Source organism: Streptomyces sp. NBC_00096 (assembly GCF_045041305.1).
In the GTDB taxonomy this organism is placed as follows: domain Bacteria; phylum Actinomycetota; class Actinomycetes; order Streptomycetales; family Streptomycetaceae; genus Streptomyces.
In genome coordinates this window covers 6,217,248-7,134,446 of record NZ_CP108221.1, presented here as the reverse complement: position 1 = coordinate 7,134,446, position 917,199 = coordinate 6,217,248, and the positions used below count along the sequence as shown (strand labels likewise).

At 72.3% G+C, this 917,199-nt stretch carries 815 protein-coding genes, 1 tRNA gene, 24 pseudogenes and 4 riboswitches (2 of these 844 running past the window's edge); of the genes and pseudogenes, 455 read left to right on the top strand and 385 right to left on the bottom strand.

What is annotated here, in order from left to right:
• Positions 1–3,071: the 5' portion of a CARDB domain-containing protein gene (locus OG904_RS31820; RefSeq protein ID WP_405496948.1), read on the bottom strand. Its footprint begins 325 nt before the window's first position; 3,071 of the gene's 3,396 nt are visible here — the first part of the coding sequence; its start codon is at positions 3,069–3,071; the stop codon falls past the left edge of the window.
• A 171-nt stretch (positions 3,072–3,242) separates the two neighbouring features.
• Positions 3,243–3,848: a TetR/AcrR family transcriptional regulator gene (locus OG904_RS31815; RefSeq protein ID WP_405496946.1), complete on the bottom strand. Its 606-nt coding sequence runs from the start codon at positions 3,846–3,848 to the stop codon at positions 3,243–3,245.
• Positions 3,849–3,994: 146 nt separating this feature from the next.
• On the opposite strand from OG904_RS31815, the gene OG904_RS31810 reads away from it, so the two are divergent.
• Both OG904_RS31810 and OG904_RS31805 read left to right on the top strand, forming a co-directional pair.
• Entirely contained in the window at positions 3,995–5,539 is a 1,545-nt protein-coding gene (locus OG904_RS31810) for an MFS transporter (RefSeq protein WP_405496944.1), read from the top strand.
• The gene (locus tag OG904_RS31805; protein WP_405496943.1) at positions 5,536–6,678 is read left to right on the top strand and encodes an FAD-dependent oxidoreductase; all 1,143 of its coding nucleotides are present in this window, start codon (positions 5,536–5,538) and stop codon (positions 6,676–6,678) included. The genes OG904_RS31810 and OG904_RS31805 overlap by 4 nt, the downstream gene beginning before the upstream one ends.
• Here OG904_RS31805 and OG904_RS31800 read toward each other — a convergent pair.
• From OG904_RS31800 to OG904_RS31790, 3 genes are all read right to left on the bottom strand, one after another.
• Positions 6,666–7,331, bottom strand: coding sequence for a HutD family protein (locus OG904_RS31800; protein WP_405496939.1), 666 nt, complete (start codon positions 7,329–7,331; stop codon positions 6,666–6,668). The two genes, OG904_RS31805 and OG904_RS31800, sit on opposite strands and share 13 nt — an antisense overlap.
• Before the next feature lie 99 nt (positions 7,332–7,430).
• Entirely contained in the window at positions 7,431–9,179 is a 1,749-nt protein-coding gene (locus OG904_RS31795) for a glycosyl hydrolase family 18 protein (protein WP_405496937.1), read from the bottom strand.
• A gap of 196 nt (positions 9,180–9,375) precedes the next feature.
• Positions 9,376–10,941, bottom strand: coding sequence for an MFS transporter (locus OG904_RS31790; protein ID WP_405496935.1), 1,566 nt, complete (start codon positions 10,939–10,941; stop codon positions 9,376–9,378).
• A 143-nt stretch (positions 10,942–11,084) separates the two neighbouring features.
• Between OG904_RS31790 and OG904_RS31785 the strand changes: the two genes are divergently transcribed.
• From OG904_RS31785 to OG904_RS31770, 4 genes are all read left to right on the top strand, one after another.
• Positions 11,085–11,528, top strand: a complete 444-nt coding sequence (locus OG904_RS31785) for a MarR family winged helix-turn-helix transcriptional regulator (RefSeq protein WP_405496933.1) — start codon at positions 11,085–11,087, stop codon at positions 11,526–11,528.
• Positions 11,529–11,643: 115 nt separating this feature from the next.
• Positions 11,644–11,838: a DUF5302 domain-containing protein gene (locus OG904_RS31780; protein ID WP_328296721.1), complete on the top strand. Its 195-nt coding sequence runs from the start codon at positions 11,644–11,646 to the stop codon at positions 11,836–11,838.
• Between the two features lie 337 nt (positions 11,839–12,175).
• Positions 12,176–12,586: a rodlin gene (locus OG904_RS31775; protein WP_405496931.1), complete on the top strand. Its 411-nt coding sequence runs from the start codon at positions 12,176–12,178 to the stop codon at positions 12,584–12,586.
• Between the two features lie 156 nt (positions 12,587–12,742).
• On the top strand, positions 12,743–13,654 hold the full coding sequence (locus OG904_RS31770; RefSeq protein WP_405498373.1) for a glycoside hydrolase family 19 protein: 912 nt from the start codon (positions 12,743–12,745) through the stop codon (positions 13,652–13,654).
• A 6-nt stretch (positions 13,655–13,660) separates the two neighbouring features.
• Here OG904_RS31770 and OG904_RS31765 read toward each other — a convergent pair whose 3' ends face one another.
• Positions 13,661–16,435: an AAA family ATPase gene (locus OG904_RS31765; RefSeq protein WP_405496929.1), complete on the bottom strand. Its 2,775-nt coding sequence runs from the start codon at positions 16,433–16,435 to the stop codon at positions 13,661–13,663.
• Between the two features lie 238 nt (positions 16,436–16,673).
• Positions 16,674–18,446, bottom strand: coding sequence for a S8 family peptidase (locus OG904_RS31760; RefSeq protein WP_405498371.1), 1,773 nt, complete (start codon positions 18,444–18,446; stop codon positions 16,674–16,676).
• Between the two features lie 473 nt (positions 18,447–18,919).
• On the opposite strand from OG904_RS31760, the gene pip reads away from it, so the two are divergent.
• The gene (pip, locus tag OG904_RS31755) at positions 18,920–19,933 is read left to right on the top strand and encodes a prolyl aminopeptidase (protein WP_405496927.1); all 1,014 of its coding nucleotides are present in this window, start codon (positions 18,920–18,922) and stop codon (positions 19,931–19,933) included.
• Here the strand turns inward: pip and OG904_RS31750 are convergent.
• Positions 19,917–20,654, bottom strand: coding sequence for a DUF1838 family protein (locus OG904_RS31750; protein ID WP_405496925.1), 738 nt, complete (start codon positions 20,652–20,654; stop codon positions 19,917–19,919). The genes pip and OG904_RS31750 overlap by 17 nt on opposite strands.
• A 127-nt stretch (positions 20,655–20,781) precedes the next feature.
• Between OG904_RS31750 and OG904_RS31745 the strand changes: the two genes are divergently transcribed.
• Complete coding sequence (locus OG904_RS31745; protein WP_405496923.1) at positions 20,782–21,084, top strand: putative quinol monooxygenase; 303 nt, start codon at positions 20,782–20,784, stop codon at positions 21,082–21,084.
• A gap of 13 nt (positions 21,085–21,097) precedes the next feature.
• Here the strand turns inward: OG904_RS31745 and OG904_RS31740 are convergent, their stop codons facing one another.
• Entirely contained in the window at positions 21,098–22,399 is a 1,302-nt protein-coding gene (locus OG904_RS31740; RefSeq protein ID WP_405496921.1) for a tetratricopeptide repeat protein, read from the bottom strand.
• A gap of 206 nt (positions 22,400–22,605) precedes the next feature.
• On the opposite strand from OG904_RS31740, the gene OG904_RS31735 reads away from it, so the two are divergent.
• The 3 genes from OG904_RS31735 (at position 22,606) to OG904_RS31725 (ending at position 25,056) form a co-directional block, all read left to right on the top strand.
• Positions 22,606–23,604: a DUF1996 domain-containing protein gene (locus OG904_RS31735; RefSeq protein ID WP_405496919.1), complete on the top strand. Its 999-nt coding sequence runs from the start codon at positions 22,606–22,608 to the stop codon at positions 23,602–23,604.
• 145 nt (positions 23,605–23,749) lie between these two features.
• The gene (locus OG904_RS31730; RefSeq protein WP_405496917.1) at positions 23,750–24,331 is read left to right on the top strand and encodes a sigma-70 family RNA polymerase sigma factor; all 582 of its coding nucleotides are present in this window, start codon (positions 23,750–23,752) and stop codon (positions 24,329–24,331) included.
• Positions 24,328–25,056, top strand: a complete 729-nt coding sequence (locus tag OG904_RS31725) for an anti-sigma factor family protein (protein WP_405496915.1) — start codon at positions 24,328–24,330, stop codon at positions 25,054–25,056. The genes OG904_RS31730 and OG904_RS31725 overlap by 4 nt, the downstream gene beginning before the upstream one ends.
• Before the next feature lie 427 nt (positions 25,057–25,483).
• On the opposite strand, the gene OG904_RS31720 is transcribed toward OG904_RS31725, so the two are convergent.
• The 6 genes from OG904_RS31720 to OG904_RS31695 are packed head-to-tail and all read right to left on the bottom strand — an operon-like array spanning position 25,484 to position 31,111.
• Entirely contained in the window at positions 25,484–26,719 is a 1,236-nt protein-coding gene (locus tag OG904_RS31720; RefSeq protein ID WP_405496913.1) for a cytochrome P450, read from the bottom strand.
• On the bottom strand, positions 26,716–27,954 hold the full coding sequence (locus tag OG904_RS31715; protein ID WP_405496911.1) for a cytochrome P450: 1,239 nt from the start codon (positions 27,952–27,954) through the stop codon (positions 26,716–26,718). The genes OG904_RS31720 and OG904_RS31715 overlap by 4 nt, the downstream gene beginning before the upstream one ends.
• Positions 27,951–28,628, bottom strand: coding sequence for a GTP-binding protein (locus OG904_RS31710; protein WP_405496909.1), 678 nt, complete (start codon positions 28,626–28,628; stop codon positions 27,951–27,953). Before OG904_RS31710 ends, OG904_RS31715 begins: the two co-directional genes overlap by 4 nt.
• The gene (locus tag OG904_RS31705; protein WP_405496907.1) at positions 28,609–28,971 is read right to left on the bottom strand and encodes a DUF742 domain-containing protein; all 363 of its coding nucleotides are present in this window, start codon (positions 28,969–28,971) and stop codon (positions 28,609–28,611) included. The genes OG904_RS31710 and OG904_RS31705 overlap by 20 nt, the downstream gene beginning before the upstream one ends.
• Positions 28,968–29,369, bottom strand: a complete 402-nt coding sequence (locus OG904_RS31700) for a roadblock/LC7 domain-containing protein (RefSeq protein ID WP_328296735.1) — start codon at positions 29,367–29,369, stop codon at positions 28,968–28,970. The genes OG904_RS31705 and OG904_RS31700 overlap by 4 nt, the downstream gene beginning before the upstream one ends.
• Positions 29,366–31,111: a sensor histidine kinase gene (locus OG904_RS31695; RefSeq protein WP_405496905.1), complete on the bottom strand. Its 1,746-nt coding sequence runs from the start codon at positions 31,109–31,111 to the stop codon at positions 29,366–29,368. Before OG904_RS31695 ends, OG904_RS31700 begins: the two co-directional genes overlap by 4 nt.
• Before the next feature lie 233 nt (positions 31,112–31,344).
• Between OG904_RS31695 and OG904_RS31690 the strand changes: the two genes are divergently transcribed.
• The 3 genes from OG904_RS31690 (at position 31,345) to OG904_RS31680 (ending at position 36,669) form a co-directional block, all read left to right on the top strand.
• Complete coding sequence (locus tag OG904_RS31690) at positions 31,345–34,743, top strand: hypothetical protein (protein WP_405496903.1); 3,399 nt, start codon at positions 31,345–31,347, stop codon at positions 34,741–34,743.
• A gap of 196 nt (positions 34,744–34,939) precedes the next feature.
• On the top strand, positions 34,940–35,884 hold the full coding sequence (locus OG904_RS31685) for a RimK family alpha-L-glutamate ligase (RefSeq protein WP_405496901.1): 945 nt from the start codon (positions 34,940–34,942) through the stop codon (positions 35,882–35,884).
• Complete coding sequence (locus OG904_RS31680; protein WP_405496899.1) at positions 35,881–36,669, top strand: RimK family alpha-L-glutamate ligase; 789 nt, start codon at positions 35,881–35,883, stop codon at positions 36,667–36,669. The genes OG904_RS31685 and OG904_RS31680 overlap by 4 nt, the downstream gene beginning before the upstream one ends.
• Before the next feature lie 34 nt (positions 36,670–36,703).
• Here OG904_RS31680 and OG904_RS31675 read toward each other — a convergent pair whose 3' ends face one another.
• Both OG904_RS31675 and OG904_RS31670 read right to left on the bottom strand, forming a co-directional pair.
• Positions 36,704–37,378 carry an SMI1/KNR4 family protein gene (locus OG904_RS31675; protein WP_405496897.1) on the bottom strand — a complete coding sequence of 225 codons (675 nt, stop codon included), beginning with the start codon at positions 37,376–37,378 and terminating at the stop codon, positions 36,704–36,706.
• Positions 37,379–37,461: 83 nt separating this feature from the next.
• The gene (locus tag OG904_RS31670; RefSeq protein ID WP_405496895.1) at positions 37,462–37,587 is read right to left on the bottom strand and encodes a hypothetical protein; all 126 of its coding nucleotides are present in this window, start codon (positions 37,585–37,587) and stop codon (positions 37,462–37,464) included.
• Positions 37,588–37,678: 91 nt separating this feature from the next.
• Here OG904_RS31670 and OG904_RS31665 point away from each other — a divergent pair.
• A pseudogene (locus OG904_RS31665) lies at positions 37,679–38,731 on the top strand (zinc-dependent alcohol dehydrogenase family protein).
• Positions 38,732–38,939: 208 nt separating this feature from the next.
• Complete coding sequence (locus OG904_RS31660) at positions 38,940–39,680, top strand: phosphatase PAP2 family protein (protein WP_405496893.1); 741 nt, start codon at positions 38,940–38,942, stop codon at positions 39,678–39,680.
• 71 nt (positions 39,681–39,751) lie between these two features.
• Here OG904_RS31660 and OG904_RS31655 read toward each other — a convergent pair whose 3' ends face one another.
• Positions 39,752–41,029, bottom strand: coding sequence for a DUF2330 domain-containing protein (locus OG904_RS31655; protein WP_405496891.1), 1,278 nt, complete (start codon positions 41,027–41,029; stop codon positions 39,752–39,754).
• A gap of 204 nt (positions 41,030–41,233) precedes the next feature.
• Between OG904_RS31655 and OG904_RS31650 the strand changes: the two genes are divergently transcribed.
• Both OG904_RS31650 and OG904_RS31645 read left to right on the top strand, forming a co-directional pair.
• Positions 41,234–42,343 carry a TauD/TfdA family dioxygenase gene (locus tag OG904_RS31650; RefSeq protein ID WP_405496889.1) on the top strand — a complete coding sequence of 370 codons (1,110 nt, stop codon included), beginning with the start codon at positions 41,234–41,236 and terminating at the stop codon, positions 42,341–42,343.
• Complete coding sequence (locus tag OG904_RS31645; protein ID WP_405496887.1) at positions 42,340–42,921, top strand: phosphonate degradation HD-domain oxygenase; 582 nt, start codon at positions 42,340–42,342, stop codon at positions 42,919–42,921. The genes OG904_RS31650 and OG904_RS31645 overlap by 4 nt, the downstream gene beginning before the upstream one ends.
• On the opposite strand, the gene OG904_RS31640 is transcribed toward OG904_RS31645, so the two are convergent.
• A complete protein-coding gene (locus OG904_RS31640; protein ID WP_405496885.1) occupies positions 42,911–43,681 on the bottom strand; it encodes a GntR family transcriptional regulator in 771 nt (256 codons plus the stop codon). The genes OG904_RS31645 and OG904_RS31640 overlap by 11 nt on opposite strands.
• A gap of 198 nt (positions 43,682–43,879) precedes the next feature.
• On the opposite strand from OG904_RS31640, the gene OG904_RS31635 reads away from it, so the two are divergent.
• Positions 43,880–44,389 (top strand): cupin domain-containing protein, encoded by a 510-nt coding sequence (locus OG904_RS31635; RefSeq protein WP_405496883.1) that lies wholly within the window; start codon positions 43,880–43,882, stop codon positions 44,387–44,389.
• Positions 44,390–44,555: 166 nt separating this feature from the next.
• Positions 44,556–45,062 carry a hypothetical protein gene (locus OG904_RS31630; protein WP_405496881.1) on the top strand — a complete coding sequence of 169 codons (507 nt, stop codon included), beginning with the start codon at positions 44,556–44,558 and terminating at the stop codon, positions 45,060–45,062.
• 872 nt (positions 45,063–45,934) lie between these two features.
• On the opposite strand, the gene OG904_RS31625 is transcribed toward OG904_RS31630, so the two are convergent.
• The 5 genes from OG904_RS31625 to OG904_RS31605 are packed head-to-tail and all read right to left on the bottom strand — an operon-like array spanning position 45,935 to position 50,766.
• Complete coding sequence (locus OG904_RS31625; RefSeq protein ID WP_405496879.1) at positions 45,935–46,600, bottom strand: HAD family hydrolase; 666 nt, start codon at positions 46,598–46,600, stop codon at positions 45,935–45,937.
• Entirely contained in the window at positions 46,597–47,730 is a 1,134-nt protein-coding gene (locus OG904_RS31620) for an ABC transporter ATP-binding protein (RefSeq protein ID WP_405496877.1), read from the bottom strand. Before OG904_RS31620 ends, OG904_RS31625 begins: the two co-directional genes overlap by 4 nt.
• Positions 47,731–47,735: 5 nt before the next feature.
• Positions 47,736–48,707: an ABC transporter permease gene (locus tag OG904_RS31615; RefSeq protein ID WP_405496875.1), complete on the bottom strand. Its 972-nt coding sequence runs from the start codon at positions 48,705–48,707 to the stop codon at positions 47,736–47,738.
• A complete protein-coding gene (locus OG904_RS31610; protein WP_405496873.1) occupies positions 48,695–49,600 on the bottom strand; it encodes an ABC transporter permease in 906 nt (301 codons plus the stop codon). Before OG904_RS31610 ends, OG904_RS31615 begins: the two co-directional genes overlap by 13 nt.
• Positions 49,600–50,766, bottom strand: a complete 1,167-nt coding sequence (locus OG904_RS31605; RefSeq protein WP_405496871.1) for an ABC transporter substrate-binding protein — start codon at positions 50,764–50,766, stop codon at positions 49,600–49,602. Before OG904_RS31605 ends, OG904_RS31610 begins: the two co-directional genes overlap by 1 nt.
• Before the next feature lie 257 nt (positions 50,767–51,023).
• Here OG904_RS31605 and OG904_RS31600 point away from each other — a divergent pair, with 257 nt between their 5' ends.
• Positions 51,024–51,770 (top strand): GntR family transcriptional regulator, encoded by a 747-nt coding sequence (locus OG904_RS31600; RefSeq protein WP_405496869.1) that lies wholly within the window; start codon positions 51,024–51,026, stop codon positions 51,768–51,770.
• A 123-nt stretch (positions 51,771–51,893) separates the two neighbouring features.
• Here the strand turns inward: OG904_RS31600 and OG904_RS31595 are convergent, their stop codons facing one another.
• Entirely contained in the window at positions 51,894–52,733 is an 840-nt protein-coding gene (locus tag OG904_RS31595; protein WP_405496867.1) for an NAD-dependent epimerase/dehydratase family protein, read from the bottom strand.
• Positions 52,734–52,804: 71 nt separating this feature from the next.
• Here OG904_RS31595 and OG904_RS31590 point away from each other — a divergent pair, with 71 nt between their 5' ends.
• Positions 52,805–53,740: a LysR family transcriptional regulator gene (locus OG904_RS31590; RefSeq protein WP_405496865.1), complete on the top strand. Its 936-nt coding sequence runs from the start codon at positions 52,805–52,807 to the stop codon at positions 53,738–53,740.
• A complete protein-coding gene (locus OG904_RS31585; RefSeq protein WP_405496863.1) occupies positions 53,740–55,269 on the top strand; it encodes a hypothetical protein in 1,530 nt (509 codons plus the stop codon). The genes OG904_RS31590 and OG904_RS31585 overlap by 1 nt, the downstream gene beginning before the upstream one ends.
• Before the next feature lie 64 nt (positions 55,270–55,333).
• Here the strand turns inward: OG904_RS31585 and OG904_RS31580 are convergent, their stop codons facing one another.
• Positions 55,334–55,996, bottom strand: a complete 663-nt coding sequence (locus OG904_RS31580; protein WP_405496861.1) for a hypothetical protein — start codon at positions 55,994–55,996, stop codon at positions 55,334–55,336.
• 265 nt (positions 55,997–56,261) lie between these two features.
• Here OG904_RS31580 and OG904_RS31575 point away from each other — a divergent pair, with 265 nt between their 5' ends.
• The 4 genes from OG904_RS31575 to OG904_RS31560 all read left to right on the top strand — a co-directional run bounded on the left by OG904_RS31575 (position 56,262) and on the right by OG904_RS31560 (position 60,086).
• Positions 56,262–57,029, top strand: a complete 768-nt coding sequence (locus tag OG904_RS31575; protein WP_405496859.1) for a 3-hydroxybutyrate dehydrogenase — start codon at positions 56,262–56,264, stop codon at positions 57,027–57,029.
• Between the two features lie 78 nt (positions 57,030–57,107).
• On the top strand, positions 57,108–57,830 hold the full coding sequence (locus tag OG904_RS31570) for an NADPH-dependent FMN reductase (protein WP_405496857.1): 723 nt from the start codon (positions 57,108–57,110) through the stop codon (positions 57,828–57,830).
• 81 nt (positions 57,831–57,911) lie between these two features.
• Positions 57,912–59,357 carry a glyceraldehyde-3-phosphate dehydrogenase gene (locus OG904_RS31565; RefSeq protein WP_405496855.1) on the top strand — a complete coding sequence of 482 codons (1,446 nt, stop codon included), beginning with the start codon at positions 57,912–57,914 and terminating at the stop codon, positions 59,355–59,357.
• 234 nt (positions 59,358–59,591) lie between these two features.
• A complete protein-coding gene (locus OG904_RS31560; protein WP_405496853.1) occupies positions 59,592–60,086 on the top strand; it encodes a DoxX family protein in 495 nt (164 codons plus the stop codon).
• Between the two features lie 83 nt (positions 60,087–60,169).
• On the opposite strand, the gene OG904_RS31555 is transcribed toward OG904_RS31560, so the two are convergent.
• Positions 60,170–62,929, bottom strand: a complete 2,760-nt coding sequence (locus tag OG904_RS31555) for a LuxR C-terminal-related transcriptional regulator (protein WP_405496851.1) — start codon at positions 62,927–62,929, stop codon at positions 60,170–60,172.
• Between the two features lie 1,335 nt (positions 62,930–64,264).
• Between OG904_RS31555 and OG904_RS31550 the strand changes: the two genes are divergently transcribed.
• Entirely contained in the window at positions 64,265–66,289 is a 2,025-nt protein-coding gene (locus OG904_RS31550; protein ID WP_405496849.1) for a putative Ig domain-containing protein, read from the top strand.
• 155 nt (positions 66,290–66,444) lie between these two features.
• On the opposite strand, the gene OG904_RS31545 is transcribed toward OG904_RS31550, so the two are convergent.
• Complete coding sequence (locus tag OG904_RS31545) at positions 66,445–67,761, bottom strand: CoA transferase (RefSeq protein WP_405496847.1); 1,317 nt, start codon at positions 67,759–67,761, stop codon at positions 66,445–66,447.
• 208 nt (positions 67,762–67,969) lie between these two features.
• Between OG904_RS31545 and OG904_RS31540 the strand changes: the two genes are divergently transcribed.
• Positions 67,970–68,914 carry an ion transporter gene (locus OG904_RS31540; RefSeq protein WP_405496845.1) on the top strand — a complete coding sequence of 315 codons (945 nt, stop codon included), beginning with the start codon at positions 67,970–67,972 and terminating at the stop codon, positions 68,912–68,914.
• 103 nt (positions 68,915–69,017) lie between these two features.
• Here OG904_RS31540 and OG904_RS31535 read toward each other — a convergent pair whose 3' ends face one another.
• Positions 69,018–69,296 (bottom strand): acyl carrier protein, encoded by a 279-nt coding sequence (locus OG904_RS31535; protein WP_405496843.1) that lies wholly within the window; start codon positions 69,294–69,296, stop codon positions 69,018–69,020.
• A gap of 75 nt (positions 69,297–69,371) precedes the next feature.
• Here OG904_RS31535 and OG904_RS31530 point away from each other — a divergent pair, with 75 nt between their 5' ends.
• Entirely contained in the window at positions 69,372–70,154 is a 783-nt protein-coding gene (locus OG904_RS31530; protein WP_405496841.1) for a lysophospholipid acyltransferase family protein, read from the top strand.
• A 99-nt stretch (positions 70,155–70,253) separates the two neighbouring features.
• On the opposite strand, the gene OG904_RS31525 is transcribed toward OG904_RS31530, so the two are convergent.
• From OG904_RS31525 to OG904_RS31505, 5 genes are all read right to left on the bottom strand, one after another.
• Positions 70,254–71,714 (bottom strand): hypothetical protein, encoded by a 1,461-nt coding sequence (locus OG904_RS31525; protein ID WP_405496839.1) that lies wholly within the window; start codon positions 71,712–71,714, stop codon positions 70,254–70,256.
• 17 nt (positions 71,715–71,731) lie between these two features.
• The gene (locus OG904_RS31520; RefSeq protein WP_405496837.1) at positions 71,732–73,381 is read right to left on the bottom strand and encodes a lipase family protein; all 1,650 of its coding nucleotides are present in this window, start codon (positions 73,379–73,381) and stop codon (positions 71,732–71,734) included.
• 230 nt (positions 73,382–73,611) lie between these two features.
• Positions 73,612–75,231: a carboxylesterase/lipase family protein gene (locus OG904_RS31515; protein ID WP_405496835.1), complete on the bottom strand. Its 1,620-nt coding sequence runs from the start codon at positions 75,229–75,231 to the stop codon at positions 73,612–73,614.
• A 297-nt stretch (positions 75,232–75,528) separates the two neighbouring features.
• Positions 75,529–76,458 (bottom strand): 5'/3'-nucleotidase SurE, encoded by a 930-nt coding sequence (gene surE, locus OG904_RS31510; protein WP_405496833.1) that lies wholly within the window; start codon positions 76,456–76,458, stop codon positions 75,529–75,531.
• A 158-nt stretch (positions 76,459–76,616) separates the two neighbouring features.
• Complete coding sequence (locus tag OG904_RS31505) at positions 76,617–77,879, bottom strand: MFS transporter (protein WP_405496831.1); 1,263 nt, start codon at positions 77,877–77,879, stop codon at positions 76,617–76,619.
• Between the two features lie 1,255 nt (positions 77,880–79,134).
• Here OG904_RS31505 and OG904_RS31500 point away from each other — a divergent pair.
• The 3 genes from OG904_RS31500 (at position 79,135) to OG904_RS31490 (ending at position 82,714) form a co-directional block, all read left to right on the top strand.
• Positions 79,135–79,851, top strand: a complete 717-nt coding sequence (locus OG904_RS31500) for a phosphatase PAP2 family protein (protein WP_405496829.1) — start codon at positions 79,135–79,137, stop codon at positions 79,849–79,851.
• Between the two features lie 153 nt (positions 79,852–80,004).
• Positions 80,005–81,567: a carboxylesterase/lipase family protein gene (locus OG904_RS31495; RefSeq protein ID WP_405496827.1), complete on the top strand. Its 1,563-nt coding sequence runs from the start codon at positions 80,005–80,007 to the stop codon at positions 81,565–81,567.
• Between the two features lie 139 nt (positions 81,568–81,706).
• Positions 81,707–82,714 carry a LacI family DNA-binding transcriptional regulator gene (locus tag OG904_RS31490; protein WP_405496825.1) on the top strand — a complete coding sequence of 336 codons (1,008 nt, stop codon included), beginning with the start codon at positions 81,707–81,709 and terminating at the stop codon, positions 82,712–82,714.
• 66 nt (positions 82,715–82,780) lie between these two features.
• Here OG904_RS31490 and OG904_RS31485 read toward each other — a convergent pair whose 3' ends face one another.
• Entirely contained in the window at positions 82,781–83,515 is a 735-nt protein-coding gene (locus OG904_RS31485) for a methyltransferase domain-containing protein (RefSeq protein WP_405496823.1), read from the bottom strand.
• A 320-nt stretch (positions 83,516–83,835) separates the two neighbouring features.
• Here OG904_RS31485 and OG904_RS31480 point away from each other — a divergent pair, with 320 nt between their 5' ends.
• Complete coding sequence (locus OG904_RS31480; protein ID WP_405496821.1) at positions 83,836–87,171, top strand: S8 family peptidase; 3,336 nt, start codon at positions 83,836–83,838, stop codon at positions 87,169–87,171.
• Between the two features lie 145 nt (positions 87,172–87,316).
• Here the strand turns inward: OG904_RS31480 and OG904_RS31475 are convergent, their stop codons facing one another.
• Positions 87,317–88,270, bottom strand: a complete 954-nt coding sequence (locus OG904_RS31475) for an alpha/beta hydrolase fold domain-containing protein (protein ID WP_405496819.1) — start codon at positions 88,268–88,270, stop codon at positions 87,317–87,319.
• A gap of 237 nt (positions 88,271–88,507) precedes the next feature.
• Between OG904_RS31475 and OG904_RS31470 the strand changes: the two genes are divergently transcribed.
• The 12 genes and pseudogenes from OG904_RS31470 (at position 88,508) to OG904_RS31415 (ending at position 102,725) form a co-directional block, all read left to right on the top strand.
• The gene (locus OG904_RS31470) at positions 88,508–89,008 is read left to right on the top strand and encodes an ATP-binding protein (protein ID WP_405496817.1); all 501 of its coding nucleotides are present in this window, start codon (positions 88,508–88,510) and stop codon (positions 89,006–89,008) included.
• A gap of 112 nt (positions 89,009–89,120) precedes the next feature.
• Positions 89,121–90,743, top strand: a pseudogene (locus tag OG904_RS31465) (AMP-binding protein); the annotation flags it as partial.
• A 159-nt stretch (positions 90,744–90,902) separates the two neighbouring features.
• The gene (locus tag OG904_RS31460) at positions 90,903–91,352 is read left to right on the top strand and encodes an acyl-CoA thioesterase (protein ID WP_405498369.1); all 450 of its coding nucleotides are present in this window, start codon (positions 90,903–90,905) and stop codon (positions 91,350–91,352) included.
• The gene (locus OG904_RS31455; RefSeq protein ID WP_405496815.1) at positions 91,343–93,634 is read left to right on the top strand and encodes an FAD-dependent monooxygenase; all 2,292 of its coding nucleotides are present in this window, start codon (positions 91,343–91,345) and stop codon (positions 93,632–93,634) included. The genes OG904_RS31460 and OG904_RS31455 overlap by 10 nt, the downstream gene beginning before the upstream one ends.
• 15 nt (positions 93,635–93,649) lie before the next feature.
• Complete coding sequence (locus OG904_RS31450; protein WP_405496813.1) at positions 93,650–94,909, top strand: carbon-nitrogen hydrolase family protein; 1,260 nt, start codon at positions 93,650–93,652, stop codon at positions 94,907–94,909.
• Positions 94,906–96,018, top strand: coding sequence for a cupin domain-containing protein (locus OG904_RS31445; protein ID WP_405496811.1), 1,113 nt, complete (start codon positions 94,906–94,908; stop codon positions 96,016–96,018). The genes OG904_RS31450 and OG904_RS31445 overlap by 4 nt, the downstream gene beginning before the upstream one ends.
• 59 nt (positions 96,019–96,077) lie before the next feature.
• The gene (locus tag OG904_RS31440; RefSeq protein WP_405496809.1) at positions 96,078–96,986 is read left to right on the top strand and encodes a fumarylacetoacetate hydrolase family protein; all 909 of its coding nucleotides are present in this window, start codon (positions 96,078–96,080) and stop codon (positions 96,984–96,986) included.
• 109 nt (positions 96,987–97,095) lie between these two features.
• Positions 97,096–97,836 carry an Asp/Glu racemase gene (locus tag OG904_RS31435; RefSeq protein WP_405498367.1) on the top strand — a complete coding sequence of 247 codons (741 nt, stop codon included), beginning with the start codon at positions 97,096–97,098 and terminating at the stop codon, positions 97,834–97,836.
• A 44-nt stretch (positions 97,837–97,880) separates the two neighbouring features.
• On the top strand, positions 97,881–98,708 hold the full coding sequence (locus OG904_RS31430) for a PaaX family transcriptional regulator C-terminal domain-containing protein (protein ID WP_405496807.1): 828 nt from the start codon (positions 97,881–97,883) through the stop codon (positions 98,706–98,708).
• Positions 98,709–98,927: 219 nt separating this feature from the next.
• Positions 98,928–100,295, top strand: a complete 1,368-nt coding sequence (locus OG904_RS31425; RefSeq protein WP_405496805.1) for a GH1 family beta-glucosidase — start codon at positions 98,928–98,930, stop codon at positions 100,293–100,295.
• Positions 100,292–101,638, top strand: a complete 1,347-nt coding sequence (locus tag OG904_RS31420) for an MFS transporter (RefSeq protein WP_405496803.1) — start codon at positions 100,292–100,294, stop codon at positions 101,636–101,638. Before OG904_RS31425 ends, OG904_RS31420 begins: the two co-directional genes overlap by 4 nt.
• Before the next feature lie 100 nt (positions 101,639–101,738).
• The gene (locus tag OG904_RS31415; protein ID WP_405496801.1) at positions 101,739–102,725 is read left to right on the top strand and encodes a VanW family protein; all 987 of its coding nucleotides are present in this window, start codon (positions 101,739–101,741) and stop codon (positions 102,723–102,725) included.
• Positions 102,726–102,762: 37 nt separating this feature from the next.
• On the opposite strand, the gene OG904_RS31410 is transcribed toward OG904_RS31415, so the two are convergent.
• The 3 genes from OG904_RS31410 to OG904_RS31400 are packed head-to-tail and all read right to left on the bottom strand — an operon-like array spanning position 102,763 to position 104,425.
• Positions 102,763–103,734: an NAD(P)-dependent alcohol dehydrogenase gene (locus OG904_RS31410; RefSeq protein WP_405496799.1), complete on the bottom strand. Its 972-nt coding sequence runs from the start codon at positions 103,732–103,734 to the stop codon at positions 102,763–102,765.
• A complete protein-coding gene (locus tag OG904_RS31405) occupies positions 103,731–103,904 on the bottom strand; it encodes a helix-turn-helix transcriptional regulator (protein WP_405498365.1) in 174 nt (57 codons plus the stop codon). Before OG904_RS31405 ends, OG904_RS31410 begins: the two co-directional genes overlap by 4 nt.
• A gap of 53 nt (positions 103,905–103,957) precedes the next feature.
• Positions 103,958–104,425 carry a hypothetical protein gene (locus tag OG904_RS31400; RefSeq protein ID WP_405496797.1) on the bottom strand — a complete coding sequence of 156 codons (468 nt, stop codon included), beginning with the start codon at positions 104,423–104,425 and terminating at the stop codon, positions 103,958–103,960.
• Positions 104,426–104,502: 77 nt separating this feature from the next.
• Here OG904_RS31400 and OG904_RS31395 point away from each other — a divergent pair, with 77 nt between their 5' ends.
• The 5 genes from OG904_RS31395 (at position 104,503) to OG904_RS31375 (ending at position 109,363) form a co-directional block, all read left to right on the top strand.
• Positions 104,503–105,603 carry a polyprenyl synthetase family protein gene (locus OG904_RS31395; protein WP_405496795.1) on the top strand — a complete coding sequence of 367 codons (1,101 nt, stop codon included), beginning with the start codon at positions 104,503–104,505 and terminating at the stop codon, positions 105,601–105,603.
• A gap of 112 nt (positions 105,604–105,715) precedes the next feature.
• Positions 105,716–106,360 (top strand): hypothetical protein, encoded by a 645-nt coding sequence (locus OG904_RS31390; RefSeq protein WP_405496793.1) that lies wholly within the window; start codon positions 105,716–105,718, stop codon positions 106,358–106,360.
• 112 nt (positions 106,361–106,472) lie between these two features.
• Positions 106,473–106,712, top strand: a complete 240-nt coding sequence (locus OG904_RS31385) for a ferredoxin (RefSeq protein ID WP_405498363.1) — start codon at positions 106,473–106,475, stop codon at positions 106,710–106,712.
• Positions 106,705–108,099: an NAD(P)/FAD-dependent oxidoreductase gene (locus OG904_RS31380; RefSeq protein WP_405496791.1), complete on the top strand. Its 1,395-nt coding sequence runs from the start codon at positions 106,705–106,707 to the stop codon at positions 108,097–108,099. The genes OG904_RS31385 and OG904_RS31380 overlap by 8 nt, the downstream gene beginning before the upstream one ends.
• Before the next feature lie 25 nt (positions 108,100–108,124).
• Positions 108,125–109,363, top strand: coding sequence for a cytochrome P450 (locus tag OG904_RS31375; protein WP_405496789.1), 1,239 nt, complete (start codon positions 108,125–108,127; stop codon positions 109,361–109,363).
• A 44-nt stretch (positions 109,364–109,407) separates the two neighbouring features.
• Here the strand turns inward: OG904_RS31375 and OG904_RS31370 are convergent, their stop codons facing one another.
• Positions 109,408–109,659, bottom strand: coding sequence for an EF-hand domain-containing protein (locus OG904_RS31370; protein ID WP_405496787.1), 252 nt, complete (start codon positions 109,657–109,659; stop codon positions 109,408–109,410).
• Positions 109,660–109,870: 211 nt separating this feature from the next.
• Here OG904_RS31370 and OG904_RS31365 point away from each other — a divergent pair, with 211 nt between their 5' ends.
• Positions 109,871–111,061, top strand: a complete 1,191-nt coding sequence (locus tag OG904_RS31365; RefSeq protein WP_405496785.1) for a low temperature requirement protein A — start codon at positions 109,871–109,873, stop codon at positions 111,059–111,061.
• Positions 111,062–111,105: 44 nt separating this feature from the next.
• Here the strand turns inward: OG904_RS31365 and OG904_RS31360 are convergent, their stop codons facing one another.
• The 10 genes from OG904_RS31360 to OG904_RS31315 form a co-directional block, all read right to left on the bottom strand.
• Positions 111,106–112,233 carry a mechanosensitive ion channel family protein gene (locus OG904_RS31360; RefSeq protein ID WP_405496783.1) on the bottom strand — a complete coding sequence of 376 codons (1,128 nt, stop codon included), beginning with the start codon at positions 112,231–112,233 and terminating at the stop codon, positions 111,106–111,108.
• A gap of 193 nt (positions 112,234–112,426) precedes the next feature.
• Positions 112,427–113,260 carry an amino acid ABC transporter ATP-binding protein gene (locus OG904_RS31355; protein ID WP_405496781.1) on the bottom strand — a complete coding sequence of 278 codons (834 nt, stop codon included), beginning with the start codon at positions 113,258–113,260 and terminating at the stop codon, positions 112,427–112,429.
• A 7-nt stretch (positions 113,261–113,267) separates the two neighbouring features.
• On the bottom strand, positions 113,268–114,068 hold the full coding sequence (locus OG904_RS31350; protein ID WP_405496779.1) for an amino acid ABC transporter permease: 801 nt from the start codon (positions 114,066–114,068) through the stop codon (positions 113,268–113,270).
• Complete coding sequence (locus OG904_RS31345) at positions 114,065–114,913, bottom strand: ABC transporter substrate-binding protein (protein ID WP_405496777.1); 849 nt, start codon at positions 114,911–114,913, stop codon at positions 114,065–114,067. The genes OG904_RS31350 and OG904_RS31345 overlap by 4 nt, the downstream gene beginning before the upstream one ends.
• A gap of 187 nt (positions 114,914–115,100) precedes the next feature.
• Positions 115,101–115,937, bottom strand: a complete 837-nt coding sequence (locus tag OG904_RS31340; protein WP_405496775.1) for an ABC transporter ATP-binding protein — start codon at positions 115,935–115,937, stop codon at positions 115,101–115,103.
• Positions 115,934–116,908, bottom strand: coding sequence for an ABC transporter ATP-binding protein (locus OG904_RS31335; protein ID WP_405496773.1), 975 nt, complete (start codon positions 116,906–116,908; stop codon positions 115,934–115,936). Before OG904_RS31335 ends, OG904_RS31340 begins: the two co-directional genes overlap by 4 nt.
• Positions 116,908–117,840: an ABC transporter permease gene (locus OG904_RS31330; RefSeq protein ID WP_405496771.1), complete on the bottom strand. Its 933-nt coding sequence runs from the start codon at positions 117,838–117,840 to the stop codon at positions 116,908–116,910. The genes OG904_RS31335 and OG904_RS31330 overlap by 1 nt, the downstream gene beginning before the upstream one ends.
• Positions 117,837–118,805, bottom strand: coding sequence for an ABC transporter permease (locus tag OG904_RS31325; RefSeq protein ID WP_405496769.1), 969 nt, complete (start codon positions 118,803–118,805; stop codon positions 117,837–117,839). The genes OG904_RS31330 and OG904_RS31325 overlap by 4 nt, the downstream gene beginning before the upstream one ends.
• Positions 118,802–120,478 (bottom strand): ABC transporter substrate-binding protein, encoded by a 1,677-nt coding sequence (locus OG904_RS31320; protein ID WP_405496767.1) that lies wholly within the window; start codon positions 120,476–120,478, stop codon positions 118,802–118,804. The genes OG904_RS31325 and OG904_RS31320 overlap by 4 nt, the downstream gene beginning before the upstream one ends.
• Before the next feature lie 147 nt (positions 120,479–120,625).
• Complete coding sequence (locus OG904_RS31315) at positions 120,626–122,320, bottom strand: amidohydrolase (RefSeq protein WP_405496765.1); 1,695 nt, start codon at positions 122,318–122,320, stop codon at positions 120,626–120,628.
• A 129-nt stretch (positions 122,321–122,449) separates the two neighbouring features.
• Here OG904_RS31315 and OG904_RS31310 point away from each other — a divergent pair, with 129 nt between their 5' ends.
• Complete coding sequence (locus OG904_RS31310) at positions 122,450–123,145, top strand: TetR/AcrR family transcriptional regulator (protein ID WP_328296805.1); 696 nt, start codon at positions 122,450–122,452, stop codon at positions 123,143–123,145.
• Between the two features lie 156 nt (positions 123,146–123,301).
• Positions 123,302–124,993: a flavin monoamine oxidase family protein gene (locus OG904_RS31305; RefSeq protein WP_405496763.1), complete on the top strand. Its 1,692-nt coding sequence runs from the start codon at positions 123,302–123,304 to the stop codon at positions 124,991–124,993.
• Between the two features lie 24 nt (positions 124,994–125,017).
• On the opposite strand, the gene OG904_RS31300 is transcribed toward OG904_RS31305, so the two are convergent.
• Positions 125,018–127,051 (bottom strand): prolyl oligopeptidase family protein, encoded by a 2,034-nt coding sequence (locus OG904_RS31300; protein WP_405496760.1) that lies wholly within the window; start codon positions 127,049–127,051, stop codon positions 125,018–125,020.
• 97 nt (positions 127,052–127,148) lie between these two features.
• Between OG904_RS31300 and OG904_RS31295 the strand changes: the two genes are divergently transcribed.
• Positions 127,149–128,441 carry an MFS transporter gene (locus OG904_RS31295; RefSeq protein ID WP_405496758.1) on the top strand — a complete coding sequence of 431 codons (1,293 nt, stop codon included), beginning with the start codon at positions 127,149–127,151 and terminating at the stop codon, positions 128,439–128,441.
• A 41-nt stretch (positions 128,442–128,482) separates the two neighbouring features.
• On the opposite strand, the gene OG904_RS31290 is transcribed toward OG904_RS31295, so the two are convergent.
• From OG904_RS31290 to OG904_RS31250, 9 genes are all read right to left on the bottom strand, one after another.
• On the bottom strand, positions 128,483–129,829 hold the full coding sequence (locus tag OG904_RS31290) for an MFS transporter (RefSeq protein WP_405496756.1): 1,347 nt from the start codon (positions 129,827–129,829) through the stop codon (positions 128,483–128,485).
• Between the two features lie 11 nt (positions 129,830–129,840).
• Positions 129,841–131,154: an alkaline phosphatase family protein gene (locus OG904_RS31285; protein WP_405496754.1), complete on the bottom strand. Its 1,314-nt coding sequence runs from the start codon at positions 131,152–131,154 to the stop codon at positions 129,841–129,843.
• A 28-nt stretch (positions 131,155–131,182) separates the two neighbouring features.
• Entirely contained in the window at positions 131,183–132,187 is a 1,005-nt protein-coding gene (locus OG904_RS31280) for a galactokinase (RefSeq protein WP_405496752.1), read from the bottom strand.
• 146 nt (positions 132,188–132,333) lie between these two features.
• Complete coding sequence (locus OG904_RS31275) at positions 132,334–134,328, bottom strand: class I SAM-dependent methyltransferase (RefSeq protein ID WP_405496750.1); 1,995 nt, start codon at positions 134,326–134,328, stop codon at positions 132,334–132,336.
• Complete coding sequence (locus OG904_RS31270) at positions 134,325–135,500, bottom strand: glycosyltransferase (RefSeq protein WP_405496748.1); 1,176 nt, start codon at positions 135,498–135,500, stop codon at positions 134,325–134,327. The genes OG904_RS31275 and OG904_RS31270 overlap by 4 nt, the downstream gene beginning before the upstream one ends.
• Entirely contained in the window at positions 135,497–136,471 is a 975-nt protein-coding gene (locus OG904_RS31265; protein WP_405496746.1) for an alpha/beta fold hydrolase, read from the bottom strand. Before OG904_RS31265 ends, OG904_RS31270 begins: the two co-directional genes overlap by 4 nt.
• A gap of 6 nt (positions 136,472–136,477) precedes the next feature.
• Positions 136,478–136,804, bottom strand: a complete 327-nt coding sequence (locus tag OG904_RS31260) for an acyl carrier protein (protein WP_405496744.1) — start codon at positions 136,802–136,804, stop codon at positions 136,478–136,480.
• Positions 136,794–141,533, bottom strand: a complete 4,740-nt coding sequence (locus OG904_RS31255) for a beta-ketoacyl synthase N-terminal-like domain-containing protein (protein WP_405496742.1) — start codon at positions 141,531–141,533, stop codon at positions 136,794–136,796. The genes OG904_RS31260 and OG904_RS31255 overlap by 11 nt, the downstream gene beginning before the upstream one ends.
• Positions 141,526–149,940 (bottom strand): SDR family NAD(P)-dependent oxidoreductase, encoded by an 8,415-nt coding sequence (locus tag OG904_RS31250; RefSeq protein WP_405496740.1) that lies wholly within the window; start codon positions 149,938–149,940, stop codon positions 141,526–141,528. Before OG904_RS31250 ends, OG904_RS31255 begins: the two co-directional genes overlap by 8 nt.
• Positions 149,941–150,413: 473 nt before the next feature.
• Here OG904_RS31250 and OG904_RS31245 point away from each other — a divergent pair, with 473 nt between their 5' ends.
• Positions 150,414–151,307 (top strand): LysR family transcriptional regulator, encoded by an 894-nt coding sequence (locus tag OG904_RS31245; RefSeq protein ID WP_405496738.1) that lies wholly within the window; start codon positions 150,414–150,416, stop codon positions 151,305–151,307.
• A 153-nt stretch (positions 151,308–151,460) separates the two neighbouring features.
• Entirely contained in the window at positions 151,461–152,861 is a 1,401-nt protein-coding gene (locus tag OG904_RS31240; protein ID WP_405496736.1) for a putative Ig domain-containing protein, read from the top strand.
• Positions 152,862–152,924: 63 nt separating this feature from the next.
• Here OG904_RS31240 and OG904_RS31235 read toward each other — a convergent pair whose 3' ends face one another.
• Entirely contained in the window at positions 152,925–153,374 is a 450-nt protein-coding gene (locus tag OG904_RS31235) for a hypothetical protein (protein WP_405496734.1), read from the bottom strand.
• A 206-nt stretch (positions 153,375–153,580) separates the two neighbouring features.
• Between OG904_RS31235 and OG904_RS31230 the strand changes: the two genes are divergently transcribed.
• Complete coding sequence (locus OG904_RS31230) at positions 153,581–154,783, top strand: IS110 family transposase (protein WP_405496001.1); 1,203 nt, start codon at positions 153,581–153,583, stop codon at positions 154,781–154,783.
• A 73-nt stretch (positions 154,784–154,856) separates the two neighbouring features.
• Here OG904_RS31230 and OG904_RS31225 read toward each other — a convergent pair whose 3' ends face one another.
• Complete coding sequence (locus tag OG904_RS31225; protein WP_405496732.1) at positions 154,857–156,287, bottom strand: NlpC/P60 family protein; 1,431 nt, start codon at positions 156,285–156,287, stop codon at positions 154,857–154,859.
• Positions 156,288–156,673: 386 nt separating this feature from the next.
• Here OG904_RS31225 and OG904_RS31220 point away from each other — a divergent pair, with 386 nt between their 5' ends.
• The 4 genes from OG904_RS31220 to OG904_RS31205 all read left to right on the top strand — a co-directional run bounded on the left by OG904_RS31220 (position 156,674) and on the right by OG904_RS31205 (position 160,777).
• Positions 156,674–158,344: a BTAD domain-containing putative transcriptional regulator gene (locus tag OG904_RS31220; RefSeq protein ID WP_405496730.1), complete on the top strand. Its 1,671-nt coding sequence runs from the start codon at positions 156,674–156,676 to the stop codon at positions 158,342–158,344.
• A gap of 124 nt (positions 158,345–158,468) precedes the next feature.
• Complete coding sequence (locus OG904_RS31215; protein ID WP_405496728.1) at positions 158,469–159,305, top strand: undecaprenyl-diphosphate phosphatase; 837 nt, start codon at positions 158,469–158,471, stop codon at positions 159,303–159,305.
• Between the two features lie 210 nt (positions 159,306–159,515).
• Positions 159,516–160,121: a phosphatase PAP2 family protein gene (locus OG904_RS31210; RefSeq protein WP_405496726.1), complete on the top strand. Its 606-nt coding sequence runs from the start codon at positions 159,516–159,518 to the stop codon at positions 160,119–160,121.
• On the top strand, positions 160,118–160,777 hold the full coding sequence (locus tag OG904_RS31205) for a phosphatase PAP2 family protein (protein ID WP_405496724.1): 660 nt from the start codon (positions 160,118–160,120) through the stop codon (positions 160,775–160,777). The genes OG904_RS31210 and OG904_RS31205 overlap by 4 nt, the downstream gene beginning before the upstream one ends.
• Before the next feature lie 27 nt (positions 160,778–160,804).
• Here the strand turns inward: OG904_RS31205 and OG904_RS31200 are convergent, their stop codons facing one another.
• Positions 160,805–161,746 (bottom strand): M56 family metallopeptidase, encoded by a 942-nt coding sequence (locus OG904_RS31200; protein WP_405496722.1) that lies wholly within the window; start codon positions 161,744–161,746, stop codon positions 160,805–160,807.
• A complete protein-coding gene (locus OG904_RS31195; RefSeq protein ID WP_405496720.1) occupies positions 161,743–162,114 on the bottom strand; it encodes a BlaI/MecI/CopY family transcriptional regulator in 372 nt (123 codons plus the stop codon). Before OG904_RS31195 ends, OG904_RS31200 begins: the two co-directional genes overlap by 4 nt.
• 179 nt (positions 162,115–162,293) lie before the next feature.
• Positions 162,294–162,443, top strand: a riboswitch (cobalamin riboswitch).
• Between the two features lie 143 nt (positions 162,444–162,586).
• Between OG904_RS31195 and OG904_RS31190 the strand changes: the two genes are divergently transcribed.
• Positions 162,587–163,075, top strand: coding sequence for a DUF4430 domain-containing protein (locus OG904_RS31190; RefSeq protein WP_405496718.1), 489 nt, complete (start codon positions 162,587–162,589; stop codon positions 163,073–163,075).
• 91 nt (positions 163,076–163,166) lie between these two features.
• Here the strand turns inward: OG904_RS31190 and OG904_RS31185 are convergent, their stop codons facing one another.
• Complete coding sequence (locus tag OG904_RS31185; RefSeq protein ID WP_405496716.1) at positions 163,167–164,093, bottom strand: cobalamin-binding protein; 927 nt, start codon at positions 164,091–164,093, stop codon at positions 163,167–163,169.
• A 322-nt stretch (positions 164,094–164,415) separates the two neighbouring features.
• On the opposite strand from OG904_RS31185, the gene OG904_RS31180 reads away from it, so the two are divergent.
• The gene (locus OG904_RS31180; protein WP_405496714.1) at positions 164,416–165,363 is read left to right on the top strand and encodes a nitrilase-related carbon-nitrogen hydrolase; all 948 of its coding nucleotides are present in this window, start codon (positions 164,416–164,418) and stop codon (positions 165,361–165,363) included.
• 9 nt (positions 165,364–165,372) lie between these two features.
• On the opposite strand, the gene OG904_RS31175 is transcribed toward OG904_RS31180, so the two are convergent.
• Together OG904_RS31175 and OG904_RS31170 are read right to left on the bottom strand one after the other, a co-directional pair.
• Positions 165,373–165,831 (bottom strand): SRPBCC domain-containing protein, encoded by a 459-nt coding sequence (locus OG904_RS31175; protein WP_405496712.1) that lies wholly within the window; start codon positions 165,829–165,831, stop codon positions 165,373–165,375.
• 166 nt (positions 165,832–165,997) lie between these two features.
• A complete protein-coding gene (locus OG904_RS31170) occupies positions 165,998–167,107 on the bottom strand; it encodes an aryl-sulfate sulfotransferase (RefSeq protein ID WP_405496710.1) in 1,110 nt (369 codons plus the stop codon).
• Between the two features lie 207 nt (positions 167,108–167,314).
• On the opposite strand from OG904_RS31170, the gene OG904_RS31165 reads away from it, so the two are divergent.
• Positions 167,315–168,517, top strand: a complete 1,203-nt coding sequence (locus tag OG904_RS31165; RefSeq protein WP_405496001.1) for an IS110 family transposase — start codon at positions 167,315–167,317, stop codon at positions 168,515–168,517.
• Between the two features lie 80 nt (positions 168,518–168,597).
• Here OG904_RS31165 and OG904_RS31160 read toward each other — a convergent pair whose 3' ends face one another.
• The 3 genes from OG904_RS31160 to OG904_RS31150 form a co-directional block, all read right to left on the bottom strand.
• The gene (locus tag OG904_RS31160) at positions 168,598–169,605 is read right to left on the bottom strand and encodes an ABC transporter substrate-binding protein (RefSeq protein ID WP_405496708.1); all 1,008 of its coding nucleotides are present in this window, start codon (positions 169,603–169,605) and stop codon (positions 168,598–168,600) included.
• Between the two features lie 93 nt (positions 169,606–169,698).
• The gene (locus OG904_RS31155; RefSeq protein WP_405496706.1) at positions 169,699–170,415 is read right to left on the bottom strand and encodes an ABC transporter ATP-binding protein; all 717 of its coding nucleotides are present in this window, start codon (positions 170,413–170,415) and stop codon (positions 169,699–169,701) included.
• Positions 170,412–171,191 carry an ABC transporter permease gene (locus OG904_RS31150; RefSeq protein WP_405496704.1) on the bottom strand — a complete coding sequence of 260 codons (780 nt, stop codon included), beginning with the start codon at positions 171,189–171,191 and terminating at the stop codon, positions 170,412–170,414. Before OG904_RS31150 ends, OG904_RS31155 begins: the two co-directional genes overlap by 4 nt.
• A 139-nt stretch (positions 171,192–171,330) precedes the next feature.
• Here OG904_RS31150 and OG904_RS31145 point away from each other — a divergent pair, with 139 nt between their 5' ends.
• Complete coding sequence (locus OG904_RS31145) at positions 171,331–171,900, top strand: helix-turn-helix domain-containing protein (protein WP_405496702.1); 570 nt, start codon at positions 171,331–171,333, stop codon at positions 171,898–171,900.
• Positions 171,901–171,926: 26 nt separating this feature from the next.
• Here the strand turns inward: OG904_RS31145 and OG904_RS31140 are convergent, their stop codons facing one another.
• Positions 171,927–172,484 carry a winged helix-turn-helix domain-containing protein gene (locus OG904_RS31140; RefSeq protein WP_405496700.1) on the bottom strand — a complete coding sequence of 186 codons (558 nt, stop codon included), beginning with the start codon at positions 172,482–172,484 and terminating at the stop codon, positions 171,927–171,929.
• Between the two features lie 617 nt (positions 172,485–173,101).
• Here OG904_RS31140 and OG904_RS31135 point away from each other — a divergent pair.
• From OG904_RS31135 to OG904_RS31120, 4 genes are all read left to right on the top strand, one after another.
• Complete coding sequence (locus OG904_RS31135) at positions 173,102–174,310, top strand: acyl-CoA dehydrogenase (protein WP_405496698.1); 1,209 nt, start codon at positions 173,102–173,104, stop codon at positions 174,308–174,310.
• Between the two features lie 130 nt (positions 174,311–174,440).
• The gene (locus OG904_RS31130) at positions 174,441–174,899 is read left to right on the top strand and encodes an RrF2 family transcriptional regulator (RefSeq protein WP_405496696.1); all 459 of its coding nucleotides are present in this window, start codon (positions 174,441–174,443) and stop codon (positions 174,897–174,899) included.
• A gap of 197 nt (positions 174,900–175,096) precedes the next feature.
• Complete coding sequence (locus OG904_RS31125; protein WP_405496694.1) at positions 175,097–175,201, top strand: putative leader peptide; 105 nt, start codon at positions 175,097–175,099, stop codon at positions 175,199–175,201.
• A gap of 252 nt (positions 175,202–175,453) precedes the next feature.
• On the top strand, positions 175,454–176,569 hold the full coding sequence (locus tag OG904_RS31120) for an ABC transporter substrate-binding protein (protein WP_405496692.1): 1,116 nt from the start codon (positions 175,454–175,456) through the stop codon (positions 176,567–176,569).
• A gap of 127 nt (positions 176,570–176,696) precedes the next feature.
• Here the strand turns inward: OG904_RS31120 and OG904_RS31115 are convergent.
• The 3 genes and pseudogenes from OG904_RS31115 to OG904_RS31105 all read right to left on the bottom strand — a co-directional run.
• Positions 176,697–177,017 (bottom strand): annotated as a pseudogene (locus OG904_RS31115) (class II aldolase/adducin family protein); the annotation flags it as partial.
• The gene (mtnC, locus tag OG904_RS31110) at positions 177,014–177,802 is read right to left on the bottom strand and encodes an acireductone synthase (protein ID WP_405496690.1); all 789 of its coding nucleotides are present in this window, start codon (positions 177,800–177,802) and stop codon (positions 177,014–177,016) included. The pseudogene OG904_RS31115 and the gene mtnC, both read right to left, overlap by 4 nt.
• Positions 177,799–178,386 (bottom strand): 1,2-dihydroxy-3-keto-5-methylthiopentene dioxygenase, encoded by a 588-nt coding sequence (locus OG904_RS31105; protein WP_405496688.1) that lies wholly within the window; start codon positions 178,384–178,386, stop codon positions 177,799–177,801. The genes mtnC and OG904_RS31105 overlap by 4 nt, the downstream gene beginning before the upstream one ends.
• Before the next feature lie 229 nt (positions 178,387–178,615).
• Here OG904_RS31105 and OG904_RS31100 point away from each other — a divergent pair, with 229 nt between their 5' ends.
• Positions 178,616–179,374: a hypothetical protein gene (locus OG904_RS31100; RefSeq protein ID WP_405496686.1), complete on the top strand. Its 759-nt coding sequence runs from the start codon at positions 178,616–178,618 to the stop codon at positions 179,372–179,374.
• A gap of 57 nt (positions 179,375–179,431) precedes the next feature.
• On the opposite strand, the gene OG904_RS31095 is transcribed toward OG904_RS31100, so the two are convergent.
• The gene (locus OG904_RS31095) at positions 179,432–180,118 is read right to left on the bottom strand and encodes an SDR family oxidoreductase (RefSeq protein ID WP_405496684.1); all 687 of its coding nucleotides are present in this window, start codon (positions 180,116–180,118) and stop codon (positions 179,432–179,434) included.
• A 114-nt stretch (positions 180,119–180,232) separates the two neighbouring features.
• Between OG904_RS31095 and OG904_RS31090 the strand changes: the two genes are divergently transcribed.
• The 9 genes from OG904_RS31090 to OG904_RS31050 all read left to right on the top strand — a co-directional run bounded on the left by OG904_RS31090 (position 180,233) and on the right by OG904_RS31050 (position 191,848).
• On the top strand, positions 180,233–180,793 hold the full coding sequence (locus tag OG904_RS31090; protein WP_405496682.1) for a TetR/AcrR family transcriptional regulator: 561 nt from the start codon (positions 180,233–180,235) through the stop codon (positions 180,791–180,793).
• Between the two features lie 225 nt (positions 180,794–181,018).
• Positions 181,019–182,263 carry a cytochrome P450, cyclodipeptide synthase-associated gene (locus OG904_RS31085; protein ID WP_405496680.1) on the top strand — a complete coding sequence of 415 codons (1,245 nt, stop codon included), beginning with the start codon at positions 181,019–181,021 and terminating at the stop codon, positions 182,261–182,263.
• 37 nt (positions 182,264–182,300) lie between these two features.
• On the top strand, positions 182,301–182,693 hold the full coding sequence (locus OG904_RS31080; protein ID WP_405496678.1) for a nuclear transport factor 2 family protein: 393 nt from the start codon (positions 182,301–182,303) through the stop codon (positions 182,691–182,693).
• Positions 182,694–182,825: 132 nt separating this feature from the next.
• Positions 182,826–184,835 carry an ATP-binding protein gene (locus tag OG904_RS31075; RefSeq protein ID WP_405496676.1) on the top strand — a complete coding sequence of 670 codons (2,010 nt, stop codon included), beginning with the start codon at positions 182,826–182,828 and terminating at the stop codon, positions 184,833–184,835.
• A 192-nt stretch (positions 184,836–185,027) separates the two neighbouring features.
• On the top strand, positions 185,028–186,527 hold the full coding sequence (locus tag OG904_RS31070) for an MFS transporter (protein ID WP_405496674.1): 1,500 nt from the start codon (positions 185,028–185,030) through the stop codon (positions 186,525–186,527).
• Between the two features lie 82 nt (positions 186,528–186,609).
• Positions 186,610–187,050 (top strand): SRPBCC family protein, encoded by a 441-nt coding sequence (locus OG904_RS31065; RefSeq protein WP_405496672.1) that lies wholly within the window; start codon positions 186,610–186,612, stop codon positions 187,048–187,050.
• An 82-nt stretch (positions 187,051–187,132) separates the two neighbouring features.
• A complete protein-coding gene (locus OG904_RS31060) occupies positions 187,133–188,497 on the top strand; it encodes a carotenoid oxygenase family protein (protein WP_405496670.1) in 1,365 nt (454 codons plus the stop codon).
• Between the two features lie 274 nt (positions 188,498–188,771).
• Positions 188,772–189,497, top strand: a complete 726-nt coding sequence (locus OG904_RS31055) for a hypothetical protein (RefSeq protein ID WP_405496668.1) — start codon at positions 188,772–188,774, stop codon at positions 189,495–189,497.
• Positions 189,498–189,505: 8 nt separating this feature from the next.
• A complete protein-coding gene (locus OG904_RS31050) occupies positions 189,506–191,848 on the top strand; it encodes a M48 family metalloprotease (RefSeq protein ID WP_405496666.1) in 2,343 nt (780 codons plus the stop codon).
• Positions 191,849–191,851: 3 nt separating this feature from the next.
• Here the strand turns inward: OG904_RS31050 and fusA are convergent, their stop codons facing one another.
• Positions 191,852–193,927, bottom strand: coding sequence for an elongation factor G (gene fusA / locus OG904_RS31045; RefSeq protein ID WP_405496664.1), 2,076 nt, complete (start codon positions 193,925–193,927; stop codon positions 191,852–191,854).
• Between the two features lie 691 nt (positions 193,928–194,618).
• On the opposite strand from fusA, the gene OG904_RS31040 reads away from it, so the two are divergent.
• Entirely contained in the window at positions 194,619–196,136 is a 1,518-nt protein-coding gene (locus OG904_RS31040; RefSeq protein WP_405496662.1) for a hypothetical protein, read from the top strand.
• Here the strand turns inward: OG904_RS31040 and OG904_RS31035 are convergent.
• Both OG904_RS31035 and OG904_RS31030 read right to left on the bottom strand, forming a co-directional pair.
• Positions 196,117–197,676 (bottom strand): sensor histidine kinase, encoded by a 1,560-nt coding sequence (locus tag OG904_RS31035; RefSeq protein WP_405496660.1) that lies wholly within the window; start codon positions 197,674–197,676, stop codon positions 196,117–196,119. The genes OG904_RS31040 and OG904_RS31035 overlap by 20 nt on opposite strands.
• A complete protein-coding gene (locus tag OG904_RS31030) occupies positions 197,669–198,361 on the bottom strand; it encodes a response regulator transcription factor (protein ID WP_405496658.1) in 693 nt (230 codons plus the stop codon). Before OG904_RS31030 ends, OG904_RS31035 begins: the two co-directional genes overlap by 8 nt.
• A gap of 118 nt (positions 198,362–198,479) precedes the next feature.
• Here OG904_RS31030 and OG904_RS31025 point away from each other — a divergent pair, with 118 nt between their 5' ends.
• Together OG904_RS31025 and OG904_RS31020 are read left to right on the top strand one after the other, a co-directional pair.
• Positions 198,480–199,754: a glycosyltransferase family 4 protein gene (locus OG904_RS31025; RefSeq protein ID WP_405496656.1), complete on the top strand. Its 1,275-nt coding sequence runs from the start codon at positions 198,480–198,482 to the stop codon at positions 199,752–199,754.
• 135 nt (positions 199,755–199,889) lie between these two features.
• Entirely contained in the window at positions 199,890–201,086 is a 1,197-nt protein-coding gene (locus OG904_RS31020) for an enoyl-[acyl-carrier-protein] reductase FabV (protein WP_405496654.1), read from the top strand.
• Positions 201,087–201,090: 4 nt separating this feature from the next.
• On the opposite strand, the gene OG904_RS31015 is transcribed toward OG904_RS31020, so the two are convergent.
• From OG904_RS31015 to OG904_RS30990, 6 genes are all read right to left on the bottom strand, one after another.
• Positions 201,091–201,702: a hypothetical protein gene (locus OG904_RS31015; RefSeq protein ID WP_405496652.1), complete on the bottom strand. Its 612-nt coding sequence runs from the start codon at positions 201,700–201,702 to the stop codon at positions 201,091–201,093.
• Between the two features lie 90 nt (positions 201,703–201,792).
• Positions 201,793–203,841 carry an RICIN domain-containing protein gene (locus tag OG904_RS31010; protein ID WP_405496650.1) on the bottom strand — a complete coding sequence of 683 codons (2,049 nt, stop codon included), beginning with the start codon at positions 203,839–203,841 and terminating at the stop codon, positions 201,793–201,795.
• 333 nt (positions 203,842–204,174) lie between these two features.
• Entirely contained in the window at positions 204,175–205,368 is a 1,194-nt protein-coding gene (locus OG904_RS31005) for an MFS transporter (protein WP_405496648.1), read from the bottom strand.
• Between the two features lie 72 nt (positions 205,369–205,440).
• A complete protein-coding gene (locus OG904_RS31000) occupies positions 205,441–205,935 on the bottom strand; it encodes a hypothetical protein (protein WP_405496646.1) in 495 nt (164 codons plus the stop codon).
• 176 nt (positions 205,936–206,111) lie between these two features.
• Entirely contained in the window at positions 206,112–207,305 is a 1,194-nt protein-coding gene (locus OG904_RS30995; RefSeq protein WP_405496644.1) for a serine hydrolase domain-containing protein, read from the bottom strand.
• A 226-nt stretch (positions 207,306–207,531) separates the two neighbouring features.
• Positions 207,532–208,866, bottom strand: a complete 1,335-nt coding sequence (locus tag OG904_RS30990) for a serine hydrolase domain-containing protein (RefSeq protein WP_405496642.1) — start codon at positions 208,864–208,866, stop codon at positions 207,532–207,534.
• A 223-nt stretch (positions 208,867–209,089) separates the two neighbouring features.
• Positions 209,090–209,276, top strand: a riboswitch (cobalamin riboswitch).
• 189 nt (positions 209,277–209,465) lie between these two features.
• On the opposite strand from OG904_RS30990, the pseudogene OG904_RS30985 reads away from it, so the two are divergent.
• The 7 genes and pseudogenes from OG904_RS30985 to OG904_RS30955 form a co-directional block, all read left to right on the top strand.
• Positions 209,466–209,882: pseudogene (locus OG904_RS30985) on the top strand (aldehyde dehydrogenase family protein); the annotation flags it as partial.
• 74 nt (positions 209,883–209,956) lie between these two features.
• Positions 209,957–211,193 (top strand): annotated as a pseudogene (locus OG904_RS30980) (IS3 family transposase).
• Positions 211,194–211,232: 39 nt separating this feature from the next.
• Positions 211,233–212,315, top strand: a pseudogene (mmsA, locus tag OG904_RS30975) (CoA-acylating methylmalonate-semialdehyde dehydrogenase); the annotation flags it as partial.
• Positions 212,312–213,463, top strand: coding sequence for an acyl-CoA dehydrogenase family protein (locus OG904_RS30970; RefSeq protein WP_405496640.1), 1,152 nt, complete (start codon positions 212,312–212,314; stop codon positions 213,461–213,463). The pseudogene mmsA and the gene OG904_RS30970, both read left to right, overlap by 4 nt.
• Positions 213,460–214,539: an enoyl-CoA hydratase/isomerase family protein gene (locus tag OG904_RS30965; protein WP_405496638.1), complete on the top strand. Its 1,080-nt coding sequence runs from the start codon at positions 213,460–213,462 to the stop codon at positions 214,537–214,539. The genes OG904_RS30970 and OG904_RS30965 overlap by 4 nt, the downstream gene beginning before the upstream one ends.
• The gene (mmsB, locus tag OG904_RS30960; RefSeq protein ID WP_405496636.1) at positions 214,536–215,438 is read left to right on the top strand and encodes a 3-hydroxyisobutyrate dehydrogenase; all 903 of its coding nucleotides are present in this window, start codon (positions 214,536–214,538) and stop codon (positions 215,436–215,438) included. The genes OG904_RS30965 and mmsB overlap by 4 nt, the downstream gene beginning before the upstream one ends.
• On the top strand, positions 215,435–216,220 hold the full coding sequence (locus OG904_RS30955; protein WP_405496633.1) for an enoyl-CoA hydratase: 786 nt from the start codon (positions 215,435–215,437) through the stop codon (positions 216,218–216,220). Before mmsB ends, OG904_RS30955 begins: the two co-directional genes overlap by 4 nt.
• Positions 216,221–216,309: 89 nt before the next feature.
• Here the strand turns inward: OG904_RS30955 and OG904_RS30950 are convergent, their stop codons facing one another.
• Entirely contained in the window at positions 216,310–217,722 is a 1,413-nt protein-coding gene (locus tag OG904_RS30950; protein WP_405496631.1) for a hypothetical protein, read from the bottom strand.
• Positions 217,723–217,852: 130 nt separating this feature from the next.
• Positions 217,853–217,928, bottom strand: a riboswitch (cobalamin riboswitch).
• 116 nt (positions 217,929–218,044) lie between these two features.
• Positions 218,045–218,183: riboswitch (cobalamin riboswitch) on the top strand.
• A 110-nt stretch (positions 218,184–218,293) separates the two neighbouring features.
• On the opposite strand from OG904_RS30950, the gene OG904_RS30945 reads away from it, so the two are divergent.
• Genes OG904_RS30945 through OG904_RS30925 form a run of 5 tightly spaced genes read left to right on the top strand, consistent with a single transcriptional unit; the run spans position 218,294 to position 225,704 of the window.
• Positions 218,294–221,107, top strand: a complete 2,814-nt coding sequence (locus OG904_RS30945; protein ID WP_405496629.1) for a prenyltransferase/squalene oxidase repeat-containing protein — start codon at positions 218,294–218,296, stop codon at positions 221,105–221,107.
• A complete protein-coding gene (locus OG904_RS30940; RefSeq protein ID WP_405496627.1) occupies positions 221,104–222,039 on the top strand; it encodes a hypothetical protein in 936 nt (311 codons plus the stop codon). The genes OG904_RS30945 and OG904_RS30940 overlap by 4 nt, the downstream gene beginning before the upstream one ends.
• Positions 222,040–222,043: 4 nt before the next feature.
• Positions 222,044–223,228 carry an energy-coupling factor transporter transmembrane component T gene (locus tag OG904_RS30935; protein ID WP_405496625.1) on the top strand — a complete coding sequence of 395 codons (1,185 nt, stop codon included), beginning with the start codon at positions 222,044–222,046 and terminating at the stop codon, positions 223,226–223,228.
• On the top strand, positions 223,225–224,907 hold the full coding sequence (locus OG904_RS30930) for an ABC transporter ATP-binding protein (protein ID WP_405496623.1): 1,683 nt from the start codon (positions 223,225–223,227) through the stop codon (positions 224,905–224,907). The genes OG904_RS30935 and OG904_RS30930 overlap by 4 nt, the downstream gene beginning before the upstream one ends.
• Positions 224,904–225,704, top strand: coding sequence for an ECF transporter S component (locus tag OG904_RS30925; protein ID WP_405496621.1), 801 nt, complete (start codon positions 224,904–224,906; stop codon positions 225,702–225,704). The genes OG904_RS30930 and OG904_RS30925 overlap by 4 nt, the downstream gene beginning before the upstream one ends.
• Before the next feature lie 22 nt (positions 225,705–225,726).
• Here OG904_RS30925 and OG904_RS30920 read toward each other — a convergent pair whose 3' ends face one another.
• From OG904_RS30920 to OG904_RS30910, 3 genes are read right to left on the bottom strand one after another with little or no spacing between them, the layout of a single operon-like run.
• Complete coding sequence (locus OG904_RS30920) at positions 225,727–226,782, bottom strand: tartrate dehydrogenase (protein WP_405496619.1); 1,056 nt, start codon at positions 226,780–226,782, stop codon at positions 225,727–225,729.
• A 57-nt stretch (positions 226,783–226,839) separates the two neighbouring features.
• Complete coding sequence (locus tag OG904_RS30915) at positions 226,840–227,733, bottom strand: LysR family transcriptional regulator (RefSeq protein WP_405496617.1); 894 nt, start codon at positions 227,731–227,733, stop codon at positions 226,840–226,842.
• Positions 227,734–227,736: 3 nt separating this feature from the next.
• Complete coding sequence (locus OG904_RS30910; protein WP_405496615.1) at positions 227,737–227,970, bottom strand: hypothetical protein; 234 nt, start codon at positions 227,968–227,970, stop codon at positions 227,737–227,739.
• Between the two features lie 108 nt (positions 227,971–228,078).
• On the opposite strand from OG904_RS30910, the gene OG904_RS30905 reads away from it, so the two are divergent.
• Positions 228,079–229,545: a carboxylesterase/lipase family protein gene (locus OG904_RS30905; protein WP_405496613.1), complete on the top strand. Its 1,467-nt coding sequence runs from the start codon at positions 228,079–228,081 to the stop codon at positions 229,543–229,545.
• Here OG904_RS30905 and OG904_RS30900 read toward each other — a convergent pair.
• From OG904_RS30900 to OG904_RS30870, 7 genes are all read right to left on the bottom strand, one after another.
• Positions 229,542–231,647, bottom strand: coding sequence for a SpoIIE family protein phosphatase (locus OG904_RS30900; protein ID WP_405496611.1), 2,106 nt, complete (start codon positions 231,645–231,647; stop codon positions 229,542–229,544). The two genes, OG904_RS30905 and OG904_RS30900, sit on opposite strands and share 4 nt — an antisense overlap.
• 71 nt (positions 231,648–231,718) lie before the next feature.
• The gene (locus OG904_RS30895; protein ID WP_405496609.1) at positions 231,719–232,351 is read right to left on the bottom strand and encodes a pyridoxamine 5'-phosphate oxidase family protein; all 633 of its coding nucleotides are present in this window, start codon (positions 232,349–232,351) and stop codon (positions 231,719–231,721) included.
• 140 nt (positions 232,352–232,491) lie between these two features.
• On the bottom strand, positions 232,492–233,571 hold the full coding sequence (locus tag OG904_RS30890; RefSeq protein ID WP_405496607.1) for a sensor histidine kinase: 1,080 nt from the start codon (positions 233,569–233,571) through the stop codon (positions 232,492–232,494).
• A complete protein-coding gene (locus OG904_RS30885) occupies positions 233,564–234,259 on the bottom strand; it encodes a response regulator transcription factor (RefSeq protein ID WP_405496605.1) in 696 nt (231 codons plus the stop codon). The genes OG904_RS30890 and OG904_RS30885 overlap by 8 nt, the downstream gene beginning before the upstream one ends.
• Before the next feature lie 68 nt (positions 234,260–234,327).
• Positions 234,328–235,077 carry a VanZ family protein gene (locus OG904_RS30880; RefSeq protein ID WP_405496603.1) on the bottom strand — a complete coding sequence of 250 codons (750 nt, stop codon included), beginning with the start codon at positions 235,075–235,077 and terminating at the stop codon, positions 234,328–234,330.
• Between the two features lie 43 nt (positions 235,078–235,120).
• Positions 235,121–235,810 (bottom strand): DUF4232 domain-containing protein, encoded by a 690-nt coding sequence (locus OG904_RS30875; protein ID WP_405496601.1) that lies wholly within the window; start codon positions 235,808–235,810, stop codon positions 235,121–235,123.
• 474 nt (positions 235,811–236,284) lie between these two features.
• On the bottom strand, positions 236,285–237,406 hold the full coding sequence (locus OG904_RS30870) for a glutamate--cysteine ligase (protein WP_405496599.1): 1,122 nt from the start codon (positions 237,404–237,406) through the stop codon (positions 236,285–236,287).
• Between the two features lie 308 nt (positions 237,407–237,714).
• On the opposite strand from OG904_RS30870, the gene OG904_RS30865 reads away from it, so the two are divergent.
• From OG904_RS30865 to OG904_RS30840, 6 genes are all read left to right on the top strand, one after another.
• Complete coding sequence (locus OG904_RS30865) at positions 237,715–238,380, top strand: hypothetical protein (protein ID WP_405496597.1); 666 nt, start codon at positions 237,715–237,717, stop codon at positions 238,378–238,380.
• Between the two features lie 129 nt (positions 238,381–238,509).
• Positions 238,510–239,388 (top strand): MetQ/NlpA family ABC transporter substrate-binding protein, encoded by an 879-nt coding sequence (locus tag OG904_RS30860; RefSeq protein WP_405496595.1) that lies wholly within the window; start codon positions 238,510–238,512, stop codon positions 239,386–239,388.
• A complete protein-coding gene (locus tag OG904_RS30855) occupies positions 239,385–240,401 on the top strand; it encodes a methionine ABC transporter ATP-binding protein (protein ID WP_405496593.1) in 1,017 nt (338 codons plus the stop codon). The genes OG904_RS30860 and OG904_RS30855 overlap by 4 nt, the downstream gene beginning before the upstream one ends.
• A complete protein-coding gene (locus OG904_RS30850; protein ID WP_405496591.1) occupies positions 240,398–241,060 on the top strand; it encodes a methionine ABC transporter permease in 663 nt (220 codons plus the stop codon). The genes OG904_RS30855 and OG904_RS30850 overlap by 4 nt, the downstream gene beginning before the upstream one ends.
• Positions 241,061–241,197: 137 nt before the next feature.
• Positions 241,198–243,198, top strand: a complete 2,001-nt coding sequence (locus OG904_RS30845) for a hypothetical protein (RefSeq protein WP_405496589.1) — start codon at positions 241,198–241,200, stop codon at positions 243,196–243,198.
• Positions 243,199–243,202: 4 nt separating this feature from the next.
• Complete coding sequence (locus tag OG904_RS30840) at positions 243,203–244,681, top strand: branched-chain amino acid ABC transporter substrate-binding protein (protein ID WP_405496587.1); 1,479 nt, start codon at positions 243,203–243,205, stop codon at positions 244,679–244,681.
• A gap of 6 nt (positions 244,682–244,687) precedes the next feature.
• On the opposite strand, the gene OG904_RS30835 is transcribed toward OG904_RS30840, so the two are convergent.
• The 4 genes from OG904_RS30835 to OG904_RS30820 all read right to left on the bottom strand — a co-directional run bounded on the left by OG904_RS30835 (position 244,688) and on the right by OG904_RS30820 (position 248,859).
• Complete coding sequence (locus OG904_RS30835; protein ID WP_405496585.1) at positions 244,688–245,503, bottom strand: maleylpyruvate isomerase family mycothiol-dependent enzyme; 816 nt, start codon at positions 245,501–245,503, stop codon at positions 244,688–244,690.
• 121 nt (positions 245,504–245,624) lie between these two features.
• Positions 245,625–247,547: an ABC transporter permease gene (locus tag OG904_RS30830; RefSeq protein WP_405496583.1), complete on the bottom strand. Its 1,923-nt coding sequence runs from the start codon at positions 247,545–247,547 to the stop codon at positions 245,625–245,627.
• A gap of 40 nt (positions 247,548–247,587) precedes the next feature.
• On the bottom strand, positions 247,588–248,400 hold the full coding sequence (gene modA / locus OG904_RS30825; RefSeq protein ID WP_405496581.1) for a molybdate ABC transporter substrate-binding protein: 813 nt from the start codon (positions 248,398–248,400) through the stop codon (positions 247,588–247,590).
• 54 nt (positions 248,401–248,454) lie between these two features.
• Entirely contained in the window at positions 248,455–248,859 is a 405-nt protein-coding gene (locus tag OG904_RS30820) for a TOBE domain-containing protein (protein ID WP_405496579.1), read from the bottom strand.
• 283 nt (positions 248,860–249,142) lie between these two features.
• Here OG904_RS30820 and OG904_RS30815 point away from each other — a divergent pair, with 283 nt between their 5' ends.
• The 3 genes from OG904_RS30815 to OG904_RS30805 all read left to right on the top strand — a co-directional run bounded on the left by OG904_RS30815 (position 249,143) and on the right by OG904_RS30805 (position 251,239).
• Positions 249,143–249,559 carry a molybdopterin-binding protein gene (locus OG904_RS30815; RefSeq protein WP_405496577.1) on the top strand — a complete coding sequence of 139 codons (417 nt, stop codon included), beginning with the start codon at positions 249,143–249,145 and terminating at the stop codon, positions 249,557–249,559.
• A gap of 173 nt (positions 249,560–249,732) precedes the next feature.
• A complete protein-coding gene (locus OG904_RS30810) occupies positions 249,733–250,320 on the top strand; it encodes a sulfite oxidase-like oxidoreductase (RefSeq protein WP_405496575.1) in 588 nt (195 codons plus the stop codon).
• 44 nt (positions 250,321–250,364) lie between these two features.
• Positions 250,365–251,239, top strand: a protein-coding gene (locus OG904_RS30805) for an IS5 family transposase (RefSeq protein ID WP_405496573.1) whose coding sequence is annotated in 2 segments (ribosomal slippage) — positions 250,365–250,709 and positions 250,712–251,239 — 873 coding nt in all. Because the reading frame shifts where the segments join, the coding sequence is not laid out codon by codon here.
• A 41-nt stretch (positions 251,240–251,280) separates the two neighbouring features.
• Here the strand turns inward: OG904_RS30805 and OG904_RS30800 are convergent.
• Positions 251,281–251,562, bottom strand: coding sequence for a hypothetical protein (locus OG904_RS30800; RefSeq protein WP_405496571.1), 282 nt, complete (start codon positions 251,560–251,562; stop codon positions 251,281–251,283).
• Positions 251,563–251,828: 266 nt separating this feature from the next.
• Here OG904_RS30800 and OG904_RS30795 point away from each other — a divergent pair.
• Positions 251,829–252,143 (top strand): annotated as a pseudogene (locus OG904_RS30795) (hypothetical protein); the annotation flags it as partial.
• Positions 252,144–252,347: 204 nt separating this feature from the next.
• On the opposite strand, the gene OG904_RS30790 reads toward OG904_RS30795, so the two are convergent.
• Together OG904_RS30790 and OG904_RS30785 are read right to left on the bottom strand one after the other, a co-directional pair.
• Positions 252,348–253,124 carry a class I SAM-dependent methyltransferase gene (locus OG904_RS30790; protein WP_405496569.1) on the bottom strand — a complete coding sequence of 259 codons (777 nt, stop codon included), beginning with the start codon at positions 253,122–253,124 and terminating at the stop codon, positions 252,348–252,350.
• Between the two features lie 444 nt (positions 253,125–253,568).
• Positions 253,569–253,772, bottom strand: a complete 204-nt coding sequence (locus OG904_RS30785) for a cold-shock protein (protein WP_405496567.1) — start codon at positions 253,770–253,772, stop codon at positions 253,569–253,571.
• 673 nt (positions 253,773–254,445) lie between these two features.
• Here OG904_RS30785 and OG904_RS30780 point away from each other — a divergent pair.
• The 6 genes from OG904_RS30780 (at position 254,446) to OG904_RS30755 (ending at position 261,373) form a co-directional block, all read left to right on the top strand.
• The gene (locus OG904_RS30780) at positions 254,446–255,954 is read left to right on the top strand and encodes a xanthine dehydrogenase small subunit (RefSeq protein WP_405496565.1); all 1,509 of its coding nucleotides are present in this window, start codon (positions 254,446–254,448) and stop codon (positions 255,952–255,954) included.
• Positions 255,951–258,350, top strand: a complete 2,400-nt coding sequence (xdhB, locus tag OG904_RS30775) for a xanthine dehydrogenase molybdopterin binding subunit (protein ID WP_405496563.1) — start codon at positions 255,951–255,953, stop codon at positions 258,348–258,350. Before OG904_RS30780 ends, xdhB begins: the two co-directional genes overlap by 4 nt.
• A 1-nt stretch (position 258,351) precedes the next feature.
• Positions 258,352–259,224 (top strand): xanthine dehydrogenase accessory protein XdhC, encoded by an 873-nt coding sequence (gene xdhC / locus OG904_RS30770; protein ID WP_405496561.1) that lies wholly within the window; start codon positions 258,352–258,354, stop codon positions 259,222–259,224.
• Positions 259,225–259,357: 133 nt separating this feature from the next.
• A complete protein-coding gene (locus OG904_RS30765; RefSeq protein ID WP_405496559.1) occupies positions 259,358–259,525 on the top strand; it encodes a hypothetical protein in 168 nt (55 codons plus the stop codon).
• A gap of 97 nt (positions 259,526–259,622) precedes the next feature.
• On the top strand, positions 259,623–260,498 hold the full coding sequence (locus OG904_RS30760) for an oxygenase MpaB family protein (protein WP_405496557.1): 876 nt from the start codon (positions 259,623–259,625) through the stop codon (positions 260,496–260,498).
• A 182-nt stretch (positions 260,499–260,680) separates the two neighbouring features.
• Complete coding sequence (locus OG904_RS30755) at positions 260,681–261,373, top strand: alpha/beta hydrolase (RefSeq protein WP_405496555.1); 693 nt, start codon at positions 260,681–260,683, stop codon at positions 261,371–261,373.
• Here the strand turns inward: OG904_RS30755 and OG904_RS30750 are convergent.
• The gene (locus OG904_RS30750; protein ID WP_405496553.1) at positions 261,324–262,247 is read right to left on the bottom strand and encodes a flagellin; all 924 of its coding nucleotides are present in this window, start codon (positions 262,245–262,247) and stop codon (positions 261,324–261,326) included. The genes OG904_RS30755 and OG904_RS30750 overlap by 50 nt on opposite strands.
• Positions 262,248–262,297: 50 nt before the next feature.
• Positions 262,298–262,921, bottom strand: coding sequence for a YidB family protein (locus tag OG904_RS30745; protein WP_405496551.1), 624 nt, complete (start codon positions 262,919–262,921; stop codon positions 262,298–262,300).
• Between the two features lie 372 nt (positions 262,922–263,293).
• Between OG904_RS30745 and OG904_RS30740 the strand changes: the two genes are divergently transcribed.
• Positions 263,294–264,490 carry a globin domain-containing protein gene (locus OG904_RS30740; RefSeq protein WP_405488953.1) on the top strand — a complete coding sequence of 399 codons (1,197 nt, stop codon included), beginning with the start codon at positions 263,294–263,296 and terminating at the stop codon, positions 264,488–264,490.
• A 68-nt stretch (positions 264,491–264,558) separates the two neighbouring features.
• On the opposite strand, the gene OG904_RS30735 is transcribed toward OG904_RS30740, so the two are convergent.
• Positions 264,559–265,104 carry an EF-hand domain-containing protein gene (locus OG904_RS30735; RefSeq protein WP_405496549.1) on the bottom strand — a complete coding sequence of 182 codons (546 nt, stop codon included), beginning with the start codon at positions 265,102–265,104 and terminating at the stop codon, positions 264,559–264,561.
• Positions 265,105–265,318: 214 nt separating this feature from the next.
• Here OG904_RS30735 and OG904_RS30730 point away from each other — a divergent pair, with 214 nt between their 5' ends.
• Positions 265,319–265,987 (top strand): hypothetical protein, encoded by a 669-nt coding sequence (locus OG904_RS30730; RefSeq protein ID WP_405496547.1) that lies wholly within the window; start codon positions 265,319–265,321, stop codon positions 265,985–265,987.
• Between the two features lie 65 nt (positions 265,988–266,052).
• On the opposite strand, the gene OG904_RS30725 is transcribed toward OG904_RS30730, so the two are convergent.
• The 3 genes from OG904_RS30725 to OG904_RS30715 all read right to left on the bottom strand — a co-directional run bounded on the left by OG904_RS30725 (position 266,053) and on the right by OG904_RS30715 (position 268,338).
• Positions 266,053–266,727, bottom strand: coding sequence for a class F sortase (locus tag OG904_RS30725; RefSeq protein ID WP_405496545.1), 675 nt, complete (start codon positions 266,725–266,727; stop codon positions 266,053–266,055).
• A 144-nt stretch (positions 266,728–266,871) separates the two neighbouring features.
• Positions 266,872–267,384, bottom strand: a complete 513-nt coding sequence (locus OG904_RS30720; protein ID WP_405496543.1) for a hypothetical protein — start codon at positions 267,382–267,384, stop codon at positions 266,872–266,874.
• Positions 267,385–267,816: 432 nt separating this feature from the next.
• On the bottom strand, positions 267,817–268,338 hold the full coding sequence (locus OG904_RS30715) for a hypothetical protein (protein WP_405496541.1): 522 nt from the start codon (positions 268,336–268,338) through the stop codon (positions 267,817–267,819).
• Between the two features lie 410 nt (positions 268,339–268,748).
• Here OG904_RS30715 and OG904_RS30710 point away from each other — a divergent pair, with 410 nt between their 5' ends.
• The 4 genes from OG904_RS30710 to OG904_RS30695 all read left to right on the top strand — a co-directional run bounded on the left by OG904_RS30710 (position 268,749) and on the right by OG904_RS30695 (position 271,833).
• Positions 268,749–269,870 (top strand): lytic polysaccharide monooxygenase, encoded by a 1,122-nt coding sequence (locus tag OG904_RS30710; RefSeq protein ID WP_405496539.1) that lies wholly within the window; start codon positions 268,749–268,751, stop codon positions 269,868–269,870.
• Between the two features lie 100 nt (positions 269,871–269,970).
• Positions 269,971–270,144 carry a hypothetical protein gene (locus tag OG904_RS30705; protein ID WP_405496537.1) on the top strand — a complete coding sequence of 58 codons (174 nt, stop codon included), beginning with the start codon at positions 269,971–269,973 and terminating at the stop codon, positions 270,142–270,144.
• Between the two features lie 463 nt (positions 270,145–270,607).
• Positions 270,608–271,093 carry a cyclic nucleotide-binding domain-containing protein gene (locus OG904_RS30700; RefSeq protein ID WP_405496535.1) on the top strand — a complete coding sequence of 162 codons (486 nt, stop codon included), beginning with the start codon at positions 270,608–270,610 and terminating at the stop codon, positions 271,091–271,093.
• A gap of 44 nt (positions 271,094–271,137) precedes the next feature.
• Positions 271,138–271,833, top strand: a complete 696-nt coding sequence (locus OG904_RS30695; protein WP_405496532.1) for a response regulator — start codon at positions 271,138–271,140, stop codon at positions 271,831–271,833.
• Positions 271,834–271,842: 9 nt separating this feature from the next.
• On the opposite strand, the gene OG904_RS30690 is transcribed toward OG904_RS30695, so the two are convergent.
• Positions 271,843–273,558: a GAF domain-containing protein gene (locus OG904_RS30690; RefSeq protein ID WP_405496530.1), complete on the bottom strand. Its 1,716-nt coding sequence runs from the start codon at positions 273,556–273,558 to the stop codon at positions 271,843–271,845.
• A gap of 230 nt (positions 273,559–273,788) precedes the next feature.
• Between OG904_RS30690 and OG904_RS30685 the strand changes: the two genes are divergently transcribed.
• On the top strand, positions 273,789–274,418 hold the full coding sequence (locus tag OG904_RS30685; RefSeq protein ID WP_405496528.1) for a CBS domain-containing protein: 630 nt from the start codon (positions 273,789–273,791) through the stop codon (positions 274,416–274,418).
• 160 nt (positions 274,419–274,578) lie between these two features.
• The gene (locus OG904_RS30680; protein WP_405496526.1) at positions 274,579–275,436 is read left to right on the top strand and encodes a slipin family protein; all 858 of its coding nucleotides are present in this window, start codon (positions 274,579–274,581) and stop codon (positions 275,434–275,436) included.
• A gap of 85 nt (positions 275,437–275,521) precedes the next feature.
• Here OG904_RS30680 and OG904_RS30675 read toward each other — a convergent pair whose 3' ends face one another.
• Complete coding sequence (locus tag OG904_RS30675; RefSeq protein WP_405496524.1) at positions 275,522–276,025, bottom strand: flavodoxin domain-containing protein; 504 nt, start codon at positions 276,023–276,025, stop codon at positions 275,522–275,524.
• Positions 276,026–276,244: 219 nt separating this feature from the next.
• Positions 276,245–277,333 (bottom strand): alcohol dehydrogenase catalytic domain-containing protein, encoded by a 1,089-nt coding sequence (locus OG904_RS30670; protein ID WP_405496522.1) that lies wholly within the window; start codon positions 277,331–277,333, stop codon positions 276,245–276,247.
• A 282-nt stretch (positions 277,334–277,615) separates the two neighbouring features.
• On the opposite strand from OG904_RS30670, the gene OG904_RS30665 reads away from it, so the two are divergent.
• Complete coding sequence (locus OG904_RS30665; protein WP_405496520.1) at positions 277,616–278,197, top strand: DUF5994 family protein; 582 nt, start codon at positions 277,616–277,618, stop codon at positions 278,195–278,197.
• A gap of 45 nt (positions 278,198–278,242) precedes the next feature.
• On the opposite strand, the gene OG904_RS30660 is transcribed toward OG904_RS30665, so the two are convergent.
• The 5 genes from OG904_RS30660 to OG904_RS30640 all read right to left on the bottom strand — a co-directional run bounded on the left by OG904_RS30660 (position 278,243) and on the right by OG904_RS30640 (position 281,507).
• Complete coding sequence (locus OG904_RS30660; RefSeq protein ID WP_405496518.1) at positions 278,243–278,548, bottom strand: hypothetical protein; 306 nt, start codon at positions 278,546–278,548, stop codon at positions 278,243–278,245.
• Positions 278,549–278,656: 108 nt separating this feature from the next.
• Positions 278,657–279,022: a protease inhibitor I9 family protein gene (locus OG904_RS30655; RefSeq protein ID WP_405496516.1), complete on the bottom strand. Its 366-nt coding sequence runs from the start codon at positions 279,020–279,022 to the stop codon at positions 278,657–278,659.
• Positions 279,023–279,294: 272 nt separating this feature from the next.
• Positions 279,295–280,833: an FG-GAP-like repeat-containing protein gene (locus OG904_RS30650; RefSeq protein WP_405496514.1), complete on the bottom strand. Its 1,539-nt coding sequence runs from the start codon at positions 280,831–280,833 to the stop codon at positions 279,295–279,297.
• A gap of 105 nt (positions 280,834–280,938) precedes the next feature.
• The gene (locus OG904_RS30645) at positions 280,939–281,223 is read right to left on the bottom strand and encodes a hypothetical protein (protein WP_405496512.1); all 285 of its coding nucleotides are present in this window, start codon (positions 281,221–281,223) and stop codon (positions 280,939–280,941) included.
• A gap of 11 nt (positions 281,224–281,234) precedes the next feature.
• The gene (locus OG904_RS30640; protein ID WP_405496510.1) at positions 281,235–281,507 is read right to left on the bottom strand and encodes a hypothetical protein; all 273 of its coding nucleotides are present in this window, start codon (positions 281,505–281,507) and stop codon (positions 281,235–281,237) included.
• Positions 281,508–281,865: 358 nt separating this feature from the next.
• Between OG904_RS30640 and OG904_RS30635 the strand changes: the two genes are divergently transcribed.
• The gene (locus OG904_RS30635; RefSeq protein WP_405496508.1) at positions 281,866–282,846 is read left to right on the top strand and encodes a LuxR C-terminal-related transcriptional regulator; all 981 of its coding nucleotides are present in this window, start codon (positions 281,866–281,868) and stop codon (positions 282,844–282,846) included.
• Positions 282,847–282,850: 4 nt separating this feature from the next.
• Here OG904_RS30635 and OG904_RS30630 read toward each other — a convergent pair whose 3' ends face one another.
• From OG904_RS30630 to OG904_RS30615, 4 genes are all read right to left on the bottom strand, one after another.
• Positions 282,851–283,231, bottom strand: a complete 381-nt coding sequence (locus OG904_RS30630) for a hypothetical protein (protein ID WP_405496506.1) — start codon at positions 283,229–283,231, stop codon at positions 282,851–282,853.
• A gap of 2 nt (positions 283,232–283,233) precedes the next feature.
• The gene (locus OG904_RS30625; protein ID WP_405496504.1) at positions 283,234–284,043 is read right to left on the bottom strand and encodes a hypothetical protein; all 810 of its coding nucleotides are present in this window, start codon (positions 284,041–284,043) and stop codon (positions 283,234–283,236) included.
• Between the two features lie 33 nt (positions 284,044–284,076).
• Positions 284,077–287,433: an NB-ARC domain-containing protein gene (locus OG904_RS30620; RefSeq protein WP_405496502.1), complete on the bottom strand. Its 3,357-nt coding sequence runs from the start codon at positions 287,431–287,433 to the stop codon at positions 284,077–284,079.
• A 241-nt stretch (positions 287,434–287,674) separates the two neighbouring features.
• On the bottom strand, positions 287,675–288,733 hold the full coding sequence (locus tag OG904_RS30615; RefSeq protein ID WP_405496500.1) for a fatty acid desaturase family protein: 1,059 nt from the start codon (positions 288,731–288,733) through the stop codon (positions 287,675–287,677).
• A gap of 352 nt (positions 288,734–289,085) precedes the next feature.
• Here OG904_RS30615 and OG904_RS30610 point away from each other — a divergent pair.
• Both OG904_RS30610 and OG904_RS30605 read left to right on the top strand, forming a co-directional pair.
• Positions 289,086–289,181 (top strand): annotated as a pseudogene (locus OG904_RS30610) (hypothetical protein); the annotation flags it as partial.
• Positions 289,182–289,359: 178 nt separating this feature from the next.
• A complete protein-coding gene (locus OG904_RS30605; RefSeq protein ID WP_405496498.1) occupies positions 289,360–291,072 on the top strand; it encodes an MFS transporter in 1,713 nt (570 codons plus the stop codon).
• On the opposite strand, the gene OG904_RS30600 is transcribed toward OG904_RS30605, so the two are convergent.
• The 6 genes and pseudogenes from OG904_RS30600 to OG904_RS30575 all read right to left on the bottom strand — a co-directional run bounded on the left by OG904_RS30600 (position 291,008) and on the right by OG904_RS30575 (position 294,483).
• Positions 291,008–291,670 (bottom strand): DUF998 domain-containing protein, encoded by a 663-nt coding sequence (locus tag OG904_RS30600; protein ID WP_405496496.1) that lies wholly within the window; start codon positions 291,668–291,670, stop codon positions 291,008–291,010. The two genes, OG904_RS30605 and OG904_RS30600, sit on opposite strands and share 65 nt — an antisense overlap.
• A 216-nt stretch (positions 291,671–291,886) precedes the next feature.
• A complete protein-coding gene (locus OG904_RS30595) occupies positions 291,887–292,168 on the bottom strand; it encodes a hypothetical protein (protein WP_405496494.1) in 282 nt (93 codons plus the stop codon).
• Positions 292,169–292,242: 74 nt separating this feature from the next.
• Entirely contained in the window at positions 292,243–292,590 is a 348-nt protein-coding gene (locus tag OG904_RS30590) for a hypothetical protein (RefSeq protein WP_405496492.1), read from the bottom strand.
• A pseudogene (locus tag OG904_RS30585) lies at positions 292,587–292,820 on the bottom strand (sigma factor-like helix-turn-helix DNA-binding protein); the annotation flags it as partial. The gene OG904_RS30590 and the pseudogene OG904_RS30585, both read right to left, overlap by 4 nt.
• Positions 292,821–293,001: 181 nt before the next feature.
• Positions 293,002–293,556: a hypothetical protein gene (locus OG904_RS30580; RefSeq protein ID WP_405496490.1), complete on the bottom strand. Its 555-nt coding sequence runs from the start codon at positions 293,554–293,556 to the stop codon at positions 293,002–293,004.
• Between the two features lie 138 nt (positions 293,557–293,694).
• Positions 293,695–294,483, bottom strand: coding sequence for a helix-turn-helix transcriptional regulator (locus OG904_RS30575; protein WP_405498361.1), 789 nt, complete (start codon positions 294,481–294,483; stop codon positions 293,695–293,697).
• A gap of 220 nt (positions 294,484–294,703) precedes the next feature.
• Here OG904_RS30575 and OG904_RS30570 point away from each other — a divergent pair, with 220 nt between their 5' ends.
• The 5 genes from OG904_RS30570 to OG904_RS30550 all read left to right on the top strand — a co-directional run bounded on the left by OG904_RS30570 (position 294,704) and on the right by OG904_RS30550 (position 296,993).
• The gene (locus OG904_RS30570; protein WP_405496488.1) at positions 294,704–295,438 is read left to right on the top strand and encodes an SDR family oxidoreductase; all 735 of its coding nucleotides are present in this window, start codon (positions 294,704–294,706) and stop codon (positions 295,436–295,438) included.
• Entirely contained in the window at positions 295,435–295,944 is a 510-nt protein-coding gene (locus OG904_RS30565) for a nuclear transport factor 2 family protein (protein WP_405496486.1), read from the top strand. Before OG904_RS30570 ends, OG904_RS30565 begins: the two co-directional genes overlap by 4 nt.
• A 344-nt stretch (positions 295,945–296,288) precedes the next feature.
• On the top strand, positions 296,289–296,519 hold the full coding sequence (locus tag OG904_RS30560) for a DUF6296 family protein (protein ID WP_405496484.1): 231 nt from the start codon (positions 296,289–296,291) through the stop codon (positions 296,517–296,519).
• A 78-nt stretch (positions 296,520–296,597) separates the two neighbouring features.
• Complete coding sequence (locus OG904_RS30555) at positions 296,598–296,732, top strand: hypothetical protein (RefSeq protein WP_405496482.1); 135 nt, start codon at positions 296,598–296,600, stop codon at positions 296,730–296,732.
• A gap of 87 nt (positions 296,733–296,819) precedes the next feature.
• Positions 296,820–296,993: a hypothetical protein gene (locus OG904_RS30550; protein WP_405496480.1), complete on the top strand. Its 174-nt coding sequence runs from the start codon at positions 296,820–296,822 to the stop codon at positions 296,991–296,993.
• Positions 296,994–297,126: 133 nt separating this feature from the next.
• On the opposite strand, the gene OG904_RS30545 is transcribed toward OG904_RS30550, so the two are convergent.
• Both OG904_RS30545 and OG904_RS30540 read right to left on the bottom strand, forming a co-directional pair.
• Positions 297,127–297,534 (bottom strand): PPOX class F420-dependent oxidoreductase, encoded by a 408-nt coding sequence (locus tag OG904_RS30545; protein ID WP_405496478.1) that lies wholly within the window; start codon positions 297,532–297,534, stop codon positions 297,127–297,129.
• Between the two features lie 262 nt (positions 297,535–297,796).
• Positions 297,797–298,069: a hypothetical protein gene (locus tag OG904_RS30540; protein ID WP_405496476.1), complete on the bottom strand. Its 273-nt coding sequence runs from the start codon at positions 298,067–298,069 to the stop codon at positions 297,797–297,799.
• A gap of 356 nt (positions 298,070–298,425) precedes the next feature.
• On the opposite strand from OG904_RS30540, the gene OG904_RS30535 reads away from it, so the two are divergent.
• The 3 genes from OG904_RS30535 to OG904_RS30525 all read left to right on the top strand — a co-directional run bounded on the left by OG904_RS30535 (position 298,426) and on the right by OG904_RS30525 (position 300,088).
• Positions 298,426–298,572, top strand: a complete 147-nt coding sequence (locus tag OG904_RS30535; RefSeq protein WP_405496474.1) for a hypothetical protein — start codon at positions 298,426–298,428, stop codon at positions 298,570–298,572.
• 104 nt (positions 298,573–298,676) lie between these two features.
• Positions 298,677–299,240 carry a TetR/AcrR family transcriptional regulator gene (locus OG904_RS30530; RefSeq protein WP_405496472.1) on the top strand — a complete coding sequence of 188 codons (564 nt, stop codon included), beginning with the start codon at positions 298,677–298,679 and terminating at the stop codon, positions 299,238–299,240.
• A gap of 77 nt (positions 299,241–299,317) precedes the next feature.
• Positions 299,318–300,088, top strand: a complete 771-nt coding sequence (locus OG904_RS30525; RefSeq protein ID WP_405496470.1) for an SDR family NAD(P)-dependent oxidoreductase — start codon at positions 299,318–299,320, stop codon at positions 300,086–300,088.
• Positions 300,089–300,191: 103 nt separating this feature from the next.
• Here OG904_RS30525 and OG904_RS30520 read toward each other — a convergent pair whose 3' ends face one another.
• Together OG904_RS30520 and OG904_RS30515 are read right to left on the bottom strand one after the other, a co-directional pair.
• The gene (locus OG904_RS30520; protein WP_405496468.1) at positions 300,192–300,725 is read right to left on the bottom strand and encodes an SMI1/KNR4 family protein; all 534 of its coding nucleotides are present in this window, start codon (positions 300,723–300,725) and stop codon (positions 300,192–300,194) included.
• A gap of 113 nt (positions 300,726–300,838) precedes the next feature.
• Complete coding sequence (locus tag OG904_RS30515; protein WP_405496466.1) at positions 300,839–301,135, bottom strand: hypothetical protein; 297 nt, start codon at positions 301,133–301,135, stop codon at positions 300,839–300,841.
• Positions 301,136–301,629: 494 nt separating this feature from the next.
• Between OG904_RS30515 and OG904_RS30510 the strand changes: the two genes are divergently transcribed.
• The 5 genes from OG904_RS30510 (at position 301,630) to OG904_RS30490 (ending at position 308,551) form a co-directional block, all read left to right on the top strand.
• The gene (locus OG904_RS30510; RefSeq protein WP_405496464.1) at positions 301,630–302,817 is read left to right on the top strand and encodes a serine hydrolase domain-containing protein; all 1,188 of its coding nucleotides are present in this window, start codon (positions 301,630–301,632) and stop codon (positions 302,815–302,817) included.
• Positions 302,818–302,928: 111 nt separating this feature from the next.
• Positions 302,929–303,333 (top strand): FKBP-type peptidyl-prolyl cis-trans isomerase, encoded by a 405-nt coding sequence (locus tag OG904_RS30505; RefSeq protein ID WP_405496462.1) that lies wholly within the window; start codon positions 302,929–302,931, stop codon positions 303,331–303,333.
• 533 nt (positions 303,334–303,866) lie between these two features.
• Positions 303,867–305,660 (top strand): hypothetical protein, encoded by a 1,794-nt coding sequence (locus OG904_RS30500; protein WP_405496460.1) that lies wholly within the window; start codon positions 303,867–303,869, stop codon positions 305,658–305,660.
• A gap of 336 nt (positions 305,661–305,996) precedes the next feature.
• Entirely contained in the window at positions 305,997–306,518 is a 522-nt protein-coding gene (locus OG904_RS30495; protein ID WP_405496458.1) for a hypothetical protein, read from the top strand.
• 164 nt (positions 306,519–306,682) lie between these two features.
• Positions 306,683–308,551: an endoglycosylceramidase gene (locus OG904_RS30490; protein WP_405496456.1), complete on the top strand. Its 1,869-nt coding sequence runs from the start codon at positions 306,683–306,685 to the stop codon at positions 308,549–308,551.
• 7 nt (positions 308,552–308,558) lie between these two features.
• On the opposite strand, the gene OG904_RS30485 is transcribed toward OG904_RS30490, so the two are convergent.
• The 3 genes from OG904_RS30485 to OG904_RS30475 form a co-directional block, all read right to left on the bottom strand.
• The gene (locus OG904_RS30485; protein WP_405496454.1) at positions 308,559–309,749 is read right to left on the bottom strand and encodes an FAD-dependent oxidoreductase; all 1,191 of its coding nucleotides are present in this window, start codon (positions 309,747–309,749) and stop codon (positions 308,559–308,561) included.
• Between the two features lie 172 nt (positions 309,750–309,921).
• Positions 309,922–311,028 carry a low temperature requirement protein A gene (locus tag OG904_RS30480; protein WP_405496452.1) on the bottom strand — a complete coding sequence of 369 codons (1,107 nt, stop codon included), beginning with the start codon at positions 311,026–311,028 and terminating at the stop codon, positions 309,922–309,924.
• A gap of 101 nt (positions 311,029–311,129) precedes the next feature.
• Positions 311,130–312,641: an MFS transporter gene (locus OG904_RS30475; RefSeq protein ID WP_405496450.1), complete on the bottom strand. Its 1,512-nt coding sequence runs from the start codon at positions 312,639–312,641 to the stop codon at positions 311,130–311,132.
• A gap of 567 nt (positions 312,642–313,208) precedes the next feature.
• Here OG904_RS30475 and OG904_RS30470 point away from each other — a divergent pair.
• Positions 313,209–313,340, top strand: a pseudogene (locus tag OG904_RS30470) (ATP-binding protein); the annotation flags it as partial.
• Positions 313,341–313,366: 26 nt separating this feature from the next.
• Here OG904_RS30470 and OG904_RS30465 read toward each other — a convergent pair.
• A complete protein-coding gene (locus OG904_RS30465) occupies positions 313,367–314,392 on the bottom strand; it encodes a chitinase (protein ID WP_405496448.1) in 1,026 nt (341 codons plus the stop codon).
• 357 nt (positions 314,393–314,749) lie between these two features.
• Between OG904_RS30465 and OG904_RS30460 the strand changes: the two genes are divergently transcribed.
• Both OG904_RS30460 and OG904_RS30455 read left to right on the top strand, forming a co-directional pair.
• Positions 314,750–315,049 (top strand): hypothetical protein, encoded by a 300-nt coding sequence (locus OG904_RS30460; protein WP_405496446.1) that lies wholly within the window; start codon positions 314,750–314,752, stop codon positions 315,047–315,049.
• A gap of 15 nt (positions 315,050–315,064) precedes the next feature.
• Positions 315,065–317,371 carry a bifunctional polysaccharide deacetylase/glycosyltransferase family 2 protein gene (locus OG904_RS30455; protein WP_405496444.1) on the top strand — a complete coding sequence of 769 codons (2,307 nt, stop codon included), beginning with the start codon at positions 315,065–315,067 and terminating at the stop codon, positions 317,369–317,371.
• A 456-nt stretch (positions 317,372–317,827) separates the two neighbouring features.
• Here the strand turns inward: OG904_RS30455 and OG904_RS30450 are convergent, their stop codons facing one another.
• The 6 genes from OG904_RS30450 to OG904_RS30425 form a co-directional block, all read right to left on the bottom strand.
• Entirely contained in the window at positions 317,828–318,727 is a 900-nt protein-coding gene (locus OG904_RS30450) for a serine hydrolase (protein ID WP_405496442.1), read from the bottom strand.
• A 77-nt stretch (positions 318,728–318,804) separates the two neighbouring features.
• On the bottom strand, positions 318,805–319,419 hold the full coding sequence (locus OG904_RS30445) for a hypothetical protein (protein ID WP_405496440.1): 615 nt from the start codon (positions 319,417–319,419) through the stop codon (positions 318,805–318,807).
• 160 nt (positions 319,420–319,579) lie between these two features.
• Positions 319,580–321,136: a Na+/H+ antiporter gene (locus OG904_RS30440; protein WP_405496438.1), complete on the bottom strand. Its 1,557-nt coding sequence runs from the start codon at positions 321,134–321,136 to the stop codon at positions 319,580–319,582.
• 143 nt (positions 321,137–321,279) lie between these two features.
• Complete coding sequence (locus OG904_RS30435; protein WP_405496436.1) at positions 321,280–321,705, bottom strand: nuclear transport factor 2 family protein; 426 nt, start codon at positions 321,703–321,705, stop codon at positions 321,280–321,282.
• Between the two features lie 5 nt (positions 321,706–321,710).
• Complete coding sequence (locus tag OG904_RS30430; RefSeq protein ID WP_405496434.1) at positions 321,711–322,517, bottom strand: MBL fold metallo-hydrolase; 807 nt, start codon at positions 322,515–322,517, stop codon at positions 321,711–321,713.
• A 286-nt stretch (positions 322,518–322,803) separates the two neighbouring features.
• Positions 322,804–323,655 carry an aldo/keto reductase gene (locus OG904_RS30425; RefSeq protein WP_405496432.1) on the bottom strand — a complete coding sequence of 284 codons (852 nt, stop codon included), beginning with the start codon at positions 323,653–323,655 and terminating at the stop codon, positions 322,804–322,806.
• Positions 323,656–323,854: 199 nt separating this feature from the next.
• Here OG904_RS30425 and OG904_RS30420 point away from each other — a divergent pair.
• Positions 323,855–324,236, top strand: a pseudogene (locus OG904_RS30420) (transcriptional regulator); the annotation flags it as partial.
• Between the two features lie 99 nt (positions 324,237–324,335).
• Here OG904_RS30420 and OG904_RS30415 read toward each other — a convergent pair.
• Together OG904_RS30415 and OG904_RS30410 are read right to left on the bottom strand one after the other, a co-directional pair.
• Positions 324,336–325,454: a fatty acid desaturase family protein gene (locus OG904_RS30415; RefSeq protein ID WP_405496430.1), complete on the bottom strand. Its 1,119-nt coding sequence runs from the start codon at positions 325,452–325,454 to the stop codon at positions 324,336–324,338.
• Positions 325,455–325,461: 7 nt separating this feature from the next.
• Positions 325,462–326,517, bottom strand: a complete 1,056-nt coding sequence (locus tag OG904_RS30410; RefSeq protein ID WP_405496428.1) for a ferredoxin reductase — start codon at positions 326,515–326,517, stop codon at positions 325,462–325,464.
• A gap of 86 nt (positions 326,518–326,603) precedes the next feature.
• Between OG904_RS30410 and OG904_RS30405 the strand changes: the two genes are divergently transcribed.
• The 5 genes from OG904_RS30405 (at position 326,604) to OG904_RS30385 (ending at position 332,071) form a co-directional block, all read left to right on the top strand.
• Positions 326,604–327,752 (top strand): PucR family transcriptional regulator, encoded by a 1,149-nt coding sequence (locus tag OG904_RS30405; RefSeq protein ID WP_405496426.1) that lies wholly within the window; start codon positions 326,604–326,606, stop codon positions 327,750–327,752.
• Positions 327,753–328,548: 796 nt separating this feature from the next.
• Positions 328,549–329,283, top strand: coding sequence for a Pr6Pr family membrane protein (locus tag OG904_RS30400; RefSeq protein WP_405496425.1), 735 nt, complete (start codon positions 328,549–328,551; stop codon positions 329,281–329,283).
• A gap of 167 nt (positions 329,284–329,450) precedes the next feature.
• Positions 329,451–329,915 (top strand): hypothetical protein, encoded by a 465-nt coding sequence (locus tag OG904_RS30395; protein WP_405496423.1) that lies wholly within the window; start codon positions 329,451–329,453, stop codon positions 329,913–329,915.
• A gap of 304 nt (positions 329,916–330,219) precedes the next feature.
• Complete coding sequence (locus OG904_RS30390; protein WP_405496421.1) at positions 330,220–331,422, top strand: hypothetical protein; 1,203 nt, start codon at positions 330,220–330,222, stop codon at positions 331,420–331,422.
• A gap of 193 nt (positions 331,423–331,615) precedes the next feature.
• Positions 331,616–332,071, top strand: coding sequence for a hypothetical protein (locus tag OG904_RS30385; RefSeq protein WP_405496419.1), 456 nt, complete (start codon positions 331,616–331,618; stop codon positions 332,069–332,071).
• A 124-nt stretch (positions 332,072–332,195) separates the two neighbouring features.
• Here the strand turns inward: OG904_RS30385 and OG904_RS30380 are convergent, their stop codons facing one another.
• From OG904_RS30380 to OG904_RS30370, 3 genes are all read right to left on the bottom strand, one after another.
• The gene (locus OG904_RS30380; RefSeq protein WP_405496417.1) at positions 332,196–333,293 is read right to left on the bottom strand and encodes an RICIN domain-containing protein; all 1,098 of its coding nucleotides are present in this window, start codon (positions 333,291–333,293) and stop codon (positions 332,196–332,198) included.
• A gap of 68 nt (positions 333,294–333,361) precedes the next feature.
• A complete protein-coding gene (locus OG904_RS30375) occupies positions 333,362–339,055 on the bottom strand; it encodes a PA14 domain-containing protein (protein WP_405496415.1) in 5,694 nt (1,897 codons plus the stop codon).
• A 466-nt stretch (positions 339,056–339,521) separates the two neighbouring features.
• On the bottom strand, positions 339,522–339,680 hold the full coding sequence (locus OG904_RS30370) for a hypothetical protein (RefSeq protein WP_405496413.1): 159 nt from the start codon (positions 339,678–339,680) through the stop codon (positions 339,522–339,524).
• 164 nt (positions 339,681–339,844) lie between these two features.
• On the opposite strand from OG904_RS30370, the gene OG904_RS30365 reads away from it, so the two are divergent.
• Positions 339,845–340,381: a SixA phosphatase family protein gene (locus OG904_RS30365; protein WP_405496411.1), complete on the top strand. Its 537-nt coding sequence runs from the start codon at positions 339,845–339,847 to the stop codon at positions 340,379–340,381.
• Between the two features lie 430 nt (positions 340,382–340,811).
• Here the strand turns inward: OG904_RS30365 and OG904_RS30360 are convergent, their stop codons facing one another.
• The 5 genes from OG904_RS30360 to rpmB form a co-directional block, all read right to left on the bottom strand.
• The gene (locus tag OG904_RS30360) at positions 340,812–341,231 is read right to left on the bottom strand and encodes a hypothetical protein (protein WP_405496409.1); all 420 of its coding nucleotides are present in this window, start codon (positions 341,229–341,231) and stop codon (positions 340,812–340,814) included.
• Positions 341,232–341,375: 144 nt separating this feature from the next.
• Positions 341,376–341,606, bottom strand: coding sequence for a hypothetical protein (locus tag OG904_RS30355; protein WP_405496407.1), 231 nt, complete (start codon positions 341,604–341,606; stop codon positions 341,376–341,378).
• A complete protein-coding gene (locus OG904_RS30350) occupies positions 341,606–341,731 on the bottom strand; it encodes a hypothetical protein (RefSeq protein ID WP_405496405.1) in 126 nt (41 codons plus the stop codon). The genes OG904_RS30355 and OG904_RS30350 overlap by 1 nt, the downstream gene beginning before the upstream one ends.
• A gap of 363 nt (positions 341,732–342,094) precedes the next feature.
• Positions 342,095–342,400 (bottom strand): 30S ribosomal protein S14, encoded by a 306-nt coding sequence (rpsN, locus tag OG904_RS30345; RefSeq protein ID WP_405496403.1) that lies wholly within the window; start codon positions 342,398–342,400, stop codon positions 342,095–342,097.
• Positions 342,400–342,636 (bottom strand): 50S ribosomal protein L28, encoded by a 237-nt coding sequence (gene rpmB, locus OG904_RS30340; RefSeq protein ID WP_405496401.1) that lies wholly within the window; start codon positions 342,634–342,636, stop codon positions 342,400–342,402. Before rpmB ends, rpsN begins: the two co-directional genes overlap by 1 nt.
• 66 nt (positions 342,637–342,702) lie before the next feature.
• Between rpmB and rpmG the strand changes: the two genes are divergently transcribed.
• The 4 genes from rpmG to rpsR are packed head-to-tail and all read left to right on the top strand — an operon-like array spanning position 342,703 to position 344,573.
• Positions 342,703–342,867 (top strand): 50S ribosomal protein L33, encoded by a 165-nt coding sequence (gene rpmG, locus OG904_RS30335; protein ID WP_405496399.1) that lies wholly within the window; start codon positions 342,703–342,705, stop codon positions 342,865–342,867.
• 30 nt (positions 342,868–342,897) lie between these two features.
• Positions 342,898–343,146, top strand: coding sequence for a type B 50S ribosomal protein L31 (locus OG904_RS30330; RefSeq protein WP_405496397.1), 249 nt, complete (start codon positions 342,898–342,900; stop codon positions 343,144–343,146).
• Complete coding sequence (locus OG904_RS30325; RefSeq protein WP_405496395.1) at positions 343,143–344,285, top strand: CobW family GTP-binding protein; 1,143 nt, start codon at positions 343,143–343,145, stop codon at positions 344,283–344,285. The genes OG904_RS30330 and OG904_RS30325 overlap by 4 nt, the downstream gene beginning before the upstream one ends.
• 48 nt (positions 344,286–344,333) lie before the next feature.
• Positions 344,334–344,573 carry a 30S ribosomal protein S18 gene (gene rpsR / locus OG904_RS30320; protein ID WP_405496393.1) on the top strand — a complete coding sequence of 80 codons (240 nt, stop codon included), beginning with the start codon at positions 344,334–344,336 and terminating at the stop codon, positions 344,571–344,573.
• A gap of 221 nt (positions 344,574–344,794) precedes the next feature.
• Here rpsR and OG904_RS30315 read toward each other — a convergent pair whose 3' ends face one another.
• Both OG904_RS30315 and OG904_RS30310 read right to left on the bottom strand, forming a co-directional pair.
• Positions 344,795–345,613, bottom strand: coding sequence for a TrmB family transcriptional regulator (locus tag OG904_RS30315; protein ID WP_405496391.1), 819 nt, complete (start codon positions 345,611–345,613; stop codon positions 344,795–344,797).
• 196 nt (positions 345,614–345,809) lie between these two features.
• Positions 345,810–346,046, bottom strand: a complete 237-nt coding sequence (locus OG904_RS30310) for a hypothetical protein (protein WP_405496389.1) — start codon at positions 346,044–346,046, stop codon at positions 345,810–345,812.
• On the opposite strand from OG904_RS30310, the gene OG904_RS30305 reads away from it, so the two are divergent.
• Entirely contained in the window at positions 346,045–347,853 is a 1,809-nt protein-coding gene (locus OG904_RS30305; RefSeq protein WP_405496387.1) for a putative Ig domain-containing protein, read from the top strand. The genes OG904_RS30310 and OG904_RS30305 overlap by 2 nt on opposite strands.
• Before the next feature lie 66 nt (positions 347,854–347,919).
• Here OG904_RS30305 and OG904_RS30300 read toward each other — a convergent pair whose 3' ends face one another.
• A complete protein-coding gene (locus tag OG904_RS30300) occupies positions 347,920–348,186 on the bottom strand; it encodes a hypothetical protein (RefSeq protein ID WP_405496385.1) in 267 nt (88 codons plus the stop codon).
• Between the two features lie 322 nt (positions 348,187–348,508).
• On the opposite strand from OG904_RS30300, the gene OG904_RS30295 reads away from it, so the two are divergent.
• Positions 348,509–348,733, top strand: a complete 225-nt coding sequence (locus tag OG904_RS30295) for a tyrosine-type recombinase/integrase (RefSeq protein WP_405498359.1) — start codon at positions 348,509–348,511, stop codon at positions 348,731–348,733.
• Positions 348,730–348,936: pseudogene (locus tag OG904_RS30290) on the top strand (helix-turn-helix domain-containing protein); the annotation flags it as partial. The gene OG904_RS30295 and the pseudogene OG904_RS30290, both read left to right, overlap by 4 nt.
• A gap of 378 nt (positions 348,937–349,314) precedes the next feature.
• Here the strand turns inward: OG904_RS30290 and OG904_RS30285 are convergent.
• The 4 genes from OG904_RS30285 to OG904_RS30270 all read right to left on the bottom strand — a co-directional run bounded on the left by OG904_RS30285 (position 349,315) and on the right by OG904_RS30270 (position 353,008).
• A complete protein-coding gene (locus tag OG904_RS30285) occupies positions 349,315–349,860 on the bottom strand; it encodes a hypothetical protein (protein ID WP_405496383.1) in 546 nt (181 codons plus the stop codon).
• Between the two features lie 402 nt (positions 349,861–350,262).
• Entirely contained in the window at positions 350,263–350,553 is a 291-nt protein-coding gene (locus OG904_RS30280; RefSeq protein ID WP_405498357.1) for a transposase, read from the bottom strand.
• A gap of 604 nt (positions 350,554–351,157) precedes the next feature.
• Positions 351,158–351,646, bottom strand: a complete 489-nt coding sequence (locus OG904_RS30275) for a histidine kinase (protein ID WP_405496381.1) — start codon at positions 351,644–351,646, stop codon at positions 351,158–351,160.
• A 124-nt stretch (positions 351,647–351,770) separates the two neighbouring features.
• A protein-coding gene (locus tag OG904_RS30270) for an IS3 family transposase (RefSeq protein WP_405496379.1) occupies positions 351,771–353,008 on the bottom strand; the annotation gives its coding sequence in 2 pieces (ribosomal slippage) (positions 351,771–352,678 and positions 352,678–353,008; 1,239 coding nt in all).
• 223 nt (positions 353,009–353,231) lie between these two features.
• Here OG904_RS30270 and OG904_RS30265 point away from each other — a divergent pair.
• Positions 353,232–353,768 carry a hypothetical protein gene (locus OG904_RS30265; protein ID WP_405496377.1) on the top strand — a complete coding sequence of 179 codons (537 nt, stop codon included), beginning with the start codon at positions 353,232–353,234 and terminating at the stop codon, positions 353,766–353,768.
• A gap of 88 nt (positions 353,769–353,856) precedes the next feature.
• Here the strand turns inward: OG904_RS30265 and OG904_RS30260 are convergent, their stop codons facing one another.
• From OG904_RS30260 to OG904_RS30245, 4 genes are all read right to left on the bottom strand, one after another.
• Complete coding sequence (locus OG904_RS30260) at positions 353,857–355,140, bottom strand: tyrosine-type recombinase/integrase (RefSeq protein ID WP_405496375.1); 1,284 nt, start codon at positions 355,138–355,140, stop codon at positions 353,857–353,859.
• Positions 355,141–355,189: 49 nt separating this feature from the next.
• Positions 355,190–355,375: a helix-turn-helix domain-containing protein gene (locus tag OG904_RS30255; RefSeq protein ID WP_405496373.1), complete on the bottom strand. Its 186-nt coding sequence runs from the start codon at positions 355,373–355,375 to the stop codon at positions 355,190–355,192.
• A 1,036-nt stretch (positions 355,376–356,411) separates the two neighbouring features.
• Positions 356,412–356,903 carry an SAM-dependent methyltransferase gene (locus OG904_RS30250; RefSeq protein ID WP_405496371.1) on the bottom strand — a complete coding sequence of 164 codons (492 nt, stop codon included), beginning with the start codon at positions 356,901–356,903 and terminating at the stop codon, positions 356,412–356,414.
• A 74-nt stretch (positions 356,904–356,977) separates the two neighbouring features.
• The gene (locus OG904_RS30245; protein WP_405496369.1) at positions 356,978–358,375 is read right to left on the bottom strand and encodes a Tat pathway signal protein; all 1,398 of its coding nucleotides are present in this window, start codon (positions 358,373–358,375) and stop codon (positions 356,978–356,980) included.
• 185 nt (positions 358,376–358,560) lie between these two features.
• Between OG904_RS30245 and OG904_RS30240 the strand changes: the two genes are divergently transcribed.
• The 10 genes from OG904_RS30240 to OG904_RS30195 all read left to right on the top strand — a co-directional run bounded on the left by OG904_RS30240 (position 358,561) and on the right by OG904_RS30195 (position 365,653).
• A complete protein-coding gene (locus tag OG904_RS30240; protein ID WP_405496367.1) occupies positions 358,561–359,070 on the top strand; it encodes a hypothetical protein in 510 nt (169 codons plus the stop codon).
• Positions 359,071–359,319: 249 nt separating this feature from the next.
• Complete coding sequence (locus OG904_RS30235; RefSeq protein WP_405496365.1) at positions 359,320–359,802, top strand: hypothetical protein; 483 nt, start codon at positions 359,320–359,322, stop codon at positions 359,800–359,802.
• 71 nt (positions 359,803–359,873) lie between these two features.
• Positions 359,874–360,158: a hypothetical protein gene (locus OG904_RS30230; RefSeq protein ID WP_405496363.1), complete on the top strand. Its 285-nt coding sequence runs from the start codon at positions 359,874–359,876 to the stop codon at positions 360,156–360,158.
• Between the two features lie 69 nt (positions 360,159–360,227).
• The gene (locus OG904_RS30225; RefSeq protein WP_405496361.1) at positions 360,228–361,427 is read left to right on the top strand and encodes a hypothetical protein; all 1,200 of its coding nucleotides are present in this window, start codon (positions 360,228–360,230) and stop codon (positions 361,425–361,427) included.
• Positions 361,424–362,311, top strand: a complete 888-nt coding sequence (locus tag OG904_RS30220) for a lactate/malate family dehydrogenase (RefSeq protein WP_405496359.1) — start codon at positions 361,424–361,426, stop codon at positions 362,309–362,311. The genes OG904_RS30225 and OG904_RS30220 overlap by 4 nt, the downstream gene beginning before the upstream one ends.
• 12 nt (positions 362,312–362,323) lie before the next feature.
• A complete protein-coding gene (locus OG904_RS30215; protein ID WP_405496357.1) occupies positions 362,324–363,448 on the top strand; it encodes a hypothetical protein in 1,125 nt (374 codons plus the stop codon).
• A gap of 99 nt (positions 363,449–363,547) precedes the next feature.
• Positions 363,548–363,742: a DUF5999 family protein gene (locus tag OG904_RS30210; RefSeq protein ID WP_405496355.1), complete on the top strand. Its 195-nt coding sequence runs from the start codon at positions 363,548–363,550 to the stop codon at positions 363,740–363,742.
• Positions 363,739–364,281 (top strand): hypothetical protein, encoded by a 543-nt coding sequence (locus tag OG904_RS30205; protein ID WP_405496353.1) that lies wholly within the window; start codon positions 363,739–363,741, stop codon positions 364,279–364,281. Before OG904_RS30210 ends, OG904_RS30205 begins: the two co-directional genes overlap by 4 nt.
• A 50-nt stretch (positions 364,282–364,331) precedes the next feature.
• Positions 364,332–365,219, top strand: coding sequence for an SAM-dependent methyltransferase (locus OG904_RS30200; protein WP_405496351.1), 888 nt, complete (start codon positions 364,332–364,334; stop codon positions 365,217–365,219).
• Between the two features lie 104 nt (positions 365,220–365,323).
• Positions 365,324–365,653, top strand: coding sequence for a nucleoside triphosphate pyrophosphohydrolase (locus OG904_RS30195; protein ID WP_405496349.1), 330 nt, complete (start codon positions 365,324–365,326; stop codon positions 365,651–365,653).
• Positions 365,654–365,677: 24 nt separating this feature from the next.
• Here OG904_RS30195 and OG904_RS30190 read toward each other — a convergent pair whose 3' ends face one another.
• Together OG904_RS30190 and OG904_RS30185 are read right to left on the bottom strand one after the other, a co-directional pair.
• On the bottom strand, positions 365,678–367,033 hold the full coding sequence (locus OG904_RS30190; RefSeq protein ID WP_405496347.1) for a methyltransferase domain-containing protein: 1,356 nt from the start codon (positions 367,031–367,033) through the stop codon (positions 365,678–365,680).
• A 28-nt stretch (positions 367,034–367,061) separates the two neighbouring features.
• Positions 367,062–368,048: a LysR family transcriptional regulator gene (locus OG904_RS30185; RefSeq protein WP_405496345.1), complete on the bottom strand. Its 987-nt coding sequence runs from the start codon at positions 368,046–368,048 to the stop codon at positions 367,062–367,064.
• Between the two features lie 289 nt (positions 368,049–368,337).
• On the opposite strand from OG904_RS30185, the gene OG904_RS30180 reads away from it, so the two are divergent.
• The 4 genes from OG904_RS30180 to OG904_RS30165 are packed head-to-tail and all read left to right on the top strand — an operon-like array spanning position 368,338 to position 371,634.
• Positions 368,338–368,883 carry a dCTP deaminase domain-containing protein gene (locus OG904_RS30180; RefSeq protein ID WP_405496343.1) on the top strand — a complete coding sequence of 182 codons (546 nt, stop codon included), beginning with the start codon at positions 368,338–368,340 and terminating at the stop codon, positions 368,881–368,883.
• A 5-nt stretch (positions 368,884–368,888) separates the two neighbouring features.
• Positions 368,889–369,515 carry a hypothetical protein gene (locus tag OG904_RS30175; RefSeq protein WP_405496341.1) on the top strand — a complete coding sequence of 209 codons (627 nt, stop codon included), beginning with the start codon at positions 368,889–368,891 and terminating at the stop codon, positions 369,513–369,515.
• Between the two features lie 14 nt (positions 369,516–369,529).
• Complete coding sequence (locus OG904_RS30170; protein WP_405496339.1) at positions 369,530–370,474, top strand: hypothetical protein; 945 nt, start codon at positions 369,530–369,532, stop codon at positions 370,472–370,474.
• Entirely contained in the window at positions 370,471–371,634 is a 1,164-nt protein-coding gene (locus OG904_RS30165) for a cysteine desulfurase family protein (protein ID WP_405496337.1), read from the top strand. The genes OG904_RS30170 and OG904_RS30165 overlap by 4 nt, the downstream gene beginning before the upstream one ends.
• Before the next feature lie 444 nt (positions 371,635–372,078).
• Here OG904_RS30165 and OG904_RS30160 read toward each other — a convergent pair.
• A pseudogene (locus tag OG904_RS30160) lies at positions 372,079–373,076 on the bottom strand (IS5 family transposase).
• 333 nt (positions 373,077–373,409) lie between these two features.
• On the opposite strand from OG904_RS30160, the gene OG904_RS30155 reads away from it, so the two are divergent.
• Entirely contained in the window at positions 373,410–374,696 is a 1,287-nt protein-coding gene (locus tag OG904_RS30155) for a beta-ketoacyl-[acyl-carrier-protein] synthase family protein (protein ID WP_405496335.1), read from the top strand.
• A gap of 516 nt (positions 374,697–375,212) precedes the next feature.
• Here OG904_RS30155 and OG904_RS30150 read toward each other — a convergent pair.
• Entirely contained in the window at positions 375,213–375,632 is a 420-nt protein-coding gene (locus tag OG904_RS30150) for a TIGR03618 family F420-dependent PPOX class oxidoreductase (protein ID WP_405496333.1), read from the bottom strand.
• Positions 375,633–376,394: 762 nt separating this feature from the next.
• On the opposite strand from OG904_RS30150, the gene OG904_RS30145 reads away from it, so the two are divergent.
• Genes OG904_RS30145 through OG904_RS30135 form a run of 3 tightly spaced genes read left to right on the top strand, consistent with a single transcriptional unit; the run spans position 376,395 to position 379,194 of the window.
• On the top strand, positions 376,395–376,883 hold the full coding sequence (locus OG904_RS30145) for a hypothetical protein (RefSeq protein WP_405496331.1): 489 nt from the start codon (positions 376,395–376,397) through the stop codon (positions 376,881–376,883).
• Complete coding sequence (locus OG904_RS30140) at positions 376,883–377,992, top strand: MAB_1171c family putative transporter (protein WP_405496329.1); 1,110 nt, start codon at positions 376,883–376,885, stop codon at positions 377,990–377,992. Before OG904_RS30145 ends, OG904_RS30140 begins: the two co-directional genes overlap by 1 nt.
• 26 nt (positions 377,993–378,018) lie before the next feature.
• Positions 378,019–379,194 (top strand): amidohydrolase family protein, encoded by a 1,176-nt coding sequence (locus OG904_RS30135; protein ID WP_405496327.1) that lies wholly within the window; start codon positions 378,019–378,021, stop codon positions 379,192–379,194.
• Between the two features lie 37 nt (positions 379,195–379,231).
• Here the strand turns inward: OG904_RS30135 and OG904_RS30130 are convergent, their stop codons facing one another.
• Positions 379,232–380,086 (bottom strand): helix-turn-helix domain-containing protein, encoded by an 855-nt coding sequence (locus OG904_RS30130; RefSeq protein ID WP_405496325.1) that lies wholly within the window; start codon positions 380,084–380,086, stop codon positions 379,232–379,234.
• A 525-nt stretch (positions 380,087–380,611) separates the two neighbouring features.
• Between OG904_RS30130 and OG904_RS30125 the strand changes: the two genes are divergently transcribed.
• The 10 genes from OG904_RS30125 (at position 380,612) to OG904_RS30080 (ending at position 388,651) form a co-directional block, all read left to right on the top strand.
• Entirely contained in the window at positions 380,612–380,932 is a 321-nt protein-coding gene (locus OG904_RS30125) for a transcriptional regulator (RefSeq protein ID WP_405496323.1), read from the top strand.
• Positions 380,932–381,993 (top strand): hypothetical protein, encoded by a 1,062-nt coding sequence (locus tag OG904_RS30120; protein ID WP_405496321.1) that lies wholly within the window; start codon positions 380,932–380,934, stop codon positions 381,991–381,993. Before OG904_RS30125 ends, OG904_RS30120 begins: the two co-directional genes overlap by 1 nt.
• Positions 381,990–382,727, top strand: coding sequence for an ATP-binding protein (locus OG904_RS30115; RefSeq protein WP_405496319.1), 738 nt, complete (start codon positions 381,990–381,992; stop codon positions 382,725–382,727). The genes OG904_RS30120 and OG904_RS30115 overlap by 4 nt, the downstream gene beginning before the upstream one ends.
• A 111-nt stretch (positions 382,728–382,838) precedes the next feature.
• On the top strand, positions 382,839–383,459 hold the full coding sequence (locus tag OG904_RS30110; protein WP_405496317.1) for a WhiB family transcriptional regulator: 621 nt from the start codon (positions 382,839–382,841) through the stop codon (positions 383,457–383,459).
• Positions 383,456–384,622: a DUF2637 domain-containing protein gene (locus OG904_RS30105; RefSeq protein WP_405496315.1), complete on the top strand. Its 1,167-nt coding sequence runs from the start codon at positions 383,456–383,458 to the stop codon at positions 384,620–384,622. The genes OG904_RS30110 and OG904_RS30105 overlap by 4 nt, the downstream gene beginning before the upstream one ends.
• A gap of 99 nt (positions 384,623–384,721) precedes the next feature.
• Positions 384,722–384,967: a hypothetical protein gene (locus OG904_RS30100; protein WP_405496313.1), complete on the top strand. Its 246-nt coding sequence runs from the start codon at positions 384,722–384,724 to the stop codon at positions 384,965–384,967.
• Entirely contained in the window at positions 384,964–385,599 is a 636-nt protein-coding gene (locus tag OG904_RS30095; protein WP_405496311.1) for a MobC family plasmid mobilization relaxosome protein, read from the top strand. Before OG904_RS30100 ends, OG904_RS30095 begins: the two co-directional genes overlap by 4 nt.
• A gap of 15 nt (positions 385,600–385,614) precedes the next feature.
• Positions 385,615–387,333: a relaxase/mobilization nuclease domain-containing protein gene (locus OG904_RS30090; protein ID WP_405496309.1), complete on the top strand. Its 1,719-nt coding sequence runs from the start codon at positions 385,615–385,617 to the stop codon at positions 387,331–387,333.
• 80 nt (positions 387,334–387,413) lie between these two features.
• Positions 387,414–387,875: a hypothetical protein gene (locus OG904_RS30085; protein WP_405496307.1), complete on the top strand. Its 462-nt coding sequence runs from the start codon at positions 387,414–387,416 to the stop codon at positions 387,873–387,875.
• A 236-nt stretch (positions 387,876–388,111) separates the two neighbouring features.
• Positions 388,112–388,651, top strand: coding sequence for a hypothetical protein (locus tag OG904_RS30080; RefSeq protein ID WP_405496305.1), 540 nt, complete (start codon positions 388,112–388,114; stop codon positions 388,649–388,651).
• 104 nt (positions 388,652–388,755) lie between these two features.
• On the opposite strand, the gene OG904_RS30075 is transcribed toward OG904_RS30080, so the two are convergent.
• The 3 genes from OG904_RS30075 to OG904_RS30065 form a co-directional block, all read right to left on the bottom strand.
• Positions 388,756–389,505 carry a DUF317 domain-containing protein gene (locus OG904_RS30075; protein WP_405496303.1) on the bottom strand — a complete coding sequence of 250 codons (750 nt, stop codon included), beginning with the start codon at positions 389,503–389,505 and terminating at the stop codon, positions 388,756–388,758.
• Between the two features lie 7 nt (positions 389,506–389,512).
• On the bottom strand, positions 389,513–389,800 hold the full coding sequence (locus OG904_RS30070; RefSeq protein WP_405496301.1) for a hypothetical protein: 288 nt from the start codon (positions 389,798–389,800) through the stop codon (positions 389,513–389,515).
• 61 nt (positions 389,801–389,861) lie between these two features.
• Entirely contained in the window at positions 389,862–390,215 is a 354-nt protein-coding gene (locus tag OG904_RS30065; RefSeq protein ID WP_327250973.1) for a DUF317 domain-containing protein, read from the bottom strand.
• A gap of 308 nt (positions 390,216–390,523) precedes the next feature.
• Between OG904_RS30065 and OG904_RS30060 the strand changes: the two genes are divergently transcribed.
• Entirely contained in the window at positions 390,524–390,808 is a 285-nt protein-coding gene (locus OG904_RS30060; protein ID WP_405496299.1) for a DUF6087 family protein, read from the top strand.
• Positions 390,809–390,884: 76 nt separating this feature from the next.
• Here OG904_RS30060 and OG904_RS30055 read toward each other — a convergent pair whose 3' ends face one another.
• From OG904_RS30055 to OG904_RS30040, 4 genes are all read right to left on the bottom strand, one after another.
• Complete coding sequence (locus OG904_RS30055) at positions 390,885–391,151, bottom strand: LexA family protein (RefSeq protein WP_405496298.1); 267 nt, start codon at positions 391,149–391,151, stop codon at positions 390,885–390,887.
• Positions 391,148–391,387, bottom strand: coding sequence for a hypothetical protein (locus tag OG904_RS30050; RefSeq protein ID WP_405496297.1), 240 nt, complete (start codon positions 391,385–391,387; stop codon positions 391,148–391,150). The genes OG904_RS30055 and OG904_RS30050 overlap by 4 nt, the downstream gene beginning before the upstream one ends.
• A 254-nt stretch (positions 391,388–391,641) precedes the next feature.
• Positions 391,642–391,974 carry a YidB family protein gene (locus OG904_RS30045; protein ID WP_405496295.1) on the bottom strand — a complete coding sequence of 111 codons (333 nt, stop codon included), beginning with the start codon at positions 391,972–391,974 and terminating at the stop codon, positions 391,642–391,644.
• Positions 391,971–392,339, bottom strand: coding sequence for an RNA recognition motif domain-containing protein (locus OG904_RS30040; protein WP_405496293.1), 369 nt, complete (start codon positions 392,337–392,339; stop codon positions 391,971–391,973). The genes OG904_RS30045 and OG904_RS30040 overlap by 4 nt, the downstream gene beginning before the upstream one ends.
• Before the next feature lie 507 nt (positions 392,340–392,846).
• Between OG904_RS30040 and OG904_RS30035 the strand changes: the two genes are divergently transcribed.
• Positions 392,847–393,263 carry a hypothetical protein gene (locus tag OG904_RS30035; RefSeq protein WP_405496291.1) on the top strand — a complete coding sequence of 139 codons (417 nt, stop codon included), beginning with the start codon at positions 392,847–392,849 and terminating at the stop codon, positions 393,261–393,263.
• Positions 393,264–393,498: 235 nt separating this feature from the next.
• Here the strand turns inward: OG904_RS30035 and OG904_RS30030 are convergent, their stop codons facing one another.
• The 17 genes from OG904_RS30030 to OG904_RS29950 form a co-directional block, all read right to left on the bottom strand.
• Positions 393,499–393,948 carry a hypothetical protein gene (locus OG904_RS30030; RefSeq protein WP_405496289.1) on the bottom strand — a complete coding sequence of 150 codons (450 nt, stop codon included), beginning with the start codon at positions 393,946–393,948 and terminating at the stop codon, positions 393,499–393,501.
• A 75-nt stretch (positions 393,949–394,023) separates the two neighbouring features.
• Complete coding sequence (locus OG904_RS30025) at positions 394,024–394,713, bottom strand: prealbumin-like fold domain-containing protein (protein WP_405496287.1); 690 nt, start codon at positions 394,711–394,713, stop codon at positions 394,024–394,026.
• Positions 394,714–395,093: 380 nt separating this feature from the next.
• Positions 395,094–395,579 (bottom strand): hypothetical protein, encoded by a 486-nt coding sequence (locus OG904_RS30020; RefSeq protein WP_405496285.1) that lies wholly within the window; start codon positions 395,577–395,579, stop codon positions 395,094–395,096.
• Positions 395,580–395,603: 24 nt separating this feature from the next.
• Entirely contained in the window at positions 395,604–396,479 is an 876-nt protein-coding gene (locus OG904_RS30015) for a DUF317 domain-containing protein (protein WP_405496283.1), read from the bottom strand.
• Positions 396,479–397,759 carry an acetyl-CoA carboxylase biotin carboxylase subunit family protein gene (locus tag OG904_RS30010; protein ID WP_405496281.1) on the bottom strand — a complete coding sequence of 427 codons (1,281 nt, stop codon included), beginning with the start codon at positions 397,757–397,759 and terminating at the stop codon, positions 396,479–396,481. The genes OG904_RS30015 and OG904_RS30010 overlap by 1 nt, the downstream gene beginning before the upstream one ends.
• Before the next feature lie 483 nt (positions 397,760–398,242).
• Positions 398,243–399,514: an MFS transporter gene (locus tag OG904_RS30005; RefSeq protein ID WP_405496279.1), complete on the bottom strand. Its 1,272-nt coding sequence runs from the start codon at positions 399,512–399,514 to the stop codon at positions 398,243–398,245.
• 106 nt (positions 399,515–399,620) lie between these two features.
• Positions 399,621–400,298 (bottom strand): winged helix-turn-helix transcriptional regulator, encoded by a 678-nt coding sequence (locus OG904_RS30000; protein ID WP_405496277.1) that lies wholly within the window; start codon positions 400,296–400,298, stop codon positions 399,621–399,623.
• On the bottom strand, positions 400,295–401,158 hold the full coding sequence (locus tag OG904_RS29995) for a winged helix-turn-helix transcriptional regulator (RefSeq protein WP_405496275.1): 864 nt from the start codon (positions 401,156–401,158) through the stop codon (positions 400,295–400,297). Before OG904_RS29995 ends, OG904_RS30000 begins: the two co-directional genes overlap by 4 nt.
• A gap of 25 nt (positions 401,159–401,183) precedes the next feature.
• Positions 401,184–401,318, bottom strand: a complete 135-nt coding sequence (locus OG904_RS29990; protein ID WP_328297252.1) for a hypothetical protein — start codon at positions 401,316–401,318, stop codon at positions 401,184–401,186.
• 277 nt (positions 401,319–401,595) lie between these two features.
• Entirely contained in the window at positions 401,596–402,009 is a 414-nt protein-coding gene (locus tag OG904_RS29985; protein WP_405496272.1) for a hypothetical protein, read from the bottom strand.
• An 8-nt stretch (positions 402,010–402,017) separates the two neighbouring features.
• Positions 402,018–402,443, bottom strand: coding sequence for a hypothetical protein (locus OG904_RS29980; RefSeq protein ID WP_405496270.1), 426 nt, complete (start codon positions 402,441–402,443; stop codon positions 402,018–402,020).
• A gap of 139 nt (positions 402,444–402,582) precedes the next feature.
• Positions 402,583–403,293, bottom strand: a complete 711-nt coding sequence (locus OG904_RS29975) for a hypothetical protein (RefSeq protein ID WP_405496268.1) — start codon at positions 403,291–403,293, stop codon at positions 402,583–402,585.
• A gap of 262 nt (positions 403,294–403,555) precedes the next feature.
• Positions 403,556–403,990 (bottom strand): hypothetical protein, encoded by a 435-nt coding sequence (locus OG904_RS29970; RefSeq protein ID WP_405496266.1) that lies wholly within the window; start codon positions 403,988–403,990, stop codon positions 403,556–403,558.
• Positions 403,956–404,522: a GNAT family N-acetyltransferase gene (locus OG904_RS29965; protein WP_405496264.1), complete on the bottom strand. Its 567-nt coding sequence runs from the start codon at positions 404,520–404,522 to the stop codon at positions 403,956–403,958. Before OG904_RS29965 ends, OG904_RS29970 begins: the two co-directional genes overlap by 35 nt.
• 181 nt (positions 404,523–404,703) lie before the next feature.
• Positions 404,704–405,180 carry a hypothetical protein gene (locus OG904_RS29960; RefSeq protein ID WP_405496262.1) on the bottom strand — a complete coding sequence of 159 codons (477 nt, stop codon included), beginning with the start codon at positions 405,178–405,180 and terminating at the stop codon, positions 404,704–404,706.
• On the bottom strand, positions 405,177–405,773 hold the full coding sequence (locus OG904_RS29955) for a DUF4913 domain-containing protein (protein WP_405496260.1): 597 nt from the start codon (positions 405,771–405,773) through the stop codon (positions 405,177–405,179). Before OG904_RS29955 ends, OG904_RS29960 begins: the two co-directional genes overlap by 4 nt.
• A 135-nt stretch (positions 405,774–405,908) precedes the next feature.
• Positions 405,909–406,664, bottom strand: coding sequence for a DNA-methyltransferase (locus OG904_RS29950; protein WP_405496258.1), 756 nt, complete (start codon positions 406,662–406,664; stop codon positions 405,909–405,911).
• Between the two features lie 474 nt (positions 406,665–407,138).
• Here OG904_RS29950 and OG904_RS29945 point away from each other — a divergent pair, with 474 nt between their 5' ends.
• The 40 genes from OG904_RS29945 (at position 407,139) to OG904_RS29750 (ending at position 441,356) form a co-directional block, all read left to right on the top strand.
• Positions 407,139–408,263, top strand: a complete 1,125-nt coding sequence (locus OG904_RS29945) for a C40 family peptidase (RefSeq protein WP_405496256.1) — start codon at positions 407,139–407,141, stop codon at positions 408,261–408,263.
• Positions 408,264–408,414: 151 nt separating this feature from the next.
• Positions 408,415–408,723, top strand: a complete 309-nt coding sequence (locus tag OG904_RS29940; protein ID WP_267039851.1) for a DUF6112 family protein — start codon at positions 408,415–408,417, stop codon at positions 408,721–408,723.
• A 35-nt stretch (positions 408,724–408,758) separates the two neighbouring features.
• On the top strand, positions 408,759–409,415 hold the full coding sequence (locus OG904_RS29935; protein WP_328297261.1) for a hypothetical protein: 657 nt from the start codon (positions 408,759–408,761) through the stop codon (positions 409,413–409,415).
• Positions 409,416–409,448: 33 nt separating this feature from the next.
• Positions 409,449–410,816: an ATP-binding protein gene (locus OG904_RS29930; RefSeq protein ID WP_405496253.1), complete on the top strand. Its 1,368-nt coding sequence runs from the start codon at positions 409,449–409,451 to the stop codon at positions 410,814–410,816.
• A 130-nt stretch (positions 410,817–410,946) separates the two neighbouring features.
• On the top strand, positions 410,947–412,389 hold the full coding sequence (locus OG904_RS29925; RefSeq protein WP_405496251.1) for an SCO6880 family protein: 1,443 nt from the start codon (positions 410,947–410,949) through the stop codon (positions 412,387–412,389).
• A 37-nt stretch (positions 412,390–412,426) separates the two neighbouring features.
• On the top strand, positions 412,427–412,882 hold the full coding sequence (locus tag OG904_RS29920) for a DUF6238 family protein (RefSeq protein ID WP_405496249.1): 456 nt from the start codon (positions 412,427–412,429) through the stop codon (positions 412,880–412,882).
• Between the two features lie 34 nt (positions 412,883–412,916).
• On the top strand, positions 412,917–414,431 hold the full coding sequence (locus OG904_RS29915; protein ID WP_405496247.1) for an ATP-binding protein: 1,515 nt from the start codon (positions 412,917–412,919) through the stop codon (positions 414,429–414,431).
• Between the two features lie 134 nt (positions 414,432–414,565).
• Positions 414,566–415,033, top strand: a complete 468-nt coding sequence (locus tag OG904_RS29910) for a hypothetical protein (RefSeq protein WP_405496245.1) — start codon at positions 414,566–414,568, stop codon at positions 415,031–415,033.
• Entirely contained in the window at positions 415,030–415,977 is a 948-nt protein-coding gene (locus tag OG904_RS29905; protein WP_405496243.1) for a ParB N-terminal domain-containing protein, read from the top strand. The genes OG904_RS29910 and OG904_RS29905 overlap by 4 nt, the downstream gene beginning before the upstream one ends.
• Positions 415,974–416,513 (top strand): hypothetical protein, encoded by a 540-nt coding sequence (locus OG904_RS29900; RefSeq protein WP_405496241.1) that lies wholly within the window; start codon positions 415,974–415,976, stop codon positions 416,511–416,513. The genes OG904_RS29905 and OG904_RS29900 overlap by 4 nt, the downstream gene beginning before the upstream one ends.
• Positions 416,514–416,536: 23 nt before the next feature.
• Positions 416,537–416,974 (top strand): hypothetical protein, encoded by a 438-nt coding sequence (locus OG904_RS29895; RefSeq protein WP_405496239.1) that lies wholly within the window; start codon positions 416,537–416,539, stop codon positions 416,972–416,974.
• 14 nt (positions 416,975–416,988) lie between these two features.
• Positions 416,989–417,669: a hypothetical protein gene (locus tag OG904_RS29890; protein WP_405496237.1), complete on the top strand. Its 681-nt coding sequence runs from the start codon at positions 416,989–416,991 to the stop codon at positions 417,667–417,669.
• A gap of 33 nt (positions 417,670–417,702) precedes the next feature.
• Positions 417,703–417,951, top strand: a complete 249-nt coding sequence (locus OG904_RS29885; protein ID WP_405496235.1) for a hypothetical protein — start codon at positions 417,703–417,705, stop codon at positions 417,949–417,951.
• A 266-nt stretch (positions 417,952–418,217) separates the two neighbouring features.
• Positions 418,218–418,745 carry a hypothetical protein gene (locus tag OG904_RS29880; RefSeq protein WP_405496233.1) on the top strand — a complete coding sequence of 176 codons (528 nt, stop codon included), beginning with the start codon at positions 418,218–418,220 and terminating at the stop codon, positions 418,743–418,745.
• A 38-nt stretch (positions 418,746–418,783) separates the two neighbouring features.
• On the top strand, positions 418,784–419,380 hold the full coding sequence (locus tag OG904_RS29875; RefSeq protein ID WP_405496231.1) for a hypothetical protein: 597 nt from the start codon (positions 418,784–418,786) through the stop codon (positions 419,378–419,380).
• Between the two features lie 218 nt (positions 419,381–419,598).
• Positions 419,599–419,808 (top strand): hypothetical protein, encoded by a 210-nt coding sequence (locus OG904_RS29870; RefSeq protein ID WP_405496229.1) that lies wholly within the window; start codon positions 419,599–419,601, stop codon positions 419,806–419,808.
• 69 nt (positions 419,809–419,877) lie between these two features.
• Positions 419,878–420,318 carry a hypothetical protein gene (locus OG904_RS29865; protein WP_405496227.1) on the top strand — a complete coding sequence of 147 codons (441 nt, stop codon included), beginning with the start codon at positions 419,878–419,880 and terminating at the stop codon, positions 420,316–420,318.
• 104 nt (positions 420,319–420,422) lie between these two features.
• Positions 420,423–420,644 (top strand): hypothetical protein, encoded by a 222-nt coding sequence (locus OG904_RS29860; RefSeq protein WP_328303529.1) that lies wholly within the window; start codon positions 420,423–420,425, stop codon positions 420,642–420,644.
• A gap of 194 nt (positions 420,645–420,838) precedes the next feature.
• Complete coding sequence (locus tag OG904_RS29855; RefSeq protein ID WP_405498355.1) at positions 420,839–421,981, top strand: AAA family ATPase; 1,143 nt, start codon at positions 420,839–420,841, stop codon at positions 421,979–421,981.
• Entirely contained in the window at positions 421,978–423,777 is a 1,800-nt protein-coding gene (locus OG904_RS29850) for a hypothetical protein (RefSeq protein WP_405496225.1), read from the top strand. The genes OG904_RS29855 and OG904_RS29850 overlap by 4 nt, the downstream gene beginning before the upstream one ends.
• 226 nt (positions 423,778–424,003) lie before the next feature.
• Positions 424,004–424,477, top strand: a complete 474-nt coding sequence (locus OG904_RS29845; protein WP_328303533.1) for a hypothetical protein — start codon at positions 424,004–424,006, stop codon at positions 424,475–424,477.
• Between the two features lie 104 nt (positions 424,478–424,581).
• Positions 424,582–425,013, top strand: a complete 432-nt coding sequence (locus OG904_RS29840; protein ID WP_267039834.1) for a hypothetical protein — start codon at positions 424,582–424,584, stop codon at positions 425,011–425,013.
• Positions 425,010–425,876, top strand: coding sequence for a hypothetical protein (locus OG904_RS29835; RefSeq protein WP_405496223.1), 867 nt, complete (start codon positions 425,010–425,012; stop codon positions 425,874–425,876). Before OG904_RS29840 ends, OG904_RS29835 begins: the two co-directional genes overlap by 4 nt.
• A 134-nt stretch (positions 425,877–426,010) precedes the next feature.
• Positions 426,011–426,565: a hypothetical protein gene (locus tag OG904_RS29830; RefSeq protein ID WP_405496221.1), complete on the top strand. Its 555-nt coding sequence runs from the start codon at positions 426,011–426,013 to the stop codon at positions 426,563–426,565.
• Positions 426,566–426,592: 27 nt separating this feature from the next.
• A complete protein-coding gene (locus OG904_RS29825; RefSeq protein WP_405496219.1) occupies positions 426,593–427,345 on the top strand; it encodes a hypothetical protein in 753 nt (250 codons plus the stop codon).
• Positions 427,346–428,015: 670 nt separating this feature from the next.
• Positions 428,016–428,405 carry a hypothetical protein gene (locus tag OG904_RS29820; RefSeq protein ID WP_328297278.1) on the top strand — a complete coding sequence of 130 codons (390 nt, stop codon included), beginning with the start codon at positions 428,016–428,018 and terminating at the stop codon, positions 428,403–428,405.
• Positions 428,402–429,211, top strand: a complete 810-nt coding sequence (locus OG904_RS29815; protein ID WP_328297279.1) for a DUF317 domain-containing protein — start codon at positions 428,402–428,404, stop codon at positions 429,209–429,211. The genes OG904_RS29820 and OG904_RS29815 overlap by 4 nt, the downstream gene beginning before the upstream one ends.
• 21 nt (positions 429,212–429,232) lie before the next feature.
• The gene (locus tag OG904_RS29810) at positions 429,233–429,580 is read left to right on the top strand and encodes a hypothetical protein (protein ID WP_327251020.1); all 348 of its coding nucleotides are present in this window, start codon (positions 429,233–429,235) and stop codon (positions 429,578–429,580) included.
• The gene (locus OG904_RS29805; protein ID WP_405496216.1) at positions 429,577–430,413 is read left to right on the top strand and encodes a DUF317 domain-containing protein; all 837 of its coding nucleotides are present in this window, start codon (positions 429,577–429,579) and stop codon (positions 430,411–430,413) included. The genes OG904_RS29810 and OG904_RS29805 overlap by 4 nt, the downstream gene beginning before the upstream one ends.
• A gap of 82 nt (positions 430,414–430,495) precedes the next feature.
• Positions 430,496–431,050, top strand: a complete 555-nt coding sequence (locus OG904_RS29800) for a hypothetical protein (RefSeq protein WP_405496214.1) — start codon at positions 430,496–430,498, stop codon at positions 431,048–431,050.
• A gap of 23 nt (positions 431,051–431,073) precedes the next feature.
• Positions 431,074–432,864 carry a type IV secretory system conjugative DNA transfer family protein gene (locus tag OG904_RS29795; protein ID WP_405496212.1) on the top strand — a complete coding sequence of 597 codons (1,791 nt, stop codon included), beginning with the start codon at positions 431,074–431,076 and terminating at the stop codon, positions 432,862–432,864.
• A 116-nt stretch (positions 432,865–432,980) separates the two neighbouring features.
• Positions 432,981–433,583, top strand: coding sequence for a hypothetical protein (locus OG904_RS29790; protein ID WP_405496210.1), 603 nt, complete (start codon positions 432,981–432,983; stop codon positions 433,581–433,583).
• A gap of 109 nt (positions 433,584–433,692) precedes the next feature.
• Positions 433,693–434,271 (top strand): hypothetical protein, encoded by a 579-nt coding sequence (locus OG904_RS29785; protein ID WP_328297284.1) that lies wholly within the window; start codon positions 433,693–433,695, stop codon positions 434,269–434,271.
• Positions 434,272–434,353: 82 nt separating this feature from the next.
• Entirely contained in the window at positions 434,354–435,403 is a 1,050-nt protein-coding gene (locus tag OG904_RS29780; protein ID WP_405496208.1) for a hypothetical protein, read from the top strand.
• Positions 435,404–435,509: 106 nt separating this feature from the next.
• A complete protein-coding gene (locus OG904_RS29775) occupies positions 435,510–436,277 on the top strand; it encodes a hypothetical protein (protein ID WP_405496206.1) in 768 nt (255 codons plus the stop codon).
• A gap of 721 nt (positions 436,278–436,998) precedes the next feature.
• Positions 436,999–437,298: a hypothetical protein gene (locus OG904_RS29770; protein ID WP_405496204.1), complete on the top strand. Its 300-nt coding sequence runs from the start codon at positions 436,999–437,001 to the stop codon at positions 437,296–437,298.
• A 95-nt stretch (positions 437,299–437,393) separates the two neighbouring features.
• Positions 437,394–437,552, top strand: coding sequence for a hypothetical protein (locus OG904_RS29765; RefSeq protein ID WP_405496202.1), 159 nt, complete (start codon positions 437,394–437,396; stop codon positions 437,550–437,552).
• A complete protein-coding gene (locus tag OG904_RS29760) occupies positions 437,549–438,784 on the top strand; it encodes a DNA cytosine methyltransferase (protein ID WP_405496200.1) in 1,236 nt (411 codons plus the stop codon). Before OG904_RS29765 ends, OG904_RS29760 begins: the two co-directional genes overlap by 4 nt.
• Positions 438,784–439,911, top strand: a complete 1,128-nt coding sequence (locus tag OG904_RS29755; protein ID WP_405496198.1) for a DnaB-like helicase N-terminal domain-containing protein — start codon at positions 438,784–438,786, stop codon at positions 439,909–439,911. The genes OG904_RS29760 and OG904_RS29755 overlap by 1 nt, the downstream gene beginning before the upstream one ends.
• A gap of 56 nt (positions 439,912–439,967) precedes the next feature.
• Positions 439,968–441,356, top strand: coding sequence for a DUF317 domain-containing protein (locus OG904_RS29750; protein ID WP_405496196.1), 1,389 nt, complete (start codon positions 439,968–439,970; stop codon positions 441,354–441,356).
• A gap of 133 nt (positions 441,357–441,489) precedes the next feature.
• Here the strand turns inward: OG904_RS29750 and OG904_RS29745 are convergent, their stop codons facing one another.
• The 5 genes and pseudogenes from OG904_RS29745 to OG904_RS29725 all read right to left on the bottom strand — a co-directional run bounded on the left by OG904_RS29745 (position 441,490) and on the right by OG904_RS29725 (position 445,151).
• Positions 441,490–441,702 carry a cold-shock protein gene (locus OG904_RS29745; RefSeq protein WP_328297292.1) on the bottom strand — a complete coding sequence of 71 codons (213 nt, stop codon included), beginning with the start codon at positions 441,700–441,702 and terminating at the stop codon, positions 441,490–441,492.
• A gap of 460 nt (positions 441,703–442,162) precedes the next feature.
• Positions 442,163–443,059, bottom strand: coding sequence for a DUF5655 domain-containing protein (locus OG904_RS29740; protein ID WP_405496193.1), 897 nt, complete (start codon positions 443,057–443,059; stop codon positions 442,163–442,165).
• A 286-nt stretch (positions 443,060–443,345) separates the two neighbouring features.
• Positions 443,346–443,546, bottom strand: a pseudogene (locus OG904_RS29735) (alanine--tRNA ligase-related protein); the annotation flags it as partial.
• A gap of 191 nt (positions 443,547–443,737) precedes the next feature.
• Entirely contained in the window at positions 443,738–444,091 is a 354-nt protein-coding gene (locus tag OG904_RS29730) for a GNAT family N-acetyltransferase (RefSeq protein ID WP_405496191.1), read from the bottom strand.
• A 52-nt stretch (positions 444,092–444,143) separates the two neighbouring features.
• A complete protein-coding gene (locus tag OG904_RS29725; protein WP_405496189.1) occupies positions 444,144–445,151 on the bottom strand; it encodes a hypothetical protein in 1,008 nt (335 codons plus the stop codon).
• A gap of 243 nt (positions 445,152–445,394) precedes the next feature.
• Between OG904_RS29725 and OG904_RS29720 the strand changes: the two genes are divergently transcribed.
• The 12 genes and pseudogenes from OG904_RS29720 (at position 445,395) to OG904_RS29665 (ending at position 454,555) form a co-directional block, all read left to right on the top strand.
• Entirely contained in the window at positions 445,395–446,108 is a 714-nt protein-coding gene (locus OG904_RS29720; RefSeq protein WP_328297295.1) for a ferritin-like domain-containing protein, read from the top strand.
• Positions 446,105–446,899 (top strand): ferritin-like domain-containing protein, encoded by a 795-nt coding sequence (locus tag OG904_RS29715; protein WP_405496187.1) that lies wholly within the window; start codon positions 446,105–446,107, stop codon positions 446,897–446,899. Before OG904_RS29720 ends, OG904_RS29715 begins: the two co-directional genes overlap by 4 nt.
• A 131-nt stretch (positions 446,900–447,030) precedes the next feature.
• Positions 447,031–447,426, top strand: a complete 396-nt coding sequence (locus tag OG904_RS29710) for a cupredoxin domain-containing protein (protein ID WP_328297297.1) — start codon at positions 447,031–447,033, stop codon at positions 447,424–447,426.
• A gap of 16 nt (positions 447,427–447,442) precedes the next feature.
• Positions 447,443–447,883 (top strand): DoxX family protein, encoded by a 441-nt coding sequence (locus tag OG904_RS29705; protein ID WP_405496184.1) that lies wholly within the window; start codon positions 447,443–447,445, stop codon positions 447,881–447,883.
• 133 nt (positions 447,884–448,016) lie between these two features.
• Positions 448,017–448,889 carry a DUF4394 domain-containing protein gene (locus OG904_RS29700; protein WP_328297299.1) on the top strand — a complete coding sequence of 291 codons (873 nt, stop codon included), beginning with the start codon at positions 448,017–448,019 and terminating at the stop codon, positions 448,887–448,889.
• Between the two features lie 542 nt (positions 448,890–449,431).
• Positions 449,432–449,728 (top strand): annotated as a pseudogene (locus OG904_RS29695) (NAD-dependent epimerase/dehydratase family protein); the annotation flags it as partial.
• A 292-nt stretch (positions 449,729–450,020) separates the two neighbouring features.
• Entirely contained in the window at positions 450,021–450,737 is a 717-nt protein-coding gene (locus tag OG904_RS29690) for a glycosyltransferase family 2 protein (protein ID WP_328297300.1), read from the top strand.
• Positions 450,734–451,357, top strand: a complete 624-nt coding sequence (locus OG904_RS29685; protein ID WP_328297301.1) for a DUF2064 domain-containing protein — start codon at positions 450,734–450,736, stop codon at positions 451,355–451,357. Before OG904_RS29690 ends, OG904_RS29685 begins: the two co-directional genes overlap by 4 nt.
• Positions 451,354–452,013 (top strand): methyltransferase domain-containing protein, encoded by a 660-nt coding sequence (locus OG904_RS29680; protein WP_328297302.1) that lies wholly within the window; start codon positions 451,354–451,356, stop codon positions 452,011–452,013. The genes OG904_RS29685 and OG904_RS29680 overlap by 4 nt, the downstream gene beginning before the upstream one ends.
• A gap of 137 nt (positions 452,014–452,150) precedes the next feature.
• Positions 452,151–453,587, top strand: coding sequence for a glycosyltransferase family 87 protein (locus tag OG904_RS29675; RefSeq protein WP_405496181.1), 1,437 nt, complete (start codon positions 452,151–452,153; stop codon positions 453,585–453,587).
• A 45-nt stretch (positions 453,588–453,632) separates the two neighbouring features.
• Complete coding sequence (locus tag OG904_RS29670) at positions 453,633–453,989, top strand: DUF6479 family protein (protein WP_328297304.1); 357 nt, start codon at positions 453,633–453,635, stop codon at positions 453,987–453,989.
• Between the two features lie 59 nt (positions 453,990–454,048).
• Positions 454,049–454,555 carry a DUF4383 domain-containing protein gene (locus OG904_RS29665; protein WP_328297305.1) on the top strand — a complete coding sequence of 169 codons (507 nt, stop codon included), beginning with the start codon at positions 454,049–454,051 and terminating at the stop codon, positions 454,553–454,555.
• Positions 454,556–454,584: 29 nt separating this feature from the next.
• On the opposite strand, the gene OG904_RS29660 is transcribed toward OG904_RS29665, so the two are convergent.
• The gene (locus OG904_RS29660; RefSeq protein ID WP_405496179.1) at positions 454,585–456,426 is read right to left on the bottom strand and encodes a glycoside hydrolase family 15 protein; all 1,842 of its coding nucleotides are present in this window, start codon (positions 456,424–456,426) and stop codon (positions 454,585–454,587) included.
• A gap of 428 nt (positions 456,427–456,854) precedes the next feature.
• Between OG904_RS29660 and OG904_RS29655 the strand changes: the two genes are divergently transcribed.
• Entirely contained in the window at positions 456,855–457,538 is a 684-nt protein-coding gene (locus OG904_RS29655; protein ID WP_328297308.1) for a methyltransferase domain-containing protein, read from the top strand.
• Here OG904_RS29655 and OG904_RS29650 read toward each other — a convergent pair.
• The gene (locus OG904_RS29650) at positions 457,508–458,041 is read right to left on the bottom strand and encodes a hypothetical protein (protein WP_328297309.1); all 534 of its coding nucleotides are present in this window, start codon (positions 458,039–458,041) and stop codon (positions 457,508–457,510) included. The genes OG904_RS29655 and OG904_RS29650 overlap by 31 nt on opposite strands.
• Positions 458,038–459,411 (bottom strand): molybdopterin-dependent oxidoreductase, encoded by a 1,374-nt coding sequence (locus OG904_RS29645; RefSeq protein WP_328297310.1) that lies wholly within the window; start codon positions 459,409–459,411, stop codon positions 458,038–458,040. Before OG904_RS29645 ends, OG904_RS29650 begins: the two co-directional genes overlap by 4 nt.
• Before the next feature lie 414 nt (positions 459,412–459,825).
• On the opposite strand from OG904_RS29645, the gene OG904_RS29640 reads away from it, so the two are divergent.
• Together OG904_RS29640 and OG904_RS29635 are read left to right on the top strand one after the other, a co-directional pair.
• Entirely contained in the window at positions 459,826–460,065 is a 240-nt protein-coding gene (locus OG904_RS29640; RefSeq protein ID WP_267803936.1) for a chaplin, read from the top strand.
• 441 nt (positions 460,066–460,506) lie between these two features.
• Positions 460,507–460,986: a peroxiredoxin gene (locus OG904_RS29635; protein WP_328297311.1), complete on the top strand. Its 480-nt coding sequence runs from the start codon at positions 460,507–460,509 to the stop codon at positions 460,984–460,986.
• A 64-nt stretch (positions 460,987–461,050) separates the two neighbouring features.
• Here the strand turns inward: OG904_RS29635 and OG904_RS29630 are convergent, their stop codons facing one another.
• On the bottom strand, positions 461,051–461,887 hold the full coding sequence (locus tag OG904_RS29630; protein WP_405496175.1) for an alpha/beta fold hydrolase: 837 nt from the start codon (positions 461,885–461,887) through the stop codon (positions 461,051–461,053).
• 523 nt (positions 461,888–462,410) lie between these two features.
• On the opposite strand from OG904_RS29630, the gene OG904_RS29625 reads away from it, so the two are divergent.
• The 4 genes from OG904_RS29625 (at position 462,411) to OG904_RS29610 (ending at position 467,707) form a co-directional block, all read left to right on the top strand.
• Positions 462,411–463,970: a DUF4331 domain-containing protein gene (locus OG904_RS29625; RefSeq protein WP_405496173.1), complete on the top strand. Its 1,560-nt coding sequence runs from the start codon at positions 462,411–462,413 to the stop codon at positions 463,968–463,970.
• A gap of 85 nt (positions 463,971–464,055) precedes the next feature.
• Positions 464,056–465,399 (top strand): tetratricopeptide repeat protein, encoded by a 1,344-nt coding sequence (locus tag OG904_RS29620; RefSeq protein ID WP_405496171.1) that lies wholly within the window; start codon positions 464,056–464,058, stop codon positions 465,397–465,399.
• Entirely contained in the window at positions 465,396–467,087 is a 1,692-nt protein-coding gene (locus tag OG904_RS29615; RefSeq protein ID WP_405496169.1) for a sulfite exporter TauE/SafE family protein, read from the top strand. The genes OG904_RS29620 and OG904_RS29615 overlap by 4 nt, the downstream gene beginning before the upstream one ends.
• Positions 467,088–467,389: 302 nt before the next feature.
• A complete protein-coding gene (locus OG904_RS29610) occupies positions 467,390–467,707 on the top strand; it encodes an SH3 domain-containing protein (protein WP_267803855.1) in 318 nt (105 codons plus the stop codon).
• 102 nt (positions 467,708–467,809) lie between these two features.
• Here OG904_RS29610 and OG904_RS29605 read toward each other — a convergent pair whose 3' ends face one another.
• The 3 genes from OG904_RS29605 to sigK all read right to left on the bottom strand — a co-directional run bounded on the left by OG904_RS29605 (position 467,810) and on the right by sigK (position 470,481).
• Entirely contained in the window at positions 467,810–468,679 is an 870-nt protein-coding gene (locus tag OG904_RS29605) for a DUF4394 domain-containing protein (protein ID WP_405496167.1), read from the bottom strand.
• A 474-nt stretch (positions 468,680–469,153) separates the two neighbouring features.
• The gene (locus OG904_RS29600) at positions 469,154–469,900 is read right to left on the bottom strand and encodes an anti-sigma factor domain-containing protein (RefSeq protein WP_405496165.1); all 747 of its coding nucleotides are present in this window, start codon (positions 469,898–469,900) and stop codon (positions 469,154–469,156) included.
• A complete protein-coding gene (gene sigK / locus OG904_RS29595) occupies positions 469,897–470,481 on the bottom strand; it encodes an ECF RNA polymerase sigma factor SigK (protein ID WP_405496163.1) in 585 nt (194 codons plus the stop codon). The genes OG904_RS29600 and sigK overlap by 4 nt, the downstream gene beginning before the upstream one ends.
• 381 nt (positions 470,482–470,862) lie before the next feature.
• Between sigK and OG904_RS29590 the strand changes: the two genes are divergently transcribed.
• The 4 genes from OG904_RS29590 to OG904_RS29575 all read left to right on the top strand — a co-directional run bounded on the left by OG904_RS29590 (position 470,863) and on the right by OG904_RS29575 (position 475,379).
• Positions 470,863–472,446 (top strand): molybdopterin-dependent oxidoreductase, encoded by a 1,584-nt coding sequence (locus tag OG904_RS29590; protein WP_405496161.1) that lies wholly within the window; start codon positions 470,863–470,865, stop codon positions 472,444–472,446.
• Positions 472,447–472,542: 96 nt separating this feature from the next.
• Complete coding sequence (locus OG904_RS29585; protein ID WP_405496159.1) at positions 472,543–473,190, top strand: fasciclin domain-containing protein; 648 nt, start codon at positions 472,543–472,545, stop codon at positions 473,188–473,190.
• 611 nt (positions 473,191–473,801) lie between these two features.
• Positions 473,802–474,296: a hypothetical protein gene (locus OG904_RS29580; protein WP_405496157.1), complete on the top strand. Its 495-nt coding sequence runs from the start codon at positions 473,802–473,804 to the stop codon at positions 474,294–474,296.
• 57 nt (positions 474,297–474,353) lie between these two features.
• A complete protein-coding gene (locus OG904_RS29575; RefSeq protein WP_405496155.1) occupies positions 474,354–475,379 on the top strand; it encodes a helix-turn-helix domain-containing protein in 1,026 nt (341 codons plus the stop codon).
• A 405-nt stretch (positions 475,380–475,784) separates the two neighbouring features.
• Here the strand turns inward: OG904_RS29575 and OG904_RS29570 are convergent, their stop codons facing one another.
• The 3 genes and pseudogenes from OG904_RS29570 to OG904_RS29560 form a co-directional block, all read right to left on the bottom strand.
• Positions 475,785–476,012, bottom strand: a complete 228-nt coding sequence (locus OG904_RS29570; protein WP_405496153.1) for a hypothetical protein — start codon at positions 476,010–476,012, stop codon at positions 475,785–475,787.
• Positions 476,013–476,303: 291 nt separating this feature from the next.
• A pseudogene (locus OG904_RS29565) lies at positions 476,304–477,301 on the bottom strand (IS5 family transposase).
• A 73-nt stretch (positions 477,302–477,374) separates the two neighbouring features.
• Entirely contained in the window at positions 477,375–477,878 is a 504-nt protein-coding gene (locus OG904_RS29560; RefSeq protein WP_405496151.1) for a ricin-type beta-trefoil lectin domain protein, read from the bottom strand.
• A gap of 304 nt (positions 477,879–478,182) precedes the next feature.
• Here OG904_RS29560 and OG904_RS29555 point away from each other — a divergent pair, with 304 nt between their 5' ends.
• The 6 genes from OG904_RS29555 to OG904_RS29530 all read left to right on the top strand — a co-directional run bounded on the left by OG904_RS29555 (position 478,183) and on the right by OG904_RS29530 (position 484,867).
• Positions 478,183–478,452: a hypothetical protein gene (locus OG904_RS29555; RefSeq protein ID WP_405496149.1), complete on the top strand. Its 270-nt coding sequence runs from the start codon at positions 478,183–478,185 to the stop codon at positions 478,450–478,452.
• 768 nt (positions 478,453–479,220) lie between these two features.
• On the top strand, positions 479,221–479,385 hold the full coding sequence (gene trpM, locus OG904_RS29550; protein ID WP_405496147.1) for a tryptophan biosynthesis modulator TrpM: 165 nt from the start codon (positions 479,221–479,223) through the stop codon (positions 479,383–479,385).
• Between the two features lie 407 nt (positions 479,386–479,792).
• Positions 479,793–480,929, top strand: coding sequence for an MFS transporter (locus OG904_RS29545; RefSeq protein WP_405496145.1), 1,137 nt, complete (start codon positions 479,793–479,795; stop codon positions 480,927–480,929).
• A gap of 276 nt (positions 480,930–481,205) precedes the next feature.
• Positions 481,206–482,288, top strand: coding sequence for a tryptophan--tRNA ligase (trpS, locus tag OG904_RS29540; protein ID WP_405496143.1), 1,083 nt, complete (start codon positions 481,206–481,208; stop codon positions 482,286–482,288).
• On the top strand, positions 482,288–484,087 hold the full coding sequence (locus OG904_RS29535) for an FUSC family protein (RefSeq protein ID WP_405496141.1): 1,800 nt from the start codon (positions 482,288–482,290) through the stop codon (positions 484,085–484,087). The genes trpS and OG904_RS29535 overlap by 1 nt, the downstream gene beginning before the upstream one ends.
• A 117-nt stretch (positions 484,088–484,204) precedes the next feature.
• Positions 484,205–484,867: a pyridoxamine 5'-phosphate oxidase family protein gene (locus OG904_RS29530; RefSeq protein WP_405496139.1), complete on the top strand. Its 663-nt coding sequence runs from the start codon at positions 484,205–484,207 to the stop codon at positions 484,865–484,867.
• A 95-nt stretch (positions 484,868–484,962) separates the two neighbouring features.
• Here the strand turns inward: OG904_RS29530 and OG904_RS29525 are convergent, their stop codons facing one another.
• Both OG904_RS29525 and OG904_RS29520 read right to left on the bottom strand, forming a co-directional pair.
• Positions 484,963–485,697, bottom strand: a complete 735-nt coding sequence (locus OG904_RS29525) for a hypothetical protein (protein WP_405496137.1) — start codon at positions 485,695–485,697, stop codon at positions 484,963–484,965.
• A gap of 297 nt (positions 485,698–485,994) precedes the next feature.
• Positions 485,995–486,669 carry a hypothetical protein gene (locus OG904_RS29520; protein WP_405496135.1) on the bottom strand — a complete coding sequence of 225 codons (675 nt, stop codon included), beginning with the start codon at positions 486,667–486,669 and terminating at the stop codon, positions 485,995–485,997.
• 339 nt (positions 486,670–487,008) lie between these two features.
• Between OG904_RS29520 and OG904_RS29515 the strand changes: the two genes are divergently transcribed.
• A complete protein-coding gene (locus tag OG904_RS29515; protein ID WP_405496133.1) occupies positions 487,009–488,475 on the top strand; it encodes an NAD(P)/FAD-dependent oxidoreductase in 1,467 nt (488 codons plus the stop codon).
• A gap of 150 nt (positions 488,476–488,625) precedes the next feature.
• Here the strand turns inward: OG904_RS29515 and OG904_RS29510 are convergent, their stop codons facing one another.
• Together OG904_RS29510 and uppS are read right to left on the bottom strand one after the other, a co-directional pair.
• Complete coding sequence (locus OG904_RS29510; RefSeq protein WP_405498353.1) at positions 488,626–489,237, bottom strand: hypothetical protein; 612 nt, start codon at positions 489,235–489,237, stop codon at positions 488,626–488,628.
• Positions 489,238–489,332: 95 nt separating this feature from the next.
• Positions 489,333–490,067: a polyprenyl diphosphate synthase gene (gene uppS / locus OG904_RS29505; protein ID WP_405496131.1), complete on the bottom strand. Its 735-nt coding sequence runs from the start codon at positions 490,065–490,067 to the stop codon at positions 489,333–489,335.
• Between the two features lie 255 nt (positions 490,068–490,322).
• Here uppS and OG904_RS29500 point away from each other — a divergent pair, with 255 nt between their 5' ends.
• The gene (locus OG904_RS29500) at positions 490,323–490,643 is read left to right on the top strand and encodes a hypothetical protein (protein WP_405496129.1); all 321 of its coding nucleotides are present in this window, start codon (positions 490,323–490,325) and stop codon (positions 490,641–490,643) included.
• Positions 490,644–490,770: 127 nt separating this feature from the next.
• Here OG904_RS29500 and OG904_RS29495 read toward each other — a convergent pair whose 3' ends face one another.
• Positions 490,771–491,916, bottom strand: a complete 1,146-nt coding sequence (locus tag OG904_RS29495) for a DegT/DnrJ/EryC1/StrS family aminotransferase (RefSeq protein WP_405496127.1) — start codon at positions 491,914–491,916, stop codon at positions 490,771–490,773.
• 584 nt (positions 491,917–492,500) lie between these two features.
• Between OG904_RS29495 and acpP the strand changes: the two genes are divergently transcribed.
• Positions 492,501–492,743: an acyl carrier protein gene (acpP, locus tag OG904_RS29490; protein WP_405496125.1), complete on the top strand. Its 243-nt coding sequence runs from the start codon at positions 492,501–492,503 to the stop codon at positions 492,741–492,743.
• A 66-nt stretch (positions 492,744–492,809) separates the two neighbouring features.
• On the opposite strand, the pseudogene OG904_RS29485 reads toward acpP, so the two are convergent.
• Positions 492,810–493,480, bottom strand: a pseudogene (locus OG904_RS29485) (NAD(P)-binding domain-containing protein); the annotation flags it as partial.
• Positions 493,481–493,730: 250 nt separating this feature from the next.
• On the opposite strand from OG904_RS29485, the gene OG904_RS29480 reads away from it, so the two are divergent.
• Together OG904_RS29480 and OG904_RS29475 are read left to right on the top strand one after the other, a co-directional pair.
• Positions 493,731–494,807, top strand: coding sequence for an ImmA/IrrE family metallo-endopeptidase (locus OG904_RS29480; RefSeq protein WP_405496123.1), 1,077 nt, complete (start codon positions 493,731–493,733; stop codon positions 494,805–494,807).
• A 3-nt stretch (positions 494,808–494,810) separates the two neighbouring features.
• Positions 494,811–495,968: a hypothetical protein gene (locus tag OG904_RS29475; protein WP_405496121.1), complete on the top strand. Its 1,158-nt coding sequence runs from the start codon at positions 494,811–494,813 to the stop codon at positions 495,966–495,968.
• A gap of 19 nt (positions 495,969–495,987) precedes the next feature.
• Here OG904_RS29475 and OG904_RS29470 read toward each other — a convergent pair whose 3' ends face one another.
• Positions 495,988–496,605: a hypothetical protein gene (locus tag OG904_RS29470; RefSeq protein WP_405496119.1), complete on the bottom strand. Its 618-nt coding sequence runs from the start codon at positions 496,603–496,605 to the stop codon at positions 495,988–495,990.
• 473 nt (positions 496,606–497,078) lie between these two features.
• On the opposite strand from OG904_RS29470, the gene OG904_RS29465 reads away from it, so the two are divergent.
• The 6 genes from OG904_RS29465 to OG904_RS29440 all read left to right on the top strand — a co-directional run bounded on the left by OG904_RS29465 (position 497,079) and on the right by OG904_RS29440 (position 504,179).
• Positions 497,079–498,014 carry a hypothetical protein gene (locus OG904_RS29465; RefSeq protein ID WP_405496117.1) on the top strand — a complete coding sequence of 312 codons (936 nt, stop codon included), beginning with the start codon at positions 497,079–497,081 and terminating at the stop codon, positions 498,012–498,014.
• A gap of 193 nt (positions 498,015–498,207) precedes the next feature.
• Positions 498,208–498,513, top strand: coding sequence for a hypothetical protein (locus OG904_RS29460; RefSeq protein ID WP_405496115.1), 306 nt, complete (start codon positions 498,208–498,210; stop codon positions 498,511–498,513).
• Between the two features lie 576 nt (positions 498,514–499,089).
• Positions 499,090–500,994, top strand: coding sequence for a potassium channel family protein (locus tag OG904_RS29455; RefSeq protein ID WP_405498351.1), 1,905 nt, complete (start codon positions 499,090–499,092; stop codon positions 500,992–500,994).
• 293 nt (positions 500,995–501,287) lie between these two features.
• Positions 501,288–502,748 carry a vanadium-dependent haloperoxidase gene (locus OG904_RS29450; protein WP_405496113.1) on the top strand — a complete coding sequence of 487 codons (1,461 nt, stop codon included), beginning with the start codon at positions 501,288–501,290 and terminating at the stop codon, positions 502,746–502,748.
• Positions 502,749–502,835: 87 nt separating this feature from the next.
• Positions 502,836–503,012, top strand: coding sequence for a hypothetical protein (locus OG904_RS29445; protein ID WP_405496111.1), 177 nt, complete (start codon positions 502,836–502,838; stop codon positions 503,010–503,012).
• A 132-nt stretch (positions 503,013–503,144) separates the two neighbouring features.
• The gene (locus tag OG904_RS29440) at positions 503,145–504,179 is read left to right on the top strand and encodes a helix-turn-helix domain-containing protein (RefSeq protein ID WP_328297321.1); all 1,035 of its coding nucleotides are present in this window, start codon (positions 503,145–503,147) and stop codon (positions 504,177–504,179) included.
• Between the two features lie 3 nt (positions 504,180–504,182).
• On the opposite strand, the gene OG904_RS29435 is transcribed toward OG904_RS29440, so the two are convergent.
• The 3 genes from OG904_RS29435 to OG904_RS29425 are packed head-to-tail and all read right to left on the bottom strand — an operon-like array spanning position 504,183 to position 507,203.
• Complete coding sequence (locus OG904_RS29435) at positions 504,183–505,481, bottom strand: ArsB/NhaD family transporter (protein WP_328297322.1); 1,299 nt, start codon at positions 505,479–505,481, stop codon at positions 504,183–504,185.
• Positions 505,478–505,951 (bottom strand): CBS domain-containing protein, encoded by a 474-nt coding sequence (locus OG904_RS29430; RefSeq protein WP_405496109.1) that lies wholly within the window; start codon positions 505,949–505,951, stop codon positions 505,478–505,480. The genes OG904_RS29435 and OG904_RS29430 overlap by 4 nt, the downstream gene beginning before the upstream one ends.
• On the bottom strand, positions 505,938–507,203 hold the full coding sequence (locus OG904_RS29425; RefSeq protein WP_328297324.1) for a cation:proton antiporter: 1,266 nt from the start codon (positions 507,201–507,203) through the stop codon (positions 505,938–505,940). Before OG904_RS29425 ends, OG904_RS29430 begins: the two co-directional genes overlap by 14 nt.
• Positions 507,204–507,406: 203 nt before the next feature.
• Between OG904_RS29425 and OG904_RS29420 the strand changes: the two genes are divergently transcribed.
• The gene (locus OG904_RS29420; RefSeq protein WP_328297325.1) at positions 507,407–507,727 is read left to right on the top strand and encodes a hypothetical protein; all 321 of its coding nucleotides are present in this window, start codon (positions 507,407–507,409) and stop codon (positions 507,725–507,727) included.
• Between the two features lie 6 nt (positions 507,728–507,733).
• Complete coding sequence (locus tag OG904_RS29415) at positions 507,734–507,943, top strand: hypothetical protein (RefSeq protein ID WP_405496106.1); 210 nt, start codon at positions 507,734–507,736, stop codon at positions 507,941–507,943.
• A 42-nt stretch (positions 507,944–507,985) separates the two neighbouring features.
• Here OG904_RS29415 and OG904_RS29410 read toward each other — a convergent pair whose 3' ends face one another.
• Positions 507,986–508,576: a TetR/AcrR family transcriptional regulator gene (locus OG904_RS29410; RefSeq protein ID WP_328297327.1), complete on the bottom strand. Its 591-nt coding sequence runs from the start codon at positions 508,574–508,576 to the stop codon at positions 507,986–507,988.
• Positions 508,577–508,607: 31 nt separating this feature from the next.
• Complete coding sequence (locus OG904_RS29405; protein WP_328297328.1) at positions 508,608–510,101, bottom strand: FAD-dependent oxidoreductase; 1,494 nt, start codon at positions 510,099–510,101, stop codon at positions 508,608–508,610.
• A 283-nt stretch (positions 510,102–510,384) separates the two neighbouring features.
• On the opposite strand from OG904_RS29405, the gene OG904_RS29400 reads away from it, so the two are divergent.
• The 13 genes from OG904_RS29400 (at position 510,385) to OG904_RS29340 (ending at position 531,015) form a co-directional block, all read left to right on the top strand.
• Entirely contained in the window at positions 510,385–510,987 is a 603-nt protein-coding gene (locus tag OG904_RS29400; protein ID WP_328297329.1) for a hypothetical protein, read from the top strand.
• Positions 510,988–511,039: 52 nt separating this feature from the next.
• Entirely contained in the window at positions 511,040–513,097 is a 2,058-nt protein-coding gene (locus OG904_RS29395; protein WP_405496103.1) for an SPFH domain-containing protein, read from the top strand.
• 117 nt (positions 513,098–513,214) lie between these two features.
• Complete coding sequence (locus OG904_RS29390) at positions 513,215–518,095, top strand: DNA repair ATPase (protein ID WP_405496101.1); 4,881 nt, start codon at positions 513,215–513,217, stop codon at positions 518,093–518,095.
• Positions 518,096–518,140: 45 nt separating this feature from the next.
• Positions 518,141–518,470: a TfoX/Sxy family protein gene (locus tag OG904_RS29385; protein WP_405496099.1), complete on the top strand. Its 330-nt coding sequence runs from the start codon at positions 518,141–518,143 to the stop codon at positions 518,468–518,470.
• A 257-nt stretch (positions 518,471–518,727) separates the two neighbouring features.
• Positions 518,728–520,071, top strand: coding sequence for a hemolysin family protein (locus OG904_RS29380; protein ID WP_405496097.1), 1,344 nt, complete (start codon positions 518,728–518,730; stop codon positions 520,069–520,071).
• Positions 520,068–521,081 (top strand): hemolysin family protein, encoded by a 1,014-nt coding sequence (locus OG904_RS29375; RefSeq protein ID WP_405496095.1) that lies wholly within the window; start codon positions 520,068–520,070, stop codon positions 521,079–521,081. The genes OG904_RS29380 and OG904_RS29375 overlap by 4 nt, the downstream gene beginning before the upstream one ends.
• Positions 521,082–521,704: 623 nt before the next feature.
• Positions 521,705–523,252: an alanine/glycine:cation symporter family protein gene (locus tag OG904_RS29370; protein ID WP_405496093.1), complete on the top strand. Its 1,548-nt coding sequence runs from the start codon at positions 521,705–521,707 to the stop codon at positions 523,250–523,252.
• Positions 523,253–523,498: 246 nt separating this feature from the next.
• A complete protein-coding gene (locus OG904_RS29365; protein WP_405496091.1) occupies positions 523,499–524,743 on the top strand; it encodes a Na+/H+ antiporter NhaA in 1,245 nt (414 codons plus the stop codon).
• A gap of 16 nt (positions 524,744–524,759) precedes the next feature.
• Positions 524,760–525,020, top strand: a complete 261-nt coding sequence (locus tag OG904_RS29360; protein ID WP_405496089.1) for a hypothetical protein — start codon at positions 524,760–524,762, stop codon at positions 525,018–525,020.
• Between the two features lie 619 nt (positions 525,021–525,639).
• A complete protein-coding gene (locus OG904_RS29355) occupies positions 525,640–526,014 on the top strand; it encodes a hypothetical protein (protein ID WP_405496087.1) in 375 nt (124 codons plus the stop codon).
• Positions 526,015–526,771: 757 nt separating this feature from the next.
• Complete coding sequence (locus OG904_RS29350) at positions 526,772–528,166, top strand: MFS transporter (protein WP_405498349.1); 1,395 nt, start codon at positions 526,772–526,774, stop codon at positions 528,164–528,166.
• 101 nt (positions 528,167–528,267) lie between these two features.
• Positions 528,268–530,352 (top strand): helix-turn-helix domain-containing protein, encoded by a 2,085-nt coding sequence (locus OG904_RS29345; protein ID WP_405496085.1) that lies wholly within the window; start codon positions 528,268–528,270, stop codon positions 530,350–530,352.
• Positions 530,353–530,457: 105 nt separating this feature from the next.
• Entirely contained in the window at positions 530,458–531,015 is a 558-nt protein-coding gene (locus OG904_RS29340; protein WP_405496083.1) for a hypothetical protein, read from the top strand.
• Between the two features lie 90 nt (positions 531,016–531,105).
• Here the strand turns inward: OG904_RS29340 and OG904_RS29335 are convergent, their stop codons facing one another.
• Positions 531,106–531,921, bottom strand: a complete 816-nt coding sequence (locus tag OG904_RS29335; protein ID WP_405496081.1) for an ABC transporter ATP-binding protein — start codon at positions 531,919–531,921, stop codon at positions 531,106–531,108.
• A 185-nt stretch (positions 531,922–532,106) separates the two neighbouring features.
• Between OG904_RS29335 and OG904_RS29330 the strand changes: the two genes are divergently transcribed.
• The 6 genes from OG904_RS29330 (at position 532,107) to OG904_RS29305 (ending at position 541,978) form a co-directional block, all read left to right on the top strand.
• The gene (locus OG904_RS29330) at positions 532,107–535,457 is read left to right on the top strand and encodes an ABC transporter permease (RefSeq protein ID WP_405496079.1); all 3,351 of its coding nucleotides are present in this window, start codon (positions 532,107–532,109) and stop codon (positions 535,455–535,457) included.
• Positions 535,454–538,267, top strand: coding sequence for a hypothetical protein (locus OG904_RS29325; protein WP_405496077.1), 2,814 nt, complete (start codon positions 535,454–535,456; stop codon positions 538,265–538,267). The genes OG904_RS29330 and OG904_RS29325 overlap by 4 nt, the downstream gene beginning before the upstream one ends.
• Positions 538,264–539,292, top strand: coding sequence for an ATP-binding cassette domain-containing protein (locus tag OG904_RS29320; RefSeq protein WP_405496075.1), 1,029 nt, complete (start codon positions 538,264–538,266; stop codon positions 539,290–539,292). The genes OG904_RS29325 and OG904_RS29320 overlap by 4 nt, the downstream gene beginning before the upstream one ends.
• Before the next feature lie 18 nt (positions 539,293–539,310).
• Complete coding sequence (locus tag OG904_RS29315) at positions 539,311–539,724, top strand: hypothetical protein (RefSeq protein ID WP_405496073.1); 414 nt, start codon at positions 539,311–539,313, stop codon at positions 539,722–539,724.
• Complete coding sequence (locus tag OG904_RS29310) at positions 539,721–540,413, top strand: hypothetical protein (RefSeq protein ID WP_405496071.1); 693 nt, start codon at positions 539,721–539,723, stop codon at positions 540,411–540,413. Before OG904_RS29315 ends, OG904_RS29310 begins: the two co-directional genes overlap by 4 nt.
• A gap of 80 nt (positions 540,414–540,493) precedes the next feature.
• Positions 540,494–541,978 (top strand): condensation domain-containing protein, encoded by a 1,485-nt coding sequence (locus OG904_RS29305; protein WP_405496069.1) that lies wholly within the window; start codon positions 540,494–540,496, stop codon positions 541,976–541,978.
• Between the two features lie 59 nt (positions 541,979–542,037).
• Here the strand turns inward: OG904_RS29305 and OG904_RS29300 are convergent, their stop codons facing one another.
• Both OG904_RS29300 and OG904_RS29295 read right to left on the bottom strand, forming a co-directional pair.
• Positions 542,038–543,273, bottom strand: coding sequence for an RNA polymerase sigma factor (locus OG904_RS29300; protein ID WP_405496067.1), 1,236 nt, complete (start codon positions 543,271–543,273; stop codon positions 542,038–542,040).
• A 67-nt stretch (positions 543,274–543,340) separates the two neighbouring features.
• Positions 543,341–543,700, bottom strand: coding sequence for a YciI family protein (locus tag OG904_RS29295; protein ID WP_405496065.1), 360 nt, complete (start codon positions 543,698–543,700; stop codon positions 543,341–543,343).
• 225 nt (positions 543,701–543,925) lie between these two features.
• Between OG904_RS29295 and OG904_RS29290 the strand changes: the two genes are divergently transcribed.
• Positions 543,926–544,300, top strand: coding sequence for a hypothetical protein (locus OG904_RS29290; RefSeq protein WP_405496063.1), 375 nt, complete (start codon positions 543,926–543,928; stop codon positions 544,298–544,300).
• A 59-nt stretch (positions 544,301–544,359) separates the two neighbouring features.
• Here the strand turns inward: OG904_RS29290 and OG904_RS29285 are convergent, their stop codons facing one another.
• Positions 544,360–544,629 (bottom strand): hypothetical protein, encoded by a 270-nt coding sequence (locus OG904_RS29285; RefSeq protein ID WP_405496061.1) that lies wholly within the window; start codon positions 544,627–544,629, stop codon positions 544,360–544,362.
• Positions 544,630–544,806: 177 nt separating this feature from the next.
• Between OG904_RS29285 and OG904_RS29280 the strand changes: the two genes are divergently transcribed.
• The 3 genes from OG904_RS29280 (at position 544,807) to OG904_RS29270 (ending at position 546,733) form a co-directional block, all read left to right on the top strand.
• Positions 544,807–545,145 (top strand): thioredoxin family protein, encoded by a 339-nt coding sequence (locus OG904_RS29280; RefSeq protein ID WP_405496059.1) that lies wholly within the window; start codon positions 544,807–544,809, stop codon positions 545,143–545,145.
• 155 nt (positions 545,146–545,300) lie between these two features.
• The gene (locus OG904_RS29275; RefSeq protein ID WP_405496057.1) at positions 545,301–546,491 is read left to right on the top strand and encodes a cytochrome P450; all 1,191 of its coding nucleotides are present in this window, start codon (positions 545,301–545,303) and stop codon (positions 546,489–546,491) included.
• A 5-nt stretch (positions 546,492–546,496) separates the two neighbouring features.
• The gene (locus OG904_RS29270; protein WP_405496055.1) at positions 546,497–546,733 is read left to right on the top strand and encodes a ferredoxin; all 237 of its coding nucleotides are present in this window, start codon (positions 546,497–546,499) and stop codon (positions 546,731–546,733) included.
• A gap of 43 nt (positions 546,734–546,776) precedes the next feature.
• On the opposite strand, the gene OG904_RS29265 is transcribed toward OG904_RS29270, so the two are convergent.
• Together OG904_RS29265 and OG904_RS29260 are read right to left on the bottom strand one after the other, a co-directional pair.
• Positions 546,777–548,519 carry a cation:proton antiporter gene (locus OG904_RS29265; protein ID WP_405496053.1) on the bottom strand — a complete coding sequence of 581 codons (1,743 nt, stop codon included), beginning with the start codon at positions 548,517–548,519 and terminating at the stop codon, positions 546,777–546,779.
• Positions 548,520–548,630: 111 nt separating this feature from the next.
• Positions 548,631–549,662, bottom strand: coding sequence for a BtrH N-terminal domain-containing protein (locus OG904_RS29260; protein WP_405496051.1), 1,032 nt, complete (start codon positions 549,660–549,662; stop codon positions 548,631–548,633).
• Positions 549,663–549,773: 111 nt separating this feature from the next.
• On the opposite strand from OG904_RS29260, the gene OG904_RS29255 reads away from it, so the two are divergent.
• The 3 genes from OG904_RS29255 to OG904_RS29245 all read left to right on the top strand — a co-directional run bounded on the left by OG904_RS29255 (position 549,774) and on the right by OG904_RS29245 (position 551,116).
• Entirely contained in the window at positions 549,774–550,127 is a 354-nt protein-coding gene (locus OG904_RS29255) for a DUF1304 domain-containing protein (protein WP_112449245.1), read from the top strand.
• Positions 550,124–550,756, top strand: coding sequence for a TetR/AcrR family transcriptional regulator (locus tag OG904_RS29250; RefSeq protein ID WP_405496049.1), 633 nt, complete (start codon positions 550,124–550,126; stop codon positions 550,754–550,756). Before OG904_RS29255 ends, OG904_RS29250 begins: the two co-directional genes overlap by 4 nt.
• A gap of 126 nt (positions 550,757–550,882) precedes the next feature.
• A complete protein-coding gene (locus tag OG904_RS29245) occupies positions 550,883–551,116 on the top strand; it encodes a hypothetical protein (RefSeq protein WP_405496047.1) in 234 nt (77 codons plus the stop codon).
• An 87-nt stretch (positions 551,117–551,203) separates the two neighbouring features.
• Here OG904_RS29245 and OG904_RS29240 read toward each other — a convergent pair whose 3' ends face one another.
• Together OG904_RS29240 and OG904_RS29235 are read right to left on the bottom strand one after the other, a co-directional pair.
• Positions 551,204–551,728: a kinase gene (locus OG904_RS29240; protein WP_405498347.1), complete on the bottom strand. Its 525-nt coding sequence runs from the start codon at positions 551,726–551,728 to the stop codon at positions 551,204–551,206.
• A gap of 95 nt (positions 551,729–551,823) precedes the next feature.
• The gene (locus OG904_RS29235) at positions 551,824–552,027 is read right to left on the bottom strand and encodes a cold-shock protein (protein WP_405496045.1); all 204 of its coding nucleotides are present in this window, start codon (positions 552,025–552,027) and stop codon (positions 551,824–551,826) included.
• A gap of 219 nt (positions 552,028–552,246) precedes the next feature.
• Here OG904_RS29235 and OG904_RS29230 point away from each other — a divergent pair, with 219 nt between their 5' ends.
• Positions 552,247–553,317, top strand: coding sequence for a 2-oxoglutarate and iron-dependent oxygenase domain-containing protein (locus OG904_RS29230; protein WP_405496043.1), 1,071 nt, complete (start codon positions 552,247–552,249; stop codon positions 553,315–553,317).
• Here OG904_RS29230 and OG904_RS29225 read toward each other — a convergent pair.
• Positions 553,235–553,603 (bottom strand): HGxxPAAW family protein, encoded by a 369-nt coding sequence (locus tag OG904_RS29225; RefSeq protein WP_405496041.1) that lies wholly within the window; start codon positions 553,601–553,603, stop codon positions 553,235–553,237. The two genes, OG904_RS29230 and OG904_RS29225, sit on opposite strands and share 83 nt — an antisense overlap.
• A gap of 104 nt (positions 553,604–553,707) precedes the next feature.
• Here OG904_RS29225 and OG904_RS29220 point away from each other — a divergent pair, with 104 nt between their 5' ends.
• Both OG904_RS29220 and OG904_RS29215 read left to right on the top strand, forming a co-directional pair.
• Positions 553,708–554,202, top strand: a complete 495-nt coding sequence (locus OG904_RS29220; RefSeq protein WP_405496039.1) for a MarR family transcriptional regulator — start codon at positions 553,708–553,710, stop codon at positions 554,200–554,202.
• Positions 554,203–554,317: 115 nt separating this feature from the next.
• Complete coding sequence (locus OG904_RS29215; RefSeq protein ID WP_405496037.1) at positions 554,318–555,820, top strand: DEAD/DEAH box helicase; 1,503 nt, start codon at positions 554,318–554,320, stop codon at positions 555,818–555,820.
• A 54-nt stretch (positions 555,821–555,874) separates the two neighbouring features.
• On the opposite strand, the gene OG904_RS29210 is transcribed toward OG904_RS29215, so the two are convergent.
• The 3 genes from OG904_RS29210 to OG904_RS29200 form a co-directional block, all read right to left on the bottom strand.
• The gene (locus OG904_RS29210) at positions 555,875–556,402 is read right to left on the bottom strand and encodes a hypothetical protein (RefSeq protein ID WP_405496035.1); all 528 of its coding nucleotides are present in this window, start codon (positions 556,400–556,402) and stop codon (positions 555,875–555,877) included.
• A 123-nt stretch (positions 556,403–556,525) separates the two neighbouring features.
• A complete protein-coding gene (locus OG904_RS29205; protein ID WP_405496033.1) occupies positions 556,526–557,062 on the bottom strand; it encodes an SRPBCC family protein in 537 nt (178 codons plus the stop codon).
• A gap of 156 nt (positions 557,063–557,218) precedes the next feature.
• Entirely contained in the window at positions 557,219–558,259 is a 1,041-nt protein-coding gene (locus tag OG904_RS29200) for an NUDIX domain-containing protein (RefSeq protein ID WP_405496031.1), read from the bottom strand.
• A 235-nt stretch (positions 558,260–558,494) separates the two neighbouring features.
• On the opposite strand from OG904_RS29200, the gene OG904_RS29195 reads away from it, so the two are divergent.
• The 10 genes and pseudogenes from OG904_RS29195 to OG904_RS29150 all read left to right on the top strand — a co-directional run bounded on the left by OG904_RS29195 (position 558,495) and on the right by OG904_RS29150 (position 573,462).
• Positions 558,495–560,237: a VanW family protein gene (locus tag OG904_RS29195; protein ID WP_405496029.1), complete on the top strand. Its 1,743-nt coding sequence runs from the start codon at positions 558,495–558,497 to the stop codon at positions 560,235–560,237.
• Positions 560,238–560,504: 267 nt separating this feature from the next.
• Complete coding sequence (locus OG904_RS29190; RefSeq protein ID WP_405496027.1) at positions 560,505–560,885, top strand: hypothetical protein; 381 nt, start codon at positions 560,505–560,507, stop codon at positions 560,883–560,885.
• A 116-nt stretch (positions 560,886–561,001) separates the two neighbouring features.
• Positions 561,002–561,667, top strand: a complete 666-nt coding sequence (locus tag OG904_RS29185) for an NAD(P)-dependent oxidoreductase (protein WP_405496025.1) — start codon at positions 561,002–561,004, stop codon at positions 561,665–561,667.
• Positions 561,668–561,774: 107 nt separating this feature from the next.
• A pseudogene (locus OG904_RS29180) lies at positions 561,775–562,215 on the top strand (RNA ligase family protein); the annotation flags it as partial.
• 72 nt (positions 562,216–562,287) lie between these two features.
• Positions 562,288–563,525 (top strand): IS3 family transposase gene (locus OG904_RS29175; protein ID WP_405496023.1). Its coding sequence is split into 2 segments (ribosomal slippage): positions 562,288–562,618 and positions 562,618–563,525, totalling 1,239 coding nucleotides; the frame shifts between segments, so codons are not numbered across the junction.
• A gap of 11 nt (positions 563,526–563,536) precedes the next feature.
• The gene (locus OG904_RS29170) at positions 563,537–565,015 is read left to right on the top strand and encodes an AAA family ATPase (protein WP_405496021.1); all 1,479 of its coding nucleotides are present in this window, start codon (positions 563,537–563,539) and stop codon (positions 565,013–565,015) included.
• Positions 565,015–567,990 carry a poly(A) polymerase gene (locus OG904_RS29165; protein WP_405496019.1) on the top strand — a complete coding sequence of 992 codons (2,976 nt, stop codon included), beginning with the start codon at positions 565,015–565,017 and terminating at the stop codon, positions 567,988–567,990. The genes OG904_RS29170 and OG904_RS29165 overlap by 1 nt, the downstream gene beginning before the upstream one ends.
• Before the next feature lie 324 nt (positions 567,991–568,314).
• The gene (locus OG904_RS29160) at positions 568,315–570,501 is read left to right on the top strand and encodes a discoidin domain-containing protein (RefSeq protein WP_405496017.1); all 2,187 of its coding nucleotides are present in this window, start codon (positions 568,315–568,317) and stop codon (positions 570,499–570,501) included.
• Positions 570,502–570,601: 100 nt separating this feature from the next.
• A complete protein-coding gene (locus tag OG904_RS29155) occupies positions 570,602–571,675 on the top strand; it encodes a DUF1996 domain-containing protein (protein ID WP_405496015.1) in 1,074 nt (357 codons plus the stop codon).
• 53 nt (positions 571,676–571,728) lie between these two features.
• Positions 571,729–573,462: a discoidin domain-containing protein gene (locus tag OG904_RS29150; protein WP_405496013.1), complete on the top strand. Its 1,734-nt coding sequence runs from the start codon at positions 571,729–571,731 to the stop codon at positions 573,460–573,462.
• A gap of 62 nt (positions 573,463–573,524) precedes the next feature.
• Here OG904_RS29150 and OG904_RS29145 read toward each other — a convergent pair whose 3' ends face one another.
• The 7 genes from OG904_RS29145 to OG904_RS29115 all read right to left on the bottom strand — a co-directional run bounded on the left by OG904_RS29145 (position 573,525) and on the right by OG904_RS29115 (position 581,221).
• The gene (locus OG904_RS29145; protein WP_405496011.1) at positions 573,525–574,118 is read right to left on the bottom strand and encodes a hypothetical protein; all 594 of its coding nucleotides are present in this window, start codon (positions 574,116–574,118) and stop codon (positions 573,525–573,527) included.
• A gap of 50 nt (positions 574,119–574,168) precedes the next feature.
• Complete coding sequence (locus OG904_RS29140; RefSeq protein WP_405498345.1) at positions 574,169–575,086, bottom strand: NADP-dependent oxidoreductase; 918 nt, start codon at positions 575,084–575,086, stop codon at positions 574,169–574,171.
• Positions 575,087–575,266: 180 nt separating this feature from the next.
• Positions 575,267–576,646 carry a GH1 family beta-glucosidase gene (locus tag OG904_RS29135; RefSeq protein ID WP_405496009.1) on the bottom strand — a complete coding sequence of 460 codons (1,380 nt, stop codon included), beginning with the start codon at positions 576,644–576,646 and terminating at the stop codon, positions 575,267–575,269.
• Positions 576,643–577,521, bottom strand: a complete 879-nt coding sequence (locus OG904_RS29130) for a carbohydrate ABC transporter permease (RefSeq protein WP_405496007.1) — start codon at positions 577,519–577,521, stop codon at positions 576,643–576,645. Before OG904_RS29130 ends, OG904_RS29135 begins: the two co-directional genes overlap by 4 nt.
• On the bottom strand, positions 577,514–578,485 hold the full coding sequence (locus tag OG904_RS29125; protein WP_405496005.1) for a carbohydrate ABC transporter permease: 972 nt from the start codon (positions 578,483–578,485) through the stop codon (positions 577,514–577,516). The genes OG904_RS29130 and OG904_RS29125 overlap by 8 nt, the downstream gene beginning before the upstream one ends.
• 10 nt (positions 578,486–578,495) lie before the next feature.
• Positions 578,496–579,812: an ABC transporter substrate-binding protein gene (locus OG904_RS29120; RefSeq protein WP_405496003.1), complete on the bottom strand. Its 1,317-nt coding sequence runs from the start codon at positions 579,810–579,812 to the stop codon at positions 578,496–578,498.
• Between the two features lie 206 nt (positions 579,813–580,018).
• Positions 580,019–581,221, bottom strand: a complete 1,203-nt coding sequence (locus OG904_RS29115; protein WP_405496001.1) for an IS110 family transposase — start codon at positions 581,219–581,221, stop codon at positions 580,019–580,021.
• Between the two features lie 205 nt (positions 581,222–581,426).
• On the opposite strand from OG904_RS29115, the gene OG904_RS29110 reads away from it, so the two are divergent.
• Complete coding sequence (locus tag OG904_RS29110) at positions 581,427–582,767, top strand: ROK family protein (RefSeq protein ID WP_405495999.1); 1,341 nt, start codon at positions 581,427–581,429, stop codon at positions 582,765–582,767.
• Between the two features lie 112 nt (positions 582,768–582,879).
• On the opposite strand, the gene OG904_RS29105 is transcribed toward OG904_RS29110, so the two are convergent.
• Positions 582,880–583,908 carry a LacI family DNA-binding transcriptional regulator gene (locus tag OG904_RS29105; RefSeq protein WP_405495997.1) on the bottom strand — a complete coding sequence of 343 codons (1,029 nt, stop codon included), beginning with the start codon at positions 583,906–583,908 and terminating at the stop codon, positions 582,880–582,882.
• A 22-nt stretch (positions 583,909–583,930) separates the two neighbouring features.
• Positions 583,931–586,846, bottom strand: a complete 2,916-nt coding sequence (locus tag OG904_RS29100; protein ID WP_405495995.1) for a glycoside hydrolase family 3 C-terminal domain-containing protein — start codon at positions 586,844–586,846, stop codon at positions 583,931–583,933.
• A 184-nt stretch (positions 586,847–587,030) separates the two neighbouring features.
• On the opposite strand from OG904_RS29100, the gene OG904_RS29095 reads away from it, so the two are divergent.
• Positions 587,031–587,780: a DsbA family protein gene (locus OG904_RS29095; protein WP_405495993.1), complete on the top strand. Its 750-nt coding sequence runs from the start codon at positions 587,031–587,033 to the stop codon at positions 587,778–587,780.
• Positions 587,781–587,837: 57 nt separating this feature from the next.
• Here OG904_RS29095 and OG904_RS29090 read toward each other — a convergent pair whose 3' ends face one another.
• The 3 genes from OG904_RS29090 to OG904_RS29080 form a co-directional block, all read right to left on the bottom strand.
• The gene (locus OG904_RS29090) at positions 587,838–588,230 is read right to left on the bottom strand and encodes an HD domain-containing protein (protein ID WP_405495991.1); all 393 of its coding nucleotides are present in this window, start codon (positions 588,228–588,230) and stop codon (positions 587,838–587,840) included.
• An 11-nt stretch (positions 588,231–588,241) separates the two neighbouring features.
• Positions 588,242–589,195: an IS481 family transposase gene (locus tag OG904_RS29085; RefSeq protein ID WP_405491034.1), complete on the bottom strand. Its 954-nt coding sequence runs from the start codon at positions 589,193–589,195 to the stop codon at positions 588,242–588,244.
• Between the two features lie 562 nt (positions 589,196–589,757).
• Complete coding sequence (locus tag OG904_RS29080; protein ID WP_405495989.1) at positions 589,758–590,834, bottom strand: RNA ligase (ATP); 1,077 nt, start codon at positions 590,832–590,834, stop codon at positions 589,758–589,760.
• Between the two features lie 160 nt (positions 590,835–590,994).
• On the opposite strand from OG904_RS29080, the gene OG904_RS29075 reads away from it, so the two are divergent.
• A complete protein-coding gene (locus OG904_RS29075; RefSeq protein ID WP_405495987.1) occupies positions 590,995–591,738 on the top strand; it encodes an SDR family oxidoreductase in 744 nt (247 codons plus the stop codon).
• An 8-nt stretch (positions 591,739–591,746) separates the two neighbouring features.
• Here OG904_RS29075 and OG904_RS29070 read toward each other — a convergent pair whose 3' ends face one another.
• The 3 genes from OG904_RS29070 to OG904_RS29060 form a co-directional block, all read right to left on the bottom strand.
• Positions 591,747–592,637: a peptidoglycan-binding protein gene (locus OG904_RS29070; RefSeq protein WP_405495985.1), complete on the bottom strand. Its 891-nt coding sequence runs from the start codon at positions 592,635–592,637 to the stop codon at positions 591,747–591,749.
• A gap of 65 nt (positions 592,638–592,702) precedes the next feature.
• Positions 592,703–593,068 carry a hypothetical protein gene (locus tag OG904_RS29065; protein ID WP_405495983.1) on the bottom strand — a complete coding sequence of 122 codons (366 nt, stop codon included), beginning with the start codon at positions 593,066–593,068 and terminating at the stop codon, positions 592,703–592,705.
• A 184-nt stretch (positions 593,069–593,252) separates the two neighbouring features.
• Positions 593,253–594,521, bottom strand: coding sequence for an MFS transporter (locus OG904_RS29060; protein ID WP_405495981.1), 1,269 nt, complete (start codon positions 594,519–594,521; stop codon positions 593,253–593,255).
• A 695-nt stretch (positions 594,522–595,216) separates the two neighbouring features.
• Between OG904_RS29060 and OG904_RS29055 the strand changes: the two genes are divergently transcribed.
• The 3 genes from OG904_RS29055 (at position 595,217) to OG904_RS29045 (ending at position 597,242) form a co-directional block, all read left to right on the top strand.
• On the top strand, positions 595,217–595,711 hold the full coding sequence (locus OG904_RS29055; protein WP_405495979.1) for a hypothetical protein: 495 nt from the start codon (positions 595,217–595,219) through the stop codon (positions 595,709–595,711).
• A 73-nt stretch (positions 595,712–595,784) separates the two neighbouring features.
• Positions 595,785–596,612 carry a MerR family transcriptional regulator gene (locus OG904_RS29050; protein ID WP_405495977.1) on the top strand — a complete coding sequence of 276 codons (828 nt, stop codon included), beginning with the start codon at positions 595,785–595,787 and terminating at the stop codon, positions 596,610–596,612.
• Positions 596,613–596,696: 84 nt separating this feature from the next.
• Positions 596,697–597,242 carry an adenylate kinase gene (locus OG904_RS29045; RefSeq protein WP_405495975.1) on the top strand — a complete coding sequence of 182 codons (546 nt, stop codon included), beginning with the start codon at positions 596,697–596,699 and terminating at the stop codon, positions 597,240–597,242.
• Here OG904_RS29045 and OG904_RS29040 read toward each other — a convergent pair.
• Entirely contained in the window at positions 597,209–597,553 is a 345-nt protein-coding gene (locus OG904_RS29040) for a hypothetical protein (RefSeq protein ID WP_405495973.1), read from the bottom strand. The genes OG904_RS29045 and OG904_RS29040 overlap by 34 nt on opposite strands.
• A 141-nt stretch (positions 597,554–597,694) precedes the next feature.
• Here OG904_RS29040 and OG904_RS29035 point away from each other — a divergent pair, with 141 nt between their 5' ends.
• Together OG904_RS29035 and OG904_RS29030 are read left to right on the top strand one after the other, a co-directional pair.
• Positions 597,695–598,165: a hypothetical protein gene (locus OG904_RS29035; RefSeq protein WP_405495971.1), complete on the top strand. Its 471-nt coding sequence runs from the start codon at positions 597,695–597,697 to the stop codon at positions 598,163–598,165.
• A 55-nt stretch (positions 598,166–598,220) separates the two neighbouring features.
• Entirely contained in the window at positions 598,221–598,673 is a 453-nt protein-coding gene (locus OG904_RS29030) for a S26 family signal peptidase (protein WP_405495969.1), read from the top strand.
• Here the strand turns inward: OG904_RS29030 and OG904_RS29025 are convergent.
• Together OG904_RS29025 and OG904_RS29020 are read right to left on the bottom strand one after the other, a co-directional pair.
• On the bottom strand, positions 598,670–600,547 hold the full coding sequence (locus OG904_RS29025) for a hypothetical protein (RefSeq protein ID WP_405495967.1): 1,878 nt from the start codon (positions 600,545–600,547) through the stop codon (positions 598,670–598,672). The genes OG904_RS29030 and OG904_RS29025 overlap by 4 nt on opposite strands.
• Positions 600,548–600,628: 81 nt before the next feature.
• Complete coding sequence (locus tag OG904_RS29020) at positions 600,629–601,657, bottom strand: helix-turn-helix transcriptional regulator (protein WP_405495965.1); 1,029 nt, start codon at positions 601,655–601,657, stop codon at positions 600,629–600,631.
• A 158-nt stretch (positions 601,658–601,815) separates the two neighbouring features.
• Here OG904_RS29020 and OG904_RS29015 point away from each other — a divergent pair, with 158 nt between their 5' ends.
• Positions 601,816–602,253, top strand: coding sequence for a DUF3224 domain-containing protein (locus OG904_RS29015; protein WP_405495963.1), 438 nt, complete (start codon positions 601,816–601,818; stop codon positions 602,251–602,253).
• A 38-nt stretch (positions 602,254–602,291) separates the two neighbouring features.
• On the opposite strand, the gene OG904_RS29010 is transcribed toward OG904_RS29015, so the two are convergent.
• Positions 602,292–605,024, bottom strand: coding sequence for a DNRLRE domain-containing protein (locus OG904_RS29010; protein ID WP_405495961.1), 2,733 nt, complete (start codon positions 605,022–605,024; stop codon positions 602,292–602,294).
• 425 nt (positions 605,025–605,449) lie between these two features.
• Here OG904_RS29010 and OG904_RS29005 point away from each other — a divergent pair, with 425 nt between their 5' ends.
• The 3 genes from OG904_RS29005 (at position 605,450) to OG904_RS28995 (ending at position 607,083) form a co-directional block, all read left to right on the top strand.
• Positions 605,450–605,752, top strand: a complete 303-nt coding sequence (locus OG904_RS29005) for a hypothetical protein (RefSeq protein ID WP_405495959.1) — start codon at positions 605,450–605,452, stop codon at positions 605,750–605,752.
• 213 nt (positions 605,753–605,965) lie between these two features.
• On the top strand, positions 605,966–606,424 hold the full coding sequence (locus OG904_RS29000) for a Crp/Fnr family transcriptional regulator (RefSeq protein ID WP_405495957.1): 459 nt from the start codon (positions 605,966–605,968) through the stop codon (positions 606,422–606,424).
• Positions 606,425–606,639: 215 nt separating this feature from the next.
• Entirely contained in the window at positions 606,640–607,083 is a 444-nt protein-coding gene (locus tag OG904_RS28995) for an SSI family serine proteinase inhibitor (protein ID WP_405495955.1), read from the top strand.
• Between the two features lie 25 nt (positions 607,084–607,108).
• On the opposite strand, the gene OG904_RS28990 is transcribed toward OG904_RS28995, so the two are convergent.
• Entirely contained in the window at positions 607,109–607,975 is an 867-nt protein-coding gene (locus OG904_RS28990) for a GNAT family N-acetyltransferase (RefSeq protein ID WP_405495953.1), read from the bottom strand.
• A 195-nt stretch (positions 607,976–608,170) separates the two neighbouring features.
• Here OG904_RS28990 and OG904_RS28985 point away from each other — a divergent pair, with 195 nt between their 5' ends.
• Positions 608,171–608,902 (top strand): SIR2 family NAD-dependent protein deacylase, encoded by a 732-nt coding sequence (locus tag OG904_RS28985; protein ID WP_405495951.1) that lies wholly within the window; start codon positions 608,171–608,173, stop codon positions 608,900–608,902.
• Between the two features lie 51 nt (positions 608,903–608,953).
• Here the strand turns inward: OG904_RS28985 and OG904_RS28980 are convergent, their stop codons facing one another.
• The 9 genes and pseudogenes from OG904_RS28980 to OG904_RS28940 all read right to left on the bottom strand — a co-directional run bounded on the left by OG904_RS28980 (position 608,954) and on the right by OG904_RS28940 (position 617,336).
• Entirely contained in the window at positions 608,954–609,442 is a 489-nt protein-coding gene (locus OG904_RS28980; protein ID WP_405495949.1) for a VOC family protein, read from the bottom strand.
• A gap of 135 nt (positions 609,443–609,577) precedes the next feature.
• Entirely contained in the window at positions 609,578–613,132 is a 3,555-nt protein-coding gene (locus OG904_RS28975; RefSeq protein ID WP_405495947.1) for a CDP-glycerol glycerophosphotransferase family protein, read from the bottom strand.
• A gap of 162 nt (positions 613,133–613,294) precedes the next feature.
• Entirely contained in the window at positions 613,295–613,669 is a 375-nt protein-coding gene (locus OG904_RS28970; protein WP_405495945.1) for a hypothetical protein, read from the bottom strand.
• Positions 613,670–613,757: 88 nt separating this feature from the next.
• Positions 613,758–614,174: a roadblock/LC7 domain-containing protein gene (locus tag OG904_RS28965; RefSeq protein ID WP_405495943.1), complete on the bottom strand. Its 417-nt coding sequence runs from the start codon at positions 614,172–614,174 to the stop codon at positions 613,758–613,760.
• Positions 614,175–614,245: 71 nt separating this feature from the next.
• A complete protein-coding gene (locus OG904_RS28960; RefSeq protein WP_405495941.1) occupies positions 614,246–615,016 on the bottom strand; it encodes a transcriptional regulator in 771 nt (256 codons plus the stop codon).
• Entirely contained in the window at positions 615,013–615,411 is a 399-nt protein-coding gene (locus tag OG904_RS28955) for a hypothetical protein (protein ID WP_405495939.1), read from the bottom strand. Before OG904_RS28955 ends, OG904_RS28960 begins: the two co-directional genes overlap by 4 nt.
• 236 nt (positions 615,412–615,647) lie before the next feature.
• Positions 615,648–615,890, bottom strand: a pseudogene (locus tag OG904_RS28950) (helix-turn-helix domain-containing protein); the annotation flags it as partial.
• A gap of 188 nt (positions 615,891–616,078) precedes the next feature.
• Entirely contained in the window at positions 616,079–616,708 is a 630-nt protein-coding gene (locus tag OG904_RS28945) for a DUF6461 domain-containing protein (protein ID WP_405495937.1), read from the bottom strand.
• 52 nt (positions 616,709–616,760) lie between these two features.
• Positions 616,761–617,336, bottom strand: coding sequence for a TetR/AcrR family transcriptional regulator (locus tag OG904_RS28940; RefSeq protein WP_405495935.1), 576 nt, complete (start codon positions 617,334–617,336; stop codon positions 616,761–616,763).
• Positions 617,337–617,537: 201 nt separating this feature from the next.
• On the opposite strand from OG904_RS28940, the pseudogene OG904_RS28935 reads away from it, so the two are divergent.
• Positions 617,538–618,680: pseudogene (locus tag OG904_RS28935) on the top strand (PucR family transcriptional regulator); the annotation flags it as partial.
• 22 nt (positions 618,681–618,702) lie between these two features.
• Here OG904_RS28935 and OG904_RS28930 read toward each other — a convergent pair.
• From OG904_RS28930 to OG904_RS28920, 3 genes are all read right to left on the bottom strand, one after another.
• A complete protein-coding gene (locus tag OG904_RS28930) occupies positions 618,703–620,700 on the bottom strand; it encodes an APC family permease (protein ID WP_405495933.1) in 1,998 nt (665 codons plus the stop codon).
• A gap of 76 nt (positions 620,701–620,776) precedes the next feature.
• Positions 620,777–621,232, bottom strand: a complete 456-nt coding sequence (locus tag OG904_RS28925; protein ID WP_405495931.1) for a (2Fe-2S)-binding protein — start codon at positions 621,230–621,232, stop codon at positions 620,777–620,779.
• A gap of 15 nt (positions 621,233–621,247) precedes the next feature.
• On the bottom strand, positions 621,248–623,596 hold the full coding sequence (locus OG904_RS28920) for a molybdopterin cofactor-binding domain-containing protein (RefSeq protein ID WP_405495929.1): 2,349 nt from the start codon (positions 623,594–623,596) through the stop codon (positions 621,248–621,250).
• A 328-nt stretch (positions 623,597–623,924) separates the two neighbouring features.
• On the opposite strand from OG904_RS28920, the gene OG904_RS28915 reads away from it, so the two are divergent.
• Entirely contained in the window at positions 623,925–624,173 is a 249-nt protein-coding gene (locus tag OG904_RS28915; RefSeq protein WP_405495927.1) for an SCO4226 family nickel-binding protein, read from the top strand.
• Positions 624,174–624,428: 255 nt separating this feature from the next.
• The gene (locus OG904_RS28910) at positions 624,429–625,856 is read left to right on the top strand and encodes a PP2C family protein-serine/threonine phosphatase (protein WP_405495925.1); all 1,428 of its coding nucleotides are present in this window, start codon (positions 624,429–624,431) and stop codon (positions 625,854–625,856) included.
• Positions 625,857–626,004: 148 nt separating this feature from the next.
• Here the strand turns inward: OG904_RS28910 and OG904_RS28905 are convergent, their stop codons facing one another.
• Positions 626,005–627,486, bottom strand: a complete 1,482-nt coding sequence (locus tag OG904_RS28905) for a hypothetical protein (protein WP_405495923.1) — start codon at positions 627,484–627,486, stop codon at positions 626,005–626,007.
• Between the two features lie 230 nt (positions 627,487–627,716).
• Between OG904_RS28905 and OG904_RS28900 the strand changes: the two genes are divergently transcribed.
• Together OG904_RS28900 and kstD are read left to right on the top strand one after the other, a co-directional pair.
• Positions 627,717–628,841, top strand: coding sequence for an aminoglycoside phosphotransferase family protein (locus tag OG904_RS28900; protein WP_405495921.1), 1,125 nt, complete (start codon positions 627,717–627,719; stop codon positions 628,839–628,841).
• A 258-nt stretch (positions 628,842–629,099) separates the two neighbouring features.
• Positions 629,100–630,896 carry a 3-oxosteroid 1-dehydrogenase gene (gene kstD, locus OG904_RS28895; protein ID WP_405498343.1) on the top strand — a complete coding sequence of 599 codons (1,797 nt, stop codon included), beginning with the start codon at positions 629,100–629,102 and terminating at the stop codon, positions 630,894–630,896.
• A gap of 43 nt (positions 630,897–630,939) precedes the next feature.
• Here kstD and OG904_RS28890 read toward each other — a convergent pair whose 3' ends face one another.
• The 3 genes from OG904_RS28890 to OG904_RS28880 form a co-directional block, all read right to left on the bottom strand.
• Entirely contained in the window at positions 630,940–631,440 is a 501-nt protein-coding gene (locus OG904_RS28890; protein ID WP_405495919.1) for a hypothetical protein, read from the bottom strand.
• 291 nt (positions 631,441–631,731) lie between these two features.
• Positions 631,732–634,602 (bottom strand): ATP-binding protein, encoded by a 2,871-nt coding sequence (locus OG904_RS28885; protein WP_405495917.1) that lies wholly within the window; start codon positions 634,600–634,602, stop codon positions 631,732–631,734.
• A 213-nt stretch (positions 634,603–634,815) separates the two neighbouring features.
• A complete protein-coding gene (locus OG904_RS28880; RefSeq protein WP_405495915.1) occupies positions 634,816–635,232 on the bottom strand; it encodes an ACT domain-containing protein in 417 nt (138 codons plus the stop codon).
• A gap of 26 nt (positions 635,233–635,258) precedes the next feature.
• Here OG904_RS28880 and OG904_RS28875 point away from each other — a divergent pair, with 26 nt between their 5' ends.
• Together OG904_RS28875 and OG904_RS28870 are read left to right on the top strand one after the other, a co-directional pair.
• A complete protein-coding gene (locus tag OG904_RS28875) occupies positions 635,259–635,489 on the top strand; it encodes a hypothetical protein (protein ID WP_405495913.1) in 231 nt (76 codons plus the stop codon).
• A 51-nt stretch (positions 635,490–635,540) separates the two neighbouring features.
• Complete coding sequence (locus OG904_RS28870; RefSeq protein WP_405495911.1) at positions 635,541–635,945, top strand: hypothetical protein; 405 nt, start codon at positions 635,541–635,543, stop codon at positions 635,943–635,945.
• On the opposite strand, the gene OG904_RS28865 is transcribed toward OG904_RS28870, so the two are convergent.
• Positions 635,930–636,187, bottom strand: a complete 258-nt coding sequence (locus OG904_RS28865; RefSeq protein ID WP_405495909.1) for a hypothetical protein — start codon at positions 636,185–636,187, stop codon at positions 635,930–635,932. The two genes, OG904_RS28870 and OG904_RS28865, sit on opposite strands and share 16 nt — an antisense overlap.
• A 10-nt stretch (positions 636,188–636,197) precedes the next feature.
• On the opposite strand from OG904_RS28865, the gene OG904_RS28860 reads away from it, so the two are divergent.
• Positions 636,198–636,602 (top strand): TetR/AcrR family transcriptional regulator C-terminal domain-containing protein, encoded by a 405-nt coding sequence (locus tag OG904_RS28860; RefSeq protein WP_405495907.1) that lies wholly within the window; start codon positions 636,198–636,200, stop codon positions 636,600–636,602.
• A 71-nt stretch (positions 636,603–636,673) separates the two neighbouring features.
• Here the strand turns inward: OG904_RS28860 and OG904_RS28855 are convergent, their stop codons facing one another.
• The 5 genes from OG904_RS28855 to OG904_RS28835 form a co-directional block, all read right to left on the bottom strand.
• Positions 636,674–636,901 carry a DUF397 domain-containing protein gene (locus tag OG904_RS28855; RefSeq protein ID WP_405498341.1) on the bottom strand — a complete coding sequence of 76 codons (228 nt, stop codon included), beginning with the start codon at positions 636,899–636,901 and terminating at the stop codon, positions 636,674–636,676.
• A gap of 150 nt (positions 636,902–637,051) precedes the next feature.
• Positions 637,052–638,227, bottom strand: coding sequence for a thiolase domain-containing protein (locus OG904_RS28850; RefSeq protein ID WP_405495905.1), 1,176 nt, complete (start codon positions 638,225–638,227; stop codon positions 637,052–637,054).
• A complete protein-coding gene (locus OG904_RS28845; RefSeq protein ID WP_405495903.1) occupies positions 638,224–639,282 on the bottom strand; it encodes a thiolase domain-containing protein in 1,059 nt (352 codons plus the stop codon). Before OG904_RS28845 ends, OG904_RS28850 begins: the two co-directional genes overlap by 4 nt.
• Entirely contained in the window at positions 639,282–640,250 is a 969-nt protein-coding gene (locus OG904_RS28840) for an OB-fold domain-containing protein (RefSeq protein ID WP_405495901.1), read from the bottom strand. Before OG904_RS28840 ends, OG904_RS28845 begins: the two co-directional genes overlap by 1 nt.
• Positions 640,251–640,645: 395 nt before the next feature.
• A complete protein-coding gene (locus tag OG904_RS28835; RefSeq protein ID WP_405495899.1) occupies positions 640,646–641,446 on the bottom strand; it encodes a crotonase/enoyl-CoA hydratase family protein in 801 nt (266 codons plus the stop codon).
• 174 nt (positions 641,447–641,620) lie between these two features.
• Here OG904_RS28835 and OG904_RS28830 point away from each other — a divergent pair, with 174 nt between their 5' ends.
• The gene (locus tag OG904_RS28830; RefSeq protein ID WP_405495897.1) at positions 641,621–643,267 is read left to right on the top strand and encodes an acyl-CoA synthetase; all 1,647 of its coding nucleotides are present in this window, start codon (positions 641,621–641,623) and stop codon (positions 643,265–643,267) included.
• A gap of 256 nt (positions 643,268–643,523) precedes the next feature.
• On the opposite strand, the gene OG904_RS28825 is transcribed toward OG904_RS28830, so the two are convergent.
• Positions 643,524–644,414, bottom strand: coding sequence for an alpha/beta fold hydrolase (locus OG904_RS28825; RefSeq protein ID WP_405495895.1), 891 nt, complete (start codon positions 644,412–644,414; stop codon positions 643,524–643,526).
• A gap of 107 nt (positions 644,415–644,521) precedes the next feature.
• Here OG904_RS28825 and paaK point away from each other — a divergent pair, with 107 nt between their 5' ends.
• Positions 644,522–645,868: a phenylacetate--CoA ligase PaaK gene (gene paaK, locus OG904_RS28820; RefSeq protein ID WP_405495893.1), complete on the top strand. Its 1,347-nt coding sequence runs from the start codon at positions 644,522–644,524 to the stop codon at positions 645,866–645,868.
• Positions 645,869–646,040: 172 nt separating this feature from the next.
• The gene (locus tag OG904_RS28815; protein WP_405495891.1) at positions 646,041–646,862 is read left to right on the top strand and encodes a YhjD/YihY/BrkB family envelope integrity protein; all 822 of its coding nucleotides are present in this window, start codon (positions 646,041–646,043) and stop codon (positions 646,860–646,862) included.
• Between the two features lie 22 nt (positions 646,863–646,884).
• Here the strand turns inward: OG904_RS28815 and OG904_RS28810 are convergent, their stop codons facing one another.
• Together OG904_RS28810 and OG904_RS28805 are read right to left on the bottom strand one after the other, a co-directional pair.
• On the bottom strand, positions 646,885–647,529 hold the full coding sequence (locus OG904_RS28810) for a CatB-related O-acetyltransferase (RefSeq protein ID WP_405495889.1): 645 nt from the start codon (positions 647,527–647,529) through the stop codon (positions 646,885–646,887).
• A 121-nt stretch (positions 647,530–647,650) separates the two neighbouring features.
• Positions 647,651–649,186 (bottom strand): fatty acyl-CoA synthetase, encoded by a 1,536-nt coding sequence (locus OG904_RS28805; protein WP_405495887.1) that lies wholly within the window; start codon positions 649,184–649,186, stop codon positions 647,651–647,653.
• 234 nt (positions 649,187–649,420) lie between these two features.
• Here OG904_RS28805 and OG904_RS28800 point away from each other — a divergent pair, with 234 nt between their 5' ends.
• Positions 649,421–651,865: a penicillin acylase family protein gene (locus OG904_RS28800; RefSeq protein ID WP_405498339.1), complete on the top strand. Its 2,445-nt coding sequence runs from the start codon at positions 649,421–649,423 to the stop codon at positions 651,863–651,865.
• 64 nt (positions 651,866–651,929) lie between these two features.
• On the opposite strand, the gene OG904_RS28795 is transcribed toward OG904_RS28800, so the two are convergent.
• The 3 genes from OG904_RS28795 to OG904_RS28785 form a co-directional block, all read right to left on the bottom strand.
• Positions 651,930–653,069: a calcium:proton antiporter gene (locus OG904_RS28795; protein WP_405495885.1), complete on the bottom strand. Its 1,140-nt coding sequence runs from the start codon at positions 653,067–653,069 to the stop codon at positions 651,930–651,932.
• 123 nt (positions 653,070–653,192) lie between these two features.
• Positions 653,193–654,746: an acyl-CoA synthetase gene (locus tag OG904_RS28790; protein ID WP_405495884.1), complete on the bottom strand. Its 1,554-nt coding sequence runs from the start codon at positions 654,744–654,746 to the stop codon at positions 653,193–653,195.
• A gap of 12 nt (positions 654,747–654,758) precedes the next feature.
• Entirely contained in the window at positions 654,759–655,865 is a 1,107-nt protein-coding gene (locus tag OG904_RS28785; RefSeq protein ID WP_405495882.1) for a nitronate monooxygenase, read from the bottom strand.
• Between the two features lie 146 nt (positions 655,866–656,011).
• On the opposite strand from OG904_RS28785, the gene OG904_RS28780 reads away from it, so the two are divergent.
• Together OG904_RS28780 and OG904_RS28775 are read left to right on the top strand one after the other, a co-directional pair.
• A complete protein-coding gene (locus tag OG904_RS28780; RefSeq protein ID WP_405495880.1) occupies positions 656,012–657,826 on the top strand; it encodes a serine hydrolase in 1,815 nt (604 codons plus the stop codon).
• 146 nt (positions 657,827–657,972) lie between these two features.
• Positions 657,973–658,425, top strand: a complete 453-nt coding sequence (locus tag OG904_RS28775; protein WP_405495878.1) for a nitroreductase family deazaflavin-dependent oxidoreductase — start codon at positions 657,973–657,975, stop codon at positions 658,423–658,425.
• Between the two features lie 52 nt (positions 658,426–658,477).
• On the opposite strand, the gene OG904_RS28770 is transcribed toward OG904_RS28775, so the two are convergent.
• The 3 genes from OG904_RS28770 to OG904_RS28760 are packed head-to-tail and all read right to left on the bottom strand — an operon-like array spanning position 658,478 to position 663,311.
• Positions 658,478–660,049 (bottom strand): phytoene desaturase family protein, encoded by a 1,572-nt coding sequence (locus tag OG904_RS28770; protein ID WP_405495876.1) that lies wholly within the window; start codon positions 660,047–660,049, stop codon positions 658,478–658,480.
• Positions 660,046–662,355, bottom strand: a complete 2,310-nt coding sequence (locus OG904_RS28765; RefSeq protein WP_405495874.1) for a protein kinase domain-containing protein — start codon at positions 662,353–662,355, stop codon at positions 660,046–660,048. The genes OG904_RS28770 and OG904_RS28765 overlap by 4 nt, the downstream gene beginning before the upstream one ends.
• A 38-nt stretch (positions 662,356–662,393) precedes the next feature.
• The gene (locus tag OG904_RS28760; protein ID WP_405495872.1) at positions 662,394–663,311 is read right to left on the bottom strand and encodes an oxygenase MpaB family protein; all 918 of its coding nucleotides are present in this window, start codon (positions 663,309–663,311) and stop codon (positions 662,394–662,396) included.
• Positions 663,312–663,558: 247 nt separating this feature from the next.
• Here OG904_RS28760 and OG904_RS28755 point away from each other — a divergent pair, with 247 nt between their 5' ends.
• Positions 663,559–664,275, top strand: coding sequence for an SDR family oxidoreductase (locus OG904_RS28755; RefSeq protein ID WP_405498337.1), 717 nt, complete (start codon positions 663,559–663,561; stop codon positions 664,273–664,275).
• Positions 664,276–664,360: 85 nt separating this feature from the next.
• Here OG904_RS28755 and OG904_RS28750 read toward each other — a convergent pair whose 3' ends face one another.
• From OG904_RS28750 to OG904_RS28730, 5 genes are all read right to left on the bottom strand, one after another.
• The gene (locus tag OG904_RS28750) at positions 664,361–665,587 is read right to left on the bottom strand and encodes a cytochrome P450 (protein ID WP_405495870.1); all 1,227 of its coding nucleotides are present in this window, start codon (positions 665,585–665,587) and stop codon (positions 664,361–664,363) included.
• A 220-nt stretch (positions 665,588–665,807) separates the two neighbouring features.
• Positions 665,808–666,998 carry an acyl-CoA dehydrogenase family protein gene (locus OG904_RS28745; protein WP_405498335.1) on the bottom strand — a complete coding sequence of 397 codons (1,191 nt, stop codon included), beginning with the start codon at positions 666,996–666,998 and terminating at the stop codon, positions 665,808–665,810.
• 123 nt (positions 666,999–667,121) lie between these two features.
• Positions 667,122–667,646 carry a hypothetical protein gene (locus tag OG904_RS28740; RefSeq protein WP_405495868.1) on the bottom strand — a complete coding sequence of 175 codons (525 nt, stop codon included), beginning with the start codon at positions 667,644–667,646 and terminating at the stop codon, positions 667,122–667,124.
• 23 nt (positions 667,647–667,669) lie between these two features.
• A complete protein-coding gene (locus OG904_RS28735; protein WP_405495866.1) occupies positions 667,670–668,506 on the bottom strand; it encodes a ketose-bisphosphate aldolase in 837 nt (278 codons plus the stop codon).
• Complete coding sequence (locus OG904_RS28730; RefSeq protein WP_405495864.1) at positions 668,503–669,405, bottom strand: SIS domain-containing protein; 903 nt, start codon at positions 669,403–669,405, stop codon at positions 668,503–668,505. The genes OG904_RS28735 and OG904_RS28730 overlap by 4 nt, the downstream gene beginning before the upstream one ends.
• 189 nt (positions 669,406–669,594) lie before the next feature.
• Here OG904_RS28730 and OG904_RS28725 point away from each other — a divergent pair, with 189 nt between their 5' ends.
• A complete protein-coding gene (locus OG904_RS28725; RefSeq protein ID WP_405495862.1) occupies positions 669,595–670,374 on the top strand; it encodes a DeoR/GlpR family DNA-binding transcription regulator in 780 nt (259 codons plus the stop codon).
• Positions 670,375–670,816: 442 nt separating this feature from the next.
• On the opposite strand, the gene OG904_RS28720 is transcribed toward OG904_RS28725, so the two are convergent.
• From OG904_RS28720 to tdh, 3 genes are all read right to left on the bottom strand, one after another.
• Positions 670,817–671,731: a LysR substrate-binding domain-containing protein gene (locus tag OG904_RS28720; RefSeq protein ID WP_405495860.1), complete on the bottom strand. Its 915-nt coding sequence runs from the start codon at positions 671,729–671,731 to the stop codon at positions 670,817–670,819.
• A 352-nt stretch (positions 671,732–672,083) separates the two neighbouring features.
• Positions 672,084–673,292, bottom strand: coding sequence for a glycine C-acetyltransferase (locus tag OG904_RS28715; RefSeq protein WP_405495858.1), 1,209 nt, complete (start codon positions 673,290–673,292; stop codon positions 672,084–672,086).
• A 117-nt stretch (positions 673,293–673,409) separates the two neighbouring features.
• Positions 673,410–674,441 (bottom strand): L-threonine 3-dehydrogenase, encoded by a 1,032-nt coding sequence (gene tdh / locus OG904_RS28710; protein ID WP_405495856.1) that lies wholly within the window; start codon positions 674,439–674,441, stop codon positions 673,410–673,412.
• 207 nt (positions 674,442–674,648) lie between these two features.
• On the opposite strand from tdh, the gene OG904_RS28705 reads away from it, so the two are divergent.
• Entirely contained in the window at positions 674,649–675,566 is a 918-nt protein-coding gene (locus tag OG904_RS28705; protein ID WP_405495854.1) for an alpha/beta hydrolase fold domain-containing protein, read from the top strand.
• An 84-nt stretch (positions 675,567–675,650) separates the two neighbouring features.
• Here the strand turns inward: OG904_RS28705 and OG904_RS28700 are convergent, their stop codons facing one another.
• The 5 genes from OG904_RS28700 to OG904_RS28680 form a co-directional block, all read right to left on the bottom strand.
• Entirely contained in the window at positions 675,651–676,364 is a 714-nt protein-coding gene (locus tag OG904_RS28700; protein ID WP_405495852.1) for a class I SAM-dependent methyltransferase, read from the bottom strand.
• Positions 676,365–676,500: 136 nt separating this feature from the next.
• Positions 676,501–676,824, bottom strand: a complete 324-nt coding sequence (locus OG904_RS28695; RefSeq protein WP_405495850.1) for a hypothetical protein — start codon at positions 676,822–676,824, stop codon at positions 676,501–676,503.
• A complete protein-coding gene (gene feoB, locus OG904_RS28690) occupies positions 676,821–678,944 on the bottom strand; it encodes a ferrous iron transport protein B (RefSeq protein ID WP_405495848.1) in 2,124 nt (707 codons plus the stop codon). Before feoB ends, OG904_RS28695 begins: the two co-directional genes overlap by 4 nt.
• Positions 678,941–679,168: a ferrous iron transport protein A gene (locus tag OG904_RS28685; protein ID WP_405495846.1), complete on the bottom strand. Its 228-nt coding sequence runs from the start codon at positions 679,166–679,168 to the stop codon at positions 678,941–678,943. Before OG904_RS28685 ends, feoB begins: the two co-directional genes overlap by 4 nt.
• A 235-nt stretch (positions 679,169–679,403) precedes the next feature.
• Entirely contained in the window at positions 679,404–680,327 is a 924-nt protein-coding gene (locus tag OG904_RS28680; RefSeq protein ID WP_405495844.1) for a LysR family transcriptional regulator, read from the bottom strand.
• Positions 680,328–680,545: 218 nt separating this feature from the next.
• Here OG904_RS28680 and OG904_RS28675 point away from each other — a divergent pair, with 218 nt between their 5' ends.
• Together OG904_RS28675 and OG904_RS28670 are read left to right on the top strand one after the other, a co-directional pair.
• Positions 680,546–681,961, top strand: a complete 1,416-nt coding sequence (locus OG904_RS28675) for an MFS transporter (protein WP_405498333.1) — start codon at positions 680,546–680,548, stop codon at positions 681,959–681,961.
• 4 nt (positions 681,962–681,965) lie between these two features.
• Positions 681,966–684,245: a SpoIIE family protein phosphatase gene (locus OG904_RS28670; RefSeq protein WP_405495842.1), complete on the top strand. Its 2,280-nt coding sequence runs from the start codon at positions 681,966–681,968 to the stop codon at positions 684,243–684,245.
• A 52-nt stretch (positions 684,246–684,297) separates the two neighbouring features.
• Here OG904_RS28670 and OG904_RS28665 read toward each other — a convergent pair whose 3' ends face one another.
• Positions 684,298–685,416 carry a glycerol dehydrogenase gene (locus OG904_RS28665; RefSeq protein ID WP_405495840.1) on the bottom strand — a complete coding sequence of 373 codons (1,119 nt, stop codon included), beginning with the start codon at positions 685,414–685,416 and terminating at the stop codon, positions 684,298–684,300.
• A 302-nt stretch (positions 685,417–685,718) separates the two neighbouring features.
• On the opposite strand from OG904_RS28665, the gene dhaK reads away from it, so the two are divergent.
• The 9 genes from dhaK to OG904_RS28620 all read left to right on the top strand — a co-directional run bounded on the left by dhaK (position 685,719) and on the right by OG904_RS28620 (position 695,601).
• Positions 685,719–686,726: a dihydroxyacetone kinase subunit DhaK gene (gene dhaK / locus OG904_RS28660; protein ID WP_405495838.1), complete on the top strand. Its 1,008-nt coding sequence runs from the start codon at positions 685,719–685,721 to the stop codon at positions 686,724–686,726.
• A 77-nt stretch (positions 686,727–686,803) separates the two neighbouring features.
• Positions 686,804–687,958, top strand: coding sequence for a dihydroxyacetone kinase subunit DhaL (gene dhaL, locus OG904_RS28655; protein ID WP_405495836.1), 1,155 nt, complete (start codon positions 686,804–686,806; stop codon positions 687,956–687,958).
• Positions 687,959–688,054: 96 nt separating this feature from the next.
• Entirely contained in the window at positions 688,055–688,522 is a 468-nt protein-coding gene (locus OG904_RS28650) for a hypothetical protein (RefSeq protein WP_405495834.1), read from the top strand.
• A 93-nt stretch (positions 688,523–688,615) separates the two neighbouring features.
• Positions 688,616–689,566: an STM4015 family protein gene (locus tag OG904_RS28645; protein WP_405495832.1), complete on the top strand. Its 951-nt coding sequence runs from the start codon at positions 688,616–688,618 to the stop codon at positions 689,564–689,566.
• Positions 689,563–690,708: an STM4014 family protein gene (locus tag OG904_RS28640; protein WP_405495830.1), complete on the top strand. Its 1,146-nt coding sequence runs from the start codon at positions 689,563–689,565 to the stop codon at positions 690,706–690,708. Before OG904_RS28645 ends, OG904_RS28640 begins: the two co-directional genes overlap by 4 nt.
• 1 nt (position 690,709) lies before the next feature.
• Entirely contained in the window at positions 690,710–691,528 is an 819-nt protein-coding gene (locus tag OG904_RS28635; protein ID WP_405498331.1) for an STM4013/SEN3800 family hydrolase, read from the top strand.
• Positions 691,525–692,853 carry an STM4012 family radical SAM protein gene (locus OG904_RS28630; protein ID WP_405495828.1) on the top strand — a complete coding sequence of 443 codons (1,329 nt, stop codon included), beginning with the start codon at positions 691,525–691,527 and terminating at the stop codon, positions 692,851–692,853. Before OG904_RS28635 ends, OG904_RS28630 begins: the two co-directional genes overlap by 4 nt.
• Positions 692,854–692,936: 83 nt before the next feature.
• Positions 692,937–693,878 carry an STM4011 family radical SAM protein gene (locus tag OG904_RS28625; RefSeq protein ID WP_405498329.1) on the top strand — a complete coding sequence of 314 codons (942 nt, stop codon included), beginning with the start codon at positions 692,937–692,939 and terminating at the stop codon, positions 693,876–693,878.
• A gap of 298 nt (positions 693,879–694,176) precedes the next feature.
• The gene (locus OG904_RS28620) at positions 694,177–695,601 is read left to right on the top strand and encodes an APC family permease (protein ID WP_405495826.1); all 1,425 of its coding nucleotides are present in this window, start codon (positions 694,177–694,179) and stop codon (positions 695,599–695,601) included.
• Between the two features lie 73 nt (positions 695,602–695,674).
• On the opposite strand, the gene OG904_RS28615 is transcribed toward OG904_RS28620, so the two are convergent.
• Positions 695,675–696,706, bottom strand: coding sequence for an NAD(P)-dependent alcohol dehydrogenase (locus OG904_RS28615; RefSeq protein WP_405495824.1), 1,032 nt, complete (start codon positions 696,704–696,706; stop codon positions 695,675–695,677).
• 451 nt (positions 696,707–697,157) lie between these two features.
• Between OG904_RS28615 and OG904_RS28610 the strand changes: the two genes are divergently transcribed.
• The 6 genes from OG904_RS28610 (at position 697,158) to OG904_RS28585 (ending at position 702,885) form a co-directional block, all read left to right on the top strand.
• Complete coding sequence (locus OG904_RS28610) at positions 697,158–697,691, top strand: hypothetical protein (protein WP_405495822.1); 534 nt, start codon at positions 697,158–697,160, stop codon at positions 697,689–697,691.
• Positions 697,692–697,996: 305 nt separating this feature from the next.
• Positions 697,997–698,533, top strand: a complete 537-nt coding sequence (locus OG904_RS28605) for a rhodanese-like domain-containing protein (protein ID WP_405495820.1) — start codon at positions 697,997–697,999, stop codon at positions 698,531–698,533.
• A gap of 410 nt (positions 698,534–698,943) precedes the next feature.
• Positions 698,944–700,059 carry an LLM class flavin-dependent oxidoreductase gene (locus OG904_RS28600; protein ID WP_405495818.1) on the top strand — a complete coding sequence of 372 codons (1,116 nt, stop codon included), beginning with the start codon at positions 698,944–698,946 and terminating at the stop codon, positions 700,057–700,059.
• Positions 700,056–700,937: an ABC transporter permease gene (locus OG904_RS28595; RefSeq protein ID WP_405495816.1), complete on the top strand. Its 882-nt coding sequence runs from the start codon at positions 700,056–700,058 to the stop codon at positions 700,935–700,937. The genes OG904_RS28600 and OG904_RS28595 overlap by 4 nt, the downstream gene beginning before the upstream one ends.
• Positions 700,938–701,027: 90 nt before the next feature.
• Positions 701,028–702,071: a glycine betaine ABC transporter substrate-binding protein gene (locus OG904_RS28590; RefSeq protein WP_405495814.1), complete on the top strand. Its 1,044-nt coding sequence runs from the start codon at positions 701,028–701,030 to the stop codon at positions 702,069–702,071.
• The gene (locus OG904_RS28585) at positions 702,058–702,885 is read left to right on the top strand and encodes an ABC transporter ATP-binding protein (RefSeq protein ID WP_405495812.1); all 828 of its coding nucleotides are present in this window, start codon (positions 702,058–702,060) and stop codon (positions 702,883–702,885) included. Before OG904_RS28590 ends, OG904_RS28585 begins: the two co-directional genes overlap by 14 nt.
• Before the next feature lie 93 nt (positions 702,886–702,978).
• On the opposite strand, the gene OG904_RS28580 is transcribed toward OG904_RS28585, so the two are convergent.
• The 3 genes from OG904_RS28580 to OG904_RS28570 all read right to left on the bottom strand — a co-directional run bounded on the left by OG904_RS28580 (position 702,979) and on the right by OG904_RS28570 (position 706,304).
• Positions 702,979–704,790, bottom strand: a complete 1,812-nt coding sequence (locus OG904_RS28580; RefSeq protein WP_405495810.1) for a glycoside hydrolase family 15 protein — start codon at positions 704,788–704,790, stop codon at positions 702,979–702,981.
• A gap of 55 nt (positions 704,791–704,845) precedes the next feature.
• Positions 704,846–705,670: a phytanoyl-CoA dioxygenase family protein gene (locus tag OG904_RS28575; protein WP_405495808.1), complete on the bottom strand. Its 825-nt coding sequence runs from the start codon at positions 705,668–705,670 to the stop codon at positions 704,846–704,848.
• Between the two features lie 76 nt (positions 705,671–705,746).
• Positions 705,747–706,304: a DoxX family protein gene (locus tag OG904_RS28570; protein ID WP_405495806.1), complete on the bottom strand. Its 558-nt coding sequence runs from the start codon at positions 706,302–706,304 to the stop codon at positions 705,747–705,749.
• Positions 706,305–706,424: 120 nt separating this feature from the next.
• Here OG904_RS28570 and OG904_RS28565 point away from each other — a divergent pair, with 120 nt between their 5' ends.
• Complete coding sequence (locus tag OG904_RS28565) at positions 706,425–706,889, top strand: MarR family winged helix-turn-helix transcriptional regulator (RefSeq protein WP_405495804.1); 465 nt, start codon at positions 706,425–706,427, stop codon at positions 706,887–706,889.
• Positions 706,889–707,185, top strand: a complete 297-nt coding sequence (locus tag OG904_RS28560) for a YkvA family protein (RefSeq protein ID WP_405495802.1) — start codon at positions 706,889–706,891, stop codon at positions 707,183–707,185. The genes OG904_RS28565 and OG904_RS28560 overlap by 1 nt, the downstream gene beginning before the upstream one ends.
• A gap of 7 nt (positions 707,186–707,192) precedes the next feature.
• On the opposite strand, the gene OG904_RS28555 is transcribed toward OG904_RS28560, so the two are convergent.
• The 3 genes from OG904_RS28555 to OG904_RS28545 all read right to left on the bottom strand — a co-directional run bounded on the left by OG904_RS28555 (position 707,193) and on the right by OG904_RS28545 (position 711,720).
• Positions 707,193–707,819: an alpha-ketoglutarate-dependent dioxygenase AlkB gene (locus OG904_RS28555; RefSeq protein ID WP_405495800.1), complete on the bottom strand. Its 627-nt coding sequence runs from the start codon at positions 707,817–707,819 to the stop codon at positions 707,193–707,195.
• Positions 707,820–707,893: 74 nt separating this feature from the next.
• Entirely contained in the window at positions 707,894–710,968 is a 3,075-nt protein-coding gene (locus OG904_RS28550) for a carbohydrate binding domain-containing protein (RefSeq protein WP_405495798.1), read from the bottom strand.
• 365 nt (positions 710,969–711,333) lie between these two features.
• On the bottom strand, positions 711,334–711,720 hold the full coding sequence (locus OG904_RS28545; RefSeq protein WP_405495796.1) for an RNA-binding S4 domain-containing protein: 387 nt from the start codon (positions 711,718–711,720) through the stop codon (positions 711,334–711,336).
• A 134-nt stretch (positions 711,721–711,854) separates the two neighbouring features.
• Here OG904_RS28545 and OG904_RS28540 point away from each other — a divergent pair, with 134 nt between their 5' ends.
• The 3 genes from OG904_RS28540 (at position 711,855) to OG904_RS28530 (ending at position 715,363) form a co-directional block, all read left to right on the top strand.
• Positions 711,855–712,250 carry a molybdopterin-binding protein gene (locus OG904_RS28540; RefSeq protein ID WP_405495794.1) on the top strand — a complete coding sequence of 132 codons (396 nt, stop codon included), beginning with the start codon at positions 711,855–711,857 and terminating at the stop codon, positions 712,248–712,250.
• Positions 712,251–712,362: 112 nt separating this feature from the next.
• Entirely contained in the window at positions 712,363–713,187 is an 825-nt protein-coding gene (modA, locus tag OG904_RS28535; RefSeq protein WP_405495792.1) for a molybdate ABC transporter substrate-binding protein, read from the top strand.
• 163 nt (positions 713,188–713,350) lie between these two features.
• On the top strand, positions 713,351–715,363 hold the full coding sequence (locus OG904_RS28530; protein ID WP_405495790.1) for an ABC transporter permease: 2,013 nt from the start codon (positions 713,351–713,353) through the stop codon (positions 715,361–715,363).
• Positions 715,364–715,380: 17 nt separating this feature from the next.
• Here the strand turns inward: OG904_RS28530 and OG904_RS28525 are convergent, their stop codons facing one another.
• From OG904_RS28525 to OG904_RS28515, 3 genes are all read right to left on the bottom strand, one after another.
• Entirely contained in the window at positions 715,381–717,786 is a 2,406-nt protein-coding gene (locus tag OG904_RS28525) for an ATP-binding cassette domain-containing protein (protein ID WP_405495788.1), read from the bottom strand.
• A gap of 127 nt (positions 717,787–717,913) precedes the next feature.
• On the bottom strand, positions 717,914–718,330 hold the full coding sequence (locus OG904_RS28520) for a VOC family protein (protein ID WP_405495786.1): 417 nt from the start codon (positions 718,328–718,330) through the stop codon (positions 717,914–717,916).
• A 151-nt stretch (positions 718,331–718,481) separates the two neighbouring features.
• A complete protein-coding gene (locus tag OG904_RS28515; RefSeq protein WP_405495784.1) occupies positions 718,482–721,982 on the bottom strand; it encodes a phosphodiester glycosidase family protein in 3,501 nt (1,166 codons plus the stop codon).
• A 215-nt stretch (positions 721,983–722,197) separates the two neighbouring features.
• Between OG904_RS28515 and OG904_RS28510 the strand changes: the two genes are divergently transcribed.
• On the top strand, positions 722,198–723,004 hold the full coding sequence (locus OG904_RS28510) for a DUF4328 domain-containing protein (protein ID WP_405495782.1): 807 nt from the start codon (positions 722,198–722,200) through the stop codon (positions 723,002–723,004).
• Between the two features lie 64 nt (positions 723,005–723,068).
• Here OG904_RS28510 and OG904_RS28505 read toward each other — a convergent pair whose 3' ends face one another.
• The 3 genes from OG904_RS28505 to OG904_RS28495 form a co-directional block, all read right to left on the bottom strand.
• Positions 723,069–725,336 carry a SpoIIE family protein phosphatase gene (locus tag OG904_RS28505; protein WP_405498327.1) on the bottom strand — a complete coding sequence of 756 codons (2,268 nt, stop codon included), beginning with the start codon at positions 725,334–725,336 and terminating at the stop codon, positions 723,069–723,071.
• A gap of 187 nt (positions 725,337–725,523) precedes the next feature.
• A tRNA-Gln gene (locus OG904_RS28500) sits at positions 725,524–725,599 on the bottom strand.
• A gap of 68 nt (positions 725,600–725,667) precedes the next feature.
• The gene (locus OG904_RS28495) at positions 725,668–727,050 is read right to left on the bottom strand and encodes a hypothetical protein (protein WP_405495780.1); all 1,383 of its coding nucleotides are present in this window, start codon (positions 727,048–727,050) and stop codon (positions 725,668–725,670) included.
• Between the two features lie 323 nt (positions 727,051–727,373).
• Here OG904_RS28495 and OG904_RS28490 point away from each other — a divergent pair, with 323 nt between their 5' ends.
• Entirely contained in the window at positions 727,374–728,669 is a 1,296-nt protein-coding gene (locus OG904_RS28490; RefSeq protein WP_405495778.1) for an SPFH domain-containing protein, read from the top strand.
• A 29-nt stretch (positions 728,670–728,698) separates the two neighbouring features.
• Positions 728,699–729,607, top strand: coding sequence for a C40 family peptidase (locus OG904_RS28485; protein ID WP_405495776.1), 909 nt, complete (start codon positions 728,699–728,701; stop codon positions 729,605–729,607).
• Positions 729,608–730,085: 478 nt separating this feature from the next.
• On the opposite strand, the pseudogene OG904_RS28480 reads toward OG904_RS28485, so the two are convergent.
• Positions 730,086–731,387, bottom strand: a pseudogene (locus OG904_RS28480) (DUF6777 domain-containing protein); the annotation flags it as partial.
• A 261-nt stretch (positions 731,388–731,648) separates the two neighbouring features.
• Here OG904_RS28480 and OG904_RS28475 point away from each other — a divergent pair.
• Positions 731,649–732,998: a streptophobe family protein gene (locus OG904_RS28475; RefSeq protein WP_405495774.1), complete on the top strand. Its 1,350-nt coding sequence runs from the start codon at positions 731,649–731,651 to the stop codon at positions 732,996–732,998.
• A gap of 75 nt (positions 732,999–733,073) precedes the next feature.
• Positions 733,074–733,460, top strand: coding sequence for a hypothetical protein (locus OG904_RS28470; protein WP_405495772.1), 387 nt, complete (start codon positions 733,074–733,076; stop codon positions 733,458–733,460).
• 49 nt (positions 733,461–733,509) lie between these two features.
• Here OG904_RS28470 and OG904_RS28465 read toward each other — a convergent pair whose 3' ends face one another.
• From OG904_RS28465 to OG904_RS28455, 3 genes are read right to left on the bottom strand one after another with little or no spacing between them, the layout of a single operon-like run.
• Positions 733,510–734,490 (bottom strand): serine/threonine-protein kinase, encoded by a 981-nt coding sequence (locus OG904_RS28465; protein WP_405495770.1) that lies wholly within the window; start codon positions 734,488–734,490, stop codon positions 733,510–733,512.
• Positions 734,490–735,176: a hypothetical protein gene (locus tag OG904_RS28460; RefSeq protein ID WP_405495768.1), complete on the bottom strand. Its 687-nt coding sequence runs from the start codon at positions 735,174–735,176 to the stop codon at positions 734,490–734,492. The genes OG904_RS28465 and OG904_RS28460 overlap by 1 nt, the downstream gene beginning before the upstream one ends.
• Before the next feature lie 6 nt (positions 735,177–735,182).
• Entirely contained in the window at positions 735,183–737,531 is a 2,349-nt protein-coding gene (locus tag OG904_RS28455; protein ID WP_405495766.1) for an FHA domain-containing protein, read from the bottom strand.
• Between the two features lie 172 nt (positions 737,532–737,703).
• Between OG904_RS28455 and OG904_RS28450 the strand changes: the two genes are divergently transcribed.
• The 5 genes from OG904_RS28450 to OG904_RS28430 all read left to right on the top strand — a co-directional run bounded on the left by OG904_RS28450 (position 737,704) and on the right by OG904_RS28430 (position 742,938).
• Positions 737,704–738,753 (top strand): cation diffusion facilitator family transporter, encoded by a 1,050-nt coding sequence (locus OG904_RS28450; protein WP_405495763.1) that lies wholly within the window; start codon positions 737,704–737,706, stop codon positions 738,751–738,753.
• 30 nt (positions 738,754–738,783) lie between these two features.
• Positions 738,784–739,278, top strand: a complete 495-nt coding sequence (locus OG904_RS28445; RefSeq protein WP_405495761.1) for an NUDIX domain-containing protein — start codon at positions 738,784–738,786, stop codon at positions 739,276–739,278.
• A 48-nt stretch (positions 739,279–739,326) separates the two neighbouring features.
• Entirely contained in the window at positions 739,327–740,583 is a 1,257-nt protein-coding gene (locus OG904_RS28440) for a Tm-1-like ATP-binding domain-containing protein (protein WP_405495759.1), read from the top strand.
• A gap of 127 nt (positions 740,584–740,710) precedes the next feature.
• On the top strand, positions 740,711–742,303 hold the full coding sequence (locus OG904_RS28435; RefSeq protein WP_405495757.1) for a serine/threonine-protein kinase: 1,593 nt from the start codon (positions 740,711–740,713) through the stop codon (positions 742,301–742,303).
• The gene (locus OG904_RS28430; RefSeq protein WP_405495755.1) at positions 742,300–742,938 is read left to right on the top strand and encodes a hypothetical protein; all 639 of its coding nucleotides are present in this window, start codon (positions 742,300–742,302) and stop codon (positions 742,936–742,938) included. Before OG904_RS28435 ends, OG904_RS28430 begins: the two co-directional genes overlap by 4 nt.
• Here the strand turns inward: OG904_RS28430 and OG904_RS28425 are convergent.
• Both OG904_RS28425 and OG904_RS28420 read right to left on the bottom strand, forming a co-directional pair.
• Complete coding sequence (locus OG904_RS28425) at positions 742,916–743,242, bottom strand: DUF6191 domain-containing protein (RefSeq protein WP_405495753.1); 327 nt, start codon at positions 743,240–743,242, stop codon at positions 742,916–742,918. The genes OG904_RS28430 and OG904_RS28425 overlap by 23 nt on opposite strands.
• Before the next feature lie 340 nt (positions 743,243–743,582).
• Entirely contained in the window at positions 743,583–744,872 is a 1,290-nt protein-coding gene (locus tag OG904_RS28420) for an ATP-binding protein (protein WP_405495751.1), read from the bottom strand.
• A gap of 171 nt (positions 744,873–745,043) precedes the next feature.
• On the opposite strand from OG904_RS28420, the gene OG904_RS28415 reads away from it, so the two are divergent.
• Positions 745,044–746,576, top strand: coding sequence for a hypothetical protein (locus OG904_RS28415; RefSeq protein WP_405495749.1), 1,533 nt, complete (start codon positions 745,044–745,046; stop codon positions 746,574–746,576).
• 10 nt (positions 746,577–746,586) lie between these two features.
• Here OG904_RS28415 and OG904_RS28410 read toward each other — a convergent pair whose 3' ends face one another.
• Positions 746,587–747,210, bottom strand: coding sequence for a hypothetical protein (locus OG904_RS28410; protein WP_405495747.1), 624 nt, complete (start codon positions 747,208–747,210; stop codon positions 746,587–746,589).
• Positions 747,211–747,331: 121 nt separating this feature from the next.
• On the opposite strand from OG904_RS28410, the gene OG904_RS28405 reads away from it, so the two are divergent.
• Entirely contained in the window at positions 747,332–748,129 is a 798-nt protein-coding gene (locus OG904_RS28405) for a trypsin-like serine peptidase (RefSeq protein ID WP_405495745.1), read from the top strand.
• 55 nt (positions 748,130–748,184) lie between these two features.
• Here the strand turns inward: OG904_RS28405 and OG904_RS28400 are convergent, their stop codons facing one another.
• The 6 genes and pseudogenes from OG904_RS28400 to OG904_RS28375 all read right to left on the bottom strand — a co-directional run bounded on the left by OG904_RS28400 (position 748,185) and on the right by OG904_RS28375 (position 752,289).
• Positions 748,185–748,679 (bottom strand): NUDIX hydrolase, encoded by a 495-nt coding sequence (locus OG904_RS28400; protein ID WP_405495743.1) that lies wholly within the window; start codon positions 748,677–748,679, stop codon positions 748,185–748,187.
• A 72-nt stretch (positions 748,680–748,751) separates the two neighbouring features.
• Positions 748,752–750,392 (bottom strand): apolipoprotein N-acyltransferase, encoded by a 1,641-nt coding sequence (lnt, locus tag OG904_RS28395; protein WP_405495741.1) that lies wholly within the window; start codon positions 750,390–750,392, stop codon positions 748,752–748,754.
• 51 nt (positions 750,393–750,443) lie between these two features.
• Positions 750,444–750,959 (bottom strand): hypothetical protein, encoded by a 516-nt coding sequence (locus tag OG904_RS28390; RefSeq protein ID WP_405498325.1) that lies wholly within the window; start codon positions 750,957–750,959, stop codon positions 750,444–750,446.
• A 237-nt stretch (positions 750,960–751,196) separates the two neighbouring features.
• Positions 751,197–751,283, bottom strand: a pseudogene (locus OG904_RS28385) (hypothetical protein); the annotation flags it as partial.
• Positions 751,280–751,735 (bottom strand): hypothetical protein, encoded by a 456-nt coding sequence (locus tag OG904_RS28380; RefSeq protein WP_405495739.1) that lies wholly within the window; start codon positions 751,733–751,735, stop codon positions 751,280–751,282. The gene OG904_RS28380 and the pseudogene OG904_RS28385, both read right to left, overlap by 4 nt.
• Before the next feature lie 287 nt (positions 751,736–752,022).
• The gene (locus OG904_RS28375; protein ID WP_405495737.1) at positions 752,023–752,289 is read right to left on the bottom strand and encodes a hypothetical protein; all 267 of its coding nucleotides are present in this window, start codon (positions 752,287–752,289) and stop codon (positions 752,023–752,025) included.
• A gap of 43 nt (positions 752,290–752,332) precedes the next feature.
• On the opposite strand from OG904_RS28375, the gene OG904_RS28370 reads away from it, so the two are divergent.
• The 3 genes from OG904_RS28370 to helR all read left to right on the top strand — a co-directional run bounded on the left by OG904_RS28370 (position 752,333) and on the right by helR (position 756,137).
• Positions 752,333–752,737: a hypothetical protein gene (locus tag OG904_RS28370; protein WP_405495735.1), complete on the top strand. Its 405-nt coding sequence runs from the start codon at positions 752,333–752,335 to the stop codon at positions 752,735–752,737.
• Positions 752,734–753,657, top strand: coding sequence for an ADP-ribosylglycohydrolase family protein (locus tag OG904_RS28365; RefSeq protein ID WP_405495733.1), 924 nt, complete (start codon positions 752,734–752,736; stop codon positions 753,655–753,657). The genes OG904_RS28370 and OG904_RS28365 overlap by 4 nt, the downstream gene beginning before the upstream one ends.
• Before the next feature lie 209 nt (positions 753,658–753,866).
• Positions 753,867–756,137 carry an RNA polymerase recycling motor ATPase HelR gene (gene helR, locus OG904_RS28360; protein ID WP_405498323.1) on the top strand — a complete coding sequence of 757 codons (2,271 nt, stop codon included), beginning with the start codon at positions 753,867–753,869 and terminating at the stop codon, positions 756,135–756,137.
• Positions 756,138–756,162: 25 nt separating this feature from the next.
• Here the strand turns inward: helR and OG904_RS28355 are convergent, their stop codons facing one another.
• Complete coding sequence (locus OG904_RS28355; RefSeq protein WP_405495731.1) at positions 756,163–756,957, bottom strand: glutamate racemase; 795 nt, start codon at positions 756,955–756,957, stop codon at positions 756,163–756,165.
• A 123-nt stretch (positions 756,958–757,080) separates the two neighbouring features.
• Here OG904_RS28355 and OG904_RS28350 point away from each other — a divergent pair, with 123 nt between their 5' ends.
• The 5 genes from OG904_RS28350 (at position 757,081) to OG904_RS28330 (ending at position 763,385) form a co-directional block, all read left to right on the top strand.
• Entirely contained in the window at positions 757,081–758,253 is a 1,173-nt protein-coding gene (locus OG904_RS28350) for a glycosyltransferase (RefSeq protein WP_405495729.1), read from the top strand.
• Positions 758,254–758,510: 257 nt separating this feature from the next.
• Positions 758,511–759,068: a DUF6643 family protein gene (locus OG904_RS28345; protein ID WP_405495727.1), complete on the top strand. Its 558-nt coding sequence runs from the start codon at positions 758,511–758,513 to the stop codon at positions 759,066–759,068.
• 63 nt (positions 759,069–759,131) lie between these two features.
• A complete protein-coding gene (locus OG904_RS28340; protein WP_405495725.1) occupies positions 759,132–759,956 on the top strand; it encodes an MOSC domain-containing protein in 825 nt (274 codons plus the stop codon).
• 222 nt (positions 759,957–760,178) lie between these two features.
• The gene (locus OG904_RS28335; RefSeq protein ID WP_405495723.1) at positions 760,179–760,790 is read left to right on the top strand and encodes a hypothetical protein; all 612 of its coding nucleotides are present in this window, start codon (positions 760,179–760,181) and stop codon (positions 760,788–760,790) included.
• Between the two features lie 144 nt (positions 760,791–760,934).
• Positions 760,935–763,385: a right-handed parallel beta-helix repeat-containing protein gene (locus tag OG904_RS28330; protein ID WP_405495721.1), complete on the top strand. Its 2,451-nt coding sequence runs from the start codon at positions 760,935–760,937 to the stop codon at positions 763,383–763,385.
• A gap of 123 nt (positions 763,386–763,508) precedes the next feature.
• Here the strand turns inward: OG904_RS28330 and OG904_RS28325 are convergent, their stop codons facing one another.
• Positions 763,509–764,111, bottom strand: coding sequence for a GNAT family N-acetyltransferase (locus OG904_RS28325; protein ID WP_405495719.1), 603 nt, complete (start codon positions 764,109–764,111; stop codon positions 763,509–763,511).
• Between the two features lie 137 nt (positions 764,112–764,248).
• On the opposite strand from OG904_RS28325, the gene OG904_RS28320 reads away from it, so the two are divergent.
• Positions 764,249–764,737, top strand: a complete 489-nt coding sequence (locus tag OG904_RS28320) for an SRPBCC family protein (protein WP_405495717.1) — start codon at positions 764,249–764,251, stop codon at positions 764,735–764,737.
• Positions 764,738–764,749: 12 nt separating this feature from the next.
• Here the strand turns inward: OG904_RS28320 and OG904_RS28315 are convergent, their stop codons facing one another.
• The 3 genes from OG904_RS28315 to OG904_RS28305 all read right to left on the bottom strand — a co-directional run bounded on the left by OG904_RS28315 (position 764,750) and on the right by OG904_RS28305 (position 767,421).
• Positions 764,750–765,466: a hypothetical protein gene (locus OG904_RS28315; RefSeq protein WP_405495715.1), complete on the bottom strand. Its 717-nt coding sequence runs from the start codon at positions 765,464–765,466 to the stop codon at positions 764,750–764,752.
• Between the two features lie 96 nt (positions 765,467–765,562).
• On the bottom strand, positions 765,563–766,219 hold the full coding sequence (locus OG904_RS28310; protein WP_405495713.1) for a hypothetical protein: 657 nt from the start codon (positions 766,217–766,219) through the stop codon (positions 765,563–765,565).
• Positions 766,220–766,293: 74 nt separating this feature from the next.
• The gene (locus tag OG904_RS28305) at positions 766,294–767,421 is read right to left on the bottom strand and encodes a PLP-dependent cysteine synthase family protein (protein ID WP_405495711.1); all 1,128 of its coding nucleotides are present in this window, start codon (positions 767,419–767,421) and stop codon (positions 766,294–766,296) included.
• A gap of 228 nt (positions 767,422–767,649) precedes the next feature.
• On the opposite strand from OG904_RS28305, the gene OG904_RS28300 reads away from it, so the two are divergent.
• Positions 767,650–768,252, top strand: a complete 603-nt coding sequence (locus tag OG904_RS28300) for an ATP-binding protein (protein WP_405495709.1) — start codon at positions 767,650–767,652, stop codon at positions 768,250–768,252.
• Positions 768,253–768,350: 98 nt separating this feature from the next.
• Here OG904_RS28300 and OG904_RS28295 read toward each other — a convergent pair whose 3' ends face one another.
• A complete protein-coding gene (locus OG904_RS28295; RefSeq protein WP_405495707.1) occupies positions 768,351–769,784 on the bottom strand; it encodes an ROK family protein in 1,434 nt (477 codons plus the stop codon).
• Positions 769,785–769,827: 43 nt separating this feature from the next.
• Entirely contained in the window at positions 769,828–770,514 is a 687-nt protein-coding gene (locus OG904_RS28290; protein WP_405495705.1) for an alpha-ketoglutarate-dependent dioxygenase AlkB family protein, read from the bottom strand.
• 44 nt (positions 770,515–770,558) lie between these two features.
• On the opposite strand from OG904_RS28290, the gene OG904_RS28285 reads away from it, so the two are divergent.
• The 3 genes from OG904_RS28285 (at position 770,559) to OG904_RS28275 (ending at position 772,389) form a co-directional block, all read left to right on the top strand.
• Entirely contained in the window at positions 770,559–771,311 is a 753-nt protein-coding gene (locus OG904_RS28285) for a maleylpyruvate isomerase family mycothiol-dependent enzyme (RefSeq protein WP_405495703.1), read from the top strand.
• A 110-nt stretch (positions 771,312–771,421) separates the two neighbouring features.
• Positions 771,422–771,673 (top strand): DUF6332 family protein, encoded by a 252-nt coding sequence (locus tag OG904_RS28280; RefSeq protein ID WP_405495701.1) that lies wholly within the window; start codon positions 771,422–771,424, stop codon positions 771,671–771,673.
• A 92-nt stretch (positions 771,674–771,765) separates the two neighbouring features.
• Positions 771,766–772,389: a histidine phosphatase family protein gene (locus OG904_RS28275; RefSeq protein WP_405495699.1), complete on the top strand. Its 624-nt coding sequence runs from the start codon at positions 771,766–771,768 to the stop codon at positions 772,387–772,389.
• Between the two features lie 118 nt (positions 772,390–772,507).
• Here the strand turns inward: OG904_RS28275 and OG904_RS28270 are convergent, their stop codons facing one another.
• Together OG904_RS28270 and OG904_RS28265 are read right to left on the bottom strand one after the other, a co-directional pair.
• Positions 772,508–773,482: a spherulation-specific family 4 protein gene (locus OG904_RS28270; RefSeq protein ID WP_405495697.1), complete on the bottom strand. Its 975-nt coding sequence runs from the start codon at positions 773,480–773,482 to the stop codon at positions 772,508–772,510.
• 307 nt (positions 773,483–773,789) lie between these two features.
• Positions 773,790–774,488, bottom strand: coding sequence for a TetR/AcrR family transcriptional regulator (locus OG904_RS28265; protein WP_405495695.1), 699 nt, complete (start codon positions 774,486–774,488; stop codon positions 773,790–773,792).
• 148 nt (positions 774,489–774,636) lie between these two features.
• Between OG904_RS28265 and OG904_RS28260 the strand changes: the two genes are divergently transcribed.
• Positions 774,637–775,095, top strand: coding sequence for a nitroreductase family deazaflavin-dependent oxidoreductase (locus OG904_RS28260; protein WP_405495693.1), 459 nt, complete (start codon positions 774,637–774,639; stop codon positions 775,093–775,095).
• 193 nt (positions 775,096–775,288) lie between these two features.
• On the opposite strand, the gene OG904_RS28255 is transcribed toward OG904_RS28260, so the two are convergent.
• Positions 775,289–776,533 (bottom strand): geranylgeranyl reductase family protein, encoded by a 1,245-nt coding sequence (locus OG904_RS28255; RefSeq protein WP_405498321.1) that lies wholly within the window; start codon positions 776,531–776,533, stop codon positions 775,289–775,291.
• 273 nt (positions 776,534–776,806) lie between these two features.
• On the opposite strand from OG904_RS28255, the gene OG904_RS28250 reads away from it, so the two are divergent.
• Complete coding sequence (locus tag OG904_RS28250) at positions 776,807–778,171, top strand: dipeptidase (RefSeq protein WP_405495691.1); 1,365 nt, start codon at positions 776,807–776,809, stop codon at positions 778,169–778,171.
• Positions 778,172–778,452: 281 nt separating this feature from the next.
• On the opposite strand, the gene OG904_RS28245 is transcribed toward OG904_RS28250, so the two are convergent.
• Positions 778,453–779,493, bottom strand: a complete 1,041-nt coding sequence (locus OG904_RS28245) for an NUDIX domain-containing protein (RefSeq protein ID WP_405495689.1) — start codon at positions 779,491–779,493, stop codon at positions 778,453–778,455.
• Positions 779,494–779,699: 206 nt separating this feature from the next.
• Between OG904_RS28245 and OG904_RS28240 the strand changes: the two genes are divergently transcribed.
• Positions 779,700–780,692, top strand: a complete 993-nt coding sequence (locus tag OG904_RS28240) for a LacI family DNA-binding transcriptional regulator (RefSeq protein WP_405498319.1) — start codon at positions 779,700–779,702, stop codon at positions 780,690–780,692.
• Here the strand turns inward: OG904_RS28240 and OG904_RS28235 are convergent.
• Positions 780,682–780,981, bottom strand: coding sequence for a hypothetical protein (locus tag OG904_RS28235; RefSeq protein WP_405495687.1), 300 nt, complete (start codon positions 780,979–780,981; stop codon positions 780,682–780,684). The genes OG904_RS28240 and OG904_RS28235 overlap by 11 nt on opposite strands.
• Positions 780,982–781,172: 191 nt before the next feature.
• Between OG904_RS28235 and OG904_RS28230 the strand changes: the two genes are divergently transcribed.
• Positions 781,173–783,269, top strand: coding sequence for a WD40 repeat domain-containing protein (locus OG904_RS28230; RefSeq protein WP_405495685.1), 2,097 nt, complete (start codon positions 781,173–781,175; stop codon positions 783,267–783,269).
• Complete coding sequence (locus OG904_RS28225; RefSeq protein WP_405495683.1) at positions 783,206–783,511, top strand: WD40 repeat domain-containing protein; 306 nt, start codon at positions 783,206–783,208, stop codon at positions 783,509–783,511. Before OG904_RS28230 ends, OG904_RS28225 begins: the two co-directional genes overlap by 64 nt.
• A gap of 70 nt (positions 783,512–783,581) precedes the next feature.
• Here OG904_RS28225 and OG904_RS28220 read toward each other — a convergent pair whose 3' ends face one another.
• The 5 genes from OG904_RS28220 to OG904_RS28200 form a co-directional block, all read right to left on the bottom strand.
• Positions 783,582–784,880, bottom strand: coding sequence for a DUF6986 family protein (locus OG904_RS28220; protein ID WP_405495681.1), 1,299 nt, complete (start codon positions 784,878–784,880; stop codon positions 783,582–783,584).
• Positions 784,881–785,063: 183 nt separating this feature from the next.
• Complete coding sequence (locus tag OG904_RS28215; RefSeq protein WP_405495679.1) at positions 785,064–786,026, bottom strand: electron transfer flavoprotein subunit alpha/FixB family protein; 963 nt, start codon at positions 786,024–786,026, stop codon at positions 785,064–785,066.
• 59 nt (positions 786,027–786,085) lie between these two features.
• Complete coding sequence (locus OG904_RS28210) at positions 786,086–786,871, bottom strand: electron transfer flavoprotein subunit beta/FixA family protein (RefSeq protein ID WP_405495677.1); 786 nt, start codon at positions 786,869–786,871, stop codon at positions 786,086–786,088.
• A 200-nt stretch (positions 786,872–787,071) separates the two neighbouring features.
• A complete protein-coding gene (locus OG904_RS28205; protein ID WP_405495675.1) occupies positions 787,072–787,617 on the bottom strand; it encodes a flavin reductase family protein in 546 nt (181 codons plus the stop codon).
• 166 nt (positions 787,618–787,783) lie between these two features.
• Positions 787,784–788,170: a TlpA family protein disulfide reductase gene (locus tag OG904_RS28200; RefSeq protein ID WP_405495673.1), complete on the bottom strand. Its 387-nt coding sequence runs from the start codon at positions 788,168–788,170 to the stop codon at positions 787,784–787,786.
• A gap of 196 nt (positions 788,171–788,366) precedes the next feature.
• Here OG904_RS28200 and OG904_RS28195 point away from each other — a divergent pair, with 196 nt between their 5' ends.
• Entirely contained in the window at positions 788,367–789,089 is a 723-nt protein-coding gene (locus OG904_RS28195) for a lysophospholipid acyltransferase family protein (RefSeq protein WP_405495671.1), read from the top strand.
• Positions 789,090–789,237: 148 nt separating this feature from the next.
• Here OG904_RS28195 and OG904_RS28190 read toward each other — a convergent pair whose 3' ends face one another.
• Together OG904_RS28190 and OG904_RS28185 are read right to left on the bottom strand one after the other, a co-directional pair.
• Entirely contained in the window at positions 789,238–790,476 is a 1,239-nt protein-coding gene (locus tag OG904_RS28190; protein WP_405495669.1) for an alginate lyase family protein, read from the bottom strand.
• A gap of 187 nt (positions 790,477–790,663) precedes the next feature.
• Complete coding sequence (locus tag OG904_RS28185; protein WP_405495667.1) at positions 790,664–791,224, bottom strand: CGNR zinc finger domain-containing protein; 561 nt, start codon at positions 791,222–791,224, stop codon at positions 790,664–790,666.
• A gap of 112 nt (positions 791,225–791,336) precedes the next feature.
• Here OG904_RS28185 and OG904_RS28180 point away from each other — a divergent pair, with 112 nt between their 5' ends.
• The gene (locus tag OG904_RS28180) at positions 791,337–792,587 is read left to right on the top strand and encodes an MFS transporter (RefSeq protein WP_405495665.1); all 1,251 of its coding nucleotides are present in this window, start codon (positions 791,337–791,339) and stop codon (positions 792,585–792,587) included.
• Here OG904_RS28180 and OG904_RS28175 read toward each other — a convergent pair.
• The 6 genes from OG904_RS28175 to OG904_RS28150 all read right to left on the bottom strand — a co-directional run bounded on the left by OG904_RS28175 (position 792,523) and on the right by OG904_RS28150 (position 798,757).
• Entirely contained in the window at positions 792,523–793,122 is a 600-nt protein-coding gene (locus tag OG904_RS28175) for a transglutaminase family protein (protein WP_405495663.1), read from the bottom strand. The two genes, OG904_RS28180 and OG904_RS28175, sit on opposite strands and share 65 nt — an antisense overlap.
• A gap of 61 nt (positions 793,123–793,183) precedes the next feature.
• Entirely contained in the window at positions 793,184–794,272 is a 1,089-nt protein-coding gene (locus OG904_RS28170; RefSeq protein WP_405495661.1) for a threonine aldolase family protein, read from the bottom strand.
• An 11-nt stretch (positions 794,273–794,283) separates the two neighbouring features.
• On the bottom strand, positions 794,284–795,045 hold the full coding sequence (locus OG904_RS28165; protein ID WP_405495659.1) for an SDR family NAD(P)-dependent oxidoreductase: 762 nt from the start codon (positions 795,043–795,045) through the stop codon (positions 794,284–794,286).
• 26 nt (positions 795,046–795,071) lie between these two features.
• Positions 795,072–796,475 (bottom strand): DUF6421 family protein, encoded by a 1,404-nt coding sequence (locus tag OG904_RS28160; RefSeq protein WP_405495657.1) that lies wholly within the window; start codon positions 796,473–796,475, stop codon positions 795,072–795,074.
• Between the two features lie 81 nt (positions 796,476–796,556).
• Complete coding sequence (locus OG904_RS28155) at positions 796,557–797,564, bottom strand: alpha/beta hydrolase (protein ID WP_405495655.1); 1,008 nt, start codon at positions 797,562–797,564, stop codon at positions 796,557–796,559.
• Between the two features lie 11 nt (positions 797,565–797,575).
• A complete protein-coding gene (locus OG904_RS28150; protein ID WP_405495653.1) occupies positions 797,576–798,757 on the bottom strand; it encodes an LLM class flavin-dependent oxidoreductase in 1,182 nt (393 codons plus the stop codon).
• Between the two features lie 49 nt (positions 798,758–798,806).
• Here OG904_RS28150 and OG904_RS28145 point away from each other — a divergent pair, with 49 nt between their 5' ends.
• Both OG904_RS28145 and OG904_RS28140 read left to right on the top strand, forming a co-directional pair.
• Entirely contained in the window at positions 798,807–799,427 is a 621-nt protein-coding gene (locus tag OG904_RS28145) for a helix-turn-helix transcriptional regulator (protein ID WP_405495651.1), read from the top strand.
• Between the two features lie 194 nt (positions 799,428–799,621).
• On the top strand, positions 799,622–800,314 hold the full coding sequence (locus tag OG904_RS28140) for a glycerophosphodiester phosphodiesterase (protein ID WP_405495649.1): 693 nt from the start codon (positions 799,622–799,624) through the stop codon (positions 800,312–800,314).
• Positions 800,315–800,383: 69 nt separating this feature from the next.
• On the opposite strand, the gene OG904_RS28135 is transcribed toward OG904_RS28140, so the two are convergent.
• Positions 800,384–800,923 (bottom strand): GNAT family N-acetyltransferase, encoded by a 540-nt coding sequence (locus OG904_RS28135; RefSeq protein WP_405495647.1) that lies wholly within the window; start codon positions 800,921–800,923, stop codon positions 800,384–800,386.
• 147 nt (positions 800,924–801,070) lie between these two features.
• On the opposite strand from OG904_RS28135, the gene OG904_RS28130 reads away from it, so the two are divergent.
• From OG904_RS28130 to OG904_RS28120, 3 genes are all read left to right on the top strand, one after another.
• Positions 801,071–801,589, top strand: coding sequence for a DUF5134 domain-containing protein (locus tag OG904_RS28130; RefSeq protein ID WP_405495645.1), 519 nt, complete (start codon positions 801,071–801,073; stop codon positions 801,587–801,589).
• 89 nt (positions 801,590–801,678) lie between these two features.
• Positions 801,679–802,617 carry a M56 family metallopeptidase gene (locus OG904_RS28125; protein ID WP_405495643.1) on the top strand — a complete coding sequence of 313 codons (939 nt, stop codon included), beginning with the start codon at positions 801,679–801,681 and terminating at the stop codon, positions 802,615–802,617.
• 359 nt (positions 802,618–802,976) lie between these two features.
• Positions 802,977–803,615, top strand: a complete 639-nt coding sequence (locus OG904_RS28120; RefSeq protein ID WP_405495641.1) for a TetR/AcrR family transcriptional regulator — start codon at positions 802,977–802,979, stop codon at positions 803,613–803,615.
• Here the strand turns inward: OG904_RS28120 and OG904_RS28115 are convergent.
• Positions 803,612–805,093 (bottom strand): LVIVD repeat-containing protein, encoded by a 1,482-nt coding sequence (locus OG904_RS28115; protein WP_405495639.1) that lies wholly within the window; start codon positions 805,091–805,093, stop codon positions 803,612–803,614. The genes OG904_RS28120 and OG904_RS28115 overlap by 4 nt on opposite strands.
• 85 nt (positions 805,094–805,178) lie before the next feature.
• Between OG904_RS28115 and OG904_RS28110 the strand changes: the two genes are divergently transcribed.
• Together OG904_RS28110 and OG904_RS28105 are read left to right on the top strand one after the other, a co-directional pair.
• A complete protein-coding gene (locus tag OG904_RS28110; RefSeq protein WP_405495637.1) occupies positions 805,179–805,829 on the top strand; it encodes a DUF305 domain-containing protein in 651 nt (216 codons plus the stop codon).
• A 49-nt stretch (positions 805,830–805,878) separates the two neighbouring features.
• The gene (locus tag OG904_RS28105) at positions 805,879–807,234 is read left to right on the top strand and encodes an FAD-dependent oxidoreductase (protein WP_405495635.1); all 1,356 of its coding nucleotides are present in this window, start codon (positions 805,879–805,881) and stop codon (positions 807,232–807,234) included.
• A 55-nt stretch (positions 807,235–807,289) separates the two neighbouring features.
• On the opposite strand, the gene OG904_RS28100 is transcribed toward OG904_RS28105, so the two are convergent.
• Positions 807,290–807,637 carry an ArsR/SmtB family transcription factor gene (locus OG904_RS28100; protein ID WP_405495633.1) on the bottom strand — a complete coding sequence of 116 codons (348 nt, stop codon included), beginning with the start codon at positions 807,635–807,637 and terminating at the stop codon, positions 807,290–807,292.
• 153 nt (positions 807,638–807,790) lie between these two features.
• Positions 807,791–808,891, bottom strand: coding sequence for an NADH:flavin oxidoreductase/NADH oxidase (locus OG904_RS28095; RefSeq protein ID WP_405495631.1), 1,101 nt, complete (start codon positions 808,889–808,891; stop codon positions 807,791–807,793).
• A gap of 209 nt (positions 808,892–809,100) precedes the next feature.
• On the opposite strand from OG904_RS28095, the gene OG904_RS28090 reads away from it, so the two are divergent.
• Positions 809,101–810,189: a WD40/YVTN/BNR-like repeat-containing protein gene (locus OG904_RS28090; RefSeq protein ID WP_405495629.1), complete on the top strand. Its 1,089-nt coding sequence runs from the start codon at positions 809,101–809,103 to the stop codon at positions 810,187–810,189.
• 54 nt (positions 810,190–810,243) lie between these two features.
• Here OG904_RS28090 and OG904_RS28085 read toward each other — a convergent pair whose 3' ends face one another.
• Entirely contained in the window at positions 810,244–811,854 is a 1,611-nt protein-coding gene (locus OG904_RS28085) for a von Willebrand factor type A domain-containing protein (protein WP_405495627.1), read from the bottom strand.
• 203 nt (positions 811,855–812,057) lie between these two features.
• Between OG904_RS28085 and OG904_RS28080 the strand changes: the two genes are divergently transcribed.
• Both OG904_RS28080 and OG904_RS28075 read left to right on the top strand, forming a co-directional pair.
• Positions 812,058–812,744: a uracil-DNA glycosylase gene (locus tag OG904_RS28080; RefSeq protein WP_405495625.1), complete on the top strand. Its 687-nt coding sequence runs from the start codon at positions 812,058–812,060 to the stop codon at positions 812,742–812,744.
• Positions 812,745–812,943: 199 nt separating this feature from the next.
• Positions 812,944–813,858: a sirohydrochlorin chelatase gene (locus OG904_RS28075; protein WP_405495623.1), complete on the top strand. Its 915-nt coding sequence runs from the start codon at positions 812,944–812,946 to the stop codon at positions 813,856–813,858.
• 81 nt (positions 813,859–813,939) lie between these two features.
• Here OG904_RS28075 and OG904_RS28070 read toward each other — a convergent pair whose 3' ends face one another.
• The 3 genes from OG904_RS28070 to OG904_RS28060 form a co-directional block, all read right to left on the bottom strand.
• On the bottom strand, positions 813,940–815,028 hold the full coding sequence (locus OG904_RS28070) for a lactonase family protein (RefSeq protein ID WP_405495621.1): 1,089 nt from the start codon (positions 815,026–815,028) through the stop codon (positions 813,940–813,942).
• A gap of 55 nt (positions 815,029–815,083) precedes the next feature.
• Positions 815,084–816,232: a nitric oxide synthase oxygenase gene (locus OG904_RS28065; protein ID WP_405495619.1), complete on the bottom strand. Its 1,149-nt coding sequence runs from the start codon at positions 816,230–816,232 to the stop codon at positions 815,084–815,086.
• Positions 816,233–816,457: 225 nt separating this feature from the next.
• Positions 816,458–816,772, bottom strand: coding sequence for a hypothetical protein (locus OG904_RS28060; RefSeq protein WP_405495617.1), 315 nt, complete (start codon positions 816,770–816,772; stop codon positions 816,458–816,460).
• A gap of 136 nt (positions 816,773–816,908) precedes the next feature.
• Between OG904_RS28060 and OG904_RS28055 the strand changes: the two genes are divergently transcribed.
• The gene (locus OG904_RS28055; protein WP_405495615.1) at positions 816,909–817,901 is read left to right on the top strand and encodes a LuxR C-terminal-related transcriptional regulator; all 993 of its coding nucleotides are present in this window, start codon (positions 816,909–816,911) and stop codon (positions 817,899–817,901) included.
• Here OG904_RS28055 and OG904_RS28050 read toward each other — a convergent pair.
• The 4 genes from OG904_RS28050 to OG904_RS28035 form a co-directional block, all read right to left on the bottom strand.
• Positions 817,898–819,427, bottom strand: coding sequence for an FUSC family protein (locus tag OG904_RS28050; protein WP_405498317.1), 1,530 nt, complete (start codon positions 819,425–819,427; stop codon positions 817,898–817,900). The genes OG904_RS28055 and OG904_RS28050 overlap by 4 nt on opposite strands.
• Before the next feature lie 263 nt (positions 819,428–819,690).
• Entirely contained in the window at positions 819,691–820,110 is a 420-nt protein-coding gene (locus tag OG904_RS28045) for a universal stress protein (RefSeq protein WP_405495613.1), read from the bottom strand.
• Between the two features lie 11 nt (positions 820,111–820,121).
• A complete protein-coding gene (locus OG904_RS28040; protein ID WP_405495611.1) occupies positions 820,122–821,693 on the bottom strand; it encodes an APC family permease in 1,572 nt (523 codons plus the stop codon).
• Between the two features lie 128 nt (positions 821,694–821,821).
• On the bottom strand, positions 821,822–822,415 hold the full coding sequence (locus OG904_RS28035; RefSeq protein WP_405495609.1) for a histidine phosphatase family protein: 594 nt from the start codon (positions 822,413–822,415) through the stop codon (positions 821,822–821,824).
• 24 nt (positions 822,416–822,439) lie between these two features.
• On the opposite strand from OG904_RS28035, the gene OG904_RS28030 reads away from it, so the two are divergent.
• The 10 genes from OG904_RS28030 (at position 822,440) to OG904_RS27985 (ending at position 830,905) form a co-directional block, all read left to right on the top strand.
• A complete protein-coding gene (locus OG904_RS28030; RefSeq protein WP_405495607.1) occupies positions 822,440–823,204 on the top strand; it encodes a YoaK family protein in 765 nt (254 codons plus the stop codon).
• Between the two features lie 123 nt (positions 823,205–823,327).
• Complete coding sequence (locus tag OG904_RS28025; protein WP_328297184.1) at positions 823,328–823,807, top strand: Lrp/AsnC family transcriptional regulator; 480 nt, start codon at positions 823,328–823,330, stop codon at positions 823,805–823,807.
• 52 nt (positions 823,808–823,859) lie between these two features.
• Positions 823,860–824,537: an HAD family hydrolase gene (locus OG904_RS28020; protein ID WP_405495604.1), complete on the top strand. Its 678-nt coding sequence runs from the start codon at positions 823,860–823,862 to the stop codon at positions 824,535–824,537.
• A gap of 81 nt (positions 824,538–824,618) precedes the next feature.
• The gene (locus OG904_RS28015; protein ID WP_405495602.1) at positions 824,619–825,443 is read left to right on the top strand and encodes a cytochrome P450; all 825 of its coding nucleotides are present in this window, start codon (positions 824,619–824,621) and stop codon (positions 825,441–825,443) included.
• Positions 825,444–825,604: 161 nt separating this feature from the next.
• Positions 825,605–825,706 (top strand): putative leader peptide, encoded by a 102-nt coding sequence (locus OG904_RS28010; RefSeq protein WP_405495600.1) that lies wholly within the window; start codon positions 825,605–825,607, stop codon positions 825,704–825,706.
• Between the two features lie 187 nt (positions 825,707–825,893).
• Entirely contained in the window at positions 825,894–826,799 is a 906-nt protein-coding gene (locus OG904_RS28005; RefSeq protein WP_405495598.1) for an ABC transporter permease, read from the top strand.
• Positions 826,772–827,494: an ABC transporter ATP-binding protein gene (locus OG904_RS28000; protein WP_405495596.1), complete on the top strand. Its 723-nt coding sequence runs from the start codon at positions 826,772–826,774 to the stop codon at positions 827,492–827,494. Before OG904_RS28005 ends, OG904_RS28000 begins: the two co-directional genes overlap by 28 nt.
• 72 nt (positions 827,495–827,566) lie before the next feature.
• Positions 827,567–828,607, top strand: a complete 1,041-nt coding sequence (locus OG904_RS27995) for an ABC transporter substrate-binding protein (RefSeq protein ID WP_405495594.1) — start codon at positions 827,567–827,569, stop codon at positions 828,605–828,607.
• The gene (locus OG904_RS27990; RefSeq protein WP_405495592.1) at positions 828,607–829,701 is read left to right on the top strand and encodes an LLM class flavin-dependent oxidoreductase; all 1,095 of its coding nucleotides are present in this window, start codon (positions 828,607–828,609) and stop codon (positions 829,699–829,701) included. Before OG904_RS27995 ends, OG904_RS27990 begins: the two co-directional genes overlap by 1 nt.
• Before the next feature lie 121 nt (positions 829,702–829,822).
• Entirely contained in the window at positions 829,823–830,905 is a 1,083-nt protein-coding gene (locus OG904_RS27985) for an FAD-dependent oxidoreductase (RefSeq protein WP_405498315.1), read from the top strand.
• A 37-nt stretch (positions 830,906–830,942) separates the two neighbouring features.
• Here the strand turns inward: OG904_RS27985 and mltG are convergent, their stop codons facing one another.
• Complete coding sequence (gene mltG, locus OG904_RS27980; RefSeq protein WP_405495590.1) at positions 830,943–831,782, bottom strand: endolytic transglycosylase MltG; 840 nt, start codon at positions 831,780–831,782, stop codon at positions 830,943–830,945.
• Between the two features lie 63 nt (positions 831,783–831,845).
• Positions 831,846–833,798: an ABC transporter ATP-binding protein gene (locus OG904_RS27975; protein WP_405495588.1), complete on the bottom strand. Its 1,953-nt coding sequence runs from the start codon at positions 833,796–833,798 to the stop codon at positions 831,846–831,848.
• 107 nt (positions 833,799–833,905) lie between these two features.
• Between OG904_RS27975 and OG904_RS27970 the strand changes: the two genes are divergently transcribed.
• The 4 genes from OG904_RS27970 to OG904_RS27955 all read left to right on the top strand — a co-directional run bounded on the left by OG904_RS27970 (position 833,906) and on the right by OG904_RS27955 (position 841,183).
• Positions 833,906–834,376 (top strand): MarR family winged helix-turn-helix transcriptional regulator, encoded by a 471-nt coding sequence (locus OG904_RS27970; RefSeq protein WP_405495586.1) that lies wholly within the window; start codon positions 833,906–833,908, stop codon positions 834,374–834,376.
• A 99-nt stretch (positions 834,377–834,475) separates the two neighbouring features.
• Positions 834,476–837,412 (top strand): FAD-binding and (Fe-S)-binding domain-containing protein, encoded by a 2,937-nt coding sequence (locus OG904_RS27965; RefSeq protein WP_405495584.1) that lies wholly within the window; start codon positions 834,476–834,478, stop codon positions 837,410–837,412.
• A 124-nt stretch (positions 837,413–837,536) separates the two neighbouring features.
• Complete coding sequence (locus tag OG904_RS27960) at positions 837,537–839,405, top strand: ABC transporter ATP-binding protein (protein WP_405495582.1); 1,869 nt, start codon at positions 837,537–837,539, stop codon at positions 839,403–839,405.
• Positions 839,402–841,183: an ABC transporter ATP-binding protein gene (locus OG904_RS27955; RefSeq protein ID WP_405495580.1), complete on the top strand. Its 1,782-nt coding sequence runs from the start codon at positions 839,402–839,404 to the stop codon at positions 841,181–841,183. Before OG904_RS27960 ends, OG904_RS27955 begins: the two co-directional genes overlap by 4 nt.
• A 126-nt stretch (positions 841,184–841,309) precedes the next feature.
• Here the strand turns inward: OG904_RS27955 and OG904_RS27950 are convergent, their stop codons facing one another.
• Complete coding sequence (locus OG904_RS27950; protein ID WP_405495578.1) at positions 841,310–842,101, bottom strand: metal-dependent hydrolase; 792 nt, start codon at positions 842,099–842,101, stop codon at positions 841,310–841,312.
• 145 nt (positions 842,102–842,246) lie between these two features.
• On the opposite strand from OG904_RS27950, the gene OG904_RS27945 reads away from it, so the two are divergent.
• The 3 genes from OG904_RS27945 to OG904_RS27935 all read left to right on the top strand — a co-directional run bounded on the left by OG904_RS27945 (position 842,247) and on the right by OG904_RS27935 (position 846,194).
• Positions 842,247–844,769 carry a DEAD/DEAH box helicase gene (locus OG904_RS27945; protein WP_405495576.1) on the top strand — a complete coding sequence of 841 codons (2,523 nt, stop codon included), beginning with the start codon at positions 842,247–842,249 and terminating at the stop codon, positions 844,767–844,769.
• Between the two features lie 88 nt (positions 844,770–844,857).
• A complete protein-coding gene (locus OG904_RS27940; RefSeq protein ID WP_328297200.1) occupies positions 844,858–845,760 on the top strand; it encodes an acyl-CoA thioesterase II in 903 nt (300 codons plus the stop codon).
• Between the two features lie 32 nt (positions 845,761–845,792).
• Positions 845,793–846,194, top strand: coding sequence for a YchJ family protein (locus tag OG904_RS27935; protein WP_405495573.1), 402 nt, complete (start codon positions 845,793–845,795; stop codon positions 846,192–846,194).
• Here OG904_RS27935 and OG904_RS27930 read toward each other — a convergent pair.
• A complete protein-coding gene (locus OG904_RS27930; protein WP_405495571.1) occupies positions 846,158–847,108 on the bottom strand; it encodes a DUF6397 family protein in 951 nt (316 codons plus the stop codon). The two genes, OG904_RS27935 and OG904_RS27930, sit on opposite strands and share 37 nt — an antisense overlap.
• Positions 847,109–847,223: 115 nt before the next feature.
• Complete coding sequence (locus OG904_RS27925; protein WP_112449847.1) at positions 847,224–847,622, bottom strand: roadblock/LC7 domain-containing protein; 399 nt, start codon at positions 847,620–847,622, stop codon at positions 847,224–847,226.
• A gap of 106 nt (positions 847,623–847,728) precedes the next feature.
• Here OG904_RS27925 and OG904_RS27920 point away from each other — a divergent pair, with 106 nt between their 5' ends.
• Positions 847,729–848,157 carry a PPOX class F420-dependent oxidoreductase gene (locus tag OG904_RS27920; RefSeq protein WP_405495569.1) on the top strand — a complete coding sequence of 143 codons (429 nt, stop codon included), beginning with the start codon at positions 847,729–847,731 and terminating at the stop codon, positions 848,155–848,157.
• Between the two features lie 65 nt (positions 848,158–848,222).
• On the opposite strand, the gene OG904_RS27915 is transcribed toward OG904_RS27920, so the two are convergent.
• The 5 genes from OG904_RS27915 to OG904_RS27895 form a co-directional block, all read right to left on the bottom strand.
• Positions 848,223–848,852 (bottom strand): GTP-binding protein, encoded by a 630-nt coding sequence (locus OG904_RS27915; RefSeq protein ID WP_405495567.1) that lies wholly within the window; start codon positions 848,850–848,852, stop codon positions 848,223–848,225.
• A complete protein-coding gene (locus tag OG904_RS27910; RefSeq protein WP_405498313.1) occupies positions 848,852–849,232 on the bottom strand; it encodes a DUF742 domain-containing protein in 381 nt (126 codons plus the stop codon). The genes OG904_RS27915 and OG904_RS27910 overlap by 1 nt, the downstream gene beginning before the upstream one ends.
• A gap of 17 nt (positions 849,233–849,249) precedes the next feature.
• Complete coding sequence (locus OG904_RS27905; RefSeq protein WP_214954590.1) at positions 849,250–849,693, bottom strand: roadblock/LC7 domain-containing protein; 444 nt, start codon at positions 849,691–849,693, stop codon at positions 849,250–849,252.
• Positions 849,690–852,494, bottom strand: coding sequence for a nitrate- and nitrite sensing domain-containing protein (locus OG904_RS27900; protein ID WP_405495565.1), 2,805 nt, complete (start codon positions 852,492–852,494; stop codon positions 849,690–849,692). Before OG904_RS27900 ends, OG904_RS27905 begins: the two co-directional genes overlap by 4 nt.
• A 121-nt stretch (positions 852,495–852,615) precedes the next feature.
• Positions 852,616–853,410 carry an MHYT domain-containing protein gene (locus tag OG904_RS27895; protein ID WP_405495563.1) on the bottom strand — a complete coding sequence of 265 codons (795 nt, stop codon included), beginning with the start codon at positions 853,408–853,410 and terminating at the stop codon, positions 852,616–852,618.
• A gap of 168 nt (positions 853,411–853,578) precedes the next feature.
• On the opposite strand from OG904_RS27895, the gene OG904_RS27890 reads away from it, so the two are divergent.
• A complete protein-coding gene (locus OG904_RS27890; RefSeq protein ID WP_405495561.1) occupies positions 853,579–854,286 on the top strand; it encodes a class I SAM-dependent methyltransferase in 708 nt (235 codons plus the stop codon).
• A gap of 89 nt (positions 854,287–854,375) precedes the next feature.
• Here the strand turns inward: OG904_RS27890 and OG904_RS27885 are convergent, their stop codons facing one another.
• Entirely contained in the window at positions 854,376–855,290 is a 915-nt protein-coding gene (locus OG904_RS27885; protein WP_405495559.1) for an oxygenase MpaB family protein, read from the bottom strand.
• 134 nt (positions 855,291–855,424) lie between these two features.
• Between OG904_RS27885 and OG904_RS27880 the strand changes: the two genes are divergently transcribed.
• From OG904_RS27880 to OG904_RS27870, 3 genes are all read left to right on the top strand, one after another.
• Entirely contained in the window at positions 855,425–856,213 is a 789-nt protein-coding gene (locus OG904_RS27880; protein ID WP_405495557.1) for a hypothetical protein, read from the top strand.
• Positions 856,214–856,380: 167 nt separating this feature from the next.
• The gene (locus OG904_RS27875) at positions 856,381–856,860 is read left to right on the top strand and encodes an SAM-dependent methyltransferase (RefSeq protein ID WP_405498311.1); all 480 of its coding nucleotides are present in this window, start codon (positions 856,381–856,383) and stop codon (positions 856,858–856,860) included.
• A 243-nt stretch (positions 856,861–857,103) separates the two neighbouring features.
• Positions 857,104–858,093: an NAD(P)-dependent alcohol dehydrogenase gene (locus OG904_RS27870; RefSeq protein ID WP_405495555.1), complete on the top strand. Its 990-nt coding sequence runs from the start codon at positions 857,104–857,106 to the stop codon at positions 858,091–858,093.
• A 280-nt stretch (positions 858,094–858,373) separates the two neighbouring features.
• Here OG904_RS27870 and OG904_RS27865 read toward each other — a convergent pair whose 3' ends face one another.
• Together OG904_RS27865 and OG904_RS27860 are read right to left on the bottom strand one after the other, a co-directional pair.
• Positions 858,374–858,928, bottom strand: a complete 555-nt coding sequence (locus OG904_RS27865) for an MOSC domain-containing protein (protein WP_405495553.1) — start codon at positions 858,926–858,928, stop codon at positions 858,374–858,376.
• 20 nt (positions 858,929–858,948) lie between these two features.
• Positions 858,949–859,131, bottom strand: a complete 183-nt coding sequence (locus OG904_RS27860) for a hypothetical protein (RefSeq protein ID WP_189967292.1) — start codon at positions 859,129–859,131, stop codon at positions 858,949–858,951.
• Between the two features lie 327 nt (positions 859,132–859,458).
• Here OG904_RS27860 and OG904_RS27855 point away from each other — a divergent pair.
• The 10 genes and pseudogenes from OG904_RS27855 to OG904_RS27810 all read left to right on the top strand — a co-directional run bounded on the left by OG904_RS27855 (position 859,459) and on the right by OG904_RS27810 (position 878,435).
• Positions 859,459–862,416: pseudogene (locus tag OG904_RS27855) on the top strand (DEAD/DEAH box helicase).
• Positions 862,417–862,603: 187 nt separating this feature from the next.
• On the top strand, positions 862,604–863,701 hold the full coding sequence (locus tag OG904_RS27850) for an SWF or SNF family helicase (RefSeq protein WP_405495551.1): 1,098 nt from the start codon (positions 862,604–862,606) through the stop codon (positions 863,699–863,701).
• Between the two features lie 214 nt (positions 863,702–863,915).
• Positions 863,916–865,166 (top strand): annotated as a pseudogene (locus OG904_RS27845) (transcriptional regulator); the annotation flags it as partial.
• 460 nt (positions 865,167–865,626) lie between these two features.
• Positions 865,627–867,150, top strand: coding sequence for an aldehyde dehydrogenase family protein (locus OG904_RS27840; RefSeq protein ID WP_405495549.1), 1,524 nt, complete (start codon positions 865,627–865,629; stop codon positions 867,148–867,150).
• 586 nt (positions 867,151–867,736) lie between these two features.
• Positions 867,737–868,015, top strand: a complete 279-nt coding sequence (locus OG904_RS27835) for an SDR family oxidoreductase (protein ID WP_405495547.1) — start codon at positions 867,737–867,739, stop codon at positions 868,013–868,015.
• Between the two features lie 281 nt (positions 868,016–868,296).
• Positions 868,297–869,841, top strand: coding sequence for a hypothetical protein (locus tag OG904_RS27830; protein WP_405495545.1), 1,545 nt, complete (start codon positions 868,297–868,299; stop codon positions 869,839–869,841).
• A complete protein-coding gene (locus OG904_RS27825) occupies positions 869,822–870,643 on the top strand; it encodes a hypothetical protein (RefSeq protein ID WP_405495543.1) in 822 nt (273 codons plus the stop codon). The genes OG904_RS27830 and OG904_RS27825 overlap by 20 nt, the downstream gene beginning before the upstream one ends.
• A gap of 16 nt (positions 870,644–870,659) precedes the next feature.
• Positions 870,660–875,144 (top strand): hypothetical protein, encoded by a 4,485-nt coding sequence (locus OG904_RS27820; protein ID WP_405495541.1) that lies wholly within the window; start codon positions 870,660–870,662, stop codon positions 875,142–875,144.
• Entirely contained in the window at positions 875,119–876,243 is a 1,125-nt protein-coding gene (locus OG904_RS27815; RefSeq protein ID WP_405495539.1) for a Wadjet anti-phage system protein JetD domain-containing protein, read from the top strand. The genes OG904_RS27820 and OG904_RS27815 overlap by 26 nt, the downstream gene beginning before the upstream one ends.
• A 1,127-nt stretch (positions 876,244–877,370) precedes the next feature.
• Complete coding sequence (locus OG904_RS27810; RefSeq protein WP_405495537.1) at positions 877,371–878,435, top strand: aldo/keto reductase; 1,065 nt, start codon at positions 877,371–877,373, stop codon at positions 878,433–878,435.
• On the opposite strand, the gene OG904_RS27805 is transcribed toward OG904_RS27810, so the two are convergent.
• On the bottom strand, positions 878,412–879,254 hold the full coding sequence (locus OG904_RS27805; protein WP_405495535.1) for a helix-turn-helix domain-containing protein: 843 nt from the start codon (positions 879,252–879,254) through the stop codon (positions 878,412–878,414). The two genes, OG904_RS27810 and OG904_RS27805, sit on opposite strands and share 24 nt — an antisense overlap.
• Before the next feature lie 144 nt (positions 879,255–879,398).
• On the opposite strand from OG904_RS27805, the gene OG904_RS27800 reads away from it, so the two are divergent.
• The 5 genes from OG904_RS27800 (at position 879,399) to OG904_RS27780 (ending at position 884,301) form a co-directional block, all read left to right on the top strand.
• Positions 879,399–880,139: an SDR family oxidoreductase gene (locus OG904_RS27800; RefSeq protein WP_405495533.1), complete on the top strand. Its 741-nt coding sequence runs from the start codon at positions 879,399–879,401 to the stop codon at positions 880,137–880,139.
• A 48-nt stretch (positions 880,140–880,187) separates the two neighbouring features.
• A complete protein-coding gene (locus OG904_RS27795) occupies positions 880,188–880,544 on the top strand; it encodes a nuclear transport factor 2 family protein (RefSeq protein WP_405495531.1) in 357 nt (118 codons plus the stop codon).
• Between the two features lie 171 nt (positions 880,545–880,715).
• A complete protein-coding gene (locus OG904_RS27790; RefSeq protein ID WP_405495529.1) occupies positions 880,716–882,218 on the top strand; it encodes an FAD-dependent monooxygenase in 1,503 nt (500 codons plus the stop codon).
• 26 nt (positions 882,219–882,244) lie between these two features.
• Positions 882,245–883,510, top strand: a complete 1,266-nt coding sequence (locus OG904_RS27785; protein ID WP_405495527.1) for an amidohydrolase family protein — start codon at positions 882,245–882,247, stop codon at positions 883,508–883,510.
• 2 nt (positions 883,511–883,512) lie between these two features.
• Positions 883,513–884,301 carry an antibiotic biosynthesis monooxygenase gene (locus OG904_RS27780; protein WP_405495525.1) on the top strand — a complete coding sequence of 263 codons (789 nt, stop codon included), beginning with the start codon at positions 883,513–883,515 and terminating at the stop codon, positions 884,299–884,301.
• A gap of 59 nt (positions 884,302–884,360) precedes the next feature.
• Here the strand turns inward: OG904_RS27780 and OG904_RS27775 are convergent, their stop codons facing one another.
• The 3 genes from OG904_RS27775 to OG904_RS27765 form a co-directional block, all read right to left on the bottom strand.
• Positions 884,361–884,969 (bottom strand): TetR/AcrR family transcriptional regulator, encoded by a 609-nt coding sequence (locus tag OG904_RS27775; RefSeq protein ID WP_405495523.1) that lies wholly within the window; start codon positions 884,967–884,969, stop codon positions 884,361–884,363.
• 84 nt (positions 884,970–885,053) lie between these two features.
• A complete protein-coding gene (locus OG904_RS27770) occupies positions 885,054–885,683 on the bottom strand; it encodes an acyl-CoA dehydrogenase family protein (protein WP_405498309.1) in 630 nt (209 codons plus the stop codon).
• A 41-nt stretch (positions 885,684–885,724) separates the two neighbouring features.
• A complete protein-coding gene (locus OG904_RS27765; RefSeq protein WP_405498417.1) occupies positions 885,725–886,210 on the bottom strand; it encodes a hypothetical protein in 486 nt (161 codons plus the stop codon).
• Between the two features lie 175 nt (positions 886,211–886,385).
• Here OG904_RS27765 and OG904_RS27760 point away from each other — a divergent pair, with 175 nt between their 5' ends.
• The gene (locus tag OG904_RS27760) at positions 886,386–886,583 is read left to right on the top strand and encodes a hypothetical protein (RefSeq protein WP_405495521.1); all 198 of its coding nucleotides are present in this window, start codon (positions 886,386–886,388) and stop codon (positions 886,581–886,583) included.
• Between the two features lie 270 nt (positions 886,584–886,853).
• Positions 886,854–887,312, top strand: a complete 459-nt coding sequence (locus OG904_RS27755) for an FAD-dependent monooxygenase (RefSeq protein ID WP_405495519.1) — start codon at positions 886,854–886,856, stop codon at positions 887,310–887,312.
• 452 nt (positions 887,313–887,764) lie between these two features.
• Here the strand turns inward: OG904_RS27755 and OG904_RS27750 are convergent, their stop codons facing one another.
• Positions 887,765–891,700 carry an AAA family ATPase gene (locus tag OG904_RS27750; protein WP_405495517.1) on the bottom strand — a complete coding sequence of 1,312 codons (3,936 nt, stop codon included), beginning with the start codon at positions 891,698–891,700 and terminating at the stop codon, positions 887,765–887,767.
• Positions 891,701–892,535: 835 nt separating this feature from the next.
• Here OG904_RS27750 and OG904_RS27745 point away from each other — a divergent pair.
• On the top strand, positions 892,536–892,700 hold the full coding sequence (locus OG904_RS27745) for a hypothetical protein (protein ID WP_405495515.1): 165 nt from the start codon (positions 892,536–892,538) through the stop codon (positions 892,698–892,700).
• Here OG904_RS27745 and OG904_RS27740 read toward each other — a convergent pair.
• The 4 genes from OG904_RS27740 to OG904_RS27725 form a co-directional block, all read right to left on the bottom strand.
• Positions 892,652–893,305, bottom strand: a complete 654-nt coding sequence (locus OG904_RS27740) for a cysteine hydrolase family protein (protein WP_405495513.1) — start codon at positions 893,303–893,305, stop codon at positions 892,652–892,654. The two genes, OG904_RS27745 and OG904_RS27740, sit on opposite strands and share 49 nt — an antisense overlap.
• A complete protein-coding gene (locus OG904_RS27735; protein WP_405495511.1) occupies positions 893,302–894,771 on the bottom strand; it encodes an MFS transporter in 1,470 nt (489 codons plus the stop codon). Before OG904_RS27735 ends, OG904_RS27740 begins: the two co-directional genes overlap by 4 nt.
• Positions 894,768–895,193, bottom strand: a complete 426-nt coding sequence (locus OG904_RS27730) for a MarR family winged helix-turn-helix transcriptional regulator (RefSeq protein WP_405495509.1) — start codon at positions 895,191–895,193, stop codon at positions 894,768–894,770. The genes OG904_RS27735 and OG904_RS27730 overlap by 4 nt, the downstream gene beginning before the upstream one ends.
• A 164-nt stretch (positions 895,194–895,357) precedes the next feature.
• Complete coding sequence (locus OG904_RS27725) at positions 895,358–895,864, bottom strand: cupin domain-containing protein (RefSeq protein WP_405495507.1); 507 nt, start codon at positions 895,862–895,864, stop codon at positions 895,358–895,360.
• A 138-nt stretch (positions 895,865–896,002) separates the two neighbouring features.
• On the opposite strand from OG904_RS27725, the gene OG904_RS27720 reads away from it, so the two are divergent.
• The 12 genes from OG904_RS27720 (at position 896,003) to OG904_RS27665 (ending at position 909,065) form a co-directional block, all read left to right on the top strand.
• The gene (locus OG904_RS27720) at positions 896,003–896,437 is read left to right on the top strand and encodes an RrF2 family transcriptional regulator (protein WP_405495505.1); all 435 of its coding nucleotides are present in this window, start codon (positions 896,003–896,005) and stop codon (positions 896,435–896,437) included.
• Between the two features lie 194 nt (positions 896,438–896,631).
• On the top strand, positions 896,632–897,540 hold the full coding sequence (locus OG904_RS27715; protein WP_405495503.1) for a DsbA family protein: 909 nt from the start codon (positions 896,632–896,634) through the stop codon (positions 897,538–897,540).
• A 571-nt stretch (positions 897,541–898,111) separates the two neighbouring features.
• Positions 898,112–899,698, top strand: coding sequence for an ABC transporter substrate-binding protein (locus OG904_RS27710; protein WP_405495501.1), 1,587 nt, complete (start codon positions 898,112–898,114; stop codon positions 899,696–899,698).
• 31 nt (positions 899,699–899,729) lie between these two features.
• On the top strand, positions 899,730–900,758 hold the full coding sequence (locus tag OG904_RS27705; protein WP_405495499.1) for an ABC transporter permease: 1,029 nt from the start codon (positions 899,730–899,732) through the stop codon (positions 900,756–900,758).
• Between the two features lie 2 nt (positions 900,759–900,760).
• Positions 900,761–901,657, top strand: coding sequence for an ABC transporter permease (locus OG904_RS27700; protein WP_405495497.1), 897 nt, complete (start codon positions 900,761–900,763; stop codon positions 901,655–901,657).
• The gene (locus OG904_RS27695) at positions 901,654–902,553 is read left to right on the top strand and encodes an ABC transporter ATP-binding protein (RefSeq protein WP_405495495.1); all 900 of its coding nucleotides are present in this window, start codon (positions 901,654–901,656) and stop codon (positions 902,551–902,553) included. The genes OG904_RS27700 and OG904_RS27695 overlap by 4 nt, the downstream gene beginning before the upstream one ends.
• Positions 902,550–903,416 (top strand): ABC transporter ATP-binding protein, encoded by an 867-nt coding sequence (locus OG904_RS27690; RefSeq protein ID WP_405495493.1) that lies wholly within the window; start codon positions 902,550–902,552, stop codon positions 903,414–903,416. The genes OG904_RS27695 and OG904_RS27690 overlap by 4 nt, the downstream gene beginning before the upstream one ends.
• A gap of 34 nt (positions 903,417–903,450) precedes the next feature.
• On the top strand, positions 903,451–904,791 hold the full coding sequence (locus tag OG904_RS27685; protein WP_405495491.1) for an NtaA/DmoA family FMN-dependent monooxygenase: 1,341 nt from the start codon (positions 903,451–903,453) through the stop codon (positions 904,789–904,791).
• Between the two features lie 10 nt (positions 904,792–904,801).
• On the top strand, positions 904,802–906,571 hold the full coding sequence (locus OG904_RS27680; protein ID WP_405495489.1) for an FAD-dependent oxidoreductase: 1,770 nt from the start codon (positions 904,802–904,804) through the stop codon (positions 906,569–906,571).
• Complete coding sequence (locus tag OG904_RS27675; RefSeq protein ID WP_405495487.1) at positions 906,568–907,620, top strand: LLM class flavin-dependent oxidoreductase; 1,053 nt, start codon at positions 906,568–906,570, stop codon at positions 907,618–907,620. The genes OG904_RS27680 and OG904_RS27675 overlap by 4 nt, the downstream gene beginning before the upstream one ends.
• Before the next feature lies 1 nt (position 907,621).
• Positions 907,622–908,446: an alpha/beta hydrolase gene (locus tag OG904_RS27670; RefSeq protein WP_405495485.1), complete on the top strand. Its 825-nt coding sequence runs from the start codon at positions 907,622–907,624 to the stop codon at positions 908,444–908,446.
• Between the two features lie 88 nt (positions 908,447–908,534).
• The gene (locus OG904_RS27665; RefSeq protein WP_405495483.1) at positions 908,535–909,065 is read left to right on the top strand and encodes a flavin reductase family protein; all 531 of its coding nucleotides are present in this window, start codon (positions 908,535–908,537) and stop codon (positions 909,063–909,065) included.
• Between the two features lie 192 nt (positions 909,066–909,257).
• On the opposite strand, the gene OG904_RS27660 is transcribed toward OG904_RS27665, so the two are convergent.
• From OG904_RS27660 to OG904_RS27635, 6 genes are all read right to left on the bottom strand, one after another.
• Positions 909,258–909,650, bottom strand: coding sequence for a hypothetical protein (locus tag OG904_RS27660; RefSeq protein ID WP_405495481.1), 393 nt, complete (start codon positions 909,648–909,650; stop codon positions 909,258–909,260).
• A gap of 747 nt (positions 909,651–910,397) precedes the next feature.
• On the bottom strand, positions 910,398–911,162 hold the full coding sequence (locus tag OG904_RS27655; protein ID WP_405495479.1) for a hypothetical protein: 765 nt from the start codon (positions 911,160–911,162) through the stop codon (positions 910,398–910,400).
• Between the two features lie 116 nt (positions 911,163–911,278).
• A complete protein-coding gene (locus OG904_RS27650) occupies positions 911,279–912,031 on the bottom strand; it encodes an amino acid ABC transporter ATP-binding protein (RefSeq protein ID WP_405498307.1) in 753 nt (250 codons plus the stop codon).
• Positions 912,032–912,099: 68 nt separating this feature from the next.
• Positions 912,100–913,059: an ABC transporter substrate-binding protein gene (locus OG904_RS27645; RefSeq protein WP_405495477.1), complete on the bottom strand. Its 960-nt coding sequence runs from the start codon at positions 913,057–913,059 to the stop codon at positions 912,100–912,102.
• A complete protein-coding gene (locus OG904_RS27640; protein WP_405495475.1) occupies positions 913,056–913,178 on the bottom strand; it encodes a hypothetical protein in 123 nt (40 codons plus the stop codon). The genes OG904_RS27645 and OG904_RS27640 overlap by 4 nt, the downstream gene beginning before the upstream one ends.
• Positions 913,175–914,344 (bottom strand): LLM class flavin-dependent oxidoreductase, encoded by a 1,170-nt coding sequence (locus OG904_RS27635; protein ID WP_405495473.1) that lies wholly within the window; start codon positions 914,342–914,344, stop codon positions 913,175–913,177. The genes OG904_RS27640 and OG904_RS27635 overlap by 4 nt, the downstream gene beginning before the upstream one ends.
• A gap of 673 nt (positions 914,345–915,017) precedes the next feature.
• Here OG904_RS27635 and OG904_RS27630 point away from each other — a divergent pair.
• The gene (locus tag OG904_RS27630; RefSeq protein ID WP_405495471.1) at positions 915,018–916,079 is read left to right on the top strand and encodes an amino acid ABC transporter permease; all 1,062 of its coding nucleotides are present in this window, start codon (positions 915,018–915,020) and stop codon (positions 916,077–916,079) included.
• 237 nt (positions 916,080–916,316) lie between these two features.
• A protein-coding gene (locus tag OG904_RS27625) for an amino acid ABC transporter permease (RefSeq protein ID WP_405495469.1) crosses the window boundary here: on the top strand, positions 916,317–917,199 show its 5' portion. 80 nt of this gene lie beyond the right edge of the window; the window shows 883 of its 963 coding nt (coding positions 1–883); it begins with the start codon at positions 916,317–916,319; its stop codon lies off the right edge, out of view.

Sequence of the window (917,199 nt, the reverse complement as noted above, 5' to 3'; positions counted from 1 at the left end):
GTGCGGAACAGCCCGTTGCCCGAGATCAGGGTCTGCCCGGAGAAGGGCAGCGGGTCGTGGTCGGTCGCCAGCATGATGCCCGGGTAGTTCATGGTGTCGTAGATGAGGTTGTTCTCGATGGTGTTGCCGTAACCGCCGTAGAGCGCGATGCCGTTGGCGCGCCACGGCAGCTGGATGGTGTTGTTGCGGAAGTGGTTGTCGTGCCCGATGTCGACCGACTGGTCCTTCACGTACTTGCTGGACCACACCGCGAGGGCGTCGTCACCGGTCGTGCGGAAGGAGGAGTTGAAGACCGTGGAGTTGCGGGTGCCGTTGGCGAAGTTGATTCCGTCGGCGTAGGTGTCGCGGATCCGCATGCCGCTGAACTCGATGCCGTCACCGGGACCCCACAGGGCCGGGATGTTGTCGTAGTCGCGGCCGACCCAGACACCGACGTTGGCGTGCTCGATCCACACATTGGTGATCTTCGTGTTCTTGCCGAAGCGGCCGTTCAGGCCCACGCCGCCCTCGGCGTTGCCGTCTCCACCGCGGATCCGGCCCGAGCCGAAGATGGCGATGTCGGAGATCTGCGTGTTGTCGTCGATGTCGAAGCCGAAGTTGCCCTCGTGCGGGTGGTTGATCCCGCCCGCGTCCTGCGGCTGGGTCAGCGTGTAGAGCTGGGAGTACCACATGCCCGCGCCGCGGATGGAGACGTTGCTGATGCCCACCTGGTTGAACTGGCCCCGGTTCAGCAGGTCGTCGGTGAGGATCTTCTGCTCCTGGCGCCACTGGCCCTGCGGGATCCAGACGCAGGCGATCTGCCCGTTCTGGTCCGCCATCACCGCCTTCTGGATGGCGGGCGTGTCGTCGATGCCGTCGTTCGGGATCGCACCGTAGTCGGTGATCGAGGTGCACTCGGCGGGCTTGGGCGCCGCCGGCGCCACCTGCTCCAGGTCGACCAGGTCGATGACGTAGTACGAGGCCGTGTCGCCCGCATCGCGCTGGAGCCGGAAGGTGGTGCCCGGCGGGTAGCTCTGCGCGAGCAGGGCGTGGGACTCGTCGAAGAGCCTGCGGGCGTCGCCGCCGGGGGTGTTGGTCAGGCCCTCGGGGCTGTCGGTGCTGCCGTAGAGCCAGCTGTGCCGGGAGGAGAGGTTCAGCTTCTGGGCGAAGCTGCCGTTGACGTAGAGGCTGATGGTGGCGTCCGCGCCGCCGCCGTTCGCCGCGTCCGGGACGGAGTTGCGCACGACGATGGAGTTGGCCTGGTTGACCGAGGTGAACTGCACGTACTGGCCGGTCGAGGCGAGGCGTACCGATTCGCGGCCCGAGGACTCGGTGGCGAAGTTCGTGTGCCCGAAGGTGCGCTTGGCGTCGCTCTGCAGCAGCGTGCCGCTGTAACTTCCGGCCTCCGCCTCGTACTCGGTGTACGGGAGCGCCGCTCCCCGGCCCACGACCACGGCGCGGGAGTAACTGTTGTTGTTCTCGTTGGTCTCGGCGACGAGGGCGGTCCCGTCGGCGGTGGCGGTGAGGGTGGCCCCGCCGCTGACCGCCGTCCAGGTGCCGTTGACGGCCACGTCGACCGTCTCGCCGGCGGCTATCGCCGGGGTCGGGCCGTTGAGCGTGGTGGCACCCGCGACCAGCCGGGTGACGGTTCCCGCGCTCACCGCGGTGGTTCCACGGTTGCGTACGGCCACGGTGAAGGAGACCGGGGCGCCCACGGCCGGGTTGGCCGGGTCGGTGGTGATGGAGAGGGCTTCCAGGTCGGGTCCGGGAGCCTGGCCGACGACGAGCTTCGCGGCGCCGGTGCGGCTGTTGTTGGTGTCGTCCTGCTCGGCGACGCTGCCGGCCGGGTCCACGACGGCGGATACGGTGTAGCTGCCCATCGGGCGCTTGCCGACGGCGACCGGGACGGTGACCGAAGCGCCGGCCGCGAGGGCGCCGACCGGGGCGCTGCCCGCGACGGCTCCTTCGAGACTGACGTTGACGGAGGTGGCCGGGGAGGCGACCGTACCGGCGTTGCGGACGGTGGCGTTGACCGTGACGGCGTCGGCCTCGGAGGGGGCGGACGGGGACCAGGAGAGGTCCGCGACCGTCAGGTCCGGGTTCGGCGCGGCGGCGCCGATGACCTGGAACTCGGCGGCCTGGCCGCCGCCCGCCCCGGTGTTGCCGGAGAACTTCAGCTGGACGTCGGCGAGCCGGCCCGCGACCGGGATCGTCACGGTGTTCTGGTTGCCGCTCGGGCTGAACGCGTAGTCGGCGCGGGCCTTGAGGGTGGTGAACCCGCTCGCCGACTGTTCGCGGCCCAGGATCTCGAAGCTCTGGGTGCGGTTGGACCAGGCGGGGTCCGGGTTGAGCTTGAGGACCACCCCGGTGACGTCGGCGTTGGAACCGAGCTTCACGGTCAGCGTGGACTGCTGGGCCCCCGCCTCCCAGTAGCTGGTCACGCTGTCGTCGTTGGCGTTGGCCGCGACGAACGACTGGGTGGTGGAGGAGCCTTCGATGGGCTTGCCCTTGGCGAGGTTCACGCCGACGGGAGGCGGGGTGCCCGGGTCGCCCGGGTCACCGGGACCCCCGCTGCCGTCGGCGGAGTACACCTCGAGCTCGGATATCTGCGCGGCCTGCCAGCCCGTGTTGGCGGTGACGCTCACCCGCAGGTAGCGGACGGTCGCGGCGGGGAAGCCGATGGTCACCGCGTTGGACTGGGTCGGGTTGAACACCCTCCCGGCCGACGCGGACAGGGTGCTGAAGGTGTTCCCGTCGGCGCTGCCCTGCACGGTCAGCGTCTCGGTGCGCGTCTCCCACCCAGTGGGCAGCTTCAGCACCACCTGGTCGACGGCCTTCCCGGCGCCGAGGTCGACCTGCACCCACTGCGGGAAGGTGCCCTGGGGGCCTTCCCAGTACGAGCCCTGGTTGCCGTCGGTGACCCCCGAGGCCCCGTATCCGCCGAGGGATCCGCTGGCGGTGACCGCCTTGCCGAGGGCGAGGTTGGCTCCGCCCGCGGCGGCGGCGAACGTGACGGGCAGGAGTCCGACCGACACCAGTCCCGCGACCACCGTGCCGGCCAGCATCAGCCGGCCGCCTTGCTTCCATCTCATGCTGTCCTCTGTTCCATGAGGGGACCGGCCCGGCGCAGCCGCGCCTGCCGCAAACTTGCGCACCATTATTAATTTTTTGAGTGATCTGATCGCTGATATGCGTCCATGGCGCCACAGGTTTCTATCAGATGACGACTTTGTCAACGCTTCGCGCACGGACGGGACTTCGGGTCACACCCCGGGCCAGCCGCGCTCCAGATGGTCGAAGGCCAGGTCCAGGGCCCGGCGCGGGTCCGGCCCCATGCTCGCGAGATCGGGAATCTCCAGGACGTAGCGGGCCAGGATCCGCAGCGAGAGGTCCGCGGACGGGCGTCCGCACGCCTCGGCGATCACCTCCGCCAGGGCCGCTTCGCAGCCGGTCCACATCCGGCGGGCGTAGGCGCGCAGCGCGGGCGTGTCGGCGACGAGCTGCGTCCTGAGCAGGAACTCCGGCGCCGGATCCGGATCGAAGGGGCCCCGGCCGGCGAAGAACGCGCGCAGCGCCGCCAGTACCGGGACCCCGTCGGCCCGGCCTCGTACCGCCACGGCCAGGGAGGCCTCGCGCTCGGCGCCGTCCTCCAGGATCAGCGCTTCCTTCCCGCCGGGGAAGTGCGCGAACAGCGTCGTCAGGGCGGTGTCCGCCGCCGCGGCGATCTCGGCGACCTTGACCTGGTCGAAGCCCTTCTCCAGGAACAGCCGCAGGGCGGCGTCCGCGAGCGCCTGTCGGGTTGCCGCCTTTTTGCGTTCGCGTCGCCCGGGGCCGTCCGGTTCTGCCGCTGCCTTGTCGATGCGTGTCATGGGTCCAGCATAGGAGCACACCGAAGCGACTCCGAAAGTGTAGCGATTGCACTTTCGTAGTCATTGTGCTCTTCTGGAAACGAGGCCACGGCGCCCCGCACCCCGCATCCGCCGTCCTCCCCACCCTTCCGATCAAGGAGCCCGTCATGTCCTCCGTAGCCGAACTCCGGCCGCCCCGAACGGCGGCCTCCCTCTCCACCGCCGCCTTCTGGCTGATCCTCGGGCTGGTCCTGCTGGCCGACGCCCTCGACATGATCGACTCCACGGTCACCAACATCGCCGCACCGACGATCGTCCGGGAGCTGGGCGGCGGCGAGAGCCTGATCAAGTGGCTGGGCTCCTCCTACACCCTCGCCATGGGCGTCCTCCTGGTGGTGGGCGGCCGGCTGGGGGACAAGTTCGGGCAGCGCAAGCTGTTCCTCATCGGCATGGCCGGCTTCACCGCCGCCTCCGCGGTCTGCGGGCTCTCCCCCGACCCGGCCCTCCTCGTCGCCGCCCGCGTGCTCCAGGGCGCCTTCGGCGCGCTGCTCATCCCGCAGGGCATGGCGATCATGACCAGGTCGTTCTCCCGCGAGCAGCTGGGCAAGGCCTTCAACCTCTTCGGACCGCTGCTCGGCGCGGCCACCGTAGGCGGCCCGATCCTGGCCGGCTTCCTCATCGACGCCGACCTCGCGGGCCTGTCCTGGCGCCCCGTCTTCCTGATCAACCTGTTCCTCGGCGTCTTCGGCACCATCGCCGCGGCCCGGCTGCTGCCCCGCGACGCCGGTGACCGTTCCCTCGGCGTGGACGGCCCGGGCGCCGGGCTCCTCGGCCTCACGATGTTCGCCCTGATGTACGGCCTGATCGAGGGTTCCGCCAACGGCTGGGGCGCGACCGCACTCGGCTCGCTCGCCGCCGGGCTGCTCTTCCTGGTCCTGTACGCACGCCGTCAGGCCACCGCTTCCGAACCCCTCATCAAGCCCTCGCTCTTCCGGAACAAGGGCTTCACCTCGGGCCTGTTCGTCGGAATGCTCTACTTCGCGGTCACCAGCGGCCTGCTCTACGTGACCTCCCTGTTCATGCAGCAGGCCCTGCACTCCACCCCGGGCGACACCGCCCTCGGACTGCTGCCCCTGACCCTCGGCATCATCGCCGCGGCCGTCGCCGGCATGGCCGGGCTCACCCGCAGGCTCGGCCGCACGCTCATCCTGGCCGGCATGCTGCTCACCCTCGCCGGGGCCGGCTGGCTGCTCGCCCTCGTCCTGAGTCGCGGCACGGACCTCACCCCCTGGGCGATGGCCCCGGCCGTCTTCGTCACCGGCCTCGGCATGGGTGCCTGCTTCGGCACCATCTTCGACATCGCCCTCGGCGACATCTCCGCCGAGGAGGCCGGCAGCGCCGGCGGCTCGCTCACCGCCGTCCAGCAGATCGCCAACGGCATCGGCTCCGCCGCCGGTCACCACTGTCTACTTCCGCTCCGGCGCCCCGGCCCACGCCATGGCCGTCAGCCTCGTCACCGTCCTCGCCGTCACCGCCGCCTGCCTCCCGGCCCTGCGGCTGCTGCCCCGCAGCGCACCCGCCGAAAGCTCCGGCCACGGCGCCTGACCGCTCACCGCGCGGCCGACCGGCTCGCCCGCGCACGCACCCGCACACCCACGTACGCACGTACGCACGTACGCACGCAGCCACGTACCGAAGGAGCACCACCATGACCACCCACCACCCCATCGCGATCGTCGGCGCCGGACTCGGCGGCCTCACCCTGGCCCGCGTCCTGCACCTGCACGGAATCGAGGCGGCCCTCTTCGACCTCGACGCCTCCCGCTCCGCCCGCCCCCAGGGCGGCATGCTCGACCTGCACGAGGAGTCCGGCCAGGCCGCGCTCCGGGCGGCCGGACTCCACGACCGGTTCCGCGAGCTCGTGCTCCCCGGCGGCCAGGCCCTGCGGATCCTGGACCGCCACGCCGCGGTCCACCTCGAGCACGCCGACCAGGAGAACGGCGAGCAGGGGGAGCACGGCGGCCGCCCCGAGGTGCACCGCGCCGCGCTGCGCGACCTGCTGCTGGACTCACTGCCCGCCGGCGCCGTCCGCTGGGGCGCCAAGGTCACCGGCGTCCGGCCCCTCGGCGGGGGCGTCCACGAGGTGACGCTCGCCGACGGGTCCGCCTTCACCACCGGCCTGCTCGTCGGCGCGGACGGTGCCTGGTCGAAGGTCCGGCGGCTGCTGTCCCCGGCCGTCCCCCGGTACTGCGGCCTCTCCTTCGTCGAAGCGCACCTGCACGAAGCCGATGCCCGCCACCCCGAGGGCGCGGCCCTGGTCGGAGGCGGGATGATGTTCGCGCTCGACGAGGGGCACGGCCTGCTCGCGCACCGGGAACCGGACGGCGGCCTGCACGTCTACGCCGCCCTTCGGACCGGCGAGGAGTGGGCCGCGGGCGGGTCCGCCCGCGCGAAGGAGGCCGTCCTGGAGCGGTTCTCCGGCTGGGACCCGCGGCTGCGCGCGCTCGTCGCGGACAGCGACGCCCCGCTCGTCGCCCGGCCCGTCCACGCGCTGCCCGTCGGCCACCGCTGGGCCCGTACCCCCGGAGTGACCCTGATCGGCGACGCCGCGCACCTGATGTCCCCCTTCGCCGGGGAAGGCGCCAATCTGGCCATGCTCGACGGCTCCGGGCTCGCCGCCGCCGTCGCGGCCCGCCCCGGGGACCCCGAGGGGGCTCTCGCCTCCTACGAGGAGGCGATGTTCCCGCGTTCCGAGGCCGCCGCCGCGGAGTCCGCGGACAACCTCGAGTTGTGCTTCGGCGCCGGTTCCCCGCGGCTCCTGGTCGAGCGGATGCTCTCCTACGCCGGTTGACCCCGGCCGGGGACGGGGACGAGCCGGACCACCGCCGCGCAGCCGGGGCTCCGCAGGGTGAGCTCACGCGGGCCCGTCACCAGGGCCGCGTCGTAGGGCCCGAGTTCGGCGGATCCGTCGAACGCGCCGCCTCCGCCGCCTCCGGCGGATCCAGCGCCTCCGGCGGATCCGTACACTCCGTCGACTCCGGCGAGTCCGGCGGATCCCTCCAGGGCCACCACCAGCAGCGTCTCGCCTGGCCGGACGGCGAGCGCGAGCTCGCCCCGTACGACCGCGGTCCCGGCCGACACGGCGTCCCGGCGGTACATCACGTTGAAGTTCACCACCGGGCCGCCCAGCAGCCGGCAGTCGGTCGGCTGGTCCCCGGGGAACCGCTGCGGTGCGTGCCGCCGGTCCACGAGGCGGCGTACGCCCGCGATGTCGAGGTCCATGCCGGCGCCCTCCGCGAGGGTGAGGATGCGGTCGACGCCAGGGAAGACGGAGAAGGGTCCGCCGGCCGTGACCTCGGCGAGGCTGGCACGCCACGCGAAATCGTCCATCCCGGCGCCCTCGGGGCCGGCGGCGATCTCCCGGGTGACTCCCCCGCCGTTCTTCCACGCGGCCGCCGGCCGGTCGGCCGCCCGCAGGATCCGGATCGCTGCTTCGCTGGTCATGACACCTCTTCCGGGCCCGGGAGCTGCTTCCCGGACCCGGAGGAGCCTATCGGCCGGGCCTGCCGGAGGTGCCGTCCGGGCAGGGTCCGCGGGAGCGGCTCAGCCGACCGCGAGGTCGTCGCCGTAGACCGGACCCTGGCCGTACCAGCCGTGCAGGTAGACGGTGACCGTTCCGGAGGCGCCGGTGGTGAAGGGCACCGTGAGCTTGGTCCAGCCGGTGGAGCTGGTCCAGGTGCTGCCGCTCGCGCCGCCGCGCACTCCGAGGTAGGCGTAGCTTCCCTGGACCCAACCACTCAGCGTGTACTTGGTGTTGGGGGTCAGGGTGAGGGTCTGGGTGCATTCGCCCGTCTGTCCGGAGGTGGGCGCCGTCTTCAGGGCGTACGAGCCCCCGTGCACCGGGGTGGAGACCACCGCCCCGCCGCTCTCGCAGCTCCACGGCGCGAGCGAGCCGCTTTCGAGGCCGCCGTTGACCAGGGCTCCGCTGCCCCCGCCGGGCCCGGAGACCGTCAGGGTGAAGGTCGCCGAATGGCTCGGCGGGCCGGCGGCTCCGGTGACGGTGAGGGGATAGGTGCCCGGCACGGCCGTGGCGGAGGCGGCGACCGTGAGCTGCGCCGATCCGCCCGCGGTGACCGAACCGGGGCTGACGGCGGCGGTGATTCCGGCGGGCGCGCCGCTCACCGTGAGGGCGACGGGCTTCGCGCTGCCGGAGGTGACCGTCGTGGCGACGGTGGCGGTGGTGGAGCCGCCGGGGGCCACCGAGGCCGAACCGGGTGCGAGCGAGAGGGAGAAGTCGTCGGCGACGGGTCCGCCGCCTCCGGTGAAGGGGGCGAAGCTGTGGGTGAAGTACCAGGGGTCCTGGGCGATGCCCGAGCAGGTGTCGGAGCCGCCGGTGCCGGGGCAGCCGCCGTTGTCGCGCTGCAGGGCCCAGAAGGAGAGGGTGTTGATGCCCTTGGCGGTGGCCCAGTTGTAGACGGTGGCCGCGTCGGCGGTGGTGAAGGTCTCGGCCGCGCCGAAGTCGTCGATGCCGGGCATCTCGGTGACGCCGATCATGCCCCAGAGCTGGGTGGGGGTCTTGGCCGGGTAGAGCGCGGCGAGCTGGTTGTACAGGCCGGTCGCGGCGGTCTGGGTGTCGGCCGCCATGTTGTGGGCGGCGTTGTCGTAGTAGTCGAAGGTCATCAGGTTGACCACGTCGACCTGGGCGCCCGCCGTCTTGGCGCTCTTGAGGACGGCGAGGCCGCTGCTCGCGAGGCCGCTCGTGGTCGTGGGCAGGGTGTACGAGATCTGCAGCGGCCGGCCGTTGGCGGCGGCCCAGTCCTGGACCTTCCTGATGGCCTGGTTGCGGCGGTCGATCGCCGCCTTGTCGGTCAGGGACTTGTCCTCGATGTCCATGTCGAGCCGGGTGACGTCGTAGGTCGTGAGGACCTTCTCGTACGCGGCCGCGATCGAGTCCACGCTGGTGCAGCTGTCGGCGATCTCGGTACCGCCGTTGTCGGCCGCGTAGCCGCCGAAGGAGGGGATGACGTCACCGCCGCGCGAGCGGATGGTGGTGAAGTCGGCACCGAAGACGGAGGCGGCGATCGGCTGGCCGGTGGAGCCGTTCCAGTACGGCGTGCAGGAGCCCTTGGCCTCGGTCTGGACGAAGGCCATGGTCAGGTACTTCGCTCCGGACCGCTCGGCCAGGTCGGCCGGGCTGTCGGAGGAGTAGGCCTCGAAGTACGGGGCGAACACGTGGGCCGGTAAGGGGGTCGCGGCGTGCGCGGCGCCGCCGGCGCCGACGACGAGGCCTGCGGAGGCGACGGCCGTGGTGAGGGCCGCGAAAAGGGCATGGAGGTGCCTGGGACGTCTCAACGGTGCTCCCGGTGGGGCGAAAGCGAACGGGCGGACGCCTCATGATTGGTCTGGACCATCAACTGGTCAAGGTTCCGGGCCGCTTGAACGGGTAAAGACGGAGTCGTGCCCGGTCAGGGCATCGGGACCGCACGCGAAGGCGCCCCCGGGCCCCGCTGCGTGCGGGGCCCGGGGGCGCTTCGGTGGCGCGGAGGGATCAGGCGTCGGCCTTCGCGGCGGACACGGCAGTTGCCGTTGCCGTTGCCGTAGTCGCCGGAGCCTCGGCCGCCGCAGGAGTCGCGGCCGCGGCGGTCCCGGCCGCAGCGCCACCCGCACCCACGGTCCGCGGCCCGTGCGCCCCGCGCAGGCCGATTCCGCTGATCACCGCGACGAGGCCGAAGGCCACGGCGCCGATGGCGAAGGTGAGGGTGAATCCGGATTCGGCCGGCAGCGGCGGAACCCCCGCCGGGAGGCGCTCGATCGTCTTCGACGCCAGGATGGTGGTGACGATGGCGCTGCCGATCGCGCTGCCCGTGGAGCGGGAGATCGAGTTGATGCCGTTGGCGATGCCGCTCTGGTGGTGCGGGACGCTCGCCATGATCACGGCGGGCATGGCCGCGTAGCCGAAGCTGACGGCCGCGCCGACGATGAGGCCGGCGCCGATCACCGATGCGCTGTGGCCGTGGTCCAGGGCCAGCCAGCCGAAGCCGACGGCGCCGAAGGCCGCGGCCATGGCCAGCGCGACGCGCGGACCGCGGTGCCGGACCAGCTGGCCGCCGATCGGGGAGGCCAGGAGCGAGACGATCGCGCCGGGCAGCAGGAACTCGACGGAGGCGCGCAGGATGGAGGCGTCGAAGCCGTAGCCGGTCAGGGCCTTCGGCATCTGGACGAGGTAGGAGACGCCCAGGAAGTTCGCGAACATGCCGAAGCCGACGAGGATGCCGGCCAGGTTGGCCATGAGGACCGGGCGGTGCACGAACATCTTCATGTCGACGAGGGGCTCGCGGACCTTGAGCTCGGTCAGCACCCAGACGGCGGTCATCACGGCGGCGCCGGCGAAGCTGCCCAGCGTGCGGCCGGAGGCCCAGCCCCACTCGTGGCCCTGCGAGATCGGCAGGAGGAGCAGCAGCAGGGCGATGCCCAGGGTGAGCGCACCGAGGAAGTCCGTACGTCCGCCGGTCTTGTGCTTGGTCGCCGGGACCAGGAACACGACGGCGAGCAGCGCGAGCACGGCGAAGCCGGTGGCCATCCAGAAGGCGTTGCGGTAGTCCGCGTCGGCTCCGGAGGTCAGCAGGCCCGTGGCGACGAGCGCCAGCCCGCTGCCGAACGCGAGGGTGCCGCTGACCAGGGCCATGGCGCCGGGGAGCTTCTGCGGGCGGACCTCTTCGCGCAGGACGGAGAGGGCCAGCGGGAAGATCGCGGTGGCGGCGCCCTGCAGGACGCGGCCGAGGATCAGCAGGGGCAGCGAGGAGGCCAGCGCGGCCACGACGGAGCCCGCGACCATGACACCGAGCACGGCCACCAGCGTCGGCTTCTTGCCGTGCTGGTCGCCGAAGCGGCCGAGCAGCGGGGTGAACACGGCGGCGGACAGCAGGGTGGCGGTGGTCACCCAGCTGACGTTGGCGGTGGTGGTGCCGAGATCGTTGCGGATCAGGCCCAGGATCGGGACCGGCAGCGTCTGCATCATCGACACGACCATGGCGGCCAGGCTCAGGGCGAAGACGATGACCGTCTCGTTCCGGTGCCCGCCGGCCTGGGTGGTGGCGGAGGGTGTGGTGCTCATGGCAGGGAAGACCTTCTCAGTGCTTCAGATCACAGATGTTTGACGTCATCAAGTACTTCGACTCCAGCAGACGGTAGACCTCAATAGTTCAGGTGGTCAAGTAAAAGGTTGATAATGTGAAGCATTATGAGTACGCTCCCGGCATGAGCGCCACCACACCGCACGCCGTCCCGACCAAGCTGGAGCTGCTCGAGCTGCTCGCCGCGATCGGTACCGCGCAGTGGCGGGATTTCGCTGCGGCCGCCGCCCGCCACGGCCTCACCTCCACGCAGGCCAAGGTCCTCGCCCAGCTGAACGGTCCGCTGCCCATGCGGGGCCTCGCCACCCTGCTGGTGTGCGACGCCTCGAACGTCACCGGCATCGTGGACCGGCTGGAGGCCCGTGAGCTCGTGCGCCGCGAGCCCGACCCCGCCGACCGGCGCGTCAAGAACGTCGTGGCCACGGACGCGGGCCGCGAGGTGATCCGCCGCGTGCGCGAGGAGATGCAGGCCACGCACGGCGCCCTCGACGTACTGGACGACAGCGAGAGCGCGACGCTCTACGCCCTCCTGGAGCGGCTGCGCCCGACCCTGGAGAAGGACGCCTGAGACCGCCCCGGGGCCACGGTCGAGACCACCCCGAGGCCACTGGACCCGAACGCGTTGGCCAGGGGAAACGCCACCTGACAGACTGCAACGGCTTCAGAACATTCCAGGAGGACGCATGTCAGAAGAGACCGACACCCCGCAGAACGAATCGCCGGCCGAGGAGGCCAAGCGCAAGTTCAAGGAGGCCCTGGAGCGCAACGCCGCCAATGCCCAGTCGCAGCAGGCACACCAGAGCCGGGCGAAGATCCAGGGTTCCGGCGGCAACGGCCCCGGGGGCAAGAACAAGAAGGTCCGCCGCAAGACCGGCTGACCCCAGTGGTGTCGCACTGCCGCGACACCACGACAGCCGGCCTCGACGGGGTCAGGGACCAGCACACGGTCCGGATCCGGTCGAGGGCGGCTCCAGGGGGCGCGCACGCCGGGCACGCACACGCCGGGCGCGCGCACGTACGCGCACACGGGACCTCGGGATCCACCGACCCGTCGGCCTTGGGTCAATCGGCCGATGCCGGACCTCACCTGCGGGGTGGAGTGTTGAGCCAGTCGGGTGATGGGTGATAACCCCTGGCGTCCACGGCAGTTGAGCAGCTCGTCCCGCCGAGGGCAGCTATCTCATGCGACAGTGCGACAGAAGAAGGATCCCCCACATGCTCAAGAAGTTCATGGCCACCGCAGCCGCCACCGCAGCCGTTCTGGGTGCCGGTGCCGCCGTAGCCTCCCCGGCGATGGCGATCGGCAACGACCACGGCGTCAACACCGTCAACGGCAACGAGTCCTCCCAGGTCTTCGGCAACCAGGAGACCGGCGGCGCGATGAGCCCGCAGATGTCGGCCATCCAGGGCTCGCTCAACAAGCTCTGCGTCGGCCTGCCGGCGAAGGTCAACGCCCAGTCCGTCCTGGCCCTGGTCAACGTCGGCGTCCAGGACGTCAACGTCCTCGCCAACCCGCAGAACCAGCAGTGCGCCGAGAACTCCACCCAAGCCAAGGGCGACGACTCGGCCTCGCACATCCTGGACAACATCCCGGTCCTCTCCGGCAACCTCTCCGCCGGCAGCTGATCCACCGGAGCGCCGGTGCCACGCCCCCCGGGGTGTGGCACCGGCGCTTCGTTTTGGTCTAGACCTTGACAGGTTCAGACCATTCTCGATTCAGTGGCGGTAGTTGTCCCCCACGGCAACTCCCCCCACTGAAGGAGCACTTCCGTGATACGCACCCTGCGCCGCCGCGCCCTCTCGCTGGCCGCCGCCGCTGCCGTCACCCTCGGTCTCGCGATCGCCCTTCCCTCCTCCCCCGCCGCCGCGGCTCCCGCCTGCGCCGGAGCCTGGACCGGATCCACCGTTTACACGGGCGGCACCAGTGCCTCGTACGGCGGTCACAACTGGCAGGCCAAGTGGTGGACCCAGGGCGAGACGCCCGGCACCACCGGCCAGTGGGGCGTCTGGTCGGACCAGGGCGTCTGCGGTGGCGGCCAGACCCCCGATCCGGACCCGGGCACCCCCAACCCCTCCGGATTCGTGGTCAGCGAGGCCCAGTTCAACCAGATGTTCCCTAACCGGAACCCCTTCTACACGTACGACGGCCTGGTCGCGGCGCTGTCGGCCTACCCCGGCTTCGCGAACACGGGTGATGCCACCGTCAAGCGGCGCGAAGCGGCCGCCTTCCTGGCCAACGTCTCGCACGAGACCGGTGGGCTGGTGTACATCGTCGAGCAGAACACCGCCAACTACCCGCACTACTGCGACAGCGGCCAGCCCTACGGCTGTCCCGCCGGGCAGGCCGCCTACTACGGGCGCGGCCCGATCCAGCTGAGCTGGAACTTCAACTACAAGGCCGCCGGCGACGCCCTCGGCATCAACCTCCTCGCCAACCCCTACCTGGTGGAGCAGGACCCGGCCGTCGCCATGAAGACGGCGCTCTGGTACTGGAACACGCAGAACGGCCCGGGCACGATGACCGCCCACGCGGCCATGGTGAACGGCGCCGGCTTCGGCGAGACCATCCGCTCCATCAACGGCTCCCTGGAGTGCAACGGCGGCAACCCGGCGCAGGTCCAGAGCCGGGTGAACGCGTACCAGAGTTTCACCCGGATCCTCGGCGTGACCCCGGGCTCCAACCTGAGCTGCTGAGACCGGTCAGCGCGTCCGCAGGGTGGTGGCCAGCTGGGCCCGGGAGCGGACGTCGAGCTTCTGGTAGATCCGCGTCAGCCGGGCTTCCACCGTCTTCACGCTGACGAAGAGCTTCGCGGCCGCCTCCTGGTTGCTGGCGCCCTGGGCGACCAGCACCGCGAGGCGGGCCTCCGCCTCCGTGAGGGCGGCCAGCGGCGGCGCCCCGCCGCCCCCGCCGCCGGGCGAGGGCGGTGACGGCTCCCGCGCGAGCTCCGCCCAGGGAGTGGCTCCGGCCCTGGCGAAGGCCTCGGCCGCCGCCCCGAGCGCGGCGCGGGCGGGTGCGCGCCTGCGCCGGCGGCGTTCCACGCGGGCGAGCGCGAGCAGCGTACGGGCCCGCTCCAGCGGGAGTTCCAGGACCGCGAAGCGCCGGGCCGTGTCCTCCAGCAGGGCCACCGCCGCGTCGGCCTCGCCGTGCGCGGACAGGCACAGGCCCCGGGCCCGGTCGAGCGCGGCGATCACACTGGTACGGCCGAGCGCGAGGGCCGTCGTACGGACCTTGGCCTGCAGTTCGGCGGCCTCGTCGGGGGCGTCGGCGGCGACCAGGGCCTCGGCGAGCTCCCCGTGCCAGCGCAGGATCGAGGGGTCGGCCACCTGCTGGGCGGCCTCCAGCGCGGCGACGCGGCGCAGGGTGGCGACGGCCTTCGCGGCCTCGCCCGTGGCCAGTTCGACCAGGCCGAGCACGTACAGGCCGCGGGAGAGGAAGACCTGGTCGTGCTCCTCCTCGGAGGCCTGGATGCCGCGCCGGGCGTATCCGGCGGCGCGCGGGAAGCCGCCGCCCATGGCTTCGGCCATCGCGGCGACGTACCAGGCGGGGCCGGGCGAGAGGCCCGCCTCGACGGTCAGTTCCAGGGCGTCGCGGGCGTACTCGGTGGCGGCCGCGCACCTGCCCCGGCGCAGTTCCACCTCGGTGAGGCTGCGCAGCACCTCGAAGACGTCCTCGGCGGAGCCGGTGCGCCGCACGGCGGGCAGCAGGACGAGCAACTGCCGCCGGGCGTCGGCGAGCCGGTCGTCGAAGAGGGCATGGCGGACGGCGAGGTACTGCGGGGCGTTGCGCATGCCGAGCGGCACTTCGGGGGCGGGCAGGGCGAGGGCCCCGGCGAGGATCTCCTCGGCGTCCGGGTCGCCGAGGATGCGGCCCATGCGGGCCCGTACGGTCAGTGCCATGGCTTCGGCGACCTGGTCGCCGCCGCTGCGGGCCAGCACCCCGGCCCGGGCGGCGGCGTCGCGGGAGCGCACCGGGTCACCGTCGCTGAGGTTGTGCTTCCAGGCGATCCGCAGCCCGACGGCGGCCTGCAGGGCGGGGTCTCCCTCGGCGTCGGCCAGGGCGTACGCGAAGGTCTCGTCGAGGGTCCCGAGTGCCTGGCCGGCGGCGTCGATGACGGCGAGGCGGGCGCGCACCCGGTCGCCGGGCGAGGCGTCGCGGGCCAGTACGGCGCGGGTGGCCCGCCGGGCCAGGTCGGCCCGGCCGGCCCAGCCCGCGTCCTCGGCGGCACCGACGAGCCGGGCGAGTTCCTCGCCGGGCAGGTGGCAGGGGGTGCGGTCGGCGGCGAGCAGGCCAAGTTCGGCGGCGAGCGCCCGCTGGCCACGGCGCCGGCAGGACGCGGCGGCCCGGGTGATCTCGGCGGCCAGCGCCTCGTCGGGGGCGTCCACCGCCAGCGCGCGGTGGCGTACCGCCTGGACGGGATCGTCGACGGCGGCGGCCAGCTCCGCGTGGCCGGCGGCCCGCTCGGGCCAGCCCGCGTCGGCGGCCAGCGCCGTGGGCAGGGCTCCGGCGGTGAACCGGATCGTGCCGTCCTCTTCCACGGTGACCAGCGCGGCCCGCTCGGCCACGGCGAGCTCGGCCTCCGCGTCGGGACGGCCGGCCCGGCGCAGCAGTGCGGTGGTGGGGCGCGCGGCGAGGGCGGCGAGCAGCAGGGTGCGCCGGGCCTGGGCGGGGACCACGGCCAGGAGCCGGCGGGCCACCTCGCGGGCCTGCCCCGAGACGGGCAGCGGGTCGGCGTGGTGCGCGCCGCCGTCGCGGGTCCCGGCGCCTTCGGCGAGGGAGTGGCCGAGGGCGAGGGCCAGGCGCGGGTTGCCGCCGCTGGCCTGGTGGATCCGGCCGGCGAGGCGGGCCGGGAGGCCCCGGCGCACCAGCAGTTCGGCGACCTCGTCGGTGCCGAGCGGGGGCACCCGTATCTGGGGGGTGTCCGGTCCGCAGAGGGGCTCGCTGAGCGGGGATCCGCCCTGGACGCACTCGGCGGCGAGGACGCGTACGCGCGGTGGCGTCAGGCGCAGCGCGAAGCGGAGCAGGTCGGTGCTCTCCGCGTCGAGCCACTGGGCGTTGTCGAGCGCGAGCAGGACGGGGCCGCGGGCGGCGAGGGTGCGCAGCACTTCGACGACGGCGAGGCGCAGGGCGACGTGGTCGCGGCCGGCGCGGGGCGCGTCGGTTTCGCGGCGCAGGAGGGCGATGGCGGTGCGCTGCGGTCCGGAGAGGCGTTCCAGCGCGGCGGCCGGGACGGAGGCGAGGAGGGCGGCGGCGGAGGCTTCGGGTATCCACCGGTCGGCGGCTCCGGGGGCGAGGCGCAGTACCGTCTCGTGGCGCAGCGCGGCGGCCTCGGTCAGGGCGCGCAGCACCTCGGTCTTGCCCGATCCGGCCGGTCCGGTGAGCAGGGCGCGTCCGTGCGTGGTCAGCGCGCGGTCCACCGCCTTGATCAGTTCGCCGTGTCCGACGGTCGTGTCAGCGTGCCCCGTCGCCGCCACCACGCACAGCCACCAGCCTTTCGGTTCCCCGCTTCTGTGCCCTTCCTGTGAGACGCGACAATACGAGGTCGGATGCCCGGCGGGCCCGGATTGTGACGCAGAATTCAGTCAGGTGACAGGAAAACCCGCCGGACCTGCCGATACGCGGTGTATCGGCAGGTCCGGCGGGCCTGTTTGGTCCGTACTATCGCCCCGTCAGGGCGAGTTCGGGCCGGGGGACCGGCCCGGGGCGGGACCGGGCTCAGAAGCCGAGGCTCCAGGAGTCGATCTTGCCGGTGTCGCCGCCCGCGTTGTCGTTGACGCGCAGCTTCCAGGTGCCGTTCGCCACCTCGGAGGAGGCGTTGACGGTGTAGGTCTGGTTGATGTCGTCGGTGCTGCCGCCGGCGCGGTTGTGGAGCGTGTAGACCGAGCCGTCGGGGGCGACCAGGTCGACCTTGAGGTCACCGATGTAGGTGTGGACGATGTTCACGCCGACCTTGAGGGCGGCCGGGGCGTTGCCCGTGACCCCGCTGACGGTGATCGGGCTCTCCACCGTGGAGTTGTCGGCGATGGCGAAGTCGCCGGTGTTCTCGAAGGTGGGCGTGGTGGGCGTGGAGGTCACGGCCGTGACGGCCGCGGCGGCGTCCGCGAGACCGGTGCCGCAGCCGCCGGTGCAGGTGCCGGCCAGCGGGCGGGCGCTCGTCTTGATGGCCGACTCGACCTGCGCCGGGGTCAGCGAGGGCTTGGCGGAGACGAGGAGCGCGGCGAGACCCGCGATGTGCGGGGCGGCCATGCTGGTGCCCTGGTAGGGCTTGTAGATCTCGGCGCCGGGGGTGGTGGCGCCGTCGTTCAGGGTGGAGAGGATGCCGTTCTCCGGGGTGGTGACGGTACCGGGCGTGTCGGTGCCGCGGCGGGTCTCACCGCCCGGGGCTGCCACGTCGATGATCGCGCCGTAGTTGGAGTAGAAGGAGCGGTCCCCGGCACGGTTGGTGGCGGCAACGTTGATCACGTTGTTGCAGCTGGCGGGCGAGAAGCCGGCCGCGTCCGCGTTGCTGTTGCCCGCCGCCACGACGACGGTCGTACCGCGGGCGACGGCGGCGTTGATCGCGTTCTGGTAGGTGGCGGTGCAGGCGCCCGAGCCACCGAGGGACATGTTGATCACCTTGGCGGGGGTGGCGTTCGCCGGGACGCCCGCGACGGAACCGCCGGAGGCCCAGGTGATGGCGTCGACGATGTCCGAGGTGGCACCGCCGCACTTGCCGAGCACGCGCACGGGCTGGATCTTCGCGTTGTACGCGATGCCCGCGACGCCCTTGGCGTTGTTGGTGGCGGCCGCGATGGTGCCGGCCACGTGGGTGCCGTGCCAGGAGGATCCGCTGGCCGTGGAGCCGGTGCCGCATTCGCCGGCGGCGCTCCAGTCGCCCTGGTCGGCCGGGTTGTTGTCCCGGCCGTTGCCGTCACGGGCGGCGGTGGAGCTGGAGATGAAGTCGTAGCCGGCGACGATGTTCGCGGCCACGTCGGAGTGGGCCACGTAACCGGTGTCGATGACGGCGACGGTGACGCCGGAGCCGGTGGCCTTGTCCCAGGCGGCCGGCACGTTCATGCCGGCGGTGGGCTCGAAGAGGTCCCACTGCTTCGCGTACTCGGTGTCATTGGGGGTGACGGCGAGGGCGTACGCACGGGAGTCGGGCTCGACGTAGGCGACGTCGGGGTCGGCGCGGAACTGGGCCATGACGGCGGCCGCGTCGGAGGGGGCGGTGGACCCGCCGAGGTTGACGAGCGCGGCTCCGGTACCGAGGCGGCGCTCGAACTTGGCCTTCTTCGAGGCCTTCTTGCCCTTGACCTCCACGTCGGCGGCGGCCGCGTCGTTCGAACTGGCCTTGGCCGAGGAGGACTTGTATCCCACGATGAGGTTCTCGACGGGCGCGGCAGCGGGGGCGCCGGCGACCGGGAGGGCCTGGGAGGCGGGGGCGGGGTCCGCGGCGGTCAGCGCCACGGAGGTGGCGGCGGAGCCGGCGAGCAGAGTGACGGACATCGCCACCACGGATATGAGCCTACGTCTGGATGCGTGCACGCTGTTCCCTTTCGCGGGCCGTCCCCGGGCGGGCCGGAACGGCCGGTTGGTGCAGTGTGGGAGGTGAGGAAGCTGCTGCCGCGCGACCGGAACGGGCTGGTCAGGCCCGCCCGGCCACGCTGCTGCTCACCACGTCGCCCGCCGCAGCGTCGGGGCTGGGCAACGGTGGCACCGGCGCAGGTCCGACCTGTGGCTTCGCGCCATGTGGGGTGGGCACGGGGGCCGTTCGGACGGGGAGGAACGCCGGTGGGCAGACAGTAGGCAACGCCGAGATGAACGCGATACGGGGAAAACCCTTGTCCACCCCCTGCCGGTCCCCCGCCACTCCCCCGCCGGCCTCCTGACGGCCCCTCTCAACTCGGCGCTCGCACCCCGGCCGAAGTGCGCCGTAGGGTGTCCGGACCGTTGACGCACCGAACCGAGGGGACCCGGACATGGGCGAGCTCCACCCGCCGATCGAGCCGTACGACCAGGGGATGCTCGACGTCGGAGACGGCAACCTCGTCCACTGGGAGGTCTGCGGCAATCCGGACGGGAAGCCCGCGCTCGTCGTCCACGGCGGTCCGGGATCGGGTTGCACCTCCGAGGCCCGCCGGCTCTTCGATCCCGCACGGTACCGGGTCGTCCTGTTCGACCAGCGCGGCTGCGGCCGCAGCACCCCGCACGCGAGCGATCCCGCGACCGGCATGCGGCACAACACCACCGCGCACCTGATCGCCGACATGGAACGGCTGCGGGAGCACCTCGGCATCGACCGCTGGCTGCTCTACGGCGGCTCGTGGGGCTCCACGCTGATCCTGGCCTACGCCGAACGCCATCCGGAGCGGGTCTCCGAGATCGTCATCCCCGGCGTCACCACCACCCGGCGCTCGGAGATCGAATGGCTCTACCGCGGGGTCGGCCGGTACTTCCCCGAGGAATGGGAGCGGTTCCTCGCCGGGGCGGACGGCACCCCGCGCGACGGCGACATCGTCGCGGCCTACGCACGCCTCGCCCAGGACCCCGACGAGAAGGTGCGGGAGCGGGCCACGGCGGACTGGTGCGCGTGGGAGGACGCGGTGCTGTCCGGCGAGACGAAGGGCGCCTCCCAGCCCTACTCCGGCCGCCCGTCGAGCGCCCGGCTCGCCCTCGTCCGCATCTGCTCGCACTACTTCTCCCACGGCGCGTGGCTGGAGGAGGGCGAGCTGCTGCGCGAGGCCCACCGGCTGGCCGGCATCCCCGGTGTCCTGATCCACGGCCGGCTCGACATGGGCGGTCCGCTCGACACCGCGTGGGAGCTGTCCCGGGCCTGGCCCGGTGCGGAGTTGACCGTGGTCGAGGACGCGGGTCACCTGGGCGGTGCGACGACGCGCGAGCTCGTGCTGCGCGCCCTCGACCGGTTCGCGGGCCGGGGCCGGGACGCAGACGGAGGCCGGGGCCCGGGCCCGGCGCCTACTCCGGCGGGTTGAGCTTGCGGAAGTACGTCCAGCTCGTCTCGTTCGGCTCGGTCCACTTCTCCGGGGCGTGGGCGAACTCCGGGTGGTGCGCCGCCACGTACGCGCGGGTGCGCTCGGGGACCTCGTCGTAGGAGGCGAGCTTGCGGCCCCGGCAGTGGAAGGTGAGCCCGCCGGGGCGCTGTCCCTGCTCCATCCACGGCAGCCAGGGGGACATCCGGGTCCAGGACATGGTGGACGGGACGCTGGGCTCGTCGGTGGTGAGGACCGAGGCCGGCGCGAAGAACTGGAAGAGCTCCAGGGCCCGGTAGGTGTCGTCGGCCGAGTTCGCCGGGTACTGCGCGACGGGCAGCGGCGAGGGGTAGGCGAGCGGCACCTCCATGCTGAAGCAGACCTGGTCGCCCAGTTCGGTCATGGGGACCGGGAAGGGACGCCACCGCTGGTTCGCGGGGTCGTTCCACACGTGGACCACCGGCTTGTCCTCCCAGGTCTCCAGGATCTCGCGGGTCCGCGGTTCCAGGTAGAACGCGGCCTCGCGGGTGAGGAGCTGGTAGGTCCCGGGCGTCTCGTCCTCCACCAGGCGGGCCGTGTTCAGGCCCTCGAAGCCGAAGAGCCGCTGGTAGGGCTCGCCGGGGGCCCAGGAGTGGATGTCGCCCGTCCACCAGAAGGTGACCTCGGTTCCGTCGAGGGAGGCACGGGTGCGGGCCAGGGCCCGGAGGAGATCTTCGGGAGTCATACGGGCCACTGTGCTCGGTCCGCCACCGGCGGGCAAGCACCGGACCGGCCATGCGGAGCGGGGCGGCGGCTCAGGGCGGCGGAAAAACCTTTCCGCCGCCCGGACTTGTCGATCTAGTCTTCGCCCCATGTCATCAACAGTTCGACTCCTGGTCCGCATCACCACCCTCCCCGGCCGCGGCCGGGAGCAGACCGACGCCTACGAGCGCCTCGCGCCGGTGGTGCGGGCCGAAGAGGGGTGCCTGCGCTACGACATGCACCGGGTGAGCGGCGACCCGGACCGGTTCGTCCTCGTCGAGGAGTGGTCGTCGAGAGCGGCGCTCGCCGCGCACGACGTCACCCCCCACATGATCGAGGCCGACGCGGCAGGCCCCGCGTTCCGGGCGGGACCCGCGGAGGTGATCGAGCTGGACGCCGAACCGCTGGCCTGAGCGGGCTCCGGGATCACCGGGGGCGGGCGCCCGGGCCGAGGAGCTCGATCTCCCGGCTGGCACGCGGGGAGTGGACCCCCCGGTTGAGGGCCTCGGCACACCGCAGTTCGGCGTCGGCCTCCCGCTCGTGGCCGCTGAGCCGGTAGAGCCTGGCCCGCTCCACGTGGGTGAGCATGATCGCGCGTTCCTGCTGTGCGGGGCGGGCGGCCAGCGAGGCGTCCAGGGCGGCGTGGGCCGACGGGTGGTCGCCGAGCAGGCCGAAGACGACGGCGCGCTTGAAGTGCAGGGCCGCCGGGCGGTAGGTGTGGAAGGGGTCCGCGTCGTTCGCGGCGATGCCCTGCAGCCAGTCCGCCCGGTCCAGCCAGGCGAGGGCCTCCGTGCGGTGGCCGAGGGCCGCGTGCACCTGGGCCGCCTGGGCCGCCACGTAGGCCTGTACGGCGACGGGTGCCCGCGGGGCGACCTCCAGCGCCCGGCGCACGTAGGAGAGCGCGACGGCCGGGTGGCCCTGTTCCAGGGCGTCCTGGCCGAGCATCCGCAGGGCGATGGCCTGGGTGGAGGGCTCGCCCGCCAGCTCCGCGAGGGAGGCGGCCCGGCTCAGGGTCCGCCGTGCCTCGGCGAAGGAGCACTGGTCGGCGTAGCTGCGGGCCAGGAGCAGGACCGTACGCGCGGCGTGGCCGATCTCCATGGCCGACAGGGAGCCTTCGCCGCGGGTGGTGAGGACCGTACGGAAGGTGCTCTGGAGGTACGCGAGGAGTACGGGCGCGGTGGCGTCCCCGCCGAGGGCGTCGACCTGGCCGGTGAAGAAGCTCTCGGCGGCCCGGCGCAGTGCGGTGTGGGACAGGGCCGGGACCTGGCCGGGCGCGGTGGCGTCGCCGTCGTGGCAGTGACCTTCGCGGCCCCCGCCGTCGTATCCGCCGTCACCCCGGTCGCGCTGTTCGGGGACCCGGTGCGGTTCGTCCGCGGTCCGGGGCCGGCGGTGGGGGTGCAGGCCGGGGACGGTGGCGAGGAGTTCCGCCGCCCTGTCGTGCAGACCGGGGGCCGGGTCGTGGCCGGTGTGGTCCACGGCGGCCCGGTCCATGCCGATGTCCGCCGGGCCGACGGGCCGCTCCAGGCGGCCGGCGAGGATCTCGCAGAGCAGGCCGGGGACGGGGTCGCGCGGGGTGCTGCCGCGCAGCCAGTGGGCGACCGAGGTCCGGTCGTAGCCGGTGGTGAGGCCGGCCGCGAGCGCCCTCGCGTTGAGCCGCCGGGCCAGGGCTTCGTAGGTCCAGCCGGTTTCCCTGATCAGGCGGAGCAGGAGGTGGTTGGAAGCGGGCACGGCGGTGGTCCTTCCTTGCGATGCGGGTCGCTCGAGAAGGTTGCTTTGCCGTGTGAACCGTCAAAGGGGGGCAAAGGTTGCGGGGCCCGGGCGGCGGGGCCCGCCCGTGCAACAGCTTCAACGGATCGCGGCGCCGGGGGCGCGAGGTGACCGCCCTGCGGACTCCCGGTTGACGCCGGCGGGGGTGGACGGCAACCGTGACCCGCATGGGGAACGAACACCGACTGCTCACGCTGCTGATCTGCCTGGTGCTGGCAGGCGGGCTGGCCGCTGCCGCGCTGGGGGCCGCGCGAGTGGGTGGCCCGCGCCCGACGGCGGCGTCCGCCGGTCCCGCGCCCGGTGACTACGTGGACATCCGGGAGGTCCCGCCCGGGCCCGCCGAGCCCCGCGCGAGCGGCCCGGACGCCTCGACGGGCGGGGTGTCGGTGGACTGCGGCCGCAACGCGGAGGGCCATTACAACGAGGACAACCTGGTGGTCTCCCCGGGGCTGCGCTCCGGCGCCCACCACACCCATGCCTACGTCGGGAACATGTCCACGGACGCCTTCTCCACCGAGGCCTCGCTGGACGCGGCCGCCACCAGCTGCGCGGGCGGGGACCGTTCCACGTACTACTGGCCGGTGCTGCGCCGCACGGACCTGCCGGGCGACCATCCCCACGAGGGTTCGGCGGGCCACGGCAACACGGGCCGGATCCTGCCCGAGGCGGCGGTGTCGGTGGAGTTCCTCGGCAGTCCGGTCAGCAAGGTGGTGGCGATGCCCAGGTTCCTCAACGCGATGACCGGGGACGCGGTGGCCCTCACGGCGGACACGGACGCGGACGTCCGGGCCCGCTGGGGCTGCTCCGGCTTCCCCGACCGGTCCACCACCCGCTATCCGCGCTGTCCGGCGGACGAGCGCCTCACCCGTACGCTCACCTTCCCGAGCTGCTGGAACGGTCTGGACACGACCAGCCCCGGACACCGCTCGCACCTGCTCTTCCCGGCCGCGAACGGCGTCTGCCCACAGGGCACCTTCCCGGTGCCCACCCTGCGGATCTCCCTGGCCTACGAGGTGCCGGCCGGCGTCCCGGTGGCGGTCGACTCCTTCCCCGAGCAGCGGCACAGCCCGAAGACGGACCACGGGATGTTCGTGAACGTGATGACCGGGCAGCGGATGGCCGAGGTCGTGGACTGCCTCAACCAGGGCCGTATCTGCCGGACCTGACCGGGCCGGGCCGGGCCGGGCCTGAGCGGGCCGGGGCCTGAGCGGAGCCCGCTGGAGCGGGAGTGACGCAGGTCACTTGAACCCGGCGCCCGCGCGCGGCGTGTTGTGACCGCACCAGGTGAGCGAGGAAGACGGAGAGGGTGAGATGGCCGGACCACTGTGGCCCCGCAATCGGCGGGGCACGACCGACGAAGCTCTGATCAAGTCGGTGTACGAGGAGCACGGCCATGCCCTGCTCGCGTACGCCACCCGGCTCACCGGAGACCGGGCCGCGGCCGAGGACATCGTCCAGGAGACCCTGATCAGGGCCTGGCGCCATTCCGAGGCCCTGGTGAACGGGAAGGGTTCGGTGCGCGGCTGGCTGCTCACCGTGGCCCGCAACATCATCACCGACCGGTACCGGGCCAAGGCGGCCAGGCCGCCGGAGGTCTCCGGCTCGCCGGCCCATCCGCCGGTGGAGGCGGACCACGCCGACGCGGTGGTGGACACGATGACCGTGCTGGGCGCACTGGACCGACTGTCGCCGGAACACCGGGACGTGCTGACGGAGTTGTACTACCGGCAGCGCAGCGTCGCCGAGACCGCGGACACCCTCGGCATCCCGGCGGGCACGGTGAAATCGCGCTCGCACTACGCGCTCAAGGCACTGCGGGAAGTCTTCAGGGAAAACACACGTACGGGCGGGCCCTCCCAGCGGCCCGGCGGACTCCAGGAGGTGGTGGCATGAACCGGCAGCGGCACGAGGAGGAACTGCTCGGCCCGTACGTCCTCGGCGTCCTGGACGACGCGGACGTCCGCCGGGTCGAGGAACACGTGGACGGCTGCGTGCAGTGCCGTCAGGAGGTGACCGCTTTGCGCGAGATGGAGGCGGCGCTGGGCGAGGTCCCGGCCGAGGCGTTCCTCGACGGTCCGCCGCAGGGCGGGGACCTGTTGCTGCAGCGCACCCTGCGACAGATGCGCCAGGAGGTGGCCGGGGCGCGCCGGCGCCGGGGCGCGCTGACGGGACTGGCCGTGGCGGCCTCGCTGGCCGCCGTGTTCTGGGCCGGGACCCGGCTGGGCGGCGACAGCATCGAGGTTGAGGCCGGGCCGCCGCCGACGCCCACGGTCTCGGCTCAGCCCTCGCCGCCGGCGGCCGGGACCAAGGTGGCTTCCGCGACGGATGCGGGCACGGGCGCGCGGATGACCGTACAGGTGACGCCCGCCGCCAAGTGGGTCAGGGTGCACGCGGCGGTGACGGGGATCCGGGCGGGCGAGCGCTGCCGCATCGTCGTGGTCTCCCGGGACGGTACGCGCACGGTCGCGGGCGGCTGGGTGGTCGGTACCGCCGAACACGGCGAGGGCAAGGGCGCGGCGCTGGACGGATCGGCGGCGGTGGACCCCGCGGACGTACGGGCCGTCCTGGTGGAGAACGAGTCGGGCAAGCAGTTCGTCTCGGTCCCGGTGGCCACGTAACCGGCCCGCCGATCGGCCGGGGAACGTGACGGAGCCCGGGAGCATGTCCAGCTCCCGGGCTCCGGCTTGCCACCCAATTGCGCACACCGGCGGCGTGGACTACGCCCGGTGCTGGTCAGGATGCTGACGGTCCGGGCGTCGTACCGCCAGGACAGGCACCGGTCGTCGTAGGCCTGGGCCGCCGTGGGCCTGAACCTGATCGGAGTGTGCGCGATGCGCCGGTACCGCTCGGAGTCCTTCCGGAGACGGCACGAGCTTCACCTGCATCACGACCTGCACGGACGAAACCGCAGCGCCAAGTCCATCGGGTCCGGGGAGAAACCGGACCCCTGTCGTCCGCAGGGGTCCGGTGTCTTCGACGCCGTTCACCCTTCGTACCGAAGGGCCTGTCCGGATGGTCGGTCCGACCGGACACGAGTCCGGCGGGTCAGGCCAGGCGGACCGGGAGGTCGAAGAGGTCGTTCTGGGTCAGGATGGGCTTGTTGCGGAGGTCCGTCGGGGGGACGGCGAGGGTGAGGTCCGGGAAGCGGGTGTAGAGCGCCGGGAGGGCCACCAGGGCTTCCAGGCGGGAGAGGGCCGCGCCGGGGCAGACGTGGGGGCCGTGGCCGAAGGAGATGTGGCGGTTCGGGGTGCGGGTGACGTCGAAGTCCCCGGCCGTCTCGCCGAACTGGGCCTCGTCGCGGCCGATGGCGCCGAAGGAGACGATCAGGCCCGCGCCCTTGGGCAGGATCCGGTCACCCACCTCGACGTCCTCGGCGGCGAAGCGGATCAGGACGTGCGAGGTCGGGGTGGACCAGCGCAGCGTCTCCTCGATGACGTTCTCCCACGCAACCTCGCCCTTCAGGACGCGGGCGCGCTGCTCGGGGTGGCTCTCCAGGGCGACGACCGCGTTGACGATCAGGCTGATCGTGGTCTCGTGACCGGCCGCGACCATCAGCTGGAGGGTGTTGGTGATCTCCTCGGTGGTCAGGTGGTCACCGTCCTCCGAGGCCTCGATGAGGGCACTGGTGAGGTCGTCGCCCGGGTTCCCGCGCTTGGACTCGACGATGCGGGAGAACAGTGCGCCGAGGTCCGCCATCATCTGCGGCACCTCCTCGGGCAGCGTCTGCGTCGAGAAGAACTTCTCGAACAGGGCCTTCAGGCGCGGGTGTTCCTCGGCGTCGACGCCCATCAGGTCGCTGATGACGTTCATCGGCAGCGGGTACGCGAACCGCGCCTTGAGGTCCACCGTCTCGCCGGCCGGCAGCGCGGCCAGCTCGTCCAGCATCCCGGTGGTCAGCGCCTCGATGCCGGCGCGCAGCTTCTCCACCCGGCGTACGGTCAGGGCCTGCGCGACCAGGGTGCGCAGGCGGCGGTGCTCGTCGCCGTCCACGGTGAGCATCGAGCGGCCCGGGTTGGCGAGGCCGATCAGGGGCCAGTCCAGCGGGATCTCGCCGCGCTGCCAGGCGCCCCACACGTTGATGTCCTTGACGATCCGGGGATCGGTCAGCAGCTTGCGGGCCTCGGCGTGGTGCGTGACGGCGTACACGCCGACGTTGCCGGGGAGGACCACCTGGACCAGCGGGCCGGCGGCGCGCAGCGCGGCGCTCTCGGCGTCGAGGTCGGTGACGAAGGGGTCCAGGGTGATGGCCGCGGGGCCGGTGTGGTCGATCGGGCACGTCATCGGGTGGCTCCAAGGGCGGGGGTCGGGGTGTAGGTCACGGGAAGGGCGGTGAGTCCGCGCAGCCAGGGCGAGGGGCGGCGGGCCAGCTCCCCGGCGGGCACGGCGAGGTCGACGTCGGGCAGCCGGTCGAGGAGCACCTCGATGCCCGTGCGCGCGATGACCTCGGCGACCTCCTGCGCGGGGAAGGGGCAGCGGTGTTCGCCGTGCCCGAAGGAGAAGAAGGCGTTGTTGCCGCCGGTGAGGGCGGCGGCGTCGGTGCGCACGTGCGGGTCCGCGTTGGCGGCGGCGATGCCGAGGAGGACGAGGTCGCCGCGGCCGATGCGCTGACCGCCCAGGTGGGTGTCGCGGGAGGTCCAGCGGCCGGCGACGTTCTGGGTGGGGGTGTCCTCCCACAGGACCTCGTTCATGGCCTCGCCGACGCTGTGCCGGCCGCCCGCGAGGGAGGCGGCGAACCGGTCGTCGGTGAGCATCAGGCGCAGGGAGTTGCCGATCCAGTCGGCGGTGGGCTGGTGGCCGGCGGCCATCATCACCATGAGGTCCTGGGCGACCTCCTCCACGGTGAAGCCGGCCCGGTTGGCGAGCATCCGGGAGACCACGTCGGGGCCGGGCCCGGCCAGTTTCGCGGCGAGCAGCGCGAACATGGACTCGGCGAGGTGGCGCTGGCCCTCCAGGGCGCCTTCCCGCCCGTTGATCATGTCGTTCATGGCGGTGACGAGGCCGGGGCCCTGCTCGTCGGAGAATCCGTAGAGGCGGGCGAGGACGCGCAGCGGCAGCAGCATGGCGTATTCGCCGACGATGTCGCAGGAGCCCTTGGCGCACAGCTGGTCGATCAGCTCGTCCGCGAACCGTTCGGCGTGGCCCTTGAGTTCGAAGGGGTCCACGGACTCGAGGGCGTCGGAGATGACTCCGGCCCGCTCGCGGTGGCGTTCGCCGACGGTGTAGAGGATCGACGGCTGCTTGCGGCCGATCATGGGGAGCAGCGGCCAGTCGGCGGGGATCCGGTCCCACTGGTTCCACAGCTCGGAGTCCCGGGAGTAGAGCACCGGGTCGCTGGTGACCTGGTGCAGTTCGCGGTAGCCGAGGACCAGCCAGGCCGGTACGTCGCCGTCGAGGACGACCGGGGCGACGGCGCCGTGGTCGCGGCGCATCTCCCGGTAGAGCTCGACGGGGTCGGTCTGGAACCGGGGGCCGCCGAGGTAGACGGGCTGGTGCTCGGGGGCGACGGGGCAGGTCACGGGGTGGGCTCCGGGGTCTGGGGCAGGGGGCGGGGCGCGGCGGCCGTCTGGAGGTGCTGGACGAGGGAGATCAGGACGTGCTTGCTGGACTCCCTGGAGCGGGCGTCGCAGAACACCAGCGGGATGCCGTCCGGCAGGTCGAGCGCGGCGCGGATCTGCTCCGGGGTGTGTGCGGGTCCGCCGAAGTCGTTGCAGGCCACGACGAAGGGCGTGCCGTGGTGTTCGAGCCGGTCGATGGCGTACCAGGAGTCGGCCAGGCGGCGGGTGTCGACGAGGACGACCGCGCCGAGGGTGCCGGAGAAGAGGCGGTCCCAGAGGAACCAGAACCGCTCCTGGCCGGGGGCGCCGAAGAGGTAGAGCACGTTGCGGGCGTCGAGGGTGATGCGCCCGAAGTCGAAGGCCACGGTGGTGGCGGTCTTTCCGGCGACCCCGGCGATCCCGTCGATGTCGTCGACGGCCTCGCCGGCCTTGGTCATGGTTTCTTCGGTGTTCAGCGGGCGGATCTCGCTGACCGAGCGGACCATGGTGGTCTTGCCGACGCCGAAGCCGCCCACGATGACGATCTTGAGTCCGTTGTCGGCGGTGCTGCGCAGGGCCCTGCGGGGCTGGAACGGTTCGGAGGTGGGTGTCCGCGCGGCGTCGGGGATCGTCGCGTCAGAGATTGCGGAGTCCAACGAGCACCTGCTCCAGGATGTCGGGGTCGGGAAGGCAGTACGCCGAGTTCGCCGTACGAGGGTGCCGGGCGCTGATCCGTCCGGTTCCGAGCAGGTCGGCCAGCAGGATCCGGACGATCGACACCGGCAGTCCGAGCTCGGCCGCGATCTCCACGACGGCCGTGGGGAACTGGCACATCCGCAGGATCGCCGCGTGCTCGGACTGCATCCCGGGCACCGGGTCGTATTCGGCGACGACCAGGGTGACCAGGTCGAAGACGTCGGAGCCGGAGCTGCTGCGGCCACCGGTGAGGGTGTAGAGCCGGTCCGGGGAATCGTCCCGGCCCGGCCGGGGGCGGCTCATCCCCGGGGCCTGGCGATGAGGTGTTCGCCGAGCTGCTCGACCAGTTCGGACATGTTGTGGCCGACGAGGCCGGCATCGGCCTCTTCGGTGGCGACGAGCGCGAGGTGGGCGCCCTCGCCCGCCTCGACGATGAACAGGATCCCGCCGTAGAACTCGGCCATGGCGGAGCGGACTCCGCCGGTTCCGTCGCCGAACTCGATGGACGCCCCGTGGGACAGACTCTGGATGCCTGCGGCGATGGCGGCGAGCTGGTCGGCCTGGTCGACGGAGAGCTCGGGGGTGCGGCACAGCTTGAGGCCGTCGCGGGAGAGCACGAGGGCGTGGCGGGCGCCCGGTGTGCGCTCCAGGAGGCCTTCCAGGAGCCAGTTGAGCGTCTCGTCGGTGGTAAAGCCGGTCATGATCGCGTGTTGCCTTCCAGGTCTGGGGTGTGCTCGGGCTGCTGCTCGTCGCCGGGTCCGTCCGTGGCGCCCGGGGCCGCGGTGCCGCGGACGGCCTGGCGGAAGCTGCCGAAGCGAGCGGCCGACCTGGACGCCCCGGTGGGCGCCGGCGTGGCGGTTGTCCGCGTGCCCGGCGCGTCCGGTCCCTCGGGGTGGGCGGCGGCCAGGGTCCGGCCGCGGCGGCGCTGGGGCAGGCCGCTGTCGCCGAAGTGCGGGTGCTCGCCGGTGGATTCGGCGTCCGGTTCCCCGGCGGCGCCGGAGTCCGGGTCCGGCGTACGGTCCTTCGCGCGGGCGGCACCGGGCTGCCCGGCCGCGGTGTCGTGGACGGCCTCGGGCTCGGCGGCTCCGGGCGCGGTGGCTCCGGGTGCGGTGGCTCCGGGTGCGGTGGCTCCGGGCGCGGTGGCTCCGGCCGTGGCTCCGGGTGCGGCGGCTCCGGCCGTGGCTCCGGGCGCGGCGGCTCCGGCCGTGGCTCCGGGTGCGGTGGCTGCGCGCGCGGTGCCCGGGGACGGCTGCGCCGGGATCGCGGGTGACGGTGCGGGGGCTTCGGCGGGCGTGCGGCTGATCAGGTCCTGCGGGAGCATCATCAGCGCGCCCGTACCACCGCGCGCGGAGGGCCGGAAGGAGACCGTAAGCCCGTGTTTGCGGGCGAGCCGGCCGACGACGGCGAGGCCGAGCCGGGTTCCGGAGAGTCCGGCCAGGTCCAGGGACTCGGCGGTGACGGCCTGTTCGGCGCGGCGCAGCTGGACCTCGCTCATGACCAGGCCGCTGTCCTCGACGGTGATGACGATCCCGGACGGCACCTCCTCCACGTAGACGTGGACTTCGGCGGTCGGCGGGGAGAAGTTCGCCGCGTTGTCGAGGAGTTCCGCGAGGGCGTGCATGACGCCTTCGGCGGCGTGCCCGGCGACGGCGGCGTCGCTGGTGGAGTGCAGCCTGACCCGCTGGTAGCCGCCGATGCGGCCCATCGCGCCGCGCAGGATCGACTCCATGACGATGGGCTTCGCCCAGCGCCGGCCCGAACGGGCTCCGGTCAGGACGGCGATGGAGTCGGCGAGGCGGCCGGCCTGGGCCGTGCGGTGGTCGAGGTGGAGCAGGTCGCCCAGGACGTCCTCGTCGGCGTGCCGGTGTTCCATGTCGCGCAGGTCGGCGAGCATCCCGGTGGCCAGGGCCTGCATGCGGCCGGCGGCGTTGGCCGCGGCGGCCATGGCGGCGGCCCGGCCCGACTCGGCGCGGCGCAGTTCGCCGCCGAGCCGTTCGCGGGAGGCGTTCTGGGCGGCGGCGAGTCCGTCGAGTTCGGCGGCGTGTCCGGCGGTCAGCTGCCGCAGCGTGGCGGCGTGTTCGGCCGTGAGGCACCCCAGCGCGTCGGCGTGTTCGCCGGTGAGGCGGGCGCGTTCGGCGGTGTGCGCGGCGGCGTCCTGGGTGGCGTCGGCGATCAGCCGGGCGATGTGACCGTCGCGGGCGGCGAGTTCAGCGGCGAGGCCGGAGATCCGGCCGCGCTGGATCCGTGACGTGCGCGCGGACCAGGTCACGGCGAAGGCCGCGACCGCGAGCAGCAGTACGCCCGCGCCGGAGAACCAGGCGAGGGGGGTGCGGATGGACGACGGGGCCGCGGCCACCGCCGCCGTGGAGAGCGCGCCACCGGCCACTGCGGTGATCAGCAGGGCCAGCGCGGAGGGGCGAAGGGGGGAGGGCGACGCCGTCATCAATCAAAGCCTCATACCGGGCGTAAATGGAGGAGAAGGTTCCTGGCAACGAGGCATCACTATAGGAGAGTTGTTGATCCTTTTGGACAGCGTCTGACAAGTTTTCACATCATCGATGACCGTTAAGTAGCCTTCTGTGACGTTTCGTGCTCACGGAAGTTCAAACATCCAGCAGCCTCCCGCGGGACCAAAACCCGTTTTGCCCCACCCGCTCCCCCCAGCACACTGACCCCATGTCGCGCCTCACCGAACAGCTGCTCGCCTCGCTCGAACCGCTCCCCCACCGGGCCCGGCTGCGCCTGGCCGCCACCACCGCCCGGGACCTCGCGGCCACCGGCGAGCTGGACGCCGTACTGGCCGAACTGCACGGCCGGGGACGGTACGAGCGGCGGCTGGCGGCGCTCGCCGCGTTCGCCGGGCGGCACACCGGGTACCTCTCGGCCCGGCTCGCCGACCCCGACCCGGTGGTCCGCGGCTACGCCCTGCGGGCCACCCGCTCCCTTCCGGTGCCGGACGAGGCGATCGCCGCGGCCTACGCCGACGCCTCCGCCGAGGTCCGCGGGCAGCTGACCCGGACCGTCCGGCGCGGCGGACGCACCGCGCTCGCCGAAGCCCTCCTCCCCCGGCTGCGGACCGAATGGGGCGACCACGAGGCCGCGGCCCTGCTGCCCGCCTGCGGTCCCGAGGCCGTGGCCCGGCTGCTGCCGGAGCTCGCCGACTCCGTCACCGACTGGGTCCGCCTGGCCCTGCGCCACCCGGGACCGGTGCTCGACCAGGCGGACGCCGAGCTCTCCGGGCTCCCCACCGCGCTGCGGGACTCCTGGTGGGCGCGGCGCGCCCCCGGGCTGGCCGCCGCCGCTCCCGCCGAACCGCTGCGCGTGCTCGGCCTGCTGGAGCGCCACGGCCCCGGCGCGCTGGGGCCCACCCTGCGGGACCGGTTCGGGGTGCTGGCCGCCGCCGACGCCGAACGCCTCGTACGGTGGCTGGCCGACCCGCAGCGCGAGCAGCGGCGCCACGAGCCCGCGCCCGCGCCCGCGCCCTCCGTACTGCGCCGGCTGGCGCAGGCCGACCCGCCCTCGCTGCCCCTCCTCGGGCGGCGCTGGCTGCGGCCCCGTCCCCAGCAGCTGGCCACCCTGTTCAAGGCCCTGCCGCCGGCCCGCCGCGAGGCCTTCTACGACGGGCTCACGCAGGGCCTCGTGCCCTCCACTTGGGCCCTGGCGACCGGCGTGTACCCACTGTTCGACCTCCTCCCGGCCGAGCGGCGGTACGCGGAGATACGGGTCGCCGTGGCCCGCCAGCGTGCCGACGGGCTGGCGCCCGGGGAGCTGCCCGCCGCCCTCGTCTGCCTCCCGGTGGCCGAGGCCCGCCCCGAGATCCTGGCCGCCTGCGCCGGCTCCGACGCCGAACTGCGTGCGGACGCCTGGGTCCTGCTCGTCGACAACGCCGGCCGCTCCGGGGACCCCGGAGCGGTGGCCGGGGCGCTCGCCCTGATCGCGGGCCGGCTGCGCAACGAGCGCGATCCCGTACGCTCCGCCGTGCTCGCGGAACTGGTGGACCTCCCGGCCGCCCTGCTGGACTCCCCGGAGGCCCCGGGGCACCTGGACACGATCGTCCTGGACGCCCTCCGGGCCCGGGACGCCTCCCACGGCACCCGCGACTCCGTCCGGAGCCTGGTCCTCGGTGTGCTCGCCGAGCCCGCCGCCGGACCCGCCCTGCTCGACTGGGCGCTGCGCGGCCTGCGCCGCCTCGTCGACCACACCGGCGGGGCCGTGCTCGGCGGGTACGAATGGCCCGCGCGGCGGGGCAGACAGTCCGAGGTGTTCGCAGCGCTCCGCCCGTGGGCCGAACGGGCCGCCGAGAAGGGCGACTTCGGCCCGCTCGTCGAACTGGCCGGTTTCCTCGACACCGATTCGGACCGGCTGCCCGAGCTCCAGCTGATGCTCGCGGACGCACTGGAGCGGTGTGCGGACGGGACGCTCCCGGCGCTCGCCGACGCCTGGCTGTCCGACCCCGCGACGCGGGAGGAACGAGCGGTGGAGCTGCTGGCCCGGGAGCCGTCGGCGGCCGCGCTGAGGCGCGTACGGGAGGTCCTGTCCCGGCACCGCACCGACCTGCTGGACGTCATGCTGACCGCGCGCCCGCCGTACGGGCGGTTCCTGCCCGAGGGCTCCGCCCGCCCGCTGCCGGACTTCGCCCAGGCCTCCCGGTGGCTGCCGCGCCAGCAGGAGGCGGCGGCCCGCCTCGCGGCGGCCGCCGTCCGCGAAGACCCCGGGCCGCTGTACGACCGGGCGTCGCTGATCCGTGAAGCGGCGCTGATCCCCGACCACGGGCTGGACCTCGTACGGGAATTCGCGGGCTCCGCGGACGTGCTGGTGGCCGAGGCGGCGCTGGCCGCGGCGGCCCGGACGGTCGAACCCGCCGCGGCCCTGGACGACCTGCTCGCCCACGGCGGCGACGACCGCGCCCGGGTCGCGCTCTACGCCGCCGGCCGGTCGGCGGCCGCCACCCCGCCCTCCCTGCTCGCGGGGCGGCTCACCGAACTGCTCGACCCGGACCGGGGCGTGAAGGTGACCAGCCGCAAGGAGGCCGCCCGGCTGGCGGCCCGGCTGCTGCCGCCGACGCTCGCGGCCGGGCTGCTGGGCCGGATCGGGCGGGACCCGCGGGCCCACCGGGACCTGAAGGACACGGCCGTGCGGCTCGCCCTCGGGCTGCTGCCCGCGGAGCCCGCCTGGGAACTGCTGGAGTCAGCCGCCCGGGGGCCCCGGGAGGGCCGGTTCCCGATCGTCCACACCGATCTGCTGGACGTTCCGCTGGAGCACCGGCCGCGCTACGCCCGCCTGGTGGCCACTGCCGTCGAGACGGGCGCCGCCTCGGCCGACGGGGCGTTCTCGTCCTACTACAGCCTGCCGAAGTGGGTGGCGTACGCGCCCGAGGCCGCGGACACCCTGCGGCTGGCGGTCTGTGACCTCTCGCCGGGCGCCGGCGCACGCCCGGCCGCTTCGGCCCTCGCCGACGTCGCGACCTCCGGGCTGCCCCACCCGGTGGGCGGCGCGGAGCCCGGCAGCCAGTTCCACCGGGCCGTGGCGGAGCTGCTCCGTACCGCGCGGTCCGGTACGGAACCCGACGCGGAGGAGACACGCGACCGGCCGGCCCTGCGACGGCTGCGGGAGCTGACGATCCACTCGGGGCTGGGCGCGGTCCCGGCCGTGCGCGAGGCGGTGCTGCGCCAGCTGGCGGACGAACCCCTGCTGATCGAGGCCCGGGTGGACCTGCTGCTGCGCGCCGTCGACCTGCGGGCGGAGCCCTCTGACCCGGCGGGACAGCTGGCGGCGCTGCGGGACCTGGTCGCGGCCCACAGCGGCCGGCCGGGCCTGGCGCGCGCCACCGCCTCGCAGCTGAAGACCCGGTACTGCTACGGGGACCCCCTGCCGGACCCCGCCACGGCCCTGGAGTCCGTACGGGCCCTCGCCGCGGACGGCGGCGCCGCGTCCGGCCTCTTCGCCGCCGCCCTCACCGACGGCATCGGCCCCCTCCACGGCTGGCCGCCGCAGTGGCGCGAACTCCTGCGCGAACTGCGCCGGCACCCGGAGCTGGAGGTCAGGGACGCGGCGTTCGCGACGACCACGCAGTAGGGCCGGACCAGGCCGTCCCTTTCGGATCTGGCCGTCTCTCCGCATCGCCCGAGGACCCGTTACGGCCGCCGATCGGGACCGGTGCCCACGCTGTGACCGTTCGGGGCCGATCATCACATTGCGGTCCATGACATCCTGTGACGTCACAACTCGCCGGACGGGATCGGCGGACGTCCGGGGAATATGGGGAAGGTCCATGAGGCTCTGCTTCCTGGTGGAGGAGCACTACCGCCACGACGGAATGCCGAACGAGGTGGTCCGGCAATTGAAGGCGTGGGGCCACCGGGTGGATGTGCTGCGGCCGGGCGGTTCGCTCCTGCGGATGAGCGGGGCGGTCGACGCCGGCGCCCATGACGCCTGGGTCCTCAAGACGGTGTCGGGCGGGCCCGGGCTGACGCTGCTCGAGGCCGCCGCCGCGGCCGGGACCACCACGGTCAACGACGCCCGCTCGATCCGGGGCGTACGGGACAAGGCACTGGCGGCCGCCATCGGCCGGGGCCGGGGGCTGCCGCTGCCGACGACGTACGCCGCGGCCCGGCCGGAACTGCTGGCGGAGATCCCGGACTCGGAGTACCCGCTGGTGGTCAAGCCCGCCGACGGCAGCTCGGGACGGGCCGTGCACCTGGTCTCCTCGCCCCGGCGACTTGCCGCGATGCTCCCCGAACTGGCCGGCGAGGGAATGCTCATCGCCCAGCCGTACGTGCCGAACCCGGGCACCGACATCAAGGTGTACGCGGTCGGCGGCGAGCTCTTCGCCACCGAGCGCCGCTCCCCCCTGCACCCGGACGCCCCGGTCCCGGAGCGCCTCGTGCCGCTGTCCGCCGAGATCGCGGAGATCGGCGCGCGGGTCGGGGAGGTCTACGGGCTGGACCTGTACGGGGTGGACGTGCTGCTGGGCCCGGACGGGCCGGTGGTCGTGGACGTGAACGACTTCCCGAGCTTCCGCCAGGTCCCGGACGCGGCCGCCCGGGTGGCCCGCGCGGTACTGGACCTCGCGCGGGGCGGCGGTACGGGTGCCCTCCCCGCGCACCGCGGAGCCGGGCCGTCGGTGTCGATCCCCACGCAGGCCACGGCCCCGACGGCCGCGACGGGCGCCACCGCGGGCGCGACCACGGGCGCCACCACGGGGGACCCCGCATGAGGATCGGTCTGATCACGGACAACCCCGGGCATCCGCTGCTCTCGGCGGCCGCCGGGCTGCTGCGGGCCGGCGGGCACGGGGTGGAGCTGGTGGATCCGGGCGCGTCGGACGGAGCCCGCGGGGCGCCGGCCGACGCGTACCTGCTCAAGGCGCACACCCCGCGCGGGCTGGACCTGGCCCGGCGGCTGGAGCAGCGCGGGGCGCCGGTGGTGAACTCGGCCGCGGCGACCACCCTCTGCCAGGACCGGACCCTGATGGCGGAGCTGGCGGTCCGGGCCGGGCTGCCGTTCGCCGGGACCCGAACCTTCGACGCGCTCGCGCGGTGGGCGGCAGGGGTGAACGTGGACTCCCCCGTGGTCGTCAAGAGCCGGCACAGCCGTCGGGGGGACCTCGTGGCCCGCGTCGACGCGGAGGCGGACCTGCGGGAGCTGGCGGACAGCTGGCCCGGCGAACCGGTGGTGGTACAGGACTTCGCCCCGAACAACGGCTGGGACCACAAGCTCTGGGCGATCGGGGACCAGGTCTTCGCCGCCCTGCGCCGTTCCGAACTCTCCCCGGAGGGCCGCGGCCCGACCCTGCCGCTGCCGCGGCTCCCGGCGGGGTGGGCGGACCTGACCCGGCGGGTCGGCGAGGTCTTCTCCCTGGACGTCTACGGCGTGGACATCATCGCCACGGCCGACGGCGCCCCGCTGATCGTCGACATCAACGCCTTCCCCGGCATCCGCGAACAGCCGGGCGCCCCCGAAGCCCTGGCGGAACTGGCCCTGCGACGGGCCAAGGGCTAGGTGTATTGCCCAGTCAGGTTGGGGACTCGGCAGCTCAGGCCGCGGGCGGGGTGAGACCGAGGTCCTGCTCGGTGCGCTCGAGCCAACTCCGGTACCAGTCCGCGAAGTCGTGCCCGGTCGGCACGATCCCTCCGTCCGCCGCTCGCAGGTCCTCCCAGATGGCGCCTCGATGCGGGCCCGTCATCACCAGCAGCCAGGTGTACGCGCAGCCCTGCTCGCTGAGGAACACCGCACCCGCCTCCTGGGCGTCGAACAGCTCCTCGTAGCGCGCGTCCCAGTCCGCGTGCGCGGCACGGAACGCGTCGTCGCTCGCGAAGGCGTCCTTCTCGGGCTCCTGCGTCTCCAGAGCGGTGAGCTCGCTCTGCAACGCCTCGGCCACGAAGGGCCGTCCGGCGATCCCGGCGGTGGTCGTCTGGGAAGGGCCGGCGAGTCCCGCTCCCAGCCACTGCCACCCAGCGTCACCCAAGGCCGGTGTCATCAGGCCGTAGCCGGGGCCGGCTCCCCCTCCTGCGACGCCGAGCAGAAAGCTCCGGTACTGCGCGGGCAGACCGACACCCAGGTCCGCCTCCAGGTCCCGGAGCTGTTCCTCCCCCAGGACCGGCCCGAGTCGAAAGCCGTGCCCCTTCGCCCCGAAGACCCCGTCCGCTCCCGGATGCCCGGCAATCCGAAGCACCCGCTCCCGCACGCCCGTCCACATGTCCTCACTCATGGGCACACGCTAACGGGACGCGCACCGCACGGGCATGCGGGTTTCCGGCGGCGGGCGGGGCCCGGCGCACTCCCGTCCTCCCGCTACTTGATGACCTCGACCTTCTTGTCGCCCGCGGCCGCGTGGGCCTGGGCGCTCGCGCCGAGCGCGGTCACGGTGAGGGCGAGCAGGACTGATACGGCGGCGGCCGCGGCGCGCTTGCGGGTCATGGTGTCCCCCTGATGGTGTGTGGTGGTCCCCGCAGCTTCGCATCCGGGCCCGGGGGCGGACGAGCGGGTCGAGCGAGGGGAGGCGGTCGGTGTGCGCGCCGTGGTGTTCGAGCGGTACGGGGAGCGGGCCGAGGTACGGGACGTGGCCGATCCGGTTCCGGCCGCCGGCGGGGTGGTGGTGCGGGTCGAGGCGACCGGGCTGTGCCGCAGCGACTGGCACGGATGGGCGGGACACGACCCGGACATCACGCTCCCGCACGTGCCCGGACACGAACTGGCCGGTGTGGTCGAGGCGGTGGGCTCCGGGGTCGCCAACTGGCGTACCGGGGACCGGGTGACGGTCCCGTTCGTCTGCGCGTGCGGCAGCTGCGCCGAGTGCGCCGCCGGGCAGCACCAGGTGTGCGCCCGCCAGACGCAGCCGGGATTCACGCACTGGGGGTCCTTCGCCGAGTACGTGGCACTGGAGCACGCCGACGTGAACCTGGTGGCCGTACCCGGGGAGCTCTCCTACGACACGGCGGCCGGGCTGGGGTGCCGGTTCGCGACGGCCTTCCGGGCGGTCGTCGCGCAGGGGCGGGTGACACCGGGCGAGTGGGTCGCCGTGCACGGCTGCGGCGGTGTGGGGCTGTCGGCCGTGATGATCGCGGTGGCGGCGGGGGCCCGGGTGGTGGCCGTGGACACCTCGCCGGAGGCGCTGGAGCTGGCGGCGGTGTTCGGAGCCGCGCACCGCGTGGATCCGGCGCGGGGGGACGCCGCCGCGGCCGTACGGTAGCTGACGCGCGGCGGGGCCCATCTGTCGCTGGACGCGCTGGGGTCCGCGGCGACGGCGTCGGCGTCGGTGTCCGGGCTGCGCAGGCGCGGGCGGCACGTCCAGGTCGGGCTGCTGCCTGCCGCGCAGGGGGCCGCGGCGCTGCCGATGGAGCGGGTCATCGGGTGGGAGCTGGAGATCCTCGGCAGCCACGGAATGGCGGCGCACGCGTACCCGCCGATGATGGAACTGGTCCGCTCCGGAGCGCTGCGGCCGGACCTCCTGGTCACGGCCACGATCCCGCTGGAGGCGGCGCCGGAGGCACTGGCCGCGATGGGCACGGCTCCCGGCCGCGGAGTCACGATCATCCGGCCGGGGGCGGCGCGGGGCCGGTAGGTCGCTCCGGGCCGTCTCCGGCCGCCTTGCGGGGAAATCCGCAGGCCGGGGCTTGTGGTGGGCGCGAGCGCATCGCTACAGTCCCTGATTACACGTGTAATCAGGGACTCGTTCCCACCCTCCCCCGGGGCCCGTTCCCCAGGGCCCGTTCCCCGCACCCGTCACACTCCCGCACCCCTCACCTCCCCAAGCCGCGAGAGGCACCGCCATGTCCACGATCCCCGTCTCCCCGCCCGCCGGACCCGGCGCGTCCGCGCCCGTGTCCGCGCCCGCACCGCTGCCGGCCGGGGACCGCCGCAGTACCGGCACGCTCGCCCTCGGGGCCGGACTGCTCGGATCAGCCGCCGCCCTCGCGCTCGTCGTCCGCCGGGACGTGATCCGGCCGCCCTTCCAGGGCCTCGACGACCGGTGGCTGACGTGGATGGGCGGACCGCACGGGGGAATCCCCTCCGCGGTCGCCTCGGTGCTGAACTGGTTCGGCGGCCCCCTGGGCTCGGTCGTCCCCCTCGCCCTGCTGCTCTTCCTGCTCGTCCGGCGCCGCTGGGTCTCGGCGGGCTTCCTCTTCGCCGCCTACATGGCCGGCAACATGCTCGTCGTCCAGAGCCTCAAGCACCTGGTGGACCGGCCGCGCCCGGCGGATCCGCTGGTCCGGGTCGACCACGGCTCGTTCCCCTCGGGGCACGCGGCCGGTGCGGCGCTCCTGGTCGTCATCATCGGGGCGCTCCTCGTCCCGGCCGCCCGGCGCCGGGCCTGGTGGACGGGCGGCACGGTGTTCACGCTGGCGATGATGTGGAGCCGGACCTGGCTGCACGCGCACTGGCTCAGCGACACCGCCGCCGGAGCGGCGGCCGGCGCCGGAACCGGTCTGCTGGCGTGGTGGCTCTGCGCCCCGGCGCTGACCCGCGAGGCGGAACGCCTGCGCCTGCGCCGGCCGGGCCCGCGACACTGACCGGCACGGTCGGCGCCCGCGGCCGGGCGGCGGCGACGCGGCGGTGACGACGTCCTCCGCCGCCGGTGCGGTCAGCCGTGCGGGCCGCCCGCCGCCGGAGCCCGGCCGCGGCGTCGCAGCCGCAGGACGGCCAGGGCCGCCGCCCCGAGCGCGCCCGTGACCGTCAGGATCCAGACCGGGATCCCGCCCACCGTGCGGAGCTCGTCGGTGTACTCGACCCGGCGGTAGGGGGTGTCGCCCGCGGTGGCGCGCAGTTCGTGATCGCCGTCGATACGGGACGGGACCGGGAAGTCCTGGTCGATCGCCGTCAGGAACACCGGCGCCGCACCCGCGAACTCGGCGACCTGTCCCGTCGGGGTGACCCGCCCGGCGAAGGTCACCTCGGGGGCGTCGCCGCCGATCGCGGAGACGGGCTCCATGCGGTGGTCGGCCAGTACGTACAGCCCCAGGGACTGGGCGCTGCCGGCCCGCCGGGACAGCCGCATCGGGTAGACGAGCCGGTCGCTGTCGAAGCGGATCAGGAGCGGGTCCAGGGTGCCGCGCAGGGCGGCGCCGGCCTCGCGGGGGACGAGGCGTACGGCGACGTACTCCCAGCGCTGGTCAACGTACGGCTTCAGGTCCGCGGAGAGGCCGTCGGGGAGCTTGAAGCCGTTGGCCTCCAGCCATTCGCCCAGCGCGTCGGGGTCGGTCGCGGTGAGCCGGGCGACGTCGAAGTCGCCGAGCCGCTCGCGTCCGACGACGCCGACCCCCGCCTCGCCGCTGCCGGGCGGCGCCGCCCCGGCCGTGTCCCGGCTGCCGGAGCCGAAGGGCCAGTCGCCGCTGCGGGGCCAGAAGTAGCTCCGGGTCCGGTATTCGGGCCCGGTCAGGTCCACCAGCTGCGAGAACAGCCCGGGGTCGCCGAGGCGCACCGTGGCCCGCCCCGGCACCGGCATGATCCACGCGGCGCGCTTGGCGTCGCCGCCGACCGTGAACCGCATCGCCATCTGCTCGGTCCGGCCGTCCCAGCGCACCACGGAGGTTTCCCGGGAGACCCCCATCCGGGAACCGGCGTCGGGGACCATCGCCCCGCAGCCGCAGGCGTAGGCCGGGCTGACCAGGGAACCCAGCTGGGTCGCGAGCAGCGCGAACAGCAGCACCGCGACCCTTCGGCGCGCTCCCGGTGCCGCCCGCCCGGTCTTCGCGGCGCCCTTGCCCGCGTGCTCAACGATGCCCGTGCCCCTGCCCATGCCTGTGCCCGTGTCCTCGCCCGCGCCCTCGCCCACGCCCTTGCCCACGCCCTTGCCCTTGCCGCCCGGACCCCCGTCCCCGTCCGTGCGTCTGCCCGCACCCTGCCGCACACCGTCACCCACGCCGTTCCCCACACCTTCCCCGGCACTTCCCCACGCCCGCTCGCGGACCTCCGGCCCGTCCGCCCGCGGTTTCAGACGGCGGCCGCGGCGATCCGGTTCCGGCCACCCGTTCGCCATCTGCCGGTCATCCGGTGCTGTCACGCTGCGGGGGACCAGAGTTGTACATACAACTTTTCGGATTCTCCGAGGACGACAGGAGCCACGATGTCCCCGACGGCGATCACCCGCCCGCCCGCGCCCTGGCTGCGCGACAACTGCCCCTGCACCGAGTGCCGCGACCCGCGCACCGGCCAGAAGCTGTTCCAGATCACCGAGCTGCCCGCCGGACTGGCCGTCGGCTCCGTGCGCGAGGCGCCCGCCGCCGACGGCGGACCCGGCTGGGAGGTGGTGTGGCGGCCGGACGGCCACCGCTCCGTGTACGCGGCCGGGTGGCTGGACGCGCACGGCCCGGACGGGCCGGCGTACCGCCGCGCCGGGGACGGCCGGACCGAGGCGGACAAGGACCTGTGGGCCGCGGCGGACCTGGACGGGCGGGTCCCGGAGGCCGGCTGGGACGCGTACACCAGCTCCCGCGAGGTCCGCGGGCGGGCGCTGGACAGCGTGGTGCGGCTGGGCTTCGTGCTCCTGCGGGACGTTCCGTGCCGGGACCGGATGGTGCTGGACGTGGCGCGCACCTTCGGCTTCGTCCGCGAGACGAACTACGGCGAGCTCTTCGAGGTCCGCGTCGAGGCCGACCCCAACAACCTGGCGTTCACGGGTGCGCGCATCACCCCGCACACCGACAACCCCTACCGCGACCCGGTGCCGACCCTGCAGCTGCTGCACTGTCTGCGCAACGAGGCCCGGGGCGGGGACTCCGGGCTGGTCGACGGCTTCCACGCCGCCGCGCTGCTGCGCGAGCGGGAGCCCGGGGCCTTCGAAGTGCTGACCCGGGTGCCGGTCGAGTTCGCCTTCGCCGACGCACGCTGCGAGCTGCGGGCCCACCGGCCGCTGATCGGTGTGGACCCGCTCGGGCGTGTCCGCGAGGTCCGCTTCAACAACCGCTCCATCTCCACCCTGCACCAACCGGCCTCCGTACTGGAGGAGTTCTACGCCGCCTACCGGCTCTTCGGTGAGCTGCTGGAGCGGCCCGGGCTCCGGCTCGACTTCCGGCTCGCACCCGGGGACTGCGTGGTCTTCGACAACACCCGTCTGCTGCACGCCCGTACCGCCTTCGCCGAGTCGGGCGGACGCCACCTCCAGGGGACCTACGCCGACATCGACGGGCTGCTGTCCACCCTCGCCGTCCTGCGTCGCGACGGAGCCCGCGCGTGAACACCTCCGGCACCGGGGCCGGCCCGGTCGGCCCGATCGACGCGCTGGCCCTCCTCTTCGAGGGCGAGGGCAGCGCCGAGTACTTCGGCGAGGCGGTCACCCAGGCGGGGCACATGCTCCAGGCCGGCGCCCTGGCGGAGGCCGCCGGCGCCCCCGCCCACCTGGTGGCGGCCGCGCTGCTCCACGACATCGGACACTTCCACGGCACGGTGTCCGGACGCGACCTGATGGAGGGCGGTCTGGACAACCGCCACAGCCACACGGGGGCGGACTGGCTGGGCCAGTGGTTCGGGCCGGAGGTCACCGAGCCGGTCCGGCTGCACGTGGCCGCCAAGCGGTACCTGTGCACGGCCGAAGCCGGCTACTTCGGCCTGCTCTCGGAGGCCTCCGTGCACACCCTGCGCGTCCAGGGCGGCCCGATGAGCCCCGAGCAGGCGCGCGCCTTCGAGGCGCTGCCGGGCGCCGCCGACGCGGTGGCCGTCCGGCGCTGGGACGAGCAGGCCAAGGATCCCGAGCTGGCCACCCCTGACTTCGACCACTTCCGGCCGCTGCTGGAGGGGCTCCTGATCAGGGAGTGAGCAGGCGGCCCAGCGCGCTGGCGGCCGTGGTGTGCACCGTGAAGGCCACCGTGCCGGGGAGGTAGCGGTCCTGCGACCACTCCACCGGGGTTCCGGCCGGGTCCGTGGAACGGCGCCGCTCGCGCAGCAGTGCCTCGCCGGCCCGGCAGCCCAGCAGCTCCGCGTCGTCCGCGTCCGCCGCCGCGATGTCGATGGTGTGGTGGGCGTCGGTGAACAGGACTCCGTGCAGAGCGAGTTGCTCGGAGTACGAGACCGTGTCCCGCGGCATGTCCGCGACCAGGGCGCCGACCGCCTCCGGGTAGGTGGTCCGCTCGACCATCACCGGGGTCCCCGACAGGGTGCGCAGCCGCAGGACGCGGCGGACCGGGGCCCCCGCGTCGATCCGCAGCTGCTCCGCCTCCTCGGCGTCGGCCCCGCCCCGCTCCACGGCCACGGTCCGCCCGCCGGGCTCCCGGCCCAGCGAGCGGGCCCACCGGGTGAAACTGCGCAGCTCCGCGACTCCCCCGGCCTCGCCCGGTCCGCCGCCGAGCACGACCCGGCGGGTGCCGCGCCGCGAGGTGACCAGCCCGTCGGTGCGCAGGGCGGCCAGCGCCTGGCGGACCGTACCCCTGGAGACGCCGTAGCGGCGGGCGAGTTCGTCCTCGGCGGGCAGTCGCGCGCCCGAGCCGTACTCGCCCGCCGCGATGGCGGTCCTCAGGTCCCCGGCGACCTTCAGGTAGAGCGGTGTCCTGCGTACCGGGTCGCTCGGTGCCTCGTTCACGGGTCCCAGCCTGCCACGGCCCGGAGCGGGCCCGGTCGGCCGGACGGCGCGCGGACGCACGACCCGACCGCCCGACCGCCCGGCTGCCCGGCTGCCCGGCTGCCCGGCTGCCCGGCTGCCCCGACCGTGGCGAAAGGCCCGGCAGGTCGGGACGTTCCGCCCCGGTTTTAGACGATGCGCATCGTCTAAATTCGAGCCATGACCGCAATGGCCGGCGGCCGGGGGCGGCCCCGCCCCGGACGGCCCGAGGTCGTGTTCCGCCCCGGCGGCTCCCCCCGGGCCGCGCCCGGCGCGGCCGCCCTCCGATTCGCAGAGGAACCACCCATGTTCGGCATGACCATCGACACCGCCCCCGACTCCGCCGGCGGTCCGGCGCTGCGCCTCGATCCCGATGGCGGGCCGTTCCGCGAGCTCGCCGCCGTACGGATCCAGGTGCCGGCTGGCGGCACGATCCCCGCCCACGCGCACGGCGCCTCGGAGCTGCTCCTCACGGGCGTCGCCGGCACCGTCGAGGCATCCTGCGGCTGCGGCACCAGGACGGTGGCCCCGGGCAGCTTCGCGATGCTGCCGGCCGGCAAGGAGATCACCCTGGCCAACCACGGCAACGAGCCGGCCACGGTACTGGCGGTCTTCTCGCAGAGCGAGTTCACGGAGGCGCTGCCGCGCGCCGCGGCGAAGGGCTGCGGCTGCCAGGGGCACGGCCACTGACATCCGGGTATCCGCTGATCGACCACCCCGCGCCGCGCGTTCGACCACCTGCCGGGGCACCCGCCACCCTGAGCCCGACCGGCCTCTGACCGGCCCGTCAACCGTTCCGCCCGTGCGTCGGGGGGCGGCTCTGGACCGGCCGCGGGGCTGATCCCATACTTCTCCCGTGAGAGCGACGGAGAAGCAGACCGCGAAGCGGACGGACAAGCAGCCGCGGAGCAGCCCGCTGGTGCCCGAGGCGGTGGCCCGGGAGATCGAGCGGCACCCCTGGGACTCCGTCGGCTGCGGCTGCGGCCGCCCGGCGGGGCATCTCGTGGATCCATTGTGGGACGCCGCCGAGGGCCACCCGGCCGCGTTCCACGCGCTGGAGGGCCACGCCTTCCACCTGGGGCGGCTGCGCGCGCCCGCCCCGGCGGTGTGCGGGGTGCTGATGGCCGTGTGGTCCGCCGGCCCGCCCCGGCAGGCGACCCGCGAGGCGCTGCTGTGGGCGCTGCTGCGGCTGCTCGGCGCCGAGGACGACGGGAGCTCGCACGAGGCGGGCCTGTACGGCCAGTGCGCCGCGCACATCCGCGCGGCCCTGCCGAGCCTCCGCGACGCGGCGACCCGCCGCCCGGGCTCCGTATCGGCGGCCTACGCGGACGGGATCCTGCGCCTGCTCGACCTGACGGTCTAGGTAGTGCTGTGGCCGGCGGGGTCCTGGACCTCCCCGGATGGTCCCCGGCCGATCGGCAACGCCCTCGCTGGCCGCTCCCTCCACCACCGCCAGGGCGACTACGCTCGCCCGTCGGGGTGGTCGGCCTGCCCTACGCGGGCTGCCTGCTCACCGATGAGGCACCAGGCGACCCCACGGCCGGGGGCCCGCCCGCACCGCGAGGGGCACGGGCCCCGGGGAACATCGCGGCAGGGTGCTCGGCCTGACCGACGCGGGCAGCCCGCGCGCGACACCGAGCACCTGTCGGCCCTACGACCGGGGCTCGCCCTCACCGCGCGCAACACCAGACCCCGGGTATGGCCGCTCGCCGCTTCCTTCGACTGCCTCGTGGCGATCGACCACAACCGCCGCCCCGGCCGGATGCCCGCGGACCGGCCCCGTCCCCCGGGCGGCGACCGGGGCTGCGGCATCTGGTTCCGCGTGGCGCACGACGGGCCGGGCCAGGGCTGCGTCTCCCTGCCCGGAGAGCGGACGCGCGCGCACTGCTGCTCCGGCTGGACCCCGTCCGCCGCCAGGAGGCGTGATGGGCGACGGGCCGCCGTCCCCGAGCCCCTGACAGGGCCGCGGCGGAACGCCGCCCGTCGACCTACCAGGTGCCCTGCGGCCCGGCCGGCCCATCAGGCGCAGCGGCCGCAGTGGGCACCTCAGGCACGACCGGCAGCCGGACGGCAGCCCCGTCAGGCACAGCCGCCCCGTCGGACGGCCGCGCCATCAGAGCCGGTCGGCCCGCCCGGCAGAGCCGGCCCCTCAGGCATAGCCGCCCTGTCAGGCCCGGCCACCCCGTCAGACGGCCGCGCCGTCAGACGGCCACCCCGTCAGACACGCCTACCCCATCAGACCCCCGCCGCCGCCGTGAGGCAGGCCCGGAGGGTGGCCGGGGTCACCTCGGAGAGGGAGGGGGCGAAGGTGCGTACCGGCGACGCGGGGACCGGCAGCAGGGACGGGACGACCAGCACCCCGCAGCCGGCGGCCTCCGCCGAGGCCGCTCCGTCCGGGGAGTCCTCCACCGCCACGCACGCCTCCGGAGCCGCGCCCAGCCGCTCCGCGGCCGCCCGGTAGGGGTCCGGGTGCGGCTTCGTCAGGGTGGTGTCGTCGGCGGACAGGGTGAAGGCGAAGGGGACATGGGCCAGCGAGCCGCCGACCACCGAGTCCACGACCACTCGCGGCGAGGCGCTGACCAGCGCGAACGGCAGGCCCGCCGCTTCCAGGGCGGTCAGCAGCCGCTGCGCCCCGGGCCGCATCGGCGCACCCTGCTCGACCCGCTGGAAGAAGCTCCCGGTCAGGGCCAGGGCCACCTCCTCCGTGTCCCCGGTCCCGGCGGCCCGTACGAGGTGCGCGGCGGTGTCCTCCACCGCCCGGCCGACCACCTCGGGCGCGTCGGCGACGGTCAGTTCGTACCCCAGGCCCGCCGCGATCTCCTCGGTGGTCTGCCACCACAGGACCTCGGTGTCGACGAGGGTGCCGTCCATGTCGAAGAGGACGGCGGCGAGTTCGGTCATGAGCCACTCCCTGCGCTTGCGGTTGCGGTGGTGGTCGCGGGTCCCGCGACGACGAGGACGGGCCGCTCGGCCAGGGCCATCGCCGCCCGCGCCCCGGGTACGAGGGCTCCGGCGTCGCGGGAGGGCAGGTCGGCCTTGACGCGGGTGCCGTCGGCCAGATCCAGGTGGAGCCGGGTCACCGACCCGAAGAACGAGGCCGACACGACGGTGGCCGTGCCCTCGGCGTCCGCGGCCACCGTGATGTTCTCGGGGCGTACGAGGACCTCGACGTCCCGGGCGGACGGCACCGGGCCGTCCACGGGCAGCCGGGAGCCGGCCACCTCCACCGTCCCGGAGTCCGCCAGCCGCCCGCGGAGCCGGTTCATGGTGCCGACGAACTCGGCGACGAAAGGCGTCGCGGGCCGCTCGTACAGCTCGGCGGGGGCGGCGCACTGTTCCAGGCGGCCCGCGTTGAGCACGGCGACCCGGTCGGCCATGGACAGGGCCTCCTCCTGGTCGTGCGTGACGAACACGGTGGTGATGCCCAGCGACAGCTGGAGCCGGCGGATCTCCTCGCGCAGGTTGGCCCGTACCTTCGCGTCGAGCGCGGAGAGCGGCTCGTCGAGCAGCAGGACGCGGGGGCGCAGGGCCAGGGCGCGGGCGAGCGCCACGCGCTGCTGCTGGCCGCCGGACATCTGGTGCGGGTAGCGGTCGCCGTGGTCGGGCAGGCCGACCAGGTCGAGGAGTTCGGCGGCGCGCTCGCGGCGCGCGGCGGCGCCCACCTTGCGCACGCGCAGGCCGAAGGCGACGTTGTCGCGGGCGTTGAGGTTCGGGAAGAGGCTGTACGACTGGAACACCATCCCGGCGTCACGGCGGTTGGCCGGGACCCGGGTGATGTCCTCTCCGTCGAGCAGGACTTCGCCGGAGTCGGGCTGCTCGAAGCCGGCGACGACGCGCAGGGCGGTGGTCTTGCCGCAGCCCGACGGGCCGAGGAGGGCGACGAGTTCGCCGGGCTCGATGGTGAGGTCGAGTCCGTCGAGCGCGACGGTGGAGCCGAACGCGCGGCGCAGACCCCGGAATTCGACGCGTGCTCCGGCGGGGGCCGCGCCGCTGTCCGCGGGCTTCCTGGCCTCGGGAAGGGTGAGGGACATGCGGGTCAGGACTCCTTGCCGGAGGTACGGGAGGTACGGGGGTGACGCGAGGACCCGGACGACACGGTAGCGGGGGCGGTGCCGGCCCGGGAGAGGAGGAGCAGCAGCAACCAGGTGATGAGGAGGCTGAGGACGGAGACGGCCACCGACATGCGGGCGTGCGCTCCGGAGATCGACACGATCCACACCGCGAAGGGCTGGAAGCCGAGCAGCGAGGCGATGGTGAACTCGCCGAGGACCAGGGCCAGCGTGAGGAAGGCGGCTCCGGCGAGGGCGGCCCGCAGGTTCGGCAGCAGCACGCGCAGGACCACGTACGGCCAGCTCGCGCCACAGCTGCGGGCCGCTTCGACGAGGGTCGGGACGTCGACCGCGCGCAGGCCCGCGTCGAGGGAGCGGTAGACGAACGGCAGCGCGAGGACCGTGTACGCGAGGACCAGGACGAAGGGGAAGTCCGGGTTCTGGACGGCCAGGAAGGTCTGGTAGAGCGGGGTCCTGGAGAGGTGGTCCGGGCCCCAGCGCAGCACGGTGGTGATGCCGGTGACCAGGGCGATCGGGGGCACCACCAGCGGCATCATGCACATCACCTCGACGACCGGGCGCAGGCGCGGGGAGCCGATGCGTACGGCGACCAGCGCGGGCACGGCGAGGAGCAGCGTCAGGGCGATGGTCGCGGCGGCGAGGCCGAGCGAGAGCAGCAGGCTCTTGGTGAATCCGTCGGCGGAGAGCAGCTGGGTGTACGCCTCGAAGCTGATGCCCTGGCCGGGGACGTGCACGGTGAAGACGAAGGAGGCGAGGAGCGGGAGGAGGAAGTACGCGCCCGCGAGCGCGAGTACGGCTCCGCGCCACACTCGGGGCCGGGGCCGGGGGCGGCGGGCCGCCCGGGGCTGCGCGGCCGCTGCCGGGCCGGTGTCGGTGCCGGCCCCGGCGGCCGGGGCGTCCGGCGCGTGCGGGGCGGGCGTCGGGGTCATCGCAGCCATCGGGCGCTCCGTCGCTGGAGGGGCAGGTAGACCGCCATGACCAGGCCGGCGATCACGATCATGTCGAGACCGAGTGCCAGGGCCACGTTCTCCTGGCCGGTCAGCACGTTCCCGGACAGGGCGTCCGCGATCTTGAGCGTGACCAGCGGGACGGAGCCGCCGACGAGGGCGGCGGCCGTGGCGTGCGCGGCGAAGGCGGTACCGAAGAGCAGCACGAACCCGCCGAGCAGGGAGGGCGCGAGGACGGGCAGGCCGACGTGGCGCCAGAACTGCCAGCCGCTGGCCCCGTTGTTCTGGGCGGCTTCGCGCCACTGCGGACGCACTCCGTCCAGTGCGGGGACGATCACCAGCACCATCAGCGGGGTCAGGAAGTAGAGGTAGACCACGGTGAGGCCGGTGAAGGAGTAGAGGTTCCAGCCGAGACCGGTGAGGTCGGCGAGCTGGGTGACGACTCCGGAGATCCCGACGGTGGCGATGAACGCGAAGGCGAGCGGGACCCCGCCGAAGTTGGCGAGGACGCCCGAGGCGGTCAGGGTCGCGCCGCGCAGTGCCTGCGAGCGGGAGGTGACGACGGCCTGCGCGATGAGGACGCCGAGCACGCCGCCGACGAGTGCGGTGAGGGCGGAGAGCTGGACGCTGCCGACGAGGGAGCCGAGGTAGGGGCCCTGGAGGGACCGCGCCAGGTGCTCGCCGGTCAGCTCGGTGGCGCCGCTCACCGGGTCGGTGCGGGTGACCGCGCCGAAGGCGATGGCGCCGAGCGGGATGCCGAAGCAGAGCCCGGTGAAGGCGAGGAGGGGGAGGGCGGCGAGCCAGGTGCGCGGGCCGCGCCGCCGGCGGCGGGTGGTGCCGCCGGCGGTCCCCGTCGAGTGGGGGGTGGTGGTGGAGGCGGACATCAGCTGAGGGCCTTGTCCCACTTCTCGGCGAGGGCGGCCTTGGCCTTGTCCAGCTCGGTGGAGGCCGGGAAGGTCGGGGTGCCCTGGACCTGCGGGAGCTTGGTGACGGCGTCCTTGTCGACGGTGCCGTCCTGGGTCATGGCGGGCAGCAGCACGGGGCGGGCGTGGCCCTTCAGCCAGAGGTTCTGGCCCTCGGTGCTGTACAGGAACTCCATCCACAGGCGGGAGGCCGCCGGGTGCGGGGCGTCCTTGTTGATGGCCTGCGAGTAGTACTGGGCGTAGACGCCGTCGGAGGGGATGGCGACCTTCCAGTCGACGCCCTTGCCCTTGAACTGCTCGGCGTAGCCGGCGTTGAGGTAGTCCCAGTCGATCGAGATGGGCGTCTCGCCCTTCTCGACGGTGGCCGGGGTGGACTCGACGGGGATGAAGTTCCCGCTCTTCTTCAGCTGGCCGAAGAAGTCGATGCCGGGCTGGACGTCGCCGAAGGAGCCCTTGTTGGCGAGGGCGGCCGCGTAGACGCCGCCGAAGGCCGAGCCGGACTTGGTCGGGTTGCCGTTGAGGGCGACCTTGCCCTTGTACTCGGGCTTGGTGAGGTCGGCGAAGGACTGCGGGCAGTTCGGGATGCGGGCGGCGTCGCAGCCGATGGAGACGTAGCCGCCGTAGTCGTTGTACCAGCGGGCGTCCGCGTCCTTCTGGGCTGCGGGGATCTTGTCCCAGGCGGTGACCTTGTACGGGGCGAAGAGGTTCTCGCCGGCGCCGCTGCGGGCGAAGGCGATGCCCAGGTCCAGGACGTCGGGGGCGCGGGTCTGGCCCTTGCGGGACTTGACGGCCGCGACCTCGTCGGCGCTGGAGGCGTCCGGGTTCTCGGCGCTGATCTTGACCTTGGGGTACTTGGCCTGGAAGGCCTTCTGGATCTCGCCGTAGTTCGCCCAGTCCGCGGGGAGCGCGATGACGTTGAGCGTGCCCTCCTTCTCGGCGGCCGAGACGAGGCCCTCCAGGCCGCCGAAGTCGGCGACCGAAGTGGCGGCGCCGGGCTGGGTCTTCTTGCCGTCGGCGGTGGCGGAGCCGGCGGGCTGGTCGGGTGCGGCGCCGCACGCGCTGAGCGTGGTGAGCACGGCGGCACTGAGCAGTACGGCCGCACCGCGACGGGCGGAGGAACTGAGCACGGTCTCTCCCGGAGACGAAGACAAACGGAGGGGGTTCACTTGTCTGAACAAGTTGGCTCCAGTTCGCCCTGGGTCGCTGTACGGACGGTGAACGGCGGCTGTCCCGTGGTGCACGTCTCGACGAAGACCCGAAATTGGCCGGATACGGCCGTGACGGACGGCCTCTCGCGATGATCTTCACGACCGGAACCGCCTAGGCTTGCGCACGGGCGGCAGGTGGCGGGCACCCGCATCCACTCAAGGGGGAACAGGACACCATGGCTACGGTGCGGTATCTGGAGATCGCCGAGGCGCTGCGCCGGTCGATCCTCTCCGGCGAGTACCCGGTGGGCGCCCAACTGCCCTCGGAGAGCGATCTGGCCACGCGCTGGTCGGCCTCGCGCGGGACCGTCCGCCAGGCCGTGGCGACGCTGGCCGCCGAGGGCCTGATCGGCTCCCGGCAGGGCGCCCGCCGGATCGTCCTGCGCCACGAACGCAAGCACAGTTTCGGCGAGCTCAACAGTTTCGCGCAGTGGGCCGAAGGACTCGGCCACCGGGCGGCGAGCCGCTTCCTGTCGCGCACCCGCCGTCCGGCCACCGCCGAGGAGGCGGACCGCCTCGCCCTGGCGCCCGGTACGGAGATCCTCGCCGTGCTGCGGCTGCGGCTGCTCGACGGGGAGCCGACGATGGTCGAGCGCACGGCCTACGCCGACTGGGTCGCGGCGGCGGTCGAGGCGATGGCGGAGGACTGCCGCTCGGTGATGGACGGCCTCGCGAACGACTCCGGGATCGTCGCCCACTACGGCGAGCACCTCATCGACGCGCTGCCGGCCGGCAGCGAGGACGCCCGGCTGCTGGAGATCCGCCGCGGCAGCCCGCTCCTGCGCCAGCGGCACGTCTCCGCGACGCGCACGGGCCGCCCGATCGAGTGGTCGGACGACCGCTACCGGGCCGGCAGCATCACCTTCAGTGTGAGCAACTCGGCAGTAGCAACCCCGCTGGAGCGGCGGGCCGGTGACGGCTAGAACGCCGACGCGACCGGGCCGGGGACCGTCAGGCCGCCTCCACCGCCGGGCCGGGGACCGCAGGCCGTCTCCGCCGCCGGGCCGGGGACCGCCAGGTCTCCGGCGCGACCGGGCCGGGGACCGTCAGGCCGTCGCCGCGAGGGCCTCGGCCGCCTCCGCGACGGCGCCCGGCAGCCAGTCGGTGACCCGCCCGAAGTCGAAACCGAGCGCGGCGGCCCGCCCGTTGTCCATCGCGTAGGCCCGGTCGAAGGAGAAGGGCGAGGCGACGGATCCGGGCGGGACGGTCCGCAGGCGCGGCTCCCGCCCCACCCCCGCGCCGACGGCCCCGCTCAGCCCGAGGACGTCGAGCTCCCCGTGCGAGGAGGCGTTCACCGTCCCGGTGAAGTCCCGTTCCCCGGCCCAGTGCAGGAAGCGGGCGATCTCGTGGTGGTGGATGAAGGAGGTGGCGTACGGGGCTTCGTGCACGGCCACCGGAGTCCCGGCGGCGATCCGCTCCACGTAGTGCGCGAGCCGGCCGGTGAACTCCGCCCGCCCGCCGCCGAGTACGTGCGCGGTGCGGACGGCCACGTGGCCGAAGGCGGGCTCCTGCGCCAGGACGGCCTCGGCCCGCCGCTTGCCCTCGGCGTAGGCGAGCGCCTCGGGGGTGGGCGGCGCCGGATCGTAGACCTCCATCGTCGAGGTCATGACGTACCGTCCGGTGCGGCCGGCGAAGACGCGGCGCGCGAGGGCGGCCTGCCGGGGCGTGTAGCAGACCTGGTCGAAGACCACGTCGAAGGTGCGCTCCCCCAGTGCCTCGAGCAGCCGTCCCTCGTCCTCGCGGTCGGCGACCAGGTGGCCGACGCCCCGGGGCGGGGCGGCGGAGCCGCGGTTGAGGACGGTCACCTCGTTGCCCGCGTCCCGTTCCAGGGTGACCAGGTGCCTGCCGAAGTAGCGGCTGCCGCCGATGACGAGAATCTTCTTCATGAAGGTGACTCTGCCGCTGTACCGTCCCCAGCGGAACCACCGGAATGCTGAACGCGTCGTAAGGGAAACTGATGATAGACGTGCAGCGGCTGCGCATCCTGCGCGCCGTGGCCGAGCACGGCAGCTTCAACAAGGCCGCCGGGGCGCTGCTCCTGACCCCTTCCGCCGTCTCGCAGCACATCGCCGCGCTGGAGCGCGCCCTCGGCCATCCCGTCGCGGTGCGCAGTACGCGCGGGGTCACCCTCACCGAGCCGGGACGGCTGCTGGTGGAGGCGGCGGCGACCATAGCCGCCGAGCTCGATCTGGTGCGCCACGAGATCGACCGGATCACCGCCGGGCGGCCCCGGCTGACGGTCGCCACCTTCGTGAGCGGGGGCCGGCGCCTGCTGCCGCGGGCGCTCGCCCGGTTCGTCGCCGCGCACCCCGAAGTGGAGCTGACGGTCCGGGAGGCCGAGCCGGAGGAGGCCGTGCCGATGGTGCGCTCGGGTGCTGCCGATCTCGCGCTGACCTACCACTTCGACGGGCCGCTGCCCCTGCGGCCGGACGCGGCGCTCGACTGGCTGCCGCTGACGGACGACCCCCTGTCGCTGGTCCTGCCACCCGGCCACCGGCTCGCGGGGCGCGGATCGGCCGCCCTCACCGAGCTCGCCTCCGACCGCTGGGTCCTGGGCTGCCTCAAGACGGAGGCCTACCTGCGCCGGTACGCGGACCGGGCCGGCTTCGACCTCCGGGTCGCGGCGTCCACCACCGACTACTTCTTCGCGCGCTCCCTCGTCGCGGCGGGCGTCGGCGTCGCGCTGATCCCGGAGTTCGCGCTGACACCGGAGGTCCCGCTGACACCGAGCGGTGACGACGGCCACGGCGACACCGGCACCGGTCCCGTGTCCGTACTGCGGGTCGAGCCGCCCCGCCCCGCACGGCACATCGGCGTACTCACGCCACAGCGGCGCCGCCCGCATCCGTACGCCGCGGCCTTCGCCGGGGCCCTGGCCGGGGCGGTGCGGTGATGATCCACCTGCTGCGCGGCCTCGCGGCCAACCCCGCCCTGCCCGCCGACCTCCTCGCCCGGCTGGTCGGCCTCGCGGGCTCGGACGCGGTCAGCGATCCGTCCGACGACCTCCCCTTCGCACTGAGCGAACGCACCGACCTCACCCCGGACCAGGTGCGGACGCTGGCCGCCGCCGACGAGATCGCCGCCATCCGTTTCGCGCGGACGGGGCTGCTGGACACCGCGGGCATGGACCCCCTGGCCCGGCCGGAGGTGACCCTGGCCGTGCTCGACGAGGGCGCCGGGCCGCCCGACTGGGCCCGGGCACTCGCGCACCACCCCTCGGACTGGACCCGCTGGCGGCTCGCCTCCCGGCCCGGCCTGCCGCTCGACGTACTGGAGACCCTCGCGGTGGATCCGGACGTGGAGGTGGTCGGGGAGCTCGGCATCTGGACCACCGAGCCGGAGCTCGCCGCCCGGCTCGCGGCGCACCCGCACGCCGAGGTCCGCATGAAGACCGCGGTCAACGAGTCGGTGCCGCCGGCCGCCCTGGCGGCGCTGATCACCGGCGAAGGGCTCGCTCCCGCGCTCTCCTGCCTGATCTGCGACGACGAGGACACCCGCGCCGACCACGACCAGGGCTTCGGCGGCACTTGCGCGGGCGGGCACGAGTCCACCGTGCTCCACACGCTGGAGCGGGCCGCCCGGAACCCCGCCACACCGCCCGCGGCCGCGGCCTCCCTCGCCGGTCACCCGTCGGTGATCGTCCGCTGGGCGGTGGCCGAACGGACCGATCTGCCACAGGATTTGTACGCACGGCTCGCCGCCGACCCGGACCCGGCCGTCCGCAAGGAGACCGCCGGGAACCCCGCGCTCGGCGAGCCGCTGCTGCGCGCACTGGCCTCCGACGGCGCCCCCGACGTACGCCGCCTCCTGACCCGGCATCCCGGAATCCCGCTCGACGCCCTCGCGGAGCTGGCCTTCTCGGTCCGGCTCGACCCGGAGCGGCTGCCGCGGCTCGCCACCGCCACCCCGGAGGAGCTCGCCGGTCTGGCCGCCTCCCCGCACGCGGCGCTGCGCGCGCTCGCGGCCCGCGGCCGCTTCCTCCCGGCGGAGGTGCGCGACGCCCTGGCCGAGGACCGCGACGCCTCCGTGGTCCGGTGCGTCGCCTCGCACCCCGGCCTGTCCGAGGAGCAGCTGCGCGCGATGGTCGTACGGCACGGCGTACGGGTCCTCGCGCAGGTGGCGGCCAACCCTGACGCCCCGGCCGGCCTGCTGGTGGAGCTGGCCCGGCACGATCCGCCGGTGCGGCGCGCCCTGCGCGAGATCGCGGTGCACCCGAACGCCCCGGAGGCGGCGCTGCTGGCGTGCATGTCCGAACCCAGGGCCGCCACCGACGCCGCGCTCCATCCCGCGCTGTCCGCGGCGGTGCTCGCGGACCTGGTCGCCCGCGCGGCCGAGGACACGGCCGAGGCCGCGGCGGCCAACCCCTCCCTCCCCCGGGCGGTCATGGAGGAGTTGCTCGCCCGCTGCGGACCGGCCGCCTGACCGCCGCCTCTGACCGGCGCGGCGCCGACGGGCTGCCCCGGTCAGGGGCGGCGGCGGGCGCCGGTCAGGGCGCGGTGGTCGGTTTTCCCACCAGGTCCGTGCCCGGCTCCTCCTTCGTGACCGTGACGGGAACGCCCCCGGCGGCCTCCTCCAGCCGCGCCTTGAACTCCGCCGACCGGACGCCCTCCTCGCTGGTGCCCACCTCCACCCCCGCGCCGTGGTCGCCGGAGACGCTGTAGACCGGGAATCCGGCCTCCAGGACGATGAGCTTGTCCGCGACCCCGTCCAGGGTCCGGCGGGAGTACGCGCTCAGGTACAGGTCGACCCGCGCGGGATCCGCCTCCGGGTCCGCCGCGTGCGCCGCCTCCACCAGGAGCCTGCCGCGCGCGAGGTCGGTGACGCAGAGGGCGACCCGGCCCACCGGGTGGTCGGTGATCTGGGTGGAGTAGACGTCGGCGAATGCGCCCCTGCCCTGCGCCCCGACGGCCTGGGAGGTCCGCTCGCCCCCGGGCGTGTTGGCCGGGGTGCCGTCGATCAGCGTGGGCGGCGCCTGCGGCGTGGTCCGGTCGAACACCGGGCACGGCCGGCCGGCCCGAGGCTGCGTCTCCCCGCTGGGTGCGGCAGGCGCGGCGGGCGCTGCCCGGTCGTTCCGCACCACGTTCCCGCAGCCGGTGAGCAGTACGGCGGCGGTGCTCACGGCCAGGCCCACGGCAACGGACGCGTTCACGGCCCGCAGGTGTCTCGTGGTGGTTCGGTGCACCATCGGTCAGTCCCCCTCGGTTTCCGGCGCCGGATCGGCACGGCTGTGACGCACCCCGGGTCCGGCGGTTCCCGGTGGCACCGAACCGCACCGAACCGCACCGTCCGGCGCCCGATGCCCGTGTCCGGCGTCCGGCGCCCGCCCCGCATGGTGACGGTCGCCATACGGGCGGCGCCGGGTATGGGGTGCGGCACCGTGGGCGCCGTCCCGGGCCCTGCCTACGCTTCCGGCCATGACGAGCGAACTTCCTTCTCCCACACGGCTGCGGGAGCGCGTCGCCCTGGTGACGGGCGGCGGCAGCGGCATCGGCCGGGCGTGCGCGGTGGCCCTCGCCGGAGCCGGGGCGAGCGTGCACGTGGTCGACGTCGACGCGGCCTCGGCCAGGGCCGTCGCCGATCTCGTCGGCGGCCACGCCCACGTCGCCGATCTCGCCGATCCCGCCGCCATCGGGGAGCTGCCCGCTGCCGTCGACATCCTGGTCAACAGCGCCGGGCTCCAGCACGTCGCCCCGATCACCGAGTTCCCGCCCGAGCGGTTCGCGCTGATCCAGCAGGTGATGGTCACCGCGCCCTTCCTGCTGCTGCGCCACGTGCTGCCGCACATGTACGCCGCCCGCTGGGGCCGGGTGGTCAACATCTCCAGCGTCCACGGGCTGCGCGCCAGCGCCTACAAATCGGCCTACGTGGCGGCCAAGCACGGGCTGGAGGGGCTGAGCAAGGTCACCGCGATCGAGGCGGCCCCGTACGGTGTGACCAGCAACTGCATCAGCCCCGGCTACGTCCGCACCCCCCTGGTCGAGGGGCAGATCCAGGACCAGGCCGCCGTGCACGGCATCGCGGCCGGGGAGGTGCTCTCCGAGGTCCTGCTGACCCGCTCCCCGATCAAGCGGCTCATCGAGCCCGAGGAGGTCGCGGCGGCCGCCCTGTGGCTGTGCGGTCCGCACACCGGGTACGTCACCGGCTCCTCCCTCCCCCTGGACGGCGGCTGGGGCGCCGGCTGACCCCGACCGGGTGACAGCCCGTGCGCCGCGCCGCGGACGCCGCGGGGGCGCCGCGCGGGTTCCCGTACGGTCCCGCACGTGACCGATGCGAACAGCGCGAGCGAGCCGGACCGTCAGAGCGGACCGGATGATCCGGACAGCGGCACGATCGACGCGGGGGCCGGGGCGCTACGGGTCCTCGTCCTCGCCGGATCCTCCCGCGAGGGCTCCGTCAACGGCCGGCTGGCCGCCCTCGTCGCCGGGCAGGTCGAGCGCGCGGGCGCCGTCGCGGACCTCGCCCGGATCGGGGACTTCGCGATGCCCGTGTACGACGGTGACACCGAGGCGGCCGAGGGGCCGCCGGCCGGGGCGGCCGCCCTGCGCGAACGGCTGCTGGCCGCGCAGGCCCTGGTCATCGCCTCGCCCGAGTACAACGCCTCCGTGCCCGGCGTCCTGAAGAACGCCGTCGACTGGGTGTCCCGGTTCCGGCCGCAGCCCTTCAAGGACAAGCAGACCCTGCTGGTGTCCGCCTCCCCCTCGATGATCGGCGGGAACCGCGGGCTCTGGGCGCTGCGCGTCCCGCTCGAACACCTCGGGGCCCGGGTGTACCCCGACATGTTCAGCCTCGCCATGGCGCACTCGGCCTTCGGCGACGACGGCGAGCTGACCGACCCGGGCCTGCGCCGGCGGCTGGCCGACACGGTCGACTCCTTCCTGGCGCTCGCCGAGGCGGACACCCGTTACCTCTGCCTCCAGCGGCGCTGGTACGAGTTCCTGGGCGACGAGAGCAGCGCTCCGGTCACCCAGCGGACGGAGGGGTGAGGGACTGCTCAGGGGGTGCCTGAAGGGGCGGCTCGAGGTCGGGTTAGCATATGAGCGCCGCCTAGCTCGAAAGATAATTCTGTGACTGTCAATGACGACTCGTTCACCAACTGGAAGAACCGCGAGAAGATCGCGGAGTCGATGATCCCGGTCATCGGGAAGCTGCACCGGGAGCGGGACGTCACGATCCTCCTCCACAGCCGCTCCTTGGTGAACAAGTCCGTGGTCAGCATTCTCAAGACCCACCGGTTCGCCCGCCAGATCGACGGTGAGGAGCTCTCGGTCACCGAGACGCTGCCGTTCCTGCAGGCGCTCACCACGCTCGACCTCGGTCCCTCGCAGATCGACCTCGGCATGCTCGCCGCGGCGTACGCGGCGGACGACCGCGGCCTGTCGGTGGAGGAGTTCACCGCGGCCGCCGTCTCCGGTGCCACGGGTGAGAACAAGATCGAGCGCGGCGAGGGCCGCGACGTGGTCCTCTACGGCTTCGGCCGCATCGGCCGCCTCGTCGCCCGCCTGCTCATCGAGAAGACCGGTTCCGGCAACGGCCTGCGCCTGCGGGCCATCGTCGTCCGCGGTGGCGGCGACCAGGATCTCGTCAAGCGCGCCTCGCTGCTGCGCCGCGACTCGATCCACGGCCAGTTCCAGGGCACGATCACCGTGGACGAGGCGACCAGCACGATCGTCGCCAACGGCAACGCGATCAAGGTGATCTACGCCAACGACCCGTCCGAGGTCGACTACACGGCGTACGGCATCAAGGACGCCATCCTCATCGACAACACCGGCAAGTGGCGCGACCGCGAGGGTCTCTCCAAGCACCTGCGCCCCGGTGTCGAGAAGGTCGTCCTGACGGCTCCCGGCAAGGGCGACGTCCCGAACATCGTGCACGGCGTCAACCACGACACGATCAAGCCGGACGAGCAGATCCTGTCCTGCGCCTCCTGCACCACCAACGCGATCGTCCCGCCGCTGAAGGCGATGGCGGACGAGTACGGCGTCCTGCGCGGCCACGTGGAGACCGTCCACTCGTTCACCAACGACCAGAACCTGCTGGACAACTACCACAGCGCCGACCGCCGCGGCCGCTCCGCGCCGCTCAACATGGTCATGACCGAGACCGGCGCCGCCTCCGCCGTCGCCAAGGCGCTGCCCGAGCTGAAGGCGCCGATCAGCGGCAGCTCGATCCGCGTCCCGGTGCCGGACGTCTCGATCGCGATCCTGAGCCTGCGTCTGGGCCGCGAGACCACCCGCGAAGAGGTGCTCGACTACCTCCGCGACGTGTCGCTGACCTCGCCGCTCAAGCGCCAGATCGACTTCACCACGGCGCCCGACGCGGTCTCCAGCGACTTCATCGGCTCGCGCCACGCCTCGATCGTCGACGCGGGCGCCACCAAGGTCGACGGGGACAACGCGATCCTCTACCTCTGGTACGACAACGAGTTCGGCTACTCCTGCCAGGTCGTCCGGGTCGTCCAGTACGTCTCCGGAGTCGAGTACCCGACCTACCCGGCGCCGGCGGCCTGATCCCGCCGCAACCCGCACCGGACCATGCCCTCCGGGTGACCTTCACGGTCACCCGGAGGGCATTCGTCTGTCCGGGGCCGTTCGGGCGGGTCCGCACGCCGGGGGGCGGTTCCGGGCGGGACCCTGTTCGAGGCGGACCCCAGCCGCGCACTACGTCCCCGCACGACTCTTTCCTCACCGTCCCGCCCCGCCCCGCCCCGCACCCAGGGGCAGTCCCCCACCGAAGGAGTCACCGTGAACACCACCCCGCTCACAGCCGCCCAGCCCTACGCGCTGGGGCTGTTCCGGATCGTCACCGGCCTGCTCTTCACCTGCCACGGCGCGGCCTCCCTGTTCGGCGTGCTCGGTGGCGCCCACGGCGGCGGCACCGTGCCCGCCGGCACCTGGCCGGGCTGGTACGCCGCCGTGATCCAGCTGGTGGCCGGCCTGCTCGTGTTGTTCGGCCTCGGATCGCGCAGCGCCGCGTTCATCGCCTCGGGGTCGATGGCGTACGCCTACTTCTCGGCCCACCAGCCGCACGCCCTGTGGCCGATCCAGAACAACGGCGAGCCTTCGGTGATGTTCTGCTGGGCCTTCCTGCTGCTGGTCTTCACCGGTCCCGGCGCCCTGGCCCTGGACGGGCTGCTGCCCTCCCGCGCCTCCGCCGGCGCGCGGACCGCGGCGCCCGGGAGCGGCCTGCCGGGCGAGGACCTGAGCCGCGAGGACCGCAGGAGCCCGGCGAACGCCTGACCCGCCCCCGGCCGTCCCCGTGGCCGTCCCCGTGCCGTGGCCGTGGCCCCGGGGCGCTGCGGGGACAGCGGCCGGTACGTCCGTCAGGGCGTGGCGCGGGCCGCCGCGAGCTGGGTGCGCGAGCGGACGCCCAGCTTGCGGTAGACGCGGCTCAGCATGCCCTCGACGGTCTTCACCGAGATGAACATGTGCTGGGCCGCCTGCTGGTTGGTGGCCCCCTGGCAGATGAGGTCCGCCAGGCGGGACTCGGACTCGGTCAGCCTGCTCGCGGACGGAGCCGGGCCCGCGGCCGGGGCGGATCCGCCCGCCCGGTCGAGGAGTTCCCGGGTCAGCTCCTGCCAGGGGCGGGCGCCGGTGTCGTCGAAGACCGCCCGCGCCGCCTCCCAGGCCGCGCGGGCGGCGGCCTGACGCCTGCGGGCCCGTTCGACGCGGCCCAGGGCGAGGAGCGTACGGGCCTGCTCCAGCGGCAGCCCCAGGCGTTCGAAGGCGGCCGCCGCGCGGTGCAGCAGGCCGCTCGCCTCCTCACCGGCGCCGGTACGGGCCAGCAGGATCCCCTGGGCGCGGTCCAGCGCCGACCCGGGTCCCGAGTCGGTGCCGGGCGGGCCCGCGACGGGCCGTACGCCCTCCAGCAGTTCCCGGGCCAGGTCGAGCCGGCCCGCACAGGTGAAGGCCTCCACGGCGTCCGGCTGCCAGCGGAACATGCCGGGGTCGGCCGTCGGCACGTGCCGTTCCGCCTCGGCGACGGCGCTGAGCGAGGCCACGGCTTCGGCGACGTCCCCGGTGTGCAGCTGGACCGCGCCCATGACCCAGAGGTTCCGCGAGACGTACAGCCCGTCGCCCTCCTCCTGCGAGGCGCGGGCACCGCAGGAGGCGGTGCGCAGGGCGGCCGCGAACGATCCGGCGGCGCTCTGCGTCAGCGCGGCGGTGTACCAGGCGGGTCCCATGGACAGCCCCGCCGCGGTGGACAGCCGTACCGCCTGATCGGCCCACGCGAGTGCGGGGGCGCACGCGCCGAGGCGGGTGTCGACCTCCGCGAGGCTGCGCCAGATGTCGACCAGGTCCTCGGCGTCGCCCTCGTGCTCGGCGAGGGCGAGGAGCGCCAGTAGCCGTTCGCGCGCTTCGGGCAGGCGGTCGTCGAAGACTGCGTGCCGGGCGGCGAGGTACTGGGCGCTGTTGCGGATGCCGGAGTGCTGGGCCGGGATCCCCAGCGCCAGCGCCCGGGCGAGGGTGCGCGGCGCGTCGGCGGCGCCGAGTACGCGCTCCATCCGGGCGCGCATGGTCAGCGCGGCGGCCTCCAGGGGTCGGTGGCCGCCGGCGGCGGCGAGTTCGGCGGCCCGGGTGGCCGCGCGCAGCGCCCGGTCGGGGGCCGAATGGGAGACGTTGGCGGCGATGGCCGCGCGGAGTTCGACGGCGGCGAGGAGGTCGGGGTGGTCCGCAGCGAGTTCCCGGCAGCGCGCCAGCAGCGGTTCCAGACCGGAGACGGCCTGGCCGTGGGCGTCGACCACGGCGAGCAGTGCGGTGACCTGGTCGGCGGGCTCGGCCCGGCCGGCGGTCAGGGCGTCGGCAGCCTGCCGGGCGATGTCGACGGAGCCCGCGCAGGCCGCCTCCTGGGCCGCGTGGGAGAGCCTGCGGACGCGGGTGGCGGACCGGTCCAGCGGGGTGATCTCGGCGGCGAGGAGGAACAGCCCGGCGGCCAGGGCCCGTTCGCCCGCCTCGCGGGCGGTGGCCGCGGCGGTCTCGGTGTCCTCGGCCAGCGCCTGGTCGGGGAGGTCCGCGGCCAGGGCCCGGTGGCGGGCCTCGTGCACGGGGTCTCCGACGGCCCGGGCGAGGGTCAGGTGGGCGGCCGCCCGCCGGGGCCGGCCCTCCGAACGGGCGGCCGCCCGGGCCAGGGCCGCCGCCGTGAAGTGGACGGCGCTCGCGGGGTCCACGCGCAGCACTCCGGCGGCTTGCGCCTGGGCAAGGTGTTCCTCCGCCTCCGAGCGGCCCGCCCGCAGGAGGAGCGGCAGGGAGGGCCGGCTCGTCAGCGCGGCCAGCATCAGGGTGTGCCGGGCGGGTTCGCCGAGCGTGGCGCGCAGCCAGGCCCCGGCCGCGTCGACGGTCTGCCCGGACATGGCGGGCCGGTCCCGCCGTGCCGCGGGCAGCCGGGCAAGTGCCGTGCAGGACACGGAAGTCAGCAGTGGGTGGCCGCCGCATTGGCTCTGCAGCGGGCCCGCCCAGCGGGTGGGCAGGCCGTGGGCGCCGAGCAGGGCGGCCGTCTCCTCGGCGTCGAGCGGGTCCACGTCGACCTGGGCGGGGTGCCCGCCGAGCAGCCGGGCGGCGGCCTGCGCCCGCCCCTGGACGCGTTCGGTGACGATCGCGGTGAGGCCGGGGCCCGGGAGGGTGCGCAGGGCGTAGCCGAGGACGTCGGCGCTGGCCGGATCGAGCCACTGGGCGCCGTCCACGGCCAGCATCCACCGGCCCGAGGCGAGCAGCGCGGTGACCGCGAGGCGGGCGGGCAACTGCTCTGAAGCGGCGAGCGGTTGGTCGGAGCCCCGGTGCAGGAGCCGGTCCACGACCTCGTTCTGCCTGATGGAGAGCGCCGCGAGCTCGGCCGCGCCGCAGTGGGACAGCATCTGCGCGAGCGCGCCGAAGACGTGTTCCCGGTCCTCCTCGACCGTGGTGACGCGCAGCACCGTCCGCCCGGAGCCGGTGGGCGGGGTGCGCAGCACCTCCTCCAGGGCGGTGGTCTTGCCCGCGCCCCAGGGGCCGGCGAGCGCCACCCGCCCGTCGCGTTCCAGTACGCAGGCCGCGCGGGCGGCCGCGCCGGGCGGCGGGGTGTTGCCGAAGTCGGTGTCTGGCGTCACGAGGAGGCACCGTAGGCGGCGGCGGTTGCCGTGACAACGGCCGGCGGCGCCGAGCGGGGGGATCAAGGGTTTCCCCTGATGCCAAGGGGTGCCGCTCCCGGCGATGGTGGTGCGACGGCGAGCCGCCCGCTCCGGGAGCGCAGTGGAACACCCGGAGCACCGCGGCCCCCACGGGATGAGCGGGCCCACGTCCCGGGCGCCCCGCCACTCCCAACACCGCCCACCCGGCCACACCTCACGGCCATACCCCCGGAAGGCACGCCACCACACCGCCCGGGCGGCCCACCGTTCCCAACGCCGGCCACGCGGCCGTACCTCCCGGGGCCCACGCGGCCGCACCCCCCGGAGCCCACGCAGCCGCACCCCCCGGTAGGTACACCGCCGCGCCTCCCCGACGGCTCGCCAGCGCACCCCCCGGACTGCGCGCCACCGTGCTCCCCGAACTGCGCGCTGCGGCGCCTCCGGACAGCCCACCCCGGCGCCCTTTCCATGTCGCAGGCGAGGGCGACGTCGCGCGTGGACGCGAGACCCACGCCTCCCCGGGCTCGAACCCCAGGTCGCACCCGGGCCCGAGGGCCACCTCACCAGCAGACGCGAGGCGCACGCCTCCCCGGGCGCGAAGCCCAGCGCAAGGGCCGCGTCACACCCGGGCACGAGGGCCACGTCGTGCTCGGACGCAAAGCCCTCGCCACACCCCGGCACGAGGGCCACGTCACGCCCGGGCGCGAGGCACACGTCGTGCTCGGACACGAGCCGCAGGCCACCCGCAGACGCGGAACCCACGCCACCCCCGAACCAGAGGCCCACGCGACACCGGGGCGCCAAGCCCACGCCACACCGGGCGCGAAGCCCGGGTCAGACCCGGGCACGCGGGCCGCGTCCCTCCCGGGCGAGAAGCCCACCTCACACGCGGGCACGCAGGCCATGTCACCAGCGGTCTCGAAGCCCTCGTCGCACCCGGGCCCGAGGGCCACGTCACCCACGGACGCGAGGGCCACGTCACCCGCGGACGCGAGCCGCACGCCACCCGCGGGTGCGAGGCCCACGTCCCCCGGACACGAAGCCCACGCCGCTTGCGGGCGCGCGAGTCCACGCCGCCCCGGGGCGTGAGCCTCGTGTCGCGGGGCTGCGTGCGGACCGCGGGGGACAAGGGATTCCTCCGATGCTCTCAACACCGGGCCGGGATCACTCTGTTGGCCACCCCGGAGTGCGTGGACGCGGATCCCCCGAATGCGGGCTCCGGGGGTGTGAGGGGTCCTGTGCTCCCCCGCGGGACCTGCCCCTGCATCCGTACCGGCCTACCCCTCCGGTACGCCCCCCCATGAAGGGATTTCCGTGCGAAATCTGTCAAAGAGGCCGCTGTGGGCCTCCGTTGCGGCCGCCTCGGTCACGGCCGTCGTCGCGCTCGGCGGCCTGGGCGCCCTGCCCGCGCACGCCACGCCGGCCGCGCAGTCCGGACCGGTCGTGTCCCCGGAGGTCCTCCGGGCCATGCAGCGCGATTTCCGGCTCTCCGCCGACCAGGTGCGCGACCGCGTCGCCGACGAGGCGGCGGCCGGCCGGGCCGCCACCCTCATCCGGGGCCGCGTCGGCGACCGGGTGGCGGGCATGTGGTTCGACGCCTCCACCGGGCGGCTGAACGCGGCCGTCTCCAGTGCCGCGGACGCGGCGCTGGTACGGGACGCGGGGGCCGTCGCCCGCCACGCCCGGTACGGTCCGGCCGAACTGGCCGCCACCGCCCGGACGGTCACGCGCGAGATCGGCGCGGGGGTCGCGGGCGTGGTGTCGTGGGGTCCCGACGTCCGGAACGACCGGATCGACGTCACGGTGGACCGCACGGCACGCGACGCGTCCACCGACGCCCTCGTGGCCCGCCTCGCCGCCCTGGGCGACGTCGTCCACGTCACCGAGACCTCCGGCAGCCCGCGGCAGCAGTCCGACGCGGTCGGCGGCGAGAAGTGGGTGCCGGGCAGCGAGAGCCCGTGTTCCATCGGCTTCCCCGCCACCCGCACCGCCGGCGGGTCCAAGACCTTCCTGACCGCCGGCCACTGCACCAACGACGTCAACCAGCCGGCCTACGGCAAGGACGGGACCCGTATGGGCACGTCCAACAAGGACGGCCAGAGCAGCATCAACGGGCCCGAAGGCGACATGGGCGTGGTCGACGTGGACCAGTCCGGGTGGAACCTCGCCCCCACGGTCGCGGGCGACTCGAACCATGCCGCGATCACCGTCACCGGATCCGCCGACGCCGTGGTCGGCACCGCGATATGCCGCTCCGGGCAGACCACGGGCATGCAGTGCGGTGAGGTCACCAAGGTCGACCAGACCGTGGACTACGGCAACGTCACCATCAACGGCCTCTCCTACTCCAGCGCCTGCTCGGCGGGCGGCGACTCGGGCGGCTCCTACGTGACCGCGACCGGCGGCAAGGCCGTGGGCCTGCACTCCGGCGGCGGCAGTGCCACCTGCACCTCGGGCAGTGGTGAGAAGTTCACCATCTTCCAGCCCGTCATCGAGGCCCTGACCAGGTTCAAGCTGACCCTGGTCACCTCCGCCCCGCAGCCCGGCAACGTCACCGTCTCGGCGGTCTCGGCCCAGAACGGCGTGATCGGCGCCCGGATCCCAGAGCTGAAGAACAGCGCCGAGGGCGGCGCCGCCCCCTACACCTGGTCCGCCACCGGCCTCCCCGCCGGCCTGGCCATCGCCTCCCAGACCGGCACCGTCACCGGCACCCCGACCACGGCCGGAACCTCCAACGTGACCGTCACCGCCACCGACAGCGCCGGCAAGACCGGATCCGCCGCCTTCTCCTGGACGATCACCACCGCGGGTACCGCCCTGTCCGTGACCAACCCCGGCAGCCAGAGCTCCACCGTGGGCTCCGCGGCCGGCCTCACCGTCAAGGCCACCGGTGGCGCGGCCCCGTACACCTGGTCCGCGACCGGCCTCCCGGCCGGTCTGGCCATCGGCTCCGCGACGGGCACCGTCACCGGCACGACCACCACGGCCGGGACCTCGAGCGTGACCGTCACCGCCACCGACAGCGCGGGCAAGACCGCGTCCGCCACCTTCTCCTGGACCGTCAGCACCGTCACCGGCACGAGCCCGGTCCTGCAGAACCCGGGCAACCAGGTCGTCTACATCGGCAAGCCCGTCACCCTCGCCCTGCAGGCCACCGGCGGCACCAAGCCCTACGCCTTCAGGGCCACCGGCCTTCCCGCCGGTCTGAGCATCAACGCGGCCACGGGTGTCGTCACCGGTTCGCCGACCAGCTGGGGCTTCGGCGCCGGCACCCTCACCGTGACCGACGCCGCGGGCAAGTCCTCGTCGGTCAGCGTGACCTGGAACGTCTACTTCTAGCCCGCCGTCCGCACCGCACCGCCGCCCCCGTACCCCCGGGGGCGGTCGGCCCGTCCCGGCGGGGCCCCGGCCAACACCCCGGCCGGGGCCCCGCCTTGGTTCCCGGACCGTCGCCCGCGGGCGGTCCGTGCCGGGCCGGCTACCGGGCCTCCCGGTCAGAGCCAGGCGGGCCGGTCGGTCCCCCAGCGGGAAGGTCCGCGGCCCCAGGTGGCGGCCCCGAGCGGTGGGACGGCGTGCCGCAGGGTGCCGTATCCCGATCCGGTCTCGCGCAGCCACGGGTCCGGGGTGTAGCCCGCCGCGGCGGGGCCCGCCGCGGGGACCTCCCGGACCAGCCAGGACGCCGTACCCGCCAGGGAGAACCGCAGGGCCTGGCCACCGCCGCGGGCGAGCGCCCGTAGCACTCCGGCCGCCATCAGGTACCCCGTGCCGTGGTCCAGGGCCTGCGCCGGGAGCACCCCGGGGCCGTGCCCGTCGCCGCAGGCCGCGGAGATCCCGTACCCGGCCTGCACCAGCGAGTCGAAGCCCCGGCGCCCGGCCCAGGGGCCCTGCCGGCCCCAGGCGCTCAGCTCCGCCACCACCAGCCCCGGCCGCGCGGCGAGCAGTTCCCCGGCTTCCAGCCCGTACCGGGCCAGTGCGCCCGGCCGGTAGCCCGTCACCACCACGTCCGCCCCGGCGAGCAGTCCCCCGAAGACCTCCCGGTCCCCCGCCGCGCCGAGGTCGAGCAGCGCGGACCGCTTCCCGAACCCGGTGTCCGCGTAGGCGTCGTCCGACTCGGGCAGGTCCGGGGCGTCGATCCGCAGGACGTCCGCCCCCAGCAGCCCGAGCGTCCTGGTGGCCACCGGTCCCGCGATCACCCGGGTCAGGTCGAGCACCCGTACCCCGGACATCGGCGCTCCGGTGCCCGCCCCCAGGGGCCGCCCCGGGACGCCCGACTCCGTCCTCTCCACGAGCGGTTGGGCGGGCCCGTACCCCTGCCGCACGGCCACTGCGAGCCCGCCGGCCGCGTAGACCTCCTCCTGGACGTCCGCAGCCGTCCGCCGGGCGATCGCCCCGGCCACCGCCTGCGGGGTCGCGGCGTCCAGTACGCGTACCAGCGCGGCCTCGTGGTGCGGGTAGTTCGCGTGCGTCCGCACCCAGCCGTCGGCGGCCCGCCAGAAGCCGGACAGCGGCGCGAACGTCACCGGTGTGCGGCCGTCCACCAGCAGGTGGCGCTCGCTGACGAACGCCGTGGTCACGGCGCCCTCGTCGATCACGAGCGGCGCCACGTCGTCCGCACCGCCTCCCGCGCGCACGGCGGCCAGTTCGGCCGCGGCCAGCGCGCACGCGCCGACCGTGGCCCGCGCGAGCTCCCGTACGGGCAGCGGCCCGTCCCCCAGCCCGCTCGCCCCCCGGTAGCCGACCCGCCCCGCCAGCTCCCCGGGCCCGCCCAACGCGGCCCACGCCTGCACGGTCCCACCGTCACGACTCGTCATGTACCCATCCTGCCCGGCGCGCCGCGGGCCGTGCGGGGTGGACCCGGTCCCCGATCGGGCGATACCGCGCTCCAGGGCGTCTCGAAATCCTCCGTCCGGCGTTACACGACCCGGAACATGAACATCGCCTCGGCAGCCTCGTCTTCCGTCGCGGCGCAGCCGGCGCGTGCGGGCCCGGGGCGGCCGGTGGCCAGTACGAGGGAGCACGATGACCGACCCGACCGCGGTGGACACCTGGCGTGGAAGGATTGCCGGACCCTGCCGTGACGTGTGCGAGGCGCCCGCCTTCTCGCTCGCCGTATTCGCGGTGATCCTCTTCAACGCCCTGCTGCTGGGCATCGAGACGTACAGCGGCCTGTCCGCCGAGTACAGCGCCCTGCTCACGACCACGGAACGCTTCTGCGTGATCGCCTTCACCCTGGAGATGCTGATCCGCCTGGGCGCGCACGCCGACCGGCCGAAAGCTTTCTTCCGCGACCCCTGGAACGTCTTCGACCTGCTGGTCGTCTCCTCGGCCTTCATCCCGTTCCTGCGGGAGAACACCACGCTGCTGCGGCTGCTGCGGCTGGCGCGCGTGCTGCGCACCGCCCGCTTCATGCCCCAGCTGCGGATCCTCCTGGTCGCGGTGGGCCGCAGCCTGCCCGGCACCGTGAGCTTCCTGTTCGTGGGCGCACTGATCGTCTACGTGTACGCCATGATCGGCTGGATCAGCTTCTCCGGTCACGACCCCCAGCACTACGGGTCGATCGGCCGGGCCGGGCTGACCCTGTTCCTGCTGATGACGCTGGAAGGGCTCGGTGACGCCGTCCACGAGGGGCTGGCCATCTCCCCCTTCAGCATCCTCTTCTACGCCTCCTACGTGCTGCTCGCTTCGTTCGTCCTGGTCAACGTCCTGATCGGCGTGGTGCTCAACGCCCTCGAGGAAGCCCGGGAGATGGAGGAGGAGAGCGAGCGGGAGGAGCAGCGGGCCCTGCTCGCGGCGACGCGGACGGCGCCGGACGCCGCCGACGAACTCCTCCTGCGGATCGCGGCGGTACGCAGCGCCCTCGACGACATGGAGGCCCAGCTCGGCCCCGTGCACGTACCGCCCGCGCCCTTGCCCGGTACCGACGCCTCCGCCCCGGCGGCCCACGCCTCGGCGGGCGCCCGCTAGGGAACCACGGCCGGGCACCCCCCTGCTGGTGGGCGGGGGGGTGCCGGGACCGCTTGCTGTTGGGCGGGGGTGCCGGGACCGCGGCCCCGTGCGGGCCGCCGGGTCAGCTCGCGGTCCGCCGCGCGTCGATGAACTCGGCGAGCTCGCCGAGGGTGGTGTCGCGCAGTTCCTCCTCGGCGACCTTCAGGCCCAGCCTCTCGTGAAGGATCATCGCCATCTCCACGACCATGATCGAGTCGGTCAGCAGATCCCGCATCCGGCTGTCCGCCCGCACCTCCTCGGAGGGGAATTCGAACGTCTCGACGAGGAGGGCGCTGATCACATCGATGGTGGATCCAGGGGTGGAAATGGCGGAAGCAGCGGGGGTGGCGGAAGTGGTCATGGCGATCCTCATGTGCGGTACTGCGGCCGTTGCGCCGGGGTGGCGCCGACGGCCGACGGGAAAGGGAGAATGCTCGTGTCGGAAAGCGTGAGCGAAGTGATCGGGGCGGGCGCCGCCGAACTCCGGTACGCGAAAGAACTGCTCGGCGAGGCGGGAGAGAACGCCTGGGACCGACTGCTCGAATGGTTGATGGAGGACTGGTTCCGACTGGACGTCAGGGGCTGGGAGAACATTCCGGCGGACGGACCCGCCGTGGTCGTGGCGAACCATTCGGGGGCCTGGGGGCTCGACGCGTTCATCCTCGGAAAGGCACTCACCCGCACACTGAACCGGCCTTTGTACATTCCTGCCGCACCCCTTACCTTTCGATTTCCTATCATTGGTTCGTACGCCCGGAAATCCGGCGCCATTCCGCTCGATCCGACGCTCGGACTGGAACACCTGACCGCCGGGGAACTCGTGGGGGTGTTCCCCGAGGGAACCGCCGGTCTGGAGAAGCCCTTCCGCCGGCGCTACCAGCTGTGCCCCTTCAGTCCCGGATTCGCGGTGACCGCCGTCCAGACCGGAGCGTCCGTCGTTCCGGTGTCCGTCATCGGCGCCGAGGAAGCCTGTCCGAGGATCGGCGAGGTCCCGGCCCTGGCGCGTCTGTTCAACCTCCCCTACTTCCCGCTCACCACCCTCTTCCCACTGCCCTCGAAATGGCTCATCACCATCGGGGAGCCGATCCCCGCACCACCCCGGCCCGGGTCCTTCGCCGCCCGGTCGGCCGCGGCCCGCGGGCTGTGCGCCGAGGCCCAGGACGCCGTGCAGTCCCTGGTGAACAGGGAGCGCCGCAGGCGCGCGACGCCGTTCTGGTAGGCGGGAGCGGCCGGGGCGCACCGGGTGGCGCCTGCTGCGCCGCCCGGCCCGCGCCACCCGGTCCGCGCTCCGTGGTCCGCACTCCGTGGTCCGGGCGCCTCAGTCCGCCAGCCGGTCGGCCGCCCGGCGTACGCCCTCGGCCGCGTCCGCGCAGCGCCGGGAGTGGTCGAGCAGCACCATGCGGAACCTCTCCCCCGTCTCGTCCCCGGCCCAGCCGGCGGCCCCGGAGCAGGCCGCGAGGCTTTCCGCGTGCCCCTCCAGGCGTTCCGCACTCGCCCGCGCGAGGGCTCCGTACGAGGCGGGTGCGCAGCCGCGCACGCGGACCGGTACCGCCGCCGACCCGCCGACCGTCACCCGCCCGTCGCCCGGACCGCCGGAGGGTTCGAGCGCCACGAGCAGGGATCGCGCGTCGAGCGTGCCGGGCAGCCGTCCGGCGGTGAGGCGCGGCGAGACCACGAGGGGCCGGGCGGCCGCGGTGACCGCGCGTACGAGCTCCTCGGCGACCAGCGCCGCGAACCGGGTCGCCGCGCACCCGGAGGGCGTTCCGCACAGCGCCGACGGCCAGGCGCCGGGCCCGGCGCCGCCGTCCCGCGGCGGGGACAGCCAGCCCGGAGCGCACAGGATCTCCGTACCCGCGCCGATCGCGAGCTCCTCCCAGACGAACGGCGCCCGTACCCGGTGCACGCCGGCGGCCACCGGCGGGTAGTGACTCAGCGCCCGGGCCACGGCCTCCCCGGGGGTGAGCACCGGATCCACCGACCCCAGGGCCAGGGCCTGCAGGGCCGTCGTGGTGGTGGCCTCGGAGACGAGGTCGAGTACGTGCGCGACCGCCGCGACCACAGTGTCGGCGTCGGCGCCCGCCGTGACCAGCCGGCCGACCAGGGTGCCGGGGTCACCGCCCTCCAGGTAGAGGGCTTTCGTCCTGCGGTGCAGGGCGGCCGCCAGGTCCTCCCGGGCGGCCCGGCCCTTCACTGACTTCGCCCGGGTGACGATCTCACTGAGCAGCGTGTCCTCGGCGGCCGCCTCGCCCGCCACCAGTCGCCTGCTCAGCCGCCCCGTCACCTCGCACCAGGCCGCCCACTGCACGGTGCCGTCCCCGCGCCGGGCCGCGATCGCCGCGTCCGCCTCCTCGGCCACCGGCACGGACAGTGCACCGGCCGGAGCGAAGGCCTCCGGGGGCACCGCCGTGTGCGGCGACAGCCCGTACCGGTGCCCACCGGCCGTGAGCCCGGTCGCAGGCTCCAGTACGCCCTCCTCGTCCGCCCGCACGAGGAGGGACTCGGACACGGCCGGGGTCAGCGGTACGAGGAAGGTCCCGAAGGGGGTGCTCAGCCGGACCGGACTCCCCGCGCGGGTGCGCCGCAGGTGCTCCAGCAGGGCCCGTGTCACCCCTTCGCGGGTCAGTGCGTCCAGGCCCAGCACGCGGGCCGCGGCGTCCGTCCACGGCAGCCGGTGGGCAGCCATGGCCGCGCTGAACACGGTGTTCTCCAGGGCCCAGGCCGTCGCGGGGGGCCGGGGCGCCGTCGCCTTGCCGTCGCCGGTGTTGTGTGCAGGGGTCATCGGAGGCTCTCCCGGGGTCACTTGTCGCGCAGCATGTAGGGCTGGTTGCCGACGATGCGGCCGTCGTAGGCGCCGATCAGCTCGTTGACCCGGTCCCGTTGGTGCGCCATGGAGCCGCGCAGGGTGTCCGAGTATGCCTGTGGGGCGTGCGAGAGGGGATAGTCGTACGACTCGTCGAGCCAGGCCAGTTCGACCCAGCTGTCGGGAATGTCGTTGGGCGAGGCGGGGCCGCGGCCGTCGAGCATCGGGATCACGTCGTGGTTGTTGACCAGGCTGATCACCCGGGTGGTGTGGTCGGCGGGCCGTTTGCCGTCGATCGGGGAGCCCACGGCGATCACGTGCGTGACCCGGTAGCGGGCGGAGAGTTCCGCGTCCGCCGCGAGGTTCATCGCGGTCATCCCGCCCAGGCTGTGCCCGACGAACATGACCTCGGACCCGGTCGGTACCCCGGCCCGCAGCAGCAGCTTCCGTGCGGCGCGGGTGTACGTCGTATCGGTGTGCAGAAGCCCGTCGAACGCGCCCACCAGGTCCTGCGGGGTGCTGTTGCTCAGCAGTCCGAAGCTCGTTCCGGGCAGCAGCAGGACGTACCGCACGGCGCCGTCGGAGCATTCGACGCGGCGCAGCAGCACCAGTCCGTGGTTGCCCAGTGCTCCGATGTCGTTGACGTAGCTGACGATGTCGTTGGCGGAGGTGGCGAGCACCTTGGCCAGGATGGAGTCCGCCTCCACGCGCTCGGCCCGTCCGGGACCCGGGTTGAGGTACTTCAGCACCGCGCTCGGGACCCCGAACAGCGGATCCGTGGTCGGCACCCCTCCGGCGAGGGTCACCCACGAGAAGCCGTCGTTGACCGGATTCTCGTCGAGCAGACCCAGCAGGGCGAGCAGCTCCATGATCACGGGACTGACGGTGGTCAGGGCGCGGGTGACGCCGAGGCGTTCGACGAGCGCGTACATGGCACGCAGCGCCTCGATCCGCTGCCCGGCCACCATGGCGTCCGTCAGCCGTCTGGCGAGGGGCGAGTCCAGGTTCGGGTGGTCGGCGGCGATCGCCCTGATCCGCAGGGCGAAGGCGTCGACGGCCATGGCGACGGCGGCCGGACGGCGGTACGTCATGCTCCCGGCCGTCCGTGCCAGTTCACCGACGGGTCCGCCGTTGGCCCCGAAGCCGAGACCCGACGGGCTGGTCAGGGCCCTGGCGCAGGAGAACGCCGTGCCCAGTGCCCAGCCCGGTCGGCGCACCGCCTCCAGTCCCACCCGCCAGCTGGACAGCGCACCCGTCAGCTCCGCGCCCGCCTGCTTCGCCGTGAGGGCCGCGTCCGCCAGCAGGACCGAGGCCGCCACGAGGAGCTCGGCGTCGGTGCGATTGGCGCCGTCGGCCGGGGCCCGCCGGTGCGTCCGGGCCGTCCGGTCGGCGGAGTCGGTCCGGTCGGACGTCTGGCTCCGGTCGGTCCGCCCGCTGCGGGCGGGCGTCTCGCTGCGGGCGGACGTCTGGCTCCGGTCGGACGTCTCGCTCCGGTCAGACGTGTCAGTCCGGTCGGCCTTCGCGCGCCGGTCGGCCTTCTCGCTTTGGTCGCTCCGGTCCGTGTCCGGCGTCGCCTCGGCAGCGCCCTCGGGGCGCTGTCCCGGGGGCAGCCCCCGGGTCGTCCCGTCCACCGCCCGAGCAGTCACGTTGCCACCTCTCCTGCCTGCGCGACGGTTCGGCCTGGTTTCCGTCGCCCGCACCGGAATGCTGGCAGTCGATGCCGCCCGCACCGCACGCGAAGCCCGCGGATCGCCTACCCGGACCAGCTGCGGAGCGGGCAGGAGCGGGTACGACCGGTCGCGGCCCGAGGGGTGAGGAGCGGGCCCCGTGTTGACGCGGGGCACTCCTCACCCGACGGGCCGGCGCCGCCCATCGCTCAGAGGGGCCGGTCGGGCAGGGCCCCCCAGAACGCGCACTGGTGGTCCGTCGCGAAGTCCGGGTCGAGCCGGATCGCGGTCGGACCGAGGGTCAGGACCTTGCCCGCGGGTCCGGTCGGCGGCCACGGGGTCTGGCCCGGCACGGCGGGGATCCCGAAGCGGGCGAAGGCGCCCCAGTAGCGCTTCATCCGCGTCGCCAGCCCGGTCTGGACGGCTGTCAGGGGCCGTTCGCCCATCTCGAAGTCGTGCAGATAGGCCAGTTCGGCGCTGTGCGCGTTCGACTCGTCCAGGCCCGGCACCTGCGCTCCCGCCAGGGTGGGCGAGTCCGGGTCGTCGAACTCATAGGTGAAGGTGGGCACTTGCCGGGCGAAGAGCTGCGCGGTCCGGGCCGTCTGGCAGGCGAAGGTCGAGTCGGTCATGACGGCGGCCAGCGCCAGGTACGCCGATCCGTAGGCCGCCACCGGGTAACGGGCGAGCACCTCCGGGCCCGCCGCGCCGTAGCCCGACAGGACCTGCTCCGCGTACTGCCCATCCGTGAGGTGGGGCTGGGTCAGCGCCACGAAGAAGCGGGCTTCCGACCGGGTGCTCCCGATCAGCACCGGCACCTTGTTCCAGCTGCCCGCCGCGATCGCGTCCGCCGGATCCCGCGGCAGCAGCCCGTCACCCGAGGCGGGACCCGAAGTGGGCAGCGTACGGGCCGCGTCCACCAGCGCCTGACCGGAAGCGGCACGCAGGCACGGGACCACCGAGGCGGGGTCGGAGCAGCCCGCGCCCGCCGCGAAGGCCCGCGCCTCGGACTCGGCCCGTGCGACGTCCGGCGTACGGAGCAGGGTGCACGGGCCGCTCTGCAGCACGGCCCGGTGGAACAGCCCGGCCGCCGAGGGGGCGGCCAGCAGCGCGCACACCGAACCGCTGCCCGCCGACTGGCCGGAGACGGTCACGTTGCCCGGATTCCCGCCGAACGCAGCGATGTTCTCCCGGGTCCAGCGCAGTGCCGCGATCTGGTCCATCAGCCCGAAGGAACCGGAGCGGGCCGCGTCCTGGCGGGCCAGCTCGGGAAGTCCCAGATAACCCAGCTGCCCCAGGCGGTAGTTGATGCTGATCACGATGCTGCCCGTGAGCTCCGCCATCGTGCGGCCGCCGAACTGGGTGCCGGTCCCCTGGCTGTACGCACCTCCGTGCATCCAGAGGATCACCGGCAGCCGGTCCGCCGTACGGGCGCCCCCGGGCCGGTACACGTCCAGGTACAGGCAGTCCTCGCTGACGGCCCCGGGATCGCGCAGCCCGAACGGGGAGAACTGCAGGCAGGCGGGCGCCTGCCGGTCGGCCTCGCGCACCCCGCTCCAGCGCTGCGGTTCGCGCGGGGCGCGCAGCCGGGAGGCCCCGACCGGCGGGGCGGCGTAGGGCACGCCGAGGAACTCCTGCGCCCCGTCGTGGACGCGGCCGCGCAGCGCGCCCTGCGCCACGGACACCACCGGGCGGGACGGTCCGCTTCCGGCACCGGCCGGCGAGGCGGTCGCCGGCAGGGCCGTGGCGAGCAGAGTGGTGAGCGCGAGTGCCGTACCGAGTAGGGGTCTTGCCGGGGAGGTCCGGGCGAAGCGGGTCCAGAGCCGTCTCATGCGCACTCCTGGTGTCGGGTGTCCGGGTCGGGTCGGTGCGGTGCGGGGTCAGAGCGGTGCGGGGTCGCGGGTGGTGCGGCTTACGGGGCCGTGTGGATTCCGGGGCGGTGCGGTCTCCCGGAAGGTGTGATCTCCGGGACGGCGCGAGCGTCCGGGAGGTGCGACCTCCGGGCACGGTGGTTTCCGGGCACGGCGGTTTCCGGGGTGGGAAGTTCCGGGGGCGGGAAGTTCCGGGGGCGGGGCGGGCTGGGCTCGTCAGGGCACGCGCCCGCCCCGCCCCCGGAGGACCGGTGGGTGCTACGGGCGCAGCCCGGCGATCAGGGCCGCGGTGACGGCGAAGTCGGCCGGGCCGGTGTTCCAGTCGGCGTTCATCGGGCTGATGGCGATCTTGCCGGCAATGACGGCCTCCACGTCACTGCCCCGGGCCGGGGTCCGCAGGTCCACCTTCACGCCCACCTTCCAGGTGCCGTCACCCGCGTCGGTGTAGTCGGCCTTCAGCAGCGCCTGCGGGTCCTGGAAGGTGGTGGCCACCCCGGCGGCGGTGCCCTTGCCGTCGGCGCCCACGACCGGGTGGTTGACGTTCAGGCCGACACCCTTGGGCAGCAGGGGTCCGGACCTGGCCCGACGGCTCAGCCGGTCGATCAGGTCTACGGCGAAGTCGAGCGTCGGACCCATCGCGTTGACCGTGGTCACCGGGTCGGGCGCGGTGACTCCGCCGGTGCTCAGGGCGATGGCGGGAACCCCCGCGTCCAGTGCGGCGATCGCGCCGCCGACCGTTCCGGAGTGGGTGGCGAGCGCGGCCACGTTGGGTCCGAAGTTGGTGCCCGACACGACGAGGTCGGGCGCGCGCCCCTCGAACACCTCGGAGAGGCCGAAGGCCACCGAGTCGCCGGGAGTTCCGTCGACGGCCCACACCTTCGGCTCGGGGTGCCGCACCGCGATCGACGGGCCGTTCGAGGTCTTCGTACCGGCGCCGCTCTGGTTGGTGAGCGGGGCGACGATGGTGACGTCGTGCCCGGCGGCGGTGAGCCGGGCGAACGCCAGGCGGATGCCGGGGGCGTTGTACCCGTCGTCGTTGGTGAGCAGGATCCGCAGCGGGCCGGCGGGCACCGGCGCCGGGGCGGGCCCGGCCGCGGGTACGGAGGCCGCGGCGGCGGGCACCGTACCGGCGAGGGCGGGGGCACAGAGCAGCAGGGCGGCCAGCGGCAGAACTCGCTTGCGTTGCACGGAACGCTCCTTGGGAGAGGGGTGTGGAGGAGGGGTTGCTGCGGGGTGAGGGTCTGGAGGGGTGGGGTCGGCGGGCCCGCGACCCTCGGCGCGGGCCCGCCGGAGTCCGGGCCGCCGCGGTGCGGAAGGCGGCCCGGAAGTTCGGGAGGTGGGCGGGATCAGCGCACGCTGCGGATCGGGAGGATCGCGAGCGCGCCGATCAGCGACAGGGCGCCGCCGACCAGGAACAGCGGGGTGTAGCCGCCCAGGGAGGTGACGACGGCGGAGGCGACGAACGGGGCGATGATCTGCGGCCCGGCGTTCGCGATGTTGAGCACGCCCATGTCACGGGCGGCGTCCTCGGCCCGGGGCAGTACGAGGGTGACGAGCGCGGTGTCGACGGCCATGAAGCACCCGAAGGCCAGACCGTTGAGGGCGCTGAAGACGATCATGCCCGGCCAGGTCGGGCTGAGTACGGGCACCACCATGACCAGCCCGGCGAGGGCCGCGGAGACCCCGACGAAGACCTTCCGGCGGTTCCAGCGGTCGGACAGCAGCCCGCCGACCACCGTCGAGACGGCCATCGCGACCATCGAGACGGGGGTGAGCACCGCTATCGCGGCGGGCGCGGCCAGCCCGGCGGGGAGCTGGATGTGGTCGTCCAGGATGTAGAGCTGGTAGCCGACCACCGAGAAGTAGCCGAGCACCATCAGGGCCCGCCCGATGAAGGCCCACCGGAAGTCGTGGTGGCCGAGCGCCGAGAGGAAGGCCTTGACCTGCGCCCCCTTGGGGACCGCGGGCACGGCGGGCGCGGCCTGACCCGTGTCGGAACGCGGCAGGTCGCGGCAGAGGGTGGTGAGCAGCAGCGCGGCCCCGGCGATGACCCCGCCGAAGACGAGGTAGCCGACGCGCAGGTGCTCGGCGGTCTGCGAGGCGATCAGTACGCCGACCGTGCCGCCGATGGGCAGGCCCAGCCCCACCAGCGCGGACGCGGTGCCGCGCCGGGCGGTCGGAACCCGGTCGGGCACGATCGCGGTGACGGCGGCCTGGTAGACGTTCATGGTCGCCTGGACCAGGCACCAGCCGATGCCCACGAGCAGAGCGGTACTGACGCTGCCCAGGAGGGCCAGACAGGCGAGGGAGCCGAGGCCACCGCCCAGCACCCAGGGGTTGCGGCGGCCGCTGCGGTCGGAGAGCGCGCCGGCGATCGGGTTGAACGCGGTCGCGAAGATCGCGCTGATGCCGCCGATCAGGCCCAGGACGGCGACCTTGTCGTCGCCCGCGATCTCGGCGATCTGGGTGGGCAGCAGGACGGATCCGACTCCCATGTAGACCGCCATCATCGCGGAGTTGGCGACCAGCAGCAGGAGCAGGAGTCCGCGCCGGTGGGTGGGTTCGTTGTCCGCCGGTACGGGCGGATCGATGAGTTCGTTGGTGGCCATGACGACTCCTCGGGGGACGGAGCGGGGAGGTGACGCGGGGATACCGCCGGAATGCGGTGCGCAGGGAGGACGAGGACGCCGGGGGTGCTGTCGCACACGAGGGGCGTCGCCGGGGGCCGCGGTGCGGCTGGCGTGGTGCGGAGTGCGGTTGTACGCGGTGCGGTGTACGCGGTGCGGTGTACGCGGTGCCGTGCACGTGATGCGGTGTACGTGGTGCCGTGTGCGCGGTGTACGTGGCGCATGGCGCGGTGTGCGGTGGTGCGTGCGGTTTACGTGGCGTTGTTACACGTGTCACTTGAAGTGCTTGGACACTGTGTAGCACCCACTCCCGGGTCTCGCCAAGGGCTGATGCAGGTCTCCGCACAGATCGTGACCCACGGGCGAATCCCGGTTCGGGCACGTGTAACCGGCTGAATGAGGTCACCGGCCGGGGTGGGGCCGTCCGAAAACCCTCTTGCTCTTGTGGCGACGGTCACCCGTCCGCAATACTCCGTGCCGCACCGTGACGGCCCCGCCGCCGCGCAACAGACCGGCCCGCCCACCCCGCGGCCCCACCGGCACGCAGGCCCGCTCCGGCCCCTCCACTCACCCCGCACGCCTCCGCGGAACGCAGTCACCCCCGGCCCCCTCCGCGGATCCCGGCCACCTCCGCACGCTCCACCGAACCCCGGCGGAACCGGGCCACCCCCGCACGCTCCGCCGAACCCCGCCACCTTGGGGCCCGGCGGATCCCGAGCACCCCCGCACGCTCCCCCGAACCCACCACCCCGGACCCCGGCGAATCCCGGTCACCCCGCACCCTCCGCCGAACCCCACCACCCCGGGGCCCGGCGAATCCCGAGCACCTCCGCACGCTCCGCCGAACCCCATCACCCCGGGGCCCTCCGCGGACTCCCGCAGGCCTCGCAGCCGCGCCGGACCCCGTCACCCCCGGGCCCTCCGCGGACTCCCGCAGCTCCCGCACGGCCCCGCCGCCCCAGACCCCAGGCCCTTCCGGGGATTCCCGCAGTCCCGCAGCCCCTCCGGGGACTCCCGCCCACCCCCGCACAGCCCCACAGAGCCCCACAGGCCCCCATCGGCTCCGCCGACCCCGCACCCCCGCGCGGGCCGCTTCGCGGCTCCGCGGATCACCGCTCGGCCCCACTCCACGACGCCCCACTCCACGACGCTCCACTCCACGAACCCCGCTCACCGAGTCCGTACGCCTTCCCGCGCGCCCCCACCGCCCGGGAAGGTGACCCCGAAAGGTCCCGGCATGTCCCAGTCCCCCGTCTCCGCGCCGTCCCCGATGCCCGTCCGACCGCCACGTCGCCCGGTACCGGCCGCACCGCCCCGCCACGCGCTCGCCTGGGGAGCGGTCCTGACCCTCCTGTCCGTACTGGGAGGGCTGCTCCTGCGCCTGGACGAACGGCCCTTCTTCCAGGGCCTCGACGACTCCTGGGCCGCTTCCCTGAACGGCTCTCCCGCCGACGCCGCCAGCGGGTTCGCCACCGTGCTCGACCGTCTCGGCGGCCCGCTCGGCACGGTCCTGCCGCTACTGCTGATGGGCTGCCTGTGCATGTACGGGCGCTGGCGGTCGGCGGTCTTCGTCTTCACCACCGCCATCCTGGCCAACATCCTCGTGGCGCTGCCCCTCAAGCAGCTGGCCGACCGGCCGCGGCCCCCTCACACCTGGGTCCTGGTCAACGACGGCTCGTACCCCTCCGGCCAGGTCTTCAGCGCCGTCGCCCTGGTGATCGCGGCCGCAGTGGTGCTGTTCCCGCCGGGCGGCCGGCGCTGGTGGTGGCTCGTCGGCGCGGTGTACACCGGCGCCATGATGTGGAGCCGCACCTGGCAGCACGCCCAGTGGCTGAGCGACACCTTCGCCGGAGCCCTGGCCGCCATCGGGGCCTGCCTGCTCCTGTGGCGGGCCTTCGCACCCCTGCTGGAGACGGAGGCGGAACGGATGGCGGCCGACACCCTCTGGCAGTGACGGCCCCGCGCCCCACACCCCCGCCCCGCCCCGCCTCGCACCCACACCCACGACACCTCTCGCCATATCGTGAAACATTGACGGTCGACGAATTCACGCCATAGAGTCGAAGGGCGGCGCGCGCTCGGCGCGCAGCCCAGGAAGGATCGACTCATGGCATCCACCCCAGAATCCGATCGGCTCGAGGTGAACCCGCCGGCGGGCCGGCTGCGCGGCGCGACCGAAGGCGGGCTCACCGTCTTCCGGGGGGTGCCCTACGCGGCGCCCCCGGTCGGCGATCTGCGCTGGCGGCCCGCGCGCCCGCACCCCGGATGGAGCGGGACCCGGGACGCGACGGCCGACGGCCCCAGCGCCCCGCAGATGTACATGGAGGGCGGCGATCCGGTCCTCGGCGGGCACGGCTCGCCGCCCTTCGACGAGGACTGCCTGACCCTGAACATCTGGACCCCCGCGGCCGACGGGGCCCGCCGCCCGGTCCTGGTCTGGATCCACGGGGGCGGCTTCGTGTCCGGCTCCGGGTCACTGCCGAATTACTCGGGCGAGACCTTCGCCCGCGACGGCGACCTGGTCGTGGTCAACGTCAACTACCGTGTCGGCGCCCTGGGTTACCTCCAACCCGGCGCCGAGGACGGCAATGCGGAGGGCACTGCGGACGGCGGCGGCAACCACTGGCTGACCGACCAGCTCGCCGCCCTGCGCTGGGTGCGGGAGAACATCGCCGCGTTCGGCGGCGACCCGGACTCGATCACCGTCGCGGGCCAGTCCGGCGGCGCCGTTTCCACCGCTGCCCTCGCCGGACTGCCCGAGGCCCAGGGCCTGATCCGCCGGGTGATCCTGATGAGTCCGCCCTTCGGGCTGGAGCTCCCGACCCCCGAGGCCTCCCTGGAGCGCACCGCCGCACTCCTCGAGCTCACCGGGGTCAAGAGCCTGGCCGAGGCGCGCTCCCTGCCCTGGCCCGCCCTGATCGGCGCCACCGGGGGGCTCTTCGCGCTGACGACCCGCTGGGGCTACTGGCCGACGCCGTTCCTGCCCGTCATCGACGGGGTCACCCTCCACCGCCACCCGGCCGAGGCCCTGCTGCACGGGGCCGCGGCCGGCATCGAGGTGATGATCGGGTGGACCCGCGAGGAGGCAAACTTCGGCTTCGCCCTGGACGAGGGCTACGCGGCGGCCGACCGGGACCGGGTGACCGCCCGGATCGCGGACACCTTCGGCCCCGAAGCGGCTCCCGGCGCGTACGCGGCGTACGAGCGCACGCGCCCCGGGGCCCGACCGGCGGACGTCCTGATGGACCTCATCACCGACGAGCTCTTCCGGGTCCCCGCCCTTCGGCTGGCCGAGGCGCGGGCGGAGCTGGGCCGCCCGGTGTGGGCCTACCAGTTCGACCTGCCCTCCCCCGCGTACGACGGCCGGCTCGGAGCCGCGCACTGCCTCGAACTCCCCTTCGCCTTCGCGAACTTCGACCGCTGGGCCCACGCCCCCCTCACGGCCGGGCTGACCCCCGCGGTCCGCGACGGCCTCGCGGACACCATGCACCGGGCCTGGATCGCCTTCGCCCGGACCGGCGACCCGAACCATCCGGACATGCCGGCCTGGGACCCGTACACGAAGGACACGCGGACCACCATGCGCTTCGACTCCGTGGTCACGGCACTCGGTGACCTCGCCGGCGATTCCCGCCGGATGCACGAGGCCGCCACCCGCGGAGCCCCGTAGGAGCGCCCCCGCAAGGGACCCGGCCCGGCCTCCGGGGCGGGCCCCGCACGTCTGGGCGGCCCCGCGCTCCCTTGATCTAACTCGTGTAACCTTCGAGAGGAAGGCACCGAGCCGATCAATAGGAGCGTCGGAAGACCCCATGACCAAAGACACTCCTGTCCCCGCGTCCATCACCAGCACCGACGTGGCCCGCCTCGCCGGGGTGTCGCGTGCCACCGTCTCCTTCGTCCTGAACGACACCCAGGGGCATCGCGTCAGCGAAGCCACCCGGGCCCGTGTCCTCGACGCCGCCCGTCAGCTCGGCTACGTGCCCCACGCGGCGGCCCGGTCCCTGCGGGCCGGCCGCAGCAATCTCGTGCTGATGCCCTCCTCGATCTCCGCGGTCGGCCGCCTCGTCAGCGACTGGGTCGACGATCTGCACAGCGAGCTCGACCGGCACGGCTACACCGCCGTGCTCCACGCGGGCCGCTTCACCGACCCGCTCGACGCCGCCCGTGCCTGGGCCGAGCTGCGCCCGGCGGCCGTCATCGCCCTGGACGGCGACCGGTTCACCCCGCAGGCCGCCGAACTGCTGCGCCGTGCCGGGGTGCGCGGGCTGCTGGCCTTCGCGTCCCACCCCGTGGCGGGCGTGCACACCATCGGCTTCGACCACGCCCGCATCGGCGCGGCGGCGGCCGAGCACCTCATCGCCCGCGGCCGGACCCGCATCGGCGTGGTCATGCCGCAGGAGCGCGGCCTGGGCACCCTGGCCCGGCCCCGTCTGGCCGGCGCCGAATCGGTCGCCGCACGGCACATGGCCACCGTGACCCCGGTGGAACTGTCCTACACCCGCGAGTCCGCCACGGCGCTGGCCCGGCGCTGGCGGGAGCTCGGGCTGGACTCCGTGTTCGCGTACAACGACGAGTACGCCGCGCTGCTGCTGCACGCGCTGCGGGCCGAAGGCATCGTGGTGCCGGACGAGGTCGCGATCGTGGGCTCCGACGACCTGGTCCTCTCCGCACTCCAGCAGCCGGCACTGACCTCGATCCGGCTGGACCTGGTCGCGCCCGCCGTGGTCGCGGACGCCGTGCACGAGCTGATCGAGACGGGCACGACGGCGCCCGTACCGGAGATAGAGCCGGTGCTGGTCCACCGCGAGACCTCCTAGACGGCCCAGACCGTACGGTCGTTGCCGCCGGGGCGCTTCACAGCCGGCGCACGCGCGGCACGGCGGTCAGCATGGGGAGGGTGAACTCGGCGCGGGCCGTCTCCGGTCTGCCCGCGGAAGGCGCGGATCCGGCCCGGCGTGGCTGCCCGTTCTCCGTCCGGCATGACGAACCCCCGCGCGCGTCGCGAGGGAATCGGCGGCCTGGCCGTACGGGAACCAGGTCTGCTCCGGCGAGTCGAACCGGGCGGCCCCGCCGGTCTTCGGAAGGTGCGCTCCGGCCGTCTCGACGCGCCGGGCGGCCGGTGTGTCGCGCGGGCCGACGGCCGCACTCCCGCTGACCGGTGCGAGACCGGCGGCCCCCTCGCCCCTGCCGTCCATGCCGTTCCACAGGCCTGCCAGGATGCCGCCGGGTGCGAGGACCCCGGCGATCTCGGGTCCCGCGACCGCCATGTCGAACCAGTGCACGGCGTGGCGTTGCCGGCCGGTACGGCATCGACGGACGCGTCCGGCAGCGGTATCCCCTCGGCACTGCCCGGCAGGGCTCGGACGGCCGGGCAGCGAGCGGCGCAACTCGCTGAGCATCGCCGGGTCGGGCTCGACGGCGACGGCCTCGGCGCCCAGCGCGACGAGCGCGGCCGTGGGCCTGCCGGTTCCGGCGCCGAGGTCGAGCGCGCGCGGGCCGGGCGGGGGGGGGGCCGGGCGGCCCAGCGCCCAGTGCACCGCCGCCCGTGCGCAGTCCGGACGGTGCTCGGAGTATGCGACCGCCGCCGCGCCGTGGAGGAGCCGTTCGTCCCGGTTCACGCGGTCACCGCAGCGCCCCCTCCCGTGGGGCGCCATCCCGACGGCCGGGACACCTCGGCGCAGCGACCGCCGAGCCGACCGGCAGACCGGCAGACCGGCACACCGGGCCGAACCAGCCGAACGGGCAGGCCACCTCGGTGGAGGCGCCCATTCCTCCCCCCAGGGGAGGCGTCCGGCTACCACCGGGGGTGTATCTCACCGGAAGGCACCCTCCCTCTTCCCCCCCGGCGAGAACCGGACGTCACCCCGCGGCGTGGTACCGGCGAACGCGCTGGCGCGCACACGGACTTGGGGGAATACGGGTGGGATCCACATCAAGGGTGAGAACCGCGGCACTCGCCGTCGCGGCGGTCGGGACACTGATCGCCGGGGCCACGTCGGCCGGCATCCAGCCGGCGCGGGCCGCGAGTTCCGCCGCGAAGGGTACGAAACCGTCCGCGGCCTCGACGGTGACGCTGATCACCGGCGACCGTGTCGTCGTCGGCTCCGACGGCGGCGTCCGCCAGGTCGTTCGCGGCAAGGGCCGTGAGGGGACCGTCTTCTCGGTGCGGCGCGAGGCCGGGCACACCTACGTCATCCCGCAGGACGCCCTGGGCCTGATCGGTGACGGGGTCCTGGACCGGCGGCTGTTCGACGTCGCCCAGCTGGTCGAGTACAAGTACGACGACGCCCACCGCAGCGCGCTGCCCCTGATCGTCGGCTACGGGTCGGCCGGAGGGGGATCCGGAGCCGGAGCGAGCCTGCTGAAGTCCGCCGGTGACCCGCTCGCCGGGGTCGCCCGCGACGACCGCCGGCCGCTGCCCGCCGTGGACGGCGAGGCCTTCGCCGCGCCCAAGGACGGTGTCGCGGCCCTGTGGTCGGCGGTCACCGGAGCTGCGGGGAACGCCCGGACGGCGGGAGCCGCCCCGGCGGCGGCCATCACCCACCTGTGGCTGGACGGCAAGGTCCGCACCACCCTCGACACGAGCGTGCCGCAGATCGGCGCGCCCACCATGTGGGCGGCGGGCTACACCGGCAAGGGCGTCAAGGTGGCGGTCCTGGACACGGGGATCGACGAGACCCACCCGGACCTCAAGGGCATCGAGGCGGCCCAGAAGAACTTCACCGAGTCCGACTCCCTGGACCACATCGGGCACGGCACGCACGTGGCCTCCACCATCGCCGGGACCGGCGCGCAGTCGGGCGGCCGCTACAAGGGCGTGGCGCCCGGAGTGCAGCTCCTGGACGGGAAGGTCATCGCCGACGACGGGTACGGAACCGAATCCTCCATCGTCAGCGGCATGCAGTGGGCCGTCGACCAGGGCGCGAAGGTCGTCAACATGAGCCTCGGGGGCCAGGACGGCCCCGGCCTCGACCCGAAGGAGGAGGCGATCGCCCGGCTCTCCGACCGGGCCCTGTTCGTCGTGGCAGCGGGCAACCGGGGCAACAAGCCCGGCACGATCACCTCGCCCGGCAGCGCCCCCGAGGCGCTCACGGTGGGCGCGGTCGACAAGCAGGACCGGCTGGCGGACTTCTCCAGCCGCGGCCCGACCGTCGACGGAGTGTCCAAGCCGGACGTCACCGCCCCCGGCGTCGACATCACGGCGGCCCAGAGCACGCAGAGCTGGGACCCCCCGGGCAACGGCTACATCAGCATGTCGGGCACCTCGATGGCCACCCCGCACGTCGCGGGCTCCGCAGCCCTGCTGCTCCAGCAGCACCCCGGCTGGAGCGGCGCCCAGCTCAAGGCGCTGCTGACCGGATCGGCCAAGCCCGACCCGGTGCTGAACGCCAACCAGCAGGGGGCCGGCCGGGTCGACCTGACCCGGGCCGTGACGGCCTCCGTGGTCTCCGAGCCCGGCTCGCTCGACTTCGGCACGCAGGCCTGGCCGCACACCGACGACAAGCCGGTGGCCAAGACCCTCACCTACCGCAACTACGGCACGCAGGCGGTCAAGCTGCGGCTGAGCCAGACCGGGACCGATCCGGCGGGCGGCCCGGCCCCGGCCGGCATGTTCACCCTCAAGGACACCGAGCTGACCGTGCCCGCGGGCGGCAGCGCTTCGACCACCGTCACCGTCGACAGCAGCCGGGGCACGCTCGACGGCGGGTTCGGCGGCACCGTGCTGGCCGCCGGGGACGGCCAGTCGGTACGCACCGGCATCGTGGTCGTCCGCGAGGTGGAGTCGTACGACGTGGTCCTGCGGCACATCGACGTCAACGGTGCGGTCCCGCCGGGCTACTCCAGCGCGGTCACCAGGATCGGCAGGGACGAGCCGGGCCGCATCGACTTCCCGGGCGACCCGAGCGGGACCTCCACGCTGCGGCTGCCCGTGGGTGAGTACCAGCTGGAGAGCGTCGTCTTCAACCCCGACGGCCGGATGGCCGTGTTCGTCCAGCCCGTCGTGAAGGTGTCCGCGAAGACCGCGATCGTGCTCGACTCCCGCAAGGCCAAGCCCTTCGCCGTCACCGCCCCCGATCCGGCCGCCCGGCTGGTCAACGCGATCGTCGGATACTCCGACGAGACCGCGCAGGTGGCCAGCGCCTGGGTCACCGACGGGCAGACGCCGATCCTCACCCAGGCGCTCGGCTCCGCGGGCCCCAGGATCAAGGCGCAGTACACCGGGGTGTGGAAGAGGCCGGGCGCGGCGGGCAGGAACGTCGACTACCGTCTCGCCTTCAACCGTACGGGCAGCTGGTTCACCGGGCTCAAGCACACCGTCACCCGGGCCGAGGTCGCCGAGGTGAAGCTCAGCTTCGGGGCGTCCGTGACCGGAACCCAAGGCCTGGTCTACGCGACGCCGTTCGACGAGACCGGCCAATTCGCCATCGGTGGGCGGGAGCCGATCCAGCAGGGCCTGCCCCTGGCCAGCACCCAGTACGTCAGCGCCGTCGGTGTCCGCTGGAGCTGGGAAGCGGCGCAGCTCAACGCCCAGGGCGACTACCGCGCGAACTACCTGACGGACCTGACCTCGTACAAGCCGGGCAGCAGCAACGCCCTGGACTTCAACACCGGTGTGGTCGGTCCCGGCATGGACGCCAAGGACGATCAGGGCGCCGTCACCCGGTACGGCGACCGCATCGACGCCAACGTCGAGCTGTTCCGGGACGGCAGTGGCCACAGGGGCGGATCCGCCGTCAGCGGGGGCTTCACCCGGCTGGAGTCCGGTGGCGAGCTCATCGCCGAGGGATCGGAGAGCGGGTGGGTGGGCGCCGACGTTCCGGCCGCCTCCGCGGCGTACCGCCTGAGCGCGGAGTCGACCCGTGCCCCCGAGGACACCGCCACCAGCACGAAGGTGGCCGCCGTCTGGACGTTCACCTCGGCCCGGCCGGCCTCCGACGAGCAGGTCACGCTGCCGCTGTCGACGGTGCGCCTGTCACCGGAGCTCAGCCTGAGCGGGACGGCCCGGGCGGGCTGCGCCCTGAAGGTGCCGCTGTACGTGGGCGGCGCGGCCGCCGCGCCCGGGCAGGTCGCCGCGCTGGCCGTCAAGGTCTCCTACGACGGGGGCCGGACCTGGCAGCCGGTCACGGTGAGCACCGACGCGAAGGGGGCCCGCTCGGTGACGGTGAAGCACCCGGCGACGGCCAGGGCCGTGTCGTTCCAGGTGGACCTGAGGGACAAGGCGGGCAACACCGTGCGCGAGACGATCACGGATGCCTACCGGCTCGTTCCCTGAGGTGACCGCCCGACGGTGAACCCGTCCGGCCCGGCCCCGCACCTCGCGGGGCCGGGCCGGACCTTTTGCGGGGCCCCGGGGCCCCGCGTGGGGGGCCTGCCGGCGCCCCCCGACGCCGGCCCCCCGCTCCGCCCGGCTCCGGGTCTCAGGACCCCGCGGCCAGGTGCTCCGCGAGGAAGGCCACGCTCTCCCCGACGATCGCGACGATGTCGGGGGATCCGAGGAAGATGTGGTCGGCGCCTTCCACCGGCCGCAGGGTGACCGCGCCGCCGGACTGCGCGAGTGCCCCGGCGAGCTGCTCGCTCTGGCTGTACGGGACCAGGCCGTCGTGCGTTCCGTGGATCAGCAGGAACGGCGGCAGGCCCGGCCCGCGGGCGTACGTGATCGGGCTGGCGACCCGTGCCAGCGCCGGCCGCTCGGCTTCGGATCCGCCGAGGAGGGCTTCGTACGGGTCGGGGAAGTCCGTCCCGCCCGGCATCGCGGGCATGGGGTGATCGGCGAGGGCGACCAGGTCGGAGACCCCGTACCAGTCGACGACGGCCAGCACGCCCGTCTCCCCGCTCCCCACGCCGTGCGCACCCTCAAGCGCCTCGGCCTCCGGGCTGTCCGGGCCGACCAGACCGGCGAGCGCGGCCAGGTGGCCACCCGCGGACTCGCCCCACACGCCGATCCGGTCACCGTCCAGGCCGAGGGCGGCGGCGAACTTTCGGACGTAGCGGATCGCGGCCTTCACATCGTGCAGCTGGGCCGGGAACGGGGCCTCCAGGCTGTGCCGGTAGTCGATCGAGACGAGCGCGAGCCCCGCCTCCAGGACCGCCCCGTGCAGCAGCTCCACCGGCACGGTCGGCGGCGGGTAACGCCGGTCGCCGTCGAGCCAGCCGCCGCCGTGGATCCATATCACCACCGGGAAGGGACCCTCCCCGGCCGGGACCCGGACGTCCAGCAGGCGGGGACGGAACCCGGGCGTGGTCGCGTACGTGACCCCGTCGAAGTGGCGGATCCCGTGCTCGTCCGTCACGGCGGGGTCCGGTGCCCGGTAGGGCGGGGGCGGCCAGGTCATGTCGGCGAGGTCGACTGCGGCAGGGAGCGGTTGCGTCATTGCGGCCCTTCCAAATTCTGCGCGGCCCCGGAGGCCCGCAAGCACGGGGCACGGCTTCGTAACGTATGTCCGAAATGCTTGCACGGGACCTTCGGGGAGACTTAACGTGTTACACGTGTAATCACGACTGTAGCGACGCACTTCCGCAGACCACAAGCCCGGGGGCAGTCCGAGTTCCCCGCCGGTTACACGAGCCACAGCACGGGTTCCGTCGCCTTCCCCCTCCGGGAGCACGCCATGCTCACCTCCACCACTCCTCCCGCCCCGATCGCCGGCGCCGCCCCGCGGGTGACCGGTGCCGCCCCGCAGCCCACCGGCACCGCCTCCCCGACCTGCGGCTTCGCCCGCTGGGCGCCGGATCCCGGCGCGGCGGCCGTCCCCCTGATGCGCTCCCGCGTGCGGGCCGTCCTCGACGGCTGGCGGGTCACCGCCGAGCTCGCGGACGTCCTGCTGCTGGCCGTCAGCGAGCTCGTCGGCAACGTCGTCCTGCACGCCGGCCCCGTCGGCCGCATGCGCGTCGGAGTGTCCCTCCGAGGGGGCTGGATCCAGCTCGACGTCACCGACGGAGCGGCCCGGCTCCCCCGGCTGCCACACCCCCGCACCGAGGCCGACCCGGACGCCGAGAGCGGGCGCGGCCTGCTGATCGTGCAGCTGATGACCGCCGAGATCGGCGGGCAACTCAGCGTCATCGCCGAGGAGTTCGGCAAGACGGTCCGGGTGCGCGTCCCGGCCGCCTGACATATCGGGGAGGCCGTCACTGCGGTGAAATATCTCGGAGAATTGACGTACGCCAAATTATCGAGATACTTGCCCCATCTCCCCCGCTGCTCCCTGATTGAGGTGCCGCCCCATGGAGCTCTCCCCTTCGGCACACGCCGACTCCTTCTGCCGCGACCGGCTTCCGCCCTTCTCGCTCTGGCCCGAACTCCACTTCGACCTGCCGGAGTTGGCCTACCCGGACCGGCTCAACTGCGCCCACAGCCTCCTCGACGACGCCGTCGAGCGCTGGGGCCCCGATCGCCCCTGCCTGCTGACCCCGACCGAGAGCTGGACGTACGGCGACCTGCTGCGCCGCGCCGGCCAGGTCGCCCAGGTGCTCACCGAGGACCTGGGCCTGCGGCCCGGGAACCGCGTCCTGCTGCGCGGTCCGAACAACCCGTGGCTCGTCGCCGCCTGGTTCGGCGTGCTCAAGGCCGGCTGTGTGGCCGTCACCACCGTGCCGCTGCTGCGCGCCGCCGAGCTCGCCGAGCTGTCGGGGATCAGCCGGCCCTCGGTCGCCCTCTGCGACCACCGCTACCTGGAAGAACTCGAAGCGGCCGGCCGCGCGGAGGCAGCCGGCCAGGACGGCGGCCCCCTGCGCGTGATCGCGTACGGCGGCCCCGGCGAAGGTGACCTCACGGCCCGCTGCGCGGCCAAGGACGGGGTCTTCGCCAGCGTCGAGACCGCCGCGGACGACGTCGCGCTGATCGCCTTCACCTCCGGTACGACCGGGCGGCCCAAGGCCACCCTGCACTTCCACCGGGACGTACTCGCCAACGCCGCCACCTTCTCCCGGCACGTCCTGCGGCCCCTCCCCGACGACGTGTTCACCGGCACTCCGCCGCTCGCGTTCACCTTCGGCCTCGGCGGGCTGGTGGTCTTCCCCCTGCGGGTCGGCGCCGCCACCCTGCTCATCGAACAGGCGACGCCCCGGCAGCTGGCCGACCTCGTCGCCGCGCACGGGGTGACCGTGCTGTTCACCGCGCCCACCGCGTACCGCGCGATCATGGCCGACGGCGCGGCCGGTCTGCTGGCCGGTCTGCGCCGCTGCGTATCGGCGGGGGAACCCCTGCCCTCCTCCGTGTGGGAGGAGTTCCACGCCGCCACCGGGCTGCGCATCATCGACGGCATCGGCGCCACCGAGATGCTGCACGTGTTCATCTCCGCGGCCGACGAGGACATCCGGCCCGGCTCCACCGGCCGGCCCGTGCCGGGCTACCGCGCCGCCGTGGTCGACGAGCACGGCGTGCCCGTTCCCGACGGGCAGCCCGGCCTGCTGGCCGTGACCGGCCCCACGGGCTGCCGCTACCTCGACGACCCGCGCCAGTCCACGTACGTCCGCGGCGGCTGGAACATCACCGGTGACACCTACGTCCGCGATGCCGACGGCTACTTCTGGTACGTGGCCCGGAGCGACGACATGATCGTCTCCTCGGGATACAACATCGCCGGACCCGAGGTCGAGAAGGCCCTGACGGGCCATCCCGACGTGGTGGACTGCGCGGTCGTCGGGGTGCCCGACGACCGGCGGGGCATGCTGGTGAAGGCCTACGTGGTCCTGCGCGCCGGGGTCCCGGCCGTGGAGGCGACCGCCCGCGAGCTCCAGCGGCACGTCAAGGCGGCCATCGCGCCGTTCAAGTACCCGCGCGCCGTGGAGTTCGTCACCGAACTCCCCCGCACGGAGACCGGCAAGCTCAGACGCGGAGAACTGCGCACCAGAGCGAGGGAGTCGGCGACCCTGCACGCGCCCGCGGTCCCGGCAGTCCCGGCAGTCCCGGCAGTCCTTGCGGCCCCGACGGCCCCGGTCGCCGCGGCGCCGGCGGCGCTCCCGGCGGCCGACGGGGGGTGCGCCGCCGGCTGCCCCGAGGCCGAGGTGCCGCGCCTGCCCAGCGTCGTCATCGAACGCCGCGTCGAATGGCCCGACACCGACGCGGCGGGCCACTACCACCACTCCACCGTGGTGCGCTGGGTCGAGGCGGCCGAGGCCGTGCTGCTGCGCCGCCTGGGGCTGTCGCACCTGTTCGGCAGCACGCCCCGGGTCCACTTCGAGGCCGACTACCGGGCCCGGCTCTGGTTCGGCGAGGCCGTGCGGACGGAACTGCGCGTCACCAAGGTCGGCGCCAGCTCGCTCCACTACGCCTTCAGCGTCCACGGCGAGGAGGGCACGGAGGCCGCCACCGGCCGCATGGTCATCGCCCACTCCGCCGCCCGGGCCACCGGGACCACCCCGTGGCCCGCCGAGGTCCGCGAGGTCCTCACGAAGGCGGGCCCGCAGGCCCCCGAACTGATCGAGAACAACCGAGGAGGCGCCCCGTGCGCGTAGCAGTCATCGGAGGCGGGCCGGGCGGCCTGTACTTCGCCGCCCTGGCCAAGCAGCTCTCCCCGCACTGGGAGATCACCGTCTGGGAGCGCAACGCCCCGGACGACACCTTCGGGTTCGGGGTCGTCTTCTCCGACGAGACCCTGGACGGCATCGCGCAGGCCGATCCCGCGGTGTTCGCCGCGATGTCCGCGGAGTTCGCCCGCTGGAGCGATGTCGACGTGCACCACCGCGGCCGGACCCTCACCTCCGGCGGCCACGGCTTCGCCGCCCTGGGCCGCCGCCGGCTGCTCGGCATCCTCCAGGACCGCTGCGCCGCCCTGGAGGTGGACGTCCGCTACCGCACCCAGGCCCCGCCGCCCGGCCAACTGGCCGCCGAGTACGACCTGGTGGTCGCCTGCGACGGGGTGCGCTCGGCGACCCGCGCCGCCTACGCCGACACCTTCGCCGCCGACCTGGACGAGCGTTCGGGCCGCTACATGTGGCTCGGCACCGACAAGGTCTTCGAGGCCTTCACCTTCATCGTCGCGGAGCAGGACTTCGGCACCCTGCAGGTGCACGCGTACCCGTACGACGGGACCCGCTCGACCTTCATCGTCGAGATGGACGAGGACAGCTGGGAGCGCGGCGGCTTCGCCGGTCCCGCGGGCCGCGAACTGCCGCCCGGCACCAGCGACGAGGAGTCCATCCGGCGCTGCGAGGAGCTCCTCGCCGACCATCTGGACGGGCACCGGCTCATCCCCAACAACTCCAAGTGGCTCCGCTTCACGACGGTGCGCAACCGCACCTGGCGCCACGGCAACACCGTGCTGCTCGGGGACGCCGCGCACACCGCGCACTTCTCCATCGGCTCCGGCACCAAGCTGGCCATGGAGGACGCGCTCGCACTGGCCGCGTGCCTGCACGAGCACCCCGACGTGGAGAGCGCACTGGCCGCGTACGAGGACGAGCGCAGGCCGGTGGTGGAGTCCACCCAGCGCGCTGCCCAGGCCAGCCTCGAATGGTTCGAGAACATCGACCGGTACACGGGCCAGGACCCGGCGCAGTTCGCCTTCAACCTGCTGACCCGCAGCCGCCGCGTCACCTACGACGGGCTGCGCGCCCGCGACGAGGAGTTCACCGCCGCCGTCAACACCTCGGCTCCGGTGCCCCCGATGTTCCAGCCCTTCCGGCTCGGCGGCCTGCTCCTGCGCAACCGGGTCGTCGTCCCTCCCATGGCCCTGTCCACGGCCCGCGAGGGGGTCCCGGGCGACTTCGACCTGGTCCACCTGGGCACCCAGGCCCTCGGCGGATCGGCCCTGGTCATCGCCGGCATGACGGCGGTCAGCGCCCGCGGCCGGAGCGACGCGGGCTGTCCCGGCCTGTGGACCGACGAGCAGGAGGCCGCCTGGCGGCGGATCGCCGACTTCGTGCACGCGCAGTCGGACACCTGCCTGGGCATCCAGCTCACCCACGCGGGCCGCAGGGCGGCCGCCGGACCCCTGCTGGCCGCGTCCGCGCTGCCCTGGGACGGGCGCAGCCCGGTCCCCCGCGAGGCGACCCGGGCCGACATGGACCTGGTCGTACGGGACTTCGTGCGCGCGGCCGAGCGCGCCGACCGGGCCGGCTTCGACGTACTGGAACTCCAGTACGGGCACGGCCACCTGCTCTCCGGGTTCCTGTCGCCCCTGACCAACCGGCGCACCGACGAGTACGGCGGCGCGGTGGCCGGGCGGCTGCGCTTCCCCCTCGAGGTGCTGCGCGCGGTACGGGCGGTGTGGCCGGCCGGCAAGGCCCTGCTGGTCCGGATCTCCGCCACGGACTGGGCGGAGGGCGGGCTGGACGAGGCCGATGCCGTGGAGATCGCCCGCGCGCTGGCCGATGCGGGCGCCGATGCGATCGACGTCTCCTCCGGCGAGGTCGTGCCCCACGAGCGGCCCCTCTTCGGCCGCAGCTACCAGACGCCCTACGCGGACCTGATCCGCAACGCCACCGGGGTGCCGACCGTCGCGGTCGGCGCGATCTCCTCGTACGACGACGTCAACTCGGTGATCCTGGCGGGCCGGGCCGACCTGTGCGCCGTGGGGCGCGCCCAGCTCCACGACCCCTTGTGGACCCTGCACGCGGCCGCCGCACAGGGCTACCGCGGGCCCGCCGCGCCCTGGGCCCGGTCCTGGCAGGCCGGTTCCGGCCGGCCGCCCGCCGCCCGGACCGACCGGGTGCCGCCCCGCCTCGAACTGCTGCGGCGGCCCGCCGCACCGGTGCACCAGCGCTGGCTGCCGCGCGTCACAGCGCCGGCCCACTGAACCGCGGAGATCCCCATGGACCCTCAGTCCCAGTCCCAGTCCCAGTCCCAGTCCCAGGCCCAGGCCAAGGCCAAGGCCAAGGCCAAGGCCCAGGCCCAGTCGCCGGCCGGGCCCCAGTCCCAGCTCCAACCCCAGTCCAAGTACCGGTCCCAGCAGGACCTGCCCCGCTTCACGGCCGCCGCCGTGCAGGCCGCTCCCGTCTTCCTCGATCCCGACGCCACGGTCGACAAGGCCGTCGCCCTGATCGCCGAAGCCGCCGGGAACGGGGCCCGGCTCGTCGTCTTCCCCGAGGCGTTCCTCCCCGGCTATCCGTACTGGAACTGGACGATGAACCCGGTCCAGGGCTCGCCCTGGTTCGAGCGGCTCCAGCGTGCGTCCGTCGACCTCGACGGCCCGCACGTCCACGCCCTGCGCGTGGCGGCGCGCCGGTACGGGATCGTCCTCGTCATCGGCATCAACGAACGCGCCGCGCACAGCCTCGGGGTGCTCTACAACACCCTGCTCACCATCGGCACCGAAGGTGAACTGCTCGGCGTGCACCGCAAGCTGGTGCCCACCTGGGCCGAGAAGCTGACGTGGACCGGCGGCGACGGCAGCTCGCTGCGCGTCCACCGCACCCCCGTCGGCCCGCTCGGCGCGCTCGCCTGCGGGGAGAACACCAACACCCTGGCCCGTTTCACCCTGCTGGCCCAGGGCGAACTGGTCCACGCCTCCTGCTACATCGCCCTGCCCGTGGCCCCGGCCGACTACGACATGGCCGAGGCGATCGCCGTGCGGACCGCCGCCCACAGCTTCGAGGGCAAGGTCTTCTCCGTCGTCGCCTGCTCCACGATCTCCCCGGAGATCGTCGACGCGGTCGCCGGGGACGACGAGGAGGTACGGGCCCTGTTCGCCCGCCCGCGCAGCGCCCTGTCCGGCATCTTCGGCCCGGACGGGCGCCCGGTGACGGAGCCGCTCGTCGACGTGGAGGGCATCGTCTACGGCGAGATCGACCTGGCCCGGTGCATCCGGCCCAAGCAGATGCACGACATCACCGGCCACTACAACCGCTTCGACGTCTTCCGGCTCGAAGTCGACAACCGGCCCCGCCAGCCGGTCACTTTCACCGCGCCCCTGTCCGCGAGCCCGTCTGAATACCCGTCCGGACCACTGCCCGGACCCCTGCCCGGACCCCTGCCCGAAGCCCTGTCCGAAGCCCTGTCCGGACCACTGCCCGCAGCCCTGTCGACGCCCCTGTCCGGACCGCTCGACACCGCTCCCGAGGAGGACGCATGACCATCGAACAGGACGACACCGCGCTCGGCCGCGCACGGGTCCTCGACACCCCCGAACTCACCGCGTACTACGCCGAGCTCGAAGCCCGCGAGGCCGGCGCGCTGTGGACCGTGGCCAATGACATCGAGCCCTGGTACCCGCAGCCCAAGTCCGTTCCGGTGCTGTGGCGTTACGAGGAACTGCGCCCCCTGGTCCGCAAGGCCCTCGACCTCGTCAGGGCCGATGACGCGGGCCGCCGTGTGGTCATGCTCGTCAACCCCGGCCGCAAGGACGTCAGCGCCGCCGCCGGACTCCTCTACACCGGGCTCCAGATCATGGGCCCCGGCGAGGCCATGACCGCCCACCGCCACCAGGCGGCCGCGCTGCGCTTCGTGCACGAGGGCACCGGGGCCTGGACGATCGTCGACGGCCAGAAGCTGAAGGTCGGCCCCCGCGACTTCGCCATCACCCCGAACGGCACCTGGCACGAGCACGGCAACGACGGGACCGAAGCCCCGGTGATCTGGCAGGACGGCCTCGACATCCCCCTGGTCAACGCCCTGGACTCCGGGTTCTACGAGGTCCACCCCGAGCTGTACCAGACCCCCGGCAAGGTGATCAACTCCTCGGTCCTGAGCTACGGCGGCAACCTGCTGCCGTACGGCATGGAGAAGTGGACGCGGCCTTACTCCCCGCTGCTCGCCTTCCCCTGGGAGCCCACCTACGAGGCGCTGCGCAACCTGGCCAAGGCCTCCGGGGGTTCCCCGTACGACGGGGTGATCGCCGAGTACACCAACCCCCTCACGGGCGGCTCCGTCATGCCCACCATGAGCGCCCACATGCAGCTGCTGCGCCCCGGACAGGCGACGCTGGCCCACCGCCACACCGGGTCGGTGATCTACACGGCGGCCAAGGGGCGCGGGGTGTCGGTGATAGCCGGGCAGCGCTTCGAGTGGCAGCAGGGCGACGTCTTCTGCGTCCCCTCCTGGGCCTGGCACGAGCACCACAACCTCGACCCGTCCGAGGACGCCTGCCTGTTCTCCTTCAACGACTTCCCCGTCATGCGCTCCCTCGGGTTCCACCGCGAAGAGGCGTACCCGGACAACGGCGGGCACCAGCCGGTGTCCTGACCGGCCGCGCACCCCTTCCCTTCCTTCCCTCCTTCCCGCAAGCCTTCAAGGAGCCACCGATGCGACTCGTCACGTACACGCCCGCCACCGGCCCCGCCGACCGCCTCGGCGCCCAGGTCGACGACCTGGTGTACGACCTCGCGGCCCTCGCCCGGCACGTGGGCGCCGAACTCCCCGGCGACCTGCTCTCGTTCGTCCGGGCGGGCGAAGCCGCCCGCGAGACCGCCGCCCGTCTGCTGGACGGCGACCCCACCGACCGGCCCGCCGGGGCCGTCCACCGGCTCGAGGACGTCACGCTCGGCGCCCCGCTGCGCCCCGGCAAGGTCATCGGGGTCGGGCTGAACTACGTGGAGCACGTGGCGGAGTCCAGCCGGAGCCTGGACACCGACAAGGAACTCCCGCCGCGTCCGGTGCTGTTCAGCAAGCCCGCCACCGCCGTCACGGGGCCCGGGCAGCCGATCCTGCACAACGGCGACCTCACCTCCCAGCTCGACTGGGAGTGCGAACTCGCCGTGGTCATCGGCCGCACCGCCTTCCGGGTGACCGAGGAGGAGGCGTACGACCACATATTCGGCTACAGCATCGTCAACGACATCAGCGCCCGCGACCAGCGCCGCTCGGGCCAGTGGTTCTTCTCCAAGGGCCAGGACTCCTACGCCCCCTTCGGCCCCGCCGTGGTCACCGCCGACGAGGTCCCGGACCCGATGGCCCTGGATCTCGAACTGCGCGTCAACGGCGTCACCAAGCAGAAGTCGAACACCCGCCACATGCTGTTCCCCATCGCCCGGCTCATCGCCGACATCAGCTCCGGCGTGACCCTGGAGCCCGGCGACGTCATCGCCACGGGTTCCCCCTCGGGCGTCGGCGCGGGCATGGTCCCGCCGGAGTTCCTCGTGCCGGGAGACACCGTCGAGGCCACCGTCGAGATCATCGGCACCCTCTCCAACCCCGTCGTCGACGCGCGCTGACCCGCCGCCCAGCCGTGTAATCCACCCGAGCCACCAGGAGGCAGTTGTGCCGCACGACCCCGTCCGCACCTACCGCATCGGCCAGATCGTGCCGAGCTCGAACGTCACGATGGAGACCGAGGTGCCGGCCATCCTGCGAGCCCGGCACGCCGTCGCGCCGGAACGCTTCACCTTCCACTCCAGCCGCATGCGGATGACGCACGTGACGCCCGAGCAGCTGCGGGCCATGGACGCCGACTCCGACCGCTGCGCCGTGGAACTCTCCGACGCACGGGTCGACGTACTGGGTTACGCCTGTCTGGTGGCCATCATGAGCATGGGGCTGGGCTACCACCGCACCTCCGAGGAGCGGCTGCACGCGCGCACCGCGGAGAACGGGGCCCCCGCCCCGGTGGTCACCAGCGCCGGGGCCCTGGTGCACGGGCTGCACACCATGGGCGCCCGGAAGGTGGTCCTGCTGGCCCCCTACATGCGTCCCCTCACCCAGACCGTCGTGGACTACCTCACCCACGAGGGCATCGAGGTCCTCGACCACCAGGCCCTGGAGATCCCCGACAACCTCGAGGTGGCCGCGCACGATCCGGCCAGGCTGCCCGGCCTGGCCCGCGCCCTGGACTACGCCGACGCCGACGCGGTGGTGCTCTCCGCGTGCGTGCAGATGCCCTCGCTCGGCGCCATCGAGGAGGCCGAGCAGCTGCTCGGCAAGCCGGTCGTCTCCGCGGCCGTCTGCACCGCCCACCAGATGCTGCGCGCCCTCGACCTGCCGGCCGTGGCACCCGGGGCGGGTCACCTCCTCTCGGGGGCGTACGCGCAGGCCCCCCTCGCGCGGCGGGCGGCTGCGGGGCAGTGACCCCGGCTGGATAGGATCACCTCCGCACACAACGGAAGGTGATCATGTCGGACAGCCCCCTCAGGCCCAGCTCGTTGATCAGCACGGTCTACGGGGCGTTCCTGCGCGGAGACGGCGGCTGGATCTCCATCGCCGACCTGATCACGCTCATGTCGGAGCTCGGGGTGGAGAGCCAGGCGGTCCGCTCCGCGATGTCACGGCTCAAGAAGAAGGGCGTCCTGGAGCCGGAGCGCCGCGGCGCCACCGGCTACCGGCTCAGCCCCGCCGTCCACCCCGTCTTCGACGCGGGTGACCGGCGGATCTTCGCCAGCCTGGAACCGGCGGACCTGGCGGACGGCTGGGCCCTGGCGGTCTTCTCCGTACCGGAGTCCGAGCGCTCCCACCGCTACCAGCTGCGGACCCGGCTGACCTGGCTCGGCTTCGGCAACATCGCCCCCGGCGTGTGGCTGGCGCCGGGCCGGCTCCTGGAGGACGCCCGCGACATGCTGGTGCGGCTCGGGCTGAGCGAGTACGTCCACCTGTTCGCGGCGGCCGACTACGCCGCGTTCAGCGATCTGCCCGGGGCGGTGAGCTCCTGGTGGGACTTCCCCGCGATCCAGGCGCAGTACGCCGCCTTCACCGCGGCGTACGCGCCGGTCGCCGCCCGGCTCGCGGGCCGGGGCGGCGCCCCGGACCCGGCGGACGCCTTCCGCCACTACGTGCCGATGCTCACCGAGTGGCGCCGGCTGCCCTACCTCGACCCGGGTCTGCCCGCCGAACTGCTCCCGGCGGACTGGAACGCGGTGGGCGCCCGGCAGGTCTTCCAGCAGCTGCACGAGGTGCTCGCCGGACCGGGCCTCGCGCACGTGCGGAGCGTGACCGGCGCGGCTTAGGCCGTCCGGTCGGGACGACTCGCCGATCACCGCCCTCGATCAGAGCCGGGAGCAGCTGCCCCTGCTCGGCGGAGTGCGCTCCGGGAAAAGTTGAGAATTGTTCACTTTCCATTGACAGGGTGGGTCCGGGGACCCGAAAGTGCCGTGAGCAACGCGCCCGACGGCACTTCCCCGCACCCGTGTTGGGGATCCGCGCCGCCCCGACCGAAGCGAGTCCGCATGACAGCGCCCGTACCGCAGTTCCCGGCCGGTTTCCTCTGGGGGGTCTCCGCCTCCGCCTTCCAGATCGAGGGCTCGCCCACGGCCGACGGCCGGGGCCCCTCCTCCTGGGACGCCTTCACCAGGGAGCGGGGGCGCGTCAAGGACGGCTCGCACGCGGAGGTGGCCACCGACCACTACCGCCGCTACCGCGAGGACGTGGCGCTGATGGGCGGCCTCGGGGTGGACGCCTACCGGTTCTCGGTCTCCTGGTCCCGCGTCCTGCCCGAGGGCGGCGGGCCCGTGAACCGGGCGGGGCTGGACTTCTACGACCGGCTCGTCGACGAGCTCTGCGCCGCGGGGATAGCCCCGGTGCCCACCCTCTTCCACTGGGACACCCCGCTGGCCCTGGAGGAGCGGGGCGGCTGGCTGGAGCGCGACACGGCCGAGCGGTTCGCGGCGTACGCCTCGGTGGTCGCGGAGCGCCTCGTCGACCGCGTGCCCATGTGGATCACCATCAACGAGCCCGCCGAGGTCACCCTCCTCGGCTACGGCCTCGGTGAGCACGCCCCCGGGAAGCAGCTCGTCTTCGACGCCCTGCCCGCCGCCCACCACCAGCTCCTGGCCCACGGGCTGGGCGTACAGGCCCTGCGGGCGGCGGGCGCCCGCCAGATCGGCATAGCCGCCTCGCACAGCCCGGTCTGGGCCGCGGGCGAGGGCGAAGAGGACCGTGCCGCCGCCGAGTTGTACGACACGCTCACCAACCGCCTCTTCGCCGACCCGATCCTGACCGGCGCCTACCCGGACGGTCTGGAGGCCCTCCTGCCCGGCCCGGTGGCGCAGGACCTGAAGGCGATCTCGGCCCCGCTGGACTGGTACGGGGTCAACTACTACAACCCGATGCTCGTCGGCGCCCCGACCCCGGCCGGCTCCGCCGACTTCGGCGGCATCGAGATCCCCTCCGGCCTGCCCTTCGACATCCGGCAGATCGAGGGGTACGAGCGCACCGACTTCGACTGGCCGGTGGTCCCGGACGGGCTGCGCGAACTGCTCGCCACCCTGCGCGAGCGCTACGGTGACCGGCTGCCGCCCCTCTACATCACCGAGAACGGCTGCTCCTACGGTGACGGGCCCGACCCGGGCACGGGCCGGATCGAGGACGCGCGCCGGATCGCCTACCACGAGGGCCATGTGCGCGCCCTGCACCGGGCGATGGCCGAAGGGGCCGACGTGCGCGGCTACTTCATCTGGTCGATCCTCGACAACTTCGAGTGGGCGGAGGGCTACCGGCAGCGGTTCGGGCTCGTCCACGTCGACTACGAGACGCTGGCGCGGACCCCCAAGGAGTCGTACGCCTGGTACCGCGACCTGATCAGGAGCGGCAGATGACGGCCGGGCCGGAGGCTGCGGAGGGCGCGGAAGGCGCCGAGGGAGCCGAAGGCCCGGAGAGCGCGCAGGGCCCGCGGGACGCGGAGGGAGCCGAAGGCCCGGAGAGCGCGCAGGGCCCGCGGGACGCGGAGGCCGGCGCCTCGCCCGGCGGTCGCTGGGTGAGCGCGCTGTCCCTGGCCAACCTCGGTGTCTGGGTGGGCTGGTTCGGCCCGCTGCAACTGCTCCTGGCGCGCCAGGCCGAGCACCTCGCCCCCGACCACAAGGCCTCCACCCTCGCCGTGGTGACCGGACTGGGGGCGGCCGTCTCGATGGTCGCCAACCCCGTCTTCGGCGCCCTGTCCGACCGTACGACGGCGCGCGCGGGCCGCCGTATCCCCTGGGTGGTCGCCGGGGTGGCGGGCGGGGCCGCCGGCCTGGTGGTGCTGGCGCTGGCGCAGGGCGTCGCGGTCGTGATCGCGGGCTGGTGCCTGGTCCAGCTCGCGCTCAACGCCGCCTTCGCCGCGCTCACCGCGGCCGTCCCCGACCAGGTCCCGCCCCGGCAGCGCGGACTGGTCGGCGGCTGGCTGGGCGTCTCCCAGGTCGTCGGCATCCTGATCGGCACGGCGCTGGCCACGGTCGCGGGCGGGATCACCGCCGGCTACCTGGCCTGCGCGGCCTTCTCCGTGCTCGCGGCGGTGCCGTACGTACTGATGCGGCGCGACTCGGTGCTCGCCCCCACCGCCCGGCCGCCCTTCCGGTGGCGGACCTTCCTGACCGGCTTCTGGATCGATCCGAGGCGCCATCCGGACTTCGGCTGGGCCTGGCTCACCCGGTTCCTCATGAACCTGTCCTACTCCATCAGCACGATGTACCTGCTCTACTACCTCACCGACGCCGTGCGCTACGGGGGCGACGCGGACACCGGCGTCCTGATCCTGACCGCGCTGAACGCGCTCGCCCTGCTCGCCACGGTGGTGATCAGCGGCATCCGGTCGGACCGCAGCGGCCGCCGGAAGGTCTACGTCATCCGCTCGGGGCTGGTCATCGGCGCGGCCACGCTGCTGCTCGCCGGCTGGCAGACCTGGACCGGCGCGATCGTCGCCTCACTCGTCCTCGGCCTCGGCTTCGGCGTGTACACGGCGGTGGACTTCGCCCTGCTCACGGACGTGCTGCCGACCGCGGAGGACCGGGGCAGGGACCTGGGCGTGATCAACATCGCCAATTCGATGCCGCAGGTCCTGGCCCCCGTGATCGCGGCCCCGGTCGTCACCCACCTCGGCGGGTACACGGCCCTGTACACACTCGCGGGCGCCCTGGCCCTCGCGGGATCGGTGCTGGTCCGCCGGATCCGCTCGGTTCCGTAGGCCATCCGCACCCTCCGTGAGAACCGGCACATTCCTCACCCTTTTCGTCGCATTTGGCCCAAGCTTGTACGGACCGGATTCCAGAGCGACAGGGAGAGACATGCGACGCGCCCAGGGCCGTACGGCCACCACGCGGATCGCCCTGATATCGGCGGGCACGGCCGTCGTCCTCGGCCTCGGCGGGTTCAGCGCAGGTGCCGCGACCGCCGAGGGCCGGCCCGCGGGCGACCGCGCGGCCGGCTCCGGAACCTCCTCCGCAGCCGGCAGTGGAGCTGGTGCCGGAGCCGGAGCCGCCGTCGGGCAGAAGACGCTCTCCTCCTTCACCGTCGCCTTCCCGTCCGCGCCGTACCGCACCCACAACATCGCGCGCGCCGTGGAGCTGATCAACGGCGCCGTGGTCCAGCCCGGCGAGATCTGGAGCTTCAACGGGGCGGTGGGCGAGCGGACCCTGGAGAACGGCTTCGTCGACGGCATCATGATCAACGACGGCCGTTACGTGAAATCGCCCGGCGGCGGCGTCTCGGCGGTCGCCACGACCATGTACAACGCCATGTTCTTCGCGGGCCTGAAGCCGGTGGAGCACGGGGCCCACTCGTTCTACATCGAGCGGTACCCCGAGGGCCGCGAGGCCACCGTCGCCTGGGGCACCCTGGACCTGCGCTGGCAGAACGACTCCGGACACCCCGTCACCATCAGGGCCGCGTCCACCGACACCTCGGTGACCGTCACCCTCCTCGGCACGAAGCGGTACGACGAGGTACACGCGACCAAGGGCCCGCGCACCCACATCACGCCGCCCGCCCAGCGCACCATCGCCGGCCCCACATGTGAGGCCCAGACCCCGCTGGAAGGGTTCGACGTCTCCGTCGACCGGGTCTTCGTCCGGGGCGGCCACGAGGTCCGCCGCGAGACGTTCCGTACGCACTACACCCCGCGCGACGAGGTCACCTGCGTCCCGGAGTCCCCCACGGCCACACCCGGCCCCACGACCTCGGACGCCCCCGGGTCCCCGGCCGCCCCCGCGGCGCCGACCGCGGCCCCGGCGCCCACCGCGTCCGCCACGGCCGGTACGACACCGGCCGGCTGAGCGGCCCCCGGCAGTCCCCGGCAGTCCCCGGGCCCGCTCAGGGCGTGATCAGGATCTTTCCGCGCGCCTCGCCCCGGTGCTGGCGGTCGATGGCCTCCGGGGCCCCGGCGAGCGGGCAGGTGTACTGGACCGCCGGGGACAGGGCCCCCTCCTCGACGTAGCGCCCGAGGACCTCCAGGTCGGCCTGGAGCTCGACGGCCATGAACCCCTTGAGGCCGTGGCGCACGAAGGGGTTCAGCAGCGCGGCGCGCAGGATCCGCTCCATGCCGCCCAGCCAGCGGCCGCCCCCCTCGCCGCCGATGATCACGAGCGTCCCGCGCGGGGTCAGTGCGCGCCTGAGGTGGGACAGGGAGCGGTTGCCCGCGGTGTCCAGGACTAGGTCGTAGTGGCGCGTGCCGTCGGCGAACTCCTCGCGGGTGTAGTCGATGACCTCGTCCGCGCCGAGCCCGCGCACCAGCTCCGTCTTCGCCGTGCTGCACACCCCGGTGACGTGCGCCCCGAAGGCCTTGGCCAGCTGCACCGCGAGGGTGCCCACCCCGCCCGCGGCTCCGATCACCAGGACCCGATGCCCGGGCCGCACGCGCCCCGCGTCGCGCAGGGCCTGGAGCGCGGTGAGCCCGGAGATCGGGAGCGCCGCGGCCTCTTCCAGGGGCAGGCCGGCGGGCTTGTGCGCGAGCTTGTCCTGCCGGGCGGTCGCGTACTCGGCGAAGGAGCCCTCGCAGATCCCGAACACCTCGTCCCCCGCGCGGAAGGCGCTCACCCCCTCGCCGACCGCCTCCACCCGGCCCGAGACCTCCCGTCCGCGCACCGGGACCTTGGGCGCGCGCAGTCCGTAGCCCATGAGCCGCAGCAGGTAGGGCCTGCCGCTCATGAGGTGCCAGACCCCGGCGTCCACGGCGGCGCCCCGGACGGCTATCAGCACCTCGCCGCTGCCCGGGCTCGGTGTCCCGATGTCCCTCAGCTCCAGTACGTCACTGGAGCCGTACCTGTCCTGCACGATCGCCTTCACGGCGCCGTCCCTTCCTCGTCGGCGTACTGGAATACCTGTTCGAGCGGTACCGCGAAGACCCGGGCGATCCTGAAGGCCGTCTCCAGCGAGGGCGAGTAGCGCCCCTTCTCGATGGCGATGACGGTCTGGCGGGTCACGCCGACGCGCTCCGCGAGCTCCGCCTGGGTCATCTCCCCGCGCTCGAAGCGCAGGACCCTGATCCGGTTCGTGATGCCGGTGGGCTTCACCACGACTGGAACCCCCAGCGGTAGGCGGCGAGCTTCACCACGGAAGCGAGCACCGCCGAGAGGACGAAGCCCAGGTAGATGGCATTGGAGATCCAGAAGCGGTCCGCCCCGGCCATGGACAGGATCAGCGCGGTCACCGCTCCGATGACCAGGAAGGACTGCCCGGCGTGCTCGCCGAGGCGGCCGATCTCCTTGTCCCGCTGGTCCTTGGCGTCGGCCTCGCCCGGCGCGGCCGCCGCCACCGCGATGTTCAGGAGGATCGAGACCGCGATGGCACCCCCGACCGTCCAGAGCAGCGGCGCGATGTACGGGGCTTCCACGAGGGGAACCCCGCCGTCGGCCCGGCCCAGTACGAGGGCCAGGTAGACCGCGTACCCGGCGACCGCGACCACCCCCATGATCCATGCGCGCTTCTCCTCGAAGGCCATGACCGCACCCGCTCCCATGTAAAACAACTTTGACATGGAGAATGTAAAAAGATCCGTACCCCGTGTCAATGATTTCTTACATTGGATCCTTCGGGTCCTTCATACTGATCTTCATGAACGACACGGCCATCGCGCTCACCCTGGAACGGATCTCCGGACACCGGAGCCGGTTCGACGCCCGCTTCACGCAGTACTTCGACACCCTCGGGGACCGGCTCGACCTCCCGCTGCCGAGCCGGTTCGCACCGCGCGCCCTGGAGCTGCTGCGGGAACTGTCGATGCGCGGCGGCAAGCGCCTGCGGGTCGTCCTGCTGTACGAGGCGGCCCGGCTGGTGAGCACCGAGGAGCCGGCGGGGCTGGTGGAGGCCGGGCTGAGCCTGGAGCTGCTGCAGACGCACGGGCTCGTCCACGACGACATCATCGACGACGCGCCCCTGCGGCGCGGCGGGCCCTCCACGTACTACGCCTACCGGGAGGAGCTGCCCGAGGACCTCCCGGCCGCCCTCGGTCTCGCCGTACTGGCCGGCGACCTGGCCGCGTTCCTGTCGATGCAGGTGCTGCTGGAGGCCGACGCGCCCCCGGAGCTGCGCCAGGCACTGCTCGCCGTCCAGATACGCACGGCGGCCGAGACGGTGGCCGGGCAGATCGCGGATCTGGAGCGGGACTCGCTCGGGACTCCCGACGAGGAGTTCCTGCACGCCGTCACCGACTTCAAGAGTGCGCGGTACTCCATCCTGGCGCCGCTGACCATGGGCCTGCTCGCTGCGGGCGGGGACCCCGCGCCCCATCGCGAGCGGCTGCACCGGTACGCCCGCCTGGTGGGGATCGGCGAGCAGATGCGCGACGACTTCCTGGACCTGTTCGGCGAGTCCGCCGAGGTGGGCAAGTCCACCGGGGCCGACATCCGCTCCGGGCGCCGCACCTACGCCGTCAACGCGGTCCTGGCCCGGGCGGGCGCGGCCGACGCGGCCCTGGTGGAGGCCACCCTCGGCGATCCGGAGTGCACGGACGACACCATCGCCCGGATCCGGGAGATCGCCCGCGAGAGCGGAGCCGAGCAGTGGCTGCGCGCGGAGATCCGCCGGTACGCCGGGGCGGCGGCCGCCGAGGCCGCCTCCTGGGCCCCGTACTGGCGGGCGGAGGCGGTGGAATTCTTCCGGATCCTGCCGCTGTGGAGCGCCGGGCAGCTGGACCGTACGCACGGGGCCGGCTGAGCCCGTCCCGGGAGCCGCGGGACCCCGGACCCCGCGGCTCCCGGCGGCCCGGCCGTCACCCGGGCGCGCGGTCCCACTGGCACCACGGCCGCGCCCCCGGCTTGCTGGACGAATGACACCAGGAGCACCGGGGACGCCCCCGGGACAGATTCTGAGCACCCCCCGGGCGGCGGGGCTGGCGGGGATCCTCTTCGCCGCCCTCATGGCGGCGGCGATCGTCCTCGCCCGGATCGCCCTGCCGGAAGGGGGCGGCGCGGACCGGGTCGAGGTCACCGCGGGGCAGCGCGACGCGGTGACCACGGCGCTGGAGCTCGTCCCCTTCGCCGGCATCGCCTTCCTGTGGTTCATGGGCGCCCTGCGGGAGCACGCCGGGGAGGCCGAGGACCGGTTCGTCTCCACCGTCTTCCTCGGGAGCGGCCTGGTCTTCGTCGCCTGCCTGTTCGGCGCCTCCGCGGCCGCCGGGACGGTACTGGACGCCGACCAGCCCCAGGAGTTCGGCCGCCACTTCGCGTACGAGCTGCTCACCACGTACGGGATGCGGATGGCCGCCGTGTTCGCCTTCGCGACCTCCACGATCGGCCGCAGGCTCGGGATCTTCCCGCGCCCGCTGACCGTGGCCGGGTACCTCGCCGGCCTCGTCCTGCTGGTGGTCGGCTCCTCCGTGCCCTGGTCCGAGCTGGTCTTCCCGGCCTGGGCCCTGGTCCTGAGCCTGTACGTCCTGCGGACCGGCCGGGGTCGGCCGCGGCCCGGCCCCTGACGGAAACCGCGCCCCGGCGTCACCCCAATGGCGGACCTGGACGGGCTGCGCGCGGCCACCGCGCGCAGGCTGATTCGGGAAGCCCAGGGGGGCACCGAAAGGACACACCTTGCTGAGGCTCGTCGTCGATCTCAACCGGTGCCAGGGATACGCACAGTGCGCCTTCCTCGCCCCCGACGTCTTCGCGATGCACGGGGACGAGGGACTGCTCTACGACCCGCAGGCCGAGGCGGACCAGCGCGAGCGCGTGGCCCAGGCCGTCGCCGCCTGCCCCGTGCAGGCGATCCTCGTGGACGAACTGGACCTGGCCGCCACCGCCCCCGCCTCCTCAGGGGAGGCCTCCGATGGCTGACTCCGCTCTGGACCAGCTCAAGCACACCGGCCGGATCGTGGTCGTCGGTGCCTCGCTCGCCGGGCTGCGCGCCGCCGAGGTCATGCGGGAGAAGGGCTTCGCCGGCTCGCTGACCCTGATCGGCGACGAACCCCACGAACCGTACGACCGCCCGCCGCTGTCCAAGGGGGTGCTGCTGGGCCGGGCCGACGCCGAGCGCACCCTGCTCCCCCGGCGGCGCGACATCCAGGCCGAGTGGCGGCTGGGCGTGGCGGCCACCGGGCTCGACATGGCGGCCCGTACGGTCAAGCTCGCCGACGGCGACGAGGTCCCGTACGACCGGCTGCTGATCGCCACCGGGGTACGGGCCCGGCCCTGGCCGAACGAGGCCGAGGGCGAGCTCCACGGGGTCTTCACACTGCGCACCCGCGAGGACGGGGCGGGCCTGGCCCGTGCGCTGGCCGCCGGACCGCGCCGGGTGCTGGTCATCGGCGCCGGGTTCACCGGCTCCGAGATCGCCTCGGCGTGCCGGGAACGCGGGCTGGAGGTCACCGTCGCCGAACGCGGCGACGGCCCCCTGGTCGGCGCCCTGGGCGGGGTGATCGGGGCCGTTGCCGCCGAACTCCACCGGGAGAACGGCGTGGACCTGCGGACCGGGATCATGGTGACCGGCCTGGAGGGGGACTCCAGCGGCCGGGTGCGCGCCGCGCACCTCTCCGACGGCACCACGCTGGAGTGCGACGTCGTGGTCGTCTCCCTCGGCGCCCAGCGCAACACGGAGTGGCTGACCGGCTCCGGGCTCGGGGCGGGTCCGCGCGGCATCGCCTGCGACGCGGGCTGCCGCGCCTTCGACCTGCGCGGCATCGTCACCGACGACATCTACGTGGCGGGCGACGTGGCCCGCTCCCCGCACGCCCTGTTCGGCTACCAGTTCCTGTCCCTGGAGCACTGGGGCAACGCCGTGGCGCAGGCCGAGACGGCCGCGCACAACATGCTGAGCGAGAGCACCGACCGCCGGCCGCACCTGTGGGTGCCGGCGTTCTGGTCCTCCCAGTTCGGCGTGAACATCAAATCCGTGGGCGTGCCCTCCATGGGCAGCGAGATCATGATCACCCAGGGGTCCCGCGCCGAGCGCCGCTTCACCGCGGTCTACGGCTACCAGGGCCGGATCATCGGGGCGGTCACCTTCGACAACGCGCGCTGGCTGCAGTTCTACGAGCGGCAGATCGAGTGCACCGCGCCCTTCCCGCCCCCGTTCACCACGGTGGACCGCCGCGCCGACGGGCAGCGGCCGATCCCGGCGGACTTCCCGGACCCCTCGGTCCCCACGCACGGCCCGACCATCACCCTCAGCGGGTACTCGCCGGCCGACCGCCGGATCGCCACCTTCACCCCCGCCGGGCACTGACCCGCACGCCCCCGGAGGACCCGCAATGAGCCACGGCATCCTGAGCCAGATCCTGGACTACGCCAACCGCGCGAACCCGTACCCGCTGTACGAGGAGCTGCGCAAGACCCCCGTCTTCCACGACGGGACCGGACCGTACGTCATCAGCACCTACTACGACATCCAGAGCCTGCTGCACGATCCGCGGCTCAGCTCCGACTCCCGCAACCTGGCGGCGACGGCCGGGGACCCGCTGGCGGAGGGAGGTGACGAGGAGGCCACGGCGCTGCCGCCGAGCTTCCTGAAGCTGGACCCGCCGGAGCACGACCGGCTGCGCCGGATGACCAACCGGCCCTTCGGCCCACCGCACTCCCCGCGCCGCGTCGACGGGATGCGGGGCGGCCTGAAGGACATCGTCACCGGTCTCATCGACAACCTCGGGGACACCGAAGGGATCGACCTGGTCGACCAGTTCGCGTACCCGTTCCCGGTGACGATGATCTGCCAGCTGCTGGGCGTACCGCGGGAGGACGAGGCCCGCTTCCACGTCTGGGCCGACACCCTCGCCGCGAGCCTGGACCCCGATCCGGAGTCCGATCCCGCCGAACGGCAGCGCAAGACCCACGACTCCCGGATGGAGTTGGGCATGTACCTGGCCGGGCTGATCGAGGAGCGGCGCAAGGACCCCGGCGACGACATGCTCTCCCAGCTGGCCGTGGGACACGGCCCGGACGAGTCCATGTCCACGATGGAGCTGCTCAGCACGGCGGCCCTGCTGCTGATCGCCGGCCACGAGACCACGGTCAACCTGATCACCAACGGGATGCTGACCCTGCTGCGCAACCCGGACGTGCTGCAGCAGTTGCGCCGGGAGCCCGGGCTGGCCGTGCCCCTGGTGGAGGAACTGCTGCGGTTCGAGCCGCCGGTGCAGCTGCTGCCGCAGCGCACCCCGCTCGTGGACATCGAGGTCCGCGGGATCACCATCCCCAAGGGCTCCTCGATGTGGCTGATCCTGGCCTCCGGCAACCGGGACCCGGACCGCTTCGAGAACCCGGACCGCTTCGACCCGCACCGCAAGGACGTCCAGCACCTGGGCCTGGGCAGCGGGATCCACAGCTGCTTCGGCGCCCCGCTGGCCCGGCTGGAGGCCCAGTTGGCGCTGAGCGAGCTGGCCCGGCGGCTGGAGAACCCGCGGCTGCTGGAGGATCCGCCGCCCTACCGGCAGAACGCGGTCCTGCGCGGGCCCCGGCACCTGCGGATCGCCTGCGACGGGATCCGCCCCTGACGGCGACCCCTGACGGCAGCCCCTGACCGTGGCCCCCGGGCCGGCTACCAGCCGAAGCGGCGGTCGACCTCGCGCTCGAACTCCTCGAAGGTCAGTACCCCGTCGCCGTCCAGGTTGGCGCGGTCGAAGAGGGCCGAGGAGGTGTCCACGTCGCTCACGCCCCAGAACGGCAGGTCGCCGTTGGCGGCGAGGGTGGGGCCCTTGCTCCGCAGGGCCGTGATCACCTCGACGCGCGTCAGGACGCCGTCGCTGTTCAGGTCGAGTGCGTCGAAGAGCTTGCGGGCCTTCTCACTCATGGCGTAGGCCTTTCGGTCGGGCTGGGCGACGCCGTGCGGGAGCGCGGCGGGGCGGAGGTCCCGCCCGGCCGCCAGCCTATGGTCCGCCGTTTCGCCTCCCCCCTCCGGTGTCCCCCTGGGCCCCCGGAGGGGCGGGCGGCGGGGCCGCGTACTGTTCATGCGCGTACCAGGACAACAGGCCGCTCCGCGCGGCACGGACCCGGGCGGACCCATGGGAACACCTCAGGCGGGAGCGGCCCCCCTGGCCGGGGCGCAGCCGCACGGCGGACGGCACGCCGACTGGCTCGAGCTCTTCTTCGACCTGGTCTTCGTGGCGCTCGCGGCCCAGCTCTCGCACCAGCTCCACGGCGACCCCGGGCTCCGGGACTTCGCGGTGTTCCTGGCGCTGTACTTCCCGCCCTGGTGGCTGTGGATCAACATCATGGTCTCGGCGAACCTCTTCGTGGACACCGGTCCCCGGCGGCGGCTGCTCATGCTCTGCGCCATGCTGTGCCTCGCCGTGATGGCCGCCGCCGTTCCCGGGGCCGCAGGGGACCGCGGCGCGGTGTACGCCCTCGGCTACGCGGGCAGCCGGCTGGTGCTGCTCGGGCTGTGGTGGCCCTCCACCCGGGTCACCGGGCCCGGACGGGTCGCTCGCTGGCGGCCGCTGAGCTACTGCCTGGCCTCCGGTCTGCTGTGGGCAGCGTCCGCCGCGGTGCCCGCGCCCTGGCGGTACGTCATGTGGGCCGTGCTCATCGCCGGTGAGATGGTGCTGCTGCTGATCTCGCGCGGCGGCGGGGTCCCGCACCGGCTCGACACCGGGCACCTGGTGGAGCGGGTGGGGCTGTGCGTCATCATCGTGCTCGGGGAGTCCGTGATCGCCCTGGTGAGCTCCGCCGACCACGCGTGGACCCTGCGGGCGGGGGTCGTCGGCGTCCTCGGCTTCGTCCTCCTCGCCGCGCTGTGGTGGTCGTACTTCGACTTCGGCGCGACCTCCGCGGAGCTGATGTTCGACGCCGCCGACGACCGGGGGACCTACCTCCTCGCCCGTGACGTCGGGGGCTTCCTGCACTTCTTCGTGACGGCGAGCGTGCTGTCCATGGCGGGCGGGCTGGCCACCGCGGCCGAGGATTCCGGCCACGCCCACCTCCCGGGGGGCGCGCTCTGGGCCCTGGCCGGCGGCCTGGCCGCCTACCACGCGGCCCACGCCTGCATCGCCCTGCGCTACCGCCGCTCCCCGGTCTCGGTCGCCGTCTGGGCGGTGCCCGGCATCGGTGTCCCGCTGCTCGTCCTGTGGGGCGGCGGGCACCTCGCGCCGTGGCTGGTCGTCCTGCTCCTCGCCGCCGAGGCGATCGGGCACCTGCTCTACGCCCGCCTGCTGCTGCGCCGCCGCACCGCGACGGCGGCGCACACCTCCTCCTGAGGGGCGCCTCCCGGCTCGCCCGGCGCCCGCCCGGCGCCCGCCCTCTACCGCCCGCCGTCCGCCATGGCCGGGGCCGTTGCCGGGGCCGGTGCCTCGCGCTGGTGCGGGACCGGCAGGGCCGCCGCGGGCGGTACGGACCGGGAGTCCTCCTGGTGGAGCGCGACCGTCCGCGTGGGGGCGGGAATGGAAATGCCCTCCGCCCGGAAGCGGCCGTGCAGCCGTTTGATGAACTCGTGCTTGATCCGGTACTGGTCGCTGAACTCGCCGACGCCCAGGATCACCGTGAAGTTGATCCTGGAGTCCGCGAAGGTGTGGAAGCGGACGGCTCCTTCGTGGTCGGGGACCGCGCCGTTGATGTCGGCCATCACCCCGTCGACCACCTCGAGGGTCACCCGCTCGACGTGCTCCAGGTCGCTCTCGTAGCCCACTCCGACCTGGACCAGGATCGACAGCTGCTGCTCGGGCTGGGTGAAGTTGGTCATGTTCGTGCGCGCGAGCCGCCCGTTGGGGATGATCACCAGGTTGTTCGACAGGTTGCGGACCACGGTGTTGCGCCAGTTGATGTCGACGACGTACCCCTCCTCGCCGCTCGTCAGGCGGATGTAGTCACCGGGCTGCACCGTCTTCGAGGCGAGGATGTGCACGCCCGCGAAGAGGTTGGCGAGGGTGTCCTGCAATGCCAGGGCGACCGCCAGACCGCCGACGCCGAGAGCGGTGAGCAGGGGTGCGATGGACACGCCCACGGTTTCGAGCGCGACGAGCAGGCCCATCGCGAGCACCACGACGCGGGTGATGTTGACGAATATGGTGGCCGATCCGGCCACTCCCGTCCGGGCCTGGGCCACGGACTGGACGAGGCCGGCGACGACCCGGGCCGCGCCGATCGTGGCCATGAGGATCAACAGCGCGGTCAGCGAGTGGTTCACCCAGCCGGAGACGCGCGGGCTGAGGGGCAGCGTCGAGGCGGCCACGGCGGCGCCCGCGATGACGGCCGCCGCCGGTGCCAGGGTGCGCAGCGCGTCGACGATGATGTCGTCGCCGCTCCACCGGGTCCGGAGGGCGTGCTTGGCCAGCCACCGTACGAGAGCGCGCAGGAGCAGCCCGGCGAGCCCGCCCGCGGCCAGCGCGATGCCGGCGACCAGCCAGTCGTGCAGGACGAGGTCCCGGTTCAACGGACGCCCTCCGCCCCGCGCCGGACCGGGGAAGTGGAGGCGGGCCCTGCCGGCCGCCGTATGAGGGGTGTGGTCACCTTGTCACCTGTCAGTTCGTCGTGCGTGGGGCCGCGTTCGCGCATGCGGGGGCATCCGGAACGAGCTGCCATCCTGCCCCATCGGCCGCGCGGCGCCGCAGGTGGGCCCGACGTGATCAGGCGTCCCCGCCCGGGCCCGGGCCCGTCTCCCGGCCCTCGGGCGCCTCGGCCGCCGCCGGGTCCAGGATCCGGTTGAGGAAGCTTCTGGTCCGCTCCTCGCGGGGATCCCCGACCACCTGGGCCGCCGGGCCCTGTTCGACGATCACTCCGCCGTCCATGAACACGACCCGGTCCGCGACCTCGCGGGCGAAGCTCATCTCGTGGGTGACGACCATCATCGTCATGCCCTCGCCCGCCAGTACCCGCATCACCGCCAGGACCTCGCCGACGAGTTCGGGGTCCAGCGCCGAGGTCGGCTCGTCGAAGAGCATCACCTCCGGCCCCATGGACAGGGCCCTGGCGACCGCCACCCGCTGCTGCTGGCCGCCCGACAACTGTGCGGGGTAGGCACCGGACTTGTCCGAGAGCCCGACGCGGGCGAGGTTCTCCCGGGCCACGGCCTCGGCCTCGGCCCTGCCCCGGCCCAGGACTCGGCGCTGGGGCAGGGTGAGGTTCTCGGTCACGTTCACGTGCGGGAAGAGGTTGAACTGCTGGAAGACCATCCCGATGCGGCGGCGCACGGCGTCGATGTCGACGTCGGGGTCGGTGACCTCCGTGCCGCCGACGAAGACCCGGCCCCCGCTGGGCTCTTCGAGCAGGTTCACGCAGCGCAGCAGCGTCGATTTGCCCGAGCCGGAGGGTCCGATGACGCAGACCACCTCGCCGCGGGCGATCTCGAGGTCGATGCCGCGCAGGACGTGGTTGGCGCCGAAGGACTTGTGCAGTCCGCGGATCTCGATCTCGGGGCCGTCCGGGGCGGTCGTGTCCACCGCTTGCGTCTCCTGTGGCATGTCTTCCTCACACGGCCTTGTCCGCGCGGGCCTCCAGGCGGCGCACCACGAAGCTCAGCGGCACGGTCACCAGGAGGTAGCACAGGCCCGCGACCAGGATCGGGGTGGAGTTGGCGGTCTGGCTGGCCAGGTCGCGCCCGAACTTCGTCAGCTCGCGCTCCTGCAGGGTCACGCCGAGGAACAGGACGAGCGAGGAGTCCTTGAAGAGCAGGACCAGTTCGTTGGTGAGCGGCGGGATGACGATGCGGAAGGCCTGCGGGATGATGACCGAGACCATGGCCCTGGCGTGCGAGAAGCCCAGCGAGCGGGCCGCCTCCATCTGTCCCTTGGGCACCGCCTGGATGCCGGCGCGAATCGTTTCCGCCATATACGCGGCGGCCACGAGCCCGAGGCCGATCGCGACCTTGCCGTACGTGCCTCCGGGGATCTCCGTGCCGGGGAACGCCAGGGGCACCGCCACGCCCACGAAGATGAAGATCAGCAGGGCCGGGAGTCCCCGGAACAGTTCGATGTAGACGCTCGCGACCCACCGGTACGGGGCCACCGAGGACAGTCTCATCATGGCGATGATCAGGCCGAGGACCAGGCCGAGGAGGAACCCGGACGTCGTGTAGACCACCGTGTTGCGCAGGGCCGTGGTGATGATCTCCGGGAAGAGCCGCAGCTCCAGGTCCTTCTGGGCGAACTGGTTCTGCAGCCTCCCCCAGTCCGCGGAGACGCCGATCAGTACCAGCACGGCGACGAAGAGCGCGTACTGGAGACCCTGGAAGACCCGGCGGCGCTGGCGCCGGGTCAGCCGTGAGGTCACGGGGCGGCCTGGGGCAGCGGGCCGATCCACTGCTCGTAGAGCTTCTTGTAGGTGCCGTCGGCCTTGGCGTCGGTGATCGCCTTGTCGATCGCGGCCAGCAGGGCGGCGTTGCCCTTCTTCACCGAGAAGCCGTACTGCTCGCCGGTCTGGATGTTCTGTCCGAGGGTGAACTCGGCGGCGTTCCTGGGGTCCTTGAGCCAGCCCTGGACCACCGGGTAGTCGATGACGACCGCGTCCACCTGGCCGGTGCGCAGTCCGTTGAGGACCGCGTCCGAGCTCTCGAAGGCGACGGGGTCGAAGCCCTGGGCCTTGGCGTAGCTCTCGCCGGTGGTCTCGGCCTGCGCGCCCAGCTTCTTCGACTTCGCCTTGAGGTCGGCGAGCGAGGTGACGCCGCTCTTCTTGGTGGCGAGCAGCGCCTGGGTGGCGTCGAAGTAGGGGACGGAGAAGTCGACGTTCTTCTTGCGCTCGTCGGTGATCGTCATGCCGGCGGCCGCGAGGTCGCACTCGCCGGAGTTCAGGAAGGCGCCGGTCTTGAAGTTCTCGAAGGGGGTGTCGAGGACCTTCTGCTCGACCTTGAGCCGGCTCGCCACCAGGTCGACCAGGGCCACGTCGAAACCGACGACCTTGCCGTCCTTCTCGAACTGGAACGGCGGATAGGGCAGGTGGGTGCAGGTGGTCAGTTTGCCCTTCTCCACGACGGGCACTCCGCCGGCCGCCTCGCCCGGGCCGTCGCCGCCCGAGGAGCATCCCGCGACGAGGAACGCGCCCGCCGCCGCGGCCGCGGCACCGACGCGGATTCGGAGGCTGCTGCGGCGCGTGCGGGTTCCTCTGGCCGTCCGGAACACGGTTGACCTCCACGAGTGCGGGTCGAGCGGCGATCACGGGACGGGACCGTCCGCCGAGATCGTAAGGCACGGGCGGCGCCCGCCGAGGGATCTTCCGCGACGGGTTCCGGGGACGCCGGGGCCGACCGGGTGGATCCGGCCATGATCGTTCGGCTGCCCGGCGGTGGCCCCCGTCGTCGTCAGCGGGTCACAGCACCAGCTCGCGGCGCCGGCGGCTGATCGAGTCGGGGTCCCAGCCCGGGCGGGGCACGGATGCCAGCAGCAGCCGTGTGTAGGGGTGGTGGGGGTCGGTGAGGAGCTCGCCGACGGGGCGGTGCTCGATCGTGCGGCCGCGGTACATGACGAGCGCCTCGTCGCAGACGTAGCGGACGACGGCCAGGTCGTGGCTGACGAAGACCAGGCCGATGCCGGTGTCGCGCCGGATGTCGGAGAGCAGGTTGAGCACCTGCGCCTGCACGGACACGTCCAGGGCGGAGACCGCCTCGTCGAGCACCAGGACGGCCGGTTCGACGGCCAGCGCCCGGGCGATCGCGGCGCGCTGGCGCTGCCCGCCCGAGAGCCGGCGGGGCAGCGCGGCCGCCTCCCGGTCGCCGAGGCCGACCTGGGCCAGCAGTTCCCGTACCCGTGCGGCCCGGGCCGTACGGTCGGACATGCCGTGCAGCCGGAGCACCCCGTCGACGGTCGCGCCGACCGGGATCCGGGCGTCCAGGGAGAGGTAGGGGTCCTGGAAGACGATCTGGACGGCCTTGGCGCGGGCCAGCCGGGCGGCCCTGCCCCGTACGGAGGCGGCCAGCGGCTCGCCCTGTACGAGGATCTCTCCCGCGTCGGGCCGTTCGAGGCCGATCAGCATCCGGGCCGTGGTGGTCTTCCCCGAACCGGACTCCCCCACGATGCCGAGCGCCCCGCCCGTGCGCAGGGAGAACGACAGCTCGTCGACGGCGACGACCTCCGTCCCGCCGGTCCGGTACGTCTTGCGCAGGCCGCTCACCCGGAGGAGCTCCGGGGCGCTGGGCTCGGTGTTCAACTGCCCTCCTTGAAGGTGAGTTCGGCGACGCGGTGGCAGGCGACCTCGGCCGGACCGTGCCGTTGCAGTTCCGGCGGGGACTGGTCGCAGCGGCCGGGTTCGGCGAACCTGCAGCGGGGTGCGAAGGCGCACCCGGGCTCGGATTCCAGCAGCCCCATCGGGGCGCCGGGGATGGGGGTGAGGCGGGCGAGGGGGCCGGCGAGCGGCGGGGAGGATCCCAGCAGTCCCGCGGTGTAGGGGTGCCGGGGGGAGGCGAACAGTTCCGCCACGGGCGCCGTCTCGACGATCCGGCCCGCGTACATGACGTAGATCCGGTCGCTGACGGAGGCGGCGAGCTCGATGTCGTGGGTGATGAGGAGGAGTCCGAGGCCGCGTTCGCGCTGCAGCCGGCCCAGGATGGCCAGGATCTCGGCCTGGGTGCTCACGTCGAGGGCGGTGGTCGGTTCGTCGCAGAGCAGCAGCCGGGGTTCGGCGGTGAGGGCCGCGGCGATCACGACGCGCTGGAGCATTCCGCCGGAGAGCTCGTGCGGGAACTGGTTCAGGTGGCGGGCGGGATCGGGCAGGCCGACGGCCTCGAGCAGTTCGGCGGCCCGTACCTCGGCCCGCGCCCTGGACCAGCCGTGGACCAGGCGCAGCGGTTCGGTGAGGAAGTCCCCCACCCGGCGGACCGGGTTGATGGCGGCCCGCGGGTCCTGGTAGATCATCGCCGCCTTGTTCGTGCGGACTTCGCGCAGGCTCGCGGGTCCGGCGCCGACCAGGTCGGTGCCGTCCACGCTGACCCGGCCGCCGATCTCGGCGCCCTGGGGGAAGAGGCCGAGGGCGGCGCGGGCGGTGACGGACTTCCCCGAGCCGGATTCGCCGACGAGGGCGACCACCTCCCCGGCGGCCACGGTGAGGCCGACCCCGTCGAGGACGGGGCGGGCCATCGCGGGGAGGGTCACGCGCAGGTCTTCGTAAGCGAGCAGTGTCATCAGGAGTCCCTCCCCGCGAGCCGGTCGCCGAGGTCTTCCCCGACGACGTTGAAGGCGACGACGACCAGGACGACCGCCACGGCCGGCGCGATCGCCGACAGCGGCTGTCCCTGCAGGACGGCGGCCTGCCCCTGGTTGATCATGGCGCCCCAGTCGGGGGTGGGCGGCTGCACGCCGAGCCCGAGGAAGGAGAGGGCTGCCAGGTCGAGCAGTGCGTAGCCGAAGTTGACCGTCGACTGGGCGAGCAGCGTCGGCGCGATGTTGGGCAGCAGCCGCCGGACGGTGACGTGGAGGGCCGAGTGGCCCTGCACCTGGTAGGCGGCGATGTAGGGCCGGGACTTCTCCTGTACCGCCAGGCCCCGGACGAGGCGGGCCGTGTACGGCATGTAGGCGATCGCCATGGCGAGCACGGGCGCCGTCATCCCCTTGCCGAACAGGGCCACCGCGAGGATCGCGAGGAGCAGTGCGGGGAAGGCGAACAGTACGTCGAGCACCCGGCCGGTGGCGGTGTCGATCCAGCCGCCGCGCCAGGCGGTGAACAGGCCGACGGCGACGCCGAGGAGGGTGGAGAACACGACGACGGCGAGCGGTCCGGCCAGGCTGGTCCGGGTGCCGACGAGGAGCGCCGAGAGGGTGTCGTGGCCGCCCTGGTCGGTGCCCAGCCAGTGGCCGGCACCCGGTCCCAGGAGGGTGTCGCCGAGGTGGCCGAAGGTCGGGTCCTGCGGGGCGATCCAGGGTCCCAGCAGCGCGACCAGCACGAACAGGGCCAGGAGCAGCAGGCAGGTCCGCTGGAGCAGGCTGCCGCCGGAGCGCCGCAGCCGGGCGAGCGGGTCGCGCCGGGTGCGCGGGGTACGGGAGTCGGGGTTGGGCGTCCGGGGGGTGGGCGTCTCGGGGGTGCGGGCCGTGGTGCCCGTTTCGGGAAGGGTGTTCACCGGGCGCTCCCCGCCGCCGCCATGCGCGGATCGATCAGCGGGTGGACGAGGTCCACGAGGGCGTTGACGACGACGAACGCGGCCACCACCAGGAGCACGACGGCCTGGACGACCTGGAAGTCCAGCTGGTCCACGCACTGCACCAGCAGGGAGCCCACTCCGGACATCCCGAAGGCGGTCTCCACGATCGCGGTGCTGACCAGCATTCCGGAGACCAGGAGCGCGGAGACGGTGACGATCGGTCCGAGCGCGTTGCGCAGGACGTGGCGCCGGATGACGGTGCGGCGCGGTGTCCCGCGGCTCAGCGCGACCTCCACGTGTTCGCGGCGCAGCTCGTCGAGCATGGCCGAGCGGGTCACCCGGGTCACCAGGGCCGTGAAGGTCACGGACAGGGCCGCCGCGGGCAGGATCACGTGGTGCAGCCGGTCCAGGACCCCGGCGCCGTTCCCGATGGTCGGGAACCAGCCCAGTTGCACCCCGAACACCGACCGCAGCAGCAGGGCGGCGACGAAGGCGGGCGCGGCAGCGCCCACCGTCACCAGGAGCATCAGGGAACGGTCGGTACGGCTGCCCCGGCGCAGCGCGCCGATGATGCCGGAGCCGATCCCGAACACCGCGATCATCAGGCCGGACATCCCGATCAGCAGCATGGACGAGGGCAGGCGCGACCAGATGACCGAGCTGACGTCCTGGTGGAAGAGGTAGGAGCGGCCGAAGTCGCCGTGCAGGACGCCTTCGAGCCAGTTCCAGTAGCGGACCAGGAACGGCTCGTCGAAGCCGTACTGGCGGCGGATCTCGGCGAGCTGCTCGGGGCTGGGGCTGCGCCCCTTGGTGAGGAAGGCGGCCGGGTCGCCGGGGGCGAGGAACAGGGAGGAGAAGACGAGGAAGGAGGTGACCAGCAGCGTCGCCGCCATGCCGGCCAGGCGGCGCAGCACCCGGCCGGCCCGGGCGAGGGCGGCCGTCATCCCTTGGCTCCGATCTCGGCCGCCCACGGGTAGTAGAGGTAGGCGATGGAGGGCTGCACGCCGGTGATCCTCTTGCCGAGGAAGACGCTGACGGGCTGGGTGTACAGGGGCAGCCAGGGCAGTTCGCGCGTGGCGATCTTCTGCGCCTCGGCGTTGGCGGCCGCGTGCTCGGCGGGGTCGTAGGCGCCGACGGCCCGGTCGACGGCCGCGTCGAAGGCCGGGTCGGACCAGTTGCCGTAGTTGCTGAACGCGCCGGTCTCCAGCGAGGCGAACATGTCCAGCGGGTCGGTGATGGAGGTGTACCAGAAGGTGAGGAAGAGGTCGATGCCCTCGCGGGCGGCCGGGTCGGTGAACAGGGTCGTGTACTTCTCGGCGGAGACGGAGTCGATCTGCGGCTTCAGGCCGATGGCCGTGGCGGCCTGGGCGACGGCCTGGGTGATGATCGTGGTCTGGGAGTCCAGCGGGCTGGTCGCGATCACGATCTTCTGGCCGTTGACCCCGGCCTGGGCGGCGAGCGCCTTGGCCCTGATCGGGTCGTACGGGTACTTCGGCAGGTCCTTCAGGAGCGCCCCGCGGGTCGCGGGCGGCGCTTCTGCCCACAGGGTGTCGGTGGTGAGCGAGTCGGAGACCTCGCCGACCCCGCCCGCCCCGGCCTTGACGATGCCCTTGCGGTCGATGGCCATGAGCAGGGCCTGGCGGACGCGGGGGTCGCCGAGGGGGCCCTTGAGGTTGCTGACCACCTCGTCGGCGACGGTGGTGTTGCGGCCGAAGTAGAGCTTTCCGGCCCCGGTGGAGCCCAGTTGGGCGTAGGCGTTCGGGGGGACCATCCAGCCGCCGTCGACCTCGCCGCTCTGGAAGGCGTTGACGCGGGTGGTGGAGTCGGCGAGGAAGACGAACTTCACCTGGCCGGACTTGGCCTTCAGTTCCTGGTTCCAGTAGCCGTCGAACCGCTTGAGCGTGAGCGACTGGCCGGAGGTCCAGGACCCGAAGGAGAACGGGCCGGTACAGTTCACGCCGGTCTGCGGATTGCCGTAGTCCTTGCCGGACTTGGCGAGGGTGGCGGCGGACTCCACGGTGCCGGGGCTGGCGGCCAGGTACTTGTTGAAGGTGGAGTCCGGCTTGGTCAGGGTGACCGTGACCTCCATCGGTCCGGTCTTGTCGACGGACTTCACGTTCTTGTACTGGTTCGCCCAGACGCTGGCCGTCTCGGGGTCGAGGTTGCGGCGCAGCGAGGCGACGACGTCCTCGGCGGTGAGCGCCGTCCCGTCGTGGAACTTCACGCCGGGACGGATCTGGTAGACCCAGGTGGTGGGCGTGGGGTTCGCGTACGAGGCCGCGAGGGCCGGCGAGGTCGTCAGGTCGGGGTTCCAGCGCAGCAGGCTCTCGCAGACGTTGGAGAGGATCTGGTTGGGCGGGAAGTCGAAGGAGTAGGCGTAGTCGATGGTGGTCGGTTCGGCGTAGAGGGACCAGGTGAAGGAGTCCACGCCGCCGACGGCCGCGGGCGTCCTGTCCGTGAGCTTGTAGGCGGCGGCCTGGTCCTTGGCCGGCTGTGCGGTGCCGCTGCACGCGCTCGCGACGAGTACGGCGGCCGCGGCGAGGGCCGCCGCCGCGGTGTGGCGGATGCGGCTGCGGCTGCCGCGGTGCAGCGGGGATCCCGATCGGGCTGATGACATCGTCTGGCTCCCTGAGGGATGAGCTCGGTGGGGTGGGTGACGCTCGGCCGGTGGCGGCCCGGCCGGTGACTGTTCGCTCGGTGGCCGTTCGGTCGGTGGCCGTTCGGTCGGTGACTGTCCGGCCGGTGACTGTCCGGTCGTCGTGGCTCAGTCGGTGGCGGCGAAGACCAGTTCGCCGTCGATGTACGTGCGGAGCACGCGGGTGTCGGCGATCTCCATCGGGGGGTGGGCGAAGGGATCCCGGTCGAGGACGACGAGGTCCGCGCACTTGCCCTCCTCGACGGTGCCCGTGACCTCGTCCAGGTGGTTCACCCACGCGCTGCCGGCGGTGTAGGCGGTGAGCGCCTGGGAGAGGGTCAGGGCCTGCTCCGGGAAGAAGGGGGCCATCGGTTCGAACGTCCCGGGCGAGTTGGGGGCCTCGTCGGGTACGGACCGGTTGACGGCCACGTGGATGCCCCACAGCGGGTTGGGGCTGCTCACCGACCAGTCGCTGCCCGCGACGAGACGGGCTCCGGCGCGCTGGAGGTCCCCGAACGGGTACTGGAGGCGGGCCCGTTCCGGTCCGAGGAAGGGGATCGTGAGCTCGTCCATCTGCGGTTCGTGTGCGGCCCACAGCGCCTGGATGTTGGCGGCCGCGCCCAGCTCCGCGAAACGCCCGATGTCGTCGGGGTGGACCACCTGGAGGTGGGCGAGGTGGTGGCGGTTGTCGTTGGCGCCGTTGGCCGCGCGGGCCTCGGCGAGGGCGTCGAGCACCTCGCGCACGGCCCGGTCCCCCAGTGCGTGGAAGTGGATCTGGAAGCCCGAGCCGTCGAGCCGGGACACCGCTTCGGTGAGCACCTTCGGATCGATGAAGCTGAGCCCGGAGTTGCCGGTGGCGCAGCCGCAGCCGTCGAGGTAGGGCTCCAGCATGCCGGCCGTGAAGTTCTCGGCGATGCCGTCCTGCATGATCTTCACGCTGGTGGCGTTGAAGCGGCCGACCTGTCCGTTGCCGCGCCGCTCCTCCAGCTCGGGTATCTGCTCCAGGCCCCGTTCGCGGTCCCACCACAGGGCGCCGACGACGCGGGCGCGCAGGGAGCCCTCGCGGGCGGCGCGCAGGTAGACGCCGTAGTTGTCGGGGTTGCCGGGGAAGGCGCCGATCATGGCGTCCTGCCAGCTGGTCACGCCGAGGGAGAACAGGTGCTCCTGTGCGGCGAGCAGGCCGGCGAGGGCCTCGTCCGGCGTCGCGATGGGCACGTGCTGCGCCACGAGCTCCACGGCCCCCTCCTGGAGGGTGCCGGCCGGGCTTCCGTCGCCCTCGCGCTCGATCCGGCCGTCGGCCGGGTCGGGGGTGGTGGCGTCCACGCCGGCGACCTGGAGGGCGCGGGTGTTGACCCAGGCTCCGTGGCCGTCCCGGTTGGTGAGCAGTACGGGCCGGTCCGGGACCACCGCGTCGAGCATGGCGCGGGTCGGGGTGCCTCCGGGGAAGACGTCCATCGACCAGCCGCCGCCGCGGATCCAGGGCGCGTCCGGGTGGGCCCCGGCGAACGCGGCGACCACCGCGAGGTAGCCCTCGATGGTGCGCTCGTCGCTCAGGTCGCAGCCGAGCATCTGTACGCCGGCCACAGCGGGGTGGACGTGGGCGTCCTGGAATCCCGGGATCAGCAGCCCGCCGGCGAGGTCGACGACCTCCGTGCCGGCGTCTGCGAGGGAGCGCACGGTGGCCGCGTCGGCGACGGCGAGGATCCGGCCGCCGCCGACGGCCACGGCGGCGTCGATCGGGGTGGGCGAGGTCCCGGTGAAGACCCGTCCTCCTACGAAGACGGTGTCGGCCCGCTGCTTGACCGGCTGCCTGGTGTTGCCCATCGACGCATCCTCCGGCTCGGCGGGTCAGACCCGCACGGCTTGTTCGTTGAGGAGGAGTGAACGGGAGCGCAACAATGTTGTCAACGGTGTTGCGCTGCGTCTGTTCCAAATCGATACACTGGCCCCACCATGCCGAAGTCATCCGACACACCCGCCCGGACCAAGCGCGCGGGCAGCCAGCTCACACCCGACGCGATCATCGAAGCGAGCCTGCGCATCGCGGCTCGCGGCAGCGAGGACGCCTTCACCGTCCGGCGTCTCGGCGAGGAGCTCGGCGCCGACCCGACCGCGATCTACCGGCACTTCCGCGACAAGGACGAGCTGCTGCTGTCCGTCGCCGACCGCACCCTCGGTGAGGTGCTCGACCGCATCCCCGAGGGGCTCGACTGGAAGGACCGGCTGCGGGCACTCGCCGACGGCTCCCTCGAAGTCGCGCTCAGGTACCCGGTGGTCGGCTCGACCATGGCCAGCCGGACCACCCGCAGGCCCAACGAGTTCCGCGTCGTCGAGCTGATCCTCGGCGCGGTGACGGAGGCCGGCCTCGAAGGGGCCGAGGCGGCCGTCCACTACCGGATGGTCGGCGACTCCCTCCTCGCCTACGTCGGCCAGCGCGCCGCCTACCTGCTGTTCGACCCGGACGTCCGGGCCGCCGACGAGTCCTCCTGGAACCGCGAGTACCGCCTGGTGGACCCCGGGGGTTTCCCCCACATCACCCGGCTGAGCGGCCAGTTGGCCGAGGTGACGGACGAGCAGATCTTCGAGGCCAGGGTCGAGGCCCTGATCACCGCGATCGAGACCCGGGTCCGGACCCTGCGCGGAGCCTAGGCCGTCTCCTCCGACCACACCCCGGCCGCACCCCCTGCCGTACCTCCGCTCGCACAAAGTGGCGCAACACCGTTGACAACGGCGTTGCGCCACCGGTTCACTCCCCCTCAGCCCGAGTCCGTGCCGTCTCCGCAGGATTTCGAGAAGAGGGATCTCATGCACCACGTGCACCAGTCGGCCAATCGCGCCGGCATCCCCGACCCGCTCCGCCTCGCCTTCTCCGTACACGCCGAAGCCCGCCGCCGGGGCATGCCCGTGGCAGAGGTCGTCGGCGAACAGACCCAGCGCACCGAGAACACCCGCCGCACGCGCGCCCGCCGCGCCGGGGAACCGGACTCCACCACTCCCTCCCCCGTGCCGAGCCGCCGCCGGGTGCTCGGGGCGGCGGGCGCGCTGGCCGCCGCCGCGGCGCTGCCCGGCGGCCTGCTCTTCCCGCGCGGCGCGGCGGCCGCCACCGGTCCCGCCGCCCCGCGCATCGTGATCGTCGGCGGGGGACTGGCGGGACTGCGCTGCGCGCACCGCCTGTGGAACCGGGCCTCCCCGGTCGCCACCACCGTCTACGAAGCGGACACCACGCACATCGGGGGCCGCTGCTGGTCCCTGCGCGGCTTCTTCTCCGGCGGCGCCGTCCACGAGCACGGCGGTTCCTTCATCAGCTCCACCGACACCGCGGTCCTCGGCCTGGCCCGCGACCTGGGCCTGCGGCGGGAGCTCGCGAACGGCGGCGCCCTGAACGCCGGGGACTACGCCGCCTGGATCAACGGCGGCTCCTACCCCGGGCTCCAGCAGCAGGACGACTGGATCGCCTCCGCCTACGACGCGTTCAGCGCCTCCTACGCAGCCGCCGGCACCGCGCGGTACGACAGCTGGACCCCGGAGGCGTACCGGCTGGACCACCTCTCCTGCCTCGACTACCTCGAGGAGACGGGACTGTCCCCCGATTCCCGGCTCGGCCAGCTGATCCGGTCCCTCCAGCTCCAGTCGGGCGGCGAGCCCGCCGAGGCCTCGGCGCTCGGGATGATCGGCTTCCTCGGCGCCTCCTCCGTCTTCGGGGGCGGCGGCTTCGACGAGAAGTACCACCTGACCGGCGGCAACGACCAGCTGGTCAGCGGGATGGCGGCGCAGCTGCCGGCCGGGACGGTACGGCAGGGCCACCGGCTCGTCGCCCTGCGCCGCGCCGGCAACGGCTCGTACACCTGCACCTTCGACCACGGCGGCAGCACCGTCTCGGTGTCCGCCGACCACGTGGTGCTGGCCCTGCCCTTCAGCACGCTGCGCGACGTCGACCTCACCGGGGCCGGTCTGTCCGCCCGCAAGCTGACCGCGGTCCGGGAACAGGGCATGGGACAGAACGCGAAGCTGGTCACCGAGCTCTCGGCCAAGACCTGGCCGCGCCTCGGGTACAACGGCATCAGCAACACCGGCCCCCTCGGGTACCAGACGGCCTGGGACGGTTCGGTCGCCCTGGGCCCGAACGGCTCGCCCGCGCTCCTGGTGAACTTCCCCGGCGGGAACACCGCGCGCGACACCCTCACCGGAGCCGCGCACGGCCCCGCGCCCGCCGCGGACGTCGACTGGTTCCTCTCGCAGGTCGAGCACCTGTACCCGGGCACCAGGGCCGCGTACACCGGGAAGGCGTACGAGGACCACTGGTCGCGCGCGCCCTGGCAGCGGGGCGCGTACCAGTACTACAAGGTCGGTCAGTACACCTCGATCGCCGGCTGCGAGAGCCTCCAGGAGGGCCGGATCCACTTCGCGGGCGAGCACACGGACGTGGAGGACTCCACCCTGAACGCGGCCGTCGCCTCCGGCGAACGCGTCGCGGGCGAGATCGTCCGCCAGATCTGATCCCGGCCCGCGAGCGCCGTCCGCTCACCTCGGCGGGGTCAGCCGCTCCCACAGGAAGGTGTGGACGAGTGCCTCGTTGAAGGCGGTCTGCCCGTGGTCGGTGGCGCCCGCGTGGCCGCCGCCGAGGTGTTCGTGGAACAGGACGGGGTGCCCGTGCTCCCGCAGCCGGGCGGCCATCTTGCGGGCGTGGCCGGGGTGCACCCGGTCGTCACGGGTGGAGGTCAGCAGGAGCAGCGGCGGGTACGGGGGCCCGTCCGTCCGGACCTGGTGGTACGGGGAGATCCGCTCCAGGTGGGGCCGGTCGGCCGGGTCGTCGGGATCCCCGTACTCGGCGATCCAGCTGGCTCCGGCGAGCAGCTTGTGGAAGCGGAGCATGTCCAGCAGCGGCACGTGGGCGACGACCGCGCCGAACAGTCCCGGCTCGCGGGTGAGCATCGCGCCCATGAGCAGCCCGCCGTTGCTGCCGCCCTCGATGCCGAGCTGCGCCGGGGTGGTGACGTCGCGGGCGATGAGGTCCCGGGCGACGGCTGCGAAGTCCTCGTAGGCCCGTACCCGGTTCGCCCCGAGGGCCGCCTTGTGCCAGCCGGGCCCGTACTCGTGTCCGCCCCGGATGCCCGCGACCACGTAGGTTCCGCCGCGTGCGAGCCAGGCGCGGCCGGTGACGGCGCTGTAGCCCGGGACCATGGAGACCTCGAAGCCGCCGTACCCGTAGAGCAGGGTGGGGCCGGGACCGGTGCGCTCCTCGGGGCCGACGACGAAGTACGGCACCCTCGTGCCGTCCGCGGACTTCGCGAAGTACTGGCGGACCGTGAGGCCCTCGGTGCCGAAGAGGGCCGGGCCCTGCTTGACGCTCTCGTCGGCGCCGGCCGGCGCCGTGCCCCGGTAGAGGGTGGACGGCTGGAGGAAGCCCGCGACGTTCAGGAAGAACTCGTCGCTCACGTCCGGGTCGGTGCCGGTGACGGAGGCCGTGGACAGCGGCGGTACTCCGGCCAGCGGTGCGCGGCTCCAGCCGCCGGGGCCCGCCCCGGGGGTCAGGATCTCCAGCCGGGAGGAGACGTCGGCGCTGGTGGTGAGGATCAGGTGGTGGCGGGTCCAGCTCCAGCCGGCCAGCGAGGTGTGCTCGTCCGGGGTGAACAGCACCGCCGCCTCGCGCCCGCCCGCACGGAAGGCCTCGAAGTCGAAGGCCAGCAGACTGCCGGCCTCGTGGCCGAGCCACGGCGATTTCGGGGCGACGATCAGCCACTCGCGGTGGACGGAGGCACCGGCGTCGTCCGGTACCTCGATCTTCGTGGGCGCGGCGCCGATCCCGTCCCCGGGGAGGAGGAGCAGCTCCTGCTTCCAGAAGTCGATCTGCCGGTGGACGAAGTCCCGCTCGAAACCGGGGGTGTCGTCGTGCCATCCGGAGGCGGACAGGTCCGAGGGACGGCCCTCGTAGACCGTTTCCGCCTCCTCCAGGGGCGTGCCGCGCCGCCAGCGGCGCACCTGCAGGGGGTAGCCGGACCCGGACATCGAGCCGGGGCCGAAGTCCGTCCCGATCCAGACCCGGTCCCGGTCGATCCAGCCGATCCGGGTCTTGGCCTCCGCGACCTCGAACCCGCCCGCGACGAACTCCAGCGTCTCCAGGTCGAACTCGCGCACCACGCAGGCGTCCGCACCGTCCCGCGACAGCATGACCAGCGCGTGGCGGTGGTCGGGGGCCAGGACGGCGCTGCCCGCCCAGGCCCACTTCTCCCCCTCGGCCGCGGCGAGCGCGTCCAGGTCGAGGACCGGCTCCCATGCGGGCCGGTCCTTGCGGTACTCCTCCAGCGTGGTGCGCCGCCACAGGCCGCGCACGTGGTCGGCGTCCTGCCAGAAGTTGTAGAGGTGGCGGCCGCGCCGGCGCGCGTAGGGGATCCTGCCGTCGTCGTCGAGGACCTCGCGGATCCCCGACTCCAGCACCTTGAAGCCGGGGTCCGACGCCAGTGCGGACACCGTCTCGTCGTTGCGCTCGCGCACCCAGCCCAGGGCGGCCTCGCCGGTCACGTCTTCCAGCCAGAGGTAGGGGTCTTCTTCGCTCATCCGCCGATTGTGCAGGATCGGCGGACGGGCGCGAATCACCCGCCCCGGGCGGAAATCCCTTTGCCCCGGGCGGGCCGGGCACGGACGATGGCCCCTCGTGAGCAGTTCCCGTTCGTCCTCCGTACTCCCCGACCTGGCCCCCTGGCGGTCCAGCCGCGACTTCCGGCTGCTGTTCTTCCAGGGGACGGTCACCTACTTCGGCTCGTTCATGGCGATGATCGCGCTGCCGCTGCAGATCAAGCACCTCACGGACTCGCCGCTCGCGGTCGGTGCGATGGGCGCGGTGGAGCTGCTCCCGCTGGTGGTCTTCGGCCTGTACGGGGGCGCCCTCGCGGACGCGGTCGACCGGCGCCGGATGATCCTGCTGACCGAGGCCGGGCTCGGGCTGCTCGCCCTGGTGCTCCTGGTGAACTCCGCGCTGCCCCATCCGCGGCTGTGGCCGCTGTACGTGGTCGCGGCCGGCGTCTCGGCACTGACCGGGCTCCAGCGGCCGGCACTGGAGTCACTGATGGCGCGGATCGTGCCGCACGACCAGCTGACCGCGGCCGCCGCGCTCAACGGACTGCGCTACCAGGTCGGCGCGATCGCGGGCCCCGCCCTGGCCGGGCTGGTCGTCGCGTACGCCGGTTACGCCTCGGCGTACTCGCTCACCGTCGTGGGGTTCCTCGTCTCCGTGCTGCTGTGCCTGCGGCTGAGCCCGGCGCCGCCCGTGCGGGGCGCGGAGCGTCCGTCGCTGCGCGGGATCGCCGAGGGGGCGCGGTACGCGTGGAGCCGGCCCGTGCTGCTCGGCACGTACGCCGTGGATCTGGCGGCGATGCTCTTCGCGTTCCCGAACGCCCTCTTCCCCTTCCTCGCGGACGAGCTCGACGCGGTGTGGGCGCTGGGTCTGATGTACGCGGCGGGAGCGGTGGGATCGATGGTGCTTGGCCTGACCAGCGGCTGGGTCTCGCGGGTACGCCGGCACGGGTTGCCGGTCGTGTGCGGGGCCGGGGTGTGGGGGCTGGCGGTGGCGGCCGCCGGCTGGTCCGCGGACATCTGGCTGGTACTGCTGTGCCTGGCGGTTGCGGGCGCGGGCGACATGCTGAGCGGGCTGGGTCGCGCCACGATCTGGAACCAGACGATCCCCGAGGAGCTGCGGGGCCGGCTCGCGGGCATCGAGGTGCTCTCGTACAGCGTCGGCCCGCAGCTCGGCCAGGTCCGGGCGGGCACGATGGCCGGCTGGACCGGTACCCGTACGGCCTTCTGGAGCGGGGGCCTGCTCTGCGTGGCCTCGGTGGCCGCGCTGGCGGCCCTGCTGCCGAAGCTGCTGTCCTACGACGCGGACACGGACGAGGACGCGCTGCGCCGCCGGGCCGGGAAGCAAGCGCGCTCGAGCGGGGCCGCGGGCTGACGGCGGCGTACGGGCTGGGGGGCGGGGGCAGGGGCGGGCGGTCAGCTCCGGGGGCCGTCCTCCTCGCCGGGGTCTCGGCCGGTGAGGGCGGCCGCGGCGGTCAGGGCCAGCAGCAGGCAGCCGGCCGCCCCGGCCAGCGCCGGTCCGGGGCCCCGGAGGGTCCAGGCCGCGCCGAACAGGAGGGAACCCGCGAAGCGAGCGAGGGCCTGCGCGGTCTGGAGCACCGCGAGTCCGGTCGTACGGAGCCCCGCGGGCAGCAGGGGTCCGGCGGCGGCCATCAGCACCCCGTCGGTGGCCGCGTAGAACAGGCCGAGCAGTGCGAGGACCCCGAGGACCCGCGACACCCCGGGGAGGGGCGCCGGGCCGGACGGGAGCGGGACCAGGAGCAGCAGGCAGGCGCCGAGCAGCAGCAGGTGTCCGCCGAGGAAGACCCGGTGGCGCCCCCGCCGGTCCGCGAGCCTGCCCACGGGCACGGCGGCGAGCAGGAACACGGCCGCGGTGCCGACGGGGAGCAGCGGGAACCAGGCGACCGGCAGGTCCAGGCGCCGCTGGAGCAGGAGGTAGAGGAAGGAGTCGCCGACGGTGAACAGGCCGAGCACGACGGCGGTCAGACAGAGCCGCCGCAGGCCCGGAATCCTCAGGAGGGTCCGGACCGCGGGCACCCCGGGGGGCGTGGCGGGCGCGAGGTGCGGGGTCGGGGTCGAGGCCGGGGCTGCGCTCTCGCGTACGAACAGGGCCAGCACCAGCACCCCCAGTACCGCGAAGCAGCAGCTCACGGTGAAGACGGCCGGGTAGCCGTCCACCGCCACCCACAGCACCCCGAACGCCGCCAGCGGCCCCAGCAGCGCCCCGGTGGTGTCCATCGCGCGGTGCACGCCGAAGGCGCGGCCCTGCTCCCCCGGCGGGCAGGACAGCGAGATCAGCGCGTCGCGCGGGGCCGTGCGCAGTCCCTTGCCGGTCCGGTCGGCGGCGAGGACCACCGCCACCGACCAGGGGGCGGTGACCGCCAGGAGGGCCGCCTTGCACGCGGCGGAGACCGCGTAGCCGGTACCGGCGACGAGCTTGCGGCGGTGGGTGCGGTCCGAGACCCGTCCGCCCACGAGGCGCAGCAGCGCGGTGGCGCCCTGGCCCAACCCGTCCAGGGCGCCGAAGGCGAGCGGGGACATCCCGAGTCCGGCCACCAGGTACAGGGGCAGGACGGCGGTGACCATCTCCGCGGAGACGTCCGTGAACAGGCTGACCAGGCCGAGTGCGAACACCGTTCCGGGGAGGGCCCGCACGGGGCCCTTCGCGGCCGCGGGGGCTGTGGGATCCGCGAGGTCCGTGGGATCCGCGGGATCCGCGGGATCCGCGGAGGCGTCCGCCGCACGGCTGGTCGACAGGTACACGGATGCCTCTCTCAGAACCAGTTGAGGGTGAGGGGGAAGGTGGCGGAGGCGGTGGTGTTGGTGGTGTCGGTGGCGGTGGCGGTGATCTGGACGGTTCCGGTGGCCCAGGGTTTGCCGGTGATGCGGCCGGTGCTGGCGTCCAGGGTCAGGCCCCAGGGGAGTCCGGTGGCGGTGTAGCGGGCGGGGGGCTTTCCTCCGGTGGTGGTGAGCTGGATGGTGCAGGTCTGGTTGAACTTGCAGGTCTGGGGGCCCGGGTTGACCAGCTTCAGATCACCAGGAGTCGGAGTCGGCGTGGGTGTGGGCGTAGGGGTGGGCGTGGGGGTCGGCGTAGGTGTGGGGGTCGGAGTGGGGTCCGTGGAGCCGCCGAACACCTCGCTGATGGGCTGGACGTTGGCCGCGTTCCCCGCGTGCGTGGCCGTGCCGAAGAGGTCCTCGAACGTGCGCAGCAGGTGGTGGTGGTTGAAGGCCGTGGCGTACGTGCCCGTCTTGACCTTGGCCCCGTAGAAGACGGTGGCGATCTGGTTCGATCCGAGGTAGTTGTCCTCGTCCCATGTCAGCACCAGGAGGCTGTTGTTGGCCTTGGCCCACTGTGCGTAGGCGTCCAGGTTGTTCTTCGTCCAGGTGTCGCCCGTGGTGGCCGAGCAGGAGTGCATGTCGTTGCACAGGTTGGGCACCACGAACGACAGGTTCGGCAGCGCGGCGAAATTGCCCTGCGGGAACTGGGCCCAGGTCTTCCCGGTGTTCAGCGGCACGTTCTTGAAGGCGAACCACGGGTTGTGCTTCTGCGCGTACTGGCCGTTGGTGCAGGCCGTGGAACCCTCGGCGGGCAGGTCCTCGTTGTACGTCGCGAAGGTCTTCCCGGCCGCGATCAGCTCCTGGCCGAGGTTGGCCGCGGTCATAGACTGCGGGGTGTAGCAGCCGTCCCCGGTGATGCCCTGGGTGCCGCCGGAGAAGAGGTTGAAGTAGTTCGGCTGGCTGGGGTGGGTCAGCGCCTTCATTCCGGTCAGGCTGGCACCGCCGCCCGCGAGCTGGTTGACGTACGGGGCGTTGGCGCTGCCGATTACCTCGCCGTACTGCTTGTTCTCGTACACGACGACGACCACGTGGTCGTACGCCGGCAGTGCGGCAGCGTTCGCGAGGGTGGTCGAACCACCCTCTGCCGCTTCCGAGTTGGCGATGGTGAACGCGCCCAGCAGGCCGAGCGCGCCGAGTCCGGCGACGAGCGCGGACCGGTGGACCCGGTGTCTCGCGCTTGCCGTCGGCTTCGTCGTCGGCTTGGTCGTCGGCTTGGTCGTCGGCTCCGTTGCCGAGGGACGGATGGGCATGGGTGGTTCCTCCTCTTGGTGGGTGGTGTCATTCCTCGCGCCGTGCCGCACCGGCCACGGCGATGTTCAAGAACCGGGGTACGGGGCGCCCTCGGCTGCGGAAGTCCTCCGCGACCGCCGCCCGTACGGCCGTCAGTCGCGGTCCGGGCAGCAGCACCAGCACGCTCCGCCCCGGGCCCTGCCCGGGTGGCCACGCGCTCAGGGCCCCGGCCCGGCGGGCGCAGGCCACGGCCCGGGCCAGGTCCGCGGCGCCGTCCCCGCTGCCGGGACGCACGGCCAGCAGCACCAGGCGGGCCCCCGAGTCGGCCGGGTCGAAGACGACGTACCGCTGCCGGTGGCGCCGGGATTCCGGGGAGCGCGGGCCGTGGCCCAGCAGGAGGGCCCGGCCGGGCCGGGCGAACAGGGCCCCCCGGCGCAGGGCCTCGTCGCCGTCCGGCAGCGCCCCGGCCATCAGCCGGGCCAGGGTGGCGCGGTCCGGCTCCTCGCCCGCCGGTGTGTGTACGTCGGCCACCGCCAGCGCCACCGCGCAGTCGGCGGCCTCTTCGGTGGCCAGCCCGGCGGCCGCGGTGAGGGAGCCCTGGACGTGCAGGTCGGTCCCGCCGCGGCCGTACCCGGCCCGGGCCAGTGCGCGCAGCAGGGCGTACGGCCGGACGGCCCAGGCCGGGGCGGCGGGCGGTGGCCCGGACAGGGTCAGCGGCAGATCGCAGCTGTCCGCGGGGTGGCCGAGCGAGCTGAGCCGGACCAGGCCGTCGGTGCGCGGTGCCGCGGCGGCGGCCACCGGCCAGCTCGCCGCCGCGACGAGCCCCGGAGAGCCCAGGTGGAAGGTGTACGGGGCGCTCCAGACGGCCGCCGGGGGCCGGCCGTGCACGGACTCCAGCGCGTAGGCGACGAGCCGGAAGAGCGGGTTGGCGGTGGCCCGCCGGGCGAGATCGCCTCCGGCGGGGGCAACGGGGACAGCAGGGGCGGCGGGGACGGCGGCCCCGATCGAGGCAGCGGGCCCGGCGGCGGGGCCGGCTGTTTCGGCAGGCCCCACGGCAAGGCCAGCCGGTTCGGCAGGCCCCGCGACGAGGCCGGCTGATTCAGCAGGCCCCACGACGAGGCCGGTGGGGACAGCAGGGCGGACGGCGGGGACGGTTGGTTCAGCAGGCGCGGCGGGTGGGGCGGTGGGACCCGGGCCCGTCACGGCTGGTCCTTGCGGGCCAGCAGCCGGTAGGCGTTGCCCCCGTCCGTGCGCCGGACCACGGCCGTGCGCAACCCGTCGAGCACCGCCGCGGCGGCGAAGCACGGCAGCGCGGCCGCCCGTACGGCATGGGCGAGGGCTCGCCCGCCCGGTGTGGCCGGGTCCGCCCACGGCCGGTCCGGGTCCGGGGCCAGCCGTGTCGCGGTCAGCGCCACCGCGCCGAAGAAGTCGTTGCCCTGGTGGGCCCGTCCGTGCTCCTCGGCGAGCACGGTGAACCCGCGGTCGGCCAGCGCCGCACGCAGGTTCGCGGCCGGGATCAGGTGCTGGTGCTGCGGCTGGAACCAGGGAAGCCAGGCCGGGCCGAGCAGGCCGGCCATGCGCGATTGCGGATCGGGGAGCTCGATGGTCAGGTACCCGCCCGGGGCGAGGACCGCGGCCGCCGTGTCCAGTTCCGCGAACGGGTCCCGGGTGTGCTCCAGGTAGTGGTACATGCTGACCACCTCGTACTGGCCCGCCAGTTTCACCGCGAACTCCGGGAACTGGCCCCGGTGTCCCGTCTCCACCCAGCCGCGCCGCTCCGCCTCGCGGACGCCCGCGCCCATGTCCAGCCCGTCGAACCGGGTGCCCGGCCAGACGGCGCGCGCCGCGTTGCAGAAGTGGCCGTGCCCGGTGCCGACATCGAGCCAGGACGCCGGCTCGGCATGGGGCCGGAGCATCTCGGCCCGGCCCCGGTAGGCGGCGCCGAGCCGCCCGAAGACCGTGGCCGCGCCCTCGCCGCCGCGGCCGTCGTAGAAGTCGCGGTAGTAGAACTCCAGCCCTTCCGGGGAGAGTCGGGGGTTCTGGAAGACGTGCCCACAGTCCCCGCAGCGTTCCAGGGTGAACCGGCCGGGCTTGCCCTGGAGCAGATCGGGCACCCGGACCCGGACGGACAGCCGCCGGAAGCCGCACCAGGGGCAGTCCGGGCGGCGCGGTTCGAAGAACCGGGCGGTGCCGGTGGCCAGGTCCGCGCGGTAGGCCTCGGCCGGCGCGGAGGCCCGAGCGGCCGAGGCCCCCGCCGCCGCGCCCCGCGCCTCCGTGTCCGGCGCCTCCGTGTCCGGCGCCGCCGCGCCCCCCGCCGCGTCCCCGGAATTCGCTGGCTCGGTGCCACGGGTGCGGGCCGCCGCGGCGGCCGTGCGCAGGGCGGCGCCGAGGGAGCGCACCGGCCGGGCGGCCGTGGCCGGGGCCAGGTCGCCGGGGTGCAGGGGCGTACCGGGCAGGCCGAGGGCGAGATACGGCTGGATCCAGTACAACCCGGCCGCGACGGCCCCCCACCGGCCCTGGCGTACGGCGACACCCGCCAGCAGCGCCAGCCCGGCTAGCTGCGCCGCTGCCAGTGCCCCCGGCGGCAGCCCCTGGGCCCGGAGCTCACCGGCCCGCGCCGCACCGCCCGCTTCGTCCGGTGCTCCGCAGCTCAGGGCCGGTGCGATGGCCAGTCCCGTGGCGTCGGAGGCGTACTCCTTCAAACGGCGGGTCAGCGCCAGGAGTTCCGCCGGGGTCGGGTACGGCCGGGCCAGGTCCGCCCCGGCCCGCGCGAGCACCGACTCGGAGACGAGCACCGCGAAGCCCGCTCCGCGGCCCTCCCCGAGCCGGTCCTGCCGGTAGCCGGCCGGGTCCACCAGCCGCAGCAGGCTCAGCGCCCGCTCGGCGGGCAGGTCCCCCGGCAGCAGGTCCAGTACCCGCAGCCCCTCCCGGTCGGCGTACGCGCACGCGGCGAGGAAGGTGGCCGCGTCGGGCTCGACCCCGCGCGCGGTGAGCAGTCGCCATCCGGCGGCCCGCGGCACCCCGGCGGACCCCGGACCGGTCATGGGCTCGGTCACGGGCAGCACCGGGATCGCCCGCAGCCGGCGGGCGGCGCGCACGGTCCCGGCGCCGAGCGCGGCCAGCAGCAGCACGGAGATCCAGCGGCCCTGGGACGGGCGGGTCGGCAGGACGGGATGGAGCGGGGAACGGGTCACAGGAGTTTCTCCAACCGGTCGGCCGCGGCGGCGGCGCCGCCCGCCGCGGCGAATGAGGTCTGGATCCGCCGGGCACCCCGGCGGTGGACGGGGTCGTCCAGCACGGCCGTCAGCGCGTCGCGCAGTTCCTCGGCCCTGGTCCTGCCGAACCGCACCCGCACGCCGGCCCCGGCCGCCACGACCTGACCGGCGACGATCGGCTGGTCGTCACGGATCGGCGCGACCACCAGCGGCAGGCCGTGCGCGAGGGCCTCGCACACGGTGTTGTGGCCGCCGTGGCAGACCACGGCGTCCAGGTGGGCGAGCAGCTCGAGCTGCGGCACGCTGTCGCGCAGCAGCACGTTCCCGGGGACCGCCCCGACCAGGGAGGAAGGGGCCACCATCACCAACTGGACTTCTGCTGCGAGCCGTTCGGCGGCCCCCAGCACCGCGCGGTAGAACCGGCCGCCGGCCTCCTGGTTGAGGGTGCCCAGCGATACGAGCACCCGTCGCCGCTCCGGATCCAGCCGCGACCAGGGGAATCCGGGCGCGGGCGGGCGGGCTCCGAAGGCCGGGCCGACGAAGGCGTAGTGCGGCGGGAAGTCCTCGTCCCCGCCGACCAGTTCGCGGCTGGAGAACACCAGGACCAGCCGGTCCGAGAAGCGCGGGTCCCACTGCGGTCCGCCCGCTTCCCCGGCGGCACCGCAGTGCGCCAGCAGTCCCCCGATCTGCGCGGCGACCCACTCCCCCACCTTCGGGAAGTCCGCGAAGGGACGGGTGAGTTCGGCCGATGTGCTGGCGGAGGTGACCCACGGCACCCCGAGTTCACGTGCGACCACGGGGCCGGCCAGGGCCTGCTGATCGGCGACCAGCAGGTCCGGCCCGAAGGCGTGGACCGCCCGGGTGACCCCGGGCACCATGGCCCGGGCGAGCGGCACCAGTGCCTCCTCCCACAGGAACCGCAGCGCCCCGACCCCGCGCAGATCGCGCCAGCGGGCGTGCAGTGCCGCGTACCCGCCGCCCTCCTCCTCTCCGGCGGGCAGGATCCGGGCGTGTTCGGGCAGCAACCGGAAGAGCACTCCGGTCGGCCCGGTCCACGCGACCTCGTGGCCCCGGGCGGCCAGTTCGCACCCGACCGCCACCGTCGGATTGACGTGACCCGCCAGTGGCGGCACGGCGAAGAGCACCTTCACGGGACCAGCACTCCCGCCCGCGGGCGCACCGCCGCCTCCACCGGTGCCCCGGACGCCGTTTCCGCCATTGCCCCGGCAGCCGCGTCGAGGTGGGAGAGTACGGCCGCTCGCAGCGCTCCGCTGCTCTCCTTCAGCACGTCGTGCCCCAGACCCGGCAGGATCTCGACGGCGGTGACCAGCGGGGCGTGGCGGGCCAGTTCCCGTGCGCCCGGGACCAGTTCGGAGTGCTCCCCGCAGACGATCAGGACCGGGCAGTGCAGCCCGGCGTAGTCGGCCGGGGTGAAGGTGCGGCTCGCCGCGATGTCGTCGATGAGGGTGGTGCGGTTGAGCAGGTCGTCGGCGATCGCGGTGAGGCTGGCCGCCTTGCGCAGGCGCAGGGTGAGCAGTTCGGCGGGGACCGGGCTGTCCTCCAGGCTGAGGGCGGCGGCCGAGAGCGTGTCCACCATGTTCTCCACCCAGGCCCCGCCGAGCGGGGGTTCGAGCAGGGTGAGTCCGGTGACCAGGTCGGGCCGGGCGAGGGCGGCGTGCAGGGCGAGGGTGCCGCCGTAGCTGTTGCCGACCAGGTGCACCGGGCGCCGCCCGAGGCCGAGCGCGCCGAGCAGCGCGAAGAGGTCCCGTACGGCGGTGCGGCTGTCGTAGCCGGTGGCGGGCCGTTCGGTGCGGCCGTGGCCGCGCAGGTCGTAGAGGACGACCTCGTGGCCGGCCCGGGCCGCGGGGACGGCCAGGGGGCAGTAGAAGGAGGACAGGTTGTCGACGACCAGTCCGTGCAGGAACACCACCACGGGGCGTTCGGGACGGTCGGGGGCGGCCGCCCCGGCGGCGGCCGGGAGTCGCCGGTCGTGGTCGGCGGGACGCTGCTGCACGTGGACGGCGGGTGGCTGCTGCACGTGGTCGACTGGGCGCTGCTGCACGTGGTTGGCGGGCAGTTGCTGCACGTGGAAGCGGACGGAGCCCGCGGTGACGAAGGCCATGGCGGATCAGCCCTTCGACGCGGGCCCGGCGGCGCCGGCCGCCGGGACCCGGGCGAGGGAGGCGTGGGTGATCCGACCGATGTGCGTGACGAGTTCACCGACGGACATGGCGAGGATCGCGTCCATGTCCTTCTCGGACAGGAAGCCCATCAGGTCCACGTCCGCTCCGTAGCGGTGGTGGAGCAGTTCCGCGAGGGCGACGAACTCGATGCTCTCCAGGGCGAGGTCCTCGTTGAACGTCGTCTTCATCGTGACCTCGTCCGCGAGGAGGTACTCGTCACCGACGATCTCCACGAGCATGCCGGTGATCTCGGCGAGGATGTCAGCTGCCATGACTGGTCTCCGTGAGGTGGGAGGGGACGGGGGACGGAGTCGCGGGACGGTCGGTCCAGGCGACGATGTGAACGGGTGGCACGTCCGTGAACAGGGTGGTGCGGACCTGGTACGGGTGCCCGTCCGGGGACAGCACCCGCAGCCGGCCGGAGCCGGGGTCACCGGCCGCCCGCCAGTCGCGCGGCCGGCCGCCGAGCCCCGTTCCGGCCGCCTTGGCCGCCGCCTCCTTGGCGCACCACAGCGCCGTGAGGGCGGCCGGCAGGCCGGTGCCCTCGTGGGCCGCCAGCCGCTCGGCGAGGGCGAGTTCGCCCGGTGCCAGTGCGATGCGGATCAGCGCGTCCGGGTCGGTGGTCACCGGCTCCACGTCGATGCCGACGGGGTGGACGCGGTGGGCGAGGGCGACCGCGATCCGGTCCTTGTGGGCGATCGTCAGCCGGATTCCGGCGGCCAGGGCTCCCCCGGCGCGGGGCCGGCCCGCGGGGTCGTTGCCGACCGGGACCTCCACCGGGAAGACCGGCCCGGCTCCGCCGTCCCACAGCAGTTGCCGCAGGGCGTCCTTGGCGGCGATCCGGCCGAGCAGCCAGGGCGCCCGGGCGCGCGGCGCCAGCCGCTCGTACGCCGTGCGCTCGGCGGCGCCGAGGTAGCGGCGCATGACGAGCTCCTGCGAGGCGGGGTCGCTCCAGCGGCGCCGGGCCAGGCACCACCCCTCGGGCCGGGGTTCGCCGATGCCGCACACCTCCGGGGTGAACTTCATCGGCCAGACCCGTTCGTCGGCGCCGAACCGGCGGTACGTCCAGCCGTCGATCCGGGCCCACACCCGGCCGTCGGCCCGGCAGAGCTCGACGTCACCGCGCACGGTGACATCGCCCACCTCCCGGATCCGGGCCGTGGCGGTCACCAGCTCGCGGGGAGCGGGCGGGGGCCCGGAGAAGCGGATCCGGTCCACGGTGGCCGGGAACACCAGCCGGTCGACCGGGAGCCGCAGCTGCATCCAGTGCCCGAACAGCTGTCCCGCGGCATCGAGCAGCGCACCCGGGTCGGGCAGTGCCCGCAACACCCCGTGGATGCCGTCGGCGCCGACGGCCCGTACCTCGTGCACGCCCGCGAAGCGGGGGCCGTGGAACATCCACCGGTCCCGGTAGAGGGCCTCGGCGCTGACCGGGGCCGGCCGCGGGTCGCGCAGCGGCGTGGGATCGGGCCCGGGCAGCGTTCCGTAGCGCTCCCCGAGGAGCACGACCACATCGGCGTACTCCCCGAGGGTGACGCGGATGCGGCCGGGGCCGTCGCCGCGGACCGTGATCCGCACGTCGACGGCCGGTTCGACGGCGAGCCAGCGCAGGGCCCTTACCCGGTCGTAGCCGATCACGACGAGGCCGGGCGGGGCGTGCCGCAGGGCGGCCTCGGCCGCGAGCTCCAGCATCGTGGTCATGGGCACGACGGGGAACCGGTCGGACGCGTCCGGCCAGCCCTCGGGCTGCAGGTAGACGCAGTGGTCCCGTACGTAGGGCAGCGCGGCGAGCGAGAGCCGCAGGGTCCGCTGTCCCGCGGCGCCGCCGCCCGGACCGGGCGGCGGTACGGATCCCGCCGGCTGCGGCGAGCTCGGCTCCGGGCGGGTGTCGGTGGGGTCCGCGTCCAGGGCCGACAGCAGGACCGGCCTGGGTCCGGCGGCCACCGGGGCGGCGGGGGTGTGCGCGGCTGACGTGGTGGACCGGGCGGATGGGGTGGACAGGGTGACGGGGGCTGAGGGAACCAGTGCGGCCACCGGGGCAGCCGGGACCGGGGCGCCGGCCGGGGGCAGCAGGCCGCCCAGGGCAGTGCGTGCCGCCTCACCGAGACGGACCAGCGGCGACCCGAGGTCCAGGTGCACGGACCGCCCCCGTGCGGGCGGGGCGGGCGGTATCGGCGGTACGGGTGGTGCGGACGGACCGGCGGGCGGCATGGCCGGCGTGGCGGACGGCAGGGCCGGGGCGGCGGCCGGTGCGGCCGGTGTCGCGGACGGCACGGCCGGGGCGGCGGCCGGTGTGGCGGGCGGTATGCCCGGGGTGATGGCCGGTATCGCGGACGGCACGGCCGCGGTGGCGGGTGCCGCCGTGAGGCGGTCCCAGCGCGGGGCGTGGCCCTCGGTCCACAGGGCGGCGCAGGTGCGCCGGAGGGCGGCGAGTCCCGCGAGCCGGGGGGAGGAAGCCGACACCGAGAGGTGGGGGCGCTCGCGCAGGGTGTCCTCGACGAAGCCCGGCAGGCTTCCCGGGCCCAGCGTGACGAAGCCGCGGACGTCGGCGTCCTCGTACAGCCCGAGCACCAGCTCGCGGAACCGTACCGGCTCCAGGAGGTGGCGGACCACCAGCTCGCGGACCTCGTCGGGCGCTTCGGGGAACGGCGCGCAGGTGGTCGCCGACCAGAGGGGGAGGGTGCCCGGCCGCAGCGGCAGCCGGCCGAAGGCGGCACGGACCTGTCCGAGGTAGGGCTCCCACATCGGGGTGTGGAAGCCCGAGCGGAAGGGGAGTTCCTGGCCGAGGACCCCGTCGGCCTTCAACCTCGAGAGCACAGCGGACACTTGGTCCGGATCTCCGCATATCACCGACTGATGGGGGCAGTTGTCGTGGCTGACCACCACCCCGTCCAGACCGTGGAGCGCCGCCTGCACCCGCCGGGTCCCGCAGCCCAGCGCCGCGTAGACCAGGTCCGGGACCTTGAGCGAACCCGGCCGCAGCGAGTCCAGGAAGGTGTCGGCCGCGTCCTGCGGGTACATACCGGCGGCGACCATCGCCGCCCACTCCCCCAGGCTGTGGCCGGCCAGCACATCGGCCTCGATGCCCAGTTCCGGCAGGACCCGGGCGAAGAAGCGACCCGTCGCGATCGCGTCCAGGGCCCGCTCCATCAGCTCCTGGCCCCGGCTCAGCCGCGGCCGCTCCAGCCCCAGCCGGTCCGCCACGTCGTCCAGCGCGGGGGTGAACTCCGGTTCCAGGCCCGGGAAGAGGAATGCCAGCCGGCCGCCCAGCGGCTCGGGCGTGAACCACACCTCCCCCCGCCCGCGCCAGGCCCGGCCGCGCGCCACCACCTTCGCGGCGAGCGCGAGCCGCTGGGGGGTCGGCCCCACCACGGCGAGCCGGCACGGCCCGTCGCCGCCGGAGACCGGGGAGCCGTCCGCCAGCCGGGCCGACAGCTCGGCCGCACCGGCCGCCCCCATCAGGAGCACCTCCTCCCGCGCGGGCGCCCCGACCGGCACGGCCGGACCGCCGAGCGGCAGGAACCGCCGTACGGGCACGGCACGCCGCACGGCACCGGGGGCCTCCTCCAGCACCACGTGCGCGTTGATGCCGCCGAAGCCGAAGGCGTTGACCCCGGCCCGGCGCGGCTCCGGGCCGCGCTCCCACGGCCGGGCCGACGTCACCGGCCGCATCCGGGTCCGGGACAGGTCCGGGTGCGGATCCTCCAGGTGCAGGGTCGGCGGCAGCACCCCCTCGTGCACCGCGAGCGCCGCCTTGATCAGTCCGGCCATCCCGGAGGCCTGCATGGTGTGCCCGAGCATCGATTTCACCGAGCCGAAGCCGATGTCGCCCCCGCTCTCCAGGGGAGCGCCGAACACCTGGGCCAGCGTGTCCAGTTCGGCGGCGTCCCCCACCGGGGTGCCGGTCCCGTGCGCCTCCAGCAGGCCCAGCGCCCCGGGAGCCCGCGGATCCAGGCCCGCCTCCCGCCAGGCCCTTTCCAGGGCCCGTACCTGGCCCGCGACGAGCGGGCTCATCAGGCTCGCCGCCCGGCCGTCCCCGGCCACCCCGGTGCCGCGGATGACCGCGTAGATCCGGTCGCCGTCGCGCTCCGCGTCGGCCAGCCGCTTCAGCAGCACCACCCCGGTGCCCTCGGAGAGCAGGGTTCCGTCGGCCCGCCGGTCGAAGGGCCGGATGCGTTCGCTGGGACTCAGGGCCCGCAGCTGCGTGAACACGCTCCACAGGGTGGCGATGTGGCAGTGGTGCACGGCCCCGGCGACCACCGCGTCGCAGCGCCCGCCGGCCAGCAGCCCCACCGCCTGGTCCACCGCCAGCAGTGAGGAGGCGCAGGCCGCGTCCAGGGTGTAGGCGGGGCCGCGGAAGTCCAGCCGGTTCGCGGTCCGGGCGGCCGTGAAACTCGGGACGAGCCCGATCGAGGCCTCCGGACGCTCGGGGCCGAGGGCGTCCTGGAAGGCGGTGCGCACCGCCGCGATCCGCCGCTCGCCCAGTTCGGGGGCGAGATCGCGCAGGGTCTGCGCCAACTGGTGTGCCGTGCGCACGCGCTGGTCGAGGCGTGCGGTGGCCACTCCCATGAACCCGCCGCGTCCCAGCACCACCCCGATCCGGGAGCGGTCGGCCGGGAGGCGGCTGTCGCCGCCCGCGTCGGCGACCGCCTCGGCCGTCGCGTGCAGGGCCAGCATCTGGTCCGGTTCGGCCCCGTCCACCGCGGCCGGCATGATGCCGAACCGGGTCGGATCGAAGGCGGCGAGCCCGTCCACGAATCCGCCGCGCCGGCAGTAGAAGCGGTCACCGGCGGCCGGTCCGGTGGCGCCGGCCGGGTCGTAGTACACCTCGGGATCCCAGCGCCCGGGCGGAACTTCGCCGATGCAGTCCGTTCCGGCGAGGAGGTTGCGCCGGTACGCGGCCAGGTCCGCGGCGCCCGGGAACACCGCCCCCATCCCGACGATCGCCGCGTCGGTGGGACGCGGGCCGCGCCTGCGCGGTCGCCGCTGCGGGTCAGCCACGGTCCTCACGCTCCCCGCGGCCCTCGGCCATCAGGACCACCTGTACGTCGGTCCCGTGCGCGAGTTCGGCGAGGAACGCGGCGGCGCCCGCGTCGGGCTCGATGAGCGGTATGCCGCGCCGGAGGTACGCACGGGCCAGTTCGGGGCTGACCATCCCGCCCGCCTCCGCGGCCCAGGGGCCCCAGTCGACGGACAGCACGCGGCCCGGGAAGGCTGCACCGACACCGCCGGGCGCCCAGGTGCGGGCGAGGCCGTCGAGGGCGTCGTTGGCGGCCGCGTAGTCGCTCTGGCCGCGATTTCCGTACACTCCCGCCACGCTCCCGAAGAGGGCGAGGAACCGGGGTGCGGGCGCCGTACCGTGCTCGGCCGCGGCGACGGCGAGGTTCCGGGCGCCGGTCACCTTCGTGGTGAACACCTCGGTGAAGGCCTCCGGCCGCTTGTCGCGGAGCAGCCCGTCGTTCAGGGTCCCGGCACCGTGCACGATGCCGTCCAGCCTGCCGTGCCGTTGCCGTACTCCGGCCACGACGGCCCGTACCGCCTGTTCGTCGGTGACGTCCGCGCAGTGGTAGCTGACGGACGCGGCCACCGCGGCGAGGGCCGTGAGGGTGGCGCGCACTTCGCGTGCGGCGAGGATCCGCGAGGCCGCGGCCTCGATCTCCACGGGGGTGCGCAGGCCGGTCGCGATCAGGGCGGCGCGCAGGGCGACCCGGTCGGTGGCGTGCCCGAACTCGTCTGCCTCGGACACGGGTTGAGGTGTACGTCCCATCAGCTCCACGTGGCATCCGGTGGCCCGGGCCAGTGCGACGGCGGTCCGGGCGGTGATCCCGCGGGCCCCGCCCGTGAGCAGGACGACGGAGTCCGCTCCGAGGGGCGGCGGGCCGTCCGTGGGTGCGAGCGGTGCGGGTACCGGCCGGCGGGTGATCCGTACGCCCTCGGCGGTGTACCCGACGGAGGCGGGGTCCTCGGCGGCGGCGGCGTGCGGATCGGGGGTCCCGGGCAGCCCGCAGCTCAGCTCGGCGAGGAGCTGCTGCGCTATCCGTTCGGGGTCCTCCTTGGGGTGGACGTCCACCGCGCGGATCAGCCTGCCGGGGAACTCGAGTGCGGCACTGCGGGCGAAGCCGTGCAGGCCGGCTCCGGGAGTGCCGGGTCCGGTGACGAGGAGGAGCCGGTGCACGCCACCGGTGAGGGCCCGCTGCAACCCGGGAAACACCTCGGGCAGGACGGGCTCCGAGCCGGGCCGCAGGGCGGACAGCTCGAGGACCGCGTCGAACCCGGCGTCGGCTTCGGCGAGTTGCCGTACGTCGGCCCCCCGGGCCCGCAGGGCCCCGGTGAGGGCGGTCACAACGCCCAGGCCGTCCCCGACGACCCCGATCCGCAGCCCCCGCAGGACCTCCGGGTCCCCGGAGGGCGCCGGGAGCGGCTGCGGGTCGACGCGCAGCCGGCTGAGCGCGGGGGCGGCCGTGGCCGCCGTGTGCGCGGTGTCCGCGGCGTCCGCCGTGTGCGCGGCGTCCGCCGTGTGCGCGGTGCCCGCGGTGCCCGCGGTGTGCGCGGCCTCCGCCGTGTCCGCCCTGTGCGCGGCGTCCGCCGTGTGCGCCGATCCGGCCGGGTCTGGCGCCGCTGGCGCGGCGGTGTGGGCGGTGACCCAGTCGACGATGCCGCGCAGGGTCTTGATGCGGGACAGCTCCTCGACAGCGGACTCGGCGGAACCGCCCGGGTCCTGGGGAAGCCCGATCCGGTCGGCCAGGGCGCCGATGATCTCGACGCGTTTGATCGAGTCGATGGACAGGTCCGCCTCCAGGTCCAGCTCGGGGTCGAGCATGTCCCGCGGGTATCCGGTCCGGGTGTGGACGATCTCCACGATCACGTCCATCACCTCCTCGGGCGACCGAACGGCCCCACCGGACGCCAACGCCCCCGATCCGTCACCCCCGACCCCTGCCTGGTCCCCCCCAACCGTCCCAGCCACCGCGCCGACATCGCCCCGGTCACCCCCGTCCGTCCCCGCCGACCCACCGACACCGGCACCGACACCGGCACCGGCACCGGCACCGGCACCGGGCCAATCGCCCCCGGCCATCCCCACCGACCCACCGACACCGGACCCAGCCCAGTCACCCCCAGCCGTGCCCGCCGACCCGCCGACACCGGCACCGGCCCAATCGCCCCCGGCCATCCCCGACGTCCCCCCGACACCGGCCCCGGCCCCGGCCCAGTCACCTCCGGCCATCCCCGCCGTCCCACCGACACCGTGCCCAGCCCCATCGCCCCCGGCCGTCCCACCGGCACCGTCCGCGCCACCGGGGCCCGCCGGCCATGACTCGGGTTCCCCGACTGTGGGATGCGCACCCGCCTGGGCCCCGCCGTAGGCCGTCGTCCACGTGCCGTCGAGGACGCCCGGCAGCGCCGGTCCGGCAGCCGCGCCCTGCGAGCCCCCGAGGCCGTGGCCGTTCACCGCACCGGGAGCGAACACCCCCTGCGCTGACAGCAGCCCGGGAGTGGCGCCCCGGCCCGGCTCGCCCGGCGGGCCCGGGGCGGCGGCCGCCCCCATGGCAGCCACTTCCTGCCAGCCCGCCAGGCCCTGGCCGTTCCCCGCCCATGTGGCAGCCGCCTCCGGCCGCATGCCCGGCACCGCGCCCGAGCCCGTGGCTGTGGCGTCGGGCCACCGGCCCGGTCCGGCGTCGGGGCCGGATCCCTGTCCGGGGAGCGGAGCCTCCAGGGCCGGACCCGGCTCCGCGGTGGCCCGGAACCACAGGGCGACCGGCTCCGCGCCGTTCCGGGCCCGCGGCGCGACCGGGTCCTCTCCCGGCGGCGACGAGCCCAAGTAGCCCAGCATGACGTCGCGCTGCGCCTGAACCAGTTCGCGGGAGCCGCGCAGGTACTCCAGGACCGCCGCCCCACGGTGGTCCGCAGCCTCGGGCCGGCTGCCCGCCTCGGGCGGTCCGCCGACCGGGAACGGGGCGCGGAGGCCGTTCACGTGCCCGGAAGCCGGGTCGGCCGGGCCCGCCACCGGACCGGGGCCTGCGGCCGGGTCGGCGCTCGGGGTCTGGATCATCTGGTGTCCTCCCATGTCTTGCGCTACGGCGTACAGCTGGCCCCCTGCGGACCGCGAGCCGTCCACGATGTGGCTCCGGTGGCCGTTGACCCGGTCGGCAACCGGCGTCCGGGCCGGGCCCGCAGGCATCCCCGGGAGCCCGGGCACGGATGTCGCCCCGGGCACCGGCGTCGAGCCGGGCAGGTCCCCCGACGCGGACTTCGCCCCGGGCACGGACAGCGGCGCCATGCCGACCACCGCTCCCGGCACGGACACCACCCCGGGCACCACCGGGGCACCCGGCAGACCGACCGACGCGGACAGCGACCCCTCCTCGGGGGCCTCCGTGGCACCCGCCAGGGAAGCCGCCGGGCCACCCGGCACGGGCCGCGGCGCCACCGTGGCACCCGCCACCGAACCCCCCGAGCCACCTGCCACGGGCAGCGGCACGGGCAGCGGCACCACCGTGGCACCCGGGGCCGAACCCGTCGGGCCGGGCACCCGCACCCGTCGGGCCGGGCGGAGGCCTCCGGGGACCGGGGTGCCGTTCGACGTGCGGACCAGGTGGCCGTCCACCAGCCAGCCCGGGCGGCGGGGAGCGCGCTCGGGGAGCCGGGTGGTGCGGCCGCGGAACAGCGCCTCCGGGGTCACCGGCACGCCCGCCGCCGTCAGTTCCGCCAGTGCGGTGACCAGGCGCAGCAGCCCGTGTTCGCCCGGCACGTCCAGCGGGACCACCGTGTGCGGCCGGTCGCGCAGGATGCGGCCGACCAGCCCGGACAGGACGCGGCCCGGTCCTGCCTCGACGAAGGTCCGTACCCCGGCCGCGTACATGTTCTCCACCTGCTCGACGAACCGGACCGGCTCGGCGAGCTGCCGGGCCACGAGGTCCCGTACCTCCTCGGCGGTCCCCGGGTACCGGCCGGCCGTCGTGTTCGACCAGACCGGGACGGCGGCATCGGCCAGCGCCGTCCCGGCCAGCTCGTCGGCGAGGGCCGCGGACGCCCCCGCCACCACCTCGCTGTGGAAGGCGCAGGCCACCGGGATCGGGTCCGCGCAGACGCCCGCGTCGCGCAGGGCGGCCACCGCCGCGGCCACGGCGGCGGAGGGGCCCGAAATCACGCACTGCCGGGGGGCGTTGTGGTTGGCCACCACGCACCCGGCGCGCGCCGCGATCTCCCGCACCTCCTCCGGCGCGGCCACCACCGCCGCCATCGTCCCCGGATCCGCCCCGGCCGCCGTCACGATGGCCTCGGCCCGGCGCGCGCTCAGCCGCAGCAGGCTCTCCTGGTCCCACACGCCGGCCGCCCGCAGCGCGGTGAGTTCGCCGTACGAGTGCCCGGCCACGCAGTCCGGCCGTACGCCCAGCGATCCGAGCAGCAGGTGCGCCGCCGACCCCGCCAGCCCCAGGGCCGGCTGGGCCACCCGGGTGTCGGTGACCGCGGCCCGCTGCGCGGCCCGCCCCGGCGCGGTGAAGGCCGCCGGGGGGAACATCGCCGAGGTCACCTTCACCGGCGCCGCATCCAGCAGTTCCCGCAGCGCGGGGAACGCCATGAACAACTCGCCGAGCATTCCGGGGCGTTGGCTGCCCTGTCCCGGGAAGAGGAAGGCCACCTGGCCGGGGTCCGCGGCCTCGTCCCGTACGTGGACCCCCGCACCCGGCCCGAAGGTCCGCGCCCGCTCCAGCCGGGCCGCCAGTTCGTCCAGGTCGCCGGCCACGACCGCGACCCGTACCGGGCCGGCGTCCGCCGCGGTCTCCGCGGCGAGGTCGCGCAGTGTCCAGGGGCGCCCGGCCGTGTCGTTCTCCTCCAGCCTGGCCGCCAGCCGGGCCATGGCCCGGCCCGCCGCCCGCCGGTCGGCGCCGCGGAAGCAGAACAGCTCGGCCGGCCACTCCTCCCGCCCGTGCCGGGGCTCCTCCGATCCGGCGTGACCGGCCAGCACCGCGTGGTAGTTCGTGCCGCCGAAGCCGAACGCGCTGACCCCCGCGATCCGCCGCTCCACGGGCGCCGCCCACGGCCGTGCCTCGGTGTCGAAGGAGAACGGGCTGCTCTCCGCCGCCCAGGCCGCGACGGGCGCCTCGAGGTGCAGGGTCGGCGGCCGTACGCCCGAGTGGACCGCCCGGGCGGCCTTGATCAGTCCGGCCAGGCCCGCCGCGCACTTGGTGTGTCCGATCTGCGATTTCACCGAACCCAGGGCGCAGGCTCCCGGAGCGGCACCCGCGGCGGTGAACAGCTCGCTCAGCACCGCCAGTTCGGTGCTGTCTCCGACCACGGTGCCGGTACCGTGCGCTTCGACCAGGCCGACTTCGCGGGGGCTGATGCCGGCCCGGGCGTAGGCCCGTTCCAGCGCCCGCCGCTGTCCTTCGGGCCGGGGCGCGGTCAGTCCGAGGGAGCGTCCGTCGCTGGAGGCTCCGACCGCCTTGATCACGGCGTACACCCGGTCGCCGTCCCGTTCGGCGTCCGCGAGCCGCTTCAGGACGAGCGCCCCCACCCCCTCGCCGAGGGCGATTCCGTCGGCGGCCGCGTCGAAGGGCCGGCAGCGGCCGCCCGGGGACAGCGCCCGGACGGAGGAGAAGAGCAGGTAGTCGTTGATGCCGTTGTGGACGTCGGCGCCGCCGCACAGCACCATGTCGCTGTCGCGGTCGCGCAGTTGGCGGCAGGCGAGGTCCAGTGCGGCCAGCGAGGAGGCGCACGCGGCGTCGACGGTGCAGTTCGCGCCGCCGAGGTCCAGCCGGTTGGCGACCCGGCCCGCGATGACGTTGGCGAGGACTCCGGGGAAGGAGTCCTCGGTCAGGCGCGGGAGTTGCGCGTCGAGTTCCGCGGGGAGCTCGCCCAGGTAGCCGGGGTACAGCGCACGCAGCCCGTAGGCGCCCGCCAGTTCGGTACCGGCCTCCGCGCCGAAGACCACTGAGGTCCGCGACCGGTCGAACTCGCGGTCCTTGCCGTACCCGGCGTCGGTCAGGGCCCGCGCCGAGATCTCCAGGGCCAGCAGCTGCACCGGCTCGATCCCGGCCAGCGACGCCGGCGGGATGCCGTGCGCGAGGGCGTCGAAGGGCATCGGGCCGAGGAAGCCGCCCCAGCGGGACGGGGTGCGCTCGCCGGCCCGCGCCGGATCGGGGTCGAAGTGGAGCTCCGGGTCCCAGCGTTCGGCCGGCACCTCGGTCACCGCGTCGCTCCCGGCCAGGATCCCGGCCCAGTAGGCGGCGAGGTCCGGTGCGCCGGGGTAGGCGCAGGCCATGCCGACGATGGCGACGTCCAGCGGCTCGGGCGGCGGCTCCTCGCCCCGGGCGGGAGCGAGCTCCCCGGCCCGTCGCCGCAGCAACTCGGTGGCTCCTTCGGTGACCTGCTCGTGCAGCGCGGCGATCGTGGTGGTGGCGGAGCGCAGTGCGGCGGCCTGGCCGAGCATGAACAGCCCTTCCTCGTGCTGCTGTTCCTCGTCCACGGGCTCCAGCCCCACGCCGTCCGCTCCGCGCCGCAGCCCCTTGCTGGCGATCCTCAGCCGCCCCAGGTTGAGCCGCTCCAGTTCCTCCCACACCTCGCGCGGTTCGGCGCCGCCTTCCGCGAGCCGCCGCCGGGTCTCCTCGAAGGTCCCGGCGTACGGAGTGGCCGCGCACCGCGTGGCGTGTCCGGGCGCGGTGTGCAGCAGCACGGTGTCCGTGCACTCCACCGCCGCGCGCTGGAACCGGGGCAGGACCGCACCGGCCGCCACGGCCTCCTCGGTGAAGAGGTAGGCGGTGCCCATGAGCACCCCGACGCGGGCGCCCCGCTCGGCCAGTGGCGCCGCGGCCGTCACGGCCATCGCGGCGGAGCGCCCGTCGTGGATGCCGCCGGCGAACAGCACGTCCAGTGCCGCCGGTTCGGGGCACGACAGCAGCAGCTCGATCTGCTCCTCCCACAGCGGGAACGAGGCGCGCGGCCCGACGTGTCCCCCGCACTCCAGCCCCTCGAACACGAACCGCCGTGCCCCCTCGGCGAGATACCGCTCCAGCAGCCCCGGTGAGGGCACGTGCAGGTGGGTCCGGATCCCGGCGGCCTCCAGCGGGGCCGCCTGCCCCGGGGTGCCGCCCGCGATGATCGCGTACGGGGGCCGCACCCCGGCGACGGCCGCCAGTTGCCCGGTCCGCAGTGCGGCCGGGGCGAAGCCGAGGAGCCCCACGCCCCAGGGCCGGTCCCCGAGCCGCGCGGCGGCCTCGGCGAGGAGCCGCCGTACCTCCGGTGGCTCCATCACCGCGAGCGCCAGATAGGGGACCCCGCCCCCGTCGGCGACCGCTTCGGCGAAGGCGGCCTGGTCGCTCACCCGGGTCATCGGCCCCTGCGCGACGGGGAGCGGCTGCCCCGGGTCCCTTCCGCCCGCCAGCGGCCGGGCCCGTACGACGGCTGCCAGATGCCCCTCCACGGCGGCGCGGAGCGCCCGCAGGACACCGCCGGTCGTCCGGTGACGTGCGGCCAGCCGGGCCGCCGCGGCCCCGTCCTGACCCACCGGGAGCAGCTGCGTGCGCAGGTCCCGGGCGCCGAGCAGGGTGGCCGCCGGCCCTTCGGGCGGGGTCAGGTCGGGGCGCGCGTACACCCGGTGGCCTTGGACCAGCCGGGTTTCGGACCCGTCCATGGCCCGTACGGCCGCGGCCACTTCGGCGGGCAGTGTGGCCTCCCCTTCGGGGGTGAGGGCCAGTTGTACGTCGACCAGCACTCCGGCGGCTCCGCCCGCGACGGCCGCGGCCGCCGTGTGCGGCCCGATCCCGCCGAACGCCCGGACGGGCAGGGTGATCCCGGGGTCGGCGAGCAGCTGCTGGAGGAGGACGAAGGTGGTGGTCCCGCCCACCCGGCCGCCGGCCTCGTGCCCCTTGGCGACGAGCGCCCCCACCCCGGCGGCCACGGCGGTCCGGGCCCGCGCCGGATCGGTGACCTCGGCCCATACGCGCGGCCGCCCGCCGCCCGCCCCCCAGTCGGCGACCCGCTCCGGGGTGTGCGAGGCGGGGTCGGCGAGCAGCACCGTGTCCACTTCCGGCGGCAGTTCCCGCGGCCCGACCGGGCAGCCCTCGGGCACCCGTACCCCGTACCGGCCGCCGCGGAGGCGGCGGGCGAGCTCGGCGAAGGCGCGGCGCGCGGCCCCGGCGTCCCGGCCGAGGTCGAGCAGGCCGAGGGAACCGGCGTGTTCGGCTGCGAGGACGATCCGCGGGTTGGGCTCCCCGAACGGGCTGACGGCGACGACGAGTTCGCGCCCGTCGGCGGCGAGCCGGTCGGGCTGCCGCGCGGGCGGTGACGGCGGGAGCGGCGGGGACTGCGGAGGGCGTGGGGAGTGCGTGGTTCCCGGCGACCGCGGGAGCGGGGACGGTGGAGGTTGTGGGGACACGGACGCTCCTCTTCCAATGCGGTGTGACATGGCGCAGTGCGGGGCGGAAGACGGGGACAGCGGCGGGCGGGCTTGCCGCGGTGGGATGGGGTGCGAGGTGCGCGAGGTATGCAACGTGTGCGACCTGTGCGTCGGCCGGGAAACCCGTGGGGAGCAGGCTTGAGCGGTGGTCAAGTTCCCTGACGCCGCGATGCATCGTGCGGTGACGGTCCCGCACTGTCAACGGTCATCCGGAGCACTCCGCTCAGCGCCCCGTGCGCCCCCCGCCCACCCCGACCGCCCCCGGTCCGCACCGGCGGCACACTCCCGCCGGCGCGGTGGCCTGCGGCGTTGCTGCGCGGGCGGCCCCGCCCCGGCGCGGGTGCCGGCGTACGCCGTACGCGCGCCTCATGCCGCATCGGTATGGGTTGCCGCCGGTCCGGCATGACCGCTTTTGCGGAGTCCGGCACTTGTTCACCCGACGAGCTCTTACAGGTACACCTTCTCGCGGTTACCGTCCGGTCATGACGCCCACCCTCGCCCAGCTCCGCTATCTCGTCGCCGTCGCCGACTGCCGCTCCATCACCGGCGCGGCGGCATCGGTCTTCGTCGCCCAGTCCGCACTGTCCCGGGCCGTCCAGGCCATGGAGCGCGACCTCGGCGTCGAACTGCTCGCCCGGCGGGGAAGGGGGGTGGACCTCACGCCGGAGGGGGCCCGGGTCGTCCGGCTGGCCCGTACCGTGCTCGACGCCGTGGAGGCCATCGACGACATCGGCACCCCCCACGGCCAGGGCGCCCGCGCCGCCCTGGCCCTCGTCACCACACCCACCCTGGCCCTCGATCTGGCCTCCGAGCTGGTACAAGCCTTCACCGAGCGGCACCCCACCGTCGACGTCCGACTCCACCAGTACGACAGCCGCGAGGCGGTGGTCCAGGAACTGATGCAAGCGAGGGCCGAGTTGGCCCTCGTGGACCTACCGGTCGACAAGGAGCTCTCGACCCACCACATCCAGGAGCGCGAGGTGGTGCTCATCTCGCCTGCCGGGTCCCTGCTGCCCGATCCACTTCCGTTCCGCGCCCTCGACGGCCTGCCGATGGTGCTGCCCAGCCCCGGGACCGGCCGGCGCACCGAGCTGGAGGCCATGTTCAGCTGCCTCGGCGTGCGCCCGGTGCCCTGTCTGGAGGTCGACGAACGCCTCGGCTGGGTGACGGGCGTGACCGACGGCCGCGGCTCCCTCATCTGGTACCGGGACGTGGTGGCGCGGGCCTTCGGCAGCAGGGCCGAGATCCGCTCCTTCACCCCGCCGTTACTGCGCCCGGTGGGCATCGCGCACGCCCGGCGGCCGTTGAGCCGGGCCGCCCGTGCCTTCATCGCGCACGCCCGGCACAACGCTCCCGTACGCGAACCCTCCCGCTGACCCGTGCGTTCCGGTCGGGCCGCGCCCCTTCCGGGCGGGCCGGCCGGAAGGGTCCCGGCGGAGTCCAGGCATGCCCTTCCGGCATTGAACGATGCTCGAACGGAGGGCGATTGACCCTGGCGTCATCAATTGACGTCCCATCACATGGTGGGCATGTTCCGACTACGCCTCACACCCCCACGGGCCGCCGCCGCCCTCGCGACCGCGGCCCTCGCCACGGTCCTGCCGGTCACGGCCTGGACGGCCGGCGCCGCCGACGCCTCGCCGCCCGTCGCCCCGCCGTCCGTCGCCACGCCCGCCCCGGCCGAATCCGGACTCCGGGCCGGTTCCGAGCCCCGGGCCGGTTCCGCACTCCGGGCCGGTTCCGCACTCCGGGCCGGTGCCGCACTCCGGGCCGGTGCCGCACTCCGGGCCGGTGCCGCGCTCGCCCCCGAGCGCAAGTGCACCCTCCCCGGGGGCCTGACCGAGCTCAGCGGCCTCGCCATGAGCCGCAAACACCCCGGAGTCTTCTACGCGGTCAACGACAGCGGAAACACCAACCAGGTCTTCGCCATCGACTGCAGCGGCGCCACCGGCCAGCTCAAGGCCACGTTCACGGTGGCCGGGGTGGGCAACACCGACTGGGAGGCGCTGGCGATGGGGAAGGACGCCTCGGGCGCCCCCACCATCCTCGTCGGTGACATCGGCGACAACTTCGGCGGCCGCGCCGAGATCACCGTGCACGGCTTCGCCGAGCCCGATCAGCTCACCAACGCCACGGTGACGCCCGTGACGTACCGCTTCGCCTATGCCGACGGCAAGCACGACGCGGAGTCCCTGCTCGCCGACCCCGTCACCGGACGGCTCTACATCGCCAGCAAACTCATCGGAGCGGCGGGCCAGTTGTACCAGGCGCCACTGCCTCCGGCGACCGGGCAGCTCAACACCCTCACGGCGGTGCGGCCGGGCCCGGTCTTCACCACCGACGGCTCCTTCTCCCCGTCCGGGGCCTCGTACACCCTGCGCAGTGGCGGTCCGCTGGGCGCCAACACGGCCTCGGTGTACGACACCGCGGGAACGAAGCTCGCGGACGTCGCGCTCCCCGCCCAGTCCCAGGGCGAGACGGTGACGTACGCCGACTGCACCAGCCTGCTCGTCGGATCGGAGAACGACACCCAGATCTGGCGCGTCCCCCTGCCACCGGAGGCGACTCCGGGCTGCGGCGGGACCCCTACGCCGACACCCACCCCGACCCCGACGCCCACGCCCACACCCACGCCCACACCCACGCCGACTCCGACTCCGACTCCTGGTGATCTGAAGCTGGTCAACCCGGGCCCCCAGACCTGCAAGTTCAACCAGACCTGCACCATCCAGCTCACCACCACCGGAGGAAAGCCCCCCGCCCGCTACACCGCCACCGGACTCCCCTGGGGCCTGACCCTGGACGCCAACACCGGCCGCATCACCGGCAAACCCTGGGCCACCGGAACCGTCCAGATCACCGCCACCGCCACCGACACCACCAACACCACCGCCACCACCACCTTCCCCCTCACCCTCAACTGGTTCTGAAGGTCCGGAGCCCCAGCCTCCGGGGAGAGGCTGGGGCTGCGGACCGGGATCAGGACGGGACCGTCAGCACGGCACCACGAAGTACGCGGGGCTGAAGTCGAAGTAGCCGTTCTGTTCCGGACCCATCCACTTGATGGGCTTGTGGGCGCTGTTCTGGATCTGGCCCCATGCGCCACCGGTCTGGCGGCTGTACCAACTGCCGACCCCGTTCCAGTCGTACAGCTTGTAGGTGGTGCAGTGCGGAAGCACGAAGTAGCGGTACGTCTCGTCCTTGTAGAGGCAGATGGCACCCACCGGGCAGGGGATGTCGGGCGAGTAGTCGGGCAGCCAGCCTTCGACGGGCCCCCAGACCCTGGCACGGGAGTTGTCCCCGGTGGCGGAGGCGGAGGCCGTCCCCGGTACGGCGCCGGCGACGAGCCCGACGGCCAGGGCCGCCGTCGCGGCCAACTTGCCCGCGTGCCCGCGCGCCCTCCTGCCCGCCCCTGCCCTCTTGCCCGCGTTCTGAAAGATCATGACGGCTCCGTAAGTTGTTAGGCGGCCCGAGAGGGCCGGGTGTGGCTGATGAGGCTCTGCCTTCAGTGGCTTCGAAGGAGTGGCCGCCCGGCTCTCTTGGGCGCCCTGGCTGCTGATTGAGATGTGCGCTTCGGTCGCTGATTACGGAGATGACAGCGGGGTGTCCCTCGGGCCGACGGCAAGCCGTGTGGAACGAGGAGGGGTAGATGAACGAGCGACGAGCCCGGCTCTGGGCCGGCATCGACGCGGGCAAGGGACACCACTGGGCGGCAGTGGTCGACGAATCCGGCACCACCCTGTGGTCGAAGAAGATCGACAACGACGAGGCGGCGATCCTGACCGCACTCGGGGAGATCCTCGACCTGGCCGACGAGGTCCGCTGGGCGGTGGACATCTCCGGAACGTCCTCCGCGCTGCTGCTGGCGTTGCTCGCCGCGCACGGCCAGCAGGCCGTCTACGTGCCCGGACGGACCGTCAACCGCATGTCCGGTGCCTACCGGGGCGAGGCCAAGACCGACGCCCGGGACGCCTACGTCATCGCCGAGACAGCCCGTCAGCGGCGGGACTTCGCCGTGATTGACGTGCCTGCCCAGCTGGCAGCCGACCTCGCACTGCTGACGGCGCATCGCTCGGACCTGGTGGCCGACCGGGTTCGGATGATCAACCGGCTCCGTGACGTGCTGACCGGCATCTTCCCCTCGTTGGAACGTGGTTTCGACTACAGCAACCACAGGGGTGCACTGGTGCTGCTGACCGGCTTCCAGACCCCGGCCGCCCTGCGTCGGCGTGGGCAGACCAGGCTCACGGCATGGCTGGCCAAACGCGGCGTCCGTAACGCCGATACCGTCGCAACCACCGCTCTGGAGGCGGCCGGAGCCCAGTACACAGTGCTGCCCGGCGAGGACGTTGCAGGACAGATCACCGCCGACCTGGCCGGGCAGATCCTGGCGCTGGACGATCGCCTCAAGCGCGTCGACAAGCAGATCCGCGAGACGTTCCGTACCCATCCGCAGGCCGGGATCATCGAGTCGATGCCCGGCATAGGCCCGATACTCGGCGCCGAGCTGGTCGTCGCCGCGGGAGACCTGACCGCCTACGCGGACGCCGGTCACCTCGCGTCGGCGGCCGGGCTGGTACCGGTTCCCCGGGATTCCGGCCGCCGGACGGGCAACTTGCACCGGCCCAAGCGCTACAGCCGCCGTCTGCGACGGGTGTTCTACATGTCCGCGCAGACCAGCATCATCTGCGATGGCCCGAACCGGGACTTCTACCTCAAGAAGCGCGGCGAGGGCTGCAAGCACGTCCAAGCCGTCATCGCCCTGGCCCGCCGCAGAGCGAGCGTGCTGTGGGCGCTGCTGCGTGATGGAAGGGAGTTCACCTCCGCTCCGCCGGTCACGCAGACGGCTTGACTTCGTCATTGAGACTCCTTCGGAGTGTGAGTGATGGTCTTGCGGTTGCACCGGGCGGTGGTGGCGTGCGGGGTCAGGCGCTCGCGCACGTGGGAACCCCGGACATCCAGGCATCGCCCCTGAGGTAGATGTTGGTGATCCAGCCGCCCAGGTCCGGCACAAAGGACCAGGCGTCATTGGTGACGCCCTCGGCGGTGACCGACTGGGCGTGCGCCTGGCAGGAGATCACCACGCTGGTGCCTCCGGTGATCGTGGTGACCACGGCCGCGCCCGTGTTCGGCTGCGCCCGGATGTTCAGCGTGCCGCCCCAGGTGGCGTGGCCGATGCTGCTGCCGGTCGAGCCTCCGGCATCCCCGCACGTCGGGACCCCGGTCATCCAGGCCGGTCCCCTGAGGTAGATGTTGGTGATCCAGCCGCCCAGGTCCGGAAGGTAGGACCAGGCGTCGTTGGTGGTGCCCTCGGCGCTGATCGACTGGGCGTGCATCTGGCAGGAGATCACCACGCTGGTGCCTCCGGCGATCGTGGTGACCACGGCCGCGCCCGTGTTCGGCTGCGCGCGGACGTTCAGGGCGTCGCCCCAGGTCGCGTGGCCGATCCCGCTGCCGCCACCGCCCGCACCGGGGACGGGCACGTCGCGGCAGGACGGTACGTCGGTCAGCCAGGCCGGCCCTCTGAGGTAGATGTTGGTGATCCAGCCGCCCAGTTCGGGAAGGTAGGACCAGGCGTCGTTGGTGGTGCCCTCCGCCGTGACCGGCTGGGCGTGCGCCTGGCAGGAGATGAAGACGCTGGTGCCGCCCGCGATGGAGGTCACCACGGCCGCGCCGGTACCCGGCTGGGCCCGGACGTTCAGGGTGTCGCCCCAAGTGGCGTGCCTGATCTGCCCCGTGTCCCCGCCGCCCGGGCCGGGACCGGTCTTCGACTGCATGCGCAGGGCGCCTGCGTAGTCGTTCTTGGAGCCCCAGCGGAAGTCCGAGACCATGATCTTGGTGTCGGACTGCTGCGCCTCGACCATCAGTCCCCGGCCTAGGTAGATGGCCACGTGGTGGATGGCTCCGGGCTTCCCCCAGAAGAGGATGTCTCCGGGCAGCAGCGGGGCGGTGCCGGAGGACGCGCCGAAGCGCGTGGAGCCCGGCGGGTAGAGCCCGTAGAGGTTGTTGGTCAGGCCCGGGGCGCCGGCGATGTCGTAGCCGTAGGCCTGGGCCAGTGCCCAGCGCACGAGGCCCGAGCAGTCGAAGCCGGTCCGGAACGGATCGTTCCGGGATCGTACGGGATCTTCCTGGTCGATCGCGCCCCTGGTCTGTCCCGGCGTCGAACCGTGCCCGCCGGTCCAGACGTACCAAGTGCCGGCGTCGGCCACGGCGCAGGCCGCCCTGACGGTCTCCCTGGCGACCTCCGGAATGTCGTCCTGGTGTTCCTGCGGCTGGCACACCGTCGCGGCGCGAGCCGGTCCGGCGGCCGCCGTCAGCGACACGGTGCCGGCCAGTACGGCCAGTACGGCCGCCACCACCGCTGTCCTCAGTCTCAGCCTTCGCACGAGTCTGCGCACATCGTTCCTTTCCTCCTCGGGTGACGATCGGGACCCGGCCGGCCCCCGTGGACGCACTCGCGCCGCCCGCCCACCGTGATCCGGCGGGCACGGTCCCGGCACGGATCCCGCGCCGGCCGGCCGACGCCCTCACTGTGCCCGGACAGGGCTATGCGTCCGGCAACCGTGCGCTATATGCGGCCACTAACCGCCTGGACCTGCGGGAACACCGCCGCGGGCGGGTCCGCCACCGGCCCTTCGTGCGGGCCGCATTCGAGCCAGGAGACGGCCCGGGAAGGAGTTACGGCGCCGCGGCACGCACATTAAGATCGCCCGCACCGTGTGTTCCTAGTGGGGAGACCGCCATGCAGTTCACGGTTCTGGGAGAGGTGGGAGTACGCGGCGCCGACGGACTGATCGAGGTGCAACGCCCGCAGCGGCGCGCCGTACTGGCCTACCTGCTCCTGAACGCGCGGCAGCAGGTCACCCTCGACCGGCTGATGGACGCCGTCTGGGCCGACGAGGCACCGAGCAGTGCCCGGACCCAGATCCACGGCGCGGTCTCCACACTGCGCCAGACCCTGCGCGGGACCGACCTGGCGGACTGCATCCGGACCACCGCCGACGGCTACACCTGCGCCGTCGCCGACGGCGAACTCGATCTGCTCGCCTTCCGCTCCCAAGTCCGTGAGGCCACCGGGGAGATGTCCGGTCGGAGGGTGGAGCAGGCAGCGCGGATCCTGCGCGCCGCGCTGGGCCTGTGGCGCGGCACACCGCTGGCCGGAGTCAACGCGGCCTTCGTGGAACCGGCACGCGCGCGGCTGCACGAGGAGCGGCTGGACGCCTGCCAGCAGCTGGCGGCCTGCGAGCTCGGACTCGGACGGGAGGCCGAACTGGTGCCGATGCTGACCGAGCTCGTCGAGGCCAACCCCCACCGCGAGCAGCTGGTGGGGCAGTTGCTGATCGCGCTGTACCGCACCGGCCGGCAGGCCGAAGCGGTACGGCGCTTCGACGCGGCCCGGCGGTTCCTCGCCGACGAACTCGGCCTCGACCCGGGGCCGGAGCTCGCCGCCATCCACACGGCGATCCTCCGCGGCGACCCCGAGCTGACGCCATCCGCGACGGCCGCCGCGAGTCCCGCCTTCGGCGCGGCCGTTCTGACCACGGCGCCCCCGCCGCCGCCACGGCCCGGTGCCACCCCGCCGGCCGGTGCCACCCCGGCTGCCCGTGCCACCCCGCCGGCCGACGCGGCACCGGCGAGCTCGACCACGGCCCCGCCCGAGGTCTCGCCCGAGGCCCCGCCCGAGGTCTCGCCCGAGGCCCCGCCCCAAGTCCTGCCGCAGACCCTGCCCGAAGCCCCGCCCCAGGCCCCGCCCCAGGCCTCCCCCCAGGCACCGCCCCAGGCCTCCGACCCGGCGGCCCCCGACCCCGCGGCCCCCGCCCCGGCGTCACTCCACCCGGCACCACCCGACCCCGCGGCCCCCGGCCCCGCCGGTCGACGCCCGCGACGCCGACTGGTCCGTCTGGGCCTGTCCGGCGCCGCCATCGCCGCCGCGATCGGTGCCGCCGTCGCCCTCGGACTCCAGGAGCGGGACGCGCCCCGGATCCCGGCGGCCGGCCCGGGCGTGCCCGGCCGGACCGCGCCCTCGTCCCCTTCCCCGTCACCGTCGGCGCCCGCCGTCCCGGTCAGGCCCGTACCGTCGGGCCCGGCCGGCGGCCTGGCACCCGTCAGGGTGTTCAACATCGACGGTGACTGCAGGACGCAGTCCGAGCGCCTTCCCGCGTGCCGCCTCGGACTGGCGAAGAACCCGTACGCGACCTACGACCTGAACAACGTCGTGCCCCACCGGGTCTGGCACGGCGACGTCCTGATGGCCGACTGCATCGTGCCGGACGGGACCCGCATCGAGGACGAGCACGGGGTGGGCACCCCCATCTGGTTCCGGGTCCATCTGACGGACGTCCCCGGAGGCACCGCCTGGTTTCCGGCGGTCCGGACCCACGACGACCCCGGACTGCCCGTCTGCGCCGCCTGAGGCCGGTCGGCGTACGGCCAGAACCTCGGCGTCCCGTTTCCCGTTGGCCAGGCACCGGCCGCCCCTGCGCGGACGGCCACCGCTCCACCACCATCACGTCGAACCAACCTCAGGGACGGACCAATTGAGCACCATCGGCATCGGACAGGCGGCGATCCTCGGCATCGTCGAAGGGGTCACCGAATTCCTGCCGGTCTCCTCCACCGGCCATCTGAAGATCACCGAGGGCCTGATGGGCATTCCGGTGGACGACAAGGCCGTGGTCGCCTTCACCGCCGTCATCCAGGTCGGAGCCATCGCCGCCGTCCTGGTGTACTTCTTCAAGGACATCGTGCGGATCGTGACCGCGTGGGGACGGGGCCTGGTCAACCGCGAGGAGCGGTACCACCACGACTACAAGTTCGCCTGGTGGGTCATCTACGCGACCATCCCCATCGTGGTCGTGGGACTCGCCGCCAAGCCGCTCATCGAAGGCACGCTGGCCTCCCTGTGGGTCGTGGCCGGCTCCCTGATCGTCGGCAGCGGACTCATGTGGGCGGCCGACCAGCTGGGCCGCCACAAGCGCGGCGAGGACGACACCAGCCTCAAGGACGCGATGCTGGTGGGCAGTTCGCAGATCCTCGCCCTGCTCTTCCCCGGCTTCTCCCGCTCCGGGGCCACCATGTCGACCGGCCTCATCCTCGACCTCGAACGCGTCGCGGCGACCCGGCTCTCCTTCTTCCTCGGCATCCCCGCCCTGACCGGCGCCGGCCTGTACGAGCTCAAGGACGCCGTCGGGGCCGGCGTGGACACCCTCCCGCTGGTCGTCGGCACCGCGGTGTCGTTCGCCGTCGCCTACGCCTCGATCGCCTGGCTGCTCAAGTTCGTCGCCCAGCACTCCTTCAACGCCTTCGTCATCTACCGGATCGCCGTCGGCGTCCTGCTCTTCGGCCTCCTCGGGACCGGGGTCCTCGCCGCCTGAGGGCAGCGGTCAGCGGTCAGCGGTCAGCGGGCGACAGTCAGCGGTCGGCGGCCGGAGTCGCGGGGCGGTGTCACGGAGCCATTGACCTCTCCCCCGCCCCCGATCGTCTACAGTGCAGTAGACCGTCCGGGGGGCCGCGGCCGCCCGGACGTCGCGACCGGCTGCCCGCTGCCGGACCCGGCTCCCCCAGCACCAGAACGGAACCGTTGGATGACCCCGACGTACAACGGCTCGGCCATCGACGGCTCCGCCTACACCGAGGTCACCGACCTCGCCCACCGGACCCCGGGCTGGCTGGACGCCCTGGTCTCCGCCTGGTCGGCCTACGGACTGGCCCTGTTCGCCCTGCTCATGGTGGTCGGCTGGTGGCGGGCGAGGCGGGCCGGCAGCCCCGCGGTGGTCGCCGCGCTGGCCGCCCCGCCGATCACCCTCCTCGCCTTCGGTGCGGACGCCCTGCTGAAACTCGCGGTCCGCGAGGACCGGCCCTGCCGGAGCCTGCGCGTGCCCACCGTGGAAGCCTGCCCCGCGCCCGGCGACTGGTCCTTCCCCAGCAACCACGCGGCCCTCGCCTTCGCCGCCGCCGTCGCACTGCTCTTCGTATCGCGCCGGCTCGGCGCCGTGGCCCTGGTCGCGGCGGTCCTGATGGCGGTCTCCAGGGTCTGGGTGGGCGTCCACTACCCGCACGACGTCCTCGCCGGCTGCCTCGTCGGCGCTCTCGTGGCCGGTGTCTGCGCCAGGGCCGTCCGGCGCAACCGGACCGCCCTGGCCGAGCGGCTGGGGAGCGGCCCGCTGCGCCCCCTGCTGGCCGGATCGTGACCCGCGCCCGGCTCGCCCGCCGGGCCGGGTGGGTGGCCCTGACCGCGACGGCGCTCTTCGCCCTGCTCACGGTGTGGGTCGTGCGCGCCCCGGACCACCTGCTGCCCGCCGACGCGGCCACGCACCGCTGGTCCGTGGAGCACCGCCCGGCCGTCGCCCGGGCGCTGGCCCGCGCGGTCACCGACACCGGCACCGGGTTCGTCCCGTACGCACTGCTCCTGCTCGCCGGCCTCTACGCGGGCCGCACCACCCGGCAGCGCGCGCTCACCGCCGCGGCGCTGCTGCTGTGCCTCGGTGCGGGCCAGACCCTGCGCTACGCGGCCATGCTGCTGATCGCCCGCCCGCGCCCCGACCGGGGCGACTGGGCCGCGTACGCCTCGGGCTGGTCCTACCCCTCCGGCCACACCGCCACGGCCGCGATCACCGCCGGGCTGCTGATCGCCGCCCTGTTCCTGCGCGGGTCCGGGGTGCCCCGGACGGCGGTCGCGCTGATCGCGGCCTGGGGCGTCGCCGTCGGACTCACCCGCGTCCACCTGGGTGTGCACTGGCTGTCCGACGTGCTCGGGGGCTGGATCTTCGCCACCGCCTGGCTCGGCCTCCTCGCCTCCGTACACTTCCGGCGGCGCCCCGCCGACCGGCCGGCGCCGGCCGGCTGACCTGTGGCAGCGCACCCCCGTCCGGCGTCAGTCGGAGGGGCGTTCCCCCTGGGCGATCTCGACTCCGCGGTGCAGCCACACGGCCCCGGCCAGGGAGGAGGCCCCCGCCCCGGCGCACAGCAGGGCCATGGCCAGCAGCGCGGGGACCACGCGCCGTACGGGTGCCCGCGTCAGCAGGGCCTTCACCCGGGCGGGGACCGGTCCGGTGACGGCGCCCGCCACCCGTACGGAACCACCGGGCCGGCGGCCGGCGCGCGTGGCGGCCAGCGCCGCGCGCCCCACGGCCCGCGCGGTCAGGGTCCGGTCCCCGGTGGCGCGGGCCGCGGACTCGTCCGCGGCGCGCTCGGCGGCGAACGACACCCGGGGGACGACGGCGGCCAGGGCCGGGTGGCACCATCCGGCGAGCTGGGCGACGGCGAGGAAGAGGTGGTGGCGCGCCGCGAGGTGGGCGCGCTCGTGGGCCAGGAGGGCTTCGCGTTCGCGCGGTTCCAGGGAGCGCAGCATGCCGGTGGTCACCACGACCCGGCCCCCGCTCCGCAGACCGCCGGGCAGGGCGTAGGCATCCGGTCGGGCGTCGTCCAGGACGCAGAGCTCCCCCGAGTGCGGGAGGCGGGCGACACCCTGGCGGGCGGTGCGCAGGTGCTTCGCCTCGGAGATCGCACGCCGGACCACGGTGACCGCGGTGACCGCGGCGAGCGCGCCGGACAGCGCGGAGACGCCCAGCGTCAGGAGCGCCGGACCGGCCCGGAGCGGCTGGACCAGGTGGACGAGGGCGGCCACGGGCGGAACCGCCAGGGCGAGCGGCAGCAGCAGGACTCCGAGGCAGGCCACGACCCCGACGGCGAGCGCCGCGGTGGCGAGGGTGATCGTCCACAGCGCGACCCCGGGCCTCACCCGGGCGGCGGTGCGCCGGGCGAGCGGCGGCAGCAGCCAGGGCAGCAGGAGCGGGACGATCAGCAGGGCGATCACCGACCGCCTTCCTCCAGCAGCCGCCTGAGCTCCGCCTCGTCGCCGGGGCCCAGCCCTTCGACGAACCGGGCCAGGACCACGCTGCGGTCACCGTCCTGGTCGAGCTCGCGGTGCATCCGGCGTGCGGTGAGGCCGTGGGCGTCTTCGACCGGGTGGTACAGGAAGCCCCGTCCGCCCGGGGTGCGGTCGATGACGCCCTTCTCCTGCAGCCGGGCGAGGAGCGTCGCCACCGTGGTCCGGGCCAGCGGCTGCGGTATCGCCGCCCGCACCTGCGCCGCCGACTGCGGTGTGCCCGCCGCCCAGAGCGCCGCCAGAACGCTGGACTCCAGCTCGCCCGCCGGCCGGCGTTCGTTCGCGCTGTCCGTCACGGAACCTTCCTCTCAGGTCGATCGTTTGCGGCGGGGTGGACCGGCTGCTGTTCCGCGGACGCCGAGCGGCTCCACTCCGACCACCATTATCGACCGGCCCGGCACCGGGGCGCCCCCGAGCGGGGTGCCGGATGCGTGGCCGGAAAGTGACCCCTGGTCACGGCGCTCCCGCGACCGTACGATTCGACTGCCCGGTCGCTCCGGGTGACAACTGAATGGCCGTTTGACCTGGGGGAAGCCGGTGCGAATCCGGCGCTGACCTGCAACCGTGTGGGGCGCGTACGTACGCGCTCCGAGTCGGGGAGCCCGGCATCCGGTTCGTACCACTCCCCCTGTCATGGTCTGCAGCGCGGAGCCCTGGGTCGCCGACTCGTCGACCGCCCGTTCCCGCTGCCCAGGGGGAGCGCGCGCTGTCGGGCGTGTCCGCGCGGCCGGGTTCGTGCTGTGGACCGGCCCGCCCGGAAGGCAGCACATGCACCCGAACCTCGTCCGCCGCGCCCTCGTCACCACGGCCGCCCTGGGGCTGGCGCTCGCCACGGCCCCTGCCGTCGCCCAGGCCAAGCCCGTCCCGCACACCAACGCCCCCGTCAAGGTCAGCCTCACGGTCCAGGGCCCGAACGGGGTGCTGTTCAAGGGCAGGATAAAGACGAAGGGGCACGAGGTGACCACCGCCACCGGCGGCACGCACAAGTGCGACGGCACCAACGGCTCGGCGAACCCGACCGCCGTCCCCACGCCCACCGCCGCACTGGACGACGCGGCCAGGAAGAAGCACTTCACCTGGGACGGCACCTGGTACGCGTCGTTCGACGACTTCTCCGTCGACACGATCAAGAAGGTCAGCGGGGGCGGCTCCGCCTACTGGAGCATCTCCGTCAACGGCGCCCCCACCCCGGTCGGCGGCTGCCAGTTCAAGCTGAACGCCGGCGACCAGGTGGCCTTCACCTGGACCTCCTTCTGACGCCTGCGGACCTCCTTCCGACTCCTGCGGGCCTGACTCCTGCGGGCCTGACTCCTGCGGGCCTGACTCCTGCGGGCCTCCCCCTGACTCCTCACCCCGGGGGCTGCTCCAGGCGGCACGCCTCAGCCGGAGTCACCGGCTCGCCCGCCCGCACGCCGTGCAGTACGTGGGCCAGTACTTCGGCGCCGCGCACGACGCGCGGTCCGGGCCGGTTGAAGTAGGCGGGCCCGTCCAGGACCCAGACCTCCCCGGCCCGTACGGCGGGCAGCTCGTCCCACCCGGGCAGGGAGGTCAGGAGCTCGCGCTCGCGCAGGGTCCGCTCGGGCGGGAATCCGCACGGCAGGAGCAGGACGACGTCGGGGCGGGCCGCCCGTACCGCCTCCCAGGTCATCGGCCCGGTGTGCTCGCCCGGTGCGGCGAGGAGCGGCTCGCCTCCGGCGCACGTGATCTGCTCGGGCACCCAGTGCCCGGCGGGCCACAGCGGGTCGAGCCACTCGATGGCCACCACCCGGGGCCGTTCCCGGCCCCGGGTCAGCCGCTCCACCTCGGCGAGCCGGCGGCGCAACTGTTCCCGCCGCCGCTCGGCCCGCTCCCGTACGCCCAGCGACTCCCCCACGGTGACCAGGCAGTCCAGTACGTCGTCGAGGGTGCGCGGCTCCAGGCTCAGCACCCGGGGGCCCGCGTCCAGTACGCGCACCGCACGGGAGACCGCCTCGTAGGACACCGCGCAGACGTCGCACAGGTCCTGGGTGAGCACGATCTCCGGGTCGAGCGCGGCGAGCGCCGCCGTGTCCAGGGTGTAGAGGGAGGAGCCGGCATGGGCGGCCCCGCCCACGGCTTCGGAGATCTCCCGGCTGCTGAGCTCCTCCACGGCGAACTCGGCCCTCGTGACGACCGGAACCGGGGCGACCGCCTCCGGTGGCCAGTCGCATTCGTGGGTGCGTCCGACCAGGTCTGCGGCGAGACCGAGGTCCGCCACGATGTCCGTGGCCGCCGGGAGCAGGGAGACGATGCGCATGCACCGACTGTAGGTGCTCCCCAAGGAGGGCGAAGTTCCCGAGCCGGGCCCGCGTTGCGCCCCTCCTGACCTGTGGCGCCAACCCGCCACCCGCACACGGGAATTCCCTGCGTGCCACATCGCCCGGGTCGGCGCCGGAGCGCGCGCCCACCACGACCTCGTACCGGGTGGGAGCGGAGACGGTTCGCCGTCGCCGTCGGCGGGCCCGGGGAGCACGGCGATCCCGCCGCGTGACCGCTCCACGGTCATCCCTTGACTGACCTCTTCGCCTCACGCATGCTGACTGAAAACTCAGTCAGGATCTATCGAAGGCGGCTTTCGCGTGACCTCGTACGAACTGCTCACCTCCTACGGCTCGCCCCTCGGCTCCCCGGCCCGCACGGAGCCGGCCGAGCGGCGGCTGCTGCGCGTCGGCCTCGTCCAGATGCGCTGGTACGCCGACGAGAACGCGCACGACGACCGGCTGCGGGAAGGCGTCGCGCTCGCCGCCGCCGAGGGGGCCACCGTCGTCTGCCTCCCCGAGCTGACCCGCAGCCCCTACTTCTGCAACTCCGACGACCCGATGGGCGACGGCGCCGCCCGTTACCTGGAGGACGTGGAGGACGGTCCCACCGTCCGCCTCGCCGCCGAACTCGCCACCGGCCTCGGCATCACCGTCCACGCCTCCCTCTACGAACGGGCGGCCGACGGCGGCCTCGGGTACAACACGGCCGTCTGCGTGGCCCCGGACGGCTCGCTGATCGCCCGGACCCGCAAGAACCACATCCCCGCCTTCCCCGGATACCGCGAGGACCTGTGCTTCCGCCCCGGCGACAGCGGCTTCCCGGTCGTCTCCCACGAGGGCGCCCGCTTCGGCTTCCCCACCTGCTGGGACGAGTGGTTCCCCGAACTGGCCCGCGCCTACGGTCTGCAGGGCGCCGAGATCCTCGTCCACCCCACGGCCATCGGCTCCGAGGTCGACCTGCCCGAGTTCGACACCCGGCCGATGTGGGAGCACGCGATCAGCGCCAACGGCCTGGCCAACGCACTGTTCATGGTCGTGCCCAACCGCATCGGCACCGAGGGCCGCTCCACCTTCTACGGCTCCTCCTTCATCTCCGACCCCTACGGCCGGGTCATGCTCCGCGCGCCCCGGGACCGGCCCGCCGTCCTCGTCGCCGACCTCGACCTCGACCAGCGCCGCGACTGGCTGGACTTCGGGCTGATGCAGACCCGCCGGCCCGAGCTCTACGGCCGGCTCACCGAACGGCGCCGCGTGGGGGTGGCCTGACACGGCCTGTCAGTCCGCGGGCTCCCGCAGCCAGGTGTCCGGGCCCGGGTCGCCGCCTTCGGCTCGGGAGGCGAGCCGGTCGACGTAGTGCTGCCAGCCCTCGGCGTGGGTCACGCAGGCCTCCTCGGAGGGCAGGCCGCTGTGGACCAGGTGGAGCAGGGTGCCCTCGGGGACCGGTTCGAGGGTGATCTCCACCCGGGTGGAGCCGGCCGCCACGGGCCCGGAGCCGGTCTCCCAGCCCCAGGTGAAGACGAGGCGCTCGGGCGGTTCGACGGTGAGGAAGCGGCCGGTGGCGATGTTCCCGGCGGTGATCCGGGTGCGGTACGAGCCGCCGGGCTCGAAGGAGAACACGCCGTCGGCGCCCATCCAGGACAGCCACTTCTCTCGGTCGGTGAAGAAGCCGAAGACGGTTTCGGGGCGGGCCGGGATGCGGCGCTCCAGCGTGACGGTGTCCGTAGGCGTCGCCATCAGGGTTCTCGCTCCGTTCCGCCCTCGGGCCCCTTCGCCACCTTAGTCCCGGCGGGGGCGGCCGCATGCCCTCACACGCCGCCGCCGGAAGGGGTCGGCGGCGGCGCTCACGAGCCGGGGCCTCGCCTCCGCCCGGGAGGCGACCGGTCGGCACCGGGCCCTTCGTTCAGAGCCAGGGGAACTGCTCGGCGGCGTAGCGGTGGGCACGGAAGACGGAGTTCTGGGCTCCGGCCGAGGACTCCAGACCCACGCCCTCGCCGAAGGACCGGAACTGCGGGACCACGAACTCCCAGACCACGTCCCCGCCGGGGGTCACCTCGAAGAGCCGCCCGAAGGAGCCCTCGGCGATGAAGGTGTTCCCGTTGGGAAGCCGCTGGGCGCTGGACATGTAGGGGCTGTAGAAGTTCTGCGGCGGGTTGTCCTCGTACGACCACACCTCCTTGCCCGTGGCCGGGTCGAGCTCCAGCACCCGTGAGTACGGAACGGACGTGGTGTCGCGGTAGGTGCCGTTGTCGAAGACCAGGATGTTCCCGCCCGCCAGCTCGTGCGGATGGTGCTGCTGCGCCAGGACGTCGGGGCCGATGTGCCACAGCACGGACCCGTCGGCACGGTCGATGGCCACCGCGGAGGACGCGCTGCGGAAGCCCACGACGATCGAGCCGTCGGCGCGTTCGTTGACGGTGTTGGCCATGGGCCAGTGCTCACGTGCGAAGTGGGCGTTGAGCGGGAACTCCTCGGGGTCGAGGTGCTCGATCGCGGCCCAGCGCCACACTTCCTCCCCGTCCCAGGTCAGCTCGTACACCACGTCCCCGTAGATCACCCCGCCCGGGGCCTCCGAGCCGGGGATGCCGCCCCGGATGCGGGCCGCGTCGGCCGGATCCAGCGGCTCGACGACGGTGATGATGAGGTTGCCGTTGTGCAGGATCGATGCGTCGTGGTGGTGGAAGGGGTGTCGGACCTCGCGCAGGACCGTGGAGTCCGGGGCCAGTTCCTGGAAGATGCCGCCGTGGTAGACGTCCCAGATGGGGAACAGGGTGGGGCTGCTGGTGTCCTTGGCCGCGTAGAAGAGGTTGCCGCCGGGAAGGAGCTGCGCCTGGCGGCCGGGCGGGTGCGGGGAGTTCCAGGTGTGGACGGGGCGGCCCTCGATGTCGACGAGGTGGATCGAGCCCGCGCTGGTGATCGGCGTGTAGAGGGTGTAGCCGCCGTAACTACGGTCGGGGTCATGGGCGATGAGGCCGACGCCGCGGCGGCGCAGGGTGTTCTGGTCGACGGTCATGAGGATCTCCGTAAGTTGTTAGGCGGCCCGAGAGGGCCGGGTGTGGCTGATGAGGCTCTGCCTTCAGTGGCTTCGAAGGAGTGGCCGCCCGGCTCTCTTGGGCGCCCTGGCTGCTGATTGAGATGTGCGCTTCGGTCGCTGATTACGGAGATGACAGCGGGGTGTCCCTCGGGCCGACGGCAAGCCGTGTGGAACGAGGAGGGGTAGATGAACGAGCGACGAGCCCGGCTCTGGGCCGGCATCGACGCGGGCAAGGGACACCACTGGGCGGCAGTGGTCGACGAATCCGGCACCACCCTGTGGTCGAAGAAGATCGACAACGACGAGGCGGCGATCCTGACCGCACTCGGGGAGATCCTCGACCTGGCCGACGAGGTCCGCTGGGCGGTGGACATCTCCGGAACGTCCTCCGCGCTGCTGCTGGCGTTGCTCGCCGCGCACGGCCAGCAGGCCGTCTACGTGCCCGGACGGACCGTCAACCGCATGTCCGGTGCCTACCGGGGCGAGGCCAAGACCGACGCCCGGGACGCCTACGTCATCGCCGAGACAGCCCGTCAGCGGCGGGACTTCGCCGTGATTGACGTGCCTGCCCAGCTGGCAGCCGACCTCGCACTGCTGACGGCGCATCGCTCGGACCTGGTGGCCGACCGGGTTCGGATGATCAACCGGCTCCGTGACGTGCTGACCGGCATCTTCCCCTCGTTGGAACGTGGTTTCGACTACAGCAACCACAGGGGTGCACTGGTGCTGCTGACCGGCTTCCAGACCCCGGCCGCCCTGCGTCGGCGTGGGCAGACCAGGCTCACGGCATGGCTGGCCAAACGCGGCGTCCGTAACGCCGATACCGTCGCAACCACCGCTCTGGAGGCGGCCGGAGCCCAGTACACAGTGCTGCCCGGCGAGGACGTTGCAGGACAGATCACCGCCGACCTGGCCGGGCAGATCCTGGCGCTGGACGATCGCCTCAAGCGCGTCGACAAGCAGATCCGCGAGACGTTCCGTACCCATCCGCAGGCCGGGATCATCGAGTCGATGCCCGGCATAGGCCCGATACTCGGCGCCGAGCTGGTCGTCGCCGCGGGAGACCTGACCGCCTACGCGGACGCCGGTCACCTCGCGTCGGCGGCCGGGCTGGTACCGGTTCCCCGGGATTCCGGCCGCCGGACGGGCAACTTGCACCGGCCCAAGCGCTACAGCCGCCGTCTGCGACGGGTGTTCTACATGTCCGCGCAGACCAGCATCATCTGCGATGGCCCGAACCGGGACTTCTACCTCAAGAAGCGCGGCGAGGGCTGCAAGCACGTCCAAGCCGTCATCGCCCTGGCCCGCCGCAGAGCGAGCGTGCTGTGGGCGCTGCTGCGTGATGGAAGGGAGTTCACCTCCGCTCCGCCGGTCACGCAGACGGCTTGACTTCGTCATTGAGACTCCTGCGGGGGTGAAGTGGTGGATGCAGTGGGTGGGGGTGAAGCGGGTGGATGCCGTGGGTGCGGTCAGCGGACGGTGACGGCGGCCGGGTCGACGGCCGTCAGGGGCGCCGGGTTCAGATACCGCAGCAGCGCGGCGCGGTCGGCCGGGCCCGGCAGGCTCTGGGCGGCCTTCGCCCAGGCGGCCTCCTGCTCCAACTGGGCCAGCAGTTCGGGCGAGAGGGTCGCGCCGTAGCCGTAGCGGGGCTGGAAGGCGGCCACGTAGTCGGCCTGGAGGGCGCCCTTGGACTGGGCTAGTACGTCTTTGCGCGCGGCGGCCGGGTCGGCGCCGATCTCGCGCTGGGCCTTCAGCAGCGCCCGGAGCACCGCCGTGGTGCTCGCCTCGGTCGCCTTGGGGCCGGCGACGAGCAGGGTCCGCGCGGTGTAGCCGGTGAAGGGGAGCTCGGCGTAACGGTCGCCGAGGGCGGTGCGGGCGGCGCCGTAGAAGCTGGGGAAGGTGACCCCGGCGTCGACGTCCCCTCGGGCCAGCGCCGAAGTGACCTGGTTCGGGGCGAGGTTGACCACGGTCACGTCCGCGGCCGTCAGCTGCGCGGAGGCCAGCATCCGGGACAGTGCGTACTCGACGTTCGTGCCCTGCGGGACACCGACCTTGCGGCCCTTCAGCGCGGCGAAGCCGGTGATCTGCCGGTCGGTCCGGGTCAGCAGGCGCCAATCGTCGAACCGGGACAGGTCGGCGACGATGCGCAGCTCGCGCCCGCCCAGTGCGGCCGTCACCGCGGGCAGGTCGCCCACGACGCCGAGCTGTGCCTGACCGCCGAGCACGGCGTTGAGCGCGTCCCGGCCGGTGGGCTGGGTGGTCACGGTGGCGTCGATGCCCTCGGCGGACCACAGGCCGCGCTCCTGGGCCACGTAGACGGGCGCCCCGCCGAGTTGGTCGCTCGCGGCGAGGGAAACGGCGGGGCGGCCGTCGGCCGCGGCTCCGGAGCCGGAGCCGGAGCCGGCGGTGCAGGCCGAGGTGAGCACGCAGAGCAGGGCTGCCGTCAGCAGGGCGGCCGTCGCACGGGGTCTGAGCATGGGAGGGGGTCCTTCCAGGAATGGAGGTGGGGATGGGGATGAGGAGGGGGATGGGGGTGGAGGCAGGAAGAGGCGCGGGAGCCGCAGGGAGCTTCAGCCGACGCCGAGGTGGCCCGCGATCAGGGAGCGCAGGGCGGGGTCGGGCGGCCCTGCGGGCACGGCGTGGTCGGCCAGTACGCGCCCGGGCGTGCCACCGAGGACGACGACCCGCTCGGCGAGGGCCAGTGCCTCGTCGATGTCGTGCGTGACGAACAGGACGGTGGTGCCGCGGCGTTGCCACAGCTCCCGCAGCAGGGTCTGCATCCGGGTCCGGGTCAGTGCGTCCAGCGCTCCGAACGGCTCGTCCATCAGCAGTACTTCGGGTTCGGCGGCCAGTGCGCGGGCCAGGGCCACGCGTTGCTGCATGCCGCCGGACAGCTGTGCCGGGTACTTCTCGGCGCCGTCCGCCAGCCCCACCTCGGACAGTGCCGCGAGGGCGCGCCTGCGGCGCTCCGGACGGGGCAGGCCGAGCCGCTTGAGGGCGAACTCGACGTTTCCGCGGGCCGTGCGCCACGGGAAGAGCGCGTAGTGCTGGAAGGCCACGCCCCGCTCCGGACCCGGTCCGCGCACGGGTGCGGAACCGGCCGTGACCCGGCCTTCGGTGGGGCCCGCGAATCCGGCCACCAGGTTGAGGATCGTGGACTTGCCGCACCCACTGGGGCCCAGCAGCGCCGTGAACGAGCCCGCCGGGAGCTCCAGATCGGTGCGCTCCAGCACCGGGGCGGCCCCGTAGTGGACCGACAGCCCCTCCAGTCGTACGCCCAGGCTCATGAGGTGCTCCAGTGCACGAACCGGCGGCCGATCGCGGCCAGTACGAGGTCGACGGCCACGCCGAGCAGGCCGAGCACGAGCAGGCCCGCGAACATCCGGTCCACCCGTAGGAACTGGCCGTCCACCTGGAGCCGGTACGCCAACCCGCTGTCGGCGCCGCCGAGTTCGGCCGCCACCAGGGCGAGGAGGGCCACCGAGGCCCCGTACCGCAAGGCCGCGAGCAGCGCGGGCGCGGCGGCGGGGAGCAGCACCTCGGTGAACCGCCGGTGCAGCGGCGCCCCCAGGGCCCGGGCGGCCCGCAGGTGGGACACCGGCACGCGGGAGACACCGTCGTGGACGTACAGCCAGACGGCGAGCAGTACGGCGTACGCGATGAGCAGACGCTTGGCGGTCTCGCCGATGCCGAACCAGGCGGTCGCGAGCGGTACCAGAGCGATGGCGGGGACCGGGCGCAGGAAGGAGACCACCGGGGTGACGGCGGCGGACAGCCCGGGCAGGTAGCCGGTGGCGAAGCCCAGTGCGCTGCCGACGAGGGCGCCCAGGGCGAATCCCTGTCCGGCGCGGACCAGGCTGGCACCGAGATCGGCGGCCAGGATCCCGCTGCGGGCGCTGTCCGCGAGCGCGGCCGCGGTCTGGCCGGGCGTGGGCAGCAGCCCCGGCGCCACCGCACCGGACCGGGCGAGCAGGTACCACAGCGCGAGCACGGCTCCTGCCGCGCCCAGGGCCGGGCCGAGCCGGCCGGGGGCCCGGCCTGGTGGTGAGGGGGTGGCGGGCACGGGGCGGCTCCTCGTTCGGTTCCTCGACGTCTATAAGTGAGGTCAATAATTGACCACGCTTATGACGGGAGTGTTGCCGCAGTACGAAACCTGGCCGGGGCCCCCGGCGTGCGATCGGTGATGAGGTACGTTCACCTGCGTGTCTCGACCCGAACCCACGCCCGAGGCGATCGAGGTCGGACGGGTGATCCGGAGCTGCCGCAAACAGCGCGGCGTCTCCATGGCCGTCCTCGCCGCCCGCTCCGGCCTCTCGCAGCCCTTCCTCAGCCAGCTCGAACGCGGGCTCGCCACCCCGAGCCTCAGCTCGATCTACCGGATCGCGGAAGCGCTGGACGTCACCCCGGGGACCTTCCTGCGGCCACCCGCGCGACCCGGTGCGGTCAGCCATGAGAGCGACCCGCAGGTGATCCGCGTGAACGAGGCCACGGGGCAGACCGCCCGGGTGCTCATTCCCGGCGGGCGCAGCGCGCTGATGGAGGCCTACGAGCACCACTTCGAGCCCGGCCGGGGCGAGCGCGGCTGGTTCGAGCACCCGGGCGAGGACTTCCTCTACGTCCTGGAGGGCGAGATCGTCCTGGAGGTCGAGGGCGAGGAACCGCTGACCCTGCGCGCCGGACAGAGCGCCCACCACCGGGGCGAAGTCCCGCACCGCTGCCGCCTGGCGGGCCCGGACGCCGCGCGCACCCTGCTGGTCATCGCGAGCGCCTGACCCCCCGGGCCGCGCGACCGGACGTACTAGGCCGTCCGGTCGGGTACGTACTTGTAGCCGACGCGGCGCACGGTGGTGATGCGGGACCGGTGGGCGGGGCCGAGCTTACGGCGCAGCCGGGCCACGTGGACATCGACCGTACGGCCGTCGCCGAAGTGCCCGTACCCCCAGATGTCCGAGATGAGGGTGTCGCGCGTGTGCACCGTGTACGGGTGGGCCACGAGGTGGGCCAGGAGGTCGAACTCCAGGTAGGTGAGCTCCAGTTCGCGCCCGTCGACCTCGACCAGCCGCCGTGCGCGGTCGACCCGGATGCCGTCGTCGAACGGAACGGGGCCGGGTTCGGTAGCCGGCTCGGGGGCCGCGAACGCTCCCGGGCCGAGGGGGCGGACCTCCGGGCGCACGCCGTGGGCGTTCATCAGCGCCACCGGGTCGACGTTCGCCGGCAGGAACACGAGGTAGCCGATGCGGCCGCCGCCGGCCCCGTCGACGGGGACACCGGGCGGCTGGTCACCGACCAACTGGAGGCGGAGGGCCGGGGAACGGGGAACTGCGGCGGGTACGGGTACGGGAAGTGCGGTGGTCACGGTGAGCCCCTTCGGCTGCGCGGAATGAGGTACGGATGCCGGGTGTTCGGCCACGACGGGGCATGGGTCTCCGTGACGGATCCGGCCGGGAGGGCCGGCGCGCCGCACGCCGGGCGGCCCCTGCGGACCCGGAGGGCCAGGGGCACGGGGAAGCGTGCACACAGAGGGACACGACAGCCGGAACACCGGCGCGCGTCGGGGAAATGCCCTGGCGGAGAGGCCCTAAACGGGTCGGCAGGCGGCGCTGGCCACGAGACGGAAGTCAACGTGCCTGCGGCGTACGAGCAACGGCTGCGACGGGGACATGGCCACATCCTCAGGTGCGCGGCGAGCACGCGTCAATACTTCCCTACCGATTCCATAGGAAATAGGGAACACGTCTCGGATCGCGAGATGAAGCTGTCCATCATTCGATCACGCCCTTGCCGGAACGGTTACTTCGGGCAAGTATCCCTATCAATCCGATGGGAAAGGTGGGGATTCGGTCACGCGTGGCCGGCCGATGCCACCCAACAACGTTGCGGAGCAGCCGACATGACCACCGCCGTCCCCCACGGCACCACTGTCCACCCATCCCCCGCGCCCCACGGCGGACACCGCATCACCCGGGCCTGCCGGTGACACCCACGGCGCCGCCCACGGCGACGACACCGGGCCCCGCCGACGAGCGGCGCCGCGCGCTCCTGCGTACCGCCCGCGACGTGGCGGACGACCTCGCCGCGGACGCCATCGCCCGCGATCAGGCCGGAAAACCGCCCACCGACGAGACGGCCCGGCTGCGCGAGGCCGGCCTGCCTGCGGCCCTCACCCCGCCCGGGCCCGGCCGCGGGGCGCACTGGCGTACCGGATGCGCCGTCATCCGGGAGATCGCCGCGGCGGACAGTTCCGTCGGCGACCTGCTCGCCCGCCACTACGTGCACACCTGGAGCGGACGCTTCTACGCGAGTCACGAGGCCGCCACCGCCCTCGAGGAGGAGTCGGTGCGCGAGCGGTGGCTGTGGACCGGCGCGGTCCACGCGCCCGCGACCGACGAGGCCGCGGACGGACCGGACCTCACGCTGCGGCCGCGGACCAACGGCTACGTACTGAACGGGCGCCGGTCCGTGGAGACGGCGGTGGCCGCGGCCGACCAGATCGTGGTGGACGCCCTCTGCGCCTCGACCGGCGACGTCCTGGTCGTACGGATTGCGCCGGGCGCGCCGGGCGTGACCGTCGAGCCCGCCCACGACCGCCTCGGGCAGCGCGTGGCCGGCGCGGGCGACATCGTCCTGGACCGGGTCGCCATCACCCCCGGGCAGGTGCTGGGCCGCCGGCCGCACGACGAGGAGTCGGCCACCCCCTTCACCGCGCTCGCCGAACCCGCGCTCAGGCTCGCCCTGTGCCACGTCGGCCTCGGCATCGCCGAGGGCGCCCTGACCGAGGCGCGCGACCTCAGCAGGGGCGGCCGCGCGCACCGGCTGCCCGGCGAGGACCCGGACCTCTTCCTGACGTACGGGGAACTCGCCTCCGCCGCCCAGACGGCCACCGCCGTCGTCGGACGGGCGACGGACGTGATGGGGCAGGCCCTGGACACGGGTGCGCACCTCGACCCGGAGGGAGCCGCGGGCGTCGCCGCCCTGGTCGCGACCGCCGAGACCGTGACGTCGAAGGTCGCCCTGCACATCAGCACCCGGGTGCTGGAACTCGCCGATGCCCCCGGCCTGGACCGGTTCTGGCGCAACGCCCGGGTCCTGACGGCTCACCGCCCGGCCGCGCACCGCCTGCGCTCCATCGGCGAGCACTACCTCAACGGGTCCCACCGCGCCGCGGCGGCGGCCTTCCACTGACGCGGGGTGCCGCTCGGGCCGGTCACGCCTCCGCGGCCCGGTCCCCCGGCTGCCGGGCACGCGGACCTGCCCGGCAGCGGACGGCCACCCGTGACGGACGCCGGCCCGCGCCGTACGGGATAATGTCCGCATGCGGATCTCAGCCAGGGCGGACTACGCGGTACGTGCCGCACTGCAGCTTGCCGCGTCGCAGGACGACGGGCCACTGAAGGCCGAAGCCATCGCCGACGCCCAGGACATCCCGCACAAGTTCCTCGAGGGCATCCTGAACGACATGCGCCGGGGCGGTCTCGTACTCAGCCAGCGCGGCGGCAACGGCGGCTACCGGCTGGCCAGGCCCGCCCGGTCCATCAGCATCGCGGACGTCATCCGCGTCGTGGACGGACCGCTCGTCTCGGTGCGCGGGGTCCGCCCGCCGGACCTGTCCTACACCGGACCCGCCCAGTCGCTGCTGCCCCTGTGGATCGCGCTGCGGGCCAACGTGCGCGAGATCCTCGACGGGGTGTCGCTCGCCGACGTCGCGTCGTCCGAGCTGCCCGCCGCGGTGTCCGCGCTGGCCCACGCTCCCGACGCCTGGACCAATCCCTGACCTCCCGACCCTCCTGACCCTCTCGACCTTCTGGCCTTCTGGCCTTCTGGCCTTCTGGCCTTCCGAACCCCCTCCCCACCTGCGCTTTCTCACATCGCGAGATCTCAGCGTCCACCATGTGGGCAACCTCTTGGGACGGGTGTCCCGGTCTGCCAATATGCCTACCAACCAGGTGGGAAAACTAGGAATTCCGGGAGGTGGCCGTGCGAACACTGCACCGCGCAGGCAGGACGCTGCCTCTGACCTCCCGTCGACACATCGACCTGGTCCGCACCTCCAGCGCCATCTGTCAGCCTGCCTGACAGCATTTGACGAGGCCTGGCCCCACGCTCGGAGCACCACTCGGAGCGCACCCCGGGGCCGCTGCGCCGCCCCGCTCGCCGCAGAACGGCCGGGCCCCGGCCGACCTCACCACCCGCACCTCACCACCTGCCCTACTTCAAGCGACCGCGATCCCGCCGACGACGGCCGGGAGTGGGTGCCATGTGTGCCGATGACTTTGCGTCGCCCGTCCCCGTACTCCCCCGAACCCCATCCCGTGAAAGGACACCCCCGTGTCTGCCGCAAGACCGCTCACCGCCCTGCGCGCCATCGCCGTCACCGCCGCTCTTCCCCTGCTGCTCACCGCCTGCGGCTACGGTTCCGACGCCAAGAAGGACGACGCTCCCGCGAAGGAGAACGTCGCCGCCGACGCCGGCAAGAAGCTGTCCGCCACCGAGGTCCGCATCGGCTACTTCCCGAACCTGACGCACGCCACCGCGCTCGTCGGTCTCCAGGAAGGCCTCATCGCCAAGGAACTCAACGGCACCACGATCAAGCCGCAGTCCTTCAACGCCGGCCCCTCCGAGATCGAAGCCCTCAACGGCGGCTCCCTCGACATCGGCTTCATCGGCCCCTCGCCGTCCATCAACGGCTACGTCAAGTCCAAGGGCTCCAACCTGCGGATCATCTCCGGCTCCGCCTCCGGCGGCGTGAAGCTGGTCGTGAACCCCGACAAGATCAAAACCCTGGACGACCTCAAGGGCAAGAAGATCGCCACCCCCCAGAAGGGGAACACCCAGGACGTCGCGTTCCTCAACTGGATCTCCGAAAAGGGCTGGAACGTCGACCCCGAGTCCGGCAAGGGCGACGTCTCCGTCGTCCGCACCGACAACAAGGTCACCCCCGACGCCTTCAAGCAGGGCTCCATCGACGGCGCCTGGGTCCCCGAACCCACCGCCTCCAAGCTCGTCTCCGACGGCGCCAAGGTCCTCCTCGACGAGACCGACCTGTGGCCCGACAAGAAGTTCGTCATCACGAACATCATCGTGTCGCAGAAGTTCCTCAAGGAACACGCGGACGTCGTCGAAGCCGTCCTGCGCGGCACCGTGAAGACCAACGAGTGGATCAACGCCAACCCCGACAAGGCGAAGGCCTCCGCGAACGCGAAGCTGGCCGCCGAAGGCGGCAAGCCGCTCGACGCCAAGGTCATCGACCCGGCCTGGACCAGCATCCTGGTCACCGACGACCCGCTCGCCGGCACCCTGAAGACCGAATCCGACTGGGCCGTCAAGGCCAAGCTCATCGAGCAGCCCGACCTCACCGGCATCTACGACCTGACGCTCCTGAACAAGGTCCTCAAGGCCGCCGGCAAGCCCGAGGTCTCCGACGCCGGCCTCGGCGTCAAGTGACCCCGTAGCTCGGCAACCACCCAGGAGGGTGCGGACCATGGCGACCACGCCTGGTCCGCACCCTCTTGCGGTGTCCGGGTTCACGCCCCGTCCGGCGGGCTCAGGAACGGTCCGCGGCCAGCAGCCGAAGCGCCTCCAGAGCCACGGCGCTGCCCCTCGCGACCCCGTCCGCGCCCGTCAGGAGGGCCACGCGCGCGTGCAGCTCGGCCTCGGCGGACGGTCTGCCACCGCTCACCGCCGCTCCCCGCTCGTCCACCAGCACCACGTCTTCGCCGGCCAGTTCGCCCTTGTCATGGCCGCTCGCCGTCACGGCCAGCCGGAACGGCTCGCGCGAGAGGAGTAGCGAGAGGTTGCCGGAGGTGCCGCGCATCCAGCCGAAGGAGGCGAAGCGGGCCGCCTCGGCCGCCAGTACCGCCCCCGCCTGCTCCAGGTCGGCCGCCGCCGTCATGTTCCGCTCCCCACCGCGCCGTTGCCCACCGCGCCGCTGCACACCGCACCGTTGCCCACCGGGCCGGCCTCCACCGGGCCGATCCCGACCGCGCCGACCTCCTCGAAGGTCCGGGCCTGCGGGTGGTCCCGCGGGTCCTGCTCGCAGTAGGGCTCCCCCGGCCTGCGTACGCCCACCGCCCGCCAGCCCGCCGCCCGGGCCGCGTCCAGCTCGCCCGGGTGGTCGGAGAGGAACAGCAGCCGCTCCGGGGAGAGCCCGGTGTCCGCGGCGATCGCCTGGAAGGACCCCTCCTCCTGCTTCGGACCCGCGTTCTGCGTGTCGTACCAGCCGGTGACGAGCCCGCGCAGATCGCCCTCGGCGCTGTGCCCGAACCACGCCCGCTGCGCGGCGACCGACCCGGAGGAGTACACGTACAGCCGTACACCCGCCGCGTGCCAGCGTCGTAGCGCGGGCACCACGTCCGCGTAGAAGTGCGAGACGAGCTCACCGCGCGCGAACCCCTCGGCCCACAGCACGCCCTGAAGGGTTTTCAGCGGCGTCACCTTGCGGTCCTCGTCGCTCCAGGCGTTCAGGGCCTGCTCGATCCGCGCCGGACCGGCGTCCGGCTCACCCAGTTCCGCCCGTACCTGCTCGAGGGCGCGGGCCACCTCCGGTTCCCCGGACCGCCCGGCGAGCAGGGCGCCGAACCGTTCGCGCGCGTAGGGACGGAGCACGTCGACGACGAAGCCGGTGACGCTCGTCGTGCCCTCGATGTCCAGCACGACGGCGTCCACCGTACGGCTCATGCCGCGTCCGGTGCCGTGATCGTGTCGAAGTCGGGGAAGCGCCCCGAGACCCCGCTGCCGGTGAACGTGCCGATCCAGCCGTCCTCTTCGTGGAAGAAGCGGATCGCGGTGAAGGCCGGCCGGGTACCCATGTCGAACCAGTGCGTGGTGCCCTTCGGCACGCCGAGGAGGTCGCCGTGCTCGCACAGCACCGCGTGGACCTCACCCGCCACGTGCAGGTAGAAGATGCCGGAACCCGCGACGAAGAAGCGCACCTCGTCGTCGTCATCGTGCGTGTGTTCCTCGAGGAACTTCGCCCGCGCGGCCTTCGCCTTCTCCGCGAAGCCGGGGTCCTCGTCATCTGGGTGCAGGGCGACCACGTCCACGGTGGCGAAACCCTCCTCCGCGGTCAGCCGGTCGATCTCGGCCCGGTAGGCGGTGAGGACGGCATCGCTGCCGGCGTCCGCCGCAACGTCGTCGCGCACCGGCCACTGTTCGTAGCGGACCCCGAGCCGTGCCAGTGCGGCGGCGATCTCGGAGGGCTCGGAAGTACGGCGTACGACGGACTCGGGACCGCTCTCCGGCCAGGTCGTCAGCAGCGTCACGGAATGCTCCAGAGTGAAATGGGCGGGGTGCGGGCGTGCGGGACCTGGCCCCGGGCCGATTCTCGCCTCCCGTTGTTGCCGCAACGTGGCGGCAGCATGGCGGATCCGGCAGGTGACGGCTGCGCTGCGCCCGCCGCGGCGCGGACGTACGCTGATCAGGTCACCGGTAGCGGCGGGCCATGACGTTGGCCGGCGCCGTCCGGAGGCGGCCGGAGTGAGGTGATGCCCGATGCACGCATCCCGGGCGGCCGCGACCCGTTGCGCGGCTGCCGCAACCGTCTGCTTGTGCGTCTTCGCGGGCGCGGGCGCGGGCGTGAGCGCGGGGGCCGCGAGGGCCGACGACAACGGCATCGCCGGCAAGAGCGCCCAGGCCATCGCGGACGCCGCGCGCCAGGCCATGTCCGGGGCCACCTCCATGCGCATGGCGGCCAAGGTGACCGGCGGGTCGGGCACCACGGGCCTGGACCTCCGGTTCGACGAGCGGGGCAATTGCGTCGGCACCGTGGTCCCTCCCGGCGGATCGGGCAAGGCCGAGATCGTCAAACGCGGGAACGACGTGTGGATGAAGTTCGACGACGCCCTCCTGCGGTCCCGGGTGCCCGGCGGCGCGGCCGATGACGCGATCGCGCTCATCAACGGCCGCTTCCTGCACGGCACCACGGGCAGCTTCCTGTTGCGCGACTTCGCCGACTTCTGCGATCTGGACTTCTTCCGGAAGGAGTTCCCCTCGAAGCCGGCGGGCGAACAGGTCACCAAGGGTCCGCGGACCACCGTGGACGGCCGTCCGGCCATCACGGTCACCAGCCGGGGCGACGGCGGGACGGGGACCTACCAGGTCGCCACCGAGGGCAAGCCCTACCTCCTGCGGCTGCAGGGCGACGACACGGCCGGCGAGCGGGTGGAGGCCACCTTCTCCGCCTTCGACGAGCCCGTACCGGCCAAGACCCCGGCGCCCGCCGATTCGGTCGACCTGTCCCAGCTCCAGTAGCGACACGTCAGGACCGGGCGCGCCTCAGGACCGGGCGCGCCTGACGCGGGGCCCGCCTCACGCCGCGTTCTGCGGGGCGGCCAGGCTCCGCCTGACGTACCGGGTGGTCTCGTCGGCGAGGATCTCGGGCAGGCCCTCCTCGATGCCGCGCAGGGCCTGCGCGGCGACATCGGCGGGGTCGGTCTTCTGGTCGGCGGGAACGGCCGCGGCCATGTCGGTGTCCATGTACGCGACGTGCAGCGCGGAGACGGTGATGCCGCGGGGCGCCAGTTCCTCGCGGGCCGCGTCGGTCAGCGCCCAGGCCGCGGCCTTGGCGGCGGCGTAGGATCCGAGGCCGGCCGGGTGCAGCCAGGACAGGACCGACAGGACGTTGAGGACGGCGCCGCCGCCGTTGCCCTCGATGACGGGAGCGAAGGCCCGGGTCACGGCGAGCGGGCCGAAGAAGTTCGTCTCCATCTCCAGGCGGACCCCGTCCAGGCCGCCCGCGATCAGCGGCGTCGCGGTGGAGATGCCCGCGTTGTTCACCAGCAGCGTCGCGTCCGACGCGGTGCGGGCCGCGGCCCGGACCGACTCCTCGTCCGTCACGTCCAGCCGCAGCGGGATGACGCCCGGCAGGTCCACCGACCCGGGGCGGCGGGCGGCGGCGTACACCGTCGCCCCGCGCGCCACGAGCTGGGCGGCCAGATGCCGCCCGAGCCCCCGGTTGGCACCCGTGACCACCGCGACCGCGTCCTTCAGTTCCATGACCACTCCCAGCGCTGCGGGGGCCGGTGAGCGGCTCCCTGAATTAGATGACAGCCATAATCTAAACCAGAGTCTAGAATAGATTGCAACCGACATCCAACCGGGAGGTGGCCCATGGGCCGGGTATCGCAGGCGCAGGCCGAGGAGAACCGCCGACGGGTCGTGGAAACGGCCTCCCGGCTCTTCCGGGAGCAGGGCACCCACGTCAGCGTCGCCGAGCTCATGAAGGCGTCCGGGCTGACCCACGGCGGCTTCTACAAGCAGTTCGCCTCCAAAGAGGCGCTCGTCGACGAAGCCACCGCCCACGCCTTCGGCGAACTCGCCCGGCTCCGCGCAGACGGACTGGAGCAGCAGGCCGGCCGGCGCGACGCCGCCCAGCGGGCACTGATCGACACCTACCTCTCCGTCGAGCACCGCGACAGCCCGGCGCAGGGGTGCCCCGCCGCCGCGCTGGTCACCGACATGGCGCGCGAACCGGGCGACGCGGCGGCCCGCCGCGTCTACACCGAGGGGGTGGGCGAGTTCACCGAGTGGCTCGCCACCGAGGACCAGGACGGCATCGCCCGGCTCTGCACCATGCTCGGCGCACTCGTCCTGGCCCGGGCCACCAAGGGCTCCCCGATCTCCGAGGAGATCCTCACCGCCGCGCACACGGCGCTGACGGCAACCGACTGACCCGGGACCTCGATCGGGCCCGACTTACTCACCGGTAGGCTGTCGGCGCAGCTGATTCACCGCACCGGGACAACCAATACCGCCGCACTGCGTCTTGACCTTCTGGTGGGAGGGCTCCGCTCCGGATCCTCGCCCGCCCGGCCGCCAACCCCCGTCCCGCTGCTGCTCCGTGGCAGCGCGATCAAGGAGCTGCTGATCCCGCACCCGCTTCGAGAGGTTCTCCGTATGCCCCTGGCCGGTTCCGGCTTCAGCGTCCTGTCCGAGGACTTCGCCACCGCCCCCCACCGCCACTTCGCATGGCTGCGGGAACAGTCTCCGGTTCACTACGAGCCGTCGATCGACAGCTACTTCCTCTCCCGCTACGAGGACGTGCAGCGGGTGCTCACCGACCACGAGGCCTTCACCACCGAGACTCTCCAGGTGCGCGCCGAGCCGGTGATGCGCGGGCCGGTCCTCGCCCAGATGACCGGGGCCGAGCACACCGCCAAGCGGAAGATCTTCGTCCGCGGTTTTACGGGGCAGGCCCTGCGGGACCAGACGCGTGCCGTCCACGCCAACGCCGCCGAGCTCATCGCCCCCTTCCTTCCCCGGGGGCGGGTGGACCTGGTCAATGACTTCGGGAAACCGCTCGCCGTGCGCGTGACCCTCGACCTCCTCGGGCTGGACAAGCGGGACTGGCGCCAAGTGGCCGTCTGGCACGGCGGGATCACCGAGTTCATCACGGGCATCGCCCTCACTCCCGAGCGCCGCCGGCACTGCCTGGGCCTCGCCGAGGAGTTGGAGGCCCACCTCGTCCCCGTCATCGAACACCGGCGCCGGCACCCGGGCGAGGACCTGATATCGAAGCTGTGCACCGGCGAGTTCGACGGCGCCGCCATGAGCAACAGCGAAGTCACCGCCCTGGTCATCAACGTTCTCGTCGCCGCGACCGAACCCGCGGACAAGACGCTCGCCCTGCTCTTCAAGCACCTGATCGACCACCCCGGGCAGCTGGCCCGGGTGCGCCGGGACCCGGCCCTGCTCCCCGCCGCGATCGCCGAGACCCTGCGCTACACCCCGCCCGTGCAGCTCATCCCCCGCCAGGCGGAACGGGAAGCCGAGTTCGCCGGCACCTCGGTCCCGGCCGGCGCCACGGTCTTCTGCATGATCGGCCCGGCCAACCGCGACCCCGCCGCCTTCTCCGCCCCGGACACCTTCGACATCCACCGCCCCGACCTGGGCACCGCGCGCTCCTTCACCGCCGCCGCCCAGCACCTCGCCTTCGGTACCGGCCTCCACCAGTGCGTCGGCGCCGCCTTCGCGCGCGCGCAGATCGAGACCGTCGCCGCGCTGCTCCTGCCCCTGCTGGACCAGGTCCGGTTCAGCCCCGGCTTCCGCTACCGGGAGACCGGCCTGTACACCCGCGGCCCCGCCTCCCTGTCCCTGGACTTCACCCCCGTCCGCGAAGGCCGCGGCACCCGCCGCGACTGACGCCCCGCTCCCGCCCCCTCACATGGAGAAGACAGCGATGACGCCGACCGACATCACCCGAGCCATCAACGACCTGCTGTTCACCCCGGACCTCGGCCTCGACGAAGCCCTCGACCGGCACTTCACCCCCGACTACCGCCAGCGCACCGACGGCGTCTGGAGCGACCTCAGCGAATTCACCCAGCACATGAAGCGGCTGCGCTCCCTGATCCGCAGCGGGCACGTCGAGGTCCACGACGAACTCCGCGACGGGTCGCGCTACGCCGATCGCCACACCGTCACCGTCACCCAGCACAACGGCCGTACTTCCCGCACCGAGGTCTACCTCTTCGCCGATCTCGCCCCCGACGGCCGCTTCCAGCGCGTGGAGGAGACCACCCTCCTGGTCACCGGCCACCCCGACGACGAGAACCTGGGACACGTCCGGTGACCCGGAACGGGCCCGTCGGGTCACACGGATCCGGCCGGGCCGAACGGGCGGAATGAAGACACGAGGAACCCGGCGGGCACCGCACATGCCCCGTGCCGGGACGAAGGGGTTAGGGGAGCCGTCATGGTGTCCGTGGGAGAGAGACTGAGCAACGCACGGGTCCGGGCCTTCATCGGCCGGGACGAGCAACTCGGGCGGTTCGCCGAGGCATTGGCCGGCGATCCGCAGGCGCCCTTCGCGTTCTACGTGTTCGGGCCCGGCGGGATCGGGAAGTCGACGCTGCTGCGCCGGCTGGCGGACCACGCCCGTACCGCGGGCCGGCAGCTCGTCGAAGTGGACGGCCGCTTCGTCAGCCGGGACCCGGCCGATTTCGAGCGCACGGCCCGGCCGTTCCTCGAGGTTCCCGGCGCGGTCCTGGTCGTGGACTCCTTCGAGCACTGCCAGTGGCTGGAGAGCTGGCTGTGGCACCACTTCCTGCCCCGGGCGGCGGACGGCACCCTGGTCGTCCTGGCCGGCCGGCTCGCACCGCAGCCGCAGTGGACCGCCGACCCCGCCTGGGCCGGGCTCCTGGAGGTGACCGAGCTGGAGCCCTTCTCCGAGGAGCAGGCCCGGAACCTGCTGGCCGCGACCCCGCTCAGCCCCGAGATACGCACCCGGGTGCTCCGGTTCGCCGGAGGCAACCCCCTGGCCCTGTCGCTCGCGGCAGCCGCGGGATCGACGGGCTTCGGCGGGGAGGAGATCTGGGCCCCGTCGGCGGACGTCCTGCGCACCCTGCTGGCGGGGCTGATCGGTGAGGTGCCCACGGCCGCCCACCGCCGCGCCCTGGAGGTGGCCGCGCAGGCGTACGCGACCTCCGAGGAGCTCCTCTCCGCGGTGCTGCCCGAGGAGGACGCCCACCTCCTCTTCTCCTGGCTGCGGGACCTGCCCTTCATGGAGTCCACGCACCGGGGACTCCACCCGCACGACGCCGCGCGCGAGACCCTGGCCGCCGACCTGCGCTGGCGGGCACCCACCACCTTCACGGCCACCCGCCGGCGCCTGGCCGAGGAGTACCTGCGCGTACTGCGCGAGGCACCGGAGGAGCGGGTGTGGACCGTCACCGACGAGCTCTTCTACCTCTTCCGGGAGGGCGAGACCCTGGCCCGGCTGCGCACCTGGTCCCGTGAGGACGAGGTGCACGACCGCCCGCTGCACCCGGGCGACCTCGCGGTGGTGCTGCGCATGGCGGCGGAGACCGAGGGTCCCGCATCCGCGGAACTGGTCCGCTACTGGGCGCAGCGCCAGCCGCAGGCCTTCAGCGTGTACCGGCTCGTGAGCACGGGCCGCATCGTGGCGTTCACGGCCCGGCTCGCCCTGCCGGCCCCTGCCGACCCCCTGGACGTGGCCACCGATCCGGTCGTCGCCGCGGCGTGGAAGCACACCGACGCCACCGATCCGGTGAGCCCCGGCGAGCACATCGGCATCAGCCGCTTCTCGATCTACCCGGAGTACTACCAGGTCCCCTCGCGCGTCATCGACCTGAGCAGTTCCCGCGCACAGGCGGAATCCGCCCGGGCCCGGGGCCGCGCCTACGGCTTCGCCGTCTTCCGGGACGCCGAGACCTGGGCCGCGCGCGTCAAGGGCACGCTCGGCGACACCGGTGCGCGACCGCGGGTGGGCGAGTACACCTACGGGCTGTTCGGCGTCGACTGGCGCCAGGAGCCCGTGGAAACCTGGCTCCGCCGCTTCATATCCGCCACAGAGGAGCCGGTCCCGGCAGGCCTCCCCGCGGCCGCCTCGGCCGTCCCGCCGGTCTCGCGCGCCGCGTTCGACCAGGCCGTACGGGAGGCGCTGACGCACTGGCGCAACCCGGGCGCCTTCGCCGCCGGGGCACTGCTGCGCGCCCGTCTCTCGGACGGATCCGGGGATCCCGTCGAGGAGTTGCGCGCCCTGCTGCGCCGGACCGTCGACGGCCTCGCCGACGACCCGCGCGGAGTACGGGCCCGCGAGGCCCTGACGGCGGGCTACTTCTCCGGAGCGCCCACGCAGGAAGCCGCTGCCCGCCGCCTGGGCCTTCCCTACGGCACCTACCGGCGCCACCTGCGCCAGGGCCTCGACCTGCTGTGCGCGGCCCTGTGGCAGCTGGAACTGGACGGCCCCTAGGCCGTCTGTATCGGATCTTGTCGCCCGGCAAGATCCGAAAGAGCGGCCCAGGCCGTTGCGCACGGTCCGGAGTGATTCCCCCGCCAACGCCCGTGCGTACAGCGGCCGGTGAACAGCTGCGGACAGGAGTGGACAGTCCCGGACCGCTACCGGTCTGGATAGTGGACAGCGAACCGCACGAGTCTGTGCGACATGAACCTCCCACACACACGGACGGCCCCGGCGCCACCCGCGCCACGGCCAGGAGCCGCACTCGCGGCCCTCGCCGCGGCCCAGTTCACGGTCATGCTCGCCACCTCGAACGTGAACGTGGCGCTCCCGCGGATCGCCGCCGGGGTGGGCCTGTCGGACGGCGGCACCACCTGGGTGGTCAACGCCTACGGCCTGGCGTTCGGGGCGCTGCTCCTGGCGGGCGGCCGGGCCGCCGACCTCCTCGGGCGCCGCCGGGTGCTCGTCATCGGTCTCGGACTGTTCGCCGTTGCCTCGCTGACAGCGGGACTGGCCGGTTCCGCGGGCGTGCTGATCGCGGCGCGCGCCGTTCAGGGCATCGGAGCCGCGGCCGTCGCCCCGGCCGCGCTCGCCCTCGCGCTGGCCCTGTTCCCGCCCGGACCCGGGCGGGGCAGGGTGCTGGGGGTGTGGGGCGCGGTCTCCGGGGCGGGGGCGGCCTGCGGCGTCCTCCTGGGCGGTGTCCTGACCCAGGCATGGGGCTGGCCCTGGATCTTCCACTCCGTGGCGCTGGGGACGGCGCTGGTCGTGGTCGCCGTGGTGGTACTCGTGCCACGGACGGCCGACCGGATGACCGGCAGGTTCGACCTGCTGGGCACCGCCGTCGTCACCGTCGCCCTGACCTGTCTGGTCTGGGGACTGACCACCGCACGCGGGACCGGCTGGACGGACCCTCCGGTGGCGGCCGCGCTCGTCGCCGCCGCCGTACTCCTCGCGGCCTTCGCGGTGATCGAGCTCCGCAGGCCGGACGCGCTGCTGCCGCCGCGCCTGTTCACCACCGGCCGGGTCGCCGCGGGCAACCTGCTGATGGCCCTGCTGGGGTCCGTGTGGATCGCGTTGTTCTTCTTCCTGCCGCTCTACCAGCAACAGGTGCTCGGGGAGGGCCCCCTGGTCACCGGGGTCGGCCAACTCCCGCTCGCGGCGGCCAATGTGCTCGGCGCGGCTCTGGCGCCGCGGGTCGCCCGGCGCCTCGGTGCCACCACGACGCTGACCGCGGCCCTGCTCACCGAGGCCCTGGGCCTGCTGTGGCTGTCCCGGATCAGCGCCCACGGCAGCTACGCCACGGACGTGCTCGGTCCGAGCATCCTGGTCGGCCTGGGCCTGGGCATCGCCTTCGTCCAGCTCACCGCGCTCGCCGTGGAGGGCGTCCCGGCGCGGGACGCGGGGCTGGCCGGCGGTCTGGTGAACACCACGCGCCAGGTCGGAGGCGCGATCGGCCTGGCGGCCCTGGCCAGCCTCGCCGGCTCCGTCACCGCGCACTCCGCCGCCCACCAGACCCGCCTGGAGGCGCTCACCACCGGCTACCGCACCGCGTTCACGGTCTCGGCCTCGGTCATCACCGCCACCGCGCTCCTGGCCCTGTTCCTCACCCGCCGGGCCGGCCGCACCGGCCCGTCCACCGCGACCCCCTCCACCCGCCCGCCCTCCGACCCGGCGGAGCTCCCCCGTCTCTCCCGAACCGGCTGAACCCGGCCGAACCGATCGTTCGGCACCACCACCGGAACACCCCCTCATCCCCTTCATCCCCGTCACGACAGGAAGCACAGCCATGGTCACCATCGACGAAACCGCCCCCGTCATCGTCCGTCTGAGCACCACGATCGCCGCCCCCCTCGCGACGGTGTGGGCACTGCACACCGACGTCGCGGACTGGCCCGCCTGGAACCCGGACATCACCCGGGCCGAGCTCGACGGCCCGCTGCTGCCGGGCAGTTGCTTCAGCTGGCAGACGCACGGCCTGGAGATCACCTCCACCGTGCAGGAACTGGTGCCCGGCGAGCGGAGCGTGTGGGGCGGCGCCACCAACGGCATCGACGGCATCCACGTCTGGACCTTCGAGCAGAGCGGTGACCACGTCACCGTCAGCACCGAGGAGTCCTGGAGCGGCGCCCCCGTCGAGGCCGAGACGGAGTACCTCGCCAAGGCCCTCCACGACTCCCTCGAGGGCTGGCTCGCACACCTCAAGTCCCGCGCCGAGCAGTCCGCCTGATCCAGCTCCTGATCCAGCTCCTGACCCAGCGCCAGATCCGCCACCACAGCACCGCCCCACATCCACCGGAAGAGGTTCCGCAATGACGTCCGACAAGCCTTACCTGAACGGTCACTACACCCCCGTCACCGACGAGGTCACCGCCACCGACCTCACCGTCGAGGGCACCCTGCCCCCCGAGCTGACCGGCCGCCTGCTCCGCAACGGCCACAACCCCAAGCCCGGGGTCACCCCGACGCACTGGTTCAAGGGCAGCGGCATGGTCCACGGGATCCGGCTGCGCGAGGGCCGCGCGGAGTGGTACCGCAACCGCTGGGTGCGCACCCCCGCGCTGGAGGGCGCCCCGTACATGACGGAGAAGGGCCCCGACCTGACGGCCAGCGCCGCCGGCACGCACATCATCGAGCACGCCGGACGCCTCCTGGCCCTGTGCGAGTCGAACTTCCCCTTCGAGCTCACCCCGGAGCTGGAGACCATCGGAGTCCACGACTTCAGCGGCAAGCTGCGGACCGCGATGACCGCGCACCCCAAGGAAGACCCGGTGACGGGGGAACTGCACTTCTTCGGGTCCTCGCCGTTCCCGCCCTTCCTGACCTACTACGTCGCCAACGCCAAGGGCGAGATCGTCGACAGCGCCGAGGTTCCGGGAGCGAGCGCCTCCCTCAAGCACGACTTCGCCCTCACCCGCCACCACGTGGTCTTCGTCGAGGGCAACGTGACCTTCGACCCGACCGACCACTCCGGCATCCCCTACGGCTGGAGCGATCAGCAGCCCTCCCGCATCGGCATCATGCCGCGCGGCAACGACGGTGCGCGCCGCGTCCGCTGGTTCACCATCGAGCCGGGCAACATGCTCCACGTCTCAAACGCCTTCGAGGACGGCCAGGGCCGCATCGTCCTGGAAGGTCCCACCGTGGACCGGGACGGGTTCCAGCTGTCCTGGAACTGGTGGGCCGGCAACCCCGTGCGGGGCACCGAGCCCGTCTCCCGTTCCTTCTCGCGCCGCTGGGTCATCGACATGATCTCCGGCAGCGTCGACGAGCAGATCACCGACGACCTGCCGGTGGAGTTCCCCACCCTCAACGAGGAGTACCTGGGCGTCGAGAACCGCTATCAGTACGCCGTCTCCTTCCCGGACGAGAGGGGCTTCGGCGGCTACGGCCTCGTCAAGTACGACCGCACCACGGGCACCCGCCGGATCCACGAGGTCGGCGACGCCCGGATGCCCAGTGAAGCGGTCTTCGTCCCGGCGGCCGGGGCCGCCAACGAGGACGACGGCTACCTCCTGACCGTGGTCTCCGACCTCAAGCAGAACGCCTCGCAGCTGCTGGTCCTCGATGCCTCCGGCCTGGACCGGGTCGCCACCGTCCACCTGCCCCACCGCGTGGCCGCCGGGCTCCACGGCTCCTGGCTCCCCGACACCGCCCCTGAGGGCGCCGAGGGCTGACCCCGGCGAGGAGTGGCGCCGGCCCGCGGAGGTTCCGCGGGCCGGCGCCCGTGCGTGCGGGACAGGTCTTCTCCCGCACGAGGCACACGGCACACGGCACACGGCACGATCCGACCGGCCCGAACATCGCCCCGGTGTGACGCAGCACTCCCGGCCCGTGTTCCGGACAGCCTTGTCACATGGCGAGAACACGCCGGACACTGTTCACGTACGGTAGCGGCTAACATCCCACGAGTGATGATCACATCGGGATGTGAGGGGCTGATCACCACTTATGACGACTCAATCGACACCGGCGGAGCAACTCGGCGAGGCGTCCGGACGGCTCTCCCGGGAGCGCCGGGAGCTGGCGCAGGACATCGCGCGGCACGTGGTCACCGACCTGGCGCCGCGCGAGGCACGGCACTTCGAGCAGCGGGCGCGGGCCCACTTCCGCCCGCGCCGGCCGTGGAGCGGCCGCCGCACCACACGGTTCGATCCGCTGGGGCTCCCCGCGGAGTTGCTGACACCGGCCGCCCTGGCCGTGGCCACGGCACTGCTGGGGGCCGTGTCCACGGAGGTGGTGGCCGCTCTGGGACAACGCACCCGGAGCCGCCTGAGCCGTCGCGGCCGGCGAAGGGCACGGGCGGCGGCGGTCACTTCGCCCCAGGCCCCCGGGCCGGACGCCCGGCCCGACCCCACGGCCGCCGAGCTGCTGCGCTGGCACACCAGCACCCTGGAGGCCGCCCGCGGCTGCCGACTGCCCGAGGAACTCGCCCGGCGCGTGGCCAACGCCGCGCTGGCGCACCTCGTACAGTCCCTGGGCGCGGGACCCGCCCCCGTCGGCCCCGGGTCCGCCGAGGACACCGCAGGCACCGCCCCGGAGGCCCTCCCGTCCAACTCCTCGTACCCTTCGGACCCTTCGGACCCCTCGGACCCTTCGGAGCACCCGCACCCGCCGGTCCCGCCAAGTCCGCCGGGTCCGCCCGGTGTTGACGGGCCGCCGCCGGCCGAGCGCTGACCAGCGCCGTGTTCCTGCGGGCCCTGCTGTTCTGGTTCACGCTCACCGTCGCGGCCGGCGCGATCGCCTTCCCGACGACACCCGAACGTCAGCAACGGGACTCCTGGCAGTACCAGTACTGCGTCCGGCAGATCGAGTCCGAGTACCTCTCCTCCTCGCCCCGCACCCCCGACGAGATGCGGCTCGCCGCCGCGAACCCCTTCTGGCAGCGGACGGTCCTCCCGGAGCCGTACCGCTCCGAGGCCGCCGCAACCGTCGCGCTGACGTGCGGAGTGCGCCCCGTCGACCGCCCCGAACAGCGTGCGGGCCTGGCCGTCGGCGTACTGGCCGGAGGCGGATTCCTCCTCTACTGGCTGCTCCCCTACCTGACCGTCCTCCGGTACGGCCTCAAGCGCGAGCGCCCGCATGAGGCCGGCACCGTCGACGGGGACGGCGAGCCCCTTCCCTGCCTCGACACCGCCGTACGAGGGCTCGCGGCGGACACCGGGGTCACCGTGCACGCGGTGATGTACAACGCCGTCGACCCGACGGCCAACGCCGTGGCCTTCGGGCACGCGGGCCGGCGGTACGTCGAGCTGGCGAGCGGCATGGAGGACCTGCTCGTGCAGGACCGGGCCGCCTTCGACGCCGTCGTCCTCCACGAACTCGGTCACATCCGCAACCGCGACCTCGACGTCACCCAGGCCGTCACGGCCCTGTGGTGGGCGTTCGTGACGCTGGTCGCCGCCGCCTTCTGCCTGTCCCTCACGGGATTCGCGGCCGACCGCGCCGGGCTGCACGCGCTGTGCCTGCAGCTAGTACTGCTCACCTGCGTGGTCTACGCGGCCCGCAACAGCTACCTCCACTCACGCGAGTTGCACGCCGACGCCTTCGCGGCCACCCACCCGGCAGGCGCCACCACCACCAACAGCGGTGAGACTTCCCGGGAGTCGCTGGACCGGTTCCTCGGCCGGCTGGCCGCGCAACGCCCCGACGAGGCGGGCGAGACGTCCGCCTGGCCCTTCGCCACTCATCCCACCCTCGCCCGCCGGAGGGCGGCGCTGCTCCGGCCCGCGCTCGCCGACGAGTTCACCGGCTGGGAGGCGGCCCTGATCGGCTGCATCCTCGCCTTCGCCGTGAACCTCGTACTGGGGCACAGTTTCGACATCATGCTGTTCGCGCTCCGCAACGGCAACCTCGATCCGGCCGATCTGCACACGCTCCGGCCGGTGTACGTCCGGGCCACCCTGCCGCTGCTCCTCGTGGCAGGACCCGTCATCGGGCTGGGCGTGCGGTACTCGGTCCTCGCGCGGGGCGGCCCGCACCGCCATCGCCTCCCCCTGGCCCGTCGCCTGGCCACGCTGTCGGCCTGCCTCTGGGCCGGGATGTGCCTGGGCTGTCTGATCCGTCCCGGACCGCTGACCGACACGGCCCCCGCGGACGGGATGCCCGTCATGCTGTGGCAGTCGCTGACCGGTTCGGCCGTCCTGGGCCTGGCCGTGACGTCCGCCGCATCGATCGGCCTCTGCGCGCTCCTGGCGCTCGGCGGCGAAGCGGTGGCGCTGCGCCGCCGACCCGCTCTGCTCCTGACCGGCGTCCACGGGGCCCTAGTCGTCCTCGCCTGGTTCCCCACCGCGCTCGTGGCGCCCGCCGGCCCGTACCTCCGTGCCGTGGTCCTCGGCCTGCCGCTCCTCGGTGCCGGTTGCCTGCTCCGCTCCCGGCGCCCGCGGCCGCCGCGCGCCCTCCGGCTGCCGGTGCGCGCCGGTCGTGGCCCCGGCACCGTGACGGTCGCGTCCTCGCCGCTGCGTACGCCGCTCCTGGTCCTGTGCCACCTGACGACCCTCGGGGTGACGGCCTGGGCCCTCGTGGTCGCGGGGCGGCTCCTCACGTTCTCCACCTCCCCCACGGCGCTGGTCCTGGCCAGGTCGCTGGGGCTGGTGCTGTTCGTCCTCGGCATGGGGGCCGCCGCCCGCGCGCCGCACGACGCCCTGTTCCGGCGGCGCGTGCACGCCGCGATGTGCTGCCTCCTGGGCGCCGCCGCCCTGAAGGCGCTGGAGGGGCTGCTGAGCGGCACGATCCCGCCGTCGCTGTGCCTGGCCCTGCTGGCCCCCGCTTGCGGGGTGCTCGTGTCCTTCCGGGTCACGGCGGCCGCCCTCTACGACCTGCGGCACGGCGGGGCGCCCCGACCGGGCCGGTGGCCGCGTACCGCCCGCGGAGCACACGCGCCCGGGCGGCCGGAAGCCGCCCCGCGGGAATCCCCGCCCTGCCCCGGTGTACCGGGACAGGGCGGGGGCATCGCGGGGACCGGTGACACGGCGGCTCAGGGCCGTGTCACGGCAGCCGGGCCGCCGCCGGGACAGCCGCCCTCCTGAGGGCTAGCGCCCGGCCAGGACCGCCGACGCCACCGACCGCGGTACGGCCGCGGGCGCGGCCGGACGGGTGGAGAAGGTGCCCCGGCCCCGGGTCCGGCCGCGGAGCCCGGACGCGTAGCCGAACAGTTCGGCCAGGGGAACGGCCGCCGTGACCACCGCGGTGCCGGCCTGGGAGGTGGAGCCCGAGACCTTCCCGCGGCGGGCCGCGAGATCGCCGAGCACTCCGCCGACGGTGTCCTCGGGGACGGTGACCGTGACCTCCACGACCGGCTCCAGGAGTTCCATCACGCTCGCCCGCAGCGCCTCGCGCAGCGCGAACCTGCCCGCCGCCCGGAACGCCATCTCCGAGGAGTCCTTGGAGTGGGTCGCGCCGTCGGTGAGCGTGACCCGCAGTCCGGTCACCGGGTAGCCGCCCAGGGGACCCTCGGCGAGGGCGTCCCGGCAGCCGGCCTCCACGGCGCGCACGTACTCCTGGGGCACCCGGCCGCCGACGACCGTCGACCGGAACTCCATCCCCGCCTCCTCCCCCGGCTCGACGTCCACGACCACGTGCGCGAACTGGCCGGCGCCGCCGTCCTGTTTGACGTGCCGGTACACGAGGTCCGTCACACCCCGCACCACGGTCTCCCGGTAGGAGACCTGCGGCCGGCCGACGGTGACGTCCAGCCCGTGGTCGCGGCGGATCTTCTCCACCGCGACCTCGAGGTGGAGTTCACCCATCCCCGACAGGACGGTCTGGCCGGTCTCCGGGTCGGACCGCACCACGAGGGAGGGGTCCTCGACGGCGAGCCGCGCCAGTGCCGACGACAGCCGGGCGACGTCGGTGTTGCGCCTGGCTTCCACCGCCACCGTCACCACCGGTTCGGCGACCCTGGGCGGTTCCAGGACCACGGGCGCGTCCGGTGCGCACAGGGTCGCCCCGGTGCGTACGTTCTTCAGCCCCACCACGGCGACGATGTCACCGGCCGTCACCTCCTCCATCTCCTCGTGCCGGTCTGCCTGCACGCGCAGGATCCGGCCGATCCGCTCCGTCCGGCCCGTGCCCGCGTCCAGTACCGTCTCCCCCTTGCGCGCCGTGCCCGCGTACACGCGCAGGTAGGTGAGCCGGCCGGTCGCCGTGGCCGTCACCTTGAACGCCAGGGCGGTGAAGGGCTCCGCCGGGTCGGTGGCCCGCTCCCGCTCCGTGCCGTCGAGCGTGCCGCGTACGGCCGGCACGTCGGCGGGTGAGGGCAGGTACGCCAGCACCGCGTCGAGCAGCGGTTCCACACCCCGGTTGCGGTACGCCGAGCCGCACAGCACCACGACGCCGTCACCGCTCAGGGTCAGGTCGCGCAGCGCGGCGGCCAGGGTGTCCTCGGTCAGGGCCGCCGCCGCGCAGAACTCCTCCAGCGCGGCCGGGTGGAGCTCGGCCACCGCCTCCTCCAGCGCCCGGCGCCTGCGGCGGGCCTCCTCCCGCAGCTCTTCGGGGACCGGTCCGGTCTCGCACGCATCGGTTCCGGTCCGCCACACCAGTGCGCGCATCTTCAGCAGGTCGACCACTCCGGTGAAGCCGTCCTCCCGCCCGATGGGCAACTGGACCACCAGGGGGACGACGCCCAGCCGTTCGCGGATCGATTCGACGGCGGTGTCCAGGTCCGCGCCCGCCCGGTCGAGCTTGTTGACGAACGCGATCCGCGGCACACCGTGCCGGTCGGCCTGCCGCCACACCGACTCGCTCTGCGGTTCGACGCCCGCGACGGCGTCGAACACCGCGACCGCGCCGTCGAGCACCCGCAGCGAACGCTCCACCTCGTCGGAGAAGTCGACGTGGCCGGGCGTGTCGATGAGGTTGAGACGGTGGCCGTGCCAGGCGCAGCTGACGGCCGCCGCGAAGATGGTGATGCCGCGGTCGCGTTCCTGGGGGTCGAAGTCGGTGACGGTGGTGCCTTCATGGACCTCCCCGCGCTTGTGGACGGTGCCGGTGGCGAACAGGATCCGTTCGGTGACCGTCGTCTTGCCCGCGTCCACGTGCGCGAGGATGCCCAGGTTGCGGATGGTGGGGAGGGGGGCGGTGGAGGGGTGTCGCTGCTCGGTGCGCATGGCCCGATGCCTTTCGGATGGTGAGGAGAGGGGCAGCGCGATTCCCGGACGGGGAGGGGCCTTCGGTCGTCGTTCCCGACCTCCCGCGGCGGCCCCGGTCAGGGCCCGCCCGCACCCGGCCGCGCCGTACGCCCGTGGACGCGCACGGCCGGGCCCCCGCTACGGGGCGGGCAGTGGGCGTGCGGAGGCGACGGGACGGTACAGGGGCAGCGGAACTCGTAGGTCAGACCTGCGTCACGGGCATACGGTGGCGGCCGCGCAGCCGGCACCGCGCGTCGCGGGACACCGGGATCACGTCGTACCGCGCGGGGGGAACGAAGGCGGCGGTGCGGTGACGGCACATGGCCCGGTTCCCCTCTCCTCAACTCGGCGACGAACGCGCCGTGATGTGCTGCGGCGCGTGAGGCGAGTGTAGTGAGCCCGGCCTGCCGGGGCACCGGATTTTCCCCGGTGCGGACAATTGGGTCACGGCATGCCTCAAGGATTCATTAAGGATGTTCTGCGCATGCTGGTCCGGCCACGCCCGGCCCGCACCGCGTACCGGCACCGCGCGGCCTGGTTCCCCATTGCCGGTCCATCCCCTATCACGACTCCGGGGTCGCACATCATGTCCCGCTCATCCGACATCCGGCCCGCCCGATTCCCTGAAGCGGCGAGGAGTTCCGGCGACGCCCTTCCTCCGGGCGGCTCCTTGAGCACCCTCGTGGGCGCCCCCGTCTCGGGTGAGAAGACCGCCCGCCGGGTCGGCCGTTCGTCGTTGTGCGGCCCGGACCGTACCGCCCTGTGGGCGCCCGTGATCCTCGCTCTCGGCCTCGGGCTGTGGGCGATCGCGCGCCCCTCCGCGTGGACGGACGAGATCGTCACCATGGACGTGGCACAGCGGTCCTGGCCACAGCTGGTCCGGCTGCTGGGGCGGGTCGATGCGGTGCACGGCCTGCACTACGCGCTGATGCACCTCGTCGGACAGGCCCTCGGGGTCAGCGAGTTCACGATGCGGCTGCCCTCCGCGGTGGCGGTGGCCGTCGCCGCCGGCGGTCTCTCGTGGCTGGGGCGGCTGCTCGGTGGCCCGCGGCTCGGCCTGTACGCGGGGCTGCTGCTCGCCGCCGCGCCCACCGCCTCGCGGTACGCGCAGGAGGCCCGCTCGTTCGCCTTCGTCATGGCCGTGGCCGTCCTGGCGACGGGCGCCCTGGTGAAGGTCCTCTCCGGCAGCCGCCGCTGGCCGGCCGGCTACGCCGTGCTGATCGCCCTGCTGGGCTGGCTCAACGTACTGGCACTGCTGCTGGTGGCCGCCCACGCCGTCACGGTGGCCCTGTGGCGTCCCGGCCGCCGCGAAACCGTACGGCTGCTCTCGGCCCAGGCCGCGGGCGTCGCCGCCGTCGTCCCACTGCTGGCCCTCGGCTTCTCCCAGCGCTCCGCCGTGGGCGAGGCCGCACCGGTCACCGGGTCGACCCCGTTCAACTACCTGACCTGGCTGCTCACCCCGGGCCAGGACACCCTCCCCGCCGCGCTGAAGCTCCTGCTCGCGCTCACGGCGCTGGCCGCCGTGGCCCTCCTGGTGGCCCGACGGCACCGGGCCCGGCACCTGGCGCTCTGCGTCGCCGTCGGCGCGCCCTGGCTGGTCGTGCCCCCGCTGCTCCTGCTGGCCGTCTCCCTCGGCCATCCCCTCTTCTCCTACCGCTACCTGCTGTTCTGCCTGCCGGCTCTGGCCCTGCTGCTCGCGGCGGCCGCCACCCTCGTGCCACGGCCCCGGCGGCTGCTGATCGCACTCGTGCTGGCCGTCCCCCTGTCCCTGTCCCACCTGGCCGTCCGCCACCAGGACAGCCGCCCCTGGGACAGCGGCGCCGTGGTCACCACACTGCGCGGCCGCGCCGCCCCCGGGGACGGGGTCCTGTTCAGCGGTGGCCGGTGCGAGCTGATCGCCTCCGCCCATCCGGGGGTCTTCGCCCGCCTCCCCGACCTGGGCGCGGCCGCGACGGCCGCCGAAGCCGGTTCCCTGGACGACCTGGCCGCCGATCCGGCGCTCCTGCAACGGCGGTTGACCGGTGCGCCGCGCGTCTGGCAGTTCAACTGCCTGCACGTCTCCTCCGGCTCCCGCGAGGAGGCCGAGCTCACGGTGGCCTCCCAGGAACAGGCGCTGACCCGGGCGGGCCTGTCCCGCGCCTACCGCCTCGGCGCCCGCGGCCTGGAGATCACGCTCTACCGTCGCTGAGCCCTTGCGGGTCGGCCGCCGGGAGTCGCAGGAGGAAGGTCGCGCCCCGGCCGTCCGGGTGGACGGTGAGTGTTCCGCCGTGGCGGCGGGCGATGTCCCGGGCGATGGCGAGGCCCAGTCCGCTGCCGCCCGTATCGCGGGTGCGCGCCTCGTCGAGGCGGGTGAACCGGTCGAAGATGCGCTCGCGGTCCGCCGCGGGGACGGGATCGCCGTCGTTGTGTACGGCGCATTCCACCTGTCCGGGCCCGGAGTCGAGCGTGACGGTGACCCGGGTGGCGGCGTGGCGGGCCGCGTTGTCGAGGAGGTTGCGCAGCAGGCGGCGCAACTGGTCGCGGTCGCCCCGGACCGTGAGGGGGCCTGCGGGCGCGTGGAGGGTGAGGTGTGCGGTGGATCCTGGCTGGGTGTGGGGAAGTTCGAGGAGGAGCTCGCGGGTGAGTTCGGTGACGTCCACGAGGTCCGCGGCCGTCGGCCCCGCGGGGGTGTCGTCGAGGCGGGCGAGGGTGAGGAGGTCGTCGACGAGGTGCTGCAGCCTCGTCGTGGCCTGCAGGGCGTTGGTGAGGGCAGCGGGCCGCTCCGGATGGGCGAGGGCGACTTCGAGGGTCGCGCGCAGGCCGGTGACGGGACTGCGCAGTTCGTGGGCGGCGTCGGCGATGAAGCGGCGCCCGCGGTGGGCGTGGGCGTCGAGGACGTCGAGGGTGTCGTTGGTGGTCCGGGCCAGGCGGGCGATCTCGTCCTCGGCCGCGGGGACGGGGACGCGGGTGCCGATGCCCGGCTGGTCGATGGTGGCGAGGCGGGTCCGGATGGCTTCCACGGGGCGCAGGGCGCGGCTGGTCGCCACCCAGGCGCTGAGGGCGACGACCAGGCCGGCCAGCGGGACCGCGCCGGCCAGGGCCGGGACGAGCGCGTCGGCCGTTCGGGTCGCCGCGGCGAGGTCGACGGCGACGTAGACGGTGTAGCGGCCGGCGGGGGCCGCCGAGGGATTGGGGACGTTGGGGTCGAGGGCGTGGACCTCGATGCTGGTGCCGGCCAGGTCCACGGTCCGTCCGCTCAGTGCCGCGGCCTGGAAGCGGCAGACGGGGACGGGCTCTCCGGTCGAGGTGCGGGAGGGTTCGCTCCCGCAGGAAGCGGCCGGCGTACCGAAGCGGACCGTCTCGAACGTGGCCCAACCGGGTCCCGCCGAGGCGGGTGCGGGCGGCAGCTTCCCGACCTCGTCGGGGAACGCTTCGAGGAACCAGGATTCGAACGGCCCCTTCGGGCCGATGATCACGACGGGCCCCTGGGCGATGATGTCCCTGGTGGCTTCCCGGTCCCTGGCCCGGGTACCGGCGAACTCCGCCGCGACCGAGCGGGACTGACTCAGAGCCAGGCCGCGGGCGGCGTCCAGCTGGGTGTCGCGGACGTCCTGGTGCAGCCACCACGCGCTGGCGCCCGCGAGTACCAGGGCGGCCGCGCCCGCGGCGAGGGCGGTACGGGCCCGCGTGGGCAGCCGCGCCCACCAAGGGAACATCCGGGCGGGGGTCCGGAGTACGGGCTCAGGCATGCGAGTCGTCCAGGCGGTAGCCGCGTCCCCGGACGGTCACGATGCTCCGGGTTCCGTACGGGTGGTCGATCTTGCGGCGCAGCAGGCTGATGTAGACCTCGACGATGGTCGCCGCGCCCCGGTAGGCGATGTCCCAGGCCTCCCCGAGGATGGTCTCCTTCGACAGCACCCGGCCCGGCTCGCGTATCAGGCATTCCAGGACCGCGAACTCCTGGCCGGTGACCTCGATGCGCTCGTCGCCGCGCCCGCAGGTCCGCGCCCGCGGGTCCAGCCACAGATCGCCGCAGCGCAGGACGTCCTGCGTTGCGGAGCCCGCCGCCGCGCGGGCGCTGCGGCGGATCAGCGCCCGCAGGTGCGCCTTGAGGACGACCAGGGAGAACGGCTTCGTCAGGTAGTCGTCCGCCCCGCTGTCCAGGCCGTGGGCCTCGTCGAGTTCCCCGTCCCTGGCCGTCAGCATCAGTACCGGCGTGTCCACGCCCAGGGCCCTGAGCCGGGTGCACACGGCGAAGCCGTTCATCGACGGCAGCATGACGTCCAGCACGATGGCCTCGAACCTGCCGGTGCTGCCGAGCTCCACGGCACGGAGGCCGTCCGCCGTGGGGGTGACGGTGTACCCCTCGTCCTCCAGCCCGTCGCGCAGCGCCGCCGCGATCACCGGATCGTCCTCCACCACCAGAATGTCCATCAGATCAGCATGGACCGGGGAGCCCGGCACGGCCCGGAGCCCACACCCGGGCCTTCAGGAACGGTTAAGGAGGGGCTGCGCACAGTGGTGCCCACTCCGTCGATAGGCCGGCCACCCCATGCGCATCTCCTTCCTGCTCCACAACGCCTACGGCATCGGCGGCACGATCAGGTCGACGTTCAACCTCGCCGCCGTGCTGGCGGCCCACCACGAGGTGGAGATCGTCTCGGTGCTCCGCCACCGCACCGCGCCGACCATGGGCACACCGCCGAACGTGCGCCTGACACCCCTGGTCGACCTGCGCACGGACTCCCCCGGCTACGAGGGCGACGTCCCCGGTCACGCCCTGCCCGCCGGGGTCTTCCCCCGTGCGGACGGCCGGCACAAGCAGTACAGCCGCCTCACCGACGAGCGGATCGGCCGGTACCTGGCGGCCCTGGACGCCCACGTGATCGTCGGGACCAGGCCGGGGCTCAACGTGCACATCGCCCGCCAGGCACACCGTGCCGCGGTCAGGGTGGGGCAGGAACACCTCACCCTGGCGGGCCACGGCTTCCGGATGCGCCACGAGATACGCCACCGCTACCGGCTGCTGGACGCCCTCACCACCGTGACCGAGGCCGACGCCCGCTCCTACCGGCGGCTCGGCCTGCCCGGGGTGCGGGTGGAGGCGATACCCAACGGCGTTCCGGCCGCCCGCACCGAACCGGCCGGCGGCACCGGGAAGGTGGTCGTGGCGGCGGGCCGGCTCACTGCGGCGAAGCGGTACGACCTCCTCATCCGGGCCTTCGCCGGGGTCGTCGCCCGCCACCCCGACTGGCAGTTGCGGATCTACGGCAGTGGCGATGCCACCGGCAACGAGAAGGACAGCCTGTCCGCCCTCATCGGCGCGCTCGGACTGGGCCGGAGCGTCCGGCTCATGGGCAATGCCGACCCGCTGGAGGCGGAGTGGGCCAAGGGCTCCATCGCCGCCTCCGCCTCCGACCGGGAGTCGTTCGGCATGACCCTCGTCGAGGCGATGCGCTGCGGTCTCCCCGTCGTCTCCACGGACTGCCCCGTCGGTCCGCGCGAGATCATCGAGGACGGTGTCGACGGACGTCTCGTGCGCCCGGGTGACGTCGCCGGCATCACCACCGCGCTCCTCGAGCTGGTGGACGACGACGGGCTGCGCCGGCGCATGGGGGACGCGGCCCTGCGCAACTCGGCCCGCTTCGACCCGGCCCGTACGGCCGAACGTCACCTCGACCTCTACCGGCACCTGCTGCGGCGCGGGCCCGGACGGCGCTCGCCCGGCCCGGTACGGGAAACCGCGCACCGGGCACGCACCGCCGCGTTCGACACGGCACACACCCTGCGCTCCGCCGCCCGGCAAGATCCGAAAGAGACGGCCTAGGACACCGACAAGATTCGGAGGCCACTTCTGGTGAAGATCGCCATCACCGGGCCGGGCCGCGCTCGCCCAGGATGTGAGGACGGCCCGGCTCACCGCCGCGACGTCCACGATCCCCGCATCCGAAGGACCCCACGAGTGAGCCTGCGCGAAATCAAGCCCGGCAACCGCGGTTACCTGTACGTCAACAGTCATCCGGCCGGCTGCGAAGCGGTGGTCGACCGGATGTGGCAGCGGGCCGCCGACCCCGTCGGCGACCGGCCCGGCCCGGTCGCCCTCGTCATCGGCTCGAGCGCCGGCTACGGGCTGGCCGCGACCCTGGTCGGCCTGCGCACCCACCGGATGCGTGGGCTCGGCATCGCCTTCGAGGCCCCCGCGACGGAGCGCCGCACCGCCGGCGCGGGCTGGTACCGCACCGCGCGGACCGCCGAACTCGCCGCCGGGGCGGGCGCCGACTTCACCTTCCTCAACGGCGACGCCTTCTCCGACGCCGTCAAGGAAGAGGCCGCCGACCGGCTCGCCGGCCGTTTCGGCGCGATCGACCTGCTCATCTACAGCGTCGCGGCCCCGCGTCGCACGGACCCGCTGACCGGTGGGGTACACCACTCCGTCATCAAGCCGCTCGGCACCGACTACCGGGCCAAGACCCTGGTGTTCGAGGACGGCGCACCGCGGATCGGCGAACTGCACCTGCCGGCCGCGGACGAGGCCGAGCGCGACGCGACCGTGCGGGTGATGGGCGGCGCCGACTGGCAGCTGTGGATCGACCTCCTGCAGTCCAGGGGCCTGCTCGCCGACGGCTTCCGGACCGTTGCCCTCTCGTACGTCGGATCCGACATCACCGCGCCCGTCTACCGGGCCGGAACCATCGGCGCCGCCAAGCAGCACCTCGAGGACACCGCCCGCGCCATCGACACCCGGCTCGGGGGAACGGGCCGCGCCCACACGGTCGTCGCGGGCGCGGCCGTCACCCAGGCCTCGACCGCCATCCCGAGCATCGCGCTCTACACCAGCATCCTCCACCGCGTCACCGGTGACGGCTGGCAGGGCACCGTCGAGCAGGCGGCGGCCCTGTGGAACCAGCTCGCCGGTGCCGCCGGGCTCGAGCTGGACGACCAGGACCGCATCCGGCTGGACGGCTGGGAGTTGGATCCCCGGGTCCAGGCCGCCGTCCGTGCCGCGTGGGACCGGGCCGCCACCGACACCATCGCCACCACCGCGGACACCGCCTGGTTCCGCGAGCAGGTCGGCCGGCTCTACGGATGGGACGTTCCCGGCGTCGACTACGGGGCCGCGGCGCAGACCGCCGTCCCGTGGCCCGGTTCCCCGGCCTAGCTCGTTAGCGGCGCGCGCGCCTGCGCCGTACGAGGATCCCGACGACCGCCCCGGCCAGGGCCGTTGCCGCCACGCCCGCCGTGGTCCACCAGAGGGCGGGCCCCGATCCGGGCTCCGCGGGGGCCGAGGGGGCCGGGTCCGGAGTCGGGTCCGGAGCCGGTCCGACGGTCTGTGTCCGGGTCGGTGCGGGCGTGGGTTCGGCGGGCCGGGGCTCCGGGGTTCCGGTGACCGGCGCCGGGTCCACCACCGGGACGCCGACTTCGAGTTCGCCGTGCCCGAGCGCGGGGAAGCCCACGTCCACGGTGACCTTCCAGGTGCCGGGCGGCAGGATCTCGGCCGTGGTCCAGCCGGCCGGCGCCGCGGCGGGATCGCGCACCAGCCGCCAGGGCCCCATGGTGCGGGTGCCGTCGCCGCTGACGGCGTTCACGGTGGCGGCGACCGCCTCCTCCACGGCGTCCCCGTCGTTCTCCCAGGTGACGTCGGCGGTGACGTGGCCCTCCCGCTGCCCCGTCATCGCCACCTTCACGGTGTCTCCGTGGGCCTGGGCCGCGGCGGGGGACAGCAGGATCAGACCGAGTGCGGCCAAGGCGGCCTGGAAAGCGATTCGTATGCGCATCGTGGCGGTGCTCCGGGTGGGGTGAGGGGCCGGCGGACGGCCGCGTCGCGCGGCCGTCCGCCGGAAGGGACTTCGGGTGGGCCGGAAGGGTCAGCCAGCCTTCTGCACGGTCCAGAGCTGCGCCGCGCGGCCGTCGGCGCGCTGGAGGTCGAGCAGCCAGTTCCCGTAGTAGGGGCGACCGCTCACGGTCAGTGCGAAGCCGCCGCTCCGGTCGGTGACGCTCACCGTGCCACCGCGGGTGGTCAGCTTCCAGGCCTGCGCACCGTTGCCGCCGCAGGGCTGCTGCGCCACCCACACGCCCGCGGCCGGGGTGCCGCCGGGCTGCAGGCACTTGCCGGAGACCGCCGAGCGGATGCGGACCAGGCCGCTGCCCGCGTCGTCGAAGTACCACTGCTGCTGGGCGTACCCGTTGGAGCGCGCCCCGACGAGCACGGTGCCGTCGGCGCTGCGCCCGCCCCAGATCTCGGCGGCCATGCCGGTGCTGCCGTTCCCTAGCAGGTAGCGGGCGCCGGGGGTGACCGCACCGCCGCCCGTGCCCTTCGTACGGAAGGACACGGCCTTGCCGGGTCCGCTGTCCTTGCCTGCGCCGTCCCGGACGGAGACGGCGACCGTGTAGGAGGTGTCGGGCCGGAGGTTGTAGACGCGCAGCACCGGGGACTGGACCCAGGCCAGGTGCTTGCCGTTCAGCAGGACCTGGTACCAGGAGGCGCCCGCGACCTTGGGCCAGTTCACGACGGCGGAGTCGGACTGGAGCTGACCTACCGTCACCGCCGGTCCGCCCGTGGGCTTCTTGGTCGGCGTGGGCGTCGGCTTCTTGGTCGGCGTCGGGCCCGGGTTGGGACCCGGGTCGGTGCCGCCGCCGCCCTCGTTCCGCATCAGGAACTGGTTGTTGGCGATGTTCCAGTGCGTGGCCAGGTAGCTGCCGGGCTTGGGGTTGGTGTGGAAGTAGTCGTCGTGATTGCAGTCCAGGATGTTCTCGGCCGCCTGGTTGGTGCAGACGTTGCGCATCTGCGGGTAGTACGGGGTGTCCGAGTAGCACATGACGTCGAACTCGTCGGTGCAGTGGGCTCCGCGGCTGGTGTTCGGGGCGCTGTTGTTGACCGCGCCCAGGTTGTGGCCGAGTTCGTGCGCCGCGGTGTGCCCGCCCCAGCAGCCGGAGTCCGTACGGCCGTACGAGGGACCGAAGTTGCTCGTGTTGGTCTGGTCGGGCCGCTCGTCACCGTTGAAGGTGCCTATGCCGCAGTACACCTGGGTGTCCGCGAAGATCATGTACTTGCGGTCCTTGCGGTTGAGCCCCTTGCCCGCCAGCGCGTTGTTGGTGGCGCTGAACTCGGCCAGTGCGGAGTCCGGGAGCTCGATGCTGAGCACGGCCGGGGTGCAGTCGGCGGCCGTCACGTAGCGGATGTGGCGGACCCCGCCGGTCTCCTGGGCGCTCGTCGAGTAGATGAGGTCGGCGTCGGCCGCCCACTTGCGGAACGAGGCCAGGTACTCGGAATAGCGGTCGCGGCCGGGCCCGTGGACGTACACGACCTGGACCCGGTTGCCGGTGCTGCCGTCGCCGTCGCACCGGACGGTCTGGCCCGCGGGGCCTGCGGCGACGCCCTGGCCGGCGGCCGAGGGCGCGGGCGCGGCGGACTTGTCCGCGGTGCGGTCGGCGTCGGCGGCGGGCGCGTCCTGAGGACGCCCGCCGTCTTCGCCGGTCGCCGGGTCGTCGGTGGCGGGCCGGGCCGGATCGGCCGCCGGCGCCGAGGCCTTGACGGCGGGCGCGACGTTCTTCGTTATGTCCACGCCCTTGGGCGGGGCGTCGGGCCCGTGGGTGCACAGACCGGCACCGGTCCGGTACACGCCGACGCAGCGGTCGCCCTTCGGGGCGGGGGCGAGGCCGTCGTAGACCATGCCGCGCGTGCTCTCGTTGGCGGGTGCGCCCAGGAGGGGTTGGGGCTCCTGGTCCCGCGCGGGTGCGGCGGCCGGTGCGGCGGCTTCCGCAATCGCGTCCACGGACACGGCCTGGGCGCCGTCACCCAAGCCGGAGTAGGCGATGCCGACGGCTATCGCCGCCGATGTGGCCATGGCGGCGGTGAGGAGCATCAACCGCCGGGGTCTGCGGCGGTGTTCACGCCGTCCGCGTCGTCCTGTCATGGGCACCTCAAGTCTGGATCGGATGAGTGGGTCCGCGGAAGCCTGCCAGACGAATGCTGAGGAAAATTCGGACAAAGGGGGGTGCGCTTCAGGAAATCGTTCCGTTACCTGTCCACAGAATTTGACGAACAATCAATAATCGTCAATCCAGGTGCAGTTACGCGCGTCACTCATATTGGTCCAGGCCTTATCGACAGGAGTTGTTACCGTATCGAGATAATAGATGAGGCCTTATTGACGGGAATTCAGTCAGGTATTCATCTAATTACTACCTGTCGAATTCCCTTCGTCACGACCCGTGAGGAACGCGGCCCTCCGCTCTCCCGGGACCGCTCAGTTCCCGGCGGTGCGCACCGGACGCCGGAGCAGGTAGAAGCCCGCGGACAGGACGAGCACCGCCATGCACGCGATGAACACCAGCCCCGCCCCCTCCAGGCCGAGAGGACCCACCAGCACGCCCACCCCGATCACCGGCACCGAGATGCCCCCGTACGCCACGACGAACAGCAGGGAGATCACGGCCGCCCGCCGGTCCGGGGGCGACGCCTGGGCCACCGCGGTCAGCGCCCCGCGGAACGCCATCCCCTGCCCGAGTCCGCCGACGAGGGCGGTCAGCACCACCAGCGACAGCAGATCCCACCAGAGCGCGCCCGCGAGCAGCACCAGCCCGGCGAAGAGCCCGGCGCACCCCAGCGGCAGCGAGCGGGCCACCCCGACCCGGCCGACCGCCAGCTGACCGGCGGTCGAGGCGAAGAAGGCCAGTGCGACCACCAGCCCGCTCACGGCGTGGTTGTGCACCCCCAGGGACTCCGCGAGGAACGCCGGGCTGACGGACGTGAACACGCCGAACAGCGCGAACCCCACGAACGAGGCGATCGCCGCCGGCCCGAACACCGCCCGCACCTGCGGGGGCAGTCCGGGCCGCTGCGGCCGCACGGTGCCCAGCGGGCGCCGCTCCCCCACCGTCTCCGGAAGCCGCAGCAGGACCAGCGCCGAGCCGGCCACCAGCGCGAGGTGCACGGCGAACGGCAGGTACAGCGGCCAGGGGGCGTACTGCGCGAGCACTCCGGCGAGCAGCGGACCGCAGCCGAGCCCGCCCATGTTGGCGGCCGTCGCGACGAACGTGGCCCGTGAGACGCCGCCGTACGGCGCCAGCTCCATCACGTACGCCGTGGCGGCTCCGGTGAACAGGCCGGCCGACAGGCCCGACAGCAGCCGCCCGGCGTACAGCCAGGCCATCCCGTCGGCGCACAGGAAGCAGACGGCGCTCACCGCCGCGAACCCCAGCCCCGCCAGCAGCACGGGCCGCCGGCCCACGGCGTCCGAGGCGTTGCCCGCCAGCAGCAGCACGCCGATGACCCCGAAGGCGTACACGGCGTACACCACGGTCACCATCAGCTCGGAGAAGCCGAATTTCTCCTGGTAGAGACCGTAGAGGGGGGTCGGCAACGTGGTGCCGGCCATGCACACGGCGAACACCGCCCCGCTGAGCAAACACTGGCGCCACCCGCGGCGATCACCGTCCATGCCGCCGACGGTAGACCGCCAGGTGCTCCGGATCCCGTCTGCCGTGCGCGGCGCGCCGCGACCCCCACCCGGTCAGTACACGAGCCTGTAGGTCACGTCCTTGCGGACCGGGTCCGGTGCGGTGTCGGGGTAGCGGAGTCTGATCATGGTGAAGCGCCGGAGGTCGGGGTGCTCGGGCCAGGCCGCCGGATCGCTCAGGGTCACCTTGACCGGGTACGCGCGGAACTCGCCGGCCGCGCAGTAGGGGACGCAGTCGTTCACCATGTCGGTGCCGGTGGCCGTCGCGGTGCGAGCCCCCCAGGTGTCCCATCGGAGACTGACGAGGCGGTTGTTCCCGTCGCCGCAGGCCAGGATGTACTCCGAGGGCCGCATCTGGGCCTGGGAGAAGCAGTCGACCAGTACGACCGGGTCCGGTGGAGCCGGAATCCGGGCCGCGGACGTGCCCGCGCCGTGCGCGGAGGCCGGGATCACTGCGGCCGTCACGGCCGCCACCGTGCACAGCAGGATGGCCGTGCGCACCCTGCGCCGGGATGCGCGTGCGGGCCGGCCGGCCGCTGAAACGCTCACGAAGAACCTTCCTCGCCACTTCGCCACGTCGCCACTGTGGGCACTGTGGGCGCTGTGCCCAGCGCCGTCACTGCGGCATTCCCAGCTTCCCCCACGGGGGTGAACCTCGCACCCGGTGGGGATCGACGATCTGTGCCTGCGGTCGCTTGTCGCGTGCGGTCGATCGTCGCGTGCGGTCACTTGTGCAGCAGGGCGCAGACGAAGTCCTCCTGGACCTCCCGGACCCGTGCGAGCAGGTCGGGGTTGGCGGTGAGGGACGTCTGGGTGGTGATCGAGAAGGTCAGCGAGCGCCGGCCGTCCGCCGTGGCGGCCACCAGCTGCGTGTAGCCGGCGGTGTTGCCGGTGTGGCCGTACACCGCTCCGCAGCGCGTGGTGTAGCGGTAGATCGCCAGGCCCGCCTCGGTGCGACCGGGGCCCGGGGGCTGGGACAGGGCGCCGGGGATGAATCGGAACTGCTGCTTTCGGGTGCGGTCCGAGATGAGCGTGCCGCCCGCGTAGCCCCGGATGAAGGCGGTCAGGTCCTTCGGCGTCGAGACGATGCCCCCGGCGGCCCAGGCCCCGGAGGCGCCGATCGCCTCGCTGACGTCGACGGGTCCCTCCTGCGGATCGATCTGGTAGCCGTGGAGGAAGGGAGCGGGCAGCCGGTACCCCTGCGGGAGGCTGGTGGCGCGCATGTCCAGCGGCTCGTAGACGAGCTCGCGCAGCAGCTCCTCGTACCGGTGTCCGGTGGCGGCCTCGGCCATGAGGGCGATGGCGATGTTGTCGGAGTTGGAGTACTGGTAGCGGCTGCCCGGCCGGAACTCGAGGTCCTCGTCGGCGACGAACTCCAGCAGGCGGCGGGAATCGAAGCGGTGGCGGGGGTCCTCGGAGATGATGTCGATGAACCCGTCCGAGGCCGAGTAGTCGGGCAGCCCGCTCGTGTGGTTGAGCAGTTGGCGCAGGGTCACCCGGTGCCACGCGCCCGGCTGACCCGGCAGCACCTCACCGATCGTGTCGTCCAGGTGCAGTCGGCCGCGGTCGACGAGCCCGAGGGCCACCGCTCCGCTGAAGGCCTTGGCAACGCTGGCGATCCGCATGTGGTCGGTCACCTTCGGCGGCCGGCCGCTCTCCACGTCGGCCACGCCCGCCCGGTGGACCTCCGTACGGTCCCCGTCGCGCAGGACGGCGATGACTCCGGGAGGACCGTCGGGCCGCTCCACCAGCTCCCTCAGTTCCTGGCTGAGCGAGGCTCCGGGCGGCGGGTTCCGGTCCGCTCCGGCCAGCGCGGGCTGCACGGAGGCGGCCAGCACGGCGCCGCACAGGGCGGTGGCGGCGGCCAGGCGCAGCGACGGGCGGATCCGGCCGGCGTGGCCGTACGGGCGTCGGGACACGGAGGTACCTCCGGGGGGGAAGGGGAGCACGGAGCGCGGTGGCCCACCATGGCAGGAGCCGTGCGCACGCCGGCGGCGACGCGGCCGCACCCCGGCCGGCCGTGGCCCATCCGGCCTCACGGAGCATCCCCCGGCGTCACCCGGTCGGCCCTCATCGCTCCCCTCCCCCCTCTGGCACACGGCCCCGGCCACGGCCACTGCCCCGGCCCCGGCCGTCAGGCGGCCGTCAGGCGGTGCAGAATTCGGCCGCCAGCATGCCGTTCAGGCTGTACAGCTCCCAGAGCGGCCAGTCGCCGTTCATGTTGAGCACGATGGCGTGGCTGCCGTCCGCCGTGGAGTAGAGGTAGCTCATCGAACCGAATCCCGCGCCGTTGTGCCCGTACAGGACGACGGTGGAGCCGTTCGCGCAGGTGACCGTACGGCGGGTGAGGCCGAGTCCGTAGTCGGCCTGGACGGCCTTCCAGGGGCGGCTCGCGTACCAGTAGCCGGGCGTGGCCTTGTCACCCGAACTGACCGTGCTGATGGCCGGGTTCACGATGCATTCCGGCCAGGCCCGGGCCGGGTCGCAGGGGACGCCGGGGATCGGGGTGGAGGGAGCTCCCGCCCCGGTGGGGTTCAGTTCGGTCATCATCTGCGCGAGCTGCGCCGGGGGCAGGAGCCGGCCGCCGACCAGTGCGCGGATGAAGGTGATCAGGTCACCGCTGGTGGACACGACGGCTCCGGCCGCGCCGCCGATGGAGGGGTTCCAGTCGGCGGCCGGGACGGAGAGGTGGCCGAACAGCCCGCGCCGCTGCAGGTAGTTGGTGAAGAACTGGTCGTGGGGCGTCGGCAGGGTGGGTGTGGACCCGGGGAGCACGGTGTGGGTGAGGCCGAGTGGCTGGATGATCCGGCGGGTGACCTCGTCGGCCCACGGATGCCCGGTCACCCGCTCGATGATCATGCCGAGCAGGACGTAGTTGGTGTTGCTGTAGTGCATCCCGCCGCCCGGGGCGAACAGCGGCCCGTGGGAGGCGCCTTCGTCGACGAGCTGCTGGGGGGAGTACTCCGGCAGGTTGGGGAAGCTGCTGCCCGCGCTCGCCAGCACCCCCAGGTCGCCGAGGTAGTTGAAGATGCCGCTGGAGTGCTGGAGGAGGTTCCGCACGGTGATGGGCGGGCTGCCGGGCGGGGGGTTGAAGCACTGCCCGGTGCCCGTGTTGCAGCCCGCGACCGGGTTCGTCTTCAGGACCGGGCCCAGCAGGCCGAAGACGTCGTCCTCGAGGCGGACCTTGCCCTCGGCGACGAGCTGGAGCACGGTCGTCGCGGTCAGGGTCTTGGTGATCGAGCCGGCCCGGAAGGGGCTGTCAGGATTGCGTACGGGTGTTCCCGCGTCCGTGGCTCCGGTACCGGTCCAGGAGACGCCGTCCTTGTAGACGCCGGCGATCACCCCGGGGATCCCGTCGCCGCCGACGGCGGTCCCCGCCTCGGCCCGCATGGCGGAGAGCAGGGGTTCGTGGCTGTCGTGTGCGGCGGCCGGTGTGGACGGCAGGCCCATGGCGGCGACCAGGACGGCCGCGGCGGCCACCGCGAGGCGACCCCTTGTGGTGCGTGGCGTGTGCGTGATGCGTGGGGTCTGCGTGATGTGTGTGGTGCGTGTTCTGCGTATGCCTCTCATCGTTCCCCCGTGTCGGTACCGCCGGACGGTGCCGCCCGGTAGCGGCGAAGCTACGCAGGACGGGTCGACAAGGGAAGGGCCGGGCGCGGCGCGCGGCCGCCGGTTGCGGCAGCGGGTCTGGACTTACTAGGACGTCCAACTATATGTTCGTGGGCACAAGGTCCGCGGTGCAGGGAAGCCGGTGAGAAACCGGCACGGTCCCGCCACTGTGACCGGGGAGTGTGCTGCCATCCACACGCCACTGACGGGTTCCGTCGGGAAGGCGGGCGGCACGCGGGGATCCGGAAGTCAGGATACCGGCCGCGGAACGTTCCGTGTTGTCCACGAGGATGGAGCAGACACGCATGGCACCGGTTTGTACCCATGACCCTGGTGATCCGGCGGAGCGCGCGCACCACCTGTCCACGCGCTCGTAGTTCTCACGACCTTCCCCAGCGGCGTGCCCCATCGGGTCCGTCCGCGGCTGCGCCGTGCCATCCCCGGATCCAACCTGACGAGAGCAGGCACCCATGGTCCGTGAACTCACCCATTTCATCGGCGGGAAGCACGCCACCGGAACATCCGGCCTCTTCGCCGACGTGTACGACCCCAACACCGGCTCGGTACAGGCCCGCGTCCCGCTCGCCGGGCGCGCCGACACCGAGGCCGCCATCGCCAACGCCGAGGAGGCGCAGGCCGGGTGGGGCCAGTGGAACCCCCAGCGCCGCTCGCGCGTACTGCTGCGCTTCCTGCAACTGATCGAAGGGGAGCGGGACTCCCTCGCCCGGCTGCTGTCGGCCGAGCACGGCAAGACCGTGGCCGACGCGCACGGCGACCTGCAACGCGGCCTCGAGGTAGTCGAGTTCGCCGCCGGGATCCCGCACCTCCTCAAGGGCGAGTTCAGCGACAACGTGAGTACCGGGATCGAAGTGCACTCCCTGCGCACACGGGGCCTCCCCCTGAGTGGTGGACACGCTGATACTGGATCTTGATTGATCCGGAGGAAGCGAGAAGACCACCGATGGCTCTGAAGGACTATTCGGACGAGTTCAAGGCAGATGCAGTGGCCCTGTACGAGTCCACGCCCGGTGCGACGTACAAGGGCATCGCCGCTGACCTGGGCGTCAACCGGGCGACCCTGCGGGAGTGGGTACTGCGGGACCGCGAACGCCGTGGCGGCACCGCCGCTGCTGTGATGCAGGCCGCCGGCCACGGGGCGGCGGTGTCGCCCAGTGATCCGGACGAGCGGGTCCGGCGGCTGGAGGCCAGGGTGGCCGAGCTCGAGGCCAGTGAGCGCAAGCTCGCCACCGAGCGGGACATACTCCGCAAGGCGGCCAAGTATTTCGCCGGAGAGACGAACTGGTGACCAGCCGCTTCCAGTTCGTTGACGACCACCGGGCCACCTATGAGGTGAAGCGGCTCTGCCAGGTCCTGGACGTCAACCGGTCCAGCTACTACAAATGGCTCGCCGGCGCCCAGGCCCGGGCCGCCCGGCAGCGCGATGACCAGGTCCTGGCCGGGGAGATCCGCAAGGTCCACAGCGAGTCCGGTGGCGCTTACGGCTCACCACGCGTGACCGCCGAGCTCCGCGAGAAGGGGCATGTGGTCAACGAGAAGCGGGTCGCCCGGGTCATGAGGACGCACTCCGTCACCGGCATCCGGCTGCGCAGACGCGTCCGCACCACCGTCCCCGACCCGTCGACCACACCGGTCGCAGACCTGTTCCAGCGAGACTTCACCGCCCCTGAGCCCGGGCGGAAATACATGGGCGACATCACCTATCTCCCGCTCGCGGGAGGAAGTTCCTCTACCTCGCGACCGTGCTGGACTGCTTCAGCCGCAAGGTCGTGGGCTGGTCCATCGCCGACCACATGCGCACCGGCCTGGTCGCCGACGCACTGCGGATGGCCGGCTCGACCCGCGGCAGCCTGGACGGCGCCGTGTTCCACTCGGACCACGGCGCCCAGTACGGTTCCCGGGCCTACGCCAGCCTCTGCGACCAGCTCGGGGTGACCCGTTCCATGGGCGCGGTCGGCACCAGCGCCGACAACGCGGCCTGCGAAAGCTTCCACGCCTCCCTGAAACGCGAGACCCTCCAAGGAGACCCCGACTACGGCGATGCCGACACCTGCCGCCGAACCGTCTTCGCCTGGCTGACCCGCTACAACACCCGCCGCAGGCACTCCGCCAACGGCCACCTCAGTCCCGACGAATACGAACGCCGACACCACGCCGCTAGACTCACCCTCGCCGCGTGATCAATAACCGCGTGCCCACCTTCTTGGGGGAAGGCCCCACCGCTCGGCGTCGTTGCCGGGATCACCCCCTTCAACTTCCCCGCGATGATCCCCCTCTGGCAGGCCGCCCCAGCCCTGGCCTGCGGGAACTCCTTCGTCCTGAAGCCCTCCGAGCGCGATCCGTCGGTACCGCTGCGGCTGGCCGAGCTCTTCCTGGAGGCGGGCCTGCCGCCGGGCGTGCTCAATGTGGTCAACGGCGGCAAGGAGGCCGTCGACACCCTCCTCGAGGACCCCCGCGTCCAGGCCCTCGGCTTCGTCGGATCGACCTCGATCGCCGCGCACGTCTACGCCACCGCCGCCGCCCACGGCAAGCGCGCCCAGTGCTTCGGCGGCGCCAAGAACCACATGATCGTGATGCCCGACGCCGACCTGGAGCAGGCCGTCGACGCGCTCGTCGGCGCCGGGTACGGCTCGGCCGGGGAACGCTGCATGGCCGTCTCCGTCGCCGTCCCGGTCGGCGAGGAGACCGCGGACGCCCTGGTCGCCAAGTTGAAGGAGCGCATCGCCACCTTGCGCGTCGGCCGCTCCGACGATCCCGGGGCGGACTTCGGGCCGCTGGTCAGCCGTGACGCGCTGGACCGGGTGGAGCGCTACATCGGCATCGGCAGCGCCGAGGGCGCCGAACTCGTCGTGGACGGGCGCGGGTTCACGCTGCCCGGGCACGAGAACGGCTACTTCACCGGTGCCAGCCTCTTCGACCGCGTCACCCCCGGGATGCGGATCTACCGCGAGGAGATCTTCGGCCCGGTGCTCAGTGTCGTACGGGCCGCCGACTACGAGGCGGCGCTGCGCCTGCCCACCGAGCACCCCTACGGCAACGGCGTGGCGATCTTCACCCGGGACGGGGACACCGCCCGCGACTTCACCCGCCGGGTGGGCGCCGGCATGGTCGGCGTCAACGTGCCGATCCCCATCCCGGTGGCGTACCACACCTTCGGAGGCTGGAAGCGGTCCGGCTTCGGCGACCTCAACCAGCACGGGCCCGACTCCATCCGCTTCCACACCCGTACGAAGACCGTCACCTCGCGCTGGCCCTCCGGGGCCAGGGAGGGCGCGAACTTCACCATCCGGACGACGGGATGAGCGCCGTGACCACCCTCACCGAGGAGCAGCTGGCCCTCGCCGAGGCCACCCTCGACTTCGCACAGGAGCAGCTGGCCCCGCACGCCGTGGACTGGGACCGGAGCAAGCACTTCCCCGTCGAGGTGATCCGCAAGGCGGCGGGCCTCGGGCTCGGCGGCGTCTACGTCCGCGAGGAGCACGGGGGTTCCGGTCTCAGCCGCCGCGACGGGGTCCTCGTCTTCGAGACCCTGGCGACGGGCTGCCCGTCCATCGCCGGCTACCTGTCCATCCACAACATGGTCGCCTGGATGATCGACCGTTACGGGGACCGGGCCCAGCGAGAGCGCTGGCTGCCCGGCCTGTGCTCGGCAGCCACCCTGGGCAGTTACTGCCTGACCGAACCCGGAGCCGGCTCGGACGCCGCGGCCCTGCGCACCCGCGCCGAACGCCACGGCGACCACTACGTCCTGACCGGCGTCAAACAGTTCGTCTCCGGGGCCGGAACCGCCGGCGTGTACCTCGTCATGGCCCGCACCGGTGCGGGCGGACCCGGCGGAATCTCGGCCTTCGTCGTCGAACGCGAAGACCCCGGTGTCTCGTTCGGCCCCAACGAGCACAAGATGGGCTGGAACGCCCAGCCCACCCGCCAGGTCGTCCTCGACCGGGTCCGGATCCCCGCCGACCGTCTGCTCGGCGCCGAGGGCGAAGGGTTCCGCATCGCCATGAACGGCCTCAACGGCGGCCGCCTGGGCATCGCCGCCTGCTCGCTGGGCGGCGCCCAGAGCGCCCTGGACCGCAGCCTGGCCCACCTCGCCGACCGCGAAGCCTTCGGCCGGCGGCTCCTGGACGCGCAGGCGCTGCAGTTCCGGCTCGCGGACATGGCCACCGAACTGGCCGCCGCCCGGGCGCTGGTGCGGCAGGCCGCCGAGGCCCTCGACGAGGGCGATCCGCTGGCCCCGCGGCTCTGCGCGATGGCCAAGCGGTTCGCCACCGACACGGGCTACGCGGTCGCCGACCGCGCCCTCCAGCTGCACGGCGGCTACGGCTACCTCAGCGAGTACGGCATCGAGAAGATCGTCCGGGACCTCCGGGTCCACCAGATCCTGGAAGGCACCAACGAGGTCATGCGCATCATCGTCGCGCGCGGACTGACGGAGACCCTGCGATGAACAACGGACCCCACGAGCACGATCCCGTCCTCCTGCGAACCGAGGGCCACGCCGCCCACATCACCCTCAACCGCCCCGAGGCACTCAACGCCCTCACCCACCCCATGGCTCTGCACATCGACCGGGCACTCGCCGCCTGGGAGAAGGATCCGGCGGTAGAGACCGTCGTCATCGGAGGCGCCGGCGAACGCGGGCTGTGCGCCGGAGGTGACATCCGCGCCATCCACTCCGACGCCAGCACGGGCGGCGCCGCCTCCGCGGAGTTCTGGCGCGACGAGTACCGGCTCAACGCCCGCATCGCCCGCTACCCCAAGCCCTACGTCGCCCTCATGGACGGCATCGTCATGGGCGGCGGCGTCGGGATCTCCGCCCACGGGAGCGTGCGCATCGTCACCGAACGCTCCCGCGTGGCCATGCCCGAGACCGGCATCGGCTTCGTCCCCGACGTCGGCGGCACCTACCTGCTCTCCCTCGCCCCCGGCGAACTGGGCACCCACCTGGCCCTGACGGGCGCACCGGTCGGTGCGGCCGACGCACTGCTGTGCGGCCTCGCCGACCACTTCGTACCGTCGTCCGCGCTGCCCTCGCTGGCCCGCGACCTGGCTACGGAGTCCGTGCACGCCGTACTGGAGCGGTACGTGGCACAGCCCCCGCCGGGGCAGCTCGCCACCGCACGGCCGTGGATCGACCACTGTTACGCCGCGGACACGGCCGAGGAGATCGTCGCGCGGCTGCGCGCGGCGGACGCCCCCGCCGCGAAGGAGGCGGCCGGCACCCTGCTGGCCAAGTCCCCCACGGCGGTCAAGGTCACCCTGTCCGCGCTGCGCCGGGCCCGCGGGCTCGGCCCGCTGGAACGGGTCCTGGAACAGGAGTACCGCGTCTCCCTCACCGCCCTGTCCTGCCCCGACCTCGTCGAGGGCATCCGGGCACAGGTCATCGACAAGGACCGGGACCCGCGCTGGTCCCCCGCCACGCTCGACGCCGTCGGGCCGGCGGACGTGGAACGCTTCTTCGCCCCGCTCGGCGACCGTGAGCTCCGCCTCCCCGCCGCCTCGTCTCCGGAGGTCGCCTGGTGACCAGTACCGTCGCGTTCATCGGTCTCGGCCACATGGGCGGCCCCATGGCCGCCAACCTGGTCAGGGCCGGGCACCGGGTCCTCGGCTTCGACCTGGCGGCGCAGGCGGTGGCCACCGCGGCCGCCGCCGGCGTCGAGCCCGCCGCCTCGGCGGCCGACGCCGCCGCCCCGGCCGACGCCGTCATCAGCATGCTGCCGGCCGGCCGGCACGTCCTCGCCCTCTACCGGGAGCAAGGACTGCTCGCCGCCGCCCGCCCGGGCACCCTCTTCATCGACTGCTCCACCATCGACGTCGCCGACGCCCGGACCGCGCACGAGGCGGCCGTGGCCGCCGGGCACCGGGCGCTGGACGCCCCCGTCTCCGGCGGCGTGGTGGGCGCCGGGGCGGCCACGCTCACCTTCATGGCGGGCGGCGCCGAGAGGGAGTTCTCCGACGCCGCCGCGCTCCTGGACGCCATGGGCAAGAAGGCCGTGCACTGCGGTGGCGCGGGGTCCGGACAGGCGGCGAAGATCTGCAACAACATGATCCTCGCCGTGTCGATGATCGGCGTCAGCGAGGCCTTCGTCCTCGCCGAGAGCCTCGGCCTGGACCACCAGGCCCTCTACGACGTGGTCTCCACCGCCTCCGGGCAGTGCTGGGCGCTCACCGTGAACTGCCCGGTCCCCGGGCCCGTTCCCGCCAGTCCCGCCAACCGCGACTACCGGCCCGGATTCGCCGCGTCCCTCATGGCCAAGGACCTCGGCCTCGCGGCCAACGCCCTGCGGGCCGGTGGCGTCGAGGCGCCGCTGGGGCTCAGGGCCGCCGAGATGTACGCCGCGTTCGCCGGGGCCGGGGGCGCCGGCCTGGACTTCTCGGCGATCGTCCGCACCCTTCGACCGCAGAACGGAACTCCCGCATGACCGACGGCACTTCCTACGAGACCATCCTGCTGGAACGCAAGGGCCGGGTGGCCGTGCTGACCCTCAACCGGCCGGAGGCCCTCAACGCCCTCAACCTCCGGGTGATGGAGGAGGTGGTGGCCGCCGCGGAGGCACTGGACCGGGATCCGCGGACCGGCTGCATCCTCATCACCGGATCCGCGAAGGCGTTCGCCGCGGGCGCGGACATCAAGGAGATGCGGCCGCAGGGCTACATGGACATGTACCTCTCCGACTGGTTCACCGCCTGGGACCGGCTCGGCCGGATCCGTACGCCGACCGTGGCCGCCGTCTCCGGTTACGCGCTGGGCGGCGGCTGCGAACTCGCCATGCTCTGCGACATCCTGCTCGCCGCCGACACCGCGAAGTTCGGGCAGCCCGAGATCAGGCTCGGCGTCATACCGGGCATCGGCGGATCCCAGCGTCTGACCCGGGCCGTCGGCAAGGCCAAGGCGATGGAACTGTGCCTCACCGGTCGCACCATGGACGCCGAGGAGGCCGAACGGGCCGGGCTGGTGTCGCGGATCGTCCCGGCCGGTGAGCTCTTCGCGGAGGCCCTGTCCGTCGCCGAGACCGTGGCCGGGATGTCGAAGCCGGTCGCGATGATGGCCAAGGAGGCCGTGGACCGCGCCTTCGAGACCACGCTCGCCGAGGGGGTCCGCTTCGAACGCCGCCTGTTCCACGCGGTGTTCGCCACCGCCGATCAGAAGGAGGGCATGTCCGCCTTCGTGGACAAGCGCCCGCCGCACTTCACCCACGGCTGACAGGGCCGACGGGGCCGGCCGGGCCGCCGGACGGGTGCGGGACCGCGAGCCGCGGTCCCGCACCCCCGGGGATCACGGGAGCGCGGGGATCAGGCGCCCCAGCGCAGGGCGATGGTGTCGCCCACGTTGATCACCTTGTTGCGGGCGGCGCCGGCGAAGGCGGAACCGTCGACGCTGACCTTCCAGGTGCCGGAACCGCTGTTGGCCTTGCCGTTGATGTCGGTGATGGTGCCGGTGCCCGACGAGGGGGTCACGCCGGTGACGCAGCCCGAGGGGGTGGCGCCGGAGACCGCCGCGTTCAGTACGTCGCCGAGCGTGGTGGTCGTACCGGTCGGGGTGAAGGCCACCGAGCAGACCTTGAGGCCGCCGGCGCCGTTGTCGACGGTCAGCGCCAGCTTGGTGGCCGTACCGGCCGTGAAGGTGGACTGGGCGACCCACTGCGGGGCGCCGGGGGTGACCGGGACGGGCGGGGCCGTGGTGAAACCGCCGCCGGCCACGGCGCGCAGTGCGTCGATGGAGGCGTAGGCGGAGGGGCCGGTGTCGGTCGGCTTGTACTTGAAGCCGCCGGCCGGGTTGTACTGGTTGGCGATCAGGAAGTCGACCGGGGTCTTGCCGTTGGCGGTGAGGAAGTCACTGGTCTGCGGGTTGATTCCGCAGGCGTTGAGACCGGCTACGCCCCAGCCGTTGGAGCTGGAGTTGACGCCGTAGAGCGAGTTGAAGGCACCGGTGGCGTTGACCAGGGTGCTCTTGAGGAAGTTCTTGGCCTGGACGATGTCGGTGTCGGTGCTGGGGACTCCGGAGACGCAGAGGGCTGCCATCGCCGCACCCGTCATGTCCACATCGCTCGCGGAGTTGAGGACCGTGGTGTTGCCCTCGGCCTTCTGGAAGGTCCAGCCGCCGTCGACGTGCTGGTTGGCGCGGATGCGGGTGACCAGGGAGTCGGTCAGGGCCTGGGGGATGCGGTTGGCGCCGGCCTGGGTCTTGGCCCCGCGCAGCGAAAGGGCCGCGAAGACGGTTCCGTTGAAGTTCCCGGACGGGCCGAAGTAGCCCGGCTCGGCCGTCTGCCAGTAGGAGTAGACGTTCGCCATGAGGTTGCGGGAGGCCGAGACCCGGGACGGGTCGATGCCGGCCGCGTAGGCGTTGAGGGTGCCTCGCTCGAAGTCCGTGACCACCGGGGAGGCCTGCGGCCAGGCCGCGGTGGAGAGCAGGTTGCGGTAGACCGTGCGCGCGTTCTTCGTGGTGTCGCCACCCGGGGCGACGTCGACGACCGCGGTGCCCGCGGCGGCGAAGGTGCTGAACGCCCACTCGTTGGACAGGCCCGCGCCGGCGTACGAACCGTCGGCCGCCTGGAGGGACTTGAGGTAGGCGACGCCGTTGGTCTTGGACGTCGCGAGCTGTGCGGGGCTGGACGTCGCGGAGGCGGGCAGCACGGTCAGAGCGAAGGCTCCGAGCACTGCGGGGACCGCGAGCGCGAGGCGGCGGGAGGTACGGGGACGGGACATGGCCTGCTCCTGGAATCGGCGGACGCCGGCCGGTCCCTGCAGCAGTGCCGCCGTGCGGGCGCACGGCCGGGCATGCCGGGGGCCGCCGTCCGGAACGCGTGGTACGGCTTCCTGTGATGCGTCGCCGTATGGGCATTCGGGCTCGGAGACGGCCCCCGCCGTCCCACACCGTTGCGCGTCAGCTCCGGCTTCTCACCGGATTCCCCCATGTGGCAGCCCAGGACGCTACCCGAGTGATCAAGGGACCGCCAGCCACCCGGACCGGGGCCTGGCGCCGGGCATCCGGGAGGGGTCCGGTGAGACCCGCACCACCTTGACGCGTCGTCGGGATCCGTGTTGCACTCCGGCTGAGAACTACTCAGCTCCAGGGGAAGCCGGTCGAATTCCGGCGCTGACCCGCAACCGTAGGCCCGGTCCGTCCCGGGTGAGCCGGAATGCCTGGAGCAGGGACACAGTACGAAGAGCGCCGTCGCGGACTACGGTGTGGTCGTCGCAGCCTCCCCACGGCGGAGCAGCCGTGTGGGGGCGCATCGTCACGCACGCAGCCGCCCGGCAGAGACGAGGGGCCGCGGTGGGGACCGAACAGCAGGCGAAACGGCAGACGGGGACGAGACGGCGGTTCCTCTCCCTCGCGACCGCGTCCTTCCTCGCCCTCGGCGCGGGAGTGGGCTTCCTCACGGTCCCCTCCTCGGCGAGCGCCGACCCGGTCGAGCAGTGCACCGCCACCGTCGGTGCCGTCGTCGCCGTGGACTTCGGCCCGTTCGGCGGGAAGGTCGAGCGCGGGTGCGACACCACCCCCACCACCGGCTACGAGCTGCTGCACACGGGCGGGTTCACCACCACCGGAACCGTGCACGACGGTGCCGGGTTCATCTGCCGGATAGGCAACGGCTCCTTCAACTCCGGTACGCAGTACCCCACTCCGGACAAGGAGGAGTGCGTACTCACCCCCCAGGCCACCGCCTACTGGTCGTACTGGATCGCCTCCCCCGGTCAGAAGAACTGGACCTACAGCCCGCTCGGCGCCCTGGCGCGCACCCCCAAGCCCGGCGACGTCGACGCCTGGGTCTACGGCGGCACCGACACCGGCGGCACCAAGGGCAAGCCCTCCTTCTCCCCCGACGACGTACGGGCCGGGGGCGGCTCCACCCCGGACCCGACCGTCCCCACCGCCCCGCCCAGCGTGCCCGCCGGGTCGGTCGACCTGCCCGCCGCCACCCGCTGGCTCACCGGGAGGCTCACGGACGGCGAACGGGTCGTCGACGAGGGCGCCACCGCCCCGAACCACTTCTTCACCACCGAGGTCGTCTTCGCCCTGGCCGCGGCCGACGCCAACAGCCCGGCGGCCCGCAAGGCCGCCGACTTCCTCGCCACGCCCGCGCAGACGGACGCGTACGCCTACCCGGCCGGGAAGGGCGGTGTGCCCGACGCCACCGCCGCCGCGCGCCTCGCCCTCGTCGCCGAGGCGACCGGCGAGGACCCGCGCGACTTCGGCGGGCACGACCTGCTGGGCGACCTCGTGAAGTACGTCTGTCCCAGGGACGTCGGTGACGGCGACACGATCGAGGGCTGCCTCACCAAGGGCGACTTCCGCACCACCGGCCAGTCCGATGCCCAGGCCATGGCCGTCATCGCCCTGCTGAGCGGCGGTGTGACGCCGCCCGCCGACGCCGTGAACCGGCTGACCGCCCTCCAGTGCGAGGACGGCGGCTTCACCAGCGTCCTGATCCGCGCGGGCGGCTGGTGCGACAGCGACGCGAACTCGACCGGGCTGATCACCCTGGCCCTGCGCCGGGCCGGCGGGCACGACGCGGTCGTCCAGAAGGCCCGCGGATACCTGAAGAAGTCCCAGCTGGCGACCGGCGCCTGGCCCTCCGCCGCCTATATGACCACCGGGAGTCCGGCCTCCACCGCCTGGGCCGCCCAGGCCCTGCGCGCCCTGGGCGACGACGCCTTCGCGGACGCCGGCATCTCCTGGCTCTCCAGGCACCAGTTCCCCGCGGGCGGCTTCGGCTTCGAGGAGGACGACACCGAGTCGCGGCTGTTCCCCACCTCCACGGTCGCCCTCGCGGGCGCCGGGAGCGACCTGGTCACGCTGACCACCAAGAAGACCGACCCGCCCACGACGCCTCCGCCCACGACCCCGACGCCGACGACCCCGCCGACCACGCCTCCGGCCGGTGCCGGGCCCGACCTGAAGAGGGCCGGCGCCTACCTCACCGACCACAGCCGGCTGATCCAGGGCCGCTACTACGAGAGCGGCCCCGCCACCGGCCCCCACACCGGCTTCGCCGACTACGGCCTGACCATCGACGGCGCCTACGCGCTGGCCGCCACCGGCACGGACAACACCACCCTGCGCAACATCGTCGACTTCCTCGACAAGGGCGGCAAGGACGGCAGGAACCGCGGCATCCACGACTGGACCCTCATCGGCACCAAGTACGCGGCCGGCGGCTCCATCGGCAAGACGGCCCTCCTCGCCGAGGCCGTGGGACGCGACCCCCGCCACTTCGGCGGCCAGGACCTGATCGCGGCCCTCGCCCAGGGCACCTGCGCGGCCAGGACGGACATCCCCAAGCAGTGCGCGGCCAAGGGCAACTACACCTACGCGACCTCGGTGTTCTCCCAGTCCCTCGGCGTCATGGCCCAGGTGCGCGCGGGCGAGACGGCCGCGGCGGCCGAGCCCGTCGCCTATCTCAGGAGCCTCCAGGACCCCTCGGGCGGCTGGGTCAGCCTGATCGGTGAACCCAGCGACACCGAGGTCGACTCCACCGCGATGGCCGCGATGACGCTGGACCTGCTGCCCGACGCCGGTTCGCAGGCGGCCGTGGACAAGGGCCTCGCCTGGCTGGCCGGCCGGCAGAAGGAGGACGGCGGCTTCCCCGGCGCGTCCGGCAACTCCGTCAACTCCGCGGCGCTCGCGGTGCAGGGCCTGTCCCTGGACGCGCCGAAGTACGCCGCGCAGATCGCCAGGGCCCGCGAGTTCCTGGCCTCCCAGCAGAACGCCGACGGCGGCTTCACCATCGCCAGGGGCGGCCAGGCCGGATCCGACGTCCGCGCCTCCACCCAGGCCACCGGCGGCGCCACCGGCACCTCCTTCGGCCTGCTGACCCGTGACCTGAACGGCACCACCCCGGAGCCCGTCCCCAGCACCTCGGTCCGGCCCTCCGGCAGCCCGTCCGCGCCCGTCATCGTGACCCCGGGCGAGGCCGCGGGCGGCGCGGGCTCCGCGGGCGGGACCGGCCCGGGCGGCGGGGGCCTGGCCGCCACCGGCGCCCAGGTCGGCGGACTCGCCGCCACGGCCGTGGCGCTGACCCTCGGCGGCTGGGGCTTCATCCGCGCCGCCAGGCGCCGCCGCGAGACCCCCGGGAGCGGCTCATGAGCGGGCAGCGCCTCCTGCGGGTCCTGGCCCGAACGGCCGCCGCGCTCGGGCTGACGGCGGCGGCCTTCGCCGCCACCGCCTCCCCGGCGGGGGCCGCCCCACAGCCGATGGGCCAGTGCACCACCTCGTCCGGTGTCGTCCTCGCCGTGGACTTCAGCCGCTGGGGCGGGCCGGTCTACCGCTCCTGCGGTACGACGCCCACCACCGGCTACGAACTCCTCAACCAGGGCGGCTGGGCCACCACCGGCACCGGCCACGACGGTCCCGCCTTCATCTGCCGCATCGGCTACAGCGGTTTCCAGGGCGGCGGGCAGTACCCGACCCCGCAGCAGGACGACTGCGTCCTGACCCCGCCCGCCTCCGCCTACTGGTCGTACTGGCACGCGAACCCCGGCCAGAACACCTGGGAGTACAGCCAGCTCGGGGCGATGCTCTACAAGCCGAGGCCCGGCAGCGTCGACCTGTGGATCTTCGGCGCCACGAACATCGAGGGCACCGAGGGCAAGCCCACCGTCACCCCCGACCAGCTGCGCGCCAAGAACACCAGGCCTTCCGGCGGGCCGGCCCCCGCCGACACCCGCACCGCGGCGCCCCTGCCGCCGGGCGTGAACACGGGGCCCAGGCCGGAGAACCGGCCCGGATCGGACCAGCCGGCGACGACGCCTCCCTCCGGTCCCACCGCCCCGGAGAGCCCCTCCCCCTCCGCGAGTCCCTCCGGGAGCGCCTCGCCGACCCCCTCGGCGGCGCCGTCGTCCAGCGCCCCGGCCGTGGCCGCGCCCGCGCCCGGCCCCCGGGTCGTCGACGCTGCTCCCGCTGCCGACGCCGCCCATGACGTGGGCTCCTACCTGCCCGCCATCGCCACCGGAGCGCTGGTGCTGCTGATCGGCGCCGCCGCCGTGTACGCGGCCAGGCGCCGCCGGCGTACGGAGTAGCCGCGTGCCACTCACCGCCACGGCGGCGGCGAAACCGCCCGTGTCCGGCCGTACGCCGGACACGGGCGGCCGACGGCTGCCGCGCACCCTGCACCCCGTCGCCTGGTGGATCTGGGCCCTGGCCCTCGCCACCGCCGTCAGCCGCACCAACAACCCGCTCCTGCTGTTCCTGGTCCTCGCGGTCCTCGGCTACGTCATCACCGTGCGCCGCACGGAAGCCCCCTGGGCCCGCGGCTTCAAGTACTACCTCTACCTCGCGCTCAGCGTCGTCGCGATCCGCGTGACCTTCCGCGCGGTCTTCGCCACCGGCATCACCCCCCGCGACCACTTCCTCTTCGCCCTCCCCCACATCCCGACCCCCGACTGGTACGCGGGCATCCAACTCGGCGGCCCCGTCTCCCTGGAGGCACTGCTGTCCGCCGCCACGGACGGACTGCGGCTCGCCTGCATGCTCTGCTGCATCGGCGCCGCCAACACCCTCGCCAACCCCAAACGGGCCCTGCGCGTCCTGCCCGGCGCCCTGTACGAACTGGGCGTCGCCGTCACCGTGTCCATCAGCGTCGCGCCCCAGCTCGTCCAGAGCGTGCAGCGCGTGCACCGCGCCAAACGGCTGCGCGCCGGGCGCTCCAAGGGGCTCCGCGCCCTTCGCGGGATCGTGGTCCCCGTCCTGGAGGACGCCCTGGAGCGCTCGCTGCGGCTGGCCGCCGCCATGGACTCCCGCGGCTACGGGCGCGCGGGCACCGCCACCCGCCGCTCGCGCCGGGCCACCGGCGCCCTCATGCTGCTCGGCATGTGCGGACTGTGCGCCGGGGCCTACGGACTCCTCGACGCCACCGCACCGAAGCTGCTCGGCCTGCCCGCCATGGGCGCCGGCGCCCTCCTGTGCTTCGCGGGGCTGCGCCTCGGCGGCCGTCGCATCACGCGCACCACGTACCGGCCCGACCCGTGGCGTCTCGCCGAGTGGGCCGTCGCCGGCTGCGGGGTGCTCTCCGCCGTGCTCCTCTTCGCCGACGTCGGCTTCAACGCCGCCGAGCTCAATCCGTCCATCTATCCGCTGAGCTGGCCCACCCTGCCGCTCGTGCCGGCCGCCGCGATCCTGCTCGCAGGGACCGCCGGCTTCCTGGCCCCGCCCCCTGCCCCGCCCGCCCGTCCGGCCGTCCCCGCACAGCGCACCGAGGAACCCACGTGATCACTTTCGACCAGGTCACCGTCCGGTACGAGGACACGGCCGAGCCCGTACTGCGCGACGTGAACCTCACCGTCGAGGAGGGGGAGCTCTGCCTGGTCGTCGGCCACACCGGCGTCGGCAAGTCCACGCTCCTCGGCGCCGTCAACGGCCTCGTACCGCACTTCACCGGCGGCACCCTCTACGGACGCGTCACCGTGGACGGCCGCGACACCGCCGACCACCCGCCCCGCGAGCTCGCCGATGTGGTCGGCGTGGTCGGCCAGGACCCGCTGGACGGTTTCGTCACCGACACCGTCGAGGAGGAACTCGCCTACGCGATGGAGCAGTTGGCCGTCGCGCCGGCCACCATGCGCAAGCGCGTCGAGGAGACCCTCGACCTGCTGGGCCTCGCCGACCTGCGCCACCGGTCCCTGCACGAGCTGTCCGGCGGGCAGCAGCAGCGCGTGGCCATCGGGTCGGTCCTCACCGCCCATCCCCGGGTGCTGGTCCTCGACGAGCCCACCTCCGCCCTGGACCCGACGGCCGCGGAGGAGGTCCTGGCCGCCGTCACCCGCCTCGTCCACGACCTCGGCGTCACCGTCCTGCTCGCCGAACACCGCCTGGAGCGCGTCGTCCAGTACGCCGACCGCGTCATCCACCTCCCGGGCAACGGCCTCGTCACGGCGGGCACACCTGCCGAGGTCTTCCGTACCTCGTCCATCGCACCGCCGATCGTGGAACTGGGCCGGGCCGCCGGCTGGGCCCCGCTGCCCCTGTCGATCCGCGACGCCCGGCGGGCCGCGACCCCCCTGCGGGCCCGACTGTCGGGCACCGTTCCCCCGCCGGTACGGCCGGCCCCGGCACCGGACCGCCCGGAGCTCCTCACCGCGCGCGGCGTCACCGTCGCCTACCACGGCGTACCGGCCGTCCGCGAGGTCGACCTGACCCTGCACGGCGGCGAGATCACCGCGCTCATGGGCCGCAACGGCTCCGGGAAGTCCTCCCTCCTCTGGGCGCTCCAGGGATCGGGCCCCCGAAAGGCCGGCTCCGTGGCCGTGGGGGGTCCCGGGGGCGCCAAGCGGCAGGATCCCCAGAGGCTCTCCGCGGCGCAGGCCCGGCAGCTGGTCGGCCTGGTCCCGCAGACCCCCACCGACCTCCTCTACCTGGAGAGCGTGAAGCAGGAGCTGGACCAGGCCGACGCCGAGTCCGGCGTCGCGGCCGACGGGGTACGGGCCCGCACGATCCTGGACCGGCTGGCCCCCGGCATCCCCGGCGCCACCCACCCCCGTGACCTGTCCGAGGGGCAGAAGCTGGCCCTGGTCCTGGCCATCCAGCTGGCCGCCGCCCCCCGGGTGCTGCTGCTGGACGAGCCCACGCGGGGGCTGGACTACCGCGCCAAGAGCGAACTGATCCGCATCGTGGACGATCTGGCCGCCGAGGGCCGGGCCGTCGTGATCTCCACCCACGACGTGGAGTTCGTCGCCCGGGCCGCCGACCGCGTCGTGGTCATGGCGGAGGGGGATGTCGTCGCCGACGGGCCCACCACGGAGGTCATCGTCGCCTCCCCCGTCTTCGCCCCGCAGGTCGCCAAGATCCTCGCCCCGCTCCCCTACCTGACGGTCGCCCAGGCGGCCTCCGCCCTCACCGCCCCCACCGCCTTCACCGCCTTCACCGCCGACGAGACGGATCCGGACTCATGACCGCACGCGTCGCCGCCATCCGGATCAACACGCGGGCCGCGGTCGTCATCGCCATGGCGGCCTTCCTCGGAATCGTCGCCTTCTTCTGGCCCTTCCTGGTCGCCCCGGGGAAGTTCGGCTCCAACTACGCCCCGCCGCTGATCTTCGGGGTCCTTCTCGTCATCGTGCTCTGCGTCGTCATCTCCGAGATCGCCGAGGGCGGCATCAACTCCAAGGCCCTCGCCATGCTCGGCGTGCTGTCCGCCGTCAACGCCGCCATCCGGCCCCTGGGCGCGGGCACCGCCGGCATCGAGACCGTCTTCTTCATCCTCGTCCTCGCCGGACGCGTCTACGGCCCCGGTTTCGGCTTCACCCTGGGCTGCACCTCGCTCTTCGCCTCCGCCCTCATCACGGGCGGGGTCGGGCCCTGGATGCCGTACCAGATGTTCGGCTGCGCCTTCGTCGGGATGCTCGCAGGCTTTCTCCCGAAGGCCACCGGGCGCAAGGAGGTCGCGATGCTCGCGGCCTACGGATCGCTCTCGGGCTACCTCTTCGGCTTCCTCCTCAACCTCTCCTTCTGGCCCTTCTCCCTCGACCCCAACAGCTCCGTCGCCTACCTCCCCGGCCTCCCCTTCACCGAGCAGTTCCACCGCTACCTCGCCTTCGACCTGGCCACCTCCCTGGGCTGGGACACCGGCCGGGCCGTCACCAACTTCGCCTGCGTCTGCCTGGCCGGCCCCGCCGTCCTCACGGTCTTCCGGCGCGCCGCCCGCAAGGCCCGCTTCCAGTCCCCGATCCGTTTCGCACCCCCCGCTTGACGGCCCGCACCCCGGCGCCCCGTCAGAGGTGGTGGAGGACGGCGGAAGTGAACTCGGCGGTCGAGGCGCGGCCGCCGAGGTCGCGCGTACGCACCGGGGTGGTGGCCAGGACGCGGGCGATGGCGTCCGTGATGTCGGCCGCGGCCGCGGGGTGGCCGAGGTGGTCGAGCATCATGGCGGCGGACCAGATCGCGCCGATCGGATTGGCGACGCCCAGCCCGGCGATGTCGGGGGCCGATCCGTGGACCGGTTCGAACATGGACGGGTACTCGCCCTCCGGGTTGAGGTTGGCGGACGGAGCGATGCCGATGCCGCCGGCCACCGCCGCCGCCAGGTCGCTGAGGATGTCCCCGAAGAGGTTGGACGCGACGACCACGTCGAATCGGGCGGGGTCGAGGACGAACTTGGCGGCCAGCGCGTCGATGTGCTCCTGGTTCCATTCGACGGCGGGGTGACCGGCGGAGCGCTCGGCCACCAGCTCGTCCCAGAACGGCATGGTGTGCACGATGCCGTTCGACTTCGTCGCCGAGGTGAGGGTACCGCCGCGCCGTTCGGCGAGGCCGAAGGCGAAGTCGAGGACCCGGGTCACTCCGGCCCGCGTGAACACGGCCTGCTGCACGGCCATTTCGTCGGGCCGCCCGCGGTTCATCCGGCCGCCGATCTCGCTGTACTCGCCTTCGGTGTTCTCCCGGACGACCACGAAGTCCACCTCGCCGGGCACGGCCGCCCGCACCGGGCTGGGGAGGCCCTCGAAGACGCGGATCGGGCGGAGGTTGACGTACTGGCCGAAGGCCCGGCGGATCGGGATGAGCAGCCCCCACAGGGAGACGTGGTCGGGCACGCCCGGGTATCCGACGGCGCCGAGCAGGATCGCGTCATGGCGGCGGAGCTGCTCCAGGCCGTCCTCGGGCATCGTCGATCCCAGCCGCAGGTACCGCTCGCAGGACCAGTCGAACTGCTCGTAGGTGAAGGTGATGCCGTGGCGCTTCCCGATCGTGTCGAGCACCTCGCGTGCCGCCGGGAGGACTTCGGTGCCGATGCCGTCACCGGGGATGAGGGCGATGCTGTGGGTGGTCATGCCCCGCATTCCAGCAATCGGGCGCCGTCCGGGTCCAACACGTATACCCGATGCGCCTCATAGGCTGGTCCTATGGGGCGGTGGGGCGGCGATCTCCAGGAAGGCGCGGGCGGCCGGGGTGAGCTGCGCCTTTCGGCTCACCAGGACGTTGTGCTGGAGAGCGGCCGGTTCCAGGTCGAGGACGAGGGCTCCGGCCCGTTCCGACAGGTCGGCCCAGGACCGCGTCACCACCGCCAGTCCGGCGCCTGCGAGCACCAGGGGCAGGAAGGCCATGCGGTGTTCGCTCTCGACCGCGATGCGGACGTCGATGCCCCGGGCTTCCAGGTCGTCGACGTAGGCACGGATCCCGGTCCCCCGCTGTCCGACGATCAGCCGGTGCCCTGCGAGCTGCTCCGCCCGCACGGGCCGCCCGGGCGGGAAGGGGCCGTCCGCCGGGCTGACCAGGACGAGCCTGTCCTCTCCGACGTGGTGCTGGACGACGTCCCGGCCCGGCAGCGGTGACGAGGTGGTCAGCAGGCCGAGTTCGCAGCCTCCCGTGCGCACCCTCTCGACGACGTCCTCGCGGGTGAGGGCCACGCGCAGGCTGAGCGACACCGCCGGATAGCGCTCGGTGAAGCTCCGGAGCATGGTGCTGAGGGGTTCGATCGTGGGTGAGGCCATCGCGACGATCTCCAGTCGACCACCGCGCAGTTCGCGGACGGCGCCGACGCCGGCCCGGGCCAGCTCCAGCGCGTGCAGGGCTTCCCGCGCCCGCGGGACCAGCGCGCTGCCGGCCTCGGTCAGGGTCACCCTCCGGCCCGTCCGGTGGAACAGCCCGCTTCCCAGGTCGCGTTCCAGGGCCTGGACGGCCTGCGAAAGGGACGGCTGTGACACGTAGAGCGCCGCGGCCGCGCGGTTGAAGCCGCCGTGGTCGACGATGGCGAGGAAGTAGGTCAGCTGCCGGAAGTCCACGGTTCAGCGCTGGCCGTCCGCGACGAACCGTACGGTCCCGTCACCGCCCGGGGTGTGCCGGGGGGCGGCTTGCAGGCTCACGCCCTCGCACACCTGGTTGCTGAAGCCGGGAGCGGGCCACGCGTACCTCTTCAGGAGTGCGGTGTCGTCCGTCCGCAGGGCCTCCGTGGGGAGGGCCGGCACCTGCGCCTCCAGCGCCTTGTGAATCGTCGTCGTACCGATGCGCCACGTCGTCATCCGAGCCTCCAACTCAACCAGGGATCGAATAATATTGACGTCCGCCATAAATACGCAATAACTTGAGGTGCCCAAGGCTCTCGATCCCGGTCTGGAAGGACGCACTGGATGGGTTTCGCCCAGGACCGCACCGCGCCCGTCGTGAACACACGCTCGGGCCCGATCCGCGGCGTCATCGAAGGTGACCTGGCCGTGTTCAAGGGCGTGCCGTACGCGGCGCCGCCCGTCGGGCCCCTGCGGTGGCGCCCCGCGCAGCCGCATCGGGGATGGAGCGGCACCCTCGACGCGACCGCGTACGGCCCCAGCGCCCCGCAGGCCGTCCGCGAGGACGACCCGATACTCGGCGGCCACGGCCTCCCGCCCTTCGACGAGGACTGCCTGACGCTCAACGTCTGGACTCCCGCCACCGACGACGCACGCCGTCCCGTCCTGGTCTGGATCCACGGCGGCGCCTTCATCTCCGGGTCCGGGGCGATGCCGAACTACTCCGGCGAAACGTTCGCGCGCAACGGCGACCTGGTGGTGGTGAACCTCAACTACCGGCTCGGACCGCTCGGCCTGCTGTCCTTCGCGTCGGACGACGGCGCCGGCCGCGGCAACCTCTGGCTCACGGACCAGCTCGCCGCGCTGCGCTGGGTCCAGGACAACATCGCCGCCTTCGGCGGGGATCCCGGCAACGTCACCGTCGCCGGCCAGTCCGCCGGCGCCCTTTCCACCGCGGCACTCGCGGGCCACGGAGCTGACGGCCCCCTCTTCCGGCGGGCCGTCCTGCAGAGCCTCCCGCTCGCCATGCCGCTCGCCACGCCCGCCGAGTCCCGCGCGCGCACCGCCGCCTATCTGGAGATCGTCGGCGCGAAGGACGAGGACGAACTGCGCAGGGTGCCGTGGCCGCGTCTGGTCGAGGCCACCGCCGGGCTCCTCGCGGCCACCACGCAATGGGGACACTGGACGGCACCGTTCATGCCGGTGCTCGACGCCGGGACGGCGGCGCGGCAGCCCGCCCTGAACCTGCTCGACGGCCCCGGCGCGGACATCGACGTCCTGATCGGCTGGACCGGGGAGGAGTCCGCCTTCGCCTTCGCACTGGGCGGGGCGTACGCGTCGGCGACCGGGGAACAGGTGCTCCGGCGGGCACGGGACAGCTTCGGTGACGGCGCGGCGGCAGCGTACGCGGCGTACGAGGCCGCCCGCCCGGACGCACGGCCGATCGACGTTCTCATCGACCTGACCACCGACGAGCTGTTCAGGAAGCCGACCCTGGAGTTCGCGGAAGCCCGGGCGGCCCGGGACCGCCCGGTCTGGGCGTACGAGTTCGCCTACCGCACCCCCGCGCACGACGGCCGCCTGGGCGCCCCGCACTGCCTGGACCTGCCGTTCGTCTTCGACAACTTCGACAAGTGGTCGCACGCGCCGTTCCTGGCGGGGATGGACACCGGGAGCAGGGACGGCCTCGCCAGGACCGTGCACCGGGCCTGGATCTCGTTCGTACGCACCGGCGACCCCAACCATCCGGCCATGCCGCGCTGGGACCGGTACGACCGGCTCTCCCGCACCGTCATGCGTTTCGACGCCTAGGCGGCGCCGGCCGGGGGCGTGCCGATGGGCTGCTCCGTCCAGATGGTCTTGCCGGTACTGGTGAACCGGCAGCCCCAGCGGTCGGTGAGCTGGGCGACGAGGAACAGCCCGCGCCCGCCCTCGTCCGTCTCACGGGCACGGCGCAGGCGTGGCTGAGTGCCGCTGCGGTCGGACACCTCGCAGACGAGCACCCGGTCGCGGATCAGCCGGAGCCCGACCGGTCCCCCCGCGTAGCGGATGGCGTTCGTGACGAGCTCGCTGGCGACGAGCTCCGTCACGAAGCCCAGTTCGTCCAGCTGCCATTCGGACAGCCGGCCCACCACCAGCTCCCGGGCGTGCGCGACCAGGGACAGGTCGGCTTCGAGCTCCCACTCGGCGACCTGATCGCACGGCAGGGCGTGGGTGCGGGCGAGCAGCAACGCCACGTCGTCGGTGGGCTCCTGAGGCAGCACGCTGTCGAAGACACCCTGGCTGATCTCGCCCAGGGTCCGGCTCGGGTCCGCACCGGAGAGCGCGCCCCTCAGTCTTTCCATGCCTTCCCCGATGTCGCCGCCGCGGCTCTCGACGAGTCCGTCCGTGAAGAAGGCCAGCATGCTGTCGGGCCGTACGGCGAACTCCGTCACCTCGAAGGGCATGCCGCCGACTCCCAGGGGCGGTCCGGGCGTCATGCCCACGAAGACCGGCTCCTCGCCGGGCGCCAGCACGGCCGGCGGCGGATGGCCGGCCGTGGCGGCGGCGCATTTCCGCGTCACCGGGTCGTAGACGGCGTACAGGCACGTCGCTCCGAGCACCGCCGTCTCGGAGCGCGAGGCGCCGGCCGTCTCCTCGCCGCCCATCTCCTCGCCGGAGAGGTCGAGCACCAGGTCGTCCAGGTGGGTGAGGAGCTCACCCGGATCCAGATCGAGGTCGGCGAGGGTCTGCACCGCGGTCCGCAGCCGCGCCATGGCCGCGGTGGCGTCGAGGCCGTGGCCGACGACGTCCCCGACGACGAACGCGACCCGCAACGACGGCAGGGGGATCACGTCGAACCAGTCCCCGCCGACTCCCACGCCCCCGCCCGCCGGCTGGTAGACGCCGACCGTCTCGGCGGCGGCGCAGTCCAGGGCCGAGCGGGGCAGCAGGCTTCGCTGCAGGGCCACCGCCGACCGGTGTTCCTTGGTGTAGCGGCGCGCGTTGTCCACGCCGAGTGCGGCCCTGGAGACGACGTCCTGGAGCAGGGCGGCGTCCTCCTCGCCGAACGCGGAGGGCAGCTGACTGCGCCAGACCGTGACGCAGCCCAGGATCAGACCTCGTGCGTAGAGCGGCACCGCCACGGAGGAGTGGGCCCCGCTCGGGATGAACAGCGGCAGGCTCCGCGGATCCACGCCGAGCTCCGCGTGCAGGACGGCGATGTCCGCCACCAGCACGGGCAGCCCCTTCATGAGGGGGCGCATCAGCGCATTGTCCGTGACGGGAGGGAGCGCCTCGCCCACCGCCAGGAGGTCCTCGGCCGATATCTCCGGGCTCTGCGCGGCAGCGGTCCGGCGCAGTCGGACGTCGCCGCTGGTGTCGAGGTGCGGGGGCTCGTCGCCCGCCAGCACCTGCTCGGCGATGTCCACGGTCGCCAGGTCGGCGAAGTCGGGGACGAGCAGATCCACGAGGGTCTCGGCCATCTCGGTCACGTCCAGGGAGGCGCCGATGCCCGCGGCGGCGGCCCGCGACAGCCCCCTGCGCCGTCGCTCCGCGTCCCGCTCGGCCGCCTCCACCGGGGTTTCCGCCGGGGTGACCAGGACGAGCCACTGTGCGCCGGAGCCGGAGCCGCCCGGTGCGCCGGCCGTCAGCCGGACGACGGTGCAGACCAGCGGGGCTTCCTGCCCCGTTCGCCCTTCGTGACGGCCACCCGGAACGGCCACCGGGCGCCCGACCGGTCCCGGATCCGTTCCGGATCGTGGCAGCAGCCCCAGAAGGGGCTCACAGGCCTGGCCCGGCGAGCATTCCAGCAGCGTCGCAGCCCGCGCCGAACGGGCGAGGACCACGCCTGCGCCGTCCAGTACGACCGCTGCCGTTTCGCCGCTGACGGGCACCGAGGACGGCCTCGGGCCACGACGCTCCGGTTCACGCATGTCGCCTCCACGCACCGTGACCTTCAGTATCTTCCCCGGGGGGAGACCCTGCGACCCGCGGCCCCGGAGCGTCAGATGTACATGTTCTTCTCGTCGTACGAGGGTCCGTAGTAGCGCTCCAGCTGTTCCAGGGACTCGTGCGTGCGCTCCAGGCTCTTGGAGATCCTCGCCCTGGAGGGGGCGGCCTCGGGGTTCCAGGTCGCCGGCTTCCACAGGGCGGAGCGCACGAAGGCCCGGGAGCAGTGGAAGTAGACCTGTTCGACCTCCACGAGGAGGGCGAGCGTGGGCCGGTGCCCCTTGACGGTCAGGTCGTCGAAGAAGGGTGCCTCGCGGAGCAGCCGGGCCCGGCCGTTGACGCGCAGGGAGTCGCCGCGGCCCGGGATCAGGAAGAGCAGACCGACGTGCGGGTTGCCGATGACGTTGTGGTAGCTGTCCGCACGGCGGTTGCCGGGGCGGTCCGGGATCACGAGCGTGCTGTCGTCGAGGACCTTGGTGAAGCCCGCCGGGTCGCCCTTGGGCGAGACGTCGCAGGTGCCGTCGGCGGCGGAGGTGGAGATCAGGCAGAGCGGAGAGGCCGCGAGCCACTGCCTGTGGTGGTCGTGGAGGGTCCGCCGTTCCTTGCCGAGGGCCACGGGGGTCGGTTCACCGAGCAGCTCGCGCAGCTCTTCCCCGGTGGTGATCTCCTCGAACGCCCCTGTGTCCACTGCCCGCCCCCGTCTGTCCGTGCGCGACCGGCCGGCCGCCCTGCCGCGACTATGCCACGGGCCTCCGGGCTGCTGAGGCCACCACAGCGTGATGTCGATCATGGTCGTGAGGGTCACGACCGACGGCGTACGGCCATGACCTACGGAGTGCCGGGAAACCGGACCGTGACGAGGAGACCTCCGGCGGAGCGGGGGACGAGGTCGAGGGTCCCCCCGTGGGCACGGACGATGCTGTGCACGATGGCCAGGCCGAGGCCGACACCGGCGTGCTCGTCGGTGCGTACGCGTTCCGTTCCGCGCCGGAAGGGCTCGGTGAGGGTCGGTACCAGTTCCGGCGGTAGCCGGCGGCCCGTGTTCTCGACCCGCAGCACGCTCGTGTCGCCGTACGCCTCGGTGTGGACCGTGACGCTGCCGCCGGCGGGGAGGTTGTGGACGATGGCGTTCTGGACGAGGTTCGTCACCATCCGCAGCAGGAGTTCCGCGGAGCCGCTGGTCCGGGCCACCCCTCCGGTGACCTCGAGCGTGATGCTGCGCCGTTCGGCGAGGGGGAGCAGGGTTTCGGCGGCCTCTTCGGCGATGAGTGAGAGGTCGACGCCCGCGCGGGTGAGGTTTCCGCCGTCGCCGCGGCTGAGCAGCAGGAGTGCCTCGGTGAGGTCGATCGCCCGCGCGTTGACGGAGTGCAGGCGTTCGAGGAGTTCGTCCCGGTCCCGCGTGGGGTCCTTGCGGGCGACGTCGAGGAGGGTCCGCGAGATCGCCAGCGGGGTGCGCAGTTCGTGGGAGGCGTTCGCGGCGAAGCGCTGCTGCCCGGCGACGTGGGACTCGAGCTGCTCGAGCATCGAGTCGAACGCGTCGGAGAGTTCACGGAACTCGTCCTGGCGGCCCTGCATGCCGATCCGGTGGGACAGCGAGCCGCTCCCGGCCGTCCGTGCCGCGTCGGTGATCCGCGCGAGGGGTGCGAGCATCCGGCCGGCCAGCAGCCAGCCGCCCAGCAGGCCGAACACGAGCAGGCATGCGAGTGCCACGGCCGCGGCGGGGGCGAAGGTGCGCACGAGGAGGTAGCGGTTGGGCGAGACCCCGAGGAGGCCCCGGGAGTTGTCGGGTACGTACCGCAGCAGGAACACCCACACCACGGCCATCAGGAGGGTGCCTGCGACGAGGAGGAATCCGGCGTAGCTGAGGGTGAGTTTCAGTCGGACGCTGAGCCCTGGACGTCTACGCACGCGTGCTGCCTGGGCCGGTGATGTCCGTGCGCGTGTCGATCCGGTAGCCGACGCCGGGCACCGTGGCGATGATCCACGGCCGGCCGAGCCGTTTGCGCAGTGCGCAGACGGTGATGCGCACGGCGTTGGTGAGGGGGTCCGCGTTCTCGTCCCAGGCCCGTTCCAGCAGTTCCTCGGCGCTGACGACGCCGCCCTCGGCGGCGACGAGGACTTCCAGTACGGCGAACTGTTTGCGGGTGAGCGCGACGTGGCTTCCGTCGCGGAAGAGCTCCCGGCGGAAGGGATCGAGCCGCAGGCCCGCGATCTCGCGGACCGGGGGACGGGCGTACGCGCGCCTGCGGTCGAGCGCCCTCAGCCGCATGACGAGCTCCCGCAGCTCGAAGGGTTTGGTGAGGTAGTCGTCTGCGCCGAGCTCGAACCCGGAGGCCTTGTCGTCGAGCCGGTCGGCAGCGGTGAGCATGAGGATCGGGATGCCGCTGCCGGAGGCGACGATGTGCCGGGCGACCTCGTCGCCGGAGGGGCCGGGGATGTCGCGGTCGAGGACCGCGAGGTCGTAGGAGTTGACGCCGAGCAGTCCCAGGGCGCTGTCGCCGTCGCCCGCGATGTCGGCGGCGATCGCCTCCAGCCGCAGGCCGTCACGGACCGCCTCGGCCAGGTAGGGCTCGTCCTCCACGATCAGTACGCGCATGCGTGAAGCCTAAGCAGCGGACCATATCGCCGACGTATGCGCGGGCAGGTGCGCACCGGACGGGCGACTCAGCCGGCCGGTGCCGATTCCGCAGCCGTCACCGGCACCGGCTCGGGCGCGGGCGCGGGCGCGGGGTGAGGCTGGTCCGCGTACGGCGCCTCGGCCGTCGCACGCCACCAGCGGCGCGACGCCAGCGCGGCCAGCACGGCGCCGGCCGCGTTGACCAGTACGTCGTCCACGGAGGACACCCGGTCCAGCCGCAGGACGTACTGTGCGGTTTCGACCAGGGCCGAGCAGCCCGCTCCGAGCGCCAGGATCCGCGGCAGGGACGCCAGCGCCGCGAACCGCATCGGGGCGAAGAACCCCAGCGCCGCGAAGACCAGCAGGTTGCCGCCGATCCCGAGCGGCCCCATCGTGACCAGGTCGCGCAGCGGTACCAGGCTCACCCGGCCGGGAACGGTGCCGGCCCCGGCGCCCGGCATCATGGTCATCCACATCCACGGTGCCGTCCCGTGGACCATGCCCACCTCGGCCAGCGAGGTCCGCCACGCCGACGCGTCGCCGGCGGCCCGCCGGCGGCGCGCCAGGGCCCACACCACGAGCAAGCCCAGCGGTACCGCGGCCAAGGTCATGAGCACCACGCCGTTGAACGTGCCGAAGCAGACCTGCCACCGCCCCGCCGCGCACATCGGAGCGGCCATCAGGAGCGGCCGCCGCACGAGGAACACGGCGCCGGCCAGGCCGAGGACCGCCAGGCCGAGGAGCACCGCCCGGCGCGTGCGGCGGGGCGGTGCTGACGGGGATGCGTTGTGGTTCATGCCCTCATGGGAAACCGGGGGATGTTGCGGTGGCGTATGCGACTCAGGACGACATGATGAAGCGCAGGGCGAGGCCCGACGCGGTCATCCAGTGGGTGACGCGGGCGAAGTCGTTGTAGATGAGGGTGTCCACGCCGGGCAGTGCGACGTCGATCGGCGTGCTCGCCTTGCTGCCGGCGTCGCGGCCCTGGAGCGCGACGGTCAAGGTCTTCGCCGGGGCCTCGTCCATCGGTCCGCTGAGGAGCAGCGCGGCGTACGCCTCCTTGCCGGGGGCGATGGCGGCGAAGGGACCGTCGGGGTCGGCGCTGTCCTTGATGTCGGTGACCGCGGCCTTGGCGTCACCGAGCTGTACGTAGGGGTAGCGGTACACGTTGCAGGTCTTGCCGCTGGTGTTGGTGGCGGTGAGCAGGATGTGCCGGACGGGCTTGCCCTTCTCCTCCTGGCTCGTGGCGGTGACCGTGAGGTCGGCCCTGGTGCACGCGGCGGCGGCGGTGCCGCTGGTGCTGCTCGACCCGGGGTTCGGCTTCGTCGTGGGCGTCGCACTGGGCTGGGGCGAGCTCGTGGGGCCGGCCGTGGTCGGCGGCGTGCTCGGGCGGTCCGACGTCCTGGGGGCGCCCTGGCCTTCGGACGCGCTCGGCGAGCATGCGGTGGATACGAGCAGGACGGCGATCGTCGAGGCCCCGAAGAGGGCGGCCTTCCAGTTCCCGCGGCTCCTGCGGACGGCAGCATTCATGGTGTTCCCCCGTTTGTCGGCCGTACGCGGCCGCTGTCGACCTCTCCGGCTCTCCGGCGCTCTGGCTTTCTGGCTCTCCGACACGTGTCTCCCCGCTGATCACGCACCGCATACGGCTGTTACCGAATGCGTACAGGGAGGTCACGCTTCCGGTGGCGATGCCCGCACGGTGAGCCGCCACATGTCCTGATCACGGCCGGGTCCCGCCGGGGCCGTGCCGCCGGAGCGCCGGCCGCGTGATGGCGGGGGGGGTGCCATCACGCGGCTCGGGCCCGCTCGGGATCCCGTGCCTCTCACCGCTGCGGGATCCCGGTATCCACGCTTGTGGCCGGGATCCGGGCGCTCAAACGGGGCAGTGCCCGTATTTCTCGAAGTATTTTTCGGCGTCCGGCATCGGCTGACCCCATCCGGCACCGCATCCGGCGTCCGATGCGGCACCCAATCCGGCACCCAATCCGGCTCACCCCATCCGGCTCAGACGGCCGCTCCGGCGGTGATCTCCGCGCAGCGGGTGGCCACGGCGCCGAGCGTGCCCCGCGTACGCAGCAGCCCGCGCTGGACCCGCGCACCGTTGCCGTGCTCCAGGAGACGGGCGATGCCCTCCCGCACGCGTTCGTCGTCGCCGTGGTCGGCCAGGGCTTCGCGCACGTGGGCGTAGAGCGCCTCGACGGCCTCCGCGGGCGAGGTCTCGCGCATCGTCGCGGGATCGATGAGCGGGCCGTCCAGCCCCGAGCGGCCGGCGCGCCAGGCCGCGAGCCGCAGCAGGCCCGTACCGATCCGGGCCGGCGGCTGTCCGTCCCGCCAGGCGCGGGCGGCGGTCTCGACCAGGCCGCGCACCAGGGCCGCCAGGAGGACCGGGGTCCACGCCTCCAGGCAGACGTCCGCGACCCTGACCTCCACCGTCGGGTAGGCGGCGGACAGCCGGGCGTCGAAGTACACCATCCCCCGGTCGCGCAGGACCCCGGTGTCGAGCATGGCGCGCACGTGCTCGTGGTAACGGTCGGCGGACCCGAAGACGTCCGTGGGCCCGGCCGACGGCAGCCGGTTCCACACCCGGCTGCGGTAACTGCCGTACCCGCTGTCCTCGCCCTGCCAGAACGGCGAGTTCGCGCTCATCGCGGTCAGGACGGGCAGCCAGGGGCGGATCCGGTCCAGGACGGCGACGCCCTCCTCGTCCGACTCCACCGCCACGTGGACGTGGCAGCCGCAGGTCAGCAGCTCCTGCGCGGTCAGGCCGAACTGCTCGCCGACCCACTCGTACCGCATTCCCGTGCTCAACGAGGGCCTGACCGGGAGCGGGGAGGTGCCGAGGGCCGCGACCAGCGCCCCGGCCGAAGCGGCGTGCCGGGCGGCCTCCGCCCGCCAGCGGGTGATCTCCTCCAGCAGCTCGCCCATCTCCGTCACCGGTTTGGTGGCGAACTCCAGCTGTTCCTCCTGCAGTTCCTTCTCGAAGGTGTGCTCCTGCGGTTCGTCACCCTCCGGGCCCTGTCCGGCGGACCGGTCCGCGGCCGCCAGTACGGCCCCCGACAGGGCCAGCGGCTCTCCGCTGCGGGCGTCCACCAGCAACAGCTCTTCTTCCACGCCTACGCTTCGCATGCCGCCACCCATCCCTGTGCCGTTCACATCGCCCCGCACCTGCCCGGCCCCGCCCCGACCATGCGGGCCCCGGCCAGGGCGGTCGGCGGGCAGGGCGGTCGGCGGGCAGACGGCATCCTGCGGGGTTTCGGCGCCGGGTGCGGCGCAGGCGCGCCGGCCCCCGATGGAGATCCGGTCCGATCCCTTTCGGTCCCCGGTGTGCACTTCTTGACGATCACGTGAACGTTGCCGGCCTTCCCGACCCGCGCAGCGCCGATCGGGTTCTCCTTGTCCACACCACCACGGTCTTCCGGAAAGGGAGTTGGAGCATGAGGAAGCGGCACTTGCGGGTCCTGGTCGCGGTCGGGGTCCTCGCGCTGGGATCGGCGGGCACGGGGAGCGCGCACGCGGATCAGGTCACGTCCCGGGGTTGCCCGGCGGCGGAGATCTTCGCCACCGACAACACGGCGATCATCACGGACCCGGCGGACCCCCGGCTGCGGACCCGGCTGAACCGCTTCGACCACGAGGTGCGCGACATCATCCGCGCCCACGGCGCGAAGCCCGGGTCCTCGACCCTGCTGGACGGGGTCTTCTGGTCCGGCGAGCTGAAGCAGACCACCTACGAGCGTTCGCGCGAGTTCGACGTCAACCGGGTCGGCCCCGAGGGCCTGCACCACATCGCCGACGTCATCCGCAAGCAGTACCACCAGGAATCGGTGCTGACGTTCCGCTGCCTGCCGCGGAGTTCGCCGGACACCGACGCCGTGGAGATCCAGGCCCCGGGAGTCAGCCCGACCCGCCTCCACGACGCCCTCCACGCCGACCCGGAGGCCCGTGAACGCCTCGGCGGCGGCTCGGTCACCATCGACGGCCGGCTCATCCTCATCGCCCCGCTCGCCGATCTCCCCCTCGCCCGGGAGCTCACCGAGGACCTGGGTGTCGACTGGGACACCGCCGAAGTGCGCTACGGCGACGAGGAGTTCGTGGACTGAAGCGATCCGGCACCCTTCTATCTATTGCAGATTCATGAATAGAACCTCAGATTCGAAGGTCCAAAGGTCAGTTCGATCTACGATCGGATCATCCCTTCGTTTGGCCTTCCTCTGCACATGGATCACACAATGATTTCTGCACTGCCGCGTCGACGTACCCTGCTCGCCGCATCCACCGCCGCCGTCCTCGCACTCCTCGTGTCCGGCTGCGGTACCGGAGGCGCGGACGCCCACCGCATCCGCGTCGGCGTCTCCGGTGACTCCCCGGAATGGGACGTCCTCGCCAAGGAGGCCAAGAAGGAGGGCCTCACCGTGGAGACGGTCGTGTTTGACGACTACTCGCTGCCCAACAAGGCCCTCAGCGCGGGCGACATCGAGCTCAACGCCTTCCAGCACCTGGTCTTCCTGGCGCAGTCGAACACCGAGAACAAGGCCGACATCGCACCCATCGCCGCGACCACCGTGGTCCCCCTCGGCCTCTATTCCAGCAAGCACAAGCAGCTCGCGGACCTCCCCGACCGGGCCGAGATCGCCCTGCCCAACGACCCCGCCAACCAGGGGCGCGGCCTGCGCGTGCTGGAACAGGCGAAGCTCATCGAACTGCGGAAGGACGCCGGGCTCTTCGCCACCCCGGACGACATCACCGCCAACCCCAAGCACGTCAAACTCACCCCGGTCAACGCCCAGCAGACCCCCCGGACCCTCAAGGACACGGACGCAGCCGTCATCAACGACGGCGTCGCCGAGCTCGCCGGCATCAAGGCCGACACCGCGCTCTTCAAGGACGACCCCGCCGGCCCGCAGTCCGTCCCCTACCTCAACGTCATCGCGGCCCGCGCGGACCAGAAGGACAACGCCGACTACCAGAAGATCGTCAAGCTCTACGCGTCCCAGGTCGTACAGGACGAGGTCCGCCGCACCAGCAACGGCACCGCCCACCACATCGAACTGCCCGCCGCCGAGCTGCAGGCCGAGGTCGCCCGCATCCAGAAGCAGCTGAAGCGATGACCGCCGCCGTGGAACTGCGCGACGTCGGGAAGGAGTTCCCGGGCGGGGCGCGCGCCGTCGACGGCGTCAGCCTCTCCGTCGAGGCGGGCACCGTCTTCGGTGTCGTCGGCCACAGCGGTGCGGGCAAATCCACCCTGCTGCGCCTGGTCAACGGTCTGGAGGAGCCGACCTCGGGCAGCGTCCTGCTGGACGGCCAGGACCTCAGCGCCCTCGGGGAGCGCCGACTGCGCCCCATCCGCCGTGAGATCGGCATGATCTTCCAGCAGTTCAACCTCTTCCGCTCGCGCACCGTCCTGGGCAACGTGACCTACCCACTGCGCCTCGCCGGAATGGACCGCGCGGCAGCCCGGGCCCGGGCCGAGGAGACGCTGGAGTTCGTCGGACTCTCCGGGCACGGCAAGCGCTACCCCGAACAGCTCTCGGGCGGCCAGCGCCAGCGCGTCGGCATCGCCCGCGCCCTCGCCACCCGCCCGAAGGTGCTGCTCTGCGACGAGGCGACCTCCGCCCTCGACCCGCAGACCACCGGCGAGGTGCTGGCGCTGCTGCGCCGCGTCAACCGCGAGCTGGGCGTCACGATCCTCCTCATCACCCACGAGATGGAGGTCGTACGGACCCTGTGCGACCGCGTCGCGGTCATGGAGGACGGCAAGGTGGTCGAGAGCGGCGAGGTGTACGAGGTCTTCGCGCGGCCCCGCCACGCGACCACCGCCGCCTTCGTCCGCTCCGCACAGCACGGCGAACCGGACGCCGCGCTCCTGGAGCACCTGCGCGCCCGGCACCCGGGCCGCCTCCTCACCCTGCCCGTCGCCGACGGCGGCCCCGCACTCGACGGGCTCTCGGAGCTCCTGCGCGTCCACGGCGTCGACTTCACGTTCGTCCACGGAGGCGTAGCCGAGGTGCGCGGCCGCCCCCTGGGCAGCGTGACCCTGGAACTGCGCGGCGAAGCCACCGCGGTCGAGGCCGTCGTCTCCGGGCTCCGGCTCCCCGAGCACGCGCAGGCGGGTGTCCGGTGAAGGCGGACTGGAGCACGTTCTGGCCCAAGGTCCTCGACGCCACCGGCGAGACCGTCTACATGGTGCTGATCACCCTGGCCCTGTCGACCGTCAGCGGGCTGGCGGTGGGACTCACCCTGTACGCCACGCGCAAGGGCGGCGTCCTGCCTAACAGGATCGTCCACACGCTCCTGGGCACGCTCATCAACATCATCCGGCCCGTCCCGTTCATCATCGCGATCGTCGCGCTCGCCCCGGTCACGCGCGGGGTCGTCGGCACGATGATCGGCACGAACGCCGCGATCTTCCCGATGACGGTCGTCGCGACGTTCGGGGTCGCCCGCATCGTGGAGTCCAACCTGCTCTCCGTCGAACCGGGGGTGATCGAGGCGGCACGCTCCATGGGAGCGAGCCCGCTGCGGATCCTGCTCACGGTCCTCGTACCCGAGGCGCTCGGACCCCTGGTACTGGGCCTGACCTTCATGCTCATCGCGCTGATCGACTTCTCGGCGGTGGCCGGAACGGTCGGCGGCGGAGGCGTCGGCAACCTGGCGATGACCTACGGCTACCTGCGCTTCGACACCTCGGTGATGGTGGTCACGGTGCTGGTCCTGATCGTCCTCGTCCAGTCGGCGCAGCTGCTCGGCAACGCGGTCTCCCGCAAGGTGCTCCGCCGCTGATCCCGCAGGGCCGGGGCGGACAGCGCGGTGGCAGGTGCCGGGCCAATCGAATCAAGGAGCGGAAAACCCTGTCTGACTCCGGCTCAGGATGGCAGGCTCTACTCCTCGAAGCGTAGTCCTGGGGGGGATCAGACGTGATGGAGCCGGGTACGGGCATGGGCCTGCGGGGCCGCAGCGGCATCCTGTCGCTGGTCGACTCGTGCCTGAAGGAGGACCCGGCGGCCGAGCGGCCCGTGACCATGCTGCTCGGCCCGGCCGGCAGCGGAGCCAGCGAGGCCCACAGCGCGCTCATGGAGCGCTTCGGACCCGACTACCCCTTCGCCTTCGTCAACTTCGGCGGGGCCCAGTCCCTGCTGCCGCGCTACGCCCTCGGCCTCCTGGCCCGCCAGCTCGAACGCAAACTGCCCCGCTACGGCCGCTCCCGCTTCCCGCTGCTCAGCCTCGGCCTGCTCGCCTCCGACCAGGAACTGCGCATGCGCAGCCTCGTGGAGGGACGGCGCACCGTGCAGCGCCGGCTCGACCGGTTCCAGGAGGAGAACGAGGCCCGCTACGGCGACTACCTGGCCGCCTTCTTCGAAGTGGGCATGGGCGCGGTCGGCATGCCCGAAGGCGCCTCCACCGCCGCGCTCGCCCTCTTCCAGGACGCCCTGCGGCGCGGCCGCCGCACCGGGGCCGGCCTGCTCGGCGGCAGGCTGGGCAGCCGGCTCACGTCCGGGGCGCACTGGTACGGACGCCACCCCATGATCCGCAGCGCGGACCCGATGGAGGCCCTCGTCGAGCTCAACCTCTGGCGCCACGAAGGCGACGAGACCGAGCAGGACCGGCTCGACCTCGTCCTCTTCTCCGCCTTCCTGGAGGACCTCCGGCGCAACACCGCCCGCAACTTCATGCCCCGGTCCTACCTGCTGCTCCTCGACAACTCCCATACGGAGTACGGCCGTCACTTCCTCGATCTGCTGCTGCGTTCCCGGCACGACGAGACGGTCGTGGCCGGCCACGACAGCGATCCGCTGACCGTCGTCGCCAGCTCGAACCGCTGGCTGCCCCGCTGGGGACCGGCCACCGGGGACTCCTGGCCCTGGCAGCTGCGCGGCCCCGACCGGGCCTCCCTGGCCGACTGGAACGCCCACCGGCCGCCCCGCGACAGCGAGGACAGCTGGTGGTACCCGTTACGCCTGCGCGACCTCAACCTGGACGAAGTGCGGATCCGGATCGAGCTCCAGCTCGGCGGGAACAGCGACCTGGCCCCGCTGACCCGCCTCACCCCCTTCGTGCACCGGCTCACCGGAGGGCTGCCGCGCGCCGTCCACCAGGTGCTCGACGTACTGCGCCAGGCCGGGCCGCCCCCGGACTCGGGCCCCCAGCAGGACCACTGGCTGCGCACCCTGCCCGACCGGCCGCTGCGCACCGGGGAGCATTCCGCCACCCTCGCCGACACCGCCCTCGGCCACCTCCTGCGCGACTTCGACGGAACCCAGCGCGCGGCCCTCGCCGAATGCGCCGCCGCCCGGGACTTCTCCGTCGCCACGCGGCTGCTCAGCCCCGACGACTCCCTCTTCGGCGACGTCCGGGCCCGCTGGCTGCTGACCGGGCCCGTCACGGTCGTCCCCGTACTGCATCCGTGGCTGCGCCGGCTGCTCCTGTGGCGGCTGGCCGCGCGTCCCGACGGCTGGGACGCCGCGCACGAACTCCTCGCGGAGTACTACCGCGGGGAGGGCAAGCCGGTGCAGGAGATGTACCACCGGCTCGCCCTCGGACGCACCGAGGAGGTCACCGCCCACCTGACCCGGCGCTTCACCGCCGTGCCGGCCGCGCAGTGGATCTCCGAGTTCGACACGATCACCGCCGCTCCGAACCGCCTCCCCGCCGACAGCGGACCGCTGGAACTGCTCTCCGGGCTGGTCCCGCGCCGGCCCGGGCGCGTGATGGACACCGAGTCCGTGATGCACACCCTGGTGACCACCCGCTGGGTGTGGAGCGATCCGCTCGCGGACCCCGCCATGCGTCTGGGCGACCTGATCGCCGACGGCTACACCCAGCTGTCCCAACTGCGGAGGAACGACATCGTGGCCCTGTTCAACGAGGCCGACCGGTACCGTCATTGGCGCGATCCCCAGACCGCCGGCTGGGAGGGCTGAGCACATGCCCAGACTCGAATGGCCGCTGCACGTCGTACGCCGCGTCGCGCTCGCCACCGCGGCGGCCGTGACCCTGGTCGCGGCGCTCTGGCTGGGCGTGGGCTGGCTGCAGGAACGCCAGGCCAGGTGCGCCGACGGGGTCGTCGAACAGGGTCCGGACGACGAGTGCGTCGGAGTGAGCGACGGCTCCTACGTCTTCGCACCGCACCTCGACGCCGTCAGCAAGAAGATCGAGGAGGAGAACCGCCGGGTCGTCGCCAACGCGGACAAGGAACCGTACGTCAGCGTCGCCTACTTCACCTCGCTCACCTCCACCGCCGAGGACAGCAATTCGGCCGAGGGCGTCCGGCACGAACTCCAGGGTGCCTATCTCGCCCAGTACCGGCACAACCAGGGCGACCTCGCCGCCACTCCCAAGATCCGTCTGCTGATGGCCAATCCGGGCAGCAAGTCCACGCAGTGGAAGCACACCGTCGACGAGCTGATCGCCCGCAAGGACTCACCGGACCGGCTCGTCGCGGTGGCCGGCCTCGGCCCCAGCAACAACGAGAACCTCGCGGCCATAAAGCGCTTCTCCGAGAACGGGATCGCCATGGTCGGCGCCACGCTGACCGCCACGAACATCCAGGGCATCAACGGCTTCGTCCGGATCGCGCCCACCAACGAGGACGAGGCGTACGCGGGCGCCGGTTACCTCAAACGGCGCGGCGTCAGCACCGCCGTCGTCATCCAGGACGTGGCCGGCGGAGACCTCTACGCCTCCACCCTCGGCACCGCCTTCACCAAGGCGTTCCAGGACGGCGACAAGCACCGGCTGGTCGCCGAGCGCATGACCTACGACTCCTCCGTGAGCAGCGCCTGGCAGAACGAACTGCGGTACATGCCAGGGCAGTTGTGTCAGCAGCGTCCCCAACTCGTGTACTTCGCGGGCCGCGGGCTGCACCTCACTCACTTCCTCGACGCGCTCGCCAACCGCAGCTGCACCGACCAGCGGTTCACCGTGTTCACCGGGGACGACACGACCAACCTGAGCGCCGAGCAGCTCGCCCGCGCCGCCGGGACGGGCATCGAGGTGCTCTACACCGGTCTCGCCCACCCCGACATGTACCGGGCGGCGCCGCAGGCGGTGTCCGCGCCCTCCGCGAAGAACTTCCAGCCGGGCGGGCTGCTGGACCAGTGGTTCCCGCACGATCCCCGGGAGGACGGCGGGGCCCTGATGGGCCACGACGCGGTCCTCGCCGCGGCCCACGGCATCCAGATGGCCGCCCGCTGGCAGGGTCAGGTCGTCGGTGACGCGGTGGCCCGGATGTTCCACCAGATGGACGGCACCCAGCAGGTGGCCGGGGCCAGCGGGTTCATCTCCTTCCAGAACAACGGCAATCCGCGCAACAAGGCCGTCCCGATCCTGCGCCTCAATGCCAAGGGTCAGGTGGAGTTCGTGGAGGTGTCCGCCGCGGAGGGCAAACCGCCGCAGGAGCAATGACGCGGCTCAGAAGGCCGAGTTGGCGAACCAGTGGTCGAGCAGGGCCGGGTCGCCGAGCTGCTGGAAGGCGTCGCTTCGGTGGTCCAGGCGGCCGTAGAGGAGCAGCAGCAGGTCGGCGGCCGTTCCCCGGACCGAGGCGTCCGCGGCGTCCGCGGCGTCCGCGGCGCGGAGCCCGGCGGGTTCGGCCGCGAGCGCGAAGCCGTCGGGGCGCAGGCGGACCAGCCAGTCGCCGCCGCCGTCGCCGCCCTCACCCTCGCCGCCCTCAGCCTCGCCGTCCGTGCAGCTGAAGCGAATGGTCCGGTCGGCCGCGCGCAGCTGGGCGGTCAGCGGCGCGAAGGGCGAGGCGAACGGCAGGTTGGTCAGGAACTCGTCGATGCCGTCGACCGCCAGTGCGCGGTCGACGTGCGGTACGAGCCCGAGCGCGAGCTGGGCGTCGACCCGGTGGACGAGGGTCTCGAAGAGCATGCGCCGGACCCAGAACCGGGCGTGCTGGTCGGCGCCCCAGGCCCACATCGGAGCGTCCAGGTCGGTGGCGGCGAACACCTCGGCGGCTTCCCCGGCGCTCATGGCCAGCCAGTCGGGCAGCCCTTCGGGGTGCTCCGGCAGGCGCAGCTCCACCGCCCGGCTGACCGGCGGTTGCTGGATGCTCTGGCGCAGCAGCTCGGTGAACCAGCGGTGCACGCTGCCGACGTGCCGCGTGAGGTCCCCGAGGGTCCAGCCGGGGCAGGTCGGCACCGGGGTGGAGAGGTCGGCCGCCTTGACCGTGGCGACGAATCCGGCGGCCTCGGCCGCGACGGCCGCTCCGTGCTCGGCGGGGTTCATGTCCGACCCTTCCTCTGATGGCTCCGCCCTGGACGGGCGATAACACTTAAGGGCCTGGATAGTTCATGCCTTCAAGTAATCAGACGCTAGTTCGCGGGCGCCGAGGCTGTCAACTCCGGGCTCAGAGCTCGACGAGGGTGACCTCGGTGGCCTTGAGACTGGCCCAGATGCCGGAGCCGTCGGCGAGGGCGAGGTCGGCGGCGGCCTGCGGGGTGATCTCGGCGATCAGGTCGGGGGTCCGCTCGGAGGTGATCAGGATGCGCAGGCGACTGCCGACGACGGTGATCTCGCGCACGGTGCCCCGCCACACGTTGCGGGGACTGCCGGCGGGCCGTTCGCGGTGCAGGGACACCGACTCCGGGGCGATGATCGCGAGTGCCTGGGCGCCTTCGGGGAGCGGGTCGGCGGCCACCAGGATGCCGCCGGTGGCGAGCGTGAGGCCCTCCCGGGTCGCGGTGCAGGGCCAGGCGTTGCGGCCGAGCATCCGGGCCACCCACGGGGATCGGGGGTGGCGGGTCACCTCGGAGGGGGTGGCGTCCTGGAGGGTGCGGCCGTCGGAGAGTACGAGGACCCGGTCGGCCAGCGACACGGCTTCGACGGGGTCGTGGGTGACGATGAGGCAGACCCCGCCGAAGCCGGCCAGGTGGCGGCGCAGGGTGTGCCGTACGTGGGCCCGGGTGGTCTGGTCGAGGGCGGCGAGCGGCTCGTCGAGGAGGAGCAGGCGCGGGCGGGCGGCGAGCGCGCGGGCCAGGGCCACGCGCTGGGCCTGGCCGCCGGAGAGCTCGGCGGGTTTGCGGTGGGCGAGGTGGCCGACGCCGAGCCGGTCGAGCCAGCGGTGGGCCTCGGCACGGGCTTCGGCCTTGGGCATGCGGTGGGCGCGCAGTCCGTAGGCGGTGTTGGCGAGGGCGTTGAGGTGCGGGAAGAGTGCGCCGTCCTGCGGTACCCAGGCGACCTTGCGCTTGTGCGGGGGCAGTGCGGTGACGTCGAGGTCGCCCAGTTTCAGTTCGGCGTGGGCGCGCGGGGTCAGCCCGAGCAGGGCCCGGAGCAGGGTGGTCTTCCCGGCGCCGTTCTCGCCGACGACGGCGATGGTGGTGCCCGGCTCGGCGTCGAGGGTGAGCTCGTTGAAGCCGGTCACCTCGGCGTGCAGGGGCCAGGGCTCGGTTTTGTGGAGCGGGGCCGGGGGTTCGGCGGTGGCCAGGACCACGGCGGTCGGCTCCGGCTTGGAGGAGGCGCGGGGGCGGCCGATCGACCCGGTCCAGCGGCCGCGCAGGCCCACGAGTACGGCCATGGCGATGGCGAGGAGGAGCAGGGAGACCGAGGTGGCCGCTTCGGGCTCGTCCTGGAGGAGCAGGTAGACCTGGAGCGGCAGGGTCTGGGTCTCGCCGGGCAGGTTCCCCGCAAAGGTGATCGTGGCACCGAACTCACCGAGCGCGCGGGCCCACGAGAGGGCGGCTCCGGCGGCCAGCCCGGGGGCGACCATCGGGAGGGTGACGGTGAAGAACACCCGGACCGGGGAAGCACCGAGGGAGGACGCGGTCTCCTCGTAGGAGGGCTTCAGGCCCGCGAGGGTGCCTTCCAGGCTGATCACGAGGAAGGGCATCGCGACGAAGGTCGCGGCGAGCACCGCGCCGGAGGTGTGGAAGGGGAAGACGATCCCGAAGGTGTTCTCCAGCCACGGCCCGAGCAGTCCGCGCCGCCCGAATCCGAGCAGCAGGGCGACACCGCCGACGGTCGGCGGGAGCACCATCGGCAGCAGCACGAGGGACCGTACGAACGTCTTCCCCGGGAACTCCACCCGGGCCAGCAGCCAGGCCAGCGGCACCCCGAGGACCAGGGAGAGGCCGAGCGCGGCGAAGGAGACGAGCAGCGACAGCTCGAGCGCCTCGACCACCGGCGGGCTGGTGAGGTGGCCGGCGAGCTCGCCCCACTCGGTGCGCACCAGGATGCCGATGAGCGGCAGCAGCAGGAACGCGACGGCCAGCACCGCGGGCAGCGCCAGGGCGGGTGAGGGGCGGGTGCCGGATATGCGGCGGCCACGGAGCATGAAGGGCGGTCCTCGGCGGAGGTCGGGGGCGGGCGGGCGGTTACGGCTTCTGGAAGCCCGCGTCCTGAAGGAACTTCTGTGCCTCGGGAGTGGACAGCCAGGCGACGAAGGCGTCGGCCGCGGCCGCGTTCTTGGAGCCCTTCAGCGAGGCGGCCGGGTACGAGGCCACGGCGTTCTGGTCGTCGGGGATGTCGACGGCGACGACCTCGTCCTTGGCGGTCGCGGCGTCGGTCTTGTAGACCAGGCCCGCGTCGGCCTCGCCGAGCTCGACCTTGGACAGGACCGCGCGGACGTTCGGCTCCTGGGAGACCGGCTTCACCTCGATCTGCTGCGCGTCGAGGATCTGCTTGCTGTAGCGGCCGACCGGGACCTCGGGCGCGGCGAGGACCACCTTGACCCTGGTGTCGGCCAGGTCCTTCAGGTCATCGATCTTGAAGGGGTTGCCCTTGCCCGTCGCGATGACCAACCGATTCTTCGCGATGATCGTCGGGTCGTTCACATCCGGCTTCAGGCCGTCCATGGTCTTCGTGTCGGCGGTGACCAGTACGTCGGCCGGCGCGCCCTGCTTCACCTGCGCGGCCAGCTCCTGCGAACCGGCGAAGGAGAACTTCACCTTCGTGCCCGGGTGCGTCTTCTCGTACTCGGCACCCGCGGCCTTGAACACGTCGGTGAGGGAAGCCGCGGCCAGGACCGTCAGGTCCGCCTTCGGCGCCACCGACGCGGAACCGCTCGGGCTCGCCGAGCTCGCGCTGTCCTTGCCGTCGCTGCTGGAACAGGCGGCCAGCGCGGGGATCAGCAGGGCGCCGGCGAGCAGACCGGCGGCGGCGCGGCGGGTGGTGGGGGTTCGGGACATGGTCGTGGGGTCTCCTGGTACTGAAGGGGACGGCGCGGGGAGGGGACAACCGGATCAGGTGCGGTCGATGTGGACGCTGGTGGATTTCACTCGGGCCGTGGCCTGCATTCCGACCTCCAGTCCCATTTCCTCCACCGATTCCCGGGTCAGCAGCGACACCAGACGGTGCCGGCCCGCCTGGATCGCCACCTGGGCCGATACGTCGCCGATTTTCACGGCCGTGATGATTCCCGGGAAGGAGTTCCGCACCGACGTCTGGATCGGGTCGTCCTCTTCCTGGGTCTTCTGCGCGAGGTCGACGGCGAACGCCGCCAGGTCGCGGCCGTCGATCAGCCGGCGTCCCAGGCCGTCGCCGCCCTCGCGGTACGTGGGAACCTTCCCCGCGTCCGCCCAGCGGCGTGCGGTATCGGGGCTGACGCCCAGCATGCGTGCGGCCTGGCCGACGGTGTAGTGCTGCATATGCGTCACGTTAGGGCGAGAAAGCCAGCATCTGCAATTTGACCATACCTTTGCATATCAGAAGTAGATGCGAAGAGACGATCCGAAGGCCCCCAAGCAGGTGAGGTCCAAGGTCCCGAATTGTCAGGACGTTCGGCCGGGGCGAATATGCCACGCCACAAGGGCCGTTCGCCTGGCGGATGAGACGGCCTCCGGGCACCGGGGGAATCCTGCGGCTAGCGTGATCCGTGTGGCGGCCGACAGGTCGCTTTCTCTCCGCCGATCAGAGTGAGGCGTTACTTCCATGAGCCTGAGCATCCGCAACCAGATCCCCGGCACCATCATCTCCGTCACGGTCGGCGAGGCCATGTCCACGGTGAAGGTCCGGCTGGCCGGCGGTCAGGACATCACCGCCGCGATCACCACCGACGCCGTGAAGGACCTCGGCTTCGCCGAGGGCACCGCCGTCAAGGCGCTCGTCAAGTCCACCGAGGTCTCCCTCGCGACCCGTCGGGTCGAGGGCATCTCCATCCGCAACCAGATCCCGGGCCACGTCACCGACGTCGCGACCGGTGGCGCCATGGGCTCCGTCAAGGTCTCCGTCGAGGGTGGCGAGCTGACCGCCGCGATCACCAAGGACGCCGTCGAGGCCCTCGGCCTCGCCGTCGGCTCTCACGTCGTCGCGCTGATCAAGTCGACCGAGATCTCCCTCTCCGTCTGATCGCCCCCGCTCCACGCCTGAGGGCCCCGCACCGGTCGGTGCGTGGCCCTCAGGCGTAGGGGCCCGGCCGACGGGGTCGCTGACGCGGGTGCGCGGTGGATGCTGGCAGACTTCGGCGTGCGGAGAGGCGCTCGCCGTCATCGCGCCGGCAAGCGGGAGAGCGGGGCGACATCGTGGGATCGGGACAACTTCCTCCGGGCCAGAAGCTGGCGAAGGGCTGGCCCGTGTCGCACTACGGGCCGGTCCCGAAGTTCCGGCCCGAGCGGTGGACCCTGCAGGTCTTCGGCGCCACCGCCTCCGGCGAGAAGTACAGCTGGACGTTCGACGAGGTCGCCGCCCTCCCCTGCACCACGATCGTCACCGACATGCACTGCGCCTCCGGGCCCTCGACTACCGGCCACGAGTTCTACGGCGTACCCGCCCGGGCCGTGCTCGAGCAGGCGCCACCGGCCCCCGAGGTCACCCACGTCATGGCGTGGGCCGAGTACGGGTACAGCGCCAACCTGCGCCTGGCCGACTTCGCCTCGGACCGGACCCTGCTGGCCATGCACCACGACGGGGAACCGCTGACCGTCGAGCACGGCTTCCCCCTGCGCCTGGTCGTACCGCACCTGTACGGCTACAAGGGGCCGAAGTGGCTGCGCGCGATCGAGTACATGACCGCCGACCGGCGCGGGTTCTGGGAAGAACGCGGCTACCACAACATCGCCGACCCCTGGAAGGAGCAGCGGCACTCCTACCAGGAGGACGACTCCGCCTAGGGTCTGTTGCGAAAGTGGATCTTGATCGTTGATGATCACGTTCTGTGGGACGTGGAGATCTGACGAATGGCCAGTGGGTCCGGCTTGAGCCGTTGCTGCCGCAGGGCATCAAGCCGGGCCGGCCTCAGGTGTGGACGCGGCGGCAGCTGATAGACGGCATACGGTGGCGGACGCGAACCGGCGCCCCGTGGCGGGATGTGCCGGAACGGTACGGGCCGTGGGACCGGGTCTACGACCTGTTCCGACGCTGGCAGCGAGACGGTACTTGGGCCCGCATCGTCACCCAGCTCCAGGCCCAGGCCGATGCGAAGGGTCTGATCACCTGGGACGTGAACGTTGACTCGACCGTCTGCCGGGCCCACCAGCACGCCGCCGGAGCGGCGAAAAGGGGGATCTCCAGAAGGAACCGCCCGGTGGCGTGTTCGCCGAGCCGGCCGATCACGGACTCGGACGCTCCCGGGGCGGGCTGAGCACCAAAATCCACCTTGCGGTCGAGCAGGGCCAGAAGCCCCTGGCGATCGTGATCACGGCCGGGCAGCGGGGCGATTCCCCGCAGTTCGAGCCTGTCCTGGAAGCGATCCGGGTTCCCCGGCTCGGACTCGGGCGGCCGCGCAAGCGCCCGGACCGAGTACGTGCGGACAAGGCGTACGACTCCCGCAGCAACCGCTCCTACCTGCGCAGACGCGGAATCAAGGTCACGATTCCGGTTCCTGCGGACCGCGTCCGCAACCGGAACAAGCTTGGCTCCCGCGGCGGCCGGCCGCCGAAGTTCGACAAGGACGACTACAAACAGCGGCACGCGGTCGAGTGCGGCATCAACCGGCTCAAGCGTCACCGCGCGGTCGCCACGAGATACGACAAGCTCGCCGTCCGCTACGAAGCGACAGTGCTGATCGCAGCCATCAACGAATGGCTGTGACCAGCACTTTCACAACAGACCCTAGGCGGACCCTCCGGTCATCAGTCGCACCGGCCGCACAGGTGCCCGCGCCGCAGTACGGGCCGGGGCCTGGCCGCCACCGCCACGGGCGCCCACCGGCCACGGTGCGCCCGGTGCGGCGGGGGGCCGTACGGCGACTGCCAGGCAGGCCGCCCGGTTCGAGCCGGGCCGCGCGCGGCGTGACGCCGTACGTCCGGGCCGTTGCCGTCGTCGTTGTCGTTGTCGGGCAGCAGGTGCAGGAGCTCGGGTCGCGCGGAGCGCGCGTACGTCCGCTCCAGGACAGCGAGCCAGTTTTCGGACATGGAGATACACCGGTTCCAGTGAGAAGACCGCAGCGGAAAGGAGCACGGCGCACAGGTGCGACGCGCGACGGATCAGCGCTCGGGGTGTCTCACTTGGTGTACAACGGCAGGTCCTTGACGGGTGGATTGCGGGCGGGAGCACGCTAACGGCTCGCGGGGGCAGGGCTCCACTGATTTTCGGGCTGGTGGCGCTGCCTCGGCGCCGGCCACAAGCTCTCGCCGGGCGCGGACGGACCCCCGGTTCCGACCAGGACTTCGACCGGGCCGACATCCGGCAGGCCGCGCGGTGGATCGGCGAGGCGGGCGAGTGGCTGAGCTGCTGGACCATGGGACTCAGCCAGTCCACCCACGGCACCTGGAACACCAACGCCCTGATCAACCTGCGCCTCGCCACCGGGGCGATCTGCCGCCCCGGCTCGGGGCCGTTCTCGCTGACCGGCCAGCCGAACGCGATGGGCGGACGCGAGATGGGCTACATGGGCCCGGGCCTGCCCGGGCAGCGCTCGGTGCTCGTCGACGAGGAGCGGGCCTTCGTCGAGGACCTGTGGGGCGTGGAGGCGGGCACCCTGCCCGGGGAAGGGGACCGCATCGAGGTGGGGCGGTGCTTCACCGGGTCGTCGCCGAGGACGAAGGTGCGGCCGAAATCCGCCTCGTACTCCTCGAAGATCGGCCCGAATTCGGCGAAGGCGATGCCGTCACCGCCGATGAAGCCTCGACGAGGCCCAGGGCGCGCAGCTGCTCGTCCATGCGGTCGGGTGCTCCCATGATGTCGTTCCCCTTCCCTGTCACGGAGTCGCGCGGACGATGACGAGCGACCCCTCGTACGTCTCCTGCGTGCGCAGGTGCCCGAAGCGTTCGTCCCAGGCCCCGGACTCCAGGTCGCGGCGGAGCCTCTCGTCGAAGCGTCCGCGCACGCCGTCGTCGATGAAGCTCCATGCCGGGCAGGCCTGCCGGGCGGCGGGGTCGAGGAGCAGCTCGGGGCGGCCGTAGTAGGCCTCGTTGAAGCCGTCCGTGCAGTCCAGCGGGATCGGAACGGTCCGGATGCTGCCCGTACCGCCGAGGGCGCCGGCCATGTCCTCGACGGACGGGTACCGGCGGGCTTCGACGTCGAGGACCTCGGGTGCGTACTCGTGGAGCCAGAAGTCCCGTACGAGCTTCGGGTCGCACGTCAGGACGACCACCGGGCCCGAGGTGACGCGCCGCATCTCGCGCAGGCCGGCCGCGACGTCACTCCACTGGTGGACGCTGAACAGGGTCATCGCCCCGTCGAACTCACCGTCGGCGAAGGGCAGGTCCTCGGCCACGGCGTCGACCGCACGGGTGAGGCGGGCCGGGCGCCGGGCCCGCATGGACTCGGAGGGGGCGACGGCCGTCACGGCGCGGGCGGCACTCTCGTAGGACCCGGCACCGGCACCGACGTTGAGTACGGTCCGCGTGCCGGCGAGGGCCTCGGCGATGAAGCGGGCGATGCGGGTGTCGGGTCTGCGGCAGGGCGCGCCTCCGGTGCCGATGGGGGCGTGGTCGACGCTGCCGGCGCTGCCGACCTGGGTACCTGCGTTCATGGGTCCATACCTCGCCTCGTGAGCAGGAACAGGGATGCACCCGCGTGTCGCCGGAGGTGCCGGCGTGCGGGTACGGGTGAGTCACCGCCACGACCGGAGCCGGAACCGTTCCCTGCCGCCCCCGCGGTCATCCGTTGCCCGTCGGTCCTTCGACCCTTCCGCCCCTCGGATCGTCGGCGCGTCGGCCCCTCCGGAGCTTCGGCAACATCACAGCAGCATCTTGCATCCGCTAGGGCAGATTAGTAAATCGACTGGCAAATGCTTGTTGAATCGACCAAACACGCCACAGCTGCAGCTCTGGGTGATGTGTACCCCCATCCGTGTCGACGGCCGACGGCTCGCGCGCGCCTGCGCAACGCAAAAGCCCGGCCAGCACACAGGCTGGCCGGGCTTTCGTGCAGCAGCGCCCCTGGAACCGCGGCGCCCGCTATGAAGAGGAAAGGCTTAGGCGACGGTGATGTTCTCCGCCTGGGGGCCCTTCTGGCCCTGGGTGACGTCGAAGTTCACCTTCTGGCCTTCCTGGAGCTCGCGGAAGCCCTGGGCGGCGATGTTCGAGTAGTGGGCGAAGACGTCCGGGCCGCCACCGTCCTGCTCGATGAAGCCGAAGCCCTTTTCCGAGTTGAACCACTTCACGGTTCCGCTGGCCATGTGTCCTCCAAGGGACTAGAAACCGGTCCCGCACCATGCGGGATCCGGAGGTGATCGCCCTGGTCCTCAGAGACTCTGAACAGAAAAATCGCCCGTGAAAATTGCACTCACGGGCGACCGGTACTTCGGAACCATGACAGCTGGAAGTGACGCTACACGGACAGGCCCCCTCGCACCACAAGAACGCCCAGCGGGGGGAGGTCGGATCATGCTGCCGGAGCAAGACTCGAAGACAGGTGCCATCGACGGCGTCGACCGGCCCGACTGGATTCGCGTACGAGAACACCCCCCACGAAGTGGCCACCCTTCGTGGAATCGACCGACATGCGCTTGACCGGCGAACCTGCGGCAACGTAGCTTCGGCAGGACCGACCCATGAGCTACTGGAAGGAGGCGAAGTCGGATGTCCACCATCTCCGCAACGCTTCGCCTCGCCCACCAGATCGCCTGGGCTCCGGGCCGTGTGGCACACGGCTGCTGAAGCAGCCCCTTCCCGGCGTGCCCGATCGCGGCCCCGGAACCTCTCCACCACCTCTGTCATCGCTTACGGCGCCTCGCTGCGTGCCGTTTCGTCGCGCTCCCAGTTATCGAGCTGCGACGACTGAAAGAGAAAGCTCCTGCCCATGGCGACTAGGACAGCCCGATCGACCGCGCCCCGAAATGGGGGCCTGCCGTGGTAGCGGCGCGGATCACGGTCAACGGGAAAGAAACACCGATCGAACCCGCCCCGGCCCACACCACCGTGCTGGACTTCCTGCGCGACCGCGGCCTCACCGGGACCAAGGAGGGCTGCGCCGAAGGGGAATGCGGTGCCTGTTCGGTCCTCGTGGCCCGGCCCGGAGTGAACAAGCCCACCGACTGGGTGGCGGTCAACGCCTGCCTGGTCCCGGTCGCGGCGCTCGACGGCCAGGAGGTCGTCACCTCCGAGGGTCTGGCCACCGCCGGGGAACCCGGCTCGCCCCCGGTACTACACCCCGTACAGCAGGAGATGGCGGTCCGCGGCGGCTCCCAATGCGGGTACTGCACACCGGGGTTCATCTGCAGCATGGCTTCCGAGTACTACCGTCCCGACCGCTGCGCGCACCCGGCCGACGCCACCGCCACCGGCACCGGCACCGGCACCGGCACCGGCACCGGCACCGGGGTCGTCGACTCCGAGCACGGTCCGAACGGTTTCGATCTGCACGCGCTGAGCGGAAACCTGTGCCGCTGCACCGGCTACCGCCCGATCCGTGACGCCGCGTTCGCCGTCGGCGCGCCCGCCGGGGACGACGTCCTCGCGCAGCGGCGCGAGCAGTCCCCGCCCGGGGCCGCCGCGACCGAATACACCCAGGACGACAGCGCGTTCCTGCGGCCGGGCACCCTGGCCGAAGCAGTACGCCTGCTGGGCGAGCGGCCCGGGGCCGTCGTGGTCGCCGGCAGCACCGACTGGGGCGTGGAAGTGAACATCCGTTCCCGGAGGGCCGACTGCGTGGTCGCCGTTGACCGGCTGCCCGAACTCCGCGAGCTGCGCGTCGAATCCGGCCACATCGAGATCGGGGCGGCCCAGACGCTCACCGAGCTCGAACGCCGCCTGGACGGCAGCGTCCCGCTCCTGGCGGAGCTGTTCCCGCAGTTCGCCTCGCGGCTCATCCGCAACAGTGCGACCCTGGGCGGCAACCTCGGTACCGGCTCCCCCATCGGTGACAGTCCGCCGGTGCTGCTCGCACTGGAGGCCTCGCTGCTGCTGGCCGGCGCCGACGGCGAGCGCGAGGTCCCGCTGGCCGACTACTTCACCGGCTACCGGCAGAGCGTGCGGCGTCCCGGCGAGCTGATCCGCGCGGTGCGCGTACCGCTGCCGCTTTCGCCGGTCACGGCCTTCCACAAGATCGCCAAGCGTCGTTTCGACGACATCTCCAGCGTGGCGGTCGCCTTCGCGCTCGACATCGAGGACGGGATCGTCCGCAAGGCGCGGATCGGCCTCGGCGGCGTGGCCGCCACCCCGATCCGCGCCCTCTCCACCGAGGCGGCCCTGGAGGGCCGGGCGTGGACGGCGCAGACCGTCGAGGCCGCGGCCCGGGTCCTGCGGGCCGAGGGCACACCGATGGACGATCACCGCGCCAGCGCCGGCTACCGCTCCGCGATGCTCGGCCAGAGCCTGCTCAAGCTGTACGCGCGAACCACCGAGGCGGTGTCGTCATGAGTCATCTGTCCGAGCGTCCCGAAAAGCCCGTCGTCGGGGTTTCGATGCCGCACGAGAGTGCGAACCTGCACGTCACCGGCGCGGCGCTCTACACCGACGACCTGGTCCACCGCACCAAGGACGTACTGCACGCCTACCCGGTCCAGGTCATGAAGGCCCACGGCAGGATCACGGCGCTGCGCACCGGGCCCGCGCTCGACGTGCCCGGTGTGGTCCGGGTACTGACCGGCGCCGACGTGCCCGGCGTCAACGACGCCGGAATGAAGCACGACGAACCGCTCTTCCCCGACACGGTCATGTTCCACGGCCACGCGGTCGCCTGGGTGCTGGGCGAGAGCGTGGAGGCGGCCCGGCTCGGTGCGGCGGCCGTCGAGGTGGACCTCGACGAAGAGCCCTCCGTGATCACGCTGGGGGAAGCGATCGAGGCCGGGAGCTTCCACGGCGCGCGGCCCCTGATGATGGCCGGTGACGTCGACGCCGGCTTCGGCGACTCGGCGCACGTGTTCACCGGCGAGTTCCAGTTCTCCGACCAGGAGCACTTCTATCTCGAGACGCACGCGGCGCTCGCCCTCGTCGACGAGAACGGGCAGATGTTCGTCCAGAGCAGCACCCAGCACCCCTCGGAGACGCAGGAGATCGTCGCGCACGTACTCGGCCTGCACAGCCACGAGGTGACCGTGCAGTGCCTGCGGATGGGCGGCGGCTTCGGCGGCAAGGAGATGCAGCCGCACGGGTTCGCGGCCGTCGCCGCGCTCGGCGCCCTGCTCACCGGCCGGCCGGTCCGGGTGCGGCTCAACCGGACCCAGGACCTGACCATGTCCGGCAAGCGCCACGGGTTCCACGCCACGTGGAAGATCGGCTTCGACACCGAGGGCCGCATCCAGGCCCTCGACGCCACCCTGACCGCGGACGGCGGCTGGAGCCTGGACCTGTCCGAGCCCGTGGTGGCCCGCGCTCTGTGCCACATCGACAACACCTACTGGATTCCCAACGCGCGCATCGCCGGCCGCATCGCCAGGACCAACAAGGTCTCCAACACCGCCTTCCGCGGCTTCGGCGGACCGCAGGGCATGCTGGTGATCGAGGACATCATGGGCCGGTGCGCGCCGCTGCTCGGCCTGGATCCGATGGAGCTGCGCGAGCGCAACTTCTACCGGCCAGGCCAGTCCACGCCGTACGGACAGCCGGTCCCCCGTCCGGAGCGCATCTCCGTCATCTGGCAGCAGGTCCGCGAGGACGCCTCCGTCCTCGAGCGGGGGCGCGAGATCGCTGCCTTCAACGCCGAGCACCCCAACACCAAGCGGGCGCTCGCGATCACCGGGATCAAGTTCGGGATCTCCTTCAACCTCACCGCCTTCAACCAGGCCGGCGCGCTGGTGCTGGTCTACAAGGACGGCTCCGTCCTGATCAACCACGGCGGCACCGAGATGGGACAGGGCCTGCACACCAAGATGCTGCAGGTGGCCGCGACCACGCTCGGCATTCCGCTGCACAAGGTGCGGCTGGCCCCGACCCGTACCGACAAGGTGCCCAACACCTCCGCGACCGCCGCCAGTGCCGGTGCGGACCTCAACGGCGCGGCGGTGAAGAACGCCTGCGAGCAGATCCGCGACCGGCTGCTCCAGGTGGCAGGCACCCAGCTGGGCACGAACGCCTCGGACGTGCGCATCGTCGAGGGCGTCGCGCGCGCCCTCGGCAGCGAGAAGGAGCTGGCCTGGGACGACCTGGTGCGCACCGCGTACTTCCAGCGCGTCCAGCTGTCAGCGGCCGGTTTCTACCGGACCGAGGGGCTGCACTGGGACGCGAAGGCGTTCCACGGCTCACCGTTCAAGTACTTCTCCTACGGCGCCGCGGCGACCGAGGTGGAGGTGGACGGCTTCACCGGCGCGTACCGCATCCGGCGGGTGGACATCGTCCACGACGTCGGCGACAGCCTCTCCCCGATGATCGACATCGGTCAGGTCGAGGGTGGTTTCGTGCAGGGCGCGGGCTGGCTGACGCTCGAGGACATGCGCTGGGACGCCGGTGACGGGCCGAACCGCGGCCGTCTGCTCACCCAGGCGGCGAGCACGTACAAGCTGCCGAGCTTCTCGGAGATGCCCGAGGAGTTCAACGTCAAGCTGCTGGAGAACGCCACCGAGGAGGGTGCGGTCTACGGGTCCAAGGCGGTCGGTGAACCCCCGCTGATGCTGGCCTTCTCGGTGCGGGAGGCCCTGCGGCAGGCGGCCGCGGCGTTCGGGCCCCCCGGGATCAGCGTGGAGCTGGCTTCGCCGGCCACGCCCGAGGCGGTGTACTGGGCGATCGAGTCGGTCCGCAACGGCGGCGCGCGGCACGACGGGCGGGCGCCCGACGGCAGCGGGGTCCCCGCCGACGCAAGTGCCTTGAGCAATGCCTGACATGAGCTGGGTCGCCGCGGTCGCGCGGTTGCGGGCGCGCCGGGAACCCGGCGTGCTCGTGACCGTCGCGACCGTGCGCGGCCACGCACCCCGCCGGGCCGGTGCCAAACTCGTCGTGGGACGGACCGAGACCTGGGGTTCGATCGGCGGCGGCAACATCGAGGCCGTCGCCATCGACCGGGCGCGCGAGCTGAACGGCGCGGCCGATCCGGAGCCGGAGCTGATGGAGTTCGCCCTGAACGACAAGGTCACCAGCCGGCACGGCGTGCAGTGCTGCGGCGGAGCCGTCACCGTGCTGCTCGAACCGCTGCCGGTGGTCCAGGCGGTGGCCGTCTTCGGCGTGGGGCACGTAGGACTGGAACTGGCGCGCATCCTGGCCCGCCACGACCTGGACCTGCACCTCGTCGACACCCGCCCCGACATGCTCGCCGGTGAGCGGCTCGGCGTGCTCTCGGACGCGGTGGCCCAGGTCCATGTCCACCACACCCCGCTGCTTCCCGAGGCGGTGCTGGCGGAGCTGCCGCCCGGCACCCACGTCCTGATCATGACCCACGACCACGCCGAGGACGCCGCGCTGTGCGACGCCGCCCTGCGTACCGAGGGTCTCGGCTCGATCGGACTGATCGGCTCGTCCGCCAAGTGGGCGCGGTTCCGCCAGCGCCTGGCCACCGAGGGCGGCCATGACGCCGCCGCCATCGACCGGGTCAAAACACCGATCGGCATGACCGGGATCACCGGCAAAGAACCCGCCACGATCGCACTGAGCGTCGCGGCGGACCTGCTCCGGACCTTCGAACGCGACAGCCACGCGGCAGTGGCGGTGGCGGAGATCGTCGCCGCGGCGCCGTACGCCCCGCTCGCCAGCAGTGCGTAGGAGAGCACGGCGGGAACGAGGCCAACTTTCCTGGCTCCCCCGCGACATAGACATCACCGACCGTGTTTAGCATCCGTCAATCTGGTAACACCAAGTAGCTACAGGCAGTCAGAACCCGACGGAAGGCAGGAACATGACCCTCATTACCGTGCTCATCCTCGTCGCGGCCCTCGCCGTCATCGCCCTCCTGGCCCTGGCCCCCAGCGCCCCCGCACGACGCAACCCCTTCCCCGGCCGCCGGAGCCGGGCCGACCATCGCCGCGGCAGCGCACCGCGGCTCAACCACGTGCCCCGGCAGTAGGCGATCCGGCACCGTGGCAGCCCACGGACGCAACGCGGGTCGCCTCGGCTCCCCGGCCGGAGCGATGAGCCGGGCCATCAGGGGGTAGAACACCGGCGTGAACATTTCTGCGCCCGGAGCCACCAGCGTGCGGGAGCGGCTCGGCTCGCTGCTGTTCAGCCGGGTGGCCGGACCTTCGGGCCCGGGCAACCGCGCCCGGATCCACAACACGCCCGGACCCCGCTGGTTCGGCCCCGAGCGGCCCATCCGCACGGTGCACGGCGACGCCTCGATGTTCATCGGGGGCCTGAGCGCCCTCCTGCTCCAGTCGCTGCATCCGCTCGCCATGGCCGCCGTCGCGGCGCACTCCGGCTTCCGTGGCGACCCGTGGGGCAGGCTCCAGCGCACCAGTACGTTCCTGGCCGTCACCACCTACGGCACCGCACGGGACGCGCAGGAGGCCGTCGACCGGATTCGGGCAGTCCACGAGCGGATACGGGGCGCCACCGCGGCGGGCGAACCGTACCGCGCGGCCGATCCCCACCTGCTGGGCTGGGTGCACGCGGCCGAGGTCGACAGTTTCCTGCGGGCGCACCAGCGCTTCGGCGCGCACCCGCTGGACGCGGAGGGTTGCGATGCCTACGTCACGGACACCGCGCGGGTGGCGGCAGCCCTCGGCGTGGTGGACCCGCCCCGTGACCGGGCCGCGCTGACAGCCCTGCTGGCGGCGTACCGGCCGGAGCTGCGGGCCACGCCCGAGGCCCTCGACGCCGCCCGCTTCATCCTCCGGCAGCCGCCACTGCCCTGGCCGGCCCGCCCCCCGTACGCGCTCCTCGCCGCGAACGCCATCGACCTGCTGCCCCCGTGGGCCCCCGCCCTGCTCGGCCTGCGCCCCGCCAAGGGCCCGAAGGCCACCTCCGTACGCCTGTCCGGGCAAGCCCTGACGCACACGATCCGCTGGGCGATGGCCTCGCTGCCCCGCCCCGCTTCCTGAGAGCCGTGGCCGATGGTGCGGCCGCAGGACGTCTCCCCGCCCCTGCCCCGCGTCTCTGCCAATCCGCACGGCCCTGCGCTACGAACCCGGGGTGACGTCCGTCAGCTCCTCCTCACGGAAGGAACCATCCGATCGACATCGACCCTGGCCTCGCCCCGGCCCCCGGTCAGGCCCTGGTCCCGGTGTACCGGCACCGTCTGCCGCGGGAGGCGGGGGCAGCGATCCTCCTGCTCCACGGCGGCCGCGCGGACGCGCTGGAGCCGCCGCCCCGCCCGAACCTGCCCGCCCTGCGGATGCGGCCGTTCGCCACGGCGCTGCTCCGGGAGACCTTCGACGACGATGTGCTCATCGCCCACGTCCGCTACCGGCACCGCGGCTGGAACGGGACGCACGCACACCCCGTCGCCGACGCCCGGCGGGCTCTCGACGAACTCCGTGCCCTGATCGGCCCGGTTCCCGTCGTCCTCGTAGGCCACTCCATGGGAGGCCGCGCGGCACTGCGCGCGGCGGCGGACCCACAGGTCAAGGGGGTCATCGCCCTCGCACCGTGGTGGCCCGGGACCGAGACCGTCGGCCATGTGCGGGGCCGAACCGTCATCGCGCTCCACGACGAGGCCGACCGGATCACCGACGCCGCGGACACCTGGGCCCTCCTCACCCGCGCCCAGGCAGCGGGAGCGCGGGTCCAGGGCATCCGGATGCCCCACGGCGGCCATTCCATGATCCGGGACGCCCGCCGATGGCACCGCGTCACGGCGAAAGCAGCGGCCGCGGTGCTCGGGAACGGCCTGCCCGTCCTGCCGGCCGGCAGTGGCCCGGCTGTGGTCAGCCGAGCTGCTGGAGGAGCGGGAGGACGTTCTTCGGCTGGGCGTTGACCTGGGCGAGGACGGAGATTCCGGCCTGCTGGAGGATGCTGGCCTGGGTGTAGTTGGCGGTTTCCAGGGCGTAGTCGGTGGCCTCGATGCGTTCCCGGGCGGCACTGAGGTTGACCACGCCGGTGTCCTGCGTGCGGATGTTGGACTCGAAGCGGTTCTGGACGGCTCCGAGGATCGAGCGCAGGCTGGTGACCTCGACCAGGGCGGAGTCGATCATCGACAGCGGGTCCACGAGGAAGGGAGTCGTGAGGGTGGGGGCCTCCGCCTTCGAGACCGAGGCGGGCTGACCCTCCGCGTCCGTGTAAGTGATCTGGTCCGGGTCGGACGTGTCGGTGAAGGCGATGGTCTTGGACACGTCGTAGGACTCCAGCCCCAGCGTGCTGACGTTGACCGCCTTCGTCGCGACGGCGATGACGTCGCCGTCGTTGGCACCGGTCTGGAAGTTCATGCTGGTGTTCTTCGCCAGCACCTTGATTCCGTTGAACTGGGTCTGCGAGGAGATCGAGTCGATGGCCTCGAGGCGCTGGGCGACCTCCTGCTCGATGGCGTGGCGGTCGGTGGCGGCGTAAATGCCGTTGGCTGCCTGGACCGTCAACTGGCGGATGCGCTGGAGGTTGTTGGTGACTTCCTTGAGCGCGCCCTCGGTGGTCTCGGCGAGGGAGATGGCGTCGTTGCTGTTGCGGGAGGCCTGGAGCGATCCCTCGGCCTGGGTGGTCATCCGGTCGGAGATCGCCAGTCCCGCGGCGTCGTCCTTCGAGGAGATGATGTGCTTGCCGGAGGCGAGCCGTTCGGCGGCGGTCGCCATCGTCGAGCCTGTGATGTTGAGGTAGTTCTGCGTGGTGAGCGACATGATGTTGGTGTTCAGCGTCAGCATGTGATCGTCCCCAGTGGGTGGTCGGTACGGGTCTCGGGCGGCGGGTGGCCCTATGCGGACGTCTCGGCGGTCACGGTCACGTCGTCCTGGGCCAGGACGAACCGCAGGAGATCCACGTCGACCCAGCCGTACGGGGAGATCGCGTCGATGAACGCGGGCAGGGTGCGGGTCAGCTCCGCGATGACCTCGGCCTGGTCCTGGCCGCGCGCTGCGGCTGCTTCGGCGAGCTTGTCGTCGCCGAGGGCCTGAACCACCTGTTCCGCGGTGAGGGGTTCATTGGGGCCGGAGCCGAGCCAGGAGCGGCTCTGCGGCAGGGCGGCGGCGAGGGCGCGGGTCTCCGCCACGATCTGCTCGGCGGCCGATTCCTCTGCCGGGGTGAGGTCGGCGATCCGTGCCGCCGCCCGGAACACCTCGATGGTCTCGGCCGGGATGGCGTCCACGAGGGCGGGGATCTCCTCGGCGAGGGAGGCCGCCGCTTCCGCTTCGCTCACCTGGGCCAGCTCGGCCAGCGCCGACAGCATGCCGGCGGGAGCCGCCGCGGCCACCTCTTCCGCGGTCAGCGGCTCGTTGGGACCCTCGCCGGTCCAGGACTCGAACCTGCCTGCCGTCGCGGGCGCCCCCGCCAGGGCCGCAAGTAACTGTCCCAGCACGGGGGTCACCGTGTTCGCGCTCATCGAACTCCCTCAAAGTGAATGATCTTGAGCCTGTGACGCTACAGAAAGGGGTCCGGTTCGCAACAGAGCGTGAACAGGCCAGGCCGGAGGGATCCTCGTCGGCCAGGGAGCCCCGGGGCCGGGCAGTCCCCGGGACGGCGGTCTTGACCCGCCGCGCCGCGCCGCGCCGGCCGGCGGGCCGGCGGGCCGGCGGGCCGGCGGGCCGGCGGGCCGGCGGGCCGGCGGGCCGCACATGGTCTCCTGCTGCCTCCTCCTGATCTCCACCTTTCGGCTCGGGGTGCGAGCCGTTCGACCGATCCGGCCGGGACTTCCAGATGGTCCGATGGCGACTGAAGTCCGCCGTCCGGCGACAAAAGTCCCCAGGAGTCCGTTTTGCTTTCCGAGAAGTCGACCGCGACCGTTCGAGCCACCCTGCCCGCCGTGGGCGCGGCGATCGGTGACATCACGGAGCTCTTCTACGGGAAGCTGTTCACGGCCCACCCCGAGCTGATCCGGGACCTGTTCAACCGCGGCAACCAGAACGCCGGCCTGCAGAAACAGGCCCTCGCCGGCTCCATCGCCGCCTTCGCGACCCACCTGGTCACGCACCCCGACACCCGCCCCGACGTGATGCTGGGCCGCATCGCCCACAAACACGCCTCCCTCGGCGTCACCCGCGAGCAGTACCCGATCGTCCACAAGTACCTCTTCGAAGCCATCGCGGAGATCCTCGGCGACGCCCTCACCCCCGAGGTCGCCGAAGCCTGGGACGAGGTCTACTGGCTGATGGCGGGCGCCCTCACCACCATCGAGGAACGCCTCTACGCCGAGCAGCAGGTCACGGCCGCAGACGTCTGGCGCCCCTGGACCGTCGCCGCCCGCGTGGAGGAGACCGCGGACTGCACCACCTTCCACCTCACCCCCGCCGACGGCTCCCCCATGCCCGCCTTCAAGCCCGGCCAGTACGTCTCCGTCCAGGTCGAACTCCCCGACGGCGCCCGCCAGATCCGCCAGTACAGCCTCTCCAGCGCCCCCGGCTCCCCCATCCGCTCCATCACCGTCAAACGCGTCCACGGCCCCGCCGCCACCGGCCCCGACGGCGAAGTCTCCAACCACCTCCACACCGAAGTCCGCACCGGCGACACCCTCAACGTCTCCACCCCCTACGGCGACCTGACCCTCCAGGACACCACCGCGCCCCTCATCCTCGCCTCCGCCGGCATCGGCTGCACCCCCATCCTCTCCATGCTGGAACACCTCGCCGACACCGCACACACCGCCCCCGTCACCGTCCTGCACGCCGACCGCTCCCCCGCCGACCACCCCCTGCGCACCGACCACCGCGCCCTCACCCACAAACTCCCCGACGCCACCGCCCACTTCTGGTACGAAACCAACACCGAACCCGGCGACCGGGAGGGCCGCCTGGACCTGACGGACATCCCCGTCGCCCCCGGCACCCACGCCTACCTCTGCGGCCCCCTCCCCTTCATGCGCGCCGCACGCGAACAACTCATCACCAAGGGCATCACCCCCGCCGACATCCACTACGAGGTCTTCGGCCCCGACCTGTGGCTCGCCTCGGCCTGACGGCCGCACCGGGGCAACGCGGGAACACGGCGACCCGGCGACGCCCTGTCAGGCAGGCAACCGCCCTGTCAGGCGGGCACGGGAAAGGCGCGCTGGGGAGCGGCGGTCGTGTAGTACTGCTCCACCTCGCGCAGGATCTCCTCGTGGGCGATGCGTCCCGAGGGGTCGGTGCCGTGCTCGGCCGCGATCAGGCTCGCCCGGTCCGTCTCCGCGCCGAGCGCCACCAGTACGCGCGCGACCGTCGACGGGGTACTGCTCCCCCGCACCAAGCCGGGATCCGCCACGTCGAGGACGGCCCGGTGCCAGGGCAGCGCGATGCCGGCGAAGGCGCCGGGATCACGGTGCAGGCCGGCCCAGGCGGCGGTGACGAACTCCTCCCGGGTGATCCGTTCGTCGCGGTCGACGTCGGCGAGGCCCGCCATCCCCTCCCAGTAGCGGTCGGCGGCGGCCGTCAGCCGCAGGTCCGCCTCGCTCCCGTCGGCCACCCCGAAGGTCTCGGCGACACGGCGGGCCATGCAGTGGAAGTCGTGGCGGGTGAGTTCGCCGTCGCCGTCATGGTCAAAGGTGTGGAACCGTGCGGCCATCTTGGCCCGGTAGGTCTCGGCGTCGGTCATCGTCCAGCCCCTTTTTCGGAGAGTCGGGTGAGATCTGGGCACCGAGGCTAGCCAGCCCGAGGGTCCGCTCCCGGCATGCGCCGGGGGGCGCGGACGTGCTCCCGTGCGCCGCCCTCGCGCTCGCCCGCGCCCCGGACCCGGGGCCGAGGATTGGCTCGCTCTCCGCTTCACCCGCGCACCCGGTTCCCCGCCACCGTGTTCCAGGAGGATGATCATGATCACTCTGACGGAGACCCTCGCCACCCACACCGTGGACGGGTTCCTCACCCCGAAAGAGATCAGCGAACTCACCGCGCTCCTTGACGCCCACCTCGCGGCCACCGGCTGGCGGCCCTCGTACGTAGGTGAGGAACTGACGAACCTGCCGGACCCGGTCCAGCGCGTTCTGGACGGTGCCGTACGGACGCACCTGCCCGCGCTGCGGCAGGCGTTCCCGTCCGCGGACGGGGCTTCTCCCTGGCAGTACATCGAGTTCGGCCCCGGCGAAGGAGCCGTCCGCCACCTCGACGGCATCGGCCCCGACCCCCTCGCCTTCCCCCGCCACGTCGCCCGCATCGGCGTGACCATCCAGGACGCCGCCGTCGGTGGGGACTTCTTCATCGAGACCAGTTCCAGCACCGGCCTCTGGGACGAACGCCTCGGCGAGGGCCCCCACCCCGGCTACGCACCCGGCATGCGCTTCACCCGCATCGCCCCCCACGACAAGATCTCCCGGGGCGAACAGGACACCGACTGGATCCACACCGTCACGGGCACCCGGTGGACCACCCCGGCCTCCACCGGCACCGCCGTGGCCTACGGAGCCCAGCTGATCCACGGCATCACCCCCGTCACCGGGGGCCGCTGCCGCAAGTTCATCACCGGCCTCACCACCGGCCACTGACCCGCAACCCGCATCTGGCGAAGGCGCGGGGTGGCCGGGGGCCCGCAAGATCCGGAAGGGACGGCCTAGTCCGCGAGGTGGGCGTAGACGACGACGTTGGCCGGGTAGCCGGTCTTCTTCGTGTAGGTGCCGCCGCAGGTGATGAGGCGTAGTTCGGGGCGGCCCGTGGCTCCGTACACCTGGTCGTCGGGGAAGCCCTCGCGGTCGTGGACCTCGATCGCGTCGACGGTGAAGACGGCCGTGCTGCCGTCCCGGCGGAGGACCTCTATCCGCTCGTCCTTCTTCAGGGCCCCGAGCCGGTAGAAGACGGCCGGGCCCTGCTTGTCGTCGACGTGTCCGGCAATCAGGGCCGTTCCGTTGGCACCCGGGGAAGCACCGCCCGCGTACCAGCCCGCGAGGTTCTTGTCGCCGGGCGGGGGTGCCTGGAGGCTGCCGTCGCTCTCCAGGCCCAGCGCCGTGAGCGGGGCGTCGATGCGCAGCGAGGGTATCCGGACGCGTTCGGGCACGGCCGGGGCCAGGGCCTGCGGCCGGGTCCCGGCCGTGGGCGCGGGGTCGGGCCGGCCCTCGTCGCGCAGCTCGCCGAGCAGACGTCGCTGGGTGCCCAGGAGTCCTTGGGCCTGCGAGGGCTGGGGTGGGGGCTGGGGCACGTCGTCGGTGGTGATCAGCCAGATCCCCGCAGCCGCCGCGAGTGCGGCCAGGGACCCGACGGTCCGGTTCCCCCAACGACGTCCGTCCGTCACGTACGTCCCCCTGGTCGGTGTGATGCCGGTGGCGCACGGCGGTGCCGGATCCGGGCTCGGGACGCCGAATCCGGCAGCGCTACGTACGGGTGTGTCTGTGTGTCCGTGCGTGTGTGCGTGTGTGCGGCCCGTGCCGCAGGTCGGTCAGGCCTGGCCGGAGGCCCCCCGGCGGCGCATCACCCACACTCCGCCGACGGCCGCGGCGCCGAGTGCCCCGATGCCGGCCGCGAGGTTCGTTCCGGTGCTCTGGGTGCCGCCGAGTCCGGTCTTCACCGCGCCCTTGGGATGCGCGGCGGAGACGGTGAGGGTGCCGGTGAAGGGACCCTCGACATTGCCCTTGCCGTCGTCGCAGACCACGGACACCTCGTAGGCGCCGGGCTTGGTGCTCGCCGGGACGGTGCCGACGCCGCCCACCTCGTTCTTGAGGGTGGCGAGCTTGACGGTCGGGATGTCGGAACCGGTGGCACCGGTCTTGAAGGTGGCCAGGCCTTCCTTGCCCTTGCAGTTGCCGCCGTCGAAGACGGAGAACTGGCCGCCCGGAGCAACCGGGTTGGGCTGGATCACGACCGGGTTGGCGGCAGCCGACGCCGGGGCCGCCAGACCGAAGCCGGCGGCGAGGACGAGGGCACCACCGGTGAGTATCGAGGACGTACGCATGAGTCTTCTCCCCTTGAACGCGGCCACGGAGCCACCCCCGTGTAAGGCAGGAACCGCGTCTCGGGATCAGCACACGGCCGGCGCCCGTACGGCGCATCCCGGAGCAGCGTCACCCGTTCGGCGTGTCACGGACACGCCAGGGCGTGAGATTCATCAACTTCGCAGGTGAGACGGCATATCCGGTCCATTCGATCATGGCCTCGCAAAATTCGGCCGAACGGATGACAGATCAGGCGTCGGACCCCGCACCGGCAACCGGGGTGCTGGAGAGGGAAGTAGTCCGGTCTTCCGTCCAACTCCGCCTGCTCGCGCAAGTCGTCCTCCGCGGGTACGCCGTCCCCTCACGGCGCTGCGTGCACCGCTTCGACGGCCACGGCCTGGCCGCAACCGTCGAAGCGGACTGCACGAAGGGCCCGCAGCAGGGGCGATCTCCTATCGCGAAAAGGGCGCAGCCATCGAGTGGCACGTGTCAGCCTCAGGGTGGTCGCGCCGCGGCCCTCGCCACATGGGGAGCGTTTCCGCGTCTCCGAGGCCCAGCGAGTGCCGACCCGCCATCAGCAGCCGTACTCCGGGCCCCCTTCCCCGCAGACGCCGGAGCCAGATCCGAGCCTCGATGGAGAGATGGTCGCTGCCTCCCAGGACGAGCAGGACGTCCTGTCCCGCCAGCCACCGGATCGGATCCCCCGTGCCGAACGGCAGGAACGGCATCCCCTCGACCGAGCCGAGCGCCGCCCACAACTCGGCCGGACCGTGCGGGTGCTCGAGTTCCACCACGGCCACGCCGTCGAGGAAGTTGGAGGCCAATCGCTCGGCAGCCGCCCGCACGAGACGCCTGCCGGACTCCCCCGGTCCCGTCACCTCGACAACCCTGGCCCGCCGCACGGCGACGAGCAGTCCGGCGAGTTCCCCCGCACCGTCCGGCACCCGCACCGTGTGCAAACGTCCGTGAGTCATGTTCCCCCCTGATACCTGTGTGACGGCTCCGGCACGAAGGGTCAGTTTCGCGCCACCGCGGGAGTGATTATGCGCCACTCTGGATCAAGGTGTGCACCACGTCCCGGATTGCGGATAAAGCACCGATGACCTCGGATGCGGCATACCGCCAGGCGGCGCGGTGCTGTCGCCCGCGGCCGGATCCGCGGTGCCGCCGGGTCGCGCGATGGTCCGCGTGTTCGGTTTAGCCGGGACTTAAGACCGCCGTAAGCCGGCTGGAAGCCTCCCGGTACCCGGCGGGACCGTGGCTACGTTCGTCGATGTCAGGGAGTCGCATCGTGCGGCGCCGGACCCCAGGGGACAGGGGTGGGCGCCGTGCGTTCCTCCTTCGGCGTTCGAGGACGTGTGCCACCCGTTGAGGAGATCCACCTGTGTCCGCTCGCCGCTCCGCCGTCCGTACCGCCACCCTCACCCTGGTGCCACTCGGCATCGCCGCCTACGCCGCCCTTCCCGCGGCCGCGCACGGATCGATGACCGACCCCGTCAGCCGGGTCGCCGCCTGCTACGCGGAAGGACCGGAGAATCCGAGCTCCGCGGCCTGCAAAGCCGCCATCGCAGCCAGCGGAAAGCAGGCCTTCTACGACTGGAACGCGGTCAACATCCCCGACGCGGGCGGCCGCAGCCGCCAGATCATCCCCGACGGACAACTCTGCTCCGCCGCCAACCCCACCTTCAAAGGCCTCGACCTGCCCCGCGGAGACTGGCCCGCCAGCCCCATGAGCTCCGGACAGCACGCCTTCCACTACAAGGGCACCGCCCCGCACGCGGGCGCCTTCCAGCTCTACATCACCAACAACGGCTACGACCCCACCAAACCCCTTAAATGGTCCGACCTCGAGGACAAGCCGTTCGCGAGCGTCAGCAACCCCCAAATGCAGGGCCAGGACTACGTCTTCACCGCCTCGGTGCCCCAACGCACCGGCCGCCACCTCATCTACGCCATCTGGCAGCGCACCGACAGCCCCGAAGCCTTCTACAGCTGCTCAGACGTGGTCTTCGGCGCCGGCAACGACAGCAGCACGCCAGGCGGATCCTCCACAGGCGGAGCCACCACCGGGGGCTCCGGCACCACTGGCGGTACGGGCTCGACCGGAGGATCGGGATCCACCGGTTCCACCACCGGCTCGCCGAGCGTCCGGCCCACGAAGCCCGGTAAGCCCGGCCGTCCCGGGCGCGGGCGCTGGGACCGCATCGGCACACCCGACTGCCCCTACGCCAAAACCCCCACCGACACGCAGATCGCCCAAGGCACCCCCATGTCCACCGTCGAACACGCAGGCCACGGCGACAACGACCCCCACACCAACCCCGCGTCCTCCACCCACGGCACCCGACCCAACGGCGGTTCCTCCCCCCTCGATGACGAGAACCTCGCCGAAACCGGCAGCAGCAACACCACCCCCCTCATCGCCCTCACCGGCACGGTCGTCCTCGCCCTCGGCATCACCTCCCGGATCGTGACCGCACGACGCCGCGACCGCCGCACCCGCTGACCGGCGGAAGCACCGCCCGCGCGGCCCCACCATCGTGGCCCGGCCCTCCCCTCCCCCCGGAGGACCGGGCCACACCACTCGGAGCAGGTCCCTGGAAGAGATGCCCCAAGACCCGGACGAGACGGACGCGTTGATCGCGGATCTGGAGCGCGCGGTCCACGACGGCGACGAGTCACGGATTCACACCCTGATCACCGCGCTCGCCGCCGTCGCCGACCACGCCGCGCTCATGCGCCTGCGTCGGAAACTGGACGAAGGGCGTCAAGGACCGTGACGGCGCGGCCCGGCCCAATCCCTCACCCGGCCCCGAATTCACCATCCGGGACCTGGCGGAGAGGCCGGAGCTCCCGCCGGAGTGGATCACCATCCGCACCGGGATCGAGCAGCACAGGTGCGCCGGGGCGGACGGGTCGGCCGAGGAGATGCCGACGGCCGCTGGACCTCGTGGACCCCCTGGACCCCCTTGACCTGGCCATGATCAGGATGTCCGGCCGGACCCCGCCCAAGGTCCGGAGGGCTGGAGGCCTGGAGGACTGGAGGGCTGGCTGCCGGGAGGCGGGCTGGTCACCCACGGGACCGGCCTGCCGGAGGTCCCCCGGCTGGTCCTGGACCTGCTGATCGCCCCGCCGGGGCGTTACCGGTGGGCCGCCCGGGCCGGGGAGGAGGGTACCGATCGGCCCTTCCCGGGCCGGGTGGCGCCGGTGGACAGTGAAGGTGGACCCGAACGGAGAACCGCCATGAGCACCAGCGCCATCCACCGGCTCACGTCTTCCCCCGACCGCTTCACCCACGCCCTGTCCCCTGAGCACCGCGACAGTCTGATGGCGCTGGCCCACGAGGCGAACTTCCCGGCCGGCGCGCGCCTGTTCAACCAGAACGGGCACGCCGACCGGTTCTGGATCATCCGGTCGGGCAGCGTCGGCATGGACGTGCACGTACCCGGCCGGCAGGCCGCGGTGGTGGAGACCGTCGGTCCCGGCGAGCTCGTCGGCTGGTCCTGGCTGTTCCGTCCCTTCACCTGGCACTTCGGCGCGGAGGCCATGACGCCGGTGCGCACCGACGAGTTCGACGCGGCCGCCGTGCGCACGCTGATGGACTCCGACCCCGCGCTCGCGTCCGCGATGTGGCACTGGGTGGGTCAGGTGCTCGTCCACCGGCTGGTCTCCGCCCAGATCCGGCTCCTCGACCTGTACGCGCCCCACGGCAGCGGGAGCGTCATCTGAGACAATTGACGCCAGACGTATCCCGACCCGAGGGTGTGGCGTGGATGTCCGATGCACAGCCGGCTGCTGCCGCCCAGGCTTCCACCCGTGTGTTCCTCCTCGACGACCACGAAGTCGTCCGCCGCGGTCTGCGCGACCTCCTGGACGCCGAGCCCGACATCCAGGTGGTCGGCGAGGCCGCGACGGCCGCACAGGCCCTGGCCCGGGGGCCCGCGCTGCGGCCGGACGTGGCGGTGCTCGACGTCCGGCTGCCCGACAGCGACGGCATCACCGTCTGCCGCGAGCTGCGCTCGCGCATGCCGGACCTCGCCTGTCTCATGCTGACGTCCTTCGACGACGAGGACGCGCTGCTCGACGCGATCATGGCCGGGGCCGCCGGGTACGTCCTGAAGCAGATCAAGGGTTCGGACCTGGTCGCCGCCATCCGGACCGTGGCGACGGGGCAGTCGATGCTCGACCCCGCGACGACGGCGCGCCTGATGCGTTCGCTCCGGGACCCCACCGCCGGTAAGCCGGTCGAGGACCAGCGGCTGGAGGTGCTCACCGAGCGGGAGCGCGCCGTGCTCGAACTCATCGGCGAGAGCCTCACCAACCGTCAGATCGGCAAACGCCTCTTCCTGTCCGAGAAGACGGTCAAGAACCACATCTCCCGGCTGCTCGCCAAGCTCGGGGTGGAACGCCGCGTCCAGGCAGCCGTGATCGCCGCCGAAGTCCGCGAGCACGACGAAACCGGTCGCTGAGGCCCGGACTCAGCGCGGAGGGCCGAGCGGGATCCGCCAGTCCAGACGGGTTCCGCCGCCGTCCGGGCGCGGCGAGACGGACAGTCCGCCCCCGCGGGCCTCGGCGCGCTCCGCGAGGTTGCGCAGACCACTGCGACGGCCGCCGTCCGCGACACCCACTCCGTCGTCACTCACCGTCACGGCCAGTACGCCGTCCGCCAGGACGATCGCGACCTCCGCCCGCGCCGCCCCCGCGTGCCGGGCCACATTGGTGAGGGCCTCCCCGAGGACGGCGGCCACGTCGTCGGCGACCGGGGCCGGTACGTCCGTGTCGATCAGCCCCTCCATGCGCAGGGCGGGCGCGAACCCGAGAACCGCCGCCGCCTCGCTGACGGCCCGCACCGCGCGGACCCGGAGTCTGGGGGCAGCGCCCGCAGCCTCGTGGTCGCGGAGTCCGAAGATGGTCGTACGGATGATCTTGATCGTCTCGTCCAGGTCGTCGATGGCCCGGTCCAGCCTCTCGGACGCCTCGGGGTGCCCGACGAAGCGCTGGGCGCTCTGCAAGGTCATCCCGGTCGCGAAGAGCCGCTGGATCGCCAGGTCGTGCAGGTCGCGGGCGATCCGGTCCCGGTCCGCGAGCAGGCGCACCTGCTCGGTGTCCCGGCGGCGGTCGGCCAGCTCCAGCGCCAGGGCCGCCTGCCCTGCGAAGCCGGGCAGGGGCGCGACCTCGACCGCGGTGAACGAGGGCCGCCCGCTGCGGCGCGCGAGCATCAGCACCCCCCGCAGCTTCGCCTTGGTGCCCACCGTGACGGCCACGGCCGGCCCGAAGCCCGTCCAGACGTCCGGCTGCGCCGCGATCCGGGCGTCGGTGGCCACATCGGCCAGGGTGACCAGTCCGTCCCGCGCCAGGACGGCCGCGGTCAGGATCCCCTCGCCGCCGGGCAGCACGATCCCGCGGTGCGCTTCGGCACCGGCGCCCAGGGCCAGCGACCCGCGCAGCTCACCGCTGGGCCCCACCTGGTAGAACACGCACATCTCGGCGGAGATGATGTCCCGGGCCCGCTCGAGCATGCCTTCCAGTACCTCGATCTCGGAGGAGCCCGACAGCAGCGCGCTCGTGAAGTCCGAGCCGGCCGCCGACCAGCGTTCCCGGAGGCGGACCTCCTCGTAGAGGCGGGCGTTGTCCACGGCGACGCCGGCGGCGACCGCGAGGGTGGACAGGACCCCTTCGTCCTCCGCGTCGAAGCCCTTCCCGCCCCGCTTCTCCGTCAGGTAGAGGGTGCCGAACACCTCGTCCCGGACCCGGATCGGCACGCCGAGGAAGGAGCGCATCGGCGGGTGGTGCTCCGGGAAGCCGGCGGAGGCCGGATGCTCCGAGAGGTTTTCCAGGCGCAGGGGCCGCGGATGCCTGATCAGCTCGCCCAGCAGTCCGTGTCCGGTGGGCAGGGCTCCGATCCGCGCCCGGAGCTGGGCGCCGATGCCCACCGGGAGGAACTCGGCGAGTTTCTCGTCGTCCCCCACCACGCCCAGCGCACCGTACTCCGCGTCCACCAGGACGACCGCGGCCTCCACGATGCCGCGCAGCACCTGGGCCAGGTCCAGCTCCTGCCCCAGCGACATGACCGCCTCCAGCAGGCCCGTCAGCCGGTCCCGGGTGCCCCGCGCGTCGGTGAGCTGTGCCTGGAGCCCGTCCGGCCTCGGCTGCGGAATCCGGCTCGCCGACGCATCGCGATCGTCTCCAGCCATGGACACCTCCGGCGGCGGGGCGCGCTGCGCACCCGCCAGACCTTCAGCGTAGTCCTACGTCTCCTCTGACCCACCACGCACCACGGCGGCGACGGCACGCCGCCGAGGACCGGTCAGTCCCCGTACAGGCCCGTTCGGCACTCGCCGAGTGGGCCCGCGGCGGCGGATGGTGGCTGGTGAGGGCTCGCCGCGAGGCGGGTCCGCGGCCGGCGCCGACGGGAGGGTCGCACATGAAGCACGCCAAGGTCGGCTTCCTGATGACCGACGAGGTCGTCTCGGTCCCCGGGAGGGCTCCGTTCGCGGACGTGGCCTCGCTGCTCGTCGAGCACGACATCGGCGGAGTGCCGGTGGTGGACGAGGACGATCGCGTCATCGGGGTCGTCGCGCGGACGGATCTGCTCGCCCGCGACCGCCCCACCGCCCGGGACCTGATGTCCGCGCCGGCGGTCACCGTCCACGGCGAACAGACGGTCACCGAGGCCGCGCGCCTCATGGCCCGGTGCGGCGTGGCGCGGCTGCCCGTCGTCGACGACGAGGACCGTCTGGTCGGCATCGTGACGCGACGGGACCTGTTGCGCGTGTTCCTGCGCCCCGACGACGAGATACGCCGGGTGCTCGCCGAGGAGGTGCTGGCGGACACGATGGGCATCGGTGCCGATGCCGTGAGCGTGCGTGTCGTGGACGGGGTGGCCACCTTGGCCGGCCTCCTGCCCAGGAGCAGCCAGATTCCCGTCGCGCTCCGGCTCGCCGGTCAGTTGGACGGTGTGGTGACGGTCATCGACCGGCTCACGGCCCGCTCCGACGACGCCCGCACCCGTACCGCTCCGCCGGACCGCGGCGCCGAAGACGTACCCCGCTGACGCGGGATGTGGACCGTTCGGCCCCTGCCCGCACCGCCCGCACCGCGCGAGCATGGAGGCGAGGCAGGCTCACCGCCTCCGGTCGCACCGGTACGGAGCCCTGCAGACGGACCCGGGTCATCCCCCCGCTCCGCCACCGCACTTCGTGAGGAGCACCTTCATGGAAGTCCTGATCTTCGCGCTGATCGCCCTGGCCGTGGTCGCCCTGATAGGGCTGCCGATGGCCCTGAAGATCGTCAAACAGTACGAGCAGGGCGTGCTGTTCCGCTTCGGCAGGCTCATCGGGACCCGCGCGCCGGGCCTGCGGGTCATCGTGCCGTTCGCGGACGTCCTGCACCGGGTGTCCTTGCGGATCGTCACCATGCCCATCCAGTCCCAGGGCATCATCACCCGGGACAACGTCAGCGTCGACGTCTCCGCGGTCGCCTACTTCCGCGTCGTGGACGCCGTGAAGTCGGTCATCGCCATCGAGAACGTGGGCGCGGCCATCAACCAGATCGCCCAGACCACCCTGCGCAAGGTCGTCGGGCAGCACACCCTGGACGAAACCCTGTCGGAGACCGACCGCATCAACCTGGGCATCCGCGAGATCCTCGATGTCACCACCGCCGAATGGGGTGTCGAGGTCACCCTGGTCGAGCTGAAGGACATCCAGCTGCCCGACAGCATGAAGCGCGCGATGGCCCGCCAGGCCGAGGCCGAACGGGAGAAGAGGGCCAAGATCATCAACGCGGAGGGCGAATCGATGGCCGCCGCCGCGCTCGGCGACGCCTCCGACACGATGATGGCCCACCCCCTCGCCCTGCAACTGCGCAACCTGCAGAGCCTGGTGGAGATCGGCGTCGACAAGAACACCACCGTGGTCTTCCCCGCCCCGCTGATGAGCACCATCGGCGAACTCGGCGCCTTCCTGGCCCGCGAGAGCGCGGCCGCGACGCGCCAGGCACCACGTGCGGCGGAGCTCACCACGACGATCCCCGGTCCTCCCCAGCCGAACGGAGCCGCCAAGAGCGTGTGACCGGCGGCCGACGCCGCGGCCGGTGCCGCCGTACGGAGGAAGGAATCGTCCTCCGTACGGCGGCACCGGCCGCGGCGCGTGGCGTTCAGCGGGTCACGGCTAGTTCGGCGCCGATCTGCCGGGCCCAGGTCCGGATCCGCTCGGGGTTGCGGAAGTCTCCGGCCTTGCCCTGGCGCACCAGGATCCGGGCCAGCAGGCCGGGGGTCGTGGCCGTGATGCTGCCGCCGAAGGTGACGTGTTCGCGGGCTCCGACCCGCTCCATCGCCCGGGCGGCGTCCCGTACGGGTGTCAGGTCCCGCTGCTCGGCGGAACCGTCCACCGGACCGCTGCTGAACAGCCAGACCGGGCGGTGGCGCAGGTGCTCGCCGTTGCGTTCGGCGCAGCGCCGGGCCCTGTTGTTCCAGCGGCCGGCGTACAGCGAACCGCCCAGGACCACGCCGTCGTAGCCGCGTACGTCGTCCACGTCCTGGGCGGGTGCGACGACCACCTCGAAGCCGTCGTCGCGCAGCGACCTGCCGATCTCCTCCGCGATGCCGGCGGTCGCGCCGTGCTTGCTACCGTAAGCGACCAGTACCCGCTGTGCGTTCACGGTCCGGCCTCCTTCGCTGTCTTCAGTACGGCAGGACGCGTCCCGACGGTGTGCGCAGGTCGAGGGGCGGGGGGCGGTGCGGCCGTGGCCGGGGTGCCGAGATCTGGATCCGAGGCATGGTGGATCACCTCTTCGGGAGCGGAACCGGAAGGGGTCCGCACTTCAGGGTCACCCCGTGGGACGTCCGCGGGGCAGGGCCGACGGGGCGCACCCGGGCCCTCAGGTCTTCTGCACGCGCGAAGGGTTCGAAATGGCCAGGTCGTCGTGGCGCGGCCCGCCGAGTACGACCTTCAGCGCACCCGTGTCACCGGCGCGGGAGAACACCTCGTACGCCTCCTCCATCTGCCCCAGCCCGAAACGATGGCTGATCAGCGACGAGGTCGGCAGGCGTCCGGCCGCCAGCATGCGCAGCAGCATCGGCGTGGAGGAGGTGTCCACGAGCCCGGTGGTGATGGTGACGTCCTTGGTCCACAGGTCTTCGAGGTGCAGGGTCGCGGGCTTGCCGTGGACGCCGATGTTCGCGACCCGGCCGCCCGGGCGGACCATGCGGGTGCACATCTCGAAGGTCTCGGGCACCCCGACGGCCTCCATCACCACGTCCGCGCCGAGACCGTCGGTCAAGTCGCCCACGAGCATCTCCGGTTCCTCGGCGGCGTTCACGACCGCGTCCGCCCCCAGCTCGCGCGCCTTCGCCAGCCGGGACGGCGCGAGGTCGACGGCGATGACGCGGGCCGGCGAGTAGAGCCGGGCCGTGGCGATGGCCGCGAGTCCCACGGGTCCGGCGCCGACCACGACGACGGTGTCCCCGGGCCGCACGTTGCCGTTCAGCACCCCCACCTCGTAGGAGGTGGGGAAGATGTCCGCGAGCAGGACGGCCTCGGCGCTGTCGACCGCGTCCGGCAGCGGATGCACGGACAGGTCGGCGAACGGCACGCGGACGTACTCGGCCTGGGTGCCGTCGATGGTGTGGCCGAGCACCCAGCCGCCTCCCCCGCGGCACTGTCCGTAGCGGCTCTCACGGCAGAACCGGCACCGGCCGCACGCGGAGATACAGGACACCAGCACCCGATCGCCGGGCCGCACCGAACGGACGTCACCGCCGCCCTCCACCACCGTGCCCACGGCCTCGTGACCGAGCACGCGCCCCGGAACCACGTCCGGCAGATCACCCTTGACGATGTGCAGGTCCGTGCCGCAGATGGTCACGGCATCGACGCGCACGATCACGTCGGCGGGATCCTTGATGCCGGGATCCGGCACCTCCTGCCATGCGGTGCGTCCCGGCCCCTGGAAAACGAGTGCCTTCATGACGCCACCTCCCACTGCTCCGCGTGCTCCGGCAAAGGTCAGCTCATCCTGTCCCCGCCAACCGTCCGCGGACAGGGCCGGACGGTCCCGCACCGGGGCCCGACCGTCCCCACCAGGCCCCACCACCAGAAATACCTGGTCGGAACGGCCTTTGATCTCCGCACCGGAGTACGGTGGAGATACCGGGAGTACTTCGCGCATCAGATGCAACTCAGGTGTCGTTTCCGGCGATCAATACACCGGGCCGTCGAACTGCGGACGGTCCGGAGGCAGGTCTCCATCATGACCGTCGTCCTGGAACGCACGGCAGCCGTAACACCTCCCGCTGCCGCTCCCCCTCGCCCCGCGCGTCTGTCCCTCACGCCGAAGACCGCCCTCGCCGGCCAGCTGGACGGCGCCTGGTGGCCCCGCTCCCGTGACCTCACGGCCGAACTCCCGGCACTCGTGGCCGCCTTGGCCGAACCCTGGGGACGCATCACCCGCGTCACCGTGAACCCCACCCGCTGGCCTGTCATCCCGCACACGGTTCCCGTGGTCGGGCACACGGTGCACGTGGGCTGGTTCACCGAACAGGACCCCGACAAGCTGATCCTGCTGTCCTACACCGTCGGCCGCTGGGACCTCCTGGTCGTCCCGCCCGAGACCGGACCCGCCGCCGCAGCCCGTCTGCTGGCCGCCGCCTCCGTCCCCGGCAGCGTCCTGACCGCGGGGGCGCTGATCGCCGCCGAAGCCGTCATCGGCAGACTGCCCGAGCTGCGCAACCGCGAGGACGCCTGGGAGAGCGAGGGCGGGGCGCACACATCCGACATCGGTTCCCTCGCCAGACTCCCGGTCGGACCGCTCTCCGTCGGCGCCTGGTGGTGAGCCCGGCCGGCACCGCCGGCCGGTCAGGACCGTGGCCGGTGCGGATCAGGCCTCCGGGGCAGACTGCTCCGGAGGCAACGCCGGGTCGTCGGCGCAGACCGGAACGAGCGCGTACTGCGGGCAGGGCGTGGTGAAGCACTGCTTGGGCTCGGGCACGCACGCGTAACCCAGGGGCACTGTGATGCCCGCGCAAGCGTCCACCGGCGGAACCGGCTCGGCGTACGTGCCAGCGGTGGTGCCAGCGGCAGTGGCAGTGGCAGTGGCCGCGGTGAGCAGCAGCAACGGCGCAACGATCAGGGGCAGGCCGACCCTGAGCCGTGCAAGGCGATGGATTGTACGGAAGTTGGTCATACGGCTGAGCCAAGCACGACGGGTCCAGCCCGTCCCGGCAGCCACGCACCAGGTCACCCGCCAGAGGCGGCAGCCGGACGATCTGCTCCGGTTCCGGTGGCCCCTGACTCAGCCGACCCAGCCCCAGGGCTGGAGGGGCGCCCCGGCGACACCGCCGTCCCTCTCGACCCCGGTGACGTCCGGGTGTGCCTGCACCGCGGCCAGCTGCGCCTCGTTCAGTTCGGCCGCGAAGCCCCGTAGCACGCTGCGGTAGACGTACCGGGCCTCCGTGATGCCGGTCTCGCGCATCACCCGCGCGGGATCGGCGCCGGGGGCGAGCGTGACGACGTACGCACCCAGCTCCTCGGCACCCGGCTCCGTGCGGCCGGCCCGCGCGTCGAACGCGTATGCGTCGGCGTGCGCCGGGAAGGCGGGAGCGAAGACGGCGAAAGCCAGGGCGGTGGCGGCCAGGCCGCGGCACAAGTTCTTGATCACCACCATGTGATACCGCCTCCGCCGCCACCACAGGGATCCCTGGGGCGGAGACTCACCCGGCCTGAGGATCCGATTCACCGCAGGAACGATGTCCCTCACGCATCCACCCTCAGCACGCTAGCCGGCGTCACCGGCGAACCGGCCTGGAAGCAGCGCTCGGACAACGCGTTCGCGTTCGTTCGCGGCATGCAGGCTGACGACGGCCGGGACGACGCGTTCGTCGTCCCGGCCGTGAAAGTGGATGTACTGCCCGTTCTGCGTGCTCTGCGTGGTTACTCGAAGGAGAGGGTGCCCTGGCCGGGCTGGCTGAGGTAGTTCTGCCAACCCGAGGAGAGGGGGAGGTTGGCGCCGAAGCTGGTGCCGGAACCCAGGTGGGTGGCGACGGTGCCGTCGGTGCCCTGGATGATCAGGTCGGCCTTGCCGTCACCGTTGATGTCCGAGTAGTAGAGGCGGCCCTGACCGGGCTGGCTGAGGTAGTTCTGCCAGCCCGAGGACAGCGGAAGGTTCGCACCGAAACTCGTGCCGGAACCCAGGTGGGTGGCGATCGACCCGTCAGTGCCCTGGATCACCAGGTCGGCCTTGCCGTCACCGTTGATGTCCGGGAACGACAGCCGACCCTGACCGGCCTGGCTCAGGTAGTTCTGCCAACCCGAAGACAGCGGAAGGTTCGCACCGAAACTCGTACCGGAACCCAGGTGGGTGGCGATCGACCCGTCAGGACCCTGAATCACCAGGTCCGCCTTGCCGTCACCGTTGATGTCCGCGAAAGACAGCCGCCCCTGACCGGGCTGACCGAGGTAGTTCTGCCAACCCGAGGAAATCGGCACGTCCGCACCGAAACTCGTACCCGAACCGTTGTTGAAGTGAACCCCGATCGCACCGTCAACCCCGTGGACCAACAGGTCCTTCCTGCCATCACCATCGATGTCGGCGTAGTACAACCGACCCTGACCCGCCCCACCCAGGAAGTTCTGCCAACCGGCACTCACCGTCGTACTCGCACCGAAACTCGTACCGGCCCCCCTGCGAAGCCCGATCGTGCCGTCAGGGCTCAACACCATCAGATCCGCCTTACCATCACCCGAAACGTCCGCACGGGTGGCGGTGTCCTGGATGTTGTCGTAACGGCGGGGGCTGAAGGTGCCGTGGCCGCTGTAGTAGGGGTAGGGGATGCTGTGGTGGACGGCACCGCTGCCACCGGACTCCTCCAACGCGTCGTACGTGGAGTGATCGGAGCTGGTCCACCCGTTGAAGATGACGACGTGGCCGCTGGCGCCCGAGTCGGGGTTCAGGAGGATGTCGCCCGGCTTGAGGGACTCCTTGGCGATGGAGGAGGTGTAGTTCAGCAGGGTGCCGGTGGTCTCGCCCCAGTTGGTCCCGCTGGAGGCGTTCAGGTGCCACGCCATGGAGACGAAGCCCGAACAGTCCGTCCGGTACTTGCCGTTGGAGTCCGTGCGGTAGCTGCTCATGCTGTACGGCACGCCTGCGTCGACCCATGACTGGGCCCGCTCGATGACCTCAGCCCGGCTGATGCTGCCGCCCGCCGAGGAGTCCGCGGCCATGGTGGCGAAGGCACCGAGAGCCGCGGGTGCCGCGGTCTTCCCCGACCGGGCGGCTGCGGCCAACTGCGCTGCCGAGGCAGTGGTCGGGTTGGGAACCGTCGGGGTGAACTGGGTCAGGAAGCCCGGGTTGGCCGTGCTGGAGGCGGCGGCAGCCGGCGTCGGGGCATCGGCGACGGCGGGGCCGGGCGTTGTGACGCCGACCGCACCGACGACGGCTATGGACAGGGCGAGACGACTAAGCATGTTCATGTCAGAATCCTTGATGGGTCGAAGTATCGGAGGCCTCCGGGGACGGAGCCCGGGAGGCGGAACTGCGAAGTGAGGGGCCGCGGCAGGGGATCCCCGCCTTCGGCTTCAGCCCTCGGGGAGCCGGTCGGAGGTGGAACCGACGACGTATCCGAGGCGGCCGATGGGGGCCACGGCGTGCGACAGGAGACTGTGGGCCCGGCCCGACGCGACGGCTTCGGTCTCGGCACGGACGAACAGGACGAGCTCGATGCCGTGCGGGACGGCGTGGGCGCGGATGTGCTCCAGGGCGTGGTCCGGGCGGGCGTGGGCCCAGAGGAGGTCCTGCAGCAGATGGGCGTCCCGGTGGGTGCCCGCGCTACCGGCCGCGCTGAGCAGGTGAGCTTGGACCAATCGCAACAGCCTCAGTCCCAACCGATGCCGTCGCCGAAGGACTCACCCGTGGACGCGTCGGTGGACGCCACGACCGACGCCCCGATGCCGTCCCATCCGATGCCGTCGCCGATCGGCCGGCCGGTCGCGGACCCGGTCGCCGTCACCGTGGACACCGGCTTGTCGTCCCAGCCGATCCCCGTGAGGCCGGTGGCGAGTGCCCCGTTCAGTGCGACGGGCGCCGCGAGTGCGCACAGCGTCAGCGAAAGGGCGGCAGGAGCGAGCAGGCGAGTGGTCCAAGACATGGCGGTCCCCCGGGATGGCCGTGCGGCGATTGAGTGGAGTACGACGAGAGGCGAGAGGCAAGCGGCGAGAGGCGAGAGGCGAGTGCGGACCAGCGGCCCTACGGTCAGGCCGTCGGCGGGATCCGTGCTCCCCGTCGCCCTTCCGGTGAGCACCATCCTGTTCGAGCGCGGCGCGGCCCGGAAGGGATTCGCCCTGGCACCAAGTGGCCTGACCCCTTGGTGCCAAGTCGCCCAGTGGCACGGATGATTCGCGTGCGCTTGTAGTTCACTTCTGCCCCCTGAGATGATCGTGCGGCAGACGGCACCCTTGGTCTGTTCGAAACGGCGGGGGACTGAACGCATGCTGGAGTTCTTGGGGTTGGACAGTCACACGGAGGCGGTCTACCAGGAGATGCTCGCCAGACCGGCCGGCGGAGTGGCCGAACTGTGCGGGCTGCTGGGCCTGCCGGAGAGCACGGTCAGGGGATGCCTGGACCAGCTCGCCGATCTGCAACTGCTGCGGTCCTCACGGGACGACCCCGGCGCACTGCGGGCGGTCAGCCCGGAGCGCGGACTGGAACTGATCCTGCGCCGCCAGGAGGACGAACTCCTGCTCCGCCAGCAGGAACTGGCGCTCGGCAAGGCGGCCGCGGCGAGGGCCGTGGCCGAGTACGCCTCCTTGCACACCGACGGCGCGGCCGGGGGCGCTGCCGACGCCACGGAGCGACTGGTCGGGCTCGACGCCATCCAGGCGAAGCTCGAAGTGCTCACGGAGGCGCTCAGCGAGGAGTGCCTGTCCGTCATGCCGGGTGCCGCCCAGTCCCAGTCCAGCCTCGACGCGTCCCGCCCGCTGGACGAAGAGGCACTGGGCCGCGGAGTCAGCATCCTGACGCTCTATCAGGACAGTGCGAGAAACGATCCGGCGACGTACGCCTATGCCCGGTGGATGACCGAGCTGGGCGGCATGGTCCGCACCTGTCCCGTCCTGCCGCCCCGCCTCCTCGTCTTCGACCGCGAAGTCGCCATCGTGCCCCTCGATCCGACCAACAGCCGTCTGGGCGCCCTGTGCACCCGGGAGCCGGGGATCGTGGCCTCCCTGGTCGCCCTCTTCGAACAGACCTGGCACACCGCCGTCCCCCTCGGCACTGCCCAGGCTCAGGGCACCCAGACGGGTCTCACCCCCGGCGAGCAGGAGCTGCTGAGGCTCCTCGCCGCCGGAATGACCGACGAGAACGCCGGGAAACGCCTCGGCATCTCACTGCGTACCGTCCGCAGGCAGATGGCCTCGCTCATGGAACGCCTCAACGCCTCCAGCCGCTTCGAAGCGGGCCTGAAGGCCGCGCAGAGCGGCTGGCTCTGACCCGTCAGTTGAAGGTGTTGGTCTGCGTGTTACGGTCGCCGATCTGCACGCCCTTGGCCTCCCGGGCATCCACCACCTGCGCCGGGGCGTGCGGACCGGCCGTGCCAAGCTCCCGCAGCAACGACAGGGCGGCGGCCAGGATCTCCTCGTCCCGATCGGCACCGGACGCCGTCAGCTCCTCGCGCAGACGGCCCTGCCAAGACTCGGGATCGGCCTCTGCCGCCTCCAGGACGTGCGCACTGCCCGCACCGCGAGCGGCCAGGCGCCGCCGTACCGCCTCGCGCAGATCGCAGTACGCGTCCCGGATGACGCTGCTCGCGGTGTCGGTGAGCCCCGCCGAGGTGCCGGCCGCCAGCGCGGCCACCACCAACTCCACACCAGTCATGTTCACCCTTCGTAGCTGATGGACCCGGCATCGGAAATGCGGTCGGGCACGGTGAGTTCGGCCGTCCGGGGATCCGGAATCCAGCCGGACGCGGCGCGCCGGAGCTGCCACGTCTCGGACCAGGCTCCCGTCACCTGACGTACGGACCGGCCGTCCTCCGCACCGGCCCGGATGGTCAGCTCACCCCACGGAACGTGGCCGCTGAAGGAGTTTCCGGCGGCGATGTCGGAGGCGCCGAACCGCACCGGCCCCTGCTGCCCGCCGATGTAGGTGCCGATGTGCAGGTAGGTCAGGTCGCGCCATCGACCCGCGCCGAGCCAGCTGCCACTGCTCAGCATCGCCCGCACACCGAAGCCCGGCGTGCCGTCGCGCTTGCGGGCCGCGAACTCGTTCAGGTGGGGGCCCGTTCGCTCGATGTGGCGCGCCAGCGGGTGGTAGTCAGGGACCACACCGTCGGGTTGGAGTGTCCACTCCTCTTGCCGGTCGCCGGAGACCACCAGGCGCGCGGGCACTTCGGAGGGCGGAGAGGGGATGTCGAACCGCAGCCGCAGGAACGGCTCTTCCCGCTCGCCGTTGCCGACGATGCCTGCGGCGTGCCCCGTCAGGGTGTTGGCATCGCCGCGGACGTGGTCGGACGCGGTGATGAACGCCTCGCCGAAGTGGCGGTAGGGTCCCGTCGGTTCGACTCCCTCCGCGTACCAGGCGAAAGCGACGCCGGACAGGTCCGGGCAGTGCAGGAAGTTGGCGAACTTGACGCAGCGGACGCCGACGAGCGAGCCGTCGTCCGCCGAGACTGCCCGGTAGCAGCTCACATGTGGACCAGAATCGAACACGTTCTCTCCCCGTCAGACCTCGGCCTCTTGAGCGCCGTCGGGTAGACAGCGCAAGAGGTACACGCCCGCCTCGCCCACGGCACACAGGAGCGGCTGCGTGGGATGCCAGGCCAGTTGCAGCAGCGGGCTGAAGACGCGCAGCCCGCACCAAGGCGTGTCGCCGCCCGGACGCCAAAGCCACAGGCGGTTCTCCCCGATGTCCGTGGTGGCCAGGGTGCCGTCGGGCGCGAACGCGCAGCTCGTGACACCGCTGGCATGACCTCCCAAGGTCTGGCGCAGCGCACCCGAAGCCGCGTCCCAAACCTTGGTCGTCCGGTCGTGTCCGGCCGAAGCGATCAGCGTTCCGTCGGGTGAGAACGCGCAGCTGCTGACGAGGTCGGTGTGGCTCGCGAGGACCGCGCGGGTCGCTCCGGTGCCGGATTCCCATACCCGGACCGTGTGGTCGTGGCTGGCCGAGGCGATCAGGGTGCCGTCCGGGGAGAAGGCGCAGGCCGAGATCGCGCCGGTATGACCGGTGAGCACGCGGACTGGTTCTCCCCCGGCGGTCCTCCAGATCCGGACCGTATCGTCGTGGCCGGCTGACGCGATCAGCGTGCCGTCGGGTGAGAACGCACAGGAGGTGACGAGGTCGGTATGGCCGGTGAGGACGGTGCGCAGCGTTCCGGTGGCCGTCTCCCAGACCTGCACCGTGTGGTCGTGGCTCCCCGACACGACCAGCGTGCCGTCGGGTGAGAACGCGCAGCTGCTGACGAGGTCGTTGTGGCCTTCGAACATCTGCCGCAGGTCGCCGCTCACCACGTCCCAGATTCGGACCGTGCGGTCGTGGCCCGCCGACGCGACGAGCGTGCCGTCCGGGGAGAACGCGCAGGCGTACTCCCACTTCACCACGTGCTGCACTTGGCGGGTCTCAGCCTCTGTCTGCCAGAGGAGGACCCTCCAATCGTGGCCGGCGGTGGCCAGGAGCGTGCCGTCCGGGGAGAACGCGCACGAGGTGACGGCCTCGGAGTGCCCGGCGAGCACACTGCGCTCGGTGCCGGTCGCCACGTCCCACAGCCGGGCGGTCTGGTCGTACCCCGTGGTCGCCAGCAGCGAGCCGTCCGGGGAGAAGGCGCAGGCCGACACCGCCTCCGTGTGCCCGGTGAGCACGCTGACGGGGCTGACCGTGGTGACGTTCCAGAGGCGGACGCTCCGGTCGTGGCCGGCGGTGGCCAGGAGCGTGCCGTCCGGGGAGAAGGCACACCCGGTGACGGCCTCGGAATGGCCTGCGAGCACACTGCGCTCGGTGCCGGTCGCCACGTCCCACAGCCGGGCGGTCCGGTCGTACCCCGTGGTCGCCAGCAGCGAGCCGTCCGGGGAGAAGGCGCAGGCCGACACCGCCCCCGCGTGGCCGGTGAGCACACTGACGGGTTCGGCCGTGGTGGGGTCCCAGAGGCGGATGCTGCGGTCGTGGCTGGTGGTGGCCAGGAGCGTGCCGTCCGGGGAGAAGGCACACGAGGTGACGGCCTCGGAGTGCCCGGCGAGCACACTGCGCTCGGTGCCGGTCGCCACGTCCCAGAGCCGGACGCTGCGGTCGTGGCTGGTGGTGGCCAGGAGCGTACCGTCCGGGGAGAAGGCACAGGCCGACACCGCCTCCGTGTGCCCGGTGAGCACACTGACGGGGCTGACCGTGGTGACGTTCCAGAGGCGGACGCTCCGGTCGTGGCTGGCGGTGGCCAGGAGCGTGCCGTCCGGGGAGAACGCGCAGTGACTGATCCCGTACGTGTGACCGGTGCCCACCCCGTACGTGTGGCGGGTGAGGGTGCGAAGTACGCCCAGGGCGGCCTGATCCGGCGGCGGCCAGGCGGGAACCAGCAGTGGAGCGGCCAGGTGGGAGCGGTAGTCGGCCGCTGGGGACCGGAGCTCCGGGACACCGCTGAGATAGCAGTGGAGCGTGGCGTCCAAGGCCTCCGGTGGATCGCTCGGCGTCAGCAGGTCGGTCATCGACCCGAGCGCTCGCCGCAGGGTCCGGGCGACGCCGGTGGGCACGTCGGCCAAGTCGGCCTCGACAGGCACGGACGAACCCAGCTTCGTCGCTTTCGCCGCCACCCAGCGGAGGTCGCACACCAGGGAGTTGCGCTCTTCCGCCCGGCCTGAGCGCGCCAGATGGTAGGGCAGATGGTGCCAGAGGTACGTGACGTCCCGGGGCATGGACCACCAGCGCGTCCCCGGCTCCCTGGAGGCGGGCAGAAGCTCTGCGGCCGTCCGCACCATCTGCTCGTGGCGGGCTTCGGTCTCTTCCCCCGTCAGCCGGTGGCGCAGGAAGGAGCCGATGATGTCGTGCAGCCGCACCGCCGGCGCGCCATCGCGCCAGCCTGGTTGGACGAGCCTCAACCGGACGAGCCGGGCGCGCAGCTTCTCGGCCTCGGTCGCCGATAGTCCGCCCGTGGTGCGCCACAGACGGAAGAGGATCTCAGACGGGAGGTTGGAGTCCTCGGGGATGATGGCCAGATCGAAGTAGCAGCTGCGCTCGTGCGGCGTGAGCAGCGCCAGGCTGGCGTCCACGGTGGCCGCGATCGCGTGACTCCGGTCGTCCTCGTCGCCGGGATCCAGGTCGAACATGGCCGGGCCACCGCTGCGCAGTTGCCGAAGCACCCACTGCACCGCCTGCCGTACGTCTGCCCCTGCGGCCAGCTGGTCGAGCAGGGCGGCGTTCACCAGGCTCAGCAGCAATGGCCACCGGCCCGTGGCGGCGACGAGCCGGCCGAGCAGGTCCCGGGGCACTTCACCCACGCCCTCGGTCAGTGCGGCGATCGCCTGATCGTCCGTCATTACATCCACGAAGACAGACACTCCTCTCCGAGGCGCGACACCCGAGTTGCGGGTGGTGACGAGGCGTCGGCAGGCGCGTCCACCGATCATGAACGGTGCGAGCTGCTCCGGCCGCCACACGTCGTCGACCACCATGAGAGTTGCGTCGCGGGCATCGAGCAGCTCACCGAGTCGCCCTCCGGCGACTTGGGGATCGGCAGTCTTCACCCCATCGCCTGAGAGCATCTCACAGAGCCCGCCGATCAGTTCGGCCAATCGCGCGCCGTGCCGTCGCTCGCCCACCGTGACCCAGAGCAGCCCGCCGGTGAAGCGTTCGGCCACCCTGGGGTCCTGGCAGAGCAGTGCCGCCAGCGTTGTCTTGCCGAAGCCGCCCGCGCCTTCGATGGCCGTGGTCAGTGTCGTGGGCCCCGCGTCGTCCCGGGTCACTCCGTCGAACAGCGCCGCGGAGAGGTCCGGCCGTGCGATCAGCGGGCCGGGCAGTGCCGGCGCCATCCACGGCCGGAAGGTTCGCGGGCGCGCGGCGTACACGTTGACCTGAACACCGCCGTCGCCGATCTGCACACCTTGCGCGTCACGCGCGTCGACGGACGCACGAGCAGCCGACTCCTCAATGATGACCGACCACCTCATTATTCACCGCAGGTTGGCCACGCAACTCGCTTGCCACATCTGATGCTTGACGTGCCATCAGGCATCAGTGTGCCGACTGTCGGGTCCCGCCGGTAGGCCGGGAACGTGGCGGGCGTGCGGCCGGTCTCCACGATCCCGCCCCTCGGCCGCGAGGGGGCCGAGCGCCGCGGCGTCAGGTGGTACGGGCTCCCCGGATCGCTGTGCCCGCGCTGTGGAGGCTGGCGAGGGACTGCCTGTACGAGGCCACCAGGCCGACTTCCAAATGGCTGATCCCGAGCTCCGCGCAATGGCTGCGGACGATGCCCTGCGCCTTGCGGAGGTGCGGGCTGGGCATGCTGGGGAAGAGGTGGTGCTCGATCTGATAGTTCAGTCCGCCGAGAACGATGTCGGTGAGCCTGCCGCCCCGGACATCGCGCGAGGTCAGCACCTGGCGGCGCAGGTAGTCGGTCCCGTCCGTGCTCCGCACGGTCGGCATGCCCTTGTGGTTGGGGGCGAAGATGGAGCCGAGGTAGATGCCGAAGAGGCCCTGGTGGACCACGAGGAAGGCGATCGCCTTGGTCGGCGGCAGCACCAGGAACAGGGCACCGAGGTAGGCGAAGACGTGCGCGAAGAGGAGGGTGCCTTCCCAGGCCCGGTTCCTGAGCGACTTGTCGGCCAGTGACCGGATCGCGGACAGGTGGAGGTGAAACCCTTCCAGCGTGAGCAGGGGGAAGAACAAGTACGCCTGGAAGCGGCCGAGGAGCCGGGGCAGGCCTCGTGCGGCGCGTGCCTGGTCCTGCGTCCAGACGAGGAAGGTCGGAGCGATATCGGGGTCGAGTTCCTCGTTGTTGGGATTGGCGTGATGGCGGGAGTGCTTGTCCTGCCACCAGCCGTAGCCCAGGCAGATGCCGAGGTTCCCCGCGAGGCGTCCGGAAACCTCGGTGGCCTTCCGCAGCCGGAAGACCTGCCGGTGCGCGATGTCGTGCGCCAGAAGGCCGACCTGCCCGAACACGAAGGCGAGGAAGGCGGCGACGGGCAACGTCCACCAACTGTCGCCGATCAGCACGAACGCCACCCAGCCACAGACGTAGAGCGCCGTCACGATGGTGATGCGCATGGCGTAGTGCGCCGGTCGGCGGTCCATCAGCCCGGCGGCCCGGATCTTCCTGGTGAGGCGGGCGAAGTCACTCCCCGTTTCCAAGCCTGCGGGTGAGGGTGTGGTCGTGGGGCCCGTCGACTCTGGTGAAAGCATGATCGGAGGTCACCTTCCGTGATGGACGGTCGCCAGATCGTGGCGCTCCGGGGCAGGGCCAGGCGCGCCGGACTGGGCGCCCGGACACCCCTCACTCATATGCTCCACCCGGATCCGGGGGTTCTGCTGACCGACGACCTCTTCGGCCACTCCCGCGTCACGGACCGTGACGGTCGTTCCGTCGCCGTGACGGTCGCTCCATCGGTGACGGCCCGCCCGTGGTCGAGCGCGAGCACCGCGCCCGCATGGGCGATGGGGCCGTACGGGGCACTCGGCTCGTCCGGACGGTTCCCGCCCTGGAGACACACCCGGACCGGGACCGGATCCGGAGCGGGCGCACCGGCGCTACCTCGTGTACGTCACGAACTTCGGCGACGGCACGGTGTCGGTTCTCGACACCGCCGGCAACACCGTCACCGACACCCTCGACGGCTTCTCCACTCCGGTGGGAGTGGCGATCGGCACCAGGACGGCCGGCGACACCCCGACCGGCCTGGTGCCGAAGGCGGAGCGGTACGCGAAACAGTACTCACGCGGACCCGCCGGCCCGGCCGGCGGACGGGCGGCCTCCTTTGCCCGGTGGGGCGCGGTGTGCCGCCGGGCGGAGCGGTCCACCGACGGGGAGAATGGCGGCCGTGAAGGGCAGAGGAAGCACCGCCGCAGGCGCCTCTCCCGGCGCTGCGGGCAACAGCGGCGGGCGGGCGCCCCGGCTCCGGTTGGCCCCGGACAAGGCAACCACCTTCACAGCCATGGTCGTCGCCGTCGCGATGATCTTCGTGGACCAGACGATCGTGAGCATCGCCGCTCCGAGCATCATCGAGGAGCTCGGCCTCTCCTCGTCGGGGATGCAGCGGGTGGTCAACGCCTACCTGCTGGCGCTCGCCGCGTTCTTCGCACTCGGCGGACGGCTCGCCGACATCTTCGGGCTGCGCCGGATGCTGGTGGTCGGCACGCTCGTCTTCGTCACCTCGTCCGCATTGTGCGGTTCGGTGCCGACCGGGGAATTCGCCGAGGGCTGGCTCGTCCTCTTCCGCGCCACCCAGGGGCTGGGCGCCGCGCTGGTCTTTCCCGCGGCGCTCGCCGTCGTCATCAGCGCCTTCCCGGTCGACGAACGCGGCCGGTGGCTGGCCCTGTTCTACGTCCTCGCCGGATCGCTGACCGCCCTCGGCCCGCTGCTCGGCGGGTGGCTGACCGCCTGGACCTGGCGGGCGATCTTCTGGGTCAACGTACCCATCGCCGTCCTCTCGCTCGTCCTCACCGCCGTGGCCCGGGTCCCGAACGTCCGGCGGCCCGAACGCCTCGACCTGCCGGGCGCCGTACTCGTCGCCGTGGGCCTCGGGCTGAGCGTGCTCGGTCTCCAGCAGGCGTCCTCCTGGGGCTGGTCGTCCCCGGCGACCTGGGCGTGCATCGTCGCCGGCCTGGCCGTCCTCGTGCTGTTCTGCCGGCACGAGCTGCGGACCGACCAACCGCTGATCAAGCTGCGGGTCTTCCGTGACCGTGCGTTCACGGCCGATGTGCTGGTGCTGTTCTTCGCGATGGTCGCCTTCGTCCCGGTCATGTTCTTCGCCTCGGTGTACGCGCAGATCTGCATGAGCGCCTCGCCCGACCAGGCCGGGCTCTACCTGCTGTACTTCTTCGCGGGTTTCGGGCTCTCGGCGCAGCTGGGCGGCCGGATCCTCGACAAACGGGGCGCCCGGCCCGCGATGATGCTCGGCAGCGCGGTCGGCTGCGTGGGCTTCGCCCTGTGGGCCTGGAAGCTGACCGACCTGGCGCCGCACGACCAGTGGCCCTACGCCGCGCTGGCCGGAGCCGGCATCGGCCTGCTGCTGTCCCCGGCCGCCACCGACGCCGCGAACCGGTCGATCGACGCCTCGTACGGTGAGGTCACCGGTATCACGCAGACCGTACGCAACTTCGCGGCCGCCGTCGGCATGGCGGTCTTCGGGTCGGTCCTCGTCCACGTCACCACCAGCCGGGTCACGACGACACTGACCACGACGGGCATGGCGGAGCCGGCGGCCCGCAGCGTGGCCCGCGGGGTCGCGGAAGCGATCACCGGCCACCCGGACGACCACCGGCCCACCGGCGGCGGGCCGACCGCCGCGGCGCTGCGCAGCGCGGGTCAGGCCGTCCGCATGGACTTCGCCGTGGCCAACCAATGGGTCTTCTACGGCATGGCCGCCGCCATGGGCGCGGCATTCCTGTGCACGTTCCTGCACCCGGGGACGCGGGTGACGGGCGGGCCCGGTGAGGCCGCGGAGGCGGGCCGTCCGCTCAGCTCCCGCTCCTGCGCGACGCCCGCCAGGCCTGGAGGGCGATGGAGACGCCGGAGCCGATGACCCATACGACGGTGGGCCAGGCGGAGATCCGCTCGAACAACCCCTGGACCCCCGGATCGGGCCGAAGGCCTGTGAAGACGGTGAAGACGAGGGTGGTCACACCGCACGCGACGCCGAGGCTGCCCCAGAGCGGCCGGTGCGCCCGCCGGATCAGGCCGCCGAGCAGCAGGGCGCCCACGCCGCCGGTGAAGAAGCACGTGCCGGCGGACAGGAGGTGGAGGGCCGGGCGGAGGTTGTACGGGTTGAAGCCGCTGGACAGGAGTCCCAGACCGCTGACGGCGAAGGCGCCGAACGCAAGATTCCGTGCCCGGCCCGGTGCCACGATCGCCGCGTTGAGCAGCGCACCCGCGGTCAGGCAGGCACCGCCGATGATCCAGGCGGCGTTGGCGTCCTCGTGCAGGGGCGAGCAGAAGCGGACCCCTCCGACGTGTCCGCACCGCGTGACGCCGAGCGCCGAGATGATCTCGTGCACCAGGCTCTGGTTGGTCGCGCGCGGAAGGACGATCAGGTTGTTCACGATGAACATCTGGACGAGGGAAGCCCAGAGGATTCCCCCGGCCACGAGTCGTTTCGACGCCGTGATGGTGAGCTCGCGCATGTGAGGGACCGATCGACGGAGAGTTCCCGCACCCGGCGGATTCGGGTCGCGCCGCCTGGGCCTTCGGGTCTGTGCAGCCGTCAGACCGTCCGGTGACCGCTCGTCACAGTGTGTCCCCTCACGGGCCGTCGGGGCGTCACCCCGGTCCGGCGAGTCTGCGCCCGAGGTGCCTCCATCGCAGCCCCGTCTGCCCGGACGGCGGGGCGTGGACGTGCCCTACGCGAACCCGCCCCACACGGCTGCTCCGCTCCGCGCGTCACCGGCAGCGGTGTCGATCCGGTACGTGTCGTCCTTCGCATCGCGTCCGCCGGCGGCGTGGTCGTACTGGCCGGCGAAGACGTGCTCGCCGGGCGGGACGGCCCTGCCGGGTTTGAGGGTCCACCGGTAGACGAGGAAGTGGCCTTCCTGGCGGGTGGAGAGGTCGAAGTCCGCGGCGGGGCGGGTCCGCCAGCCACCGGTGTCCCTCACCCCTTCGGTGAGGGCGATGCGCAGCTCCACGACGAGCGCGGTGAGCGGTTTCCCCGTCTTGAGGGTGACGTTGCTCTGTGCCCAGTAGGCGTTGCTGTGGGGGTCTACGGAGCCGTCGGCCCAGAGCGGACGGTCAGGGTCCGGCTGCCCTGCGTCTGCGGCGCCGCGCGTCCGTCGGCGGGCTGGGCGGCGGCCGTCGGGTTCCGTGGCGGGTCCGGGGTGTGGACGACGGCGACCACCGTGAGGGCGCTCAGCGCCAGGGTTCCGGCGGTGGCCAGGGTCGCGAGGACGATCCCCGGCCCGGACGGGGTGCGGGTGCGCTCGCGGTTCCACGGCTGGCGGGTGGTGCCGGGACGGGCCGTGCCGCGCTCCACCCGCGCCAGCATGCGGGCCCGGTCGGGCAGGTGGGCTTCGGCGCTCTCGCGCAGCAGGCCGCGCAGTTCGTCGGTCACCGGGCTCCCCTTCCCACCAGCTCGTCGGCGGCCCGGGCGCCGAGCAGCCGCTGCAGTTCCGCCGTCCCCTTCGAGGTCTGGCTCTTCACCGTACCCACCGATATCCCGAGCGCCGCCGCGGTGTCCTTCTCCGAGAGGTCGAAGGCGTACCGCAGTACCACGCAGGCGCGTTTGCGGAACGGCAGCGTGTCCAGCGCGGCCCGTACGTCCATGACGGCGGCCATGTCCGGGCGTGGTGGCGTTCGAAGAACGCGTGGACATCCGCGGCCGCCTCATCTTCGGTCATGGCCTCGGTACGGCCTCTCGGTGCGACGGGGGCGTTGTCGGGCAAGTGCCGGAGCGTAGCAGTCCGCTCGATCGTCCGTTCGGATGTCCGGGTTCGCCCGGTCCTGGTCCGCACGGTGCCGCCCATCAGCCCGTCGGGTTCCAGCCGTCGGTGCCGGCCAGGTAGGCGCGGGCGGTGTGGGCCGCGGCCCGGTCCGGGCCCAGCTGGGGCCGGTTCGCTCCGGTTCCGGCGCCGGGGCCCGTGTGCGGCGCGGCGAGGTATCCGCCCGGTCCGCCGGCCGCGGCGCCCCGGTCGCGCAGGGTGATGTTGACGTGGTCGTAGACGGCGGTGGCGTTGCCGAAGACGAAGACGAAGTCGCCGGCGACGAAGCGGTGGCGGAAGTACTGCCGGTACTGGCCGGTGGCGGAGGGGGCCCAGTTGAGGACGGTGTCGCCCGCGGTGGCGGCGTCGACGGCGGCCTGCACGGAGCGGTGGACCGCGGAGCCGCCGGTGGTGCCCGTACCGCTCGCGGCCCAGCCGTCACGGGCGGGCAGCACGCCGTGGGCGAGGTCCGCGGGTGCCACGGCATCGGCCTGCACGACCAGCGGCACGGCGCCGAGCCCGGCGGCGACCAGGACGGCCACCGCGACCAGGACGAGCCTTCGGCGTCCGGTCGGGCGGCGATGGGGGGAAGCGGACATGGGCGGGGGCTCCTCGGGATGGGGCGCACTGTTCACCCCTCAGTTGCCGCCGGAGCCCGAAAGGTTGCCGCGCATCCGCCGAAACCTCTCGCGGCCTCTTCGACCCCGCACCGACCCCGTGTCCCCGCCCGCGCCGTCTCAGAGGTCCGGCCGCTCGGCGGTGGGGGCGTCGTGGGCGGTCTCGTAGACGATGAGTTGCTGGCCCGGGGCGGCGCGGACGTCGAAGGATTGGTACGTCACGGTCAGGGGGCCGGCCAACGGGTGGTGCAGGTGCTTGGTGCCCTGGGTCTTGCCCAGGACCTCGTGGGTGGTCCAGAGGCGGGCGAAGTCCGGGCTGTTGGCGGTGAGGGTGCGGACGAGGGACCGCAGGCGCGGGTCGTCCGGCGTGATGCCGGAGGTCTGCCGCAGGTGGGCCGCGGTGGCCCGGGCCGTGGAGGCCCAGTCGGTGTAGAAGCCCCGGCCCGCGGGGTCGAGGAAGACCATGCGCGCCAGGTTGTCCGCCGGCGCGAACGGTGAATGCAGGTCCTCGGCCCGGGGGTTGGCCGCCAGGATGTCCAGGGTGGCGTTGATGACGAACGCCGGGGAGTCCGCGAAGCCGTCCAGGAGCCGGCGGAGGGCCGGGCTGATCCGGGCCGTGACCGGCGGGTCGGCCGGGGGCGTGCCGCCCAGGCGGTGCAGGTGGGCGTGGGTGTCGGGAGCCAGGCGCAGGGCCCGGCCGAGGGCGTCGAGGACCTGGGGCGAGGGATGGCGTTCGCGGCCCTGCTCCAGCCGGGCGTAGTAGTCCGCGTTCACCCCGGCCAGGTCCGCGACCTCCTCCCGGCGCAGGCCGGCGACCCGGCGTACGCCGTGGCTCACCAGGCCGACGTCCTGCGGCCCCAGGGCGGCCCTGCGCGCGCGGAGGAACTCTCCGAGGAGATTGCCGGGCACGGGGGCGGGGGCGGGCATGGGGGCGGGCGCGGGCGCGGGCATGGGAGCGGGCGCGGGCATGGGGACGGTCACTGCCAAGGACACGGGCATGGCCACAGGCTAGGGGGTGGGGAGGTGTGCTGCCTGGGTGTGCCGCGTCCTGGTTGGCCGGACGCCGCTTCCACAGACTCGGTCCGGCGGAGTCATCCGCTTCGAACGAGGAACGAGGAGCAGGACAGCTATGAGAACCGAAGCCAAGGTCGTGGCCATCACCGGAGCCAGCAGCGGGATCGGGGAGGCGACGGCCCGGCGGCTCGCTGCCGACGGCCACCGGCTGTTCCTGGGCGCGCGGCGCACCGACCGGCTCGACGCGCTGGTCCGGGAGATCACCGAGGCGGGTGGCACCGCGGCCTTCCAGCGGCTGGACGTCAGCGACGCCGCCGACGTACGGGCCTTCGTGGCCGCCGCCCGGGAGCGGTACGGCCGGGTGGACGTGATGGTCAACAACGCCGGGGTGATGCCGCTCTCGCCACTGGACGCGCTCAAGGTCGACGAGTGGGACCGGATGATCGACGTGAACCTGCGGGGCGTGCTGCACGGCATCGCCGCCGCCCTGCCCGTGATGCGCGCACAGGGCGCCGGGCACTTCGTGAACGTCGCGTCCGTCGGGGCGTACGAGGTGTCGCCGACGGCGGCCGTCTACTGCGCCACGAAGTTCGCCGTACGCGCCGTGTCCGAAGGGCTGCGCCAGGAGTCGGACGGCACCGTGCGGGTCACTCTGGTCTCGCCGGGCGTGACCGAGTCCGAGCTGGCCGACGGGATCTCCGATCCGGCCGCCAGGGAGGCCATGAAGGCCTACCGCGCCGTGGCGCTGCCGGCGTCGGCCGTCGCCGACGCCATCGCCCATGCCGTCGCCCAGCCCGCCGAAGTCGACGTCAACGAGATCGTCGTACGTCCTGCAGGGAGTGCCCGATGACCGCAGGGAAGTACGAGTACGAGTACGGGTGCGGGCACGAGGACCTGCTGAACCGATTGCGGGTCCTGGAGGACAAGGAAGCGCTGCGGCGGCTCATGATCCGCGGTTGGCGGGCGCTGGACCGCAAGGACTGGGGGGCCTGGATCGACTGCTGGGCCGAGGACGCGGTGCTGGAGTTCGGGCCGTGGGGCGAGGTCCACGGGAGGGAGGCTGTGCGGGCGAAGGTGGCGGAGGCGGAGGCGCACTTCCCGAGCATGCAGCACCACATCCTGAACATGGACTTCCAGGTGGACGAGGACCGGGCGACGGGCATCGGGTACATGTGGTTCGTGGCCGTCACGCGGAGCGAGCCGAGCACGTCGACCTACTCCATGGGCGGTCCGTACGACTGGGAGTTCCGCCGGGGTCCGGAGGGCGGCTGGCTCCTGGTCCGCCAGCGGCTCGGCGTCTGGTGGACCGACGGGGAGGAGACGCCGCAGGGCCTCGCCGGGCCGGGCGGCCGGTGACGCACCCGCGTTCCCCCGGGGCGTGACCCGCCTGTTCGCGGGTCAGGTCGGCGCTCGGCGAGGAGGGCGCGCAGGAGTTCCGGTTGCTCGTGGAGTTGCGCGTCCGCCTGATCGCTCATTCCGTACGCGCTCCTCCGGTGGCCGCCGCGGCGGCCACCGCCGCACACCACCCCCTTGTGGCGCACGCCCGTGAGCTGCGGGGCGACCGGCCCGGTCGGCACCGTCCGGGTGTCCGCAAGATGCGCGGCGCCGGGTCGCGGCGGAGCATGACCGTGAGCCCTGACCGACCATCGGCGATCCGCTCGCAGCACCTTGCCGGCACCTCCAGGAACGGATGGGACACGATGCAGACCCAGAGGTACGAGCTGGTCTTCACGGACGGTCCCGAGGAGGGGCAGGACATCGTGGTGGTCTCCGTGACCGACCGGATGGGTCCTGGCGGCCACCCCGTGTACGCCGACGAGACCGGCATCGTCAGGGCCGAGATCAGCGACCGCGGCGAGGTCCGCGTGCTGCCGAGCGGAGGCGGCCAGGAACCGGCCCGGCAGGTGCGGGCACGGGCCCTGCCGTCCTGACCCCGTCGGCGTGACCGTAAGAGCGCCCGTGCCCGGCATCCCCGCCACGAGCGCCGCGGCGAGGCCCGGCTCCCGGCGGTGGTGGCGACCCTCGCGGCCATCGGCCTCTCCCTGGCCCTGCCGCAGCAGCTCCCGGCCGCCCCGCGCTACCTGCTCCCCGCGCTGGAAGTACTGCTCCTGCTGCCGCCCATGCCATCAACCCGCGACGGCTGACCCCCAGACGAAGACGTTCCGCGTACTGTCCCTCGCACTCGTCCTCACCATCGCGGCCGGCAACCTGGTGGCCCTCGGTCCGACTGGGTGCCCACGCTCATCGACTACCTGTACGTGTCCGTCACCAACTCCACCGCCTTCAGCCCGACGGACACCATGCCTCTGTCCACGCGGGCGAAGCTCATGATGGCGGTGCAGAGCGTGGCCGCCCTGATGACCTCGCTCCTCGTGATCGCCCGCGCGGTGAGCAATCTGAACTGAGCCGAAGTGTGCGGAGACGGACTCCGGCACGCCGGGGCGCGCGGCCCCGCCCGTGCGGACGGCTCCGCCCGTGCGTACGGCCCCGCCGGGCTCCCCGGCGGAGCCGCGCCCGTCCGGAACGCGGAGGTGTGCGTCAGATCGAGCCGACGACCTTGCGCGGGGTGATGCGGACGACGACGCGGGGGGCGTCGTCCTTCGACGCCGGGTTGAAGTCCGCGTAGTCCTTGCCCGTGTACTTGCGCGAGAGGTCGTCGATCAGTTCCTGACCGCCTTCCGTGGTCAGCGAGGCCGAACCGCGCACCTCGGCGTACGTGTACGGCGCGTTCGCCGGGTTGATCATGACCGTGACCCGGGGGTCGGCACGCAGGTTCTTCTCCTTGCGGCGGCCGACGGTCGTGGAGAACAGCAGGTCTTCGCCGTCCCGGGTGAGCCAGGTGATCGACAGTTGCGGGCTGCCGTCCGGCTGGATCGAGGCCACGGTCGCGAAGACCGGGCTGTCGTCGATGAGCTTCTTCAGGTCGTCGGAGAGTTCGGCGGACACTGAGCGGGTTCCTTCCCTCGGCTGGCTGCTGTCCCCGGACCGACCTGCGCCGGTGGGGATCAGCAAGGGCAGCCTGCAAAATCGCGGCTGCCCCCGGCAAGTTGCCGCGGACCCGGAGCCCGCCGCGCACCGCGGTTCGGGGCGCCCCCGCACCGGGGCGTGGCCGGGCCCGTCGCCCCCGGCCCGCCCGATCGCGGTGCTTCGGAACCTCCACCCGTACGGCCGCATCCGGACGACGGGGGCGTCCGGACCGCGCCCCCTCCTACTCCCCCAGTCGGGTGTTGATCAAGTACTCGGCCTCCTCGGACAGCTTCTGCCGCCGCCCGTCCTCGCCCTCCTGCCGCATTTCCCCCCGCAGCGCGAGCTCGGTACGCAGGATCGTGGCTCTGGGCACCGGGACCCTCTGGCCCGGCTTCTCCGTGAACGGCTGCAGTTCCGCCGCCAGGGCGTGTGCATCGTCCGAAGTGCCACGCCGCAGGGAAAGGAACACCCGGGCAAGCCAGTCAGCCGGAACCTGCACCATGAAGTCAGTCATGCAGGAGCAACGATCCACGCCCTTGCCCGTGACGGCAGACGACCCGCACGGCCCACGCTGCCGGCCACCTCCTCCGGTGACGGGCGAAGCCGGCGGGGCGGTGCGTGCAGGAGCCGTTCGTCGCGGCCACGAGTCCGCATACCACCTGGTTCACCCGCAGATGGAGGCCCGAGGGGTCCCGCCAGGCGGCTGCGGCTCATCCGCCCCTGGAGCGCCAGCAGCCGGAAGGCCCGCTCCCACTCCGTCCGGGCCTGTCGACTCCGCCGGCCTTGACCAGGCGTGTTCAGTCGGGCGCTCAAAGCCATTGCAAGATCAATGGCACCCGGCACGGGCCGGTTCCCACAGGAGGTTGCACCATGCCCCAGAGCGACGACTGCGAGGACCAGCCGGACCTGGTCATCAACACCCTAGGTGGCCAGGAAGACACCCAGGACGCCCAGGACTGCGCCGAGCCGGCCCCGCAGACCGCACCCCGGGGCTTGATGGACCAGGGTCAGATGTAGCCCGACCCGTCCCGGCGGGGGTCGACCCCGCCCCCGGGATCACGGAGCGCTCGCGACAGGAGTGCCCGTTTTGCGTTCTACCTATCAATAGGTAGAGTGGCGTCATGAGCAGCACCCGCACCCGCCTCCTGGATGAGGCGACCCGCATCGTCCGCCGTCGCGGCTACGCCGGTTTCAGCTATGCCGATCTGGCGGCGGCGGTGGAGATCAGGAAGCCCAGCATTCATCACCACTTCCCGACCAAGGCCGATCTGGGGCTGGAGATGGTGGTGGCCTACAGCGCCACGTTCCTGGGGCGGCTGCGCGCGGCCGAGAAGGGTGGCGCAGGGGCGGCCGGACTGCTGGAGTTCTACGCGGGCCTGTACCGCGAGGGGCTCACGGAGGGTCTGGCGTGCCTGTGCGGGACGCTGGCAGCCGAGACCGAGGCGGTTCCGGCCGAGGTGCAGGCGGCGGTGGCGGGGTTCTTCACCGCAAACCTCGACTGGCTGGAGGCGCGGATCGCGCAGGGCGCGGCGGACGGAGAGCTTGCCGCGGCCGCGGATCCCCGGCGTGCGGCGCAGGGATATCTGGCGGCGTTGCAGGGTGCGGTATTCACCGCACGCGCGCTGGACGACCCGGCACTGTTCGACGGCGTGGCGGGCTCGGCACTCGCGGCGCTCAAGCACTGAACGGCACTGGACCGAGCGGGCCGGCCTTCCGGCGGTCGCCTCTCACTGAAACCTACCAACTAATAGGGAGATTCGTCATGTCCGACTTCACCGGCAAGAAGCTCGTCGTCATCGGCGGCACCAGCGGCATGGGGCTCGCCATCGCCCGCCGCGTCGTGCGGGACGGCGGCAGCGCCGTGGTCGTGGGCCGCAGCCAGGAGCACGTCGACGCGGCGGTCGCGGAGATCAGCCCGCTCGGGCCGATCACCGGCATCGCCGCCGACATCACCGACCCCGACGACCTGGCCGCCTTGCGGAAGACCCTCGCCACCGCGCACGCCGACGCGTCGCTGCTGGTCAACGCGGCCGGGGTGTTCGCACCGAAGGCGTTCCTGGACCACACGGAGGCCGACTACGACCGCTACCAGGCGATCAACCGGGCCACCTTCTTCCTCAGCCAGACCGTCGCCGCCGGGATGGTGGAGCAGGGTACCGGCGGGGCCGTTGTCAACATCGGGTCGATGTGGGCACACCAGGCCATCGCCGCCACTCCGTCTTCCGCGTACTCGATGGCCAAGGCCGGGCTGCACTCGCTGACCCAGCACCTGGCCATGGAACTGGCCCCGCACGGCATCCGGGTCAACGCCGTCGCACCCGCCGTCGTACGCACCCCCATCTACGAGGCCTTCATCCCCAAGGACCAGGTGGACGCCGCCATCGACAGCTTCGACGGCCTGCACCCCCTGGGCCGGGTCGGCACCCCCGAGGACATCGCCGCGACTGCCGCACTGCTGCTCTCCGAAGAAGCGGGCTGGGTGACCGGGGCGATCTGGGACGTGGACGGCGGCGTCATGGCCGGCCGCAACTGAGCGGAAGGCGGGGCACGACCGGGCAGCCGCACGGGCGCACCGAGCGGCTGACCCGGTGCGTCGGCTCGGCTCGGCTCGGACTCCCTGCCCGGCGGTGGAGACATCACACCGTGCCGAGGCGGCGGAATTCATGGACGGCCCGGGGGAACGAAGCCGAGAGGATGTCCGATTGCAGCTGCCCGTCGAGGGAAGCCGCGAGGAACTGCGCGCAGGGAACATCGAAATGCTCCCAGCGGTCACCGCGCGCCTCGTTCACCATGACGGTCCACCGGTCGGGTTCAAGGCCCGGCTCGACGAGCCAGTAGAGGCACTCGCCGTTGTCCGTGGTCGCCCAGGGGATGACTCGGGCACCCGCCGCCTCCAGCTCCGCCGGCTTCCTCTCGAATTCCCAGAGGCCTTCGAGGTCTTCGGCCTGGCTCTCCGCCCATGCGATGAGGTCGTAGTTCTCGTTCGGGCAGTCCGGCTCGAGGACGTACAGGTAGTCGTCCCAGTTGCTTCCCCCGTAGACGCGGATGAGCTCCTTGTAGTCAGAGGGAAGTTCGATGCCCAGGGTGCGCTCGACCTCCCCCCAGTCCTTCCGGCGGGGCTCGCTCGGGGCTGGGACGATGTCGTGAAGACGGGTCAGGGCGTTGGTCATGGCGGGTTCCTGTTACCGGTGTCCACGGGCCCGGCCGTCACCGCGGTGAGACGGTCCTCGGTGTCCCACCCGTGGCGCCGGATGACCGGTTTCCGGGAGTCCTTCGCCGTCCCTCATGCCGGCGTCGTTGGCTCGAGGCGCAGAAGCTCTTCCTCGGAGCAGCCGGAATCAGGGTCCTCCACCAGGCAGAGGTTGAAACCTCGCCCGTCGCGCCGGACCTGAGCCGACATGAGGCAGGCGCCTTCCGGATCCTCGATGCTCAGGGCGACGGTGTCGCCACTGGTGAACGCTTCGTCGGCGAACATGGAACCGGCGGCGGTCGGAGCGCCGTAGAAGCTCCAGTGCCCAGTTGCCGCGTCAGGGCACGATGTGCCTCCCAGCATCGCGCTGTTCAGGGCTTCTCCCGTCATTCCGCGGTCCGCCCCCAGATGCAGCCGAGCGCCGCCCGGACTCCTCCACTCGCCCGTGAGCGCCGACTGGTCGACAAGTGCCGCGACTCCACCTGCGTCGCCGCAGGCAACGCAGGCCCATGCCAACGCGGCGACCAGAACCGACCACCGTCTCGCTGAAGTACTCATCCGCATCCCCACCCCACACCCGACTGAACACGTTCAGAATAGGGGGCGGGTTGAGACGTCCTCACAGCGGGAGGGGCTGCTGGCTTCAACGCCTGGTTTCGGCCCCACTTTCCCCGGCTCTCGACGACGAGGTCAATTTTTTCCAAGCCAGGGCTGCCCGGTCCACGTACAGTCACGCCTCCGGAGTGCCCACTGAGCAGCTCAAGTGGCCGCCCAGCGGCTCCGGCTGGGCGGGTCGGCGAACCTGCCGGCAGCGGATGTTCACCCACGTCCACACCCTCGCCCGGCCGGCCACACCGGTTCGGGCAGCGCCCACAGGAGCCCGTATGCGCAGATTCCGCACGTCCTTGCTCGGTGCCGCGGTCGGCCTGGCCGTTCTGGCCGGTACCGCACAGGTGTCGAACGCGTCGCCGAACACGGCTGCGCCCACCCCGGCCCAGTACTTTCAGGCCGCCGCCAACACCGGTGTGCAGTTGGGGTATCCGGGGGTCATGGCGGCGATAGTCGACGGGTCGTCGAGGACCTATGTCACCGCCGGTTCGAACGTGCGCGGTTCCTCGACCCCGCTGGACCCGGCCGCGAAGTTCCGGATCGGCAGCAACACCAAGACGTTCACGGCCGCGGTCGTCCTCCAGCTGGAGGCCGAGGGCAAGCTGTCGCTGAGCGACACGGTCGCCAAGTGGCTGCCGAACGCGGTCAAGGCGAACGGCTATGACGGCAACACCATCACCATCCGGGAACTGCTCAATCAGAACTCGGGGCTGCCGGATTACATGCCGGCGTACAACTTCGACTACTACCTGATGCGCAACGTCAACGCGCACTACACGCCTCAGCAGCTCGTCAGCACGGCCCTGACCCAGAGGTCTCCGAAGCCGCTTCCCAGGACGTTCGAGTATGCGAACACGAACTACGTGCTCGCCGGAATGATCATCCAGGCGGTCACCGGCAATTCCCCGTCGGTGGAGGTCACCAACCGCATCATCACCCCGTTGAACCTGACCGGCACGAGCTACCCGGAATCGTCCGTGGACATCTACGGCAACTTCCTCCGCGGCTGGATGTGGCCGGCGGTGTGGTTCGGGTACCAGCCCCCGATCGCGGACGCGACCCGGTCCAACGTGGAACTGTTCGGCCCGGCCGGCGCGATGATCTCCACCCTCCAGGACCAGGGCACCTTCGAACGTGCCCTCCTGCAGGGGCAGGTGCTGCCGCCCGCCCAACTGGCCGAGTGGAAGACCAGCGTGCCGATCGGTACGGACACCCACAACCAGTACGGCCTCGGCGTCACCCACTGGCAGCTCCAGTGCCCCGACGGCCCCGGACCGTTCGTGTGGTCGCACGGCGGTGACGTGATCGGCTACCACAGCCGCTGGTTCGCCAGCGAGGACGGCACCAAGCAGGTGTTCTACGCAGCGAACGAGCACCACGGCCTGAACCTCGACGAGAGCGCCGGCAAGCAGAAGCTGATGGAGGGCGCCCAGAACGCCATGTGCGGGCTCCTCAAGCCGTAGGACTCACCGCGCAGCCGGTGTGGCCCGGTGTGCTCCGGGGATCCGCATTCTCGGTACCGTGACCATCTGCCGCATGGAGTGTCCATGTGTCCGGCTGGTGATGAGGCGGCAATGAGTGAACTGACGAAGCCCGAGGTCGACGTCCCGGAGGGGGACGCTCCCACCGAGCTGACCATCCGGGACCTGGTCGTCGGGGACGGGGCCGAGGTGAAGCCGGGCATGGTGGTCAGGGTCCACTACGTCGGGGTGGCCTTCGAGTCCGGGAAGGAGTTCGACGCCTCCTGGGACCGGGGCCAGCCGTACAAGTTCGCCCTGGGCAGCGGCAAGGTCATCAAGGGCTGGGACCGGGGGGTGAGGGGGATGAAGGTCGGCGGTCGGCGCGAGATCATCGTGCCCCCGCGCCTCGGCTACGGCAATCAGTCGCCCTCGCCGTTGATCCCGGCGGGCTCGACGCTGGTCTTCGTGGTGGACCTGCTCGACTCGTACTCCAGCACGGCCGGGTGGAGCAAGGCCTGAGGGCTGTCCCGTACAAGTCCTGAGGGCTGCCCCGCCTGAAGTCGATCACCGGCCAGTGGCAGAAGGAGCCCGACGAACCGATCCTCCAGCAGCACATCCGGGACGCCCAACAGCTGACTGTCGTCCTGCGCTTCTGCGTGGACGAGGGCGTCGAACTCATCTTCGGCTGAGGTTGAGGAGTGCCCGGACAGCCGAACCCCACCACGGCCGCGGTTGCGGTTCAGTCCTCGGTTCGCGGACGCGGGGCGGAGGACTGAGACGGCTCCGGCAGGGAAAGTGATCCGGAGCCCGCTTTCAGCCGTTGCCGACAGAGTTCGCCGGATCTGGTGATTCACCGGCCCGCAGCGCCTGCGGACGGAGCTCTCTCCGGCAGGGTCGGCCATATGAAACACCACTTTGAGCTGCAACATCCTGCCGAGTCAGCTGATTTCCACGGGCGCGGTCCCGGCCCGTTCTTCCCGGATCGTCGCCCGACGGCGCCGGGGATCCGGTCACTGGATCGAGTGGCGTGTGACCTGGGTGTCCTCGAGCCGTTGGCGGAGCGCGTCCACGCCCGGGACCGGGCCCGGCCCGAGGGCCGAGGAGCGTTCCGCTTCAACGCCGGGCCGACGGGGCTGGGCACTTCCGCGGCGCGGGTGGTCGGGCCGCCGACTGCCGAGTCCGGCGCGCCGACCCGCTTGACCGTGCTGTGGACCCGCAGGCGTGCGGCCGGCTCCGCTCTGGCGGCTCATGTCACCGCGGTGCGCCGTCGCCTGGCCGACAGTCCGGGATCGCACCGTCCCGGCGGCTGGGTGTACGACCCGGAGAAGACCCTGGCGGCCATGAGGAGCGATCCGGCCGGCTGGGGACAGCAGTTCGCGCCCTGGATGATGGAGTGCGCCGAGATGGTCGAGCACGGGCGGGCCCTGCTCGGAGAGGTCCGTGAAATCCGTGGCCAGGGCGTCGGATTCACCGCATCGGGTCGGGTCGGGCTGGTCCCGGTCACCGTCGGTGCGGATCCGGTGGGAGCGCTGCTCGCCCGGGCCCGGCTGGGGGAGAACGCGGGGCGGTCCACCAAATCGCACCTGTCGACGTGCAGTTCCGCGGACTGGGCCGCGGTCATGGACGAGTACGGGCTCCAGGGCGTGGCGGCGTATCCGAACTTCGCGGCGGGCGCCTGGGGCGGCGGCCTGATGCCGGACATCTACGACGACTGGCGTCAGGACTACGTCGTCATCCTGATCTACGGCTTCTACCTCGAGTACAACATCGACACCGCCTACGAGGAGGCGAGCGGCAACAGCCTGAAACACGAGATCCTTTCGCTGTGGGACATGCCCCGGCTTCCTGCGGACCTGGCGGCGCGACGGGCGCACGTGGCGGCCGACCTCGCCTTCTTCGACGTCAAGCGGCGCGACGAGGCCGACGCCCATGAGACGCGTACGAGCGGCCTGGCCGCGTGGGTCTACCGGGACCGGGACACCTGGCGCGACATGAAGGCGGCGGACAGCGGCTACTTCACCTACTACCTGTCGTGCCTGCCCGGCTCCGCCGGCCGCGACGACATGATGCTGACCGGCCTGATCGCCGACTGGGCCGACATCGGCCCCGATCTCCGCTTCCAGGAGTGCGGCCAGTCGGTCCTCGCGCTGACCCGCGGTTCGGTCGTCATGGCGGACCTGCTGGACTGCTACGAGCGGACCGTGTGGATGTTCAACACCCACTGGACGGAGACCGGCGGCATCCGTCCCGAGCGCTACGCGGCATGCACAGCGGTCTTGGCCGTCGGCCCGTGGCTGCTCGGCAACCACCGGCACGACGTGTGGCGCTACTACGCCATCGCGGCGGACCTCTCCCACCTCGCGCAGCAACGGGACCTCGGCGCTTCCGGCCAGCTCGCGGACTGCTACGGCGAGGACCTGACCCCGACCACGCCGGTCAACAAGCCGCGGATCGGCGTCCCGAGGCGGGATCTGCCCTTCGACATCGAGATCGACGGCGTCCGGCACACCGGCGTCGTCAAGCTGCACACCGTGATTTGTGACGCCGTCGCGAGCGGCGTCCTGCCCATGAGCGTCGTCGAGTACGAGTTCGTCGTCCCGTGGCTGCTGCGGGAAGGGAGGATCTCACCCGCGGCCTTCCTCGCGCACATGGACCGCGCCTACTGCCGTCACTTCACGCAGCTCATGCGGGCCGGGCACGAGAGCGACTTCAAACGCCCTTTCAGCGAACCGATGTCGGCGCTGATCATGGAGCAGTGGTGGCACGGCATGCACTTCGCGATCGGCGCGGGCAGCCTGGTCGAGGCCCAGCCCGACCAGATCGCCGGCGACCGAGCACACGGCTAGCCGTCTCTTTCGGAGCGGAGTCACCTCCATCGCTCCGACGCCTGCTGAGCCGGTCGCTCCACCGAATCGACAAGGAGCGGCCAGGGTACGGGTACGGGTACGGGTACGGGCGCGAGTCCGAGGTCGGCCATTGCGGTCACGCCGGCCGCGGCGTGCGCGCCCCCGGCGAGCAGGAGCGTGCGCGCCCACTGGTAGCTGCAGCCGGCCGCCCCGGGCATCCGGGTGCCCGGCGAGGACCGCTGCATCGGCCCGGAGCGCCGTGTACCAGTGCAGCCAGACCCAGCAGACCCACTTCCACACCTGCTCCGGCTCGGGCGCGATGCGCTCCAGGGCCGCGTGCGCGTCGCCGTGGTGGAGCAGGACCATGGCGTCGAAGACGGCGCCGTGGCCGTGGTGGTGATCCTCCTTGCTGCCCGTCCGGTCGGTGATCGCGAGCCAGGCCGCCCGGGCCTCGTGGTCGCCGCGCAAGCCGTGGATCATCGCGACGGACGCGGCGGCCGGACCGAGCGAGAACGACCTTGCCGGCCGGCCTGCTCCCACGCGTCGAGGAAGCGCACGCTGCTGGTGAGCACCGCGTCGGCACGGACCCGCGAACGCGTCCGCGACCAGCAACCAGGACGTGGCGTGGTCGCCCACCTCGGCCAGCTGCGGCCGGCCCGCGAGCTGGCTGGCCCACCGGCGGGCCGCCGACAGCTCGCCCGTGCCGACGGCGGTCGCGGCGGCCATGGCGAGGGCGTCGATGAGCTCGTGGGTCCGGGCAGGGGTGCTCGGCGCCGAGGTCAGGATGCCGATCCGGGCGCGGGCGGCGGCCGCGGCCGCGAAGCCCTCACCGGCCCGAGCAGCGCCCGAGTGCAGTAGCCGGCGGCGGCCAGCGCGAGGATGCCCGCCACTACGCCGGACGCGACACGACGGCGGTGACGGTCGGCGGGAAGCAGCCTCACGTGTTCGACCATGGCTGATTGCGTGCGGTCAGCACGCTCAGATATTTGACGGTTCATCAGATGGGGATGACAGTACGGCCCATGACGACTCAGGTGATGCGTGAGGCGCACGGTTCCGGCCGACAGGTGTGGGGTGCGGTGCTCGCCGCCCTCGCCGCGTCCGCTCTGTACGCGGGAGTTCCGGCGCACGCCGCCGGGGCCGTCCCGTACGACGCGCGGGCGGCCGAAGTCACCGTCAGCGGAACGCATTTCGTCGACGGCTACGGGCGCGAAGTGGTCCTGCGCGGGTTCAACGTCTCCGGCGAGACCAAGCTGGCCGAGAACGGCGGCCTGCCCTTCGCGAGTGTGGAGGACGCACGGAAGTCGGCCCGGGCCCTGCGCGAGCTGGGTGGAGCGAACTCCGTAAGGTTCCTGCTGTCGTGGGCGGCGGCCGAGCCGGTGCGCGGGCAGGTCGACGAGGTCTATCTGAGCCGGGCGACGGCGCAGATGCGGGAGTTCCTGGCCGTGGGGCTGCGCGTGTACCCCGATTTCCATCAGGACCTCTTCTCGCGGTACGTCTTCGACAAGGACAGCTGGTACTCCGGCGACGGAGCACCCCGATGGGTGTTCCAGGCGGGCGGCTACCCGCGGGAGTCCTGCGGGATCTGCGCCCACTGGGGCCAGAACATCACGCAGAACCAGGCGGTCAAGAGCGCCATGGGCGATTTCTGGGCCAACCGGAACGGCATCCAGGACTCCTTCCTCGACACCGCCCAGGCGACGATGACGTACCTGGCGGCCCATCTCGACGGCACGGAGTTCGCGGCGATCGCCGGGTTCGACCCGTACAACGAGCCCTACGCGGGGCAGTACGCGAGCGGCGAGGACGGCGCCGCCTGGGAGCAAGGACGCCTCTGGCCGTTCTACGAGAAGTTCCGCGCACGCATGGACGCGGCGGGCTGGCAGGGCAAGCCCGCCTTCGTCGAACCGAACATGTTCTGGAACTCCAACCTCTCCTTCATGAAACAGACCGGCGGCCTCACCGGCGTCGGAACCCTGGGTCCGCGGTACGTGTTCAACACGCACTTCTACGACCAGGCGCGGATGTCCGGCTTCTTCAACCTGTCCAAGGCCAAGGACGGCGAGTACACCGCGGACTTCGACTCCGTACGCAACAAGTCCACCGCTCTCGATTCTCCGGCCATCGTCAGCGAGTTCGGCCATCCGCTGACCGGCACCTCATCCGACAAGGCCCCGTCCGTGGGCAAGGGCCAGTACCAGGCGCTCGACAGCGGACTCGGCGGCCGCACCTGGTGGCAGAACCCGGCCGCGGCCGGACCCGTACTGTCCGCGACCCAATGGCAGTGGGACATCCACAGCGGCCGCCACCACGAGGCGATGAACGACAACCCGAACAAGATCCGCACCACGGGCGACGCCTGGAACGACGAGGACCTGTCCGCCGTACGCCTCGACGACAGCGGCACCCCGGTACTCCGCCAGGACCCGCGTCTCCTGGACCGGCTGTACCCGAGCGCGGTCGCCGGCCACACGCTCGCCTTCCTCTACGAGGACCGCTCGCGCGACGCCGGCAAGACCATCACCTGGAGCCAAATCCCGGCCAACATGCCGGAGTTGGCGCGCCTGATCGGCTCCGAGCTGCCGTACGGCGTGCTGGTGTGGCGTGGCGGGAACGCAAGCGCGCCGACCGAACTGCACCTGCCTGCCGGCTTCGATCCCGCCACGACCACGGTCGTCTCGGACCTCGGCACGGTCACCGGCCCCGGGACCACGGGAGCGATCGCCCTCGCCCCCGAGCCCGGCGGCACCAACGCCCGCCGGATCCTCCTGTCCGGCGCCGCCGAAGGACCGCACTTCGCACTGGTCAGCGCCGCCCCCGCGACGGCCGGGCAGCGTACGGCCGTACAGCAGGAACTCGCCCGATGGGCGGCGGCCGCCGGCCTCGGATAGCCCGGGGTCACGCGGCCGGGAGGGGGTTCTGGTGGTAGCGCTCGGCGCCGTCCCGGGCCGACTCGCGGACCGCTGCGTAGCCGCGGTCGATCATGCCGGCCTCGTACGCGCGCAGGGCGGGGATGAGGGGTTCGCCGGTGGCGGCCCGAGCGAGGACCTCGGCCAGGGCCGCGGCGTCGCGCAGGGCGGTGTTGGCGCCGGCGCCGCCCGCGGGGCTCATCGCGTGGATGGCGTCGCCGAGGAGGGTGACCCGGCTGGTGGGCCAGGCGGGGATCGGGATGCTGGTGCGCAGGGTGAGGGGGAAGACGGCTTCGGGGAGCCAGTGTTCGATGATGGCGCGAAGCCCCGGGTGCCAGTCCGTCGTCATGTCCAGGGCGAGCTGGTGGAGTTGGGGGCTGGTGAGGGTGCGCAGGTCTTCGTGGGGGAAGCGTTCGGTGCGGGCGCCGAAGTAGCAGGCCATGTAGTCGCCGCCGTCGTGCAGTTCGGCGTCGGGTGCGAGGCGTGCGGCTGCTTGTGCGGCGGGCTCGTGCGGCTGGTGGGGGCCGATGCCCATGTAGCGCTCGCGGGAGCCGACCAGGGGTGTGAAGACGTTGAACATGACCTCGGGGAAGAGGGCGCGGGTCTCGTCGTTGAGCGGGACCTTGCCGTAGACCTGGCGGACTCCGCTGTCCATGATCTGCGCGTGCGGCAGGTACTGCCGGCGTACGACGGAGTTGATGCCGTCGGCGGCGACCAGGACGTCGCCGGTGGCGGTGGTGCCGTCGGCGAAGTGTGCGGTGACCGGCCCGTCGCCGTTCTCGGAGGTTTCGTAGCGGACGAGCCGCTTGCCGAAGACGACGTGGTCGCAGAGGCCTTCGGCGAGGATCTGGCGGAGGGTGCGCCGGTCGACGGAGATCGGGGTCTCGTCGGGGTCGTCCTCCAGGACGCGGGTCTCGTTCAGCTGGTCGTCGAGCTTGACGATGCGCAGCGGCGGGTAGCCGGCGGTGGCGCGGAACAGCTCGTACAGCTCGGCGGGCAGTGCACCGCGCAGGATGAGGTCGCCGTCGGGGTCGATGTACAGGCGGTAGCCCTGGCTGCGGGTGAGCAGAGCGTCGTCGCGCTCGAAGACGGTGACCCCGACGCCGCTGCGGCGAAGGCCTTGGGCCAGGCAGAGGCCACCCAGGCCGGCGCCGATGACCATGACACGGAATTCAGACATGACAGTCCCTTCCTCAACATGCTGATGGAAGGGACGCACAGGGCACTACCGGCAGGAAACCGGCGTGCTGAGAGCGCGAGCTCCGCCCGGACTTACCACTCACCGGGAACCGTTCTTTCGCGCGTCCACCAGCCACCACGCTAACAGCCGCAGAATGGGACGAAAAGGGACTTTAGTCCCGGTCGGCACGACGCCGTCGGCCCTCCCGCGCATTGAGCCCAGCGACGACGGCCGCCAGGGCGGCGAGCGCTGCCAGCGCCGGGATCCGGGTCGCTGCGGGCAGCAGCGCCATGACGACCGCGGCCGCTGCGAGGCAGCCGGCCGAGGTCCCCCGGGCGGTCGGCCACAGGGTGAAGGCGAGTGTCGCGAGGTACAGGGCGACCCCGCCGAGGAGGAGGGCGGCCGCGCCGAGCGGGAGGTGGTGCGTGGGGTGGGCCACGACGTCGGCGAGGCCGACGGCGACGGCGAAGACGGAACCGACGAGCGGTAGGTGGGCGTAGGCCAGGTTCCGGCGGACCGCGTCGGTCTGCACGCGGGCGGTGTGGACGGCCCGCTCGTAAGCGCCGATCGCGAAGGTGTAGTAGAGCCACCACAGCCCGCAGGCCAGCACGAACGCAACCACCACCGCGGTGACCAGCGCCGCGTCCAGGTGCGGGGCCTTCGCCGCGGCCAGGCCCACGTCGATGAGCGACTCGCCGAAGGCGATGGTCACGAACAGGCCGAACCGCTCGGCGAGGTGGGCGTGGTCGAAGCGGATGAGGGCGAGGCGTTTGCGGTCCACGGCCGGCGCGGCCAGGGCGATGAGCATGGCCGCCGCCCAGATGAGCTCCCGCGCGGTGCCCTCGGTGAAGGCGCCGACCACCATCAGCGGTCCGGCCACCACCGCTGCGGTGATCGAGGTCGGCAGCACCCTGCGGTCCCCGCGGGAGGCGGTCACGACGATGACGAGCCGCATCACCAGGTAGACCACCGCGAAGAACATGCCGCGCTCGCCGTACGCCTGCGGGATCGCCATGGCCACGAGCAGCCCGCACAGTGCGGTCGCGAGGATGCCCAGCCGGCCCGCCGTGGTGTCCACGTCGTGGGTGTTCGCGTGGATCGCTACGTGCACCCACGCCCAGTACAGGGGCACGAAGACGATGACGGCCCGGGCGACGCCGGGCCAGCCGTGGTCGTCGTGGAGCAGTTCCGACGCCTGCAGGGCCGCGAAGACGAAGACCAGGTCGAAGAACAGCTCGGCCCAGGTGACGCGCCGCTCGACGGCCTCGGTTCCTGACACATCGAGACCATAGAAGAATCCGGCCCGGCCACCGCGCGACGCGGCGCGCCCAGCCGGGTGAGCACGGATGTCTTCGGCTCGTTCCGGCTGGGCGCGTGCGGTCAGCCCTGCCGGCGGCCTCCCGGGCGTGGCAGCAGGAACGAGGTCAGGAAGGCCAGGACAAGGAGGCCCGCCCCGCCCCACAGGGTGGTCGTCATGGTGGCGGTGTAGGCGGGCAGGGACGTGCCCCGGCCGAGGGAGGAGAAGAAGACGGTGCCGAGTGCGGCGGTGCCGAACGCGCCGCCGAGCTGCTGGACGGCGGTCAGGGTCCCGGAGGCCGTGCCGGTCTCCTCGGGGTCGACGGCGGAGAGCACGGTGTCGAAGAACGGGCCCATCACCAGCCCCATGCCCAGACCGGCGACGGTCAGGGCGGGGGTGAGGGACCAGATCGTGACCGTGGTTCCGGCGAGGTGCAGGGTGAGGACGAAGAGGGCCAGGCCCAGGGCCGTCACGCTCACCCCGGTCTGGATGACCTTGCGGCCGAGGCGTTCGACGATGCCGTGCTTCTCGGAGATCTGGATGACGGCGAAGCCGAGGATCATGCCGAGGGACCAGGGCAGGCTGCCGAGGCCGGCGTTGAGCGGCGAGTAGCCGAGTCCGGCCTGCAGGAAGAGGCTGAGGACCAGCGAGAAGCCGGTCAGTGCGGCGAAGATGACCGCGCCGACCACCAGGCCGCCGGAGAAGGCCCGCTTGCGGAACAGGGCGGGCACCACCAGCGGATCTCCGCCCGCGCTCGCCTTGTGCACCTCGTAGCGGCCGAAGACGCCGAAGAGGGTCAGGCCGCCCGCCATGGAGGCGAACGTCCAGGCGGGCCAGCCCAGTTCACGGCCCTGGACCAGCGGGAAGATCAGCAGCAGTGCGGCCGCCGAGGCCAGCGCGACACCCACGAGATCGAGGCGCGGCGGGACCGCGTACCGCGATTCCGGGAGGAACTTCCAGCCGCCGATCAGGGCGAGCAGCCCCAGCGGCAGGTTGACGGCGAAGATCGTGCGCCAGCCTGCGCCGAAGAGGTCGGCGTCGATCAGTACCCCGGCCATTACGGGCCCGCCGACGGTCGCCAGGCCCAGCACGGGACCGAACATCCCGAACGCCCGGCCCAGTTCACGGCCGTCGAACATCTCCTTGATGATGCCGAGGCCCTGCGGGATCAGCACCGCGCCGAACAACCCCTGCAGACCGCGCGCACCGATCAGCATCCCGGACGACACCGAGACGGCGCACAGCATCGACGCCGCGTTGAAGCCGGCGGCGCCGATCAGGAACATCCGCTTGCGGCCCACGATGTCGCCGAGCCGGCCGCCGGTGATCAGACCGACCGCCATGGCCAGCGCGTACGCGGCACCGAGCCACTGCATCGTGGACTCGCCGCCGCCCAGGTCGGCCCGGATCGACGGCGCCGCGATGTTCGCGACCAGCGCGTCGAGCATGTCCATGGCCTCGGCGACCAGCAGCACGGCCAGGGCCACCCAGCGCCACCGGTACGGGGCGCCCGGTTGCCCGGGAGGCTCGACAGGATCGAGAGGGGAGGTGTCGGCGGCGATGCCGCCCACACGAAATTCAGACAGGTCAGCCACGGCTGTCCCTTTCTCAAAGAATGGCAGGAGAAAGAGACGCACCGGGCACTACCGGGAAGGACCTGGTGTGCTGAGAGCAAAGACTCCGCCCGGACTAACCAATACCGGGAACCGTGTTTTCGCGCGTCACTACCCGATCAAGGTAACAGATCCCGCACACCGCCCCAGGGCCACCGCCCCAGGGCGGACCGTGGACACACCCCCGACGAGGGTGGTCCGCGGTGGACCGGAGCTGGCCGCCACCGGAGGCCTCCCTGCGCTGGGCGGTGATCCAGCCGGTGCCGACGATCTTCCATCCGGCCGCTCCGCAGTACGTACCACCGCTGGGGAGGGGACGACCGGGCGCTCGGGCTGATCGGGATCGGCCTGGAGATCGGCGCCCCGCGGCACCACGTGCGCCGAGCTCGTCGGCTTCCTGGTGCCCGGCCTCGCCGAGGTGACGGCGCGCTCACCACGCCCGCGTACATCTCCACGGCCCTCGTCGGGACCGCGACCCTCCGCACCATCCCCCTCGTGCCCCGCGGCTTCAAGGCCACCAGCGCCCCTGACTGGTCCTCCTGGAGGTGACGGACGACGGGCGGCTCCGGACTCGGCTTCGCCATCGCCCGCACGGTGACCGAGCAGCACGGCGGCGCCCTGACGATGCGCCAGGGAAGTTACGGTGGAGCCCTGTTCGAGCTGCGGCTGCCGGCCGCCTGACGAGGCCCGGGGCGTTCGCGCGGCCCTCAACCGGAAAGGGCCTGCGCGAACGCGCCGGCGCCCTGCGACACCCCGCTGCAGTTCGTCGCCGCGTCGTTCGACGAGGTGTCACCGCCTTCGCACTGCTGGTCGCGGAAGGTCGACCACATCGACACCCAGGCAAGGCCCTTGCCCTCGGCGAAGGACCGGACCTGGGCCGCGTCGGAGAGGGTGAACGTCTCGCCGGCGATGTCGTTGTCGCCGATCATCGAGGTGAGGGCAAGGCCCTGCCAGGCTTCGTCGGAGGAGAGCCCGAAGACGTCCTGCAGTTGATCGTGGGCGGCCTGGGCGGAGGCGATCGCGTAGTCGCCCATGTCTCCCGCGTACGTGGATCCGTAGTTCATCGCCATGATGTTGACGGTGGACACCTTCACGCCGCTGTCGTTGGCGGAATGCAGGAGCGCCAGGCTGTCCGCGTCGAGCCCTGAAGGCATGACGGGCAAGGTGTAGGAGACCGTCAGATCGGTGCGCTCCTTCTGGAGCAGGGCGATGGCCTCCGAGCGCATCGCCACCGCGTCGGAGTCGGTGAGGTCGTCGCCCTCGATGTCGAAGTCGGCTCGCGTCGCACCGGCGGCGTCGAGCGCTGCCGCATAGGCCCCGGCCAGCTCGGAGGCGCTTCGGCAGACCGCTGCGAGCTCCGTACCGGCGGCTCCGCCGAAGGAGACGCGGACGGCGGCGCCGGATGACGTCAGCGCCGCGATCCGGGACTTCACCGCGGGGTCGGCGATGTCACGGCTCCCGTCCCACTTCGGCGTGCAGCCGCCGCCGTCCGAGATGACGAAGGCCAGGTTGTACGCGGACGGGGAGCCGGCGGTGTCATTGGCGGAGGCCGTGGTGGCGCTGACGTAGGGGGCGTAGGACGTGCCCGGTGCCGTCGCCGTCGCCGTCGCCGTCGAGGGTGATGACGATGACGCGCCGGACCGGGTCGGACCGGTCCCGTCCGTGGAACATCCAGTACAGGACAGGGCCGCCAGACAGGCGATCCCGGCGACCGATCTCAGGAAATACCGCATTTCACATGCTCCGCTCTCACGATTCTCGCTTCCGATACGCAAACTTCTCACGCACGACTTGATTTCACCGCGCGGGCAAATGCACAGGCGATTCACAGAAGTCTTGCGCAACGCGGGTTTTCCGGGTGAACATCCGGACAAGTCGGGAGCTTTCGATGCCTTGGATTGATCGATGGGTACGGATTTGCTCAGGCAATACACAGACTGAGTCGTCATTCACAGGCGGATCATAGGAGCCCAAAGGTTTGACCCAAGAAGGGGCCTTAACCTTCACAAATGCATTCTGAGTCCCAATCCGAAAATCGCTCCCCCTATCGCGGCCGGAGAAGGCCGCGCACCACGCCGGTGGAGGGGCCCGTGTTCGTCGACGGCTCCGGGCGCAGAGCGAGATTGCTGCGCCGGATCGGTCTCGCCGTCGGCGCCGTCTGCGTCGGCTACACCCTCGTGCTCGGCATGGCCTTCATGGGCTGGGGCACGTCCCTCGCCCCGTCGTCACTCCTGCCCTCCGGTGGTGGTCCGGCCTCCGGTGCCCAGGCCCCCGGGCCCGGGGGCGGCGGGCCGCAGGGCGGCACCGGCACGCCGCCGGCGAAGCCCACTGGCGCCGCACCGACGGCCAGCCCCACACCGACGTCCTCTGCCTCGACGAGCGCGAACTGACCGGAGCCCGACCCCATGACGACCACCACCTCTTCGCGCGGCCGACGGCGCGCGCCCTCCCGGATGAGCCGGGCCGCGGGCAAGGCCGCGACCCTGCAGAAACCGCGTGTGATCCTTGCCCTGCTGCTCCTCGGCCTGCTGACCAGCGTGATGCTCCTCGACGGCTACCTGCGCGCCGAAGTGGGGGGCGACGAGCGCATCCGCACCGGCGCCTCCGCCGACCAGGTTCCCGACGAGGTCATCGAGGGCGGGCCGATCCTGAGGTTCCGGGACGGCCGGGCGCAGTCCGTGTCGGTACCGGACAAGACCATCGTCCTGACCTTCGACGACGGCCCGGACCCCACGTGGACCCCCCAGGTCCTCAAGATCCTTGAGGAGAACGACGTCCCTGGCACCTTCTTCCTGGTCGGTTCGATGGTCGCCCGGAATCCGGGCATCGTGAAGGACTTGGTGGACCAGGGCAGCGAGGTGGGCATCCACACCTTCACGCACGTGGACCTCAGCTACCAGAGCAGTGAGCGGGTGACCCGCGAGATCGAGCAGACCCAGCTCGCCCTCGCGGGCGCGGCGGGGATCACGACGACACTGTTCCGTGCGCCGTACTCCTCCCAGCCGGACGCCATCGACGACTACAGCTGGCCCATCTACAAGGAACTCGGCGAGCAGGGCTACACCAGCGTCTTCGTGGACACCGACAGCTTCGACTGGAAGACGCCGGGGGCCTCGAAGATCGTCGCTTCGGCCACCCCGGAGACGGGCAAGGGCGCCTCGGTCCTCTTCCACGACGCGGGCGGCGACCGGAGCGAGACGGTGAAGGCGCTCCCCGAGTACATCAAGAAGATGAAGGCCCTGGGCTACACGTTCACCACCGTCAGCGGCGCGACCCAGAAGGCGCGGAGCGAGGCCCGGGAGGCGGCCGGCACGGCGGCCGGCACGGAGCAGGACGCGAACGGCGCGCAGCCCGGCGGCGAACAGACGGGCGGGCTGCCGCCCGGTGCCGCTCTGCGCGAGGGCGCGAACAGCCTCCAGGCCGCCCACCGCACGGCCACGGGAACGACCCTGTACGAAGGAAAGGCCCTCGTCGCGGCCGTGGCCGTCGCCGAGTGGACCGTGCCGGGTCTCGCGATCGGGCTCGTGGTCGTCGGTGCCGCCGTCATCGGCCGGTTCGTGATGATGCTGATCCTCGCCCGACGCCACTACAGACTCCGCAACAGGCACGGATTCAGCTGGGGGCCCGCGGTCACCGGGCCGGTGAGCGTGATCGTGCCCGCGTACAACGAGAAGGAATGCATCGCCAACACCCTCAAGTCGCTGGCGCAGAGCACGCATCCGATCGAGATCATCGTCGTCGACGACGGATCGACGGACAACACCAGCGAGATCGCCGAATCACTCGGCATGCCGAACGTCCGCGTCATCCGGCAGGAGAACGCGGGCAAGCCGGCCGCGCTCAACAACGGTGTGCGCAACGCCCGCTACGACATCGTCGTGATGATGGACGGCGACACGGTCTTCGAAGCGGACACCGTGGAACAGCTGGTGCAGCCCTTCGCCGACCCGAGGATCGGTGCGGTCGCGGGCAACGCCAAGGTCGGCAACCGCGGCACGGTCATCGGCGCGTGGCAGCACATCGAGTACGTCATGGGCTTCAATCTCGACCGCCGCATGTACGACCTGCTGCGCTGCATGCCCACGATTCCGGGCGCGATCGGCGCGTTCCGCCGTGATGCCGTGCTGGAGGTCGGCGGCATGAGCGAGGACACCCTCGCCGAGGACACGGACATCACCATCGCCATGCACCGCGCGGGCTGGAAGGTCGTCTACCAGGAGCACGCCAAGGCCTGGACGGAGGCGCCCGGTTCGCTGACGCAGCTGTGGAGCCAGCGCTACCGCTGGAGCTACGGCACCATGCAGGCGCTCTGGAAGCACCGCAAGTCCCTTACGGACAAGGGCCCCTCGGGTCGCTTCGGCCGGGTCGGCATGCCGCTGGTCGTGATCTTCCAGATCGTCACACCCGTGTTCACACCGCTGATCGACGTGTTCACCGTCTACTCGATGGTCTTCATCGACTTCAAGTCCGCCCTGATCGCCTGGCTGGCGGTGCTGGCCGTCCAACTCATCTGCGCGGCCTACGCCTTCCGCCTGGACCGCGAGCGCTACCGGTACCTCCTGATGATGCCGCTGCAGCAGCTCGCGTACCGCCAGATGATGTACCTCGTCCTCATCCACTCCTGCGTCACCGCACTCACCGGCGGCCGCCTGCGCTGGCAGAAGCTCAAGCGTACGGGCGAGGTCGGAACCCCTGCGGGGGCCGGCCGATGAGCCACTAGGCGAATACCAGGAGTGGATCCGGACCCCGAAAAGGGCGGGGTGTCCTCCCCAAAGGACACCCCGCCCTTCCCTGCCCCGGGTCCCCCGGAGGTGACGGCCATCGGCGGCGCCTTCACCTCCCCGCGGCAGTCTCAGAGCCCGGGTCGGGAAGGGTACGGCAGGGCTGCCTGGTCGATCCGGTCCAGGCCCCAGGGGGCACTCGTCTGGGGGCGGGGGTGCGCGGGATCGCGCAGCCGGGTGTACTCGGCCAGGGAGTGGATGGTTCCGCTCCCTGGCCGATCCACAGACTCGGCGCTCTACGCGAGTGGAACAAGGCGCCGGCGGGACCTCACAGGCGCCTCATGACTTCTCCGTGCCGAAGCGGGAAGACAACCCATGCATGGCATGCACGCGTCGCACACCCTCGTGGACCGCACACCGCGCCGGGGCGTCCGGCGGCAGGCCCGATTATCCGTCGGTGACGGCGGCCCGCGTCCGCTCGGCGAGGTCCTCGACCAGTGCGATGCCGGCCTTCTGCGAGGCCTGACCGTCGCAGAGCACGGCGAGCAGCAGGATGTGGTCGTCCACCTCCACCTGACCGATGCTGTTGACCACCCAGAGGCCGCTCTCACTGCGCGCCAGCCAGCCGTTTTTCAGGTGCACGGACCCGGAGTCGTCCAGGCCCGCCGATATCCCCCAGTCCTGGTCGGGGGCGACCGAGCCCATGAGCCCGCGCAGGTATGCCCGGGCATTGGCGGACAGCACCGACTCCTCGCCGAACACCGCTTGGAGCAGGCGTAGTTGATCGGCTGGTGTGGTCTGCGTCAATCCCCAGTACGCGCCCTGTCCTGGCGTGGTCTCGGTGAGGCCGAGCCGCAGGTTGGCCTTCGCCATCCCGTCCGCCCCGCCGATGGCATCCCACAGCGCGCTTGCCGCCGCGTTGTCACTGTTCTCGATCATCACGGTGGCCCAGCGCTGTTCCTGGGCGGTCAGCAAGCGCCCGGCGTCCGATGCTTGCAACAGCAATGCGGCAAGGATGTCCACCTTGACGATGCTGGCGGTGACGAAATCGCGGTCGGCACCGACCTGGACGCTCTCACCGGTGGACAGGTCCAGGACCGCGACGGCCGCGTTCCCCTCCGCGCCCGCCAACACCTCTTGGACCGCCTCCTCGGCTCTCAACTGGGCGGATTTGGTGGGCGATGTGGTCGGCACCGGAGTGGCCGCCGTCGATACCGTACTCGCGAACGTGCCGCCCCGGGGCTCCGAACGCGCATGGGCGAAAGTGATCCCGCCGACCAGCGCGGCCAGGGTTGCGAGCGCCGCGAGCCGACTACGTGTTCGCGAAGGTGATCTGTGCAATGCCATGAGGCCGAAGCTAGAAGGGCGCCATGGGGATCACATTTGAACCAGCTCTCGATCTCCTGTGAGGACCCGGCCCGGCCCTATGGGGCACTGCCTCCGCCCGGCGCGCCGCTCGGCTGCCGGCCACCGCCACCCGGGGCTCCGCCTCCCCCGTTCTCCGCATCGGGGTCGATGCCGAGGGTGAGGGTGCCGGTGTACCCCTGGGTGGTGGTGAACTCCACCACCCCGTCCTCGCCCGCGATCTGATAGCCCCGCAGGTAGGTCTTGTCGTCGGCGCCGCTCGTGTCCTCGCTCTCCGCAGGCGCCTTGCCGCCCGGATTGGCCGTGGTCCAGCCGGAGTAGTAGCCCCAGGCATCGCAGTGCCAGATCTCCACCGCCGCCCCCGCGACAGGCGCACACGACTCGGTGGTGTCCTGCACCGTCAGCCGCACGGTGAGCGGAACGCCCTTCTTGCCCTCCGCGATCTCCTTGCGCACCAAAGCGCCATCGAGGTGATACGGCCCCTCGGTCACATTGGACATCAGCACGCACTGCCCCGTCCCCGAGGACACCGCACCCGACGGGGAGGCGGAGGAGGAAGAAGCCACGGTGCTCCCGACGGAGCTCCCGCAGCCGACCAACGCCGCTCCCGCCGCGCCCACGGCCGCACCGCCGAGAATCAGTACTCGTCGCCTGTCCACGCTGCTTTCACCCATGTCCGGGACGCTAGGCGGCCTCTCCAGGCGCGGCCTGTCCTTGGCCTGTGGCACGGCTGTGACCTTCCGGCGAGCGACGGTCCGCCAAGATCCAGACCCGGCGGGGGCCCCGCGTCCGGAACAGGGTCACTGCCCGGGCGGGAGCCGCCCCAGCCGCGGGCTACTCGGCCGGCTCGGTGGGGGTGAGGCGGCGTTCCTCGGCGTCGAGGCGGGACTGATAGCGGCGCAGGACGGTGTCGTCGATCTGCTGGGTGTCGCGGAGGCGGATGACGGTGGCGCGTTTGTGGGCGACGACGGCCAGGCGCAGGGCGGTGGCGTCGGCGGCGTGACGCAGTGCCGGATGGTTGCCGCCGGGGTCTGCGGTGAGGACGTCCAGGTGGTGCTGGAGTTCGAGGCGTAGCTGGTCGGTGGGCTGCGGGCCGGCGCCGAGGTCTGCGGCCAGGGTGTCGAGGGCGGCGAGTGCGTCCTCGGTAGCGGTGGTTTCGGTGAGGCGGAGTTCCTCTTCGGTGCCGGTGTCGGCGGGCAGCTGCGCCCAGCGGACGACGCCGGGCAGCAGCGCGCCCTGGACTACGAGGGTCAGGACGATCACGCAGGCGGTGACGAAGACGAGGGTGTCGCGGGCGGGGAAGGCTGTGCCGTCGTCCAGTGTGGTGGGGACGGAGAGCACGACCGCGAGGGAGACCGCGCCGCGGAAGCCGGACAGGCCACTGACGACGCGGGAGCGGTGGCTGACCCGGCGCAGCCGCTGTTCGGGACGCCGGTCCAGGGTCCGGATCACGTAGGCGGCCATGAACAAGAAGGCGATCCGTACGGCCACCAGGACGAGGAAGACCACGAGGACGATGACGAGCGCCGTGGTGAGGTCGGTGCTCGACAGACCGCGGACCGCCGAGGGGATCTCCAGGCCGACCAGGAGGAACAGCGTCGCGTTCAGCAGGTAGGTGGCCATGGCGAAGAACGGGACGCCGACGGTGCGGGCCGCGGCGTCGCTGGCCCGGGGTGCGGCACGGTTGACGATCAGGCCGCAGACGACGACGGCGAGGACCCCGGACGCCTCGACGGATTCGGCCAGGAGGTACGCGGCGAACGGGGTGAGCAGTGCCAGGACGTTGCTGAGCATCGGGTCGTTCAGGCGGCGCAGGATGTACAGGGCGGGCAGGGCGATGAGCGCACCGGCCGCCGCGCCGCCGACGTAGGCGACCAGGAACAGCCGGCCGACGTGGCCCGCGCCGAGGTGCTCGCCGCCGGTGGTGACCCCGACCGCGACGCCGTAGAGGACCAGGGCGGTGCCGTCGTTGACCAGGCTCTCCGCCTTGAGCATGTCCAGGCTGCGCGTCGGCAGGAGCAGACCGAGGGCGGCCACGGCGGTCGCATCAGTGGGGGCCATGGCGGCACCGAGCACCCAGGCGGGACCCCACGGCAGGCCGAGGGCGTGGGCTGCGGCGGCGACCGCCGCGGCGGTCGCGATGACCAGCAGGGTGCTGACCAGGACGACACCGCGCAGTCCGCGGCGGATCGAGCGGAGCGAGGCGGTCAGGCTCTCCCAGTAGAGCAGGACGGGCAGGAACAGCATCAGGACGACGTCCGGCTCGAGCCGGACCTCGCTCAGGGCGGGTACGAGGCCCGCGAGCACGCCGCAGGTCAGCAGGAGGACCGGGCGGCTGATCCGCAGCCGCGGCGCGAGTACACCGCACAGCAGGACGGCCGTGCCCAGCACGACGACGAGTTCCAGGCCGAGCGTGGTGTCCTCTGGTCTCCTCAGGGGTGGTCGTTTCGCCTGCCCACAGGCTCATGCTCATGGTGGCCAGGCCGCGGACCGGAGGTGTCCCGGCAACCGGCCGGGGGTTCCGGTCGGGGTGGTCACCTGTCCGATGTCATGGCGTCCCGTACGAGGGCGGTGTCGACGAACTGCTCGAAGCGGACGATCCGGCCGCCGCGCACGATGAAGTGGTGGGCGACGCGGACGTCGATGGTCTTGCCGGTCGCCTTGTTGGCGGCGGTGTAGCGGGCCAGGACGACGACGTTCTCGCCGTCGACGACGTAGGTGTCGTCGTGGGCGGTCCAGCCTTCCCATGCCTGGCCGAGCTTCTCCATCACCGCTGCGGTGACGCCCTCGGGGGTGCGGTAGGTGCCGGCCAGCGGGAAGCCGGCCATCTCGGTCCACTCCACGTCGGGGGCGAGAGTGGCGCGCAGGGCCTCCAGATCTCCGGCGGCGGAGGCCAGGTACTGGCGGCGTACGACGTCCGCGGGGGCGGTGGAGGTGCCGAAGCCGGTGGTTTCGTTCACGGCGGTCAGCCCCACTGCATTTCGCCCTTGGCTACCTTCGCGCCGATCTGAGCGGCGATCAGCATGCCGTGGTCGGGGTACCGCTTGACGAGCGCGTCGGTCAGCGCGGCCCCGTCGGCGGCCTCGGCCAGCTCTTCCTCGAAGGCCACGAGGTACTCACGGGTGTGGGCGATGGCCGACGCGTCGGTGGCGGTGTCCGGAAGGCGGTGGCCGGGGACGACCAGCTGCGGGTCCAGGGCGGCCATCTCGTCCAGGAGCTTGATCCAGGCCGTACGGGACGCGGGGGTGGCGGTGTCGGCGACCCAGACGTGCTCCTGCTGGAAGAGCAGCACGCCGCCGAGGAGCGCACGGTGCTCGGGCTGCCACAGGTAATGGCGGTCGGGCAGGGCCGCCGGGCCCCCCTTGAGTTCGAAGCGGTGGCCTTCGAGGGTGAGGCCGTCGGTGAGCGGGGTGAACTCGACCAGACGGGTGGGCAGGTTCGGGCCGAGGGCCTCCCATGCCTTGAGCTTGCCCTCGTAGGACTCCTTGATGTGCTCGATGACGAGCGGGGTGGCGACGAAGACCGCGTCGGGGAAGGCGTCGGCGAGCACTTCGGCGCCGAAGTAGAAGTCGGGGTCGGCGTGGCTGACGAATACGGTGGTCAGCCTCTTGCCGGAGTCCAGGACGGCGGCCGCCAGGCGGTGGCCGTCGGCGCGGGTGAAGGCGGCGTCGACGAGCAGTGCCTCGCTCTCGCCGGTGACCAGGGTGGCGGTCTTGTTCTTGGCCCCGGCCGGGAAGTCGAGGTCGAGGACGGTGAAGTCGAGCGTGCTCATGGAGGACTCCTTGGCGTACGTCGGGGACGGGGACGAGAGGAGAATTCCGGGGCTGGCTGATCCAGACCGGGAAGGGCGGGCCGGAGGGCGTCTCAGCAGCCACTATCACTTCCCCGCCCGGCGTGGGCGAGTCGAGCGGGGGCCTTGCCGCTCCCCCGTTTGCCGCTGCCGCCGGGACGCCGGCCGGGAGCTCGGCTCCGTCAGCGGGGGACGAGCCGGAGGGTGGAGTCGCGCGACTGCGCGGCCCCGCACACCGCCCGGCCCGGTGTGCTGGAGGGGTGCTCGGTCAGCTGTCCAGGCGCCGAGCGCTCAGCCACTGGACCATCGCCGGGTCGTGGTGGTCGAAGAACAGCGACGACCCGGTGTCCAGGGTCGCGATGGCCGCCATCTGGTCGTGCGTGAGCTCGAAGTCGAAGACCTCGATGTTCTCCGCCATGCGCTCGGCGCGCACCGACTTCGGGATGGAGGCGACGCCCCGCTGGACCGCCCAGCGCAGCACGACCTGCCCCACGGACTTCCCGTGGTCCCGGGCGATCCCGCTCAGGACCTGGTTGGTGAACAGACCGTTCTTGCCTTGGGCGAAGCCGCCCCAGGCCTGGATCTGGACCCCGTGCTCACGCATGAGCTCCTGGTCGGCGGTGCGCTGGAAGAACGGGTGGGTCTCGATCTGGTTGACCGCGGGCGTGATGTCGTTGTTGAGGACGAGGTCGAGCAGCCGGTCGGGGTAGAAGTTCGCGACACCGATCGCCTTGGCACGGCCCTCACGGTTCAGGTCCTCCATGGCACGCCACTGGCCGTACACGTCACCGTAGGGCTGGTGCATCAGGTACAGGTCGAGGTAGTCGAGGCCGAGCTTCTTCAGCGACGTCCCGAAGGCCCGCTTGGTGTTCTCCTCACCGGGCGCGTCCTGGACCCACAGCTTGGTGGTGACGAACAGCTCCTCGCGCGGCACTCCGCTGTTCTTGATCGCGCGGCCGACGGCCTCCTCGTTCTGGTACGCGGCAGCGGTGTCCAGCAGTCGGTAGCCGGCCGCGAGAGCCTCGGTGACCGTCTGCTCGGTCTGCTCCGGCGGGATCTGGTAGACGCCGAAGCCGAGGATCGGCATCGCGATGCCGTTGTTCAGGGTGACGTGCTGCATGAGGGATTCCTTCCGCGCGGGACGGGGTGCGGGGCATGGACCGCAGGCCGGTCAGTGCTCCGGCACGGCGGGATCTCCGTACTCGGACGGCGTGAAGTCGTGAAGCCCGCCGGTACTCACCTTCGCGCCCTTTCGCCTCCGGTGGCAGGCCGAACCGTGCCGGGGGGTGACGATCGGGGGGAGTGACAGGGCCCCCACACCCAGCCCCTCCGTCATCGACGCCCTCGCCCGCGCCCTGCTACTGGACGATGCCGAACACCAGCACCTGCTCGAGCTGGCCGCCCGAGCCGCCCGCTACACCCCCGAACCGCCTCCCGCCCCGAGCCGCACCGTGCGTCCGCACCTGAAGCTGCTCCTGGAGACGATGCGCCCGAACCCGGCCCACATCGTCAGCCGCAGCATGGACCTGCTCGCATGGAACCCCCGGGGGTCTGGCCCTGTACGCGGGCCTGGACGATTGGCCCGCCACCCGGCGCAACCTCGCCCGCTACCTCTTCCTCCACCCCGCCGCCCGCGAACTGTTCCCTGACCGGACGGTTCAGGTCCGCGCCTGCGTCGCCCGGCTGCGCGCCCTGACCGGAGGCCGAACCGGTGGAATCGGCAGGAGCATCCCGCAGGGGCACGAGGCGGCGCGCACGTACACGGCACTGCCGCGGCCCGCGCGCAACCAGTACGGGGAATCAGGCCGCCACGAGCTCCTGCTCGCGGTCCGGCGTCTTGACCTTGGGCTTCTTGTTCGGCAGTGAGAGCCGGAAGACCTTGTGCCACGCGGAGAACACCTGCTTGGGCAGCGGCCCGGTGACGTACTCCAGCTCGTACTTTTCGAACAGCGCGCGCACCTTCACCGCGACCTCGGCGTAGCGGTTGCTCGGCAGGTCCGGGAACAGGTGGTGCTCGATCTGGTGCGACAGGTTGCCGGTCATGAAGTGCATGGCCCTGCTGCCGCTGATGTTCGCCGAGCCCATCATCTGGCGCAGGTACCACTGTCCGCGCGTCTCGCCCCTGATCGACCGGCGCTCGAAGACCTGCACGCCCTCGGGGAAGTGCCCGCACATGATCACCGAGTGGGACCAGATGTTGCGGACCAGGTTCGCCGTGAACGTGGCGGCGAGCGTGGTGAGGAACGACGGGCCCGACAGCAGCGGGTGGATCACGTAGTCCTTGAGCACCTGCTTGCGGATCTTGCGGCCCACGGCCTTGGCCCGCGCGCGGAACTCCGGGTTCCCTCGGCGGCGCTTGTGCAGGTTCTTGCCGAGCTCCAGGTCGTACGCTGCGATGCCGTACTCGAAGAAGCAGGCGTTGAGGAAGTTCCACAGCGGCTGGCCGAGGTGGAACGGGTGCCACCTCTGGTCCTCGTCGACGCGCATGATGCCGTAGCCGAGGTCGTTGTCCTTGCCGATCACGTTGGTGTACGTGTGGTGCAGCTCGTTGTGCGAGTGCTTCCACTGCTCGGACGGCGAGACGTGATCCCACTCCCAGGTCGTGGAGTGGATCTTCGGGTCACGCATCCAGTCCCACTGGCCGTGCAGGATGTTGTGGCCGATCTCCATGTTGTCCATGATCTTCGCCACGGACAGACCGGCGGTGCCGATCAGCCACGCGGGCGGGAAGATCGAGAACAGCAGCACGCCCCTGCTGACCAGCTCGAGCTTGCGCTGCGCCGAGATGACCTTACGGATGTAGGCGGCGTCCTTCTCGCCGCGGCCGGCGATCACCTCGTCGCGGATCGCGTCCAGCTCGCGGCCGAGCTCCTCGATCTGCTCCGCGGTCAGGTGGGCGGTGGGGTCGATGGAGGTCAAGGTGCTCCTACCGTTCGATGTCGCAGGGGCCCGCCGCGGCGGACACGCAGGTCTGGATGAGGACGCCCGGCTCGGCCTCGGTGATCTCGCCGGTGCGCAGGTCGCGGACGGCGCCCGCCTTGAGCGGGGTGACGCAGCCGAAGCAGATGCCCATGCGGCACCCGGAGGGCATGAGCACGCCGGCCTCCTCGCCGATGTCCAGCAACGGCGTGGCGCCGTCCGCATCGACGGTCCTGCCGGTGGCGCTGAACGTGACTTCGCCGCCGTCGCCGGCGACGACGATGCCGGGGCGGAAGCGTTCGGTGTGCAGGCGCTCTTGTACGCCGTGCGCGGTCCAGTGCTCTTCGGCGGCGTCGAGCAGGCCCGCGGGCCCGCAAGCCCAGGTCTCACGCTCGGCCCAGTCGGGCACGAGTTCGTCGAGACGGGCGATGTCGAGCATGCCGTCCGTGTCGGTGTGCACCTCGGTGAGCCGCAGCTTCCTGTCCGCGACCAGGTCGTGCAGTTCGTTGCGGAAGATCACGTCTTGCGGCTGTGGCGCGCAGTGGACCATGACGACGTCGTCGATCTCGACGTCACGCAGCATGCCCATCACGGGCGTGATGCCGCTGCCGGCCGTCAGGTACAGCACCTTGGCGGGCTTGGCCCGCGGCAGCACGAAGTCACCGGTCGGCTGGTCGAGCTGGATCAACGTGCCCGGTTTCGCCCCGCGGACCAGATGGTTGCTGACCTTGCCGTCCGGGATCGCCTTCACGGTGATCGTGACACGCCCGTCCTGGCGGTTCGTCGGCGAGGTGATGGAGTAGGCACGCCACAGGCGCACCCCGTCGACGTCGACCCCGATCCGCACGTACTGACCGGCCGTGTGGCCGCGCCAGCCCCGTCCCGGCCTGATCACGATGGTCGCGGCGTCCCCCGTCTCGGGGTGCACGGCCTCGATGCGCCCACGCAGGTCAGCACCCGCACGCAGCGGGCTGACCAGGTCGAGGTAGTCCGACGGCAGCAGCGGCGTCGTGACCATCTCCAGCAGTTTCCACGCCCTGCTGCGGAGGGCTGCACTCGTCATGGCTCCAGCTTGCTCTGCCTCAAGGCGTAAAGTCCTGACCGCAGGACGTAAATCTGGTCGACTGAATTGTTCGCAGGGAACAAAACGTGAGCCATGCAATCCGAAGGGCCAGCGAGCTGGCCCTGGACGAGACGACGGTCACCGCACTGCGGGCCGCGCTGAAGACCACCGCCGACGAGGTCGTCCAGGCGATCATCGACGAGGTCCATCCCTACGCCAACGCCCTTTCGGGCCGCATGGGCGGCACCATCCGCCGAGCCGTCCGCACCGCCCTGGGGCACTACCTGGACCTCGCGAGCGGATACGCCACGGGCGGCGACGCCAGTGACGCCGGTGACGCCGCCTACGAGCTGGGCCGCGGCGAGGTGCGCGACGGCCGGTCGATGGACGCCCTGCTCAGCGCCTACCGCGTCGGCGCCCGCGTGGCCTGGCGATGCCTGGCAGCGGGTGCCGTACCCGCCGGTCTGCCCGCCGCCGAGGTCGCCAAGTTCGCCGAGCTGACCTTCGCCTACATCGACGAGCTCTCCGCCGCGAGCGCCGCGGGCCACGCCGACGAACTGGCCGCCCGGGGCAGGGCCCACGAGCGCCACCTGGAACACCTGGCACGCGATCTCCTCGCCGGCGCGAGCCCGGACGTGCTGCTTGCCTCTGTTCAACGGGCCGGATGGCAGCCTCCGGTTTCACTGACCGCGGTCCTGCTGCCCGCCGCCCAGGCCCGGCCTGCCTACCGCGCGCTCGAACCGAGCACCCTCGTCCTCGATGACCTGCCGGACGTCACCGGTGTGCTGCTCGTCCCCGATGCCGACCGATCACGTCTCTTGCGGCAGCTGACCGACCGCAACGCCGTGGTCGGCCCGGCCCGGCCATGGACTCGTGCGTCCGCCTCGTACGCACGAGCCGTACGCGCGCGCTCCCTCTCCTCCGATATCCGCGACACCGAGGACCATCTGCCCGAGCTGGTGCTGAGCGCTGACGCGGACGCGTTCGCCGACCTGCGTGCCCGATCACTCGCACCGTTGCGGACCTTGCCCGTCGCGACCGCACGGCGGCTGGAGGATACGTTGCGGGCGTGGCTGCTGCACCAGGGCAGGCGGGAAGAGGTGGCGGCGGCGTTGTTCGTCCATCCCCAGACAGTCCGGTACCGGATGTCGCAGCTACGGGAGCTGTTCCCGGATCTCGCATCGCCACAGCGGGTCCTTGAACTGACGCTGGCGGTCGGCATCCGGGTCAGCTGAAGCGGAGTTCGCAAGCTCCTGACCTCACGGGTCGGGGCCCGCTGCCGGGCAGGCCCGCCGGGGCCCTCCTCACGGACGCCGCCCGCCGCACGCCTCCCTCGATGCCGCCGTCTCCTCTTCACGGAGGCTTGACCGGAGTCACGTCGCTCTCGACGCTGCACAGTCAGCGCCAAGTCGGCACGGGAGCCGGCACGGGAGCCGGCACCACACCCCCAAAACAGCCGTGACTGCGCCATTCCGGCATGGTCTTCCCACCCGCACCCGGAGGGGTCCGAGGGGATCCTCGCTGGAACGCGGTGCGCCACACTGCACCCGGTCAGTTGGGCACGATGGCCACGCAGCCGTTCCGACCATCTCCGCCGGGCCCTGCGGAGATGCTGCCGCCTCCGACGATGGCGCTGCCGCCTCGCGGCCCTTCCCGCCGTTTTCGGCGCCCGCGCACAGGGGTGAGGTCGGCCGGCTGACACCGCCGGCACCGCCTTGCAGATCACCATTGTTCCCAGCGCGCCCGTTGCCGGCGCCGTTGACGGTGGCCGGCGCACGGCCCTCCTGGATGCTGTTGCCGCACAGCACCGGCGGGTTGACCCAGGAGATCCGGCCCGTGTCGCCGAGGACGCACCCGTCCCAGCCCAGCCCGGCCCCCTTGGGGCACCGGGCCTTGGCAGGCGGCGTCCAGGGTATTTTCGGAGCGCCCATTTAGGGCGATATCGTGGGATTTCGGGTGGCTTGGTTCCACTAGCGTGGGCGGGTGGCTGAGCGATTCGTTTCGATTGTGGTGCGCCGTGGGGAGGGGGCTGTGCGCCGCCGGGTGGGAGTCGGGTTCTCCGCGATCGCCTGCGCGGCGGCCGTGACGGGTGTGGTCATCGCGCTGGCCGAGGGGAGCGCGCACCGCGTGCTCGCCTACTTCACGATCCAGAGCAACATCCTGGTCGCGGTGACCTTCGCCCCGCCGGTCCTTCGCGTCCGGGCGCGCGGCCCGTGGTGGGAGCCCCGGTTCGCGGGCGGGGTGCTGCTGGCCGTCCTCGTGACCGGGCTCGTGTACCACCTCTACCTCTACGAGTTCGGAGCCGAAGAACGCGGCGGCGCCATCGCGACCGGGTCCGTGGACTGGCGGACCGTCTCCTGCCAACTCCTGCACACGGTCACCCCGATCAGCGCGACCGTCGCGTGGGCGCTGCTGACCACGCCGGGCGGCCTGCGCCCGCGCCATGCCGCCCAGTGGCTCCTCTACCCGTTCGCCTACCTGATGTTCACCCTGCTGCGCGGGGAGCTGCTGGAGCCCGGCGCGCGGGCCCGGTACCCCTATCCGGTCCTGGACGTGGCCCGCTACGGGTACGCGGTCGTCCTCGGCAACAGCCTGCTCTTCGCACTGGCCTTCTCCACGGGCGCCTTGGCGATCCTTGCCGTGGACGGCCTCCTCGGAAGGCTACGGGGTGCCTGTGATCCGCAGGTCCGTCTCCGGCTGGGAGACGGACCACCCCGGCGCTTGGAACAGGACGGCCAATCGACAGGGCGAAACCTGTTCGAGTGAAAGTCTGCCCGCAGCGCCCCGCGCCCACGTCGGAGGGGGGTGTGGTGAGTACATCCACAGGTGCACGCAGCGGGTCCCGCACCACGCGGGGCCCGTCGTTCCCCGCTGTCGGCCACACTCCGAGGCCCGCGGCCCTCCGGAAGGACCCCCGTATGACCCGCCGAATCATGACCGCCGCAGCCGCACTGATCCTGGCCACCACCCTGACGGGCACGCTGGCCACCGGGTCGGCGCAGGCGGAAGTGGTGCCGAACGTGTGCGGCGGGAAACTGACCGACTACGTAGGCGCCAGTGACCTCGTCCTCCCCGACAAGCCGTTCGTCGGCACGCTGTCGACCAACGGCACCGTGGTGGACATGACGGTCACTCCGGTCTTCCTGACCGCCAATGTCCTGCGGGTGGAGATCGGCACCGGCGATTCCGGCAGGGTCAAGAGCGGCAACTTCTCCCTGGCGGTGGGCGCCAGTGGGCGCGGACAGATCAATTTCTCCGTCGTCGACGGTGCGGCCAGCAGTACGGACGTCAACTGCGAGTCCAGTTCACTCACTCCGACGCGCGTCACCCAGCTGATCGGCGTGATCAAGTTCAAGAACGATCCCATCGATTCCAGGTTCACCGTGAGCCGCATCTGACCCTGCCACCTCCCCCTCCCCCTCTCCCTCCCGCTGAGGTGTCGTCGGCGGGGTCTCCGCCGGCCGATCCGGCTTCCGTGCGTGACGTGGGCCTCCAAGACCCGGTTGTGGTCTTGGAGGCGATGCTGACGGGGATGACCTGCTGCGGCGACCTCGGTGCCGACGAAACCGGATGCGGCACACAGCCAGTTCGCGCTCGGGCTCAAGATCGCTGGGCCGTTCGCCGATGACCATGACGGGAAGATTCCGCTGCTTGGGCTGCGGCCGCCTCACACACCGCCATCGTCTGTCGGAGGTCTCCGCCGTGTCCACCGATCCACCCCGTCACGCATGGCTATCCGGGACGGGGCGCCGACTACTCGCCGTCGCGACCCTCGTCCTCGGTCTCGGGGTCGGAGGGACGATCGCGTTCGTCGGCGCCGACGCCCGTGGGCCCGCCGGAGCAACCGAGGTCACCGTCCTGACCCGCAATCTGTACCTCGGCGGGAACATTTCGCGCCCCCTCAACGCCACCCGGGGAATCAATGACCCCGACGCAGTTCTGGCAGCCTTCGCCCACGCCAACGATGCCCTGCGCACCATCGTCGATCAGACGGACTTCCCCTCACGAAGCAAGCTCCTGGCCGCCGAGATCGCGGGCGGCGCACCCGACCTTGTGGGGCTCCAGGAAGTGGCTCTGTGGCGGTCCGGCCCGCTGGAGACGGATCAGATGGGTGTCGCCAACGCGGCCACCGTCGACTACGACTACCTCGCACTGCTGCTAACCGACCTCAATCGCTTGGGGCATCCATACGAGGCGATTCAGGTGCGGCAGGAATCCGACGTGGAAGGTCCTGCCTTCCAGGGCACACCGGGCACCGCGAGTCTGAAGGCACCGCGCGATGTACGGCTGACCCTGCGCGATGTCATCCTGCGCCGCAGTGGCTCCCCCGTCCGTGTCGAGGGGGTGGGAGGCGGCACTTACCGGGCGCGACAGGACATCTCACTGGCAGGCAGGAGGATCGCTTTCCTCCGCGGATACGGCTTCGCCGACGTGCACCTGGGTGACCAGCGGTTGAGGTTCATCAACACCCACCTCGAGTCACAGTCCTCCCTCACCGCGCTGGACCAGGCGCACGAGCTGCTTGCCGGGCCCGCCGCCATCGCCGGCCGAGCCGTCGTCATCGCGTGCGACTGCAACTCCGACCCCCTCGATCACACGCGCAAAGCCGGCGACCCCACGCCGCACTCCGCGACCTATGACCTGATCACCGGCCAAGGGCGGTTCACCGACCAATGGCTCCTGCTCTCGGCCTCGAATCCCGGCCACACCGCCGGATTCTCGGAGCAGGTCAACGACTCCGACACCCGCAAGGTTGATCACCGTGTGGACATGGTCTTCGCCAAGGCCGCCGACGGGTCGGCCCTCACCACCGCCGACGGACGCGTCACCGGGCTCGAACACCGGAGCCCCGAAGGACTGTGGGCCTCTGACCATGCCGGAGTCCAGTTGCGCCTGCGAACCTGACACCCGGCTCTGCGGCACCCCATCGACCTGCAAGCCCGCTGCAACCCCCAAAGTGGCAACACCCGGCAACAGATCTCGTCCGGGTGTCGGCAAAGACGACCTCCGCCCAGACCGTAGGCAACGGGCTGCCCTTCCCGCTCTGAGTTACGGGTCATCAGCCTGCCCGCAAGGGGCGGAGGGTCGCACCCTGAACGTGGCGTGCACCCAGGCCGCCCTGCAGGCCGCCATCAGCACGGCCAACGGCAACGGCGCCACCGTCAACCGCCAGTCGGGGACGTTCCGCAACCTCACGGTCAACGGCGGCAACCTCACCCTGCGCACGGCCACCCTCAGCAACGGTGATGCCGGTGGCAGCGCGATCGCGCCCGGCGCCGGCGGCGGCATCGTCGTCACAGGCAACGGCGTCCTGACCGTCAACAGCAGCACGATCCGGAACAACCAGGCCAACTTCGGCGGCGGCCTCAGCGTGTTCAACGGCTCCCAGGCCAACGTGGGCACCACCACCGTCCAGGCCAACGCCGCGAACCAGAACGGCGGCGGCATTCACAACAACGTCGGCACCGTCACCCTGCTCGCCACCCGCTTCAGCTCCAACATCTCGAACAACTGCCTGACCAGCCCCAGCCCGGTCCCCGGCTGCACCGGCTGAGCCGTGCGCCTCACCCGGCCGCCGTCGACGCGGGCTCCCGGCACCCGGAGCGGGTCCGGGTGCCGGGAGCCCGGCCTCTCTACCGCAAGCGTTCCCCAGCCGGTCGGTGGGGGAAGACCGCGGGCTACACTCCGGCGCAGTTGGTGAACGTCGGCCTGGTCCGGGCGCTGTAGATGCTCGCGCCTCCGTTGACGTCGTACTTCAGTGGCACCGTGATGGTGTCGTCCGCGGTCCAGGGGAAGCCCTGGGTGTCGAAGGTCCAGGTACCCGTGGCCTTGGTGGCCAGCTCCGACAGCGTGACCCACCCGTACTGGCGTGGGGGCACGCTCACGGTCAGCTTGTTGCCCATCTCCTGCTTGAGGTCCACCGTGGTGGCGCCGTTGACCTCGGCGGTGACGGCGAGCTCGAGCGTGGCGAGACCGGCGACGCTGCCACTGACTTTCAGGCTTCCGTCCAGTTTGAAGCCGATGGTGTTGCTCCACCCCGTGGTCGTGTTCAGCGTGAACTCCCACGGGATCGTGGTCGAGGTGTCGTTGAACCAGATCGGGGAGACGCAGGTCTCCGGCAGCGTGAAGGGCGGTGTCTGGCTGGCCGTGGACCACGAGCAGGTCGCGGAGTCCTTGTTGCACCGGGCGGCCGCGTAGTCCACGGCGGAGTTCCACGCCGTCTGGTAGACCGAGGTGGGCACCGTCCACTGCTGGTACGGCGTGTTGTCGCAGCGGTAGGTGTACACGAAGCTGTCGGTGTTGGGAGGGAGCTGGACGGTCAGACAGGTGTTGTCGCCGACCTGGCGGATCCTGAACGCCTTCTTCGCCGATCCGTCGATCGGTTGGAAGTACCACTGCTCGGACGCGCGTCCGTCACAGGGCTGCTGGCGCAGTTGGTAACGGGCCGTGGTCAAGTCCATGCACTTGCCGGTGGTGGTGTTGACGATGGCGAACCCCGAGCCGAAGGCGGTGCCCGTGTTGATGCGCCACGTCGTGGCAGACCCCGGCGCCGGGTTGACGGAGATGAACGCGTTGTCCTCGTAGTCGCCGTTCTGGACGTCCAGCAGCTTGTTGTTGCTGACGTTGGTGAACGTCAGCTGGACGAGTGCGGCGCTGGCCGGGGCGGTGCCGACCCCAATTGCTGCGCCCAGCATCGCGGCGATGACGAGCGCCGCCCGCCACAGCGATCTTCTCTTTCCGGCTCTGGTTCTGGTTCTGGTAGTGGTGCTGGTCACGCGCTTGGTCCTTTCATGATGCGTATTCCGGTCGACGACAGGCGGCCGATTCTTCGGGCAGCGCTCCGCTACCTGCGGAATTTCTTGAACGCGCCCTTTACCGCCGCGCCCGCCATGCGGACGCCTATGGCGCCGGCGACCAGCGCCGCCTCAGGGCCAGGCGGGGCGTGTACGACGTGGTCCAGCCCCTTCCCTCGTGCGCCGGCATCCTCGATGGTGTTCTCGATCCCTACTTTCTGATCCGACACGCGCTCGATCGCGTTGCGTTCCCCCGAGCCGTTGACTTTGCACCCCGGGCACTCAGTGAAGGGGCTGGGACCGTGAATGGGGCACGCGGAGTTGTGGACGAGGAGGTAGTTGGCTCCGGCTCGGACGTGGTAGGTGTGGATGCCGCTGACGCTGAGGTTGTAGACGGTCTGGTCGGCGACCTCACCGCGGTCGTGGATCGTGGTGACCTGCACGGCCGCGATGCTCGACGGGTCACGGATCAGGTCGCCGGTCCTGAGGTCCCCGGCGTTCACCCAGCCTCGGCCGTGGACCCAGAAGGGGTGGCCGGCGGTGGCGGTGATCGTCGCCTGTCGAGAGCCACCGAAATCGATGTCGATCAGGTGCTTGGTGCCGTGGCCGACGATGACTCCCGCGACGGGCTCACCGGCGGTGACGTCCGTGGCCGGGTCGGTGGCCTTGACCTGGTCGCCTTCGTGGATCTCGCTGATCGGTTTCGTGCTGCCGTCGGCCATCTCCACCAGGGTGTCCGGGGAGAACGAGTTGCCGCCGCACTTCTCGACGGCCGTGACGGCCTTGCCCAGGGTCGAAGCCTCCTTGGCGGCGTTCTTGGCCACGGCGCCGGCGAGTTTGCCGCCGGGGATCATGCCGAGCGCGTCCGCGGCCGCGGCGGCCTTGTTGCCCTGGGCGAGTTGGCCGGCTGCGGCCAGCCCGGAGGACACCGTGCCGATGGGGCCGGGTACGTAGGCCACCACCTCGGCCGCGGTGGTCGCGACGTGGACCACCGACTTCCAGCTGAAGGTCCCTGCCAGGTCGAGGCCGTTGATGGGGTCGGCGTTGACGTAGTCGTAGTCGTTGGCCGATCCGCCCGCGACCGGGTCGATCTGGAGGAAGCGGCCCAGGACTGGCAGGTAGACGCGGGCGCCCATCTCGATGGCTTGTTGGCCGGCCAGGTGCTCCACGGGTCGTTCGTGCTGGCCCAGCCACCCGAAGTCCATGCCGCCGGCGGCGGTGGCCGGGATCGGGATGTCGGCGAAGGCGCCGGTGGTGGGGTCGATGTTCTGGCCGAACGGGTCGTACAGGTGCAGGGCACCCGTGCGGGCGGCGGTGCCGTCGGCGGTGAACAGCACGTCGCCGTGGATGTTGGGGTAGGACCAGTTGGTGGTGGCGGCCTTGTCGTAGTTCTTGGTCAGCAGCACCCCGCCGGGCAGGGCCACGATCCGCTGCAGCAGAGCGCCGTCCTTGTCCAGGACCAGGTCCGCGTCGTCGTGCTTGGAAGTGTAGGAGTAGCGGGTGGTCCCGTTCTTCGACATGTCGGAGGCGCCGGCGACGGTTCGGCTGGTCAACCGGTCGGCCGGGTCCCGGGTGTAGGAGATGGCGGTGCCACCTGCGGTGGTGGTGGAGACGTGGCGCTTGGTGGAGTCGTACCCCAAGGTGTCGCCGCCGATCTTCGCGGTATTGCCGCGGGCATCGTAGGCGAACGCCAGCGCGAGGCCGCCGCTGGTAGAGGTCAGCCGGTCGGTGGCGTCGTAGCAGTAGTTGGTGGTGACCGCGGGGGCGCCGTTGAGGCTGTCGGTGGACGCGGTGCGGTTGGTGTTCATCCCGGCGTTCTTGGCGGCTCCGCACCCGTCGGCCGGATCGAACCGGTAGGTGAGCTGGTGGTGCGGGACGGTCGCGGCGACGAGCCGGCCCATCGCGTCGTAGGTGTAGGAGTAGGCCGCGCTGGTCTTGCCGTCCTCCGTCACCGCGTCGTCGGTGATGCGGTTGTCCCGGGAGCGGATGACGGTGTCGACCACGGTGGACGCCACGGTCTTCCACGTCAGCGCCGTGGGCTTGCCGGAGTCGTTGCGGGTCAGCGAGTCGAGGCGGGATCCGTTGCCGTAGGCGACCGTGGCCAGTTCGGCCGCGGTGGTGTAGGTGGGGGTGGCGACGACGGTGCCGTCGACCTTGACCGTGACCAGCTGGTTGGCGGCGTTCCAGGCGTAGGACACGGTGCTGGACACACCCTTGACCGTGGTCGTGTCGTTGGTCAGCCGGCCGACCTGGTCGTAGGTGGAGACCGAGGTGACGCCGTTGGCGTCCGTGTAGGCCACTTCCTGACCGAGCAGGTCGATCACGGTGGTGATCGACCCGTTCGCGTCGGTAGCCTTCGAGACGAGCGGGTCACCGCCGACCGCGCTGTCGTAGGTGACCGTGCGCGCCGGCTTGTCCCCGAAGGCCGGGAAGACCCTCTTGGTCGCTTGCCCGCGCGCGTCGTAGCTGGTGCAGCTCCACAGCTCATCGTTGACGCGCGAGGCGACGATCCGGCCGGCCTCGTCGTAGACCGTCTCGCTGGTGAGCGCCGGTCCGGTGCCCGGCTTGGCTCCGGTGACCGTCTTGGCCATGCCGCCCTGGTTGGCGGCCGGGGCGTTCGGATCGCACGGGTTGGTACGCGTCTCGGCGTCCCCGTAGTAGGTGGTGGTGCCGCGCCGGTCGGAGTTGGTGACGTCTCCGGCCGGTAGCGCTTCGGCCAGCTTGCGCAGGTACCCCGTGCCCGGACGTTCATAGGTGGAGCGGGCGGTGAGGTTGAGGCCGCCGGGGTCGGCCGTCGCGGACACCTGGATCCCGTACACCGGGTCGATGCCCGCGGCCGGGTCGGCATAGCCGGTCGCACCGCGCTTGGACGGTGCCCGTTCCGTGGCGCCGCCGGAGGTGTCGTCGGTGGTCGTGCTCGTCGCCCAGTCGTAGCGGGGGGCGAGGTTCGTGCCGGGCACCGGGGCCGGGGTGCCGGCGCCGGGCGGGGTCCAGGTGAAGGCCAGTGCGCCGGTCGTGCCCGAGCGGTTGTAATAGTCGACGCGGACGCGGTGCCAGCTGCCGGCCGTGGCGTTGGTGTATTTGCCGGTGACGGCGGTGGAGGGCTTGTCGCCCCAGCTGTCGACGGTCAGGACGTCGTCGACCCACAGGCGGACTCCGTCGACCGCGGTGAACCCGAGGCCGTAGTCCCCGGCGGCGGGGAACTGCATCTCACCGGTGAACCGGCCCGACCAGCCGCCGGTGTTCGCCACCGGCGGGCTCGCTCCCCACGACCGTGACAGCGCCCCGTCCGTGGCACCGACCCCGGTGGCGAACTCCTGCGGCACGCCCGACAGTTCGGGGTTGTCGTAGAAGGCGGCCGACAGCCCCGCCAGTCCGTCGTCGTAGGTGGTGCGGGTGTGCGGCATCTTCTCCGCGCAGGCGGGTTTCGGGGTCTGTCCGTCGAAGCAGGACGCCGGTGCGGGCCCGTACTTGTCGACGGGTCGGTCGGCGTGGTCGTAGACCGTGGTGGAGCGCCGGCCGGCGCTGTCCATCGACGCGGTGGCCTGGTCCTTCGCGTTCCACTCCGCGGAGATGCTCGCCCCGGTGAAGTCGGTGCTGATCAACGCGCGGCCCGCGTCGTCGTACGTGACGGTGCGCGATCGGGTGGAGTCGTACACCCCGGCCAGGGCCACGGTGGCCTGCTTGCGTTCGAGGTAGTACTGGTAGAAGTGCTCGGCCCGCTTCTCGCTCGAGCGGCCGTCCGGGGCCGGGGCCAGTACCTGGACCGCGCGCAGGGCCGGCGGTTCCTGGGGCTGTTCGATCACGGAGTCGTAGCCGATCACCGTGCAGGCGGCGGCCGTGTCACTGGTGTTGGTGCACCCGTTCTCCTCGGACGGGGCCTGGCGGGCCACCCAGTCGTAGGCCAGGCTGCCGCGAAGGGTGGCCAGCGGCCCGATGCTGTCCAGGGCCTTCTGTTTCTCCTCCTCGTTGTCACCCGCCTGGTCGTAGCGCTGCTTGGCCGAGGCGCGGCCCACGTAGTCGAAGTCCTGCATGGTCGCGCCGGAGTTCTCGATCCGGGCCAGGGTGTCCATCTGGTACCACAGCCGGGTCTCGCTGCCGTCCCAATACCGGATCCGGCACAGCATCTGCGCCGGAGCCGGGTCCGAGCCCGGCGGGCGGGTGACTCCGCCGTAGCAGCTGTCGCTGCCGTCGGTGTTGTAGAAGAGCCCGTGCGACCGGCCGGAGACCGGGTCCTTGATCTGGGTCAGCCGCGGCGGCGTCCCGCTGTAGAGGTACTGCAGGGCCGCGGGCTTCTTGCCGTCGAGGACCGATTCCACCGCGGCCAGCGTGCCGTCGGGGTTGAACACCGACACCGTTTCGCCCTCGGTGACCGTGATCCGGCCCGCGCCGTCGAAGGCGAGCACACCGTCCTCGTTCGCCGGCGGCGTGAAGCCGCCCGTGGAGACCTTGGCCCAGGTGTGCTTGCCACCGGCGGAGTCGGTGAGCACGACCGAGCCGTCCAGCATCTCGGCGTGGCTGTAGCCGCTGGACTGCGCCGACAGCGTCCACCCGCCCGGCAGCGACTGCGAGTCCGCGGAGAACAGCCACTCCGTCGGTACGATCCGCGGTTCGAGATTGTGAGTGCGCTGGTCATCGGCGCCGACGCTGCTCTTGGCCCAGAGCACCATGCGGGGACGCTGGTCGGTGTGGTGGTACAGCTCGACGCGGAGCGGCACCAGCTGACCGGCCTTCAGCGCGACTTCGCTGTTCCGGTGCGGGCCGGGCAGCAGGAAGTCGTCGCCGGGATCGGCGGGGTTCGGATTGTCGTACACCAGCTTGTCGCCCAGCCAGACCCGCGCACCGTCGGTGTGCGCGCCGCCGAACCGGAAGTCGCCGGTCACCGGGGCCTTGAACTGGCCCTCCCAGCGCACGACGAACCAGTTCTTGTCCAGTGCCGGCGGCATCGGGTTGTCCCGCCACGGCAGGTTCTCCGGGTTGCCGGTCCACGTGGTGCCCCAGTCCAGGTTGACCTGCGATTCGCCTCGCACCATCACCGGGATGGCGGCCGGGGTACCCGCGTGCCGCGGGTCGTTGAAGTACGAGGCGCGCACACCGTGCGGCGCGCCCTGCCGGGAGTTGTAGGCGAGGCTCACCCCGGCCGATCCGCCGACGGTCGGGAACGACGGCCCGGCGGCCTCGACGTGCGCGTTGCCGTTGAACAGGTTGACCGTCACCGGCCCGAGGTGGTCGGTGGGTGCCGGTCCCGGATCTCCCACCCGCTGGTTGACCGTGAAGTGCCCGACCCACAGCGGCGCCGTGGCGTCCGTGTCGCCGGGCATCGCGGTGGCGGCCGTCCAGGTGTAGCGGCCACCGTCGTGCAGCACGTGCTTGGGGACCGTCCACTGCGGCTGGTCGAGGCATCCGGAGTCGACCACGCTGCCCGAGCGGCCGTCGAACCCGGTGGAAATCTTGAAGCAGTACAGGACGCCGTCACCGGCCGCGGCCACCTGCAACACGGGTGTCTCCGTGCCCACCACCGCGCCGTCGACCGGCGAGACCAGACCGGTCTGCGGTGCGACATCGGCATCGGCATCGGCGCCGGCTGCGGCGCCGCGCAGCGCCCTTCGCGCGTCGAACCCGGCGTGCTTGCCGGTCGCCAAGGGCGCGAAGTCCGCCTTCGGCTGCTTCGGCTCGGCCTGCGGTCCTTGCGGTGCCCGCTTGCCCGGCGACCGAACCGACAGGAGCGGCAGGTTCCGCGGCACCTTCCTGGCCCCCGCCGGCGCTGCCGACGCGGAGGGCAAGCCCCCCGCCTGCGCCAGTGAAACCACCAAGGCCATCGCCAGCGCGAAACCGATCATCCGCAACCACGACCGCGCCGATAATCGCGCTCTGCTCTTACCCCCAGGCACCAAGACCCCTCCATCCCGGTCGACGTCCGCCGGAAGCGCGATCCTCCGTCCCGCCACGACCGTGGGGGCGCGTTCCGGGCCGAGGCGGGAACCTACCGGCCGGCCGGCGGGCTGGGATTGGATAAAATTGACCTGCCCTCAGATAGGCCGAATGGCCACCCCTCCGCGCGCGCGGTCGACGGGCTCGGGCAAGCCCCGAGCCCGAGCCGGCAGCCCCGGTGTGACCTCCGTCGCGGCCGCCCTGACGGCTCACCTCGCTGCGCAAATCCCGGCGCACAACCGAGCCGCTCAGCACCGTCCTGATCCGGACAGACGGTGATCACGCCGGGGCGCAGCTCTGTCGGACTCGGCGGTCACCCGGGAATCCTGGCGGAACCCGACAGGAGTCGGCGGCGTGCTCCAGGTCCCGCTCGGACTGGAGCCTCAGCTCCAGGTCCCCGGTGCCGTGGTGGCCGAGCAGCGCCTCGTCCAGCGCCACGGCGAGTTCCGCCGTGCCCCATGTGTGCGGCGGTCGTCGAAGTCGGCCGCCGCTCCCCGCAGGCTCGTCGGCCCGCCCGGCCCCGTGGACCGTGGACCGTGGACCGTGGACCGTGGACCGTGGACCGTGGACCGTGCGAGGCTGAGGTGGTGAAGGCTGAAGTCATGAGCGCGGGATCCGACCGCCGCCTGGTGCTGCTGCGCCACGCCAAATCCGCCTGGCCGGAGGTCGCGGACCACGAGCGGCCGCTCGGCCCGCGCGGTCTGCGGGACGCGCCCGTGGCGGGCCGCTGGCTGCGCGACGCCAGCTGCGTGCCCGCACTGGTCATCTGTTCCACCGCCCGGCGGACCCGGGAGACCTGGGCGCTGGCGGCCGGACAGCTGGGCACCGAGGTCCCGGTGCGCTACGACGAGCGGGTGTACGCCGCCGAGCCGGAGGAACTGCTCGAGGTGGTGTCCGAAGTGCCCGGGGACGTGGGGACGCTACTGCTCGTCGGCCACAACCCGGGCCTGGAGGAGCTGGCCATCAGCCTCGCCCGGAAGGCCGTGGCCGCCGCGGAGACCGAAGCGATCGAACGGCTGTCCCGGAAGTTCCCGACGTCCGCGATCGCGGTGCTCGCCTGTCCCGTTCCCTGGCAGGAGCTCGCGCCGGGCTCGGCCCGGCTGACCGACTTCGCCGTCCCCCGGGGCACCGCCCGCTGACGTACGCCACGGGCCCATCCGCCCGGGTGCACGAAAGCCCGACAGTGCCTCACGGCACCCCGCCGATGCGGGCGACCAGGAGCGCGACGTCGAACGCGGCGAACAGGTGGTCAGGCCATTCGGGACGTAGTCGCGGCTCCGCCGCTCGGGCATCCCCGGCGTTACCGGAAAGACCGGCCAGGACCGGTCCAGGTCCTGGATCTGGGACTCCTGGTCCCGCGAGGGGACTACCGCACCCTCGGGCGGCTTGAAGTACGGCCGGCGACGTCGTACACCTCCTCCACGAACGGCGGGTCCGCCGACAGCTTTCACGTGTCGGTCAGACCGCAGCATCCATAAGCCGTGGTCATCCCAAGCCGCCCCAGCACGGGCCGAGGCAGCAACGGCTGCACGAGTTCCCGCTCAGCGTCAGACAGTTCATGGCCACGTATCACCCGACCATGATCCACAACGCAAGATCACTTTGACGACAGACCCCAGGTGCGTGCGGCGCGATCACCGGTTCGAGCCGTGTCCGCCACCCCTCGCCCGCACCGGTCGGAGCCGGCTGCGTGAGGAAGGACGGAAGTCCCGCCTCCAAGTCCCCCTCGGCGGGGACCGTCAGGAGCGCGGCGTGCGGGTTGAGGTGGCCGATCAGCGCCGCAGCCCCGGACACCCACCGGCCGCTTCCGCCCGTCGGCGTAGGAACGATCAGCGCGTCCGCCGTCTCGACCTGGCGGGCGGCGATCTCAGCCGGGGTCGTGGGAGTGACACTGCCTGAGCCGCCCCAGAGCGGCACGGCCGGGTGGACGCAGCCGAGGTCGGCCGCAAAGAAGGCCGGGTCGACCGGCCAGGACCGGCCCGGGATCATAGTGGTCCCCGAGGGAGCTCACGCCGATCCGGGGCCACCACAGTTCCACCAGGAGCGGTAGGACCTCCAGCTCCTGTGGCAGGGCGAGGATGACGTGGGGCCGTGCCATCGTCCGCCGGATGGCCAGCAGTTCCTGGCGGAGGATCACCACCGGATCGCCGGTCGCGCCCCGCGGAAGGTCTTCCCGCAGCTGCGTACCGCGCCGGAGGTGAACCGCTGCATCACCGGATATCCGCTGCCCCGGTCCTGGACCGACACGGCCAGCACCGTCGCACGCGGGCTGGCACGCAGCAAGTGATCCACCACCAGGCCTCGGACACCAGGGGTGTTGCCGGCGACCACGCCCAGCAGGCCCTTGGACGATCGGCTTCCCATCAGTTGAGGTGGGCGACTTGCTGCGGCGCGGGTGCTGGGCGCAGGCGGGACGGCAGGGTGCCGTCGTCCGGCATGCCCGCCCGCAGCCATACGGCGACGGATTCGGCGTCGGTTCCGTCGGCCATCGACCATCGGCCCGATGCGTACGGAACGCCATGGGGCTTGCGGTCCGGGGTGCAAGGCTGGACCGCGCCATGCGGACCGGCGGTGCGGCGGCACCGCAGGAGGCTGACCAGGCATCCGGTCGAGACCATCACCCGTATTGGCAGTCACGGACGACCTGGCGCAGCCGGTCGATCACCTGACCACTCCCCGGGTTCTTGCAGTTCACACTGACGACCAGGGTGAACGGTCGTGTCGACCGGTCCGGCGATCCGCGGTTAATGGACCCTCCCACGCTGCTGACACCACTTGCCGCCTCCCCGGCGTGCCCACATCCCGCCGGAGACGTGGGCACGTCGGCCTTGCCCTGCTACCGGCTCACCGGCCTACCAGGACGACTTGGTGACTCCGGGAAGGAATCCGGCGTGCGCCTGTTCGCGCATGCGCACCCGGGACAGCCCGAACTTCCGGAGGTGTCCGCGGGGCCGGCCGTCCACGCTGTCCCGGTTGCGGACCCGGGTGGCGCTGGCGTTGCGGGGCTGCTTGCGCAGTTCTGCCCGTGCGGCCGCGCGTTCGGTCTCCGTGGAGGACGGGCGTCGGATGGCCTCCTTCAGTTCGGCGCGCCGGGCGGCGTACCGCGCGACGACCGCCTTGCGCTTCTCGTTCTGCGCGATCTTGCTCTGCTTGGCCATCAGACCTTCACCCCCCGGGCGCGGATCCGCGCCACGGCGGCCTCGAGACCGATGGTGTCCACGGTCTTGATCGCCTTGGCGGAGAGCTTCAGCCGCGCGTACCGGCCCTCGCTGGGCAGCCAGTAGCGCTTGCTCTGGACGTTGGGGTCGAAGCGGCGGGAGGTGCGCCGGTGCGAGTGGGAGATGTTGTTGCCGAAGCCCGGCTTGGCGCCGGTCAGTTGGCAGTGGACGGACAAGGGGTTACCTGCCTCTCGTGAGGTGTTTCTTGTTGATAATGGGTTTCATTGTCATATGCTAGCGCCATGACTCGCACCGAAGTACGCCCGATCGTCAAGCTCCGCTCCACGGCGGGGACTGGTTACACCTACGTCACCCGCAAGAACCGGCGGAACGATCCGGACCGCCTGGTGCTGCGCAAGTTCGACCCGGTGGTGCGCCGGCATGTCGACTTCCGCGAAGAGCGCTGACCCCCCGTCCCCCTGCCTGAAGGACACCTCATGAAGCCTGGAATCCACCCCGCCTACGGCCCCGTCGTCTTCCGCGACAAGGCCGCCGACTTCGTCTTCCTCACCCGCTCCACCGCCACCAGCGACAAGACGGTCGAGTGGGAGGACGGCAACACCTACCCCGTCATCGACGTCGAGATCTCCTCGCAAAGCCACCCCTTCTACACCGGCACCGCCCGCGTCCTGGACACCGCCGGCCGCGTCGAGCGCTTCCAGCGCCGCTACGGGAGCAAGGCGTGACCCTCCCCGTCGTCATCGTCGGCGGGCTGCACTCCGACGCCCGCAAGGAGGTCGTGAACCGGCTGCTCGCCTCTGTCCCCGGAAGCGTGGCCCTCCACCACGACCTCGCCACGGTGCCCGCGGGCACCGTGCTGCGCGTGGTGCGCGACGCTTCCGGCGAGCTGTCCCGGGGCGAGGCCCCGCTCTTCAACGACTGTGCCTGCTGTGCACTGCGCGAGGACCTCGTACCCGAGCTGGAACGGCTGGCCGACAGCGGCATGATCCGGCTGGCCGTCGTCGAGCTCTGGGACTCGGTCGAGCCCAAGGCGATGGCCGAGGTTGTCGTGGAACACGGTGGAGACGTGCTCGATCTCACCGGTGTCATCACCGCGGTCGATCCCGCGCTCGTACTGCCGTACCTCGTCAACGGTGACGACCTGGCCGAAGTAGGGCTCGCGGCGGCGGCCTCGGACCGGCGCACCGTCGGGGACACCTGGGCCCGGCAGCTCGAGTACGCGCCCGTACTCGCCCTCGTCGACAGCGAAGAAGCCGACGACGAGGACCACGCCCTCCTCGCCCAGCTCCATCCGACCGCCCGCCGGGTGGCGGCCGGATCCGGGGAGCTCGCCCAACTGGCCTTCGCGGGCTTCGACGTGGAAGCGGCGGCCGCTGCCCAACACCCGGCCTGTGCCCTGCTCCCCCAGGACGCGGACGAGGCGGGAGTCACCACCTTCGTGTGGCGCCGCCACCGCCCCTTCCACCCCGAACGACTCTACGAGGCCCTCGAAGACCTCTGCTGCGTCGCCGCGCGCAGTCGCGGCCGGTTCTGGCTCGCCGACCGGCCCGACACCCTGCTGGCCTGGGACGCCGCGGGCGGCGCCCTGTGCGTGGAGAACGCCGGTCCCTGGCTGGCCTCCCTGCCGGACGCCGCCTGGGAGATGGTCCCGCCGTTGCGCAGGGCGGCAGCCTCGCTCGACTGGCATCCCGAGCACGGCGACTGCTGCCAGCACCTCGTCTTCACCTCACCCGGCCTCGACCGGCACGGACTGGCACAGCTCCTGGAGTCCTGCCTGTTGACCGACGCCGAGTACGCGGCGGGACGCGAGGCCTGGAAGACCCTCCCGGCGACTTTCGACTCCCTCCTCGACCCGGTCTCCTGACCTCCGGGATCGAGCATCTCCATCGTCCACGACTCAAAAGGAACCCTGATGGCCCGTCGTCAGACCGCTCACAAGCCCGTGAAGCCCCGCCCCAACCCGCTGGACGCGGCGAAGATCACGTACATCGACTACAAGGACACCGCCCTGCTGCGGAAGTTCATCTCCGACCGCGGCAAGATCCGCAGCCGCCGGGTCACCCGCGTCACGGCGCAGCAGCAGCGCCTACTCGCCCCGGCGATCAAGAACGCCCGGGAGATGGCGCTGCTCCCCTACGGCAGCAGCCGATAGCGATTCGAGACCGCCGTCCGGCGACTCCTCGTCGACGCCCCCGGGAGCCGCTGGACGGCGGTGGCCAACGCCGGTGGCGCTCCCATCGCCGCCAGGTTCCCGATCCCGCCGGTGAGCACCCGCGACGTCGCCCCGGCGCAGGACGAACTCGCCGAAGCGCTCACCCCCGGACGTGACGCGTGTCTCCGAACCCGCCCTCCACATCGGGCACGCGGCAGATCTCACGACTCGCTCAGCCCGGCCACCGTCTCGGCCTGGTCCCAGACCGTCAGGAACGACATCCTCAAACAGGCCGCGAGCGCTGGGTGTTCGATGAACAGCGCGGTGGTGGCGCGGGTTTCGGCCATCGGATCGGGCATGTCGCACAGGACCATCGAGGCATCGGCGACGATCAGCTTCAGGGGCAGCTCCGGGATGAACCGGGCCTCCTCCCCCGCCGCGCCGAACCGGTTCACGTTCTCCAGGACCTCCGCGTCACCGAGGGCCTCGTGGGTGTAGACGGCGCGCGCCCTGCCCCCGGCCCGGCGCAGGCGGCGGACGGCCTCGATCCCCTCGTCGTTGGCTGCGGGAGCGACAAAGGGGGGCTTGCAGAAGCTGAGCAGTTCCTGCGACGCCTGCTCCTGGATGCTCGCGAAGCGCTCGGCGATCGCCTTGGGATCGCGCAGCACCTCGATGTAGTCGAGCGGGTCGGTGTGCGTCTGCCCGGCGGCCCAGAGCGGTGTCAAGGCCGCGGCGAGCGCGACCGAGGCCCGGTCCATCCGCTCCATCGACTCCCTCTGCAGGGCCATCAGCCGGGCGAGGGCCAGTTCCGGTGCCACGGCGGAGAAGGTGGCCACCCGTCCGGGGCGCAGGACGGCTAGGTTCCGGCGCACCAGCGCGTCGAGTACGTCGTACACCCGCTGACGGGGGACGTCCGCTGCGCGCGCCGCCTGCGCCGCGGTGTACGAGTCGCGCCTCACCAGCGCGAGGTAGACCCGCGCCTCGTAGCGTGAAAGGCCAAGCCCTACAAGGTTGTTGACCGCGCTGTCGTCCAACTCCATGGCAGCACACGGTATACCCGTAGATGACTGACCGAAAGCAATCCTTTGCCCTCGCCGGGTATTCCCTTGGGCCTGCCGTCACTAGGTTCTGCGGTGGCCACCACTCGACGTGGTGGCAGTCCATCAGATCAATGAACCTGTGCCACTCGCCACCCGCGGTGTTCCTCATGATCAGATATGACATGGACCTGTCATTTCATGGGACCTCATCCCACGCCGCGGTGATCCGACCCCCCATGGAGGGCAGTTCATTGCAGTCGAAATCCATCAGCCGCGTCAGAAGTCTGGTCGCGGTCGCGGCTCTGATATCCGGCGGCTTACTCGCGGCCGCCGCGCCGTCGACGGCCTCGGCCACGACCACGCCCGCGACGCCCGCCGCGTCCGGCGTGCACACCCAGCGGCTCTGTTCGGAGCCCGCGAAGGCCGGCTTCATGGCCTGTCACGCGCTGGCCCGCACCGACCTCAAGCAGCAGCTCAGCCTCTCCCCGAACATCCTGCCGTCCGGCTACGGCCCCACCGACCTCCAAGGCGCGTACGCCCTTCCGGCCTCGGCCGGCGCCGGGGCGACGGTCGCCATCATCGACGCCTACGACGACCCGAACGCCGAGTCCGACCTGGCGACCTACCGCTCCCAGTACGGCCTCCCGGCCTGCACCACCGCCAACGGCTGCTTCAAGAAGGTCGACCAGAACGGCGGCACCAACTACCCGACCGCAGACTCCGGCTGGGCGGGCGAAATCTCCCTCGACGTGGACATGGTCAGCGCCGTCTGCCCGCAGTGCCACATCCTGCTCGTCGAGGCGAACCAGCCCTCCATGGCCGACCTGGGCACAGCCGTCAACCGCGCGGTGACCATGGGGGCCAAGTACGTCTCCAACAGCTACGGCGGCGGCGAGGACTCCACCGACCCGAGCTCCGACGCCTCGTACTTCAACCATCCCGGCGTCGCGATCACCGTCAGCTCCGGGGACAGCGGCTACGGGGTCGAGTACCCGGCGGCCTCCCAGTACGTCACCTCCGTGGGCGGCACCTCGCTGAGCCGCGCCGGAGGCACCACGCGTGGCTGGTCCGAATCCGTCTGGGGCACCAGCTCCGGCGGCAACGGCGCTGGCTCCGGCTGCTCGGGCTTCACCACCAAGCCGTCCTGGCAGAGCGACAGCGGCTGCGCCAAGCGCACCGTCGCCGACGTCTCGGCGGTCGCCGACCCGGCCACCGGCCTCGCCGTCTACGACAGCTACCAGGCCAGCGGCTGGAACGTCTACGGCGGCACCAGCGCCTCCGCGCCGATCATCGCCTCCGTCTACGCCCTCGCCGGCACCCCGGCCGCGGGCAGCTACCCGTCCTCGTACCCGTACGCCCACGCCTCCTCGCTCAACGACGTGACCAGCGGCGCCAACGGCTCCTGTGGCAGCAGCTACCTGTGCACCGCCAAGTCCGGCTACGACGGCCCGACCGGCCTCGGGACCCCCAACGGCGCCGCCGCCTTCACCGGCGGCTCCACCGGCGGGAACACCGTGACGGTGACCAACCCCGGCAGCCGGAGCACCACCGCCAACACCGCCGCCTCCCTCCAGATCCAGGCCGCGGACTCGGCGAGCGGCCAGACCCTCGCCTACAGCGCCACCGAACTCCCGCCGGGCCTGTCGATCAACGCCTCGACCGGCCTGATCAGCGGCAGCCCGACCACCGCGGGCAGCTACAACGTCACGGTCACGGCCAAGGACACCACCAACGCGGCCGGCAGTACCTCCTTCACCTGGACCGTCACCCCGACCGGCAGCACCTGTGGCGCCACCCAGCTGCTCGGAAACGCGGGCTTCGAAACCGGCAGCGCCAGTCCCTGGACCGCCACCACCGGCGTGATCGACAACGGCAGCGGCGAGGCCGCCCACTCCGGCTCCTGGAAGGCCTGGCTCAACGGCTACGGCTCCACGCACACCGACTCGCTCTCCCAGTCGGTGACGATCCCCAACGGCTGCCACGCCACCCTCAGCTACTACCTGCACATCGACACCGCGGAGACGACCGCCACCACCGCCTACGACAAGCTGACGGTCCAGGCCAACTCCACCACCCTGGCCTCGTACTCCAACCTCAACAAGAACACCGGCTACGTCCAGAAGACCTTCGACCTGTCCTCCTTCGCGGGGCAGACTGTGACGGTCAAGTTCACCGGCACCGAGGACTCCAGCCTGCAGACCTCGTTCGTCATCGACGACACCGCGGTCGGCACCAGCTGACACAGACATGAAGGGGACGGGCCCGGACCGCTGTCATCGATCCGGGCCCGTCCGGCCATGAGGCCATCAACGGACCACCACGGTGACTTGCCAGGCCACCATCGCGAGGCACCGCACCCCGCCGGGCGGAGCCGGCGACGAACACGCCGGCACTGCGGATGCCAGAACGGCCGTATCGGCCGACGCACCCCGGAATACACGGTCCGAGACTTCGGTCAGCGCCGTTCCGGACACGCTCACCGGAGCAGCAGGCGTCGCCGGCAGCGACACCCGGACACTGCCGGGCCGGTCCAGGCAGATCCGACGGCCGTTGTCCGCCTCGGTGACGGTCACGTCGCTACCGTGCGCACAGTCAGCACTGGCAGACCCCGCGGCATTGCCTGTTGCCCGTGGCCCGGGAGACGTTGCGCCCGAGCCGCAACCGGCCACGATCAGCAGCATCGCGAGAACCATTCCTGCCCGTACACGCATCCCATGACCTCCCTACACCGAAGCAATGGTCAGCGATGGGACGCAGTCCGTACGATCCGGGTTCCCTTGACGTGAGTCCGCAGAACGGGGGCCCGCCGCCTTCGAGAGGGATGGGCAGTTCGGGGTCCCGGATCGATCGCCGTCATCCGCCTGTGGCGGCCTCAAGGCCGCGGCCACGGCACATCTGCCGGGCTGGGGCGACAAGCTCACCCCGCACCTCCTGCGGCACTTCTGCGCGTCCGAGCTCTACCTCGGCGGACGCGCACTGATCGCGATCCAGGAAGTCCTCGGACATTCCCGGATCGCCACGACCATGCGATACGTCCACGTCCAGCAGACCCGGGTCGAGGACGCCCGGGTGGCCGGGCAGCAGCGGGCCCCGAAGCGGCTGGAAGGACTTCTGCGATGAAGTGGAACCTGCGGCTGACCGCCGCGAACAAGGGGATCTGGAAAGCCTCCGAGCTCCAACGGAGCCTGGCCGAGCACGGCCTGGTCATCTCGGCCGGGAAGATGTCCAGCCTGTGGTCCGGCCAGCCGGTCTCCCTCTAGCTGGAGGACCTGGACGTCATCTGCGTCGTCCTCGGCTGCGAGATCAGTGACCTCCTCATCCCTCCAGCCAGGACGGCGTGGGCAGCAAGGGCCGCACCACCACCCATTCCGCGTCCGTCATGTCCGACGGATACCGGCGCTGTCGGCCGGGATGATCGGCAGTGTTGTCGTAACACGTGCGCGGGACAATCGCATGACCGGACGGACGAGTTGAAGTCGACAGGCGCAACCGCGTACACATGTGACAACAGGGCCTCCTGGTACTGCTCGGTCAGATTCGCATCCCCGAGCTACCGAGAGGCCCTGCCCTCATGCGCGTACTGCCGGAAGATCACCCCATCAGGAACCTGTTCGACCCGCACGTTCCATGACCGGTTGCGATACGGCTACTCAACCGCTACTCACCCGCGGTGTCGCACACGGTGAGCTGTTTGACGTCGACTACACATTGGTGACCAGGAAATCGCCGGACAAGGTGACGCTAGTGGCGCCCTGAGCACAGGAGCCGAAGCCCAGGCTCGCGGTGCTGGTGAAGAGCGCCGGCGTCCCGCCGTCGTGGAAGCGGCCTCCGGTACTGACACCGCTGATCTGGACGGCGGAAAGACCGGGGGCGACCTGGACGGCTGCCACGGAAGTCCAGTTGAAGGTCGTGGTGGCGGGGCCAGCGCCGCCGCTCCAGGTGACCGTGAGCGTGCCAGCCATGCCAGCAGTGACGAAACTGTCGGCTACCGGGACGCACAAGGCCGCCAGCGCGGTACCGGTGGCCGTGACCTGCGCATCGGTGATCCCGCCGCCGGAACATCCACCGAACTGCACCGGGCCGGTCGTGCTGAAGCCGACGTCCGCGGGGAGCAGAGCGGGCACCGCACGGCTCAACCCCAGCGTGCCCGAGCCGTCCGTGCACGACACCGCCGTCGCCGCATGGGCCGCAGGCGCACCCGTCACCAGCACGGCGGGCACGACCGCGAGCGCCGCAAGGGCAGACACGACACGGCCACGGACACGGCCCACGCCCGGACGCGCGACCTCCGGTGAACCCAGCAAGGTACTCCCCCTCTTGGTACTCCATCAGAAAAAGACCAATGCACTGATCGACTTCAGAATGTAGCCAGGACGTGGCAGAAAGCAAGATCACCGGGCGGATCAAGCCACATCCCGCCACCCACCAACGCGCGTCCGGGCAACCGTCTGGGCGCCGAGCGTCAGCCAATGACATGGCCTGAAAGGGCACTTCACAGCGTGGGAGAAGCCAGGCCTGTCATGATCTTGGAAGCAGACCGACAGGAGCCTCGGGCCGTCCTGAACGCGGCACACCACAGGCTGTTGCCATGTCATTCCCAGTCCGGGGCAGACACCCCGGACCCTTTGGCCCGAAGGAGAACCCCCCGATCAGGGGCATTGCGTGAAGTGTTGGTGGCGCCGTCCTGGCGGTGGACGCCCATGGCGAGGTTCCGCAGGGAGGCCATGGTGCGGGGCAGGTGGCCGGTGCGGACCATAGCCCCGGGCCCAGGCGGGGAAGTCCACCAGCATCGACCGCCAGGAGATCTCGCCCGCGACGAGGTAGCGGACCGCGTCCAGCATCTGACGGTGGCAGTAGCCCTCAGGCTGCCCGCCCCGGCCCTCCAGCCAGGCCGGGACCGGCAGGAGAGGACGGACCGCCGCCCACTCCTCGTCCGACATGTCCGAGGGGTAGTACGGCTTCCGGTCGGGACGATCGGCCGCGTTGCTGTACACGTGCGCGAGGCAATGGCCGCCGGGCAGATCGCCTCCATCAAACTCCTGCCGAAGCTGGGAGCCCGAGCCGTCCTCACCACAGGGTTCGTCCTCGCGGCAGTCGCCGCGGCCTGACTCGCCCGCATCGCGACCACCACCTCGTACGGCACCGGCGTCCTCCTCCCGCTCCTCGTGGCCGGCCTGGGTCTGGGATGTGTGCTGCCCCCTGCCATGAGCATGGGAACCTACGGTGTCGCCCGGCAGGACGCAGGATCAGCATCGGCATCGGCATCGGCATCGGCATCGGCATCGGCATCGGCATCGGCCACCATCAACACGATGCAGCAGGTGGGTGGCTCCATCGGCACAGCACTGCTCAACACGATGGCTGCGAGTGCTGCCGCCGCATTCCTTGCGGGGCGCGACCCGGGCGACGCGCTCGGCGCCTTGCCGCGGTGCGGGGGCAGCACTCGTACTGCCCCCGCACCGCGGCAAGACCACCACCGGGGAGCCCCTCCCCTAGCACTCGCCCGACCACCACCGAGCTCGGCGGGGCCGGCCCGCCGGCACCCTAGCCGGCCGCCCGTTCGGCGGCGCGCACCTGCGCGGAGAACTCCTTCGCGGTCAGCCGCTCCAGGGTTCCGCCATGCCGCCGGGCGAGGTCGTCGGCGGGCTCCGGCTCGGACTCGTACAGGTCGACGATGAGCAGCGCGGCCCCGTCCTCGACCCGGCTACTCAGCATGATCATGCCCGCGCCGTCCTCCTGCGCCCACCGGTCCTCCGCAGCGTTGCCCAACGCCACCCCGGCTGCCGCGCCCAGGAAGACACCGATGGGACCGCCCAGCAGCCCGAGGAGCCCCCCGGCCAGACCCGCGCCCGCGGTCGGGACGCCCGCGCCGGAGACATGACTATCCGGTACGTCGAGCAGCCCATCGGCCGACCGCTCCAGGACAGCGGCCTGCCGCAGCCCCGGCAGGCCGACGGCGTCCCCGTACGCCGCCCGGCCGGTCGGGGCGCTCGCGAACGTGATCAGCAGCACGTGGTGGTGGCTGTCCGCCATGTCGAATGCCTTCCTTCCGGTTCTGTGCGTTGTGCAGGCGCGCGCCTACCCGGCCCCCGCGAGCACACACACCTCACAACAGTGGACGGGCCTTCCCCCAAGAAGGTGGGCACGCGGTTATTGATCACGCGGCGAGGGTGAGTCTAGCGGCGTGGTGTCGGCGTTCGTATTCGTCGGGACTGAGGTGGCCGTTGGCGGAGTGCCGGCGGCGGGTGTTGTAGCGGGTCAGCCAGGCGAAGACGGTTCGGCGGCAGGTGTCGGCATCGCCGTAGTCGGGGTCTCCTTGGAGGGTCTCGCGTTTCAGGGAGGCGTGGAAGCTTTCGCAGGCCGCGTTGTCGGCGCTGGTGCCGACCGCGCCCATGGAACGGGTCACCCCGAGCCCGTCGCAGAGGCTGGCGTAGGCCCGGGAACCGTACTGGGCGCCGTGGTCCGAGTGGAACACGGCGCCGTCCAGGCTGCCGCGGGTCGAGCCGGCCATCCGCAGTGCGTCGGCGACCAGGCCGGTGCGCATGTGGTCGGCGATGGACCAGCCCACGACCTTGCGGCTGAAGCAGTCCAGCACGGTCGCGAGGTAGAGGAACTTCCCTCCCGCGAGCGGGAGATAGGTGATGTCGCCCATGTATTTCCGCCCGGGCTCAGGGGCGGTGAAGTCTCGCTGGAACAGGTCTGCGACCGGTGTGGTCGACGGGTCGGGGACGGTGGTGCGGACGCGTCTGCGCAGCCGGATGCCGGTGACGGAGTGCGTCCTCATGACCCGGGCGACCCGCTTCTCGTTGACCACATGCCCCTTCTCGCGGAGCTCGGCGGTCACGCGTGGTGAGCCGTAAGCGCCACCGGACTCGCTGTGGACCTTGCGGATCTCCCCGGCCAGGACCTGGTCATCGCGGTGCCGGGCGGCCCGGGCCTGGGCGCCGGCGAGCCATTTGTAGTAGCTGGACCGGTTGACGTCCAGGACCTGGCAGAGCCGCTTCACCTCATAGGTGGCCCGGTGGTCGTCAACGAACTGGAAGCGGCTGGTCACCAGTTCGTCTCTCCGGCGAAATACTTGGCCGCCTTGCGGAGTATGTCCCGCTCGGTGGCGAGCTTGCGCTCACTGGCCTCGAGCTCGGCCACCCTGGCCTCCAGCCGCCGGACCCGCTCGTCCGGATCACTGGGCGACACCGCCGCCCCGTGGCCGGCGGCCTGCATCACAGCAGCGGCGGTGCCGCCACGGCGTTCGCGGTCCCGCAGTACCCACTCCCGCAGGGTCGCCCGGTTGACGCCCAGGTCAGCGGCAATGCCCTTGTACGTCGCACCGGGCGTGGACTCGTACAGGGCCACTGCATCTGCCTTGAACTCGTCCGAATAGTCCTTCAGAGCCATCGGTGGTCTTCTCGCTTCCTCCGGATCAATCAAGATCCAGTATCAGCGTGTCCACCACTCAGGGGGAGGCCCCATCACCAGCTTCATCCGGATACAGCTGCGTTATGACCGGCGCAGAGAAGCATGGAGCCAGACTCTCTCCTTCGCACCTCCGGAGACGTCCCTGCCTCAGGAGATGGTGCCCGTCCTTCGCTTCATCAGTCGTGCCGTCCCTGGCCAGTCGATGGAGCTGACGGTTCACGGCCCAACCGTCACTCAACTGACCGCCCCCATCACCCAATCCGCGGTGCCCGACAGCTGGAACTCAGACGAAGCCGAGACCTGGGCTGACGCCTTCGACTACCTGGCCACCCTCCAGCGGATGACCGGCCAGTTCTTCGCTACTCCGCCGGGCTACACCCTGAAGGACGCACACGACGCCCGAAACGCAGTCTCCTTGCTGCGCGGAGAGAAGGTCGACATGCCCAACACGGTCGTCGCCGTCGGTGTCGATCGCATCGAATCCCTTGAACAGGTATCCAAGGGGAAACTTGCCTTCGCCGCGAAGTACCAGGCCATGGTCATTACCTTCGGGGAGCATCAGATCGACCTGGGGCCCGGCATCGAGCTGATGACCATCGACAAGGTCCTCAACATGCGCGAGGCCCGGCAGTCGCTTGCGGATGAGGGCCACGCGACCATACGGCTCAAGCTCGACCGGACGCAACCCGCCCAGCGCTACCTGGGCACCGACCTACCCAGTCCCGGCACGCAGCCCTGACAGCGCCCAGCAGGGAAATAGGCTCGAGCTGGTTTCCCGCATAGCTCGCAAGCAGACGCATCGGCAGGACTGCGCCCTCCTACGCCCGCTAGGCTGCCTCGGCGAGTGCCTCGAACGACAAGGGGAGGGTCAACTCCGATTCGAGGGTGAACACCGAGTCCATGACTGTACGCAGACGTTGCGGCGCGTCCGGCATCACGTGAGCGTAGGTCTGGTACGTGATCTTGGGATCTCGGTGCCCGAGCCATTCGGCCATGTCGGTCACCGGCACGCCCTTGGACAGTCCGGCCGAGGCGAAGAAGTGCCTGAGCCAGTGAGGAGTGATCTTCCTGACGATCCCGGCAGCAGTCTTGGCCGTCCGCCAGAGCCGGTCCACGAGCGAGTACATGAGGATGTTGGTGCCGCCCACGTTCGAGAACAGGTAGTCACCTTCGATCCGGTTCAGGCCGGTCTCGACCCGGTAGGTCCCGTACTGCTCGACGTGCTGCCTGATCTTCGCCACGATGGTTGTCGGGATCGGAACGGCGCGCCCTTCATCCTGGTCACGCCACTTCAAGTGGCGGATGCAGTGCGCTCGCCCCCTCCCCTTCGTGGCAGCCTTCTGCCGGCGGGTCTTGGGCTTCTCGTTCTCGCCGTCCTGGGTAACCTGCCGGTCGACATAGAGGACTCCGGCCTCGAAATCGATCTGCTGAAGGCACACCGCGCTGGCCTCGCCGATACGCAACCCGCATCCAGCCATCAGCCACACCAGGAGCTGGTACGGCCCGGGCAAGTGGGCGGCTATAGCCGCGATCTCTTCCAGTGTGGGCAGGTGGATTGTCTTCTTGATCCTCCGCTTGGCCCTCCTGCGGCCGGCCTGGACATGCCGACAGGGATTCTTGACGATGTAGTCGTTGGCGACGGCGAAGCTGAACACTCCACTGAGGGTCTCGTACCGGTTTACGGCTGTACTCGGTTCGTAGCCGCGCTCCTCAACCATCCACCGGAGCCAGGTAGTGAGGTCCTTGGGCTTGACCGCCCCGATGGGCTTGTTCCGGAAGTAAGGCCTGACGTGCAGACGAAGACTTGTCTCGTACTGATAGCGCGTTCCGTTGACGCGCTCACCAGAGGCAATAAACTCCCGGTATACCTCTACGAGCGGCGTCATGAATCCGAGCGGCTCTATGTAGGTTCCAAGGTCCTTTTCGCGTTCAATCTTCGCCGCAAATGCGTCCGCCGTTCCCTTCTTCTCGAAGGTCTCCTCACGTTGGCGTCCACTGCGGCCACCAGGCTCTCTATAGCGGACAGTCCAAGGGTGACCACACCTCACCCCTTCACACGGGTAGTTCTTGCTGCGCGCTTCTTCTTTGCATTTCTGAAAAACCGTTGCCAAACTAGCGCCCCCAACTTCCCTCTAGCCACGCCGTCCAATAAATCAGTTCTCAGCCATACATTCGGTCGAGGTAGTCCACAACATCGCGCTCACGAAACCGCAACAGGCGCCCCACTTTTTGCGGCCGGAGCCCCCACGCCCGATGCTTGTTCTTCACCGTCACCTCACTAACCTTCAACCAATCAGCGACTTCAGCCGACGTGAGCAAAACGTAGCTTCCTCCGCGCGCCAACACCCTCTCCTCTCCAAGAAAATTCTCCTCGCACTCACGAAGGCGCGAAGCTTGAGGCCTACACAAACGCCTCACCGGATACAGTCGGTGCGACGGAACTAATCTTGCAGAGGATTCGAGATTTCCGAATTCCTGGGTCGGCTGCTATACGCTCACCGAACGACCTCGACGTTCCACCTCCACGCAGCCTGATTGGTTCAGTTGGCAAGCTCGCAACCACTCCACATGGCCCCGACCACTGCTGCACTACCCCCTAAAGACCACCGTTCTTGACCACCACCTTTTGGGCAGGTCAGTACGTTGACATGGATCGCGGCAGGGTCTCCACGCATGTCGCGTGATTCGTCGTCTGCCACCAGCGAACTGAGAATGTTCGGCTTGGTTCCGGCACAAGGAACGCCAACGGACGGCGGCCACCATGGTGGTCTTCACCCACGTCCGGGCCATCAGCCGGCAGAGGTGTACCTGACCCCATTCGCTTCATCGCCCGCCCCTCGACGGCAGACCGCGTCCCACCTGCCCGGCGAAGGCCGGTGCCAGGACGGCTTCTCCTTCATGGACGTCGGGCTACAGACATGGAGCCGCCAGCCTCGATATCCAAAGGGCTGGTCGCCGATCCGGTTGGACGGCCAAGTGCACGGCGCTACTGGGCGCCAGCCAGCGAACACCCCGCACCCTCAGCACGTTGCAGCTGGGCAGATGGATCATCCACCCGATCCACCAGTCGGCCGTCGAGTCGCGGTCTGTATCCGCAGGGCCGACTCCGTGCGCGGGGGTGGTCCATAGCGCCGCCTGGGCCCTGATCGGGCCCATCAAGAGCACCGCCGTCGCTGACCGGACGGCCAAGTCCTCCGGCGCTCATCAGCCGTCGACCGGCAGGGCGGGCGCCCACATGCTCAGGAGAACGCTCCTCCTGCCCTCCCGGCTCGAGACCGGCTATCCGACACCCTCGAAACCAGAAAATCCGCGGGCTGTTCGTACTGGGCGTGGGCCCCGTCGCGAGGAGCGACACGGGGGTGGTTCTGGCCCACGGCAAGTTTCAGGCGTTGCGATCAGCCGCCGCTGCCCAGTAGGTCGGGTCCAGCATTTCGCCCGGCCAGGCCGGCTGAGTGACAGGTCCTCGCGGCCCCATCTGCTCGAAGTACGGCGCGATGTCGTAGATGGGCGTGCCGTGGACGGCGTCGAGGTCCGTGACGTGGAGGTCGTAGCCAACGACCTTGATCAGACGCGGAAAGCTCAGCGCGAGCTGATTGGGGCGGCGGTGGTTTCGGTGTACGAACGTACCTGTGGCAGGCCAGCGGCTGTCACCGCGCGGGCTCCGTGCGTGGAGCTGGACATCGCCCGGCGATGCGTGGTGGAAGTGCCACAGGACGGTCAGGTGAGAGAACTCCTCAATGCCCTGCAGGGTCTCAATGGGGAACTGCCCATCAACGCGGATGACGGACTCGACGCCTCCTTGGAAGTCATCTGCGACAGTCCTATGGCCGCCAATCACCGTGGCGATCTGCTGGATGCGAAGCGTCTCAGACATGTGGCGTCGTCCCTCCTGGTCCCCGCCCCGACATCTCCTAGCGACCGATGGGGGCGGGCGATGTGCTGGCGGCGTCAGCCTACGGTGCGCAGGACTTCACGGGCACGGGAGTCCACCTCGGCGGCTGTCCGGCCACCTCGCGCGAGCACCGGGGAGAGCGTTCGGCGCATCTGGACGACGGTGTCGTAGACGCGGCCGGACTGGACTCCGGCGGAGACGACGTCCAGGGCCCGGTTCCAGGTGGCACAGGCGGCATCGACATGACCCTGTTGCGCCTGGACGGCACCGAGGTAGCCCAAGGTGACGGCATGTGTTCGGGAGTAGGGCAGGGCGCGGGTGCGAACGCTGTGCCGGAACTGCGCCTCGGCGGCGGGGAGGTCGCCCATGTCGCGCAGTGCTGCGGCGGTTTCGTGTGCGAGCGCGGCTTCACCGAAGAAGGTGACGCGGGCCGGGGCGTCGGCTCCGTCGGCCTGGGTGAGATCGCCCTCGGCCTGCTGGAGTGCGACTCGGGCATCTTTCCGCCTCCCGGCGAGCGCAAGGGCACGGGCGTGTACGACTCCGAGGAGCGCCCGCTCGCGGGGGGCTGCCTGGGCGTAGCGGCGTTGCCCGAGCGAGCCTTCGGCGAGTTCGAGGGCACGGGCAGGATGGTGAAGGTCCACGGCTTGGTGGGCGGCCGCTCGCAGGATGTGGCCTGCGAGCGGTCCGTTGTCCGCTTCGGCTGCCAGACGCAGGGCGATGCCGAAGTGGCGTTGGGCGATGGCATGGTCTCCGGAGTCGAAGCTCATCCAGCCGGCCAGGTACACCAGCTCAGCGGCGGCCGACATGAGCTCGGTGCGCAGCTTCTCGGTGGAAATTCGCGCGGAGACGAAAGCGGCAACGTCATTGGTGAGGTAGGAAGTCAGCGCGCCGCGGCCGGCGCGGCCGCCTAGGCGCTGGTCCTGGCGGGAGAAGTACTCCATTGCGTCCCGCAGTGCCTCGACGTGGGCGGGGGTCACCGTGAGCCGGGACAGTGCGGGGCGGCTTCGTGCCTCCTCGAGGGTCTTGCCCCACCAGGTCTCGGGCGGGACTGCGGCTCCGGCAGCCGAGTAGGCCGAATCCGCGAGTACCTGTCGGCGGGTCATGTCCATGCCTTGTCCCCCGTGATGTGCCAGATCGGCCAGTGCGATCATTGTCGCCACATCCCAGCCTGGCCCGCCCAGTTGATCGGGATCCGGCATGTGACCAAGGCCGATCTGCGCAGGTGTGACCGCACGCCCGAGCCGTCGCGACAGCGTCTCGCACAAGATAGATGCCGTCTTGATGTCCGGGCGTGATCCGAGCACCCACTGCGAGATGTGAGTACGCGCGACACGCAGGAGTTCCGCGTGGCCGGCTTCCGCCGCTGCTCGGCGGAAGTGAGCGGCGGTCTGCTCCTGCGACCAGCCTGCCTCGCGAATGACCTCGGCCAAGGCGTTGTTGCGGGTACGCGGCACGGTCCGCTCCCATCCCAGAAAACGATCTTTAGCAGCGTTAGCAGCCTCGCTGACGGCTCAGGGATACCCGCCGCCCCGACGGCGCGGTTTCCTCATCAGGAAGCTAGCCCTCATCGCCCGGCTCATGAAGGCAAATCCAGCGCAATGGCCCGAACGGGCTCCCCGACATCCACTAGGAGGGACTTGTGACAGTGCCGCTCTGGCCGCCAACGAATCGTGACAGTGCTGCCTTGATTCGTGCCTACGAAGATCTGCTCTCCTGGCCGCTGATCGTCGGGACTGACATTGTCTCGGCCAACCGTGCGATCCAGTTTGTGATCGAAAGGCAGGGGTGCACGCTCCACACCACGTGCTCCGCGTTCGATGCAGTCGTCATGCCGGACGCGCTGGGCTCGGACGTGCTGGTGCTCGCCGACCGTCGTGACGTGGACCTCGCACCTATTCCTGCTCTGAGGTATGGAACCGGAGAAAGGGTGCTGCTCGTCGAACCTGGAACCGCCCAGCCCCTCACAGGGGTAGCAGGTGTTCGTGTTGAGTCCGGCCCTGGCGGTCGTATCGCCCTGCCGCCAGCGGGCGGTGCCCGCTGGGACACCTGGCCCTGGACACCAGCAGAGCCGACGCCCGTCCCGCTGGCCAACGGTGCCTGCCTCCTGCCCATCCTGCGGACTGCTTTGGCCAGCGCACCTGCTGGCTAGCCCTCTGTCCGATCTCCGCCAGGGCCCGTTCCATCTTCGTCGTCCCATCGAGGTGTCGTCATTTCCGTCTCCCGTGCCGTGCAACTGAGACCGCCTGAGAATTTCCTCGCCTCCATCGAGGGCGTGTCGCGCACCCGACATCTGAGCTCCTTATCCGAAGCCTCCCTCATTTGGGATGTGTGGGAATTGCGGTCCGCGGCCAGTGCGGACACGATTCTGACGAAGTCACCGACCGCCCTGAAGGTCGTCTTGGCCGCTGGCAACTGGATGGACCGTGACATCGAGGTCGAACGCCGGTGGACGAGGCTCGGCGGCCGGCCCATCCAGCGGGCCTGTCCACTGGCGAGGCTGCTGGGCTTACGCAAGGACGGCGTACGAGCCGCAGGCGAACTCACCCGTCAGACCGCTCGAAGTCTGCCCGCGGTCCGCTACCTGTACGCGCCCGCGCAGGAGGCCGGGGCACAGTTCGAGGCCCTGGAGCTGGTGGGCCGGTCCCGGCACCTGCTGGTCCGGGGCGAGCTGTGTGTGGATCCGATCGGCCCCATGCTTCTGCAGGATCGGGAGGGGCTGTCGGCCGCGCTGTACCTGCTGCGGGCCGGGTTCGCTTACGGGCCGGTCACGCCGAAGTACGAGCACATCGGCCCCGACCTGCGGGAGTACGAGCACTTCCTCAAGGAGATGGCTGCCTGCGGCTGGTTCATCGCGCTGGCGCTGCCGGAGACCGGCCAGTGAGCGGATGGGGCGAGTTAGGCGGTCCCACCGCGCTGACGCCTCCTCCTCGTGCCCGCCACGGCCGGCCTCGGATGCCGGAGGGGGACACGATCGTCGGCCTCCTGTTCACCGGGGCCAACGTCATCGGCCTCAGCCTCATCGGTCTGTTGATGGCCACCACCGATGCCGACGCGAGCACCCGGGTCGCCGTCCCGGCCGCCACCGTCCCGGACCGCGAGCCGGCCGAAGAGCAGTCCCCCGCCGGGACCACCGCCACGGCCATCACCAGCTCACTGCCCGAGCTCCCGCGTGACCCCCAGGCGCGCTCCTGTCGGTGCTCGCGCCGCCCCGCCTTGCCCCAGTCGGAGGGCGGGTGACGGCGCGTCCCTTGTCTCGCTTCACCCCGCCAGGAATCGCCCGTCGTTCACCTCGCCCGGGAGGCGTAGATGCCCACCGTTTCGATCCTTGCTCCACCGCCGCCTACGGCCGCCGATGTCTTCGCCTATGCCGACCGGCAGATGACGGAGGCCGCGATCACCCAGTGGCCGGATTCGTGGGTCTCTCTGGGCGTGCGGATCCCCAGCCCTACCGGCTACGTCCGCCGCCTGCGTGTCCAGCATCCGGCCCACCAGCGTGATGTCTACGCGAAGTACAGCTTCCTGGGCACCTCCATGGTCTCGCTCCTGCGTGGGGCATCCGGTGACTGGCCTGCCGTACAAGCTGCCCAGGAGCGGTACGTCCACAGCAGTGAGTCCCTGATGCGGCGCGAGGCCGCCCAGATCAGGTTCCTCGCCAGAAGCCGCGGGCCGCGGCCCGCCCAACTCGAGGGACTCCAAGGCGGGGTCCTCTTCACCGCGCCCGTCAGCGGTACCCCGCTCTCCCAGCTCCTCCTCGCCAGCCCCGGCCGCACCACCAGCCTGTTGGACGGGACGTTCAAGGAGCTCCAGCAGCTGTATCGATCCCGCACCGCGGCGTCGGGGCTGACGGGGACGGAGCGAAGCATCGCGGTTACCTTCCACCGGAAGTTCGGACACCCCAACGCCCACGCCTACCTCGCCGAGCTCGGAGGCGTGGCGGAAGGCGACCACAGCCTCGATCTGCTGCCCCACATCGTGCGTCGGCTGCTCAAGCCCACGAGCCTGCCGAGTCCGGCTTCGCGCAGAGTCCTCTGCTTCGGCGACCTCAAGCCCGAGCACGTCCTGTTCCCGGACGCCCCTGGGTTGCGGACGCGGTTCATAGACCCGGGGTTGGTCTTCGCGGACTCCCACACCGACCTCGCGAAGCTCGCGATGCGCACCGTCCTGTTCCTCATCGCGACCCGGCCAGCTCCCGCCGTCACCGAGCAGGTACTCGACGGCCTGGCCGACCACGTCGACAAGCAGCTGCGGACCGTTCCCCCGTACGACCAGCTGATGGCGCTGCGCCAGATCCTGACCTGGATGTTGATGGACACGGTCAACATCCTGACCACCTACCTGGCCGCCCCCACCAGCCTGCCTCTGCCGCCGACCGGGCAGGCGCTGGCGGCGCGCCCGGGCCCGGTCCTGACCGCAGTCGACAGGGTGACAGCGCACCTCGAGCGGGACACGCCCATCAGGAGCATGTGGGAGTCCGCGCTGTCGGAGTTCAAGGCGGCGGCCGCATGAGGACCACCATCGGGATCGTCGGGGCCGGAGCCATCGGCCAGACCGTCGCCAACACGATCATCGCGGTCGGCATCAGCGACCGCCTACTGCTGTCCTCCCGGACCCTGCCTCAGGCGCAGGCCCTGGCCGACGACCTTACGGACATGCGGACGGCCACCGGATCCGCCACCGTCCCCATCGCCTGCCGGCCCGAGGACACCGTCGGCGCGGCGGCGCTCATCATCGCGATCAGGGAGCGCTTCACCAACGACAACGCCACGGACATCCGGATGGCCGGGGCCGAAGCCAACGCCCGCGCGATCCGCGACCTCGGGCGCCGCCTTGCCGGCTATCCGGGGACCGTCCTGATCGTCACCAACCCGGTGGACCTGATGACCCGGCTCTTCGCCGAGGCCTCTGGATGCACCCAGGTCTACGGGATCGGCTCCAACCTGGATACCGTCCGCTACCGGCTCACCCTGTCCGCGCTGATGGGTGTTCCCGCCGATCGCGTTCGGGGGCACGTCATCGGTGAGCACGGCGACAGCGCCGTCATCTGCGCTTCGACCACCACCGTGAACGGCGAGAACGTCGTCATCCCCGTCCGGGAGCTCGGCGAGACATTGGCTCACCGGCCCGACCGCATCAGCAGCGGAGTTGGCCGCACCCGCTCCGGGCCCGCGGGCGCCGTCCTGACCACGCTCCGCCTCGCGCTGGGGCAAGCCGATGGGACGACCGAGCTGTGCACCGAGTGGAACGGGCGATGGCTCGGGGTGCCCGTGACCTTCACTTCCGGCCAGGGCATGCCCGCCTTGCCGGCCCTCAGCCCCACCGAAGCGGAGCGGTTCGCCGCGTCCGGACTCAAGCTCGACACCGCCTACCAGCACCTCGTCACCACCCATTAGAGAGGCCCCAAGGTGAGCATCACCGCCACCCGCATCACCGCCCACCCCGCGACCGTGACCGTCATGTCCGCGGACAAGACGGTCACCGACTGGACGACGCGCTACTTCGGCCCCTGGTGGTCGGCGAGCAGCATCGACCCCTCGACCGTGTGCGCGGGAATGATCATCAACGCCGACGTTGATACGGACGCCTACGAGCGGATCGAAGACCACGTCCGTCGCCACCCCCACACCAGCGCCATCTACGCCAAGGCCGACACCCTCGTCGCGAACATGCCCGACGGCACCATCAGCGCCGTCTCCCCCAGCGAACAACTCGCCTACTTCAGCGAGCCGCCCACCGGCCGCATCAAGGTCGCCGGACCCGAGCCCCTCCAGGTGGCGCTGGCCACCGCCCGCATCGCCCGCGACGCCGTCCGCGGACAGCTCCTGCGCGACGGCTGGACGGTCCTGCACGCCTCCGCCGTCGTCGTCGAGGACCGCACCCTGCTGACGTTCGGCGGCAAGGGAGCCGGTAAGACCACCACCGCTCTCACCCTCGCCGCCCGGATCGGCGCGCACCTGCTGGCCAACGACCGCGTGTTCGCGCGCGCCGACGCCTTCGGCAACGTGCGGATCCTGCCCTGGCCGTCCGCCGCGGCCGTCGGCCTGGGCCTGCTGGGCAGCATCGGCCTGTACGAGAAGGTCGCCGCCCGGCTCGCCGCAGGCGAGTCCCTGCACCCGACGCAGGATGACCGGGTCACCGCCGCCCTGCAGCGCGGCGACCTGACCCCGCTATTGGATGGCGGCAGGGAGCTCAAGGCGCAGGTCTTCCCCGACCAGTTCGAGACCTGGTTCGGGCTCACGCTCGCGACCGAGGGCGTGGCCACCGACCTGCTCTTCCCGCAGATCTCCGCCGACGCCGAGCCCACGCTCCACGAAACGTCCCCGTCGCTCGGCGACGAGGACTTCATGCAGGGGGCCACCGAAGACCGCTACCCCGACATCCTCGGCCTGACCCACGGCATCACCGTTGGCGGCACCGACAGCGCCCGCGACAACGTCCGCGGCCTCCTCGGCCTGCTGCCCCACCACGCCTTCACCCTCGGACACGACCACCACCAGACCGCCGTGTTCCTCTCCAAGCTGCTCGCCTGACCTCCCGTGCGGCCGCGGCCACACAGCGCCGCGGCCCCACGCCTTCCGCCACCGGCGGACCAGACAGCTCCTGCTCCTTCACGACGTACGAGGACTACGATGTGCAACCACAAGCCGCCCTGCCCGACGGCCACCGCGCCGGACCACGATGCCGCCGCCACTGTCTCTTCCCACCCGGAACAAGGGTGGAGCCGCCTGTGTAACGGAATCCTTCGCTTCGAGGACGGCGGCGAGCTGCTGCCGGGCGGCGAGATCATCGGGCCGTTCAGCCGTGGCCTGGTGAACGCGGCATGAGCAAGGAAGCTGCTTCTGCTCTGCAGCCGAGTACCGCCGTGCTCACGGTGGGCGAACGACGGCACATAGCCGCGATGACGCTCGTCCGCGACCACATCGGCAAGAACTTCCGCCCGGGGCAGCATCTGCCCGGCGGCAAGGCGATGGCCCTCCAGTTGGGCCTGCCCTTGCTGCACGTCGCCACTGTGTTCAAGGCGCTCAACTCCTCCGGTGAGCTGTACGTCAGCGCCGGTGTCCACGGGCCCCGGGTGCTCATGCCCGACGAGCTGCACCCCGACGACATCGCCTTCGACGCGGCAGTCCGGGACCGCATCGCCAGCGAGCACTACCGCGTCGGCCAAGCACTGCCCACCGGACTGCTGGGCGTCGAGTTCGGGCTGGAATCCGATCAAGTCGTCCGGGCCTTCCGCCACCTCGTACGAGACGGTCTCGTGCACCACGACACCACGGGCCCCCACGGCAAGGGCTACTACGTCGCCCGCGGGAGCTCCCCTGATCCGGCCGCGACACCCCAACTCCTCGCCGCCAGCCGCCCCTGAACAGCGGAGCCATCAGACCGACGCACACCGAACCCGAGAGGAGCACGGCCATGAACCTGGTCCAGGAAGGCCTGGCCCTGGGTATCCCCGCCCCGGGCCCGGGCGCCCACCAGCGGCCCAGCGCAGCCCGCATCTACCGGATGTGGTTCGGGACTGAAGGAGCCCTCCCCACCGACGAGGACCTCGCCCGCAAGATCCTCAACGCCTTCCCCCGCGAGCCCGCGGCCGCCAAGATCAACCGAGCCCACCACCTGCTGATCACCGAGGCCTTGGCCACCCGGGGGATCTCGCAGGTCCTGGACATCGGCTGCGGCTACGCCCTCCCCCGCCCACAGGGCGGCGGCGACCTGCTCTTCACGCAGAACACCCACGACGTCGTGCAGCAGCACTGGCGCTCCGCGTCGGTGATCTACGCGGACATCGACCACGACGTAGTCGCCCGCTGGCGCAGCCTCCTGAGCCACGCCCCGACGGCGTCCCTGCCCAAGGCAGTACTCGCCGACGTGACGGACATGGCCCGCCTGCTGACGCAGCTGGAAGCCGATGGGCACCTGACGCGGGATCGGCCCGTCGCCGTCCTCCTCCATGACGTCCTTCCCTGGGTCCCCGACGATGGCCGGGTCCACGACGCCGTGGCCTACCTGCGGTCCTGGCTGCCACCCGGGAGTGCCCTGTCGATCACCCACGCAACGGCCGACCTCAGCACGACGTGGGTCGAGCGGGTCCAAGCTGTGTACGGCGAGGAGGGAATTGCCTTCCGGCCCCGGGACCGCCAGTCCATCACCAGCCTCTTCGGGGACTGGGGAGACCTCTACGGCGGCCCTGTCCGTACGGTCCCCACCGCCCGACACCAGACCCGGCACCAGTTCGCCACCGTCCCCGACTACGTCTCCGCGGGGTACGCCGGCGTCGCCATAAAGCCCCAACGAGCCGGCTAACCGCTTCGGGTGGGATTTGTGGTTCTGATGGCGCTGGATGAGGCCCCATCTCTAGGCTCAAACAACATGAGGGTCCGGCCGTCTGGCCGGCCCACGACGATCTGGTGCAGGAGAAGTACGTGCTCCACGGCAAGCTGGTACGTGACCGCATTCCTCAGATCATCCGCGCAGACGGACTCGAGCCGCAGGTCTACGTGGCCGACCCGGCCGAGTACCGTCGGCGCCTCCGCGAGAAGCTCAGCGAAGAGGTCGCGGAGTACATGGAGGCGGACGAGACCGACGCCCCCGAGGAGCTCGCGGATGTCCTCGAGGTCGCCTTCGCCCTCGCGGCCGACCTCGGCGTCGATCCGGCTCAGCTGGAGAAGCTCCGGGCGTCCAAGGCCGAGCAGCGGGGCGGATTCGCGGAACGCATCGTCTGGACCGGGAACCGCTGACCTTCGGCGCCGGTCCAGCGCCCCCTACAGTCCGGGCTTGACCAGTACGACGTGGCTCACCCCGGGCAGCTGCAACCCGGCCGTCCCCGCCGCGGACGCGAGGCCGGCGTGGCGGGCGAGCGCGGTGGTCTCCGCCGCGCTGATACCGCGCTGGAACGTCCCCTTGCCCTCGCTCGACCAATAGCCGTCGTGGTGGGCCGTCCAGCTCCCGCCGGCAGCGGCCTTGGTGATCTCCTCTGGGGAGCGGGTGACGACGACCAGGTGCCCGCCGGGCCGGACGAACGCGGCCGCGTCCTGCAGCGCGCGAACGCGGGCCCCTGGGTCGGGCAGCACGTTGAGGACGAACATCTGGGTCACCAGGTCGTAGCCATCCCGCTCTGGGCGGGGCCAGCCGAAGCCCTCGTGCGGGTCGTAGCCGTCCGCGTCGAGGCCGGCGGCCCGGTAGTGCGCGACATCGGCCCCACGGCCGCAGCCGTGGTCGAGGACCGTGCGGATGCCGAGCGGGCCGGTCAGGTGCGCGGTGACCGCCCGGGCCGCCGGTGAGGGTGCTTGGCGGCTCATCGCGGTCTTGTGCGGCTGGTAGGCGCGGGCTCCCGCGGCCGCCGGCTGCTTGCCGGTGAGGTCGCTGATCGCGAACAGAACGTCGTCCGGCTCGGCGATCTCCGGGGTGAGCGGGAGGTTGAGCAGGAGCGCGGAGTGGTCGGTGAACGCCTCCGGGCCCGTACGGACCTCGTGCCGGGCGGAGACCGGGACCCCTGCGGCCAGGTGGTCGCTCAGCAGGGCGAGGTCACAGCGGAAGCGGCTGAGCTTGCCGGTGAAGAGACGCTCGAACGTGAATTCAGCCTCCACTTCCCCGCCCGGGCTCGTGGTGTCGACGAGCCATGCGCTTTGGAGCAGGTGCTCGAGTGCCTTGCGCTCGGTGTCCGCGGTGAACCCGCTGACCTCGCCGTCGTACAGTCCGTCCTGCGGCCGTGGCGCGAGGTTGAAGTCCCCGCAGATCAGCAGCGGCCGCCCGCCCTCGGCTGCGGCCAGCGCCGCGAGCTCGCCGAGTTGCGCGGTGCGGGCCCCGCTCGTGTAGGCGTCGAGGTGGACCTGCAGCACGGTGAGCCAGCCCAGTTCCACCCGCTGCGCCCAGGCGGTCGGCGCCGATACGGCGGGGGCGGCGATGTCTTCGCGGACCCAGGTGGCGAGGTGGCCGTCCCCGCCCGCGAAGACGTACCCGTGAACGAGCGGCGGGCGCCGGTCGGCGGGCTTGTACGGTTCCTGCGCGACGATGACCGCGACGTCGTGCGCGTGCAGCCACGCGGCGAACCGGGCCCGGGCACCGGTGGCTCCGTCGGCGCCGAGTCGCTTGTTGAGGTTGATCGAGGCCAGCAGCATCAGGGACGTCCTTCGGCGGGCGAGATGGTCACAGCGGGAGCGGCCGGCCGGAGGCGGCTTCCTCGCGGAAGGCCTCCCACAGCACGTTCAGCGGGTGCGAGGCGTCGTAGGTGTCGCGCTCACCCTTGCGCGCGAAGACGCCCGAGACGAGCTGGAGCATGGGGTCGAAGTCGTCGGCGAACTCGACCAGGCGGAAGCCTTCGCCGCCGGGCAGTCGGCCCGCGACGGCGGCCTCGCCGATGGAGCGGGCGCAGAGCATGCAGCCGCGGGTCATCTCGGAGCGCAGCAGGGCCAGCCCGTAGTAGATGTCGTCGATCTCCGCGACGACCTGGAGGTGGGTGCGGAAGTCGGGGCCGTACCAGCGCTCGACGAAGTCGGCGATCACCCCGCGGGAGGGGATGACCAGCGGCAGGTTTCGCAGCCGCTCGACGCCGACCTGCCGGGCGGGGAGTTCCCGGACGGTCAGGTTCGTCAGCAGGGCCAGGCCCTCGCGGTGCCACTCCAGGAAGTCGTACTCGGGGGCGAGCGGGCCGTCGCCGACCGTGGCGGCCAGTCCCCCGCACAGCAGGTCCACCTGGTTGGAGTCCAGGCGCTGGCGGAAATCGCGGGTGCGGACGTGGACGACGCGGAGCTCCACCTCTCGCGCCATCAGCTCGGGCTCGACCCGCTCCCACACCCGGGCGAGGAAGGGCAGGGTGAACTCGGTGGTGCCCACGGTCAGGGTGGAGCCGAGCCGGCGCCGGGAGTTCGCAATGCCCTGGAGCCAGTCAGAGAATGTGGACCGTATCCGGTCCACGAGCTCGAGCCCGGTCGGGGTGAACAGCAGATCCCTGCCGCGGCCTTGCTTGACGACCACCAGCTCGCCCGTCAGGGCCTGGAAGTTGCGGTTGAGGATGTCGAGCTGCTTCTGCACGCTCGACTGCTCCCGCCCCAGCAGGCGGGCCGCCGCGAGGGCCGTGCCTTCCTCGTGGACGACGACGAGCGTGCGCATCTGGTCCCACGTCAGATCGAGCAAGTCCGGTGAACAGGCCAGCAGATCACCCCTGAACCCCTCGGGACCAGGCACTTTGAGCGGGCCGGACGGTAACGACGGCATGCGCTTCCCCTCCCCTGGGCGCTACCCCACCAGCTTGCACTGTCCGAGCGGCCAGGAGTAGTGGACTTCACCGCATTTCACGCCAGGAAAACCTTTAAATGTTCGGGTGGACATGGAGACATGGCGAGCTATCCACGGGAACATTTCCTCAGTCGCCTTCGATCTGGCGACGGTCACCACACCGATGCCTGAAATCCGGGGGTGAGTCATGCTTTCAGCCGCGTCCATCAAGGACCTCATCAACAGCGGCGCCGTGACCTGGGACGGCGAACTGCGCGGGGACGGCCTGCTCTTGAAACTCGGCGGGCCGATCCAGCCCCTGGTCACGCCGGACACCATCGTCGACCTGGCCGACCAGGCCAGCATCGACACCCTGTACGGCCCGCAGATCACCGACTGGACCACGCACGATCTGGCGCCCGGGCAGATGATCCTCGCTCCCGCCTCCGAGCCGGTCTCCCTCGGCCCGGACGTCACGGGGACGATCGGCGGCCTGAGCCACCTGGCCCGCGTCGGCCTGGCCGTCCACATCACCAGCCCGTACGTCCTGCCGGGCTGGGCCGGCCACCTGGCCCTCGAACTCGTCAACCACTCCCCGGCCATCCTGCGCCTGCACCACGGGATGCCGCTCGCCCGACTCGTACTCCAGCTCCGCGGCGGCGGCCACACCGCGGCCGCCCACCCGTACTACGGCCGGTCCAACGCCCTGCAGAGCCGCTACGCCGACGAACTCGCCGGCCCGAACCAGAGGTGATCCTGATGGACGACTGCCAGTTCTGCACCGAGTTCACCGAGCGCGCACCCAAGACCCGCATCATCACCGAGACCACCGACGGCTGGGTCCTCCTGCCCACCGTCGGCTGCCTCACCGACGGCTACACCCTCTTCATGCCGCTGGAGCACCTCGACGCCGCCGCGGACGTCGCCCCCGACAACCTCCCGCAGGTCGCCGCCAACCTGGAGTCGATGCGCGCCTTGATCCAGGACCACTACGGGCCCACCATCGTCGCCGAGCACGGACCGCGGGACTGCGAGCTCGGCGCGTCCTGCTGCGGCCACGCCCACCTCCACCTCATCCCCGTGCCCGACCCGGACGCCATCCTGGCCGCGTACGAGAAGGTCGGCGGCCCGGGCCGGCGCCTGTCCTCGCTCGTCGACCTGCCCGCCGCCGCCGAGACCTCCTACCTCTATCTCTCGCCCCGTCCGGGCGAGCACTACTACTGGCCGGCCGACGGCCGCTTCGCCCGCCAGTTCGTCCGCCGCGTCGTCGCCGACGCGTACGGCATCGGCGAGCAGTACGACTGGCGCGACCACCCCTTCACCGCCACCCGCGACCGGACCTACGACACCCTCACCGCGGCCATCCAGGCCACCGCGACCGCCTGACGAAGGGGGACACCGTGGCGATTCCCTTGCCCCGGCCACTGCACAGCCTGAGCGCCGAGGAACTCACTGCGGCCGCGAAGGACCGGCGTTGGCCGAAGTGGCAGACCATGGCACTGCTGCACTCCCTGGACCTCCCCACCCTCAACGCGACCTTCTTACGGCCCGGCCAGAGCGCCGCCGAGATACGCACCGCCGCCCACGCCCTCGCCGCCGCCATCGGCACCGAGCGGCTGATGATCCGCTCCGACGGCGGCGTCGAGAAGAAGCAGTACTACCGCGGCGGCAACACCTTCCCCATCGGCGAGATCGCGCAGCGCGCACAGCCCCTGCTCGCCGACGGGCGGGCGGTCATCCTGGCCGGCCCCACCAACCGCTTCACCAACCGCCTCACCGTCATGGCCCGCATGGACCGTCCGGGACCCGGCGTCCGCGGCACCTTCACCCTCGAAGGCCTCGGCCCCGGCTACGACGTCGCAGACATGACCCGCGGCGAACTCCCCCCGCAGATCACCGCACAGCTCGACGACGTCGACTGGAACAACTTCACCAAGCCCCGCTGGAACGAGTGGACATTCAACGGCGACCGCTGCCCCGGCGGCGAAGACGCCCGCCGCCGCCGGCGCCTGGAGCGCCTCGCCGCCCAGACCCTGGCCGACGGCGGCCAACTCGCCGGAGACCCCCGGCCCGAGCACGCCGAGGCCTGGCTCCGCGAACGCGGATACCTCCAGCTCTTCGGCCCCCAAGACCCCCGCCCGGCCCTGATGCGTCGCGCTCCCAAGCTCTTCGAGGACGCCTTCATGCTCGCCCGGGCCCAGCCGAACCGGAACTGGCGCTGCCTGGCCACCGCCTTCTCCGTCTTCGACGAGCCCCGCACCGTCTACTGGGACCTCGTCGACGGCGAACGCAAGTACGCCGCGGCCGCGCCAGCCGCCGCCCGGGCAAAGAAGGAGGCAGCGTGACCAGCCAGCCGATCTACCTCGACCACCAGGCCACCACCCCGCTCGACCCCCGAGCCCTCGACGCGATGATGCCGTACCTCACCACCTCGTACGGCAACCCCAACAGCGCGCACTCGCACGGGAGGGAGGCAGCCAAGGCCGTGGTCACCGCCCGCCGCCGCGTCGCCCACCTCATCGGCGCGAAGAACCCGGTGGAGGTCGTCTTCACCTCCGGCGCCACCGAGGCCAACCACCTCGCGATCGTCGGTGGCGCCCTCGCCAAACGCGCCCACGGCGGCCACATCGTCACCACCGCCATCGAGCACAAGGCCGTCCTCGCCGCCGTCCAGCGCCTCGTCGACCACCACGGCTACACCTCCACCCGCGTCGGCGTCGACAAGCACGGGCGCGTCCACCCCGACGACATCGCCGCGGTCCTCACCCCGAACACCGTGCTCGTCTCCGTCATGCACGCGAACAACGAGATCGGCACCCTCCAGCGGATCGCCGCCATCGCCGAGCGCACGGCCCACCGCGGGATCCTCCTGCACACCGACGCCGCCCAGAGCGCCGGATACGGCCTCTTCGACACCGACGAACTCGGCGTCGACCTCGCCTCCCTCTCCGCCCACAAGCTGTACGGCCCCAAGGGCGTCGGAGCCCTCTACCTCCGCGGCGGAATCCAACTCGCCGCGCAGCAGTCAGGCGGCGGCCAGGAACGCGGGCTGCGGGCCGGCACCCTCAACGTCGCCGGCATCGTCGGGTTCGGTGCCGCCGCCGAGCTGATCACCGGCGACACCGTTCCGTCGGTCACCCAGATCCGCGCCCTGCGCGACCGCCTCCAGGACCGGCTCCTCGACGCGATCCCTGGCACCAGCGTCAACGGACACCTCTCCCGGCGTCTCCCCGGCACCCTCAGCCTCACCCTCCCGGACGTCGAAGCCGCAGACGTCCTCGACCGACTTCCCGACATCGCCGCCTCCACCGGGTCCGCCTGCAACACCGGCACCAGCGACCCCTCCCACGTCCTCATCGCCATCGGCCTCACCCGCCCCCAGGCCCGCAAAACCCTGCGCCTGGGGATCGGCCGGACCACCACGGCCGCCGAAATCGACCGCGCCGCTGCGCTAATCGCACAAGCGGCTGCCAGGCACCGGCCGGTTCGTGCAGGCGTCGACTGAACAATCACGCCAACTCACTTGTCGTCCGCGGCAACTGGGACGCCCATGCGACAAGGGCTACGGGTTCGCAACAGATGCGGCGACCGCCCGTCCTATCCGAGGCCCGACGAGGCGCCCTGCCAGATCCAGCGGGTACCAGGCGGCGCCGGTCACCTCGGATTCTTCGATACGTCCGACCTCAGCTCCGTCCTTCGCGAAGGCATAACCGATGTCCAGGTGGCGGTGCTCCGGCTCGTCCTCGAAACCACACGGCGCCGCGTCCCAGAAGTCGCTGCGAGCACCTCGGCTCGCCCACAGGCAGGTACGGAATCCGCGCCCAGCCGCCGGGGCAGCGCACGTTCGTCAACCACTGCCCGACGGCACGGTCGAGCGTGGTGGCATACCGCTGGGCCGCCAGCTCGTGGAGCGCGTGGAGCTCCTAGGCGGCGTATTGAGTAGCGATCATCACGTGGTCCGGGTGAGGTCCTTGAGCCAGATCATCGAGGCGCGTAGGTGGAGGCCGGCGAGATAGCTGTCCGGGGTTTTGTCGTACCGGGTAGCGATACCTCGCCAGGCTTTCAGCCGGTTGATCAGGCGCTCGACGGTGTTCCGCTCCTTGTAGAGGTCCGCATCGTGGCTGACGGGCCGGCCGCCTCTAGAGCCTCTCTTCTTGCGGTTGGCGGCCTGGTCCTTCTTCTCCGGGATGACCGCCTTGATGCCGCGTTTGCGCAGGTGGGCGCGGTTGCCGCGAGAGGAGTAAGCCTTGTCTCCGGCAACCGCATCCGGCCGGGTGCGGGGGCGGCCGACGGACCCGCGGACCCGTATCCGCCCCAGCACGGGGACGAACTGCGGGCTGTCCGCAGCCTGGCCTGCGGTCAGGACGAACGCCAGCGGGCGGCACTTGCGGTCGGCGGCGAGGTGGACCTTGCTGGTCAACCCACCCCTCGACCGCCCGAGGAGCGCGGCCTTCAGTCGGAGTTTGCGTCGGCGCTGGATGCGCCATCGCTGTTCTCGCTCGGGATCGACTTCGGTGTCCTGCCCGGTTTGTTCGTCGCGGCCGCCCCCTTTGACCTGCTCTTCTCCACTGCGGCGGCTTTCTCCAGAGCGGTGACGACGTCTTGGCCCAGGTGCATCCCGGCAGCGTCGTGGTGGGCACGGGCAGTGGTGGAGTCGATGCTGACCAGGGACAGGTCCACCTCGCCCCGTTTCGCAGCTTCCGTGATCAGGCCCTCCAGCAAGGCCTCGAAGACACCAGCGTCACGCCATTGCCGGAAACGGTTGTGGACGGTCGACCAGGCGCCGAACTCCTGCGGCATCTCCCGCCACTGCCCGCCCGTCCTGAACCGCCAGATCACGCCCTCGAACTGCTGCCTCAGTCGGTCGGGATACGGCCCGTACCCGCCGATCGGCAGGTACGGACCGATGAACTCCCACTCTGCATCCGTCAGTTGCACTCGCGTCACGCAAGAACATCTACCGGACCCCGACCCGCCACGCAGACGAATCCCGCAGATTGATCACGAGTGAATACGCCGCCTAGTAGGCGATCGGCCGGGGAATCAGGGCAGGCATATCAGACGGAAAGTCGCTCTGTGCTTCACCCTTCGAACAGCCCCGAACAGCCCGGTCCTTCCGGAACGGGCCGTAGGACGTGTGGGGTGGGGACGAACGACTTATCGCTCGCGCGCATCGGGTGGGGCAAGCTCGATGGAGTGTGGTTTCCACGTGCCGGTACGGGGTGGGGCGGTTCGGGCGCACGATTCCTGACCCGTACCCTCCGAAGGGACCCCACCCACGTGACCTCCGACCTCTACGCCGCCTCCTCCGCCGTTCCCGTTCCCGTCCCCGGCCGGCGGCGGGTGGTGGTGACCGGCATCGGCATGATCACCCCGCTCGGCGCCGACACCGCCTCCTCCTGGTCCGGCTTCCTGGCCGGCCGCTGCGGAATCCGCGAGCTCGATGAGTCCTTCGCTCGCCTCCCCGTACGGATCGGCGCTCCGGCCGCCGTCGACCCGGCCGACTTGCTCCCCCGCGCGCAGGCCCGCACGATGAACCGCGGCGCCCAGTTCGCTGTCCTGGCCGCCCGCGAAGCTTGGGCCGATGCCGGCCTCGACGCCGCCGTGGTGGATCCGCACCGAGCCGGGGTGAGCGTGGGCACCATCATCGGCGGCGCCCCAGCCCTCGTCGACGCTTCCCACCAGCTCCGCGATAAGGGCCCCCGCCACGTCTCCCCGCACGCGAGCCCGATGACCGTCCCCAACGGGGCCGCCGCCCGCATCGCCATCGACCTCGACACCCGCGCCGAAGCCCGCACCATCGTCTCCGCCTGCGCCTCCGGAACCGAAGCGATCGGCGCGGCCACCGACCGGATCCGCGCCGGGCACCTCGACATCGCCGTGGCCGGCGGCACCGAGGCTGTCATCCACCACACGGTCATGGCAGCATTCGCCTCCCTGCGTGCCCTCGCCCCCGGCACCGACGGACCCAACGACGCCTCCAAGCCCTTCGACGAACACCGCGACGGCTTCGTCCTCGGCGAAGGCGCCGCCTTCCTCATCCTCGAAGGCGAAGACCACGCCCGAGCCCGCGGTGCCCGCACCTACTGCGAGATCGCAGGCTGGGGCCTGTCCGCCGACGCCCACCACATGACCGCACCCCGCCCCGACGGCGACGGCATCGCCATCGCCCTGCACAAGGCACTCGCCGACGCCGGGGCCACCATCGCCGACGTAGTCCACATCAGCGCCCACGCCACCGCTACCCCGGCCGGCGACGCAGCCGAAGCCCTAGCCCTGCACACCGTCTTCGGCGACCACGCCCCGCCCGTGACCGCACCCAAGGGCGCCATTGGCCACCTCCAGGGCGCTGCCGGCGCCGTTGAAGCCGCTCTATGCGCGCTGACCCTCCACCACCAGCTCATCCCTCCTACCGTCGGCCACCATCACCCCGCCGACGGCCTCGGACTCGACATCGTCACCGGCACGCCCCGGCCGCTGTCCGAGCAGCCCGGCGGCATCGTCCTCAGCGATTCTTTCGGCTTCGGCGGCCACAATGCGGTCCTCGCACTCCGATCCGCCGCCTGATCCGCGAAGCGGCGGCGTCTTTTCCATTGGGAACGCGTAGCGCGCCGCGCGACGTCCTTCGGCGACGCCCAGGGGCTTCAGGGGGACGAGGCCTCGATCCGCCAGCAGCGGTAACCGTAAATCCCCCGAAGAGGCCGCAGCCTGGGGGCGCGCCGCCCTGCAAGACGTGTGGCACCGGCCGATGCCCCCAGCGCACCCACCCGTCCCATCCCCTCCAACGGGGCATAGGGCGAGCCAGTCTGCGAGATTTGAGAATTGACGTATCCCCGAAACCGATCCGACGGACGCAAGGAACATGCGCCCGCCGAGGGTATCGACCATTGTCGAGTCTCGGCTTGCGTCATTAAGCCTGACTGGTTGCGAGACCAAGTGACCCTAGAACCCCGGGATTTCGCGGGTCTCCCTCACGAATAAGCCTCTGCCGGACAGTTTCAAGAGCCGCCGTTTGAGAGGAGCTTCCACGAAACCCTTCCAGGGAACAGGGGAACGCAACCTCTACCCAGGGGTGGCCAGGCTTCACGGACGGGTCGGCATCTCCAACATCCCCATGGTGCGCACGGGAGTTATCTCCACCAACACGCGCTCAGGGTCTGGGGCAGGGCGGCGACCGTATCGATCCGCATAGCGATCTACAGCGTTCGAGACCTCATCGTCGGCAGTTCGAACTTCAGCAACGCCCTCGATGGTCAACCACCTCGGACCCGCTACCTGCGATATCGCGACCCTCGCCTCTCCGGGAAGCGCGGCAAGGATGTTGGCGATTTTCACGCTGTTCTTCCGCGTGATGACCCGCGCGACGCCCGCATCATGGTCGTAGGTCACACCAACGGGCACTACATGCGGAGTTCCATCCGAACGCAGCGTGGTCAGCGTGGCCAGGTGGTATTCAGACCAGAAGCCCGCGAAGGCTTCGGTTTCAGTGATCGCGGTAGCCATGACGCCAGGTTAATTCACTTCCACATTCATGCGGATGCGACCTGTGTCACGCAATTCGAGATCACCACAAAGGTTCCATTATGTCCGAATGGTTCCAATTCAATGACAGATCCCCACAGGCTCCCTGTTTCAAATTTATAACGAATCACCTTGCGCCCACTTTCCGCGAACCTGCCAACTCATTCGCCAGATAACAGCAGGTCAGCTTGGTTTCACTACGGATGTACACCGCGGGATTCGATGATCGAATAGTAGTTTTCGATCTTGACTGGCTTTTCGCCCCCTATTGCCCTACGCGAATCCGGTGATCAATCCACTCCAGGGATGACGTACGGTTCGATCAAGCAGGTGGATCACGGGTTCATCAGGGCCTTCTTCCGTGACCTCCACCGGCTAGGCCATGCGGAGATGCACCTTCCACAGAACCCCGAGCACGAGCCCAGCGGAGTCGCTGGGTGGACACGGCTCGCAGGGCGCAGGGGTACCGCTAGACCGGCGGCGAACCCCGCCCATCAGACAGCAGGACAAAACCGAGCCGTACCTCCACCGCTGTGGCGTCCGCCTCGGACATCGAACATACAAGCGATAATGCTGGTGTCGATCGCCACCGCCTGCGGGCGTGACGGACGAGCACTGGCCGACGAGGGACCTATGTGGTGGCGAACCGAGGACACACGTCCCCAAAGCAACACCGAGCGCCAGGTGCGTCCCTGGCCTCTCCGCCGACCAGGAGTCTTCTCCCTTGCAGGTCGAGCGGACCGCGTGGCGGACAGGCAGCTTCGTAAGCGGATCCGCCTGGAGCTCCAGGAGCTCGGCGTGCAGCCCCCGCTGCGCATCGACGAGCTTCGGAGCGCGCTGGCAGCCCAGCGCGATCGACCCATTGTGATTCGACGCGCGCCACTCCCGATGCCGGGGCCCGTGGGCTTCTGGCTCGACCTCCCGGATGCCGACGTCATCGTCGTCCAGGAGCGCACGACCCAGCTCCACCAGGACCACATCATCCTGCACGAGCTATGCCACCTAAAGACCGACAGGCCTCAGGCCCCCCGCTGGGAGAACCACGCCGCAGGTTTCGGAACGGAGGGCGGGCGATGCTCGTACCTCGACAAGGAGGAGTGTCAGGTGGAGAAGGCGGCCACGATCATCATGGAGTGGTCCTCCGTTCTGGAGCAGGTTGGCCCTCCGCCAGCCTCCGATCCGGCCGTGCGCAGCGTGAACCTGGCCCTGGGTGACCGGCAGGGGTGGCTGTGATGACGATCCTGTTCCTCCTCATCCTGGCCAGCGCCGTTGCGTGGAAGGTCTACCAGCTCACGAAGGCACCCCGGGATGGCGCCCTGCGCTCCGTCACCCTGTGCCTCATGTGCGCGGCCCTGTCCTATCCGGTGGCGATGCCGGGCGGAGCCAGTGGCGTGGACACCGTCGCCGGCCACGGCGCGGCCAAGCTCATCCAGAACATCCTGCTGCTCGGCACGGTGTACTTCCTGATGTGCTTCTACCTCTACTCATCGGCCGACCGGACAACGAGTAGGCGTCGGGCACGTCGCGAGGCGCTCTTTGTACTCGGGGTCGCGGCCATCCTGGTCATCTCGGCCACGACGGTGCAGCACGAGGTGTTCGCCGGGTCCTTCTCGACTGCGGACATGACGATCACCCAGCTCGCCGCGTCCTACGGCGTCGCCGGCCTGTACCTGACCTACGCCCTGGGCGCCGCCGGCATCTGGACGGTCGGCTACGCCCGGCTTTCACCGCGTCCGCATTCCACCGGTCTCTGGATCACAGCGGTCGGACTGCTGGCCATGGCCGCGGCCTGCGCTGTCCGAGCGGTCTTCGTGGCAACCCGGTGGCAGGGCGGCACCGTTCCGAGGGGACTGATGTCCGCCGTCGCGATGCTGTTGGTCCTCTCCATCCTCCTCTTCGTCGTCGGCGTTTCGTACTCCGGCGCCCGCAGCCGCCTGTCGGCTCTGCGGGTGTGGCGGCAGCATCGCCGCGGGTACCGCCGCCTCGAACCTCTTTGGAGGCTCCTTTCCGACCGGTTCCCCGAGACCGTCCTCGCCTCCCGGCCAACGGTGCTCGAGACCTGGGGTGTGCGTGGCGTGCACCGCCTCTACCACCGGCGCGTGGTCGAGTGTCGAGACGGGCTGGTCCGCATCAGCCCGCTCATGGACGACCTGACGACGGAGGACCTGCTGGCCATGAACGCGACCATCCTGGCGAGTCGGCTCCGCTCCGCAGCAGCCGCAGACGTCCTCGGGGCCGAGGAGGCCCAGCCGGTCATTCCGCTGGCCGTACCCAAGATCGACAGCGCCGGTGCTGACGCCGCGCACCTGTTTGCCCTCTCCGACGCGCTCCGCGCCGCCTGACCACCCTTCACGGAAAGAGAATCCCGATGCTGATCACAGCTGGCCGCATCCTCACCGGAGACGCCGACGTAACCGACGGCGCCGTACTCGTCCGGGACGGCATCATCACTGCCGTCGGCCCGCGCGCCGACGTCGAAGCCCAGGCAGGCAGCGACGAACCGCGTCAGGATTTCGCGGACTCCACCCTGCTGCCCGGCCTTATCGACGCCCACGTCCACCTCGTCTTCGACGCCGGCGCCGACCCCGTGGCCACCATGCAGGAAGCCAGCGACGAGGACCTGTTGGAAGGGATGCGCAAGCGCGCCGACCAGCTGCTGGCCACCGGCATCACCACGGCCCGCGACCTCGGCGATCGTGGAGGCCTCGCGCTGCGTCTCGCCCAGGAAATCGCCACCGGCACCGCGCCGGGCCCTCGCATCATCGGAGCAGGGGCCCCCGTCACTCCGCCCGGAGGACACTGCTGGTTCCTCGGGGGTGAGGTCTCCAACGCCGACGAAGCCCGCGCCCTCGTGCGGCGCAATGTCGCCGACGGCGCCAAGGTCGTCAAGGTCATGGCCGGCGGCGGCGGACTCACCAAGGGCGGAGCCCCCAGCTGGAAGAGCCAGTTCGGCGCAGACGAGCTCGCCGTCGTCGTCGAGGAGGCCCACCGGGCCGGCCTGAAGGTGGCCGCACACGCACACGGCACCGATGCCATCACCGACGCAGTGGCCGTCGGGGTCGACACCATCGAGCACTGCACCTGGATGACCGAAGACGGCTTCGACCTCCGCAAGGACGTCCTGGCACAGATCATCGAGAAGGGCATCTACGTCTGCCCCGCCGTGAGCCCGCACTGGCGGATGCTCCCCCGTTTCTTCGGCGAGGAGAAGGCCGCCGCCATGTTCGCGCTCGTCCAGCGGATGGCCGAGTCCGGAGCCCGCCTGATTGCGGGCACCGACGCCGGCGTCCAGCGCGCCGGGTTCGACGGCATCGTAGGCGCCCTCGGCTTCTACGAGCACCTCGGCGTCTCCCGAGACCGGATCCTGGCCATGGCCACCAGCGAAGCGGCGGCAGCCCTCGGCGTAGGTGACCAGACCGGCCGCATCGCCCCCGGCTACAGCGCCGACCTGCTCCTGGTGGACGGCAACCCGCTCGAAGACCTGTCTGCCCTGAGCGCGGTACGCGCCGTCTTCGCCAACGGCCGCCAGCACCAGGCCGCGTAGACGCAGGGAACCACCAAGCGGGGCTTGCCCGGCGCCGTCAGGCGCTGGGCAAGCCCCGCTCTTCGATTTCCGCGACGATGTTGTTGATCAGGGCCATGACCTCGGTGGGCAGCCCCTCGGGCCCCATCTGCCGCCCCTTCAACCCGCGGATCTTGCCAGCCTGCACGTTCGCGAGCAGGGTCAGCCCCTCGGCGACCTGCCTCTTGACCACATCGCGGCTCCGGAAGAAGAGGGCACTGACGCCGAAGGCAGCGGACAGCCCCTCCAGCACCGGCGGGGACGCCTCGGTCACTACTCCGTTCCGCAGGTCCGCAACGCCGGCCGCAGAGATCACCTGGGCGCCGACGTAGGCGTTGACCGCGCGCGCGATCTCCGCATCCGAGGGTGGCGCGCTGCCGTCGTCCGGGTTCTCCAGGAGATACCGCATCTTCTCGGCCAGGCTCGTGGGAACCTCGGGGTGCGGCTCCGGCACCTCGATCCCGAACGAGCGCTCCTGCGCTGCCATCAGCTGCTCGACACTCACGCCGTACGCCTTGGCCAGCGGCTCGACATAGACACCTGAGAGCCGTCGCTTGGCCCGCTCCGCGTTCGCCACAGGGCCAGCGGATTTGGTGCCCAGGAGCCCCGGCACCTCGTTTTGGAAGAAGCCGGCATCGGCCCTCAGGTCCGCCAGGGTCGGCAGACCATCACGCGGGAACAGGTCTTCGAGCGACTGCCCCAGCGCACGAGCGAGAGCCGGGAGCCGCTCCTGATCCGGATGGCTCGCACCCTTCTCCCACGCGGTCACGCTGGTGGCGTGGACCCCTACTACGGCCGCCACAGCCTCCTGCGTCAGCTCTGCGGTGCGGCGGAGCGTGCGTACACGCTGCCCATCGAAAGTCCGTGCTGGCATGCTCCTCCTCCGTTCCGCCCCGACCTGCGTTCACTGTATTCAGGAAACCTAGTTTTAGCCACTTGTGTGGTTCACTGAACACAGATAACTTCGACTCAGCGAACGATACCGGCCGGCGGTCGGAGATCCACCCCTCGCGTCCAAGTCGTGATGGTCGGATTCTCCGCAGGTCAGGTGGGTGCTGCGTGGAGTACGTCGGTTCTAGAGCTATGTCTAGATCTTGCGCGGGGGTCTGCGTAGCTTGTTGCCAACCCCGCCGGACACGGCCGGGCAAGGGGCACACCAGGGGGAGGGGTCCGGTGAGGACACAGCGCCAGTCACGCACTAGCGGCGGGTAGGCAAACAGAAACGGCGCCGGGGAGGAACTCCCAGACGCCGACTGTGCAGCTGGGAGAGCGTCAACTCTCCTGCGCTGCCCAGCAGATCACCTCGGGCCCCGGCAAGGGCCCGGCAGATCACCTACTTCACTCCGCGCCGGCCCCTTTCCATGGACAGCGGTGCGGAATCATCACGGGAGAGTGTTGCATGTCCACACCCCTGCGCGAAAGGCCGCAAAGTCCGGCTCACGCCGAGATACCGACTCTGCGGGCCCGCGCGCTTGCCCAGCAGCTCACCACGATGCTGCCGCAGGTCGCCGACCTCCACATCCGCCTGCAGGACGGCCGCACAACCTGGCCCCACCTCGACGTGAGGGCCACCGGCGCCGACGGGCAGGCGGTTCGGATCAGCCGCACCCAGGCACACGTCGCCGCCCGCTGGGTGATCCGCACCTACCCTGCAGCCAACTGGGCAGCACGCCGCACCTTTGACCTTCGGTCCGGTGCGCTCGATGGCGGTGCCGCCTGATGGCGCGCATCCGCACGATCAAGCCCGAGGCCTTCGAGTCGGAGGACCTGGCATCGGTCGACGTCACCGCCATGGTCACCTTCTTCGGGCTGCTCACCCAGGCCGACGACCACGGTCGCTTTCGCGACCACCCTGCGATCATCGCCGGACGGCTCTGGGCTCTCCGCGCCGACCACACTCCGGCAGACGTGGCCAGGGACCTCGAACAGCTGGCCGGCGCAGGTCTCATCTGCCGCTACACCGGATGCGACGGCGGCCAGTACCTGCACTTCGTGACCTGGGAGAAGCACCAGAAGATCGACCGCGCCTCGGCGTCACGGCGACCGCGGTGCCCCGTGCACCAGAGCCACAGCAAGTGCAGCGAGTGCGACGGGGCCTCGTGCCCGGCCACCTCCGCTCCGGCCACTACGGCGGCACCGACCACTCCCGCCGAGCTCTGCGGTGCCAGCACGCGCGACTCGATGAACACTCGACGAGCCCTCGATCACCCCGTTTCGACCGATTCGGCGCCATCGGCTGCCCCCGCAGCCTCCCGCCCCGCAAGCAACACCAGCCTCAGGTCGACTCCATCGGCCCGCCAGCAAGCCCTCCCCGGAGGCCCTGAGGAATCCGCAGGTCAGACGGTTCTCGATGAGGCCTCGATACAACTGCGCGAAGCCTCAGCCTCTGGATCTAGGATCCTGGATCCTGGATCTTTCCCTAAGGGGGGCGCTGCCCCCGCGCCGGAGTCCGCACCCGGATCGATATCGGCAAAGGACCTGCTGGCCGAGTACGTGTCGGCCTGCTCTCAACCGGTACCGCAGACGGTGCGCGGACTGATCGGCCGCCACACCAAGGGACTGCTGGAAGAAGGCTTCGACCCGGCGGTCATCCGGGCCGCCCTGGAGCGCCTCCGCGTCAAGGGCCTGCACCCCAGCGTCCTCCCGAGCCTGGTCAATGAGGCGCTGAACGCCTCCCCGCCGGCATCCGCCTCCGGCGCGGGGCTCTGGGCCAGCCCCCGGCCCGCCTATCAGCCCTGGCAGAACCCCTCCGACAGCTCGGTCTACGAGGAGTCCCTGTGACCCGACGCAAGCACACCCCTCAGCCACTGGCGCTGGGCGACACCACCTCGGTGAGCCGCATCCGGGCGAAGTTCGCGGCGATGGGGATCGATCCGGACCGGCCGGTGGCCGACACGCCGGCAGCGATTCCCGCGCTGGAGGCGGCGCACGGCCGGATCCCCCCGCGCTACCAGCAGGCGACGATCTCAGACCCACGGGTCAGCCAGTGGGTGGACGACGTCGTCGAGCGCGCCTCGGCCCCCCATACCGCCGGGCGTCGGGAGATCGCGACGGGCCCCTCGCTGCTCCTGCTCGGAGCGACCGGGGTCGGCAAGACGTACGAAGCCTTCGCCGCGATACGGGCCCTGATCGCCACCGGCATCGTCGTCCGGTGGGAGTCCGTCACGGCCGCCGACCTGTACGCCGACATGCGCCCTCGGCAGGGTGTCGACCCGGCGTGGATGCTGCGGCGCCTGGTGCGGATACCGCTCCTGCACCTGGACGACCTGGGCGCGGCAACGACCACCCGGTTCACCGAGGAGCTGACGTACCGGCTGATCAACCACCGGTACAACCGCGAGCTGCCGACGCTGATCACCAGCAACCTCGCCCCCGCGCGCACCCCCTCGATGCCTGCCGAGCAGCCGGTGCTGCGCGAGCAGATCGGCGACCGGGTCGCCTCGCGCCTCGTCGGAATGTGCCAGCAGATCGCCATGACCGGACCGGATCGCCGCCGGACGCGAACCTCCGCCTGACCAGCCTCCGCTCCCCCTGCCAACCCCACCGCCTGGACCCGCCACGCCGCGCTGCACTGCTGCAGCGCCGTGGTGACCGCGTGCCGGCCGTGAAGCACAACGGAGAACACCTTGCGATACATCACCACCCACGAGAACCCCATCGTCGGCATGCTCGGGATCACCGATCGCAGCTGGACCGAGCGAGGCTCCTGCTACGGCATGGACCCCGCCAAGGCTGGCGAGGTCTTTTTCCCCACGGCCACCAGCAGCAAGAGCACCGAGGAAGCCCGGTCCATCTGCAAGAGCTGCCCGGTCGTGCAGCAGTGCTTCGACGGGGCCATGGACAGCGACGCCCGGAAGGGATTCCGAGCCGGACTCACGGAGAAGGACCGACGCCCCTTCCACAACAAGGTCGCCAAGCGTCTGGACTACAACCGCGTACACGCCGTCTTCCGGGGCCGCGATGTAGCCCTGTCGATCCCCGAGCGCAACGCTGTGGTCCGCCAGGCCTACCTCCGTGAGTGGAGCGTCGAACGTCTGGCGATGCTGCTGCAGAGCGATTTCGACTACACCCGCAAGCTGATGCGTGAGCAGGCCAAGGAGGTATCGGCGCGCGACCACCAGTGGCTCCAGCAGATGTCCGCCACGCGTGAGGCCGGCGGACCAGCGAAGGCCTCGTCCGTGGCCGTCACAGACGCCGCAGCTTCCTGCGACTCGGAAACTCGCACGGCCTATGGGGAAGCCGCGTGAAGGACTCCCCCGCGCATGCCGCCGCCCCCATCGGCTTCTGGGACCGCCTCGCCATCATCACCCTCGGCACGGCCGGCTGCGCGCTGTCGTACGACGCCCTCCAGCAGATGGCCGTGGCCATCCACGTCCGCGGATTCCTGACCTACCTGTTTCCGCTGGTAGTCGACGGCTTCATCGCCTACGGCGTACGGGCCCTGCTGGTGCTCGCCGAAGCCCCCCTGCGTGCACGGCTTTACGTGTGGACGCTCTTCGGTACGGCCACCGCATCCAGCATCTGGGCGAACGCACTTCACGCGGTGCGCCTCAACCAGCAGGCACCCAGTCCCAGCGGCCTGCGCCTGGGCGACACCGTGGTGGCGATCCTGTCCACGCTCGCCCCCCTCGCGCTCGCCGGCGCGGTCCACCTCTACATCCTCATCACGCGGCACCACCCCACGGACCAGACGCGGACCAACACTGCTGACCAGCAAGCCACTTCGCTGGTCCGGTCCGACACACCTGTCGCCCGGTCCGCCGACGCAGAGGAGGGCGCCGCCGGACCAGACCACCCGCGCTCGAGCAACGTTCAGGCGGGCCAAGAGCCGGCGGACCACACCGCACGCCCCGATCCGTGCAACGGGGCCGGCGGCCAGACCGTCGTCCGCAAGGCGGACCAAGCCCTGCTCAGCACGGTGAGCAGCGGCATCCCAGCAGCGGACCACTGGCCGCACTCGGGGGAAGACTTCGCCTCCGGCGAGCCCGATCCCGAACACGACCGTTCTACCAAAGCCGCAGGTGGTGTCGCGGACCAAGCCCTCCCGCACCCCGTCGAGGACGGCGGACCAGACCTGGCAGCGGACCACGTTGATGATGCGGAACCCGTGCCGGAGCCTCCTGCGGCCGGACCAGAAGCAGCCTCAGAGGATCACGGAGGCCGGGGGCTCGAAGACGCGGTGGACCAGACCAGCGGCCCCTTCCCCGATCCGATCCCCTTGGAAGTGCTCGTCCCGATCGCGCGCGATGCGGCTCTGGCCGGCGGCCGGATGACCCGCAGAGTGATCGGACCGTACCTACGCGACCAGCGCCTCACGATCAGCAACGAGCGGTTCCGGGAGCTGCAAGAGGTCCTCTACCAGGACCCCGCGCTGGAGCATCTGCCTCGACCGAAGCGGCGAACCCGCTGACGCGCGGACAACGCGCGTCTTGACCAGTCGGCAACACATCACAGAGCGGGGCGGCCCGGAGACAGCTCCGACGCCCCGCTCAGCCCCCAAGGAGTCCTCGTGTCCTCATCGACCGCCAGCCAGCCCTCGCAGTCGGCGAACACCCACGCCGTTGCCTCCGCTTGGGCCGATGTACTCGTGCGCCGCGGGCACCTGCACGCCGTCCTGCCCGCGCCCACCGGTCAATGGCTGGTCCAGGAGGGGCCGAAGTCACCCGTGCTGGTGCTGCCCGGCCCCGAAGATCTGCTGGACCTCGCAGCCCGGGTCCAGCGCGACGAGAACGCAATCCGGGGCGTCAGCCGATGACCGACCCGCTCTCGGATCCGATCCACGAGGTCAACCAGGCACACATCAACTCGACCTCAGGGCGAGCAAGTTATCGGCCAAGACACTCTTCCCCGTTGGGGAAGGTGTCTTGGCCAGAGCCCGCCCCGGGGGTGGCGGGTCCGGACCAGCGCCGGGGGGCACTGGTCCGGGAGGCAGCGACCGAGGGCGGATCGCAGCCGGAGGAGAAGCAACCGCCACGACGCCGACAGCGCGTCGCACCGAACAGTTCGCGTAAGCGCTCCCCCAAGCCGCCATCCGACAAGCGAAGTCACGTCTGCAGCGTCCGCCTGAACGACGACGAGAAGACCTTGCTGTCGAGCGCCGCAGCAGCAGTCCACACGACCCTGCCCGCCTTCCTCGCCCGCAGCGGCATGGCCGCTGCGCACGACCTCGACAACAGCGCCGCCGCCATCGCCGGCCACCGCGAGATGGTCTCGGAGCTGTTCGCCGCCCGCCGGCACCTCGGCCGCGTCGGCACCAATCTCAACCAGATCACCCGCGCCATCAACTCCGGCGGCCAGCCCGAAGAACTGGACGCGGTCCTCGCCGCCGTCCGCCGGGCCGTGGACCGCGTCCAGGCCGCCACCGACCACCTGCTGAACCAGACCTAGAAGGACAACACCGGCATGATCCCCAGGATCCACAACCGCGGGAAACGCACCATCGGCCTGCTCGCCTACCTGTACGGGCCGGGCAAGTACGAGGAGCACACCGACCCGCACCTGGTGGCTTCCTGGGACGACAACGCCCCCGACCCCGGCCGCGACCCGCAGGCCACCTTGAAGCAGCTCCGGCGCCTCCTCGACCAGCCGGTACAGAACGTTGACGAGGGCAGCCGCCCAACCCAGCATGTGTGGCACCTGTCGGTCCGCAACGCCCCCACCGACCGGATCCTGACCGACGAGGAGTGGGCGGACGTCGCCCGGCGCATGGTTGCCGCAGCCGGAATCGACGACCCGGACCAAGGGGCGGGATGCCGCTGGGCTGCGGTCCGGCACGCCGACGACCACATCCACATCATCGCCACCCTCGTCCGCGAGGACGGCTACAAACCCGACCTCGACAACGACGCCCAGCGCGTCCAGGACGAAGCCCGCCGCCTGGAAGCCGAACTCGGGCTGCGCCGCCTCAACTCCGGCGACCGCACCGCAGCCCAGCGGCCCACCAGCGCCGAGCGACACAAGGCGGAGCGCACCGGCCGGACCCGTACCGCGCGCGAGGAGCTCCGCGAGACCGTCCGCCGCGCGGTGGCCGGCGCCGCGAACGACGCCGAGTTCTTCGACCGGCTCGGTGCCTCCGGCCTCCTCGTCGTACGCCGCGTCGCACCCAGCGGCGATCTCCTCGGCTACAAGGTCGCCCTGCCCTCGGACCGGAACAAGGACGTCGAACCGATCTTCTACGCCGGCGCCAAGCTGGCTCCCGACCTCTCCCTCCCTCGAATTCGCCAGCGATACGAAGGGCAGGAGGCTCCCGACGAGACCGCGGTCGGCAGCCCGCAGCCGAGGCCGTCGCAGGCCCGTCGCTCGGCGACCGGTGCGGTGTGGACTGCACTGCTGGTCATCGGCCAGGACGACGACGGCGCGGCAGCCGCCCAGATCGCTGACGTCGGAGAAGTGCTCGACGCCCTGGCCAAGACCAGCGCCGCCCACACCCGGCGTGAACTCTCCGACGCCGCCTTCGCGTTCGAGCGGGCATCGCGCTCTCATATCCGTGCCGAACGGCAGCAGGACCGTGTCCTGCGTCAGGCAGCCCGCGACCTCGTACGGGGCGGTCCTGCCTTGGGGCGTGGTGAGGACGGCGCTGGCACGGCCATGGTCATCGACATGCTGTTCTTCCTCGTCATCACCGCCGCCGCCTGGCATGCGAAGAAGGGCCACGCCCAGCAGGCCGCGGCGGCGCAGCAGACAGCCGAGCACCTGCGTGCGGCGTACCGCAACGCCGCCGTGGCGCCGCTGAGCGTCCTGCGTGAACGGGGCCGCCAGCTGACCCTGCCTCTCCAGCGCAGATACAGCTCCGCCATGCGCGAGGCGGTCCCGGATCTCGCACAGCGGGTGCTCGACGAGGCCGGGTGGCCGGCACTGGCCGCAACGCTCGCCGAGGCCGAGGCAGCAGGCCATGACGTGGTCCCGCTACTGGCCGAGGCCGCCTCGCGCCGCGAGTTGGACACCGCGGAGTCGATGTCCGACGTGCTGGTGTGGCGCCTTCGCCGGCTGGCAGACCTGCCTGCCGCCGCTGGCACGGACTCTCCCGCAAAGGGCACCAGGGCTAGCACCATCCGCTCGCGACAGAGCTCCGTCCCAGGTCAGGGCAGCCCTCGACAGGATCGTCCGGCGCCGGGCCGCTGATCGTTTCCTTAGTAGAAGTACGAACCGCTGCCGGGAGAGGATTCTCCCCTGCCACCACACACCAGGCCCGGGAGGCACCCATGTTCCGCCGGCACAACCGACACCACGACCAGGCCAACGAGTTCCGTGCTGCCGCGGCAGAACTGATCGCGGCGGCTGAGGAGCCCGCCCGGCCTGCCCCGGCGAGTACCGAGCCCAGCAACATGGAGCCCGAGGACGTAGAGCTTGAGATACCGGCGGAGCTCCACGTCCCGGCGGCCGGGGATCTGGCCGGGTCGATGATGCGCTACTGGGCGCCGTTGACCGTGGACGGGGTCGTGATTTCCTGCGCGGAGTGCGGCGTGTACCGCGACTGGCTCGTACTGAACTCCGGCGGGCGGGTGTGGGTCCGCTGCCGCTCCGGACACGACACCCCCGTTCCCGGGCTGGACTCGGCCTGGTACGAGCGGACCGCCGGGCCGGTCGAGGGTCTCTACACCAGCAGGAAGGATGGCGAGGCCTCGTTCGGCTACGACGGAACCTTCGCGGGAGTGATCCTCTGATCGCACACCAGGCGAGATGGATCTACCCCACCCGAGGTGATCGGGGTAGCGTACGGCCGCACACGAATTCTGGGGAATAACATATGCGAAACAACGTCAAGAATCTGCTCAGCCTGACGGCTCTGGGAGCCCTCGCGCTGACCGGCTGTTCCCAGGCTGCCGCACCTTCCGCGCCGGCCTCATCGGCCCGAGCAGAGGCGAAGAGCAGCGACGGATCCGGCGTATCCGCGAAGCCTTTGACCAGTGCTGAACTCGGCCCCCGCTTGCTGGACCTGATCGATCTGGGCTCCGACTACCGGGTGAAGCCCGAGACGACGTCGAAGCACGACGACATGGCTGTCGTCGGGTGCCCTGCTCTGGAGAAGCTCGGCTCCGGACCGGCGGACGGCTCGCTGGACTTCCCCAACCAGGCCAAGGTGTCCTTCACGTACGCCTCGAAGGATTCCGACCTGAGCGAAGAGGTCTACAGCGACACCGAGGAGAAGATCTCCGTCCGGTCCCGGGAGATCTTCACCGCCATGGAGTCGTGCCCGAAGTACCAGATGGTCTCTGGCAACGTCCCCATCGACGTGACCGTTCAGAAGGTGACCACGCCCCAGCGCGGCGATGAGCAGTGGGGGCACGTCCTCACGCTCACGGCAGGCGGACGCCCCAGCGTGATGAAGCAGATCGCCGTCCGCTCCGGCAACGTACTGATCGTCCTCTCGGGGAGCCCCGCCCTGGTCGACGCCCACGTGGACAAGGCACTGGCGAAGGCTCTGAAGCCCGCAGGCTGACGCGCCCCGAAAACGCCCTGGCCCCGAGCGAAGAATCTCGCTGGGGGCCAGGGCTCTGTATGCGGATCACGTGCGTCGCTGATCAACCTCCAGTTGCGCCCTCGTCAGAGGGAAGGCCGGATCGTAAGACGTGCCCGGGAAGACGCCGGCAGGACGCGGCGCGGAACGGGCGCCTCGCCGACCAGGCCTGCCGCGAAGGCCGCGACCAGCTCATGCGGTGTGGACGTGCTGAACGCAGCGACCCACAGGTACGGACCCGCGACTTCCGGCTGGGACCAGGCCTGCCAGCCGGGCATATCGGGGCGGGGGTCCTGGTCATGAATCCCGCCAGGAAGCGGCGCCCGGGTCATGCACGCCGTGAAGGAATCGTCCCAGAGCGTGAAGTTCGGGTCGTCCACGTCGCCCTGCCAGCCGCCGGGCACCAGCATCTCGGGGACGGCCTCGGGGCCGTCGAAACCCCACGCGGGTTCCGTGCGATCCGCAACGGCGAGGGCGAAGGTCGCAACGGCTTCGTAGGGCACGCCGCGGGTGAAGTAGGCCGTCCAGTTCACGGTGGCGCGCGACGAGTCCTCGCGTGCGGAGATCTCCCAGGCGACAGGCAGGTCAGCCAGCTCCGTGGTGAGCGGATCGGCCATGACCCATTCGGCACAGCGGAGTTGATCGGGGCTCGCGTAGAAGAGCGTCCGGCGTGCTGTGACCCAGTACGACCATCCGGCGCCGACGAGCTCGTCTCCCACACGTTCCGCCAGCTCTCCGTCGTCGCCGGCCAGGTGTCTCGGGCTGACCCAGAGCACGTCGACGCTCGGACGCTCTTCGGGCTGTTCCGCGTTCAGGGGCGCCTCCGGGGCTTCCACTGGATGGTCACTGGTCAGTGGCTCCTACTCCTCGGCGCGTCCTGGCCGGCACGACGGTGCGCGGGTGCCAGCCCAGCTCCTGGGCGGTGAGGGCCGGCAAGAAGCCCGCCTGTCCCGCCTCCCCGATGTAGATGACGGGGCTACCGTCGTGGCCCACGCCCAGCACGATGCCTCCCAGCGTGTGGGCGTAGGGGAATTCGGGGTTGATGGCCATGCGCACCGCGGTGCCGGGGGCGTAGCGCGAAAGGTGCTCGATGATCTCGGTGTTGGTGGGGTCACTGGCGATGGGACGCACGGAGCCTCCGGGGCTGGTTGTTGAAGAGCTGGCTGGGGAGTCGTGCTCGACGATCTGGGCTTCAGGCCGGACGTGAGGTGGAGATGACGGCGGCGACCACCGAGGCGACGAGATGAGCTGGGGTTTCGACGTCGAAGCCGATGCTGTAGCCGGGCACGGTTGCCGTTCCCGTGACGGCCAGCCGCCATCCCTCATCGCTTTGGCCCGGTCGGCCGTCGGGGAACCAGCCGAGGTAGAGGCGCCCGTCCTTACTGGCGATGTGCATGTCGGCTCTGTCGTCCACCACGAAGTGGAAGTCCTCGGCCGTGAACTGGTCGATCACCTGGGAGGGCTGGCCCCGTCCGAGCATCCACGTCCGGATCCGCAGGGCCTCGATGGTCGTGGAGAAGCCGGGGCGTCCTATCTCGACGGTCATGCGTGAACACCTCTCTGACCTGCGGTTTCGGGGAAGGGGTCAACCTTGACATGGGTCGGCCGGTCGCTCCAGAGGTGTGCGCGTCTTACCCGTCTGCCGTGAGCGATGTCCGGACAGAACAGAGCGAGGGCGGCACCCCTGATGGGGTGCCGCCCTCGCTCGGCGTTCTTCGATTGTGAATGGGGCTCCGCGCCCAACGCACGACGGTGGCGGTACGTGTCGCCGCCTGGATACACACAGTGCGCCGGAGATGGCAGCGGCTTGCTGTGCGACTTCGGTAGGGTGCTGCTCTTCACGGAGGGAAGCCCATGAACGACGAACCCCTCGACCGGTGGGCCGCACGCCGCCAAGGGCGCCTGCGTGCACCCGGCGAGCTCAAGGCCGTCACGCTCGGAAGTGGCCCGCATCGCGCGGCCCATGTGAACCCCGATGCCCCGCGCATGATCTTGGAGTGGGACGGTTTTGCCTGGCAGGCGCTGATGATCGTGGACGACTTCGCGGAGGCGTGTCGGATCCTCTACCCGACACCCCAGCCGCAGCAGCGCGCGCAGCCAGCGCCGCCGAAGCAGCCAGGCCGCCACCGCAAGCCCTGACTAGGCGGCCTATCCGGAGACCCCACGGGAGACTCGCTGATGCCCGCCGGCTGTTCGCCACCTGCGTCCGGTCCAGCTACACCACCCGACGAGATCCCACCAAGGGCCGGTGGGCGAGCAGCTTCACCGCGGCGCCGGTCAACGTCACCGTCGTCCACTCCCTCCCGCTCCGGGTCAGTAGCCGCGCCGCCTCCAGCCGGTGAAGCCGGTGCGAAGCACTGCTACTGCTGGCCAGCCCAACCCTCTCCCCGAGCTCCCGCACCGTGAGGCCAACCCCGCACTCGGCCAGATGATCGCGGAGCGCTTCGAGGATTGCCCACTGCCTGGGCGTGATCCGGTTCACGCGGCGCGCGCCCAACGATCCGCACGTGCCTGCCGCAGCAGCTCCACTCGTGCGGCCGTCGAGCGCCCCGGCATCGTCCAGAAGGGGTGAGCCGCGATGTCGCAGGAGAGCTGGATGAGCCGGCGCCGGTGCAGGCTGGTGCCCATTCCGGCAGGCGTGACGGCCATAGCCTCGTACGTACACAACCAGGCTGTTTGCAGCGCCAGGAGATCGTCAGGAAAACGGATGAACTGCATCCGTCCATTCAAACACGCATTCGAATCTATGTGCGACTTGAACGCTGAGGCCGTGGGTCACGGTCAGCTGTCCTGTTGCCCTGTGACAGCGAACCTTGATCGCGTGCCATCGAAAATTCACTGACCGGCGTAGTGGCGTGAGGTCCCGCTGTCGTGAGACATGGCTCTGGCCCGGGCCGCCTCCCAGTCGGGAGGCGGCCCGGGCCAGTGCGAAGCCAGGTTCTGTGGATCTGCCCGCCGAACGGGCCGAGGGGTCAGGCGCCGGCTTCTTCGACCGCGAAGGCCCACAAGGCGTCTTCATCGTCCTGGTTCTCGGGCAGTTCACCTTGGGGGCTCAGGCCGTCAACGAGCGCGGGAAGCTCCTGGGCCAGGTAGTCGGCGTACTCCTGGACCGAGAGGTTCAGCTCAGCGGCGAGGTCGTTCAAGGACTCTGCGGGCAGGGCCCTAAGCAGCTCCTGCCCGGTGATCGGGAGGTTGGTGACGTCCGGGCTCATCCAGGAGCCCACCTGGTCGGCATAGCCCTGGTCGGCCAGATGTACGAGCAGGACTTCCATGTCGTCCGGGGCCCCGGCGTTGTCTGCGGTCACTGGCTCTTCCCCTTCTCCGAGGCCTCACGGCCCAGTTCGCGCAGCCTGCTGCGGGCGCCGCTACCGGCCCCGCCGAGATGCCTGGCAACCGACCCGGCCGCCCTCCCGGACACGGTCTCGGGAGGGTTCGCCTCGCTGACGGTAATCGTGCGTCGCTCGTGGATGCTCCCGTGCAGCTCGTCGACTGCACCCTTCGCGGCCTCAGGCGTGGCCATCTCCACGAAGCCGAAGCCCTTGCTCCGGCCCGTGTGGAAGTCACGGATGACCTTGACGAACGACACCTCCCCCGCCCTCGTGAACAGCTCCCTCAGCCCGTCGTCATCAACGCTGTAGGACAGACCTCCGACGTACAACCGTTTGTTCACCAAGGCTCCAGACCGATAGATCAACACCAATACGCGCCGACCCTGTCCACGAGACGGACAGCGCAAACCGTAGAGGGGAAACCGGTCACTGCCCGGCGTGAACGCGACCAAACTTCGATGGCACACGATCAAGGTTCGCTGTCACAGGACACCTGTTGTCCCGTGACAGGGAACTTTGATCAATGCCATCGAAGTTTGATCATCAGCTAGCTCGTGCCATCGGATCTTGATCAGGCAGGTAAGGGGGTGCTGCGAGTGGCCGTGCTTGCCCACGTCCAGCTGCCCGCGCGGAGCTACTGAGCACCACTCCCGGGACGTGCAGAGGTAGGGCGAGGTGCTGCCCGGCAGAAGCTCCATGGCCGATTTCCAGCAGGAGTGGACCGCATTCGCGCCATTCCCGTGTCTGGGAGCATTCCCCCGGTCTGGCGCTCACGCGCTGGATAGGGTCGTCGTTTCGCGGCGCCGTAGATCATCGGTGTCCGCTCAGACCTACCCTCAGGAGAAGAGATGACCGCGGAAGATGTTGCAGCACAGGTAACAGCGCCGACGAAGGTGTCGGAGCTGAGCAAGGGCGGCTACGTGATGCTGAAGGGGCGGGCCTGCAAGATCGTGAGCGTGGATGCCGCCGACCCGCGCGTGAACATCGTGGGCGTCGACCTGTTCAGCGGCAAGAAGTACGAGGAGAAGTTTGCGGCCGACGCGACCGTGGAAGTGCCCATCCTCGAGCGGACTGAGTACATCCTGCTGGGCATCTCTGAGGACCGGTACCTTCGGCTGATTGCCGACGACGGCGACCTCAACGAAAACGTGCGAGTTGACGATGAGCGCGAAGCCAAGGCCGTACAGAAGCTCTTTGACGAGAACACGGACGGCGCCCGCGTAACGGTGTTCTCCTTTGACGGAGAAGAACGTCTCGCCTGGTAGCGAAGCCAACCCGGCAGCCCAGGCATCAGGGCGGGTGGGTCGCGCCACGTTTTGATCCGCGTGATGCCGTGCACGCTTGAGATAGCTGACGCCCACTCGGCGCCGGGGAGCCCAGTCGATAGCTCCCGCGACCAGGTCCGTGGGCACGACGATTCGACGGGCGGTACATCGTGATGCGATGTACCGCCCGTCGGCGTCTTGGCCCGAACCACTCAAGCATCGATGTCGCAGGACATCAGCTGCCACCACGTGTCGGAGGACGGCGGAAGGTGTCCGGCACGGCGGGCTTCGCGGCTGGTATGGCCGTCGTCGGATTGCCGGGGCTCACCCCCTGTATCGCTACAGGCGCTGCGGAGAGAGGGCGGGCGGCCCCCAGGGCCGTACGTCGTTCGATTCGTCCGAGCTGTTCGATGGGGAGGGCCGGGTGAGCGGGGGTGGACAAGACCGTGTAGCCGGCGTTGGCCAGCTCCGCGTATGACGCAAGGTGCAGTTCGGCGCTCAGCTGCGTGCCGGTCTCTTCTGGGAGAGCGAAGAGTTCCAGATCGCCGATCATGGTCGGCCCGAAGCCATACCGTTCCAGTACGGCAACGGCATGGGGCAGGTCCTTGAACACGGCAACCCACAGCGGATGCGAACTACCGGGAGTCTGCCCGTAAAGGATGTCGGGCTCGATCGAGTCAGGCATGGAGCTCCTGGGATAGGCGGAGGCCAGCGTGGGCTGGCCGTCTGTTCTGCGTGGAGGGTGTCGGCGAAGGAGCGGTCAGTGGGTCGTTCGCTCTGTCCGCCGGCGCAAGGCCCAGACGGCTCCGCCGCCGGCGATGATCAGGCCCCCGGCCAGGACGCCGATCCATCGGGCTGCGCCACCCCCTGTGTTGGCGAGGGAGCCAGTCGGCGCGGGGGTGGTGGTGCTCGACGCCGTCTCGGCGACCGTGGGCGTGCTTGACGGGGATGCGGAGGCCGTCGCCGCAGGGGTGACCGAAGTACTCGGCTTGGGCGAGGCCGGGGAGGTCGGCGGCGTGCTGGTCGGGGGCTTGGCAGGCGGGATCTTCGAGTTGGTGAACTCTGCGGTGACCTGTGCGCCCGGCTTCGCGGTGACGGTCACCGGCTTGGCCGACAGCTGGTATCCGCCCGGAGCCTTCGTCTCGGTGGCGATGTAGGCGGTGCCTGCTCGTGCGAAGACCGGCAGCTTGGCCTTGGCGGTGCCGTCGGGTCCCGTGGTCAGGGTGACCGCCTCCCCCTTTGTGCCGGCAGGTGTCACGTTGATCACCGCGCCGGGCAAGGGCTTGCCGGTCTCCTTGTCGGTCTTCTTGACGATCAGATCGGCCACCTTGAACGGGTCGATGATCACCAGGGGTGTGACGGCATCCGTGATGATGACGTCCTGGTCAGCGACGGTGTCGTGGATCGGGCTCCCGCTGGCGGTCTCCTTGAGGCGGTAGGCCCCGGGCATAAGGCCGTCGAGGCGCAGGAGGCCATCGGCGCCGGTCTTCCCTTCGGCCGCCGGCTTGCCGGAGGCGTCGAGGAGGGCGAAGGAAGCGCCGGCGAGAACGTCTCCGGCCGGTCCTTCTTCTGGATCTCAATCCCGCCCGTCGTCGCGGAGCGCTCGGTCGGGGTCGGCGGCGGGGTGGACGGGTCGGGGCTCGCGTTGGCGTGGGCGAAGGGAATGGTGGCGGTCAGCGCGGTGAGGGTGAGGACTGGGGCTGTGCGGCGGCTGGGCAAGTGGTGCTGCTCCTGGTGGTGGGTGGTGGGGGTGGCGGCTGCTCGGGAAGAGCGGTCTACCGTGCTGGGGACATCGGGTGGAAGTGGGTGACTGTCCTACTGACGTGCGGTTCATCGCCTGGGGGTGGTCACGGACTTCGCTGGTGTGGCCTGGAGGGTCGGGGCCGCGGCTGACCGGACAGCTCCCCGAGGGCGTTTCGGGGGGAACCAGAGGTCGGCGTAGCCCGTGATGGCCTCCCTCAGTGGCGTCCAGTCGCCTCCTGACCAGCCGGGTCCGCCCTTGGCGGTGGTGTAGTCGGTGAAGACGCCGTGCCCGCTGAGGCCCGGGTAGCTGCCGGCGGCTTGGTCGCGGCGCTGGAAGGTTCGGTGTTCAGCGAAGGACAGGACCACGTCGTCGATCGTGCCCTTGTCTTCGTGGAGGATCCGGACGCGCAGTCCCCCGTACTCGCCCTGGCGGATGGTCGGATGGAAGTCGACTCGCAGGCGCAGTGAGCTCCGGGGACTGGGCGTCGCGTAGTAGCTCTGTCCGATGACCGTGCCGCCGGGGAGGCTGAGGGCGAGTTCCTGGTCGAAGAACCAGCGTGGCTGTAGGGACAATTCAGCAGCTCCAGAGGTTCAGGTTCAGGGGCCCGGCCGGCGGGTGGGCGCGGGGAGGCGCGCGCTCGGTGCGGTGCTGGTCGACCAGCGCGGGACGCTGTGTGTGCGGGCGCTGGGCAGTGTTCGGGGGCGGGAACGGGCGACGTCGAGAGGTGTCGGTGCCTTGGGCGGGGCCGGTCGCACTGGGGTGAGCTCGGCGCGCTCGCGCAGCACCTTTGGCATCTCCTGCTCCCAGCGCAGGATCGGGGCCGGATCCGCAATCGCCGCGGTGATCGCGGTGACGAGGTTGACGGGGGTCTCGGAGGAGGCCGTCGCGTACCAGCGGTGCCATCCCTGCGGGCCACCCCAGATGAGCCACCGGGCGTCCAGGGTGGTGAACTCCATCTCGGGGTCGAGGTCACCGGTGGTGAAGGCGACGCCCGCAAGTTTGTCGGGCGACGTCCATTCGAGGGTCCGTTCTTCAGCACGGGTCAGCTTCCACCCGTTGTGGATCAGCGGAACGAGCCCGTCGTAGGCGCTCCCCTTCATGTGGGGAAGGTAGGTCTGGGGTCCTTCGGTGTAGCTCTGCGCGAGGGCTTCGGTGAACGCGGTGACGAACTCGGTGGGCGCTGTGTCGCTGAAGCAGACGCCCCAGACAGGGGCGGCGTGCGGGTCGCGGTAGGCGGAGATCCGCCAGAGGCCGTCGTCCTCGCCTTCGGGGAGGTAGCCGAGTCGGACGCGTCGGTTGGGTGCGGTCACGTAGCAGTTGCCGAGGTCATCGTGTTCGAGTGGCCAGCCCAGGTCGCGCAGGGGCTGAAGCCCTGGGTCTCCGATCGCGGTGGAGCCGGCGAGGTAGCGGGGGGTGACGTAGACATCGCCGTCGAGGTCTTCGGCTTCGGCGCCGGGGAGACTCTCCCCCATCAGTTCTGTCCCCCGGTGCTGCTGACGGGTTTCCCCGGCGTGGGGCGGACGACGACCGTGATGTGGTCCTGGGCTTCCTGGATACGGGCGGCGGCCTGGGCCGCGTCCGCTGCGGTCACGACGACGAGGCCGACCCGGGCGACATCGACGTCGCCCTCGGGAGGCAGGACGACCTGGTCGCCGACCGCGCTGATCCAGCTGACCTGAGCCAGCCAGTCCGCGTCGAGCAGGCTGGGGTCGATGCCGCGCTCGATGACGGTTCCCGAGACATCGGGGTAGAGCAGGCGTACGGCAGCAGCCTGCCGGCGGGTGGGGGTGAGGTCGGGTGCGATACCAAGGGCGAGGTCTGCGGCGGCGCGGGGCAGGTCGATGCCCGTCGCGAGCTGGACCAGGCGGCCGATCAGGTCGCCGCCGATCCGCTGGTTGACCTCAATGATCCGTGGGCCGGTCGCGGTGAGCCGGAGCTCGACGTGGGAGATGCCGGTCGTCACCCCGAGGGCGGCCACGGCGGCCGTGGCGATCGGGCCGGCCTCGGCGAGCAGCGGGTCGGCCGCGTCCACGCTGTGGCCGGTCTCCTCGAAGTAGGGCTCGAAACCCAGCTCCTTGCGCGTGACGGCCACGGCGGTGGTCTGGCCCTGGTGGGTGACGCACTCGACGGAGATCTCCGGCCCGTCGAGGTACTCCTCGACCAGGACGTCGTTGGAGTCGCCGCCGTGCAGGTTTGCCCCGGCGGTCGCGAACTCGTACGCCTCCGGGAGCTCTTCGGCCTTGTCCACCCGGATCACGCCGACACTGCCTGCCTGACCAGCTGGCTTGAGCACCACGGGGTAGCCGATGGATTCCGCCGCGAGGGCGCTCTCCAGGAGGGAGACCACCTTGATGGACTGCGCGGAGGGAACGCGATGGCGGGCGAACTGGGCACGGCTGGTGGCCTTGTCGCGGCAAGCATGGAGGACCTGGGGGTCGTCGGTGAGGACGCCCAGGTGCTGGGCCAGGTGCGCGGTCGCGACGAGGAGCGTCTCGTTCCAGGTGACGACTGCGGCAACGGGGTTGCGCGCGGCGAGGAGTTCGCCCGCGCTCAGCAGGGCATGGCGGTCGTACGGATCGGCCGTCTCGTGGTCGATGACCAGCTCGTGCTCCCAGGTGATGGGGCTCGGGGTGATGACGACGGTGTCGTAGGCGGCGGCTACCGCCTGCAGGCAGTAGCCCCGGTAGAGGAAGTCGTTGGGGGCGACCACCAGGACGACGGGGCGGGAGGGGGCGGTGTGAGTGGAAGACAAGGGTCGGAAGGGTCCCGTTCTAGAGGTTCGTTGGAGGCGGTGGCCCGCTCTCGGTGCCGGATCAGCGCGGGCCGGGAAAGTGGGCGGGTGGCTACTCCGGCGCGACGGAGGCCATCGGGTGGGTCAGACTTCGGGTGCCCGGAGAGGACGACCGGTTCGGTGGCCGCCTGACCGGAGCGGGCCTGCCACCCGGTCGCTGCTCGACGTCGGCCGGATGCTGGCGGAGCTCGGGCAGTGGAGCTTCGCCAGGAGGTGTCGTGATTCCGGCACGGGCAGTCGCGGCTTCGGCGAGCACGCGTAGGTCGTGCACGAGTCCGGCGGGGACGAGCAGCGACTGGGCGAGGGATTCCGCTTCGGGCCCGGGAAGGCTGTGGAGCCGTGAGGTGAGGCTTCGTAGAAGGCTTGCGGCGGCCACGGCCTGGTCGGTGCTGAACGACGAGGTGTGGCGGTTCGGGGACGGCATGGCTCTCCGTGGGTCGGGGCTCAAGCGGCTACCGGTTCGAGTGCTGGTCTGTTCGTGTCGTGCAGGGCGGGATCGCGGCGCAGGCGCCAGAACGCGGTGGCCAGGCCGATGGCCTGGAGAGCTGCGCAGCCGGTCATGACGTGGCCGAGGGCTGCGGGCGGGGTGATGGCGACGAGTACGCCGGCGATCGGGAAGGGCAGCAGCATGATCAGGATGGTGATGCTGAGGGTGGCGCCGAAGACGTCGCGCGGGATGAGGCGGGAGCGCAGAGTGCGCAGGACCACGGTCATGGCGCCTTCGCCGGCCATCAGGACGGCGACGAGGACCAGGAAGGGCGTGTAGGCGTCGGCCTGGGAGACGGCGATGCCGCCGAGAGAGGCGATCAGGGCTCCCGCTGTGCCGACGGGCCAGAGCCCGAAGCGGTCGATGGCGAATCGGGACAGGGTCGTTGCGAGGAGGGCGGCCGTCGCGGCGGCGGACCAGATGAGGCCGACGGACGCGGTGCTGAGGCCGAAGTTCTGTACGACGATCACGGGGGCCGCGGCCTGGAGGAGGCCGGTGGCGAAGTTGCTGACGGTCAGGCCTGCGATCAACCATCCGAGGGCAGGGAGTGCCCTGAGGGTCGACCAGCCCATGCGCAGGCCCTGGCGGACGGTTGTGTTCTCGGGGTTGGGCTGGGTCCGGCGGGCCCGGGGAGAGGTGACGGCGGCCAGGAGTGAGAGCGCGCCGATGGTGACGAGCAGGGTCTGCTGGCCGGCGTACTGGAGGAGGAAGGCGCCGGCGGCGGGTCCGGCGAGGGTGGCGGACTGGTCGATGCTGAGCAGTACGGACTGCACGCGGTGCTCGACTCGGCCTGGTTCCCGGCTGGCGGCGCCGCCGGCGGTCTCCGCGGCGACGTAGGAGTATTCGGTGAGGACGCCGATGACGGCGGCGAGGGCCATCACCGAGATGGTGGTGATGAGCTTGTCGTCGATGAAGGTCAGGGCCAGGACCGCCGTGGTGACGACGAGAGTCCGGATGGTCGTCGCCGTACGGAAGACTCGAGCCGCGCCGTGGCGGTCGACGGCTGCGCCTGCACCGACGAATGCTCCGATCCGGGGAATCCATTCCAGGACGAAGGCGAGGCCGGTCAGCATGGCCGAGGACGTGGTGGCCAGGACGAGCAGCGGGATCCCGTAGGTGCCCAGGTTGAACGCGGCGGCATCCATGGTCCGCGGCAGGTAGATGCGGCGGAAGATGCCGTGGTCGGGCAGGCGGGCGTGGCGGCCACCAGCGGCTCTGTGACGGGTCATGATCACTTTCAGTCGGGGTGTGGCCGATGGGTGGTGGCCGGGAGTCTTCAGCCCTCGTGGCCCGGCGCTGGTGCGCCGGGAGCGTGCCGCTTGGAGGGGCCCGTTGCTAGGCGGAGCGCCGGGGTACCGCTCCGGGCAGGGCGGCTCCCTTCGCTACGCCGGGGATAGCCGCCTGCACCTTGGCCACAGGCGGGGCAGGCCGTGTGTGCCGCACGCGCTGGACGAGTGCGGTGTTCGCGGTGGCCCAGGCCTGCAGTTCGGCCAGCGGTCCTCGCAGTTCGCGTCCGGTGTCGGTCAAGATCCACGGGACGCGTGCGCCTTGGCGGACCAAGCCCGCGTCGACAGCTCGGGCGACCCGGCTGGCTTCGTACGGTGCATGGGGGTTGAGCAGCACGGTGACGGTGTTGGGGTCGCGCAGCAGGCCGAGGGTGGCTTCGACTCGGTTGACGAAGTCGCTTTGACCGCCGGGGTAGTCGTGTTGGCGGGCCCATCGGCCGAGCTGGTCGTACACGTCCGCAAGGCCAGTGCCCGCCTGCGTGAGCCTGAGCTGGCGCTCGCCGGTGCTGAGGGTCTCGCGGCGGAGGAGCCCACGGCGGCGCAGTCCGGCCACGGCCGTCTTCAGGACGTCGACCGGGATATCGGGGAACGTGGCCGGCAGGCTGCCTCGACGCCGGGCGACGGGCCCGTTGTCGTCGAGTTCGGTGATGATCCTCGTGGTCCACCGATAGCTGAGAAGCGTCGCCGCGCGCACGAGGGGTTCGGTCTCGGGGCTGGGCTGCGTCATCGGACGCGGCCTCCCATGGAGGACCCGGATCGGGGCCTGTCGGGGATCCCGTGGGAGAACAGGCCGAGGCGCTGCTGCACCGTGCTCTCCGGCGTGGCCACCGTCGATGCGGGCCGCTGGGAGGGCGAGCTGTTGGCGGCCCACATGACCGGGCGGCTGGGAGCGGAGGCGGGTACCCACAGCGGGTGCGGGGTGGCCTTGGCGCGGCCGGCGGCCCAGGTGGACAGGGCCTCGAAGGTGTTGGTGAGGGCTTCGCCCTGGCGGGAGAGCCGGTAGCTGCTGTGGCCGAGCCGGTCGACGAGGCCGTCCTCGACGAGCTGGCGCAGCGGCTGGTAGATCGGAGCTGTCGTGGTGGCGTGGTCGAGGACGACGTCGGCGAGATCGCGGCCCGAGGCGCTCGGCTGGGAGCGCAGGGCCCACAGCAGGGAGGTGGCGTACTTCGGCGTGATCAGCTTGAGGGTGTCCTCGGCGTTCTGGGCCGCGGGTATCCGCTCTGGCTCCAGTTCACCTGTGATCCGGTTGGGCTTCTTGATCTTGTCGAGGTGGGTGTCCCCGTAGGTTGCGAGGGCGGCGATGACCGTTCCCAGACTGCGTCCGCGTCCGGAGAGTTGGTAGGTGACGTGTCGGGCCGACTCCTCGTGCCGGTCGACGAGCCCGTCAGCGGTGAGCGTGGTCAGCCGGCCGGAGAGCTGGGCGTCGAAGAGCATCGGCAGCCGCGTCTTGATGTCGGTGTAGCGCAGGGGCTGTTCCCCGAGGGTCATCAGGGTCCACACGCTCCAGCGGGGGCTGAGCATGTCGAGGGCCTCGGTGACGCGGGAGAGGTCTTTCGCGATGGGGCGGGGCAGGCCGGGGGTAGCCACGGGAGGATCTCCTGAGCGTTTCGGGTCAGTGGGTGCGTGAGGAAGTGCTGGACACGGCGCGGGCGGCCTTCGCGACGGGCGGGTGCACGGGCGGCTCGGTGCGGCGCAGTCCCTGCAGCACGGCGGCGAGGGTCTTGGCGTGCACCTCGTGCGCGGTCACTGCGCGGTGCAGCCTCTCGGCGCTGTCGCGGATGTGGCCGGCCTCGAAGGAGCCGATGTCGCGGTCTTCGCCCGTGTACGTGCGCAGGCGGTCCAGCTGGAAGTCGATGCTGCGTTCGGCGAAGACCAGGTCCCCGTGGATGGTGAGGATGGCGCCGAGGAGGGTGGAGTCGGGACTCTGGGCGGCCGCTTGCTTGAGTTCGGTGAGCGGCTGGCCGAAGAGGGCTTCGATGCGGTTGCGGAGTTCGGACGAGGTCTGGTCGGACAGGTGGGTTCCTTCAGGGGTGTCGGGACCGGGCCGCGGGTGGGGCGGTGTTCGCCTTGGGGCTGGCCGTGGGGATGGCCTGGTGTCGGCGGGGGCCTGCGGCTTCTCGGCCGGGCATGCTGCGGAGCAGCCGGGTGAGGGCGGTGACGATCTCGGTGCGGGAGGTGAGTGCCGCTTTCATCCACTCGACGTCTGTGCGCAAGTCGCCGGCGTCGAGTTCACTCTGGTCGCGGTCGGGCGCGGTGGCCTGGTGGAGTCGGTCCCGCACGCGGTCCACGTGGGATTCGGCGACGGCGAGGAAGGAGCGCAGTTCCATCGCCCTAAACAGCGCGGGCCCTGCCTGGCCGGCGGTCGCCGTGCGGTGGAGCTCAGCAACCGGCCCGTTGAACGCGGCTTCGATCGCCTGGTCCTGACTGCTGGGCCGCAAGGGCGTGTTCATCGTCCGGCGGCGCGGCTGGCGTTCGCCGGTGGGCGGGGTGGCAGTGCCGTGGAAGCCTGCGTGGCGATGCGGGCCTGGGGGCGCTCCCCGCGCCAGACGTGGCGTGCGTTGGGTTCGAGGAGGTGGCGCAGGACCATGGCTCGGCCGTCTCTCGCGGCGACTGCGGTGTTGACCTGGTGGGCGATGGCCATCTGGGACGGGGTGAGTTCGCCGGGAGCGCGGCCGATGGCCGCGAGCAGGGTGTTCTCGGCCCGGTCCACCACGGTCTGGGCTTCGGCGGTCAGCCCGTACCAGTGGAGCGCTTCGGTGGCGGGATGCGCGCGGCCGGTAGCGGTCGCTACTCGACGGAGGTCATCGAGGGGCTGCTGAAATGCCGCCTCTATGCGCTGGGTGAGGACACTCATGACGTCGTCGGATGACACGTCTTCTCCTTTCGCAAATGCAGTAGCCGACCAGCAGACGTGTTCCGCTTGCGGCTTTCTCTAAGCATCCGGAGAATCCGGGAATTCGATAAGCACGAAGAGCCTGGTATAGGGCCGATGGCGGTACGCCGGATTACTGTCAGCGCCGACGAGCGAGGCCGGGCAGCGTGGGCTGAACCAGCGCCGGGCGCAAGGCCGTTCGGGAGGTGAGGGGCGCCGGGCGAAGGGGTGCGTCCGGGCTGTCGATCCAGTCCATCGCGGCTTCGTAAGTGGGGAAGACGCCCTCGCGGAGGGTGTGGGTGAAGGCTTCCGTGTCGGCAACTTCGTGCAGGACCCGGTAGGGGTGGGGATCCTTCTCGTCGAGGGCGCGCAGGACGACGACCACGACCGGCGCCGGCAGCGAGTCGTCGGTGTTGCTGTGCAGGAGGGCGAAGTAGTCGCCGTCACCCATCAGCCGCTCCTGCAGCGCAGCCGTGCGCTTGTCAGCGGGCGCGGTCCCCATGCCTTTCGGGAGCCGGATTTCGTCGCGCGGGCATCCCCGGGAAATCAGCCAAGACTGCACCATCACCGGGAGCGGAAGGCTGGCGTATTCGAAGGTGAACGTCTTGGCTTTCAGGTTGCGGTCGATGTGGAGGGCAAGGAGCTGGGGAAGTCCGGGGATCCCCCAGGTGACGGATTCGTCGAACATCACGTGGTAGCTGTGGCGGCCGTCGGGCGTGTGATGCTCGGCCATCCGGCCCAGGTGGTCGAGGTTGGAGTCGATCGCGTCGTGGAAATCGTCGTCGACTGAGTCGTCGGCGGGCTCGAAGCCGTCGATTCTCAGGACGGGTTGGTGTTCGGGGTTCGGCACGTGCGTGCTTTCGGCAGTGGCTGGGTCAGGCCAGCGGGGAACGGGAAGGGGTTCGGGAGCCCGGCTGTGGGGGCAGATGCGTGCCAATGGCTGGGCGGCTGCCTGCGAGGACTGAGCGGCCGAGGTCGGTGACGGACACCGGGCTGGCCGGCGTGCAAGGGGCGTGAGGTGTCGCGGGTGACGAGGCCGGCGTCCTCAAGGCGCTCGAAGTCGTACTGGGTGATCTTGGCTCCGGCTACCGTCGCGACGGAGATGCGCCGGGTCATGAGGTTCTCGTGGAGCTTTGCGCCGCGGGCGATGGCGAGCAGCGCCGCGAAGTCCGGTGGCGAGATGTCGGGGCCCAGGGACCGGGAAGGACGGGGAGCGTGCTGTTCCAGCGGTACGAGCAGGGTGAGGCTTCACCGAGGAGCTGGTCGCGGGTCTCGACGGCTTCCTTCAGTTGGCCCAGACCCCGGTCGATCCGGCCGAGTACGGCGCTGTCGATCTCGAACTGTCCGCTGGTTAGCCGCTGGAGCAGGACCCGGTTGAAGGTCAAGGTGGCCTGCGCATGGGCCAGGGCGCGGTGCGCGCGGACCAGCTGCGCGACGGGCTCAGTCAGCAGGTTGCTGTCGTCTAGGCGCCAGAGGGCTTCGATGGATTTCCCGGTGACGGTTTCGATGCGGTCATCGATGCCGGTCTGGTTCTTGGGGATAGGCATGAGGGTCCTGTCGGGCGGGGCGGGGTGCGGCCGGCAGAGCAAGGAGTGAGAGCCGAAGGCGTACTTCGAGGTGGGCGCCGACGGGGTGCTCCGAGGTAGGACCGAGCTGCCGCAGGAGGGCCAGCATCGGCCGGTTGGACCGCTCGACGTACACGTGCAGCGTGAGGGCTACTGCTGTCCGTGCACGGTCGGTGGCGGTGTGGATCAGGCGGGTCCCGATGCCGCGGCGGTGGTGCGGGTCGGCGACCTGAAGACCCAGGTCAACGGTGCCGGGTTCGCTCAGGACTGGCCCGGCGGATACGAGCCCGACAACTGCGCCGGCCTCGGTTGCCACCCAGCATTCCGAGAGCGCCGACAACCGCTCCCAGTCGCGCTGCCGAACCTGGGTGTGACCCCAGCGGCTGTGCAGGGACTTCTCAGTGCACGCGCGGTGGAACGCTTCGATCAGTGGCCAGTCGTCTACCCCGGTCCGGCGGATCTGGAGCGGTTCGGCGTGCTGGGTGCTCAGTGCGCGCCGCTCCTCCGCGAGCACGCGGAAGCCTTCGCCTCGCAGGTACAGCAGCAGGTCACGCGGGTGCTCAAGGCCGTCAGAAGCGCGGTCAGGAGGGAGCAGACGCAGGTTGCGCTGGTAGTACTCGCGATGTCGGCGCTGGCGGCCGACCGCGGGCAGGACGTGGAGGTACAGGGGGTTGCGGCGGGACAGGCTCGGCTACTCAAAGAGAGGGACCTCTCGGGTGGAGGGAGACGGGAGACGGGGTGGCGGGCCGGGCAGTGGGCAGGCCTGCCGTGATGGGGTAGGGGTGGGCTGCGGTCTGCGGGGACCGCGCCCGGGCGGCGTGGGCCAGCGCGCTCAGGGGTCGGTGTTCGATGCCCAGGCGCTCGGCGACGACCTTGTAGATCTCGTACTGAGCGCGCGGCCTGAGGGCGACGACGAACACCTCGCTCCGGTGAGCCGACGTTTCCGGTGCGGGGCGCAGTCCGTAGACCATGCGCCACCGGGCCGAGTCGATGTAGATCTTCCGAAACCCGGCCAGAGCCCCGGTCAGTTCCGGTCCGTGACGCTGACCGGTGACGGCGTCCTGGAGGCGGGAGAGCGCCACATCGCGGACGTCGGCGGGCGCGGCGAGGAGGTCGTTCAGGGCCCGGGGGTCAAAGGACAGGCTGTACACGGGCTCGGCCGGGCCGGTCACGATGCCTCGGTCGGCACGGGCGCCTTCGGTCCGGGCAGCAGCCGGTGGGAGGGCCGGCTCGGATCGGTCATGCAAGCGGAGAGCGGGCCGCCTGGGGCACGCACCGCAGCCATGGTGTGGGTAAGGAAGTCGCGGTGCCACACGGCCGGACCTGACAGGCCCGCTTCGGGTTCCATGTGCTGCTGGTAGGCCATCCACAGGGCGTGGAGCCAGCCCACGACGTCGAGGTGTTCCTGCCACTGCTGGCACCAGGGCGTCGAGGTGGTGACCTCGGCACCGTAGACATCGAGGAGGACGTCCTGGACCCAGTCGGTGAGGGCGTCGAGCTCGGCCTCGTACTCCTCGCCGTCGAGGGCGAGGATGAAGCGCGGCTCGGGGGGCGGTTCAGGCATCGAGCGCGAGCCCGGCATCGGCATGCCGGCGAACGGGGACATCCCCGGCAGTGGATCGGCGGAGAGCGTGTCCAGGAGACGGGCCTGCTCGGCCGACTGGTCCATCAGCCGACGAACAGAGGCTTCCAGGTTGTCCAGCTCTGCGTCTGGCAGCCTGATCGGCTCCAACCGTCCCTGGTCGGGATCGGTGGATTCAGACATGGGGGTCCTCCTTGACGCCGCACAATGCGGGAAATGTGGTGCCGCTTCCAGCAGCCCGGGAATCCGCGGATTCGGAATTCACGGACCAGGTGCTATGTCCGACCGGGGCAGGGAGACCCCTGCCCCGGGATCCGGTCATGCGGCGAGGATGAAGTCCTCGCGGGTGAGGGTCTGGTTGAGGGTTTCGGTAAGCCGGTCGGCCGCGATCCGGCTGTACTCGGCGGTCTTCTCCACGCCGATAAAGCTGCGGCCCTCCAGCAGAGCGGCGACTCCGGTGGAACCGCTGCCGGCGCAGAAGTCGAGGACAGTGCCCTTCTTGGGGCAGATCTTCACGAGCTCGCGCATGACGGAGACCGGCTTCTGCGTGATGTGCTGACGCTCCTTGCCCGAGGGCTGCGAGGCACTGTAGAGGCCGGGCAAATAGACCTCGTTCTGGGAGCCGTCCAGGGCGCCCTTGCTTCCCCAGATGACGAACTCCAGGTTCTGGGTGAAACGGCCCTTCTGGGGCCTGGCCTGCGGCTTGTGCCAGCCCAGGACGCCGCGCCACAGCCAGCCGGCGGCCTGCAGGGCGTCGGTCGTGGTCGGCAGCTGCCGCCAGTCGGTGAACAGGAGCGCGGTGCCGCCCGGCTTCGTCAGGCGGTGGGACTCGGTCATGATCTGCGTCAGCCAGAACGAATACGACCTCTGGTCCATGTTCTCGCCGGTGAAGTCCGGCAGAGCGTGCTTGGCGTCGTTGGAGGTGTACTTCTGCCGCGCCGTACGGGAGGTCCTCTCCTTCGCCGTCCGGCCGCCGCTGTTGTACGGCGGGTCGGTGATGACGGAGTCGACGCAGGCATCGGGCAGGGTGGCGAGCACGCTGAGCGCATCGCCCTGGTGAAGGGAAAAGGGCAAGGGTGTACCGCGATTCTGGTTGGTGAATGGGGAATCCCCCAGCGCGACAGCGGCAGCACCTGGACGTCGTGGAGAGTGACGTCCGGGGGGAGCGGTGGCGGGGATATCGAAAAGGCTAGGGCACGATCCGGGAATGACGATGGCCGCTCACGGCCATTTCGGTAAGTCCGGATCGGCGCCTAGAGTTTTGGATGTCCCGACCGGCACGGCCCGGTGGGACATCCCCTTCCCCGACTTCCGTGCCGGAGGCATGCCTTGATCCGAATCACCTAGCAGTGCGCCGGACCCGGTCGAGCGGCAACTCGACCGGATACGCCGGCCTCCCCGATCACCTACCGCCGGCCGTGGCGTCTTTCCGCTCCTCATCGCGCCACGGCCTGGCCCTCATCCAAGGACAACTCCCATGGCACACCCATGCCCTGAGGCAGCTGATGCCGCCGTCGACCAGCCCGTCCCCGCGCTGAGGCGGCCCGATTGAAGGCGCTGGCCGCCGTAATAGGCCTCGTCTGTCTCTCCCCGCTCCTCCTCGCAGCCACCGCAGCCGTAGCGGCGGCGGGCTCCGCCGGGCGCTCGACCACGTGCAACACAGGGTCGGGTACCGACGCGGCGGCCGTGGCCAAGGCCGTCGAGGCGATCCTCGGCAGCAACGGCTCTTCCAGCCAGGACGTACGCGTCGAAGGCCTGGAGCTTCCCGCCGAACAGATCCCCCACGCGAAGACGATCGTGGCGACCGGCATCTCCCTGCACGTCCCCGAGCGCGGCCAGGTCGTGGCGCTGGCCACCGCCATCCAGGAATCCCGCCTGCGGAATCTGGACTATGGCGACCGCGACAGCCTGGGTTTGTTCCAGCAGCGCCCCAGCCAGGGGTGGGGAACGCCCGAGCAGATCCGCGACCCCGTCTACGCGAGCACCAAGTTCTACAACGCGCTGCTCAGGGTGCCTGGTTGGGAGAGCCTGACCATCACCCAGGCCGCACAGAAGGTGCAGCTCAGCGGATTCCCCAACGCGTACGCCCAGTGGGAGCCGCTCGCCCGGGCCCTGCAGCAGGCCATCGTGAAAGTTCTGCCCGGCGGCGGAACCCCCGCCCCGGGGGGACAGCCCCCAGCTGGAGCCGGATGCAATGGCGGCGGAGACTTCGGGCAGATCCCCGAGGGCACAGTGCCCGAAGGGTACGAGATCCCCAAGGACGCGCCGGCCAAGGTCCAGACCGCGATCCGCTGGTCGATGGGTCAGCTCGGAACCATGTACCAGTGGGGCGGCACCTGCCTCGCCTCCCACGGCCCGGACCCGATGGGCCGGTGCGACTGCTCCAGCCTGACCCAGCAGTCCTACAACGCGGCCGGCATCACCCTCACCCGCACCACGTACACCCAGGTCAACGAAGGTTCCAGCGTGCCGGTTTCCGGCATCAAGCCGGGCGACCTGCTGTTCACCCGCCCCGGTCCGAACGGTCCCGAGCACGTGGCCATGGCCATCGGCTCCGCGAAGGGCACGGTCCTCGCGATCGAGGCCCCGCGGACAGGGAAGCCGGTCCGGATCGTCACCCAGGCCAGTCTCGGCGACATCATCGCCGTCCGGCGGATGGTCCCCGCTCCCTGACCGCCTGACGGCCGTCCTTCCCATCCGGCTTCCTCACCGGATTTCCCAGCGACCGTGCGCCGCCCGAACCGCGCGCCGCCCTCGCTTCCCCTCAGATCACGCCCCCGCACGAGGCCGAACTGCCCGTGCGTGCAAGGAGTTCAGCGCAGCCATGCCTTCGATCGACCGCATCATCTACCTCGCGTACGACCCGGGCGTCGCCCCCAAGGAAGGCGGCCTGCCGGGCCTGTCGGTCCTCAAGGACGTCGTCTCCTCCATCAACCTCTACGGCATCATCGCCGTGGTCGGCGCTCTCTCGGTCAGCCTCGCCGTCTGGGCCTGGGGCCACTTCACCGGCGGCCACAACAGCGAGGCCAACGGGAAGAAGGGCGCGCTGGTCAGCGCGGGCGCGGCCCTCGGCCTCGGTGCCGCCAACGGCGCCGTCGCCTTCTTCTCCACGCTCGGCACCCAGGTCAAGTAGTGGCGAAACGATCACGCAAACGCGCGCGCCCCCCTATGTACAGCCACGCAGGCCGCTGGCCGGCCAACAAGCGCATCACCTTCCTCGCCATCGGCCTGGCCGTCCTCCTCGCGCTGGCCGGACTCGCCGCCTGGTGGACCGGACGCTCCGAAACCGACCGGCCCGCCTCCCCCAGCCCTGCCGGCGCACCGCCGACCACGGCCCCGGCGCAGCCTCCGGCCGGCGGGACCGGCACGGTGGCCCCGCCTGCGAAGATCTCCGACCCGCTCGCGTACGGGAAGGCAGCGGCCCAGGTGCTGTGGACCTACGACACCCGCACCACCAGCCACCCCCAGCACCTCGCCGGTCTTCGCGGCTGGGTCACCCAGGAGACGAAGTACGCGGACTGGCCCGGAATCCAGGCCCAGATCCCCGACCCGGTCCTGTGGACCCGGATGCACGACAACGCCCAGCACGCCGAGGCCAACGTCACCGAGTCCCGCTTCCCCAGCAGCTTCAAGCAGGCGCTGGCCGAGGATCCCGCCGCGCTGACCACCGCGTACATCTACTTCGTCACCGTCACCGGCAAGCAGCAGATCAGTTGGAACGGCGGCGGCGCCGGGGCCGAAGACCGCTCGGTCACCCTCGCCGTCCAGTGCCGGCCAGGAGCCGACTGCTCCCTCGTCGCGATCTCGCCCCGGGTCCTGCCGTGATCCGCCCCGCTCCCTGAAAGGAGGCATCCCCCTATGGGGTTCTGTGACCTGCCCATGGCGAACAAGCTGTGCTCCGCTGCCGACCTCATCGACTTCGCCAACGACCCTGGCAAGGCGATCACCGAAGGCATCGGGAACTGGATCGCGAAATCGGTCGGAGAACTGGCGATGGCCTCAGCCGACCTCGCCGTCGATGGCATCACCGCCACCACCAAGATCGACCTCAACGCCACGTGGTTCAAGGACAACTACGAAACGCTGCTGCCCATCGGTCTGGTCATGCTCGTGGCGACCATGTGCGCTCAGCTGGTGCGTGCCGCGATCAAGCGGGACGGCCAGGCCCTGACCCAGGCGTTCACCGGCACCTTCGTGGGCGTGCTCTTCTCGTTCAGCGCCATCGCCCTGACCACGGTCGCGATCGAAGTCGTCGACGCCCTCTCGGACGGGCTCTTCGCGGCGGCCGGTACCTCCATGGAGGAGGCCGTCCGGCGCAGCATCAAGGCCTCCGTCATCGGCGGCGTGGCCGGGCTCGGCTGGATGGTGCCGGCCTTCGTCGGGATCGGCACAGCCGTCGGCGCGTTCATGTTCTGGTGCGTCATGCTGATGCGCAAGGTCGGCATCCTGGTCATGGTCACGCTGGCGGTCTTCGCCGGTGCCGGCGGCGGCTGGGAAGTCGCACGCCGTTGGCGGCGCGGCTGGATCGAGGCCACCGCAACCCTCGTCGTCTCCAAGCTCCTGATGACCGTCATCTTCATCCTCGGCATCTCCGCCCTCGGCGACACCGAGGGCAAGGACGGCACCCAGGCCCTGGCCGACGTCATGGCCGGCATCGTCATCATGTGCCTGGTCCTCCTCGCCCCGTACGCGACGTTCAAGTTCGTGCACTGGGCCGCCGAAGGCACCGACAGCGAATCGATTCACCGCGCCGGTGGAGCCGGTGCACAGGTTGCTCGTCAGCACACTGAGCAGGCGGCCCGCAAGGTCGCGACCATGGCCGCGACAGGCGGTGCCGGTGGAGCGGCAGCAGGATCAGCCGCTCCGCAGGGTCCCGACTCGCTCGCCAGCGGCGGGTTCCCCGGCGATGTCGCCTCCCAGTCCAGTGGTGGCGGCGGGCAGAAGCAGGGCTCCCAGGAGGGCGGCGGCATGTCGCCCGCGATGGGCGCGCTGACCAAGGCGGTGCAGCCTCCGCCGACGAGCCCGCAGCAGGACACCAGCGGACAGCCCGGCGGCCCCTCCGGCCAACCGTCCGGCGACGGTTCCCCCAGCAGCCCGGACTCGGGCGGCGCGCAGTGGTCAAGCCGCGGCACCGGTTCCCCGCCGCCGCAGGGAGCCTCCCCGTCGGCCGACGCAGGCCAGGCAACCGGACCGGCGGCCCCGACGCCGCCTCCCGCCGGCAACTGATCCCCATCCGCTGACGGCAGGAAGCCCCGTGGGACGCGCCGCGCCCGCTCCGGCGCGTCCCACGGACCCACCCCAGCCTCCCGCCCGTACCTGAACGGCCCTTCCCTTGGCAGACCTGACGCTCTCCCCCATGACGGTGAAGTTCCCCATCCGCTCCCGTCGCGGCATCCTCCTCGGCCTCACCCTCCCCCAACTGGTCCTCGTCTCGATCACCCTCGCGCTGCTCCTCGCGACCGTCGTGACCTCCGGCCTGCTCGGCGCCATCACCCTGACCCCGCTCTGGGCGGCCATCGCCACCCTCACCTTCGTACGCCGCGAAGGCAGGTCCCTGATCGACTGGGCGCCGATCATCGTCCGCTACGCACAGCGCCGCCGCACCGGACAGACCATGTGGCTGGCCCGCGCGGTCTCCCGGCCCCGGGTCGACGGACTGCTCCACCTTCCAGGCACCACCGCTGCGCTTCGCGTTGTCACACCGGACGGCTCCCAGGCCGCCGCCGTCCACGACCCCCAGCAGCAAACCCTGACCGCGGTCGCCCGCGTCAGCTCCAGGGCCTTCGCACTCCTCGACCCGGGCACCCAGAACGCGAACGTCGCCAACTGGGGCCGGGCACTGGCGAGCATCGCCCGCACCGGGCACGTCGCCACCGTCCAGGTCCTGGAGCGCACGGTGCCCGACTCCGGAGACGGGCTCGCCCGTCACTGGGCCCAGCACGGCAACGCCCAGACCCCCGTCGCCGGCCAGGTGTATTCGGAACTGCTGGCCTCCGCCGGACCGGCCGCCGCCCCGCACGAGGCGTACATCGCGATCTCCCTGGACCTCAAGGCCGCCAAGCGCCTCATCTCCCAGGCCGGCGGTGGCCTCGCCGGAGCCTTCACCGTCATGGCCACGACCACCAGCTCGGTCTCCCAGGCCGCCCGCTCCTCCGGCCTGACCGTCACCGGCTGGCTGACCGCCCGCGAGATCTCGGCCGTGATCCGCACCGCGTACGACCCGAAGGCCATGTCCGCGCTGCAGCAGTGGTCTCCCAACGGCCGCGCCGAGGCGGACCCGGCCGCCGCCGGTCCCGTGGTCCAGATCGAGGAGAGCGACCGGCTCGCCACCGACTCCGCCCGCCACGCCACCTACTGGGTGGAGGCCTGGCCGCGGACCGAGACGGGCGCCGGCTTCCTCCACGGCCTCCTCTTCAGCGCCGGTGTCCGGCGCAGCTTCTCCCTTATATACGCGCCGCAGGCCCTGTCGGCCGCCCTGCGCGATGTCCAGCGCCGCAAAGCGACGATCATCGCCGACGTCGCCGAGCGCCGGCGCAAGGGCATGGTCGACAGCGAAGAGGACAACGTCGAGTACACCGACGTCAAAGCCCGTGAGCGCCAGCTGATCGCCGGCCACGCCGACGTCGCCCTCACCGGCCTGATCACCGTCAGCGCCGAGACCGACGCCCTCCTCGACGCGGCCTGCGCACAGATCGAGACCGCCGCCGTCACCGCCCAAGTCGACCTGCGCCGACTCCTGTTCCAGCAGCCCGACGCCTTCGCCCTCGCCGCGCTGCCCCTGGCCCGCGCCGCCCTCTAGCCGCGCCGCACCATCCCTGCCCCGCAGGAAGGACTCCGTGACACCCCCCACCCCGCTCCCCGACTCACACCCCTACCTGCGCGCTGCCACCGCTGGCATCCGCCACCACACCCGCAGCCTCAACCCCGGTGCACCGACGCCCACCGACCGGGTCCATCTCGACACCGTCCACGCCCACCTAACCGCGCTCCACCACCTCCTCGACCAGCTCACCGACACCACCCGCACCACCTGGCCGACCGCCGGCCGTCACCTCGCCGGCGCCCACACCCGCCTGTGGCAGGCCGCAGCCGAAGTCCACGACGCCTTCCACACCCTCCCGGCAACAACCACCACAGCACCCGGAGCTGGTGAGGAGTGCGATCCGAACCGGCTTCCCGAAGGCCCGCCCGTACTGACCATCTGCCAGCGCCACCTCACCGCCGGCCACGCCATCCGCCGCAAGACCACCCCCGCCGACCTGCGCGGCCACGTCACCCACTGCGGGCGATGAACACCCCCGCCCTCACGAGATCAGGCCGCCACCGATGACCCACCGGCCCGCACGCCGCGCCCGACGCGCCAGCGCATCGCCCCTGTTCACCCCCCACGGAACCGACCGCGCCACCCGCCGGGCCGCACGGCGCCAGCTCGCCGAAGCCCAGGCCAAGGCCCGCGAGACAGCCGCATCCCTCCCCGGCGGACACCTGCCGGCCGAAGCCGAGATGCCACTGCCGCTGTACCCGCCTTCGGGCCGGCCCGGCCCCGCCTCCGCCCGCGGCAACAAGCTGCGGCTGCCCGCACACCGCATGACCACCGCCACCGCGAGCGGCGCGTACCCCTTCCTCGCCGAGGGCGGTCTCGGCGCGGACGGGGTCTACATCGGCCGTGACGTGCATGCTGAGGCGTCCTTCACGTTCGACCCCTTTTCCCTGTACGGGAAGATCGAAGGCTTCACCAACCCGAACGTGCTGCTCGCCGGGGTCATCGGCCAGGGCAAGAGCGCCCTCGCGAAGTCCTTCGCGCTCCGCAGCGTTGCCTTCGGGTACAAGGTGTACGTCCCCTGCGACCCGAAGGGCGAGTGGACCCCGGTCGCCACCGCCCTCGGCGGGACCTCCATAGCCCTCGGCCCGGGCCTGCCCGGCAAGCTGAACCCGCTCGACGCCGCGCCCCGCCCGAACAGCGTCACGGAAGCGGATTGGGCGGGCGAGATCCGCAAGCGGCGCCTCCTGCTCCTCGGCTCCCTGGCCCGCACCGTCCTCGGGCGAGATCTCCAGCCGATGGAGCACACCGCCCTCGATGTCGCCCTCGACGCCGTCGTCCAGGCCGCCACCGCTGCCGGACGCACCCCTCTGCTCGGCGACATCGCCCACACCCTGAACCAGCCCAACCTCCTCGACCAGGCCGCCGGCACCATGTCCGGCCACCTCGGCGACGCCGCCCGCGACCTCGCGCACGCATTGCGACGCATGGTGCACGGAGACCTGAGCGGCATGTTCGACGCCCAGTCGACCATCCGCTTCGACCCCAACAGCCCGATGCTCACCATCGACCTCTCACGGCTGGGCGGATCGGGCGACGACACCGCCCTCGTACTGGCGATGACCTGCGCATCGGCCTGGATGGAGTCCGCGCTCACCGACCCGGGCGGCGGCCGCCGATGGGTCGTCTACGACGAGGCGTGGAGATTGATGAGGCACGCGGGCCTCCTGGAGCGCATGCAGGCCCAGTGGAAACTCAGCCGCGGCCTGGGCATCGCCAACCTCATGGTCATCCACCGGCTATCCGACCTGCTCACCGCAGGCGACGTCGGCTCACGTGGCCGCGCCCTCGCAGAAGGCCTCCTCGCCGACTGCTCCACCCGCATCATCTACCGCCAGGAAAACGACCAGCTCGCCGCAGCCGCCGGACTCCTCGGCCTCACCAGCGTCGAAACCCAGGCAATTTCCCACCTGAACCGGGGCCGCGGACTATGGCGGGTCGCCGGAAGATCCTTCATCGTCCAACACCTGCTTCACCCACACGAATCCACCCTATTCGACACCGATGCACGGATGCATTAGCAAGGTGCTCGACCTACAGATACGGCCCACAATTGGCAAATTCCCCGAACTCCACCCCTCAGAGTTTCCTTCACCTCGTCGTCGTGGAGGGCCCTCCGTACGGACCGTACCTGGGCATAACCGAGCGGCCCACGATGACCGGATATGACTCCCTGACCTTCACCCGCCAGACCGCCGAGCAGATCGTCGCCGACCTCAAAAAGGACTCGTGCGGGCTGTCCGGCTCCTGGACCGGCGACGTGCTGACCTTCACAGCAACCAAGGACTACGACGGCGAAGGCTTCACGTACACCGTCACCCCAGATACCCAGGGTCGCTACACCATCGAAGCCCTGTGGCCTTGGGACACGTGGAGCACAGACCTCGCCTCGGGCGAGCAGAACCATGCATACGCACAAGGCGCCCTAGCCCCCCTGCAGCCAATTGATCCGGCGTATTCAGCTGCCGATGCTGCTGCATGGCGACGTGGAAGGGATGAGGCTGCGAACCTCCTCCAGATCCCAACCGCTGCACAAAGCCGCTCCCGCTCCGCACAGGTGCCCAGCATGCCGCATCCCACCGCGCCCATATCCGGGATAGACCTGACCAGCCGGGCTCGGTGACATCGCCTCAAACGCCAATTCCGCGGCATCCGTTAGATGGCACCACAACCCTATCTCCGGGTCCTTGCGACGTACCAGGCTCACACCCTCTTGGCTCCGAAATCCCAATCTGCACAACGGAGAAGACCACCATCGAATCCCACCCGACAGCCGCAGACCTCCCCCTGGCCGACGAGGACGACCTCGCCACCCTCACCAATGACATCCGGGAGAACGGGCTTCTGCAGCCCATCGTCCTCGACCGCCAGGGCCGCATCCTCGACGGACGCGGTCGACTCATCGCGTGTGAACGAACCGGCACTCAGCCGGCCTTCGTCACCTACGAAGGCGACATCCCGGACATCTACGTCCTGGCGGTCAACCTCACGCGCCGCAGCCTGACGAAGGGGCAGGCTGCCATGATCACCGTCAAGGCCCGTTCCCGCAGGGAACGCGAAGGCGGTTCCTCCAAGGAACAGACAGCACGATCCCTCGGGGAACAACTCGGAGTCGCCCTGGCCGTGATGGGGCGCGCGAGCACCGTCCTGCAGCACGCACCGAACCTGGTGGACCCCGTGATCAGCGGTGCCACAGGGCTCAACGAGGCCTACGCGATTGCCCAGGAAAACAAGGCCAAGGCGAACTCTGCCGAGGTCCAGCTCGCCCGCCTCCGCGAGGAAGATCACGAGCTCGCCAACCGAGTCATCGAGGGTGATCTGACCTTGGCAGGCGCCTGGGCAGAGCGCAACGAGCGCGTCGAGGAGGACAAGCGCCAGCGCCGGGTGGCCACCACCCTGCTTGACGAGTTGGTGCCTCCCCTCGCACAAGCACGTGGCACCAAGACGTTCAGCCGTTACGACCCCACTTTCGCCACCGGCACCCCCATCACCCGCGAGACCATCGCGTACGCGATGACCGCGCTCGCCGAGATGGACCAGGTCTGGCAGGAGCGTGATCTGCCGTGAAACGTCGACCTGAGGAACTCCGGCTGCGGCACCTGGTCGAGACGACTGCACTGGAGATCACCGACACCGACGGCCGGTTCCGCAAACGCGACCTCGTCGACGCGGTGCGGAGCAAGCTCGACCACGACGACATCGGCCCGGAGACACGAGCCATCGCCCTGGACAAGCTTGCCGAGAGCGCGGTGAAGGGGTTCGGAGACGAGCGCAAGCCCCGACGCCGGGGACCAGAAACCCTCTTCCATCCCGATTGCATCCTCAAGCTGGGCAACGGCATTTGGATATGGATGCAAGACGCCACCGACTCCGACATCGTCGCGTGGCGTCGGCTCTCCCGACGAAACCGGGCGCGGGTCGATAGGGCGGACGACGACCTGCAGGACTACTCGGACGAGCGCCTCGACGCCTACCGCATCAACAAGGGCATCGTCCGCCTCATCGACCTGGAGCGCCACTACTTCGGGTGGACCCCCGACCAGGCGGATCCGGACTTCCTGCCGTTCGACGAGGCCCCTCTGGCAGAGAGCCGACCCCGTTGATCCCCGCCAGACGCACCCGCCCCTTGGCTCCCCTGCCAGATCACCGCCACACGGGCGATCCCGCATGGCAGCGGGCCTGGGCAGAATTCGAGCTTCTGACCACCCCGCTCCGTGAACGCGGGCTGGTCTGCGACATCGCAGAGGGCCACACGAGCAAGCTCGTCTACGCCTATCCGCCTGGCCACGACTCGGTCTTCATCATCGGACCCGAGGACGGCGGCTGGCTGGTGACCCACCAAGCACCCGCAGAGGACTGGTCCGACTTCTCCGTCGTCTACGACTCCCGCGCCGGCAGCACACCGCCAGCAGGCTCTGAGGCAGAGCACGACCACCAGCTCACTCCCCTGCTTGCCGCCGTCGACGCTTACGTCTCCCGCCGACTCCGCGTGCCCGCGGTCCCCACCCCGGCGGTGCCCCGGCAAGTAGGCCCGACCGCAGGCAAGCCGACGCACACCCGCTGACCAGCTCCGATCGGATGACCATGGACCGACCCTCCGGACTAAGTGACGCCGACTGGGCGGACTACCGCGCAGCCGCCCGTGATGACGCACTCGTCCAAAGCGAACTCGCTGATCGCGAAGCCCAGATCGAGAACGGAATCCTCACCCCCCAAGAGGAGTACGACTTCACCTGGGGGCAGGCAACCGACCACACCTGGCCCCGTGGCCTCGACGATCTCGCATACGGGTTCGAGCAGGCCACGCAGAGCATCGTCCTGCTGGACGCGTCCGGCCAGGTACCCAGCGCTTCCCTGCAGCCCTTGCTGTATCAGCAGGTGCGCCGGGCGCAAGAACTCGCGCACGCCACCAACGCAGTGCTCGACGAGGCAACGAGGCCCAACCAGCTCCCGACGGTCCGAGGTATCACCGCGCTCGCTCACCTTGCTTCCGCCGCCGCCCTGAGTGCCGCTGCTGTGCGCAGCCTGACCGAGGCTCTCAGGAGCGAGGTTGAACCTTCCGGTAATTCCCGGCACCACGAGGAATGGCATCTGGTGCTCGCCCATGCCGACGCTCGCCAAGACCTACGTCGGGCCGGCGAGGCCATCCGCTCCGCCAAGACCCTGATCACCTCGACTCCGCCTGTCGGCGGCCTCAAGCGGACAACCGCAGTCGCGCAACTCCCCACTCCTGGGCGTCCTCCTCGTATCCGGCGCTGACCCAGGACAACCAGATAGAGAGGCCCCCCTTCCGTGCACCACCCCGCCAGCATCCGCATCGGCCTGCACACACCAGGCCCGCTGGACCGAGGCTCCAAGACGTCGCTCCAACGGCTGCTGTGGGGCCGCGGGTTCGTCTACTCGCGGCGCTACAACGGCTACGTGGCACCGGGGGTACTGCCCGCCGAGCAGCAGGTCCTCCTTGTCCATGAAGCCGTACATGCCGTGGCCGCCCTCGGCTATCCGGTAGCGCACTTCCACCATCCAGTGGCCGGCGGATGACGAATCCGGGCAAGGAGCGACCTCTGGACGCCTCGACCACGTACGGTCCCCTGTCTCAGTTCTCCCAGCAGGTGGCCTCCCTTCTGGGTGCCGGATGGAGCGCAGCGTCCCGTCGAAGCACCTATGCCACAGGGCCAAGGGGCTGGGATCCCGCCGAGAAGCGCTCCTGGGACAGGGCGGAAGGCGTCCTGTGGAGGGCCCTGCGCCGCGCTGAGGATGGCGAGCGGGCCGTACTGACCCATCCCCACGGCTTTCAGCTTTACCTGATGGAAAGGCCCGGGCGGCCGCGGCAGGTTCTCGTGGGCGGACTGCTCCCCGCCGGCATCAACTCGTACGGCGTGACCGAAGGCCCGGCCGCGATTTGCGTACCGAGGGACTCGGTACGGGCCGCCGCCGTCATGCGCCACCGCAGGTTCCTGTGGCACTACCGGGTTGCCGCTGCGCGAGTGTCGCGGGAGACGCGGTTCGGGGAAGTGAACAGCGTCGTGTTCGGCCGGGACCTCGACGGCACCCCCCTGATCAACGTGCTGTCGCAGCACGCGGCGCGCCTCCTGCTTCAGCACGGATCACCCTGGCTGCTGGATCCGGAGTCCGGCCTGTGCCGCCCACGGATCCCCGCCGGCGAATGCGAGAACCTCGTCGGCTCCGCCGCGACTCTCCTGCGCGCCTACGGCTACGCGATCACGCTCACCTCGGCACATCCCTGGGAGTACGCCTTCCGGCCTCCCACCAAGCCCGTCCCGCCGCCCGCACCGGTCCTGCCGCCCGGTAGGACCGCCGGTCCGACCCGCTGACCAGACGGCGCCCTTCCCCTCTCGATCCATGCCGCGCCATGAGCGAGCCACCTTCACCTGGAGTCACCCTGGCAACCCGATCCACCATCGCCCGCCCCACGGAGACCGGCTTTACCGGGATCTACGTTCACTGGGATGGATATCCCAGCAACCACCTCCCCCTCCTGCTCGCGGCTCATCAGCACCGTTTCGCCGGTGACACCGATGCCCTCGCCGCTCACCTCATCGACTCGCCCGCCGTCGGGTGGAACTCGCTCGGGGAGGACCTCCTCGACGGCGCACCCGACGAAGTCCGCCAGCACGTCGTGGGCCCGCACGGCGGGCCCGGGCCGAGCTCGACCATCGACAACATGTTCACCCTCGACGGCAGCCCCGCAGAGCGGATGACGTGCAACGAGGCCGCGGCCGGACAGGGGTGGCTGCAGTGGGCCTACGTCCTGCACCCGCACGGGATCGAGGTCCTCCCGCTCTCGGAAACCGTCACGGGATCGGTCGTGGCCTGGGATCAGGACCCTATGACCGTCTTCCCCGATGACGTCCGTGCCTGGCTCCCAGGGCGGCGCACGCCGCCGGCGACCACCGTTCGCAAGCCGGCTCCCGTCAGCACCGCTCCCGTCAAATCCGTACGACGGTGACACGCGATAGCGGCAGCAGCTCCTCCCAAGCCACCGCCAGGGACGAAGCACAACCGGAGGCTAATCCGCCGTCGGGGCCTGCAGACCTTCGCCGACAGGCCCGCCTGGAAGCCGGACCGTACCTCGACGGCCTGGAGCTCCCAGATCCGGGCCGCGCGGTCCGGGCCTGGGCTGAGCAGGTCGCACAGGCCCCCTCCGCGGAGGCACTCCACCTCCTTGTGGAAGGCACCACCGGAGCGGACGGCGCGCTGCTCGGCCTGCGCGACCTTCTTCGAGGCGCCGCTACGTGGTGCCGGGAACACGAAGAGCCGGCCCTCGCCCGGCGCTACGCGCACACCAGCGATCTCTTCGATGTCGCAGACCGGCTGCTCTACCAGCTGGGCGTCGACCTGCTCGGTGCCGCACGCGAGGCCCGCACCACCTTCTAGCCGACCCACGCGGCGCCATCGGTCCGCGAGCAGGCGTCGGCTCCCCACGATGAAAGGCCCCTTGAGCCCTTGGAATCTCCGCACCTGCACCTCGGCTGGCATCCCGAGTACGGCTTCGTCGCCGCGTCCACCCCACGTCTGACCGACCATCTACGCGACTGGGCCCTCGAACGTGTCCAGTTTGAACCCGTCCCCGGCACCAACCTGCACCGCCTCACCGAGCCTGGTCAGGACGGCCAGCGCCGGGCGCGTCAGGCCGTGACCGCGATCCGCAGCCTGGGCCTCGTTGTCCAGGCGGACTTCACCCTCGATCCGGAGCTCAGCGCCGACCCGCCGCGGCCCACCCTGCGCCACGGTCTCGCCGAGCGCCAGGCCCGCATCGCCGGCGCAGCCACGGCCCGGTCGCCTCAGCGCGCAGCATCCCTCACCAGCACCGTGGCCCCGACTCCCAGGCCGGCACCCGTCGCCGCACCGACAGGCACCGTCACCGGCACAGCACGAAGTCGATAGCCCTGGAAGCTCCGGGCCCGCCTCGCCCTCGCCCAACACCCCACCGCTTTCCTGCCATCACCGATAGGAGATCCGCCTTGCCCGAGACCCCAGCAGAGCCGTTCATGACGATCCGGCACACCATCACCGGCGAGATCACCACCACTGGCTACAACGCCGCCGCCCGGCGGATCCTGCTCCAGGACGGCTTCGAGGAGGCGCCCGGCTGCGCCTGCCGAGCAACGGAGTCCGGTACGGAGCGGGCGCACGGGCCCGCTGGGCAGCCGGCGAGCTGCTCGTCGCCGACCATCCCCTGCACCTGGACCGAGCCCCCGGTCGACCGGTGAGCTCCGCAGGTACGCCCCGGTTGGCCCGGGCGCCGAGGTCGACACAGTCCGTGATCCGCTCCCAGAGCGGCCGACCTCTCCAGCACATCACCAACCCCGCTCGCACGCCCCCCTGTTGAAAGGAGGCAGCTTTGACCACGCCCGGAACGCCTACGAGTCCAGCGCGCACCAAGGGCGGCGAACTACGGGCCAAGGTGGCCCGACTGCTGGCCGACCGGCCTGCGGATAGGCTCACCATCGGGGACATGGCCCGGCAGCTGGGCCATTCCCACGGCGCCGTCCGCAACGCCGCCCTCACCCTGGTACGACGCGGTGAGGCCGACCAAAGCGGTACCGGGCAACCGGAGTTCCGCGCGAACGCGAAGACCGTCGCAGCCGCGCAGGCCGCTGTGATCAGCCCACCGGGCACCCACTCTCCCCGCGCCCAGGCGGCCACGGCACGCACGACCACTCCCGCGGCGGCCACGCCCAGGCAGACCGGGCCGATCCGCCGCGCGGGGGGCCAGCTCTACCACCCCCGGGAACTGGCCGATCTGCCCGACGTCGAGGCGCTGAATCGCCTGCGCGACGCCGACGTGCCGGTGCTGCTCTACGGCCCTCCGGGCACCGGCAAGACGAGTCTGGTCGAGGCGGCCTTCCCGGACCTGCTCACCGTCGCCGGCGACGGCGACACCACGGTCGGAGACCTGATCGGCGAGTACACGCAAGCCGACGCGGGGGGCTACGTCTTCCAGTACGGTCCGCTGGTCACCGCGATGACCGAGGGCCGCGCCCTACTGATCGACGATGCCACCCTGATCTCCCCGAAGGTCCTGGCGGCGCTGTATCCCGCGATGGACGGCCGCCGACAGATCCAGGTCAAGGCCCACAAGGGCGAGACCATCACGGCCGAGCCCGGCTTCTACGTGGTCGCGGGCCACAACCCCGGCGTTCACGGCTCGGTGTTGACGGAGGCGCTGTCGTCCCGGTTCAGCGTGCAGATCCAGATCGGCACGGACTACGACCTCGCCCGGGCGCTGAAGATCGACGCCCGGATGGTCCGGGTCGCCCGACACCTCGCCCGCCAAGTCGAACTCGGCGAGCTGGGCTGGGCCCCTCAACTGCGTGAGCTGCTCAGCTACCAGAAGACCGAGGCCGTCCTCGGCACCAACGCCGCTCTCGCGAACCTGGTCGGAATCGCTCCACTGGAGGATCGCGACGCCGTCGCCGACGCCGTCATCAAGGCTGTCGGCGTCAAGAAGATCGCGCCCCTCACCCTCGGCAAGCAGCTCCCCGCCTCGGCCCTCCGGCAGCCACCGGGCAGCACCGCCTCCGCACACGGGGGCCGTTCGCGATGAGCGCCCACCAACACGTCCAGTCCACCGCCACCACGCCGGACCACGACGCCGAGATCGCGCGATGGGACGACGACGGCGCCCCGCCCGCGCAACCCCGCACCTCCCCGGACGCGTGGCTGCGCGTGGGAGCCGAACTCGGGGACCGGCTGGTCGCCCTCTCCGGCCGCCAAGATCTCCTCGTCACCTGCCGCCCCGGCACGCGCAGCGGCGCACCGGCTGCATTCTTCCCCACTCTGGGCGAGGTCGAGTTCGATGCCGGCCTGTTCGCCCCGCTCCGGCCCCACGAGATCCATCCGCGGATCGTGGGCGACGAGGAGCGGTATCCCGCCGCCTGGGGAGTGTTCGTCCACGAGGCCGCGCACGCGGCCCACTCCGTCTGGACACCACCTGCCGGAGCGGACCCCCGTGTCGTGGAGGCCGCGTTCCTGCTGGAGGAGAGCCGCGCCGAAGGCGCACACCTGACCAGGCGGCCCACGGACCGCACCTACCTGCGCAGCAGTGCCCGAACCCTGGTCATGCCCGACATCGCCCACCCCACCCTCCAGGGCATCGAGCACGCCGCATCCGTGGCGGCCCTGATCCTCGGCCGCCGCGACGTCGGCATCCTCGACGCCGGCGAGACCCGGGCCGTCGCCGACCTGTGCGAGAAGGTGCTGGGCGCAGACCTGCTGGCCACCCTCACCCGCATCTGGACCGCAGCCCACCAGTGCGCTGACCACGACGCCACGACCATGCTCGCGCACGCCCAGGAATGGTGTGACGCTCTGGACACCGCGGCCCCCGCCCTGCCCGTGCCGGAGAACCTCACCGATCTGCTGTCCGGTGCCGTGGGGGTCGTCATGGACAGCACGGCCGCCACCGACGCCGCCGACCTCGCGGAACAGGCAGCAGCGAACAACGCCATGGCCGCGAAGTCCCAGGCGCAGGCCCAGGACCGCGCCCAGCGGGCCGGCCAGCGGCGCCAAGCAGCCGCCACCGCCAAGTCGGTCTTCAACGCCCGCGGCACCACCGTCAACCCCGACGGCACACCGGCGCCCTACAGCAACCCGGTCACCGGCACGCGCAGGCCCACCGCCGCCGAGCAGAGTGCCGCCTCGCGCCTGAGCCGTGCCCTGCGTGCCGCCGCCTACCGCGAGCGGACCGAGGAGCGGACCACCAGCCCCACCCCGCCCGGCCGCCTCAACATGCGCGCGGCCCTCGCCCGCGACGCTCAGCGCGCGGCCGGGTCGGTCCCCACCGCGGAACCGTTCACCCACACCCGCCGCCGGAACTCCCCCACCCCGCCACTGCGGGTGGGGATCGCGGTGGACGTCTCCGGCTCCATGCGGGCCGCCTGCGCGCCCGTCGCGTCCGCCGCCTGGATCGTGGCACGCGCAGCAGCCTTGACCGACCCCGACTCCCTTACCGCCACCATCGCCTACGACAGGCACCTGACCGCGTTGACCCGGCCCACCCACCGGGCACCGGAGCGCGTGACGACGTTCAATGCCAACGGCGGCGCCCACAACCTCGGCGACGCCATCGACGCACTCGACCACGGCCTCGAACTCAGCCGCCCCGGCGCTGGCCGCCTCCTCGTCATCGTCACGGACGCCCAGTACGGCAGCGACGAAACCACTCAAGCCGTCACCCGCATCAGACAGCTCACGACCGCCGGCTGCGCCGTGCTCCAGCTCACCCTCACCGCGAATTCCCAGCACCTGCCGGGGACCACCTTGCTGCACCTGCCCAAGCCCTCCAGCGCTCCCGCCGCCATCGCTGCGGCGGCCACAGACGCCATCCGCAGGACACGCTGAGACGACGCAGAAGGCGTGAGCGTCCCCACGACCACCGCCAGGCATTCGAGACCACCTCCGTCCGCCGCATGAATCGTGCACCTGATGCACGACCCTCCGCAGCGACACATGCCACCACCTCAACCGCCAACGAAGGGCACTCGATTTGAAGCCCCAGACCAGCAGCCCGACCTCGAACGTAACGCCCATCAAACGGAATTCCCCGGGGGTTGCGACCCGTTGGAATATCGATCACCCCTGCGGCCACCAGGTCGAGCACGATCTCTCAAACCGCCCTGCCGACAAACGCGCCGGTCTCGCCCGATGGCTCGGCACGAAGGACTGCACAGCCTGCTGGAAGGCCACTCGCGACGGCGACACCGAAAGCCGGGAAGCCTGGCTCGCCGGGAAGCGCGCCGAGGAGCAAGCAGCCGCCGACGAGTGGGCTGCCAAGTTCTCGATGCCCCCGCTGGAAGGGCCCGAGCGGGCTCTGGCGTGGGGTGAGCGCAGCCGACATCAGCTGGTCACCGCCGCGTACGAGGGTCTGGTGGTCGAAGGGTCCTGGGACGAATCCGAGTGGGCCACGCTGGAGGAAGCCGTCCGCGGCATCCGCCGGGCAGGCTGGTGGATCGACCAGCGCGACGCCGAGGGGAGCGACCTCCCCGAGCTCGTCGAAGCCGCCTCCGACACCGACCGCGGCAACGAGAACCCCCACCTGTAGCCGCTTCTATCGCACATTCCGCGAATTCGATAATCCGGGATTCTCCGCACCATTGAAGTAATCCCCACCGCCGCCCCGGCACCCATTCGCGGAAGGACCCGTCCATGCCCGAAGCTGTTCCCCGCCCGCCCTACGCCACGCCCCAGGACGCGCTCACTCCCAACCGCGACATCACCCACGGCCACTTCGCCCCCGGCGACCGAGTCGTCATCATCCACGGCGTGGCGGGGGACAGCCTCTACGGAGACGCCGTCACCGTCGTAGCCCCGTCCTGGCACACCCCCACCGACGAGGACGGCTGGCGGCTGCGCAACCCGCTCGGCGGCCAGCACACCTTCGTCACCGGCCACCCGCGCTACCTCATCCACCTGGACCGGCACTGCCCGGACTGCCTGATCCACATGCGCGCCCTGGAGGAACTCCTCCTGCCCCGCCTCTCCTCAGCAGACGAGAACACCGAGATCGACTGCGGGTGGTACAGCCTGACCGCACTCGACCAGCTCGTCCACGTCGCCGACGCCAAGCAGGGCCTGTGATCCCCCGCGTACGGCCCCGGCTCTTTCACGTCGAGGACGTCTTCGAGGATGCCCTCGGCCGGCCGGTACTCCACGTCGACGAGCTCACCGACTTCACCGTCGTGGCCCACGGGCCGGCCTTCACCCAGCGGCCGGTGCTGGAGGAGAACGCCCGCATGTGGAGTGCCGAGGACTGGGTCGAGCACCTCGAAGAACCCTTCCACGAGCACCCCTTCACCACCAGCCCGGGGGGTGACCGGCACGCCGTCCTGCATCTGGAAGTCCGGCTCCACCCGCTTGACCACCCACAGCATCCAGCTGCGTGGGAGCACATCGCCGAGCGGCTGGCCCAGGCCTCGGGAATCACCGCTCCCGCAGACACCCCAGGATCCCGCTGGGTGGCCTTCCTCGGAGAATCGGGAACCCTGCACATCGTCGCCAACCTCATCCGCGCCGACGGATCGTGGACCGACGTGCCGCACACCCTCGCGCGGACCCTCCTTGCCGAGGCACGACGTCTCGAACGCGACTTCGACCTCCACTCACCTGCGACTGACGGCGCACCTCACGAACCACCCCTCCACCTCGGAGGGGACACCGACCAGCTGCTCGCAGAGCTGGCCGATCCCGACCGGGGGCTGCTGGCCAGAGCCACCCGAGTCAGCGCCCGCACCTCCGAGGCCCTGTCCTATCGCTTCGGGCACACCAACGACATCAGCACCCGGATCGCGGCCGTCGTCACCCACCTGCGAGCACTGAACGCCGAGGTCACCACCATCGCCACCCTGGCCGGCCCTTCCTGGACCCGTCCGCCCCAACCTCACATTCCCCGCGTACCGCCCGCTCCCACCCAGTCGAGCATTCCCGGCCCGCGGGGACGCTGACCCAACTGGAGCCACCCATAGCCCTGTCCGACCGCGTCGTACACATATCCCGCGATCCGCACTCCGCCGAAGTCATCGCCCGCGGCGGGGACGAGGAAGCCGAAGCAATACTGCAGCGCGCGAAGTTCATCAACGTGGCCCGCACCCATGACCGCTATCACCGCCTGCCGTACGGCCTCGACGACGAAGAGCAGCTTCACCTCTCCCAACGAGCGGTCGCACTGCTGAAGGCCGCCGGGTACGCCGTGCAGCACGATCCCGATTTCGCCTCACACCAGGTGGCGTTCCACGACCTGACGCTCGGCGGGCAGGTCGCGAACCTCGCTCAGAGAATCCGGGACGCCGAGCACAGCGAGGACGCCACGGCAGCTCTGACCGAGCTTGTGGCTCCCGCAGACGGTGTCCTGCCAGCCACGGTCGAGGTCCTCGAAGCAGCGGCCGAGTTCTTCGCCGGCCTCGGCGCAGACGCCGACCCCCATCACGCCGCACGGATCCGCAGCCTCGCGGAGAAGATCGCGGTGGTCACCAGCGAGATCTCCGCGTATCGCAACGCTCTCGCTGACCGGCACACCGCGCACCCGCTCCGTCCGGCCTGCATCGGAGTCGAGAGCACCGAGCGTGAAGCCTCCGTCGTCTGCTCCTGTCCACCACCACCTCCCCCGGCTCCCGCAGTACGACGCGGACGCTGACCTCCCCCACCACGCACAAGGTTCCCCATGCCCTCGCCCCGCCGGCGCGATGCCCTCGCCGCCTTCGCCGTCTCCCTCGCCGCCCGCCTGCCAGGCCCGACCTGGACCAGCACGTACACCCGCCACGCCACGTATCCCGATCAGATCCCGACGACCAACTCGCTGTGGGACATCGGTGCCATCAGATACGCGGCCTCCAACTTCGTCCTTGGCCACCAGGCGGTCCTCAGCCGTGCCGACGGAGCCCGCTTGCTGGTCTTCGACCGGCCCATGCGGCCCCGCCAGTTCATGATCGGCGCCTTGGAACCGGATGCCGCTCCGGACGCCTTCCACAAGGTGGAGGAGCCCAACGGCATTACCGTCCCCGCAGACCCGGCCCGCGCGGCCTCACAGGTCAGCCGGCGACTCATGCCCCGGTACGAGGCAGCCCTGCAGCAGGTCAGGCGAAACACGGAGCACCCCATCCCCCGCCGTCCGGTGCCGCCCCTCCTCACCGGGCGGGTCAGCATGGCTTGGTATCCCGACGGAGCCGTGGGCGCGGTATCAGGAGCGGAGGGCGCCGCCGACGTCCTGTACGGATCCGGCTTCCAGTTCCATCCGTACGACCAGATGTTCGTGCTACCGGCCGCGTACGGCGACCGCGAGCAGATCACCCGCATCCACCTCGCCTCGCAGCGCCTGGACCGTCTGGGCATCGGTGTCGTTGTCCGTCCCCTGCTCACCTCCAACCCGGCACGGCCAGCCGCCCTCGGCCCTGGCATCCCAGTCCGGAGCCGTTGACCTCAACCCCACAGACCCATCCTGAGAGAGGACAGCCCTTCTGAACCACGCTGACGAATTCGGCACCGACCTTGAGATCTACCGGCACTACTCCGATAAGGCCGTCTACGCCGACACCCGCACGGGAGCCCCCGAGCGCCTGCTGAAGCTGCTGGATGCCCAGGGCTTCGAGCGGAACATCCTGCCGCCCCTCTACGTGTGGCACCGACTCCCCGACATCATCAGCCTTGAAGAGGAACGGCAGCACGCGACCCGCGCCATGGCCGCCGGGACGAAGGCCGGCTACCGGGTCGACATCGCCCCCGAACTCTTCGACGAGGCGACCTACTCCGAGGCCATGACCGCCCGGAATAGCCCAGTGCCGCATCCGCCACGAAGCCTCCCTGCGCCGGGCGCCGCCCCACGCCGGCGTTCCTGACGTCGCTGGAGACCCGATCACCTCAACACCCAGCCCCGTCCTGCCTCCTCCGATCTCCGTCCGGCGCAGACCCCGGCTCGCCTTCCTCCTCATCCGCCGCTACCTGAAGGACTGCGCCTTCGGCAGCGACCACCGCCCCACCCCGAGACCGGCGAAGTCCCCCTTCGGCGCAGGCGGCGGGAGCAGCCACCGCGCCCCGCGATGCAGTCCCGGGCAGCACCCCGTACACCCCGATGCCTGAAAGGAGGCCGCTTGTTCAACGTCACCGCGCAGGACCTCAACGACGTCCGTGCCACCCTCGCCGCCCTGGCTGCACAACTGGACGGAGGACTACCCGCCGAGGACGCCGCAGCACTGCTGGCACCCGTCTTCGAGATTGACGACGGGCTGCTCTACCAAGTCAGCAATGTCCTGGGAGCGGTCAGCCGGATGGCCAAGCGATCCCACGACGCCGGCGTCGAAGACGCTGACATCTGGCGAGACCTCGCCAACTCCCGCGACGCAGTGTTCCGCCAAGCGGAGAAGCTCCTCGGCACCGAAGCCGAGATCGCCCAATGGCCGGCCTGCGAACCCGCTCCGGCCAAGACCGCCACCGCCTTGCCGCCGCCCCCGCCGGCCCTGCTGACTGGGCGGGGCCGATGAGCCGGCAGTGGAAGGGGTGGGGACCCGGGGCCGAGCTCCCTGAGCAGCACTACCTCATCGAGCCCCGCCACCTGGCCGGCGGCGGCGACATCCGGCACGTCACCGAATACCTCCGTGCCAGCGGATGGGCCGACAGGACGCCCCGCGCCGGTACTCCGGTCGTCTTCGACAGCCCGGACCAGTCCGTCCGGATCGGGTACAACGTCGCCGCCACGCCCCCGGGCTGGACGGTCTCCGGTCGAGCCACCCCGGAACAGGACGCCTGGCATGTGACCCTCACCGCGTACGTTCCCGTCGAGATCATCGCGGGGTTCACCGACGCGCTGACGCAGCCCCGCCCGGCGCACGCCCCGAACGTGTGGGCGCCGTTGGAGGAGCAGAACTGGGCGACCGCCCGCGGGAAGCACTTCACCGCGACCAGCCCGGACGGCGACGCCTGGATCCAGTTCCACCAGAACGGGCCGGGCAAGGCGCACTGGTGGGCCGGCGCCCGAACCGAACACGGACGGGCCTGGGACGCGGTGTTCTCCCAGACCACCCCGATGCATCTGGTCCAGGAGTTCGCCACCGCCCTCGCCGACCCCCAGCCCGTGATGCGGCCACGAGGCCACGTACCGGCCACCGACAGGATCCGCACCACCTCGGTGTCCGTCCTGCCCTCCCATCTCGCCGCCTGGAAGCAGGCGCGCGTCACCGCCGCCCGCTCCGCGACCTGGGCCAGGAACGCGTGGGCCGCCCGCCAGCCGCGCAAGGCCGCACCCCGCGCCCACACCTCCCGGAGCGGTGCCGCAGCCGGCCGCCGTTAACCACCTCACCACAGGACGCACATGCCCGACAGCACCACCGACATCACGCCCGAGCAGCTCCAGGAGGCCGCGAACACACTCCTGAAGCTCACCGCACATCTGCGATCGGGCCCCGCCCCCGAACAGGCCCTGGACCTGGCTGCCGTCCTCCTCGACGAGGACCACGGAGTCCTCGTCCGCCTCTCCGAAGCCCTCCGCGCGACCTCCCGCTACCTGGTCCAGCAGGCACCCGTCCCATGGAGCCCGCAGGTCGAACACACCGTCCAGTGGCTCACCCTTGCGGCTAACGACATCCAGGACTGGACCATCCTTCACTTCGACGTCAGCCGGCTACGCAAGACTCCCTTCCGGGGCCAGAGCATCCCGTGAACGAGGACCTGCGAGCCTTCATCGAAGACAAGAAGGGCAAGTTCCACTGCGAGGTCAGCCCCCGCCACCTGGCCGGTGCGGGGGACCCCCGGCACATCACGCACAGCCTGCGCGCGGCGGGCTGGAAGCACGATGGTGACCGCGGTCTCCCGCAGGTCTCCCTGACGAGCCCCGACCGCTCACTGGGTCTCGTCCTCGACCCCTTCTCACCACACCAAGCGTGGTCGGTGGGCAGCGCCCTGATGTTCGTGCCCGACTACTGGCACGCCGGGTTCACCCGCAACACCCCGGTCGAGATCATCGCGGGACTGACCGACTCCCTCATCCGACCAGCCCCCGCCCACGCTCCACCAGACCTGTGGGAGACGCTGGCTGCCGCCGGATGGAACGCCAGCGACGGTCGCCACGGGCGCGAGGCCTCAGCACCCGGCCAGGGACTGAAGATCCAACAGTTCGGGTCGGACAGCCGGGGCGACGACCGCTTCTGGTGGAGGATCCAGGCCGTCGAGGAGACCTACGGCGGCGGGGTCGACACGGTCTGGTCTGCCGCCCTCGACCAAACCACCCCTACGCACGTCATGGCCAGCCTGATCGACGAGCTCGCCAACCCGGCTGCCCTGCTCCGAGGTTCACACGACCAAGGCGCCCACTACCGAGCGACTGAGGGCGCCGTCTTCGCCGCCGGGCCCAAGATCGTGGAAGCCCACAGCGCACGCCTGGACGCGGCGCGCTCCGGAGCCCGAGCGCTCGCCCGAGCGGCCAAGCTGCCATCCGCCCGTCCACACTCGCCCGCTCCGGCCGCACCTGCCGCGGCGACGGGCCGCAGCCGGTAGCTGATCCCGGAGGGTGGCTCGGCACCCCGTACCCGCCCTCCGGGAACCCCACTCCCCTGCCGTTCGAAGGACACCCCTCCCCTTGGCCTTGTCCCCCACCGATCTCCACCGGCTACGCCTCCAGCAACTGGCCGTGTACGTACGCGACAGTCGCGCCCACCTCGAACCAGCACGGGACAACCCCCGCGACGGAACCGAAGAACCACCGATCGCGAGTACCGCAGCGCACGCGGCCACGTGGCGGGCGTTCCGGAAGATCTCCTACAGCACCGGGCAGCTGGTCACTGTCGCCGAGATCCAGGCCACGCGGCTGCCAGCGGATGTCCTGCCTGCTTCCTGGGCCGACGTCTGCGCGGGCCTGCGCGACGCAGCCCGCCGCCTGGAGGAACTCCAGGCCCAGTGGCTGGTGGACCGCGAGGAGATCCTCGCCCGCGACACCGATACGCGGGCCGAGTGCGAGGCGGTCCTGCAACGCCGCAACCATGCCGCCTGGCCGTACCTGTCTCTCTGGTCCCGCAATGCAGAAACGATCCTCCAGCTCGACGTTCTCGCGCGCGGTCTCACCACTCCCCTGGCCCGCATTCCCGGGCTGCCGCCACTTCCCAGCCGCCGTGCCGCGCCTCCGAACCGTCCCTGAACCAACGCTCCTAGGACCTCCGCTTGCCGCCCAACCGACCCGACTCCTCCAACGACTTCACCGACCTGGCCTTCAAGGTGCTGCTCGGCGCCCTGGCCGTGGCCATCCCCTGGGCCAACCTCGCCTGGCTGGGCGCCAACAGCACCACCTGGCTGGCCAGTGCAGGCGCTTGGGCCCCGTACGACCCGGCCAACGCTCTCCTCCACCCGGAACGGCTGTGGCCCACCACCGGCAGCACCGCCCTGGTGATCGGCCGCCTCATCGTCCCCGGGGTCCTCCTGGCCACGATCGCACTCGTCGCACTCAGCCTGTGGAAGAAGCGCGCCGGCGGGGGGACGAAGAAGAAGGTCGTGGGGATGGCCAAGGCCCGCGACATCGAACCACTGCTGGCCAAGTCCCTCAACGGCAAGGCCCGATCACTGCGCCCCAGCCTGAAGGAGGTCAAGAACCTCGCACCCAAGGACACCGGGATCCTCCTCGGCAACATCGCCGGGAGCCGTACCGAGGTCCGGATGAACTTCGAAGACGTGGCCGTCGCGATCATGGCACCCCGGTCGGGCAAGACGACCACCCTCGCCATCCCCATGATCCTGTCCGCCCCCGGCCCGGTCCTCCTGACCTCGAACAAGGCCGCTGGCGACGCCTACACCTGTTGCCTCGACGCCCGCGGCGCGGTGGGCCGGACCTGGTCGATGGACCCGCAGCAGATCGCCCACGCGGAGCGGGCCATGTGGTGGAATCCGCTCGCCGACGCCGACAGCCTCGAAGGGGCCGGCCGCCTCGCCGGCCACTTCCTGACCGCCGCCGTCGATGCCAGCCAGCAGGGCGACTTCTGGTCCAAGGCCGCCAGCAACGTCCTCTCGCAGCTCTTCCTCGCAGCCGCACTCGACGAGCGCCCCATCACCGACGTCATGAGCTGGCTCGCGTTCCCCGCCGACCGCACCCCGCTCGACCTGTTGCGCGACCACGGCTTCACCGCCGTCGCCTCCCAGCTCAAGGGAACCGTGGAAGGGCCGCCGGAGACACGGGACGGCATCTTCGAAACCAGCAGGCAGTACGCCGCGTGCCTCCTCAACGCGGACATCGCGAAGTGGGTCACCCCGCAGAAGGACGCGGACGAGTTCAAGCCCCGCGACTTCGTGACCAGCACCGACACCTTGTTCCTCCTGAGCAAGGACGGCGGCGGCGGCGCCTCTGCCCTCATCGCGGCCTGCGCGGACTCCGTCATGCGCACCGCGACGGCCCAGGCCGAGCGCGCCGGCGGGCGCCTCGACCCACCCATGATCTGCGTCCTCGACGAGGCCGCAAACGTGTGCAAAATCTCGGACTTGCCCGACCTGTACTCCCACCTCGGCAGCCGCGGCATCATCCCGATCACGATCCTGCAGTCCTACAGGCAGGGGCAGCGCGTCTGGGGTGACGCCGGCATGGACGCCATGTGGAGTGCCTCCACCATCAAGGTCATCGGCAGCGGCATCGACGACCCCGACTTCGCCGACAAGCTCAGCAGGATGATCGGTGACCACGACGTCGAGACCTCCTCCACCTCGACCTCCGACTCCGGGAAGTCCACCTCCGTCTCCATGCGGCAGGAACGGATCCTGCCGGCCGATGCCATCCGAGCCCTCCCCAAGGGGTCCGGACTCCTCTTCGCCACCGGTATGCGCCCCGCGATGCTCGACATGCGTCCCTGGTACCTGGAGCCCGGCGCCGACGAGCTGTCCGCCGCCTCCGCCCGAGCTTCGAAGGCCATCACCGCCCGAGCCATCGCCAAGCACACGCCCCAGCAAAGCGACTACGGCCCCGCCGCGTAATCACTGCCCCCAAAGAGCTCTCTTGGCCTCATCGAGCACCAGTCGGCCCTCGCGGCAAGATCCGCATCCTTCAGCGCACCCACCCGCTGATCCTCATCGCCGAAGGACCTCGCCCTATGCGGAACATCTCCGTTCCGATCCACGTCGAGCACTCTCACACCGCCGACCACCAGAAGTCCCGCCTAGCCGATACGCCCTCGGCCGTCGACATCGCGAAGGCTCTCGCGAGCCGGATCTCCACGACCTCACCGCCCCCGCCCCACCTCGTGACCGTCAGCTTCGGACTCGTGCGCGGTGCCGAGTCGCGCTACCAATTCCGGTCCTGCGGCGGATCCGCACTCGGCGTCGCCAACGCACTGCACGCCGAGCTGTACGGGCTCCCGGTCGAACAAAGCGTGCTTCCCACCGCGTTGGACGAGCTGCTCCAGGCAACTGGGCACGACGACGACCAAGCGGCCGTGCTCTCCCAGGTAGCCGCGCAGATGGAGATCGCCGCCGTACTCATCGAGCGAGCCCGGCATGCCGCGCATTGGAGGCAGCTACCGGAGGCCCTGTCGGCCCAACTCGCCGCCAGTCAGGCCCTCGCCACCCAGATGGCCACCGGTCTGGCTGGCCTGGCTCCCGGCTTTGCCCAGGCCGGCACGCATTCCGCTGCCACCCCTATTTCTGCCGTCCCCGTACCCGCGGTCACCGCGGTTGGAGCAGTCCGACGCCGCTGAGCCCCGCAAACCGTCCGTCTCGTCCGCCACTGCGTACACACGAACCCGTTCTCCCGAAGGAGCAGTCATCACCGCCCCCGTCCCGGTCAAGGCCTTTTCGGACCTCACCGTGAGCGAGTACCTCAAGCTCTGTGACGACGTCAACGATCCCCTCTACGACCTGGATCAGTTCAGTCACCGATTCTCTGCCCTGCGCGATGGTGCGCGTCGGCTGACCTACCAACTGGGCGATGAGGCACGGGCGAAGACCGCTGCCTTCGCCGGCGCGGCCGAGCTCCTGGCGGAGGAAACCGGCGCCGTTCTTGCGGCACTCGGCGAACATGCGTCCCTGCCCAACCGCGACGGCCAGGGTGGTTTCCTCGACCGTGCCGCTCAGCTCCGCCACACCTGCCGCGCAGCACACCACGCCTTCGCTGAAGCGTCCCATGCCAGTCACACCACGGGCCCCGAGACCGCCCGGGCGGAGGCGGAGTACCTGGTCGCATGGCACATCGCAACGGGCTCCAACCTCCTCGATCGCGCCGCCACCGACAGCACGAACCTCGCCGAGGACATCTCCTGGCGCCTGGACGTGGCTGATCAGAAGCTCGCCCTGCGAGATGCCGCTCGTGCCGGAAGAGACCGTGGAGCCGCCGTCGGCACGACCGCCGCAAAGGCACCCGGCAAGCCCACACCGCGCACCCGGTAGCGCCCGCCCAGCATCCCCGATCTGCACCCAGCCCCGCACCGCTTGGGCTCCAGCGCACTCACCTCCCCTAGGACCCTTCTTCTTGGACAACACCTCATCCGAGGCATCGCGCACGATCACGCGGCTTCGCTCGCTGTCCGCCGACTTCGGCGCCCTTGGTGAACTCCTCTCTGGAGAACGCCCCGTCGCCGGGTACAGCTCCCTGCCCAAGCTCACCTCCTGGTACGCCACGGCCCAGGGTCAGTCCGCCGCAGCCCTCACGCTGCTCCTGACATCCGCCGAGCAGGCGTACGCGCACACCACGGTCTCCGGTCACCACGCGGTGGGGTCCCTCGGACAGCTCGTCAAGATCTCCTCCGACATCACCGCTCACGTCATGGCCGCGGTCGCGGTGGCGGCCGAGTACCACCGTGTCGACGGCCTGCCGGACCCGCCCAACGGCCAGATGACCAGTCGGCCGTCCGTCCGCCGCAGCGTCCTCGACGAGCACCTGGACCGCGCCGTCGAGCTGATCCGGCCTGCCCGTGCCGCCTGCCACAACGCCGCCACGTTCACCGAGACCGCGGCCCTGCGCGAAGCGAGCCGTCCTCCCGCCCCCGCCGAGCCCGCGGAGCCGGGGCGCAGCCCCTTCTACATTCCGCAGCACCCTTCCGATTCCGCCTCGGTCACGCTGACCGCCATCCAGCACCGGGCCCTGCACCTCATCCACACGAGCACCGTCAAGTACAGCCGGTGGCCCCGCAAGCGGCCCGTCGTGGACAGCGGTTCCCCGGAGCGCATCACCGCCCGGTCCGTAGATGCCCTCGAGGACAAGCGGCTGGTGGCGAGGGACTTCAGAACCGGACTGCACGCGGGTCAGCGTCTCCACCTCACCTCGGACGGGCTCCAGGTTCTCCGCCGCCTCGGCCCGGCTCCGGAGCCGGCTGTTCCCGCCCGCCCCACCACCCGGGCCCCGCCCCTGTCCGCTGACGCAGCCTCCTCCCGGTGGCCCAAGTGCTTCCGGGAGGGGGCCCTGAGAAGGCCCCACCCTCATGACCGACGACGCACTGTTCTCCCTGCCTGGCCTGCCCTCATCCCCCGCACCGAAGACTCGGGGCCGTCCCGGGCCGCCATCGGCTCCACCCTCACCTGACCCTCCGCCTCCCGCAACGCCGCTCACACTGGGCCCACCCAGCCCTGATGTACCACCCGCGCCGCAGACCCCGGTGCCGGCCGTTGCCGATCCGCCCTCGCCGGTCTTGCGGCTGCTCGCTCTCGCCGACCAGTTCACCCAGTTCAACGACCAGCTCGCCCGTCTCCAGCCGGCCTACGCCGCCGCTCAGGGCCACTCCTCGGCGAACAGCCTGGTGAGCGCGTGCCGGGAGGCCGTCCAGGCCATCGTCGAACAGCCCATGTATGCGGGCGTGGCCCTGACCGAAGCAACGGTCCGGATCAAGCAGCTGGCCGTTCTGACCGGACAGGCGGTCCGGCACCTCGCCGATGCCAAGGCACTCCTCGCCGCCGCTCCTCCACCATCGGACACGCCCACCAGGAGCGGCGACATTGCGCGTCGGATCGAACTGGCGCGCGAGTTGACGCTCCTGGCGCCAGTCGCAGCCGTGGAGTCCGCGAGCACCCTCGCCGCAGAGTTCCAACGCCGCCGAGCCGCGACGGCCACCGGGGCCGACGCGTTGGCCCCTTCCCAGCGGACCGCCCTGCACGCCACGGCCCGAGGACACGTCGTCATCGCCCGGCACCAGGGACGCGAGGCCGTCCACAGCCGCGGCAACTCCGTGCACATCGACACCCTGCGCGCTCTCGAACAAGCCGGGCTCGTCGCCGTCGAGCCCGGGTCCGCACCGCCCGCCTTCGGCGCAGGCCCCCCGCGCGACCGGGTCCGCCTCACCCTCACCGGAGCGATGGCCCTGACGGCCGCCCTCGGCCGCAGCCCTCGCATCCAGGCCCTCACAGCCCCGACGGCCCGTCCCGCCCACACCACGACCGCCGTGCCGGCAAAGGGCCGCTGAACGCCGCACTCCCCGCCGTACACCCACAAGGGGTACGGCATCACCCACCAGGAGCCTCCATCCCCACCACCCCCGGATCGACAGCCACACGGACAGTCGAGCAAATCAACAGCCTCTCCGAGGAGTTCACGGTCCTGCACGCGAGCCTCCGCGTACACCGCGCCTTCACTGGCGACCCGTCTATCCCGCAGCTGGCCGCCGCCCACCGCACGGCCCAGGGGCTCGCGGTCACAGCTCTGGGCCTCCTCCAGGGCCTGGCCGAGGAGCCCTACACCCGCAGCACCGACGGACAGGAAGCCTTGGCCGACCTCGGTCGACTCGCCAAAGCCGCCGCCGAGGCCACCGTGTCCATCATCAGCGCGGCGTCCCTGGCGGCGGAGGCCCACCAGAACGGCCTTGACTCCCTGCCGTCCTGGAAGACAGCCCTTCTGCGAAAGCACCTGGACACCGCTGTTGCGACGGTCCAGCACACCGTGGGTATCTGCCGGTCCGCCGTCACCTTCACCCTGAGAGCGGCCACGCACGTCAAGGCCGAGGGCAGGCCGGCCGACGCTGAAGCCGCCGCTGCGGGGCGGACCGCCTCGGGCGCGCCGGCCGTGGCCTTACTCCCGGCCCAGCAGCATGCGCTGCGCACCATCCACGAGGCTGCGGTGACGCTCTCACAGGTTCCGCGCGAGCATCGTGCCGCCGAAGAGTCCGGTCCCGAATCCGTGGCCGGTCGGTGGCCGTCGCGATCCCGCAGCAGTGCGGCACTCCCGGGAGCGGGATCGGTCTGCTCCCGGGAAGCATCACGCCCGAGGCCATCGACCAGCTCGTGGAGCTGGGCCTGGTCAGGCGCGACACCCGGACCAGCCTGTTCGTAGGCCAGCGCCTCCACACCACCCCGGCGGGCCGCCGCACCCTCGACCGCCTCGGACCCCCGCCCGTTCCGCGGCTCCCTCCCCCCGCCGGCCAGCAGCCGCCCCCACATCCGCTGACCCGGACTGCCTCCCCCGTGCTCTCCATCCATCTTGCGCCGTGATCGCCTGCGGCGCCCGCACCACCCTGGATCCCCCTCTCTTGGAAAACCCCCGATACCGAGTACTTTCCCTGGGCACCGGAGTACACCGCTCCCGCGTGCCGCTCGGCGTTGCCCCGATCGACCACGTCACCCGCTCGGAGCGGGCCGCCGCCGAACTCGACGAGCTTGAAAACGGCGTGGTCAACGGCTACTCGCCCTGGGCCTGCCGCGGCGCAGAGGACGCCGCCCAAGACGACTTCGGGCTGACCGCGTGAAGGACCTCGTCGTGGACCTCTTCGCCGGCCCCGGCGGCTGGAGCCACGCGCTGGGAGTTCTCGGCGTCCGCGATGTCGGCCTCGAGTGGGACGAGTGGGCCTGCAAGACCAGGGCCGCAGCGGGGCAGTTGACCATCCGCACGGACGTGGCGATGTACCCGGTGTGGCCGTTCACCGGCCGCGTCCGAGGGCTGATCGCCTCGCCGCCCTGCCAGGCCTGGTCCATGGCCGGCAAGCGCCTCGGCCTAGTTGACCAGCCACTGGTCCACCAGGCTGTCGCCGACCTCGCCGCAGGCCGCGACACCCGGGCGCAGCTGCTGACCGCGTGCAAGGACCCCCGGAGCTTGCTGGCTGCGGAGCCGATGCGCTACCTCCGCGCACTGCACTCGGTGGGCGAACCGGAGTGGATCCTCATGGAGGAGGTCCCTGACGTCCTGCCGTTGTGGAAGCAGTACGCCGCGATCCTGCGGGGCTGGGGCTTCTCCGTCTGGACCGGGATCCTCAACGCGGCGGACTACGGGGTGCCGCAGACGAGGAGGCGGGCGATCCTGATCGCCTCCCGGGCCCGCGTGGCCGAACCGCCGGCACCGACGCACGCCCAGAGTGCCGAGGCCGAGTCGTTCTTCGGCCCGGGCCGCGAGCGGTGGGTGTCCATGGCGGAGGCGCTCGGCTGGGGTGCCACTGATCGCCCCGTCCCGACGGTCTGCGCAGGCGGCGGACCAGGCGGAGGACCGGAGCCTTTCCCGTCCGGAGCCCGCAAGACCCTGACCGACGCCCGTGACCGCGGCACCTGGAAGCCCCTCGCTTCGCCTTCCGCGACCAGGCGGACCCGAAGGCGTCCGTCCCGCTCCGACGCATCGGCCTGCACCTGCGGTCGGCACCCCTGGGCCTGGTTGCTGCGGAGCTCCAACCAGGCCAACGCAACCATCCGCGGCATCGACGAGCCGGCCGGGACCTTGTTCTTCGGGCACCGGGCGAACGAGTGCGTGTGGGTCGCCGAGCCCGCAGGGACGGCGTCGGGCGCGGAGGCTGCTGCACCCGAGCCCATCCGGATCACCGCCGCTGAGGCAGGGGCGCTGCAGACCTTCCCCGCGGGCTATCCGTGGGCGGGTACGAAGGGTGCGCAGTTCAGCCAGATCGGGAACGCTGTCCCGCCCCTGCTGGCCGGCCATCTTCTTGCGCCGCACCTCGGCAAAACCCTGTCCCGCTCCGACTTCATCCTGGCCGCCTGATGCCCAACTCGCACACCTCCGAGCCGGAGTTCGGCCTGGCGGACATCCCGCCGAACCCGCCTGTCTACTTCGCCGAGCAGGCCCTTCTCGGCGGCCTTCTCCTCGACCCGCACCGGATCAAGACCCTCGGCCCGCTCGGCCCGGATCACTTCGCGTCCGCCATCCACCGGGCGATCTTCGCGGCGATAGCCGCACTCCCCGCGCCCTCTGCGGACCTCCACGCCAAGGAACCGGTGTGGATCACAGCCGTCCTTGCGCACGCCCGCCCTCACGCGCGCGGGCTGACCCCCAGCTACCTCCACGCTCTGGCCGGGGCCTGCCCCAACCCGGCTCACGCCCCCTCGTACGCGCGGATGGTGCGCTCCGACCACGCCCGGCGGACCGTCCTTCTGCACGCCGGCCTCCTCGTTCAGGCGGCCACCGACTGGGGCCTGCCGGACCCGGCCACCGTGGTACTGAGCCGGGCAGACGCACTCACCACGCTGCTTGATCAGCTGGCCGGCTCCTTCCCCTCCCACCCGGGCTCCCTGCCGCGTACCCCGCCCCCGGCACCACCTGGCCTCCAGGTGGAGCCCGAGGCCGCCAGCGAGGAGCAGCTGCTGCTGTCGACGGCCACCGCGTATCCGGAGGCTCTGGCGTCGATGCGGTGGCTGCGCCCGGAGGACTTCACCACCGAGCTGTACGGCGGCCTGTACCGGTGCCTGACCTCTCTAGCCAGCCGGGGAGAGCCGGTCGACAAGGTGACCGTGCTCTGGGAGGCCCAGCAACACGGTTTGCTGACATCCGCGTTCGGCTCACAGGAAGCCCTGGAGCTGCTGGCCACCCCGGCAGGGACCCCGGAGCACTGGGGCGAGCAGATCCTCCGGCGCTCCCTCCTGCACCACGCCCACCTCACGGGGCTGCATGTCCAGGCCTTCACCCAGGACCTGAACAATTCCCCGCACCAGGTGATCACGGGCAGCCGCCGGGCGCTCGCCCACCTCTCCGCAGTCCGGGCCCGCTGGCAGCGGGCCACCGGCCGGATGCCAGCGGGACGCCCGCCGGCGCCGCCTGCCCCAGCCTCCCGGGCCGGCCCCTGCCCTCAGCGGACCAGTTCCGCAGGCACCTCATCACGATCCGCCCGATAGCCCACCCAGCCGGGTCCGGCCGGCCACCCGGCGGCCGGACCCGAGAAGCGAGTCTCATGCCGCACGCCCCACCCGACACCTACAACGTCCGTTTGTCCCTCCACCCTGACCACAGCAGCGCCGTGATCGCCACGATCAGCAGCCCCGACCGCTACCTCGCCCGCGCCGTGCTCTCCGAGTACGGATTCCGCCCGACCCGCGACGACAGCATGGTCCTGGCCCGAATTGACCACGACGAACCCCACCATGCCGAGAAGGCCGCCTTCGCCCTCCGTGAGAGCGGTGCCATCGTGGAGATCACCGCCGCCCTCCAGGAGGAGACCGACACCGAGTGGACCTACGGCAACGCCCCAACGCACTGGCAGTGGCTGACCCGGGAGGAGATCCGCGAGGCCACGGGTGAAGCCCAGCGGATCCACGACGACATCGCCTCCGGCCGTCTCGTCGTCCACCTCCACGCCCGGGACCACTGGACCACCCTCGCAGGGGGCACCTACACCGGAGGCAAGAGCGTCCACCTCCACGGAAAAGACCATCTGCGCACGGAGGAGGATTCGGACTACGCCTCCGAGGCCGAGGCCGTGGCCGACTTCCATCGCCGCCACACCGTTGCGGTCCGCCCCGGACCAGCCCCTCTCACCGACATCGAGCAGGCCGCCAACGACGCCCTGGGCACGGCGCCGCCGTCCACCGCACCTGGGGCAGCGCCGGCGACCCCTGCGGCTGAGGAGGTGCCACGGCTGGTGCCCGTGTATGCCAACGGCCCTGGTGACCACGAAGCCCTTCTCAACGAGTTCCTCGCGACCCACGGGGAATGGGAGAAATGGCGCCCGCACGACGAGACCACCATCGCGAGCCACGAATCCCTCACTCTGCGCGTCGAGTTCCTTCACGGCGCAGCCCAAGGCGACAGCCTCTGGACGATCGCCGCCTACGAATCGCCCGTCGGTGAACGCCTCTGGCACGCTACCGCCACCCTATCCACCCCGGTCGAGATCATCCGCGTCCTCCTCGACGGCCTCAGCACCGAGGACTCCTGGGGCCTGGGACCTGCCACCCCCGTCAAGGAGGAGAACCTCGCCCAAGCATCCCGCCCCCTAGAAGACACGGGCTGGCCTCTGAAATGCGGAGCCCGGCTGATCGACTGGACCGCACCCACGGCCGACGGGGCAGGCCTCCGCTTCGACACCCACGTCAAGCAGGGCAACCCGCTGCCGGCTTGGACCATCTGGGGCGGCAACACGGCCGACAACCCCACATGGGCCATCCACCTCTCCACACACGCCCCCACGTCCCTCATCCAGGACGTCACCTTCGAACTCGCTCACGGCTACAGCAACGGACCGCCCCCACTCCGCGCCACCGGCGCAGCCCCTAGCCTCATCCATCCGCCGGTTGCGGTCCCGCCCCCGGCCACATCGCACCGCCCGGCTTCCAGGCGCTGAAGGGGCGCCCGCCATGGAAGGGCGCCCGCCCTCACGAACCATGGCGGGCGCAACCGGAGCCGAGTAAGCATCCGAGCCCTGCGCCACCATCAGCGACAGCAACTCCGCCAACCGTGCAGGCCGAGACGCTCGGTTAGTCCACGACCTCCAGGTTGATGGCGGACGCCTTGCCGTTCTTCTGGTTCTCCTCGATTTCGAAGAGAACCTCCTGGTCGTCATCAAGGGTGCTGAGACCTGCCGCCGAGACGGCGGAAATGTGGACGAAAATGTCTTGGTCGCTGCCCTCCGGCTTGATGAAACCGAACCCCTTGGTGGTGTTGAACCACTTCACTCGTCCTCGCTGCATGGGCCCATACGTGCCCATGCCGACGATCATGAAACTCACTCGGATGGGTAAGTCGTTGACGGGTTGGTCGCAGTCGGTTTCCCGAGGCTCGGACAGCCAACACGCAGGCCGCCACCGTCACGCCCGGATGCACACGCCGAAGAGCTACTGTCTGAGTGAGACCCCGCCGAATCCCCCCCTCGGCGGGGTCTCACTGCGCATGCAGCGCGGCCGTTGAGCCGCGGCTATCGCGTCTTCCCGGCCACGGCGCTGCGGCTCTCAGATGGCCGTACCCCGTCGAGATCCGGGTGGAGCATCGGACGGCCAGGGGCAACGGAGGCCTCCTATATATCAGCGGTTTCACGAATTCCGAATTCCCGAATTCGCCGCATGATGGAAGGACACCGCCACCCCTGTTCGTACGACGAAAGGCCGACGCCGCTGCTTGAACCACAACTTGACGCCTCCGCCGACCGTGCGGTCACGCAGCCTCGTAGGCCTGCCGCAGCAGTGGCTCCGCTCGGCCGAGATCACGCTCCGTGCGCAGCCGGACTTCGAGGTCGCCCGTTCCGTGGTGGCCGATCTCGCTGACGTCCCGGGTGAAGCCGGGGATGAGGTCGACCTCCTTCGGTGACAGGCGGAGGGTCATGACGACTTCCTGCTGGTGGCCGTGGCTGACGCAGGCGAAGTTCCGCAGCGTCCGGTACGCCCGGTACTGCTTGCGGTCGATGCGGCTCACGTCGTCACCGAGTCCCAGGAGGAGCTCCTCCAGTGCGGCCCGCAGGTCCGAGACGCCGGCGTTCTCCGCCGGCCTATCCCCTTGGGCTGTCCTGCGCTGCCGGCGGTCGTTTCGGACCGCTCCGTCGGCGACGACGGAGGCGACCGGCTCAAGGGCCAGGAGGTCGTTGCCGAAGTAGCTGTAGCGGACCAGGTCGATGCTGCGCCGGATCTCGCGTACGGCGTGGACGTCGTAGCGCGTGAAGTCCTCCGCGACGCAGATCAGCCTGGGCGCGCTCCACAGGACCTGGTCCGCGGCCCCTTCCCCGAGCCGGTCGCGGACCAGGTGCTGGAACTCCGCTTTGTGGTCGACGAGCCACGAGAGGTAGAAGAGGCCCTGCGTGATGACGCCGGCGTCCCGCCCGCGCTTGTACTCCACGACGACAGGCGAGCCGTTCTCGTCGATACCGAGCGAGTCGATCCTGCCCCCGTGCACCGGCCCCGTGCTGTACTCGCTCACCAGGAACCGGACGCCGAGCAGGAGCTCCATGTTCCCCTCGACCACGTCCTGCAGATAGCGCTCAAGCTCCGCCGGCCTCGCGGTGATCTCCACCGCGCCCCCACCGTTCACATCGAACAGCCTCAGTCTCAGCACCCCCATGCATCGCTGTATCCAGGGGCCACAACAGCGGTGGAGACCGAATTGTTTCCGCCTCGACCCTCCGGGATGTAAAGATCCTGTGAGAGGCTGAAAGCCGGAGCCGATCGCCCCACACGTACCCTTGTGGCACATGTGTGGCACAGCACCACACGGCTCGTGTTCGGAAGCTGCGTTTTCGCAGGTCAGCCCCCGTAGCTCAGCGGATAGAGCAGGCGCCTTCTAAGTACCTTCTCCACTGCGGTCGCGATGCTCGTCGGCCTTACTCACGCCCAGCACCGAGCACCCTCCTCACCCACTTCTGCACGCTGCTGGCCCGCTCCCACAGCGGGGCCGCCTCGCCGGTGAAGTAGGGCTTGAACGGCACCATCCCAGCGTTGACGAACAGCAGCGTCGGGTCCGGGGTGGGCAGGGACGCGCTGGGGACGACCGTGTGGCCGCGCTCGGCGAAGTAGTCGAGGAATCTGCTGCGGATGTCGGCGGTACGCAAGGCTCAAGGCTCCGGTCGGTCAGTCGTTCGTTTGTCGGTCAGCTGGGAAGGGCGACGGCTGGGCGGGTCGGATGCCTGGGGCCGAGGAGGACGTCGTGGCCGGTCCCCTCGGGAGCGGGGTGGGTGGCCTGGGTCCAGCCGAGGCGGCGGTAGAAGGCGAGGGCGTGCGCGGCGCGGACGGGGGTCAGGAGTCAGCACCGGCCGTCGGCCACATCGGCCGCCACCGCCACCAGTAGCGCGGACCCGACCCCGCGGCCCCGCGCCGGCGCCGTAACGGCGAGCTCATCGACCTCACGGCCGCCGCACAGCCAGGCCGCAGTCCGCTCCGGGCCGAGGACGGCGCCGGCCTGCGGGTAGCAGCGGCCTGACGGGAGCCGCGCGGGCGTCGTCCAAGCCGTCGCAAACCCGACCACCACACCCGCCTCTAGGGCCACGGCTGCCACGAAGCCCGGCCGGAGCACGCCACCGGCCAATCGCGCCAGGAACTCGTCCGCGCCGTCGCTGCCCTGGTGCCATGGCGGCCCGGCGAAGACCTCGCCGTACACCCGGCCCACTGCCTCCCGCAGCCCGAGCAGGTCCGCCCCCGACACCTTGCGTTCACGCGGCTCTCGCTGCTGTACGGGCGACCGGATGCAGGGCCGCGTACTCCAGCGGCGCCGACGGGTCGATCGACATGTCCAGCTGCGCGGGAGCCGAGCCGGCCCGTACCAGCAGGTCGCCGACGGCGGCGATCATCGCCCCGTGGTCCGTGCACAGCGTCAGCGGCGGCACCCGAAGCTCCACCCCCGCGGCCGCGCACCGCTCGTCGGCCAGTGCCCGCACCCGTGAGTTCGCGGCCACACCTCCCACTACGACGAGCGTCCGCACCCCGTACTCCTTGCACGCGGCCAGCGCCTTGCGCATCAACACGTCCGCGACGGCCTCCTGGAGCGAGGCAGCGCCGTCGGCGAGCGGGATCTCCTCACCCCGGATGCGGTGCTGCTCGGCCCAGCGGGCGGCCGCGGTCTTCAGCCCGGAGAAGGAGAACGCGTACGGGGCGTCGCCCGGCCGGGTCAGCGGCCGCGGGAACGCCACCGCGCAGCCGTTGCCCCCGCGCGCCGCCCGGTCGATCGCCGGCCCGCCCGGGTAGGGCAGGCCGGCCGCTTCCGGAGAGTCCGGTGCGGGTTGCCAGCCCCGGCCGGCCCGCACCGTCCGGGCGGCTCGAGGAAGCCGGAAGGCGACGTGGACGATGAAAGCGGCGACGAACACCCAGGCGCCGTAGAAGTGCAGGGTGTAGAAGGAGCCCGGGAAAACGTAGTCCAGCTGGATGTTCAGGATCCCGGTGGCGAAGGTGAAGCCCGCCCCGCCGACGAGGAGCAGGAGCGAAAGCCGTTCGAGCGCGTGCGCGGCCGAGCGCAGGGGCGGCCACTCGAAGAGTTTGGGGATCACCGACCACAGCTTGGCGGCCCCGGTGGCTGCCCAGCCGCCCTTGCCCGGTCGACCGCCCCGCGTACCCGCGCGGCAACCGGGACCCGCGCGGGCGGTGCGGGTGTCGTCGGGGTCGATGGCGGCCGCGCGGCGCCGTCCGGGCGGTCCCCCGGGCCGTCGCTCGCGTCCACTCGGCACACCTCCGTACTTTTCCTGCGGAACAGGCGGGCCTGTTTTCAGGAAAACATCGCGCATCGAAGGCTCCCGCCCCACGCGTGACACGCACCGCAATCCTTACGGCTCGCGGCCGCACGGATGGCCGCATTCGTCGCACGATCTGACCTTCCTCCCCGATCAGGTGAATTGGGCCGTCCAGGCCCCGCTCCGTCACGAACCTGCCGTGGATGCGCTCGCGGTCGACGCCTGCGCGGATATGTGCCGATGTGTGACGAGAGATGGGGCGTGATGGGCGCGAGCCGTATCGATTCCAGGTTGCTGGGCCGGCTGACCGAGCAGTCGCAGGATGTGAACAGCACCGCGATGCGCATGACCGGATCGGCGTTGAGCGAGGTCGGGGGCCGGGTTTCGCGGGAGGACGTCATGGCGCTGCAGACCGCGGCCTCCTTGGAGAACCTCGCCGTCGGCGTGTATCAGCAGGCGGCCGGCCTGCCGTTCATCAAGAACGGCAACAAGACGGTGGCGGCGTTCATCGCCACCACGATCAGCCAGCACGGTGCGCACGCGCGGGCGTTCAACGCGGCGGCGACCAAGGCGGGCGGGAAGGCGCAGACGGCGCCGAACGCGAAGTACGCGGCGATCGTGAAGAAGGCCCTGCCCGGGATCAAGGGGCCGGCCGATGTGGTGGCGCTGGCGATCACTCTGGAGGACGTCGCCGCACAGACCTATACGAAGTACACCGGGGACGTGCGCGACGCACGGCTGCGGTCACTGTTCGCCTCGATCGCGCCCGTCGAGGCGCAGCACCGGGCGGTGCTGCTGGCGGTACGGGCCCTGCTGGGTACCGGAAGGCCGGAGTTGATCGCCCTGCCGACGAGGGTCGCGGCGCTGCCGGCCGCGGCCGGTTCGGTCGGTTTCCCCGAGGGTTTCTACCCCGTGAAGAACGCTTCCCCGATCTCCGAAGGAGCCGTCAAGTGAGCACCGCGAAGAAGGGCCGGCGCGACTGGGAGCTCGGCATCGGAGAGCGTGAACTGGACCTGCTCACCAAGGACATGAAGGAAGCACACCTCGGCACGCTGGCGGCCATGCACACCGGTGCGGCGGAGCTCGTCGGGGAGATCAGGGCGGCGGACGCGGACCGGCGCCGGTTCCTCGCGGGTGCGGGCATCGCGGCCGCGGCTGCGGCACTGGCGCTGGCGGGCGGGGTCGGCGCGAAGGCTTACGCGATGGCCCCGGGGGCTTCTGCGGCTGCCGCGCCGAGCCCCTACCAGGGCGACCTGAAGGTGGTGGCACTCGCGGCAGCGCTGGAGAACCAGGCCGTGGGCGCCTATGGCGCCGCGCTGAAGGCGGCGGGCGCGGGCAGGCTCGGCAAGGTGCCGCCCGCGGTCGGCACCTTCGCGAAGACCGCGATGGACCAGCACGCCGCGCACGCCAAGGCGTGGAACGCGGTACTGACGGGGGCTGGGCGTCCCGCGATCACGGGGGTGCCGCTGTCGAACCAGCCCGCCACCCTCAAGGCCCTCGGCCGCGCCGAGAACGTCGGCGCCGTCGCCCGTCTCGCACTGGCTCTGGAGGAACAGGCCGCACAGACCTATCTGTTCGCCGCAGGCCACGTCAGCAGCCCGGCGGGCATCAGGACCGCGGCCAGCATCGCCCCTGTCGAGGCCATGCACGCCGCGATCCTCCACTTCGTCCTCGGCGAGTACCCCGTCCCCGACGCCTTCCTCCAGACGGACCGGGCCGCCAAGCCCACGCTGCTGACCGTCTGAACCCGCGCTCGCCGGGCGCCGCCGCCTCCGCGTGCCGCGGCGCCCCTTCACCCGGGCCGAACGCGTACAGCGACCCGTACCCGGTCGGTCCTGACCCAGTGTCCGCTTCTGCCCCGAAGGGCCGATTCGTCATGCCCAAGCACAGCTCCGCCCAGGTCTCGCTCCCCGTCGCGCTGCGCTCGGCCGCCGCCCGGGCCGCATGCGCCGCGCTCGCCCTCGCCAGCACGTTCCTGGCCCCCGCCAGCGCCCAGTCGGCGCCCGTACGGGCCGCACCGACCGCCCGCATCGTGATCCAGGACTTCAGCTTCAGCCCTGCGTCCCTCACGGTGGCTCCCGGCACGGTCGTCACCGTCGTCAACAGGGACAACGCCCCGCACACCGTCACCGGAACCGACCACGCCACCTTCCGCACCGGAAGGATCAAGGCCGGCCGCAGCACCACCTTCACCGCCCCCCGGACCCGCGGCACGTACTCCTACATCTGCGACATCCACCAGTTCATGTCCGGCACCCTCACCGTCCGCTGACCCCCGGGAAACAGCCATGCTCCACCTCCCCCGCGCCACCGGCGAGCACCTCCTGGGGCTGTTCCGGATCGTGACCGGGTTCCTCCTCGCCTGCCACGGCGCCGCCAAGCTCTTCGGGCTCTTCGACGGCCGCCCGGCGCCAGTGGGCATGTGGCCGTACTGGTGGGCTGGCCTGATCGAGCTCGGCGGCGGAACTCTCGTCGCCACCGGCCTGCTCACTCGCCCCGCCTCGCTGCTGTGCTCCGGCGCCATGGCCTATGCCTACTTCACCGAACACCAGCCGCACGGCCTCCTCCCCCTGCAGAACGACGGCGAGAGCGCCGCCCTGAACTGCTGGACCTTCCTCGCCCTCGCCGTCCTCTCGCCTGCAGCGCTCTCCCTCCCCAGGGCCTGCCGACGTCTCGCGTCCGCCATGCGGTGGACGAGGACGGCAACGCCCGAGCCGGTCGCCCCATAGCCCGTCCGGCGAGCCGTGACGCCGTCCGGGTGGTCTTGACGCGTTCGGCCCGTCCGCACACCAGGCAGCTGCGAACCACGTCCGGATCCCGCACCCGTCCGGCACGGGATCACCTTCCAGATCAGGAGCATCCATGCGTACGCGCAAGAGCACCATCGCCCTCTCGGTCGCTGTGGCCGCGGCCCTGTCAGCACCGGTTCTGGCCTCGGCCGACGGCGGGGGCCGGAACGGCATGGACCGCATGGACCGCGGGGCCCTCACCGCGGTCGGGCTGACCTCCGACCAGCGGCTGGTGGAGTTCATGGTCGACCGGCCGTCGAAGACCATGTCGATCGGCAAGGTGTCCGGTCTCATGGGCGACGCCAAGATCGTCGGCATCGACTTCCGCGTCCAGAACGAGAAGCTCTACGGCGTCGGCGACAAGGGCGGCATCTACACCCTCGACACCGGCAACGCCAAGGCCATGAAGGTCTCCCAGCTCACTGTCGCCCTCTCCGGGGCCCGGTTCGGCGTGGACTTCAACCCCGCCGCCAACCGGCTGCGCGTCATCAGCGACACCGGCCAGAACCTGCGCCACAACATCGACGACAACGCCGCCCCGCTGACCACCACCGTCGACGGCCCCCTCACCAACCCGACGACGCCTCCCTCGACCGCCATGGGCGTCACCGGAGCCGCGTACACGAACAACGACCTCAACGCGGCCACCGCCACCTCGCTGTTCGACATCGACACCACGGCCGACCGGATCTCCCTCCAGTCGCCCGCCAACGCCGGCACGCTCGCCCCGACCGGCAACCTCGGCGTCAATGCTGGCCCCGACGCGGGCTTCGACATCTACTTCGCCCCCAAGCAGGGCACCAACCAGGGCTTCGCCGCCCTCAACACCGGCAACACCTTCCGCCTCTACGGGATCAACCTGCTCACCGGCGCCGCCCACGACATGGGCGCCTTCCCCAGGGACCGCCAGGTCACCGACATCGCCCTGCCCCTGAACCAGAGCTGACGGACATCCGGGTCGTGGCGGGCCGTTCAGCGGCGCGTCCCACCACGACCCGAAAGGCGACCGGCTGCCCGGAACACCCAGGAGCCCTTGAAGTTGACAAGGTCGTCGAAGCCATCAACCAAGGTTCCTTTTCTTACGATATAGGCGTTTCGTCCGCACAGTACGCTCGTTGTACGTTCATGACTGATCCCGTGGTGAAAATGGCCGCCGACCGGCTCGCTCAGGTCTTCCTCGCGCTGAGGCGCAGCGCCTGCGGTGAAGCTCAGGCGGCTGCCAGGACACTCCTCGCCTTCACTGAGAGGCCCGGACAGCGCGTACGGGTGCCCCAATCGACGGTCACGCGGGCAGAACGGGCCCTGCGGGAAGTACTGGAGCGGGAAACCCGAGATGGGCACCGCCTTCACCTGACCCAGCTCGCCGGATACCTGGCCGGTGTATCACCGGATGAGCGCCGTGATCACGTCCTCCCGGCGGCGGCTACGACCGGCCACCCCTGACCGACGACCCAGTACAGGCCGGCCTCACCGGCTCGGGTGAAACTCCGTTACACGTGCGCCCTGCACGGCGCGGTCCGTCCCGGGCCACTGCGGACCGAAGACCTGGCGTCGGGCCGCTTCGAGCCCCGGAACGTGTACGCCGACCACGAAACCGAGCCGCGAGCACCTCGCCGCCTAGTGGGCACGATGCACGGAGGGGCGGGCGGACTCGCTCCGCTTCCACAACGCGTACGGGCCGGGCATGCCGCGCGACACTCCGTACGCCGGCGTGGGCTCCTTCTTCGCTCCTCCCTGGCCCGGGGCGAGGCTCCCCAAGTCCTTGAAGACGGAGCGCAGCGGCGGGGTGGGCTTCAGGGAGGGAATGACCGAGTTCGCGCGCGCCGGCCAGTGCACCTCGGCGGGCTCGGTCCGCTGAGACAGCATGCCGGGCCGCTCGGGCGGGGACCGGCAGCGTGAGTTCGCAGCAGCATCCACCGGGGACACCGTGGACGTCCGCGCGCCCGTCAAGGTCTTCGACGATGACCCGGACGGCCGTCGGCCGTCCGGCCCCGACCGCCTGCATCGGGCACGTCGTCCGCGTTTCGTAAGCTCTTGCGGCCCGATTCTTTGCCTTCCGGTTCCTACGGTGTGGAGGGTGACTGATTCTGTTTGCCGTCCGCCTCTCGCGGACCTCGTACTGCCCTGCCTCGACGAGGCCGAGGCCCTCCCCTGGGTACTGGCACGGGTGCCGGCCGGGTGGCGCGCCATCGTCGTCGACAACGGCTCCACCGACGGTTCAGCGGACATCGCGCGCGAGCTCGGCGCCACCGTCGTGCACGAGGCCCGGCGCGGCTTCGGGGCCGCCTGCCACGCCGGGCTGTTGGCGGCCCGCGCCGAACTGGTCTGCTTCTGCGACTGCGACGCCTCCATGGACCCCGGACTGCTCGCGCCGATGGCCGCGCGCGTCGCGGCCGGCGAGGCGGACCTGCTGCTCGGCCGCCGACGACCGCAGGGTCGGGGTGCCTGGCCGGCCCACGCCCGCGCGGGCAACGTCGCCCTGGCCCGGATGCTGCGCGGCCGCACCGGACTTCGGCTGCACGACCTCGGTCCGATGCGGGTCGCCCGGCGCGAGGCGCTGCTCGGCCTGGACCTGACCGACCGGCGCAGCGGCTACCCCTTGCAGATGGTCGTACGGGCCTCGGACGCCGGCTGGCGGGTGGCCGAGACGGACGTCCCCTACCTGCCCCGCTCCGGCAAGTCCAAGGTCACCGGCACCTGGCGGCGCACCTGGCACGCCGTGCGGGACATGCGCCGGGTCCTGGCCGAGCCCCCGATCGTCCGTACCGCACCGGCCGAGGAGGTCGCCGCGTGAACACCCTCCTCGTCATCGCCAAGGCGCCCGTCGCGGGCCGCGTCAAAACGCGGCTGACCACGGCGTTCACCCCGCAACAGGCCGCCGACCTGGCCAGGGCCTCGCTCCGCGACACCCTCGACGCGGTCCTCGCCACTCCGGCCGGGCGACGCGTCCTGGTCCTCGACGGACAGCCCGGTGCCTGGATCCCGGCCGGCATCGAGGTCGTCCCGCAGAGCTCGGGCGGCCTGGACGCCCGACTGGCCGCCGCCTTCGCCCTCGCCGGGGGCCCGGCCCTGCTCATCGGCATGGACACCCCGCAGGTCACCCCCAGCCTGCTCGCCCTCGGGCTCGACTTCACCGAGGCGGACGCGTGGTACGGCCCTGCCGAGGACGGCGGGTTCTGGGCCCTGGGCCTCGCCGAACCCGACCCGGCCCTGCTGCTGGGTGTGCCCATGTCCGTACCGGAGACGGGGAAGGTGCAGCGGCGCCGGCTGACCGACGCCGGTCTGGCCGTGCAGGACCTGCCCGAACTGTGCGACGTGGACACCCCCGCCGACGCGCAGCAGGTCGCCGCCGCCGCGCCGGGGACCCGCTTCGCCGCCCTGTACACCGGACTGTGCGCGGTGACCTCCCGATGACCGCGCAGCTCACCGAGCGCGCCACCCGCACCTGGCAGGCAGACCCGTACGCGGACGCCCTGCGCACCGGACGGGGCCCGCTGTACCTCCGCCGCCGGGACGGCTGGCTGCTGCCGCTGGAGGTCGAGCGGTGGTGCGCCGAAGCCGACGCGGCCGACGGCACCGTGCTGGCCCGCTGCGCCGGTCCGGTCCTCGACATCGGCTGCGGCCCCGGCCGGCTGGTCGCTGCACTCGCCCGGCTCGGGAACACGGCCCTCGGTGTGGACCTCACCCCGGAAGCGGTCGACCGGACCCTGCGGGCAGGGGGCGACGCCCTGTGCCGCTCGGTGTTCGACCCGCTGCCCCAGGAGGGCCGTTGGGGCACGGTCCTCCTGATCGACGGCAACATCGGCATCGGCGGCGACCCCGGAGCATTGTTGCGCCGTACCGCCGAACTCACCGCCCCCGGCGGATCCCTGCTGGTGGAGGTGGCCGACGCCGACGTGGACGAGCGCGTCGAGGTGTACGTCGACAACGGCAACGGCGGTCGCGGAGCGTCCTTCTGGTGGGCCCGGCTCGGAACCCGGGCCCTGATCACAGAGGCCGCGGACGCGGGCTGGACTCCGTACGGCGCCTGGCAGGAGGAAGGCCGGCGCTTCGTCCACCTCCGGCACTGACGGGCCATGCAGGCGGGCGCACCGGGGCGCCCGCCCGCGTGGACGGGCTCTCACAGGGCGCCGGAACACCTTACGAAACACGGACGTCCGGGGCGCCAACAGCCCGTGGAGGGCGGCTTCCTGGGAGCCTTCGGCGGGTGAACCCGCCTACCACCCGCACCACCCGAACCGTGATCACCAGCGCCGTCCTGGCCGCCCTCACCGCCGCCCTCGTCCTCACCGTCCGGTACGGGGGGTTCTTCAGTGATCCCGTCGGGCTGTTCTGGTGGTACGCGGCCTGCTGGGCACTATTCGCCACGGCCCTGGTCACGCTGCGCCGCGTCCCAGCCGGATCCGTCGTGCCGCTGCTCCTGGCGGGGGCCGTGGCCGTCACGGTGACCGGGCTCCTCGGGCCGCCGCGCACCAGCACCGACTCCTACCGCTACGCCTGGGACGGCCGGGTACAGTCCGCTGGCATCTCCCCGTACGACCACATCCCGCAGGATCCCGCGCTCGTCCGGCTGCGCGACCCGTGGCTCTTCCCCGAGGGCTCCACCTGCTCCGGCCCGGACCTGGCGGGCATCCCCCACACCGGCACGGCGCCCCGCTGCACCCGCATCAACCGGCCGGCCGTCCACACCATCTACCCGCCCGTCGCGGAGTTCTATTTCCTCGCCATCGACGCGCTCTCGCCCTCCGGAGCCCGGCACAAGCCGCTGCAGATCGGCGCCGGCCTGATCTCCCTCGGCGTGACCGGCACGCTCCTGCTCATCCTGCGCCGACGCGGCGCAGACCTCCGCAAGGCCGCGTACTGGGCCTGGTGCCCGGCCGTCCCCCTGGAGGCCGTCAACAACGCCCACATCGACGCCCTCGGCGTGCTCCTCGCCATCGCCGGACTCGGCCTCGTCGCCTCCCGCGCCCAGACCCGGCGAGCAGCCGGTGGCCTGCTCATCGGCGCCGCCATCGCCACCAAACTCATGCCCGCCGTCGTCCTGCCCGGCGTCCTCTCCGGCGTCCGCCGCATCCGCGACGCCGCCGCCGTGCTCCTGCCCGCAGCGGCGTTCACCGCACTCGCCTACCTGCCGTACGTCCTGATCTCGCACCAATCGGTCTTCGGCTACCTCGGCGGCTACGTAGAGGAAGAGGGCTACGACGACCCCTCGGCCGGCTCCCGGTACGCGCTCCTGCGCCTCGTACTGCCCGACGACTGGGCCTTCCCCGTCCTGCTCGCCGCCGTCGCGGCGGTATCCCTGTACGTGATGTGGCGCGGGGACCCACGGCGCCCCTGGAGCGGCGCCCTGCTGGTCACCGGCTGGGCCTTCGTCCTCCTCACCCCCGGCTACTCCTGGTACGCCCTGCTCCTGATCGCGCTCGCCGCCCTGGACGGACGCTGGGAATGGCTCGGCATCCCCCTGGCCGGTGCAGCCGTCTACATCCTCGGACCGACCTTCGGCTACGGGGCAGCGCTCGCCTCCATCGCGTACGGGGCCGCCGCGGCCCTCGTCGCGGTCACGGCCTGGTGCCGGCACCGAGGCGCCGGGACCGGCGCCAAAGCCTCCCAGCGGCAATCTGCACGCCGTAAGACTTCCGTATGATCCCTTTTCGGCTTTTTTGATACTTGGTCCACCACCATGGATGGCATGGACACCAGCGTGCACAACCTGGCAGTGGACATGACCCTGACGAACATCGGGTGGTTCGGGATCGTCGGAGTTCTCATCGTCGCCGTCCTGATCGCCGCGTTCGTCCTCGGCGCGAAGGTCCGGGCACACGAACCCCCTCCCCCCACACCCGACAGCCAGCCACACCTCCCGGCCGGCGGGGCCGTCCACGAAGTGCGCGAGCAGCCCGAAGACCGCGAGGCGAGGGGCTTCCCCGCCGGAGGCCTCAGCCCGCACCAGATGGGCGGCTACGGCAACGGCGGCTCCACCACCCGCCCCCATCCCGAACAGCCCCTCCCCGAGGGTGAATCCGCCGTCCATCACCGCGGCGCCTGACCCCCTGCCGATGGGCAGAGATCTTGAGACTCGGGGAGTACGAAGGAGGACCGACCCCAATGGCCACAGTCACGCAGGACCAGACCAGGCGCGGGCGCGGCGTCGTACTCGACGACCACCTCCCCCTCGACCACCGGCTGGGCCGCGTCTACCGCGGTGGCGCCGGACTGATGGGCGCCTTCCTCGTCGTGTTCGGCGTCCTCGGGCTGATCGACCGGATCGGGTTCTTCAGCACCAGCGGAAGCATGGTGATGGGCCTGGGCAGCAACGGGGCTCTGAGCGTGGCCTCCGTCCTCGTGGGCGGCCTGCTGCTCGCCGGTGCGGTCATCGGCGGGAACACCGCATCCACCGTCAACATCATCGTGGGCGTAGCCTTCCTCGCGGCCGGTTTCGCCAGCCTCGCCGTGCTGGACACCCGCTTGAACGTGTTCGCGTTCCACCTCCAGAACGTGCTCTTCAGCTTCGTCACCGGCCTGCTGCTGATGACCTTCGGCATGTACGGCCGCGTCAGCGGATCTCTGCCCCACGACAACCCGTACTGGCGATCCCGTCACCCTCGGAGCTGACCTGTCCCTGCATCCGGTCGGGTTCACCCTCACTCGGAGTTCGTCGCGTCCTCCCGTACGTTTTCGGTTTCGGAGTTGCGGATGGTGAGGGCGGCGTTGATGAGGCCGATGTGGCTGAAGGCCTGCGGGAAATTTCCGAGGGCCTCGCCGCTGGCGGTGTCGACTTCCTCGGGGAGGAGACCCACATCGTTGGCGTGGGCGAGGGCGTTCTCGAAGGCCTGCCGGGCGCGGGCGCTCTGGCCGGTCAGGGCGAGGGCCTGGGCGAGCCAGAACGTGCACAACAGGAAGGTGCCCTCGTCGTGGTCGATGTCGTCCTCCAGATAGCGGCGCACCAGGCCCCGTGAGTCCGTCAGCTTCCCGGCGATCGCCTCGACGGTGGAGCGCACGCGGGGGTCGTTTCCCGGGAGGAAGCCGGTGAGGGGCAGCATCAGCGCGGAGGCGTCGAGGCGGCGGCTGCCGAACGCCTGCGTGAACGCACCCACCTGAGCGTTGTAGCCCTGGTCCTCCATGGTGTCGCGGATCTGTTGGCGGATGTGCTGCCAGTGGGAGACGCGGTCGTGGGCGTCGAGGGCGGGGGCGAGGTCGATGGCGCGGTCCAGGGCGACCCAGCACATGAGTTTGGAGTGCAGGAAGTGGCGGGCGGGGCCGCGGCCCTCCCAGATGCCCTGGTCGGGATCCGCCCAGCGTCTGGCGGCGGCCTCGGCACACTGGCGCAGGAAGGTACGGACCGGCGGGTCGAGGAGTTCGCCGTGGGGCAGCGTCTGGTGAGCGGCGTCGAGGAGTTCCCCGTAGACGTCGAGCTGCCGTTGGCGCCAGGCGTCGTTGCCGACGCGCACCGGGCTGCTGCCCCGCCAGCCCGACAGGTGCGACAGCGTGCGTTCGCTCAGGTCGCGCTCGCCGCCGATGCCGTACATGACCTGGAGGTCGACACCGCGCTCCAGCTGGGTGGCGGCGGCCTGCGCGAGGAAGGCGAAGAAGTCGGCCTTCTCCTGCTTGCAGGCGCCGGTGGCCAGGGCCTGGAGGGTGAGGCTGGCGTCGCGGACCCAGGTGTAGCGGTAGTCCCAGTTGCGGGTTCCGCCGATGCTCTCCGGGAGCGACGTCGTCGCCGCTGCGACGATCGCCCCGGTCGGCGTGTAGGTCAGGGCGCGCAGCACCCGCCCGCTGTGGCGGACGTGTTCTTGCCAGGGGCCCGTGTAGGCGGCGTGGAGTGTGGACCAGGACCGCCAGCCCGTTTCGGTGTCGGCCAGCCGGCGGCGGATGCGGCGCGGGGACCACGGCTTGGGAGCGGATCCCCAGGCCGGCTCGGCGCTGAGCGCGAAACCGAGGCGGTCCCCGGCCTTCAGGGTGACTCCGGCGTGGGCCGTCGATCCGTCCAGGCTGAAGGCGAGGTCGGTGGCGAGCATCAGGACCTGGGCGCCTCCGCGGGCCAGCAGGCCCCCGCGGACGGGCCTCATGACGGGCTGGATCAGCCCGAACTCCGGGCGCGGGGCGAACTCCACGGTGATGTCGACCGCGCCGCTCGTACAGGTGACCTGGCGCAGCAGCGTTCCCGGCGAGGAGGTCCCCATGGCGTGCCCGCGTTCGCGGCGGCCGAGGGCCAGCGCGTCAACGAGCACCGCGGTGCCGGTGGGGGTGCGGAAGGTGGTCTCCATGACCAGGGTGTCGGGCAGGTAGCGACGGCTCACCTGCCCCGGAGTACCGGCCGGGCGGATCGACCAGTGACCCGCGTCCTGGTCGAGGAGCCGGGCGAAGACCGCCGGGCCGTCGAAGCGCGGGAAGCACAGCCAGTCCACCGACCCGCCCGAACTCACCAGCGCAGCCGACCGGCAGTCCGAGAGCATCGCGTAGTCGCCGATGGGGCGCTCGCTCACGTTGCCGCTCCCGTTCCGACGGCCCCCGGGACCGGGGCCGATTCCGACGCACGCGATCCGCAGGTCGGGCGGTGTCCTTGCACGAAACGGCACTCCCCGCTCCGAGGCCGGCGACGTGACGGCAAGCCCCGGAGCAGGCAGTGGCCGTGGTGAGCCGCAGCCACCCATCCCGGGGTGACCAGAGCCCCGCCGGGAGACACCCCGTGCACGGGTTCGAAGCGATACCGCACCGGGGACGCACCTGCCGTCACCCGTTCGCCTGCGATCCCGCGCCCGGTCGCCCATCCGATGCTCCCGGCAGGCGGCCTTCGGCAAGCCGACCTAACGTCGACCGGGACCGCACCGCAGACCACGTCGCCCGCCGCGCAGGAACCAAATTGTCCGTCCGGGTACCTCCGGCGGACAGTCCACGAAGGGCAGGAGGACGGGTGAACACCGCCGCTTCGATGCGGACCAGCGGCCTTGAGCCCTGGCAGCGGGGCCCGTACGCCGATGCGCTCTGCGCGGCGGAGGGCGGCCTCACGCTGCGGGATGCCGAGGGCTGGTGCCTGCCCCTGGACGTCCACCGCTGGTGTGCGAAGGCCGACGCCGCGGACCGGGGCGTCGTGGACCGCTGCGCGGGCCGGGTCCTGGACATCGGGTGCGGGGCCGGGCGCCTCGTCGTGGAAGCATCCCGACGAGGGCACCGCGTCCTGGGCATCGACGTGTGCCCGACCGCCGTCATCTCCACGGTCTGCCGGGGCGGCAGGGCGGTCAGCCGGTCTGTATTCGAGCCGATCCCCGACGAGGGCCACTGGGACACGGCGCTCCTGGCCGACGGGAACATCGGCATCGGCGGGGATCCGGGCCACCTGCTGGAGCGCGTCCGGGGCCTGGTCCGGTTCCGGGGGCTGCTGATCGCGGAGACCGCTCCCTGCGACGTCGACGAGCGGCGCCGGGTACGGATCCACGCCGGCCAGACGGCGAAGGGCCCCTTCTTTGCCTGGGCCACGGTCGGCTCCCGGGCCCTGGTCCTGCACGCCAGGAAGTCGGGCTGGACGCCAGTCGAGCAGTGGACCGACGCATCGGTGTCCGGCGAGCGTCACTTCGTGGCCCTGCGGGCCCGCTCCTGAGCCCTGGCCTCCCTGTGCGTGGTCTGCAGGTGCCTCCAGGTGAGTGCCAGCCAGACGATCGCCGAGGCGATGAACAGGCCGGCGGTGATGAGGAGCCAGCGGGCGAGGAATCCGTCCGCGGACAGGGCGGTGGAGGCGGTGTAGTGGCCGCCCTTCTGAAGGATCAGCGGCCACCAGACGAGGAACAGGACGCCTGAGATGAACGCCGGGACGCGCAGGTGGTTCACGCTGGGACGCGGCACGCTCCCGGGCGCGGCGGTCCGGCCCCGGTAGAGGAGCTGGGCGGCGCGGTCCGTGAGCGAGTACGCCGGGAGAAGGACCAGGTCGTGGAGGAGGGCCGCGCCGACGAACCAGATCGCCACGCCCATGGTGTCGCCCTTGAGCAGGCGGATGCCGGCGTAGAGGGCGAGGGCGAAGCAGGCCAGGGTGAGCAGGAGGTGGAGCGGGGAGGCGCCGTAACGGTGGCGGAAGGCCGCGGCAGCCCCCTTGGCGGGGTGGTTCATGCGGGCTCTCCGAAGGTGAGGCGGGTGACCCACTTGGTGTTGTGGACGCCCGGGGCTGCCGGGATGATCACGCGGGCCGGGTAGCCGTGGTCCGGGGACAAGTCGGCCCCGTTCACGCGCACGGCGAGGAGCGATCGGTCATCGCGGGCCTGGTTCGGGGCGAGGACCACGGAAGAGAACGACCCGCCGCGCTGCACGGACTCGACCAGCACCTGCGGGGTGTCGGTGCCGAGTCCGACGAGGGCGGCGAGGTCGGTGAGCCGTACGCCGGACCACTGCTGGTCGGGGGTGGACCAGCCTTCTACGCAGGCGATCGGCAGCGCCGCTTCGCGCTGCTCCATCGCCAGCAGCATGTCCCGGGTCAGCACCTCCTGGCGGCCCCCGCCACGGACCGTCAGCCGCCAGGCGGGACCGATGTCGCTGGGCCGGATCCCGCTGGACGCGGCGGTCTTGTTGATCTGGAACCCGTTCGGGCCGGTACCCGGATCGCGGCCGTGGGGGGCCAGCAGAGCGGTCTTGCGCCACCAGCCGCCGATGCTCTGGCCGGCCGTCACCACCAGCAGGGCCAGCGAGCCGGCGCCCACCATCGCGACCGCGCCCCGCCGCGAGATCGTCGCCGGTGCCGGGCGGGGGGAGACAAGCCCGGCAGCCTCCACCGAGTCCGGCGCGGGCTGGAAGCCCCGGCCGGCGCGGACGGCGCGGACGGCGCGCGGCAGCCGGAACGCGACGTGGACGACGAACGCGGCGATGAACACCCAGGCACCGTAGAAGTGCAGGACGTAGAAGGAGCCAGGGAAGACGTAGTCCAGCTGGATGTTCAGGATCCCGGTGGCAAAGGTGAAGCCCGCCCCGCCGACGAGGAGCAGGAGCGAGAGCCGTTCGAGCGCGTGGGCTGCGGAGCGCAGGGGCGGCCACTCGAAGAGTTTGGGGATCACCGACCACAGCTTGGCCAGGAGGACGGGAACGAGGACCACGCCGAGGACGGTGTGCACGCCCTGCGTCAACCGGTACAGCCAGTACGGCGAGGTGGGCCAGGTGAACAGGTAGAACCCGAGCCAGCCCTTGTCGGGCGTCTGGTCGTTGCGCGGGGCGAGGTCCGGGTTGTAGGCCGCGTACGACAGCAGCCCCGTCACGAAGAGCACGATCACCCCGACCAGCAGGATCAGTCCGAACACCCCGGTCAGCCACGGACCCCGCAGCGGACTGCGCCAGAACCCCGGTCGTGCCGGGCCCGGCGGCGGACCCGCCGCCCGTGCCCGGCCGACCGCATCACGCACCCGCTCGGCGACCGGTGTGCGCGGGAGCTTCGAGGAGGCAGACGGCCTCTCAGGCCCACCCTCCGGCTGGTCACTGCCGGCGCTTGCATCCATCCGTACATCTCCACAGGTATCCGGCTCATCGGGCATGAGCGTCTGGGAGAACATCCCGCGCGCACGCCTTCACCGGACTCGTGACACGCAGATCGGATCCTTACGGTCCGTCCCACCCGTCGGAGGCACGCCGCGGCAGCCGGGACATCGCCGCGGCCGACGCCGAGCCGGTGGAGTAGACGGTTTCGCTCGCCCTGACCAGGGCGAGCTGCCGCCGGACCTCACCTGCGCCGGGTAGCGCGGTATGGCATCTGGGGGAAGCGTTCGGCCAGATGCGGGGACGGTTCCCCCTTTCGAGGGAACCGGCCGATGGAGGCCAAGCCGCCCTGTCGTACCTCAACGAAGAGGGGGCACAGGCCCGATCTCGGGCTCATCGGCGCGTACGCGTCACTGGACCAGCAAGGAGAGCCACCCATGTCCCGTGTTCTTAAGAGTGTCGGCCTCGCGCTCGCAGTAGGCATCGCCGTTGTCGGTGGCGCGTCCGCCGCATCCGCCGATGCCGGAGCCTCCGGCGCGGCCATCGGCTCTCCGGGTGTCCTGTCGGGAAACCTGATCCAGGTTCCGATCCACATCCCGATCAACGCATGCGGCAACAGCGTCAGTGTGATCGGCCTGCTCAACCCCGCCTTCGGCAACACCTGCATCAACAGCTGAAGGAGCTGAGGTGCCCTTCGCCCCGGCCTGGGTCATGGCTGGGGCGAAGCAGCCGTTCCATTCACCCGGTCGAAACCCGGAACGAGGGGCCGCAATTAACCAGGATCGCGACACGTCACCGGAGCACGAATCACTCGATCTTTAGATCAATAGCAGCCGCACTTTCCTGGCCGGTATGCAGGTCCGAAATTCTCACACCCAACCGAAGAATCGTTACTTCACGGGAATTCGGATGGGCTGCTCGGGCATCTTGTCAGCACCAGGGGCCGTCTGGTTCTCTTTCCACTGCGATGCGCTCGCGGAGGCGTCGTCGTCCGCGGGCAAGGAACCTTGTCGACGCGGTTGCTCCAGGCCGGCGGGCGCCCCGAATGCGTGGTTCTGGCGGGGGCAGGCGGCCGTACGGCGCCTGTCCGGCATGCTCATGACGCGAAGGGGATCTTCGTGGCAGGCGTACCCGAACTGGGTTCGGTGGTGGGCGACTTCGCCCTCCCGGGTGGCGAGCTCATAGGCTCATCGTTCGAGCGGCGCGACTTCGAACTGTGCAGGCAGCGCGGCAAGCCCCTGGTCCTGGCCTTCTACCCGGGGGATGACACGCCGGTCTGTACCCGCCAGCTGTGCTCGTACTCCGGAGGGCTGGAGTCGTTCGCCGCGGTCGGTGCGCAGGTGTGGGGCATCAGCCCTCAGGGGGTCGACAGTCATGAGGCGTTCGCACGGCGCCACGGCCTGCGCATGCCGCTGCTGGCGGACGAACAGCGAGTCGTGAGCCGTTCGTTCGGCATCACGGCTCCCGGGATCGGGTTGCGGCGGGCCGTCTTCTTGATCGCGCCGGACGGCACCTTGTACTGGAAGCACGTCTCCTTGCTGGGGGTCACATTCCAGAGCGTGGCGGCCCTGTCCCGTGAGCTGGCTGCCTTCGCCTGACCTGGTTCACGTCCAGCCGCACCCGCCCCGGCCCGCGCCCTTGCGGCGGGGGCCGGGGTCGCGGTCACTTGGCGAGGAAGTCGGTCAGGTGCCGGTTGAACTCCTGGGCGTGAGTGAGGTTCAGTCCGTGCGGGGCTCCCTCGATCAGGGCGAGCGTGCTGCCCGGCAGGGCTTCGTGGGACCGCTTGCCGCTGACCTCGAAGGGCACGATGGCGTCCTGGGTGCCGTGGATGATCAGGGTGGGTACGTCGATCCGGGCGAGGTCGTCACGGAAGTCGGTGCGGGCGAAGGCGTTGATGCAGTCCAGCGTCCCCTTGGGTGAGGCCGCCTCCGCCAGGTGCACGTGATAGCGGTGCTGGGGCGCGCTGACGAGGTCGGTGTTCTCGCCGGCCTGGAAGAAGCCGGTGACGAAGCCCTCCAGGAAGGCGGGCCGGTCGCTGCGGACGCCGTCCTCGAACTGGGTGATCGCGGCGTCGTCGAGTCCGCCGTCCGGGTTGTCGGCGCTCTTGTGGAGGTAGGGAGGCACCGCTGCGGCGAGGACAGCCTGGCGGACGCGGCTGCTGCCGTAGTTGTGGAGGTAGCGGACCACCTCCCCGCCGCCCATGGAGAACCCGACCAGCGTGGCGTCACGGATGTCGAGATGCGTCAGGAGGGCGTCCAGGTCAGCGGCCAGGGTGTCGTAGTCGTAGCCCTCCCAGGGCTGGGTGGACGAGCCGAACCCGCGCCGGTCGTAGGTGATCACTCGGTGGCCCGCCTCGACCAGTGGACCGACCTGCGGCTCCCAGGAGCGGCCGCTCAGCGGCCAGCCGTGGACGAGAACGACTGGGCGGCCTTGGCCGTAGTCCTCGAAGTGGAGCTCGACACTGCGGCCCTTGTCTGCACTTACATTGATGCGCGGCATGCTGGATTGACGCCCTTCGTGTGGTGGTGCAACGCCTGTACCCGGACCATGCCCCGGCACGGCACGATTTCACTCACCGCAGAACAGCCGGGGCATTCTCATCCTCATCATTCCATCGACACTTGTCGTCCTGCATTCACCGCCAAAGGCCAAAACTCCTTATTGCGAACTGGTTGCAATAACACGATTGACCTCGATCGGCCTAACCCATCGACTGCGTGTCGTAGCGAATGTGGAACCCCCTGGCGTTTCTGTGAAGAGGCTGTGGCCAGCGGATTTGCGAATACGCGACGAAGTCCCTCTCGACTTCGAAGGAAAAGTGGTCACGGGGTACGGGTGCCGCGTGCTTTCCTTCGCTCGGCGCGATCTGAGCGCACGGCAGTAGGCCCGGTCGGCGGGCCGGGCTGCTGCTGATGCCGCCCGGGCCTCGCTGTCCGACCGAGTGGTCATCCCACCTGAATGCCCCTGTCCGGCTGCGCCGGTGTGCGCGGCGCGACGGGGTTCGCAGTCGAGAGGAACACCAGTGAAGTCCATCTCCGCACGGCCCCGTTCGCGGCGTGTGCTCGACCAGTCCCTGCTCGTCCTGGGCGCCGGCGCGCTCGCGACCAGCCTCGGTGTCCTGACGCTGGCGCCGGGAGTCAGTTCCGCCTCCAGTCACCGTGAGGCGCCGCTGATCGCGGGCGACCCGCGTGCGGACAACACCGACGTGTACGCGTACACGAGCCTGGACCGCCCCGACTCGGTGACGCTGCTGGCGAACTGGATCCCGTTCGAGGAGCCCAACGGCGGTCCGAACTTCTACGCGTTCGGCGATGACCTCCGCTACAACATCAAGATCGACAACACGGGTGACGGTGTCTCCGACATCACCTACACCTGGCGCTTCCACAGCAGCTACCGGGATGACGCCAACCAGTTCCTGTACAACACCGGTCCGGTCACCTCGCTGACCGACCCGGACCTCAACTTCCGCCAGGTCTACGACCTGGTCGTCTCGAAGGGGAACGAGAGCAAGGTCCTGCTCTCGAACGTCCCCGCAGCGCCCTCGCGTGTCGGCCCGGCGTCGATGCCGAACTACGCCGCCCTGCGCAACCAGGCGATCCGTAACCTGCCCGGCGGCGGCGGCAAGACCTTCGCCGGTCAGGCCGAAGACCCGTTCTTCGCCGACCTCCGCGTGTTCGACCTCCTCTACGGCGGGAACCTGTCCGAGCGCGGCCAGGACACCCTCGCCGGATACAACGTCAACTCCGTCGCCCTGCAGATCCCCAAGAAGGACCTGGCGCTGAAGGGCAACCCCGGCCGCAACCCGGTCATCGGCGTCTGGTCCACGACCGACCGCCAGGGCGTCCAGGTCTCCGACTCCCGCGACAAGCAGCACGGCGACAAGTGGAAGCAGGTCTCCCGCCTGGGTAACCCGCTGGTCAACGAGGTCGTCGTCCCGCTGAAGTACAAGGACGCCTTCAACACCCTCAACCCGGACCAGGACCGCACCGTCCAGCCGGTGGTGGACAAGGTCCTCGACCCGATCCTGCCCAAGCTGATCCAGCAGGTCTACGGCATCCCGGCCCCGGCCACCCCGCGGCGGGACCTGTTCGAGATCTACCTGACGGGCATCTGCAAGGCGTGCGGCCCGATCCAGGCCGACCTCAACGCCCACAGCCTCAACAAGGACGCCAAGCGCCGCGACATCGTCCCGGCGGAGGAGCTGCGCCTGAACATGGCGGTACCGCCCACCGCCAACCCGAACCGCTACGGCGTCCTGGCCGGTGACTTCGCGGGCTTCCCCAACGGCCGACGCCTCACGGACGACGTCATCGACATCTCCCTCCAGGCCGTCGAAGGCGCCGCCCAGACCGGCCAGCTCGTCCCGGCCCTCGCCGACGGCGACAAGGTCAACGCAAACGAGGTGCCCTTCGGGAACGCATTCCCGTACCTGGCGCTCCCGCACACCAAGTCCGTCAACAGCGGCCCGAACGCGCCCGAGCGGTCCGGGAACGTGAAGACCGGATCCGTCGGCGCACTGGGCGCCGTACTCCTGGGAATCGGCGGCTACCGCGTGCGCCGCAACCGCAAGACCAGCTGACCCCACCACTCCGGGCGGGGCCGAGGTCGGTCCCCGGTTCCCCGCCCGGAACCCCGTTCACCGAAGTTTCCCCGGGGAGGATCCCGTGCACCGGCCCGAAGACAAACCCGCCCCCGCGATCCGGCAGCGCAGACACCTGCGCACCACCGCGATCACCGTCGCCCTGGGCGTGGTCATGTTCACCGTCGGCGCCGTCGGCCTCTCCCCATCCGGCTCCAGCACACAGGACGCCCCTTCATCCGCAGCCTCCGCCGCGGGTCCGGCGCGCGGCATCGAGGCACTGCGTGATCGCGTGAAGCGCCTGCCGAAAGATCCGGGTAGCTGGGCGGACCTCGGCATGGCCCTCGTGCAGCAGGCCCGCACCACCGCCGACCAGGCCACCTACGCGCAGGCAGAGGAGGCTCTGCGCCGCTCCCTCGCCCTGGAACCGGCCGAGAACCTGCACGCCGAGATCGGCATGGGCGCCCTGGCCGCCGCCCGCCACCAGTTCCACGACGCCCTCACCTGGGCCCGCAAGGCGGTCGCCACGAGCCCCGCCACCCCGGCCTCCTACGGAGTCCTGGCCGACGCCCACACCCAGCTCGGCCAGTACAAGGAGGCAGAGGAAGCCGTCCAGAAGATGGCCGACCTCCGCCCCGACAGCAGCTCCCTGGCCCGCGCCTCCTACACCTTCGAACTCCGCGGCGACACCGCCCAGGCCAAAACCCTGATGGAGCGCGCACTACGTGCGGCGGGCACGCCCGGCGAGCGAGCCTTCGCCCACACCCACCTGTCCTCCCTCGCCCTGGACAGCGGCGATCCGGCGACCGCTGTGCGCCAGGCCGAGGCCGGGCTGGCCATCGCGCCACGCGACGCAGGTCTGTTGGAGGGCCGGGCCAAGGCACGCGCAGCCACGGGAGACCGCGAGCGGGCAGTCGCCGACTACACCGCGGCCATCGCGACGGCCCCGCTCCCGCAGTACCTCCTCGGACTCGGTGAACTCCAGCAGGCGCTCGGCCGCCCGGAACGGGCCGAGGCCCAGTACGCCGTCCTGCGTGCCCAGGAAACGCTCCGCCGGGCCACCGGTACGCCTGCCGACGTCGACGCGATCTACTTCGAGGCGGATCATGGTGACCCCCGCCAGGCGGTGACCATGGCTGAAGCAGCGGTACGGGATCGGCCGTTCATCGCCGTCCACGACGCCTACGCCTGGGCCCTGCACCGCGCCGGACGCGACGAAGAGGCCCTCGACCAGGCCGACGAAGCCCTCGTCCTGGGTACGCGCAGCGCGCTCTTCCTGTACCACCGCGGCGCCATCCACCAGGCGCTCGGTGACAGATCAGCCGCCCGGCGCGATCTTCAGCAGGCGCTGGCCCTCGATCCCTCCTTCCACCCGCTGCACGCCCCCGCGGCGCGCGAGGCACTCCGGCGAATCGACGACACCCCATGAACCCCCGCACCCGTCGGCGCCTGGCCGCCGTACCGCTCGCAGCCGCCCTGCTCACCCCCCTGGGCCTCCTCGCCTCGGCCGCGCCCGCTGCCGCGCATCCGCTGGGCAACTTCACCGTCAACTACGCGACCAGCCTGACCCTGCGCCCCCGCGCGGTCGAGGCCGAGATCGTGGTCGACCGCGCCGAGATCGCCGCAGCACAAGAGCGCCCGCTCATCGACCAGGACCACAACGGATCCATCAGCGCCGACGAGCAGGGCATCTACGCGGACGAGGCGTGCGCCACCCTCTCCGGACAACTGGCCGCAAGCGGAGGAAACGTGAGCCTCCAGTGGGAGCGGGGCACCGGCAAGCTGGCTTTCCACACCGGCGAGGCCGGGCTCAAGACCAGCCGCCTCACCTGCCACCTCACGGCCGACGCGGACCTCACCTCGCCGTCCAATGTCCACGTCGCCACGCACTACGACAGCCGGCGCGTCGGCTGGCACGAGATCACCGCCCGCGGCGAAGGTCTCACCCTTACCAGCTCCACCGTTCCCGCGGTCTCCACGACCAACCAACTGCGCCAGTACCCGCAGGACCCTCTCGCTGACCCGTTCGACCAGCGCACCGCTGAACTGCGGACCGCTCCCGGGCAGGGGATCGCGGCCCGGATCGTGCCGCCCGGCCTGCCCGGCTCAGGCCCGGTCACCGCCGCGCTGAACAAGGTCTCCGCTCTCTTCGACACCCTCGTCGGCAGCCGCGAACTGACCGTCCCCGTCGGCCTCCTCGCCCTGCTCCTCGCCGTCGTCCTCGGTGCCTCCCACGCGGCGATGCCCGGCCACGGCAAGACGATCATGGCCGCCTACCTGGCCGGACGGCGCGGCACCCCGCGTGATGCCGTCACTGTCGGAGCAACCGTGACCCTCACCCACACCGCGGGCGTCCTCGCTCTCGGTCTGGCGCTCCCGCTGGCCACCCACCTTGCCGGGGAAACCGTCCTCGGCTGGCTCGGCCTGGCCAGCGGCCTCCTCGTCACCGCCATCGGCCTGCGGCTGCTGCACTCCGCCCTGCGCGGCCGCCCTCTCCAGCACGGCCACAGCCGTGGACATCACCACCACGGCGATCACAGCCACGCACACCACGGTGACCACGGCCATGGGCCTCACCACGGCGGCGACCACGGGCACGGACACAGCCACGAGCCGCCGACCGGCCTACCGTCCTCACGCCGCGCGCCGGACAGCGCGGCGGCCGACGGCGCCACCGTCGTCCTGACCAAAACCGCCACCGCGCTCCCGCACGACCATCACCACCACGGCGAAGCCGGCCACCCCCACACCCACGAAGCCGACCACCACCACACTCACGCTCCGGCACGCCGAAGGCGCTGGTCGCTCATCGGCGTCGGCATCGCCGGCGGCCTCGTCCCCAGTCCCTCGGCACTGGTCGTCCTTCTCGGTGCCGTCGCGCTCGGCCGGACCGCCTTCGGTGTGCTCCTCGTCATCGGCTACGGCCTCGGCATGGCCACCACCCTCACCCTCGCCGGTCTCCTCCTCGTACGACTGCGCGACCGGATCACCGCCCGCACCGCGGAGAGGTCCTCCACGCGTCTGAAGGCGCTTGGGCGTATCGGGCCTGCCGTCACCTCGGCCCTCGTTCTCCTCGTCGGACTTGGCCTCACCGCCCGCGCCATCCCCGGCTTGTGAGCGATGCGGATACCAGCAGCTCAGAGGGCCTGGCCGTCCGTGCAGAGTCTGTGTCGGTCTGCCACGGCAGCTCCGACGGCGCAGCGCGATGCCGGGAGTCCCTCTGCTTGGTCGCCCCGGTTCGAGGGCCGGTGGGGCGCCTGGAGAACCGCTCTGTGCCGATATTCGGTGAATCCATACCAATCCGTCGGGTTCGAGTCTTCGAATCACCAGGTGGAGGCGTGAGCGCAAGCTGCTCGCGGCGCCGGGTCTCACATGGCCCTGGGGCGCAGAGGCGAGGGGGCGCGAAAGGAAGTGCTGCTATGACCGCACGAACGATCGGACGCGGCTTTGCCGCCGTTGTCCTGGCTGCCGGTTTCGGTGTGGCGGGCGTGGGCGTGGCGGGGGCTGCTCCCCAGTCCCACCACCATGATTACGGGGTGTCGGGAACGGTGACCTCCCGGATCGAGCTCAATGTCCGCCAGCACCCGTGGACGCATTCCCACGTGGTGTGGAGCCTGTCCCCGGGCAGCCACGTCAAGCTGGCCTGCCAGCAGGACGGCTGGTACCACCTGGCCGACAAGTCCGGCTGGGTCGAGTCCCGCTACGTTCACGCCCACGAGTGGGTGCGGTACTGCTGACCGAGGCGGCGGGCGCCCGGGAGGTCTCCAGCTGTCGTGGCTCAACCCGGCCAGTTCTCCACGGCACGGGCCGCACCGGTGGTGCGGCCCGTGCCGTGCGCGTCAGTGCTGGTCGAGCGGGAGGGCGATGTCGGTGACCTGGCGGTTCTTCGGGAAGGACCCGAGGTCGCGGGCGGCGCCGGTCAGCAGGTTGATCCCGTAGAGGCGCTGGGTGCCCGTGGTGCTGAGGGCCGCGTAACCGCTGTTGGTGGATGACTTGGGGCTGTAGTAGATGTCGAAGCCCGCGTCGGGGCCTGCGTTGACGCCGAGGTTCCCGGTGGGGGCGAGGGTGCCGGCGTTGGCCGGGGACTGGATCGAGGTCCGGTCGGCCGTGGTGTCGATGTCGAACAGGGTCGTCGCGGTCGCCGCGTTCAGGTCGTTGTTCGTGTAGGCGGCACCGGTGACACCGAGGGCCGTGGAGGGCGGCGTGGTGGGGTTGGTGAGCATGCCGTCGACGGTGGTGGTGAGCGGTGCGGCGTTGTCGTCGATGTTGTGGCGCAGATTCTGTCCCGTGTCGCTGATGACCCGCAGCCGGTTGGCGGCCGGGTTGAAGTCGACGCCGAAGTAGGTGCCGGCCAGGGCCACGGTCAGCTGGGAGACCTTCACCGCGTTCGCGGAATCGGTGCTGAGCGTGTAGATGCCGCCCTTGTCACCGACGCCGTAGAGCTTCTCATTCTGGACGCGGAAGTCGATCCCGACGATCTTCATGTCCCCGGACAGGCCCGAGACCTTGCCCAGGTCCCAGGTCTTGCCCGGCTTGTCGACATCGAACTCCACGAGCCGCTGATCTGCGGTCAGCCCAATCGCATGGAGCGCCGAGTGGGCCATGGCCTGCTCGGCGGGCTGATCGCTGTCGGCACTGGCGAAGGCGGGCGCCGCCAGCGCGGCAGCAGCAGCGGTGCAGAGGAGGACGGGCAGGAACCGAGCACGCATGAAAACTCCTTGAGGCGAGACACCTGGCGGTGCGCCACGACACCCGCGACACGTCCACTGCCGTCTTCGGTCCGCACGGGCCCCGTGTATGGGTCTCGACCCCTAAGTCCACTCGGATGCCGCACACCTCTCGGCTGTCCGGGCGCAGCTGCTCGACGGGCGGACGATGTGATCGCGACCCGGGCAGAGTGGCGGCCGCGTGCCGGGGCCGGCCCTGGCTCCGGGGTGTATCGCTGGTGTCGATTCCACCGTCGGGCCAGACGCGATGAAGGATCTCGTCCGCCGCTGCGGGATGGCACCGGGGATGGCATCGCTCGGTCCCAGCCCCCTCGCCGGAACCGGGCGGCCTCGGCCGGCGACCGACGCCACAGGAAATCGCGCTCGCGGCAGAGGGCGCCAGAGCACAGGGGCCGACCGAGCCCCCGCCCGGTGCGCCGCGTGCGCGTTGCCAGCCCCTGCTGCCCGCTGTCCAGGTCAGGCGGGAAGGGAGAGGAGGACCAGGGGGCTGGTGGTGGGCTGGGCGGAGCCGCCTGCAGGTTCGAGGGTGAGGCCGACGGCCAGGGCCTGGCCGGGATCTCCCTGCATGAGGACGGAGCCGTCGCCGGGGATGAGACCGGCGGGGCGCATGGTGCCGTGGTCGTCGAACCACAGCTGGTAGGTCCGTCCCGCGGGAGCCGGGGAGAGCCCTGAGGCGAGGAACACGGCCTGGTTCAGGCGGGCAGAGGTAACGACAGAGGCGGAAGCCCCCGTGCTGGTGCGCCCACGGGTCGTCCGGGCGTCGGGGGAAGCCATCACAGCGGTCATGTCCTGGACCTGCTGGCCGGCGCGCTGGGCCTGCATGCGGGCCTGTTCCGCCTGCTGGTGCTGCCAGAGGGCGACACCGCCGAACCCGGCGGCGGCGACGATGCCGGCCGCGACCACGAACGCCCCGGCCCTGCGGGTGAGACGGGTGGTGAGGCGGACCGATGGGAGGAGTAGGGGGCGCGCCGGCAACTGCCGGACACCGTCGATTCGGTTCAGGACGACCTGTCGCATCGCGACGGGTACGGGCAGGCTCACTGCTGCGGCCAGACGTGCCGCCGTGGCAGCGAACTCGCCGACCTCCTGGTGACAGCCTTCGCAGTGTTCAAGGTGCGCGGTGAACGCGCGGAGTTCCTCACCGGTGAGCGCGTCGAGTGCGTACGCACCGGCGAGGGTGTGCAGTTCTGCTTCGTGTTTCATGTGGTCACCCCCATGCAGTCGCGCAGCCGGATCAGTCCGTCGCGCATTCGGGTCTTGATGGTCGGAAGCGGGGACCGCAGTTCTTCTGCGACCTCGCGGTAGGTCAGTCCCCCGTAGTAGGCCAGGGTCACCGCCCGGCGCTGGAGCTCGGTCAGACCGCGCAGACAGCGCCGTACCTGCTCGCTGTCCAGGCGGGTCTCGACCTCCTCGGCGACCTCGTCGAAGGGCCGCATCTGGTCGCGTACGCCCGTGGAGTGTTCGCGGTTGGCGGCTGCCTGGGCGGACCGGACGCGGTCCACAGCCCGTCGGTGGGCGATGGTCGCCACCCAGGCCATGACGGTGCCCTGTTCGGGGCGGTAGCGGGCGGCCTGACGCCATACGTCGATCATCACCTCCTGTGCCACCTCCTCCGATTGGGCCCGGTCCCGGACGACTTTGACGGCGATCCCGAAGACGGTGGCGGCGACCGCGTCGTAGAGATCGGAGAAGGCGTCCTTGTCGCCCTGGCTCACCCGCCCCATCACCTCTTGCAGCTGCTGGCCGACGGGATCGTGGCCGCGGGGTCGCTGGGGCTGGGTCATCGGCGTCCTGCCCCGTGCCGCCAAGTGCCGTGCTGCGGAACGGCCGTGCAAGGGCCGCACCCGCCTTCATGCCTCGATGTCATCAACAGCTCTTTCGCCGCGAGAAGAGCCGGCCCCTCAGGGGCCGGCCATGTTCCTCCGCTGTCTTACCGCTTCTTCGGAGCGGGCATATGTGCGGATTGCCCTGAGCAGCTACCCCGCACCTGGTTTGCCATCCCTTCGAGTGATCTTGGCGCCGACCGCCCCGCAGCTCGACGAGCGGTAGTGAGGCAGACAGACCGGTGCGGCAGCTTGGCCGACACCCCTATCCGGTGCGCCCGCCCAGGCGCGGAAAACCAGTTGAACGTAGAAGCGACCAATCCGCCGGACGGACCACAGCGAATGGGCATTGTGAGCACCTTCCGCAAGTCCCTAGCCCGCAGCGCACTGGGCGCCGTGTCCGGTCTGCTGGCCGGGTACACGGCGCTGGCGGTGGCCGAGCTCGCAGCTTCCCTGATCCGGCCGCAGGCCGGGCCGGTGACCGTTGTGGGCGGCGCCGCCATCGACCGGACACCGGCTGCGGTCAAGGACTTCGCGATCCGCACGTTCGGTGAGAACGACAAGGTCGTTCTCCAGCTCGGCATCCTCGCCGTCCTCGGTCTCCTCGGTGTCATCCTCGGCATCGTCTCCCTGCGCTACCGGCGGGCAGGTGCGGCGGGTGTCCTGATCTTCGGTGTGATCGGCGCGGCCGCCGCACTGAGCAGGCCCGACACCCAAGGGGTCGCGGACGCACTGCCCTCTGTGGCCGGTGCGCTCGCGGGCGCCGCCGTCCTCTACCTCCTGGCCGGGAAACTGAACTCCGGCAGCTCACCCGCCGGTGCGGAGGCCGACGGAAGCGGCTGGTCGAGGCGGGGCTTCCTCACCGCGGCCTCCGTCACCGCAGTCGCCGCCACCGGCGCCGGAGCCCTGGGGCGCGCCCTCATCGGCAAGAGCGGCCAGGGCGCCACCGCCTCCAGGGCCGCGATCACCCTGCCCGCACCCGCCTCCGCCGCCCCCGCGCTCCCAGCCGGAGCGCAGCTCAAGGTGGAGGGGATCAGCGCCTTCACCACCCCGAACAAGGACTTCTACCGCGTCGACACCGCGCTCGTCGTCCCCAAGGTCGACGCGGACACCTGGAGGCTCCGCATCCGCGGCAAGGGCGTCACCCGCCCGCGCACCTACACCTTCCAGGAACTCCTGAACCGGCCCCTCATCGAGCGGGACATCACCTTGACCTGCGTCTCCAACGAGGTCGGCGGCCCCTACATCGGCCACGCCCGCTGGCTCGGCGTACGCCTGGACGACCTGCTCAAGGAGTGCGGCGTCAAGGCACCGTCCCAGGGCGGCAAAGCCGACCAGCTGGTCGCCCGCTCGGTCGACGGCATGACGCTCGGCTCACCGGTCGAAGACGTGATGGACGGCCGCGACGCGATCCTGGCCGTCGGGATGAACGGCGAACCCCTTCCCTTCGACCACGGCTTCCCCGTCCGCATGCTCGTCCCCGGTCTCTACGGGTACGTGTCGGCCTGCAAGTGGATCCAGGAGATCGAGCTCACCACCTTCGATTCCTACGACCCGTACTGGGTCAAGCGCAAGTGGGCCCGCAAGGCGCCCATCAAGACCCAAGCCCGCATCGACACCCCCAAGCCCTTTGGCCGGCCCACGGGCGAGCTGGTGACGGTGGCCGGCGTCGCCTGGGCCCAGCACCGCGGCATCGACCGCGTCGAAGTCCGGGTCGACGACGGCCCCTGGCAGACCGCCGACCTCGCCCCCCAGGCGAACAAGGACACCTGGCGCCAGTGGTCCTTCCCCTGGAAGCCGACACCGGGCGGCCACAACCTCACCGTCCGTGCCACTGACGGCACCGGCCAGGTCCAGACCGAAGAACGCACAAGGACCATCCCCGACGGCGCCAGCGGCTGGCACAGCGTCTTCGTCACCACGTAAAACCCCGGCCGGTAACGACCAAGGCTTTTCGCCGCGGCCCCAGCCGCGCATCTCACCCCTTGCGTATTTCTGAGAACACAACAGGAGATTTTGATCATGTCGAACACCCTGCGTTTCCGTCGTACCGCTCTCGCCGTCGCCACGGCGGCCGTCCTGCCCTTCGCCCTTGCCGCCTGCTCCGACTCCGGGAGTGACTCGGCCTCCTCCGACAAGAGCAGCGAAGCTCCCGCCGCCTCCCAGCCGGCTACCCCGGATGCTTCGATGGCGATGGACAAGCCGTTCGGCCCGGCCTGTTCGGGCGTCCCCGCCGACGGCGCGGGCTCCTTCGACGGCATGGCCAAGGACCCGGTCGCCACCGCCGCCTCCAACAACCCGGCCCTGTCCACGCTGGTCACCGCCGTCAAGCAGGCCGGCCTGGTCGACACTCTCAACAACGCCAAGGACATCACCGTCTTCGCCCCGACCAACGACGCCTTCGCCAAGATCCCGAAGGCCGACCTGGACAAGGTCCTCGCCGACAAGGCCATGCTCACCAAGATCCTGACCTACCACGTCGTCGGCGAGAAGCTCACCCCGAAGCAGCTGGAGAGTGGCTCCTTCGACACCCTGGAGAAGACCAAGCTCACCACCAGCGGCTCCGGCGAGGCCTACAAGGTCAACGACGCCTCGACCGTCGTCTGCGGCAACGTCAAGACCGCCAACGCCAACGTCTACATCGTCGACACCGTCCTCATGCCGAAGTAGCCCACACGCGTGCTGAGCAACCACGTGTGGGCCGGCGCCACCTCCCCTGGGGAAGCCGGCCCACACACCGCCCTGACATTCGACTGTGCAAGGCCCACACCAGGCACCGGTTCACGCTGCCGCGCGCCGATCTGGCTGGCGGTGTCGACCTACCGCTCAGGGCTGCCAGGGCGACGCAGGCTCTTCGGCTGGCTACCCACAGCCGCGACAACCGGTCGTGACATCACGACAGCGAGCACGTTCTCCAGGGCAAGAACAGGCGCAGAGCGGTCACGTCCTGCGGCGTGGTGTAGGGGATCATGCGTTGTGCGTTCCGCCTCAGGGTCCCTGACGATCTTCGCCAGTGTGCGGCCACAGAGCCGCCCTGCTCATCGAAGGCGGCGAACCCGAGGACCAGGAGCGCTGCGCCCAACCTTCGGATTCCGGTGCCTTGATCGGCTACACCACGTGGCGGGGCACCATCCGCAGAGACCTACTCCGGAGAGGCGCCACGCATTCTACGTGGTGCGTCGTCAGAAACAGATCCAGCGAAAACCAGTGGAAGATAATCGCAGTTCAGAGCCTTGCAGACCTGACCTCGCGACGTAGGTGATGTGCGCGATGGGCGCTGCGTGCGTGAGCGTGACGCCGGTTTCCTGCACCGAACCTACCTGGACCGCGGCCCAGCGCGGCTGCCTTCTCTCGACGTCAACAGGGCCAGACATGCGGCCACTACAACATCCAGAACCACTCACCCCTGCGCCGAGGCCGCCCAGCCGTCCTTCTCCCCACACCAGCTGGTGAGGCGCTTCGACGAGCGGCTGGGATCCGTCGGCAAGGTGGACCGTGCGGCGCCGGCCCGGCACCGCACGCTGGAGGCGGCGATCGACTGGAGCTACGAGCTCTGCTCGACGCAGGAGCGTGTGCTGTGGGCGCGGGCCTCGGTGTTCGCCGGCCGGTTCGGCCTGGAAGCGGCCGAGGGTGTCTGCTCGGGCGAGGACCTGCCGCGCGAGCAGGTCCCGGAGGGGGGCCAGCCGGACCGAAGCCGGGGCGCGGCCCTCGTGGCGGCCTTCTGGTGGCAAAGGCTGCCAGCCCAGTCACGCCTGCATGGCCCGCCAGCTGTCTAGCTATAAAACTGCCGGACGTTGGTTACACATGGGTCTCTGAATAGACGGAGATCTGCCATGCCCCCTTCGCCGCAACAGCAGCAGGACCGCCAGGCCCAACATCGGCTGGCGGTCCTACGACACGCCGAGGAAGTCACCGGGAACGTCGCGCTGACCTGCCGCTACTACGGAATCAGCCGCACCTGCTTCTACAAGTGGCAGCGCCGGTACCAGGACGAGGGCCTCGAGGGCTTGCGGGATCGCTCCAGCAAGCCCCGCCACTGCCCCCACGCCACCGAGGCCGACGTCGTCAACAAGATCGTCTACCTGCGGAAGCACTACCACTTCGGCCCGATGAAGATCAAGATGTACCTGAAGCGGTACCACGACATCGACATCGCCTGCTCCGCCGTCTACCGCATCCTCAAAAGGCTCGGGATGAACCGTCTGCCGGCCTCTGGGGTGTTGTTGGTCGCGATGCCCCCCACTCAGGTAGCCGGGGGCGGCGCGCCCGCGGCATGCCTGGCGTGGCTCTCGTGCGAGAGGGCCGCCTGTCGGGAAGCCGGGGAGTCAGGCACCACCGCGATGCTGATTTGCGCGGACATCCTGACCGGCGACGAGGTTTTCGCCGACGTCCACCCCTTCCGGGAGATCCCCGGCGGCTTCGAGATCACCTGCAAGCACATCGACGCTAACCCGCCCGTACCCGGCCTCGCCCTCACGGCGGAGGAGGCCGAGACGGCCCCCTTCCGTGAGAACGCCACCGACGACAGGCCCCCCATGGTCAACATCCTCGTCGAGGACGCCGGCCTGATCAGGCTGAACTTCGGCACCAGGCAGGAGTACCTCGAGCACGCCCGCGCTTACCTCCAGGCGGTCGCGGCGAAACTGGAGAAGACCGACCCCGACCGGGTCGCCCCCTTCAAGGAGGGGGCGACCACCCTTGTCAAGGAGATCGCCGCGGACTTCCACAACCGCGACTTCTACACCACACGAAGCCGTGCCGAGGACGGTCTGATCGCCTCCCTGCACTACGACGACACTGACCTGAACGTCTCATACCTGACGGTCTTCAAGGGCGGCCTGGTCACCAAAAGCTCCTGACCGACGCCGCCCCGAGCGCCCTCCAGCCGGGGCCGGGCGCTCGTCCACGCCCAAGGTCGAACTTTCACTCCCCTCGGATGGATGAAGCGGCGGCCCTCCCGCCCGGCCGTGTCGCGCCGGGCGGGGTGACCCTGGAAGGGGCGACTGCGGAAGGAGACCCCGGGATGGCGCTCAGGCCGCCGAGTCGGTGCCAGGCCCGGCCGCGCTGCGCGCGGGGGTGGCCTACGAGCAGAAGTTATGGACAGGGTTTGGACTTGTCCGTTGTCCATGAGGTGAGGCACAGGGGTGGCCCGCGTGTCGGATGACAGAGGGATGTCGTCCACGGCGCGGTCATCATCAGCGCCATCGAGACCGCGTGGCGGCAGGTCCAGCGCGGCTTCTCCAGGTTCGCGAAGTCGGGACCGGCTAACCCTGTTCGGCGAGGGTCTCTGTGACGACCTTGCTCAGCAGCTCCCGCGTCTGTTTGTTGAAGACCTCGACGAAACCATCGGCGTGGGCATCGTCGAGGCCATCGGCCTCGTGGCCGTGGACGGCCGGGACCGAGTCGAATGAAGTCCCGACCGGCTTGCTCTCCTGGGCCTGTGCGGCACCGGAGAAGGACAGGGCCGCACCGGCGAGGGCAATTACTGCCATGACGCGTTTCATGTTGCTCATGGCCTGCCAACGATCACAGTCATGACAGGTCACGGCGGGGGGCAGGGTGCCGCCGCGCAGGCAATGACGGCTACCGGGTCCGACGTGCAGCGGGTGCGTCGGACCGGTCGGGGCCCAACCAAGGCCGGCGAGTCCGACGCCCGAACGACGACGACCCGACCCCGGGCGGAAGCCGTCACTCACACGAGCCCCGCGGCAACCCGCTTGGGCAGGAAGCCGCCTCAGCGCCTCCCCCCGGCCCCGTCTAGGCGGCGTATTGAGTAGCGATCATCACGTGGTCCGGGTGAGGTCCTTGAGCCAGATCATCGAGGCGCGTAGGTGGAGGCCGGCGAGATAGCTGTCCGGGGTTTTGTCGTACCGGGTAGCGATACCTCGCCAGGCTTTCAGCCGGTTGATCAGGCGCTCGACGGTGTTCCGCTCCTTGTAGAGGTCCGCATCGTGGCTGACGGGCCGGCCGCCTCTAGAGCCTCTCTTCTTGCGGTTGGCGGCCTGGTCCTTCTTCTCCGGGATGACCGCCTTGATGCCGCGTTTGCGCAGGTGGGCGCGGTTGCCGCGAGAGGAGTAAGCCTTGTCTCCGGCAACCGCATCCGGCCGGGTGCGGGGGCGGCCGACGGACCCGCGGACCCGTATCCGCCCCAGCACGGGGACGAACTGCGGGCTGTCCGCAGCCTGGCCTGCGGTCAGGACGAACGCCAGCGGGCGGCACTTGCGGTCGGCGGCGAGGTGGACCTTGCTGGTCAACCCACCCCTCGACCGCCCGAGGAGCGCGGCCTTCAGTCGGAGTTTGCGTCGGCGCTGGATGCGCCATCGCTGTTCTCGCTCGGGATCGACTTCGGTGTCCTGCCCGGTTTGTTCGTCGCGGCCGCCCCCTTTGACCTGCTCTTCTCCACTGCGGCGGCTTTCTCCAGAGCGGTGACGACGTCTTGGCCCAGGTGCATCCCGGCAGCGTCGTGGTGGGCACGGGCAGTGGTGGAGTCGATGCTGACCAGGGACAGGTCCACCTCGCCCCGTTTCGCAGCTTCCGTGATCAGGCCCTCCAGCAAGGCCTCGAAGACACCAGCGTCACGCCATTGCCGGAAACGGTTGTGGACGGTCGACCAGGCGCCGAACTCCTGCGGCATCTCCCGCCACTGCCCGCCCGTCCTGAACCGCCAGATCACGCCCTCGAACTGCTGCCTCAGTCGGTCGGGATACGGCCCGTACCCGCCGATCGGCAGGTACGGACCGATGAACTCCCACTCTGCATCCGTCAGTTGCACTCGCGTCACGCAAGAACATCTACCGGACCCCGACCCGCCACGCAGACGAATCCCGCAGATTGATCACGAGTGAATACGCCGCCTAGAACGGCCGGACGTCCCACCTCTGCGTGGAATCGCCGTCGTCACACTCTTCGAGAGTGACGTGGCTTTCGCTCTTCAGGTCGGTGAGGCAGGAGTTTTTGTACGCAGTGTTCGACAGTTGCAGGTTCTCGAACTGGGTGGTGCGGTTGTCGACGCCCCAATACGTTTCGTCCCGGACGTCCTCACAACGGCCCGCGCTCAGCGTGTCGCCGCCGTCGGCAGCAAGGCAATCGCCACCCCAGAGGAACCTCGCCGAGTCGAAGCCCCCGCTCGCATTCGTGTACCGCTGCAGCATGAGGCGCTGGCCGCCATGATCCGTGCAGTCAGTCGCGTGCGCGAGGCTGTCGGCCTCCATTTGCAGGCACCGACCCGTCGCCTTGTTCACAAGGCGAACCGGCCCGTACTGGTCATCGGCCTGAGCCGCCGTGGCGGTCCCCGCGATCAGTGCAACGGCCACAGCGGTGACAGCGGCGCGCCAACGCCGCTGGTGGGTTCGGCTCATGTGGGTGCTTCCTTTCGAGTGCGGACAGACCGCCGAAACGGATCAATTGGTCTAAGTCAGGCACCCGGCCGCAGGTTACGGGCCGTGATCAACAAGTGCATGACGATCGGTCCACCCCAGCCGAACCAACACGCCGAAGCCAGGATCGGCGCTGGACGGTGAAGGACGACACCTCGCCGTCGCCGACGGCACGTACGAGAGCAGCAGCCGGGGCAGTCCCAGACGAGCGGATCGAGCCCGGCGGCGGCCGTGGACATCGTGTGTGCCCGGTGACTTCGACCGGCCCAAGCGCGTTGGAGGACTTGTGAGTACCCAGCCGGGCTCAGGAGCGGGTGCCGGGCGGGACCGCGCGGCGGGGTCGGCCGGTCATGGTTGGGCCACGGCCGGCCCCGCCGGCATCGACCCCTACGTCCGCCAACTCATCGACCAGATTGTCCAGGCCGTACGCGACGGCGACGATCCGCGGATCCGGGACCTGCTTGCACGACTCGCGGCGGTGGCCGACACCAACGCCCTGCTGCACCTGCGCCGGCAGCTGTACGAAGATGTGCCCGTGCCGGGCTCCGGCCGCTGACAGAACCCGTGTCGCCGACGCCTGAATCCGATCGCGTCCGACACTCCCGTGGTGATCATCGGCAGGCGACCACCGCTAGGCCGCAAGCGTGGAGGCCCGCAGCCAGCCCCTGAGATCGTTCTCTGCGATAGCCGCTGTCCCGGTGGCCGGCACTGGTGTGGCGGGGTCCGGCAGGCCGGGGTGGGTGGGCCTGCCGGACCGGTGGCACGGGCCGGTCCTGTCACCGGGGTCCGGATGCCACGGAGTGCTCTTCGAAGACCACCGGGGCAATGGGGGGAAAGCGCCGGTGTGCGGTCTCGGGTTGGGCACTCTCAGCCTTCTCAACGAGGCGGGACGGAAACGGTTCTGCACACAAGTGCGGGGCCGGTGCGCGGGAACCGGCCCGGGGTCTGTTCGTTGACGGATGCGGGGATGCACCCCGTGCCCGGCTTTCCGAGCAGCCGGGTACGGGCCCTGAGCGAGCGGCTCGGATGCCCCGGGGTCCGTCGGACGAAGAAGAGCCGTCCGGTAGCCCCCGGGGCTTTGCCTGATCTTCGGCAAGCACGGTGCCGCCGCTCAAGTCGGCGAATGCCGAAGTCCGGCTGGGTACGACGAAGCCGCCGCGACCACTGACACACCTCGTGTCGCCGAGCACCGACACTCCCGTGTCGCCCGACACCGCGGCGGGACCGGCATCGGCGCCGGGCAGGTGCAGGTGGGGTCGTGTGGCTGCGGATGCGGGTCATTGGTCTGCTGCCGGGTGTCGTGGGGCGGGTTTAGGCTGTGGTCATGCCTCTTCACGCCCGCCTCGCTCCCGGCTGCCGCCCTCATGGCTGCCGGGCGCCCGCGCGGCGTGTCCACGGCCGCCGGGTGCGGTACGTGATCGGCTCCGAGCGGGGCCAGGTCAACGGCATGCGATGGCTGTGCGCTCCGCGCACCGTGCGGGGCGTCTGAGGGAATCTTCCCTCCCACCGTCTCCCGCCATCCCTCACCCGAGCACCACACGGACCCCCGTCTGCGTCCGGCTCGCCCACCGCTGGGCTTCACCGGCTGCCGTCCCGCTGAATCCGCGGCCGCCCCGTCCACGGCTGGTGGCCGCAGCCCGGCCCCGTGGCGGCACGTGGAGAGCGGTTCGAGGGAATGCGGTGCGCTACGACAGCCCAGATCCGTAGCTGACCCTCCTCTGCGACCAGCCCGCTCGGCGATCGCACTGATCCGAAGGTTCCGGGTTCACACCCATGCCGACATCCCCGACGCACCCACCCCGCACAACGACCACCGATACCGATTCCGCTGAAGTGCTCGCGCGGCATGCGGGAGGGGGTGGGAAGCTGCCTCTTCCGCCGCTGCTGGCGCTGTCCATGGCGGCGTTCATCACGCTGTTGACCGAGGCGCTGCCCGCGGGCGTCCTGCCGGAAATGGCCCGCGACCTGTCGGTCGGCGAACCCGCGATGGGCCAGGCGATCACGGTCTACGCGATCGCCACCGGCCTCGCGGCCATTCCCCTGGCCAAGGCGACGGCGTCCTGGAGGCGCAAGCGGCTGCTCCTGTCGGCCGTGAGCGTGTTCGCCGTCGCCAACACGGTCACGGCGATCTCCTCCAGTTACCCGATCACTCTGATGTTCAGGGTCCTCGCGGGCATCGCAGCCGCTGCGGTCTGGGCCGAACTGGTCGGCTACGCACGCCGCCTGGCACCATCCCACCTCCAGGGCCGGGCGATCGCCGTCACCCTGGCGGGCATTCCGCTCGCACTCTCCCTGGGCATCCCCCTGGGCACGCTCCTCGGAGGCCTGATCGGCTGGCGGCCGACGTTCGCCCTGGTGACCCTGATCGCCCTCGTCCTGCTGGGGTGGATCGGCACAGCGGTCCCCGACGCCCCGGGGCAGCTCCCCGGAAACAGGCAACCCGTCCTGTGCGCCCTGCGCCTTCCGGGAGTGGCGGCCGTCCTGCTGGTGACCGCCGTCTACGTGCTGGCCCACAACGTCCTCTACACCTACATCGCCGCTTTCCTCGATGCCCGCGGCCTGGGCGGCTCCCGCGAGAGCGTGCTGCTGGTCTTCGGACTCGCCTCCATGGCCAGCGTCTTCGTCACGGGCGCTCTGGTCGATCGCCAGCTGCGGACCCTGACCGCCACCGCCACGGTGCTGTTCCTGACCGCGTCCGTCGTGCTGATCACCTCGGCCGGGAGCCTCGTGATGGTCTACGGGGCGATGGTGCTGTGGGGGCTGGGCTGGGGCGGGGTCGCCACCCTGCTGCAGACCGCGGTCACCGACGCGGGAGGAGACCGGGGGCAGGCCCTATTCGTCACCGTCTGCAATTCGTCCATCGCCGGCGGCGGTGCGATCGGCGGCATCCTCCTGGGCGCCGTCGGCCCCGCTTCCTTCCCGTGGACCACCCTGGCTCTCCTGGCCCTGGCACTGGCCGTCGTGATCACCGCACGAGCACACGGCTTCCCCGCCCGCCGGACACCGCCCTCGCCGCCGCCCGCCGGCGGATGACCCCACACCGACGTACACACGCGGCGCCCACCGCACCGGCCGCCCCGAACGCCGGTGCCCCCGCAGGGAAATCCCCCGATGGGGCGCTCCTGCCCAGGCCCCTCACGCGGTCGCGTGCCGCAGATCAGTTACCTCGCGCCAATCGACGCTATCCATCTCATAGCGGCGAAGATAGTGACTTTGTGGACGTCTGGACCTGGGGCCGTCCGATCTGCATCCGACGCGGGCGTCCGGCCCCCGGTGCCCGCCCGCTACGAAGACGAACAGGAGACATCCATGAGCACGAACGACCCGGCGCCGCCCCCGGCCCCCGACCTGTCGGCGGCGCGTCGGCGCAGCGCCGAGCTGGAGGAGCGGATCGGCGCGGATCCGGGGCGGTTCAGGGTACTGACCGGGGACCGGCCGACCGGGCGGCTGCACCTGGGGCACTACTTCGGGACGCTGCAGGGCCGGGTACGGCTCCAGGACCTGGGCGTGGACACCTTCGTGATCGTGGCCGACTACCAGGTGCTCACCGACCGGGACGTGGCCGACCGCCTCGGCGAGCACGTCGAGGAGCTCGTGCTCGACTACCTGGCCGCCGGGATCGACCCCGAACGCTCCACGGTCTTCGCGCACAGCGCGCTGCCCGCCCTCAACCAGCTGCTGCTGCCCTTCCTCTCCCTGGTGTCGGTCGCGGAACTGCGCCGCAACCCGACCGTCAAGGACGAGATCGCGCACTCCCGGCAGGCCTCGGTGAGCGGGCTGATGTTCACCTACCCGGTGCACCAGGCCGCCGACATCCTCTTCTGCAAGGCCGGGGTGGTGCCCGTGGGGCAGGACCAGCTCCCGCACCTGGAGGTCACCCGCACCATCGCCCGCCGTTTCAACGAGCGCTACGGGGCGACCGGGCCGGTCTTCCCCGAGCCCGAGGCCCTGCTGTCGGCCGCCCCGCTGCTGCTCGGCAAGGACGGCACCAAGATGAGCAAGTCCCGGGGCAACGCGATCACCCTGTCGGCCACCGCCGACGAGACCGCCCGGCTGCTGAAGGGCGCCAAGACCGACGCGGTCCGCCGCATCACCTACGACCCGGCCACCCGCCCCGAGGTCTCCAGCCTCGTCCTGCTCGCCGCACTGTGCCAGGGCCGCGACCCGCAGACGGTCGCGGAGGAGATCGGCGACGGCGGCGCCGCCCAGCTGAAGAAGGTCGTCACCGAGGCCGTCAACGACCACTTCGCCCCGCTGCGGGCCCGCCGTACGGAGCTCGCGGCCGACCGCGGCCACGTACGGGACGTCCTGCGGCGCGGCAACGAGCGCGCGAACGCGGTTGCCGAGACCACCCTCGCCGAGGTCCGCACCGCGATGGGGACCCTCTACTGATGACCCGCGTCCCGGAGTGGCTGCGGCACACCGTCCGGATCCGGGCCGTCCCGATGGACCGCACCCTGGTGGCACGTGGCGTTGTGGGCATGCTGGTGCCGCTGGCTCTGGGCCAGGCGGCCGGCCGGCCCGACCTGGGAGCGGCGGCCGCTCTCGGCGCCTACGGCGCGGCGGTCGACGATTCCTCCGCCCCCTGGCGCACCCGCGCCCTCACCCTGCTCCTGCCCCAGCTCGGCGGCGCGATCGGACTCGCCCTGGGCCGGCTCACCGACGGACAGGCGTGGGCGCAGATCCTGTTGGTCGCGTTGGTTGCCCTGGTCTCGGGGCTGATGTCGACGGTGGGCCGGATCAGCGACATGACCGCGCTGGTCCTGCTGCTCGCGACCGCCATGGGCCTCGGGCTGCCCACCGCCCCGCCCTGGTGGCAGGTACCCCTGCTGTTCCTGCTCGGCGGCATCCCGCTGATGCTCCTCTCCCTGGCCGACGCACTGCGCCATCCCGGGAGAGCAGAACGGCGGGCCGTCGCAGGGGCGCTGCGCAGCGTCGCCGACCTCCTCGACGCCACCGGGGACACCTGGATCGAATGCCGCCACCAGGTGACCGAGGCCATGGACGCCGCCTACGACACCGTGATCGTCCGCCGCCTCTCCCCACCGCGCCCGGGCGGTAGCACGGCCCGTCTGGCCGGCCGACTGGACTCGCTCGTCGAGGTCATCGCAGCAGCCCCTGCCATGGATGCCCCGCCGGCGTACGCCGACGTGGTGCGCCAGGTCGCCGACGCCGTCGAGGCGGATGCCGGTACGGTGCCGGTCACTCGGCCGCCCGCCCCGCAGGAACCGGCCTGGCGCGCCCTGCACGCCGCCGTCACCGCACTCGCCGAGCCGGACCAAGAGCCGGCCGACCGGACGCCCATCCTCCCGATGCACCCCACGCCCGTGCGCCGCCTCACCGAAGCACTGGCCGCACGCATCGGCGACCCGGTGGCCCGGCGCTACGCCCTGCGCCTGACGGCATGCCTGGCAACCGCCCAGGCGGTCGCCTCGTTCAGCGGCCTGCCGCACTCCGGCTGGCTGGTCCTGACCGTCGCCCTGGTGGTGCGGCCCGGTCTGGGCACCGTGCCGGCCCGGCTGGTGACCCGCGCCGCCGGGACCATCGCCGGAGTCCTGATCGGGCTGGCCGTCATCGCCATCTGCCCCGCGGGCTGGTGGCGCATCGCCGCCACCGTCGTCCTGACCGGCCTTCTCCAGGCGTACGCCCGCCGCAACTACGCCCTGCAGACCCTCTTCCTCACCCCGGTCATGCTGCTGCTCGCCGACCCGCTCGGCCAAACAGGCTCCACCGTCCCCCAAGCACGCCTGCTCGACACCGTGATCGGCTGCGCCATCGCCTTCGTCGTCGGCTACCTGCTGTGGCCCGAGGACACCCGCGCCAGAGTGGACCACCGGCTGGCGACCGCCCACGAGACCATCGCCGCCTACGCCGACACACTGGAACACGACAGTGATGCCGCAACTCTCCACACCCTGCGCCGGCGCATCCACGGCGACCTCGCCGCCGTCCGTAACGAACTGATCCGTCTACGCACCGACCCGCGCCACCACCACACCCTCCAAGCGCGGCAGGACGACCTCGCCTACGCGGACGCCGCGATCACCCGCCTCACCAGCCTGGCCGCCACGGGGCAGCACAGCACTCCGCCGGCGACTCAGGAGATGACCCGAGACCTGTCCGCGGAGCTGCGCCGACGAGCCGAGCGGCTGCGAGAACACCGGCCCCGCCGAGTGCGCAGCCCGCGCTGACCCACCTCGCACCAGCCACTGAGCCAGGCCCTTGTCGTCGACAGCGCTGGGGCCAATGGAGGTATTCAGCGGCGTCTCAACCCGAGCCACCATGACCAACACCGTACATTTGCACAGATGTCGGCCACAGAGCGTACTACTGCGAATCGGTATCCCGAGCGGGTCACCTACGAACGGGACGCGGTCTACGCGATCCTCGACGAGGCCCTCGCTGTCCATGTCGGTTTCAACACCGATCTCGGCCCGGTGGTCATCCCCACCCTCCACATGCGGGTGGGCGACCAACTGCTCCTGCACGGATCCGCGTTCGGCCGATTCATCACCACCGCCGCGTCCGGCGCGCCGCTGTGCGTGACCGCGACCCTGATCGACGGCGTGATCCTGGGCAGAGCCTCCTCCCACCACTCGGCGGCCTACCGCTCCGCCATGATCTTCGGGACCGCCACGGCGATCGAGGACGAGCAGGAACGCGCCGACGCCCTCGCCGACGTCGTGGAGAGCGTCATCCCGGGCCGGCTGTCCGGCCCGCATGCCGCCCGACGCCCCAACGTCGAGGAAGCCCGGTACACGGCCTGCCTGACCATGCCGATCACGGAGTTCTCGATGAAGGTCCGCGAGGGCTTCGCCCGGGACGAACCCAAGGACGACCACGTCGAATCCTGGGCGGGCTGGATCCCGCTGACCACCACCCCCGGCACCCCCGTCCCCGACGCGATCACCGGCGACCGCTTCCCCGCCCCCCACTACGACCCGTCCATCCACCGCTTCCGCCAGAACTGACCACCCCCGGACGGAGAACCCTTCATGAGCACTCCCGAGGAACGACTGGCCGAAGCCGGCCACGCCCTGCCGACGATCGCCACGCCCGTGGCCTCCTAGGCCACGGAAGCCGCCCGCCAGTGCGCCCTGAACGCCCTGGCCGCCCTGAAGTCCGCCGTCGGGGACTCTCGGCCGTCAAGCAGGTCGTCAAGCGCCGTCGTCAGCAGCGCGGTGATCACGACGAGGGTGATGAGCTGGCCGCGGTTGTTGCGGCGGGGCAGACAGACGCCGAGGGCGATCACGGTGATGGCCAGGGTGGCGAGGAGGAACCACAGGATGACGCCAGGGATGCTGGCCGTCGCCTGCGTGAGCCGTTCCTCCCGCTCCTCGGACCGCTTGTTGTCAGCGGCGATGAGCATGCCAAAGACCGGCTTGCCCTCCACCTCACGGAAGACCCGGCGGAGATCGGTGGACCACACGCTGGGCGCCGCCGAGCCGTGCCCGTCGGCCATCGCGGGCCACTCCTGGGTGCGTACGGCACGCGCGTAGCAGACCGCGTCCGCCTGGACCTCGGCCCGCTGCGCCGCGGGTGCGTACTCGGCGGATTCGACGAGCTGGTCGACGGCGCGGGCTTCGCCGCGCGCGGCGACCTCGGCCTTGCCGTAGGAGCCGTTGGCGGTGACCAGGACGAAGGCGAGCAGTAGCACGGTTAGCGTGAGCAGCGGCCCGACCAGATCCTTCACGGCCATGCCGGTGTCGTCGTCCTCGTTGAGGAGCCGCGGGCGCAGGTAGCGGTTGGCGGCGAGGCCGGCGAGCAGGGCGAGTACGGCTACGACGATGACAAGGACCACGGACGGACACCTCCGGGGAGCAAGAGAGAAGGCCCCGGGTGTGCGGGGCGCCGGGATCATGTCCCGCGCGGTGTGCCGCCCCCAACAGGGGAAACGTCTCCTCACCTCCGAATGAGGGACACCCTGTATGCCAGACGCTCCAACCCCCGCCTGCCCTGGCAGCCCATGCAGCGGGCCTGTCCAAGCCCAGGCCGCACGTCCGCCAGCTGCCCGGTCAACGTATGCAGAGCTGCGCCGGGGGCTGGCCGGACGGGTGGAGGCGAGCCCCAGGCGGGTTCGTCGTGCCGCGCGCCGCGCTCAGTCGTAGAGGAGGGAGGCGGAGGTGGTGGTCGGGCCTTGGCGGTCGGGTGTGGTGTAGGCGAAGTTGAGGACGGTACGCCGTACCCCCGGGCGTTCGAGTGGGGTGACTCGGTGGGCGGTGAGGTCGCTGCGCAGGAGGTATCCGTCGGCCGGCTGGTGGTGCACACGCCGGGTGCCAGGTGCGTCGAGGGCGGCGAGATCACTGCGGCCTGGGTGGAATTCGAGGAGTCCGCCGTCGGTGGGGCGGGGTGGGGCTTCGAGGAAGAGGACCAGGGCGAGGGGGTAGTCGTCGGTGTGTGCGCCGTGGGTGTCGCCGGGCCGGTGCAGGACGTTGAGGACGTGGCGCTCGACGGGTTCGTGGACGGCGACGACGGTCTCGTCCAGGAGCGAGGAGAGCAGCCGCATCACACCCTGGTCTTGGTAGGTCTGTGTGATGAGGGGTGAGGTGCGGGCGATGTGGTCTCCGCCGAGGGTGGTCATGTGGCGGGGGCTGTCGTCCATGCACGGCATGCGGAAGTCCCGCCGCACGGCGTCCGCCTCGAGCCGTCCGGCTTCGTTTCCGAGCTCGGTGAGTCCGGCGGGGCTGATGAGCTGGGGCAGGGGGAGGTAGCCGTCGGCGGTGAACTGCCGGCGCAGGGATGTCCAGCGCGGGGATACGGGCAACGAGAACACGGCCGATGCATCCCTCAGGCCCGGAAGGGACAAACCCGGCCTCGACCATCTGGATGCGTCCGCCCGCCGGACTGACCGGGTCGTCTCCGATCGGTCCGCCGGGCGAACCGCTGCCCGGGAAAGGCCCAGCAGGCCGGCCCCCGAAACCAGCTGTCGCGGCCAGGTGTCAGGTGGCGGGCCGCGTGGCGTGCGGGCTGCCGGCAAGACCTGAGATGTCCCGCTGCAGGGTGGCCTGGAGTGGTCTTGATCTTGGGTCGGAGCGGTGGCTGGATGGCGGGGTTGGCCCGGGGCGGCAGCGGCGCGACGGCCGCGGGACCGAGGCGACGGGATGGGGTGGTCGTGGCGGTGCGGGGTGTGGACGTGCTGGTGGTCGGGGCCGGGGTGGTGGGCCGTTCGATCGCGTTTGCACTGGCCGCGGCGGAGCCGTCCGTGCGGGTCGTACTGGCCGGCGCGGCCGGCGGCTCGGGGGCATCGCGTGCGGCGGGCGCGATGCTCGGCGCTCTCGGCGAGGTCACCGATCTGGCCACACGGACCCGGCACGGGCGGTTGCGCACCGAACTTGCGGTCACGGCAGCCGCCCGGTGGCCGATTTGGCGGCAGCAGGTACGCGCCCGCGCGGGCACCGGTGCCCCGCCGGGGGACGGATACGGCTCCGGCACGTTCGTCATCCTGAACGCAGCCTCCTCGGCTCTGGACGACGCCTCCTTCACCGCGATCAGCCGGGCTGCGGCCGAGCACAGGCTCAGGTGTCGTGCGACGGTCCCGTCGGACATCCCCGGGCATCATCCGCTGGACAACGACCGTGCCCTGCGCGCCTGGTACCTCCCCGAGGAGGGCTTCCTCGACGCCCGGGCCTGGCTGACCACCCTGGACGCCGCCCTGGCCGCTCTCCCGAACGTGACCCGCACACCGGCCGGCACCCTCACTGCCCCGCCTGCCGACGGCTACCTCCTCGATACCCCCGCCGGCGCCTTCCGCGCCCCGCGCGTAGTGGTGGCGGCCGGCGCCTGGACCACCCCGGTCCTCCAAGCCGTGGACCCGCACCTGCCGGTGGTACCGGTCCTGGCCGCGGCCGGGACCGCCCTGACCGTCACCGGGCAGGAACCCCTTCCCGCGGTGATCCGCACCCCGAACCGGGCCTACGCCTGCGGGCTGCACACCGTCCCGCAGGCAGACGGGTCCCGCTACATCGGCGCCAGCGCCCATCCCAGCCTGACCCCGGTCCCCCGTCCCACGGCCGGAGCCTTGCGCTTTCTCCTCGATGCCGCGCTCGGCCAGCTCGACCACCGTCTGGCCACAGCCGCTGTCGTGCGCGCCCATCACGGCAACCGGCCCATCGCCCTGGACGGGCACCCCGTCATCGGCCCCACCCCCAAAGACGGCCTGTGGGTGGCCTCGGGCACCCACCGCGACGGACTCCATCTCTCCCCCCTCATCGCGACCGCCCTGGCCGACGCCCTCCTGGCCCCCACTGACACCGCCGCGGCCCTGCCCGGGCCGCTCGCCGCATTCACACCTTCCCGCCCGCTGATCACGGATCTCACCGCCAAGGAGGCGGCCACCGAGGCCGCAATACACCACGGGGCACTCGCGGCCGAAGCCCGCATGCGCCCGCCCCTGACCGGGGCGTGGCCCCGGATGCTGGCCGACTCGTACCAGGTCCTCATGGAGAGCGCGTACGCGGCCATGCCCGACGGGTACGTCCCGCCTCCGGACCTTGCCCCCCTGGCCTACGAGGAGAGCGGGCCGGCTCTCGCGGAACTGGCCGCCGCCCACCTCGACCGCCACAGCGCCCATTTCGGGTAGGCCGACGCCAGACCCCTGCGTCCGACGGCACGGCCGCAGCGTTCCGCCGTTCCGCGCCGGGCATGGTCGTGGCCACACCGGCCCGAGGGCGGCGGGGTCAAGGTCCAGCCGCCCGGCCCGGGCGAACTGAGAGGGGGTGATGGGCTGGTGTCAGGTCAGGAGGAATGCGGCTGCGGTGGTGGCTCCGACGCCGGCGCCGGCGGCGGTCTGGGCGATGCTGTGGTAGGTCAGGGCGACGCGGGACCAGCACACGGCGAGGGTGAGGCCGTAGGCGAGGAGCCACCACGGGGAGTGGGTCACTGCGAGCATCGCGGGGATCGCGGAGGCGACCGCGCTGTCGACGCTGATCTTCCAGACGTGGTTCACGGCCAGCAGGACGACCGTCATGGCCCACAGGGCGACCATCGCCAGGAGGATCCCGGTGGGGGCGTGGCCGAGGATCATGACGATCGAGCCGAGGCCGATGGAAGCCAGGATGACCAGGAAGATCGGGGGCCGCTTCGTGCGGTCGACGATGTTTCGGTCCTCCCACGTGCCGCGCTTGCGCTCCCACTGGATGTAGGCCGCGGGAATGATCCCGGCGCACAGGGCTCCGAGCAGCCCCCAGGGAATACCGCTCCAGTTCCCGGCGGCGGCCAGCCCGATGCCCGGCATGCCGGCGAGCAGGACGTTGCGCGGCTGCAGTACGTCCGTGACGGTCCGGGCCACCGTCGTGCGGTCCGCACGCCCACCCCCCTCAAGGCGGGGCTGCCCGTCCGGCAGGTGTCGGTGCTGGTGTTCGTGTGTGTCGGCAAGCACGGGGCCGTCAGACGGTGTGGCGGTCATGTCCTTCTTCCTCTGCAGCATCGTCGTCGGGCCTACAGTCCCAGCCGTCGCTGTCGCGAGGCGTAACTGTCCAGCGCCTGGCGCAGGTCTTCGCGGGTGAAGTCGGGCCACAGCCGCTCGCAGAAGTACAGCTCCGACTGCGTTGTCTGCCAGGTCAGATACCCCGACAGACGCTGTTCGCCCGAGGTGCGGATCACCAGGTCCGGGTCCGCGAGCCCGGCCGTGCCCAGGTGGGATGCGAACTCCCCCTCCCACCAGGACAGGTCCCCGGCCGACTCCTGTGGCCCCCGGTCGCGGAACTTTTCCGCCAGGGACCGGGCCGCGGCGACGATCTCCCGCCGGCCGTCGTAGGCCACAGCGATATTGGCCTGCACCCCTTCCACCCGCTCGGTGCGCCGCTGCACGTCCTCGAACGCGGCCGCGACCGGCGCGGGCAACAACTCCAGGGCTCCGATCACCCGGACCCGCCAGCGCCGCGCCTCGGCGAGACGCTCGCACAGGCTGATGAACGACTCGTAGAGACCGGCCAGTTCCTGGGGGCTGCGCTGCAGGTTCCTGATGGACAGGATCCACTGCGTCACCATGGCGACCCCTTCCTCCTCGCACCACTGCAGGACATCAGGGATCTTCCCGATGCCGTAGCGGTGCCCCTCGGGCACGCTGAGACCACGCTGGGCAGCCCAGCGTCGATTCCCGTCGAGAACGAGAGCGACATGCGCCGGCACCCCCGGTCGCACAGAGGCAGTGAGTACGGACGGTTCGGTCATGGCGGCTCCCAACCAAAGGCAACGGAAAAGGCAAAAAAGGGAACAGGCCCACGAACAAGGAGGACACGGCACCTCGTGGGACCACGGAATCGCTGCTCCCGGGACCCGGTGCTACGGAAGCTGGATCGGGTCATACCGCCAACTGTGCTGAAGGGACAGGGGCAGTAGGGAGAAGCACGCGACAGGGCGCGTGATCTTCATCCACACGTGTGAATGCGCTGCCTCGCGGCAATGGGCGAACGCAGCTGTGGATGCGTGAGGATCCCCCTACCCTCGGCCGAGGGCGCCCGGGTGACCGACGCGTCCGTCACGTCCTGCCGCAGGAGCCTGCCGGGCATACCGGCCTCGACGGACGGCATCCCGGCGAACTCGGTGTTCGCGCGGCGCACGGTAGCCGCCTGGCTCCATGCGCACGGCACGCTCAGGATCCCCACCGCCCGGCCCGCCGCCACGGCACGCACCAGGGCAACGGGCGGGCAGGCCCCGACGATTCGATTCGACGACCTGCCGCTCCTCCTGGCAGACAACGTCTCCAGCGGCGACGAGTCCGCCGCCGAGAACGGTGTGATGCCGTAACGGCTTCCAGGGCCGACTATCCAGCGGCACTGCGCAAGGGGGGCAGGCTCTTGCGCAGTGTTCCCTTTCCGGGCCATGCCGCGGCCGCACTCGGGGACCGGTACCGCCGCAGGCCTCCGGGGGAGGTTCAGCTGCCCGTGTAGAAGGCGATCACTGCGGCGATGACGTGGTCGACCTCGGCGTCGGTGAGCTCCGGGTAAGCCGGAAGGCACAGCCGCCCGGTGGCCGCGTCCGACCGTTCGGTGACATGGCTGCGGTGGGCGATCTTCTCGAAGGCGGGCTGGTCGGGCAGGAGGTAGGGGTAGACCCGCTCGGCTTCGATGCCCGCGTTCGCGAGGTGGTCGGTGAGGGCGGCGATGTCCTCGCAGCCGAGCGCGTACTTGTAGAAGGCGTGGACGTGCCCGTCCTGGACCACCGGCGTCTCGACGGGCAGTTCGGCGAAGGCGGCCGTGTACCGGCGGGCGATGGTGTTGCGGCGCTCGGTCCACGACGGCAGCAGACCCAGCTCTGCGGTGAGGATCCCGGCGTTGACCTCTCCCAGCCGGGCCCGGTGACCGCGTACGTGATGCAGATGGCGCTCGCCGCGGTCGCGCCCCATGTCGGTCAGCTGGCGCAGCTGCCCGGCGCGCTCGGGGGTGGTGGTGAGGATCGCTCCGGCGTCGTCGAGGCCACCGATGTTCTTTCCCACCCAGAACGAGAAGCAGCCAAAGTCCCCCCACGTCCCCGCGGCCCTGCCCTGCAGGCTGGCACCGGGGGCCTGGGCGCAGTCCTCAATGACGGCCAAGCCGTGCCGGGCGGCGACCTGGTTGATCGCGGGCATGTCGGCCATGTGCCCGTGCAGGTGTACCGGGATCACCGCCCGGGTGCGGTCGGTGACCGCGGCTTCCATCGCTTTCGGGCACAGCGTGAGGGTGGATTCGGTGACATCCACGATCACCGGCACGGCCCCGAGGCCGGCCACCGCGAAAGCGGTCGCGGCGAACGTGGCGGCCGGCACGATCACCTCGTCCCCCGGCCGCGTCCCGGCCGCTTCAAGCGCCAGCACCAGCGCCTGCGTGCAGGACGTCGTGGCCACCGCATGACCGCCCCAGACGTGCGACAGGGTGTCCTCGAGCCGCTCGGTCTGCGGCCCGTAGTGGAACTTCCCGGTGTCGATCACCGCGTCGGTGATCTGGTGGATCGTCTCCCGCAGGGCGGCCACCCGGCGGCCATGGCCCTCGGCCGGGATCGTGACGACGGCGGTACGGTCGGGCAACGTGGTGCTGACCCTCATGGGCGGATCCGATCTGTGTGGCGACGTGCAAAAGCGTTTCTTGATCCAAGTCGGCCACGGCCGACTTACGCCAACGCACCGCGTTCACTCCCCTGGAGGAGCGCATACCGGGGCTTTCGGGAGCACGCCCGCCCAACAACAGGACGGCCGGGTGACCGCGGTGGTCTGTGGGAGCACGCGTGGACCGAGAACGCCGCAGTTCCTGCACTTCGATGCCGAGGTCCCGTCGGATCGGGTGCGATTCCCTGACCGCCCCGCATCCGCCGGGGGGACAGCCTGCGGCCACTTCCCCTCCGAGAGAGCCGCCATGAAGGGCGTCTACCTCGCGGTGATCTCCCTCGGCACCACTCGCGCCTGCCGCAAACGCCGGACCACCCGCTGGAAGCGAGCCTTCCAGGCCTTCGACGGGCGCCTCACCAACAACCGAATCCGACCCTGGAAAAACCCTCTCCATCCGCACCCTGCGCTCACTCCTTCAGGGCTACTCCGTACGGCTTCTGCACGGCACGGGCCTGGGTGCAGCATGATCGGGTTGCCCGAGCGTTCGGGCACCCACACGCAGCCAACCACCAAGGAGCCACGGCATGAGCACAATTGAAGAGCGCGTAAAGAAGCTTGTCTCCGAGCAGCTCAACGTCCCAGTGGACGACGTCACGAACATGAAGTCCTTCGTGGACGACCTTGGGGCGAGCGAACAGGACGTGACCGAGATCCACATGGCCCTCGAAGAGGAGTTCGAGACGGAGATCCCCGACGAGGAGGGTGAAAAGATCACCACCGTCCAGTCGGCGATCGACTACGTCAACTCCCACAAGGCGTCCGCATAGGCAAGGCCGCCTGAGCCGCCGACGGAACCGCGCCCCTTCGGCCATCCGGCCCTTGACCTGGGTACGTTGTGGACTGACGCAGGCGCGGGTTCCGGTCGTGGCGATGTGGCCGCGGGTCCCGCGCAGGCACAGCGAGGCGAAGTGCGCGAGACCGGGGCGGAAGCCGGTACACCAGGTGATCGCGCCGGCTGGCGCGCGCCTGCCGTCTGCCCAGGCGACGCTTTCCTCGGTGAGGTGGCTGAGCATGGGCTTCGCGGAAAGCAGCCCGGCGTCGCGGGCTTCGCGGACCGGGGGTATGGCGACGATGTCGCCGAGGGAGGACACGCCACCGGTGTCGCTGCGGCCGACTTCCAGGGCACGGCGGCGGGCGGTGGCGGCGTCTAGGGGGCCCGGACGTCGATGTCGTCGGCAAGTTAGCGGGGCGGACGCTGGGTGAGCCAGGTCAGGTCGGCCGGAGAGGCGAGGTCTGCGGCGATCTGGGCAACGGAATTGCCTCCGCCGATCACGATCACCCTCTGGCCGGCAAACTCGGCCGGGCTCTTGTACTGCACCGTGTGGAGCTGGTGTCCGGAGAGCTCCCGGCGACCGGGGACAGCAGGGATGAACGGGCGGGTCCAGGTCCCGGTCGCGCTGATGACCGCGCGAGCTTGCCAGCCGCCTGAGTCACTCTCGATGCGGAGGAACTCGATGTCGCGGTGGACGGCTTCGACCCACACGCCGCGCTGGGCCGGCAGCTCGTTTGGTGACACCGGCACGGGGTGCGGTCGACCATCAACGGCCGACAACACGCTCTCGGTGCCGAAAGTCTCTCTCGAGCAGCGGAGTTGGACTGTCAGTAGGGTCTGGTATGCCTGGACGTCTGGCGAGTCTCGAATCATGTGCGGAATATTCTGAGGCATAGAACCGTGTACTCTCGGGGGAGTTGAACTCGCCAGGGCTGGAGGTGGGCACGTGCGCGACCAGAGGAGCTTGGTTGCGGATCCAGGGATGCTCACCTTGGCCCGTGACTCGCGCGGCTGGACACAGTCTGAACTTGCTGACGAGATGACGCGTCTTGATGGCAGCCGCATCACCCAGGGGTACGTCAGCCGAGCCGAAGCCGGCCGCATCCCGGTCAAGGACAGGCGCGTGCAGCTTTTCGCCGACGCCCTGCGCTACACCGCCGACACCCTGTGCCGCGCCACTGACACGGCCGGGACAGGTGTCGGACTGGTGCACCACCGTAAGCGAGCCTCCCTGGGGGCGCCCGCCCTGCGTCGGATCCATGCGACGTTGGCGGTCACCCGGCTCCAGGTCGACTCCTTGGCCCGGGCAGCGGACCTCCATCGCAACGACGGGTTTCGGCGCGTGGAGGTCAACGACTTCGACACTCCCGCGGATGCGGCGGAGACGATGCGTGAGGAGTGGAACGTCCCCGCAGGGCCCGTCGAGGACATGGTCGCCCTGCTCGAAGATGCCGGCGCTCTGGTCGTAGTCCGGGATCTCTGCACCACCGAGCTCGACGCCGTGAGCCAGTGGCCCCCCGGCGGGTACCCGTTGATCTTGCTCAACTCGCATGCACCAGCCGATCGTTCTCGCTTCAGCCTGGCGCACGAACTGGGTCATCTGGTGATGCACGGCGAGCCGGGTGAGGCGCGCGTGCAGGAGGACCAGGCCAACCGGTTCGCCGCCGAGTTCCTCATGCCCCATGACGCGGTGCTGCCCGAGCTGAAGCCAGGCATCGACGTGTCCCGTCTGCTGGACCTCAAGGCCCGGTGGGGGGTGTCCATGGCCGCTCTGATCAGGCGAGCCATGGACTTGGGAGTCATCAGCGAATGGCACTACCGCACGCTCATGGTCGAGTTGTCCGCCCTCGGCTACCGCACCGCCGAACCGACCACCATCCGGCGCGAAACCCCGCGCCACCTCGCTCAAGCCGTCACCCGGCTTGAGCAGCAGCTCCACCTCAGTCCGGCCGAGACCGCCCACCTGGCGGGCCTGGGTCGCGAGGAGTTTCACGAGATCTACTTGTGCTCTTCCTCTCCGTCCGGCTACAAGGACGTGCCGGACTCTTCTGCGAGGTGATTCATGAGCAACACTCCCTCCCCGAGGCGGCGACCGCCCGCCCTGAAGACGCTCGACCACACCGTTGCCGCCGTGCCGCTTCTCCAGGGGCGGGTGCTGCTCCACGAGAACGCCGTCAATCTTCCGCGGCCGCGGCCCGCGCTCGATGACGACTTCAGCGGCGTCGTGATGACCGGAGCCAAAGCCGACGAGCGGGCCTTCCACCTTCGCAGCACGGCCGGCTATGAAGGCACCCTGCTGATCGACAGCGCCCCCTACACCACCTATGTCGCAACCGCGGACGAGCCGTTCATGGTGCCCACCGACGAGCTGTTCGCCTCAGTGGACACCTCGCTGGCCTTTCAGAAGGTGCGAGGCGCGAGCGCGGCACTGACTCCGACCGGCTACATTCCGCCCGCGGACTCCAAGACACTCAAAGCAGTGATACGCGAGGCCAACAAGATCGAACGGGCCGATACCGTCGTGACACTCCCGATCGACGTCACATGGCTCAACCGCGAGAACATCGGTCAACTCATCGCGGTCTGCACGAAGATCCGGCACCCGAAGGCCCTCGTCCTGTTCCGCCAGTTCGATCCGATGGAGCAGACGAAGGACATCCCCGCCAATCTGCGCCGCCTGCTGGCCGAGGTCGAACACATGGCACTACTGCGGACCGACCTCGCTGCGCTTGATGCGATCGCGCACGGCGCCTTCTGCGCCGGCATCGGCGTGCAGAGTTCACTCCGCCACGCGATCCCGCCCGGCGAGAAGGCCCAGACCAACAAGGCCGGCCCCACCTACCCGAGCGTGCTGATGCCGGAACTCATGTGCTTCAAGGGCGCCGAGTCCCTCTCCAGGCTGTACGGCAACGTGGATCCCGCAACCTGCTCCTGCGAGGAGTGCGACGGGCGTGGACTCGACCGCTTCCTCCTGCCGGACGGTGAAACCCGGCGCGAGGCCGACAATCACACCGTCCTCACCTGGAGCGACTGGGTCACCGAAATGGCTAGCTACCAGCCAGGCACCCCGCGTAAATCGTGGTGGCGCGATAAATGTGCGGCCGCGATCGACCGCTACGCACTGGAGAACCAGCGCATCGGCCTGGGCGCCAGCCCCAGGTCCGGATTCCAGGCACCCTCGCCGCTCAAAGCATGGGCGACACTCCCCGTCACCCCGTAACGAGCCGCGGGCCGGATGCTCAGGGGAGCTGGCGGTGGACGTCTTCCAGGAACTTCCAACCGGAGACGGTATGACGTCTGCGCACGAAGGGCCGCGGCGGCACCACCACCTCCACCGAGCCCCCATGAAGAGTGAGCAGGCCGATGCCGTAGAAGTCCGCGCGCAGCACGGCATCATCCTTGCGCCGCAATACGCCGTCCACCACCACCGCGCGAGAACAGAACGGAGTAAATCGCTCGGCCTTCTCCATCCCCGACTCCCAGCTGCGGCCGGGCACGAACGCCATGTCGATATGGACAGGCTGCGCCGCGCGACGGGTGATCGACCCATCCCTGCGGACCGCCGCACCTTTCGGAAGGGACTTCAGCACCCGCCGCTCCCTCTCGCTCAAGGAGCTGGCAGGAACCGGCTCGCCCAGAGGCAGCGACATGAGGAGATCCAGCACGTCAGGTCGCGTCAGCGGCGGCATCCCTACAGCTGCCCGCCGCTCCCGCTCAAGCGCGTCATACCGATAGGCCACAACAGCTTCCGTCCCGAAGGCTTCGACAAGCGCGAGCTTCGCCTCGCGGGGCACGAGGTCGCAGGGAGCCAGCGCACCTGCGACGACATCCATCTGCTCTCGCGCCACGACCGACATGAACCAACCCGCTCTCGTTTCGAACTGACACCCTCGTCTGCGGAGCGTCTGCACGCCCCTGCTTACCCTCAGGCACCCATCACCAGAAGCACGAGCGGCTCACGTTCACACGATCCACTCGCCAATCCCCTGCTGGCCGCAGCCGAGCGGGACCGACACCCCTAACCCGCCTTCCCCTGGCCAAGACACGGCAACGCCTCAGCACGGACGGCCCAGGCTAGTACGGGAAGTCGTACGCCCGGCGGCCACCTCCTCAGGTGATCGCGAGATGGCCAGCACCCGTCACAGTCCGGCCAGCAAGCGTCCACGGCGGCCACCAACGAACGACTGCGAGCCTAGCCACCACAGGCGGCCATGCCTACATCTGTCCGAGTCTTCATCCAGCCTGCCAACCCCCTTCCCCTTCCACCCCCGCCAGGCGGAGTGCGGCTGCGAGCATGCCTGTGCAAGCATTCGCACGGTGGGGAGTTCAGGTGCCACGAGAGCTCAACAAACGGCAGCAACAGGTGCTGCAGTGGGTCGCCCGAGGCTGCCCTGACGGCGTGTGGGAAGGAACCGGGCACAAACTCAGCTGCCAAGCCCTGCACAGCCGCGGACTGGTCAAAGTCTCCAAGCGACGGGGGCAATGGTCCGTCGCCCTCACCAGGGCCGGCGAGCAATACCTGGACCACGGATCCCATCCGCCGGAACAGCCGCGCGGCAAAGACACCGCTCCCGCGCCGCAGGCTGGAATCCAGCCACCCGACGTGGCCAAGAGCAAAGAATCCAGCGGCCAGGTGGCTGCGCTCGTACCGGTTCAGCGAACGCGCTCCCTTCCGCGGAAGAAGGCCAAGACCGTCACGGAGCAGCTCCTGGAGGAGCTCGCAGAAGCCGGCGGCCGCGTCGTCAAACGCGAAGCCAGCGGTCGGGAGACCGAGAAGTGGCCGATCCGTGTTGCCGCAGCACGGCGGTCGGGAAAGATCCCTGCGACCAAGGAGCTGCACGCAGGTTGGTGCCGCGACGGATACGAAATTCGGCTGGTCGACACCCCCGCCTGGCGCTTGGCCGTGCTGTCACCCGTTGCCGTACCGGCACGGCTCCCTACTCCACACCCCGTGGTAAGAGCCCTGCAGGCACACCCTCAGCCCATGGCGCTGACCAAAGCCGTCCAGGGCAGAGCCTTCCGCCTCATCCACGCGTTGCTCACCGCAACGCAGAGGCTGGGATTTACCAGCGCGTTCGGTACGGCCGAGAGTGCACCCGCGCCACATCGCCGACGAAACGGCCCTCCCCACTTCACCATCACCGCCCAGGGCCAGCGATGCGATTTCCTCATCCTCCAGGAACAAGACCGCACCGAGCACATCCCCACGAAGAAGGAACTCGCACTCCTGGGTCAGGATTCCCCGGCACGACCACTCCCCCGCTGAACGCCTGCGCATCTGTATCAGTGGCGGGCTGCCACACAGGGCCGGGGAGTGGGCCGACACGACTACATGCCCCCTTGAGGAGCAGCTCGCCGAAATCGTGCAGGAAGTAGGACTCCGAGGCGAGGCCGCCGAACGCAAACGACTGGCCGACCTGGAGGCGGCACAGGAGAAACGGCTGCAAGGGGAAGCCGCGATGCAACGGGCAAAGATCGACTTCGCCGAGGCCGCCCGAATCCAGCACCTCGAAGCGCAGGAACAAGCATGGCGCCGCGCAGCGGGCCTGGCCGAGTACGTCGACGCCCTCCGCCTCCACACAGAGACCTTGGCGCCCGGACCGGAGAGGGACGGAGCCGAGGCATGGATCACCTGGGCCACCAACCACATGGAGCGCCTGAACCCGCTCAACGGGACGCTCCGCCTGCCCGACATTCCCGGACCTCGCGCCAGCGACCTGCAGCCGTTCCTGCACGGATGGAACCCCTACGGTCCCGGCTACTAGTCGCGAGCCCCCGCGGATTATCACAGAGCGTAATCGGAGAGGGGAAGGTGGATCGCGGGTCTGACGCCGACCGACTCGGTCGCCGACAAACCGGAAAGGGCGCCTCCCGCAGCAAGATCACAATCTACTGCGGGACGCCCCCTCTTGCGCCCGACGACTCGTCAGAGATCGCCGACGGCGTGCGTCAAACGTGCGTCACGAGCGTCAAATCTGCGTCAAGATATCGCCCGTAACGCCCACAGCGCACATAACGCACACTGCCCTAACCCGCAGGTCAGAGGCCCTTTCCAACGGGCTCAAGGATCGCGACGCACTCGACATGCTGGGTCCCAGGGAACAGGTGAGGGTTCACGCCGAACGTCGGCCAAAAACCTTCCCGTACGGCCGGGTCATTGGACCCCCGCCCCACACAACCGTGCTGGCGCTCGCCACCCTCACGTCCCTACCCATACCCGGACCCCGCCTCACCCGCAGGAATGAGCACGCACCGGAGCTGACCCGCTTCCATGATCAGGGCATCCTTGGGCGGTGTCTTCGATATCAGCGCAACCCCAACAGCCATCCCCCGACGGGGGGATGATCGTGTGCGGTGACGACGGGCTGGCCCGTCGCCTGGCCTCCGAGCTGCGGGAGGTCTACAAGGAGCGGGTGACGCTCGTAGCGCCCGCCGCCCGAGACACGCAGCCCAGCCTGGGCCGTGTCCCTCGGGTATCCGTGCGCGGTCTGCTCGGCGGGCCCGGCCTCCCCGGGGCGCGAAACGGGGACGCCGGGCAGGCTGTCCGGGAGCTACGGGTCCTGGACGCGGCCGAGCTTGACGAGGGGGTGCTGGCCTCGGCGGGGGTGGCCGGGGCTGCCGCACTGGCACTCGTCTACGAGGACGACGACACCAACATTCGGGCCGCCCTGGTGGCACGCCGCCTCAACCCGAGGCTGCGGCTGGTGATCCGGCTCTACAACCGCAAGCTCGGCCAGCACCTGGAGGAACTCCTGGACCAGGCCGCGCTGGTCGCGGAGCCGGGGATCGACCTGCGGGAGCTGGACTCCTCGACGACGGTCCTCTCGGACGCCGATACCGCCGCCCCCGCCCTCGCGGCCAGCGCCGTCGCGGGGACCAGCAAGGTGGTGCAGGCCGACGGCCTCCTGCTGCGCGCGGTGGAGCGCACTCCTCCGGGGAGGGGCCAGGTGGCCGATCCGGGGCTGTGCACTCTAGCTCTCCTCTCCGCGACCACCAGCGATCCGGCGGGTGCGGAGGGAGCGGAAGGCACCGGATCCGGCGAGGACCGCGGCCCGCGGCTGCTGCCTGACGACCGGGCCGTGGCCGCGGCGACGGGACGCGGCATCGTGGCCCTGGAGACGGTCGTCCACACCGATCCCTCCCGGCCGAGGCGAAGATCGGGTGCCGGCGCCCTTCCGGTCGCCTCCCTGTTCTCTCAGCGGCTGCGCTGGTCCCTGGCCGGCATGGTGGCCGCCGTCGCCGCCCTCGCGGTCGCGTCCTGGGCGACGACCGGCGACCATCCCCTGCACGCCGCCTACATCACCCTGCTCGACATCTTCGCGATCAACGATCCGGCTGTGGGCGACCCGGCCCAGCGCCAAGTCCTCCAGATCCTGGCGGGGTTCGTGGGTCTGCTGCTGCTTCCGGTCCTGGTGGCCGCGGCCCTGGAGGCCTTGGGCGCGTTCCGCACGGCGACGGTCCTGCGCCGGCCGCCGCGCGGGATGTCGGGTCACGTGGTCCTGCTGGGGCTCGGCAAGATCGGTGCACGGGTACTGGCGCGGTTGCGGGAGCTGGACATCCCGGTCGTGTGCGTGGAATCCGACCCGCAGGCCCGCGGACTCGCACTAGCCCGTCGGCTGCGCGTACCGGTGGTCATGGGTGACGTCACCGACGAAGGAGTCCTGGAGGCTGCCTCCGTCGGCCGGGCCCACTCCCTCCTCGCCCTGACCAGCTCGGACACCACCAACCTGGAGGCAGCTCTGTACGCCCGCGCGGTCAAGCCCGACCTGCGGGCCGTACTGCGCCTGTACGAGGACGGCTTCGCCACCGCCGTGTACCGCACCCTGCGGGCCGCCCACCCCGCCGCCCTGACCCGCAGCCGCAGCGTCACCCACCTCGCGGCGCCCGCCTTCGCGGGCGCGATGATGGGGCGCCGGATCCTGGGCGCCATCCCGGTGGAACGCCGGGTCCTGGTCTTCGCCGCGGTGGAGGTGGCCGGGCACCCGAATCTGGAGGGCCGCACCATCGCGGAGTCCTTCCGGCCCGGAGCCTGGCGTGTGATCGCCCTGGACACCGCGGCTCCCGAGGACCGGCGTCCCGACCTGGCCTCAGCTCCCGGGTACGGTCCCCCTCCCGGCCTCGGGCTGGTGTGGAAACTGCACCCCGGCTACGTCCTCAGGCCCGAGGACCGTGTCGTCGTGGCCGCCACCCGCCGCGGCCTGGCCGAACTCCTCGGACGCCCCGGAGTGCGCACACCCCGGACCTGACCCGCCGTCGAGATCGCGGAAGCGCGGCCACCTGTATCCACCGCACACGACGCCCGACCGGACGGGAACGATGCCGCCTCGAACGCCGGTCGGCGGGCTACCGCACACGAAGCCGCCAGAAGAGAGGACATAGGCGATTCGAGGAGGGGCGGGAACGCGCCGCCGTGCGGGCGGGGCCGGTCATTCCGCGACGTCCTTCCGATTTCTACAAGCCTCACGGCTCGTCCTGGGCCATGATCACGCCGCCACCTCTCGTGGTGATCAACAGGCCTGCGATCAGGGGGAGTCGAGCCATGCCCGAGAACACCCGCACCACCAGAACCCGCAGCACGATCTGGCGCCGCACACTGGCGGCTGCCGTGGTCCTGGCCGCCACCGGTTCCATTCTCGCCGCCAGCCCCCAACGCGCCGAGGCGGCGCTGCCAACCCAAGAAATAGCCGACCCCGTCCACTACTGGAACGATGTCCTCCAGGGCGTCTTCAGGCAGGTGGAGGGTGGTCCGGTCCCCATGGCGCGGGCGGCCGCGATGATGAACGGCGCGATCTGGGACGCAGAGAGCTCGTACCAAGCCAAGTGGAAGGGCCCGATGACCTCCGCGGCCTACATCCACGCGGAGGCCTACGCGGGCTGGGTCCAGGGGCCGGACGAGGAGGAACGCGTCATCGGCCGCACCGCGTACAACATCCTGCTCAACCTCTACGGCGTGAACCGGCCGAACAAGAACGCCCCCGACTTCACGGCCTACCTCAACAAGCGCTTCGAGGACCGGTTCGGGACCAAGCCGACCAGCGGCGATCTCCTGGACCTCACCATCGTCAGCGGGATGGTCAACCAGATGATGAACCTCCGTGCCAATGACGGTTCGGATGACGCCTCCAGCTACACGAGCGAGAAGACCCGACCCGGAGCATGGCGGCCCACGGGCAACTATCCCGACATGCCCGACCCGAAGTGCGCGACGGACGGCAATGCCGTCAACCCGGCCTGGGGCCAGGTCAAGCCGTTCTCCCTGAACTCGGGCTCGCAGTTCCGGCCCACGACGCTCGCGCAGTACGGTTCGTACGAGGACCTCGTGGCGAGCCCCGAGTACAAGGCCCAGGTCGCGGCCGTACGGAACGCCGGCGCAGCCGCCCCCACCGCCGCCACGCCGGTGATCAACCGGACCGCCGACCAGTTCAACGCGGCATGGTTCTGGGCCAACGACAACGACGGCACGTACAAGCCTCCGGGTCACATGATCCAGGCGACCCGTGAGGTCTCCAAGGCCCGGGGGCTCACCACCTACGCCAACGCCAAGCTCTTCGCGCTCGTCTCGATCGCCCTCGCCGACACGGGCATAGCGGTCCGCGACGCCAAGTTCTCCACCACGATCGACCTCTGGCGGCCCGTCTCCGCGATCCGCGAGGGCGGCCTAGACTCTCAGTGGAAGCCCCTTCTTAAGAACAACGCGGGTGTCAACGTCAACCCGTGCTTCCCCGCCTACGTCTCCGGGCACGCCTCCTTCGGCGCCGCCTGGGCGGGCATCATGAAGCGCTACTTCAAGACCGACAACATCGCCTTCGACCTCACGACCGACGAGAAGAACGCCCCGATCAAGCAGCGCCACTTCACCAGCTTCAGCGCCGCCGCCAAAGAGGACGCCGACAGCCGCATCTGGCTCGGTGTCCACTTCCCGTGGGACGCCACCGACGGCCTGATCCTCGGCGACAAGGTCGCGGAACAGGTCTTCACCACCAAGCTCCGCACCCTGTGAGATTAGCGGTGGGGCGGAGTCCTGTACCCCCGCCCCACCCCATGGGACCCTGGTGCCACCAGCCCCTCCTCCCCGCCAGGAGCCTCCATGACCCGACCCCCCGCTGCCGGGCCGGTGTCACCCCTGCTCGCCTTCGGCGCGATCCTCACCGTCGCGGGCGCCTTCTTCTACTTGCGCCCAGGCCCCGGTCTGCCCCTGCTCGCCCTCGGTGCACTCGTCCTGGCCGGCGCAGCGGCGGTCTGGCTGTCCTCCCGGCAGCACTGACCCGGCTGGGGCCCCGCCCCTGAGCCCGAGATCTGCACCGCCCCTACCACGTGCCACTCTGGTGCCCGCGACAAGGAAGCGTCATGGGCGCGTCAGGACTGGGGGAAGTACGTGGCGGACAGAACGGCATCCGTGGAGCATCTGGTGGGCTACACCGACATCATTGCCGCGGCCTGCACCACCGGACGTCGCCTCAACCGGGACGAACTGGACTCCCGCCGTGCGGAAGGGGAACGTGCCGCGGAGGCGGGCCTCCCGCTGCGTGCCCTGATACGGGAGCATCTGGCTGCGGCCCGGACCGTCGATCTTCCACCTTCGCCGCCCGGTCCGCTGCTGGCAGTCCTCGAACAAGCCGTGGACGCCTTCGTCGAGGGCTACGAACGCGCACAGCAGCAGGCCGTCCGCCAGGAGGAAGCCGCGCGCCGCGAGTTCATCGACGACCTGCTGTACGGAGGCAGCGACCTCGGTCGCCTCGCGGAGCGGGCCGAACGCTTCGGGCTGCGCCTCTCGCAGGCCCACGCCGTGGCCGTGGCGGCCGGGCCCGAACCGTACGGCGACGGCTTCCGGGTCGTCCGGGGCATCGAGACGGCGGTCCTGGCCCGCTTCCCCGGGCGGCAGATCCTGCTGACCACGAAGGATGGCCGACTGATCTGCGTGGCGCCCGGGGACCAGCCCGACGTCCTCGCCTTCTTCGCCAAGCGGGCCTACGCGGCCACCGACGGCGGCAAGGTCGCCATCGGCCGCTCCCACCCCGGCCCCGGCGGTGTCGTCCACTCCTACGAGGAAGCCCTCGGCGCCCTGGACCTGGCCGCGCGCATGGGCTTCGACGAGCCCGTACTCCACGCCGTCGACCTACTCGTCTATCCGGTCCTGACCCGCGACCGGCAGGCCATGGCCGACCTGGTGGAGAGCACCCTCGGACCGCTGCGCTCGGCTCGCGGCGGCGCCCAGCCCCTCATCGACACGCTGACCGCCTATTTCGACAGCGGCTGCGTGGCGACGGAGGCCGCGCGCCGTCTGTCGCTGAGCGTGCGGGCCCTCACCTACCGGCTGGAGCGCATCCACTCCCTCACGGCAGCCGACCCCGCCGACCCGCTGAACCGCTACACCCTGCAGACGGCGGTGATCGGCGCTCGTCTGCTCGGCTGGCCCGGCTCGGACGCCTGAGGGTCAGGCGAGGGCGAAGTAGCGCAGCCAGAGGTAGAGCGCGGAGATGGTGACCGTGGCCACGGTCACCACGAGGCCGTACTTGGTGAACTGCCAGAAGCTGATGGGGTGGCGGTTGCGTTCGGCGATGCCGAGGACGACGACGTTGGCGGAGGCGCCGATGGCGGTGGCGTTGCCGCCGAGGTCGGCGCCCAGCGCGAGGGCCCACCACATGACGTGGTCGGGGTCGCCGCCCATGTCGGTGACGAGTTCGCTGGTGATGGGGGCCATGGTGGCCACGTAGGGGATGTTGTCGATGACTCCGGAGAGCACCGCCGAGCCACCCAGCAGGGCCATGGAGCCGCCGAGTTCGTTCCCGCCGATCGCGTCCGCGAGCGATCCCGCCAGGTCGCCGATGACACCAGTCTCGATGAGGGCGCCGACCATGACGAACAGGCCCGCGAAGAAGGCGAGGGTGGGCCACTCCACTTCCCCGAGGACTTCGCCGGTCTCGACCTTGGAGATCGCGATGAGCAGACCGGCGCCCAGAAGGGCCACGACGCTGGGTTCGTAGTGCAGGACGGGGTGCAGGACGAAGCCGGCGACGACCAGGGCGAGGACGCCCAGCCCTTGGGCGAGGAGACGGGGTTCCGTGATCGCTTCGCGCTCGCGCAGCTCCATGATCTCCGCGGCACGCGTCTCGTCGTAGACGAAATGCTTGGCGAACATGAACCGGCAGAGCAGGACCAGCACGGCCACCAGAACGACGCACAGCGGGGCGAGGTGGACGAGGAAGTCGTTGAAGGTGAGACCGGCCCGGCTGGCGATGATGATGTTGGGCGGATCGCCGACCAGCGTGGCCGTGCCGCCGATGTTGGACGCCAGCACCTCCGCGATCAGGAACGGAACGGGCGAGAGCCGCAGCCGGTCGCAGACCAGCAGGGTCACCGGGGCGACGAGCAGCACGGTGGTGACGTTGTCCAGTAGCGCGGAAGCCATCGCCGTGATGACCACCAGCATGACCATGACCCGGAAGGGCCGGGCCCTGGCCTTCTTCACCGACCAGATCGCCAGGTATTCGAAGAGCCCGGTTTTCCGGAGGACTCCGACGATCATCATCATGCCGAGGAGCAGGAAGATGACGTTCCAGTCGATGCCCGTCTCGTCGGAGTGGAAGGCCGCCGCGTCGTCGGTGGCGCCGATCGCCAGCATCAGACCCGCTCCGCCCAGGGCGGCGGCGACGCGGTGCACCTTCTCGCTGATGATCAGGACGTAGGCACCCGCGAAGACGGCTACGGCTGCCCAGCTCTGCCAGTTGCTCACGCCTTGCCGCCCGCCGCGAGGAAGTGCCGCATCAGGGCCGCGGCCGTCACGACTCCGACGAGGCGCACTTGCTGCTCCTCACCCCCGTGCTCGACGACCGCGACGAGCGGAACGTGCGCGCGGGCCATGACGGCGGCGATCTGGAGCACTCCCGCGTCCGGGCCCACGTAGGGCGGCTTGAAGGTCCGGCGGGGAAGCCACTCCGAGACCGTCAGGCCCCGCAACTCCCCGGCCAGCGCGTCCGCGTGGCGGTCGTCGATGACTGCGGCGAGCAGCGGGTCCTCCATCACGTATTCGGGCACCATCTGCCGCACCAGCTGGGATCCGGGCACGACGGCGTAGGGAACGCCGTCGCCGTCGAGCACCAGCAGGGCCGGCAAGTCCCGCTCGGCCAGCAGCCGTACGGCGTCGATCGCGGGATCGTCGGTGGTCACGTGGGGGTACGGCTCGGCAAGATCACGGGCTGGCACGGTGCTTCTCCTGATCGGGTGTGTCACGTAGGGCGGGTACGCGGATCCGGTCCCGGTGGTCATCGTCGGCTGGTATGCCGGCAAGGTCGTCGACGTGGAAGAGCCGGGCGATGGGCACGTCGGTGCTGGAGTGGGCGATGATCGAGAAGGCGATGCAGACGGCGATGAGGGTGTACGCCTCCTCGCCCCGCGGAATGCCGGCCTGGAGCACGAGGAGGCCGTAGACCACAGAGGCGAAGCCCTTGGGACCGAACCAGGCGGCGACGAGCTTCTCGCGCCGCTCGATGCGCGCGCCCAGGAGCGATACGAGCAGCGACGCCGGCCGGATCAGCACGATCGCCAGCACGACCGCCGCGTAACCGCCCGCCGAAAGGTCTCCGAAGAGGGCGGGGGTCAGCAGGGCGCCGAAGACCAGCAGCGCCGCGAACTTCGCGAGCTCCGCCAGCGCTTCGCCGAGCGGTTCGAAGGCCGTCTTCGACTCGGGCGAGACCGAGGCGAGGACCGCGCCGGCGGAGAACGCGGCCAGGTAGGGGTTGGCGTGGGTCAGGTGGCAGGCGGCGTAGAGGATGATCCCGGTCGCCAGCGGCAGCAGGGGCTGGAGCTTCGGTTCGGCCCCGAGGAGGCGCAGGCGCACCAGTGCGGCGACCGCGAGCGGCAGCACGATGCCGAGGGCGAGGCCCAGGGCGAGCTCGAGGACGATCTCCCCGATCGACGACTGTGCCTGCCCGGAGGTGGGGCCGGCGGCGGCGATCAGGATCAGGACGAGGGGCAGGGCGAGACCGTCGTTGATCCCGCTCTCGACGTTGAGCAGTTGACGCAGCTTCGCCGGGACCTCCTTGCGCCCCACGATCGCCGAGGCGAACACCGGGTCGGTGGGCGCCAGGACGGCGCCGACGAGGAACGAGGTCGTCCAGTCCAGCCCGACCAGGAAATGCGTGAGCATTGCCATGCCGACCACGGCGAGGGGCATCCCCAGACCCAGCGCCCGCGCGGGGTTCTTCCAGTTCCGGCGCAATGCCGGGAAGGCGACGTGCATGCCGTCCGTGAAGAGGACCGCGAACAGCGCCAGGTCGGCCGTGACTCCCACGATCGCGCTATCGGAACCGATGTGGACGATCCCGAGGAATCCGTCACTGACCAGGGCCCCGCCGAGGAGGAAGAGGAGCGAGGTCGACAGGACCGTACGGGCGGCGAGGCCGGAGAGCAGCACGGCGACGAGCAGAGCGATACCGAATACAACGACGAGCACCATGACGTGTAGCCCCGATCTACGAAGAGAGTCGTCCCCTGTTCGCCGACCAGGCTTCCCGGCACACCATCAGGTACTTTATACATTCCTTACGGCTCTTTAACGGGTCCCTGACAGCAAAGCGACCCTCGGTTGTCTGCCGGGCGTCGGCATCCACGACGTGGCAGGGGACGCTCTAGGGTCAGCGCGCGACCAGAGAGGTACGGATGAACGAAAGCCCGGTGTACCAGGCGCTGGCCCTGGTCGCTGCGACCCTTCTTCTCCTCCCGTTTCCGGTGGCGATCTTCTCTGGCTGGGTTCCTCCCCGGCTGGGCGACCGCTCGGTTGCCCTCCCCTACGCCTGGGCGACCCTTTGCGTGTACGCCCTGGTGCCGCTCAATGCGGTCCCTCGCCTTCTGGGCGCTTCGGCAGCCGTCGTGACGCTCTGCACCGGCGCCGGACCGCTGCTGAGCCTCGCGGCAGTGACCTGCCTCGTGCGGTCTTACAGGTCGGCGTGGAACACCACACTCCCCAAGAACGAAGGCTGATCCCGCATGCCGGATGCCTCTAAGCTCGCCTGCCTTCGCAGCCACATCACCGAGTTCCGCATGGCCCTTCTCGCCGTCGGTGTCGGTTCCGTGTTCACCGTGGGCGGCGGCATCCTGTACGCCGTCCAGGCCTACGGGTTCCGGGAACTGGCGATCGGCCTGTCGCTCCTCACCACGGGCCTCGTCATGCTGGGCTCGGGCACCGTGAAGCGTTGAAGAACGCCGCCCCTGCAGCACGGGCCGCCCGGGCGGCGGACGTCACGCCGGGCGGAGCGCGCGGAAGGCCTCCTCGGCCAAGGCCGGCAGGTCGCGGGCGCCGTCGCTCTCGACCCAGGCCGCGAGCGCGCTGGTGACGGCGGCGAGGCCCGCCGCGGCGATGACGCGGGTGGCCAGTTCGCTCTCCACGGGAGTACGTGAGCGCAGGGCTCCGGCCAGGAGAAGCTGGGTGGCGTACTGGTTGTCCCAGGTTCGTGCGCGCAGAGCGGGGGTCTCGAAGACGAGGCGGGTGCGGGCGAGCAGGGCCTCGCGGTCGCTCGCGTAGACGGCCTCCAGGCCGTGCACCAAGGCGTTGCGTAGCGCGGTGAGGCTGTTCTCGCCCTCCGGCCGCTCCTCGATGAGGCGGACGATCAGCGGATCATAGTCGTCGTTCTCGACCACGGCTTCCTTCGTCGGGAAGTGCCGGAAGAAGGTCATGTGGGAGACCCCGGCCGCAGCGGAGATTTCCTCGACGGTGGTGTTCTGGTACCCCTGGGACAGGAAGAGGCGCAGCGCTTGCTCCTGGATCGTCCGGCGCGTGTGCGCCTTCTTGCGCTCGCGCAGTCCGGGGGGTGGTGCAGGGTGGGACGTCATGGATCTGCGGCCTCCGGGGCGCCTGTCGTTATTACTGCCTGCCGTTCCCGAGTATGCGCGTGAGTGCCTCATCGAGGGCTGTTGGGGAAGCTCCCTGCCAGGCGAGATGCCCGTCGGGCCGGACCAGGGCTGCGTCGCCCCGGTGGGCACCGGGAACCTGGAGGGCGGCGACAGATCCCGCTCCGAGGTGGCGGGCCACGACAGCCTCCCACTCCCCCGCGGCCCCGCCGCTCGGGGTCAGCAGGCCCCAGCGGGACGGTAGTTCGCCGTAGAGCCGGGTGGGTGTGCCGTCCGTACGGGTGCAGGTGAGGTCGGCAACGCGGTCTCCCGGGCGGAGGCCGCGTCTGTACGATGCTCCGCCACCGAGGGGGCCGGTCCGGTAGGTCAGGGTCAGTTGGGAGGACTTCTCCCAGAGCAGCCGCTGCACGAGGGTCCGGCCGAGCAGTGGCACGAAGGCGTGGTCGCGCAGCATCCTCGCCCACCAGGTCCGCCCCAGGATCATGCCGGTCATGGCGCTGGTGGATTTCAGCACCTCCGCCGCCACCGGCCTGCGCTCCGCCTCGTACGTGTCGAGCAGGCTGCCGCCGGCACGGTCGCTCGCGACCAGCGCCAGCTTCCACGCCAGGTTCTCGGCGTCACCGAGGCCTGTGTTCATTCCCTGCCCGCCGAAGGGGCTGTGGATGTGGGCCGCGTCGCCCGCGAGCAGCATCCGGCCCGCCCGGTAGGTGGGGGCGAGGCGGCGGTGGATCTTGAAGCTGGACGTCCAGTGGGCGCTTCGGACGGCCGAGGCGGGGATGTCGGCCTCCTGCGCGAGCAGGTCACAGAGGGCGGCCAGCGGGTCGCCGACGGCTCCGTCGGGCGCCGGGGCCATCAGCCGCCACTGGTCCTCGCCGGGAAGCGGGAAGGCTCCGAGCATGCGGTCGCCGCGCAGCCAGACCGCGACCGTGTCTCTGGGCAGGGGCAACCGGGCCGTCACGTCGGCCAGGAGGAACCGCTCGACCACGGGTACTCCCGGAAACGCGATTCCGGCGGCCTTGCGGACACGGCTGTGCGCGCCATCGCATCCCACCAGCCAGTCGGCGTGGATCTCCCGGTCCGCGAGGCGGAGCGAGACCCGTTCGCCGTCCCGGCTCGCATCGAGCAGCTCACTGCCCCACTCGACGTCGACGCCCAAGGCTGCGAGGCGTGCGCGGAGCCGGGACTCGACGTCGGACTGCGACATGAGCAGGCCGGGGCGCGTCACCAGCTTCGTCGGCTGGCCAACGAGGAGACGCGCGAGTGGTTTGCCGTCGACGTGCGTCAGGACCTCGCCGATCCGTACCGACTGCTCGGGGAGATCCGCGAGGGCCCCGAGGCGGTCAAGCACCTCGGCTCCACGCGGCTGCAGGCCCAGGGCTCGTGAGGTCGTCGCGGGTCCGGCGGCCTTGTCCAGCAGCCGTACAGAGACCCCTGCGAGCCGGAGCCCCACCGCCGTCGCGAGTCCGGTCGGCCCTGCCCCGACCACCACGACTGCCGGAGAGTTCACCGCCACCACCCATTTCGTTAGTGTCTAACATTAGTTACAAGCTAACTCCAAATGGTGCGGACGTACACCCTCGGGAGCACCCCTCCCCCGGAGAGATCCGCTCGGCATCAAGAACGCGTAAAGACTGCCGGGGAACGGCAATGTCAACGAGGCCACACACCGGGCAGGATCGGGCAGGGGGAAACCGGGGGAATGGCCTCGATGCCGAGGCCCGGAAGCGGGGTGGCGTCCACGCGACGCCGCCCCGCGCCGCCGGAACGGGCCACGGGAGGGGGGGAAGAGGATGAGCGAGTTCACTGTCACCGCGCTCGGCTTCCCCACCGGCATCTTCACGATCAGCCTGGCCGTGGTCCTCGTCTTCTGGCTCCTCGTGCTGTGCGGCGGCGTCGAGCACGACGCGCTGGACTCGGCCGTCGGAGCCTCAGCGCTCGGGACACCCGGTGTCCCTCTGACGATCCCGGCCTCACTGTTCGTCGCGGTCGCGTGGTTCACCGGTCTCGCCGGCACCGTCCTGCTCGACCGCCTCGGTTTCGGCGGTGGCAGCGCCCTGGTCCTGCTGGCCGTGTCGCTCCTCGTGGCCCGCTCCGTCACCGGCGCCCTCGCCCGCCCACTGCGCCTGCTCTTCCACCCCGACGATCCGCAGCCGTCCCGCCAGGACTTCATCGGCCGCGTCGCGACGATCCGTACCGGCCGCGTGGACGCACGGTTCGGGCAGGCCGAGGTGACCGCGGACGACGGCTCGACCGCCGTGGTCCAGGTCCGCCAAGCCGGCTCTGACCCCATGCCCCTGGGCAGCCCGGGGCTGCTCTACGCGTACGACGAACCGGGCGAGTTCTTCTGGGTCGCTCCGTACGACAGCGCCCTCGATCCGCGCAACGTCGGCTGAGTTCCGCCGCCGCCACGCTCCTCATTTCACCTTCTCCGCAAGGACTTCACCCATGGATGCCATCTCCTTGGGCATCGGCGTGCTCGTCGCCGTTGTCCTGCTCATCGCCCTCGCCCTGCTCCTCGTCGTCAGCCGACTGTTCCGCAAGGTCGAACAGGGCAAGGCGCTGATCGTCTCGAAGATGCGGAAGGTCGACGTGACCTTCACCGGGCAGGTCGTCCTGCCCGTCCTGCACAAGGCCGAGGTCATGGACATCTCGGTGAAGACCATCGACATCACCCGCACCGGCCGCGACGGCCTGATCTGCCAGGACAACATCCGCGCGGACATCCGCATCTCGTTCTTCGTCCGCGTCAACAAGACCGTCGAGGACGTCATCAAGGTCGCCCAGGCCATCGGCACGCAACGGGCGAGCGACAAGGACACGCTGCAGGAGCTGTTCAACGCGAAGTTCTCCGAGGCGCTGAAGACCGTCGGCAAGCAGCTCGACTTCGCCGACCTCTACACCAAGCGCGACGAGTTCCGCGACCGGATCATCGCCGTGATCGGGACCGACCTCAACGGCTACAGCCTGGAGGACGCTGCGATCGACTACCTGGAGCAGACCCCGCTGAACCAGCTCGACAGCGCGAACATCCTCGACGCCCAGGGCATCCGGAAGATCACCGAGCTGACCGCCATCGAGCACGTGCGCACCAACGAGTTCCAGCGCACGGAGGAGAAGGAGATCACCCGGCAGAACGTCGACGCCCGCGAGGCGATCCTCGAGCTGGAACGCCGCCAGGCGGACGCCGAGATCAGGCAGCGGCGCGAGATCGAGACCGTACGGGCCAAGGAGGAGGCGGAGACCGCCAAGGTCGTCGAGGAGGAACGGCTGCGCGCCCAGAGCGCCTTCCTCCGGACCGAGGAGCAACTCGGCGTCCAGCGCGAGAACCAGGCGCGCGAGGTGGCGGTCGCCGCGAAGAACCGCGAGCGGGTCATCGCCGTCGAGAGCGAGCGCATCGAGAAGGACCGGCAGCTGGAGGTCATCGCCCGGGAGCGGGAGACGCAGCTGACGCGGATCGCTGCCGACAAGGAGGTCGAGACCGAGAAGCGGGACATCGCCGAGGTCGTACGCGAGCGGATCGCGGTGGACCGCACGGTCGCCGAGCAGGAGGAGTCGATCAAGAAGCTGCGTGCCGTGGAGGAGGCCGAACGCCACCGCCAGACGGTTGTCATCGCCGCCGAGGCGGAGGCACAGGAGCTCCTCGTCAAGGACATCAAGGCCGCCGAGGCGGCGGAGGCCGCGGCCGTGCACCGGGCCGCCGAGCAGCTCACCCTGGCCGAGGCCCGGGTGAAGACCGCCGACCTCGACGCCCGGGCGAAGCTCCACCTCGCGGAGGGTGTCCAGGCGGAGGCGGCGGCGCCCGGGCTGGCCGCCGTACAGGTCCGGGAGAAGGAAGCCGACGCGATCGAGAAGACCGGGCTGGCGGAAGCACACGCCACCGAGGCCCGGCTGAAGGCGCACGCCGAAGGCACCCGGGCGCAGGCGGGCGCGGACGCGGCGATGATCGGCGAGAAGCTGAAGGCGGAGGCCGCGGGTCTGACGGAGAAGGCCGCCGCGATGGCCGCACTGGACGAGGCTTCCCGCGGACACGAGGAGTTCCGGCTGCGACTGGCGGCCGAGAAGGAAATCCGGCTGGCCGGTCTCGACGTCCAGCGGCAGGTCGCCGAGGCCCAGGCCATGGTGGTCGCGGCCGGGCTGGAGAAGGCCGACATCAACATCGTCGGCGGCGACTCCGTCTTCTTCGACCGGCTCGTCTCCTCCATCTCGCTCGGCAAGGGCATAGACGCCTTCGTCCAGCACTCCGACACCGCGCAGGCGCTCGCGAAGCCGTGGCTGGACGGCACGGCCGACTTCACGCAGGACGTCACGCGGGTCCTCGGCTCGGTCTCGACCTCCGACGTGCAGAACCTGACCGTGTCCGCGCTGCTGATGAAGCTGATGCAGGGCGGCGGCGCCCAGGCCGGGCAGCTCGGCGAGTTGCTGGAGAAGGCGGGGCAGTTGGGCCTGGCCGACGTGCCCATCGCGAGGTTGGACGCCGGCCTGAACGGCGCGGGTAAGTCCTGACCCGGATTCCTCACACCTCCGCTGGGCCCGGGCCGCCGCGTATCCCCCGGCGGCCCCGGCCCAGTGCACCGCCCGAGCACGCCGAAGACCCCGTACGCAGCCGCAGGGAGCCGCATCATGACCAGCACGTCCTCCATGGACGCGGGCACCTACGAGGTGCTGCGCGACCGGCTCGCCGCGCAGGCTGGTGAGCTGGCCCGGCGGACCGAGGCACTCAACACCCGCCGGGCCGAAGAGTTCGGCTCCACCGGGCTGACCCTCGAAGCCACCGAGCGCATCCGCACCGAGCACAACTGCAGCCCGCGCGACATCGTGGCAGTCGGGGACCGCCTGCTCTTCGGCCACCACGCTTCCACCCCCGGGCTGAAGCCCGAGACCGACGTGGCCGACGTCTTCGCCCTGCACGGCCGTAACCTTGAGCGGCTGCCCGAGAGCGCTGTTCCCGGTCTGCTCGACGACCCTTCCTTCCTACGGGAGTTCGAGGCCCTCCACCGCTACTACCGTGCGACCCGCCTGCTCCAGCTCCGCCTCGTCGACGGGAAGCTGCTGGCCGTCTTCCGGACCGGCGAGACGAGCGAGGACATCCGGGTCCTGCGCTGGGCCTTGGAGGACGACGGATCGGTGACGTTCCTGGACGGCCGGGGCGAGCGCGATCACGTCCTTCCGCCCTCCCATGACTTCGAGTGGACCGCGACGACCCGCGAGGACCACGTCTTGGGCCGCCACCCGCACGTGTCCGTCGGCGCCGAGGTCTTCATCTCCACGGTCGGCGGCACGCTCACCGTCAAGACGGAGGACGACACCGAGACGGGCGAGGGGATCCACTCCGAACCCGTCGACGAACCGCTCCAGTCCCTCGCCGACGCGGAAGTCGAGTACGCGCGCCTAGAGCCGCTGATCCTGCTGCGCGTGCGCCCCTACAAGGAGGAAGCCCGGCGCCACCTGGTCTTCAACACCGTGACCAGGACCGTCGTACGCCTCGACGGCATCGGACGGGCCGCCCGCCGGCTGCCCGAGGACCGGGGAATCGTCTTCCCCGGCGGCTACTGCCTGGCCTCCGGCGCCTCCAAGACCTTCGACACCCCCACCGAAGGGCTGGAGTACGAGCGGACGGTGCGCTCCCCCAACGGTGAGGACGTGCTGTACGTCTTCCACGCCCGGTCGGAGGGACACAGCCTGCTGCTCCCGTACAACCTCATCCGCAAGGAGATCGCCACCCCCATCTCCTGCAACGGCCACGCCCTCTTCGACGACGGCGGACTGCTGGTGCTGCGCGCCGGCTCCGACGAGCCCGCCCGCGTGCACCCGGTCCAGCGCTGGAGCTCCCCGTACGTCTCCGACACCTACGCCGCATCCCGGCCGGTCGGCACCGGAGCGCTGGCCCGCGTCGGGAACGCCGACCTCGTCCGCGGCATCTCGGACTGCCTGTCCGTCGCCGCCACGGCTTCCGGAACGACCCGGACCACCGCCGGGTACGAGACCCTGGTCGCCGCCTGTAACCGGGCCGCCGACCAGTACCACTGGCTGGAGGCCCCCGACCTCGGGGACCTGCTCACCCCCCTGCGTGACGTCCGTGCCACCGCCGAACAGGTGCTGGCCGAGTTCGAGACCGTACAGACCCTGGCCCGGCAGGCCGCGGACGCCTTGGCCGACTCAGCCGAGCGGACCGCCTCACTCGTACGGCGCCTGCGCGGCGAGGCCCCCCGCAGCACCGGCGACTGGGTGGACCGCCTGACCGAACTGCGCCGTGCGCACGGTCACCTCCTCACCCTCAAGGAGCTGCGGTACGCGGACATGGACCGGATCGACGAACTGGCCGCCGTGACCGAGGCGGACATCGCCTCCTTCGCCGGCCGGGCCGTGGCCTTCCTCGCGCGCGAGGACGCCTTCGCCGGCTACCACGAGGAGACCGGCCGGCTCACCGCCGAGGCCTCCGCGATCACCACCACCGCCGAGGCGGCTCCCCTCACCTCCCTCCTCGACGGACAGAGCGAAAGCCTGGAAATCGTCACCGAGGTCGTCGCGGGCCTCGACATCGGCGACCCCACCGTCCGCACGTCGATCCTGGAGCGGATCGCAAAGGTACTGGGCGGCGTCAACCGGGCCCGCGCCACCCTCGAAGCCCGCCGCCGGGAGCTGCGCGCGCACGAGGGACGGGCCGAGTTCGCCGCCGAAACCGCCCTGCTCGGCCAGGCGGTCACTGGGGCGCTCGCCGTCGCGGACAGCCCGGAGGCGTGCGACGAACAGCTGTCACGGCTCCTGCTGCGGCTGGAGAACCTGGAGTCGCGGTTCGCGGAGAACGACGGATTCCTCGCCGAGCTGGCGGCCAAGCGCACCGAGGTTTACGACGCGTTCTCCGCCCGCAAGCAGACCCTGCAGGACGCCCGAGCCCGTCGCGCCGAGCAGCTGGCCGACTCCGCCGCCCGTGTCCTGGAGACCGTCGCCCGCCGGGCCGCCACCCTCGCCGACACCGACGCGGTCAGCACCTTCTTCGCCTCCGACCCGATGGTCGCCAAGGTCCGCCGCACGGCCACCGAACTGCGGGAGCTGGGCGAGGGGACCCGCGCCGAAGAACTCGACGGCCGGATCAAGGCCGCACGGCAGGAGGCCGGCCGCGCCCTGCGCGACCGCGCCGAGCTCTACGCGGACGGCGGCAAGACGGTCCGGCTCGGCCGCCACCGCTTCGCGGTCAACACCCAGCCGCTGGACCTCACCCTGGTCCCGCACGGCGACACCCTTGCCTTCGCCCTCACCGGCACCGACTACCGCTCCCTGGTCACCGATGCCGAGTTCGCGGCCACCCGCGCCTACTGGGGTCAGTCGCTGCCCTCCGAGAACGCCGATGTCTACCGCGCCGAGTACCTCGCCGCACGCCTGCTCGCCGAGCACGGGCCGGCCGTCCTCGCGGAGGCCGACCTCCCGGCCCTCGTCCGGCGCGCCGCCGAAGCCGCGTACGACGAGGGCTACGAGCGCGGGGTCCACGACCACGACGCCACCGTCATCCTGACCGTCCTGCTGCGCCTGCACGAGTCGGCGGGCCTGCTGCGCTACCCGCCCGAGGCCCGCGCCGAGGCGCAGCTATTCTGGGCCCACCGCACGACCGTCGAGGAGCGGGCCACCTGGACCCGCCGTGCCACCTCGCTCGCCCGTATCCGGGAGGCCTTCGGAGCGCCGCCCGCGATCGCCGAATTCCGGGCCGAACTGGCAACCGCCATCGAAGGCCCCAGCAGCGCCTCGGCCGCCGAGTACCTCTTCGAGGAACTGGCCGACGGCCGGAGCGGCTTCGTCACCAGCACCGGCGCCCGCACCCTGCTGGAGAAGTTCCGGCGGGCGGTCGGCACATCCGCCTTCGACGAGGACCTCGCCGCGCTGCCCGCCCTGGCTGACCAGCGCCAGCTCGCTGAGGCCTGGCTCGCCTCGTACGCCGCCGCGACCGGAGAACCCCTCGCCCCCGGGGACCTCGCAGAGGCCGTGGCCGTCGAGCTCTGCCCGCACCTCGACCGCTACGAGTCGGACGCCGCCTTGACCGGGACCGCCGAGGGCCTCCTCGGCCACCACCCGCGCGTCACCGGCCGGTCCCTCACCGTACGAATCGACGAACTCCTCTCCCGGACAAGGGAGTTCTTCACCACCGTCGTGCCAGGCTTTCGCGACTACCAGCACCGACGCGCAGCTCTGGTCACCGCCGAGCGCGCACGGCTCCGACTGGACGACTACCAGCCCCGAGTCATGTCCTCCTTCGTCCGGGGCCGCCTGCTCGACGAGGTGTTCCTGCCCCTTATCGGCGACAACCTCGCCAAGCAGCTCGGCACCACCGGGGAGACCAAGCGGACGGACAACAACGGCCTGCTGCTGCTCATCTCCCCGCCCGGCTACGGCAAGACGACCCTCGTGGAGTACGTGGCCGACCGCCTCGGCCTGGTCCTGGTCAAGGTGGACGGCCCGGCGCTCGGACACACGGTCACCTCGCTCGACCCCACCGAAGCGCCGAGCGCCACCGCGCGCCGGGAAGTCGAAAAGATCAACTTTGCGCTGGAGGCAGGGAACAACACCCTGCTGTACCTCGACGACATCCAGCACACCTCGCCGGAACTGCTCCAGCAGTTCATCTCACTGTGCGACGCCACCCGCCGCATGGAAGGCGTCCGGAACGGCGAGGCGCGCACCTACGACCTGCGCGGCAAGCGGTTCGCCGTCTGCATGGCCGGCAACCCGTACACCGAATCCGGCCACCGCTTCCGCATACCCGACATGCTCGCCAACCGCGCCGACGTCTGGAACCTCGGCGACGTCCTGACCGGCAAGGAGGCGGCCTTCGCCGCCAGCTTCGTCGAGAACGCCCTCACCTCCAACCCGGCCCTCGCCCCGCTCGCCGGCCGCGACCGCGCCGACCTCGACCTGTTGCTGCGCCTGGCCGCAGCCGACCCGGCGGCGGGCGCCGACCGGTTGGCCCACCCATACGCCCCCGCCGAGCTGGAGCGGATGCTCGCGGTGCTGCGGCACCTGCTGACCGCGCGGGACACCGTCCTCGCCGTGAACGCCGCCTACATCGCCTCGGCCGCCCAGAGCGAGGAAGCCCGCACCGAGCCGCCCTTCCTGCTCCAGGGCTCGTACCGCAACATGAACAAGATCGCCGCCCGGATCGATCCCGTCATGAACGATGCCGAGCTGGCCGCGGTGATCGAGGACCACTACGCCAGCGAGGCCCAGACCCTCACCGCGGGCGCCGAGGCCAACCTCCTCAAGCTCGCCGAACTCCGCTCCACCCTCACGGCGGAGCAGGCGGCACGCTGGATCGTGATCAAGACCGCCCGCGTCCGCGCACAGACCCTCGGCGGCCCGGACGGCCATCCGCTCACCCGCGCGGTCGCCGCCCTCGGCCTCCTGGCGGACCGCGTCGCCTCCGTCGAGTCCGCCATCACCCGTGCCGCCGACCCCCGCCACGCCGTCGCCAACCCGGCGGCCCGGCATGCGGCCCCTCACCGCCAGACCCCGTGACGGGACCGGCGCGCGGGCGACTGCTCGGCGCGGGACAGTGAATCCGTGACGTACGACGAAGGGCTCACCCAACGGATCCGCGAGCGGCTCGGCGAGCAGCCCGAACTCGCCGAGAAGCGGATGTTCGGCGGCCTCGCCTTCCTGCTGCACGGAAACATGACGGTGTGCGTGTCCGGTGACGAGCTCACCGTCCGCGTGGGCCCCGAGGGAACGGAACAGGCCCTCGCCCGCCCCGAGGCTCGCCCCATGGACTTCACGGGCCGCCCGATGCGGGGCTGGGTGACCGTGAGCGGCCCCGCCCTGGCAGAGGATGCCGTCCTGGACCACTGGATCACCACGGCCACGGCCTTCGCCGCCACCCTTCCGCCCAAGTGACCCGCCGGACTCTCCCCGGCCATGGAGGAGGGCATGCGCAAGCGGTCGGTGCCCCCTCGCAGGGGCGCGAACCCCAGCCTTTTTACTTGCCCTTTACCAGAGGATTGCAGATACTGTCCGTCACCAAACAGCAGTCAGGACCGTCCAGGTCCACCGAGAAGCGAATGGAGTGCAAGACCCGCAATGGGTGAACCTCCCAGTCCATGCCGTGCCACGTCCTGCCCGCAGATCTTTCGGCCGGGAGCGGGGGTGGCACGGTGACCGAAGTCCTGCTGCTACTTCTCGCACTCGTCCTCACACTGGCCTGCGCCGTCTTCGTAGCCGCCGAGTTCTCCCTCACCACCGTCGAACGCAGCGAACTCGAACGCGCCGTCGCGGCAGGTGAGCGCGGCGCCGAGAGCGCCTTGAAAGCCGCCAAGCGGCTCACTTTCCAGCTGTCCGGTGCGCAGCTCGGCATCACTGTGACCTCGCTGGTGATCGGCATGCTCGCCGAGCCCTCCGTCTCCGCGCTGCTGCGAGGCCCTCTTCAGTCCGCGGGCCTGCCCGCCGGCGCCGTCTCCACGACGGCGACCCTGCTGGGGGTCGCCCTCTCGACGGTCGTCCTGATGGTCGTGGGCGAGCTGGTCCCGAAGAACTGGGCGATCTCCCGTCCGCTGGCCGTCGCCAAGGTCGTGGCCGGCCCGCAGCGTGCCTTCACCGCTGCGTTCGCCCCGCTCATCCGGCACCTGAACAACACCGCGAACCGGCTCGTGCGCCGCTTCGGCCTGGAGCCCGCGGAGGAGCTGGCCTCGGCCCGCACCCCCGAGGAGCTCGTCGCCCTGGCCCGCCACTCCGCCCGCGAGGGCGCGATCGAGGCCGACTCGGCCGAACTGTTCGTACGTACGCTGCACCTGGCCGAGCTGACCGCGGAGAACGTCATGACCCCGCGCATCGAGGTCCAGGCCCTGGAGATGCACGCCACCGCCGCCGACGCCGCCAACCTCACCCGCGCCACCGGCCTGTCCCGCTTCCCCATCTACCGCGACACCCTCGACGAGGTCGTCGGCACCCTCCACATCCGCGACGTCCTCGCCTTCGACGAGGACGAACGCCGCGTGATCACGGTGGCCGACCTGATGACCACGGCGCTGCTCGTGCCCCACTCGCTGCCCGCCGACGTCCTCCTCGGCCGGATGCGCAAGGCCCGGACCATGGTCGTCGTCATCGACGAGTACGGGGGCACCGCCGGCGTCGCCACCGTCGAGGACATCGTCGAAGAAGTCGTCGGGGAAGTCCGCGACGAGCACGACCCGATCGAGGTCCCCGACCTCATCGAGGCCCCCGACCAGGAGGACGGCCGCCACGTCTGGGAAGCCGACGGCAGCGTCCGCCTCGACGAACTGGAGACGATCGGCTTCGACGTGCCCGAGGGCCCCTACGAGACCCTCGCCGGATTGATCGCCGCCCGCCTGGAACGCATCCCAGCCGGCGGGGACACCGTCACCGTCGACGGCTGGGAGATCACCGTGCTCGACATCGACCACCACCGGGCCGACCGCCTGACCCTCACGGCCCCCGCCACCACCGACGAAGAAGCCAACACCGCGGAGGAGTCCCGATGACCGCCGTCCAGCTCCTGATCGGCGCCCTCACCCTGATCACCAACGCCTTCTTCGTCGGCGCCGAGTTCGCCCTCATCTCCGTGCGCCGCAGCCAGATCGAACCGGCCGCGCTCAAGGGCAGCCGCCGGGCGAAGACCACCCTGTGGGCGCTGGAACACCTCTCCGCGATGATGGCCACCGCCCAGCTCGGCATCACCGTCTCCTCACTGGTCCTCGGCGCCGTCGCCGAACCCGCCATCGCCCACCTCCTCGAACCCCCCTTCCAAGCCATCGGGGTACCCGAAGCCCTCATCCACCCGATCGCGTTCGTCCTCGCCCTCACCGCGGCGACCTACCTGCACATGCTCGTCGGCGAGATGGTCCCCAAGAACATCGCACTGGCCGCCCCAGCCCCGACCGCCCTGCTCCTGGGACCGCCGCTGGTCGCCCTCACCCGCGCGCTGCGCCCGTTCGTGTTCGGCATCAACGCCTTCGCCAACGGCCTGCTGCGGCTGCTGAAGGTCGAACCCAAGGACGAGATCGGCTCCGTCTTCACCGAAGACGAACTCGCCCGCCTGGTCAAGGACTCCAGCGCCGCCGGCCTCCTCGCCCCCGAGGACGGCGAACGCCTCCAGGACGCCCTCGAACTCGGCACCCGCCCCGTCGGCGAGATCATGATCCCCCGCGCCGAGTTCGTCACCGTGCCGCACACCATCACCCCGCGCGGCCTGGAACTCACCGCCGCCGAACACGGCTTCTCCCGCTTCGTCGTCACCGGCCCCGACGGCCGGATCATGGGCTTCCTCCACATCAAGGACGCCCTGGCCGCCGCCAACCGCACGGCCCCCTTCCCGTCCGGCGCCCTGCACACCGTCACCGCAGTCCGCCAGGACACACCCCTGGACGACACCATGTCCGCCATGCGCGCGGCCGGCACCCACCTCGCCGCCGTCACCGACACCGACGGCGCCGTGATCGGCTTCGTCACGATGGAAGACGTCCTCGAAGAACTCGTCGGAGAGGCCGCCTGACCCGCACCCTCCCCAGAGCCCCGACGATGGAGGCCGACCCCTGGCCAGGGGTCGGCCTCCGGCCGCAACCGGCTCGGGTCACCGGCAGGCAAGAACGTCACCGCCATGACCCGGTCACGCTGTCCGCGGTGGAACAACACCACCACACACAAAGGGCGCCCCGCCGGGCCGTCGACCACAACACCACACACCGTCACCGTGATCAACCGTACGTATGGGCCGGTCTTCTCCGCCCGGCCGTACGCAGTACGCCCACCCGGAACGCAGAGCCTTATGCCCTCCGATGGCTGCGATCGTTCGCTCAACGGAACCTCATATCCGGATAACGATCCCATCACCGAACCTGGGGAAATACGACATTTTCACCCTGTGTGTGAGCTGCATCACTAAAGACCACGCAAACAGCGTGCTAAAAATGCGCAACTCCGCTTCCGGCCCACCCCTCGCCGGACCTCGGAGTGCCGGCACGCACCGGCTTTGCACGGCCAGGGAAGTCGAGGTCCGAGTCCGCGGACCGAACCTCCCAGGGCCATCGATCGGACAACGGATTTCGCTCCATGCCCGCCCGCACTCACACCGTCGCACCGCACTGCGCCGGTTCTGCGCCATCGAGGTAAAGCCTGATGTCACTCGACACCATCACCACCTCCGTAGACGAAGCCGTCAGCGGATTCTTCGAGCCCATCGCCAAGTGGCTCGGAGACATCGTCTTCTACTCCGTCCCCGTCAACGGGACACAGATCCCGCTGATCGTGGCCTGGCTCGTCGTGGCCGGCCTGGTCTTCTCCGGCTGGTTCGGCCTGGTGCAGATACGCAAGTTCCGCCTCGCGGTGAACGTGGTGCGCGGCAAGTACGACGAGGAAGGCTCGGCCGGTGAGGTCAACCACTTCCAGGCCCTGACCGCGGCCGTCTCCGGCACCGTCGGCCTCGGCAACATCGCCGGTGTCGCCGTCGCAGTCTCCATCGGCGGCCCGGGCGCGACGTTCTGGATGATCCTCTGCGGCCTGCTCGGCATGGCCACGAAGTTCGTCGAGGTCACCCTCGGCGTGAAGTACCGCGAGGTGCACGCCGACGGCACGGTCTCCGGCGGCCCGATGCACTACCTGCCCAAGGGCCTGGCCGACCGCTTCGGCGCCAAGGGCCTGAAGCTGGGCAAGGTGCTGGGTGTCCTCGCCTCGGTGATGATCCTCTTCTTCGGCCTCTTCGGCGGCAACCTCTTCCAGGTCAACCAGTCCTACGCGCAGCTCGTCTCCGTCACCGGCGGCGACAGCGGCCTGATGGGATCCTCGGCCGGCGCGCTGTTCTTCGGCATCCTGATCGCCGCCCTGGTCGGCATCGTGCTCCTCGGCGGCATCCGCTCCATCGCCTCCGTGACCAGCAAGCTCGTCCCGGCGATGGCCGGCATCTACATCGTCGCCTGCCTCGTGGTCATCCTGGTCAACGTCTCCGCGGTGCCGTCCGCGCTCTCCTCGATCATCGAGGGCGCCTTCAACCCGCAGGGTGTCGCCGGTGGTGTCCTCGGCGCGCTGATCGTCGGCTTCAAGCGGGCCGCGTTCTCCAACGAGGCCGGTCTCGGCTCCGCCCCGATCGCGCACTCCGCGGTCAAGACCAAGCACCCCGCCAGCGAGGGCCTGGTCGCGCTGCTGGAACCGTTCATCGACACCGTGGTCATCTGCACGATGACCGCCCTGACGATCGTCATCGCCAACCCGGCCAGCTGGGGCGAAGCCCGCGAGGGCAAGGGCCCGGGCGGCGTGACGATCACCTCCGACGCCTTCGCCACGGTCCTGCCCTGGTTCCCGTACATCCTCACCATCGCGGTGATGCTGTTCGCCATCTCCACCGTGCTGACCTGGGGCTACTACTGCATGAAGGCGTGGACGCACCTCTTCGGCCGCAGCAAGACCAGCGAGCTGACCTTCAAGGTCTTCTACACGCTGTTCGCGGTCGCCGGTTCGCTGCTCACCCTGCAGACCCTGATCGACATGGCCGACGCGGTGCTCTTCATGCTCGCCGTCATCAACATCATCGGCCTGTACCTCCTGGCCCCCGTGGTCAAGCGGGAGCTGAACAACTTCCTCGGCTATGTCCGCCGCCGCGACGCCGGCCTCGACACGGACACCGGAGCAGACGAGGACGACGACCGGGAGCTGGTGAAGACCACCGTCTGACCGCCGCCGCGGCCCGGCTCCTGAGCGGGCTCGTACACGCCTCGCGCCTTGGTGTGTACGAGCCCGCTCGCATGCGTTCTTGCAGGTCAGGACCCATCTAGCGAGATCCTGACATCTCCCCTAGGGTGTAAGGACGCGTCAAGGGGGCGGCTGAGCCGCCCTGGACGCGCGGTGTGCCGGGAAGTCTGGTCGGCGTCCTAGGGGCCGTATGCCCATCTCCAGCCGACGCCCCGGAAGGCCCTCCCCATGAGCAGCCCGCGCCCTCGCATCGTCTTCGGCCTCATGCCGTGGCCCGAACGCCAGGCCATCGCTTCCGCCCTGCGCACCGAGACCGTCGGCGGACTCGTCCTCCTCGCCGCAGCCGTCATCGCGCTGATCTGGGCGAACAGCCCGCTGGGCGACGTGTACGAATCGATACGCGACTTCCACTTCGGCATACCCGCCCTCGGCCTGGACCTCTCCGTCGGACACTGGACCGCCGACGGCCTCCTCGCGGTCTTCTTCCTCGTCGCCGGCATCGAACTGAAGCGGGAACTCGTCGTCGGCGAGCTGCGCACCCCCGCCACCGCCGCCCTCCCGGTCATCGCCGCCCTGTGCGGCATGGCCGTACCGGCCGCGCTCTACGCAGCAACCGCTTGGGCGGGCGGCGGCAGCCTCGCCGGCTGGGCCGTGCCGATGGCCACCGACATCGCCTTCGCCCTCGCCGTGGTCGACGACCTCGGCGCCATCCTCATCATCGCGGTCTTCTTCACCAGCGACCTGAACCTCTGGGTCCTCGGCGGAGCCTTCGCCGGACTGGCCCTCTTCTACCTCCTCCAACGGCTCCGCGTCCGGGGCTGGGGGTGGAACGTGCCGCTCGGCATCGCGATCTGGGCGCTCATGTACAACGGCGGTGTCCACGCCACCGTCGCCGGCGTCGCCATGGGCCTCATCCTGCGCACCACCCGGGACAAGGGCGAGACCGTCTCCCCCGCCTCTCGGGTCTCGCACCTGCTACACCCCTTCTCCGCGGGAGTCGCCGTCCCCCTCTTCGCCCTCTTCGCCGCCGGCGTCACCATCTCCGGCCCCGCCCTGGCGGAGGTGTTCACCAGCCCCGAACCACTCGGAATCGTCCTCGGCCTCGTCGTCGGCAAGGTCATCGGGATCTTCCTCGGCACCTACCTGGCCGCCCGCTACACGAAGGCACAGCTCAACCCCGACCTGGCCTGGGCCGACGTCCTCGGCCTGTCCGTCCTCGCCGGCATCGGCTTCACCGTGGCCCTCCTCATCGGTGAACTCGCCTTCCCCGGCCAGACAGTCGGCGAACACGCCAAAGCAGCCGTCCTGATCGCCTCCGTCACCGCAGCCGTTCTGGCAGCCGTACTGCTGCGCCGCCGCAACACGCTCTACAAACGCCTCTACGAGGAAGAGAACCTCGACGCCGACGCCGACGGCATCCCCGACATCTACCAGCGCGAGGAGATGGACCGACCCGCCGCTCAGCACCGCTGACGGCACCGGAGAGGCCATGGCCATCACGCTGCTGAGCATCGCCATCGTGGTGGCGGCTCTCGTCATCCGAACGGCCGTCGCCGAGATCCGCCAACCCGGCAGCGGACGCCGCCAGTGGCAGTTCCTCACCAACCTCCGCGCCCTCGCCACCGGAGCCCTCACCGCCCTCCTCCTCGGCCTCCTCGCGTGGACGACGGCGGGACCCACCGCGGCCCGGGCGGCGCTCGCCGCCGTGCTCGTCGCCTACGTGGCCGGCAGCGACGAGAACAACGACTGACGGTGGCAGTCATACGTCTGAGACGGGAACCGACCTCAGAGGGTTCGGAGTTGAGGAGCCGCCCACCGAAGCTCACTGTCTCCTGCCGGGCTCCGGCAGCATCACCCGTACGCGCGCTGCCGGGGCGCACTCTCACGCCGCCGCCCTATGCGCGAGACCCTGGCAAGCAAGCCACTGCAGGAGGGGAGCGGGAGGCGTCCTACGAATGCGCCCCCGACCGGGGGCGCCTCAGTCCCCTGACAGGCGCGGCTACGGACGGGAGACCGGGGTCATGCTCATCGAGGGGCCAGACCGGAAAACCTGAGGGCCTCGCAGGTCCGCACGTCGGGTCCTCTGACGTGGGTGGCCGCGGACTACGGACGAGCCGTCGCGGCGGTATAGGAACGAGCGTGCTCCGGTGCATTGCCCCAGCCTTGTGACGGCATCCCGAACACCCTGGGCTGCTCTCGGCACTTTGGGTAAGCGAGAAGCAGCGGGTGGCATCAGGAGGGGCGAGAAGAACGGGAACGGACTGCGGAGACAATCGAGATCGAACTCTCCGCTCCCCCGCCGGCCAACCCGTCGGATGGGGCGCCGAGGGCGGGCTCGTTCGGAGCCCGCCCCACAGGAAGGAGCGAGCATGTCCGCGTTGATGTCGATGGCTGCGGGCCTCTGGTACGCAGCCATCGCGGTCCTCGTATGTGATGGCAAGCCGCTGGCACTCCTCTTCACCGCCACATTCGGCGCCGCCGGCTTCATACTCGCCTCGGCTGGGACCCGCCTGCTGACCGGCCACGCGGATCAAGCTGCCCTTGCCCGGCGGGGCGCGTGGCTCGCGCTAGTCACCACCGCTATGGCGCTGGCCCTCTGGGCTGTCCAGATCACGCTCTCGGGCGCGCCTGCCACCTTCGCGCGACTCGGCATCTCGCACGGGGCCTTGTGGTACGTCGCCTTGGTGGTGGCTCCCGGAGTCCTGACCTTGCTACTCGTCCGCACCCGCGCCCCCACCCGGTAACGCCGACGCGGCTTGTCCCACACTCACCGGCGCACCCGCAGAGCCCGATGCCTGAGGTCGCCCATCGTCGACCATCGCTCTGAGGACCTGGCCGCGGAACGCGACACGCCCCCGCTCCCCACCCACCAAGATCCGGGCCAGTTGCGGACCAGCACCGGCCCATCGAAGGCAGATTGCTTCATTTTGCCTGCTCAGGGCGGGTGTGGCACGTGTACCACCAGCAGACGAAGAATCTGCCGGTATCCAGGGTCCGAGTCCAGCGGGAGTCCGGTCGTCTCTGTGTCCCGGCCCACTGCCCTGCGGCATACCGGGGTGGGTCGAACACTCGGATTCGGTCACCGCGGTGTGCCGGCCAACGCCCAGTGTGAATCGGGCCCGAGAGGCGGAACTCAGACTGATTCTCCGGGCTTCCGCTTTGCCCCGCCTCGACCACAATCAGGTCGCGCTCAACGCAGCGTAACCAGCACCGAACCAGCACGGGACGGGTTGCGAGGGGTGCTGACGTGGGGTTTCGGGTCAGCACCAAACCAGCACGGGACTCAGCACCGCCCACCCAAAAGAGCTCTAACTCTGCAATTCCGACAGGGCTTCACGACCCCGTTCCGGAGGGAATGCGGGGCATGCGTTTGGGCATGTGGTGCGCACCTACATCAGTCGTGGCCCGATTGTGATGGCGGGCCACATATGCGGGTGACCTGCGGACTTCTACGTTGTGGCCACACCCGACGTCCCCGCAGACACCCTGGAAGTGGTGCACATGGTCTCCCCCGGAACCGCCCCTAACGCTCCATCCGGAATCCGGCGGATCGTTGCCGCCAGCCTGATCGGGACCACCATCGAGTGGTACGACTTCTTCCTCTACGGGACCGCCGCGGCCCTGGTCTTCAACAAGCTGTTCTTCCCCACCGCCGATCCGCTCACCGGGACCCTGATCGCCTTCCTCACCTATGCCATCGGGTTCCTGGCCCGGCCCCTCGGCGGGGTCGTCTTCGGGCACTTCGGGGACAAGGTCGGCCGCAAGAAGCTGCTGGTGCTGAGCCTGCTCATGATGGGCGGGGCGACCTTCGCGATGGGGCTGCTGCCCACCCACGCGAGCATCGGGGTCGGCGCTCCGATCCTGCTCACCGTGCTGCGCCTGGTGCAGGGGTTCGCGCTCGGCGGCGAGTGGGGCGGGGCCGTGCTGATCGTCTCCGAGCACGGCGGTGCCGAACACCGCGGGTTCTGGGCCTCCTGGCCGCAGTCGGGGGCACCCGGGGGCAATCTGCTGGCCACCGGGGTGCTCGCGCTGCTCGCGGCCGTGCAGACGGACGCGGCGTTCCTCTCCTGGGGGTGGCGGATCCCCTTCCTGCTCTCCGGGGTCCTCGTGGTGGTCGGGCTGTGGATCCGGCTGTCCGTCTCGGAGTCACCGGTCTTCCTCGCCGCACAGGCCGAGGCCGCCAGCGGGCCCGCGGAGGAGAGGGCGCCCGTCGTCCAGGTGTTCCGCAAGGACTGGCGGCAGGTGCTGACCGCCATCGGCACCCGGTTCGGCGAGAACATCTCGTACTACGTCCTCACCTCCTTCCTCCTCGTCTACGTCACCACCCACCTCGGCCTCCCCAAGACCACCGCGCTCAACGCGCTCCTGATCGGCTCGGCCGTCCACTTCGTCACCATCCCCGCCTGGGGCGCGCTGTCGGACCGGATCGGCCGCCGGCCTGTGACGCTGATCGGGTCGGCCGGCATGGCCCTGTGGGCGTTCGCCTTCTTCGCCCTGGTGGACTCCGAGTCGTTCGCCGTCATCACCCTGGCCGTCACCGCCGGGCTGCTCCTGCACGGCGCCATGTACGGGCCGCAGGCCGCCTTCGTCTCCGAGATGTTCGACACCAAGGTCCGCTACTCCGGGGCCTCGATGGGCTCCCAGCTCGCCTCGATCGTCGCGGGCGCCCTCGCCCCGATCATCGCCGTCGAGCTCCTGAAGGAGTACGGATCCTCCGTGCCGGTCTCCGTCTACCTGTCCGCGGCCGCCGTCGTCACCACCATCACGGTCGCCTTCGCCCGCGAGACCCGGGGCCGGGACCTGTCGGTCCCGAAGGCGGGGGCGGCGGAGTCCGGGGACGGGGGCGGGTACGCGGCCCGGTCCGCCTCCGCGGCCACGCTCTCCGACCCTGCCTGACTCCGCCCGCCGAGGCGGACCTGCGGTGCCGCCCGCCGTGACCGGAGTTCCCCTCACGGCGGGCGGCCCCTCTCACCACCCCGCGCCGAAGGGCTGCCAGCATGGCCCACGTGAACGATTCCGCCGAGCCCGCCGAGCCCGCGATCCGGCCCGAACCCGCACCCGCACCCGCACCCGCGCTCAACTCCGGCCCCGGCAACGGACTCGCCTCCGCCCCGGCGGCCGTGCCCCCGGGCGGAGCCCTGGCCGCGGCCGCCCTGCGCAGGCTCCTCGGGCTGCTCGCCCAGGGCGCGCCGGCCGAGCACTTCGCCCGGCCCGGCGCGCAGGCCCGTACCGCCGGGGCCGAACCGGCCGAGCAGGCCGTCGTGGAGGAGGCGACCCGGGTCGCCCTCGACATCCGCCGCACCCTCGACCAGCACCGGCGGCGCGAGGCGGAGCTCACCGCCCTCTTCGACACGGCCGGCGACCTCGCGGCGCTGCGCGACCTCGACGCGGTGCTACGGGCCATCGTGCGGCGGGCCAGGACCCTGCTCGGTACGGACGTCGCCTACCTCACGCTCAACGACCCGCTCGCGGGAGACACGTTCATGCGCGTCACCGACGGCTCCGTCTCCGCCGCCTTCCAGCAGCTGCGGCTCGGCATGGGCGAAGGGCTCGGCGGCCTGGTCGCCCAGACCGCCCGCCCGTACGCCAGCGCCGACTACCGCTCCGACGACCGCTTCCGGCACACCACCACCATCGATTCGGGTGTGCGCGAGGAAGGACTGCGGGGCATCCTCGGGGTCCCGCTGCGCGTCGCCTCCCGGGTGATCGGAGTGCTCTACGCCGCCGACCGGTCGGTACGGGACTTCGCGCCCGACGCGGTCGCGCTGCTCTCCTCACTGGCCGACCACGCCGCCGTGGCCATCGACGGGGCGCGGCTGCTGGAGGAGACCCGTACGGCCCTGGCCGAGCTCAACTCCGCCACCGAGACCGCCCGGGCCCACAGCGAGGCCGCCCGGCTGGCCACCGAAACCCACGACCGGCTCACCGATCTGGTCCTGCGCGGCGGGGACGTCACCGATGTGGCCCGGGAGGTCGCCGCGCTGCTCCGGGGCGGACTGGTGGTGCACGACGCAGACGGCGCCGAGCTCGCCCGGGTCGCCACCGAACCGATCGGCCCGCCCGCCCGGGGGGTGGCCGCCTCGCGGTCCGGCGGCCGGGCGGTCGCGGTGGACGGGGTGTGGGTCTGCGCTGTCCTGGCCGGTCCCGAACTCCTCGGCAGCATCGCCCTGACGGGCCGGGCGGACCTGTCGGACACCGACCGGCGGCTGTTCGAACGCACCGGCCTGGTCACCGCGCTCCTCCTGCTGCTGCGCCGCTCGGTGGCCCACGCCGAGGACCGGGTGCGCGGCGAGCTGCTCAGTGACCTGCTGACCCCGCAGAGCCCGGGGCGCACCCGCGACACCGGAAGCCAGACCATCCGGGCGCGCAAGCTCGGCGTGAACCTCGCGCGCCCGCACTGCGTCCTGGTGCTCCACTGCGACGCGGCCCTGCGGCCCCGGCTGTCGGCGGAGGCCGCGCGGCGGGCCCGCGCGCTCGACGGGCTGTCCGGACTGCACGAGGGCCGCATCGTGCTGCTCGCCCCGGCGGAGCGGCCGGGGCAGCTCGCGCAGTCCCTGGCGGCGGAGCTGGGGCAGTCGCTCGGCGCTCCCGTCACCGTGGGCTCCGCCGGCCCGGGCGACGGGCCGGGCGGTCTGCCGTCCGTGCACGCCGAGGCCGTCCGCTGCCTCCAGGCCCTGCACGCCCTGGGCCACACCGGCCACGGAGCCGCCCTGCCCGACCTGGGCTTCGTGGGCCTGCTGCTCGGGGACCGCGGTGACGTGGGCGGGTACGTCCACCGGGTGCTCGGCCCCGTCATCGAGTACGACGCCCAGCGCGGCACCGAGCTGGTCCACACGCTCCAGGCCTACTACCTCCACGGCGCGAGCCTCTCGAAGGCCAAGGACGCCCTGCACATCCACGTCAACACGGTCGTACAGCGCCTCGACCGGATCCGCCGCCTCCTGGGCGAGGACTGGAACTCCCCCGCCCGGGCCCTGGAACTCCAACTCGCCCTGCGCCTGCACCTCCTGGCGAAGCCGGGCCCGACGCCCGCGATCCAGGCCGGTCATGACCGGTCGGACCCACAAGCTCCCCTCGCCTAAGGCCGGTTGCCGGGAACACCGGCCGGCCTGCGGACCTGGCCCCGGAAGGCATCCGAGGAGCTCCGCACCCGCGACGGCTCGGCAGGGAGCCTGTACGCTCTGGCCGTGCTTGAGACGCCGGGCAAGGGGAGTTCGGGCGATCTGCCCGAGTGGTTCGCGCCGCCGAGGATGATCGGCGGATTCGTTGCGGGACCGGTGGTCATCTGCCGGTCGGACCGGCTCGTGGTGGCCGTCCGGCAGGTGCTGGCCTATCCGGTCGGCCTCGAGATCGAGGTCGAAGCGCACGCGCGTGGAGCATCGCCCGGCGGGCCGTCCGGCGACGCGGCGGACGTGGACCTCACCGGGCCGTCCCAGCCGCTGTTCCGGCTCGGGTTCGCCGACGGCGGCGACGTGCTGCAGGACGACGAGACCGGATTGCGCGGCGGGCGGGGGCCCGTGATGTCGTTGAGCAGGTTCGAGGGCAGTTCGGACGGTCCGGACAACGGCGAGGACGTACGCCTGTCGCTGTGGCTGTGGCCGCTGCCCCCGCCGGGTCCCCTCACCCTGTCGTGCTCGTGGCCGCGCCGAGGGCTCCAGGATTCCGGCGTCGTCCTGGACCTGGACGCCGACGCGGTCCGGTCCGCGGCGCTGCGGGCCCAGCCGTTCTGGCCCGCGGGCTCCTGAGTCCCGGGGCCCGAACGCCCGGGCCCTGACCGCCGGGCCCGAACGGCCCGGCCCGAACGGCCCGAACGGCGCAGGCGGCCGGCTGCCGCCTCAGTCCTGACCGGCCCCGGACGCCGTCCCCGACGCGGCCTCCGCAGCCGCCCCGACCGCCGCTTCCGGGGCGCCCTCCGACCCCCCCTGCACGTCCACGATGCGTCCGTCGCGCAGTTCCACCACCCGGTCCGCCAGCTCCATCAGCGCCGGGTCGTGCGTCGCGACGAGCGCCGTGACCCCCTCGCTGCGCACCACGGCCCGCAGCAGTCGCATGATCTGACGGCCCGTATCGGAGTCGAGCTGGCCCGTCGGCTCGTCCGCGATGATCAGGTCGGGTTCGTTCGCCAGCGCGCGGGCCACGGCGACCCGCTGCTGCTGGCCGCCGGAGAGTTCGCCGGGGCGCTGCTCGGTGTGGTCCGACAGGCCGACGAGCGCGAGCAGGGTGCGGGCCCGCTCCTCACGCTGCTTGGCCGGCACCTTGCGCAGCCGCATCGGGACTCCGACGTTCTCGGCGGCGGTCAGGGCGGGGATCAGGCCGAAGGACTGGAACACGAAGCCGATCCGGTCGCGGCGCAGTGCGAGGCGGCCGTCCTCGTCCAGGCCGGCCAGGTCGGTGCCGTCGAGGGCGACGCTGCCGTCGGTGGGGGTGTCGAGGCCGCCGACCAGGTTCAGCAGGGTGGTCTTGCCCGAGCCCGACCGCCCCTTGAGCGCGGTGAGTTCGCCGCGGCGGACTTCGAAGGACACTCCGCGCAGTGCGTGGACGGCCTGCGGGCCGGTGCCGAAACTGCGTCGCAGTCCTTCGACGACCACCATCGGCGGCGCCACTTCGTCCTGCGGCCGCTCCTGCTGCTGCCGCTCCTGCTGCTGCGTCATGCTGCGACTCCCCCTGGAAAGATTCCGGCCCCCGGAACGGCTCGATCGGCGTGATCGCGGTCCCGCCCCGTCGATTTGTTCATTCGATGCACCATTCACGCAAGTCCCTTCCGCTATCTGTTCGAATCTGGCAGCATCGTCCGCTATCCGGGGCCACCAGTCCGGTGCGGGGGAGGAACAGGCACATGCTCGGCTTCGTCGTGCGCCGGCTGCGCGGGCGATTGCCGCTCGCAGCCGCCGTGCTGCTGACCGTTTTGATCACCACGACGGTGCTGACGGCGCTCTTCGCGTTCACCCGCACCGTGGGCGACGCGGGACTGCGCCAGGCCATCCGGGGACCCGGCCACGCACGCAGCACCGTACTGGTCACCGGTGGGCACCCGGCGGCCGACCGCGCCAAGGACGACGAGGCGGTACGGGGCTTCGCGCGCGAGCTGTTCGGCCCGCTGCCGGCCGCCGCCGAGAGCGTGGCGCGCAGCCGTTCGTACGGACTGCCGGGCCCCAACACCCCCGGCAAGGAAGCCGACCTGACGCTGCTGGCGGCCTTCGCCAAGGAGCGCGTACGACTCCTCGCGGGTGCGTGGCCGCAGCCCGTCGCGGGACCGGTCTCCGGTCCGGGCGTTCGCGTGCCCGTAGCCGTGCCCAAGGCGGCACTGGACCGGCTCGGCCTGGCCGAGGGGGCGCTGCCCGCCGAGGTGCGCCTCGCCGACCGGTACGGCGGCTCCCCCCTGACCGTGCTGGTGACCGGCGTCTACCGGCCCGCCGACCCGGAGTCCCCGTACTGGCGGCTCGATCCACTCGGCGGCCGCGGACTCCAGGTGGCCGGGTTCGCCACGTACGGCCCGCTGCTGGTGGACGATTCCGCGTTCACCGCCGGCGGCCTGCCGCAGGACAGCCGCGCGGTGCTCCTCACCCCCGACTTCGCCACCGTCGACCCCGCCGGGGCCGAGGCGGTGCGGGACCGGACGGCCAAGGCCTCCGAAGCGCTCCTGCGGGTCTCCGGCCTGCGCTCCGACACCCAGCTCCCGGTGCTGCTCGGGGAGCTGGGGTCGGGTCTGACCGTAGCCCGGTCCACCCTCCTGGTCGGGGCCCTGCAACTCGCCGTCCTGGCCGGAGCGGCGCTCCTGCTCGTGTCGCACCTGCTGACGGAGCGCCAGGCCGGGGAGCGCGCGCTGCTCACCGCGCGCGGCGCCTCCCGCCGACGGCTCGGCGTGCTCACCGCGGCCCAGTCGCTGCTGCTGGCGCTGCCCGCCGCGCTCCTCGCGCCGCTGCTGACCCCGTCGCTGCTGCGCCTGCTCGGCGGTTACGGCTCGCTGGCCCACGTCCCCTTCGACGTGACCCGGAGCTGGCTGCTCTGGCCCGTCGCGGCGGGCTGCGCCCTCGGCTGCGTCGCGCTGACCACCCTGCCCGTGGTGCTGCGCGGAGCCGCTGCCGCCGCCCTGCACCGGACCGGCCGCCGCCAGGCGCTCGTCGCCGGTGCCGCCCGCTCCGGCGCGGACCTGGCACTGGTGGCCCTGGCCGTACTCGCGTACGAGCAGCTCTCCCGGTACGGGGCGGGCGCGCCCGGCCCGGCGGCGGCCCGGTCCGGCGGGCTGTTCGGCGTGGACCCGGTACTGGTCGCCGCGCCGACGCTGGCGCTGTGCGCGGGCACGCTGCTGGTGCTGCGGCTGCTGCCGTTCGCGGCGCGGCTCGGCGCGCGGATCGCCGCCCGGGGCCGGGGCCTGGGTCCGGCGCTCGTCGGCTGGCAGCTCGCCCGCCGGCCCGGACGGGCCACCGGGCCGGTGCTGCTGCTCGTACTCGCCGTCTCCAGCGGGGTCCTCGCCCTGGGCCAGCACACGGCCTGGTCCGATTCCCAGCGCGACCAGGCCGACTTCACCACGGCCGGGGGCCTGCTGATCTCCCGCAGCGACCTGCCCGCGATGGGCCGGGGCGGCCGGTACGCGGCGCTGCCCGGCGGGGAGCGCGTGATGCCGGTGCTGCGGACCCCGCACGAACTGCCGGGCGGGCGCACCGGACAGGTGATGGCGCTGGACGCGGCGGCCGTCGCCGACCGGGTCGGCCTGCGGGCCGACCTGCGTGACGGGCGCGGCATGCGGGAGCTGTTCGCCCCGCTCGCACCCGCGCCGACCCAGCCCTCCCCGGGCACGGCCGCCGCCACCACCGGCATCCCCCTCCCCGGCCACCCCCAGCGCATCGACGTCTCCGTCTCGGTCCGGTCCACCGGCGCGGGCGGCCGGCCCGGCCTCAGCCTGCTGCTGCGCGACCGGTTCGGCATCACCTACCGGGCTGCGATGGCCCAGCTCCCGGAGAGCGGCCACGCCACCGTGCCGATGTACATCGGCTCGCTGATCGGCGCCCCGGTCGGGTCGGCCGCCACTCCGCTGAGCGTGGCCGGGCTCGTATTCTCGTACGACCGGGAAGGCACGCTCCCGGGCACCGACCTGAACAACGGCGCCGAGCTCGATCCGCGCAAGCCCGGCGAAGTGGTCAAGATCTTCGACGAGTTGACGGTACGGAGCCTCGCGGTCGCGCAGACCCAGGACGGCGCGGCCGTCCCGGTCGCCGCGGCCGCACCCGGCTGGAATCTGTCGGCTCCGTCGCTCACCGACGGCAGCCCCTCCGCCGAACTGCTCCCGGCCGGACCGGCCGCGGGCGGCCCCGAGCTGGTCCGGCTGCGCTACCGCGACGGTTCCGGCGAACGCGGAGGCGTGGAGGCCGATCTGACGCCGGGTCCCGCTCCGGCCGCCGAGGTACCGGGCATCGCCACCCGGGCGTACCTCGATGCGATCGGCGGGGCCGTGGGCGATCTGGTCCCCGTCCAGCTGGGCGGCGCCACCCTTCCGGTCCGGATCACCGCCGCGATCGGTTCGCTGCCCGTCGCGGGGGACACCGCGATCGCCGTCGACCTGGCCACCGCGGGCCGGGTGCTCGCGGCCGGCGGTCTGGAGCTGCCGACGCCCGGCGAGTGGTGGCTGCCGGCCGCCTCCGCCGACGATCCGGCGCCGGCCCGGGCCGCCGCCGAACTGCGCTCCGGCGCGGGCTCCCAGCAGGTGCGGCTGCGCGGCGAAGTGGCCGCGACCCTGCTCGACGACCCGCTCAGCGCGGGCCCGCAGGGCGCGCTCGCCGCGCTCGCCGTGGCCTGCGCGGTCCTCGCGGCGATCGGCTTCGCGGCCTCCGCCACGGCGGCCGTCCGCGAGCGGGCCCGGGAGTTCTCGGTACTGCTCGCGCTGGGGGCCCGGCGCCGGGACCTGGCCCGTACGGCCACGGCCGAGAGCTGTGTGCTGGTGGGGCTCGGAACCACCGTCGGGCTGGCGCTGGGCGTGGTCATCGTCCATCTCGTCGTACCGCTGACCGTGCTGACGCCGGCCGCGGGCCGCCCGGTACCGGAGGTGCTGGTGGACCTGCCCGCGGCACGGACCCTGCTGCTCGCCGCCGCCATCGCGGCGGTCCCGCTGCTGTCGGCGGTCTTCGGCGGCCGGCGCAATCAGAACCGCTCGAACACAGCCGACCGGCTGCGGCACGTGGAGGACATATGACCGGGCCGGCCCCGACCGACGCCGACCGGCGGACCCCGGGCGACGCGGACCCGGCGCGGACCGGCCCGCGGGGATCGGCCGGGACCTCCCGGCCCGCCCCGCCCCCGCCCGCGCCCTGGGTGCGGACCCGGCTGCGCGCGACCCCGCTGAGCACGCTGCTCGGCGCGGCCCTGGCCTTCGTCGCCGTCCTGCTCGCCGCCGCGCTGCCGCGCGCCGTGGACCGGGGCACGGACCAGGCGCTGCGCTCCTTCCTGGAGTCCCGCGGCCCCGGCCAGACCAGCCTGACGTTGACCGCGCGCCCCCGCTACGGGGAGCAGTCCCCGCAGGAGCTGGACGAGGTACTGGCCACCCTGGTGGCCCGGACCGCCCCCGGTTTCGGCGTCGCTCCCGAGGGCCCCGTCCACGGGACCTCCGCCGACGCCCGTTCCCTGTCCACTCCCGGACTCGCCGCCCCCGAGGGCATGCCTCCCCAGCTCGGGCTCTACCATCTGCGCGAGGCCGCCGACCACGTCCGGCTGGTCGAAGGGCGCTGGCCGGGTGCCGCCTCCACGCCGGGCGGTCCCATGGCCATCGCGCTGTCGCAGAGCGCGGCGAAGACCCTCGGCGTACGGGTCGGGATGGTGCTGGAGACCACCACCGGCGAGGCCATGACCACCGTCAAGGCGGAGGTCGTCGGCCTCTACACCGCGAACGACGCGGCCGAGGACTTCTGGACCGACACCGGCTGCCTCACCCGCGCCTGCCTGCTCCAGACCTCCACCCACCCGCCGATCCCGTACTGGCGCACGGCGGCCCTCACCGGCCCGGAGGCACTGGACGGGCTCGCCCGGTGGGGCGAGGGGCACGCCCGGGACTTCTGGCGGATCCCCGTCGACACCGGGACCCTGCGGGCCGATCAACTGCCCGCCACCGCGAAGGCGGTCGCGTCCTACGTGAACGGCCCGACCGCGACGCGCCTGACGCGGGAGACCCACCGGAGCGATCTGCGCGTCACCTCCCGCCTGCCCGAACTGTTCACGCTGGCCGAGGCCCGGCGCCAGGCGGCCGCGCCGCTCGGCGCGATGGGTCCGGCCGGGGTGGCCGGGGTGGCGTTCGTGGTGTTCTGTCTGGCGGCCGGACTGACCGGGGACCGCCGGGAGGCCGAACTGCGCCTGCTGCTGGCCCGCGGCGGCTCGCGCGCGGGCATCGTGCGCCGACTGCTCGCGGAGAACGCCGTCACGGTCCTGCCCGCCGCCGCGCTCGCGACGGTGCTCGCCGTGGTCCTGCTCCCGACGCCCCGCCTGGCGGGCACCCTGCTGGCCGCCGCGGCGGCCACGGTCCTGGCGCTGCTGGCCTTCCCGCTACGGGCCGCCGTACTGCTGTCGCCGAGGCGCGGGCCGGGCCCCCGACGGCGCCTCGTCGCCGAGCTGCTCGTGCTGGCCGCCACCGCGGCCGCCGTGCACGAGGTGCAGTCGCGCGGGGTCGCCCCGGCCGGCGCCGGAGCGGACCCGCTGCTGATCGCCGCCCCGCTGCTGCTCGCGCTCTGCGGCGGCCTGCTGCTGGCCCGGCTCCAGCCCGCCCTGGTCGGGGCCATGGCCCGGGCGGCCGGGCGGGGTCCGGGACTGATCGGCTTCCTCGGGCTGGCGCGCGCCGCGCGGGGCACCGCGGGGCGGGCCCGCCCCTCCGTACTGCCGCTGATCGCGATGCTGCTGGCCGTGACCACCGGCGGCTTCGGCGCCACCGTGCTGGACGCGGTGGGCGACGCCCGGCTCCGGACGGCGCGCGAGGCGGTCGGCGGCGACGCGCAGATCTCGGCGCCCAGCGGCACGCTTCCGCAGCCGCTCGTCAACGCCGCGGCCGCGCTGCCCGGCGTACGGGCCTCGGTGAAGGTGTGGAGCGACGACAACGTCTTCCTCACCGGCACCAAGGCGGGCAACACCCAGATCTCCGTGATCGTCGCGGACCCCGTGGAGTACGCGAAGCTGTCCGGCGCCGTCGGGCGCGGCCGGTTCGATCCGGCGGTCCTGGCGACGGGCGCCGCGGGTACCTCGGGCGCGACGGTACCCGCGCTGATCAGCGGGGACCTCGCGGCGGACGACACCACCGGCTACCGGCTGCGGCTGGAGAACGGCGGGGAGCTGCAGCTGAAGGTCGTGGGCGTGCTCGACGGCACGCCCGCCCGGCCGGGCGCCAAGTCCACCACCGTGGTGCTGCCCGCCGGTCCGGTGCTGGCCGCGGTGCCCCAGATGGGGCTGCCCAACTACTGGTTCGCGCTCGGCGGGATCAGCCAGCACCGGCTGGAGCAGCTGGTCCGCGCCCAGGACCCGGCGGCCGCCGCCGAGCGGTACCGCATCCGTACCAGCAGCGCGGCGGCGGACGAACTGGGCTCCGACCCGCTCCAGCGCTCCGCCGAGCGGCTCTTCTGGGCCTCCCTGGCCGGCGCCGCGGGCTTCGCGTTGCTGGCCGTCCTGCTGACCCTGGTCAGGGCCGCACCCGACCGTGCGGCGCTCCTGGCGCGACTGCGCACGATGGGGCTGCGGCCCCGGCAGGGGTTGCTGCTGATCCTGGCGGAGTCGGTGCCCCTGGCGCTGGCCGCCGCACTCGGCGGCGCCCTGGTCGCGGTGGGCGCCGTCGCCCTGCTGGGCCCGGCCGTGGACCTGTCGACGCTGGTCGGCGCGAAGGTGGCGGCCGGCCTGCCGGTCCTCGTACGGCCCGTGCTGACCCAGGCCCTGGGCCTGGCCGTCCTGGTCTCGGGGGCCGTGCTCGCGGAGGCGGCGGTGTCCGGCAGGCGACAGATCACGACCGAGTTGAGAGCGGGAGACCAGCGGTGAACAGCGAACAGCCCACCTACGACGAGCTGCGGCAGCAGGCCCTGGCCGCTGCCGCGCCCCGCAAGCACGGCGCGGACACGGCCATCGCCTGCGACCGCCTGGTGCGGATCTTCAGCACGGACGGGGTCGAGGTACAGGCCCTGCAGGGGCTGGAACTGACCGTGCGGCAGGGCGATCTGATGGCCCTGGTCGGCGCGTCGGGCAGCGGCAAGTCCACGCTGCTGAACATCCTGGCGGGCCTGGACGTGCCCACGGCCGGCACCGCCAGCGTCGGCGGCTACGACCTGCTGGAGATGTCCGCGCGCGACCGGCTGCGCTACCGGCGCGAGGCGGTCGGGTTCGTCTGGCAGCAGACGGCCCGCAACCTGCTCCCCTTCCTGACGACGGCGCAGAACATCGCCCTGCCGATGCAGTTGAAGGGCGGCCGGCGCGCGGCCGCCAGACGGCACGCGGTCCGCACCGGCGAGCTCCTCGAAGCCCTGGAGATCGGTGAGCTGGCGGACCGCCGGCCCGCCGAGCTCTCGGGCGGCCAGCAGCAGCGCGTGGCCATCGCGGTGGCTATGGCGAACGATCCGTCGGTGCTGCTCGCCGACGAGCCGACCGGTGAGCTGGACTCCGAGACGGGCGGCGCGATCTTCGAGGCGTTCCGGACCGTCAACCGGGAACTGGGCGCGACGGTGGTCATCGTGACCCACGACCCGCTCGTGGCGGGCGAGGTCCGGCGCACGGTGGCGATGCGCGACGGCCGCACGAGCAGCGAGGTGCTGCGCCGCACGGTCACCGACGAGCACGGCGCCGAGTCGGTGAGCGAGCGCGAGTACGTGATGCTGGACCGTACGGGGCGGGTCCAGCTCCCGCAGAAGTTCCTGGAGGCGCTGGGGATGGAACACCGGGTGGCGGTGGACCTGGCCGGGGACCACATCGAGCTGCGTCCCGACGACGCCTCGGCGCCGGGCCGGGGCGAGGCTGTGGGCCGGGACGAGGCGGCGGGCCCGGACGAGGCGGCGGGCCCGGCCGCGGGCTGACCCTGGAGGGGGACGAGGATGACGGAGCCGTGGGTGACCGGTCTGGTCAACGGCATCCTGTACAACGCGAAGTTCCGCAACGCCGGTTCGGAGCTCGACGGGGAACTGGTACGCCGCTTCGCACTCGGCATGCGCGAGGAGCCGATCAGCCCGCAGCCCCTGCCCCGGCAGGCCGCGGGCCTGCGCGAAGCCGTGGTCTCGGACTCCGCACTCGCCTCGGCGTTCGCGCCGTACCCGGGACAGCGGCCCTACGCCGAGTCCGAGTTCCGCACCTTCCTGACCCGCCTCGCGGACGTGCTCGACGCCCAGGACCCACCCGGCGCCCAGGGCGCGCCCCGCACTCCGGACGAGCCCGCCGCCCAGCCGGCGCCGGACACCCCGCGCACCCCGCGCCCGCGCGGCCTGCGCGCCTTGCTGCGGCGGCCGCGGTGAACCCGGCCCTGGCGGCGGTGCTCGCGGAGATCGACGCGGTGGACTGGTCCGCGCACACCGGCCGGCGCCGCGTCTGCGACACGGGCGGCGAGCTGCGTCGGCTGGCCGGGGCCCGGCTGCTCAACGAGGCGGCGAGCGCGGGGACCCGGCTGCTGGAGGACAGCGCGCTCGTCGACGACTTCGAGCTCACCCTCGGCCCGGCGTGCGTGCCGGCCGTGCCGATCCTGCTGGGCATCGCCGAGCACGGCAGCTCCCCGGCGGCCGCGGCCGCACTGGGCGTGCTCGACGGCATCCTTGACCGCTCCCCCGAGCCCGGCGCCGAGCGGACCGCAGGGGGCGTGCTGCAGTGCTGCGCCGTGGCCGACCTGGTGCGCGCTCACCCGCTCAAGCCCGGCGGACCCGCCCGCCGCGACCGCGAGCTGCGCGCCGCCCTGGACCGGCACTGGCGGTTCGAGGTGCTCCGCGTGCTGGACGCCGGCGCCGGGTGGAGCATCGCCCACGGGCTGCTCACCGGCCGGCTGACCGGGCCGCCCGCGCACGTGGACCCGTACGGGGACGAGCCGGGCACCCTCACCGTCGAGCCCGGCTGGACGGCGCACACCGGCGAGGGCGAGGCCGTGCTCCGCGTCACCGGGACGTCGGTGGGCGCGGGGCGCGTGCTCCGGCCCGCGCGGTGCGTCGACTGGTGAACCGTCGCGTGCGCGTCACTTCCGTGGCCCGGGTGTCGTTAGGCGCTCGGGGTTGACTCGGGGGTCGAAGGGATGACGGAATGCGGCAGTTTCCTCTGGAGATGCACCACATGGCACCCGGTCGGGTCGTCGAGTGGCGGTTGCGGTCCACGGCGGCGGAGAGCACCGACGCGGGTGGCGCGGCGGACAGGAGGGCCTCCTTCAACCAGGACAAGCACTTCACCGTCGCCGAGGAGAGCCGTGCGGCCGACGATCCCGTCGCATCGTGGATCGCGGTCACCTTCGAGGTCGCGGGCGCACTGGACGAGGACGCCCTGACACACTCGCTGCTGGCCTTCGTCCGCCGGCACGAGGTGCTGCGCTGCGAGTTCCGGCGGCTGGCCGGTGAGTTGGCGTGCGCGCCGATCCCCGCCGCCCAACTGGCCCTGGACACGGCCGAGGTGGCTTCCTTCGACAGCAACGCGGAGCTGACCCGCTTCCTGGTGGATCGGTTCAAGCGGAGCATCGACACCCTGTCGTGGCCGCTGTTCACGATGGGCGCGGTGCTGCGCGAGGACTCGGCGACCGTCTACCTCGCCTTCGACCACATCGTCTGCGACGGCATGTCGATGCCGATCGTGGCCCAGGAGGTGCAGAGCGGCTACGAGGCCCTGCTCCGCGGGGAGCTGCCCGACCCGGCGCCCGCGCCGAGCTATCTCGACTTCGCCGAGGAGCAGCGGCGCCGCTACCTCTCCATCGACGCCGATGACGAACGGCTCGGCTACTGGAAGGAGTTCATCGCGCGCAGCGGTGGCGACTTCTTCCCCCGCTTCCCCCTCGAACTGGGTGTGGAGCCGGGCCGGATGTACTCGATCGTGAACGAGGCCTCCCAGCTGCTGGACGCCGCCGAGGCCGAGGTGTTCGAGAAGGCCTGCCTGGCGGTCGACGGGAAGCCCTTCATGGGCGTGCTCGCCGCCGTCGCCGTCTGCCTGCGCGAGGCGGGCGGTCCGGGCGTCTACCGGGGGTTCATGCCGGTGAGCGAGCGCGGCCGTGCCGCGTGGACGAACTCGGTGGGCTGGTTCGTCAACACGATGCCCGTCGAGTTCGATGCCTCCCCCGGCCGGGACTTCGCGCAGGTCATGGCCTCCGTGCGGGCCGGATTCACCGAGATGATCGGCCACATCGACGTGCCGTTCGTGCGGGCCTGGGAGCTGCTCGCGCCCGAGGAGTTCGCCGCCCGCTCCTGGCCCTACCCGGTCAACTTCTTCTCGTACATCGACATGCGCAAGTGCCCGGGCGCCGAGCGCCACGAGGACTGGCGGCCCACCTCCCACGTGTGGTCGGCCCAGGCCAACGGCGCCTGTTCCTGGTTCCAGCGGGACGCGGACGGGCTGCACATGAACTCGATCTACTCGGACACCCCCGCCGCCCGCCGCACGATGGACGGCTTCCTGGAGGCCCTGCGCGAGACGGTCCGGGAGATCGCCCGGCACGGTTCCTTCCGCCGCCCCATCGCGCTGACCGCGCCGCGCCGGCCGGGGTCCCTGACCCCGCGCGACGTGGCGGCCTTCGCCCGGCGCCCCTGACCGGCCAGGCCTCCGACCCTCCGATCTGCCTGAGCCGCCGCCCCGCCGGAGCCCCGTGGTCAGCCGGACAGGCGGGCGGCGCGCTCGCGCAGCAGGGTCTGCTCCCGGGCGTTGCGGGTGAGGGAGGCGGCGCGCTCGAACTCCGCGCGGGCCTCCGCCCGGCGGCCGAGCCGCTCCAGCAGGTCTCCCCGTACGCTCGGCAGCAAGTGGTAGGTGCGCAGGGCCGGTTCCGCCGCCAGGGCGTCCACCAGGGGGAGCGCCGCCGCCGGGCCTTCGGCCATGGAGACGGCGACGGCCCGGTTGAGCTCGATCACCGGTGACGGGATCAGCAGGACCAGGCGCCCGTAGAGGGTGGCGATGGTCGGCCAGTCGGTGTCCTCGTAGCGGACGGCGTCGGCGTGACAGCCGGCGATGGCGGCCTGGAGGGAGTAGGGGCCGGTGCCCGCCCGGTGCAGGGCTTCGACTCCGCGCCGGATCAGCATCCGGTCCCATTTGGACCGGTTCTGGTCGGCGAGCAGCACCGGCTCGCCGTCCGGGCCGGTGCGGGTGGCGATGCGGGAGGCCTGGAACTCCAGCAGCGCCGCCAGCCCGTGCACCTCGGGTTCCTTGGGCATCAGGCCCGACAGGACCCGGGCCAGGCGCAGCGAGTCCTCGCACAGGGCGGGGCGGACGAGATCGTCGCCGGCCGTCGCCGAGTAGCCCTCGTTGAAGACGAGGTAGATGACCTCCAGGACGGAGGCGAGGCGCTCATCGCGGTCGGCGCCGTACGGGACCTCGAACGGCACCCCCGCTTTCGCCAGTGCCCGCTTCGCCCGGACGATCCGCTGGGCGACCGTCGGTTCGGGGCAGAGGTAGGCCCGGGCGATCTCCTGGGTGGTCAGGCCGCCCATCAGGCGCAGGGTGAGCGCGATCCGGGCGTCCGTGGCGAGGACGGGGTGGCAGGCGGTGAAGATCAGCCGCAGCAGGTCGTCGTCGATGGCCTCGGGGTCCGGGAGCTCGGCCTGGTCCTCGGCCGGCGGGACGTCCTCCAGGGTGCGCCCGACCTCCGCGAGCTTGCGGGCGTAGGTCTCCTTGCGGCGGACGAGGTCGATGGCCCGGTGTTTGGCGGTGGCCATCAGCCAGGCCCCCGGCCGGTCGGGCACACCCGAATCCGGCCACTGTTCCAGGGCCGCGACGAGCGCGTCCTGGGTGATCTCCTCCGCGATGCCGATGTCGCGCACGATCCGGGCAACGCCCGCGATGATCCGCGCGGATTCGATCCTGAACACCGCTTCGACCGCTCGGGTCGTACTCACTGCCGTCACGGCCACCCATCAGAGCAGCCGTGACGGGGCAGGGCAAACGGCGCGACGGTGCGGTCGGTCAGTTCTCGGCGATCTGGCGCAGCTCGATCCCGACGGTCCAGTGCTCGGGGTGGACCTCCAGGAAGCGCTTGGTCCACTCCAGCGCCTCGTCCTTGTCCTTGCACTGCATGAGCGCGTACCCGCCGATGACCTCCTTGGTCTCGGTGAACGGCCCGTCGGTGTAGCTGAGCTTGCCGCCGGACCAGGTGACCCGGGTCCCCTCGGAGGTGGGGAGCAGGCCGGCGGTGTCCAGCATGACCCCGGCCTTGGTGATCTCCTCCAGCAGCCGGCCCATGCGCTGCTCGAAGTCGGCGGGGAAGGGGGTGTCAGGGGTGAGGCTCTGCTCGTCGATGCGGACCATCGAAAGGAAGCGCGGCATGGTGACTCCTCGGTCGGGGAGGACGGGGGCTTTCCCCGCCTCTCACCCCTGCGTCGAACGGGAGACGCCGGGATCGACAGCTTCGCGGAAGAATCTTCGGGCAATTCCGGGACGCGCCCGGGAGCCGGGGATCACGGGCGCGGCGCCGGAGGTTTCCGCGGTCGCCCCGCACGTCACTACCGGCGAGTAGGATCGCCGGGCCCAGGCCCCTCCGAGAGGACCCCCATGCCGCGCATACCTTCCTCGCCGTTCCTGCTCGCCGGTCTGCTGGCCGGGGCGGCGGTGGCGCACGCCGTCGCCCCGAAGCAGTTCGACGCGATCGTGCCGCGCTCGCTGCCCGGCAGCCCGCGCCAGTGGACGTACGCGAGCGGCGTGGCGGAGCTCGCGCTGGCCGCCGGGGTCGCCCACCCGCGCACCCGCCGGGTCGCGGCGCTGGCGACGGCCGCCTTCTTCGTCGGCGTGTTCCCCGCGAACGTCAAGATGGCCGCCGACGCCCGTCACCGCTCCCCCGCCCTGCGGGCCGTGGCGGTGGGCCGGCTGCCGCTGCAGGTCCCCCTGGTGCTGTGGGCCCGCAAGGTCAGCCGGGGCGCGGCGGGCTGACACCGGCCGGGGGCGGCGCGGCGGCCGGTCCCCTCGACGTCGGTGGCCATCCGCGCCCGTCAGCGGCTGTCGCCCGTCCAGTCCCAGTGACCTGGATCGGCCGGGCGCCGGCGGTAGTGGGCGCGGCCGCCCGGGCCGTAGCGCCCTATCTCCGTCGGCAGCCGGGCCTCCTCGTCGAGCTGGGGTCCGCTCCAGCCCGTGACGTCGAGCAGCAGTCCGTCGAGGGGGCCGCCGACGAGCTCTCCGTAGGCGTGTCCCGGCAGCGGACCCGGGTCGGGGTCTTCGTGATCGGCGCCGTAGACCCGGCGCCGGAGCATCCTGTCGTCCATACGGGTCAGCTTCACAGACGGCACTGACAATGCCCTGGCCAGGCGGGGGACGGAGCGGAGGGAGCGGGGGCGAGCACCGCCATCGCGGCCGAGCGGCGATGATGGGAACCGTCCGGATCGCACCACGCGCGAAGCGGCACAAAACGATTCGAAGCCACACGAAGCGGAGCGCCACCCATGGCACGTCGGGTACACCAGCCACTGGAGGACCAGGAGTTCGACTTCATCCTGGCCATGACCGGCGGACCGGTGCTCGCCTACTTCTGCGGGAGCTGGCCGAAGGCCATCGGGCCCTGCCGCGCGATGGACGCGGTCGTCGCCGGGCTGGCGCAGGAGTACGGGGCACGGCTGACGGCGGTGCGCGTGGACATCACCCGCTGCCCCGGCCAGACCAAGCGGTACGAGGTGACGGGGGCCCCGACCGCGGTGCTCATCGTGGGCGGCGAGGCGGTGGCGGCCCAGGCCGGGCCGATGACGGCGGAGGATTTCCGGCTGCTCCTCGGCGCACACGTCTGATCCCCCTCCCCCGGCCGCCGGCAGACCCGGCCGGGCCGCCGCTTGCGCCGTTCGGGCGAAGGGGAGCGATCTGGCCGAAAGTCACATGGATCGGATAGGTGCCTCAGGCATGTAATGGACCCGGCGAAACGGAACCATCGCGTGCGAGGTGCTGTATGTCCGAGAAGACTGTTGCCTTTCCCCAGGACCGGACCTGTCCCTACCACCCCCCGGCGGCCTACGAACCCCTGCGGGCGGGCCGGCCGCTCTCCCGCGTCACCCTCTTCGACGGCCGCTCCGTGTGGGTGGTCACCGGCCACGCCGAGGCGCGTGCCCTGCTCTCCGACGGCCGGCTCTCCGCCGACCGGCAGAACCTCTCCTTCCCGGCCCCCACCCGGCGCTTCAAGGGCCTGCGCAACCGCCGCGCCGCCCTGCTAGGCGTGGACGACCCGGTCCACAACACCCAGCGCCGGATGCTGATCCCGAGCTTTTCCCTGGGGCGCACCACCGCACTGCGCCCCCGGATCCAGGAGACCGTGGACCGGCTGATCGACGCGATGGTCGCGGCCGGCCCGGGTGCGGAACTGGTCGGGGCCTTCGCCCTGCCCGTGCCGTCGATGGTGATCTGCGCACTGCTCGGAGTCCCGTACGCGGACCACGAGTTCTTCGAGAACCAGTCGCGGCGGCTGCTGCGCGGCCCCGAGATCGCCGATGTGGAGGATGCCCGCGAGCAGCTCAACGGCTACCTGCGCGAGCTCATCGGGCACAAGCGCGAGAAGCCCGGCGACGGACTGCTGGACGAACTGATCGCGCGGCGCCTGGAGACCGGCGAGACCGATGTCGAGGAGCTGGTCGCGCTGGCCGCGATCCTGCTCATCGCCGGGCACGAGACCACGGCCAACATGATCTCGCTGGGCACCTTCACCCTCCTCAGCCACCCCGGGCAGCTGGCCGAACTGCGTGCCGAGCCCTCCCTGATGCCGGCCGCGGTGGAGGAGCTGATGCGGTTCCTGTCGATCGCGGACGGCATGCTCCGCGTGGCGACCCAGGACATCGAGATCGGCGGGGTGACCGTGCGCGCCGACGACGGGGTGATCTTCTCCACCTCCGTGATCAACCGTGACGAGGCCGTCTTCGCCGAGCCCGACTCCCTGGACTGGTACCGGCCCACCCGGCACCACCTGGCCTTCGGCTTCGGCATCCACCAGTGCCTGGGCCAGAACCTGGCCCGCGCCGAGATGGAGATCGCGCTCGGCACCCTCTTCGAGCGGCTGCCCGGGCTGCGGCTGGCGGCCGATCCGGACCGGATCCCGTTCAAGCCCGGGGACACCGTCCAGGGCATGATCGAACTCCCCGTGGCGTGGTGAGCCCGATGAGTCCGATGCGCCCGCCGTCCTCACCCGCCCCGCACCCCACCCGCGTCTCCGTGGACACGGACGTCTGCATCGGGGCCGGCCAGTGCGCCCTGACCGCGCCGGGCGTGTTCACCCAGGACGACGACGGCTTCGGCGCGCTGCTGCCGGGCCGCGAGGACGGCGGCGGCAGCCCGCTGCTGCGGGAGGCCGCCCGCGCCTGTCCGGTGTCGGCGATCACGATCGAGGAGGCCTGAGCCCCGCCGGCCCACCGGCCCGCCGGCCCGCCGGCCCACCGGTTCAATCCCGGGTGGCGGCTCCGAGACGCTGGAACAGGGCCTCGTCCAGATCCAGCCCCTGCTGGGCCCGGTTGATGGCCTGCGAGCTGTAGATCCCGGTCGAGCGGGCGGCCAGTACGGCGTCCCGCGAGGCCGCGATCACACCGAGCCGCAGGTCCACGTACTGCTCGCGTCCGCCGTCGGGCACGGGGACGGGCCCGTCGGAGTCGAAGTCCAGCCGGGCGTCCTCGCGGACCTTGGCCAGCACCTCGGGCGAGTAGGCACTGCCGTCACCGCGCACGAGGCCGGGGTCCGTCAGTGCGGCCCGGCCGGCGGCGGCGACCTCGTCGAGCAGCCGCCGGTACTCCTCCTGGAAGCGGACCGGGTCGTCGCCGGAGATCTTCACCGTGCGGATGACGGCGGGCAGGGTCAGGCCCTGGAGCAGCAGGGTGCTGGTGGCAACGACGAAGGCGACGAGGAGCAGCTGGGGGCGGTACGGGGTGTCCTCGGGCAGGGTCTGGGCCGCGGCGACGGTGATCGCCCCGCGCATCCCGGCCCAGGCCAGGGCCACGCCACTGCGCCAGCCGAGGCTTTCGTTGACCTTGAAGTCGGCGTCGGCCGAGGCCCGGGTGACGCGTTCCTTCATCTGCTCCCGGCGCCGGGGCGACAGCTCCCTGCGCGGCCGGAGCGGATTGGTCCGCTGTTCGCCCTCCGGGGCGCCGAGCCGGTCCATCAGCCAGTCGAGCCGGGGCTTCTTCTCGGCGGCCCGCCGGGCGTCCTTGCGCAGGGAGGCGATGAGCGGGGCGACGAACACCATGCGCGCCACGATCACCAGGGCGGCGGCCGCGAGGCCGATGAACAGCGCGCGCGTGGCGCTGAGCCCGTCCGCGGCGACCTCGTCGAGGAGGCCCTTGAGGCCGAGGCCCATCAGGAGGAAGATCGCGCTTTCGAGCAGGAAGGCGAGGGTGCGCCAGTTCATCGCCTCGGTCAGCCGGTCCTGGGCGCTGAGGAAGCGCGGGCTCTGGTGGCCGGTGACCAGGCCGGCGACGACGACGGCGAGTACGCCGGAGGCGTGGAACTCCTCGGCCGGCAGGAAGGCCACGAAGGGCACGACGAAGGAGATCGCCGTGTTCAGCAGGCTGTCCTTGAGCAGCGCCCGGACCCGGACGTTGACCAGTCCGACGAGGATGCCGACGGCGGTGGCGAGGGCCACGGAGAAGAGGAAGTTCCCGGCGACCCCGGCCAGGGATACGGTTCCGGCCATCGCCGCGATCGCGGAGCGCAGCAGCACCAGCGCCGAGGCGTCGTTGACGAGTCCCTCCCCCTCCAGCATGGTCAGCAGCCGGGACGGCAGGCCCAGCTGCTTGCCCATGGAGGTGGCGGCGACCGCGTCGGTGGGGCTGACCACGGCGCCGAGGGCGAAGGCGGCGGGCCAGCCGAGGCCGGGCATGAGCCAGTGGAAGAGCCAGCCCGCGCCGAGGGTGGTGACGGCGACGAGCAGGACCGCGAGACCGCTGATCGCCTTGATGTTGCGGCGGAAGTCGGCTGCGGGCATGTTGACGGCCGTCGAGTACAGCAGGGGTGGCAGGACTCCGGCGAGGACCCATTCGGGTTCGATGGCGAGCGCCGGCATGCCCGGCACGAAACCGAGGGCGATGCCGACGACGACCAGGATCAGCGGGGCGGCGAGTCCGAGCCGCTTCGAGAAGGCGGCGACGGCGACGATGCTGGTGACGCCGGCGATCGAGACGAGGGTCATTTCCATGCGCGGTACGGGGCCTCAGGGGTCATCGGGGACGATTTGTCCACCGTACGCGCAGAGGTTTTGCCGCGTCAAAAATTGATCGACTCAACTTTTGACACGGCTCCTGCCGCCCTACTCGGCGGACTCGGCCGCCGCCGTCGACAGCAGCCCGGCCGCCTCCCGCTCCAGCGCCAGGGCTCCGTCCACGAACTCCGCGCAGGCGTCGAAGAACGCCCGTCGCCCGGCGGCGTCCGCCGCGGGGTCCGCCGTACGGGCCAGGTCCGCGAGCCCCGACCACTGCCGCCCGGACTCCCGGAAGAGCGCGGCCGCGTCCCCGTGCCCGGCGAGGTCGAGGAAGTCCGCGTACAGCGGCCGGGTGGCGCCCGGGGCGGTCCATTCCTCCTCGAGGCAGGCGTAGAGCCGCCCGGCGCCCAGCGCGAAGGCCTCGGGCGTGGCGAACCGCCGCTCCCAGCCCGCCTTGGTGCTGGTGTCGCGCAGCTGCGCGGCGAACTTCTCCATGCCGGAGAAGCCGAAGTTGACGTCGAAGTGGTTTCCCAGCACGGGCCCGGTGAGCCGGGAGACGGTGGCGGCGATGGCCGCGTCCAGGTCCGGCTCGCCGGCCGGCTTCCCGGTGGTCACCACCATCTGGTGGCGGCCCTTCTTGTGTCCGGACCAGGCCGCGCCGAACTCCTCCCGGCCGATCTCGTAGGGAGCCCGGGCCCCGCCCGCCCCGTCCTCGACGTGGTAGGTGTCCCCCTCGCGGCCGACCACGACCACCACGTACGGATCGGCGGCGGCCAGCTCCGCCATCGGCGCGGGACCGTGCCAGGGCAGGGCGGAGCGGTCGACGGTGCAGAACACCGGGGCGCCCGCGTCCAGCGCCGCCTCGACCCGGTTCCAGCGCGGCTTGGCGCTGCGGGTGGCCTCGTACGGGATGTTCAGGCGGCCGAGGGCGACCTGGACCCAGGGTTCGGGGTGGGCCTGGGCGACGATCGTCGGCATCGGCGGCCGGCCGGCGTACTCGAACACGAAGTACATGAAGCCGATCCCGCCCGCCAGGCCCGCGACCAGGGCCTCTTCGTGCACGCTGCCGAGCGCGTGCCGGATCAGCGTGGCCTCGCGGTGGTGTCCGGGGGTGAAGTCTTCATATACGAGCGCAGTCATGCGGTCAGCGTAGCCGCGCCGCAGGCCCTCGGCCGCGAGGCCGAGTTCCTGTACAGTTGTCCAGGAAGTCGGACGGACCGGCCTCGCTCGCCCGCACCCAGGGAGGTGGCCGTGCACACGGTCGCATCGATCCTCATCGGCCTCGTCGCCGCGCTGCACGCGTACTTCCTGGTGCTGGAGATGTTCCTGTGGCAGCGGCCGCCCGGCCGGGCCCTGTCCGGCTTCGACGCCGACACCGCCCGCCTGACCGCTCCGCTGGCCGCCAACCAGGGCCTGTACAACGGCTTCCTGGCCGCCGGCCTGGTCTGGTCCCTCGTCATCGACTCGCTCGCCACGCAGATCTTCTTCCTCGTCTGCGTGATCGTCGCCGGGGTGTACGGGGCCGCGACCGCCAACCGCCGCATCCTGATCGCGCAGGCCCTGCCGGGCGCCCTCGCCCTGGGCGCGGCGCTGCTCGCCGCGTGACCCCCGACGGCCCGCGCACGGAGCGGCCCGCCCGGCCGGGTGCGGATGCCGGTACGGCTGCGCGTTCCGATCCCCGTACCGCCCGCACCAAGGCGCGGCTGCGCGAGAGCCTCCTCGCCGAATGCGCGGACCGGCCGCTCGCCGAGGTCAGCGTCTCGGCGGTGGTCCGCCGGGCGGGCGTCGGCCGGGCCACCTTCTACCTGCACTACGAGGACCTCACCGCGCTCGCGGTGGACGCGTGCGCCGAGGTCGTGCACGCGGCGGTCGACGCCCTGCACGCCTGGCAGACGGGCCCCGCGGCCCTTCCCCCGGCCCGGCCGCCGGCCGCGCTGGCCGCGTTCCTCGGCGGCGCGGCCGAGCGTTCCCCGCTCTACCGGACCCTGCTCCTGCCCGGCGGCGGGGGCCCGCTCGGCGAGCGCCTGTACCGGGAGCTGCGCGCCCGCAGCCGCGCCGAACGCGCCGCGGTGGGCGCGCCGCGCCCCGACCTGGTCGCCTCGGCGGTGGCCGCCGCCTTCACCGGGATCCTCGCGGACTGGCTGCACGGCGCGTTCCCCGCCGACCTGGCCGACCCGGCCGAGCTGGCGGACCGGATCTGGCTGCTCCTCATCGCCCTGCACCGGGCGGGGTAGCCCGCCCTCCGGGCCCGGACCGGGGCGGGCGCCGATGGCGGTGGCGGCGACACCCCGCGGCGGGTCCACCGCCCGCCCGCGCACCTCCGACCGCGCCGGGCCACCTCCGGCGACGAGACTGCACCGGTGACCATCCCGCCGCGGCTCGGCCCGCCGCCCCTGCCGCTACCGGATCCACGCGCCTACGGACTCGACCGCAGCCGACGGCTGCGCGACAGGTTCGTGCAGGGCGCCGTGACGAACGCGACGGTGCACACGACCGGGGCCATCGACATGGTCCGCGCCGTGTTCGAGGCCGTTCGCCTGCCCCTGCCCCGCCTTCCGCGGCGGAGGTGGCGGAAGCGGCGGCCGCCGGCGTGAGCGGAGCGCGGCGTGCGGACCGGCTCGCCCCCGCGGCCAGGCGCGGTGCCAGGCGTCGCGGGCCCGGCAAGATCCGAGAGAGACGGCCTAGGTGTGCTGTCCGCCCAGGCCGGTCTCGGCCATGACCCGGGCGACGGTGTCCTCCAGCGAGTCCTCGGCGCCGACCACCGTTTCCCAGTCCCCGGGCAGCAGGTCGAGCGGCCGGAACCACTCGCGCAGCTCCGCCTCGCCGTATTCGGCGGCGTACGGCTTGCCCGCGTGGCGTCGCAGGGTCTCCTCGAACGGCACGTCGAAGTAGTAGAAGTGCGTCCGCCCGCGGTGGGCCCGGCGCAGGGCGTCGAGCATGGGGCCGTAGCGGTCCGCGTAGAGGATCCCCTCGACGATCACGTGGAAGCCGTGGTCCAGCGCGTAGCGCGCCACGCTGCCGATGAGCCCGATGTTCGCCGCGCCGGGCACGTCCCGCTCGCGCAGGACCACGCGCCGGAGGTTGTCCTGGCCCACGAGCGCGACCCCGCGGCCGTGGCGGTCGCGGATGCCCTGCGCGACCGAGGACTTGCCCGAGGCGGAGTTGCCGCGCAACACGATCAGCCGGCTGTCCGGCGTGCCCGTCATCATCCGGCCCACGCTACCGGTACGCACCGGACGTGCGTGAGCCCCGCCGGAGGTCCGGCGGGGCTCACGTCACGAGCCGGGCTCGTGAAGCGGTGCTAGAGCGTCTTCACCCGCTCCGCCTGGGGGCCCTTCGGCCCCTGCGTGACGTCGTACTCCACCTTCGCGCCCTCCGCCAGCTCCTTGAAGCCGGTCGTCTGGATGGCGGAGAAGTGCACGAACACGTCGGGGCCGCCGTCGTCCTGCTGGATGAAGCCGAAGCCCTTCTCCGAGTTGAACCACTTCACGATGCCTTGTGCCATCTGTACTGATCCTTCACAACGTTCCACCGGCCGCACACGCGGCCGGACCCGATCCTGCCCATTGATCGGCCCGAGCACACGCCAAGCGCGGCCAACCGGGGCGCCTACGGCTAATCGAACTTTTCTCCGCACCATCCGTGAAACGAGGGAGCAGGCCTTCGTACGGGCCCTTCCGCGGTCCTTCAGGAGGCCCTTCCAGAGACCCGAGAGGGGACGGAGATGGGCGAGCTCGAGACGTTCCGGGTGCCGGGGCGGATCACCGGGACGGCGGCGGACACCGTGCTGGGCGGGGCGATGGTCCGCGCCTGGCAGCACGACGGGATCTTCCAGGTCGCCGCCGACGGCGGACAGGAGGCCCGTACGCGGGTCGCGCTCGCGGCGAGCCGGCGGTTCTTCGCCAGGCCCGCGGCCGAGAAGGCCGCCCACGTCAACGACACCTCGTACAGCGGGTACACCGCCTCGGGCGAGGAGGTCACGGCGGGCCGGCCGGACGCCTCGGAGATCTTCACCATCACCCCGGACGTCGATCCCGCCCCCGCCCCCGCCGCCGGTCTGCCCTGCCACGGCCCGGTCCCCTGGCCCGACCCGGGGTACCGGGCGGCCATGGAGGCCTACCTCGCGGGCGTCGGCGGGCTCGGCGAGCGGCTGCTGCGGCTCGTGGCCCTCGGGCTCGGCCTCGGACCGGCCGGCATCGACCGGCTCGCGGGGCTGACCCGCGACGGCTGGCACCACATGCGGGTGCTGCGCTTCCCGGCCGCCGCACGGACCTCCGGACGCGGGATCGGCGCCCACACCGACTACGGACTCCTCGTGATCGCCGCCCAGGACGAGGTCGGCGGACTCTGGGTGCGGCCGCCCGTGCCGGGCGAGAGCCGGCCGCGCAACTGGCTGGCGGACGAGAGCACGGCGGGCTTCGCCGAGAACCGGCCCGGCTGGACCTTCGTACGGCCCGTGGCGGGGGTGCTGACCGTGTTCCCCGGGGACATCCTGCAGTTCATGACCGGCGGCGCGCTGCTGTCCACCCCGCACAAGGTGCTGCTCGCGGACCGGGAGCGGTACGCCCTCGCGTACTTCCACGAGCCGCGCTTCGGCGCCCGGATCCGCCCGCTCGACCCCGGGCGGGCCCTGGAGGGCCGGGGCGGCGGGAGCGGCGCGGGCGGCCCGGGTGGCGCGGTGATCCACTACGGGGAGCACTTCACCCGGATGTTCATGCGCTGCTATCCGCAGCGGGCAACGACGCGGCGGATCGAGGCCGAGGGGCTGCTGCGGTCCCTCGCCGCGGCCCGCTGAGCCGGCAGCCCAGGCAGTCGGCGTGGCCGGTGTGCGCGACGGTGTCGCGGACCCGCCAGTCCCACTGGCTCTCCGGGCGGGGGCCGCTCGGCTTGCCCCAGCCCGCGAGGTGCAGTGCCCAGGTGACGAGTCCCGCGACCGCGACGGTCCCGAGGCCGATCCAGATGCCGGGGGTCCAGGACGCGCACACCGCCGCGCCGGCGGCCGCGGTCCCCACCAGGGCGATCGCGGTTCCGGTCCAGCCGGCCACGGTGTGGCCGAGGTCTACGTGGCCGTGAGCGCTCATCGTTCTCCTCCGGTTGCCGGTTCAGTAGGCTCGGAAGGCGTTCTCTCACGGAGAAAGCCATTTATCTCACGAGCTAAGTAACTTAGATGCTAAGGAGTATTCGCGTGCAGGGCAAGCCCCGCCCCGCGGCCACGGTCCAGGAGGCGCTCGCGCGCATGGACCGGTACGTCGCCCTCGGCATCCTCGGCCAGCAGGAGGTGGCGCAGCTCCTGGGGCTGAACGTCACGGACCTGACCTGCCTGGGGCACATCCTGGGCGCCGGGGAGAACCCGCTCGGCGCGGGCGACCTCGCCGAGCTCACGAACCTCACCACCGGGGCCGTGACCGGAGTCCTCAACCGGCTGGAGCGCGCCGGCTACGCGAGCCGGCAGCCCGACCCCGCCGACCGGCGCCGGGTGCGGGTGGTCGCCGACCCGGCCGCCGCCGCCCGGGTCTTCGCCGTCTACGAGCCCTTCTACGCCCGGCTCGGCGCGGTGTTCGCCGAGTACACCCCCGACGAGATCGCCGTCATCGCCGACTGGTTCGGGCGCGCGACGGCCGAGGTCACCGCCCATCTGGACCGGGTGCGGGCCGCTGAGCTCGGGCCCGTGGCGCCCTAGCCCCGATGGTAAAATTTGTCTTTTCGCGACTTTCACGTCGCGCACCCGAACATCCCGGACATCTCGAATGTCCCGTACGTCTTGTACGTCATGTACGTCTCACGGAAGGTTCTGCATGAAGAACCCGTCGGCTCATGGGCGCTTCGGCATCAAGGCCGGAGCCAAGGCAGGCCCGAAGGGCGGTGCGAAGGGCGGCGGGAAGACCCCGCGGACCCTCGGCCCCCAGGGCGAGTACTCAATGCCCCGGACGACCACGCCGGCGCTGCCGCCGGTGGAGTCCTTCTCGGAGCTCGGCCTGCCCCCTGAGCTGGTGAAGACGATGGCCGACCAGGGGGTGGCGGAGCCGTTCCCCATCCAGGCGGCGACCCTCCCCAACTCCCTCGCGGGCCGCGACATCCTCGGCCGCGGGCGCACCGGCTCGGGCAAGACGCTGGCCTTCGGCCTGGCCCTGCTCGCCCGCACGGCCGGCCAGCAGGCCGACCCGAAGCGGCCGCTCGCGCTGGTCCTCGTACCGACGCGCGAACTGGCACAGCAGGTGACCGAGGCCCTGGCCCCGTACGCGCAGGCCCTGAAGCTGCGCATGGCCACGGTCGTCGGCGGTCTGTCGATCGGCAAGCAGACGGGCGCGCTGCGCACCGGAGCCGAGATCGTGGTGGCCACCCCCGGGCGGCTCAGCGACCTCATCGGGCGGCGCGACGTGCACCTGGAGCGCGTGAAGATCGTGGTCCTCGACGAGGCCGACCAGATGTGCGACATGGGCTTCATGCCGCAGGTCACCGAGATCCTCGACCAGGTGCACCACGCGGGTCAGCGCATGCTGTTCTCGGCCACCCTCGACCGCAATGTGGACCAGCTGGTCCAGCGGTACCTGAAGGACCCGGTCGGCCACTCCGTGGACCCGCAGTCGGCCTCCGTCTCCACGATGGACCACCACGTGCTGCACATCCACGCCGCCGACAAGGTCTCGGCCGCGACCGAGATCGCGGCGCGCGAGGGCCGGGTGCTGATGTTCCTGGACACCAAGCACGGGGTGGACCAGTTCGTGAAGCACCTGCGCGCCATGGGCGTACGGGCCGAGGGGCTGCACAGCGGGAAGTCGCAGCCGCAGCGCACCCGGACCCTGGGGCAGTTCAAGGACGGGCTGCTGAACGTCCTGGTCGCGACGAACGTCGCCGCGCGCGGCATCCACATCGAGGACCTGGACCTCGTGGTCAACGTGGATCCGCCGGCCGACAGCAAGGACTACCTGCACCGCGGCGGCCGCACGGCGCGGGCCGGCGAGTCCGGCAAGGTCGTCACCCTGGTCACCCCGAACCAGCGGCGCGACATCGTCCGGCTGATGGCCGACGCCAAGATCCGGCCGACCATCACCCAGGTCCGTTCCGGCGAGGCCGCGCTGAGCCGCATCACCGGCGCCAAGGCCCCCTCCGGCGTACCGCTCGCCGGGGCCGCGGCGACCGACGCCAAGGGCCGGCCCTCGGGCTCGGACCTCGGCTTCCGCGGGATCGGCACCCGGCCGGGGCGGCCCGGCAAGGGCAAGGAGTCCCGCAAGACCATCGAGGCCCGGCAGGCCGCCGAGGCCCGTGCGGCGGCGCGGGTGCGGCGGGGCGCGAAGTAGCGGACGGAACGGGCCGGCCGGCGGACCCGCGGGTCCGCCGGCCGGCCCGTTCCGTCACGAGGTGACGGCCGCCCGCCGCAACAGCCGCTGGGCCGCCGTGTTCCGGACCCGGCGGGTACGGGCGGCCGCGGCCAGCAGCCGCAGCGCCTCCTCGGCGTGCAGCGACTGCGCGGCCGTGCGCTGACACCAGTCGGAGGCGGCGAGCAGGTCCTCGGCGGCCCAGGGTTCGCCGCGCGTGACGGCCTTCAGCAGGGTCCACTCGCGCAGCCTGCGGGCCGCGAAGGTGCGGCCGCCGATGGCGGCGCCGAGGGCCTGCGACCAGGCGGGAAAGGCCTCGTCGGCCAGGAGCCCGGCCGCCCGCCGGTCGAGGTGCGTGACGACCGCGCTCTCCGCCATCACCGGGTCCGGGTCGCGCAGCACGGCGGCCACCGCCTCGGCCTCCGCGGGCTGACCGGAGACGGCGGCCAGGGCCTCCAAATGCCGTGCGTAGCGCCAGTGCTCGGACGGCTCGCCCGCCGCCGGGATCCCGTCGGTCCGGCCCGTCGGGCCGCCCTGGCGTATCTGGTACTCGCTTCTCCCCATGCGTCCATTCCACACGACACCGGTGAACGGCAGGTTGTCAGGGTGCCGTCAGGCCCGCGCCGGCATCGGGGCCTCGGCGCCGGCCGGCCGGTGACGGGCGGCCCGGAAGTCCCGGACGGGGCCTCAGACGCGGGGCTCGGGGGATTCGTAGCCGCCGGAGCCCCGTTCGTGCGCGTGGCCCTGCTCCGGCAGGGGGGCGCCGGTCTCCAGGAGGGTCTTGAGGCTGCACGCGAGCAGCGGCCAGGCCCGCCCGCACATGCCGATGAGGGTGCCGCCCGGTTCGAACCCCTCGTGGAGGACGGTCAGCCGCGCGAGCGTGTCGCCGACCGGCTCGATCTCGTACGTGACCTTCGTGCGCCGCTCGCGCGCGAGCTCGGCCCGCAGCTCCTCGCCGATGCCCGCGGAAGCCGCCCACTGCGGGGTGAAGGTGTGCCAGGTGTAGGAGAGCCGGCGGTTCGGCACGCACTCCAGCACCACCTGCTCCGGATCGCTGGTCCGGGCTCCGCGCTCCACCCAGTCCATCGTGGACCCCACCCGCCAGTCGGTGTCGAAGTCGAGCCCCCAGTAGCGGCGGGTGAACGCGGGCTCGGTCAGGGCCTGCCACACGCGTTCGGGGTCGGCCTGGACGTAGACGGTGTAGGTGATCGCAGTCTCGCTCATCCCCCCATGCTGCGGGACCGCGGGCCGCGGACCGGGGATTGAGCCGCGCAGCGCTCCCCCGGCCCGGCCGCTCCGCGGACGCACGGGGCGGGGCGGGGCGGGGCCGGGGTGGTGCCGGGGCATGGGCCGCGCGCCGGTCCGGGGCCCGGGCCGCGTTCACCAGCGGCAGCCCTCCGGCGGGAGCTCCGTCGGCGGGGTGCGGGGCGGGGCCGGGAGGGAGAGGTGGCCGCGGGCGGCGTGGACGGCCGCGAGTTCCTCCTGGCCCGCCGGGCCCCAGTCGCTGAGCTCGCGGACCTGTTCGGGGGTGGCCAGCAGCCGGGCGTACGCCGGGTCCGGGCCCGGGGGCAGCGCGGTGAGCCGGGCCGCGGTGCGCGGATGGGCGCCCTGGCCGGCGTACCGGTACCCGAGCGGGATCGCGCCCGTGGTCGGGCCCGCCGCCGGGGGTGGCAGGTGGGCCCTGCCGGTGGCCCGGGCGATGAGCAGCAGCACGCGCCCGTCGGGGGCGAAGAGCCAGCCCGCGGCGTCCCGCAGCGGCAGGTGCGCGGGGGGCGGGCCCGTGTGCCAGGTGCCGTGCTGCGGGTCGCGGCGGCTGCGCAGGACGCCGAGCCGGTCCAGGGCGGTGGGGGTGGTGGGGCGGCCCTCCTCGAGCAAGGCGGTGCCGCCGCCGTTGATCCGGGCCCGCAGGGCGGACAGTGCGCGGCGGGCGTCGCCCGCGTCCATCAGGGCGGGCAGCTCGGCCGGCTCGGCGAAGTGGATCCCGGTGATCTCCTGTGCGGGGAGGCGGACGGATGCGATCCGCTCCCGGGTCCAGGTACCGCCGTCGAAGACGTGCAGGATCTCGCCGGGGAAGCGCATCCCGGGCGGCATCCCGGGCGTATCGGCGGGGATCCAGTCGACGGCGAGGCCGCGCGGGTAGTGGCCCTCGATGCCGAGCTCCTCGTACATCTCGCGGGCGGCCGCCGCGGCCGGGGCCTCGCCCGCGTCCACCGCGCCGCCGGGCAGCAGCCGGTCGGGGCGGTAGTCGACGCTCTGGACCAGGACGCGCCCGTCGGCGTCGGTGACCAGGACGACCGCGCCGGTCCAGAGCGAGGCGCGCGAGGCCCCGTACGCCTCCGGGGTCATCCACGTGCCCGGATCCGCGGCCGCCGGGCCGCCGCCCTGATCCTCGGTCACGGCCTCGTCGGTCAGCTGCGGCATCGGCTTCCATTCACCGTAGGGGCATTCACCGTGGGGGCGTCCACCGTGGGCGGACCCGCCGCCTGTGCAACAGCGCGGACGGCCCCCGGGTTACGGAGATCGACACTTCCGCCCTTTGCCACCCCTATACCTCCTTATTACCTGGTTACACGGATCTTGCTACGTTCCCCGGGCGGGCTGGCGGCGTGGAAACCGCCGGTCCGACCACGTCACCGGAGCGAGGAGAGACCCAGGCATGCGACGCGCACCACGTACGGGCACCCGGGCGGCCACCGGCAAGCGGTGGACCGTCCCGGGAGCCGCGGGCGTGGCCAGCGGCGCCGCGGCCCTCGGCTTCGGCGGGCTGTACGCGGCGGGCCTGCTGCTGGCCGGCGACGAGGTCGCCGCCGGCACGAAGGTGCGCGGCATCGACATAGGCGGCATGAGCCGCGCCGAGGCCCGCCAGACCCTGGACCGCGGCCTGGGCCCGTCCGCCGCGGCCCCGCTGGGGCTGCGGATCGGGGAGCGCACCGAGCGGGCCCAGCCGGCGACGCTCGGACTGTCCCTGGACACCGGTGCCACCGCCGACCGGGCGGCCCGCTCCGGCTCCGGCCCGCTCACCGTGATCGGCCGGCTGTTCTCCTCCGGCGATCCCGACGTGGAGCCGGTGGTCCGGCTCGACGAGAAGGCCGCGCGCACCGCCCTGGACGGCATCGGCAAGAAGGCCCGGCAGGAGGCCAGGGAAGGCTCGGTGGTCTTCGAGAAGGGCGAGGCCAAGGCGGTGGCCCCGGTCACCGGCAGCGCCCTCGACGTCGACGGCTCCCTCGAGGTGCTGCGCTCCGCCTACCCCCGGGCCGCGGACGAGCCCGTCGGGCTACCCGTCCGGCGCTCGGAGCCCCGGATAGGGCAGCAGGAGACGGAGCGGGTGCTGACGGAGCTCGCGCGCCCGGCGGTGTCCGCGCCCGTCACCCTCACGGTGAGCGGCAAGCGCATACCCGTCGGCCCGGCCGTCCTCGCCAAGCACCTCAGCTTCAAGGACGACGGCCAGCGCCGTCTCGCGCCCGGCCTCGACGCCGAGGCGCTGCTCGCCGACCCCGAACTGGCCGGCCCGCTGCGCCGGGCCGCACCCGGCCCGGTCGAGGCGAAGCTGCGCACCGACTCCGCCGGCCGCGTCTCGGTGGCCGAGGAGGGCCGCGCCGGACGCCGGGTCAGCGAGGCGGGTCTCACCGCCGCGGTGCTCCCGCTGCTGACGCGGACGGGCGCGGCGGAGCGCACGGGCGAGGTGCCCACGGAAGAGGTCGGGCCGAAGCTGTCCGCGAGCACGGTCGGGCAGCTGGGCGTCAAGGAGAAGGTGTCCTCGTTCACGGTCGACTTCGAGAAGGCCCCGTACCGTACGACGAACATCGGGCGGGCCGCCGAGCTGATCAACGGCTCGCTCGTGCTGCCCGACGAGACGTGGAGCTTCAACCGCCGCGTCGGCGAGCGCACGGAGGAGAACGGCTTCGTCGACGGCCTGATCATCAACAACGGCCAGTACGAGAAGGCCTCGGGCGGCGGTGTCTCGGCGGTCGCCACCACCGTCTTCAACGCGATGTTCTTCGCGGGCGTCAAACCCGTTGAGTACGGAGCGCACTCCTTCTACATCGAGCGCTATCCGGAGGGCCGCGAGGCCACCGTCGCCTGGGGCAGCCTGGACCTGCGTTTCGCCAACGACTCGGGCAAGGCGCTCTACATCCAGGCCGAGGCCACCGACACCTCGATCACCATCACCTTCCTGGGGACGAAGCGGTACGACGAGATCCGCGCGGCCAAGGGCCCGCGCACCAACGTCAAACCGCCCGCCACGCGCACGGACACCGGCCCGAAGTGCGAACCGCAGTCCCCGCTGGAGGGCTTCGAGGTCGCCGTCGACAGGGTGTTCGTGAAGGGCGGACAGGAGGTCAAGCGGGAGACGATGAAGACCCGCTACACACCCAGGGACAGCGTGACCTGCGGCTGAGCGGCCGGGTGCCGGGACCACCCGTGCGGGTGAGCGCGTGCGGAGGTGCGGGTCCGCGTGGGGCAGGGTGGGCGGATGGAGTTTCGCCGGGGACCGTGGTTGCCCCTGATCGTTGTCGCACTGGCCATGACGGCCGGGTGTGTCACCGTGCACCCGACCGGTCCGGGGAGCGGGCCCGGGTCGGGGTCGGGGTCGGGGTCGGGGTCGGGGTCGGGGTCGGGGGCGGGGTCGGTTTCAGGTCCTGGGTCCGGGTACGCCCCGCGGCCGGTGCCGACGCAGATGTGGACGGCCGCGCCCCGACCGGCCGTCGAGGCCGCGCCGCTGGGCACGCTGCCCCCGGTCGCACCGGATCCGGCTGCGGGAGCGGAGGCGGCTGCCGATCCCGGCGGTGCGGCGGCCGCGCCCGACGCACCCGCGCCCGCGCCCGGCGGTGCTGAGTGGGGCAGGGCGAAGCAGGGCGCGCCGCGGCACCGGCCGGAGCGGCCCCGGCGCACCGGCCCGGGGAGAGCCGCGGCCGCACCCGCCGCCGCCCCGGCGGCGCAGACCCGTGGGCCCCGGCCCGCGCCGAACCGTACGTACGACATGGCACCGCTGTGCGCGGCGGCCCGCGGGACGGTGGACCCGGCCATCGTCGCGCTGTGTCACTGACCGGAGGCCGCTGACCGCGTGGCGCTGCCGGGCGCGGGAGGCCGGATTCGCTTGGATGGGCCCGGCGGACCCCGACCGGGGTCCCCCCCCCCAGCCTCCACCCCACAGGAGTCGCCATGGCGAAGATCGCTCTCTTCGGCGCGACCGGCACCATCGGATCCCGGGTGCTGCACGAAGCACTCGGGCGCGGGCACCAGGTCACGGCCGTCGTACGCGATCCCGCGCACTTCTCCGAGTCCGAAGCCAGCGTCGCCGACGTCGCCGTCGTACGCGGCAACGTCCTCGACCCCGCGTCCGTGACCCAGGCGGCGGCCGGGCAGGACGTGGTGGTGAGCGCCTTCGGGCCGGGCTCCGGTGACCCCGGCGCCCTCGTCAGCGCCGCCAAATCGCTGATCGGCGGCGTACAAGCGCTGGGCGCGGACGGGCCCCGGCCGCGCGTGGTCACCGTCGGCGGCGCGGGCTCGCTGCGCACCCCCGGCGGGCCGATGGTGTGGGACGAGGCCGGGATCCCGGAGCCGATCCTCGCCGTCATGCACGCCCACGGGGACGCGCTCGACTTCCTGCGGACCGTCCCGGTGGACGAGGTCCACTGGACCAACCTCAGCCCGGCCGCACGGATCGAGCCGGGCACGCGGACGGGGACGTACCGGCTGGGGCTCGACGACCTGGTCGTGGACGACGCCGGACGCAGTCTGATCTCCACGGAGGACTACGCCGTCGCGCTGGTGGACGAGATCGAGCGCGACGCGCACGCGGGCAGGCGGTTCACCATCGGCTACTGAGCACCACCCGGCCCGGCCGGGGCCCCCGGCGCCGATATTCGCTGGTCCGACCGCATGCCGCCTACCTACAGTGACCGGGCACCAACCCCGTCGAGCAGGAGCGGACCATGCGCACCCACTACCCCCGGACCCCGCATCTGCCGTGGTCCCCGGGCGCGACCTCCGACGACGTGCGGACCACCGGGCCCGGCGCGCTGGCCGGGCAGGAGGTCGTGGTCACCGAGAAGCTCGACGGGGAGAACACCACCCTCTACGCCGACGGCCTGCACGCCCGGTCCCTCGACTCGGGCCACCACCCGTCGCGGGCCTGGGTGAAGGGCCTGCAGAGCCGTATCGGCCCCGGGATCCCGGCGGGTTCGCGGGTGTGCGGCGAGAACGTGTACGCGCGCCACTCGCTCGCCTACGAGGAACTCGACTCGTGGTTCTACGGGTTCTCGGTGTGGGACGGCGACCGCTGCCTGGACTGGGACCGTACCGTGCGCTTCCTGCACGGCCTCGGCGTGCCCGGACCGCGCGTGCTCTGGCGGGGCGTCTTCGACGAACGGGCGGGGCCTCCCCCTGAGTGGTGGACACGCTGATACTGGATCTTGATTGATCCGGAGGAAGCGAGAAGACCACCGATGGCTCTGAAGGACTATTCGGACGAGTTCAAGGCAGATGCAGTGGCCCTGTACGAGTCCACGCCCGGTGCGACGTACAAGGGCATTGCCGCTGACCTGGGCGTCAACCGGGCGACCCTGCGGGAGTGGGTACTGCGGGACCGCGAACGCCGTGGCGGCACCGCCGCTGCTGTGATGCAGGCCGCCGGCCACGGGGCGGCGGTGTCGCCCAGTGATCCGGACGAGCGGGTCCGGCGGCTGGAGGCCAGGGTGGCCGAGCTCGAGGCCAGTGAGCGCAAGCTCGCCACCGAGCGGGACATACTCCGCAAGGCGGCCAAGTATTTCGCCGGAGAGACGAACTGGTGACCAGCCGCTTCCAGTTCGTTGACGACCACCGGGCCACCTATGAGGTGAAGCGGCTCTGCCAGGTCCTGGACGTCAACCGGTCCAGCTACTACAAATGGCTCGCCGGCGCCCAGGCCCGGGCCGCCCGGCACCGCGATGACCAGGTCCTGGCCGGGGAGATCCGCAAGGTCCACAGCGAGTCCGGTGGCGCTTACGGCTCACCACGCGTGACCGCCGAGCTCCGCGAGAAGGGGCATGTGGTCAACGAGAAGCGGGTCGCCCGGGTCATGAGGACGCACTCCGTCACCGGCATCCGGCTGCGCAGACGCGTCCGCACCACCGTCCCCGACCCGTCGACCACACCGGTCGCAGACCTGTTCCAGCGAGACTTCACCGCCCCTGAGCCCGGGCGGAAATACATGGGCGACATCACCTATCTCCCGCTCGCGGGAGGGAAGTTCCTCTACCTCGCGACCGTGCTGGACTGCTTCAGCCGCAAGGTCGTGGGCTGGTCCATCGCCGACCACATGCGCACCGGCCTGGTCGCCGACGCACTGCGGATGGCCGGCTCGACCCGCGGCAGCCTGGACGGCGCCGTGTTCCACTCGGACCACGGCGCCCAGTACGGTTCCCGGGCCTACGCCAGCCTCTGCGACCAGCTCGGGGTGACCCGTTCCATGGGCGCGGTCGGCACCAGCGCCGACAACGCGGCCTGCGAAAGCTTCCACGCCTCCCTGAAACGCGAGACCCTCCAAGGAGACCCCGACTACGGCGATGCCGACACCTGCCGCCGAACCGTCTTCGCCTGGCTGACCCGCTACAACACCCGCCGCCGGCACTCCGCCAACGGCCACCTCAGTCCCGACGAATACGAACGCCGACACCACGCCGCTAGACTCACCCTCGCCGCGTGATCAATAACCGCGTGCCCACCTTCTTGGGGGAAGGCCCGGCCCTGCGCGGGCTCCGGCTCGACACGACCCGGCAAGAGGGCTACGTGGTCCGCACGGTGGCGGGCTTCGACCGGGCCGACTTCGGCCGGTACGTGGCCAAGTGGGTGCGGGGCGGCCACGTGCGGACGGACACTCACTGGATGTACGCGCAGGTGGTGGCGAACGGCCTCGGGCCGACGGCCGCGCTGTGGGACGTACGGTCGGGGGCGGAGCCGGACACGGCCGGACTGCTGCGCGCCGTGGGCGCGGAGGATGCGGTGGATGCGGTGGCGGCGGCCGGCACCGAGGAGACCGTCGCCGAAGTGGCGGGCCGCATCGACGGGTTGGACGTCCGCCGGTCCGGCGAGGAGCGGCTGGCCGGACTGCTGGCGGCCGCGCTGCACGGAGTACCGCGGTCCGCACTCGCGGGGCGGCTGGCGCCCGGGCCGCTCGGGATGGCCACCGCACGGCGGGTCGCGGACCTGGTCGGGCTGTACCCGGCGCTGCGCAGGCCGTTCCCCTACCCGGACGCGGAGCGGCGGGCCGGGCTGGTGCGGATGGCGGAGGCGGCCGACCTGGGGGTGCTGCACGCGCTGGCGGGGGCGGTCCGCGGGGGCTCCGAGGGGGCCGCCGGAGCCATCGAGTGCGTCGAGTGGTCCGCCCTGCACGCCGAGGAGGCGGGCCTGCTCGGGACCGGTCCGCTGGAACCGCTGCGGGGCGGCCTTCGCGAGGCACTGGCGGCGGCCGGCCTCGGCGACGGCGATGGCGACCGCTCCCGCGACGGCTCCGGCTCCGGCTCCGGCGATGTGGCCGACCGCTGCTGGGCCGAGGCGCGCGAGGCGTACGGGCAGGGCAGGCTGACCGGCGCCGAGGAGGCGGTGGCGGCGACCTGGCGGTGGCGGGACGGCTCCTTCCCGCGGCTGGTGCAGCTCTGCGGGCCCTCGGGCAGCGGGAAGAGCACGTACGCCCGGAACCTGCCCGGGGTGGAGACGTACATCGTTCTGGACGATCTGCGCACGGCGCGGGGTTCCCGTGCGAACCAGCGGGACAACGCGGACGTGCTCCGCGAGGGCCTGGACCGCCTGGACTCCGCGCTGGCCGCGGCCGCGGGACGCGGGGGCACGGTGGTGTGGGACGCGACCTCGCTCACGGGGCAGCAGCGCGGGCTGGCCGGCGCGGTCGCCCGGCGGCGCGACGCACTGGTCACCCACGCGGTGGTACTGGTCGGGGACACGGAGCTGCTGCGCCGCAACGCCACGCACGCGCATCCCGTACCGGCGCAGGTGCTGACCTCCCAACTGCACCGGTTCACTCCCCCGTATCCGGGTGAGGCGCACCGCACTTGGTACATCGGGGCGGGCGGAACCGTGGAGGACACGGCCGGCACGATCGCCCCGCCGATGCCGATGCCGATGCCTACGCCTACGCCGATACGGGCTACGGCGGCGACGACTAGCGAGGACCACCGCTGATGCGCACCAGCGAGGAGCTCTACCACCAGGTCCGCTGGGACTCCCGTTTCGACCCGGCCCGGTTCACCCTGGGGCTGCTGCAGCGCGGGGCGGCGCCGAAGCGGGTCCCGCTGCCGTCGTTCGTGCCCGGGGGCGACATCCCCTGGCACCGGGTGCTGTTCGTGGAGGCCGACGGGGAACTGGTCTGGGACCGGGCGACGGGTGTCGACACCATCGACAGCACCTCGGCCGGCCGCGTCCACGATCCGAGGCTGCTGCGGGCACCGTTCTTCACGGCGCGGACCCCGTACGCGTGGGACCCGGCGGACGACGGTGCGTGGCGGCGGGCACCGGAGGCCGAAACGCGAACCCAAGGACCCGCACACATCAGGCTGTTGACCTGGAACACGCTCTGGGACCGCTACGACTCCCCGCTCATCGCCACCGCACGGCGCAGGCCGTTGCTGCTGGCCGACCTGGCGGCGGCCGATGCCGACGTGATCGCCCTCCAGGAGGTGGAACGGGAGCTGCTCCACCTGCTCCTCGCCGAGCCGTGGGTGCGGGCCGGGTACACGATCGCCGCAGATCCCGACGGGCGGGAGGTGGCGGAGAACGGACTGCTGGTGCTGAGCCGGCTGCCGGTGCGGGAGGCGGGCGTCCACGCACTCGGTCCGCACAAGGCGGTGGTCGCCGTGACGGTGGACACCGCGGGCGGGCCGCTGGTGATCGCGGCCACCCACCTGACGAGCGACCACACGGAGCGCGGACACGACCGGCGGGCCGTCGAACTCACCCGTCTCGCGGAGGGGTTGGCCGGAATCGAGGCGGGCGATGTGACCCTGCTCGGCGACTTCAACGACGGCCGCTCGGGAGCCGGGGGTCCGGCGGCGGCGTTGGGGCTGCGGGACGCGTGGAACGACGCGCACGGGGCGGACGACCGGACGCCGACCTTCGATCCGGTGGCCAATCCGCTCGCGGCGGTGGGATCGCTGTCGGGACTGGCCGGGCGCATCGACCGGATCCTCCTGCGATCGGCCCGGGCCCGCGTGGCGCAGGCCGGACTCCGCGGCAACTCCCCTTCCCCGGACGGACTGTTCATCTCGGACCACTACGGGGTCGAGGTCACGCTGGACTTCGGCCCGGCGGCGGACGGGCCCGGCGGCTCCGGCGCGGTCGGGGCCGGCGGTTCCGGCGCGGACGGGCCCGGCGATTCCGGCACGGACGCCGCCCACCGGCACGCGGTGCTGGACGCTCCGGCGACCGCGCGGACGGCCCTGGCATGGCTGGCACCGCCCGACGCGGCGGTGGATGCACTGCGCCAGGAGCACGATCCGCAGGCGGAGCGCTGGCCCGCGCACGTGAACCTGCTGTTCGGCTTCGTCCCGGAGTCCTCCTTCGGCGCGGCGCTGCCCCTGCTGGCCGAAGCGGCCTCGCGGACGGCTGCGTTCACGGCGCGGCTGGACGGCGTGCACAGTTTCGGCCCGACCCTGTGGCTCGACCCGGCGGCGTCCGGCGAAGCCCCGTGGCAGGAGCTGCGGCGGGCGCTGACGGCCCGGTTCCCGGGCTGCCGGGGCCGGGGCGAGGGCTACACCCCGCACCTGACGCTGGGCCGCAGTGCCGATCCCGTCCGTGCGGAGCGGCGCTTCGCGGCGCGGCTGGGCGGTGGCCGGCCGGCCCGGGTGGGCTCGCTCGCCGTCCTGTCCCGGCGCGGGGACGGCCCGATGGAGGTCCGGGCGACGGTGGAGCTGGGCACCGGGCGGATCCGCTGGGCACCGGAACCGCTCCGCCCCGAGGCCGCTATGGCGGCCGGCGCCGAGTCGGTCACGGCCCGGATCGCGGCCGCGCTGCCCGAGGGGGTCGTACACGTGGCCGGCTCGCGGCGGATGGGCTGCGCCCTGCCGGACGCCGACCTGGACCTGGTGGCGGCGCTGCCCGGCGCCGCCTCCACCGCGGAGGTGCGGGCGCGGATCGCCTCGGCGCTGCCGGAGGCGGAGGGGCTCCGCGAGGTGACGGGAGCGCGGGTGCCGGGGCTGCGGCTGCGCGTGGCCGGGCTGGACGTGGACCTGGTGCTGGTCGCCACCGGACCGGTGCCCCCCGACGGGGCGGTGGCCCGGCGTGCGCGGATCGGCGAGGCCGCGGCGGTGGCGCTGAGCGCGGTGAGCGACGCCGATGCGGTACGGGAGTTCGCGGGCCCGGAGCGGGCGGCGGCGTTCGCCCGGCTGGCGCGCGAGGTCAAGGTCTGGGCGCGGTCCCGGGGTCTGGATTCGGCGCCGTTCGGCGGTCTGCCTGGCCTGGCCTGGGCCGTTCTGGCAGCGCACACGGTCCGCGCCGCCCCCGACCTCTCCCCCGGCCCCCTGCTCCGTACCTTCTTCGCCACCTGGGCCGCCTGGGACTGGCGCGCGCCGGTGACCCTGTCCCCGGCCCCGGACCCCACGTCCGCGGCCACCACCGGAGCGGACCCGGCACCGGCACCGGCACCGGCACCGGCTTCGTATGCGACCGCGGGCCCGGTGAGCGGCGCGGGGGCCGTCACCGTGTTGACCCCCTCCGCTCCGGTCCGCAGCTGCACCACCCAAGTCGGTGCAGGGACGGCCGACTTGCTGGCGCGGGAGTTGTACGCCGCGTGGGAGGTACTGGAGGAGGACTCCGCGCGGGAGCTCCCCGCCGCCCGTCCGCCCCTGCACCGCAGGCACGCCGCCTGGGCCGTCGTCACGGTGACGGGGGCCCGGCCCGGGGAGTTCGAGGAGAACCTCGGCCGGACGCGCGGCCGGCTCCGCTCCCTGCTCGGCGCCCTGGAGGAGGCGGGCTGTTCGCAGGCGCACGCCTGGCCCCGCCCCTACGAGCGGACCGCGACCCTGGCCCGCTACGCGATCGGCCTCGGCTCGACGCCGCCGGACGCGACCGCCCTGGCCCGGCTCGGCGACCCCTGGTCGGCGACGGTCCCCGGCACTGAGGTGACCTGGGCGGCCGGGGGCGATGTCCCCGACCTCTCCTGACGACAAGTAACGAACACAGCGCACCAGTTGCCCACTCATCGGGCCCCACTCTCCGAACGCGCCGAAGATTCCCGACCTGGCTCCGTCCCGCCACAGCGGGCACGGCGAGACGGAGCGGTCAGAGCATCAGTAGAGTTCCGTGAAGTTTTTTCGTCAATACTTTTCACAAGGATTGAATAAACTCCAAGTTCACAGGCCTGATGCGTGTTTGACACCTCATTGGATCTTCAGTTCATGAACGTTCAAACCCTTGACGGCCTCCGCGCAGGGCAGTTCACTCACGCTTCGATCCCCCCGGATCCACAACGTCAGGAGTAGCCCCGCATGCCCCTCCTCTCCGATCACCCGCCGCGCCCACCGCGGCACACCCGTCCTTCACGGCTGACCGTCGCGTCCCTCGCCGCCGTACTCGTCGCGGCCCTCCTCGTGCTCCTCCCGAGCACCGCCGCCACCGCGGCGCCCACGCTCCTCTCCCAGGGCAAGCCCGCCACCGCCTCCTCCACCGAGGGCGCCGGCACACCCGCCTCCGCGGCCGTCGACGGCGACAACGGCACGCGCTGGTCCAGCCAGTTCGCCGACCCGCAGTGGATACAGGTCGACCTCGGCGCCGCCGCACAGCTGAGCCAGGTCGTCCTGCGCTGGGAGACCGCGGCCGCGAAGGCGTACCGCGTCGAGCTCTCCACGGACGGCACCAACTGGTCGACGGCCTACTCCACGGCCAACTCCACCGGCGGGGTCCAGACCCACGACATCACCGGCACCGCCCGCTACGTCCGCGTGTACGGCACCCAGCGGACCACCGGATACGGGTACTCGCTCTGGGAGTTCCAGGTGTACGGGACCACCGGCGGCACCGGCCCGCAGCTGCCCGGCGGCGGTGACCTCGGCCCCAACGTGATCGTCTTCGATCCGTCCACCCCGAACATCCAGGCCAGGCTGGACCAGGTCTTCGCGCAGCAGGAGTCGGCCCAGTTCGGCTCCGGGCGCTACCAGTTCCTCTTCAAGCCGGGCACCTACAACGGTCTGAACGCCCAGATCGGCTTCTACACCTCGATCTCCGGACTCGGCCTCAACCCCGACGACACCACCATCAACGGTGACGTGACCGTCGACGCCGGCTGGTTCGGCGGCAACGCCACCCAGAACTTCTGGCGTTCGGCCGAGAACCTGGCGCTCAACCCGGTCAACGGCACCGACCGCTGGGCCGTCTCGCAGGCCGCGCCGTTCCGCCGGATGCACGTCAAGGGCGGCCTCAACCTGGCCCCGTCCGGCTACGGCTGGTCCTCGGGCGGCTTCATCGCCGACTCCAAGATCGACGGCCAGGTCGGCAACTACTCGCAGCAGCAGTGGTACACCCGTGACAGCTCCATCGGCGGCTGGTCCAACGGGGTCTGGAACCAGGTCTTCTCCGGCACCGTGGGAGCACCCTCGCAGAGCTTCCCGGAGCCGCGCTACACCACGCTCGACACCACCCCGGTCTCCCGCGAGAAGCCCTTCCTCTACCTGGACGGCTCCGAGTACAAGGTGTTCGTCCCGGCCAAGCGCGTGAACGCGCGCGGCACCTCCTGGGGCAACGGCACCCCGCAGGGCACCTCGATCCCGCTCAGCCAGTTCTACGTGGTCAAGCCGGGCACCAGCGCCGCCACGATGAACCAGGCGCTGGCCCAGGGCCTGCACCTGCTGCTCACCCCGGGCGTCTACCACGTCGACCAGCCCGTCCAGGTCAACCGTGCCGACACGGTCGTCCTGGGCCTCGGCCTGGCCACCATCGTCCCGGACAACGGGGTGACGGCGATGAAGGTCGCCGACGTCGACGGCGTCAAGCTCGCCGGTTTCCTGATCGACGCGGGCCAGGTCAACTCCCCCAGCCTGCTGGAGGTCGGCCCGGCCGGCACCACCACGGACCACGGGGCGAACCCGACCACCGTCCAGGACGTCTTCATCCGGGTCGGCGGCGCCGGCGCGGGCAAGGCCACGGCCGGCATGGTCATCAACAACCACGACACGATCGTCGACCACACCTGGATCTGGCGCGCCGACCACGGCGACGGGGTGGGCTGGGAGACCAACCGCTCCGACTACGGGTTCCGCGTCAACGGTGACGACGTACTGGCCACGGGTCTGTTCGTCGAGCACTTCAACAAGTACGACGTGGAGTGGAACGGCGAGCGCGGCCGCACGATCTTCTTCCAGAACGAGAAGTCGTACGACGCCCCCAACCAGGCCGCCGTCCAGAACGGTTCGGTCAAGGGCTTCGCCGCCTACAAGGTCGCCGACTCGGTCAGCACCCACGAGGGATGGGGCCTGGGCAGCTACTGCTACTACAACGTCGACCCGACGATCCGTCAGGACCACGGCTTCGAGGTCCCGGTGAAGCCCGGCGTGAAGTTCCACGACCTCCTCGTCGTCTCGCTCGGCGGCAACGGCCAGTACGAGCACGTCGTCAACAGCACGGGCGCGGCGACCTCGGGTACGTCGACCACCCCGTCCACCGTCGTCTCTTTCCCCTGATCACCCCCTGACCCCCGGTTCGCGGGGCGGCCACCGGCCGCCCCGCGTTTTCCAGGACATCCGAGAGAGCGCTCTCCCACCCCCCAGAAGGAGCTGAACGATGAATCTCCGACCGCGGGCCCTGTCCGCCTTCCTGGTCTCGGCGGCCATCGCCGTGACCGCCGCCGCCGGTCTCGGCGCCACCGCGCTCACCGCGCAGGCCACGCCCGACCCCGGCAACGTCCACATGAACATGGACCACTCCGCCGTGGCCGCGATCGCCGGGGGCGACGACCCCGACGGTGACGGCTACATCCCGGCCGTTCCGCAGGTCACCGGCGTGACCCCGTCCTGGAACAACCCGCCGGACCGCTACTTCCACGAGTTCCAGGCCAACTGTTCGGTCAGCAGGACCGCCCCGGACGACCCGATCGTGTTCGCGGGCCGGCCCGGCGCCTCGCACGACCACACCTTCATGGGCAACACCGGCACGGACGCCAACAGCACCACCGCCTCGCTGAGCGCGGGCGGCACGGCCTGCAACGCGGTCGGCGACCTGTCCGGCTACTGGATGCCCTCGCTCTTCAACGGCAACCAGAAGATCCTCCCCACCGGCCCGCAGGTCATCTACTACAAGACGGGCGTGACCGACTACACGAGCGTGCGCCCCTTCCCCAAGGGCCTGCGGTTCGTCGTCGGCAGCCCGACCCAGACGGCGGCCGAGTTCCGCGGCCACAAGGGCTGGGTCGAGGGCTGGGAGTGCGGCGAGAGCTTCAAGAACACCGAGTTCCCCGCGAACTGCCCGGCCGGCAGCCAGCTCAACATCCGCATGCAGTCCCCCAGTTGCTGGGACGGCAAGAACCTGGACACCCCGGACCACAAGGCGCACATGGCCTACCCGGTGGTGAAGCCCGGCAACAACGACAACGTCTGCCCCGCCGACCACCCGGTCGCGGTCCCGATGGTCGAGTTCAAGATGGCCTTCCCGGTCAGCGGTGACATGTCCCAGGTCAGGCTCTCCAGCGGGTCCGGCCACTCGTTCCACTACGACTTCTTCAACGCCTGGGACGACCGGACCCTGAACGCCCTGGTCGAGCACTGCATCAAGGGCGGGCTCCAGTGCAACGCCCGCGGATACGACGAGACCCACCCGGCCGCCGGCGCCGTACTCGGCCCCGACTACCGCCTCCCGTAACGGATCCCCGCACCCGCATCCGCACCCCCACACCCTCCCAAGGAGGTTCCTGCATGCTCTCCCGCATGCGCTGCACCGTCGCCACCGCCGCCCTGCTCGCGGGCGCCGTCACCCTCGTCCCCGCGGGCCCGGCGCAAGCCGCCGGCAGCGTGGTCAAGGTGACCGGCTCCCAGGGCAACTGGCAGCTGACCGTGAACGGTTCTCCGTACCTCGTCAAAGGCGTCACCTGGGGCCCCTCCCCGGCCGACGCCGCACGCCTGCTCCCCGACGTGAAGTCGCTGGGCGCCAACACCATCCGCACCTGGGGCACCGACGGGAGCAGCGCCCAGCTGTTCGACGCCGCCGCCGCGAACAACATCAAGGTGGTGGCCGGTTTCTGGCTCCAGCCCGGCGGCGGTCCGGGCAGCGGCGGCTGCACGAACTACGTCACGGACACGACGTACAAGAACAACATGCTGACCGAGTTCACCAAGTGGGTGCAGACCTACCGCGACAACCCGGCCGTGCTGATGTGGAACGTCGGCAACGAGTCGGTGCTCGGCCTGCAGAACTGCTACGGCGGCGCGGAGCTGGAGAACCAGCGCAACGCGTACACGACGTTCGTCAACGACGTGGCGAAGGCCATCCACCGCATCGACGCCAACCACCCGGTCACCTCCACCGACGCGTGGGTGGGCGCCTGGACGTACTACAAGCGCAACTCGCCCGACCTGGACCTCTACGCGGTCAACTCCTACAAGGAGGTCTGCGGGGTCAAGCAGGCCTGGGAGCAGGGTGGTTACACCAAGCCCTACATCATCACGGAGACGGGGCCGGCGGGTGAGTGGGAGGTGCCGAACGATGCGAACGGCGTCCCGCTGGAGCCCGGAGACCAGGCCAAGGCGGACGGCTACACCAACGCCTGGAACTGCGTCACGGGCCACCGGGGGGTGGCACTGGGCGCGACGGTCTTCCATTACGGCACCGAGTACGACTTCGGCGGGCACTGGTTCAACCTGACCCCGGCGGGCGAGCGCCGCAAGATGTACTACGCGGTCAAGCGCGCGTACGGGGGCGGCACGGCCGGTGACAACCTGCCGCCGACCGTCTCCGTTCCGTCCGTCCCCGACCCGGGCGCCGTCCCGGCCGGCAAGGAGGTGACGATCCAGGCTCCCGCGACCGACCCCGAGGGCGACCAGCTCGCGTACGAGGTCCTCTGGGGCAGCAAGTACGTGGACGGGGACAACGGGCTGATCTCCGTCCCGTCGACGAACCTGGGCAACGGCACGCTCAAGGTCACGGCCCCGGCGAAGACCGGCGCGTGGAAGCTCTACGTCAAGGTGAAGGACGGCCGGGGCAACGTGGGTGTCGAGCAGCGCTCGGTGAAGGTGGTACCGCCGCCGGTGTCGGGTACGAACGTGGCCCTGAACCGGCCGACGACCGCCTCCACCTACCAGAACGACGGGTACGGCGGCTGCCCCTGCGGTCCGCAGTTGGCCACGGACGGCAACGACACCACCCGCTGGGCCAGCACGTGGTCTGACGCCCAGTGGCTCCAGGTCGACCTGGGATCGGTGAAGCAGCTGAAGCACGCACAGCTGGTGTGGGAGACGGCGTACGGGAAGGCGTACACCATCCAGGTGTCCGACGACGGCCAGAACTGGCGGACCGCGTACGCCACTTCGACCGGCGACGGCGGCATCGACGACTTCGACGTCTCGGCGTCGGGCCGGTACGTGCGCCTCGCCCTGACCCAGCGGGGCACCGGTTACGGCTACTCCCTGTTCCACTTCGGCGTCTACGCCTGATCCCCGGCCCGACGCTCCGCACGCTCCGCGCGCCGCCCGAACCTGACCCGGGCGGCGCGCGGTCACGTCTGGTGGGCGGGGACGGAATGCGCGCCCGGGACGGCGCGCAGGCTCCACCAGACCGAGCCCATCAGCAGGACGCCGGGGGTGATGCCCGAGACGGCCGCGATGACGGGCAGGCCGAGGCCGGCGGCGGCCATGACCAGGCCGAGGGCGCCGCAGAGGGACAGGGCCGCGGCCAGCCGGTTCAGCGAGGGCATCGACCAGACGGCGGCGAGGCCGAAGAAGTGCGCGCCGACGACCAGGGCGATCCACGGGACGCTGGCGTCGGGGACGTGCAGGACCGGGTTGAGGGCGAGGAGGCCGCCCAGCCCGGCCACCACCTCGGCAGCCACGACGAGGCGGTAGCCGCGCCCGAAGCGGCGCGGCGCGGTGTCCGCCCCCGCATCCCCGGCGTCTCCCGGGAGGTCTGCGGCGTCACCCTCGGCCGCGACCCCGCGCAGCCTGCGGATCCCGAAGAAGAGCACGAGGACCGCGGCGATCGCGAGGCCGCGCAGCGGGACGCCGACGCCTGCGGGCAGGGCGCCGGCGTTGGCCACTATGAAGACGAGTCCGAAGAGGGCTCCGACGAGCCTGGCGGTCTGATGTGATCTCACGACGGACAGTCTCACAGATGTGGATCTTCGAACGACAGCGGCGGGCTCGGTCAGAGCTCGACGACGATCTTGCCCGCCGTGTGTCCGGCCTGGCTGAGCTCGAAGGCGGCCGCCAGGTCGGACAGCGGGAAGGTCTCGGCGACCGTGACGGTGAGTTTTCCGGCGTCGGCCAGACCGCCGAGCTCGGCGAGGTCGGCTCCGACGGGGCGGACCCACATCCACTGGCCCCCGGCGCCGAGCACGGTGTGGTCGGCGATGGACGCGTGCCGGCCGCCTTCGGCCAGTACTTCCAGGGTGGTGTCCAGGACTCCCCCGACGAAGTCGGCGACGACGGTGACCCCGTCGGGAGCCAGGGCGCGGACCCGGTCCGCGAGTCCGTCCCCGTACTCGACGGGTTCGCAGCCGAGCTCGCGCAGCCGGTCGTGGTTGCGCGCGGAGGCGGTGCCGATGACCCGGGCTCCGAGGGCGCGGGCGATCTGGACGCCGAGGGAGCCGACGCCGCCCGCGGCGCCGTGCACGAGGACGGTGTCGTCCTTGCCCGTGTCCAGGCGCGTCAGCAGCTGGTACGCGGTGAGGCCGGCCAGGGGCAGTCCCGCGGCCTGCTCCCAGCTCAGGGATACGGGCTTGGGCGCGAGGGCCCGTACGGGCACGGTGACGAACTCGGCGAAGGTGCCCCCGTGCACGTAGTCCTTGCGGGCGTAGGCCATGACCTCGTCGCCGGCCGTGAACTCGGGGGTGTCGATGCCGGCGTACTCCACGGTCCCGGCCACGTCCCAGCCGGGCACGACCGGGTACACGACGTCCATGAGCCCGTCGAGTCCGCCCGCCATGATCTTCCAGTCGACGGGGTTGACGGAGGCGTACCGGACCCGCACGAGGACCTCGCCGGGGCCGACCTTGGGCACGGGGACCCGGGTCTCGGAGAGCACCTCCGTCCCGCCGTACGTCCCGTACGTCATCGCCCGCATGGTGCCCTCTGCGTGTTCGGACATCGCCCTCGCCTCTCCGTGAACCGGTGGTGTCCGGTGTCTGCCCCTTCTCCATCCCACCACGAAAGGCCGCGCCCGCCCGGGGAGGACGGGCGGGCGCGGCGCGGCGGAGCGGACCGGCGGGGAGGCGGAGCGCGGGAGGGAGGCGGGAGGCGGTGCCTAGAGCTCGCGGTGGGCGGCGATCACGTCCGCGTAGTGGCGTCCGCTGCTCTTGACCGTGCGCACCTGGGTGTCGTAGTCCACGTGGACCAGCCCGAAGCGCTTGTCGAAGCCGTAGGCCCATTCGAAGTTGTCGAGGAGGGACCAGGCGTAGTAGCCGGCCAGTGGTGCGCCGCGGCGGGCCGCGCGGGCGCAGGCGGCCAGGTGGGCCGTCAGGTACGCGGTGCGCTCGGGGTCGTGGACGCTGCCGTCGGGGGCGACGGTGTCGGGGTACGAGGAGCCGTTCTCGGTGATGAGGATGCGCCGGGCCCCGTACTCCCCGGTCAGCCGCATGATCAGGGCCTCCAGGCCGTCGGCGTCGACCTCCCAGTCCATGCCCGTGCGCGGGACGTCCGGGCGGTCGATCATCCGGGCGTAGGGGGCGGGGCCGTGCGGGTCGGCGGTGACCACCTGCGGGAAGTAGTAGTTGAGGCCGATCCAGTCCAGCGGGGCGGCGATGGTTTCGAGGTCGCCGGGCTGCTCGGGGAGGTCGACTCCGTACACCTCCCGCATGTCGGCGGGAAAGCCGCGGCCGTGGACCGGGTCGAGCCACCAGCGGTTGACGTGGCCGTCCATCCGGCGGGCGGCGGCGCGGTCGGAGTCGCTGTCGGTGGCGGGCTCGACGGTGGAGAGGTTGTTGACGATGCCGATCTGCGCGCCGGGTGCTGCGGCACGGATGGCCTGCGCGGCCAGGCCGTGGCCGAGCAGCAGGTGGTAGGAGGCGCGGACGGCGGCGGTGAGGTCGGTCCAGCCGGGGGCCATCTTGCCCTCCAGGTGGCCGATCCATGCCGAGCAGAGCGGCTCGTTGAGGGTCGCCCACTGGGTGACGCGGTCGCCGAGGCGTTCCGCGACGACGCCCGCGTACGCGGCGAAGTGGTCGGCGGTGGCCCGCTCGGGCCAGCCGCCCCGGTCCTGGAGGGCCTGCGGCAGGTCCCAGTGGTAGAGGGTGACGGAGGGTTCGATGCCGGCGGCGAGCAGACCGTCGATCAACCGGTCGTAGAAGTCCAGGCCCTTGGCGTTGACCGGGCCGTCGCCGCCGGGCACCACGCGCGGCCAGGCGACGGAGAGCCGGTAGGCGTTGGTGCCCAGCCCGCGCATCAGGTCGATGTCCTCGCGCCAGCGGTGGTAGTGGTCGCAGGCGGTGTCGCCGGTGTGCCCGCCGTCGATGGCGCCGGGGACGCGGGTGAAGGTGTCCCAGATCGAGGGGGCGCGGCCGTCCTCGGCCACGGCGCCCTCGATCTGGTAGGCGGAGGTGGCGGTGCCCCAGACGAAGTCGCGCGGGAGCGCGGCGAGGTCGATCGAGTCGCGGGCGGTTTCGAAACGGGTTTCGGAAAGGGTCATTTGACGGCTCCTGCCGTGAGTCCGGCCACCAAGTACCTCTGCAGCAGCAGGAATCCGGCGACGACGGGGATGCTGACGACGAGCGAGGCGGCCATGATCTGGTTCCAGTACACGTCGTTCTGCGTGGAGTAGCCCTGCAGGCCGACGGCGAGGGTCCGGGTGGCGTCGTTCGTCATGACGGAGGCGAAGAGCACTTCGCCCCAGGCGGTCATGAACGCGTAGACGGCCACGGCGACGATGCCGGGTACGGCGGCCGGGATCACGACGCGGAAGAGCGCGCCGAGGGGACCGCAGCCGTCCACCGTGGCGGCCTCGTCGAGGTCGCGGGGTACCGAGTCGAAGTACCCGATGAGCATCCAGATGGAGAAGGGGAGGGAGAAGGTGAGGTAGGTGAGGATCAGCCCGCCCCGCGATCCGTACAGCGCGATCCCGGTGGTGTTGCCGATGTTCACGAAGATCAGGAACAGCGGGAGCAGGAAGAGGATCCCGGGGAACATCTGGGTGGAGAGCACGGTCACCGTGAACAGGCGCTTGCCGCGGAAGCGGTAGCGGCTGACGGCGTAGGCCGCGAAGACGGCGATGACGACGGAGCAGGCCGTCGCGGCCCCCGCCACGATCAGGGAGTTCACGAAGTACTTCGCGAGCGGAACGGTGTGCCAGATGTCGATGTAGGGGCGGACGGTGAGCCCGCTGGGTATCCAGCGGAACTGCCCGGCCACGTCCTTGAGGGGTTTGAGCGAGCTGGCGACCATCACGTAGACGGGCAGCGCGACGAAGCCGGCCAGCAGGGTGAGGAAGACCGCGCGGATGACCTTGAACGACACCGGCGGGTCGAGCGGGGACTTCGTACGGGGGCGGCGGCTGTGGTCAGGCATCGGCTTCCCTCCGTCCCCGCGTCGTGACGAACAGGTAGGCGGCGGTGACCAGCAGCAGGAAGAGCAGCAGCAGGACGGACATGGCCGAGCCGGTGCCGAAGTTCCAGGTGACGAAGCTGGACTGGTAGATGTGGATGGAGATGAGGTCGGCCGCCACCGGGGCCGATTTGCCGAACAGCACGAACGGCGTGTTGAAGTCGTTGAAGGTCCACAGGAACAGCACCAGGATCAGTACCTGGTTGACGGCGCCGACCGAGGGCAGCGTGATCCGGCGGATCTGCTGCCAGATGCCGGCCCCGTCCAGCGCGGCCGCCTCGTAGAGGTCCTTGGGGATGTTCTGGAGCGCGGCCATCACGATGAGGAAGGCGAACGGCCAGCCCTTCCAGACGGACACGGTCAGCAGGGCCCAGAAGCTGTTGTCGCCCAGCAACCAGAAGGTGTGCTGTGCGCCGCCGAGGCCCAGCTGGTCGTGGATGACGTGGTTCACCAGGCCGTTGTCCCGCTGGAACATGAACGCCCAGGTGATGACGGCCGCGTAGCCGGGCAGCGCGTAGGGGATCAGGAACAGGCCGCGCAGGAGTCCGCGGCCGCGGAAGGTCTCCTGCATGAACACGGCGGTGGCGGTGCCGAGGAACCAGCACAGGGCCACCGACAGCAGCGTGAACAGACAGGTGGTGAAGAAGGAGTTGAGCAGCGCCTCGCCGACGGGCTTGTCGATGTCCACGGCGAGGCTGTAGTTGTCGAAGCCCGACCAGGGGGCGCTGGACCAGTCCCGGATGAAGAACTGGGTCAGCTTCCGGAAGCTCATCACGATGCCCATCACCATCGGCACGAGGTGGATGAGCAGTTCGAAGAGCAGGGCGGGCAGGAGCAGGAGGTAGGGCAGGGCGGCGCGGCGCAGGCGCCCGGTGCGGCGTACGCGGGCAGTGGTACGCCGCACCCTTCCCGCCGTGGCGGAAGTCATGGACGGATACTCACTTCTGCATCTGCTGCTGGGCCTTGGTGAGCTTCGCCTTGACCGACTCGGTGGTCACCGGACGGCCGGCCGCGGCGTCGGCGAAGAGCTCCTTGACGGCGGTGCCGACGGCGGTCTCGAACTGCGACTCCTCGGGGACCTGCGGGAGCGGGGCGGCGCTGGTGGAGAGGGTGTTGCGGAGCACCGTGAGGTCCTCGTTGGCGAAGGCGGGGTCCGTCTGGGCGGCCTTGACGGGCGGGATGGAGCCGTAGGTCTTGTTGAGGAGCTTCTGCTCCTCGTCGCTGGTCATGAACTTCACGAACTTCAGGGAGCCGTCGATGTTGTCGGTGTTCTTGAAGACGGCCATGTTGATGCCGGCGACCATGGAGTTGGTGTTCTTGCCGGTGCCGGGGGTGCCGCCGGCCGGGACCGGGACGGGGGCCACGCCCCAGTCGCCCTCCTTCATGCCGTGGGCCTTGAAGCTGCTGGCCGCGCTCTGCCACAGGACCATGGCGGTCTTGCCGTTGGAGAAGTCCTGGAGGGACTGGTTCTTGTCGTACTCGGCGTTGCCCGGGGCGATGATCTTGTCCTTCGCCATCAGGTCGACGTACTGCTTGACGGCGTCGACGTTGGCCGCGGTGTCGAAGGTGGGCTTGCCGCTCGCGTCGAAGAAGGACGCGCCGTGCTGCTGTGAGAAGACGAAGGCCTGGTGGATGTTGTTGGACAGGTTCGCGCCCTCGGCGCCCAGCGCCCATTTGCCGTCCTTGGACAGCTTCTGGCCGATGGTGACCATCTCGTCCCAGGTGGCCGGGGGCTTCTCTACGCCCGCCTCCTGGAACATCTTCTTGTTGTAGTAGAGCGCGTAGGACATCGAGTAGAGCGGGACGGCGGCCGGGTCCTTGCCCGCGGCGCCGGCCGAGCCGATGGCCGAGTCCACGAAGCGGTCCTTGCCGCCGATCGCGTCGAAGTTCTTCGCGTCCCAGGGCAGCAGGGCCCCGGTGGCCTGCAGGGAGGAGGACCAGGTGTTGCCGATGTTCAGGACGTCCGGACCCTGCCCGGAGGCGGTCGCGGCGAGGATCCGGTTGAGCAGGTCCGCCCACGGGACCACCTCGAGCTTCACCTTGATGCCGGTCTGCTCCTCGAACTTCTTCAGCTCCGGGCCGAGGGTCGCCTGGTCCGCCGCGATGTCCGGGCCCTGGTTGGACGCCCAGTAGGTGATCTCCTTGGGAGACTTGTTGGAGCCCCCTTCGGTCGCGGAACCCCCTCCGCAGGCGGTGGCGGCTGCGAGCATGGAGACGGTGACGGCGGTGACGGCGGCGGCGCGGGTTCTGCGCATGGCGGCTCGGTCCCTTTCGGCAGGGGTGAAGGAGAAAGGCCGGTGGACGGTGCGAGCATCCGGCCCCAACCGGGTACTCGACGGCTCCGCTCTTTCCAGGCCTTAATTTAGGACGTGAGTTAAGCCTCGTGAAAGGGTCGCGTCAAGGGGTCTCGCAAGGGTATGTTGCGATCGATGTCAGGGCGGAAGGAGTCTCAATGACGAAGTCAAGCCGTCTGCGTGACCGGCGGAGCGGAGGTGAACTCCCTTCCATCACGCAGCAGCGCCCACAGCACGCTCGCTCTGCGGCGGGCCAGGGCGATGACGGCTTGGACGTGCTTGCAGCCCTCGCCGCGCTTCTTGAGGTAGAAGTCCCGGTTCGGGCCATCGCAGATGATGCTGGTCTGCGCGGACATGTAGAACACCCGTCGCAGACGGCGGCTGTAGCGCTTGGGCCGGTGCAAGTTGCCCGTCCGGCGGCCGGAATCCCGGGGAACCGGTACCAGCCCGGCCGCCGACGCGAGGTGACCGGCGTCCGCGTAGGCGGTCAGGTCTCCCGCGGCGACGACCAGCTCGGCGCCGAGTATCGGGCCTATGCCGGGCATCGACTCGATGATCCCGGCCTGCGGATGGGTACGGAACGTCTCGCGGATCTGCTTGTCGACGCGCTTGAGGCGATCGTCCAGCGCCAGGATCTGCCCGGCCAGGTCGGCGGTGATCTGTCCTGCAACGTCCTCGCCGGGCAGCACTGTGTACTGGGCTCCGGCCGCCTCCAGAGCGGTGGTTGCGACGGTATCGGCGTTACGGACGCCGCGTTTGGCCAGCCATGCCGTGAGCCTGGTCTGCCCACGCCGACGCAGGGCGGCCGGGGTCTGGAAGCCGGTCAGCAGCACCAGTGCACCCCTGTGGTTGCTGTAGTCGAAACCACGTTCCAACGAGGGGAAGATGCCGGTCAGCACGTCACGGAGCCGGTTGATCATCCGAACCCGGTCGGCCACCAGGTCCGAGCGATGCGCCGTCAGCAGTGCGAGGTCGGCTGCCAGCTGGGCAGGCACGTCAATCACGGCGAAGTCCCGCCGCTGACGGGCTGTCTCGGCGATGACGTAGGCGTCCCGGGCGTCGGTCTTGGCCTCGCCCCGGTAGGCACCGGACATGCGGTTGACGGTCCGTCCGGGCACGTAGACGGCCTGCTGGCCGTGCGCGGCGAGCAACGCCAGCAGCAGCGCGGAGGACGTTCCGGAGATGTCCACCGCCCAGCGGACCTCGTCGGCCAGGTCGAGGATCTCCCCGAGTGCGGTCAGGATCGCCGCCTCGTCGTTGTCGATCTTCTTCGACCACAGGGTGGTGCCGGATTCGTCGACCACTGCCGCCCAGTGGTGTCCCTTGCCCGCGTCGATGCCGGCCCAGAGCCGGGCTCGTCGCTCGTTCATCTACCCCTCCTCGTTCCACACGGCTTGCCGTCGGCCCGAGGGACACCCCGCTGTCATCTCCGTAATCAGCGACCGAAGCGCACATCTCAATCAGCAGCCAGGGCGCCCAAGAGAGCCGGGCGGCCACTCCTTCGAAGCCACTGAAGGCAGAGCCTCATCAGCCACACCCGGCCCTCTCGGGCCGCCTAACAACTTACGGAGCCACATGACCACGGGGCGCAGTGGACGTACGGTGCGGGACCTGCGAAGGGGCAACCGCAGTGCCGTACTGCAGCGGTTGTACTTCGGCGGGCCCATGAGCCGGCAGGAACTGGGCCCCGCGACCGGCCTGAGCTCGGGATCCGTCAGCAACGTCGTCGGTGAACTCGTCGCGGACGGACTGCTGGAGGAGGCCGGAATCGTCGACTCCGACGGCGGCCGCCCGCGTACGCTGCTGCGCGTCGCACCCGGAAGCGCGCACATGATCGGCATCGACGTCGGCGAAACCCGGGTCAGGGTCGAGCTGTTCGACCTCACGCTCACGGAACTGGCCCGCACCGAACTCCCGTTGCAGCCGCGCGGCTGCTACGACGTCGGCCCGATCGTCGACCACGTACGGACCGGGATCGCCACCGTCCTCGCGGAGGCCGGGGTCGGCACGGAGCGCCTCCTCGGGGTCGGGATCGGCGTACCCGGCATCGTGGACCGCGACGCGCCGGGCGGCACCGTGGTCCACGGGCAGACCATCGGCTGGGACGCGGTCCCGCTGGAGGCGCTGCTGCGCGAGACCGGGGCCGTCCCGCCCGAGGTCCCGTACATCATCGACAACGGGGCGCGCACGCTCGGCCAGGCGGAGATGTGGTTCGGCGCGGGGCGCGGGGCGCGCGACGCGGTGGTCGTGCTCTTCGGCTCCGGCGTCGGCGCGAGCCTGATCACCGACGGCTCCCCGGACGGCGGCGCCACCGAAGGCGCCCCGCTGGAGTGGGGCCACCTCACGGTCCAGGTCCGGGGGCGGCGCTGCCGGTGCGGGGCGCTGGGCTGCCTGGAGGCCTACACGGGCGCGGAGTCGCTGCTGGCCCGGTGGGCGGAGCGGGGCGGCGGCGCGGGCGCGGTCGGGGGGGACGAGAAGGACGAGGAGGACGCCCTGGCCGCGCTGCTGGCGGCGGCGGTCTCCGGCGACGCGGTGGCCCTGGAGGTGCTCGACGAGACGGCGGAGTACCTGGGCGCCGGCCTGTCGGACGTGATCAACCTGTTCCAGCCGGAGCGGATCCTGATCGGCGGCTGGGCCGGCCTGATGCTCGGCGCCCACATCCTGCCGGCGGTACGGGAACACGCGACGCGCTACTCCCTGCGCCACCCGGCCGCCCGGGTCACCATCGACATGGGCTCACTGGGCCCGGACGCCGTCACGGTGGGCGCGGCAACCCTTCCCCTGGCCGCCTTCTTCGCCACGGGCGGCCGCCGCACCCCGCCGGGGCCTCCGGCGGAGGCCCCGGGCTGGCAGACCTCCCTGAAGACCCGCGGCAAGGCGCCGGCGGGCGGACCGGCGGCCGCCCCGGCCGGCTGACCGGCTGACCGGCTGACCGGCTGACCGGGGGCCATGCCCAGCAGACCTTGCAGTTGCCCTTGTCGTCGGTGCGGTACTCCACCGGGTTGGTTGCCCGCGTGCGCGGCGGCCGTCAGGCCGAATCGCGCACCACCAGCTCCGGATCGAACAGCACCGCCGCCGGATCGGCCGCGGCCGCTCCCTCCACCCGGTCCAGCAGGAGGCGGACCATCTCCGCCGCCATGTCCTCCACCGGCTGGCGGACCGTCGTCAGCCGGGGCCTGGACGCCACCGCCGCGCCGGAGTCGTCGAAGCCGACCACCGCGACGTCGTCCGGGATCCGGCGGCCGTGTTCGCGCAGCACCAGGCAGGCTCCTTGGGCCATGAGGTCGTTCGCCGCGAACACCCCGTCCAGGTCGGGCCGTTCGGCCAGCACCACGCGCATCGCCTGCTCGCCGCCGTCCAGGGTGAAGTCCGCCTCGGCCACCCGCACCGCGCTGGCGGACAGCGCCTCCCGGAAGCCCTCCACCCGTTCCCGGCTCGCCGGCACGTCCGCCGGACCGCCGATCGCTACGAGCCGCCGGCAGCCCCGGGCCAGGAGGTGGCGCGCGGCCAACGCCCCGCCCTCGCGGTGCCGCAGGTCGACCCAGTCCAGCGGGACCCCGGGAGCCGGACGCGCGAAGAGCACCGCGGGCAGGCCGGCGGCCGCGATCATTCCGGGCAGCGGGTCACGCCCGTCGGTGGTCACGAGCAGCGCGCCGTCCGCGCCGCCCTGGGCGAGGTGCGCGAGCACCTGCGCGCGGTCCGCCTGCCCGTCGGCGAACAGCAGCACCGGATGCACCCCGCGCGGGCGCAGCGCCCGTACGACGCCGCTCACCACCCGCCCGAAGAAGGGGTCCTGGAAGACCCGGTCGGCATCCGCGCCCGCGCCCGACACCACCAGCGCCACCGCGCCGGACCGCCGGGTGACCAGGGAACGGGCCGCCCGGTTCGGCACGTACCCGGTTTCGGCGACGGCCCGCTGGACCGCCTGCTGGATGACGGGGTCCACGTTGCGCACCCCGTTCACCACCCGGGACACCGTGGCGCGGGACACCCCGGCGGCGCGCGCCACGTCCTCCAGGGTCGGCGCCGTCCCGGCGGCGGTGTTCGCTGCGTCCATGGCGGCACTGTAGCCGCCCGGCTCAGACCTCGATCGCCCCCCTGAGCGGCAGGTCGCCCGCGGTGCGGCCGGCCAGCACGGCGAACCGGCCCGGCTCCGTCCGCCAGCCCGCCGCCCGCGGGGACCAGTGCTGCAGGGCCCGCGCGGGGATCCGTACGTACACCGTCACCCGCTCCCCCGGCTCCGCCCGCGCCGCCGCCCAGCCCGCGAGCCAGCGCACCGGGCGCTCGACCGCCGAGTCCGGGCGGGACAGGTGGAGCTGGACCACTTCACGGCCGCCGCGGGTGCCGGTGTTGCGGAGGGTGACGGGGACCTCGTAACCGCCGGGGGCCGGAGCGGGGGCGCCGATCCGCTCGAACTCCCAGGTGGTGTAGCCGAGTCCGTGGCCGAACCAGTAGGCGGGAGCCGCCGCCGTCGAGCCGTCGGCGGCCGCGCGCAGCCAGGCGCGGTGGCCGATGTGCAGGCCCTCCTCGTAGGGGAGCCGGCCGCGGGTGGGGTGCGTGGTGCGCACGGGGGCGTCGTCGAGGGTGGCGGGCCAGGTGGTGGGGAGCCGTCCGCCGGGCTCGGCGGCGCCGAGGAGGACGTCGGCGAGGGCGTGCCCGGCCTCCTGTCCGGGGAACCAGGTGAGGAGGACGGCTCCGGCCGCCTCGCGCCAGGGCAGTTCCACGGGGGCACCGGAGTTGACGACGACCACGGTACGGGGGTTCGCGCGGGCGATCTCCGCCACCAACTCGTCCTGTGGCGCGGGCAGTCGGAGCGACACCCGGTCGAAGCCCTCGGACTCGCCGCCCTCGGTGGTGCCGACGACCACGATCACCGCGTCGGCGGCCCGGGCGGCGGCCGTGGCGGCGGCGAGGGCCTCGGCCGGGTCGGGGACGGGCGGGGCGGCGGTGAGGACGGTCGCCCGGCCGGTGCCGGGGGCGAGCTCGCGCCCGGCGACGACGTGGACGGGCCGGCCGGCGGTGAGGGGGACGCGGGCCGTCTGCTGGGGCGGGCGGACGTGGATGACGGCCGGGTCCTCGGTCCGGGGCGGGAACTCGCCGCTCAGCACGGTCGTTCCGTCGACGGCGAGCCGGAGTGCGCCGAAGCCGCCGAGCCCGAGGATCCAGGGTCCGGTCGTATCGGGGTGGAGCACGGCGGCGAGCTCGACGGTGCGGGCGCCCGGCGGAAGGGCGGGTTCCAGTACCCGGCCGGAAGGCTGGTGGGCGGAGTACAGCACGGCTCCGGCGGCGTCGAGCACGCGCAGCCGTACGCCGGGGGCGCCGCTCTCCGGGTCACGGGCGTGCCGTGCGCCCAGCGCGGCCTGCCCGCCACTGCCCTCGGACGCGGGGCCGGGCTCGTGGACGACCCGGACGTGCGGCGGCAGTGCGTCCCGCAGCCCCTCGAGCGGGCTGACCGCCCGCTGCGGGAACACCTCGGAGCTGCCGCCGCCCTGGAGGCGGGGGTCGTCCGCGTGCACCCCGATGACGGCGACCCGGCTCAGCGCGTCCCCCGCCAGGGGCAGGACACCCCGGTTCTCCAGCAGCACGAAGCTCGCGGCGGCCGCTTCACGCAGCTCCCGCCGGACGGCGTCGCCGGACACGGGGGCCGTGGTCACGGCGGTGACCCCCTCCCCGGTGCCACCCACCCGGACCGGCCCGACACCGCCGGGACCGGGGACGACCGGACCCGGCCCCGCGCTCGCCGGACCCCGGGTCGCCGGACCCGCGTTCACCGGACCCGCGTTCACCGGACCCGCCGTCGCCACACCCGTGGTCGCCGGACCCGCGGTCGCCGGACCCGCGGTCGCCACACCCGCGGTCGCTGGGGCCGCCGTGACCGGACCCGACGTCGCCACACCCGCCCTCGCCACACCCGCGGTCGCCGGACCCGCGGTCGCCGGACCCGCGGTCGCCGGACCCGCGGTCGCCGGACCCGCGGCCGCCACACCCGCCCTCGCCACACCCGCGGTCGACACCCCCGCCGTCGCCACCGCTTCGCCGACCGTGCCCGAGGCGGCTGAGGCCGGGGCGGTCAGGGCCGGGGTCGTCAGGGCCGCGATGGTGTCGGTGGTGGGCGTCGGGGTGGGTGCGGGGTCGGTGGGGGTGAGGGCGCCGACTCGGGCGGCCAGGCGGAGCAGCCTGCGCACCTTGTCCGCCACCGCGTCCGCCGGGACCCGCCCGCTCCGTACCGCCCCCACCAGCGACTCGCCCCACGTCCCGCCGGGTCCGGGCATCGCCAGGTCCTGCGCGGCGACGGCCGAGGCCACGGTGGAGCGCACGCCGCCCCAGTCGGAGACGACCACCCCGTCGAAGCCCCACTCCCCCTTCAGGGGCTCCGCGAGCAGGGAACTCTCGCTCATGGTCGTCCCGTTGACCTTGTTGTACGCCGACATGACCAGCCACACCCCGGCCTGGACCGCGGCCTCGAAGGGCGCGAGGTAGAGCTCGCGCAGCACCCGTTCGCCGAGCCGCACGTCGAGGGTCAGCCGCTGCGTCTCGGAGTCGTTGGCCACGTAGTGCTTCGCGGTCGCGGCCACCCCCCGGGACTGGACGCCGCGGATGAGCGCCGCGCCCGTACGGCCCGCGAGCAGCGGGTCTTCCGAGAAGCACTCGAAGTGGCGCCCCGCGAGCGGGCTGCGGTGCAGGTTGAGCGTGGGTGCGAGGAGGACGTCCACTCCCTTTCGGCGGGCCTCCTCGCCGAGCAGCGCCCCGAGCCTGCCGACCCTGTCCTCGTCCCAGAGCGCCCCGAGCGCGGTCGGCGAGGGCAGCAGCGCCGAGGTGTGCCGCTCGTCCCAGCCGGGCCCCCGCACCCCGGCCGGCCCGTCGGAGAAGACCATCTCCCGCAGCCCCACGTCCGGTTCGGGATGGGTCCGCCAGGTGTCGGCCCCGGTCAGCAGCCGTACCTGCTGCGCGGGATCCAGATTGTCCGCCAGTCGTTCCACGCCACCGTCGTGCATGTCCACCCCTTACGCACCAACCGTGCAGATCATCTGGGAGAGCGCTCTCCCAGATGATCCCGGCGTACCGGATCGGCTGTCAACGGCCCGGCACGGGCGGCCCGGATCCGACCCCCGCTTCGAATTGACGTGCGACCCGCGCCGGAAGTCCCTACAGTCCAGTCGATCAAGACGAGGGGGATGAATGCGAGTGAAGACTGCCGCCCGAGTGGCCACGGTCGTGGCCGCGAGTGTGCTGGTACCGGCCCTGACCGGCTGTGGCGTACGCGATCCCGCGTACGCCGCGCGGGCCGAGGTCCCGTCGTACGCGGCGATCGAGCAGGCTCCGGAGAGCCTGGCCGACGACGGCACGACCATCCTGGTCGGTGACCCGGGCGCGCTGACCACGGTGCGGGTGTACGAGGATCCGCGCTGCCCGGTGGTCGAAGAGTTCGAGCTCACCGGCGGTGCGTCGGCGCTCCGCACGATGACGGTCCGGCGCGAGGTGAAGACGGAGTACACCCTCGCCTCGTTCCGCGACGAACGGATGGGCGGCGACGGGTCCAAGCGGGCGGTCAACGCCCTGCGGGCGGCCCTGGACGCGGGCAGGTTCGCCGAGCTCCACCGGGTGCTGTTCCAGCACCAGGCCGAGATCGAGGCCGGGGGCGGCTTCACCACCGAATCCCTGCTGGCGCTCGCCGACAAGGTGGAGGGGCTGCGCGGCGCGGAGTTCGACCGTGCCGTCGCGACGATGAAGTACGAGGGCTTCGTCACCGCCTCCGAGGCCGCGTACGAGGCCGCAGACGGCCCTGTCGGACCGGGCACCCCGACGGTGGTCGTCAACGGCAAGCGGATACCGGAGAGTTCCTCCGGCGTGCTCTTCGACGAGGAGCTGTTCGGCACGCTGCTGACCTCCATCCAGCGGCATCCCCTGGAGTGGAAGACCTCCACCTGATCCGGGGGGCCCGGGCCTGCCGGCATCGGCCCGCGCCCGGGCCCTGGGCGCCGGCGGTCAGCCGTGGACCGGGTAGGCGGCCTGGAAGGCCAGGCGCGCCTCCGCGCCCTCCGCGATCCGGGCGAGCAGCCCGTCCAGTTCGAGGTACGCCTCCCAGCGCTCGGTGCCCGGCGGTGACGCCCGCACGAGACGGTCGATCAGCAGGTCCTCCAGGTCGGTGACCCGCTTGCCCTTCCACACCTTGTCGGCGGCGCTGACCAGCAGTTCCTCGATGCTCACCGCGGGCGCCGACCAGCTGGCATGGGTGGCGGCGAAGCGGGCCCGCGCCGGGGTGAACCCGTGCGCGAGGAGCAGCTCGCGGCCGGCCTGCTCGTGGGCGGAGCCGGGCCCGGAGAGCTCTGCGGTGTGCACCGCCTTGCCGATGTCGTGCGTGGCCGCGCCGAACAGCACGGCCTCGCGGTCTAGGTGTATTGCCCTGTGAGGTTGGGGACGCGGCTGGCGGGTGGTTTGCCTGCGAGTGCGGTGTGTCCGCGGTGGTGATTGTAGGTGTGCAGCCACTTCGGGAACGCGTCGCGGCGTTCCTGTTCTGACTGGTAGGGGCGGGCGTAGGCCCATTCCTCGGCGAGGGTGCGGTTGAGGCGTTCGACCTTGCCGTTGGTTTGTGGCCGGTAGGGCCGGGTTCGCTTGTGGGTGATCCCCGCTGCCGCCAGTGCGTCCCGCCAGAGGTGGGATTTGTAGCAGGAGCCGTTGTCGGTCAGGACCCGCTCGACGGTGATCCCGACGCTCGTGAAGTAGGCGTGCGCCCGCTGCCAGAAGGCGGTGGCGGTTTCTTTCTTCTCGTCGGTGAGGATCTCGCTGTAGGCGAGGCGGGAGTGGTCGTCGACGGCGGTGTGGATGTAGCTGTAGCCCAGGCGGGGCCGCTTCCTGCGGCCGGCCTGGCGGCCGAGGGTCTTGTGGCCGCCGCCGTCGGGGATGTTGCCGAGCTTCTTGATGTCCACGTGGACGAGTTCGCCGGGCTTGTCGCGTTCGTAGCGTCGTATGACACGGCCGGTGGCCCGGTCCAGATGGCTCAGGCGGGCCAGCTTGTAGCGGGTCAGGACGCGGTGCACGGTTGAGGGCACCAAACCCAGCAGGTGGGCGATGCGGGCCGGTCCCCACCGGCGCAGGACGCGGACTTTGATGATCCGGCGTTCGGTGCGGGTCGGGGTCCGGCGCGGGCTGTGACGCGGGCGCGAGGAGTGGTCACTCATGCCCGCTTCGCCGTGATCTCGGTAGCGGTCGGCCCACCGCTGGGCCGTCGTCGGCGAGACCTGGAAGCGCTCGCCTGCACGGCGGTAGGTCCAGCCGTCTACGACCACGCAGCGGGCAAGGCGCAGGCGTCCGGTCTCGGTCAGGGGTGCATTACGGTGGGGCATGAGGGCCTTCTGTCGTTCGGTGTAGACGTCGCAATCCACACCGAACCCGGAAGGCCCTCACCCGTTCAAGACGCCTCAGCCGAGACCTCCATCACCCGTCCACAACCTCCCGAGGCAATACACCTAGTCCGTCTCTTTCGGATCTTGTCGGTCGAGCCTGCGGCGTCTGGTGCCGTGGCTGGCCGTGCTGCCGGGGCGCCCGTGTACTGGACGTACTCGGTTGCCCCGGCAGTGCGGCCAGGCGCGGTGCCAGGCGTCGCGGGCCCGACAAGATCCGAAAGAGACGGCCTAGGGTCAGCCCGGGTCGGAACTCGGCGAACCAGTCGACCAGTTCGCACGCCACGTCGTGCACCAGCCGCAGGTGCGCCGCCAGCCGGGGCGGCGCGGCGAGCTCGCGCAGCAGTCCGGCCACGACCTCCGGAAGGGGGCGCAGGGGCGGGTCCGCGGGGACGTCGAGGGCGCGGGAAAGCAGGCCGGTTCCGGGCATCCGGGCAGGTTACCCGGAAGGCCGTGCCGGGCGGGACCGCGTCCCGCCCGGCACGGCCGCCGCGCCCGCGCCCCCTCACTCGTACTCCGTACCGCCCTTGCGCGTCAGGTACGCCGGGCTGACCGCCTTCGCGATGGCCCGTCCGCCGACCACGGGGCTGTAGCGCTCCGCCGCCGGGCGGATGACGACGCCCTCGCGCAGGTGCAGGCCCCGGCCGGAGACGGTCTCCCGGCCGCTCGCCCATTCCAGAACCGTGTCGAGACCGTACGGTCCCGCGAACAGCCGGGGAACCACCGGGAGTTCGCCGTCCGCGAAGACTTCCGCCGGGTCCAGCCACCGCACCTGTCCGTCGATCTCGGCGGAGACGTCGAAGACGGCGTACCCCGGGGGCCCGTCGGCCGTGCGGACGTCGGTCCCGTACGCCAGGTCCTGGACTCCCTTGCCGTACACCTCGGCGAAGATCCCGACCCGGGTCGCTCCGAGCCGCGCCGCCAGCCCGGCCGCGACCCCGGGCACGCCGTGGCCGCGTACCGCCCGCCAGTAGAGGTTGCGCTCGTCCTCCCGCAGGGCCAGCCCCCGGGAGCCGAAGCCCTTGGAGGAGACCAGCACCCGGTCGTCCTCGGCGACGTAGGTCAACAGGCAGGCGGTGCCGTGCAGTTTCTCGGTGAGGACGACCGGCTCGCCGGGCTCGAAGATGCCGGGGTAGCGCTGGAGGTTCTCGACGTCCACCCACGGAAGCAGCTCGGAGGCGGCCTCCACGTCCCCGCTCATGGTCGTCGGGATGGGCGGGGCCCACTTGACGATGCCGAGGAACTCGGTGAAGTCCGTACCCTCCTTCGCCGCCCGCTCGAGGTCCGTGCCGGCCAGCGCGGCCGGCCGGCAGACCAGACCCTGGGAGAGTTCCCCGCGCAGCCGGACGGCCTTGACCCGGTTCGCGTCCCCGCCGGCGAGGCGGCCGGTCAGCCCGAGCTCATCGATCAACGCGGCTGGCAGCACGGCTTGTTCGGGTATGTAGAGGGCGAAGTCGCCGGTGCGGTACGCGCCTTTCGCCACGACCGCCCGGTAGAGGCCGACCTGCGCCAGCTCCAACGCGTCGGCGTTCGGGTGGGGATGGACGACGAGCTCTTCGGCGGTGACCCGCAGGGTCGACATGGAGCACTCCTCGGAAGTGGTGGCGGCGGTCAGGATCGTCGGCAGCCACTCTGCAGGCAGCCATTTCCGCTGGTCCAGCGCATATCGCAGTGTTAGCCTGCGACGCCCGCGCCTTCCCCGCGCCAAGGTTGGGGGGTACTGCGTCACACAGGAGGTCCACATGTCAGGTCGCATGGTCACCGTCGTCACCGGGGGCAGCCGCGGTATCGGCGCCGCCACGTGCGTCCGGCTCGCGACCGACGGGCACGACATCGTGCTCGGCTACCTCCACGACGACGCGGCCGCCGAGGCCACCGCCGAGCGGGTACGGGCCGCCGGCGCCCGGTGCGTGACCGTGCGCGGCGACACGTCCGAGGAGTGCGGCGTGGACCGGCTCTTCGACATCGCCGCAGCCGAGTTCGGCGCGGTCACCGGCCTGGTCAACAACGCCGGGGTGACCGGCACCCCCGGCCGGCTCGCCGACATCCGGATCGAGGACCTGCGCCGCGTGCTGGACGTGAACCTCTTCGGGTACCTGCTCTGCTGCCGCCGGGCCGCCCGGGACATGGCCGGATCGGGCGGCGGGGCGATCGTCAACGTCTCCTCCGCGGCCGCCACCCTCGGCAGTCCCGGCCGCTACGTCCACTACGCCGCGACCAAGGCCGCCACCGACACCCTGACCCTGGGCCTCTCCAAGGAGCTCGGCCCGGACGGGATCCGGGTCAACGCCGTGGCACCCGGCATCATCGACACCGACATGCACGCCGCCATGGGCGATCCGGACCGTCCCGCGCTCGCGGCGGCAGAGATCCCGCTCGGGCGCGCCGGGCAGCCCGGGGAGGTGGCGGCGGCCATCGCCTGGCTGCTGTCCCCGGACTCCGCCTATACGACCGGGACCATCCTGCGCGTCGCCGGCGGGCGCTGAGCGGGGTCTCAGCCGCCGCTCCCGAAGGCCGCCCGGGTGGCCGGACCGTAGATGCCCGGCGGATCGCCCTTGATGCTCCGGTTCTGCTGGAGCTGGAGGACACCGCGCCGGGTCTGTTCGTCGTAGACCCCGGTGACGGAGACGTACGTGAACCCCTGCGCGTAGAGCCGTTCCTGGAGGGTGCGCACCCCGGCCCCGCTGTCCCCCGGACGCAGCGTCCCGGATCCGCCGGGCGTCGGCTGCGCGCCCGTCGGACCCGGCGGCTTCGGGTCCCGGCCGGCGCTCGGCGGCGTACCCGGGGTGGTCGGGGCCGCCGTGGACGGTGCCCCGGTGTCGGCCGGGCCCGCGGACTCCCCGGCCGGGGACGGCTCCTCACCGGCCCCGGGACTGCGCGCCGGGAGCATCGGTACGGACAGGCCCGGCGGCACCACCGCCCGCGGCGGCTCCCGGTCGGGGCCGCGCAGCAGCAGCGCGAGAACGCCCGCGGCCGTGAGCCCGAGCAGGGTGAGGGCGGCGAGCGCCAGCCGGCTGCCGCTCCGCCCGCCCCGGTCGGCGGCGGAGGCGGCGGACCGGGGCGCGGCGGCAGGACCCGCCGGTGGGGAGAGGTTTCCCTCCGTGGGCGGGGTGAAGCGTGCCGGTGCGAAGACCGGCGTGGTGTCCTGCGGCCAGGCGGGTCCCGGGGGCCGGGGCGGATCGACCGGACCGAAGGGGCCGGACCGGTGGGACGGGGCGGACGGGGCGGACGGGGCGGACGGGGCGGACGGACGGAACGACGGTCCGGACGGCTCGGGCAGCGGGGCCGGGCCGGACGAGGGGGCCGGGGAGGCGACGTAGGGGCGCACGAGCAGGCGGTCTTCGTCGGGGACGATGCCGCGGCTCTCAACGGGGTCAGGGGACATGGTTGTCTCCCGGCGGGTACGGGGCGCCTGCCCGGCGGTGCGCCGGCCGGCCCCTGCCCGGCCGGTCAGGCCCTTCGCCGCCGGGCGACCACGGCCATGCCCGCGCCGACGGCGAGTACACCGGCACCACCGTTCGCCGGCGGTACGGCCGTGCCCGCGCCGGTCAGGGCGAACCCGCCGACCGAACCTCCCGTTCCGGAGGTCCCGGCGGTGCCCACCGGCGGCGTCGCGGGGGCGCTGCCGGACGGGGCGGGGGTACCGGAGCCGCCCGGCGTGCCGGACTTCGGCACGGCGGGTGCGGCGGGGGCGGGTGCCGCGACGAGGACTGGGGCGCCGACGGCGGTGACTGCGACGGAACCGCCTATCGCGGCCGAGGCGAGCGAAGAGCGGGCGGATATGGACATGTGGGATATCTCCGAAGTGCGGCTCATGCGGTGGCGCTTGCCGTCCGGACGGCGCGGGTGCCGGTCCGGACGGTGGTGCTCGACCGGCGCACTCTTTCCCCCTGGGATGCCCCAGGTCAAGCCGGATGTCCGATCCGCCGCATCCGCCCGGTGTGCGTGCGCGGAGTTCGCGTGAAGCACCGAGCCGGGACCCATGCCTCTGCCACGCCGATCAGTTGGCCGGGGAGGATTCGCGGGCGCCGGGGTCTGCGCCTTCGGCGCCGGGGTCGGTACCGGCACGAGAGCCGTCGCTGACACCGGCACTGACCCAGGCAGCGGCACCGGCGCCAGCACCAGCACCAGCAGCCAACCGCTCGGCGCGCTCCGCCCGGCGCGAGGTCGAGGTGACCCGGACCGTGACGGCCGCGAGCGCCATCAGCACCGCTCCGGCCAGCGGGGCGGCGGGCACCGAGATCCCGTCGACCGCGAGGCCCCCGGACAACGCGCCCGCGGCGATGGCCAGGTTGAACATCGCGACCATCAGCGAGGAGGCGGCCTCCGCCTCCTCCGGCGCGGCCTTGATCATCCAGCTCTGGAGACTGACCGAGACCCCGCCGTACACGAACCCCCAGGCCAGCAGCAGCACCGTCCCGGCGACCGCTCCCGGCACCGTGGCGATCAGCCCGAGGATCACGGCGAGGGCGGCGCCGACCGTGAGCAGCGTACGGCGCGGGTCGCGCGCTCCGGCCAGGAAGTTGCCCGCCACGCCCGCGACTCCGTACCCCAGGAGGAGGGTGCTCACGAAGCGGGCGTCTACGCCGGACACGTCCCGCAGGATCGGCCGGACGAACGTGTACGCGGCGAACTGGCCCGTCACCACGAGGAAGGTGACGGCCACTCCGGCCCGGACCCCGCGGTTGCGCCGGAGCAGGGAGGGGAGTTGGGCGAAGGTGATGGTCCGGGTCGGCGGCAGCGGGGGCAGCAGCAGGAGCAGTGCCGCCAGGGTCAGGACGCCGAGCCCGCCCACGGCGGCGAAGGCGAAGCGCCAGCCGCCCAGTTCACCGAGCAGGGTCCCGGCGGGGACGCCGAGCACCGAGGCGGTGGGGACTCCTCCGAAGACGAGCGCGGTGGCCCGGCCGACGTGGCGTTCGGGGACGAGGCGTACGGCGAGCCCGCCGGCTATCGCCCAGAAGCCGCCGACGCTGACCCCGACGAGCAGCCGGGCCGCCAGGACGACGCCGAAGCCCGGGGCGACGGCGGCGACGAGGTTGGCGGCGGCCATCAGCGCGATCAGCCCGACCAGGACCCACCGCCGGTCGAGCCGGCCCGCGCCGACGGTGACGAGCGGCGCGCAGACCCCCGCGACCAGTCCGGGCACGGTCACCATCAGCCCGGCGGTCCCGTCGGACACCCCGAGATCGGCGCCCACGGGGGTGAGCAGCCCGACGGGCAGCAACTCGGAGGTGATGAGGCAGAAGATCCCGAGCGCCACGGCGCCCACGGCCCCCCACCCCTTCCACCCGGCCCCCGCGCCCGGTGCGGGGGCCGGGTCCTGCACGGATGCGGCGGCCTGCACGGGGACAGCGGCCTGCACGGGGCCGGCGTCCGGCACGGCACCGGGCCCACGGGCGGGGCCGGGAACCGGGCCGGGCCCGGAGCCCCCCTCGGGCCCCGGGCCCGGGTCGGAGCTCAGGGCAGAGCCCGGGCCCGAGCCCGGGTCGGAGCTCAGGGGAGAGCCCGGGCCCGAGCCCGAGCCCGGAGCAGAGCCCGGAGCAGGGCCCGGGCCGGAGGATCGGGGGTGTTCGCCGGGCGCGGGGGCTTCGGTCATGGGGCGGGACTCCGTACGGCTGGACGGTGCAGGCGGTCGGGCGGGCAGGCGGGCAGCTGGGCGGGTCCCCGGAGTGGACTCCCGCCCGGTGGGGCGGGGGGCCGTCCGGGGAACCGGCACGGCGGCGCGGAGCACCGGAGGTCGCGCCTCCCCCGGCATCCGCACTGTCGTTCCCGTCCGAACCCTGTCCGGATTTCCCCCTCAGGTCCACCCCCGTCCACGTACGCGCCCTCCCGGACCGGTGAATCCTCCCCGCGCGGCGGAAACGGCACTGCCACCGGCGCGCGAGCGCCACCGGTCCGCCGCGGCATCACCCACACGCGTGAGCGCGGCGTCCGGTCCGCCCGGCCGTGCGGCATGGTGGTCCGATGCAGTTACGCCGGGTCCTGCCCCTCTCCCTCGTCGCCCTCCTCGCGAGCGCCGGCTGCGTGTCCGTCGGCCCGCAGGCTTCCGACGTGCCCGCCCGTGGCTCCGTACCGCCCGCCGACGCGCCCGACGGGTACCTTCCGGCTGGCGTCCCCGGGGCCGCGAAGGCCGCGCACCCCGCGAAGGGCGCCACCGGGCCCGAACCGCACGGGCTTCCCGCCGAGCCGTCGCCACCGCTGCCCCTGGGCAAGCTCCCGGCGACGCCCGGCGACGGGCCCGAACCGGGCCGCCGCGCCGTCGGTGCGCCCCGCCCGGCCGCCGAACGCCACCCGAAGCCGGCCGCGCCGCACCGCGCGCACCCGCTCCAGAAGTCCCCGGCCCGCCCGGGGCGCCGGTCGGGTCCGGCGCAGCCCCGCGTGGACGAGTTGTGCGCGGCCGCGGAAGGCGCCGTACCGCCCTCCATCGTGGATCTGTGCATCCGCCAATCCGGCCGCTGACCTGGCCCGATGCGCACATATCCTGGTCGGGCTTGACTCTCACACCGTGTCAGGGCCTGCACTGGAAGGCGTCATGTTCACCATCGGAGACTTCGCCAAACACGGCCGCGTGTCGGTCCGCATGCTGCGTCACTACGACGCACTCGGACTGCTGCGCCCGGCCCGTGTCGACCCCGCCAGCGGCTACCGCTACTACGAGGCCGGGCAGCTCGCCCGCCTCAACCGCGTCATCGCGCTCAAGGAGCTCGGCTTCAGCCTGGAACAGGTGGGGTCGATACTCGACGAGCTCGTGGGCGCGGAGGAGCTGCGCGGCATGCTCCGGCTGCGCCGGGCGGAACTGGAATCGGCCGTGGCCGCCGCGGCGGCCCGGCTGACCCAGGTCGAGACGAGGCTCCGGATCATCGAGAACGAGGGAACCATGTCTTCCATCGACATCGTCGTGAAGAGCCTTCCGCCCGTACGCCTCGCCGAGCTGAGCGGGGTCGCGGGAAGCTACGAGCCGCAGGACATCGGCCCGGTCATCGGCCCGCTCTACGACGAGCTGTGCCGCCGCATCGAGACCGCCGGGGTCACCCCGACCGCCCCTGGCATCGCCTACTACGGGGACGCGGAGCGGCCCGGCGCCGTCCTGGTCCACGCCGGGCTGCCGGTCGCGGCGGGCGTCCGGGCCGAGGACCTCGGGGGCGGTGTACGGATCGTCGTGCTGCCCGGCGTCGAGCGGGCCGCGACGGTCGTGCACCGGGGTTCGATGGACTCCGTACTGCCGACCGCGCAGGCCCTGGCCCAGTGGATCGACGCGAACGGCGAGCGTTCCACCGGGTATGCGCGCGAGCTGACCCTGGCCTGTCCCGAGGACCGCGACCAGTGGGTCACGGAGCTCCAGGAGCCGCTCGGCGTCTGACCTCCCGGGGCCCCCGCACCGGGTGACCGGGCACGGCCCCGTCAGACCCCGTCAGCCACCGCCGGGCCCCGCTAGGCTCCGCTGATGCAACGCGTACTCGTCGTCGGCATCAGCGGAGCCGGCAAGTCCACCCTGGCCCGGGAGTTGGGGCGGCTCTTCGGGTTGCCGTACCACGAGGTCGACGGCCTGCACTTCGCCGGGCCGGGGTGGGCCGTCAGCCCGTCCTTCGCCGCCGACGCCGCCCGGATCGCGGAGGGCGACCGGTGGATCCTGGACTCCCACGGGCCCGAACCCGTACGCGACCTGCTGTGGCGGCGGGCCGACACCGTGGTGTGGCTGGACCATCCGCGCCGCGTCGTCATGCGCCGGGTGCTGCTGCGCTCGCTGCGCCGCAGCCTGCTGCGGGAGCGGCTGTTCGGCGGCAACCGGGAGCGGTGGCGGGAGTGGCTTCGCCCCGACCACCCGGCGTGGTGGGCCTGGTCGCGGTACGCGTCCCGGCGCGCGGAGATCGGCGGGCTGGCCGGGGACGAGCGGTTCGCCCCGCTGCGGGTGGTCCGGCTGCGGTCCCCGAAGGCCGCCGAGGCCTGGCTCCGGGCTCAGCGGCCTGCCGGGCGGCGGCCGCAGACGTAGGCGCAGCCGCGCGCGGTGCCGCGGCGGGCCGTGCGCAGTCGGCGCATCGTCGCGTGCCCGCGCCGGCGCCATTCGGCCCGGGGCAGGCCGGCGCGCTGGCCGCCGCCGGTGATCAGGGCGTTGACCGGTGCGTGCGGGTCGGCGGCGAGCCCCTTGGCGACGAGGACCCCGACCACGAGCGGCACCAGGGCCACGGCCAGCGCCGAACCGGCGGTGGTCACGTGCCGCTGCATGCGCGGAAGGTTCGCGGTGCGCGCGGTGGCGGTCGCGGTGGCCGTGGCGGTGACGGCGGCGGGGCCTTCGGAGGTCATGCCCCCATTCGATCAGCGGGGGCGTTCCGGGGAATCGGGGCGGATACTCAGGCCGTTGGGTGTGAGGTACTCAGACACGGACCACCGGACGCCAGACGTCCGGTACCGGACGACCCGGAACGGACGAGGGGGCAGCCGTAGGTGACGACACCCGGGCAGGGCTTCGAACCGGCGAGCGGCGACGGACCGGCGCCTCCCGAAGCGGGGCGGGCGGTGGAGCTCCGCACCGCGTACGAAGGCCTGTTGCAGATCCGCCGCCTGGTCAACGGACCGGCCGGCGCCGCGGTTCCGGCCCCGTGGGAACTGCGGCAGATGCCGCGCGCGGTGGCCCTCGCACTGGAGGCGGCGGGCATCGCACCGTCGGCGCGCGATCCGCGGGACACCGGAGGCCCGCGGACGCGGACCGGATACCGGGTGGGCCCGGCCGCGTCCGGTGCGGGCCGGGTCGAAGTGACCTGGGTCGGCCCGCCGGGCGGGGGCGCGGCGGAGGAGGAACAGGAGCGCCTGACTGCCTGCGCGGCCGTGCTCGAACCGCTCGGCTGGGTCTGCCTGCTGTACCGCGGCCCGCGTCGGCGCCGCTTCCTGGAGGTGGAACCGCCCCCGGCACCCTGACGTCCCCCGCCGAAATCCGGTACCCCGCACGGCAACGCCGGGGCACACTCGCCCGATGGGAATGCTCGATGCACAGGCGGAGCGCGTCCGCGCGGGCGCGACGGTGGAGTTCCGGCCCACGGGCACATCGATGGTCCCGCTCGTCCACAGCCGGCAACGCGTCCGCGTCGCCCCGGTCGACCCCGCCCTGCTGGAGCCGGGGGACATCGTGCTCGCCAGGGTGTCCGGCACGGTGTACCTGCACCTGGTGACGGCGGTGGACACCGCGCGCCGCCGGGTCCGGATCTCCAACAACCGGGGCCGCGTGAACGGCTGGACCGGTCACGACCGCGTCTTCGGGATCTGCCTCGCGGTGAACGACGTCCCCCGCCCCGGCGCGGCCGCCAAGGTGCGCACGACCGGCACGCCGACGCCCACGCCGACCCCGACTCCGACGCCCACGCCCACGCCCACGCCCACGCCGAGCCCAACTCCGACGCCCGCCCCGACCGCGACTGCGACGCCCTAAGCGGGTCCGGCCGGGCCGATTCGCCGCAGGGTTCGCCGTACGGCTCCGGCCAGCCGCTCGTCCTCCCGCATGTCCCGGTCCTCGTCACCGGTGTACATCGGGACGCGCACGCGCTGCTCCGCCGCGGCCCGCAGCGCGGGCACGGCCGGGCCCGCCGCCGGGCCCAGGGCGGCCAGGACTCCGCAGACGTACGGGCCGAATCCGTCGCGCACCAGATGCGCCAGGAACCCGTCGAGGGCCGGTCCGGCCGGCTCGTCCCCCGCGTGCTGCCACAGGGTGGCGAGCAGTCGCGGGTGCGCGCTGTCGCCCCGGGCGGCGTTCTCCCTGAGCCGCGCCACGTGGTGCGGCTCCAGACCGCCGTTGGCGGACAGCCACTCCAGCACCCGGGCGGCCACCACGATGCCGCGCGGCCGGTCGTCCAGCCGGGCGAGGACCCCTTCCGCCCGCCGCCGGTCCCCGGAGATCCTGATCAGGGCCATGGCCGTGTGCCCGCCCCGGGTGCCCGGCCCGTTCGCGGGAATCGCGTCGAGCAGCGGCAGCGCGGCGGCGGCCGCGGGGCCGATGGCCCCTAGCGCGGCGGCGGCCGCGGGGCCGATGGCCCCTAGCGCGGCCACCAGCCGGCTCACCCGCCCGTGGGACGAACCGCCGCCCGTCAGACCGGCCAGCATCCGGACCAGCGCGGGCACCGCGGGGGCCGCGGCCGCTCCGCACGCGGCGAGTACGCCGAGCGCCGGGTCCGCGTCCCCGGAACCGGAACCGGGACCGGGACCGGGACCGGAGCCGGGACCGGGACCGGTCCCGTCGAGGGCCGCAACCGCCGCCGCGACGAGCGGGGCGAGGTCCGCCCCGGGTACGCCGGCCAGCCCTTCGGCGGCCTCCGTCACGGCCCAGCCGGACGACTCGGACGACCCGGACGACCCGTCCCGAACCATCCGGCAGAGCCCGGGCAGCGCCCGTACGTCCCCGATCCGGGCGAGCGCCAAGGTGGCCGCCCCGTCCCGGGCCCGGCCCGCCAGCTCCTCCCGGCACAGCCGGGTGGCCTCCAGCGAAGCCCCGAGCACGCATGCGGCCACGGCTCCCGCCCGGGGGTCCGCCAGCAGCGGCCGCAGGTGCGGTACGAGCGCCGCCGGGGCCGCACGCCAGTGGCGCATCGCCTGCGCCGCCAGGTCCACGGCCGCGATCCGGGCCGCAGCCGTCGGCCGGAGCGCGAGCTCGGCGACCCGTGCGGAGCAGGTGTCCTCGTCGTCGGAGCGCCGTGCCCGCAGCCCCCACACGGTGCCGATGCGCCAGTCGATCCGGCTGCCGGGCCCCCCGATCCGCAGTCCGGCGGCATCGAGGTCCGCGAGGACCGCTTCGCCGTCGGGCGCCGGGGCCGCGCGCAGTCTGACGGCCGGGTCGGGGTCGGTGCGCAGCCGGTCGGCGAGGCCGTCCCCGTCCCTCACGAGCAGGGCTTCGGCGAGCGCGAGGCGTGCGACGGGGTCGGACGCGCGGGGGCCGTCCCCCGGGGTGGTCAGGAGCTGCTCGGCCCGGGCCCGGTCCGCCTCGGTGAGCAGCCAGGCGGCGGCCCGCCGCACGGCCTCGTCGGGGTCGGCCAGCAGGGACAGCGCGGTGCGGGCCGCCGCCGTCCGGTCCTCGGCGACGGAGGCCAGATCGGTGAGCAGCCTCAGCACCCGCAGGCGTACGTCGCCGCGCGCCCCGGCCGCCAGGGAGGCGAGCCGTCTCGCCTCGGGTCCCTCGCCGTCGCGGCGCACGGCGTCGAAGACCGCGCTGCGCGCAGGCCCGTGGGCGACGCCCCTCCGGTCGTGCCGGGCCTCTTCCAGCCAGGCGTCCACGCGGTCGGCCGGGCTCGGAGGGCCCGGCGGTCGGGGGCTCACGGCCCCGGGCGCAGTACGCCCTTTCGCATCGTCATGCGGTGGATCCTCACGGGCCGGCCGGGCCCGGCGCAACCGGGTTTCTCAGCGGTAGCGCCGGGCCAGCTCCGCCACCGCCTCCGCGAGGTCGCGGCGCAGGTCCGGTGGGCCGAGCACCTCGGCCTCCGCGCCGAGGCGCAGGAGGTCGCCGACGGCCACGGAGCCGGACTCGACGGCGAGTTCCGTGTGTGCCCATCCGTCGGGGCCGGGCGGTCCCGCGTCGGCGAGGGCCCGGACGCCCGCCGCCCCGAAGTACATCGGGAGCAGCCGCCGGGCCCGCGGGGAGAGCCGTACGGTGGCGGTCCGGCGGCGCACCGCCGCCTCCAGGCGGCCCGCGGACTCCTGCCAGTACGCGGCGAGTTCGAAGCCGTCGGGCCGTTCGAAGCGCTCGGTGAGGCCGTCCACGCCGGTGAACCGGCCCACCCGGTAGGTCCGCACGGTGTCGCCGGCGGCGGCCTCCGCGGGCCGCCGCACGGCGTCGACTGCGGCGGCCTGCGCGGCGGCCTCCTCGGCTGCCCGTGCGACGAGGTACCAGATGCCGCCTTTGAGGACGAGCCCGAGCGGCCACAGCTCGCGCTGGACCGGGCCGTTCCAGCGCGAGTAGTGGACCCGCAGGATCCGCTGGTCCCACACCGCCTGGGCGATCCGGGCCAGGTGCGGTACGGGGTCGGCTTCCCTGAACCAGGCGGGGGCGTCGAGGTGGAAGCGCTGCTGGATCCGGCGGGCCCGCCCGGCGAGTTCGGCCGGGAGCGCGGCCTGGAGTTTCAGCTGGGCGGCGGCGAGGTCCGCGCCGAAGCCGAGCTCCTGGGCGGGACCGGGGGCGCCGGCCAGGAACAGCGAGCCGGCCTGGGCGTCGGTCAGGCCGGTGAGGCGGGTGCGGTAGCCGTCCATGAGGCGGAATCCGCCGGTGGGCCCGCGGTCCGCTCGGACGGGGACCCCGGAGGCGCCGAGCGCGTCGATGTCCCGGTACACGGTGCGGACGGAGACCTCCAGCTCGGCGGCGAGTTCGGGGGCGGTCATCCGGCCGCGGTTCTGGAGGAGCAGGAGGAGGGAGAGGAGCCGGTCGGCGCGCATGCCGTCATTGTCCGGCATACCTGACAGGAGGTGTCAGGTATGCCGTCCAGGCTGATCACGAACGGACCGGACCCCGGTCCGTGCCCGGGCCACCGTCCCGGTCACCGACCACCTCGCCTCACCCCACCTCGCCTCACCCCACCAGCCAGGAGCCCCTCATGCCCACCACCTCACCCGCCGGCGCCGCCACCGCCACCGCCACCGCCACCGGCGCCTTCACCTTCAAGGACTGGGAGGAGCACCCGGCCGGCCCGGAAGGCGTCCTCCCCCGTCTGGCGAGCGCGAAGGTCACCAACTCCTTCACCGGTGCCCTCACCGCCCCCGGGACGACCTGCGCGTACACCGTCGCCTACACGGGGGAGGGCACCGGCACCTTCACCGGCATGGAACTCGTCACCGGCAGCCTCGACGGCCGCGAGGGCAGCTTCGTCCTGGAGGAGCGCGGCGCCTTCGACGCCACCGGCACCCGCTGCCGCTTCGAGGTCGTCCCCGGCTCGGGCACCTCCGATCTGACGGGACTGACCGGTTCCGGCTCCTTCGACGCCCGCCACGGGGACACGGCGGTGGACTACGTCTTCACGTACGAGCTCCCGTGACGGCGGCCGGGGCCGGACTTGGCCGGCCCCGGCGCGCGCTACGGTGCGCCGAAGGTGAGCGTCAGCCGCGGTGTCCCCTCGTCGGCCGGTGCCTCCGAGGACCACAGCCACAGCGCGTCCGTCCCGGTGCTGGTCAGCGCCAGGCCGTACGCGCCGCCGAGCGCCCCGGCGACGGCGGTCTTGGCCAGAGCGGTGGTGTTGACCGCCGACCCCTCCGGGACGCCCGCGAAGGAGCCGAGCGCAGGACCGCCGAGCGCCGGGCGGTTGTTGTACGTGGTCCCGGCCTCCGTCCAGGAGCCGGTGACCGGGAGCACGGAGACCGTGTCCGCCGTACCGGCGCCGCTCATGGTGCTGGTCTTCACGCTGAGCGTGGCCGACTTGAGCACCGTGCCCGCGGGTGCGGCGGGCAGGTTGAAGCGCAGGTAGCTCGCGTAGAACGAGCTTCCGCGCACCGCGAGCGATCCGGAGGTTCCGTAATTGGTGTCCGGGGCGCCCGCGTTGGCGTAGGTGTCCTCGGCGGCCGTGACCTCGACCACCGAGTCGGCCGGGGCGGAGGCCAGGGTGTGGTGGTTCTGCACCTGGGCCGCGCTCAGGACCGTCGGGTAGACGGCGGTCTCGTCCAGCTGACCCGCCCAGTACTCGCTGGTCGGACGGTCCGGCCAGCCGCCGAGGCTGTCGCCGCCGGCGTGCCAGTAGCCGGCGAAGTTCTCGTTCGTGGTGACGCCCAGCGTGCCCTTCTGGGCTCCGTCCACGTACAGGGTCATGCCGCCCGCCCCCTGGGTCGCGACGACGTGGTGCCACTGGTTGTCGTTGTACGCGGCGGCGGTGGTGACGGTGCGGGTGGCGCCGGTGTAGACACCGAAGACCAGCCGTCCGTCGTTGGTCATGTAGATGTGCTTGTCGTACTGACTGCTTCCACGGGACTGGTTGTTGCCGAACCCGAAGAGCTTGCCGCCCCGGGTCGTGTTCGTCTTGAACCAGGTCTCGATGCTGTAGGTGTTGCCGACCGTCTGGCGGCGGTCCCCGTACACCTGGGTGTCCGTACCGTTGAAGCCGATGGCCATGCTCGCGCCCGTGACCGCGCCCGGAGTCTGGCGCAGGGCGGGCGCGTTCAGGTGCACGCCGCTCTGGTTGCCGCCGTCGGAGGAGTCAGCGACGAAGGGCAGGGCCGATTCGTCGTAGCGCCAGAACAGCTGGGCGCCGTCCGCGCGGACGGCGTTCGGGTACGCGTCGACCGAGCCCGGCACGGTCACGCTCGCCGTCGCCGACAGCGCGCTCGTGTTGCCGGCCGCGTCGGTGGCCGTCACCCGGTACGTGTAGGACTGCCCGGCGGTGACGGTCGTATCGGTCCAGGAGGCCTGCGGGCGGCGGAAGAACAGCGAGTCCGCCAGGACCGTGGCGATCGGCGTGGCCGAGCCGCCCCGGTAGATCTTGTACGTGAGCGTGCTGTCGTCCAGGTCGAGGCTGGTGCGCCAGCGCACCTGCACCTCACCGGGCTTGAAGCTGACGGCGCTCGCGACGGGGACGGAGGGCGCGCCCGTGTCCCCGGTGGACGCGAAGCGCGTCAGGCTCTGCTGCGCCGAGCCGTTGACCGCGGTGAACTCGCCGCCGACCCAGAGGTACTTGACCCCGGCCTTGGAGCCGACCGCCATCACGCGCGGGCCGATGCCCTCGCCGATGCCGTCGTTGGTGTCGGGGGCCCAGCCCAGCTTGCCGGTTCCGGTGGTCGGTTCGGCCAGCAGGTGGTGGCGCTGGCCGTCCGGGTACTCGCCGACGCTGGAGCAGTCGTGCGCGTGCGAGGCGCTGTAGAGCACGTTCTGGTACGGGAGCACGGCCTGCGTCGCGCCGAGGCAGGTGTCGCGCCAGCGCTGGCTGAAGTCGCTCAGCTCCAGCGCGATCCGGCCGTCGAAGACCCCGCCGCCGGTGCCCTCGTTGCCGGTGTAGAAGCCGGTCGCGTCGGTGGCGATGTCCTTGACCACCGAGTTGGTCTCGATGAATCCCGGGTAGGCCTTGGTGACGGCGCCGCTCGTCGCGTCGACGACGGCGAGCGCGTGGCTGTTCGTACCGCCCACGGTGAAGAAGTCGCCGCCCAGGAGGACGTGCGCGCCGTCGGGGGTGACCTCGACCGCCCGGCCCGGCTCGTCCGCGTCGGCCGTGAACGGCTTCAGCGTGCCGTCGGCCGCGCCGACGGCCGCGAACCGCTCGCGCTGCTGGCCCGCGACGGTGAGGAAGTCACCGCCCGCGTACACGGTGTCGCCGGTGACGGCGAGGGCCCGGACGGTGGCGGCGAAGGCGGGCCGGAATCCGGTCTTCACGGTGCAGGTGGCCACGTCGATGGCGGCGAGGCTGGAAACCGGTGTGCCGTTGACGGCGCCGAAGTAGCCGCCCGCGTACAGGGTGGTCTTGTCGGGCGAGAGCACGAGCGCGCGGACGGTGGCGGTGCCGGAGCCCACGGTGAACGACAGCTTGCAGGAGGTCGGTGCGCCGGTCGCGGCGTCCAGTGTCGCGAAGTTCACCGCCGGCTCCTCGCTTCCGGCGGCGCCGTCCGGCGGGCGCACCGCCGAGAAGGTGCCGCCGACGAAGACCTGGCCGCCGGCTTCGGCGAGGGCCCAGACGACGCCGTTGGGCTGCCAGGTGGACAGCGCGTCGGCGGTGAAGGCCACCGGCGGGGTGATGGCCGCGGCTTCCTGGACGAGCCCGAGGCCTACGGCCGTGCCGGTACCTGCCAGGGACAGGGCGAGGGCGATCGCCAACCCTCTGGATCTACGCATGAACCCCCCAGTTCGGTGTGCGCGGGGCCGCACTGTGCTGCGCGGCTCGGTGCGCGGAGTACGGAGTGGCCGGAAACAGGCGTACGGACGTCCACGACCGTGACCACGGGCGCACCTTAGGCGGGATCCTAATTCCGTTCATCACACTTGACTTATTGGATGCCAAATTGCACCGTGCGTGACACCCCGGCTCCGCGCGGTGGCCGGATCCCGCCGCCTCGAGGCGCCCGGCACGAGCCGCCCGGAGCCGCCCCGGACACCGGTTCCACCGTCCGGGACGTGGGACGCGCGCCCGGTTCTCCCGATTGCCGCCCCACCCGGGCCCGCGCCCCTCTACCGTGCCCTGGGAACGACACGGGGACGGTAGGGAGCGCACGCCCGGGAACACACGCGGGCGCGGGCGCGGGACCGGAGGGTGGGGCGGGATGGACGAGGAAGAAGACATGCGGCTGGCGGGGATGACCCCGGAGATCTCCCGACGCACACTGACCCTGCTCCGCGGGCTGGCCGGGCTCGAACCACCGGAGCAGGTGCCCGAGGAGGCGATGCTCACCGCCGACGCGGTCCTCGCCGACCACGGCACCGACGGGCTCCGCGTCCTGGTGATGACCCTGGCGGCCTGGGCCACGGCGCAGATCGAGAACGTCGCCGAGCTGAGCGGGCGCAGCCACGAGGCCGTCCTGGACGCCATGGAACTGGCCTGCCTGGAAGCCAACGCGGAGGACTAGACCGCCCCTTCCGGGCCCTCGCGCACCCTTCCGGGCCCCCGAGGACCCTCCCGGACCGCGTTCCGGGCCCCTGGAGCTCCGCCAGTACCGCCCGGTACCGGCCGGAGGGGTTTGTTCCGCCGGGAAACGGACCATCCTCCGGACACCGGGCCTCGTAATCGGTCCCGCGTCGGCGACACTGGTGGGAGCGGGGGGTCCCGATCGGAGGCCGTCGTGAGCACACCTTCCCCCATCCGGATCGCTGCCGTCCTGTCGACCGAACACCGTGGACGGCTCATGTCCCACGCCCGTGAGGTCAATTTCCCGGAGAACGCGCGGATCTTCGACGAGGGCACCCGCTCGGAATCCTTCTGGATCGTCCGCTCCGGCACCGTCACCCTGGAGATCCCCGTACCCGGCCGCCGGCCCACGCCCATCGAGAGCCTGGGCCCCGGGGAGCTGGTGGGCTGGTCGTGGCTCTTCCCGCCGTACGTGTGGCAGCTGGGCGCCCAGGCGATGACCCCGGTCCGCGCGTACGAGTTCGACGCCACGACCGTACGGATGCTCATGGACGCCGATCCGGCCTTCGGGTCCGCCGTCGGTCACTGGGTCGGGCGGGTCCTCGCGCTGCGCCTGCACCAGACCCGCACCCGACTCCTCGACCTCTACGCCCCGCGCCTCACCGCGGGCTGACGCGGGCCGGGACGCTCCTGCGGGCCGCCAAACCGTGTGTGTTCAGCCGAATCCCCGGGCCGCTCCCCCACAGGTCAGGCCCGGCCCACCGCTGCGGTCTGCGGTCATGCGTGCGCGGTGCGTGACGAGAACTAGCGGTCCGAACGGGCGTTCCGGTTCCGCATGGGCAAGACTCGCGTCCGTTATCCGACGCAACGACGCGAGGAGTGTTCGCCATGCGATCCATCACCAGGAATCTGGGGCTTTCGTCCACCGCCATGGGGCTCGTGGCCCTCACCGCCCTGGTCGGCTCCGGCTCGGCCGGCGCCACCCCCTCCGGCACCGAAAGCCTGTACGCACCGTCCGCGCTCGTACTGAGCGTGACGCAGGGCGACAGCTCCACGAACGGTACGGTGCTGCGCGCGGTCACCCTCACCTGCGCGCCCCGGCCGAGCGGAACGCACCCGGCACCGGCCGCCGCGTGCGCCGAATTACGCGCCAACGCCCCCGAGCTGGACGCACTGGCCGCACCGAACCCCAACGCGGCGTGTACCAGGGAGTGGAACCCGATGACCGTGACGGCCGACGGGGTGTGGCAGGGCCGCCACCTGAGCTACACGTACACCTACTCCAACTCGTGCGGCCTGCGGAACAGCACCGGCGCACTCTTCGGCTTCTGACCGCCGCCCCGCCACCGCAGGAGGGTCAGCCCAGTTCCAGACTGGTGACCCCGTACATGCCGGTCAGATCCAGGTCCGGTTCCTGACCGGTGTACATCCGGGCGGTCTCGAAGGCCGGGGTCAGACCCAGCCCGGCCAGCAGGGCGGCGGCTCGCGGATGGGCGTCCGGCACGTCCACGGCCACCGCGCCGCCCGGGGCCCGCTCCGCGAGCCCGAGCAGCAGGGCGGTGGCGATGTCCGGGCCGGCGGCGTAGAGCGGACCGATCCGCGAGGCGCCGCTGCCCGGCCGGATCACGCCGAGCCCCTCGACCCGGCCCTCACGCACGGCGGCCAGCGCGGTGCGGCCCGGCAGGCCGATCCAGGCGGAGAGGAAGGCGTCGCGCGGCGCGGGGAAGAACCGCCGGTCGTAAGCGGCGAGTTGCCCGAAGGGCAGGGTGGCCGCATCCACGATCTCCACCCCGGGCACCACCGCGTCCCCGGGGTCCGCGGCCCGCGGCACCCCCTCGTGGCGGACGTTGGTCCAGGCCGAGCGGAACCCGGACTTGCGGTAGTTGTCCTGCTGCGCGACCACCCCGTCGAGCCCGACGAGCCGCCCGTCGAGCCGCTCCAGCGCGGCCTTCCACAGCCGGATGCCGTAGCCCTGGCCGCGGAAGGCGGGGCGGGCGATGTAGAAGCCGATGAATCCGAAGCCCGCACCGTAGCGAACGGCCGAGACGCAGGCGACGGGCTCCCCGCCGAGCCGCCCGACGAGGAAGCCGCCGGGGTCGGCGACGGCGAACGCGTACCGGTCGGAGTCCCCGGGGTTCCAGCCCTCCTCGTCGGCCCAGTCCCGGAGCAGCTCCATGTCGGCGGCGCTCGCGCCGTTGATCTCGAATCCACTGAATCCCGTCATGCCCGGTGTTGTACCAGATGGACAGGGGGCGTGCCCGGTCCCTGCGGAGCCCCGTGCGAAGCCTCGTCCGCATCTCTCCCGCGGAGGCACGGCCGGTCGGGCCGGCCCCGGAGAGGGAGGGTTTTCGTGCCCGGAGCGGGCGGAGCGGGATCAATTCGATCGCGGCGGGGCGTGCGGGCTCCTTAGAGTCGGCCCATGGGAAAGCAGCTCGTCGCAGTGTTCAGCGGGGCCGGGATGTCCACCGATTCCGGGATTCCGGACTACCGGGGACCGCAGGGGTTGTGGCGGCGGGATCCGGACGCCGAGAAGCTCGTGACCTACGAGTACTACATGGCCGATCCGGAGATCCGCCGGCGGTCCTGGCTGATGCGCGCCGAGATCGGGGCCCTCGGGGCGCAGCCGAACGCCGCGCACCTGGCCGTGGCCGAGCTGGAGCGCGGCGGGACCCCGGTGCGGGTGATCACGCAGAACGTGGACGGGCTGCACCAGCTCGCCGGGACCTCCGCCCGCAAGGTGTTCGAACTGCACGGCACGGCGCGGGCCGTGGTGTGCACGGCCTGCCGGGCCCGCAGCGGCATGGAGGACGCGCTGGCCCGGGTCGCCGCCGGTGAGCCGGATCCCGCCTGCCTCGCGTGCGGCGGGATCCTGAAGGCGGCGACCGTCATGTTCGGCCAGGGCCTGGACCCCGAGGTGCTGGCGCAGGCCGTCGCCGTCGCGAAGGGGTGCCAGGTCTTCGTGGCCGTCGGCTCCACGCTCCAGGTGCAGCCCGCGGCCTCGCTGGCCGGGATGGCCGCGGAGGCCGGGGCCCGCCTGATCATCGTGAACGCGGAGGAGACCCCGTACGACCCGCTCGCCGACGAGGTGATCCGCGAGCCCATCGGGACGGCCCTGCCCGCCCTGCTGGCCCGGATCGGCGCCGGCGGCTAGCAGGCACCCGGCGGGCGGTCCCCGCGGTGGGACCGCCCGGCGGCCCGGCGGTCAGGCCCCGTCCGCCGCCCGCCGCATCTGCTCGACGTCGAGCTTCTTCATCTTCATCATGGCGGCGGTGGCGCGGGCGGCCCGCCCCGGGTCCGGGTCGGAGATCAGCTCGATGGCGCCGGCCGGGATGACCTGCCAGGAGACTCCGAACTTGTCCTTCACCCAGCCGCAGGCCGATTCCTTGCCGCCGTCGCCGGTCAGCGTGTCGTAGTAGTAGTCGGCCTCGGCGGAGTCGGCGCAGTGGATCTGGAAGGAGATGGCCTCGGTGAAGGGGAACTGCGGGCCGCCGTTGAGGCCGACGAACTTCTGGCCGTTGATCTCGAACTCGACGACCATGACGTCACCCGCCGTTCCGGGGCTCGCCTCGTTGTAGTAGCCGGTGCGGCCGAGCTTGCCGTCTTTGAAGACCGACAGGTAGTAGTGGGCGGCGGCCTCCGCGTGGCCGTTGAACCACAGACACGTGGTGAACCCGTTGCCGTTGCCGGTCATGACTGCCTCCAGAGTGCTCGTGCGTGTACATGTACGTGTGGGAAACCGTCCCGCACATACAGACCGGCCCCGGCCCCGAAACTCATCGGTGGGGCCGGGGCCGGTCCATACACAGCCCGGAAGCACTCCTGCGGGTTATATCTCGAGCATGCGATCGACGATCCGCTCGGCGGCGTGGCCGTCGTCCAGATCGCAGAACTCCTCCCGGAACGCCGCCCGCGCCTGCGCGAACTCCGCGCCCACCGCGTCCGCGTTCCGCACGGCCTCGATCAGGCTCGCCGAGTCCTTGAGCAGCGGGCCCGGGGCCTTCTTCTCCAGGTCGAAGGTGAAGCCGCGCAGCGTGTCCCGGTAGTGCTCCAGGTCGTACGTGAAGAGCATGATCGGCCGGTCGGTGTGCGCGAAGTCGAAGAGCGCGGAGGAGTAGTCCGAGATCAGCACGTCGGCGACGAGCAGCAGGTCGGTGGCGTCGGGCCAGCGCGACACGTCGATGACGAAGCCGTCGCGCACACCGTCGCGGACCTGCTCGGTGACCTTGTGGTGGCCGCGGACGAGCAGGACGTGGTCCTCGCCGAGCTCGCGGCGGGCAGCCTCGATGTCGATCTTCAGGTCGAGCCGGTAGCCACCGGACCAGCCCAGCCGGTTCTCCCGCCAGGTGGGCATGTACAGGACGACCTTCTTGCCCTCCGGCAGGCCGAGCCGGCGGCGGACCTCCGCGATCCGCGCCTCGTCGGGCCGCAGCAGCGCGTCCGTGCGCGGGCTGCCGGACTCGATGGTCTCGCCGTCGTAGCCGAGCGCCCGCTTCAGGACGGGGGTGGCGTACGAGCCCGGGGAGGCGAGCAGCGTCCACTGGGCACTGTCGTGCGCCAGCGCCTCCAGCACCTCGGGGCTGGTGTAGTAGTCGTGCACGAAGTCGTGCCCGATCTGCTTCAGCGGCGTGCCGTGCCAGGTCTGCACGACGGTCTGGCCGGGGCGGCGCCGGAAGGCCAGCGGCACGCTGTCGTTCACCACGTAGAACCGGGCCCGTGCCAGGACGTCCCAGGACTCGAGGCTGTCGTACTGGACCGCGCGGGCGGTCGCCGGAACCTCGGCACGGCCGTCGCGCACCAGCCAGACGTGGTCCAGGTTCTCGCCGCGCCGCACGAGCTCCTCGTGGATGGCACGGGGCGAGTCACCCGCGCCGTTCCCCTGGAAGGCGTCGTAGACGACGATGTCCTTGACCGGGAGGGCGCGCTGCGCCGGGTACGTCACGTCGCGCGCGATCCGCTGCGCGTGGCGCGAGCGGTCGTGCGGGCTGATCAGCGGGTCGGCGACCAGCGCGAGGCGGTCGTAGAAGCGGGCCTCGATCCGCATCCGGCGGCCCAGCGCCGTGACGGCGCAGGGGCCCGACTGCAGGGCGGTCGGTGCGAACTGCAGCGGGGCGCCCCGGTCGACGCCGAGCAGGCCGGCGGTGACCCCACCCTCGGAGACCGGGCGCATCGTGGGCCACCAGCGGCCCTGGGGCAGCGCGGTACGGCCCGCGTAGCTCTCGGCGAGCACCGGCTCGAAGGAGGCTTCGAAGCTGTCGCCGTCACGGGTGACGGGGTAGCTGAACTCGACGCCGTGGGAGTCGTGCAGGACCAGCTCGTAGGGCGCGTCGACGGGGGCGACGAACCGGCCCCGGATCGACAGCACGCCGTCCTTGGCGCCGACCGTGTCGACCAGCGGCGGAGAGGGCTGCACGGAGAGGGTGAGGTGTCCGGTGTTGCCGCGCTTGGCGAAGAGGACCCGGCCGGTCACCTCGCCGGGCAGCGGGACGACCAGACCGGCGAACCCGGCGCGCTCGTCGTGGGCCAGCCGGTGCTCGGTGCCGTCGGCGCCGACCACGGACAGCTTCCACGGCTCGGGGGTCCACTCGCCGGGAGCGCACGGGGCGTCCGGGACTGCGGCCAGCGGGGCCAGCGGCACCCGTGCGGTGAAGGGGATCCGGCCGGCGGCGGCGGGGGCGGTCTCCAGCGGGAAGCTGAGGACGGCCGCGGTGGAGACGTGCTCGGCGCGCAGGGTGGCGCCGGCGCCGACCTCGGCGGCGAGCTCACCCGCCACCTCGATCGCGTCGTCACCGGCCGGGCGGACGTCCATGGCCCGGGCGCGGACGATCTCCACCTGGAGGGTGAAGGAGCCCGCGGTGTTCGGGACGACCCGTACGTCCGGGGCGACCCAGTGGGCGGGCGGGTTCTGCCCGCTGTCGTGCTCGCCGCCCCGGAGCCGGGCGCGGTGCAGACCGCCGGCGCCGGTGACCGCGACGGAGGTGCTCCACACGCCTTCGACCCACTTGCCGCCGGTCTGGAAGGCGGTGGGGTCGACGACGGCGGTGAATCCGGCCCAGTCGGCGTGGCGCAGGGCCAGGTGCGGGGCGTTGACGGTGGCCATCGGGGAGGCGACGGTGCGGGTGCCCACGACGGTCCGGCGGCGCTTGCCGCTCTCGCGGAAGACCAGCATCTTGCGCGATCCGAGGCGGCTCTCGGCGCCGAGGTGGCCGGGCAGGGCGTAGCCGCGCAGCAGCAGCTTCCCGTCGGCCCAGTGGGCCTGCTCCAGGCGGCTGACGACGCGGCGCTCGCGCGGGCCGAGGGTGAGGACCTTCGCGGGGACCGGCGCCTTGAGGAAGGGGTAGTCGGCCTGCGGGCGAGCCAGTCCCTTGACCGGCACGCTGTAGTGGAAGTCCCGCTGGTGAGCGGTGAGGGCGATGAACTCCTCTATCCGTCCCTCGCCGGCGAGGTAGGCCTTGAGCCGGTCGGCGACGGTCAGGTCGGCCCACGGCCCGGTGCCGATGGCCCGGACGAGACCGCCGACCTCCTTGGCGAAGGCGGCACGGAAATCGGCGCCGCCTTCCCCGACGTACTTGTAGATGAGGGGGAGTTCCTCGCTCAGCACGTTGCGGTCGTACTCGCGCAGGTAACGGGCGTACGTGGCGCCCGGCTTGCCCTTCAGCGCCGCGCGCACCAGGCGTACGGACTCCACCCGGTCGATCACCGACACCGGGTCGGTGGAGCGCTGGGTGATGGAGCGCTCGCCGGTCTCGCGGACGCGCCAGTGGTAGACGCACTCGCTGAGGATGTCGACGCTGGAGGCGAAGTAGTGCGCGGGAATGCTGACGGGGGCGTCCTCGTAGAGGATGCCTTCCGGATACTGGAAGGCATGCTCGTCCCAGAAGGTGCGCCGGTAGACCTTGTTCCACGCGGTGCGGTCGGTGACCAGCGCCGGGAACTTGGAGATGTGGGTCTTGAGCCTGGTCGTGGCGAAGGCCGTGCGGTGGCCCCAGGACTGCGACATGCCGACGGAGCGGAAGCGCTTGACGTTGCCGGCCGCGAAATCGGAGCCGGTCTCGTCGAGGGCGGCGATCATCCGCTCGTACGCGTACGTCGGCATCGTGTCGTCACTGTCGACGAATGCCAGGTATTCGCTGCCCGGGCTGATGTGACGGGCACCCACGTTGCGGGCCGCGCCGAGACCCGCGTTCTTCTGGAGAACCAGCCGGAAGCGGTCGTCGCGGTCGACGAAAGCCTGCGCCAGGGCCGCGCTGCCGTCGGTGGAGCCGTCGTCGACGAGCACGACCTCGAAGTCGTCGAATGTCTGCGCTGCGATGGACTCCAGGCATTCGTCGAGGTAGAGCTCGACGTTGTAGACGGGGACGACGATGCTCAGGCGCGGGGGCATGGGTAGCGAGTTCTCCAGCGTAATGCGATTGTTGATGATCAGCTGATTACAGCATCCTACTCTGTAACGACATGATAAAAATCGAGTATTTCGGACATACGTGAGAAGCCGCCGGGGCGGGCGGCAATCATTTCAGCCGCCCGCCACCTCGCGGTCACCGGATCACACTTCCAGCTCGGCCTCGATCTTCTTCAGCTGGTGGCGGGCCATCGCGAGGTTGGCCCGGCCCTTGTCGAGCGCGAGGTAGAGGAAGAGCCCCGAGCCGCCCCGGCCCTTCATCAGCCGGATCAGGTGGTACTGGCTACCGAGGGTGATGAGGATGTCCTCGATCTCGTCCTTCATGCCGAGCATCTCCATGGTGCGGAGCTTGGCCCGCACCACGTCGGTGTTGCCCGCGGCGGCGACCGTGAGGTCGAGGTCCTTGCCGCCCCCGATGGTGCCGAGGGCCATTCCGCTGCCCGCGTCCACCAGGGCTGCGCCGAGCACGCCGTCGATGCTGGTGGTGGCTTCCTTGAGCGCGGTCTCCACGTTGGCCATGACCATTCCTCTTTCTTTTCGGTGTCGCTGGGGTGTCCAGGAAGATTTCAGTCGTTCACGTCGGTACGGATGTACTCGGTCGGGAGGTTCAGGAGCCCGGGCCGGGGCCCCGGCGGCCGAGGCTGTGGTCGATCAGCTCGGCTATGCGCAGGCTGGACCGGCGGGCTTCCAGGTGGAGCCGGCCGACATTGACGCGCGGCTCCGCGATCAGGGTCAGGACGGCCGCTTCGCCCGCCGCGTAGGTGGCGACGTATCCGTCCTCACCGCGCACGAGCAGTTCGCGGAATCCGCCCTGGCCGGTGCAGTCGCTGAGCCGCTGGGCCACTCCGAGGGCGGCCGCGGTCAGGGCGGCGACCGACTCCGCCTCGGTGGCGGCGCTGTCGTGGGCCAGGACCAGGCCGTCGACGCTCGCGGCGAGGGCCCCTCCCAGCTGCGGGACCCGGGCCCGCAGCCTCCGGAGCTCGGCGAGTATCTCGGCCTCCGCTTCGGCGGGCACCGTGCTCATATCGGCCTTTCTCCCTTCGGGCTGCTTGCGCCCTGAGCGGTCGGCACGCTGGGCGGATCGCAGCGGGAGCCTCACAGGCTTGCCTCCAGTGCGTCGCGTAACCGGCGCAGCAACGCCACGTCCGGGGACTGCGCCTGCGTCATCCAGTCGGGCAGTGGCGCCACGGGGATGGCGGCCGCCGGCGCCGACTCGTGCGGGGTCTCGACCAGCCCGGCCGCCGCGAGGCGCCGTACGTCGAGCAGCGTGTGGAAGGCCGGCCGGCCCAGCACCCAGGCCAGGTCCGCCGGTGTCCGCACGCCGTCGGCGCGGTCGAGCAGGATCCGCTGCCGGGCGGTGACGGTCTGGCCGGGGGCGGCGGCCCGGGGCACGACCGGGGAGGTGTCCAGCAGCGGGTAGGGCCAGACCGCGTCGAGCAGCTCCCGGCGGCGCCGGGTCTCCCGCTCGACGGCGGCCGCCGGAACCGAGCGGACGGAGCCGATCCAGTGGGTGGCCCCGCGCCGGAAGCGGGAGGGGCCGCTGCCGGGGGACAGCGCGAAGAAGGCGGCGTCGAAGATCGCGGCGAGGTGGCAGATCTCCAGCTCCCCGCCCGCGAGCCCGCCGCTGTCGACGAGGAAGCGCGCGACCTGGCGGCGGGCGCCGGCCTGGTTCACGGCGTCGGTCCAGCGCTCGGCGGTGAGGCCGCCGCCGGTCGTGAGCAGGACCTCGAGCCCGGGAGTGGCCGGGCTCTCCGCGTGCACGACGCGGCCGTCCTCCAGGAAGAGGGTGCCGCGTTCGCGGAGCAGGGCCCCGGTGGCCCGCTCTGCGGCGAGCCGGGTCAGCAGGGGCGAAACGGCGGCCGTCACTTGAGCACCAGTCCTTCGGCCAGGGTGCGGAGTCTGTGGCGGGCCAGGGCGAGGTTCCCGTCGGTGCGGTCGAGCCACAGGTGCAGGAAGACGCTGCTGTCGAAGCTGGTCTCGACGAAGCGGAGCACGTGGTAGCCGGTGCGGGTGGTGACGATCAGGTCCTCTACGGGCGGCCCGGCCGGGTCGTCGCCCGCGCTCTCCGCCGGGGCGAAGGACTCGTACTCGGCGGCCGCCCTGGCCAGCTCCGCGGTCTCGGCGGCGGTGGTCTCGTGGTCACCCACCGGTGAGTCCCCCGCCGTCCCGAGGGCCAGCCCGCTGCTCCAGTCGACCAGCGCGGCCCCCCTCGCACCAGGCAGGGCCATGGCTTCGAGCAGGCATTCGTCGATCCCGGGCACGCGGGCTCCCCTCCCGGCCGGACCGTGCGTGGTGCACGGTCGTACGGCGCGACAGAAAGGAACTTACTCAAGTTCCACAGTGCGGAAGGGTGTTCTGGCATTTTCCGCTGGAACATGCGGGAAAGCGCGCGACACCTTGGCCGGAACCCATCCCATTTTGATCATTGTTTCGGGATCGCGCGCCTCAAACGCCCCGTACGGACCCGTCGTCAGGAGGCGAGGGGCAGATCGTCCGCGAGCCGGAAGGCGCCGCCCTCGTGCTGTACGTAGCCCTCGTGGCTGAGGGTTCGCAGCAGGTGGTAGACGGTGGGCAGCGGAATTCCGGTGAGCCGGGCGAGCCGCTTGGCGGTCGCCCCGCCCTCCGCGTACATCGCTTCCACGAGGCGCAGTGCCCGCTGCACGGAACCGATGAGCGTGGGCGCGCCGGTGGTGCCGCTGCCGCTGTCCGCGCTGTCCTTCGGGCTGTGGTCGGTGCCCATGAGTGCTCCCCCTGCTCCGGTACGAGGCCTGGCAAACCCATCAAAGTCGCTCACCGGCCGCAAAACCAGCTGACTCGCGTAAACCTGAGCATAAGATCAACAACCGCCCGGCGGCGGGGACCCCGTGCGGTCCCTGCTGTTCCTGCCGCGCGGGGCGACCACGCCGCTGAGCCGTCGGGTCCCGCTCCCTACTGCGTGCAGGTCACGAAGGCCGGGAGCGGGGTCTCCTCGACGAGGCGGCGGGGCAGGGACAGGCCTAAGCGCTGTTCCAGCACCGAGAGGGTGAGGCGGTCGCGGTCCGCGTCCCGTTCGTCCTCGGGGCGGGCGTAACAGCCGTCCGGGGTGAGGATCTTGGCCTCGACCAGCTCCGGAAGGAGGAAGTCGGGCCGGTGTCCGCCGCGCCAGCACTCCTCGCCGATGCCGAAGCAGCAGACCAGCTCGCCGTCCCGGGCGTACGCGAACTGCTTGGGCGGATGGTCGGGCTGCGGGTCGAGGTGGACGGCCTCGACGCCGGAGCGGGAGACCTCCGCGAGGCGCTGCGCCCCGGCCGGAATTCCGTGTTCGACGGCGAAGGACCAGCCGCCCCAGCTCCCCACCCGGGCCACCCCGTCGCCGTCCACCGTTTCGGTGACCATGCTCCACGCATCGATGGCGCCGAGCGGGCCGGGACGGACGTCCGGCAGCGCCCCGAGGCGCGCCGCCAGCTCCTCGGGGCCGATGCCCCGGGCGAAGGTCAGGCTGACGTACCAGGCGTTCCAGTCCGCCAGCCACTGGATGCCGCCGTCATCGCCGCCGCCGGGTCCGGTGATGTCCGCCATTGCCACGGTCCCTCCCGTGATGCGTGCCGGTACTCCCCCACGAGCACGATAGTCAGTCGGCGGGGCGCTCCGGGAGGAGGCGCTCGACCATGGCCTCGATGAGCCCCTCGACCGGGTGGGGGTCCAGCAGTCCGGGCACGGTCAGGTCGTCCACGATCAGGCCGAGCATGGCCAGGTGGATCAGGACCACGCCCTGCCGGTCGCCCGGCAGCCCCGCCTCCAGGTGCCAGGCGATGTTCGCCTCCAGTCCGGCGCCCTGGAATCCGGAGAGTTCCGCCTGCAGTTCGGGACGCCGGGTGGCTTCCAGGCGCAGTTCCAGCATCGCGGTGTGGACGCTGCGCTCGCGGCGCATCCGCGCCAGGAGCCGGCCGAGCAGCACCTTCGTGTCGAGCGGGCCGGCCAGGTCCGCCGGATCGGGGGTCGGATCGGGGGTCAGCCGCTCGCGGGTGCGGTGCAGGATCTGGACGAGCAGCTGGGCGCGGTTGGCGAAGTAGTTGGAGGAGGTGCCGGTCGGGACCGCGGCCTCCGCGTCCACCGCGCGCAGGGTCAGCCCCCGCGAGCCCTCGCGGGCGAGGACTTCGATGGCGGCGTCGAGCAGCGCGGCGCGGCGCTGCGGGTTCTGGCGCATGGGCGGATCCCTGACGGTGTGGATGCGGCGTCCACCGTGGCGGGGTACGGCACGGCGTGGGCGGTCCGGCGGCCGCCGGTACGTCCCTGCCGGTATGACCCCCGCATATGCACTGCACGCGCAGTGCTTCGGACACGCTAGCGGACCCCGTACCGTCGTGGCCCTCCCCAGCGCCCCCTCCGCCGTGCCACCCTGCCCGTCATGGAGCGGATCATCGGGGAGATACGCGAGGACCTGAACCGCCGGATCGCCGTGGCGGCCGACCGGCTGGCCGACCGGCCACCGGACGGGGACCCGGCCTGCGCCGCCTACGCCGCCCTGCTCGGCCGGGCGGCCCTGCGCGAGCGGATCCACGGCATCCTCCACCAGGCCGTCGAGGGCTTGGTCGGCGATGGCCGCGGACTGCCGCCCGAGCCCGCCGAGCCCGCCGGCGCCCGCGCCGAGGACGGGACCGGCGCCGGGCAGGGGCTGCCACTCGAATCCCTGCCGCTGGAATCCCTGTTGGGCGTGTACCGGCTCGGCGGCCGGCTGCTGTGGCAGATCCTGACGGAGGCGGTGAGCGCCCACGACCGGGCGGCGCTGCCCCGGCTGCTGACCGGGGCGCCCGCGCTGTGGGACGTGGTCGACCGGCTGGCGGACGCCGCCGCCGAGTCGCACCGGCTGGCCGGGGCCGTACGGGGCGACCGCGAGCGGGAGTTGCGGTCGGCCCTGCTCGACGCCCTGTTCGACGGCGCCGGCCCGGCCGGGGAGAGCGCCGAGGCGGCCCGCCGGCTCGGGCTGCCGGAGCACGGACGGTTCGCGGTGGTGGTCCTGGGCCCCCGGGACGGCGCGGCCCCGCGGCCCGCGGGCGGCGCCCCGCACGTGCTGTGGCGGATCCGCGCCGACGGGGAGACCGGCCTCGTGGAGCTGGGCGGGCTCGCGCTCGCTTCGGTGACCGACCTGCTCGCGCCGCTCGGTGTGCGCGCAGGGGTGAGCCCGGTGGTGGAGACACCGGGCGAACTGGCCCGGGCCCGGCGGCTGGCGGTCCTCGCGCTGCGCGCCACCACGGGCGGCGACGGCCCGCGCACGGCGCTGCTGGACGAGCGGCTCCCGGCGGCACTGGTCGCGGCCGACCCCGAACTGGCGGGCCGGCTGCGCCAGGTGGTGCTGGGTCCGGTCCTGGCACTGGCGCCCGAGGACCGCCGGGTGCTGCTGACCACCCTGGGCACCTGGCTGACCTGCCACGGCTCGACGACGTACGCCGCCCAGCGGCTGTACTGCCACCGCAACACCGTCTCGAACCGGCTGCGCCGCCTGGAGCGGCTCACCGGCCGGTCCCTCTCCGATCCGGCGCACGTCGTGGAACTGGCGCTGGCCCATACGGCGGTCACCCAGCGCCCGGCCGGCTCCCCGCCCCCTCCCCCTCCCGGGGCGCTCCCTCTCCCGGCTTCCCAGGCTTCCCCGGCTTCCCCTGCCTCGCGGACTCCAGCAGGTACGGCACGTCGATCACCGCGACCCCGGGCGTGAAGAGCAGCCGCGCCTTGAGCCGCAGGGCGTTCTGGTTGTGCAGGGGCTGTTCCCACCAGTGCCCGACCACGTACTCCGGGATCACCACCGACAGCATGTCCGTGCCCTCGGCGGCCGCCTGCTCCTGGACGTAGGCGAGGACCGGGCCGACCACCTCGCGGTAGGGGGAGTGCAGCACCTTCAGCGGGATCCCCGGATCGTGCTCCGCCCAGGCCTCGCGCAGCCGGTTCGCGTCCGCCTCGTCGGCGGCCACGGAGACGGCCGTCAAGGTGTCGGGCCGCAGCCCCATCGCGAAGCCCAGGGCCTTGAGGGTCGGCGCGTGCACGGCGGCGACCAGGACGACGACGTGGTGGCGGGCGGGCTTGCGCGGTTTGACCCCGGGAGCGACGGCGACTTCCCGGGCCACGGTGTCGTAGTGGCGGCGCACGCCCTTCATGCCGATGAAGAGCAGGGGCATCGCGATGACGACGAGCCAGGCGCCGTGGGTGAACTTGGTGATCAGGACGATGACCAGGACGACGGAGGTCATGGCGGCGCCGACGGCGTTGATGGCGAGCCGGCGGTGGATGTGGATCCGCTCCTCCTTGCGGGTCCCCGGGGAGGACAGTTCCTGCTTCCAGTGCCGGACCATGCCGGCCTGGGACAGGGTGAAGGAGACGAAGACGCCGATGATGTAGAGCTGGATGAGGCGGGTCAGCTCGGCGTCGAAGGCGACGATGAGGGCGATGGCGGCGAGGGCCAGCAGGACGACGCCGTTGGAGTAGACGAGGCGGTCGCCTCGGTTGAAGAGCTGGCGCGGTACGTACCGGTCCTTGGCCAGGATCGAGGCGAGCATCGGGAATCCGTTGAAGGCGGTGTTCGCGGCGAGGATCAGCACGCCGGCCGTGACGGCCTGGAGCAGGTAGAAGAGGAAGTCCCAGCTGCCGAAGGTGGCCCGGCCGATCTGGGCGAGCGCGGTGGCCATCGGGGTTCCGGGAGCCAGGCCCAGCTCGGTCGGGTCCGCCGCCACGTGGACCCGGTAGTTCATGGCGAGGATGGTGATCCCGGCGAACATGGTGACGGCGAGCGCCCCCATCGCGGCGAGGGTGGTCGCCGCGTTCTTGCTCTTCGGCTTCTGGAAGGCGGGGACGCCGTTGCTGATGGCCTCGACGCCCGTCAGCGCGGTGCAGCCGGAGGCGAAGGCGCGCAGCGCGAGCAGCACCACGGCGAGGCCGGCGTACGTCCCCTCCGCGGTGATCGGCAGATGGGCGGATTCGGCGCGGATGGTGTCTCCGGTCGCGAGCCGGTAGGCGGCCACCGCGAACATGAGGTAGATGACGAGGACGAAGCCGTAGGTCGGGACGGCGAAGACCCGGCCCGACTCCCGTACGCCGCGCAGGTTCATCAGCGTCAGCAGTACGACGAATCCCACCGACAGCGGGACTTCGTGGTCGGAGAGCGAGGGGATGGCGGAGGTGATGGCGGAGACGCCGGAGACCACGGAGACGGCGACCGTCATGACGTAGTCGACGAGCAGGGCGCTCGCGGCGGTGAGGGCGGCGGTTTCGCCGAGGTTCTTGGAGCTGACGATGTAGGCCCCGCCGCCGCCCGGGTAGGCGTGGCAGGTCTGCCGGTAGGAGGCGACGACGACCACGAGCAGGAACACGATGGCGGCGGCCGCGTACCAGGCGAGGTGGAGCAGCGCGACGCCGCCGAGGGCGAGGATCAAGAGGATCTCCTCGGTGGCGTAGGCCACCGAGGAGAGCGGGTCGCTGCAGAAGATGGGGAGTGCGAGCCGTTTGGGCAGCAGGGTCTCGCCCAGACGCGCGGTGTCGAGCGGCTCACCGACCAGCACACGTTTCGCATTGATACGCCTCATTCAGGCATGATCAGCCAGAACGGTGCGGATTCGCCCCATATAGGCCCTGTGTCACGGGGTGAAGCGGCGGAACCGGCTACATCTTCGCCGCCGCGCTGCGGATCGCCTCCCGGATGCGGAAGTACGTGCCGCAGCGGCAGATGTTGGCTATCGCGTCGATGTCCGCGTCGGTGGGCGTGCTCGTCCGCTTCAGCAGGGCGACGGCCGCCATGATCTGGCCCGGCTGGCAGAAGCCGCACTGTGAGACGTCCTGTTCGAGCCAAGCCTCCTGCACCGGGTGCAGCTGGTCCCCGTCGGCCAGCCCCTCGATCGTGGTCACCGTCCTGCCCGCGCACGCGGAGACCGGCACCACGCACGGGCGTACGTCCACACCGTCCAGGTGGCTGGTGCAGGCCTTGCAGACGTCCACTCCGCAGCCGTATTTCGGGCCGCGCACGCCCAGCATGTCGCGGAGCACCCACAGCAGGGGCAGATCGTCGGGCGCGTCCACGGTGACGCTCTGCCCGTTGACGGTGAAGGTGTGCGAGGGCACTGCTCGGCTCCTGGACTAGCGCGGGTAGGGGGTGAAGTCGACGTCGAAGTCGAGGGGGAAGCTGCGCGGCTTGGTCCCGGTGGCCCGCGCGTAGGCGTTGGCGATCGCCCCCACGGCGGCGGGCAGGCCCAGCTCGCCGGCTCCGCCCGGCTCGGTGCCGGTCGCCGGGAGCACGAAGACGCGTACGTCGTGCGGGGTGTCGCGCTGCTTCGCCCAGTGGAACTGGCCGTAACTGCCCTCCAGCGGGAGCCCCTTGTCCAGGTGCAGGCCGGACCTCAGCGTGGTGGAGATGGCGTCGGTCAGACCGCCGATCATCTGGGCCTCCAGACCGCGCGGGTTGACGGGCAGGCCCACGTCGACGGCGATGACCGCCTTGGTGACGCGCACGTGCTCGGGGTCGCGGGTGTCGATCTCCACCAGGCAGGCGGTCCGGGACTTGTACTCCTCGTGGAAGGCGATGCCCTGGGCGCACCCGGCCGGCAGGGCGCGGCCCCACTCCCCCTCGGTGGCCACCTTGTCCAGGACGGCGCGCTGGGCGGCCGTCTTCAGGAAGGTCCGGCGGAACTGGTACGGGTCCCGGCCCGTCGCGGCGGCCAGCTCGTCGACCACGATCTCCTCGGCTCCGCGGGTGTTCGCCGAGTAGACCGAACGCCACGAACCGGTGGGGACCCCGGTGGGGATCTCGGTCAGCAGCTGGGTGGTGAGCCCGAAGTGGTACGGGGACTTGATCGTGGTGAGGAACAGCGTCTGGGCGAGGGTGGCGTTGCCGATGCCGAGCGGAAGGCTGGCGGCGGTGGCCGTGATGATCTCGCCGAGTCCGTGCCGGAAGTCGGTCTCGGCGGCGGCGACCCGGTGTTCGAAGCTGAGCACCTCGCCGAGCGCGTGGGTCGCGCGGATCTTGTGATGGGTGGCGGGGCGCATCCGGCCGTGCCGGGTGTCGTCGACCCGGGTCCACATCAGGCGGACCGGGCGGCGGCAGGCCTTGGAGATCCGGGCCGCCTCCAGGGCGGCGTCGAAGAAGAGGCGGCGGCCGAAGGACCCGCCGGCCTGGACCACGTGGACGGTGACCTTGTCGAGGGGCAGACCGAGGTCGGCGGCGATCGTCTCGCGGGCCACGATGGGCGACTTGAGTCCGGACCAGATCTCGGCGCGGTCGTCGCGGACGTCGGCGACGGCCGAATTGGTCTCCATCGGCGCGTGGCTGACGAAGGCGAAGTCGAACTCGGCGTCCACGTACGAGGTCAGCAGCGGCGGCACCAGCAACGGCGCCGTGGCGGCGCGCAGCTTCGTGCGCACGGCCGCGTCCGAGAGCTGGTCGGCCGGGCCGGGACCCCAGGTGACCTGGAGGGCGGCCTTGGCGTCGAGGGCCTGGCCGAAGGTCTCGGCGACGACGGCGACACCGGTGGCGACGGTGACCACGTGCAGGACACCGGGCATGGCCCGCACGGCGGCGGCGTTGGCCACGGACCGGACACTGCCGCCGAGGGTGGGCGGGCGGCGGACCACGCAGGGCTTCGCGCCCGGCACGTCCAGGTCGAGCGTGTAGCGCTGGGCCCCGGTGACCATGGCGCGGGCGTCGATCCGGCTGGTGGGCTTTCCGACGAGGGTGTGCTTCGCGGGCGGCTTGGGGCCGGCGCCGAGGACGACCAGGGCGGGATCGGCGGCGGCCGCGGCGAGGGATCCGTACCCGGCGGTGCGGCCGTCGGGGGCGCGGACGGCGCCGTTCGCGGTGGTCAGGGCGGACGCGGGAAGGCCCCAGCGCACGGCGGCGGCCGCGACCAGGCGGGCCCGGGCGGTGGCGGCGCACTGGCGGACCGGACCGTAGAGGGAGCGGATGGAGTTGGAGGATCCGGTGAGCTGGTTGAAGACCAGCTCGGGGCGCGCGTCGTCCAGTTCTACGCGTACGGAGGCCAGCGGCGCGTCGAGTTCCTCGGCGACGAGCATCGCCACGGCGGTGGTCAGGCCCTGGCCGACCTCTTCGCGCGGGAGCCGGAAGCGGATGGTCCCGTCGGCCTCCACCACGAGCGCGAGCAGGGCGGAGGTGGGGGAGCCGGCCAGGATGAACAGGTCGCCGAGGTCCAGCAGGTCCGCGATGGCCGGCAGGGTCGGGATCACCGCGTGGGCCGGCTGCGGGGCGAGGAGGTCGGCGGCGGCGCGCGTGACGAGGGCGAGCGTCGGCGCGACCACGAGCTGGGTCAGGAAGGACCGGCGGCTGCGCCCGCCGGCCGGTGCGGGGCTCTCCCGCTCGGTCTGAGCGGGGCTCTCCCGCTCGGTCCGAGCGGGGATCCGCCCGCCGGCCGGAGCGGGGCTCTGCCCGTCGGAAGGCGCATGGCTGTCGGAAGGCGCATGGCTGTGCCCGGTCATGTACTCGTGTCCCCACCCTGCTCGCGGCCGTCCGAACGAGCCTCCCCGACTCGTTACCGACACGTAGGGTAGCCATCCCGGGGTGCGGTGCAAAGTCCGGCTCACACCCCGGCCGGCGTGCGGGGTCCTCCGTTCGGGGGGTGCCGGGAGCGCCACGTTGATCCGGGTCCCGCACGGTCTTGCGCGGGTACGGCGGGTGACGCCCCTCGTACACCTCGGCCGTACGATCGATCGCCCCGGCCTGGAAGGCCGGTTTCCGGCCGCGGGCGGACGATGGAAGGAACATGGAAGGAACACGGCACCGAGCAGATGGAGGAGGTGTGCGGCAGTGGCGAAGTACATGGACGTCCACTACGGCATGAAGGACATCACGGCGGACCAGCTGGCGGCCGCCCACAGGGCCGACCTGGAGATCGAGGCGGAGGAGCACGTGCACTTCGAGCGCGCCTGGGCCGACCCGACGTCCGGCAGGGTCTACTGCCTCTCCGAGGCCCCTTCGGCGGAGGCGGTGCAGCGGATCCACGAGCGCGCCGGACACCCCGCCAGCGAGATCTACCCGGTACCGATCTCCGTGTGAGATCTCCGCGTGACGACCCAGTGGCCACAAGGGCCCGCGCGGTTCCCGTGCGGGCCCTTCGGCAGCACTGACCGGATTCGTTCGCACACTCAAGGAGGCCCGGAAGGCCTCAGGCATATGCCTTAAGCAAGTCCGCCACAGATGTTGCCAAACGCCTTACAGGCCGTCGCCGCCTGTGCAACAGTCGTTACCGGCCCTTCCTTCAGAACCGGTCCTCCTCAGACTTGGCCGTGCCGCGCCTGTATCGGAGTTCAGATGCCGTCCCACGTGTACGCGGACCGCCCCGCGCAGCCCCCAGAGCCAGGGTCGGTGGACGCGCTGATCTCGCAGACCCGACAGCTGCGGGGAGAAGTCGACGCCGTCCGCCGTGACACCGTCGTCGACGACGATGACGCGCAGGGCCGCTGGCAGCGCGCTCTGTGCGATCTCGCAGTCCACCACCTCGACGACCTCCGCGCACACCTCGGCCAGCTCAAAGAGGGCCTGCCGCCCACCGCGCCCGAGTCGGCCGCCCTGCCGCAGGCCGCCCCCGAGACGGGCGCCGAGGCACAGCAGACCCGGGTCGGCAGCGCCGAGTGGAACCTGCTGACCGACGAGGTCAGCTGGTCGGACGAGCTCTTCCAGATCTTCGGCCGCTCCCCCGAGGCCGGCGCGCTGCCCCTCGACGAACTGGGTTCGACCCTGTTCTCCGAGGACCAGCCCCTGCTGACGTCGATGGTGACGGCCTGCCTGGTGGACGGCAAGCCGATAGACGGCGAGTTCCGCATCGTCCGGGCCGACGGCCGGGTCCGGACGCTGCACATGAGGGGCGAGCCGGTACTCGACTCCGACGGCTGCACGGCCTCCATGTGGGCCGTACTGCGGGACGTGAGTGAACTGCGCCGGAGCCAGCGGGCGGTGCGCGAGTCCCGTGACTCGCTGCAGCGCCGGCGGGAGATCGCGCGGACCGAGCGCCGGCTGGCGGTCGAGCTGCAGGAAGCCGTGCTCCCCCCGTGGCGCGGCTCCCTGCGGTTCCCGCACGACAACACCAGGGCGCTGGACGTGGCCGCCCACTACCTGCCCTCCGCGACCAGCGCGCTGATCGGCGGCGACTGGTACGACGCGCTCGAACTCCCCGACGGCCAGTCCATGCTGACGGTGGGCGACCTCACCGGGCACGGGGTGACCGCGACCTCCGGCATGGCGATGATGCTCGGCGCCCTGCGCGGGATGGCCATGGCCGGCATCGAGCCGGGCCCCCTGATGGGCTGGCTGAACCAGCTCCTGGAGACCTCCGTCCAGCCCGCACTGGGATCCGCGGTGTGCTGCCGCTACGATCCCGCCCGCCGCGTGCTCTCCTGGGCACAGGCCGGGCACCCCGCGCCCCTGCTGTTCCGGCGCGGTCAGGGCCGCTCCCTGCTGCCGCCCGAGGGCGTACTGCTGGGAGCCACCTCCGGAGCCTCGTACGGCCAGGCCGAGGAGCGGCTGGAGGTGGGCGACGTGCTCGTCCTGCACACCGACGGACTGACGCCGCGCAGCATCGAGTTCAGCAAGGCCGACGGGACCGAACGGCTGCTGGCGCTCGCACCGCACTTCTCCGCCGCCCGGTCCGCGCAGGAGTGCGTGCGGATGGTGATCGGGGAGTTCGGCGAGGGCGAGCGCGAGGACGACGCCTGCGTGCTGGTGGCCCGGATCGGCTCGTAGCCACCGGACCGCGTGCGGGGCACTCCCGGCGAACACGGGGGTTCTCCGTAGGAACACGGGGGTTCTCCGTACGAAGAACGCAGAGGCTCAGGGCCGCGCCGAAAGGCGCGGCCTTCCCCGTCCGCTGCTCCGCCCGGCACCACCGGCCTCAGACCGTACGGGCCACGGGGCTGTCCGGGAGCGCCAGTTTGATCTCCTCGCGGAGCTCCGCGATGCCGGCGAAGCCGGAGTACTGGCCCGTCAGGCGGTACATCTCGCGCAGCCGGTCCCACGTCCGGTGCGAGGAGGTCTCGTTCATCGAGACCAGCGCGAGGCGGGCGTAGCGGTCGGCCTGTTCCGGATCGTCGGCGATGAAGCAGGCCGAGGCCATCGAGATGTAGTCGAAGATCTTCGAACGCTGGTGGCCGTCGGCCCGCAGCCGCAGGGCCTCCTTGGCGTGCCGCTGCGCGATCGGGGCCGCGGCCGGGTCGTGGTCGGCGAGGGTGCGGAAGGCCAGGGCCTGCATGCCGTGCAGGTCGGCCTCGTCGAAGTGCTGCATCCAGGACGGCGGCGGCACGTCGCCCGGGGCGGAGACGAACAGGTCCTCGGCCTCGCCCAGGGTGCGGCGCATGGCCTGGCCCTTGCCGAGCGCGGCCTGCGCCCAGGCCTCGATGGTGTGCAGCATGGCGCGGGTACGGGGCAGGGTCTGCTCGCCGGAGCCGGACTGCGCCAGCTTCATCAGGTCCAGGGCCTCGTTCGGCTTGCCCAGGTGGACCATCTGGCGGGCGGCGCGGGAGAGCGCCTCGCCCGCGCGCGGCCGGTCGCCGCCCTCGCGGGCCGCGTGCGCGGCGATGACGAAGTACTTCTGGGCCGTCGGCTCCAGGCCCACGTCGTGGGACATCCAGCCCGCCAGCACCGCCAGGTTGGCCGCCACCCCCCAGAGCCTGCGCTGGAGGTGGTCGGGGTGGTGGTACGCGAGCATGCCGCCCACCTCGTTGAGCTGCCCGACCACGGCCTTGCGCTGGAGGCCGCCGCCTCTGGAGGCGTCCCAGGCGCGGAAGACCTCCACCGAGCGCTCCAGCGCCTCGATCTCCTGGGAGCCGATGGGCGCGGCCTCGTAGCGGTCGTAGCCCGCCGCGTCGGTCTGGAAGGCGTCGCCGTGGCGCTGCACGTCCTTCGCGCGGGCGGGGTCGGTGTGGAGCCAGTCGTGCATGGCGTTGCTGAGGGCTGAGCCGGCGGTGAGCGCGGCACCCGCGCTCATCAGACCGCGACGGTTGAGCATGAGGTCCATTCCCGTGAATTCGGTGAGGACCGCGGCTGTGCGTTCGGGCGCCCATGGCATTCCGTCGGGGTTCTCCTGCTCCCCGTCCGGCTGCCTCTTGGCGGTGCGCCGTTGTCGTACGAACCCGAGGTCCTCGATGGTCACGACACGACCGAGCCGCTCGGTGAACAGTGCTGCCAGTACCGTGGGCACCGGTTCGCGCGGGGTCTCCCCCATGTCGATCCAGCGCCGCACCCGCGAGGTGTCGGTGGCCAGCTGGTGGTGGCCCATCGAGGCCGCCTGCCGGTTTACCATCCTCGCCAGTTCGCCCTTCGACCAGCCGGCCAGGCCGAACAGGTCGTTCAGACGGGTGTTTGGACCTTTGCTCACGTCAAGCCCCCAGGTTCTCGGCTGAGTTGACAGTAGCCCCCAGTCAGATGCCGAGCGACTATTCGCCAGGGTTCGCCAGGGCACGCAATGTGGTCCGCCACCCACGCCCGGGTGTCAGGTAGGAATGCGCCTCCCCGACCCGGTCACCGGCGGAACTCCCCAGGGTGATGCACGGGATCCGGCGGGGCGGCGTACGCAACTCGTCGGCGCACGAAGGGATCCGTAACGCCATGTACGCAGCAACGACCTCCGTGTCCGCCCCGGTCCGGCCGCACCGCACGCTCCCCGCGGGCGGCGGCCCCTACCTCGAACCCGGCCGCTCCGCGGCACCGGCGCAGGGCGCCGTACGGGCACGGCGGATGCCGGGTACCGGATCACAGCCGCTCAGCGGGCGAATCGACCTTTCGGGCCCCCAGGGGGCGCAGTTGCGCACCGCTCTCGCCTCCGTGCAGCGGATCTGTCCGGAGTTCGCGCCGGTTCAGGTACTGCGCCGCAGCGGCCGGTCGGTCCTTCTGGTGGGGACCACCGGAAGGATGACTGCGGTGGCGAAGGTTTTACTGGATCACTCGCCCGAGTGGCGCGAGCGGTACCGGCACGAAATAGCGACGTACCGGACGTTCGTCCGGCACCGCCCGCAGGTCCGGGTGCCGCGGCTGATCGCCGCCGACCCGGAGAACTGCGTACTGGTCGTCGAGCGGATGGCCGGCCGGGTCGCCGCGCTCCAGCGGCATCCGGTGGAGGCCCCGCCGCGGGCCGACCTGCGGGCGGCGCTGGGGGCCGTGCGCCAGGTGAACGGCTGGCAGCCCGCCGAAGAGCTGTTCGGACGGCCGCTGGACTACGACCGGCGGATCGCCCGGGACTACCAGCTCGGCCTGCTGACGGACCGGGACTTCGGTGATCTGCAGAAGCTGCTGCACGGGGTGAAACTGTCGGGCAACCCCTGGCAGTTCAACCACGGGGACGCGCTGCTGTCGAACCTGCTCCTGTCCCCGGCGGGCCCGGTGCTCCTCGACTGGGAGCACGCCGGCTGGTACCGCCCGGGCTACGACCTGGCCACCCTGTGGACGGTACTGGGCGACGCCCCGGCCGCCCGTGCCCAGATCAGCCGCATGGCGCAGGCTGCCGGACCGGCCGCGCGGGACGCGTTCCTCGTCAACCTGATGCTGGTACTGACCCGGGAGATCCGGATGTCCGAGACGGCGGTGCAGCGCTCGATGCTCGCGACCGCCCCGACCCAGGCGATGCCGGCGGGCGCCCTGTCCTCGGGCGAGGAGCAGCGGCTGCTGCTGCGCCGCCTGCACGATGACGCGGGCATGGCCCGCAGGGCGGTCCGCGCGGCGGTGGGCACGCGCTGAGTCCTGCAGGTGGGCCCTGACGGCCCGGTATGCGAAATCCCGTGGTGCGCACACCCGATGTGCGCACCACGGGATTTCTCGCGTCCTGGCCGGATCCCGCCGGCCGGTGACCGGCGGGTGACCGGCCGGTGTGACCGATGCGTATGCCTTGACTTCACATGATCCCCCGAAGACCTTTTCTGACTCAGCATCAGAATGCTGGAGCCGCCCCCTCCCTCCCCACTCCGCTGGAGCCTGCCCATGACCGCGAGCCTGCCCATGTCCGCGAGACCCGCCTCCGCGGCGAGTTCCGAACCGAGCTCCGCCCTCCCCTCCCGCCGGACGGTCCTCGCGGGGACCGGCGCCGGGGTGCTCGCCGCCACCGTGCTGCCCTCCGCCGCGGCGCGCGCCGCGGACGGGCCCGCGCTCGGCGAGTACGACGTCGTCGTGGTCGGCTCCGGGGCATCCGGGATGACCGCCGCACTCACCGCCGCCAAGCGGGGCCTGAGCGTGCTCGTGGTCGAGAAGGCCCCGACCTTCGGCGGCTCGGCCGCCCGTTCCGGCGCCGGGATCTGGCTGCCGAACAACTCGGTGATCCTGGCCGCGGGTGTCCCGGACACCCCGGCGAAGGCCGCGGCGTACCTGTCGGCCGTCGTCGGCGGCGGCTCCTCCGCGGACCGGCAGGCGGCCTTCCTCGCCAACGGGCCCCGGATGCTGGACTTCGTGATGGCCAACAGCCCGCTGCGCTTCCGTTTCATGGACGGCTACAGCGACTACTACCCGAACCTCCCCGGCGGTCTCCCGAACGGCCGCTCCATCGAGCCGGACCAGATCGACGGCAACATCCTCGGCTCCGAACTGGCGCATCTGAACCCGGCGTACATGCCCGTGCCGGCCGGCATGGTGGTGTTCAGCCAGGACTACAAGTGGCTCAACCTGGCCGCCGTGAGCGCCAAGGGCCTCGCGGTGTCCACCGAATGCCTGGCCCGCGGCACGGCGGCCGCGCTGTGCGGTCAGAAGCCGCTCACCATGGGGCAGGCCCTGGCGACCGGTCTGCGGGCCGGACTGCTGCAGGCGGGGGTGCCCGTGTGGCTGAACAGCCCGCTCGTGGACCTGGTCCAGGAGGGCGGCGCGGTCACCGGTGTCGTGGTGGAGAGGGAAGGCGTACGGGGCGTCGTGCGGGCCCGCAAGGGTGTCGTCATCGGCTCGGGCGGCTTCGAGCACAACGCGGAGATGCGGGCCCAGTACCAGCAGCAGCCGATCGGCACCCAGTGGTCGGTGGGTGCGAAGGAGAACACGGGTGACGGGATCCGGGCGGGCCAGCGGGCGGGCGCCGCAATGGCGTTGATGGACGACGCCTGGTGGGGTCCCTCGATCCCGCTCCCGAACGAGCCGTACTTCTGCCTGGCCGAACGGACCCTGCCCGGTGGGCTGATGGTCAACGGGAAGGGTGCCCGCTTCGTCAACGAGGCCGCGCCGTACAGCGATGTGGTGCACGTGATGTACGAGAAGGACCGGGGCGCGACCGGATCCCACATCCCGGCCTGGCTGATCGTCGATCAGAACTACCGCAACAAGTACCTGTTCAAGGACGTCCTGCCGACGATCGTCTTCCCCGACTCCTGGTACGAGGTGGGCGCGGCGAAGAAGGCGTGGACCTGGGACGCGCTGGCCAATCAGATCGGGGTGCCGGCGGCCGCCCTGCGTTCCACCCTCAACCGGTTCAACGCCCAGGCCTGGAACGGCTCCGACCCTGACTTCCACCGGGGGGACACGGCGTACGACCACTACTACACGGACCCGGGCGTCACGCCGAACTCCTGCCTGGCTCCGATCTGGGCGCCGCCGTTCTACGCCTTCCGGATCGTGCCGGGTGACCTGGGCACGAAGGGCGGCATCGTCACGGACGCCCGGGCCCGTGCGCTGCGGGCGGACGGATCGGTGATCCGGGGCCTGTGGGCGGCGGGCAACGCGAGTGCGGCCGTGATGGGGCACAGCTACGCCGGGGCCGGGTCGACGATCGGCCCCGCGATGACGTTCGGCTACGTGGCGGCCAACGACATCGCGGACGCGTGATTCCGGTTCCGGCGGGCCGGGAGGACCGGCGCCGCCGGCCCTGCTAGCCCTGCTGGAAGAGCTCGGCGGGGAGCGGCTTCAGCAGCGCGTAGAGGTCGTCGGTGATCGGGCGGTCCCAGCTCGCGATGGTGACCAGCACGTTGTCGCTGCGGTCGAACTGCACGCAGCTGATCCTGCTCTCGGAGAGCTTGATCTTCCGGACGATGAGGAGGTTGTCGCCCTGCATGACGGGGCAGTCCTCGGCACCGGTGACCTCGACGTCCTCGTCGTTCTCGAGGGCGTCGAGGAGCTGGGCCACCTCGAAGGGGACCTGACCTTCGGCGAGGTCGCGTGCGGGGGAACCCTCGGGGAGGTTTCCGATGATCATCGCGGGGCCGCGGCCGCCGAACAGGTCGTAGCGGAGGAAGACACCCTGGCAGCTGCCGTCGGGCGCGGGCAGCAGCCCGGCGCCGAGATTGCCCGGCCAGTCCCCCGGGTCCATGGCCAGGACGTCGAAGTCCGGGCCGGCGGGTGTGGCGGCGCGGTGGCGGCGGAGGAAGGACATGCCGCAATGGTACGTGCCCGGCCACCCTTCCCGGCCCTCCACCCCCAGGCTCCGCCGGGACCCCCTGGGGGCTCCCTCCCGGACCCCGCGCTTCGATCTCCGGCGGGGCCGGAATTCCCACCGCCGACGTGCACGTGCGGGCCCGCACCGGCCAAATCCAGCACCGGCGGCGATCGAGGCGATCCGTTCCGCCCCTCCGGCGTTTGAGGAGCGGTGTTCGGGGGCCGGTCCCCGGCAACGGCGCCGCACCGCGGGCACGGCGCGGCACCACCTCGACCTTGTCCGCGGAGCTCAGCGGTGGCGGGCCGGCGACTCCACCGCGTCCCGCAGCCCCGCCCGGTCCGTGCCCAGTTTGCGGTAGACCTGCGACTGCTCCGCCTCGGAGACCTCCGCGTCCCCGGCCAGCAGCCGCTCCGCCACCTCCCAGTCGTCCTGGTCCAGCGCGTCCTCCCAGAGGATCCCGCACGGCACGGGGCCGCCCAGCGCGAGCAGCGCCGCCGTGGTGGTGGCCTCGAGGCCGTCCGCCCCGCACTGGCGGGCCGCGACCACGGCCCGTACCAGTACGTCCGCGTCGCCCCGCTCCTCCCCCAGCGCGGCCAGCGCCAGCGCGAGCTCGTAGCCCGCCGGGGAGGCCGACAGCAGCTGGACCGACTCCTGGAGCAGCGCCAGCCGCCCGGGCCCGGGCGGAGCCACCTCCGCCGCCACCCGCAGGGCCTGGCCGATGCCCGACGGGGCCCCGAACGCGCGGGCCCGGCGTACCGCGTCGGCGGCCAGCTCCCGGGCCCGTTCCGGGTCCTCCTCGGCCAGGGCGCGCGCCAGGTGGAGCCGCCACGGGCACCAGGACGGGTTCTGGATGCCCCTCGGGGAGAGCCTGCGGTCCACCGCCTCCAGCTCGGCCGCCGCGGCCTTCGCCTGGCCGCGGGCCAGCAGGAGTTCCGCGTAGACCGTCTGGGAGTCCGGGAAGACGACCGCCGCCGGGAAGGGCTCGCCGTACTCGTGTTCCCGTACCAGCTCCCAGGCCTCGTCCACCCGCCCCCGCGCCACCAGGGTGGCGACGAGGATCGCGATGGCGTACCAGTGCACGGGCGTACGCCGCCCGACGCGCTCAGCGATGCGCAGCCCGGCCAGCGCCAGCTCCTCGGCCTCCACCAGGCGCCCGCGCCGGTAGAGGATGTAGGCGCGCAGGCTGTAGGCGAAGGACAGGTGGGCCCCGCGCCAGCCCTGCCGCTCGAACTCGGCCGTGCCGGCCTCGAACAGCTCCTCGGCCCGGCCCGGTCGGTCCGCGTACATGTGCACCATCGCGACGAGCACCGGGACCTCGAAGCCCCGGTCCTCGTACGCCCAGCTGAACCCGTTCTCCAGGACCCGGCCGGCGTGGTGGAGGACCACGTCGACCGGCTCCCCGCGCAGGCAGGCGTCCCAGGCGCGCAGCCCGATGACGTACCGCTCGGTGAGGTCCCGCCCGGCCAGCCGGTCCGCGAGTTTGGTGAGGCGCCGCGAGCGTGCCGGGGAGTCGGTCTCGGCGGCGTTGAAGGCGTCCCACATGAACTGCTCGGACTGCAGGCGCAGCCGGGCGCGCACGTCCTGGGTGTGCGGGATCTCCCGTGCGAGGCAGTCCGAGGCCTCGGCGAGGCGGTCGCTGTGCGAGAGCACCTGGGCCAGCCGGATCACGATGCCCTGGCGCAGGGTCGGGTCCTCGAAGGGCTCCGCAAGGGCGGCGCGCAGGTGGTTGACGGTGTTGGCGGGCTCGGTGAGCAGGGAGGCGCAGCCCAGTTCGTACAGGACGGCCGCGCGCTCGTCGAAGTCCGGGGGCTCCCGCAGGGCCCGCGCGAGCTGACGGCGGGCGGCTTCGGGGGCTCCGGCCCGGAGGTTCTCCCCGGCGGCTTCGCGCAGGGTGCGCACCACCCAGGGGTCGTTCTCGGGGTGGGTCTCCAGTAGGTGCCGGGCGGCGGCGGAGGGTCCCAGTCCGGCGTCGACGACGGCCGCGGCGGCCTTGCCGTGCAGGGCGACGCGCAGGGCGTCGGGGATGCCGCGGTAGATGGCGGTGGCGATGAGCGGGTGGACGAACTCCAGCCCGTCCTCGTCCGCTTCTCCGGCCGCGGCCCAGGCTCGCGCGGGTTCCGCGGCTTCGGTGGCGGCCGACAGGATGCGGGCGTCGCGCAGCCGGCGGGTGGCGTCGACGGCCTCCTCGGTGCCGAGTCCGGCGATCCGGGCCGCGAGGTCCCTGGGGATGTCGGTGCCGAGGACGGCGCAGGCCCACGCGTAGCGGACCGTGGAGGGGCCGAGGCTGTGCAGGCGGGCGACGAGGCCGCTGCCGCGCTGGGCGGCGGCGAGGTCGCGCAGCAGCGGGGCGCTGGCTTCGACGGGGGCGAGGCCCTTGTCCCGTACCTTCGCGGTGAGTTCGACGGCTTCGAAGGGGTTGCCGGTGGTGACGGCCCAGGCCTCGCGGCAGAAGGCGTCGTCGGCGTGGTCGCCGACGGCCTCGCGCACCAGGGTGGAGACGGCCTCGGCGGTGAGCGGCGCGAGCGTCAGCGGGCGGTGGCCCGCGCGGCCGGGCAGCGTGCGGAAGGCCTCGGCGTGGGCGGGCAGTTCGTCGGGGCGGTAGGCCACGACGAGGAGCAGCGGGAGGTGTTCGGCGCGCGGGGCGAAGGCGGCGAGCCAGGAGAGGGATTCGGGGTCGGCCCAGTGGGCGTCGTCGAGGACCAGGGCGACGGGGGCGCGCTGCACGACGAGGTGGGTGAGGACCCAGTCGAGTCCGTCGCGCAGGCCCTGGGGGTCGGGCGGTGCGCCCTGCTCGGCGGCGCACAGGCCGAGGGCGGGGCCGACGATGGAGTACCAGCTGCCGAGGGCGGAGCGCAGTTCCGCGTCGGTGGTGCCGGCCAGCTGGGGCTGGATGAGCTGGCGGGCGACGTGGAAGGGCTGGCTCTGTTCCTGTTCGCCGCCGCGGGCGGCGAGGACGGTGCAGGCCTTGGCGTGGGCGCGGCGGCGCACTTCGGCGAGGAGCGTGGTCTTGCCGAGCCCGGCGGGTCCGGAGAGGGCCAGCAGGGCTCCGCCGGTGTCGGCCCCCGGATCCGTGAGCTGGTCCAGGGCCTCGTCGACCACGGTGAGCTCGGTGTCGCGTTCGAATATCGTGCGCCGTTTGCGGGTCCGGCGTTCCGTCATGGCTGGTACCCCCCAGGCCTGTTCGGGGGATCAGCGTACGCCCGCGCACCCGTGCGGGGAGCCACGTGCGGCAAATCCAACTGATCTTCTTTTCGGGCTTCCCGGCCGGGGACTTACCGTGCGGCGGCAGGGGGGGTGCCCGTACGGCGGCGGGCGGTGCTCGACGGCGGCGGGGGCCCCTTCCCGTGCGGCGCCGGGGCCCGCCGCGGCGGTTCACTCCTCCGCGGAGCGGGCGGCGAGCGCCTCCAGGACGGCCACGGCCTCGTCGGCGCGGTCGGCGTCCACGAAGAGGTGGTCGTGGTGGTAGCCGGCGATGACGTTGCAACTCAGGCCGTGCGCGCCCAGTTCGGTGGCGAAGGCCGCGGTGAGGCCTACCGCGTCGAGGGCGGAGTGCACGCGCAGGGTGATCCAGCCGGCGGTGTAGTCGTAGGGCAGTCCGGCCCCGTCGGCGTCCTCCTGGCTGAGGACCAGGGTGAGCCCCTCGGGTTCCAGGACGGAGGCGACCGGGGTGAGCCCGGCCAGGGCCGCCGGGTCGGTGTCTCCGGGGATGGTGCAGAACACGTACAGCCCGTCGTTCAGCTCGGGTCGCATTCCGCTCAGCAGTTTCCGCAGGTCGCTCTCTCCACTCATGCCGCCACCCTACCTATCATCCCGATATGACCGAATCGGCGGCCCCGCCCGCGGTGGACGGGGGCACCGAGCGGCACGCCTCCTGGCTGACCCTGTTCTTCGACCTGACGGCGGTGGCGGCCTCGGTGCACGGCGTGCGGGAGGAACGGGCGGGGACCTTCGCGCTCGCCTGCATCCCGGTGCGGACGCCGGCCGGCAAGGCGTGGGGGGCGGCGCGGGGAGTACGTGGCCGATCAGCCAGATGGGGCTGGGGCTGACGCCGTGGATCGTGTCGATGTGGTTCGACGGGACGGCGCGGTTCGGACGGGGTGCCGCTGCCGGCGCCGAACGTCCTGCCGGTACGCCTGACCCTGACCCTGACCCTGTCCCTGCACTGCTTCGTCGCGGGCTCGGTGGCGGCGCCGGCGGCCGGCCTCGGCCGCTGCGTGGCCCACGCCGGCGAACCGGTGCCGGATCCGGTGCGGTGGCTGCTGTGCGGGAGCCCGGCGGTGTACCCGCTGATCCCGGGGGCGGCGGTGGCCGCCTCGGGCCGGGGGACGGGCCCGGCCCTGCTGGCGGCCGGCCCGCCGCTGGTCCTCGTACTCGCCGCGGGCGCGTGGGCGGGCCCGGTGGCCCCCGCCCGACTGGTGTGGCTGCCGGCCCTGGCGGCCTGGTGGCCGCTGCTCACGGAGTGCCGGCGCCGGTCGGCGGCCGCGGCTCAGCCGTCCTCGTAGCGGGTCGGGGCGTCGCCCCTGAGCGGGGTCTCGCGGATCAGCCAGGCGACGGCGAAGGCGGTCGCGGCCAGGGCCATGGCGCCGAGGAGCAGGGCGTGCAGACCACCGACGCTCGCCCGCTCGAAGGCCTCGCGGACCGGGGCGGGCACGCTCCGCAGGTCGGCCGGGGTCAGCTCGCCGTTCACCCCGGCGGGCAGCGCGGCCTCCAGGCGCGAGGGCCTGCGGGCCTTCGCCCTGCACACCCGCGCCCTGGTGCTCCGCCACCCCTGGCTCACCCAGCTGCCGCCCCGCACCGCGCACGCCCTGACCCCGAACCGAATGGCCGCCGCCGAGGCGGCCTTGAGCGTCCTGGACGGCACCGGCCTGGACCCCGACGAGGCCATGCCCGCCGTCCGCGCCGTCGAGGCCTACACGCACGGCACGGTCGGCGCCGAGGTCGCCCTCCGGCAGCTGATGACGGGCAACGGCTGGACCGACGGGGACGACGTGCGGTCGGGCCTCGCACCGCAGATGACCTATCTGCTGGGCACCGGCCGCTACCCCGCCTACCGGCACTACGTGGACAACGCCGCGCACAAGGACGATCCGGCGTGGCGGTTCGAGACCGGGCTCGATATCACCCTCGACGGCATCGAGGCCCGCCTCACCCTCCCGTAGCGAAGACGAACGGCCCGGCCGCCCCCTACCTGAGCGGAAGGGGGCGGCCGGGCCGGATCGGGTGGTGCCGGTTACGTCAGGTCGAACTCCCCGCCCCGCGCGTTCAGCACGAACTTGCGCCACTCGTCCGGCGCGAAGATCAGCGAGGGGCTTTCGGGGCGGTCGCCGTTGCGCATCGCGATGAACCCCTCCACGAAGGCGATCTGGACGTCACCCGCCCCCCGGCTGCTCGACTGCCAGTCGGCCCCGGTCAGATCGAGGTCCGGCTTCCCCCAGCCGGCCGGCGCCTGCGAAGTCATGCTCTCTGCCACGTGCGTGCTCCTCCCGGTACTCCCGGTACGTCGTCCCGGGGCAAGGTTAGCCATCGCACGCCGTGCCGCACAGGCCACGGTGCGTCACTCGTGGCCTGTACGGCACCTGGCCGGAACGCCTGTTCCGCGCGCCCGGGTTCAGGAGGCCGGCGGCTGCGCTCCCACCAGCCACATCGAGAAGAACTGCGCCCCTCCGCCGTACGCGTGTCCCATCGCCCGCCGCGCGTCCGGGACTTGGTGGTCCCCGGCCTGACCGCGCACCTGGAGCGCCGCCTCCGCGAAGCGGATCATCCCGGAGGCGCCGATCGGGTTGGTGGACAGCACGCCACCGGACGGGTTGACCGGGAGGTCCCCGTCCAGCTCCGTGACCCCGGCCTCGGTGAGCTTCCAGCCCTCGCCCTCCTCGGCGAAGCCCAGGTTCTCCAGCCACATCGGCTCGTACCAGGAGAACGGCACGTACATCTCCACCGCGTCGATCTCCCGGCGCGGATCGGTGATCCCCGCCTGCCGGTAGACGTCGGCCGCGCAGTCCTTGCCCGCCTGCGGGGACACGAAGTCCTTCCCCGCGAAGAGGGTCGGCTCGCTGCGCATCGCCCCGCCGTGCACCCAGGCCGGCGGCTTCGGCGAACGGGCGGCGCCCGCCCGGTCGGTGAGGATCATCGCGCAGGCCCCGTCGGAGGACGGGCAGGTCTCGGAGTACCGGATCGGGTCCCAGAGCATCGGCGAGGCCTGGACCTTCTCCAGGGTGATGTCGTGCTCGTGCAGGTGCGCGTACGGGTTCTTCAGCGCGTTGCGGCGGTCCTTGTACGCGACGAGGGAGCCCACCGTGTCGGGGGCGCCGGTCCGCCGCATGTACGCCCGCACGTGCGGGGCGAAGAACCCGCCGGCCCCGGCCAGCAGCGGCTGCTGGAAGGGGACGGGCAGCGAGAGCCCCCACATGGCGTTGGACTCGGACTGCTTCTCGAAGGCGAGGGTCAGCACGGTGCGGTGGACGCGGGCGGCGACGAGGTTGGAGGCGACCAGCGCCGTGGACCCGCCCACCGAACCGGCCGTGTGCACGCGGAGCATGGGCTTGCCGACGGCTCCGAGGGCGTCCGCCAGGTAGAGCTCCGGCATCATCACGCCCTCGAAGAAGTCCGGGGCCTTGCCGATGACCACCGCGTCGATGTCCGCCCAGGTCAGCTCGGCGTCCGCGAGGGCCCGCGCCGCCGCCTCCCGGACCAGTCCGGCGATGGAGACGTCGTGGCGGGCGGCCACGTGCTTGGTCTGGCCGATGCCGACGACGGCCACCGGCTCCTTGCCCGACGTGCTCATGCTCGGTCCCCTTCCAGGACGGCGACCAGGTTCTGCTGGAGGCAGGGGCCGGAGGTGGCGTGCGCGACGGCCCGGTCGGACTCGCCGCGGTGGATGCGGGCGGCCGCCTCGCCGATCCGGATCAGGCCGGCGGCCATCATCGGATTGGCGGCCAGTGCTCCGCCCGACGGGTTGACGGACACGTCCTCGCCGAGTCCGAGGGCCTTGCGGAGCACGACCTCCTGGGAGGAGAAGGAGGCGTGCAGTTCGGCCGTGTCCACCGGTCCCTCGAAGACACCCGCGTGCTCGGCGGCGATCCGCGTGGACGGGGAGTCGGTGAGGTCGCGCAGCCCGAGGCTGTGGGCCTCGATGCGGTGGTCGATGCCGGTGATCCAGGCGGGCCGCCCGCACAGCCGCCGGGCCACGTCCCCGGCGGCCAGGATGACGGCGGCGGCCCCGTCGCCGACGGGCGGGCAGTCGCCGGTGCGCAGCGGGGCGACCTGGTAGTCGCCCTGCGGGACGACGCCGCTGAGCTGGGCGTGCGGGTTGGCGCTCGCGGCGGCCCGGCTGCGGGCGCCGATGGCGGCGAGCCGGGCTTCGTCGGTCTCCCCCGCGTCGATGAGCGCCTGTGCCTGCAGGGCGGCGAGGGCCACCGAGTCGGGCCAGAGCGGAGCCAGGTAGTACGGGTCGAGCTGGCGCGTCAGCACGTCACGCACCGACCCCGGCGAGGACTTCCCGTACGAGTAGACGAGCGCGGTGTCGGCCTCGCCGGTCTGGATCTTGACCCAGGCCTCGTACAGGGCCCAGGCGCCGTCCATCTCCACGTGCGATTCGGAGATGGGCGGCCAGGCGCCGACCCCGTCGAGGGTCATGGTGAAGGAGAAGGCCCGGCCGGCGAGGTAGTCGCTGGAGCCGGAGCAGGTGAAGCCGATCTCGCCCGCCTTCAGGCCGGTGGCGGCCAGCACCTGGTGCAGGACCGGCATGACCATCTCGACTTCGCTGAGCTCGTCTGTGCGGCGCAGGTGGTCGCTCTGCGCGAAGGCGACCACCGCGACCTCGCGGGCGTATCGGGCCATCAGATGAGCTCCTTGTACACGTCGTAGTCCGCGTCCGGCTCTCCGGTGGGGCGGTAGTGGTCGGGGTAGCGCCCGCCTTCGGTCCAGACCGGTTCGACCCGCAGCCCCATCCGCACCTGGTCGTACGGGATGCCGCCGATCCGGCCGTGGAGGGCGAGTCCGGCGCCGTCGAGGGCGATGTGGGCGTAGACGTAGGGGACTTCGATGTCGAGGTTCTTGGCCTTGATGTTGACGATGCAGTACGTGGTCACCGTGCCCGCCGGCCCGACCTCGACCCGGTCGGTGGTGGCGACCCCGCAGGTGGGGCAGGCGCCGCGCGGGGGCACGTACACCTTGTGGCAGGAGGGGCAGCGCTCGCCGATGGTCTTCTGCTCGGAGAGCCCGGCGATGTACGCGGTCTGCGCACGGCCCGGGCTGTACGTGTAGTCCAGGCGGGCCTCCGCGACGATGCCGGTGACGGCGTCGGCGAACTCCCCGGCGTGCGGGACCGCTCGCGCCGCTCCGGCGGCATCCCCGGAGTCCGCGGGCTCGAAGCAGGCGATGTCGGTGATCGCCCCGCTCCGCTCCCCGGCCCACCGGATCCGGACCCGCATCCCGGTGTGCACGGCCTCCTGCCCGGGGGCGTCGAGGGCGTGCAGGATGGCGGTGTCGGCGCCGTCGAGGCGGACCAGCACCCAGGCGAAGGGGGTGGCGAGGGGCTGATTGGGGCGCGGGGAGCCGTTCCAGGCCCAGGTGGTGACGGTCCCGGTGGTGCCCACCTCGACCAGATCGCGGATCTCCTCGGCGGTGACGGGGTCGTACTCGACGGGCGGCACCATCACCTTGCCGTCGGCGGTCGTCACCCCGAGGACGACGCCTTCGCGCAGCCCGGTGAGGAAGGCGCTCTGCACGGGCCCGAGGGACCGGGTGAAGGGGAACTCGACGACGAGGGGTGCCCGGAGGATCTCGGGTGGGGACGGGGCTGTCATGGATGACTCTCCGATGCTAGGGACGGGAACGATCCGATCCCTGCGGGACCGGTTCGGCCCGGCGGGGCAACTCAGCCCCGCCGGCGTTTGGGGCGCGGGGCCAGGGGCGGAGCCCCGAACTCAACCCCGCCGGGCAAACTCGGCCCCGCCGGGCAAATTCAGCCCCGCCGGCGTTTGAGGCGCGGGGTCCGGGGCGGAGCCCCGAGGTCCGACCCCGCTGCACGAATCCGTCGCCGCCGGGCAGAACCCAGCCCCGCCGGCGATTGAGGCGCGGGGTCCGGGGTCCGGGGTCCGGGGTCCGGGGTCCGGCCCCCGGCAACGGCGCCGCACCCGCACGACGGACCGGCACCACCGAAACGCACCACGGGCCGCGGCAAAGACCCGCCGTCGGGCGGCTACTCGCGCCGGTACACCGCGGGCCGCTTCTCCGCGAAGGCCCGCGCCCCTTCCTTGGCGTCGGCCGTATCGAAGATCGGCCACCCCCGGAGGAGTTCGGAGGCCAGCCCCTCCGACTCCGTCATCTCGGCCGTCTCGTAGACGGAGGCCTTCACCGCCTCCACCGCCAGCGGCCCACACGCGTTGACCCGCTCCGCGATCTCCAGGGCCACCTCCAGCGCCGTGCCGTCCGGCACCACCCGCCCGACGAGCCCGATCCGCGCCGCCTCCTCGGCCGCGTACGGCCGCCCGGTCAGCAGCATCTCCAGCGCGTGCGTCCGCGGGATCTGCCGCGGCAGCCGCACCGTCGAGCCGCCGATCGGAAAGAGCCCGCGCTTGACCTCGAACAGGCCGAAGGTCGCGCCCTCCCCCGCCACACGGATGTCCGTGCCCTGGAGGATCTCCGTCCCGCCGGCCACGCAGTACCCCTCGACCGCCGCGATGACCGGCTTGCGCGGCCGGTGGTGGCGCAGCATCGCCTTCCAGTGCAGGTCCGGATCGGCCTTGAGCCGGTCCCGGTACTGGTCGCCCGCCATGCCCTTGCCGGCCAGTGCCTTCAGGTCCATTCCGGCGCAGAAGTCCCCGCCGGCGCCCGTGAGCACCACCGAGCGGATCGTGTCGTCCGCGTCCGCCTCCAGCCAGCCGTCGTACAGCCCCACCAGCAGCGGCAGCGAGAGCGCGTTCTTAGCCTCGGGCCTGTTCATGGTGAGCACCAGCGTGGCGCCGTGGCGTTCCACGGTCAGGTGTTCGGTCCCACCCATTGCCGTCCTCCCGTCTCAAGACCTAGAACAGGTTGCAGGAGGGGCGGGTGCAGTTCAATAGTTTTCTGACACCCAGTCAGATTTATTGGACGGTCCCCTTCCCTGTTGGGGTTGGCGACGCTCTAATGACCGCCGAGCAGACCAGCCATGGGATTTTCTGGGTCAGGAGGACCGGTGGAGTACAACATTGCCGACCTGTTCGAGTCGGTCGTGGACGTGGTCCCGGACCGCGAGGCCCTGGTGTACGTGGACCACCCCGGGACGGGCGCCGAGCGCCGCCTCACGTACGCGGAGCTGGACGCGGCGGCGAACCGCATCGCGCACCATCTGCTGGACAGCGGCCTGGAGGCCGGCGAGCACCTGGGCCTGCACCTCTACAACGGGATCGAGTACCTGCAGACCGTCCTGGCCTGCCTCAAGGCCCGCCTGGTGCCGGTGAACGTGAACTACCGGTACGTGGAGGAGGAGCTGGTCTACCTCTACAACGACGCCGACCTGGCCGCGCTCGTCTTCGAGGGCGAGTTCACCGAACGGGTCGCGGCGGCGCTGCCCCAGACGACGAAGCTGCGCCACCTGATCCGGGTCGGGCCGACCCCCGAGGGCGTCCCGGAGCCCTCGATCGCGCCCGTCGCGTACGCCGACGCCGAGGCGGCCGGCTCGCCGGGCCGGGGGTTCCCGCCCCGCTCCCCCGACGACCTGTTCATCATCTACACGGGCGGCACGACCGGGATGCCCAAGGGCGTCATGTGGCGCGCCGAGGACCTCTTCTTCGCCGGGCTCTTCGGCGGCGAACCCTCCGGGGAGCCGGTGAAGCGGCCCGAGGAGCTGGCCGAGCGGGTCGCGGCGAAGGGCGCCGGGCTCACCTTCTTCCCTGCACCCCCGCTGATGCACGGCACTTCCACGCTGACCTCCTTCATCGCCTTCAACTACGGGCAGCGTGTGGTCATCCACCGCAAGTACGCGCCCGAGGAAGTGCTGCGCACGATCGAGAAGGAGAAGGTCTCCAGCGTCTCGCTGGTCGGCGACGCCATGCTGCGGCCGCTGATCGACGCCCTGAACGGACCCCTGAAGGGCACGGACCTCTCCTCTCTGTTCAGCGTCTCCTCGTCCGGCGCGATCATGTCGGAGACCGTGCGCGCGGAGTTCCAGCGGCTCGTGCCGAACGTGATGCTCCTGAACAACTTCGGCTCCTCGGAGTCCGGCTCCAACGGCCGCGCCACGAACGACTCCAGCCCGGAGAAGGGCTTCCGCCTGGAGGTCAACGAGCGTACGCAGGTGGTCGACCCGGTGACCCACGAGCCGGTGCCGGTCGGCGAACCGGGACGGCTCGCGCAGCGCGGGTACGTACCGCTGGGCTACTACAACGACCCCGTCAAGACCGCCGAAACCTTCTTCCAGAAGGGCTCCGAGCGGTGGGTGCTGCTCGGCGACATGGCGACCGTGGACGAGCAGGGCATCGTGACGGTCCTCGGCCGCGGCTCGCAGTGCATCAACACGGGCGGCGAGAAGGTGTACCCGGAGGAGGTCGAGGAGGCCCTGAAGTCCCATCCGGACGTCTACGACGCCCTGGTGGCCGGGGTCGCGGACCCGACGTGGGGCAGCCACGTCGCCGCGGTGGTCCAGATCCGGGAGGGCGCGGCGGAGCCGACGCTGGAGGAGATCCAGTCCCACTGCCGCACCAAGCTGGCGGGCTACAAGATCCCGCGCCAGCTGGTCCTCGCCCCCGCCATCCAGCGCTCCCCGAGCGGCAAGGCGGACTACCGGTGGGCGAAGTCGGTGGCCACGGAGGCCGATGCGGCCGGCGCGGCCTCCGCGAACTGACCGCGCACACGCTTACGCGCACGCCTGCGGGCCGGGACCTCCACGGGTCCCGGCCCGCTCGTGCGGGCGGGCAGGCGGGTGGGTCGGCCGCCTCAGAGCCTGGTGCGCGGTTCGGCCGCGAGGGTGCGGGTCAGGTGCCGACGGTCGGGCCTCGGTGGCCGTGCCCCGGCGGTCAGGCACTGGTGGTCAGGAACCGGTGGTCAGGAACCGGTGGTCAGGAACCGGTGGTCAGGAACCGGTGGTCAGGAACCGGTGGTCAGGAACCGGTGGTCAGGAACCGCTCGACGCGGGCCGCGAACCAGTTCCCGTCGTCCAGCCACGGGAAGTGCGCGCCGCCCGGCTGCACGTCGGCGACGCCCCGCGCGAAGAGCTCCGCGAGCCGGGCGGCGAGGGTCGGGGAGGGGTTGGAGTCCAGCTCGCCGGCCAGGACCAGCACCTCGCCGGTGACCCGGCGCAGGGCCTCACGGGTGGCGGGCGGGTCGAAGGCGCCGGGGCCGGCGAAGGCGGCGGACGCCCGGGCGTTCTTCTGAACCGGGCTGAGCGCCGCGTGGGCGCGCGCCGTCTCGTCCCAGCGACCGTAGGCGAGCGGCATCGACGCCGCCCAGTCGGCGTCGTCGGGGGTGCCTCCGGCGGCGAAGGCCGCGAGCGCCCGCTCGTAGGCCGCCAGCGCCGTGTCGTAGGGCTCGCGGCCCGCCCGCCGGCGGACGTCCGCGAGGCGGACCTCCGGGGACTCCGCGAGGTCGACAGCCCAGCAGGTCGGGGTGACCAGGGCGAGCCGGCGCACGCGCGCCGGGTGGGCCGCCGCGTAGAGCAGGGCGAGGTTGCCCGAGGCGGAGTGGGCGAGCAGGTCGACGTCCTCCAGGCCGAGGTGGGTCCGCAGCGCCTCGACGTCGGCGACCTGGTGGTCGACGCGGTAAGTCGACTCGTCCGCCGGGATCGCGGAGTCCCCGGTGCCGCGCAGGTCGAGCAGGATCAGCCGGCGCCCGGCGGACAGTCCGCCGAGGTCGCCCAGGTACGCGGAGGCCCGCATGGCGCCGCCGGGGAGGCAGACGAGCGGTTCGCCTTCGCCCCGGACGTGATACGCGAGTTCGGTTCCGTCGTACGTGGTGAAGGTAAAGGTGCTGGTGGCGGGTGTGGAGATCGACATGGGGGCAATCCCAGCAGACGATCACCCGTTCGAGTAATTGATTTGGCCGCCACGGTCCGGCAGTCTACCGAATGATCGGTCGGTTAACTCGAAATGGGGTGGGCGGCATGAGCGGCAAGGACGACATCGGTACGGCACGCGCAAAGGGCCACGGGGGCACTGCGGACCGGGGCACTGCGGACGAGGGCGAGCGGCTGAGCCGGGACGAGCTGGCGGCGCTCCAGCTGAAACGGCTGCGCGCGACCCTGCTGCGGGCCTACGACCGGGTGCCCTTCTACCGGCAGGCCTTCGACAAGGCCGGGGTCCATCCCGACGACTGCCGCTCCCTGTCCGACCTCTCCCTCTTCCCCTTCACCACCAAGACCGACCTGCGCGACCAGTACCCCTTCGGGATGTTCGCCGTCCCGCGGTCCGAGGTGCGCCGCGTCCACGCGTCCAGCGGGACCACGGGCCGGCCGACCGTCGTCGGTTACACGGACGGGGACCTGTCCACCTGGGCGGACGTCGTCGCCCGCTCCATCCGCGCGGCGGGCGGCAGACCGGGCCAGATCGTCCACGTCGCGTACGGGTACGGCCTGTTCACCGGCGGCCTGGGCGCGCACTACGGCGCGGAGCGCCTGGGCTGTACGGTCGTCCCAGCCTCGGGCGGCATGACGGACCGCCAGGTCCGGCTGATCCAGGACTTCCGGCCGGAGGTCATCATGGTCACCCCCTCCTACATGCTGACCCTGCTGGACGAGATGGAGCGCCAGGGCATCGACCCCCGCGCCACCTCGCTCCGTACCGGCATCTTCGGCGCCGAGCCGTGGACCGAGGAGATGCGCCGCGAGATCGAGGAACGCCTCGCCATCGACGCCGTCGACATATATGGACTGTCGGAGGTGATGGGCCCGGGTGTCGCACAGGAGTTCGCCGAGACCAAGGACGGTCTGCACATCTGGGAGGACCACTTCTACCCGGAGGTGGTCGACCCGCTGACGGGCGCCGTGCTGCCGGAGGGCGAGCCCGGCGAGCTGGTGTTCACATCGCTCACCAAGGAGGCGATGCCCGTCATCCGCTACCGCACCCGGGACCTGACCCGGCTGCTGCCCGGCAGCGTCCGTCCGGCCTTACGCCGGATGGAGAAGATCACGGGCCGCAGCGACGACATGATCATCCTGCGCGGGGTGAACCTCTATCCCACGCAGATCGAGGAGGTCCTCCTGCGGACACCGGCCCTGGCTCCCCACTTCCAGCTCCGTCTGACCCGCGAGGGCCGGCTGGACGCCCTGACCGTACGGGTGGAAGCGCGCCGGGAGAGCGACGCCGGTCAGCGGGAGGCCGCGGCCGCCTCCGTGGTGCGGGCCGTCAAGGAGGGCATCGGGGTGTCGGTCGCGGTGGAGGTGGTGGACCCGGAGACCCTGGAGCGGTCGGTCGGCAAGATCAAGCGCATGATCGACCTCCGCGAGCCCTAGGCCGGACCCCGGGTCCGGGTCCGGGTCCGGGTCCGGGTCCGGGTCCGGGTCCGGGTCCGGGTCCGGGTCCGCAGCGGCGGCTCTGTTGGCGCCGGCGGCAAATCCACCCCTTCGGGCCCACTTCGGGGGGCCTACCGGGAGCCTGCGGGCCCGTCCGGGTAGGGAGAGAGGTGTGACCTCGATCTTCCGGCGGCTGCGCGACCGGCTCCAGGCCTCCCCGGCCGGGCTGGCGTGGAGCCGTGGCCGGGAGATGGAGCTGATGCACCGGGCGATGGGCTTCGCCGCCCTCGGCTTCCTCACCCTGGTGCCGCTCCTGGTCGTCGTCGCGGCCGCCGCCCCCGGCAGCGGCTCCGGCTTCGGCCGCTGGCTCGGCCAGGCCCTCGGGGTGACGGAGTTCTCCCGGGAGCGGGTGGAGATGCTGTTCGGCGCCGCGGACCTCGCGCTGGAGCAGACCACCGCGTTCGGTCTCGCCGCCCTCGCCGTCTTCGGTCTGACCTTCGGCTCCGCCGTGCAGACCGGGTACGAGAAGGTCTGGGACCTCCCGACGGCCCGCTGGCACACCATGTGGCTGCACGTCGTCTGGCTCGCCCTGCTGGTCTGCTACCTCGGCCTCCTGGTCGCCATCCCCTCCCCCTCGGACGACGTGGTCGGCACGATCCTGGGCACCACGGGCGACCTCATCGGCACCTGCCTGTTCTTCTGGACCTCCCAGCGGATCCTCCTGGGCGGCCGGGTCCGCTGGCGCGCCCTGCTCCCGGGTGCGGCGGCCACCAGCCTGGGCCTCCTCGGCCTGCGGATCTTCTCCCAGCTGGTGTTCTCCCCGCTGATCGCCTCCAACGCCGTGACGTACGGCCCGTTCGGCACCCTCCTGGTGGTCCAGTCCTGGCTCGTCGGCGTCGGCTTCGTGGTCTACGGCGGCGCCCTGATCGGCCGCCAGCTTCACGAACACCTCGTCCGCAAACGCCTGGGCACCCCCGGACCCCCGCCCGCCTGAACCGAGTGGGCGAAGGGGAGGCTCAGGCCTTCGGCGCGATCGCCTCGAGGTCGGCGACGCTCCCGGACATGACGGTCCGGATGTGTGCCGTGAGGTGCTCCACGGGCCAGTCCCACCAGGCAAGATCCAGCAGCCGGGCTGCATCCCCGCCGTCATACCGGGTGCGGATGACCCGGGCCGGGTTGCCTCCGACGACGGCGTAGTCGGGAACGTCGTCCACGACCACGGAGCCGGAGGCGATGACCGCGCCGTGCCCGATGCGCACTCCGGGCATGACCGTGGTGCCGTACCCGAACCAGACGTCGTTGCCGACGACGGTGTCCCCCCGGCCAGGAAGGCCGGTGAGCAGGTCGAAGTGCTCGGCCCAGGATCCGCCCATGATGGGGAAGGGGAACGTGGAGGGGCCGTCCATCCGGTGGTTGGCTCCGTTCATGATGAACCGGACCCCGGTGCCCAGCGCGCAGAACTTCCCGATGACGAGCCGCTCCGGCCCGTGGTGGTAGAGCACGTTGCGGGTCTCGAACGCGGTCGGATCCTCCGGGTCGTCGTAGTACGAGTACTCGCCGACCTCGATCAGCGGCGAGGTAACCAGCGGCTTCAGCAGAACCACGCGTGGCTGGCCGGGAATCGGGTGGAGGATCGTCGGATCCGCGGGCAGACGCTCCATGACAGCAACTTTCGGTCGACGACACCGCCGGCTCCGCCGTCACCGGACGACGGGGGGGAACCACCATCGTCCCGGTGCGGCGGGCCGGGGCACCGCACATCGGTCGGGCGCGTGTTCCGGGTCAGCCGTTCGCTCCCGTGTGCCCGGCCGGGTCGGAGAACCGGTCGCGGAGGGTGCGCTTGAGGATCTTGCCGCTCGCGTTGCGCGGGAGGGCGTCCACGAAGAGGATCCGCTTCGGGGCCTTGAAGTGGGCGAGCCTGTCGCGGGCGTGCGCCAGGAGCTCCGCCTCCGTCACCCCGTCGCGCGGGACCACCACCGCCGTGACCGCCTCGATCCACCGTTCGTCCGGGAGTCCGATCACCGCCGCTTCGGCCACCCCGGGATGGGTGTAGAGCACGTCCTCGACCTGCCGTGAGGCGACGAGCACTCCGCCCGAGTTGATGACGTCCTTCACCCGGTCCACGACCGTGAAGTACCCCTCCGGGTCCCGGACCGCCAGGTCCCCCGAGCGGAACCAGCCGTCGCGGAAAGCCTTCTTCGTCGCCTCGGCGTCGTTCCAGTAGCCCAGGCAGAGCTGCGGGGACCGGTAGACCACCTCGCCGGCCGTGCCGTCCGGCACCTGCGCGCCGTCCCCGTCGACGACCCGCGCCTCCACGTGGCGTACCGGCCGCCCGCAGGAGTCCATCCGCCCCTCGTGCTCCTCCGGCCGCAGGACCGTGGCCAGCGGGCCGATCTCGCTCTGCCCGAAGCAGTTGTAGAAGCCGAGCCCCGGCAGCCGGTCGCGCAGCCGTTCCAGGACGGGCACCGGCATGATCGACGCCCCGTAGTACGCCTTGCGCAGGGCGGACAGGTCCCGGACGGCGAAGTCCGGGTGGTTGGCCAGCCCGATCCACACCGTCGGCGGCGCGAACAGGCTGTCCGCCTCCCCCGCCTCCACCAGGTCGAAGATCCCCGCGGCCGCCGGGGCGTCCACGACCGTGTTCCGCGCGCCCACCGCCAGGTAGGGCAGCAGGAACACGTGCATCTGCGCGGAGTGGTACAGCGGCAGGGAGTGCACCGGCAGGTCCTCCTCCGCCAGGTCGAGGGCCGCGATCGCGCTCTCGTACTCGTGGCAGAGCGCCTCGTGCGTCATCATCGCGCCCTTCGGCAGGGCGGTCGTGCCGGAGGTGTACAGCAACTGCGCCAGCCGGGAAGGGTCCTCGGAGGGCGAGGAGGACGGCCCGGGCCCGGCGTACTCCTCCAGTTCGGCGAGGAAGGACCCGGGCGCGTCGCGCAGCGGCCGTACGCGGAAGCCCGCGGGGATCCGCTCGGCGAGGTCGGGGTCCGCGAGGACGAGCGCGCTCCCGGAGTTCTCCAGGATGTACGCGAGGTCCTCCCCGGTGAGGTTCTGGTTGACCGGGACGTGCGTGAGCCCGCCCCGCGCGCAGGCGAGGAAGGCCAGGAGGTAGGCGTCGGAGTTGTGCCCGAAGGTCGCGACCCGGTCCCCCTCGGCCAGCCCGTGGCGCTCGCGCAGTACGCTCGCGCCCGAGGAGACGGCCGCGTCGAGTTCCGCGTAGGTCCAGGTCCTTGTCCGGTAGCGGAGCGCCACCCGGTCCGGGACGCGCAGCGCGCTGTCGTGGACCAGTCCGTCGACCGTGTTCTGCCGCACTGCCGTCATACCGGGATCCTCGTCTCCTCCTGCGCGCAAGGTCAATGACCCCGGGGATACCAAACGGGATGTTGACATGGCGTCAGGTGGCCTGCATGAGTGTGGGGGCACAGGAGCACCACCCACCCGCACGGGCGATGACGCCCATCCGCAGGCTATTTGGGAGGTACGTTGCGCTTCCTTCACGGACACCTTCTCGAGGGATACCGTCGCACCAGCACCAGCACCCACTCACGCTCACGCATCCGCTCACGCCGTCGCCGTGTCGTCCTCGTCGGCTTCACCCTGCTGGCCGCCACCGCCGCGATACCCGGGGCCGCCGCCCGGGACCTGGGCTCAGGCCCCTCCGGCGGCGGTCTGTCCGCCGTCATCCGGTACACGGAGAACGGCATTCCGCACATCCTCGCCCAGGACTACGCCCACCTCGGCTTCGGCACCGGCTGGGCGCAGGCCGCCGACCAGGTGTGCGTGCTCGCCGACGGTTTCCTGACCGTCTCCGGGGAGCGCTCGCGGTGGTTCGGCCCGGACGCCGCGCCCGACGGTTCGCTCTCCTCCGCGGCCGGGAACCTCTCCAGCGACCTGTACTTCAAGGGCGTCCGCGATTCCGGCACCGTGGAGAAGCTGCTGGGCACGCCCGCGCCGGCCGGGCCCGGCAACGAGGTCAAGGAGCTGATGCGGGGCTGGGCCGCCGGCTACAACGCCTGGCTCGCCCAGAACAGGATCACCGACCCGGCCTGCAAGGGCGCCGCCTGGGTGCGTCCGGTCACCGTCACCGACGTGGCCGCCCGCGGGTTCGCCGTCTCGGTGCTCGGCGGCCAGGGCCGCGCCGTCGACGGCATCACCACGGCGCAGCCCCCGGGCGCGGGCACCCATGGTGCCGCTCCGGGCGCCCGTGGTGCCGCTGCGGCCGCCCGCGACGAGGTCGATCCGGGCAGGGCGGCCGAGGCGGCCCGGGAGTTCTTCGACACCACCCGCTACGACATGGGGTCCAACGCGGTGGCCTTCGCCGGTTCCACCACCGCGAACGGCTCCGGCCTGCTCCTCGGCAACCCGCACTATCCGTGGCAGGGCGGCCGCCGGTTCTGGCAGTCGCAGCAGACCATCCCCGGCGAACTGAACGTCTCGGGCGGCTCCCTGCTGGGCACCGCCGTGGTGAACATCGGGTTCAACGAGAAGGTGGCCTGGAGCCACACCGTGGCCACCGGCACCCCCGTCAACCTGCACCAGCTGGCCCTCGACCCCGCCGACCCGACCGCCTATCTGGTGGACGGCAAGCCGGAGCGGATGACCGAGCGCAGGGTCAGCGTCCAGGTGGCGGGCGGCGCCCCGGTGACCCGGACCCAGTGGTGGACCCGCTACGGCCCGGTCGTCTCCGGCCTCGGCGGCAGCCTCCCGCTGCCCTGGACCACGGCCACCGCCTACGCGCTGGCCGATCCCAACGCCGCGAACCTGCGCGGCTCCGACACCGCGCTGGCGATGGGCAGGGCCCGCTCGGTCGCCGGCATCCAGGACGCCCTGCGGCGCACGCAGGGACTGCCCTGGGTCAACACGGTGGCGGCCGATTCGGCGGGCGGCACCCTCTTCACCCAGTCCCAGGTGCTCCCCCGCATCACCGACGAGCTCGCCGCCCGCTGCTCGACCCCGCTCGGCCGGGCCACGTACCCGTCCTCGGGACTGGCGGTGCTGGACGGTTCGCGCGGTGACTGCGCACCCGGCTCGGACCCGGACGCGGTCCAGCCGGGGGTGTTCGGCCCGGGGAAGGCGCCGACGCTGCGCGACTCCGCGTACGCGGAGAACTCCAACGACAGTGCCTGGCTGGCCAACGCCGGGCAGCCGCTCACCGGCTACGAGCGCATCTGGGGCACCGTCGCCACCCCCCGCTCGCTGCGCACCCGGGGCGCCCTGGAGGACGTCTCGGCCATGGCCGCCAGGGGCGGGCTGACGGTGGCGGACCTGCAGGAGCAGCAGTTCGCGAACCGGGTCCCGGCCGGTGACCTGGCGGCGGCCGACGCGGCGCGGGCCTGCACGGCACTGCCCGGCGGTACGGCCACGGGCAGTGACGGCGCGGCCGTGGACGTCTCGGCGGCCTGCGGGGTACTGGCGGCCTGGGACCGTACGGCCGACAGCTCGAGCCGTGGAGCGCTGCTCTTCGACCGGTTCTGGCGGAAGCTGACCGCTGGCACGACGGCCAAGGACCTGTGGCTGGTGCCCTTCGACGCGGCCGATCCGGTGCGGACGCCCCGGACGCTCAACCGGGCGGCGCCCGGGATCGGGCGGGCCCTGGCCGACACGGTGGCGGAGCTGAGGGCGGCGGGCATCGCGCTGGACGCCCCGCTCGGGGAGCACCAGTTCGTGGTGCGCGGCGGGCAGAAGCTGCCGGTGAGCGGCGGTACCGAGGCGCTGGGCGTCTGGAACAAGGTCGAGGCTCCGTGGAACGCGGCGGCCGGTGGCTACCCGGAGGTCGTGCACGGCTCCAGCCACATCCAGGCGGTCGGCTGGGACGGCAGCCGCTGCCCGGTGGCGCGCACGTTGCTGACGTACAGCCAGTCCTCGAACCCGAACGCGGCCGACTACGCCGACCAGACGCGGCTCTTCTCCCAGGAGCGCTGGGTGAAGGCACGGTTCTGCGAGTGGGACATCCTCACCTCGCCCCGGCTGAAGGTGGTCTGGCCGCGCGAACGGCGCTGACGCCCGGCGCGCGAACGGCCGCCCGCCTCCCGAACCGGGACGGCGGACGGCCGTACGGGCCCGCTCAGGGGCTGACGGCGAGGAAGAGGTAGGCCGCCAGCAGCACGAGGTGCACACCGCCCTGGAGCAGCGTGGCGCGGCCCGGGACGATGGTGAGGGCGCCGACGACGACGGTCAGCGCGAGCAGCACCATGTGCAGGGGTTCCAGCCCGAGCACCAGCGGCCCGGAGAGCCAGACCGAGGCCAGCGCGATGGCCGGGATGGTCAGGCCGATGCTTGCGATGGCGGAGCCGTAGGCGAGGTTGAGGCTGGTCTGCACGCGGTCGCGGCGGGCGGCGCGGACGGCGGCCAGGGTTTCGGGCGCCAGGACGAGCAGGGCGATGATCACGCCGACCACCGCGTAGGGCAGACCGAGGTCGGCGACCCCGCGTTCGATGGTCGGGGAGACGGCCTTGGCGTTGCCGACGACGGCGACGAGTGCGACGAGCAGCAGTCCGAGGCTGATCAGGGCGGCGCGTGCGGTGGGCGGCTCGGCGTGCTCGTCCTCCTCGCCGGCGGCCGCCGCCGCGGCGGCCTGCGCGGCCTCCTTGCGGATCCGTTTGGTGTCGACGGGCAGGAAGTAGTCGCGGTGACGGACCGTCTGGACGGCGATGAAGAGGCCGTAGAGGGCGAGCGAGGCTCCGGCGGCGAAGGCCAGCTGGGCCGTGGAGAACTCGGGGCCGGGCTTGCTAGTGGTGAAGGTGGGCAGCACGAGGCTGAGTACGGCGAGCGTGGCGACGGTGGCGAGGGCCGCGCCGGAGCCCTCGGCGTTGAAGACGGCGACGCGGTTGCGCAGGGCCCCGACCAGCAGGGACAGGCCCACGATGCCGTTGCACGTGATCATGACGGCGGCGAAGACGGTGTCGCGGGCGAGGGAGGCGGTCTTGTCCCCGCCGTCGGCCAGCAGGGTGACGATGAGGGCCACTTCGATGACGGTGACGGCGACGGCGAGGACCAGGGAGCCGAAGGGTTCGCCGACCCGGTGCGCGACGACCTCGGCGTGGTGGACCGCCGCCAGCACGGCGCCGGCCAGGCAGAGCGCCACCAGGGCCACCGCGAGCGAGGGCAGATCGCGTCCCCAGCTGAAGGCGAGCGCGACGAGCGCCACCACGGGGACCACGACGGTCCAGTCGGTCAGAGGGGTTCTGTGCGTTGCCGTACTCATATCAGCCAACTTGCCAGAACTGTCCTGTCTGTGCGGCGCAACAGCCGCCCTCACGCCCCTGACGTGGCACTTCTCACGAAACTCCGGGCGTGGCGCGCCGGCCCCGAAGGGCCGGCGCGGTGCTCACATCGCGCGCTCGCGACCCTCCCAGTAGGGATCGCGCAGCCGGCGCTTGTACAGCTTGCCGTTGGGGTCGCGCGGCATCGTCTCGATGAAGTCCACGGTCTTGGGCCGCTTGTACCCGGCCAGCTGCCGTTCGCAGTGGTTGAGTATCTCCGCCGCCAGCGCGTCGCTCCCCGCGAAGCCCTCGGCGGGCTCGATGACCGCCTTGACCTCCTCGCCCCAGGAGGGGTGCGGGATGCCGAAGGCCGCGGCGTCCGCGACCGCCGGATGGGTGAGCAGGGCCGACTCGATCTCCGCGGGGTAGATGTTCACCCCGCCCGAGATGATCATGTCGATCTTGCGGTCGCGGAGGAAGAGGTAGCCCTCCTCGTCCATCAGGCCGAGGTCGCCGACGGTGAAGAAGTCGCCGATGCGGTTCTTCTTCGTCTTGCCCTCGTCCTTGTGGTAGCTGAAGCCGCCCGTGTTCATCTTGATGTAGACGGTGCCCAGTTCACCGGCGGGCAGCCGCTCGCCGTCGTCGTCGAAGATGGCGAGCTCGCTGATCGGCCAGGCCTTGCCGACGGTTCCCGGCTTCTTCAGCCAGTCCTCGGCCGTCGCGAAGGCGCCGCCGCCCTCGCTGGCCGCGTAGTACTCCTCCACGCACCGGCCCCACCAGTCGATCATCGCCCGCTTGACGTGGTCGGGGCAGGGTGCGGCGCCGTGGATGGCGTGCCGCATGGAGGAGACGTCGTAGGCGTCCTTCGTCTCCTGCGGGAGCGCGAGGAGCCGGTGGAACTGCGTCGGGACCATGTGGGTGTGCGTGCACGCGTGCCCGTCGATCAGGCGGAGCATCTCCTCGGGCGTCCACTTGTCCATCAGGACCAGCGGGTGCCCGATGTGCAGGGCGGCGGCCGCGAACTGCAGGACCGCCGTGTGGTAGAGCGGCGAGCAGACCAGGTGGACGTTGTCGTCGAAGGCCCGGATGCCGAAGATGCCGAGGAATCCGCCGAGGTACGTCTCCTCCGGGAGCTTGCCGGGCAGCGGGCGGCGGATGCCGCGCGGCCGGCCCGTGGTGCCGGAGGTGTAGTTCATGACCCAGCCGAGCGTGCGGTCCGCGGGGGCGCCGGAGGGCTGCCCGTCGAGCAGCTCGCCGTACGAGCGGAAGCCCGCGACGGCTCCGACGGCGTAGCGGTGGCTCGCGGGCAGCGCCGCCTCGTCGGCCGCGGCGGTGGCGGCGTCGGCGAACCGCTCGTGGGCGATGAGGACCTTCGCGCCGGAGTCGGAGACGATCCAGGCGATCTCGGGGCCGACGAGGTGGTGGTTGACCGGGACGAGGTAGAAGCCGGCCTGCGAGGCGGCCAGGTAGGCCGTGAGGAACTCGACGCTGTTGGGGAGGACCACGGCGAAGACGTCGCCCTTCTCCAACCCGGCGGCGCGCAGTCCGTGGACGAGGCGGTTGACGTCGGCGTGCAGCCGGGCGGCGGACCATTCCTCGCCCTCGGGGGTGACCAGGACCGTGCGGTCGGGGTCGACGGCGGCCTGGGCCCAGAAACCGTTGGGGGGTGTATCGGTCATCCTGTCCACTCCTCAGGCTCGGCCGGCGATGCGGGTGATGCGGTCGATGGCTCGCTCGAAGCCGCTGGTGAGGTCGTCGAAGACGGCCCGGACGCTGCGTTCGCTGTTCATCCGGCCGACGATCTGGCCGACGGGGGTGCCGAGCAGCGGCTGGACCTCGTACTTCTGGATGCGGGACACGGCCTCGGCGACGAGGAGGCCCTGCAGGGGCATCGGCAGTGCGCCGGGGCCGTCCGGGTCGTCCCAGGCGTCGGTCCACTCGGTGCGCAGCTGCCGGGCCGGCTTGCCGGTGAGCGCGCGGGAGCGGACGGTGTCCCCGGAACCGGCGGCGAGCAGCTTCTCGGTGAGCGCCCGGGAGTGCATGTCGGCCTCGGTGGTGGTCAGCCAGAGGGAACCGAGCCAGGCGCCCTGGGCGCCGAGGGCGAGTCCCGCGGCGATCTGCTCGCCGCTGCCGATGCCGCCGGCGGCGAGGACCGGGAGCGGGGCGACGGCCTCGACCACCTCGGGCACCAGGACCATGGTGGCGATGTCGCCGGTGTGGCCGCCGGCTTCGTAGCCCTGGGCGACGACGATGTCGATGCCCGCCTCGGCGTGGCGGCGGGCGTGCTTGGCGCTGCCGGCGAGGGCGGCGACGAGGACGCCGTGGTCGTGGGCGCGCGCGATGACGTCGGCGGGCGGGGAACCGAGGGCGTTCGCCAGGAGTTTGATGGGGTAGTCGAAGGCGACGTCGAGCTGGTTGCGGGCGACCTGCTCCATCCAGCCGGTGATGCGCCAGCCGGAGGCCTCGCCCTCGGCGAGCTCGGGCACGTGGTGCTTGGCGAGGGTGTCGCGGACGTACTCGCGGTGCGCGGCCGGGATCATCGCCTCGATGTCGGCCTCGCTGACGCCGTCGACGGCCTTCTTGGCGGGCATGACGACGTCGAGTCCGTACGGCTTGCCGTCGGTGTGCTCCTGCATCCAGTCCAGGTCGCGCTTGAGGTCGTCGGGGGCCGTGTAGCGGACCGCCCCGAGCACCCCGAATCCACCGGCTCGGGTGATGGCAGCGGCGACCGCCGGGAAGGGCGTGAAGCCGAAGATGGCGTGCTCGATTCCCAGTTTCTTGCTCAGCTCCGTCTCCATGGGCGGCAGGATGCCGCAGCCGGGCCGCCGAGGGAAGAGATTTTCTGATGCAGCGTCAGATTCTTTGCGGGCCGGTCGGTGCGGGAGGTGCGGGACGGGCGGGCAGATACTTCAGGAGGGCGCGACGGTGGACGGGAGGACCGGTCATGGAGGAACGGACGGCGACGGGTGACGGCGGCGGGCGCGGGCTCAGCCGGCGGCGGCTCGGGGCTCGGCTGCTGGCGCTGGGCGGGGTACTCGTGCTCCAGGCCGCCCTGCCGGGGGCCGCGGGGGCCGCCGGGGGCCCGGCCGAGCGCCGCGCGCTCCAGGGGCTGCGGCTGCGGTACGGTTCCGCCCGCCAGGCCGGTCTGCTGGAGAAGCATCTCGAAGGGGTGGCGGACGAAGCCCGCCGGTTCCTCGGACCCTCCCCCGAACACCCTTACTACGCCGGGGCCGTGGTACTCGCCGGCCGGGGCCGCACCGTGGCCCTGCACCGGGCGATGGGCGACGCCGTCCGGTACGCCGACTACGACGGCCGCACCGACCGGGCCCGGGAGTTCCCGGCCGCCGAGCGCATCGCGATGACGGAGGACACCGTCTTCGACCTGGCCTCCCTGTCGAAGCTGTTCACCTCGCTGCTCGCCGTGCAGCAGATGGAGCGCGGGAACCTGGAGCTGGAGGCGCGGGTGAGCCGGTACCTCCCCGAGTTCACGGGAGGGGGGAAGGAAGTGATCACCGTCCGCCAGCTCCTCACGCACACCTCGGGGCTGCGGTCCTGGGCCCCCTTCTACCAGGAGCCCACCCGGGCAGGGCAGTTGAGACTGCTGTGGTCGGTGAGGCCGCAGGAGACACCCGGGACGGTCTACCGCTACTCGGACCTCAACCTCATCGCCCTCCAGCTGCTCCTGGAACGGATCACCGGTCACACTCTGGATCTCCTGCTCCAGGACGAGATCGCCGCTCCGCTCGGGATGCACCGCACTCGTTACAACCCACCGCTCTCCTGGCGCCGGGTCACGGCCGCCACCGAGGTCCAGCGCCCGCCCTGGTCCGGACTCGACCGCGGGCTCGTCTGGGGCGAGGTCCACGACGAGAACGCGCACGCGCTCGGCGGCGTCGCCGGCCACGCCGGTGTCTTCGGCACCGCCTGGGACCTGGCCATCCTCGCCCGCACCCTGCTCGACGGCGGGGTCTACGCCGGCAGGCGCATCCTGCGCCCCGCCTCCGTCGAGCTGCTCTTCACCGACTACAACACCGCCTTCCCCGGCGACGACCACGGGTTGGGCTTCGAGCTCTACCAGCACTGGTACATGGGCGCCATGGCCACCCCGCACTCCGCCGGCCACACCGGTTTCACCGGCACCTCCCTCGTCCTGGACCCCTCCACGGACTCCTTCCTGATCCTCCTGGGCAACTCCGTGCACCCCGTCCGCACCTGGCGCGCCGGCAGCGCCCCCCGCGTCGCCGTCGGCAACCGCTTCGCCCGCGCCGTCCCCGTCCGCACGAAGCACGGCGGCCCGGCCTGGTACTCCGGCATGGAGACCGGAGCCGGCGGCACCCTCACCCTGCCGCCGCTCACCCCCTCCACCGGCTCCGCCCGCCTGCGCTGCGCACTGTGGTGGGACACCGTGCCCGGCGCGGGAGCCCTGCACGTGGAGGCCTCCGCCGACGGGCAGACCTGGGAGCCGCTCCCCTTCACCACCGTCCGCACCACCGGCGGAGCCGCCGAACAGTGGCCGGACGGCTCCGTCGCGGGCTGGTCGGGCCGCATCTGGCACCGCCTCGAAGCCCCGCTCACGGCCTGGTCCGGCCGCGAGGTCCGGCTGCGCCTGCGGCACACCGCCCAGGGCCGGTACGTGGGCCGCGGGGTCTACGTCGACGTCCTGCGCGTGGCGGAGCCCTCCCGCCTCCTCTTCGCCGAGGACCGCCCCGCCGACGCCTCCCGCATCGAGGCGGCGGGCTGGTCCCGCTCGGCGGACTGAGGACGCGGGACGGCCGTGCCCGGCGCCCCGGCGGCCGCGGAATCGCGCTGCGCCGCCCCGCCCGGCGGAATACGGACGTGCCCTGCGGCGGTTGTGCTCGTTGTTGAGGGTTGTTTAGGTTTCAACGCGAAAGTGGGCTGAGCAGCATGGGTGCTACGAGCGACATCGACTGGGACAACCCGATCGACCCCAAGCCGGGCTGGACCCTGGACCACGTCAAGCTGTACGTCGGTTCGGGCGGGACGGAGGGGCAGTTCTGGAACAACACGCAGACCCTGCTGCTCACCACCGTCGGCCGCAAGTCCGGCAAGCCCGTGCGCACCCCCCTCATCTACGGCGAGGACGACGGCCGTTACCTCATCGTCGCGTCCAAGGGCGGCGACCCCGCGGACCCGCTCTGGTACCGCAACCTCAGCGAGCACCCCGAGGTCCGGGTCCAGGTCGGCCCCAGGGTCGTGCAGGGCATCGCGCGCACCGCGAGTGCCGAGGAGCGTGCCGCGTTCTGGCCGCTGATGGTCAAGCACTGGCCCTCGTACGACGAGTACCAGACCAAGACCAGCCGGGAGATCCCGATCGTCGTGATCGACCCCGTCGCCTGACCCGAGAGCGGTCAAAGAGCGGTCAGAGGCCGGCCGGAGAGGGCCGGCCGCGTCAGTGCCCCAGTACCGCCATCGCCGCGTTGTGACCGGGGACCCCGCTGACGCCGCCGCCCCGGACCGCCCCCGCACCACACAGCAGCACGTTGCGGTGGGCGGTCTCCACGCCCCATCGGCCGCCCCCGTCCGAGTACGGCCAGGACAGGTCGCGGTGGAAGATGTGGCCGCCGGGCAGGCGCAGTTCGCGCTCCAGGTCGAGCGGGGTCTTGGCCTCGATGCACGGGCGGCCGTCGGCGTCGAAGGCCAGGCAGTCGGTGAGCGGTTCGGCCAGGTGGGCGTCGAGCTGGGCGAGGGTGGCGGTGAGCAGTACCTCCCGCGCCCCCTGGTTGTCGTGTCCGAACAGCCGCGCCGGGGTGTGCAGTCCGAAGAGGGTCAGGGTCTGGTAGCCCTGCTCCGCCAGCTCGGGCCCCAGGATCGTCGGGTCCGTCAGCGAGTGGCAGTAGATCTCCGAAGGCGGTACGGAGGGCAGTTCGCCGGTGGCCGCCTGTGCGTAGGCCCGCGCGAGCTGCTCGTACCCCTCCGCGATGTGGAAGGTGCCGCCGAAGGCCTCGCGCGGGTCCACGGAGGCGTCGCGCAGCCGGGGCAGCCGCCGCAGCAGCATGTTGACCTTGAGCTGGGCTCCCTCGGCGGCAGGTGACGCGGGCTCCTCGCCGAGCAGTTCCGCCAGGGCCCGCGGCGAGGCGTTGACGAGCACCACCCGACCGGCCACCCGGCCCTCCCCCGTCGCCGTCCGGAAGGCCACCTCGGCCGGCGCCGTCGAACCGTCCGTGTCGATGCGCAGCACCTCGTGCCCGGTGGCGATCTCCGCCCCGGCCGCCCGCGCGGACGCCGCCAGCGCGTCGGTGAGCGCGCCCATGCCGCCGACCGGTACGTCCCAGTCTCCGGTGCCGCCGCCGATGACGTGGTAGAGGAAGCAGCGGTTCTGGGCCAGCCCGGGGTCGTGGGCGTCGGCGAAGGTGCCGATCAGGGCGTCGGTGAGGACGACCCCGCGTACCAGGTCGTCGGCGAACTCCCGCTCGACCGCCTGCCCGATCGGCTCCTCGAACAGCATCCGCCAGGCCGCTTCGTCGTCGACCCGCGCGCGCAGCTCCGCGCGCGTGGGCAGCGGCTCGGTCAGCGTCGGGAAGACCCGTTCGGCCACCCGCCCGGTGGTCCCGTAGAAGGCGCGCCAGCTCTCGTACTCCCGGTCCGAGCCGGTCAGCCGCGCGAAGGACTCCCGGGTGCGCGCCTCGCCGCCGCCGACCAGCAGCCCGCCGGGGCGACCGGCGCGCTCCACGGGGGTGTAGGAGGAGACCGTGCGCCGGCGGACCTCGAAGCTCAGCCCGAGCTCGCGCACGATCTTCGCCGGGAGCAGCGAGACGAGGTAGGAGTACCGGGAGAGGCGGGCGTCGACCCCCGCGAACGGCCGGGTGGACACGGCGGCCCCGCCGGTGTGGCCCAGCCGCTCCAGGACCAGCACCGAGCGGCCGGCCCGCGCCAGGTAGGCGGCCGCGACCAGGCCGTTGTGGCCGCCGCCCACGATCACCGCGTCGTACACGTCATGCCCGAAGCCCCGCGAGGTCGTCATGGCTCTTGGTAACACACCTGGCCGAGCCGCTCCAGACAGTGGGCCTCGTCGGCGTGGGCGGCGACCGTGTCGGGGTGGTCGTCGCCCAGGGACCGTTCGCGGATGCCGGACAGGTCCCGGTACACCGGCAGCGCCTCGTCCCAGCGGCCCAGCCGGCCGAGCCCGACCGCGAGTTCGCGGCGGCTGACCAGCGTGTCCGGGTGTTCGGCGCCGAGGGCGCGGGCCCGCGCCCCGGCCACCTGCCGGGCTTCGGCCACCGCTTCCTCCCAGCGGTCCAGGCGGCCGAGGTTCACCCCGAGGACGTGCCGGGCCCGCAGCGTCTCCGGGTCGGCGGCCCCGTAGGCGCGGGTGCGGTCGCGGACCAGGTCCCGGAACAGCTCCAGGGCCTCGGCCGAGCGGCCGGTCCGGCCGAGCGCGATACCGGCCTCGTACCGGGCGGCCAGCGTGTCGGGGTGGTCGCGGCCCAGCACCCGCTCCCGGACGGCCGCGATGTGCCGGAACGCCTCCAGGGCCTCCTCCCAGCGCTCCAGGCGGCCGAGCGCGTACGCCACCTCGTACCGGGTCAGCAGGGTGTCCGCGTGCTCCGCCCCCAGGACGGCCGCCCGGTCGGCGGCGACCCCGGCGGCGGCGGCGTGGGCCTCGGCGTAGCGGCCGAGGGCGCCGAGGGCGCAGGCCAGGTTGTGCCGGCAGCGCAGGGTGTCGGGGTGGATCCGGCCCACGGTCCGTTCGCGGGCGGCGAGCACCGCGCGGTAGCCGTCGTACGCCTCCTGGTGGCGGCCGAGCAGGCCCGTCTCGTACGCCGCCTCCTGCCGCGCGGCCAGGGTGTCGGCGTGGTCGGCGCCGAGCACGCGGGCCCGCCCGTCGGCCACGGCCGTGTACACGGCGAGGGCCTCCTCGGTGCGGCCGGCCCGGCTGAGGGCGAAGGCGCGGGTGTGGCCGGCGTCGAGCGCGGCGGGGCCCGTGGGGGCCGCGCCGGGGCCGCGCGGGAGCCCGTAGGCAGCCGTGAGCCGGGGGTCTTCGGCCGGACGCGGACGTACGACGACGGGCGCGGCCGGGGCCGCCGGGGCCGCCGGGGCCGCCGGGGCCGCCGGGGCCGCCGGCGAGGAAGCGGTCCCGCCTTCGGCCGCGGCGGAAGCCGCTGCGCCGGAGGACGGCCCGGAGGACGGCTCGCCGGAGGACGGTCCGGAGGAGGACGGCCCGGCCGATCCGGCCGCAGACCCGGCGGGCAGCGCGGCGCGGGCCGCCGACCCGGCGGGGAGCGCCGCGCGCGGCCCGGCCTGGGCTGCGGCGTGGAGCTCGCGGCTCGGGCGCACGGCCGTCCAGGAGCCGGTGAGGACGGCCCACTCCCCGCTCGCGGGACGGGCCTCGAGGCCGGCCTTGCGTCCGGCGGTGATCCCCCCTGCCCACGTGGGCAGCGGCGGGTGCGCGCCGGGTGCCACACCGGGGCCGAGCCGGGCCTCGACGAGCCTGCGGTGCAGGTGGCGGGCGTCGCCCGGCCGGTCATCGGGGCATTTGGCCAGCAGGTCGAGCACCAGCCGCTCGAAGTAGCCGGGCAGCTCGGGGCGGTGCTCGCGCAGCGGCACGGGCGCGGTGTCGCGGTGGCCGACCAGGACGGACCAGGAGTCGCCGAGGTCGAACGGCGGGGCTCCGGTGGCGATCTCGTAGAGGACGCAGCCGAGGGAGTAGAGGTCGCTGCGGTGGTCGACCTCGCCGCCCGCGATCTGCTCGGGCGACATGTAGTGCGGGGTGCCCATGGCCATGCCGCCGCCGGTCAGCTTCGCGGTGAACCCGATGTCCGCGGCCAGCCGGGCGATGCCGAAGTCGCAGATCTTCACCGTGCCGTCGGTGAGCCGCATGATGTTGGCGGGCTTCAAGTCGCGGTGGACGACGCCCTGGTCGTGGGTGTAGCCGAGGGCGGACGCCATCTGCTCGGCGATGTCGACGACCACGTCCACGGGGAGCGGACGCGCCTCGTTGTCCTCCAGCAACTGGCTGAGGTTGCGGCCTTCGAGCAGTTCCATGACGAGGTAGAGGGGGCCGCCGGACGCACTGTCGTCGCCGAAGTCGTGGACGACGGTGACGCCGCGGTGCTGGAGGGACGCGGCCACGCGCGCCTCGCGGCGGAACCGCTCGCGCAGCACCTGGGTGAAGTGGGCGTCCTGCTCGGGCCCGATCGGCTTGAGACATTTGACGGCGACGTGCCGGCCCAGCGACTCGTCGCGGGCCCTCCACACCTCGCCCATGCCGCCGCGGCCGATCAGATCGAGCGACCGGTACCGGCCATGGATCAGTCTGGACTCCGCCATGTCTTGAAGTCGCCCCCGTGTGTCGCCCGTGTGTCGTGCTACGCCCTCCCCGGCCGGTCCAGTATGGCCGCTGACGTACGCAGTGTGTACGGCGCGGGGCGGCTCCCGGGGCCCATGCGGCGCATCGCTTTCAAGATGTGACCTGGAGGCAGCTGCCAGCGCAGACCTGCGGGAATGCTGCGCAGCAGGCTACCGGTGAGACGCAGGCGTCGCGTGACGCTGCGCGGGGCCGGTGCGGGACGGCCGTACAGCTGGTGCGCGTACGCGGGGAGCGATCCGTAGGCGAGGGACGCGAGCGGGCGCCACACAAGGTTTCGGCCAGGGATCAGGAGGGGATGGACGGGCGGCCCGCACAGGAAGGCGTCGACGGCGTGGGCATCGGGGCCGGCGGCGAGCCGGGGGCGGACCCGCTCGAAATAGGCGGCCAGCTGCACGGTGTCGGCCGGCACCCCGGACGGGTCGAGTCCGACGAGGCGGGCGTTGACCCGGTTCTCCGCCACGTAGCGGTCCGCCTGGGCGGGGGTGAGGGGGACGCCGGAGCGGCGCAGGACGTGCAGGAAGCTGTCGATCTGGGCGCAGTGGATCCACAGGAGCAGCTCGGGGTCGTCCACCGGGAACCGCGCCCCGGTGACGGGATCCGTCGCGGACAGCATGCGGTGGATCTTGCGGACGCGGGCCCCGGCCAGCTCGGCGGCCTCGGTGGTGCCGTAGGTGACGGTGCCGACGAAGTCGGCGGTGCGCAGCAGCCGCCCCCAGGCGTCGCCCTTGCCGTTCGCCCCGCTGAGCGCGGCGCTGTTCTCCATCACCCCGCGGACCGCACGCGGGTGCAGGGCCTGGAGGTAGAGCGCGCGGACCCCGGCGATCCACATCATCGGGTCGCCGTGACACTGCCAGGTGACGGAGCCCGGTCCGTAGAGCCCCGGATCGGGTCCCCCCGTGGCGCCGGTGTCCCCCATGGCCCGCCCCCTCCTCCCGTACCCACCGCTCGGCCTGCCCTTCCAGCATTCCACCGGACGGCCCTCCGTACGCGCCACTAGGCTTTCCCGCCGGCGGACCGCACCCGCCCTCCCTCCGACGAGGAGCACGCGCATGCGCAGGGAAGCGGACAGGACAACGGGTACGGGCACAGGTGCGGACACCGGGCCGGGGCCAGGGCCGGAGCCGGGGCCAGGGCCGGGGGCGCCCGGCGGACAGCTCGACGGCATGGTCGCCGTGATCACGGGCGGCTCCGCCGGTATCGGGCTGGCCACCGCGCACCGCTTCGTCCGGGAGGGAGCCCGGGTCTTCATCACCGGCAGACGGCCGGATGAACTCGCCTCGGCGTCCCGGGAACTGGGCGCGGGCGCCGTCGCCGTACCCGGTGACGCCTCCCGCGTGGCGGACCTGGACCGGCTCTACGCGGCGGTCGCGGACGCGGGCTGCGGGGCCATCGACGTGCTGGTCGTCAATGCGGGCGGCGGACCGCCCGGCGGCTTCGCCGAGTTCACGGAGGAGCAGTTCGACGCGACCTCGGACCTGAACTTCCGGGGCGCCTTCTTCACGGTCCAGCGGGCCCTGCCGCTGCTGCGCGACGGCGCCTCGGTCGTCCTGCTGGGTTCGGCCGCCGGCTCCTCGGCGTCCACGCGGTACGGGGTGTACGCCGCCACGAAGGCGGCCGTACGGTCACTCGCGCGCAGCCTCGCGCTGGAGCTCGCGGGGCGCGGCATCCGGGTGAACACCCTCAGCCCGGGCCCGATCGACACCCCCGCCCTGGCCCAGGCGCCGGCCGCCGTACGCGAGCGGGCGACCGCCGGGGTCCCGCTCGGCCGGGCCGGGCGCCCCGAGGAGGTGGCCGCGGCGGCGCTGTTCCTGGCCTCGCGGGAGAGCAGCTTCGTCACCGGGGTCGAACTGTTCGTGGACGGCGGAGCCGGCCAGGTCTGAGGCCCCCGCGCGCGGAGCCGGGTCCACCCGTACCACCGGCAGGAGCACCCCTCGCGGGACGACCGCCGGCGGTACGGGTGGCTCTTCAGCCCGCGACCGGCGTGAACTCCACGAGCAGGGACGTGGGCCCGCGGGTGAAGACGCCCTCCGCGGCCGGGTCGTACCCCTGGGCCGGCCGGACGTCGGGCATGGCGTCGAGGAGCTGGTTGGTGGCGATCTCCACCTCGGCCTTGGCCAGCAGCGCGCCGACGCAGAAGTGCCGTCCGAGGGCGAACGCCAGGTGGTCCGCGGCCGCGGAGAAGGCGGTGGTCGCCGTGAGGTCGTCGCGGAAGAGGTCGAAGCGGTCCGGCTCCTCGTAGCGCCGGGGGTCGCGGTTGGCCGCGCCGATGAGGCAGGTGACCGTGGCGCCGGCCGGGACGGTGCCACCGCTCAGGGTCACGTCGACCGCGGCCTGCCGCATGATCATCTGGACGGGCGGGGTGTAGCGCAGGGTCTCCGCGAAGGCCCGGTCGATGAGTCCGCGGTCCTGCTGTACGGCGGCGAGCTGCTCGGGGTTGGCCAGGAGGTTCGCGAAGAGGCCGGCGATGGCCTTGTCGGTGGTTTCGGCGCCCGCCGTGAGCAGCAGGCTGCAGAACGCCTTGATGTCCTCGTCGCTCATGCTCACGCCGTCGACCTCGGCGGTGCAGAGCGCGGACAGCAGGTCGTCTCCGAGGTGTTCGCGCCGCCGGCTGATGACCGGCAGCATGTACGCGGCGAACTCGGCCTGGGCCCGGGTGCCCGCCGCGGCCTGCTCGGGGTCCGCGGACAGGTTGGCGACGAACGCCACGAAGGCCCGGTACCAGCCGCCGAGGGCCCGCTGGCCGGACCGGTCCAGTCCGAACATGTCGGCGATGACCGAGATGGGGAAGTGGGAGGCGAATCCGCTCACCAGGTCGACGGACCCGGTGTCGCGGAACGCGTCGATCAGCTCACGGGCGTTGCGCTCGATGACCGGGACGACCTTGTCGCGGAGCTCGTTGCCGCGGAAGGCCGGGACCACCAGGGCGCGCCGGGTGGCGTGTTCGCGGCCGCTCATCTGGAGCAGGGTCTTCCCGTGCACGGGCTCGGCCTGCCAGACGTAGTTGTCCGTGGTGAAGAGCGATTCCTTGTCCTTGAAGGCCCGCGCGACGTCCTCGTAGCGCGAGATGATCCAACTCTGCGTGCCCTCGTGCCAGATGAGGGGTGCGTGCTCCCGCATGGCCCGGTAGGCCGGGTAGGGGTTCTCGGCGAACTCCCGCGAGAGGATGTCCGGGACTTCGTGTGCGGCGGTCATGGAGTTCCCCCATCGGCTCGGCCTGGCGGCTGTCCTGAGGTGCCACGGGCCATCGCCACCGCGATGCCCGGTCGTGCTGCACAACGCTGTCTGCGAGCACCTTCCAGGAAACCGCACGCCGTCCGCCGCCGCCAGGGCCACGACGGGGCACACGCGTTCGTGCGCATACGTGCGCGTGCGCATGCGCGGGTACGCATGCGCACGACACGGTGAGGACACGTCAGCGGCGTACGCGGGGCATGCCCAGGCCGATCCACGAGATGATCTCGCGCTGGATCTCGTTGTTGCCGCCACCGAAGGTGAAGATGACCGCGCTGCGGTAGCCGCGCTCCAGTTCGCCGTGCAGGACCGCGCCCGCGGAACCGTCCTTGAGGGAGCCGGCCGCGCCGACCACCTCCATCAGCCAGGCGTACGCGTCCCGGCGCGCCTCGGAGCCGTAGACCTTGACGGCGGAGGCGTCCTGCGGGGTGAGGGTGCCGTCCTGGACGGCGTTGACCATCTGCCAGTTGAGCAGTTTCATCGCGTCCAGGCGGGCGTGGGTGCGGGCGAGGCGGCCGCGGACCCAGGAGAGGTCGATGACGCGGCGGCCGTCGGAGAGCTTGGTCTCGGCGGCCCAGCGCTGGACGTCGTGCAGGGCGCGGATGGCCATGGTGCCGTGGGCGGCGAGGGTGACGCGCTCGTGGTTGAGCTGGTTGGTGATCAGCCGCCAGCCCTTGTTCTCCTGGCCGACGCGGCGGCTCGCGGGGACGCGGATGTCCTCGTAGTAGCTGGCGGTGGTGTCGTGCGAGGCCAGGGTGTTGATGAGGGTGCAGGAGTAGCCGGGGTCGGAGGTCGGCACGAGGAGCATGGTGATGCCCTTGTGGGCGGGGGCGTCCGGGTCGGTGCGGACGGCGAGCCAGACCCAGTCGGCGGTGTCGCCGTTGGTGGTCCAGATCTTCTGCCCGTTGACCACGTAGGTGCCGGTCTCCTCGTCGCCCTCGCGCACGGCCTTGCACTTGAGGGCGGCGAGGTCGGTCCCCGCGTCCGGCTCGCTGTAGCCGATGGCGAAGTCGATCTCACCGGCGAGGATCCTGGGCAGGAAGTACGCCTTCTGCTCGTCGGTGCCGAACTGCATGATGGTCGGCCCGACCGTGTTGAGCGCCATCAGCGGGAGCGGTACGACGGCCTGCGCGGCCTCGTCGAAGAAGATGAACTGGTCCATGGGCGACATCCCGCGCCCGCCGTACTCCTCGGGCCAGCCGACCCCGAGCCAGCCGTCCGCGCCGAGCCGCCGGATCGTCTCCCGGTAGAAGCGCTTCTGCGCGGCCGGGTCCTCGTACCTGGCGTAGACGTCCTCGGGTACCAGTTCGGCGAAGTAGGCGCGCAGCTCGGTGCGCAACTGCTGCTGCTCGGGCGTGTATTCGAGGTGCACGGCCCCTCCGGGTCTCTCGTGGCTCAGGGTCTCGCGGTCGTCCACCGTCACCGCGGGGGGCAGACTAGAACCTGTTCCAAGAATCCGGAAGGGTCGGCGGGGACGTCTCCCGCGGACCGCGGCTCAGCCGTAGAAGAAGACGTAGTCGAAGTACACGAGGTCGCGTATTCCGTCGAAACAGAACGTGCCCGTCGGCACGACGTTCAGACCCTCCTCGAGCGCGCGCTTGTCGTACGTGTCGCTCTGCCGCCAGGCCGCAGCGGACGGGACGTACGGCTTCAGCTTCCCGGGCAGGGTGGACAGCGCCGTGCCCTCGAACTGGTGGGCGGGATCGCGCAGGATGCGGTTCGCGGTGCCGGGCTTGAGGTGTGCGATCCCGACGAGGCGCACCCGGGTCTCCGGGCCCGGTACGGTCAGCCGTTCGCTGTCGGACTCGTCGATGTTGTATCCGAGCCAGTGCGCATCGGACAGGTCGCCCAGCGCGGTCCAGAAGCGGCGGTTGAGCGGAGCGAGGTCGGTGCGCACCTTCTCGCCGTCCTCCCCCGCGGGCCAGAACGCGTAGCCGAGCCCGCCCCCGAGGAGGAGCAGCGGGGCCCCCGCTTTCAGAAGGAACCGCCGTCTGTTGGTGTGACCCCGCTGCGTGTCCATCAAGCCCCCCGGTACCCGTTCGGTCAGTTCAGGGCGCTGATCATAGCGGTGGCCGTCGCCGTCATCGCCTCCCTTGCGGCGGTCAAATACGGGCGCGGATCCGCCGGGGTCAAATGGGTGCGAATGGCCTGTGTCATCGCCACGTTGAGCGCGGTGCCGATGTTGACCTTCCGGATGCCGCCGGCGACGGCCGCCGCGAGTTCCGTGTCCGGCAGACCGGAGGATCCGTGCAGGACGAGCGGCACGTCGACCGTCTTGGCCAGACGTCCGAGCAGTGCGTGGTCCAGCGCGGCCGTCCGGCTGGTCATGGCGTGGCTGCTGCCGATCGCCACGGCCAGCGCGTCCACTCCGGAGTCGGCGACGAACCGCCGCGCCTCGTCGGGGTCGGTACGGGCGCCGGGTGCGTGCGGGTCCAGCGGCGCGGCCCCGTTCTTCCCGCCGACCTCGCCCAGCTCGGCCTCGATCCAGAGGCCGTTGACGTGCGCCCAGTCGGCGGCCGAGCGGGTGGCCTCCAGGTTCTCGGCGTACGGGAGGTGCGCGGCGTCGTACATGACCGAGCTGAATCCGGCGTCGACGGCCTGGCGGAGCAGTTCGGAGCTCTTGACGTGGTCCAGGTGCAGGCCGACGGGGACCCCGGCGGCCTCGGCGACGGCGACGGCCGCGCGGGCGATCGGCAGCATCCGCCCGCCCCGGAACTTGACCGCGTTCTCGCTCAGTTGGAGGACGACGGGAAGTCCGGCCGACTCGGCGCCCGCGACGACCGCTTCGGCGTGCTCCAGCGTGATGATGTTGAAGGCGGCGACGGCGCGGCCCTGGGCGGCGGCCTCCAGGACCAGTCCGCCGGCGGAGACCAGGCTCATCGGACCGCCTCCTCGCCCGTGGTGAGGATGACCGAGCGGGTCAGGTTGCGCGGTGCGTCCGGGTCGAGCCCCTGGTGGGCGGCGACGGCAACGGCCAGGCGGTGTACGCGGACCAGCTCGGCGAGCGGGTCGAGGTGCCCGGCGACCCACTGGGCTCCGGTCCCCCGGACCTGATCGGCGAGGCCCTCGGGGGCGTCGCCGAGCGACCAGGTGACGGTGCCGGGCGCGGAGACGCTGATGGGTCCGTGCCGGTACTCCATGGCCGGGTAGGACTCGGCCCAGGCCAGGGAGGCTTCGCGCATCTTCAGCGCGGCCTCGTTGGCGAGTCCGACGCTCCAGCCGCGCCCCAGGAAGGTGAACTGGCCCCGGGTCTCCAGCTCGGCGGGCAGCGGTTCGGCGAGCGCGGCGCGCCCGTCGGCGACGACGGACGGGCTGTGCAGGCCGACGTGGGCGCGCAGCAGGGTGAGGGCGGTGGTGGCGAAGCGGGTCTGCACGACGGACCGCTCGTCCGCGAAGTCCAGGACGACGAGCTCGTCGGCGAGGGTGATCACGGGAGTGGCCGGGTCCCCGATGACGGCGGTGGTGGGCACTCCCGCGTCGCGCAGACCGGCCAGCAGGTCGAGCACCTCGGTGGTGGTCCCGGACCGGGTCAGCGCGATGACCCGGTCGTAGCGCCGGTGCCGGGGGAACTCGGAGGCGGGGAAGGCGTCGGTTTCGCCCGCTCCGGCCTCCTCGCGCAGTACGGCGGCGGCCTGGGCCATGTAGTACGAGGTCCCGCATCCGACGATGGCGGTGCGCTCCCCGGGCTGCGGCAGCGCGGCCCGGCGCTCCGGGGCCAGTGCGGCGGCCCGCTCCCAGCATGCGGGCTGCGTGCCCAACTCGTACGCGACATGGCTCATGGCGGCTCCCTGGCGTGGTGCGTGGACCTGACTACACGAATGCGTGTTCTTGCAAGATAGTGCCGACTTTCGCGCAACTTCAAGCATTCTCTGGATGATCCCCTGCGTTAGTGTCGAGGCGTAGGCCAGGAGAGACCATCGACACGAACAATCAGGCGAAGATCGAAGCCAAGACCGAAGGGGCGGCCGATGACCCGCAAGGAACGCTGGCAGACACTGCTGGACCTGCTGGTGGAGCGGGGCGAGCTGGAGGTGGAGCCCGCGGCCGAGGCCCTCGGCGTGTCCGCCGCCACGATCCGGCGCGACCTCGACCAGCTCGCCGAGCAGCAGCTGCTGGTCCGCACGCGCGGCGGAGCCGTCCTGCACGGGGTCTCCTACGAACTCCCCCTGCGCTACCGCACCTCGCGCCGGGCCGCCGAGAAGCGCCGCATCAGCGAGACCGTCGCGGCGCTGATCGTCCCCGGTGAGGTGATCGGGCTGACCGGCGGCACCACGACCACCGAGGTGGCGCGGGCGCTGGCGGCCCGCGCCGACCTCGCCACCGGCTCCCCCGCGCTCACCGTGGTCACCAACGCCCTGAACATCGCGGGAGAGCTGGTCATCAGACCGCAGTTCAAGATCGTGCTGACGGGCGGCGTGGCCCGGCCCCAGTCCTACGAGCTCACCGGCCCGCTGGCGATGGAGGTGCTCGGCCAGCTCTCCGTGGACACCGCCGTCGTCGGAGTGGACGCCTTCGACCCGGCCGACGGCGCCGCCACCCGCCACGAGGACGAGGCCGCCATGAACCGGCTGCTCTGCGAGCGGGCCCGCCGCGTGGTGATCGCGGCCGACTCCAGCAAGCTGGGCGTCCGCGCCTTCGCCCGCATCGTGGCCACCGACGCCGTGGACGTCCTGGTGACGGACACCGGCCTGTCCCCGTCGGTCGCCCAGGCCTTCGAGGCGGCGGGCGTGGAGGTCATCCGCACCTGAACGGCACCCCGCCCGGCGTCGACCCACCCCGGAGCCCCTCCCTCCACCCCGGAGCCCCTCCCCGCCGGGCGGAACCCCGCCCGTGGGCTGCCCCCGCGGGCAGAACCCCACCCCTACTGCTCCCCGCCGCCCGCCGGTCCAGGCCCCCGCTGCTGCTGTCCACCGGGCAACGATCCGGACCCGAGCGGCTGCCCCCCGCCGGGCGGAGCCATCGGGAGCCGCACACGCAGCAGGACGCCCCGGGGCAGCGCGACGGCCTCGGCCCGGGCGGGGCCAGGCAGGGCGGGGCCATGCCCAGGGGGCAACAAGGGGGAGCCGGTGGTCGGTTCGGGCGGGGGGGCGGGTCCGGGCCGCCGCGGGCGGGCCGGTCTCCGGGCGGTCGTACCCGCGGGTTCGTCCTCCCCCGCACCGGCCAGGGGCGCGGGCGGGGTGCGGAGTGGCCTCAGTGCGCCGGGAGGCGGCCCGCCTCGCGGGCCAGGGCCGCCAGGACCGGGGCGATCAACGGATGCGTCTCGGCACCTCGCCGGGTGGCGGCGAAGACGCGGCGGGTCGCCGCCGGGCCGGACACGGGCCGGACCCGGACCTCCTTGAGGTCCATGCCGCGCAGCGCCGAGCGGGGCACCAGGGCGACACCCGCGCCCGCGCCGACCAGGGCGACCACGGCCCGGAAGTCGTCGGAAGAGTGCACCAGCCGGGGCTGGAAGCCCGCGAGTTCGCAGGCGAGCTGCATCACGTCGTGGCAGGGGTTGCCCGGGTACTGGCCCACCCAGTCCGCGTCCGAAAGGTCGGCCAGCGGCACCTCGGGCAGGTCGCCGAGGGGGTGCCCGGCGGGCAGGACCGCGTCGAAGGGTTCCGCGTACAGCGGGAGCACGGACAGCCGGCCGTCGCCGGCGCCCGGGGCACCCCGGTACTCCACCGCGAGCGCCACGTCCGCCTCGCCGTCGAGCAGCAGCGGCAGGCTCTGGTCCCCCTCCGCGTCGCGTACGCGCAACCGGATCCCGGGGTGGTCGACAGCGAGCCGGGAGATCGCCGGGGCCAGGACCTCGGCGATCCCGGTGGCGAAGGCGGCCACGGTGACGGCGCCCGCCGAACCGCCCGCGTAGGCGGCGAGCTCGGCCTCGGCCCGCTCCAGCTGCGCCAGCACCTCGTGAGCGTGCCCGAGCAGGATCTCACCGGCCGCGGTGAGCCGTACGCCCCGGCCGCTACGGGTCAGCAGTGCGTGCCCCGTCTCCTGCTCCAGCGCCGCGAGCTGCTGGGAGACGGCGGAGGGGGTGAGGTACAGGGCTGCGGCCGCGGCGGTCACCGTACGGTGGTCCGCCACGGCCCGCAGGATGCGCAGCCGGCGGGGGTCGATCACCCTGCCATTCTCGCAGCCCGCAGGCCCTGAGCGGGCCGCACGACGGGCACGCGCCGCCCCCGCCGCCGCCCGTACCCGGACCGCACGGGCACACGGCCCGAACCCACGGTCCGGCCGAAGCCCCCTCCCGACCGGTCCGCCCCGCCCCGCCAGTCACGACCGAGCGTCCACAGCCCCGCGATCACGGCCGGGCGGGCACAGCCAGGCGGGCACAGCCCCGGCAACCATCACCCAGCGCACACCCCCCAGGCACAGCCCGCCCGCCCCGTAGCCCGCGCGGGCCCGGGCCGGGAAGTGCTGACCCCGCCCGGGTGCGTGGACCGGGCGGGGTGGGCGGGGGTTCGGGCCGAGGTCAGGCCTTGGCGGCCGTCAGGGCCGCGCGGGCGTCCGTGAAGGCCGCCACCGCGCGCTCCACGTCGGCCGTCGAGTGGGCGGCCGAGAGCTGCACGCGGATCCGCGCCGCGCCCATCGGCACCACCGGGTAGGAGAAGCCGATCACGTAGACCCCGCGCTCCAGCAGGAGCTCCGCCATCTTGGCGGCCTCCGCCGCGTCGCCGATCATCACCGGGGCGATGGCGTGGTCTCCGGGCAGGATCTCGAAGCCGGCCTCGGTCATCTTCGTACGGAAGAGCGAGGTGTTCGCGGCGAGCTGCTCCCGCAGGTCACCCGCCGACTCCAGCAGGTCGAGGACCTTCAGGGAGGCGGCCGCGATGACCGGGGCGAGGGAGTTGGAGAAGAGGTACGGACGCGAGCGCTGGCGCAGCAGCTCGACGATCTCGGCGCGCGCGGCGACGTAGCCGCCGGAGGCTCCGCCCAGCGCCTTGCCGAGGGTGCCGGTGATGATGTCCACCCGGTCCATCACCCCGTGCAGTTCGGGGGTGCCGCGGCCGCCGGGGCCGACGAAGCCGACGGCGTGCGAGTCGTCGACCATGACCATGGCGTCGTAGCGGTCCGCGAGGTCGCAGATCTCCGCGAGCGGGGCGACGTAGCCGTCCATGGAGAACACGCCGTCGGTGACGATGAGCTTGCGGCGGGCACCGCCCTCGGCGGCCTCCTTGAGCCGGGTCTCGAGCTCCGCCATGTCGCGGTTGGCGTAGCGGAACCGGCGGGCCTTGGACAGGCGGATGCCGTCGATGATCGAGGCGTGGTTGAGGGCGTCGGAGATGACCGCGTCCTCGGGGCCGAGGATGGTCTCGAAGACTCCGCCGTTGGCGTCGAAGCAGGAGGAGTAGAGGATCGTGTCCTCTTGGCCGAGGAAGGCGGAGAGCCGCGCCTCCAGCTCCTTGTGCACCTCCTGCGTACCGCAGATGAACCGTACGGAGGCCATTCCGTAGCCCCAGCGGTCCAGGGCCTCCTTCGCGGCGGTGACGACCTCGGGGTGGTCCGCGAGACCGAGGTAGTTGTTGGCGCAGAAGTTCAGGACCTCACCTGCGGCGCCGCCCGAGGTCACGGCGACGGCGGCGTTCTGCGGGGTGCCGATGACGCGCTCCGGCTTGTGCAGGCCTGCGGCGCGGATCTCGTCGAGGGTGGTGCGGAGGTCATCGCGGACGGTCTCGAACATGTGCGGTGCTCTCTTTCTGCTGGTGCGGCGGAAGGAGGAGGGGCCGGGCCCCGCGGAGGGGGGAGGGTGATGCGGGGCCCGGCCGGAGGGAAATGGTCTGTGGGGCCGCGGGCGCCGTTACGCCTGCGACCAGTCCAGGATGATCTTGCCGCTGCGGGCGGTCGCCGCCTCGTCGAACGCGGCCTCGAAGTCCCCGTAGGCGTACCGGCCGGTGATGACGGGGCTGAGGTCGAGCCCGCCCTCCAGCAGCACGGTCATCGCGTACCAGGTCTCGAACATCTCGCGGCCGTAGATGCCCTTGATCGTGATCATCGAGGTGACGACCTTGGCCCAGTCGACCGCGAAGTCCTGCGCCGGCAGGCCCAGCATCGCGATCCGGCCGCCGTGCGTCATGTTGTCGATCATGTCGCGCATGGCCTCGCCGCGGCCGGACATCTCCAGGCCGACGTCGAAGCCCTCGCGCAGGCCCAGCTGCGCCTGCGCGTCGGCGATCGTCGCCTTCGAGACGTCCAGGGCGAGCGTGGCGCCCGCCTTGCGGGCGATCTCCAGACGCTCCGGGCTGACGTCGGTGATGACCACGTTGCGCGCTCCCGCGTGCCGGGCCACGGCCGCCGCCATGATCCCGATCGGGCCCGCGCCGGTGATCAGCACGTCCTCGCCGACCAGCGGGAAGGAGAGCGCGGTGTGCACGGCGTTGCCGAACGGGTCGAAGATCGCCGCGACGTCGAGGTCGACCTTGGTCCGGTGCACCCACACGTTCTGCGCGGGCAGCACCACGTACTCGGCGAACGCGCCGTCGCGTCCGACCCCGAGGCCGATCGTGCTGCGGCACAGGTGGCGGCGGCCGGCCAGGCAGTTGCGGCACGTTCCGCAGACCAGGTGGCCCTCGCCGCTGACCAGCGCGCCGACCTCGATGCCGGTGACGCCCGCGCCGAGCGCGGCCACCTCTCCGACGAACTCGTGGCCGAGCACGAGCGGGGTCTTGACGGCGCCCTGCGCCCAGCCGTCCCAGGAGCGGATGTGCAGGTCCGTTCCGCAGATGCCGGTGCGCAGCACCTTGATCAGCACGTCGCCGGGGCCGTACTCGGGCTCGGGAACGTCCATCAGCCACAGCCCGGGCTCGGCCTTGTGCTTGACGAGTGCCTTCATGGGGGTGGCTCCAGGCATGCGGAAGGGAGGGCTACGGGGCGCGGGGGCCCGGCAGCGTTCGGACGGTCACCAATCTGCCGACCTGCGGGTGATCAGTCCATCGAGGATTTCTTAAGCGGGTCCACAGCCCAGCTTCACGCCTATGCTCCTGGGGTGACGGGCAGGGGCCGGGGAGTGGGCCGGGGCGGGAATGGGGAGGTGAGGGGCGTGCCGAGTCTGCGCAGCAGGGCGCTTTCGGTCGCGCTGATCGCGGCGGGACGGCGAAGACGGTTCGGCAGCGCGGAGGCGGTCCGCACCCGGGTGGCCGAGTCGGCCCGGCGGCCCGCGTCCCATCTGCCGCCGCGCTCGCTCGGCCGGGTCGCGGAGGTCTCCCGGACCTTCGTCGGGGCCTGGCCGGTGTACGACGTCTCGCCGCTCGGAGCCGAGCCGGCCGCGCGGGTGCTGTACGTGCACGGCGGCGGGTACATCAACGAACTGGTCCGGCCCCACTGGGCGCTGATCCGGACCCTGGTCACGCAGGCGCACGCCCGGGTCGTCGTACCGGCGTACATCCTCGCCCCGCGCGGAACCGCGGACCGGACCGTCCCGGTCGCCGCCGACCTGCTCAGCGGGCTGATCGCGAGCGGTGGGGACGGCGACGGCGGCACGGTGCTCATCGGGGATTCCGCGGGCGCCGGGCTGGCGCTGGCGGCGGCCCAGCGGCTGCGCGAGCGCACCGGGGCGCAGCCCTCCCGGATCGTGCTGATCTCCCCCTGGCTGGACGTGTCCATGAGCCATCCCGACCAGGAGGCCATCGAGGCGGGCGACCCGATGCTGGCCCGCCCCGGGCTGCGGGAGGCCGGGCGGCTGTACGCGGGCAACCTGACGGCCGACGACCCCCGGGTGAGCCCGCTGTACGGGTCGTTCGCGGGGCTGGCCCCGATGACGGTGTTCACGGGCACCCGGGACGTCCTGACGACGGACAGCCGCGAGCTCCTGAACCGGGCGCGGGCGGCCGGCGCCGAGGTGGAGTTCCACGAGGAGCCGGGGCTGCCGCACGTGTATCCGCTGCTGCCCCTCCCGGAGGGCAGGGCGGCCCGCGACCGGATCGTGGAGCTGGTCCGCGCGGCGGCGTCGGAGGCCTGAGCCGCCCGAAGCCGGGCGGCCGGGGGCACGCGGACCGACCGGACCGCCACCGCCGGGGCGCGCGGGCCCGCCCGGTCGGTGCCGTCAGGCCATGCAGTTCATCAGGGAGCCGACGGGGGCCGTGCGGTAGCGGGCCCAGTACGTCTCGTCCCGGACCGCGCAGGCCGGCGGGGTCCGGGTCGGCTGCCAGGTGACGGTGGCGAAGCCCGCGTCGGCGGCGGCCTCGGCGAAGTCGGCGTGGGCCCATTCGCGGCACTCGAAGGGGATCGGCGGGTCGGTCTCAAGCCGGGCCCGCAGCAGGGGTGCGTCGCCGCCCGGAGCCCGCTCGACGACGCTGATCCCGTACGGCTCCCAGTCCGCGTACGGGAAGGCGCCGGGGTTCGGCACGATGGCCAGGAGCCGCCCGCCGGGGCGCAGGTTGGCGCGTACCGCCCGGAACATGGCGTGCAGGGCCGTCCGGTCGTGGGCCTGGTTGAACAGGTACACGGCGGTGGCCAGGTCGAACGGGCCCAGCGCGGGCAGGCCGACCGTGTCCGCGACGACGTACTCGACCCCGTGCCCGGGCTCTCCCCCGCTCTCCCGGGCCCGGCGGATGCGTTCGGGGCAGCTGTCGACGCCGACCGTCCGGCGGGCTCCGCCGCTCGCCAGCATCCGGGTGGTGGTGCCGTGTCCGCAGGCCACGTCGAGGGTGTCGAGGCCGCGGACCCCGCCGAGGGCGTCCAGCGCCGTGCGCAGGGTGAAGGCGTCGGCGACCGAGAAGGCCGGCGGGGGCGTTGACGTGTCGTACTGCTGTCGCATGTGCGCAAGCCTGCCCGTACGGCGCCGCCCGGGGACGGTCCCGGCGCCGGACCTCCCCCGGACGGGGGAGGCGTTCGGGTCAGTCCGTACGGCGTACGGGGCGTTCGGGGCGTACGCGACCGGGTGGCCCGGGGCCTCAGGGGCGCGCGGGATCCGCCGGGCGTACGGGGCTCAGCCCCACCAGCACCGGCCGTGCGGACGCATAGCCGGCGGGGCAGGTGGTGCAGGAGCGCGAGGCGAAGAAGCAGCCCGAGCAGTCGGGGGCGCCGATCTCCTCGCGGGTCAGGCGTCCCTTGCGGACCCAGTACGCGGCGAGGTCGGCCGCCTCGGCCCGGCCGATGCCCAGCCGGTCGGCGATCTGTGCGAGCCCCTCGCCGGGGGCGGCCTCCTCGAAGGCGTGCAGCAGCCTGCGCAACGGGCCGGGCTCGTTCGCCGCGGCACCGCGGAGCGTCCCGCTCACCACACCAGCCTCGCGATCTGGAAGACGCCCGTGGCCAGCAGCCAGGCCGCCGCCAGTTGGATGCCGAAGCCGATGACGGTCAGCCGGGTGCCGATCGCCGCCCGTTGCGCGGCCAGGGCGGCCATGCACGGGGTGTAGGCGAGGACGAACACCAGGAAGGCCAGTGCCGCGGCCTCCTGGTGGCCGCCGGAGGATTCCCCGAAGGTGGCGTGCAGGCTCGAGGTGAGCTTCGGGTCGCCGTCCTCCCCGGCCGAGTAGGTCTGGGCGAGGGTGGAGACCACTCCCTCCTTGGCGATCAGCCCGGTGCCGAGCGCGGCCGTGGCGTGCCAGTCGCCGAAGCCGGCCGGGGCCACGAGGGGCGCGGTCGCGCGGGTCACCGTACCGAAGACGCTCTGTTCGACGTCGACCTCGCCGAACCCGCCGTGGCCGGCGCCGGCCGGGAGGGCCATCAGCAGCCAGACCGCCGCCGCGGTGGCCACGATGATGCCGCCGGCGGTGCGCAGGAACGCGGAGAGCTTCTGCCAGACCTGTGCGCCGGTGACGCGCAGGGTGGGCAGCCGGTACGGGGGCAGCTCCAGGACGAGCGGTTCCTCCTTCATGTCCTTGAAGAGCAGGGGCCGCAGGATCAGGCCCATGAGGACCACCAGCAGCACGGAGGCGACGTAGAGGAAGAAGACGACGGTGCCGGAGTTCGAGCCGAAGAAGACGCCCGCGATCATCACGTAGACGGCGAGGCGTGCGGTGCAGCTCATGTACGGGATGAGCAGGCCGACCAGCAGCCGGTGTGAGCGGCGGTTGAGGATCCGGGTGCCGGCGAAGGCGGGCACGTTGCAGCCGAAGCCGACGACGAGCGGCAGGAAGGCCCGGCCGGGCAGCCGCAGGGTGCGCATCAGGCGGTCGGCGACGAAGGCGGCTCGGGCGAAGTAGCCGGAGTCCTCCAGCAGCGCCAGCAGCAGGAACATGATGATCATCAACGGGACGAAGGTGAGCAGCTGTCCCACCCCGTTGATCAGGCCGTCGACCAGCAGGCCGGTCAGCCAGCCGGGTGCGTGGACGGCTTCCAGGAGCCGGTCGGCCCCGCTGCTGACGGGTCCGGAGACGAAGTCGCCGAGGCCGTCCTGGAGGGGTTTGGCCAGGACGGTGGTGGCCTGGAAGACGCCCCACATCACGGCGAGGAAGAACGGGATGCCGAAGACGCGGGACAGCAGCAGCCGGTCCACCCGGTCGGTGAGGGTGGGCCGGGCTCCCGCCGGACGGGGCGCCGCGCGTTCGATGACGCCGTGCGCCCAGGCGTAGCGGGCCTCGGCGACGAGGAGTTCGGCGTCGGTGTCCGCGTCCCCGGCCGCCGCGGCGAGCCGGTCGGCGGCCGCCCGAGCCCCCTCGGCCAGAGCGGGAGGGCACTGGAGCGGCTCCTGCGCGCAGAGCAGGCTGACGGCCAGCCACCGCGCGGGGTGCGCGCTCTGCGCCCGGGCCTGCTCCACGAGGGCGGCCAGCTCTCCGGCCACCGGCGACCCGGCCGCCCAGCCGGTGGCCCGCACCAGCGGCGTCCGCTCCGTGTCCAGCAGGTCGCAGACGGCGTCGGCGAGCAGGTCCAGGCCGGTCCCGCCGCGCCCCTCCACGGGTACGACGGGCAGCGCGAGCTCGCGGGCCAGCGCGTCCGGGTCGGGGGCCGCGCCGCGCCGGGCGGCGACGTCGGTCATGGTGAGGGCGACCACGACGGGGATGTCGGTGTCGAGGAGCTGCGAGAGCAGGTACAGGTTGCGGGCCGGGTTGGCCGCGTCGAGGGCGAAGACCACCGCGTCGGGCCGCTCCCCCTGCGGCGCGGTCAGCACGTCGCACACCAGCGCCTCGTCCGGGGAGTCGGGCAGCAGGCTGTAGGAGCCGGGCAGGTCGGCGACGCGCAGGCGGCGGCCGGCGGGCGTGCGCCAGTCGCCCTGGGCGACGGAGACGGTCTTGCCCGGCCAGTTGCCGACGCGCTGGTGGGCGCCGGTGAGGGCGTTGAAGAGGGTCGACTTGCCGACATTGGGGTTGCCGACGAGGGCCACGAACGGCGCGGTGGTCCCCCGCTCCAGCAGCGCCGTCGCCGCCGTCGCCGCGCCCTCGGTGCCGTGACAGCTCATCGGCCCCACCTCAGCCGGCCGGCGGTACGGGAGTCCAGCGCGACCCGGGCGTCGCCGAGCCCGACGAGCAGGCCCCCGGTGGCGCCCCTGGCGATCACGGTGACATCGGCGCCCGGCACGAAGCCGAACTCCAGGAGCCGGCGCCGGCTTCCGCCGGCCTGACCGGGGTCGATCCCCGTGATGCGTACGGTCGTCCCGGGACGGCTGTCGTTGAGCGACGGCACCGGACCTCCTTCTTCGACTCCACTTGGGCCGTCTCTTTCGGATCTTGTCGGCCCGGCAAGATCCGAAAGAGACGGCTTAGGCAAACCTAAGCAATCGGAGGCGGTCTGCCATCCGGGCAAAGTCCCTGATCCACAGGGCCTTTCAGCCCCCTGGTCCCGGCCCGCCCTCGGCCGTTCGGCCGATTCCGGACCGGGCGTCGGGGGTTCCGCCGCCGCCCCGGTGCGCAGTCGGCCCCTACCCCTGCGCCCCCGCCGGCATCAGCGCGCGGGCGCAGTCGCGCAGCCAGGCGTGCGCGGGATCGGCGTCGTGGCGCGGGTGCCAGGCCATGCCGAAGGGCAGCGGCGGCAGTTCGAGGGGGATCTCGAAGACCTCCAGCCCCAACTGCTCGGCGAGCGGCGCGGCCTGGCCGGTGATCAGGCCCACGAGGTCGGTCTCGCGGAGCACGAAGAGGGACGTCGGGAAGGTGCCGACGCTTCCCACCACCCGCCGGGTGAGCCCCAGTCCGGCGAGTGCGGTGTCCACCGGGCCCTCGAGCCGGCCGCGTCGGGAGGCGATCAGATGCTGGGCGGCGGCGAACCGGCGCGCGGTGAGCCGCCCGCGCAGCAGCGGGTGCCCGGAGCGTGCGACGGCCATCATGTGCTCGTCGGCGAGGTGTTCGGTCCGCACCTCCGGCGAACGCGCGTCGATCATGCCGAGTTCCAGGTCGGCCACGCCCTCGCGCAGCGCGGGCACGTCGATGTGGCTCTCCGCCAGGAAGCGCAGCCGCACCCCCGGCGCCTCCAGGGCGACCCTGCCGAAGAGGGCGGCGCCGCAGACGGCGGTGAAGGATTCGTTGGCCAGCACGGTGAAGGTGCGGGTCAGGGTCGACAGGTCCAGCCGGCCGCCGGCCAGGAAGAGCGCGCGGGCCCGTTCCACGACGGCCCTGACCTCGCCCTGGACGGCCAGGGCGTGCGGGGTGGGAACCATGGTGCGCCCGGCGCGGACCAGGACGGGATCGCCGAGCGCCTTGCGGATCCGGCCGAGGGTGCGGCTCATCGCGGGCTCGGACAGGTGCAGGCGGGCGGCGGCCCGGGACACGCTCGACTCCTCGAGGAGGACGTCCAGGGCGACGAGGAGGTTCAGATCGAGGCCGGAGGCGGCGGATTGCGTCACGCGCATGGATCCCTTGCATAACTTGCACTGGAAAGCAGGTCACGCCAACCCTACGGTGAGAGCACACCCCGACCGCCCACCGACTCCGAGGAGGAGCCGTGCTCCGCCGTGCCCTCAAGCGGGAACCGACCGCAGACCCCGATCCCACCGCCGGCCCCACGGCCGGTCCCGAACCCACGGCCGGCCCCGGCCCCACCGGTGCCCCCGCGCTCACCCGCGCCGCGCTGCTGGTGCTGTGCGCCTGCGTCCTGGTCGCCCAGGGCATGGTCGCGGCCGTCAACCTGCTGATCCCGCAGCTCGCCGCCTCCGGGCTGCACCCCACCTCCGGGCAACTGCTGTGGTCCGTCGACGCGTACGTCATCGTCTTCGCCGCGCTGCTGATCCCGGCCGGCGCCCTCGGTGACCGCTACGGCCGCAAGGGCGCCCTGCTGGCCGGGCTCGCCCTGTTCGCCGCGGGCGGGGCGCTCAGCGCGCTCGCCACCGGCCCGGCCGTGCTGATCGCCGGACGCGGGCTGTGCGGGGCCGGTGCGGCCCTGATCATGCCCGCCACGATGTCGGTCCTGGTCCACCTCTCCCCGCCGGAGCTGCGGGGCCGGGCACTGGCCACCTGGACGCTGGCCGCGGGCCTCGGGGGCCTGGCGGGCAACGTCGGCGGCGGTCTGGCCGGGGAGTTCCTGACCTGGCGGGCCCTGTTCTGGGGCGTGGTCCCGCTGGGCGCGCTGCTCGCGCTCGCGGTGGCCCGCACGGTACCCCGTACGCCCGCGCGCGCCGACGCCGCCGTCGACCCGGCGGGGGCGGCCCTGCTCGCGGGGGCACTCTTCGCAGTGGTCTACGCGATCATCGAGGGGCCCTCGTACGGCTGGGGATCGGTGCGCGTCCTGGGCGCCTTCGGCGCGGGCGCGGCGCTGCTGGCCGCCTTCACCGGCCACGCGCTGCGCGCCGCCCGCCCGCTGCTGGACCCGCGGATCTTCGCCTCGCGCAAGCTGCGCGCCGGGGCGCTCGGGATCGGCGCCGCCTTCTTCGGGCTGTTCTCCCTGTTCTTCGTCAACGCCCAGTACCTCCAGTACGCCAAGGGCTTCTCCCCCGCGCAGACGGGCTTCGCGATCGTTCCGCTGACCATCGGCATGGCGCTGGTGCCCCGGTTCGGGGCCCGGCTCCAGGAGCGCACCGGGCCGCGGCTGCCCGTCGGGGCCGGGCTCGGCCTGATCGGCGGTGGCCTGCTGCTGGTGTCCACCGCCGACGCGAGCACCCCGTACGCCCTCTACGCCCTCTACCTGCTGGTGCTGTCGGTCGGCACCGGGCTGTGCGCGCCCGCGCTGACGCTGACCGTGGTGGCCGAGCTGCCCGCGCACCAGGCGGGCCTGGGCTCGGGCCTGAACACCGCGGCCCGCGAGATCGGCGCGGCCCTCGGGGTGGCGGTGGTCGGCACGGTGCTGGCCTCCCGCTTCCACGGGGTGCCGCACGAGGCCGCGCAGGTCACGGCCTTCACCGACGCCATGGGGACGGCGCTGCGCACGGTGTCCGCGGTCCTGCTGATGGCGGCGGTCGCGGTGGTGGCGGGCTACCGGGACCGCGCCCCGGCCGGTACGGTCCGGCAGCCGGACGGGGCGTGCGCGGACACCTCCCCGGGGGCATCCTGAAGGGGTGACGGCGAGACCGGAGACCGGCGGCCCCGTCACCGACGCCACGGCCCGGGTGCTCGCGCGGGCCGCTCTCGATGCCGTGGGGGCCGCCGGCGGGTACGCGGGCGGGGTCTACCTGCGCTCCGGCACCGAGGGGCTGCTGCGGATGGCGGCCCTGACCGGGATCCCCGGGCCGCTGTTCCGCCCCTGGTGGCGGATGCACATGAACCGCCCGTACCCCGTGGCCGAGGCGTACCGCTCAGGGCAGTCGGTGCACCTTCCCGACGCGGAATCGGCGATGCGGCGCTTCCCCCAGCTGATGGCCGGACTGCCCTTCCCCTTCGGCTCGCTCTACGAGCCGGTGGCCCGCGGCCGCGAGCGCTACGGCGTCCTGGTGGTCCTGCGCCCGGCGACCCCCGGGGTCCCGGTCGGTGCCGGTGACCGCAGGCGGCTGCGCTCGGTGGCGGACCGGCTGGCCGGGGAGCTGTCCGCGCTGGCCGCGGGCGGGACGCCGGTGACGTGGGAGGACGACCCCGTGTGCGTGCCCGGGCCCAGATCCGGATCCGGGCCCGGGTCCGGGTCCGGATCCGCGCGCGGGCCCGCGTCCGGATCCGCGTCCGATTCCGCGTCCGGATCCGATCCGTCGGGCGGCGCCCGCGCGGCCGTGGACCGGCTGGACCTGGCCGTGCTGTCCGTGGACCGGCAGGGCCTGATCGGGTTCGCCAACTCCGCCGCCCGTTCCGCCGCCGGGACCCTGCTCGGCTCCGGGGGCCGGGAACTGGGCGGGCGGATGCTGTGGGACGCCCTGCCCTGGCTCGGGCACTCCGCCTACGAGGACCACTTCCGGGCCGTGTTCCTGTCCCCCGCCCCGGTGCACTTCCGGGCCTCCCGGCGCAGGCCGCACCTGCCGCCGCAGTGGCTGTCGGTGGGGCTGCACCCCGGAGCCGACGGGGTCACCGTCACCATCGCCGCGGCCGAACCGCCCGCGTACGCACCCGAGTCGGTGGTGCGGCCCGGCGCGGGGCTCGGCTCCCCGGGCCACGGCTCCGCCGCCCTCGGCTCGCCCGCCGACCGGGCCTCGGCGCTGTACCGGCCGGTGGCCCTGGCGATCGCGCTGAGCGAGGCGGTGACAGCGCGGCAGGTGTCGGCGGTGGTCACCGAGGAGCTGCTCCCGGCCTTCGGCGGACGCCAGTTGGCGATCTACCTGCTCGGCGAGGGCCACCTCCACCTGGCCTGGGAGACCGGCTTCCCGAACGGGTTCCTCGACCGGTTCGACGGGGTCGCGCTGGACGTCCGGCTGCCGGGCGTGGAGACCCTCACCTCGGGCCGGCCGCTGTTCTTCGAGTCGATGCAGCACCTGGCGGCCGCCTATCCGGGGATCCCGCTGGACTCCCACGTCGGGGCCCGCGCCTTCCTGCCGCTGATCGCCTCCGGCCGGCCGGTCGGCTCGTGCATCCTCGGCTTCGACGCTCCGCGCGGGTTCGGCCCGGAGGAGCGTACGGCGCTCACCGCGCTGGCCGGGCTCATCGCACAGGCCCTGGAACGGGCGCGGCGCTACGACACGGAGGCGGCGCTGGCCCGCGGCCTGCAGTCGGCGCTGCTGCCGCACCGGCTGCCGGTGCGCGAACACGTGGCCACGGTCGGCCGGTACCTGGCCGGCACCGCCGGGATGGACGTCGGCGGCGACTGGTACGACGTCCTCGACGGGGGCGCCGGGCGGCTCGCGCTGGTGATCGGCGACGTCCAGGGCCACGGGGTGGCGGCCGCCGCCACCATGGGCCAACTGCGCAGCGCCGTACGGGCCTTCGTACTCAGCGACAATACGCCGGAGCAGGTGGTGCGCGGCACGAACCAACTGCTCATCGACCTCGACCCGGGCCAGTTCGCCAGTTGCTGCTACGTCCTGCTCGACCCGGCGACGGGCCTCGCCCTCGCCGTCCGCGCCGGGCACCCCCAGCCGCTGCTGCGGCATCCGGGCGGCCGGACCGAGGTGCTGGACCTGCCGGGCGGGGTGGTGCTCGGCATCGACGCCGGAGCCGACTATCCGGTCGCGCGCTTCACCGTCGAACCGGGAGCGGTGCTCGCCCTGTACACCGACGGACTGGTGGAGATCCCGGGCACGGACATCGACGAAGGGGTGGAGCGGCTCCGGGCCGCCCTGGCGGCCGCCCGCCCCACCCCGCTGACGGAGATGGCGGACCGGCTGGTCGGCGAGGCGGGCAGCTCCACCGACCGGCCGGACGACATCGCCCTCCTCCTGGCATCCCGGACGGCCGGGCCGGACGGGGCCGGGCAGCCTTAGGCCGTCTCTTTCGGATCTCACCCGGTTCACCGGGCACCCGCGGGCAGACCGGTCAGCAGTGCTTCCCGGCGGTCGCGCGGGCGTACGCGTCGCCCGCGATCAGGGCGTCCGCGACCATGTCCGGGGTCACCGGGAACGGCATGTTGTGCGTGGTCTCGCCCTCCGCGGTGGCCGCGCGCCCGATGGCGAGGAGCTCCTCGCGGTCCGGGTCGCCGAGGCCGATCTCGGCGAGGGTGGTGGGCAGGCCGACCGCCCGGCTGAAGCGCAGGCAGGTGTCCAGCTCATCGGTCGGGGCGCCCTCCAGGACCAGCTGGGCCAGGGTGCCGATGTTGACCTTCTCGCCGTGCATCATGCCGTGCACCTTGTGCGAGACGGTCAGGCCGTTGTGGATCCCGTGCGCGGCGGCGAGGCCGCAGGACTCGAAACCCAGTCCGGAGAGCAGGGTGTTGGCCTCCGTGACCTTCTCCAGCGCCGGGGTGACCACGTGCGCCTCGGCGGCCAGCCGGGCCTGGGGGCCGTACTCCATCAGCGTCTCCCAGCACAGCCGGGCGAGCGCGAGGGAGGCCTCGGTGGCGAGGCCCCCCGCCATGGCCACGCGGTTGGCGGCGACGCAGACCCGGGCCTCGTACCAGGTGGCGAGCGCGTCGCCCATGCCGGAGACGATGAATCGGCTCGGCGCACCCGCCACGAGCGCGGTGTCGACGAGGACGAGGTTGGGGTTGCGCTGGAAGAAGGAGTAGCGCTCGAAGGCACCCTCCTCGGTGTAGATCACGGCGAGCGCGCTGGTCGGCGCGTCGGTGGAGGCGACGGTGGGGGCGGACACGACGGCGATGTCGCCCAGTGCGTGGCCGACGGCCTTCGCGGTGTCGATGGAGGTGCCGCCGCCGATGCCGATGATGACGTCCGCGCCCGCCGCCCGGGCGGCCGCGGCGACCCGGTCGATCTCCTTCTGGGTGCAGAGCCCGCCGAAGACCTCCTTGGTCAGCTTGACCCCGGCGGCGGCGAGGGAGGCGGTGACCGCCGCGTCGACGAATCCCCAGACGCCCTTGTCCGCCAGGACGAGGGCGTTCGTCCCGAGGCGGGAGGTGTGCTCGCCCAGGTCGTTCATCGCTCCGGCGCCCTGCACGTACTTCGGCGGGCTGATCATCATGCGGGTACCGACGGTCTTCACGTGAATCCTCCTCATTGCGAATTCATTTCCGCTTGCTCATTCATCCCTATCACGGATTCCGGATAAGGCGGAAATATGCACGACCCCTTTGCGAACAGGCCCTTCCGCGGCCGGATCCGGGACCAAGGACCCGGCTCGATCCGAGGATCAACCCGAGTAAAGTTCCAGCCAAGTGCCCCGGTCGTGGCGGCGGATCGGCGACGGCGCCGGGTTAATACCGCGTCGTAATTCCAATTTCCGCTCCGGGCCGGAGTTCTGCGTCATCCGCGTTCCGCGTTGCATGTTTCAGGAAAGAGGCCCCCGTGAAGAAGCTCATCAATTCCCCCGAGAGCGTCGTCGCCGACGCCCTGCGCGGAATGGCCGCCGCCCACCCGGGGCTCCGCGTCGAGGCGGAGCAGGGCATCGTCACGCGGGCCGCCGGGGCGGCCGGGCAGCCGGCCGGCAAGGTCGCGGTGCTGTCGGGCGGCGGCAGCGGGCACGAGCCGCTGCACGCCGGGTTCGTGGGGCGCGGCATGCTGGCGGCCGCCGTGGCCGGCCCGGTGTTCACCTCCCCGGTGCCGGACAGCATCGCGCGCGCCACCTGCGCGGTCGACTCGGGCGCGGGCGTCCTGCACGTCGTGAAGAACTACACGGGCGACATCCTCAACTTCACGATGGCCGCGGAGGACTGCGAGGACGAGGGCGTCAAGGTGGAGCAGGTCGTCGTGGACGACGACGTGGCCGTGGCCCGGACGGCGAACGGCCCGGGCCGCCGCGGCACCGGCGCCACCCTGTTCGTGGAGAAGATCGCGGGCGCGCTCGCCGAGGAGGGCGCCCCGCTCGCCGAGGTCGCCGCGGTCGCCCGCAAGGTCAACGAGAACGCGCGCAGTTACGGCGTCGCCCTGACCTCCTGCACCACCCCCGCCAAGGGCGGCCCGAACTTCACCCTCGGCGAGGACGAGATCGAGCTGGGCATCGGCATCCACGGCGAGCCCGGTCGCGAGCGCCGCAAGCTCATGACCGCCGCCGCGACCGCGGAGGCGATGCTCGACGCCATCCTCGACGACCTCCCCGAGGCCTCCGGCGCGCCCGTCATCCTGCTCGTCAACGGCCTGGGCGGGACCCCGCCCGTGGAGCTGTACATCATGCGCGCCGAGGTCCAGCGGGTGCTCGACGAGCGCGGGATCACCGTGGCCCGGTCCCTCGTCGGCAACTACGTCACCAGCCTGGACATGGCCGGCTGCACCCTCACCCTGTGCCGCGCCGACGAAGAGCTGCTGCGCCTGTGGGACGCGCCGGTGGACACCCCGTCCCTGCGCTGGGGCTGCTGAGCCCGCACCCGGGCTCGCCGACCCCCCTCCCGCCCTTCCCCCCGACCTCGACGACACACCCCCAGGAGCGATCCCCCATGACCACCACGCCGGCCGCACCGACCACCCCGCCCGCGGCCACGCCCGTGCTGGACACCGCCTGCTTCCGCCGCTGGATCGCCGAGACCAACCGGCTCGTACGCCGGGACAGCGCGCGCCTCACCGAGCTGGACGCGGTCATCGGAGACGGGGACCACGGGGCCAATCTCGTACGGGGCTTCGGCGCCGTCGACGCGGCCGTCGCCGAGCAGCGGCCCGCCACTCCCGGGGCCCTGCTGACCCTGGCCGGCACCACCTTGACGAACACGGTGGGCGGCGCCTCCGGACCGCTGTTCGGCACCGCCCTGCGCCGCGCGGGCAAGGTGCTCGGCGACACCGGGGCGCCGAGCGCCCTGGAACTGGGCGCCGCGCTCGGCGCCGGGCTTCGGTCGGTGCAGAAGCTGGGCGGCGCCGAGATCGGCGACGCCACGCTGGTGGACGCGCTGGCTCCGGCCGTGGCGGCCCTGTCCGAAGCCGCCGGGGCGGACCGGCCGCTGCGCGAGGCCCTGGACGAGGCCGTCTCGGCGGCCCGAGCGGGCGCCGACGCCACCGAGGGCCTCGAAGCACGCAAGGGCCGGGCCAGTTACCTCGGCGAGCGCAGCGTCGGCCACCAGGACGCCGGGGCCAACTCCGTGGCCCTGCTGATGGAGGCGCTGCGCAGCGCGGTCGACGCCGCCGAGGCGGAACCGGCCCCCGCGGAGCCGGCCGCCGGCCCGTCCCCGGTGGAGCGGCCGGCGCCGAAGACCCGTACCGGCCGGGTCGGCGTGGTGCTGGTCTCGCACAGCAAGGCGGTCGCGGAGTCCGTGGCCGCGCTGTCGGGCGCGCTGCTCGGCTCGGTCGAGCCGGCTCCCCTCGCGGTGGCGGGCGGCACCCCGGACGGCGGGATCGGCACCAGCGCGGAGCTGATCACGGCTGCCGCCCGGTCGGTGGACGAGGGCCGGGGCGTGGCGGTGCTGTGCGACATGGGCAGCGCGGTGCTGACGGTGAAGTCCCTGCTCGGCGAGGAGCCCTCGCAACTGCCGGAAGGCGCCCGGATCGTGGACGCGCCGTTCCTGGAGGGCGCCGTGGCCATCACGCTGACTTCGGCGATCGGCGGTGACCTCGATGCGGTGCTGGCCGCCGCCGAGGACGCGCGCGCGTACCGCAAGCGCTGACCGGTCGGGCCGCGTCGACCGGGTGCGGCACCGGGGCGGCCCTGCGCCGGTGGCCCATCAGGTCGACGCCCGGTGTCCCGTGACAGGATCAGGGTCATGACACCCCGGAAGATCCGCGGTCCGGCCGAGCGGATGCGCGGCTACGCCCGCGTCAGGGAGGCCCGCTGCCCGCAGACCACGGCGGACCGGCTGCGCGAGCTCGCCGGGGACGAGATCGTGCCCGTGCGGCTCTACACCGCCCACAACTTCACGGCTCCGCCCGACGTCCTGCTCCGGCTGGCCTCCGACGAGGAGATCCACGTGCGGTGGGCCGTCCTGCTGAACCCGGCCGCGGACGAGGCCACGCTCCGCTCCCTGGCCGAGTGGGAGCGGGCCACCAAGGCCGACCGGCCCGGATGGCCGCCGGCCTTCGTGCGCGGTCTCGCCGTCCACCACCCCGGGGCCCCGGCGGCACTGCACGCCGAACTCCTCGCGGAGCGCGTCTGCGGCTGCCCCCGCAAGTGCGACACCCGGGAGGTGTGGCAACGGCGGCTGGCCCGGGTCCGGGCAGCGGGGTGGCGCTGAGCCGCGGGAGTTGTCGGTGGGGCTTGGTAGAACTGTTGTCGGAGCACACGCACGGCCGGGCGGGCGCCCATCACACCATCGGGAGCAGCGCACATGACCATGGGGAACCACCTGAGCGAGCTGGGCGGCCTGCCGGTCTTCGACTTTCCGGGACCCGGGGACACCCGTGCGCTGCCCGGGGCCGGGGCGGTGGCCTGGCGGATCTCGGCGGACGTGTACGACGCCGAAGAGGAATGGCCGCAGGCCTTCGCCCGGTTCACCGGGACCGTGGACACCCGGCAGGTGCGGTCCCTGGTCGTGGGCGGCTGGTCCGAGGCGTACGAGACCTCCAACGCCGGGATCGTCGAGGCGCTCGCCGGGGCCGCCGGGGAGTTCCCCGCGCTGCGGGCGCTGTTCATCGGCGACATCACGTCCGAGGAGTGCGAGATCTCCTGGATCACCCAGTCGGACGTGAGCCCGCTGCTGCGGGCGCATCCCGCGCTCGAGGAGTTCGGCGTACGCGGCGGATCGGGCCTGGTCTTCCCGCCCGTGAAGCACGACGCGCTGCGCGTGCTGCGCATCGAGACCGGCGGGCTGCCGCGTGAGGTGGTGCTCGGGGTCGCGGCCAGCGAACTGCCCGCGCTCACCGAGCTCGACCTGTGGCTGGGCACGGTCGACTACGGCGGTGACGCGAAGGTCGGCGACCTGGAGGCGTTCCTTAGCGGCGAGCGGCTGCCCGCCCTGCGCAGGCTCGCGCTGCGCAACAGCAAGCTCCAGAACGACATCGCGGCGGCGCTGGCCACCGCTCCGGTCGTGGAGCGGCTGGAGGTCCTCGACCTGTCCATGGGCATCCTGGACGACGAGGGTGCCGAAGCCCTGCTGGCCGGCCAGCCGCTCACCCATCTCGGCAAGCTCGACCTGCACCACCACTACATCGGTGAGCCGCAACAGGAGCGGCTCCGTGCCGCCCTGGTCCCGCACGGCGTGGAGTTGGACCTCGGCGACGTCCAGACCCCGGACGTCCACGCGCACGGCGTGGACCTCTACATCGCGGTGGCGGAGTGACGCGTACGGCTCCCGCCGTCTCCTTCGCCGTCGTCGGCAATCCGGACAACCGCCGGACCGCCCTCTTCCAGGAGGCCGTGCGCGCCGCCGGGCTGCCCGCGGCCCGGGTGGTGCCGTGGCTGCACGTACTGGACGGCCGGGCCGCCTTCCGGGCCGGGGAGAGCGTACGGATCGATTCGCCCGGTGAGGACCCGGAGGTGGAGCGGCTGCTGCGCGGGGTCGCCGACGCCACCCGGGTCGAGGGCACCGGGCGCTGGTACCGCCGGTTCATCGAGGCCGTGGGCACGGTGCGCGAGGGGGTGCGGGCGGCCGGCGGCAGACTGCTGGCCGATCCGGACGACCTCGCCGTGCTGTTCGACAAGCGGCTGTGCCACGGCCGGCTGGCGGCCGCGGGGATCCCGGTACCGGCCTCCCCGACCTCGGGTCCGGACGCGGTCCGCACGCCGGTGCGCGGCTGGGAGGAGGTGCGGGCGGTGCTCGCCCGCCCCGGCTGCCGCCGGGCGTTCGTGAAGCTCGCGCACGGCTCCTCGGCCTCCGGGGTGCTCGCGGTGGAGACGGGCGCGGGCGGCCGGGTCCGCGCCACCACCTCCGTGGAGCGGGCCCCCTCGGGGGCGCTGCACAACTCGCTGCGACTGAGCCGGTACGAGGACGAGCGGGTGATCGGCGCCATCGTCGACGCCCTCGCCCCCGACGGGCTGCACATCGAGCGCTGGCTGCCGAAGGCCTCCCAGCGGGGCCGCTCCGCCGATCTGCGGGTGGTCGTCACCAGCGGCCGGGCCACGCACGCCGTGGTCCGCACCGCCCGCGGGCCGCTGACCAATCTCCATCTGGGCGGTGCGCGCGGTGATCTGGCCGCCGCCGTTGCCGCGGTGACGCAGGCCGGCGGCGACTGGGAGACGGATGCGCTCGCGGTCTGCGAGCGGGCGGCGGCTGCCTTCCCGCGCACCCCGTGCGTCGGCGTCGACCTGCTGCCCGCCACGGGCTGGCGGAGCTTCGCCGTGGGCGAGGTCAACGCCTTCGGGGATCTGCTGCCCCGGCTGACCGGGCTGCCCGGCTCGCCCGCCGAAGGCCAGGACACCTATGCGGCCCAGGTGGCCGCCGTACGACAGGACCACCATGCACACGCCCCCGCCCGCCCCTGACATGAACGAGGTCGTCGGCCGCGACGACCTCCTGCTCGTCACCCTCGACACGCTGCGCCACGACGTCGCCGCGCAACTGGCCGCCGAAGGGCGGATCCCGAACCTGGCGGCGCACCTGCCCGGCGGGGCGTGGGAGCGGCGGCACGCGCCGGGGAGTTTCACCTACGCCTCCCACCAGGCCATGTTCGCGGGCTTCCTGCCCACGCCGGCCGGTCCGGGCCCGCATCCGCGGCTGTTCGCCGCCCGGTTCCCCGGCAGCGAGACCACCGCCGGGGGCACGTGGGTGTTCGACACCCCGGACCTGGTGTCGGGGCTGGCCGGGGCGGGGTACCGGACCGTGTGCGTGGGCGGCACCGGCTTCTTCAACAAGGCGGCCGCGCTGGGCTCCGTACTGCCCGGGATGTTCCAGGAGTCGCACTGGGAACCGGATTTCGGGGTGGCCTCGCCGAACTCCTTCGAGGCGCAGGTGGACCGCGCCGAGCGGGTCGTGGCCGGACTGCCGCGCGAGCGGCGGCTGTTCCTCTTCCTGAACGTGTCGGCCATGCACCAGCCCAACTGGTTCCACTCGCCCGGCGCCACGGCGGCGGCCGGGGACTCCCGGGAGACGCACGCGGCCGCGCTGGAGTACGTGGACCGGCACATCGGGCGGCTCTTCGACGCGGTGCGCGCGCGGCGCCGCTGCTTCGCGGTCGTCTGCTCCGACCACGGGACGACGTACGGGGACGACGGGTACACCGGGCACCGGCTCGCCCACGAGGCGGTCTGGACGGTCCCGTACGCGCAGTTCTTCCTGACCCAGAAGGAGCCGGTCGCCCGATGAACCTCCCGACCCCGTACGAGAGTTACGTGTACGCCTATCCGCACAAGACGGCGTACCGGCCGCTGCCCGGGCGGCCGGCGCTGCGCGAACTGTGGGCGGAGCAGCCCAAGGACGCGCTCTCGCTCTACCTCCACGTCCCGTTCTGCGAGGTGCGCTGCGGATTCTGCAACCTCTTCACCCGCATCGGCGCACCGGAGGGCCTGACCACGGCCTACCTCGACGCACTGGAGCGGCAGGCGACGGCCGTCCGCGACGCACTGGGCCACGGGGAACCCGTGCGGTTCGCCGCGGCGGCCTTCGGCGGCGGGACTCCCACCTTCCTGACGGCGTCCGAGCTGGAACGGCTCTGCGACATCGCCGAGCAGCGCGCGGGCGCCGACCTGCGGGCGGTGCCGCTGTCGGTGGAGGCCTCGCCGGCCACCACCACCGCGGACCGGCTCGCGGTGCTGGCCGACCGGGGCACGACCCGGCTCAGCCTGGGCGTGCAGAGCTTCGTGGCGGACGAGGCCCGCTCCGCCGTGCGGCCGCAGAAGCGCGCGGACGTGGAGGCGGCCCTGGCGCGGGTCCGGGACGCGGCGATACCGGTGCTCAACATCGACCTGATCTACGGCATCGACGGGCAGACCGAGGAGAGCTGGCGGTACTCGCTGGACGCCGCCCTCGCGTGGCGGCCGGAGGAGCTGTACCTCTACCCGCTGTACGTGCGCCCCCTGACGGGCCTGGGGCGCCGTCCTGCCGAGTCCTCGGCCGCCGGGTGGGACGAGCAGCGGCTGCGCCTCTACCGGGCCGGACGGGACCACCTGCTGGTTGCCGGGTACGAACAGGTGTCGATGCGGATGTTCCGCCGGGCCGGCGCCCCCGGGGAGGGTGCCGGGGACCACGCCTGCCAGACGGACGGCATGATCGGCCTGGGCTGCGGAGCCCGCTCCTACACGGCGGACCTGCACTACTCCTTCGACTACGCGGTCGGCACCGGCGAGATCCGCGGCATCATCGACGACTACGTGCGCCGCCCGGAGGCCGATTTCGCGCGGGCCGACCACGGCCGGTGGATCGACGCCCGGGAGGCCCGGCGGCGCCACCTGCTGCAGTCCCTGCTGCAGGCCTGCGGAATGCCGGTGGCGCAGTACCGGGAGCGGTTCGGGAGCGGCCCGTGGGAGGACTTCCCGGCGGTGCTGGCCGACTTCGCGGAACGCGGGTGGCTCGTGGACGACGCGGAGCTGCTGCGGCTGACCCCGGAGGGGCTGGCCCACTCGGACGCGGCGGGCCCGGCGCTGTTCTCGGCGGACGTGCGGGCCGCGATGGCCGCGTACGAGCGCAAGTGACGGGGACGGCGGCGCGGGCGGAGGGGCGGACGCCGATTCAGATGAAGATGCAGGGGCAGGAGCAGGAGCAGGAGCAGGAGCCGATGGAGCTGACCGTCCTCTACCGGGGTCCGCTGTCCTCCTGCGACTACGACTGCCCGTACTGCCCCTTCGCCAAGCGGCGCGACAGCCGCGAGCTGCTGACGGCCGACCGGGCCGCGCTGGAACGGTTCGCGGGCTGGGCCGCCGGCAACACCGGCGACCGGCTGTCCGTCCTGTTCACCCCGTGGGGCGAGGGCCTGGTCCGCTCCTGGTACCGGCGCACCCTGGTGGAGCTTTCGCACCTGCCGCACGTCCGCCGGGTCGCGATCCAGACCAACCTGAGCGGCCGCACCGGCTGGACCGCCGGGGCCGATCGGGACACGCTCGCGCTGTGGTGCACGTACCACCCGGGGCAGACCCCGTACGACCGCTTCCTCGGCAAGTGCCGCGAGCTGCTGGCCGCCGGCGTGCGGTTCAGCGTGGGCGTGGTCGGCCTGCCGGAGCACCTCGCGGAGGCCCGCCGGCTGCGCGCCGCGCTACCGCCCGGCGTGTACCTGTGGATCAACGCGGCCGAGGGGCACGCGTACACGGATCCGGAGGCGGCCGCCTGGACGGAGCTGGACCCGCTCTTCCCCTTCAGCCGCCACCCCCACCGCTCGGCGGGCCTGCCGTGCCGCACGGGGGCCTCGGTGATCTCGGTGGACGGCGCCGGGACGGTCCGCCGCTGCCACTTCGTGAAGGCGGAGCTCGGCAACCTCTACGACGGCTCCTACCGCGCCGCCCTGCGCCCGCGCGCCTGCCCCCTGGCCGTGTGCGACTGCCACATCGGCTACGTCCACCTGGAGACGCTCCCGCTCTACGACGTCTTCGCGGGCGGCGTACTGGAACGCGTCCCGGCGGACATCCCCACGGGCATCCCGGCGGGCGTACCCACGGGCGTCCCAGCAGACATCCCCACGGGCGTCCCGGGCACCGTCCCGGCCGGGATCCCCCTGCTCCCCTGACCCGGACAGGGACACGGGAGCGCGGCGGGTGGGCAAAGCGGAAGGAAATTTACCGGCGGTATCCTGCGGTTATCGCACATGGTGATTGCGCAGCGTTGACGCGGTCTTAACGCCGCGGACGGCCTCCGGCCCGGCCCCCGACGATGGAATCCGCAGGTGAACAGCTCTTGACCTGCGGATCTCGCAGAGATTGCATAACGGCCCGGGAGCCACCGAAATACTCTTGCTGACCACCGCCCCGGAGGCGATACCGCTCCCGCGCTCACTCACCGCATCTGCCGATCGGAACACCGCACCGATGACTGACACGATCAGCGCCCCTCAGGCCCTCGCCCCGGCGACCGGACCCGTCCCCCAGAAGCTCAAGCGTTCCATCGGTGTCGTCGGCGGAACCCTGCTGACGCTCTCGTGCGTGACGCCCGCCTCGACCCTCTTCGTCGTCGTGCCCGACCTGTTCGCCAGCCTCGGGACCTGGACCGCGCTCACGATCGCGATCGGCTCGCTGCTCTGCATCGGCGTGGCTTTCTGCTACTCGGAGCTGGGCACCCTCATCCCCAGCGCGGGCGGCGAGTACGCGATGGTGTCCACCATGTCCGGGCGGCTCGCCGGCTGGCTGGTGTTCGTGCTCTCCCTCCTGGTCGTGATGATCGTGCCGCCCGTGATCGCCATGGGCACCGCCGACTACCTCGCCCCCCTGGTCGACATACCGGCCCCGGCCGCCGGCGCCGGCGTGATGCTGCTCGCCACCCTCGCCGGTCTCCTCGACCTGCGGGCCAACGCCTGGATCACCGGCATCTTCCTCGTCCTGGAGGTCGTGGCGGCCGGGCTCGTCGCGGTACTGGGCTTCGCGCACAGCGAGCGGGGCGCCGATGCCCTCGTGCACGGCTCCGTGGCCGCGGAGGGCGGCGGTACGTCCACCGTCACCGCGATGATGGTCGTCTCGGGACTCGCGATCGCCCTGTTCATCACCCAGGGCTTCTCGACGGCCGTCTACCTCTCCGAGGAGCTGGAGCACCCGCGCCGCAACGTCCCGCGCACCGTGCTCGCCACCCTCGCCATCTCCACCGCCGTCATCCTGGTCCCGGTCATCGCCATCACCATGGGCGCCCCCGACCTGGAGACGCTGACCTCCGGTGACATCGGCGCCATGGTGACCGCCTGGTCCAACTCGGCCGTCGGCACCTTCGTCAGCCTCTGCGTGGCCCTCGCCATCGTCAACGCGGGCATCGTCATGGTCATCCAGAACTCCCGGGTGCTGTTCGCCTCCGCCCGCGACAAGGCCTGGCCCGCGCCCGTCAACTCCGCGCTCTCGCGGCTCGGCCGCTTCGGCTCCCCGTGGGTGGCCACCCTGCTCGTCGGCGTCCCGGGCGCGGCGATGTGCTTCGTCAACCTCGACACGCTCTACGGGGTCACCGGCGTCTCGGTGACCGGCATGTACCTGCTGGTCGCGGTGGCCGCGCTGTTCAGCCGGCGCGGTGCGCACCGCGAGACCGCCGCCTGGCGGATGCCGCTGTGGCCGGCCGTCCCGATCGTGCTGATCCTGGTGTTCGCGTACATCCTGACCCAGCAGGAAACCCAGTACCTGCTGTGGACCGGCGGGATCACCTCCGTCGCCACCCTGTACTGGGCGCTGTACCTGCGTCCGCGCAAGGACACCCGCTGGCTCGTCAGCATTCCGGTGGACGACGAGAACCCGGCTCCGGCCGCGGCTCCCGCCCTGTAGCACGCGCCCCGCAACACCTCCCGTCCGCGCTCTCCGCGTCCCGCTCCCGCCCCTGCGCCCGCCGGGCACGGGGTCACTCCCCCACCCGGATCACCACCTTGCCGAAGGGCGCGTCCGCCGCGTAGCCGCGGTAGGCCTCGTGCGCCTCCTCGAAGGGGAGCACCCGGTCCACCACCGGGCGCAGTCCGTGCGCCGCGATCGTCGTGTTCATCGACTCGAACTGCGTCCGGCTGCCGACGAACACGCGCCGGATGGTGGCGAGGCTCGACGCGTACGCGGCGTGCGAGATCTCGATCCCCGACTTCGCCGCACTGGCGGTGACCAGCAGGGCGATCTGCCCGTAGAGGGAACTGGCCCGCACCGACTGCTCGATGGTGTCGGGCCCGCCCGTCTCCACCACCAGGTCGGCGCCGCCACCGGTCAGTTCCCGCACTGTGGAACCCCATTCGGGGGTCCGTACGTAGTCCACGACGGCGTCGGCCCCCAGTGCCTTCAGCCGGTCCGCCTTCTCCTGGCTCGACGTCGTGGAGACGACCCGGCAGCCGAGCAGCTTCGCGAACTGCACCGCGAAGAGCGCGACCGGGCCGGTGCCGAGGGTCAGCACGCTCCGGCCCGGCAGCGGCGCTCCGCCCTCCCCGCCGGTCAGCGCGTTCCAGGCGGTGACCGCGGCGCACGGCAGGGTCGCCGCCTCCTCCCAGCTCAGGTGCTCCGGGATCCGGACCGCCCACTGCTCGTCGAGTACGGCGTACTGCGCGAGCATGCCGTCGAAGGTGCAGCCGGGCTGGGCGGTCAGCTCCGGGGTGATCCTCCCGTCGCGCCAGTGCGGGAAGTAGGCGCAGGAGACGCGGTCGCCGACCGCGAACCGGGTCACCGACTCCCCCACGGCGACCACCTCGCCCGCGCCGTCGCTCAGCGGCACCACCCCGGGCTCGGCGGCGAGCGGGTAGCGCCCGTGCAGGATGAGCAGGTCCCGCTTGTTGAGGGAGGCGGCCCGGACGCGGACCACGATCCCGGTCGGCCCGGCCGGGGCCGGGCGCGGTCCGCCGCCGTCCCGCAGGACGATGCCCTCGATCGTGGCGAACGTCTCCAGGTGGTACGCGCGCATCTTCGCCTCCGGTGGGGCCCGTGTCCGATGACCCCGATGCTCCGCGGCCGGGACACGCGCGGCAATTCCCTGCGGGGAATGGAGGGGTCCGCCGGGCCGGCGGCTAGAAAGGGGGCATGGCCACCACCGCTGCCGCCTCCACCGCCTCTGCCGCTGCCGCCTCGGCCCCTGTCGCCTCCGCCGAGCCGTCCCCGTTCGCCCGCGAGTTGCGGCGGCGCCGGGCGCTGCGGCGGCTGAGCCAGCTCGAGCTGGCCACTCTCGCCGGGACCACACAGGTCCCGCGCCGACTCCGCGTACACGGGGGCGTAACCAGCGCCGAGCAGGAGGGAGTTGCGTTCCCGGAGGGTCAGCCCCAGGGACTCGGCCAGCCGGACCACCATCGCCCGCCCCGGCACCGACCGGCCGCTCTCGATGAAGCTGAGGTGGCGCCGCCGAGAGCATCGGGCCCGCCATGGAAGCGCTGCGCTCCATCCTGACCGGCCACCTTCCGTATCCGGCGGTGGTGGCCGGGCCGCGCGGTGAACTCGTCCTGGCGAACGCCGCGTTCGGCGTGCTGACGCAGGGCGCGGCCGCGCACCTGCTGGAGCCGCCCGTGAACGTGCTGCGGCTCGCCCTGCACCCGGAGGGCATGGGGCCGCGCGTGGTGAACCTGGCGGCGTGGGGCCGGCACATCACCGAGAGCCTGCGGGCGCGGGCCGCGGCCCATCCCGACCCCGGACTCGACTCGCTGGTCGAGGAGCTGGCCGGCTACCTGCCGGCCGCGGGTCCCGCCCCGGAGGACCACCTGGGCTTCGCGGTACCGCTGCGGCTGCGCACCCCCGAGGGGGAGCTGCGGCTGCTGACCACGCTGACCTCCTTCGCGACGGCCGTGGACGTGACCCTGGCGGAGCTGCACCTGGAGGCGTTCCTGCCCGCCGACGCCGCGACCGCAGAGCTGCTGCGGCGCCGCGAGGAGGCCCGGGCGGCGACCGGTCCGCACCGCTGAGGGACGCGGCGCCGTCCCGAATGGCGGACCGGGTGTCTTGCCCTCCGCCCTGTTTCGTCTATGCTCCGCGCCATGGCCGTCACCCAGCGCCTCCTGTCGCGCTCCTGTTGTCCCCGCTGACGTCCGCCTGCGCAGAAACCCTCCCGCCCCGCACCCGGCGCCGCACGGCCCCGGTGTGCGCCCGCGGCCCCGCCGTACCTCCCGCATCCCGCGGCACCGCCTTCCCGTACCTTCCGCGCCCCCCGTACCGCCGTGCGGCCGCATCCGTCCGGTGGCCCCCCGTCCTTCCAAGGAGCCCGTCCGTCATGAGCAGCAGCCCCGCCCTCCTCGACGTCAGCCAGGCCCACTCCCGCCACGCCGAGTTCGTGATCGTCGACGTCCGGACGCCGGGCGAGTACGCCTCCGGCCACCTCCCCGGCGCGCTGAACGTGCCGCTCGACCGGATCGCCGGTTCCCTGGACGAGCTGCGCCTGGCCGCCGGGGACAAGGAGCTCCTCCTGGTCTGCGCCTCGGGCACCCGCTCGGAGAACGCGGCCCGCACCCTCGCCCGGCACGGCATCGCGGCCACCAGCCTGACCGGCGGCACCAGCTCCTGGTCGGCGCAGGGGCATCCGCTGGACTACCCCGCGCAGGGCCGCCGGCGGGTCTGGGCCATGGAGCGGCAGGTCCGGCTGACCGCCGGAGCGGTCGTCCTCCTCGGGCTGCTGCTCGGCCTGCTGGTGCACCCGGCGTTCGAGCTGCTCAGTGCCGCCATCGCGGCCGGGCTGGTCTTCTCCGCCCTCACCGACACCTGCGGAATGGCCGTGGTCCTCGGCCGGCTGCCGTTCAACCGCCGCCGGTAACCACCTCCGACCACCACCTCGACCCTCCTGGCGCCCGGGATCCGGGACGATTTCGTCCAACATCCGGACTCCGCTTGTCGATACCCACCGGACACCGACAGGATGCACCCCATGGCCCCCGTACTCGTATCGCGTCGTCACGTAGATCTGCTGCGTGTGTCGACCATGCTCTGTCGGGCCACCACCCCCCGTACGCACGGCTGTTGATCCCTCCGATCCGCCGTTCCTGACTCCGTACGGACGAGTCCGCGCCCTTCGCCGCGGCTCCAGCCCCGGCCGCACGGCCGGATCCTGGCCAGGCCTCCGGTCGCACGGACTTCCGCGTCCCCGCCCGCACCTCCATGTACACGTGCCACCTCCGGTCCTCCCGCCCCGTGGTGCGCGTCATGCCGCTCCGACGAGGTTTCGCCATGCCCGAGAACCCGCTCCTGCTCCACTGGTTCCTGCCCACGGGCGGGGACGGCCGCGACCCCGGCGGGGTCACCGCCGTCCAGGGGCGCAGCCGTGGCGCCACCCGCCGGTCCGCCGACGTCCCGTACCTGGCACAGGTCGCCCGGGCCGCCGAACAGGCCGGATTCCACTCGCTGTTGACCCCGGTGGGGCTCGGCTGCGTCGATCCGTGGATCCTGACGGCAGCGCTCGCTCAGCACACCACCCGGATCGGCTTCCTCGTCGCGTTCCGCGCCGGGTTCGCCAGTCCCACGCTGATCGCCCAGCAGGCCGACGCCTTCCGCCGGTTCGCGGGCGGTCGGCTGGCGCTGAACGTGGTGACGGGTGGCGATCCGGCCGAGCAGCGGGCGTACGGGGACCAGCTGGCGCACGACGACCGCTACGCCCGCACCGACGAGGTGATGGCGGTGGTGCGCGACCTCCTGGACGGGAAGTCCGTGGACCACGACGGCGCCCACCTGCGCATCGAGGGTGCCCGGCTGACCGATCCGGAGCTGCGCCACCCGGTGTCGCTGTACTTCGGCGGGGCCTCGCCCGCCGCCGAGGAGGTCGCCGCCCGGCGGGCCGACGTACAACTGCTGTGGGGCGAGCCGCCGTCGGCCGTCGCCGCGCGCATCGACCGGCTGCGCGGGCGGGCCCGGTCCGCCGGCCGCACGGTCCGCTTCGGGCTGCGCCTGCACGTCATCAGCCGGGACACCGCGGCCGAGGCCTGGGCGGAGGCCGACCGGATCCTGGCCGGGCTGGACCCGGAGGCGGTCCGGGCCAGCCAGGAGCGGTTCGCCGCGATGGACTCCACCGGGCAGGCCCGGATGGCCGCCCTGCACGGCGGGGTCGCGGACGCCTCGGGGCTGACGGTGGCGCCGAACCTGTGGGCGGGCATCGGGCTGGTCCGCGAGGGCGCGGGGACGGCCCTGGTCGGCTCGCACGACGAGGTGGCCGCCCGGCTGGCGGAGTACCGGGCCCTGGGCATCGACGAGTTCATCCTGTCCGGCTACCCGCACCTCGAAGAGGCGTACCGGGTCGGCGAAGAGGTCGCCCCGCGCCTGCGCGCCCTGACCGGGACGGCGGCGGCATGACGGCGCTCGCCACGGCCGCCGACGCCCCCGCGACCGCCGGCGGGGACCGGCCGCCGCTGCCCGCGGTCTCGCCGAAGGCCCGCAAGCGGGTCCGGGAGGCGCTCCGCTGGAGCGCGCTGCGCGCCGTGGCCCTGGCCGTGCTGCTCGCCGCCTGGCAGGCGGTGGTGGCCGCCGAGGTCTGGCCGAGGGTTCTGGTCCCCTCACCCGGCGAGGTGTGGCGGCAGTTCCTGCTGGCTTCCACCACGCACGACGGCGTACGCGGCTACGGCGGCCACCTGCTGATCGAGCACCTCGGGGTGAGCCTGGGCCGGATCGGCACCGGCTCCGGGTACGCGGTGCTGGCCGGGGTGCCGCTGGGTCTGCTGATCGGCACGGTCCGGCCGCTCGCGGTGGTGCTGGAGCCGGCCGTGACCTTCCTGCGCACCCTGCCGCCGCTCGCGTACCTCTCGCTGCTCGTCATCTGGTTCGGCATCGACGAGGCCCCGAAGATCTGGCTCCTGGTGATCGCCGCCCTGCCGCCGGTCGCCGCCGCCACCGCGGCGGCCGTGCGGACCGTACCGGACCAGCTCACCGAGGCGGCGCGGGCCCTGGGCTCCGGTCCGGTGTCCCTGCTGCTGTCGGTGCGGCTGCCCAGCGCCCTGCCCGAGATCCTCACCGGCATCCGGATCGCCGTCGGCGTCGCCTACACCTCCGTGGTGGCCGCGGAGACCATCAACGGCGTACCCGGCATCGGCGGCATGATCCGCGACGCCCAGCGCTACAACCAGACGGCCCTGGTGATCGCCGGCATCCTCGCCATCGGACTCTCCGGGATCCTGCTCGACGCCCTGCTCCGGGGGATCGAGCGGTTCGCCGTCCCCTGGCGCGGCCGCACCTGACCCGGCGCACCAACGCGCCGCCGCCTCCGCCTCCGCCTCCGCACTGACCTCATCCTCACCCATGCCCACGCTCACCTTTGGAGTTCCGCCATGCCCGGACACGTCTCCCGCCGCGCCCTGCTGCTGGCCGCCGCCGTCGCCCTGACCGCCTCCACCACCGCCGCGTGCGGAGCGGACGGGGACCCGGCCGCGGCCGGGTCCGGGCGGACCACCGTCCGGATCGCCTACCAGGCGATACCCAATGCCGACCTGATCGTGAAGAACCAGCGGCTGCTGGAGAAGGCCCTGCCCGGCGCCGACGTGAAGTGGGTGAAGTTCGAGTCCGGCGGCGACGTCAACACGGCCGTGATCGCCGGCTCGGTGGACCTGGGCCTGGCCGGGTCGAGCCCGGTCACCAAGGGTCTGTCGGCCCCGCTGAACATCCCGTACAAGGTCGTGTGGATCCACGACCTGATCGGCGACAACGAGGCCCTGGTCGCCAAGCCGGGGATCGGCTCGGTCAAGGACCTGGCCGGGAAGAAGGCGGCCACGCCGTTCGGTTCCACCGCCCACTACTCGCTGCTCGCCGCGCTGAAGGCGGCCGGGGTGGACGCCGGGGCCGTGCAGATCATCGACCTCCAGCCGCAGGACTCCCTCGCCGCCTGGAAGCGCGGGGACATCGACGCGGCGTACGTGTGGACGCCGACGCTGAGCGAGCTGACCAAGGACGGCAAGGTGCTGATCACCAGCCGGCAGCTCGCGGAGCAGGGCAAGCCCACCGCCGACCTGGGCGTGGTGACGAACGCGTTCGCGGCCAGGCACCCCGAGGTGGTCACCGCCTGGATCAAGGCGCAGGACCAGGCCGTCGGGCAGGCCCGTACCACCCCCGACCAGGCCGCGAAGTCCATCGGGGCGGAGCTCGGGCTGCAGCCCGACGAGGCGAAGCGGCAGCTGTCGGAGCTGGTGCTGCTGAGCGCGAAGGAGCAGGCCGGGCCCGACTACCTCGGCACGCCCGGCGCCCCCGGAAAGCTGGCGGCGACCCTGCACGACGCGGCCGTCTTCCTGAAGGAGCAGAAGAAGGTCGACGCGGTTCCGGACGAGGCCGCCTTCGGCCGGGCCCTCGCGGTGGAGGAGCTCGGCCGTGCCGCGAACTGACACCGGTGTCGGAACCGACACCGGCTCCGGAACTGAAACCGGCTCCGGAACCGACGCCGGCGTCGAGCTCGCCGGGGTCTCGGTCCGCTACGGCTCGGCGAAGCAGCCCGTGACGGTGCTCGACTCGGTGGACCTACGGGTCCGCGCAGGCGAGTTCGTCGTCCTCGTGGGACCCTCCGGCTGCGGCAAGACCACCCTGCTGCGGGTGATCGCCGGGTTCGCCCGTCCGGACTCGGGCAGTGCCCTGGTCGGGGGCGCCGCCCCGCGCCCGGGGCACGGTGCGGGGGTGGTGTTCCAGCAGCCGAGGCTGTTCCCGTGGCGCACCGTCGGCGGGAACCTCGGCTTCGCGCTGGCCCGCCACGGAGTGCCGCGGGCCCGGCGGCCGGGCCGGATCGCCGAGTTGCTGGAGCGCGTGGGCCTGCCCGGCATGGCCGGCCGACGCACCTGGGAGCTGTCCGGCGGTCAGCAGCAGCGGGTGGCGCTGGCCCGGGCCCTGGCCGCGGAGCCCGGACTGCTGCTGATGGACGAGCCGTTCTCCGCCCTGGACGCGCTGACCCGGGAGCGGCTCCAGGAGGAGGTCCGCTCCCTGGCCGGGCGGCTGGGCACGACGGTGGTGTTCGTGACGCACTCCGTCGAGGAGGCGGTGCTGCTGGGGTCCCGCGTCCTGGTGATGGCCGCGGGACCGGGCCGGGTGGTGGAGGACCTGCCGGTGCCGCTCCCCCGCGATCCGGACATCGAGGTACCGCAGCTGCGCGCCTCACCGGAGTTCGCCCGGTTGCGCGGCCACCTGACGGAGGCGCTGCGCCCGGGCTGACCCGCGCGGGCCGCCGCCGGGCCGCCGTGTGCCCGCCGCCGGCCCGCCGTCCGCCCGCCGTCCGCCCGCCGTCCGCCCGCGATCGGAGGGCGGTCAGCCCGTCGTCAGGCTGGCGCCGCTCAGGGTGAGCGCGGAGTTGACCAGGCCGACGTGGCTGAACGCCTGGGGGAAGTTGCCGAGCTGGCGGCCGGCGACGGGGTCGTACTCCTCGGCGAGCAGTCCCACGTCGTTGCGTACGGACAGCAGCCGCTCGAAGAGCTCCCGCGCCTCCTTCTCCCGGCCGGTCAGGTACAGCGCGTCGGTCAGCCAGAACGAGCAGGCCAGGAAGGCCCCTTCGTCGCCGGGCAGGCCGTCCACCGACAGCCCTTCGGTGCTGTAGCGGCGGACCAGCCCGCTGCGGCCCAGCTCCTCGCGCACCGCGTCGACCGTGCCGATGACCCGGGGGTCGTCGGGCGGCAGGAAGCCGACGCGCGGGATGAGCAGGGTGGCGGCGTCCAGTTCGCGGGAGCCGTAGTACTGGGTGAAGGTGCCCCGCTCCGCGTCGAAGCCCTTCTCGCACACGTCGCGGTGGACCTCGTCCCTTATGGCCCGCCAGCGGTCCACGTCGCCGGCCAGTGCGGGATTGAGCTCCAGCGTGCGCACGGCCCGGTCGGCGGCGACCCATGCCATCACCTTGGAGTGGGTGAAGTGGCGGCGCGGGCCGCGCACTTCCCACAGCCCCTCGTCGGGGCGGCGCCAGTTCTGCTCCAGGAAGTCGAGGAGCGCGAGCTGGATCTTCCAGGAGTGCCACTCTGCGGGGAGTCCGGCGGAGCGGGCCACGTACAGGGAGTCGAGGACCTCCCCGTACACGTCGAGCTGGAGCTGGTCGACGGCCGCGTTGCCGACCCGGACCGGCGCGGAGGAGGCGTACCCCTTCAGCCAGGGCAGTTCGCTCTCCGGGATGCGCCGCTCGCCGCCGATCCCGTACATGATCTGCAGGTCGGCCGGGTCGCCCGCGACGGCCCGCAGGAGCCAAGCGCGCCAGGCGTGGGCCTCTTCGAGGTACCCGGTGGCCACCAGCGAGCCGAGGGTGAGGGTGGAGTCGCGGAGCCAGCAGTAGCGGTAGTCCCAGTTGCGGACGCCGCCGAGCTCCTCGGGCAGGGAGGTGGTCGCGGCGGCGGCGATCCCGCCGGTGGGGGCGTAGGTGAGGGCCTTGAGGGTGATCAGGGAGCGGGTCACGGCCTCCCGGTAGGGGCCCTCGTACCGGCACTGGGAGGTCCACTCCCGCCAGTCGGAGAGGCTCTGCTCCAGCGCGGCGTACGGGTCCAGGAGCTCGGGACGCGGTTCGTGCGAGGGGTGCCAGGTGAGGACGAAGGCCACGCGCTCGCCGGCGGCGACGGTGAACTCGGAGCGGGTGCTCATGTCCTCGCCCCAGGTCCGCACGGGGGGTTCGCTGCGCAGCCACGCGGAGTCCGGCCCGGCGACGGCGACCCGGTCGCCCTCGCGGTCGCCCTCGCAGCGGCGCACCCAGGGGACGACGTGCCCGTAGTCGAAGCGCAGGCGCAGGGTGCTGCCCACGGTCGATTCTCCGGTGAGGCCTTCGACGATCCGCATCACGTCGGGGGCGGTGTCGCGCTGCGGCATGAAGTCGATGACCTTGAAGGAGGCGCCGTCGGCGGTCTCCCAGTAGGACTCCAGGACGAGCGTGCCCTCGACGTAGGCGCGGCGGGTGCAGCGCGCGGAGTCGGGGGCGGTGGCCGGGGCGATGCGCCAGTGGCCGTTCTCCTCGTCGCCGAGGAGGGCGGCGAAGCAGGCGGCCGAGTCGAAGCGCGGCAGGCACAGCCAGTCGATGGACCCGTCACGGCCGACCAGTCCACTGGTCATCAGGTCGCCGATGAGTGCGTAGTCTTCGATGGGTTGTGTCATTTATGGCCCCTTCCCTCGAATGTGCGGCTCGAATCGAGCCGTACGGGTCAGGGCCTCAGGCGCGGGTCTGCTGCACGAGCCCCAGCCCCAGCCGCACCGCGCGTTCGACGGGCGAGTACGCGGCGTCGTGGCGGTCCAGGACGAGCGGGCCGGCCGGCATCAGCGGGGGCTGGGCCATGAACCGCGGGACGGTGCCGCGATGGGCCTGGGCGGCGTGGATCAGGAAGGGATGGCAGAGGTAGACGTCACCGGCCCGGCCGGTGGCCAGTGCCAGTGGCCGGTCGGGGGCGTCGAGCCGGCCCGCCCCGTCCATCTCCGCGCAGAGGGCGAACAGCTCCCTGCCCGCGTCCCCGGCGGGCAGCAGGAAGGGCGGGACGTCCAGGTGGGAGCCGACCTTGATCCTGGTCGGCGCGGTGTCGGCGTCCACGTCGGAGAAGAGGAACAGCATCAGCAGGGCCCGGCCGCGGGACGTGACGCTGAGCCGGTATCCCGCTTCGCCTTCGGCGGTGAATCCGCCGTCCATGTGCCAGCAGTCGTCGCCGGGGGCGGCCGGATGCGGAAAGCGGACGGGGAAGGTGCCCAGACCGGTGCTCGGTGTCCAGCGGCCCGGGCCGACGAGCTGGTCGAAGGCGCCGTGCAGGCGGTCGCTGGTGGCCGCCCGCCGGAAGGGTTCGTCGGCGTACCCGCCCAGCCTGACGACGGGCTCGGTCCAGGTCCGCGGATCCTCCGGGTCGAGCCCGGTCTCGCGCCACAGGAAGGCCCGGCACTCGTCCGCCAGCGGACGCGGAAACGCCTCGGGAAGTCTCACGAAGCCGTCCGTGACGAACCGTTCGACCTGATCGTCCGTCAGTACCTTGCCCGCGTTGCCCACGTTGCCCATCCGGCCGATTCTGGGCGCCGCGGGCCGGGATCGGCAACCGGATTCCCCGGCGACCGGGCCCGGCCCGGCTCGCGGCCTAGTTCCGTACGAGGAGCAGCGCGCCCGCGATCACGACGCCGAGGAGGACGGCGAGGGCTCCGTGGGCGAGGCGGTGGGCGCGCAGGACGGGCAGGAAGCGGTCCGCGGCGTAGCGGCCGGGGCCGGTGAGGGCGAGGGTGGCGGCGCCGACGGCGAGCAGGATCTCGTACTCGACGCCCTGCGGGGCGAAGAAGGAGCCGGCGCCGTGCACGGCGATCGCGTTGATCATGGTGCCGACGAGGGCGGCGCCCGCGAGCGGGGTGAGCAGACCGAGGACGAGGCCGAGTCCGCCGAGGGTCTCGGTCAGTCCGGCGAGGACGGCCATGGCGTCGCCCGCCGGGTACCCGCTCGCGGTGAAGAACCGGCCGGTGCCGCTGATGCCGCCGCCACCGAACCACCCGAAGAGCTTCTGGGTTCCGTGGGCGGCCATGGTCAGGCCGAGGACGACGCGCAGGAGGAGCAGGCCGACGTCGTGGGCGGGGGTGGAGAGGGCGCTGAGGGGGACGGCCGGTGCGGCGGCCTGCGGCTTCGTCGTGGTGACGGAGGGGCTGGTCATGGGGGTCCTTCCGGTCGGGCGGTCCGAGGGTGCAGGTTGTTCAAATTCGAACCACGCCTCCCGACCCTAGCCCCGCATCACCAGTGGTTCAAATTGGAACGACACCTGTACGCTGATTCCATGGCTGAGACGAGATGGCTGGATGACCGCGAGATGCGCGCCTGGGAAGGCTTCCTCGCCGCTTCCGCCCTGGTCAACCGCCGTCTCGACCAGCAGCTCAAGGACGAGTCCGGCCTCTCCCACCCGCAGTACGAGATCCTCGTACGGCTCGCCCGGGCGCCGGAGGGCGAGCTGCGCATGACGGAGCTCGCCAACGGGCTGATCAACTCCAAGAGCGGACTGACCTACCAGGTCACCCAGATGGAGAAGACGGGCCTGGTCCGCCGCCGCACCTGCCCCTCCGACGTCCGCGGCGTCTACGCCGTCCTCACCGACGCCGGCCGCGCACGATTGGCGGAGGCCGCACCGGGGCACGTGAGCACGGTGAGGGAGGTACTCGTGGACGTGCTCACACCCGAACAGCTCGACGCGCTCGCGGACGGACTCGGCGAGGTCAGCCGCCGACTGCGGGCGCAGGGCGCCTGATGGACACGACGACCGCATGGCTGGTCGTGGCGGCGGCGGTCGCGACCGGCCTGGCCGTCACCGCGGCCGTCCTCCTCCTACGCGTCTTCGCGGCCCGCCGCCTGCTGCGCGACGCGGGGATCCCGCTGCGCGACAAGGCGCTCTTCTGGGCGGCCGTGGTGTACACCATCTCCCCGCTGGACCTGATCCCCGACCCGGTCTACCTGGACGACATCGGCATCCTCCTCCTCGCCCTGCGCTCCCTGCACGCGGCGGCCGCCTCGACCCGCCCGCCGAAGGAACTCGACGCGGCGTGACGCCGTCTCACCGCACCCCGCGCGTGCGGAACTGGACGCTGATGCGGGGGCCCACCGCCCGGGCCGTTTTGGGGATGGCGTGCTCCATCGTGCGCTGGCAGGAGCCGCCCATCACCACCAGATCGCCGTGACCCAGGGGGAGGCGGAGCAGGGTGGGGCCGCCGTCGCGGGGGCGCAGGGTCAGGTCGCGGAGGTCGCCGACGGAGAGGATCGCGACCATCGTGTCCTCGGTCGCCGACCGGCCGGTGCGGTCGCCGTGCCAGGCGACGCTGTCGCGACCGTCGCGGTAGAGGCAGAGGCCCGCCGTGGCGAAGGGTTCGCCCAGCTCGGGGGCGTAGTGGCGGCCGAGCGCGGCGCGGGCCTCGGCGAGGGCGGGGTGCGGGAGCGGGTCGCCCTCACCGTAGAAGGCGAGCAGCCGGGGAACTTCCACCGTGCGTTCGTACATCCGCCGCCGCTCCGCGCGCCAGGGCACGTCCGCCGCGAGCCGTTCGAACAGCGCGTCCGCGCCCGTCAGCCAGCCCGGCAGGTGGTCCACCCAGGCGCCCGCGCCGAGCTCCGTGCGCCGCGGAGCCAGGCGGGGGGCGAGCCGGATCTCGTCGTCCTGGTCGAAGAGCGAGCCCTGGAGTGCGTGCATGCCTCCAGCGTAACTCTTCACTCGAACACACGCTCGAATCAAATGCGGCTTCGGCTTCGCCTCCGCCCCGGTGGCTACTTCAGGTAGGGGCCGGTGGCGCCCACCTTGCCGGGGGCCGCGTTGGTTCCCCCGAGGTCGAGCACGTAGACCCTCAGGTTGCCCTTGCCGGGAGCGGCGACGGACAGGCTCCCGTCGGTGACGGTCCGCACGTCGCCGGTGACCGCGTCCTTGTAGGTGCCGTTCGGGACTCCCGCGTACGTGGCGGCGCCGGTGACGGTGACCAGGGCGAAGCTGTCCACGCCGGTGGCGGTGTCCGTGTAGCGGCGCTTGAAGGCCATGCCCCCCGAGATGCCCTCGGTGGAGTACTGGCCCATCTGCAGCGCGGGGACGGCGCGGCGGATCTCGTTCAGCCGCTGGAGGTGTTTGACGAGCGGGGATTCGAGGGTGGCGGCGACGGGTCCGGAGGCGGCGGCGACCTTGGAGAAGCCGGACGCGGTGACCGATCCCGCGATCTTGCCCCCGTAGTAGGCGCGCCCCGTGGTGGCCAGCGGGCAGGTCGGTCCGCAGTCGATCTGCTTGCCGGCCTGGAACTCCGTCTCGGAGCCGTAGTACAGGGTCGGGATGCCGCGGAAGGTCCACATCAGCGCCATGTTCTCGGCCCAGGCGTCGGTGCCGCCGGCGTAGCGGGTGGAGGACTTGCCGGGGCCGAAGTCGTGGCTGTCGACGTAGACCACGTTGTAGGTGGCGTCGTTGTAGCTGTCGTCGGAGTCCTTGCCGTTCTGGAAGGCGTTGTTCGCGTCACCGAAGTTCATGTGCATGCGCATGTCGATGACGTTCATGCCGGAGAACATGCTGTGGTCGGGGGCGTGGTAGAGGTTGCCGCTCAGGAAGGCGTTGGTGCTGGTCGGTTGCTTGGCCGGGTCGTTGTCGCCCGTGTACTGCTGGACGGCGGCGGTCGCGTCGTCCGCGCTGTAGGTCGCGGACTCCTTCCAGGTGTAGTACTGGGCCGACTGGTTGGCCGAGCCGCGGTTCCACTTGTCGTTGACGAAGGAGCCGACCTCGCCGAAGACGTAGAAGTCGTTCGCCTTCCGCGCACCGAACTGCTGGGCCACGCGCTGCTGGATGGCGGGCAGGAAGTGCCGGTTCCAGGTGACGCGGGGGATGTGCACGGCCGTGTCGATGCGGAAGCCGTCGACGCCCATGTCGATGTACTTGTCGTAGGCGCCGATCAGGTAGTTCTGGACGGTCGGGTTCTCGGTGTTGAAGTCGGCGAGGTCCTCGTGGATCCAGCAGGAACGGGCGTCCTCGCCCTCCCAGTTGCCGATCCAGCACTGGTGGAACAGGGCCTTGGGGAACATGCCGGACGTGGGGTTGGGCCACTGACAGTTGTGGACGGTATAGCCCTCGGCGCTCTTGTACGCGGTGGGCGTGCCCCAGTTGACGCAGGTGTTCCCGGCCGGCTCGGCGGTGGACCACAGGTCGCCGTTGTAATACGACTTGCCGCTCTTGGGATCGACGGTGAGGCCGTCGTACTCGAAGCCGGTCTGCTTCTCGTCGTAATACCAGGACCACTGCGCGTCGCGCACGCCGTAGACGGTGGGGGTGAACAGGCCTTTGGCCCCCCAGCGGGAGCTGTGGTTGTAGACCACGTCCTGATAGATCTTGACGCCCTTGGCGTGGGCGGCGTTGATGAGGTCCTGGTAGGAGGCTCCGGCCGATTCCAGGCGGGGATCGACCCGGTAGAAGTCGTAGCCGTGGTAGCCGTGGTAGTCGTAGTCCGAGCGGTTCAGCACGACCGGGGTGATCCAGATCGCGGAGAAGCCGAGGGCCTTGACGTAGTCCAGCTTCTCGACGAGTCCCTTGAAGTCGCCGCGGAACATCGGGTCGTTGCCGGCCGCGTTCCCCGATTTCACGTCCTGGCTGCCGCCCCGGTTGTTGGAGCTGTCGCCGTCGTTGAAGCGGGCGGTGAGCACGAAGTAGATCGGGTCCTTGCGCGGGTCGCCGCCGAGCGGCACGGACCCGGCCGGGGCCGCGGGACGGGTGCCGGTGGTGGCGACGGCGGGGGCGGAGGGGGCGGAGGGGTTCCCGGCGGCGTCCACGGCCCTGACCGTGTAGGTGTAGGCGGTCCGCTCCTCCAGTCCCGATTCGGTGAGGACCGTTGAGGTGACGCTGGTGACGACGGCACCCTTGGTGCCGCCGGAGCGGGTGACCTGATATCCGGTCACCCCCCGGTCGTCCGCCGCGGCGTCCCAGGTCACCACGGTGGACACGTCGGTGGCGGTGGCCCGGACGGCCGCGGGCGCGGTGGGCGCGGTGGTGTCGGGGACCACGGCGGCGCACGGATCGGCGGCGTTCGCGGTGACCCCGGTGTCCTTCACCGTGGACAGGCCGGCTCCGAGGGCGTAGTTCCTGCCGTTGTTGTTGTCCCAGGTGCCGTTGCCGTTGTTGAAGGTGGCGGCGAGCCCGGCGGCCTTGCCGAGCGCGACCGTCTTCCTGACCCAGCCCGCGCAGGCCGGGTCCATGCCGGTGCCGGGGACGGTGGTCCAGGCGCCGCCGGTCGCGGCCCAGTGGAGATTGACGGTCGGCCAGCCGACGGTCGCGGTCGAGTAGTAGACGGTGGCGGTCGCGCCGGTGCCGGTGCCACCGCCGGTGCCGGTGCTACCGCCGGTGCCACCGCCGGTGCCGGTGCCCGGGTCGGCGGTGCAGGGATCGCTGTGCGCCACGACCCCGTCCTTGACGGTGATGGCCCCGGTGCCCAGGGCGTAGTTCTTGCCCCCGTTGTTGTCCCAGGTCCCCTGGCCGTTGTTGAAGGTGGCCTGCAGGCCGGCGGCCGCGCCGAGGCTGACGGTCTTCTTCACCCAGTCGGTGCAGGCGGCCTCCATGCCGGAGCCGGGCACGGTCGTCCAGCTTCCGCCGTCGGGCGCCCAATGGAGGTTGTACGCGGTCCAGTTGCGGGTCCTGGTGTAGTAGAAGACCGTCGCCGTACTGTCGACGGCCGCCGTCGCGGCGACCGGGGCCGCGGCGACCGGGGAGGCCTCCGCGAAGGAGCCCGCGGCAGCGGCGGGCAGGGCGACGGCCAGACATCCGGCGAAAGCCAGGGCCAGGGCCGCCGGACGCCCTCCGAAGCGTGATCGCGTACGAGATCTCAAGGTCTGCTCCTCGAAGCGGGGCTCAACGGCCCTGCGGCTCCGCGGCATTGAAAACTTGCCGCAAGATTTTGCGGGGAGGTTAGCGGCCTGTCACCAGCACGTGAAGCCCTCGTGAACCGGCAATATCGCCTTCCGTCACGCACAGGAGCCCGGAGGGGACCGCATTTCGGGAGAAGCGGCGAAATGCTTTGCAGCAACTTTCTCCGGGGGCGGGCGCGACGAAGCCCTCCGGTGCGCCGGCTCCGCAGGGAGCGGCCGGGCCCCGGAGGGGCTCAAGGGGACGTGCAGGGGTGGTGCGTCGCCGGATGGGGCGCGTCGCCGGTGGCGGCGCGTCACCGGGTGCGGTGCGTCACCGGGTGCGCCGGCTACCGGCCGCGCAGGGTTTCGATCTCGCGGCGTTCGCGCTTCGTCGGGCGGCCCGCACCCCGGTCGCGGATGCCCACCACCGCGGCCTCCACGGGGGTCGGCGGCGGCGGGCTGTTGTCGATCAGGCATTCCGCGGCGGCCGGGGCGCCGACCCGTTTCGACACCGGGCGCCGGACCACGACGATGCGCTCCCGGCCCGCGCGGAAGAGGCGGACCTCGTCCCCGGCCCGCACCGCCTGCGCCGGCTTCGCGCGCTCCCCGTTGACCCGCACATGGCCCGCACGGCACGCGGTGGCGGCGATCGCCCGCGTCTTCGTCAGCCTGACCGACCAGATCCACACGTCGACCCGCGCCGACCCCGCACCCGCGGTTCCCTCTTCAGCCATGCCCCGACTTTAACGAGTCGGGACGGTAAAAACGGAACTACTTTTGGCGTTTACGACAAAGGGGATGGCATCTGCCATGTACATCGCCCCAACTGAATTGCAAATGCGGGACATGTGCCCCTACCTTGTCGCTCATGCAGTCCTACACCATCGGTCAGGCGGCACGCCTGCTGGGCGTCAGCCCGGACACAGCGCGCCGCTGGGCCGACGCCGGCCGAGTCGCGACCCACCGCGACGAGGGCGGCCGCCGCCTGATCGACGGCCGCGCCCTGGCCGCCTTCTCCGTCGAGGTGGCCCAGGGAGCGCACACCGAGGACGGCGAGACCTACACCTCGGCGCGCAACGCATTCCCCGGGATCGTCACCGCCGTCAAGCTCGGCGACGTGGCCGCCCAGGTGGAGATCCAGGCGGGTCCCCACCGCCTGGTCTCCCTCCTCACCCGTGAGGCCGTCGAGGAGCTCGGGCTGGAGGTCGGCATGCGGGCCACCGCCCGCGTGAAGTCCACCAGCGTGCACATCGACCGCGCCTGACCCCCGCTCAGCACGACGCGTCCCCACCCGCTCCGCCCGTCACCGGCGCGGGTCACCACCGCGCGGACCCGGCACCAGGCCGGCCGCCGACCCGACCGAGGAGCATCAGCTCATGTCCCCGATCCTGCCCCTGAACCGCCGCAGCGCCGCCCTCGCCCTGACCGCCGCCCTGCTCGTCCCGGCGCTCGCCGCCTGCGGCAGCAACGACGACAAGAAGACCGACGGCGCCGCCTCCCCGAGCGCCTCCGCGTCCGCGTCCGCCGAGCCCAAGGCCGCGAACCTGACGGTGCTCGCCGCCTCCTCCCTCACCGACGTCTTCAAGACCGCCGGTGCCGCGTACGAGAAGGCCCACCCGGGCACGAAGATCACCTTCTCCTTCGCCGGTTCGCAGGAGCTCGCCGCCCAGGTCAAGCAGGGCGCCCCGGCCGACGCACTGGTCACCGCCGACACCAAGACCATGGACGGCCTCAAGGCCGAGGTGAACGACCCGGCGATCATCGCGAAGAACCGTCTGGTCATCGCCGCCGGCAAGGACAACCCCTTCAAGGTCGCCGGCCTCAAGGACCTGGCCGACACCAAGATCAAGGTCGTGCTGGCCGCGCCCGAGGTCCCGGTCGGCCGCTACAGCAAGCAGATCCTCGACGCGCAGAAGATCGAGGTCAAGCCGGTCTCCCAGGAGCCCAACGTCCGCGCCGTGCTGAGCAAGGTCGAGCTGGGCGAGGCCGACGCCGGTCTCGTCTACAAGACCGACACCATCAAGTCCGGTGACAAGGTCGCCGTGGTGGACATCCCGGACGCCGAGAACGCCGTGGCCTCGTACCCGGCCGCCTCGCTCAAGGGCTCCAAGAACGCCGAGGCCGCGGCCGCGTTCGTGGCCTGGCTGAGCACCCCGGAGGCCCAGAAGATCCTCCAGGACGCCGGCTTCCAGAAGGCGTAGCCGACTGCCGCCCCGCGGTGAGCGGAGAGGGACTGCCCGGTCTGGGGGGACGGGCGGTCCCTCTCCGTTTGCCGCACCACGCCTCATCCGCCGTCCCCGGCGTCCCCGCGTACGCCGCATCCGAGCGTGCGCGCGTACGCCGCGCACCCAGCCGGGAACCCACATGAGCAGAGTCCGCACCCGCCGCGCCCGGCCCCCCGTGGCCCTGGCGCTCCCCGCGCTGCTCGCCGTGGCGTTCCTGCTGATGCCGCTGGCCGGCATCCTCACCCGCACCCGGTGGAGCGAGATCGGCACGCACCTCACCAGCCCCGGAGTGGTCGAGGCGCTCAAGCTCTCGCTGCTGGTGTCGCTGTGGGCGCTCGGGCTCTCGCTCCTCCTCGGCGTGCCGCTCGCCTGGCTGCTGGCCCGCGTCGAGTTCAGGGGCAAGGCGCTGGTGCGCTCGCTCGTCCTGCTCCCCATGGTGCTGCCGCCCACGGTCGGCGGTGTGGCCCTGCTGCTCGGTTTCGGCCGGCGCGGGCTGCTGGGTCCCTGGCTGGAGGGCACCTTCGGCATCACCCTGCCCTTCCACACCTCCGGCGCGGTGGTCGCGGCCACCTTCGTGGCGATGCCCTTCCTGGTGATCAGCCTGGAGGGCGCGCTCGGCGGCCTCAAGCCGAGCTACGAGGAGACCGCCGCATCCCTGGGCTCCTCTCCGCTGCGCGTGTTCTTCACGGTGACCCTGCCGATGGTGGCCCCGGGCCTGATCGCCGGAGCCGCGCTGACCTGGGCCCGCGCGCTCGGCGAGTTCGGCGCCACCATCACCTTCGCCGGCAACCTCCCCGGCACCACCCAGACCCTGCCGCTCCAGGTCTACCTGCTGCTCCAGGACTCCCCGGAGGCCGCCACCTCCGTGTCCCTGCTGCTGCTCGCGATCGCCATGGCCGTACTCATCGCCCTGCGCGGGAGGTGGACGGGTACCCCCGTCGCCCGCAAGGACGGCGGAGCGGCGGTGGTCGCGGAGGACCTTCCGGCACCGGACCCGATGGGCACGGCGGGCACGGCAGGCACCGGCACCGGCACCGGCACCGGCACCGCGACGGTCAGGGCCTCCGGACCCGCCGCGCCCGGATCCACCGCGCCCGCCGCACCGGCCGACGGCGGGCACTGGCCGCTGCACGCCACCGTCTCCGGGTTCAACGAGCTCACCCTCGACGCCGAACCCGGTACCACCATCGCCGTCGTCGGCGAGAACGGCGCCGGCAAGACCACCCTGCTGCGCGCCCTGCTCGGCCTGACCCCCCGCGCCCACGCCGAACTGCGCCTCGGCGACGCCGACGTGACCGCGCTGCCCCCGCACAAGCGCCAGGTGGCCTGGGTCCCCCAGGACGGCGCCCTGTTCCCGCACCTGAGCGCGCTCGCCAACACCTCCTACGGTCTGCGCGCCCGCAGGGTGCCGCGCGCCGCGGCCCGCGCCGAGGCGCAGGCCTGGCTGGACCGGCTCGGTGTCGGGCACCTCGCGCACCGCAAGCCCGCCCAGCTCTCGGGCGGGCAGGCCCAGCGGGTGGCGCTGGCCCGCGCGCTGGCCGCCCGGCCCCGGCTGCTGCTGCTCGACGAGCCGCTGGCCGCCCTGGACCAGACGACGCGGGCCCGCGTCCGGCACACCCTGCGCACCCACCTGGCCGGCTTCGGCGGGGTCTGCCTCATCGTCACGCACGACCCCGTCGAGGCGGTGTCCCTGGCCGACCGGGTCCTCGTACTCGCCGACGGGCGGACCCTGCAGGACGCGCCGCCCTCCGAGGTGGCGCGGCACCCCCGCTCCCCGTGGGTGGCCCGGATGCTGGGGCGCAACGCCTGGCCCGGCACGGCGTCGGCCGACGGGCTGGAGCTCGCCGGCGGCGGCCGTCTGGTGGTGGCCGAGGCGCTGCCCGAAGGGGAGCGGGCGCTCGCGATCATCGCCCCCGAGGCGGTGTCCGTGCACCGGGACCGCCCGGGCGGCAGCCCTCGTAACGTCTGGCCCGGCACCGTACGGGAGATCACCTCGGTCGGCAGCCGGCTGCGCGTGCTGGTCGGTTCCGCCGCGGCGCCCGACCTGGTCGCGGAGATCACCCCCGAGGCCGCCGCCGAGCTGGGCATCGTCGACGGCGCCGCGGTGTGGACCAGCGTGAAGGCGACCGAGGTCACGCTCGTACGGCTCTGAGCGGTCCCGTACGCCGCTCACGCGCCCACGTAGGCCGCCAGGTGCTCGCCGGTCAGGGTGGAGCGGTCGGCGACGAGTTCGGCGGGCGTGCCCTCGAAGACGATCCGGCCGCCGTCGTGACCGGCTCCGGGGCCGAGGTCGATGATCCAGTCGGCGTGGGCCATGACCGCCTGGTGGTGCTCGACGACGATCACCGACTTGCCGGAGTCCACGAGCCGGTCGAGCAGGCCGAGCAACTGCTCGACGTCGGCGAGGTGCAGACCGGCCGTCGGCTCGTCGAGGACGTAGACCCCGCCCTTCTCCCCCATGTGGGTGGCCAGCTTGAGCCGCTGCCGCTCGCCCCCCGAGAGCGTGGTGAGCGGCTGGCCGAGGCTGAGGTAGCCGAGCCCGACGTCGCCGAGCCGCTCCAGGATCCGGTGCGCGGCCGGAGTGCGCGCCTCGCCCGCCCCGAAGAACACCTCGGCCTCGGTCACCGACATCGCGAGCACCTCGCTGATGTCGCGGCCGCCGAAGTGGTGTTCCAGGACCGAGGCGTGGAAGCGCTTGCCCTCGCACTCCTCGCAGGTGGTGGCGACTGCGGCCATCATCGCCAGGTCGGTGTAGATGACGCCGGCGCCGTTGCAACCGGGGCAGGCGCCCTCGGAGTTGGCGCTGAACAGGGCCGGCTTCACGCCGTTGGCCTTCGCGAACGCCTTGCGGATCGGGTCGAGCAGCCCGGTGTACGTCGCCGGGTTGCTCCGCCGGGAACCGCGGATGGCGCCCTGGTCGACGGAGACCACGCCCTCGCCCGGCTCCCCCGCCCGCTGCGCCAGCGAGCCGTGCACGAGCGAGCTCTTGCCGGAGCCGGCGACGCCCGTGACCACGACGAGCACCCCGAGCGGTACGTCCACGTCCACGCCCCGCAGGTTGTGGGTGTTCGCGCCGCGGATCTCCAGCTTTCCGCCGTGCTCGCGCACCTTCTCCTTGAGGCGCACGCGGTCGCCGAAGTGGCGGCCCGTGATGGTGCCGCCTTCCCGCAGCCCCTCGACCGTGCCCTCGAAGCAGATGGTGCCGCCTCCCTGGCCCGCGCCGGGGCCGAGGTCGACGACGTGGTCGGCGATCGCGATCGTCTCCGGCTTGTGCTCCACGACGAGCACCGTGTTGCCCTTGTCCCGCAGCCGCAGCAGGAGGCTGTTCATCCGCTGGATGTCGTGGGGGTGCAGGCCGACGGTGGGCTCGTCGAAGACGTAGGTGACGTCGGTGAGCGAGGAGCCGAGGTGGCGGATCATCTTGACCCGCTGGGCCTCGCCGCCCGACAGCGTGCCCGAGGGGCGGTCGAGGGAGAGGTAGCCCAGCCCGATCTCCACGAACGAGTCGAGGGTCTGGCGGAGCGTGGCGAGCAGCGGCGCCACCGAGGGCTCGTCGAGTTCGCGGACCCATGCCGCCAGGTCGCTGATCTGCATCGCGCAGGCGTCGGCGATGCTGATCTTCTTGATCTTCGAGGAGCGGGCCCCCTCACTGAGCCGGGTGCCCTCGCAGTCGGGACAGACGGTGAACGTCACCGCGCGGTTCACGAAGGCCCGGATGTGCGGCTGCAGCGAGTCGACGTCCTTGGACAGCATCGACTTCTGGATCTTCGGGATGATGCCCTCGTACGTCAGGTTGATCCCGTCGACCTTGATCTTGGTCGGCTCCTTGTGGAGCAGGTCCCGCAGCTCGCGCTTGGTGTACTTGCGGATCGGCTTGTCCGGGTCGAAGAAGCCGCAGCCGGTGAAGATGCGGCCGTACCAGCCCTCCATGCTGTAGCCGGGGATGGTGAGCGCACCCTCGTTGAGCGACTTGGTGTCGTCGTACAGCGCGGTGAGGTCGATGTCGTTGACCGAGCCCCGGCCCTCGCAGCGCGGGCACATGCCGCCGGTGATGCTGAAGCTGCGCCGCTCCTTCACGGTCTGCCCGCCGCGCTCCATGGTGACCGCGCCGGCCCCGCTGATCGAGGCGACGTTGAAGGAGAACGCCTTGGGCGAGCCGATGTGCGGCTTTCCGAGCCTGCTGAACAGGATGCGCAGCATCGCGTTGGCGTCGGTGGCGGTGCCCACCGTGGAGCGGGGGTCGGCGCCCAGCCTCTGCTGGTCGACGGTGATCACCGTCGTCAGCCCGTCGAGCACGTCCACCTCGGGCCGCGCGAGGGTCGGCATGAAGCCCTGCACGAAGGCGCTGTAGGTCTCGTTGATCAGCCGCTGCGACTCCGCGGCGATCGTGTCGAACACCAGTGAGCTCTTGCCCGAGCCGGACACGCCGGTGAAGACCGTCAGCCGGCGCTTGGGGATCTCGACGCTGACGTCCTTGAGGTTGTTCACCCGCGCGCCGTGCACGCGGATCAGGTCGTGGATGTCGGCGGCGTGCGGCTCGGGGGACTGCGTGCCCGGCTTCGTGACCTTGCTCATCGTGTCTCCATACTCTCGGGCTGAAGCCGCCTTCGGGGTCGCGGCAACGGCGCCTTGTCCATCCGGTCTGTCTACCCGATCGGCGGTGTCGTCCGGGGGCGGCGCCAGGTGCGCGGGGCCGGGGATCTCAGTGCTTGCGGGGCTGGTGGAACCGCAGGATGTTGCCGGCCGGGTCGCGGAAGGCGCAGTCGCGGACCCCGTACGGCTGGTCGATCGGCTCCTGCAGCACGTCGCCGCCGGCGGCCCGGACGCGCTCGAAGGTGGCGTCGACGTCGTCCGTCGAGAAGATGACGCCGCGCAGCAGACCCTTGGCCAGCAGTTCCGCCACCGCCTCCCGGTCGGCGGCCGAGGCTCCCGGGTCGGCCAGCGGCGGTTCGAGGACGATGTCCACACCGGGCTGGGAGGGCGACCCCACGGTCACCCAGCGCATGCCCTCGAATCCGACGTCGTTGCGTACCTCCAGCCCGAGGACGTCCCGGTAGAAGGGGATCGCCTTGTCGTGGTCGTCGACGGCGATGAAGCACTGCGAAAGGTTGATGTCCATGGGTTTCACGCTACGGGCGGGTGGGCGGCGCGTGCTTCTCCATTCCTGACCGGTCTCGCGGCCCGCGGGTGTCCTGACGGCTCGCGGACGGAGGCCCGCCGTCCGCCGACTGCCGGTCCGCCGTCCGCCGTCCGCCGTCCGCCGTCCGCCGTCACCGGCCGGCCCGGACCGCGGGGAGCACGGAGAGCCAGTCGCCCGCCGCGAAGCCGTCCACGCCGATCACCGTGCGGCCGGTGCGCGGGGTGGACACGAGCAGTACGCCCTCCTCGCGGCCGGCCGCGAAGCGGGGGGCGCCGACGGTGATCACGGCGGCCCGTCTGCCGGTGGCGCGCCGGAACTCCGCCAGGAGGCGCAGCCGCAGGGCTGCCTCCTTGCCGTCCACGGCCTGCGGCGCGTACGGCTCTACGACGGCCACCGCGCCCGTACCCGGCTCGCGGGCGGCGGCCGCGAGGACCGTGCGCAGGGCCTTGATCCGGACCAGCCCGCCGCCGGCGAGGGTGCGGTGCGTGGAGTCGAGCGGCAGGAACCGTACGCCGCGGTGGGCGAAGGCCGGCCGGGTGCTGCCGGTCAGGGAGAAGTCGACGCCCGCGCCCCGGGCGGAAGCTGCCGCTGCCGCCCGGCCGGCCGGCGGATCGACCGCGAACCGCCAGGGCCGGGAGTTCACTTCGGCCGCCGTGGCCACGACCGGGTCCGGGGTCTCGGGCGTACGGACGCTCCCGGTCGGCGGTGTCCGCGCCGCCAGGGTGTCCAGCAGCAGCCGCGCGGGGTTCGGACCGGCGGTGGCGGTGGCGGCGATCCGGGTCACGGCGAACGGCCGCTCCGCCATCGCCGGGAGCGGGAGGGCGATCTCCCGCCAGCCGGTCCAGTCCACGGCGGGCCCGCGCAGGGTGGTGAGCGCCCCGTCCCCGTCGGCGAGTTCCACCGCGGGCCGGGTGCCGGAGCCGTCGCCGTTCACCCAGAGGGAGAGCGACCGGGCCAGGTCGGGCACAGGAAGCGGAACGGGCGGGGTCGCGCCGGCGCTGCCTCCATCGGCGGGAAGCGTGAGGGCGAGCCCCCGGCCGGGACGGCCCGCCCCGGACGCGGCGCCGGGGCCGGTCCACCGGCCGGCGTCCTCCAGATCCGCGAGCGGCAGGTCCGACAGCCCCACACCGAGGGCCAGTTCGGCCGTGACCGAGGCGGCTCCGCGCACGGTGGCGGCTCCGCGCACCGCGGCTGCTCCGCGCGCGCTGGCGGCATCGCGCACGGTGGCGCGCAGCTTCCCGGTGGCGTGCGGCACTCGGGCCGTCACGGTGAACCCGCCGAGCCCGTCGTCGGCGACGCTCCACTGGGACCGGTCGAACTCCACGTCCACGTCCCGGGGTTCGACGACGGCGGCGGCGCCCTGCGCATCGCGGCCGGTCAGCACGAAGCGCGCGCTCTCCCCCTCCTCCGTGAACCCGATCCGCTCGGGGACGGCGCGGACCCGCACGAGCGGCCCGAGCACGTCGAGGCGGAGCGTTCCCCGCGCCGCCCCGCGCCGGGCATGCACGGTCACCCGCCCGGGCCGCAGGGCCCGGAGCCCCCCGCCGGAGTCGATCCGGGCCCCACCCCCCTGGACCACCCACACGGGCTCCGCGCCCCGGCGGATCCCGCCCCCGGAGGCGGCGCCGGCCACGGTCCCCGCCACAGCAAGGGACCCGGGACCCGGAGCCGAAGCCCGAGCCGGAGGCACAGCGGGGGCCGGAGCAAGAACGGCCCGGGAGGCGGGGTCGGCCACGGGAAGGAACACGGGCGCGGGGACGCGGGCGGGACCCGCCCCGAAGCCGGTGGCCACCCCGGGCACGGGGGCCACCCCGGGCACGGGGGCCACCCCGGGCACGGGGGCCACCCCGGGCACGGGGGCCACCCCGGGCACGGGGGCCACCCCGGGCACGGGGGCCACCCCGGGCACGGGAGTGATCCCGGGCACGGGAGTGATCCCGGGCACGGGAGTGATCCCGGGCACGGGAGTGATCCCGGGCACGGGAGTGATCCCGGGCGCAGGAGTGATCCCGGCATCGGCAGTGCCCGCGGCGGCGGCGCCGGCCATGTGGCCGGGAGCGGCCCCAACCGCAGATGCGCCGCCGGCCGCACGCGCGGCGACGGGAGCGGACGCCGGAGCGGAATCGGATGCGGGAGTGGGACCCGGAGCCGGAGCCGGAGCGGAAGCAGAAGCGGGAACCGGAGCCCGGGCAGGGCCCGGAGCAGGGCGCGAAGCCCGTGCCTGAGCAGAAGCGGGACCCGGACCCGGAGCGGATGCTGGACCCGGCGTCGGAACGGGGTCCGGGCCGGGTGTGGGGGTGGTGACCTGGTCGGGTGTGGGGGTGGTGACCGGGCCGAGGGTGGGGTCGTAGGGGGTGGCGCGCAGGGTTCGGGTCAGGCCGGGGAAAGCCCGGGCGGCGCCGCCGATGGGGTCGATTCGGTAGCCGCCGGCTCGGCCCGGGCCGGCCGGAACGGTGAGTACGAGGCCGTTGGGCACCGGGCGCGGGCGGCCGTCGGAAGGGGAGTTCTCCAAGGTCAGGGCCGTCTCCCCGGCCAGCGCGGCGAGCAGGGTAGAGGAGCCGCCGCCGTCCAGGTTGAGGGCCTCGTGGGCGCCGAGCCGGTGCATCATCCGGCCGAGCGCCGTCAGGGTCAGCCCGCCGCTGTCGCGCTGGCGGCCGTCGACGGTGACCAGGCGGAGCCGGCGGCCGTCGCGGGAGAGGCCGACGGCGGTGCGCGGCGCGGCCGCGTCGTTCGGTTCGCCGTCGTGGTTCTGCGGCACCCCGGCCACGACCAGCGCCTCCCGGCCGCCGATCGCACCGACCGGGAGCGGCCCGCCCCCGGCGGCCAGGGCCCGGGCGGTGACCCCGACCGCGTCCCCGGGTCGCAGGGCGGCGAGTTCGGAGGCCGCCCCGGTGCCGCCCGCGACCAGCAGGGTGGTGCCCGGCGCGGGACGCTTCCGGCGCGCGGGCCCGCGTACCGCCGCCCGGACCGCCGAGACCCGGCCGTCGCGCAGTTCCACCGCCGGTCCGGGTACGGGGAGTCGGTCCGCCGGCCAGTCGGAGGTGTAGGCGGCGAAGCCCTCGGCGGGCGGCAGCGCGGTGTTGAAGCCGGCGAGCGGGCGGACCGCGCCGCCGGGCAGGGTGACGCTCCCGTCGAGGGTGAGGCCCAGTACCCGTCCGGCTCCGTCGGCGCCGAAGCCGACGGCCCGGCCGGCGCCGGGGGAGGCCGCGTGGAGCAGCCGTCCGGCGCCGATGCCGGGGCCCAGCGGGGCGCCCGTACCGCGGATGTCGAAGAAGTCCCCGTTCACGGCGGCGACCACCCGGCGGCCGGGACCGGCGGGGTGGCGGGCGGCGGAGTCGGCGACGGTGGCCGGTCCGCGGCCGCCGAGGTACTCCGCGCGCACGCCGGAGCCCGCGAGCCGTACGTCGAGCTCGTCGATCCGCAGCCACCGGTCGGCTTCGAGCCGGTCGTAGGACTCCAGGAGCACCCCGGGGGCGATCTGCCGGGTGGTTCGGGCGGTCTCGATGCCGACTTCCGCGTCCTTTTCCCCGCTCCCGCCGCCGGCATGGGCGGCCGGGGCGGCGAGGAGCACGGTGAGCAGGAGGGACAGGAAGGGCAGCAAGGGCCGGAAGGACGGGCGGAGGATCGGCACGATGGCAGGATCGGCCAGCCGTGCGCATACAAGTACATAAACACAGCGCGAGTCCGCCAGAGATCACCCATTCGCCCGCTCCGACCCCTGCCAACCCCTCTGACCTGCCAAAAGTCCCTGTACCCAGATCCGGTGTCTGCCGTATCTTCAACCGTGCCCGCACGTCAGCGGGCCACTTTTGCATGTCACACGTTCCCGTGGGGGGGTACAACTTCATGTCTTTCAGCGCGCCCGGCTCTCCGCCGCCCGGCTCTCCGCCGCCCGCCGACCCCGTCCCGCAGCCGACGCCCCCGCCGGGCAGCGCCGCGTACGCCCAGCCGGTCCCCCACCAGCCTCTGCCGGGCTTCGCCCCGCAGCCCGTCAAGGTCCTGCGCTCGCCCAGGGGTCTCGCGACCGCCACGAACGTGCTGCTCGCGGTCTCCGGCCTGTACGCCCTGATCCTGACCGGTACCGGGCTGTACGTCAGCTCGGTCCTCGGCGACGGGCAGTACCCGGACGCGGGAGCCGATGACAGCCTGTCCCCGCCGGACGTCTGGATGGGCGTGATCACCGCCGTCTCGCTGCCGCTGCTGCTCGCCACGGCGGCCCTCTTCATCATCTGGTTCCACCGCGTCCACCAGAACGCCGAGATCCTCAACCCGGGTGCGGTCACCCGGTCCAGCGGCTGGGCCATCGGCGGCTGGTTCATCCCCATCGGCAACCTCTTCCTCCCGTACCTCATGGCGAAGGAGATCTGGGCCGCCAGCATCCAGCTCGGGCCCGACGGTTCCTACCGGCGCGTCTCGACCGCGCCCGTCACCTCGTGGTGGCTGCTGTGGGTCGCGTCGCTCATCGCCGACCGAGTCTTCAGCTCCCTGTACACCGTGGCCACCACCGCGGAAGAGCTCGCCTCCTCCGCTGACGCCGCCGCCGTGCAGGGCGGACTCTCCCTGGTGGCCGCCGTCCTCGCCATCGGATTCGTGCACAAGGTGACGGCCCTGCAGGGCACCAAGGCCGCCCAGGGCCCGTACGCGGCCGCGTAGCCACTCGGGACCGGCTCCCCGGCGGTCTCCCGGGCCCGGCGCCCGCGCCCTCACCCCGCCGCGCTCAGGGCCCGGGCCCGCCGGGCGGACCTCCGGGAACAAGCCCGGTGCCAGACCCGGGAACAGGCCCAGGGGCAGACCCGGGAACAGGCCCGGGAGCAGGCCCAGTGCCAGCCCCAGTGCCAGACCCGGCGCCAGACCCGGCGCCAGGCCCTCCCCGGCCCGCCGGGTCACCCGGTACCGCGAACTCGCACCACACGCACTTCCCGCCGCCCCGCGGCTCCACGCCCCAGGCGTCCGCCAGCCGGTCCACCAGCATCAGCCCGCGCCCCGACACCGCCCAGTCGTCGGCCTCGCGCCGCCGCGGCAAGGCGCTGCTGGTGTCCTCCACCTCGATCCGGATCCGGCCCTCCGGGGTCAGCCGCATGCTGATGCCGCCGACGCCGTCCGTGTGGACCAGGGCGTTGGTCATCAGCTCGTCCGCCGCGAGCTCGATCTCGTCGGCCTGGTCCCACGCACCCCATGCCGCGGCGGCCGCCCGGATCAGGTGGCGGGCCGTCGACGGGGCGTCCGGGTCGCCGGGGCTCAGGCTGTGGCGGAGCGGGCCGCCGCCGTGCGGGGCCGGGGTGCCGCGCCTGCGCAGCAGGAGCAGGGCCATGTCGTCCCCGCCGCCCGAGTCGCCGACCAGGTCACACAGCACGTCGGCGAGTTCCTCCACGTCCGTCGGCCCGTCCCGGACCGCCTCCATGAGCTCCCGCATGCCGACGTCGGCATCGTTGCCGGAGTCGGTGCCGGTGCCGGTGCCGTCCGCGGTACCGGCTTCCCGGCCGGGCCGTTCCGTCAGGCCGTCCGTGCAGAGCAGCAGGGTGTCCCCGGGGTGCAGTTCGAGGCTGGTGACGGGATACCCCGTACCCCAGCCCGCCTCCGAGGCCGCCCCCGAGCCCGAACCCGAACCAGAGGCCGCTCCCGAGGCCGAGGCCGGATCCGGCGCCGACGCCTCGGGCAACGGCAGGCCCAGTGGCAGCCCGCCCGCCACCTGGACCCGGTGGCAGCTGCCGTCCCCGCGGCGCACCACCGGGTCGAGGTGCCCGGCGCGGACCATTTGGGTCATGCCGCTGACCAGGTCGATGTCGGCGTACGTACACGTGGCGAAGCGTTCCGTCTCCAGGTCCCGCAGGAAGGCCGCGGCCCGCTCCATCGCCGCTCCGGGGGTGTGCCCCTCCGATACGTACGCCCGCAGCGCGATCCGCAGCTGGCCCATGACGGCGGCCGCGTCCGTGTCGTGGCCCTCCACGTCGCCGATCATCACGCCGACCCGGCCCTCGCCGAGCGGGACCACGTCGTACCAGTCGCCGCCGATCTCCCGCCCCATCCGGGCCGCCCGGTACCGTACGGCGATCCGCGCACCCGGCACCTCCGGGATCCGGCGCGGCAGCATGGCCCGCTGGAGGCCCTCGGCGAGATCGTGCTCCTGCTCGAAGAGGATGGCGCGCTGCAGGCTCTGCGCGATGCCGCTGCCGAGGGCCATCAGCACGTTGCGCTCCTCGGCGTCGAAGTCGCCCTCGCGCGTGTAGAGCAGTCCGAGCGCGCCGACGGGCCGGCCCTGGGCGATCAGCGGCAGGTAGACCCCGCTGCGGACGGACAGCGGTTCGACGTACGGCCACAGGCTCGGGTAACGGCTGCGGAACTCCTCGCGGGAGCCGAGGTACACCGGCCGCAGCGTGCGTACGGCCTCGCTCATCGGCAGCGGCGCGTCGATCCGCGTGTACTCGGTCTCCGGTACGTACGCGCCCAGCTGCCCCTCCGCGACCAGGTGGATCCGGGCGCCGTCGACGACGCCGAGCATGACGCTGACCGCGCCGAGGTGGCCGAGGGCCTCGGGGTCCTTGAGGACGTCGGTGACGTCGTTGACGGTGCGGGCGTGCGCGAGGATCGCCGTGGTGCGCTCGACGACCCCGGTCATCCTGCGCCGGCCCTCGTCGCGCTCCCCCGCCGCTCCGGGCTCGCCGGGATCGTGGGCGGCATCGCGGATGATCCCGATGATCCGGTACGGACGCTCGTGCGGGTCCCGCAGGATGTGCCCCTGGAGATGGGTCCAGCCGGTGGACCCGTCCCGGCCGCGGCTGCGCACGTAGGCCCCGTAATGACTGCGGCCGGACTTGAGCGCCTGCGCGACCCGCGCGTCGAGCCGGGCCTCCTCGCCCGGCGCGAGGCGGATCCGCAGCCCGGCGGGGGTGCCGCTGAACTCTTCCGGGCGCAGGTCGAGGACCTCGAGGGCGGTGGTGTCCAGATGCATCTGCCCGCTGTCGAGGTCCCAGTCGAAGGTGCCCATGCGGTTGAGCGCGAGGCTCGTGTCCGTCCGGGCGGGCCACTCGACCTGGGGGGTCACGCCCCTTTCGGCCACACCCTCAGGATCCCACTCTTGCCCCGCCCCCGCCGAACCCGCGGTGCTCCCGTCCCCCTCGGGACGCCGTGACCGGCCGGGGCGCAACGCCGGACGGAGCCGGTGTCGGGCGAAGTGGCGGCGGGGACAGGATTCGAACCTGCGTCCACCCGGGAGCAGAGCCGGGCGCTCCTCCGCAGAGCTTCCCCGCCACCACGGCGATCATGGCCGGGTCCGCCGTTGCCGGCAACCGATTTCCCCGGGGTCCCGGGGCGGCCGGTCACGTCCACTCCCTCGCCGCCGCGCGCTTGCCCTTGCCGGAGAACACCCCGACCGACCGGAGGGCACTGGCCATGAGCGGGTCCCCGACGGCGACACCGTGCACGAGCTCGGGCGTCCGGCGGAAGGCGACGGCCTCCGCCACCGGCCTGGGAGCGGTCCAGCCGCCGGCGACGGGATCCCTGCCGTGCCGGGCGCAGACCGCCTCGACCAGCGAACGCGGGCATTCCTCTTCCCCCCGGAGCACTTCCCAGGGCAAGGGCAGCTCTGCCCAGACGTAGGTGTCGGGGTGCAGCCCGCCGCCGCTCATGCGGTGCCAGTAGGCCACGTCGGCAGCCATCAGGCGGGGCACCTTCCCCGGGCAGACCCGGTCCAGGATCCTCTCCTGGCCCAGTTCGGCCAGGATCGCGAACCAGTGGGCCCGGGCCGTGTTCCACGCCTGCGCGGCCTGGTTCCACGTCGAGGAGTCGTCGCCGCGGCGCACGATCATCGATTCGCGCTCCAGCGGGTGCCGGTTCCAGGCGTCCTCCAGCAGGTCCGCGACCTGGCGCAGGAAGCCGTTCCACCGGACCAGCAGGTGAGTGAGGTCCTCGTCGGAGACCTCGGCCAGCACCTCCGGCGTGGGGTGCACGTGCGCCACCGCGGACCAGCAGGTCCGCCCGGGGCGCGCCCGCAGGCGCTGGAACAGCGCCTCGGCGACCTCGTCGTAGGCCTGCCGCTGGGGGCCGTTGGTGAAGATGCTGCGCATGTGGCCCCGCGCCGTGATGTACGCGATGAAGGCGGCGGTGTCCGGGTCCGCGGCGAAGAGCTCGTACGGCAGTACGCGGGCGAGTGCCCCCTTGCCCGTCATCGTCACCTCGCGGCGGCGCTGCTCGTGGATCAGCCGTGCCAGCTTGGCCTCCATCCGGGTCAGGAGCCGGAAGCGCTTGTTGTACTGGCGCTTGGACACCTCGCCGAGACCGGCGGCGGTCCGCTCCGCCCGGTCGAGACGGTCCGTGCCGAAGTCGTTCTGGCCGTACGCGCGGCCCATGGACTCCCCCGCACGCCGGATCACCGCCTCGATCCGGTCCGGATCGTCTCCGGCGCCGTCCGGCAGGTCCGGCAGGTCCGGCAGGTCCGTGAACAGGGTTGCCGCACGTGCGAGTTGGCGCTGCGCACCGACCGGGGCGGCGAAATCCTCCCGCATGGAGGTGTAGCCGTGCCACAGGTTGCGAAGCGAGTGTTCGGCGGCCTTGGCGAGTGCCGCCCCGGTGGCCTCGTCGGGATCGGCTCCCTGCGCCTCGTACAGGTCCTGGATGAGTCGGGCCACGTCCTCCGGACGCTTGCGCAGTGTGAGCGTGGCGTGCAGTTCACGGAGGAGATCTTCGACGGTGGGAGACGGCATGAGCCTCACCCTGCCACTGCCCGAACAGGCACCCAACTGGATATCCGCGGGCCGCAGTCGGGGCGGCACCACACTCCCCCCACTCGATTTCGGGAGGAAAAGGACCAAAGTCCCGGCCTGTCGCGACTTTCACTGAATGGGTGACTTGTACGATTTCGCGAAGATCGATCCGTTCGTGATCATCTTTATCGGCGTCAGGAACCCTCCGGCACAGGGTCCTTGGCGCCCACGGCTGTGTGGGGTGTGGCTTGTCGCAAGCGCCGAAGACGACCGGAGGACCGGCCGAGGGAACGAAGGAAGGGGAAGGGGAAGGGGAAGAAGGCGTGGACGCGCCCGAGCGCCTTCCCGCGCCCCCGACCCGTACCGGTCGCGGCAGCCTGGTCGTTCAGCTGTACCGGGACCCGCTCGTGCTGGGTCCGCTCTTCCGCGACGAGGGACCGACCGAGGCCCCCGCACCGACCACCGCGACCGGGGGCGGGGCCGCGGTCAGTCCCGACGGCTCCCTCCACTCCGGGGACTCCGCCGAACTGAGGCCCCCCGGAGGCGCCGCCGGCCCCAGCGGCCCCAGCGGCCCCAGCGGCTCCAGCGGCCCGGGCAGCCTCGCCGGCTCCCCTGGCTCCCCCGGCTCCCCCGGCCCCAGCGCCGATGGCCTTCGGCAGGGCACCGGGCGCGGGGCGATACCCCGGCCCGGGGTGCGCTCCGCGGTGGTGACGGCGCCCCGGGGAATGCCCGCCGTGCTCGATCCCGAGCTCACCGAGCGGCCCGCCCGCACCTGCTCCGGCTGGTGGGCCCTGCTCGCCGCCGGGGCCGCCACGGCCTGCGCCGCCGCCCTCCCCCGCTTCGAGGGCCTGCGCGCCTCCGCCTCCCCCGCCGAGGCCTGGCCCCTCGCCGTCGTCGTGTGCTGCGCGCTCCTCACGCTCGCCGCCCTCGCCGGGCTGCGCCGCGGCCGCGCGGGCCAGGCCTGGTCCCTGAGCCTCTTCGGCCGCTACCAGGGCACGATCCGGCGTACCGGCCTCATCTGGTCCAACCCCGTGCCCCGGCACACCCGCGTCGACGTACGGCTGCGCCACTGGCGCAGCGAGCCCCTCTCCGTGGTCGACTCCGAAGGCACCGCCCTGCGGTCCGTCGTCCTCGTGGTGTGGCGGGTCAAGGACACCGCCCGCGCGCTGCTCGCCGTCGACGACCACACCGCCTACCTCTGCGGACAGGTGGAGTCCACGACCGCCCGGGTGCTCTCCCGGATGCCCGCCGACTCCTTCGGCCCGCAGCCGGCCGAACCGCAGACCCTGCGCGACACCGAGGCCGTCGGCAACGAGCTGACCAGGCTGCTCGCCGCCGAATGCAGGGCGATCGGCGTCGAGGTCTTCTCCGCCCGGCCCCTGCACGTCGAGTACGCGCCCGAGGTCGCCGCGGCGATGCAGCGCCGCAGGGTCGCCTCGATCGACGCCCGGCACCGGGACTCCGTCCTCACCTCCGTGCTCGACGCCGTCGACGACACCGTTCACCGGATGTCGGACCGCGGGCTCCTGGGTCTGGACGACTACGAACGCAAGGCCCTGGTCAAGGACTTGACCGTGGCCTTTTACACGGCGCGCGGCCCTGCCGCCGACGCCCGCTGAAAACACCCCCGATGGAAGAGGAACCACGCATGCGCACGCCCGAGTTCACCGAGGAAATACCCGACAGCTGCGACTGCTCCGGCTGCGCCCGCGGCACGACGGCCGTCACGGCCGCCTCGCGCCGCCGTCGCTGCACCGTGCGCGGCGCGGTGGTCGCGGCCGTCGGTGCCACGCTGCTGATGGGCACCGGCGCGGGCGCCGCGTCCGCCGAGCCGGCCCCGGCCCATGCGGGCTGGGACGGCTCGAAGTACTGGTACAAGGACGCCACCGGCTGGTGGCGCTGGACCTCCCACCACAGCAAGTACGTGGCGAACAGTGGCGGTTCGGGCTCGGGAGCCGGAGCCTCCGCCTCCTCGCCGGTACGCACCTCCGAGCCCGCCTTCCGCGGCCGCGCGGGCTGGGACTCGACGGACCGCGTGTACTGGTACAAGGACGCGACCGGCTGGTGGCGCTGGACCAGCCACAAGGACAAGTACGAGCGCTTCGCCGGCGGCTCCGGTTCCTCCGGCTCATCGGGCTCATCGGGCTCGTCCGGTACCTCGGGGTCCTCCGGCGGCTCCGGCACCCCCGTCCGCCAGGGCACCGAGGGCGCCATCTCCTTCGCCGGCAGCCACCTCGGCGACGCGTACCAGTGGGGCGGCAACGGCCCCCACAGCTGGGACTGCTCCGGCCTGGTACAGGCCGCCTACCGCTCGGCCGGCATCTCCCTGCCCCGCGTGGCCTCCGACCAGTACCGGGCCACCACCCCGATCTCCCGCTCCGAACTGCGCCGCGGCGACCTGGTGTTCTGGAGCTCCAACGGCAGCGTGTCGGGCATCCACCACGTCGCCGTCTACCTCGGCGACGGCAAGTACATCGAGGCCCCCCGCCCGGGCAAGCAAGTCCGCGTCTCCAGCTTCAGCGCGTACAACCCGAACATGTACGGCCGCGTCCGCTAACGGGCATCCGGACGGGTTCCGCATCGACCCCGTCAGGTGGTGCACGGAACTCCCCGAAGGCCGGTGGCCCTCGGGGAGTTCCGTGCGCTGGGCAGAGCCCTTGCGGTCACTGGCCGCCGGTACCGGCGTTCGTCCCGGCGTCAGCACCGCCGTCCGTACCGGCTCCGGGTCCGACCGGAGAGGGCGGAGGCGGGGGCGGAGGCACGATCCGCGTGGTGGCCGGAGGCGGGGGCGGGGGCGGCACGATCCGCGTGGTGGCCGGAGGCGGGGGCGGGGGCGGCACGATCCGCGTGGTGGCCGGAGGCGGGGGCGGCGGCGGAGGCACCTCAGGCGCCGCCGAGGTCACGGGGGGCTTGGGCTCCGGCGCCGCCGAGGAGGTCCTGGGCGAGGCCGGAGGTGATGGTTCCGACGAGCTCCGCAGCGACGACGGCGGCGCCGAGGACTCCGAGGGCGTGGCTGACGGAGCCTTGGAAGGCGACACCGACGGGGACACCGACGCGGAGGCCGACGGGGACGGCGACTCGGACGCCTTCTTGGACGCTGACCCCGAGGGCGAGACCGACGGGGACACGGACGGGGACACCGAAGGCGACACGGACGTGGACTCCGAAGGCGACACCGAGGGGGACACCGACGAGGACACCGAGGGCGACACCAACGGCGAGACGGACGGAGACACCGACGGCGAGACCGACGGAGACACCGACGGCGAGACCGACGAGGAGACCGAAGGCGACACGGACGTCGACACCGAAGGCGACACCGACGTCGACTGCGAGGGCGAGACCGACGGGGAGTGCGAGGACGTCGGCGTCGGCGTGATGACCGGCAGGGTCGGGATCACCGGCGGCGGGATCGGCCTGTCGTGCCGGCCGTGGTGGTCGCCCCGGCCGCGCTCGAACCAGCGGTTGTCCTGGTGGTTGTAGATCACGAAGTTGTTGATGATGGTCACGGACGGTGCGATGACCACCACCTGCGCGGGCTGGTACGAGGTCCAGGGCTGCCCGAACCGCTTCGGGTTGGCCTGCAGCGCCACCGGCGGGCCCAGCGGGTTCCCGCAGGCGCAGCGCACCCGCGGCACCCCGTGGTCGTCGACCAGTACGGCCGTCCCGGCCTCGAGTACGGCCTGGTAGGTGGTGGGTTGGCCGTCCCGGTAGCCGTGGTTGGTCACCCGGGTGTCCATCCGCAGCTGCATCGGGGTGAGGGAGCGCAGGTACCCCGGCACGGCCGACGGCTGGATGCCGAGCGAGGAGGCGAACGCGGCGTTCTTGGCCGGCTGTTCCGACAGCACCTGGATCTGCCTCTCGACGTCACAGCTGGCGACGTTCTGCGTGCCCCCGTACAGGGTGGGCGAGGATCCGCTGATGCTGCGGGTGGGCGCGGTGCCCGACGTGGGCTTCGCCGGGGGCTGGGGCTGCGACGTCGGCTGCGAGGCCGGCTGCGACGCCGGCTGGGACGCGGTCGGCGACACCGGCGGGGTCTCCGGCGGCGGTGTGGCCTCCTTGGCGGCCGTGGACTCGGTGAACGGGTCCGGACCCGAGGCCGCCGCGGGCTGCAGGAAGACCTCCTTGCCCGCGGTGGTGCTGGTACCGCCGCTACCGCTCGGCCTGGTCAGTACGACGGCCAGGGCCACGGCCGCCGCGATGGCGACGATCGTGGTGGCGAGCCGGGGCACCGAGCGCCACCAGGGCTTGTGCGGGGGCTCCGGGGGTATGCCCCCGGAGCCCCCGGGCGGGGCGGGCGGCGGGGGTGGCGGAGGGCCTTCCCGCCCGCCGGACAAGGGTCCTGAAGGCGGGCCCGTGGGGCGCCCTGACGACGGCGGCGGCTGTGACGGCGGCTGTGACGGCTGTGTCGGCCACGGCGGCTGCTGGCCGGAGGGTTGAGTGGTCACGGGCTCTTCTTCCCATGCGGAGGGGTTCCGGTCCCCTATGGACGTTCCGCGGGTCTTCAACGGAAATCTCCGGATTTATTGCACTCCTGGCGACCATTGTGTGCGCCGTCCGGGTGGTGCCCGCAAGCCGAGGGTGCCTACGGTGGCAGGGTGAGCGCTTCATCGGCACCGACCGCGGCACCGTCCCCGGCACCGAAGGCACCGACCGCGCGAGCCTGGCGCGACGCCCTCGTCGCCGTCCTCGCGGGTTTCGTGGTGATGGCCGTCGTCGCCGCCGCGGGCCTGTACCTCGCCGGCGCCGGCGATCTCCCCGGCGGGGCGTTCCCGCACGTGGTCGCCGCCGTCGTGGTGATGGCGGCCGGCGGTCAGATGGACGTGACGGGCGGGGCCGGCTTCCTGGCGGGGGCCGACGCGAGCCTGTCCGTGCTCCCCCTCTCCGTGAGCCTGGCCGGTGCGCTGACCGCCGGCTGGCTCTTCCTGCGCCCCCTGCACAACCGGGCGGTGGCGGGTGCCCGCGAACTCATCGCCCGCGCCGTGCCCTTGGTGCTCCTCTGGCTGGCCGCGCTGACCGGAGTCGCCCTCCTCGCCCGCCAGGAATTCGCGATCTCCACCGGCGACTCGGTCCTCGGTGACATCGGCGAAATCCTCGACGCCGGCCCGACGGTGGGATTCGAGGCGGCGCTCCCCGCCACGCTCGGTTTCGGACTGCTCTGGATCCTGGGCCTGTTGCTGATCGCCCTGCTGGTCTCGCGCCGCGCGCCGCTCCCGGCGGGCCTGGTGCGATTCCACTCGGCGGTGCGGCCCGCGGCGTTCGCCGTGGTCGCGCTGCTCCTCGCCTACGTCGTCGTCGGCATCGGCGTCGGCCTGGTGGTGGCGGTGACCCAGGGACACGCGGGCCGCACCCTGGCGGTGATCCTGCTGGGCCTGCCGAACCTCGTCTGGCCCGCCCTCACGCTGGGCTTCGGCGGAGCCTGGGAAGGGACGGCCGAAGGGCCGTTCGGGCTGCCCATGCCGCAGGTCCTCGACCAGGCGCTGCGCGCCACCGGCTCCGATTCCGGCGCCGGCCTCTCCAGCGTCGACGTGGCCTCGCTCGCCGAGCGGGACTCCCGGGCCTGGTGGCTGGTGGTGCTGGCCGTCGTCCTGCTGCTCGGTACGGGCGGGCTGGCGGCCACCCGCTCGCCGGCGTACGTCCGCCCCTGGAAGCACGCCCTCCACCTGGCGGTGGCCCTCGCGCTGGCCACGCTCGTGGTCTGCCTGCTGGCCCGGGTCCAGGCCCAGTTCGGTCTCTCCCTGCTGGGCATCGGCGATGCCGGCGGTCTCGGCGGCAAGGTGGACCTGCGCCCGCTCCTGTGGCACACGGTCGGCCTCGCCTTCGCCGCCGGAGCGGTGGCGGGCTTCCTCGGAGCACTGCTCACCCGCCGCCGGCGCGCACCGGCGCAACCGGCGCAACCCGCGGACCCGGCGGGCCCTGCGGCCCCCACGGACCCCGTCACCCATTGAGCCGTTCGGCCGTTCGGGTGAACGGAGGGAAATCGACTCATTGGCGGATCGTTTCCGCATGTCACGCTCGCCTCCGTGAACATGACCAAAGGCCTGTTCCGGCCGCTTCACGCCGCTGGCCTGCTCGCCCTCTCCGCGCTCGCCCTGACGCTGTCCACCGCCCTCCCCACCCAGGCGACCGGACCCGCGGTCCGATACCTTTCCGGCGAGACCGGCCACAAGGGCTCCACCGCCGAGGCCGTCTCCGTCAGCCGCGTGTTCTGCCCGCCCGGCAGCGCCGTCCAGTCCGGCGGCTACTCCACCACCCGCTGGGACCGCGCCCGCGACGGAACCCTCCGGCACACCGTCCTCGCCAGCCACCCCGTCGTCGACGCGCACGGCCGCAAGGGCTGGTACGCCTCGGCCGCGCACGCCGATGTCACCGCCCACGTGCTGTGCGCGGCCTCCCCCGACGACGACTGAGGCAGGTCCGTCCGGCAGCCTGGCGCCGGGGCGGGCCGCAGGCCTCCTCCTAGAAGACCGGCAGCGCCCATCGCGGCGGTGGCGGCGGGGGCCCGTCGGCGGCCGCCCGGGTGGGCGCGTGGACGACCACCGGTGCGCCCGCACCCGCCCGCCGCAGCGCCCCCGTGAACGCCAGGCAGCTCTCCCACCGGTCCTCCGGAGCCTTGGCCAGGGCCCGCGCGAGTACCTCGTCCACCGCCGCCGGCACCCCTGGCAGCCGCGAGGACAGCGGAGGCGGAGCATCGTACTGGTGGGCCCAGAGCAGCGCCATGTCCTCGTCCCGCTGGAACGGCGGGGCGCCCGCCAGCATCTCGTAGACCACGCACCCCAGGCTGTAGACGTCGCACCGCCCGTCCACCGGCTTGCCGGCGATCTGCTCGGGGGCCACGTAGTCCAGGGTCCCGACGAACTGGCCGACGCTCGTGAAACCCGTCAGTGACAGCGATTTCTTCGTCAGCCCGAAGTCCGTCAGGTAGACGTGCTCCGGGTGTTCGCTGTCCGTGCCCTCCGCGACCAGGATGTTGCCGGGCTTCACGTCCCGGTGGACCAGGTCGTGGGCGTGTGCCGCGTCCAGCGCCGAGGCCACCTGACCGGCGATCCGGGCCGCTGTGACCACCGGCAGCGGGCCCGTGCGGTCCAGCATGGCCCGCAGGTCCTGGCCCGCCACGTACCGCATGGCGATGTACAGCAGTCCGTCCGTCTCCCCCGCCTCGAAGACGGGGACGATGTGCGGATGGTCGATGGCGGCCGCGACCTTCGACTCGTGCGCGAACCGCTGCCGGAAGGTGTCGTTGCGCGCCAGCTCGGGTGCGAGCAGCTTCAGCGCGACCGTCCGGTCGAGCCGCACGTCGTGCGCCCGGTAGACCACCGCCATCCCGCCGCGCCCGATCTCGGCCTCCACCACGTACCCGGCGATCCGCCGTCCCCGCAGGTCGGAGGCGCGCCCGCGCACCGGTTCCGAGCCGGCCTCCTCCCCCGCCGTCCCGCCCATCACCCGGCCTCCGGCCCGGGCGGACCGACGATCCTCGTGGGCTCGTGCGAGGCCGAAGCCGAGGCCGGAGCCGGAGCCGCAGCAGGAGCCGGGTCAGCAGCCGCGGCCGGCCCTCCTTGGACGTCTTGTACGTCGGCCCCACCCGCGGTGCTCGATTCCTCCCGCGGCGTCTCCCGCGCGGGCGGAGCACCCGGTCCCGAGGCGACCGCGTAGGTCAGCAGGCGGCTCCCGTCACCGAACATCCACCGTCCCGCCGGCGCGTCGTAGAGCCACACGAACTCCCCGTCGACGACGATCCCGGCGCGCAGTCCCCGTACGCCGCGCCGGAAGCCCTCGGAGTCCGAGTGCCCGGCGGCGAGGTCCGCCACCGCCTGCCGGTAGTGCTCCAGCGCGTCGGAGACCCGGGCGAGCAGGGGCTGCGGGTCCTCGGTGCGCGTCAGCGGGCGGCCGCCGGTTGGCGGCGGTTTCGGCACGGTGACCAGCAGCCGGCCGTCCACCCAGGCGGACCATCCGTTGGCGCACAGGATCTCCGCCCACTCCCCGTGCCGGGACAGCATCTGCACGGGCAGGAAGGCGTCGAGCGGCACGGTGGGGCGGGACAGGTCCGGGCTCTCCCACGCGGGCAGGCCCTCCTGCGGAACGATGTGGGTGGGCCGGAAGTCCGCGGCCTGGCCGGGGCTGGTCATGGGCGGCTACTTCCGCATGACGGAGGGTTCGTGGCGGCGCAGGACCCGGGTCACCAGTACGCCGAACAGCACGCACAGGACGACCAGCATGCCCATTTCGATGAGCCACAGGTTGGCCTCGTGGTCGAACAGCGGATCCTGGGTGATCTTGCCGGGCACGATGGCGCCGATGTCGATGGTGTTCGACATCGCCCCCATGGCCCACCGGGCCGGCACGAACCACGCGAGCTGTTCGATGACGGGGACCCCGGTCAGTTTCAGCAGGGAGCCGCAGAAGACGACCTGGACGATGGTGAGCAGGACCAGCAGTGGCATGGTGACCTCCTCCTTGCTCACCAGGGCGGAGATCAGCAGTCCGAGCAGCATGGCGGTGACGGACAGCAGGGCGACGGCGAGGGTGATCTCGATCAGCGGTGGCAGGAAGACCCCCTTGCCGCCCGGGGCGTTCGTCTTGACCCCGGCGAGGCCGACCAGGGTGAGGACCACGGCCTGGCCGATCGTGACCGCGCCCAGGACCACCACCTTGGACATCATGTAGGCCGACCGGGACAGCCCCACGGCACGCTCGCGCTGGTAGATCACGCGTTCCTTGACGAGTTCGCGCACCGCGTTGGCCGCGCCGGTCAGCACGCCGCCCACGCACAGGATGAACAGGGCGTTCAGCGCCGTCTCGGCCGTGAGTTCGCTGCCCGCCAGGGCGCGGGCCATGGCTCCCATGACGAACGGCAGCGCGACCATGATGATCAGGAAGGTGCGGTCGGCGCTGAGCACGGCGGCGTAGCGCCGGATCAGGGTGGAGAGCTGGGATCCCCAGCTCTGGGCCTTGGGCGGCGGCCGCGGGGCGACACCGGCGGCCCGGTCGGCCTCCCCCGCGAGCGGGAGGCGGCCGATGGCCACGTAGCGGCGGTGCTGGGGCGAGGCCAGGTGTTCCCCGGCCCAGTCGCGGTCGCGCTCGTTCTCGAAGGCCTCGAAGGCCTCGGGCCACTGCTCGTAGCCGAAGAATCCGAGCGCTTCGCCGGGAGGGCCGTAGAAGGCGACGCGCCCGCCGGGAGCCAGGACCAGGAGGCGGTCGCAGACGCTCAGGTTGAGCACGCTGTGGGTGACGACGATGACCGTGCGGCCGTCGTCGGCGAGTCCGCGCAGCATGTTCATGACCGAGCGGTCCATGCCCGGGTCAAGGCCGGAGGTGGGCTCGTCGAGGAAGAGCAGCGAGGGCTTGGTGAGCAGTTCGAGGGCGACGGACACGCGTTTGCGCTGCCCGCCGGAGAGGCTGTGGATGGGCTGGTCGGCGCGCTGCTGGAGGCCGAGTTCGCCGATCACCTCGTCGACGCGGGCCTCGCGTTCCGCCTTGACGGTGTCCTGCGGGAAGCGCAGTTCGGCGGCGTAGGCGAGGGCGCGGCGGACGGTGAGCTGTGCGTGCAGGATGTCGTCCTGCGGGACGAGGCCGATGCGGCTGCGCAGTTCGGCGTAGTCCCGGTAGAGGTCGCGGCCGTCGTAGAGGACGGTGCCGTGGTCCGCGGGGCGCAGGCCGGTGAGCGCGCCGAGCAGCGTGGACTTGCCGGCTCCGCTGGGGCCGACGACGGCGAGCAGGCATCTGGCGCCGACGGGGAAGGAGACGTGGTCGAGGAGGGTCTTGCGGCCCTGGTCGACGGCGACGGTGAGGTCCTGGACGTCGAGCGAGACCTCGCCGGTGTCGACGTACTCCTGGAGCTGGTCGCCGACGAGGAGGAAGGCGGAGCGGCCGATGCCGACGATGTCTCCCTCGCCGATGGCCGCGGCCCGGTCGAGGCGGGCGCCGTTGAGGTAGGTGCCGTTGTGGCTGCCGAGGTCGGCGATCTCGTACGTGCCGTCGGCGAGGGCGCGCAGTTCGGCGTGGCGGCGGGAGACGACGAGATCGTCGACGACCAGGTCGTTGTCCGGGGCGCGGCCGATGCGGACGGCGGTCCTGGCGGCCAGCGGGCGGATCGAGGTCGGCTGCCGGAAGGTGCTGGTCAGGTCCGGGTGGGAGACCGAGGAGGGGCGGGAGCGGGCCGGGGAGGGGTCGACCAGACGGACGCGCGGTCCGTCGGCGGCGCTGCCGAAGCGCAGTTCGCTGCCGACTCCGACGGCCCACTCGCGGACGCGGTGGCCGTCGGCCCAGGTGCCGTTGGTGCTGCCCTCGTCCTCGAGCGTCCAGTGGTCGCCTTCGGCGCGCAGGACCGCGTGGTGCCAGGAGACGCGGGCGTCGTCGAGGCAGATCTCGCAGAGGGGGTCCCGGCCGACGTGGTACGTCCGGTCCGGGCTCATCGCGGTGGAGCCCCCGTCCGTTTCCACGACGAGCTCGGGCGCGGTCGGCACACCGGGGCGCTGGACCATGGAGAAATTTTCCCACGATCCGGCGCGATCGGCATAACCGCAGGTCAGAGTGGCGTTATGGGTAATGACAACGGTCCCCGTTGCAGCCTTTGCCCATCTTCGCGAGGTGCGCTTCACTTCAGGCGAACGCATCCGCAAGCGGCAGTGGAACGAACGACAGACGGGGGAAGCCATGAGCGCGCACGACCACGCGCCGCACGACCACGACGCCACCGGGCCCACCGGGCACGATGGCCACGACAGCCACGGCCACGGCCACGCGGGCCACAGCCACGGTGTCGCCGCGGACGCCGACCGGCGCTGGCTCGGCATCGCCCTCGGCCTGATCGCCGGCTTCATGGCCATCGAGGTGGTCGTCGGCGTGCTGGCGCACTCCCTGGCGCTGATCTCCGACGCCGCGCACATGCTGACGGACGCCGTCTCGATCGTCCTCGCGCTGATCGCGATGCGGCTGGCCGCCCGCCCGGCGCGCGGTGGTTTCACGTACGGCCTCAAGCGCGCGGAGATACTCTCGGCCCAGGCCAACGGCCTCACCCTGCTGCTGCTGGCGGTCTGGCTGGCGTACGAGGCCGTACGGCGGCTGCTCGACCCGCCGCCCGTGGAGGGCGGGCTGGTGCTGGTGACGGCGCTCGCGGGCATCGTCGTCAACATCGTCGCGGCCTGGTGCATCTCGAAGGCGAACCGCACCTCCCTGGCCGTCGAGGGCGCCTACCAGCACATCCTCAACGACCTGTTCGCCTTCATCGGCACCGCCGTGGCCGGTCTGATCGTGCTCACCACCGGATTCCGGCAGGCCGACTCGATCGCCTCGCTCGTCGTGGTCGTCCTGATGGTCAAGGCGGGTTACGGGCTGGTCCGCGAGTCCGGGCGGATCCTCCTGGAGGCCGCTCCGGCCCATGTGGACCCGGACACGGTCGGCGACCGCCTGGTCGGGCAGCCGCCGGTCACCGAGGTCCACGACCTGCACATCTGGACCATCACCTCCGGGCAGGCCGCACTCTCCGCGCACGTGCTGGTGGCCCCGGAGGGCGACTGCCACGCCGTGCGCCGGGACCTGGAGGCCCTGCTGTCCAAGGAGTACGGGATCACGCACACCACCCTCCAGGTGGACCACGTGCAGGAATCCCTCCTGACGGTCGGCCGCGCGGGCGACGACCCGTCCGACCCGCACTGTGCGGACGCGCACGGCCCGGTGCACCGCCAGGGCCCGCACGACCACTGAGCCGAGCTCCGGCGGGGCATACATGGGGGCATGACCCTGAAGCGAAGTGCCGGACTGCTGCTGTTCCGCCCGTCCCCCGGGCCGCACCCGGGGGAGCCACCCGGGGTCGAGGTGCTGCTCGGCCACATGGGCGGCCCGCTCTGGGCGCACCGCGACGCGGGCGCCTGGTCGATCCCGAAGGGGGAGTACGGGCCCGACGAGACTCCGCAGGGCGCCGCCCGCCGGGAGTTCGAGGAGGAGCTCGGGCTGCCGCCGCCGGAGGGTCCGTACCTGCCGCTGGGCAAGGTACGGATGATCAGCGGCAAGGTGGTGACGATCTGGGCGGTACGGGCGGACCTCGATCCGGCGCTGGCGGTGCCCGGGACGTTCACCATGGAGTGGCCGCCGAAGTCGGGGCGGACGGAGGAGTTCCCCGAGCTGGACCGGGTGGCGTGGTTCGCTCCCCCGGTGGCCAGAACCAAGCTGGTGGTGTCTCAAATCCCTTTCCTGGAAAGGCTGTTGAAGCTCACACGGAACCAGGGTTGACCTGACCTTTACTTGCCAACAAACCCCACCTGCATGGACATTGCACGTATGACGAACGTCGTGCTGGTGGGAACCCTGGACACCAAGGGTGTGGAGTACGGCTGGTTGCGCGAGAGACTGCTGCGCGCCGGCGTCGAAGTGGTCATGGTCGACACAGGAATCATGAACGAGCCCCGTGTGCCCGCCGATGTGCCGCGTGAAGCGGTGGCGCGGGCCGCGGGAACGGAACTGTCCGAACTGCGCGCGGCCGCCGACCGGGGTGCGGCCGTGACCACGATGGCCCGGGGCGCGGAAGCGACCCTGCTGCGCCTGCACGCCGAGGGCCGGCTGCACGGAGTCCTCGCGATCGGCGGCAGCGGCGGGACCTCCATCGCCACGCGGGCGATGCGCGCACTGCCGCTGGGTGTTCCGAAGGTGATGGTCTCGTCGATGGCGTCCGGGGACGTGGCCCCGTACGTCGGATCCGCGGACATCACGATGATGTACAGCGTCGTGGACATCGCGGGGATCAACAGCATCTCCGCGCCGGTCCTGGCCAACGCCGTCGAGGCCGTCTCCGGGATGGCCAAGGCCTTCGAACGGGCCTCCATGGAACTGCGGCGGCCGGCCCGGCTGGGCGAGGGGAGCCGTCCGCTGATCGCCGCGAGCATGGCGGGCGTGACCACGACCGGCGTGGACGCGGCCCGTGAGCACCTGACCGGACTCGGCTACGAGGTACTGGTCTTCCACGTCAGCGGAACCGGCGGCCGGACCCTGGAGACCCTGGCCGGCCAGGGGATCTTCGCGGGGGTCCTCGACCTCACCCTGAGCGAACTCGCCGACGACCTGTGCGGCGGCATCCTCACCGCGGGACCCGACCGGCTCAGCGCCGCCGGGCGGGCCGGGATTCCGCAGGTGGTGAGCCTGGGAGCGCTGGACATGGTGAAGTTCGGCCCGATGGAGAGCCTGCCGGAGCGGGTCCGCTACCGCCGGGTCCGCGTCCACAACCCCTCGATCACGGTGATCCGTACGACCGAGGCCGAGTGCGCGGAGCTCGGCCGCCGGGTCGCCGCCAAGCTCCGCGCCGCCACCGGCCCCACGGCCGTCTGCGTTCCCCTGCGCGGACTTTCCACCCTCGGTGCGCCGGGCGGCCCGTACCATGACCCCGCAGCCGACGGGGCACTGTTCTCGGCGCTCCGCGAGGGGCTCCGGGGCAGCGCCGCCCGGCTCTACGACTACGACACCCACATCAACGATCCGGACTTCGGACGGGCGGCGGCCGACCGGCTGCACGCCATGATCGGGGCACGGGCCGCGGCGGCCTGACGCCCCACCGCCACGGCCGGGTCCCGGGACCGGGAACCGGCCGTGGCGCAAACGTGTCCCAGGTGATGGCCGATCCCCTGGGAGGAGCGGCTCCGGGGCGCGGTCACGCCACGGCAGGGAGAAGGCGATGAACGGCATGTGGTCGGTTCCCGGTTACTCGGAGATCCGCGAGCTCGGCTCGGGCGCCAGCGGCCGGGTGGTGCTCGCGGTGCACGAGGGCACCGGCACGGCCGTAGCGGTGAAGTACCTCAATGCCCGGATGCTCGAGAACCCGGCCTTCGTCGCCACGTTCCGGGCGGAGGCCCAGCTCCTCGGCGAGCTCCGCTCCCCGTACGTGGTCGGGCTGTACGAGTACGTGGAGGCGCCCGGCGGCGCCGCGATCGTCATGGAACTCGTGGACGGAGTCCCGCTGAACGCCCTGCTCAAGGAGTGCGGGCGGACCGGCCCCGAGGCGGCGCTGGTACTGCTGAAGGGTTCCCTGCTCGGGCTGGCCGACGCCCACCGGGCCGGTGTGGTCCACCGGGACTACAAGCCGGCGAACGTCCTGGTCGCGGCCGACGGCACCTCCAGGCTGGTGGACTTCGGGATCGCCACGCCCCTGGGCACGACGCCGGGGGCGGCGGGCACGCCCGCGTACATGGCGCCGGAGCAGTGGCAGGGCCGGCCGGCCTCCCCCGAGGCCGACGTGTACGCGGCGACGGCGACCTTCTTCGAGTGCCTGACCGGCCGCAAGCCCTACGACGGGCAGAACTTCGCGGAGCTCGCCGTCCAGCACATCGAGGCCCCGGTCCCGGAGACCGAGGCCCCGGAGCCGGTGCGTCCGCTGATCCGGCGGGGCCTGGCGAAGTCCCCGGAGCAGCGGCCCGGGAACGCCCAGGCGTTCGTCGTGGAACTGGAGGCGGTGGCGCAGGCGGCGTACGGCCCCCGGTGGGAGGAGCGCGGGCAGCGCAAGCTGGCGGCGCTGGCGGCCCTGCTGCCGCTGCTGTTCCCCTCGGCGGGTGCCCCGGCGCAGGGCACCACCGCCCTGGCCACGACCACGCTGCCCAAGCCGCCGACCGGGTGGACCCCGGGCCGCCGCGGCCTGGTCGCGGCCGGGGCGACGCTCGTGCTGGGGGTGGTGGCCGTACTCGGCTACCAGGCGGTCGGCGCCGAGCCCGGCGGGTCGAAGGCACTGAACGCGTTCGCGACCTCCAGCGCGTCGGGCCCGGGTTCGGCGTCCCCGGTGTCCACGCCCACCCCGAGCCCCTCCGTCTCCCCCTCGCCGACGCCCTCGCCGTCCGCCTCGGCGAGTACGAGCCCGAGTCCCGGCCACACGACGACACCGACGCCCACCCCGACGCCGACGCCGAAGTGGACCACGACCCCGACCAAGTCCCCGACACCCACGCCGACCCCGACCGTGGCCGTCTCCTCGCTGTCCGTCACCCTCAAGGCCTCGCCCACGATCGGCGAAGCGACCGTGAGCCTCGACGCCGAAGGCGGTCCCGTCACCGTGGTCATCGAGTGGTTCCTCGGCAACGCGCCGAACGACCTCGCCGTCGCGGACGGCACCGACCCCCTCCCCGCCCCGGCCGGCGCGGGGACCACCCTGTCGCAGAGGCACACGATCACCCGCCGCGGCGGCTGCTACCTGACGGCGCGCGTCTCCAGCAAGCCCGCCGCTCCCAAGCGGTACGCGTACGCGACCACCGCGATCCCGCGCTGCGTGGTGCCCCGGTGAGCGATCCCCGCGCCCCGCAGGGCGACGACGACTACAGCGCCACCGTCCTCGGCAGCCACTGGATCAGCGGTCCGCCGCAGCAGCCGGACCGGACGAGGCAGTTCGAGGCGTCCGGCGCCCCGGGCGGTGTCCTGCCCGACCGCGTCGAGGGGTCGGTGCTGCGCTTCGGTCCGGGGGTGACGGCCGCCCTCCCGCTGCCGTTCCCGCTGGACCCGCCACCGGCACCGCGGCGCCGCGGCCCGGGCGGGTGGCGGCGCTACACCCTGGCCATCGTGGTCCTGATCGCGGTCCTCGCCTACCTGGGCTGGCAGCGCTACGGCCCGGCCCTGGAGGTCCAGGACGTCACGGTGGCCACCGACCCGCAGGGCCCCGGCTGCGACGCGACCGCCGACGTGGTGGCCGTCGTACGGACCAACGGGCGCCCGGGGGTCCTCACCTACCGCTGGCTGCGCAGCGACGGCACCCGGTCGGAGCAGCTGACCGAGCGGGTGCCCAGCGGGCACCACGAAGCCCGGCTGCACCTGCTGTGGACCTTCCAGGGCGCGGGGACCTACTCCGCGAAGGCCGAACTCCAGCTGATCTCGCCCACCGGGCGGACCGCCGGGGCGCAGTTCACGTACCGCTGCCGCCCGTAGCCGGCATGCGGATCACCGCGCGGCCGCCTTCGAGGTCGACGCGGGAGCGGGGCGGGGCGCCGTCCTCCTCGTCGTCGCGCATGACGAGGGCGCTCTGCCGCTCCTTGAGCTCGTTCTGCTTGCCCGGCGAGAAGCTGGCGTGCAGCTGCTCGAAGCCGGTCGAGGACATCTGTCCCTTGCGGCCGTTCCACCGCCAGGGCAGCAGTCCGGCCCGGCCGGCGCGCTCCAGCGTCAGGTCGAGGAAGGCGATGGCGGTGAGCAGCAGCGCCAGCCCCGGAATGGTCATGAAGACGACGAAGGCCATGCCCCGACCCTAACCCCGGTCCTCCTTTCGGCCCATGGCCGCGGCCCGCCGGACTGTCCTTCCGGCCGGTGCGATCGGGGCCGTGCGGCCGAGGCGCGCGGGCCCCCGCCCCTGGTTGACTCGAGTGTGTTGGCGAGGGATCAGGGATGCAGCCCTCACGGCACCCTTGCTGCCACGTTCCAGCCGGCGACACACCCCAAACGGAACGTGGCTGTCCCGCACGGATGCCAAGTCCGCGCGGGAGGCCCGCAGCCGCTTTGGGGAGTGGCTGCGGGCCGTCTTGCCCGCCCGTCCGTGACGGGCGGTTCAGGGCCCCGCCCATTGCCGGATCCGGCACGATTCAGAATCTGGCGTGCGCGGTGATGTCCGCCGCGAACTCTCCCGTCATCGCCGGGGTCACCGTCGGCCGGCACTGCGCCACGGCCTCCAGGTAGTCCTGCGTGCTCGCGCCCGGCTGCGTGGCCGCCGCGCCCCGCGCGCCCACCGCCTCCAGGTCCCGCTCGAACGACACCTGCGCCGCGATCCGCGCCGCGTGCTCGATGTCGGCCGGGGTGAACAGCTCGCTCGCCGCCACCAGGGCCGCCACGTCCACATCGGGGCGGCCCGCCGCGTAGCGGGCCCAGATCGCGGAGCGGGCGCCGGCGTCGGGGGTGCCGATCGGGATCAGGTAGTCGAAGCGGCCGGGCCTGAGGAAGGCCGGGTCGAGCGAGCGGATGGAGTTGGTCGCGCACACCAGCAGCCGTTCGTCGCCCTCCCGGAACCCGGGTATCAGTTTGAGCAGCTCGTTGGTCACCCCGTGGATCCCTCCGGGCTGGGCGGGCTCGGTGCGCACGGGTGCGATCTCCTCGACCTCGTCGATGAAGACGAGCACCCGCTCGAGCTCGGCGATCCGGGCGAACGCGTCGCGCAGCGCGGCGGCGAGGTTGCCCTCGTCGGCGAGGCGGGAGGGCAGCAGCTCCACGAAGGGCCAGCCGAGGCGGGAGGCGATGGCCCGGGCGAACGTGGTCTTGCCGGTGCCGGGCGGACCGAAGAGCGTGATGGCGCGCGGCGGCCGCACCCCGTGCGCGGCGGCCCGTTCGGGCTCGGCGAGCGGCAGCACCACGCGCCGCTCGATGAGGTCCTTCTCCTTCTCCATGCCGGCGACCTTGGCCCACAGGTCGTTCGGCAGGAAGCGGCCGCCGAGGTCGTCCAGCAGACCGGCGGCCGGACCGTGCAGCGGCTCGGTCTTCTCGAAGTAGGCGACGGCGGGCTGCCGGGTGTAGCCGGCGTTGAGCAGGCCTTCCCCGAGCAGGTCCTCCTCGGGCAGGACGTAGGCGATGCGGCCGACGCGGGCGGCGATGAGCCGCCGCTCCAGTTCCACGAGCAGGGCGCTGGCCAGGCCCCGGCCGCGCCAGCCGGCCGCGATCGCGATGCGCATGACCCAGGCGCGCTCGCCGGTGACGCAGGCGAGGGCGGCGCCGATCGGCACGCCCTGGTGGACGGCGACCACGCAGGGCTGGCGGTCGGTGAGGGCGCTGATGCATTCGGCGAGTGAGAAGACCGACTCCTGGCCGAGCTCGGCCGTGGTGTCGATCAGATGGACAACGGCCGCGAGATCACTCTCGCGGTAGTCGTGAATCAGCCAGTTCACCTGGTACCGCCCCTCGTTCGTGCTCCTGCGTTCCTTCTGCCGCGAGGCTAGGGGCGGGCGGGCCCCGCGATCACGCTCCGTCGTGCACAACAGCCGGTCCGGAAACCGTCCGTGTCGTCCATAGACTGGTGTCTTCCACCCGAACGGCCGACCGAGGATCCACACGTCTTCATGACTTCCCACATATCCACCCGTCCGCGGCTCGTCGCAACGGATGCCGGGGCGGGCCCCGCCCCCACCGCCGGCGCCGGGCGGCGAAGGCACCTGGTCTGGCTGCTGCCGGTCCTCTGGACGCTGGCGCTCGGGCTGTGGGGGCTGTCCCGGCAGAACAGTGTGTGGCGGGACGAGGCGGCGACCTGGCAGGTGGCGGAGCGCTCCCCCGGCGAGATCTGGCACATGCTCGGCACCGTGGACGCCGTCCACGGCCTGTACTACCTCCTCGTGCACGTCCTCTTCGAAGTGTTCGGGGCGAGTACGACGACCCTGCGCCTCCCCTCGGTGCTGGCCGTGGCGGTGGCCGCCGCCTGTGTGGCGCTGATCGGGCGCCGGCTGGCCGGACCGTGGGCGGGACTGGGCGGCGGGCTGGCCCTCGGGCTGCTGCCGGCCGTGCAGTTCCAGCTCCAGGAGGGCCGCGCGTACGCACTGGTCGCGGGCGGCGCCGGAGTCTCGACCCTGCTCCTGGTCTCGCTGCTCCCGCCGGGCCGCCCCGCGCGGCGGACCTGGCCGCGCTGGACGGCGTACGGGGTCCTCGTGCTGGTCTGCGCGCTGCTGAACTGGCTCTCGCTGCTGATCCTGCCCGCGCACGCCGCGACCCTGTGGTGGGTCCGGGCCGGGCGGGGCGCCGTGGTGCCCTGGCTGCTGGCCTCGGCTGGGGCCGTGGCGGGGGCGCTGCCGCTGATCCTGTTCAGCCGGACCCAGTCCGGCCAGGTCTCGTGGATACCGCCGCTGACCTGGCACATGACGATCGGCCCCGGGGTCCTGCTGGCGGTCGGCGCGCTCGGAGCGTGGGCGGACCGGTGGAACGGGCCGCGGCCGGGGCGGCCGGGCCGCCTGTCGGCGGCGGCCGTCGGGCTGCCCCTGCTGGCGGTGCCCCTGCTGGGGCTGGCCGCCGCCTCCCTGGTCCAGCCGCTGTTCCTGGACCGGTACGTGCTGTTCTCCATGCTGGGGCTGGCCCTGCTGATCGGCGCGGGGCTGGGCGCCGCCGTACGGGTCCTCGCGCCCCGGCGGCCGCGGGCCTCGCGCGCGCTCGTGCCGGCCGTCGTCGGGGTTTCTGCGCTGGCGATGCTGCCGGTGGCGCTCGCCGACAGGTCCCCCGCCAGCCGGGTGGACGACGTACTGGCGGTGGCCGGGGAGGTGTCCCGGCTGAAGGCGGCCGGCGACGCGGTGCTCTTCGTCCCGGCGGCCCGGCGGGACACCGCGCTGGTCTCGCCCGGGGCCTTCGCGGGCCTGGCCGACATCGCGCTGGCCCGCGGCCCCGTGGAGTCGGGCACCCTCAAGGGCGAGGAGGCCGGCCCCGCACGGATCCGGGCGGCCCTGCGGGAGCGGCGGCGGGTGCTGCTGGTGACGGACGCGGCGAAGGTGTCGAAGCCTTCGGGCTCCGAGGCGGACCGTACGAAGGCCGCCGTCCTCGGGTCGGACTTCACCGTGGTGGAGGACCGGGAGGTCCGCGGCCGCCGGGTGACGGTGTACGAGCGGCGCCCGTAGGCGCTCCTGGTCAGTTGTCGAACCACACGGTGAGCCGGACGTTCTCGTCGCCGTACAGCGCGGCGAGGGTCTCCATCACCGTCCACACCGGCTTCCACTCCCCGTCGGGCACGACGGCATCGCGCCGGGTCAGCCTCCCGATGCGGTAGAGCCGGTCGTCGCCGTCGGGCCATTCGGTGCCCTCGGGCCAGTCGTGCGCCTCGTAACCGAACAGCCTGCCGGGGTCCCGTCGCATCTGCAGCCCGACCGTTTCGGCGACCCGCGCGTCCCAGGCCGCCTTGCCGGACATGACCCAGCCATCGGCCGTGCGGCGGTACTCATGGATGCGGGCGTCCACCCGCTCCGCGGGCTCCGCCCAGTCGACCCGCTTGAGCTCCGCCCAGCTGATCCAGGTGGGGCTGTGCGCGTCGCGCCCCCACTCCGCGAACTGCCCGCGCACGAGTTCCGAGGCGCCTTCGGGCAGCCCCCTGTCCGCGGCCAGCGCCCTGAAGCCGGCGGAGTTGCGCACCCCGAAGAGGCAGCCGAAGGCGTCGTACGACCGGCCGTGGTGGAGCAGGTCGAGGTCAATGGCCGCCGCCCACAACGCGTCGTCCTCGTCCAGGCACTCCACGAACCCATGAATGTCAGTCCCCATGTGCCGTGATTCTCCGGGCAGACCCGCTCGGGCACCAAAGGGATTTCGCACGGGGAATTCACAGCGGATTCTTATGGATTCCCCCACTCCGGTCACAGGTTCGCCGGGGAGGCTCTGATGCATGATCCAGCGCCTCTCCTCCCGACCGGACCGCCGCCCCCGCGCCCGTGCCCGCGGCCGGCGCGCCTCCCGGATCCTGCTCGCCCTGGCCGCGATGACGGCCCTGCTCAGCGTCGACGTGCCCGACGCGCTCGCCGAACCTCCGCTCGGCGTCACCACCACGGCCGCGGCCGACGCGACGTCGGCGCGGGTGGGTGCGCTGTTCGCGGGCGGCATCGACGGCGGACACTTCTGCACCGCCGCCGTGGTGCGCAGCGAGGACCGCGATGTGATCGCCACCGCCGCGCACTGCCTCGGCGGCGACCTGGACAGCACCTACTTCGCCCCCGGCTACCGGGACGGCGAGGCCCCGTACGGTCTGTGGAAGCTGACGGACATGTACGTGGCCCCGGACTGGACGGACGGCAAGGACCCGGACGACGACATCGCCTTCGCGACCGTCGCCCCGGCGGACGGCGGGCAGGCGGACGGCCGGCGGGTCGAGGACCTGGTCGGCGGCTTCCCCGTCGCGGCGGAGCAGCAGGCCGGCACCACGGTGTCCATCGTGGGCTACCCCAGCTCCGACGAGTCCCCGCTGCACTGCGCCAACGCCGTGACCATGTTCTCGCCGACCCAGCGCCGCATCGAGTGCCCCGACCTGAGCGGCGGCACCAGCGGCAGCCCCTGGCTCGTCGACGGCGCCCTGGCGGGCGTCCTCGGCGGCTACGAGGGCGGCGGGACCGTCCCCGAGGTCTCGTACAGCGCGGTCATGGGCGATCAGGCGGTGGAGCTCTACCGCGAGGCGGCCGTCAACGGCTGAGGCGGGACCGTGCGGGCGGGGCAGGGCGGGGCGGGGCCTGACGTGCGTACGGCCGTCAGTGGCCGGGGCCCGCCGTGGCGGGTGCCTCGAACCAGGCCGGCTCGTCCAGCAGCGCCTGGCGGATCCGGTCGACGGCGAAGGACTCCAGCGGCTCCGGCAGCGCGTCCGGCTCGAACCAGGCCACCTCCAGCGACTCGTTGTCGTTGACCCGGGCCTGCCCGCCCGTGGCCCGGCAGCGGAAGGTGATGTCCTGGAACTGGCAGACGTCCCCGTTCGGATAGGTGATCGGCGGGAGCATCTGCACCAGCACCACCCGCTCCGGTACGCACCGCACGGCCGTCTCCTCGTACACCTCGCGCACCGCCGTTTCGGCCGGCTGCTCCCCCGGCTCGGCGATCCCGCCGATCACCGACCAGCGCCCGGTGTCCGCGCGCCGGCCCAGCAGCACCCGCCCCCCGTCGTCGACGACGATGGCGGTCACCCCGGGCAGGAGCAGCAACTGGTGACCGGCTGTGGCGCGCAGGGTGCGGATGAAGTCAGGTGTGGTCATCCCCCGACCCTACGAGGCCTGCGGCCGTGCGCGGCCCTGCGCGGCCCTGCCGATGCGGCGCGGCCGCCGGTTCTACGAGGCCCTGCCGATGCGGCGCGCCAGCGTCCAGCCGAGGCCGGCCGCGGCGACGGCCAGCAGCACGTACTCGACGAGCGGGCCGAAGCGGGTGGCGGGGGTTTCGGTGGAGCGCAGCGGGATCTCCGCGACCAGCGCGTCGGCGGTGAACATCTTCGTCTGCTGGACGATCTTCCCGTCGGGCCGGATCACGGCGCTGACCCCGCTGGTGACGGGCACCAGGACGGTCCGGCTGTGCTCCACGGCCCGGACCCGGTCCATGGCGAGCTGCTGGTAGGTCATCTCGGTGCGGCCGAAGGTGGCGTTGTTGCTGGGCACCGCGATGACCTGGGCGCCGGCCTGGACGGTGGAGCGGACGGCGTCGTCGAAGGCGGCCTCGTAGCAGGTGACCATGCCGACTCCGCTGCCCGCCATGTCGAAGACCCCGGGGTCCTTGCCCGGGCCGAAGTCGCGCCGCACCCGGTCGACGTCGGAGCTGAAGAGCCGGACGAAGGAGCGCATCGGGATGCGCTCGCCGAAGGGCTGGATCTTGCGCTTGTCGTAGGTGTCGACCGGGCCCTTGACCGGGTCCCACAGGATCATCGTGTTGCGCAGCGGGCCGGTCTCCGGGGCCAGCACGGAGCCGATCGCGACGGGCACTCCGATGGTCTTGACCGCGTTGTCGATGACGGCGTAGGCGTCGGCCTCGGTGAACGGGTCGATGTCGGAGGAGTTCTCCGGCCAGACCACGAAGTCCGGCTTCGGGACCTTGCCGAGCTTGACGTCCTGGGCGAGCTGGATCGTGCGGTTGGCGTGGTTGTCCAGGACCTGGCGGCGCTGGGCGTTGAAGTCGAAACCGGCGCGCGGGACGTTGCCCTGGATGACTGCGGCCACGGCGGTGCCGTTCTCGGCCGCGTCGGAGACCAGCGGCCGGGCCGCCAGGGCTCCGGCGAGCGGGGCCGCCACGGCGGTCGCGGCGAGCAGTGCGGCGGTGGCCCGGCGGGTGCCGGCGCCGACGCGCACGGCCTCGTACAGCCCGAACCCGCACAGGGCCACGGCGAAGGAGAGGAGCGGGGTGCCGCCGATCGCGACGAGCGGCAGGAAGACGCCGTCGGGCTGGCCGAAGGCGAGCTTGCCCCAGGAGAAGCCGCCGAAGGGGGCGCGGGCGCGCAGCGCCTCGCCGGCGACCCAGACGGCGGCGCCCCACAGCGGCCAGCCGGGGAGCCGGCTGACGAGGGCGATGCCGAGGGCGGTGAGGCCGATCAGGAGGGATTCGAGGGCGACGAGGGCCAGCCACGGGACGGGGCCGACGCCCTCTCCGGTCCAGACGAGCAGCGGCAGCAGGAACCCGAGGCCGTGCAGGACACCGAGGCCGAAGCCGGCCCGGGCGCGGCGCCCGTGGAGGCACCAGCCGAGCAGGGCGAGCGCGAGGGGGGCCAGCCACCACAGGGGGCGGGGCGGGAAGCTCGCGTAGAGGAGCAGGCCCGACGCTACGGCGAGCGCGGGCCGGGCCGGCCGGCCGGCCCACCGGCGCACGGGGGAACCTGTCACGGACCGCGTATCCGGCGCTTCCACTTCCGCTTCCGCTTCTGCTTTCGCTTCGTTCGCGGTTTCGTTCCCGGCTTCGTTCCCGGCCGCACGGGTCGCACTGCTGCTCATCTGGCGGAGTGTACGTCCCCAGGCTGTGCCGGATGCCGTGCCGGGGACGGTTCAGTGGGCCAGGGCACGCAGATGGGTGCGGATCACGAGGACCGCGCTCTGTGCGTCGTCCACCGTGACGGTGAAGAGCTTGCCGTCGCCGAGCCTCAGCTCCAGGCCCTCGCCGCGCCGGACGATGACGGCGGTCCCCCGCTCGGGGCGCCAGCGGTAGCCCCAGCCGCCCCACTGCTGCGGGGTGATCCGGGGCACGAACTCAGCGGCCGTCACGTCCGTGAGCCGGATCCTGCGGCGCGGGAGGCCGATGTGGCCGCAGCGCACCTCCACCGCCTCGGCATCGACGGTGACGGTGGCGTACACGAAGGCGAGGGTGCCGAAGAGGATGAGCAGACCCACGGCGAGGCAGCCGATCACCGCCATGAGCAGCGCGACGATGCCGGCGTCCCAGGCGTAGTCGACGGCGAGCTCGACGCCGAGCGCCAGACAGGCCGCGCCGGCTGCGGCGAGGATCCACTGCACGCGGTTGGAGGCCCGGCCCGTCCAGAGCGGCCCCGGGGGGTGACCCGTCATGTGTAGCAGCGTACTCACGTTCCGCATGTACGCCACCGACCCCGGCCGGGCGGGGCGGCCCTTGGACCATCGGGTGCGGCAGGGAGGGCCTAACCCGGGAAGAGACCCACGAGCGCGTCCCGCTAGGGCGGGACGGCGGACCGTCATGAGGCGGTGCAGGGTCCGGGAGCCGAACGCGATCCGCTGGGCGCTGCGACGGCGTTCGGCGTCGTACGCGCGCAGCGCGGCGGACAGGCCGCCCGGGCCGTGGGCGGCGACGGCCCCGGTCGGGGCCGCCGCGTCGAGGAGCGCGGTGCAGGCGCCCTGGCCGAGGTTCGGGGTCATGGCGTGCGCCGCGTCGCCGACCAGCGCGAGGGGGCGGTGTCCGCCCGTACGGACGAAGGAGGGCAGCGCCGGATGGAGGTGGCGCATCCGGTAGCCGTCCAGGTCCGGGGGGCGGTATCGGCGAGCACCCGCGGGATCGGGTCGTGCCAGCCGGCGAAGGCGTCCCGCAGGTCCCGTGCGGTGGTGGCGCCGGGGACGGCCGCGTACCAGTTGGTGCGGCCGGGCTCGACGGGGGTCATCCCGAAGAAGCGGCCGCGGCCCCAGGTCCCGCCGTAGACGCCGGTCTCGAACCCGGCGATGCCGATCCAGGCCACCTCGGGGAGCTCGCGCGGGGCGCTGCCGGTGCCGAGGCGGTCGGCGCGGACGGCGCTGTTGATGCCGGCGGCTCCGACGAGGAGGTCGGCGCCGCCCGCGGCGGAGGGCTCGTACGCCTGCCCGTAGGCGACATCCACGCCGCCGAGGCCGGCGAGCCCGGCGAGCAGCGCGTCGATCAGGTACGGGCGCGAGACGAGGAGTTCGGGCCGGCCCGCCCTGCGCTCTTTTCCGGACTAAGCAGACGACCGCGATGCGGCTGTCCTGGCCGCGCGTTTCCTGAAGCCGCTGGAAGACCGGTTGCCAAGCGAAATCGAGGTCAGCAGCTGGCTCCGCCTGGCAGGATCGAGGCCATGTCGATGGATCCGTTGCTGCTCAGAGCGCGTGGGGTTTGAGGACTAGGCTTCCCGCTGAGCATCAAGATCATCTAGTCGGTGAATACGGGCATCCCGAGGTCGACCAGCTGGGGCCGACCCGCGGTGGGGGTGCGCTTGAGGCTGTGCGGCTTGGCGTTGGCCGCATCGAGGCTGACCTGGAGTCCTTCGACTTCACCGAGCCAGCCATTGGCGCGGGCTTCGCGGACGCCTTCGCGGAGGTTCTGGATGATCTCGATGGGCGGGGATCGCTGGCGTGGGTCGATCTGGAGGACGGGGCAGCGGATGCTGGCGTGTTCGTGCTTGCAGGGGGGTCCCATAGGGGCGCCCGCAGGTCCCCGGGGAGACCTTGCGCAACTCGAAGTGCTGCTGGAAGTCGCGCCACTCCTGCTCGGTGGCCTCCCGGTATTCCTCGACGGGGCGTTCGGCCCGACGCCGGTCGAGGAAGCCGCGGTGGGTGCGGATCAGGTCGTCCTGGAAGACCGCGAGGTGTGCGTGCGAGCGACCCGGCGGCCGTGGCCGGCCGCGCTGCTGGACCCGATCGCGGCGGCCGACTTCGCCGCGTACGGGCACCTGCCGGCCGCCGCGGGACTACCGGCCGGGCCGGAGCGGGCCCGCGCGCTCACCCTCGCCCTGCACGGCGCCGTTCTCCACCTCCTGACGGGGGCGCCGGACACCCTGGCCGCGGCCGGGCTGGACGGCCTCGACGGCTTCGCCCGCGATCTGCTGGACCACGTATCACCCGAACCTCGCCAGGAGGAAGCATGACCACTCGACTCGACCGCGCCGTGGGCGCCGTACTCGGCTCGGCGGCCGGCGACGCGCTCGGCGCGCCCTACGAGTTCGGCCCCGCCGGGCAGTTGAGCGCCCGCGGCGAGGAGATGCGCGGGGGCGGCGGCTGGGATCCGGGCGAGGCCACCGACGACACGCAGATGGCCGTGCTGGTCGGCGAATCCCTGCTGGAGTGCGGCGGGCTACAACTACCCGACCTCTTCGGACGCTTCCGGCGCTGGGCGGCCGCCGGCCCCAAGGACATCGGGCTCCAGACGGAGGACGTGCTGACGAGCGGCGAGCCGTGGGACCTGGCCGCCGCACTGCACTTCCAGATCAACGCGCGCGCGGCGGGCAACGGTTGCCTGATGCGCGCCTCGACCTCGGCCGTGTACTTCGCCGGGTCGGGGCGGGTCGCGACGATGGACGCCGCCCGGCGCATCGCGGCGCTCACGCACGGGGACCGGGCCGCCTGGGAAGGGACGGCCATCCTGCACGAGCTCGTCCGGGTGGCACTGGACGGGGCCGATCCGCTGGAGGCGCTGGACCCGACGCTGGCGGAGGTCCACCCGGGCCACCGCGAGCGGTACGCGCGGGTCCTCGCCCCGGACTGGCACCCCGACCTGGCCACCGAGTTCAACGGGGCGGTGTGGCCCTGCCTGGGCTCGGCGGTGTGGGCGCTACGCACCACGACGGGTTTCGCCGAAGCCGTGCGGGCCGCCGCGGACTTGGGCGGGGACACCGACACGGTGGCGGCCGTGACCGGCATCCTGGCCGGTGCGCGGTACGGCCAGGCGGCAGTGCCGGAATCCTGGACGGCCCCGCTCCACGTGCCGCTGCCGGGCTGGGGAGACCGGGTCCTGGACGCTGCCGCGCTGCGGGAACTGGCCCGACGCCTCGCGGCGGCCGGAACCTGAGGGCCGCGCCGAAGGGGGAGTCGAGAGGGGAGAGGAGGAGAACCCACTCCTCGCCACTTACAACATATAGCGCACTGGGGGGCTTGCGGCAAGGCCCCCACCGTGGGAGAAGATCTCCGACCTAAGGCCAGAACCTGCGGAAATAGGAGATTTACCAAGTGCGTGAGCTGTTGTCCGCCAATGGGTCCCGCGGTGGCGTCGAGTCGGCGGTGGGATCCGCCGGCCCGACCCCTCCGGCCCTCAGCGCGTTCGACCTTCCCGACCACCACTCGGCCAAGGCCGACCCCGTGATGACCGGCGGCGACGAGCGGCACTTCGCGGCCGTCGCCCAGAGCCTCGAGCACTCGATCGCCGAACTGTCCCACCGCCTCGACGCCGCACGCAGGTCTCCCGGCGGCATCGGCCGCGAGGCGATGGACCGGGACGCGGAGATCCACCGCCTGACCGGTCGACTGCGCACGCTGCGCCGCTTCGGCCTGGACCTCTGCCTGGGGCACATCGTCTCCGCGGACGACCCCGAGCCCGTGTACGTCGGCCGCCTCGGCCTCACCGACAGCGAGGGGCGCCGGCTGCTGATCGACTGGCGCTCCCCCGCGGCCGAGCCGTTCTTCGCGGCGACGCACGCCAACCCGATGGGTCTGACGAGCCGCCGCCGGTACCGCTGGACCCGCGGCCGGATCGGCGACTACTGGGACGAGGTGTTCACCGCCGACGGGCTCGAGGGGCACGCCGCGCTCGACGACCAGTCCGCGTTCATCGCCAGCCTGGGCGGCAACCGGTCGGCCCGGATGCGCGACGTGCTCGCCACCATCCAGGCCGACCAGGACACCGTCATCCGGGCCGGATCCCGCGGCGCGCTCGTCGTGGACGGCGGCCCGGGTACGGGCAAGACCGTGGTCGCCCTGCACCGCGCCGCCCACCTCCTCTACTCCGACCCCCGCCTCGGGCACCGCCGGGGCGGCGTACTGTTCGTCGGCCCGCACCAGCCCTACCTGGCCTACGTCGCCGACGTGCTGCCCAGCCTCGGCGAGGAGGGCGTGCAGACCTGCACCCTGCGCGACCTGGTCGCCGAGGGGACGGGAGCCGCCGTGGAGAGCGATCCGGGCGTGGCCCGTCTGAAGTCCTCGGCGGACATGGTCAAGGCGATCGAGCCAGCCGTCCGGATCCACGAGGAGCCGCCGGCCCGGGGCATGACGGTCTCGACCCACTGGTCCGAGGTCCGGCTGACCGCGGCCGACTGGGCCGCCGCGTTCGCGGCCGTGGAACCGGGCACCCCGCACAACGAGGCGCGCGACCAGATCCGCGAGGAACTGGTCACGATCCTCGTGGACAAACACACGGAGGGCCGGGATGACCGGGCGGACGGGGACTACGGGGACGAAGGGGACGGCGGGGACGGCGGGGACACGATCCCGCCCCACCTGCTGCGCAGGTCGCTGCTCCAGAACCGGGAGCTGAATGCGACCCTCAACCAGGCTTGGCCGATGCTGGAGGCGACCGACCTCGTCGGCGACCTGTGGACGGTGCCCGCCTACCTGCGCAAGTGCGCTCCCTGGCTCGGCACCGAAGAGGTGAGCGCCCTCCAGCGCGCGGACGCCCACGCCTGGACGGTGTCCGACCTGCCGCTCCTGGACGCGGCCCGGCAGCGGCTCGGCGACGCGGAGGCGTCCGCGCGCAAGCGCCGGCACGAGGCCGCCGTCGCGTCCGAACGCGCGCGCCGGGCCGATGTCATGGACAGCCTGCTGCAGAACGTCGAGATCGACGAGAGCGAGGGCGCACTGGGGATGCTGCACGGACGGGACCTGCAGGACACCCTGATCGACCGGAGCGCGCTGCCCGCCGCCGACCCCGACCTGCTCGCCGGCCCGTTCGCGCACGTCATCGTCGACGAGGCCCAGGAACTGACCGACGCCGAGTGGCAGATGCTCCTGCTGCGCTGCCCGTCACGGAGCTTCACCGTCGTGGGCGACCGGGCCCAGGCCAGGCGGGGGTTCACGGAGTCCTGGCGGGAACGGCTCGAACGGGCCGGGCTGGACCGGATCGAGGTGGCCTCCCTGGGCGTGAACTACCGCACCCCGGAAGAGGTCATGGCAGAGGCCGAGCCGGCCATCCGCGCCGCGATCCCGGACGCCAACGTGCCGGTGTCCATCCGGACGAGCGGCATCCCCGTCACCCACGGTTCCGTCGCCGATCTGGCCACCGTGCTCGACACCTGGCTCGCCGCGCACGCCGAAGGGGTCGCCTGCGTCATCGGCGCGGATGCCCTCGAGGACGGCGCCTTCCGGGCCTCGCCCCGCGTCCGGTCGCTGACGCCCGCGCTGTCGAAGGGGCTCGAGTTCGATCTGGTGGTCCTGATCGACCCGGAGGCCTTCGGCGAGGGCGTCGAAGGAGCCGTCGACCGCTACGTCGCCATGACCCGCGCGACCCAGCGACTGGTCGTCCTCACGAGCACGGGCACGGCCACGGGCCCGAGCTCCTGATCCCTGCCGGGCGACGCCCCCGGGCTCATCGCCCGACGGCAGCGCTCCGACCGGCGAGGAGACGGCCTTCCGCGTACCCGAAGGCCGCCTCGGGCAGCGTGCCGGGGCGGCCGCTGAGCAGGACGGTCAGGCTGCCGGTGCGCGGCAGGCCGGGCTCCGGCAGGGCGCCGATCCGGCGCAGCGCCTGGACGGCGACGGGCTCCGCGGAGCCGTGGAAGACGTACGCGCCGCCGCCGGTGCGCCGGTCGAGCGCGGCCCGGATGGGGGCCTCGACCAGCTCGTAGTGAGTGCAGCCGAGGACCACGTCGGTGACATCGGCCGGGGTCAGCGCGGCGGCCGCGGCGACGGCCCGTACGACGGCGGCCTCGTCGGCCGCCTCGACGGCGTCGGCCAGCCCCGGGCAGGGCACCTCGGTGACCCGGGCCCCGTCGGCGAAGTCGTGGATCAGGCCGCGCTGGTAGGGGCTGCCGGTGGTGGCGGGGGTGGCCCAGATGGCCACCCGGCCGCCGGCGGCCGCGGCGGGCTTGATCGCCGGTACGGTCCCGATGACCGGGATCCCGGGCTCCAGCGCGGCGCGCAGTGCGGGCAGGGCGTGCACGGAAGCGGTGTTGCAGGCGACGATCAGCGCGTCCGGCCGGTGCGCGGCGGCGGCCCGCGCGACGGCGAGCGCACGCCCTGTGAGGTCCTGCGGGGTACGCGGACCCCACGGCATGCCGTCGGGGTCGCAGGACAGCACCAGTTCGGCGTCCGGCCGCAGCGCGCGCATCGCGGCGGCCGCCGCGAGGAGGCCGATACCGGAGTCCATCAGGGCGATCTTCACTTGGTCACCTTAATCCATGCCCCGCCCGCGCCCGGGGTGGCGGGACCGCGGTGCCCCGCGATCGCACGCGGAACCCCGGTGTCCCGCCACGCCACGGACCCCCGTTCCCGGCACACTGCAGGAATGGGTCCCCTCCTCGTCGCCGCCTGCGCATCGCTCGCCGTCTGGCTCTGGCTCACCCTCGGCCAGGGCATGTTCTGGCGGACCGACACGCGCCTCCCGCCCCGGCACGCGCCCGCCGGCTGGCCGTCCGTCGCGATCGTCGTCCCGGCCAGGGACGAGGCCGGGGTGCTGCCGCTGAGCCTGCCCTCACTGCTCGCGCAGGACTACCCCGGCGAGGCCGAGGTCGTCCTGGTCGACGACGGCAGTACGGACGGCACCGCCGCCCTCGCCCGCCGGCTGGCCCGGGCGCAGCCCGGGCTCCCCCTCACCGTGGTCTCGCCCGGGGAGCCGGGTGCCGGCTGGACCGGCAAGCTCTGGGCACTGCGGCACGGCATCGCGCACGCCCGCTCGGCGGCCTCCGGCGAGCCCGACTACCTCCTCCTCACCGACGCCGACATCGCGCACGAGCCCGACAGTCTGCGCGAACTGGTCGCCGCGGCGACGGCGGCCGATCTCGACCTCGTCTCCCAGATGGCGCGGCTGCGCGCGGTCAGCGTCTGGGAGCGGCTGATCGTCCCCGCCTTCGTGTACTTCTTCGCCCAGCTCTACCCCTTCCGCTGGATCAACCGGCCCGCCGCCCGCACGGCTGCCGCGGCCGGCGGGTGCGTCCTGCTGCGCACCTCGGCGGCGGTACGGGCCGGGGTTCCGGAATCGATCCGGCAGGCGGTCATCGACGACGTCTCCCTCGCGCGGGCCGTCCAGCGCACCGGCGGGCGGATCTGGCTCGGCCTCGCGGAGCGGGTGGACAGCGTGCGCCCGTACGCCTCCCTCGCGGACCTGTGGCGGATGGTCTCGCGCAGCGCCTACGCACAACTGCGCCACCAGCCCGCGCTCCTGGCGGGAACGGTGGCCGGGCTGGTCCTCGTCTACCTCGTGCCGCCGGCCGCCCTCCTGGCCGGCCTGGCCACCGGCCGGCCCGGCACCGCCTGGGCGGGTGGTCTGGCCTGGCTGCTGATGACAGGGACCTACCTGCCGATGCTCCGCTACTACCGCCAGCCGCTCGCCCTCGCCCCGCTCCTTCCGCTCACCGCGCTGCTCTACCTCCTGATGACCGTGGACTCGGCCGTGCAGCACTACCGCGGACGCGGAGCGGCATGGAAAGGGCGCACCTATGCCCGTCCCAGCGACGCGTGAAACCGGTCGTCGCCCTCCGAAATCATGTCATCCGAGGTCACGGACTTGTGACGCTCTGTCAGCACGCGGTCCGCGCACCATCGGTGCACCACCCAACCGGCGAGTACGAGTAGGAGCAAGCCCGGACGGAACCGGTCAAATCGTGCACGTGAACGTCAAGTGAAGGCTGTGGCTCTGACCTGCGAATATGCAGGTCAGAGCGGTGTTGGTGACACCTCGCTATGGACCCCGTGAAGTCGTGGGCTTAACTTAGGTCCATGACCTCCCCCCGCTCCACTTATGGCGGCGGTTACTACTCCGCGCCCTCCTTCCCGGACACCCCCATCTACGACTCCCTCGTCGCCGAACGCGGCACGCCTCAGATCGCCCCGATCCGCGTCCCGGCCGCGTACGAGTCGCCGAGCTCCGGCTACTCGAGCGGTGGGTACCTCCCGGCTCTCGCGTCCTCGCTCCCCGCGCTGCCGCCGGCCGTCTCGCAGCAGCACCAGCAGGCCCCGTCGTACGGGTACCAGTACCAGCATCCGGCCGCCCCGCAGCAGATGCCGCACATGCAGCAGATGTCGCCGATGCAGCAGCCGATGCCGCTCCAGCAGGCGCCCGCCCCCTACATTCCGCCGCAGCAGTTCGCGGCCCGCACGGGGTACGTGCCGCAGCCCCAGCCGCAGCAGCCCCGCCCGGCCCCCACGGGCACCGGGTACGAGGCGATGCGCCCGGCCGCGCCGCGTCCGGTGCAGGCTCAGCCCGCGCCCGTCCCGGCCGCCTCGTTCGAGGACCCGTACGGCCGCCCGTACCAGCCGCAGGGCCGGGGCTACTGACGGCCCGGCCCGCTCCGAGGAGGTCGCTGCGGAGGCCCTGAGAGGGACTGGCAGTATTCCCTCATGGTGAAAATGCATGTCCAGGCGCTCCACGTCCATCCCGTCAAGTCGGTGGCGGGGACAGCTCCCGACGAGGTGGCCGTGGAGCCCTGGGGTCTGTCCGACGACCGCCGCTGGGCGGTGGTGGACAGCGAGGGCACGGTCATCACCCAGCGCCAGCAGCCGAGGCTGGCCCTGGCGTGCGCCCGTCCGCTGGGGGGCGGCGGGTTCGAGGTCTCGGCACCGGGCATGGCGGATCTGACGGTGGAGGTCCCGGAGCCGGGTCCGCTGGAGCCGGTGGTCCTCTTCGGCAAGAAGGTCCTGACCGTGGTGGCGGCGCGCGCCGCCGCCGACTGGTTCACCGCGTACCTGGGGACGCCGGCGCGGCTGGTGCACCTGGACGACCCGGCCGTACGGCGGCCCGTGGATCCGGATTACGCGCTGCCCGGCGAGACCGTGAGCCTCGCCGACGCCTATCCGCTGCTGATCACCACGCTCGCCTCGCTGGACGCGCTCAACTCGCTGATCGCTCAGGGAACTCACCCGGACGAGGGTCCGCTCCCGATGAACCGTTTCCGCCCGAACGTGGTGGTCTCCGGAGCCGGGGCGTGGGCCGAGGACTCCTGGAAGCGGGTCGCGATCGGCGACGCCGTCTTCCGCGGGGTGCGCGAGTGCGGGCGCTGCGTCGTCACCACCACCGACCAGACCTCGGGGCTGCGGGGCAAGGAGCCGCTCAAGACCCTGGCCGTGCACCGCCGGATCGGGAAGTCGCTGGCCTTCGGGCGCATGCTGGTGCCGGTGGAGCTGGGCACCGTCCGCGTCGGCGACGAGGTCCGCGTCCTGGAATGAGCGTCGGCCCGGGACCGCCGGCCCACCCGGAATGACACCTTCGGGGGGCTCTCTCACCTCTGTGGAACCAACCACCGCACACCGCCCGTTGGATCATTCGGGACGTGAGCACCGGATCGGGTGACACACGTCTCGCGAGTCCCGGAATGCGTGAGCCCGGGGCGTGCGGGAGGCTGGGACGGCAGGCAGGCGGAGACTGGCAGGAGCAGGGGGAGCCGGACCGTGTGGACAGCAATGGGTGTGTGGCGCTGGCGGCGCAATCCGCTGCGCCGCCAGACCGATCTATTCGAGGCGTGGGTGGCCTTCGCCGCGCTGGTGTGCGTCCTGCTGGTGGCTCCGGCCATCGGCTGCGCCGCGGGCCTGCGGGTGGACGGCACACTGCAGCGGGCCGCGCGCGAACAGCGGCTGGAGCGTCATCTCGTACCGGCGGTGGTGGTCCGGCCGACACCGGATCCGCTCCCCGGCTCGGCCACCGATCCGGCGGCGCAGCGCCAGACCCCGCAGCGCACGCAGATCGTCGCGTCGTGGACCGGGCCCGACGGCAGCAACCACCAGGGCACGGTGCCGGCCGCGGAGGAACCGCCGCACACCGGCGACCGGTTCCGGATATGGACCGATACGCACGGCCGGCTGGTCGGGCAGCCCCTGGACCCCTCGTCGGCCAGCTTCCACGCGGGCATGGCGGGACTCGCGGCGGCCCTCGGCATCGCCGCGCTGGTGGAGACGCTTCGCCGCCTGGTCGTACGAAGGCTCATGCATCGGCGGTACATACGGCTGGACCGCGCATGGGCCGCGGCGGGACCTGACTGGGGTCGGGCGGGCACGGGCAGCTGACCTGGCAACTCACCGGCCCCGCGCGCGCTACGGTGGAGCGCCGCAGCAGTCGGTCCGACCGGGGCGGCCGCTCCGGCAGCGCGGCACGCGAACAGATCAGGCACGCGAACACGCGGAACACGAGGGTGGGGGCACGACAGCACCATGGCTCAGGGCACGGTCCAGGTGACGCACGGGGGTTCCTCGCGGTGGCGTCGCCGCTCCGGTGAATATCCGACGCTGACCGCCGCGCTGGCCGCGGCGGGCGACGGCGACGTCCTGTCCATCGCGCCCGGCACCTACCGGGAGAACCTGGTGCTGCACCACGCCGTGACCCTGCGCGGTCCGGAGGGCGCGGTGGGCTCGGTGCGGATCGCGCCGCTCGACGGGGTCGCGCTGACCATCCGCGCCTCGGCCGTCGTCCAGGACCTCCACCTGGAGGGCCAGGACCCGACGGCGCCCGCACTGCTCGTCGAGGACGGCTCTCCCGAGCTGACCGACCTCCGCGTGAGCACCCGGTCCTCGGCCGGGATCGAGGTCCGCGGCAGCGGCGCCCGGCCGCTGGTGCGGCGCTGCACGGTGGAGAATCCGGCCGGGGCCGGGATCGCCGTACTGGACGGCGGCGGCGGGGTGTTCGAGGAGTGCGAGGTGGTGGCCGCCGGCCAGACCGGTGTCTCGGTGCGCGGCGGTGGCCGCCCCCGGCTGGAGCGCTGCCGGATCCACCACGCCACGGGCGCCGGCATCGGCGTGACCGGCGAGGGGTCGGGCCTGGAGGCACTGGGCTGCGAGGTGTACGAGATCAAGGGTGCAGGCGTGCAGATCGCCGCGCGGGCCACGGCCGTGCTCACCGACTGCGCGGTCCACCGCACTTCGGCCGACGGGGTCACCCTGGACACTGACGCCGCGCTCACCCTCGCCGGCTGCGACATCCACGACATCCCGGAGAACGCGGTGGACCTGCGTTCCCGTTCCGTGCTGACGCTCAGCCGCACCACCGTCCGCCGCTTCGGCCGCAACGGCCTGTCCGTGTGGGATCCGGGCACCCGGGTCGTCGCCGACTCCTGCGAGATCCACGACAGCACCGGCGACTACCCCGCCGTCTGGATCAGCGACGGAGCCGCGGTCTCCCTGGACTCCTGCCGGGTCCACGACGTGCCGGACGCGCTGTTCGTGCTGGACCGCGGTTCGCGCGTGGACGTCGTGGACAGCGATCTCTCCCAGGTGCGCAACACCGCCGTCTCGGTGAGCGACGGGGCGACGGCCCAGCTCGACGACTGCCGGATCCGGGAGGCGGCGACCGGGGCCTGGTTCCGCGACCACGGCAGCGGCGGCACCCTCGCCAACTGCGCCATCGACTCCGTCCAGACCGGGGTGATCGTCACCAAGGGCGCCGATCCCACCCTGGAGCGGTGCACGGTCAGTTCCCCCGCCGAGGCCGGCTTCTACGTGTCGGCGGGCGGCCGCGGCACGTTCACAGCCTGCCGGGTGACGGGCAGCGCGGGCTTCGGCTTCCACGTCATCGACGGCTGCCGCACCTCCTTGCACCGCTGCCACACCGAGCGCTGCGCCCGCGGGGGCTACGAGTTCGCGGAGGACGGCCCGGTCGCCGAGGAGTGCACGAGCGACGAGTCGGGGCCGCGCCTCGCCGCCCAGTCGGCCTCCGGCGCAGGCGCGGGCGCGGGCGGGGAGCGCGCGGGGATCCGTACGGTCTCGGCCGCGCGGGGCCCCGCGACGGCGGTGGCCGAGCGGCTGCCGGCGCCGCGGCCCGCCGACGAGACCGGGCCCGCCCCCACCGGAGCGGACGCGGTGCGCGGTTCGGGCGAGGTACTGGGCCAGCTCGACGCGCTGGTGGGGCTGGACAGCGTCAAGCGCGAGGTCCGCGCGCTCACCGACATGATCGAGGTGGGACGCCGGCGGCAGCAGGCGGGGCTCAAGGCGGCCTCCGTCCGCCGCCACCTGGTCTTCACCGGCTCCCCCGGTACCGGCAAGACGACCGTGGCCCGGCTGTACGGGGAGATCCTGGCCTCCCTCGGGGTGCTGGAGCGCGGCCACCTGGTGGAGGTCTCCCGGGTGGACCTGGTCGGGGAGCACATCGGGTCCACGGCGATCCGCACCCAGGAGGCCTTCGACCGGGCGCGCGGCGGTGTGCTGTTCATCGACGAGGCGTACGCGCTGGCGCCCGAGGACTCGGGCCGCGACTTCGGGCGCGAGGCGATCGACACGCTGGTGAAGCTGATGGAGGACCACCGGGACGCGGTGGTGGTGATCGTCGCCGGGTACACGGCGGAGATGGACCGTTTCCTCACCGTGAACCCGGGAGTGGCCTCGCGTTTCTCCCGGACCATCACCTTCTGGGACTACGGGCCGCCGGAGCTGCTGCGGATCGTGGAGCAGCAGGCCGAGGAACACGAGTACCTGCTCGGCGAGAAGACCTCCGAGGCACTGCTGACGTACTTCACCGACCTGCCCAAGGGGCCCGCCTTCGGCAACGGCCGCACCGCCCGCCAGACCTTCGAGTCGATGGTCGAGCGGCACGCGGGGCGGGTGGCGCAACTACCGGAGCCGAGCACGGAGGACCTCACCCTGCTGTTCCCGGAGGACCTCCCGGGACTCTGACCCGGCGGTCGGCTCAGGGGTGTCCCCGGGGGCCGCTCAGGGGTGTCGCCGTCGCCCGCTCAGGTGTCCCGGGCAGTCGCTCAGGGGCGTCCCCGGCAGTCGCTCAGGGGCGTCGGCAGTCGCTCACAGGTCCCGGCGCATGCACACCCGGGGCCAGCGGTCGAGCCCGTGTACGGCCTCGCGGTCGCGGATGTCCCGGAGTCCGGGTCCGAGGCCGCTCTCGTCCAGGGTCCGGAAGCCGCAGCGGGCGTAGTACGGGGCGTTCCACGGCACGTCGGTGAAGGTGGTCAGGGTCAGCGCGGGAACCCCCTCCGCCTTGGCCAGCTCCGCGAGGTGCTCCAGCAGGGACCGCCCGATGCGGCGGCGCGCGCTGGACGGGTGCACCGACACCTGCTCGATGTGGAGGTTCCCGTCGACCCGGTCGGCGATGAGGTAACCGACCGGGACTCCGGCTCCGGTTCCTGCCCGGAGGTCTGACCCGCTTCCGGCGCCGCCTCCGGCCCCGGTTCCGGCGCCGCCTCCGGCCCCACTTCCGGCCCCACTTCCCGCCAATTCGGCCGCGACCCAGGCCAGGCCGGCCCGCCGGTAGCCCAGGAGCTCCTCCAGCGGAAGCGGTTCGTCGTCGGCGATCTCCGCCATGCCGATGGACCGGAAGCACTCCCCGGCGGCCCGCTCGATGTCCTGCAGGAGGGGCAGTTCGTCGATGTTCGCTGCTCTGATAAGCATGCACGGCATTGTCCCGGCTCCGGCCGGGTCCGCGAAACGGGTCCACCACCCCGGCAGCGGACATCTGACGGCCCGCCAGCTAGGGTGGCAGCCCGCCGGACACCGCCGGCCGTCCGCCGAACCCAGGGAGTACCGTCATGGCCCGCCGACTTCGCCCCGTGGGGCTGGACTTCCTCGAGGACGCCCCCGTACGCCTGGTCTTCTCCGCCCGGACCACGGCGGCCCCCGAGGCCGTGTACCGGGCGCTGGCCGAGGAGGTCGAGGGCTGGCCGCGCTGGTTCCGGGCGGTCACGCTGGCCCGGCCGACGCACGGCGGCGCGGGCCGGGAGATCAAGCTGCTGGGCGGGATCCGGTTCCAGGAGACGATCATGGCCGTGGATCCGGAGCAGCGCTACGCGTACCGGGTCGACGAGACCAACGCCCCCGCGATACGGGCCCTGCTGGAGGAGTGGCGCCTCACTCCCTCCGGGTCGGGCACGCACGTCCGCTGGACCTTCGCGGCGGACGGCCCGGCCACCGTCCGCTTCGCCCTCGCCGCCGCCCGCCCGGGGCTCGGCCACTCCTTCCGCACGGCGGTCCGTGCGCTGGACCGGCGGCTGGCCGGGCGGAGCGGAGCGGATCAGTAGGGAGCCGCCGGATCAGCCGCGGGTGCTCCCACCGCCCGCGGGGTGGCGCCCGGCCAGGTCTCCGTAGCCGCCCGCCGTCCACACCCGCGTACGGAACTCCTCGAGGTTCAGGGCCCGTCCACCCGCGAAGTGCACCGTCCCGCAGCGCGCGCAGTACCAGCCCTGCCTCCAGAGCCGCTCCGCCGCTTCGCGACCGGGCTCGGTCCTCGCCCGGTGCGCCCGGAGGGACACGGCCACCGCGACGAAGAGGCCGACGGCGATCAGCAGCATGCACGCCGAGATCCAGGCCAGGAACCCGAGATCGGGCGGGCGGAAGGAGTCACCGGAGCCCGTACCCGTGAACGCCGAAGACCCCGGCCCGTCGCTGTGCGACCACCCGGTCGTCATGGCGATCACGAAAAGGGGGATCGAGCCCATGACCAGGAGCACTCCCAGGCACCCGCGTCCCTGGACCGAGGGCTTGGGCGGGACCGGTGCCAGGTCCCGGGCCGGCCGCGAGACCACTTCCCGGGTGGTGGTCCGCCGCTCGCCGCCGACACCGCTGTCCTCCCGGGCGTGCCGGTGCCCGTCCAGGAACACCGCCTGGACCGCCCGCACTTCCTCGGACCGGCCGCAACCGGGGCACACCGGCAGCGAGCCCCCGCCCACCGGTGCGGGACCTGCGGGCCCCGGGATCCGGTCCCGCGTCCGCGCGTCCCGCTCCGGCCTGTTGTACTCGATGCCCGCCATGCTTCCCCCCGGGGCTCCGTCGTGATCGAAGTCGGCACGGCGTGGGCATTCCCCGGCTCCGGGCCCACGGGGTTGTCGCCACAGCCCTGTCACGGATCAGATCGCGGGATGCCGCACGGCCAGGTCCCCGTAACCGCCCGCCGTCCAGACCCGGGTGCGGAACTCCTGCAGGGTCAGGGACCGTTCGCCCGCGAAGTGGACCGTACCGCAGCGGCCGCAGTACCAGGCGTCCGCCCAGACCCGGTCGGCGGCCACCCGCCCCGGTTGGGTCCGGCGGCGCCAGGTGCGTACGGCCCGGCCCGACAGGGCGAGGAGGACGACGCCCACGAGCAGCAGGGCCGCACCGATCCAGCCCAGGTAGGTCGCGGGCTGGTCGACCGCGAAGTGGCCGTCGCCATCGGTCCCGTAGAGCCGCGGGGCCGTGTCGTCCCCGAACCACTTCCCCTCGATCGCACCCCAGACGAAGGCGCCGATCGAGGCGAGGAGGAGCAGCACCCCGACGCAGCCCGCGGTGCCGTTGTCCGGCTCCTCGGGGGCGACCGCGAGGGCCTTGGCCAGAGCCGAGTTCTCCTCGCGGATCGTGACGCTGTCGTCCTCCCCGCCGCCGCGCTCCACCCGCATCTTGGCCTTGGACCGCAGGTACGCGGCGGACACGCCCAGCACCTGGTCCTCCCGGCCGCAGCGGGGACAGGCCGACGGCGCGGCCCCGCCTCCAGCGCCGGCGCCACTGCCGCTGTCCGTGATCTCCGCCATCGCTCCCCGCCCCGCCCCGTGCCCAAAGTCCGCACAGCGTAGCCAGCGGACGGGGTCCGGGCCAGAGGAAACGTTTAGCCGACGGGCTCGCGCCACACCCCGGTCGCCAGCATGGTCTCCAGGGTCCGCGCGTACGGGGCGATGTCGAGCCCCTGCTCCGCCAGCCACGCGTCGGAGTAGTACTTGTCGAGGTAGCGCTCGCCCCCGTCGCAGAGCAGGGTGACGACACTGCCCGTGCGGCCCTCCGCCACCATCTCCGAGATGATCTTCAGCGCGCTCCACACCCCGGTGCCGGTGGAACCGCCCGCCTTGCGGCCGATCGCCGTCTCCAGCGCGCGGCACGCCGCCACGCTCGCCGCGTCGGGGACCCTCATCATCCGGTCGATCGCGCCGGGCACGAAGCTCGGCTCCATCCGGGGCCTGCCGATGCCCTCGATGCGCGAACCGCAGTCGCTGCTCGCGTGCGGGTCGTTGTGGGTCCAGCCGTCGAAGAAGCAGGAGTTCTCCGGGTCCGGGACGCAGATGCGGGTGTCGTGCTGCATGTAGTGCACGTAGCGCGCGATCGTCGCCGAGGTGCCGCCGGTGCCGGCCGTGGCCACGATCCACGCGGGCTCGGGGTAACGCTCCAGGCGCAGCTGCTGGTACATCGATTCTGCAATGTTGTTGTTGCCGCGCCAGTCCGTCGCGCGCTCCGCGTAAGTGAACTGGTCCATGTAGTGCCCGCCCGTGCGCGCGGCGAGTTCGGCCGATTCCTCGTACATCTTCATCGAGTCGTCGACGAAGTGGCATTCGCCGCCGTGGAACTCGATGAGCCGGCACTTCTCGGGGCTCGTCGTGCGCGGCATGACGGCGATGAACGGAACGCCGATCAGCTTGGCGAAGTACGCCTCCGACACGGCGGTGGATCCGGACGAGGCCTCGATGACGGGACGGCCGGGGCGGATCCAGCCGTTGCACAGGGCGTACAGGAACAGCGAGCGCGCGAGGCGGTGCTTGAGGGAGCCCGTCGGGTGCGTGGACTCGTCCTTGAGGTAGAGGTCGATGCCCCAGGCCTCGGGGAGCGGGAAGCGCAGCAGATGGGTGTCGGCGGAGCGGTTCGAGTCCGCCTGCACCTTGCGGACGGCTTCCTTCAGCCAGGCGCGGTAGTCCGCGTCGCTGCGGTCGACGTCGATGGTCGTGGCGGTCGTACCGGTGGTGCTCATGCGCCGTGCTCCTTCGTACTTCCCGATGTCCCGAGTGCTCGCGGGGCTCGTCCCTGCACCGCCCGCTTTCGCAATGTACCCCCCTCACCTGCACAAACAGTCACTTTGGGTATCCATGCGAATCGCTTTCGATCGCGTTCGGTTGCACATACGTCCACAGTGGGTGACCCTGGGGAGGCGTCACCGAGGGTGCAGCACCCGTAACACTGATGTCGGGGAGTCGCAGCCGTGATCAGTCATTCCCGCAGGCACTGCGTCGTCGAACTGCAGGCCCTGCCCTTGCGGATCGGACAGATCCGCCGAATCGTTTCCGCGCAATTGCGCCACTGGCAGCTCGATCCGCTCATCGACCGGGCCGCGCTCGGCGTGACGGAGCTGCTCAGCAACGTCCACCGCCACGCGCAGCCGGACAAGACGTGCACCGTCGAGATCGAACTGCGCCTCGGCCGCGTGACCGTCTCCGTCTACGACAGCGACCCCCGCCTCCCGGTGCTCCGCGCGGCCGGGTGCCACGGGGCCTGCGAGAGCTCCCGGGGCGGCGCGGAGCCCGGGGCCGGGACACCGGATCTGGAGACCTCGGGACGCGGGCTCGCGCTCGTGGAGGCCCTCAGCGAGGCGTGGGGTGCACGGCCCCAGGACGACGGCCCCGGCAAGGTGGTGTGGTTCTCCCTGCGCGCCGCCCCCGGCCCGGCGGCGCCGGAGCGCCACCCGGTGCTCCTGGCGGAGAAGCCCGTACGAGAACCCGCCCCGGCCCCGCCCGCCGCCGCACCACCCGGACCGGTCTCCGCCCGCCTGCCGGTGGCCGCCTCGGTCGGCACCCGGCCCGGGTAGTGCTCCGGCCGCCGGATCCCGGGAGCCGGTGGCCGCCGACCGGGCCGTTCCTTTCGGATCTTGCCGGCCCGGCAAGATCCGAAAGGAACGGCCCGGTGTCAGGCCGCCGCCCCCAGGGTCCCCAGGGGGTCGTCCAGGACCGGCTGCCACGCCAGTTCGGCGGCGCCGACCAGGCTGTTGTGGTCGAGCGTGCAGGGCAGGATCGGCACGCCTCCGCTGCGCCCCCACAGACTGCGGTCCGCGACCACCGCGCGCAGCCGCTCCGGGTCGGCGTGGAGCAGCTCGCGGTGCAGCCCGCCCAGGATGATCCGGTCCGGATTGAGGATGTTCACCAGCCCCGCGAGGCCCAGGCCCAGGCGGTCGATGAGCTCCTCCGTGGCCGCCCGCACCCCCGGCTCCGCGTACTCCTCGCGCAGCAGGTCCCGGGCCTGCTGGAGCAGCGACACCTCGGGGCCGGGCGTGCGGCCGGCGGCGGTGAGGAAGGCCAGCGGGTCGGCCTCCACGTCGAGACAGCCGCGGCTGCCGCAGTGGCAGGGCCGCCCCTCCGGGTTCACGGTGAGGTGGCCGACCTCCAGGGCCAGGCCCGAACTCCCGCTGTGCAGACGGCCGTCCAGGACGAGCGCCCCACCGACCCCGCGGTGCCCGGTGGCCACGCACAGCAGGTGCTGGGCGCTGCGGCCGGCGCCGTGGCGGTGCTCGGCGAGTGCGGCGAGGTTGACGTCGTTGCCGGTCAGCGCCGGTCCGTCGATGCCGGCCGCCTTCACGCAGTCGGCGAAGATGGCGCGTACGGGCGATCCGGCCGGCCAGGCCAGGTGGAGCGGGTTCAGCGCCGTACCCTCCGGCTCCGCGACCGCCGAGGGCACCGCCAGTCCCGCGCCCACGCAGCGCCGACCCGTCTCCGCGAGCAGCGCGGCCCCGGCTTCGACGACCGCGCCGAGCACCTGCGCGGGGTCGGCCGAGACGGGCACCCTGCCGGGGGCCGTGGCCACGATCCGGCCGCCGAGGCCGACCAGGGCGGCCCGGAACCCGTCCGAGTGCACCTGCGCGGCCAGCGCCACCGGGCCGTTCTCGTCCACGGAGAGCCGGTGCGAGGGACGGCCCTGGGCACCGCCGGCCCCGCCGGGGCGGGAGTCGACGCGGATCAGGCCGAGGGCTTCCAGCTCGGCGGCGACGGCTCCGGCGGTGGCGCGGGTGACGCCGAGCTCGGCCGTCAGGACCGCGCGGGTCGGGGCCCGGCCGGTGTGGACCAGCTCCAGCGCCGGGCCGAGCGCGCCGCGGCCCCGCTCCAGCTTGGTGCGCGCGGAGCCGGTGGAGGCAGCGGAGGCAGCGGAGGCGGTGGACGCTTCGGTCCCGGCCGTACCAGCCGCACCGGCCGCACCGGCCGCACCGGCCATCCGGGCCGTACCCTCCGCGCCGGCCGTACCTTCCGCGCCGGCCGTTTCTTCCGCCCCGGCCGCGCCAGCCGTGCCGTCCGTCCCAGCGGACACCGTGGTCACATCCCCCACCCGCCGCGGGGCCCCGTTGCCGTTCATGACAGCGATCCTCGCATGATCGGGGCGCCGAGGACGCCGCCCGCTAGCCGAGCCCGCCGACCCGGAGTGTGATGTTCAGCCGCCCGGTCAGGCCGAGGCCGGGCGGGGCGGTGCCGGGCAGGACTTTCGGCACCCCGTGATAGGCCCGTCGGACCGGCCCGCCGAAGACGAACAGATCCCCGCTGCGCAGCTCAACGTCCCGATACGGACGCCCGCGCGACACGGTGTTGCCGAAGCGGAAGAGGCATGAATCACCCAGGCTGAGCGAGACCACCGGGGCCGCGGAGCGCTCTTCGGCGTCGCGGTGCATGCCCATGCGGGAGTCGCCGTCGTAGAAGTTGACCAGGGCGATGTCGTACCCGCCGTCACCGCCCAGGAGATCGAGTGCCCCAGCGGCGCCGTACGCGGCGGCCACGGCACCCCGCCCCAGCCGCGCGAGCCACTCCGGCATCGGCTTGACCGGCGCGCCGTCCCCGTCGACGGCGGCGGTCGCGTACCCGTACGGGTACCAGTGCAGCCCCAGGCACACCTGCCGGGCGGTCATCGTCCCCCCGCCCGGCGTGCGCACGGTGCGCAGCCCGGCGGGCGGCCGGGCCCAGTCGCGGCAGGCCGCCACCAACTCCCGCTGCCGCGAGGGCTCCAGCCAGTCGGGCACGTGCACGGCGCCGGGGACGATCTCGGTCCGCTCCCGCGGGAGGAGCGGGAAGAGGGCGCCGTCCGAGGACTCCATGCCTTTCATTGTGCGCCCCGCGGGAGGGCTGGGAGACTCCCGGCATGGAGATCATCGATTATCTGAAGACCCTGACCCGCGAGGGCCTGCAGCTCGCCGATGCCGCCGAACGGGCCGGTACGCAGGCTCCGGTGCCGACCTGTCCCGAGTGGCGGGTCGCCGATCTGCTGCGCCACACCGGCTCGGTGCACCGCTGGGCGACCGGGTACGTGGCGCAGGGCCTGAGCGCGCGGGCGCCCTTCCCGGATGCTCCGGAACTGGTGGGCGAAGAGCTGCTGGCCTGGTTCCGCGAGGGCCACGCCACGCTGGTGCGCACGCTGACCGGGGCGCCCGCCGACACCCGGTGCTGGACCTTCCTGCCGACGGCGCCGCCCTCGCCGCTGGCCTTCTGGGCGCGGCGCCAGGCGCACGAGACCACCATGCACCGGATGGACGCGGAGGCGGCGCTGGGCGCGGGGTTCGGGGCGGTGGAGGCCCCGTTCGCCGAGGACGGGGTGGACGAGCTGCTCACCGGCTTCCACGCGCGGCCGCAGAGCCGGGTCCGGACGGCGGAGCCCCGGACCATGCGGGTGCGGGCCTCCGACACGGGCGCGGTGTGGACCGTACACCTGTCGCCGGAGCCGGCGCGCACGGTGCGCGGGGACGGGGAAGGGGACGGCGGGGCGGCCGACTGCACGCTGACGGGCGAGGCTGCCTGGCTCTACTCGGCACTGTGGAACCGGCAGCCGCTCACGGGGCCCGGGGTGACGGGTGACGCGGAACTGGCGCGACTCTGGGCCGACACCGCGGGAATCTGAACCGGGGGAATCCGAACCGCAGGTATCGAACCGCAGGTATGTGAACCGCAGGGATCTGGACAGCCGGAGGCACCCTTGTGGCGGTGCGGCTCCCCGGTGACACTGCGGGCATGGGGCGACGGAGCCAGGCCGACCGGGACGCGATCACCATCGAGATCGTCTACGCGTTCATCAGCGGCGGCATCGCGGCAGCCCTCGTCTTCGCCGCGGTGTACGCCCCGGCCCTGGCCTTCGACCTCTCCCCCGCCACCGGCAGGACCCTGGCGACGGTGGGTGGCGCCCTGGGTGCGACGGCGTTCGCGCTCCGCGCCACCCACCTCCTGTGGCGCTTCTCCCGCCGCCCGCAGGACGAGGACCGCTGAAGCGCGTCCCTTCGACGGGTGGGGGAACCGGGACTGGAGGAAGCGGCGTCCCTGGGTGCACAAGATCGTTGGCGCGCGCAGAGGAGTTCACGATGACCGGCACAGCCACCCGATACCTCTATTTGGTCCGGCACGGTGAGGCCGTGTCGGAGGAGAGCGGGCTGACTGAGGACGGCCGCCGGCAAGCCGTGCTGCTCGGGCAGCGCCTCCAGGACGTCCCCTTCGCAGCCGTTCACCACGGTCCGCTGCCCCGGGCGGAGCAGACCGCACGTCTGATCGGCGACCAGCTGGAGTCCGTTCCCCTCCGCGTCTCGGAAGTGGCCGGTGACTACGTTCCTTACATGCCGGTGAGGGACGAGCTCCCGGCGGAGTCGGCAGACTTCTTCCTCCGCTTCCTCGCTGATGTCACCGACGAGGAGCGGGAGCACGGATCCGCGCTGGCCGGGCAGGCGCTGGACGTGTTCACCGGGCCGGTGGACGGCGAACAGGACCGGCACGAACTGGTCGTCACCCACAACTTCCTCGTCGCCTGGCTTGTCCGGGATGCCATGCATGCGCCGAAGTGGCGCTGGCTCGGCCTCAACCACGGCAACGCCGCACTTACGGTCATCCGATATGCGCCCGGCCGGCCGGCCTCCGTCCTCATCTCCAACGACATGCGGCACCTCCCCGCCGAGCTCCGCTGGACCGGCTTTCCCCCCGAATCGCACATCTGAAGGTGGCGGCCACGCCCACTCCAGCTCCTGGACCGGCCCGCATGGGATCACCGACTCGGGGCGGGGCGTGGGGCGGCTCCTCGTCGGGATCAACGCCTTCGGGCGGCCGGAGTCCGGCTCACCCCAGGCCGGACGCGTACACCGTCTGGGGGCGGTACTTCCAACTGGGCTGGGCGTTCCAGGGGTTCGGCATCCGCGCGCTGGTGGCGTAGGCGTAGCCCGCGCCGCGTTCGAAGGCCGTACGGAGCGTGCCGCGCATCGCGGAGGCGTCCGGGACGTCGTGGACCAGGTGCCAGAACGCGGTCCCGCTCGGGTCCAGTTCGGCTCCCGAGCGGTAGCCGGTGAGCGCGCTGAAGACGTTGCCGCCGAGCCAGCCGCCGCCCGTGTAAGCCGCGTACGTGTCCTCGAAGGTGACGAACACGTCGGCGGTGCGGTGGCCGGGCTCCAGGTAGCAGTCGGCGATGGCCGTTCCGGGGTTGTTGACGACCAGCTCCGCGGAGCCGGGGGCGGCCGCTTCCATGGTGTCCTGGACGTAGCGGCGCAGTTCCGCGTAACGGTCGCGGGTGGCGTTGGCCGGGCCGCAGTCGCGGCTGACGACGTCGAAGAAGATGCCGTCCACGTGGAGGCGGCCGTCACCGCCGTCAGCGGGCTTGAGGTAGTTGTCCACGGAGGCCTTCACGGCGGCGAGGTCACGGTTGCCGTGGTCGGTGTGGACGTAGCCCAGCACCTTGGTCCTCTCGCCGGTGGCGGTGGTGCCGGTGCGCAGGGCGTCGGCCCGGGCCCTCCAGGAGGCGTCGAACGGGGAGTCGCCGTTGCCCGGGTTGAGGACCACCACGGAGGCGGCCGGGCCGGTGGCGGTGAGTTCGACGAGCATCGGGTCGTCGGCCCACACGTAGGCCGGGACGGCTATCTCGAGGCCCCGTACGCCGGGCGCCCGGGGCGTCGGTCTCACCTGGGGGGTGGGGGCGGGCGCCAGGGCGGCGGCCGCGGCCCGGACCGGGCCCTGGGTCGCCGATGCGGTGACCGCGGGCGCCGGCGCGGCGAGTAAGAGGGTGGCGAGCACAGCGTAAACGGCCTTCGCGGCGCGGTTCATGACTGCTCCTCGGGCCACGGCGGGTGCCGGGGCGGATGCGGGGGCCAGGGGTGCCACGGGAACGCGACCCGAGGAACACTAGACGGGCGGCCGGGCGCACCAGGGCCGAATCCTCTGCTTCGGTATGAGGAACTGACAAGCGAACTTTCGCCCCCTCGGTAGCTCACGCCCCGCCGCCACGCCTCGCCCCCTCGCCCCCATGCCTCGCCCCCTCGCCCCCGCGCCTCGCCCCCGCACCGGCCCGCACCCCGCCCGCCCCACCGGCCCGCGCCCCGGCCCAATGTCAGCCGCCGCCCCGGCCGGCCCGTCACACGGCGGGCAGCCCGACCCCGTGCGCCAGCTGGCCGGCCGCGTGCGTGAAGAAGGTGGCACGGTCTTCGACGACGCGGGTGAACCGGCCGAACAGCTCGAAGGAGATCAGCCCGAAGAGCTGCGCCCAGGCGGCGACCAGGGCCGCGGCGACCTCGGGGGGCAGGCCCTCGGCGAACTGCCCGGCCATCCGGACGGCTTCGGGGCGCAGCTCGGCGGGGAGCGGTGGGAGGGCGAGGCCACGGCCCTCGTAGGCGGCGCGGACGATGGCGATGCAGGCGTTGCCCACGCGGGAGGCCGGACCGATGGTGTCGAGCGGGGCGGTGTAGCCGGGGACGGGTGAGCCGTAGATGAGCGCGTACTCGTGCGGATGATCCAGCGCCCAGGTGCGGACGGCCTCGCAGACCGCGATCCAGCGGGCGCGGGGCGCGGCGCCGGCGGTGAGCGAACGGGCGTCGGCTTCTTCGGCGGCGGCGCCGACGCTGTCGTAGGCGTCGACGATGAGCGCGGTGAGCAACTCGTCGCGGCTGGGGAAGTAGCGGTAGAGGGCGGAGGAGACCATGCCCAGCTCGCGGGCGACGGCGCGCAGTGAGAGTTTGGCGGCGCCCTCGGCCGCGAGTGCGCGGCGCGCCTCGTCCTTGATGGCGGCGGTGACTTCGATGCGGGCTCGTTCCCTGGCCCCTCGCACGGTGCTCATGGGGATCAGTGTGCCACGCATGCAGAGCACTGCCCAAGAATGGAAGCGCCGATCCATTTCGAGAGCACTGCTCTTGTTTTGGGGCAGTGATCCGTGCACACTGATCTCAAGCGAGAGCACTGCTCTCCAAAACTCCCCGGAGGCCGCCATGGACACGCCCGCCCCGTACTACCTGAAGGCCGGCCCGCTCGACACCCGCTTCAACGCCCTTCTCGGCAAGCTCGCCCGTGTCGGGATCAGCCTGGCCGGAACCGCCGAGCTCTCGGTACGCGGCCGCACGTCCGGCCAGATGCAGCGGATCCCGGTGAACCCGTACACCCAGGACGGCACCCAGTACCTGGTCTCCGCCCGCGGCCACTCCCAGTGGGTGCGCAACATGCGCGCGGCGGGCGGCGGCGAGCTCCGCGTGGGCCGCAAGGTGCGCGCCTTCACCGTCACCGAGCTCAGCGACCCCGCCGAGAAGGCCGTCGTCCTGCGCGGCTACCTGAAGAAGTGGGGCTGGGAGGTCAACCGGTTCTTCAAGGGGGTCACCGTGAACTCCTCGGAGTCCGAGCTGCGGGCGGCGGCCACCGACCACCCGGTCTTCCGCATCACGATCGCCCCCTGACCCCGGCCGGTCCCGCGCCCGCACCCCGCGTCCCAGGCCCGCCGCCGGGCGCCCCGGCCCGCACCCCGCCCCGGCCCGTGCCGTACGGACCGCCCCGAAATGCGGCGGCGGCCCCGCCGGCACACCGGCAGGACCGCCACACTCCGCACCACGGTGCTCCCACCGCTCCCGCTCCCCCACCGGGGAGCCGGCCTCAGCCCTGGTCGCCGGACCGGCCCCGGCTCCGCGCCTGCCTGGCGTCGAGCAGGTGCAGCCCCTTGCGCGCCAGCGGGTACGTACGCACCATGTCGGCCAGCGTCAGCGAGCCGCGCGTGATCCGGGCGAAGGCCAGCCACGCGGGCCGGAAGCCGGTGATCGCCGCGTGCAGCAGCCCCGGCTTGGCCTCGAACACGGTCAGCATCCGCTTGCCGACGCCCATCTCCACACCGAGCCCGGCCTTGACGGCGAAGGCGTAGTTGAGGGCCTGGCGGCGCGCGTCCACCGCGTCCGGCGACTCGGAGATCTTCACGGCCCACTCCCCCGCGAGCCGCCCCGAGCGCAGCGCGAAGGAGATTCCCTCCCGGGTCCACGGCTCCAGCAGTCCGGCCGCGTCGCCCGCGACCAGCACCCGCCCGCGCGAGAGCGGCGATCCGGGCTTGCGGCACCGGGTCAAGTGCCCGGAGGAGACGGCGGGTTCGAAACCGGACAGGCCCAGCCTGGCGATGAAGTCGTCCAGGTACCGCTTGGTCGCGGCGCCTTCGCCCTTCGCCGAGATGACCCCGACGGTGAGTGTGTCGCCCTTGGGGAAGACCCAGCCGTAGCTGCCGGGCAGGGGGCCCCAGTCGATGAGGACCCGGCCCTTCCAGTCCGCGGCGACCGTGTCCGGCACCGGGATCTCCGCTTCGAGACCGAGGTCGACCTGGTCCATCTCGACCCCGACGTGCGCGCCGATCCGGCTCGCACTCCCGTCCGCGCCGACCACGGCCCGGGCCAGCACGGTCTCGCCGTCGGCTAGCACCACCGCGACCGTCCGCCGGTCGGGCACGGACGCCCCGTGCTGTTCGACCCGCGATACGGCCGTACCCGTACGGACCGTCGCGCCGGCCTTCTCCGCCTCGGCGACCAGCGCCGCGTCGAACTCGGGCCGGTTGATCAGCCCGAACAGCATCTGCTTCGAACGCCGGGTCCGGTGGAACCTCCCGTCCAGCGAGAAGGTGACCGCGTGGATGCGGTCCTTGAAGGGCAGCACGAAACCGGGCGGCAGCGCATCGCGCGAGGGGCCGATGATGCCTCCGCCGCAGGTCTTGTACCGGGGCAGTTCTGCCTTCTCCAACAGCAGAACGCGCCGTCCGGCGGCCGCCGCCGCGTGCGCGGCCGAGGACCCGGCGGGCCCGGCCCCGACCACGACCACGTCCCAGACCTCACCCGCCCCGTCCACCTCGCCGGTCCCCCCGGCCACTTCCGCGTCCGCCCCCTGAGCGGCCTGCCCTGCTGCCGCGTCGCGTACGCCGCCGCTGTCGCTCTCGTCGCTGCTCACGATGTGCTGCTGCTCCTGATCATGCGGTTCATGCCGTTGCTCCGATGCCGGGGAAATCCTACGGCGCGAGACCGACTGCCCCGTTGTGCGAGGATCGGGACAGTCTTTTGCCGTAGTCCGCATACGCACACCCCGCGCATGCGGGCCGCGTACACGTACACGTACACCAACGTCGCACCCAAGAGGAGCGTGCCCATGCCGTCTCATCCGATCGCCGAGACCGTCGCCTCGCTGATGCCCCGCGCCAAGCAGGAGCTGTCCGAGCTGGTGGCTTTCCAGTCGGTGGCGGACTGGGCACAGTTCCCCCAGAGCGAGAGCCAGGCCGCCGCGAACTGGGTGGCCGACGCGCTGCGCACCGAGGGCTTCGAGGACGTGGCGCTGCTCGACACCCCGGACGGCACCCAGTCGGTGTACGGGTACCTGCCCGGTCCGGCGGACGCCCCGACGGTCCTGCTGTACGCGCACTACGACGTGCAGCCCCCGCTGGACGACGCGGCCTGGATCTCCCCCGCCTTCGAGCTGACCGAGCGCGACGGCCGCTGGTACGGCCGTGGCACGGCCGACTGCAAGGGCGGGTTCATCCTGCACCTGCTCGCGCTGCGCGCGCTGAAGGCCAACGGCGGCGTCCCGGTGAACGTGAAGGTGATCGTCGAGGGTTCCGAGGAGCAGGGCACCGGCGGCCTCCAGCAGTACGCGACGGCCCACCCCGAACTGCTGGCCGCCGACGCCGTCGTGATCGGTGACGCGGGCAACTTCCGTACGGGTCTGCCCACGGTCACCGCGACCCTGCGCGGAATGTGCCTGCTGAAGGTCAAGATCGACACCCTGGGCGGCAATCTGCATTCCGGCATGTTCGGCGGTGTCGCCCCCGACGCGATGGCCGCGCTGATCCAGCTGCTGGCCTCGCTGCGCGCGCCGGACGGGTCGACCACGGTCGACGGGCTGGCCTCGGACAGGGTGTGGGAGGGACTCCAGTACCCGGAGGCCGACTTCCGTTCCGACGCGAAGGTGCTGGACGGGGTCGAGCTGATCGGCGAGGGCACGATCGCGGACCGGCTGTGGGCCCGGCCCGCGGTCACCGTGCTGGCCATCGACTCCCCTCCGCTGGTCGGCGCGACCCCGTCGGTGCACGCGAGCGCGGGCGCGCTGGTGAGCCTGCGGGTGCCGCCCGGCGTGGACACGGCGGACGCGATCAAGCTGCTGGAGGCGCACCTGGTGGCGCACACCCCGTGGAAGGCGCACCTGGAGCTCGAAGTCGTCGGCCAGGGCCAGCCGTTCCAGGGGGCCACCGACAGTCCGGCGTACGCGTCGATGGCGCAGGCCATGGCGGTGGCCTACCCGGGCCAGGTGATGCAGATCAGCGGCATGGGCGGTTCCATCCCGCTGTGCAACACGCTGACTTCGCTGTACCCGGACGCGGAGATGCTGCTCATCGGGCTGAGCGAGCCGGAGGCTCAGATCCACGCGGTGAACGAGAGCGTCTCCCCCGAGGAGCTGGAGCGGCTGTCGGTCACCGAGGCGCTGTTCCTCCTCAACTACGCCGAGTCCAAGCGCGCCTGACGCCGGCCGGCGGTCCTCCCGGCGGTCGGCCCAAGGCCGCCGGGGGTGGACCGCTTCGGGCGAACTCCGCTCGCGGCGCATCGCCGCCCGCCGGGGCGCGGAGGTGCCGGCGCACGGAGTGGACGCCCCGGTGATCCGCAGGGAACAGCCGGTCCCGGAGCCCGTACTGCCGGACCGGGAACTGTCGCCGTACGCACACCCCCTGGCGGGCCTCCCGGCGGCGCCGGCGGGTCGGACCCGGCGCCCGGTCCGGGGGCGGGCGGCCCCCGCTCGGACGGTGCCTACGGGACCGGCCGTCCCGCCTCCAGGTACGCCGCCCGCCCCCGGTCCCGCGCCCGCAGCGCCCACCGGAGCCGCTCGTACCGCGGCGGCGGCAGCAGCTCCGCGGCCTCCTCCTCCGTCACGAACCGCCACGCCCGCAGCTCCGGCCCGGGCAGCCGCAGCGTCGCGGCCCGCGCCGCCGGGAGCCGGCCGCCGTCGAACAGCAGCCGCAGTCCCCCGTACCCCGCCGGAGGCCCGGGCGGCTCCCAGTCCACGACCAGGAGTTCCGGGAGCGCCTCCAGTACGAGTCCCAGTTCTTCCTCGACCTCCCGCACCCCCGCGCACGCCGGTGCCTCGCCCGCCTCGACGACGCCGCCGGGGAACTCCCACCCCGCCTTGTACGTCGGATCCACCAGCAGCACCCGGTCCGCGTCGTCGAAGAGCAGCACCCCGGCCGCCACCGTCTCGCGCGTCGGCTGCGGGGTCTGCACGATGTCGCAGACCCGGGCCGCGTCGGTGCGCACGGCCTCGGCGATCCTCTCCGCCGTCTCCCGTACGGTCAGGGTGCCGTTGTCGATGACGTGCGCGTCGGCCGTCAGCCAGCCCAGTGCGTGCTGGTAGACCGGTATGTGGTCGTAGGCCCACTGCCGTACCCGCAGGTCCACGTCCGCCGCGGACCCGGGCTCCTCACGTGCCGCGATCCGCTTCCGAAGGATCGTTTCCTCCGGGGCCAGCAGAACGTGCCGCACGGGGATCCTGCGCGCCGCGAGCCCGCCGAAGATCTCGTCCCGGTACTCCTGGCGCAGCAGTGTCATCGGGACCACCAGCACCCCGCCCAGCTCCGCGAGCATCGCCGCGGCCGTGTCCACGACGAGCCGCCGCCAACTCGGCAGGTCCTGGTAGTCGGATACCTCCGCGAGCCGTTTGCGGGGCAGCAGCACGCGCAGCGCGTCACCGATGAACTCCGGGTCGAACAAGGTGCTCTCCGGCAGGAGTCCGGTCAGTTCGCGTGCCGTGCTGCTCTTCCCGGCGCTGAAAGTGCCGTTGATCCAGACAATCACGTCTACCCCTCTCCCGATGCCCCCAAGGGCTTGCCCGCACCACCCTGCCACGGAAACCCCGATGCCCCGCCGAGTGCTTATCCTCAAGGTCAGGGCCCTGTCCGCACCGTCGGGCCCGCACCGCCACAGCGCCCGCCCACCCGGAGGTCCGCCCCGTGCCGCACACCCGCCGCCCGCCCGAGCCCCGCTACGGCAACCGGCCGACCATGAAGGACGTGGCGGCCCGGGCCGGGGTGGGCCTGAAAACGGTGTCGCGCGTGGTCAACGGCGAGCCCGGAGTCACTCCGGACACCGAGAAGCGGGTCCAGGACGCCATCGACGCGCTCGGATTCCGCCGCAACGACAGTGCCCGGGTCCTGCGCAAGGGCCGTACCGCCACCGTGGGACTGGTCCTGGAGGACCTCTCCGACCCCTTCTACGGGCCCCTCAACCGGGCCGTGGAGGAGGTGGCCCGCGCCCACGGCGCGCTGCTCATCAACGGCTCGAGCGCCGAGGACCCGGAGCGGGAGCGGGAGTTGGCGCTCGCGCTGTGCGCCCGCCGGGTGGACGGCCTCGTGGTCATCCCGGCCGGGGACGACCACCGCTATCTGGAGCCGGAGATCCGGGCCGGGGTGGCCACGGTGTTCGTGGACCGTCCGGCGGGCCGGATCGACGCGGACGTCGTCCTGTCCGACAGCTTCGGCGGCGCCCGGGACGGGGTGGCCCACCTGATCGCGGGCGGCCACCGCCGGATCGGCTTCATCGGCGACCATCCGCACATCCACACGTCGACCGAGCGGCTACGGGGCTACCGCGCGGCCATGGCGGACGCCGGACTGCCGGTCTGCGAATCCTGGATCTCCCTCGGTGCGACGGCCCCGGAGCGCGTCTCGGCCGCCGCCCGCCAGATGCTCGGCGGCCCGGACCCGGTCACCGCCCTCTTCGCCGGCAACAACCGCGTGACGGTCACGGCCGTACGCGTGCTCGCGGCCCTGCCCCGCCCGGTGGCACTGGTCGGCTTCGACGACTTCGAGCTCGCCGACCTGCTCACCCCCGGCATCACCGTGATCGCCCAGGACGCGGCGGCCCTGGGCCGGGTGGCCACGGACCGCCTCTTCCAGCGCCTCGCGGGCGCGGACCTCGCCCCGGCCCGCATCGAGCTCCCGACCCGCCTGATCGCCCGCGGCTCGGGCGAGATCCCGCCGGCGGTCACCGGATGAGACCGCGCAGCACGGGGACGGCTCCGCCCGCGGCGCCCAGCCCCGCGAGCACGGCCAGCGCGGCGGGCACCCCGCCGAGATGACTCAGCCCGCCCGCGGTGAACCCGACGAGGACGGCGGCGACCAGTACGACGGCGGCGTGCAGGGTCAGGAGCGGCGGCTCGGGAGGCTGCTCGGGAGGCCGCCGGCGACCGGGATGCCGCGCTTCGGGTTGCCGCGCTTCGGGATGCCGCCGTTCGGAGTGCCGCCGTTCGGGGTGCTGGGATGCGCGTGGCTCCGGTGTGGTCATGCCCCGATTGCAGCGCGCCGGGCACCGCCGCGCTGCACGGGCCGAACGAACCCGTACCGCCGCCGGACGGCACCGGACACCGGCGGCCGGCCGGGGCGTTCCGCGCTGTTCGGGATTGTCCGGCGGAGCCGTGGCACGCCACCCTAGCCTGGGCACCGATGGAGACCACGCCCGGGAACACGCCCGTTTTCATGGATGAACTCGCCGCGTTCGCGGCGGACTTGCGCCAGCTGCGGATCGACCGCGGCAGACCCTCGTACGACGCCATCGCCGCCCGTGCGGAGCGGTCGCAGACCGGGATCCGCCTCCCGAAGGCCACCCAGAGCGACGCGTTCCGCGGCAGACGCCTGCCGGGGCTGGACCGGCTCATGGGCCTGGTGCGGATCCTCCACTCCTACGACGCGTTCGGCCGCGAGCAGCCCGTACCCGCGCACGGGGCGCCCGAGCTGGAGGTCTGGCGCCGCCGCTGGCGCGAGCTGGCCGCCCTGGATGACCCGGGGGCCGGACGCCGTGCCGCCGCTCCCGTAGCGCGTCCGCCGGACCGGTCCCCGACCCCGGTGCGGGGAGCTGCGGCGACCGGGGCTCCGGCTCCCGCGCCGGGCCCGGCGGGTCCGCCCGGCAGGCCCGGCGCGGGTGCGTTCCGGATCGTCCACCGGCTCATCGGACACACCCGTCTGATCTGGCAGCTGGCCTTCTCCCCCGACGGCCGGACCCTGGCCTCCGCGGGCAACGACGGCACTGTCCGGCTGTGGGACGTCTCCGGGGGCCGGGCCGAGGGGGTGCGGGGCAACGGCCACTGGGAGTCCTCCACTTCCGTGATCCATGTCGCCTTCTCCCCCGCCGGCGACCGGCTCCTGGCCCTGCGGGACGACGGCGACGTGGACCTGTGGGACCCGTTGTCATGGTCCACGCTGCGCTCGCCCCGGCCCTGGTCCGGCGACCGGGACCCCGGCAGGCCGGTGTTCGTGGCCGACGGAAGGCTGTTCGGCGTCGTTCGCGAGGGCGACGAGGTGCACGTGCGCGACCTGGACTCGGGCATGCCGGTCGGTCCGCCCCTGGCGGACTGCGGGGGTCTCTCGGAGGTGATCGCCCTCTCCGCGGACGGCCGGCGGCTGGCGGCGACGGACGGGTTCGCCTCCCTGCGGCAATGGGACACGGTCACCGGCCGGCCCGTCGGCCCGGTCATGACCGGGCACTCCGACAACGTGGAAGCACTGGCCTACGCGCCCGATGGCCGGCTGCTGGCCACCGGGAGCCACGATGCGACGGCGCGGCTGTGGGACACCGCGACCGGACGGCAGTCCGGCCCCGCCCTCATCGGGCACGACGACGCCATCAACGCCGTGGCCTTCTCCCCCGACGGACGCCTGCTCGCCACGGCCGGGGGCGACCGGACCGTTCGGCTGTGGGACACCGCGACGGGTGCGCCGGCCGGGCAGCCCCTCGTCGGTCACACCCTCGCGGTCAACGCCGTGGCCTTCTCCCCGGACGGGAGGCTGCTGGCCACCGCGGGCGACGACAAGACCGTTCTGCTGCACCGCACGGGGCCGGATCCCGCCCCGGCACCGGCCCGGGCGAACAGCGGGGCCGCGGCGCTGGCGGCCGTCCTGCGCGAGAGGGTCGCCGTACCGCTGCCGACTCTGCGGCCGGATCCGGCAGAGCCTCGGGACGGCGGTGCGGCGCTCGACCGGGTGGGGTTCTCACCGGACGGTTCGCTGATCGTCGCGGTGAGCGATGCGGACCGGCTGCTCGTGTGGGACCCGGCCACCCGGCGGCAGGTCGCCGATCTCGGCGTGCCGCCCGGGATGCCGGCCTGGGGGGTGGAGTTCGGCCCGGCCGGCGTCCCGCCGGGGATCTGGGCCTCCCGCGGGCTGACGGCCCCGACCGGACCGGCGGACCGTGCCCGGCTGTCCATGGTCGGGCACATGGCGTACTCGCCGGACGGCTCGCTGGTCGCGCTCACCCGTACCGGCGGCACGGTGACGGTGCACGACGCGGCCTCCTTCGCGCAGCGGGGCGGCCCCTTCGAGCCGGGTGAACCGGCCCATGGGGCGGAGGTGCGGTTCTCGCCGGACGGCCGGCTGCTCGCCGTATCGGGGAGCGGGTCCACGTGTGGGACGCGGAGAGCGGCGGTGCCCCCTGCCGGCCGTTCGCCGAAAGGCCGGGCGGGATGCGGGCCGGGTCCGCGTTCGCACCCGGAGGTGGCCCGCTCGCCCTCATCGGCGTGGACGGGGCGGACCTCTCGCTGTGGGACCCGTGGACCGGTGAGGCCCTCGGGTCACTGCTGACGGGGCAGCGGCCGGGCATCAACGGGCTGGCCTTCTCCCCCGGTGGCGGCCTGCTGGCCGCGGCGGGCGACGACGGCGCCCTGCGGCTGTGGGACGCGGCGAGCGGCCGGCTCCTCGCCGGCCTGCTGGACGGCGGCGCGGGAGGCGGCGCCACGTCGGCGGCCTTCTCCCCCGACGGGAGCCTGCTGGCCGCCGCGTGCGAGGACGGCAGCCTGCGGCTCTGGCTGGTCCGTGGGTCCTGAGGCGCCGGAAGGCCCGGCCGGGGGCAGACCGGCCGGGCCTCGTTCAGGGGTGTCGCCCCGGCTCGACCGCTCAGGCGGTCGCCGTCAGGGTCGCCGAGCGGCGCGGGATGGCGAAGGCGTCGAGCTCCGCGCGGGTCAGGCCGGTGAGGGCGGTGACCTCCTCGGTGCCGACGGCACCGCAGTCGAGGCCGCGGACCAGGTAGCCGGCCAGCGCCTTCGCGGTGGCGGGCTCGTCCATGACGTCGCCCTCGATCTTGGCGACGTACGCCTTCAGTCGCGCGGCGGCCGTCTCCAGGCCCTCGCGGTAGAAGACGAAGACGGCCGCGTAGCGGGTCGGCAGGTGCGCCGGGTGCATGTCCCAGCCCTGGTAGTAGGCGCGGGCGAGAGCGCGCCGGGTGAGGCCGTAGTGCAGTTTCCAGGCCTCGTGGACGTGCTCGGTGGTGCCGATCGGCAGGACGTTGGTCGAACCGTCGGAGACGCGTACCCCGGTGCCGGCGGCCGCGACCTGCATGATCGCCTTGGCGTGGTCGGCGGCGGGGTGGTCGCTCGACTGGTAGGCGGCGGAGACGCCGACGCAGGCGCTGTAGTCGAAGGTGCCGTAGTGCAGGCCGGTGGCGCGGCCCTTGGAGGCCTCGATCATCCGGGCGACCGCGGCGGTGCCGTCGGAGGCGAGGATGGACTGGCTGGTCTCGATCTGGATCTCGAAGCCGATCCGGCCCGGGCGCAGCCCGCGGGCGGTCTCGAAGGCCTCCAGCAGCTGCACGAAGGCGGTGACCTGCTCGGGGTACGTGACCTTGGGCAGGGTCAGGACCAGGCCCTCGGGCAGGCCGCCGTGGGCCAGCAGGCCGGAGAGGAAGATGTCGGTGGTCCGGATGCCGCGGTCGCGGACGTTGGACTCCATGCACTTCATGCGGATGCCCATGTACGGGGCGTTCGTGCCGTTGGAGAACGCTTCGGCGACGAGGCGGGCGGCGCGGGCCGCGGCCTGGTCCTCCTCCTCGTCGGAGCGGACTCCGAAGCCGTCCTCGAAGTCGACGCGCAGGTCCTCGATCGGCTCGGAGGCCAGCTTGGCGCGGACGCGGTCGTAGACCGGGACGGCCAGTTCGTCGGAGATGCCCAGTACCTTGGCGAAGGTGGCGGCGTCCGGGGCGTGCTCGTCGAGGGCCGCGAGGGCCTGGTCGCCCCAGGAGCGGATGGTGTCCTCGGCGAAGACGTCACCGGGCACGTAGACCGTGTGGATGGGCTGGCGGGTGCCGGGGTCGCCCGGGTAGTGGCGCGCGAGTTCCGCGTCCACCGGCTTGAGGGAAGCGCTGATGCCCTCGCTGACCGCGCCTGCGAGGCTCGTCGCCACCTTCTCCTGCTGACCCATCGTGCACTCTCCTCTTTTCCGCTTCACGGAATCTTAGATCCGCATTACAGAATTTAGTCACGGGGTTCCGCTCAGTCAATGGTCCCTCCGCCGTCCTGGACAAACGACTCGGGGCCGTGCGGTGAGAAACACCACACGGCCCCGGAGACCACTTACCCGCAGGTCAGCGCCTGCGGCAGGGTTTTAGCCCTTGCGCGCCTTGATCTCGTCGGTCAGCTGCGGGACGACCGCGAAGAGGTCGCCGACCACGCCGTAGTCGACGAGGTCGAAGATCGGGGCCTCGGCGTCCTTGTTGATCGCGACGATCGTCTTCGAGGTCTGCATGCCGGCCCGGTGCTGGATCGCGCCCGAGATGCCGGAGGCGATGTACAGCTGCGGGGAGACCGACTTGCCGGTCTGGCCGACCTGGTTGGAGTGCGGGTACCAGCCGGCGTCGACGGCGGCGCGCGAGGCGCCGACGGCCGCACCGAGGGAGTCCGCGAGCGCCTCGATGATGTGGAAGTTCTCGGCACCGTTGACGCCGCGGCCACCGGAGACCACGATCGCGGCCTCGGTCAGCTCGGGGCGGCCGGTCGACTCGCGCGGGGTGCGCGAGGTGACCTTGGTGCCGGTGGCCAGGGCGCCGAAGGTGACGGCGAGCGCCTCGACGGTGCCGGCGGCCGGGGCGGCCTCGACCGGGGCCGAGTTCGGCTTCACGGTGATGACCGGGGTGCCCTTGGAGACGCGGGACTTGGTGCTGAAGGACGCGGCGAACGCGGCCTGCGTCGCGACCGGACCCTCGTCACCCGCCTCCAGGTCGATGGCGTCGGTGATGATGCCCGAGCCGATGCGGACGGCCAGGCGCGCGGCGATCTCCTTGCCCTCGGCGGAGGAGGGGACGAGCACGGCGGCCGGGGAGACGGCGTCGTACGCGGCCTGGAGCGCGTCCACCTTCGGTACGACGAGGTAGTCGGAGAACTCGGAGGCGTCGGCGGTGAGGACCTTGACGGCACCGTGCTCGGCGAGCACGGCGGCGGTGGCCTCGGCGCCGGGGCCGAGCGCGAGGGCGACGGGCTCGCCGATGCGGCGGGCCAGCGTCAGCAGTTCGAGGGTGGGCTTGCGGACGGCGCCGTCGACGTGGTCGACGTAGACGAGAACTTCAGCCATTGGGGATGCTCCTGCGAATGCGAAGTAGTCAGGGGGCGTTTTGCGAGGGGCCGAAGCTCTTAGATGAACTTCTGGCCGGCCAGGAACTCGGCCAGCGACTTGCCGCCCTCGCCCTCGTCCTTGACGATCGTGCCGGCGGTGCGGGCCGGACGCTGGGTCGCGGAGTCGACCGCGGTCCAGGAGCCTTCGAGACCGACCTCGTCGGACTCGATCTCCAGCTCCTCCAGGTCCCAGGACTCCACCGGCTTCTTCTTGGCGGCCATAATGCCCTTGAAGGACGGGTAGCGGGCCTCGCCCGACTGGTCCGTCACCGAGACGAGCGCCGGGAGGGAGGCCTCCAGCTGCTCGCTCGCCGTGTCGCCGTCGCGGCGGCCGGTCACGACGCCGTCCTCGACCTTGACCTCGGAGAGCAGGGTGACCTGCGGGACGCCCAGGCGCTCGGCCAGGATCGCCGGGAGGACACCCATGGTGCCGTCGGTCGAGGCCATGCCGGTGATGACCAGGTCGTACCCGGCCTTCTCGATCGCCTTGGCGAGCACCAGCGAGGTGCCCATGACGTCACTGCCGTGCAGGTCGTCGTCCTCGACGTGGATGGCCTTGTCGGCACCCATCGAGAGCGCCTTGCGCAGCGCGTCCTTCGCGTCCTCGGGGCCCACCGTCAGGACGGTGATCTCCGCGTCGTCGGCCTCGTCGGCGATCTGCAGCGCCTGCTCGACGGCGTACTCGTCGAGCTCCGACAGCAGGCCGTCGACGTCGTCACGGTTGACGGTCAGGTCTTCGGTGAACTGCCGGTCGCCGGTGGCGTCGGGCACGTACTTCACACAGACAACGATCCTCAGGCTCACGCCGGCTCTCCTACCGCATCGACATTTCTGGTACCGCCTTGTTCAGGCAGCATAGGCGCCATCTCGGGCCGTTCCCGCCGGGGCGGCCCGCGCTCCGTCAGGAATGTTACTCGTCAGTACACAACGGGTGCCGCCAGGTTGCAAGGCTGGCGAACTGTGATCTGGCCAACGCCGCCGGAACCGGCCCCAGCAGGGACGATTCAGTCGCGCAAGGCGTTGAAGCGCCCCTGGTGGTACAGCAGCGGACGGCCCTGCCCGGCCGGATCGCCGACCGGGTCCCCCGCCGGCTCCCCGGCCACCACCTCGGCAATGATCACCCGGTGCGCGCCGGCCGGCACCCGCGCCGCCACCCGGCACACCAGCCAGGCCAGCACGCCGTCCAGCACCGGGACCCCGTGCGGCCCGGGCGCCCAGTCGGTCGCCGGCCCGAAGCGGTCGGCCCCGTTCCGGGCGAACAGGCCCGCCAGGTCCCGCTGGTGCTCACCGAGTATGTGGACGCCGAGGTGGTCGCTGTCCCGTACCGCGGGCCAGCTGGAGGACCCGGTACCGATGGTGAACGACAGGAGCGGGGGGTCGGCCGAGACCGAGTTGAGGGAGGTCGCGGTGAAGCCCACCGGCCGGCCGCCGCTCTCGGCGGTGATCACGGCGACGCCCGCGGCATGCCGGCGGAACACCGAGCGCAACAGGTCGGGCGAGCCGGGCAGGCCGGTGCCGGAACGGGGGGACGGAGCCGTCGGAGCCGTCATGAAGGGGTGCCCCGTCCGTAAAGCAGGAGTTCATACCGCATATCGCAAGCCTGGCGATCTCCCGTGTACACAGTCAAGCCTCAACGGACAGATGTAGGACGCGTCACTCTGCGTGCGGGCGCGCGTACCGGCTCACGGACCGTCGCCGGCAGGGCCGCCGGACCCGTCATACGGCGGCGCCCAGGGCGGCGATCACGTCCGCCTTGCGCGGCATCCCGGCCGCCCGCCGCACGATCCGGCCGGCCGCGTCCAGGACGAGCACGGTCGGGGTCTTCTCGATGCCCAGGGCCCGCACCAGGTCCAGGTTCTTCTCGGCGTCGATCTCGATGTGCACGACGCCCCCGACCATGGCCGCGACCTCGTCCAGGATCCGCCGGGTGGCCCGGCAGGGCTGGCAGAAGGCGCTGGAGAACTGCACCAGGCTGGCCCGCTCCCCCAGCTCGGCGCCCAACTCGGCGACGCCCAGAGCGCCTTCGCCCTCGTCCCGCTCCTGCCCGCGCACCCGTGCTCCCGTCGCCGCGTCGCCCTGCCCGTACGGATACTCGTCCATCATCCCGGTACGGTCGTACGCTGATCCGAGCGCCCCGCGGGCGCGCCGCATTCCCGGCGTGACGAGAATCTCGCCAGGTACAGCAGTCTGGACTGGCCTGCGGCTCGCGTATGGGGCACGATCCCCATGGCCGCGTACCTACGCTGCCGTAACTTCCGGCCGGGAGCACCTCCAGGCAGAAAGCGGGGTCTCCCCCACCATGGCTGAGCTCGTCTACCCCCCGGTCATCGGAGCCGCGCACGCGCTGTTCCGCGCGCTCGACGTCCGCATCGACATGAAAGGCACCGAGAACATCCCGCGCAAGGGCGGGGCGGTCCTGGTGTCCAACCACATCGGCTACCTCGACTTCATCTTCGCCGGGCTGACCGCGCGCCCGCAGAAGCGCCTCGTGCGCTTCATGGCGAAGGAGTCGGTGTTCCGGCACAAGGTGTCCGGCCCGCTGATGCGCGCGATGAAGCACATCCCGGTGGACCGAGCCCAGGGTGAGACGGCGTACCAGCACGCGCTCGACTCGCTGCGCTCCGGCGAGATCATCGGCGTGTTCCCGGAAGCCACGATCTCCCAGTCCTTCACGCTCAAGAGCTTCAAGTCCGGTGCGGCGCGCATGGCACAGGAGGCCGGTGTCCCGCTGATCCCGGTGGCGCTGTGGGGTACGCAGCGACTGTGGACCAAGGGCCGCCCGAAGGACCTCAAGCGCAGCCACATCCCGGTGACGATGCGGGTGGGCGAGCCGCTGGAGGCCCCCGCCGACCAGTACGCCGGGGCCATCACCCGCCGGCTGCGCGAGCGGGTCCAGGAGCTCCTGGACGCGGCGCAGAGCGCCTACCCGGGCAAGCCCAGGGGCACCGAGGACTCCTGGTGGCTGCCGGCCCACCTCGGCGGTACGGCTCCCACCGCGGCCCAGGTCAAGGAAGCGGGCTGAACTTCACCCACGGCCAGGACTTCCGGACGGACCGGCGCTTCCGCACGGCCGGACACTTCCGCACGGCCAAGCACTTCCGCACGGCCGGGACCCGCGCACGGGTGCGGCCCCGCCGGGTGGCGGGGCCGCACCGCGGTGTGCGTGCCCGTCAGTTCGGGTTCTCGGCGTGGGTCAGCGTCTCCCACGCCTCGAAGTGGTTCTCGGTGCCCGCCGGACGCCGGCTCTCGGTGAGCCTGCGGGTGTTCTCCAGGGTGACGCCGAGCCGGGTGTGCAGGGCGTTGTAGCCGACCTCGGTGGCGGGTCCCAGGCCCCTGGCCACGCTCCCGCCGCAGAGCCAGGAGGGGACGGCCTCCCCCAGTTCGTACTTGGCGTGGAAGCCCAGCGCGTACCGGAACCGGTCCTTGAACTCCGGGTACAGGTCACGCCCCTGGATGCGCGAGGTCTCGGCGACGTGCATCGTCGCCGCGATCCCCATCCCGGTGTGGCCGAAGTCCCGGCAGGTCTCCTGCGCCAGGCCGTCCACGAAGGTGCTCTGGCCGTGCCAGTAGTCGATCAGCTCGCTCCTGCTGTCGACGGTGGAGCGCGGCGGGTACTTCGGCTGCGGCCCGTCGGAGGCCAGGTAGAAGTAGGCGGGCACCCGCCCGAGGTAGACCGACATCGCCTTGTCGTAGCTCGCGCGGTCGTCGAGGTGGACGGATATGCCGACGGCGGCGTCCATCATGATCAGTTCCCAGTTGCCGTTGCTGTTCGGCCTCCCACCGATCACCTCGGGCAGGTACACCTCGCGCAGCATGGTCGCGAAGCGCCCCTGGTTCGGCCAGCCGCCGGGATAGGCGTGCTTGACGATCTCCGCGGCGCGGGGCCAGGTGGAGCCCGCCCAGCCGCTCTGGAGCGGGGCGTTGCTGTTGGTGTGGTCCTTGATCCGGGCGGACCACGCGTCCATCAGCTCGATCGACTTCTTCGCGTAGCGGTCGTCGCGGGTGACGTACCAGGCGAGCGCGTCGGTGTACGCGGCGATGGCGTCCTCCCGCTCGTCGGAACAGCCGAGGTCCGGGTTGGAGCCGGAGCCGCATTCGACGACGGCCCGGGGCTTGGGCGTCCGGGACAGCGAGCCGTACCGGCTCGCCAGCATGTCGTCGAAGGCCGCCTTCCACGGCTGCTGCCCGGCCTGCACCTTCGCCCGTACGAAGTCCAACTGCGCACGGCTGTTCAGGACTCCGGGGTGGGCGAACGCCGTGGGGGCGGCGGCCGGGGTGGCGGGGGTGGTAGGGGTGGTGGGGATGGTCGGGGTGGTTCCGGCGTGGGCGGCGGAGGTGGGGGCCAGGGTGACTGCCGCGACCAGGCCGAGGGCCGTCGCGAACAGCCCTGCGGGGACTCCGAAACGCATGAGCGCCTTCCGGTCGGAGGTGGGGGGAGGGGGCCTGCGGAGGGTCCGTGGGGGGAATCCTGAGGCTGAAGATACTCATGTGCATGCCAAGCTGACAACGATGTCAGACAGGAAGGTTTCCTATTGACCGAAACCTGCCGTCAGCGAGGGCCGGGCCGCCCGCGCCGCCCCGCAGCATCCGGCGCCGTCAGCCCGCCCCCTCTGCCCGCTTGCGGCGCCGGTGGGCGGCGACCCGGGCCCGCGTGGCGCAGGTGTGGGAGCAGTAGCGGCGGGCGCTGCCCGGCCCGGCGCCGAGGAAGTACCGGCCGCAGCCCTCCGCGGCGCAGGCTCCCCAGGCGACCCGCCCGTATGCGGTGAGCAGCCCGGCCAGCACCAGAGCGCCCGAGGCGAGGAACCAGCCGTCCCAGCCGGCCCCCTCCCCGCGGTCCACGTGCAGGTGCCAGGGGTGGCCGTCGTGCCGGGTGAGCCGGGGGCAGGTGCCGTACTCCTCGAACAGGGCGTTGAGGGCCCGGGCGGCGCGGTCCTCATCGTCCTCCCCGAGCACCTCCCCCATCCGCCGGGCGGCGGCGCGCAGCGCGGCCGCGTCGGCCTCGGTGAACGCCTCGGACGTGAGGTCGCCGGGACGTTCCCCGTGCCGCGCGAGCAGGGCGACCAGTTCGGCGCGGGGCAGTTCGGGCACCGCGCGGACGGCCTCGGCGAGGTCGACCAGCCGCTGGGCCGCCGAGAATCCCGACCCTGAATCTGCCATGCCGCGATCCTTTCGCCCTACACCCGGATGGCGTAACGTCTTGCCGATCCATCACGTTACATCCAGGGATCGACAGACCGACAGCCGACAGATCGACCGGGAGGGGCCGGGGATGCAGGGGTTCGGGCGGTACCTCGCCGCCGCGCTGGCCGCGCGGTTCGCCTCCGAGGGCATGGGCATGGCGGTGGTACTGCTCGCCCTGCAGCGGACCGGGAGCGCGGCGTACGGCGCCTTCGTCCTGACCGCCTGGCTGGCTCCGCACGTGCTGGCGGCCCCACTGGCGGGCGCCGCCGCGGCCAGGTCGCGGCGGCCGCGGCTCTTCCACGTGGGCGCCCTGGCGGGATTCGCGACGGCCGTGGCGGTCCTGTCCGTCCTGCTCGGGCGGGCGCCGACGCCGGTGGTGCTCTCGGTCGCGGTGCTCGGCGGCTCCTGCGGGCCGATGGTGACGGGCGGGCTGTCCAGCCTGGTGGCGGGGCTGGTCCCGGCCGGTCCCGCGCGCGACCGGGCTTACGGCTGGGACGCCTCGACCTACAACGGCGCCTCGGTCACGGCCCCGGCGGCCGTGAGCCTGGTCGCGGCCTTCGGTTCGGCCGGGCCCGCGATGGCCCTCCTGGCCGGGTCCGGCGCGCTGGCGGCCGCTCTGGCGGCGACCCTTCCGTACGGGAACCCGGGCTCCGCCACCGGCGCGCCCCGGGCCGGGCTCGGTGCGGGGCTGGTCGCCCTGTGGCGGATCCGGGAACTGCGGGCCGTCACCTCGGCCACGACCCTGGCCTTCCTGGGCCTGGGGGCGCTCACCGTCACCTCGGTCCTGCTGGCCACCTCGCTCGGCAGCCCGGGTGGCGGCGGGGTGCTGATGACGGCCTTCGCCCTGGGCGCCCTGACCGGCTCCCTGACGCTGGGCCGGATCACGGCCGTGCCCCCGGGCCGGCTGGCCCGCTGGGCCATGGCGGGTACCGGGGTGGCGCTGACCGCGGCCGCGTTCGCTCCGGGCATCACCCTCACGGCGGTGGCGTTCGCGGCCGCGGGGGTGTGCGACGGGCCGCTGCTGACGGCCACCCTGCGGATCCGCTCGGAGTTCGCACCCGACGGGGTGCGGACCCAGGTCTTCACCCTGGGCGCCGGGCTGAAGGTGACGGCCGCGTCGACGGGCGCCGCCCTCGTGGGGCTCGCCGTCGACGCGCCGCCGTGGACGCTGCTGCTCGCGATCGCGGCCCTGCAACTGGTGGCCGTGCTGCTGCACGTCCTGGTGACCGTACGCGGCTCCGCGCGCAAGGCGGCTGCGGCCGGTGGTCCCGCCGCTACAGGGCCGTCGGCAGGTTCCGCCACAGCTGCGGCCGGTCCGCGGAGTCCTGGAGCGCCTTGAGCGCGGCCGGGTGGGGCGCCGCGTACAGCCCGGGGTAGTCGATCTCACCGAGTTCGGGGCGGACCGGGAAGGCCAGCTGTTCCCGGTCGAGGGTGAACTGGGCGTCCACGCCGGGCTTGTTGCCCCGCGGGTCCACCCGGGACCAGTCCTCGCCGCCGGGCAGGCGCAGCGCGACGAGGCCGTGGACGATCAGGTTCGACCCGTCGTCGTCGCCGAGGAGCTGGTAGCAGAGCCCGGCCGGGATGTCCCGGGCGCGCAGCAGGGCGACCAGCGCGTGGGACTTGGCGTAGCAGATGCCGTTGCGCGTGCCCAGGACGTCGGAGGCGCGCCAGGAGACGCGGTCGTCCCCGGAGTCGGCGCTGTGCGGGATGGTGTCGCGGACGAACTCGAAGGCCGCTTTGGCGTATGAATATGCGTCGCCCGTGGCGGTCCACAGGGCGTCGGCGGTCTCGAGGACCAACGGATGCTCGTGATCGACCGCTTCGTCGGCTGCCAGATAGGCGGCAAGGTCAGTATGCTCCTGGATCAATTCCATGATCCAGGAGCATACTCATGCATGACTCTGCATGCCTATAGATTTATGACGTGCGCTGGATCTAGCGGGACAGCTCTTCCTTGAGGGCCTGGAGGAAGCCGTCCACGTCCTCCTCCTGGGTGTCGTAACTGCACATCCACCGGACGTCGCCGGCGATCTCGTCCCAGAAGTAGAAGCGGTAACGCTCCTGCAGCCGCCGCGTCACCTCGTGCGGAAGGCGCGCGAACACCGCGTTCGCCTGCACCGGGTAGAGGATCTCCACCCCGTCGGTCTCGCGCACCCCGGCTTCCAGCCGCTGCGCCATCGCGTTGGCGTGGCGGGCGTTGCGCAGCCACAGGTCCTTCGCGAGCAGTGCTTCGAGCTGCACCGACACGAAGCGCATCTTGGAGGCGAGCTGCATCGACATCTTGCGGATGTGCTTCATCTGCCGGACGGAGTCCGGGTTCAGCACGACGACGGCCTCGCCGGCCATCATCCCGTTCTTGGTGCCGCCGTAGGACAGCACGTCCACGCCGACCGCGTTCGTGAAGGAGCGCATCGGTACGTCGAGGGAGGCCGCCGCGTTGGATATCCGGGCCCCGTCGAGGTGGACCTTCATGCCCTTGCCGTGCGCGTGCTCACAGATGGCCCGGATCTCGTCCACGGTGTACACCGTGCCGAGCTCGGTGTTCTGGGTGATCGAGACGACCTGCGGCATCGCCCGGTGCTCGTCCTCCCAGCCCCAGGCCTGCCGGTCGATGAGCTCGGGGGTGAGCTTGCCGTCCGGGGTGGGGACGGTGAGCAGCTTGAGCCCGGCCATCCGCTCGGGCGCGCCGCCCTCGTCGACGTTGATGTGCGCCGACTCGGCGCAGATCACCGCGCCCCAGCGGTCGGTGAGGGCCTGCAGGGCCGTCACGTTGGCGCCGGTGCCGTTGAAGACCGGGTAGGCCTCGGCGTGCGCGCCGAAGTGGCCGCGGAAGACCTGCTGCAGGTGCTCGGTGTACTCGTCGTCGCCGTAGGAGACCTGGTGACCGCCGTTGGCCAGCGCGATGGCCGCCAGGACCTCCGGGTGCACCCCGGCGTAGTTGTCGCTGGCGAAGCCGCGCACCGCCGGGTCGTGGTGGCGGCGGGCGTCGGTCTTCGCCTGGGACTTCCTGATCGCGGTCCTCACGGCAGCGTTCTTCACGGTTGGGGAGTGAGCCACAGACGCTGTCCGTTCACATCGGAGGCGGGCCGCTCCCAGACGCCGGCGATGGCCTCGGCCAGCTCCTTGACGTCGGTGAAGCCCGCGAACTTCGCAGTGGGACGCTCCGCGCGCATCGCGTCGTGCACCAGTGCCTTGATGACCAGGATCGCAGCCGCGGCTCCGGGACCGTTCTCGCCCCCCAGCTTGCGGAAGGAGTCGGCCATCGCGAGCGTCCAGGCCTCGGCGGCCGCCTTGCCCGCGTTGTACGCGGCGTTGTTGGCGACCGGCTTGTGCGCGCCGGACTGGCTGACGAGCACGTAGCGGCCGTGCTCGCTGCGCAGGAGTCCGTCGTGGAAGGCCAGCGAGGTGTGCTGGACGGTACGGATGAGGAGCTTCTCCAGGAAGGCCCAGTCCGCGAGGTCGGTGTCGGTGAAGGTGGTGCTGCCGCGCCAGCCGCCGACGAGGTGGACCAGGCCGTCGATCCGGCCGAACTCCTTCTCGGTCTGCTCGGCCCAGGCCTTCGTGGCGTCCAGGTCGAGCAGGTCCACGGTGTCACCGGTGATGGTGGCGCCGCCGTGGGCGTAGCGTGCCGCGTCCACGGCCTCCGCGAGCCGCGCCGCGTCGGCGTCGGACGCGATGACCACGGCGCCCGCCTCGGCGAGGCGGAGCAGGGTGGCGCGGCCGGCGGGCCCGCCGGCCCCCGCCACCGCCACCACCGCGCCGTGGAGCTTGCCGTTTCCGTTCCCGGAGCCGTTCATCTGTGCAGCCTCCTGTGGGCGAGTGCTCACGCGGCGCGCTCGCGTTCCGCGGCGTTCCCTGCCGTGATGCCCTTGGTCGAGGCGATCACGCCCTTGAGCTTCTTGGCCAGGGCCTCATAGAACATGCTCAGGGGAAACTCGTCCGGCAGCACGTCGTCCACGAGCTTGCGCGGCGGCTGGGTCAGGTCGAGGGCGTCGGGACCCTTGGCCCACTTGGAGCCCGGGTGGGGGGCGAGGTACTCGGCGACGAGGTCGTAGGCCTTGAACCAGTGGACGAGCTTCGGGCGGTCGATGCCGGCCCGGTAGAGGTCCTCGATCTCGGCGCACAGCTGGTTGGTGACCTGCGGGGCGCGCATCCAGTCGATCTTCAGCTTGTTGTCCGTCCAGCGCACGACGTCGTGCTTGTGGAGGTACGCGAAGAGGAGCTGGCCGCCGAGGCCGTCGTAGTTCCGGTTGCGGTCGCCCGACACCGGGAAGCGGAACATCCGGTCGAAGAGGACGGCGTACTGCACGTCACGGCCGTGCTCGTTGCCCTCGGACTCCAGCTTCACGGCCTCCTTGAAGGCGGTGAGGTCGCAGCGCAGCTCTTCGAGGCCGTACATCCAGAACGGCTGGCGCTGCTTGATCATGAAGGGGTCGAACGGCAGGTCGCCGTGGCTGTGGGTGCGGTCGTGGACCATGTCCCACAGGACGAAGGCCTTCTCGCAGCGCTCCTGGTCCTCGACCATGCGGGCGATGTCCTCGGGCAGCTCGATGCCCAGGATGTCCACGGCGGCCTCGGTGACCTTGCGGTAGCGGGCGGCCTCGCGGTCGCAGAAGATACCGCCCCAGGTGAAGCGCTCGGGGGCCTCGCGCACGGCGATGGTCTCCGGGAAGAGCACCGCGGAGTGGGTGTCGTAGCCCGGGGTGAAGTCCTCGAAGGTGATGCCGAGGAAGAGCGGGTTGTCGTACCGGGTGCGCTCCAGCTCGGCGAGCCACTCGGGCCACACCATCTTCAGCACGACGGCCTCGAGGTTGCGGTCCGGGTTGCCGTTCTGGGTGTACATCGGGAAGACCACGAGGTGCTGGAGCCCGTCGGCGCGCTCGGCCGCCGGGTGGAAGGCCAGCAGGGAGTCGAGGAAGTCCGGCACGCCGAAGCCGCCGGCGGCCCACTTGCGCAGGTCGGCGATGAGGGCCTGGTGGTACGCGCCCCCGTGCGGCAGCAGCGGCGACAGCGCCTCGACGGCCGCGATCACGCGCTCGACCACGACCGGGGCGGCGGCGCGGGCGTGCGCCCCCTGGGCCTCGAAGTCGATGGATCCGTCGGCGGACTGCCAGGACCGGATCTCCTCCACGGCGGCCTTGAGCTCGGGCCACGCCGGGTGGTCCACCACCCGTCCACCGGCGGTTATCACGGCACCGCCGATACCCGGCACAAGAGTTTCCGTCATGTCACTTCCTCCACAGGAGAACCTCACGTCAGGGCAGCGTAAGCATGCGAGGCTCTCCTGTTCAAGAGGAGATCCGGGAAATTATCCTGCGTCACCCCTGGTCCCGCCGGAAGTCTTCCCGTTCCCATGCACGGAGTCGATGACTCCGCCCAGCCGCGCCAAGGCCTGGCCGGCCTGCGGGAGCACTCCGGCCAGCGCGAGGAACCCGTGGAACATCCCGGGGTGGGAGTCGAGCACCGAAGGAACCCCGCTCCGGATCAGCTGATGGTGGTACGCCTCGCCCTCGTCCCGCAGCGGATCGCACCCGGCGACCAGCACGTGGGCGGGCGGCAGCCCGCACGGGTCGCCCCGGAGCGGGGAGGCCAGCGGATGGCCGCCGTCGCCGTCCGGACCCAGGTACTGCTCCCAGAACCAGCGCAGGTGCGCCGCGGTCAGGAAGTAGCCCTCGGCGTTGCTCCGGTGGGACCCGGTGTCCCGCGCGGCGTCCAGGGCGGGGTAGATGAGCACCTGGAGCGCCACGGCCGGCCCTCCGCGCTCCCGGGCCAGGAGCACCGAGGCGGCGGCCAGGTTCCCGCCGGCGCTGTCGCCGGCCACCATCAGCGCCCCGGGGTCCCCGCCCAGCTCGGCGATGTGCTCGCCGGCCCAGCACAGGGCGGCGTACGCGTCGTGGACGGCGGCGGGGAACCGCTCCTCGGGCGCCCGCCGGTAGTCGACGGAGACGAACACGGCGCCCGAGGCCCGGCAGAGCGCCCGGACGGTGGCGTCGTGGCTGTCGAGGTCGCACAGGACCCAGCCGCCGCCGTGACAGAACACCACGGTCGGCCGGGGCCCGGGCCACCGCTCCGGATCGGGGTGGTAGACGCGCACCGGCACCGGCGGCGCCCCTGGCGGCCCGGGCACCTCACGGTCCTCGACGGCTCCGACCGCGGCCGGCGGGCCGGCGGAGGCCGGGACGGCGGCCAGGATCCGGCGCGCCTCCGCGGCGTCGGTGACGGCGCCCCCGAGATCGGGGAAGAAGGCGGTCATGGCGTCGACGTAGGGGCGGGCGGCCGGGTCCAGCCGGTCACCGCCGAGGGGTGCTCCGGGCACGGCGGGGCTCCTCACGCGTTCCGGCGGTGCTCGTCCGCACCGCGCTCGTTCCCAGCGTGCCCGTTCGCCGCGCCCCCGTTCGCGAAGTGCGGGATGACCTTCTCGCCCCACTGCCGCAGGGTCTCCAGGCAGGCCTCCTGCGGCACGGTCCCCATCTGGATCAGGCACATGATCTCGTCGGCCCCCGCCTCCCGCAGCCGCTCCACGTACGCGATCGCCTCGTCCGCGCTCCCGTAGGCGTGGTCGGCGTTGAAAGTGGCCGTGGACGTGGGCCGCACCGGGATGTCCAGCTCGTGCAGCCGGGCCACCACCTGTTCCGCGGCCCTGCGCATCTCGGCGCCCTCGTCGGCGCCCGCGACCACCGCCTCGTCCGGGACGCCCGCCCCGCCGTACCAGTGGCCGATGGACTGCGCGAAGAACCGCTGCCCCCGGATCCCGATCCGGCGGGCCTCCTCCGGGTCGTCGAGCACGATGGTCGGGCAGAGCACCGAGAAGTGGTCGTTGACCACCGTGGAGACGAAGCGGCCGCCGTCCCGGCCGGCGATCGCGGCGTCGTACACGGAGCGCATCCCCGCGATGGACTCCGGCCCGGCGAACCCCATCACCAGCGCCCCGACGCCCAGCTCGGCGGCCTGCACCAGCGTCTCGCCCCGGCTGCACGCCAGGAACAGCGGCGGGTGCGGGCGCTGACTGGGCCTGGGCAGGATCGGGTGCGGATCGATGTCGATGAGCTCCCCGTGGTACTCCAGCTCCTCCTCCTGCCAGGCCTTCCCGATGATCCGCAGCGCCTCCTCGACCTCCGCCGCGGTGCGGTCCCGGTCGACCCCGCACAGCGAGGTCTCCTGCGCGGTCCCGCCGCGCCCCGCGCCGAGGTCTACCCGCCCGCCGGACAGCAGGTCGAGCATCGCCGCCCGCTCGGCGACCCGGACGGGGTGGTTGAAGGCGAAGGGCATGCACACGACTCCGTGCCCGATGCGTATGGTGTTGGTCCGGGCCGCCACCCAGGTCAGGAAGATTTCGGGAGCGGACATGTGTGCGTACCACTTCAAGGAGTGGTGCTCCACCGCCCAGATCCGGTCGAAGCCCATCCGCTCGGCGAGCACCGCCTGCTCGACGCAGTCGCGGATGACCTGGTGCTCCCGTTCCACGGTCGGGTCGGCCAGTTGAGCCTCGAAGATGACGGAGAATTTCACGGTGCCTCCAGGGTCGCGTCCCGTGCCAGGTCTCACTTCAATTCGAAATATGACTAGTAGTCAGAAGCCGAAGAAGCAAGAGCTACCGCCGACCGCGTGGGCGGTTCTCGGCCTGCTCTCCTTCCCCGGGGAGCGGACCGGCTACGAGCTGAAGAAGTGGGCGGACTCCTCCCTGCGCTTCTTCTACTGGTCACCGGCCATCAGCCAGATCTACGCGGAACTGCGCCGCCTGGAGGAACTGGGCTACGCGGCTTCCGTGCGCTCGGGGCCGGAGGAGGTGCGGGCCAAGCGCCGTTACGCGATCACCCCCGCCGGCCGCGAGGCGCTGGCCGGCTGGGCCTCCGACACCGCCGAGGCGGGCCCCCCGGTGCTCAAGCACGGGCTGCTGCTGCGGGTCTGGCTCGGCCACCTGGCGGAACCGGACCGGCTGCGCGCCATGGTGACGGAGCATCTGGAGCGCACCACCGAGGAGTTGGGCTCCGTACGCGAGGCCATGGCGCACGCGGCCGCCGAACCGGACTGGGCGTTCCCGACCCTGGCGCTGCGCTGGAGCGAGCGCCAGCACTTGGCCGAACTGGAGCTGGCGCGGGCCCTGCTGGCGGACCTGGACGGTCTGGGCGGCCCCGGGCAGGAACGTCAAGGCAGCGGGGACGCGCCCACGCCCGGGTGACCACGAGGGCTCCGCCGGGGGCTCCACGGCCCCCGGCGGGCCGGGCCGCAGGCGGCCGGACGCCGTTGCGGAGCCCCCGCAAAGACGGTTTCATCGCAGGCACGGCGCATTAGCATGCGTCCTCAACAGCGCGCGCGGCCGGTCGGGACACCGGGACCGCGCGGGGAGCCGCCGTCGACGGAAGCGAGAGAACCTTGACTTTCCTCACCATCGGGCACCGCGGGGTCATGGGTGTCGAACCGGAGAACACCTTGCGGTCGTTCGTCCGCGCGGAACGTTCCGGCATGGACGTCGTCGCCCTGGACGTGCGGCTGAGCAAGGACGGTGCCCTCGTCGTCCTGCACGACGCCGAAGTGGACCGGACCACCGACGGCTCGGGGGCCGTGGCCGATCTGACCCTGGCCGAACTGCGCGAACTGGACGCGGGGGACGGCCAGCACGTGCCCGTCCTCGACGAAGTCCTGGACGCGGTGCGGGCACCGCTGCGGGTCCAGGTCCACGACCTGGCCGCCGTGGGGGCGTTCAGCGAACTGCTGCTGCGCCGCGATCTGACGGCGCGGGTGGAGGCGGCCTCCTTCGACGACGAGGTGCTCGTCGAGACGGCCCGGCTGGTGCCGGGCGTCCGCACCGTGCTCTACGCGAACCAGGGTCCGGCGGACGCCGAGGCGGCGATCCGCCGGGCCGTGGCGGCGGGCGCGGAAACGGTCGCCCTCAACATCGGCCACCTCACCCTGCACACCGTGGAGTCGGCGCACGAGGCGGGACTGCGCGTGACGGGCTGGACGGTGAACACGCTGGAGCGGCTGCGCCTCGCGCGCGCCCTCGAAGTGGACGGCGTGCTCACCGACTTCCCGGAGATCCGCTCCACGGGCCGCTTCACCGCCTGAGGCCGACGGGGCCGGAGGGGCGGATCGGCGGCGGGGGCGGCGGGGCGGCCCGGGGGGCCGCCTCCACGGCTACAGCGGCTTGACCAGCAGCTCGAAGGCCAGGTCCTCGCGGAGCGGAATGCCGAACCGCGCGTCCCCGTAGGGGAAGGGGCTCATCTCGCCGGTGCGCTCGTAACCGCGGCGCACGTAGAAGGCGATGAGCTCCTCCCGTACGTTGATCACGGTCATCCGCATCTCCTTGGCCGCCCACTGCTCGCGGGCGCGGCGCTCCGCCTCGGCCATGACCGCCTTGCCGAGGCCGCCGCCCTGCTGGCCGGGGCGGACCGCGAACATTCCGAAGTAGACGTGGTCCCCGCGGTGTTCGAGGTGGCAGCAGGAGACGATCTCACCGGCCCGCTCCACGACGAGGAGCATGCCCTCGGGGTGCGCGACGATCCGGGCCACGTCATCGGCGTCGGTCCGCTGCCCGTCCAGGAAGTCCGCCTCGGTGGTCCATCCGCCGCGGCTCGAATCACCCCGGTACGCCGATTCGACGAGCTCCACCAGCTCCGGGATGTCCGCCTCGACGGCACTGCGGAAGGTCAAGGACCGGGGGTCGGCGCTCGGCATCGAGGGCTCCGTTCTGCGCACATGCGTACGACGTGGTTCCTGTGGTCGTACAGAGCCTAACCTCGGGCGGCGTGCGGTCGGCCCGACGGGGGCATCTCTTCCGGTGAAGCCGACGAACCGGGAGGTTCCGCCGTGCACGGTCCCGCCATGTCCCTCTCCTCCTCCGTCTCCGCCTGGCTCCTCGTCCTGCTCTGCGCGACGAGCGGGGCGTACTGTCTGCGCCGCGCGGGCAGATCCGGCGGCGGTCCGGCGGCCGGGGAGGCGGCGATGGGGTTCGGCATGGCCCTGATGGCGGTGCCGCTGCGGCTGGGCGGCGACTGGCAGACGCCCGTGCTCGGCGCGGTCTTCTGCGCCGCGGCGCTGCACGCGGTGTGGCTGCTGCGCGGCGGCCCGCACCACGCGCACCATCTGGTGGGCTCGCTGACCATGGTCTACATGGCGCTGGCGTCGGGGGCGGGCACCGGCGGCCACGGGCACGGGCGGGATGCCGGGCTGCCGCTGCTCACCGGCCTGCTGCTCCTCTACTACGCCGGGTACGTGGTGCTGGGCGGCGCCCGGCTGGTCACGGTGGGCGGGCCGGGCACCCCCGCGGGGCCCGGCGAGGTGATCCGGGCCTGTCGACTCACCATGGGCATGGGGATGTTGGCGATGCTGCTCACGATGTGAGGCCGGCCGCCGAGACGGCAAACGTGTGCTGCGTCACCCTTCCCCCGGACCATACCCGCAGGTAGTCGCACGCTCATAGGCTGAGGCACATGATGGTCCCCGCCGTTCTCCTGCTGCTCGGCGCCCTGACCGCGGTGCTCGCACCCCGCCTCCTCGCCCGGGCCCAATGGCCCGAGCGGGAACCCGTCGTCGCCCTGTGGGTGTGGCAGTGCGTGGTGGGCGCCGTGCTCCTGTGCTTCGCGCTGTCGATGCCGCTGAGCGCGGCCGCCGCCTGGCAGGCGGTCCGGGGCCGGCTGTTCGCCGCCGCTCCGAGCGGTGTGGTCGACGCGTACGCGCTGGGCGCCGCGGGCGGGCTCTGGGCCGCCTGCACCGCGGTGTTACTGGCGGGCGGCGGGCTGTGGACCGGCGCGATGCTGGCCCGGGAGGTCCTGCGGGCCCGCTCCCGGCGGCGCGCCCAGGGCGCCGAACTGCTGCTGCGGGCCCCGCTGCTGCCCGGGGAGGAGGCCGCCGGGGCGCGCCTCGTCGTCCTGGAGGGGCGGCGCCCGGACAGCTGGTGGCTGCCGGGTCCGGCTCCGCAGCTGGTGGTCACGACGGCGGCGCTGGGCCGGCTCAAGGGGAGCCAGCTGGACGCCGTACTGGCCCACGAGCAGGGCCACGCGGCGGCCCGGCACGACTGGCTGCTGCACTGCTCGCGGGCGCTGTCCCGGGGGTTCCCGCAGGTCCCGGTCTTCGCGGCGTTCGAGGCGGAGATGCACCGGCTGGTGGAACTGGCCGCCGATGACGTGGCCTCGCGGCGCTACGGGCGCCTCACCATCGCCCTGGCCCTGGTCGGCCTCAACGAGGACCGCGGCCTCTTCGGCCCCGGCCCCGCCCCGCAGGCGCACGTCCCGCAGCGGGTCCGCCGACTGCTGGCGGCCGCACCCCGCCTCTCGCCGGCCCGCCGGATGCGCCTGACCGCCCTGGCGACCCTGGCTCCGGCGATCCCCCTCCTGGTGGCCTTCGGCCCGGGCCTGAGCGCGCTGGCCTAGGCCGTCCCTTCCGGCCCGGGCACCAGCCGCGCCATGACGGCCGGCGGCAGGGGCGGGTTGGCGGCGGCTTGCACCATGTACCGGTCCTGGTCGTCGAGCAGTTCGACGATGGCCTCCGGCGGCAGGACCGGGTGCCTCCAGCAGGGCGGACGGGGTCTCCGGGTTGGCCGCCACCTTGGCGACGACCCGGACTCCGTGGCGTTCGACCATGGACCACGGCCGGGTCGCCGAGGGGGTTTCGGCCTCACACCGGGCCGGGCCCGGCGGTGTCTGTTCGGGGCGATCCCCCGTGTCGCCCCGAACAGACGGTCCGGCGCGCTGAGTATACTGGCTCCGAGCCAGTCAACGCAGGAGCAAGCATGTCCCCGCGCAGCGCATCGGTCAATGAAGAATTGCGCAGGCGTTCCCGGGAGCGGTTGCTGCAGGCCACGGTCGAACTCGTGGCCGAGCGGGGCTACGAGGCCACCACGCTCGGCGACATCGCCGACCGGGCCGGCACCGCCCGTGGCCTGGTGTCCTACTACTTCCCGGGCAAGCGGCAACTCCTCCAGTCCGCCGTGCACCGGCTGATGCACCTCACCCTGCAAGCGGGGCTGGAGCGGGAACCGCTCCCCGTCGGCCCCGGGGAGGGCCGGGAGCGCCTGGCGCGGGCCATCGACGCGATCCTGGGGCTGGCCCGGGACCAGCCGCGGCTGATGCGGACCCACATGGCGGGCATCCTGCAGGCGGAGGGCTTCGTCCAGTGCGGCGAGCAGCAGCGGCTCGCGGAGCTGCTGCGGGACACCGTCGTGCGGTACGGCTCTCCGGAGGTGGACACCGACTACCCGTTGCTGCGGGCCCTGCTGATGGGCGCGGTGGTGGCGGTGCTGCTGCCGGGCGCGCCGATGCCGGCGGCCCGGCTGCGGGCCGAGCTGTTCCAGCGGTACGGGCTGGACTGGGAGCTGGGGGTCCCGCCGGACGGCGGACCGCCCGGCGGAACGTTTCCCCCGCCCCGTTAGTGGTATTCGGGCTGGGTCTGCGTGTTGAGCCGGTCCAGCCGCACCCACTTGGCGCTGTCGGTGCGCCAGTCGTCGAGCCGCAGTACGTCCAGCCCCTTGACGATGTCGTTCGAGTAGATGTGCCCGTTGTAGTAGTACGCGGACCAGGAGCCGCCGAGGCCGAGTTTGTCGGTGGTCAGCGGGCCGCGCTCGAAGTAGGCGATCTCCTTGGGGCTGGTGGAGTCGGTGAAGTCCCAGACCGAGACGCCGCCCTGGTACCAGGCCTGGACCATGATGTCCCGGCCGCCGCCGACCGGGACCAGCGAGCCGTTGTGGGCCACGCAGTTCTCGGTGTCGGCCTGGTGGCGCGGGATCTTGAAGTAGCTCTTGAAGACGAGCTTGCGCTGGTCGCCGCGGCCGGTGATCTCGTAGATGCCGTCGGCGCCCCGGTCGGGGCCGGTGGCCTCGTTGCAGGTGGCGCCACCGCCGCCGCCCAGCTCGTCGGTGAACACCACCTTGTTCACCCGCTCGTTGAAGGTGGCCGAGTGCCAGAACGAGAAGTTGACGTTGTCCTGCACCCGGTCGATGACCCGCGGCTCCTCGGGCTTGCTGATGTCGAAGAGGATCCCGTCGCCCATGCAGGCGCCCGCGGCGAGGTTCTCGGAGGGCAGCACGGTGATGTCGTGACAGCCCGTGGTCTTGGAGACGCCGGGGTTGGTGGGCGCGCCCGGATTGCCGCCGTCCGGGAACAGCACCGGGAACGCGACGACCGCCGCCCGGGTCGGGTCCTTCTTCGGGACCTTCACGATCGAGATGCCGTCGTGCGGCGGCTTGCAGTCGGGGAAGGCGTCGCTCGGGGAGTACGAGGAGACGTAGAGGTAGATGTCCCGGCCGCCCGGTACGAGCGTGTGGGTGTGGGAGCCGCAGGCGGTCTCGACGGACTTGATGTACTTCGGGTTCTTCTTGTCCTTGATGTCGAAGATCTTGATGCCCTCCCACGAGGACTTCTCCGTGGCGGGCTGCGAGACGCTGTTGCAGGAGTCGTCGCTGCGCGAGGAGTCGGTGGAGAGGAAGAGCAGGTCCCCCTGGACCGAGATGTCGTTCTGCCCGCCCGGGCAGAGGACTTCGGTGACGGTCTTGGGCGCCTTCGGATTGCCTATGTCGTAGATGGTGAAGCCGGTGTAGTTGCCCGCGTAGGCGTACCGGCCCTGGAACGCGAGGTCGGAGTTGATGCGGGTCGGGTCGGTGCTGGGGATGTTCGCCAGGTGCTTGATGTTGCGGCTGTGGACGATCTCGTCCTGGCCGGGGATCTCACCGGGCGCGAGCTCCCGGCCCTCTCCCCCGGCGGCGCCGGCGCTCTGCTGCGCGCCCGCGCCGGGGACTAAGTCCCCCGGGTCGGGGCTCGCGGCCGCGGGTCCGGCCGTCAGGAGCGTGGCGAGGAGGCCGGTCGCCGCCACCGCCACTCCCAGGGATCCGCGCCGCGCTCTGCTGGTCTGCATCGAGGTCACTGTGCCCTCCCATGAGTCCGGTCGGTTCCGCCCGTCGTGGGAACGGAACGCGGACCCCGGCAGTATGGTCCTTTGCATGGACATGGCGAAAGTGTTACTCGGGCGATTGGCCGGGGCGGCCCTGGCCACCGGGCTGCTTTTCACCCTCACGGCCTGCAGCGAGGGCGGGGCCGACGGGGCCGCGGAAGGCAAGGCGGTGGTGATCGCCCCCGGCAGGCCGGGCGAGGAGGCGCGCACGATCTCCCCCGAGCAGGCCGCCCGGGAGCTGCCCGACGACAGCCCCAACGCGGCCGACCGGGCGTACGTGCGGAACATGACCGAGCACCACAGGCAGGCCCTCGCGATGAGTGCGCTCGCCCCGGACCGGGCCTCGGCCGACGGGGTCAAGCGGCTCGCCGAACGGATCACCGCCGCCCAGCGGCCCGAGATCGGCGCGATGGAGAGGTGGGCGGCCCGCTACCCGGCGCCGGCCGCCGACGCGGGCGGCCACGACCACGCGGCGATGCCGGGCATGGCCACCGAGGCGCAGCTGAAGGAGCTGGCGGGGGCCACGGGAGCCGCGTTCGACCGGCTCTTCCTCACCCTGATGACCGCCCACCACGAGGGCGCCCTGAAGATGGCCGGCGAGGCCCTGGCCTCGGGCAACAACGCCTCCGTCGAGGAGATGGCCACCGAGGTGGTGGCCACCCAGACCGCCGAGATCCACCGGATGCGCTCGATGGGCTGACGGTCCCGGCACCCGGTGTCATGCTGGGAACACCTGCGGGAGGAGCACCGTGCTTCGTATCGCCGTCGTCGGATCGGGCCCCAGCGGGGTCTACGCCGCGCAGACACTCGTACAGCAGCGTGAAGTGCCGGGCGTACGGGTCGACGTGTTCGACCGGCTGCCGGCCCCGTACGGGCTCGTGCGGTACGGGGTGGCCCCCGATCACGAGAAGATCAAGTCCCTCCAGGGCAGCCTGCGCACCGTGCTGGAGGACGAGCGGATCCGCTTCCTCGGGAACGTCGAGGTCGGCGGGCCCGAACTGCCCACCGCCCGGCTCCTGGAGCTGTACCACGCGGTGGTCTACTGCGTCGGCGCGGCCCGGGACCGGCTGCTCGGCATCCCCGGCGAGGACCTGGCCGGCGTGCACTCGGCGACGGCCTTCGTGGCCTGGTACAGCGGGCATCCGGACGCGGCCGCCGAGGCCTTCGGCCTGCCCGGGGTGGATTCGGCGATCGTGGTCGGGGCGGGCAACGTCGCGGTCGACGTGACGCGGATCCTGGTCCGGGGCGTACCGGAGCTGACCCCCACCGACATGCCGCAGCCGGCCCTCGGGGCGCTCGGGGCCAGCGGGGTGCGGGAGGTCCACATGGTCGCCCGACGCGGGCCCTCACAGGGGAAGTTCACCACGAAGGAACTGCGCGAACTGGGCTCGCTGCCCGGTGTGGACGCGGTGGCGGACCCGGCCGAGCTGGCCCTGGACCCGGCGTACGCCGACCCGGGCGCGGCCCTGCCCGCGGGGAACCGGCGCAACGTGGAGGTGCTGCGCGGCTGGGCGGCCGCTCCGGCGCACGGCGGCACCCGGCGGATCTCGCTGCGGTTCTTCCTGCGACCGGTGGAGGTGCTCGGCGGACCGGACGGCCGGGTCACCGGGATGCGCTTCGAGCGGACGGCCCCCGACGGGCTGGGCGGGGTCACCGGGACGGGCGTCCACGTGGACGTGCCGGCCCGGCTGGTCCTGCGCTCGGTGGGGTACCAGGGCGTCCCGCTGCCCGGCCTGCCCTTCGACGAGCGCCGCGGCACGGTCCCGCACGCGGCGGGCCGGGTGGTCCGGGAGGGCCGCGCCTCTGTCGGCGAGTACGTGGCGGGCTGGATCAAGCGCGGCCCGACCGGGGTGATCGGCACCAACCGGCCGTGCGCCAAGGAGACGGTCTCCTCCCTTCTCCAGGACGCGGGGGCACTGGCCCGGCGCGACCGGGAGCGGGACCCGCTGGAGGCATTGCGCGCCGCGGGGCTGCGGCCGGTCCAGTGGCCGGGGTGGCTGGCCATCGAGGAGGCGGAGGCGGAGCTCGGCCGGTCCCTGGGCCGGCGCTCCGTCAAGATCCCGGACTGGAGGGGCCTGCTGGGCGCGGCGGGCCGGGCGGACTGAGTCGGGCGCGGCGGGACGGGCGGGGCCGACGGACGGTGCGGGCAGGCGGGGCCGGTCAGCCGGTGAGCCGTGCCGCCTCGGCGGCGGCCGCCGTGAGGACGCTCTCGAGGAGTCCGGGGAACAGCTCCGCCAGTTCGGCGCGGCGCAGTCCGTTCAGTTTGGCGGTGCCCCGGTAACACTGGCGCACGACACCGCTCTCGCGCAGGACCCGGAAGTGGTGCGTGGTCGTCGACTTGGTGACCGGGAGCTCGAAGTGCGAGCAGGCCAGCTCGGCCTCCGTGGCCGCGAGGTCACGGACGATGGCCAGCCGGACCGGGTCGGAGAGCGCGTGCAGGACGCCCTCGAGCCGGATCTCGGCGGCCTCGGGGTGGGCGAGGACACGGGCCGCGTCACGTTCCGCCATGTCCGTACTCCACTCGCTCGGGTGATCCGGGGTCGGGCTCCGGGGTCGGGCTCCATCGTACGAGAACCGTCGTAGGACCGGATCCCGATCGGGTGCGGGAGCGGCGCAGGGACGGGACCGGGATCCGGGTCCCGCGCCCCACCCCGTGCCGGCTCACCAGGAGCGGTGGTACTGGTCGGGCGTACGGATCTCCGCGCCGAGCTCGGCGGCCGCGCGGCGGGCCCAGAACGGGTCGCGCAGCAGCTCCCGGCCCAGCAGGACGGCGTCGGCCTCGCCGTTGGCCAGGATCTTCTCGGCCTGCTCCGGTTCGGTGATCAGACCCACGGCGGCGACCGGGAGGGCGGTCTCGGCCTTGACCCGGGCCGCGAAGGGCACCTGGTAGCCGGGGCCGACCGGGATCGTCACGCCGGGGGCGAGGCCACCGGTGGAGACGTCGAGCAGGTCCACGCCGTGTTCCCGGAGCAGCGCGGCCAGCCGGACGGTCTCGTCGGCGGTCCAGCCGTCCTGCTCCAGCCAGTCGGTGGCGGAGATCCGGAAGAACAGCGGCAGTTCCTCGGGCCACGCGGCCCGTACGGCGTCGACGACTTCGAGGGCGAGTCGGGTGCGGTTCTCGAAGGAGCCGCCGTACTCGTCGGTGCGCTCGTTGCTGTGCGGGGAAAGGAACTGGCCGATCAGGTACCCGTGGGCGCCGTGGATCTCGACGACCCGGTAGCCGGACTCGAGCGAGCGCCGGGTGGCGGCCGCGAACTGCTCCACGACGTCGCGGATCTCCTGGACCGTCAGCTCATGCGGGACCGGGTGGCCCTCGGCGAACGGCAGCGGGCTCGGGGCACTGGGCTGCCAGCCGTGCACGCCGGGGCCGACGGGGCGTCCGCCCTTCCAGGTGCGGTCGGTGGAGGCCTTGCGCCCGGCGTGGGCGAGCTGGATGCCGGGGACGGCGCCCTGAGCCTTGATGAAGGAGGTGATCCGGCGCAGCGCCGCCACCTGGGTGTCGTTCCAGATGCCGAGGTCGTACGGCGAGATCCGGCCCTCCGGGGTGACCGCCGTGGCTTCCTGGACGATCAGGCCGGTGCCGCCGGTGGCGCGGGCCGCGTAGTGCGCGAAGTGCCAGTCGCCCGCGACACCGGCGTCCGGGCCGGAGGGCTCGGCGCTGTACTGGCACATCGCGGCCATCCACACCCGGTTCGGGATGGTGACCGAGCGGATGGTCCACGGCTGGAACAGGGCGGCGAAGGCAGCGGGGGCAGCACTCATGAGGGCTCTCCGGAGGTGACTGGACGCGCACCGGGGATCGGCGGCTAAGTACGAGAGTCACCGTACTACGAAAGTTCTCGTAGTACGAGACTTCCCGTACAACCAGCCCGACCCGGTCCGTCCGCGTGCCGACCGGCCGCTGTCAGTGCCCGGGTGCAGACTGGCGGAATAGCTGCCGTGCGGGACGACGACGTCCGGAGGTGTCGGCCATGACCGACGTGGTACTGCTCGCGGGGACCCGCAAGGGGCTCTTCATCGGCCGCCGGGGCTCCGGCGGCGCATGGGACTTCGGCGAGCCCCACTTCAACGCCCAGGCGGTCTCCGCCGTCGCCATCGACCGGCGCGGCCCGGCACCCCGGCTGCTGGTGGCCGGGGACAGCTCGCACTGGGGGCCGTCCGTCTTCAGCTCCGACGACCTGGGTGCGACCTGGCGGGAGCCCGCCGCGGCCGCCGTGAAGTTCCCCCAGGACACCGGAGCCTCCCTGGAACGGGTCTGGCAGCTGCATCCGGCCGGACCCGAGGCCCCCGGGGTGGTCTACGCGGGGACCGAGCCGGCCGCACTGTTCCGCTCGACCGACCGCGGCGAGTCCTTCGAGCTGGTCCGGCCCCTGTGGGAGCACCCGAGCCGGGACAAGTGGGTCCCGGGCGGCGGTGGCGAGGGACTGCACACCGTGGTCACCGACCCGCGCGACCCGGACGTGGTCACGGTGGCGGTCTCCACGGCCGGGGTGTTCCGGACCACGGACGGCGGGGCGAGCTGGGCCCCGTCCAACAGTGGGGTCTCGGCGGTGTTCCTGCCGGATCCGGATCCCGAGTTCGGCCAGTGCGTCCACAAGATCGCCCAGGACGCGGGTGACACGGACCGGCTGTACCTGCAGAACCACTGGGGCGTGTACCGCAGCGACGACGCCGGGGCCCGCTGGACCGACATCGGCGCCGGGCTGCCCTCGGACTTCGGCTTCGCGGTGGCCGCCCACCCGCACCGGCCGGACACCGCCTACGTCTTCCCGCTCAACGCCGACTCCGACCGGGTCCCGGCGGAGCACCGCTGCCGGGTCTTCCGGACCCCGGACGCGGGTGCGAGCTGGGAGCCCCTCACGAAGGGCCTCCCGGCCGGGGACCACTACGGCACCGTGCTGCGCGACGCGCTGTGCACGGACGACGCGGACCCGGCCGGGATCTACTTCGGCAACCGCAACGGCGAGCTGTACGCCAGCCACGACGACGGCGACAGCTGGCAGCTGCTGGCCGAGCACCTGCCGGACGTGCTGTGCGTGCGGGCCGCCGTACTGGGCTGACGCCCCGGCCGAAGCCGTGGGAGCCGGGCGGTCCCCCGCGGATCCCGCCCGGCGTCAGCCGGTGAGGCGCCCGGCCTGCTGCACGGCCAGCGCCAGCTGACGTACCGCGGGGTCCTCGGTGCGCCCGGCCAGCCGCTCCGCGTGCCCGGCCAGGCCGGCCAGCGGGACCGCCCCCGGCACGCGCTCCCAGCCGCCGTCGCGTTCGCGCAGCGCGGAGGCGAAGTAGGCGGCCACCGCGGTGACCTGGAGGCGCGGGGGCGCCTCGGTCCACACGTCGCCCCACAGCGCCGCCGCCTCCATCCGGCCGGACTCCTCGTGCGGCGCCCGGGTGGCCGGGTCCAGCCAGCGGACCGTCGCCGTGGCCAGGTGCCCCGCGGCGCCGGGGCGCAGCCGCACCGCGTACAGGGCCGTCACCGTGTGGCCGGACCCGACCTCGCCGCCGTCGACGGTGTCGTCCCGGAACTCGTCGTCGGCGACGCGGCGGTCGTCGTAGCCGATCAGCCGGAACCGCTCGACGTTCTGCGGGTCGAAGGAGACCTGCGCCTTGGCGTCGCGGGCCCGCAGCTGCACCTGCGCCGGGAGGTCCTCGCAGAAGACCTTGCGGGCGCCCTCGGTGTCGGAGACGTAGGTGGTGTGCCCGTCGCCCTTGTCCGCGAGCTGCTCCATGAAGGCGTCGTTGTACTCGCTGCCCACACCCACGCCGAACAGGGTGATCCCGTGCTCGGTCCGGGCGTCGGCGATGCGCTTGAGGATGGCGTCGGCCGAGGTGGCGCCGGTGTTGGCGAGGGCGTCGGAGAGCAGCACGACCCGGTTGGTGGCGCCGGGCCGCAGGGACTTGACCGCGACCTCGTACCCGCGGGTGACCCCGGCCTCCACGTTGGTGGAATCGGCGGTGGTCAGCGCGTCCACGACCCGGTGGATCTGGTCGCGGTGGCCTTCGACGCGGGTCATCGCCAGCCGGGTCTGGGCCTTGCCGCTGAAGGTGACGACGGCGACCGAGTCGTCTTCGCGCAGCTGGTCGGTCATCAGGTTCATGGAGGTGCGGACGAGGTCCAGGCGGCCGGGCTCGGCCATGGACCCGGAGACGTCCACGACGAAGGTGAGCGCGGCGGGCGGCCGGGCCTCCCCGCCCTCGGAACCTCCCTGGTTCGCTGAGCGGGTGGCGAGGCCGACGCGGACCAGCGCCCAGTTCGCGTCGGTGGTGCGGGCTCCGTCCACGGTGACGGAGAAGCCGTCGCCGGCGGGCTCCCGGTAGTCCTGCCGGAAGCTGTTGACGAACTCCTCGGGGCGCACGGTGGCGGGGTCGGGCAGCTTGCCGTCGGCGAGGGTGCGGCGGGCGTAGCCGTAGCTCGCGGTGTCCACGTCGAGCGCGAAGGTGGAGAGGTAGTCGGCGGGCGGAGCGCCGGCGCGCCGTCCGTCGCTCTCGCCCTCGAGGCCTCCCCCGCCGAAGGAGGCGGCGGGCCGCGGCCTGGAGTCGGCGCCCTTCGTTCCGCGCTCGGCGGCACGGTTCGAGCCGCCACCGCTTCCGCAGCCGGTCAGCAGGACGCCGCCGGCGACGAGTGCGGCGATCAGCCCGGCGTAGGTTCTTCGCCGGGCCGGGCGGGCCCCGCGGGCGGTGCCGGCTTCGCGCGGCGCGGCGGACGTGCGGTGCTCATGGGACTTCATACCGTCTCCCTCGAACGTCATCGGTGTTGAATGTGACGTGGGGAAGCGGCAGTTGGAGCACTCGAAGCCGTTGCGAACCGATCTCGAACCGACAACGGCCGCCCCGGTGCGCGCCGGTCGCGACGCCGGCACTGGCGCTGGCCCAGTCGGGCCGTCCGGTACCGGTACCGGACGGCCCGACTGGGCCAGTAGAGTGATCGACCGTGGCAGCACGACCGTTGAACGAGATCGTCGAGCCGGGCTGGGCCCGCGCTCTGGAACCGGTGGCGACGCAGATCGCCGCGATGGGCGACTTCCTGCGCGCGGAGATCGCGGCGGGCAGGACGTACGTCCCCGCGGGGGCGAACGTGCTGCGCGCGTTCCAGCAGCCCTTCGACGAGGTGAAGGTGCTGATCGTCGGACAGGATCCGTACCCCACGCCGGGGCACGCGATCGGCCTCTCCTTCTCCGTGGCCCCCGAGGTCAGCCCGTGGCCCCCGAGCCTCGACAACATCTTCCGGGAACTGCACGCCGATCTCGGGACGGGCCGGCCCCTCAACGGGGACCTGACTCCATGGACCCGGCAGGGCGTCCTGCTGCTCAACCGCTCGCTCACCACCGCGCCGCGCAAGCCCAACGCCCACCGAGGCAAGGGCTGGGAGGCGGTGACCGAGCAGGCCATCCGCGCGCTCGCGGCGCGCGGGAAGCCCCTGGTCTCGGTGCTGTGGGGGCGCGAGGCCCGCAACCTGCGGCCGCTGCTGGGCGACCTGCCGGCCGTGGAGTCGGTGCACCCCTCCCCCATGTCCGCGGACAACGGGTTCTTCGGCTCCAGGCCGTTCAGCAGGACCAACGACCTGCTGGCGCGCCAGGGGGCGCAGCCCGTGGACTGGCGACTGCCCGCCGCCGGTTGACGGTGCGGGTGCCCGAACGGCTGCCGGACGGGGGGCCGGACGATGCCGGACGGGGTGCCTGACGGGTGACCGTGCAGGTCACCTGCGTGACCGAACGGTTGAAGCGTATACGACATTCCTCGGATAAATACGGACAGATGCCGCCGGAGATGGCCCTGCCCGAACAGCGAGTTCCGATAAACCAGTAGCATGCGGCGCCATGAGCTCCCCCACTGGGCCCGCAAATGGCCTGCCCGTACGAATGCCGCGACCCCGCCAGACCGGGCGGCACCGCCGACCCGAGCCCGCGGTGGCGCCCGAGGGCGCGCCCGCGCTGGTGCTCGCCGTGCCCGGTGCCCCCTCGGCCGCCTCGCGGGGGCTCGCGGAAGAGATCATCAGCATCGGCCGCTCCGAGCTACCGGGCCTCGACGCCCGCGTCGGCTTCCTCGACGGTGACGACGCCTCCGAGTTCCCGTCCCTGTCGGGCGTACTGGACTCCGTCGCGCGGGACCGTGCCGCGCGCGCGGAGTTCGCCCGCGAAGCGGGGCAGGAGGTGCCCGCGCCGACCGGCCCGGATGCCGTGGTCGTGCCCCTGCTGGCCGGTCCCGACGGGGATCTGCTGCGCCGCGTGCGCCAGGCCCTGATGGACTCCTCGGCCGCCGCCGAACTGGCCGACCCGCTCGGCCCGCACCCGCTGCTCGCCGAGGGGCTGCACGTGCGGCTCTCCGAGGCCGGCCTCGCCCGCGCCGACCGGGCCAGGCTCTTCAGCGTGACCACGGCCGCCGACGGCATCGTCCTGGTCACCACCGGTGGCGAGGAAGCCGTCAAGGCGGCCGGCATCACCGGCATGCTGCTGGCCGCCCGGCTCGCGGTGCCCGTGATGGCCGCCGCGCTGGACGAGGAGGGCGCGGTGGCCGCCACGGCCGACCAGCTGCGCCGCGAGGGTTCGGCCCAGCTCGCGCTGGCCCCGTACCTGATCGGCCCGGAGGCCGCCGAGGGGCTCCTGGACACCGCCTGCAAGGAGGCCGGCTGCAGCGCCGCCGACGTGCTCGGCGCATACCCCGCGCTCGGCAAGCTGGCCGTCGCGCAGTACTCCGCCGCCCTCGGCATCACCCTGGGCGCCGCCGCCCACTGACCCGACTGCCCATGCGGTACGCGAGAGGGCCCGCGCCCCGGGATTCCGGAGCGCGGGCCCTCTCGCGCACGCGCCGCGGCGTCAGCCGAAGACCACGCAGGTGGCGGCGGGCACGGCCACCGAGCCGGCCCGGCGCGGCTGCCCGGTCAGCTGGTCCACGTCGAACCAGGTGACGTCCCCGGAGCGCTCGTTGGCCGCGTACAGCCGGCGTCCGGACGGGTCGACGGCGAGGTCCCGGGGCCAGCTGCCTCCGCACGGCACGGCGCCCGTGAGCTGCGGCTTCTCGGCGCCCCCGGCGAGGGAGAAGGTGGCGAGGGCGTCGGCGCCGCGGACGGCCGCCCACACGAAACGGCCGTCGGGCGAGGTCACCACCGCCGAGGGGTAGGCCGCTCCGGCCCCTGGAGCGCCCGTGGAGGCGACCGGAACCTCGGCGACCGGTTGGAGCTCCCCCGACCCCGCGTTCCAGCGGCAGACGGTCAGCTGCGGCTCCAGTTCGTGCAGTACGTAGACCACCTCCCCGGACGGGTGGAAGGCGAGGTGGCGGGGGCCGGTCCCGGCGCGCAGCACGGTCTCGGCGTGCACCCGCGGGGTCCCGGTGGCCGGGTCGAGCGCGCAGACCCGTACCGAGTCGGTCCCGAGGTCGACGCTGAGCACCCAGCGGCCGCTGGGATCCGGCAGCACCTGGTGGGCGTGCGGGGTCCGCTGCCTGCCCGCGTCGGGGCCGGAGCCGTGGTGGGCGAGTACGGCGGCGGGCCCCCCGATCGCGCCGTCGGCGGCGAGCGGGAGGCTGCTGACGCTGCCGGAGGTGTAGTTGGCGGTCAGCAGCCGGCGTCCGGCCACGCTGAGGTGGGTGGGGCCGGAGCCGCCGACGCGGACGGCGGTGCCGAGGGGGGTCAGCCCCCCGGAGGTGGGCCGGAAGGCTCCCACCTCACCGCGCTCGGTCTCGCTCACCGCGTAGAGCACGCCGGTGGCGCGGTGGTGCGCGAGGTACGAGGGGTCCGCGACGGCGTCCGTGACCGAGAGCACGGTCAGTGCTCCCGTGGCCGGATCCACGGCCGCGGTGGTGACACCGCGGCCGCCCCCCGAGGTGAACGAGCCGATCCAGGCCCGGTGTCCGCCGCCGTGGGCCGTACGGTCCCCACCGCCCACACCGCTGTCCGCGTCGCTCACAGGATGCCCCTCTCAACTGTTCCGGATCCGTTGGGCAGCGACGGTAACAGAAGGTCTAGACCAGATCCCGCCCTTGGGCCCGTTCCAGCGCGCCGGGGTGATGGACGTAGGCCGTCGAACTGGGCCGGTCCTCGTACGTGCGGTGGAAGACCGGCGTCGCCGAACCGGAGATCGGCGGCACGATCCAGGACCAGTCCGCGCCCACGTCGCGGCCCTTGCGCTCCTCCTTCTGCACGTGGGTCAGGAACCGCCGGGACTCGGTGTGGTGGTCGGCGATGGTGACCTTGGCCCGGTCGAAGGAGTGCAGCACCGCCCGGTTGAGCTCGACGAGCGCTCGGTCCTTCCAGAGCGAGCGGTCGCTGCCGGTGTCGAGGCCCATGCGGCGGGCCACCGCCGGCAGGAGGTTGTAGCGGTCGGTGTCGGCGAGGTTGCGGGCGCCGATCTCGGTGCCCATGTACCAGCCGTTGAAGGGCGCCGCCGGGTAGTGGATGCCGCCGATCTCCAGGCACATGTTGGAGATCGCGGGTACGGCGTGCCAGCGCAGGCCCCAGTCCGACCAGCCGTCGCCGCCCAGCGCGCCGTCGGGGTGCTCGATGGGCACCTCCAGCACGGCGTCCGGAGGGACGTCGAACCAGCGGGGTTTGTCGTCGACACCCTGCACGACCAGCGGGAGCAGGTCGAAGGGGGTGCCGGGGCCCCGGGACCAGCCGAGGGCGAGCAGCGCGCTCGTGAGCTCCGCGTTGCGGGCGTCGCCGACGGTTATGGAGTGGTGGTCGCCGTAGCCGGCGTACCGGACGAGCTGCTCGTTCCAGATCACCGGGCCGGGACGGTCCGGGGCGTCGGGGGCGAAGACGGTGATGGTGGGCCGGATCCGGCCGCCGTTGGTCGCCTCGCGGAGGTGCTCGAAGCACTCGGAGGCGATCGCGCCGGCCTCGGTGAGCCCGCGGCGGTCGCGGACGCGCAGCGAGTTCCAGTACAGCCTGCCTATGCAGCGGTTGCTGTTGCGCCAGGCCACGCGCGCGCCGTGTTCGAGTTCCTCGGGAGTGTGCCGGTACGTGTCCGTAGCGGCGAGCTCGGCCCGTACGGCGGCGAGCCGCTCGCGCGGATCACCCGCACCCGGGTTCTCCCTGTGGAACAGTCGGATGAACTCCTCGGCCGCTTCCCACACCTGAGCGGTGGTGGAGCGCTGTTGAAGTATTTCCATTCCGGGCCGTTACCCCCTGTCCGACCAGATCCACCCTGCCTGACATGAACTGGCCATGCCGGATGAATGTGCAGTAAACAATCACCCGTTGTACATGCCGCAGGTCAGCGGGGTACGGAAGGCGCGCCCGGAACACTCCTCCGTGTGATCTTCATCGATCGGCCCTGCGGACGGGACGTGGGGGACGTACCATCCGCGGCAACTCCACTTACGGCGTGGGGGTCTTCAGAACTTCGCGGCCTTCCCACCGTCCCGGGTGAGGCGCAGGCCGTCGTGGGTGAGGCGCACCGCGGCGGTCGCGGCGACGACCGCGGAGCGGGCCGAGCCCAGGGCCTCCCGGGCCGCCTCCAGGTCGTCCGCCCGGGCCAGCAGGGCGGCGGCGTCCGTGGCGCAGTCAATCAAGTGCAGGGCCACCCGGGACAGTTGATCGTCGCTGCCGTACGCGTCGTCGATGGCCTTGCGCGCCAGCGCCAGCAGGTCCAGCGCCCCGGACGGCCCCGTCGGCGGAATCCTGATGCCGGAATGAATGTTTCGCTTCACCGTCGTCACTCCCGCCACCGATCATGTGGGCCAGTTCGCGATCACCGGGCGAGAAAGATCCTGCCGCTCCACTCCCCTGCGGCCAACGGACCGGGGCATCCTGATCTTGCATTTCCGGAACAGGAAGAGGGCGCAGATGAACACCAACACCACGCATTGCGACATTGACGCCTGCACGTCGATCTGCGGCGACTGCGCGGCCGGATACCGGCGGGCTTTACGGGAGGGGGGTTTATCGGGGAACGTTCCGGACTGCCTGGTCTCCTTCGGTCTGCTGCGCCGACTGGAAGGCACCCGCGACCACCTCCCCGTGCCCCCCTCGGTCGCCGCCGTCATCCTCGCGAAGCCGGTCGAGCGGGCCATCGCGGACCAGCGGGCGGAGCTCGACGCGCTGCTCGCCGCCCTCTCCCCGATGGAGGCCGTCTACCGGCACGAGCACCAGCGGCACGAGGCCCTGCTGCGGCCCCTGATCGGCAGCGAGGTGACGGGCGCCGCCGTCCAGGCGGCCCTGGCGACGTGCACCGGGGAACTGCTCACCACCCATCCCGAGGGCCGCTGCCCCACCGGGGTACGGGCCGACGTGCTCCCCCGCGAGCTCGTCCCGGCCGGCCGGGACGTGCGCCGGCGCACGGTCTACAGCCACACGGTCCGCTCGCACGGCCCGACGCTCGCCCACATGGAACGGGCCACCCGGGCCGGGGCCGAGGTCCGTACGGCGGGCGAGCGGTTCGAGCGGCTCATCGTGTGCGACCGGTCCGCCGCGTTCGTCCCGGCGGTCACCGGGAGCGGAAATCAGCCGTACGCCCTGGAAATTCGCGAACCCGGCCTGATCCACCACCTCACGAGGACGTTCGAGGCCGTGTGGGAACGGGCGACCCCCGTCGAGTTCGACGCGACCGGGCAACGCCCTCCCCAACTCACCGACGAAATCCAGAAGACGATTCTCGAACTCATGGTGCGGGGGCATACGGACGACGCGATTTCCAAGCGGCTCGGCCTGAGCACCCGCAGTATCGGCGCGCACATCAAACGCGCCTCGACGCGCTTCGGGAGCCGCAGCAGAGCCGAGCTCGGCTTCATCCTCGCGAAGGCCGGCGTCTTCGACACCGGCCCGGCCGGGACCGCCTAAGCACCCACCAGCGGGGAGCGCGAAGCGCGGCGCAGGGGGCCGTCGAGCTGGGCGAGGAGCCGCTCCAGACCGTGCAGGTGCGCCAGCGCGGGCCCGGCGGCGACCCGGCCGGGGGTGAGGGCCGCGGCCGGGCGGTCCACCGCGCGTTCCGCAGCGGCGTGCTCAGCCGCGCCCCGTTCCGCTTCGGGCGACAGCAGCGCCCCCACGGCCGCCTCGACCCGCCAGCAGGCCGCCGCGAGCCGGGCGTCGTGGCTCGCGTCCGGGTCCGCGGCCACCGAGACCAGGCCGCGCACCTCGACGGCGCACTCGTCGAGCAGCGCGAGCACACGCCGGGCCCGGGCCTTGCGGCCGCGGTAGGGGCTGAGCGGATGGACCAGCGGAGCCAGCGACAGCCGTACGCGTCCCAGGAACAGCTCCAGCTCCGCGGCGTGCGGCGCGGGATCGGCGACCGGCGAGCCGGCGAGGCGCGCCGCGGCCTCGGCCGTGCACGTACGCACGCACCGCAGCGCGCGCTGGATCCACATGTCGTTCGTCGCGTGGGTGGTGACCGGCAGCACCAGGATCACCGCCAGCCCCGCGCACAGCGCGCCGACGGCCGTCTGCTCCAGGCGCAGGACCAGGAGGCCCGGATGGAGCACGCCGAGCAGGCCGTAGAGCAGGCCGGCCATCACCGTCACCGCCAGCATCATCCAGCTGTAGGAGACGGGGGCCGTGTAGAAGATCCCGAAGACGCAGAGCGCCACGAGTACGGCCGTGGGCGCGGGCGCCCCGTGCAGCGGGATGGCGATCAGCAGGCCCGCGCCGATCCCGATCACCGTGCCGAGCACCCGGCGGAAGCCGCGGACCAGCGTCTCGCCGCGCGATGCGGTGTTGACGAAGATCCACCAGGCGGTGCCGACCGCCCAGTACCAGCGGTCCTCGGACAGCGTCTGGCCGATGCCCAGTGCGAACGCGCAGGCGGCGGTGGCCTGGAAGGCCTGCCGGGTGGTCGGCCGCGCCAGCCCGGTACCGGGCGGTGCCGGCGGTACGGCGGCGGGCGGGACCCTCCGCTCGATCGGCCACAGCACGAACCGGACCGCACCGGCCGACAGGAGCGCCAGTCCGACGGCCGCGAACAGCTCGGGCAGCTGCCCGGGCCGGGCGTGCAGGAACTGGGTGATGAAGAAGTTCATGAACGCGAAGATGCCGAGGGCGTGCCCGCGCACCCCCCACCGCCGGGCGTAGGCACCGGCGAACACGACGGCGACGAAGGCCGCGTCGCGGATCAGCGGCAGGTCGTGCAGGGCGGTGGCCAGGGCCAGTACGGGGAAACCGGCGGCCGGCAGCAGGACGGTGGTCACCCGCTGGGCGCGCACGGTGGCGTCGGTGACGGTGAAGAGGGCCAGCAGTGCCGCCAGCCCGCCGGTGATCGACGCCACGAGCGAGAGCCCGCAGAGCTCGGCCACGGCCACGGCGAGCGCGACGCCGAGGACGGCCCGCGACGAGTTCCTGAGTCTTGCCCGCCCCGGATCCGGAGCCACGAACATCCTCTTCACGGCGGTGTGCCGCCCCCCTTGCGATGGAACACGCCGGGCCGTCTTCCGCCCGGGGGTGGTGGGCGGCAAGCAGGCACGGCGAAGGCGCCACGGTCCGGACCGGCCTCGTTGCCGTCCGGCGCTGCGTGGCGCCGTAGATACATGGATAGGACACAGATAAACATCCGGAGGCCTGCTGGCTCAACTCACCGGCACCGAGATGAGCCATTGGTACCGCAGAATGGCCTGATCTTCGGCCACTCGGGACCAACGGATCAGGGGGCGGCGGTCGGCACGCACAGGACCGGGACCGGGGAGAGGTGCAGGAGTTTGTGCGGGGTGGATCCGAGCAGGGCGCCCCGGATCGGGCTGTCGCCCCAGCTCCCCACGATGATCACCCGCGCCCCGTGGCGTTCGGCGGCGTCGAGCAGTGCCTGGGCCGGCTTCTCGTCGACCACCTCGACGGTGGACGGCACCCCCGCCTCGTCGGCGGCTTCCACCGCCCGGGCGAGCGCGCTGCGGCCCACCTCCCGGACGGCCTCGCGGTGCGCGCGGTACTCCTCCCCGGCCGAGCCCGGGGCGGCCGCCCCGTAGACGAGCACGAGCGGCTCGCCGAAGGCGGTGGCCACTTCCAGGGCCACGTGCAGGGCGCGCTCGGCGCCGGGCGACTCGTCGTACCCGAGGACGACGGACATCGGGGCTCCTCTCAGGAAGACTTCTTGAGTCCGTGGACGAGGTCCGGGTCGGCGACGCCCCGCTTCTCCTGCCAGAAGCGGCCGTCGCGGATCCGCCAGAAGCACATGACGAGCACGCCGACGACGGCGATCCCGATCCCGATGACCAGCGGCGGTCCGAGCCCGAACCAGGAGGCGCCGCTCGCCGAGTTCTGCGGGTTGGACATGTTGCCGACCGACTTCACGAGCAGCCAGGCCAGCAGTCCGGCGCCGACCACGGGGCCGAGGCCGATCAGCAGGAAGTTTCGGACGCTCTCCAGCAGGTGGCGGCGGTAGTAGACGGCGCAGGCCAGACCCGTGAGCGCGTAGTAGAAGGCGATCAGCAGGGAGAGCGCGGTGAGGGAGTCCAGGAGCGCGTTCTCGCTGATCTGGTTGACGGCGAGGTACCAGACGATAGCGATGCCGGCCACCCACCAGGTGCTCACGTCGGGGGTGCGGAACCGGGGGTGGATGTGGGAGAGGTGCGGCGGCAGGGCGTGCCTGCGGGCCATGGACAGGGCCGTGCGGGAGGCGGGGATGATCGTGGTCTGGGTGGAGGCGAGCGCGGAGGTGCAGACGGCGAGCAGGACCATCCAGTCCCAGCCGCCCATGACCTCGTGCGCGAGGACGGCGAAGACGGCCTCCTCCTCGCCCGCGTTCTCGGCGAGGAACTTCGTCCCGGCGTAGCCGACGACCGCGAAGCCGACGGACAGGTACGTCACCAGCAGCACCACGGTGGACCAGATGCCGGCCTTGCCCGGCGCGGTGGCCGAGTCCTCGACCTCCTCGGTGAGGTTGACCGCCGATTCCCAGCCCCAGTAGATGAAGACGCCGAGCAGCAGTCCGCCGGTGAGGGCGGCTCCGCCGGCGCCGAACGGATTGAGCCACTCCACCGCGGGCCTGGTGCCGTCGAGGCTGCTGGTGCCCGCGTAGACGCGGTAGAGCGCGACCACGGCGAACACCAGCAGGAAGAAGACCTGGGCGAGGATCAGGACGTCCTGGAGCCGGGCCGACATCTCGGTGCCGATGACGCAGACCGCGGTCATCGCGAGGATCACCACGACGGTCAGGCTCTGGCGGAGCACTTCGTTCGCCGCCAGGCCGTCGAGTCCGGCGGCGAGCAGCCCGAAGTGCACGGCCACGTCGGCCAGCGAGCCGATGACGAGGACGCCGGTCATCGCGATGGCCCAGCCGCCGAGCCAGCCGGCCCAGGGGCCCATCGCGCGCGTCACCCACGAGAAGGTGGTCCCGCAGTCCTGGTCGACTTTGTTGAGGTAGTAGAAGGCGGCGGCGATCAGCAGCATCGGCACGAAGGAGGCCAGCATGACGCCGGGTGCGTAGATGCCGGCGAGGGCGACGATCGGCCCGATGACCGCGGCCAGGGAGTAGGCGGGCGAGGTCGAGTTCAGACCGATGACCAGCGCGTCCAGGAAACCGATCGCGTTGGCCTTGAGCCCGGGGTCAGCGTCCGGGTCAGCGCCCGCGCCCGGGTCCGCGCCCGCTCCCGGTCGCCGATCCGGTTCCCGGGGATCGAGGGGGCCGCCGTCCGAGCCATGGTGGGCCATGTACGCATCGTCACGCAGACCGCCGCGGCGCGCGAGGCGGGAGCTTCCGGGGCGGCGGCGCAGGAACGGCTGCTCGGGGGCGGCGGCTCGGGGTGGCCGCTCAGGGGCGGCTATTCAGGAGCGGCGGCTCAGGGCCGGGTGTTCCAGCCCGCGACGACCGGCAGGCCGTGCTCCGTGGAGAGCCGGCTGAAGGTGCCCGTGCGGAGCAGGAAGAGGCGTCCGGCCTCGGGAGGCAGACCGAGGTAGCGGGCGGTCAGTACCCGCAGCAGGTGCGCGTGGGCCACCAGGACCACGTTGCCCCGGTCCTCGCGCAGCACCTCGGCCACCCGGGCCAGTACCCGGTCCGCGCGGGCGCCGACCTGGGCGGCGTCCTCACCGGGGTGCTCCTCGTCGCCGGGCGGTACTCCGTCGGTCCACAGGGACCAGTCGGGGCGCTCGCGCTGGATCTCGGCGGTGGTGATCCCCTCGTAGCCGCCGTAGTCCCACTCGTACAGGTCGGGGTCGGTGACGCCACCGCTCAGCCCGGCGAGCCGGGCGGTGGCGGCGGCCCGGCGCAGCGGGCTGGTCAGGACCAGGGCCGGATGGCGGTCCTGGAAGTACGGGGCGAGCGAGATGGCCTCCTCGACGCCGCGCGGGTTCAGCGGGACGTCGGTGCGTCCGGTGTGCCGTCCGGTCGCGCTCCAGGCCGTCTCGCCGTGCCTCACCAGCAGCAGGTCGCTCACCCTCCGGACCTTAGCCGCTGCGGCATGTCGGCGCCGGGCGAGCGGGCCGGACCTGTCACTCTCGGTGCCCATGAGCCCGGGTGCCCGTACGACGCCGCTGACCCTCCTGCTGCTGGTGCTGACCGCGGTGACCGGGCTGACCGAGGCGGTCACCTGCTGGCGCTCGGGCCCGTGTTCACGGCGATGCAGACGGGCAACGTGCTGTTCCTGGCCTTCGGGGTGGCCCACGCGGGTCCGGTGCCCGCGCTGGCGCCCGCCGTGTCGCTGGCCGCGTTCGCCCTCGGAGCCGTGTGCGGGGCCCGGCTGGAGGCCTTCGCGGAGGACCGGGGGCGGCGCTGGTTCGTGACGGGGCTGGCGGCCGAGGCGGTGCTGATCCTTTCGGCCGCGGCCGCCGGCTGGGGGGTGGCGCCCCGCTACGGGGCTCCCGGGGGCCGGCAGCTGCTGGTGTCGGCGGTCCTGTCGCTGGCGATGGGGATGCGGAACGTGACGAGCCTGCGGGTGAACCTGCCCGGGGTGCCGACCACCCTGGTCACCCGATCGCTGACCTCCTTCCTCGGCGGCTCGGCCATCGGACAGGACCGGGCCATCGGGTACGGGACGGCGGCCTGGGTGCGGCGGGCGTGGTCGGTCGGCGCTATGTTCGCGGGCGGACTGGCCGGTGCGCTCCTCGTACGGACCGGCTGGTCGGTGGGGTGGCTGCTGCTGCCGGCCGCCGTGGCGGTACTGGCGGTGGCGCTGGTGTACCTGACCCAGCCCCGGATGCATCCCGGAGGGGTGGCATCGACCTAGGCCTGGGATGCGGACCGGGGCGGGGATGCCGACCGGGCCTGGAATGCCGACCGGGCCTGGAATGCGGACCGGGGCGGGAATACGGACCGGGGTGGGGATGCGGACGGTTGGTAGGGTCGCGGCATGGCGGTGGACGAACTCGACACACGGATCCTGCGCCTGCTGATCGAGCAGCCGCGCACCAGCGTCCGGGAGTACGCCCGGATCCTCGGCGTCGCGCGCGGCACCCTCCAGGCCCGGCTCGACCGGCTGGAGCGCACCGGGGTGATCACCGGGACCGGGCCCGTGCTCTCCCCCGCAGCCCTGGGGCATCCGGTCCTGGCCTTCGTGCACATCGAGGTCACCCAGGGGCACCTGGACGAGGTGGGCGACGCGCTGGCCTCCGTACCCGAGATCATCGAGGCCTTCTCCATCACCGGCGGCGGGGACCTGCTGACGCGGGTGGCCGCCCGGGACAACGCTCACCTGGAGGACGTCATCCAGCGGCTGATCCGGCTGCCCGGCGTGGTCCGCACCCGGACCGAGGTGGCCCTGCGCGAGCGCGTCCCGCACCGGCTGCTGCCGCTGGTGGAGTCCGTGGGACGGGCAGCTCGCAAATCCTGACAAGATGGTCCGGACAGGTACAGGACCGGCACCGGCAGGACGGGCACAACGGATGATCTCCGTCATATTCGATCTCGACGGCACCCTCGTGGACAGCGAGCCGAACTACTACGAGTCCGGGCGGCGCACCCTCGAGCGCCACGGGGTCACCGACTTCACGTGGGAGGAGCACTCCCGGTACATCGGCATCGGCACCCTGGAGACCCTGGAGATCTTCCGGGAGCGGTACGGCATCGACGCCCCGGTGGAGCAGCTGCTCGCCGAGCAGAACGCGGACTACCTGGAGCTCGCCCGGACTCACACCGAGGCCTACCCCGAGATGCGCGGGTTCGTGGAGCGGTTGCACGCCGAGGGCGTCCCGATGGCGGTCGCCTCCGGCTCCTCGCGCGAGGCGATCGACGCGGTCCTGGTGGGCACCGGACTGGACGCCCTGCTGACGACGGTGGTCTCGGCCGAAGAGGTGGCGCAAGGCAAGCCCGCCCCGGACGTGTTCCTGGAGGCGGCGCGGCGCCTGGGCGCCGAGCCCGCCGACTGCGTGGTCGTCGAGGACGCGGCTCCGGGCGCCCGGGCCGCCCGTGCGGCGGGCATGCGGTGCGTGGCGGTCCCGTACGTCGCGGCCACCGCCGACGACCCGGCCTTCGCCTCGGCCGGGCTCCTCTTTCCTTCCGGGCAGGCGGAGTTCAGCGCGGAGACGACCTACACCTGGCTCACCGGGGCCCGGGCCGCCTGAGCCGGCGGGGCCGGGGGCCCCGGTGGCGCGGGCGCCCCGCGGCTCTGGCGCCCTGGAGGCGGCGCTGTCCCCTATCCCGGGGTGACCGCCACCCTGACGCCCCGGGGCACCGAGCGCGGACCGCGCCGGTGGCCCCTGCTGGGGAACCTCCCCGCCTTCGCCGGCGATCCGCCGGCCTTCTTCGAGTCGCTGCGCGACGGGTACGGCGACTGGGCGCCGTGGGCGCTCGGCCCGCAGCGCAACGTCCTGGTCTCACGGCCCGAGCACGCCGGCGAGCTGCTCGGCGCCGTCGAGTCCGCCTTCAGGCCGACCGAACTGGGCTGGGCCTTCCGCCAGTTGCCGGGCAACGGGGTGGTCGTGGCCACCGGCGAAGAGTGGCGGCGCAAGCGGGCACTGGTCCGGTCCTCGGTCCGCCCGCGCCAAGTGCGCGCGTACGCGGCCACGATGGTGGAGTGCGCCGACGCGCTGGTCTCCGGCTGGAGCGACGGCGCTCGGATCGACGTGCACCGGAAGATGGCCGGTCTCACCCAACGGATCGCAGTCCGCGCCCTGTTCGGGAATGACGCCGCCGGCCGGGAGGCACCGATCAGCGCCGCCATGGCCACCGCGCAGCGGGAGTTGAGCGCCGAGTTCCGCGGGCTGACGCTGTTCCTGCCGCCGTGGGTGCGGACTCCGGGCCGGCGGCGGATGCGGGCGGCGGCGGACGTCCTCGACCGCGAGATCGAGCACGTCATACGGGAGCACGAGGCGGCCTCCGCGGCCGGCGAGGACCGGGACGACCTGCCGAGCCGGCTGCTCGCCGCCCGCGACGAGGACGGCGGGCCCCTGTCCCGCACGGAGCTGCGGGACGAGTCGATCACCCTCTACATCGGCGGCCACGAGACCACCTCCACCACCCTGACCTGACCCTCCAGCCGCGGGGTCCGGTGGTGGCCACGCTGCGTGCGAACCGCGGTGTGTAGCGGATCGGGGGACGCTGCCCGCAGGCCGGCCGCCCGCGGGCCGCGTCCCGACGGGAGAGATCACAGTCCCATTCGGCGAGACGCCATTGACCGGGGAGCGGGCGAATGGCTAAGTTTCGCCGCATGTTGCGTTCAGCCATGCTCACCACGCGCGGTCACATCGACCTGCTGCGGGTGGCCTCCGCCGCGTGTTGCCGCGGTTGCTGACGCCCTTTTCCCTGCTGGGCCGCACCCTTTCCCGTCACGAGCGCCATGCGCTCTACTTCCGCAGGTCCTGACGCCCCGAGCTCCTGACTGAGCTTCTCGAACCCGGCTCCGCGCCGCCCTGGCGGCGCGGGCCGGGCAGGGGTGCGCGCCGCGACCGCCTCCTCCCCTCCCCTCCCGTGGAGCACCCATGAGCATCACCAGCCAGGCGCCGCCGGATATATCGGCTAAATCTCCATCTGTACCGTCTGCGGCCCCGGCACCCGCACCCTCCCCCGCAACCGCTCCCGCTCCCGCCCTCGTGCCCGTGGTGCCGGCCTCCGCCCGGCGCAGGTCCGTACCCCGCTGGGTACGGCGGACCACCGGGCCGCTGCTGCTGCTCGCACTGTGGCAACTGGCCAGCACCTTCGGCCTGTTGCCCGCCGACGTACTCGCGCCGCCCTCGACCATCGCGAGCGCCGGGGCAGATCTGATCGGTGACGGGACGCTGCCCAACGCGATGGGGGTGTCGCTGCAGCGCGTGGCGGTCGGTCTCGTGCTCGGCGGTACGGCGGGAACGGTGCTGGCGCTGCTGTCCGGGCTCTCCCGGCTGGGCGAGGACCTGATCGACGCCAGTGTGCAGATGCTGCGCACGGTGCCGTGGGTGGGCCTCATCCCGCTGTTCATCATCTGGATGGGCATCGGGGAGGCACCGAAGGTGGCGCTCATCGCGCTCGGCACGGCCTTCCACCTCTACCTGAACGTGTACGCCGGCATCCGCGGGGTGGACGAGCAGCTCATCGAGGCGGGCGGGGCGCTGGGGCTCGGCCGGTGGGGCCTGGTGCGGCACGTGGTGCTGCCCGGCGCGCTGCCCGGGTTCATGACCGGGCTGCGCTACTCCCTCGCCACCGCCTGGCTGGCCCTTGTGTTCGGGGAGTCCATCAACGCCGATGCCGGGATCGGGTTCCTGATGAACCAGGCGCGCGAGTTCTTCCGCACCGACGTGATCGTCGTCTGCCTCGTCGTCTACGCCTTCCTCGGCCTCTCCGCCGATCTCCTCGTCCGCGCTCTCGAAAGGCTGCTGCTGCAATGGCGACCGACCTTCACCGGCCAGTGATCGCGGACTCCGCCGTCCGGGTCGCGGGGCTGACCCGGGCCTTCGACGGGCGGGCCGTCATCGACGGGCTCGATCTGACCCTGCGGGCAGGCCAGTTCACCGCACTCCTCGGGCGCAGCGGCTGCGGCAAGTCCACGCTGCTGCGGGTGCTGGCCGGCCTGGACCGGGAGATCGAGGGCGAGGTGCTGGTTCCCGAGCGCCGTGCCGTCGCCTTCCAGGCGCCCCGGCTGATGCCGTGGAAGCGGGTCTGGCGCAACGTGCTGCTCGGGCTGCCCGGCCGTCCCGAACGCGAGCGCGCCGAGCGGGCGCTGGCCGAGGTCGGGCTGGAGCACCGTACCGACGCCTGGCCGAAGACCCTGTCCGGCGGCGAGGCGCAGCGGGCCTCGCTGGCCCGCGCCCTGGTGCGCGAGCCCGATCTGCTGCTGCTCGACGAGCCGTTCGGCGCGCTGGACGCGCTGACCCGGATCAAGGCCCAGCAGCTGGTGGCCGAGTTGTGGCAGCGGCGCGGCTGCGCGGTGCTGCTGGTGACCCACGACGTCGACGAGGCGCTGCTGCTGGCCGACCGCGTGCTCGTGATGGACGAGGGTCGCATCGCCCATGACACCGAGGTGGCACTCGAGCGGCCCCGCTCGGTCGGCGACCCCGGCTTCGCGGAGTTGCGCGCCCGGCTGCTGGGCGAGCTCGGCGTCAACTGAGCCGCGACCGGCCCCCCTTCCCCTCCGCATCCCCTGACCTGGTTCCCGTACGAGAGATCGAAGAGAAGCGACATGAGACGTCACACCCTGCCCCTGCTCGCCACGCTGATTCCGCTGTCGCTGGTCCTGACCGCCTGCGGCGGCAACTCGGCCGCCGACACCGGGTCCGGAACCAAGGACGGCGCCAAGGGCGCCGCCCGGATCACGCTCAACGTGGGTGACCAGAAGGGCGGTTCCGAGTCGCTGCTGCGGGCCGCCGGCGAGCTGGACAAGCTCGACTACGAGATCAAGTGGTCCACCTTCACCTCCGGGCCGCCGCTGCTGGAGGCCGTCAACGCCAAGGCCGTCGACATCGGTGGCGTCGGCAACACCCCACCCGTCTTCGCCGCCGCGGCCAAGTCGAAGATCACGGTGGTGGGTGCCACGCACGGCTCCTCCGCGGGCGAGGCGATCCTCGTACCCAAGGACTCCGCCCTCCAGACCCCCGCCGAGCTGCGCGGGAAGAAGATCGCGGTGGCGCAGGGCAGTTCGGCCCACTTCCAGCTGATCGCCAGCCTCCGGCAGGCCGGCCTGAGCCCGTCGGACGTGCAGATCACCCTGCTCCAGCCGGCCGACGCGCTGGCCGCCTTCAACAGCGGCAAGGTCGACGCCTGGGCGGTCTGGGACCCCTACACCTCCCAGGTGCTGCGCTCGGGAGCCCGTGTCCTGACCACGGGCGAGGGGATCGTCAACGGGCTCGCCTTCCAGGTGGCGGCTCCCGGAGCGCTGGCCGACGAGGCCAAGGGCAAGGCCATCGGGGACTACCTCCAGCGCCTCCAGCGCGCCCAGGACTGGGTGTTCAAGCACCCGGAGGAGTGGGCCAAGGCCTGGTCGAAGGAGACCGGGCTGCCGTACGAGGTGGCCTTCGACGCGGTCAAGCGGAGCACCGGCACCCGGGTGCCGGTCGCCGTGGACGACGCCGCCGTGGCCTCGGAGCAGAAGATCGCCGACACCTTCACCGAGCTGAAGCTGATCCCCGGCAAGGTGGTCTTCAAGGACTTCGTGGACACCCGCTTCAACCGGGACCTGCCGCCCTCCACCACTCCCGCCCGGACGTACGGGAAGGACTCCTGATGACGGTACGACTGCACTGGTTCCTGCCGACCGGCGGTGACGGCCGCACCCTGGTCGACCGGCACGCCTACGCCGCCAACCACTCGGCGGCCGGGGTGCGCGAGCCCGACATCGAGTACCTCGCGCAGATCGCGAAGGCCGCCGAGCGGCTCGGCTTCGAGGCGGTGCTGACGCCGACGGGGACCTGGTGCGAAGACGCCTGGCTGACGACGGTGGCGCTCGCCCAGCACACCGAACGGCTGAAGTTCCTGGTGGCCTTCCGGCCCGGGGTGATCTCGCCGACGCTGGCCGCGCAGATGGCGGCGACGTACCAGCGGATCACGCGCGGGCGGCTGCTGCTCAACGTGGTGACGGGCGGCGACTCGGCCGAGCAGCGGCGCTTCGGGGACCACCTCGACCACGACCGCCGCTACGAGCGCACCGCGGAGTTCCTGTCGGTCGTACGGGGCGTCTGGGGCGGGCAGCCCTTCGACTTCCGCGGCGAGCACTACCGGATCGACGGCGGGCTGACCGCGGTGCCGCCGGACCCGCTGCCGGAGATCTTCTTCGGCGGGTCCTCGGCCGCGGCGGGTCCGGTGGCCGCGGAGCACGCGGACGTCTACCTGACCTGGGGCGAACGGCCGCAGGAAGTGAAGGAGAAGATCGACTGGATCCGTTCGCTGGCCGAGGAGCGGGGCCGGACGGTGAAGTTCGGCATCCGGCTGCACACCATCTCCCGGGATTCGGCGAAGGAGGCCTGGGGCGCGGCGGACCGGCTGCTCGGGGACCTGGACGACTCCTCCATCGCCACGGCGCAGTCGCTGCTGCGGGCGAGCGAGTCGGTCGGCCAGCAGCGGATGCTGGCCCTGCACGGCGGCTCGCGGGACAAGCTGGAGATCTCCCCGAACCTGTGGGCCGGCGTCGGCCTGGTGCGCGGTGGCGCCGGCACGGCCCTGGTCGGCAGCCACGGGGACGTGGCGGACCGGATCGAGGAGTACCACGCGCTGGGGATCGAGCACTTCGTCCTGTCCGGCTACCCGCACCTGGAGGAGGCCTACTGGTTCGGCGAGGGGGTGACTCCGGAACTGGCGGCGCGCGGCCTGCTCGCGCGCTGACCCCCGGGCCGGAGCGTGCCGCGGGAAGATCTCACCACCCGACCCGGTTGGTAGAACCGTGAACGAATTTGCGGAGCGGGGCACGGCGGACGTGAACGTGGACGCGGGCATGGACCTGGACATGGACGCGGACAAGAACGTCGACGTGGTGGTCGTGGGCGCCGGGCAGGCGGGCCTGTCCAGCGCCTACCACCTGGCGCGGGCGGGCATCGGCCACGTGGTCCTGGACCACGCGCCGCGCCCGGGCGGTGCCTGGCAGTTCCGCTGGCCCTCGCTGACCTACGGCAAGGTGCACGGCATGCACGCGCTGCCCGGGATGGAGCTGACGGGGGCCGATCCGCTGCGGCCGTCCTCCGAGGTGATCGCGGAGTACTTCGCAGCGTACGAGGAGCGCTTCGACCTGCGCGTCCACCGGCCCGTGGACGTGCGGGCCGTACGCGACGGGGCGGACGGGCGGCTGCTGGTGGAGTCCGGGTCCGGTACCTGGTCGGCGCGGGCGCTGATCAACGCCACCGGGACCTGGGACCGGCCGTTCTGGCCGCGCTACCCGGGACAGGAGCTCTTCCGCGGGCGCCAGCTGCACACGGCGAACTACCCGGGGCCCGGCGAGTTCGCCGGAGCCCGGGTCGTCGTGGTGGGCGGCGGCACCTCGGCGGTGCAGCACCTGCTGGAGATCGCCGAGGTGGCGGCGGAGACCACCTGGGTCACCCGGCGGCCCCCGGTGTTCCGCGACGGGAGCTTCGGCGAGGCCGAGGGCCGCGCGGCGGTGGCCCTGGTGGAGGACCGCGTACGGCAGGGGCTGCCCCCGCAGAGCGTGGTCAGCGTCACCGGCCTGCCCCTGAACGAGGCGGTCCGCGGCGGACTGGCGTCGGGGGTGCTGGACCGCCGACCCGCCTTCGACCACCTCACGACGACCGGGGTCGCCTGGGCCGACGGGACCCGCGTGGACGCGGACGTGATCCTCTGGGCCACCGGCTTCCGCGCGGCCATCGACCACCTGGCCCCGCTGCGGCTGCGTGAGTCCGGCGGCGGCATCCGCCTCGACGGCACCCGCGCGGTCCGCGACGAGCGGATCCACCTGGTCGGCTACGGTCCTTCGGCGTCGACCATCGGCGCCAACCGCGCCGGCGGCGCCGCGGTCCGCGAGATTCACCGGCTGCTCTCCCGGAACCAGGCCCTCCGCACTCCGGCCGAGGTCCGCTGAAGGCGCCCGCCCCCGGCCCCGTGCCGGGCTCGGGGCTTCAGGTCGTGCGGGAGGCGGCCCTGAGGCGGTTGAACTCGGCCACGTGGCGCTTGTGTTCCTCGTAGGTCGCCGAGAAGCGGGTGTCGCCCTGCTTCACGGTGACGAAGAAGAGCCAGTCCCCGGGTGTCGGAGCGACCGCGGCCGCCATGGCCCGCAGGCCGGGGCTGTCGATCGGCGTGGGCGGCAGGCCCTGGCGTTCGTACGTGTTGAAAGGGCTGTCGATCTTCGTCTCGCTCAGCTTGGTGTCCACCGTGGAGCGGTTCAGCGCGTAGTTGATGGTGGAGTCCATCTGGAGCGGCATCGATTTGGCCAGCCGGTTGTGCACCACCCGGGCGACCTTGCCCATGTCCACGGGGGATTCGGCCTCCGCCTCGATGATGCTGGCGAGGGTGGCCGTCTGGTACGGGGTCATCCCGTGGGCCTTGCCGCCGTCCGCGACGGCCTTGGTGGCCAGCTTCTTGCCGGCCGTCTCGACCATGTACGTGAGCAGCGAGGCCGCGGTGGACTCGGAGGTCACCGGATACGTGGCCGGGAAGAGGTACCCCTCGGGATTGCCCTTGGCCTCGGCCGGCAGGGGCAGCGCGGCCTTCGCGGCCGCCGCCTTGGCGGAGCCTGCCGGGAGCTTCAGCTCGCGGTCGATGGCGGCGTAGACCTGCGGGGCCCGCCAGCCCTCGGGGATCAGCAACTGGCGCGGCTTCTCGGGTGCCTTCTCCGCGGGAAGCAAGGGGATCAGGACTGCTGCTCCGAGCCCCAGGAAGGTACCGAGGAAGAGCGCCAGCCTGCCCCGGCGGGTGAGCCGGGAACGGCGCGGTGACGGCGGCCGGTTCTCATGACGCATGCGGGCACGCTAACCCGCGAACCGTCAGATATCCGGCATCCAACCCGTGCGCCGGTCATACGATCACACGTTTACCGGGATCGGCTCGGTGCCGCGCAGGGTGTCCGGCTTGAAGGCTCCGGGTTTCAGGAAGTCGGCTTTGAGCGTTCCGCGCGTGGACGACCCCGCCAGGAGCGTCTCGGTCGGGGGCACCTCCGGCTTGAGCGCGGTTTCCCGGTCCCGCCGGACCAGGGCCGCGTACCGGCCGTCGGCCTTGAGCAGTTCCTCGTGGGTCCCGCGCTCCGCGATGCGGCCGCCGTCGAGCACCACGATCTGGTCGGCGTCGCGGACGGTGGAGAGGCGGTGGGCGATGGTGATCGTGGTGCGGCCCTGGGAGAGATTGTCGATGGCGCGCTGCACGGCGTGCTCGGTGCGGGTGTCCAGCGCGCTGGTGGCCTCGTCCAGGATCAGCACCGGCGGGTCGCGCAGGATGGTGCGGGCGATGGCCAGGCGCTGCTTCTCGCCGCCGGAGAACCGGTAGCCGCGCTCGCCGACCAGGGTGTCGTACCCGTCGGGCAGGGACTCGATGTGCGCGTGGATCTGGGCCGCCCGGGCCGCCTCGACTATCTCCTCGTCGGTGGCGTCCGGCTTGGCGAAGCGCAGGTTGTCGGCGACGGAGGCGTGGAAGAGGTAGGTCTCCTGGGAGACCACGCCGATGGAGCGGGCCAGCGAGTCGAAGTCGAGGTCGCGCACGTCCACCCCGTCGAGGACGACCCGGCCGCCGGTGACGTCGTAGAGCCGGGGCACGAGGTAGCTGAGCGTGCTCTTGCCGGATCCGGTCGGGCCGACCACAGCGAGGGAGCCGCCGGCCGGGACGGTGATGTCGATGCCCGTCAGGGTGGGGCCGCTCTTGGCGTCGTACGCGAAGTGGACGTCCTCCAGCCGGACCTCGCCCTTGGCGCGGTCGAGGCGGACGGGGTCCTGGCGCTCGGTGATGTCCACCGGCAGGTCGAGGTACTCGAAGATGCGGGCGAACAGCGCGAGGGAGGTCTGGATCTGGACGCCGGTCGACAGCAGGCTCACGGCGGGCCGGAACAGGCCCTGCTGGAGCGAGACGAAGGCGACGAGGGTGCCGACCGAGAGCGAGGGCGCACCGGTCTGCAGGGCTATGCCGGCCGCCCAGTAGATGAGGGCGGGCATGGCGGCCATGACGATGCCGATGGTCGACATCCGCCAGCGCCCGGCCATGCTGGAGCGCACTTCGAGGTCGACGAGCTGCTCGGACTCCTCGGCGAAGGACTTGGTGAGCGAGTCGGCGCGGCCCATCGTGCGGCCGAGCAGGATGCCGCTGACCGAGAGGGATTCGGTGACCGTCGCGGCCATCGTGGCCATCTGCCTCTGGCGCTGCGCGGTGATCTTCTTGCGCTCGTTGCCGACGCGGCGGCTGATCCACACGAAGACGGGCAGCAGGAGCAGCGAGACGATCGTGAGCCGCCAGTCCAGCGCCAGCATCGCGACCACGGAGGCGATGACGGCCGTCGCGTTCGAGACCAGGGAGGTCGCCGTGGAGGTGACCGTCGCCTGCATGCCGCCGATGTCATTGGCTATGCGGGACTGCACCTCGCCGGTGCGCGTGCGGGTGAAGAAGGCCAGCGGCATCCGTTGGAGCTGGGCGTAGACGGCCGTGCGCAGATCGTGCATGACGCGCTGGCCGACCGTGGTGGATATCAGGGTCTGAAGCACGCCGAAGACGCTGGTGACCACAGCGGTCGCGATCATGCCGAGGGCGAGCAGGCTGAGCAGCCCGGTGCGGCCCTGCGGGATCGCGACGTCGAGGATCTCCTTGAGCAGGAATGGCGAGGCGACGCCGACCAGCGAGGAGGCGGCGACGAGCACGCCGACGACCGCGAGGCGGGCACGGTAGGGGCGGAAGAGACCGACGATGCGGCGCAGCTCGCGCGGTCGCTCGGCCGGCGAGGGGCCGCTGGGGTCCAGGGATTCCTTCGAGGGTGTCCACTCGGGTTCTTTGGGGCGCATGGGCCTCCTTCATGACAGCTGACGAGACTCGAATGAGCATAGCTCATTGTTACCTATACTCACAATGAATCTGGTCCTGATATCGTTCCCATTATGAGGACCGCAGCATGAGCACCGCTTCCGAGACGGACAGCCCCGACACCACCGACAGCGTGCTCGCCGAGCAGCTGCTCCGGCTGACCCGGCGGCTCCACCGCATCCAGAAACGCCATCTGGAGCCGCTCGGCATCACCCCGGCGCAGTCCCGGCTGCTGCGCACGGTCGCCCACCTCTCCACCGTGCAGCCGCCCCGGATGGCGGACCTCGCCACCCGTCTGGAAGTGGTGCCCCGCGCCGTGACCACGCTGGTCGACGGCCTGGAGAGCGCGGACTGCGTCCGCCGCGTGCCCGACCCGGCGAACCGGCGCGTCATAAGGATCGAGCTCACCGACACCGGCCGCGCCACGCTGCGCCGCCTGCGCAACGCGCGAACCGGCGCCGCAGAGGAGATCCTGGCTCCGTTGACCGCCGAACAGCGCGACGTGCTCGGCGGTCTGCTGAACGCCCTGGCGGACGCCCCGCCGGAGCACGGCTGCTGACCGGGCGGCGGACCGGCCGCGAGAAGGCCGGAACGGAGGGGACCGGGACTGCGCCGAACGAGTGAGACCCACCGGACCGCGCGAGTTGAGGGGCTGCAGATGCCGCTGCTGGAACCGAAGCCGGGGGCCCTGCGCCCGCACACCGTCGGCGGCCCCGCCCCCGACCGGGTGCCCGACCGGCAGTCGGCCGGCACTCCCGGGACGCTGCGCCGCGAGCTGACCGATCTGCTGGGCGCCGAGAAGGTGCTGGGAGACATCTCCGACCTGGTCCGCTACGCCTCGGACGCCTCCCCGTACCGGTTCCTGCCGCAGGTCGTCGTGGTCGCCGAGGACATCGACGACGTCTCCGCCGTCCTGTCCTACGCCCACGGCAAGCAGCGCGAGGTCGTCTTCCGGGCCGCCGGGACCTCGCTCAACGGACAGGCCCAGGGCGAGGACATCCTCGTCGACGTCCGCCGCCACTGGGCGGGCGTGGAGGTGCTGGACGGGGGACGCCGCGCCCGGATCCAGCCCGGCACCACCGTCCTGCGCGCCAACGCCGCGCTCGCCCGCCACGGCCGCGTGCTCGGCCCCGACCCGGCCAGCGCCATCGCCTGCACCCTCGGCGGAGTCGTCGCCAACAACGCCTCCGGCATGACGGCGGGGACCACGAGGAACTCGTACCGCACCCTGGCCTCGCTCACCTTCGTGCTGCCGAGCGGCACGGTCGTGGACACCGGCGACCCGCTGGCCGACGAGGAGCTCGCGCACGCCGAGCCCGCCCTGTGCCACGGGCTGATGGAGATCAAGAAGGAGATCGAGGCCGATCCGGAGCTCGTGGCCCGCATCCGGGCCAAGTACGAGATCAAGAACACCACCGGCTACCGCCTCGACGCCTACCTCGACGGCTCCACGCCCGTGGAGGTCCTGCGCGGGCTGATGGTCGGCTCCGAGGGCACGCTCGGATTCATCTCCGAAGTCGTCTTCGACACCCTGCCGCTGGACCGCGAGCTCACCAGCGGCCTGCTCTTCTTCCCCTCGCTGCCCGCCGCGGCCGCCGCCGTACCGCTCTTCAACGAGGCGGGGGCGCTGGCCGTCGAGCTGATGGACGGCAACACCCTGCGCGCTTCGGTGAGCGTCGCGGGGGTGCCCGCCGACTGGGCCGACCTGCCCAGGGACACCACCGCGCTGCTGGTGGAGTTCCGGGCCCCCGACGAGGCCGGGCGCGCGGAGCACGAGCGGCGCGCCGCCGCGGTGGTGGCCGGGCTGGACCTGGTGGAGCCGGTGGCCTCGGTGACGAACGCCTTCACCCGTGACGCGAGGACCATCTCCGGCTACTGGAAGGCCCGCAAGGCCTTCGTCACCGCCGTCGGCGGCGCCCGCGCCCCCGGCACCACCCTGATCACCGAGGACTTCGCGGTCCCCCCGTCCCGGCTGGCCGAAGCCTGCGAGGCCCTCCTCGAACTCCAGGCGGAGCACGGCTTCGACGCCGCCGTCGCCGGCCACGCCGCCCACGGCAACCTGCACTTCCTGCTCGCCTTCGACGCCGCCCGACCCGCCGACGTCGAGCGGTACGGCGCCTTCATGGAGGCCTTCTGCCGACTCACCGTGGAGCGCTTCGACGGCTCCCTGAAGGCCGAGCACTCCACCGGCCGCAACATGGCCCCCTTCCTGGAGCTGGAGTGGGGACCCCGGGCCACGGAGATGATGTGGCGCACCAAGCGGGTCATCGACCCCGACCTGGTGCTCGCCCCGCGGATCCTCCTCGACCGCGACCCGAAGGCGCACCTGCGCGGTCTGAAGACGATCCCGCGGGTGGAGGCCGTCGCCGACCCCTGCATCGAGTGCGGGTTCTGCGAACCGACCTGCCCCAGCGAGGACCTGACCACGACGCCGCGCCAACGGATCGTGCTGCGCCGCGAGATGATGCGCCAGCAGCCCGGCTCCCCCGTCCTCGCCGGGCTCCTCGACGCCTACGGTTACGACGCCGTGGACACCTGTGCCGGCGACTCCACCTGCAAACTGGCCTGCCCCGTCGGGATCGACACCGGTGCGCTGATGAAGGACTTCCGCCACCGCCGGCACAGCCCGCGCGAGGAGCGCGCCGCGGCGCTCGCTGCCCGGCGGTTCGGCGTCGTCGAAGCGGGTGCCCGGCTGGCCGTGGCCGCCGCCGACAAGATCACCGATGCCGTCGGGGACGGGATCCTGGAGGCCCTGACGGGGGCCGCGCGCAGAGCCGTACGGCCCGACCTCGTCCCGGAGTGGCTGCCGCAGATCCCCGGCGCCGCGGCCCGCAAACTGCCCGCGACCCGGCGCGTGGGCGCCACGGCGGTGTACTACCCGGCCTGCGTCAACCGGATCTTCGGCGGCCCCGGCGGCCGCCCCGGGCCCTCCCTCCCGGAAGCGGTCGTGGCGGTGTCGGAGCGGGCCGGGAAGCCCGTGTGGATCCCGCGGGACGTGACGGGCACCTGCTGCGCGACGATCTGGCACTCCAAGGGGTACGACGCCGGCAACCGCGTGATGGCCAACCGGATCGTGGAGGCCGCCTGGGGCTGGACGGCCGGCGGGCGGCTGCCGCTCGTCGTCGACGCCTCCTCCTGCACCCTGGGCATCTCCCACGAGGTGGTCCCGTACCTGACGCAGGACAACCGGGCGCTCCACGCCGAGCTGCGGATCGTCGACTCCATCGTCTGGGCCGCCGAAGAGCTGCTGCCTCACCTGGAGATCCGGCGCACGGTCGGCTCGGCGGTGCTCCACCCCACCTGTTCGATGCGGCACCTGGACGACGAGGCGCAGCTGCGGGCGGTGGCCGAGGCCTGCGCCGATGAGGTGGTGGTCCCGTACGACGCGGGGTGCTGCGCCTTCGCGGGCGATCGCGGCATGCTGCACCCGGAGCTGACGGAGTCGGCGACGGCGCGCGAGGCGGCCGAGGTGACGGCGCGGGAGTTCGACGCGCACCTGTCGGCGAACCGGATGTGCGAGGTGGGCATGGACCGGGCCACCGGCCGCAGCTACTACTCGGCGCTGCTGGAACTGGAGCGCGCCACCCGCCCCTGAAGCCACGACCTGAAGCCACGACCCTGGCCGGAAAAGCTCTGGCCAACGGAAAATCGATTGCCCCGGACCGGACCGGAACGCGAACCTTGCACGGTTTGAACCACTCGACCAGTCATGGGGCGTCATGCAGATCAGCGATCTTCCGTATCCGGATCCAGGGGTACCGGACGCTCGGTCCGGCCCCCGTTTCCTCTGGTGGCTGGGGCGGGGACAACTCGGCGGACAGGCCAAGAGCCTGAGCTGGGGGCTCCTGCACTTCGGCGGCGTGGCCGGGCTGCCGTACGCCGTGGGCCTGGGCGTCGACGCGGCCGTGAACCGCGACGGCGCCCGCCTGCTGTGGGTCGGCGGCCTCATCGCGCTGCTCGGCGCCGCGATCTCGCTGGGCGACGCGATGCTGCACCGCACCGCCGTCACCAACTGGATCACCGCTGCCGCGCGGGTCCAGCAGCTCCTGGCCCGCAAGACCGCCGAGCTCGGTTCCGCGCTGACCCGGCGGGTGGCGGCGGGCGAGGTGGTGGCCGTGTCCACGGGTGACGTGGAGAAGATCGGCTGGTTCGTCGAGGCGGTCTCCCGCTTCCTCGCCGCCGCCCTCACCCTCGTCATCGGCTGTGTCGCCCTGCTGTTCTACGCACCCACGATCGGCGTGGTCGTGGCCATCGGCATGCCGGTGCTGGCGCTGGCCGTGCTGCCGCTGCTGCCGCGCGCCACCCAGCGCGCCGACATCCAGCGCGAGAAGGCGGGCAAGGCCACCGAGCTCGCCTCGGACACCGTGGCGGGCCTGCGGGTACTGCGCGGCATCGGGGGCGAGGAGCTCTTCCTCAGCCGCTACCGCGAGGCCTCGCAGGAGGTCCGCAGGGCCGCCGTGCGCAGTGCCCGGATGTGGGCGCTGATCTCCGCGATCCAGGTGCTGCTCCCGGGCGCGCTGCTGATCACGGTGGTCTGGTACGGGTCCGCGCTGGTGCTCGAGGGCCGGCTGGACGTCGGCGAACTCGTCGCGGCCTTCAGCGCGGTGGCGACCATGCTCTATCCGCTGCGGCACTTCGAGGAGATCGCCATGGCGTACTCCTTCTCGCGTCCCTCCGCCAAGCGGGCGGCCCGGGTGCTGTCGCTGACGCGGACGGACGCCGACCTCACCGAATCCGACGCCGACGCCGACAACGCCGCCGACAACGCGGCCCAGGCACCCGCTCCCGGTGGGGACCTGTACGACCCGCAGACCGGGCTGCTGGTGCCGGCGGGCCGGTTCACCGCCGTCGTGTGCGGGGACCCCGACCTGGCGGGCCGCCTCGCGGAACGCCTCGGCGGCCACCCGATGGACGACGGCGCCGCGGCCGGGTCCTCCGTCCTGCTGGGCGGGGTCGCGCTGGACGAGCTCGCGCTGGACACGGCGCGCACGCTGGTCCTCGTACAGGACAAGGATCCGGTGCTGCTGTCCGGGACGCTGCGCGAGCTGTTCGACGTACCGGCCTCCGGGACGGTCACCCCGCGGGCGGCGCTGGCGGCGGCGCAGTGCACGGACGTACTGGACGCTCTGCTGCAGTCCGCCCCGGACGGGGTGAGCGACCCGATGGACGCCCGGATCACCGAGCGCGGCCGGTCGCTGTCCGGCGGGCAGCGCCAGCGGCTCGCGCTGGCGCGGTCCCTGGTGACCGACCCGGAGGTTCTGGTGCTGGACGAGCCGACCTCGGCGGTCGACTCGCACACCGAGGCAAGGATCGCGGACGGGATCGCGGCCCTGCGCGCCGGGCGCACGACGGTGGTACTGGCGTCCTCGCCGCTGCTGCTGGACCACGCCGACCGGGTCGTCCTGATCCACGAGGGCACGGTGGCGGCGAGCGGCACGCACCGCGAGCTGCTGCACGGAGAGCCGCTCTACCGCGCGGTCGTCACCCGCGAGACCGAGGAAGAACAGCGGCTCGCGGGACTGGAATCCGTACTGAACGAGTCCGTACTGAACGAGTCCGTACTGACAGAGATCGAGGAATCCGCATGATCGGCGTGGCGCCGCCGCAGTACGATCCGGCGGCCCCCGAAACGGCCGCGACACTGCCCGTGGGCTCGTCGGCGACCGTACGGGGCTATGTGCGCGGCCTGTTCCGCCGCCACCGGCGGGCCTTTCTGGTCCTGGTGTCGGTCAACACGGTCGCGGTGATCGCGTCCATGGTCGGCCCCTACCTGCTGGGGCAGGTCGTGGACCGGCTCTCGGAGGGGGCTCGCGAACTCCATCTGGGTCGCGTGGGGCTGCTGTTCGCGGTGGCACTCATCGTCCAGACCCTGTTCGTCCGGCTGGTACGGCTGCGGGGGGCGATGCTCGGCGAGGAGATGCTGGCCGATCTGCGCGAGGACTTCCTCGTGCGTTCGGTGGGCCTGCCGCCGGGCGTCCTGGAGCGCGCGGGAACCGGTGACCTGCTCTCGCGGATCACCACCGACATCGACCGGCTGGCCAACGCGATGCGCGAGGCCGTGCCGCAGCTCGCGATCGGCGTGGTGTGGGCGGGGCTGCTCTACGGGGCGCTCGCCGTGACCGCGCCGCCGCTGGCGCTGGCCGCCCTGGTGGCGCTGCCGGTGCTGGTGATCGGCTGCCGCTGGTACTTCAAGCGGGCGCCCGGTGCCTACCGTTCGGAGGCGGCCGGGTACGCGGCGGTGGCCGCCGTGCTCACCGAGACGGTGGACGCGGGCCGCACGATCGAGGCGCACCGCCTCGGCGGGCGGCGGATCGAGCTGTCGGAGCGGCGGATCAAGGAGTGGACGGCCTGGGAGCGGTACACGCTGTTCCTGCGGACGGTCCTCTTCCCGGTCGTCAACGTCACGTACGTGACGATCCTCGGCTCGGTGCTGATGATCGGCGGGTACTGCGTGATCCAGGGCTGGATGTCGGTGGGGCAGCTCACCACGGGCGCGCTGCTCGCCCAGATGATGGTCGACCCGATCGGCCTGATCCTGCGCTGGTACGACGAACTGCAGATCGCGCAGGTCTCGCTGGCCCGGCTGGTGGGCGTGCGGGAGATCGAGCCCGACGAGGGTGACGCGGGCGTCGCCCCGGAGGGCCGGGACGTGCGGGCGGAGCAGGTGCACTTCGGCTACCGCGAGGGCGTCGACGTGCTCCACCAGGTCTCGATGTCGGTGCCGCCGGGCACCCGGATGGCCCTGGTCGGGCCCTCGGGCGCCGGCAAGTCCACGCTGGGCCGGCTCCTCGCGGGCATCTACGCGCCGCGGACCGGCGAGATCACCCTCGGCGGGGCGCAGCTGTCGCGGATGCCGGCGGAACGGGTGCGCGAGCACGTGGCCCTGGTCAACCAGGAGCACCACGTCTTCGTCGGTTCCCTGCGGGACAACCTGCGCCTCGCGCGCACCGGGGCGGGTGACGCCGAGCTGTGGGCGGCGCTCGGCGCGGTCGACGCGGAGGACTGGGCGCGGGCGCTGGACGCCGGTCTGGACACCGAGGTCGGTTCGGGCGCCGCGGCGCTGACCCCGGCGCAGGCGCAGCAGATCGCGCTGGCCCGGCTGGTGCTGGCGGACCCGCACACGCTGGTGCTGGACGAGGCCACCTCGCTGCTGGACCCGCGCGCGGCCCGGCACCTGGAGCGCTCGCTGGCGCGGGTGCTGGAGGGCCGCACGGTGATCGCCATCGCGCACCGGCTGCACACCGCGCACGACGCGGATGTGATCGCGGTGGTGGAGGGCGGCCGGATCAGCGAGCTGGGCTCCCACGACGCCCTGGTAGCGGCCGACGGCGCCTACGCCGCCCTGTGGCGCTCCTGGCACGGCTGACGCCGGCCGCGCCTGCTTCACGCCGAAGGCCCGTCCCGTCCGCAGCTGCGGACGGGACGGGCCTTCGGCGCGGTGCGGCCGGAAGAAAGCGCGGCCGGAAAAAGGGGCGGCCGGAAGAAGGTGCGGCTAGAAGAAGCCGAGGGCGGAGGCGCCGCCGACGCCGCCGAGGAGCATGAACACCGGCATGAGGACTTTGAGCTCCACCCAGCTGCCCGCACGGAAGCGCATCATCTTCGGCGGGCCGATCGGGTACCAGCGCTTGCCGGCGATGGGCAGCGGCCACAGGATCGGGCAGCCGGAGACGGTCAGGGCGTCGCCGATGTCGTGGACCAGCGCGCCGAGCACGATGGGCAGGCCGAGCCACAGGTACTCCTGGCCGGGGCCGGTGAAGAGCCAGCCGGAGCCGTTGCCCGGCTGGTCGAGCACGCCGGCCAGTATCCAGGCGCTGGTCGCGCCGAGCAGCCAGACCAGAACGTCGCTGGACATGCGGGCGGCCCGCCAGAGCAGGCCTTCGACGGCGAGCACCAGGTGGATGAAGAGGAGGGCGAGCACGCCCCAGCGGTCGGCGGTGACGGCGAGCGCCGAGGAGCCCGCTCCGATCAGGACGGCCCAGACCCAGGTGTGGGTCAGGGTGCGGTGGCCTCCGGTGCGGCGGGCGTCGCGCGGTGCCCGCGTGGCCTTGTAGACGCCGTAGGAGATCTTGTCGACCACCTCGCACAGGCCCCGGGAGAGCGGTCCGAAGGCGCGGGAGATCGTCGCCGACTTGTGGTCCAGGTCGGGGGCGAGGGCGGCTCCGGCGCAGATGAGCGCGCCGACCACGAGGACGGGCCAGGGCATCGGGTGCCCGGCGGCGGCCGCCGCGGCGCCCACCCCGAGCCAAGCCGCTGCCCCGGAAAGTGAGTGCGCCGGACCCATCATGGTCGTTCCCCGCCCCGGTGGTGTGCTGGTCGGGCCCAGTTGACGGTGTCGTTCGGGCCTCATCGACGGCACAGCGTACCGTCGATGATCTTCCTTCTGTCCGCCGGTTCCCTGATCCGGGGGGAAGCCAGGCAAGATGGGGGGTGTGACCCTCATTGATCAGCTCCCGCCGAACGCCGACCCCGACGCCCTCTTCGAGGCTTTCTCCTCGTGGGCGGAGGAACAGGGCATCACCCTGTACCCGGCTCAGGAAGAAGCGCTGATCGAGGTCGTCTCGGGCGCGAACGTGATCCTCTCCACCCCGACCGGCTCCGGCAAGAGCCTGGTCGCGGCCGGCGCCCACTTCACGGCACTGGCCCAGGACAAGGTCACCTTCTACACCGCCCCGATCAAGGCGCTGGTCTCGGAGAAGTTCTTCGACCTGTGCAAGCTCTTCGGCACCGAGAACGTCGGCATGCTGACCGGCGACGCCTCGGTGAACGCGGACGCTCCGGTGATCTGCTGCACCGCCGAGGTGCTGGCCTCGATCGCCCTGCGCGACGGCAAGTACGCCGACATCGGCCAGGTCGTGATGGACGAGTTCCACTTCTACGCGGAGCCGGACCGCGGCTGGGCCTGGCAGATCCCGCTGCTGGAACTGCCGCAGGCGCAGTTCATCCTGATGTCCGCGACCCTCGGCGACATGAAGCGGTTCGAGGAGGACCTGACCCGGCGCACCGGCCGGCCCACCTCGATGGTCCGCTCGGCGACCCGGCCCGTCCCGCTCTCGTACGAGTACGTCACGACGCCGATCACCGACACCATCACCGAGCTGCTGGAGACCCGGCAGGCGCCGGTCTACATCGTGCACTTCACCCAGGCGCAGGCGGTCGAGCGGGCGCAGTCGCTGATGAGCATCAACATGTGCACCCGCGAGGAGAAGGACAAGATCGCCGATCTGATCGGCAACTTCCGCTTCACCACCAAGTTCGGCCAGAACCTCTCCCGCTACGTCCGCCACGGCATCGGCGTCCACCACGCGGGCATGCTGCCCAAGTACCGGCGTCTGGTGGAGAAGCTGGCCCAGGCCGGTCTGCTGAAGGTCATCTGCGGCACCGACACCCTCGGCGTCGGCGTCAACGTCCCGATCCGCACGGTGCTGTTCACCGCACTGACCAAGTACGACGGCACCCGGGTCCGCACGCTGCGCGCCCGCGAGTTCCACCAGATCGCGGGCCGCGCCGGCCGGGCCGGCTTCGACACCGCGGGCTACGTGGTGGCCCAGGCGCCCGAGCACGTCATCGAGAACGAGAAGGCGCTGGCGAAGGCCGGCGATGACCCGAAGAAGCGCCGCAAGGTGGTCCGCAAGAAGGCCCCCGAGGGCTTCGTGGCCTGGTCCGACCTCACCTTCGAGAAGCTGATCGCCGCCGACCCGGAGCCGCTGACCTCGCGCTTCAAGGTCACCAACATCATGCTCCTGTCGGTCATCGCCCGGCCCGGCGACGCCTTCCAGGCGATGCGCCACCTGCTGGAGGACAACCACGAGCCGCGCAAGGCCCAGCTGCGCCACATCCGCCGGGCCATCGCCATCTACCGGTCCCTGCTGGACGGCGGTGTCGTCGAGAAGCTCGACACCCCGGACGCCGAGGGCCGCACGATCCGTCTGACGGTCGACCTCCAGCAGGACTTCGCGCTGAACCAGCCGCTGTCCACCTTCGCGCTGGCCTCCTTCGACCTGCTGGACCCGGAGTCCCCCTCCTACGCGCTGGACATGGTCTCGGTCGTCGAGTCCACGCTGGACGACCCGCGCCAGATCCTCGCCGCCCAGCAGAACAAGGAACGCGGCATGGCCGTGGGCGCGATGAAGGCCGACGGGATCGAGTACGAGGAGCGGATGGAGCGGCTCCAGGAGGTCACCTATCCCAAGCCCCTCGAAGAACTCCTCCTGCACGCCTACGACGTGTACAGCAAGAGCCACCCGTGGGTCCGCGACCACCCGGTCTCCCCGAAGTCGATCATCCGCGACATGTACGAACGCGCGATGACCTTCACCGAGTTCACCTCGTACTACGAACTCGCGCGCACCGAGGGCATCGTGCTGCGCTATCTGGCGGGCGCGTTCAAGGCGCTGGACCACACCATCCCCGACGACCTCAAGTCCGAGGACCTGCAGGACCTGATCGCCTGGCTGGGCGAGCTGGTCCGCCAGGTCGACTCCAGCCTGCTCGACGAGTGGGAGCAGCTGGCGAACCCGGAGGTGGAGACGGCGGAGCAGGCCCAGGAGAAGGCCGACCAGGTCAAGCCGGTCACCGCGAACGCCCGCGCCTTCCGCGTCCTGGTCCGCAACGCCATGTTCCGCCGGGTGGAGCTGGCGGCCCTGGACCACGTCAACGTGCTGGGCGAGCTGGACGGCGAGTCCGGCTGGGACGCCGACGCCTGGGGCGAGGCCATGGACGGCTACTGGGACGAGTACGACGACCTGGGCACCGGCCCCGACGCGCGCGGCCCCAAGCTGCTCCAGATCGAGGAGGACCCGGCGCACGGTCTGTGGCGCGTCCGCCAGACCTTCGCCGACCCCAACGGGGACCATGGCTGGGGCATCAGCGCCGAGGTCGACCTCGCCGCCTCCGACGAGGAGGGCCGGGCCGTCCTGCGCGTCACCTCGGTCGGCGAGCTCGGCCAGCTCTGATCTCCCCCCGGCTCCGTCCGGGGGTGCCCCCGACCCGCAACCGACCGGCGCCACCGCGGCCGCCGGGCCCGACAGTGGAGATCCTCCGATGACGAACCCCGCCGAGAGGCTGGTCGATCTGCTCGACCTGGAGCAGATCGAGGTCAACATCTTCCGGGGCGCGAGCCCCCAGGAGTCCCTCCAGCGCGTCTTCGGCGGCCAGGTCGCCGGCCAGGCGCTGGTGGCGGCCGGCCGCACCACCGAGAGCGACCGGCCCGTCCACTCCCTCCACGCGTACTTCCTGCGCCCCGGCATCCCCGGGGTGCCGATCGTGTACCAGGTGGAGCGGGTGCGCGACGGGCGCTCCTTCACCACCCGCCGGGTCACCGCGGTCCAGCAGGGCAAGACCATCTTCAATCTGACCGCCTCCTTCCATCACCCGGAGGAGGGCAGCATCGAGCACCAGCTGCCGCCCCGCCTCGACTTCCCGCACCCGGACACGCTCCCGAAGGTCGTGGACGAGATCCGCGAGCACCTGGGCGCACTGCCGGAGGCACTGGAGCGGATGGCCCGCCGCCAGCCCTTCGACATCCGCTACGTCGACCGGCTCCGCTGGACCCCCGAGGAGCTCAAGGACGCCGATCCGCGCAGCGCGGTGTGGATGCGCGCCGTCGGTCCGCTGGGCGACGACCCGCTCGTGCACACCTGCGCCCTCACCTACGCCAGTGACATGACCCTCCTCGACGCCGTGCGCATCCCCGTGGAACCCCTGTGGGGCATGCGCGGTTTCGACATGGCCTCCCTGGACCACGCCATGTGGTTCCACCGGCCGTTCCGGACGGACGAGTGGTTCCTGTACGACCAGGAGTCGCCCATCGCGCACGGCGGCCGCGGCCTGGCCCGAGGCCGCATCTACGACCTGGAGGGCAGGCTGCTGGTGTCGGTGGTCCAGGAAGGGCTCTTCCGCCCGTACGGCGCCAAGGCGTTCAAGCCGGCCGTGTCACCGCAGTAGTCCGTCCCCTTCCCGAAGAACTGAGTGCACCCATGCCCACTCCGGCCGTCCCCTGTCCCTGCGGGCTGCCCGCCGCCTACCCGGAGTGCTGCGGCCGCTTCCACTCCGGCGAGCGGCAGGCGCCCACCGCCGAGTTGCTGATGCGCTCCCGCTTCAGCGCCTTCGCCGTCGGCGACACGGCTTATCTCCTGCGCTCCTGGCACCCGTCGACGCGGCCGGGCACGCTCGACCTCGATCCCGGGCAGCGCTGGGAACGGCTGGAGATCCTGGCCACCGAGCGCGGCGGGATGTTCGAGACCGAGGGCGCGGTGGAGTTCCGGGCGCACTACCGCGAGGGCAGGCACTCCGGCTCGCTGCACGAGCACAGCTCCTTCTCCCGCGAGAACGGGGCCTGGGTCTATGTCGGCCCCCTCTCCCCCGTCGAATTCGACTGACCCCGGGCTCCGGTCAGCGCGAAGTCCAGGCTGCTGCGGTACCAGTGGATCTCGTCCGGCGACGGCCCGGCCCGCAGCAGCCGGGTCGCCACCGCGGCTGCCGCCGGGACCTGCGGATGCCCGTACGGCGGGGGCGGGGCGAGTGCCGCGAGCACGATGCGCTCCGCCGCGTCGGGCACGGTGTCCCGGAGCTCTTCGTCGGGGAGTACCGAGGCCAGTACGGCAGCGCGCTCCCACGGATCGGCGGTCCGTCTCAGCAGCAGCCCCACATGCCGCTCGCGCCACTTTCGCGGGCGCAGGTCGGCCTTGGCCGCCATCAGCTCCCGGTCGGCCGGCGGCGCGCTGCCGCGCAGCATTCCGGGCTCGCGCGCCGCGAAGTCCCGTAGATCCGCGGCCAGATAGAGCCACACCACCGCCCGGTACCGGTTGATCCGGTATCCCACCGGAGTGACGTGCCCACAGCGGGCGAGCCGCGTGAACCGGCTCGGGCCGACCCCCGTGACGGCGGCCGCGGCCTCGGCCCCCGCCACCGTCTCCACGCGCTCGCGGAGCGCGTCCGGGAACCCCTCGGCCGACCGGACCCGGTCGAGCTCGGTCCGGGTGAAGCGCGCGGCCCCGGTGGCCCCCGCAGGCCCGGCCCGTACGATGCCCAACTGGACGGCGCGGGCGAACTCGCTTCGGCTCAGGCCCAGTTCCCCCGCGGCCGGCCCGCCGCCCAGCAGGCCGCGGACCTCGGCGCACGCGGTGGCCACTGCCATTGCCGGCGCCCTCGGAGCCGTCGCCGGAGCCTCGGACACCTGCTTCATCCGCGCCGCAGATGCCATCGGTGCCGCCGATGCCATCTGCGTCATCGGCGCCGTCTGTGCCATCGGCGCCGCCTGCGCCATCTGTGTCGTCTGCGTCGTCTGCGTCATCACGCTCTCCCCATCAGAAGTGATTACTCTGTGTGAAGAACGTAACTCAGCGCGACGTACGCCCGCAGGCCCTGTGGATAACTCGAAAGGGCCGGTCCACCGCCGGCCTCCGGCTTCAGCCGCCCGTGATCCGCCGCTCCGCGACGCCCAGGTGCTCGCCCACCCGGTTCACCAGCAGGGTCATCTCGTAGGCCACGTGACCGATGTCGGCCTCGGCCGCGCTCAGCACGCACAGGCAGCTGCCCGCGCCCGCCGCCATGACGAAGAGGACGCCCTCGTCGTACTCGACCATCGTCTGGCGCACCTCACCTGCCCGGAAGTGCCGCCCCGACCCCTTCGCCAGGCTCTGCAGCCCCGCCGCGACGGCCGCCAGGTGCTCCGCGTCCTCCCGCGCCAGGCCCGCGCTCGCGCCCGTCACCAGGCCGTCGTTGGAGAGCACCACCGCGTGCCGGACCTGCTGCACCCGCCGCGTCAAGTCGTCCAGCAGCCAGTCCAGCTGCTTGTCCAGTGCCATATTCAGTCCCTCCCCGTCGACGCGGCCGGACCGGCCGCGCCCCACCCCGCGTACTCGTGCCGCCAGCCTTCCCCACCAGCGGCTTTCCGGCAAGGAGGATGGGCCCATGGTGAAGAAGATGACTCAAGTGGAATGGCGGGAGTTCGTCTCCCACTCCACCCGCACCGGCAAACTGTCCACCGTCCGTGAGGACGGAAGCCCCCACATCGCTCCCATCTGGTTCGTTCTCGACGGTGATTCCTTCGTGTTCAACACGGGGAGGGACACCGTCAAGGGGCGCAATCTGGCCCGCGACGGCCGCGTCGCGCTCTGCGTGGACCACGACCGGCCACCGTTCTCCTACGTAGTCCTCCAGGGCCGGGCCCAGATCAGCGAGGACATGGAGGAAATGCTCCCCTGGGCGACCCGGATCGGCGCCCGCTACATGGGAGCTGAGCTCGGCGAGGCCTTCGGCCGCCGCAACGCCGTACCCGGGGAGCTCCTCGTCCGCGTCCCCATCGACAAGGTGATCTCGGTGGCCGGTGTGACCGACTGACGCCGGCCCCGGCCCCCGCTCCGCCTCTTCCCGCTCCGCCTCTTCCCGCCCGCCCGCGGCCCGGTTCACACGGAATCGGCCTGCGGTTCCACCGACTCCAGCAACCGTGCCGTGTGCACCCTGCCCGCGTACTCCACCAACCGGATCAGCACTTCCTTCCCCGAGTCCTTGTCCCGCGCATCGCACAGGACCACCGGCGTCCCCTGATCCAGGTCCAGCGCCCGCGCCACCTCGTTCGAGGCGTAACGCCTGGCGTTCGCGAAGCAGTTGACGGCGACCACGAACGGAATCCGCCGGTGCTCGAAGTAGTCCACCGCCGGGAAGCAGTCCTCCAGCCGCCGCGTGTCGGCGAGGACCACCGCACCCAGCGCGCCCTGCGACAACTCGTCCCACAGGAACCAGAACCGGTCTTGGCCCGGCGTTCCGAACAGGTACAGGGACAGCCCCGACCTGATCGTGATCCGCCCGAAGTCCATCGCCACGGTGGTCGTCGTCTTCTGGTCGACCCCGCCCGTGTCGTCGACCAGCTCCCCGGCCTCGCTGAGCAGCTCCTCCGTCCGCAGTGGCCTGATCTCGCTGACCGACCCGACCAGGGTCGTCTTCCCGACGCCGAAGCCGCCGGCCACGAGAATCTTCAGCGCGAGCGCGGCCAGTTCGCCGTCCGGGCCCGCGTCCCCGTCTTCGTGCAGTCCCATCACAGCGCTCGCAATCCCTCGATGACTTCACGCAGAATCCGCTCGTCCGGCAGCTGCGCGGGCGGCACCGGCCGGCTGACCTTGACGTGCCCGGCCTCCAGCAGGTCCCCGAGCAGCACGCGCACCACGCCGACAGGCAGGTCCGCGTCCGCCGCGAGCTCCGCCACCGACTGGGTCTCGTCCCGGCACAGGCCCAGCAGCGCCCGGTGCTCCGGGCCCAGCAGCGACTCGGCCGCCTCGTCGGTGCCCGCCGGATCCACGACGACCAGGGCGATGAGGTCGAACCGGACCCCGTGGGGTCCCGGCTTGGTACGCCCTCCGGTCATGGCGTACGGACGGACGAGCGGGCCCGCGTCGGCGTCGTACCACCGGCCGTTCATGGTCAAGGCCGCCGCCCTCAGCCCGCGGCCGGCGGGCGCGCCGCGAACCGGGGCGGGGTGTACAGGTGCTCGCCGACCCGCTTCACCAGCCGGGCCATCTCGTACGCGATCAGCCCCATGTCGGCGCCGGCCCCGCTGAGCACGGCCAGACAGGAGCCGTCGCCGGCGGCCGCCACGAAGAGGAAGCCCTCGTCCATCTCCACCATCGTCTGGCGCACGCCCCCGGCGTGGAAGTGCCGGCCCGCACCCTTGGCCAGGCTGTGGAACCCGGAGGCCACGGCCGCCAGGTGCTCGGCGTCCTCCCGGCTGAGTGCGCTGGAAGCGCCCACCGCCAGCCCGTCGTTGGACAGGACCACCGCGTGACGGACCTCGCGGACGCGGACCACGAGGTCGTCCAGCAGCCAGTCGAGTTCGCCGGACCTGCGGACTCCGTCGAGGTCGATTCTCTGATGTTCGATCATCGTCGTGCTCCTTCACCTTCGCCTGTACCTGCGCCCGTGCCCGTGCCCGGGCCGGTTCCTGTGCCTGGACCTGTGCCTGGACCTGTGCCGGTGCCTGCACCGCCCGCGGGCGGGAAGTCCTCGCGGGTGCCCGCCGCAGCACCCGGCCCGGCACCCGCCCCGCCGCCCGCCTGGGTGCCGCGCACCCAGCCCGCCCGGTAGGCCGCCATCCGCTCGCGCGCCTGCTCGGGGCTGCGCCCGGGCGGGTCCCCGGCCCCCCGGACACCGGCCGGGGCCTTGGGCTCGGGAGCCTCGCGCAGCTGCGGGACCAGGCTGGCCTGCCGGACCCGGCGCGGCAGTTCGGTGACCGAGGCGGCCGGGCCCGAGGGGGCGGCCGGAGCCGCCGCGACCGCCGGGGCCGGGGTACGGGGAACCGCGCCGGCGGAGCCCCGGGGCCGGAGCGGTGCCACCGGGGCGGGGCGGGGCTCTTCCCGCGCCGGGCTCCGGTCCGGTACCGGGATCCCGCGCACGTCGTCCCGTACGACGCTCATGGCCGGGGCCGGGTCCCAGAGCTGCTCCCGGACCCGTTCGGGAGCCGGCTCCAGCAGCTGCGCGGGCTCCGGCACCGGGGAACGCTCCGCCCCGGGCTGCGGGGCGCCGGCTGTGAGGGCGCCCTGGAGCAGGGAGTTCGGGAGCAGCACCACCGCGGTGGTGCCGCCGTACGGTGACATGCGCAGGTGCACCTTCACACCGTGGCGGGCCGAGAGGCGGCTGACCACGAACAGCCCGAGACGGTCGCTGTCGAAGAGGTCGAGCGCCTCGGACTGCTCGATGCGCCGGTTGGCCTCGCTCAGGGACTCGCGGCCCATGCCCAGGCCCCGGTCCTCGACCTCCAGGACGTAACCGGCGCCGACGGGCTCCCCGCTGACCCGGACCTTGGTGTGCGGCGGGGAGAACTGGGTGGCGTTCTCGATGAGTTCGGCGAGGAGGTGCGTGAGGTCGGCGACGGCCCCGCCGATGACGGCGGCCTCGGCGAGCTGGCGGACCTCGACGCGCGGATAGTCCTCGATCTCGGAGACGGCGGCCCGTACGACGTTCGTCAGCGGGATCGGCATGCGCCAGGCCCGCCCGGGAGCGGCGCCCGAAAGGATGATCAGGCTCTCCGCGTGCCGGCGCATCCGCGTGGTCAGGTGGTCGAGCCGGAAGAGGTCGCCGAGCTCGCCCGGGTCGTCGGCACGCCGCTCCATCGAGTCGAGCAGGGTGAGTTGCTTGTGCACGAGGACCTGACTGCGCCGGGCGAGGTTGACGAAGACCCCGCTCACTCCGCTGGCCAGCTCGGCGCGTTCGACGGCCGCGCTGAGGGCCGCCCGGTGGACCGTCGCCAGCGCCTCGCCGACCTGGGCGATCTCGTCCTCGGCGGCCGGGCCCGGCGGGGTTTCGGCGGAAACGTCGATGTCCTGGCCCGCCCGCAGCCGGTCCATGGCCTGCGGGAGTTTGCGGTGCGCGATCTCCAGCGCGGTGTTGCGCAGCGAGACGAGCTCCACGACCAGGGCCCGGCCGATGCGCACCGAGATGACCAGCGAGGCGGCCACGGCGGCCAGTCCCAGCAGGACGGCGGCTCCGGCCGAGCTGAGCACGCCCGCGCCGAGGGGGTCGGTGCCGTCCGCCGACGCGGCGTGGGCGGCGTCCGAGATCTCCCGCATCGAGGTGGCCACGGAGGTGTAGGCCGCCTCCCAGCCGGCGGGCGGTCCGGCGGGGGCCACGGCGGCGCGCGCGTCCTTGTCCTTGTCCTTGGCGGTGCCGGACGGGGCCGGGGGCCCCGCGTCCGCCGCCCCGGCCGCCCCTGCCGCGGCGGTGAGCGCGGCGTCCTCGGCCCCGGTGAGATCGGCGTAGGCGGCGCTCTTGGAGACGGACTGCCAGGCGTCCTGCTGGGCGGCGGGCAGGTCCCGGGCGGCGGAGGCCGTCAGCGCCCGTCGGGTCTCGACCGCGCCGGTCAGGCGGCGAAGCGTTTCGGCGGTGCGCGGGCCCGGCGCCGTCAGCAGGGCGTCCTCCCGCGAGAGCTGCTCACCGGCCCGTGCGAACTCCAGCAGGACCCGGGCGTCGACGCCCAGTTCGGCGGCCTGGCCCCCTCCGGAGAGGGCTCCGCCTACCTCCATCGCCGAATCGATCACCCGGGTGTACGTCTCGTAGGCGGCTTCCGGGGTCGCGCGGTGCTCGGCCACGTCCTTGCGCGCCGGGCCCAGCCCTTCGGCGGCGGCGACGAAGGCACGCAGTCGCAGGACGATGTCGGAACGGTAGTCCCCGGAGTCGGCGACGGTGTTGCGGTCGCCGAGCCGCAGCGCCCGTACGGCGGCGTCGGTGCGGCGCGCCTGCTCCTCGAGGGCGACGGCCTGACCGGGGGCCTGGGCGGCCACGGCCTGACCGGCGGTGGGGTCGGCCAGCAGCCGCAGGGCCGTTCGCCGTTCGGCCTGCAGCGCGGTGACGGCGGCCGTGACCGGAACCCGGAGCTCCCGGTCGACCCGCTGGACGCGGCTGAGGCGGGCGACGTCCTGGGCCGCGTCGACGGTGGCGAAGGCCCAGAGGGCGAGCAGCGACACCACCGGCACCATCAGCAGCGAGACGATCTTCGCGCGGACGGTGGCGGGTCGCAGCCGGGCCTGCAATCCGCGGCCGCCACCCGCGGCCGGCGCCGCGAACACCCCGGGTACCGCCTGCTCCGTGGGCTCCTCGGCGGGCGGTCCGGCGTGCGCCCGGCGGCCCGCGGGAGCGGGCGCGGGTGGCCGCGAAGCCGCTGCTTCCGGTGTTCTGCGGGGTTTGCGCATGGGCTCCTCGTTCCGGGCGGTGCGTAAGTGAGTGGCGGGGGTGGGTGGCGGCGGCGTGGGCATCGGACCCGCGCCGTCGGGCGGTGGTGGCGGCCCCGGGGGCGAGGACCGCGCCGCCGCCTCAGCCCGCCGGGGCGGCGGCGCGCTCTCCCAGGAGCCGGTCGGCGGAGGCGGCGGCGGAGGCCGCCCGCTCGTCGGCGGTCGGCGAGAGCGCGACGAACGCGGAGGTGATGAAGAGGTAGGAGCCGAGGCCGACGGCGAGCGGGAAGATGAACTGCATGGCGGTGGCGCCCGGCAGGGCCGAGTCCGAGGGGGCGACGTCGACGGCGACGGCGAGCATGCCGGTGTAGTGCATGCTCGTGACGGCGGCGCCCATGATCAGCGAGGCGACGGCAACGGCCACCGGGGACTTGATGTTGAGCGCCGCCCACAGGGCGGCGGTGGCGGCGACGACCGCGATGGCGATCGAGAGTCCGACCATCAGCGGGTCGTAGGAGACCGAGCCGTGCAGGCGCAGGGCCGCCATGCCGAGGTAGTGCATGCTCGCGACGCCGAGGCCGGTGGTGAGGCCGCCGAGGACGAGGGACCGGCCGCGGTCCTTGCCGTAGCCGACGGCGAAGACTCCGGCGCCCACGACGACGACGGCGACGACCAGTCCGAGGATGGTCAGCGGCACGTTGTAGCGGATCTCGGTCCCGGTGACGTGGAAGCCGAGCATCGCGACGAAGTGCATCGTCCAGATCCCGGTCCCGATCGCCGAGGCGGCGGTGAGGAGCCAGTTGCGGCGGGAGGTTCCGGTCGTCGCGGCGAGCGCGCGAACGGTGCAGCGCAGGCCGAGGGCGGCGCCGATCGAAGCCATCACGTATGACAGCGCGGGGGTAAGCCAGCCGTAGGCGGCGTGGTCCAGGTGTCCCATGGCCACGGGACGCTAGTCCGGGTGAGGGCACGAACACGGGGCGCATTTCGAAAGCCACTGGAACTGCTGGAATATGACAGAGATACGTTCATCTTCGATCACACCAAGTATCACCTTGCACACGTTCCGCAGGCATGTGCCGGAGCCGGGGTGAGGGATCATGGGCGCATGAGCGAAGACCGTACACAGGACCACACCCAGGACCGGGCTCAGGGCCGACCTCAGGAGCGGGCTCAGGACCCGGCTCAGGACCGGGCCCGGGAGCGGCCCCAGGACCAGACCCGGGACCGGGGCCACGTCCAGGAGTTCTTCGGGGCGCGCGCGGCCGGCTGGGACCGCAAGTTCCCCGGAGACGGACCCGCCTTCGCCATCGCCGTGGGCGAGTTCGGGCTGCGCCCCGGGGACCGGGTGCTCGACGCGGGCTGCGGCACCGGGCGGGCACTGACCGCGCTCCGCGCGGCCGTCGGCCCGTCGGGGACGGTGCTCGGCGCCGACGTCACCCCGCAGATGCTGGCCGCCGCGCGGGACGCCGGCCGGGACGCCGAGGGCGCCCTGCTGCTCGCGGACGTGGCCCGGCTGCCGCTGCGCGACGGGGCGCTGGACGCGGTGTTCGCAGCCGGCCTGATCGCCCACCTGCCCGACCCCGGGGCCAACCTGCGCGAGCTCGCCCGGGTGGTCCGCCCGGGTGGCCGGCTCGCACTGTTCCACCCGATCGGCCGCGCGGCACTGGCGGCGCGCCACGGCCGCGAACTGACCCCGGACGACATGCGCGCCGAGCACAACCTCGGCCCGCTGCTGGCCGGTTCGGGCTGGCGGATGACCTCGTACGCCGACGAGGACACCCGCTTCCTCGCACTGGCGGTCCGCACCCCCTGAACGGCGAAATGACCCGGCGAGGGCTTCAGCCGAAAGACACCAAGGCTTTACGTCGGCCCCTGGCCCGGGGTCCGCGGAGGCGGTCCGGATCAGGCCGGAGGCTGAGCCTGCGCTCCGGCCGGGCGGCGCGGATGGGGCACGGGGCAGCCGCCCGAGCCGGGCGCGGGGAACGTGCCGAGCTCGCCCACGTCATAGCCGTCGCGGTAGCCCTTGATCTCCGGGTTCTGGCGGGCGTAGTGCGCGGCTGCGCGCGGGGGCAGCAGCCGCACCGCGCGCCCGCGCAGCCGCAGTGCGCCGCGGACCAGCCGGCGGACGGCGGGGCTCGGGGCCTGGTAGCGGAAGGCGCGCAGCAGCGGCTCGTCGAGGAGGGCGAGGCTGCCGCGCCGGACGGCGGGGGCCAGGCGCGCCGGGTACCAGGAGGCCATCAGGTCGATGGTGGCGTCGGCGACCTTGCGGCCGCCCTCGTCCCAGCCGAAGCGGGCCTCCTCGTAGGCGTTCAGGGTGCTTTCGAACTCCTCATAGGAGCCCGGGATGTCCGTGATGCCCAGATGGCGGCCGAGGGTGGAGTAGTAGTTCGCCGAGGCGCGGCGCTCGTGGTGGGTCAGCGGGCGCCAGCCGTAGGCGTCGAGCCAGCGCGCGGGAATCACCACGAACGTGCACAGGACGTAGCGCATGTCGTCGTTGGTGATCTCGTAGCTGCGGTGCATCTGGTTGACGCGGCGGATCGCGGTGCGCGCGGTGTCGGACTCGAAGCCGTGCTCGACGACGGCGTCGAGGAGCAGCGCGGTGTCGTCGTAGCGCTTCTGCGTGCGCTCGGTGAACTCGGCGGTGTCCGCGAGGAGCCCGCCGATGCTCGGGACGGCGTAGGTCCGGAAGAGGGCGAGCTCCAGGGCGCGGGCGAAGTCCCAGGGGAACTCGTAGGTGGCGGTGAGCCGGTAGATGGCGAGGAAATCCTTGTCCGGATCGAGCCGGAGGATCTCCTTCAGCCGGTCGTAGCGCTGCACCGGGACACCTTTCTGTGGCGGGTGGCCAACTCTACGTGCAGGTGGCGGGGTTGGAAATCGCCTCCCGTGGGCTATCGACGCGGCGGTTACCGGCTGGTTAGGGTGCGCCGACGAGAGAACGACCGGGAGGCCACGTGTCCGACGAGGAGGACGGCGGTTCGCTGTACGTGCTGACCGCCGTACTGCTGACCCCCGCGCAGTTCCCGAGCATCCTGGGGGACGACTTCCCCGAGGCCTGCTCGCTGCTGGGCGTGCCGCCGGCGGCCGCCGGGTACGGGCTGGTGCTGGGCCAGGACGAGGACGGCGCGCGCTGGACGGTCGTGGTCGACGACGTGTCGCTCGTGGCCATGGCCATCGCCTCGTGGGACTGCGGGATGGAGTACGACCTGTCGCCCGACGAGCGGTCGATCGTGGTCTCGCTGGCGGGCTGGCCGCTGGCCCTCGCGGTGGCGACGGCCGGGATACCGGAGCCGCACGATCCGGAGCAGGGCGCGGACGGTACCGGGCGGGTGCCGCTGGCGCCGCCGTCGGCCGAGGCCTGGGGGCCGGTGCAGCGGCGGATGGGCGCCGACCAGATCGCCCGGGAGTGGGCCGACTGGAGCGAGCGCGTGGCCACGGACGGCGGGGCGGCCGCCGCCGCGCACCCCGGGCTGGCACGGGCCCTGAAGGAGGCGGTGGGGTACACGCAGAGCCCGCCGCCGCCGGGCAGGGTGCGATCGTCCTTCGCGGGCGACGAGGTACGGACGCTGCGCGTCGACGGGCCCGGATGGTCGCTCGTGGCGCGTACCGGCGGAGCCGCCTTCGTCCTGCTGGACGAGGAGCCGAGCGAGGTCCTGGCGGTGCCGCACGACGCGCACGGGGAACTCCCGGAGCTGGCGGAGCTGCTGGCGTCCCTGGACCGGGTCGCGGTCCGGCCGGCCTGAACGGGCGTCCGCGTGGGGCGGGCGGCGGCGCGGGGTGAGCGGGCGTCGCGGGGCGGCGGGCCGCGGGCGTGGTGAGCGGGCGGCGCGCGGTGAGCGGGCGGCGCCCGGCGCGCGGGTGATCGTGTCGCGTGTGCGGTCATGAGAGCGACGAGAGCGAGGGCGCGTTGATGGATCCGGTGGTGGTCGTCCCGGTGGGTGTGGTGGTGGGTGGGCGCTCGGAGGTCGTCGATGACGACTGGGGGCGGGAGACCGCGGTGATCCGGCTGGACCGGGAGCGGTTCGGGCCGGAGGCGCTGTACGGGCTCGAGGACTTCTCGCACGTCGAGGTGGTCTACCACTTCGACCGGGTGCCGGAGGAGAAGATCGAGACCGGAGCCCGGCGTCCGAGGGGCAATCCGGACTGGCCGCTCGTCGGCATCTTCGCCCAGCGCGGCAAGAACCGGCCGAACCGGCTGGGCCTCTCCCGCTGCCGCGTGGTGAAGGTGGACGTGCTGGCGGCCGACGGACCGGAGTTGCACGTGGAGGGCCTGGACGCGGTCTCGGGCACTCCGGTGCTCGATCTCAAGCCGTACATGACGGAGTTCGGCCCGCGGGGCGACCACCGTCAGCCGGAGTGGGCCACGGAGCTGATGCGGGAGTACTACTGAGCCTGCGACTCGCGCGGACCCGCGCTCAAGGGGGCTGGAACTGACGTCCCCGGCGACGGCATCGGCATCGGCATCGGCATCGGTGCGACCGGCGGTGCGCGGGGTGGGAGTTGGGGTCTGGGGGCTTCCACCTAGGGATCGTCCCCGATGTCCGGAGCGGGGGTGTTCGCCTACCGTCGCGGGTACCGGCCGCTTCGGACCGGGTGACCTTTCCCGCACCGGCCGGTGCAGTACGGAGACCCCATGAAGGCGATCGTCCAGGACCGCTACGGCTCACCCGACGTCCTGGAGCTCCGGGACGTCGAGACTCCGTCGCCCGGCGAGCACGAGGTGCTGGTACGGATCCACGCGGCCTCCGTCAACGCGCGCGACTGGCACCTCATGCGGGGAGACCCGTACCTGGCGCGCCTGGTGCTCGGGGTCGGCGGGCCGAAGGCGAAGATCCGGGGCACGGACTTCGCGGGCCGGGTCGAAGCGGTCGGCGCGGCGGTGAAACGTTTCCGCCCCGGTGACGAGGTGTTCGGCGAAGCCGACGGGGCGTTCGCCACGCACGTGTGCGCCCCGGAGAGCGCGGTGGCGGCGAAGCCGACGGGGCTGACCTTCGAGCAGGCGGCGGCGCTGCCGCTCGCCGGCAACACCGCTCTCATGGGGCTGCGCGATCTGGGGCGTGTGCAGCCGGGTCAGAAAGTGCTGGTCAACGGCGCGTCGGGGGGTGTGGGGACCTTCGCCGTCCAGATCGCCAAGGCGTTGGGCGCGGAGGTGACCGGGGTGTGCAGCACGCGCAACGCGGAGCTGGTCCGGTCCCTCGGTGCGGACCGGGTCGTCGACTACAGCAGGGACGATTTCACCCGGGACGAGTTCGTCCGGAGCGGGCAGCGGTACGACGTGGTGTTCGACCTGGTGGGCAACCGCTGGCTGGCCGAGTTCCGGAGCGTACTGACGCCCACCGGAACGCTCGTCCTGTCGGGCGGGGGCGTGTTCGAGGGCGGCAGCCTGCTGGGTCCGATGGGGCTCATCTTCAAGGGGCAGGCGCTGTCGCGCTTCACCCGCCAGCGGCTGCTCGTCCTCACGGCGAAGCAGACCAGCGAGAATCTGGCGACGCTGGCGGAGCTCGCCGATTCCGGCCGGCTCACCCCGGCCGTCGACCGCACCTACCCGCTGAGCGAGGCGCCCGAGGCCATCCGGTACCTGGAGCGGGAGCACGCCCGGGCGAAGGTCGTCATCGCCGTGTGAGGGCACGGTGTGACGGCACGGTGATGACGACAAGCCGGGCCGCCGTCTCGATCGCGGATCGCAGCCCGTGCGGGTGCGGATCACAGCCCGTCGCGGGTGCGGATCACAGCCCGTGCGGGTGCGGTCCCGCGTCGCGGTGCGGACCAGGTCGCGGTGCCGTCCGAGCCTTGGTGCCGTCCGACTCGGGGTGCCGTCCGACCCGGGGTGCGGTCCCGCGTCGGGGTACGGCAGAGCCGGCGAAGGGCAGCCCGCGGCCGGGCCGGGCCGGGGGCCCTTCGGGTCAGACGCGTTCGAGCGGGGTGTGCGGTTCCGGCGGGAGCGTGATCTCGATGCTGTCGCCGGGGCGGATGGTGCCGCCCCGGTGGACCACGCCCATGATTCCGGCCTTGCGCAGCAGGTTGCCCTCGTCGTCCCGGCTCACCACCAGCTTGAGCAGCCCGTGCTGGAAGGCGTCGATCTGCAGGCACGGATTGCGCAGGCCGGTCACCTCGACCACCGCGTCCGCACCGAGGCGCAGCAGCGTGCCGGTCGGCAGGCCGAGCAGGTCTATGCCTTCCGTGGTGACGTTCTCCCCGAGCTGACCCGGCTCGAGCTCGTGGCCCGCCTCGGCCACCTCTTCGAACAGCTCCCGATGGATCAGGTGCACCTGCCGGAGGTTCGGCTGCGTCGGGTCCTGGGCCACCCGGGAACGGTGCTTGACCGTGACCCCCGCGTGGACGTCTCCCTCGACCCCCAGCCCTTCGAGGAGCGTGATGCTCTCGCGCGTGGGCTTGGTGAAGGAATAGACACCGTTGCTGCTGACCGACGCGACCTGCGCCGCCGTCCCCGTGTTCATGGATGGCCCCCCTGCCGCCGTCAGCGGCCGATCTGCTTCCTGGACATGCCCCGCAGCCTACGGCGCTGGGAGGAGTCCAACAGCAGGTAGGCGGCTGCCGGCACTCCGATCAGGACCAGCAGTCCCGCCCAGAACCCGACCGCCCAGAACAGCACGATGGCTGCCACTACTCCGGCAACCGCGACCTTTCCGCTCGTGGACATGTGCGGCACCTCTTTCTTCGTCGGCCACTACCCACCACAACGCGCGCTCCCGCCCCCGCGTTCCCGGCCTCGCGAACGGCCGTCGCCTTGACCCGGGTCACGGAGCCGCCGCGGACGGCGGGCGCCGGGCGTGGGTTACTCTCGGTCACCCCGTATTCGGTAGTCAAGCTTGAGGAATGCGTGCGCTCGACGATCTCCGGCCTCATCCACTGCTCCGCCGTCTTCCTCCCCGCCGAACCGGCCCGCGACGGCCGGATCGCCTTCTGACAGACGGGTTCGGTCCTGCCGGACGCAGCCGCCGGCGGTTCGGGGCTGGCGGGCGCGGGGCTGCGTGACGAAGGGCTGCCGGATGGGGGTCTGCGCCTCGACGGCCCCGGCACCACCACCAGCACCGCCGAGCGGCTCACCATCGTCACGCCCGACCTGCGCCGCACCACCGTGACGGCCCTCGTCGTACCCCTCGCCGAAGCGCTGCCGCTGCTCACCCGGGCCCGGGCCGCCGCCCCGGCCGGAGCTGTGCCCTTCTGGGGCGCCGCCGCCCTGCTGGCCCTCCGCTTCGCCGCGCGCGGGCTGCTGCTCCCCGGGCTGAGCCCCGCCGGGTACGACGCCTGGCGGCTCGGGCCGCTGGAGACCGCCGATCTGGAGGAGGTCCGGGAGCTGGCGGCCGCCATGCCGCCCGACGCGCACTGCGTACCGCCGGACTGGAGCCCCGCCCCCGGCGGCAGCCCTCCCGACGAGGTCCCCGACGCCGACGGGCCGACTCGGCTGCCCGCGCCGGAGCCGCTGCTGCGCGCCTTTCTCGACGCGGTCGCCGACACCCTGCCCCGGTCCCCCGCCGCGCCCGCCGCCACCGGTGGCTCCGCCTACGCCGCCCGCACGTCCCGGCTCCACCCCGAGCTGCGCGACTGGGCCGCCGAGGGTCGCCGCGGGGCACGACGCCGGAGTGCGCGTCTCGCTCCGGATCGAGCTCGACGCGGCCTGCGAACCCCCCGCCTTCCGGGCCGTCCCGCAGATGCACAGCCTGGCCGACGCCGCCCTCGTCGCGGACGCCGCCGAGGTCTGGGCCGGGTCCGGGCCGGCCGCGGCGGCGTTCCCGCCGCACGCCCGCCTGGACGCCCGCCTGGACGCCCTCCGGGCCCTGCGCCGCGCCGCCCGCCTCTGGCCGCCGCTCGCTCCGCTGCTCGGCGCGGCCGTCCCCGACGCCGTGGACCTCGCCGACGAGGAGGTCTCGGAGCTGCCCGGGGAGGCCGCCGGCGCCCTGGCCGCCGACGGGGTGCAGGTGCACTGGCCGCGCGGGCTCGCCCGTACGCTCACCGCCCGGGCCGTCGTGGGCCGCCCCACCGCCGGCTCCGCCTTCCCCGATCCGCTCGCCCCCGCCGCCGGCTCCCTCCCCGCTCCGCTCTCCCCCACCGCCGGCTCCGCCTTCCCCGATCGCTCGCCCCCGCCGCCGCGCACCCCCTCGGCTGGCGCTACTCCCTCGGTGGACAGGGCGATCTGACCCCCGGGGAGCTGGACCGGCTCGCCGAGGCGAAGCGCCCCCTGGTCCGGCTGCGCGACCAGTGGGTCCTGATCGACCCGGCCGAGGCCCGCCGGGCCCGGGCCCGCGCCCGCCAGGACCGCGAGATGACGGCCGCCGACGCGCTGGCCGCCGTACTGACCGGGTCTGCGGAGCTCGACGGCACGCGGTACGACGTAGAGGCCACGGGTCCGCTGGAACGCCTGCGCGCGCTCCTCGTCGCCGAACCGGGGCATGCCGATCCGCACGATGCCGAAGCGCAGGTTCCCGCCGCCCTCCGCGCCACCCTGCGCGACTACCAGCTGCGCGGTCTGCGCTGGCTCGCCCGGCTGACCGGGCTCGGCTTCGGCGCCTGTCTCGCCGACGACATGGGGCTGGGCAAGACCGTCACCCTGATCGCCCTCCACCTCCACCGGCAGGAGCGGGGGCACGAGGGGCCGACGCTGGTGGTCTGCCCGGCCTCGCTGCTGGGCAACTGGCAGCGGGAGATCGAGAAGTTCGCCCCGGGTACGCCGGTGCACCGCTTCCACGGCGCCGGCCGCGACCTGGAACAGCGGGGCGGAGCGGACGGCGGGTTCGTCCTCACCACGTACGGCACCATGCGCGTGGACGCAGCCCAACTCGCCTCCGTCAGCTGGGGAATGGTCGTCGCCGACGAGGCCCAGCACGTCAAGAACCCGCGCTCCGTGGCCGCCAGGGCCCTGCGCACCATCCCGGCGACCGCCCGGGTGGCCCTCACCGGGACCCCGGTCGAGAACGACCTGTCCGAGCTGTGGGCCGTCCTCGACTGGACCACGCCCGGCCTCCTCGGCCGCCCGGGAACCTTCCGCACCCGTTACGCCGAACCGGTCGAGAGCGGTCGCGACCCGCTGGCCGCGGCCCGACTGGGGTCGCTCGTGCGGCCGTTCCTGCTCCGCCGGAAGAAGTCCGACCCCGGGATCGCGCCCGAGCTGCCGCCCAAGACGGAGACCGACCACGCCGTCTCGCTGACCTTCGAACAGGCCGGGCTGTACGAGGCGGTCGTGCGCGAGACCCTCGCCGCGATCGCCGAGGCCGACGGCATGGAGCGGCGCGGCCTCGTGATCAAGCTGCTGACCTCGCTCAAGCAGATCTGCAACCACCCCGCGCAGTATGTGAAAGAACACGGCGCGAAGGGGAACGACCCGAGGGAGCACGACCCGAAGGAGCACGACTCCGGACAGGACACCGCCGCGGGCTCCGGAAAGCTCGAACCGCTCGACGAGCTGCTCGACACGATCGTCGCCGAGGGCGGCTCGGTGCTGGTCTTCACGCAGTACGTGGCGATGGCCCGGATCCTGGAGAAACACCTCGCGGCGCGCGGCATCGCGCACCAGCTGCTGCACGGCGGTACGCCGGTCGCCCGGCGCGAGGAGCTCGTGGACCGTTTCCAGGCGGGCGAGGTCCCGGTGTTCCTGCTCTCCCTCAAAGCGGCGGGCACCGGCCTGAACCTCACCCGGGCCGGCCACGTCATCCACTACGACCGCTGGTGGAACCCGGCCGTCGAGGAACAGGCCACCGACCGCGCCTACCGCATCGGCCAGACCCAGCCCGTCCAGGTCCACCGCATCATCGCGGAAGGCACCGTGGAGGACCGCATCGCCGAAATGCTGGAGGCCAAACGCGCCCTGGCCGACGCCGTACTGGCGGGCGGCGAGGCCGCGTTGACCGAGCTGACCGAGCTGACCGATATGGGGCTGGCCGCGCTCGTGGCGCTCCGCCCGACCACCGCCGGGGAGCGACGCGGATGAGCCCGGAACGCGCGCACGGCGCCCGTGCGAAGACCTTCCCCGCACTGCCGCCCCCACCGGCCGCGGCTTCGCCCGCACCTGGTGGGGCCATGCCTGGCTGCGCGCCCTGGAGGACAGCGCGCTCGACGGGGAGCAGGTCAAACAGGGCCGCCGGTACGCGCGTTCGGGCGCGGTGGGAGCCGTTTCGGTGCGTCCCGGCGGGCTGACGGCGGTGGTGCGGGACCGGGACGGGACGGCGCACCGGACCGACGTGCTGGTGCAGGAGTTCACCGCAGGGCAATGGGACCGGCTGCTCGGGCTGGCGGCCGCCGAGTCCGGGCACATCGCGGCGCTGCTGGACCGGGAAGTGCCGCCGGAGCTGGTGCGGGACGCGGCGGCGGCCGGGGTGGACTTGCTGCCCGGGATCGGGGACCTGGACCCGCGCTGCGACTGCGAGGAGTGGGACCACTGCCCGCACACGGCGGCGCTCTGCTACCAGGCGGCGCGGCTGCTGGACCGGGACCCCTTCGTGCTGTTGCTGCTGCGCGGGCGCTCCGAGGCCGATCTGGTGGACGAGCTGGAGGAGCGCAGCACGGCGCAAGCGCAGGCTCCGGAGGCCGTCGCCGACGCGGGGGTTCCCGCTTCCGAGGCGTACGCGGCGGCGGCCGCCCTGCCCCCGCCGCCCCCGCCCGCGCGGCTGCCCGGGGCGCCGGGCCAGCCGCCGACGCTGGACACGGAGACGGAGCCGCCGGGCCTGGACGTGGACGCGGTGGAGTTCCTCGCGCAGGCGGCCGCGACGCACGCGTACCGGCTGCTCGCGGAAGCGCTCGCTCCGGGCCATGCGGAGCGCGCCCCGCAGCCCGCGCCGACGACTGCCGAAGACGCCGTACGCCTCACGGCGGAGCCCGGCGACCTTCGGGTCCGCTCCCGGCTGGCGGCGGCTGCCGACAGGGACCGGGCCGACATGGACCGGGCCGTTCTCGCCTGGGGCTTCGGCGGGGCACGGGCCGTCGCGGTACTGGAGGAGGACTGGACCCCGGACCGGGCGGCCCTCACCCGGGCCCGCGCCGCCCTCGCCTCGGCCTGGCCGGAGGGGGCGGACCCCACCGCCGACCCCGCCACCGCCGCCCCGGTGCTCCGCCGGACCCGCGCCCGCTGGACGCAGCCGGGCGGCGACCGCCGGCTCCGCCTGGACCGGGACGGCCGCTGGTGGCCGTACCGCCGCGCGGCGGACCAGTGGCTCCCGGCGGGCCCGCCGTCCCCGGACCCGGCATCGGCGCTGTCGGCACTGGACCCGGAGTACTGATGCGGTGACCGGAAGGGTTCACCGGGTCACAGCAGGAGCCGGAGCAACAGCCGGAGCACCAGGGGGTCCACCCCGCCCGGCCCGGTCCCGGCGGGGGCCTGCGCCCCGTACCGATCGGAATCGCCCCGCACTGGCCGACGTACCGCTTGCCGGGGCGCCGGTGCGGGACGACGATGGGGGCGCTCCGGGTACCGAGGCACCACGGGAGGGTGACATGGACGGTCCTTCGGTGGCTCTGCCCGGTGGAGCCGATCCCGCCGCGCGGACTCGGGAACTCCGGCGGGCCCACGCCGCGTTCACCCAGGACGGGCGGGTCGAGGCCCCGGTGCGGGCGGTCATCGCGAGGTCCTGGCGGCGCTGCGCCCGGGCCCGGGTCAGCCCGGAGTGCGCGCCCCGGCTGGAGCTGGCCGGGGCGGAACTGCGGTCCTACCGGGAACAGCATCCGCTGGCCCCGGTGCTTCCGCTGTTCCGGGACCTGGTGGGTGCCTTCGCCTCGCACGGGGACCATCTGCTGGCGGTGTGCGATGCGCGGGGCAGCCTGCTCTGGGTCGAGGGCGAGTCCGCCACGATGCGGCGTGCGGAGGGCCTCGGCTTCGTGCCCGGCGCCCGCTGGGCGGAGACGGCGATGGGCACCAACGCCCCCGGTACGGCGGTGGCGGTCGGGGAGCCGGTCCAGGTCTTCGGTGCGGAGCACTTCAGCCGCCGGGTCCACCCCTGGACCTGTGCGGCGGCCCCGGTCCACGACCCGCGCACCGGGCGGCTGCTCGGCGCCGTCGACATCACCGGGGGCGACTGGCTGGCCCATCCGCACTCCCTCGCGTTCGTGCGGGCGGTCGCCTGCGCGGCGGAGGCCCGGCTGGCGCTGCTGGATCCGGCGCCACCGGCCGCCGGGGACTCCCTCACCGCGCTCGGCCGGGACGAGGCGCTGCTGAGCCTCGGCGGCCGCGAGTTCCGTCTCGGGCGCCGGCACAGCGAGATCATGGTCCTGCTCGCGCACCACCCCGAGGGGCTGTCGGGGGACGAGCTGGCGATCGCGCTGTACGAGGACGAGGCGGTGTCACCGGTGACACTGCGCGCGGAAATGTCACGGCTGCGGGGCTTGCTGGGAGCCGGCGCCCCGCTCTCGCGCCCCTACCGCACGGCCGCGCCGCTGGACTCCGATTTCACCGCCGTCGCCCGCCAGCTGGCCGGCGGCGCCGTCTCGGCGGCCCTGGCCCGCTACCCGGGACCGCTGCTGCCCGCGTCGGCGGCGCCCGGCGTCGTCCGGCTCCGGCGCCGCCTCGAGGACCAGGCGCGGGCCGCGGTGATCGCACGGGCCGACGCGGGGCTGCTCGCCGACTGGGTGTGCAGCCCATGGGGCGCGGAGGACGCCGAGGTCTGGCGGGCCCTGGTGGCGGCGCTCCCGCCTGCCGACCGGCCGGCCGCGCTGGCCCGCGTACGGGCCATCGACGCGGAACTCGGCGGGACAGGGTACGGCGCACCGCCACACGCCGGGGCACCGTACGAAGGACCGGCACACACCGGGGCACCGTACGAAGGACCGCCACACGCCGGGCTGCCGCACACCAGGCTGCTGCCACACACCGGACTGCCGCACGCTGGCCCGGCACACACCGGACTGCCACCCACCGGCCCGCCACACCTCGGGCTGCCGCACTCCGGCGCACAGGTCCCCGGGCCGCCGCACACCGGACGGGCACCTGACCGCGACCCCGGGCGCGACCCCGAACGCGACCCCGGGCACGCACCCGCCAGCGATACCGGCCGCGCACCCGACTCCGACCCCGGCTGTGCGCCCGACACCACGCCGCCGCTCCCGGGCCGTTCGCCGCGCGGCCGTGCAACGTACCGGCAACCTGCCCGCCCCTAGCCTCACCGCGAGCGCCGGCCGACGGCGGCCGGCGCCCGGCAAGGGGAGGACCACCATGGCCCGTTTCACCGCGCCCGGTACCGAGGGCGCGCTCATGTCGTACGCGTCGCGCTACGGCCACTTCATCGGCGGCGAACACGTCGAGCCCGCCCTGGGACGGTACTTCGCCAACCCCTCCCCCGTGACCGGTGAGACCTTCACCGAGGTCGCGCGCGGCACGGCCGAGGACGTCGAGCGCGCGCTGGACGCGGCGCACGCCGCCGCGCCCGCGTGGGGCCGTACCTCGATCACCGAGCGTTCCACGATCCTGCTGCGCATCGCGGACCGGATGGAACAGCACCTGGAGGCCCTCGCCGTCGCGGAGACCTGGGAGAACGGCAAGCCCGTCCGCGAGACGCTGGCCGCCGACATCCCGCTCGCCATCGACCAGTTCCGCTACTTCGCGGGCGCGCTGCGGGCCCAGGAGGGTTCCCTCAGCCAGATCGACGAGGACACGGTGGCCTACCACTTCCACGAGCCGCTGGGTGTGGTCGCCCAGATCATCCCGTGGAACTTCCCGATCCTGATGGCCGCGTGGAAGCTGGCCCCGGCCCTGGCGGCGGGCAACACGGTGGTGCTGAAGCCTGCCGAGCAGACCCCGGTGTCCGTGCACTACTTGATGAGCCTGATCGCGGACCTGCTGCCGCCGGGCGTGGTCAACATCGTCAACGGCTTCGGCGAGGAGGCGGGAAAGCCGCTCGCTTCCAGCCCGCGCGTGGCCAAGGTGGCCTTCACCGGGGAGACCTCGACCGGTCGGCTGATCATGCAGTACGCCGCGGAGCACCTCAAGCCGGTGACCCTGGAGCTGGGCGGCAAGAGCCCGAACCTCTTCTTCGACGACATCTGGACCACGGACGACGACCTCCGGGACAAGGCCCTGGAGGGCTTCACCATGTTCGCCCTCAACCAGGGCGAGGTGTGCACGAGCCCGTCGCGCGCCCTGATCGAGCGCGGCCGCTACGGCGACTTCCTCGACGCGGCCGTGGCACGTACCGAGCTGATCGTGCCGGGGCACCCGCTGGACACGGACACGATGATCGGCGCGCAGGCCTCGGCGGAGCAGCTGAGGAAGATCCTGGCGTACGTGGAGATCGGGCAGCAGGAGGGCGCGAAGATCCTGACGGGCGGACAGCGCGTCGAGCACGGCGGTGAACTGGCCGGCGGCTTCTACGTCCAGCCGACCGTCTTCGAGGGCGACAACCGGATGCGGATCTTCCAGGAGGAGATCTTCGGCCCGGTCGTCTCGGTGACCTCGTTCCAGGACTTCGACGACGCCGTCCGCATCGCGAACGACACGGCGTACGGCCTGGGCGCCGGCGTCTGGACCCGCGACATCAACACGGCCTACCGCGCGGGCCGCGCCATCCAGGCGGGCCGCGTCTGGACCAACTGCTACCACGCCTACCCCGCCCACGCGGCCTTCGGCGGCTACAAGCAGTCGGGCATCGGCCGGGAGACCCACAAGATGATGCTGGAGCACTACCAGCAGACGAAGAACCTTTATTGCAGCTATTCCCCGAAGGCAGTGGGGTTCTTCTAACATCCCAAGTCTGGCCGCCAACACGAAAATTGCTCACCAGAGTCAGCCCAGATACCGAATCTGATTCATCACGTTATGCAGTCGACTCGGCCGCTCGGCTCTCACCTGCGGACCAGTCACGGACCAGATTCCCGCCCAGGTGAGCCCGGCGGCAACCCTCTGACAGACGTGGTAGCAAGGTGTAGTGGAACGGTGCGGGTTCTCCAGCACGGAGCCACAGGCGTAGGTAAGCGCTTCGCCTATCGTCGCTTCCGCCACATGGCTCTCCACTGCTCCCCAAGACCATCGCGCTGGCGGCGGTCACCAGCGCTCCTGCGTCCACTCGCTGCGGAGAGAGGGGACGGATCACCCGGCGGACTGTCCGTGCCTGCACAAGGCGACTGTTGAGGAGGACCCAAACCAGGGCTCGTTGCTCGCGCTGAAGCACGAGAATCGTCGCATGGTTCGCTCGTTCTTCCACAGCCCTGTCTCCGACCGCGGCGATGCAGGGCGCCTGCGCAGCCAAGCAGCTGAGGTCAAGCACACCGCCGCTCCAAACTGCACGCATGTCGCACATGCACCTGGCTGCGCGCCGACGGGGGTCGTGATGTCCGAGGTGCCGCTGAACGCCGACACGGTCGGCCGGATGTGCTCCAGCTGCGCGCAACACGGCGGCTGGGGCCGTCCTGACAGCGGCCTCGGCTTGTTCCTCTCCGCACCACAGTGCGAGCCCGCGCGGGCGGAGGCCCGGCTCGCGCGGAGCGGCACCCCGCTGCGCCGTGTCGGGCAGCGGGAGGAGGTCGCTTCTGTAGTTGCCTTCCTCGCGTCCGAGGACTCCTCGTACGTCAGCGGCCAGACGCTGTACATCAACGGCGGGGCTCACTGAGCTCCGCGGCGTTGCTCGACGCGGTCGCCGCGAGTTGCCGTCTTCAGCGGGCGCCTGTCCGGTAGCGCCGTGGCAAGTGTTCAGCATCTGGCACGCCGTGGTGCTGTCCGTGTCTGTCGGCGCAGGCCACGATGTGCTGGGGATCTCAACCAGACAAAGTTCAGGCATATGCCGCCCCGGTGGGCCTGAGGAAGGCATGCTTGTAAGCCGCTACCAGGGGGTCGCGGCTCACAAGCGGGACGCCTGCGCATGGTCTACCAGAGGCGTTCGAGAGGGGTTGAGTGGTTTTCAAGGATGCAACGCGCGCAGGTGAAGCTGGGGCGGACGAGGGTCTGTTGCACGATGAGGGGTTGATCCGTCGGGCGAAGGCGCTGGCGTGCACGGCTCCCTTGCATGATCTGGATGCGAACAAAGGCCTACTGGAATGGGCGGACGCCAAGGCCTACCAAATGGCTGAGATTGCCCTGCACACGATCGATCAGGTCGCCATCGCGATGGACTTCGACACCGGTGCCAGCCGGCGGCATGTCCTTGGCAGGGTCCAGCGGTTCGTTGCCCGGCAGACGCCCGAACAGTCGCGTGAGGAGCACGCCCGGGTTGCGGGGTGGGTTCTGGACAGTCTGATCAATGTCGGTGACGTCGAGCGGGCGTTCCGACGTTCCTACGGCGCCGTGGACGCCGATGGCGTCTACCAGGTTCTGTCGTTCCCTTTCAAGCTGATCATGGAGCGGCGCGACAGTGCCGGCGTGCTGTATCTGCACGCCTCGCACGAGGCGTTGAACGTTCTGGTAGGCGCGCTGGACACGGATGTGGAGTCCGCGCAGGAGGCCGCCGAGGTCAAGCTGGCGAACCTGATCAGGCGCGGACGGCTCACCGACGCGAAGCAGGTGGCGGATCAGGCAAGGATCCGCACCATTCAGTACGGCGAGTTGATCAATGCGCAGTTGGAAGCAACCCGGCGCAACATCTTGCTGGTGGACTGGATGGAGGAGTTCCCAGCGGTGCTGGATGAGGCACTGGATCATGTCGAGGAGCGTGTGCGCGCGGAGCGGGCGATCGCCAGGAACATGGCCGAGGCCCGGGATGAGGCCGTGAACCCCGTGCGCAAGCGGCATGCAGCGGAGCTTGTCGAAATTGTGGAGGATTGCATCCGGCGCCATATTCGCCTGCAGGAAAGGCTGTTGGAAGCACGGAGTGAGTTCCGTGCAGAACAGGACCGCCAGCTGTTCTCCGTGAGACCCCGACGGGCGGCTTTCGATCTGTTCGGACAGCTGCTGCGTCCCGCTTTGGAACTGCCGGTGGCGGATGCGGTCGGAGCGGTGGACTGCTTCTTCAGCAAGTCGACTGGGTCTTCTGTTCAGGATCTTCCGTATCTGGCGACGCTGGTTCCTGCGCTGCTGCGGCCGGCGCCGGAGCCATCCCGGTTCGCTGGGCAGGTGGAGGAACCGGAGCTGGAGCTGCTGGAGGAGACGACGCGTTTCACTACCGAGCAGTGGAAGATGGCCGAACGGCTCCTGTACCTGCCGGGGGAGGTTCGCTCGCTGTCGAGTCTGTTGGAGGAGGCGGCCCGGCTCGATGAGGACCTGCCCTCGCTGGTAGCGCTGCTGGCGGTGCACGCCTTCAGTCCTGACGCCGGTGCCGCACGGCGGCGCGGACAGGCTCACGTCCGGCTGGCGATGCAGGCCGGCATCGCCCTGAACAGTGCCGGTTTCGCCGGGGACGACCTGTGGCTGACCACAGCACATCTGCCGTCCGCAACAAACGGCCCAGAGCAGGCAGACCGGTCGCACGGCAGGGGGCGGGACAGTGATCTCTTCAGCGGGTGAGTACGGCAAGGACGACGCCGAGGCGGCGACCCGGTTGATCGCATACGCGTTTCGCCCGCGGGTACTCCCGCACCGGGATGCCGAGTACGCGGCCTTGGTACGGCGCTTCGATGAGGAGCCGGCGTTCGAGGAGCTGGTGCGGCGCAGCGCGACGGGACTGGGACTGCAGGTTCTCGGGGTCACGATGCGAGCAGGGTCGGTGATCGTTCCGGTTCCCGGCTCGGTGTTCGAGACCCGTCTAGACAACTATGCGCGGCAGGTTCGGCAGAGTCACCACCGTGAGGCGGAACGGGTCCTGCACGGGATTGTGCATCTAGCAATCGCCGCGCTGTGTTTCCCGCGGCCCGAGGACCTGCTCGATGACAGCTATGTGGGGGCGGTGACACCAGCCGTGGTCGACAAGCATGTGCGGCATACCTGTCAGGAGCTGGCCAAGCGGTCGGCTGAGGCGGACGCAAACAGCGATGCGCCGGTGCAGGCACCGGAGCTCGAACGCGCATGGCGCGCTTATGCGCGCAGGTCGGAGGCGGGTGAGACAACCAGCGGGCAGGTGGCTCCCACGACTACGGAAGCGATCATCGGCCGGGCTCTGCGCTTCCTGGTGGACAAGGGGCTGCTTCACGAGAGCGAGAATCTGGAGCTGGCTTCGAAGGTCTATCGCACCACCGGCCGTTATCAATTGCAGGTGCGAGAGCTGGCTGCGGTCGAGGCTTACCGTGAACTGCTGCTTCTGGGGGTTGTGCCGCCCGCCGATTCAGCTGGATCTCTGCGGGTGACCAGCGACAGCGGCACCCTTTACTAGGCGGGGAGCAGGCACAATGTATGAACTGTCCCGTGTTCGCGTGTGCTCGGCCGGCCCCGCAGGCGCCCGGTTCCAGGATGTGATCCTGGACTTTTCCGGAGCAGGGCAGCCGGTCGCTGCCGTGCAGGAGAATCTGTTCGAGACGGCTGCTCAGGTGGTGCGCCCGTCGCCGGCAAGTGTGGTGTTCCTGGAGAACGGGGGCGGCAAGAGCGTTCTGCTGAAGTTGCTGTTCTCCGTAGTACTGCCGGGCCGACGCCAGGTGAAGGACGCCCCCGACCCGCGGCTACTGGAGGATTTCGTCCTGGCGCGGGACGTCTCCCACATTGCTCTGGAGTGGATGCATGCCACTACCGGGCGGCTGCTGGTTACGGCCAAGACGCTGTGCTGGAAGGACCAGGTCGTCTCGACGGTCGCAGAAAACCTCATCGAGCATTGGTACGCGTTCCACCCCTCCCCCACCCTCGGTCTGGACAGCCTTCCCATCGTCGAGCACGGCAAGTACCGGTCTTTGTCGTCCTACCGGGAGTGCGTGAAAGAGCTGGGGGCTCAGGACCAGCGACTGCAGTTGAGCTGGCCGAAGTCCCAAGAAGAATGGACCGACCTGCTGGACCACCTCGGGCTCGATCCTGAACTGTTCCGCTACCAGCGCGCCATGAACAAGGACGAGGGTGAGGCCGTTCATGCCTTCACTCTCGACTCCGACGGAGGCTTCGTCGATTTCCTCCTCAAGGCTGTGTACGACCACAAGAGCCTGAACGATCTGGCCTCTCTGGTCTCCACCTACGCCCACAAACTCGCCGGGCGCAAAGACCTGCTGCTGGAGCTCTCCTTCGTGGAGCAGGCTCTGACACTGCTCGAGCCGCTTATCGAAGCAACCGACGCGGTGAGTAAGGCCCGTACCCACACACACCGGACCGCCGAGGACATGGCGCGCTTCAACGGCCAGGTCCAAGCACGATTGCGCGTTGACACAGAGCGCCTGGCGCTTTTGCAGCGGCAGGAACAGAGCCGCTCGGTGCAGTTCACCCATGCGGCCGGCCTCACGCGCCGCTGGGCGGCGACGGTGGCAAGCCAGCGGCACAAGCTGGCACAGTTGCGATTCGCCAAGGCCAAGTCCGATGCCGAAGAAGCCGCTCGAGACAGGCAGGCAGCACAGGACCTGGTCAACGGGTGGGGTGCAGTCGGCCCGGTAGAGCGGCACCTGAACAAATCGGCAGCCGCCCGGGAGTTGGCCTTGCTGCTGCAGCAAGGCGATCTGGCCGCCGAGCCGGCGCTTCAGGCCCGGCAGCGGGCCGCCAGAGCACTCGCCCAAGGTCTGCTGGCTCTCAAGGAGCATGCGGAGAAGACGTCGGGAGCCCTGCGCGGCGACGTCCACACGCACCGGAAGGCCGAGAAGGATAGCCGGCGGGCGCGGGAAGAGGCGCTGAAGAACGCCGACCGGGCCGAGACTCGGGCTCGCGAGTTGCTGGAGCAGATCGGTGCCGTGCGCAACGACGCCGAGAAAGCCGTAGTGGACGGGCTGGTGTCCTCCATCGACGGCGTCCCCAGGGCCGCAGGGGAAGCCCTGCAGACCCGTGAGCACGCCGCAGACAAGATCAGCGCTCTGGAGCGCGAGGAGGAGAGCGTCGATCTCCAGCACACGCAGGCGCAGAAGCTTCTGTCCGCAGCCATCGGCGATGAGGCCACTGCGCGAGGGCGCAGTGAGCAGGCGCAGCAGCGTCTGGGGACTGCGGTCTCGCGTGCCTCAGCGCTCGAGGCCGAAGCTAGGGCGGTGGCCTTGCTGGGGTCGGCGGTGAGCTTGGAGGCGGACGCGCAGGTACTGCTGGAGCAGCTGGGTGCGGCCATCGTGCAAACGGAGAGGCGAAGGGTCACGCTGGAGGTCGAGCGGGCCCGTGATGCGTTGGCTCGGCTGGCGCTGAAGGACGGCCACCGGCTGCCGCCACCCCAGGTCGTGGGCGACGCCTGTCGGCTCCTGGCGCAGTCCGAGCCGCGGATCGATGCCTGGCCCGGATGGGAGTACATCGCGGAGTTCTCTACCGAACAGCGAGAGGAGATGATCGTTCGCGCACCGCATCTGGTCAGTGGAGTGCTGTTGAACTCGGCCGACGATCAGGACCGTGCCCGAGAGATTCTCGCCCGCGCGGCGCCGACGGCCTACTACGTCACCGTAAGCACAGTCGCGGCATTGTGGAAAGCGGAAGGACCAGCAGCGCAGGGGGTGCTGTTCACGCTGCCGTTCAATGCCGCGTTGTATGACGATGTGGCCGCCGAGGCCGAACACAAGACCGTCGAAGAACGCTGGGCGCGATCCGAGGAACAGCTGCAGCAACTGCAGGCAGCCCAGCAGCACGACGAGAAGCTGCGGCAGAGGATCGCCCAGTGGCGTGAGGACTACCCAGCTGGCGCCTTGGCAGACCTGCAGGAGGCGTGTGCGATCGCCGGCAAGACTCTGTCCGCAGCCGAGGGCGCCACTGCCGGGCATCGTCTGGTCATCCATGGTTTGGCTGAGCGCCGGGAGGAGATCCGCGGGGAACTGCGAGACACGCGGAAGGAACACGAGCGTTGGCAGGAGACGAGCCGCCGGTTGACCGGCCTCGGCGAGCGCCTGGCGCACATTCCCACATGGCGTGAGCAGATCACGGCCGCCCACGAGGAGCACGCAGAGCACCAGCAGCAGGCCATGGACGCCGAAGACAGCGCCGAGGAGCATCGTCAGACGGCCGAGGGATTGGACGCTGCGCTGCAGGAGCAGCGCCGGGCCGCCGACGAGGCGGCCCGGCAATGGGCCGAGCTGCCCGGAGCGCAGGAGATGCGGTTCGAAGGCAAGCCTCCGAGCGACCCGGTGCCGGTGCTACGGGAGGCTTATGAAAGGGCCCAGGTCAACTTCGACCAAGCCAACGTGCCTCAAGAGCTTCGCAACCGGCTCGACCGGGCGGAAGAGGACGCACGGGAGGCAGCAGTAGGGTATTCGGCGTTGCCACAGGCGGACCAGACCATTGCGCGTGAGTTGTTGCGGACGCCTGAGGCGCTGGACGAACGCAGCCGCGCCGAGGCACTCGAGCTCGCACGCCAGGCCCTTTCGGCGGCTGAGAAGAAAGACACGCGGGCCGCCGTGGAGCAGGGCAAGTGCGACAACGCCCTGAGCGGGCGGCTCAAGGAGCTCCGCGGCCTGACCGCCGACGGCACCGTCCCCATGCCGGCCGGCGACGCTGTGGACACCATCGACAGGGGCTCGCAGTCAGTGACGGAGGCGGAGAAGCAGCACGCCACGGCACGGGAGGCCGAGGCGGCTGCTCTCGGCCTGAAGACCGCCGCCGCCGAGGAGACATCGCGTGCCGAAGATGCGGCCAAGGCATTCGAGCAGCTCACCCAGACATTGGTGGACACAGCCGAAAATGCGGACGCCGACCCTTACGTCGGTGACGGTGATGCCGCCTGGACGGACTACCTGCGCTTGAGCAATGATGCCAAGCGGGCCAGGGAGAGCCTGAACCGCAGCGAGAAACTCCTGCGCGGCGCGGCGGAACAGATCAGACGGCACGCCGCCGCCGACCGGTACACACCCCTAACCATCCCTGTGCGGCAGCAGATCATCGAGTTGTCCGTCGAGCAGACCGCCGAGCAGGCGGCGGGCTGGCTCGCGGCGCTGCAGACTCGCGAGAGGAGCCTGCACGACGACATCAGCAAGGTGAACCAACACCGGCAGACCATCGTCGAACATCTGAAAGGGGAAAGCGACAAGGCTCTGTCCTTGCTGCGCTCAGCCCAGAAGCTGTCTCGGCTTCCGCAAAGCCTCAAGGACTGGGCCGGGCAGGAGTTCATCCACTTCGCCTTCCAGCCACAGCCCGACGAACTGCTCCTGCCTCGTCTGGGCGACCTTGCGGAAGAAGCTTCTGCCGGTCAGACGAGCGATGGCCGCAAGGTGGCCCGCGACGGGATGTCGCTGCTGCTGCGCGCGGTCCACACCGCCGTTCCTACCGGATTCAAAGTCCATGTGCTCAAGCCGGACAGGGCCGTGCGAACGGAGCGGGTGCGGGTATCGAAGGTCAAGAACGTCTTCTCCGGGGGCCAGCAGTTGACCGCGGCGATTCTGCTGTACTGCACGATGGCGGCGCTTCGCGCCAACCAGAGGGGCCGACAGAGGTCACCTCACTCCGGCGTGCTGTTCCTGGACAATCCCATCGGCCGAGCAAACGCCGACTACCTGCTGGACTTGCAACGCCAAGTGGCGCAGGCCCATGGAGTGCAGCTCGTCTACACCACCGGCCTGTACGACGAGAAGGCACTAGGCCAGTTCCCCCTGCTCGTCCGGCTGCGTAACGACGCCGACCTGCGCGCCGCGCGCAAGTATCTCGTCGTCGACGAGGTGTTCCGTCCGTACCTCGACGATCTGCCCCCTGAGGACGGGACCGGGCGGATCGAGAGTGCCAGAATCTTCCGGCGTGAGACATCAAGCGCCGCCTTCAGGGGAGACGATGGCACTTCAGCGTCGGGAGAATGATCTGATCACCGGGCTGCGGGAATGGGCTGCGACCCACGGCCGCAGCCGCTACAAGGCAGCGCTAATCCCTCTCGCCGACGTGTGGGAAGTCTTTCGCCGTGTGCCGAATCGCAACGTGGACGAGGCATTCGAGCCGGCGGTCCTGGCCGCTCTGCTGAACACGCTGGAGGCGCACGGTTTGATCGAGCAAGTCCAGCGGCGCACGCCGGAACAAGTGTCCCTGCCAGTCAAGGTTCGGCTTCTTGCACAGGCAGAACCTCCCGTTGTTCCGCCCATGCCCAGGTGGCACCCGGACCTAACCTGGCTGGCGTCGCACTGGACCTCTGCGACGGCGAAGCAGCGGCCGGCTTACGCGGCCATCGACAGGTGGCTCAAGAGTGGGCCCGACCTGTTCCGCATCCCTCTGCGGGAACGCGCGTTGGAAATCTTCGGGACGTTCGGGAACGAGGCCGACTTCCCTATGCCGGAGAAGACCCTCGACACTCTCACGTCAGGGCCTCTGTTCTCGGATCCCGGGCGGCTCGACGAACTTCTGCACACCTTCAGGCCGCCTCCACCTCTGATCACTGAGACGTTCCCTCTGGAGGAGGACGACAGTCACTACTGCCGCGTCGGGACCGGCGATGTGCTGTTCGTCGTGGAGAACTCGACCACGTGGTGGTCCCTTGTGGAGAGCCTGCCTGCTGGTCACCGGCTCGGCTACGTGGCGTGGGGGCTGGGCGGCACCTTTCGCGCATCCATCCGTGCCATCAAGGCAAAGCACGGCATCACCCAGATCAGGTACTTCGGCGACCTGGACACCAGCGGACTGCGAATCCCCCTGCGAGCCTCCGGCACTGCCCTCGAACTCGGCCTTCCGCCGGTACAGCCAGCGAAGCGCCTATATCAAGCACTTCAGTCGCTCGGACGGCCCCGCCCCGCTGCAGCCAAGGAAGCCTCTGTCAGCGCCGGGACCGCCGGCGAACTGGCCCAGTGGCTTCCCGTGGGATGCCAGGCGGGCGGCAGGCAACTGCTGCTAGACGGGAACCGGCTGGCACAGGAATGGGTAAGCTACCGGTACCTGCAGCGTTCCTCCGACTGGCATGACGACGTGCGCTGAAGCCCCTGACCCGAAGATGTCGTCACGGGCGGAGGGCCGCTGTCTGTAGGGGGCCGGGGAGGGTGCGCATCCCGCGCCACACAGGTGTGTACCTGCTGACGATGTCGGAGGACTGTCGCGTGCAGTTCATCGTCCAGTCCTACGGCAGCTGTCGGCGTACCTGCAATTTTCGGGTGTACCCCGCCAGCGGGGGTGCTCCGGCGACCGCCGCCCGGCACGGCCGCCCCAGCGGGTGGTCCCCGCGCGAGTGGGGGTGGTCCGTCGGGAAGGGTGCACCGGATTGATCCCCTCAGACGGTCCCCCGCCCAGGCAACCTCGCCCTTCGCTGGGCCGCGACATCCACTCGAGAGCCTTCGAGTGCTTCGCAGCAGCCGCTTGGCTGCCCGCTCCACGATCCAAGCCCTGGCGATACTCTCGTGGCGCGTTGGATCGAGGTGTGCTCCGTGGAGACCTCTCGGCCTGCCTCTCGTTTGTGTGCGGACTCGCCGCCGCTACGGGCAATCGGCCGGGGGGCCACTCTGTGCCGACCAAGATCCGGGCCATACGCGGACCAGCCGCCTGCAGCTTGACGGAATCGTGGCCGTTTCCGCTGGTAGCGGCCATGCGAGGCGTGTACCACCAGCAGACGAAGAACCTTTTGTGCAGCTATTCCCCGAAGGCGCTTGGATTCTTCTAGAGCGCCAAGTCTAGCTCCCGGAAGGGGAATTACCCTCCTGAAGTCAGCTCCGGAGCGTCACCCACCAACACGGGGCCATCACGCTAAGCGTGGAAAGGGAGCCGCTCAGTCGCGCCTCCCGGACCGGTCACGGACCAGACTCCCGCCCGGAGCGAGGCAGGCGACAACCTCTTGGCCCGCCAGAGGCGGTCGGGCTCTTGGGCCGTCAGGAGCAAGACCTCCTCCACGTCCAGCTCGGAGGCGGGCTCGCCAGGGGCGGAGTCCTTGGGGCTCCCTGTCGCGATTTCCGGATGGCGGGGTGTGAGACGGGCGCGGCGGTGGGTCGGGGGGCCTGTTCCCAGGAGTGCCCTACCCCCTCTGGTGTGGCCTTCCACGGACGCGGTGCGGGGGCGAGTCTCCTGGTGAGGATCGTCGACCGGAACGGTCGACAGGACGAGGAGGTGGCACGGTCATGGCGTTGTTGGGTTCGTACGTCACGCTCGGCCGTTCGGGGCTGCGGGTGAGTCCGCTGGCGCTGGGCGCGATGACGTTCGACGACGGGAGTTGGGGGTCGCCGCAGGAGGAGTCCTTCGCGATCATCGACCGCTATCTGGAGGTGGGCGGGAACTTCATCGACACCGCCAACCAGTACAACGGCGGGGCGTCGGAGGAGACGCTCGGGGCGTACTTCGCGGGGCGGCCCGGGGTCCGCGACCGTGTGGTGCTGGCCACCAAGTTCGGCGGGACCATGGACCCTCCCAATCCGAACGCGGGCGGTGCCGGGCGCAAGGCCGTACTCGCGCAACTGGATGCGTCGCTGCGGCGGCTGCGCACCGACTACGTGGACCTGTACTGGATGCACGTGTGGGACCGGCACACTCCCCTGGAGGAGACGCTGTCGACCCTGAACGACCTGGTCCGCGCGGGCAAGGTCCGCGCCATCGGGCTGTCGAACACGCCCGCCTGGTGGGTGGCCCAGGCCGCGACGACCGCCCGGCTGCGGGGCTGGGAATCCGTGGCCGCGCTCCAGGTGGAGTACTCGCTGCTGGCCCGTACCGTGGAGGGCGAACAGTTCGGCGCCGCCCGTGCGTTCGGGCTGGGCATCACCCCCTGGAGCCCGCTCGCCTCCGGAGTCCTGTCGGGAAAGTACTCCCGCACCCGCACCACCGCCCCGGGCTCCGGGCGGGCCGGCTACGCGGCCCCGCTGCTGACCGAGGACACGTTCGTACTCCTGGACGTGCTGGAACGGATCGCACAGGACCTGGGTACGACGGTCGCGGCCGTCGCCCTGGCGTGGGTGCGCCAGCAGGACCCCGTCACCTCGGTGCTGGTCGGAGCTCGGACCCTCGACCAGCTGGAGAACAACCTGGCATCGGCGGCCGTGACCCTGGACCCTTCCCAACTCGCCGAGCTGAGCGCACTGACCACGCCGGAACTGAACTATCCGCACCCGTTCACCGAAGGGGTCGGGATCGGCTTCCTGCAAGGTGACGCCACGGTCAACGGCGTCACGTCAGTGGCGTTCCGCCGGTCCTGATGCGAGCACCGCCATCGAGGAGCCGAGGAGGGCGAGGGCGTCGGCGTCCGCGCCGCCCGGCTCGGCAGTGCCGATCAAGAGGTGCTGACCGGGCGTGCTCTGGACGTCGAAGGACTGGTACGTGAGGGTGAACCGGCCCACCGCGGGGTGGTTGAAGGTCTTGGGCCTGAGGCCGAATGAACTGACGCCGTGACTGCGCCACATCTGCTCGAACTCGTCGCTGCTGCTGCGCAGTTCCTTGATCGTGGCGGTCATCCGGGAATCGTCCGGATGGTGTCCCACAGCCAGGCGCAGGGCTTCGACCGAGCATTTCGCCACGCTCTGCCAGTCCGCGTAGAGCTCGCGGGCCGCGGGGTCCAGGAAGAGGGAACGCAGTACTCGGCGGCGGTCGGCGAGTGGCGAGAGGAGGGCATCGGCCAGGGCATTGGCCGCGAGCACTTCGAGGCGGCGGTTGATGACGTACGCGACCGCGGCGGGGAAGGACTCCATGAGCTGGAGCAGAGCCGGGTCCACTTCGTCCGACTCGTCGGCGGCCTCGGCCGCCGGCAGGAGGCCGGCGAGGCGGTAGGCGTGCCAGTGGGCGTCGGTGTTCAGGCGGAGTGCCCGGGAGATGGCGTCGATGACCTGGCCGGAGGGGTTGCGTTCGCGCCCCTGCTCGAGCCGCGTGTAGTAGTCGGCGCTGACACCGGCCAGCACGGCCACTTCCTCGCGCCGGAGTCCCGCGACCCTGCGGTGCCCGTAGGTCGGAAGGCCCACTTCTGCGGGCTTCAGACGGGAGCGCCGCGCTTGCAGGAATTCGCCGAGTTCGTACCCGCTCATGACTCGATCGTACGCGGCGCCTTCCTGGGAGTGGCGCACCCAGGAAGCTCCGCCCTGTCTGCCCCGGGCAATCACCTGCAGGATCGGAGCCTGGGTGGACGAGCACCCGGTCCGGCCTCCACCGGCTTCATCGAAGGGGTTCTCATGACCGTCCCGTCCGTTTCTGCAGGCAAGGTCGTACTGATCACCGGGGCGAGCAGCGGTATCGGTGAGGCGACGGCCCGGCGGCTGGCCGCGTCGGGGCACCGGGTGATGCTGGGAGCCCGACGTACGGACCGTATCGCCGCCCTGGCCGAGGACATCCGCAGCAGCGGCGGGCAGGCCGACCGCCAGGAACTGGACGTGACCAGCCTGGACAGCATGCGGGCCTTCGCGCAGGCCGCGCACAGCCGGTACGGCCGCATCGACGTCCTGGTGAACAACGCCGGCGTGATGCCGCTGTCTCCGCTGGCCGCCCTGAAGGTCGACGAGTGGAACCGCATGATCGACGTGAACGTGCGCGGCGTCCTGCACGGCATCGCCTCGGTGATTCCTCTCATGCGTGCGCAGGGCTCCGGCCACATCGTGAACATCGCCTCCGTCTCGGGGCACCGCGTCGACCCGACAGCGGCCGTCTACAGCGCGACCAAGTTCGCGGTCCGGGCCCTGTCCGAGGGTCTGCGACAGGAGAGCCGCGACTTGCGGGTGACCGTGATCAGCCCCGGGCTGACCAGGAGCGAGCTGGCCGAGGGCATCACCGACACGGCGGTGCGCGAGGCCACCAGGGACATGCTGAAGATCGCGATGCCGGCTGACGCCATCGGCGCGGCGATCGACTACGCGATCAGCCAGCCCGTTGAGGTCGATGTCAGCGAGATCGTCGTACGACCCACCGCCCAGGGCTGAGCCGACTGAGCCGGCGGACCGCAGAGACACGTCGTACGGAGACACGCCATGGTGACGAAACAGCAGGTCGAAACGTGGGTCGAGGGCTACGTGCGGGCCTGGACCTCCAACAGCCGCAAGGACATCGCAGCCCTCTTCACCCCGGAGGCCGAGTATCACGAGTGGCCGTACGAGACGGACTGGGTCGGCCGCGAGGCGATCGTCGAGGGGTGGCGCGGCCGGGCCGGATGGCAGGAAGGGGGCTGGGAATTCGAGTGGTCCCTCCTCACGATCAACGGGGACACCGCGGCCATCGAAGGCACCGGGCGCTACACGGAGCTCGGGACCTTCGCCAACCTGTGGACCGTCACCTTCGACAGCCACGGCAAGTGCGCGGTGTTCCGCATGTGGAACAACGAGGTCTGATGCCCACCGCGCCCCACGTGCCGACTGCCACGCCACGCCAAACGGAAACGTACGTTTGCGTTACACCCCCTCCAGTGCTAGCTTCACAGTGAAACGAAAACGCTCGTTTCTCTTTGATGTGACGGGTCTCCTGCGGATATCGCGGGGAACCCCGCACGACGAGGAGGCATCATGCCTGCGTCGCCCATCACCACTCCCGCCCCCCTCCCACCGCACACGGACGTTCTGATCGTCGGCGCCGGTCCCGTAGGGCTGACCCTGGCCGCGAGCCTGCGGCAGCTGGGCGTGGACCACGTCCTCATCGACCGCGACACCGGCGTACAGACCGGCAGCAGAGCGGCGGCTCTCCAGCCCCGCTCCCTCGAATACCTGGACCGGATCGGCGTGGCCGAACACCTCGTCGCGGCCGGTGAGCGGGGGCGCGGGTTCCGCGTCCACGACCGGCAGCACACTCTGCTGCACGCCTCCTACGGCGATCTGGACACGCCCTACCCGTACGTCCTGCTCGCCTCCCAGCAGACGACGGAGGAGCACCTGCTCCGACGCCTGGGGAAACTGGGCGGCCGGGTACACCGCGGCCACAGGTTCCTCGGCTTCACGCCCGACTTTCCCGGGGTCACCGCCGTGATCGCCGATCCGGAAGGCTCGTTGCGATCGGTCTCCGCGCGCTATCTGGTGGGCTGCGACGGTCTGCACAGCGCCGTGCGCACAGCTGCCGCGATCGGCTTTCCCGGAGAGGCACCGGAGCAGTTGTTCGCCCTGGCCGACGTCCACCTGGACGCCGGTGCGAGCGGCCTCGGGGAGGACGACACCACCTTCATCCTCTCCTCCGCCGGGATGCTGCTCCTCTCTCCGCTCGCCGGCGGGCAGCACCGCATCGTGACTCCCGCCGCGCCGGGGTCGGCCGCACCCCGCGCCGTGGACATCGAGCGGCTGATCTCCGAACGCGGGCCGACGGAAGCACAGATCCGGGTGACTTCGGTGCTGAACGCCTCCACGTACCGCGTTCAGGAGCGGGTCGCCGAGCGGTTCCGGGCCGGTCCGGTCTTCCTCGCCGGGGACGCCGCGCACACCCACAGCCCGGCCGGCGGCCAGGGCATGAACACCGGCATCCAGGACGCCGGGAACCTGGCCTGGAAGCTGCACGCCGTCCTCACCGGCGCGGCCCCCGCCGAACTGCTGGACAGCTATCACGACGAGCGACACCCGGTCGCATCCGAACTGGTCGCCTTCACCAGCCAGTTCGCCAAGATCGCCACCCTGCGCGACCCGGCCGCCGGGCAGCGCCGCAACGACCTCCTCGCCGCAGCCGCGGCCACATCGGGGATCGCCGGCTGGGTCGCCACCAAACTCGCCCAGCTCGACATCAGTTACGCGCGGGAACCCGACCGCGACTCCCCGCGCGTGGGAGACCGGATCTCGCCCCTGACCGTCCGGCAAGCGGACCTGCGCTGGACGCTGGCCCTGCCCGGCCGGGGCGAACCGAAGGGCGGGCGGCAGTGGGACACCGTCCTGTCCGTGTGCCACGTACCGGGACTGCGAACTCCCCTGCTGGTGCGCCCCGACGGCTACCTCGCCGCGCACGGAGTACCGGCCGAACCGGCCCAGGTTCTCAGCCGGCTGGCCCAACACCTGCCACTGCCACTGCCCGTGCCCGTTCCGTCCACCCGATGACCCGGCTGTTCAAAGGAGACAAGGACATGTCGACTTCTGCTTCCGCCCCCACCCTCATCCGCAACGCCGCCGTCTTCGACGGCACCGAGCTCCACGCGCCCCAGGACGTCCTCATCGACGGTCCCGTGATCGTCGCCGTCGGCCCCGCCCTCGGCACACCGGCCGGAGCAACCGTCGTCGACGGCAGCGGCCGCACCCTGCTGCCCGGACTGATCGACGCCCACACCCACACGACCGACACCGAACAGCTGCGGCGGGCACTCCTCTTCGGGATCACCACCGAACTCGACATGGGCGGTACGCCCTCGGTCGCCCGCGCGGTACGGGAGGCCGCCCGCGAGCGCGACGACCTGGCCGACCTGCGCATCGCGACCACCGGAGCCACCGCCCCCGGCGGCCACCCGAGCCAGTTGGTCGAACTCGCCCTGATGGCCCCCTTCCCCACTGTCACCGGCCCCGAGGACGCCGACGCCTTCGTCGCGGCACGGATCGCCGACGGGGCGGACCACCTCAAGATCTTCATCGAGGACGGCTCCGCGATCGGGACGCCGATGCCCGTCATGTCCCCCGAGACGATCCGCGCGTTGGTGCGGGCCGCACACGAGCGCGGGCTGCGCACCGCAGCCCACACCCTCACCCGCCGCTCGGCCCGCCTCGCGATCGATTGCGGCGTCGACGGCCTCGCCCACGCCCCCGCCGACGGGCCCTCCGACGACGCCCTCGTGGAAGACGCCGCGGCCCGGGGTGTGTTCGTGATCCCCACCCTGGCCTCACTGACCGGCATGACCGACAGCCCGGCCGAGTACGCCCTCATCGACGACCCGCGGTTGCGGCCCTACGCCGACCCCCAGTGGGTCAAGGAGATCGAGCGCATGCGGACCGACGGCCCGGGCGAGGTGCGGGTGGGACCGGTCTCGGTCGACGCCCGGTACGCGGCCGACGTCGCACTGCGGATGTTCCGGGCCGGGGTGCCCCTGCTGGCCGGGACCGACGGTACGGGCGGCGCGGGCCACCCCACCACGCACGGCATCAGCTACCACGGAGAGCTGGCCCTCCTCGTCGCGGCCGGACTCACCCCGGCCCAGGCCCTCACGGCCGCAACCGCCGCACCCGCCGACGCCTTCGGCCTGCACGACCGGGGTCGCGTCGCCGCCGGGCTGCGTGCCGACCTCCTGCTGGTCGAGGGCAACCCCCTCACCGACATCACCGCGGTACGGGACATCGCCGGCCTGTGGCGGCGCGGCGTCCCCGTCAACCGCAAGGCCGCGCTCCTCGCAGACGGGCTGGTCTGACCATGAGCACCCTGACGACCACATCGAAGGCCCCGGCACACCAGGGCCTCCACCACCTCAAGCTGTGCGTCAGCGACCTGGAGCGCAGCGCCCGCTGGTACGGCGCCGTGCTGGGCGCAGGCCGGGTAAGCGAACTGGACCACCACCGCCCCGACGGCACCCTGTTCTCCCTCGTCCTCGACGTCCCCCACCTGCCCTGCCGGTTGGAGCTGCGCCTGGACCCGGCGACAGCCCGCGCCCTGGACGGGAACGAACTCCTCACCCTGGCCGTCGAGGACCGCGCCGCCGTGGACGAATGGATCGCGCACCTGGACGGCCTGGGGGTCCGCCACTCACCGCCGGTCGTCGCGCTGGTGGGCTGGGTGCTGGTCGTACCCGATCCGGACGGGCTGCGCCTGCGGCTCTACACGACTGAACCCCACGGGCTCGATCGGTCGCGCATCGAGTACGACTCCCCCTGGCTGAGCACCGGACCCACCGATGGCACGGCCAAGGGAGCGGGGACCGTGTGCGCCGTCGCCCGGCTGCGGGCCCTGCCTGACGGTGTTGCCGTGGTGGCATCTCTGCTGGAGGCCCTGGCACGCGCCACCCGCCAGGAGGAGGGCTGCCTCGCCTACCGCGTGCACCGCGCCCAGGACGCCCCGGGCACTTTCGTGGTCTACGAGGAGTGGTCCGACGGTCCCGCGCTGGCCGCGCACCGGAACACCGCGCACATGACGGCGTTCCGCGAGGCTGCGGGCGGCCTCGTCGACGGACTCCCCGAGACGGAACTGCTGAACCCCTGCCCTTGAGCCGGGCCCGGCACCGCGTGCCGGTGGGGCGTCCCGCGCAGGGACGCCCCACCGGCGCGTCAGCTGGTCCAGGAGGCCGAGCCGAGGGAGGACAGGCCCGCGATGAGGTGCTCGGCGGACACGGGTGCCACCAGGTGTCGGCCGACGAGGAGCCCCGGCATGAGGGTCATCAGCACCGTCGCGATCCCCCGGGGATCGCCGTCCGCGGGGACCTGGCCCTCCTCGCACCAGCGCCGGGCCAGCTCCTCCAGCTGACCGTGCACGCCGAGGTAGAAGGCCCGGGTGCGTTCCTCCAGGCCCGGCCTGCGCAGGGCCTCCCCCCACGACTGGATGGCGATCCGCGTGAGGTCGTACTCCGACCGGGCGTCCCGGTCCCGGACCTCACCCACCATCGCAGCGACCACCTGCGCCGGTGACGCCGTGGGGCTCTGGGCCAGCAGACCGTCGAACAAGCTCCGCACGAGGGTCATCGCCTCGTCCGCGGCGGCGTCGATGAGGTCGTCCTTGCTCCGGAAGTACCGGTAGACGGCGCTCGAGGACATGCCGGTCGCGGCGATCACGTCGTCCATGGACGTGGCGTGGAAACCGTTGGCGGAGAAGCAGGTCCAGGCACTGGTGAGGATGTGACGGCGCCGCTCTTCCCGGCGCTCGTCCGTCAGGCGAGGCATCCCCCCACCCTAAACGAGAACGATGGTTTCCCTTCCAGGCGTGCGAGGGAGCGAACCCGCGGCGGCCACCTGAGCGGCCCCGCGTCAGGGGCCCATCGTGTGAACAGCCGGCCGATCGGAAGCTTGAAGCCGAGTTCCTGCCGCTGGTCGGCGTCCGGACCTCAGCCGGTCAGCAGCTCGTGGAGCCCTTCGACCTGTTCCCGGAAGCGGGCCACGTTGGCCACGCCTCGAAGTGGTCGAAGGCGGGGCGCCAGCCATGGATGCAGACCTCGCCGAGCCGGCCGGTGGACCCCTGCCGGAAGAGGAAGCCGTCATCGCGGGCAGGAACTTCAGGATCAGCGTGATGTTGACGTGGACGGTCCCCTCCAGCCGCGGCAGCCCGGGCAGGTCGCGTGCGACCCAGTTCAAGTGGGTTTCGGCTTGTAAGCCCTTGGCGTCGATGGCGTCCCAGAGGAGGGTGACGACCTGCTCCGCTTCCGTGGTCACCTTCGTCTTGGACATGGCCGTGAAGAGGATGTAGCGGCGGTCGCCCTCGTGCGCGGACCGCATGTAGTCGACGGCGCGGTTCGTGAACATCTTCATGGCGAGCAGACGGAGGTAGGCGTCGCTGAAGATCCGCCGGATGTGCGGGAAGTCGGTGACGCGCCGCCCGTAGAGCAGGCGGGTGCGCGCGTGGTTGAGGGACTCGTGGAAGGCGCGCTCGCAGGCGCCGATCCCCGCGGTGCCGAGGTTGAACTTGCCGATGTTGACGGTGTTCAGGGCGACGTCGAGGGCCGGCTTGCCGGTGTGCAGGATGCAGGATGCAGGTCCGTCGCGTAGATGTCGGCTCCGTGGGTCTTCTCCGACAGGGCGAAGGCGGCCGAGTGGCCCTGCTTGAGGAGTTCGACCGTACGGCGGTGGGCTGTCGTGTCGCCGCTCTGCCAGACGGGGGCCAGGCCCAGCATGGTCACGCGCCAGGTGTACCAGCCGTTGATGCCGCAGAAGGCGAGGACCTCGTTGAAGGCGGTGTTGCGGGCGGCGTCCCAGCGCCCGTCGCCTCCGTCGGCGGCCGAAGGGATCAGGCAGTGCGCGAAGATGCCCTGTTCTCCGGCGAAGGCGAGGAACTCGGCGAACCACGATGCGCAGCTCTTGACCAGCCGTTTCTTGCCGCGTCCTTCGAACCAGTCGATCACGACCCTCAGTAGCCGTCGGGTCTCCGGGTCGAACTCGGCGGGATCGTGGATCAGCGTGTTGAAGATCACCGGCTGGAGCAGGTGAGACCACCTGTTTCCTTGCATGGCCGGAGCCCCCGGCCGTTCTGGACTCTCACGCACCCTTTGCGGACGTTCGAACATTCACGCCTGCCACCCCTCCCACCTACGGTGATGAGGCAGGACATCGGCAACCCAACTCGGGGATTCACAGGCAGGAGTGGTGATGATGCGCAAGCAACTGATCGCAACCGCAATCCCCGCGCTGTTCGTGGCCGGCGGCCTGGCGGCGGCGCCGAGCAGCTTCGCCGTGCCGTCCGCCTCACCGGCCGCCACCACGCACGTCGCGTCGACCGGCCGGACCTCCCACCCCACGTCCCTCGAGACCTACGTACCGCTCATCTACTCCAGGGCCTGCCACTGACCCTGGCCCTTGCCAGGCCAGGCCAGGCAGTGGCGGGTCTCGCCCGACCCTCCTTGGACACCTTCCGGGGAGGGCCGCCGCTCGGACGCCGACAGCACTACCCCGTCCGGGTGGAACGTGGCACAACCCGGGAATCTGCCCATGAGCACGACCTCCTGACGCTGAGACACCAGTCGCACGGCCGACGGCGGCGGCCTTTCGGGGCACGGCCCCGCCGGGGGAAGCACCCCTGCCACTCATCGTGACGGGTGATCGACAGCAGGTGAATGCTTGCCGCGGGCCGCCGTGTACAGCCACCACTTCCGCTGCGCCGCCCGCTTCCGGGTGGGCCGGGTCTTCCTGGCCGGCGACGCCGCACACGCGATGCCGCCCTGGATCGGCCAGGGCATGGCCGCCGGGGTGCGCGACGTGGCCAACCTGTGCTGGAAGCTGGACGCCGTGCTGAGCGGACAGCTGCCCGAGCCGGTCCTGGACAGTTACGAGGCCGATCGCAAGCCGCACGTCAAGGAGGTCACCAGGCGAGCGGTGTTCGTCGGCCGGATCATCACGGAGCGGCGGCGCCCGGTCACCTGGCTGCGGGATGCCGTACTCCCGGTCCTCAACGGCGTGCCGGGCTTGGCCAGTGGCTGCAGGACTCGCACTGGATTCCCGTCGCCCGCTACGACACCGGGCTCCAGGCCCGCCCCCGTTCCCGCGCATCCGGCTGCCAGATCCCGCAGCCACACGTGACCGCACCCGACGGGGCGGTCATGCGCCTGGACGAAGCTCTCGACGGCGGCTGGCTGCTGCTGCACGCGCGGACCGCCGCCGCGCAGCCCCAGTGGGACGTCCCCTCCCTCACGGTCACACCCACCGGATCCCGACCGGCGGAAGGCACCCTCGTCGACAGCGACGGCGTTCTGCTGCCCTGGCTCGACCGACAGCGCGCGGCCACCCTCGCCCTGCGGCCCGACGCCTACGTCTACGCCGCCGCCCCGGCGGGCGCCCGCCTCCCGCCGCCACCCCCGGCTTCGCCCCCGCACCGCGCACGGCCGCCACGACCCGTTCTGCGGGGTGACGCGGCATCGGCAATTCGCGCTGGTCAGCCGTGGTACGGCCCGGCACGAGCACTGCATGGTCGCCTGTGGCCTGGTGCGACGGTCCGCATGGTGGTGGGCGTTGGAGCATCGGCAATGGGTGTCTCACCACCAGCTCCTGACGTCCTCGACGGCCCCGAGGCATGCTTCGGATATTGAGGGCGAGAGGCGCGCAAGGGGTTCGGCGGCTGCGGCGAGAACGACGAGGACAGCCTCGCGCGACGATCGGTCAATCGCCGTGCGCAACAGGGAGATCGTGTCGGCCGCCGGGCGGTCGGGGCGCAGTTCACAGGCCCTGCGGATGATCGCCGCGGGTGCCTTTCCGTCTTCCGCCGGCGCGCTCGCCATTGCCTGCCGGAGGAGTTCTTCGGGGAGCGCGGCCGCGAGTGGGGGGAGTCCTTTGGCCACCCACCAGTCCGTGTCCTGCCCGAGGATGACCTCCAGTGCCTTCGGGACGAGAGCCTGCGGCAGTTCGGGATGACCGAGCTCGAGCCACCACGCGACGATCGAATCCGGCCATGTCAGGGCGGTGGCCATCTGGTCTGCGGGAAGCGCGGCTCCCGCTTCGGCCAGGAACCATCGCTTCGTGTCGTAGTCCGCCGCCGCCACGACGGAGAGGGCCTCGGCATACACGGCAGGAGCGGCGTCTGAGCTCATACGGCCGGCGAGAGCCACCAGAGCCAGGGCCTGCTCATAGGGAGAGGTGATGGCGCGAGCCGCACCAACCGCGCGGTGAAAGTCGGCGTCCTCCAGGTGAGGTGCCACGAACTCCAGCAAACGGTGCGTGCCGCGTTCCGGGGAGCCGCAGGCGAGTTCCAGTCCCGCCTTGGCAACCGACTGCCGCAGGGTGTGCGGTAGGCCAGTACCGATGGCCAGTAGGCATCCGATTCGTTCCGCGGGATCGCCGACTGATTCACAGAGCGACGTGATGCGGGACTGGAGTACGGCCGGGACGAAAGGAGCCCAGTCGCGCAGCAGCTCCGGATCGGGCGGCCCGGCCTCTTCTGCGAGGACGGTGGTGAGAACCCGCAAGGCCAAGTCCTCGGGGAGGTGGGGCAGGAGCACATTGACAGCTGCATGCCTGGAGTCCGCTTCCTCGAGAGCCAGCGCCGCTTCCACGGCAACTGCCATCAGGTCCCTCGGCAGCCACGGGGCCAGGGCATCGAGGGAATCGGCAGCATCTTCGTCCTCGGAGGCCAGGGCTACGTCAAGTGCCGATCGCAGCCAGACTTCGGGGAGTTGTGCGGCTATCGCTTCCAGCCCGCGGGCTCGTTCCGTTGCTTCGGGAATCCGGCGAACGATGTCCAGCGCGTCTGCAAAGACGCTCTCCTGGGCTTCGGGCTGTTGAGCGGCCAGCGAGACGAGCGCCGCGGCGAGGTGCCGGTCGTCCGGAAGGCTGCGAACGAGATCAAGGGCCTCCGCGACCTCTTCGTCATCCAGGTAGGGCGTCATCAGGCCGACCAAGTGGCCGCGCATGGCAGCGTCTGTGGTGTTGGCCAGCAGATCCAGAACCTCGCGCACCAAGAGGGGTAGAAGGTCGTCGGGGGCTTCCTCCATGACATCGATCCAGCGGGAGGCTTGGCCCCAGTCCGGGGGCAAGTCCCGGATCATGGCGTAGGTCTCCGTACGGACCTGCGCTCGCTCTTCGTCCCGGAGGTGTTCGACAAGTGCGCAGAAGGCACTGATGCGGGCGTGCCCTGATGGGCACTCGCGTGCTGCAGCCAGTACCTGTGCGATGAGGGGAGCCTCCAGGTGCGGGGCGAGGTCGGGCAGGACTTGCCCGAGGTATCCCCTCGGAACGGAGTCGATTGTGACCCGGACCAGTTCCGCCAGACGGCTGGATGACAGGTTGTCCGCAAGACCGTCGAGGACCCAGACGCTGGTGACATCGAACGGCACCATGTGGGCATCTGCGAGCACTTCAGTGGTGACGGCATCCCTTTGCTCTCCTGTGAGGTAGGGCAGGAGTTGCACCTTCCACCGGATGCGCCTTTCGTCCTTGGGCGTTGCTTCGGCGGCGTTCAGCACTTCTGCGACCGCGTCGGTCCGGGCGTCCGGGTCGAGGAACGGGAGCAGTTGCAGGAGCATCCATGTGGGTTGATGCGGATCATCGGTCGCAGACAGCCCTTCCAGTACTTCGCGCACTGGACCCTTCCTCGCATCAGGTGACAGAAACGGGATCAGTTCGAGGAAATTCCGGAGGCGGGACTCTCCTTTGGGCAAGGACTCGATCGCTGCCCGCGCCACCTCGACTTCGTCCGGTTGCGCGCGGTCGCCCCGCCAGAAGACCGCACCTGTCAGCGACCCCGCGCCCGCGGGATCGCCACGCCGCGAGCGGCACTCCGCGGTCACTTCTTGGAGGACTTGCAGGGACATCTGCTCCGGGAGGTGGGGACGCAGGTCCAGGAGGATTCGCGGACGAACCATCGAATCGATCAGACGGCGCGCATGATCGAGCGCACGAGCGGGTGTCCAGTGCCCGGACTCCACGAGTTCCAGGGCGAGTTCGGGCGGGAAGCTGTCGGCGAGGCTGCCCATGCACGACCGCATGAGTGCGTACCTCGCTTCCAGGGCCCAGGAGCAAGGGGGGATTCCGCCGGCCAGTTCCCCGTCGGTGGCGGCCTCGGCGTCCCTTCGTGCCAACGCCAGGTCTTCCAGGTACTCGTCGAGGCCGTCGGTGTGGTCGTGGGCGGCGAACCACACATTGGACCGCCCCTCACCCGGCCCGTGCCGCTCGATGCGCAGCAATGAATGAACGTCCTCGCCGCGCCCGGCACGGATCAGATGGTGCGTCAGGTGTCGCAGGGCGAAAGCGCTGTCCTGGCCGGCCAGGGACGGGTCTGCCGCGAGATACGGAAGGCCTTCGTCCAGACCTCCGTAGATGTCGAGGTACACATCGGCGATGCGGCTGTGCGCTGATCGACGCCCCCTGCGCAGGCCTTCCGCGCGTGCCATCCAGTGGTCCGGGTGACCATCGACGGCCGGGGGCAGCCCACCCCCGAAGAACTCCCGCGCGCTGGCGTGGTAAATGGCGTACACGCGCTCGGCCGCGGCATCGACGGTGAGGAACGGGCGCAGCCACCGATCGCACCAGAGGTGTACGGCGCGGGCTTCCTTGACGCCTGCCAGGCGCCGGATGTGGTCCGCGGTCGCCGGTTCACGAAGAGCGGCCAGGACGGCGACCAGCGGAGCGCCCACTTGCAGCCAGCTGTCCTGCGCCTCCCAACGCACCATTTGTGACGCGTAGTAGTGCGGCAGTCCGGCCTCGAGGGTGTCGATGTCGACTGGGTGGCGCAGCCCGATGCGTACTTCGTCGAGCACATAGCGGAGGTACACCCATACGCCCGCGCATTGATGCGCCAGAGCGCGGGTGAAGGCCTCGCCCGTGACGTCGGCCGCAGCGAGCGCCGCGGACAACTTCTCCTCGGTCACGGCGATTTGCAGGTACTCAAGGATGTCCGCCTGGTTGCGCGGGTCGTCAACGTCCAGGCGGAGCGTCACCGTGTTCGAGTCGGTGGGCCCCAACGGGTGACCGGTGCGGTAGGTGCCCAGGACGAAGACGCCGTTGGGGAGGAGCGCCTGAATGCCCCAGGGGAGCTCGTGCCCCTCCTGTTCCGCTTCGTCGAGTCCGTCCAGGACGAGGATGAGTGCTTCCCCGGCCTTGCCGGCCGCGGTGGCCGCTGCGGTGAGGACTGCCTCGAAGCCCTCCGGCGAGTGGGCCCACTCGGGCAGCATGCCTCCGGGGGCGAAGTCTGCAAGCCCGTAGGCCTCGATGAGCTGGCCGGCCAGATTGCGCAGTGCCACCCGCGTCGTCGTGCCGCCGGCGAGCCGCGCGAAGTGCGCCACGTATCCGCGTCGTGACACCAGGTGGGCAGCGAGCGCTGTTTTGCCCACGCCCGCGTCACCCTCGATCCAGATGAACCCGCAACGGTGACGGGCGCGGAAGGCGTCGATCCGATCGATGAGCCAGGTTCGTCCCCGGAACGTGTCGACGCCGACGTCCGCGAAGACCGTGCTCGGGTCTTTGACGGCCACTGCCATGGGGACTGCGCCAACAGAGAAGACGGGGTTGGTGAGGACCGACCCGTGAACGGTGCCGGCGACTGCCACGGAGTTCTCACCCGTGGCAGAGACACGGCCGCTCACGGCTGGAGGGGCCCGCTGCTCTCGACATCGGTCGTGATGTCGCCCTCTACTTCACCTTCCGCCGCGATCGCCCCGGGAGCCGCAGCCGCCACGCCGTCGCCGGGAGGCGCTGGTGGAGCGTCTTGCGCCGCGTCCCGTACTCGTGTGGACACAGCTCCGCCGACACGGCCCCTCACAGCGACGGAACCGGCACCCGAGGCGGTCACAGGCGGCCCGCCCCCGGCACTCAACCATGTTTGGAGCACTACCCCCAGGGCCAGCAGCACTCCCCAGAAGACCCACCATTTCGGGGACGGGGTATCGGTCACGACGTTCGTCACGAGGGCACTCAGTGCGGCGACCACCACGGATCCGGCTGCCGCCCACGCCCGCGCCTTCATCGCTCCGCTCACGACGGTCACTCTCCTGCCGCTCGATGGACCCCTCGCCCATTGTTCCGCCGCTGCCCCCACCGGGCCGGTCTTTGGCTCAACTCGTCCCACTGCCATGTGCGTGCCCGACTGGCCGAGGGGCGACGCCTTCCGGCCCTCCTGTGCCGAAGCCGCTGTGCGGTTCCGGTCAAGTGGGTTACGGGCGCCGGGCGGTCCTACGGCTCCGCTTCGAGGTGCCCGGCCGCGCATTCTTGTGCGTGTCCCCAAGGAAGAAGCCGGCGCGGATCCGCACGACCTCCTCCTGATCCTCCAGCGGGCGGACGGGACGAATCGGCGACGCCTCCGCCCGGGTGCTCGGGATGCTGCACGCGCGCATCGCCCGCTTCCGCAGCCTCGAAGGCGGACTGCACGCCGCCGAGGGCACCGTCCTGGACCGGCATCTCCGCGACGCCCTGCACACGGTGATGCGCGGCCCTTACGACTGGGCGCCGCGATCCGGGCGGTACGGCACCGGGTCACTGTGATCACAGGCCAGTTCGAGGAGGGTGAGGAGTTCGGGCGTGTCGATGAGCTGGGCGCGGGAGGGGAAGACCTTGTCGAGCAGGACGCGGTGTACTTCCGGGTCCGGGTCGGTGACGCCGTCGGAGAGGAGGTAGATCTTGTAGTCGCGGTCGGCTGCGTCGAGGACGGTGGACAGGACGACTCCGCTGGTGGTGACGCCGGTGACGATCAGGGTGTCGATGCCGCGTTCGCGCAGTTGCCGGTCGAGATCGGTGGTGGACATGGCTCCGAAGCGGAGTTTGCGGACCACGATGTCGCCGTCCTGCGGGGCCAGTCGGTCGGTGATGGCCGCGGCTTCGTCCTCGGGGCGGATCCGGTGGTTCCGGGCCGCCATGGTGAAGGACGCGTTGGTGTCGGGTACGGCGTCCCATTCGGCATCGGTGAGGCCGATGTGGACGTACGCGACGGTGATGTTCCGGGCGCGGACGGCGCCGGTCACCGTATGCATGCGGTCCAGCAGGGCTTCGGCTTCGTCCTTGTCCAGGATGGGGAGGATGCCGTTCTGGTAGTCGAGGACGAGCAGCGCGGTGCGGGTGGGGGGGAGTGCGGTGGTGGTGGGGGTGGTCATGGGGTGTTCTCCATGTCGGCGGTGGCGGCCGGCCGGTGGGGGATTTCGGCGGGCCCTTCGGTGAGGGTTGCGGCCGGGGTTTCGAGCGTGCGGTCCAGTGCGGTCAGCGCGAGGACGGCTGCCGCGGCGGCGATCAGGACGAGGCCGATGGTGTGCAGGCCCCTGTCGGTGGCGCCGTGTTTGAAGACGGCGCCGGTGATGGTGGCCGAGGCGATGGGCCCGAGGTAGGTGAAGGTGCGCATCAGTCCGGCGGCGGTGCCGATCTGATCGGGCGGGGCCTGGAGGTAGAGGGCGGTCTGGTTGGCCACCGAGGTGGTGCCCATGACCACTCCGTAGATCAGCGTGACGGCCAGGATCGCCAGGACCGGGCTGTGGTTCCCCAGCAGCACGATCGTGATCGAGCCGGCCAGCAGGGCGAGGCCGGCGGTGCGGAGCGGACCCCGGACCAGGTTGCGCTTGGCCAGGGGGCGGGCCAGCAGGGCGGAGAGCACGCCCATCGGCAGCAGCATCAGGCCGGCCTGCCCGGCGGACATGCCTCGTCCGTCCTGCATCCACTGGACGAGTCCGTACATCACCGTGTAGGCGCCCAGGGCGGTCAGTGCGACCCGTAGGTAGGTGCGGGTCAGGGCGCCGTTCTCGCGCAGCGCACGGAGATCGACGAACGGGGTGGGGTGGCGCAGTTCCCACCACGCCAGCACGGCCGCCAGCGCGGCTGCCACGGCGAGCACGGGCCGGTCGAGGTGGGGCAGGCCGTTGATCAGGGCGGCCATCGTGCCGCCGAAGAGGGCGATGCCCACGAAGTCGAGGCGGGCGGCCACGGTGCGCAGATCGCGCCGTTCGACGGGGGCCGGATCGCGGGGAACGTGGAGGAGCGCCGTGAGCAGGGTGACCGCGGTGACCGGGATGTTGATCAGGAAGGCCCAGTGCCAGCCGAGCGCGCCGACCAGCAAGCCGCCCAACGGTGGTCCCACCGCGGCGATCGACATTCCGGCCAGGGAGATTCCGCCGAGCACGCCGCCGGGCGGACCACTCATCCCGGCGGCGCCGGCGCGGCGGCTGATGGAGACCATGGCCGCCGGGTATCCGGCCGAGGTGCCGATGCCGATCAGGACACGGGCCACCGTCAGCATGCCGAGGCTCTGGCCGAAGCCGCCGATCAGCCCGCCGGCCAGGACCAGCAGGACGCCCGCCAGGAAGACCCGGCGGGGCCCGAACTCCTCGGCCAGCTTGCCCGCGGTGGGCTGGGCGATCGCACTGGCCAGGTACAGGCACGAGACCAGTACGGCGGTGGAGCCGACCGGGACGTGCAGGTCGGTCGCGATGGGCACCAGCGCGGTCGCGATGATCGAGCTGTTGATCGGGTTCAGGGCCGTGCCGAGGTACAGCGGCGTGGTGAACCGCCACCCGAAGGCGTCCTCCCCGTCCGTCCGGGCCTTCCCGGCTCGGGACTGCCCGGAGATCGTCATGTCCGCCGGCCGCCCTTGCCGTCGAGGTCGGCGGCGGCGAACCGCTCCAGCAACGCGATGGCCCGCTCCAGGTCCGCGCGCTCGCCGGGCGGCACCAGCCGGTCGACGGCCTGCTCGAGGAAGGACTCCCCGGCCGTGGTGAACGAGGTGAGCAGCCGGGTACCGGCTTCCGTGCAGTGGATCAGGGTCTTGCGACCGTCCGCCGGATCGCGCTCCTTGCCCACCAGCCCTTCGGCCTCCAGCACGCCGAGCGTCTGCGCGATCGCCTGAGGGCTCACGTGCTGCAACTTCGCCAGCTCGGCCGCGGTCACGGTGGCCTGCGTGGCCACGCTCTGCAGCACGGCCACCTGGGAGACGGACAGGCCGGTCCCGTACAGACCCGCCTCTTCCCGCAGTCGCGAACGCAGCCGGGTGATCGCCACGCCCAAACGATGGGCCATTGCGGAGGTTTGGGGTGATTCGGATGTTTCAGCCATATCTGCACCCTAGCAGGTAGGCAAGTAGCTTGCTTAAGTTCCTTGTGTACTTCTACGCGCCGCCCTCGACTCGTTACGCTGCGTACACATCTCCGGCGGAGGGCTCGGGCTCAGGCTTCGGCAGCCGGGAGGGCGTACAGCCCGGGGAGGTTGACGACGATCGCCTCCTGCGTGCTGCGGGCGATGACGACCACGGCCTCCTCGGCGGGATCCGGGTTCTCCTCCCGGTGGGGCACGAACGGCGGGACGAAGACGTAGTCGCCGGGCGAGGTGCGCAGCCGCACTTCCTCCGCCGGTTCGCTCGTGTCGTCCAGGAAGACGAACTCGGGGTGTCCGCTGACCACGTAGATGGCGGTCTCGGACTCTCCGTGGTGGTGGTCGGAGGAGGCGGTCGAGGGGGCCACGTGGGTCTGGCCCATCCACAGCTTCTCGGAGCCGACGGTCTTGCCGCTGACGGCCGCGAACCTGCGCATGCCGCCGCTCTGGGCGGTGCCGCCGTCCAGGGAGTCGGCGCGCACGTGGTGCAGGCGGTTGCGCAGCGGCGCCGTCGGGCGGTCCGGTGCGTCGGGAAGGTGCGGGTGGAAGCCTTCACCGGGAATCGTCAGCGGCTCGCTCATGGCCGGGACGCTAGAGGGGCGCCGGAAAGGATGTCAAGAGGTGTCCTTTGCCGTTCACCTGCGGCAACGTTCCCGCAATGCGCAGTGCGGAGCGGCTGAAGCCCTTCGGTGGACCGGCGTGTCGGGCATGATGGGCGCATGCATATCTCCGCGAAGGCGGACTACGCCACGCGCGCGCTCCTGGAGCTCGCAAGTGAGCCGAGCCGCCCGCTGACCTGCGAGGCCATCGCCTCCTCGCAGCAGATCCCGTTCCGGTTCCTGAAGTCCGTGGTGGGCGAACTGCGGAAGGCCGGACTTGTGCGCAGCCAGCGCGGCTGCGAGGGGGGCTACTGGCTCGGCCGGCCCGCCGGCGAGATCAGCCTGCTGGACGTGGCGCGCGCGGTGGACGGCGAGTTGATCTCGCTGCGCGGCGAGCCGCTGGCCGGGCTCGCCTACCCCGGCCCCGCGGCGGGGCTGCCCGAGGTGTGGCGGCGGGTCGAGGCGGACGCGGCGGCGGTGCTGGGCCGGGCGACGCTGGCCTCGCTGATGCCGGTGGGAGCGGCCGGACGGCTGGCCCGCGAGGGCGCCGCGTGACCACCCCGCCGGGCCCACCGGATCCGCGCGGCGTGCCGACGCCGGGCGAAGTGCCGACGCCGGGCGGTGCGCCGACGCAGGGCGGTGCGCCGACGTCACACGGCGCGCCGACTTCACAGGGCGCGCCGACTTCACAGGGCGCGCCGACTTCAGACAGCGTGCCGACTTCACACCGTGCGCCGACTTCACACGGCGTGCCTGTGTCACCGCCGGAGCTCGAAGTCGTCGAGTACACCGACCCGTTGTGCCCCTGGGCGTGGGGCTCGGAGCCGGTCTTCCGCCGGCTGCGGACGGCCCTGGACGGCCGGGTCCGCTGGCGGCGGGTGTTCTGCATCCTCTTCGACGCGGATGATGACCCGCCTCCCGACCCGGCGGCGGAGACGGCCTGGTACGCGCGCTACGTCGAGGACATCACCGCCCATACGCGGGCTCCCCGCGCCGTGCGGCTCGAACGGGTGGCGGCCAGTTCGTGGCCCGCCTCGCTCGTCGCCAAGGCGGCGCAGCGGCAGGGCGCCGACGTGGCCGAACGGGTGCTGCGGCGGCTGCGGGAGAGCGTCTTCGTGCTCGGGGAGCCGGCGGACACCGTCGAGCTGGCGCTGGCCTGCGCGGCGGGTGTGCCGGGCCTGGATCCGGCGCGGCTATCGGTGGACGCCGCGTGCGCCGAGGTGCTCCGGCAGGTGCGCGCCGACCATGCCGAGGCGCGCCGTCCGGTCCCCGAAGTGCGGTCCGTACGGGGCGGATCGCCGCATCCCGGGGCGGCCAAGGAGACCGGCGGCGGGCACCGGTACGCCCTTCCGACGCTGCTGTTCCGCACCGCCGCGCAGTACCGAGCGGTGCCCGGCTGGCGGCCGTTCGAGGAGTACGCCGCGGCCGTGGCGGAACTGGCACCGGGGCTGCCGGTGGACGGTGGACCGCCGTCCCCGGCGCAGGCGTTGGAGCGCCACCGCAGCCTGACCGACCCCGAGCGGCGGATGCTGGCGGACGGCCCCTGGCCGCCCGCGCGGGCTGTCCGGGTGGACACCGGCAACGGTCCCCTGTGGCTGCACCCGGACGAGGCCGCGGTGCGTCCGGCTGCCCGGCACGGCACTTCTTCGGCGCGCTGACACGCCTGTGACCTGCGGCGGGACCGTCCCGCCCAATGAGACACCAATTGGTGTCCATTGACAGCCGCCAACGACTGCCCCCAGGATGTGCCCCATGCTTACGACGCACCCCGGTGTGGTGTGCCGCTACGTGGACCTGCGGCGCACCTCCAGCGCCCTCTGTCGCTGACCGACCGCCGCTCCCGGCCCACGGGCCCCTGACCGCTCCCGGCGGTCCCGGCCGTCCGCGCTCCTGCCGAGCCGCGTCCCCTTCCTGCCGGAGCCCGCGCTCCGCGCCCCGCCGTACCCCCCTCCCTCCGCTTCCCCGGCCCGCGTTGGCGGCCCTGCCGGCGCCGTCCGCCGGCATCACGGGGTAGCCGCCCGCGCCCCGGAGCCGCGACTCCCTGCCCGTCGGCCATCCCGCCGCCCTGCCGTCCCGCCGTCCCGCCGTCCCGCCTTCGACCGCCCCGCCTTCGGCCTTCCCGCCGCCGGCCGCGTGCGGCCACCCGGCCACGCCTCCCCGGCTGCCCCTCCGCTGCCCTCCCCTCCCCTGCCCTGCCCAGGCCGGGACCAAGTCATAGGAAAGACAGACATGTCCGCACGCCTCACGCCCCGCAGCTCCAGACTGGACCTCCCGCCGGTGCGCCGCAGCCCCCGGCCGCGCCTCGCCGTGCTCGCCACCGCCCTCGTCGCCGTACTCACCCCCGCCCTCAGCGCCTGCGCCACGGACGCCGCCTCGGCCGGCAGCGGGGGCGCGGGCGGCAACGGCACGCTGAAGTGGACCTCCTCGTACTTCCCGGCCCACTGGGACCCGGTCGTCTCCGGCAGTGGCGCCCAGTTCCGTGAACTCGCCCTGGTGTACGCCTCGTTGACCCGTACCGACGAGAACGGCAAGGCCGTCCCCGACCTCGCCGAGAAGTGGGAGTACAACGACAAGGGCGACCAGGTCACCTTCCACCTGCGCCCCGGCCTGAAGTTCAGCGACGGCGAGCCGCTCGACGGCGCGGCCGTCAAGGACGCCGTCGAACGGGCCAAGAAGCAGAAGAACTCGGCCCTCTTCGGAGACCTGACCTCGATCCAGTCGGTGGACGCCAGCGGCCTGGACGCGGTGCTCCACCTCACCCAGGTCGACTACCAGATCCCGCAACTGCTCGGTCAGCGCGTCCTGCAGATCGCCAGCCCCAAGGCGGCCGCCGCCCCCGAGAAGCTGGACCAGAACCCGGTCGGCGCCGGGCCGTTCACCATCACCCAGCTGGTCCCGGGCACCAAGGCGGTCCTGAAGAAGAACCCGGCGTACTGGGACGCGAAGAACATCCACATCGACAACGTGGAGCTCACCTCGGCCCCCGACGCCTCCACCGTGGTCAACGGCCTGCAGACCGGGGTCTACAACTTCGCCGACATCAGGCCCAGTCAGGCGGACGCGGCCAAGAAGGCCGGCCTGGACGTCTTCGTGCAGCCGGGCTTCAACGCCTCGAACATCAGCCTCAACATCAACAAGGCGCCGTTCGACGACGAGAAGGTCGTCGACGCCGTGCGCTACGCGGTCAACAGGCAGGAGTTCGTCGACAAACTCACCTTCGGCTACGGCTCGGTGACCAACCAGCCGTTCCCCAAGGGGTACGTCGCCTACGACCCGGAGTCCGAGAACACCCACCCGTACGACCCGGCGAAGGCGCAGCAGCTCCTCGCCGAGGCGGGCCACAAGCCCGGGGACATCAAGCTCAACCTGGTCATCCCCGCCGAGGACCCGCAGGCCGAGATCGTCCAGTCGCAGCTGGCCAAGGTCGGCATCACCGTCACCATCAAGATCGACAAGAACTGGTCCACCCCTTTCTTCGCCAAGGACCTGGCCTTCTCGCTGTACGGGACCACCGGCCGCGACTCCGCCGCGCAGACGCTCACCGCCCACTTCGGCCCCAACGGCCCGCTCAACCTCAGCTCGCCCTACGAGCCGGCCGGTTTCGAGGCCGCCATCGCGAAGGTCCGCCAGACCCCGCTGGACGCGCCCGACTACTCCAAGGTGCTGCAGGCGGCGACCCGGGCCGGTCTGGAGAGCAGGGCGCTGGTCTTCACGTACTCCTCGCCGAACCTCATCGCCAAGAACAAGTCGATCTCCGGCCTGCCCAAGAACCCGGCCCACATCGACTGGACCGGCGTCACCATCTCCGGCAACTGACCCCCGTCCACGACAGATTGGAGGCAACCCCGTGACCACGACCGCACTCCCCGCCGCGGCCGCCCGCCGTCGCGGGGTCGCCCCGACCCGGGTGCGGCACGCGGCGGTGCGCGTCGCGGCCGCCCTCGCCCGGTCGGCCGCGATCTTCGTACCCGTCTTCCTGGTCGCGACCTTCGTGACGTTCTCGCTTCGGTCGATGAGCGGGCTCAGCCCGGCCCGGATCCAGCTGGGCGAGGACGCCACCCCCGAGGCGATCCACCGGGTGGAGGCCCAATGGGGCCTGGACACGCCCTTCCTGGTCCAGTACTGGGACTGGTTCAGCGGCGTCCTGCACGGCCGGCTCGGCACCAGCTGGGCCAACGGTGCCGACATCTCCACCCTCATCGGCCTCGGTCTGGGGGTGAGCCTCTCCATCGCCACGTTCGCCCTCCTCATCGGCGTCGTGGCCGGCTTCCTCCTCGGCACCGCGGCGGCACTGCGCCGCACCACGTGGATCGACCGTGCGATCACCGGCTTCGTCACGCTGATCTCGGTGATGCCGGCCTTCGTCGTCGGCATCGTGCTGGTGGCGGTCCTCGCGGTCGGACTGAACTGGTTCCCCTCCGCCGGGTACGTGCCCGCCGGACAGGGGATCGGGCCGTGGCTCGCGCACATCACCCTCCCGGCCGTCGCGCTGAGCTTCGACGTCGTCGCCGACGTCGCCCGCCAGCTGCGCGGAAGTCTGGTCGCCGCCTACCGCGAGAACTACGTCACGGGCGCGCTGGTGCGGGGGCTGGGCCCGCGCCGGATCTTCTTCGGGCACGTGCTGCGCAACGGCCTCGGACCGGTGCTCGCCACCCTGGGCCTGAAGTTCCCCGCCCTGGTAGGCGCCTCCGTCGTCACGGAGTGGATCTTCGGCCTGCAGGGCTTCGGCCGGTTCGCCAACGACGCCGCCCAGGCCGGCGACGTACCCGCCGTGCAGGGAGTCCTCGTGGTGTCGATCGTCCTGGTCGTCACCTTCAACCTGATCGTCAACCTGGTGCTGGCCCGCGTCACGCCGGCCGCCGGGCGGGGGTTGTGACCATGGTGCGCCGCGTTCTCGCGCTCACGTCCGGACGGACCGCCGTCGCCATCCTCACCCTGGTCCTGCTGCTCGCCCTCCTCGGCCCGCTGCTCGCCCCGCAGGATCCGCTGGCCACCGGCGAGCACCCGCTCGCCTCCGCCTCGGGCGCGCACTGGCTGGGCACCGACTACCTCGGCCGGGACGTGCTGAGCCGCCTCCTGGACGGCTCCCGCATCAGCGTGCTCGGCTCCCTCGAGGTCGCCCTGACGGCGCTGGCCGTCGGCGCGGTCCCCGGGATCCTGTCCGTGTACCTCGGTCGGGGCTTCGAGTGGCTCACCCTGCGGCTGGCCGACACGCTCGTCGCGCTGCCGTACCTGCTCTTCGCCGTCGCCGTGATCGCCCTGCTCGGCAACGGCCTCACCCAGGCCATGCTGGTCACCGGCACCCTGGTCTCGCCCCTCTTCTACCGGGTGGCCCGCGCCGCCACCCTCTCCGTGGCCCGCTCGCAGTACGTGGAGGCGGCGCTCATCTCCGGCGCCTCGATCGGCTGGGTCGTGCGCCGGCACGTCTGGGCCAAGGTGCTCCCCCCGATCGCGGTCGCGCTCGCCCAGACCACCGGAGTCGGCTTCATCATCGTCTCCAGCCTCACCTTCCTCGGCATCGGCATCCAGCCCCCGGCGCCCACCTGGGGCGGCCTGCTCGCCTCGGACCTGGGCTACCTCAGCCACCAGCCCTGGGCCCCCCTCGCACCCGCCCTGCTGATCATGGTCACCGTCTGGGCCGCCAATCTGCTCGCGGACACGATCCGCGACGTCTCCGGAGAGGCGGGCCACGCCCTGGCCAACAGCCGCAGGGCCCGCGCCAACCGGCTCAAGAACTCCGACCCCGACCCCGTACCCGCCGGAGGCACGCCATGACGACGCTGTCCCACGCAACCGTCCCCGGACCCCTCCCGGGCGGCACCCGCGGTGAACCGGCCGCTCCCGGCGGCCCCGCGGCCCCACCGGTGCTCTCGGTCCGCGACGTGCACATCACCGATCACGTCACCGGGCGCGAGATCGTCCACGGGGTGAGCTTCGACCTCGTCCCCGGCCGGACGGTCGGCATCGTCGGCGAGTCCGGCAGCGGCAAGACCCTGACCTGCCGGGCCGCGCTCGGCATCCTGCCCCCGCACTTCGAGGTGACCGCCGGATCGGTCGAGATCGCCGGTACGGACATCGCCTCGCTGACGCCCCGCCAGTGGACCGCCCTGCGCGGAGCCACGATCAGCGCGGTCTTCCAGGACCCCGCCTCCTACCTGAACCCCTCGATCCGCGTGGGTCCGCAGATCGCCGAGGTGCTGCGGGTCAAGAAGGGGCTGAAGCGGCGGGAGGCACGCGGACGGACGATCGAGCTCCTGCGGGCGGTGCACCTGCGCGATCCGGAACTGGTCTACGGGCAGTACGCGTACGAACTCTCCGGCGGCATGCTGCAGCGGGTCCTGATCGCCGCCGCGATCTGCGCGGACCCGGAGATCCTCATCGCCGACGAGGCCACGACCGCCCTCGACGTCACCGTCCAGGCCGAGATCCTCGACCTCCTCGCCGACCTGCGCGAGAGCGCCGGACTGGCCCTCGTGGTCGTCTCCCACGACCTGGCCGTCGTGGCCCAGCTGTGCGACGAGGTCCTGGTGATGCGCCGGGGCCACGTCGTGGAGCAGGGCCCGACGCTGACGGTGCTCCACCAGCCGCGGCACGAGTACACCCGGCTGCTCATCGCCGAGCACGAGCAGTACGGCCTCGACCGGTTCCTCGTAGCCCAGGAGGCCTCGTGACCGCCGCACCCGCACCCGGAGCCCCCGGCGCGGCCTCGCCGGTGGGGCCGGTCCTCGAGGTCACCGGTCTCGAGGTGCACTACGGTCCGCGCCGCCGCCGCCAACGCGCCCTGGCCGGGGTGTCGCTGAGCGTCGCCCCCGGCGAGACCCTCGGCATCATCGGCGAGACCGGCTCGGGCAAGTCCACCCTCGCCCGCGCCGTCCTGGGCCTCGTGCGCCCCTCGGCGGGCTCGATCCGCGTCGCCGGCGAGGAGGTGAGCGGGCACGACCACCGCCAGTGGCGGAACCTGCGCCGCCGCGGCATCGTCCAGTACGTCTTCCAGGACCCCCTGCACAGTCTCGACCCGGACCTCACCGTCGCGGAGTCCCTGGCCGAGCCGCTGCTCGTACGGGGCGTCGCGCCCGGGGAGGCCGCGACCCGGGTCCGCTCGTTCCTCGCCCGCGTCCACCTCTCCGAGGAGCTGCTCGGCCGGCTGCCCGGAGAGCTGTCCGGCGGTCAGCGCCAGCGCGTGGCGGTGGCCCGCGCCCTGGTCACCGACCCGCGGCTGGTCATCCTCGACGAGCCGGTCAGCGCCCTGGACTCCGCCAACCGGGTCCAGGTCCTGGAGATCCTCAAGGAACTGCGCGCGGCCGGGGTGGCGCTCGTGTTCATCTCCCACGACCTGGGCTCCGTCGCCGGGACCGCCGACCGCATCGCGGTCCTCTACCGGGGCGAGCTCGTCGAGGCGGGCGCCACCCGCGACCTCGTCCGGGCCCCCCGGCACCCCTACACGCGCCTGCTCCTCGGCTCCGCGCCCACCCTGCACTCCGCACCGGCGGACCGGGCCGAACGCGCAGCCCTGCGCACCCTCCTGCACAGCTGAGTTCACGACCGGTCCACGACAGACAGGAACCACGATGTCCCGCACGATCCACCTCGCCCTGCACCCCTACGGCGTCGGCGGCCCCGGCCAGCACGGCCTGTGGAAGGACCCGCGCGTCGCGAAGAACTCCAGCATCGACATCAACTACTACATCAAGCAGGCCCAGGCGGCCGAACACGCACTGTTCGACGCCCTGTTCATCGTCGACAGCCAGTTCATCAACTCCACCTACCCGGCGCACTACCTCAACCGCCTCGAACCGCTCACCCTGCTGTCTGCGGTCGCCACCCACACCCGGCACATCGGGCTGGTCGGCACGGCGAGCTCCACCTACAACTCGCCGTTCAACCTCGCCCGCCGGTTCGCCTCCCTCGACCACATCAGCGGGGGCCGGGCCGGCTGGAACGTCGTGACCAGCTTCGACACCGGCACGTCGAAGAACTTCGGGCTCGAGGAACACCTCGACTACACCACCCGCTACGGCCGCGCCCTGGAGTTCGTCAAGGTGGCCCGCGGTCTGTGGGACTCCTACGAGGACGACGCGTTCCCGGCCGACCCGGAGCGCGGCGTCTTCCTCGATCCCTCGAAGCTGCACGCGCTGGAGCACCGCGGCGAGCACTTCGACGTGGCGGGGCCGCTCAACCTCTCCCGCTCTCCGCAGGGCCAGCCGGTGATCTTCCAGGCCGGGGTCTCCGAGGAGGGCCGCGACCTGGCCGCGCAGGTCGCCGAGGGCATCTACGCGCCCGGTGGCTCCCTGGAGCAGGCGCAGGCGTACTACGCCGACATCAAGACCCGCACCGCGGCGTACGGCCGCGACCCCGAGCACATCAAGATCTTCATCCACGGCGGACCGGTCGTCGGCGCCACCGACGAGGCGGCCCGGCGCCGCGAGCGGGAGATCTTCGAGGAGGACAACGACTTCGGCCGCAACCTGGCCCTGCTCGGACGGGCCTTCGGCGCCTACGACTTCAGCGTGCACGACCTGGACGCACCCTTCCCCGACGTCGCGCACCTCGCCGAGAAGGGCGGCCGGACGGGCGCGGCCAAGCTCATCGAGCGGGCCCGCACCGAGAACCTCACGCTCCGTCAAGTCGGCGAGCTGGTCAACGAGTTCCACCGCTCGCCCTTCGTCGGCGCACCGGACACCGTCGCCGACACCATCGAGAGGTGGTTCGCGGCCGGCACCTTCGACGGCATCAACCTCGCCTTCCGCACCGGCGACGACCTCGAACTCTTCGTGGACGGCGTCGTCCCGCTGCTGCAGAAGCGCGGCCTGTTCCGCACCGAGTACGCGGCCGACACCCTGCGCGGCAACCTCGGCCTGCCGGTCCCGGCCAACCGCCACAGCCGCGCGCCCCAGCTGCTGAGCGGCTGAGGACCCGGCCATGACCGAACTTCCGGTGACGGGTGGGCGCGACGTCCACACCGTCCGGTTCCCGACCGCGACCCCGCCGTCCGCGGTCGACGTACTGATCGTCGGCGCGGGCCCCGTCGGCCTGTCCGCCGCCGTCGAACTGACCGCCCGCGGCGTCCGGGTCGCCGTCGTCGACCGCGCCCGCAGCGCCACCCTGGTCCGGGCGGGCGCCATGGGCCACACCCCGCGCGTGGTGGAGCCCTTCCGCCGCTGGGGGCTGCTCCGGCGGATCCGTGACGGCTGGACCTATCCCCCGGAGTGGAACCGGGGCATCAGGCTCGTCACCTCGCTCGCCGGTCACGAACTCGTGCCCGTGCCCCGCCCGTCGTTCAGCGCGCAGGGCGGTGCCCGGTACGGATCGCAGGAGGCGCTGCGGCGGCCCCAGACGGTGCTGCAGCAGGTCTTCCTCGACCACCTCCGGGACCGCGGCGCGAGCGTGGCCGGCGGCTGGGAGCTGCGCGCCCTGGACGAGTCCACCGACGGGGTCCTCGCCCGGGTCGCCGACGTCGACTCGGGCGGGGGACGCACCGTCCGCGCGGCGTACGTGCTGGGCGCCGACGGCGGCTCCAGCACCACCCGGCGGCTGGCTGGCATCGGCCGCGAGGGGGAGCACGCCACCGAGAAGCGGCTGCGCCTGATCGTGCGCACCGGCGACATCTCCGACCGGGTCGGGGCCGCGCCCAGCGGCACCAACATCGTCGTCAACCAGAAGGCGTCCGGTTTCCTGGCCGCCGTGAGCACCCGCGAATGGCGGGTGTACGCCGGTCCGTACCCGCTCGCGTACGAGCCCGGCGAGGAGGAGCTGCTGGAGGTCGGCCGGGCCGCCTTCGGGTTCGACCTGGACCTGGAACTGGTCTCGGCCACCACCTTCTACCACGCGACCCGGATCGCCGGGACCTTCCGCCGCGGCCGGATCCTGCTCGCCGGTGACGCCGCCCACGTGCGCACGCCGGGCGGCAACCTCGGCGAGGGTTTCGGGGACGTGGCCAACCTGGGCTGGAAGCTGGCCGCGGTGCTCGGCGGCCTCGCCCCCGACGCACTCCTCGACTCCTACGACGAGGAGCGGCGCCCGCACAACTGGCGCGTCGCCGACCACGCGCTGGAGCGGTCCCGGCGCTCGCAGACGGCCCTCGCCGAGATCCGCCGGGACGGTGTCCCGGACGACGCGGACCACGGCCACGAGGCCGTCCGGCGCCGGGCCGAGATCGGCGAACGGCTGCGCCGGGACCAGCTCGACGCGGCGGGGGTCACCTTCGACGAGCGATACGACAGCTCGTCCGTGATCTGGTACGAACCGGACCAGCTCGCCTCCGAACCCCGCTGGCGCGCGGACCTGTACGAGGACGACCCGCGGCCGGGCCACCGGGCGCCGGACGGCCGCGTGGACCCGTACGGCAGCACACTGCACGACCGCATCGGCGACTCCTTCGCCCTGCTCGTCCTCACCGAGGACGGCACCGAGGACCGCGCCGTGGAGCACGAGTTCGCGGCGCAGGCCGCGGCGCGGGGGCTGCCCCTGAAGGTGATCCACCTGACCGATCCCGGGGCCCGCGCCGTGTACGGCACCGGCCACGTCCTCGTACGCCCCGACCAGCACGTCGCCTGGCGCGGCACGGAGCTCGGGGACGGCGGCGCCGCCGCCGTCCTGGACCACGTGCTGGGCCACGGAGCGCGCACGGCGGCCGCATCCGGCCTCGTCGCCGCGGGCGGGGCCCGCACCACGGAAGGCGGCCGCCCGTGACCACCGGGACGCCGCGCTTCCGACTCGGCTTCCTCACCCACGTCCAGGGGCGCGGCGACGACCCCGCCCGGACCTACCGCAACGCCCAGGAGCTCTTCGTCGCCGCGGACGAACTCGGCTTCGACGTGGGCTGGGTGGCCCAGCACCACGTCGCCCCCGGCGGGGGCGGCCTGTCCTCTCCGTGGACCTTCCTCGCCCACGCCGCGGCGCGGACCCGCCGGATCCGCCTGGGCACCGCCGTCACCATCCTCCCGCTGGAGGATCCCGTCCGCCTCGCCGAGGACGTCTCCACCGTCGACGCGCTCAGCGGCGGCCGGGTCGAGATCGGCGTGGGCAGCGGATCCGGCGAGGTGGAGTACGCCGCCTTCGGCCAGGACCCGGCCCGCCGGCGCGAGCTGACCAGCGAGAACCTGCGGGTGCTGCGCAGCGCCCTGGCGAACGAGGAGGTGCGTACCCCCGGCTTCCGGATCCAGCCGGCCGCCGGTGACTTCGGCGACCGGATCTGGCAGGGCGTCTTCAGCGGCGAGGGTGCCCGGCACGCCGCGGCCGGCGGCTCCAACCTGCTGATCAACCGGGCGGCGTACGGCTTCGACGCGCCCACCGACGAGGTCCAACGCCCCTGGGCGGACGCCTACCTCGGTGCCTGGGACCGGCCGCACCGACCCAGGATCGGCCTGTCGCGGTTCGTGTTCCCGGCCAAGGACAAGCGGACCGCGCTGCGGCAGATCGGTGACGACGTCCACCGGGCGGCGCTGCGCATGGCCGAGAGCGGGGCGTTCCCCAAGGGCCTGGACGCCGGTGAGGCGCTGCGGCGCTTCCACTCGTTCCACGGCCACCCCGACGAGATCGTCACGGCCCTGCGGCAGGAGAAGGTGCTGCCCGTGGCGACCGACCTGATCACCCAGTTCAACCCGGCCGTTCCGGACCACGACGCGGCGCTGCGTGCCCTCGAGCTCATCGCGACGCAGGTGGCACCGGCCCTGGGCTGGAAGCCCGCGACCGGCACCCCGATCGGCACCCCGACCGACATCACGCCCGTAGGAGCATGAGATGACCCAACACACCGTCCCCGCTGTCCCCGCTGTCCCCACCGACAACAGCGTGATCATCGACAACACCGGTCACACCGACCACTACGCCCCCGAGGGTCTCCTCACCCGCGGCACGGTCATCGTGGTGCCCGGCCGCGGGGAGACCCGGGGCACGTACGCGCGGTTCGGGAAGCGGCTCGCCGCGGACGCCTACCGGGTGCGGGTCGTCGACCCGCCGCGGGACGGCGCCGAGGCCCCGGCCGGTTCACCGGAGGCGTTCGGTGCCCGGCTCGCGCAGGCCGTTGCCGGCACCGCGGCCGACGGCGGAGTGGTACGGCCGCTGGTACTGGTGGGAGCCGACCTCGGCGCCGCCGCGGTGGCGGCGCTCCTCGCCGGGGAGGCGCAGGCCCTGGAACCGGACGGTGTCGTCCTCGCGGGGCTGCCGGGACACGCCACCGGCTCCGTGGACACCTGGGACGCCGAACTCGACGTACGCACCTCCTGCCCCACGCACCGGGGCGTACTGAGCGAAGACGCCGAGGTGCGGCGGGGTTCGCTGGGCGAACCGGTGCCGGACGCCCTGCTCGACGCCGCGTACGGGGGCACCGTCGCCGCTCCGACCCTGCTGCTCGTGGGGGACGCCGATCCGCTCGCGGACCGCGAGGGGCTCGCCCGGGTCGCCAAGTCGCTGCCCCGCGCCCGGCTGTCGCTGGTCCGCGGTGCCCACCACGACGTGCTCAACGACGTGCAGCACCGCTCCGTGGCTGCGGAGGTCGTCACGTTCCTGGAGACCGTGCGGGGCGGACTGGTCCCGCAGGTCGTGGTGGAGTCGAGCGTGTGGTGACCGGCCCGCTTCCCCGGCCCTTACCCGCTCCGCTCCCCCGCACCCGGCCCCGTGCCACACCGCACCCCACCCGCCGAAGGGAACCGGCATGACCATCTCCACCGACCCCGTCACCCAGCCCTCCGCGGCTCCCGCGGCTCCCGCGGCCGCCGCCGAGATACTCCGCCACACCCTGCGCCGGCACGCGGCCGGCGTCACGGTGATCACCGTCCCCGGGCCCGCGGGGTTCACCGCCACCTCGTTCACGTCGGTGTCGCTGCGGCCGCCCCTGGTCGCCTTCCACCTGGGCCTCGGCGCCTCGACCGCGGGTGCCGTGCACCGCGCGGACCGGTTCGCCGTCCACCTGCTCGGCACCGGGAACACCGCCCTGGCGGGGCAGTTCGCGCGCAGCGGCGTCGACCGCTTCGAGGGGGTCCGCTGGACGCGCAACGCCGACGGTCTCCCGCTCCTGGCGGACGTCCCCGCCTGGCTGACCGCCCGGATCACCCTGCGCCAGCGCATCGGCGACCACCTGATGGTCGTCGGCGAGGTGGAGACCGGCGCGGTCGAGGAGGACTCCACCGCGCTGGTCCACCACGACGGGGCCTTCGCCGCGGCGCACCGGCTGCCCTCCTCGTGACCTGAGTCCGATGCGGTCGGGTGGCGGTCCAGGCTGCCACCGGACCGCCGCCCGACCGCACGACCGACCGACCGCCGGGACCGCACACGGCGGTCCCGGCGGACCGGATCGGCGACGTGGGCCTGAGCGGCTGGGTCCGGTCGACGCCGGCGGGAAGGGGAAGGGCGGTTTCCCGCCCCTGCGCGTCCCATGTCACGGCCCGCTCGTCAGAGGTGCCGACGCCGGTTCCCGCGTCGTTGATGCCCTTGACGAGACCCTGCCCGTGCCGGGCAGCACCGCGAGCTCGGTGGTGCGGTTCCCGTCCCACCGCACGGCGTGGTCCTTGACGTTGCCGACCACGACGTCGGCGTTGTCGATGCTCACGGAACCCGCGCCGGTTCCCTGGGACGGCAGGGCTTCGAGCTTCTTCCCGCGTGCGGCCCGGACGGCCTTCCAGGCCCCGGCCCCGTCGGTCGCCCGGCCGATCACCGTACCGCGGTCGTTGATCGCGGTCGGCTCGCCGTACGCGCCCCCGAGCGAGCCGAGATCGTGGACCGGCCCGCGGTGTCCCACCGTACGGCCCGGGTCTTCTCGCCGGGCACGCACGCGTAACCGGTGATCTCCCCCGCGCGTTGATCCCGGTGGCCACTCCCCCGTCCGTCTTCGGGGGCAGGCGCAGCAAGGCCGCCGGTCGAGAGGTGTCCCACGGTGACGTGGGAGTCGTTGATGTCCTGGGCCTCGCCGTCGATGTAGCCCGGCGGTTCCTCGAGCCTGGTGAGCACACCGACCGCGTACCAGCGGGCCGCATGCCGTACGCCGTACGCCGTACGGAGTGTCGGTGAAACCGGCCACGGTGCCGTCCTCGGCCGCCTCGGCCGCCCGGGCCCCCGCCCCCGCGTCGATGGCCTGCAGGCGGGTCAGGGAACCGTCGGCACCCCACCGCACGAGATGGCCGTCATCGTTCTCGTCCAGCGAGAGCCCCCCGACGTCCCCGGCGTCGTTCATCGCCTGGGCCGAACTCTGGACGTGGCTTGCCGGCAGCGGCAGTTCGTGCACTCAGACGCCGGTGCCGGCGGACGCGGTCGGCGCCACCAGCACGGACACCATCGCGGAAAGGGCCACGGGCATCAAGAAGATCTCCCCTGTCTTCTCGGACTGGTACGGCGCCGGACCCCGACCGGCACCAGCCGGTCCGGTCCGCACCGCGGTACCGAACGCGTCCGCCCGCCCCCCTGTTGGTCCCCCGGGTGGCGGGAACGGTTCGACGACCGAGCCCTCCCCGGCTCCGGCCCGGGGAAACGTTCTCGAAATCCTCGACCGGTCATGGCGCGGGTGCGCCTTCGAGGACCGGTGTCACGGGCGGACCGGCGGGTCCTCGCCCCGCGTGACGCGGGCCAGCAGGGGCGCCGCCCAGTCCGGTAGGGCTTCCGCCCCGGGGCGGGCGGGGCGGGGGTCGCTGGTGATGCCGATGCCACCCGCGGGGTCCCCGTACTCGAACCGCACCGACCACTCCAGCCAGGAGCGGACGAACAGGTTCGCGCTCCACGTCAGGGCCAGGGCCCCGCGCCGCTCGGGAACCTCGTACCAATAGCTGGTGAGCACCACGGCGCGGGAGACGGCCTCGTCCGGGTCCCGCGGCCGGGAATCGGCCGTGAGCCCGGCGGCCAGCACCGATGCCGCGAACCGGTTGTCCGCGAGCAGCCCGCCGCTGTCGCGGACCACCGCGTCCAGCAGGTCCGCAGGCAGACCGGCGGCGGCCCGTTCCAGCCGCGCCAGCAGTTCGGCCAGACCCGGATCGCCCGCCGTGTCCGGTCCGGGAACCACCCCCAGGTCGTCCGGCAGCCGCCCGTCCGATGTGCGGGCGGCCAGGAGGTGTACGTACGACAGCGCGCGCAGGGTCTGCCAGCGGCAGAGGGTGTCCAGCAGGGCGATCCGGGAACCGCGGAAGGCGAGCCGCACCGGCCAGTCGGCCGCCCGGACCCCGGCTCCGAGCGCCCGCAGCCCGGCCGGTACCGGGGCCGGGAAGACCCGGCCCGGGCCGTCGGCGCGGGACGGCCCGGAGCGGTAGCCCGGCCAGCCGGGTGCCCGGTTCCGGTGGGTGCCGTCACGGCTGCTCATCCGCTTCGCCGTCCTCCGTGCCGCTGTTGTCCGAGTGGTGAACGTGGATCATATGGTCCGCACGGAGCACGGCACCGGGGGGCCACCACCGGAACCACCACCGGAACCGCCGGCGGTCAGAGCACCTTGGCGAGGAAGGCCTGGGTGCGGGTGTGGCGCGGGCTGTCCAGGACGGCCCCGGGCGGGCCCTGCTCCACGACGACGCCGCCGTCCATGAACACGACGGTGTCGGCGACCTCCCGGGCGAAGCCGATCTCGTGGGTCACGACGAGCATCGTGGTGCCTGCGCGCGCCAGGTCCTTGATGACGTCCAGGACCTCGCCGACCAGTTCCGGGTCGAGCGCCGAGGTCGGTTCGTCGAAGAGCAGCACCCTGGGCTCGAGGGCGAGTGCCCGCGCGATGGCCACGCGCTGCTGCTGCCCGCCGGACAACTGCCTTGGGTAGGCATCCGCCTTGTCGGAGAGGCCCACGCGCTCCAGCAGCCGGCGGGCCGCCGCCCGGGCCTCCTCCTTCGGGCGGCGCAGTGCGGAGACCGGGGCCTCGACGAGGTTGTCCAGCACGGTGAGGTGCGGGAAGAGGTTGAAGTTCTGGAAGACGAATCCGATGCGCGTGCGCTGCTTCAGAACCTCCTTCTCCTTGAGTTCGTGGAGCTTGCCCCGGGCGCCGCGGTAGCCGATGAGCTCGCCGTCGACGCGGATCCAGCCACGGTCCACCTTCTCCAGGTGGTTGATGGTGCGCAGGAGCGTGGACTTCCCCGAGCCCGAGGGGCCCAGGACCACCGTGACCTCGCCGGTACGGACCTTCAGGTCGACGCCGCGCAGGACCTCCAGGGGGCCGAAGCTCTTGTGGACGGCGTGGACGTCGACCATCACCTGGGCCTCGCCCCCGCCCTCGACATCGCCCTGGGCCCCGTCCACCGGCCCGTTCACGGTCTCGCTCACGTGTGTTCGGCCGGGTTGATCCGCGAGGTGTCGATCGCGGAGGCGGCGGTGCCCCACTTCTTCAGGATCCGGGAGTACGTGCCGTCCTTGATCAGCTCGTTGACGGCGGCCTGGAAGGCGGGGGTCAGCGGGGAGCCCTTCTTGAACGCGAAGCCGACGTCGAGGCGGTGGTATCCGCCGAGGAAGGTGGTCTGCGCGGCGGGCTGTGCCGCCTGGTGGCGCAGCCCGTTGATCGTCGACATGACGACGTCGATGCGGCCCTGCTGGAGGGCGGTGGTGACGGCCCCGGTCTCGGAGAAGACCTTGACCTCGTACGGCTTCTTGCCCGCCGCGGCGCAGACGTCCTTCTGAGCCGTGAGGGTCTTCTCGAACGTCGTGCCCGCCCCCGTCCCGATGGTCAGTCCGCACAGCTGGGTGAGGTCGGAGACCTGTGTGGTCAGGGTGGTGTTGCCCGTCTTGACCCCGAAGCCCTGGCCGTCGTTGATGTAGGTGACGAAGTCGATGGTCTTCAGGCGTTCGGCGGTGACGCCGAAGTTCCCCGTGCCGAAGTCGTACTTGCCGCTGCCGAGGGCGGGGAGGATCGTCTCGAAGGAGGCGTCCTGCCGCTCCAGCTTCACGCCGAGGACCTTGGCCACCGCCTCCGCGATGTCGATGTCCTGGCCGGCGGGCGGCTTGTCCTGCCCGTTCGGGTAGTACGCCGACGGCGGGGATCCGACGGAGCCGCCGACCCGCAGGGTGCCCGCCTTGCGGACGTCGGAGGGGAGCAGTGCGGCGATCGAGTCCACGGCCCGTACGCCGGCGACGGGGTCGTCGGCCGGCGCGGGGGAGGCCTGGGCGCCCGCCACCACCGGGGCTGCGCCGCCTGAGCCGCAGGCCGTCAGCGCCGCCAGGGGCAGCAGGGCGAGCGCCGCGGCCGTGCGCAGGCGGGTGCGGAGCCCGGGACCGGGGAGGTTCACAGCGGGGAGGCCTTTCCGTGGCGGGGCGTGCTCAGCGGGGTGAAGGTGGTGAGCGGGCTGAGGGGGCGGGTGTTCAGGTGGGTGTGCAGGCGGGGCGTTCCGCACGCGGCGGAGGTCATCCGCGCACCGCCGCGAGGGACTGGCGGGGCGAGCCCGCCCCGTGCGCGGCGCCCGCCGCGGCTCCCCGCGCGGCGTCGCGCTTCGCCACCTCCTCGCGGACGAGCGGGATCACGTACCGGCCGAAGTCGATGGCGTCGCCGAGCAGGTCGTAGCCGCGGGCGGAGAGGATGTCGACGCCGAGGTCGTGGTAGTCCAGCAGTGCCTGGGCGACCGTCTCCGGGGTACCGACCAGGGCGTTGGAGTTGCCCGCACCCCCGGTGGCGGCGGCGGTCGGGGTCCACAGCGCCCGGTCGTAGCGCTCCCCCGCCTCGGCGATGGCGATCAGCCGCTGCGATCCGGTGTTCTGGGGCGCCGGGGCTTCCAGGACCCCGCCCTGCCTGCGCCGGTAGAGGCCGGCCTGCCGGTGCTGCCTGATGGCACCGACCGTGCGGTGGGCCTTGTCCCAGGCCAGTTCCTCGGTCGGGGCGATGATCGGGCGGAAGGCGACCTGGATGCGCGGTACGTCCGTGCGGCCCGCGGCCCGAGCGGCGGCCTTCACGGCCTCGATCTGCTGGGCCGTCTCCTCCAGCGGCTCGCCCCAGAGGCAGTAGATGTCGGCCTCCGCGCCTCCGGCGGCGTAGGCGGCGGGTGAGGAACCGCCGAACGAGACGTTCGGGCGGGGCTGCTGGGCGGGGAAGACGTCGCTCACGAAGTCGTGGAAGCGGTAGTGCTCGCCCTCGTGGTCGAAGGCCTCGTGGGTGGTCCAGATCTTCTTGACGATCCGGATGTACTCGCGGGTGCGGGCGTACCGCTCGTCCTTGGTGAGGGTGTCGCCCTCGCGCCCCTGCTCGTGGTCGTTGCCGCCGGTGATGAAGTGCACGGCCAGCCGGCCTTCGCTGATCTGATCGAGGGTCGCGAAGGTCTTGGCGGCGAAGGTGGGGTACGAGACGTTGGGCCGGTGGGCGAGCAGGATCTGGAGGCGGTCCAGCCTGCTCGCGATATACGCGGCGGCCGGGGCCGGGTCCGGGGATCCGGAGCCGTAGGCGAACAGCACCCGGTCCCAGCCGTGGTCCTCGTGCGCCCGGGCGAGCCGGAGCGTGTACTCCTTGTCGAAGGCGGCGCCGGAACGTGCGGTGGTTTCGGAGCCGTCGTTGGTGGCGGCTATGCCGAGGAATTCCACGGGCATGGGGATGGCCTTTCGGAGGGCGCGGCGAATCGCGTGCGGGCAGGGGTGAACCACCGCTCGCACAGCGGTCGATGTGAATTCGGCGGGGAAATGCTCAGGGTCTGGCGCAGGCGCTTCGGGTGGTGCGGGCGTGACGACGCGGGACGTCGGAAGGGCGGGGGTGGCGGCAGCGCACGTCCGGGCTCGCGGCAACGTGGCCCCGCGCGGGCGACGGCCTGCGCGGAACGGTGGTGCGGAGGGAGAGCTCGGCCCGCGACGGGGTCACCGAGGGAGGGAAGGGCCGGTCAGACAGCCCGCTGCCGCGTCAGGCGCAACAGGTCGCGGACCACACCCGACCGAAGTCGATGTAGTCGCGCGAAACCAGGCGCTGATGGGCATTCATGCGACTACTTGAGCAGTACGTGACGCTCTTCGTCAAGCAACGGCCCGGATGCCGGACGCGCCACGGCCCGCCGGACGGCGCACGGTTGACACGGCCGTGCCGTAGCCGCATACGATCGTCGGGGACCGGCTCCGCCTTGCGCGGGAGCCTCTCCGGCCGCGTTGAGGGACGCGGAAGGCGTGACGACGCGGGTGACCGCACGAGTACCGATGTCCGGCGGCACCGCGGTCACCGCGCCCGCCGGGCCGTCGCCCCCGCCCGCGATCCCTTCCCTCCCCGGAGCGCCTCCCCATGGCCACCCCTTCCGACGTGTCCGCCCCCGTCCCCGTCCCGGCCCCCACCCCCGTCACCGTCCCCGTTGCCGCCGTGCGGTCCGGCCCCGCCGCGAAGCATCCGGGGACGCCCGGCGGCGCCGATACCGGCACCGATACCGACGCCGGGCTGCCGCCGATCGTGCCGCGACGGCGCCCCGGCCGTCAGCTGGCGGCCGCCGTCGCCCTGCTGCTCTTCGCGATGGTGCTGGGTTCGGTCGTGCGCAACGACGCCTTCCAATGGGGCGTGGTGGGCCAGTACTTCACCACCGCCGCCGTACTCGACGGGCTGCTGCTGACCCTGTGGCTGACCGCCGTGGTGATGGTGCTCGGCTTCCTGCTCGGCACCGTGCTGGCGGTGATGCGGCTGTCGGACAACCCGGTTCTGCGGACGCTGAGCTGGGGCTACGTGTGGATCTTCCGGTCCACGCCGCTGCTGGTGCAGCTGCTGTTCTGGTTCAACATCGGCGCCCTGTACCCGACGCTCGGCCTCGGCATCCCCTACGGCCCGGAACTCTTCACCGTCAAGACCGTGAACCTGCTCGGGCCGACCCTCACCGCCGTCATCGGCCTGACCCTGCACGAGAGCGCCTACGCCGCCGAGGTGGTGCGCGGCGGCATCCTCTCCGTGGACCCCGGACAGACGGAGGCCGCGCAGGCGCTCGGCCTGAGCAGGCGCCGCACCCTGCGCCGGATCGTGGTCCCCCAGGCGATGCGCTCGATCGTGCCGACCGCGGGGAACATGCTGATCGGCACCCTCAAGGGCACCAGCATCGTCAGCGTGCTGGCCGTGCACGACCTGCTGTACTCGGTGCAGCTGGTCTACAACCAGAACTACCAGGTCATCCCGCTGCTGATGGTGGCCACCCTCTGGTACATCGCCGTCACCACCGTGCTGGGCGCGGGCCAGTACCACGTCGAGCGGTACTACGCGCGCGGCACCTCGCGGGGTCTGCCGCCCACGCCGCTGGGGCTGCTGCGCACCCGGCTGGCCGGCCTGCGGTCCCGGCTGCGCACGGCGACCGCGCCCGGCGGCCACTAGCGCCGCGACCGTCTCTTCCGGGTCTCGCCGGCACCTCCGTTTCATTTCGCCAAGAGGCGTTATATGTACGGCGGATGAAATCGGAACACGATTCCGCGCATCCCGATATCCAGGCCGTTGACACCCTTTCTCGGGGCTGCCTAGCTTACGCCGCAGACAACAGATATCGGCGGCCTCTCCTGTCCGGCATGACGGCTGCTTTCGATTCCGCGCCTATTCGAAGCCGCTGGAGTGTCCTTGACCGAATCGCTGCTCCTCCCCGCGCCCGTCGGCCCCTCCGGGCCGCCCGGGCCGGCCGAGCGGGTCCTCCCGCTCCGCCGGCCCGGGCGGTGGGTCGCCGGCATCGTCGTACTGGTGCTGGCCTCGCAGGCCGCCCACGGGCTGATCACCAACCCCTTCTACCAATGGGACCGCTTCGCCTACTGGTTCGTCCGCCCGGTCATCCTGGACGGGCTGCTCATCACCCTCCAGGTGGCCGCGTACAGCGCGGTCCTCGGCCTGGTCGGCGGTGTCCTGCTCGCCCTCGGCCGGCTCTCGGGCAACGCGGTACTGCGGTCGGCGAGCTGGACGTACATCTGGCTCTTCCGCTCCGTGCCGCTGATCGTCGTCCTGCTCTTCCTCTACAACTTCAGCGCCCTCTACCCCACCCTCAGCATCGGGGTGCCGTTCGGGCCGGCCTTCTTCACCTTCGACGAATCGCGGCTCGCCACGGACATCGTGGTCGCGGTGGTCGGCCTGAGCCTGAGCGAGGCGGCGTACGCCGCCGAGATCGTCCGGGCCGGCGTGCTCTCGGTGGACCAGGGTCAGCACGAGGCGGCCGCGGCCCTGGGCCTGCCCCGGCGCTACCAGTTCGCCCGGATCGTCTTTCCCCAGGCACTGCGCTCGATCGTCCCCTCGTACGTCAACCAGCTGATCGGCCTGCTCAAGGCCACCTCACTGGTCTTCTACGTATCGCTGCTCGACCTGTTCGGCTCGGCGCAGAGCCTGGGCAGCACCTATCCCGGTGACGTGGTGCCACTGCTGCTGGTCGCGACCGTCTGGTACGTGGTCCTGACCAGCCTGGTCTCCGTCGTGCAGTTCTACGTCGAGCGGTACTACGCCCGCGGGGCGCTGCGCACGG

Bases quoted from the DNA above. Each gene is read 5' to 3' on its own strand.
- OG904_RS29460 (WP_405496115.1), top strand. From the start codon at position 498,208: ATGCAACGGGCAAAGATCGACTTCGCCGAGGCCGCCCGAATCCAGCAC.
- OG904_RS30730 (WP_405496547.1), top strand. From the start codon at position 265,319: ATGATCACTCTGACGGAGACCCTCGCCACCCACACCGTGGACGGGTTC.
- OG904_RS29420 (WP_328297325.1), top strand. From the start codon at position 507,407: ATGAACGAAAGCCCGGTGTACCAGGCGCTGGCCCTGGTCGCTGCGACC.
- OG904_RS28330 (WP_405495721.1), top strand. From the start codon at position 760,935: ATGGCTCAGGGCACGGTCCAGGTGACGCACGGGGGTTCCTCGCGGTGG.
- OG904_RS29130 (WP_405496007.1), bottom strand. From the start codon at position 577,521: ATGCCTGACCACAGCCGCCGCCCCCGTACGAAGTCCCCGCTCGACCCG.
- OG904_RS29295 (WP_405496065.1), bottom strand. From the start codon at position 543,700: ATGCCGCGCTTCCTTTCGATGGTCCGCATCGACGAGCAGAGCCTCACC.
- OG904_RS30685 (WP_405496528.1), top strand. From the start codon at position 273,789: ATGAAGCACGCCAAGGTCGGCTTCCTGATGACCGACGAGGTCGTCTCG.
- OG904_RS29235 (WP_405496045.1), bottom strand. From the start codon at position 552,027: ATGGCACAAGGCATCGTGAAGTGGTTCAACTCGGAGAAGGGCTTCGGC.
- OG904_RS29070 (WP_405495985.1), bottom strand. From the start codon at position 592,637: ATGTCCCCTGACCCCGTTGAGAGCCGCGGCATCGTCCCCGACGAAGAC.
- OG904_RS30580 (WP_405496490.1), bottom strand. From the start codon at position 293,556: ATGTCCGCTTCCCCCCATCGCCGCCCGACCGGACGCCGAAGGCTCGTC.
- OG904_RS30920 (WP_405496619.1), bottom strand. From the start codon at position 226,782: ATGACCACCCACAGCATCGCCCTCATCCCCGGTGACGGCATCGGCACC.
- OG904_RS28560 (WP_405495802.1), top strand. From the start codon at position 706,889: ATGGACACGACGACCGCATGGCTGGTCGTGGCGGCGGCGGTCGCGACC.
- OG904_RS29275 (WP_405496057.1), top strand. From the start codon at position 545,301: ATGTCCGAGAAGACTGTTGCCTTTCCCCAGGACCGGACCTGTCCCTAC.
- OG904_RS30830 (WP_405496583.1), bottom strand. From the start codon at position 247,547: ATGCTCCGTGGCCGCCGCATATCCGGCACCCGCCCCTCACCCGCCCTG.
- OG904_RS28880 (WP_405495915.1), bottom strand. From the start codon at position 635,232: ATGAGTGGAGAGAGCGACCTGCGGAAACTGCTGAGCGGAATGCGACCC.
- OG904_RS30280 (WP_405498357.1), bottom strand. From the start codon at position 350,553: ATGTCGGACGAGGAGTGGGCGGCGGTCCGTCCTCTCCTGCCGGTCCCG.
- OG904_RS27665 (WP_405495483.1), top strand. From the start codon at position 908,535: ATGACCATCTCCACCGACCCCGTCACCCAGCCCTCCGCGGCTCCCGCG.
- OG904_RS31475 (WP_405496819.1), bottom strand. From the start codon at position 88,270: ATGACGCAACCGCTCCCTGCCGCAGTCGACCTCGCCGACATGACCTGG.
- OG904_RS29065 (WP_405495983.1), bottom strand. From the start codon at position 593,068: ATGAGCCGCACTTCGGAGATATCCCACATGTCCATATCCGCCCGCTCT.
- OG904_RS29455 (WP_405498351.1), top strand. From the start codon at position 499,090: ATGATCGTGTGCGGTGACGACGGGCTGGCCCGTCGCCTGGCCTCCGAG.
- OG904_RS29710 (WP_328297297.1), top strand. From the start codon at position 447,031: ATGCCCAAGCACAGCTCCGCCCAGGTCTCGCTCCCCGTCGCGCTGCGC.
- OG904_RS28085 (WP_405495627.1), bottom strand. From the start codon at position 811,854: ATGAAGTCCCATGAGCACCGCACGTCCGCCGCGCCGCGCGAAGCCGGC.
- OG904_RS28530 (WP_405495790.1), top strand. From the start codon at position 713,351: ATGAGCAGAGTCCGCACCCGCCGCGCCCGGCCCCCCGTGGCCCTGGCG.
- OG904_RS31405 (WP_405498365.1), bottom strand. From the start codon at position 103,904: ATGACCCAGGCGGAGCTCGCGGAGCGCGTCGGCGTGACCCGCCAGACC.
- OG904_RS28970 (WP_405495945.1), bottom strand. From the start codon at position 613,669: ATGGCCAACGTGGAGACCGCGCTCAAGGAAGCCACCACCAGCATCGAC.
- OG904_RS30650 (WP_405496514.1), bottom strand. From the start codon at position 280,833: ATGAACATGCTTAGTCGTCTCGCCCTGTCCATAGCCGTCGTCGGTGCG.
- OG904_RS28825 (WP_405495895.1), bottom strand. From the start codon at position 644,414: ATGTCGATCTCCACACCCGCCACCAGCACCTTTACCTTCACCACGTAC.
- OG904_RS28990 (WP_405495953.1), bottom strand. From the start codon at position 607,975: ATGACGGGATTCAGTGGATTCGAGATCAACGGCGCGAGCGCCGCCGAC.
- OG904_RS30430 (WP_405496434.1), bottom strand. From the start codon at position 322,517: ATGAGCACGCTCGACTTCACCGTCCTCGACCTCGACTTCCCGGCCGGG.
- OG904_RS27895 (WP_405495563.1), bottom strand. From the start codon at position 853,410: ATGGGACACCTGGACCACGCCGCCTACGGCTGGCTTACCCCCGCGCTG.
- OG904_RS29040 (WP_405495973.1), bottom strand. From the start codon at position 597,553: ATGACCTCCGAAGGCCCCGCCGCCGTCACCGCCACGGCCACCGCGACC.
- mtnC (WP_405496690.1), bottom strand. From the start codon at position 177,802: ATGAGCCGTACGGTGGACGCCGTCGTGCTGGACATCGAGGGCACGACG.
- OG904_RS29265 (WP_405496053.1), bottom strand. From the start codon at position 548,519: ATGGAAATGACCCTCGTCTCGATCGCCGGCGTCACCAGCATCGTCGCC.
- OG904_RS29935 (WP_328297261.1), top strand. From the start codon at position 408,759: ATGTACAGCCACGCAGGCCGCTGGCCGGCCAACAAGCGCATCACCTTC.
- OG904_RS31685 (WP_405496901.1), top strand. From the start codon at position 34,940: ATGAGGCTCTGCTTCCTGGTGGAGGAGCACTACCGCCACGACGGAATG.
- OG904_RS28980 (WP_405495949.1), bottom strand. From the start codon at position 609,442: ATGACCGGCAACGGCAACGGGTTCACCACGTGTCTGTGGTTCAACGGC.
- OG904_RS31190 (WP_405496718.1), top strand. From the start codon at position 162,587: ATGCACCCGAACCTCGTCCGCCGCGCCCTCGTCACCACGGCCGCCCTG.
- OG904_RS30130 (WP_405496325.1), bottom strand. From the start codon at position 380,086: ATGCCAGCACGGACTTTCGATGGGCAGCGTGTACGCACGCTCCGCCGC.
- OG904_RS30530 (WP_405496472.1), top strand. From the start codon at position 298,677: ATGAGCAGCACCCGCACCCGCCTCCTGGATGAGGCGACCCGCATCGTC.
- OG904_RS30695 (WP_405496532.1), top strand. From the start codon at position 271,138: ATGTCCGATGCACAGCCGGCTGCTGCCGCCCAGGCTTCCACCCGTGTG.
- OG904_RS30955 (WP_405496633.1), top strand. From the start codon at position 215,435: ATGACCGACGGCACTTCCTACGAGACCATCCTGCTGGAACGCAAGGGC.
- OG904_RS28715 (WP_405495858.1), bottom strand. From the start codon at position 673,292: ATGTTCGAGACCGTCCGCGATGACCTCCGCACCACCCTCGACGAGATC.
- OG904_RS28810 (WP_405495889.1), bottom strand. From the start codon at position 647,529: ATGGAGCGTCTGCCCGCGGATCCGACGATCCTCCACCCGATTCCCGGC.
- OG904_RS29095 (WP_405495993.1), top strand. From the start codon at position 587,031: ATGCGAGTGAAGACTGCCGCCCGAGTGGCCACGGTCGTGGCCGCGAGT.
- OG904_RS31335 (WP_405496773.1), bottom strand. From the start codon at position 116,908: ATGACACTGCTCGCTTACGAAGACCTGCGCGTGACCCTCCCCGCGATG.
- OG904_RS28770 (WP_405495876.1), bottom strand. From the start codon at position 660,049: ATGACGACCTCGCGGGGCTTCGGGCATGACGTGTACGACGCGGTGATC.
- OG904_RS29530 (WP_405496139.1), top strand. From the start codon at position 484,205: ATGTCGGCCACAGAGCGTACTACTGCGAATCGGTATCCCGAGCGGGTC.
- OG904_RS31585 (WP_405496863.1), top strand. From the start codon at position 53,740: ATGATCCACCTGCTGCGCGGCCTCGCGGCCAACCCCGCCCTGCCCGCC.
- OG904_RS28945 (WP_405495937.1), bottom strand. From the start codon at position 616,708: ATGGCGGACATCACCGGACCCGGCGGCGGCGATGACGGCGGCATCCAG.
- OG904_RS28930 (WP_405495933.1), bottom strand. From the start codon at position 620,700: ATGAGGCGTATCAATGCGAAACGTGTGCTGGTCGGTGAGCCGCTCGAC.
- OG904_RS31500 (WP_405496829.1), top strand. From the start codon at position 79,135: ATGTCCCAGTCCCCCGTCTCCGCGCCGTCCCCGATGCCCGTCCGACCG.
- OG904_RS30745 (WP_405496551.1), bottom strand. From the start codon at position 262,921: ATGAGCGCGAACACGGTGACCCCCGTGCTGGGACAGTTACTTGCGGCC.
- OG904_RS29125 (WP_405496005.1), bottom strand. From the start codon at position 578,485: ATGACTTCCGCCACGGCGGGAAGGGTGCGGCGTACCACTGCCCGCGTA.
- OG904_RS29680 (WP_328297302.1), top strand. From the start codon at position 451,354: ATGACCGCGCAGCTCACCGAGCGCGCCACCCGCACCTGGCAGGCAGAC.
- trpM (WP_405496147.1), top strand. From the start codon at position 479,221: ATGCCTCTTCACGCCCGCCTCGCTCCCGGCTGCCGCCCTCATGGCTGC.
- OG904_RS27775 (WP_405495523.1), bottom strand. From the start codon at position 884,969: ATGCCTCGCCTGACGGACGAGCGCCGGGAAGAGCGGCGCCGTCACATC.
- OG904_RS28650 (WP_405495834.1), top strand. From the start codon at position 688,055: ATGACACCCCGGAAGATCCGCGGTCCGGCCGAGCGGATGCGCGGCTAC.
- OG904_RS28985 (WP_405495951.1), top strand. From the start codon at position 608,171: ATGGGAAAGCAGCTCGTCGCAGTGTTCAGCGGGGCCGGGATGTCCACC.
- OG904_RS29260 (WP_405496051.1), bottom strand. From the start codon at position 549,662: ATGACTGCGCTCGTATATGAAGACTTCACCCCCGGACACCACCGCGAG.
- OG904_RS31780 (WP_328296721.1), top strand. From the start codon at position 11,644: ATGTCAGAAGAGACCGACACCCCGCAGAACGAATCGCCGGCCGAGGAG.
- OG904_RS30565 (WP_405496486.1), top strand. From the start codon at position 295,435: ATGACCGCAGGGAAGTACGAGTACGAGTACGGGTGCGGGCACGAGGAC.
- OG904_RS31380 (WP_405496791.1), top strand. From the start codon at position 106,705: ATGGCTGACTCCGCTCTGGACCAGCTCAAGCACACCGGCCGGATCGTG.
- OG904_RS28020 (WP_405495604.1), top strand. From the start codon at position 823,860: ATGATCTCCGTCATATTCGATCTCGACGGCACCCTCGTGGACAGCGAG.
- OG904_RS30840 (WP_405496587.1), top strand. From the start codon at position 243,203: ATGCCCAGACTCGAATGGCCGCTGCACGTCGTACGCCGCGTCGCGCTC.
- OG904_RS27725 (WP_405495507.1), bottom strand. From the start codon at position 895,864: ATGAGCGAGCCGCTGACGATTCCCGGTGAAGGCTTCCACCCGCACCTT.
- OG904_RS31170 (WP_405496710.1), bottom strand. From the start codon at position 167,107: ATGACCGTCGACCAGAACACCCTGCGCCGCCGCGGCGTCGGCCTCATC.
- OG904_RS29100 (WP_405495995.1), bottom strand. From the start codon at position 586,846: ATGCACGACGGTGGCGTGGAACGACTGGCGGACAATCTGGATCCCGCG.
- OG904_RS30815 (WP_405496577.1), top strand. From the start codon at position 249,143: ATGAGCCTGAGCATCCGCAACCAGATCCCCGGCACCATCATCTCCGTC.
- OG904_RS31720 (WP_405496913.1), bottom strand. From the start codon at position 26,719: ATGACGTGCCCGATCGACCACACCGGCCCCGCGGCCATCACCCTGGAC.
- OG904_RS31745 (WP_405496923.1), top strand. From the start codon at position 20,782: ATGTCATCAACAGTTCGACTCCTGGTCCGCATCACCACCCTCCCCGGC.
- OG904_RS29860 (WP_328303529.1), top strand. From the start codon at position 420,423: ATGACGATCCGGCACACCATCACCGGCGAGATCACCACCACTGGCTAC.
- OG904_RS28275 (WP_405495699.1), top strand. From the start codon at position 771,766: ATGACCGGCACAGCCACCCGATACCTCTATTTGGTCCGGCACGGTGAG.
- OG904_RS29480 (WP_405496123.1), top strand. From the start codon at position 493,731: ATGCTCACCTTGGCCCGTGACTCGCGCGGCTGGACACAGTCTGAACTT.
- OG904_RS29705 (WP_405496184.1), top strand. From the start codon at position 447,443: ATGCTCCACCTCCCCCGCGCCACCGGCGAGCACCTCCTGGGGCTGTTC.
- OG904_RS28610 (WP_405495822.1), top strand. From the start codon at position 697,158: ATGGAAGCGCTGCGCTCCATCCTGACCGGCCACCTTCCGTATCCGGCG.
- OG904_RS31540 (WP_405496845.1), top strand. From the start codon at position 67,970: ATGACCGACCCGACCGCGGTGGACACCTGGCGTGGAAGGATTGCCGGA.
- OG904_RS31235 (WP_405496734.1), bottom strand. From the start codon at position 153,374: ATGATCTTTCAGAACGCGGGCAAGAGGGCAGGGGCGGGCAGGAGGGCG.
- OG904_RS30700 (WP_405496535.1), top strand. From the start codon at position 270,608: ATGAGCACCAGCGCCATCCACCGGCTCACGTCTTCCCCCGACCGCTTC.
- OG904_RS28345 (WP_405495727.1), top strand. From the start codon at position 758,511: ATGACCTCCCCCCGCTCCACTTATGGCGGCGGTTACTACTCCGCGCCC.
- OG904_RS31375 (WP_405496789.1), top strand. From the start codon at position 108,125: ATGAGCCACGGCATCCTGAGCCAGATCCTGGACTACGCCAACCGCGCG.
- OG904_RS29850 (WP_405496225.1), top strand. From the start codon at position 421,978: ATGAGCGCCCACCAACACGTCCAGTCCACCGCCACCACGCCGGACCAC.
- OG904_RS28780 (WP_405495880.1), top strand. From the start codon at position 656,012: ATGGAGGAACGGACGGCGACGGGTGACGGCGGCGGGCGCGGGCTCAGC.
- OG904_RS30630 (WP_405496506.1), bottom strand. From the start codon at position 283,231: ATGACTGGTGTGGAGTTGGTGGTGGCCGCGCTGGCGGCCGGCACCTCG.
- OG904_RS28175 (WP_405495663.1), bottom strand. From the start codon at position 793,122: ATGGAATTGATCCAGGAGCATACTGACCTTGCCGCCTATCTGGCAGCC.
- OG904_RS30820 (WP_405496579.1), bottom strand. From the start codon at position 248,859: ATGCAGCACTACACCGTCGGCCAGGCCGCACGCATGCTGGGCGTCAGC.
- OG904_RS28100 (WP_405495633.1), bottom strand. From the start codon at position 807,637: ATGGCGGAACGTGACGCGGCCCGTGTCCTCGCCCACCCCGAGGCCGCC.
- OG904_RS31100 (WP_405496686.1), top strand. From the start codon at position 178,616: ATGCACGCATCCCGGGCGGCCGCGACCCGTTGCGCGGCTGCCGCAACC.
- OG904_RS31165 (WP_405496001.1), top strand. From the start codon at position 167,315: ATGAACGAGCGACGAGCCCGGCTCTGGGCCGGCATCGACGCGGGCAAG.
- OG904_RS30275 (WP_405496381.1), bottom strand. From the start codon at position 351,646: ATGGCGGACAGCCACCACCACGTGCTGCTGATCACGTTCGCGAGCGCC.
- OG904_RS28410 (WP_405495747.1), bottom strand. From the start codon at position 747,210: ATGGGGACTGACATTCATGGGTTCGTGGAGTGCCTGGACGAGGACGAC.
- OG904_RS29185 (WP_405496025.1), top strand. From the start codon at position 561,002: ATGGCGAAGATCGCTCTCTTCGGCGCGACCGGCACCATCGGATCCCGG.
- OG904_RS30615 (WP_405496500.1), bottom strand. From the start codon at position 288,733: ATGCTTTCACCAGAGTCGACGGGCCCCACGACCACACCCTCACCCGCA.
- OG904_RS30135 (WP_405496327.1), top strand. From the start codon at position 378,019: ATGCTGATCACAGCTGGCCGCATCCTCACCGGAGACGCCGACGTAACC.
- OG904_RS28605 (WP_405495820.1), top strand. From the start codon at position 697,997: ATGAGCAGCAGCCCCGCCCTCCTCGACGTCAGCCAGGCCCACTCCCGC.
- OG904_RS29810 (WP_327251020.1), top strand. From the start codon at position 429,233: ATGCCCGACAGCACCACCGACATCACGCCCGAGCAGCTCCAGGAGGCC.
- OG904_RS31705 (WP_405496907.1), bottom strand. From the start codon at position 28,971: ATGAGCCGCCCCCGGCCGGGCCGGGACGATTCCCCGGACCGGCTCTAC.
- OG904_RS29155 (WP_405496015.1), top strand. From the start codon at position 570,602: ATGAATCTCCGACCGCGGGCCCTGTCCGCCTTCCTGGTCTCGGCGGCC.
- OG904_RS30455 (WP_405496444.1), top strand. From the start codon at position 315,065: ATGACGACCACCACCTCTTCGCGCGGCCGACGGCGCGCGCCCTCCCGG.
- OG904_RS30425 (WP_405496432.1), bottom strand. From the start codon at position 323,655: ATGCAGCACGTCACCCTGAACAACGGCATCGCGATGCCGATCCTCGGC.
- OG904_RS27790 (WP_405495529.1), top strand. From the start codon at position 880,716: ATGCCTGCGTCGCCCATCACCACTCCCGCCCCCCTCCCACCGCACACG.
- OG904_RS31815 (WP_405496946.1), bottom strand. From the start codon at position 3,848: ATGACACGCATCGACAAGGCAGCGGCAGAACCGGACGGCCCCGGGCGA.
- OG904_RS30940 (WP_405496627.1), top strand. From the start codon at position 221,104: ATGAGCGGGCAGCGCCTCCTGCGGGTCCTGGCCCGAACGGCCGCCGCG.
- OG904_RS30925 (WP_405496621.1), top strand. From the start codon at position 224,904: ATGACCGCACGCGTCGCCGCCATCCGGATCAACACGCGGGCCGCGGTC.
- OG904_RS30790 (WP_405496569.1), bottom strand. From the start codon at position 253,124: ATGAACGCAGGTACCCAGGTCGGCAGCGCCGGCAGCGTCGACCACGCC.
- OG904_RS27630 (WP_405495471.1), top strand. From the start codon at position 915,018: ATGGCCACCCCTTCCGACGTGTCCGCCCCCGTCCCCGTCCCGGCCCCC.
- OG904_RS30910 (WP_405496615.1), bottom strand. From the start codon at position 227,970: ATGACGACGTGGCGCATCGGTACGACGACGATTCACAAGGCGCTGGAG.
- OG904_RS28065 (WP_405495619.1), bottom strand. From the start codon at position 816,232: ATGGAAATACTTCAACAGCGCTCCACCACCGCTCAGGTGTGGGAAGCG.
- OG904_RS28145 (WP_405495651.1), top strand. From the start codon at position 798,807: ATGACTAGTAGTCAGAAGCCGAAGAAGCAAGAGCTACCGCCGACCGCG.
- OG904_RS30525 (WP_405496470.1), top strand. From the start codon at position 299,318: ATGTCCGACTTCACCGGCAAGAAGCTCGTCGTCATCGGCGGCACCAGC.
- OG904_RS29115 (WP_405496001.1), bottom strand. From the start codon at position 581,221: ATGAACGAGCGACGAGCCCGGCTCTGGGCCGGCATCGACGCGGGCAAG.
- OG904_RS31010 (WP_405496650.1), bottom strand. From the start codon at position 203,841: ATGACAGGACGACGCGGACGGCGTGAACACCGCCGCAGACCCCGGCGG.
- OG904_RS29350 (WP_405498349.1), top strand. From the start codon at position 526,772: ATGGTCTCCCCCGGAACCGCCCCTAACGCTCCATCCGGAATCCGGCGG.
- OG904_RS27930 (WP_405495571.1), bottom strand. From the start codon at position 847,108: ATGACGCAGACGACGCAGACGACACAGATGGCGCAGGCGGCGCCGATG.
- OG904_RS30605 (WP_405496498.1), top strand. From the start codon at position 289,360: ATGGCGGCCGTGAAGGGCAGAGGAAGCACCGCCGCAGGCGCCTCTCCC.
- OG904_RS30880 (WP_405496603.1), bottom strand. From the start codon at position 235,077: ATGAACCACAACGCATCCCCGTCAGCACCGCCCCGCCGCACGCGCCGG.
- OG904_RS31735 (WP_405496919.1), top strand. From the start codon at position 22,606: ATGGGGAACGAACACCGACTGCTCACGCTGCTGATCTGCCTGGTGCTG.
- OG904_RS28575 (WP_405495808.1), bottom strand. From the start codon at position 705,670: ATGGGCAACGTGGGCAACGCGGGCAAGGTACTGACGGACGATCAGGTC.
- OG904_RS27990 (WP_405495592.1), top strand. From the start codon at position 828,607: ATGACGGTACGACTGCACTGGTTCCTGCCGACCGGCGGTGACGGCCGC.
- OG904_RS31055 (WP_405496668.1), top strand. From the start codon at position 188,772: ATGACGACTCAATCGACACCGGCGGAGCAACTCGGCGAGGCGTCCGGA.
- OG904_RS31425 (WP_405496805.1), top strand. From the start codon at position 98,928: ATGACAGCGCCCGTACCGCAGTTCCCGGCCGGTTTCCTCTGGGGGGTC.
- OG904_RS29560 (WP_405496151.1), bottom strand. From the start codon at position 477,878: ATGAGCCGAACCCACCAGCGGCGTTGGCGCGCCGCTGTCACCGCTGTG.
- OG904_RS28290 (WP_405495705.1), bottom strand. From the start codon at position 770,514: ATGGAGTCCTCGGACGGCGCCCTCTTCCCGCTCCTCCCGCGGGAGCGG.
- feoB (WP_405495848.1), bottom strand. From the start codon at position 678,944: ATGAGCTGTCACGGCACCGAGGGCGCGGCGACGGCGGCGACGGCGCTG.
- OG904_RS28975 (WP_405495947.1), bottom strand. From the start codon at position 613,132: ATGCCCCCGCGCCTGAGCATCGTCGTCCCCGTCTACAACGTCGAGCTC.
- OG904_RS30330 (WP_405496397.1), top strand. From the start codon at position 342,898: ATGAAGCCTGGAATCCACCCCGCCTACGGCCCCGTCGTCTTCCGCGAC.
- OG904_RS28920 (WP_405495929.1), bottom strand. From the start codon at position 623,596: ATGACCGGGCACAGCCATGCGCCTTCCGACAGCCATGCGCCTTCCGAC.
- OG904_RS30210 (WP_405496355.1), top strand. From the start codon at position 363,548: ATGTGCAACCACAAGCCGCCCTGCCCGACGGCCACCGCGCCGGACCAC.
- OG904_RS30670 (WP_405496522.1), bottom strand. From the start codon at position 277,333: ATGAAGGCACTCGTTTTCCAGGGGCCGGGACGCACCGCATGGCAGGAG.
- OG904_RS30250 (WP_405496371.1), bottom strand. From the start codon at position 356,903: ATGTCTGAGACGCTTCGCATCCAGCAGATCGCCACGGTGATTGGCGGC.
- OG904_RS29925 (WP_405496251.1), top strand. From the start codon at position 410,947: ATGACGGTGAAGTTCCCCATCCGCTCCCGTCGCGGCATCCTCCTCGGC.
- OG904_RS28965 (WP_405495943.1), bottom strand. From the start codon at position 614,174: ATGAGCACGGTGCCCGCCGAAGCGGAGGCCGAGATACTCGCCGAGCTC.
- OG904_RS30785 (WP_405496567.1), bottom strand. From the start codon at position 253,772: ATGGCCAGCGGAACCGTGAAGTGGTTCAACTCGGAAAAGGGCTTCGGC.
- OG904_RS30050 (WP_405496297.1), bottom strand. From the start codon at position 391,387: ATGCAGTTCATCCGTTTTCCTGACGATCTCCTGGCGCTGCAAACAGCC.
- OG904_RS29615 (WP_405496169.1), top strand. From the start codon at position 465,396: ATGAACCCCCGCACCCGTCGGCGCCTGGCCGCCGTACCGCTCGCAGCC.
- OG904_RS30025 (WP_405496287.1), bottom strand. From the start codon at position 394,713: ATGCCCGGGGCCTACCGCCTCAAGGAGACCGCCAGCGGGAGCCCGATC.
- OG904_RS31365 (WP_405496785.1), top strand. From the start codon at position 109,871: ATGGGAACACCTCAGGCGGGAGCGGCCCCCCTGGCCGGGGCGCAGCCG.
- dhaL (WP_405495836.1), top strand. From the start codon at position 686,804: ATGACCACCACGCCGGCCGCACCGACCACCCCGCCCGCGGCCACGCCC.
- OG904_RS27710 (WP_405495501.1), top strand. From the start codon at position 898,112: ATGTCCGCACGCCTCACGCCCCGCAGCTCCAGACTGGACCTCCCGCCG.
- OG904_RS30205 (WP_405496353.1), top strand. From the start codon at position 363,739: ATGAGCAAGGAAGCTGCTTCTGCTCTGCAGCCGAGTACCGCCGTGCTC.
- OG904_RS30030 (WP_405496289.1), bottom strand. From the start codon at position 393,948: ATGCCTGACTCGATCGAGCCCGACATCCTTTACGGGCAGACTCCCGGT.
- OG904_RS31700 (WP_328296735.1), bottom strand. From the start codon at position 29,369: ATGACCGGCTTTACCACCGACGAGACGCTCAACTGGCTCCTGGAAGGC.
- OG904_RS30365 (WP_405496411.1), top strand. From the start codon at position 339,845: ATGAGCGCGGGATCCGACCGCCGCCTGGTGCTGCTGCGCCACGCCAAA.
- OG904_RS30450 (WP_405496442.1), bottom strand. From the start codon at position 318,727: ATGGCATTGCACAGATCACCTTCGCGAACACGTAGTCGGCTCGCGGCG.
- OG904_RS28790 (WP_405495884.1), bottom strand. From the start codon at position 654,746: ATGACCGATACACCCCCCAACGGTTTCTGGGCCCAGGCCGCCGTCGAC.
- OG904_RS27740 (WP_405495513.1), bottom strand. From the start codon at position 893,305: ATGACCACCCCCACCACCACCGCACTCCCCCCCACCCGCACCGCGCTG.
- OG904_RS29050 (WP_405495977.1), top strand. From the start codon at position 595,785: ATGTTCACCATCGGAGACTTCGCCAAACACGGCCGCGTGTCGGTCCGC.
- OG904_RS29930 (WP_405496253.1), top strand. From the start codon at position 409,449: ATGGGGTTCTGTGACCTGCCCATGGCGAACAAGCTGTGCTCCGCTGCC.
- OG904_RS28305 (WP_405495711.1), bottom strand. From the start codon at position 767,421: ATGAGCACCACCGGTACGACCGCCACGACCATCGACGTCGACCGCAGC.
- OG904_RS28940 (WP_405495935.1), bottom strand. From the start codon at position 617,336: ATGCGCCAGAACCCGCAGCGCCGCGCCGCGCTGCTCGACGCCGCCATC.
- OG904_RS31005 (WP_405496648.1), bottom strand. From the start codon at position 205,368: ATGGACGGTGATCGCCGCGGGTGGCGCCAGTGTTTGCTCAGCGGGGCG.
- OG904_RS28750 (WP_405495870.1), bottom strand. From the start codon at position 665,587: ATGACCGCCGCACACGAAGTCCCGGACATCCTCTCGCGGGAGTTCGCC.
- OG904_RS28875 (WP_405495913.1), top strand. From the start codon at position 635,259: ATGACCGAATCGGCGGCCCCGCCCGCGGTGGACGGGGGCACCGAGCGG.
- OG904_RS27785 (WP_405495527.1), top strand. From the start codon at position 882,245: ATGTCGACTTCTGCTTCCGCCCCCACCCTCATCCGCAACGCCGCCGTC.
- OG904_RS29650 (WP_328297309.1), bottom strand. From the start codon at position 458,041: ATGAACCACCCCGCCAAGGGGGCTGCCGCGGCCTTCCGCCACCGTTAC.
- OG904_RS29030 (WP_405495969.1), top strand. From the start codon at position 598,221: ATGGGAATGCTCGATGCACAGGCGGAGCGCGTCCGCGCGGGCGCGACG.
- OG904_RS30835 (WP_405496585.1), bottom strand. From the start codon at position 245,503: ATGAACCCCGCCGAGCACGGAGCGGCCGTCGCGGCCGAGGCCGCCGGA.
- OG904_RS28910 (WP_405495925.1), top strand. From the start codon at position 624,429: ATGCCGTCCCACGTGTACGCGGACCGCCCCGCGCAGCCCCCAGAGCCA.
- OG904_RS27780 (WP_405495525.1), top strand. From the start codon at position 883,513: ATGAGCACCCTGACGACCACATCGAAGGCCCCGGCACACCAGGGCCTC.
- OG904_RS28205 (WP_405495675.1), bottom strand. From the start codon at position 787,617: ATGACGGCTCCGACGGCTCCGTCCCCCCGTTCCGGCACCGGCCTGCCC.
- OG904_RS30540 (WP_405496476.1), bottom strand. From the start codon at position 298,069: ATGACTGACTTCATGGTGCAGGTTCCGGCTGACTGGCTTGCCCGGGTG.
- OG904_RS31015 (WP_405496652.1), bottom strand. From the start codon at position 201,702: ATGCGCATACGAATCGCTTTCCAGGCCGCCTTGGCCGCACTCGGTCTG.
- OG904_RS28010 (WP_405495600.1), top strand. From the start codon at position 825,605: ATGGCTAAGTTTCGCCGCATGTTGCGTTCAGCCATGCTCACCACGCGC.
- OG904_RS30535 (WP_405496474.1), top strand. From the start codon at position 298,426: ATGCCCCAGAGCGACGACTGCGAGGACCAGCCGGACCTGGTCATCAAC.
- OG904_RS27680 (WP_405495489.1), top strand. From the start codon at position 904,802: ATGACCGAACTTCCGGTGACGGGTGGGCGCGACGTCCACACCGTCCGG.
- OG904_RS29370 (WP_405496093.1), top strand. From the start codon at position 521,705: ATGTCACTCGACACCATCACCACCTCCGTAGACGAAGCCGTCAGCGGA.
- OG904_RS31285 (WP_405496754.1), bottom strand. From the start codon at position 131,154: ATGCCCATCCGTCCCTCGGCAACGGAGCCGACGACCAAGCCGACGACC.
- OG904_RS30905 (WP_405496613.1), top strand. From the start codon at position 228,079: ATGGGTTTCGCCCAGGACCGCACCGCGCCCGTCGTGAACACACGCTCG.
- OG904_RS28995 (WP_405495955.1), top strand. From the start codon at position 606,640: ATGCGATCCATCACCAGGAATCTGGGGCTTTCGTCCACCGCCATGGGG.
- OG904_RS28130 (WP_405495645.1), top strand. From the start codon at position 801,071: ATGTCCCTCTCCTCCTCCGTCTCCGCCTGGCTCCTCGTCCTGCTCTGC.
- OG904_RS28545 (WP_405495796.1), bottom strand. From the start codon at position 711,720: ATGGCTGAAGAGGGAACCGCGGGTGCGGGGTCGGCGCGGGTCGACGTG.
- OG904_RS30265 (WP_405496377.1), top strand. From the start codon at position 353,232: ATGGAGCTGACGGTTCACGGCCCAACCGTCACTCAACTGACCGCCCCC.
- OG904_RS31025 (WP_405496656.1), top strand. From the start codon at position 198,480: ATGCGCATCTCCTTCCTGCTCCACAACGCCTACGGCATCGGCGGCACG.
- OG904_RS29610 (WP_267803855.1), top strand. From the start codon at position 467,390: ATGACCGCACGAACGATCGGACGCGGCTTTGCCGCCGTTGTCCTGGCT.
- OG904_RS27870 (WP_405495555.1), top strand. From the start codon at position 857,104: ATGAAGGCGATCGTCCAGGACCGCTACGGCTCACCCGACGTCCTGGAG.
- OG904_RS30465 (WP_405496448.1), bottom strand. From the start codon at position 314,392: ATGCGGTATTTCCTGAGATCGGTCGCCGGGATCGCCTGTCTGGCGGCC.
- OG904_RS28190 (WP_405495669.1), bottom strand. From the start codon at position 790,476: ATGCGTTTCGGAGTCCCCGCAGGGCTGTTCGCGACGGCCCTCGGCCTG.
- OG904_RS28590 (WP_405495814.1), top strand. From the start codon at position 701,028: ATGCCCGGACACGTCTCCCGCCGCGCCCTGCTGCTGGCCGCCGCCGTC.
- OG904_RS28885 (WP_405495917.1), bottom strand. From the start codon at position 634,602: ATGACGGAACGCCGGACCCGCAAACGGCGCACGATATTCGAACGCGAC.
- OG904_RS30800 (WP_405496571.1), bottom strand. From the start codon at position 251,562: ATGTCCGAAAACTGGCTCGCTGTCCTGGAGCGGACGTACGCGCGCTCC.
- OG904_RS30180 (WP_405496343.1), top strand. From the start codon at position 368,338: ATGCTTTCAGCCGCGTCCATCAAGGACCTCATCAACAGCGGCGCCGTG.
- OG904_RS30190 (WP_405496347.1), bottom strand. From the start codon at position 367,033: ATGCTGCTGGCCTCGATCAACCTCAACAAGCGACTCGGCGCCGACGGA.
- OG904_RS31495 (WP_405496827.1), top strand. From the start codon at position 80,005: ATGGCATCCACCCCAGAATCCGATCGGCTCGAGGTGAACCCGCCGGCG.
- xdhC (WP_405496561.1), top strand. From the start codon at position 258,352: ATGAGCTGGGTCGCCGCGGTCGCGCGGTTGCGGGCGCGCCGGGAACCC.
- OG904_RS27670 (WP_405495485.1), top strand. From the start codon at position 907,622: ATGACCCAACACACCGTCCCCGCTGTCCCCGCTGTCCCCACCGACAAC.
- OG904_RS29390 (WP_405496101.1), top strand. From the start codon at position 513,215: ATGACCAGCACGTCCTCCATGGACGCGGGCACCTACGAGGTGCTGCGC.
- OG904_RS30360 (WP_405496409.1), bottom strand. From the start codon at position 341,231: ATGATCCCGGGCCGGTCCTGGCCGGTCGACCCGGCCTTCTTTGCGGCC.
- OG904_RS31805 (WP_405496943.1), top strand. From the start codon at position 5,536: ATGACCACCCACCACCCCATCGCGATCGTCGGCGCCGGACTCGGCGGC.
- OG904_RS28110 (WP_405495637.1), top strand. From the start codon at position 805,179: ATGGACATGGCGAAAGTGTTACTCGGGCGATTGGCCGGGGCGGCCCTG.
- OG904_RS31305 (WP_405496763.1), top strand. From the start codon at position 123,302: ATGCACCACGTGCACCAGTCGGCCAATCGCGCCGGCATCCCCGACCCG.
- OG904_RS30885 (WP_405496605.1), bottom strand. From the start codon at position 234,259: ATGCGCGTACTGATCGTGGAGGACGAGCCCTACCTGGCCGAGGCGGTC.
- OG904_RS29150 (WP_405496013.1), top strand. From the start codon at position 571,729: ATGCTCTCCCGCATGCGCTGCACCGTCGCCACCGCCGCCCTGCTCGCG.
- OG904_RS27860 (WP_189967292.1), bottom strand. From the start codon at position 859,131: ATGTCCACGAGCGGAAAGGTCGCGGTTGCCGGAGTAGTGGCAGCCATC.
- OG904_RS30035 (WP_405496291.1), top strand. From the start codon at position 392,847: ATGACCGCGGAAGATGTTGCAGCACAGGTAACAGCGCCGACGAAGGTG.
- OG904_RS28680 (WP_405495844.1), bottom strand. From the start codon at position 680,327: ATGCGCGTGACGCAATCCGCCGCCTCCGGCCTCGATCTGAACCTCCTC.
- OG904_RS28095 (WP_405495631.1), bottom strand. From the start codon at position 808,891: ATGAGTGCTGCCCCCGCTGCCTTCGCCGCCCTGTTCCAGCCGTGGACC.
- OG904_RS27890 (WP_405495561.1), top strand. From the start codon at position 853,579: ATGAGCGAAGACCGTACACAGGACCACACCCAGGACCGGGCTCAGGGC.
- OG904_RS28510 (WP_405495782.1), top strand. From the start codon at position 722,198: ATGTCTTTCAGCGCGCCCGGCTCTCCGCCGCCCGGCTCTCCGCCGCCC.
- OG904_RS29075 (WP_405495987.1), top strand. From the start codon at position 590,995: ATGTCAGGTCGCATGGTCACCGTCGTCACCGGGGGCAGCCGCGGTATC.
- OG904_RS29005 (WP_405495959.1), top strand. From the start codon at position 605,450: ATGGACGAGGAAGAAGACATGCGGCTGGCGGGGATGACCCCGGAGATC.
- OG904_RS28390 (WP_405498325.1), bottom strand. From the start codon at position 750,959: ATGACGGGTCACCCCCCGGGGCCGCTCTGGACGGGCCGGGCCTCCAAC.
- OG904_RS30965 (WP_405496638.1), top strand. From the start codon at position 213,460: ATGAACAACGGACCCCACGAGCACGATCCCGTCCTCCTGCGAACCGAG.
- OG904_RS31420 (WP_405496803.1), top strand. From the start codon at position 100,292: ATGACGGCCGGGCCGGAGGCTGCGGAGGGCGCGGAAGGCGCCGAGGGA.
- OG904_RS27910 (WP_405498313.1), bottom strand. From the start codon at position 849,232: ATGAACGGCCGGTGGTACGACGCCGACGCGGGCCCGCTCGTCCGTCCG.
- OG904_RS30600 (WP_405496496.1), bottom strand. From the start codon at position 291,670: ATGCGCGAGCTCACCATCACGGCGTCGAAACGACTCGTGGCCGGGGGA.
- OG904_RS30065 (WP_327250973.1), bottom strand. From the start codon at position 390,215: ATGACCGTCGAGATAGGACGCCCCGGCTTCTCCACGACCATCGAGGCC.
- OG904_RS29120 (WP_405496003.1), bottom strand. From the start codon at position 579,812: ATGCGCAGAACCCGCGCCGCCGCCGTCACCGCCGTCACCGTCTCCATG.
- OG904_RS29605 (WP_405496167.1), bottom strand. From the start codon at position 468,679: ATGCGTGCTCGGTTCCTGCCCGTCCTCCTCTGCACCGCTGCTGCTGCC.
- OG904_RS28320 (WP_405495717.1), top strand. From the start codon at position 764,249: ATGGCCCGCCGACTTCGCCCCGTGGGGCTGGACTTCCTCGAGGACGCC.
- OG904_RS29815 (WP_328297279.1), top strand. From the start codon at position 428,402: ATGAGCCGGCAGTGGAAGGGGTGGGGACCCGGGGCCGAGCTCCCTGAG.
- OG904_RS27795 (WP_405495531.1), top strand. From the start codon at position 880,188: ATGGTGACGAAACAGCAGGTCGAAACGTGGGTCGAGGGCTACGTGCGG.
- OG904_RS28795 (WP_405495885.1), bottom strand. From the start codon at position 653,069: ATGAGTACGGCAACGCACAGAACCCCTCTGACCGACTGGACCGTCGTG.
- OG904_RS28425 (WP_405495753.1), bottom strand. From the start codon at position 743,242: ATGGCCTTCGTCGTCTTCATGACCATTCCGGGGCTGGCGCTGCTGCTC.
- OG904_RS29700 (WP_328297299.1), top strand. From the start codon at position 448,017: ATGCGTACGCGCAAGAGCACCATCGCCCTCTCGGTCGCTGTGGCCGCG.
- OG904_RS31185 (WP_405496716.1), bottom strand. From the start codon at position 164,093: ATGCGCATCGTCTCCCTGCTCCCGGCGGCCACGGACATCGTGGCGGAC.
- OG904_RS29045 (WP_405495975.1), top strand. From the start codon at position 596,697: ATGCAACGCGTACTCGTCGTCGGCATCAGCGGAGCCGGCAAGTCCACC.
- OG904_RS31450 (WP_405496813.1), top strand. From the start codon at position 93,650: ATGGACCCTCAGTCCCAGTCCCAGTCCCAGTCCCAGTCCCAGGCCCAG.
- uppS (WP_405496131.1), bottom strand. From the start codon at position 490,067: ATGACCGAACCGTCCGTACTCACTGCCTCTGTGCGACCGGGGGTGCCG.
- OG904_RS31515 (WP_405496835.1), bottom strand. From the start codon at position 75,231: ATGAGACGGCTCTGGACCCGCTTCGCCCGGACCTCCCCGGCAAGACCC.
- OG904_RS28120 (WP_405495641.1), top strand. From the start codon at position 802,977: ATGTCCCCGCGCAGCGCATCGGTCAATGAAGAATTGCGCAGGCGTTCC.
- OG904_RS27700 (WP_405495497.1), top strand. From the start codon at position 900,761: ATGGTGCGCCGCGTTCTCGCGCTCACGTCCGGACGGACCGCCGTCGCC.
- OG904_RS27820 (WP_405495541.1), top strand. From the start codon at position 870,660: ATGTATGAACTGTCCCGTGTTCGCGTGTGCTCGGCCGGCCCCGCAGGC.
- OG904_RS31725 (WP_405496915.1), top strand. From the start codon at position 24,328: ATGAACCGGCAGCGGCACGAGGAGGAACTGCTCGGCCCGTACGTCCTC.
- OG904_RS28850 (WP_405495905.1), bottom strand. From the start codon at position 638,227: ATGAGCACGTCGGGCAAGGAGCCGGTGGCCGTCGTCGGCATCGGCCAG.
- rpsR (WP_405496393.1), top strand. From the start codon at position 344,334: ATGGCCCGTCGTCAGACCGCTCACAAGCCCGTGAAGCCCCGCCCCAAC.
- OG904_RS30865 (WP_405496597.1), top strand. From the start codon at position 237,715: ATGAGGAAGCGGCACTTGCGGGTCCTGGTCGCGGTCGGGGTCCTCGCG.
- OG904_RS29880 (WP_405496233.1), top strand. From the start codon at position 418,218: ATGGAAAGGCCCGGGCGGCCGCGGCAGGTTCTCGTGGGCGGACTGCTC.
- OG904_RS31680 (WP_405496899.1), top strand. From the start codon at position 35,881: ATGAGGATCGGTCTGATCACGGACAACCCCGGGCATCCGCTGCTCTCG.
- OG904_RS28730 (WP_405495864.1), bottom strand. From the start codon at position 669,405: ATGAGCCATGTCGCGTACGAGTTGGGCACGCAGCCCGCATGCTGGGAG.
- OG904_RS28555 (WP_405495800.1), bottom strand. From the start codon at position 707,819: ATGCACGCACTCCAGGGCTCGCTCTTCGACCAGGACGACGAGATCCGG.
- OG904_RS28620 (WP_405495826.1), top strand. From the start codon at position 694,177: ATGACTGACACGATCAGCGCCCCTCAGGCCCTCGCCCCGGCGACCGGA.
- OG904_RS29335 (WP_405496081.1), bottom strand. From the start codon at position 531,921: ATGACGCAGCAGCAGGAGCGGCAGCAGCAGGAGCGGCCGCAGGACGAA.
- OG904_RS29475 (WP_405496121.1), top strand. From the start codon at position 494,811: ATGAGCAACACTCCCTCCCCGAGGCGGCGACCGCCCGCCCTGAAGACG.
- OG904_RS29640 (WP_267803936.1), top strand. From the start codon at position 459,826: ATGTCCCGTGTTCTTAAGAGTGTCGGCCTCGCGCTCGCAGTAGGCATC.
- OG904_RS30680 (WP_405496526.1), top strand. From the start codon at position 274,579: ATGGAAGTCCTGATCTTCGCGCTGATCGCCCTGGCCGTGGTCGCCCTG.
- OG904_RS30520 (WP_405496468.1), bottom strand. From the start codon at position 300,725: ATGACCAACGCCCTGACCCGTCTTCACGACATCGTCCCAGCCCCGAGC.
- OG904_RS29470 (WP_405496119.1), bottom strand. From the start codon at position 496,605: ATGTCGGTCGTGGCGCGAGAGCAGATGGATGTCGTCGCAGGTGCGCTG.
- OG904_RS28375 (WP_405495737.1), bottom strand. From the start codon at position 752,289: ATGGGACCCCCCTGCAAGCACGAACACGCCAGCATCCGCTGCCCCGTC.
- rpmG (WP_405496399.1), top strand. From the start codon at position 342,703: ATGACTCGCACCGAAGTACGCCCGATCGTCAAGCTCCGCTCCACGGCG.
- OG904_RS30690 (WP_405496530.1), bottom strand. From the start codon at position 273,558: ATGGCTGGAGACGATCGCGATGCGTCGGCGAGCCGGATTCCGCAGCCG.
- OG904_RS30350 (WP_405496405.1), bottom strand. From the start codon at position 341,731: ATGGCCGACGGAACCGACGCCGAATCCGTCGCCGTATGGCTGCGGGCG.
- OG904_RS30660 (WP_405496518.1), bottom strand. From the start codon at position 278,548: ATGACCAACTTCCGTACAATCCATCGCCTTGCACGGCTCAGGGTCGGC.
- OG904_RS31390 (WP_405496793.1), top strand. From the start codon at position 105,716: ATGACACCAGGAGCACCGGGGACGCCCCCGGGACAGATTCTGAGCACC.
- lnt (WP_405495741.1), bottom strand. From the start codon at position 750,392: ATGAGCAGCAGTGCGACCCGTGCGGCCGGGAACGAAGCCGGGAACGAA.
- OG904_RS31065 (WP_405496672.1), top strand. From the start codon at position 186,610: ATGGTCACCATCGACGAAACCGCCCCCGTCATCGTCCGTCTGAGCACC.
- OG904_RS29720 (WP_328297295.1), top strand. From the start codon at position 445,395: ATGTGTGACGAGAGATGGGGCGTGATGGGCGCGAGCCGTATCGATTCC.
- OG904_RS29445 (WP_405496111.1), top strand. From the start codon at position 502,836: ATGACCCGACCCCCCGCTGCCGGGCCGGTGTCACCCCTGCTCGCCTTC.
- OG904_RS31080 (WP_405496678.1), top strand. From the start codon at position 182,301: ATGACGCCGACCGACATCACCCGAGCCATCAACGACCTGCTGTTCACC.
- OG904_RS29360 (WP_405496089.1), top strand. From the start codon at position 524,760: ATGGCCATCACGCTGCTGAGCATCGCCATCGTGGTGGCGGCTCTCGTC.
- OG904_RS31490 (WP_405496825.1), top strand. From the start codon at position 81,707: ATGACCAAAGACACTCCTGTCCCCGCGTCCATCACCAGCACCGACGTG.
- OG904_RS28900 (WP_405495921.1), top strand. From the start codon at position 627,717: ATGTACGCAGCAACGACCTCCGTGTCCGCCCCGGTCCGGCCGCACCGC.
- OG904_RS29200 (WP_405496031.1), bottom strand. From the start codon at position 558,259: ATGCCGCAGCTGACCGACGAGGCCGTGACCGAGGATCAGGGCGGCGGC.
- OG904_RS29670 (WP_328297304.1), top strand. From the start codon at position 453,633: ATGGACACCAGCGTGCACAACCTGGCAGTGGACATGACCCTGACGAAC.
- OG904_RS31300 (WP_405496760.1), bottom strand. From the start codon at position 127,051: ATGAGCGAAGAAGACCCCTACCTCTGGCTGGAAGACGTGACCGGCGAG.
- OG904_RS29280 (WP_405496059.1), top strand. From the start codon at position 544,807: ATGGCACGTCGGGTACACCAGCCACTGGAGGACCAGGAGTTCGACTTC.
- OG904_RS30970 (WP_405496640.1), top strand. From the start codon at position 212,312: ATGAGCGCCGTGACCACCCTCACCGAGGAGCAGCTGGCCCTCGCCGAG.
- OG904_RS28235 (WP_405495687.1), bottom strand. From the start codon at position 780,981: ATGACCACACCGGAGCCACGCGCATCCCAGCACCCCGAACGGCGGCAC.
- OG904_RS28775 (WP_405495878.1), top strand. From the start codon at position 657,973: ATGGGTGCTACGAGCGACATCGACTGGGACAACCCGATCGACCCCAAG.
- OG904_RS31210 (WP_405496726.1), top strand. From the start codon at position 159,516: ATGACCCCGACGTACAACGGCTCGGCCATCGACGGCTCCGCCTACACC.
- OG904_RS28075 (WP_405495623.1), top strand. From the start codon at position 812,944: ATGAGCTCCCCCACTGGGCCCGCAAATGGCCTGCCCGTACGAATGCCG.
- OG904_RS27695 (WP_405495495.1), top strand. From the start codon at position 901,654: ATGACGACGCTGTCCCACGCAACCGTCCCCGGACCCCTCCCGGGCGGC.
- OG904_RS29875 (WP_405496231.1), top strand. From the start codon at position 418,784: ATGAGCGAGCCACCTTCACCTGGAGTCACCCTGGCAACCCGATCCACC.
- OG904_RS31635 (WP_405496883.1), top strand. From the start codon at position 43,880: ATGACCGCAATGGCCGGCGGCCGGGGGCGGCCCCGCCCCGGACGGCCC.
- OG904_RS30665 (WP_405496520.1), top strand. From the start codon at position 277,616: ATGACCGTCGTCCTGGAACGCACGGCAGCCGTAACACCTCCCGCTGCC.
- OG904_RS31400 (WP_405496797.1), bottom strand. From the start codon at position 104,425: ATGTCAAAGTTGTTTTACATGGGAGCGGGTGCGGTCATGGCCTTCGAG.
- OG904_RS29665 (WP_328297305.1), top strand. From the start codon at position 454,049: ATGGCCACAGTCACGCAGGACCAGACCAGGCGCGGGCGCGGCGTCGTA.
- OG904_RS30150 (WP_405496333.1), bottom strand. From the start codon at position 375,632: ATGGCTACCGCGATCACTGAAACCGAAGCCTTCGCGGGCTTCTGGTCT.
- OG904_RS27745 (WP_405495515.1), top strand. From the start codon at position 892,536: ATGCTGCACGCGCGCATCGCCCGCTTCCGCAGCCTCGAAGGCGGACTG.
- OG904_RS31250 (WP_405496740.1), bottom strand. From the start codon at position 149,940: ATGTCACACCGCATTGGAAGAGGAGCGTCCGTGTCCCCACAACCTCCA.
- OG904_RS29165 (WP_405496019.1), top strand. From the start codon at position 565,015: ATGCGCACCAGCGAGGAGCTCTACCACCAGGTCCGCTGGGACTCCCGT.
- OG904_RS28340 (WP_405495725.1), top strand. From the start codon at position 759,132: ATGGTGAAAATGCATGTCCAGGCGCTCCACGTCCATCCCGTCAAGTCG.
- OG904_RS30090 (WP_405496309.1), top strand. From the start codon at position 385,615: ATGATCCCCAGGATCCACAACCGCGGGAAACGCACCATCGGCCTGCTC.
- OG904_RS27735 (WP_405495511.1), bottom strand. From the start codon at position 894,771: ATGACGATCTCCGGGCAGTCCCGAGCCGGGAAGGCCCGGACGGACGGG.
- OG904_RS29755 (WP_405496198.1), top strand. From the start codon at position 438,784: ATGCCCAACTCGCACACCTCCGAGCCGGAGTTCGGCCTGGCGGACATC.
- OG904_RS30765 (WP_405496559.1), top strand. From the start codon at position 259,358: ATGACCCTCATTACCGTGCTCATCCTCGTCGCGGCCCTCGCCGTCATC.
- OG904_RS30355 (WP_405496407.1), bottom strand. From the start codon at position 341,606: ATGGGAAGCCGATCGTCCAAGGGCCTGCTGGGCGTGGTCGCCGGCAAC.
- OG904_RS29365 (WP_405496091.1), top strand. From the start codon at position 523,499: ATGAGCAGCCCGCGCCCTCGCATCGTCTTCGGCCTCATGCCGTGGCCC.
- OG904_RS30445 (WP_405496440.1), bottom strand. From the start codon at position 319,419: ATGGGTGAAAGCAGCGTGGACAGGCGACGAGTACTGATTCTCGGCGGT.
- OG904_RS31625 (WP_405496879.1), bottom strand. From the start codon at position 46,600: ATGACCGAACTCGCCGCCGTCCTCTTCGACATGGACGGCACCCTCGTC.
- OG904_RS28180 (WP_405495665.1), top strand. From the start codon at position 791,337: ATGCAGGGGTTCGGGCGGTACCTCGCCGCCGCGCTGGCCGCGCGGTTC.
- pip (WP_405496927.1), top strand. From the start codon at position 18,920: ATGGGCGAGCTCCACCCGCCGATCGAGCCGTACGACCAGGGGATGCTC.
- OG904_RS31595 (WP_405496867.1), bottom strand. From the start codon at position 52,733: ATGAAGAAGATTCTCGTCATCGGCGGCAGCCGCTACTTCGGCAGGCAC.
- OG904_RS29290 (WP_405496063.1), top strand. From the start codon at position 543,926: ATGCCGCGCATACCTTCCTCGCCGTTCCTGCTCGCCGGTCTGCTGGCC.
- OG904_RS30410 (WP_405496428.1), bottom strand. From the start codon at position 326,517: ATGACGAGTGCAGCCCTCCGCAGCAGGGCGTGGAAACTGCTGGAGATG.
- OG904_RS28505 (WP_405498327.1), bottom strand. From the start codon at position 725,336: ATGGGCACCTTCGACTGGGACCTCGACAGCGGGCAGATGCATCTGGAC.
- OG904_RS31090 (WP_405496682.1), top strand. From the start codon at position 180,233: ATGGGCCGGGTATCGCAGGCGCAGGCCGAGGAGAACCGCCGACGGGTC.
- OG904_RS29055 (WP_405495979.1), top strand. From the start codon at position 595,217: ATGCAGTTACGCCGGGTCCTGCCCCTCTCCCTCGTCGCCCTCCTCGCG.
- OG904_RS29940 (WP_267039851.1), top strand. From the start codon at position 408,415: ATGCCTTCGATCGACCGCATCATCTACCTCGCGTACGACCCGGGCGTC.
- OG904_RS31545 (WP_405496847.1), bottom strand. From the start codon at position 67,761: ATGACGAGTCGTGACGGTGGGACCGTGCAGGCGTGGGCCGCGTTGGGC.
- OG904_RS28495 (WP_405495780.1), bottom strand. From the start codon at position 727,050: ATGCCGTCTCCCACCGTCGAAGATCTCCTCCGTGAACTGCACGCCACG.
- OG904_RS27655 (WP_405495479.1), bottom strand. From the start codon at position 911,162: ATGAGCAGCCGTGACGGCACCCACCGGAACCGGGCACCCGGCTGGCCG.
- OG904_RS28000 (WP_405495596.1), top strand. From the start codon at position 826,772: ATGGCGACCGACCTTCACCGGCCAGTGATCGCGGACTCCGCCGTCCGG.
- OG904_RS30395 (WP_405496423.1), top strand. From the start codon at position 329,451: ATGACCGCCGCAGCCGCACTGATCCTGGCCACCACCCTGACGGGCACG.
- OG904_RS29240 (WP_405498347.1), bottom strand. From the start codon at position 551,728: ATGACGGGCACGCCGGACAGCCGGCTGATCGTGTTGCGCGGCAACTCC.
- trpS (WP_405496143.1), top strand. From the start codon at position 481,206: ATGAGCACGAACGACCCGGCGCCGCCCCCGGCCCCCGACCTGTCGGCG.
- OG904_RS30855 (WP_405496593.1), top strand. From the start codon at position 239,385: ATGACCGCCGCCGTGGAACTGCGCGACGTCGGGAAGGAGTTCCCGGGC.
- OG904_RS31615 (WP_405496875.1), bottom strand. From the start codon at position 48,707: ATGGCTGCGATGACCCCGACGCCCGCCCCGCACGCGCCGGACGCCCCG.
- OG904_RS27970 (WP_405495586.1), top strand. From the start codon at position 833,906: ATGAGCACCGCTTCCGAGACGGACAGCCCCGACACCACCGACAGCGTG.
- OG904_RS28735 (WP_405495866.1), bottom strand. From the start codon at position 668,506: ATGAGCCTGGTCTCCGCCGGCGGACTGGTCCTGGAGGCCGCCGCCCAG.
- OG904_RS28565 (WP_405495804.1), top strand. From the start codon at position 706,425: ATGGCTGAGACGAGATGGCTGGATGACCGCGAGATGCGCGCCTGGGAA.
- OG904_RS28055 (WP_405495615.1), top strand. From the start codon at position 816,909: ATGAACACCAACACCACGCATTGCGACATTGACGCCTGCACGTCGATC.
- OG904_RS30000 (WP_405496277.1), bottom strand. From the start codon at position 400,298: ATGACGCAGCCCAGCCCCGAGACCGAACCCCTCGTGCGCGCGGCGACG.
- OG904_RS27975 (WP_405495588.1), bottom strand. From the start codon at position 833,798: ATGCGCCCCAAAGAACCCGAGTGGACACCCTCGAAGGAATCCCTGGAC.
- OG904_RS31750 (WP_405496925.1), bottom strand. From the start codon at position 20,654: ATGACTCCCGAAGATCTCCTCCGGGCCCTGGCCCGCACCCGTGCCTCC.
- OG904_RS30315 (WP_405496391.1), bottom strand. From the start codon at position 345,613: ATGGAGTTGGACGACAGCGCGGTCAACAACCTTGTAGGGCTTGGCCTT.
- OG904_RS31415 (WP_405496801.1), top strand. From the start codon at position 101,739: ATGCGACGCGCCCAGGGCCGTACGGCCACCACGCGGATCGCCCTGATA.
- OG904_RS28135 (WP_405495647.1), bottom strand. From the start codon at position 800,923: ATGCCGAGCGCCGACCCCCGGTCCTTGACCTTCCGCAGTGCCGTCGAG.
- OG904_RS31675 (WP_405496897.1), bottom strand. From the start codon at position 37,378: ATGAGTGAGGACATGTGGACGGGCGTGCGGGAGCGGGTGCTTCGGATT.
- OG904_RS28595 (WP_405495816.1), top strand. From the start codon at position 700,056: ATGACGGCGCTCGCCACGGCCGCCGACGCCCCCGCGACCGCCGGCGGG.
- OG904_RS29745 (WP_328297292.1), bottom strand. From the start codon at position 441,702: ATGCAGCGAGGACGAGTGAAGTGGTTCAACACCACCAAGGGGTTCGGT.
- OG904_RS29400 (WP_328297329.1), top strand. From the start codon at position 510,385: ATGAGCGAGTTCACTGTCACCGCGCTCGGCTTCCCCACCGGCATCTTC.
- OG904_RS28280 (WP_405495701.1), top strand. From the start codon at position 771,422: ATGGGGCGACGGAGCCAGGCCGACCGGGACGCGATCACCATCGAGATC.
- OG904_RS28845 (WP_405495903.1), bottom strand. From the start codon at position 639,282: ATGGCCCGATACGCCCGCGAGGTCGCGGTGGTCGCCTTCGCGCAGAGC.
- OG904_RS29285 (WP_405496061.1), bottom strand. From the start codon at position 544,629: ATGGACGACAGGATGCTCCGGCGCCGGGTCTACGGCGCCGATCACGAA.
- OG904_RS28115 (WP_405495639.1), bottom strand. From the start codon at position 805,093: ATGCAGACCAGCAGAGCGCGGCGCGGATCCCTGGGAGTGGCGGTGGCG.
- OG904_RS29215 (WP_405496037.1), top strand. From the start codon at position 554,318: ATGAAGAACCCGTCGGCTCATGGGCGCTTCGGCATCAAGGCCGGAGCC.
- OG904_RS30095 (WP_405496311.1), top strand. From the start codon at position 384,964: ATGACCGACCCGCTCTCGGATCCGATCCACGAGGTCAACCAGGCACAC.
- OG904_RS27800 (WP_405495533.1), top strand. From the start codon at position 879,399: ATGACCGTCCCGTCCGTTTCTGCAGGCAAGGTCGTACTGATCACCGGG.
- OG904_RS27685 (WP_405495491.1), top strand. From the start codon at position 903,451: ATGTCCCGCACGATCCACCTCGCCCTGCACCCCTACGGCGTCGGCGGC.
- OG904_RS29415 (WP_405496106.1), top strand. From the start codon at position 507,734: ATGCCGGATGCCTCTAAGCTCGCCTGCCTTCGCAGCCACATCACCGAG.
- OG904_RS30845 (WP_405496589.1), top strand. From the start codon at position 241,198: ATGGAGCCGGGTACGGGCATGGGCCTGCGGGGCCGCAGCGGCATCCTG.
- OG904_RS28325 (WP_405495719.1), bottom strand. From the start codon at position 764,111: ATGCTTATCAGAGCAGCGAACATCGACGAACTGCCCCTCCTGCAGGAC.
- OG904_RS29915 (WP_405496247.1), top strand. From the start codon at position 412,917: ATGACCCACCGGCCCGCACGCCGCGCCCGACGCGCCAGCGCATCGCCC.
- OG904_RS28890 (WP_405495919.1), bottom strand. From the start codon at position 631,440: ATGTCCTTCCTCCGCCGCCACCGCGCCGCCACACCCGCCGGCCCGGAC.
- OG904_RS31260 (WP_405496744.1), bottom strand. From the start codon at position 136,804: ATGGCAGCTGACATCCTCGCCGAGATCACCGGCATGCTCGTGGAGATC.
- OG904_RS27835 (WP_405495547.1), top strand. From the start codon at position 867,737: ATGTCCGAGGTGCCGCTGAACGCCGACACGGTCGGCCGGATGTGCTCC.
- OG904_RS31230 (WP_405496001.1), top strand. From the start codon at position 153,581: ATGAACGAGCGACGAGCCCGGCTCTGGGCCGGCATCGACGCGGGCAAG.
- OG904_RS30640 (WP_405496510.1), bottom strand. From the start codon at position 281,507: ATGTCTTGGACCACTCGCCTGCTCGCTCCTGCCGCCCTTTCGCTGACG.
- OG904_RS30900 (WP_405496611.1), bottom strand. From the start codon at position 231,647: ATGCGTGAACCGGAGCGTCGTGGCCCGAGGCCGTCCTCGGTGCCCGTC.
- OG904_RS30200 (WP_405496351.1), top strand. From the start codon at position 364,332: ATGAACCTGGTCCAGGAAGGCCTGGCCCTGGGTATCCCCGCCCCGGGC.
- OG904_RS30510 (WP_405496464.1), top strand. From the start codon at position 301,630: ATGCGCAGATTCCGCACGTCCTTGCTCGGTGCCGCGGTCGGCCTGGCC.
- OG904_RS31810 (WP_405496944.1), top strand. From the start codon at position 3,995: ATGTCCTCCGTAGCCGAACTCCGGCCGCCCCGAACGGCGGCCTCCCTC.
- OG904_RS31315 (WP_405496765.1), bottom strand. From the start codon at position 122,320: ATGGGCAACACCAGGCAGCCGGTCAAGCAGCGGGCCGACACCGTCTTC.
- OG904_RS29575 (WP_405496155.1), top strand. From the start codon at position 474,354: ATGCCCCCTTCGCCGCAACAGCAGCAGGACCGCCAGGCCCAACATCGG.
- OG904_RS29230 (WP_405496043.1), top strand. From the start codon at position 552,247: ATGGGCGAGCTCGAGACGTTCCGGGTGCCGGGGCGGATCACCGGGACG.
- OG904_RS30735 (WP_405496549.1), bottom strand. From the start codon at position 265,104: ATGACCGACGCCGAGACCTACCGGGCCAAGATGGCCGCACGGTTCCAC.
- OG904_RS28805 (WP_405495887.1), bottom strand. From the start codon at position 649,186: ATGACGGCAGTGCGGCAGAACACGGTCGACGGACTGGTCCACGACAGC.
- OG904_RS31130 (WP_405496696.1), top strand. From the start codon at position 174,441: ATGCGGATCTCAGCCAGGGCGGACTACGCGGTACGTGCCGCACTGCAG.
- OG904_RS30705 (WP_405496537.1), top strand. From the start codon at position 269,971: ATGCCCCAAGACCCGGACGAGACGGACGCGTTGATCGCGGATCTGGAG.
- OG904_RS28450 (WP_405495763.1), top strand. From the start codon at position 737,704: ATGAGCGCGCACGACCACGCGCCGCACGACCACGACGCCACCGGGCCC.
- OG904_RS31610 (WP_405496873.1), bottom strand. From the start codon at position 49,600: ATGTCCGCCTCCACCACCACCCCCCACTCGACGGGGACCGCCGGCGGC.
- OG904_RS29210 (WP_405496035.1), bottom strand. From the start codon at position 556,402: ATGGGGAGAAGCGAGTACCAGATACGCCAGGGCGGCCCGACGGGCCGG.
- OG904_RS28365 (WP_405495733.1), top strand. From the start codon at position 752,734: ATGACCACTCGACTCGACCGCGCCGTGGGCGCCGTACTCGGCTCGGCG.
- OG904_RS29630 (WP_405496175.1), bottom strand. From the start codon at position 461,887: ATGCCGCGCATCAATGTAAGTGCAGACAAGGGCCGCAGTGTCGAGCTC.
- OG904_RS28040 (WP_405495611.1), bottom strand. From the start codon at position 821,693: ATGGCCCACCATGGCTCGGACGGCGGCCCCCTCGATCCCCGGGAACCG.
- modA (WP_405495792.1), top strand. From the start codon at position 712,363: ATGTCCCCGATCCTGCCCCTGAACCGCCGCAGCGCCGCCCTCGCCCTG.
- OG904_RS27950 (WP_405495578.1), bottom strand. From the start codon at position 842,101: ATGATGGGTCCGGCGCACTCACTTTCCGGGGCAGCGGCTTGGCTCGGG.
- OG904_RS31445 (WP_405496811.1), top strand. From the start codon at position 94,906: ATGACCATCGAACAGGACGACACCGCGCTCGGCCGCGCACGGGTCCTC.
- OG904_RS31085 (WP_405496680.1), top strand. From the start codon at position 181,019: ATGCCCCTGGCCGGTTCCGGCTTCAGCGTCCTGTCCGAGGACTTCGCC.
- OG904_RS29345 (WP_405496085.1), top strand. From the start codon at position 528,268: ATGGCCCACGTGAACGATTCCGCCGAGCCCGCCGAGCCCGCGATCCGG.
- OG904_RS28455 (WP_405495766.1), bottom strand. From the start codon at position 737,531: ATGGTCCAGCGCCCCGGTGTGCCGACCGCGCCCGAGCTCGTCGTGGAA.
- OG904_RS29495 (WP_405496127.1), bottom strand. From the start codon at position 491,916: ATGAGGGTCAGCACCACGTTGCCCGACCGTACCGCCGTCGTCACGATC.
- OG904_RS28160 (WP_405495657.1), bottom strand. From the start codon at position 796,475: ATGACGGAAACTCTTGTGCCGGGTATCGGCGGTGCCGTGATAACCGCC.
- OG904_RS31730 (WP_405496917.1), top strand. From the start codon at position 23,750: ATGGCCGGACCACTGTGGCCCCGCAATCGGCGGGGCACGACCGACGAA.
- mltG (WP_405495590.1), bottom strand. From the start codon at position 831,782: ATGCGTCATGAGAACCGGCCGCCGTCACCGCGCCGTTCCCGGCTCACC.
- OG904_RS28615 (WP_405495824.1), bottom strand. From the start codon at position 696,706: ATGCGCGCGTACCACCTGGAGACGTTCGCCACGATCGAGGGCATCGTC.
- OG904_RS30120 (WP_405496321.1), top strand. From the start codon at position 380,932: ATGGCGCGCATCCGCACGATCAAGCCCGAGGCCTTCGAGTCGGAGGAC.
- OG904_RS29410 (WP_328297327.1), bottom strand. From the start codon at position 508,576: ATGACGTCCCACCCTGCACCACCCCCCGGACTGCGCGAGCGCAAGAAG.
- OG904_RS29205 (WP_405496033.1), bottom strand. From the start codon at position 557,062: ATGAGCGAGACTGCGATCACCTACACCGTCTACGTCCAGGCCGACCCC.
- OG904_RS28200 (WP_405495673.1), bottom strand. From the start codon at position 788,170: ATGATGGACGAGTATCCGTACGGGCAGGGCGACGCGGCGACGGGAGCA.
- OG904_RS30310 (WP_405496389.1), bottom strand. From the start codon at position 346,046: ATGAAGCCGGCCTTCGCGGGCTCCGAACAGAGCCGCTGGGTGTGCACG.
- OG904_RS28740 (WP_405495868.1), bottom strand. From the start codon at position 667,646: ATGGACACGCAGCGGGGTCACACCAACAGACGGCGGTTCCTTCTGAAA.
- OG904_RS27900 (WP_405495565.1), bottom strand. From the start codon at position 852,494: ATGCGCAAACCCCGCAGAACACCGGAAGCAGCGGCTTCGCGGCCACCC.
- OG904_RS31525 (WP_405496839.1), bottom strand. From the start codon at position 71,714: ATGACCCCTGCACACAACACCGGCGACGGCAAGGCGACGGCGCCCCGG.
- OG904_RS28270 (WP_405495697.1), bottom strand. From the start codon at position 773,482: ATGAACCGCGCCGCGAAGGCCGTTTACGCTGTGCTCGCCACCCTCTTA.
- modA (WP_405496581.1), bottom strand. From the start codon at position 248,400: ATGTCCCGAACCCCCACCACCCGCCGCGCCGCCGCCGGTCTGCTCGCC.
- OG904_RS30875 (WP_405496601.1), bottom strand. From the start codon at position 235,810: ATGAATGCTGCCGTCCGCAGGAGCCGCGGGAACTGGAAGGCCGCCCTC.
- OG904_RS29450 (WP_405496113.1), top strand. From the start codon at position 501,288: ATGCCCGAGAACACCCGCACCACCAGAACCCGCAGCACGATCTGGCGC.
- OG904_RS31620 (WP_405496877.1), bottom strand. From the start codon at position 47,730: ATGTCCCTCACCCTTCCCGAGGCCAGGAAGCCCGCGGACAGCGGCGCG.
- OG904_RS28785 (WP_405495882.1), bottom strand. From the start codon at position 655,865: ATGGAGACGGAGCTGAGCAAGAAACTGGGAATCGAGCACGCCATCTTC.
- OG904_RS29600 (WP_405496165.1), bottom strand. From the start codon at position 469,900: ATGAAACACGAAGCAGAACTGCACACCCTCGCCGGTGCGTACGCACTC.
- OG904_RS31650 (WP_405496889.1), top strand. From the start codon at position 41,234: ATGTCCCCGACGGCGATCACCCGCCCGCCCGCGCCCTGGCTGCGCGAC.
- OG904_RS28435 (WP_405495757.1), top strand. From the start codon at position 740,711: ATGAACGGCATGTGGTCGGTTCCCGGTTACTCGGAGATCCGCGAGCTC.
- OG904_RS27995 (WP_405495594.1), top strand. From the start codon at position 827,567: ATGAGACGTCACACCCTGCCCCTGCTCGCCACGCTGATTCCGCTGTCG.
- tdh (WP_405495856.1), bottom strand. From the start codon at position 674,441: ATGAAGGCACTCGTCAAGCACAAGGCCGAGCCCGGGCTGTGGCTGATG.
- OG904_RS27960 (WP_405495582.1), top strand. From the start codon at position 837,537: ATGCAGATCAGCGATCTTCCGTATCCGGATCCAGGGGTACCGGACGCT.
- OG904_RS29195 (WP_405496029.1), top strand. From the start codon at position 558,495: ATGCGACGCGCACCACGTACGGGCACCCGGGCGGCCACCGGCAAGCGG.
- OG904_RS29305 (WP_405496069.1), top strand. From the start codon at position 540,494: ATGCGGCAGTTTCCTCTGGAGATGCACCACATGGCACCCGGTCGGGTC.
- OG904_RS31325 (WP_405496769.1), bottom strand. From the start codon at position 118,805: ATGACGGCCGCCCTCGCCCGGGCCGGCCGGGTGCTGCGCCGCCTGGCC.
- OG904_RS31220 (WP_405496730.1), top strand. From the start codon at position 156,674: ATGCAGTTCACGGTTCTGGGAGAGGTGGGAGTACGCGGCGCCGACGGA.
- OG904_RS27920 (WP_405495569.1), top strand. From the start codon at position 847,729: ATGGTGAAGAAGATGACTCAAGTGGAATGGCGGGAGTTCGTCTCCCAC.
- OG904_RS28725 (WP_405495862.1), top strand. From the start codon at position 669,595: ATGACCCGCAAGGAACGCTGGCAGACACTGCTGGACCTGCTGGTGGAG.
- OG904_RS31590 (WP_405496865.1), top strand. From the start codon at position 52,805: ATGATAGACGTGCAGCGGCTGCGCATCCTGCGCGCCGTGGCCGAGCAC.
- OG904_RS28580 (WP_405495810.1), bottom strand. From the start codon at position 704,790: ATGACACAACCCATCGAAGACTACGCACTCATCGGCGACCTGATGACC.
- xdhB (WP_405496563.1), top strand. From the start codon at position 255,951: ATGAGTCATCTGTCCGAGCGTCCCGAAAAGCCCGTCGTCGGGGTTTCG.
- OG904_RS31660 (WP_405496893.1), top strand. From the start codon at position 38,940: ATGTCCACGATCCCCGTCTCCCCGCCCGCCGGACCCGGCGCGTCCGCG.
- OG904_RS28400 (WP_405495743.1), bottom strand. From the start codon at position 748,679: ATGACCACACCTGACTTCATCCGCACCCTGCGCGCCACAGCCGGTCAC.
- OG904_RS28570 (WP_405495806.1), bottom strand. From the start codon at position 706,304: ATGACCAGCCCCTCCGTCACCACGACGAAGCCGCAGGCCGCCGCACCG.
- OG904_RS28405 (WP_405495745.1), top strand. From the start codon at position 747,332: ATGATCCAGCGCCTCTCCTCCCGACCGGACCGCCGCCCCCGCGCCCGT.
- OG904_RS28295 (WP_405495707.1), bottom strand. From the start codon at position 769,784: ATGAACGGCAACGGGGCCCCGCGGCGGGTGGGGGATGTGACCACGGTG.
- OG904_RS31690 (WP_405496903.1), top strand. From the start codon at position 31,345: ATGTCGCGCCTCACCGAACAGCTGCTCGCCTCGCTCGAACCGCTCCCC.
- OG904_RS28310 (WP_405495713.1), bottom strand. From the start codon at position 766,219: ATGGCGGAGATCACGGACAGCGGCAGTGGCGCCGGCGCTGGAGGCGGG.
- OG904_RS28840 (WP_405495901.1), bottom strand. From the start codon at position 640,250: ATGACAGCCCCGTCCCCACCCGAGATCCTCCGGGCACCCCTCGTCGTC.
- OG904_RS28240 (WP_405498319.1), top strand. From the start codon at position 779,700: ATGAAGGACGTGGCGGCCCGGGCCGGGGTGGGCCTGAAAACGGTGTCG.
- OG904_RS30490 (WP_405496456.1), top strand. From the start codon at position 306,683: ATGACGACTCAGGTGATGCGTGAGGCGCACGGTTCCGGCCGACAGGTG.
- OG904_RS30750 (WP_405496553.1), bottom strand. From the start codon at position 262,247: ATGCTGACGCTGAACACCAACATCATGTCGCTCACCACGCAGAACTAC.
- OG904_RS28835 (WP_405495899.1), bottom strand. From the start codon at position 641,446: ATGGGTGGGACCGAACACCTGACCGTGGAACGCCACGGCGCCACGCTG.
- OG904_RS28645 (WP_405495832.1), top strand. From the start codon at position 688,616: ATGACCATGGGGAACCACCTGAGCGAGCTGGGCGGCCTGCCGGTCTTC.
- OG904_RS31320 (WP_405496767.1), bottom strand. From the start codon at position 120,478: ATGTCATCAGCCCGATCGGGATCCCCGCTGCACCGCGGCAGCCGCAGC.
- OG904_RS28265 (WP_405495695.1), bottom strand. From the start codon at position 774,488: ATGAGCACCGTGCGAGGGGCCAGGGAACGAGCCCGCATCGAAGTCACC.
- OG904_RS30175 (WP_405496341.1), top strand. From the start codon at position 368,889: ATGGACGACTGCCAGTTCTGCACCGAGTTCACCGAGCGCGCACCCAAG.
- OG904_RS29225 (WP_405496041.1), bottom strand. From the start codon at position 553,603: ATGAGCGCTCACGGCCACGTAGACCTCGGCCACACCGTGGCCGGCTGG.
- OG904_RS30950 (WP_405496631.1), bottom strand. From the start codon at position 217,722: ATGTCCCGTCCCCGTACCTCCCGCCGCCTCGCGCTCGCGGTCCCCGCA.
- OG904_RS30715 (WP_405496541.1), bottom strand. From the start codon at position 268,338: ATGACTCACGGACGTTTGCACACGGTGCGGGTGCCGGACGGTGCGGGG.
- OG904_RS28755 (WP_405498337.1), top strand. From the start codon at position 663,559: ATGGTCGCCGTGATCACGGGCGGCTCCGCCGGTATCGGGCTGGCCACC.
- OG904_RS31310 (WP_328296805.1), top strand. From the start codon at position 122,450: ATGCCGAAGTCATCCGACACACCCGCCCGGACCAAGCGCGCGGGCAGC.
- rpsN (WP_405496403.1), bottom strand. From the start codon at position 342,400: ATGGCCAAGCAGAGCAAGATCGCGCAGAACGAGAAGCGCAAGGCGGTC.
- OG904_RS29110 (WP_405495999.1), top strand. From the start codon at position 581,427: ATGACCACGGGGCGCAGTGGACGTACGGTGCGGGACCTGCGAAGGGGC.
- OG904_RS29790 (WP_405496210.1), top strand. From the start codon at position 432,981: ATGCGGAACATCTCCGTTCCGATCCACGTCGAGCACTCTCACACCGCC.
- OG904_RS28030 (WP_405495607.1), top strand. From the start codon at position 822,440: ATGTCGGCGCCGGGCGAGCGGGCCGGACCTGTCACTCTCGGTGCCCAT.
- OG904_RS30015 (WP_405496283.1), bottom strand. From the start codon at position 396,479: ATGGGGGAGAGTCTCCCCGGCGCCGAAGCCGAAGACCTCGACGGCGAT.
- OG904_RS29160 (WP_405496017.1), top strand. From the start codon at position 568,315: ATGCCCCTCCTCTCCGATCACCCGCCGCGCCCACCGCGGCACACCCGT.
- OG904_RS30220 (WP_405496359.1), top strand. From the start codon at position 361,424: ATGAGGACCACCATCGGGATCGTCGGGGCCGGAGCCATCGGCCAGACC.
- OG904_RS28260 (WP_405495693.1), top strand. From the start codon at position 774,637: ATGGACACGCCCGCCCCGTACTACCTGAAGGCCGGCCCGCTCGACACC.
- OG904_RS27940 (WP_328297200.1), top strand. From the start codon at position 844,858: ATGACGAACCCCGCCGAGAGGCTGGTCGATCTGCTCGACCTGGAGCAG.
- OG904_RS27750 (WP_405495517.1), bottom strand. From the start codon at position 891,700: ATGGCAGTGGCCGTCAAAGACCCGAGCACGGTCTTCGCGGACGTCGGC.
- OG904_RS28230 (WP_405495685.1), top strand. From the start codon at position 781,173: ATGGATGAACTCGCCGCGTTCGCGGCGGACTTGCGCCAGCTGCGGATC.
- kstD (WP_405498343.1), top strand. From the start codon at position 629,100: ATGTCCGCGAGACCCGCCTCCGCGGCGAGTTCCGAACCGAGCTCCGCC.
- OG904_RS31095 (WP_405496684.1), bottom strand. From the start codon at position 180,118: ATGGAACTGAAGGACGCGGTCGCGGTGGTCACGGGTGCCAACCGGGGG.
- OG904_RS27985 (WP_405498315.1), top strand. From the start codon at position 829,823: ATGGACGCGGACAAGAACGTCGACGTGGTGGTCGTGGGCGCCGGGCAG.
- OG904_RS28025 (WP_328297184.1), top strand. From the start codon at position 823,328: ATGGCGGTGGACGAACTCGACACACGGATCCTGCGCCTGCTGATCGAG.
- OG904_RS29355 (WP_405496087.1), top strand. From the start codon at position 525,640: ATGTCCGCGTTGATGTCGATGGCTGCGGGCCTCTGGTACGCAGCCATC.
- OG904_RS30860 (WP_405496595.1), top strand. From the start codon at position 238,510: ATGATTTCTGCACTGCCGCGTCGACGTACCCTGCTCGCCGCATCCACC.
- OG904_RS28635 (WP_405498331.1), top strand. From the start codon at position 690,710: ATGAACGAGGTCGTCGGCCGCGACGACCTCCTGCTCGTCACCCTCGAC.
- OG904_RS27650 (WP_405498307.1), bottom strand. From the start codon at position 912,031: ATGGTCGACGTCCACGCCGTCCACAAGAGCTTCGGCCCCCTGGAGGTC.
- OG904_RS28625 (WP_405498329.1), top strand. From the start codon at position 692,937: ATGGAGCTGACCGTCCTCTACCGGGGTCCGCTGTCCTCCTGCGACTAC.
- OG904_RS27635 (WP_405495473.1), bottom strand. From the start codon at position 914,344: ATGCCCGTGGAATTCCTCGGCATAGCCGCCACCAACGACGGCTCCGAA.
- OG904_RS29585 (WP_405496159.1), top strand. From the start codon at position 472,543: ATGTCGAACACCCTGCGTTTCCGTCGTACCGCTCTCGCCGTCGCCACG.
- OG904_RS30485 (WP_405496454.1), bottom strand. From the start codon at position 309,749: ATGTCTGAATTCCGTGTCATGGTCATCGGCGCCGGCCTGGGTGGCCTC.
- OG904_RS31430 (WP_405496807.1), top strand. From the start codon at position 97,881: ATGTCGGACAGCCCCCTCAGGCCCAGCTCGTTGATCAGCACGGTCTAC.
- fusA (WP_405496664.1), bottom strand. From the start codon at position 193,927: ATGCGCACCGAGCAGCGACACCCCTCCACCGCCCCCCTCCCCACCATC.
- OG904_RS31035 (WP_405496660.1), bottom strand. From the start codon at position 197,676: ATGCCTGAGCCCGTACTCCGGACCCCCGCCCGGATGTTCCCTTGGTGG.
- OG904_RS28250 (WP_405495691.1), top strand. From the start codon at position 776,807: ATGCCGTCTCATCCGATCGCCGAGACCGTCGCCTCGCTGATGCCCCGC.
- OG904_RS29080 (WP_405495989.1), bottom strand. From the start codon at position 590,834: ATGTCGACCCTGCGGGTCACCGCCGAAGAGCTCGTCGTCCATCCCCAC.
- OG904_RS31370 (WP_405496787.1), bottom strand. From the start codon at position 109,659: ATGAGTGAGAAGGCCCGCAAGCTCTTCGACGCACTCGACCTGAACAGC.
- OG904_RS28445 (WP_405495761.1), top strand. From the start codon at position 738,784: ATGACCCTGAAGCGAAGTGCCGGACTGCTGCTGTTCCGCCCGTCCCCC.
- OG904_RS28350 (WP_405495729.1), top strand. From the start codon at position 757,081: ATGGGTCCCCTCCTCGTCGCCGCCTGCGCATCGCTCGCCGTCTGGCTC.
- OG904_RS29970 (WP_405496266.1), bottom strand. From the start codon at position 403,990: ATGCCTATCCCCAAGAACCAGACCGGCATCGATGACCGCATCGAAACC.
- OG904_RS28415 (WP_405495749.1), top strand. From the start codon at position 745,044: ATGACTTCCCACATATCCACCCGTCCGCGGCTCGTCGCAACGGATGCC.
- OG904_RS28215 (WP_405495679.1), bottom strand. From the start codon at position 786,026: ATGGCTGAAGTTCTCGTCTACGTCGACCACGTCGACGGCGCCGTCCGC.
- OG904_RS31355 (WP_405496781.1), bottom strand. From the start codon at position 113,260: ATGCCACAGGAGACGCAAGCGGTGGACACGACCGCCCCGGACGGCCCC.
- OG904_RS29315 (WP_405496073.1), top strand. From the start codon at position 539,311: ATGACGGAGCCGTGGGTGACCGGTCTGGTCAACGGCATCCTGTACAAC.
- OG904_RS29135 (WP_405496009.1), bottom strand. From the start codon at position 576,646: ATGACCCTTTCCGAAACCCGTTTCGAAACCGCCCGCGACTCGATCGAC.
- OG904_RS30560 (WP_405496484.1), top strand. From the start codon at position 296,289: ATGCAGACCCAGAGGTACGAGCTGGTCTTCACGGACGGTCCCGAGGAG.
- OG904_RS31535 (WP_405496843.1), bottom strand. From the start codon at position 69,296: ATGACCACTTCCGCCACCCCCGCTGCTTCCGCCATTTCCACCCCTGGA.
- OG904_RS29270 (WP_405496055.1), top strand. From the start codon at position 546,497: ATGAGTCCGATGCGCCCGCCGTCCTCACCCGCCCCGCACCCCACCCGC.
- OG904_RS29825 (WP_405496219.1), top strand. From the start codon at position 426,593: ATGCCCTCGCCCCGCCGGCGCGATGCCCTCGCCGCCTTCGCCGTCTCC.
- OG904_RS31670 (WP_405496895.1), bottom strand. From the start codon at position 37,587: ATGACCCGCAAGCGCGCCGCGGCCGCCGCCGTATCAGTCCTGCTCGCC.
- OG904_RS28525 (WP_405495788.1), bottom strand. From the start codon at position 717,786: ATGAGCAAGGTCACGAAGCCGGGCACGCAGTCCCCCGAGCCGCACGCC.
- OG904_RS31030 (WP_405496658.1), bottom strand. From the start codon at position 198,361: ATGGACATTCTGGTGGTGGAGGACGATCCGGTGATCGCGGCGGCGCTG.
- OG904_RS30085 (WP_405496307.1), top strand. From the start codon at position 387,414: ATGTTCCGCCGGCACAACCGACACCACGACCAGGCCAACGAGTTCCGT.
- OG904_RS27925 (WP_112449847.1), bottom strand. From the start codon at position 847,622: ATGGCACTGGACAAGCAGCTGGACTGGCTGCTGGACGACTTGACGCGG.
- OG904_RS27865 (WP_405495553.1), bottom strand. From the start codon at position 858,928: ATGAACACGGGGACGGCGGCGCAGGTCGCGTCGGTCAGCAGCAACGGT.
- OG904_RS28600 (WP_405495818.1), top strand. From the start codon at position 698,944: ATGCCCGAGAACCCGCTCCTGCTCCACTGGTTCCTGCCCACGGGCGGG.
- OG904_RS30515 (WP_405496466.1), bottom strand. From the start codon at position 301,135: ATGACGGGAGAAGCCCTGAACAGCGCGATGCTGGGAGGCACATCGTGC.
- OG904_RS30570 (WP_405496488.1), top strand. From the start codon at position 294,704: ATGAGAACCGAAGCCAAGGTCGTGGCCATCACCGGAGCCAGCAGCGGG.
- OG904_RS28630 (WP_405495828.1), top strand. From the start codon at position 691,525: ATGAACCTCCCGACCCCGTACGAGAGTTACGTGTACGCCTATCCGCAC.
- OG904_RS29140 (WP_405498345.1), bottom strand. From the start codon at position 575,086: ATGCGGGCGATGACGTACGGGACGTACGGCGGGACGGAGGTGCTCTCC.
- OG904_RS27805 (WP_405495535.1), bottom strand. From the start codon at position 879,254: ATGAGCGGGTACGAACTCGGCGAATTCCTGCAAGCGCGGCGCTCCCGT.
- OG904_RS27760 (WP_405495521.1), top strand. From the start codon at position 886,386: ATGATGCGCAAGCAACTGATCGCAACCGCAATCCCCGCGCTGTTCGTG.
- OG904_RS29590 (WP_405496161.1), top strand. From the start codon at position 470,863: ATGGGCATTGTGAGCACCTTCCGCAAGTCCCTAGCCCGCAGCGCACTG.
- paaK (WP_405495893.1), top strand. From the start codon at position 644,522: ATGAGCGGCAAGGACGACATCGGTACGGCACGCGCAAAGGGCCACGGG.
- OG904_RS27720 (WP_405495505.1), top strand. From the start codon at position 896,003: ATGCATATCTCCGCGAAGGCGGACTACGCCACGCGCGCGCTCCTGGAG.
- OG904_RS27935 (WP_405495573.1), top strand. From the start codon at position 845,793: ATGCCCACTCCGGCCGTCCCCTGTCCCTGCGGGCTGCCCGCCGCCTAC.
- OG904_RS28125 (WP_405495643.1), top strand. From the start codon at position 801,679: ATGATGGTCCCCGCCGTTCTCCTGCTGCTCGGCGCCCTGACCGCGGTG.
- OG904_RS29375 (WP_405496095.1), top strand. From the start codon at position 520,068: ATGACCGCCGTCCAGCTCCTGATCGGCGCCCTCACCCTGATCACCAAC.
- OG904_RS31060 (WP_405496670.1), top strand. From the start codon at position 187,133: ATGACGTCCGACAAGCCTTACCTGAACGGTCACTACACCCCCGTCACC.
- OG904_RS31760 (WP_405498371.1), bottom strand. From the start codon at position 18,446: ATGTCCGTCACTCTGCTCGCCGGCTCCGCCGCCACCTCCGTGGCGCTG.
- OG904_RS29535 (WP_405496141.1), top strand. From the start codon at position 482,288: ATGACCCGCGTCCCGGAGTGGCTGCGGCACACCGTCCGGATCCGGGCC.
- OG904_RS28485 (WP_405495776.1), top strand. From the start codon at position 728,699: ATGCGCACGCCCGAGTTCACCGAGGAAATACCCGACAGCTGCGACTGC.
- OG904_RS30505 (WP_405496462.1), top strand. From the start codon at position 302,929: ATGAGTGAACTGACGAAGCCCGAGGTCGACGTCCCGGAGGGGGACGCT.
- OG904_RS28460 (WP_405495768.1), bottom strand. From the start codon at position 735,176: ATGACCAGCCCCGGCCAGGCCGCGGACTTCCGGCCCACCCACATCGTT.
- OG904_RS30140 (WP_405496329.1), top strand. From the start codon at position 376,883: ATGACGATCCTGTTCCTCCTCATCCTGGCCAGCGCCGTTGCGTGGAAG.
- OG904_RS28285 (WP_405495703.1), top strand. From the start codon at position 770,559: ATGGAGATCATCGATTATCTGAAGACCCTGACCCGCGAGGGCCTGCAG.
- OG904_RS29570 (WP_405496153.1), bottom strand. From the start codon at position 476,012: ATGGCAGTAATTGCCCTCGCCGGTGCGGCCCTGTCCTTCTCCGGTGCC.
- OG904_RS28195 (WP_405495671.1), top strand. From the start codon at position 788,367: ATGGCTGAGCTCGTCTACCCCCCGGTCATCGGAGCCGCGCACGCGCTG.
- OG904_RS31395 (WP_405496795.1), top strand. From the start codon at position 104,503: ATGAACGACACGGCCATCGCGCTCACCCTGGAACGGATCTCCGGACAC.
- OG904_RS27640 (WP_405495475.1), bottom strand. From the start codon at position 913,178: ATGACCTCCGCCGCGTGCGGAACGCCCCGCCTGCACACCCACCTGAAC.
- OG904_RS31790 (WP_405496935.1), bottom strand. From the start codon at position 10,941: ATGAGCACCACACCCTCCGCCACCACCCAGGCCGGCGGGCACCGGAAC.
- OG904_RS29330 (WP_405496079.1), top strand. From the start codon at position 532,107: ATGCTCGGCTTCGTCGTGCGCCGGCTGCGCGGGCGATTGCCGCTCGCA.
- OG904_RS31240 (WP_405496736.1), top strand. From the start codon at position 151,461: ATGTTCCGACTACGCCTCACACCCCCACGGGCCGCCGCCGCCCTCGCG.
- OG904_RS28165 (WP_405495659.1), bottom strand. From the start codon at position 795,045: ATGAACGGCTCCGGGAACGGAAACGGCAAGCTCCACGGCGCGGTGGTG.
- OG904_RS29545 (WP_405496145.1), top strand. From the start codon at position 479,793: ATGGCGGCGTTCATCACGCTGTTGACCGAGGCGCTGCCCGCGGGCGTC.
- OG904_RS28050 (WP_405498317.1), bottom strand. From the start codon at position 819,427: ATGTTCGTGGCTCCGGATCCGGGGCGGGCAAGACTCAGGAACTCGTCG.
- OG904_RS28005 (WP_405495598.1), top strand. From the start codon at position 825,894: ATGAGCATCACCAGCCAGGCGCCGCCGGATATATCGGCTAAATCTCCA.
- OG904_RS28760 (WP_405495872.1), bottom strand. From the start codon at position 663,311: ATGGGGGACACCGGCGCCACGGGGGGACCCGATCCGGGGCTCTACGGA.
- OG904_RS29015 (WP_405495963.1), top strand. From the start codon at position 601,816: ATGCCCACCACCTCACCCGCCGGCGCCGCCACCGCCACCGCCACCGCC.
- OG904_RS29395 (WP_405496103.1), top strand. From the start codon at position 511,040: ATGGATGCCATCTCCTTGGGCATCGGCGTGCTCGTCGCCGTTGTCCTG.
- OG904_RS29910 (WP_405496245.1), top strand. From the start codon at position 414,566: ATGACCGGATATGACTCCCTGACCTTCACCCGCCAGACCGCCGAGCAG.
- OG904_RS27840 (WP_405495549.1), top strand. From the start codon at position 865,627: ATGGCCCGTTTCACCGCGCCCGGTACCGAGGGCGCGCTCATGTCGTAC.
- OG904_RS30305 (WP_405496387.1), top strand. From the start codon at position 346,045: ATGGCCTGTCACGCGCTGGCCCGCACCGACCTCAAGCAGCAGCTCAGC.
- OG904_RS31440 (WP_405496809.1), top strand. From the start codon at position 96,078: ATGCGACTCGTCACGTACACGCCCGCCACCGGCCCCGCCGACCGCCTC.
- OG904_RS29645 (WP_328297310.1), bottom strand. From the start codon at position 459,411: ATGGATGCAAGCGCCGGCAGTGACCAGCCGGAGGGTGGGCCTGAGAGG.
- OG904_RS31695 (WP_405496905.1), bottom strand. From the start codon at position 31,111: ATGACGGCGTCGCCCTCCCCCCTTCGCCCCTCCGCGCTGGCCCTGCTG.
- OG904_RS31505 (WP_405496831.1), bottom strand. From the start codon at position 77,879: ATGGCCACCAACGAACTCATCGATCCGCCCGTACCGGCGGACAACGAA.
- OG904_RS29955 (WP_405496260.1), bottom strand. From the start codon at position 405,773: ATGTCTGAATCCACCGATCCCGACCAGGGACGGTTGGAGCCGATCAGG.
- OG904_RS28700 (WP_405495852.1), bottom strand. From the start codon at position 676,364: ATGCGACAGCAGTACGACACGTCAACGCCCCCGCCGGCCTTCTCGGTC.
- OG904_RS29325 (WP_405496077.1), top strand. From the start codon at position 535,454: ATGACCGGGCCGGCCCCGACCGACGCCGACCGGCGGACCCCGGGCGAC.
- OG904_RS27875 (WP_405498311.1), top strand. From the start codon at position 856,381: ATGGATCCGGTGGTGGTCGTCCCGGTGGGTGTGGTGGTGGGTGGGCGC.
- OG904_RS28520 (WP_405495786.1), bottom strand. From the start codon at position 718,330: ATGGACATCAACCTTTCGCAGTGCTTCATCGCCGTCGACGACCACGAC.
- OG904_RS31435 (WP_405498367.1), top strand. From the start codon at position 97,096: ATGGAGACCGAGGTGCCGGCCATCCTGCGAGCCCGGCACGCCGTCGCG.
- OG904_RS28045 (WP_405495613.1), bottom strand. From the start codon at position 820,110: ATGTCCGTCGTCCTCGGGTACGACGAGTCGCCCGGCGCCGAGCGCGCC.
- OG904_RS31470 (WP_405496817.1), top strand. From the start codon at position 88,508: ATGCTCACCTCCACCACTCCTCCCGCCCCGATCGCCGGCGCCGCCCCG.
- OG904_RS30060 (WP_405496299.1), top strand. From the start codon at position 390,524: ATGAACGACGAACCCCTCGACCGGTGGGCCGCACGCCGCCAAGGGCGC.
- OG904_RS27815 (WP_405495539.1), top strand. From the start codon at position 875,119: ATGGCACTTCAGCGTCGGGAGAATGATCTGATCACCGGGCTGCGGGAA.
- OG904_RS30225 (WP_405496361.1), top strand. From the start codon at position 360,228: ATGCCCACCGTTTCGATCCTTGCTCCACCGCCGCCTACGGCCGCCGAT.
- OG904_RS28315 (WP_405495715.1), bottom strand. From the start codon at position 765,466: ATGGCGGGCATCGAGTACAACAGGCCGGAGCGGGACGCGCGGACGCGG.
- OG904_RS29020 (WP_405495965.1), bottom strand. From the start codon at position 601,657: ATGCGCGCCGACCGGCTCCTCTCCCTCCTCCTGCTCCTCCAGAACCGC.
- OG904_RS29010 (WP_405495961.1), bottom strand. From the start codon at position 605,024: ATGCGTAGATCCAGAGGGTTGGCGATCGCCCTCGCCCTGTCCCTGGCA.
- OG904_RS31600 (WP_405496869.1), top strand. From the start codon at position 51,024: ATGGCTACGGTGCGGTATCTGGAGATCGCCGAGGCGCTGCGCCGGTCG.
- OG904_RS31160 (WP_405496708.1), bottom strand. From the start codon at position 169,605: ATGCTCAGACCCCGTGCGACGGCCGCCCTGCTGACGGCAGCCCTGCTC.
- OG904_RS29085 (WP_405491034.1), bottom strand. From the start codon at position 589,195: ATGCCCCACCGTAATGCACCCCTGACCGAGACCGGACGCCTGCGCCTT.
- sigK (WP_405496163.1), bottom strand. From the start codon at position 470,481: ATGACCCAGCCCCAGCGACCCCGCGGCCACGATCCCGTCGGCCAGCAG.
- OG904_RS28765 (WP_405495874.1), bottom strand. From the start codon at position 662,355: ATGGCGGAGTCCAGACTGATCCATGGCCGGTACCGGTCGCTCGATCTG.
- OG904_RS30125 (WP_405496323.1), top strand. From the start codon at position 380,612: ATGTCCACACCCCTGCGCGAAAGGCCGCAAAGTCCGGCTCACGCCGAG.
- OG904_RS30720 (WP_405496543.1), bottom strand. From the start codon at position 267,384: ATGCGTACGTCCTCGATACTCACCGGTGGTGCCCTCGTCCTCGCCGCC.
- OG904_RS29425 (WP_328297324.1), bottom strand. From the start codon at position 507,203: ATGGTGCTCGTCGTTGTATTCGGTATCGCTCTGCTCGTCGCCGTGCTG.
- OG904_RS28540 (WP_405495794.1), top strand. From the start codon at position 711,855: ATGCAGTCCTACACCATCGGTCAGGCGGCACGCCTGCTGGGCGTCAGC.
- OG904_RS29740 (WP_405496193.1), bottom strand. From the start codon at position 443,059: ATGGGGGTGCTGAGACTGAGGCTGTTCGATGTGAACGGTGGGGGCGCG.
- OG904_RS27915 (WP_405495567.1), bottom strand. From the start codon at position 848,852: ATGGGACTGCACGAAGACGGGGACGCGGGCCCGGACGGCGAACTGGCC.
- OG904_RS31785 (WP_405496933.1), top strand. From the start codon at position 11,085: ATGAGCGCCACCACACCGCACGCCGTCCCGACCAAGCTGGAGCTGCTC.
- OG904_RS27905 (WP_214954590.1), bottom strand. From the start codon at position 849,693: ATGATCGAACATCAGAGAATCGACCTCGACGGAGTCCGCAGGTCCGGC.
- OG904_RS29890 (WP_405496237.1), top strand. From the start codon at position 416,989: ATGACCATGGACCGACCCTCCGGACTAAGTGACGCCGACTGGGCGGAC.
- OG904_RS31245 (WP_405496738.1), top strand. From the start codon at position 150,414: ATGACGCCCACCCTCGCCCAGCTCCGCTATCTCGTCGCCGTCGCCGAC.
- acpP (WP_405496125.1), top strand. From the start codon at position 492,501: ATGAGCACAATTGAAGAGCGCGTAAAGAAGCTTGTCTCCGAGCAGCTC.
- OG904_RS31265 (WP_405496746.1), bottom strand. From the start codon at position 136,471: ATGGCCTTCGTCACCGCGGGCTCCGTCCGCTTCCACGTGCAGCAACTG.
- OG904_RS31155 (WP_405496706.1), bottom strand. From the start codon at position 170,415: ATGAGCCTGGGCGTACGACTGGAGGGGCTGTCGGTCCACTACGGGGCC.
- OG904_RS29105 (WP_405495997.1), bottom strand. From the start codon at position 583,908: ATGGACGCAGCGAACACCGCCGCCGGGACGGCGCCGACCCTGGAGGAC.
- OG904_RS27965 (WP_405495584.1), top strand. From the start codon at position 834,476: ATGCCGCTGCTGGAACCGAAGCCGGGGGCCCTGCGCCCGCACACCGTC.
- OG904_RS31775 (WP_405496931.1), top strand. From the start codon at position 12,176: ATGCTCAAGAAGTTCATGGCCACCGCAGCCGCCACCGCAGCCGTTCTG.
- OG904_RS31175 (WP_405496712.1), bottom strand. From the start codon at position 165,831: ATGGCGACGCCTACGGACACCGTCACGCTGGAGCGCCGCATCCCGGCC.
- OG904_RS30005 (WP_405496279.1), bottom strand. From the start codon at position 399,514: ATGACCCGTCACAGAGCCGCTGGTGGCCGCCACGCCCGCCTGCCCGAC.
- OG904_RS27955 (WP_405495580.1), top strand. From the start codon at position 839,402: ATGATCGGCGTGGCGCCGCCGCAGTACGATCCGGCGGCCCCCGAAACG.
- OG904_RS29840 (WP_267039834.1), top strand. From the start codon at position 424,582: ATGCCCGAAGCTGTTCCCCGCCCGCCCTACGCCACGCCCCAGGACGCG.
- OG904_RS27810 (WP_405495537.1), top strand. From the start codon at position 877,371: ATGGCGTTGTTGGGTTCGTACGTCACGCTCGGCCGTTCGGGGCTGCGG.
- OG904_RS28090 (WP_405495629.1), top strand. From the start codon at position 809,101: ATGACCGACGTGGTACTGCTCGCGGGGACCCGCAAGGGGCTCTTCATC.
- OG904_RS29750 (WP_405496196.1), top strand. From the start codon at position 439,968: ATGCCGCACGCCCCACCCGACACCTACAACGTCCGTTTGTCCCTCCAC.
- OG904_RS30230 (WP_405496363.1), top strand. From the start codon at position 359,874: ATGCCGGAGGGGGACACGATCGTCGGCCTCCTGTTCACCGGGGCCAAC.
- OG904_RS28465 (WP_405495770.1), bottom strand. From the start codon at position 734,490: ATGGGCGGGACGGCGGGGGAGGAGGCCGGCTCGGAACCGGTGCGCGGG.
- OG904_RS28185 (WP_405495667.1), bottom strand. From the start codon at position 791,224: ATGGCAGATTCAGGGTCGGGATTCTCGGCGGCCCAGCGGCTGGTCGAC.
- OG904_RS28220 (WP_405495681.1), bottom strand. From the start codon at position 784,880: ATGGGTCAGCAGGAGAAGGTGGCGACGAGCCTCGCAGGCGCGGTCAGC.
- OG904_RS31575 (WP_405496859.1), top strand. From the start codon at position 56,262: ATGACGAGCGAACTTCCTTCTCCCACACGGCTGCGGGAGCGCGTCGCC.
- OG904_RS31800 (WP_405496939.1), bottom strand. From the start codon at position 7,331: ATGACCAGCGAAGCAGCGATCCGGATCCTGCGGGCGGCCGACCGGCCG.
- OG904_RS31070 (WP_405496674.1), top strand. From the start codon at position 185,028: ATGAACCTCCCACACACACGGACGGCCCCGGCGCCACCCGCGCCACGG.
- OG904_RS30870 (WP_405496599.1), bottom strand. From the start codon at position 237,406: ATGCGAAGCGTAGGCGTGGAAGAAGAGCTGTTGCTGGTGGACGCCCGC.
- OG904_RS28855 (WP_405498341.1), bottom strand. From the start codon at position 636,901: ATGACTTCGCAGGCGCCGGCCGGCTGGGGGAAGCCGGACCTCGATCTG.
- OG904_RS28440 (WP_405495759.1), top strand. From the start codon at position 739,327: ATGACGAACGTCGTGCTGGTGGGAACCCTGGACACCAAGGGTGTGGAG.